The organism is Providencia sp. PROV080 (genome assembly GCF_033688105.1).
In the GTDB taxonomy this organism is placed as follows: domain Bacteria; phylum Pseudomonadota; class Gammaproteobacteria; order Enterobacterales; family Enterobacteriaceae; genus Providencia; species Providencia zhejiangensis.
The window spans coordinates 1557128-2479873 of sequence record NZ_CP096346.1; the positions used below are offsets into that span (position 1 = coordinate 1557128).

Annotated in this window: 810 protein-coding genes, 13 tRNA genes, 2 other RNA genes, 19 pseudogenes, 2 riboswitches and 1 other annotated feature (2 of these 847 only partly in view); of the genes and pseudogenes, 485 read left to right on the plus strand and 359 right to left on the minus strand. The window is 40.6% G+C overall.

Annotated elements, in window-relative coordinates:
• The 12 genes from aceE to M1F03_RS06750 all read left to right on the plus strand — a co-directional run.
• On the plus strand, positions 1-811 hold the 3' portion of the coding sequence (aceE, locus tag M1F03_RS06695) for a pyruvate dehydrogenase (acetyl-transferring), homodimeric type (protein ID WP_154625095.1). 1856 nt of this gene lie to the left of the window's left edge; only the last 811 of its 2667 coding nucleotides appear in the window; its start codon lies off the left edge, out of view; its stop codon occupies positions 809-811.
• Between the two features lie 13 nt (positions 812-824).
• Positions 825-2690, plus strand: coding sequence for a pyruvate dehydrogenase complex dihydrolipoyllysine-residue acetyltransferase (gene aceF / locus M1F03_RS06700; protein ID WP_251463849.1), 1866 nt, complete (start codon positions 825-827; stop codon positions 2688-2690).
• Between the two features lie 204 nt (positions 2691-2894).
• Positions 2895-4322, plus strand: a complete 1428-nt coding sequence (gene lpdA, locus M1F03_RS06705; RefSeq protein ID WP_154625094.1) for a dihydrolipoyl dehydrogenase — start codon at positions 2895-2897, stop codon at positions 4320-4322.
• Positions 4323-4687: 365 nt separating this feature from the next.
• Positions 4688-5041, plus strand: coding sequence for a VOC family protein (locus M1F03_RS06710; protein ID WP_251463850.1), 354 nt, complete (start codon positions 4688-4690; stop codon positions 5039-5041).
• A gap of 561 nt (positions 5042-5602) precedes the next feature.
• Positions 5603-8200 (plus strand): bifunctional aconitate hydratase 2/2-methylisocitrate dehydratase, encoded by a 2598-nt coding sequence (gene acnB / locus M1F03_RS06715; RefSeq protein ID WP_163860905.1) that lies wholly within the window; start codon positions 5603-5605, stop codon positions 8198-8200.
• 897 nt (positions 8201-9097) lie between these two features.
• Positions 9098-9730 carry a fimbrial protein gene (locus tag M1F03_RS06720; protein ID WP_251463851.1) on the plus strand — a complete coding sequence of 211 codons (633 nt, stop codon included), beginning with the start codon at positions 9098-9100 and terminating at the stop codon, positions 9728-9730.
• A 62-nt stretch (positions 9731-9792) separates the two neighbouring features.
• Complete coding sequence (locus M1F03_RS06725; protein ID WP_251463853.1) at positions 9793-10431, plus strand: fimbrial protein; 639 nt, start codon at positions 9793-9795, stop codon at positions 10429-10431.
• A gap of 65 nt (positions 10432-10496) precedes the next feature.
• Positions 10497-11204: a type 1 fimbrial protein gene (locus M1F03_RS06730; RefSeq protein ID WP_251463855.1), complete on the plus strand. Its 708-nt coding sequence runs from the start codon at positions 10497-10499 to the stop codon at positions 11202-11204.
• A gap of 25 nt (positions 11205-11229) precedes the next feature.
• A complete protein-coding gene (locus tag M1F03_RS06735) occupies positions 11230-11862 on the plus strand; it encodes a hypothetical protein (protein WP_154622350.1) in 633 nt (210 codons plus the stop codon).
• A 36-nt stretch (positions 11863-11898) separates the two neighbouring features.
• Positions 11899-14325 (plus strand): fimbria/pilus outer membrane usher protein, encoded by a 2427-nt coding sequence (locus tag M1F03_RS06740; RefSeq protein WP_196713364.1) that lies wholly within the window; start codon positions 11899-11901, stop codon positions 14323-14325.
• A gap of 42 nt (positions 14326-14367) precedes the next feature.
• Complete coding sequence (locus M1F03_RS06745) at positions 14368-15048, plus strand: fimbria/pilus chaperone family protein (protein WP_163860910.1); 681 nt, start codon at positions 14368-14370, stop codon at positions 15046-15048.
• 78 nt (positions 15049-15126) lie between these two features.
• Complete coding sequence (locus M1F03_RS06750; protein WP_251463856.1) at positions 15127-15483, plus strand: helix-turn-helix domain-containing protein; 357 nt, start codon at positions 15127-15129, stop codon at positions 15481-15483.
• A gap of 90 nt (positions 15484-15573) precedes the next feature.
• Here M1F03_RS06750 and M1F03_RS06755 read toward each other — a convergent pair whose 3' ends face one another.
• Positions 15574-15951 carry a VOC family protein gene (locus M1F03_RS06755; RefSeq protein WP_154622354.1) on the minus strand — a complete coding sequence of 126 codons (378 nt, stop codon included), beginning with the start codon at positions 15949-15951 and terminating at the stop codon, positions 15574-15576.
• Between the two features lie 216 nt (positions 15952-16167).
• On the opposite strand from M1F03_RS06755, the gene M1F03_RS06760 reads away from it, so the two are divergent.
• The 4 genes from M1F03_RS06760 (at position 16168) to M1F03_RS06775 (ending at position 19238) form a co-directional block, all read left to right on the plus strand.
• Positions 16168-16539 (plus strand): YacL family protein, encoded by a 372-nt coding sequence (locus tag M1F03_RS06760; protein WP_154622355.1) that lies wholly within the window; start codon positions 16168-16170, stop codon positions 16537-16539.
• Positions 16540-16686: 147 nt separating this feature from the next.
• Positions 16687-17562 (plus strand): small-conductance mechanosensitive channel MscS, encoded by an 876-nt coding sequence (gene mscS / locus M1F03_RS06765; protein WP_154622356.1) that lies wholly within the window; start codon positions 16687-16689, stop codon positions 17560-17562.
• Positions 17563-17769: 207 nt separating this feature from the next.
• Entirely contained in the window at positions 17770-18390 is a 621-nt protein-coding gene (gene argO, locus M1F03_RS06770; protein ID WP_251463857.1) for an arginine exporter ArgO, read from the plus strand.
• 113 nt (positions 18391-18503) lie between these two features.
• A complete protein-coding gene (locus tag M1F03_RS06775) occupies positions 18504-19238 on the plus strand; it encodes an oxidative stress defense protein (RefSeq protein ID WP_163860911.1) in 735 nt (244 codons plus the stop codon).
• On the opposite strand, the gene M1F03_RS06780 is transcribed toward M1F03_RS06775, so the two are convergent.
• On the minus strand, positions 19235-20137 hold the full coding sequence (locus M1F03_RS06780; protein ID WP_154624326.1) for a LysR family transcriptional regulator ArgP: 903 nt from the start codon (positions 20135-20137) through the stop codon (positions 19235-19237). The two genes, M1F03_RS06775 and M1F03_RS06780, sit on opposite strands and share 4 nt — an antisense overlap.
• A 192-nt stretch (positions 20138-20329) precedes the next feature.
• On the opposite strand from M1F03_RS06780, the gene rpiA reads away from it, so the two are divergent.
• Positions 20330-20986 carry a ribose-5-phosphate isomerase RpiA gene (gene rpiA / locus M1F03_RS06785; RefSeq protein ID WP_154624325.1) on the plus strand — a complete coding sequence of 219 codons (657 nt, stop codon included), beginning with the start codon at positions 20330-20332 and terminating at the stop codon, positions 20984-20986.
• A 381-nt stretch (positions 20987-21367) separates the two neighbouring features.
• Positions 21368-22618: a phosphoglycerate dehydrogenase gene (gene serA / locus M1F03_RS06790; RefSeq protein ID WP_154624324.1), complete on the plus strand. Its 1251-nt coding sequence runs from the start codon at positions 21368-21370 to the stop codon at positions 22616-22618.
• Between the two features lie 40 nt (positions 22619-22658).
• Here the strand turns inward: serA and M1F03_RS06795 are convergent, their stop codons facing one another.
• The 3 genes from M1F03_RS06795 to zapA form a co-directional block, all read right to left on the minus strand.
• Positions 22659-23249 (minus strand): 5-formyltetrahydrofolate cyclo-ligase, encoded by a 591-nt coding sequence (locus tag M1F03_RS06795; protein WP_251463858.1) that lies wholly within the window; start codon positions 23247-23249, stop codon positions 22659-22661.
• 142 nt (positions 23250-23391) lie between these two features.
• A non-coding RNA gene (gene ssrS, locus M1F03_RS06800) (6S RNA) lies at positions 23392-23573 on the minus strand.
• Between the two features lie 111 nt (positions 23574-23684).
• Positions 23685-24014 carry a cell division protein ZapA gene (gene zapA, locus M1F03_RS06805; RefSeq protein ID WP_154624322.1) on the minus strand — a complete coding sequence of 110 codons (330 nt, stop codon included), beginning with the start codon at positions 24012-24014 and terminating at the stop codon, positions 23685-23687.
• A gap of 174 nt (positions 24015-24188) precedes the next feature.
• Between zapA and M1F03_RS06810 the strand changes: the two genes are divergently transcribed.
• The 7 genes from M1F03_RS06810 to gcvP all read left to right on the plus strand — a co-directional run bounded on the left by M1F03_RS06810 (position 24189) and on the right by gcvP (position 33831).
• Complete coding sequence (locus M1F03_RS06810) at positions 24189-24764, plus strand: YecA family protein (protein WP_154624321.1); 576 nt, start codon at positions 24189-24191, stop codon at positions 24762-24764.
• Between the two features lie 273 nt (positions 24765-25037).
• Positions 25038-26354 (plus strand): Xaa-Pro aminopeptidase, encoded by a 1317-nt coding sequence (gene pepP / locus M1F03_RS06815; RefSeq protein ID WP_251463859.1) that lies wholly within the window; start codon positions 25038-25040, stop codon positions 26352-26354.
• A 29-nt stretch (positions 26355-26383) separates the two neighbouring features.
• Positions 26384-27562 carry a 2-octaprenyl-6-methoxyphenyl hydroxylase gene (gene ubiH, locus M1F03_RS06820; protein WP_154624319.1) on the plus strand — a complete coding sequence of 393 codons (1179 nt, stop codon included), beginning with the start codon at positions 26384-26386 and terminating at the stop codon, positions 27560-27562.
• Between the two features lie 25 nt (positions 27563-27587).
• Positions 27588-28817 (plus strand): FAD-dependent 2-octaprenylphenol hydroxylase, encoded by a 1230-nt coding sequence (ubiI, locus tag M1F03_RS06825; RefSeq protein WP_251463860.1) that lies wholly within the window; start codon positions 27588-27590, stop codon positions 28815-28817.
• 504 nt (positions 28818-29321) lie between these two features.
• Entirely contained in the window at positions 29322-30416 is a 1095-nt protein-coding gene (gene gcvT / locus M1F03_RS06830; RefSeq protein WP_251463862.1) for a glycine cleavage system aminomethyltransferase GcvT, read from the plus strand.
• Positions 30417-30470: 54 nt separating this feature from the next.
• Positions 30471-30863 (plus strand): glycine cleavage system protein GcvH, encoded by a 393-nt coding sequence (gene gcvH, locus M1F03_RS06835; protein ID WP_154624331.1) that lies wholly within the window; start codon positions 30471-30473, stop codon positions 30861-30863.
• Positions 30864-30954: 91 nt separating this feature from the next.
• Positions 30955-33831, plus strand: coding sequence for an aminomethyl-transferring glycine dehydrogenase (gcvP, locus tag M1F03_RS06840; RefSeq protein ID WP_251463864.1), 2877 nt, complete (start codon positions 30955-30957; stop codon positions 33829-33831).
• 96 nt (positions 33832-33927) lie between these two features.
• Here gcvP and M1F03_RS06845 read toward each other — a convergent pair whose 3' ends face one another.
• The gene (locus M1F03_RS06845; RefSeq protein ID WP_154624315.1) at positions 33928-34548 is read right to left on the minus strand and encodes an HD domain-containing protein; all 621 of its coding nucleotides are present in this window, start codon (positions 34546-34548) and stop codon (positions 33928-33930) included.
• 11 nt (positions 34549-34559) lie between these two features.
• Positions 34560-35549, minus strand: coding sequence for a tRNA-modifying protein YgfZ (gene ygfZ, locus M1F03_RS06850; protein WP_154624314.1), 990 nt, complete (start codon positions 35547-35549; stop codon positions 34560-34562).
• Positions 35550-35802: 253 nt separating this feature from the next.
• Between ygfZ and sdhE the strand changes: the two genes are divergently transcribed.
• Together sdhE and M1F03_RS06860 are read left to right on the plus strand one after the other, a co-directional pair.
• Positions 35803-36069 (plus strand): FAD assembly factor SdhE, encoded by a 267-nt coding sequence (sdhE, locus tag M1F03_RS06855; protein ID WP_154624313.1) that lies wholly within the window; start codon positions 35803-35805, stop codon positions 36067-36069.
• Entirely contained in the window at positions 36050-36460 is a 411-nt protein-coding gene (locus M1F03_RS06860) for a protein YgfX (RefSeq protein ID WP_163860914.1), read from the plus strand. Before sdhE ends, M1F03_RS06860 begins: the two co-directional genes overlap by 20 nt.
• Positions 36461-36504: 44 nt before the next feature.
• Here the strand turns inward: M1F03_RS06860 and fldB are convergent, their stop codons facing one another.
• Positions 36505-37023, minus strand: coding sequence for a flavodoxin FldB (gene fldB / locus M1F03_RS06865; protein ID WP_154624312.1), 519 nt, complete (start codon positions 37021-37023; stop codon positions 36505-36507).
• Between the two features lie 84 nt (positions 37024-37107).
• On the opposite strand from fldB, the gene xerD reads away from it, so the two are divergent.
• The 7 genes from xerD to M1F03_RS06900 all read left to right on the plus strand — a co-directional run bounded on the left by xerD (position 37108) and on the right by M1F03_RS06900 (position 47640).
• On the plus strand, positions 37108-38031 hold the full coding sequence (xerD, locus tag M1F03_RS06870; RefSeq protein WP_154624329.1) for a site-specific tyrosine recombinase XerD: 924 nt from the start codon (positions 37108-37110) through the stop codon (positions 38029-38031).
• 19 nt (positions 38032-38050) lie between these two features.
• On the plus strand, positions 38051-38752 hold the full coding sequence (gene dsbC / locus M1F03_RS06875) for a bifunctional protein-disulfide isomerase/oxidoreductase DsbC (RefSeq protein WP_154624311.1): 702 nt from the start codon (positions 38051-38053) through the stop codon (positions 38750-38752).
• A 9-nt stretch (positions 38753-38761) separates the two neighbouring features.
• A complete protein-coding gene (gene recJ, locus M1F03_RS06880) occupies positions 38762-40495 on the plus strand; it encodes a single-stranded-DNA-specific exonuclease RecJ (protein WP_196713356.1) in 1734 nt (577 codons plus the stop codon).
• A gap of 137 nt (positions 40496-40632) precedes the next feature.
• Positions 40633-41734, plus strand: a protein-coding gene (prfB, locus tag M1F03_RS06885) for a peptide chain release factor 2 (RefSeq protein WP_154624310.1) whose coding sequence is annotated in 2 segments (ribosomal slippage) — positions 40633-40710 and positions 40712-41734 — 1101 coding nt in all. Because the reading frame shifts where the segments join, the coding sequence is not laid out codon by codon here.
• A gap of 7 nt (positions 41735-41741) precedes the next feature.
• Entirely contained in the window at positions 41742-43259 is a 1518-nt protein-coding gene (lysS, locus tag M1F03_RS06890; protein WP_154624309.1) for a lysine--tRNA ligase, read from the plus strand.
• A 629-nt stretch (positions 43260-43888) separates the two neighbouring features.
• The gene (locus M1F03_RS06895; protein ID WP_154625090.1) at positions 43889-44425 is read left to right on the plus strand and encodes a hypothetical protein; all 537 of its coding nucleotides are present in this window, start codon (positions 43889-43891) and stop codon (positions 44423-44425) included.
• A 26-nt stretch (positions 44426-44451) separates the two neighbouring features.
• Positions 44452-47640, plus strand: coding sequence for a hypothetical protein (locus M1F03_RS06900; protein ID WP_251463866.1), 3189 nt, complete (start codon positions 44452-44454; stop codon positions 47638-47640).
• A gap of 274 nt (positions 47641-47914) precedes the next feature.
• Here M1F03_RS06900 and M1F03_RS06905 read toward each other — a convergent pair whose 3' ends face one another.
• The 3 genes from M1F03_RS06905 to M1F03_RS06915 form a co-directional block, all read right to left on the minus strand.
• Positions 47915-48730: a helix-turn-helix transcriptional regulator gene (locus M1F03_RS06905; RefSeq protein ID WP_251463868.1), complete on the minus strand. Its 816-nt coding sequence runs from the start codon at positions 48728-48730 to the stop codon at positions 47915-47917.
• Positions 48731-49632: 902 nt separating this feature from the next.
• On the minus strand, positions 49633-49992 hold the full coding sequence (locus tag M1F03_RS06910; protein ID WP_251463870.1) for a nitrous oxide-stimulated promoter family protein: 360 nt from the start codon (positions 49990-49992) through the stop codon (positions 49633-49635).
• A gap of 233 nt (positions 49993-50225) precedes the next feature.
• On the minus strand, positions 50226-50444 hold the full coding sequence (locus M1F03_RS06915) for a DUF465 domain-containing protein (protein WP_154635748.1): 219 nt from the start codon (positions 50442-50444) through the stop codon (positions 50226-50228).
• Positions 50445-50713: 269 nt separating this feature from the next.
• On the opposite strand from M1F03_RS06915, the gene eco reads away from it, so the two are divergent.
• Positions 50714-51190 carry a serine protease inhibitor ecotin gene (gene eco / locus M1F03_RS06920; RefSeq protein WP_154624155.1) on the plus strand — a complete coding sequence of 159 codons (477 nt, stop codon included), beginning with the start codon at positions 50714-50716 and terminating at the stop codon, positions 51188-51190.
• A gap of 60 nt (positions 51191-51250) precedes the next feature.
• Here eco and M1F03_RS06925 read toward each other — a convergent pair whose 3' ends face one another.
• Positions 51251-51688: a universal stress protein gene (locus M1F03_RS06925; protein WP_154624154.1), complete on the minus strand. Its 438-nt coding sequence runs from the start codon at positions 51686-51688 to the stop codon at positions 51251-51253.
• Between the two features lie 297 nt (positions 51689-51985).
• Between M1F03_RS06925 and M1F03_RS06930 the strand changes: the two genes are divergently transcribed.
• The 7 genes from M1F03_RS06930 to M1F03_RS06960 all read left to right on the plus strand — a co-directional run bounded on the left by M1F03_RS06930 (position 51986) and on the right by M1F03_RS06960 (position 60633).
• Complete coding sequence (locus M1F03_RS06930) at positions 51986-52915, plus strand: cation diffusion facilitator family transporter (RefSeq protein WP_251463872.1); 930 nt, start codon at positions 51986-51988, stop codon at positions 52913-52915.
• Positions 52916-53217: 302 nt separating this feature from the next.
• The gene (gene galE / locus M1F03_RS06935; RefSeq protein WP_251463874.1) at positions 53218-54243 is read left to right on the plus strand and encodes a UDP-glucose 4-epimerase GalE; all 1026 of its coding nucleotides are present in this window, start codon (positions 53218-53220) and stop codon (positions 54241-54243) included.
• Positions 54244-54266: 23 nt separating this feature from the next.
• Complete coding sequence (locus M1F03_RS06940; RefSeq protein ID WP_154624151.1) at positions 54267-55319, plus strand: UDP-glucose--hexose-1-phosphate uridylyltransferase; 1053 nt, start codon at positions 54267-54269, stop codon at positions 55317-55319.
• A 67-nt stretch (positions 55320-55386) separates the two neighbouring features.
• Complete coding sequence (gene galK / locus M1F03_RS06945; protein ID WP_375097493.1) at positions 55387-56562, plus strand: galactokinase; 1176 nt, start codon at positions 55387-55389, stop codon at positions 56560-56562.
• Between the two features lies 1 nt (position 56563).
• A complete protein-coding gene (galM, locus tag M1F03_RS06950; protein ID WP_247047412.1) occupies positions 56564-57604 on the plus strand; it encodes a galactose-1-epimerase in 1041 nt (346 codons plus the stop codon).
• A 149-nt stretch (positions 57605-57753) separates the two neighbouring features.
• Positions 57754-58758, plus strand: coding sequence for a substrate-binding domain-containing protein (locus M1F03_RS06955; protein ID WP_318840109.1), 1005 nt, complete (start codon positions 57754-57756; stop codon positions 58756-58758).
• Between the two features lie 243 nt (positions 58759-59001).
• Positions 59002-60633, plus strand: coding sequence for a sodium/sugar symporter (locus tag M1F03_RS06960; protein WP_163860985.1), 1632 nt, complete (start codon positions 59002-59004; stop codon positions 60631-60633).
• Between the two features lie 369 nt (positions 60634-61002).
• Here the strand turns inward: M1F03_RS06960 and M1F03_RS06965 are convergent, their stop codons facing one another.
• From M1F03_RS06965 to prpB, 3 genes are read right to left on the minus strand one after another with little or no spacing between them, the layout of a single operon-like run.
• A complete protein-coding gene (locus tag M1F03_RS06965; RefSeq protein WP_154624146.1) occupies positions 61003-62451 on the minus strand; it encodes a bifunctional 2-methylcitrate dehydratase/aconitate hydratase in 1449 nt (482 codons plus the stop codon).
• A gap of 14 nt (positions 62452-62465) precedes the next feature.
• Positions 62466-63629 carry a 2-methylcitrate synthase gene (gene prpC / locus M1F03_RS06970; protein ID WP_163860987.1) on the minus strand — a complete coding sequence of 388 codons (1164 nt, stop codon included), beginning with the start codon at positions 63627-63629 and terminating at the stop codon, positions 62466-62468.
• 46 nt (positions 63630-63675) lie between these two features.
• Entirely contained in the window at positions 63676-64560 is an 885-nt protein-coding gene (prpB, locus tag M1F03_RS06975; RefSeq protein ID WP_154624144.1) for a methylisocitrate lyase, read from the minus strand.
• Between the two features lie 253 nt (positions 64561-64813).
• Here prpB and prpR point away from each other — a divergent pair, with 253 nt between their 5' ends.
• Together prpR and M1F03_RS06985 are read left to right on the plus strand one after the other, a co-directional pair.
• Entirely contained in the window at positions 64814-66406 is a 1593-nt protein-coding gene (prpR, locus tag M1F03_RS06980; protein ID WP_154635749.1) for a propionate catabolism operon regulatory protein PrpR, read from the plus strand.
• A 652-nt stretch (positions 66407-67058) separates the two neighbouring features.
• Positions 67059-68201 (plus strand): MFS transporter, encoded by a 1143-nt coding sequence (locus tag M1F03_RS06985; RefSeq protein WP_163863516.1) that lies wholly within the window; start codon positions 67059-67061, stop codon positions 68199-68201.
• 60 nt (positions 68202-68261) lie between these two features.
• Here the strand turns inward: M1F03_RS06985 and M1F03_RS06990 are convergent.
• Together M1F03_RS06990 and M1F03_RS06995 are read right to left on the minus strand one after the other, a co-directional pair.
• Positions 68262-69047: pseudogene (locus tag M1F03_RS06990) on the minus strand (ATP-grasp fold amidoligase family protein); the annotation flags it as partial.
• 7 nt (positions 69048-69054) lie between these two features.
• A protein-coding gene (locus tag M1F03_RS06995; protein ID WP_130574490.1) for an IS3 family transposase occupies positions 69055-70217 on the minus strand; the annotation gives its coding sequence in 2 pieces (ribosomal slippage) (positions 69055-69953 and positions 69953-70217; 1164 coding nt in all).
• Between the two features lie 629 nt (positions 70218-70846).
• Between M1F03_RS06995 and M1F03_RS07000 the strand changes: the two genes are divergently transcribed.
• Positions 70847-71740, plus strand: a complete 894-nt coding sequence (locus M1F03_RS07000; protein ID WP_196713349.1) for a hypothetical protein — start codon at positions 70847-70849, stop codon at positions 71738-71740.
• 19 nt (positions 71741-71759) lie between these two features.
• Here the strand turns inward: M1F03_RS07000 and M1F03_RS07005 are convergent, their stop codons facing one another.
• The 4 genes from M1F03_RS07005 to M1F03_RS07020 form a co-directional block, all read right to left on the minus strand.
• Positions 71760-72854, minus strand: a complete 1095-nt coding sequence (locus M1F03_RS07005; RefSeq protein ID WP_251463878.1) for a fatty acid desaturase family protein — start codon at positions 72852-72854, stop codon at positions 71760-71762.
• Between the two features lie 59 nt (positions 72855-72913).
• Positions 72914-73390, minus strand: coding sequence for a GNAT family N-acetyltransferase (locus M1F03_RS07010; protein ID WP_196713347.1), 477 nt, complete (start codon positions 73388-73390; stop codon positions 72914-72916).
• Between the two features lie 781 nt (positions 73391-74171).
• On the minus strand, positions 74172-74621 hold the full coding sequence (locus tag M1F03_RS07015) for a hypothetical protein (RefSeq protein ID WP_154635750.1): 450 nt from the start codon (positions 74619-74621) through the stop codon (positions 74172-74174).
• A gap of 279 nt (positions 74622-74900) precedes the next feature.
• Complete coding sequence (locus tag M1F03_RS07020; RefSeq protein WP_251463880.1) at positions 74901-75809, minus strand: LysR family transcriptional regulator; 909 nt, start codon at positions 75807-75809, stop codon at positions 74901-74903.
• A gap of 111 nt (positions 75810-75920) precedes the next feature.
• On the opposite strand from M1F03_RS07020, the gene M1F03_RS07025 reads away from it, so the two are divergent.
• From M1F03_RS07025 to M1F03_RS07040, 4 genes are read left to right on the plus strand one after another with little or no spacing between them, the layout of a single operon-like run.
• Complete coding sequence (locus tag M1F03_RS07025; protein ID WP_251463882.1) at positions 75921-77123, plus strand: MFS transporter; 1203 nt, start codon at positions 75921-75923, stop codon at positions 77121-77123.
• A 1-nt stretch (position 77124) separates the two neighbouring features.
• Complete coding sequence (locus tag M1F03_RS07030) at positions 77125-77601, plus strand: cyclophilin-like fold protein (protein ID WP_251463884.1); 477 nt, start codon at positions 77125-77127, stop codon at positions 77599-77601.
• A 6-nt stretch (positions 77602-77607) separates the two neighbouring features.
• Positions 77608-78723, plus strand: a complete 1116-nt coding sequence (locus M1F03_RS07035) for an alpha/beta hydrolase (RefSeq protein WP_375097487.1) — start codon at positions 77608-77610, stop codon at positions 78721-78723.
• Positions 78724-78767: 44 nt separating this feature from the next.
• Positions 78768-79784 carry an alpha/beta hydrolase gene (locus tag M1F03_RS07040; protein WP_251463886.1) on the plus strand — a complete coding sequence of 339 codons (1017 nt, stop codon included), beginning with the start codon at positions 78768-78770 and terminating at the stop codon, positions 79782-79784.
• A gap of 233 nt (positions 79785-80017) precedes the next feature.
• Here M1F03_RS07040 and M1F03_RS07045 read toward each other — a convergent pair whose 3' ends face one another.
• Entirely contained in the window at positions 80018-80308 is a 291-nt protein-coding gene (locus tag M1F03_RS07045; RefSeq protein WP_318840132.1) for a YciI family protein, read from the minus strand.
• A 576-nt stretch (positions 80309-80884) separates the two neighbouring features.
• On the opposite strand from M1F03_RS07045, the pseudogene M1F03_RS07050 reads away from it, so the two are divergent.
• Positions 80885-81178 (plus strand): annotated as a pseudogene (locus M1F03_RS07050) (LysE family translocator); the annotation flags it as partial.
• A gap of 209 nt (positions 81179-81387) precedes the next feature.
• Positions 81388-81855 (plus strand): GNAT family N-acetyltransferase, encoded by a 468-nt coding sequence (locus M1F03_RS07055; RefSeq protein ID WP_247047968.1) that lies wholly within the window; start codon positions 81388-81390, stop codon positions 81853-81855.
• Positions 81856-81977: 122 nt separating this feature from the next.
• Here M1F03_RS07055 and M1F03_RS07060 read toward each other — a convergent pair.
• The 3 genes and pseudogenes from M1F03_RS07060 to smpB form a co-directional block, all read right to left on the minus strand.
• Positions 81978-82052: pseudogene (locus M1F03_RS07060) on the minus strand (integrase); the annotation flags it as partial.
• 240 nt (positions 82053-82292) lie between these two features.
• Positions 82293-82656, minus strand: a transfer-messenger RNA (tmRNA) gene (ssrA, locus tag M1F03_RS07065).
• 48 nt (positions 82657-82704) lie between these two features.
• Complete coding sequence (gene smpB, locus M1F03_RS07070) at positions 82705-83187, minus strand: SsrA-binding protein SmpB (protein WP_154624285.1); 483 nt, start codon at positions 83185-83187, stop codon at positions 82705-82707.
• Between the two features lie 154 nt (positions 83188-83341).
• Between smpB and M1F03_RS07075 the strand changes: the two genes are divergently transcribed.
• From M1F03_RS07075 to M1F03_RS20025, 4 genes and pseudogenes are all read left to right on the plus strand, one after another.
• A complete protein-coding gene (locus tag M1F03_RS07075) occupies positions 83342-83776 on the plus strand; it encodes a type II toxin-antitoxin system RatA family toxin (RefSeq protein ID WP_154624286.1) in 435 nt (144 codons plus the stop codon).
• A complete protein-coding gene (locus M1F03_RS07080) occupies positions 83769-84062 on the plus strand; it encodes an RnfH family protein (RefSeq protein ID WP_163861004.1) in 294 nt (97 codons plus the stop codon). The genes M1F03_RS07075 and M1F03_RS07080 overlap by 8 nt, the downstream gene beginning before the upstream one ends.
• A 138-nt stretch (positions 84063-84200) precedes the next feature.
• Positions 84201-84430, plus strand: a pseudogene (locus tag M1F03_RS07085) (transposase); the annotation flags it as partial.
• Positions 84421-84549: pseudogene (locus M1F03_RS20025) on the plus strand (DUF296 domain-containing protein); the annotation flags it as partial. The pseudogenes M1F03_RS07085 and M1F03_RS20025, both read left to right, overlap by 10 nt.
• 179 nt (positions 84550-84728) lie before the next feature.
• Here M1F03_RS20025 and bamE read toward each other — a convergent pair.
• The 3 genes from bamE to nadK form a co-directional block, all read right to left on the minus strand.
• On the minus strand, positions 84729-85208 hold the full coding sequence (gene bamE, locus M1F03_RS07090; protein WP_251463888.1) for an outer membrane protein assembly factor BamE: 480 nt from the start codon (positions 85206-85208) through the stop codon (positions 84729-84731).
• Between the two features lie 112 nt (positions 85209-85320).
• Positions 85321-86982 (minus strand): DNA repair protein RecN, encoded by a 1662-nt coding sequence (gene recN / locus M1F03_RS07095; RefSeq protein WP_163861005.1) that lies wholly within the window; start codon positions 86980-86982, stop codon positions 85321-85323.
• An 85-nt stretch (positions 86983-87067) separates the two neighbouring features.
• Entirely contained in the window at positions 87068-87967 is a 900-nt protein-coding gene (nadK, locus tag M1F03_RS07100; RefSeq protein WP_195848186.1) for an NAD(+) kinase, read from the minus strand.
• A 101-nt stretch (positions 87968-88068) separates the two neighbouring features.
• Here nadK and grpE point away from each other — a divergent pair, with 101 nt between their 5' ends.
• A complete protein-coding gene (gene grpE, locus M1F03_RS07105) occupies positions 88069-88659 on the plus strand; it encodes a nucleotide exchange factor GrpE (protein WP_154624291.1) in 591 nt (196 codons plus the stop codon).
• A gap of 64 nt (positions 88660-88723) precedes the next feature.
• Here the strand turns inward: grpE and ung are convergent, their stop codons facing one another.
• The gene (gene ung, locus M1F03_RS07110; protein ID WP_154624292.1) at positions 88724-89404 is read right to left on the minus strand and encodes a uracil-DNA glycosylase; all 681 of its coding nucleotides are present in this window, start codon (positions 89402-89404) and stop codon (positions 88724-88726) included.
• A gap of 320 nt (positions 89405-89724) precedes the next feature.
• Here ung and grcA point away from each other — a divergent pair, with 320 nt between their 5' ends.
• Positions 89725-90108: an autonomous glycyl radical cofactor GrcA gene (gene grcA / locus M1F03_RS07115; protein ID WP_154624293.1), complete on the plus strand. Its 384-nt coding sequence runs from the start codon at positions 89725-89727 to the stop codon at positions 90106-90108.
• A 159-nt stretch (positions 90109-90267) separates the two neighbouring features.
• Positions 90268-91722: an ankyrin repeat domain-containing protein gene (locus M1F03_RS07120; protein ID WP_318840110.1), complete on the plus strand. Its 1455-nt coding sequence runs from the start codon at positions 90268-90270 to the stop codon at positions 91720-91722.
• Positions 91723-91753: 31 nt separating this feature from the next.
• On the opposite strand, the gene srmB is transcribed toward M1F03_RS07120, so the two are convergent.
• The 4 genes from srmB to M1F03_RS07140 all read right to left on the minus strand — a co-directional run bounded on the left by srmB (position 91754) and on the right by M1F03_RS07140 (position 96409).
• Positions 91754-93094 (minus strand): ATP-dependent RNA helicase SrmB, encoded by a 1341-nt coding sequence (gene srmB, locus M1F03_RS07125; RefSeq protein ID WP_154624295.1) that lies wholly within the window; start codon positions 93092-93094, stop codon positions 91754-91756.
• A 163-nt stretch (positions 93095-93257) separates the two neighbouring features.
• Positions 93258-94463: a sodium/glutamate symporter gene (gene gltS / locus M1F03_RS07130; protein WP_154624296.1), complete on the minus strand. Its 1206-nt coding sequence runs from the start codon at positions 94461-94463 to the stop codon at positions 93258-93260.
• A 294-nt stretch (positions 94464-94757) separates the two neighbouring features.
• Complete coding sequence (gene hutG, locus M1F03_RS07135) at positions 94758-95675, minus strand: formimidoylglutamase (protein ID WP_251463890.1); 918 nt, start codon at positions 95673-95675, stop codon at positions 94758-94760.
• Positions 95676-95677: 2 nt separating this feature from the next.
• A complete protein-coding gene (locus M1F03_RS07140) occupies positions 95678-96409 on the minus strand; it encodes an IclR family transcriptional regulator (RefSeq protein ID WP_154624298.1) in 732 nt (243 codons plus the stop codon).
• Between the two features lie 164 nt (positions 96410-96573).
• Here M1F03_RS07140 and trmN point away from each other — a divergent pair, with 164 nt between their 5' ends.
• Positions 96574-97302: a tRNA(1)(Val) (adenine(37)-N(6))-methyltransferase TrmN gene (gene trmN / locus M1F03_RS07145; RefSeq protein WP_163861007.1), complete on the plus strand. Its 729-nt coding sequence runs from the start codon at positions 96574-96576 to the stop codon at positions 97300-97302.
• Between the two features lie 36 nt (positions 97303-97338).
• Here the strand turns inward: trmN and nadB are convergent, their stop codons facing one another.
• Positions 97339-98940: an L-aspartate oxidase gene (gene nadB / locus M1F03_RS07150; RefSeq protein WP_251463892.1), complete on the minus strand. Its 1602-nt coding sequence runs from the start codon at positions 98938-98940 to the stop codon at positions 97339-97341.
• Between the two features lie 493 nt (positions 98941-99433).
• Between nadB and rpoE the strand changes: the two genes are divergently transcribed.
• The 11 genes from rpoE (at position 99434) to acpS (ending at position 109117) form a co-directional block, all read left to right on the plus strand.
• Entirely contained in the window at positions 99434-100012 is a 579-nt protein-coding gene (gene rpoE / locus M1F03_RS07155; RefSeq protein WP_154624301.1) for an RNA polymerase sigma factor RpoE, read from the plus strand.
• A gap of 105 nt (positions 100013-100117) precedes the next feature.
• Positions 100118-100744: an anti-sigma-E factor RseA gene (gene rseA, locus M1F03_RS07160; protein WP_154624302.1), complete on the plus strand. Its 627-nt coding sequence runs from the start codon at positions 100118-100120 to the stop codon at positions 100742-100744.
• On the plus strand, positions 100744-101688 hold the full coding sequence (gene rseB, locus M1F03_RS07165; RefSeq protein WP_154624303.1) for a sigma-E factor regulatory protein RseB: 945 nt from the start codon (positions 100744-100746) through the stop codon (positions 101686-101688). Before rseA ends, rseB begins: the two co-directional genes overlap by 1 nt.
• 9 nt (positions 101689-101697) lie before the next feature.
• A complete protein-coding gene (gene rseC / locus M1F03_RS07170; protein WP_154624308.1) occupies positions 101698-102159 on the plus strand; it encodes a SoxR-reducing system protein RseC in 462 nt (153 codons plus the stop codon).
• Between the two features lie 244 nt (positions 102160-102403).
• Positions 102404-104200 carry a translation elongation factor 4 gene (lepA, locus tag M1F03_RS07175; protein WP_163863540.1) on the plus strand — a complete coding sequence of 599 codons (1797 nt, stop codon included), beginning with the start codon at positions 102404-102406 and terminating at the stop codon, positions 104198-104200.
• Positions 104201-104217: 17 nt separating this feature from the next.
• Positions 104218-105189 (plus strand): signal peptidase I, encoded by a 972-nt coding sequence (gene lepB / locus M1F03_RS07180; RefSeq protein ID WP_154624305.1) that lies wholly within the window; start codon positions 104218-104220, stop codon positions 105187-105189.
• Positions 105190-105457: 268 nt separating this feature from the next.
• The gene (gene rnc / locus M1F03_RS07185; RefSeq protein ID WP_154622128.1) at positions 105458-106138 is read left to right on the plus strand and encodes a ribonuclease III; all 681 of its coding nucleotides are present in this window, start codon (positions 105458-105460) and stop codon (positions 106136-106138) included.
• Positions 106135-107043 carry a GTPase Era gene (era, locus tag M1F03_RS07190; protein WP_154622129.1) on the plus strand — a complete coding sequence of 303 codons (909 nt, stop codon included), beginning with the start codon at positions 106135-106137 and terminating at the stop codon, positions 107041-107043. The genes rnc and era overlap by 4 nt, the downstream gene beginning before the upstream one ends.
• Entirely contained in the window at positions 107043-107786 is a 744-nt protein-coding gene (gene recO / locus M1F03_RS07195) for a DNA repair protein RecO (RefSeq protein ID WP_154622130.1), read from the plus strand. Before era ends, recO begins: the two co-directional genes overlap by 1 nt.
• Positions 107787-107999: 213 nt before the next feature.
• A complete protein-coding gene (gene pdxJ / locus M1F03_RS07200) occupies positions 108000-108731 on the plus strand; it encodes a pyridoxine 5'-phosphate synthase (RefSeq protein ID WP_251463894.1) in 732 nt (243 codons plus the stop codon).
• Complete coding sequence (acpS, locus tag M1F03_RS07205) at positions 108731-109117, plus strand: holo-ACP synthase (protein ID WP_251463896.1); 387 nt, start codon at positions 108731-108733, stop codon at positions 109115-109117. The genes pdxJ and acpS overlap by 1 nt, the downstream gene beginning before the upstream one ends.
• A 150-nt stretch (positions 109118-109267) precedes the next feature.
• Here the strand turns inward: acpS and M1F03_RS07210 are convergent, their stop codons facing one another.
• The 3 genes from M1F03_RS07210 to M1F03_RS07220 form a co-directional block, all read right to left on the minus strand.
• Positions 109268-109528, minus strand: a complete 261-nt coding sequence (locus tag M1F03_RS07210; RefSeq protein ID WP_154622133.1) for a YfhL family 4Fe-4S dicluster ferredoxin — start codon at positions 109526-109528, stop codon at positions 109268-109270.
• Between the two features lie 718 nt (positions 109529-110246).
• Positions 110247-110465, minus strand: coding sequence for an ANR family transcriptional regulator (locus M1F03_RS07215; protein ID WP_154622134.1), 219 nt, complete (start codon positions 110463-110465; stop codon positions 110247-110249).
• A 132-nt stretch (positions 110466-110597) separates the two neighbouring features.
• On the minus strand, positions 110598-112655 hold the full coding sequence (locus M1F03_RS07220) for a DNA polymerase (RefSeq protein ID WP_318840111.1): 2058 nt from the start codon (positions 112653-112655) through the stop codon (positions 110598-110600).
• A gap of 19 nt (positions 112656-112674) precedes the next feature.
• On the opposite strand from M1F03_RS07220, the gene M1F03_RS07225 reads away from it, so the two are divergent.
• Complete coding sequence (locus tag M1F03_RS07225) at positions 112675-113238, plus strand: hypothetical protein (protein WP_154635753.1); 564 nt, start codon at positions 112675-112677, stop codon at positions 113236-113238.
• Here the strand turns inward: M1F03_RS07225 and M1F03_RS07230 are convergent.
• From M1F03_RS07230 to M1F03_RS07255, 6 genes are all read right to left on the minus strand, one after another.
• Positions 113230-113781: a DUF2815 family protein gene (locus tag M1F03_RS07230; protein WP_163861010.1), complete on the minus strand. Its 552-nt coding sequence runs from the start codon at positions 113779-113781 to the stop codon at positions 113230-113232. The genes M1F03_RS07225 and M1F03_RS07230 overlap by 9 nt on opposite strands.
• Before the next feature lie 508 nt (positions 113782-114289).
• Entirely contained in the window at positions 114290-114991 is a 702-nt protein-coding gene (locus M1F03_RS07235; protein WP_163861011.1) for a hypothetical protein, read from the minus strand.
• A gap of 9 nt (positions 114992-115000) precedes the next feature.
• Positions 115001-115135, minus strand: a complete 135-nt coding sequence (locus M1F03_RS07240; RefSeq protein ID WP_255427315.1) for a hypothetical protein — start codon at positions 115133-115135, stop codon at positions 115001-115003.
• Positions 115136-115266: 131 nt separating this feature from the next.
• The gene (locus tag M1F03_RS07245; protein ID WP_318840133.1) at positions 115267-116163 is read right to left on the minus strand and encodes a RelA/SpoT domain-containing protein; all 897 of its coding nucleotides are present in this window, start codon (positions 116161-116163) and stop codon (positions 115267-115269) included.
• The gene (locus M1F03_RS07250; RefSeq protein WP_251463900.1) at positions 116048-116326 is read right to left on the minus strand and encodes a hypothetical protein; all 279 of its coding nucleotides are present in this window, start codon (positions 116324-116326) and stop codon (positions 116048-116050) included. The genes M1F03_RS07245 and M1F03_RS07250 overlap by 116 nt, the downstream gene beginning before the upstream one ends.
• A gap of 537 nt (positions 116327-116863) precedes the next feature.
• Complete coding sequence (locus M1F03_RS07255; RefSeq protein ID WP_154621886.1) at positions 116864-117487, minus strand: LexA family protein; 624 nt, start codon at positions 117485-117487, stop codon at positions 116864-116866.
• Between the two features lie 115 nt (positions 117488-117602).
• Between M1F03_RS07255 and M1F03_RS07260 the strand changes: the two genes are divergently transcribed.
• The 21 genes from M1F03_RS07260 (at position 117603) to M1F03_RS07360 (ending at position 135693) form a co-directional block, all read left to right on the plus strand.
• A complete protein-coding gene (locus tag M1F03_RS07260) occupies positions 117603-117815 on the plus strand; it encodes a helix-turn-helix domain-containing protein (protein ID WP_154621885.1) in 213 nt (70 codons plus the stop codon).
• A gap of 3 nt (positions 117816-117818) precedes the next feature.
• Entirely contained in the window at positions 117819-120056 is a 2238-nt protein-coding gene (locus tag M1F03_RS07265; protein WP_251463902.1) for a VapE domain-containing protein, read from the plus strand.
• Between the two features lie 283 nt (positions 120057-120339).
• Positions 120340-120771, plus strand: a complete 432-nt coding sequence (locus tag M1F03_RS07270) for an antiterminator Q family protein (RefSeq protein ID WP_163861014.1) — start codon at positions 120340-120342, stop codon at positions 120769-120771.
• A gap of 628 nt (positions 120772-121399) precedes the next feature.
• Entirely contained in the window at positions 121400-121669 is a 270-nt protein-coding gene (locus M1F03_RS07275) for an HP1 family phage holin (protein WP_154621882.1), read from the plus strand.
• Positions 121669-122139, plus strand: a complete 471-nt coding sequence (locus tag M1F03_RS07280) for a lysozyme (protein ID WP_251463904.1) — start codon at positions 121669-121671, stop codon at positions 122137-122139. Before M1F03_RS07275 ends, M1F03_RS07280 begins: the two co-directional genes overlap by 1 nt.
• The gene (locus M1F03_RS07285) at positions 122121-122294 is read left to right on the plus strand and encodes a hypothetical protein (RefSeq protein ID WP_167520916.1); all 174 of its coding nucleotides are present in this window, start codon (positions 122121-122123) and stop codon (positions 122292-122294) included. The genes M1F03_RS07280 and M1F03_RS07285 overlap by 19 nt, the downstream gene beginning before the upstream one ends.
• 20 nt (positions 122295-122314) lie before the next feature.
• Positions 122315-122764, plus strand: coding sequence for a lysis protein (locus tag M1F03_RS07290; protein WP_251463906.1), 450 nt, complete (start codon positions 122315-122317; stop codon positions 122762-122764).
• A gap of 472 nt (positions 122765-123236) precedes the next feature.
• A complete protein-coding gene (locus tag M1F03_RS07295) occupies positions 123237-123752 on the plus strand; it encodes a phage gateway protein (protein ID WP_251463908.1) in 516 nt (171 codons plus the stop codon).
• Between the two features lie 10 nt (positions 123753-123762).
• The gene (locus M1F03_RS07300; protein ID WP_318840112.1) at positions 123763-125250 is read left to right on the plus strand and encodes a DUF3383 domain-containing protein; all 1488 of its coding nucleotides are present in this window, start codon (positions 123763-123765) and stop codon (positions 125248-125250) included.
• A gap of 9 nt (positions 125251-125259) precedes the next feature.
• Complete coding sequence (locus M1F03_RS07305; RefSeq protein ID WP_154621877.1) at positions 125260-125712, plus strand: phage tail fiber protein; 453 nt, start codon at positions 125260-125262, stop codon at positions 125710-125712.
• A 50-nt stretch (positions 125713-125762) separates the two neighbouring features.
• The gene (locus M1F03_RS07310) at positions 125763-126221 is read left to right on the plus strand and encodes a hypothetical protein (RefSeq protein WP_154621876.1); all 459 of its coding nucleotides are present in this window, start codon (positions 125763-125765) and stop codon (positions 126219-126221) included.
• 82 nt (positions 126222-126303) lie between these two features.
• A complete protein-coding gene (locus M1F03_RS07315) occupies positions 126304-128817 on the plus strand; it encodes a hypothetical protein (protein WP_251463910.1) in 2514 nt (837 codons plus the stop codon).
• Positions 128814-129341 (plus strand): phage baseplate protein, encoded by a 528-nt coding sequence (locus M1F03_RS07320; RefSeq protein WP_247047228.1) that lies wholly within the window; start codon positions 128814-128816, stop codon positions 129339-129341. The genes M1F03_RS07315 and M1F03_RS07320 overlap by 4 nt, the downstream gene beginning before the upstream one ends.
• A 2-nt stretch (positions 129342-129343) precedes the next feature.
• A complete protein-coding gene (locus M1F03_RS07325) occupies positions 129344-129637 on the plus strand; it encodes a phage baseplate plug protein (RefSeq protein WP_154621874.1) in 294 nt (97 codons plus the stop codon).
• On the plus strand, positions 129630-130445 hold the full coding sequence (locus M1F03_RS07330; RefSeq protein WP_196713276.1) for a baseplate hub protein: 816 nt from the start codon (positions 129630-129632) through the stop codon (positions 130443-130445). Before M1F03_RS07325 ends, M1F03_RS07330 begins: the two co-directional genes overlap by 8 nt.
• A gap of 3 nt (positions 130446-130448) precedes the next feature.
• On the plus strand, positions 130449-131141 hold the full coding sequence (locus M1F03_RS07335; RefSeq protein ID WP_154621872.1) for a Gp138 family membrane-puncturing spike protein: 693 nt from the start codon (positions 130449-130451) through the stop codon (positions 131139-131141).
• Positions 131138-131482, plus strand: coding sequence for a hypothetical protein (locus M1F03_RS07340; protein WP_154621871.1), 345 nt, complete (start codon positions 131138-131140; stop codon positions 131480-131482). Before M1F03_RS07335 ends, M1F03_RS07340 begins: the two co-directional genes overlap by 4 nt.
• Positions 131475-132662 (plus strand): baseplate J/gp47 family protein, encoded by a 1188-nt coding sequence (locus M1F03_RS07345; RefSeq protein WP_251463912.1) that lies wholly within the window; start codon positions 131475-131477, stop codon positions 132660-132662. The genes M1F03_RS07340 and M1F03_RS07345 overlap by 8 nt, the downstream gene beginning before the upstream one ends.
• Complete coding sequence (locus M1F03_RS07350; protein ID WP_154621869.1) at positions 132659-133318, plus strand: DUF2612 domain-containing protein; 660 nt, start codon at positions 132659-132661, stop codon at positions 133316-133318. The genes M1F03_RS07345 and M1F03_RS07350 overlap by 4 nt, the downstream gene beginning before the upstream one ends.
• Positions 133319-133323: 5 nt before the next feature.
• Positions 133324-134823 (plus strand): phage tail protein, encoded by a 1500-nt coding sequence (locus M1F03_RS07355; RefSeq protein WP_272578165.1) that lies wholly within the window; start codon positions 133324-133326, stop codon positions 134821-134823.
• 309 nt (positions 134824-135132) lie between these two features.
• Positions 135133-135693, plus strand: coding sequence for a gp53-like domain-containing protein (locus M1F03_RS07360; RefSeq protein ID WP_251463916.1), 561 nt, complete (start codon positions 135133-135135; stop codon positions 135691-135693).
• A gap of 99 nt (positions 135694-135792) precedes the next feature.
• On the opposite strand, the gene M1F03_RS07365 is transcribed toward M1F03_RS07360, so the two are convergent.
• Positions 135793-136803: a glycosyltransferase gene (locus M1F03_RS07365; protein ID WP_163861018.1), complete on the minus strand. Its 1011-nt coding sequence runs from the start codon at positions 136801-136803 to the stop codon at positions 135793-135795.
• 880 nt (positions 136804-137683) lie between these two features.
• Positions 137684-138142 carry an XRE family transcriptional regulator gene (locus M1F03_RS07370; RefSeq protein ID WP_154635754.1) on the minus strand — a complete coding sequence of 153 codons (459 nt, stop codon included), beginning with the start codon at positions 138140-138142 and terminating at the stop codon, positions 137684-137686.
• A 201-nt stretch (positions 138143-138343) separates the two neighbouring features.
• Here M1F03_RS07370 and leuE point away from each other — a divergent pair, with 201 nt between their 5' ends.
• Positions 138344-138991 (plus strand): leucine efflux protein LeuE, encoded by a 648-nt coding sequence (gene leuE / locus M1F03_RS07375; RefSeq protein WP_154635755.1) that lies wholly within the window; start codon positions 138344-138346, stop codon positions 138989-138991.
• A 195-nt stretch (positions 138992-139186) separates the two neighbouring features.
• Positions 139187-139723 carry a tRNA adenosine(34) deaminase TadA gene (gene tadA / locus M1F03_RS07380; protein ID WP_163861019.1) on the plus strand — a complete coding sequence of 179 codons (537 nt, stop codon included), beginning with the start codon at positions 139187-139189 and terminating at the stop codon, positions 139721-139723.
• A 58-nt stretch (positions 139724-139781) separates the two neighbouring features.
• Here the strand turns inward: tadA and mltF are convergent, their stop codons facing one another.
• Positions 139782-141416: a membrane-bound lytic murein transglycosylase MltF gene (gene mltF / locus M1F03_RS07385; RefSeq protein ID WP_230085909.1), complete on the minus strand. Its 1635-nt coding sequence runs from the start codon at positions 141414-141416 to the stop codon at positions 139782-139784.
• Between the two features lie 445 nt (positions 141417-141861).
• Between mltF and purL the strand changes: the two genes are divergently transcribed.
• The gene (gene purL, locus M1F03_RS07390) at positions 141862-145749 is read left to right on the plus strand and encodes a phosphoribosylformylglycinamidine synthase (RefSeq protein WP_251465276.1); all 3888 of its coding nucleotides are present in this window, start codon (positions 141862-141864) and stop codon (positions 145747-145749) included.
• A 224-nt stretch (positions 145750-145973) separates the two neighbouring features.
• On the opposite strand, the gene M1F03_RS07395 is transcribed toward purL, so the two are convergent.
• On the minus strand, positions 145974-147005 hold the full coding sequence (locus M1F03_RS07395) for a methyltransferase (RefSeq protein WP_154624684.1): 1032 nt from the start codon (positions 147003-147005) through the stop codon (positions 145974-145976).
• 902 nt (positions 147006-147907) lie between these two features.
• On the opposite strand from M1F03_RS07395, the gene M1F03_RS07400 reads away from it, so the two are divergent.
• From M1F03_RS07400 to glnB, 5 genes are all read left to right on the plus strand, one after another.
• Entirely contained in the window at positions 147908-149347 is a 1440-nt protein-coding gene (locus tag M1F03_RS07400) for a sensor histidine kinase (RefSeq protein WP_154625172.1), read from the plus strand.
• A 2-nt stretch (positions 149348-149349) separates the two neighbouring features.
• Positions 149350-150201, plus strand: a complete 852-nt coding sequence (gene qseG / locus M1F03_RS07405) for a two-component system QseEF-associated lipoprotein QseG (protein WP_154625171.1) — start codon at positions 149350-149352, stop codon at positions 150199-150201.
• Positions 150188-151528: a two-component system response regulator GlrR gene (gene glrR / locus M1F03_RS07410; protein WP_163861020.1), complete on the plus strand. Its 1341-nt coding sequence runs from the start codon at positions 150188-150190 to the stop codon at positions 151526-151528. Before qseG ends, glrR begins: the two co-directional genes overlap by 14 nt.
• A gap of 118 nt (positions 151529-151646) precedes the next feature.
• Positions 151647-153269 (plus strand): NAD+ synthase, encoded by a 1623-nt coding sequence (locus tag M1F03_RS07415; RefSeq protein ID WP_154625169.1) that lies wholly within the window; start codon positions 151647-151649, stop codon positions 153267-153269.
• A 12-nt stretch (positions 153270-153281) separates the two neighbouring features.
• Complete coding sequence (gene glnB / locus M1F03_RS07420) at positions 153282-153620, plus strand: nitrogen regulatory protein P-II (protein WP_004912721.1); 339 nt, start codon at positions 153282-153284, stop codon at positions 153618-153620.
• Between the two features lie 445 nt (positions 153621-154065).
• Here the strand turns inward: glnB and hmpA are convergent.
• Positions 154066-155268 (minus strand): annotated as a pseudogene (gene hmpA / locus M1F03_RS07425) (NO-inducible flavohemoprotein); the annotation flags it as partial.
• 349 nt (positions 155269-155617) lie between these two features.
• On the opposite strand from hmpA, the gene glyA reads away from it, so the two are divergent.
• Together glyA and M1F03_RS07435 are read left to right on the plus strand one after the other, a co-directional pair.
• Positions 155618-156871, plus strand: coding sequence for a serine hydroxymethyltransferase (gene glyA / locus M1F03_RS07430; RefSeq protein WP_154625167.1), 1254 nt, complete (start codon positions 155618-155620; stop codon positions 156869-156871).
• 80 nt (positions 156872-156951) lie between these two features.
• Positions 156952-158103 carry a 3-phenylpropionate MFS transporter gene (locus M1F03_RS07435; protein WP_251463918.1) on the plus strand — a complete coding sequence of 384 codons (1152 nt, stop codon included), beginning with the start codon at positions 156952-156954 and terminating at the stop codon, positions 158101-158103.
• Between the two features lie 245 nt (positions 158104-158348).
• On the opposite strand, the gene suhB is transcribed toward M1F03_RS07435, so the two are convergent.
• Positions 158349-159152: an inositol-1-monophosphatase gene (gene suhB / locus M1F03_RS07440; RefSeq protein WP_154625165.1), complete on the minus strand. Its 804-nt coding sequence runs from the start codon at positions 159150-159152 to the stop codon at positions 158349-158351.
• A 124-nt stretch (positions 159153-159276) separates the two neighbouring features.
• Here suhB and trmJ point away from each other — a divergent pair, with 124 nt between their 5' ends.
• From trmJ to rluF, 24 genes are all read left to right on the plus strand, one after another.
• Complete coding sequence (trmJ, locus tag M1F03_RS07445) at positions 159277-160008, plus strand: tRNA (cytosine(32)/uridine(32)-2'-O)-methyltransferase TrmJ (RefSeq protein WP_251463920.1); 732 nt, start codon at positions 159277-159279, stop codon at positions 160006-160008.
• Between the two features lie 106 nt (positions 160009-160114).
• A complete protein-coding gene (gene iscR, locus M1F03_RS07450) occupies positions 160115-160612 on the plus strand; it encodes a Fe-S cluster assembly transcriptional regulator IscR (protein ID WP_154625163.1) in 498 nt (165 codons plus the stop codon).
• 118 nt (positions 160613-160730) lie between these two features.
• Positions 160731-161945, plus strand: coding sequence for an IscS subfamily cysteine desulfurase (locus M1F03_RS07455; RefSeq protein ID WP_154625162.1), 1215 nt, complete (start codon positions 160731-160733; stop codon positions 161943-161945).
• A gap of 24 nt (positions 161946-161969) precedes the next feature.
• Complete coding sequence (gene iscU, locus M1F03_RS07460; RefSeq protein ID WP_154625161.1) at positions 161970-162356, plus strand: Fe-S cluster assembly scaffold IscU; 387 nt, start codon at positions 161970-161972, stop codon at positions 162354-162356.
• A gap of 150 nt (positions 162357-162506) precedes the next feature.
• Positions 162507-162830 (plus strand): iron-sulfur cluster assembly protein IscA, encoded by a 324-nt coding sequence (gene iscA, locus M1F03_RS07465; RefSeq protein ID WP_004921385.1) that lies wholly within the window; start codon positions 162507-162509, stop codon positions 162828-162830.
• 107 nt (positions 162831-162937) lie between these two features.
• Entirely contained in the window at positions 162938-163459 is a 522-nt protein-coding gene (hscB, locus tag M1F03_RS07470) for a co-chaperone HscB (protein ID WP_154625160.1), read from the plus strand.
• Positions 163460-163470: 11 nt separating this feature from the next.
• Positions 163471-165321 (plus strand): Fe-S protein assembly chaperone HscA, encoded by a 1851-nt coding sequence (gene hscA / locus M1F03_RS07475; protein WP_251463922.1) that lies wholly within the window; start codon positions 163471-163473, stop codon positions 165319-165321.
• 2 nt (positions 165322-165323) lie between these two features.
• Positions 165324-165659 (plus strand): ISC system 2Fe-2S type ferredoxin, encoded by a 336-nt coding sequence (fdx, locus tag M1F03_RS07480; protein ID WP_154625158.1) that lies wholly within the window; start codon positions 165324-165326, stop codon positions 165657-165659.
• 33 nt (positions 165660-165692) lie between these two features.
• Positions 165693-165893, plus strand: a complete 201-nt coding sequence (gene iscX, locus M1F03_RS07485; RefSeq protein ID WP_154625157.1) for a Fe-S cluster assembly protein IscX — start codon at positions 165693-165695, stop codon at positions 165891-165893.
• Between the two features lie 157 nt (positions 165894-166050).
• On the plus strand, positions 166051-167346 hold the full coding sequence (gene pepB, locus M1F03_RS07490; protein WP_251463924.1) for an aminopeptidase PepB: 1296 nt from the start codon (positions 166051-166053) through the stop codon (positions 167344-167346).
• 94 nt (positions 167347-167440) lie between these two features.
• Positions 167441-167896: an enhanced serine sensitivity protein SseB C-terminal domain-containing protein gene (locus M1F03_RS07495; protein ID WP_154625155.1), complete on the plus strand. Its 456-nt coding sequence runs from the start codon at positions 167441-167443 to the stop codon at positions 167894-167896.
• Positions 167897-168376: 480 nt separating this feature from the next.
• Positions 168377-169387 (plus strand): Rpn family recombination-promoting nuclease/putative transposase, encoded by a 1011-nt coding sequence (locus tag M1F03_RS07500; protein WP_318840113.1) that lies wholly within the window; start codon positions 168377-168379, stop codon positions 169385-169387.
• Between the two features lie 121 nt (positions 169388-169508).
• Positions 169509-169739: a hypothetical protein gene (locus M1F03_RS07505; protein ID WP_251463927.1), complete on the plus strand. Its 231-nt coding sequence runs from the start codon at positions 169509-169511 to the stop codon at positions 169737-169739.
• A gap of 341 nt (positions 169740-170080) precedes the next feature.
• On the plus strand, positions 170081-175129 hold the full coding sequence (locus M1F03_RS07510) for an alpha-2-macroglobulin family protein (RefSeq protein ID WP_154625153.1): 5049 nt from the start codon (positions 170081-170083) through the stop codon (positions 175127-175129).
• Between the two features lie 69 nt (positions 175130-175198).
• Positions 175199-177520 (plus strand): peptidoglycan glycosyltransferase PbpC, encoded by a 2322-nt coding sequence (gene pbpC, locus M1F03_RS07515; protein ID WP_318840114.1) that lies wholly within the window; start codon positions 175199-175201, stop codon positions 177518-177520.
• Between the two features lie 244 nt (positions 177521-177764).
• Complete coding sequence (ndk, locus tag M1F03_RS07520) at positions 177765-178190, plus strand: nucleoside-diphosphate kinase (RefSeq protein ID WP_154625151.1); 426 nt, start codon at positions 177765-177767, stop codon at positions 178188-178190.
• A gap of 149 nt (positions 178191-178339) precedes the next feature.
• A complete protein-coding gene (locus M1F03_RS07525; protein ID WP_154625150.1) occupies positions 178340-179521 on the plus strand; it encodes a bifunctional tRNA (adenosine(37)-C2)-methyltransferase TrmG/ribosomal RNA large subunit methyltransferase RlmN in 1182 nt (393 codons plus the stop codon).
• A 191-nt stretch (positions 179522-179712) separates the two neighbouring features.
• Complete coding sequence (rodZ, locus tag M1F03_RS07530) at positions 179713-180654, plus strand: cytoskeleton protein RodZ (RefSeq protein WP_154625149.1); 942 nt, start codon at positions 179713-179715, stop codon at positions 180652-180654.
• A gap of 153 nt (positions 180655-180807) precedes the next feature.
• Positions 180808-181929 (plus strand): flavodoxin-dependent (E)-4-hydroxy-3-methylbut-2-enyl-diphosphate synthase, encoded by a 1122-nt coding sequence (gene ispG / locus M1F03_RS07535; RefSeq protein ID WP_154625148.1) that lies wholly within the window; start codon positions 180808-180810, stop codon positions 181927-181929.
• A gap of 214 nt (positions 181930-182143) precedes the next feature.
• The gene (gene hisS / locus M1F03_RS07540) at positions 182144-183436 is read left to right on the plus strand and encodes a histidine--tRNA ligase (RefSeq protein ID WP_163861027.1); all 1293 of its coding nucleotides are present in this window, start codon (positions 182144-182146) and stop codon (positions 183434-183436) included.
• A gap of 10 nt (positions 183437-183446) precedes the next feature.
• On the plus strand, positions 183447-184070 hold the full coding sequence (locus M1F03_RS07545) for a YfgM family protein (protein ID WP_154625147.1): 624 nt from the start codon (positions 183447-183449) through the stop codon (positions 184068-184070).
• 132 nt (positions 184071-184202) lie between these two features.
• Positions 184203-185375 carry an outer membrane protein assembly factor BamB gene (gene bamB, locus M1F03_RS07550; RefSeq protein ID WP_154625146.1) on the plus strand — a complete coding sequence of 391 codons (1173 nt, stop codon included), beginning with the start codon at positions 184203-184205 and terminating at the stop codon, positions 185373-185375.
• 138 nt (positions 185376-185513) lie between these two features.
• Positions 185514-186986: a ribosome biogenesis GTPase Der gene (gene der, locus M1F03_RS07555; protein ID WP_154625145.1), complete on the plus strand. Its 1473-nt coding sequence runs from the start codon at positions 185514-185516 to the stop codon at positions 186984-186986.
• A gap of 148 nt (positions 186987-187134) precedes the next feature.
• Positions 187135-188007 (plus strand): 23S rRNA pseudouridine(2604) synthase RluF, encoded by an 873-nt coding sequence (rluF, locus tag M1F03_RS07560; protein WP_154625144.1) that lies wholly within the window; start codon positions 187135-187137, stop codon positions 188005-188007.
• A gap of 78 nt (positions 188008-188085) precedes the next feature.
• Here the strand turns inward: rluF and M1F03_RS07565 are convergent, their stop codons facing one another.
• The gene (locus M1F03_RS07565) at positions 188086-189234 is read right to left on the minus strand and encodes a M4 family metallopeptidase (protein ID WP_163861028.1); all 1149 of its coding nucleotides are present in this window, start codon (positions 189232-189234) and stop codon (positions 188086-188088) included.
• Between the two features lie 156 nt (positions 189235-189390).
• Complete coding sequence (gene hemF, locus M1F03_RS07570) at positions 189391-190308, minus strand: oxygen-dependent coproporphyrinogen oxidase (RefSeq protein ID WP_163861029.1); 918 nt, start codon at positions 190306-190308, stop codon at positions 189391-189393.
• Positions 190309-190445: 137 nt separating this feature from the next.
• On the opposite strand from hemF, the gene M1F03_RS07575 reads away from it, so the two are divergent.
• The 9 genes from M1F03_RS07575 (at position 190446) to cysM (ending at position 199450) form a co-directional block, all read left to right on the plus strand.
• Positions 190446-190877, plus strand: a complete 432-nt coding sequence (locus tag M1F03_RS07575) for a GNAT family acetyltransferase (protein ID WP_154625141.1) — start codon at positions 190446-190448, stop codon at positions 190875-190877.
• 95 nt (positions 190878-190972) lie between these two features.
• Positions 190973-191569 carry an RpoE-regulated lipoprotein gene (locus tag M1F03_RS07580; RefSeq protein WP_318840115.1) on the plus strand — a complete coding sequence of 199 codons (597 nt, stop codon included), beginning with the start codon at positions 190973-190975 and terminating at the stop codon, positions 191567-191569.
• A gap of 291 nt (positions 191570-191860) precedes the next feature.
• On the plus strand, positions 191861-192757 hold the full coding sequence (locus M1F03_RS07585) for a Dyp-type peroxidase (protein ID WP_163861030.1): 897 nt from the start codon (positions 191861-191863) through the stop codon (positions 192755-192757).
• Between the two features lie 262 nt (positions 192758-193019).
• Positions 193020-194042, plus strand: a complete 1023-nt coding sequence (locus M1F03_RS07590; protein WP_154625138.1) for a sulfate ABC transporter substrate-binding protein — start codon at positions 193020-193022, stop codon at positions 194040-194042.
• Positions 194042-194872 carry a sulfate/thiosulfate ABC transporter permease CysT gene (gene cysT / locus M1F03_RS07595; protein ID WP_154625137.1) on the plus strand — a complete coding sequence of 277 codons (831 nt, stop codon included), beginning with the start codon at positions 194042-194044 and terminating at the stop codon, positions 194870-194872. Before M1F03_RS07590 ends, cysT begins: the two co-directional genes overlap by 1 nt.
• Entirely contained in the window at positions 194872-195738 is an 867-nt protein-coding gene (gene cysW / locus M1F03_RS07600; protein WP_154625136.1) for a sulfate/thiosulfate ABC transporter permease CysW, read from the plus strand. The genes cysT and cysW overlap by 1 nt, the downstream gene beginning before the upstream one ends.
• Complete coding sequence (gene cysA, locus M1F03_RS07605; protein ID WP_154625135.1) at positions 195735-196823, plus strand: sulfate/thiosulfate ABC transporter ATP-binding protein CysA; 1089 nt, start codon at positions 195735-195737, stop codon at positions 196821-196823. Before cysW ends, cysA begins: the two co-directional genes overlap by 4 nt.
• A gap of 196 nt (positions 196824-197019) precedes the next feature.
• Entirely contained in the window at positions 197020-198327 is a 1308-nt protein-coding gene (locus M1F03_RS07610; RefSeq protein WP_251465252.1) for an IS4 family transposase, read from the plus strand.
• A 238-nt stretch (positions 198328-198565) separates the two neighbouring features.
• Positions 198566-199450: a cysteine synthase CysM gene (gene cysM / locus M1F03_RS07615; protein ID WP_196713261.1), complete on the plus strand. Its 885-nt coding sequence runs from the start codon at positions 198566-198568 to the stop codon at positions 199448-199450.
• Between the two features lie 236 nt (positions 199451-199686).
• Here the strand turns inward: cysM and crr are convergent, their stop codons facing one another.
• The 5 genes from crr to cysZ all read right to left on the minus strand — a co-directional run bounded on the left by crr (position 199687) and on the right by cysZ (position 204745).
• Entirely contained in the window at positions 199687-200196 is a 510-nt protein-coding gene (gene crr, locus M1F03_RS07620; RefSeq protein WP_154625134.1) for a PTS glucose transporter subunit IIA, read from the minus strand.
• A 49-nt stretch (positions 200197-200245) separates the two neighbouring features.
• Entirely contained in the window at positions 200246-201973 is a 1728-nt protein-coding gene (ptsI, locus tag M1F03_RS07625; RefSeq protein ID WP_154625133.1) for a phosphoenolpyruvate-protein phosphotransferase PtsI, read from the minus strand.
• 142 nt (positions 201974-202115) lie between these two features.
• Positions 202116-202373, minus strand: a complete 258-nt coding sequence (gene ptsH / locus M1F03_RS07630) for a phosphocarrier protein Hpr (RefSeq protein ID WP_008910625.1) — start codon at positions 202371-202373, stop codon at positions 202116-202118.
• A gap of 352 nt (positions 202374-202725) precedes the next feature.
• Positions 202726-203679, minus strand: a complete 954-nt coding sequence (gene cysK, locus M1F03_RS07635; RefSeq protein ID WP_163861033.1) for a cysteine synthase A — start codon at positions 203677-203679, stop codon at positions 202726-202728.
• Between the two features lie 301 nt (positions 203680-203980).
• A complete protein-coding gene (gene cysZ, locus M1F03_RS07640) occupies positions 203981-204745 on the minus strand; it encodes a sulfate transporter CysZ (RefSeq protein WP_154625131.1) in 765 nt (254 codons plus the stop codon).
• Positions 204746-205093: 348 nt separating this feature from the next.
• Between cysZ and zipA the strand changes: the two genes are divergently transcribed.
• The 4 genes from zipA (at position 205094) to M1F03_RS07660 (ending at position 209965) form a co-directional block, all read left to right on the plus strand.
• Positions 205094-206107 carry a cell division protein ZipA gene (zipA, locus tag M1F03_RS07645; protein WP_195848206.1) on the plus strand — a complete coding sequence of 338 codons (1014 nt, stop codon included), beginning with the start codon at positions 205094-205096 and terminating at the stop codon, positions 206105-206107.
• Between the two features lie 57 nt (positions 206108-206164).
• The gene (ligA, locus tag M1F03_RS07650) at positions 206165-208180 is read left to right on the plus strand and encodes an NAD-dependent DNA ligase LigA (RefSeq protein WP_154625129.1); all 2016 of its coding nucleotides are present in this window, start codon (positions 206165-206167) and stop codon (positions 208178-208180) included.
• A 317-nt stretch (positions 208181-208497) separates the two neighbouring features.
• Positions 208498-209682, plus strand: coding sequence for a NupC/NupG family nucleoside CNT transporter (locus M1F03_RS07655; protein WP_251463935.1), 1185 nt, complete (start codon positions 208498-208500; stop codon positions 209680-209682).
• A 67-nt stretch (positions 209683-209749) separates the two neighbouring features.
• On the plus strand, positions 209750-209965 hold the full coding sequence (locus M1F03_RS07660; RefSeq protein WP_163861035.1) for a DUF3820 family protein: 216 nt from the start codon (positions 209750-209752) through the stop codon (positions 209963-209965).
• Positions 209966-210033: 68 nt separating this feature from the next.
• Here the strand turns inward: M1F03_RS07660 and M1F03_RS07665 are convergent, their stop codons facing one another.
• Both M1F03_RS07665 and M1F03_RS07670 read right to left on the minus strand, forming a co-directional pair.
• Positions 210034-211053, minus strand: coding sequence for an LLM class oxidoreductase (locus M1F03_RS07665; protein WP_231131775.1), 1020 nt, complete (start codon positions 211051-211053; stop codon positions 210034-210036).
• A 9-nt stretch (positions 211054-211062) separates the two neighbouring features.
• Positions 211063-211686: a glutathione S-transferase family protein gene (locus tag M1F03_RS07670; RefSeq protein WP_154625126.1), complete on the minus strand. Its 624-nt coding sequence runs from the start codon at positions 211684-211686 to the stop codon at positions 211063-211065.
• 113 nt (positions 211687-211799) lie between these two features.
• Between M1F03_RS07670 and gcvA the strand changes: the two genes are divergently transcribed.
• Complete coding sequence (gcvA, locus tag M1F03_RS07675) at positions 211800-212702, plus strand: transcriptional regulator GcvA (protein WP_163861036.1); 903 nt, start codon at positions 211800-211802, stop codon at positions 212700-212702.
• Positions 212703-212748: 46 nt separating this feature from the next.
• Here the strand turns inward: gcvA and M1F03_RS07680 are convergent.
• The 3 genes from M1F03_RS07680 to gltX all read right to left on the minus strand — a co-directional run bounded on the left by M1F03_RS07680 (position 212749) and on the right by gltX (position 214578).
• Positions 212749-212824 (minus strand) — tRNA-Ala (locus M1F03_RS07680).
• Between the two features lie 38 nt (positions 212825-212862).
• Positions 212863-212938, minus strand: a tRNA-Ala gene (locus tag M1F03_RS07685).
• Positions 212939-213156: 218 nt separating this feature from the next.
• On the minus strand, positions 213157-214578 hold the full coding sequence (gene gltX, locus M1F03_RS07690; protein ID WP_154625124.1) for a glutamate--tRNA ligase: 1422 nt from the start codon (positions 214576-214578) through the stop codon (positions 213157-213159).
• A gap of 456 nt (positions 214579-215034) precedes the next feature.
• Here gltX and M1F03_RS07695 point away from each other — a divergent pair.
• The 6 genes from M1F03_RS07695 (at position 215035) to M1F03_RS07720 (ending at position 218098) form a co-directional block, all read left to right on the plus strand.
• Positions 215035-215110, plus strand: a tRNA-Val gene (locus M1F03_RS07695).
• A 37-nt stretch (positions 215111-215147) separates the two neighbouring features.
• Positions 215148-215223, plus strand: a tRNA-Val gene (locus M1F03_RS07700).
• A gap of 34 nt (positions 215224-215257) precedes the next feature.
• A tRNA-Val gene (locus M1F03_RS07705) sits at positions 215258-215333 on the plus strand.
• Between the two features lie 52 nt (positions 215334-215385).
• Positions 215386-215461: transfer RNA gene (locus M1F03_RS07710), tRNA-Lys, on the plus strand.
• A 30-nt stretch (positions 215462-215491) separates the two neighbouring features.
• Positions 215492-215567: transfer RNA gene (locus M1F03_RS07715), tRNA-Lys, on the plus strand.
• A 2237-nt stretch (positions 215568-217804) separates the two neighbouring features.
• Positions 217805-218098 (plus strand): helix-turn-helix domain-containing protein, encoded by a 294-nt coding sequence (locus tag M1F03_RS07720; RefSeq protein ID WP_154635756.1) that lies wholly within the window; start codon positions 217805-217807, stop codon positions 218096-218098.
• 356 nt (positions 218099-218454) lie between these two features.
• Here the strand turns inward: M1F03_RS07720 and M1F03_RS07725 are convergent.
• From M1F03_RS07725 to M1F03_RS07750, 6 genes are all read right to left on the minus strand, one after another.
• A protein-coding gene (locus M1F03_RS07725) for an IS3 family transposase (protein ID WP_130574490.1) occupies positions 218455-219617 on the minus strand; the annotation gives its coding sequence in 2 pieces (ribosomal slippage) (positions 218455-219353 and positions 219353-219617; 1164 coding nt in all).
• A 54-nt stretch (positions 219618-219671) separates the two neighbouring features.
• Entirely contained in the window at positions 219672-221384 is a 1713-nt protein-coding gene (locus M1F03_RS07730) for a potassium/proton antiporter (protein ID WP_318840116.1), read from the minus strand.
• Positions 221385-221865: 481 nt separating this feature from the next.
• Positions 221866-222534, minus strand: a complete 669-nt coding sequence (locus M1F03_RS07735; RefSeq protein ID WP_154622346.1) for a methionine ABC transporter permease — start codon at positions 222532-222534, stop codon at positions 221866-221868.
• Positions 222531-223544: a methionine ABC transporter ATP-binding protein gene (locus M1F03_RS07740; RefSeq protein WP_251463944.1), complete on the minus strand. Its 1014-nt coding sequence runs from the start codon at positions 223542-223544 to the stop codon at positions 222531-222533. Before M1F03_RS07740 ends, M1F03_RS07735 begins: the two co-directional genes overlap by 4 nt.
• 3 nt (positions 223545-223547) lie before the next feature.
• Positions 223548-225008: an NAD(P)-binding domain-containing protein gene (locus M1F03_RS07745; protein WP_251463946.1), complete on the minus strand. Its 1461-nt coding sequence runs from the start codon at positions 225006-225008 to the stop codon at positions 223548-223550.
• A 4-nt stretch (positions 225009-225012) separates the two neighbouring features.
• Positions 225013-226137: an alkylhydroperoxidase domain protein gene (locus M1F03_RS07750; RefSeq protein WP_250000310.1), complete on the minus strand. Its 1125-nt coding sequence runs from the start codon at positions 226135-226137 to the stop codon at positions 225013-225015.
• A 171-nt stretch (positions 226138-226308) separates the two neighbouring features.
• Here M1F03_RS07750 and M1F03_RS07755 point away from each other — a divergent pair, with 171 nt between their 5' ends.
• From M1F03_RS07755 to M1F03_RS07770, 4 genes are all read left to right on the plus strand, one after another.
• Positions 226309-227196 (plus strand): MetQ/NlpA family ABC transporter substrate-binding protein, encoded by an 888-nt coding sequence (locus M1F03_RS07755; protein ID WP_154621782.1) that lies wholly within the window; start codon positions 226309-226311, stop codon positions 227194-227196.
• A 211-nt stretch (positions 227197-227407) separates the two neighbouring features.
• Positions 227408-228145 (plus strand): cyclase family protein, encoded by a 738-nt coding sequence (locus M1F03_RS07760; protein ID WP_251463948.1) that lies wholly within the window; start codon positions 227408-227410, stop codon positions 228143-228145.
• A 190-nt stretch (positions 228146-228335) separates the two neighbouring features.
• Entirely contained in the window at positions 228336-229115 is a 780-nt protein-coding gene (locus M1F03_RS07765; protein ID WP_251463950.1) for an SDR family NAD(P)-dependent oxidoreductase, read from the plus strand.
• A gap of 9 nt (positions 229116-229124) precedes the next feature.
• Positions 229125-229919, plus strand: coding sequence for a MoaF C-terminal domain-containing protein (locus tag M1F03_RS07770; RefSeq protein WP_251463952.1), 795 nt, complete (start codon positions 229125-229127; stop codon positions 229917-229919).
• A gap of 43 nt (positions 229920-229962) precedes the next feature.
• On the opposite strand, the gene M1F03_RS07775 is transcribed toward M1F03_RS07770, so the two are convergent.
• Positions 229963-231207: an SLC13 family permease gene (locus M1F03_RS07775; protein WP_163861042.1), complete on the minus strand. Its 1245-nt coding sequence runs from the start codon at positions 231205-231207 to the stop codon at positions 229963-229965.
• A 597-nt stretch (positions 231208-231804) separates the two neighbouring features.
• Between M1F03_RS07775 and M1F03_RS07780 the strand changes: the two genes are divergently transcribed.
• The 5 genes from M1F03_RS07780 (at position 231805) to M1F03_RS07800 (ending at position 237774) form a co-directional block, all read left to right on the plus strand.
• A complete protein-coding gene (locus M1F03_RS07780; RefSeq protein ID WP_251463954.1) occupies positions 231805-233760 on the plus strand; it encodes a PTS mannitol transporter subunit IICBA in 1956 nt (651 codons plus the stop codon).
• Between the two features lie 10 nt (positions 233761-233770).
• Positions 233771-234922, plus strand: a complete 1152-nt coding sequence (locus tag M1F03_RS07785) for a mannitol-1-phosphate 5-dehydrogenase (protein WP_154621776.1) — start codon at positions 233771-233773, stop codon at positions 234920-234922.
• Between the two features lie 104 nt (positions 234923-235026).
• Complete coding sequence (locus tag M1F03_RS07790) at positions 235027-235557, plus strand: MltR family transcriptional regulator (RefSeq protein WP_154621775.1); 531 nt, start codon at positions 235027-235029, stop codon at positions 235555-235557.
• A 371-nt stretch (positions 235558-235928) separates the two neighbouring features.
• Positions 235929-237013, plus strand: a protein-coding gene (locus M1F03_RS07795) for an IS3 family transposase (protein ID WP_374195714.1) whose coding sequence is annotated in 2 segments (ribosomal slippage) — positions 235929-236190 and positions 236190-237013 — 1086 coding nt in all. Because the reading frame shifts where the segments join, the coding sequence is not laid out codon by codon here.
• Between the two features lie 41 nt (positions 237014-237054).
• Positions 237055-237774: a hypothetical protein gene (locus M1F03_RS07800; protein ID WP_251463956.1), complete on the plus strand. Its 720-nt coding sequence runs from the start codon at positions 237055-237057 to the stop codon at positions 237772-237774.
• A gap of 126 nt (positions 237775-237900) precedes the next feature.
• Here the strand turns inward: M1F03_RS07800 and M1F03_RS07805 are convergent, their stop codons facing one another.
• From M1F03_RS07805 to M1F03_RS07820, 4 genes are all read right to left on the minus strand, one after another.
• The gene (locus M1F03_RS07805; RefSeq protein ID WP_272661226.1) at positions 237901-239214 is read right to left on the minus strand and encodes an NAD(P)/FAD-dependent oxidoreductase; all 1314 of its coding nucleotides are present in this window, start codon (positions 239212-239214) and stop codon (positions 237901-237903) included.
• Between the two features lie 473 nt (positions 239215-239687).
• Positions 239688-240353 (minus strand): hypothetical protein, encoded by a 666-nt coding sequence (locus M1F03_RS07810; RefSeq protein WP_251463959.1) that lies wholly within the window; start codon positions 240351-240353, stop codon positions 239688-239690.
• An 853-nt stretch (positions 240354-241206) separates the two neighbouring features.
• Positions 241207-242247, minus strand: coding sequence for a M48 family metallopeptidase (locus tag M1F03_RS07815; RefSeq protein ID WP_318840117.1), 1041 nt, complete (start codon positions 242245-242247; stop codon positions 241207-241209).
• A complete protein-coding gene (locus M1F03_RS07820) occupies positions 242244-243476 on the minus strand; it encodes a YjgN family protein (protein WP_154635758.1) in 1233 nt (410 codons plus the stop codon). The genes M1F03_RS07815 and M1F03_RS07820 overlap by 4 nt, the downstream gene beginning before the upstream one ends.
• Before the next feature lie 871 nt (positions 243477-244347).
• Here M1F03_RS07820 and M1F03_RS07825 point away from each other — a divergent pair.
• Positions 244348-244854 (plus strand): AAA family ATPase, encoded by a 507-nt coding sequence (locus M1F03_RS07825; protein WP_163861055.1) that lies wholly within the window; start codon positions 244348-244350, stop codon positions 244852-244854.
• Positions 244855-245147: 293 nt separating this feature from the next.
• Positions 245148-245750 carry a DJ-1/PfpI family protein gene (locus M1F03_RS07830; RefSeq protein ID WP_154624807.1) on the plus strand — a complete coding sequence of 201 codons (603 nt, stop codon included), beginning with the start codon at positions 245148-245150 and terminating at the stop codon, positions 245748-245750.
• 115 nt (positions 245751-245865) lie between these two features.
• Here the strand turns inward: M1F03_RS07830 and M1F03_RS07835 are convergent, their stop codons facing one another.
• Positions 245866-246204, minus strand: coding sequence for a hypothetical protein (locus M1F03_RS07835; protein ID WP_154624808.1), 339 nt, complete (start codon positions 246202-246204; stop codon positions 245866-245868).
• 263 nt (positions 246205-246467) lie between these two features.
• Between M1F03_RS07835 and M1F03_RS07840 the strand changes: the two genes are divergently transcribed.
• Together M1F03_RS07840 and M1F03_RS07845 are read left to right on the plus strand one after the other, a co-directional pair.
• On the plus strand, positions 246468-246668 hold the full coding sequence (locus M1F03_RS07840; RefSeq protein WP_251463965.1) for a hypothetical protein: 201 nt from the start codon (positions 246468-246470) through the stop codon (positions 246666-246668).
• Positions 246669-246785: 117 nt separating this feature from the next.
• On the plus strand, positions 246786-247082 hold the full coding sequence (locus M1F03_RS07845) for an SMI1/KNR4 family protein (RefSeq protein WP_251463967.1): 297 nt from the start codon (positions 246786-246788) through the stop codon (positions 247080-247082).
• Between the two features lie 3 nt (positions 247083-247085).
• Here M1F03_RS07845 and M1F03_RS07850 read toward each other — a convergent pair whose 3' ends face one another.
• On the minus strand, positions 247086-247628 hold the full coding sequence (locus M1F03_RS07850; RefSeq protein WP_163861059.1) for an RNA 2'-phosphotransferase: 543 nt from the start codon (positions 247626-247628) through the stop codon (positions 247086-247088).
• A gap of 664 nt (positions 247629-248292) precedes the next feature.
• On the opposite strand from M1F03_RS07850, the gene M1F03_RS07855 reads away from it, so the two are divergent.
• The 4 genes from M1F03_RS07855 to M1F03_RS07870 all read left to right on the plus strand — a co-directional run bounded on the left by M1F03_RS07855 (position 248293) and on the right by M1F03_RS07870 (position 261927).
• Positions 248293-249969, plus strand: coding sequence for a ShlB/FhaC/HecB family hemolysin secretion/activation protein (locus tag M1F03_RS07855; RefSeq protein ID WP_251465278.1), 1677 nt, complete (start codon positions 248293-248295; stop codon positions 249967-249969).
• Between the two features lie 11 nt (positions 249970-249980).
• The gene (locus tag M1F03_RS07860) at positions 249981-260354 is read left to right on the plus strand and encodes a hemagglutinin repeat-containing protein (protein ID WP_318840118.1); all 10374 of its coding nucleotides are present in this window, start codon (positions 249981-249983) and stop codon (positions 260352-260354) included.
• A gap of 95 nt (positions 260355-260449) precedes the next feature.
• On the plus strand, positions 260450-261454 hold the full coding sequence (locus tag M1F03_RS07865) for a VENN motif pre-toxin domain-containing protein (protein ID WP_154624159.1): 1005 nt from the start codon (positions 260450-260452) through the stop codon (positions 261452-261454).
• Entirely contained in the window at positions 261451-261927 is a 477-nt protein-coding gene (locus M1F03_RS07870; protein WP_154624158.1) for a hypothetical protein, read from the plus strand. The genes M1F03_RS07865 and M1F03_RS07870 overlap by 4 nt, the downstream gene beginning before the upstream one ends.
• Before the next feature lie 48 nt (positions 261928-261975).
• On the opposite strand, the gene M1F03_RS07875 is transcribed toward M1F03_RS07870, so the two are convergent.
• Complete coding sequence (locus M1F03_RS07875) at positions 261976-262206, minus strand: SymE family type I addiction module toxin (protein WP_244316492.1); 231 nt, start codon at positions 262204-262206, stop codon at positions 261976-261978.
• Positions 262207-262395: 189 nt separating this feature from the next.
• Here M1F03_RS07875 and M1F03_RS07880 point away from each other — a divergent pair, with 189 nt between their 5' ends.
• The 5 genes from M1F03_RS07880 (at position 262396) to M1F03_RS07900 (ending at position 266234) form a co-directional block, all read left to right on the plus strand.
• A complete protein-coding gene (locus M1F03_RS07880; protein WP_230085883.1) occupies positions 262396-263427 on the plus strand; it encodes a hypothetical protein in 1032 nt (343 codons plus the stop codon).
• A gap of 8 nt (positions 263428-263435) precedes the next feature.
• Positions 263436-263801: a DUF596 domain-containing protein gene (locus M1F03_RS07885; RefSeq protein ID WP_154635658.1), complete on the plus strand. Its 366-nt coding sequence runs from the start codon at positions 263436-263438 to the stop codon at positions 263799-263801.
• A gap of 250 nt (positions 263802-264051) precedes the next feature.
• Positions 264052-264819, plus strand: a complete 768-nt coding sequence (locus M1F03_RS07890) for a hypothetical protein (protein ID WP_230085882.1) — start codon at positions 264052-264054, stop codon at positions 264817-264819.
• Between the two features lie 2 nt (positions 264820-264821).
• Positions 264822-265148: a hypothetical protein gene (locus M1F03_RS07895; protein WP_154624156.1), complete on the plus strand. Its 327-nt coding sequence runs from the start codon at positions 264822-264824 to the stop codon at positions 265146-265148.
• A gap of 393 nt (positions 265149-265541) precedes the next feature.
• Positions 265542-266234 (plus strand): VENN motif pre-toxin domain-containing protein, encoded by a 693-nt coding sequence (locus M1F03_RS07900; protein ID WP_318840119.1) that lies wholly within the window; start codon positions 265542-265544, stop codon positions 266232-266234.
• On the opposite strand, the gene M1F03_RS07905 is transcribed toward M1F03_RS07900, so the two are convergent.
• Positions 266231-267315, minus strand: a protein-coding gene (locus M1F03_RS07905; RefSeq protein ID WP_374195714.1) for an IS3 family transposase whose coding sequence is annotated in 2 segments (ribosomal slippage) — positions 266231-267054 and positions 267054-267315 — 1086 coding nt in all. Because the reading frame shifts where the segments join, the coding sequence is not laid out codon by codon here. The genes M1F03_RS07900 and M1F03_RS07905 overlap by 4 nt on opposite strands.
• Positions 267316-267610: 295 nt before the next feature.
• Here M1F03_RS07905 and M1F03_RS07910 point away from each other — a divergent pair.
• Positions 267611-267805: a hypothetical protein gene (locus tag M1F03_RS07910; protein WP_318840120.1), complete on the plus strand. Its 195-nt coding sequence runs from the start codon at positions 267611-267613 to the stop codon at positions 267803-267805.
• Position 267806: 1 nt separating this feature from the next.
• A complete protein-coding gene (locus M1F03_RS07915) occupies positions 267807-268034 on the plus strand; it encodes a hypothetical protein (RefSeq protein WP_154624914.1) in 228 nt (75 codons plus the stop codon).
• Positions 268035-268082: 48 nt separating this feature from the next.
• On the opposite strand, the gene M1F03_RS07920 is transcribed toward M1F03_RS07915, so the two are convergent.
• The gene (locus M1F03_RS07920) at positions 268083-268370 is read right to left on the minus strand and encodes a SymE family type I addiction module toxin (protein ID WP_272661224.1); all 288 of its coding nucleotides are present in this window, start codon (positions 268368-268370) and stop codon (positions 268083-268085) included.
• Positions 268371-268502: 132 nt separating this feature from the next.
• On the opposite strand from M1F03_RS07920, the gene M1F03_RS07925 reads away from it, so the two are divergent.
• Positions 268503-269405, plus strand: a complete 903-nt coding sequence (locus M1F03_RS07925) for a hypothetical protein (RefSeq protein WP_154624913.1) — start codon at positions 268503-268505, stop codon at positions 269403-269405.
• A gap of 252 nt (positions 269406-269657) precedes the next feature.
• Here M1F03_RS07925 and M1F03_RS07930 read toward each other — a convergent pair whose 3' ends face one another.
• Complete coding sequence (locus tag M1F03_RS07930) at positions 269658-269888, minus strand: SymE family type I addiction module toxin (protein ID WP_251463972.1); 231 nt, start codon at positions 269886-269888, stop codon at positions 269658-269660.
• Between the two features lie 195 nt (positions 269889-270083).
• On the opposite strand from M1F03_RS07930, the pseudogene M1F03_RS20030 reads away from it, so the two are divergent.
• The 3 genes and pseudogenes from M1F03_RS20030 to cdiI all read left to right on the plus strand — a co-directional run.
• A pseudogene (locus M1F03_RS20030) lies at positions 270084-270239 on the plus strand (DUF6862 domain-containing protein); the annotation flags it as partial.
• Positions 270240-270488: 249 nt separating this feature from the next.
• Positions 270489-271058 (plus strand): CdiA family toxin C-terminal domain-containing protein, encoded by a 570-nt coding sequence (locus tag M1F03_RS07935; protein WP_251463974.1) that lies wholly within the window; start codon positions 270489-270491, stop codon positions 271056-271058.
• An 8-nt stretch (positions 271059-271066) separates the two neighbouring features.
• The gene (gene cdiI / locus M1F03_RS07940; RefSeq protein WP_251463976.1) at positions 271067-271432 is read left to right on the plus strand and encodes a ribonuclease toxin immunity protein CdiI; all 366 of its coding nucleotides are present in this window, start codon (positions 271067-271069) and stop codon (positions 271430-271432) included.
• Positions 271433-271482: 50 nt separating this feature from the next.
• On the opposite strand, the gene M1F03_RS07945 is transcribed toward cdiI, so the two are convergent.
• A complete protein-coding gene (locus tag M1F03_RS07945; protein ID WP_251463978.1) occupies positions 271483-271638 on the minus strand; it encodes a SymE family type I addiction module toxin in 156 nt (51 codons plus the stop codon).
• On the opposite strand from M1F03_RS07945, the gene M1F03_RS07950 reads away from it, so the two are divergent.
• Genes M1F03_RS07950 through M1F03_RS07955 form a run of 3 tightly spaced genes read left to right on the plus strand, consistent with a single transcriptional unit; the run spans position 271622 to position 273065 of the window.
• Positions 271622-272386, plus strand: coding sequence for a hypothetical protein (locus M1F03_RS07950; RefSeq protein WP_251463979.1), 765 nt, complete (start codon positions 271622-271624; stop codon positions 272384-272386). The genes M1F03_RS07945 and M1F03_RS07950 overlap by 17 nt on opposite strands.
• Before the next feature lie 16 nt (positions 272387-272402).
• Positions 272403-272633: an EndoU domain-containing protein gene (locus M1F03_RS20035; protein WP_369121001.1), complete on the plus strand. Its 231-nt coding sequence runs from the start codon at positions 272403-272405 to the stop codon at positions 272631-272633.
• 9 nt (positions 272634-272642) lie between these two features.
• Positions 272643-273065, plus strand: a complete 423-nt coding sequence (locus M1F03_RS07955; RefSeq protein WP_272657495.1) for a hypothetical protein — start codon at positions 272643-272645, stop codon at positions 273063-273065.
• 33 nt (positions 273066-273098) lie between these two features.
• Here the strand turns inward: M1F03_RS07955 and M1F03_RS07960 are convergent, their stop codons facing one another.
• Positions 273099-273308, minus strand: a complete 210-nt coding sequence (locus M1F03_RS07960) for a SymE family type I addiction module toxin (protein ID WP_251463984.1) — start codon at positions 273306-273308, stop codon at positions 273099-273101.
• A 412-nt stretch (positions 273309-273720) separates the two neighbouring features.
• Positions 273721-273795, minus strand: a tRNA-Arg gene (locus tag M1F03_RS07965).
• A gap of 553 nt (positions 273796-274348) precedes the next feature.
• Here M1F03_RS07965 and mlaA point away from each other — a divergent pair.
• Positions 274349-275101: a phospholipid-binding lipoprotein MlaA gene (gene mlaA / locus M1F03_RS07970; RefSeq protein ID WP_154623994.1), complete on the plus strand. Its 753-nt coding sequence runs from the start codon at positions 274349-274351 to the stop codon at positions 275099-275101.
• Positions 275102-275945: 844 nt separating this feature from the next.
• On the opposite strand, the gene fadL is transcribed toward mlaA, so the two are convergent.
• Complete coding sequence (gene fadL / locus M1F03_RS07975; protein WP_318840134.1) at positions 275946-277295, minus strand: long-chain fatty acid transporter FadL; 1350 nt, start codon at positions 277293-277295, stop codon at positions 275946-275948.
• A 36-nt stretch (positions 277296-277331) separates the two neighbouring features.
• Here fadL and M1F03_RS07980 point away from each other — a divergent pair.
• From M1F03_RS07980 to sixA, 5 genes are all read left to right on the plus strand, one after another.
• Positions 277332-278416 (plus strand): IS3 family transposase gene (locus tag M1F03_RS07980; RefSeq protein WP_374195714.1). Its coding sequence is split into 2 segments (ribosomal slippage): positions 277332-277593 and positions 277593-278416, totalling 1086 coding nucleotides; the frame shifts between segments, so codons are not numbered across the junction.
• A gap of 406 nt (positions 278417-278822) precedes the next feature.
• Positions 278823-279119, plus strand: coding sequence for a YfcZ/YiiS family protein (locus M1F03_RS07985; RefSeq protein WP_250000325.1), 297 nt, complete (start codon positions 278823-278825; stop codon positions 279117-279119).
• 413 nt (positions 279120-279532) lie between these two features.
• Positions 279533-280852 carry an acetyl-CoA C-acyltransferase FadI gene (gene fadI, locus M1F03_RS07990; protein WP_154623996.1) on the plus strand — a complete coding sequence of 440 codons (1320 nt, stop codon included), beginning with the start codon at positions 279533-279535 and terminating at the stop codon, positions 280850-280852.
• Positions 280852-283029: a fatty acid oxidation complex subunit alpha FadJ gene (gene fadJ, locus M1F03_RS07995; protein ID WP_318840121.1), complete on the plus strand. Its 2178-nt coding sequence runs from the start codon at positions 280852-280854 to the stop codon at positions 283027-283029. Before fadI ends, fadJ begins: the two co-directional genes overlap by 1 nt.
• Before the next feature lie 372 nt (positions 283030-283401).
• Positions 283402-283884, plus strand: coding sequence for a phosphohistidine phosphatase SixA (gene sixA / locus M1F03_RS08000; RefSeq protein WP_154623998.1), 483 nt, complete (start codon positions 283402-283404; stop codon positions 283882-283884).
• Positions 283885-283971: 87 nt separating this feature from the next.
• Here the strand turns inward: sixA and smrB are convergent, their stop codons facing one another.
• Positions 283972-284514, minus strand: a complete 543-nt coding sequence (smrB, locus tag M1F03_RS08005; protein ID WP_154623999.1) for an endonuclease SmrB — start codon at positions 284512-284514, stop codon at positions 283972-283974.
• 336 nt (positions 284515-284850) lie between these two features.
• On the opposite strand from smrB, the gene hutI reads away from it, so the two are divergent.
• Entirely contained in the window at positions 284851-286089 is a 1239-nt protein-coding gene (gene hutI / locus M1F03_RS08010) for an imidazolonepropionase (RefSeq protein WP_163861085.1), read from the plus strand.
• A gap of 146 nt (positions 286090-286235) precedes the next feature.
• Here the strand turns inward: hutI and M1F03_RS08015 are convergent, their stop codons facing one another.
• Positions 286236-286364, minus strand: a complete 129-nt coding sequence (locus tag M1F03_RS08015) for a hypothetical protein (RefSeq protein ID WP_318840122.1) — start codon at positions 286362-286364, stop codon at positions 286236-286238.
• Positions 286365-286675: 311 nt separating this feature from the next.
• On the opposite strand from M1F03_RS08015, the gene hutC reads away from it, so the two are divergent.
• Positions 286676-287419: a histidine utilization repressor gene (gene hutC / locus M1F03_RS08020; protein WP_163861087.1), complete on the plus strand. Its 744-nt coding sequence runs from the start codon at positions 286676-286678 to the stop codon at positions 287417-287419.
• A gap of 47 nt (positions 287420-287466) precedes the next feature.
• On the opposite strand, the gene M1F03_RS08025 is transcribed toward hutC, so the two are convergent.
• Positions 287467-288036 (minus strand): hypothetical protein, encoded by a 570-nt coding sequence (locus M1F03_RS08025; RefSeq protein WP_154624002.1) that lies wholly within the window; start codon positions 288034-288036, stop codon positions 287467-287469.
• Positions 288037-288412: 376 nt separating this feature from the next.
• On the opposite strand from M1F03_RS08025, the gene hutU reads away from it, so the two are divergent.
• The 9 genes from hutU (at position 288413) to M1F03_RS08070 (ending at position 297922) form a co-directional block, all read left to right on the plus strand.
• A complete protein-coding gene (hutU, locus tag M1F03_RS08030) occupies positions 288413-290098 on the plus strand; it encodes a urocanate hydratase (RefSeq protein WP_154624003.1) in 1686 nt (561 codons plus the stop codon).
• An 11-nt stretch (positions 290099-290109) separates the two neighbouring features.
• Complete coding sequence (hutH, locus tag M1F03_RS08035; protein ID WP_154624004.1) at positions 290110-291642, plus strand: histidine ammonia-lyase; 1533 nt, start codon at positions 290110-290112, stop codon at positions 291640-291642.
• A 195-nt stretch (positions 291643-291837) separates the two neighbouring features.
• A complete protein-coding gene (locus M1F03_RS08040; protein ID WP_154624005.1) occupies positions 291838-293235 on the plus strand; it encodes an amino acid permease in 1398 nt (465 codons plus the stop codon).
• A 157-nt stretch (positions 293236-293392) separates the two neighbouring features.
• Positions 293393-294325, plus strand: a complete 933-nt coding sequence (gene prmB, locus M1F03_RS08045) for a 50S ribosomal protein L3 N(5)-glutamine methyltransferase (RefSeq protein ID WP_154624006.1) — start codon at positions 293393-293395, stop codon at positions 294323-294325.
• Between the two features lie 74 nt (positions 294326-294399).
• Positions 294400-295494 carry a chorismate synthase gene (gene aroC / locus M1F03_RS08050; RefSeq protein ID WP_154624007.1) on the plus strand — a complete coding sequence of 365 codons (1095 nt, stop codon included), beginning with the start codon at positions 294400-294402 and terminating at the stop codon, positions 295492-295494.
• Positions 295495-295671: 177 nt separating this feature from the next.
• The gene (locus M1F03_RS08055; RefSeq protein WP_163861094.1) at positions 295672-296475 is read left to right on the plus strand and encodes a TSUP family transporter; all 804 of its coding nucleotides are present in this window, start codon (positions 295672-295674) and stop codon (positions 296473-296475) included.
• Between the two features lie 16 nt (positions 296476-296491).
• Positions 296492-297040 carry an elongation factor P hydroxylase gene (locus M1F03_RS08060; protein WP_154624009.1) on the plus strand — a complete coding sequence of 183 codons (549 nt, stop codon included), beginning with the start codon at positions 296492-296494 and terminating at the stop codon, positions 297038-297040.
• Between the two features lie 29 nt (positions 297041-297069).
• Positions 297070-297342 carry a YfcL family protein gene (locus M1F03_RS08065; RefSeq protein WP_154624010.1) on the plus strand — a complete coding sequence of 91 codons (273 nt, stop codon included), beginning with the start codon at positions 297070-297072 and terminating at the stop codon, positions 297340-297342.
• 58 nt (positions 297343-297400) lie between these two features.
• Positions 297401-297922, plus strand: a complete 522-nt coding sequence (locus M1F03_RS08070; protein ID WP_154624011.1) for a GNAT family N-acetyltransferase — start codon at positions 297401-297403, stop codon at positions 297920-297922.
• A 202-nt stretch (positions 297923-298124) separates the two neighbouring features.
• Here M1F03_RS08070 and mnmC read toward each other — a convergent pair whose 3' ends face one another.
• On the minus strand, positions 298125-300176 hold the full coding sequence (gene mnmC, locus M1F03_RS08075; RefSeq protein WP_251463990.1) for a bifunctional tRNA (5-methylaminomethyl-2-thiouridine)(34)-methyltransferase MnmD/FAD-dependent 5-carboxymethylaminomethyl-2-thiouridine(34) oxidoreductase MnmC: 2052 nt from the start codon (positions 300174-300176) through the stop codon (positions 298125-298127).
• 204 nt (positions 300177-300380) lie between these two features.
• Between mnmC and fabB the strand changes: the two genes are divergently transcribed.
• The gene (gene fabB / locus M1F03_RS08080; protein ID WP_163861098.1) at positions 300381-301595 is read left to right on the plus strand and encodes a beta-ketoacyl-ACP synthase I; all 1215 of its coding nucleotides are present in this window, start codon (positions 300381-300383) and stop codon (positions 301593-301595) included.
• 63 nt (positions 301596-301658) lie between these two features.
• Here fabB and M1F03_RS08085 read toward each other — a convergent pair whose 3' ends face one another.
• The 4 genes from M1F03_RS08085 to M1F03_RS08100 all read right to left on the minus strand — a co-directional run bounded on the left by M1F03_RS08085 (position 301659) and on the right by M1F03_RS08100 (position 305227).
• Positions 301659-302084: a hypothetical protein gene (locus M1F03_RS08085; RefSeq protein ID WP_251463992.1), complete on the minus strand. Its 426-nt coding sequence runs from the start codon at positions 302082-302084 to the stop codon at positions 301659-301661.
• A 193-nt stretch (positions 302085-302277) separates the two neighbouring features.
• Positions 302278-303798 (minus strand): tripartite tricarboxylate transporter permease, encoded by a 1521-nt coding sequence (locus M1F03_RS08090; RefSeq protein WP_272661221.1) that lies wholly within the window; start codon positions 303796-303798, stop codon positions 302278-302280.
• A 10-nt stretch (positions 303799-303808) separates the two neighbouring features.
• Positions 303809-304240, minus strand: coding sequence for a tripartite tricarboxylate transporter TctB family protein (locus M1F03_RS08095; RefSeq protein ID WP_163861100.1), 432 nt, complete (start codon positions 304238-304240; stop codon positions 303809-303811).
• 12 nt (positions 304241-304252) lie between these two features.
• Positions 304253-305227 carry a Bug family tripartite tricarboxylate transporter substrate binding protein gene (locus tag M1F03_RS08100; RefSeq protein ID WP_163861102.1) on the minus strand — a complete coding sequence of 325 codons (975 nt, stop codon included), beginning with the start codon at positions 305225-305227 and terminating at the stop codon, positions 304253-304255.
• A 291-nt stretch (positions 305228-305518) separates the two neighbouring features.
• On the opposite strand from M1F03_RS08100, the gene tctD reads away from it, so the two are divergent.
• On the plus strand, positions 305519-306187 hold the full coding sequence (tctD, locus tag M1F03_RS08105) for a transcriptional regulator TctD (protein ID WP_154624017.1): 669 nt from the start codon (positions 305519-305521) through the stop codon (positions 306185-306187).
• Positions 306184-307617, plus strand: a complete 1434-nt coding sequence (locus tag M1F03_RS08110) for a sensor histidine kinase (protein ID WP_163861103.1) — start codon at positions 306184-306186, stop codon at positions 307615-307617. Before tctD ends, M1F03_RS08110 begins: the two co-directional genes overlap by 4 nt.
• 87 nt (positions 307618-307704) lie before the next feature.
• On the opposite strand, the gene M1F03_RS08115 is transcribed toward M1F03_RS08110, so the two are convergent.
• Complete coding sequence (locus M1F03_RS08115) at positions 307705-312372, minus strand: tetratricopeptide repeat protein (protein WP_251463996.1); 4668 nt, start codon at positions 312370-312372, stop codon at positions 307705-307707.
• Between the two features lie 298 nt (positions 312373-312670).
• Complete coding sequence (locus M1F03_RS08120; RefSeq protein ID WP_154624020.1) at positions 312671-313600, minus strand: DMT family transporter; 930 nt, start codon at positions 313598-313600, stop codon at positions 312671-312673.
• A gap of 99 nt (positions 313601-313699) precedes the next feature.
• On the opposite strand from M1F03_RS08120, the gene M1F03_RS08125 reads away from it, so the two are divergent.
• The 12 genes from M1F03_RS08125 (at position 313700) to M1F03_RS08180 (ending at position 325934) form a co-directional block, all read left to right on the plus strand.
• Positions 313700-314494 (plus strand): AraC family transcriptional regulator, encoded by a 795-nt coding sequence (locus M1F03_RS08125; RefSeq protein ID WP_154624021.1) that lies wholly within the window; start codon positions 313700-313702, stop codon positions 314492-314494.
• Positions 314495-314620: 126 nt separating this feature from the next.
• Positions 314621-315751 (plus strand): 4-phosphoerythronate dehydrogenase PdxB, encoded by a 1131-nt coding sequence (pdxB, locus tag M1F03_RS08130; protein WP_251463998.1) that lies wholly within the window; start codon positions 314621-314623, stop codon positions 315749-315751.
• Between the two features lie 94 nt (positions 315752-315845).
• Positions 315846-316856, plus strand: a complete 1011-nt coding sequence (locus M1F03_RS08135; RefSeq protein WP_154624022.1) for an aspartate-semialdehyde dehydrogenase — start codon at positions 315846-315848, stop codon at positions 316854-316856.
• Positions 316856-317671: a tRNA pseudouridine(38-40) synthase TruA gene (gene truA / locus M1F03_RS08140; RefSeq protein WP_154624023.1), complete on the plus strand. Its 816-nt coding sequence runs from the start codon at positions 316856-316858 to the stop codon at positions 317669-317671. Before M1F03_RS08135 ends, truA begins: the two co-directional genes overlap by 1 nt.
• A gap of 47 nt (positions 317672-317718) precedes the next feature.
• Complete coding sequence (locus tag M1F03_RS08145) at positions 317719-318405, plus strand: DedA family protein (protein WP_154624024.1); 687 nt, start codon at positions 317719-317721, stop codon at positions 318403-318405.
• Positions 318406-318557: 152 nt separating this feature from the next.
• Positions 318558-319541 carry an acetyl-CoA carboxylase, carboxyltransferase subunit beta gene (gene accD, locus M1F03_RS08150; RefSeq protein WP_154624025.1) on the plus strand — a complete coding sequence of 328 codons (984 nt, stop codon included), beginning with the start codon at positions 318558-318560 and terminating at the stop codon, positions 319539-319541.
• The gene (gene folC / locus M1F03_RS08155) at positions 319534-320823 is read left to right on the plus strand and encodes a bifunctional tetrahydrofolate synthase/dihydrofolate synthase (protein ID WP_272690101.1); all 1290 of its coding nucleotides are present in this window, start codon (positions 319534-319536) and stop codon (positions 320821-320823) included. The genes accD and folC overlap by 8 nt, the downstream gene beginning before the upstream one ends.
• 5 nt (positions 320824-320828) lie before the next feature.
• Positions 320829-321485, plus strand: a complete 657-nt coding sequence (gene dedD, locus M1F03_RS08160; protein WP_163861114.1) for a cell division protein DedD — start codon at positions 320829-320831, stop codon at positions 321483-321485.
• 179 nt (positions 321486-321664) lie between these two features.
• Positions 321665-322168: a colicin V production protein gene (gene cvpA, locus M1F03_RS08165; protein ID WP_154624027.1), complete on the plus strand. Its 504-nt coding sequence runs from the start codon at positions 321665-321667 to the stop codon at positions 322166-322168.
• A 14-nt stretch (positions 322169-322182) separates the two neighbouring features.
• Positions 322183-323700 (plus strand): amidophosphoribosyltransferase, encoded by a 1518-nt coding sequence (purF, locus tag M1F03_RS08170; protein ID WP_154635736.1) that lies wholly within the window; start codon positions 322183-322185, stop codon positions 323698-323700.
• Between the two features lie 763 nt (positions 323701-324463).
• The gene (locus M1F03_RS08175) at positions 324464-325288 is read left to right on the plus strand and encodes a YwqG family protein (protein ID WP_154623565.1); all 825 of its coding nucleotides are present in this window, start codon (positions 324464-324466) and stop codon (positions 325286-325288) included.
• Between the two features lie 73 nt (positions 325289-325361).
• Positions 325362-325934: a UbiX family flavin prenyltransferase gene (locus M1F03_RS08180; protein ID WP_251464000.1), complete on the plus strand. Its 573-nt coding sequence runs from the start codon at positions 325362-325364 to the stop codon at positions 325932-325934.
• A gap of 113 nt (positions 325935-326047) precedes the next feature.
• Here M1F03_RS08180 and M1F03_RS08185 read toward each other — a convergent pair whose 3' ends face one another.
• Complete coding sequence (locus M1F03_RS08185) at positions 326048-326782, minus strand: methyltransferase family protein (RefSeq protein WP_163861118.1); 735 nt, start codon at positions 326780-326782, stop codon at positions 326048-326050.
• Positions 326783-327057: 275 nt separating this feature from the next.
• Positions 327058-327960 (minus strand): TIGR01777 family oxidoreductase, encoded by a 903-nt coding sequence (locus M1F03_RS08190; protein ID WP_154621982.1) that lies wholly within the window; start codon positions 327958-327960, stop codon positions 327058-327060.
• Between the two features lie 297 nt (positions 327961-328257).
• Between M1F03_RS08190 and yfcD the strand changes: the two genes are divergently transcribed.
• The 4 genes from yfcD to M1F03_RS08210 all read left to right on the plus strand — a co-directional run bounded on the left by yfcD (position 328258) and on the right by M1F03_RS08210 (position 331918).
• Complete coding sequence (yfcD, locus tag M1F03_RS08195; RefSeq protein ID WP_163861122.1) at positions 328258-328800, plus strand: NUDIX hydrolase YfcD; 543 nt, start codon at positions 328258-328260, stop codon at positions 328798-328800.
• 215 nt (positions 328801-329015) lie between these two features.
• Complete coding sequence (locus M1F03_RS08200) at positions 329016-330251, plus strand: M24 family metallopeptidase (RefSeq protein ID WP_251464002.1); 1236 nt, start codon at positions 329016-329018, stop codon at positions 330249-330251.
• 18 nt (positions 330252-330269) lie between these two features.
• The gene (locus tag M1F03_RS08205) at positions 330270-330467 is read left to right on the plus strand and encodes a DUF3311 domain-containing protein (RefSeq protein ID WP_154622643.1); all 198 of its coding nucleotides are present in this window, start codon (positions 330270-330272) and stop codon (positions 330465-330467) included.
• Positions 330464-331918 carry a sodium:solute symporter family protein gene (locus tag M1F03_RS08210; protein WP_154622642.1) on the plus strand — a complete coding sequence of 485 codons (1455 nt, stop codon included), beginning with the start codon at positions 330464-330466 and terminating at the stop codon, positions 331916-331918. Before M1F03_RS08205 ends, M1F03_RS08210 begins: the two co-directional genes overlap by 4 nt.
• Before the next feature lie 169 nt (positions 331919-332087).
• Here the strand turns inward: M1F03_RS08210 and M1F03_RS08215 are convergent, their stop codons facing one another.
• The 3 genes from M1F03_RS08215 to ackA form a co-directional block, all read right to left on the minus strand.
• The gene (locus M1F03_RS08215) at positions 332088-333188 is read right to left on the minus strand and encodes a hypothetical protein (protein WP_251464003.1); all 1101 of its coding nucleotides are present in this window, start codon (positions 333186-333188) and stop codon (positions 332088-332090) included.
• A gap of 181 nt (positions 333189-333369) precedes the next feature.
• A complete protein-coding gene (gene pta / locus M1F03_RS08220; RefSeq protein ID WP_163861126.1) occupies positions 333370-335514 on the minus strand; it encodes a phosphate acetyltransferase in 2145 nt (714 codons plus the stop codon).
• 83 nt (positions 335515-335597) lie between these two features.
• The gene (gene ackA / locus M1F03_RS08225; protein ID WP_163861128.1) at positions 335598-336800 is read right to left on the minus strand and encodes an acetate kinase; all 1203 of its coding nucleotides are present in this window, start codon (positions 336798-336800) and stop codon (positions 335598-335600) included.
• A gap of 606 nt (positions 336801-337406) precedes the next feature.
• Here ackA and yfbV point away from each other — a divergent pair.
• From yfbV to M1F03_RS08250, 5 genes are all read left to right on the plus strand, one after another.
• Complete coding sequence (gene yfbV / locus M1F03_RS08230; protein WP_154622732.1) at positions 337407-337862, plus strand: terminus macrodomain insulation protein YfbV; 456 nt, start codon at positions 337407-337409, stop codon at positions 337860-337862.
• A 127-nt stretch (positions 337863-337989) separates the two neighbouring features.
• Positions 337990-338484, plus strand: a complete 495-nt coding sequence (locus M1F03_RS08235) for a YfbU family protein (RefSeq protein ID WP_154622734.1) — start codon at positions 337990-337992, stop codon at positions 338482-338484.
• A 21-nt stretch (positions 338485-338505) separates the two neighbouring features.
• A complete protein-coding gene (locus M1F03_RS08240; RefSeq protein WP_163861130.1) occupies positions 338506-339180 on the plus strand; it encodes a sugar phosphatase in 675 nt (224 codons plus the stop codon).
• An 87-nt stretch (positions 339181-339267) separates the two neighbouring features.
• Positions 339268-341097, plus strand: a complete 1830-nt coding sequence (locus tag M1F03_RS08245) for an SLC13 family permease (RefSeq protein WP_154622731.1) — start codon at positions 339268-339270, stop codon at positions 341095-341097.
• A 143-nt stretch (positions 341098-341240) separates the two neighbouring features.
• On the plus strand, positions 341241-341657 hold the full coding sequence (locus M1F03_RS08250) for a hypothetical protein (protein ID WP_195848629.1): 417 nt from the start codon (positions 341241-341243) through the stop codon (positions 341655-341657).
• Positions 341658-341700: 43 nt separating this feature from the next.
• Here the strand turns inward: M1F03_RS08250 and yfbR are convergent, their stop codons facing one another.
• Positions 341701-342282, minus strand: a complete 582-nt coding sequence (gene yfbR / locus M1F03_RS08255; protein WP_154623041.1) for a 5'-deoxynucleotidase — start codon at positions 342280-342282, stop codon at positions 341701-341703.
• Positions 342283-342497: 215 nt separating this feature from the next.
• On the opposite strand from yfbR, the gene M1F03_RS08260 reads away from it, so the two are divergent.
• The gene (locus tag M1F03_RS08260; protein ID WP_154635741.1) at positions 342498-342869 is read left to right on the plus strand and encodes a hypothetical protein; all 372 of its coding nucleotides are present in this window, start codon (positions 342498-342500) and stop codon (positions 342867-342869) included.
• A gap of 541 nt (positions 342870-343410) precedes the next feature.
• On the opposite strand, the gene M1F03_RS08265 is transcribed toward M1F03_RS08260, so the two are convergent.
• A complete protein-coding gene (locus M1F03_RS08265; protein ID WP_154622103.1) occupies positions 343411-344625 on the minus strand; it encodes a pyridoxal phosphate-dependent aminotransferase in 1215 nt (404 codons plus the stop codon).
• Positions 344626-345396: 771 nt separating this feature from the next.
• Between M1F03_RS08265 and M1F03_RS08270 the strand changes: the two genes are divergently transcribed.
• From M1F03_RS08270 to nuoN, 14 genes are all read left to right on the plus strand, one after another.
• Complete coding sequence (locus M1F03_RS08270; protein WP_154622114.1) at positions 345397-346326, plus strand: LysR family transcriptional regulator; 930 nt, start codon at positions 345397-345399, stop codon at positions 346324-346326.
• Between the two features lie 761 nt (positions 346327-347087).
• Positions 347088-347531: an NADH-quinone oxidoreductase subunit A gene (locus M1F03_RS08275; protein WP_070929231.1), complete on the plus strand. Its 444-nt coding sequence runs from the start codon at positions 347088-347090 to the stop codon at positions 347529-347531.
• Between the two features lie 18 nt (positions 347532-347549).
• Positions 347550-348224 carry a NuoB/complex I 20 kDa subunit family protein gene (locus M1F03_RS08280; RefSeq protein ID WP_154622104.1) on the plus strand — a complete coding sequence of 225 codons (675 nt, stop codon included), beginning with the start codon at positions 347550-347552 and terminating at the stop codon, positions 348222-348224.
• 73 nt (positions 348225-348297) lie between these two features.
• Positions 348298-350097, plus strand: coding sequence for an NADH-quinone oxidoreductase subunit C/D (gene nuoC, locus M1F03_RS08285; RefSeq protein WP_195848136.1), 1800 nt, complete (start codon positions 348298-348300; stop codon positions 350095-350097).
• A gap of 2 nt (positions 350098-350099) precedes the next feature.
• Positions 350100-350642: an NADH-quinone oxidoreductase subunit NuoE gene (gene nuoE, locus M1F03_RS08290; RefSeq protein WP_154622105.1), complete on the plus strand. Its 543-nt coding sequence runs from the start codon at positions 350100-350102 to the stop codon at positions 350640-350642.
• Positions 350639-351997, plus strand: coding sequence for an NADH-quinone oxidoreductase subunit NuoF (nuoF, locus tag M1F03_RS08295; protein WP_154622106.1), 1359 nt, complete (start codon positions 350639-350641; stop codon positions 351995-351997). Before nuoE ends, nuoF begins: the two co-directional genes overlap by 4 nt.
• Before the next feature lie 102 nt (positions 351998-352099).
• Positions 352100-354823, plus strand: a complete 2724-nt coding sequence (nuoG, locus tag M1F03_RS08300; RefSeq protein ID WP_251464005.1) for an NADH-quinone oxidoreductase subunit NuoG — start codon at positions 352100-352102, stop codon at positions 354821-354823.
• Positions 354823-355800 (plus strand): NADH-quinone oxidoreductase subunit NuoH, encoded by a 978-nt coding sequence (nuoH, locus tag M1F03_RS08305; protein WP_154622116.1) that lies wholly within the window; start codon positions 354823-354825, stop codon positions 355798-355800. The genes nuoG and nuoH overlap by 1 nt, the downstream gene beginning before the upstream one ends.
• A gap of 14 nt (positions 355801-355814) precedes the next feature.
• Positions 355815-356357, plus strand: a complete 543-nt coding sequence (gene nuoI / locus M1F03_RS08310) for an NADH-quinone oxidoreductase subunit NuoI (protein WP_154622108.1) — start codon at positions 355815-355817, stop codon at positions 356355-356357.
• A gap of 12 nt (positions 356358-356369) precedes the next feature.
• Positions 356370-356915 carry an NADH-quinone oxidoreductase subunit J gene (nuoJ, locus tag M1F03_RS08315; RefSeq protein ID WP_154622109.1) on the plus strand — a complete coding sequence of 182 codons (546 nt, stop codon included), beginning with the start codon at positions 356370-356372 and terminating at the stop codon, positions 356913-356915.
• The gene (gene nuoK, locus M1F03_RS08320; protein WP_004921109.1) at positions 356915-357217 is read left to right on the plus strand and encodes an NADH-quinone oxidoreductase subunit NuoK; all 303 of its coding nucleotides are present in this window, start codon (positions 356915-356917) and stop codon (positions 357215-357217) included. Before nuoJ ends, nuoK begins: the two co-directional genes overlap by 1 nt.
• Entirely contained in the window at positions 357214-359076 is a 1863-nt protein-coding gene (gene nuoL, locus M1F03_RS08325) for an NADH-quinone oxidoreductase subunit L (protein ID WP_154622110.1), read from the plus strand. The genes nuoK and nuoL overlap by 4 nt, the downstream gene beginning before the upstream one ends.
• 19 nt (positions 359077-359095) lie before the next feature.
• Positions 359096-360616 carry an NADH-quinone oxidoreductase subunit M gene (nuoM, locus tag M1F03_RS08330; protein WP_154622111.1) on the plus strand — a complete coding sequence of 507 codons (1521 nt, stop codon included), beginning with the start codon at positions 359096-359098 and terminating at the stop codon, positions 360614-360616.
• A 6-nt stretch (positions 360617-360622) separates the two neighbouring features.
• Positions 360623-362086 (plus strand): NADH-quinone oxidoreductase subunit NuoN, encoded by a 1464-nt coding sequence (nuoN, locus tag M1F03_RS08335; protein ID WP_251464007.1) that lies wholly within the window; start codon positions 360623-360625, stop codon positions 362084-362086.
• A gap of 65 nt (positions 362087-362151) precedes the next feature.
• On the opposite strand, the gene M1F03_RS08340 is transcribed toward nuoN, so the two are convergent.
• From M1F03_RS08340 to M1F03_RS08350, 3 genes are all read right to left on the minus strand, one after another.
• The gene (locus M1F03_RS08340) at positions 362152-363159 is read right to left on the minus strand and encodes an alpha-xenorhabdolysin family binary toxin subunit B (protein ID WP_251464008.1); all 1008 of its coding nucleotides are present in this window, start codon (positions 363157-363159) and stop codon (positions 362152-362154) included.
• 10 nt (positions 363160-363169) lie between these two features.
• Positions 363170-364375 carry an alpha-xenorhabdolysin family binary toxin subunit A gene (locus tag M1F03_RS08345; RefSeq protein ID WP_154635739.1) on the minus strand — a complete coding sequence of 402 codons (1206 nt, stop codon included), beginning with the start codon at positions 364373-364375 and terminating at the stop codon, positions 363170-363172.
• Positions 364376-365331: 956 nt separating this feature from the next.
• Positions 365332-366416 (minus strand): IS3 family transposase gene (locus M1F03_RS08350; protein WP_374195714.1). Its coding sequence is split into 2 segments (ribosomal slippage): positions 365332-366155 and positions 366155-366416, totalling 1086 coding nucleotides; the frame shifts between segments, so codons are not numbered across the junction.
• A 93-nt stretch (positions 366417-366509) separates the two neighbouring features.
• On the opposite strand from M1F03_RS08350, the gene M1F03_RS08355 reads away from it, so the two are divergent.
• The 6 genes from M1F03_RS08355 (at position 366510) to menE (ending at position 373580) form a co-directional block, all read left to right on the plus strand.
• Positions 366510-367781 carry an isochorismate synthase gene (locus M1F03_RS08355; protein WP_318840123.1) on the plus strand — a complete coding sequence of 424 codons (1272 nt, stop codon included), beginning with the start codon at positions 366510-366512 and terminating at the stop codon, positions 367779-367781.
• A 118-nt stretch (positions 367782-367899) separates the two neighbouring features.
• Positions 367900-369573, plus strand: coding sequence for a 2-succinyl-5-enolpyruvyl-6-hydroxy-3-cyclohexene-1-carboxylic-acid synthase (gene menD / locus M1F03_RS08360; RefSeq protein WP_251464009.1), 1674 nt, complete (start codon positions 367900-367902; stop codon positions 369571-369573).
• A complete protein-coding gene (gene menH / locus M1F03_RS08365; protein WP_251464010.1) occupies positions 369573-370346 on the plus strand; it encodes a 2-succinyl-6-hydroxy-2,4-cyclohexadiene-1-carboxylate synthase in 774 nt (257 codons plus the stop codon). Before menD ends, menH begins: the two co-directional genes overlap by 1 nt.
• Before the next feature lie 2 nt (positions 370347-370348).
• Positions 370349-371206 (plus strand): 1,4-dihydroxy-2-naphthoyl-CoA synthase, encoded by an 858-nt coding sequence (gene menB, locus M1F03_RS08370; protein WP_154622139.1) that lies wholly within the window; start codon positions 370349-370351, stop codon positions 371204-371206.
• A complete protein-coding gene (gene menC / locus M1F03_RS08375) occupies positions 371206-372177 on the plus strand; it encodes an o-succinylbenzoate synthase (RefSeq protein WP_251464011.1) in 972 nt (323 codons plus the stop codon). The genes menB and menC overlap by 1 nt, the downstream gene beginning before the upstream one ends.
• Entirely contained in the window at positions 372165-373580 is a 1416-nt protein-coding gene (menE, locus tag M1F03_RS08380) for an o-succinylbenzoate--CoA ligase (RefSeq protein ID WP_251464013.1), read from the plus strand. The genes menC and menE overlap by 13 nt, the downstream gene beginning before the upstream one ends.
• Positions 373581-373682: 102 nt before the next feature.
• On the opposite strand, the gene M1F03_RS08385 is transcribed toward menE, so the two are convergent.
• Positions 373683-375122 carry a catalase gene (locus M1F03_RS08385; protein ID WP_154622142.1) on the minus strand — a complete coding sequence of 480 codons (1440 nt, stop codon included), beginning with the start codon at positions 375120-375122 and terminating at the stop codon, positions 373683-373685.
• 299 nt (positions 375123-375421) lie between these two features.
• Here M1F03_RS08385 and M1F03_RS08390 point away from each other — a divergent pair, with 299 nt between their 5' ends.
• On the plus strand, positions 375422-375970 hold the full coding sequence (locus tag M1F03_RS08390; protein ID WP_154622143.1) for a YfaZ family outer membrane protein: 549 nt from the start codon (positions 375422-375424) through the stop codon (positions 375968-375970).
• Between the two features lie 79 nt (positions 375971-376049).
• Here the strand turns inward: M1F03_RS08390 and tyrP are convergent, their stop codons facing one another.
• Positions 376050-377210: a tyrosine transporter TyrP gene (gene tyrP, locus M1F03_RS08395; protein WP_230085774.1), complete on the minus strand. Its 1161-nt coding sequence runs from the start codon at positions 377208-377210 to the stop codon at positions 376050-376052.
• Positions 377211-377696: 486 nt separating this feature from the next.
• On the opposite strand from tyrP, the gene M1F03_RS08400 reads away from it, so the two are divergent.
• A complete protein-coding gene (locus tag M1F03_RS08400; RefSeq protein WP_163861148.1) occupies positions 377697-379037 on the plus strand; it encodes an anaerobic C4-dicarboxylate transporter in 1341 nt (446 codons plus the stop codon).
• A gap of 61 nt (positions 379038-379098) precedes the next feature.
• Here the strand turns inward: M1F03_RS08400 and yfaE are convergent, their stop codons facing one another.
• The 4 genes from yfaE to ubiG all read right to left on the minus strand — a co-directional run bounded on the left by yfaE (position 379099) and on the right by ubiG (position 383862).
• The gene (yfaE, locus tag M1F03_RS08405; protein ID WP_154624738.1) at positions 379099-379362 is read right to left on the minus strand and encodes a class I ribonucleotide reductase maintenance protein YfaE; all 264 of its coding nucleotides are present in this window, start codon (positions 379360-379362) and stop codon (positions 379099-379101) included.
• Positions 379363-379364: 2 nt separating this feature from the next.
• Complete coding sequence (nrdB, locus tag M1F03_RS08410; protein WP_154624739.1) at positions 379365-380501, minus strand: class Ia ribonucleoside-diphosphate reductase subunit beta; 1137 nt, start codon at positions 380499-380501, stop codon at positions 379365-379367.
• An 11-nt stretch (positions 380502-380512) separates the two neighbouring features.
• A complete protein-coding gene (gene nrdA, locus M1F03_RS08415; RefSeq protein WP_154624740.1) occupies positions 380513-382804 on the minus strand; it encodes a class 1a ribonucleoside-diphosphate reductase subunit alpha in 2292 nt (763 codons plus the stop codon).
• Positions 382805-383139: 335 nt separating this feature from the next.
• Positions 383140-383862, minus strand: a complete 723-nt coding sequence (gene ubiG, locus M1F03_RS08420) for a bifunctional 2-polyprenyl-6-hydroxyphenol methylase/3-demethylubiquinol 3-O-methyltransferase UbiG (protein ID WP_154624741.1) — start codon at positions 383860-383862, stop codon at positions 383140-383142.
• Between the two features lie 241 nt (positions 383863-384103).
• On the opposite strand from ubiG, the gene gyrA reads away from it, so the two are divergent.
• Entirely contained in the window at positions 384104-386701 is a 2598-nt protein-coding gene (gene gyrA, locus M1F03_RS08425; protein ID WP_154624742.1) for a DNA topoisomerase (ATP-hydrolyzing) subunit A, read from the plus strand.
• Positions 386702-386895: 194 nt separating this feature from the next.
• Positions 386896-389676 carry a two-component system sensor histidine kinase RcsC gene (gene rcsC / locus M1F03_RS08430; protein ID WP_413242961.1) on the plus strand — a complete coding sequence of 927 codons (2781 nt, stop codon included), beginning with the start codon at positions 386896-386898 and terminating at the stop codon, positions 389674-389676.
• An 89-nt stretch (positions 389677-389765) separates the two neighbouring features.
• Here rcsC and rcsB read toward each other — a convergent pair whose 3' ends face one another.
• On the minus strand, positions 389766-390416 hold the full coding sequence (gene rcsB, locus M1F03_RS08435) for a response regulator transcription factor RcsB (protein ID WP_154624744.1): 651 nt from the start codon (positions 390414-390416) through the stop codon (positions 389766-389768).
• Position 390417: 1 nt separating this feature from the next.
• A complete protein-coding gene (gene rcsD / locus M1F03_RS08440) occupies positions 390418-393129 on the minus strand; it encodes a phosphotransferase RcsD (RefSeq protein ID WP_154624745.1) in 2712 nt (903 codons plus the stop codon).
• A 215-nt stretch (positions 393130-393344) separates the two neighbouring features.
• On the opposite strand from rcsD, the gene M1F03_RS08445 reads away from it, so the two are divergent.
• Positions 393345-393432 (plus strand) — tRNA-Ser (locus tag M1F03_RS08445).
• Between the two features lie 5 nt (positions 393433-393437).
• A tRNA-Thr gene (locus M1F03_RS08450) sits at positions 393438-393513 on the plus strand.
• Positions 393514-393574: 61 nt separating this feature from the next.
• On the opposite strand, the pseudogene M1F03_RS08455 reads toward M1F03_RS08450, so the two are convergent.
• Positions 393575-394135, minus strand: a pseudogene (locus tag M1F03_RS08455) (site-specific integrase); the annotation flags it as partial.
• 1 nt (position 394136) lies between these two features.
• On the opposite strand from M1F03_RS08455, the pseudogene M1F03_RS08460 reads away from it, so the two are divergent.
• Both M1F03_RS08460 and M1F03_RS08465 read left to right on the plus strand, forming a co-directional pair.
• Positions 394137-394396: pseudogene (locus tag M1F03_RS08460) on the plus strand (ISNCY family transposase); the annotation flags it as partial.
• An 82-nt stretch (positions 394397-394478) separates the two neighbouring features.
• On the plus strand, positions 394479-395396 hold the full coding sequence (locus M1F03_RS08465) for a hypothetical protein (protein ID WP_251464016.1): 918 nt from the start codon (positions 394479-394481) through the stop codon (positions 395394-395396).
• On the opposite strand, the pseudogene M1F03_RS08470 reads toward M1F03_RS08465, so the two are convergent.
• Positions 395393-395871: pseudogene (locus tag M1F03_RS08470) on the minus strand (Hcp family type VI secretion system effector). The gene M1F03_RS08465 and the pseudogene M1F03_RS08470 sit on opposite strands and share 4 nt — an antisense overlap.
• A gap of 35 nt (positions 395872-395906) precedes the next feature.
• Here M1F03_RS08470 and M1F03_RS08475 point away from each other — a divergent pair.
• Positions 395907-396830, plus strand: coding sequence for a tetratricopeptide repeat protein (locus tag M1F03_RS08475; RefSeq protein ID WP_251464018.1), 924 nt, complete (start codon positions 395907-395909; stop codon positions 396828-396830).
• A gap of 289 nt (positions 396831-397119) precedes the next feature.
• Here the strand turns inward: M1F03_RS08475 and M1F03_RS08480 are convergent, their stop codons facing one another.
• On the minus strand, positions 397120-397407 hold the full coding sequence (locus M1F03_RS08480) for a DUF2645 family protein (protein ID WP_154635564.1): 288 nt from the start codon (positions 397405-397407) through the stop codon (positions 397120-397122).
• 1692 nt (positions 397408-399099) lie between these two features.
• On the opposite strand from M1F03_RS08480, the gene catA reads away from it, so the two are divergent.
• On the plus strand, positions 399100-399741 hold the full coding sequence (catA, locus tag M1F03_RS08485; protein ID WP_154623200.1) for a type A chloramphenicol O-acetyltransferase: 642 nt from the start codon (positions 399100-399102) through the stop codon (positions 399739-399741).
• A 112-nt stretch (positions 399742-399853) separates the two neighbouring features.
• Here catA and M1F03_RS08490 read toward each other — a convergent pair whose 3' ends face one another.
• The 3 genes from M1F03_RS08490 to M1F03_RS08500 all read right to left on the minus strand — a co-directional run bounded on the left by M1F03_RS08490 (position 399854) and on the right by M1F03_RS08500 (position 403707).
• Positions 399854-400807, minus strand: a complete 954-nt coding sequence (locus M1F03_RS08490) for a glycoside hydrolase family 6 protein (protein ID WP_154623201.1) — start codon at positions 400805-400807, stop codon at positions 399854-399856.
• A 404-nt stretch (positions 400808-401211) separates the two neighbouring features.
• On the minus strand, positions 401212-402519 hold the full coding sequence (gene gltP, locus M1F03_RS08495; protein WP_250000355.1) for a glutamate/aspartate:proton symporter GltP: 1308 nt from the start codon (positions 402517-402519) through the stop codon (positions 401212-401214).
• A gap of 525 nt (positions 402520-403044) precedes the next feature.
• Positions 403045-403707: a GntR family transcriptional regulator gene (locus M1F03_RS08500; RefSeq protein WP_196713482.1), complete on the minus strand. Its 663-nt coding sequence runs from the start codon at positions 403705-403707 to the stop codon at positions 403045-403047.
• 391 nt (positions 403708-404098) lie between these two features.
• Here M1F03_RS08500 and M1F03_RS08505 point away from each other — a divergent pair, with 391 nt between their 5' ends.
• The 5 genes from M1F03_RS08505 to M1F03_RS08525 are packed head-to-tail and all read left to right on the plus strand — an operon-like array spanning position 404099 to position 410290.
• Complete coding sequence (locus M1F03_RS08505) at positions 404099-405343, plus strand: NRAMP family divalent metal transporter (protein WP_154621939.1); 1245 nt, start codon at positions 404099-404101, stop codon at positions 405341-405343.
• Positions 405344-405358: 15 nt separating this feature from the next.
• The gene (locus tag M1F03_RS08510) at positions 405359-406132 is read left to right on the plus strand and encodes a LamB/YcsF family protein (protein WP_250000357.1); all 774 of its coding nucleotides are present in this window, start codon (positions 405359-405361) and stop codon (positions 406130-406132) included.
• Positions 406129-406935, plus strand: coding sequence for a putative hydro-lyase (locus tag M1F03_RS08515; protein ID WP_251464020.1), 807 nt, complete (start codon positions 406129-406131; stop codon positions 406933-406935). The genes M1F03_RS08510 and M1F03_RS08515 overlap by 4 nt, the downstream gene beginning before the upstream one ends.
• Positions 406936-406944: 9 nt before the next feature.
• Entirely contained in the window at positions 406945-408558 is a 1614-nt protein-coding gene (locus tag M1F03_RS08520) for an urea amidolyase family protein (protein ID WP_251464021.1), read from the plus strand.
• Positions 408545-410290, plus strand: a complete 1746-nt coding sequence (locus M1F03_RS08525; protein ID WP_251464023.1) for an acetyl/propionyl/methylcrotonyl-CoA carboxylase subunit alpha — start codon at positions 408545-408547, stop codon at positions 410288-410290. Before M1F03_RS08520 ends, M1F03_RS08525 begins: the two co-directional genes overlap by 14 nt.
• A 46-nt stretch (positions 410291-410336) precedes the next feature.
• Here M1F03_RS08525 and M1F03_RS08530 read toward each other — a convergent pair whose 3' ends face one another.
• The gene (locus tag M1F03_RS08530) at positions 410337-410606 is read right to left on the minus strand and encodes a hypothetical protein (RefSeq protein ID WP_154621934.1); all 270 of its coding nucleotides are present in this window, start codon (positions 410604-410606) and stop codon (positions 410337-410339) included.
• A gap of 1280 nt (positions 410607-411886) precedes the next feature.
• Between M1F03_RS08530 and M1F03_RS08535 the strand changes: the two genes are divergently transcribed.
• Entirely contained in the window at positions 411887-412429 is a 543-nt protein-coding gene (locus M1F03_RS08535; protein WP_251464026.1) for a DUF924 family protein, read from the plus strand.
• A 253-nt stretch (positions 412430-412682) separates the two neighbouring features.
• On the opposite strand, the gene M1F03_RS08540 is transcribed toward M1F03_RS08535, so the two are convergent.
• The 4 genes from M1F03_RS08540 to M1F03_RS08555 form a co-directional block, all read right to left on the minus strand.
• The gene (locus M1F03_RS08540) at positions 412683-413459 is read right to left on the minus strand and encodes a dimethyl sulfoxide reductase anchor subunit family protein (RefSeq protein ID WP_154621932.1); all 777 of its coding nucleotides are present in this window, start codon (positions 413457-413459) and stop codon (positions 412683-412685) included.
• A gap of 1 nt (position 413460) precedes the next feature.
• Positions 413461-414078 carry a DMSO/selenate family reductase complex B subunit gene (locus tag M1F03_RS08545; RefSeq protein WP_154621931.1) on the minus strand — a complete coding sequence of 206 codons (618 nt, stop codon included), beginning with the start codon at positions 414076-414078 and terminating at the stop codon, positions 413461-413463.
• A gap of 11 nt (positions 414079-414089) precedes the next feature.
• Entirely contained in the window at positions 414090-416519 is a 2430-nt protein-coding gene (locus tag M1F03_RS08550; protein WP_251464028.1) for a DMSO/selenate family reductase complex A subunit, read from the minus strand.
• Positions 416520-416812: 293 nt separating this feature from the next.
• Positions 416813-418078 (minus strand): mechanosensitive ion channel family protein, encoded by a 1266-nt coding sequence (locus M1F03_RS08555; protein ID WP_163861162.1) that lies wholly within the window; start codon positions 418076-418078, stop codon positions 416813-416815.
• A gap of 335 nt (positions 418079-418413) precedes the next feature.
• Here M1F03_RS08555 and M1F03_RS08560 point away from each other — a divergent pair, with 335 nt between their 5' ends.
• A complete protein-coding gene (locus M1F03_RS08560; RefSeq protein ID WP_251464030.1) occupies positions 418414-418917 on the plus strand; it encodes an anti-virulence regulator CigR family protein in 504 nt (167 codons plus the stop codon).
• 309 nt (positions 418918-419226) lie between these two features.
• On the opposite strand, the gene M1F03_RS08565 is transcribed toward M1F03_RS08560, so the two are convergent.
• Entirely contained in the window at positions 419227-419802 is a 576-nt protein-coding gene (locus M1F03_RS08565; RefSeq protein ID WP_154622390.1) for a DUF308 domain-containing protein, read from the minus strand.
• A 318-nt stretch (positions 419803-420120) separates the two neighbouring features.
• Between M1F03_RS08565 and M1F03_RS08570 the strand changes: the two genes are divergently transcribed.
• Positions 420121-420969 carry a D-amino-acid transaminase gene (locus M1F03_RS08570; RefSeq protein WP_154622392.1) on the plus strand — a complete coding sequence of 283 codons (849 nt, stop codon included), beginning with the start codon at positions 420121-420123 and terminating at the stop codon, positions 420967-420969.
• Between the two features lie 19 nt (positions 420970-420988).
• Here M1F03_RS08570 and M1F03_RS08575 read toward each other — a convergent pair whose 3' ends face one another.
• The 3 genes from M1F03_RS08575 to M1F03_RS08585 all read right to left on the minus strand — a co-directional run bounded on the left by M1F03_RS08575 (position 420989) and on the right by M1F03_RS08585 (position 423696).
• Entirely contained in the window at positions 420989-421570 is a 582-nt protein-coding gene (locus tag M1F03_RS08575; protein WP_251464032.1) for a cysteine hydrolase family protein, read from the minus strand.
• Positions 421571-421667: 97 nt separating this feature from the next.
• On the minus strand, positions 421668-423029 hold the full coding sequence (locus M1F03_RS08580) for an ATP-binding protein (RefSeq protein ID WP_163861167.1): 1362 nt from the start codon (positions 423027-423029) through the stop codon (positions 421668-421670).
• Positions 423019-423696 carry a response regulator gene (locus tag M1F03_RS08585; RefSeq protein WP_318840125.1) on the minus strand — a complete coding sequence of 226 codons (678 nt, stop codon included), beginning with the start codon at positions 423694-423696 and terminating at the stop codon, positions 423019-423021. Before M1F03_RS08585 ends, M1F03_RS08580 begins: the two co-directional genes overlap by 11 nt.
• Before the next feature lie 175 nt (positions 423697-423871).
• On the opposite strand from M1F03_RS08585, the gene M1F03_RS08590 reads away from it, so the two are divergent.
• The gene (locus tag M1F03_RS08590; protein ID WP_154635577.1) at positions 423872-424114 is read left to right on the plus strand and encodes a hypothetical protein; all 243 of its coding nucleotides are present in this window, start codon (positions 423872-423874) and stop codon (positions 424112-424114) included.
• 22 nt (positions 424115-424136) lie between these two features.
• Positions 424137-424937, plus strand: a complete 801-nt coding sequence (locus M1F03_RS08595; protein WP_196713200.1) for a MipA/OmpV family protein — start codon at positions 424137-424139, stop codon at positions 424935-424937.
• Between the two features lie 84 nt (positions 424938-425021).
• On the opposite strand, the gene M1F03_RS08600 is transcribed toward M1F03_RS08595, so the two are convergent.
• On the minus strand, positions 425022-425282 hold the full coding sequence (locus M1F03_RS08600; protein ID WP_154623476.1) for a DinI-like family protein: 261 nt from the start codon (positions 425280-425282) through the stop codon (positions 425022-425024).
• A gap of 258 nt (positions 425283-425540) precedes the next feature.
• On the opposite strand from M1F03_RS08600, the gene M1F03_RS08605 reads away from it, so the two are divergent.
• Entirely contained in the window at positions 425541-426074 is a 534-nt protein-coding gene (locus tag M1F03_RS08605; protein ID WP_251464034.1) for a GNAT family N-acetyltransferase, read from the plus strand.
• A 21-nt stretch (positions 426075-426095) separates the two neighbouring features.
• On the opposite strand, the gene M1F03_RS08610 is transcribed toward M1F03_RS08605, so the two are convergent.
• A complete protein-coding gene (locus M1F03_RS08610) occupies positions 426096-426518 on the minus strand; it encodes a GNAT family N-acetyltransferase (protein ID WP_318840135.1) in 423 nt (140 codons plus the stop codon).
• Positions 426519-426626: 108 nt separating this feature from the next.
• Here M1F03_RS08610 and M1F03_RS08615 point away from each other — a divergent pair, with 108 nt between their 5' ends.
• Positions 426627-426749: a hypothetical protein gene (locus M1F03_RS08615; RefSeq protein ID WP_263009863.1), complete on the plus strand. Its 123-nt coding sequence runs from the start codon at positions 426627-426629 to the stop codon at positions 426747-426749.
• Between the two features lie 63 nt (positions 426750-426812).
• Here the strand turns inward: M1F03_RS08615 and M1F03_RS08620 are convergent, their stop codons facing one another.
• Complete coding sequence (locus tag M1F03_RS08620) at positions 426813-427490, minus strand: DUF1345 domain-containing protein (protein WP_154623479.1); 678 nt, start codon at positions 427488-427490, stop codon at positions 426813-426815.
• Positions 427491-427739: 249 nt separating this feature from the next.
• Between M1F03_RS08620 and M1F03_RS08625 the strand changes: the two genes are divergently transcribed.
• Positions 427740-428159, plus strand: coding sequence for a hypothetical protein (locus tag M1F03_RS08625; RefSeq protein WP_154635578.1), 420 nt, complete (start codon positions 427740-427742; stop codon positions 428157-428159).
• Positions 428160-428174: 15 nt separating this feature from the next.
• Here the strand turns inward: M1F03_RS08625 and M1F03_RS08630 are convergent, their stop codons facing one another.
• Positions 428175-428336 (minus strand): thiamine biosynthesis protein ApbE, encoded by a 162-nt coding sequence (locus M1F03_RS08630; protein WP_154635582.1) that lies wholly within the window; start codon positions 428334-428336, stop codon positions 428175-428177.
• A gap of 488 nt (positions 428337-428824) precedes the next feature.
• On the opposite strand from M1F03_RS08630, the gene M1F03_RS08635 reads away from it, so the two are divergent.
• Complete coding sequence (locus M1F03_RS08635) at positions 428825-429151, plus strand: hypothetical protein (protein ID WP_154622302.1); 327 nt, start codon at positions 428825-428827, stop codon at positions 429149-429151.
• 198 nt (positions 429152-429349) lie between these two features.
• Here M1F03_RS08635 and M1F03_RS08640 read toward each other — a convergent pair.
• The 3 genes from M1F03_RS08640 to M1F03_RS08650 all read right to left on the minus strand — a co-directional run bounded on the left by M1F03_RS08640 (position 429350) and on the right by M1F03_RS08650 (position 431466).
• A tRNA-Pro gene (locus tag M1F03_RS08640) sits at positions 429350-429426 on the minus strand.
• Positions 429427-429498: 72 nt separating this feature from the next.
• Complete coding sequence (gene yejM, locus M1F03_RS08645; RefSeq protein WP_163861318.1) at positions 429499-431217, minus strand: LPS biosynthesis-modulating metalloenzyme YejM; 1719 nt, start codon at positions 431215-431217, stop codon at positions 429499-429501.
• 21 nt (positions 431218-431238) lie between these two features.
• A complete protein-coding gene (locus M1F03_RS08650; protein ID WP_154622300.1) occupies positions 431239-431466 on the minus strand; it encodes a YejL family protein in 228 nt (75 codons plus the stop codon).
• Between the two features lie 242 nt (positions 431467-431708).
• Here M1F03_RS08650 and yejK point away from each other — a divergent pair, with 242 nt between their 5' ends.
• Entirely contained in the window at positions 431709-432710 is a 1002-nt protein-coding gene (gene yejK, locus M1F03_RS08655; protein ID WP_163861321.1) for a nucleoid-associated protein YejK, read from the plus strand.
• An 87-nt stretch (positions 432711-432797) separates the two neighbouring features.
• On the opposite strand, the gene rplY is transcribed toward yejK, so the two are convergent.
• Positions 432798-433079 (minus strand): 50S ribosomal protein L25, encoded by a 282-nt coding sequence (gene rplY, locus M1F03_RS08660; protein ID WP_154622298.1) that lies wholly within the window; start codon positions 433077-433079, stop codon positions 432798-432800.
• A gap of 163 nt (positions 433080-433242) precedes the next feature.
• On the minus strand, positions 433243-435003 hold the full coding sequence (locus tag M1F03_RS08665) for a DEAD/DEAH box helicase (protein WP_196713198.1): 1761 nt from the start codon (positions 435001-435003) through the stop codon (positions 433243-433245).
• 225 nt (positions 435004-435228) lie between these two features.
• Here M1F03_RS08665 and rsuA point away from each other — a divergent pair, with 225 nt between their 5' ends.
• The 3 genes from rsuA (at position 435229) to M1F03_RS08680 (ending at position 438248) form a co-directional block, all read left to right on the plus strand.
• Positions 435229-435933, plus strand: a complete 705-nt coding sequence (rsuA, locus tag M1F03_RS08670) for a 16S rRNA pseudouridine(516) synthase RsuA (protein WP_154622296.1) — start codon at positions 435229-435231, stop codon at positions 435931-435933.
• A gap of 105 nt (positions 435934-436038) precedes the next feature.
• Positions 436039-437226 (plus strand): Bcr/CflA family multidrug efflux MFS transporter, encoded by a 1188-nt coding sequence (locus tag M1F03_RS08675; protein WP_318840126.1) that lies wholly within the window; start codon positions 436039-436041, stop codon positions 437224-437226.
• A gap of 680 nt (positions 437227-437906) precedes the next feature.
• Positions 437907-438248: a hypothetical protein gene (locus M1F03_RS08680; protein ID WP_163861328.1), complete on the plus strand. Its 342-nt coding sequence runs from the start codon at positions 437907-437909 to the stop codon at positions 438246-438248.
• A gap of 88 nt (positions 438249-438336) precedes the next feature.
• On the opposite strand, the gene mepS is transcribed toward M1F03_RS08680, so the two are convergent.
• Together mepS and M1F03_RS08690 are read right to left on the minus strand one after the other, a co-directional pair.
• Complete coding sequence (gene mepS, locus M1F03_RS08685; RefSeq protein ID WP_154624342.1) at positions 438337-438918, minus strand: bifunctional murein DD-endopeptidase/murein LD-carboxypeptidase; 582 nt, start codon at positions 438916-438918, stop codon at positions 438337-438339.
• A gap of 574 nt (positions 438919-439492) precedes the next feature.
• Positions 439493-440116 carry a YrbL family protein gene (locus tag M1F03_RS08690; protein WP_251464038.1) on the minus strand — a complete coding sequence of 208 codons (624 nt, stop codon included), beginning with the start codon at positions 440114-440116 and terminating at the stop codon, positions 439493-439495.
• Positions 440117-440434: 318 nt separating this feature from the next.
• Here M1F03_RS08690 and M1F03_RS08695 point away from each other — a divergent pair, with 318 nt between their 5' ends.
• Complete coding sequence (locus tag M1F03_RS08695) at positions 440435-440773, plus strand: hypothetical protein (protein ID WP_163861331.1); 339 nt, start codon at positions 440435-440437, stop codon at positions 440771-440773.
• Positions 440774-440870: 97 nt separating this feature from the next.
• Here M1F03_RS08695 and yeiP read toward each other — a convergent pair whose 3' ends face one another.
• The 3 genes from yeiP to M1F03_RS08710 all read right to left on the minus strand — a co-directional run bounded on the left by yeiP (position 440871) and on the right by M1F03_RS08710 (position 443421).
• On the minus strand, positions 440871-441443 hold the full coding sequence (yeiP, locus tag M1F03_RS08700) for an elongation factor P-like protein YeiP (RefSeq protein ID WP_154635581.1): 573 nt from the start codon (positions 441441-441443) through the stop codon (positions 440871-440873).
• 132 nt (positions 441444-441575) lie between these two features.
• Positions 441576-442820: a tryptophan permease gene (mtr, locus tag M1F03_RS08705; protein ID WP_154624868.1), complete on the minus strand. Its 1245-nt coding sequence runs from the start codon at positions 442818-442820 to the stop codon at positions 441576-441578.
• A gap of 163 nt (positions 442821-442983) precedes the next feature.
• Positions 442984-443421, minus strand: coding sequence for a nucleotide triphosphate diphosphatase NUDT15 (locus M1F03_RS08710; RefSeq protein ID WP_163861334.1), 438 nt, complete (start codon positions 443419-443421; stop codon positions 442984-442986).
• Between the two features lie 161 nt (positions 443422-443582).
• Here M1F03_RS08710 and fruK point away from each other — a divergent pair, with 161 nt between their 5' ends.
• Positions 443583-444518 (plus strand): 1-phosphofructokinase, encoded by a 936-nt coding sequence (gene fruK / locus M1F03_RS08715; RefSeq protein ID WP_154624866.1) that lies wholly within the window; start codon positions 443583-443585, stop codon positions 444516-444518.
• A 66-nt stretch (positions 444519-444584) separates the two neighbouring features.
• Here fruK and nfo read toward each other — a convergent pair whose 3' ends face one another.
• Both nfo and M1F03_RS08725 read right to left on the minus strand, forming a co-directional pair.
• The gene (gene nfo, locus M1F03_RS08720) at positions 444585-445427 is read right to left on the minus strand and encodes a deoxyribonuclease IV (protein ID WP_154624865.1); all 843 of its coding nucleotides are present in this window, start codon (positions 445425-445427) and stop codon (positions 444585-444587) included.
• 105 nt (positions 445428-445532) lie between these two features.
• Complete coding sequence (locus tag M1F03_RS08725; RefSeq protein ID WP_251464040.1) at positions 445533-446612, minus strand: YeiH family protein; 1080 nt, start codon at positions 446610-446612, stop codon at positions 445533-445535.
• Between the two features lie 227 nt (positions 446613-446839).
• Here M1F03_RS08725 and yieE point away from each other — a divergent pair, with 227 nt between their 5' ends.
• The 9 genes from yieE to dld all read left to right on the plus strand — a co-directional run bounded on the left by yieE (position 446840) and on the right by dld (position 460669).
• Positions 446840-447703 carry a DNA-binding transcriptional regulator YeiE gene (yieE, locus tag M1F03_RS08730; protein ID WP_154624863.1) on the plus strand — a complete coding sequence of 288 codons (864 nt, stop codon included), beginning with the start codon at positions 446840-446842 and terminating at the stop codon, positions 447701-447703.
• A 220-nt stretch (positions 447704-447923) separates the two neighbouring features.
• Positions 447924-449414, plus strand: a complete 1491-nt coding sequence (locus M1F03_RS08735) for an amino acid permease (RefSeq protein WP_154624241.1) — start codon at positions 447924-447926, stop codon at positions 449412-449414.
• 471 nt (positions 449415-449885) lie between these two features.
• Positions 449886-450986, plus strand: coding sequence for an ABC transporter substrate-binding protein (locus M1F03_RS08740; protein WP_230085770.1), 1101 nt, complete (start codon positions 449886-449888; stop codon positions 450984-450986).
• A 22-nt stretch (positions 450987-451008) separates the two neighbouring features.
• Positions 451009-452103, plus strand: coding sequence for a FecCD family ABC transporter permease (locus M1F03_RS08745; protein ID WP_154621898.1), 1095 nt, complete (start codon positions 451009-451011; stop codon positions 452101-452103).
• Positions 452100-452888 (plus strand): ABC transporter ATP-binding protein, encoded by a 789-nt coding sequence (locus M1F03_RS08750; RefSeq protein ID WP_196713194.1) that lies wholly within the window; start codon positions 452100-452102, stop codon positions 452886-452888. Before M1F03_RS08745 ends, M1F03_RS08750 begins: the two co-directional genes overlap by 4 nt.
• Before the next feature lie 254 nt (positions 452889-453142).
• Entirely contained in the window at positions 453143-455116 is a 1974-nt protein-coding gene (locus M1F03_RS08755; RefSeq protein WP_196713193.1) for a ligand-gated channel protein, read from the plus strand.
• A 593-nt stretch (positions 455117-455709) separates the two neighbouring features.
• Positions 455710-457092, plus strand: a complete 1383-nt coding sequence (locus M1F03_RS08765; protein WP_154624459.1) for an APC family permease — start codon at positions 455710-455712, stop codon at positions 457090-457092.
• A gap of 120 nt (positions 457093-457212) precedes the next feature.
• Positions 457213-458652: an IS1182 family transposase gene (locus M1F03_RS08770; protein WP_251464042.1), complete on the plus strand. Its 1440-nt coding sequence runs from the start codon at positions 457213-457215 to the stop codon at positions 458650-458652.
• Between the two features lie 283 nt (positions 458653-458935).
• Positions 458936-460669, plus strand: a complete 1734-nt coding sequence (gene dld, locus M1F03_RS08775) for a D-lactate dehydrogenase (RefSeq protein WP_154624458.1) — start codon at positions 458936-458938, stop codon at positions 460667-460669.
• A 45-nt stretch (positions 460670-460714) separates the two neighbouring features.
• On the opposite strand, the gene sbcB is transcribed toward dld, so the two are convergent.
• Entirely contained in the window at positions 460715-462142 is a 1428-nt protein-coding gene (sbcB, locus tag M1F03_RS08780) for an exodeoxyribonuclease I (RefSeq protein ID WP_154624457.1), read from the minus strand.
• Positions 462143-462554: 412 nt separating this feature from the next.
• On the opposite strand from sbcB, the gene M1F03_RS08785 reads away from it, so the two are divergent.
• The 3 genes from M1F03_RS08785 to tmaR all read left to right on the plus strand — a co-directional run bounded on the left by M1F03_RS08785 (position 462555) and on the right by tmaR (position 464904).
• Positions 462555-462749, plus strand: a complete 195-nt coding sequence (locus M1F03_RS08785) for a hypothetical protein (protein ID WP_272661276.1) — start codon at positions 462555-462557, stop codon at positions 462747-462749.
• Between the two features lie 265 nt (positions 462750-463014).
• Entirely contained in the window at positions 463015-464283 is a 1269-nt protein-coding gene (locus M1F03_RS08790) for an MFS transporter (protein ID WP_251464044.1), read from the plus strand.
• Between the two features lie 288 nt (positions 464284-464571).
• Positions 464572-464904 (plus strand): PTS system regulator TmaR, encoded by a 333-nt coding sequence (gene tmaR, locus M1F03_RS08795; protein ID WP_154624455.1) that lies wholly within the window; start codon positions 464572-464574, stop codon positions 464902-464904.
• 45 nt (positions 464905-464949) lie between these two features.
• On the opposite strand, the gene M1F03_RS08800 is transcribed toward tmaR, so the two are convergent.
• Together M1F03_RS08800 and rne are read right to left on the minus strand one after the other, a co-directional pair.
• Positions 464950-465576 carry an NAD(P)H-binding protein gene (locus tag M1F03_RS08800; RefSeq protein ID WP_196713191.1) on the minus strand — a complete coding sequence of 209 codons (627 nt, stop codon included), beginning with the start codon at positions 465574-465576 and terminating at the stop codon, positions 464950-464952.
• A gap of 136 nt (positions 465577-465712) precedes the next feature.
• Positions 465713-468988, minus strand: coding sequence for a ribonuclease E (gene rne, locus M1F03_RS08805; RefSeq protein ID WP_251464045.1), 3276 nt, complete (start codon positions 468986-468988; stop codon positions 465713-465715).
• Positions 468989-469531: 543 nt separating this feature from the next.
• On the opposite strand from rne, the gene rluC reads away from it, so the two are divergent.
• Positions 469532-470488: a 23S rRNA pseudouridine(955/2504/2580) synthase RluC gene (gene rluC / locus M1F03_RS08810; RefSeq protein ID WP_154624452.1), complete on the plus strand. Its 957-nt coding sequence runs from the start codon at positions 469532-469534 to the stop codon at positions 470486-470488.
• A gap of 59 nt (positions 470489-470547) precedes the next feature.
• Here the strand turns inward: rluC and M1F03_RS08815 are convergent, their stop codons facing one another.
• Positions 470548-471132: a Maf family protein gene (locus M1F03_RS08815; protein WP_247047308.1), complete on the minus strand. Its 585-nt coding sequence runs from the start codon at positions 471130-471132 to the stop codon at positions 470548-470550.
• Between the two features lie 143 nt (positions 471133-471275).
• On the opposite strand from M1F03_RS08815, the gene yceD reads away from it, so the two are divergent.
• The 20 genes from yceD (at position 471276) to umoD (ending at position 488705) form a co-directional block, all read left to right on the plus strand.
• The gene (gene yceD, locus M1F03_RS08820) at positions 471276-471800 is read left to right on the plus strand and encodes a 23S rRNA accumulation protein YceD (RefSeq protein ID WP_154624450.1); all 525 of its coding nucleotides are present in this window, start codon (positions 471276-471278) and stop codon (positions 471798-471800) included.
• A gap of 12 nt (positions 471801-471812) precedes the next feature.
• Positions 471813-471983, plus strand: a complete 171-nt coding sequence (rpmF, locus tag M1F03_RS08825; protein ID WP_004253223.1) for a 50S ribosomal protein L32 — start codon at positions 471813-471815, stop codon at positions 471981-471983.
• Between the two features lie 23 nt (positions 471984-472006).
• Positions 472007-473053: a phosphate acyltransferase PlsX gene (gene plsX / locus M1F03_RS08830; RefSeq protein ID WP_154624449.1), complete on the plus strand. Its 1047-nt coding sequence runs from the start codon at positions 472007-472009 to the stop codon at positions 473051-473053.
• A 3-nt stretch (positions 473054-473056) separates the two neighbouring features.
• Positions 473057-474007, plus strand: a complete 951-nt coding sequence (locus M1F03_RS08835) for a beta-ketoacyl-ACP synthase III (RefSeq protein ID WP_154624448.1) — start codon at positions 473057-473059, stop codon at positions 474005-474007.
• 18 nt (positions 474008-474025) lie between these two features.
• On the plus strand, positions 474026-474958 hold the full coding sequence (gene fabD / locus M1F03_RS08840) for an ACP S-malonyltransferase (RefSeq protein ID WP_154624447.1): 933 nt from the start codon (positions 474026-474028) through the stop codon (positions 474956-474958).
• Positions 474959-474965: 7 nt separating this feature from the next.
• Positions 474966-475700 carry a 3-oxoacyl-ACP reductase FabG gene (gene fabG / locus M1F03_RS08845; protein WP_154624446.1) on the plus strand — a complete coding sequence of 245 codons (735 nt, stop codon included), beginning with the start codon at positions 474966-474968 and terminating at the stop codon, positions 475698-475700.
• Between the two features lie 155 nt (positions 475701-475855).
• Complete coding sequence (acpP, locus tag M1F03_RS08850) at positions 475856-476092, plus strand: acyl carrier protein (protein ID WP_099110956.1); 237 nt, start codon at positions 475856-475858, stop codon at positions 476090-476092.
• Between the two features lie 78 nt (positions 476093-476170).
• A complete protein-coding gene (gene fabF, locus M1F03_RS08855) occupies positions 476171-477421 on the plus strand; it encodes a beta-ketoacyl-ACP synthase II (RefSeq protein WP_196713187.1) in 1251 nt (416 codons plus the stop codon).
• A 173-nt stretch (positions 477422-477594) separates the two neighbouring features.
• The gene (pabC, locus tag M1F03_RS08860; RefSeq protein WP_247047307.1) at positions 477595-478425 is read left to right on the plus strand and encodes an aminodeoxychorismate lyase; all 831 of its coding nucleotides are present in this window, start codon (positions 477595-477597) and stop codon (positions 478423-478425) included.
• A 19-nt stretch (positions 478426-478444) separates the two neighbouring features.
• Positions 478445-479473 carry an endolytic transglycosylase MltG gene (gene mltG, locus M1F03_RS08865; RefSeq protein WP_251464047.1) on the plus strand — a complete coding sequence of 343 codons (1029 nt, stop codon included), beginning with the start codon at positions 478445-478447 and terminating at the stop codon, positions 479471-479473.
• A 1-nt stretch (position 479474) separates the two neighbouring features.
• A complete protein-coding gene (tmk, locus tag M1F03_RS08870) occupies positions 479475-480101 on the plus strand; it encodes a dTMP kinase (protein ID WP_154624443.1) in 627 nt (208 codons plus the stop codon).
• 9 nt (positions 480102-480110) lie between these two features.
• Entirely contained in the window at positions 480111-481103 is a 993-nt protein-coding gene (holB, locus tag M1F03_RS08875; protein WP_251464048.1) for a DNA polymerase III subunit delta', read from the plus strand.
• A 13-nt stretch (positions 481104-481116) separates the two neighbouring features.
• Entirely contained in the window at positions 481117-481908 is a 792-nt protein-coding gene (locus M1F03_RS08880) for a metal-dependent hydrolase (RefSeq protein ID WP_154624441.1), read from the plus strand.
• Positions 481909-481936: 28 nt separating this feature from the next.
• Positions 481937-482287, plus strand: a complete 351-nt coding sequence (gene hinT / locus M1F03_RS08885; protein WP_154624440.1) for a purine nucleoside phosphoramidase — start codon at positions 481937-481939, stop codon at positions 482285-482287.
• A gap of 9 nt (positions 482288-482296) precedes the next feature.
• Positions 482297-482713, plus strand: coding sequence for a YcfL family protein (locus tag M1F03_RS08890; protein ID WP_251464050.1), 417 nt, complete (start codon positions 482297-482299; stop codon positions 482711-482713).
• Positions 482713-483297, plus strand: coding sequence for a penicillin-binding protein activator LpoB (gene lpoB / locus M1F03_RS08895; protein WP_154624439.1), 585 nt, complete (start codon positions 482713-482715; stop codon positions 483295-483297). Before M1F03_RS08890 ends, lpoB begins: the two co-directional genes overlap by 1 nt.
• Positions 483287-484159, plus strand: a complete 873-nt coding sequence (locus tag M1F03_RS08900; protein ID WP_251464052.1) for a phosphotransferase — start codon at positions 483287-483289, stop codon at positions 484157-484159. The genes lpoB and M1F03_RS08900 overlap by 11 nt, the downstream gene beginning before the upstream one ends.
• Positions 484160-484235: 76 nt before the next feature.
• Positions 484236-485255 (plus strand): beta-N-acetylhexosaminidase, encoded by a 1020-nt coding sequence (gene nagZ / locus M1F03_RS08905; RefSeq protein WP_154624437.1) that lies wholly within the window; start codon positions 484236-484238, stop codon positions 485253-485255.
• Between the two features lie 846 nt (positions 485256-486101).
• Positions 486102-487406, plus strand: coding sequence for an NAD(P)/FAD-dependent oxidoreductase (locus M1F03_RS08910; protein ID WP_251464054.1), 1305 nt, complete (start codon positions 486102-486104; stop codon positions 487404-487406).
• A 696-nt stretch (positions 487407-488102) separates the two neighbouring features.
• Positions 488103-488705, plus strand: coding sequence for a UmoD family flagellar biogenesis regulator (gene umoD / locus M1F03_RS08915; RefSeq protein ID WP_154623830.1), 603 nt, complete (start codon positions 488103-488105; stop codon positions 488703-488705).
• A 66-nt stretch (positions 488706-488771) separates the two neighbouring features.
• On the opposite strand, the gene mfd is transcribed toward umoD, so the two are convergent.
• The gene (gene mfd, locus M1F03_RS08920) at positions 488772-492215 is read right to left on the minus strand and encodes a transcription-repair coupling factor (protein WP_154623831.1); all 3444 of its coding nucleotides are present in this window, start codon (positions 492213-492215) and stop codon (positions 488772-488774) included.
• 195 nt (positions 492216-492410) lie between these two features.
• Here mfd and lolC point away from each other — a divergent pair, with 195 nt between their 5' ends.
• Genes lolC through lolE form a run of 3 tightly spaced genes read left to right on the plus strand, consistent with a single transcriptional unit; the run spans position 492411 to position 495554 of the window.
• Complete coding sequence (lolC, locus tag M1F03_RS08925) at positions 492411-493613, plus strand: lipoprotein-releasing ABC transporter permease subunit LolC (RefSeq protein WP_250000392.1); 1203 nt, start codon at positions 492411-492413, stop codon at positions 493611-493613.
• Entirely contained in the window at positions 493606-494307 is a 702-nt protein-coding gene (gene lolD / locus M1F03_RS08930) for a lipoprotein-releasing ABC transporter ATP-binding protein LolD (RefSeq protein WP_154623833.1), read from the plus strand. Before lolC ends, lolD begins: the two co-directional genes overlap by 8 nt.
• Positions 494307-495554 (plus strand): lipoprotein-releasing ABC transporter permease subunit LolE, encoded by a 1248-nt coding sequence (gene lolE, locus M1F03_RS08935; protein WP_318840127.1) that lies wholly within the window; start codon positions 494307-494309, stop codon positions 495552-495554. Before lolD ends, lolE begins: the two co-directional genes overlap by 1 nt.
• A gap of 37 nt (positions 495555-495591) precedes the next feature.
• Here the strand turns inward: lolE and M1F03_RS08940 are convergent, their stop codons facing one another.
• Together M1F03_RS08940 and M1F03_RS08945 are read right to left on the minus strand one after the other, a co-directional pair.
• On the minus strand, positions 495592-496149 hold the full coding sequence (locus M1F03_RS08940; RefSeq protein ID WP_250000394.1) for a class IV adenylate cyclase: 558 nt from the start codon (positions 496147-496149) through the stop codon (positions 495592-495594).
• Positions 496150-496264: 115 nt separating this feature from the next.
• Complete coding sequence (locus M1F03_RS08945) at positions 496265-496762, minus strand: TIGR00645 family protein (protein WP_154623836.1); 498 nt, start codon at positions 496760-496762, stop codon at positions 496265-496267.
• Positions 496763-497057: 295 nt separating this feature from the next.
• Between M1F03_RS08945 and cobB the strand changes: the two genes are divergently transcribed.
• A complete protein-coding gene (gene cobB, locus M1F03_RS08950; protein ID WP_195848174.1) occupies positions 497058-497891 on the plus strand; it encodes a Sir2 family NAD+-dependent deacetylase in 834 nt (277 codons plus the stop codon).
• Positions 497892-497951: 60 nt separating this feature from the next.
• Here the strand turns inward: cobB and M1F03_RS08955 are convergent, their stop codons facing one another.
• Positions 497952-498662, minus strand: coding sequence for an SDR family NAD(P)-dependent oxidoreductase (locus M1F03_RS08955; RefSeq protein WP_154623838.1), 711 nt, complete (start codon positions 498660-498662; stop codon positions 497952-497954).
• Between the two features lie 587 nt (positions 498663-499249).
• Between M1F03_RS08955 and ssuD the strand changes: the two genes are divergently transcribed.
• The 4 genes and pseudogenes from ssuD to M1F03_RS08975 form a co-directional block, all read left to right on the plus strand.
• Positions 499250-500398, plus strand: a complete 1149-nt coding sequence (gene ssuD, locus M1F03_RS08960; RefSeq protein WP_251464058.1) for an FMNH2-dependent alkanesulfonate monooxygenase — start codon at positions 499250-499252, stop codon at positions 500396-500398.
• A gap of 310 nt (positions 500399-500708) precedes the next feature.
• Positions 500709-501557: pseudogene (pepT, locus tag M1F03_RS08965) on the plus strand (peptidase T); the annotation flags it as partial.
• A 79-nt stretch (positions 501558-501636) separates the two neighbouring features.
• Positions 501637-502721, plus strand: a protein-coding gene (locus M1F03_RS08970) for an IS3 family transposase (protein WP_374195714.1) whose coding sequence is annotated in 2 segments (ribosomal slippage) — positions 501637-501898 and positions 501898-502721 — 1086 coding nt in all. Because the reading frame shifts where the segments join, the coding sequence is not laid out codon by codon here.
• Between the two features lie 32 nt (positions 502722-502753).
• Positions 502754-503146: pseudogene (locus M1F03_RS08975) on the plus strand (M20/M25/M40 family metallo-hydrolase); the annotation flags it as partial.
• Positions 503147-503205: 59 nt separating this feature from the next.
• Here M1F03_RS08975 and M1F03_RS08980 read toward each other — a convergent pair.
• From M1F03_RS08980 to rluE, 8 genes are all read right to left on the minus strand, one after another.
• A complete protein-coding gene (locus tag M1F03_RS08980) occupies positions 503206-504330 on the minus strand; it encodes a cupin domain-containing protein (RefSeq protein ID WP_163861383.1) in 1125 nt (374 codons plus the stop codon).
• Between the two features lie 86 nt (positions 504331-504416).
• Complete coding sequence (gene phoQ / locus M1F03_RS08985; protein WP_196713177.1) at positions 504417-505874, minus strand: two-component system sensor histidine kinase PhoQ; 1458 nt, start codon at positions 505872-505874, stop codon at positions 504417-504419.
• A gap of 1 nt (position 505875) precedes the next feature.
• Positions 505876-506550, minus strand: coding sequence for a two-component system response regulator PhoP (phoP, locus tag M1F03_RS08990; protein WP_251464060.1), 675 nt, complete (start codon positions 506548-506550; stop codon positions 505876-505878).
• A gap of 216 nt (positions 506551-506766) precedes the next feature.
• Positions 506767-508137: an adenylosuccinate lyase gene (gene purB / locus M1F03_RS08995; RefSeq protein WP_163861388.1), complete on the minus strand. Its 1371-nt coding sequence runs from the start codon at positions 508135-508137 to the stop codon at positions 506767-506769.
• Between the two features lie 17 nt (positions 508138-508154).
• Positions 508155-508787 (minus strand): high frequency lysogenization protein HflD, encoded by a 633-nt coding sequence (gene hflD, locus M1F03_RS09000; protein ID WP_163861391.1) that lies wholly within the window; start codon positions 508785-508787, stop codon positions 508155-508157.
• A 2-nt stretch (positions 508788-508789) separates the two neighbouring features.
• Positions 508790-509893: a tRNA 2-thiouridine(34) synthase MnmA gene (gene mnmA, locus M1F03_RS09005; RefSeq protein WP_154624136.1), complete on the minus strand. Its 1104-nt coding sequence runs from the start codon at positions 509891-509893 to the stop codon at positions 508790-508792.
• Between the two features lie 206 nt (positions 509894-510099).
• Positions 510100-510546, minus strand: coding sequence for an NUDIX domain-containing protein (locus M1F03_RS09010; RefSeq protein WP_251464061.1), 447 nt, complete (start codon positions 510544-510546; stop codon positions 510100-510102).
• Positions 510539-511204 carry a 23S rRNA pseudouridine(2457) synthase RluE gene (gene rluE / locus M1F03_RS09015; RefSeq protein ID WP_154624134.1) on the minus strand — a complete coding sequence of 222 codons (666 nt, stop codon included), beginning with the start codon at positions 511202-511204 and terminating at the stop codon, positions 510539-510541. The genes M1F03_RS09010 and rluE overlap by 8 nt, the downstream gene beginning before the upstream one ends.
• Positions 511205-512229: 1025 nt before the next feature.
• On the opposite strand from rluE, the gene icd reads away from it, so the two are divergent.
• The 6 genes from icd to lpxL all read left to right on the plus strand — a co-directional run bounded on the left by icd (position 512230) and on the right by lpxL (position 518486).
• Positions 512230-513483, plus strand: a complete 1254-nt coding sequence (gene icd / locus M1F03_RS09020) for an NADP-dependent isocitrate dehydrogenase (protein ID WP_154622573.1) — start codon at positions 512230-512232, stop codon at positions 513481-513483.
• Between the two features lie 139 nt (positions 513484-513622).
• Positions 513623-514672, plus strand: coding sequence for a DUF2971 domain-containing protein (locus tag M1F03_RS09025; RefSeq protein ID WP_251464062.1), 1050 nt, complete (start codon positions 513623-513625; stop codon positions 514670-514672).
• A 266-nt stretch (positions 514673-514938) separates the two neighbouring features.
• Entirely contained in the window at positions 514939-515469 is a 531-nt protein-coding gene (locus M1F03_RS09030) for a hypothetical protein (protein WP_251464063.1), read from the plus strand.
• A gap of 116 nt (positions 515470-515585) precedes the next feature.
• Entirely contained in the window at positions 515586-516116 is a 531-nt protein-coding gene (locus tag M1F03_RS09035; protein WP_251465284.1) for a hypothetical protein, read from the plus strand.
• A gap of 737 nt (positions 516117-516853) precedes the next feature.
• Positions 516854-517318 (plus strand): Hsp20 family protein, encoded by a 465-nt coding sequence (locus M1F03_RS09040; protein ID WP_154622569.1) that lies wholly within the window; start codon positions 516854-516856, stop codon positions 517316-517318.
• A gap of 244 nt (positions 517319-517562) precedes the next feature.
• Positions 517563-518486: an LpxL/LpxP family Kdo(2)-lipid IV(A) lauroyl/palmitoleoyl acyltransferase gene (gene lpxL / locus M1F03_RS09045; protein WP_251464064.1), complete on the plus strand. Its 924-nt coding sequence runs from the start codon at positions 517563-517565 to the stop codon at positions 518484-518486.
• A 300-nt stretch (positions 518487-518786) separates the two neighbouring features.
• Here the strand turns inward: lpxL and M1F03_RS09050 are convergent, their stop codons facing one another.
• Positions 518787-518966 (minus strand): hypothetical protein, encoded by a 180-nt coding sequence (locus M1F03_RS09050; protein WP_154622787.1) that lies wholly within the window; start codon positions 518964-518966, stop codon positions 518787-518789.
• A gap of 637 nt (positions 518967-519603) precedes the next feature.
• Between M1F03_RS09050 and M1F03_RS09055 the strand changes: the two genes are divergently transcribed.
• On the plus strand, positions 519604-519993 hold the full coding sequence (locus M1F03_RS09055) for a nuclear transport factor 2 family protein (RefSeq protein ID WP_196713174.1): 390 nt from the start codon (positions 519604-519606) through the stop codon (positions 519991-519993).
• Positions 519994-520062: 69 nt separating this feature from the next.
• On the opposite strand, the gene M1F03_RS09060 is transcribed toward M1F03_RS09055, so the two are convergent.
• Both M1F03_RS09060 and M1F03_RS09065 read right to left on the minus strand, forming a co-directional pair.
• Complete coding sequence (locus tag M1F03_RS09060; RefSeq protein ID WP_154622864.1) at positions 520063-520905, minus strand: MBL fold metallo-hydrolase; 843 nt, start codon at positions 520903-520905, stop codon at positions 520063-520065.
• Between the two features lie 160 nt (positions 520906-521065).
• A complete protein-coding gene (locus M1F03_RS09065; RefSeq protein ID WP_251464065.1) occupies positions 521066-522700 on the minus strand; it encodes a methyl-accepting chemotaxis protein in 1635 nt (544 codons plus the stop codon).
• Positions 522701-523074: 374 nt separating this feature from the next.
• Here M1F03_RS09065 and M1F03_RS09070 point away from each other — a divergent pair, with 374 nt between their 5' ends.
• Together M1F03_RS09070 and M1F03_RS09075 are read left to right on the plus strand one after the other, a co-directional pair.
• Entirely contained in the window at positions 523075-523413 is a 339-nt protein-coding gene (locus M1F03_RS09070; protein WP_251464066.1) for a GlpM family protein, read from the plus strand.
• 159 nt (positions 523414-523572) lie between these two features.
• Positions 523573-524004, plus strand: coding sequence for a hypothetical protein (locus M1F03_RS09075; RefSeq protein ID WP_154622867.1), 432 nt, complete (start codon positions 523573-523575; stop codon positions 524002-524004).
• Between the two features lie 7 nt (positions 524005-524011).
• Here the strand turns inward: M1F03_RS09075 and M1F03_RS09080 are convergent, their stop codons facing one another.
• On the minus strand, positions 524012-524794 hold the full coding sequence (locus M1F03_RS09080; protein ID WP_251464068.1) for a class I SAM-dependent methyltransferase: 783 nt from the start codon (positions 524792-524794) through the stop codon (positions 524012-524014).
• Between the two features lie 131 nt (positions 524795-524925).
• Positions 524926-525414 carry an N-acetyltransferase gene (locus M1F03_RS09085; RefSeq protein WP_196713172.1) on the minus strand — a complete coding sequence of 163 codons (489 nt, stop codon included), beginning with the start codon at positions 525412-525414 and terminating at the stop codon, positions 524926-524928.
• A 161-nt stretch (positions 525415-525575) separates the two neighbouring features.
• On the opposite strand from M1F03_RS09085, the gene M1F03_RS09090 reads away from it, so the two are divergent.
• Entirely contained in the window at positions 525576-525920 is a 345-nt protein-coding gene (locus tag M1F03_RS09090) for a DMT family protein (protein WP_154622869.1), read from the plus strand.
• A gap of 329 nt (positions 525921-526249) precedes the next feature.
• Here M1F03_RS09090 and M1F03_RS09095 read toward each other — a convergent pair whose 3' ends face one another.
• Positions 526250-527401 (minus strand): pyridoxal phosphate-dependent aminotransferase, encoded by a 1152-nt coding sequence (locus M1F03_RS09095; RefSeq protein ID WP_154622870.1) that lies wholly within the window; start codon positions 527399-527401, stop codon positions 526250-526252.
• A gap of 271 nt (positions 527402-527672) precedes the next feature.
• Here M1F03_RS09095 and M1F03_RS09100 point away from each other — a divergent pair, with 271 nt between their 5' ends.
• Complete coding sequence (locus M1F03_RS09100) at positions 527673-528176, plus strand: DUF1543 domain-containing protein (protein ID WP_318839907.1); 504 nt, start codon at positions 527673-527675, stop codon at positions 528174-528176.
• Positions 528177-528233: 57 nt separating this feature from the next.
• On the opposite strand, the gene M1F03_RS09105 is transcribed toward M1F03_RS09100, so the two are convergent.
• Together M1F03_RS09105 and M1F03_RS09110 are read right to left on the minus strand one after the other, a co-directional pair.
• Positions 528234-528575 (minus strand): hypothetical protein, encoded by a 342-nt coding sequence (locus M1F03_RS09105; protein ID WP_154623412.1) that lies wholly within the window; start codon positions 528573-528575, stop codon positions 528234-528236.
• Between the two features lie 308 nt (positions 528576-528883).
• Entirely contained in the window at positions 528884-529105 is a 222-nt protein-coding gene (locus tag M1F03_RS09110) for a HEAT repeat domain-containing protein (protein WP_154635549.1), read from the minus strand.
• 329 nt (positions 529106-529434) lie between these two features.
• Between M1F03_RS09110 and M1F03_RS09115 the strand changes: the two genes are divergently transcribed.
• The 3 genes from M1F03_RS09115 (at position 529435) to M1F03_RS09125 (ending at position 531050) form a co-directional block, all read left to right on the plus strand.
• Positions 529435-529623, plus strand: a complete 189-nt coding sequence (locus M1F03_RS09115; RefSeq protein WP_318839908.1) for a hypothetical protein — start codon at positions 529435-529437, stop codon at positions 529621-529623.
• Between the two features lie 31 nt (positions 529624-529654).
• A protein-coding gene (locus M1F03_RS09120; RefSeq protein WP_130574490.1) for an IS3 family transposase occupies positions 529655-530817 on the plus strand; the annotation gives its coding sequence in 2 pieces (ribosomal slippage) (positions 529655-529919 and positions 529919-530817; 1164 coding nt in all).
• 26 nt (positions 530818-530843) lie between these two features.
• Positions 530844-531050, plus strand: coding sequence for a hypothetical protein (locus tag M1F03_RS09125; protein WP_318839909.1), 207 nt, complete (start codon positions 530844-530846; stop codon positions 531048-531050).
• A 70-nt stretch (positions 531051-531120) separates the two neighbouring features.
• Here M1F03_RS09125 and M1F03_RS09130 read toward each other — a convergent pair whose 3' ends face one another.
• A complete protein-coding gene (locus M1F03_RS09130) occupies positions 531121-531495 on the minus strand; it encodes a hypothetical protein (RefSeq protein WP_154622806.1) in 375 nt (124 codons plus the stop codon).
• A gap of 370 nt (positions 531496-531865) precedes the next feature.
• On the minus strand, positions 531866-532102 hold the full coding sequence (locus tag M1F03_RS09135; RefSeq protein WP_154622807.1) for a DinI-like family protein: 237 nt from the start codon (positions 532100-532102) through the stop codon (positions 531866-531868).
• A gap of 647 nt (positions 532103-532749) precedes the next feature.
• Between M1F03_RS09135 and M1F03_RS09140 the strand changes: the two genes are divergently transcribed.
• On the plus strand, positions 532750-534207 hold the full coding sequence (locus M1F03_RS09140) for a sodium:alanine symporter family protein (protein WP_318839910.1): 1458 nt from the start codon (positions 532750-532752) through the stop codon (positions 534205-534207).
• 149 nt (positions 534208-534356) lie between these two features.
• A complete protein-coding gene (yddG, locus tag M1F03_RS09145; RefSeq protein WP_154624067.1) occupies positions 534357-535283 on the plus strand; it encodes an aromatic amino acid DMT transporter YddG in 927 nt (308 codons plus the stop codon).
• Positions 535284-535312: 29 nt separating this feature from the next.
• On the opposite strand, the gene brnQ is transcribed toward yddG, so the two are convergent.
• From brnQ to M1F03_RS09160, 3 genes are all read right to left on the minus strand, one after another.
• On the minus strand, positions 535313-536644 hold the full coding sequence (gene brnQ, locus M1F03_RS09150) for a branched-chain amino acid transport system II carrier protein (RefSeq protein WP_154624066.1): 1332 nt from the start codon (positions 536642-536644) through the stop codon (positions 535313-535315).
• A 214-nt stretch (positions 536645-536858) separates the two neighbouring features.
• On the minus strand, positions 536859-537674 hold the full coding sequence (gene yidA / locus M1F03_RS09155) for a sugar-phosphatase (RefSeq protein WP_154624065.1): 816 nt from the start codon (positions 537672-537674) through the stop codon (positions 536859-536861).
• Positions 537675-537926: 252 nt separating this feature from the next.
• The gene (locus M1F03_RS09160) at positions 537927-538310 is read right to left on the minus strand and encodes a helix-turn-helix domain-containing protein (RefSeq protein ID WP_154624064.1); all 384 of its coding nucleotides are present in this window, start codon (positions 538308-538310) and stop codon (positions 537927-537929) included.
• A gap of 619 nt (positions 538311-538929) precedes the next feature.
• Here M1F03_RS09160 and mgrB point away from each other — a divergent pair.
• The 3 genes from mgrB (at position 538930) to M1F03_RS09175 (ending at position 541089) form a co-directional block, all read left to right on the plus strand.
• Complete coding sequence (gene mgrB, locus M1F03_RS09165) at positions 538930-539040, plus strand: PhoP/PhoQ regulator MgrB (protein ID WP_257759835.1); 111 nt, start codon at positions 538930-538932, stop codon at positions 539038-539040.
• A gap of 197 nt (positions 539041-539237) precedes the next feature.
• On the plus strand, positions 539238-540620 hold the full coding sequence (locus M1F03_RS09170) for an amino acid permease (protein WP_196713165.1): 1383 nt from the start codon (positions 539238-539240) through the stop codon (positions 540618-540620).
• 52 nt (positions 540621-540672) lie between these two features.
• Positions 540673-541089 (plus strand): GFA family protein, encoded by a 417-nt coding sequence (locus M1F03_RS09175; RefSeq protein WP_154624061.1) that lies wholly within the window; start codon positions 540673-540675, stop codon positions 541087-541089.
• Between the two features lie 74 nt (positions 541090-541163).
• Here M1F03_RS09175 and pagP read toward each other — a convergent pair whose 3' ends face one another.
• Positions 541164-541691 carry a lipid IV(A) palmitoyltransferase PagP gene (gene pagP, locus M1F03_RS09180; RefSeq protein WP_230085874.1) on the minus strand — a complete coding sequence of 176 codons (528 nt, stop codon included), beginning with the start codon at positions 541689-541691 and terminating at the stop codon, positions 541164-541166.
• A 307-nt stretch (positions 541692-541998) separates the two neighbouring features.
• Positions 541999-542089, plus strand: a riboswitch (TPP riboswitch).
• 51 nt (positions 542090-542140) lie between these two features.
• Here pagP and thiD point away from each other — a divergent pair.
• Positions 542141-542938 (plus strand): bifunctional hydroxymethylpyrimidine kinase/phosphomethylpyrimidine kinase, encoded by a 798-nt coding sequence (gene thiD, locus M1F03_RS09185; protein WP_251464071.1) that lies wholly within the window; start codon positions 542141-542143, stop codon positions 542936-542938.
• A gap of 206 nt (positions 542939-543144) precedes the next feature.
• Here the strand turns inward: thiD and fbaB are convergent, their stop codons facing one another.
• The 15 genes from fbaB to purM form a co-directional block, all read right to left on the minus strand.
• The gene (fbaB, locus tag M1F03_RS09190) at positions 543145-544194 is read right to left on the minus strand and encodes a class I fructose-bisphosphate aldolase (protein ID WP_154624058.1); all 1050 of its coding nucleotides are present in this window, start codon (positions 544192-544194) and stop codon (positions 543145-543147) included.
• A 46-nt stretch (positions 544195-544240) separates the two neighbouring features.
• Positions 544241-545146, minus strand: a complete 906-nt coding sequence (gene yegS / locus M1F03_RS09195) for a lipid kinase YegS (protein WP_154624057.1) — start codon at positions 545144-545146, stop codon at positions 544241-544243.
• A 437-nt stretch (positions 545147-545583) separates the two neighbouring features.
• Positions 545584-546963, minus strand: coding sequence for a tRNA 5-hydroxyuridine modification protein YegQ (gene yegQ, locus M1F03_RS09200; RefSeq protein ID WP_154624056.1), 1380 nt, complete (start codon positions 546961-546963; stop codon positions 545584-545586).
• Between the two features lie 146 nt (positions 546964-547109).
• The gene (gene baeR / locus M1F03_RS09205) at positions 547110-547805 is read right to left on the minus strand and encodes a two-component system response regulator BaeR (protein ID WP_163861431.1); all 696 of its coding nucleotides are present in this window, start codon (positions 547803-547805) and stop codon (positions 547110-547112) included.
• Positions 547802-549196: a two-component system sensor histidine kinase BaeS gene (gene baeS / locus M1F03_RS09210; protein ID WP_154624055.1), complete on the minus strand. Its 1395-nt coding sequence runs from the start codon at positions 549194-549196 to the stop codon at positions 547802-547804. The genes baeR and baeS overlap by 4 nt, the downstream gene beginning before the upstream one ends.
• Before the next feature lie 9 nt (positions 549197-549205).
• A complete protein-coding gene (mdtC, locus tag M1F03_RS09215; RefSeq protein ID WP_318839911.1) occupies positions 549206-552280 on the minus strand; it encodes a multidrug efflux RND transporter permease subunit MdtC in 3075 nt (1024 codons plus the stop codon).
• A complete protein-coding gene (locus M1F03_RS09220; protein ID WP_318839912.1) occupies positions 552280-555402 on the minus strand; it encodes an MdtB/MuxB family multidrug efflux RND transporter permease subunit in 3123 nt (1040 codons plus the stop codon). The genes mdtC and M1F03_RS09220 overlap by 1 nt, the downstream gene beginning before the upstream one ends.
• Positions 555402-556640: an MdtA/MuxA family multidrug efflux RND transporter periplasmic adaptor subunit gene (locus tag M1F03_RS09225; RefSeq protein ID WP_154624052.1), complete on the minus strand. Its 1239-nt coding sequence runs from the start codon at positions 556638-556640 to the stop codon at positions 555402-555404. The genes M1F03_RS09220 and M1F03_RS09225 overlap by 1 nt, the downstream gene beginning before the upstream one ends.
• Before the next feature lie 271 nt (positions 556641-556911).
• Positions 556912-558267 carry an MFS transporter gene (locus M1F03_RS09230; protein WP_154624051.1) on the minus strand — a complete coding sequence of 452 codons (1356 nt, stop codon included), beginning with the start codon at positions 558265-558267 and terminating at the stop codon, positions 556912-556914.
• Positions 558268-558862: 595 nt separating this feature from the next.
• On the minus strand, positions 558863-560323 hold the full coding sequence (gene mgtE, locus M1F03_RS09235; protein WP_154625008.1) for a magnesium transporter: 1461 nt from the start codon (positions 560321-560323) through the stop codon (positions 558863-558865).
• Positions 560324-560501: 178 nt separating this feature from the next.
• On the minus strand, positions 560502-562031 hold the full coding sequence (gene ppx, locus M1F03_RS09240; protein ID WP_154625007.1) for an exopolyphosphatase: 1530 nt from the start codon (positions 562029-562031) through the stop codon (positions 560502-560504).
• 4 nt (positions 562032-562035) lie between these two features.
• Positions 562036-564105 (minus strand): polyphosphate kinase 1, encoded by a 2070-nt coding sequence (ppk1, locus tag M1F03_RS09245; RefSeq protein ID WP_154625006.1) that lies wholly within the window; start codon positions 564103-564105, stop codon positions 562036-562038.
• A gap of 54 nt (positions 564106-564159) precedes the next feature.
• On the minus strand, positions 564160-564747 hold the full coding sequence (gene speG / locus M1F03_RS09250) for a spermidine N1-acetyltransferase (protein ID WP_154625005.1): 588 nt from the start codon (positions 564745-564747) through the stop codon (positions 564160-564162).
• 269 nt (positions 564748-565016) lie between these two features.
• On the minus strand, positions 565017-565652 hold the full coding sequence (gene purN / locus M1F03_RS09255) for a phosphoribosylglycinamide formyltransferase (RefSeq protein WP_154625004.1): 636 nt from the start codon (positions 565650-565652) through the stop codon (positions 565017-565019).
• Positions 565652-566692, minus strand: a complete 1041-nt coding sequence (gene purM, locus M1F03_RS09260) for a phosphoribosylformylglycinamidine cyclo-ligase (protein WP_163861446.1) — start codon at positions 566690-566692, stop codon at positions 565652-565654. The genes purN and purM overlap by 1 nt, the downstream gene beginning before the upstream one ends.
• Positions 566693-567130: 438 nt before the next feature.
• Between purM and upp the strand changes: the two genes are divergently transcribed.
• From upp to M1F03_RS09280, 4 genes are all read left to right on the plus strand, one after another.
• On the plus strand, positions 567131-567757 hold the full coding sequence (gene upp, locus M1F03_RS09265; protein ID WP_154625002.1) for a uracil phosphoribosyltransferase: 627 nt from the start codon (positions 567131-567133) through the stop codon (positions 567755-567757).
• Positions 567758-567821: 64 nt separating this feature from the next.
• On the plus strand, positions 567822-569123 hold the full coding sequence (gene uraA, locus M1F03_RS09270) for a uracil permease (protein WP_154625001.1): 1302 nt from the start codon (positions 567822-567824) through the stop codon (positions 569121-569123).
• A 116-nt stretch (positions 569124-569239) separates the two neighbouring features.
• Positions 569240-569947 (plus strand): DnaA inactivator Hda, encoded by a 708-nt coding sequence (gene hda, locus M1F03_RS09275; RefSeq protein ID WP_251465285.1) that lies wholly within the window; start codon positions 569240-569242, stop codon positions 569945-569947.
• A 110-nt stretch (positions 569948-570057) separates the two neighbouring features.
• Positions 570058-571365, plus strand: a complete 1308-nt coding sequence (locus M1F03_RS09280; RefSeq protein ID WP_251465252.1) for an IS4 family transposase — start codon at positions 570058-570060, stop codon at positions 571363-571365.
• 48 nt (positions 571366-571413) lie between these two features.
• Here the strand turns inward: M1F03_RS09280 and arsC are convergent, their stop codons facing one another.
• Together arsC and M1F03_RS09290 are read right to left on the minus strand one after the other, a co-directional pair.
• A complete protein-coding gene (gene arsC / locus M1F03_RS09285) occupies positions 571414-571770 on the minus strand; it encodes an arsenate reductase (glutaredoxin) (RefSeq protein WP_154624999.1) in 357 nt (118 codons plus the stop codon).
• Positions 571771-571783: 13 nt separating this feature from the next.
• A complete protein-coding gene (locus M1F03_RS09290; RefSeq protein WP_154624998.1) occupies positions 571784-573247 on the minus strand; it encodes a tetratricopeptide repeat protein in 1464 nt (487 codons plus the stop codon).
• 138 nt (positions 573248-573385) lie between these two features.
• Between M1F03_RS09290 and M1F03_RS09295 the strand changes: the two genes are divergently transcribed.
• Together M1F03_RS09295 and M1F03_RS09300 are read left to right on the plus strand one after the other, a co-directional pair.
• Complete coding sequence (locus M1F03_RS09295; RefSeq protein WP_154624997.1) at positions 573386-574459, plus strand: AI-2E family transporter; 1074 nt, start codon at positions 573386-573388, stop codon at positions 574457-574459.
• 10 nt (positions 574460-574469) lie between these two features.
• Positions 574470-574991 (plus strand): O-acetyl-ADP-ribose deacetylase, encoded by a 522-nt coding sequence (locus M1F03_RS09300; protein WP_251464072.1) that lies wholly within the window; start codon positions 574470-574472, stop codon positions 574989-574991.
• 393 nt (positions 574992-575384) lie between these two features.
• On the opposite strand, the gene bcp is transcribed toward M1F03_RS09300, so the two are convergent.
• Both bcp and M1F03_RS09310 read right to left on the minus strand, forming a co-directional pair.
• On the minus strand, positions 575385-575855 hold the full coding sequence (gene bcp, locus M1F03_RS09305) for a thioredoxin-dependent thiol peroxidase (RefSeq protein WP_154624995.1): 471 nt from the start codon (positions 575853-575855) through the stop codon (positions 575385-575387).
• A 14-nt stretch (positions 575856-575869) separates the two neighbouring features.
• On the minus strand, positions 575870-576427 hold the full coding sequence (locus M1F03_RS09310; protein WP_154624994.1) for a glycine cleavage system transcriptional repressor: 558 nt from the start codon (positions 576425-576427) through the stop codon (positions 575870-575872).
• A 273-nt stretch (positions 576428-576700) separates the two neighbouring features.
• Here M1F03_RS09310 and dapA (M1F03_RS09315) point away from each other — a divergent pair, with 273 nt between their 5' ends.
• The 3 genes from dapA (M1F03_RS09315) (at position 576701) to purC (ending at position 579809) form a co-directional block, all read left to right on the plus strand.
• Positions 576701-577609, plus strand: coding sequence for a 4-hydroxy-tetrahydrodipicolinate synthase (gene dapA, locus M1F03_RS09315; RefSeq protein ID WP_154624993.1), 909 nt, complete (start codon positions 576701-576703; stop codon positions 577607-577609).
• A 16-nt stretch (positions 577610-577625) separates the two neighbouring features.
• The gene (gene bamC / locus M1F03_RS09320; protein ID WP_154624992.1) at positions 577626-578675 is read left to right on the plus strand and encodes an outer membrane protein assembly factor BamC; all 1050 of its coding nucleotides are present in this window, start codon (positions 577626-577628) and stop codon (positions 578673-578675) included.
• Between the two features lie 420 nt (positions 578676-579095).
• Positions 579096-579809, plus strand: a complete 714-nt coding sequence (gene purC / locus M1F03_RS09325) for a phosphoribosylaminoimidazolesuccinocarboxamide synthase (protein ID WP_154624991.1) — start codon at positions 579096-579098, stop codon at positions 579807-579809.
• A gap of 60 nt (positions 579810-579869) precedes the next feature.
• Here purC and M1F03_RS09330 read toward each other — a convergent pair whose 3' ends face one another.
• The 6 genes and pseudogenes from M1F03_RS09330 to M1F03_RS09355 all read right to left on the minus strand — a co-directional run bounded on the left by M1F03_RS09330 (position 579870) and on the right by M1F03_RS09355 (position 583791).
• Complete coding sequence (locus tag M1F03_RS09330) at positions 579870-580289, minus strand: hypothetical protein (protein ID WP_251464073.1); 420 nt, start codon at positions 580287-580289, stop codon at positions 579870-579872.
• Positions 580290-580372: 83 nt separating this feature from the next.
• A pseudogene (locus tag M1F03_RS09335) lies at positions 580373-581125 on the minus strand (energy-coupling factor ABC transporter ATP-binding protein); the annotation flags it as partial.
• Between the two features lie 70 nt (positions 581126-581195).
• Positions 581196-582038, minus strand: coding sequence for an energy-coupling factor ABC transporter ATP-binding protein (locus tag M1F03_RS09340; protein ID WP_251464075.1), 843 nt, complete (start codon positions 582036-582038; stop codon positions 581196-581198).
• Complete coding sequence (locus M1F03_RS09345) at positions 582029-582733, minus strand: energy-coupling factor transporter transmembrane component T (protein WP_251464076.1); 705 nt, start codon at positions 582731-582733, stop codon at positions 582029-582031. Before M1F03_RS09345 ends, M1F03_RS09340 begins: the two co-directional genes overlap by 10 nt.
• 2 nt (positions 582734-582735) lie before the next feature.
• A complete protein-coding gene (locus tag M1F03_RS09350; protein ID WP_251464077.1) occupies positions 582736-583317 on the minus strand; it encodes an ECF transporter S component in 582 nt (193 codons plus the stop codon).
• Between the two features lie 30 nt (positions 583318-583347).
• Complete coding sequence (locus M1F03_RS09355; RefSeq protein WP_154624985.1) at positions 583348-583791, minus strand: PPC domain-containing DNA-binding protein; 444 nt, start codon at positions 583789-583791, stop codon at positions 583348-583350.
• A 389-nt stretch (positions 583792-584180) separates the two neighbouring features.
• Between M1F03_RS09355 and M1F03_RS09360 the strand changes: the two genes are divergently transcribed.
• The 5 genes from M1F03_RS09360 (at position 584181) to M1F03_RS09380 (ending at position 588476) form a co-directional block, all read left to right on the plus strand.
• On the plus strand, positions 584181-585071 hold the full coding sequence (locus M1F03_RS09360) for a neutral zinc metallopeptidase (protein WP_154624984.1): 891 nt from the start codon (positions 584181-584183) through the stop codon (positions 585069-585071).
• 9 nt (positions 585072-585080) lie between these two features.
• A complete protein-coding gene (locus M1F03_RS09365) occupies positions 585081-585374 on the plus strand; it encodes a hypothetical protein (protein WP_318839913.1) in 294 nt (97 codons plus the stop codon).
• Between the two features lie 41 nt (positions 585375-585415).
• Positions 585416-585628, plus strand: coding sequence for a hypothetical protein (locus M1F03_RS09370; protein WP_251464078.1), 213 nt, complete (start codon positions 585416-585418; stop codon positions 585626-585628).
• Positions 585629-586003: 375 nt separating this feature from the next.
• Entirely contained in the window at positions 586004-586456 is a 453-nt protein-coding gene (locus tag M1F03_RS09375) for a DUF441 domain-containing protein (protein WP_154624981.1), read from the plus strand.
• Positions 586457-586463: 7 nt separating this feature from the next.
• The gene (locus M1F03_RS09380) at positions 586464-588476 is read left to right on the plus strand and encodes a tRNA(Met) cytidine acetyltransferase TmcA (RefSeq protein WP_251464079.1); all 2013 of its coding nucleotides are present in this window, start codon (positions 586464-586466) and stop codon (positions 588474-588476) included.
• On the opposite strand, the gene M1F03_RS09385 is transcribed toward M1F03_RS09380, so the two are convergent.
• Positions 588457-588648 (minus strand): YpfN family protein, encoded by a 192-nt coding sequence (locus M1F03_RS09385; RefSeq protein WP_154624979.1) that lies wholly within the window; start codon positions 588646-588648, stop codon positions 588457-588459. The genes M1F03_RS09380 and M1F03_RS09385 overlap by 20 nt on opposite strands.
• 179 nt (positions 588649-588827) lie before the next feature.
• On the opposite strand from M1F03_RS09385, the gene M1F03_RS09390 reads away from it, so the two are divergent.
• Positions 588828-589217 carry a DUF454 family protein gene (locus M1F03_RS09390; protein WP_163863576.1) on the plus strand — a complete coding sequence of 130 codons (390 nt, stop codon included), beginning with the start codon at positions 588828-588830 and terminating at the stop codon, positions 589215-589217.
• A gap of 43 nt (positions 589218-589260) precedes the next feature.
• On the opposite strand, the gene M1F03_RS09395 is transcribed toward M1F03_RS09390, so the two are convergent.
• The 4 genes from M1F03_RS09395 to M1F03_RS09410 form a co-directional block, all read right to left on the minus strand.
• Positions 589261-589929, minus strand: a complete 669-nt coding sequence (locus tag M1F03_RS09395; RefSeq protein ID WP_154624977.1) for a M15 family metallopeptidase — start codon at positions 589927-589929, stop codon at positions 589261-589263.
• Positions 589926-591056 (minus strand): succinyl-diaminopimelate desuccinylase, encoded by a 1131-nt coding sequence (gene dapE, locus M1F03_RS09400; protein ID WP_251464080.1) that lies wholly within the window; start codon positions 591054-591056, stop codon positions 589926-589928. Before dapE ends, M1F03_RS09395 begins: the two co-directional genes overlap by 4 nt.
• Before the next feature lie 14 nt (positions 591057-591070).
• Positions 591071-591436: an ArsC family reductase gene (locus tag M1F03_RS09405; protein WP_154624975.1), complete on the minus strand. Its 366-nt coding sequence runs from the start codon at positions 591434-591436 to the stop codon at positions 591071-591073.
• 167 nt (positions 591437-591603) lie between these two features.
• Complete coding sequence (locus M1F03_RS09410; RefSeq protein WP_154624974.1) at positions 591604-592224, minus strand: LuxR C-terminal-related transcriptional regulator; 621 nt, start codon at positions 592222-592224, stop codon at positions 591604-591606.
• A 417-nt stretch (positions 592225-592641) separates the two neighbouring features.
• Here M1F03_RS09410 and maeB point away from each other — a divergent pair, with 417 nt between their 5' ends.
• From maeB to M1F03_RS09445, 7 genes are all read left to right on the plus strand, one after another.
• Positions 592642-594921 carry an NADP-dependent oxaloacetate-decarboxylating malate dehydrogenase gene (gene maeB / locus M1F03_RS09415; protein WP_154622254.1) on the plus strand — a complete coding sequence of 760 codons (2280 nt, stop codon included), beginning with the start codon at positions 592642-592644 and terminating at the stop codon, positions 594919-594921.
• 619 nt (positions 594922-595540) lie between these two features.
• A complete protein-coding gene (tssD, locus tag M1F03_RS09420) occupies positions 595541-596014 on the plus strand; it encodes a type VI secretion system tube protein TssD (RefSeq protein ID WP_251464081.1) in 474 nt (157 codons plus the stop codon).
• 14 nt (positions 596015-596028) lie between these two features.
• Positions 596029-596595: a hypothetical protein gene (locus tag M1F03_RS09425; RefSeq protein ID WP_251464082.1), complete on the plus strand. Its 567-nt coding sequence runs from the start codon at positions 596029-596031 to the stop codon at positions 596593-596595.
• A gap of 951 nt (positions 596596-597546) precedes the next feature.
• Positions 597547-598434 carry a ChaN family lipoprotein gene (locus M1F03_RS09430; protein ID WP_251464083.1) on the plus strand — a complete coding sequence of 296 codons (888 nt, stop codon included), beginning with the start codon at positions 597547-597549 and terminating at the stop codon, positions 598432-598434.
• Between the two features lie 126 nt (positions 598435-598560).
• Positions 598561-599358, plus strand: a complete 798-nt coding sequence (locus M1F03_RS09435; protein ID WP_154623918.1) for an energy transducer TonB — start codon at positions 598561-598563, stop codon at positions 599356-599358.
• Positions 599359-599378: 20 nt separating this feature from the next.
• On the plus strand, positions 599379-601541 hold the full coding sequence (locus M1F03_RS09440) for a S9 family peptidase (RefSeq protein ID WP_251464084.1): 2163 nt from the start codon (positions 599379-599381) through the stop codon (positions 601539-601541).
• Between the two features lie 158 nt (positions 601542-601699).
• Positions 601700-603955, plus strand: a complete 2256-nt coding sequence (locus M1F03_RS09445) for a TonB-dependent receptor domain-containing protein (protein WP_318839914.1) — start codon at positions 601700-601702, stop codon at positions 603953-603955.
• A 255-nt stretch (positions 603956-604210) separates the two neighbouring features.
• Here M1F03_RS09445 and xseA read toward each other — a convergent pair whose 3' ends face one another.
• Positions 604211-605590, minus strand: a complete 1380-nt coding sequence (xseA, locus tag M1F03_RS09450) for an exodeoxyribonuclease VII large subunit (RefSeq protein ID WP_251464086.1) — start codon at positions 605588-605590, stop codon at positions 604211-604213.
• 171 nt (positions 605591-605761) lie between these two features.
• On the opposite strand from xseA, the gene guaB reads away from it, so the two are divergent.
• Both guaB and guaA read left to right on the plus strand, forming a co-directional pair.
• Positions 605762-607228 carry an IMP dehydrogenase gene (gene guaB, locus M1F03_RS09455; protein WP_154624339.1) on the plus strand — a complete coding sequence of 489 codons (1467 nt, stop codon included), beginning with the start codon at positions 605762-605764 and terminating at the stop codon, positions 607226-607228.
• A gap of 86 nt (positions 607229-607314) precedes the next feature.
• Positions 607315-608892: a glutamine-hydrolyzing GMP synthase gene (guaA, locus tag M1F03_RS09460; RefSeq protein ID WP_154624338.1), complete on the plus strand. Its 1578-nt coding sequence runs from the start codon at positions 607315-607317 to the stop codon at positions 608890-608892.
• Between the two features lie 217 nt (positions 608893-609109).
• Here the strand turns inward: guaA and M1F03_RS09465 are convergent, their stop codons facing one another.
• The 3 genes from M1F03_RS09465 to M1F03_RS09475 form a co-directional block, all read right to left on the minus strand.
• Positions 609110-610426 carry a type II toxin-antitoxin system HipA family toxin gene (locus tag M1F03_RS09465; RefSeq protein WP_272690046.1) on the minus strand — a complete coding sequence of 439 codons (1317 nt, stop codon included), beginning with the start codon at positions 610424-610426 and terminating at the stop codon, positions 609110-609112.
• Positions 610420-610746: a helix-turn-helix transcriptional regulator gene (locus tag M1F03_RS09470; protein ID WP_154624335.1), complete on the minus strand. Its 327-nt coding sequence runs from the start codon at positions 610744-610746 to the stop codon at positions 610420-610422. The genes M1F03_RS09465 and M1F03_RS09470 overlap by 7 nt, the downstream gene beginning before the upstream one ends.
• Before the next feature lie 275 nt (positions 610747-611021).
• Entirely contained in the window at positions 611022-611993 is a 972-nt protein-coding gene (locus M1F03_RS09475; protein ID WP_272677657.1) for an SDR family NAD(P)-dependent oxidoreductase, read from the minus strand.
• Positions 611994-613460: 1467 nt separating this feature from the next.
• Here M1F03_RS09475 and M1F03_RS09480 point away from each other — a divergent pair.
• From M1F03_RS09480 to rlmA, 3 genes are all read left to right on the plus strand, one after another.
• Positions 613461-614783, plus strand: coding sequence for a serine hydrolase (locus tag M1F03_RS09480; protein WP_318839915.1), 1323 nt, complete (start codon positions 613461-613463; stop codon positions 614781-614783).
• Positions 614784-615422: 639 nt separating this feature from the next.
• Entirely contained in the window at positions 615423-615623 is a 201-nt protein-coding gene (locus tag M1F03_RS09485; protein WP_154623323.1) for a hypothetical protein, read from the plus strand.
• 109 nt (positions 615624-615732) lie between these two features.
• On the plus strand, positions 615733-616554 hold the full coding sequence (rlmA, locus tag M1F03_RS09490) for a 23S rRNA (guanine(745)-N(1))-methyltransferase (RefSeq protein WP_250000498.1): 822 nt from the start codon (positions 615733-615735) through the stop codon (positions 616552-616554).
• A 47-nt stretch (positions 616555-616601) separates the two neighbouring features.
• Here the strand turns inward: rlmA and mntP are convergent, their stop codons facing one another.
• The 8 genes from mntP to pabB all read right to left on the minus strand — a co-directional run bounded on the left by mntP (position 616602) and on the right by pabB (position 624905).
• Positions 616602-617186 carry a manganese efflux pump MntP gene (mntP, locus tag M1F03_RS09495; RefSeq protein ID WP_154623324.1) on the minus strand — a complete coding sequence of 195 codons (585 nt, stop codon included), beginning with the start codon at positions 617184-617186 and terminating at the stop codon, positions 616602-616604.
• A 7-nt stretch (positions 617187-617193) separates the two neighbouring features.
• A riboswitch (yybP-ykoY riboswitch) is annotated at positions 617194-617370 on the minus strand.
• 151 nt (positions 617371-617521) lie between these two features.
• Positions 617522-617980, minus strand: coding sequence for a DUF986 family protein (locus tag M1F03_RS09500; RefSeq protein WP_154635697.1), 459 nt, complete (start codon positions 617978-617980; stop codon positions 617522-617524).
• 90 nt (positions 617981-618070) lie between these two features.
• The gene (locus tag M1F03_RS09505; RefSeq protein ID WP_154622924.1) at positions 618071-618922 is read right to left on the minus strand and encodes a PTS mannose transporter subunit IID; all 852 of its coding nucleotides are present in this window, start codon (positions 618920-618922) and stop codon (positions 618071-618073) included.
• Between the two features lie 12 nt (positions 618923-618934).
• On the minus strand, positions 618935-619741 hold the full coding sequence (locus M1F03_RS09510) for a PTS mannose/fructose/sorbose transporter subunit IIC (RefSeq protein WP_154622923.1): 807 nt from the start codon (positions 619739-619741) through the stop codon (positions 618935-618937).
• An 87-nt stretch (positions 619742-619828) separates the two neighbouring features.
• The gene (gene manX, locus M1F03_RS09515) at positions 619829-620794 is read right to left on the minus strand and encodes a PTS mannose transporter subunit IIAB (protein WP_247048028.1); all 966 of its coding nucleotides are present in this window, start codon (positions 620792-620794) and stop codon (positions 619829-619831) included.
• A gap of 652 nt (positions 620795-621446) precedes the next feature.
• A complete protein-coding gene (locus M1F03_RS09520; protein WP_163861497.1) occupies positions 621447-622811 on the minus strand; it encodes an L-serine ammonia-lyase in 1365 nt (454 codons plus the stop codon).
• A gap of 173 nt (positions 622812-622984) precedes the next feature.
• Positions 622985-623545, minus strand: a complete 561-nt coding sequence (locus M1F03_RS09525) for a CoA pyrophosphatase (protein ID WP_154622922.1) — start codon at positions 623543-623545, stop codon at positions 622985-622987.
• Positions 623538-624905 carry an aminodeoxychorismate synthase component 1 gene (gene pabB, locus M1F03_RS09530; protein WP_154622921.1) on the minus strand — a complete coding sequence of 456 codons (1368 nt, stop codon included), beginning with the start codon at positions 624903-624905 and terminating at the stop codon, positions 623538-623540. Before pabB ends, M1F03_RS09525 begins: the two co-directional genes overlap by 8 nt.
• 153 nt (positions 624906-625058) lie before the next feature.
• On the opposite strand from pabB, the gene M1F03_RS09535 reads away from it, so the two are divergent.
• Both M1F03_RS09535 and yebF read left to right on the plus strand, forming a co-directional pair.
• Positions 625059-625232: a YoaH family protein gene (locus tag M1F03_RS09535; RefSeq protein WP_154622920.1), complete on the plus strand. Its 174-nt coding sequence runs from the start codon at positions 625059-625061 to the stop codon at positions 625230-625232.
• 189 nt (positions 625233-625421) lie between these two features.
• Positions 625422-625787: a protein YebF gene (yebF, locus tag M1F03_RS09540; RefSeq protein ID WP_154622919.1), complete on the plus strand. Its 366-nt coding sequence runs from the start codon at positions 625422-625424 to the stop codon at positions 625785-625787.
• A gap of 75 nt (positions 625788-625862) precedes the next feature.
• Here the strand turns inward: yebF and M1F03_RS09545 are convergent, their stop codons facing one another.
• On the minus strand, positions 625863-626093 hold the full coding sequence (locus tag M1F03_RS09545) for a DNA polymerase III subunit theta (RefSeq protein WP_154622918.1): 231 nt from the start codon (positions 626091-626093) through the stop codon (positions 625863-625865).
• A 378-nt stretch (positions 626094-626471) separates the two neighbouring features.
• Between M1F03_RS09545 and ftnA the strand changes: the two genes are divergently transcribed.
• From ftnA to M1F03_RS09565, 4 genes are all read left to right on the plus strand, one after another.
• On the plus strand, positions 626472-626975 hold the full coding sequence (ftnA, locus tag M1F03_RS09550) for a non-heme ferritin (RefSeq protein WP_154622384.1): 504 nt from the start codon (positions 626472-626474) through the stop codon (positions 626973-626975).
• A gap of 186 nt (positions 626976-627161) precedes the next feature.
• Positions 627162-627548: a copper homeostasis periplasmic binding protein CopC gene (copC, locus tag M1F03_RS09555; RefSeq protein ID WP_154622385.1), complete on the plus strand. Its 387-nt coding sequence runs from the start codon at positions 627162-627164 to the stop codon at positions 627546-627548.
• Positions 627549-627550: 2 nt separating this feature from the next.
• Positions 627551-628447 (plus strand): copper homeostasis membrane protein CopD, encoded by an 897-nt coding sequence (copD, locus tag M1F03_RS09560; RefSeq protein ID WP_251464090.1) that lies wholly within the window; start codon positions 627551-627553, stop codon positions 628445-628447.
• Positions 628448-628488: 41 nt separating this feature from the next.
• On the plus strand, positions 628489-628836 hold the full coding sequence (locus tag M1F03_RS09565; protein WP_251464091.1) for a YebY family protein: 348 nt from the start codon (positions 628489-628491) through the stop codon (positions 628834-628836).
• 388 nt (positions 628837-629224) lie between these two features.
• On the opposite strand, the gene M1F03_RS09570 is transcribed toward M1F03_RS09565, so the two are convergent.
• From M1F03_RS09570 to yebS, 3 genes are all read right to left on the minus strand, one after another.
• A complete protein-coding gene (locus M1F03_RS09570) occupies positions 629225-629458 on the minus strand; it encodes a DUF1480 family protein (RefSeq protein ID WP_154623811.1) in 234 nt (77 codons plus the stop codon).
• 146 nt (positions 629459-629604) lie between these two features.
• Positions 629605-631938, minus strand: a complete 2334-nt coding sequence (locus M1F03_RS09575; RefSeq protein ID WP_154623812.1) for a PqiB family protein — start codon at positions 631936-631938, stop codon at positions 629605-629607.
• Positions 631913-633139: a membrane integrity lipid transport subunit YebS gene (gene yebS, locus M1F03_RS09580; protein ID WP_196713140.1), complete on the minus strand. Its 1227-nt coding sequence runs from the start codon at positions 633137-633139 to the stop codon at positions 631913-631915. Before yebS ends, M1F03_RS09575 begins: the two co-directional genes overlap by 26 nt.
• Positions 633140-633273: 134 nt before the next feature.
• Here yebS and M1F03_RS09585 point away from each other — a divergent pair, with 134 nt between their 5' ends.
• From M1F03_RS09585 to M1F03_RS09605, 5 genes are all read left to right on the plus strand, one after another.
• On the plus strand, positions 633274-633756 hold the full coding sequence (locus tag M1F03_RS09585; protein ID WP_154623814.1) for a GAF domain-containing protein: 483 nt from the start codon (positions 633274-633276) through the stop codon (positions 633754-633756).
• A 111-nt stretch (positions 633757-633867) separates the two neighbouring features.
• Positions 633868-634560, plus strand: a complete 693-nt coding sequence (gene proQ / locus M1F03_RS09590; RefSeq protein WP_154623815.1) for an RNA chaperone ProQ — start codon at positions 633868-633870, stop codon at positions 634558-634560.
• Between the two features lie 19 nt (positions 634561-634579).
• On the plus strand, positions 634580-636622 hold the full coding sequence (gene prc, locus M1F03_RS09595) for a carboxy terminal-processing peptidase (protein WP_154635698.1): 2043 nt from the start codon (positions 634580-634582) through the stop codon (positions 636620-636622).
• A gap of 177 nt (positions 636623-636799) precedes the next feature.
• The gene (htpX, locus tag M1F03_RS09600) at positions 636800-637681 is read left to right on the plus strand and encodes a protease HtpX (protein ID WP_154623633.1); all 882 of its coding nucleotides are present in this window, start codon (positions 636800-636802) and stop codon (positions 637679-637681) included.
• A 249-nt stretch (positions 637682-637930) separates the two neighbouring features.
• Positions 637931-638212 (plus strand): hypothetical protein, encoded by a 282-nt coding sequence (locus M1F03_RS09605; RefSeq protein WP_154623634.1) that lies wholly within the window; start codon positions 637931-637933, stop codon positions 638210-638212.
• A 177-nt stretch (positions 638213-638389) separates the two neighbouring features.
• Here M1F03_RS09605 and M1F03_RS09610 read toward each other — a convergent pair whose 3' ends face one another.
• A complete protein-coding gene (locus M1F03_RS09610; RefSeq protein WP_154623635.1) occupies positions 638390-638611 on the minus strand; it encodes a DUF2594 family protein in 222 nt (73 codons plus the stop codon).
• Positions 638612-638767: 156 nt separating this feature from the next.
• Here M1F03_RS09610 and M1F03_RS09615 point away from each other — a divergent pair, with 156 nt between their 5' ends.
• The 4 genes from M1F03_RS09615 to M1F03_RS09630 all read left to right on the plus strand — a co-directional run bounded on the left by M1F03_RS09615 (position 638768) and on the right by M1F03_RS09630 (position 641832).
• Complete coding sequence (locus tag M1F03_RS09615) at positions 638768-639625, plus strand: NAD(P)H-hydrate dehydratase (protein ID WP_154623636.1); 858 nt, start codon at positions 638768-638770, stop codon at positions 639623-639625.
• A gap of 190 nt (positions 639626-639815) precedes the next feature.
• The gene (locus M1F03_RS09620; RefSeq protein WP_154623637.1) at positions 639816-641018 is read left to right on the plus strand and encodes a sugar transporter; all 1203 of its coding nucleotides are present in this window, start codon (positions 639816-639818) and stop codon (positions 641016-641018) included.
• 139 nt (positions 641019-641157) lie between these two features.
• Positions 641158-641490 (plus strand): SMR family transporter, encoded by a 333-nt coding sequence (locus M1F03_RS09625; RefSeq protein ID WP_154623638.1) that lies wholly within the window; start codon positions 641158-641160, stop codon positions 641488-641490.
• Positions 641491-641526: 36 nt separating this feature from the next.
• Complete coding sequence (locus M1F03_RS09630) at positions 641527-641832, plus strand: DUF333 domain-containing protein (RefSeq protein ID WP_163861509.1); 306 nt, start codon at positions 641527-641529, stop codon at positions 641830-641832.
• Between the two features lie 310 nt (positions 641833-642142).
• Here the strand turns inward: M1F03_RS09630 and dsbB are convergent, their stop codons facing one another.
• A complete protein-coding gene (dsbB, locus tag M1F03_RS09635; RefSeq protein ID WP_154623640.1) occupies positions 642143-642664 on the minus strand; it encodes a disulfide bond formation protein DsbB in 522 nt (173 codons plus the stop codon).
• A gap of 232 nt (positions 642665-642896) precedes the next feature.
• A complete protein-coding gene (gene nhaB, locus M1F03_RS09640; protein WP_154623641.1) occupies positions 642897-644444 on the minus strand; it encodes a sodium/proton antiporter NhaB in 1548 nt (515 codons plus the stop codon).
• 222 nt (positions 644445-644666) lie between these two features.
• Between nhaB and fadR the strand changes: the two genes are divergently transcribed.
• The 4 genes from fadR to M1F03_RS09660 all read left to right on the plus strand — a co-directional run bounded on the left by fadR (position 644667) and on the right by M1F03_RS09660 (position 649207).
• Complete coding sequence (fadR, locus tag M1F03_RS09645) at positions 644667-645383, plus strand: fatty acid metabolism transcriptional regulator FadR (RefSeq protein WP_154621783.1); 717 nt, start codon at positions 644667-644669, stop codon at positions 645381-645383.
• 512 nt (positions 645384-645895) lie between these two features.
• Positions 645896-647197: a D-amino acid dehydrogenase gene (locus M1F03_RS09650; RefSeq protein ID WP_244316419.1), complete on the plus strand. Its 1302-nt coding sequence runs from the start codon at positions 645896-645898 to the stop codon at positions 647195-647197.
• 48 nt (positions 647198-647245) lie between these two features.
• Positions 647246-648316 (plus strand): alanine racemase, encoded by a 1071-nt coding sequence (gene alr, locus M1F03_RS09655; RefSeq protein ID WP_251464093.1) that lies wholly within the window; start codon positions 647246-647248, stop codon positions 648314-648316.
• A 138-nt stretch (positions 648317-648454) separates the two neighbouring features.
• Entirely contained in the window at positions 648455-649207 is a 753-nt protein-coding gene (locus tag M1F03_RS09660; RefSeq protein WP_251464094.1) for a MipA/OmpV family protein, read from the plus strand.
• 127 nt (positions 649208-649334) lie between these two features.
• On the opposite strand, the gene M1F03_RS09665 is transcribed toward M1F03_RS09660, so the two are convergent.
• Positions 649335-649634, minus strand: coding sequence for a hypothetical protein (locus M1F03_RS09665; RefSeq protein ID WP_251464095.1), 300 nt, complete (start codon positions 649632-649634; stop codon positions 649335-649337).
• 31 nt (positions 649635-649665) lie between these two features.
• Between M1F03_RS09665 and M1F03_RS09670 the strand changes: the two genes are divergently transcribed.
• Both M1F03_RS09670 and M1F03_RS09675 read left to right on the plus strand, forming a co-directional pair.
• A complete protein-coding gene (locus M1F03_RS09670; protein WP_251464096.1) occupies positions 649666-650175 on the plus strand; it encodes a hypothetical protein in 510 nt (169 codons plus the stop codon).
• Positions 650172-650438, plus strand: a complete 267-nt coding sequence (locus M1F03_RS09675; protein WP_251464097.1) for a hypothetical protein — start codon at positions 650172-650174, stop codon at positions 650436-650438. The genes M1F03_RS09670 and M1F03_RS09675 overlap by 4 nt, the downstream gene beginning before the upstream one ends.
• A gap of 235 nt (positions 650439-650673) precedes the next feature.
• Here the strand turns inward: M1F03_RS09675 and M1F03_RS09680 are convergent, their stop codons facing one another.
• Together M1F03_RS09680 and gapA are read right to left on the minus strand one after the other, a co-directional pair.
• Entirely contained in the window at positions 650674-651555 is an 882-nt protein-coding gene (locus M1F03_RS09680; RefSeq protein ID WP_154621949.1) for a D-hexose-6-phosphate mutarotase, read from the minus strand.
• A 171-nt stretch (positions 651556-651726) separates the two neighbouring features.
• Entirely contained in the window at positions 651727-652722 is a 996-nt protein-coding gene (gapA, locus tag M1F03_RS09685; protein ID WP_004920333.1) for a glyceraldehyde-3-phosphate dehydrogenase, read from the minus strand.
• A 355-nt stretch (positions 652723-653077) separates the two neighbouring features.
• On the opposite strand from gapA, the gene msrB reads away from it, so the two are divergent.
• Both msrB and M1F03_RS09695 read left to right on the plus strand, forming a co-directional pair.
• The gene (gene msrB / locus M1F03_RS09690) at positions 653078-653491 is read left to right on the plus strand and encodes a peptide-methionine (R)-S-oxide reductase MsrB (RefSeq protein WP_154621948.1); all 414 of its coding nucleotides are present in this window, start codon (positions 653078-653080) and stop codon (positions 653489-653491) included.
• Positions 653492-653609: 118 nt separating this feature from the next.
• Positions 653610-653912 carry a YeaC family protein gene (locus tag M1F03_RS09695; RefSeq protein WP_163861518.1) on the plus strand — a complete coding sequence of 101 codons (303 nt, stop codon included), beginning with the start codon at positions 653610-653612 and terminating at the stop codon, positions 653910-653912.
• A 708-nt stretch (positions 653913-654620) separates the two neighbouring features.
• Here the strand turns inward: M1F03_RS09695 and pncA are convergent.
• The 3 genes from pncA to sppA form a co-directional block, all read right to left on the minus strand.
• Positions 654621-655277, minus strand: a complete 657-nt coding sequence (gene pncA / locus M1F03_RS09700) for a bifunctional nicotinamidase/pyrazinamidase (protein WP_154621947.1) — start codon at positions 655275-655277, stop codon at positions 654621-654623.
• A complete protein-coding gene (gene ansA / locus M1F03_RS09705) occupies positions 655264-656283 on the minus strand; it encodes an asparaginase (RefSeq protein WP_154621946.1) in 1020 nt (339 codons plus the stop codon). The genes pncA and ansA overlap by 14 nt, the downstream gene beginning before the upstream one ends.
• Before the next feature lie 195 nt (positions 656284-656478).
• Entirely contained in the window at positions 656479-658335 is a 1857-nt protein-coding gene (gene sppA, locus M1F03_RS09710) for a signal peptide peptidase SppA (protein ID WP_154621945.1), read from the minus strand.
• 324 nt (positions 658336-658659) lie between these two features.
• Here sppA and M1F03_RS09715 point away from each other — a divergent pair, with 324 nt between their 5' ends.
• Genes M1F03_RS09715 through M1F03_RS09725 form a run of 3 tightly spaced genes read left to right on the plus strand, consistent with a single transcriptional unit; the run spans position 658660 to position 662202 of the window.
• Positions 658660-659211 carry an NAD(P)H nitroreductase gene (locus tag M1F03_RS09715; protein WP_154621944.1) on the plus strand — a complete coding sequence of 184 codons (552 nt, stop codon included), beginning with the start codon at positions 658660-658662 and terminating at the stop codon, positions 659209-659211.
• 14 nt (positions 659212-659225) lie between these two features.
• Positions 659226-660266: a selenide, water dikinase SelD gene (gene selD / locus M1F03_RS09720; protein ID WP_163861526.1), complete on the plus strand. Its 1041-nt coding sequence runs from the start codon at positions 659226-659228 to the stop codon at positions 660264-660266.
• A gap of 4 nt (positions 660267-660270) precedes the next feature.
• Positions 660271-662202, plus strand: coding sequence for a DNA topoisomerase III (locus M1F03_RS09725; RefSeq protein ID WP_154621942.1), 1932 nt, complete (start codon positions 660271-660273; stop codon positions 662200-662202).
• An 80-nt stretch (positions 662203-662282) separates the two neighbouring features.
• Here the strand turns inward: M1F03_RS09725 and xthA are convergent, their stop codons facing one another.
• On the minus strand, positions 662283-663098 hold the full coding sequence (gene xthA, locus M1F03_RS09730) for an exodeoxyribonuclease III (protein ID WP_318839916.1): 816 nt from the start codon (positions 663096-663098) through the stop codon (positions 662283-662285).
• Between the two features lie 460 nt (positions 663099-663558).
• Between xthA and M1F03_RS09735 the strand changes: the two genes are divergently transcribed.
• Positions 663559-664434: a LysR family transcriptional regulator gene (locus tag M1F03_RS09735; RefSeq protein WP_318840136.1), complete on the plus strand. Its 876-nt coding sequence runs from the start codon at positions 663559-663561 to the stop codon at positions 664432-664434.
• 1 nt (position 664435) lies between these two features.
• Here the strand turns inward: M1F03_RS09735 and M1F03_RS09740 are convergent.
• From M1F03_RS09740 to M1F03_RS09750, 3 genes are all read right to left on the minus strand, one after another.
• Positions 664436-664520 (minus strand) — tRNA-Tyr (locus M1F03_RS09740).
• A 138-nt stretch (positions 664521-664658) separates the two neighbouring features.
• Positions 664659-665507: a formyltetrahydrofolate deformylase gene (gene purU, locus M1F03_RS09745; protein ID WP_154623829.1), complete on the minus strand. Its 849-nt coding sequence runs from the start codon at positions 665505-665507 to the stop codon at positions 664659-664661.
• Positions 665508-665706: 199 nt separating this feature from the next.
• Positions 665707-666186 carry a YchJ family protein gene (locus M1F03_RS09750; RefSeq protein WP_154623828.1) on the minus strand — a complete coding sequence of 160 codons (480 nt, stop codon included), beginning with the start codon at positions 666184-666186 and terminating at the stop codon, positions 665707-665709.
• A 131-nt stretch (positions 666187-666317) separates the two neighbouring features.
• Between M1F03_RS09750 and rssB the strand changes: the two genes are divergently transcribed.
• On the plus strand, positions 666318-667328 hold the full coding sequence (gene rssB, locus M1F03_RS09755) for a two-component system response regulator RssB (RefSeq protein WP_154635699.1): 1011 nt from the start codon (positions 666318-666320) through the stop codon (positions 667326-667328).
• 165 nt (positions 667329-667493) lie between these two features.
• Positions 667494-668423, plus strand: coding sequence for a UTP--glucose-1-phosphate uridylyltransferase GalU (gene galU / locus M1F03_RS09760; RefSeq protein ID WP_251464099.1), 930 nt, complete (start codon positions 667494-667496; stop codon positions 668421-668423).
• Positions 668424-668861: 438 nt separating this feature from the next.
• On the opposite strand, the gene M1F03_RS09765 is transcribed toward galU, so the two are convergent.
• Together M1F03_RS09765 and hns are read right to left on the minus strand one after the other, a co-directional pair.
• The gene (locus tag M1F03_RS09765; RefSeq protein WP_251465252.1) at positions 668862-670169 is read right to left on the minus strand and encodes an IS4 family transposase; all 1308 of its coding nucleotides are present in this window, start codon (positions 670167-670169) and stop codon (positions 668862-668864) included.
• Positions 670170-670299: 130 nt separating this feature from the next.
• The gene (gene hns, locus M1F03_RS09770) at positions 670300-670710 is read right to left on the minus strand and encodes a histone-like nucleoid-structuring protein H-NS (protein WP_163861532.1); all 411 of its coding nucleotides are present in this window, start codon (positions 670708-670710) and stop codon (positions 670300-670302) included.
• 550 nt (positions 670711-671260) lie between these two features.
• Between hns and M1F03_RS09775 the strand changes: the two genes are divergently transcribed.
• Entirely contained in the window at positions 671261-671890 is a 630-nt protein-coding gene (locus M1F03_RS09775) for a thymidine kinase (RefSeq protein WP_154623371.1), read from the plus strand.
• Positions 671891-672038: 148 nt separating this feature from the next.
• Here the strand turns inward: M1F03_RS09775 and adhE are convergent, their stop codons facing one another.
• Positions 672039-674696, minus strand: coding sequence for a bifunctional acetaldehyde-CoA/alcohol dehydrogenase (gene adhE / locus M1F03_RS09780; protein ID WP_154623668.1), 2658 nt, complete (start codon positions 674694-674696; stop codon positions 672039-672041).
• Between the two features lie 493 nt (positions 674697-675189).
• Between adhE and M1F03_RS09785 the strand changes: the two genes are divergently transcribed.
• The 7 genes from M1F03_RS09785 (at position 675190) to oppF (ending at position 683734) form a co-directional block, all read left to right on the plus strand.
• A complete protein-coding gene (locus tag M1F03_RS09785) occupies positions 675190-675834 on the plus strand; it encodes a YchE family NAAT transporter (protein WP_163861536.1) in 645 nt (214 codons plus the stop codon).
• A 628-nt stretch (positions 675835-676462) separates the two neighbouring features.
• Entirely contained in the window at positions 676463-678079 is a 1617-nt protein-coding gene (locus M1F03_RS09790) for an ABC transporter substrate-binding protein (protein WP_375097464.1), read from the plus strand.
• Positions 678080-678171: 92 nt separating this feature from the next.
• Complete coding sequence (gene oppA / locus M1F03_RS09795; RefSeq protein WP_154623667.1) at positions 678172-679812, plus strand: oligopeptide ABC transporter substrate-binding protein OppA; 1641 nt, start codon at positions 678172-678174, stop codon at positions 679810-679812.
• Positions 679813-679890: 78 nt separating this feature from the next.
• Positions 679891-680811: an oligopeptide ABC transporter permease OppB gene (oppB, locus tag M1F03_RS09800; protein WP_154623666.1), complete on the plus strand. Its 921-nt coding sequence runs from the start codon at positions 679891-679893 to the stop codon at positions 680809-680811.
• Positions 680812-680826: 15 nt separating this feature from the next.
• A complete protein-coding gene (gene oppC, locus M1F03_RS09805) occupies positions 680827-681735 on the plus strand; it encodes an oligopeptide ABC transporter permease OppC (protein ID WP_163861540.1) in 909 nt (302 codons plus the stop codon).
• An 11-nt stretch (positions 681736-681746) separates the two neighbouring features.
• Positions 681747-682736 carry an ABC transporter ATP-binding protein gene (locus M1F03_RS09810; protein ID WP_154623665.1) on the plus strand — a complete coding sequence of 330 codons (990 nt, stop codon included), beginning with the start codon at positions 681747-681749 and terminating at the stop codon, positions 682734-682736.
• Complete coding sequence (gene oppF / locus M1F03_RS09815) at positions 682733-683734, plus strand: murein tripeptide/oligopeptide ABC transporter ATP binding protein OppF (RefSeq protein WP_154623664.1); 1002 nt, start codon at positions 682733-682735, stop codon at positions 683732-683734. The genes M1F03_RS09810 and oppF overlap by 4 nt, the downstream gene beginning before the upstream one ends.
• A 72-nt stretch (positions 683735-683806) precedes the next feature.
• Here the strand turns inward: oppF and M1F03_RS09820 are convergent, their stop codons facing one another.
• Positions 683807-684058, minus strand: coding sequence for a DUF440 family protein (locus tag M1F03_RS09820; RefSeq protein ID WP_413242955.1), 252 nt, complete (start codon positions 684056-684058; stop codon positions 683807-683809).
• A 102-nt stretch (positions 684059-684160) separates the two neighbouring features.
• Between M1F03_RS09820 and M1F03_RS09825 the strand changes: the two genes are divergently transcribed.
• Positions 684161-685432: an IS4-like element ISPa13 family transposase gene (locus tag M1F03_RS09825; protein ID WP_000813355.1), complete on the plus strand. Its 1272-nt coding sequence runs from the start codon at positions 684161-684163 to the stop codon at positions 685430-685432.
• 125 nt (positions 685433-685557) lie between these two features.
• On the opposite strand, the gene cls is transcribed toward M1F03_RS09825, so the two are convergent.
• Positions 685558-687018, minus strand: coding sequence for a cardiolipin synthase (gene cls, locus M1F03_RS09830; protein ID WP_154623662.1), 1461 nt, complete (start codon positions 687016-687018; stop codon positions 685558-685560).
• A 312-nt stretch (positions 687019-687330) separates the two neighbouring features.
• Between cls and M1F03_RS09835 the strand changes: the two genes are divergently transcribed.
• Together M1F03_RS09835 and M1F03_RS09840 are read left to right on the plus strand one after the other, a co-directional pair.
• Positions 687331-687504 (plus strand): YciY family protein, encoded by a 174-nt coding sequence (locus tag M1F03_RS09835; protein ID WP_154624651.1) that lies wholly within the window; start codon positions 687331-687333, stop codon positions 687502-687504.
• A gap of 125 nt (positions 687505-687629) precedes the next feature.
• On the plus strand, positions 687630-688367 hold the full coding sequence (locus M1F03_RS09840; RefSeq protein WP_154624650.1) for a TonB family protein: 738 nt from the start codon (positions 687630-687632) through the stop codon (positions 688365-688367).
• A 104-nt stretch (positions 688368-688471) separates the two neighbouring features.
• Here the strand turns inward: M1F03_RS09840 and yciA are convergent, their stop codons facing one another.
• Positions 688472-688888: an acyl-CoA thioester hydrolase YciA gene (gene yciA / locus M1F03_RS09845; RefSeq protein ID WP_154624649.1), complete on the minus strand. Its 417-nt coding sequence runs from the start codon at positions 688886-688888 to the stop codon at positions 688472-688474.
• 293 nt (positions 688889-689181) lie between these two features.
• Here yciA and M1F03_RS09850 point away from each other — a divergent pair, with 293 nt between their 5' ends.
• Complete coding sequence (locus M1F03_RS09850; RefSeq protein WP_154624648.1) at positions 689182-689376, plus strand: YqaE/Pmp3 family membrane protein; 195 nt, start codon at positions 689182-689184, stop codon at positions 689374-689376.
• A 63-nt stretch (positions 689377-689439) separates the two neighbouring features.
• Here the strand turns inward: M1F03_RS09850 and M1F03_RS09855 are convergent, their stop codons facing one another.
• Positions 689440-689994 carry a septation protein A gene (locus tag M1F03_RS09855; protein WP_163861549.1) on the minus strand — a complete coding sequence of 185 codons (555 nt, stop codon included), beginning with the start codon at positions 689992-689994 and terminating at the stop codon, positions 689440-689442.
• A gap of 227 nt (positions 689995-690221) precedes the next feature.
• Here M1F03_RS09855 and M1F03_RS09860 point away from each other — a divergent pair, with 227 nt between their 5' ends.
• A complete protein-coding gene (locus M1F03_RS09860) occupies positions 690222-691943 on the plus strand; it encodes a SulP family inorganic anion transporter (protein ID WP_154624647.1) in 1722 nt (573 codons plus the stop codon).
• A gap of 107 nt (positions 691944-692050) precedes the next feature.
• Here M1F03_RS09860 and M1F03_RS09865 read toward each other — a convergent pair whose 3' ends face one another.
• On the minus strand, positions 692051-692803 hold the full coding sequence (locus M1F03_RS09865) for a YciC family protein (RefSeq protein ID WP_154624646.1): 753 nt from the start codon (positions 692801-692803) through the stop codon (positions 692051-692053).
• Between the two features lie 421 nt (positions 692804-693224).
• On the opposite strand from M1F03_RS09865, the gene ompW reads away from it, so the two are divergent.
• Positions 693225-693860, plus strand: a complete 636-nt coding sequence (gene ompW / locus M1F03_RS09870) for an outer membrane protein OmpW (RefSeq protein ID WP_154635701.1) — start codon at positions 693225-693227, stop codon at positions 693858-693860.
• 318 nt (positions 693861-694178) lie between these two features.
• Here ompW and M1F03_RS09875 read toward each other — a convergent pair whose 3' ends face one another.
• The 6 genes and pseudogenes from M1F03_RS09875 to M1F03_RS09900 all read right to left on the minus strand — a co-directional run bounded on the left by M1F03_RS09875 (position 694179) and on the right by M1F03_RS09900 (position 701366).
• Entirely contained in the window at positions 694179-694493 is a 315-nt protein-coding gene (locus M1F03_RS09875; RefSeq protein WP_154624934.1) for a BON domain-containing protein, read from the minus strand.
• A 220-nt stretch (positions 694494-694713) separates the two neighbouring features.
• Entirely contained in the window at positions 694714-695520 is an 807-nt protein-coding gene (gene trpA, locus M1F03_RS09880) for a tryptophan synthase subunit alpha (RefSeq protein WP_251464106.1), read from the minus strand.
• Positions 695520-696710 (minus strand): tryptophan synthase subunit beta, encoded by a 1191-nt coding sequence (trpB, locus tag M1F03_RS09885; protein WP_318839917.1) that lies wholly within the window; start codon positions 696708-696710, stop codon positions 695520-695522. The genes trpA and trpB overlap by 1 nt, the downstream gene beginning before the upstream one ends.
• An 87-nt stretch (positions 696711-696797) precedes the next feature.
• Positions 696798-698159 carry a bifunctional indole-3-glycerol-phosphate synthase TrpC/phosphoribosylanthranilate isomerase TrpF gene (gene trpCF, locus M1F03_RS09890; protein WP_251464108.1) on the minus strand — a complete coding sequence of 454 codons (1362 nt, stop codon included), beginning with the start codon at positions 698157-698159 and terminating at the stop codon, positions 696798-696800.
• Position 698160: 1 nt separating this feature from the next.
• Positions 698161-699792: pseudogene (gene trpD, locus M1F03_RS09895) on the minus strand (bifunctional anthranilate synthase glutamate amidotransferase component TrpG/anthranilate phosphoribosyltransferase TrpD).
• Positions 699792-701366: an anthranilate synthase component 1 gene (locus M1F03_RS09900; protein ID WP_272578061.1), complete on the minus strand. Its 1575-nt coding sequence runs from the start codon at positions 701364-701366 to the stop codon at positions 699792-699794. The pseudogene trpD and the gene M1F03_RS09900 overlap by 1 nt, the downstream one beginning before the upstream one ends.
• Before the next feature lie 28 nt (positions 701367-701394).
• Positions 701395-701495: a sequence feature (Trp leader region), on the minus strand.
• A gap of 168 nt (positions 701496-701663) precedes the next feature.
• On the opposite strand from M1F03_RS09900, the gene rnm reads away from it, so the two are divergent.
• The 4 genes from rnm (at position 701664) to M1F03_RS09920 (ending at position 705603) form a co-directional block, all read left to right on the plus strand.
• Complete coding sequence (rnm, locus tag M1F03_RS09905; RefSeq protein WP_251464110.1) at positions 701664-702536, plus strand: RNase RNM; 873 nt, start codon at positions 701664-701666, stop codon at positions 702534-702536.
• 306 nt (positions 702537-702842) lie between these two features.
• Entirely contained in the window at positions 702843-703463 is a 621-nt protein-coding gene (locus tag M1F03_RS09910; RefSeq protein ID WP_154624941.1) for an L-threonylcarbamoyladenylate synthase, read from the plus strand.
• 142 nt (positions 703464-703605) lie between these two features.
• On the plus strand, positions 703606-704523 hold the full coding sequence (gene rluB / locus M1F03_RS09915; RefSeq protein ID WP_154624942.1) for a 23S rRNA pseudouridine(2605) synthase RluB: 918 nt from the start codon (positions 703606-703608) through the stop codon (positions 704521-704523).
• Positions 704524-704694: 171 nt separating this feature from the next.
• Positions 704695-705603, plus strand: a complete 909-nt coding sequence (locus M1F03_RS09920) for a hypothetical protein (protein ID WP_154624943.1) — start codon at positions 704695-704697, stop codon at positions 705601-705603.
• 43 nt (positions 705604-705646) lie between these two features.
• Here the strand turns inward: M1F03_RS09920 and cobO are convergent, their stop codons facing one another.
• A complete protein-coding gene (gene cobO, locus M1F03_RS09925) occupies positions 705647-706237 on the minus strand; it encodes a cob(I)yrinic acid a,c-diamide adenosyltransferase (protein WP_154624944.1) in 591 nt (196 codons plus the stop codon).
• A gap of 4 nt (positions 706238-706241) precedes the next feature.
• Positions 706242-707006, minus strand: coding sequence for a YciK family oxidoreductase (locus M1F03_RS09930; RefSeq protein WP_247047254.1), 765 nt, complete (start codon positions 707004-707006; stop codon positions 706242-706244).
• Positions 707007-707185: 179 nt separating this feature from the next.
• Here M1F03_RS09930 and sohB point away from each other — a divergent pair, with 179 nt between their 5' ends.
• Positions 707186-708232, plus strand: a complete 1047-nt coding sequence (sohB, locus tag M1F03_RS09935; protein ID WP_251464114.1) for a protease SohB — start codon at positions 707186-707188, stop codon at positions 708230-708232.
• 92 nt (positions 708233-708324) lie between these two features.
• Here sohB and M1F03_RS09940 read toward each other — a convergent pair whose 3' ends face one another.
• On the minus strand, positions 708325-708573 hold the full coding sequence (locus M1F03_RS09940; protein ID WP_154624946.1) for a DUF2498 family protein: 249 nt from the start codon (positions 708571-708573) through the stop codon (positions 708325-708327).
• Between the two features lie 290 nt (positions 708574-708863).
• On the opposite strand from M1F03_RS09940, the gene topA reads away from it, so the two are divergent.
• Together topA and sodC are read left to right on the plus strand one after the other, a co-directional pair.
• Positions 708864-711458 carry a type I DNA topoisomerase gene (gene topA, locus M1F03_RS09945; protein WP_154624947.1) on the plus strand — a complete coding sequence of 865 codons (2595 nt, stop codon included), beginning with the start codon at positions 708864-708866 and terminating at the stop codon, positions 711456-711458.
• 366 nt (positions 711459-711824) lie between these two features.
• Positions 711825-712349 carry a superoxide dismutase family protein gene (gene sodC / locus M1F03_RS09950; RefSeq protein WP_154624948.1) on the plus strand — a complete coding sequence of 175 codons (525 nt, stop codon included), beginning with the start codon at positions 711825-711827 and terminating at the stop codon, positions 712347-712349.
• A 363-nt stretch (positions 712350-712712) separates the two neighbouring features.
• Here the strand turns inward: sodC and M1F03_RS09955 are convergent, their stop codons facing one another.
• Positions 712713-714746 (minus strand): M13 family metallopeptidase, encoded by a 2034-nt coding sequence (locus tag M1F03_RS09955; protein WP_247047253.1) that lies wholly within the window; start codon positions 714744-714746, stop codon positions 712713-712715.
• Positions 714747-715068: 322 nt separating this feature from the next.
• Here M1F03_RS09955 and cysB point away from each other — a divergent pair, with 322 nt between their 5' ends.
• The 3 genes from cysB (at position 715069) to M1F03_RS09970 (ending at position 719802) form a co-directional block, all read left to right on the plus strand.
• A complete protein-coding gene (gene cysB / locus M1F03_RS09960) occupies positions 715069-716043 on the plus strand; it encodes an HTH-type transcriptional regulator CysB (protein ID WP_154624593.1) in 975 nt (324 codons plus the stop codon).
• 304 nt (positions 716044-716347) lie between these two features.
• Positions 716348-719020: an aconitate hydratase AcnA gene (acnA, locus tag M1F03_RS09965; protein ID WP_154624594.1), complete on the plus strand. Its 2673-nt coding sequence runs from the start codon at positions 716348-716350 to the stop codon at positions 719018-719020.
• 317 nt (positions 719021-719337) lie between these two features.
• Complete coding sequence (locus M1F03_RS09970) at positions 719338-719802, plus strand: hypothetical protein (RefSeq protein WP_251464116.1); 465 nt, start codon at positions 719338-719340, stop codon at positions 719800-719802.
• Between the two features lie 48 nt (positions 719803-719850).
• Here M1F03_RS09970 and hemB read toward each other — a convergent pair whose 3' ends face one another.
• Positions 719851-720834, minus strand: coding sequence for a porphobilinogen synthase (gene hemB, locus M1F03_RS09975; RefSeq protein ID WP_163861567.1), 984 nt, complete (start codon positions 720832-720834; stop codon positions 719851-719853).
• 192 nt (positions 720835-721026) lie between these two features.
• Positions 721027-721623, minus strand: coding sequence for a GTP cyclohydrolase II (ribA, locus tag M1F03_RS09980; RefSeq protein ID WP_154624607.1), 597 nt, complete (start codon positions 721621-721623; stop codon positions 721027-721029).
• A gap of 203 nt (positions 721624-721826) precedes the next feature.
• On the opposite strand from ribA, the gene pgpB reads away from it, so the two are divergent.
• The 5 genes from pgpB to yciH all read left to right on the plus strand — a co-directional run bounded on the left by pgpB (position 721827) and on the right by yciH (position 725281).
• Positions 721827-722531: a phosphatidylglycerophosphatase B gene (gene pgpB / locus M1F03_RS09985; RefSeq protein WP_251464118.1), complete on the plus strand. Its 705-nt coding sequence runs from the start codon at positions 721827-721829 to the stop codon at positions 722529-722531.
• Between the two features lie 154 nt (positions 722532-722685).
• Complete coding sequence (locus M1F03_RS09990) at positions 722686-723003, plus strand: LapA family protein (RefSeq protein ID WP_163861572.1); 318 nt, start codon at positions 722686-722688, stop codon at positions 723001-723003.
• A gap of 6 nt (positions 723004-723009) precedes the next feature.
• Positions 723010-724179, plus strand: a complete 1170-nt coding sequence (gene lapB / locus M1F03_RS09995; RefSeq protein WP_154624597.1) for a lipopolysaccharide assembly protein LapB — start codon at positions 723010-723012, stop codon at positions 724177-724179.
• Positions 724180-724220: 41 nt separating this feature from the next.
• On the plus strand, positions 724221-724952 hold the full coding sequence (pyrF, locus tag M1F03_RS10000) for an orotidine-5'-phosphate decarboxylase (protein WP_154624598.1): 732 nt from the start codon (positions 724221-724223) through the stop codon (positions 724950-724952).
• A 2-nt stretch (positions 724953-724954) separates the two neighbouring features.
• Positions 724955-725281 (plus strand): stress response translation initiation inhibitor YciH, encoded by a 327-nt coding sequence (gene yciH, locus M1F03_RS10005; RefSeq protein WP_154624599.1) that lies wholly within the window; start codon positions 724955-724957, stop codon positions 725279-725281.
• A gap of 40 nt (positions 725282-725321) precedes the next feature.
• Here the strand turns inward: yciH and osmB are convergent, their stop codons facing one another.
• The 10 genes from osmB to M1F03_RS10055 all read right to left on the minus strand — a co-directional run bounded on the left by osmB (position 725322) and on the right by M1F03_RS10055 (position 735626).
• Positions 725322-725540 (minus strand): osmotically-inducible lipoprotein OsmB, encoded by a 219-nt coding sequence (osmB, locus tag M1F03_RS10010; protein ID WP_154624600.1) that lies wholly within the window; start codon positions 725538-725540, stop codon positions 725322-725324.
• A 192-nt stretch (positions 725541-725732) separates the two neighbouring features.
• Positions 725733-727676 carry an exoribonuclease II gene (locus tag M1F03_RS10015; protein WP_196713128.1) on the minus strand — a complete coding sequence of 648 codons (1944 nt, stop codon included), beginning with the start codon at positions 727674-727676 and terminating at the stop codon, positions 725733-725735.
• A gap of 108 nt (positions 727677-727784) precedes the next feature.
• A complete protein-coding gene (nth, locus tag M1F03_RS10020; RefSeq protein WP_154624602.1) occupies positions 727785-728426 on the minus strand; it encodes an endonuclease III in 642 nt (213 codons plus the stop codon).
• A gap of 15 nt (positions 728427-728441) precedes the next feature.
• Entirely contained in the window at positions 728442-729158 is a 717-nt protein-coding gene (locus M1F03_RS10025) for an electron transport complex subunit E (protein ID WP_154624603.1), read from the minus strand.
• 2 nt (positions 729159-729160) lie between these two features.
• Entirely contained in the window at positions 729161-729787 is a 627-nt protein-coding gene (gene rsxG, locus M1F03_RS10030; protein ID WP_154624604.1) for an electron transport complex subunit RsxG, read from the minus strand.
• A gap of 9 nt (positions 729788-729796) precedes the next feature.
• Positions 729797-730882, minus strand: a complete 1086-nt coding sequence (rsxD, locus tag M1F03_RS10035; protein WP_154624605.1) for an electron transport complex subunit RsxD — start codon at positions 730880-730882, stop codon at positions 729797-729799.
• A 13-nt stretch (positions 730883-730895) separates the two neighbouring features.
• Positions 730896-733898 (minus strand): electron transport complex subunit RsxC, encoded by a 3003-nt coding sequence (gene rsxC / locus M1F03_RS10040; protein WP_251464120.1) that lies wholly within the window; start codon positions 733896-733898, stop codon positions 730896-730898.
• Positions 733891-734517: an electron transport complex subunit RsxB gene (gene rsxB / locus M1F03_RS10045; protein ID WP_154624829.1), complete on the minus strand. Its 627-nt coding sequence runs from the start codon at positions 734515-734517 to the stop codon at positions 733891-733893. The genes rsxC and rsxB overlap by 8 nt, the downstream gene beginning before the upstream one ends.
• Positions 734517-735098, minus strand: coding sequence for an electron transport complex subunit RsxA (rsxA, locus tag M1F03_RS10050; RefSeq protein WP_154624828.1), 582 nt, complete (start codon positions 735096-735098; stop codon positions 734517-734519). The genes rsxB and rsxA overlap by 1 nt, the downstream gene beginning before the upstream one ends.
• 87 nt (positions 735099-735185) lie before the next feature.
• Positions 735186-735626: a DUF2569 domain-containing protein gene (locus tag M1F03_RS10055; protein WP_154624827.1), complete on the minus strand. Its 441-nt coding sequence runs from the start codon at positions 735624-735626 to the stop codon at positions 735186-735188.
• A 227-nt stretch (positions 735627-735853) separates the two neighbouring features.
• Here M1F03_RS10055 and M1F03_RS10060 point away from each other — a divergent pair, with 227 nt between their 5' ends.
• A complete protein-coding gene (locus tag M1F03_RS10060) occupies positions 735854-736897 on the plus strand; it encodes an oxidoreductase (RefSeq protein ID WP_196713125.1) in 1044 nt (347 codons plus the stop codon).
• Positions 736898-736951: 54 nt separating this feature from the next.
• The gene (locus M1F03_RS10065) at positions 736952-737926 is read left to right on the plus strand and encodes a bile acid:sodium symporter family protein (protein ID WP_251464122.1); all 975 of its coding nucleotides are present in this window, start codon (positions 736952-736954) and stop codon (positions 737924-737926) included.
• Positions 737927-738389: 463 nt separating this feature from the next.
• Here the strand turns inward: M1F03_RS10065 and add are convergent, their stop codons facing one another.
• The 3 genes from add to manA form a co-directional block, all read right to left on the minus strand.
• The gene (gene add / locus M1F03_RS10070) at positions 738390-739391 is read right to left on the minus strand and encodes an adenosine deaminase (RefSeq protein ID WP_247047038.1); all 1002 of its coding nucleotides are present in this window, start codon (positions 739389-739391) and stop codon (positions 738390-738392) included.
• A gap of 114 nt (positions 739392-739505) precedes the next feature.
• Positions 739506-741140 carry a YdgA family protein gene (locus tag M1F03_RS10075; RefSeq protein WP_196713123.1) on the minus strand — a complete coding sequence of 545 codons (1635 nt, stop codon included), beginning with the start codon at positions 741138-741140 and terminating at the stop codon, positions 739506-739508.
• Positions 741141-741248: 108 nt separating this feature from the next.
• Positions 741249-742427 (minus strand): mannose-6-phosphate isomerase, encoded by a 1179-nt coding sequence (gene manA, locus M1F03_RS10080; RefSeq protein WP_247047036.1) that lies wholly within the window; start codon positions 742425-742427, stop codon positions 741249-741251.
• Between the two features lie 178 nt (positions 742428-742605).
• Between manA and fumC the strand changes: the two genes are divergently transcribed.
• A complete protein-coding gene (gene fumC, locus M1F03_RS10085; RefSeq protein WP_154624821.1) occupies positions 742606-744003 on the plus strand; it encodes a class II fumarate hydratase in 1398 nt (465 codons plus the stop codon).
• 121 nt (positions 744004-744124) lie between these two features.
• Here fumC and tus read toward each other — a convergent pair whose 3' ends face one another.
• From tus to M1F03_RS10100, 3 genes are all read right to left on the minus strand, one after another.
• Complete coding sequence (gene tus / locus M1F03_RS10090) at positions 744125-745045, minus strand: DNA replication terminus site-binding protein (protein ID WP_163861596.1); 921 nt, start codon at positions 745043-745045, stop codon at positions 744125-744127.
• A gap of 123 nt (positions 745046-745168) precedes the next feature.
• Positions 745169-745732, minus strand: a complete 564-nt coding sequence (locus tag M1F03_RS10095) for a lytic polysaccharide monooxygenase (protein ID WP_251464124.1) — start codon at positions 745730-745732, stop codon at positions 745169-745171.
• A gap of 104 nt (positions 745733-745836) precedes the next feature.
• Positions 745837-747099: an MFS transporter gene (locus tag M1F03_RS10100; RefSeq protein ID WP_154624818.1), complete on the minus strand. Its 1263-nt coding sequence runs from the start codon at positions 747097-747099 to the stop codon at positions 745837-745839.
• Positions 747100-747214: 115 nt separating this feature from the next.
• Between M1F03_RS10100 and M1F03_RS10105 the strand changes: the two genes are divergently transcribed.
• The 3 genes from M1F03_RS10105 to bioD all read left to right on the plus strand — a co-directional run bounded on the left by M1F03_RS10105 (position 747215) and on the right by bioD (position 750243).
• Positions 747215-748117, plus strand: coding sequence for a LysR family transcriptional regulator (locus M1F03_RS10105; protein WP_154624817.1), 903 nt, complete (start codon positions 747215-747217; stop codon positions 748115-748117).
• 101 nt (positions 748118-748218) lie between these two features.
• Positions 748219-749427 carry an ROK family protein gene (locus M1F03_RS10110; protein WP_154635668.1) on the plus strand — a complete coding sequence of 403 codons (1209 nt, stop codon included), beginning with the start codon at positions 748219-748221 and terminating at the stop codon, positions 749425-749427.
• Positions 749428-749568: 141 nt separating this feature from the next.
• Positions 749569-750243, plus strand: a complete 675-nt coding sequence (gene bioD / locus M1F03_RS10115) for a dethiobiotin synthase (protein ID WP_154635669.1) — start codon at positions 749569-749571, stop codon at positions 750241-750243.
• 37 nt (positions 750244-750280) lie between these two features.
• On the opposite strand, the gene M1F03_RS10120 is transcribed toward bioD, so the two are convergent.
• From M1F03_RS10120 to ydfG, 3 genes are all read right to left on the minus strand, one after another.
• Positions 750281-750517: a DUF1161 domain-containing protein gene (locus tag M1F03_RS10120; RefSeq protein WP_154635670.1), complete on the minus strand. Its 237-nt coding sequence runs from the start codon at positions 750515-750517 to the stop codon at positions 750281-750283.
• A gap of 26 nt (positions 750518-750543) precedes the next feature.
• Complete coding sequence (locus M1F03_RS10125) at positions 750544-750912, minus strand: DUF1283 family protein (protein WP_154635671.1); 369 nt, start codon at positions 750910-750912, stop codon at positions 750544-750546.
• Positions 750913-750993: 81 nt separating this feature from the next.
• The gene (gene ydfG / locus M1F03_RS10130) at positions 750994-751743 is read right to left on the minus strand and encodes a bifunctional NADP-dependent 3-hydroxy acid dehydrogenase/3-hydroxypropionate dehydrogenase YdfG (protein WP_154635672.1); all 750 of its coding nucleotides are present in this window, start codon (positions 751741-751743) and stop codon (positions 750994-750996) included.
• A 577-nt stretch (positions 751744-752320) separates the two neighbouring features.
• On the opposite strand from ydfG, the gene M1F03_RS10135 reads away from it, so the two are divergent.
• On the plus strand, positions 752321-753355 hold the full coding sequence (locus tag M1F03_RS10135) for a phosphatidylinositol-specific phospholipase C (RefSeq protein ID WP_163861606.1): 1035 nt from the start codon (positions 752321-752323) through the stop codon (positions 753353-753355).
• Between the two features lie 616 nt (positions 753356-753971).
• A complete protein-coding gene (locus tag M1F03_RS10140; protein WP_251464126.1) occupies positions 753972-755555 on the plus strand; it encodes a phosphodiester glycosidase family protein in 1584 nt (527 codons plus the stop codon).
• Positions 755556-755609: 54 nt separating this feature from the next.
• Here M1F03_RS10140 and M1F03_RS10145 read toward each other — a convergent pair whose 3' ends face one another.
• Both M1F03_RS10145 and M1F03_RS10150 read right to left on the minus strand, forming a co-directional pair.
• Complete coding sequence (locus M1F03_RS10145) at positions 755610-757175, minus strand: phosphodiester glycosidase family protein (protein WP_251464129.1); 1566 nt, start codon at positions 757173-757175, stop codon at positions 755610-755612.
• Between the two features lie 668 nt (positions 757176-757843).
• A pseudogene (locus M1F03_RS10150) lies at positions 757844-758128 on the minus strand (transposase); the annotation flags it as partial.
• A 58-nt stretch (positions 758129-758186) separates the two neighbouring features.
• On the opposite strand from M1F03_RS10150, the gene M1F03_RS10155 reads away from it, so the two are divergent.
• From M1F03_RS10155 to M1F03_RS10165, 3 genes are read left to right on the plus strand one after another with little or no spacing between them, the layout of a single operon-like run.
• Complete coding sequence (locus tag M1F03_RS10155; RefSeq protein ID WP_318839918.1) at positions 758187-758600, plus strand: hypothetical protein; 414 nt, start codon at positions 758187-758189, stop codon at positions 758598-758600.
• 30 nt (positions 758601-758630) lie between these two features.
• Positions 758631-759245: a hypothetical protein gene (locus M1F03_RS10160; RefSeq protein WP_272661408.1), complete on the plus strand. Its 615-nt coding sequence runs from the start codon at positions 758631-758633 to the stop codon at positions 759243-759245.
• A gap of 60 nt (positions 759246-759305) precedes the next feature.
• Entirely contained in the window at positions 759306-759758 is a 453-nt protein-coding gene (locus M1F03_RS10165; RefSeq protein ID WP_251464132.1) for a GyrI-like domain-containing protein, read from the plus strand.
• A 277-nt stretch (positions 759759-760035) separates the two neighbouring features.
• Here M1F03_RS10165 and M1F03_RS10170 read toward each other — a convergent pair.
• From M1F03_RS10170 to M1F03_RS10190, 5 genes and pseudogenes are all read right to left on the minus strand, one after another.
• Positions 760036-760290: pseudogene (locus M1F03_RS10170) on the minus strand (IS66 family transposase); the annotation flags it as partial.
• Positions 760267-760763, minus strand: a pseudogene (locus tag M1F03_RS10175) (helix-turn-helix domain-containing protein); the annotation flags it as partial. The pseudogenes M1F03_RS10170 and M1F03_RS10175, both read right to left, overlap by 24 nt.
• Before the next feature lie 882 nt (positions 760764-761645).
• A complete protein-coding gene (locus M1F03_RS10180; protein ID WP_251464134.1) occupies positions 761646-761993 on the minus strand; it encodes a hypothetical protein in 348 nt (115 codons plus the stop codon).
• 123 nt (positions 761994-762116) lie between these two features.
• On the minus strand, positions 762117-762614 hold the full coding sequence (locus tag M1F03_RS10185; protein WP_251464136.1) for a GNAT family N-acetyltransferase: 498 nt from the start codon (positions 762612-762614) through the stop codon (positions 762117-762119).
• Between the two features lie 314 nt (positions 762615-762928).
• Positions 762929-763378, minus strand: a complete 450-nt coding sequence (locus M1F03_RS10190) for a winged helix-turn-helix transcriptional regulator (RefSeq protein ID WP_250000473.1) — start codon at positions 763376-763378, stop codon at positions 762929-762931.
• 100 nt (positions 763379-763478) lie between these two features.
• On the opposite strand from M1F03_RS10190, the gene M1F03_RS10195 reads away from it, so the two are divergent.
• The gene (locus M1F03_RS10195) at positions 763479-764702 is read left to right on the plus strand and encodes an MFS transporter (protein WP_251464138.1); all 1224 of its coding nucleotides are present in this window, start codon (positions 763479-763481) and stop codon (positions 764700-764702) included.
• Between the two features lie 377 nt (positions 764703-765079).
• Here the strand turns inward: M1F03_RS10195 and M1F03_RS10200 are convergent, their stop codons facing one another.
• The 4 genes from M1F03_RS10200 to M1F03_RS10215 form a co-directional block, all read right to left on the minus strand.
• A complete protein-coding gene (locus M1F03_RS10200; protein ID WP_251464140.1) occupies positions 765080-766132 on the minus strand; it encodes a hypothetical protein in 1053 nt (350 codons plus the stop codon).
• 342 nt (positions 766133-766474) lie between these two features.
• Entirely contained in the window at positions 766475-767527 is a 1053-nt protein-coding gene (locus tag M1F03_RS10205; RefSeq protein WP_251464142.1) for a hypothetical protein, read from the minus strand.
• Between the two features lie 15 nt (positions 767528-767542).
• Positions 767543-770110, minus strand: a complete 2568-nt coding sequence (locus M1F03_RS10210) for a fimbria/pilus outer membrane usher protein (protein WP_251464144.1) — start codon at positions 770108-770110, stop codon at positions 767543-767545.
• A complete protein-coding gene (locus M1F03_RS10215) occupies positions 770107-770856 on the minus strand; it encodes a molecular chaperone (RefSeq protein ID WP_154622724.1) in 750 nt (249 codons plus the stop codon). The genes M1F03_RS10210 and M1F03_RS10215 overlap by 4 nt, the downstream gene beginning before the upstream one ends.
• A 105-nt stretch (positions 770857-770961) precedes the next feature.
• Between M1F03_RS10215 and M1F03_RS10220 the strand changes: the two genes are divergently transcribed.
• Positions 770962-772046 (plus strand): IS3 family transposase gene (locus tag M1F03_RS10220; protein WP_374195714.1). Its coding sequence is split into 2 segments (ribosomal slippage): positions 770962-771223 and positions 771223-772046, totalling 1086 coding nucleotides; the frame shifts between segments, so codons are not numbered across the junction.
• A 48-nt stretch (positions 772047-772094) separates the two neighbouring features.
• Entirely contained in the window at positions 772095-772409 is a 315-nt protein-coding gene (locus M1F03_RS10225) for a helix-turn-helix domain-containing protein (protein WP_154635557.1), read from the plus strand.
• A gap of 151 nt (positions 772410-772560) precedes the next feature.
• On the opposite strand, the gene M1F03_RS10230 is transcribed toward M1F03_RS10225, so the two are convergent.
• From M1F03_RS10230 to M1F03_RS10255, 6 genes are all read right to left on the minus strand, one after another.
• Complete coding sequence (locus M1F03_RS10230; protein ID WP_154635556.1) at positions 772561-773178, minus strand: fimbrial protein; 618 nt, start codon at positions 773176-773178, stop codon at positions 772561-772563.
• A gap of 12 nt (positions 773179-773190) precedes the next feature.
• Positions 773191-774198: a fimbrial protein gene (locus M1F03_RS10235; RefSeq protein WP_163861843.1), complete on the minus strand. Its 1008-nt coding sequence runs from the start codon at positions 774196-774198 to the stop codon at positions 773191-773193.
• Positions 774189-776678: a fimbria/pilus outer membrane usher protein gene (locus M1F03_RS10240; protein ID WP_163861846.1), complete on the minus strand. Its 2490-nt coding sequence runs from the start codon at positions 776676-776678 to the stop codon at positions 774189-774191. The genes M1F03_RS10235 and M1F03_RS10240 overlap by 10 nt, the downstream gene beginning before the upstream one ends.
• 9 nt (positions 776679-776687) lie before the next feature.
• On the minus strand, positions 776688-777389 hold the full coding sequence (locus tag M1F03_RS10245; RefSeq protein WP_154623210.1) for a molecular chaperone: 702 nt from the start codon (positions 777387-777389) through the stop codon (positions 776688-776690).
• Between the two features lie 70 nt (positions 777390-777459).
• A complete protein-coding gene (locus M1F03_RS10250; RefSeq protein ID WP_318839919.1) occupies positions 777460-778044 on the minus strand; it encodes a fimbrial protein in 585 nt (194 codons plus the stop codon).
• 1572 nt (positions 778045-779616) lie between these two features.
• Positions 779617-779784, minus strand: coding sequence for an MbeCy (locus M1F03_RS10255; protein WP_251464228.1), 168 nt, complete (start codon positions 779782-779784; stop codon positions 779617-779619).
• Positions 779785-780089: 305 nt separating this feature from the next.
• Between M1F03_RS10255 and M1F03_RS10260 the strand changes: the two genes are divergently transcribed.
• Both M1F03_RS10260 and M1F03_RS10265 read left to right on the plus strand, forming a co-directional pair.
• Positions 780090-781037: an FUSC family protein gene (locus M1F03_RS10260; protein ID WP_251464230.1), complete on the plus strand. Its 948-nt coding sequence runs from the start codon at positions 780090-780092 to the stop codon at positions 781035-781037.
• A 53-nt stretch (positions 781038-781090) separates the two neighbouring features.
• Positions 781091-781924 carry an aldo/keto reductase gene (locus tag M1F03_RS10265; RefSeq protein ID WP_251464232.1) on the plus strand — a complete coding sequence of 278 codons (834 nt, stop codon included), beginning with the start codon at positions 781091-781093 and terminating at the stop codon, positions 781922-781924.
• An 87-nt stretch (positions 781925-782011) separates the two neighbouring features.
• On the opposite strand, the gene M1F03_RS10270 is transcribed toward M1F03_RS10265, so the two are convergent.
• Genes M1F03_RS10270 through M1F03_RS10285 form a run of 4 tightly spaced genes read right to left on the minus strand, consistent with a single transcriptional unit; the run spans position 782012 to position 784560 of the window.
• Entirely contained in the window at positions 782012-782458 is a 447-nt protein-coding gene (locus M1F03_RS10270; protein WP_208852771.1) for a YcgN family cysteine cluster protein, read from the minus strand.
• Positions 782459-782475: 17 nt separating this feature from the next.
• Positions 782476-783132: a fumarylacetoacetate hydrolase family protein gene (locus tag M1F03_RS10275; protein WP_154623123.1), complete on the minus strand. Its 657-nt coding sequence runs from the start codon at positions 783130-783132 to the stop codon at positions 782476-782478.
• Positions 783133-783152: 20 nt separating this feature from the next.
• Complete coding sequence (locus tag M1F03_RS10280; RefSeq protein WP_154623124.1) at positions 783153-784241, minus strand: lytic transglycosylase domain-containing protein; 1089 nt, start codon at positions 784239-784241, stop codon at positions 783153-783155.
• A 46-nt stretch (positions 784242-784287) separates the two neighbouring features.
• The gene (locus tag M1F03_RS10285; RefSeq protein WP_154623156.1) at positions 784288-784560 is read right to left on the minus strand and encodes a YcgL domain-containing protein; all 273 of its coding nucleotides are present in this window, start codon (positions 784558-784560) and stop codon (positions 784288-784290) included.
• A gap of 129 nt (positions 784561-784689) precedes the next feature.
• Here M1F03_RS10285 and minC point away from each other — a divergent pair, with 129 nt between their 5' ends.
• Genes minC through minE form a run of 3 tightly spaced genes read left to right on the plus strand, consistent with a single transcriptional unit; the run spans position 784690 to position 786530 of the window.
• Positions 784690-785409 carry a septum site-determining protein MinC gene (gene minC / locus M1F03_RS10290; protein ID WP_154623126.1) on the plus strand — a complete coding sequence of 240 codons (720 nt, stop codon included), beginning with the start codon at positions 784690-784692 and terminating at the stop codon, positions 785407-785409.
• Positions 785410-785432: 23 nt separating this feature from the next.
• A complete protein-coding gene (gene minD, locus M1F03_RS10295; protein ID WP_154623128.1) occupies positions 785433-786248 on the plus strand; it encodes a septum site-determining protein MinD in 816 nt (271 codons plus the stop codon).
• A gap of 3 nt (positions 786249-786251) precedes the next feature.
• The gene (gene minE, locus M1F03_RS10300; RefSeq protein ID WP_154623129.1) at positions 786252-786530 is read left to right on the plus strand and encodes a cell division topological specificity factor MinE; all 279 of its coding nucleotides are present in this window, start codon (positions 786252-786254) and stop codon (positions 786528-786530) included.
• Between the two features lie 609 nt (positions 786531-787139).
• Here minE and rnd read toward each other — a convergent pair.
• From rnd to M1F03_RS10325, 5 genes are all read right to left on the minus strand, one after another.
• Positions 787140-788264, minus strand: coding sequence for a ribonuclease D (gene rnd / locus M1F03_RS10305; protein ID WP_154623131.1), 1125 nt, complete (start codon positions 788262-788264; stop codon positions 787140-787142).
• Positions 788265-788350: 86 nt separating this feature from the next.
• Entirely contained in the window at positions 788351-790039 is a 1689-nt protein-coding gene (gene fadD / locus M1F03_RS10310; RefSeq protein ID WP_154623133.1) for a long-chain-fatty-acid--CoA ligase FadD, read from the minus strand.
• Between the two features lie 351 nt (positions 790040-790390).
• Entirely contained in the window at positions 790391-790993 is a 603-nt protein-coding gene (locus tag M1F03_RS10315) for a Slp family lipoprotein (RefSeq protein ID WP_251464234.1), read from the minus strand.
• A 274-nt stretch (positions 790994-791267) separates the two neighbouring features.
• Positions 791268-791963: a tRNA (adenosine(37)-N6)-threonylcarbamoyltransferase complex dimerization subunit type 1 TsaB gene (gene tsaB / locus M1F03_RS10320; RefSeq protein WP_251464236.1), complete on the minus strand. Its 696-nt coding sequence runs from the start codon at positions 791961-791963 to the stop codon at positions 791268-791270.
• A 122-nt stretch (positions 791964-792085) separates the two neighbouring features.
• Complete coding sequence (locus M1F03_RS10325) at positions 792086-794011, minus strand: ATP-dependent DNA helicase (RefSeq protein ID WP_251464238.1); 1926 nt, start codon at positions 794009-794011, stop codon at positions 792086-792088.
• A gap of 159 nt (positions 794012-794170) precedes the next feature.
• Between M1F03_RS10325 and M1F03_RS10330 the strand changes: the two genes are divergently transcribed.
• A complete protein-coding gene (locus M1F03_RS10330) occupies positions 794171-794518 on the plus strand; it encodes a RidA family protein (RefSeq protein ID WP_154623141.1) in 348 nt (115 codons plus the stop codon).
• A 69-nt stretch (positions 794519-794587) separates the two neighbouring features.
• Here M1F03_RS10330 and mdtI read toward each other — a convergent pair whose 3' ends face one another.
• Together mdtI and mdtJ are read right to left on the minus strand one after the other, a co-directional pair.
• Complete coding sequence (gene mdtI / locus M1F03_RS10335; RefSeq protein WP_154623142.1) at positions 794588-794920, minus strand: multidrug/spermidine efflux SMR transporter subunit MdtI; 333 nt, start codon at positions 794918-794920, stop codon at positions 794588-794590.
• A 2-nt stretch (positions 794921-794922) separates the two neighbouring features.
• On the minus strand, positions 794923-795330 hold the full coding sequence (mdtJ, locus tag M1F03_RS10340) for a multidrug/spermidine efflux SMR transporter subunit MdtJ (protein ID WP_251464240.1): 408 nt from the start codon (positions 795328-795330) through the stop codon (positions 794923-794925).
• Between the two features lie 639 nt (positions 795331-795969).
• On the opposite strand from mdtJ, the gene pdxK reads away from it, so the two are divergent.
• Positions 795970-796818, plus strand: coding sequence for a pyridoxine/pyridoxal/pyridoxamine kinase (gene pdxK, locus M1F03_RS10345; protein WP_154623144.1), 849 nt, complete (start codon positions 795970-795972; stop codon positions 796816-796818).
• Positions 796819-796927: 109 nt separating this feature from the next.
• Here pdxK and zwf read toward each other — a convergent pair whose 3' ends face one another.
• Positions 796928-798403 carry a glucose-6-phosphate dehydrogenase gene (gene zwf / locus M1F03_RS10350; RefSeq protein ID WP_163861864.1) on the minus strand — a complete coding sequence of 492 codons (1476 nt, stop codon included), beginning with the start codon at positions 798401-798403 and terminating at the stop codon, positions 796928-796930.
• Between the two features lie 406 nt (positions 798404-798809).
• Between zwf and M1F03_RS10355 the strand changes: the two genes are divergently transcribed.
• Together M1F03_RS10355 and pyk are read left to right on the plus strand one after the other, a co-directional pair.
• Positions 798810-799655, plus strand: coding sequence for a MurR/RpiR family transcriptional regulator (locus tag M1F03_RS10355; protein WP_154623147.1), 846 nt, complete (start codon positions 798810-798812; stop codon positions 799653-799655).
• 412 nt (positions 799656-800067) lie between these two features.
• The gene (pyk, locus tag M1F03_RS10360) at positions 800068-801510 is read left to right on the plus strand and encodes a pyruvate kinase (protein WP_154623149.1); all 1443 of its coding nucleotides are present in this window, start codon (positions 800068-800070) and stop codon (positions 801508-801510) included.
• Positions 801511-801575: 65 nt separating this feature from the next.
• On the opposite strand, the gene M1F03_RS10365 is transcribed toward pyk, so the two are convergent.
• The 10 genes from M1F03_RS10365 to znuA all read right to left on the minus strand — a co-directional run bounded on the left by M1F03_RS10365 (position 801576) and on the right by znuA (position 814281).
• Positions 801576-802883, minus strand: coding sequence for an IS4 family transposase (locus tag M1F03_RS10365; protein WP_251465252.1), 1308 nt, complete (start codon positions 802881-802883; stop codon positions 801576-801578).
• A 239-nt stretch (positions 802884-803122) separates the two neighbouring features.
• Complete coding sequence (locus M1F03_RS10370; RefSeq protein WP_154623150.1) at positions 803123-803557, minus strand: hypothetical protein; 435 nt, start codon at positions 803555-803557, stop codon at positions 803123-803125.
• A 118-nt stretch (positions 803558-803675) separates the two neighbouring features.
• Entirely contained in the window at positions 803676-804695 is a 1020-nt protein-coding gene (locus tag M1F03_RS10375; protein ID WP_251464242.1) for a fimbrial protein, read from the minus strand.
• A gap of 8 nt (positions 804696-804703) precedes the next feature.
• Positions 804704-807193: a fimbria/pilus outer membrane usher protein gene (locus M1F03_RS10380; protein WP_251464244.1), complete on the minus strand. Its 2490-nt coding sequence runs from the start codon at positions 807191-807193 to the stop codon at positions 804704-804706.
• Positions 807194-807204: 11 nt separating this feature from the next.
• Complete coding sequence (locus M1F03_RS10385; RefSeq protein WP_251464246.1) at positions 807205-807867, minus strand: molecular chaperone; 663 nt, start codon at positions 807865-807867, stop codon at positions 807205-807207.
• Positions 807868-808046: 179 nt separating this feature from the next.
• Positions 808047-808577: a fimbrial protein gene (locus M1F03_RS10390; RefSeq protein ID WP_154623643.1), complete on the minus strand. Its 531-nt coding sequence runs from the start codon at positions 808575-808577 to the stop codon at positions 808047-808049.
• A 167-nt stretch (positions 808578-808744) separates the two neighbouring features.
• Positions 808745-809629 carry a LysR family transcriptional regulator gene (locus M1F03_RS10395; protein ID WP_251464248.1) on the minus strand — a complete coding sequence of 295 codons (885 nt, stop codon included), beginning with the start codon at positions 809627-809629 and terminating at the stop codon, positions 808745-808747.
• Between the two features lie 1252 nt (positions 809630-810881).
• Positions 810882-811856: a lauroyl-Kdo(2)-lipid IV(A) myristoyltransferase gene (gene lpxM, locus M1F03_RS10400; protein WP_196713063.1), complete on the minus strand. Its 975-nt coding sequence runs from the start codon at positions 811854-811856 to the stop codon at positions 810882-810884.
• Between the two features lie 109 nt (positions 811857-811965).
• Entirely contained in the window at positions 811966-813303 is a 1338-nt protein-coding gene (gene mepM / locus M1F03_RS10405; RefSeq protein ID WP_163861866.1) for a murein DD-endopeptidase MepM, read from the minus strand.
• A gap of 18 nt (positions 813304-813321) precedes the next feature.
• Complete coding sequence (gene znuA, locus M1F03_RS10410; protein WP_163861869.1) at positions 813322-814281, minus strand: zinc ABC transporter substrate-binding protein ZnuA; 960 nt, start codon at positions 814279-814281, stop codon at positions 813322-813324.
• Between the two features lie 76 nt (positions 814282-814357).
• On the opposite strand from znuA, the gene znuC reads away from it, so the two are divergent.
• Together znuC and znuB are read left to right on the plus strand one after the other, a co-directional pair.
• Entirely contained in the window at positions 814358-815125 is a 768-nt protein-coding gene (gene znuC / locus M1F03_RS10415; RefSeq protein ID WP_247046775.1) for a zinc ABC transporter ATP-binding protein ZnuC, read from the plus strand.
• Positions 815118-815903: a zinc ABC transporter permease subunit ZnuB gene (znuB, locus tag M1F03_RS10420; protein ID WP_154622891.1), complete on the plus strand. Its 786-nt coding sequence runs from the start codon at positions 815118-815120 to the stop codon at positions 815901-815903. Before znuC ends, znuB begins: the two co-directional genes overlap by 8 nt.
• A 110-nt stretch (positions 815904-816013) precedes the next feature.
• On the opposite strand, the gene ruvB is transcribed toward znuB, so the two are convergent.
• The 6 genes from ruvB to aspS all read right to left on the minus strand — a co-directional run bounded on the left by ruvB (position 816014) and on the right by aspS (position 821568).
• On the minus strand, positions 816014-817024 hold the full coding sequence (gene ruvB, locus M1F03_RS10425; protein ID WP_154622890.1) for a Holliday junction branch migration DNA helicase RuvB: 1011 nt from the start codon (positions 817022-817024) through the stop codon (positions 816014-816016).
• A gap of 16 nt (positions 817025-817040) precedes the next feature.
• Complete coding sequence (ruvA, locus tag M1F03_RS10430) at positions 817041-817658, minus strand: Holliday junction branch migration protein RuvA (protein ID WP_163861871.1); 618 nt, start codon at positions 817656-817658, stop codon at positions 817041-817043.
• A gap of 72 nt (positions 817659-817730) precedes the next feature.
• A complete protein-coding gene (gene ruvC / locus M1F03_RS10435; protein ID WP_154622889.1) occupies positions 817731-818252 on the minus strand; it encodes a crossover junction endodeoxyribonuclease RuvC in 522 nt (173 codons plus the stop codon).
• Between the two features lie 327 nt (positions 818253-818579).
• Positions 818580-819323: a YebC/PmpR family DNA-binding transcriptional regulator gene (locus M1F03_RS10440; RefSeq protein WP_154622888.1), complete on the minus strand. Its 744-nt coding sequence runs from the start codon at positions 819321-819323 to the stop codon at positions 818580-818582.
• Between the two features lie 30 nt (positions 819324-819353).
• Positions 819354-819785, minus strand: coding sequence for a dihydroneopterin triphosphate diphosphatase (gene nudB / locus M1F03_RS10445; RefSeq protein WP_251464250.1), 432 nt, complete (start codon positions 819783-819785; stop codon positions 819354-819356).
• A gap of 10 nt (positions 819786-819795) precedes the next feature.
• Positions 819796-821568, minus strand: a complete 1773-nt coding sequence (gene aspS / locus M1F03_RS10450) for an aspartate--tRNA ligase (protein ID WP_154622886.1) — start codon at positions 821566-821568, stop codon at positions 819796-819798.
• A gap of 582 nt (positions 821569-822150) precedes the next feature.
• Here aspS and M1F03_RS10455 point away from each other — a divergent pair.
• The 6 genes from M1F03_RS10455 to M1F03_RS10480 all read left to right on the plus strand — a co-directional run bounded on the left by M1F03_RS10455 (position 822151) and on the right by M1F03_RS10480 (position 826512).
• Entirely contained in the window at positions 822151-822474 is a 324-nt protein-coding gene (locus M1F03_RS10455) for a DUF4377 domain-containing protein (protein ID WP_251464252.1), read from the plus strand.
• Positions 822475-822658: 184 nt separating this feature from the next.
• Positions 822659-823063 carry an NUDIX hydrolase gene (locus M1F03_RS10460; protein WP_251464254.1) on the plus strand — a complete coding sequence of 135 codons (405 nt, stop codon included), beginning with the start codon at positions 822659-822661 and terminating at the stop codon, positions 823061-823063.
• Positions 823064-823218: 155 nt separating this feature from the next.
• Positions 823219-823617: an MAPEG family protein gene (locus M1F03_RS10465; protein ID WP_154622884.1), complete on the plus strand. Its 399-nt coding sequence runs from the start codon at positions 823219-823221 to the stop codon at positions 823615-823617.
• 133 nt (positions 823618-823750) lie between these two features.
• Positions 823751-824506: a carboxy-S-adenosyl-L-methionine synthase CmoA gene (gene cmoA / locus M1F03_RS10470; protein ID WP_163861880.1), complete on the plus strand. Its 756-nt coding sequence runs from the start codon at positions 823751-823753 to the stop codon at positions 824504-824506.
• Positions 824503-825474, plus strand: a complete 972-nt coding sequence (gene cmoB, locus M1F03_RS10475) for a tRNA 5-methoxyuridine(34)/uridine 5-oxyacetic acid(34) synthase CmoB (RefSeq protein ID WP_251464255.1) — start codon at positions 824503-824505, stop codon at positions 825472-825474. Before cmoA ends, cmoB begins: the two co-directional genes overlap by 4 nt.
• Before the next feature lie 225 nt (positions 825475-825699).
• Positions 825700-826512: a hypothetical protein gene (locus tag M1F03_RS10480; protein WP_251464257.1), complete on the plus strand. Its 813-nt coding sequence runs from the start codon at positions 825700-825702 to the stop codon at positions 826510-826512.
• A 350-nt stretch (positions 826513-826862) separates the two neighbouring features.
• On the opposite strand, the gene cutC is transcribed toward M1F03_RS10480, so the two are convergent.
• Positions 826863-827624 (minus strand): copper homeostasis protein CutC, encoded by a 762-nt coding sequence (gene cutC / locus M1F03_RS10485; protein ID WP_154622287.1) that lies wholly within the window; start codon positions 827622-827624, stop codon positions 826863-826865.
• A 179-nt stretch (positions 827625-827803) separates the two neighbouring features.
• Positions 827804-828358, minus strand: coding sequence for a VOC family protein (locus M1F03_RS10490; RefSeq protein WP_251464259.1), 555 nt, complete (start codon positions 828356-828358; stop codon positions 827804-827806).
• A gap of 228 nt (positions 828359-828586) precedes the next feature.
• Between M1F03_RS10490 and argS the strand changes: the two genes are divergently transcribed.
• A complete protein-coding gene (gene argS, locus M1F03_RS10495; RefSeq protein WP_251464260.1) occupies positions 828587-830317 on the plus strand; it encodes an arginine--tRNA ligase in 1731 nt (576 codons plus the stop codon).
• A gap of 114 nt (positions 830318-830431) precedes the next feature.
• Here the strand turns inward: argS and murJ are convergent, their stop codons facing one another.
• Both murJ and rimJ read right to left on the minus strand, forming a co-directional pair.
• On the minus strand, positions 830432-831967 hold the full coding sequence (gene murJ / locus M1F03_RS10500) for a murein biosynthesis integral membrane protein MurJ (RefSeq protein ID WP_196713059.1): 1536 nt from the start codon (positions 831965-831967) through the stop codon (positions 830432-830434).
• A gap of 172 nt (positions 831968-832139) precedes the next feature.
• Positions 832140-832727, minus strand: a complete 588-nt coding sequence (gene rimJ / locus M1F03_RS10505; RefSeq protein WP_154622284.1) for a ribosomal protein S5-alanine N-acetyltransferase — start codon at positions 832725-832727, stop codon at positions 832140-832142.
• Between the two features lie 177 nt (positions 832728-832904).
• Between rimJ and mdtH the strand changes: the two genes are divergently transcribed.
• Both mdtH and M1F03_RS10515 read left to right on the plus strand, forming a co-directional pair.
• Entirely contained in the window at positions 832905-834107 is a 1203-nt protein-coding gene (gene mdtH / locus M1F03_RS10510; protein ID WP_163861888.1) for a multidrug efflux MFS transporter MdtH, read from the plus strand.
• A 126-nt stretch (positions 834108-834233) separates the two neighbouring features.
• A complete protein-coding gene (locus tag M1F03_RS10515) occupies positions 834234-834794 on the plus strand; it encodes a lipoprotein (RefSeq protein ID WP_154622282.1) in 561 nt (186 codons plus the stop codon).
• A 230-nt stretch (positions 834795-835024) separates the two neighbouring features.
• Here the strand turns inward: M1F03_RS10515 and M1F03_RS10520 are convergent, their stop codons facing one another.
• The gene (locus M1F03_RS10520) at positions 835025-835570 is read right to left on the minus strand and encodes a molecular chaperone (protein ID WP_154622281.1); all 546 of its coding nucleotides are present in this window, start codon (positions 835568-835570) and stop codon (positions 835025-835027) included.
• 183 nt (positions 835571-835753) lie between these two features.
• Positions 835754-836695, minus strand: a complete 942-nt coding sequence (gene ghrA / locus M1F03_RS10525; RefSeq protein ID WP_251464264.1) for a glyoxylate/hydroxypyruvate reductase GhrA — start codon at positions 836693-836695, stop codon at positions 835754-835756.
• 319 nt (positions 836696-837014) lie between these two features.
• On the opposite strand from ghrA, the gene M1F03_RS10530 reads away from it, so the two are divergent.
• Positions 837015-837102: transfer RNA gene (locus M1F03_RS10530), tRNA-Ser, on the plus strand.
• Between the two features lie 31 nt (positions 837103-837133).
• Here the strand turns inward: M1F03_RS10530 and M1F03_RS10535 are convergent.
• From M1F03_RS10535 to M1F03_RS10555, 5 genes are all read right to left on the minus strand, one after another.
• On the minus strand, positions 837134-838633 hold the full coding sequence (locus M1F03_RS10535; protein WP_251464266.1) for an alanine/glycine:cation symporter family protein: 1500 nt from the start codon (positions 838631-838633) through the stop codon (positions 837134-837136).
• Between the two features lie 80 nt (positions 838634-838713).
• Positions 838714-840198, minus strand: a complete 1485-nt coding sequence (locus M1F03_RS10540; protein WP_318839920.1) for an aldehyde dehydrogenase — start codon at positions 840196-840198, stop codon at positions 838714-838716.
• Positions 840199-840208: 10 nt separating this feature from the next.
• Positions 840209-841072, minus strand: a complete 864-nt coding sequence (gene dapA / locus M1F03_RS10545; protein ID WP_251464270.1) for a 4-hydroxy-tetrahydrodipicolinate synthase — start codon at positions 841070-841072, stop codon at positions 840209-840211.
• Positions 841073-841091: 19 nt separating this feature from the next.
• A complete protein-coding gene (locus M1F03_RS10550; protein WP_154622276.1) occupies positions 841092-842339 on the minus strand; it encodes an NAD(P)/FAD-dependent oxidoreductase in 1248 nt (415 codons plus the stop codon).
• 9 nt (positions 842340-842348) lie between these two features.
• Positions 842349-843299: a 4-hydroxyproline epimerase gene (locus tag M1F03_RS10555; RefSeq protein ID WP_163861895.1), complete on the minus strand. Its 951-nt coding sequence runs from the start codon at positions 843297-843299 to the stop codon at positions 842349-842351.
• Between the two features lie 151 nt (positions 843300-843450).
• Between M1F03_RS10555 and M1F03_RS10560 the strand changes: the two genes are divergently transcribed.
• From M1F03_RS10560 to dauA, 6 genes are all read left to right on the plus strand, one after another.
• A complete protein-coding gene (locus M1F03_RS10560; RefSeq protein WP_163861898.1) occupies positions 843451-844266 on the plus strand; it encodes a helix-turn-helix domain-containing protein in 816 nt (271 codons plus the stop codon).
• 546 nt (positions 844267-844812) lie between these two features.
• Complete coding sequence (locus M1F03_RS10565) at positions 844813-845448, plus strand: CDP-alcohol phosphatidyltransferase family protein (RefSeq protein ID WP_251464272.1); 636 nt, start codon at positions 844813-844815, stop codon at positions 845446-845448.
• Complete coding sequence (locus M1F03_RS10570) at positions 845445-847211, plus strand: bifunctional alpha/beta hydrolase/class I SAM-dependent methyltransferase (RefSeq protein WP_163861902.1); 1767 nt, start codon at positions 845445-845447, stop codon at positions 847209-847211. The genes M1F03_RS10565 and M1F03_RS10570 overlap by 4 nt, the downstream gene beginning before the upstream one ends.
• Positions 847212-847398: 187 nt before the next feature.
• Positions 847399-848739 (plus strand): phosphatase PAP2/dual specificity phosphatase family protein, encoded by a 1341-nt coding sequence (locus M1F03_RS10575; RefSeq protein ID WP_272657698.1) that lies wholly within the window; start codon positions 847399-847401, stop codon positions 848737-848739.
• On the plus strand, positions 848736-849143 hold the full coding sequence (locus tag M1F03_RS10580; protein WP_318839921.1) for a hypothetical protein: 408 nt from the start codon (positions 848736-848738) through the stop codon (positions 849141-849143). The genes M1F03_RS10575 and M1F03_RS10580 overlap by 4 nt, the downstream gene beginning before the upstream one ends.
• Before the next feature lie 238 nt (positions 849144-849381).
• The gene (dauA, locus tag M1F03_RS10585) at positions 849382-851076 is read left to right on the plus strand and encodes a C4-dicarboxylic acid transporter DauA (protein ID WP_154623335.1); all 1695 of its coding nucleotides are present in this window, start codon (positions 849382-849384) and stop codon (positions 851074-851076) included.
• A 263-nt stretch (positions 851077-851339) separates the two neighbouring features.
• Here dauA and M1F03_RS10590 read toward each other — a convergent pair whose 3' ends face one another.
• From M1F03_RS10590 to hemA, 6 genes are read right to left on the minus strand one after another with little or no spacing between them, the layout of a single operon-like run.
• The gene (locus tag M1F03_RS10590) at positions 851340-852242 is read right to left on the minus strand and encodes a TIGR01212 family radical SAM protein (protein ID WP_154623336.1); all 903 of its coding nucleotides are present in this window, start codon (positions 852240-852242) and stop codon (positions 851340-851342) included.
• Between the two features lie 12 nt (positions 852243-852254).
• On the minus strand, positions 852255-853109 hold the full coding sequence (gene kdsA / locus M1F03_RS10595) for a 3-deoxy-8-phosphooctulonate synthase (protein ID WP_154623337.1): 855 nt from the start codon (positions 853107-853109) through the stop codon (positions 852255-852257).
• 44 nt (positions 853110-853153) lie between these two features.
• Complete coding sequence (gene sirB1 / locus M1F03_RS10600; protein WP_154623338.1) at positions 853154-853963, minus strand: invasion regulator SirB1; 810 nt, start codon at positions 853961-853963, stop codon at positions 853154-853156.
• Positions 853963-854808, minus strand: coding sequence for a peptide chain release factor N(5)-glutamine methyltransferase (prmC, locus tag M1F03_RS10605; protein ID WP_318839922.1), 846 nt, complete (start codon positions 854806-854808; stop codon positions 853963-853965). Before prmC ends, sirB1 begins: the two co-directional genes overlap by 1 nt.
• Entirely contained in the window at positions 854808-855890 is a 1083-nt protein-coding gene (gene prfA, locus M1F03_RS10610; RefSeq protein WP_154623340.1) for a peptide chain release factor 1, read from the minus strand. The genes prmC and prfA overlap by 1 nt, the downstream gene beginning before the upstream one ends.
• Positions 855891-855921: 31 nt before the next feature.
• Positions 855922-857184 carry a glutamyl-tRNA reductase gene (gene hemA / locus M1F03_RS10615; protein ID WP_154623341.1) on the minus strand — a complete coding sequence of 421 codons (1263 nt, stop codon included), beginning with the start codon at positions 857182-857184 and terminating at the stop codon, positions 855922-855924.
• Between the two features lie 572 nt (positions 857185-857756).
• Between hemA and lolB the strand changes: the two genes are divergently transcribed.
• From lolB to prs, 3 genes are all read left to right on the plus strand, one after another.
• The gene (lolB, locus tag M1F03_RS10620) at positions 857757-858395 is read left to right on the plus strand and encodes a lipoprotein insertase outer membrane protein LolB (RefSeq protein ID WP_375097495.1); all 639 of its coding nucleotides are present in this window, start codon (positions 857757-857759) and stop codon (positions 858393-858395) included.
• The gene (gene ispE / locus M1F03_RS10625) at positions 858392-859267 is read left to right on the plus strand and encodes a 4-(cytidine 5'-diphospho)-2-C-methyl-D-erythritol kinase (protein WP_154623231.1); all 876 of its coding nucleotides are present in this window, start codon (positions 858392-858394) and stop codon (positions 859265-859267) included. The genes lolB and ispE overlap by 4 nt, the downstream gene beginning before the upstream one ends.
• Positions 859268-859331: 64 nt before the next feature.
• The gene (gene prs, locus M1F03_RS10630; RefSeq protein WP_006661866.1) at positions 859332-860279 is read left to right on the plus strand and encodes a ribose-phosphate diphosphokinase; all 948 of its coding nucleotides are present in this window, start codon (positions 859332-859334) and stop codon (positions 860277-860279) included.
• A 652-nt stretch (positions 860280-860931) separates the two neighbouring features.
• Here the strand turns inward: prs and ychH are convergent.
• Positions 860932-861204 carry a stress-induced protein YchH gene (ychH, locus tag M1F03_RS10635; RefSeq protein WP_154623230.1) on the minus strand — a complete coding sequence of 91 codons (273 nt, stop codon included), beginning with the start codon at positions 861202-861204 and terminating at the stop codon, positions 860932-860934.
• A 293-nt stretch (positions 861205-861497) separates the two neighbouring features.
• On the opposite strand from ychH, the gene pth reads away from it, so the two are divergent.
• The 11 genes and pseudogenes from pth to M1F03_RS10690 all read left to right on the plus strand — a co-directional run.
• Positions 861498-862088 (plus strand): aminoacyl-tRNA hydrolase, encoded by a 591-nt coding sequence (gene pth / locus M1F03_RS10640; RefSeq protein WP_163861917.1) that lies wholly within the window; start codon positions 861498-861500, stop codon positions 862086-862088.
• A 120-nt stretch (positions 862089-862208) separates the two neighbouring features.
• Positions 862209-863300, plus strand: a complete 1092-nt coding sequence (gene ychF / locus M1F03_RS10645; protein WP_154622881.1) for a redox-regulated ATPase YchF — start codon at positions 862209-862211, stop codon at positions 863298-863300.
• 201 nt (positions 863301-863501) lie between these two features.
• Positions 863502-864624: pseudogene (locus M1F03_RS10650) on the plus strand (tyrosine-type recombinase/integrase); the annotation flags it as partial.
• 775 nt (positions 864625-865399) lie between these two features.
• A complete protein-coding gene (locus tag M1F03_RS10655) occupies positions 865400-868108 on the plus strand; it encodes a type VI secretion system tip protein VgrG (RefSeq protein WP_318839923.1) in 2709 nt (902 codons plus the stop codon).
• 1 nt (position 868109) lies between these two features.
• The gene (locus M1F03_RS10660) at positions 868110-870032 is read left to right on the plus strand and encodes a phospholipase D-like domain-containing protein (protein WP_154623085.1); all 1923 of its coding nucleotides are present in this window, start codon (positions 868110-868112) and stop codon (positions 870030-870032) included.
• A 3-nt stretch (positions 870033-870035) separates the two neighbouring features.
• The gene (locus M1F03_RS10665; protein WP_154623086.1) at positions 870036-871001 is read left to right on the plus strand and encodes a DUF6396 domain-containing protein; all 966 of its coding nucleotides are present in this window, start codon (positions 870036-870038) and stop codon (positions 870999-871001) included.
• Positions 871002-871003: 2 nt separating this feature from the next.
• Positions 871004-871993: a DUF6396 domain-containing protein gene (locus tag M1F03_RS10670; protein ID WP_318839924.1), complete on the plus strand. Its 990-nt coding sequence runs from the start codon at positions 871004-871006 to the stop codon at positions 871991-871993.
• 74 nt (positions 871994-872067) lie between these two features.
• Entirely contained in the window at positions 872068-872985 is a 918-nt protein-coding gene (locus tag M1F03_RS10675) for a DUF6396 domain-containing protein (RefSeq protein WP_413242962.1), read from the plus strand.
• Between the two features lie 12 nt (positions 872986-872997).
• A complete protein-coding gene (locus tag M1F03_RS10680) occupies positions 872998-873261 on the plus strand; it encodes a PAAR domain-containing protein (RefSeq protein WP_251464284.1) in 264 nt (87 codons plus the stop codon).
• Positions 873258-874382, plus strand: coding sequence for an alkaline shock response membrane anchor protein AmaP (locus M1F03_RS10685; RefSeq protein WP_251464286.1), 1125 nt, complete (start codon positions 873258-873260; stop codon positions 874380-874382). Before M1F03_RS10680 ends, M1F03_RS10685 begins: the two co-directional genes overlap by 4 nt.
• A gap of 439 nt (positions 874383-874821) precedes the next feature.
• Positions 874822-875183 (plus strand): annotated as a pseudogene (locus M1F03_RS10690) (Arm DNA-binding domain-containing protein); the annotation flags it as partial.
• 384 nt (positions 875184-875567) lie between these two features.
• On the opposite strand, the gene M1F03_RS10695 reads toward M1F03_RS10690, so the two are convergent.
• The 6 genes from M1F03_RS10695 to M1F03_RS10720 form a co-directional block, all read right to left on the minus strand.
• On the minus strand, positions 875568-877133 hold the full coding sequence (locus M1F03_RS10695) for a DKNYY domain-containing protein (protein ID WP_251464288.1): 1566 nt from the start codon (positions 877131-877133) through the stop codon (positions 875568-875570).
• A gap of 849 nt (positions 877134-877982) precedes the next feature.
• Positions 877983-878126, minus strand: a complete 144-nt coding sequence (locus tag M1F03_RS10700; protein ID WP_154635653.1) for a hypothetical protein — start codon at positions 878124-878126, stop codon at positions 877983-877985.
• Between the two features lie 829 nt (positions 878127-878955).
• Complete coding sequence (locus tag M1F03_RS10705; protein ID WP_154625029.1) at positions 878956-882195, minus strand: type I restriction endonuclease subunit R; 3240 nt, start codon at positions 882193-882195, stop codon at positions 878956-878958.
• Between the two features lie 64 nt (positions 882196-882259).
• Entirely contained in the window at positions 882260-883357 is a 1098-nt protein-coding gene (locus M1F03_RS10710; RefSeq protein ID WP_251464290.1) for a restriction endonuclease subunit S, read from the minus strand.
• Entirely contained in the window at positions 883354-884901 is a 1548-nt protein-coding gene (locus tag M1F03_RS10715) for a type I restriction-modification system subunit M (protein ID WP_154624115.1), read from the minus strand. Before M1F03_RS10715 ends, M1F03_RS10710 begins: the two co-directional genes overlap by 4 nt.
• A gap of 202 nt (positions 884902-885103) precedes the next feature.
• Positions 885104-885982, minus strand: a complete 879-nt coding sequence (locus M1F03_RS10720; protein ID WP_154624116.1) for a LysR family transcriptional regulator — start codon at positions 885980-885982, stop codon at positions 885104-885106.
• A 125-nt stretch (positions 885983-886107) separates the two neighbouring features.
• Here M1F03_RS10720 and M1F03_RS10725 point away from each other — a divergent pair, with 125 nt between their 5' ends.
• Entirely contained in the window at positions 886108-887757 is a 1650-nt protein-coding gene (locus M1F03_RS10725; RefSeq protein WP_272657360.1) for an alpha-keto acid decarboxylase family protein, read from the plus strand.
• An 81-nt stretch (positions 887758-887838) separates the two neighbouring features.
• Here the strand turns inward: M1F03_RS10725 and M1F03_RS10730 are convergent, their stop codons facing one another.
• From M1F03_RS10730 to M1F03_RS10740, 3 genes are all read right to left on the minus strand, one after another.
• Positions 887839-888816: a Gfo/Idh/MocA family protein gene (locus M1F03_RS10730; RefSeq protein WP_196713047.1), complete on the minus strand. Its 978-nt coding sequence runs from the start codon at positions 888814-888816 to the stop codon at positions 887839-887841.
• A gap of 63 nt (positions 888817-888879) precedes the next feature.
• Positions 888880-890253 (minus strand): ATP-dependent RNA helicase DbpA, encoded by a 1374-nt coding sequence (gene dbpA, locus M1F03_RS10735; RefSeq protein ID WP_318839926.1) that lies wholly within the window; start codon positions 890251-890253, stop codon positions 888880-888882.
• Between the two features lie 439 nt (positions 890254-890692).
• The gene (locus tag M1F03_RS10740; protein ID WP_318840137.1) at positions 890693-891373 is read right to left on the minus strand and encodes a S8 family serine peptidase; all 681 of its coding nucleotides are present in this window, start codon (positions 891371-891373) and stop codon (positions 890693-890695) included.
• Positions 891374-891417: 44 nt separating this feature from the next.
• Between M1F03_RS10740 and M1F03_RS10745 the strand changes: the two genes are divergently transcribed.
• Positions 891418-892502 (plus strand): IS3 family transposase gene (locus M1F03_RS10745; protein ID WP_374195714.1). Its coding sequence is split into 2 segments (ribosomal slippage): positions 891418-891679 and positions 891679-892502, totalling 1086 coding nucleotides; the frame shifts between segments, so codons are not numbered across the junction.
• Between the two features lie 34 nt (positions 892503-892536).
• Here M1F03_RS10745 and M1F03_RS10750 read toward each other — a convergent pair.
• Together M1F03_RS10750 and M1F03_RS10755 are read right to left on the minus strand one after the other, a co-directional pair.
• A complete protein-coding gene (locus M1F03_RS10750) occupies positions 892537-893469 on the minus strand; it encodes a S8 family serine peptidase (protein WP_318839927.1) in 933 nt (310 codons plus the stop codon).
• 425 nt (positions 893470-893894) lie between these two features.
• The gene (locus M1F03_RS10755) at positions 893895-895469 is read right to left on the minus strand and encodes a S8 family serine peptidase (protein ID WP_318839928.1); all 1575 of its coding nucleotides are present in this window, start codon (positions 895467-895469) and stop codon (positions 893895-893897) included.
• 1078 nt (positions 895470-896547) lie between these two features.
• Here M1F03_RS10755 and M1F03_RS10760 point away from each other — a divergent pair.
• From M1F03_RS10760 to M1F03_RS10770, 3 genes are all read left to right on the plus strand, one after another.
• A complete protein-coding gene (locus M1F03_RS10760) occupies positions 896548-897093 on the plus strand; it encodes a hypothetical protein (protein WP_251464296.1) in 546 nt (181 codons plus the stop codon).
• 443 nt (positions 897094-897536) lie between these two features.
• Positions 897537-897953: a structural protein gene (locus tag M1F03_RS10765; protein ID WP_154635583.1), complete on the plus strand. Its 417-nt coding sequence runs from the start codon at positions 897537-897539 to the stop codon at positions 897951-897953.
• A gap of 559 nt (positions 897954-898512) precedes the next feature.
• Positions 898513-899109: a lytic polysaccharide monooxygenase gene (locus M1F03_RS10770; protein ID WP_154623903.1), complete on the plus strand. Its 597-nt coding sequence runs from the start codon at positions 898513-898515 to the stop codon at positions 899107-899109.
• A gap of 146 nt (positions 899110-899255) precedes the next feature.
• Here M1F03_RS10770 and M1F03_RS10775 read toward each other — a convergent pair whose 3' ends face one another.
• Both M1F03_RS10775 and M1F03_RS10780 read right to left on the minus strand, forming a co-directional pair.
• Complete coding sequence (locus M1F03_RS10775) at positions 899256-899837, minus strand: HutD family protein (protein WP_154623904.1); 582 nt, start codon at positions 899835-899837, stop codon at positions 899256-899258.
• Positions 899838-899936: 99 nt separating this feature from the next.
• Entirely contained in the window at positions 899937-901361 is a 1425-nt protein-coding gene (locus M1F03_RS10780) for a PLP-dependent aminotransferase family protein (RefSeq protein ID WP_154623905.1), read from the minus strand.
• Between the two features lie 247 nt (positions 901362-901608).
• On the opposite strand from M1F03_RS10780, the gene M1F03_RS10785 reads away from it, so the two are divergent.
• From M1F03_RS10785 to zinT, 6 genes are all read left to right on the plus strand, one after another.
• The gene (locus M1F03_RS10785) at positions 901609-902946 is read left to right on the plus strand and encodes a cytochrome ubiquinol oxidase subunit I (RefSeq protein WP_196713043.1); all 1338 of its coding nucleotides are present in this window, start codon (positions 901609-901611) and stop codon (positions 902944-902946) included.
• Positions 902936-903946, plus strand: coding sequence for a cytochrome d ubiquinol oxidase subunit II (gene cydB, locus M1F03_RS10790; protein ID WP_154623907.1), 1011 nt, complete (start codon positions 902936-902938; stop codon positions 903944-903946). Before M1F03_RS10785 ends, cydB begins: the two co-directional genes overlap by 11 nt.
• Positions 903903-904082 (plus strand): DUF2474 domain-containing protein, encoded by a 180-nt coding sequence (locus tag M1F03_RS10795; RefSeq protein ID WP_154623908.1) that lies wholly within the window; start codon positions 903903-903905, stop codon positions 904080-904082. The genes cydB and M1F03_RS10795 overlap by 44 nt, the downstream gene beginning before the upstream one ends.
• 161 nt (positions 904083-904243) lie before the next feature.
• The gene (locus M1F03_RS10800) at positions 904244-905083 is read left to right on the plus strand and encodes a siderophore-interacting protein (protein WP_163861943.1); all 840 of its coding nucleotides are present in this window, start codon (positions 904244-904246) and stop codon (positions 905081-905083) included.
• A gap of 154 nt (positions 905084-905237) precedes the next feature.
• Positions 905238-905414, plus strand: a complete 177-nt coding sequence (locus M1F03_RS10805) for a hypothetical protein (protein ID WP_163860441.1) — start codon at positions 905238-905240, stop codon at positions 905412-905414.
• 181 nt (positions 905415-905595) lie between these two features.
• Positions 905596-906240, plus strand: a complete 645-nt coding sequence (zinT, locus tag M1F03_RS10810; RefSeq protein WP_154623909.1) for a metal-binding protein ZinT — start codon at positions 905596-905598, stop codon at positions 906238-906240.
• Positions 906241-906301: 61 nt separating this feature from the next.
• On the opposite strand, the gene phoH is transcribed toward zinT, so the two are convergent.
• Positions 906302-907087, minus strand: coding sequence for a phosphate starvation-inducible protein PhoH (gene phoH, locus M1F03_RS10815; protein WP_154623910.1), 786 nt, complete (start codon positions 907085-907087; stop codon positions 906302-906304).
• Positions 907088-907598: 511 nt separating this feature from the next.
• Between phoH and M1F03_RS10820 the strand changes: the two genes are divergently transcribed.
• Entirely contained in the window at positions 907599-908144 is a 546-nt protein-coding gene (locus M1F03_RS10820) for a toxin-antitoxin system YwqK family antitoxin (protein ID WP_163861946.1), read from the plus strand.
• An 80-nt stretch (positions 908145-908224) separates the two neighbouring features.
• On the opposite strand, the gene M1F03_RS10825 is transcribed toward M1F03_RS10820, so the two are convergent.
• From M1F03_RS10825 to M1F03_RS10835, 3 genes are all read right to left on the minus strand, one after another.
• Entirely contained in the window at positions 908225-909211 is a 987-nt protein-coding gene (locus M1F03_RS10825) for an endonuclease (protein WP_410241965.1), read from the minus strand.
• 378 nt (positions 909212-909589) lie between these two features.
• Positions 909590-910060 (minus strand): threonine/serine exporter, encoded by a 471-nt coding sequence (locus M1F03_RS10830; RefSeq protein ID WP_163861948.1) that lies wholly within the window; start codon positions 910058-910060, stop codon positions 909590-909592.
• Complete coding sequence (locus M1F03_RS10835) at positions 910051-910860, minus strand: threonine/serine ThrE exporter family protein (RefSeq protein ID WP_163861951.1); 810 nt, start codon at positions 910858-910860, stop codon at positions 910051-910053. The genes M1F03_RS10830 and M1F03_RS10835 overlap by 10 nt, the downstream gene beginning before the upstream one ends.
• Before the next feature lie 202 nt (positions 910861-911062).
• On the opposite strand from M1F03_RS10835, the gene M1F03_RS10840 reads away from it, so the two are divergent.
• Complete coding sequence (locus M1F03_RS10840) at positions 911063-911692, plus strand: TetR/AcrR family transcriptional regulator (RefSeq protein ID WP_154622125.1); 630 nt, start codon at positions 911063-911065, stop codon at positions 911690-911692.
• A gap of 7 nt (positions 911693-911699) precedes the next feature.
• Here M1F03_RS10840 and M1F03_RS10845 read toward each other — a convergent pair whose 3' ends face one another.
• Positions 911700-912104: a hypothetical protein gene (locus M1F03_RS10845; RefSeq protein ID WP_154622124.1), complete on the minus strand. Its 405-nt coding sequence runs from the start codon at positions 912102-912104 to the stop codon at positions 911700-911702.
• A gap of 243 nt (positions 912105-912347) precedes the next feature.
• Between M1F03_RS10845 and M1F03_RS10850 the strand changes: the two genes are divergently transcribed.
• Positions 912348-912641, plus strand: a complete 294-nt coding sequence (locus M1F03_RS10850) for a DUF5339 domain-containing protein (protein ID WP_154622123.1) — start codon at positions 912348-912350, stop codon at positions 912639-912641.
• A 148-nt stretch (positions 912642-912789) separates the two neighbouring features.
• Here M1F03_RS10850 and M1F03_RS10855 read toward each other — a convergent pair whose 3' ends face one another.
• The 9 genes from M1F03_RS10855 to M1F03_RS10895 all read right to left on the minus strand — a co-directional run bounded on the left by M1F03_RS10855 (position 912790) and on the right by M1F03_RS10895 (position 921174).
• The gene (locus tag M1F03_RS10855) at positions 912790-913227 is read right to left on the minus strand and encodes a universal stress protein (protein ID WP_154622122.1); all 438 of its coding nucleotides are present in this window, start codon (positions 913225-913227) and stop codon (positions 912790-912792) included.
• A 191-nt stretch (positions 913228-913418) separates the two neighbouring features.
• The gene (locus M1F03_RS10860; RefSeq protein ID WP_154622121.1) at positions 913419-913757 is read right to left on the minus strand and encodes a hypothetical protein; all 339 of its coding nucleotides are present in this window, start codon (positions 913755-913757) and stop codon (positions 913419-913421) included.
• 186 nt (positions 913758-913943) lie between these two features.
• A complete protein-coding gene (locus M1F03_RS10865; RefSeq protein ID WP_154622120.1) occupies positions 913944-914372 on the minus strand; it encodes a universal stress protein in 429 nt (142 codons plus the stop codon).
• A gap of 280 nt (positions 914373-914652) precedes the next feature.
• Positions 914653-915582, minus strand: a complete 930-nt coding sequence (locus tag M1F03_RS10870) for a Gfo/Idh/MocA family protein (protein ID WP_251464300.1) — start codon at positions 915580-915582, stop codon at positions 914653-914655.
• Between the two features lie 371 nt (positions 915583-915953).
• A complete protein-coding gene (locus M1F03_RS10875) occupies positions 915954-916736 on the minus strand; it encodes a YaeF family permuted papain-like enzyme (protein WP_154622118.1) in 783 nt (260 codons plus the stop codon).
• Positions 916737-917021: 285 nt separating this feature from the next.
• Positions 917022-917246 (minus strand): stationary-phase-induced ribosome-associated protein, encoded by a 225-nt coding sequence (gene sra, locus M1F03_RS10880; protein WP_269723179.1) that lies wholly within the window; start codon positions 917244-917246, stop codon positions 917022-917024.
• A gap of 361 nt (positions 917247-917607) precedes the next feature.
• Positions 917608-918627 carry an ABC transporter permease gene (locus tag M1F03_RS10885; RefSeq protein WP_154622582.1) on the minus strand — a complete coding sequence of 340 codons (1020 nt, stop codon included), beginning with the start codon at positions 918625-918627 and terminating at the stop codon, positions 917608-917610.
• A gap of 11 nt (positions 918628-918638) precedes the next feature.
• Positions 918639-920195 (minus strand): sugar ABC transporter ATP-binding protein, encoded by a 1557-nt coding sequence (locus M1F03_RS10890; protein WP_154622583.1) that lies wholly within the window; start codon positions 920193-920195, stop codon positions 918639-918641.
• 55 nt (positions 920196-920250) lie between these two features.
• Positions 920251-921174 (minus strand): substrate-binding domain-containing protein, encoded by a 924-nt coding sequence (locus tag M1F03_RS10895; protein WP_375097497.1) that lies wholly within the window; start codon positions 921172-921174, stop codon positions 920251-920253.
• A gap of 512 nt (positions 921175-921686) precedes the next feature.
• Between M1F03_RS10895 and M1F03_RS10900 the strand changes: the two genes are divergently transcribed.
• Positions 921687-922746 carry the beginning of a M66 family metalloprotease gene (locus tag M1F03_RS10900; RefSeq protein WP_318839929.1) on the plus strand. It continues 2246 nt past the right edge of the window, so 1060 of the gene's 3306 nt are visible here — the first part of the coding sequence; it begins with the start codon at positions 921687-921689; its stop codon lies off the right edge, out of view.

Below are 922746 nucleotides of genomic sequence, written 5' to 3' on the forward strand. Positions count from 1 at the left end.
ACAAGCTCGTGGTTTCTTGATTGGTGGTACTTCAGGCCGTACAACTTTAAATGGTGAAGGCTTACAACACGAAGATGGTCATAGCCATATTCAATCACTGACTATCCCTAACTGTATCTCTTATGACCCTGCTTATGCTTATGAAGTTGCAGTCATTATGCAGGACGGTTTAGAGCGTATGTATGGTGAGAAACAAGAGAACGTGTACTATTACATCACGACTCTGAATGAAAACTATCATATGCCAGCGATGCCAGAAGGTGTTGAAGAAGGTATCCGCAAAGGTATCTATAAACTGGCTTCAATTGAAGGTAGTAAAGGTAAAGTTCAGCTGTTAGGTTCTGGTTCAATGATGCGCCATGTTCGCGAAGCGGCTAACGTGCTGTCGACTGAATACGGTATCGGTTCTGATATCTATAGCGTAACCTCGTTCACTGAGTTGGCGCGTGATGGTCAAGATTGTGAGCGTTGGAATATGCTGCACCCATCTGAAGCACCACGTGTACCTTATGTTGCTCAAGTGATGAATGATGCGCCAGCTGTTGCATCAACTGACTATATGAAACTGTTTGCAGAACAGATTCGTACTTTCATCCCAGCAAGCGATTATCGTGTATTGGGTACTGATGGTTTCGGTCGTTCTGACAGCCGTGAAAACCTACGTCACCACTTTGAAGTGGATACATCTTATGTAATCGTTGCGGCGCTAGGTGAATTGGCTAAACGTGGTGAGATTGATGTTAACGTCGTTGAAGAAGCGATTAAAAAATACAACATCAACCCAGAAAAAGTTAACCCACGTCTGGCATAAGAGGTAAGAATCAATGTCTATTGAAATCCAAGTGCCTGATATCGGTGCTGATGAAGTTGAAGTCACCGAAGTGATGGTCAAAGTTGGTGATAAAGTAGAAGCAGAGCAATCACTTATCACTGTTGAAGGTGATAAAGCGTCTATGGAAGTACCATCTCCACAAGCGGGTGTGGTTAAAGAAATTAAAATTGCAGTTGGTGACAAAGTTACCACCGGTAAATTAATTATGGTATTTGAATCAGCAGAAGGTGCCGCTCCAGCGGCTCCTGCTGAGGCTCCGGCTGCACCAGCGGCGGCGGCAGCTGCTGCTGAGTTAAAAGAAGTATCCGTACCTGATATTGGTGGTGATGAAGTTGAAGTCACTGACATCATGGTTAAAGTTGGCGATACTGTTACAGAAGAACAGTCACTCATCACTGTTGAAGGCGATAAAGCGTCTATGGAAGTTCCTGCTCCATTTGCAGGTACGGTCAAAGAAATTAAGATCGCAACAGGTGATAAGGTAAAAACTGGGTCGCTAATTATGGTCTTTGAAGTCGCCGGTTCTGCACCAGCGGCAGCACCTGCACCAGCAGCGTCAGCATCCGCACCTGCTCCAGCAGCTTCTGCAATTAAAGATGTGAATGTACCAGATATCGGTGGTGATGAAGTTGAAGTCACTGAAATCATGGTTAAAGTTGGCGATACTGTTACAGAAGAACAGTCACTCATCACTGTTGAAGGCGATAAAGCGTCAATGGAAGTACCAGCGCCATTTGCAGGTACAGTCAAAGAAATTAAGATCGCAACGGGTGATAAGGTGAAAACTGGCTCGCTGATCATGACCTTTGAAGTGGCAGGTGCAGCACCAGCGGCAGCAGCCTCTGCGGCTCCAGCTCCGGCTCCTGCATCATCGGCTTCGGCACCTGCGGCAGCGCCAGCGAAAGCGGCTGATAGCAAGAATGAATTCGTTGAAAACGAGGCTTATGTTCATGCGACACCAGTTATTCGCCGTTTAGCTCGTGAGTTTGGGGTTAACCTTGCTAAGGTAAAAGGTACTGGTCGTAAAGGTCGTATTTTGCGTGAAGATGTGCAATCTTACGTTAAAGATGCGATCAAACGTGCTGAAGCGCCTGCCGCAGCGGGTGGTGGCCTGCCAGGTATGCTGCCATGGCCAAAAGTGGATTACAGCAAGTTTGGTGAAGTTGAAGAAGTTGAACTGGGCCGTATCCAAAAAATCTCCGGTGCTAACCTGAGCCGTAACTGGGTCATGATCCCTCACGTTACGCTGATGGAAGACGTTGATACTACTGATGTTGAAGAGTTCCGTAAGCAGCAGAACAAAGAAGCAGAGAAGAAACAGCTAGGTGTTAAAATTACCCCACTGGTGTTTATCATGAAAGCTGTGGCTCGTGCGCTTGAAGAAATGCCACGTTTCAATAGCTCTATTTCTGAAGATGGGCAACGCCTATTCATGAAGAAATATATCAACATTGGTATTGCGGTTGATACACCTAACGGTCTTGTTGTTCCTGTTATCAAAGATGTGAACAAAAAAGGCATCATGGAACTTTCTCGCGAACTGATGGAAGTTTCTAAGAAAGCACGTGCAGGTAAATTGACGGCTTCTGATATGCAGGGCGGATGCTTCACGATTTCTAGCCTTGGTGGTATCGGAACAACTGGTTTCGCACCAATTGTTAATGCGCCTGAAGTAGCTATTATGGGGCTATCTCGCTCTTCCATGAAACCAGTATGGAATGGCAGTGAGTTTGTACCTCGTTTAATGCTACCAATGTCACTTTCATTCGACCATCGTGTGATTGACGGTGCTGATGGTGCTCGCTTTATCACCTTAGTAGGTCAATTGATGAGCGATATTCGCCGACTGGTGATGTAATAAATAAGACCGGCTAATAGGCCGGTCTGTTTTATTTAGGCTGGGGCAGAATTTTTTACTGTTCATCCGAAACGTTGCGAGTCACGTCACGTAATGAGCCTTTTCAGGATGTTAACAATTCTGTAAACTGCTCGCGGTGTGTATTTTCCGGTGGAATAATTCGTTTTTTCGGCAGCCCGCTGGACAAAACAAAAAGAGGTCATGATGAGTACTGAAATTAAAGCCCAAGTAGTGGTACTTGGTGCAGGCCCTGCAGGGTATTCTGCGGCTTTCCGTTGCGCTGACTTAGGTTTAGATACTGTTTTAGTTGAACGTTATTCAACTCTGGGTGGAGTTTGTTTGAACGTTGGTTGTATCCCTTCTAAAGCACTATTGCATGTAGCTAAAGTGATTGAAGAGGCTAAAGCCCTCGCTGAACATGGTATTGTTTTTGGTGAGCCAAAAACGGATATTTCCAAAGTTCGCCTGTGGAAAGAAAAAGTTATTAATCAGCTGACAGGTGGTTTGGCTGGTATGGCAAAAGGCCGTAAAGTGAACGTTGTTAACGGTCTTGGTAAATTTACTGGTGCTAACACACTGGTTGTTGAAGGCGAAAACGGTAGCACAACGATCAACTTTGATAATGCGATCATAGCTGCGGGTTCACGTCCTATTCAGTTACCATTTATTCCTCATGAAGATCCACGTATTTGGGATTCAACGGATGCACTAGAACTGAAAGAAGTTCCAGAGCGTTTGTTAGTTATGGGTGGTGGTATCATCGGTCTGGAAATGGGGACTGTGTATCATGCTCTGGGTTCTCAAATTGATGTTGTTGAAATGTTTGACCAAGTCATCCCAGCGGCTGACAAAGATGTGGTTAAAGTATTCACCAAACAAATTAGTAAAAAATTCAACTTACTATTAGAAACAAAAGTGACGGCTGTTGAAGCAAGAGAAGACGGCATCTATGTTTCTATGGAAGGTAAAAAAGCACCTGCTGAACCACAACGTTATGACGCTGTGCTTGTTGCAATCGGCCGTGTACCAAATGGTAAAAACCTTGATGCAGGTAAAGCTGGCGTCGAAGTTGATGACCGTGGTTTCATCCATGTCGATAAGCAAATGCGCACGAATGTTCCTCATATTTTTGCTATCGGTGACATCGTTGGTCAACCAATGCTGGCACACAAAGGTGTTCATGAAGGACACGTGGCAGCTGAAGTTATCTCTGGCTTGAAACACTATTTCGATCCAAAAGTTATCCCATCTATCGCTTACACTGAGCCAGAAGTTGCATGGGTAGGTCTAACAGAGAAAGAAGCGAAAGAGAAAAACATCAGCTATGAAGTCGCAACATTCCCTTGGGCTGCTTCAGGTCGTGCAATTGCTTCAGACTGTTCAGAAGGTATGACCAAACTGATTTTCGACAAGCAATCTAACCGTGTTATCGGTGGTGCGGTTGTTGGTGTTAACGGTGGCGAACTGTTAGGTGAAATTGGCCTAGCAATTGAAATGGGTTGTGATGCAGAAGATATCGCATTAACTATCCATGCTCACCCAACACTGTATGAATCAATTGGTATGGCGGCAGAAATCTACGAAGGTAGCATTACTGACTTACCAAACGCTAAAGCGAAAAAGAAAAAATAATTTCTTAAGTCGCTTTGGTAAACAGCCTTTTTAATTCGCTGTTTATCAGTAAAGTAGATAGAAGCCAATGTGGAAGCACATTGGCTTTTTGCTTTTGTATATAGGTAGTTATATTTTTGGGGTGATTATCATATTCATTTAAATAGTTTTCTTAAATAAAAAGCGTCTTTAAAAGTGAAAGATAAATCAATATTAATGATAATGCGTATTTGGCTCATGAAATATTACATTCTTTGCGCTAATTACGCTTATACTTCAAGTCGCAGCGTTGTTGACTGCGCTCACTCACACTAGTCACATAGTTGCACCTCGAATTATTTAGAGTGTAGATTAATCCTCATAACGTATATCAATAAGCAAATGCCATGAAACTGATACCCGCTGCAATTTTAATTCATGTTCCTAATGTGTCCGTAGGCTTAGCTTGGTACCAGCAAGCTTTTTCGCAAGCGGTAGCCGAGTATCTCCCTGAGTTTGATTTTACGTTATTGCATATAGGGAATTTCACCATTGAAATTGTGCAAGCGGATGAAAAGGTCAGAGAAGGTAAGCGGGGAACCGTGCTTTATTGGCAAACTGCATCTTTAGATGCTGCAATGAAACATCTAATCACTTTAGGTGCGAAACTATACCGAGGACCAATGCGAATCGATAGTAACAACCGAATGTGTCAGCTTGAAGATCCGTTTGGTAATTTAATTGGTTTAAAAGGGCAATAAAATCAATTAAAACCGTTAAAAAAATTATGACCAATCGTAATGATTTTCCTTATCAATTAGAGAGATAAATAAAATTACGATAAAAGATATAATTTGTGATAACTAATGAAAAAGGGCACAAAAGAGGGTGCGTTAACGGTATAAATGCATTATAAAAAGTGTGGCTATAGGCTCTACTGCCAGTTGTGCGCTTTTAATTAAGGTGTTGTCATGCTCGTCATCGGGGTTTGATGTCCCTTGCGACTGATTCACTGGTCGCCTAGCTGCACCTTGAATTAACTAGAGTTTATATCTGCTTTTTGTGACTGATTATAGAATCTTAAACTAAAAACAACCTGTAATAGATGATTAGGGCCTAAAGTAAGTAGAAGTATGTTGCTTTCTTGTGAATGAATTAACATTCTATTTAAACTCTGCTATGCTGAGTGCCCGAAGCTGGACATAATTTTACTGCCATTGAGATTATGCGAGCAAATTCCTCTGACCTGGCACCGGATGATGTTTTTTCAAGATGGTGCAGACAGCCGGGTATATAAATTACAATGAAGCGAGGAGAACGTCGTGCTAGAAGATTACCGTAAGCACGTAGCCGAGCGTGCCGCTCAAGGGATTGTCCCTAAGCCATTAGATGCTGCACAAGTAGCTGCACTAGTAGAACTACTGAAAAACCCACCTAAAGGTGAAGAAGATTTCCTGTTAGACCTGCTGACCAACCGTGTGCCCCCTGGTGTTGACGAAGCAGCTTATGTTAAAGCCGGCTTTTTAGCGGCTATCGCGAAAGGCGAAACCGCCTCACCTCTTATCTCCCCTGAAAAAGCGATTGAGCTGCTTGGTACAATGCAGGGCGGATACAATATTCATGCACTCATTGAAGCGTTAGACGATGCGAAGCTTGCGCCAATAGCCGCTAAAGCACTGTCACATACTCTGCTGATGTTTGATAACTTCTATGATGTTGAAGAAAAAGCGAAAGCCGGAAATGAATACGCCAAACAAGTTATAGAATCTTGGGCAAATGCAGAATGGTTCTTAGAGCGCCCAGAGCTCGCCGAAAAATTAACCGTGACCGTATTTAAGGTAACTGGTGAAACAAACACCGATGATCTTTCCCCTGCACCAGATGCTTGGTCACGCCCAGATATTCCATTGCATGCGCTAGCCATGTTGAAAAACCCACGTGATGGTATTGAACCTGATGATGCGGGTAATGTTGGTCCAATTAAACAAATCGAAGCCTTGAGCGAGAAAGGTTTTCCTTTAGCTTATGTGGGGGATGTTGTTGGTACGGGCTCCTCTCGTAAGTCAGCGACTAACTCAGTGCTATGGTTTATGGGTGACGACATTCCATTTGTACCAAACAAACGTGGTGGTGGCGTGGTACTTGGTGGCAAAATTGCCCCAATCTTCTTTAACACGATGGAAGATGCGGGGGCACTGCCGATCGAAGTCGATGTGTCTAAGCTGAATATGGGGGATGTCATTGATATCTATCCTTATAAAGGCGAAGTTCGTCACCATGAAACGGGTGAATTACTTGAAACATTTGCACTGAAAACGGATGTTTTAATTGATGAGGTTCGTGCTGGTGGCCGTATTCCTCTGATTATTGGTCGTGGTTTGACAGCCAAAGCCCGTGAATCTCTCGGCTTAGAACCGACCAAAGTATTCCGTCACGCTAAATCTGTTGCACAAAGTCATCGTGGCTTCTCTTTAGCGCAAAAAATGGTAGGTCGTGCTTGTGGTCGTCCTGGTATTCGCCCTGGTGAATACTGTGAACCGAAAATGACTTCTGTTGGCTCGCAAGATACTACGGGTCCAATGACTCGCGATGAGCTGAAAGATTTAGCATGTCTAGGCTTCTCCGCTGATTTGGTTATGCAGTCATTCTGTCATACTGCGGCTTATCCAAAACCTGTCGATGTGACAACCCACCATACGCTCCCTGATTTTATTATGAACCGTGGTGGTGTTTCCTTACGTCCTGGGGATGGTATCATCCACTCATGGCTAAACCGTATGCTGTTGCCTGATACAGTTGGTACAGGTGGTGACTCACATACACGTTTCCCAATTGGTATTTCTTTCCCTGCCGGTTCTGGCCTAGTGGCATTTGCTGCTGCAACAGGCGTCATGCCGCTTGATATGCCAGAGTCAGTATTGGTGCGTTTTAAAGGTGAAATGCAGCCGGGGATCACTTTGCGTGATCTGGTGCATGCGATCCCGCTATATGCAATCAAAGATGGTTTATTGACGGTTGAGAAAAAAGGTAAGAAAAACATTTTCTCGGGCCGTATTCTAGAAATTGAAGGTTTACCTGAGCTGAAAGTCGAGCAAGCTTTTGAACTAGCAGATGCCTCTGCTGAACGTTCTGCCGCGGGCTGTACGATTAAACTGGATAAAGCGCCAATCATTGAATATCTGCAATCAAATATTGTTCTATTGAAATGGATGATATCTGAAGGTTATGGCGATCGTCGTACGATTGAGCGTCGTATTAGAGGCATGGAAAGCTGGTTAGCCGATCCACAATTGTTAGAAGCTGATGCTGATGCTGAATATGCCGCGGTGATTGAAATTGATCTTAATGAAATTAAAGAACCAATTTTATGTGCGCCGAACGATCCTGATGATGCTCGCTTACTGTCTGATGTGCAAAATGAAAAAATCGATGAAGTCTTCATTGGTTCTTGCATGACTAACATTGGCCATTTCCGTGCAGCAGGTAAATTGCTCGATCAGCATAAAGGTCAGTTACCGACACGCCTATGGGTTGCTCCGCCAACTAAGATGGATGCAGCGCAATTAACCGAAGAAGGTTATTACAGTGTGTTTGGTAAGAGCGGGGCGCGTATCGAAGTTCCTGGCTGCTCGTTATGCATGGGGAACCAAGCGCGTGTTGCCGATGGTGCAACAGTTGTATCAACTTCAACACGTAATTTCCCTAACCGATTAGGTACAGGCGCTAATGTATTCTTAGCCTCTGCTGAATTAGCCGCTGTAGCGTCTCTATTAGGTCGCTTACCAACGCCTTCAGAGTACTTGCAGTTTATGGATAAAGTTGATGAGACTGCTGCTGATACTTATCGTTACTTAAACTTTGATCAGTTAGAACAGTACACCGAGAAGGCTGATGGCGTGATTTTCCAAACCGCCGTGTAGTTTTCATCTGGAAGAAAGTAATAGCCTCGAATTTATTTCGGGGCTTTTTTTTACTCTAAAAATGATATTAATTACCTATTTTATGTACAGCAATAATAGAGAAAGGATGAAGTTATCCTATTAGATAAGTTAATTTATAAATATAAAACTTATAGAATTCATCATTATTAGATTAAATAATAAAGAACATGAATTTAATAAATTGTTAGTGTTATTACAAATACTGTCTTATTTTGAATGACTAAAATAGTCAATATAATAATGTTACTCTCACATCTGATAAGTAAAGTAATGATATATGACCTTTCTATCTCATTGATAGATATAACTAAATATATTGAATTTAAATATATGTATGTTTTTATCGATAATTATACACTTTATTTGCGTATAATTTGTTAGTAAATATTAACAACTGTTAAATAAAAATAAATAAAGAGTTTAATATTATTTTTTTGTTCATAATACGTTATTTTTAATTTTATAAACTAGATGTGATGGCGTGTGAAATTAAGAAAGTAGTATATTGTCCTGTTTTTCATGATGAAATTTTTTGTTACATTTGTTTTTGTATCTGTCTATATAGGTTTTACGTCTATTAGGTGTAATATGAATTAGTGTATAAATTGCCTATAATGTTTGCATCTGTGAAGCAGTAGGGGAATTAATAAATTTGAAGGTAAGATAAATCTTATTCATTAAATTTTCATTGTTTATAAGCCATCTAAAAAAGAGTGATGTTTTATTTGTTATTAAAATTTAATGAGTGTCTGAATATAATCTTTATTGGATGAAAGTAATTTTTATTACTGATTATGTAGTCTTATTAATGGCTGATATTCATTATTAGCTAGGGTTTTGTTTTTATTTTTTTTATATTAAATTAAAGGTCAAAAAATGTTTAAGAAAACTTTATGTGCATTGTCGTTAATTTCTGTTTCATGTGCTGCTTTATCTGCTCCAGTTGCTAATTTAAAAGTAACAGGTTCAATAACACCACCGACATGTACTATTAATAATCAAAATGAAATTGATGTGGAATATAAATTTGATGTTGCACCACAGATGTTCCCTGCTACTGGTGCTTTAGTTTTACCTCCTGAATCTAAAAGAATTGAAATAGTCTGTGATGCAACAACCTATTTAAGTTTTGATGCTACAGATAATCGCAGTGATAGCGTTATGGCGGTAGGAAATACTAACTTTGGTTTAGGTAAATATGGTACTGATAATGATAAAAACATTGGTTTTTATACTATCGCTATGAAAAATGCAACGACCAAAGCAAATGCTGATGCAACAGAAAAGAAAGTAGGTGTGTTAGTTGGAACAACCTATAATGCAACTGAGCTTTCAGTAGTGAAAAATAGAAAAGCATCTTGGGGATTAGCCTCACAGGTACCTGCAGCTGCACAAATTTTTGCAGCTGACTTTGAAGTGAAACCAACATTAAGTGCAGAACTAAAGAACTATTCTGGTGATGTATCTTTAGATGGTCATACAACATTGTCATTTGGTTTTTCTATTTAATTTTACATAGATAAAGGTGGGCCTTGTGGGGCCTACCTTACTGAATAAGGTTACGGATAAAGATGAACAATTCAGTGAAATATGTAGCGTTATTACCATTATTTTTTTTAAGTGCAAGCCATGCTGATGTTGATGCAAATTTAAAAATTATGGGAACAGTAAAACCACCAACGTGTAGTATTAATAATGGAGATGAAAGTGATATTGAATATAAGTTTACGGTATCTCCACAAATGTTTCCTACGACAGATAATTTAAATCTAGCACCAGAAACTAAACGTATTGAAATAATTTGTGATGCTACAACAGTTTTAAATTTTATGGCGACAGATAATCGTAGCGATAGTGTTTTAATTAAAGGTACTCGTAATTTATTTGGTTTAGGTAAGTATGGTACTGATAATAGCAAAAACATTGGTTATTATTCGATTAAGATGAAAAATGCGACAACGAAAGCAAATAGCGATGCTGAGGAAACTAAAGTCGGGATTGCATCTGGTTATAGTTTTAATGATTCGCAATTAGATGTCTATGTTGGAAAAAAAGTATTTTGGGCATCTAAATTTGCACAATTCGCTGCTGCGCAAATTTTTGCAGCTGATTTTGAAGTAATACCAGTATTAAATGGTGCTTTAAAGGATTTTTCTGGTGATGTGTCTTTAGATGGCCATGCCACTTTAGCGTTTAGTTTTTCTATTTAACCTAATGCTGAAGTTAATTATGTACTCTATCTATTATGTAAGTGACTGAGGTTATTGATTTATTCATGAATAAGTTGACAAAATGCATTACACTATTTCCATTATTAGTTTCAGGCATCAGTTATGGTGATATTAATGCAAACTTAAAAGTTAATGGCGATATTAAGCCACCAACATGTTTAGTTAATGGGATGGAAAAAACAGATATTATTTATGATATGGGAAAATTATCTCTTGATGTCATACCGGTATCTGATATGTATATATTCCCTAGCGAATCATTAGTTAAAAACACGGTAACAGTGACATGTGACGCAACAACCTATTTAACGTTTATGGCGAATGATACATACCAAAGCTTAAACTTACCGGCTACTCCGTTAAAGTCATCATACGGTCATATCTATTTCCGTTTTAATGTGGGGGAGCCTCAAGCCCTAGGTGGAGTGTATTTTTTACTTGAGGATCTAGAAGTAGATAACAAGGCTGTTTATGCTCGTCGCCTTTATAGCAATATAAAGCCCACTTCTGGGATTAGAGACAATACACTGACCAAAGATGAATATTATGGCTGGGCTAATGTAGCAAAGGAAACTGTTGATACATCTGAATTTCAAGAATCACTCGTTCCTGGAAAAGTCTTTTCCGTATCATTTAAACAAGGTGGTGCGTTTATTAATTCAAGAACTGACTTATCTAAAGCCAATATTAATCTAAATGATGGCATAAATTATAACGCTGAAGCTGTGGTTACATTTAACTTTGGCATCTAATTATAAATAAACTAGGCACGTATCTATGCGTTTAATTTCATTAAAAGTAACGTTGTTTTTTATGTGCTTTTTGAGTGTTTTTGTAAAAGCCCAGGGAATATATGCCCAAAATATTCCGGCTGAAACTGTGATACCACCAAGTTGTGACATTATTCCACCGAATGATGGAAATTATCAATTTTCACAGCTTCATGCTAGTTATTTTAAATTAAATGAGTTAACAGAAATTCCAGAAGTAAAAAAAACATGGCAGGTTTTATGTAATACACCGGTAAGTCTGTTTCTTAAAATAGTCGATAATCGCCATGATTCTTCACGTATGGATAATGAAAGCTATTTTGGCTTAGGTCATGTTAATAGGCAGGGTAAAATAGGTAATTATCAATTAACACTAAGTCATGCCAGCGTTGATAATGAAAGAGCTGATATGTTCTTAAGTGAAAATATGTCTGCCTCTAAAGCATCTTCTATGACCGTGAAAAAAAATAAAACGTATGGCTGGCTGCTGGGAGAAAATACGCCTGCTTCAGGAAAAGTGTTTTCTGTAGACATTACCGTTTCAGCTAAACTGAATTCGTTAAAAGAAACGGATGGGCCTATTGTTAATGGCGCTGAACTGGATGGTAATGCTGAGTTGATTTTTTCATTTGGTATTTAATGTTTTAATAATCATCTAATAAAACAATGAGCATGTATGTTATATACTAATAAAAAAACACGATGTTACTATTTTTTTATTGCATTGATATTCATATTTTATAATGAGTCCTCTTATTCATCGAATAGCGATAAGTTAAATAAGAATTCAAAAGTAGACTTTGATATTGATTCATTGAAAGCGCTTGGCTATGGTGAAGAAGTCGCTGATTTTTTTATGCAAGGGAGTAAGTTTCTTCCTGGTAATCATGATGTCACAATAAAATTAAATGGGAGCAATAGCTATTCTGTAAATGCTAAAATAGATGATAGTGGTAACCTTTGTATCGATGAAAGTTTGCAGAAAACATTGAGACTAAAATCGACTCATCTTGGTGAGCGATGTCATATTTTTCAGGATGTATATCCTGATTCACAGGTTGTGATGCGTCCAAATGAATTCATTATTGATATTATTGTTTCTGAGGATAACTTTGATCCTAAATTACAGGGGAGTGAGTTGACCTATGGGGGTTTTGGTTTAGTCAATAATTACCGTATTTATGGTATGAAGATTAATGGAACCAATAATCAAAATTTTTATCAAGGGCAGTTTGAGACTGGCGCAAATTGGAATAATTGGGTTCTACGAAATAATAGTAGCTTTTCATCAAGTAAAGGAAACTCAGAATACCAGTTTAACGAGACAGTACTGTCGCGCAGTATCGAGTCATTAAAGTCACAATTCGAAATTGGTCAGTTAAATAGCGTAGGTCATTATTATTCTGGTATTCCAATTAATGGTGTTCAAATTTATTCAGATAGTGCCTTACAGCTTAATAGCCGCTTGGTTGTTCCAATTACAGGAGTAGCAAATTCACTCTCAACAGTGGAAGTGCAGCAAAATGGTCGTCTGCTTTATCGAACTATCGTACCGGCTGGTCCATTTGAATTAAATAGAATTAATAATATTAGTAGTGGTGTGCCTGTCGATGTCACTATTATTCAAGACAATGGTGAACGTCAGAGATATCAAGTACTGACATCGAATCAAGCAACCGATAATTTATCGCCTTTATCTTATCAATTTGCTCTTGGTCAGTATCGCCGTGTTAATCGTGATCAAAAAGTCGATACACCGTTGATTGGTAGCTTGGAATTAAGTGCGCAGTATAAGCAAATAGATTATTCAGCAGGGTTGCTTTATTCAGATAAATATCAATCGATGAGTGGTGGAGCAAATACGTCGTACGGTTCAGACGTGGTGGTTAGTGGTGGCATTAGTGCGACAGCGTCCCGTAATGATAAAAAGCAAGGTAACCAAATTGATTTTAATACATCAGTTTCCAGCGGTGGTGCATCATTAGGAACTTCATTTCTCTATCGTAGTAATGAGTATCCAACGTTGGATGATACAGTGCAAAAAGATCTCCCCATCATTGAAGACGAGCGATTTGATTGGCCATGGTTTAGTGGTGAACTTCAGTCATCGACTTCTCTGTTTGCTAGCTGGGGTAATATGACGTGGGGAAGTTTCAGTTATAGCCTGAACCACAACAATTATTATGGCAATACACCTGATTCGGTCAGTCATACTGTTGCTTATGGGCGAAAATTTTATGATATTTCGTTGAATTTCTCTTTTCAATCTAGCCGTGAGCAAGGGGAGCGCTATTTCTTAAATGCATCGATACCAATAAATAAGCGCTCGAATGTCACTTTACAAAGCCAATATTATGATGACCGTAGCACTCTGATGGCGAATTACCATTATCGGCCAAATGATAGATGGAATTATTCCCTAGGAGCAGGTCGCAGTAGTGATACTAATCGTATCAATGGTAGCGTGAGTAATAGAAATGCATATTCACAACTGTCACTAAATGCCTCTATGACAGAAAATGATGTTTATTCATTTATGTCATCGGCTTCAGGCTCGATTGCGTATTCTAATGGGTTAGTTGCAACTTCACCATTACCTTTAAGCAATACATTTGGCATTGTTTATATTCCAAATCAGCCAAATGTTAAGATTAGTGCGTTAGGAAGTGGAACAACGATAACGAACCATTTTGGAACTGCTGCTATTTCAGCATTACCAACAAATAGGAAAACAACCGTTCAGCTTGATACGCAAGATTTACCATTAAATATTCGACTTGATACAACCACATTTGATGTTGCGGTGGCTAAAGGTAGTGTGATCACAAAAGAGATCAAAGCAACGGAAATGAGACAACTATTACTTAGTATTACCCTAAAAGATGGTTCAGAAGCACCTAATGGTGCAAGTCTTGTCAATAAAAATGGAAAGTATATTGGAACGGTGATGGGTAATGGAAATGCGCTTTTAACGAATGAACAAATTGGTGATGAATTAATTCTTCGTTCAGTGAATTCAGATGATTGTATTGTGAGTTATACCGTCTCAGATCATTTTTCACCTGAAAATCTTTATGAAGAAGCTGATGCCGTATGCCAATAAGTTATCACTAAATTCAATATGAGTTTTATGTAGAGGTTATTTATGAAGAAGTTACTTACAGTTTTAGGTTCAGTTTGCTTATTAATGATAAGCGCAAATGTTATGGCCAGTTTTCAGTTGGAAACAATGACAGTGATATTGGATGCGGGTGAAAATAGAAAGGTGTTTAACGTTAAAAATACAGGGAGTGAACCTATTTTATTATCCACAAAAGTTGAAGATCTTGAAGGCTCAACGAAACTGGCCGGTGATATTATGATTACGCCTCCTATCATTCGTATTGAGCCTCATGAGAGCCAACAAATTAATTTCATTTTGAAAAATGGCGTTAAATTATCTGATGAAGTTATTTTAAAAGCATCATTTCAAGGTGTAGGTGCTAAAAGGGAAAATGCAGCTAAAATGCCTATTCGCCAAGATGTTGCAATGTTAGTAATGCCTGAAAATATGAATGTGAGTTTGACACCTTGGGATGCACTTTCTGTTACGCAAAAAGGTGAGCAATTAATATTTAAAAATGAAGGTAAACAAGTTATTAGATTGTCACCCTCTTTTAGTGTTATTCCTGGAAACCATACTTATTCTATAGGTCAGTTTTATATTAGACCTGGTGAAAATAAAGCAGTCAATATAACAGGTAATGCTACTGATATAACAATAGCACCGTTAAGCCGTTATGGATTTAAACTTGAAAGTGATGTCAATGTAAAAGTGAAACACTAATTAATAATGATGTTTTAGATTAATCAGTGTTGGTATCAAAGGATGATATTTATAGCTCTTTAGTAGGGAAGTGATAATATGAATGAATCAATTTTAGATAGCTCGATACCTAAAAATTTTTTTACTCAAATTATTGGTCGAGAGATTCAAAGGTTAAGAAAAGAAAATACTATATCAGGAACCAAACTGGCAAATAAGTTGGGTATTTCACAACAACAATACTCACGTTATGAACGAGGTATTAATACGATATCTGTCGATACGTTATTGCATATATTATATATCCTTGAGTGTGATCTCGATTCTTTTTTTGCTTATTTACGTTATCAAATAGAAAGAGATAATCTTCCAGCTTATACTAAATTTAAGCCACTTTTTAATAAGCTGGGAACATACGATGAAATAGAACAATATTTTCTCAAAACTAAAGAGTAGATAAATTGTTCTAATAACGACGAGTCGAATGTTAAACATTCAATATGATTTATCATGCCACACTGTATGTGGCATGGTAGCGAATCACGATTAGATATAATTTGATATTTCGATAAGATTTAAATCTGGATCACGTACATAAATCGATAAGATTTCCCCCATCGCTCCGGTTCGTTTAATTGGCCCATCAATAATTTTAACCCCTTGTTTCTCAATATGTTTGATCACCTGTTCAATGGGGGTCTTGCTAATAAAGCATAAATCGAGAGAGCCAGGAACGGGCAAGTGTGCTTTCGGCTCAAATTCTTTACCATATTGATGAATATTGATTTTTTGCTGACCAAATTGCAACGCATAACGCTGTGTACCAAAGGTGATGAGCTCCATTCCGAGTACTGAGGTATAGAAGTCAATGCAGGCATTTTGATCGGTTGTTGTTAATACGAGGTGGTCTAAATAGTCAATCATCTGTGAGTTCCTACCATTATTTATAGGTGATTGTTGTTTGATAATAGATAGGCTGTCTGTTATCAAAGTGATTTTAGTCTAATATCAATATGCTCAAAGATGTATCAATGTTGCCGATTTTGTCGATAATTTTCTTTTTATGCGCAGTGAAGAGGACACAATAATATCTAACTAGAGGTATAATTATAAATAATAGAGTCTGCTTCGAGGTGTATTATGGAGTACCAATTTTTTCAAGACATAACAGGTGAGATATCGGCAAAGTTTTCGATGGATCATGAAGCGATTGGCCATTGGCTTAATGAAGAAGTTAAAGGTGATTTAAGCTTATTGGATGAAATAGAGGCTAATTACGCATTAATCAAAGGAAGCGAAAAACAGTGGGAGCTGATCGGTCACGAATATACATTATTATTGGATGATGAAGAAGTGATGATCCGTGCTAATCAATTAGCTTTTGAGACCGAGGGACTAGAAGAAGGCATGAGTTATTATGATAACGAGAGTGTCGCTTTTTGTGGTATTGACGACTTTATTAGCATGCTAAATGAATACAGACGATTTGTTTTAGAAAACAAAGTGAAATAAACTTTAATTTTGGTTGATTGTCTGATTTCGGAGACTGTCGTTATTATTTAATAATGATGCGATATGATTCGTCTGAATAGGATTAACTGTTTGGAAGATGTGGTTGTTTCATATACAAAGTAATTTAATTTAAATTTAGAGGACTCTATGAATACTGATGATGTTACAGGGGCGTTGAATGACGCAACCAACTGGTTTGCAGCTAATCAGGATCTGTTAGTTCAGTATGCGGTGAATATCGTTTCCGCAATTATCATCCTTATTGTTGGTTTGATGGTGGCGAAATGGGTAGGGCGTGGGTTACATCGTGTGATGGTAGGTCGTGGTATCGACCCTACTGTGAGTGATTTTTTATCTGCGATAGCGCGTTATACCATCATCGCGTTTACCTTCATTGCCGTACTTGGCAAAATTGGTGTTCAAACAGCGTCAGTGATCGCGGTTATGGGTGCCGCAGGTTTAGCGGTTGGTTTGGCTTTACAAAATTCACTGGGTAACTTTGCGGCTGGCGTATTGTTAGTTGTCTTTAGGCCACTACGTGCGGGGGAATATGTGCAAATCGGCGCGGTAGAAGGGACAGTTCAAAATGTGCAAATTTTCTCAACCACATTAAGAACTGCGGACGACCGCATCATTGTCATTCCAAACGGTAAAATTATTGCAGATAATATTATTAACGTAACTCGCGAACCTGACCGTCGTACCGATATCATTGTGGGTGTTGCTTATGATTCCGATATTGACCTAGTGAAAAAAGTATTAGGTGATATTGTCGCAGCAGATGACCGTATTTTACATGATAAGGGTGTGACGATTCGTCTGCATGAAATGGCGCCTTCTTCATTAAATTATTTAGTCCGCTTTTGGGCTAAAAATGGTGATACGTGGCCAGTCTATTGGGATCTGATGGAGAATTTTAAACGTGCACTCGATAAGCACGATATTGGTATTCCATTCCCACAAATGGATGTGCATGTGCATCAACAAAATCCAGTGGCGGTAAAAAAAGATTCTGCTGAATAAGATTATTAGCAGACTATTTAGAAATGAGCTGATTCATTGGATTGGCTCATTTTTTTTCACCTTTTCTCCTTCCTTTCTTGCGGTTTTTGACTCATTTATCCAAATAAATTTTTCTAATGTTCGATAAGAATTAATAATTTTCACTAATAATTTTTTCTCGCTAGAATTTGCGTGTATAAAATATGAATAATTATTAGGAATTTATGCATGTTTACTATTTATATTCAAGGCGCTTTATTGGGGGCTGCAATGATCCTTCCTCTTGGGCCACAAAATGCATTCGTTTTACAGCAGGGAAGTCGCAAGCAATATCATATCATGAGTGCATTTTTATGCGCTTTAAGTGATACCGTTTTAATTGTCGCGGGGGTATTTGGTGGAAGCGCGTTATTGAGTCAGTCCGAAATGTTAATGCAGTTGATCACTTGGGCTGGTGTCGTATTTCTGGTTTGGTATGGTTATGGTGCATTTCGGACAGCTATCAGTCGCGATGACGTCGTAATTCAAGCAGAAAATAAGGTTATTAGTCGTTGGCGAGTGGTGGTGACGCTATTTGCTGTCACATGGCTAAATCCTCATGTTTATTTAGATACATTTGTGGTGTTAGGTAGTGTAGGAGGGCAGCTAGAAAGCCAGCTACGACCTTGGTTTACCGCGGGAGCATTGACCGCATCTTTTAGTTGGTTTTTTGCCTTGTCACTATTAGCAGCTTGGTTTTCTCCTGTATTAAAAACACCTCGTTCACAGCGGGTCATTAATCTCTTTGTTGGGCTGGTCATGTGGTTCATCGCATTTCAATTAGCGAGACAGGGGATAAGTTATTGGTAATTTCTTATTAATCCGAAAATAATTTCACATAGGATGTGTTAAGGTTTAGGCAGGGTTGTAGACTAGATAATGTGTCACTACAACTTTCTTATTATTATTTATTAGGAGGTCCTGTGAAGTTAAAGTCTCTAGTTCTTGCGGCCATGATGGCTGGTGTTGCGGTTCCAGCTATTGCACAAGCTAATCCGCTTCCTGAAGGGCCACATATTACAACATCAGGTAATGCGGTAATTAAAGCGGCACCCGATATGGCCACATTAAATATCAATGTTGAAGTGACCGAAAAGGATGCCGCGGCAGCGAAGGCTGGTGTTGATAAGCGTGTCGCTGAGTATTTTGAATTTTTAAAACAAAATGGTATCGAGAAAAAAGATATCAATGCCGCGAATGTGCGCACTCAGCCTAAATATGAATATGATAAAGATTCGCAAAAATCATCGATTGTCGGTTACACCGCAGTTCGCTCTGTTGAAGTGAAAGTGACGAAACTTGATCAATTAAATACACTTCTTGATGGCGCGTTAAAAGCGGGCCTTAATGAAATTAATGCGGTACAGTTCGGTGTTAATAACCCTCAACAATATCGCGATGAAGCACGTGAAAAAGCCATTAAAAATGCGATTGAACAAGCGAATGCGTTAGCGAAAGGCTTCAATGTTCAATTAGGGCCTGTATATAGCGTAAATTATCGAGCGCCAGATGCGGTACCATATCCTGCACCAGTGATGAATTACAGAGGTAAAATGGCACTCTCTGCTGCCCCAGAGAGAGATGTGAATGAAACCTATGAGCAGCAGAGTATTGATTTTAATGACCAAGTTGATGTGGTTTTTGAATTAAAACGCTAAAGTTCATCTTCTTGTTTTAACATTTGACGTCCTGTTTTGAGCAGGGCGTCAGTGACTTTCTTCATCGTGCGGCTCTCAGGCGCAAAACGATGCCAATAGAGCATCCGGCGCTGACATAGGCCCGGTGTTAAATCTATCAGTTCACCATTTTTTAATTCATCGGCAATTTGCAAATGTGGGATCATACAGCAAGTAGAGCCCTGTTTTGCTAATTGTACGAATGCCTCTGATGAGTTCACTATATGACAGGGCACACTACCGGGTGATAAGCCAAAATTCTGCTGAACAAAAGCTTGGTGCATGTCATCAAGGTGGTCGAATGCAACGGCTGGTGCTTTAAGCAATGATGAACGTGTGACCCCTTCAGGGAAGTATTTGCTAGCAAAATCGGGAGAGGCAACAAAGATATAATCTAGAGCACCTAGCTTATCAACTAAACAGCCCGGTAGTGCTTGAGGTTGGATACTGATAGCACCCACAACTTCACCTCGTCTCAAACGCTCTTGTGTGCGCGTCTCATCTTCCACTTGAATGTTTAAGCGAATGGGGGTGTTACCTAAAACAGGATTCAGAGCTGGTAATAGCCAGGTGGCCAAACTGTCGGCGTTGACCGCAAGTGAAAGTAATAGTGGCGTTGAACCCCCATTTTCGTCACCTAGCCACTGTTCTTCGAGTAATTCTACCTGATGGAGTAAGGCTAATAGCTTTTGCCCTTGCTCTGTGGGATGTGGCGGAACTGTTCGAACGAGTAGCGGTTGACCAAATAGATTTTCTAATTGTTTGATCCGCTGTGAAACCGCAGATTGTGTAATACACAGTTTTTGAGCCGCTCTCTCAAATCCTCTTTCACGAATGACAGCATCCAGTGCTTGCAACGCGCGGTAATCAGGGCGCTTCATTAGGGGGTATTCTCCTTGTTGTTATTCTACTACTCACTATGCCATATTTTATTTCAGAACTCCTGTAATATTGATGACAATGTGTGAATCACAGAATACAACGAACAAAGCTGACCTTGTTAAGGGTCCGTTATATAATAGGCTTATTCAACAAACTTTATTTACTTGTGAAAAATAATAGAAGGCATGGGCATGACTCAGGACGAACTAAAAAAAGCAGTTGGTTGGGCAGCATTAGAATACGTAAAACCGGGTACGATCGTGGGAGTTGGCACAGGCTCTACTGCTTCTCATTTTATTGATGCACTGGCGACCATGAAAGGCCAAATTGAAGGCGCGGTATCAAGTTCTGAAGCATCAACCGCTAAGCTTAAATCATTAGGTATCCCTGTACTTGACTGTAATGATGTCGACTCACTGGATGTTTATGTTGATGGTGCAGATGAAATTGACCATCATATGAATATGATCAAAGGTGGTGGAGCGGCTTTAACACGTGAAAAAATCGTTGCAGCTATTTCTAAAACATTTGTTTGTATTGTTGATGAGTCAAAACAAGTGGATGTATTGGGCAAATTTCCACTGCCTGTTGAAGTGATCCCGATGGCGCGTAGCTATGTTGCGAGAGAGCTTGTTAAGTTAGGTGGAACACCTGAATATCGTCAAAATGTTGTGACAGATAATGGTAATGTTATTTTAGATGTTCACAACCTTAGCATTGTTGACCCCGTTGCTCTTGAAAATAAAATCAATGGGATAGCAGGCGTTGTAACGGTAGGCCTATTTGCAAATCGCGGTGCTGATGTTGTTTTAATGGGAACGTCTGCCGGTGTTAAAACCATTAAATAAATTAGCATGATAATCATGATTTGATTGTCATCGCCTTACCTAGCCGTCAATCAGATAAGCCAGCCATTATGTGGTTGGCTTATTTTTTTATGTGGCATGGATTTTTGTTATCTATTTTAGCGGTATCACTGACCCGTAAAAAATTTCACTAATTTTTATTTATGATTATTTTGGTGATATATCTCACACTAATGCTTATAGTGCAGGCAAAATCCTTATTTTGTGTTACTCACCCTGATTTTCTACCATATTACTTCTTTTTCATCGCGTTTAGTGAGAGGGACTAGGCAAACGATTGTATTGATACTGTGCCGTTTTTTGCTATGTTGGTACACGGTCAGTTCATCTGTTACAAATCTTAAGCATGATAGGGTAGGGTAAATGGTCAAAGTATCTTTGGAAAAAGACAAAATTAAATTTTTACTATTGGAAGGGGTTCACCAAAGCGCGGTTGATAATTTAAAAGCAGCAGGTTATACCAACATTGAATATCACAAAAGTGCGTTGTCGGACGAAGAATTAAAAGAAGCAATTAAAGATGCGCGTTTTGTTGGTATTCGTTCCCGTACTCATCTGACTGAAGACATTTTTGCAGCAGCTGAAAAATTGGTTGCTGTTGGTTGTTTTTGTATCGGTACAAACCAAGTGGATTTAGATGCTGCGGCTAAACGCGGTATCCCAGTTTTTAATGCACCGTTCTCAAATACCCGTTCTGTCGCTGAGATGGTGCTTGGTCAATTACTGTTATTGTTACGTCGCATACCTGAAGCGAACATGAAAGCGCACCGCGGTATTTGGGAAAAACAAGCTAAAGGTTGTTTTGAAGCGCGCGGTAAGCGTCTAGGGATTGTGGGTTATGGTCATATCGGTACTCAGCTAGGTATATTGGCTGAAGGCATTGGTATGGATGTTTATTTTTATGATATCGAAAATAAACTGCCTCTTGGTAACGCGACACAGGTGCGCTCAATGGCTGAGCTATTGAACATGAGTGATGTGGTCAGCTTGCATGTGCCTGAAACAGCGAGCACCAAGAATATGTTTGCAAAAGAGCAGTTTGAATTGATGAAGCCAGGGGCTATTTTCATTAACGCTTCACGCGGAACAGTCGTTGATATTCCTGCTTTAGCCGATGCCCTTGAGAGTAAACATTTATCGGGTGCCGCTGTCGATGTCTTCCCAACTGAGCCTGCTGCTAATAATGATCCGAATGATCCCTTCATTAGTGAGCTAATCAAATTTGATAATGTGATTTTGACTCCACATATCGGTGGTTCAACGGAAGAAGCGCAAGAAAATATTGGGCTAGAAGTCGCAAGTAAATTAGCGAAATATTCAGACAATGGTTCGACGCTTTCTGCGGTGAACTTCCCTGAAGTTTCTCTGCCAGTTCATACAGAAGATACTAACCGTTTACTGCATATTCACGAAAACCGTCCTGGTATGATGAATAGCATTAACCAAGTATTTACTGAAAATAATATCAACGTTGTTGGTCAGTATTTACGTACTTCAGGAAACGTAGGTTACGTTGTTATTGATATTATCACTCAACAACCTGACCACGCTGACGATATCTTGGTTAAATTGAAACAATTGCCGGGAACGATCCGTGCACGATTATTATATTAATCGTTAACCAACGAGATTGAATACACATGATGGCACTGGATCACCAGTGCCATATTTTTTGGGGCGTAATAATTTCAGGTAGCGGGATATCCCAATGTGCCACAGGGAGCAAGGGAACGCGCTGGCAATTGTGTGCCAAACCAATGGGGTAAAAGCCTTTCTGTTGCCAGTTAGCTAAGGTTCTATCATAAAAGCCACCCCCCATGCCTAAACGTTGGCCTTGTTCATCAAAGGCAACTAATGGGATCATCATGATATCTAACTGATTGATAGGTAGCACTTGAGTGACATCGAGTGGTGGCTCATCGATGTTAAATCTATTTTTGATTAATTGCGTCGTTGGCGCATAGTTTAAAAACAGCAGATGATGACGGCTAAAGGGGTGTAATACAGGCAGGTAGACTTTTTTATCCTGTTGCCAGAGTGCATCGATTAAGGGCTGGGTATGGATCTCACCATCGAAAGAAAGAAACAAAGCAATGTGCTGCGCTTGAGCAATTTTAGGGTGAGATAAAGTCTGCTGTACGATGTTTTTCGCGGCCAGTTGTTGTTGCTCTGGAGTCAACTGTCGGCGTAATTGACGAACGGATTGGCGAATTTGTTGACGCATGACTGATAACTTATCTTCCATAAGATCCGCAACCTCAGAGGCTATTAACGCTATTATTATTAAAGGGTTGATAAATTTGTGAGTAAGCGTTGGAAGTATAGCGTAATGAGTGCGAGATGGTAGTACTAGACGTAAACTCAGGGGGAAGTGTCACAGAAAAATGAGGGTCTCCAAGATGCCGTTGTAGGCTGTAACCCTTGAACCCTTGGTTCAAGGTGAACGCAGTTTAGCAACCTTTAGGCTTCCTGAGCGAATCAGGCGTGCTCACCAGCGCAATAACCACATTCTATTTTTTTGAAATATCGGCTCAGGGGACTTACCCACTGACGAGCATCTCAGAGAAATTTGTTTGAGTACATATCGTTACTCTATGTACTTCATTGTATGAGTTTGGATTGAAAAAGCAACCCCATTTTTGTTTATTTTTTTATACTAATGTATGATTATTAAGCAAATTTAGCCGATAGGCATAACCTGCCTCTCAGTAATTTTCACCTGATCATGTAATGCTTGCTCAATGGTTTGTTGCAGCATTTTTATTTTCTCTTCCATATTATATGCATAATCACGCGTTTTTGTCTTTTCTTGTGTTAATTCGTGACACACGTTCAATGCAACGATAAAAATAAGCTGTTCTGTGTTGGTGACCCCACTTCTATCTTTAAGATCTTGAAGGCGTTGCTCAAGTTCTTGGGCTGATGCAATCAGGGCTTCTTTTTGTTCGACAGGGCAGTTGACTCTCATTGAGCGCCCAAATATTTGAATGTCAACAGGTTGTGCGGACATGATACCTCCATACGAATAGGACTCGCCGCAAATACAATGCTCGGCGTAAAGTAATAGATGTTATTTCACTAGTATTGGTTGCTTTATTCAAAATACAGTTCAAAAGCTTACTGGTACAGCGACCATCCTTGATGGTAGCATATCATGAATGATTAGCTAACATGACGAATTCAGATGTCTATACAAAAATCTTTACCAAACTATGAAACGTTGGACAATCTTCTCCAACAATATTCTATCGCACTTACCGCCGCAGAAATTCATGGCTTAATTACTGGGCTGATTTGCGGTGGTAGCCGCGATGGCGGCTGGCAGACATTAGTCCATGATTTGGCTAATGACGGTTTAGCCTTCCCTCAAGCGGTTGCTCAACCGCTACGTGAACTCTACGATACGACTTTTCAAGTGTTAGATGAAAGCGAATTTGCTTTTTCTATGCTTTTTCCTGATGACAATGCGTCTGTATTTGATCATGCGGATGCTTTAGCGGGTTGGGTTAATCATTTCTTACTAGGAATTGGTGTGGCGCAACCTAAATTAGCGGATAAAAAAGAAGTCAGTGAAGTGATCACTGATTTACGTAATATCGGCATGCTTGGTTACGATGAAGATGAAGACCAAGAAGAGCTTGAACAGGCGTTGGAAGAGGTGGTGGAGTATGTCAGAGTCGCTGTACAGCTTTGCTATATCTCTTTCACCGAAGGCAAAAAAGTGCAAACAGCGGCGAATAATAAACCTATTCTTCATTAATACTGTCTGGCTTTGTTAAGTCTATTTGCTTATTTGAGCTAAATCGCGCTTTGCAAGGCAAAACAGATACAGATTAAGCGCTTGCCGTTGTACTCTAATTTCTTGTTGCTAGGTGACACTCGAAAGAAGCTTAGGATGTTTGCGAAGTCATCGTCATTCAAAGCGTTGTATGGTGTCAGTACTGAGGCAACTTGAAGAATGGCGAGTCTATATGCTTAAAATAGAAAGGTATAACGTTCAACTCAACAGTCTAGATAATAAGGCAGAAACGGTATGAATAAACAGGAATTTATTTCTCGTCGTAACGCATTATTGGCTCAGATGGAGCCAGCAAGTGCCGCTATTATTTTTTCAGCGCCCGTCGCTCAACGCAACGCGGATTGTGAATACCCGTATCGCCAGCACAGTGATTTTCTTTATTTGACGGGGTTTAGTGAGCCTGAAGCCGTTTTACTGTTAATTAAAAGTGATGAAAAACACAGCCACACCGTTCTCTTTAACCGTGTTCGCGACCTGACCGCAGAAATTTGGTTTGGTCGTCGGTTAGGGCAAGAGGCTGCGCCGGAAAAATTAGGGATCAGTAAAGCACTGCCTTTTGATGAAATTGAAGAGCAACTGTATCAATTATTAAATGGTCTTGATGTCATTTATCATGCACAAGGCGAATTTGAATATGCCGATAAGTTAGTTTTCGGCGCGCTCGATATTTTACGCAAAGGGGGGCGTCGTAACTTACGAGCTCCACAGACAATCATTGATTGGCGTCCTTTGGTACATGAAATGCGTCTATTTAAATCAGAAGCTGAAATTGCCGTGATGCGTAAGGCTGGTGAGATATCCGCATTAGCGCACATTCGTGCAATGAAAACGTGTCGGCCGGGCATGTATGAATATCAACTCTGTGGCGAGCTGGAGTATGAATTTACGCGTCATGGTGCACGTTTTCCATCGTATAATTCGATTGTTGGTAGTGGCGAAAATGCGTGTATTTTGCATTACACCGAAAATGAATGTGAAATGAAAGATGGGGAAATGGTGTTAATTGATGCGGGGGCCGAGTTTGATGGCTATGCAGGCGATATCACCCGTACATTCCCTGTAAATGGTAAGTTTACTGAACCACAACGAGCGATTTACAATATCGTTCTTAAAGCATTAAATACCGCGTTAGAATTGTATCGCCCTGGTACCAGCATTCATGAAGTGACACAAAAAATCATTCAAATTAAAGTGGAAGGCTTAGTGGAGCTGGGTATTTTACATGGCGATGTCGATCAATTGATCGAAAACAAAGCACACTTCCCATTCTTTATGCATGGTTTAAGCCACTGGCTGGGGTTAGATGTTCATGATGTTGGATTCTATGGCGTTGACCGTGATCGCATTCTAGAACCTGGAATGGTATTGACGGTTGAACCTGGACTGTATATTGCACCTGAAGCAGATGTACCACCAGAATATCGCGGTATTGGTATTCGTATTGAAGACGACATTGTGATTACCGAAACGGGTAATGAAAACTTGACCGATTTAGTGGTGAAGGACCCTGATGAAATAGAAGCATTAATGGCCGCAGCTAACAATGCTTAAAGAAGCTGTAATAAGGTAATAAATACAACATGAACGTGATTATTGTTGGTGGTGGAATGGCAGGGGCAACCTTGGCTCTGGCTATTTCTTCATTAAGCCAAGGACGGTTATCAGTTTCGCTGGTAGAGGCCGCCTTACCAGAAGGAAAGCACCCAGGGTTTGATGCTAGGGCGATTGCACTTGCTCATGGAACATGTCAGCGGTTATCTAAAATTGGTATTTGGGATTCATTCGTTGACTGTGTCACACCAATAACTCATGTTCATGTTTCCGATAGAGGCCATGCTGGTTTCGTTAATATCCATGCACAGGATTACCATATTCCAGAATTAGGGAGTGTGATTGAGTTACATGACGCCGGTGCACGGTTATTTGATTTATTGCATAAAGCAGCGGGCGTTTCGTTGTATTGCCCCGCAAAAGTTGAAAACATTCAACGGCACAACGATAGCGTTACAGTAACCTTAGATAGCGGTGAAACCCTTTCAGGGGCTCTTTTAGTGGCCGCGGATGGGAGTCATTCAGCCGTCGGTCAAGCATGCCATGTACAGTGGCAGCAGGATGACTATGGTCAAGTGGCGATTATTGCGAATGTTAAAACATCAATTGACCCACAAGGGCAAGCGTTTGAGCGTTTTACTGAATTTGGCCCACTCGCGTTATTACCCATGTCGCATGGACGCAGCTCCTTAGTATGGTGTCATCAACAAGCGCAAGCGGAACTTATCAAAACGTGGGATGATGAAACCTTCATGTCTAAGCTGCAACAAGCTTTTGGATGGCGTCTGGGTAAAATCATTCAGGTTGGTACCCGTTTTTGTTATCCGTTATCACTTCGAAAAGCGTTAAATCCGATTAGTCATCGCACCGTTTTGGTGGGAAATGCGGCTCAAACATTACACCCTATCGCAGGTCAAGGTTTTAATCTGGGGATCCGTGATGTCATGCAGTTGGCTGAGTCGGTGGTGGCCGCCCATCAACAAGGGCAGGATATCGGTGCTTATGCACTTTTGAATACCTATCAGCAAGCGCGAGCTATTGATAGAGAACGAACCGTGACAATGACTGATGGTTTAGTGCGCGTGTTTGCAAATCGTTGTTTACCGTTAGTGGTTGGACGTAATTTAGGTTTAATGGCAATGGAAATGTTACCGTCAGTACGTGATGTTTTAGCTCGTCAAACACTTGGCTGGGTTGCGGAACAATAACCACAAAACTAAGAGGAATAAAAATATGCAATCGTTTGATGTGGTTATCGCCGGTGGTGGTATGGTTGGGTTAGCATTGGCTTGTGGTTTAGAAGGAACAGGATTACGTGTTGCTGTTATTGAACCTCAGCCAGCAAAACAGCCGTTTTCTGAGAATGAACCATATACCCTTAGGGTTTCTGCTATTAACGCAGCAAGTGAAAAGTTATTAAGCTATTTAGCTGTTTGGCCAACGATTAAATCGATGAGAGCATCGGCCTACAAAGGTATGGAGGTCTGGGATAACGATAGTTTTGGCCGTATCCAGTTTTCTGCTAAAGAGCAAAATCTTTCCCATTTAGGGCATATTATTGAAAATCATGTTATCCGAGATGCGCTCTGGCAAAAGGCCTCGTCATCCCGAGATATCACTTTATTCGCTCCCGCAACGATTCAAAAGGTGGTTTGGGGGGAAAATGATGTGTTTATTACACTCTCTGATGACGCAATGCTTACAGCAAGGTTGATTGTTGGAGCCGATGGTGCGAACTCTTGGTTGCGTGGGCATGCAGATATTCCATTGACGTTTTGGGATTATGAGCACACGGCGTTAGTGGCGACTATTCGTACGGAACAACCTCATGAGGCCATAGCACGTCAAGCTTTTGATGGTAAAGGGATACTTGCATTCCTTCCTTTAACTGACCCTCATCTCTGTTCTATTGTGTGGTCTCAACCTGCAACAGAAGCGGCTAGACGTCAGCAGCTTGATAAAGCCAGTTTTGAAAAAGAATTGGCCGTGGCGTTTGATACCCGCTTAGGGTTGTGTCATTTAGAAAGCGATAGATTGACTATTCCGCTAACAGGACGGTATGCACGTCAATTTGCCGCGCAACGTTTAGCGCTTCTCGGAGATGCCGCACACACCATCCACCCACTGGCTGGACAGGGCGTTAATTTAGGCTTTATGGATGTGGCGATGTTACTCGGTGAAATCAAACGATTACATCGTGAAGGCAAAGATTTTGGACAATATTTTTATTTGCGTACTTTCGAACGTCATCGTAAGCATAGTGCAGCGTTGATGTTAGCGGGCATGCAAGGGTTCCGTGAATTGTTTGATGGCAATAACCCCGCTAAAAAATTATTCCGCGATTTAGGCTTAGTGCTCGCGGATAGTTTACCTGGTGTTAAACCCCAACTTCTTAACCATGCTATGGGCTTATTTGATATGCCTGAGTGGCTACAAAAAATTCAAATTGATTCCGTGGAATAATCCCTTTCTATAGATTGGTGGCCATATTTTCCACCAATCTTTCCTTCCTGATAGCTTAAAAATACCCATCTTTATGTGATGGCTCACCCTGCCTTACGGTTTTTAATGTCACCATTAATTTAATTGTCAATGACTGAGAAATTCTAATTACAATCAGTTTTCGGATTAGTTTTACTAATTTTATGACTGAGTGCTAAGATTGATTTTTCGCTAACTTCTGTGAACACACGTTGATTAAGTCTACTCTTTTACACCAAATATGGTGGTATTGAGTGATCATTCTCAATTTTTTAACAAATTTAGCTGGATTATATCCCTTGTAATCAGTAATACAGAGTATCGGTAGCCCTATTTTTTTTAATGGTTTCTTACTAAAAACAGTGGTAGTTTTTAATAAGATGTTATCGTTTGCGTAGCGTTATTGGTTGTGGAGTCATAGGTCTTTTCTCTGCATAAAAAAGCGTAACGCTCACCCTATCTTATTCAAATGTAAAGAGGGTATTCATGGCAAAGCAGACCCCGCTATATGATGAACATATTGCTTGCGGTGCGAAAATGGTGGACTTTCATGGTTGGATGATGCCACTGCACTACGGTTCACAAATCAATGAACATAATTTAGTGAGAACCGAGGCTGGGATGTTTGATGTCTCCCACATGACTATTGTTGATTTACATGGTGAAGGTTGCCGTGATTTCCTTCGCTATCTTTTGGCAAATGACATTGCCAAGCTGACTGATAAGGGAAAAGCACTCTATACCGGCATGCTAAATGCCTCTGGTGGCGTGATTGATGACCTGATCGTTTATTATCTTGATGATGACTTTTATCGTCTTGTCGTCAACTCTGCAACCCGTGATAAAGATATTGCATGGATTGAAGAGCATGTTAAATCATATGCCGTTTCTATTCACGTTCGTGATGATCTTGCGCTATTAGCCGTTCAAGGCCCTACAGCACAACAAAAAGTTCACTCTCTGCTGACTCAAGCGCAATGCGCACAACTTGCTGACATGAAACCTTTCTATGGTATTCAAGTTGATGATTTGTTCATTGCGACAACCGGTTATACGGGCGAAAAAGGGTATGAAATCGCTTTACCGAAAGAGCAAGTGATTGATTTTTGGCGTCAGCTAGTTAAAGCCGGTGTGCATCCAGCAGGATTAGGGGCTCGTGATACGCTACGTCTTGAGGCCGGTATGAACTTATATGGCCAAGATATGGATGAAAGCATTTCACCGCTGGCCGCCAATATGGGGTGGACGATTGCTTGGAAACCTGAAGAGCGCCAGTTTATTGGGCGTGAAGCATTAGCGAAGTTGAAAGAACAAGGCACAGAAAAACTAGTTGGTATCGTAATGCGTGAAAAAGGCATATTACGGGCGGGTCAAACGGTACGTTTTACTGACGATCTAGGCAAATTACAAGAAGGCGTCATTACTAGCGGCTCTTTTTCGCCAACGCTCGGTTTTAGTATTGCTTTGGCGCGTGTACCAAAAGAAATACAAGATAAAGCTATTGTTGAAATACGTAACCGAGAAATGCCAGTTGAGGTGGTAAAACCGGGATTTGTTCGGGAAGGAAAGGCGCTTGTTTAAGACGAGTTAAATCCTATCTATCTAAAAAATTTGTAAATAAGAGTGAGGTTGATGATGAGTAATGTTCCTGCTGAGCTGAAATATACCCGTGAACATGAGTGGGTCCGTCATGAAGGTGATGGTGTATACACCGTAGGTATTACTGAGCATGCACAAGAATTATTAGGTGATATGGTGTTTGTCGATCTACCTGAAGTGGGAAGCTCGGTGGATATTGGTAGTGAATGTGCGGTTGTAGAATCTGTTAAGGCGGCATCGGATATTTATGTTCCACTAAGTGGAGAAATCATTGAAGTTAACGAAGCTCTCGGTGACTCTCCTGAGTTAGTCAATGAACAGCCTTACCAAGAAGGTTGGATCTTCCGTATAAAAATCTCTGATGAGTCAGAATTAGCTGATTTGTTAGATGCAGATGCTTATTCTGCGTTACTCGAAGAAGACGAATAACACAACTAACGCCCCGTAATGACTGTATTACGGGGCGTTTTGCTTTTATACCAACCCTGTTGTTGCAGATATTAGGAATGGGAACATAGATATGACGATGTCTCTGAGTCAATTAGAAAACCGTTCGGAATTTATTCAACGCCACATCGGTCCTTCAGAACAACAAGTAAAAACCATGTTGGACACTGTGGGGGCCACATCCCTTGATGCATTAACGGACGATATTGTCCCGAAAGCGATTTTATTAGCTGAACCGCCCAGAGTAGGCAGTGGTGCGACGGAACAAGAAGCACTTGCCGAGTTGAAAGCGATTGCAAGCCTGAATAAACGTTATAAAAATTATATTGGCATGGGGTATGCCCCAGCCATTTTACCGCCTGTGATTTTACGTAACTTACTGGAAAATCCGGGTTGGTATACAGCGTATACCCCTTATCAACCTGAAGTTTCTCAAGGTCGTTTAGAATCCTTGTTAAACTTCCAACAATTAACCATTGATCTAACTGGCTTAGAGCTAGCGTCCGCTTCCCTCTTAGATGAAGCGACAGCGGCCGCAGAAGCAATGGCAATGGCAAAACGGATCAGTAAACTGAAAGAAGCTGAACGTTTTTTTGTCGCAGATGATATTCACCCTCAAACATTAGATGTAGTCCGTACTCGAGCGAACACATTTGGTTTTGAATTGATTGTTGATAAAGCAGAAAAAGTGCTTGAGCACGAGGGTGTTTTTGGCGCTTTATTACAGCAAGTTGGGTCGACAGGTGAGGTACATGATTACAGCGATCTGTTGGCTAAATTAAAAGCGCGTAAGATTATTAGCTGTGTCGCGGCTGAAATGATGGCTCTGGTAGTGTTAACGGCTCCTGGAAAACAGGGGGCCGATATCGTATTTGGCTCGGCGCAACGTTTTGGTGTGCCTATGGGCTATGGTGGCCCACATGCTGCGTTCTTTGCTTGTCGTGATGAATATAAACGTGCCATGCCCGGTCGTATTATTGGGGTATCTCGTGATGCGGCGGGTAACACGGCATTACGTATGGCGATGCAAACTCGTGAACAGCATATTCGTCGTGAGAAGGCGAACTCAAATATTTGTACCTCTCAAGTTCTGTTAGCAAACATCGCGGCTATGTATGCGGTGTACCATGGCCCACAAGGGTTAAAATTGATTGCAGAACGTATTCATCGTTTTACGTCTATTTTTGCTAAAGCGTTAGAGGATGCGGGGGTTACGTTACGCCATCACAGCTGGTTTGATACCTTATCTATCGAAGTTGCAGATAAAGCAGCTGTTCTCGCACGTGCAGAAAAAGCGAAAGTTAACTTGCGTAGTGATATTCATGGCGCTGTAGGTGTTACCTTTAATGAAACAACCACGCGACAAGATTTGAATGAGTTATTCACTATTATCACGGGTAGTGAGCAAAAGTTAGATTTCGAAAAACTGGATAAGCAGGTTTCATCTGCTGAGCGTGCGATTAGCCCTGCAATGCAACGAAATGATGTGATTTTGTCACATCCAAATTTCAATCGCTATCACAGTGAAACGGAAATGATGCGCTATATGCATAGCTTAGAGCGTAAAGATTTAGCGCTGAATCAGGCGATGATCCCATTAGGTTCTTGCACCATGAAACTGAATGCGGCGGCTGAGATGTTACCCATCACTTGGCCTGAATTTGGTGAAATGCATCCTTTCTGCCCACCAGAACAAGCGCAAGGTTACCATCAAATGATCGAACAGCTATCGCATTGGCTTGTTCAGTTGACAGGGTATGATGCGGTTTGTATGCAGCCTAACTCCGGCGCACAAGGTGAGTATGCGGGGCTATTGGCTATCCGACGCTATCATGAAAGTCGAAATGAAGGTCATCGTCACATTTGTTTGATCCCTGCCTCAGCGCATGGTACCAACCCTGCATCGGCACATATGGCGGGTATGGAAGTCGTGGTGGTGCGGTGTGACGACGAAGGCAATATTGACCTGACAGATTTACGTCAACAAGCGGAAAAACATCGTGGTGATCTTTCTTGTGTGATGGTGACCTATCCGTCAACGCATGGGGTATACGAAGAGAGTATTAAAGAGGTTTGTGAAATCGTTCATCAGTTTGGTGGGCAAGTGTACCTTGATGGTGCCAACATGAACGCTCAAGTTGGTCTGACAACACCGGGCTATATTGGTGCCGATGTTTCCCACCTGAATTTACACAAAACGTTCTGTATTCCTCATGGTGGTGGTGGACCGGGCATGGGACCCATCGGTGTGAAAAAACATTTAGCGCCATTTGTACCGGGGCATTCCGTGGTTGAGCACGAGATGGTTACGGAACAAGGCGCCGTTTCAGCAGCACCATTTGGCAGTGCTTCTATCCTACCTATCAGCTGGATGTACATCCGCATGATGGGCTCCTACGGTTTGAGAAGAGCGAGTCAGGTCGCTATTTTAAATGCAAACTATATAGCTAAACGCTTACAAGGTCGCTATGACATCCTGTATACCGGTCGCGATGGTTATGTCGCGCATGAATGTATCGTTGATTTGCGCCCGATTAAGAAGGATACAGGGATCAGTGAATTAGACATCGCAAAACGTCTGATCGATTATGGATTCCATGCGCCAACGATGTCATTCCCTGTTGCGGGAACCTTGATGATTGAGCCAACGGAGTCTGAAAGCCTTGTTGAGATTGACCGTTTTATCGAAGCAATGTTATCGATTCGTAATGAGATTGACAAAGTCGCTAATGGTGAGTGGACCCTAGAGGATAACCCTTTGGTGAACGCTCCACATGTTCAAACAGAGCTTGTTGAGCAATGGGAACATGCTTATAGTCGAGAGTTGGCGGTGTTCCCGACTTCAGCAACCAAAGCTAACAAATATTGGCCTGCCGTGAAACGTTTGGATGATGTGTATGGCGATCGTCATCTGCACTGTTCGTGTGTGCCGATTGAAGATTATATTTAGTCAGTCTGCTGGCAGTAACAAGCGAGTAGTCTATTAGAAATGACCCCCAATCGTTGAATAATCAATGATTGGGGGTCTTGTTATTTTAAGAGAGGCTTACAATAACCAGCCTTTTTGTTGAGCAATTTTTAATTGTGGTAACAACTGCTCCCAAAACTCAGGGAAAACCTCTTCAATAAACTCATTTCGAGCGATAACTTGCTCAAGACGAATATTATTTTCAACCCAGCTCTGCCCTTGGTTATGTAAATTTAAAAGCATTGGAATGGTTCTATCAATGACGTTGGCAAACTTAGCATCTAACGTTTCAGCCGCATCATATTCATTCCACAAGGCTAAAAATTGTTCATTTTGCGGAGAGGGAAGCAGGCCGAAAATACGAACAGCCGCTTTTACCTCTTGTTCGCGGATTGCTTCTCGTGCGGCAACATCATACACCAGTACATCACCAGCATCGATTTCAACCACATCATGAACCAAGGCTAATTTGATGGCATGATCAACATTCACCCCTTTCACATAAGGGGCAAAGCTCATCGCTGCCATCGCGAATTGCCAACTATGTTCCGCTGTGTTTTCTTGTCTTTCATTGTTGAGCAACTTGTTTTTGCGATAAACACTTTTTAGCTTATCCAATTCCATTAAGAATTGGATCACTTCGGTAAAATCGCCAAAATTTAACACGTCTACTGGCTTATTACCTGTTACTGATGACATAAAAACCTCAATTATTGTTCTTCTTCCAAAGAGTATGGGAGTGGCTGGATAGTCAGGTGACTGTTTTCATCGCCAATAACACGAAAGACACTGTCTGCTTCCATGTCATTATTCATAATGACCTGAATGTTGACGTCACCATTTGCTAATTTGACTGCGGCAAGCACTGTGCCTGTACGACGCCACTTGTCACCAAGTTGCCATTCAACGCCTTCACCAATCGCAGGTACGGAGGTTGAGTTGCCTTTTAGCCAATACATCGCGCGTTTGTTTGCACCGCGGAATTTCGCACGAGCGACCATTTCTTGTCCGGTATAACACCCTTTTTTAAAGCTAATTCCGAAAGGCAGTGCTTGTAGGTTGGTAGCTTGTGGCAGGTGTTGCGCGCTATTTGCTTGATCGATAATTGCATACCCCGCTTCAATGTCTAAAGAAAGCCATTGGTCATCGCCTACCATAGGAGCATTGAGTGCATTCGATATTTTCTCGGCAGAATCATTGCCAGTAATAACGAGAAAACGCTCTTTGGGGAGTGCAAAGTGAAGGATCGTAGAGTCTCCATCAACGACAACTTGATTTTCAGCATCGGGGAGGGTACTGAACACACGAGCGAGTGCCTCTTTAGCGCCTTCTCCGGCAATACCAAGTAGCTTCAAATCATTTTTTTGTTCAAAGGTCACTTTTGAGAAAACCGCGTATTTTTTCAGTTCCGCTAACTGGCTCTCGATGAGGCTGTTTCTTACGATATAAGAAAAGCCATCAAGATGGTGGAATAGACGTAAATTACTCCACATTTTACCTTTTGGGTCACAATGGGCGGTTAAGGTATGTTGAGAAGGTGTCAATGCGGCCACGTCGGCCGTCACTTGCCCTTGAAGGTATTTTTCAGCATCAAGGCCATGTGAGTGAATCAGCCCCCAGTTTTCCAGTGAAATCAATATAAGTGGTAAAGACTGAGAATCGAGGGGGAATTGTTGAGAGTGAGCAACTTCAGTAGTCATGATTTCACCTGTTTTTTCTTTCTGATCAGAAGGTGGTTAATGGTAAAAGAGCTGGATAACATTGCAAGTAGTTATTATGATGCACCATCAATTATTCAATATTTTTAATTATCATTCTTAGATAAAAGCGCCATGAGGCATGGAAATTAGCGACATTGTACTATAGGTCATGTTTTCCTAATCGATTATCTGTTAGAGTGTTGAAAATAATCAATCTTATCAGTTAAATGTAACAAAGTAAGGTCGTAACGGAATGGATATAGAGAACAAAGCAAGAATTCATTGGGCTTGCCGCCGTGGTATGCGTGAATTGGATATTTCCATCATGCCATTCTTTGAGTATGAGTATGATAGCCTTTCCGATAAGGACAAACAGACTTTCGTCCGTTTACTTGAGTGCGCTGATCCAGACCTATTTAACTGGTTAATGAATCACGGGCGTCCAGATGATGAAGAGTTGTTTGGTATGGTTAAATTGATTCAGGAAAGAAATAAAAATCGTGGTCCTGTGGAAATCTAATCTTTCCATTTCATGGAAGACACAACTTTTTTCAACCTGTGCACACGGGCTGGTAGGTTTTATTTTATTGGTAGCACCGTGGGCGCCAGGTAATTCCATGGTCTGGTTACCTTTACTTGCCATTGTGATTGCAAGTTGGGCTAAAAGCCAAAAAAGTATCAGTAAAATTAAAGGCACCGCAGTGCTCGTGAATGGCAACAAGGTGCAATGGAAAAAAAACGAGTGGAATATTATTAAGCAGCCGTGGTGTAGTCGTGTTGGTATATTATTGACGCTAAGTGCACTACAAGGTAAGCAACAAAAAATCCGCTTATGGATAGCAAAGGATGCGTTATCTGAAGAAAGCTGGCGTAATTTAAATCAACTATTACTGCAATATCCAGATATTTAATCTTAGATAATATTGCAGTAATAGAAAATATAACTATTAGATAGTTACAATAATTGTTCCAGCTCGGTTAAAATTTGCATACACCATTTGGCAATACGCTCATCGGTTTCTTCAAATTGGTTAACGTCATCTAACGCTAAACCAACAAATTGTGTTCCATCTTCAGTCAATGGTTTAGGACTTTCGAATTCATAACCATCGAGTGGCCAGAAACCGATAAATTTAACCCCTGTTGGTTTTAGCTGGTGGTAAAGCATACCGAGTGCATCGAGAAACCATTCACTATAGTCAATTTGGTCGCCCATCCCATACATGGCAACAATCTTGTTGTTCAAATCAAGTTTGGGAAGTGCATCCCAAATGGCTAGCCAGTCTTCTTGTATTTCACCAAAATCCCACGTAGGGATCCCCAAAATTAAGGTGTCATACTGTTCCATTAATTCAGGAGGTGTGTCGTTGACGTTATGTAATGTCACTAAATCGTCGCCGAGGATATCGCGTATTTTTTCAGCGACGATTTCGGTATAACAAGTACTAGAACCGTAAAAGAGACCTATTTTCATGTTAATGTAACTAGTTTTCATTGCAGTAGAGAGGTATTGTAACAGAATGAATGCTATTCGGGCAGACTCGATTGTGTGGTAATGATGAAGGGGAACACAGGTAGCGTGGAAATAAAACAACTTAATCCATTAATTGAGCAGTTTCTTGATACAATTTGGTTGGAACAGGATCTCGCTGAAAATACCTTAGCATCTTATCGTTTAGATTTGCAATCACTCGATAAATGGTTAGACGCGAACCAATTGCATTTAGAAAATGTTCAATCGATAGATTTGCAAACTTTTCTGGCTGAACGTATTGATAGTGGTTATAAAGCAGCAAGTTCAGCGCGTTTGCTGAGCGCGATTCGTCGGTTATTTCAATATTTATGCCGTGAAAAAATACGGAACGATGACCCTTCAGCGGTGATTGCAGCACCTAAAATACCGCAGCGCTTGCCAAAAGATTTAAGCGAACAACAAGTTGAAGATTTGCTGAATGCCCCAGCAATTGAAGATTCACTGGAGCTTCGTGATAAGGCAATGCTTGAAGTCCTGTATGCCTGTGGGTTACGTGTTTCTGAGCTGGTCGGGTTAACATTCTCTGATATGAGTTTGCGGCAAGGTGTTATTCGCGTCGTCGGGAAGGGCGATAAAGAACGGTTGATCCCATTGGGAGAAGAAGCTATTTATTGGGTGGAAAAATATATTCAAGAAGGTAGACCTGAATTACTGAACGGCAAGGCTAGCGATGTGCTATTTCCAAGTAAACGTGGCACTCAAATGACGCGCCAGACATTTTGGCACCGTATTAAGCATTATGCTGTGATTGCGAATATAGATTCTGAAGCCTTATCACCCCACGTTCTACGTCATGCATTTGCGACCCATTTATTGAATCACGGCGCAGATTTACGCGTTGTGCAAATGTTGTTAGGACATAGTGATCTCTCTACTACACAAATTTATACACATGTCGCAACAGAACGTTTGCGCGTGTTACATGAGCAACACCACCCACGGGGGTAGTGTGCGTAAAAGGATAATTATGAAACGTAAATTATTATTATGGGCAGCTTGCATTGCGACATTTTCCACATCGATACCTGCTGCAACTGACGATAAGGTTATCGAAGAAAAACTGGCAAGGTATAACATATCTGTGGAATCAATTAAGCCATCGCCAATCGTGGGGTTAAACACAATCGATACCTCAGATGGCATTATTTATGTCACTGATGATGGTAAATATCTGGTGCAAGGACCGATTTATGATTTAAGCGGCAAAGTGCCAGTCAATATTTCGAATCAGCCGTTGCTGAAAAAGGCTGATGCATTAAAAGATGAAATGATTGTATTTAAGGCACCGAAAGAGAAGTATGTCGTGACGGTATTTACCGATATCACCTGTGGTTACTGTAAAAAACTTCATGAGTCTGTGGGTGAACTCAATGATAAAGGCGTGACAGTACGCTACCTCGCATATCCTCGACAAGGTTTAAATCATGAGTCAGCAAAACAGATGGCATCAATTTGGTGTAATGCATTGCCTCAGAATGCGTTAACTAAAGCATTTAAGGGCGATGAAGTGGCGATCATTGATGATTGTAAAATTGATCTCAGTAAACATATGAAACTCGGTAGCCAGTTTAAAATGACAGGTACACCAGCGATTGTTTTACCTGATGGCCAGCTGCTTTCAGGTTATTTAGCCCCTGATGATCTTTTAAAAATACTCGAACAAAAATAGTTAACTATCGTGAATGTAGAAACTTTTTTACAACGGCGAACACTCGCGGATGACATGAAAACGTTGGACGGTTTTCCTGAGATCCTTCAGCGAGTTTATGCCCATAGAGGCATTACTGATATTGCTCAATTAGAACGTAAAGCGGCTAACTTATTGGATTACCGTGCATTATCAGGTATCGATCATGCGCTATCACTGCTGTATGACGCACTCGAAAACCATCGCGTTATCACGATTGTTGGTGATTTCGATGCTGATGGTGCAACGAGTACCGCACTCGCGATTCGCGCCTTGAAAGCGATGGGGTATGTAAACCTAAATTACATTGTGCCAAATCGATTTGAAAATGGTTATGGATTAACCCCTTTAGTCGTGGAGGAAGCCCATCATCGAGGGGCCGACCTTATCATTACCGTTGATAATGGTATCTCCTCACATGAAGGGGTCGAATTTGCCCATCAACTTGATATTAAAGTGATAGTTACCGACCACCATTTACCTGGAGAAACGTTACCCAAGGCAGATGCGATCATTAATCCTAATTTAGAAAACTGCCAGTTTGCCTCTAAATCCTTAGCGGGAGTCGGGGTCACATTTTATCTGATGTCAGCATTACGAGCGAAATTACGACAAGAAGGCTGGTTTGTTAAGCAAGGCCTAAAAGAACCTAATTTAGCCGAATATTTAGACTTAGTTGCGCTTGGAACGGTTGCCGATGTGGTGCCTCTTGATACAAATAACCGTATTTTAGTGCATCAAGGATTAAACCGAGTAAGAGCAGGGCGCTGCTGTGCGGGCATTAAAGCGCTTATTGAGGTCTCAAAGCGAGAATGTTCTCGCCTAGTCGCCAATGACTTTGGTTTTGCGTTAGGTCCTCGATTGAATGCGGCAGGGCGTTTGGATGATATGTCAGTCAGTATTGAATTATTACTGACTGATGATATGGCTTATGCGAGAGAACTGGCTAACGAACTGGATGGTTTGAACCAAGCTCGACGCGAAATTGAAGTGGGTATGCAGCAAGAGGCCTCTGTTTTATTTAATAAAATTGAGTATGGAGACAGCCAGCTACCGAATGGTCTGGCGATTTATCACCCCGAATGGCATCAAGGTGTGGTGGGTATTTTGGCTTCAAGAATTAAAGAACAATACCATCGTCCCGTCATTGCTTTTGCGCCCGCAGGAGATGGCACTCTCAAAGGTTCTGGACGCTCAGTGCCCGGTGTGCATATGCGCGATGCATTAGAGCGTTTAAATACCTTACAGCCTGGACTTATGCAAAAATTTGGTGGACATGCGATGGCTGCCGGGCTAAGCCTTGAGGAAACTAAATTTGAATTATTTAAGCACCATTTTGAGTTATTGATGGGGGAGCTCATTCATCCTGAACAATTAGCCGGTGTGGTCTGGAGTGATGGTGAATTGAAACAGAATGAGTACACGCTAGAAACAGCAGAGTTGTTACGTGAAAGTGGCCCGTGGGGGCAAGCATTCCCCGAGCCTGTGTTTGATGGGCACTTTCAACTTTTACAACAACGAATCGTCGGTGAGCGTCATCTTAAATTGATGTTAGAACCTGTCAGTGGTGGGCCGATGCTCGATGCCATTATGTTTAATATCGATGTACGGCGGTGGCCTGACCATAGTGTCAAACGCGCTAAGATAGCGTTTAAACTTGATGTGAATGAGTTTCGAGGGCAAAAGAGTGTGCAATTAATGATTGAACATATTTGGCCCGAATAATGCGTTTACCTTAGCCGAGCGTGTTTATTGCAATATTGATTTTCATGGTGCTATAAACTTTGCGGAAATTTCGTTATAATTGACGGTTTCTAAAGAATTCATTCTATTTATAACGACCAAACATAAGACATTGAAAAATGACGTTTGAAATAAACCCAGTAAAAAGTAAGATTCAGGACTTGTCTGAGCGCACAGCGGTTCTTAGGGGGTATCTTTGACTATGATGCCAAGAAAGAACGCTTAGAAGAAGTTAACGCAGAGCTTGAACAACCTGATGTTTGGAATGAGCCTGAAAGAGCACAGGCGTTAGGTAAAGAGCGCTCATCGCTTGAAGCTATCGTCGATACTATCGATCAGCTGACTCAAGGCCTTGAAGATGTAGAAGGTTTACTTGAACTGGCAATTGAAGCCGATGATGAAGATACCTTTAATGAAGCGGGTGAAGAGCTAAATCAGCTACAGGGCAAATTAGAACAACTTGAGTTTCGCCGGATGTTCTCTGGTGAATATGACAGTGCCGATTGCTATATCGATCTACAAGCCGGCTCTGGTGGTACGGAAGCGCAAGATTGGGCAAGTATGCTGATGCGTATGTATCTCCGTTGGGCTGAATCGAAAGGTTTCAAAACAGAAATTATTGAAGAGTCAGACGGTGACGTTGCCGGTTTAAAATCCGCAACAATTAAAGTCATTGGGGATTACGCGTACGGATGGCTTAAAACCGAGTCCGGTGTTCATCGCTTAGTTCGTAAAAGTCCCTTTGACTCTGGTGGGCGTCGTCATACTTCATTTAGTTCAGCATTTATTTACCCAGAAGTTGATGACGATATTGATATCGAAATTAACCCAGCTGATTTACGCATTGATGTGTACCGTGCGTCTGGTGCGGGTGGGCAGCACGTCAACAAAACAGAATCAGCGGTACGTATTACCCACATACCGACCAATATTGTGACCCAGTGTCAAAATGACCGCTCGCAACATAAAAACAAAGATCAAGCTATGCGCCAGTTGAAAGCGAAGCTGTACGAACTGGAAATGCAGAAAAAGAATGCTGACAAACAAGCGATGGAAGAGAATAAATCGGATATTGGTTGGGGAAGCCAAATTCGTTCTTATGTCCTTGATGATGCACGTATTAAAGATTTACGTACTGGTGTGGAAACGCGAAATACGCAAGCCGTACTGGATGGTGATTTGGATAAATTCATTGAAGCTAGCTTGAAAGCTGGCCTGTGAGGAAAAAATGTCTCAGCAACAACAGGGCGCAGAACAAGCCCCCGATTTGAATAACGAATTAAAAACACGTAGAGAAAAACTGGTCACTTTACGTGAAAAAGGGGTTCCATTCCCAAATGATTTCCGTCGTGATATCACGTCGGATAAGATCCACGCACAGTACGATGAAAAATCCGCAGAAGAACTCGAAGATTTAAACATCGAAGTTGCCATTGCGGGCCGTATGATGACGCGCCGTATTATGGGGAAAGCATCATTTGCGACACTGCAAGATGTGGGTGGTCGTATTCAAATTTATGTTTCTCGCGATGATTTAGCGGAAGGCGTTTATAACGAACAATTTAAGAAATGGGATTTAGGCGATATTTTAGGTGCAAAAGGTCGCTTATTTAAAACCAAAACAGGTGAATTAACCGTTCACTGCCACGAAGTGCGTTTGTTAACCAAAGCATTACGTCCGTTACCAGACAAGTTCCACGGTCTAGCCGATCAGGAAACTCGTTATCGTCAACGTTACCTTGACCTAATTGCTAATGATGAATCACGCCATACCTTCATGGTTCGTTCTAAAATCTTGGCCGAATTACGCAATTTTATGGTAGGCAAAGGCTTTATGGAAGTTGAAACACCAATGATGCAGGTCATTCCTGGTGGTGCTTCTGCTCGTCCATTTATTACCCACCATAATGCACTTGATATTGACATGTACTTGCGTATTGCGCCTGAGCTATATCTAAAGCGTTTGGTTGTTGGTGGCTTCGAGCGTGTGTTTGAAATCAACCGTAACTTCCGTAATGAAGGTTTATCACCACGTCATAACCCTGAGTTCACTATGATGGAACTCTATATGGCATATGCGGACTATCGCGACTTGATCGACTTGACCGAGGAATTATTCCGTACGCTAGCGCAAAAAGTACTTGGTAACACCGTGGTGAAATATGGTGATCAAGAGTTCGATTTTGGCAAACCATTTGCCAAATTGACAATGAAAGAAGCCATTTGCAAGTATCGTCCTGAAACCAATGTTGCCGATTTGGATGACATGGATAAAGCGGTTGCGATTGCACAATCTCTTGGTATTAAGATTGAAAAGAGTTGGGGATTAGGACGTGTTCAGTGTGAAATTTTCGAAGAAGTTGCTGAAAGTCATTTGATCCAGCCAACGTTTATCATTGAATACCCAGCGGAAGTTTCGCCTTTGGCACGTCGTAATGATGACAATCCGTTTATTACGGATCGTTTTGAATTCTTTATTGGTGGCCGTGAAATCGGTAATGGTTTCTCTGAGTTGAATGATGCAGAAGACCAAGCGGAACGTTTTGCTGAACAAGTTCGTCATAAAGATGAAGGCGATGATGAAGCAATGTTCTATGATGAAGACTATGTGACGGCATTAGAACATGGTTTACCACCAACTGCTGGGTTAGGCATTGGTATTGACCGTATGGTGATGTTGTTTACCGACAGCCATACTATTCGTGATGTTATTTTATTCCCTGCATTACGCCCATCTAAAGCTTAATTTGATACCATCATTATGCCCAGATATTTCTGGGCATAATTTTATCTCATCCCAAACTATTTAATTCATAAAAGAAGACCGTCTAACACGATAAAATCGTAACTTAAGTGAAACTGATTGAGTGATATATTTGTATGGTAATAGATATAGATTATCTATTATTCCCAAGTAGGTAAAAACACATAATCAATATCAATTATATTGATAACATATTAAGTGTAATTTATTTAAGCCAATGCCAATCATGTAACGCTGTCAATTTATTTTTTTGTTAGAAAATATTTCTCAATTGAAATATTTTACTTTATTCGAAAAATCAATTTCCTATAGCGACTCGCTTGAGATAACTGATCATTTACCAAATAAAAGTTACCACTCGGTTTGTAAGATGATAATTTGTTGTCGTGATTATTTATAAAACTCAAATTAAGTGTTCTTTAGTTTATTGTCACATTAAAAAGAGTGTGGTTAGTTCTGATTTAATGCTAAGATTAAAATAATTAACCAAAATTTATGAGATGAATCTATTTCTAGATTGGGGATTATAGAAAATAGATAAATTTTAGCTTACACTAGGTTTCTTGGATCTCATTATAATAGCGAAGAAAAAGTGCTGGTAAGGTAACCATATGTTTTTAAAAGATAAATTTATTGTTGCATCTCTGCTTTTAGTTGGGACGACGATGCTCTCTGGCTGTTCTTTGGGCTATCACACGGATAATACAGAGAAAAAGGAAGCGATAACCTCAACCGCATCTGCTTCTAATTCTTCTGAAACAAAACAGCAGTATATGGATTATTCCTATGCTGATTCCCAGTCTGCTTTAAACTCGGCTATTAGTAAAAAACCGACAGAACAGCGTTCGATGGGATTAAATGCCACTGGAAATGACCAAGAATCATTTCAACATTTAAATACCTGCATTAAAGAGCTTAATGCTTTAAAAACACTGTCGCCAGCAGATTACAATCGCTTAGTTGGTTCGTTTAAAGAGGTGAGCGAAATAAATCAACTCTATAAACAAGTCTCCTCAACAGCGAGTCCAGATACGATCGAATTATTACAGATGGCAATAGAAGCTAAAACAAAGGTGCTTTGTGCCAAAGTTCGTTATAACTCAGTCTTGTCTACCGAATCAACATTGGAAAAAATTAGTGGATTATGAGAATTAACCTAAGGCTTTGTATATCATTGGCCATTTTTTCGGCTACTTTTAGTCAATTAGCAAAATCGGATAGCTTTAATAACGTCATTGATGACTTTGACACTTACCTGCAATTAGAGCAGGAAGGAAAATTGCCTGAAAAACCACTGAATATTCAAAGTCAGGGCTATGACTCATTTTCATCTTTACCACTTGCGCCTGAGCCAAAAGAAAAATCCAAATCTGCGGCGGGTAGAAACGTTGGGCAAGGAAAAACGTCTGTACGGACTCAGCCTAAGGCACAAGGTTCGGTAACGAAACAAACTCAGCCAAAAGTCACGACGACAAAGGTTGTTACACAACCAACAGAAAAAACAACGGTGCCGTTGTCTGAATGTCCATTACCTGAAAACACAACAGCACAACAAACTGGTTCAGCACACCAGTCTTTGCTATTGTCTTCCTACCCTTATTTCTTTAATTCAACGCAATGGCATCCCCAGTATTTATCGAAAGACTTTGCGAAATATCAGCTTGTTTTGGATCCGTTGGGGCTTTATTCCGCCAAATACTCAACCCATGTATTACGTGACAATACCGACTATTTAGAACAGCTCGCTGACTTATTAGCACAACAACAGTCAACACACTTATTTAAGTTTGGTGCTGCTCAAGGTGCTGGTCAGTTAATTGCTTATAAGCAGCTTTTAACTGATAGGCAATTAGTTGAAAAGTTAATCGCACATAATAAAAGTGTTGCGGAATTGAGCCATGAAATTGCTGAGAAGCAATTTGAAATAGAGCGCATTAATAACCAGCTGACTGAAAACAAGAATCAGGTTGCTTTATTAAGAGAAAAGCTAAATGCAACAGATGATAAAGAAACCATTGTATTACTCACCGATGAACTCACCGCGGTTAAAAATACGCTGACTGAAAAGCAACATAGTTTAGAACAACTGACATTAAATAATCAGCAAGCTCAGCAGGCCATTGACGCGCTTGAAAAGAAATTAAGTAACAGTATTCAAGCGCAAACAGCCGCTGAAAAGCAGTTAGCAGAAAAAGAGAAAGAACTCGTACGAGCACAATCACAATTTGAAAATGCACAGAAGCAAGTTCAACAATTAACCGAGCAATTGGCTAAATTAGAAACTGATGCAAAAGAACAAGCCGATAGGTTAAATAAAAGCAGTGATGAACAAGTTAAACTTGTCACGGCCTCCCTTGAAAAACAGAAGGAACTGCTGAAGCAAAAAGAAGCAGCTCTTCAGTTAGCTCAAAAACAAAATAGTGATATTCAAGCCGAATTGGCTAAGCAGCAAGAAACATCTAAAGCTTTTGAGGCTGAGCTAAAATTAGCGCAACAACAATTAAAAGCGGGTAAAGCAGAACAAGAAGCGTTAGCGAAGCAGTCTGTAAGCAACGAAAAAACACAGCAACAGCTGCAAGCGAAATTAGCGCAACAAGAACAGAATTATGCGACGGCGCAAGCGCAGTTGAAGCAAGCTAATGCGGATGTCGCACAGCTGCAAAAAGAGATTGAGAAGCAAAAACAGTTAATGACACAAGCGTCAGATCAACAGGTTAAAGCGTTGACCGCTGATCTGAACAAGCAAGTGGCGCTATTAAAGCAGCAAGAGCAGGCGTCGAAGAAAGCGGAAGCTGACAGCCAAGCGACCCGTGAGGCATTGGCACAGCAGCAGGCGGCAGCGAAGCAGCTAGCGGAACAAAATCAGCAGTTGCAAGCCAAGTTAAAAGAGCATGAGCAACAGGCAGCAAAACTGCAAGCCACGTTGACTGCACAGATGGCACAGTCTGAACAGAAGAAGAAGTTAGAGGCAGAACTAAAAGCTGCACAACAACAGCTACAATCTCAAAAAGCTGAACAAGAGGCGTTGGCGAAGCAGTCTGCAAGTAACGAAAAAACACAACAGCAACTGCAAGCGAAATTAGCGCAACAAGAACAGAATTATGCGACGGCGCAAGCGCAGTTGAAGCAAGCTAATGCGGATGTTGCACAGCTGCAAAAAGAGGTTGAGAAGCAAAAACAGTTAATGACACAAGCGTCAGATCAACAGGTTAAAGCGTTGACCGCTGATCTGAACCAGCAAGTGGCGTTATTGAAGCAGCAAGAGCAGGCGTCGAAGAAAGTGGAAGCTGACAGCCAAGCGACCCGTGAGGCATTGGCACAGCAGCAGGCAGCAGCGAAGCAGCTAGCGGAACAAAATCAGCAGTTGCAAGCCAAGTTAAAAGAGCATGAACAACAGGTTGCGAAATCGCAAATTATGTTAGCTGCTCAAATAGCGCAAGTAGAGCAGAAAAAAACGTTAGAAGCGGAACTGAAAGTCGCTCAGCAGCAACTGCAAACCCAAAAAGCAGAAATTGAAAAGCAAGTTAAAGAGCGTGAACAAAAAATTCAGCGCCTTGAGAGCGACGTTACTGCAAAAGATAAACAGGCCGTTGAAATTGACAAACGATTAGCAGAAGCTAATAAGCAAATCAGTGCATTAAAATTAGACGCTGAAAAGCTGAAAACGATTGATACAAAATATCAAGCTCAGCGTGCTGAATTAGAGAAATTGAAAAAGCAGCTGTCTGATAGTGCTCAATTGCAAAAAGAATTAGCAACCGCGAAAGAACAGTTGAAAACGTTGCAATCTGAGTTAAAGCAACAAAAATTCTTATCTTCAGATGAAGCACTGAAATCGCAAATTATGGAGCTGAATAAAAAGGTGATGCAGCTTCAAGAAGAGAACGATAAGCTAAAAGCAAAAGCATCGTCTACAGGTGCTGCTGCGGTTCGTCCATCTGTAAAACAACTCACACAGAAAGAACTCAATGCGATTGCGGAAGAAAATAAAAAACGCAATCAAAAAATGATTGAAGAAATCACCAGGCAGAAATATAGCAAACTTGATGCCTTTACGTATTATAAGATCCTACAAAAAGGTAAGCCAATTAGTAATGTGAAGAAGAAAAACATCACATTTATTATGCGTGAACAGCTTACCGATGGAACCGTGACGGTGTTATATACGGATAAGAATCCGGTCACATTACCTTATAATGAGTTACCTGTTCCGTTGAACTCATTTATTGAGAAGGCGGGTGAAGGGGGTATGGTTAAGGTTTATATCAAACCGGAAGGTGGTTATGGGGTTGATGGTATACCTGGACAAATACCACCAAACTCCATGTCAATTATCGATTTAAAAATCATTAGTGTTAAATAACGTATAACAGATCAAAAAAGGCCGTTTACATATTAGTAATACGGCCTTTTTTATGACGTTATCGATAGACATATTATTCACAAATTATCGATGCGATATAAAGGTTTAATTAATAGACTGTCCACCTCTAAACTAATAGCGTTGGTGGGATAAGAAAGGCAGTGTTTCATTACATGGCCATAAGATGTGCCTTTCTGTCAGTATACAGTGAATGGGCACTGCTATCACTGACAGGGCATGTATTCTTTGTCGTTTAGTTACTCAAATTAATTGGCTAACTTCTCGATTTACTAGGTGTAAATCCAAAGCGTTTACGGTAACTTTGGGTGAAATAAGATTGGCTTGAAAAACCCGCTTCCATTGATATTTCCACAATACTCATTTGAGTGTTGATGAGCAATTGGTGTGCATACATAATTCTTTTCTCACTAATCCATGAACGTGGTGAGGTTGAGTAAACAGTATTAAATAATTCTTTAAATGTTGTTAACCCCATACCGAAGGTTTTTGCAAATTCAGCAAGTTTCCATTCCTTTAAAAAATTATTTTCCATAAAATTCTGTAAACGTTCAGCCTGTCGATTGGTGAGTTGTCTTAGGTTTGAAAGTAGTTGTGATCCTTGCTCACTATAAGAGAGTAACAAAAGAAATTCAGAAATACGCAATGATTCCAGTAATGGTGGACATTGTTGTTTAATAAGGTTTTTAAAACTATTCTTTAGGTCATCAATAATGGCTGATGTGGTAAATTTAATCACATCATGGCTACTATTATCTGAGCGCTCAATTTCACTTAATTGGCTACCATAGTGATTCATGAACTCACGCAAAAATTGATCTTCTAAGGATATTGAAAGAAACTCACACTCAGATTCATAATCTAAAGTTTTTAAAGCATATGAACCTTGTTGATGATAAAGAATATCACCTGGGTGTAACATTTCTATTGTTGTCGGACTTTCCCATATTAAGGTTCCTTTTTCAATAATAAGTAATCCTTTTGTGGGACGTTCTATAATAGAATATGAGCTATTTTTATTAATAGCGGTTCTTTTTATACGACAATCAGTCACATTGTTATCATTTTGCATGACGCATCCTGTATGTTAATTCTATGTAGTCAAATGTTATTTTTTTAATTTAATATTAAATACCTTTGTTGTTTTAATCAGTGAAATATAAATTCACCTTCCTTTGATTGATTGAAATTATATAAACCTCATTTTTTTGTGTCACAGTTTAATTCTAAATATTAATAAATGTGTCTAAAGGTTGTTTTTACGAGTTATTTTGAGATTTATGACGTAAATAACGAATATTAACACATCTTGCCTTTTTTATTATCTGTTGATTTTGTTTATGCTGGTTTATTATTTTGGTTATTAGGTTTTGGCAGGATGAAAACTATTTTAAGGGATTTACTCAATTTCATTGTTTATTGATCTAGTTAGGGTTACTTACCGTTTTCAGTGTGTGAAGAAGAAATTTAGTTATATATTTTACTGTCATTTACCTCGATAAACATATAACTGATTAACAAAATTAATGATAGGAATTGTTAACTACGTCACTAATCAAATATAATTATCGTAACGATTAGTTATATATATTAAAGTCGTAAGACAATTCCTATTATTGAGACAATAATCTCATTTAACCCCAGTATTTTTGCGAATGAGCATTTTGAGTGAACATATAAACATGCATTTTAATTATTAGTTACCAAAGGGTATTAATTTTTAGAAAAACGTCACGATGGGATTTAAGATAAATACATTTCGTCATATAAGATGCAGGAAAACGCGATGTAAAGTGAGGGGAGGACTGGTAAAAGTTCACAGAGGTACAGTGATAAATTAATATCGACGGTTTTAACTGTAGATGAAGGAGTTTTTACTATTAATTAACAACCTTTCTATGCATCAGAAATAGGCTATATCAATAGAATTTTCATGATGGAATATTTTTAATCAAAACATAAGTCGTCTTGTTGTTAATTATTTGTATCTGACGACCTTCTTGGTTTTTTTGCAGGAAGTTCGGGAACTGGTTTTCTGTCATCTAATAAATGGCGTATTGCTAATATAGGATGATGAAAGAGCATTTTTGGCCCTGACCACCGCATAATCAGTTTCATTTGTTCACGCATTTTAGGCTGATAGCAATGTATTGGGCACTGTTTACAGGCGGGTTTTTGTTCTCCATAACGGCATTTTTCAAGGCGATTAATTGCATAATCATATAATTTTTGATATTGCTCTGGTGAGTCTGCGGAGGCGGGATGCGCCTTTTCATATATTTGGATCATTTTTTCAATAGTTTTAATTTCTCTTTGAATACGTTTACCGACCATTGAATCACCTCAATTTACGCAATAAATTGCATTTAATATACAACTTATTGCATTTAATAGAAAGTAAAGATAAACGCAAGTCACGTAAATGGCATAAGTTGATACTTATGCCATAATAAAATTAAAATTTATTGAGTAGGTCTATCAGTGAGATTAGATGACTTACAAAATTAAACACAACAATGTGGCGTGATAAGCCAAACGTCTCCTGCTATGACCTAGCCGATTGCGATTTAGACCTTATTGACGGATTGCATTATTTTTTGCATTTCGTCTTTTAAATGTAATTTTTCTTTTTTGAGTTTCACAACATGCTCGTTATAACCAGCACCGGACGGGCCTTCTAATTTGCTGATTTCTTTATCAAGCTGATGATGTTTTTCATAAAGGTTTTGAAAGCGGGGGTGTGTAGATATTAACTTTGAAACTAAATCTTGATCTGTAGATAACATACTACCTCCTCAGAATGTATTAAGCCTCACACTCAGTATAAGCATCGTCTATTATTTATGCATTATAACAAATAGGAATTTACATAGTTTTTATCAAATTTATGATCATTCCACTAAAATTAGCTATGATTAACTTTATTGAGATAGTTATATTTTCGTATTTTTAAAATTAAGAATCATCCAGAGTAGGAAAGTTAGACTTTTTAACTTATTCTAGATACATGATATGTATTTTCAGTTAGCTTTGTTATTTTTAATAGGATTTTATAATGAAAAAAGCGATTTTATCTGTAATGGCAGCAGCATTAGTGTCTTCTTGTGCAATGGCAACAGGGGAGTTGGAAAAGATCGCACCTTATCCTAAAGCGGAAAAGGGCATGACTCGTCATGTGATACAACTGCCTACAAAACCTAATGAAGATAACTTACAAGTCGAATTAGTTATCGGTAAGACGATTAAGGCTGACTGTAATCGCCAATGGTTTATGGGCGATTTAGAAGAAAAAACTTTAGAAGGCTGGGGATATAACTATTACAAGTTAGAAGATGTAAAAGGGCCAGCTGGAACGATGATGGCGTGTTCAGAGCCAGCGAAAGAGCGTTTTGTGACAACACAACTTGGTGATGATGCTTTTGTTCGTTATAACAGTAAACTACCTATTGTGGTTTATGCACCAAAAGAGATGGATGTGAAATACCGTATTTGGTCAACTGACGATCAGTTACTTGATTCGAGCAAAAAATAATTTGTCGTCATTTTGTCTTATCAGTGCCACATGATGATATGTGGCACTTTTTCTTAGCGTTTATCTAATGACCAGTACCGATGTCTTGGCATGGCGAACAAGCGTAGATGCGGTCGAACCAAGTAAATAGGTTGAGGCACTTGGTCGATGGGAACCTATTACAATTAAGTTAGCTTCGATATCATCGGCATAACTGAGAATTTCATCTTTGGCTGAACCAATGCCAATTTTACATACCATTTTGTCATCAGGGATATTGATGTCCTTGATCACTTCTTCTAACGCTCTGAGTGCGAGAATAGAACGCTCCGCTGAGTTTTTATGACTTTCAGGCAGAATAGTCACTTCAATACCAAAAAATAGTTCAGCGCTTGGGATCACTGATAAGAAGTGGATTTCAGGGGAACCTAATTTTGATAGCTCTTCAATATGTTTGATGATTTGTGGATTAAGCGAATCTTCTAGTAGGTCGATAGGGACTAAAATTTTATTATACATAACCACCTCATTCGTATGTTAATTGGCGCTATTATAGCAGCTAGCCGTTAATATAGTATAAGTGAGTTGTCTTTTGTTAATTACATTGGATTTAAATAGAAAAACGTCTTTTTTAGCTATTCAAATTAATATTATTTTATAGAAAGTGATGATTATTAATTAACAGAATAAGCGATAATTAAATAACAAGACTTTTCTTGTTTCTTATGTCAATATGAGTGGTGTTATTAGGTAACATATTGATTTAAAAGTTCATTTAAATGATAATTGTTTTGTTTTTCATTAAGAATATAGATTATGAATCAGCGTACGCAATCAGATACAACAGACAATGAGTTAACACTCCAACAACAAAAATTTCATGCCGCTAAAAAGAGCACATTGATTAGTGTGATCGTTAATATGCTGCTTTCGTTGTGGCAAATTATTATTGGTTTCATTTCTCATTCACAAGGTTTAATTGCAGATGGTATTCATACATTATCTGATTTGATTGCGGATTTTGTTGTTTTAATTGCCAACAAAAAAAGCCATAAGCAGCCTGATGACGATCATCCCTACGGACATTTTCGTTATGAAAATGGAGCATCTTTGATTTTAGGTGTGATTTTATTAATTGTTGGTGTTGGCATGATTTGGTCGGCAACACAAAAAATGCTTAATCCAGAGTTGATTCAAGAGGTGCATACAATTGCATTAGTGGCTGCATTGGTATCATTAATCGCCAAAGAAAGCCTCTTTCGCTATATGTTACGAGTGGCAAATCAAGTTAACTCGAGTATGTTGGTTGCGAATGCTTGGCATGCACGCTCTGACGCCGCCTCATCGTTAGTTGTGGCTATCGGGATCATAGGTAGTTTATGTGGCTTTAAAATTTTTGACCCTATCGCTGCATTGATCGTCGGGACTTTTGTTTTTCGTATGGGTTATAAATTTACATATCAGTCAATGCAAGATTTGATGGATAAAGGTGCCGATGAAGAAACATTACAAGAGATCCGTACCGTTCTTGATGGTATTGATGAAATCAAAGGCTTCCACGATTTAAAAACGCGTAAGTCGGGGGATTTTTATTTAGTCGATGTGCATTTGGAAGTCGATGGGAATTTATCGATCATTGCAGGTCATGAAATTGCGGTAAACGTCCGTGATAAGCTAATGGAAAATCCACAAATTCTTAATGTAATGACTCACTTAGATCCCTATGACAAAGAGTGCATTCATTAATTCATTACCCATAATCCACGTATAGCCAGAAAATAAGACTTTCTGGCTTCTTATTACAACCAGCATTTAGTTATTTGTATTTGCACACTAATCTTTTTTCTTGCCGACATACCAAGTCTTACTATTCCCTGTTACGCCTCATGCAACTTATTTTTGCCGATTGACCGCTTATTCAGCGTTATTGCCTCTATTTGTGTAAACGTTTACACTATCGCGAGTCAGATCACAGATTAGTGGGTTAGCCCGTTGTTATACTCTGTGCAATGAATTTTTATATCCTTAAATGAATCAAGGGGTAAGCTATGCAGCCTACAAAAGTGCTTGTCACTGGGGGGATGGGATACATCGGTAGTCATACGTGCGTCCAAATGATCCTCGCAGGGTTCACACCGGTGATTATTGATAACTTGTGCAATGCAAAAACAGAAGTATTAAACCGGATAGAAAAACTAACAGCAGTACGACCTATTTTTTATCAAGGGGATGTCCGTGATGAAGCGTTGTTAGAGGCTATTTTTCGTGAACATAAAATCAGTGCGGTTATCCATTTTGCAGGTTTGAAAGCCGTTGGTGAATCTGTCGCTAAGCCACTTGAATATTATGACGTGAATGTGAATGGAACGTTAGTACTTGCCCGTTGTATGCAGCGTGCAGGCGTACACAGTATTATTTTCAGCTCCTCAGCAACGGTATACGGTGAACCCGATACTGTGCCTATTACTGAAGCATTTCCAACGGGCAATACGCAAAGCCCTTATGGCACGAGTAAATATATGGTTGAACGTTGCTTGTCAGATTTGTTTACGGCTCAACCTGATTGGTCTGTCACATTATTACGTTATTTCAATCCTGTGGGGGCTCATCCTTCAGGCTCTATGGGGGAGGATCCTCAAGGTATCCCTAATAATTTAACCCCTTATATTGCGCAAGTTGCGGTGGGACGACGTGACAAACTGTCTATTTATGGAAACGATTACCCTACGATTGATGGAACAGGGGTCCGTGATTATATCCATGTTATGGATTTAGCGGATGGGCATGTTGCTGCTCTGAAAGTGGTCAGCCAGAAGGCGGGATTACATATTTATAATCTTGGAACGGGAAAAGGAAGCAGTGTGTTGGAAGTGCTGCATGCATTTGAGAAAGCGGTAGGAAGGAAAATCCCTTATACCATCGTTCCTAGAAGGGCGGGCGATATTGCTGAGTACTGGTCAACATCTGAAAAAGCGCAACGTGAACTCGGATGGAAAGCGTGTCGTACGATTGATGATATGGCTATAGATTCATGGCGTTGGCAATCCAATAACCCTAATGGTTATGAATCATAATAGAGGATAGGAGAATAATTACGATGAATAAGCTTCCATTTAATCCGTCAGATTGCCCCCACAGACGTTATAACCCATTAACGGGGCAGTGGGTGTTAGTTTCCCCACATCGAGCTAAGCGTCCTTGGCACGGGCAAGATGAAAAGCCAGAAATAAAACAATTACCTGAATATGAAGCGAGTTGCTTTTTATGTCCAACTAACCAACGGATCTCTGGGGATATCAACCCAGACTACCAAGGTACGTATGTTTTTCAGAATGACTACTCCGCCTTATTGCCCGAAGCATGCCAGCAGCCGGAAGAGCAATCTGCGTTATTTAAAACACAGTCAGTTAGCGGTTTGAGCCGCGTCATTTGTTTTTCGCCTGACCATAGTAAAACTTTACCGGAGTTATCCACGCAACAAATCGGTCGAGTGATTGACACTTGGATACAACAAGTTGACGAGCTGAGTCAACGCTTTGTGTGGGTGCAAATTTTTGAAAATAAAGGTGAAATAATGGGGTGTTCTCAGCCTCACCCACATGGACAAATCTGGGCAAGTGATTTTTTACCCAATGAAATTGCTCGTAAAGATGCCCAGTTACAGCGTTATTATCAGCAGCAAGGCAGTAATTTATTATTGGATTATGCGCAAGCCGAATTGCAAGAGGGGTCAAGAACGGTTGTTGAAACAGCGCATTGGCTTGCTGTTGTTCCTTACTGGGCGGCTTGGCCATTTGAAACAATGCTAATGCCGAAAACGCATATTAGACGTATGAACGAGATGAGTCTTGAAGTACGAGAAGATCTCAGTATTGCATTGAAAAAGCTCACATGTCGCTATGATAATTTATTCCAATGTGCATTTCCCTATTCAATGGGATGGCATTTTGCGCCTTTCTTGAATGATGATCAAAACAGGGATCATTGGCAGTTGCATGCGTTGTTTTATCCACCTCTTTTACGTTCGGCGACAGTCAAAAAATTTATGGTTGGGTATGAAATGCTAGCAGAAACTCAGCGTGACTTAACGCCAGAACAAGCAGCTGAAAGGTTACGTGCTGTCAGTGAAGTTCACTATAAACAGCAGTGAATATTCGAAAAGACACAGTGACGTATCAAAATAGTTTAATTATTATCAAGAGGTTGCTATGAGTAGCATTGAAATTCTTCGCCAAAAAGTCACCGACGCCTTCCACCAAAAATTTGATTCTCAACCAGAGGTGTACGTACAAGCACCGGGTCGAGTGAACATAATTGGTGAACATACAGATTATAATGATGGTTTTGTATTGCCTTGTGCGATTGATTATCAAACGATAACGGCCGCTAAAAAACGTCATGACCGCATCATTCGAGTGGTTGCCGCTGATTATGCGAATGATATCGATGAATTTAGTCTCGATGAAGAGATTCAATTCTTACCTGAAAAAATGTGGGCAAACTATATTCGTGGCGTGGTTAAGTTTTTACTTCTCAGAGGTTACCAGTTTTCAGGCTGTGACATTGCGGTGAGTGGTAATGTGCCGCAAGGTGCAGGGCTTAGTTCTTCTGCTTCACTGGAAGTGGTGATAGGACAAACATTGAAGGTGCTATATCAGCTCAAGATCAGCCAACAAGATATTGCATTGAATGGGCAGCAAGCAGAAAATAAATTTGTAGGTTGCAATTGTGGGATCATGGATCAACTCATTTCTGCTTGTGGTGATGAGGGGCATGCTCTACTCATTGATTGCCGCAGCTTAGCATTGGCGCCTATTCCGATACCTGATGACCTTGTGGTCATGATTATCAATTCAAATAAACAGCGCGGTTTGGTTGATAGTGAGTATAATACCCGCCGCCAGCAGTGTGAAAGCGCCGCTAAACAATTTGGTGTTAAAGCATTACGTGATGTCAGCATGGCGCAATTTAATCAAAAACAAGGGGAGCTGGAGCCTCTGGTGGCCAAACGAGCCAAACATGTTATTAGTGAAAATGATAGAACACTTGCAGCCGCAAAAGCCTTAACAGAAAATAATCTGCCTCTACTCAGTACATTAATGGAACAGTCACACATTTCTATGCGTGATGATTTTGAAATCACCGTCAAAGAGATTGATACGTTAGTTGATATTGTGAAAGCCGTTCTTGGTGAACAGGGGGGTGTCCGAATGACTGGAGGGGGATTTGGCGGATGTGTTGTGGCACTGATGAAACAACAATTGGTTGAATCTGTTGTTCAGGCTGTTGAAACACACTATCACGCCATGACAGGGCTACAAGCGGATATCTATGTTTGCCAGCCAAGCGATGGCGCTGGGCTGATAACGAATGCATTATCGTTGGGAGAATAAAGTGCAGTTATCAAAAGACCAAAGGTATGTTGCCCGTGCATCGAAAGTCATTGCACTCACCAACCGTCATGGCATGAAAATTTTATTGTCGACTTTGGGGGCAAGTTGGATCAGTTGCATCTTGCCACTGCCAACGGGTAAGCGCGATGTTTTACTTGGCTCACCAAACATGGCTGCCCAGATGGATCAGGGGGTTTATTTGGGGGCAACGGTTGGTCGGGTAGCAAATCGTATCGCAAATGGCCGTTTTAATTTAGCGGGTCGTGAATATCAAGTGACAAAAAATCAAGGCGAAAATTGTTTACATGGTGGTGTGGATAATTTTAGTTATCGGGTTTGGAAAGTCACACAATTAGATCCACAAGAGGCAATATTCTCATTAACTTCTGCGGCAGGTGATCAGGGATTTCCGGGTGAACTCCAGGTGGAAGTACGTTATGTATTAACAGATGAAAACAAAGTGATCATTCATTACCGCACTCAAGTGAATGAATTGTGCCCTGTAAATCTGACAAATCATGCTTATTTTAACTTGGCCGGTGAGGATTCCGTAAGAACCGCGCTTGAGCACGACTTACAATTATCAGCGACTCACTATCTGCCTACGGATGTGCGTGGTGTCCCAACAGGAGAATGGCGGGATGTTACGGAGACTTTTTTTGATTTTCGTCGCAAAAAACGCATTGGGTATGACTTTTTACAAGATGCGGATCAAAAAGCAGCGGGGGGATATGACCATACGATGATCCTTTCAACTGACTTGATTGATGGTGAGCAAACCGTCGCTTCATTCTTTGCACCTGATGGTGACGTTCGGATGGATATAGCAACAACGATGCCATCAATGCAGTTTTATACTGGAAACTATTTAATTTCGGTACCAGGGAAATCACGTCATTATACCCCGTTCTCTGGCGTGGCTTTTGAGACCCAGTTTCTTCCGGATGCGGTTAATCATCCCGAATGGGGCGATGAATACAGGGGAATTTCACAACCGAACCAACAATACGAACAACAAACGAGTTATCAATTCATTTTTTAAGCTTAACGCCGCTTTAATGCGGCGTTTTTCGTGATGAGTCATAGAGTTGATATATTGGTTCCATGACATTATCAGGTTCTAAGACATACCCCATTGTTTTTTCTACTAATTCATTGTTTAATGAAACCAACTGAACTTAGGGGTAAAAAATGGCAACAATAAAAGACGTGGCGAAAGAAGCGGGAGTGTCGGTAGCGACAGTCTCCAGAGTGATTAATCAATCACCTAAGGCGAGTAAAACTTCAATTGCTGCGGTGAAAAGTGCCATGTCTAAGCTTGGTTATCGGCCTAATGCCGCAGCCCGTGCATTAGTGAGCCAAAGTTCAAATACGATTGGCGTGTTGGTCAATGATGTTTCAGACCCCTTTTTTGGTACCATGGTGAAGGCTGTTGATGCGGTCGCCCATAAAAATGGTAAGCATATTCTGATTTGTAATGGTTACCACACTGCCCAAGAAGAACGTCAATCAATAGAATTATTAATTAATAATCGCTGCGATGCACTGATCATTCATTCAAAAGCCTTATCAGATGAAGAGTTAATTAAATTTGCTGATGAAGTACCGAGTTTAGTCCTGATCAACCGACGTATTGAGGCGATTGCTGACCGCTGTGTTTCACTGAATAATTATAAAGGTGCTTACCTAGCAACCGAACATCTTATCCGCCAAGGCCATACAAAAATCGCTTATATTTCATCAAATCATAAAATTGAAGATGCTGAGCAGCGGTTGCTTGGTTATTGTGATGCGCTGAAAAAACACGCTATCTCACTTCCTGAAAGTTATATTGAATATGGTATGCCTTATGGGGAAGGTGGAGAACAAGTGATGACGAATTTATTAATGAAATCATTAGAGATAACCGCGGTTGTGGGGTATAACGATTTTATGGCCGCAGGCGCTATCGCAGTCCTCGATGAAAATGATATCTCTTCCCCTGAACAAGTATCAGTCATCGGTTTTGATGATGTATTGATCGCGCGTTATATCCATCCTCGTTTAACAACGATCCGTTATCCTATCCAAATGATGGCTGAGCGTGCGACGGAGTTAGCGTTGGCACTCGCTCGTAATGAAAAGATAGATACGGGTGGTTTGATCTACTCTCCAACATTAGTACAGCGTAATTCTGTACGTCCATTAAAATCATAGCAATGTAAACGTTATCATCACTTTATGATGGTATCCTTTTTGATATTGTTATTTTTTTTTGAATTTTTCAAAAAAATGATATTTCAACGATGGTTAGCGTATTTAATATACGCCTAAATAGCCACTTATTTCACGATTGATCACCGAAATTAATTTATTGTGAAAATATGTGATTAATCTAACAGTGATTTTTAATGGTAACGTTTACACTGATTGCGAATCATTTTGGTGAGGGAATTGATCATGCATACAGAAGGTGTTGGCTTAAGTACATTAGATTACGGGGTATTTATCCTGTATGTACTTATCATCATATCAGTGGGTTTATGGGTTTCTCGGAATAAAAAAGGTGAGAAAAAGGGGACTAAAGACTATTTTCTAGCGGGCAAAACGTTACCTTGGTGGGCCATCGGCTCTTCACTCATTGCGGCAAATATTTCTGCTGAGCAGTTTATTGGCATGTCTGGCTCAGGATTTTCTATTGGATTAGCGATCGCGTCTTATGAATGGATGGCGGCACTAACATTAATTATTGTTGCTAAATACTTTATGCCTATTTTTATCGATAAAGGCATTTTTACCATTCCTGAATTTGTTGAAAAGCGTTTCAACCGCACACTAAAAACGATTTTAGCGGTATTTTGGCTCGCATTATTCGTGTTTGTTAACCTAACGTCAGTATTATATTTAGGGGCGTTAGCTTTACAAACTATCCTAGGTATCCCAATGTCTTACGCTATTTTTGGTTTGGCATTGTTTGCGGTTGCTTACTCTTTATATGGTGGCCTATCGGCAGTCGCGTGGACTGACGTTGTACAGGTATTCTTCCTGATCCTCGGTGGCTTACTCACGGCAATAATGGCGGTCAGTTATATTGGTGGAGACGGTGGGCTCTCTGCGGGAATGAGCCGCATGGTGAGTGAAGCACCTCAACACTTTGAAATGATCTTAAGTCAAGATAACCCTCAGTTCAGTAATTTACCGGGTATCGCTGTGCTGATTGGTGGCCTATGGATTGCTAACTTGTATTATTGGGGTTTTAACCAATATATTATTCAACGTGCTTTAGCGGCGAAATCGATCAATGAAGCGCAAAAAGGCCTCGTCTTTGCCGCTTTCTTAAAACTTATTGTGCCTATTCTGGTTGTTGTACCTGGGATTGCAGCGTATGTGATTGTGACTGACCCACAACTGCTAGCTGGTTTAGGTACCATGGCGCAGGAGCATATTCCAACACTTGCTCAGGCAGATAAAGCTTATCCTTGGTTAACGCAATTCTTACCTGTAGGCGCTAAAGGTATTGTTTTTGCCGCATTGGCAGCAGCGATCGTGTCATCATTAGCTTCTATGCTGAACTCAGTGGCTACGATTTTCACCATGGATATATATAAAGAATATATCGCACCTTCAACAAGTGATCATAAATTAGTGAATGTGGGTCGAGTTAGTGCTGTAGTTGCATTAATTATTGCCTGCTTTATTGCTCCATTACTGGGTAATATTGGTCAAGCTTTCCAATATATTCAAGAATATACTGGATTAGTAAGCCCTGGAATTTTAGCCGTATTCTTGCTGGGTTTATTCTGGAAAAAAACGAATGCAAAAGGGGCCATTATCGGTGTACTGCTCTCCATTCCATTTGCTTTATTCTTAAAATTAATGCCATTAGGAATGCCATTCCTTGATCAAATGATGTATACCTTCTTCTTTACAGCCGTTGTCATTGGTTTAATTAGTTTAACCACGTCAAAAGAAGATGATAGCCAAGGCGCCATTATTTTGACATCTGAAACTTTTAAAACCTCCGCGGGTTTCAATATCGCCTCTTATGCAATCTTCATTATCTTGTGTGTTCTGTATGCACTGTTTTGGTAAGTGAATAGATTGAAACAATCAACAGGGGACGAATGTCCCCTCAGACGGCTGACAAACCGAGTATGTTTGGCGGCAAGTCGAATAGGTTTTGAAAATAAACGAGGAAAATCAATTTATTGATTTTCGGCTGATAATACAACGCGGGAAAAACCACGCTTTTATCCCGCGTTGTCAACCACCTCAGGGGACGAATGTCCCCTGTTTTACTTGATAACCCAGTATCTAGCTTGATGAAAGCCATGTTTTCATTCTTGAATGACAACACACTCTATTTAATTTTTATCTAAAACAGGAATTGATGAATAGCAAGGTGCTATTCATCAAATATGGGCGTATGGGCGCTAATGCTCCCATACTTAAACTTCATGATTAAATAACAAATAAGTCCATAAACTCATTGACGGGCATCGCTTCTAATAGCGGTTTATCTAATGAAGCAGCAAGAATGCGTAATTGCTGAGTTTCAGGAAATTGACGAGCCAAATTAGTGCGATATTTCTTTAATAGCAAAGGGATCCCTTCTTTACGGCGGCGTTTATGACCAACAGGGTATTCGATTAACAACTCATCAAAGACTTGTCCATCTTTCAGTTTGATCGTTAATCCATTCGCGATAGAGCGTTTATCAGGGTCATGATAGTCTTGAGTGAAGCTAGGTTCTTCACGGCAAACTATTTTGCTACGCAAGGTATCGATGCGTGGATCATGAGCAATATTGTCCTCATAATCAGCAGCAGTTAAACGTCCAAAAATCAGCGGGACTGCGACCATATATTGAATACAATGATCACGATCAGCTGGATTATTCAGCGGACCTTGCTTATCGATAATACGTATACACGCCTCATGGGTGCGTATTGATACACTCTCAATATCCTCTGCACTTTTTCCGAGTGATTTCAGTTTATCGTGCAGTTGTAATGCTGCCTCTACAGCGGTTTGTGCATGGAATTCAGCAGGGAAAGCGATTTTGAATAGCACGTTTTCCATGACATAGGAGCCGTAAGTGCGTTGAAAACGGAAAGCTTGCCCATTAAACAACACATCATAGAACCCCCATGTTTTGGCGGTTAATGCACTGGGGTAGCCCATTTCACCTTTTTGTGCCATTAAAGCTAAACGCACTGCGCGAGATGTTGCATCTCCAGCCGCCCAAGATTTGCGTGAACCCGTGTTCGGCGCGTGACGATAGGTACGTAAACTATGACCATCAATCCAAGCAAGAGATACCGCATTCAGGATTTCTTCGCGATTGAGTCCTAGCATGTGAGCGACAACAGCAGTAGAAGCCACTTTCACTAAGATGACATGGTCAAGCCCAACTTTATTGAACGCATTTTCTAAGGCAATGCATCCTTGTATTTCATGGGCCTTAATCATCGCCGTTAATACATGCTTAATGGTTAAAGGGGCTTTACCTTTTGCGATAGCTTCTCGTGATAACCAATCAGCAACCGCTAAAATACCACCGAGATTATCAGAAGGATGCCCCCATTCAGCAGCAAGCCATGTGTCATTAAAATCTAGCCAACGGATCATCGCGCCAATATTAAAAGCCGCTTGAACAGGGTCTAGCTGAAATTGCGTTCCTGGAACTTTAGCGCCATTAGGTACGAGAGTACCGGGAACAATAGGACCGAGTAATTTTTTACAAGCCGGATATTCGAGAGATTCCATGCCACAACCGAGTGTATCTAAAAAACAATAATAAGCGGTTTCATAGGCAAGCTCAGAAGTAATTGGATATTCAGTAACATAATCAACGATATCACTGATCACTTTATCGAATTCTTGTTGAGTTGAAAGAGCAGTTGTCATGAATGTCATCCTTATTAACGTTGTTCCATACGAGTAAATAATTTATTTTCTGGACCAATATAATTAGCAGAAGGTCGGATAATTTTATTATCTTGGCGCTGTTCGATAATGTGGGCAGACCATCCAGCGGTGCGCGCCATTACAAACAGGGGGGTAAACATCGCGGTAGGGATCCCCATTAAATGATAGGTTACGGCTGAAAACCAATCTAAGTTGGGGAACATGTTTTTTTCTCGCTTCATCACTAACTCTAAATGATGGGCAATATCATAGAGTTGGCGATTTAAATTCTGTTCGGATAGTTGTAGCGCCACGGACTTAATAATAGGGTGGCGTGGGTCCGCAAGCGTATAAACAGGATGACCAAAACCAATCACCACTTCCGACCTTGCAAGGCGAGCGATGATATCTTGTTCTGCTTCTTCAATAGAGGAATAACGCTGCTGAATTTCTAATGAAACCTCATTTGCCCCACCATGTTTAGGGCCTCGCAATGCGGCAATGGCTCCGGTAATCGCGGAATAAAAATCGGTGCCAGTTCCTGCTATTACTCTTGCTGCAAAAGTGGATGCATTAAATTCATGCTCAGCATAGAGAATGGAGGCAATATGCATGAAACGCTCCCATTGAGCGGGCGGTTTTTTACCGTGTAATAAGTGCAAGAAATGCGCGCCGATTGAATCATCATCGGTTTCTGTTTCAATACGACGACCATGATGGCTGAAGTGATACCAATAGAGCAACATGGAACCAAGAGAGGCAAGTAACCTGTCTGCAATGTCTTTTGCACCTGCTAATGTATGTGCTTCTTTTTCAGGTAATACACAACCCATGACTGAAACACCGGTACGCATGACATCCATTGGATGTGCGTTGGCCGGAATGGACTCCAAGGTCTGTTTGACACTAGCAGGAAGTCCTCTTAACGCTTTGAGTTTTTCTTTATATGCGGTTAACTCCGAGCTTGTCGGTAATTTTTCATGAATAAGCAAATAGGCGACTTCTTCAAATTCACATTGTGTCGCGAGGTCGTGAATATCATACCCTCGATAGTGCAAATCATTACCGTTTTTACCAACAGTACAGAGTGCAGTATTACCAGCGGCAATACCAGAAAGCGCCACGGATTTTTTAGGTTTAAATTGTGATGTTCCAGTCGTATTAAGTTGTTCATTCATCGGATTATCCTCTGTCGGTGTCGCACAACTTTTTTTATTGGAGCGATTATTTTTGTTGTGAGAAAAGTGCGTCTAATTTTTGTTCATAATCGTAATAATTAATGCTCTGATAAAGTTCATCGCGGGTTTGCATCAATGGGATAACACTTTTTTGAGTGCCTTCTTGACGTAATGTGGTGTAAACCTGTTCAGCCGCTTTATTCATGGCACGAAAAGCAGAGAGTGGGTACAGGGCGATTGCAATACCGACACTGCGTAATTCATCAAGTGTGAAAAGAGGGGTTTGACCAAATTCAGTCAGATTAGCAAGCACAGGAACTTGAGTATGATCGACAAACTGTTGGTACATATTTAATTCAGTAATTGCTTCAGGGAATAGCATATCTGCGCCGGCTTCAATATAAGCATGAGCTCTTTCTAATGCGGCTTCTAATCCTTCGACGGCAAGCGCATCTGTACGTGCCATGATCACAAAACTATCATCAACACGAGCATCAACCGCGGCTTTAATACGATCAACCATTTCTTGCGTAGAAACGATCTCTTTATTCGGTCGATGTCCACAACGTTTAGCGCCAACCTGATCTTCTAAGTGTAAGCCAGCGGCTCCTGCTTTATATATTGATTTCACGGTGCGTGCGACATTAAATGCAGAAGGGCCAAACCCAATATCAGCATCAACCATTAAAGGCAAATCACAAACATCTGTAATGCGTCGAATATCAATCAGGACGTCGTCTAAGGTCGATATACCGAGGTCTGGCATCCCTAAAGAGCCTGCTGCAACCCCTCCACCGGAAAGATAAATCGCTTTATAACCTGCTCGTTGAGCTAATAAAGCATGGTTGGCATTGATAGTCCCGACGAGTTGTAAAGGTGTTTCACTACTTAATGCATGACGAAAAGCTTGGCCTGCGGGTATTGATGGCATAGAAACCTCACGTTATCAAATTGCTAACAAAATGTATCTGTGTTTGTTATTTTATGTATAGCAAGTGCCATGCCAAAATCTAATATAGGTGTAATAATTATTTTATCTATTTGAAATCAATGTGATGTGAAATAGATGAGGTTTGTGACTGACTTTTGAATTCTTGAACAAGAGGCTGTGATGTTTCATTGAAACAATGCTAGTGTTAAATGAAACGTTATCGAAACATCATAAGACTTTTAGGGCTAACAGTATGCAAAAACCGATTATTTGGACAGTTTCTGTTTCGCGATTATTCACACTTTTTCGTGATATTAGCCCTGAATTCAGTGCACAGGCGGATATTACACCGCTGAATATGGGGTTTGAGCAGGCTGCTGAAGAGGTGCGTGAACGATTAAAAACAGGTCATTGTGATGCAATAATCAGTGCGGGTTCAAATGGTGCTTACTTAAAAAGCCATGTATCGGTGCCAGTCATTATTGTTAAAGTGAGTGGTTTCGATGTGATGCAAGCCTTAGCTAAGGCTCGTGAAATTAGCCATAAAGTTGGCATTATTAATTATCAAAAAATCATTCCATCACTGGATGAATTTCAGCGAAATTTTGGTTTGCGCATTGAACAACGTAGCTATATCACCGCAGAAGATGCGCGTGCACAATTAAAAGCGTTGAAAGCGATGGGAATTAATGTCGTTGTTGGCGCTGGGTTAATTATGGATCTCGCTCAAGAATTAGAAATGACGGGGATCTTTATCTATTCAACCGAAACGATACGCCAAGCATTTTATGATGCAATAGAATTAAGTCGTATCTCCTATGACCAAAAAACCATACCAACAGGTTATCAATCTGAAAATACAACCAAAGTACGGCACACGATTAACGACTTAATTGGTGCTTCACCGCTAATGGAGCGCGTTCGCCAAGATATTATGCTATATGCGAAGTCAGAAGCGACCGTATTGATCCAAGGAGAAAGCGGAACAGGTAAAGAGATGGTCGCTCAGGCTATTCATCATGAATATCGATTATTTAATCAACATAAAAGGAATAAATCTCCGATCCCATTTGTCGCAGTCAATTGTGGCGCCATTCCTGAAAATTTATTAGAAGCGGAACTGTTTGGTTATGAAGAGGGGGCATTTACTGGATCACGACGTGGTGGACGTGCGGGATTGTTTGAAATGGCAAATGGAGGAACGCTATTTTTAGATGAAATCGGTGAGATGCCATTGGCCTTACAGACGCGATTACTCAGGGTTTTGGAAGAGATGACCGTCGTCAGAATTGGTGGCTATCGTCCCTTGCAGGTGAATGTCCGCGTCATTTGTGCAACACATTGTGACCTTGATAACTGGGTAAAAGAGGGCCGTTTTAGAGCCGATCTATTTTATCGTTTGGGCGTATTGCGTATGAAGGTACCTTCGCTACACGAACGAGGAGAGGACATTTACATGTTAGCAGAAAGATTGCTCAAACTGGCTTTCGCTGGGTTACAGCAGTCATTGCCTGCTTTTAGAGTACAACAGCTATTTAGTTGTCGTGAGTTTTTTAGCCAATATTTATGGCCTGGCAATGTTCGAGAATTACGTAATTTGATGGAACGGGTTGCATTATATTGCAGTGCTTACCCCGATAAAGGCATTACCCAAAAAATGCTCATGAATTTATCACCTGAGCGTAAAACCGAGAGGAATGATTTAGTCGAAAATCAACCGATAGGAGAGACGCTATCTGAAGTCATGGATTATTTTAATGGGGATAGGCAAGCCGTAGCACGCTATTTAGGGATTAGTCGCACAACATTGTGGCGTCGATTAAAACAAGAAAATAGCTCTCTTTAATTAAAATGAAATTAATTAAAGATAAATAAGATTTTCAATTCAAAAAATGAATAAAATAGATGATTCATACTAGTAAGTGACTTTATCAAGTAAATAGTGCAGCACAATATTGTAAGAAAATATTTTTTAATGGTTGTTCCACTAAATAAATTAACGTGATGCGGTTTAAAATTAACCAACAATGCGGTATAGGTTACAATGGAATGAGGTTTTTTCAACCTATTGTTTTTAATGATATTTATTTATTATCTAACCTGATAGGCGTAAAAATCAAGTCGCAAAAAAACGTGATTTTTCTCACATAAATATTTTTGCTAGTGAGCATTAGTTTTTCTCATTTTAATTTAACTGAGTAAAGTTCTATATTGCCGCCAAATTAGTCTTATCATTTTATTTTAACACCTGCAGTAGTCGCCGGACTGAGTGCTTTTTAGGTACTCAATATTGCCGCGTGGCCCCCCGATGAATGCAGCGCAGATACTCTAAAAATTTTCAAATACAGCTAAGTGACCCGTGAATGTGTTACTAGGCGCATACTCCATTATGCCTCTAGTCCTAATCGCAAAGTCAGGCATGCTGCAATTTGAAATATGACGAGTCATTATTTATTTTGTCAGTGGGAGAGTAGGTCGTGAAACAGGCCTCTACATTAATGCGCAAACAAGACAGTACTTTCGTTCCTGTCGCTGGCTTGACTATTTTTGCCATCGCATCGGGCTACCTGATGAGTTTAATCCCATTATCAATGGGTGGATTCAATATTGATACCAGTTATGCGGGGTGGTTAGCGAGTGCCTATTATATTGGATTATTAATAGGTTCAATGATGATTGAGCCTATTATTGCTAAAATTGGCCATCGTCTTTCATTTATTGCCTTTTTATTACTGCTTGCGGCAACGGTAGTTATCTTACCTTGGACTCCAAGCATTGCGGCTTGGCTACCAAACCGTGTGGTTGCAGGGATTGCTGTTGCAGGGATTTTCGTGGTTGTCGAATCATGGTTGCTTATCGGTGATAGCCCTAAAGAAAGAGCTAAACGACTGAGTTTTTATATGACGTCCCTGTATGGCGGAACCACATTAGGGCAATTAGCCATCGGGGTGATTGGTACTCATGGTGCTTATCCTTTTATGGTGGTTCTAGGGTTATTATTGCTGGCGGTTTTACCTCCCTTGTTATTTCGTCAAGGGCAACCTGCTTGCGACTCCCATCAAAAACTGTCATTGAAAAAAATAACTCGTCTGAGTAAGCCCGCCATTATCGGTTGCATGACGTCAGGTATTTTGATGGGCACAATTTATGGATTAATGCCGTTATCACTCAAAAATGGTCCATTTACTACCCAACAAGTGGGCGTATTAATGGCATCGATTATTTTAGGTGGCATGTTAATTCAGCCCGTCGTGAGCAAGCTTTCTGTGATCATGAGTAAAACGCTTCTGTTAGCGATGGTCTCATTATTAGGGGTATTCGCGATGGGGATCATTTATGTCTCTAGTGATTATCTGGTGATGATAGTGGCATTGGCGTTGTTAGGCATGTCTTCATTCGCCTTGTACCCCATTGCGATTACGCTAGCTTGCGATAACTTGGATTCTTCTTACATTGTTGCTGCAACTCAAGTCATGTTATTTAGCTATAGCGTAGGCTCTGCTGTCGGGCCGCTAGTAGCAGGTACTTTCTTAGAACAACATAATGGATTAGTGAACTTCTTCTTTATTGTTTTAACCGTCACAACCATTTATATGTTGATTGCAAGTGTACGCCGTAAAGCTGGGGTATTAGCGAATTAGCGATGATATAAAAAAACCGTGTTACTCATTGAGTGAACACGGTTTTTTTAACTAAATCAGTTATTTTTTCTTATGACTAAAAGTACCTGTGGCTAATGCTCCCTCAGCCTCTATGTTACCAGTCGCACCAATAATTTTTTGTTGCCACATCTCTCCCAATCTAAAATCCCATGACAACGGCTGAATTTCTGTACGTCCAGCATTGGGCGCAAAAGTCAGTTCACTAAAATATAATGTCTCTTCAGACATTAAAAAATCGGCGCGGCAATAATCAAACGGGCTGACAAGTCGCTGAGCTAGCCTTAACATATCTTGAAACAACGCTGGTTCAGCAACAGGTTCTAACATGTTTGGATAACCAAACGTGAAAGGTTGTAGTTGCCATTCGGTATCATAAATATTGATGAACTCATTTCCAAATTCATCGGTATAGTCGATTTCAACAAAGGTCGGTTTTCCTGCAAAGCAGTGAATACGACAAGTCTCAGGTACAAGCTTCCTATTTTTGTTTGTAAATAGATCGATATATGATTCACAAATTATTTGAGCTTGAATACCTTTATAATGCCGTTCACGAGTAATGTAGTACAAATTTTTTATAAGATGGAATGAAAGCTTATCTTTTGCTTTTTGGAGATCAAAACGCTTTTTATCCACACAAATAATACTACTACCACTATCATGATTACACTTTAATACAAAACGCTCTGGTAACTTATCAATATCGATTGCATTAACGTCATCATAAGTGGCCAAAATGGGGACTAAATATTGCTCACCAATTTTTCGAGAGACATATTCTCTCACCGCTAGCTTGTCTGCCAGTTGTGTATATAACGGATTCCTGTACTGGTCAAGTCCAAGTGGACACTTTTAATTGATAATTTTCATACTCAACAGGGCTCACATCCCCGTTAGCTGTATGAAGCCTTTTTACGTTATAATACTTCATGTAAGCCGTAACATCCGCAACCATTTCTTCGTAAGTTGCGTGATGGACTTTTAATATCCAGTCATGCTTTAAGCTTCCAAAGAAGCGTTCAACTACTGCATTATCCCAGCAAGCGCCTGTGTCGCCCATTGATTGCTTTATACCCATTCTGACTAAGGCTTTCCTTAGCTTTTTACTGGTGTATTGCGAACCGCGGTCGCTATGGAAGATAACTCCCTTAGGGTGCTTTCTTAGCCAATAAGCTTGTTGCAATGACTTTAAAACTAAGTCTGTCGTCATGCGTTTACTGATCGACCAGCCAACAATACGCCGCGAATAAAGATCCATGACCACGCTTAAATACATCCAGCCCTGTGCCGTTTTTAAGTAGGTAATATCACCCGCCCATACTTGGTTGGGCCGTTCTGGGTTAAAGTCCATACTGACTAAATTCGGCGCAGCCAAATGACGTTTATCGCGCTGTGTTGTTACCTTGTAAGCTACGCGCTGCCTAACGACAAGGTTAAGCCTTTGCATGATGGAACGCGTTTTATAACGACCAATAGCGAAGCCATGCTGATTCAGTTTTTTCATTAATTCACGGCTACCCAAGCTTTCACGGCTGTCTTTAAAAAGTTGCTTAGCTGTGCGATACAACATCAGTGTATCCTCAGTAATGAGCTGTGCTGGGCGTTTATCCCATGCATAGTAGCCTGAACGACTAAGCCCAAGCGTCTTACAACTTAAGCCTACTGGGTAGCCTTCTTGCCGTGCTTGGTGAATAAACTTAAAGTTTATTTCATTTCCTTGGCGAAGAAGGCCGAAGCCTTTTTTAATATTTCTTTCTCCATGCGCAAACGCTTGTTTTCAGCGCGTAGTTTGCGTAGCTCAGCACGCTCATCATCAGATAGAGCAACACCGCTGGCTTGGTCTTCAAAATGCTTTTTCCAAGCATAAATTTGGTTGGGATTAACACCTACGGCCTGAGCCGCTTCAACCACGCTGTAACCTTGCTCCGTCACCAAGGCAACAGCTTCTTGTTTGAATTCTTTGGTGTAGCTATTATATTTACGTTTCTGATTCATAATCACTCCAAGTCAGACAACTTCTAGTGTCTCAAATTGAAGTGTCTATTTGAATTAGACCAGAACATCCTATCATATAACATCCTATAGTTTACTTTTTCATTAAAGCTTTTAGGATTATTGAAATTAGGCGTATAGTTAAGTTTTTTTCTAAATTTATTAGATAGATAGAGCCTATCGCTGATCACTAATGTGCGCAGTTTTTTGAGTGAATATTCGACTTTTTTCATATGAGTCGCCAACCATTCTTTATGTTATTTATAATAAATTGTTACAATCTGAAATTGTTTAGTAATTATATTTCTACAAACATAAATAGATATTAAATATAGAGGCATTGTTATCTTAATTAGCCTAGTGATGAACAGTTTCTTAAGAAACACTTAAGCTAAATAAAATAAGTAATAACGAATTGGGCTAGTTAATCTTATTTTGGCCTAGACTGATATCAAAAGTAGTCATTATATTTTATAGTCAATAAATTAACGTTAAGAATACATTCTCGCAACATACGATCTTCGCTAGACACCTAAAAACACATTATATTTCTAATCATTAGTTAGCTAATTATCAATTGGCTAACTATATTTGTAGTATGACGTTAATTAAATACATGATGAGGTATTAATGTGAAACCTAGCGAGCTCTCTCAACCTTATTTATTACTATTGGATGTTATCAATCCCGCAATTATTCAGCTTCACAAATCAACAGCCCAAATTGATACACTAATTGAAGGCCTTGGCGGTACACCGGATGGTATCGCTGTTGACCCTATAAAAAGGTTAATTTATTGGAGCAATATGGGGGATGACTATGACGCCGATGATGGTTCTATAAATGTCATGAGTTTTGATGCCACAGAAAGAAAAATGTTGGTAGGAAATGGGCTTGTACGAACGCCAAAACAACTCCAACTCGATCAACAAACTCAGCGTTTATATTGGTGTGACCGAGAAGGCGGAAAAGTTAGCTCATGTAACATTGACGGAACAGATTTACACGTTCATATTGAGCGACCTCGAAATAGCCTAAACAAAGTCGATATACTTGACCAATGTGTGGGAATTGCCGTTGATGCTCCGAATAACTGGCTTTACTGGACCCAAAAGGGAACGGCAAAGGGTGGGGTTGGTCGTTTATTTAGGGCGCCTTTACATCCCGCTAGCCATTATCAGCCATCGTCGAGAAAAGATATTGAATTATTGCTCGGTGATCTTCCTGAGCCTATTGATCTATTGCTTGATCAACAAGCGCATGTCCTTTATTGGACCGACAGAGGCGGTGAACCAAAGGGTAATAGTTTAAACCGTGCTGACATTACCAGCAATGGGCTAACTCATTATCGCGTTATTTGTCGAGGCTTTAATGAAGCAATAGGTTTAACACATGATAAAGAAGCACAATTAATGTATGTTGCAGATCTGCTTGGTGGCGTTTATAAAGTGGCATTAGCGACAGGGGATGTCGATAAAATATACCAAGGTAAAGGTTATACTGGCATCACTCAGTATGCAGGTTAACCTATTTTAGACTGTTTTATTATTGTGGCTCTTTCCCCATCTGGCGTAGAAAACGAATTTGAGCGCTCAGCAATTGTCGATAGCTAATACAGCGATACGGCATATTATGTTGTTTTGCAAGTTTTTCGATAATTGCTGCAAGTGCAGGGTAATGCCGATGATGCCAACCAGGAAAGAGATGATGAGTGAGGTGGTAATTTAATCCCCCAGTTAAACGCCATAAATATTTAGGGGAGGGGAGCCAATCACACGCAGTAATAAAATTGTGTTGATACCAGCCGTGAGGCATCTGCTGATTATCAGACGCCTCAAAAAAGGCAGTTTCTGCCCAATGTGTGCCTAACAGCAAATAGACAACAAATAAGGAAGCAATCATCTGGCTTACTAGATAGGTGAGCAAAATGGTCATCACACTAATACCATTATGATGGGCAATGAATAAGGGTAATCCTAGCATTAATAATAGATGAGCAAGTTTGCTAGTAAAAAATAATAGCCAACCTGACCAGCCTGTTAAAATTCCACGTGATTTTAGCGGGGTTTTCCCTGTCCGATCAGACCAATCAAAAACGAATGCAATCCAAGTTAGAGAGAATGAAGCAATGAGTGGCCAATACAGGTATTGGTATTTCATGACTGGGCGCCATTTTTGAAAAGGCGTTTGTCGAAAAATACCATTTTCTTCCGTATCTAAATCATAATGCTCAATATTGGCATAGCGATGATGAAAATAGACATGTCTCGCACGCCAAAATTCAGGTTCAAGTCCCAGAGGTAAGGTAACTAGACGACCAAAAATACGATTGAGCCATGGTGTTTTAAACAGCGTATTATGGCAGGCATCATGTTGTCCAAGGACATTTAATAACATGATTAACAACACAAAACAGATATAGGCAATAACATAGACAAACGTTGAATACGTCAATAGCGTGGGAATATAACAGATAATGGCAATCACAAACATACCGAGAACTAAGCAGATATCCATTGAGCTAGCGTAAACATGGTCATTTTTACATTTTAGATATTCATTACTAGCCTGTTTTAATGCAAGATGAAAACGTTGCTCATCATTATTTTTAAAGTGCAATTCACTCAATGGTGTATCCATAATCTCACATAGCTAAAAAGTTAAATAACAGGCTAGGTGGTAGTAAAATAATGATGACATTATTCGACACTATCATGACTGTCAGTGGTGTGTTTGGATAAGATAATCAAATTATTGTGTATCGTAAAGCCATTGCGTTGATAATAATTCTCGGCAGGAAAGCCTTTTTCTGTATTTAGGATAATAGCATTAAGATTATGCTGAACGCATTGTTGTTCAATGTGTTGCATAAAAGCACTTCCAAGACCTTTTCCTTGAAAATCAGGATGAATAAAGAGTTCATCAATATAATATTCTACTCCCTGATTCCACGGTTTTTTAAAGCCAAGGCAGGCACCCACAATGCGTTTATCTATTTGAATAACAAAGCCCATAAAGTAATTATTACCTAAATGATGGGTAATAAATTCGATAATGGGCTGATGCGATGGCCAATGTTCAAACCAAGGTGCTGAGCTATAGGTCTTGCAATAGAGTCTAGCGCATTCCTCAATCATTTCTTTTGTTAGTGGTATAAAATCAGCTTGTAGAGGCATTGTGTGGTGCTCCATTATTTTTGATGGCAATAGTCTACCCAAATGGATTTAAAAGAAAATAAATGACTCGTATTTTTGAAAAATGCCTATTTCGTTTTTATTGCCGATGGAGTCTGAGTTAGAGTTTTAAGGTATTGGCCTAAATAGCTCTCTGAGGAAATGTTTTTATATCTACGTTGCACATCCATTTCGACTTCTCTTCTAGGCTTCTCATAATGTTTTTGTAACGATTTTTTAGGTGAATTAAACCAACATCGATGTCATTCAGCTTCTACCGTACTACTCATTATTATGCCATCGAGCTGGGTATGATGACTCACTGTGATATCAAAATCTCCTTTGGCTGCATTGATACCCATTTGTTTATTTATCGATTGGTAATTACTGTGCATCTCGATTTTGCTTGATCCCCTTGCGTGTTGATGGCACGGGTTAGGCTGATAGCGTTTTTCGAGTATGGAGATAAAAAGAACGTGTAAATAGACCGATACCTTGAAATTTGAAAGTTAAGAGAGGAGCAAGAGGGAGAGTGTAAAAAAATGAGGTAGCTAAATAAGAAATGGCAAAACCTCAAAATATACAAGAGGGGTTATGTCCCAACCGAGGTAAACACAACGGCATACCACAACTCGTTTTACGTGGTCAGTGGCTAAAAGAACTAAGGTTTGAGGTGAGAAGCCACTATCCCCTTACTCGTTAAGCCGGACAGTTGATTATCCGGTTGGCTGAGAGCTTGTAAGATCGTTAATTTAGATTTCAGTGTGGAATAGAGATCCTCCCATTAAGTAATGGAATAAAGATCTTGAATGTAACGCTCAACAAATAGTTTTAATTCACAAGATGGATAAGACTCTTTAGTTTGAATTAAATAAGCATCATCATAAATTATTCTTGAATTCAATGAGCTAGATATTATATATAAAATTAAAGCTGAAAATTTTAAGTTAGCCTCACCTCTTGTAGAGACACTTCCCATGTATGGGTACTCTATATCTTCTATATCACGTAGATTTTCTTCAATAAAATTAAAGCTTACCCAACAAAAATAATCATACTGGTGGTCATGTATATAGATAAACTTATCAACTAAGTTTACTCCTTTTTTCGCGGATATCCCTATCGTTAATTGTTTTGTAGACAAAGAAAAGTCATTAAATCCATCGATGATACTATTGAGGATATCTTCAAATTGAGGAAGCTTTTTAATTGGAAATAAAATTTCGGTAGACATTATTTTCCTCCATTTGTGTTAATTGAGCTACGTATAGTAATCTTCGATACAGCTTAACTCTACCTAGGTCTTACATAATGACTCGCTACTGTAAACAAATCAAAAATTTAACTTTATGTTAGGTAACAACTGTCTGAAATGACATTAGCTATGTTCGCTTCACAAAGTGGGTAAGCTCATTGAACCAGAGATCCGCTGAGAGCGAATTGCGGACGTATTACTTATATAGTAAGTTTAACTCTATAGTATGAAAAATATATAGAGTGATTATATTGATCTTTACTTGTGATGCTCCTTGAATCGATACCTTATTGCTTCTACAAAAGCCATAAAAGCGGGTGAGGACTGCCGACGGTTTGGGTAATACAGGTGAAAACCTTCAAAGCAAGGACTATAATCGATTAATACAGCCTGTAACTTACCCTTGGTAATATAAGGCTCTGCTAAGTGTTCAGGAATATAGGCTATCCCCATTCCGTCCAGCGCTGCATTTAACTGGTGTAATGTACTATTAAAAACCAGTTGCCCATCCACTTTTATACTCGTTGTATGGCCATCTTGTTTAAATTCCCACGCATAAATAGCACCCGCAGCACGATGGCGAATATTGATGCATTGATGTTTCGATAAATCTTTAGGCAATAATGGCTTAGGGTGCTGTTTAAAATAATCTGGGGAAGCGACTGCAATTAAGCGCCAATCTGGCCCAATGCGAACGGCTATCATGTCTTTATTGATATCATCACCAATTCGAATTCCTGCATCGAAACGTTCTTCCACAATATTTGTAAATCCATAATCCACATATATTTCTATTGTGATATCAGGGTATTTTTGTAAAAAATTATTCAATATTGGTCGAATATAAATTTCTATTTGGTCATCGGTACAACTTAAGCGAATAGTCCCTCTGGGGCTGTCTCTTAACTCACTTAATGCATTAAGTTCAATATCAATCTGTTCAAATAGAGGACGAATGGCATTCATCAGTTGTGCGCCAGCCTCTGTCACTGAAACATTTCGGGTTGTTCTTGCGAGAAGTCGAATCCCTAAACGCTCTTCCAAAAGTCGTATTGTATGGCTTAAGGCCGAAGGCGTCACACCAAGTCTTGCAGCCGCTTTTGTAAAACTTTGCTCTTGAGCAACGATCAGAAAAGCGTGCAAGTCATTCATTTTACCTTTCATCATTAATGAATTTTTCTCACAAGTTCATAAAGATTATACCCACTAATTAAATTATTACCTGTATGCCATGATGATGTCCATTAAATATCGTAGGTGCATAGGTGAATATAATCGATGGATGATGCCATTTTACAAGAGCGAAACTTTCCCGAAAGAGCGAACTGGAGTGCAGTTTTTGCCATGACGCTATGTGTTTTTGTTTTGATAGCTTCAGAATTTATGCCTGTGAGTTTGTTAACGCCGTTAGCGCTTGATTTTCAGGTGACAGAAGGAATGGCGGGACAAGGCATTACTATCTCTGGAATATTTGCTGTCATAACGAGCTTATTTATTTCTGCACTTACTCGTCATTTAAATCGTAAAGCTTTATTACTGGGGCTTACGTTCTTAATGGGAGTCTCAGGCGCATTGATTGCTTTAGCCTCCAATTATTATATTTATATGGCAGGCCGTGCGCTAATAGGTATTGTCGTAGGTGGCTTTTGGTCTATGTCAGCTGCGACAGCAATGCGTCTTGTACCAATAGAGCAAGTGCCTAAAGCACTGGCTATTTTCAATAGCGGTAATGCGCTAGCAACCGTTATTGCTGCACCTTTAGGAGCTTATTTAGGATCAACTATTGGGTGGCGAGGTGCTTTTTTAAGTTTAGTCCCTATAGCCGTGGCAACGATGGTGTGGTTATGGGGGAGTTTACCCTCAATGCCAACTGATTCTAGTAATCATAAAAATACACCTCAGATTTTCGGGATTTTTAGCTTTTTGAAATACCGTGTCGTCATACTCGGTATGTTTGCTATCGGTCTATTTTTTATGGGGCAATTTACTCTATTTACCTATGTACGTCCTTTTCTTGAGACTGTGGTAAAAGTCGATATCTCAATGGTGACATTTATTTTGTTACTTATTGGTATTACGGGATTTATCGGAACTCTACTGATTAATCGTGTATTAAAAATAGGGTTCTATCAAACATTGATGGTCATTCCATTACTGATGGCCAGTATTGCAGTATCACTTATTTTCTTTAGTTACTCCATTTTTGTTGTCATTGTATTGCTGAGTATTTGGGGCTTTATTGCAACTGCGGCACCTGTTGGCTGGTGGAGCTGGGTACCTCGAGTATTTACCAATAACGCAGAGGCTGGAGGCGGATTGATGGTTGCAGTAATCCAACTTTCTATTGCCTGTGGTGCTTCGGTAGGAGGCATATTCTTTGATTCGATGGGCTATGAAAGTACTTTTGCAATCAGTGCGTTATTTCTTATCGTTGCAGCAATACTTGTTCAATGCACAGCAAAGGCCGAAAGGAAAAAATAATATGTTGAATCTATTATTTAAAAATAGGTTTACCTCATTAACTTTTTATTTTCTGTTGGTATTTGGCAGTATTAACCAGCCATTATTGGCGCGTAATTTATCAATAGAGCCTCAAGTGTACTTAATTGAAATCCGTCTTGATACGCAAATAATTAAGGCAGAGCTAGAAGATTCAGAAATAGCGCGTGATTTTATCCGTTTATTACCGCTCACCGTTGAATTGGCAGATTACTCATCCACAGAAAAAATCACTTATCTTCCCCGAAAGTTACTGACCGGTAATACATCCAGTGGGATCGTGCCAGAAGTGGGGGACATGACTTATTATGCCCCTTGGGGGAATATCGCTATTTTTTATCAACCATTTAGTTACTCATCAGGGTTATTTAAATTAGGAAAAATAACTCAAGGACTGGAATATCTGGAATTTACATCACCAAAACAAGCCGTGATAGAGCTTATCCAAAGAAATGACTAAAAGAGGATGCACATTATGAATCATGAACGTAGAGATTTATTGAAATTGACGGGGGCAAGTATTGCTGTTGCAAGTATGGCATCCATAATTACAGCGCCAGTATTAGCACAACCAAATACAAGTTTCAGTGAGCGATGGGATAAAACCTTTGTAAAAAGTGATAAAGTTGAACATAAAAAAGTCACATTCAAAAATCGTTATGGTTTAGCCTTAGTCGGAGATTTATATCAACCTAAAGATACCAGTGGGTTATCCGCTGCGATTGTATTGAGTGGTCCATTTGGCGCAGTAAAAGAACAGTCTTCAGGGTTGTATGCACAGACATTAGCGGAACGTGGTTTTATTACTCTCGCGTTTGATCCCTCTTTTACTGGCGAAAGTGGGGGCGAGCCTCGAAATGTTGCGTCTGCGGATATCAATACGGAAGACTTTAGTGCTGCTGTTGATTTTTTAGGTCTACAGCCAAATGTTGACCGTAGCCGTATTGGGGTGCTAGCTATTTGTGGATTAAGTGGTATGGCTTTAACCGCAGCGAGTAGCGATTCACGTATTAAAGCCGTAGCGACGGCATCAATGTACGATATGTCTCGCAGTATTAGCCGTGGGTATCAAGATAGTTACACTATTGAAGAACAACATAAAGTGATTGATTATCTTAGCCAGCAGCGCTGGAAAGATGCAAAAAATGGACACTATGCTTTAGGTTACCATGAGGTGCCATTCGATGAAGATGGCAATATTATCGAAGGGCAACGTGTTTTACCGGAGACTTTGCCAGAGAATGCGCCACCTGTATTAGCCGCATTTTTTGATTATTACCGTACTTCTCGAGGTTTTCATCCTCGTTCAATTAACTCAACAACCGCGTGGACAGCAACAACGCCTATATCTTTTTTTAATTTTCCAATGCATACCAATATTGAAATGATATCACCAAGACCAATTTTGCTGATTGCAGGAGAAAATGCACATTCTCGTTATTACTCTGAAGATGTGTACAAAGTAGCTTCAGAACCTAAAGAACTCTTGATTATTCCAAATGCTGATCATGTTGATTTATATGATAATCCAAGAAAGATCCCTTTCGATAAACTCACTGTTTTCTTTCAGCAGAACTTATAAGTTGTAGCCTGTTTAGTCATTAAATCACAATTGAGGTAAATGCATTGAGAAAAATACTGTTTGCTTTATTGGTCAATTTTATGATGACTTTCTTTGCTTTTTCTTCGAGCGAAACTCGTCAGTTTCCTATTCCAAATACGGTCAGTACACAGATGCAGTCTTTGATTGCCAAACCTGCATCTTCGTGGGACGTTCATCCTAAAAATGCACAAGAGTGGAATCAATGGGTTCAAGATTTTGATACTGCAATTGAAACAACATTACCCGCGTTACGCCAACAATTAGAAGTTTCATTAGAAGCTAATAAACTCGGTAACGTGTCTATTTTTATTCTCACTCCTAAACGGATGAAAAAAGAAAATCAAGACCGCGTGTTACTCAATCTTCATGGGGGAGGTTATGTTCTTGGGGCGGGAGAAGCAGGGACATTAGAAGCAACTTATATGTCGGGGATCGCAGGGTATCGAGTCATTGTGGTTGATTACCGAATGCCACCAGAACATCCTTATCCAGCCGCGCTAGATGATGCTTTTGATGCTTATCAAACATTATTAAAAAGTGTACCAGCAAATAAAATTGGTGTGTTTGGCACCTCGGCGGGCGGAGGTATGACGCTAGCCCTTATGTTAAGGATTAAGACGGCTGGGTTACCTTTACCTGCTGCTATAGCCCCCGGCACACCTTGGTCTGATTTAACAAAAACTGGGGATAGCTATTTTACGAATGAAGGCGTCGATAATGTTTTAGTCAGCTATGATGGCTGGTTAGGTGATGCAGCAAAGCTTTATGCGAATGGACATGATTTAAAAGGCCCAATGCTTTCACCTGTTTATAGTGACGTTACAGGATTTCCTCCCACATTATTAACCTCAGGCACGCGAGATTTATTTTTAAGTAATACCGTTCGTATGCACTTAAAATTACGTCAAGCAGGCGTTGATGCAAATTTAATGATATTTGAAGGAATGTCTCATGCTCAGTACCATATGGATCCAAATGCATCCGAAACAATAACTCATTTCACTGAGGTGGGGCACTTTTTCTCACAGTATTTAAGATGAATGTAATATGGTGCTATCGTCATGTTTATCGCTTTTTTACAGATAAATCTTTCGAATCTTCATTATTAATTTGCGATGTTTATGGAAAAATACTTATAACCTAACGGAATTTTTTAACTTACGTGGCGATACACTAAGGCTTAACCCATAAATGATGAATGATGTCTGCTTTTGGTACTAAAGTGCCCTCAAACAGTGCTCAAGGGTCTGGTTTGAGCAAATTGCGGACAATATTATGCAATCATATCGTCTGAAGCCAAACGCCAAGATAAAATTTCAACAGATGCTCTCAATCCATTTACCCAAAACGGGTCATCAGAAAATATTGATAAGGCCTCCTCTTCACTTTCTGCCTCAACTATCCATAGTGCCCCTATAGGTTGGTCATTATGCTTTTCTCGTAATGAGCCAGCAGCCTTAACCACTTCTCGTTTCTGTTTCAACCACTCAATGTGATGATTTAAATATTGCTTTCTAATATTGAATGCGGTTGGATCGTCGGTAAACCTTATTGTGAAAAGTATTTTTTACTCTCCTCCTATTAAACCTTTATTACAGCTCTTTCGTAGTAATATTTATCATATAAAGATGTGTTTTCATATGGCCGCAAGGCCCACTCTTTGCATGGAATTACCCTAATGTAAGGTACAAAAACGGCTTTGAGCGAAGAGCGGACATTATTGATATTCATGTATACTTTCAGAATTATTTTTAGAAGATTTCTCATAATTATGGTCTCTTAGAAAAACAGTAACAACATCCTTAGGTGTAATTTACTACATTCTGAAAGCAGTCAACCTACAGATCCGCGATGATGTGCCCCCCTACAATAGTATATGATTGAACATGTCAATCGCTTTTCATTTCACGATCCTCGCTATCGACGAAACGGGATTTAATGCTATTAAGTGGAATTGTGATAACTTTCCCAACAGAAGAAAAAAAGATATATGAATGCAAGAAACCTAAGTTATTTTAAAGTGGCTAATAAAATTTAGACAAATGTAGCTACAGTGCTAAGCATTATGGCGATGATATGTTTACTATTAATGCGACCCTGATCGTTTTTCTGTCATACTGATGATAACTCATCCTTATATGGAAATTGGTTTGTCAAAGGGATACTAGGAAATTTGCTTAATCCAAAAATGGGGATTTTCTATGTCTCTTTTTTACCCCTGTTTATACCAATCGGACATTCCCCTTTGATATGGACATTTATTCTTGTCAGCATCCATGTGGTCATTGGGACAATGTGGTCAGTTACACTCATTCTATCCACTCACTTTGCATCGACTATACTGAAGAAAAATGCTGTTGTTAAAGCCATGGACAGAGCAACTGGAGGCTTGTTTTTATATTTTGCAGCTAATCTTGTCCTCAGTACTCGGTAACCTGATTCATGCTGATATAACTAATTATGTCCATTCTTGGCATGAACTGAATTAGCGATTAATTGTTGCAAAGATTTGCGGTGAGCATAGAGTGGAGGCAATGCATCATTGATATCTAGGTAGTAACTAGTTATCCCGAAGCAATTCTAACGATTTAATGATATTTCTAATGATAAGTTAGACTCTCATCCTTACAGTCAGGGGGAAATATGAGTGTTTTTGAGAAACTTGAATGGCGTAAGCATGACTATCTTGTAAGTACAGATAGGGAAAAATTGGATGTTCAAAATATCCATCGCTATCTGACCAGATCCACCTGGGCTAAAGGTATTGACCTGACTACTGTCTGTGCATCAATTGAAAACAGCCTGAACTTTGGTGTTTATTATAATGAAACTCAGATAGGTTTCGCTCGTTTGATAACAGATTATGCTACGTTTGCTTACCTTTGCGACGTTTATGTTCTTGAAGAATTCCAAGGGGAAGGGCTTGGAAGATGGATAATGGAATGCATACATAACCATCCTGTTTTTGAGCAGCTTCGCAGGGTCATGTTGTTCACAACTACAGCTCCTTGGCTTTATGAAAAGTTTGGCTACGAGCCAGTAAATCGCGAAAATTATGCATGGGCCATCACTAGGCCTGATATTTATACCAATGCAAAAAAATCGGGCTGAACTACGCCTATATAATCCCACGTTGGCGTAGGTACATATATGCGTTAGCCACTTCCGCTTCTGGCAGATAGCGGAACAGTGTGTTTTCGTTTCATCTTCATTCTAGCAGCAGGTATCTTTCATTCTTTGGTTTCAAAGTTGATTTCATCCCAACGAACGTCAGCGGCTTTCGCAGGGAGAGATATGGTGAGTCGCTGAGCTACATAAACAAGCATTGATCTCTTTAACTGATAAGGGGTTGGTTTGTCTTGCCAATTTTGATGTTTTATTGTTTTTAGGCATCTCAAAAACGATAAAGGTTTGCGAGGTGCCTATCAAGGTGCCTAAGATGATTGGATTTAATTAGGTGACATCAGACTGCGTAGGACATAAAAAAGCCCGCAACCATTGAGTTAGCGGGCTTTTCAGTCTTCTTTGGACGTCCTTAGAAGATAATTTGGTGGAGCTGGCGGGAGTTGAACCCGCGTCCGAAATTTCTACATCCTCGGTACTACATGCTTAGTCTAGTCTTTAAATTCATTTGCCAGCTGCGGACAGACACGCCACTAACAAACTATCCTGATTAAATTTAACGCTTCAACCCCAGGCAAGGCATCCACGCGATCTCTTTTAGGTTTGACCTCTCTTGATCCCCGTCCTAAGAGCGGAGGCTAGGGAGAGAGGGCTCTATGCAGGTTATTAAGCTGCTAGTGCGTAGTTTTCGTCGTTTGCGACTATTTTTTTGCGGCTTTTATCGAGGCCAACCGCCCCTCGGCATGCACCTTGGGTTTCGCAAATCCCGTCGAATCCAGAATCAGCCCCAAGTTGTTGAACGCAGTATAACAGAAAAATACTCTAAAAAGCTAGAACTTAGCGATTAGAATGTTTCATTATACGTGCTTTATCTAACTGCCACTCACGTTCTTTAATATCAGAACGTTTGTCATGCGCCTTTTTACCTTTTGCTACGCCAATTTTGACTTTGCACCAAGCATTTTTCCAATAAAGGGAAAGGGCGATGACCGTATAGCCTTCACGGTTAACACGACCATAAAGGGTGTCTAATTCTCGTTGGTTTAGTAACAACTTCCTGCTACGTGTCGGATCACAGACAACGTGAGATGATGCTACATTCAGTGGTGTGATATTTGCACCAAATAAATAAGCTTCACCATCTCTGAGTAAGACATAGCTATCACCAATGTTAGCTTTGCCAGCACGTAGTGATTTTACTTCCCAACCTTGTAAGGACAGGCCAGCCTCGAACTCTTCTTCGATAGAATATTCGTGGCGAGCACGTTTGTTCAAGGCAATAGTTGCCGAACCAGGTTTATAAGCTTTTTTCTTTGTCATAGTTTGTTCATTATACTGTAAGCTGAAGTTAAATAAATCTTTCTACGTTTAAAAATGTGCCGATTGTGCAATTATTGTGCTTAAGGCGTTTTGTTTTTTGTTTAACCAATCAATAGTGGTATTATATGTGCAGTTTTTGGGGATAGGAATTGATATGCCACAGATTAGTCGCTCTGCGTTAGTGCCATTTAGCGCAGAACAAATGTATAAACTTGTTAATGATGTTATTGCATATCCAAGTTTTTTGCCTGGATGTGTTGGTAGTCGGGTGATTAGTCATAGTGATGATGAGATGACGGCCTCTGTAGAGGTTTCAAAAGCAGGTATTAGTAAAACGTTCATAACCAAAAATGTGTTAGAGGATAACAAAGGTATCCACATGCAATTGGTTGAAGGGCCTTTTCGAAAGCTAACAGGGGGATGGCGTTTTATACCGTTAAGCTCGGATGCGTGTAAGATTGAATTTCACCTTGATTTTGAGTTTACGAATAAGCTGATTGAACTTGCTTTTGGCAAAATCTTTAAAGAATTAGCGAATAACATGGTTCAGGCATTCACGCTCAGAGCAAAGGATGTTTATAGTGTCTGAGTTAAACGTTGAAGTCACTTATGCTTTACCTGAGAAGCAATATCTACTGTCGGTCAATGTCGCTGAAGGGGCAACGGTTGAAGATGCGATTATTGCTTCAGGTATTCTTGCACTACGAGCAGATATTGACCTGAAAAAAAATAAAGTTGGTATCTATAGTCGCCCGGTAAAGCTAAGCGATACATTGAAAGACGGGGACCGTGTTGAAATTTATCGGCCACTGATTGCTGACCCTAAAGAGTTACGCCGTAAAAGAGCTGAAAAATCGAAAGATAACAAAAAATAGTGACTGTTTTTTGTTCCTTCTATTAAACCGAGAGTTCTCTCGGTTTTTTATTATCCGCTGTAAACCACCAGCTAAGGTGATGATTGAGCCTGTGAGGCTATAGTCTGAAAGAAACCCCATGTCAGAAAACATCCTCTTATTCACCACAAGTACAAAGGAAATCACACGGGTTTTATACACAGTTCATCACATGGTATTGGCACTGCACATATCATCGAGTTTGGACACCTAAATATCGTTATAAAATGTTGAAAGATAAAGTAGTTAAGGCGCTTTATAGAACAATTTATATTCTCTGTAATATGAAGGACTGTGAAGCGCTAGCGCTAAATGTTCAGTCAGACCCTGTCCATACATCGGTAAGTATAAAGTTGTTTCTCTGTTCGGCATCTTAGATACGATGTTACATTTAGCTATCTTAGATGAAAATGGTCATGTTCAAGGTAGGCATATGATGAACGGTTGTACCGTTAGAACAACCTTAGAATGAGTCATTGAAGAGTGAGATAACATCACCTTCACTCGAGAATATTATCAAAATGATTTGATCGAGGTGAGGCTGGTTAAAATTGTAATAACTACCTGTATTTATTGATGGCAGGTAGCTATTACAAATTGAGTAAAAAATAGCCAGCCGATGTAAGCTAGCTATTATTTATTAGTCAATTACTGACTTAGCATTTTTTTAGCAGGAGCTGGTTGCTCAGTAGTCAGCATACTGGGCTCTGCTGGGCGAGTAGCAGGTGCTGGCTCAGCGGAAGCTGGTTCAGATGGTGAACTTTCAATTTCTTTGGCTTCCATCGCTTCTTGCTCTGCAAGATTTTTCTCATTTTTGATCTCAGTAAGGATACCGTTGCGATCAAAAGTTAAGGTCAGCGTTTCTTGCTTAACAGGGTCATGACCAAGCTCTTGGCGGAAAACATAGTACCAAGTTTGAGTACCAAACGGGTCGGTTAACATTGGTGTGCCCAAAGTATAAGCGACCTGTTGCTGAGTCATTCCTTTTTGGATCTTAGCAACATCTTTCGCTGTCAGGTAATTACCTTGGTTAATGTCAGGATGATAGACCAAACGTTCCATCATTGAACAGCCCGTGGACATTAATGCGAGTGATAGTGCAGCAGCAGTTAACAGTTTATAACGCATGGATATCTCATTCCTTTTGGAGTCAGAACATCAATGATAATCGACATTGATACAATTTAAAACCTTCCGTATTGACTCTAAGACCATAGGAGAGCAAAAAAGTTGTCAAAATTTATGCTGCGAGTAATTCTTTTGCATTCGCCAGTGTATTTTTGGTCACTTCGCTGCCCGCTAATAAACGTGCAAGTTCTTGTAAACGTGATTTTTTATCTAGCAATTGCATCCGAGTTTCTGTTTCTACGCCATTTGTTTCTTTGCTGACATAAAAATGTTGGTGTCCACACCCTGCAACTTGAGGTAAATGTGTCACGCACATGACTTGAGTGGATTCACCTAATTCACGGAGTAGTCGACCAACAATAGCGGCGGTAGGGCCACTAATTCCGACATCAACTTCATCGAAAATTAGGGCTGGTGTATCCATTTTTTTCGCGGTGATCACTTGGATTGCTAAGGCAATACGTGATAACTCGCCCCCTGACGCAACTTTCGCGAGTGATTGATGCGGTTGCCCTGGGTTTGTTGTGACGTTAAACGCGACTTTGCTTGCACCATCGATTTGCAAATGGTCGGGGGTGAATGTGACATCGATGGTGAAGCGACCATGGGGCATGGAGAGTTGATGCATACTATTTGTGATCAACTGACTGAGCTCTTGAGCATACTCGACACGAACCTGATGTAGCTGTTGAGCGCAGGCAAGCGCATGTTGATGGTCTCGGCGTACTTGTTCACTGAGCATTTCACAGTCATCATTTTGCTCCGCAGTCTTTTGCTGTTCATCTAATAATTGCTGGTATAGCTCAGGTAGCGCTTCAGGCATAATGTGGTGCTTACGAGCAAGATGAATTTGCTTTGAGATACGTTGTTCAAGTTCATACAAACGATTAGGATCTAATTCATATTGATCACAATAATGCCTTAGTTCATCGCTTGCTTCACTCACTTGAATAGAGGCTTCCTCGAGCATATCCAACAAGCTAGAAAACTTAGTATCCAGAGTGGCTAACTCAGTTAACTCATGTTTTGCGCTATTTAGTAAACTTAAAATATTAACGCCATCATTTTCGGACATAATCTGCATTGCATTTTGTCCGAGTGTTAAAAATTGCCCATAATTAGCTAGCTGTTTATATTCTTGTTCAATACTTTCAAATTCCCCTTGGACAGGGTTAAACTCATTTAACTCTTTTAAATGATACTCCAAAAGCTGTTGGCGTGATTCACGCTCCTGCATCTGTTTTTGAAACATGGCGAGTTGTTGGCAGGAGTGATGCCATTGTTGCCAAGCCTGTTTCATATTAGCAAGTTGTGCTTGCTGATTTGCATAAGCATCCAGTAATGATTTTTGGTGTGTATTATCTAAGAGGAGTTGATGCGCGTGTTGGCCATGAATTTGGATCAGTAAGGCACCCAGTTCACGTAATTGAGAAAGAGGGACAGCAGTACCATTGATAAAACCACGAGAGCGGCCATCTAACGTGATCGTACGCCGTAAGAGGCATTCATTATGATTATCCAGTTCGTGAGCGATAAGCCATTTAGCCGCCATATCGGCATCCACTAAGGAAAAACGCGCACATAAGTCAGCTCGTTGTGCGCCAGGGCGGACCATATTCGCATCACCCCGGTTACCTAAGCACAGACCAAGTGCATCAATAGCGATAGATTTACCTGCACCAGTTTCACCTGTAATTGTGGTCATACCGCTACGGAAATCAATTTCCAGATCACGAACGATAGCAAAATTATTAATGGTAAGTTGGGTAAGCATCTGCGCTCTCCTGTAAAAATACACACCTGTGTTTGTATACAGTGTATCCTGTTTTTTTATACAGTAAAGAGGCAGATGAAAAAAATTAGAAAGTTTTTTTAGCCCAACCCAATTTTGAACTTAATGTATTGAAATAATTGTAATCTTTAGGGTGAATGAGATTAAGGCTTTTGTTACTACGCTGTATAACAACCTCTTCACCATCTTGGATGGGTAACATAATTTGGCTATCACAACTCACTTCATAGTCAATGTTACTACGTAAAAATTTAAGTCGGATACGGCTGTCACTGCTGATAACCAGTGGGCGTGATGACAGGGTATGAGGAAACATCGGAACGAGTACAATCGCATCTAAATTAGGTGTCAGAATAGGCCCTCCGGCAGAGAGCGAATATGCTGTCGACCCCGTTGGTGTGGCAATGATTAAGCCATCTGAGCGTTGTGAAAAGGCAAAACGATCATCAATATAGACTTCAAACTCAATCATATGAGCAACTTTGCCGGGGTGGAGAACCACTTCATTAATCGCGCTACTTTTACGCGCTTTTTGGTTTGGTTTGATGACTTGAGCTTCAAGTAAAAAACGCTGCTCTTCTCGGTATTCACCATCAAGAACCCGTGAAAGTTGTTGCAAAGCGTTGTCTGGGTCAAGGTCGGTAAGGAAACCAAGATTGCCGCGGTTGATACCAATCACCTTGTTATTGTAACGGGATAAAATTCGGGCGGCTCCCAGCATGTTGCCATCGCCTCCAACAACAATCACTAAGTCTGCTTGTTGACCGATCTCTGTTAAGTTTCCCGTATTCGCATTTTGGAGTTTTAAATCTTTGGCAACTTGCTTATCAATAATGGCGTGATAATTTTTAGATAATAGCCAATTATAGATTAATTCATGGGTAGCCAAAGCTTCGGGGTGGCGTGGGTGACCAACGATACCGATGGTTCGAAAAATGGTTTGGTGCGTGCTTTTATCCTGACGCATAATTTTTTGGCCTCTCATTGCATGACGTCCCTTGAATCCCTGTTTTATATCCCCATAATACTCTAATAAATGGGATTAATGCTAAATACGCGGAGATATTCATGAGTAGTAAAGAACAAAACATGCATGATGAGCAAGCCCCTGAGCTGAATGAAGTCCAAAAATCGGAGTCAGAGCAAGAGCAAGAAGCGCAGCAGGCTGAGTCACAGGCAGAGGTGCAAGCGTTAGCAGCGCGTATTGCTGAGCTTGAAGAACAACTCGCAGCTTCACAAAAAGTTGAGCGTGAAGCGATGTTACGTGCGCAAGCTGAAATTGAGAATATTCGTCGCCGTACAGAACAAGATATCGAAAAAGCACATAAATTTGCGCTTGAGAAGTTTTCTAACGAGTTATTGCCTGTTATCGATAATTTAGAGCGCGCAATTGATGCCGCGGATCACGAAAGTGAAACGTCGAAGGCGATGTTAGAGGGCTTAGATTTGACACTGAAATCATTTTTAAATGCTGTAGGTAAATTCGGCATTGAAGTGGTTGGTGAATCTAATGTGGCATTTAACCCTGAAATACATCAGGCTATGACGATGATTGAGTCGCCTGATCATCAACCAAACCATGTTATTGACGTGATGCAGAAGGGCTATCTATTAAACGGTCGTTTGTTAAGACCGGCAATGGTTATCGTCTCTAAATAAGGTCGCGTGAATGATGAAACCGGGTCACTTATGTGTTACCCGGTTTTTTTATGGCGATAAAACGTCACGCTTCAATGACGGGAGTCCAATCTATTGGGGTGAGACCTTGTTGTTGTAGCAGCGCATTCGTTTGTGAAAAGTGTCCACATCCCAAAAAGCCACGATGCGCAGAGAGTGGAGAAGGGTGCGGTGCTTTTAATACATGATGGCGTTTAGTATTAATGATCTTGCCTTTTTTCTGAGCATGTGAGCCCCATAATAAGAAAATGACCCCCTCTCTGTGCTCATTAATTGCGGCAATCACTTTATCTGTAAATGTTTCCCATCCTAAATGCGCGTGGGAATGCGCATTACCTTGTTCAACCGTTAATACGGTATTGAGTAAAAGCACCCCCTGTTTAGCCCAACTGAGTAAATAACCGTGATCAGGGCGTTTAAAACCTGGGATATCCTTTTCTAACTCTTTATACATATTGACTAATGAAGGGGGGGGCTTAATGCCGGGTAGCACTGAAAAAGATAGGCCATGAGCCTGCCCTGGGCCGTGATAAGGGTCTTGCCCTAAAATGACGACTTTAACGTCAGCGAGCTCGGTATATCTAAAGGCATTAAACACATCTTGTTGAGGCGGATAAATAATTTTTCCGTTTTGACGTTCATTCGCCACATAGGCGAGAGTGTCTTTAAAGTAACTTTGTGTTTTTTCTGAGCCAATAACATCGTGCCAAGTTGGAGTATTTGACATGAAAATTCCTATAACAACCAAATTATAGCTATAAGCTTACTGGTTAAGTTACGAGAGATAAAGATGAGTTTTCGCTTAAATCATTAAAAAATAGTTTAAAAACAGCAAAAAAAATTGATTTTAATAAAAGATAAAAATTGATTTAAAACATGGTGTTGAGTTAATGAGCGTTAATTCCCTCTGGAAATTATTGATAAATATCAAAGAAGCCCTAGGTTCTTGCTGGTATATAATGTGTAGAGAAATTGGTTAGACCAAATATTTAACTGACAGTCAAATGATGGGATTGATCTCAATCCTGCTCGAGCGTGGAGGTCGACATGATTACAGGTATTCAAATTACTAAAACTGACAATGCTGCATTATTAAACTCTTTTTGGTTACTTGATGAAGAGAAAAATGAAGCACGTTGTGTCTGTGCAAAAGCAGATTACAGTGAAGGGCAAATTGTGGCTAAAGATGAACTCGGTGCTTTTGAGTATCGTGAAGTGCCTTTAGAAGTCAAACCAACCGTCCGTGTTGAAGGTGGTCAGCATTTAAACGTCAACGTGTTAAGCCGTGAAACTTTAGAAGATGCGGTTAAAAACCCTGAAAAATACCCACAATTAACGATTCGTGTTTCGGGTTATGCAGTGCGTTTCAACTCATTAACGCCAGAACAACAACGTGATGTTATTACTCGTACTTTCACTGAAAGCCTGTAATAACGATATTGTTCAAGATAAAAGTATTAGCCTATAACTAATTTATAAAGCCATTGAATTCAATGGCTTTTTTATGCCCATCTAACAAAGTACATTCTTTTTCCCTTCTGGATTTTCCCTTTTAATGTTGTTTCCTATCACCATTATTTGGGAGGCTTTATGTCCTCAATTAACCAAAATATGCAAATTGAACCTGATAATCAAATTGCTATGATCCAAGAAATCATCAGCATTTATTTGAAGAAGAAGGGGTCATTGCCACAGTGTGCTCATCAAATGGAGGAGCCAGAACAATTATCATTTCAGCAATTTTTTGGTCGTGATCCACAAAATTATGATTATTTGATGGGGTTAATTGCGTATGGCGCTTATTTTTCGGATTGGGAAAATAGATATGGTGTTGAGCGTCTTAACCATCAGCAACTGAGTGACATTGGCGTTGATCCAAGACTGTTATCTGATAAGGCGACAGGCTTTGAAGCGCATATTTGTCGCATGAATGATTTATATATTATTAGCTTTGCTGGCTCAAATGAGCTCATTGATTTTTATGCGGATATACGGCAAGGGATTGGTTGCTTTGAACCTCAATATTTTCAAGCGGTTAATTTAACTAATGTGTTATTTAACGCGTCAAAAGGAAATATGATCTGTGTCGGTCATTCTTTAGGGGGAGGGCTTGCAACTTTTGCTTCCTTAGCTAGCCAAACCCCCTGTATTGGATATACGCCAGCAGGAATTGCCAAAAATACGTTACGGCAGATTGGGATGGATTATCAAGAAGCGAAAAAAATGGCAGAAAATGGTTTATCGTGTTTTTATGTTGTTCGTTACGATTGGTTAGATTTACTACAATCGCTATCGCCTTTTCCATCCGCATTAGGGAGTCGAATACTGTTAGATTATTATGATGACAGGAAATCATGGCGTGACTGGTTACCTCATCGCATAGTGACTCGTAATTTTATTGCTCATACGATGCCTAAAATACTCAAAATGATGTGTCATTTTGCGCCTTGGTCAAATTATCAAAAGGTTGTTAATGATGATTTTGATAAGCAATTAGAGGAGTTTAGTTGTAACGTATCATCCAGCCATGATCATTATACCGAATGCTGGCAAAACTGTTGTGAAAACAGTATTAGGCAAGGGAATATAACGGAATTTTCAAGATTAGTCGCAATTAGCAATAAAACGGCGCAGTTTGATGAATTAGTCAGTTATACCGTCAGATCAACAGATCCTGAGTTTATGCAAATCTTGCTGAATTCTTTCTATGCCAAGGAAATCAAAAAAACACATTTGGCCGACAATCGAAGCTATTTACACCTTGCAGCTCAATCAGGCAGGTTGGAACAATCGAAAGTGTTGTTGCAAAGCGGATTTGCGGTGAATGTCGTTGATGACTTTGGGAATACACCATTACATGATGCGCTAGGTAGTCATGCGTTATCCGTCGCAGAGTATTTATTAAATAAAGGTGCTGATTGGAGGGTTAAAAATCACCGAGGGTATAACTGTCGCGATGTATTAAAAAATCATATGGTTAAGGCTGACTGGTTATCTTCACAAGGACGTATAATACGCGAAAGATTGATGGCCAAAATGTCGTAATCAAAAAACGGGCCTAAGCCCGTTAAGTCATTTATTCAGATTTTTGATGACTAGGTTCTGAAGCTGTTGTCACGGGTTTACGGCGTTTACCGATGTTCTTTTTATCACGATGACGGACTTTAGCTTTTTTCTTCGATTCTTCTTCTTTTTTCTTTTCTTTACGTTTAGCGAGCACTTTCTTAGATGGTTTTGGTTTGTTCATCATTGATGCAGAAGGTGCTTTAGTTGATGGACGTAAAGAATCGACAACACGCATTTTTATAGGATCTTCAATATAACGTGTCACTTTACCGAATAAAGGGTAATCGTGTGATTCAATCAGTGAAATCGCGGTACCTTTTCGGCCAGCACGACCGGTACGACCAATACGATGCAGATAAACGTCAGCAGTCCGTGGCATATCAAAGTTAAACACATGGCTGACATTTTCGATATCTAAACCTCGAGAGGCCACATCGGTAGCCACAAGAACTTTGACTTGGCCTGAAACTAAACGGCGAACCGCTTCATTACGTTTTGCTTGAACCATTTCTCCTTCAAGATAGCAAGGCTCAATACCCGCATCACGTAACCACTGAACAACGTCGCGCACACGTTCACGTTTGCGAACAAACACAATTGATTTCGTCACATCGCTCTGTGCAATGAGATGGCATAACAAGGCGGTTTTGTGTTCTAAATTATCTGCACGATAGTAAAATTGCTGTATTTTTTTCCGTTCGCGGCGGGAAGATTCAGCGTCGATCTCAACGGGGTCTTCCAACAGACGCTCGGAGAAGTCACGAATCGCCTCGCCTTCAAGAGTCGCAGAAAACAGCATCGTTTGCTTACGCCAGCGTGTTTCCCCCGCAATTGTTTCAATATCATTAGCAAAGCCCATGTCGAGCATACGGTCTGCTTCATCAAGAATGAGAATTTCAACAGCACGGCAGTCAAAATTTTCTTCTTTAATGTATTGAAGTAAGCGACCTGTTGTTGCAACAACAATATCTTGGTTTTCGCTAAAGACTTCAGCATGGTTCATATAGGCGACACCACCAGTGATTGTCGCGACATCAAGATGATTATGTGCACATAATTCTTTTGCTTGATCTGCAACCTGCATCGCGAGTTCGCGAGTTGGCGTTAATACAAGAACTCGCGGAGGGCCTGATTTTTTTCTTGGAAAATCAAGTAAATGTTGGATGGCTGGTAGCAAGAATGCCGCGGTTTTCCCTGTACCAGTTGGGGCTGAACCTAAAACGTCACGGCCATCCATCGCCGCAGGGATAGCGGCTGCCTGAATTGCAGTAGGGCGTTCATAGCCTTTATCTGCCAGCGCGTTGATCAGGCTTTCATCTAATTCAAGTTCAGAAAATGTGGTTGCAGTCATGATATACCTCTATTTGGGGCGCTGATTATAAACAGGTTAGCCAAATTGTTCATTATAAAATATAGATCTTTTAGCAAAGTGTACCTGTTTTAGCGTTTAACGGGCAGTCTTATTGCCAGAAAGCGTGCTTTTCCGAGGTGAAAAGCACGCATGCCCAAGAAGATTAACTGAGGATGTTAATTAACCAAGTGTGGTAAGGAATACCCACTAAATCAATGAGTACAGCTCCACTTAATGGAACAATCATGAAGGCTTTCATGGAAACTTGCTTATAGCGTTCACACACGGAAGACATGTTTGCCATTGCATTCGGGGTCGCTCCTAATCCGTGCCCCATTAATCCTGCACACATAACGGCAGCGTCGTAGTTTTTGCCGAGGAGTCTAAAGATAACGAATACTACTAACAGAATTAATACCACGACCTGAGCAAAAAGAATGATAAAGAGGGGTAAGGCAACATCTTTCAGTTCCCAAATCTTAAGGGACATCATTGCCATGGTTAAAAATAGGCCGAGAGAAACTTCAGAAATTAAATCGACAGATTTTTGGTTAATTTTAAATAGATGAACTTGGTCGTTGATATTACGAATGACAATCGCAATGATCATTGCTCCCACATAACTGGGTAAAGAGAAGCCCGTCGCTTTGGTAAATTGTGCTGACGCAAATTGCCCAATGACCATGATACCTAATACTAATGCCAACATTTTTAAAAAGGCATGGGCATCAATAGATTCAATTTTACTTGAAATGGTTTCGGTGACTTTTGGACTGGTGACGGTCTCATCGGCTTGAATAGTCACACGATGCTTTTTGATTAAGAAAGAGGCGATTGGTCCACCTAATAAGCTGCCAGTAATTAAACCAAAAGTCGCTGCTGCAATGGCGGCAACTGTTGCTGATTGTACACCTAAGCCTTCGGCCATTTGACCAAATGCGGCTGCACCACCATGACCACCAGTTAAAGAGACGCCTCCTGCCATCACGCCAATGACGGGGTTGATATCTAATAAATGTGCGAGTCCGGCACCAAAGGTGTCTTGGAATAATACGGTAAACCAACAAATAAATAAGTAGATAAACAGTAGACGCCCGCCACTTTTTAGAATACGGAAGCTGCCATCAATCCCGATTGTTGTGAAGAAAGCAACCATTAAAAAAGTCTGTAGGCTGGTATCAAAATGGATTTCAGCCAAATTAAAGGATTTCAGTCCCCAAATAATGAGACTCACTAAAAAGCCACCGATAACAGGTGATGGAATACAAAAGCGTTGTAACCATTCAATACGCTTTTTTAAGTGAATGCCCATTAGGAGGCACAGTACCGTAAGGAGGAGTGTAGATAATGTATCGAGTTGTAATGTCATATGGATGTTTCCCTGTGTAATCTATAACCGTTCTCGCCATTTGCCGTTTTTGGCGACACGCCTACGCTCTAGCCACAGTGTGAATGTCTCTAAAGAAGTATTCGGCTACCCTTTCGCAACAGTTTAATTCTCAAGTTTTAAATTTTTATTTTGTGGTTAACGTCAAAAAATAAACTTTAATGTTAAAACTGTTGCGATATTTTTTTGTCAGTATTGTTTCAATTACTGTTATGGTTATTGGGTTACAAATGTATTGAACGGTATATTTATCAGTCGCGTTGTTGTGTTTGTTTATTAGAATAAAAATTGGTAAATCAAATAAGCTGCTAATTTTGACGTGTGGTTATCAATATCAAATTCTGGATTACATTCAGCAATGTCAAATACCGCAATTTTTTTGCTCGTTTTAATGACTGAAAATAATTGTTCGAATGTTTCTGTATTAATTCCTCTCGCCGCGGGGGCGCTAACGCCTGGAGCGATTGCCGCAGAAAAAACATCAAGATCAACGGTGACATATAAATAATCGACGTGATTAATAAATTGTTGAACTTGTTCTATGGCTTTAGGTAATTGAGAAGCGGTCAGTGCCTTATCACGAATATATTGGCAACCTAATTTATCCGCCGTATCGAATAACACTTTAGTGTTGCCATGATCGGCAATACCAAGACAGAGATAATGAAAAGGGCGATTATGCTGTTCGCATAATTGTGCCGCTTGTAAAAATGGCGTGCCAGATGTTGCTATTGGCGCTGAACGTAAATCAAAGTGGGCATCAAAATTAATGATGCCAATGGTTTTCGTTGGTTGAGTCTGTTTAACGAAATCAAACAGTCCTTGAAAACTGGCAAATGCCACTTCATGTCCTCCCCCTAAAACAATAGGGGTTTGTTTCGATGATAAAATCGTGATGAGCTCATCCGAAAGACGGCGTTGTGCTGATTCTAATTGGCCATCGTCACAATAGATCGTTCCTGCATCTCGAATCGCTAAAGGTTGATGCAGTGGTAGACCTGCAAGTTGCTGGCGGATAGCATCAGGTCCTGCTTTAGCGCCTAGTCGTCCTTTATTACGTTTAACGCCTTCATCGGAAGCAAAGCCAATTAAAGCAAATTGTGCAGGGGTATTTTTATTCATGACTTGATGGATCCGTAGGTGTTCTTCGGTATCACCATCAGTACGGCCTTGCCAAATAAAAGGTGCTGCCATAATTACTCCAGATTAATGAGTTTGGTCATGTTATGAGCTGCTTTGCAGGTCTCAGCGATAAATTCGTCAATTCGATGAGTTGAACGAAATTCCGGTGCCATTACAGAAACAACTGCAATAACATCATTGCCTTTAAAAATAGGTGCGGATACACCTAAAACGCCTTCATCTATTTCGCCACATGAGATGCCATAGCCTTGCTGGCGTATTTGCATGAGTGAATGTTTTAACTGCTGTATACTGCCGGGTGATTGCAATTGTTCTGTATGGGTTTCAAACACTAATGATTGATATTCTTCGTCGCGAAACGCGAGCAATGTTTTTGCACTCGCCCCTTTGATGAGGGTATTGCCTCGCCCGATGACAAAGGAACAGCGTAGTGCTTGTGAACTCTCTATCATGTCAACACAGATGGTCTCGCACAGATTTGATGTAATAATTGCGACGGTTTCTTGTGTCTTTTTACTCAGTGATAGCAGTTCTATTTTTGATGAATTCATTAACAGGCTGTGGTGATAGTATTTTTCTTGAGTTTTGATACTCTGCGCACCAACAGTATAGGTACCATATTGTTTAGCATAAGTCACAAATTCCCAGTTTATGAGAATGGCGAGTAGTCGATAAACAGTCGAAACAGGAATATTCAATGCCTTGGATATCACTTGTGGAGTGACGGGAACCGCACTAGCAGTGATATAAGATAGAATATTTAATGTTCGGTTAATACTGTTCATGGTATCCCCCTTTTTTTCGAAGTTAGCAGTAAAAATTTTTAGGCTCAAATAATATTCTCATATTATGAGAATTCTTTTGTGAGAAAAGTGTAAATATTGCATTTTAAAATTGTCGTATAATGAAAATTTGAATGATTAAAAAATAATTAGAGTGGTTGAATAACGTGAAAAAAAGTTATCGCAAAGGCGGTTTTACCTTTAAGCAGTTTTTTGTGGGACATGATCGCTGTGCAATGAAAGTTGGAACGGATGGGGTATTACTGGGGGCATGGGCGCCCGTGCAACAGGCAAAAACAGCCTTAGATATTGGTAGTGGCAGTGGCTTAATTGCTTTGATGCTTGCTCAACGAAATCAACAAGTCATTATTGATGCGGTTGAATTGGATAGTGCGGCGGCACAGCAAGCACAAGAAAACTTTATCGAATCTCAATGGCGTGAAAGGTTACAAGTCTTTGCGCAAGATATTGTTGAGTTTTGTACTCAAAGACAACATGACTATGATTTGATCGTCAGTAATCCGCCTTATTTTGAGCCATCTGTGTCATGCAGTAGCGAGCAGCGCGAACAGGCTCGCTATACTGCCACGTTAACTCATCAAACATTATTAGATAGTGCACGGCACTGTTTGGCACCGGATGGCTTATTTTGTCTTGTACTACCTTATGATGTTGGCGAAAAGGTTGAAGCAATGGCGCATAGCGATAACTGGTTTACCGCTTATCGAGTGAATATTCGTGACAAAGCCACGATGCCATTTCACCGCATGCTATTGGGGTTAAAACGAGAGCCTGTGGTAGCGCAAATCACAACGTTAGTATTAAAAGAGGCCGATAATACGATTTATACCGAAGATTTTCAGCGGCTCATACGTGATTTTTATTTGAAATATTAATAGCTAATCCAACGGACTAGCTATTAATTCATGAGATTAAGGTTTGAGGATAGTCGGACCTGAGAGTGGCAATAACGCGGGATAATCTAACGTATAGTGTAAGCCGCGGCTCTCTTTACGTTCCAGCGCACAGCGAACCATCAATTCAGCGACTTGAACTAGGTTTCTAAGCTCTAGTAAGTTATTTGAAATACGGAAATTAGCATAATAGTCATGAATTTCTTGCTGTAACAGATGGATGCGTCGTAAGGCGCGTTCTAAGCGTTTAGTTGTTCGAACGATCCCCATGTAATCCCACATAAACAAACGTAATTCATGCCAATTATGTTGAATGACGACTTGTTCATCTGAATTATGCACACGGCTTTCATCCCACTCAGGGAGTATCGGGATATCATCGACCTGTGAGATCGTTTGATTAATATGCTCCGATGCTGACCAGCCATAAACCAGGCACTCTAAAAGTGAATTGGATGCCATGCGATTAGCCCCGTGCAGCCCTGTATAACTGACTTCTCCAATGGCGTAGAGGTTGGGGGTATCTGTCATGCCATTTTGGTCAACCATGACGCCGCCACAGGTGTAATGCGCTGCTGGTACAATAGGGATTGGGTCTTTAGTCAGATCAAGCCCTAAGGTCATTAGTTTTTCATAGATAGTTGGGAAGTGGCTCTGAACAAAGTCCGCGGGTTTGTGGCTAATATCAAGGTACATGCAGTCCGCACCGAGTCGTTTCATTTCATGATCAATGGCTCTTGCAACAATATCCCTTGGTGCCAGTTCACTACGAGGATCATAGTCTGGCATGAATCGACTTCCATCAGGGCGTTTCAAATAAGCGCCTTCTCCACGCAATGCTTCCGTTAATAAAAAATTTCTGGCCTGTGGATGGAACAAGCATGTTGGATGGAATTGATTAAATTCCAAATTTGCCACACGGCAGCCGATGCGCCATGCCATTGCAATACCATCTCCCGATGAAATATCAGGGTTTGTGGTATATTGATAAACTTTCGCTGCACCGCCAGTGGCTAGAATGACGATTTTGGCACGGATCGTTTCGACGTGTTCTTTTTGTCGATTCCAGACATAAGCCCCGACAATACGCGGTTGGCCAGATGTGTCGATTTTATCAGATCGAATAAGATCGACAGCGTTATAACGCTCTTTGACATGAATATTAGGGTGGGAAAAGGCCAGATTGACGAGAGTCGTCTCAACTTCTTTGCCTGTGGCATCGGCATGATGGAGTATTCGGCGATGGCTGTGCCCACCTTCACGGGTAAGATGATACTGTGTTTCACCCGTTTCAGTCACTTCAGTATCAAACAATACGCCTTGATCAATCAACCATTGAACACAGTTTTTGGCATTGGAAGCAATAAATTCGACCGCTTGTGGATCACAAATACCTGCGCCGGCAATTAAGGTATCTTCGACGTGAGACTCTACGCTGTCTGTATTATCAAAAACAGCAGCAATTCCGCCTTGTGCATAGTAAGATGCACCTTCACTGAGCGTGCTTTTGCTTAGGATGGTCACTTGATGAAATGGTGCGAGCCGTAATGCAGCGGAAAGCCCTGCGACACCGCTACCAATAATAAGTATATCAGTGTAATGCTGTGGGTAATCGTTCATAAGTGTTTTGCATGTTGTATATGCTCGCCATCTTTCAAGTTGCAGTATTGTTGGCTAGGATGACTGGTACGAGTCACTGACTGGTAGACGCGTCTAGCGGTTCATTGGTTGTTGCCTAGCTGCACCTCGAAGTATTTAGAGTATAGTATCTATTGGAAGTTTCATGTTAGCCTATCAGACTTGGTAATGCTATTTTTGAAGTTGGGCTTACGCTGATTTTATTGACTCACTATTGAGTACTGTTTTACCGTTTTGTATCAGAGGGGATAACACGCAACACGCTTGGTTATCTATCTGAACTTAAAGTGAATTATTGAGGATCGTGTGGATCCTTTATCAGTAAAAACATCTTTTTTTTGTAAGTTTTTTACTATTTTTATGTATTAAATTGAACTTCACTTGTTTTTACTACTCAAAGTAACGCTTGCTTTAGGAAGGGAGACATGATCGAGTTAACAAATTTACAGCCTGATTGCGGGAGATTTTCCCAGGAATGAGCGAGCAACTGACAGACCAGATGTTGGTCGAAAAAGTTCAAAAGGGCGATCAAAAAGCGTTCAATTTACTGGTGGTGAAATACCAGCATAAAGTCGCAAGTTTGGTTTCCCGTTATGTGCCACAAGCGGATGTGCCTGACGTTGCTCAGGAGTCATTCATTAAAGCTTATCGTGCGATTGGCTCGTTTCGTGGTGACAGTGCTTTTTATACTTGGCTATACCGGATTGCGGTTAACACGGCCAAAAATTATTTAGTCGCTCAAGATCGACGCCCTCCCGCGTCGGATCTGGAAGCGAGCGATGCAGAAAATTACGAAACAGCAGGCGCACTGAAAGAAATTTCGAACCCAGAGAACTTAATGTTGTCTGAAGAATTGAAGAAGGTAGTTTTTCGAACGATTGAGTCGTTACCTGAAGATTTAAAAATGGCAATAACACTCAGGGAACTTGATGGTTTAAGCTATGAAGAAATCGCGGAGATTATGGATTGCCCTGTAGGCACTGTGCGCTCCCGTATCTTTAGAGCAAGGGAAGCTATCGATAATAAAGTACAACCGTTGATTCAGCAGCACTAGAAGTTGTTTGTATTCGTGTTATTTTTGGAATACAACACCGTGCAATATAGCGAAATCAGGGTATTAAACTGTAATTGTGATGCAATTAACTGAAGGTATTCGGGCATGCAAAGAGAGAAACTTTCCGCAATGATGGATGGCGAAGTTCTAGATGTAGAACTGATTAACGCTATCTCATGTGATTCAACGTTACAAAAACGTTGGGAGAGCTATCATCTTATTCGTGATACTCTGCGTAACGACACCCCTGATGTCATGAATTTTGACATAGCAGGTAAGGTCGCCGCAGCATTAGAGAATGAAGTTGTGCAATTTAATCCTCAGGGAGTTGTTGAGTCACAGCCTGAGCCGGCAACATGGGGAAGTATGCCGTTTTGGCAGAAAGTTCGCCCATGGGCTAGCCAAATCACCCAAATTGGTGTTGCAGCATGTGTGTCTCTTGCCGTCATCGTTGGTGTGCAACAATATAACCAAAGTAACTCCGATGAGTCGATGATTGATGAACCCGTGTTTAACACTATTCCTGTTGGGGCTGGCGCACCTGTAAGCCTAAATTTCTCTGATGGCCAACTTTTTGGTAACGAGCAACAAATGCAACAAGTTGAGCAACAAAATCAGCGTGTTAATGCAATGCTTCAGCAATATGAAATTGAAAGGCGCTCCATGCTAAATCAGCAATATCATGAAAATGATGATAAAGCAGCGGTATCGGCTGGAGTTAAACAGCACTAATGAATAAGTGGTTATCCGTCATCTGCCTGGCGGGCAGCCTGATTATTGCTAATCAAGCTTCGGCATCTCAACAAGATGCCGAAGTTCTCTTTAAAGAGATGGGAAGTGCTGCCCAGAATCTTTCCTACGAAATGTCATTCATGTCTTTTAGCCCGAGAAGTATCGTTCCTGTTCGCTACCGCCATGGACTCATCAATAATGTGCCGATATCTCAGATGATCCAAATGGATTCGACGCGGCGTGAGATTGTTCAAAAGGGCGAGCGAATTAGTTATTTCGAACCCGGTTTCGATGCCTTTAGTTTGAATGGCAAACACATTGTCGATAACTTGCCTTCAGTGCTGTTCGCTGATTACGACAAAATTAAGCCATACTATAATTTTATCGATGCAGGACGCACACATATTGGTGATAAGCCGTCGTTAGTTATTCGTATTATCTCTAAAGATAACTCACGCTTTAATTATGTGTTGTTAATTGATGAAGAGAACAAGTTACCCCTACGAGTTGATCTTCTTAATAACAATAATCAAACGTTAGAACAATTTCGCGTGATCTCGACCGTGTTAGATAGTAAAGCGGTAAATGACTCTTTGGTGAACTTAAGTAAAATTAACTTACCACCATTATTAGTCTCTCCTCAAAATACGAGCCCGTCATTTAAATGGCGCGTGGGTTTTTTACCCCCAGGATTTGAAGAAATTTCACGTTCAAAGCGTAGTCTCGCACAGAATGATGAGGTTGAAAGCGCATTATTTAGTGATGGCTTGTTCACCTTTTCTGTGAATGTCACTAAGGCCGAACAAGGGCAACCTTTAGAGCAACCTATTCAAAATGGTCGCCGCACAATTTATACAATGACTCAGAAACAAAATGTGATTACCATAATAGGCGAATTGCCGTTGTTAACGGCACAGCAAGTCGCTGCGAGCATTCGCTTTTAGGAGTAAATGATGGTAAAAGAGTGGGCAACAGTTATTCGTTGGCACCAAGGAAGGGCATTATTGCGTTATGGGGCTTCTTCCGGGTGTGGTAGCTGTAGTGCACGTGGGGCTTGTGGCTCGTATGCATTGAGTAAGATAGGACCAAATACTGAACATCAATTAGAGGTTGAAATACAACAACCTTTAGTTGTGGGGCAGAAAGTTGAAGTCGGTATTCCTGAAGGGAGTTTACTTCGATCTGCGATGTTAGTGTATTTGACACCCTTAATTGGCCTATTTTTCGTTGCAGCGTTAGTACAGTTAGCAGGCTTGGAACAAATTTGGGTCGCGATTTCTGGTGTCATAGGTGGGTTTTTAGGATTCTTTTTGGCCCGAAAAATCGCCTCTTATTGGCGGGATGAGACAGCGTTTCAACCTGTTATCCTACAAATAGGCTTGCCTCCAGAAGAACGCTTAGTTCAAGTTGATTAATCAGTTAAACCACCTGTTATTTGCAGGTGGTTTTGTTTCATTAAAGTACCATTCATTGCCATTATTAGGCTAAAACCCGCATAGTTTACAGTTGTTTTACATTGAACCTTTGTGTTACAGGGATCTTCTATGTAAAATGCAGCTAATTAGCAATCTTGTGATAATCATAGCATTTTAGTTCTGTGATATATTTTTATACAGAGCTGATTTTGTAGGCAATTTAAAAGAAGATATTACCTTGAAAATCAATAACATAAGAAACTTTTCTATCATTGCTCACATTGACCATGGTAAGTCCACGTTATCTGACCGTATTATTCAAATTTGTGGTGGTTTGACGGACAGAGAAATGGCGGCTCAAGTTCTAGACTCCATGGATTTAGAGCGTGAACGCGGAATTACAATTAAAGCGCAAAGTGTGACGCTTGATTATAAGGCCTCCGATGGGGAGACCTATCAGTTAAACTTCATTGATACGCCTGGCCACGTTGACTTCTCTTATGAAGTATCACGTTCGTTAGCCGCTTGTGAAGGCGCACTGTTGGTTGTTGATGCGGGGCAAGGGGTTGAAGCCCAAACACTGGCTAACTGCTATACAGCGATTGAAATGGATCTCGAAGTTGTTCCAGTCTTGAACAAAATCGACTTGCCAGCGGCAGATCCGGAACGCGTAGCGGAAGAGATTGAAGATATTGTGGGCATTGATGCTCATGATGCAGTGCGGTGTTCAGCGAAAACCGGTATCGGCGTGCAAGAGGTTATTGAACGTTTGGTTCAATCAATTCCTGCTCCCGTCGGTGATTCTGAAGCACCTCTGCAAGCCCTGATTATTGATTCATGGTTTGATAACTATTTAGGTGTTGTATCGCTTATCCGTATTAAAAACGGTACCTTGCGTAAGGGCGATAAAATTAAGGTTATGAGTACTGGCCAGGTATATAACGCTGATCGACTCGGTATTTTCACACCTAAACAAATCGACCGTGATTCATTAAGCTGCGGTGAAGTGGGCTGGTTAGTTTGTGCGATTAAAGATATTACCGGTGCACCAGTAGGGGATACGCTCACAGGTGCTCGTCATCCAGCAGAAAAAGCCTTACCTGGATTCAAAAAAGTGAAGCCGCAAGTTTATGCCGGTTTATTCCCAGTCAGTTCAGATGATTATGAAGCATTCCGTGATGCACTGGGCAAACTGAGTTTAAATGATGCTTCATTATTCTATGAGCCAGAAACGTCGAGTGCGCTAGGTTTTGGTTTCCGTTGTGGTTTCCTCGGCTTACTGCATATGGAGATCATCCAAGAGCGTTTAGAGCGTGAATATGATTTAGATCTGATCACCACGGCGCCAACCGTCGTTTATGAAGTTGTACAAACGAACGGTGAGGTTGTGTATGTTGATAGCCCTGCTAAATTGCCCCCGCTGAATAACATTGAAGAGCTGCGTGAGCCGATCGCGGAATGTCATATGTTGATGCCGAAAGAGTATCTCGGAAACGTGATTACACTTTGTGTTGAAAAACGCGGCGTTCAGACAAACATGGTCTATCATGGTAATCAGGTATCGCTAACCTATGACATTCCAATGTCAGAAGTTGTGCTAGATTTCTTCGATCGTTTGAAGTCTACCTCCCGAGGTTATGCTTCTTTAGATTATACGTTTAAGCGTTTCCAAGCGTCAGATATGGTGCGTGTGGATGTGATGATTAACGGTGAGCGTGTGGATGCACTGGCATTGATTACTCACCGCGCAAATTCACAGTATCGTGGTCGTGAACTGGTTGAAAAAATGAAGGAGTTGATTCCTCGTCAACAGTTTGATATCGCGATTCAAGCGGCGATCGGTAACCATATTATTGCTCGTTCTACAGTTAAACAATTACGTAAAAACGTGCTTGCTAAGTGTTACGGTGGTGACGTTAGCCGTAAGAAAAAACTGTTACAGAAGCAAAAGGAAGGTAAGAAACGTATGAAGCAAGTCGGTAATGTTGAATTGCCTCAAGAAGCGTTCTTGGCGATATTGCATGTTGGTAAAGACAACTAAAATTACAAGGAGTCTCAATGGCTAACACCTTTGCCTTGATCCTAACACTGGCAACAGTGATTACGGGGATTATCTGGTGTTTAGATCGCTTTAAATTTTCGCCTGCGCGGAAGAAGAAGCTCAAACATATACAGGAAGTGAGTCAAGGCTCATTGACTCAAGACGAGATGGAGAAAGTGGTACGCCGTCCGTCATGGGTCGAAACAGGATCTTCAATTTTTCCTGTTTTAGCAATTGTTTTGGTGGTTCGTTCGTTTATTTACGAACCATTTCAAATTCCATCTGGATCGATGATGCCAACGTTATTAGTTGGGGATTTCATGTTGGTTGAAAAGTTTGCTTATGGGTTGAAAGACCCAATAACGCAAACCACCTTGATTGAAACCGGTAAACCCTCTCGCGGTGATATTGCAGTATTTAAATATCCAAAAGATCCGAGTGTGGACTTTGTTAAACGTGTGATTGGTTTACCCGGCGATAAAATTGTTTATAACCCAGATGCGAAGGAACTGACAATTTATCCGAATTGTGCGGACAATAACTGTACCAAGCAATTGCCAATTAAATATGGCCCATTAGCGCCAAGTGAATGGACAATGTTCTTCAATGTTGATTCTGTCGTTGAGAGCCAAAAAGGGAACTATGAAATCCCCGTTGATCAACCTGTTCCAAGTAATGCATTACGTCAATATCAAAGAAGTGAAAAGCTTGATACTGTCGAGCACCAGATATTGATTATTCGTCAGGCAATAACAGAATCGCGTTATATTCAACCGAATATGCCACCAAATGAATGGATTGTGCCTGAAAAACATTATTTTATGATGGGTGATAACAGGGATAACAGTTCTGATAGCCGTATGTGGGGCTTTGTTCCTGAAGAAAATCTTGTCGGTCGCGCGGTGTTTATTTGGTTAAGCCTCGATAAACAAGAAAACGAGTGGCCTACCGGTATTCGTTTTAGTCGGATTGGACCACTAGGTTCATAATCATGTTATACGGGTTTTCGCACGAAAACCCGTATAAACCGAAGCATTATTGTTTTTCTCAGTGTACAATATAATTTAATTAAATATTTATTGGCTTCTTAATTAACTCCTATAATCATATTAATAGTATTTAGCTATATTTTTAGCTGAAATTTATTATTTAAAATTAAGGATAAAGCGTTAAGAGTCAGTGCAAACGCAACAGTTTTGTTCCTTACAGGTCTGTTGCGTGTGCTTTTTTGTCAATCAGAAAAATGGCTGGGCGCGCATGAACCCCTCTTTACTTGAGCAATTACAACGAAAACTTGGTTACAAGTTTAATCAACACGACCTTTTAATTCAGGCGCTTACACATCGTAGTGCGAGCAGTAAACATAATGAACGCTTAGAATTCCTTGGCGATTCTATTTTAAGTTTTGTTATTGCCAATGATTTATATCATCGATTCCCTAAAGTGGATGAAGGGGATATGAGTCGTATGAGAGCAACGTTAGTTCGTGGAAACACGTTAGCGGAAATTGCTCGTGAATTTGAGCTTGGTGAATGTTTACGTTTAGGACCGGGTGAATTAAAAAGTGGCGGATTCCGCCGTGAATCTATACTCGCAGATACAGTTGAAGCACTGATCGGCGGGATTTTTCTCGATAGTGATATTCAAACGATAGAACGAATTATTCTAGATTGGTATCAAAATAGGTTGAATGAAATCAGCCCGGGCGATAAACAAAAAGACCCGAAAACGAGATTACAAGAATATCTACAGGGGCGTCATTTGCCTTTACCTAATTATATGGTTGTTCAGGTAAAAGGTGAGGCTCATGATCAGGAGTTTACTATCCACTGTCAAGTGAGTGGTATTGAACAGCCTATTCATGGTGTTGGTTCAAGTCGTCGTAAAGCTGAACAAGCCGCTGCGGAGCAAGCATTGAAAATTTTGGAGATTGAATGAGTGAAAAACAACCCCACTGTGGCTTTGTGGCTATTGTTGGGCGACCCAATGTCGGCAAATCAACGTTATTAAACCAGTTGTTAGGGCAAAAAGTTTCGATTACATCGAGAAAGCCCCAAACGACTCGTCACCGTATTATGGGGATCCATACTGAAGAGGAATACCAAATCATCTATGTGGATACTCCAGGGCTGCATATTGAAGAGAAACGGGCAATAAATCGTTTGATGAACCGAGCTGCTTCAAGCTCCATTGGTGATGTTGAGCTGGTTATTTTCGTTGTTGAAGGCACGAACTGGACCGACGATGATGAAATGGTGCTTAATAAGCTAAAAAGTCTACGCTGCCCAGTCATTTTAGCGATCAATAAAATTGATAATGTAACGGATAAAACGGTTCTGTTACCGCATATTAGTTTTGTTAGCCAAAAAATGAACTTTTTGGATGTGGTACCAATTAGTGCAGAAAAAGGCAAAGGTGTTGATACAATTGCAAAAATTGTCAAGCAACACATTCCTGAAGCTGAACACCATTTCCCAGAAGACTATATTACTGATCGTTCTCAACGCTTTATGGCATCGGAAATCATCCGTGAAAAATTAATGCGTTTCTTGGGCGATGAATTACCTTATTCTGTCACTGTTGAAATCGAACAATTCAAAGTTATGGAAAAGGGCGGTTATCATATCAATGGCCTTATTTTGGTTGAACGTGAAGGCCAAAAGAAAATGGTTATTGGGAATAAAGGCAGTAAACTCAAAACGATCGGCACAGAAGCCCGTATCGATATGGAAAGACTGTTTGATACCAAAGTCCATCTTGAACTTTGGGTGAAAGTTAAAGCTGGCTGGGCTGATGATGAACGAGCGCTACGCAGCTTAGGCTATGTTGATGACCTAAAATAATGGGTGAAACGGTGAGTGCGGGCTGGCAACGTGCATTTGTGCTTCATTCTAGGCCTTTCAGTGAAACAAGCCTATTAATTGATTTTTTTACTGAAGGTGAAGGCAAAATTCGACTGTTAGCAAAAGGTGCTCGCCGTAATCGTTCACCGCTGAGGGGCTGCTTGCAGCCCTTTACGCCATTACTTATCCGTTGGGGAGGTAAAGGCGAAATCAAAACGTTAACCCATGCGGATCCGATTTCACTCTCGCTGCCATTATCGGGTACTGTGCTTTATAGCGGTTTATATCTCAATGAGTTAGTTTCGCGCGTCATTGAGTTTGGAACACCGTATTCCGCGTTATTCTTTGACTACCTTTCATGTTTACAATTACTTGCCGCGAGTGAACAAACACCTGAATCGGCATTACGTCAATTTGAATTAGCATTATTATCCTACCTTGGTTATGGTGTTGATTTCCTTCATTGTGCAGGCAGTGGCGAACCCGTTGCAGATACAATGACTTATCGTTACCGCGAAGAAAAAGGGTTTATCGGTAGTTTGGTGATAGATCAATTAAGCTTCACGGGTAGGCAGCTCAAAGCGTTAGCCGCTCGTGAGTTTCCAGACAGTGATACGCTAAAAGCGGCAAAACGTTTTACACGCATGGCGTTAAAGCCTTATTTGGGCGGAAAGCCATTAAAAAGTCGTGAGTTATTTAGGCAATTCGTGAAAGTTCCGCCTACCCATCCCCCTAAAGCCTGATTGAATCTGCACATATCCCGCATTGTGCACCGTTGACGGTTTTACCCTCCAAGTTTTATTCACCGTTATCAAACGATAAGAGATTGCAGAAAAAAACAGCGAAATGTGGAAAGGTACGCGTAGTGATAGAGATTTATTCCCAATAAATATTAAATTGCAGTAGGATAGGGGCATTCGTGCGTATTTGACCGTATCAATTATAGGGAGTGAAAAATGGCTGAGCTTTTGTTAGGTGTCAACATAGATCATATCGCGACAGTGAGAAATGCGCGGGGCACCCAGTATCCTGATCCTGTTCAGGCGGCATTTGTTGCTGAGCAAGCAGGCGCTGATGGCATTACTGTACATTTACGCGAAGACCGTCGTCATATCACTGATAGGGATATTGAATTGCTGAAAGAGACTATCCAAACGCGGATGAATCTTGAAATGGCAGTGACAGAGGAAATGCTGACGATCGCATGCCGTATTAAACCGACCTTTTGTTGTCTTGTACCTGAAAAACGTGAAGAAGTGACCACCGAGGGTGGATTAGATGTGGCGGGCCAATTACCAAAAATCACAGAAGCAGTGAAACGTCTCACTGAAGCAGGTATTCAAGTCTCTCTATTTATCGATGCTGACCACGCACAAATTGATGCAGCCCAAGCCGCGGGCGCGCCATTTATTGAGATTCATACTGGTGCATATGCAGATGCAGAAACAGAGCAAGAACAGGAAATTGAGTATCGTCGTATTCGTGATGGCGTAACTTATGCGGCGAATAAAGGTTTAAAAGTTAATGCGGGTCATGGGTTAACCTATCATAATGTTCAACGCATCGCGTTATTGCCTGAAATTTATGAACTGAATATCGGACATGCGATCATTGGTCGAGCATTGTTCAGTGGATTAGCCGATGCAGTATCCGATATGAAGAAATTACTACGAGAAGCGCGTGACTAATGGCAATTATCGGTCTAGGTACAGATATTGTCGAAGTTGCTCGGATTGAAGGTGTCATTAAGCGTTCGGCCGATAGCTTGGCTAAGCGTATATTAACCGAAAATGAATTTAAGCAATTTCAGCAACAAGCTCAACCAGCGCGTTTTCTGGCAAAGCGCTTTGCGGTTAAAGAAGCGGCGGCTAAAGCTTTAGGTACTGGCATTCGTAATGGCTTAGCATTTAATCAATTTGAAGTCAGCAATGATGCCCTAGGCAAGCCACAACTTACATTGCTCGGAGAGGCGAATCAGTTGGCTCAACGAATGAAAGTGACGCATATCCATGTTTCTATTACCGATGAGCATCATTATGCCGTGGCGACGGTGATCATTGAAAGTTTGTCGTGATAATCGTTTAAACGCCATTTTGATAAATGGAATTCTCAGGCGGTAATCGCGATTCAAAACAGGATGCCTCGCCGTTTACGGCGGGGTATCTCATTTCGTTATAGTCATAGGTTGGTTTATTAGCGACGAATGGCAAAACGTATAAACTGATTAAATCTTATCAGCGTGATGGATCATCACAAATTTATCCCACAGTTGTTCTTGGGTTTCGATATGCTGAGGGTCGGTAATAATAGTATTAGTGATAGGACAAACGGACTGACAGGTCGGTTTATCATAATGGCCAACACACTCAGTACAGAGATCTGTGTCGATCTCGTAGATTTCATCGCCCATATAGATTGCATCATTAGGACATTCAGGCTCACACATATCGCAATTGATGCATTTTTTGGTAATTAATAGTGCCATATCAATAGGTTATATATTATTCAGTTAAAGTCAGTGAGTGATATTATTTCAGTATTCGTTACTTTTGGCGATGAGCTGCCATTTAATACCGTCTATTTTACATTGTAAAACCTAAATTCATAACACAAAACCGCAACGCATATTCTTTTTATCGATTCAAAAACAGTGAATGTGTGAGCTTTATACTTAATGTGTTGATATAAATAGGCAATCTCATGCCGACTATCGTATCACAAAAGGGCAAAAGCCCCGATTCTGATGATCATACTGACGCTTTATCGTATTGAGAATTACCTAAGTTATACACATAACTCACTGTCGTATAAGCATTTTAAAATAGCTCAATAAGCCGCGTCGATGACATGGCGAAAAAGCGCTCAATTTCCTATCAATCAACTCTCTCTTTCGCCGAAGAGGTTCCTATCAAATTTTTCCATTATTGTAGCGATCTATTTGGCAGTACTTATGACGACCTTGTGTTTTTCTCTTCGTATCCTTTCAAGATTGTTGCGACCCAAAATAACGTGGCGAACCCCGAATATAAAAAGCCTCGCGTGTTCCCGTCATTGATCGGGGGCGAGGCTTTTGACTGGGGCTTTGTACTCCATAACATGTTGTTACCATCTGGCAGAATACGCCCCTACTGGGGGTATCTTGACCATTAGGAGACGTCAATGTATAAGCAATACCACCGATTTTTGGTTCATTTTCATGTACTTTACTTATGACTCGCGAGTTTATACTGTTCGCGTTTAATTTGCATAAAGCAAAAGTCAGAGCGTCGTTCGCTCCATATTTGGTTATCTCGTGATCGGGATAATCTATGGGCTTGTGACCAAGCTTTAGAAGCCTCAAAATATTTCTTTGCCTGTTCAAGACGAATCGCATCCCGAGCCGCGCGAAAATACAACGGGCTATCGTTGTTTATGAATGTCATATAGGATTCTCAAAGATGAAATTGATATGGATAGATTAAAGTGAAGATAAAGTGTGTTGTTCAACCAACGCATTAGATTGCGTAACCGTTGGGCGGCATAGGAGCCAATGTCATTGTAGTCAGCGGGACAATTTAATCCTTCCTGTAGTGATAGGCCTCAAAGCCTCCGGCATTAAGCGGAAGGTCTAAGGCCCATTCGGGGTTGGTGGCAAGTAATTTGGATAAATGTTCATGGTTGAATGCAGGGGTATCGAGTGCCTCGGTCAACACCTCATCGTGAATGGTGAGTACAATGTCATAACCGTGATCTTCAATAATTGGCATGTTACTGGCGAGAATATCACGGGCAGCGGCTTGGGTTACGTTTTCTACCAATTTCCCGCCATAGGTTTTCAAACGTTGCCATTTGCGGTTATAAGGATTAATCCCCATATAGCTGATTTGGCCGTTATCATGACGTGGGGCGGGGTAGCAAACCGCGCGGCCTGACGGTAAAACAATACGTAGCCATGCTTTATCCCGTCTAATTTTAAGCTTACGACATGGAAAAGTTACCCTCGGTGAAGCAATCGCCCGACGCACGGTATTTTCCAATTCATACCAGAAAGAGACCGTTTCGGGGTGTGCATTGCGCCACATGCGCTTAAGTGAGTCACAGGTGATAAATACGGTTTCACTGAGACCATAGGCTTTTTGGGTTTCAACTGATTTTTTATACCAACTGCTCGCCTCGTGTTTCAATTTGGGTGGAATGTTAGGCAATGCCGCTTCAGCCAGTTCCTCTAAATTCAGACCATAGGTGAGGGCAAATGTTAAGAATGCGGCGACTCCTCCCCCATAACCTAAGCCGAGTTCCATCACTTTACCGATTTGGCGCCTATCTTTATTAACCTCTTCTGGACTGATATTGAATGCGCGCGCGTAAGCCAATTTATAGAGATCAGCGCCGATACCCCTGTCGAATTCGCTAAACGCGTTAATCTTCCACGCTTCACCGGCTAGCCAAGCGAGCATACGGCCCTCAATATTGGAAAGGTCGGATACTACAAGCTTTTTACCTTCAGGTGCTATAATGCAACCGCGCAAAGCTGAGCTGGTCAGTTGCATTATGTCATCGTAAATGAGGTCGGCACATCCTGCTTTTAACGCTTCAATACCGTTATCAATGGTCTCTTGGTCAAGTGTTGGCCTTGGTAAATTTTGTGGCTGAAATAATCGACCCGCCCAACGCCCCGTGCGTGAAGCACCACAAAATTGCAATGTTCCACGTAAACGACCGTCTGAGCTTACGCCATTGATCAGCGCTTTGTATTTACTGGTGCTGGTGCTACTGGCTTGTAATCGAATGGCTAACAATTCACGTAGAGATAAGGGAATATCAGGATCGTTAATGCGACGTTCTAATGTGCTTTTTTGCATATCAGGCAAATCAACACCAAAAGCGGCAGAGATATGTTTTAGTAGGGCATCACGCTGAGTTGCCGCCTGAACTTCATTATCTGTCAGTTTTTGGGTGAGTTGGGCTAAACGTTTTTGTTCAATTTCAACCGCTTTAATCGCGGAGGCGGCTAATTGAATATCCATACACACCCCGCGATCGTTAATTCGTTGGTCACGATGCCAGTGTTTTAATTCACTGTCGCGGTAGTTCCAATTTGGCAAACGTTGGTGCACTTCGCGCATGGCTTCGATATCTCGCCCTGCATAGGCCACAAAACGTTTCCACTCTTCGGGATGGGTTTTGCTTGTTGCGCGGCGTAATGCTGAGTTGTTAGGTCGAGGCTTACAAAATAGCTGTATTAATGCTTTACCTTCTTGGTCTTTGGCTTTATCCAAAGGCACACCAAGCACGTCACATAACACCCCTAAAGCACCGGGTAAACCGTGCGCGAGTGCTTGTACCATCGTATCACGCCAACGACTAACATCTATTTTGATACCACTATGGTTGAGCATGGTGCGGTCAAAATGGCTGTTATGTGCATAAATTATAGTGTTAGGGTCTGTTAACGCTTGCTGTAATTCAGTAGGCATAGAGGATTTATGCGTAATATCCCAAACGTTAACTGAATCGTTGTTTAACGCCCAAGCAAAAAGCATAATTTCAACGGTTTCTGCGTAAGAATGCGTACCGTATTGAATTGGCTTTTCACTGAATGTTTCGAGGTCTAGCCAGAGTGTATTTTTCATAATTTATAGGAGGTAATGTATGAGTAATAGTAGGGATAGATTGGCACTCGGTATTGCAATTTTATCACTAGCGGTATCTGCCGTGGCTGTTTACCTTACTTATTCAGGAAATAAAAGTCAGGAAGCTAACTTTATTCGTGCGGTTCAGCCTCGTATTTCTATTGTTCCCCAAGCGGATCCTAATAATAACGGGATAGGTTTTTATTTTTATAATGATGGTCCTGGCGTTGGCTATATTGAAAATTTAATAGTTATTGATAAAAACGGTCAGAAATTTGATTTATCTGATACCAGCGAAAAAAGTCCCTCTATAGCGTTAGCGGATATAATTGAATTCAATCAAACTTGTTTAAGGATGGGGTACCCTAAAAAAGGAAATTCGTTAGCAGTAGATAAAATGGAGCCGTTAATTGCGATTAGTACCCCAATTACCAGAATAGATTGTGCTAAATATTTAAATGAAATGGCTCGATACACAAAAAATAAAACATATAACTTTCAAGTTGAAATAATTTACCTCTCAAGTTATGGGAAGAAATACGAATATTCCTTCCCGTCAAATATAACAAGAGAACTAGATTAGTGATTCTTCCTCTTCGGCGACACTTAAGTCGTCGAAATCATCTTCACTCGCGACACGGGCACCTGCGAAAGCGTCACCATCACGGAAGAACTGAACACCACCAAGTGAGGCGGAAATACCCTTGCCTTGGTTGTCATAGGCAAAAATGGTGATGGTTGCGTTAACATAACAACCGGAGTAAGGGCGATGATCTTGTGTTGTTAACGGAGTGCGGTCACGGTCAATAACCAGCGGTCGCACTTTATTGCTCGCACTGATGTACATATGATCTGCATAACCGTCATACTCAATCTTTTCATCACCATCACGGAAGTTAAAACGTTTAGAATTACCACGAATTGATTTGAGAATAGCACTGGCTTTTGCCCCCCATTTTGCGGTAGCGGCTTGTTTAATCGCGCTTTCAATCGCTTCGATTAAATCAGTACGGTTTTTCGGGATGAGAAACGTTCCGCGGAATTTATAATCACCTTGCCCGTTAACTTGGGTTGCTTCAAATAAATCAGGGAATGCCAAACGGACGTTGGATAATTTAACTTTCATATTGGGGACCTTTAATTAAATGGGATCAGCGATAAGTGATTTTTCGGTCACATTATCAAAATCATTTTTAGGATTCATAATGAGGGCAGCGGGGAATACAATCACAGGCTTACCTTCAGCTCAGCGAATGAGTGCCGCGAGTTTTGTCTAGCGATGAGGGTTAACTTGCTTAACCAATTTTCGGTTTTGTCAATTTTAGCTTGGCTACCCCATTTATTCGTGACTAGCTTTAAGCCTTATATTGTGTGGCTTGTATAGAATAGTTCTTTCCTACGGCGAGTTACCAAACGGTGTTAACATGCGGGCTTATTGCCTCGGCTATTTCAGCATTAACTTATGGGCTATCTGTTTTATTTAACGGATATGACCTAGCCCTGAGCTATTTTCTTATCGATTTTGTAAAACAGATTCACCCAGCGTATGAGCGACGGTACTTGCTAAAGTCCATTCAGGTTTCGTATTGAGTACCGTTAATTCTAAGGATAAGTTCCTGCTGCATATCAGGGAGTTAACTTTCTAAGGCTTTTTTCGCCAGCGCAACCACTTCGGCTAATTTATCTTCGGGCACTTGACCTAATTTTTTAGCACCAAACTGAGTAAGAATTTCAACCGCGTTATTGCGATAGCCGCCTTTTGCTAACTGCAAAATGAGTTTTTCAGCTTGCTCAAACAGCACTTTAGGGTCGGTATCTTCTGGCGTTTTGCTCGTGACCTTACCGGCCCTGAGAAGTTCGATAGCAAATTCGCGACGTTCAGTAATACCGACGATATCAGACCAATGGCGTAGCATTTCCAAACACAGGTCGTGGATGGTGTTATTTGGTAAGTTGGTGACTTCCTCTAAATTCACTAGCGCCATATAGAGGGCATCGGCTTGGGTATTTCGATGTTTACCCGTAGCAGCTATGGTTGCATTGACTTTATCAAGTTGTTCAGTCGTGAGTTCGTCAAAGTTACCGTTAAATAATACCGCTAAGACAGCGAGTTGCTCTAAATTGAGGGTATGAATATCAATCGGGTTAATGACAGAGTGTGTGTCTATTTTAGCAGTTTCTTTTTTACTGATTGTTTTTGTTTCAGCTTTGCTCAGTTGAGATTCTGCATCTAGTGTTAATGTGGTATGAGGCTGTGCGACTGCGCCTGATTGCATTGTGGCAATTAATTGGCGCATGACTTCGGTGTTTTCTTTAATTGCTAGTTCGAGACTCATTTTGATACCTCAAAGATATAAGGTGATAGGGAAGGTGGTGTTAGGATTTTGTTTAAGAGCTTCACGTTTTTGTTGATAACGTAAACGGCGAACGTTGTTATTCATCGGAAATTTATCCGATGGCAAAATTTTGGCTTTTTTCATTGAATGATTTCCGAGGAATAATAAAGAATTATTTTATTGATAAAATTGAAAGTAATATAAAACCTCGCGATTACGAGGTTTTATATTTAGGGAGAATATATTTATTGGCTATACAGATTTGCTATGTATTTTTAGTACAGTCTTGAGGTGTAATACTCGAATTTTCGAACAAAGAAGGAAGTGTCGATAATATAGTTGGGATATGCTTTTTGTAGATTTTTTATATCATCAATTTCCACAAATAAGCCATTGTACCGAGTTTCATCTTCAATTTGTGAGTAGACGTCCAAAGCGCTCTCTTTGTTCGTGAAAAAAGTGCAGGCTACTGTTGTAGTCATCATGTCTATGGCCAGAACAACATATCTATGCTTTGCATGTTCTTTCATTAGATTATCATCAGAGAATACTCGATTAAAAGACAATAGCTTATCAGTTGCTGTCAGTTTTTTATCCAGTTCAAGTATTCTCTTTTTGTGTTCCTCTTTAGCTATTCTATCTAAGTAGCAAAAACCATCGTCGTCAGCTAGAAAGTCGCTCATTATTTGGAAAAACTCAATCCAATCTTTATCCGCATTAAAAGGGTTTGTTTTTAGTGATTTCCCCTCACATAAATCGACAACCTCGATAGTTGTTGCCCAAAGATGCTGCAGTTTGGTTCTCAGTTGGACTTCTATAAGAAAACCCTTCCAATCATGGTATTCTTCATTACCATAACACTGGTAAACTCGATGTATTCCCCTATACCCAGTTGTTTTTTTATGGACGGTGTAGTCGTTTATTTTTTTTATACTGTGTACTGTTCTGCTATTATTTAACGAATTATTTAAGCTTACTAGCTGCTCTCTATTTTCGACAATAACTCGGCAACCGCCAATATCCTGCATCCTCACAATAGATATAGAGTTATCCTTCTCACCATCTAGAGTGGCGCGAGATAATTTGTCTATTATTGTTGGTAGTCGCTTTAATCTGCGAGCAATAATTGCGGTAGGAGCCTTCTTTTTTGCGTGTTTCCATACTAAATTTATTTATAATCATTAACGGATAAAGATGAGCAGCTCTAAAGTTTCTAATGATTTCTACAGAATTAACGGTTTCAATATTTTTTCGAATGTTATCCCCTGCTTTTTTTGCTTGTTTTTTAGAGTAAGATAATTTTATTTTACCTTTTTCATATTGCTCATTTGCCATTGTGTTTATGTCCACATAATTAAACGTTATTTGCAATATAACCTCCTTAATCTTATACATCAATTTGGCTGGTCAATAATTGGTTTAATTTTCAATAGAAGTGAGGTATTCACTCAGCATAGGCCACTCATTGAATGGCCTATAATGAGTGGTTTTGCGTTTGTACAACGCCTTACTGCCAGTGTTGCCCATTCCTTGCCGTTCTCACTCTCGTGCGGAAGTAACCTTCTTAGCAAACAGATCGTGCCTACTAATACGTCGCATTTTTGCGTAGGGGTCTAAACAGGTGGCTTTGTACTGTTCCGACTTTCTAGATTGTTAAAGAGCAAAATCTTACTAGTTATGTAGTAAGTCGTGTGAATAACAATACTATAAAAATAGTATTTGTAAACAGTTAAAATTGTATTTTAGCCTGTGAGATACTTATCTATTTGTTTTATAAATTAATTAAACGAGTAAAAATGATATGGAGATGTGGCAAAGAGTCTTCTTGGCTGCTTGCAAGAAAACTCTCTTTGAAGGAATTGGGGGGAGAAATTACCTTTTTCGGCGGTAAATTCGGTGTTCCACCATGACACCAATAAGCGCAATTTGGTAGTCGTGGCTATTGAGTGTAGGATAATCGGGATTTAACGGAACAAGCTCAAACTCGCCGGTACCAATACCTAGCGGGCGATACTTCTTAAATGTTCCCTGATTTCCGCCATTTTTTGCAAAAACGAATTCGCCAGGATTAGGGCAAAGTTCCGTGTCGATAACAACGATATCCCCCTCTTTAAACTCAGGGTTCATGCTGTCACCTTCTATTCTTAGTGCGAATGCGTTTTCACTAATATCATCATCAACTAAGATATATTCAAAATTTCCTTCATGATCAGTAATGGGGTCTGCATCCTTAAATAATCCGGCCTGAACGTAGCTTAATAGGGGAACTCTACGAGAGTTTACCTCTGCCATTGGCATAATGCTTTTACCATTGAGTAGCCACTCTGGGTGACACTGTAAAGCTTTAGCCAGTTCTATGATATTTCTTGGTTTTCGTGTCCTACCATTTTCAATCGACTCGACAGATTGCTGGCTGATATTTGCGCGTTCAGCTAATTCAGATTGGGTTAAATTAAGTGCTAACCTACGCTGTCGTACCCTTGTTGCTAGTGACATTTTTGTGATTCCTAGGAGTATTTTTACCTCCCACTATTAATACTAATTTTATTGTATTTGACAAACAGTTTTTGTGGTGATGAAATACTACGAATATTGTTAAAGGGGGTCGTTAATGACACTTGGTAATAGAGTAAAACAAAGACGTAAGCTACTTGGTTATACGCAGCACGATTTAGCTGAAGAAGTAGGTTTAACGCAACAAGCGATTAATAGAATAGAGAGTAATGTCATTTCTCGACCTCGATTTATCCTTGAATTAGCACAAGTTTTACAGTGTGACCCGGAGTGGTTGTTAAAGGGCTCATCAGTTTCAACGAAGGTTTAGCCTATGCGGATCACCTATTCAGTAGGGCGCTCCGCTAGGGATAATCGTCCTCAATTAGCGCAAGCGCCTAGCTTTGATGAGTATAAGTTAGCTATCAAAGCGCTTAAAAAAACGATTAATGTGTCTCCAAATGACTCAATAGAGGCCATGCGTGAGAAAAAGGCACGTCTTAATTATATTTGGGGTGCGTTGATCAATAAAACCAAAGGGCGTAGTGCGGCTAATGCCGGTCATCGTCACGTTCTTTGGTTAGATATGGATGGCTGCTCTTTAGATGCTTGGAACCGGTTAACCGGTGTCCTGAGTATGTACCGCTGTTTTTGTTATACGACGGCTAGCCATGAACACCCAACCGCCAATAATGAGCAACGCTGGCGCATCGGCATTATGCTAGATAACAGCGTGACAGCTCACATGTATGCCGAATTAGGTCCACGTGTTGAACAAGAGATCATGGACTGTTACCAGCTGTTAAGCGATGAGCCTGTCAAATGGGATCGCTCTGTTTATGAGCCATCTCATATGGTATTTGCCCCGCATGAAGGCGCTCAATTTCTTGAATTTGATGGTGCGGTGATTAATGTTGATACCGTTCTGGCATCCAATCTCGTCTTGCACAGTAACGCTGTTGATGGCTCTGATTTTAATACAGTATCGGGCGATGACCTAACGCGCTTAGTCGATTTAAGCCACATTGATAGTCACACTTTTGATGATATTCGCTCTGCGCTGTGGCATCCGCAGGTATTACGCCTTGCTGAAAATTACCCAACTTGGGTTGATATGGGGAATCGTTTGGCCTGGTTCAAAGATACCGATTATGAAGATAAGGCCAAAGCGTTATGGGTTGAATGGTCCGCTAAAGCAGATAAGGGCGATGAAGAGGCTGCAATAAATAAGTGGTCTCAACTCCGTGCTGACCGCACCGGCTACCAAGCGATATTCACGTTAGCCCAAAAAGAAGGGTGGATTAACCCTGGTTGTGAGCGTTTAAAAACAGCGGTTGTAACCGTAGACGATTTTGAGGCGATCCAAGTCGTTAACGAGCCATTGCCTTTACCTTCATTTAAGCGTGATAAATATGGCCGGATAGAATCTACCATTGATAATGTGGCTAAAGCGGTCATGCACCCCGACTTTATCGATATCGAAATTCGCTTTGATACCTTTCGCGATGAAATTATGTTCGCGCCAACCGGAACCAATGAATGGCAACAGTTTAGCGATGCGGACTATTCGCGTTTACGTATTGCGATGGAAAAGCGCGATTTTAAACCTGTAGGGCGTGAGCTGATCCGTGATGTGGTTTTACTTGCTGCGGAAGAGAATCAATTCGACTCGGCTATCGAGTGGCTGACTAACCTAGAGTGGGATGGCGTTAGGCGTGTTGAGACGTTTTACCACACGCATTTTGGTGCGGAGAACACACCTTATACCCGCGCTGTTTCCCTCTATATGTGGACGGCGATGGCAGGGCGTGTTTTGGTACCGGGGATTAAAGCTGACATGGTGCCTATCTTAATTGGTGCTCAAGGATGTGGGAAGTCCACGGGGGTCGCGGCGCTATGCCCTGATCCGACGTTCTTTACAGAAATCTCTTTTGCTGAAAAAGATGATGACTTAGCCCGTAAAATGCGCGGTCGTTTAGTCGCTGAAATTGGCGAGCTACGCGGACTGAATACGAAAGAGCTTGAATCCATCAAAGCCTTTGTCACCCGCACACATGAGAACTGGATCCCAAAGTTTAAGGAGTTTGCCACACAGTTCCCGCGTCGTTCATTAATTATCGGTACCACCAATGAGGACGAGTTCTTAGCCGACCGTACGGGTAATCGCCGTTGGCTTCCGGTCGAGGTGATTAAGGTCAACGTTGATGATATTCGGCGTGATGTTCTTCAACTGTGGGCCGAAGCCCGCGAAATGTTTAAAGCGGATGGTGTCCAATATGAAGCCGCTGAATATTTAGCCTCACACATTTATGAAAAATACACCATTAAAGACGCTTGGTTAGAAATTATTGAACGTTGGTTGGATGAGCCTGATTTGATGACGGGTGAAAAACCGCGAACGCGTGGTTTTTTACGTGCTGCTGACGTTTTGCGAGAAGCGTTGAATCTCGATCCTAAAAATATCTCAAGGCGCGAACAAATGCGAATTAGCAATGTTCTGCAAAATTGTGGGTATAAATCGATGCGTAAATTCCTTGAAGGTAAGCAGCAACGTGTATTTATTTGCGAATAAGACAACCTAGACAACCTATAAGCGCGAGGTTGTCTGCTTTTAACATATTGATAATTCATTAATTAGTTAACCTAGACAACCTAGACAACCGTTTAAAAAACGATACACATATAAGTATATCGGCGCTAAAAAAGTATTAATAGAAATAGGTTGTCTAGGTTGTCATGGGTTGTCTAGTTGCTCAATGAGTTATTTTTACTTGCTTCAGTTAACCAAATGCTTTTTGTCGTTATCGATGCCTGAAATTGGGGCAATTGGTACAGAAAAACACAGGTCGGAAACTATGAACAGAGATATACAGAAAATTTTGACACATTGGGGCGGCTGGTCTGCTGGTAATCATTATGCTGCGTTAGGTTGGTCAACAGTGGCGGCAGGCTTTAGCGATTATTCACCGAGATCTAGTGGTAATAGGCTGTCGTGTAGTGATGAGGACGGTTTAGTCATTGACTTATGTGTCGCTAAACTTTCAACCGTCGGTATGGAACGTGAGCGCGCTTATCTTGAAGAATATTACATCAAGGGCAAATCTAAACGTGCCGTTGGGCGTAAGTTCAAAATCCGAGAAGATGAGGTGCGAAGGCAGATGCAAATTGCTGAAAGTTTTGTTTTGGGTTTCTTAGAAGCACTTAATATTCAATTAGATATAGATATTCTGTATAAAAAACACTCAATCGATACGCTGAAATTAGTGCGACCGCAAAATGTGTGTTAATCTGATAAAAATGGTGTTCTACCCATGGCAAAGGCCCTCAGTTTGAGGGCCTTTTCTTTTTGGGGACCGCAAAAAAACTATCAAAAATAAACCTTACGCTCCGGTTTTTAGTTGAACAGTAACAGTGACGATTTGTTAATAAAATGTTGTTCGCGATAAACAGTAAAAATAGCCTAGAAGATAGTGATTTTTAGCTGTTTGAGGTGACATTTTAATTGAGTTCAAAAATCGTGGGGCGTGTAAGGGCTATAATGTTAAATAGACCTGTTTTTCACGAAATTATTTAAAAGTCACCTCGGTGGCTTTTTTGCTTTCTAGGCAATGAAAACTCTATTTGCTAGCTTCTATCTTGCACATAGCGGCATTAAAGCGAGTAGGGTTCTCATTGTGGGGAAAATTAGCCGCAGGTGACTGATGCTTGATAAGGCATGGCGCAAACTCAAACTGACGAAAGACTGCCTTCACAATACCTATAACACGCTGAAAAAGTTCTGGTAGCACGGAACAGCCCGCATGAGCTAAATCATGCTTCAAATAATCACTTCTTCTTTTATCCCCTCAAATGAGGGCGAAAAAACAGAAATCCCCAAAAACTTTTAATTTCGGGCACTCCGTAGGGGGTGGGATTATGCGTATGGATAAATACAGCAACGCAGCCTACGGCAGTGCTGGGCTTACAGCATTCTTTGCAAGCTTATCGCTGTATGAGTGGGGCTTTATTATCGGGATGGCGTTTAGCATCATTCTTGGACTCGCCACCTTCTTTATGAATCGACGAGAGCAGCGAAAACGAACGCGTTTATTTGAAGAACTGGTACATAAAACCGATCCACAAAATCCCTCTGCGACAGCACGAATAGCGGCTGAACTTATGGCAAAAGCGCCTAAGGATATCTAATGTCACTCAAACAAAAATTAACTGTGCTTGTAGGTGCAGGGGCATCGGCTATCGCTTTAACCGTGATTGCGCATTTTGAAGGGGTTAGATATGAGCCTTATGAAGATGTCGGCGGGGTATTAACGGTCTGCTATGGGCATACAGGGAAAGACATTGTTCCTAATAAAGTTTATTCAAAAGAAGAGTGCAACGAGCTGTTAGAACGGGATTTCATGAGAACCAAACAGCAGGTCGACCGGCTAATCAAAGTTCCCATCAACGAACACACAAAAGCGGCACTATATTCATTTGCTTTCAATGTGGGTACCGGCGCATTCGCTAAATCAACCATGCTTAAAAAGCTTAATGCAGGTGATCAATATGGCGCTTGTGAAGAGTTAAAAAGATGGGTTTACGCGGGTGGCAAAGTGTGGCGTGGGTTGGTTAGTCGCCGAGAAGCGGAGGCCGCTATATGTCATGGAAAGCTGTAGTGGTTATTGCTGGTTTTGTTATTTATTTCATGGTGTTCATTGTTTCGGGCGTATACCTGCTTACTGACAACACGTGCGCTATTGACAAAACCAGTTTAGAAAAACGTTGCTTGAAGGCATTCGAACATTACAAAGGGCGACAAGTTAACTTTTAATTTTCTAGACGGTAATTGTCATGAATACAGCGAGAGCATTGCTATTTATTGCCGCGTGGGTGGCCGTATGGGGGATGTGGAAGCAGCATGAAAGGATAGATGAATTAAACACCCAAAATGCTAGGTTGCTGGCTGAACTTACAGAGCAAATCAAAATCAATGAAGATTTCCAAGAGCGCGTCCAATCCCTTCATAAGCTGGATATTAAGCATACTCAGGAATTAGCCAATGCACAGATTGAAATTGACCAGTTGCGTATTGCTGCTGAGCGTCATCCTGAGCGGGTGTACATCAAAGCCAGTTGTAAAAAATCCGAAGGTACTACCGCCTCCGGCTTGGATGATGCAACCACCGCCCGACCTGATGACGCCGCTATCCGAAATTATTGGTTACTCAGAGAGCGAATTGCGGAGTCAACTCAAATCATCTTAGGTTTGCAAGATTACATAAAAATGCAGTGTATCCAATAACCAATATGCAAGGTTTTACCCATGTCATTCGGTGAGTGGGATGTAACCTTGTAGTACCCAGTGAAGTGAGATACCAGCAGATAAACGCCAATTATCCCAAATTTTGTTTTCTCACCTAAATTCATCGGGCTAAGCGGTGGGAGATAGCTCAATACAATGAGTGTGGCGATTCGACATGTGCTTCCCGTCAAATATCAGTTGCTAGGTTAATCATCTCAAATCAAAGGGAATTCAGTCGATACGACGAACACAGACGCTGACCTATTTGGCCCAACCGCCTGACAACTGTTTGATTAACGCCATCTTTTTTACGCCCTCAAATGAGGGCTTTTGGGTATACACGATATTCAAGCCATACAGCGTGGCTTATCACCCGGTTTTCAGTTGTTAACGGTCGAAACATGATGTGCGGGTGATACGAATTGAAAATGAAATGGTTGTAAATCAATGTTTTGTATAGAGACAGAAATTTATGAAAGATTATGATGTTGAAATAGCTATTCAAAAACAAATCTTGATGCAGCTGAAAGAAGTCGGCATCGAGATCCCCGTTAAAGCGGGTTTTCCGTCTATCAAGCAAGACCGTGAAGATAATATGGTGGTCTTTTTTCCCATAAATGAACACGGTCACGGTTGGCAAAGTAGAACCTATCACGTTCAAGGTAATAAAGCGGGTCACCAAGAACATCAGTTATCTGAAAAAACGTATCAAGTTCAAGTGTTTGTGAATCAAATAGAACATTATACGTCCACTGATATTGCGGCTATTGTCAGAATGATTGTCAATTCGCTACCTTTTGCCACCACGCTGAGAAAGCAAGGTATTGGCGTGCAGCGAGCAACGTCAGTTCGCCAACCTTACTCTGTGAACGAACATGGTGATTACGAACAAAATCCTTCATTTGATTTTAATGTGACCTTTAAACGTTCTCTTTTCCCTGATACAGCTGCCATTAGTGCACTTTATCCTGATATCCATCGCATATAAGGTTTTTACTATGCCAATTAAACAAACTCGATACGTTGATATCGCATCGGCGGTTGTTGGCGCGTCTTCTGTTCCGATGCGTAAACTAACTGCTCGTTTATTTTCTACCAATCCTAAAATTCCAGCGGGTAAAGTGCTTGAATTTGCAAATGGTCAAGTCGATGAATTTCTGGGTGTTGATTCTCCAGAAGCGCATTTTGCTCGACAATATTTTAGCTATGTCAGTCCTGCTCCCGTGAGTAAGCCTAAAGAATTACAAATTGCGTCTTATGAACCAGTAGGGCGGATGCCTACACTGTTTGGTGTTAAAGCGGCAGCGTTAGCGGACTTAAGCGCGATTGCCGATGGCACTCTCTCTGTCACTATCGGTACTGTGACCAAAAACTATAAAGACATTGATTTATCAGAAGCAAAATCTTATGCGGATATTGCGTCCATCATTCAAACGAAACTCAATGCAGAAAAGGAACCGCAATTTTCCAGCAGTTACTTGACGTTTAATGCATTAGAGAGTGCTTTTGAACTCAGTGGAGGAGTGCAAGAGAGTGCTTCTATCCACGTTGATTATTCCGTGCTGGCTGATGCCATGGGGTTGTCTTCAGGTAGCGCATCTGAAGGTAACCCTGCACAAACACTGCTGGAAGCCTTTATTGTGGCAGAGCAAGTGTCGGACTCATTTGGGAGTGCCACCTTTTTAGCTGAACTGACGTTAGAGCAAGCAGTGCCATTAGCGCAGTATGTATCGGGTGAGAACGTCAAATACCAGTTACACATTAACGTTAGTGAAAAGCAGGTTGAAGATTTCAGCGCGGCTTTAATGGACACTGCGTCTGTGGGCTTGAACCTAAAAACGGACAACGTTCACTTTATTCAATCGTTACCTATGGCGGTGATGGCGGCGACCGATTATGACCGGACTAACGCCACGACAAACTATATGTTTCGCCAACTCGGAGTGACATTCCCAGCACAAGTGACCACGGATAAAGCGGCTGATCGATTCGATAAGTTGCGTGTGAATTATTACGGTGAAACCGCGATAGCAGGCTCACAAATTCGTTTTTATCAGCGAGGCTTCTTATGCGGTGGAGCATCAAACCCATTAGATATGAGTGTGCACGCCAATGAACAGTGGTTAAAAGCCTATATTGCTCAGCAGTGGTTTAGCTTGCTGTTGGCAACACGCGGTGTTCCAGCGAATAAAGACGGTGAAGCACGAGCGTTAATGGTGATTGCTGGTGCGGTCACAAAGGCGATTAATAATGGCACGATTTTAGCCGGGAAAACATTGACAGATGCGCAAAAACTCGCCATTGCGGACGCATCCGGTGATGACCTCGCATGGTATGACGTACAAGATAAAGGCTATTGGTATAACGCACAGATTGTTGAAAATACAGGAAAAAGTGGTCTGCCTGAGTATGTCATGAAATACGTATTGATTTATGGCAAAGGCGATTGGGTTCGCAAAGTCGAAGGTTCTCATAATTTAGTCTAGGAGTAGAACATGCATGATGTATCTGCAACCGGTTTGAGTTTTATTATTCAAGCCAACAAAACATTTCCCACAGGGATTTTAATTACCGCCTTTGCTGACGATGCGGATCCGCTGGATTTACCCGCGGTCGATATCGCACAAACGGGCATGGATATTAACGGTAACTTGGTGAGTTGGTCCACTCCGACACCACAAACCGTCACAATTAACGTCGTAGCAGGTAGTGAAGAAGATCAGAATCTGTCTATTTTGCTCGAGGCTAATACCGCTAAAAAAGGGCGTCGACATGCTGGGGATATCATTACCTTTGTGGCGTCTTATGGTGATGGTTCAACGGTCACGGCGCGTAATGGCAAAATTACCAATGGGAGCCGTGGTAACTCAGCGGCTTCCGCAGGGCGTTTGAAATCCAAGGCCTATACCTTTGTGTTTCAGGATTTCGATAGCACGCGAGTACGTTAATTTATTTCAAATTATGGCGGGGGATCCCGCCTTTTTTATTGGTGTTCACTATGCTAATTAAGCCTAAAGAAGTTGCTATCAAAGATGTTGATGGTATTGAAAAATCATTTGTAATTAGTCGACTACCCGCTACGGTTGGGCGCGAAATCTTAGCCAAGTACCCGTTATCCAATGCACCTAAAATTGGTAATTACGAGGTCAGCAAAGAAGCCATGCTGAAGATGATGGCATACGTATGTGTGGTTATCGACGGTGAAGAAATACCGCTTAAAACACAAACGCTCATTGATAATCATGTGACTGACGGCGAATCCCTGATCCGCTTAGAGTTGGAAATGCTGAAATATAACACCAGTTTTTTCGGGAACGACGGGAGTCAAGGTTTCCTCCACTTCCTGCTCAGCAAGGTAAGCGGTTCACTCCCGTCGATTATAAAAACGCTGATGGGTTCTTTGCCGTCATCGTCAGTGAACGCCTCGCCACCTTCACAGAGCTCAAAACCTCAATAGATTTAGAAGAAGCAATGGACCTATGGGAAATTGCCATTACTAACCGTTATAACGAAGCCCTTGCGGCTTCAAAGGATCGCTAATGTCATTAATGGATACCTTTGTGCAGGTCTTTGAGTTTGATACAAGGCAAGCGAATGAGGCATTTAAAAAAGTGCAACGTTCGACCGATGACATTATTGATGCCATGAAACAAACTCAACAGGCAGCGGAGCAAAGTTCACTGACCATTGGGAGTGTCATGGCTGAACTTTGGCGATCACTACAAAGCCTATCAACCGACCATAAAATCCATTTCACAACCAATGCCAATGACGTCAGCGCTGAAATAAGTCAAATTATGGTTCGGTTGGATGCGGTGGGGTCATCATTAAGCGCCCTTGATGCGCTGCGTCAAAATACAGAAACCGCGTGGTCATCCGCTGGGGAGGCATTAGGGCGTTGGGGGCAATCGCTACAGACTGAAATCGCCCAACTTAAAAATGACCTTGGTACCTTATCCGTGGGTGACCAAAAAACGGCATTAGAACAAGTAAAAAACGCAGTCAGTGAGTTTATTCATGAGCTGCAAAAAATTCCGCTAACCACAGCCGATGGTGCCACAGAAGTTGAACGTGTGATGGCGCATTTGCACGAATCGGTACAGGGCTTATCCGTTGAGCATGCTATTGGTTTTGTAGTTAATGCGAGCGAAGCCATTGCACAAACTGATGCTATCAAAACACGGTTAGATACGGTTACGAATTCGATGGCTAACCTCGATACACAAAGAGCAATCTCTGATGAAGGTATGCGATCAACGAGTATTGTTCTCAGTGACGTAGAGGCTCATTACCAGGCATTGCAACAAGAGTTGACTCTGCTGAATCAAGGTGTCACAGACCTGGCTAATGCCGAGCATCAAGGCATTACAGCTAAACGGCTCTCAAACGCGATTATTCAAGCATTGCAAGGTAATTACACGGAGTTGATTCACCTTGTGGATACGATGAAGGTGAAGGGAATCGAAGCGGCTAACAGCGAAATTAATGCTCAAAGAAATGTGCAACAAAACATTGATAGCACGCAAAGCAAATATCAGCGGTTGGGTAATACGGTCATGTCTTTTGTTAAAAAGGCATTTGCTGCGGAGAAGTTACTGGCGGGGGCGAAAGCCTTAGTGGAAGCCTCTATCACACGTTCGGCTGAAATAGAATCTCTCGATAATCTAGGCAAAAAAATCAATGTAGCGGCAGTCGATGTGGATGCTTTCGCTGGTTCAATGGCCGAACTTGGTGGCTCGCGTGATGCAGCTCAAGCCGATTTATCTGCGATGGCAAAATCGTTTGGATTTGCTAAAAACTCCATGGAAAAGGTGTTACAAACCGCGGATAAAGTGCAGGGCATGAAGTTTGATAAAGCGAAAGCGACGCTCTCTGCCTTGGGTGTCACGGACGATAAAACCGTTGAACTCATGATGAAAGGGCGTAAAGAGCTTGAGCACATGATGGAGGCTCAAAAAGAATACTCCGGTATCAACAAAGATAGTATTGAGCAATCTATTAGGTTTAACAAAGCGATGCGAGGCTTTCAGCAATCGTCAGATATGCTGAAAAATAGCTTACTCGAAATGGTGATCCCGATTTTAGCCAAAGGGGTAGAGTGGATTAATCGGTTTGTCAGCTTCTGCAAAGAAAATCAAACATTCATCGTGGGTTTTTTTATTGCGATGGGCGCTGCTATTACAGCTTTTTATTTGCCTGCGATGTTATCGGCAGCAGCAACGACTTTGGCGTTTACATGGCCTATTTTAGCGTTAATTGCCGTTATTGCCTTATTGGCAACAGCGTTCGCATTAGTTTATGACGATATCATGAACTTTATTGATGGCAACGATTCGATGATTGGTCGCTTGCTAGATAAATATCCCGCCTTAAAAATCGTCATTATGGCGTTATGGGAAGCGTTTAAAGCGCTTTTTGAATACCTCAAAGTTGCCGCCAAATTTGTGGCTGACATTGTTATTGATGCGTATAACCTCATGAATGATGCCATGGATGAGTTCATCGGTTGGCTGGTGGCAAGTATTCAAGACGTTATCAATTGGGGGAAAGGGTTTGAAGGTATCTTTAATACGGTTTCTGATACCGTTGTGGGTATTTTCAAATGGCTTTGGAACCAAATTAAACAGTATTTAGGCTGGATTAATGACGGGTTGGATGCGATCAAAAATGGCTGGAAGACGGTTAAAGGTTGGTTTGGTTTTGATGATGATGCCGAAATAACGCAGACCGTTGAGCGCAAAGTGTCAGTGAATGGCACGATTGAATCTCAAATACCGGAGACCCCTAAACTTTCCGAGGATGATACGGCTTTTCTAGTCACAGGTCTGAGTCAGCACATTAACGGCATGTCAGCGAATACGATGAATTCGATGACCAGTCAGGCGATCAGTAATCAATCTAACATGACTAATGAAACTAACGTGTCTATTGGTGAGATTAAAGTGGAAACCCAAGCGACAGATGCTCAAGGTCTCGCAGCCGTCATGAAAGAGGCATTAACTCCCCACTTACAAGATTTAGGGCAGCAAAACAATACAGGGCTGAGTAAATGATCACAGAAATTAAAATTTTCAACATTGATGACTTCACGGTGCTATTTGAGACGGCTAGCCCCATCCAAATTAATGTACGCGATGAACACAAAGCCACGCAGTTTACTGTTGAGTCTGGGGAAACGCGTAGCGATCACGTTGTGGTACAGCCAGTTGAAATTAGCATGAGTTTGATTTTAGTCGGTGAATTGAAAAATGCCTTTGAAATGATGCAACAAGCCTATGATCAACATCAATTGGTTGGCATACAAACGCGAGTCAAAACGTATCAACCACTCTTGTTAGTGAGTTTTGATCACGATGAAAGTCCTGACATGACAGACGCGATCAAACTCTCATTGCGGTTTACAGAGTGGCGCAATATAGAGCCTGAATACGGGGCTCTGCCGCCCAGAAAAGTGGCTAAAAAAGCGCAGTCGAGCACCGTTAATTGCGGCAAGGTACAAACATCGACAATCCCTAAAAAAAAGAAAAAGTCTGTTATCGTCAAAGTCGTAGATGGTTCATTTAATGCAGAGGAGTGAGCATGCAAGAAATTCCATTAAGTGCGATACCCAATCAACGGATCAGAGTGACACTTGATGGCGATGATTGGGAATTTACGCTGAAGGCAGCGCGTGATGTGATGTGCTGTGATATCAAGTGTAATGATAGGGTTTTGTTACAAGGCTTGCGAGCGATGCCAAACCAATCCTTGATCCCCTACCGGTATTTATCAAGTAAGAGCAATTTTGCGTTTATCACGAATAATGATGTATTACCTTGGTGGGAGCAATTTAATCAATCTCAATATCTGGTGTGGTGGAGGGAGGATGATTGATTTACGCCGTATTCGATTAGGCATTGAAGTCAATGGTCGATTGCAATGGTATGAGGGGCTACGTGTTCGTGCAAGTGGCACCAAGTACGCTAACCCTTTACAGAATGAATGTACCGTCAATATCGATGGCCTCAATTCTGCAACACGTAATATGTTGTTGACCGAAACTAGCCCTTATACCAAAGCGAAGAAGCCACATCGATTAATTGTTGAGGCGGGTCGTGCCAGTACTGGTGTGTTTCGGATTTATGTAGGCGATATTGTCAGTGCCGAAATTGCCTCGCCACCTGATGTCACACTCACATTAAAGGCCAAAACTAACAATGCAACGGCACGTGACATTGTTTCTTCATCGGGTAGCGCGATGAGCAAAATGAGTGAGTTAGCTAAAAATATTGCACAGGATTGTGGGGTGAGATTGGACTTTCAAGCGACCGATAAAAATATTGCTAACTGGTATTTTTGTGGGTCGGCACTCAAACAAGTGGAGCGATTGCAAGATGCCGGTAATGTGAAAGCATTTATTGATGATGACACCTTGTATGTGAAAGACCGCGACAAAGCTTTAAACGGCCGTTTACGTATTCTCAATCAAAAGTCGGGCATGGTGGGTATTCCGAAAGCGACTGAAAAAGGTGTTGACGTCACTTATTTAATTGATGGTGAATCGTCATTAGGTGGCATGTTACGCCTGGAAAGCAAGTTTAATTCTGCGCTAAACGGTGACTATATTATTGAGCAATTAAAGTTCGACATTGCCTCTCACGACGACGCATTTTTTTACCAAGCGTCCTGCAAACGAGTGTAAGCCATGAACCAACCTAATAATGATATTGCTAGCGAAGGCAGCTTGGCAGGGCAATTTATGGCTGCGTTTCGTAGTCTATTGATGAATATTGATGACATGCTTCCCGCCACAGTGGTGAGTTATGACGATAAAACTAACCGCGCTGTTATCAAACCATTAGTCATGATGGTGTCGACTGAAGGACAAAAGATTGCTCGTGCAGCCGTTCCTAATATCCCTGTGTTTCGCTTTGGTGGCGGCGGTTTTTTTATTCGTATGCCGATTAAGGCGGGGGATTTTGGCTGGCTCAAAGCCAATGACCGCGATATTAGCTTAATCTTTCAGCGAGGAGGGTTGGAAGATGAACCGAATACGGCTCGCTTACATACCTTCAGCGATGCGATGTTCTACCCCGATACGCTTAAAGGTTGGCTGATTGATGGTAAAAATACGGATGCGTTGGTTATTCAATCTATGGATGGCTCGGTGTGTTTAGCACTGCATGAGGGAAAAGTGGTGTTAGATTCTCCCATTCTTGAGGTCAATGTTCCTGAAACGACATTTAATGGCAACGTGACGATTAATGGTAACCAGCAAACCCATGGTAATAGTGAGTCAAGTGGTGGCACGTTGAAACATAATGGTAAAGATATCGGTTCAACGCATAAACATAGCGGCATTCAAAGTGGTAATAGCAATACAGGAGCGCCCATATGATGACCTTTGATGTGAATAAAAACAATGATATTCATTTGGGAAATAGCGGCAATTTAGCTATCGCCAATGGTGAACGATCATTGAAAAATCGCTGTGAACACTATGTCAAAGCGATACGCGGTGAAATGCTGCATAAGCTGGATAGGGGAATTCCTTATTGGAAAACGACATTTGGACGCCAGGCTGATATTCCGCTCTTTGAATCCGCGTTTCGGGATCGTATGCGTGAACTCAATGATGTGATATCGGTCCTGTCTTTTTCGGCTTCATTGGCGGATAACACACTGAAATATACCGCTGTGATCCAAACGATTTATGGGGAGATAACACTCAATGGCTGATTATCAATTCATTACATCGCAAGGCGTTATTATTCCTGATACCAGCACCTTACGCGATGATGTTGAAAGCGAATTTAAAAGTGTGTTTGGCCAGGATCTGGATGTTTCGCCAGAAACACCACAGGGCGCACTGATCACCATGGAAGTTGAAAATCGGGATGCAATTGTGCGAAATAATGCCGAACTGGCTAACCAAATTAACCCTGATTTAGCCGGCGGTATTTTCCTTGATGCAATATGGGCGTTAATGGGTGGACAGCGTTTTGATGCGACACATTCTTTTTTATCTCAGGTGCAATTCACCGGTATTGCCGACACCATTATCCCGAAAGGTTCACAAGCTGCCTCGCTCAATGGTGATTTATTCGAAACCACTAAGACTTTAATTATCGGTCAAGATGGTTCCGTGACGGGGGATATGCGGTCCATTGAAACAGGGGCAATTGAATGCGGAGTGGGGCAACTCAATAAAGTGGCCAGTTCGGTATTAGGCTGGGAAACCGTTCATAACCCGAGTACCGCAGTATTGGGGCGTAATGCGGAAACCGATCTACAATCAAGGCGACGACGTAAGCAGACGTTAGCGAAAAACACCGTCAGTGTGGGGGAGGCGATCACTTCCGCACTTTACGCATTAGAAGGTGTGCGTTCGTTGGCGTATCGAGAAAATTACACTGACCAACCGATGGTTTTTGACGGTATCACTTTAGTTCCTCATAGCATTTATGTGTGTGTTGAAGGGGGCGATAAAGAGGCGATTGCCCGTTCATTGTTACGCACAAAGACACTGGGTGCCGCTTTTAACGGTAGTGAAAAAGTTGAAGTATTGGAAGCTATCAGCGGTCAAACTTACCCAGTTAAATTCGATAGAGCCAAAGAAATTGTGCTGTTTTGCCGAGTAATGGTAAAAAAAGCGACGGTGGATGCACAAACAATTATCCCCGCCGCGGTTGAGGCGTGGGCAAATGGTGATATCGATGGTGAGGGGGGGTTAGTGGTTGGGCGAGATGTTTCTCCATTTGAAATTTCGGCAGGGATTAATGCTGTAGAACCTCGATTATTTATTACAGGTGTTGCACTTTCGAACGATGGTAAAACTTGGTCATCCAATAACTACGAAATCAAAATGAATGAGGTGGCAAGGCTCAAACGTAGTGCAGTACAAGTGGTGATCACATGATAAAAATCCAATCCTTCGATTTTCATTCTGATTTATTAAAAGCCATTCTTTGGCAATATGAGGATGCTGAGAATCTCAAGGCGTTAGCCAAATACAAAGCGGACTACTTTGATCAATCCACGATACAGTTTTGGCGTGATTGGTACCGTGATGTGTTTAATATCGATACAGCAAATGAGTTCGGGCTTAACATCTGGGCGCGTATTCTTGATGTGCCATTGGGGATTGATGTTCCGCCCAGTGATAAAACCAAAATTGGCTTTGGTTTTGGCAAAAAGAAAGCCAATTTTAACGCTAACTTTCGGCGTAATGCCGATTACACCTTATCACTGACCGTCGACCAAAAACGCCTCATTGTGCGTATGCGCTATTTTAACCTTACGCAAAGCCCAACGGTGACCAATATTAACGAATTTCTTAAACGATTCTTTTGGCAAGCAGATAGCAAAGTGTTTGTGCTTGATCCGCTGGATATGACCTATCTGTATTACGTGTTTAATTTCAATCCTGACGAACATTTACGAGTACTTCTTGAAAACTTTGATCTCATGCCACGCCCATCGGGAGTTGGTGTCAAATATCGTATCGTGACGAAGAAAGCTTTCGGCCACGGCCAACATCGTAAAAACTTTCTAAGCAGTAATTTCGGAGCCTAAAACCCATGACAAAAATATTTAAAATCCCCTTTGCAACACAAGGGGATCGTAATGCTATTCCTGATGCAGTGCAGGGGGATGGTTCAGTTTCTTACACTCAAGGTTACAGCTATGACTATGAGCGTGACCAACAAACTGACCCCGCTGCTAAGGATATTGAACGTGAAAAAATGAATGCGTTGTTTCACGATATCACGGGAGCGATTGGTGAATTGCAAAGTTATGGCATTCCCCTATGGGCAGTGGAGGGGAAGCCCTACCCAATTCGTAGTGTTGTTTATCATAAAAATAAAACATGGCAATCCAAGATTGAGAATAACAATGTTGAACCTGCCGCAGGGGCTGCATGGCAAGAGCTGAAAGCGGATTTAACGGCGGGAGATATTCAGGTTTATAACAAAACCGAATCGGACAAGCGGTTCCAACCATTAGGCAACTATCAAACCGCCGGCTACAGCTATTCGAAGGCAGAGTCAGATACGCATTTCCAACCGAAAGGAAACTACGCCCCAGCGGGTAACTATGCCGTCAAAGGCGAAAGCTACACGAAAGCAGAAGGGGATACACGATACCAGCCAAAAGGCAGTTATCAGCCCTCGGGGGATTATGCCTTAAAAGGAAGCAGTTACACGAAAAGCGAATCCGATGGCAAATATCAACCAAAGGGCAGTTATCAAGCGGCAGGCTACAGTTATTCAAAAGCAGAATCTGACACTAGTTATCAACCCAAAGGCAATTATGCCCCTGCGGGGAATTATGCGCTTAAAGGTGACAGTTACACCAAAGCGGAAGGGGATGGGCGATATCAGCCAAAAGGCAGTTATCAGCCGTCAGGGGATTATGCGACAAATAGCACAGTAAACTCAAAATTTGACGCAGCGAACAGCAATGCAAATAACCGTGTGCCAAATACGCGCAAAGTGAACAATAAGCCACTCAGTGCAGATATCACAATTACAGCGAGCGATGTCGGTGCTTACACGAAAGCGGAATCTGACACTAAGATAGCAGACGCTAAAAAAATGGGTACAGATGCGCAAGTCACAGCAAATGCGGCTAACACGAATGCTACAAACGCAAACAATAACGCAAATGGGCGCGTGCCAAATACCCGTAAAGTGAATAATAAAGCGTTGAGTGCTGATATCTCATTGAATGCAGGGGATGTTGGGGCGTATACCAAGGCTGAAGTTGATAGTAGAATCAGTGCATCAGGTGGTAAAAACACAGCAAATAAAACAGATAATGGTTGGTGGAAATGTGGTGATACGGGAATGATGCTTCAAAACGTGCATACTACATTTAAAGATTGGTCTGATAACGTAGTTAATTTTCCTATTCCATTTCCCAATAAATGTATAAACGTTGTTGTTTCAGTAAATTCATCAACAAATAATCCTGGTAATTACGCTATTTATGTAAAAAGTTGGAATGCAAAAAGTGTAACCGTATACATATCAGGAATTGCTCCTGGTCCTTTGCACATTATGGCTATGGGGTATTGATTTTAAAATGAGAAGCTTAGGGCTATTGTGAACTATAGCCCTTTGAATAAATATAGGAACTTTAAATAATATAAAATTCTTATTTTATAAAGCTATATTCCATCAGGGAATGAACTATCTCTATTTAACAAAATGCTATTCTACCTATTTTGAATATATATTTTTCTTCTGAATAGCAATTCATTGAATTTAATCATATTACCTTGCTTTTTTAAATCTATATCGCGTTATTTAAAAATAACGTCATCAATAGGTATTTTCCAATTCATACCAGAAAGAGACTGTATCGGGGTGTGCATTGAGTCACAGGTGATAAACACCGTTAAAGGCGAAAGCTACACGAAAGCAGAAGGGAATACACGATATCAACCTAAAGGGAGCTATCAGGCCTCGGGGGATTATGCGACAAATAGCACAGTAAACTCAAAATTTGACGCAGCGAACAGCAATGCAAATAACCGTGTGCCAAATACCCCTAAAGTGAATAATAAAGCGTTGAGTGCTGATATCTCATTGAATGCAGGGGATGTTGGGGCGTATACCAAGGCTGAAGTTGATAACAAAATTGGTGCAATGGGAGGAAAAAATACAGCGAGCAAGGCTGCTAGAGGTTGGTGGAAAGATGCTAGCACTGGAATTATTATTCAGTGGGGTTCCGATTTGACCCAAAAAGATACGCTTAAAAAATTTACGTTTCCCACACAATTTCCTAATGCGTGTTTTTCTGTTACGGCAACTATGAATAATGCCACAGGAAATGAAGCAATCAACGTTAGGGAATTCACTAAAGATTACTTTTCTGCAATCGGCATCAACGGTAGAGGGAGTTGGTGGGATTTCCATTTTACATGGATAGCAATAGGACATTAATAATTAAGATAAATTGAGAAGTGGGTCTCTAACATAGAGACCCATTTAACAATGAAATAGCATGAAATTTATATGGTTAATTATTCTTTTAATAATGTGCTATTTTCTAAGTATTTTTAAATAAGCGTATAAAATATACTGATAGAACGCTTGTAAATATTCTTTACAATATTTTAAGTGTTTAAATGCATATTTACGGTGTGTAATGTTTTGGGGGGTTATTAAACTTATATTTTTCCACGGCGATTTTTCTTTTGCATTCAAGAAGTAATTAACCTCATGGTAATACTTAGACCAGCTATGCCAAGGTTTAGTTACTCCAATAAAATGGACTAATACAGGGGGAGAAACAATACGGATAGCTCTATTCTTATACTTATCGTTAAGGTTTATTTTGAGGTTAAAGTTAGTATCTAGCTTTAACCAATCACCATTAATCGCAATATTTAGTGCGTCTTGATCATAATACTTGATAACAGATAATAATTTATTATCTGTAAAAACAGATATTGACTTTTCTGTTATCTGTCTGCGTTTCCATTCTTCAGTATTTATTAGCATCACACCAGAGTTAAAATATCCTTTTTTAATACCTTCAGCATTAAATAATTCAGACATTTCTATTGAGAATGAATCATTCACATCCATGACAGCGGCGACTGGTGTAGACGTTAGATCTAATTTTTTTAGCTCTTTAATGCTTCCTGCACAAAAAACATCAGAATCCATGTATAAAATTCTGTCACATTTGTTATAGAAATAATCCGCTATAATGAGCCTAAAATAGATGGCATAAGACCATTCTTTATTTGTTGGAAGGCTTCTCAAGGCATCTACATTTAAGGTGTATAGCGTTATGTTTGTATTGTAGAGATTTGTAATTTCTTTAAAAAGTTCAATATCTCTATCACTCAAAATATCCGTGAATATGTGAAAATGAAAACTCATATCCTTGTTATTTAACAAAACTGAGCAAATGGAAACACCTGTTCCAAACAAAAAATTTTTGTCGGCGCCATATGCAACATGAAGAGAGTCTGATGTATTTTCGTCTGAACTACTACCAAAAAATAACGCGTTGTTATTTACGGCATTTTCAAAGCAAATCATTTATCTTCCTGATTTTTAGTCAATTGTCTACAATTGATGGGTTTTAGATTAAAACTATAGTATGTGGACAACCTATTAGGTTTACGTATGTAACTATAATAGCAAACAATATAAAGAGCTAAAAACAAAAATCCACCATAACGCTAGCCTTCCATCACATTAAGCATTTTTTTACTGATTCAGGATAACCATCATCCGTTTTTCCAAATATTCTCCGGTCTTAGCGTACATATGTCCCATAATCTCACAAGATAAATAGCTACGCTGTGCTGCCTATCAATATCTTCTCATTTGTGTGTTTTTTTGTTGATGGCTCCACCTGCAAAAGTGATTTCTAACACAAGAACGTCATAAGGACTATTAACGCCAACTTTCATTTCTGTAATTCGAAGAACGATCTCGACATTACTTTCTCTGCAATTATTTTTTATGCTGGCACCCATGAGTCATCTTGCTAGATCTCTTCCCATATTTGACCTATCTTCTCTTTTCCATCATCTGTTTTAGCGTCGTTGATAGTGAGTGATTGTGACGAACCTATCGCGATATGTAAGCTTAATAGCGCGAATTACTCACCGATTCTTTGCATTATCTGTTCTTGTCGTGTATTACCCGTTTTATCGATTAGCTTGTGCTTGTGCTTTTTATCATAAAAAAGGAAGTATTTTGGGAAGGTCTAATAGCGTAGTGATTATATCCATCCAATTAAGATCAATATAGTTTGTTTTATGCAGTAGAATAATTGACATTTTAATTCAGAAATATATTGAAAGTTTTATATAGATGAATAAACACAATAAAGTGTTGATGTGAATTTGAACAGGGTTAAAGAATTAAGGATTGAAAACAATCCTTAATTCTAGTGTGCGAGCGCTTTATTTTATTTAACGATAACTACACTAAATGATTCCCAATTTTTTGATTTTTCGTATTGGTAGTAGTAATACAAAACACCATTAATAACAAAGAATGAGGCGGTTCTAATTTGCATTCCAGTCGCGTTAAAGGTGAAATCATAGACATTTTCAAGACTACCATTGTCCTGAACTAAATAGAATTGAATCGTTTTCTCTTCTAAGTTATAACCGTAAATATATTGCTTGTTCAGCGTTAAGTCTTGGACATATTGAAGGTTGCTGAGATAACTGTTTAATTTACCTTTATGAACAGGTGCGCTTGTATCAATAATTCCTTTATCATTTACACTATAAATAAAATACGCTTTTTCTTGAGGCGTATGACCTAAGAAGAAGACTTTTTTAGCAGCAGAATATACAAGCGTTGTCGGATAAAATTGTTCAAATATACCGGCTTGGATACCTGATTGAATAAGTGCCATATCATATCCTTTATTTATTAGTTGAGTTAAATATTTCTTAAGCACATTTATAGTATGAAAATAAAAGAAAATTAAAAATAATGATTATTATTAGCTTGTTTTAGCATTTGAAATTAATAAGCAAATAATGAGTTGAATTAAATATTCACAACTCAGAAAGATTGTGATAATAATAAGAAAAAAATCACAAAGGTCTTAATTATGTTTGAAAGTTTTGGTGTTTTAAATTTTTGGACTTACATGGCAGGGCTGATCCTAATCATCATTGTTCCGGGGCCAAACTCTTTATATGTTTTAAAATCAAGCACTTCACATGGTACTCGTGCTGGGTATCGTGCAGCGTTAGGTGTGTTCACGGGCGATGCGATATTGATCTTCCTTTCATTCATTGGTGTTGCCTCTGTCATAAAAGCCTCCCCCACGCTGTTTATGATCGTGCGTTATTTGGGGGCTGCTTACCTATTATACTTAGGGAGTAAAATTCTTTTTGTTACTTTTAAACAGAAAAAATTACCCAATACTGGTGATGATTCGGTCGTGGTCAAATCAGAAAAAATCTTCACGAGAGCGCTGATCCTCAGTTTAACCAACCCAAAAGCCATTCTCTTTTATATTTCCTTTTTTATTCAGTTTATTGACTTTAGTTATGCACAAGCATGGGTACCTTACCTTGTGCTAGCGTCAATCCTTGAATTTGTTAGCTTTCTCTACCTAAGTTTATTAATTTTTAGTGGCTACCTCATTGCGCGTTTTTTACGTGAAAAACAAGTGTTAGCTAAATTAGGAAATTGTGCAGTAGGCAGCTTTTTTATGGGATTTGCAGCGAAACTGGCAATTTTCAGTAACTAATCATAATCTTTTTGAATAAAGTTTCATTGAATCAATGGATTGTAATTATTATCTTTGACGTTGCTGTTGCGCTAATAATAACGGCAACGTTCAGGTATTTTTTAACTCACCTAGGTATCTACATGATTCATCATCTGCATGCAAGCCAAGCTATTTGGGGTATAATCTATCAAAATAGACAGTGAAGAGGTTGGTGTGACGCAAGTAGAGATTGATGAGTACTGGATGAATCGCGCTTTAGAATTGGCGAAAAATGCTCAAGATGCAGGTGAAATACCTGTAGGTGCACTATTAGTTAAGGATAACCAATTAGTTGCATCTGGATGGAACCGTTCAATTGAAAGTCATGACCCTACAGCTCACGCTGAAATTATCGCCTTACAGCAAGGTGGGAAGGCACTTAATAATTATCGACTATTAGACACCACGCTGTATGTGACTTTAGAACCCTGCATTATGTGTGCAGGTGCATTAGTGCATAGTCGAATAGGGCGCTTAGTTTATGGCGCCAAAGATTTTAAAACAGGGGCTTGTGGTTCATTTATTAATCTATTAGAACGCCCAGGATTAAATCATTATATTGATGTAACGGGTGGGGTACTCGAAGAAACCTGCTCTACGATGTTAAGTGCTTTTTTTAAAATGCGCAGAGCACAAAAGAAAGAACAAAAAAGAATGCTAAGTCAAATTCAATGTGAGTGTGTTGAAAATCGAAACAGCAAAAATGCCTGAATAAACGAAAGCGATATCTAACAACACATTCCTTATCGACCAATCAGATAATCATTGATTAATTCGTTACAGTATCTTCTTTATCCTGCTCGCTTTTTTCTGGGTTGATGGAGAGGAGATATTGTCCTAAAGAGGGCTGGCCATTTGCAGGTGAAATGGCTGGCAGTTTGTATGCATTGTGGGGGGATTGTTTCTGTTTTAGGCTGACTTTCTCTTTCACATCACTTTGCGTGGTAGACGGCGGCACGTTATCGACGATTGTTTCCGGATCCCCTGACGTCTCAGTGCTTTCAGTTTTGTCATTGGGGCTGTGAGGGGAGACAAGCGGTGGAAATAAAATCAATGATTTTTCGGCAATAGCCAATGCACGTTGCTTCTTATCTTGATTTTGTAAATAGCCGACTAAGCTTTGATGGTAGCGACGAATGTTTTCAACATAGCGATAGGCTTCATGCCCTCGCGCATAACCATAGTTAAGCTGTGAATAATACTTTTTTTGAGTTAACAGAGGGAGTCTCGATTTTACATCTAACCAGCGGTCTGGGTCTCCACCTTGTAATTCAGTTAGTTTTCTGACATCTTGCATATGGCCATACCCCATATTATAGGCGGCCAGTGCAAACCAAATTCTATCATCATCGGCGATAGAAACTGGAAGGCGTTGCATTAAATATTCCAAATATGCAGCTCCGCCTTTAATACTCTCTTCAGGATCTAATCTATCTGCAACGCCCATTGTTTCGGCGGTTGGTTTGGTGAGCATCATGAGCCCACGAACCCCTGTTGGTGATGTCGCCAACGGATCCCAATGCGATTCTTGCCACGCAATAGCCGCTAATAGTTTCCAATCAAGCGCCGTAGCATATTTTTCAAACAGTGGTTGATAAGTAGGAAGTTTTTTATTGATAGCATTGATAAATGACATGGTATCAAAGTAGTCAAATGAACCGACATGGCTAAAATATTTTTCATCGAGCCTTGCGAGCAAATCGGATTCATTGCTGGCATTAAAAAAATCAAGTAGAGCAGCGTTCAAGCTATCATCATTAAGGCGTTTCATATACCAAGTGATGGCATGGTCATCGACTAAATCGAATCCGACCGCAATTTCAGGATGAATACGTTGTTGTAATGCAACAGAAATAGAGTCTTCTAGCGTATAGTCAATCAGCCCTTCCGCCACCATCTCTAATAGCTGGCTAGTTGTGTATTCAGTTGTTTCTTCCCAAACCAACTCAGGATGTTTTTCTGCCGCCATTTTGAGGGTACTAGCATGAGCAGAACCTGCCATCACGACGAGCTTACCGTTAATATCCTCAAAACTTTTAGGGCGTGTAGAGCCTTTTCGGTAAACCAGTTGCTGTGTGACATTGAGATAGCTAGGCCCTGTTTTCATTTTTTTCAGCCTATCTTTATTATAGAGCAATCCAGCAACACCAATATCTGCATTGCCATTCTCAATATCATCGAAAATTAGCTCAACGGTTGGTCGCAGGGTGATGTTCAATTTAACGCCGAGATAGTCGGCAAAGCTTTGAACAAGCTCATAATCAAAACCATGCAAGTTTGCTTCGTCATCTTGATAGATCAACGGAGAACTAATTGCACTCACTCGTAGCTCACCGCGAGAGATGATTTGGTTGAGCTGATTGTCTTGCGTATTGGGCCAACGGAGATTAAGTCCAATAATCATGGCCGCTAAAAGCGCAACAATTACAATGATTAAATAGTTAACCTTTATGTTATTCAAGAAAATATCTCATATGTATACCCTCTGAACTTTTCATTGCTTTATCAATTGAGCAAATTAAGTTGCCATCCGAATATTTCATTATAGTGGCGCTAAGAAACTTTGCTGCCTACTTGTGGCTCGGAAAACCATGAGGGGTTTTATGCCGGTGTTGTTGTAAAAAAATAATTATAAGTAATGGTTATATTTCCAGTGTTTGGACATTTTGCTCAACAATTATGATCCGTGCAACCAATATTGTGCTATTTCATTCCTAATAATTTTTAACGGTTTGCTTTATTTTTAGTCACGCAAACGGTTTCGTATTGATTCGCATTGCTCTATAATGTCTCCCAGTTCCCCTGCTTTTATGATCAGGGCTGGCGTTTAAATGAGAGAAATTATGACTATGGAAATTTTGCGTGGTTCACCTGCTCTATCAGCATTTCGTATTACTCGCCTTTTGGCGTTGTTTGCTGAAAAACAGCTTCCTGTTACGGATATTTATGCTGAATATATGCACTTCGCTGAACTATCAGCACCTTTGAGTGATAGCGAGCAAGGCAAATTGCGTAGTTTGCTAAAATATGGACCTTCTCTCGCGGAGCATGAGCCATTTGGCACACTGATATTAGTGACCCCACGCCCTGGTACCATTTCTCCTTGGTCATCCAAAGCGACTGACATTGCACATAATTGTGGTTTACCTCAAGTCGAAAGAATTGAACGTGGTCTCGCTTATTATGTGCAGGCGGATGCTTTATCACAGGCACAATGGCAAGCCATTGCGGCACTGCTTCATGACCGCATGATGGAAACGGTTTTTAGCGACTTTGAGCAGGCTCAAGCGCTTTTTGTTCATCATCAACCACAACCAATGAAAGTTATCGATATCATTCGCTCAGGGCGTTCAGCACTTGAAAAAGCGAATATCGAAATGGGGTTAGCGCTGGCTGATGATGAAATCGACTATCTGTTTGATGCATTTACAGGATTAAAACGTAACCCAACAGATGTTGAGTTATATATGTTTGCACAAGCAAACTCAGAACACTGCCGCCATAAAATTTTTAATGCTGACTGGATCATTGATGGTGAAAAACAGCCGAAATCGCTGTTTAAAATGATTAAAAACACCTTCGAGACAACACCTGATTATGTTTTATCGGCTTATAAAGATAATGCCGCAGTGATGGAAGGCTCTTCTGTCGGGCGTTTCTTCCCTGAACCAGAAGGTCGCACTTATCGTTATCATCAAGAAGATGCTCATATTTTGATGAAAGTGGAAACGCATAACCACCCAACAGCAATTTCACCGTGGCCAGGTGCTGCAACAGGCTCTGGTGGTGAAATTCGTGATGAAGGTGCAACAGGCCGTGGGGCAAAACCAAAAGCAGGGTTAGTGGGTTTCTCCGTGTCTAACCTCCGTATCCCGGGATTTGAGCAGCCTTGGGAAGAAGATTTCGGTAAACCAGAACGCATTGTTACTGCACTCGATATTATGCTTGAAGGGCCACTAGGGGGGGCCGCATTTAATAATGAATTTGGCCGCCCAGCGCTTTTAGGCTATTTCCGTACCTATGAAGAAAAGGTCAATAGCCACAACGGTGAAGAGCTACGAGGCTACCATAAACCGATTATGCTAGCGGGGGGGATTGGTAATATTCGCGCTGATCATGTCCAAAAAGGGGAGATCCCAGTTGGTGCAAAACTGATTGTGCTTGGTGGCCCATCAATGAACATTGGGCTTGGCGGTGGTGCAGCCTCTTCAATGGCCTCGGGTCAATCCGATGCGGATCTGGATTTTGCGTCAGTACAGCGTGATAACCCTGAAATGGAGCGTCGCTGCCAAGAAGTGATCGATAATTGCTGGCAGTTAGGTGATAACAACCCAATTCTCTTTATTCATGACGTTGGTGCGGGTGGTTTATCTAATGCAATGCCTGAACTCGTGAGTGATGGTGGCCGAGGTGGTTGTTTTGAATTACGCAAAATTCTTAATGATGAACCGGGCATGAGTCCATTAGAAGTCTGGTGTAATGAATCACAAGAACGTTATGTATTAGCGGTAGCCCCTGAACAAATGCCCCTATTTACCGCCATTTGTGAACGTGAGCGTGCTCCTTTTGCTGTGATTGGTGAAGCCACTGAGCAGCGTGAGCTCGTGTTGAAAGATGAGCATTTTAATAATCAGCCTATCGATATGCCTCTGGATGTGCTACTCGGTAAAACCCCTAAAATGCTGCGAAATGTCGACACATTAAAAGCACAACCCGATGCGCTAGATAGAACATCGATTAATTTAAATGAAGCGGTTAAGCGCGTTTTACACCTGCCTGCTGTGGCAGAAAAGACCTTTTTAATCACCATTGGTGACCGTAGCGTAACGGGAATGGTTGCGCGTGACCAAATGGTTGGGCCATGGCAGATCCCTGTCGCCGATTGTGCCGTGACGACTGCTAGCCTAGATAGTTATTATGGCGAAGCGATGTCTATTGGTGAGAGAACACCTATTGCATTACTGGATTTTGCCGCTTCTGCTCGCATGGCGGTTGGTGAAGCGTTAACGAATATCGCTTGTGCGTATGTGCAAGACCTTAAACGTGTGAAACTGTCTGCTAACTGGATGTCGGCAGCCGGTCACCCTGGTGAAGATGCAGGTTTATATCAAGCGGTTAAGGCAGTTGGTGAAGAATTATGTCCTGCTCTGGGATTAACGATTCCAGTAGGTAAAGACTCAATGTCAATGAAAACGCGCTGGCACGAAAATGGGGCAGAGCGTGAGATGACTTCACCATTGTCATTGATTATTAGTGCATTTGGTCGCGTTGAAGATGTGCGTTTGACCGTGACCCCAGAATTAAAACAACAGCCTGATTCTGCATTGATGCTGATTGACCTTGGGCAAGGACATAATGCTCTAGGTGGTTCTGCACTTGCTCAAGTTTATCGCCAGTTGGGCAATAAAGCGCCCGATGTTCGTGATCCTAAACTGCTGTCAGGTTTCTTTACGGCTATCCAAAGCTTATTATCAGAGCAAAAGCTATTAGCTTATCACGACCGTTCTGATGGTGGTTTGTTTGTCACATTAGCGGAAATGGCCTTTGCTGGTCACTGCGGTATTAACGTGGATATCAGTGAATTTGATGAGGATATTTTAGCCGCATTGTTTAATGAAGAGTTAGGTGCGGTGATCCAAATTAAACAACAAGATAGACCGTATGTTGAAGCTTGCTTTGCGGATGCTGGCTTGGGTGAGTGCCTACATTATTTAGGCACAGTAACGCAAGAGGATGCGTTAGTGATTAATAGCCGTGACACGGTAGTTTATCATGAATCACGTAGTACATTACGCGAATGGTGGGCGGAAACGACATGGCAGATGCAACGCTTACGTGATAACGAAGATTGCGCCGATGAGGAACATAAGGCTAAGTTAGACTCTCAAGACCCAGGTTTGAATACGCACCTGACCTTTGACATTGCTGATGACATTGCTGCGCCTTACATTATGTCTGGTGTTCGTCCTAAAGTTGCTGTTTTACGTGAGCAAGGGGTGAACTCTCATGTTGAAATGGCAGCGGCATTTGACCGTGCTGGTTTTGATGCTGTCGATGTGCATATGAGTGATTTGTTAGCGGGCAATCTATCATTAGCAGGTTTCCAAACACTGGTTGCATGCGGTGGTTTTTCATACGGTGATGTATTAGGTGCCGGAGAGGGCTGGGCGAAGTCGATTCTGTTTAACCCTCAAGTACGTGACGAATTTACCGCTTTCTTTGAGCGCCAAGATACCTTATCTCTCGGTGTGTGTAATGGATGCCAAATGATGTCTAACCTGTATGAGTTAATTCCAGGGGCAGAGTTCTGGCCACGGTTTGTTCGCAATCGTTCTGAGCGTTTTGAAGCTCGCTTTAGTTTAGTTGAAGTGGCGAAGAGCCCATCATTATTGCTGCAAGATATGGTTGGCTCACGTATGCCTATCGCGGTCTCTCATGGTGAAGGGTTCGTTGAAGCAAGACAGCCTACTCATATTCAGCAACTGGAAAACAAGGGGTTAGTCGCGTTACGTTTTGTGAATAACTACGGGCAAGTGACTGAGCAATATCCGGCGAACCCAAATGGCTCTGTAAATGGGATCACGTCTGTAACCTCAATGGATGGCCGAGCGACGATTATGATGCCTCATCCGGAGCGTGTATTCCGTACTGTGAGTCATTCGTGGCATCCTGATAATTGGGGTGAAGATGGCCCATGGATGCGTATTTTCCGTAATGCACGTAAACAATTAGGTTAACTCGATTAAATATAAAGTGGATAGCCCCGTCTGATGGGGCTATGAGGTTGTTGACAAAGCGGGATAAAAGCGTGGTTTTTCCCGCTTTGTGTTATCAGTCGAAAATCAATAAATTGATTTTCCTCGTTTATTTTCAAAACCGATTCGACTTGCCGCCAAATATAATAGGTTTAGCGGCAGTCTGATAGCCCCGTCTGATGGGGCTATTTTTTGTTTGCCGCGAATTAGATTGGAACAGTTTCAATGATGCTGATATGACTGTTTGTTGGGATGATTTGGGTGATCCTTAGACCCGCTTGCGAAAATAATTCCATAAATTCGTTTTTTGTCCGTTCGTTACTGTCATGAATCACACTCAAACATATAAGTTCTAACTCTTTTCCAAAATGAGGCGCATTATCTTCAGGGATAACAGCATCCATGATCAGTAATTTTGAGGTGGGCTTCATTGCGTTGCGAATAGTTTTAAATATCTCAACAAGTTTATCATCGGGCCAATCATGAGTGATGTATTTCAACAAATAGATATCGGCCTCTGGACACTGCTCAAAAAAAGAACCCGATTGCAATTTCCAGCGAGTATTATCGTTTAATTTGGACAAAATATTTTTTTCAAGCACATGCTTTTTATCAAATAAAATCCCTTTCAATGAGGGATTACGGGCTAATACTTCAAGAAGTAGGTTGCCTAAGCCGCCGGCAATATCGGCAACAATAATATTTTGGGGAAAGGTATAGTTTTGTAGGATAAATTCATTTTCAATCTTTGATAAAGAAGCCTGCCCTTCATCAAAACCATCCGGTTGTGAAGCCTTTTTTTCCCAGTACTCAAAGAATGTAGCGCCGAATAGCTCTTCAAATGGCTTTCTTCCATAAGCGAATTGTGCAAACCTTGCACTGGTTAACCAAAAGGTTTTATCTGTCAGCCAGAGGATTGCGGGACGTAATGAGTAGGGGTGATCCGAGCATAAAAATGCGGCTTCTGGAGTGAGCGCGTAATGGGTTCCCCCTTGGCAGGTAAAAATGTTACGTGTCGCAAGTACTCGCAGGATTTTTTTAATTATTTTTGCATCCACATTCATGCTATCGGCTAACTGATGAATGGTTTTTGCTCCCTGTGTTAAATGGTCTGCGATATTTAACTGCACAGCAGCACGTAGCGCAGCTTGGAAGACAAAACCGATAGTTTGTTCCAGCACATGCAGCGCGGGCTGCATATCAATGGTTTCTATCCTATTGTTTGATTGTACGTTCATAAATTTCCTCATTGAGTTTTCGAAGGCTAAAAAAGATTACCTTAACTTAAGTATTATTGATGTTTTTAGATTGGTGAAATTTTCCGTTAAAAATATCAAGTTAATAAATATCAATATAGTTAGTCATTTTGTTGTTGTGTTTTATTTTTGATACTTACAGTTAATACTTTTATTAAGTAATTTTATTAATGATTTTGTGGTTTTAGGGGTAGGCAATCAGGCGTATTTACGGATGTGTATAAATTTAGCGACAAAACCACCATTAGACTGTCGCTAATTGGCGACATTTAACTTATTGAAATTAAAGGATAATTTATATCCGAGTGATAGGTGTCTTTAATAAGAGACAATTTGTGATAATGGGGGATAGGTTTAGGGCCAGAAAAAGAAATTAATTGCGAGGTTTTAAATAAAAAACCTTAATTTTCAATTATATAAAAAATATATTGAAAAGTTGGCACGATGTATGCATAATAATATTCAGTTGCTCATTCAACATTATTATGTCGGTCCACAATAGGGTGGGAACATACCACATAAAGCAAGAATGATGCCAAAGTAAGGTGCCTACCGTCCAACAGCACAGATATTCGTCTTTAGACCTTATCAAACACCGGACGACACGTGGAGTGAGGCACCACCTATATGATTATAGAGAGATAATCATATATCAGATCAGTAAATCGCTGGCGGAATAGAGTTGAACACTTTATTCCGCCTTCCTGTTTTTATCCCCAAATTCATTCTTTTCATATTCATTATTGTTTTCAAATAGATTGGCACATTGCTTGCTGTGACTAGCGGGATCATCCTTTTTTGAAGTGGAAAACTGAACTGTCGTAATCAGGTTCACCTAATGTACTCAGTTCTGCTACCATGGAACCACGTTTAATAGGTGTGAGATGAATGCATTGAGTAAATGGCGTCTATTTCCGCGCTCCCTGCGCCAATTGGTTGTCATGGCATTTTGGTTAGTGCTATTACCGCTATTGGTATTGGCTTATCAGGCTTATCAAAGTTTGGAGCAATTAAGTAACCAAGCGGCTCAAATTAATAAAACAACACTTTTGGATACTCGCCGTAGTGAGGCTATGGGGGGATTAGCTTTAGAAATGGAAAGAAGCTACCGTCAGTATTGTGTATTAAAAGATGCCTCTTTACATTCGCTTTATTTAAAACAATTCTCTGATTATCAACAAATGTTCGAACGGCAGAAAACAATACTGCCTAAAGAAACAGATACTTCAGCGCTTTCTCAAGCATTGAGTGAGCTAAAAACAGTGGTTTGTGAAAATAGTGAGCCACCAAAAGAAGTCACGACCGCATTAAGCCAATTTTCTGAACAAAATAATGTATTGATACAAGAAACGCGTGATGTCATTTTTAGTCGAGGCGAGCAGCTACAAAAAGCGATTGCAAATAAGGGGCAACTCTTTGGTTGGCAAAGTCTGATCCTATTTCTATTAAGCGTTTTATTGGTTGCGCTATTTACACGGATGATTATTGGACCTGTGAAAGGGATTGAGCGAATGATCAATCGGTTAGGCACGGGAAGGACCTTAACAAATAATCTTAAGCAATTCAAAGGACCCCGTGAGCTACGGTCTTTAGCGCAGCGTATTATCTGGTTAAGTGAACGCTTGGCTTGGCTAGAGTCACAGCGACATGAATTTTTACGGCATATTTCTCATGAACTTAAAACACCATTAGCCAGTATGCGTGAAGGCACAGAATTACTTGCGGATGAAGTGGCAGGGCCACTCACCGCTTCACAAAAAGAAGTCGTCGAAATTTTAGATCATAGTAGTAAGCATCTTCAGCAACTTATTGAACAGCTTCTCGATTATAATCGCAAGTTGGCTGATAGTCCGCCAGAAGCACAGCATGTCGACTTACAAAAATTGATTGAAGACATTGTTATGGCTCATAATTTACCAGCGAGAGCGAAAAATATTCAAACAGATATCCGTTTACGAATTGATCATTGCCTTGCTGAACCAACGTTACTTGGACGTGTTATTGATAATATCTACTCCAATGCGGTGCACTATGGCAGTGAATCAGGTAATATTTGGATCACAAGCCGCAGAATAGATAATAAGCTTGTCATTGAAGTTGCTAATACTGGCACGCCTATTCCTGAATCAGAGCAAAGTATGATTTTTGAACCTTTCTATCAAGGGTCACTGGTGAGAAAAGGGGCCGTCAAAGGAAGTGGTCTAGGATTAAGTATTGCGCAAGATTGTATTAAGCAAATGGGGGGTGAATTGTCACTTGTTCCCCATAAATTAGCAGATGTCTGCTTTAGAATTGAACTGCCTTTAACTGCAGAGAATGAATAATAATGGCAAATAGGTCTACAGATGTTTTGACAGCACTGCATTTGACAATGCTGTCAAAGCGATACATCGAATTAACGAAAAAAACAACGACATTTATCCAAAAGCGAAAAACGGTACAGTTAGGCGCATTATTATTGTCATTAATTTTGACAGGGTGTGCGACTAAAAGTGGACAATCGCCATTAGATACATTGGCGCAAGTTGTGGTACCCGAGGTCAAAGTCACAGACTACCGTTATGCTGATTGTCATGGAATTTGGGATAATCAGCAGCAGAGTGCGCGTGAAAATGCCCTTTTTTGGCTGAGGATGATGGATTGTGCCGATCGTCTTGATCCGAAAACAGCCCGCGCACAAGCCTTACAACTGTCTATTGATAATTGGTCGAATGCATTTCAACAAAGTATTCTTATGGGAGCAGCAGAGCCCTCGATTGCTGAGCGACGTAAAATGGTCGATAGCATGAATACCTTTAGCCTTAACTTCCCGACGGCAATTCGTCCGTTACTTCAGCTCTGGCGTGAGCAGCAAGTACAAATTATCAATCTCGCGGAAGCCAATTCTCGTTTTAAGCGCTTACAGCAAGAAACAGATAATAAGCTTGATCGTATGAAAGAGGAGAATGCTCGACTACTCTTTGAGTTGGACACGACATCACGCAAATTAGAGAATTTGACAGATATTGAAAGACAGCTCTCTTCCCGCAAGCAAAATACCAATGAAACAGAAAAAGAGGTAGAAGCAGTTGATAAAAATCAGGCCAAAGAAGCGGTTAAAGTAGAGAAGCCTGTTACTGAGAGCGAAAATTCAACCACAAATAATCAATTGGAGAGTGAGCGTAATGACCAGCCGTAAATCAGCAAATCTATTGTTGGTGGATGATGATCCTAGCCTGCTGAAATTACTCGGTATGCGCTTAAGCAGCGAAGGGTTTAAAGTCATAACAGCTGAAAGCGGAATGGAAGCGTTAAAGCTACTACAAAAAGAAAAAGTTGATTTAGTCATTAGCGACTTGCGAATGGATGAAATGGACGGCATGGCGCTGTTTGATGAAGTTCAAAAACACCATCCTAACTTACCTGTGATCATCTTAACTGCCCATGGCTCTATACCTGATGCCGTTGCAGCAACCCAACGGGGGGTATTTAGTTTTCTCACTAAGCCTGTTGATAAAGATGCATTGTATAAAGCGATTGATGACGCACTGGCATTGTCTTCAACACCGATCAGTGATGAAGAGTGGAGCGAGGGGATTGTGACACGTAGCCCGTTGATGATTCGGCTGCTAGAACAAGCCCATATGGTGGCACAATCGGATGTCAGCGTATTAATTAATGGGCAAAGTGGTACAGGTAAAGAAGTCCTCGCGCAAGCCATTCACAAGGCCAGTCCTCGGGCGAATAAGCCATTCATTGCTATCAACTGTGGCGCTTTACCTGAACAGTTATTAGAGTCAGAACTCTTTGGTCATGCAAAAGGGGCATTTACAGGTGCTGTGAGTAGCCGTGAAGGGCTATTTTTTGCAGCGAGTGGAGGCACCTTATTTCTTGATGAAATAGGTGATATGCCAATGCCTTTACAGGTGAAATTACTGCGTGTGTTACAAGAGCGTAAAGTACGGCCATTAGGGAGTAACCGTGACTTAGACATCGATGTGCGGATTATTTCTGCTACCCATCGTAATTTGCCTAAAGCCATGGAAAAAAATGAATTTCGGGAAGACCTCTATTATCGTTTGAATGTCGTGAACTTACGGATACCTGCACTGAACGAAAGAGCAGAAGATATCCCTATTTTGGCGAATCATTTATTACGTGAATCGGCATCAAGGCATAAACCGTTTGTACGTAGTTTTTCCACCGAGGCAATGAAATGCTTAATGTCAGCCAGCTGGCCGGGTAACGTGCGTCAATTAGTTAACGTAATCGAACAATGTGTTGCGTTGACGACAACACCTGTTATTAGTGAAGCATTAGTGAGCCAAGCTTTACAAGGTGAAAATACGGCATTGCCAACCTTTGTTGAAGCGCGTAACCAATTCGAATTGAACTATTTACGCAAGTTACTGCAAATGACGAAAGGTAATGTCACTCAAGCGGCTCGTATGGCGGGAAGAAACCGTACAGAGTTTTATAAGTTATTGGCTCGTCACGATTTAGAAGCGAATGACTTCAAAGAATAATGAATAACATAGTCTACATTTATCCTGTTAAGTGACTCAAGACATAGTCGCCGTAAACGAGTCACGGCTAAGAGTGAATGAAGGTATCAATATAAATGCTCGGGAGAATAAATACCTTATGAGCCGTAAGCTTAATATTTCATTAGCTCAATTAAATTGGTTAGTGGGTGATATTGAAGGTAACTGCGATCGTATGTTGCAGGTTTTTGAGAAACAAAAAGATATTGCTGACATTGTGATGTTCTCTGAGCTATCACTCACGGGATACCCCCCAGAGGATCTGCTATTTCGCTCCGATTTTAACCAGCGCTGTTTAGTGCAATTAGAACGTTTACAAAATGCGAGTACTGAAACCGCCATTATTGTTGGTCATCCATGGCATGAAGCGGGTCAAATGTATAATGCACTCTCTTTTTTCTATCAAGGAAAGTTATTAACGCGTTATTTTAAGCAAGAATTACCAAATTATGGTGTCTTTGATGAACCGCGTTATTTTTCCGCGGGCAATAAATCCGCTGTTATCGATTTTAAAGGCTATCGCATAGGCTTACTCATTTGTGAAGATATTTGGTTCGATGCCCCTGTTGATGCCATTAAACAAGCTGGCGCCGAGTTATTATTAACGATTAACGCATCTCCCTATGATCGTCATAAAGAGCATATTCGTAGTGATTTGCTGGTCGCTCATTGCCAACGCACACAGCTGCCAATTGTCTATTTGAACCAAGTTGGCGGTCAGGATGAACTGATTTTTGACGGCGCGTCTAAGGTTTTGGCCAGTAATGGTGATATGACTCATCAACTCATGGAATTCGAAGAACAAGTGGTGAACTGCCAGTTCAACGAGCTCAGCATCGTGCCTATGGAAAAGTTACCTCCTGTATTGTCGCCTGTTGCTCAGGTTTATCAAGCACTCGTTATGGCAACTCGTGACTATATTAATAAAAATGGTTTTAATGGCGCGATACTTGGCTTATCGGGCGGGATCGATTCAGGTCTTACCGTTGCGATTGCAGTGGATGCAATTGGTCAGGAGCGTGTTCAAGCCGTCATGATGCCATTTCGTTACACGTCAGAAATGAGCATTCATGATGCGAAAGAGCAAGCTGAACTGCTGGGAGTTGAATTTGATATTGTGTCAATTGAGCCTATGTTTGATGCTTTTATGGCACAGCTTCAACCAATGTTTGAAGGAACGCAAGTCGATACCACAGAAGAAAACTTACAAGCGCGTTGTCGTGCAGTTATTTTGATGGCAATGTCAAATAAACGTCGCCGTTTAGTGCTGACAACCAGTAATAAGAGTGAATCTGCTGTTGGTTATTCGACTTTATATGGTGATATGGCGGGTGGTTTTGATGTGCTAAAAGATGTGCCAAAAACATTAGTTTTCGAGCTAGCACAATACCGTAATACCGTGTCTCCAGCGATCCCACAACGCGTGATCGATAGACCACCTTCAGCGGAATTAGCGCCGGGGCAACTCGACCAAGATAGCTTACCACCTTATGATATTTTAGATGCATTGCTGGAAGGCTATGTAGAAAAAGATTATTCTGTCGCACAACTGATTGAACAAGGTTTTGATGAGGCGATTGTGCGTCGCGTTGTGCGCCTTGTCGATATTAATGAATATAAACGCCGCCAAGCACCTGTTGGGCCTCGCATTACGGTGCGTAACTTCGGGAAAGATCGTCGTTATCCAATCACGTCGGGTTTTGGCCGTAAAAATTGGTCATAACAGGAACTATTTATGAAAAAAATTGATGCAATTATAAAACCTTTCAAACTGGATGATGTCCGAGAAGCCTTAGCTGAAGTTGGGATTACTGGTATGACGGTAACCGAAGTGAAAGGTTTTGGTCGTCAAAAAGGCCATACTGAATTATACCGTGGCGCAGAATATATGGTGGATTTCTTGCCAAAAGTTAAAATTGAGATCGTTGTGCCTGATGACATCGTTGAAAACTGTGTCGAAACGATCATGCAAACGGCTCAAACAGGCAAGATTGGTGACGGCAAAATTTTTGTCTATGATGTTGCCCGTGTTATCCGAATTAGAACAGGGGAGCAAGACGAGGAAGCGATTTAACCAGCAACCCTCATCTTATTTTGTGTCATCACCTTGTGCTCTTCTTTTGCGGGCCCTAGTGACATACTTGTGTATGTTCTTAGGGATCCGCACCATCAATATCCAGCGGAAGCATTATATTTTTCAGGCGTTGTAACGCTCTCGAAGCCCTATTATCGTTGTATCAATCCCTCATTGTGTAACTCCTGATTTCTGCCATTGAGCTGGTTTTGTGTGTGCTCGCACAGCTCTTTTTTATGGCTATTTAGCGATACATCACCCCTGTTTTATCGAAGCCAACGCTCAGGAAAATAATGGTAGAGGGGATTGAGTGTGGGGAAGGGAAGGTTAATCTGTCAAGCAGTAAAAGATATCGCTGGTTTGATAAAAGGCGGTAATGGCATAAACACAGGAATGGGATTAGAACAGTGTTTAATATGCGAAACCATTACCGCTAAATTTTAAATTAGTTTAAGGATAGGACTTTGTGAGGGCCAAAACACTCATAATGAATATTATCTTCAGATATCCCCATTTCAATCAATTGCTTACCAATGTATTGCATAAAACCAACGGGGCCACAAAAATAGAAGTGCATATTCGGCTCTACAAGCCACTCTTTTACTTGTGAAAGATCCATCAATCCACTGAATTGATAGTCGAAACCTTGCTTATCTTCTGAACGAGGCTGATTAAACCATACCGCAGAGTGACTGTTTTGATGATGAGTTAAATGCTTGTTAACTTCATGCTGGAACGCATGAACCGCACCATTTTCCGCTGCGTGTAGCCAATTGATTTGTGCCTCATGGCCTTCTTTTGTTAACTGATTGAGCATACTCAACATTGGTGTTAAGCCGACCCCCGCAGAAATTAGCGTGACTGGGGTTTTATTATCAATATCAATGAAGAAATCGCCACATGGTGGCGCTAAGTAAACAATATCACCTTCATTGAGATTTTGATGGATATGGTTAGAAACAATACCTTTATCTTCTCGTTTTACAGCAATACGATAGCTGCGACCATTTGGTGCGGTCGTGAGTGAATATTGGCGGATCTCTTGATTGGCCAAACTATCATCATTGATATAGAGGGTAATATATTGTCCCGGACGATAATCAGCGACAGGTTGACCATCGACAGGTAAAAATTCAAAACTCGTGATGACATCACTTTGTGCTTGTTTAGCGGCAACTCGGAATTCACGTAAGCCTTCCCAACCACCGACTTTATCGGCATTTTGACGATAAATCTCCGCTTCACGGTGGATAAAAATATCAGCGAGAACACCATAGGCTTTACCCCACGCATCAAGGACTTCTTGGCCTGGGCTGAGTAATTCATCAATGGCGGCCAGTAAGTTTTCGCCAACAATTGGGTAATGTTCAGGTTTGATGTTTAAACTTGCATGTTTTTGCGCGATTTTTTCTACCGCAGAAATTAACGCTTCTGGGGTTTCAATGTGTGTTGCATAAGCACAAACAGCATTAAATAACGCCTCGCGCTGTGAACCGTTACTTTGATGCGTCATGTTAAAAATATCTTTTAGCTCAGGATGTTGCTTGAACATTCTTTCATAGAAGTGAGCCGTTAATTTTGGTCCTGTCGCAGCAATGGCTGGAATGGTTGATTTAACAATGGCGATAGTTTGGCTGTCTAGCATACAGGTTCTCCTGAAATAATTTCATTAGAAGATGAATTTTTATAACATGCATTTTTAATACAACTTATAACTTTTAATACACAATGTAAATAGGTCTATTACAAAAAGAGTTGAAAAATAGAGGCTTTATAAAATCAGATAGAAAAAAACAGTATTTAATGTTTTTACAGTGTGAATATGACTGATTTTATCTCGATACAACCGAACTCTTTTTAGGGCAATTAAAATATATGCAAACGTTTGCGTATATTTTTTCTTTAGGGCTATCACCCTGAAGAAAAAGAGTTTACACTGTGTGCTATTGCGATAGTTTTGTTATCAACTTATTGAATGGCTGAGGCAGGAGAAGCGAATGTTAAAGCGTGAAATGAATATTGCAGATTATGATCCACAACTGTGGGAAGCAATGGAGAAAGAAGTTCAACGTCAAGAAGAACATATTGAATTAATTGCTTCAGAAAACTATACCAGTCCACGAGTTATGCAGGCTCAAGGATCTCAGCTAACAAATAAATATGCCGAAGGTTATCCGGGTAAGCGTTATTATGGTGGGTGTGAGTATGTTGACGTGGTTGAGCAGCTAGCAATCGACCGTGCAAAAGCGCTGTTTGGTGCAGACTATGCAAACGTACAGCCTCACTCAGGTTCACAGGCTAACGCAGCTGTTTATATGGCGTTACTGCAACCCGGTGATACCGTATTAGGTATGAACTTGGCGCACGGTGGTCACTTAACGCATGGCTCACCAGTTAACTTCTCCGGTAAGCTGTATAACATCGTTCCTTATGGTATCGATGAAAGCGGTAAAATCGACTATGAAGACATCAAAGCACAAGCTCAGAAACATAAGCCAAAAATGATCATCGGTGGTTTCTCTGCTTATTCAGGCATTGTTGATTGGGCTAAAATGCGTGAAATCGCAGATAGCATCAATGCTTACCTATTTGTTGATATGGCTCACGTAGCGGGTCTAATTGCAGCAGGTGTGTATCCTAACCCTGTTCCTCATGCACACATCGTAACGACAACAACACACAAAACCTTGGCGGGTCCACGTGGTGGCTTAATCTTAGCGAAGGGTGGTGATGAAGAGCTGTATAAAAAACTAAACTCCGCAGTATTCCCTGGTTCTCAAGGTGGTCCGCTAATGCATGTGATTGCGGGTAAAGCGGTAGCACTGAAAGAAGCGATGGAGCCTGAATTTAAAACGTATCAACAGCAAGTTGCTAAAAATGCGAAGGCAATGGTAGAAATTTTCCAGCAACGCGGCTATAAAGTAGTGTCTGGCGGTACTGAAAATCACCTATTCTTAGTTGATTTGGTTGATAAAGATATCACAGGTAAAGATGCAGACGCAGCATTGGGTCGTGCGAATATCACGGTGAACAAAAACAGTGTTCCTAACGATCCTAAGAGTCCATTTGTTACCTCTGGTATTCGTGTAGGTACACCAGCCATTACGCGCCGTGGTTTTAATGAAGCGGATGCGCGTGAGCTGGCGGGCTGGATGTGTGATGTTCTGGATAACCTCAATGATGAAGCGACCATTGAAAGTACCAAACAAAAAGTATTGAATATTTGCGCAAAATACCCAGTTTACGCATAAAATTAAATTAATTTAATTTTTTAAACCCGCTTCTACACGTTGGTAAAAGCGGGTTTTTTGCATTGAAAAAAGGAGGAATAATGGTAATCCCATCAACTCGCTGGCTGGCGATTGATTATTTTACCTATTTTTTCGCTTACAGTATTTTTCTACCATTCTGGCCTATATGGTTACAGGGGGAGGGAATTGATGCTGAAATGAGCGGGATACTGTTGGGGGTTGGACTCGCTGCACGTTTCCTTGGTGCAATGTTCATTACACCGATGGTAAAGGATCCATCAAGCCTCATTAATGCATTAAGAATATTGGCGGCATTATCGTTGTTATTCTCTGTCGCTTTTGCGTTTGGCTCCCATTGGGCATGGCTATTTTTTGTCATGGTTGGATTTAATTTATTTTTTGCACCATTGGTGCCACTCGGTGACTCATTAGCGGGAACATGGCAAAAACAATTTCCATTCGATTATGGACAAATTAGGCTTTGGGGCTCCATTGCTTTTATTATTGGCTCGATAGTTATGGGCTATTTTGCTGATATATTAGGTCATAAATCAATTATGGCGGCCTTAATTATTAGCTGCTTAGCGTTATTACTCACGACGATGTTAAAACCCGCCATCATGCCTAAAGGCGCCCCGATGGTTGCAAATGAAGATAAGGTGTCTTTTAAGCAACTTATTGCCGATAAAAATGTCGTTAAGTTTTTAATTTGCGTCACCTTACTGCAAGGTGCTCACGCAGCATACTATGGTTATGCTTCGTTATTTTGGAAAGAGGCTGGCTACTCAGATGTTGTGATAGGTCGATTATGGGCGCTTGGCGTTGTAGCTGAAGTGATTGTTTTTATGTTGAGCAAGAAGTTATTTCGCCGCTGGAGCTCGCGTAACTTACTTTTACTCTCTGCTGTGAGTGGAATTATCCGTTGGGGACTCATGGGGGCTTTCACTTCATTACCTATTCTCATTATCGTTCAAATATTGCACAGCGGTACTTTCACGGTATGTCATTTGGCGGCAATGCGTTTTATTAGTGCGCGCAAAGAGAATGAAATTATTCCATTACAAGGTGTTTATTCGGCATTAGCCACGGGGGGAGGGTTAGCGATTATCACTGTCATGGTGGGGGCTATTTATGAACGGGTTCCCGATCAGCATGGCATTGTCTTTTATTTAATGGCTCTTTTGGCAATTCCAGCTTTGTTTATACGACCAAAAATCGCTGCACACTCATAGAATCATACACTTAGGTATATTCGAGCCATATTGATAACAGAATATACTGTGATGAGAAGTATCTGTGCATGAACTCACTGCTCAGGATGCTAGGGCCATTATACCGTCGACTAATCAACACGAGTGCGATTTGGGGATGATGAGAGGAAAGGCAAGAAAATAGTGAGTATGACTTTAGACTTTGTCATAAATGAAAGACGTTGAGCGATGCTCAACGTCTTTTTCATCATGATACGACAACGCGATCAACGTTTTAATGCTTCTGACAGCTCTTCACGCATAACAGACAAAATATCTTTCACGATGCGTGGGCTACCCGCAACAATGTTACCTGAAGCTAAATAGTTATGGTTACCTACGAAGTCAGTCATGATGCCGCCTGCTTCACGCATAATTAGCTCACCACCCAAGAAATCCCAAGGTTTCAAACCAATTTCATAGTAGGCATCAACACGGCCAGCGGCGACATAGCATAAGTCTAAGGCTGCTGAACCTGTACGGCGGAAGTCAGCACAGCTATCAAACATTTTGCTCATGATATTCATGAACACAACGGAATGTTGTTTTTGTTTGAAAGGGAAGCCAGTAGCAACGATTGCCCCATCTAATTCGCGAGCATCAGCACCACGCAGACGATAACCGTTTAATTGTGCACCTTGGCCACGAACAGCGCTAAATAACTCATTACGCATTGGATCGTAAACCACTGCAACTTCAGTACGGCCTTTAACACGAACAGCGATAGATACAGAAAAATGTGGGAAGCGTTTGGTGAAGTTTGTCGTACCATCCAGTGGATCAATTACCCATTGAATATCATCTTCTTTACCGAGTAATTCACCACTCTCTTCAGTAATGATGGTGTGCTCTGGGTATGATTTACGGATGATCTCGATAATGAAATGTTCAGCTTCACGATCGACATTGGTAACGAAGTCATTGGAACCTTTTTGTGAAATCTGGACATTGTCAGGCGTTTCATAGCTTTTAGCTATATGATTACCGGCCTTACGTGCTGCACGTATGGCGATATTAAGCATCGGATGCATGGGCTTTTTCCACTGGAATGTTAAAGAACGAAAAACATTGAGTGGGCGGATTATATAGATGTTCGTCACAATAAGCAATTTTGTGTTAAACTCTTGCGATTATTTTTTGAAAAACGACTAAATCATGTTAGACAATATCCGCATTATTCTTGTTGAGACCTCACACACAGGCAATATGGGCTCTACAGCCCGCGCTATGAAAACGATGGGGTTATCCAATCTTTATCTTGTTAATCCTCAAGTACAACCTGATTCACATGCCATTGCGCTCTCTGCGGGGGCCAGTGATGTCATTGGCCAGGCAACAATTGTCAATTCGTTAGATGAAGCATTAGAAGGGTGTCAGTTAGTGATTGGCACTAGTGCACGCTCACGGACACTCTCTTGGCCGATGGTTGCGCCACGTGAATGTGGAGAAAAATCAGTTGAGCAAGCGAAAACGGTGCCTGTTGCCATTATTTTTGGTCGTGAGCGTATCGGGTTGACCAATGAAGAATTGCAGAAATGTCAGTACCATCTCTATATTCCAACCAACCCCGAATACGGTTCGCTCAATCTGGCGATGGCAGTGCAGTTAGTCAGTTATGAAATTAGAATGGCATATTTAGCCTTAGATGAAAAAAATGCGGTTAACTCAGATTCGTCTGAGGTAGAATATCCCCCTGCACAAGATATAGAACGTTTTTATGTGCATCTTGAAAGCGTATTGAATGAGTCTGGGTTCATTCGTAAGGCACATCCGGGATTAATTATGAATAAATTAAGACGGTTATTTACCCGTGCTCATATTGAAACCCAAGAGCTACATATTTTACGCGGTATCCTGACGTCGATGGAAAAATGGGCTAAAAAATGAGTGGTTACTCCGTGCAGAATACTTGAGTAAATTAGTCAGGTAAATAGTTGACTAAATTAGTCGGGAATGTCACAATTGGCCTATATTTTACCACGGAGTATATGTTATGAGACTCACTTCCAAAGGACGTTATGCAGTAACGGCGATGCTAGATGTCGCATTACACTCTCAGACAGGGCCTGTGCCCCTAGCTGATATTTCTGAGCGTCAGGGAATTTCCCTCTCTTATCTTGAACAGCTTTTCGCTCGCTTACGTAAAAACGAGCTCGTGTCGAGTGTTCGTGGTCCAGGTGGTGGTTACCTACTTGGCCGAGATGCCGATCAAATTTTTGTTGCTCAAGTCATTGCTGCGGTTGATGAATCTGTTGATGCGACGCGTTGCCAAGGTAACAAAGAAGGTTGCCAAAATGGTGATCGTTGCCTGACTCATGCGCTATGGCGCGATTTAAGTGACAGAATTACGAGCTTCCTTAGTAGCATTAGCCTTGATGAGCTGGTTAAGAATCAGGAAGTGATGGATGTTGCCGATAGACAAGATAATGAAAAACGTCGTGCAACATTAGGTGGACTTTCACCTGAAACAATTATTAATGTCCGTGCTTAATTATACAATATTTTAATAAATTGCAGTTAGATACATAACGTGGTGGCGTTTCAACCATTAAGCACCGCAAGTATCATTGGAAAATGAAGACAACGTTGTCTTTTGGAGTAAGTGAGCAATGAAATTACCGATTTATCTTGATTATTCAGCAACAACACCGGTAGATCCCCGTGTTGCTGAAAAAATGATGCAATGTCTAACAATGGACGGCATTTTTGGTAACCCCGCTTCGCGTTCCCACCGTTTCGGTTGGCAAGCAGAAGAGGCCGTTGATATTGCACGTAATCAAATCGCTGAATTGGTGAATGCCGATCCACGCGAAATTGTCTTTACTTCTGGCGCAACAGAATCTGATAATTTGGCGATCAAAGGTGCTGCTAATTTCTATCAAAAGAAAGGCAAGCACATTGTTACTTGTAAAACGGAGCATAAAGCCGTTTTAGATACTTGCCGCCAATTAGAACGCGAAGGTTTTGAGGTGACATACCTCGCTCCGCAAAAAAATGGTTTGATTGATCTGAAAGAGCTAGAAGCTGCTTTACGTGACGACACCATTCTTGTTTCTATTATGCATGTGAATAATGAAATCGGTGTTGTACAAGATATCGCGGCTATTGGTGAAATGTGCCGTAGTCGCAACATTATTTTCCATGTCGATGCAACTCAAAGTGTCGGAAAACTGCCTATCGACTTATCAGCTCTGAAAGTTGATTTGATGTCATTCTCTGCACATAAACTGTACGGCCCTATGGGGATCGGTGCTCTTTATGTACGTCGTAAACCACGTGTTCGCCTTGAAGCTCAACAGCATGGTGGTGGTCATGAGCGCGGTATGCGTTCAGGTACATTGCCTGTTCACCAAATCGTCGGTATGGGTGAAGCTTATCGCATCGCGAAAGAAGAAATGGCCGAGGAATCTGCACGGTTACGTGAATTACGTTTACGCTTGTGGAATGGGATTAAAGATATTGAAGAAGTGCACCTTAATGGTGACTTAGAGAACGGCGCGCCACATATTCTGAATGTCAGCTTCAACTATGTTGAAGGTGAATCGCTGATGATGTCTCTCAAAGATTTGGCTGTATCTTCAGGTTCTGCATGTACCTCTGCAAGCCTTGAACCTTCTTATGTTTTACGTGCACTGGGAATGAATGATGAACTTGCACATAGTTCAATTCGTTTTTCTTTAGGGCGCTTTACAACAGAAGAAGAAATTGACTATGCAATCAAACAGATTCATGGCGCAATTGGCCACTTACGTGAACTGTCTCCTTTATGGGAAATGTTCAAAGACGGCGTAGATCTTAACAGCATCGAATGGTCTCACCATTAATCAGACAGTTTCAGGAGCTTAAAAATGGCATATAGCGAAAAAGTAATCGATCATTATGAAAATCCACGTAATGTGGGTTCATTTGATAATAGCGATCCAAGTGTGGGTAGCGGTATGGTTGGTGCGCCTGCTTGTGGTGACGTGATGAAACTGCAAATTAAAGTCAATGATGATGGCATCATTGAAGATGCACGTTTCAAAACCTACGGTTGTGGTTCAGCCATCGCTTCAAGCTCACTCGTGACTGAGTGGATGAAGGGCAAAAGCCTAGACGAAGCAGAAGCGATTAAAAATACCGCTATCGCGGAAGAGTTAGAATTGCCACCAGTGAAAATTCACTGCTCAATTCTAGCGGAAGATGCAATTAAAGCAGCCATTGCGGATTATAAAAGCAAACGCCAAGGCAAATAATGCTTAAATTCCGGCCTCTAGGTTGTAGAAACATAGATAAATAAAATCTGTGCGACAGAACCATTGGTCGGTATAATAATGATGATTTTGAAGGCGGATGCTGCGATTAAGTGGGTATCTGCCTTGTTTGTTTCTATAGTGAGGTTCGCAATGTCTATTTCTCTAACAGAAAGTGCTGCGCAACGTATTCAAGCTTTTCTTGCAAGCCGTGGTAAAGGCGAAGGTTTACGCCTTGGTGTGAGAACATCCGGTTGTTCAGGAATGGCTTATATTCTCGAATTTGCAGATATTATCAATGAAGAAGACACTGTGTTCGAAGATAAGGGTGTCAAAGTGATCGTTGATGGCAAAAGTATCGTCTATTTAGATGGCACTGAGCTGGATTTTGTCAAAGAAGGTTTAAACGAAGGCTTTAAATTTAATAACCCTAATGTCAGCAGTGAATGCGGCTGTGGGGAAAGCTTTCACGTATAACGTCTTTCTATAGACAATATTCTTAACCAATGCGCTTTTCGTGAGCTACACGATAGGTAGGTGCTGTTAAACGACATTGGTATTCTAGTTCGAGAAACTAAGCACTTATGGATTATTTTACTCTTTTTGGGTTAACACCCAGCTATGCGATAGACAATGAACAACTAGCTCAATGTTTTCAATCGCTACAGCGTCAATATCATCCAGATCGCTTTGCAACCTGTACTGAACAGGAAAAAATGCAAGCGCTTCAGCAGGCTGCAACCATAAATGCGGCTTACCAAGCCCTTCGTCATCCACTAAAACGTGCAGAATATCTGTTGTTATTACAAGGTATTGATATTAATAACGAACAACATACTATGCATGATACTGCATTTTTAATGGAACAACTTGAGCTACGCGAAGAACTAGACAATATCGAGCGCCACAGTGAGGCGAACGATTTACTCACTGAGTTTATGGCTAAAGTAAAACAGATGCAAAAAACGCGCTCTCTTGTGATGGTTGAACAACTTGATCGTGAGCAGTGGGAACAGGCGGCTGACACAGTACGAAAATTACGTTTTCTCGATAAACTGCAACAACAGGCAGAACAGCTCGAAGAACGTTTACTGGATGATTTTTAAGAGAAACGATTATGGCTTTACTGCAAATCAGCGAACCGGGTATGACGGCTGCACCTCACCAACGTAAGTTAGCAGCGGGTATTGATCTCGGCACAACTCACTCTTTGATAGCGACTGTGCGTAGCGGTGAGGCGGCGGCTTTGCCTGATCACGAAGGACGCTATTTATTACCTTCTGTTGTTAATTATCAGGCTGATAATAAACAGGTCGGCTGGGCAGCGAAACAATTAGCTGAACGCGACCCTGTAAATACCATCATCTCCGTCAAACGGATGGTGGGGCGTTCATTGGCCGATATTCAACAGCGTTATCCTGAGCTACCTTATAATTTTACGGCAAGTGAAAATGGTTTACCGTTTATTCAAACCGCTGCGGGGCAAGTTGATCCGATTCAAGTCTCTGCTGACATTTTAAAAACGCTAGCGAAGAGGGCAGAAGCAACGTTGGGGGGGGAAATGGACGGTGTGGTGATCACTGTTCCTGCTTACTTTGATGATGCCCAGCGCCAAGGTACAAAGGATGCAGCCCGTCTTGCAGGATTGCATGTCCTGCGTTTGTTAAATGAGCCTACGGCTGCCGCTATTGCTTATGGTCTTGATTCAGGACAAGAAGGGGTTATTGCCGTTTATGATTTAGGCGGAGGAACATTTGACGTTTCTATCTTACGCCTGAGTCGTGGTGTTTTTGAAGTGTTAGCGACAGGTGGCGACACAGCCTTGGGTGGTGATGATTTTGACCATGTGCTAGCACAGTGGATTGCAGAGCAAGCAGGCTTAGTCACTCAAGGTAACCACCATTTAACTCGTCAGTTATTAAATGTCGCTACAGACGTTAAAATTGCCCTCAGTGAGGCAAATACAGCATCAATTAACTTGCCACAATGGCAAGGTGAAATTCAACGTGATGTCTTTGAGCAACTGATCCAAAACCACGTAAAACGTACACTGATGGCGTGTCGTCGTGCCTTGAAAGATGCACAAGTAGAGCCAGAAGATGTACTTAATGTGGTGATGGTTGGTGGTTCGACGCGTGTGCCTCTCGTCAGAAATAAAGTGGGCGAGTTCTTTGGCAAACAGCCCCTTACCTCGATTGATCCAGATAAAGTGGTTGCAATAGGAGCGGCTATTCAAGCGGATATTTTGGTCGGAAACAAACCGGATAGCGACATGCTATTATTGGATGTGATCCCTCTATCTTTAGGCCTTGAAACAATGGGCGGATTGGTAGAAAAAATTATTCCCCGTAATACCACGATACCTGTAGCACGAGCTCAAGAATTTACCACGTTTAAAGACGGGCAAACGGCGATGTCGGTTCATGTCGTTCAAGGTGAGCGTGAGATGGTTGCTGATTGTCGTTCATTAGCCCGCTTTACATTACGTGATATTCCTCCGATGCCAGCGGGGGGCGCACATATTCGTGTCACCTTCCAAGTTGACGCGGATGGTTTATTAAGCGTGAGTGCCATGGAAAAATCGACAGGCGTTGCAGCTTCGATTCAAGTCAAACCATCATATGGTCTCACGGATACTGAAATTTCAAGCATGATTAAAGATTCAATGACTAACGCGCAAGATGATCTTAGTGCGCGCCGCTTAGCGGAGCAAAAAGTTGAAGCTGCAAGAGTCCTTGAAAGTTTGACAAGTGCATTAGCACAAGATGCCAATCTATTGACTCCAGAAGAAGAGTCAGCGATTGATAATGCAGTCAATATTTTAATTGAAGCGGTAGAAGGTACAGACCCTACCGTTATTGAGAATGCCATTAAACAACTGGATAAGCAATCACAGGAGTTTGCTGCGCGTCGAATGGATGCTTCTATTCGTCAAGCGTTATCAGGCCAATCTGTGGATGAGATATAATTATGCCTAAAATAGTTTTTTTACCTCATACAGAGTTATGTCCGGAAGGTGCGGTTGTTGATGCACAACAGGGCGAGTCGATTTTAAATGTTGCATTGCGTTCAGGTATTGAACTTGAGCATGCATGCGAGAAATCATGTGCTTGTACTACATGTCATTGTATTGTTCGTGAAGGATTTGATTCCCTAGAAGAAAGCAGTGAATTAGAAGATGACATGCTTGACAAAGCGTGGGGATTAGAGCCAGAAAGTCGCTTAAGCTGTCAAGCGCTCGTTGCTGACGAAGATTTGGTTGTTGAGATCCCAAAATATACAATTAATCACGCTCGTGAACATTGATACTGATACAATCAACTGTGTGGGGAAACGAAGATGAGCCTTAAATGGTCTAATAGCCGAGAAATCGGCGAAGCATTGTATGATGCGTATCCGGATTTGGATCCAAAAACAGTACGTTTCACAGATATGCACCAATGGATTTGTGAATTAGAAGATTTTGATGATGACCCACAAAAATCTAATGAAAAAATATTAGAAGCCATTTTGTTAGTTTGGCTAGATGAGTTTGAATAATGGCCAAATTGAATCGATGAACCGGGCGAACAGTCCGGTTTTTATTTATGAGCACTATCTTGATACCTATTTAGCCTCTAATAAGTTAAGTTACTTTTATCAGCTATAGAAATAGATAAAAGCTGCCTGTAAAAAAACAGATAAAGTGGGAGAAACAATGACAAAACAGATTATGCCAGTAATGATTTCATTTGAAGCCGCAGCTCCTTGTTGGGGTGAAGGTGCACTGATCAGTTCTGGTGATAAAGGAATCACTATTCATTTAAAACATCCAGGCAAGCTTTGTGCAGTACAAAGCGCAGGACGTAAATTGGATAGCCAAGGTATTCGTAATGTTTCTTTGACAGGTGAAGGTTGGGATCTGGAAAAAAGTTGGGCATTTTGGCAAGGTTTCCGTGCACCAAAAGGGGCGAGAACAATTGAATGGCCAATTTTGCCAGAAGCTGAACGCCAAGAGTTAGAAAGTCGTATCCGTACGATTGATTGGGTGCGTGATGTGATTAACGCGCCGGCTGAAGAGCTAGGTCCTGAGCAATTAGCGCAACGTGCTATTGATTTACTATGCCATATCGGAGCTGAAGAAATCAGCTATCGCATTATTAAAGGCGAAGACCTACTTGAGCAAGGTTATGCAGGTATCCATACTGTCGGTCGTGGCTCAAACCGCTCTCCGGCCTTATTAGCACTGGATTACAACCCAACTGGTAATGCGAATGCACCTGTTTTTGCTTGTCTTGTTGGTAAAGGCATTACCTTTGATTCAGGTGGTTACAGTATTAAACCTTCTGCATCAATGAATTCAATGAAGGCAGATATGGGCGGTGCTGCAACATTGGTTGGTTCATTGGCACTGGCGATTAATCGTGGTTTGAAAAAACGCGTCAAGTTATTCCTCTGTTTGGCGGATAACATGGTCAGTAGTAACGCGTTTAAATTAGGTGATATCATTCGTTACCGTAATAGTAAGTCAGTGGAAGTGATGAATACAGATGCCGAAGGCCGTCTGGTTTTAGCTGATGGTTTGATTGATGCATGTAAAGAAAAACCCTCTTTAATTATTGATGCCGCCACGTTAACCGGCGCAGCAAAAACAGCGGTGGGTAACGACTATCATTCCGTACTCAGCTTTGACGATAAATTAGTGGCTGACTTAATGGATTCTTCCGATGCAGAACATGAGTTGTTCTGGCGTCTGCCATTAGCCGAATTCCACCGTCAGCAGCTGCCATCAAGCTTTGCTGATTTGAATAATATCGCAGCACCATCTAATACAGCGGGGGCGAGTACCGCAGCGGCATTTTTATCTCATTTTGTTGAAAACTACCGCCAAAATTGGCTACATATCGATTGTTCAGCCACTTATCGCAAATCTCCGGTTAGTCTGTGGGCTGAAGGTGCCACGGGAATTGGAGTGAGAACAATTGCGAACTTGCTGATGAAAAAAGCAGGCTAAAAGGTTATTCGTTTTCTTAACAGGCACGAAAGGGGCGACTTTTCGTGCCTGTTTTTTTATTATAGTTACAATTATTTTTACATAGGGCATGAGCATGTCGCAGCAATATGAATCGAATAAACCTTTAAGCGCCGATAATGATATTGAATTTACTGAGTTAATTATCCCTGAAGGGGCCTCATTAAAACTCAGTGTGCTTGAAACAGAACCAGAAGCATTGACGGAAGCTTTAATCGAATGCTTTAAGCAACACAAAGTAGTCCGTCGTGCCTTTTTAGTTTCTGCCCAAGCTGATGATGATACTGACGAAGCCATACTTATGGTGGCATTGGAGTTTGTACCCGGAACTGAAAATATCGATGAGATTATTCATCAAGCGGGGACTTTAGCTTGTGAGTATTTAAATGATAATGAGTCTATTGATTTTTGTTTAGTTAACGAAGCTGAAAAAGGGATTAGCCATTTTATCACTGAACATGTTCAACCTTTCTACCAGCGTAAGTTAGGTAGTTGGCTACGCGATACTATCCCGATTAAAAATACCAAGTAAGTTTCCGCAGTGGGCTAGATAATGGCTCACTGTGCTTTTGGCCCGCCGTTGTTCTTTCTTATCTAATCACTATTTCCTCTAGCCCAAATAGCAGGGCGATATTTTGAGCACATGTTCGAATTCTTCTGTTTTTCAGAGTAACTTTCACGGCGAAGTAGCTGAGTCGCTAATGACCCTTTCAGCGCTTAAGTGATACGGTTATCGTGCAATGACAAGCAGTAGGGGCACACTGTTTCTGCTTAATTAGAAATAGTTAAATGACATCAATATGGCTAGATCACGGGATGATACTTTGAGCTATGCTAACGGTGTAAATACTTTATGATGAGTTTGTTTGTGGTGAGTCACGTTATCGCTTGAAATAGGACGAGTGTAGCAGTCATTTCAAATGTGATGCCCTTTCTAAGGCAATAATCCATTGCACCTAAAAATAAATATCTACGATGATTTTTATAGGTTTATTTTAGATAAGGCTCAATAATGAAAAAAGTACAACGACACTCAGCTCATGATGCGGCATTTAAAGGTTTTATGGCGCAAATAGAGAATGCTAAAGATTTTTTCCATTTTCATTTACCTGCTCACATCCATGCGCTCTGTGATTTTGAAACACTCGCGTTAACCAATTCTTCTTTCATCGATAAACAGCTGCGTTCACGGTTATCTGACGTATTATATTCGGTCCAAACCGCAGAGGGTGATGGGTATATTTATTTACTTGTTGAGCATCAATCGTCACCTGATAAATTGATGGCTTGGCGGTTAATGCATTATGCATTTTTAGCCATGAATCAACATTTACAACAAGGTCATAAACACTTACCGCTCGTGGTGCCTGTTTTATTCTACCACGGAGATTGCTCGCCTTATCCATATTCACAACGATGGACAGATTGTTTTCCATTAGCGGATGTGGCGAAGGATTTATATACCCGCTCTTTTCCCTTGGTTGATGTCACAGTCATTGATGATAATGAACTTGTTAATTACCGTAAGGTTGCCATCATGGAATTAGCCATGAAACATAAACATTTACGAGATGAAAGTGAACACGTGATCTCCTTATTGGCTCAGGCGCTCAATAATCACTATAATACTGATAGCGATGTTATTACTATTCTCAATTATTTATTTTTTACGATGGATGCAGCAAATGTTGAGAAAATAGTCCAACAATTGAGTGAAAAAACTGAAAAGCATCAAGAGGTTATTATGAGTATCGCACAACGTTTGCAAGAGAAAGGTGCCAAAGTGGGCTGGGCAAAAGGGCACCAGAAAGGATTGGAAGAGGGCCTTGAAAAAGGTATTGAAAAAGGCATTGAAAAAGGCATTGAAAAAGGCATTAAAAAAGGCATTGAAAAAGGCATTAAAAAAGGAATGCATGAGGCAAACCTAGCGACAGCAAGAACGCTTTTAAAAAACGGTATTAGTCTTGAGTTAATTATGGAAAGTACTGGGCTAAGCCGAGAAGAACTTATTTCTCTTCAATAATATGATAAGTTCCCCGTTTTGTTGATGCGTAAGGCGCTCTTTTCTTGAATTATTGCTCTTAAACGTTGAGAAAATAGTCCAACAATTGAGTGAAAAAACTGAAAAGCATCAAGAGGTTATTATGAGTATCGCACAACGTTTGCAAGAGAAAGGTGCCAAAGTGGGCTGGGCAAAAGGGCACCAGAAAGGATTGGAAGAGGGCCTTGAAAAAGGCATTGAAAAAGGCATTAAAAAAGGAAAGCATGAGGCAAACCTAGCGACAGCAAGAACGCTTTTAAAAAACGGTATTAGTCTTGAGTTAATTATGGAAAGCACCGGACTAAGCCGAGAAGAACTTATTTCTCTTCAATAATATGATAAGTTCCCCGTTTTGTTGATGCAAAGGGCGCTCTTTTCTTGAATTATTGTCTTCGCATATTATAAGTCGTCGCAATATTTTCTATTGATATATTTACTCATTATTTTTATACCCGCTATTGCCTATTTCACCCTCCGTATTGCCCCAAATAGTAAGATTTTTTTCCGTTTTGTCTTATAGGTGCTCACCGCACAATCTGTTAAATTATATAATTGATTGATACAAACTATTTTAGTTTTCGCCTATTTTATCATCAGGTCAAAATTTTTATTGCTCTCATTGAGTTAGATGAGAGTGAAAGCTCAATATATTAACTATTAAAGGAAGAATCGGTCATGAATCAACATTTTAGTTGGGCTTCATTGGCGGGTCTAAAGACAAAAAAACGTTATATTGCAGCGGCATTAGCTTCTGTCATTGCACTAACGGGTTGTGATAACACAGACGACACAAGCAAAAAAGATACAAATATTGCAGCAGAAAACAAATCAACGGTAGAAAATCCAACGAAGACTGCACCACTTGCAACGGAAAATAAATCTGCAACGAAATTATCTAAAGAAGAGATGATCAAGCGTTATGCAGGTAAAGAGTTAACGATTCTTGATGCCTCTGAGTTACAGCTAGATGGCGCGAGTGCAATTGTCGTTACTTTCTCTGTTCCCCTAGAGCAAAACCAAGATTTTAGCCAATTTTTAAATTTAGTTGATGTTAAATCAGGTAAGTTAGATGGCGCTTGGGAGCTATCTGATAATCAAATGGAGTTGCGCTTTCGCCATATACCGCCATCAAGAGAGCTAAATCTTACGGTCAATACGGGGATCAAAGCGGTCAATGAACGGACAATAACTCAACCATTTGAGAAAAAATTACAAACGGCACAAATTATCCCGACAGTTGGGTTTGCAAGTAAAGGCTCCTTATTACCTAGCAAAGTTGCACAAGGCTTGCCAGTTATCGCATTGAATGTCGATAAAGTGGATGTGAACTTTTTCCGCATTGATGAAAAACAATTGCCACAATTTTTGGCAATGTGGCAATACCGTAGTAATTATGAATATTGGTATTCAGAAGAGTTCCTCAATAAAACCGAACTTGCCTACACAGGGCGTTTTGACCTAAATCCAACCAAAAATACTCGTGAAACGGTTTTATTGCCGCTGAAAGAGATTAAAGAACTCCAGCAAGATGGTGTTTATTTAGCAATTATGCAAAAAGCAGGTAGCTATAGTTATCAATTCCCTGCAACTGTATTTACGCTCAGTGATATTGGCGTGTCATTGCATAGCTATCAAGATCAGGTTGATGTATTTACACAATCACTGGCAAAAGGTTCTGCACTAAAAGGCGTGGAATTACGTATTCTTGATGAAAAAGGGCAATTAGTTAATAAAGCCACTACTGATGGTGATGGGCATGCCAAATTAGATAAATTAGCGGGTGGAAAACTATTGTTAGCGACCCTTGATGGTCAAACAAGTATGATTGACCTGACACAGCCAGCACTAGATTTATCCGAGTTTGATATTTCAGGTCCAGTTGGTTATGCAAAACAGTTCTTTGTGTTTGGCCCTAGAGATTTGTATCGCCCAGGTGAATTGTTATTGGTGAATGGTTTATTACGTGATGGTGATGGTCAGCCAATTAAGGCTCAGCCAGTTAAAGTCGATGTTTTAAAAACCGATGGGCAAGTCGTTAGAAGTTTTGTGTGGCAGCCTGAACAAGATCACAATGGGTTATACCAGTATCAATACGAAATTCCAAAATCCGCTGAAACAGGCGGCTGGTCTTTGCGCTTTGATTTAGGTGATGGTTCACCGTTGCGTTACTATAAATTCAACGTTGAAGATTTCATGCCTGAGCGCATGGCATTGGAGATGAGTGCTCAAGAAAAACCTATTCTGAATAATGAGCCTGTTGAGTTTGATATTCAGGGGCGTTATTTATATGGCGCACCAGCCGCAGGTAATGAACTTCAAGGACAAATTTTTATTCGACCTGACCGTGAAGCGGTAGCAAAACTACCCGGTTTTGAATTTGGTTTTGAAAATGAAGAAGGGCTACAACGTAAGCTGGATGAGTTTGATTTAACATTAAATGATAGTGGTGAAACCGTTATCGCTGTACCCCAGAGTAATTGGGAATCTTTGCGTTCACCAATTAAAGTTATTGCACAAGCGAGTTTATTGGAAGCGGGGGGGCGCCCTGTGACTCGCCGAGCAGAACAGGCGGTATGGCCGGCGAAAGCAATGGTTGGTATTCGTCCATTATTTAATAAAAAAGAAATTTATGATTATCGGACTGACCGTTACACACAGCGCTATAACGTCGATGAAAACTCTCTTGCTGAATTTGAACTGGTATTTGCTGACGCGGCAGGTAATAAGCTTGCGGCCGAAAATTTAACCGCTCGTTTAGTCTATGAACGCCGTGATTATTTCTGGAGCTGGTCAGAAAGTGGTGGCTGGACATCAAATTATGATCAAAAAGATTTGATGATGGCGAATGAAAACATCAAGATTGAAAAAGATGGTACTGCGAAAGTGTCTTTCCCAGTTGATTGGGGTTCTTTCCGTCTTGAAGTGATTAATGAAGATAATAAATTAGTTAGCAGCCTACAATTTTGGGCGGGTTATTCATGGCAAGATAATGCGGGTGGTAATGGGGCTATACGCCCTGATCAAGTAAAACTAAGCTTAAATAAACCTGCATATTTACCTGGAGAAAAAGCAAAAGTTCGAGTGGAATCTCCTAAAGCGGGCAAAGGCTATATTTTGCTTGAATCCAGTAGTGGTCCGCTATGGTGGCAAGAGATTGACGTCCCTGAAAAAGGGATGGAAATTGAAGTGCCTGTTAATAAAGAATGGGCACGCCATGATCTTTATATCACTGCGGTAGTTGTACGCCCAGGGGATGATTCGAAAGAGGCGACAGTAAAACGCGCTATCGGTGTACTCCATCTACCATTGGCGGATGAGAATCGTAAAATTGGCTTATCACTGACCGCACCCACAAAGATGCGACCTAATCAAGATCTTACCGTTAAAGTGAAAGCAACCGCGCAAGATGGTAAACCATTACCTGAAAAAGTGAATGTGTTGTTGTCCGCGGTAGATACGGGTGTCTTGAACATTACTGATTTTAAAACCCCTAATCCGTATGAAGCCTTCTTTGGGCGCAAACGTTATGGCGTAGACCAATACGATGTATATGGTCACTTGATTGAGGGGCAGGGCAAACTTGCTAATCTGCGCTTTGGTGGTGATAGTGAAGAAGCCGCGTTAGAGCGCGGAGGAATGAAGCCGCTAACAGAAGTGCAAATCATTGCGGAACAAGCTCAACCTGTGACACTGGATAAAAATGGTGAAGGTGAAATCACATTACCAATCCCTGATTTTAATGGGGAATTACGCGTGATGGCACAAGCTTGGAATGACAAAGATTTTGGTCATGCCGACAGTAAAGTTGTGGTTGCCGCACCATTGATTACACAAATGTCGATGCCACGTTTTATGGCTGGTGGTGATAAATCTTACTTTGCACTGGATCTGACTAACACAACCGATAATACACAAAATGTCACGGTGACCTTTAAAGCCTCGGGTATGGTGAAATTAGATGGGGCGACCTCGAAAGAACTCTCTTTAGTGAAAGGCAAGCGAACAACAGTTACCTTACCTGTTCGTGCTGATTACGGTTATGGGGAAGGTCAAGTGTCGATGACAATCAATGGTATTAACATCCCCGGCGAGTCATTGAAAGAATACAGTAATAGTTGGAAAGTCGGAGTACGTCCTGCTCAACCAGCAGAAACTCTTTCTTATGCGATTGCGATTGAGCCAGGTGAACAATGGACATTACCAACGGAAGAGTTGCGCGGTTTATCACCGGATACGCTTGAAGGGCAGGTACTGTTGACGAGTCGTCCTCCACTGCAAATCGCACGTTATATACGTGAGTTATTTGCATATCCATATGGCTGTCTTGAGCAGACGATCAGCGGACTATATCCTTCACTGTACTCCTCGCAAGCGGAATTAACGAAGCTGGGTGTGAAATCACAAACGGATGATGATCGTCGGAAAGCCATTGAAATCGGTATTCCGCACTTATTAAGCATGCAGCGTCCTGATGGAAGTTTCTCGTTGTGGGATCGGAATGGCCGCGAAGAGTATTGGCTGACGGCTTACGCAACAGATTTTTTAAATAGAGCTCATCAACGAGGCTATTCAGTACCTCAAGATGCGTTAGTGAATGCAAATAGCCGTTTGTTAAGCTACTTACAAGATGGTAATCAAATCAATTATCCATATACCAATAATCCGGATGCATCGCGCTTTGCTGCTCAAGCTTATGCAGGCTTGGTATTGGCCACACAGCAGAAAGCTCCTTTAGGAGCCTTGCGCCAATTGTACTCTAGGGCCAATGAATCCAATAGTGGGTTACCGCTAGTGCAGTTAGGGATCGCATTGAATCTCATGGGAGATAAGGCACGTGGTGACAGCGCCATTATCGATGGATTGAAAAAACAGCGTAGTCGTTACAGTTATGATGGTGACTATGGTTCAACGATCCGTGACGATGCAATGATAGTGGCTTTATTAAATGAACATCAATTAATGCCGAAATCGCGTGATCAAAAACTACAGATATTGTCCAATAACCTAGTTTCACAACAGTACTTCTCAACTCAAGAGAGTAATGCGTTGTATCTAGCGGGTCGTTATTATGTGAATGATTCCGAAACGCCATGGAAAGCGGTTATCAATGGTCAAGAGCCACCAATGACATCGGACAAACCGGTCAATGAGTTCTTGAGCAAACAACAGCTACAAACAGGCTACAGCATTGAAAATGCGGGTACCAATACATTGTATAGCCGTTTGAATGTGGTGGGATACCCGATGTATACACCAACGCCGAGTTCCAATGTATTAAGTGTGAAACGTACCTATTTAGATTTACAAGGCCAACCAATTACACTTGACCGTTTAAGATCGGGCGAAATGGTAGTTGTGAAGTTGGAAGTGAACGCTTCACAGATGGTTCCTGATGCATTAGTCGTTGATTTATTGCCGGCAGGTTTAGAGCTAGAAAACCAAAATTTGGCAAACAGCAGTGCAAATCTCAGCGAAACAGCGCCAAACTTACAAGAAGTGATCGATGATATGCAGCAAGCACAAATCAGTCATATGGAATATCGTGACGACCGTTTTGTCGCTGCCGTTGAGGTACAGCAGTATAAACCAACCACTTTAGTGTATTTAGCTAGAGCGGTGACGCCGGGTGTATACAACATTCCTGTTCCACAGGTGGAATCCATGTATGTGCCTGAATGGCGAGCTGTCGGTAATGCTAGTGGTCAATTAGAAATCGTTCGTTAATCTTTGCTAAGCCCTTATACTGTGTAGTGCTAGTCGTATAAGGGCTATTTCTTTGCGGTAGATCCATTTATGAAAAAAGGGTTACGACGCACTGGGATGACATTGATCGTCTTGGTGATTTTTTTGCCTCTGCTATTTTTATTGCTTGATAGGTTATGGCCATTACCCATCAAGCAAATTGAAATGGCACGTACCGTAGTGGCCGAAGATGGCACACCACTTTGGCGTTTTGCTGACAGAGAAGGCATTTGGCGCTATCCCGTAAAATTAGATGAAGTATCACCTGAATTTATTGAAGCACTCCTCACCTATGAAGATCGCCATTTTTATCAACATCCGGGCGTTAACCCTTTTTCGTTGCTGAGGGCATTATGGCAGGATGTGAGTTCAGGGCGTATCGTATCAGGGGGAAGTACGATTTCTATGCAGGTTGCTCGGTTAATTGACCCTCATGACCGAACAATAACAGGTAAACTCAAACAACTCTGGCGTACCGCACAGCTTGAATACCATTATTCAAAAGATGAAATCTTGGAAATGTACCTGAATCGAGCCCCTTACGGGGGAACTATTGAAGGAATTGGTGCTGCAAGTTGGGTGTATTTAAATAAATCGCCAGATAAACTGACGTCAGGTGAGGCGGCGCTCTTTGCGGTATTGCCACAAGCGCCAAGCAGACTGAGACCTGACCGTTATCCCCAAAGAGCGCAAGCTGCACGCGATAAAGTCCTTGATAGGCTCGCTGAATATCAGGTTTGGTCGGCAGATAAAGTTGCTGATATTAAACAGGAACAAATCTGGTTAGCTCCGCGTAAAAATCCTCATTTAGCGCCTTTATTAGCGCGTCGCGTCGTCAAAGATGTTCAAGATTCAATTATTGAAACCACAATTGATGCAGGGTTACAGCGTCAGTTAGAGGATATGGCGATTAATTGGAAAAACCAGCTGCCTAAGCAAACTTCATTAGGATTATTGGTTGTTGATCATACTGATATGAGTGTGAAAGCTTATCTTGGGTCAATTGATTTTACAGATAATAGCCGTTTTGGTCATGTTGATATGATCACGGCTTGGCGTTCGCCGGGGTCGAAACTTAAACCCTTTTTATATGCACTCGCGATGGATGATGGATTGATCCATGCCGAATCACTGTTACAAGATGTACCACGTCGTTTTGATGATTATCGACCAGGTAATTTTGATAGTGGTTTTAATGGTCCTGTGAGCGTCAGTGATGCATTAGTGCGTTCACTGAATTTGCCAGTAGTGCAAGTACTTGATGCTTATGGGAGTAAACGTTTTACGGCCAAGTTACGTAATGTTGGGACAGAATTACGTTTTCCTTTAGCAAGTGAACCCAATTTATCACTCATTTTAGGTGGAACGGCTGCACGTATGGATGAGCTAGTAGCAGCTTACAGCGCTTTTGCTCGCCAAGGAAAAGTTTCACCACTGCGCTATCGACCCAGTGAAGTGATACGCGATCGCCAGCTTATCTCACCGGGAGCTGCGTGGATTGTGCGACGTATTATGGGGGGAGAGGCGCGCCCTGTGCCAGACAGTAGTTTAAGCGCACAAGTGAATTTAGCATGGAAAACCGGCACCAGTTATGGCTATCGTGATGCATGGGCGATAGGGGTCAATCCGCGTTATACCATTGGTGTATGGGTTGGGCGGCCAGATGGTACACCTGTTGCAGGGCAATTTGGCTACGCAACGGCTATTCCGATAATGAATCAGGTGAATAATTTATTGTTAGCTCGTTTATATCAATCAACCCAATCGATACCGAAAGATACTAAGCCCGCAAGCGTTAGCCAAGCGGTGATTTGTTGGCCGAGTGGCACCGCGTTGCCAAAAGAGGATAGCAATTGCCGGCAACGTCGCTTAAGTTGGATTTTGGACAAGACGATCCCACCAACACTCATTGCGAAAGGACAGGAGTCATTATTAGGGCTACGCCAGAAAATATGGGTCAATATTCAAGGTTTACAGGTTGCGCCAGATTGCCCTAACGCAATAGAAAAAGAGATCTATTTGTGGCCGATTACATTAGAGTCATGGCTACCGTCGGGTGAGAAACGTGCTAACCGGTTACCTCGTATTGATCCCCACTGTCCACCAATGAGGAGTGAAATGCCGCCACTGTTGATTTCGGGCGTGCGTGAAGGTGAAATTCTACAGCGGTTACCAGGTAAAAGTAGTTTAGATGTACGCTTAGTGACGCAAGGTGGGCAAGGACAACAATGGTGGTTTTTAAATGGCGAGCAAATAAAAGAAACAGGACACAATGGCAGCGTTTTACTGACTTTTGATAAATCAGGAAACTACCAAATTTCTGTTTTAGACATGGGTGGACAAGTGACCTCAGTCAGTTTTAAAGTGAAGTAACGAATAAAAAGTGTGACTTAGTCAAAAAAATAGTCTTTTTTGCTATAAAAAGTTTAACAAAATGTTGATGTAACTGTAGGAAATTGTAATCGTAGCCCCTATAATCAACGCCTTGTTTCTGTTACTGGGTAGCAGAAGATTAACACTATAAAAAACAACAACTGACACATACTTTTCGTTTTTGAATTACTTGAAAAAGTTAAGAACGCTGGGTAAAAGTCACGATATCGCTAAGAGGTTATTTATGACGGTTCAACGTACATTTTCTATTATTAAACCAAACGCAGTAAAGAAAAATGCTATTGGTGCAATCTATCATCGTTTTGAAAGCGCTGGTTTTTCAATCGTTGCCGCCAAAATGCTGCATTTGACTCGTGAGCAAGCTGAAGGTTTCTACGCAGAGCACAAAGGTCGTCCTTTCTTTGAAGGTCTGGTTGAATTCATGACTTCAGGTCCAATTATGCTGCAAGTTCTGGAAGGTGAAAATGCGGTTCAGCGTCACCGTGACCTGATGGGTGCAACTAACCCAGATAACGCATTAGCAGGAACGTTACGTGCTGACTATGCGGATAGCTTCACTGAAAACGCAGTTCATGGTTCTGACTCTGTTGAGTCGGCAAATCGTGAAATCGCGTATTTCTTTACTGAAGATGAAATCTGCCCTCGCTAATTAACAAACTAATGCATTAGCATTATTCTAATAAAGTTTGTACAATGCGACGCCCTGTTAATATAATTGTTAACAGGGCTTATTTTATTATGAACGTTGTGCTATTCACATAGCACTCGCCGAAAGTGTAACAACGAGGCAACTTAAACATGTCCGATATGACAACAAGTGCACAATGTGCAACTTCCTCCGCTATTTCTGTCACACCAGAAAAAAATACACAAAAAATTAATCTCCTCGATTTGAATCGTAAACAAATGCGTGATTTTTTTGCGCAAATGGGTGAAAAACCATTCCGTGCCGATCAAGTCATGAAATGGATATATCACTACTGTTATGACGATTTCGATCAAATGACAGATATAAACAAAGCATTGAGAGCGAAACTCAAGGAAGTCGCTGAAATTCGTGCTCCTGAAGTCGCTGAAGAACAGCGTTCAGCTGATGGTACGATAAAATGGGCGATAACAGTAGGTGACCAGCAAGTTGAAACGGTTTATATTCCAGAAGATGACCGCGCAACATTATGTGTCTCTTCACAAGTGGGTTGTGCGTTAGAATGTAAATTCTGTTCTACAGCACAGCAAGGATTTAACCGTAACTTACGTGTTTCTGAAATTATCGGGCAAGTTTGGCGTGCGGCAAAAATAATCGGTTCATTAAAATCCAGCGGACGCCGTCCTATTACTAACGTCGTCATGATGGGAATGGGGGAACCGTTATTAAATCTGAATAACGTCGTCCCAGCGATGGAAATCATGATGGATGATTTCGGCTTTGGTTTATCGAAGCGGCGTGTCACCTTATCGACTTCTGGGGTTGTACCAGCACTCGATAAGTTAGGTGATATGATTGATGTGGCGTTAGCGATTTCATTACATGCTCCGACGGATGATATCCGTGATGACATTGTACCGATTAATAAAAAGTACAATATTGAAACCTTCCTTAGCAGCGTAAGACGTTATTTGTCTAAATCAAATGCGAATGGTGGTCGTGTCACGGTGGAATATGTGATGCTGGATCATGTCAATGACAGTATTGAACAAGCGCATCAATTAGCGGAATGTTTAAAAGATACGCCAAGTAAAATTAACTTGATCCCTTGGAATCCGTTCCCAGGCGCACCTTATGGTCGTAGTTCGAACAGCCGTATCGATCGTTTTTCAAAAGTGTTGATGGAATATGGCTTTACGACGATAGTGCGTAAAACTCGTGGTGACGATATTGATGCCGCTTGTGGTCAGCTGGCGGGAGAGGTCATTGACCGTACTAAACGGACATTGAAAAAGCGCATGGCTGGGGAACCTATCAAGGTGAAAGCAGTCTGAGTTATAGATAATATCTAAATATTTGGTCTAATTATCATTTAGGTCATTTATGGATAGGCAAAATGACCCTCATCACCTACAATGATTTGTAGGTGATGATATTAATAAAATTGTCACGTTAGGATTATTACGAGTAAAGCTAAGGAAAATAGCTTTATATTTCATTCACTCGAACACAGTGTTGCTAGCAAATGACTATCGATAACAATACCGAACAAACTCCAATTACAGTAGGAAAACTACTCTCTCAAGCGCGTGAGCGAATGGGATTAACGCAAGAATCGGTCGCGGAGCGTCTGTGTCTTAAAGTTAGTACGGTAAGAGAAATCGATGAAGATGTAAAACCTGCTGGTGTCGAACCCACCTTTTTACGTGGTTATATGCGTTTATACGCACGTATGGTGAATGTGCCAGAAAGTGAATTAAATGCGCTACTTAGAAATGATGAGCCGATTGCAACATCAACGGTTTCATCTATGCAAAGTTACTCATTAGGTAAAAAACGTAAGAAGCGTGAAGGTTGGTTGATGAAGCTAACTTGGTTAATTGTCATTGTATTAATTGCAATGGTCGGTGTTTGGTGGTGGCAAGATCACCAAAAACAACAAAGTGAATTTGTCACAATGGCTAATCAAAATGATTTGCTATTATCCCAACAAAATAGCAGTGAAAATCAAGTGGAAGTGACGAGTAACGCCACGGAAACGCCTCCTGCAACAGAGACGCCAACGAATTCTGCGGTCGATCTCACCTCAATTCAGCCAAACGATAATCAAACAACCGAATCACAACCGGTTAAAACTGTGCCACTGCCAAATTCACCAAGCGCAACAGTGAACATTGATCGTACCCAATCAATTGAAGAACCTGCAACGGCACCTGTCGTTCAAGATGCACTCGCGATGAGTTTTAAAGGCTCATGTTGGTTGGAGGTTCGCGATGCGAATAATAAAGTCTTGTATAGTGGTATCAAGAACAATGGTGATACCTTGGATTTACAAGGCAAATTGCCTTACCGCTTAAATATTGGTGCTCCCGCAAACGTTGATATCAAATTCAATGGCAATGCGGTTGACTTAAGCCGTTTTATTAAAGCGAATCGTTCTGCTAAGTTAAAAATACCAGAAGCATAAAGTCACAAATTAAGAAGACGCAAACTGTATCCTAAAACTAGAATTGTGATAGTTTGCAGTTTGCGTTTTTGTGTATAGTAGTCATCGCAGCAATGATTATCCACTACACAACAGTGTTTAAGAGCACATGGATGTCCAGAGAGTAAAATTAAAATGCATAATGAATCACCGATAAAAAGACGTAAATCCACCCGAATTTATGTAGGTAATGTGCCTATTGGCGATGGGGCACCTATCGCTGTCCAATCTATGACCAATACGCGCACGACGGATGTTGAAGCAACAGTGCGGCAAATCCAATCATTAGAGCGTGTAGGCGTGGATATCGTACGGGTATCTGTACCTACGATGGATGCAGCAGAAGCCTTTAAACTCATTAAGCAGCGTGTGAATGTGCCATTGGTTGCTGATATTCACTTTGACTATCGTATCGCGATGAAAGTCGCGGAATATGGTGTTGACTGCCTACGAATTAACCCAGGTAATATCGGTAGTGAAGAGCGTATTCGCCAAGTTGTGGATAGCGCTCGCTATCACAACATTCCTATCCGTATTGGGGTCAATGGCGGGTCACTGGAAAAAGATATTCAAGAAAAATACGGTGAGCCAACACCTGAAGCGCTAGTTGAATCAGCGATGCGACATGTCGATATCTTGGATAGATTGAATTTCGATCAGTTCAAGGTCAGTGTTAAAGCATCGGATGTTTTTCTTGCCGTTGGCTCTTACCGTTTATTAGCACAAAAAATTGACCAACCACTGCACTTAGGTATTACCGAAGCTGGTGGAGCACGCTCTGGTTCTGTTAAATCAGCAATTGGCCTTGGCATGTTGTTGGCTGAAGGTATTGGCGATACATTGCGTATTTCGTTAGCGGCGGATCCAATTGAAGAAGTTAAAGTCGGTTTCGATATTCTAAAATCATTACGGATTCGTTCTCGTGGCATCAACTTTATTGCTTGTCCAACGTGTTCTCGTCAAGAATTTGATGTGATTGGCACAGTCAATGCCCTAGAGCAACGTCTTGAAGATATCATCACCCCAATGGATGTATCCATTATTGGTTGTGTCGTCAATGGTCCCGGTGAAGCTGAGGTTTCCACCTTAGGGGTGGCTGGTGCGAAAACCAAAAGTGGCTTCTATGAAGATGGTGTTCGTCAAAAAGAGCGTTTTGATAATGACAATATTATTGATCAGCTAGAGGCGAAAATTCGAGCAAAAGCAGCCATGCTTGATGAAAATAACCGCATACAGATAAACCAAATAGAAAAATGATTGTCAAATAACTGGCTCTAATGGGCCAGTTTTTGTTTTTATGGTATTTTGGCGAGCACTCAACGGCACTATTTTGAGTGAAAAGGACAGGGGCAACCCTAAAAAGAGCAGAATATTCCCGATTGAAGAGGAATATTATGGTTTGTTGATTGAACCTAATGACATTTCGCTTTTATAATCGAGGCTATTCGATTCCGAAAAATAGAGACATAACGTGGCAAAAAATATCCAGGCCGTTCGTGGCATGAATGACTACCTGCCGGCAGACACTCGAGTCTGGCAGAAAATTGAAGCAGTTCTCAAAAATATTTTACAGGGTTATAGTTTTAGTGAAATTCGTACCCCGATTGTAGAGCACACCCCGCTATTTAGTAGAGCGATTGGTGAAGTGACGGATGTGGTTGAAAAAGAGATGTACACCTTTATCGACCGTCATGACACAGACAAAACTGAGGTTAGCCTCACTTTACGCCCTGAAAATACTGCTGGCTGCGTCCGTGCAGGTATTGAGCATGGTTTGCTGTACAATCAGGAACAGCGCTTATGGTATCTAGGGCCAATGTTTCGTCATGAACGTCCGCAAAAAGGTCGTTATCGCCAATTTCACCAACTGGGTGCCGAAGTGTTTGGTCTTGCGGGGCCAGATATTGATGCTGAGCTGATCATGATGACAGCACGCTGGTGGCGTGCATTAGGTATCAGTGAATATGTGACGTTAGAGTTAAACTCAATCGGTTCTTTAGAAGCTCGTGCAAATTATCGTGAAGCATTAGTGGCTTTCCTTGAGCAGCATAAAGAAAAGCTCGATGAAGATTGTCAACGCCGTATGTACACCAATCCATTGCGCGTACTTGACTCAAAAAATCAAGAAGTACAGGCATTATTAAATGATGCACCTGAGCTGTTTGATTATTTAGATGATGAATCTCGTGAGCACTTTGATGGCCTGTGCAAATTGTTAGATGCGGCTGGTATTCAATACCGAGTGAATCAACGTTTAGTGCGTGGTCTGGATTACTATAACCGTACTGTGTTTGAATGGGTGACAACCGCTCTTGGCTCACAAGGTACGGTGTGTGCAGGTGGCCGCTATGATGGCCTAGTTGGTCAACTCGGTGGTAAGCCAACACCAGCAGTTGGTTTTGCGATGGGCATGGAGCGTATGGTGCTCTTGGTTAAAGATTTGAACCCTAACTTCACTGCTGATGATTCTGTCACTGACGTGTATTTAGCTTCATTTGGCGATAATAGCCAACAAGCAGCATTGTTATTAGCTGAACAAGTACGTGATGCGTTGCCAAACATACGTGTGATGACCAATCACGGTGGCGGCAACTTTAAGAAACAATTAGCACGTGCAGATAAGCAAGGTGCAAGAATTGCGCTGATTTTAGGTGAAGATGAAATTGCTAATCAGCAAGTTAGTGTGAAACACTTACTGACTGGTGAGCAAGAAACCGTATCGCAGCAACAATTAGCACAGCGTTTAGCTGAACTGTTAGGTTAAGGAGAAACTAATGGAAGTCTACACAACTGAAAACGAACAAGTTGATGCTATCAAACGCTTTTTTGCTAATAATGGCGTGGCGTTAATCATTGGACTTGTTGTCGGTATTGGGGCTGTTCTAGGATGGAATTATTGGCAGTCTCACAAGAGCAATGTGTTACAAGAAAGCGCTCAAAAATTTGAAAATGTCAGTACACAACTGCATTCAGGTTCAGCTCAAGGTATTGAAGCTGCACAAAAATTCGCTGCTGAAACAAATGATGTATACAGTGCGATGATTGGGTTAGAACTTGCTCAAGTTGCTGTTGATAAAGGTGATTTAGCGTTAGCAGAAAAATCATTATCAGATGCTTTAACCAAAGCAAAAACCGATGATATGCTGGACCTCATCAACTTTCGTTTAGCGCGAGTACAGCTAGCACAAGGTAAAGCTGATGCCGCGATAGCGTCAGTGGGTAATATTAAAGCTAAATCATGGCAAGCAGCAGCACAAGATATTCGTGGAGACGCTTTACTCCATAAGGGCGACAATGCAGGCGCAAAAGCTGCATATACTCAAGGGCTGGAAAGTGATGGCTCACAAGCAATTAGAAGCCTTCTTACCCTTAAACTGAACAACGTATCTGTACTCTAAGTAATTTGCGTCGCATCTAGGCAACAAGTGCAAGCATCCGAGCAAGAAATTTGTTCGGATGACTGAATGCCGATAATGATGTGACTTGGAATATGGTGAGTATAATTTATAAGAAGAAAGGAAACGATTATTATGCAGTTGCGGAAAACACTTTTGATTGGCCTAGTCGCTTCAGCTTTACTTGCAGGTTGTTCCAGCGAAACTGATTCTATCGTTATGGCGCCACTTCCTCAGGTTGAAAACCAATTTACACCTTCGATAGTTTGGGATAAATCAGTCGGAAATGGTGTTGAACAGTTTTATTCTGATCTGTCACCTGTTTGGGATGGCAGTGCAATTTATGCCGCTGATCGCAAAGGGCTAGTTAAGGCGTTTGAGCTTGATAGCGGTAAAGAAATCTGGTCAGTCGACCTTTCTAAGCGTACAGGTTTTCTTTCTGCTAACTTATCCGCACTGTTATCGGGTGGGTTAACGGTTTCTGGTGACCATATTTATATTGGAACCGAGCGTGGAACCGTCATCGCATTAAATAAAGAAGATGGTTCAGTCGTTTGGGATGTGGAAGTTGCGGGGGAAGCGCTTTCTCGTCCAGTCGCAAGTAATGGCCTCGTCATGGTTCATACTAGTAACGGTATGCTCCAAGCACTTGATGAAAATAATGGTGAAATCAAGTGGACAGTGAATATGGATACACCATCCTTGTCACTAAGAGGGGAATCAGCTCCGAGCGTCGCTTACGGTGCGGCCATTGTGGGTGGGGATAATGGCCGTGTTAGTGCGGTATTATTGTCTCAAGGCCAACTCATTTGGCAGCAACGTATTTCCCAGGTGACAAGTTCAACAGAGATTGGGCGTTTAGACGATGTGGATATGACGCCAATTATTGATGATGGTACTATTTATGCGATTGCGTATAACGGTACATTAGCAGCACTTGATATGCGTTCTGGGCAAATAAAATGGAAACGCGATTTAGGCTCCGTCAATAACATGGTCTTATCTGGTGAGAATTTATACCTTGTCGATCAAAATGACCGTGTATTATCAGTACGTAAGAGTGATGGTGTGACCTTATGGACCCAAGAGGGTTTGCTTAATCGTGGCTTAAGTGCCCCAGAAATGTACAATGGGTATATTGTTGTGGGTGATAAAGAAGGTTACTTGCATTGGTTAGATATGAGCACTGGCGGTTTTGTGGCGCAAAATAAAATCAATAGCTCAGGTATTCATAGTCGCCCAGTTGTTGCTGGTGATAAGCTCATGGTTCAGGCAAGAAACGGGACAGTTTATCTGTTAACGCGTTAATTTTCTGACAAGCAGCAAATTTCTCGATAAAATCAACAGCTCCTAATATTGGGAGCTGTTTCGTTTTTTGTTTTCTAGGTCAGTTTCACTGAAAACACCGAATTCTTTTAGTTAATTAAAGTAGTGAGGCATCAAATAATGATACCCGTCGTAGCGCTGGTTGGGCGTCCAAACGTAGGAAAATCCACGTTATTTAATCGATTAACCCGTACCCGTGATGCACTGGTAGCGGATTTTCCTGGGCTGACTCGTGATCGCAAATATGGTCGTGCTGAAGTTGAAGGGCATGAATTTATTATTATCGACACTGGTGGTATCGATGGTACTGAAGAAGGCGTCGAAACACACATGGCTGCACAGTCACTGCAAGCGATTGAAGAAGCCGATGTGGTTCTCTTTATGGTCGATGCACGCGCAGGACTTATGCCAGCAGATGAAGGTATTGCTAAGCACTTACGTAGTCGAAAGAAAAAAACCTATCTGGTGGCGAATAAGACCGATGGTATCGATGCTGATAGTGCCATTGGTGATTTTTATTCACTCGGCCTAGGTGAAATACATTCTATTGCGGCGTCACATGGCCGTGGTGTAACCCAACTCATTGAAAAATCATTAAAGCCTTTTATTGAGATAGAAGAAGAAATTGAGCTAACCGAGGAAGAAGAAAATGCCGCTTACTGGGCTGCACAAGAAGCGGAAGCTGAATTTGACGAAGATGAAGATGATTTTGATCCAACCACATTACCGATTAAATTAGCCATTGTTGGTCGACCAAATGTTGGCAAATCAACACTCACTAATCGTATTTTAGGTGAAGAGCGGGTTGTCGTATTCGATATGCCAGGCACAACGCGTGATAGTATCTATATCCCAATGGAACGTGATGGGCGCGAATATGTCCTGATTGATACGGCGGGCGTACGTAAGCGTGGTAAAGTCACTGAAACGGTTGAAAAATTCTCAGTTATCAAAACATTACAAGCCATTGAAGATGCTAACGTCGTCTTACTCGTGATTGATGCTCGTGAAGGTATTTCTGACCAAGATCTATCATTATTAGGCTTTATTCTTAATGCAGGCCGTTCATTGGTGATTGCGGTCAATAAATGGGATGGCATGAAGCCTGAAGACCGCGAACATGTGAAAGACATGTTAGAGCTGCGTCTCGGCTTTGTCGATTTTGCGCGCATCCACTTTATCTCCGCGTTACATGGTAGTGGTGTGGGTAATTTATTTGAATCTGTGCAAGAAGCTTATGAATCAGCAACACGTCGTGTAGGTACTGCACTGCTGACGCGGATAATGAAAATGGCAGAAGATGAGCATCAACCGCCTCTTATTCGTGGTCGTCGTGTGAAAATGAAATACGCGCATGCGGGGGGGCATAATCCTCCTATTGTGGTCATTCATGGTAACCAAGTCTCTGATTTACCTGATAGCTATAAACGTTACCTAATGAATTATTTTCGTCGTTCATTACAGGTCATGGGGACACCGATTCGTATTCAATTCAAAGAAGGGGAAAACCCTTATGCGAATAAAAAGAACCAGTTAACAGCAACACAATTGCGTAAACGTAAACGTTTAATGCAACATCTGAAAAAACGTTAATCCTAGAAGTCGCACATATTTGTGATACTTCGAGAAAGCCGTGACAATTTACTCTGTTACGGCTTTTTAATAACTATTTGTTATTCGTTGTGGTGAGCTAACGTGTATCGATTCCAGCTCCCAATTATGCAGATTACAGAGGGTAACCATGCAAACTAAATCTTCTACACGTCTAAATAAGTACATCAGTGAGAGTGGTATTTGCTCAAGGCGTGATGCGGATCGTTACATCGAACAAGGAAATGTGTTTATCAATGGCAAGAGAGCGACCATTGGTGATCAAGTTTTTAGTGGTGATGTTGTCAAAGTGAACGGACAACTGATTGAGCCTAGAAATGAAGAAGATTTAGTGTTAATTGCGCTGAATAAACCAGTGGGCATCGTGAGTACTACTGAAAGCGGTGAAAGAGACAATATTGTTGATTATGTGAATCACAGTAAACGTATTTTCCCGATAGGTCGGCTCGACAAAGATTCCCAAGGGCTGATTTTTCTCACTAACCACGGTGACTTAGTGAATAAAATTTTGCGTGCGGGCAACGAGCACGAGAAAGAATATATTGTGACCGTTAATAAACCCATTACCGATGATTTTATTCGTGGTATGGGCGCGGGGGTACCGATTTTAGGTACTATGACGAAAAAGTGTAAAGTAAAGAAAGAAGCTCCTTTTGTCTTTCGAATTACGCTGATTCAAGGATTAAACCGCCAAATCCGTCGTATGTGTGAATATTTCGGTTTTGAGGTCACAAAGCTTGAACGCGTACGGATTATGAATGTGAATCTTTCAGGGATCCCATTAGGTGAATGGCGTGATTTAACGGATGATGAGTTGATTAAGTTATTTGATATGATTGAAAAATCAGACTCAATGGCTCAGGCTAAGAAACCGGCTAAAGCGAAATCAGTGGCGACAAAACGGGTAAGTAAACCGAGTGCAGGTAACAAACCAAAGGCAACGACAGATACTGCATCTCGTAAACGTTTTACTCAACCGGGTCGTAAGAAGAAAAAACGTTAAATTTTTATCTCATAAAGTCAGCCGTATTATATGGCTGACAAACTTTGTCAGTGTTTGACCGTTGTTGCATTGATATTCTTAAATGTAGATCCCAACGCCTTCCCAGCTTTTACGTGTAATATCCACCACCTTATGATCAAAGAGTTGTGTTGCTGTTCTTAGCGTCGCTTGGGCAAACTCATTAAATGTTGTTCTGGTCGTGAGTGTTTTATCAAACATCGTACGGATCCAAATTTGTCCCGCTCGCTCCCATGAATAACCGCCTAACATGGTCGCTAATAGGTAAAAGGCTTTATTAGGTATGCCTGAGTTAATATGAACGCCGCCATTATCTTGGAAAATCGATAAATTTCGGTAGTTTCGCATATGCCCAACTTGTGGATCTCGATTATTTTCGGATAGGCGATATGCAGTGCCTGGTGCTGACATAGAGCGTAAGGCAGGTGCTTTTTGTTTATCAATGAACAAGTTTTCACCCAGTAGCCAGTTAGATTGAGTCGCGGTTTCATTGGCTGCATATTGCTTGACCATGATCCCGACTACATCGGCGACAGATTCATTTAATGCCCCTGACTGGAAGACATAGTCAAAGTCTGTCGTGAAGGTAATAAAGCCATGGGTTAACTCATGAGCAATAATATCAATATCATTGTAAAACGGACCAAAATAGAGATTATCGCCGTCACCGAAATAGATGGCCTGTGAGTTCCAGAATGCATTAGGGTAATTTTTATCAAAATGAATGACGGCATTAATTTGTGAATCGCAGCCAAAAATTTTATTAATATTCAGTTTTTCTTTAAAAAATGATCTCACATGGCCAATGGAATCATACACAGTTTGTTCTGCTGTTGATGGCTTTATAGGGTCGCCTTCCTTCATAACGATCTGATAATCTTCATGAGGCATATGAAGTTCATAGGGACTTGGATAACTTTCATCTAATGAGAGGTCGGAACGTGAACAAATAGGTAGATTTGAATGGACATGATTGGGTAAAAACTCTCTTTCCTGTGCATCTCTGATAATACGTTCATAATTGGTGCCAGGGCGTGCTGAACAAGCAAATAACTGTTTTAGATGCTCTTTATCTTCTGTTGAATAGGCGGTGCTCATCAGTTCATTGATATGAAATAACGTAGATTTTAATTTTTTACATTTCGACTCCTGATAGAGATGTGCAATAAGGTACGGAGGAAGATAGGAACGACCAAGAATATGACTCATAAACAGACTCCATTTTGTGTGTGAAAATGGAATCATAAGATAATGAGATGCATATGTAACTATGTGATTAATAAGTAAATTTATTAACTATTATTGTTTTTTATCACAAAAGCCGCCAAGTCTTATGACGACTTTTATTAAGAGTAAATAATGTTACTATTTGTTCAACCAGTCTTTATTAGTCACTAAAAAATCACTATAGAGTTTTGCCTCGGGGGTATTTGGTTCAGGGTGATAGTCATATTCCCAGCGAACCAAAGGAGGCATAGACATTAAAATGGATTCAGTGCGCCCACCGCTTTGTAAACCAAATAATGTGCCCCTATCCCAAACAAGGTTAAATTCAACATAGCGACCACGTCGATATAATTGGAATTGACGTTCTCTTTCCCCCCAAGTGTGATGACGACGTTTCTCAACGATAGGTACATAAGCATCGAGAAAACCATGGCCAACAGCTTGTGTGAAGTTAAAGCAAGTCGTGAAATCAGGTTGGTTGAGGTCATCATAAAATAGTCCGCCTACGCCTCTAGGCTCATTACGATGCTTCAAAAAGAAGTACTCATCACACCAATTTTTATACTTAAGATACGTCTCTGAACCAAAAGGCGCACAGAGGTCGTGAGCGATGGTATGCCAGTGAACCACATCCTCTTCAAAACCATAATAAGGGGTTAAATCGAAACCGCCACCAAACCACCACACTGGCTCGTGACCCTCTTTTTCGGCAATAAAGAAGCGTACATTAGCATGAGTCGTTGGAATATAAGGGTTTTGAGGGTGAATGACTAAAGAGACGCCCATGGCTTGGTAGCTGCGACCTGCTAATTCAGGACGATGTGCCGTAGCGGAAGCGGGGAGTTGTTTCCCTTGAATATGGGAGAAATTAACGCCAGCCTGCTCAAATAGCGCTCCTTGAGTCAATACACGGCTACGTCCACCACCACCTTCAGCACGTTCCCACGTTTGTTCAAGGAAGGTTTCCTTACCATCCAGTTCAGTGATTTTTTGACAAATCGTTTCTTGTAGTTCAAGTAAAAATGTTTTTACTTGAAAAATATCAGGGTAATTCATTGTTTTCCAATAGAACGGTTGGTAAAAAAAAGTGACTAAAGTATACCCTTTTGAATGAAAAAAGGCATATTGAAATATTGATTGTGTGTGAAAAGCGGTGATAATGACAGAAAACTCAGTTAAAACGGGTCACTAATATGGAAATACGTATCTTCCGGCAAAGCGATTTTGAAGAAGTTATCACATTGTGGGAACGATGTGATTTAAATGAGTTTGGGGGAGACCCTGAACTTGATATTGAACGCAAACTCCAATGTGGCGCAGACCTTTTTTTGGTTGCTGAAGTGTCGGGCGAAGTGGTGGGCACGGTAATGGGGGGCTATGACGGGATCAGAGGAACAGCATGCTATCTTGCTGTACATCCAGATTATCGTGGCCGCGGTATTGCTAATGCGCTCGTGAGCCGATTAGAAAAAAAATTACGAGCGAGAGGATGTGGTAGGATTGAGTTTCTGGTTAGCGAAGAATCGGATGCCGCCATTTATATGTTTGAAAAAATGCTATACGAGGAAGAGCAGCCAGCTCGACTCATTTATGCGAAAACACTGACGAATGATCTCGATTTTTAATGTTGTTGATGATTTATTGGGTGATGAGTTGGAATGTTTTTAGGAATAGGTTGTCACAGTATGCATCAAGTAATCCAATATGAATTGAGGATGTTATGCCCAAAAGTGTCATTGTGAAGCTTTCTCAGATAGCTATTTTGAGTGGTACATTTATTCTATCGGGGTGCGCAGGCTCAGGTGGGTTTTGGTCTTCACTTTCGCCAATGAACTGGTTTAGTAGCCCTATAACGGCCAAAGCTGCTGGGGTAGGAGGGATCACGGGGTTCACCCCAATGCAAGCTGACATCATCAAAGAGCGTCTGGATGATCGTTATATCATCCGTAGTGGAATGCAAACTGAACAAGGTGAGATTGTCACTGTATTTCAAGGTTTAGATGATGATAAGGTGAAAATTGAAGTATTTGGCCCTGAAAAAGGCTATGTTTCACGCATTAGCGTCAGTGATCCTGATATTGTCACCGAGTGGGGAATTAAAATTGGTTCACCCTTTAGTGATATTTATGAAAAAGCCTTTGGTGCCTGTAAAATCGCTGAGCCTATTGATGACCAACCTGCTGTTGAATGCGTCGCACCACAGACGGCACATATTGTGTATAGCTTCACTGGTAAATGGCAAGGACCAGAAGGTTTAATGCCGCCTGATGATGAATTAAAAAATTGGACAGTGTCGCGAATTATTTGGAAGAAATAATCGCTCAGCTGCTGGTTCAATTCATTCCCTATTGGCTATGTCGCTCAATCTAAATATAGTGAGAATTTTGAGGGTATGAGTGCGTTCAATGACGTTGTTACGGAGTTTAACTTTCGTTATTAAGCCCTCAGCTCACTATTAATACCTTGCCTTAATCAGCCCCTTAAATTCTTTTTTGTATTATTTTCCTGTGCGCCTGAATATTTGCGTTAAAACAAGGTGAAAATCATCATTGATGAGATACTATATCTCACGCACAAATAATAAATTATTTCAAAGAGGTTGATTAGCATGTCTCATTCTCAGAGCGGTATTCTGAAAGATCATAGCCGTTTCGGTATTTTTATTGAAGCAATGGTGCAAGGGCCTCTTGCTGACATAAAAACGGGATGTCAGCGTTTTGTCGACGCATTAACACAATTACAAGAACAGTACCCATCTGATAGGTTAGGCGCGGTTATTGCATTTGGTTCTGATATTTGGAAGCAATTATCAGCACCTGAAAGCGCACCTGAATTAAAGCCTTTTCGTCAATTAGGGAAAGGTCTTGCACCCGCAACACAACGTGACCTTTTTATTCATATTCAATCTCAGCGTCACGATATTAACTTTTCATTGGCACAGGCTGCACTGAAGGCATTTGGTCCTGCGATTAAAGTTGAAGAAGAGATCCATGGTTTTCGTTGGGTCGAAGAACGTGATTTGAGCGGATTTATTGATGGTACCGAAAACCCTCAGGGAGAAGAAATCGCTGAAGTTGCACTGATTGCAGATGGCATTGATAAGGGAGGCAGCTATATTCTTGTTCAACGTTATGAGCATAGTTTACATAAGTGGGATCGTTTCTCAGAGCAAGAACAAGAAAAGATGATTGGCCGTACTAAGAGTGATAGTGTGGAGCTTGATGAAAGTGAACGTAACGTTACTTCACATGTTTCTCGTGTAGTGGTTGAAGAGGACGGTGAAGAGCTGTCTATTATGCGTCATAGTTTACCGTATGGTACAGCGAGTGGAAAACATGGATTATACTTCCTTGCTTACTGTGCGCGTCTCCATAATATTGAACAACAGCTTCTTAGCATGTTTGGTGAGAAAGATGGCAAGTATGATGATTTATTGCGCATGACGAAAGCCGTTTCAGGAAGCTACTATTTTGCTCCTTCAATCGACACATTATTATCGCTATAACATCGCCGTATTGCCGCCAGTTGGCGGCAATTGATGTTTTCATAAACACCTGATTTTTTATTCCCATCTTATCGCCTATCCATGAAGGGCGCTCATGTGACTAACCTATTGATCATCAATATAATTTGATTGCTTATTGCCATAATTTCTTGATTATATCAATTTGATATATTAAAAGGCGATTGATAGCTACACAGTTATAACTAAAGCAGCTAAAGTAGCTTAACAGCGTAGTTTTGGTTTAGTCATAAGTAGGTGCCTAATGCAGAAAGCGATCTTAAAGAAAACAGTCTTAGCGGGTTTCGCAACCTTCTCACTTATGGGTAGTGCGCCACTGATGGCGGCTGAACTACTTAATAGCTCTTATGATATTGCACGGGAATTGTTCGTTGCATTAAATCCTGAATTTGAAAAACAGTGGAATGAGCTACACCCAGATGACAAGTTGACCATCAAGCAATCCCACGCGGGATCCTCTAAGCAAGCTTTGGCCATATTGCAAGGTTTGAAGGCCGATGTTGTGACTTATAACCAAGTCACAGATGTGCAAATTTTGCACGATAAAGGGAATTTGATCCCAGAAAATTGGCAATCAAGATTACCAAATAATAGTTCACCTTATTATTCCACGATGGCGTTTTTAGTCCGTAAAGACAACCCGAAAGGGATTAAAACCTGGGATGATTTGGCACGCGAAGACGTTAAATTAATTTTCCCAAACCCAAAAACATCGGGTAACGGTCGTTATACCTATTTAGCGGCATGGGGAGCCTATGCACAAGAAAATAAAGGTGACGAAAAGAAAACGCGTGAGCAAATGAAACAGTTTTTGAAAAATGTTGAGGTATTTGATACTGGCGGGCGCGGTGCAACCACCTCCTTTATTGAAAGAGGACTGGGTGATGTATTAATTAGTTTTGAATCGGAAGTGAATAATATTCGCCAGCAATATGGTGAGTCCGATTATGAGGTTATTGTTCCTCCGGTGGATATTTTAGCTGAATTCCCTGTGGCTTGGGTTGATAAGAATGTCGAGAAAAATGGTACGCAAGATGTTGCCAAGGCTTACCTTTACTACTTATATAGCCCAAAAGCACAGCAGATTATCACGAATTTTAATTATCGAGTGAACGATAAAGACGTGATGGCTGCAAATAAAGATAAATTCCCTGAAACACGTTTATTCACGGTTGAATCACAATTTAAAAGCTGGCCTGCTGTGATGGAAACGCATTTCGCCACCAATGGTGAATTCGATAAATTGATGGCAGAAGGGCGACGTTAATGCGTCAGTCAGGGAAACGTTTTTTGCCAGGATTTGGCCTCACACTAGGTAGCAGCCTATTTTATACCTGCTTGATATTACTGCTACCTTTGAGTGCTTTAGTCATTCAGCTATCGGAAATGACATGGCAACAGTATTGGGATGTGATCAGTTATCCGCAAGTTGTGGCGGCTTATAAGGTAACCCTCCTTGCGGCATTAGTCGCGAGTTTGTTTAATGCCGTTTTTGGTATGTTACTGGCGTGGATTTTAACTCGTTATCGTTTTCCCGGCCGTACTTTTTTGGATGGCCTCGTTGATTTACCGTTTGCGTTACCTACAGCGGTAGCGGGTTTAACATTAGCGACGCTATTTGCTGCTTCGGGTTGGTATGGGCAGTATTTGCATCAATTCGATATTAAAGTCGTCAATACGTGGCTTGGTATTGCTGTCGCCATGGCATTTACCAGTATTCCGTTTGTCGTGAGAACGGTACAGCCTGTGTTAGAAGAGCTTGGCCCTGAATATGAAGAAGCTGCGCAAACATTAGGTGCAAGTCGCTGGCAAACTTTTCGTCGAGTAGTATTACCGGAGGTTTCTCCTGCGCTTATTGCTGGCACCGTATTATCTTTTACCCGTAGTTTGGGAGAGTTTGGTGCGATTATTTTTATTGCGGGGAATATTGCTTGGCAAACTGAAGTCGTATCTCTAATGATTTTCAGCCAGTTACAGCAGTTTGATTATCCTGCCGCCAGTGCGATTGCTTCAGTGATTTTAGCGGTTTCATTAGTGCTGTTATTCACAGTCAACATAGTACAAAGCCGCTTTGGTAAAAGGTTGGGGGGCAAATAATGGCTCAAATCACGCCAACTATGGTGAGTTCACGTCAACCAATCAATTGGGCTAAATGGTTCTTGATTGCTATTGGTGTCTTATTTTCAGTTCTATTACTGGTCGTGCCCATCATTTGGATCTTTATGACTGCTTTTTCGAAAGGGTTAGATGCGGTTTTAATGAATTTAAACGATGCCGATATGCTGCATGCAATTGGTTTAACAGTACTTATCGCGTTGATAACCGTGCCAGTCAATTTAATTTTTGGCACGATGCTAGCTTGGTTGGTCACACGATTTCAGTTTCCCGGTAGGCAGTTATTATTAACATTGGTGGATATCCCATTTGCCGTATCGCCAGTGGTTGCTGGTCTACTCTACCTATTGTTTTATGGGTCCAACAGTTGGTTTGGTGGTTGGCTAGAAAGCTATGACATCCAATTGATGTTTTCGTGGCCAGGCATGACCCTAGTGACTATTTTTGTGACTTGTCCTTTTGTGGTGAGAGAGTTGGTGCCTTTGATGCTGAGCCAAGGTAGCCAAGAGGATGAAGCCGCTGTGTTGTTGGGGGCATCTGGCTGGAAAATGTTTTGGCGAGTGACATTACCCAATATTCGTTGGGCGTTACTGTATGGTGTTGTTCTAACGAATGCGCGAGCGATAGGGGAATTTGGGGCGGTTTCTGTTGTTTCCGGTGCGATCCGAGGGGAAACCTACACATTACCATTACAAGTGGAATTATTGCATCAAGACTACAATACCGTCGGTGCGTTTACTGCGGCTGCAATCCTCGCTGTGATGGCAATTATCACCTTAATTATTAAAAGTGCATTGCAATGGCATTTGAGCCGGCAGCGATCCGAATCAGGAGTTCATCTACCATGAGTATTCAAATCGAAAAAATTGGAAAATTATTTGGTAGGACACAAGTGCTACAGGATATCTCATTGGATATCGCATCGGGTGAAATGGTTGCGCTGCTTGGGCCATCGGGGTCAGGTAAAACAACGCTATTACGAATCATTGCTGGTCTAGAGCAACATAGCTATGGGGCGTTGCGTTTTCATGGACAAGACGTTAGCCGGATCCATGCAAAAGATCGGCACGTTGGCTTTGTGTTTCAACATTATGCTTTATTTCGCCATATGACCGTGTTTGATAACGTGGCATTTGGGCTAACAGTCGTGCCAAGAAAACAGCGTCTATCATCACAAGCGATCAAACAAAAAGTGACTCAATTACTTGAGATGGTGCAATTATCTCATTTAGCTTCTCGTTTTCCTGCTCAACTGTCTGGTGGGCAAAAACAGCGCGTGGCTTTGGCTCGCGCCTTAGCGGTGGAACCACAAATTTTACTGCTAGATGAACCGTTTGGTGCGTTGGATGCACAAGTACGTATTGAATTACGTCGTTGGTTGCGCCAGCTACATGATGAATTAAAGTTCACAAGTGTATTTGTTACTCATGACCAAGAAGAAGCCATGGAAGTTGCGGATAGAGTCGTCGTTATGAGTGAAGGCCATATTGAACAAGTTGGGACGCCTGATGATATTTGGCATCGTCCAGAAACACGCTTTGTGCTTGAGTTTATGGGGGAAATTAATCAACTCCATGGTCAAATCAATGGTTCCCAGCTGTTGATTGATGGTTATGAATTCCCTCTGCATCATGCAAGTGCCCATCAAGGGGAAGTGGATATTTTTCTACGCCCTTGGGATATCACACTCGTGAAAGAGGTGGATGAACAGCATCGTTTACCTGTTCGAGTGGTTGAGTCAGGGCCTAGAGGGCATTTCTGGCAGTTAACGGTACAACCGATAGGTTGGGGAGCAGGGCAGTTATCAGTAGTATGGCAATCATCGCAGCAGATCCCAATACGTGGGGAACATTATTTTCTTGGGAGTCAGAAAGCGAGAATTTACCAAGGGGATCATGAGTTGCTATTTCCCCGACTCGCGCAAAGCGCCTGATACTCGTCCAATCTGAAAGGTAGATAGTGCAAGTATATCGCTTCAATATCTCCGCGATAGGGTAATTTATCCTTCTGTATTGTTTTCTACGGGGCCATATGGCCTAATGCCGATCAGTTAAGAACTAAATAATGAGTTGAACGATCCTACAGTTCTGCAAAAATCCGTAATCATTCCAAAAATTACGGATTTTTTTATGTTACTTAGCCAAGCACTCGAGACTGTTCAGGCTTTCTCTCCAACAGAATTTACAGCCCTTTCGGACCTCCTTTCCGCTGAACTTATTGATGAATGTCTCGTGGATGCTGGGGTTGTTACGATAAGAAAACGCCGTCTTCCGATGGAAATGATGGTATGGGCTGTAACAGGAATGTCCCTTTTTCGTTCTCTTTCCATGGCGCAACTCGTTTCTCATTTAGACATTGTTTTACCAGGTAACCGGCCTTTCGTTGCACCAAGTGCCGTTGTTCAGGCACGTCAACGGCTAGGGGAAGATGCAGTCCGTAAAGTATTTGAGAAAACAAGTCAGCTCTGGCTTGATAAACTGCCATTATCACACTGGAACGGATTAACCCTAATGGCTGTCGATGGCACATTATGGCGTACACCAGATACCCCTGAAAATGATGCCGTATTTGGGCGAACAGCCAATGAACACTCACGTTCTGATTGGCCGCAACTTCGCATGGTTTGCCAGATGGAGATCACAAGCCATCTGATTTCGGGCGCACATTTTGGTAGCGTTTCCGAGGTGAGCGAAATTGGCCTTGCTGCCAAATTGACAGAGCAAACCCCGGATAGTTCTCTGACCATTTTTGATAAAGGATTTTATGCTCTGGGGTTACTTCACCATTGGCAGTCCTCTGGCGTAGAGAAACACTGGATGCTCCCATTACGTAAAGGCTCACAGTACCTAGTCGTAGAGAAACTCGGCTCCGGAGATGAGTTAGTTGAATTACGTCTATCCCCTCAAGCACGCAAAAAATGGACTAACGCTCCAATGATATTGAGAGCTCGATTGATAACAAAAGACGTGAATGGGAAGAGGGTTCAGATATTAACATCAATGAGTGATCCACTTCGATACCCCAACGCCGATATTGTCGACCTGTATGGGCATCGTTGGGAAATAGAACATGGCTTCAGAGAAATGAAGCAGCATATGTTGAATAATGAACTCACATTGAGGAGCAAAAAGCCCGTCTTAGTAAATCAAGAGTTATGGGGAATGGTACTCGCGTATAACTTACTGCGGTTTATGATGGCTCAGATGGCATACAGCTTGAAAGATACAGAGCCCTATCAGATGGGATTTAAACAAACTGCGATATACCTGAGTGCCCAACTGAGCCTGCTTCCCGCGGTTGCTCCGGGAAACATACCAAAATTCATTAATGGGATATTGGCAATGGCTAGAAGTTTTGTTCTACCGAGTCGACGACAAAGGCATTACCCTAGGGCGGTAAAGAAAAAGCCGCAACGATACCCGTTACGGCGATATTAATGACTTAACTGACAAGCATTAGGCCATATGGCCCCATTTTCGATATCTTATGACGCCTTCTTGTCAATCAAAGCCATGAGCAGCTTTTCATATATCGATATTAGTAATAAGTCTAATCACTATTATTAATTACTGATATATAAGTGAATTTTTTTCATGCTGCTAATTCCTAGGTGTTAGGATACTATCTATAACCATCAAGATAGTGATAATAGATAAAGAGAATAAGGAATTAGCAGTGGCAACTCTTGAACAATTTATAGGTAATACGCCGCTAGTAAAACTACAGCGTTTAACAGAAGGGATGGATGCTGAAATCTGGGTTAAGCTAGAAGGTAATAACCCAGCAGGCTCAGTCAAAGATAGGGCGGCTTACTCTATGATCACTGAAGCTGAAAAGCGTGGCGAAATAAAACCTGGCGACACGTTAATTGAAGCAACAAGTGGTAATACAGGGATCGCGCTAGCCATGATTGCGGCAGTTAAAGGCTATCACCTTAAATTATTGATGCCTGAAAATATGAGCAAAGAGCGTCAAGCCTCGATGAAAGCTTATGGTGCCGAACTTATTTTAGTGAGTACTGCGGTGGGGATGGAAGGCGCCCGAGATTTGGCTCAAGAAATGGAGGCGCGTGGGGAAGGGAAGGTGCTCGACCAATTTAATAATCCAGATAACCCACTGGCACATTTTAAAACGACAGGGCCAGAGATATGGCAGCAAACTAACGGCCGTATGACCCATTTTGTTTCCAGTATGGGAACGACGGGCACAATTACGGGAGTGAGTCGCTATTTGAAGTCACAATCACAAAATGTGCAGATAGTCGGATTACAACCTGCCGAAAAGAGCCAAATCCCCGGTATTCGCCGTTGGTCTCCTGAATATTTACCCGGAATTTTTCATCAAGAACTGGTTGATACCATACTGGATGTGAACCAACAAGAAGCCGAAGAGACGATGCGAGCGCTGGCTAAGCAAGAAGGTATTTTTTGTGGTGTTAGCTCTGGTGGCGCTGTGGCTGGTGCACTGAAAGTGGCCAAAACACATCCAAACGCGGTGATTGTGGCCATTATCTGTGATCGGGGCGATCGCTATCTTTCTACTGGCGTATTTGATGATTAATGGCGTCAGTGTTATTCGTTGTTTTTCACCGTAAGGTAAAAATAACAATGGCTAAGCTCGGTGAACGGTGAGAAGTGATGATACTGTCATTTATCGACCGTTAGCATTGTTTGCGTGGATGTATCGAGGGGCGAGTGTCATTATTCTGAGTCGTACAGGCCGTTGAGAGCGAGAAAAAACCACCAGCGACATTGATGCCATCTGGTGGTTTTATTGAATAATTTAAAACGACTGTATTATTTTTTGATTCGCATAATAACAGTTTCACCGACGGTGACTGCACCACTCAGCTTAGTCAGTTCTTTAATTTCATCCATGTTGGAGATCACAACAGGCGTTAAAACTGATTTCGCTTTTTCTTCCAGTAGTGCTAGGTCAAACTCAATAACTAAATCACCTTTTTTGACGAATTGACCTTCTTCTGCGATACGTTTGAAACCTTCACCTTTCAGTTCGACGGTATCAATACCGAAATGAACAAACAGTTCGATACCATCATCGGACTCAATAGAAAATGCATGATTGGTTTCAAATATCTTACCAATAGTCCCATCTACAGGTGCGACGATTTTATTCCCCGCAGGTTTGATAGCAATGCCATCCCCAACAATTTTTTCAGCGAAAACAACGTCGGGAACATCTTCAATATTGACGATTTCACCTGATAAAGGTGCGATAATTTCAATACTGCCACTGCTATTCTTATCATCCGAAACCAGTGATTTCAGTTTGTCAAACAGACCCATGGACCTTCTCCTAATCGTTTTTATATGGGACCGAACTAATGTGCTGTTCCTAGCATAACGTTTTTTCTTGGATAAAGGTATCAACAAGTTTCATCAATTCGTCAGCGGTTGGTTGAGCAAGTGCTTGTTCAGCCAATGCCTTAGTATCCGCAAAGTTTGCATTACGAATTAATTTTTTAATACGAGGAATAGAAATTGCACTCATACTAAATTCATCTAAACCCATGCCAAGCAACAATAAGGTTGCACGTTCATCACCTGCTAATTCACCACACATTCCTGTCCATTTGCCTTCTGCATGCGATGCATCGATAACCTGTTTGATCAGGTTCAAAACAGCAGGTGACATCGGATTGTAGAGGTGAGAAATCAGCTCATTACCACGGTCAACAGCTAGAGTATATTGAGTGAGATCGTTTGTCCCAATACTGAAAAAGTCAACTTCTTTTGCTAAATGATGAGCAATAACCGCCGCAGCCGGTGTTTCCACCATGACACCCACTTCAATTGCTTCATCAAAGGCTTTGCCTTCTTCACGTAATTGACCTTTTAGCATCTCAAGTTCTGCTTTTAGTTCGCGAACTTCCTCAACGGAAATAATCATCGGGAACATAATACGCAGTTTACCAAAACTTGAGGCTCTTAAAATAGCTCTTAACTGAGAATGTAGAATTTCTTTGCGATCAAGGCAAATACGAATTGCACGCCAACCTAAGAAAGGGTTCTCTTCTTTAGGTAAGTTCATGTATGGTAAATCTTTATCACCACCAATGTCCATTGTACGTACAATTACTGCTTGGCTGCCCATTGCTTCCGCAACGGCTTTGTATGCTTGGAACTGCTCTTCTTCAGTGGGGAGCGAATCTCGGTCCATGAATAGGAATTCAGTACGGTATAAACCAACCCCTTCAGCCCCATTACGTTCAGCACCCGCGACATCACGCACAGTACCGATATTTGCACAAACTTCCACTTGATGGCCATCAAGTGTAATCGCTGGCAAATCTTTTAATTTAGCCAGTTCATTCTTCTCTTGCTGGTACTCTTCATTAAATTTTTTCAGCTTGTCGATTTCTTGATCTGACGGATTCACATAAATGTGATTGTTCACACCATCGAGGATTAGGTAATCACCATTTTTAATTTTAGTTGTTGCCTCGGAGGTACCCACAATCGCCGGTAGTTCAAGTGAACGGGCCATAATAGAGGTATGTGATGTCCGGCCACCTAAATCCGTGATAAAACCTAACACCTTCTCTAAGTTTAATTGAGCGGTTTCTGAAGGGGTTAGGTCAGCGGCAACAAGAATAACTTCTTTGTCGATAGCGCTTAAATCAACAATTGGTATGTTGAGAATATTTTTTAATAGACGTTTACCAATATCACGAACGTCAGCTGCACGCTCTTTTAGATATTCATCATCAAGTGCTTCGAGCGCTTGAGCTTGGTCTTCAATAACGGAGTAGACGGCAGCGTCAGCGGTTTTTTTATCGCCTTTGATGAGGGAGATAATCTCTTGTTCAAGCTCTTCATCTTCCAGCAGCATAATATGGCCTTCAAAGATCTCAGCTTTTTCTGCACCAAGATTTTTTTCGGCTCGCTCTTTAATAAGGCTGAGTTGTTCGGCTGATTTGTTGCGTCCTTCAATAAAGTGTTGGATCTCGGTTTCTATCTGGTCGTCAGCAATTTTTTTTGTGCTAACAATGATAGGATCTTCTTTGAGGATTAAAGCCTGACCAAAAGCAAAACCTGGGGATACTAAAATACCTGAAATCATAATATTACCTTACTACTGCGGGTAGGTGTTCTGATGTTGAAGAGATAACAGTAAGTCTATCAATATGTAAACTGATATCCCTGAATGATGCCATTCAGGGATGAAGATTAACGCGGTAACACTGGTTCTCTCGCTAGCAAGATTACTCCAGCTCGCCCATCAGTTTAACTAAATGTTCAACTGCTTGTTTTTCATCTTCGCCTTCGGCAGAAATGGTCACAACAGTACCTTGAGTTAAGCCTAGAGTCTGTAGCTTGAACAGGCTTTTCGCACTTGCTGATTTGCCACCAGAAATCAAAGTAATATCAGAAGTGAATGCTTTGGCTTCTTTCACAAATTGCGCGGCAGGGCGAGTATGTAAGCCATTTGGTGCTGTAATAGTGACTTCTTGCTGGAACATATTATTTCCTCAATAACTTTAGTTTTTTATAATGACCCAAGCTATTGTAGTTGAATAAACTTGAGTTTGCGTATAGTTAGATTATTAACTGTTAAAAAGGTTTCCTACTTTGTCGAGAGTCAACACTTTTTCAGTTTCTCAGTGCAAAATACACCCTTTAATCTTCAAAGAATACCGTAAACAGCGACTATCTTTAACTTAAGGTGGATTAATTTCGCGCCTCAAAATAATTACTATGTTTAATACTAAACCCTCGTTCAGAAATCATCTCAATACGTGCTAAAGTTTGATCCATACCACAAAAAAAGCACCATTGAGGTGCTTTTTTAACGATAAATTAACGGTTTTAATATTATTCAGCCGATAGGTCAGCAAACAGAACCGTTGATAAATAGCGTTCGCCCGATGAAGGTAAAATGACGACAATATGTTTATCTTTGTATTCAGGCTCCGCTGAGAGTTTTACGGCGGCTGCGAGTGCTGCACCGGAGGAGATGCCAGCAAGAATACCTTCTTTTTCCATTAATTGGCGGGCAGTGTGAACAGCTTCGTCATCGCTGATCTTAAATACTCTGTCGATAAGTGAAATATCTAAGTTGCCAGGGATAAATCCAGCACCAATGCCTTGGATCTTATGTGGACCGGGCTTCACTTCATCACCGGATAGTGTTTGGCTAATGACGGGGGAGGTTTCCGGTTCTACAGCGACCAGTGTGACATCCTTACCCTTGGTTTTTTTCAAATAACGACCGATACCCGTGATTGTTCCGCCAGTCCCGACACCCGCGACGACAACATCGACCTTACCGTCGGTATCTTCCCAAATTTCTGGTCCTGTGGTTTGTTCATGAATTTCTGGGTTAGCTGGATTACTGAATTGTTGAAGTAAAACATATTTGTTCGGATCGCTTTTGACAATGTCTTCGGCTTTTTCAATAGCGCCTTTCATTCCTTTAGCGCCTTCCGTTAAAACAAGGTTAGCACCTAAGGCTTTCAACAGTTTACGACGCTCTACACTCATGGTTTCAGGCATCGTCAGTGTGAGTTTGTAGCCTCTGGCTGCTGCAACATAGGCTAAAGCGATACCGGTGTTACCACTCGTTGGTTCAACTAATTCTTTTCCCTCTTTGAGTAGTCCTTTTTTCTCTGCATCCCAAATCATATTCGCACCAATACGACATTTAACGCTGAAACTTGGGTTGCGAGATTCAACTTTAGCTAAGATATTACCATTACCAAAATGTTTTAAGCGTACTAATGGGGTATGGCCGATGGTTAGCGAATTATCATCATAAATTTTACTCATGGGATATCCTTATAATTAAGGCAATTAGCCAACTAGAACTGGGTTTGAGAAAGAATATTGCTTCCCAACATACGTGAACTCATTATTATTGCAAATATAAATTAAACATAAGCTTATAACTAATCGCTATCTTAATTTTATAACCAATTGCTATATGTATGAAAATATTCTGTGTAAAAGGTTATGAGCCAAAAGCATCACTTACCACATTTAGTATAACGTTGAATAGGACGTTAAAATGAGAAAGCGCGATAGAGTTGTGAGCTCTAGCGCGCTTTTGAATGGCTATCGAAGAGTCAAATTAATAACGTGCATAACGCGCACGATATTGGTCAACCCACATTAATGTGGCGCCGCAAACCGCGACTGGCATAATCAATAAGTTGACGATAGGGATCATCATTAGCACGCTTACTGCACCGCCAAATTGAATGTTATTCATGCGATCTTTTGCTAATGCTTGTTTCATATCGTTAAAACTAACGCGGTGGTTATCAAATGGATAATCACAGTACTGAATAGACATCATCCATGCGCCAAATAGGAACCAGAGAACGGGAGCGACGGTTTGTCCAATACCGGGGATAAAAAATAAAATTAAGAGACCAATCGCTCGGGGAAGGTAATAGCCAATTCTGACGAATTCACGCTTCACCATGCGTGGCACATCCTTAGCAACATCAATAATACCGCCATCAGGTGCGGGAATACCGGTTAATTCGGATTCCAGCTTTTCGGCCAGCCAGCCGTTAAATGGCGCTGCGATAATGTTGGCCACGGTACTAAAAAAATAAGTGAATATTAATAAGATTGAAATAACAGCAATCGGCCAAATGAGATAATCTAGCCATTGCAACCAACTTGGCACATAGCCCATGATTTGGTCAATCCAACCACCAAGCTTGCTGTATAACCACCAAAACGCGCCACCAAGTAAAATAATATTGGCTAAAAGTGGTAGAATGACAAAGCGCTTAATGCCTGGGCGCGTGACAAGACGCCATCCTTGAGCGAAGTAATAAAAACCAGAGTGATTTTTTTGTTGCGAATCTGTCGATTGAATCATACTTCTTGTTCTCTCCTTTACGGTTGACCATGTATCATATAGATAGGTTTTTAGGCTGGCTAGTCAGTATTTGCTTAAAAAATCAGCAAACGAAAGCAGAATTGTCTCTTTCTTATAAGAAAATCGTTCAGAGGGTTGCACTTAGAGCGTTTGCCAAATAATCTTAAGTATATCCGTCATATTTTAAGTTGAATCTAAGTTGACGGCGTTCAGTGACTTGAATTCCTTAAAATCACACGGTAATGTGGCTCTAAGGGCGGGTGGCTGCGCATTAGCTTGCAACTTAAAGAGTTTGACTTAGTTTTTTGCCGTGGTGGCATTATCATTCAACAATTAGAGATAGCAGCGATGCAGGATTTGCGTCTAATATTAGTGGTCGTAGGTGCGATAGCCATAGTTGCGTTATTACTGCATGGTTTATGGACTAGCCGTAAAGAGCGCTCAAAATTATTTCGTGATCGTCCCGTAAAACGCCGAAAACATGACTCTCAGGATAAATCATCTCACTATGATGATGATTCTGCACTATTCAATGAAACCCATGTGGTTGAGCCATCGACCTCGTCACCTGAGGTTTCTGAACCTGCACGTCAGGTGAAAGAAGAACGTCGTGTCGAACCTGATTTGCCACCCATTTCACCTACTGTTCGTGACACTGAGCCCGTATTCACGATAACGCCCGAGCATTCAGAACCTAATGAACCTGAAATTGCTCCGCGTCCTCATGCTGTTAATGAACCCACTGCGGTAAAACCTGAACCTGCACCGTCGCAAGGGGCTCAGCCAAACACAGCAATCAATCAGCGAGCGACAACGGTACCAGAACAACCTGAATTTGATTTTGATACAAGCGACAACCAAGAGGAGCCACAGCCGATACACCATGAACAGGAACAGGCGCACACTGAGAAGAAAACTGAACAACCGCAAAACCAATCTCCAGCGAACAACAAGGAGACGGTTCTGGTTCTTCATGTAGCTGCTCATCAGGGCCAAGTTCTACAAGGTGAAGCGCTGTTGCAAAGTATTCTTCAGGCAGGGTTCCAATTTGGTGAAATGCGCATTTTCCATCGTCATGTGCATCCTTCAGGAACAGGACCTGTCCTCTTTAGCCTTGCAAACATGGTTAAACCGGGTTCATTTGACCCAGAAACCATGTCTGATTTCACCACACCGGGTGTCTCGATGTTTATGATGGTACCTTCTTATGGTGATGCAGGACAAAATTTCAAGTTGATGCTACAGGCAGCGCAACGCATCGCCTCCGATGTCGGAGGGGTCGTCCTTGATGATGAACGTAAAATGCTGACACCTCAGAAAATTGAGGTGTATCATGCCCGGATACGCAATACATTGAATTAAAAATCAGTATTAACTAAACCCCCTTAACTGGGGGTTTTTTATCTTTATTGGTGAAACATGACAACAAAACAATATCTTGAGACACTCAAACAGCAATTACGCCATCATGAATATCAATACCATGTATTGGATGCACCTGAAATTCCCGATGCTGAATATGACAAATTGATGCAAGAGCTCAAGGGTATCGAAGCAGAACATCCTGAGTGGATCACCAGTGATTCTCCAACTCAACGCGTAGGCGCTGCACCATTGGCCGCATTTGATACGGTGCGCCATGAAGTGCCTATGTTGTCGCTGGATAACGTATTTGATGAAGAAAGCTATCTTGCGTTCGATAAGCGTGTCAGAGATAGATTAAAAAACAATCAAGAACAAACATTTTGCTGTGAACTAAAATTAGATGGCCTTGCGGTGAGTCTGCTGTATGAAAATGGTGAACTTGTCCAAGCAGCGACGCGTGGTGATGGTACTGTCGGTGAAAATATCACCTCAAATGTCCGAACGATTCGTGCCATTCCGCTACGTTTGATAGGTGATAACATTCCTACACGAGTGGAAATTCGCGGGGAAGTGTTCATGCCACAAAAAGGCTTTGAAGCTTTAAATGAAGAGGCTCGCCGTACAGGTGGCAAAGTGTTTGCTAACCCACGTAATGCGGCAGCGGGCTCATTACGTCAACTCGACCCACGAATTACGGCTAAAAGACCATTAACTTTCTATTGTTACGGCGTCGGCTTGGTAGAAGAAGGCTCTTTACCCGATACGCATTATGAGCGTCTCATGCAATTTAAAGCGTGGGGGCTACCGGTCAGCGATTATGTCCAATTACGTACAGGTGCTCAGGCCGTATTAGACTTCTATCATGAGATAGAAAAAGCGCGGCCAACCCTCGGCTTTGATATTGATGGCGTAGTGATTAAAATTAACGCCATAGCGACTCAGGAAGAGTTAGGTTTCGTTGCTCGTGCCCCGCGTTGGGCGACAGCCTTTAAATTCCCTGCACAAGAGCAAATGACCCTTTTAAAAGACGTGGAATTCCAAGTTGGTCGTACAGGTGCTATTACGCCTGTGGCTCGTCTTGAACCTGTTCAAGTGGCGGGGGTCATCGTCAGTAATGCTACGCTACATAACGCTGACGAAATTGAGCGTTTAGGTGTGCATATCGGTGATACTGTCGTGATCCGTCGTGCCGGTGATGTTATTCCTCAAATTGTTAGTGTCGTCGAATCAGAACGTCCTGCTGATAGCCGTGAAATTGTCTTCCCAACCCATTGCCCTGTCTGTGGTTCAGATGTTGAACGCGTAGAAGGTGAGGCAGTTGCACGTTGTACTGGCGGTTTGATTTGTGGTGCTCAGCGCAAAGAGGCACTTAAACATTTTGTTTCCCGTCGAGCCATGGACGTCGATGGAATGGGCGATAAAATCATCGACCAATTAGTCGAAAAAGAATATGTGAAAACCCCTGCTGACCTGTATCAATTAACCGCGGGGATTTTGACGGGGCTTGATCGTATGGGGCCGAAATCAGCACAAAATTTGGTCGATGCATTAAACAAATCCAAATCAACCACATTAGCTCGTTTTATCTATGCGTTAGGTATTCGTGAAGTGGGAGAGGCAACCGCTGCAAATTTAGCGGCACACTATGGCACGTTAGAGGCAGTGATGACGGCTGATGAAGAGTCCCTAAAAACCGTACAAGACATTGGTCATGTTGTCGCGAAGCACGTAGTTAACTTTTTCCGTGAAGAGCACAACCAAGCTGTTATTCATGATCTCGTACATAAAGCGAATATCCATTGGCCACAAGCGGTTGCTGTAGATGCGAGCACTATCGACAGCCCATTTGCAGGAAAAACCGTTGTCTTAACTGGCTCTCTCAGTCGACTCACTCGCGATGAGGCGAAAGATAAATTAGTTGCCTTGGGCGCGAAAGTCTCTGGTAGCGTTTCTAAGAAGACGGATTTGGTTATTGCGGGTGAAGCTGCGGGTTCAAAACTGGCGAAAGCGAATGAGTTAGGTATACCCGTCATTGATGAAGATGAGCTTATTGCGTTATTAGGTGCCTAACCTTTTTATTGACGTATCGTATTTAAGTTGCAGTGCTGTTAGCGGTATTTATGCCTCTGCTGACTCACTGCTGCTTAAAGTTTATTGCGTCAATATTTGAAGAAATGGTGTATTACCTATAAAATGCGTATTGATATGACCTGCGTCAATCTTCCTGCCGAGAATCGAATTTCTCCTTAAAAGTGTGAGCCATATAGTCTTTTCACAAAATACACAGTGTTCATTTTCATGCTAATGTGATGCTTATCGCATTTAAATGTCGTCTATTACATAGAATAGTCATATGACCGCATTATTAAATTTGTATGGAGTCGCATATGACCTCGATCCTGCATTTTGTTTTATCCCTTATAGTCATTGGCGCACTTGCCGTATTAGCGAGTAGTAACCGTAAAGCGATACGGTTACGTTATGTTATTCAACTCCTCGTTATCCAAGTTGCATTGGCATATTTTTTCTTACATTCGAATATAGGTTCTTCATTCGTACTTGCTGTTGCGGGGGTCTTTACCCATTTATTAGGTTATGCAGCGGAGGGAACCAAATTTATTTTTGGGGGTATGATCGAAGAAAATTTAGCATTCTTCTTCTTACAAGTTCTTTGTCCCATTATCTTTATCTCCGCGCTCATCGGTATTTTACAACATATCAAAGTGTTGCCGATTGTGATCCGTATCATCGGGACGGTATTATCTAAAGTTAATGGAATGGGCAAGTTAGAGTCATTCAATGCGGTCAGTTCACTGCTCTTAGGACAATCAGAGAACTTTATTGCTTATAAAGATCAGTTAGGCAAAATGTCTGAGCGTAGAATGTATACGATGGCAGCGACCGCGATGTCGACAGTGTCGATGTCTATTGTGGGTGCCTATATGACCATGTTAGAACCGCGTTTTGTGGTCGCAGCATTAGTGCTTAACATGTTTGGTACTTTCGTCATTCTCTCTTTGATTAACCCGTACCCACCAGAAGCGGAAGAAGAGTTGCAAATGAGCAACATTCATGAGGGGCAAAGCTTCTTTGAAATGCTGGGTGAATATATTCTTGCAGGTTTTAAAGTTGCGATTATCGTATCAGCAATGTTAATCGGTTTTATTGCATTGATTGCCATGGTTAATGGTATTTGTATGGCTATCTTTGATATCAAATTCCAAACCATGTTGGGCTATGTATTCTATCCATTCGCTTGGATACTTGGAATTCCAGCCGACGAAGCATTACAAGTAGGCGGTATTATGGCGGTGAAAATGGTAACCAATGAGTTCGTTGCGATGAGTGACTTACAAGCCGTTGCTGCTGGACTATCGACCCGCTCAGTGGGGATCCTATCGGTTTTCTTAGTCTCATTTGCTAACTTCTCTTCAATTGGTATTGTTGCAGGTGCTATCAAAGGGCTGAATGAGAAACAAGGGAACACAGTTGCTCGTTTTGGTCTTAAATTACTGTTCGGTTCAACCTTAGTGAGCTTCCTATCAGCGGCTGTTGTTGGATTGATTCTGTAACTCACTAAAAAGTGTTAAAGTGTTGAGCGGCATTCATGATGAATGCCGCTTTGTTTTTGGAGGGCAAATGGAAAAACAAGATCTGATCGATATAGCAAACACATCAATGCCGTTTGGCAAATATAAAGGTCGTGTTTTGATTGACCTTCCAGAAGAATACCTCTTATGGTTCTATAAAAAAGGGGAATTTCCACAAGGGCGATTAGGGCAACTGATGGAAATGGCATTAGGCTTAAAAATAGAGGGGCTAGATGGCCTTGTAAAGCCTTTAAAGCGTTCTTAGGCTTGTAATTGATTAACGGCTATCATCGTCTGTGAGAGCCGTACATAAATAAATTGAGTGATTATTTGCTACCAATCCATAGGTCGTGTTGCCACGGTCTGATGTGTTGGAAAAAGAGGTAAAATGTCTAAGGCAATTTCTTCAATAACGTCTTTAGCAGGACGCTGAGAAAATTGAATGCCAAGGGCGGCATGATTAACACCCGCTGACTGCCATTGTTCTAATAATTCGATCAGCCCATGACGTCCTGTTCGTAGCACGTAACCCCCATTTAATGCTGTTCTTGGATAATTAGGGTCATCAACTAAATCAATCCATTCATTAGTGATATGCGGGCGAAAATGATTGTCTGGTATTAAATTACGCCATGTCCGAATTTTCTCAGCGAGTCGTATCGGGCCTTGTTTATCGCTAGTGGAACCGGGGTAGGTTAACCATCCATCTGAATGATCTGCAATCCATTGCAACGACTGTCCTGAATTACCCGTCACAATTAAAGGGATTTCTCCTGTACTAGGCTTAGGAAGCAACTCTACCCCCGTAAATTGTCCAAGCGATGAATTAACGGTTAATTCCCCGTGTTGCATCAATTGTCGGAAAAGCTGTATAGACTCTGCAAAACGTTCTGCTCGTTGATTGTGTTGCAAACCATAAGCAGGAAACTCGATATATCTATCACCAGAAGCGACACCTAGCACAAGGCGGCCTCCTGATAGTTGGTCAATGGTCACTGCCATTTTGGCAAGGTCGATAGGATGACGTAAGGTAAAAATGGCACTGCCTGTGGCTAAAGCAATATTTTTTGTTTGGGCTGCAATAAAAGCAAGATAGGTAAAGGGATCGAAAAGTTGCCCTGCGTCGCCGAAATCAGCCGTGAATAAGGGAATATCGCGTACCCAGATGGCTGCGAAGTTATGCTTGTCAATTTCTTGAATCAATACACTTTGTCCAGTCAGCACACGAATATCATTGCGGTAAAAACGTAGAGGTAAAAATACCCCGACTGTTAATGAATCGGCTTTGAACATCCTTTGATAGCCTGGATGATTGGAAAAAGCCATATTGTTTATTTCGTTAATATTATTCATTTTATCCTTTTAGGCTCCAGTGGCGGGGGCTGGCAAAGTGATGCCTTTGACGACGGCAGGGCGTTTAGCAATACGCTCGTACCATGCACAAAGGTGCTCAAAACGGCTGAAGTCAAAATTAACAATACGTGCAATATGCAACCAACCAAAATTAGCAATATCTGCAATGGAATACTGTTCTCCAGCGAGATAGCGGTGATGTTGTAGTTGGTTATTTAAAACGGATAAAGCATTGTCACTTAGATGTTGATAACGTTGGATGGCTTCAGGGATCTGTAACTCACTAAAAATTTCAAAATGAACTCTTTGCCCTAGCATTGGCCCAACACTTGCGGAGTGAAACTGTAGCCATTTTATGGTTTCCCAGCGAATTCTTAGGTCTCTATCGAGAAGTTTTCCGGTTTTTTCAGCTAGATAGAGCAAAATTGCAGCTGATTCAAATAAAGTTATCCCTGTTTCCGTATCCGTTATCACAGGGATCCGTCCATGTGGGTTTAAATTTAAAAAATCAGCCTGTTTATGCTCCCCCTTATCAATATTAACGGTATGCAAACGGTAGGGGAGTGCTAATTCTTCTAATAGAATGGTGATTTTAAAACCATTTGGTGAGCTGTCAGTATAGAGTTCGATCATTTTATTTCTCGATGAGTTAAACTAAACATATGATGTAAGACTTTTTAGTATTTCGTTTAAAACCAGTAAAATAAAACGATTTAATCTAACTCTGAGTTTAGAGAAACTAAATTATGAATCCCGTATTACCGCTATTAGCATTACGCGCTTTTACCGAGGTGGCTCGGTACAACAGCATAAAACAGGCAGCGCAAGTTCTTGGCGTGACTTCAGGTGCAGTTAGCCAACAAATTCGCTTGCTAGAAACGCGTGTAGGGCGCCCATTATTTATTCGGCAGCGCTATCACATGGTACTAACCGAGGAGGCTGCTCGCATCTATCCTACGCTTTTACAGGCATTCGAACAGATCGAAAGTAGTATGCGGCAATTGGAAGAGACGAAAGTCAAAAATAGCTTAACCATTAGCACCGTTCCTTCTTTCGCCGCCTCATGGTTAATCCCTCGATTAGGCGATTTTAGAACTCGTTATCCAGAAATTGAATTACGTATCGAAGCTTCTGCAAATCTCGTTAATCTAAGAAAAGATCCTGTTGATATTGCGATCCGTCATGGATTGGGAAAATATCCGGGATTGCATACAGAGCATCTAATGACGCCAACGTTACTGCCAGTTGCTAGCCCACATTTTTTCACTCATGGTAAAATCACAAAAATGCCCGTCACCCCAGAGGCGTGTTTAAATTACCCATTATTACAAGACAGTGACCGTGCAGACTGGTCATTATGGTTAACCGCTCATGGCGTTAAAATTGATGAAAGAGCAAAAAAGGGCAGCACCTTTGATGATGATTATTTACTGATTCGAGCGGCTATTGCAGGGCAAGGGATTGCGTTGGTGCCTCAAGCCTATGCTCAACAGGAAATGACTGAGGGAAGATTAATTCAAGTGCTTGATAAGCCTTGGCCAGCTCAATTCGCGTATTATTTAGTGATGTTGGAAGCCTCACGGCAACGACCTGAAGTAGATGCATTTGTTTGCTGGATACAGCAGCAGGCTGCAATGAATATAGAATAATAACGAGGTCAATTTCTAATATTTCGGGGGAGACTGAAAAAGGGAGTGGTGGAGCTAAGCGGGATCGAACCGCTGACCTCTTGCATGCCATGCAAGCGCTCTCCCAGCTGAGCTATAGCCCCAACAAAATGATTTTGATACCACCTAACAGGGAATTAGATGGTGGAGCTAAGCGGGATCGAACCGCTGACCTCTTGCATGCCATGCAAGCGCTCTCCCAGCTGAGCTATAGCCCCAAACAAAATCCTTTGGACGGAGGGCATAATATTCAAGCAATGCTAGGGTGTCAATCAAATAATGTGAAATTGAGTTTAACTGCTGAATTATAGAGCATTTAATCATCAAGAACGGGGTTTAGTGAGGTATTGGCCGGTGATTAATCGTTGCGAATGATTTATTAACAAAGCCAAACATGGCAAAAAGCCCTATTTTAAATAGGGCTTTGGGGGAGGCGTTATTGTGCAGACGCTTCGCGTTCGCTGATGAAAGCTAATGCTTTATCAATACGAGTGATTGAACGTGCTTGACCTATCGCATGTACAGTCACATCTAACGCAGGTGATTGGCCGGCACCTGTCACTGCAACACGTAATGGCATACCGACTTTACCCATACCGACTTCAAGCTCTGCGGCTGTTTGCTCAATGGCTTGATGAACATTTTCAGCTGTCCAATGAGTGATTGCCGCTAATTTTTGTTTGACGGTTTCTAATGGTTGACGAGCAACAGGGCGCAAGTGTTTTTTCGCGGCATCGGCATCAAACTCAGCAAAGTCTTCATAGAAGTAATGGCAAGATTCTGCGATTTCCTTCAACGTCTTACAACGTTCGCCTAACAATTTCACTAGCTCAGCTAATTGTGGGCCGTTTTCAGTATTGATATTTTGTTGTTCTATATGCCATGCAAGATGAACCGCGACTTCTTCAGCAGGTAACTGATTAATATAGTGGTGGTTTAACCAAAGTAATTTATCGGTATTGAATGCACTGGCTGATTTGCTAATGGCATCTAGGCTGAAGTATTCAATCATCTCTTCACGAGAAAAGATTTCTTGGTCGCCATGTGACCAGCCCAAACGAACTAAATAGTTGAGTAGCGCTTCTGGTAAATAACCTTCATCACGATACTGCATTACACTGACTGCACCATGACGTTTAGACAGCTTTTTCCCATCATCACCTAAAATCATTGAAACGTGCGCGTATTCTGGAACCGGCGCGCCCAGCGCTTTGAGGATATTAATTTGACGAGGGGTGTTATTAATATGGTCTTCACCACGGATAACGTGAGTAATTTCCATATCCCAGTCATCAATCACCACACAGAAGTTATAAGTTGGTGAACCATCTGTACGGCGGATGATGAGATCGTCGAGCTCTTGGTTACTGAACTCAATAGGACCGCGGATGTTATCATCAAAAATAACTGAGCCTTCTTGTGGATTACGGAAACGAACGACATGAGGCTCGTCTGGTGTGTGATTATGGGCGTGATCTCGGCAGCAGCCGTCATAGCGCGGTTTTTCACCAGAAGCCATTTGTTGGTCACGTAATGCTTCTAAACGCTCTTTAGAGCAGTAACAACGATAAGCGGTGCCCGCGTCAAGCATTTGATCAATGACTTCGTTGTAGCGATCAAAGCGCTTCGTTTGATAATAAGGGCCTTCATCCCAATTCAAATTTAACCAGTTCATACCATCCATAATGGCATCGATAGCTTCCTGGGTTGAACGTTCTAAATCGGTATCTTCAATACGCAGAACAAATTCGCCCTGATTGTGACGGCTGAATAACCAGGAATAAAGCGCAGTACGCGCTCCACCAACATGTAAATAGCCTGTTGGGCTAGGTGCAAAACGGGTTTTAATTTTACTCATCGAGATTGCCTTAATTGCGATACGTGGTTTCTAACATGTTGGGCTTCTCTAGACTAAGAAGATAGATGAAGCACAAACTTATCTTCTACTTTAGGTTCATTTGATGAAAACGGGGTCAGCAGCACACGTTATTCATCACGAGAAACTCGTCAACAAGTCTAAAATGTTGCTCTATTCTATCACTCTAAAGTGATACCTCAATCAAGTTATCGATAGTTGAGGCAAATAAAATCAGTCGTAAAAGAAAAATAAAGGAGATTTTTCAAGCATAAAAATATTTTTGTTCTAGTATTGTATTTGTTGGGTGATATGGATTAACCATTTATTGGTTAAATAAGGTTCTTTTCTGGCGAATATTGGTACATCTTGCTTATTTTTACAACGAACAGAAAAAATCTATTCAAAAACCGTTGACTCAGAACGAGGGATCCCTATAATGCACCTCCATCGACGGCAGGGCGATTAGCTCAGTTGGTAGAGCATCTCCCTTACAAGGAGGAGGTCACTGGTTCGAACCCGGTATCGCCCACCACTGTCGACGATAAAAGAAGTAAATGAAGTAAATAAATGGGCGATTAGCTCAGTTGGTAGAGCATCTCCCTTACAAGGAGGAGGTCACTGGTTCGAGCCCGGTATCGCCCACCATTTATTTACAAATATGTGAAGCTTGTCATGAAGTGGGCGATTAGCTCAGTTGGTAGAGCATCTCCCTTACAAGGAGGAGGTCACTGGTTCGAGCCCGGTATCGCCCACCACTTCATTAGTTACTCGCATTATTCATAATACTGATTACAAAAGTTTATAGATGGGTCGTTAGCTCAGTCGGTAGAGCAGTTGACTTTTAATCAATTGGTCGCAGGTTCGAATCCTGCACGACCCACCATCTTAAAATTCAAAATCAGTCATACCAGATGGGTCGTTAGCTCAGTCGGTAGAGCAGTTGACTTTTAATCAATTGGTCGCAGGTTCGAATCCTGCACGACCCACCATCTTATTTATTCCTCTAAATCATCCAACAAACGTTGAAATTCTTTATTGCACATAGCGTGCAGGTGAGAAACTGCATTCAAGTTCAAGTTCAAGTTCAAGTTCAAGTTCAAGTTCAAGTTCAAGTTCAAGTTCAAGTTCAAGTTCAAGTTCAAGTCGGAGCGCAGCAGGGCAGCGTTGCTTTTGTCACAACGACTCGCAGGGGGAGGCTAAAGGCCGAATCATCCTGTACGACCCACCATCTTATCGACTCCTCTAGATCACCCAGCAAAGGTTTAAATTATCTATTGTACTAAACGTGTAGCTGAGAAGCTGTATTCAGGTTCGAGCCAAGCGAAGCGAGACAGCGTTGCGCTAGTGCTTCCCAATGGACATTAACTTTATTACACGCCTAGCCGCTTTTTATTCATAGAAATCGACCTAAGTCTAGCGGAACATCATCGTGAATATGCAAAACAAATAATAGTTCGTTGCATAGCATCCAGCTCCAAACTGTAAAACAGAAACTCCGCAACGCCTTTCAAAGCTCATTTATGGTGAAATTAGAAATGATGTATTGCCATGAATGGGCGTAAAAGAAATACAGCAATCCTAAAACATAACTTAGAAGCGTATTTAGTTTTGATTGATGATTATCTTTCGATTAATAAATGTACGGAATAGCCTTAAGGATATACTTAATATCGCTTTAGTTTAACTCTTTAGCATTATTCTATATGTATCCAGATTTTGTTTTATTAAGTGTCTGGACGAGAGATTGATCGTGTTACTTGGGAAATTCGGTGGCGAATTCATTAAATATCGCGTATGTCATCGGCGAGTACGCTTATCTGAGTATATGCAGTATGAAGTATTTTTCGCGGAACAAATAGGAAGTCTATTTGCTTATCACTCAAATTAAAGATGCTCTATTTTTAAGCAACAGAATCGGGCTTGTTAAGTGTAAATTTTTCTTAATCATATTATTTCATTTATCCTCTCGAATAGAGAATATTCTATTAACGGTCATGTATAGTTGATTTTCTTATTGTCACGCCGCGTTATTTCATTGTGGGTCTAGCAGCAAAGCTGGCTGTGTCAGCTCTTTAATATGTTAAAGCTTAAAAAATGATTCATCTTGATAATGTTAGTCTTAATAGGAGTAATGAATCTTCTATAAGATAGGCTTATTAATACTAAATTTAACAATCAATAAATAAAATATCATTTCGAGCAGTTGTGGTGTGTTTTGTGCAAAAAAAGAGTATCACATAAAGATGTTTTTATTATTGTTCGTTTTACCTGATAGGGTGTTTTTACACGTAAAAATAGTAAATATCTTCCCTAATAAGTGCTTATATTTCATTTGCCTAGCGAAAAAGAGGAAAATCAAAAATAGTGGGCAATATTCTATAAAAGTTGATGATATAAAAAACTGCCAATGAAAATTTTATAGATATAATTCTCGCAAGTTTAATTTACAACAGGAATATAATTACAAATAATCGTATATGGAGGGATTTGTCAGTATAAAAACCTGTGTATTTGTGGAAATTTAATTTTTTGTTTTTTGTGATATGCTTCATGTATAGCAAACCAAAATGATACTTAGGGTTAATGTTTTGTTATGTTGAGTACATTGGCTATAGTCTATTTTTTATGCTGCTTTAAAAATCGAGTATTTTTTGCCGATTGTAACAAAAGGACTATTGTTATAAGTTATTGATATTTAAGTTATCAAAATGATAATATGGGAAAGATTTCCATTTTTTACTTAGTTTTACAGTTTTAGTGTATTTATCGTATTATGTATATTCATAAAATGAATATTACTTTGAAAAATCATTAATACTGTTACAGTGTTAAATTATTCTGTTTATTTCTTTTATTTTTAGATTTTTTATCGGTTAAATGAGCTTAATTTAGATAATAACTCTGTAGCTACCTGTTGGGTTGAGTTCGAACAGAACAACAATTATTAATTGTTAAGTTAATTAACTCATTGAAAATTAAGAGTAATATGCGAGCTGTGGATTTTTTGTGATTATGAAAATATTTAGTTACATAGTTGCAATGTCTTTTTTGGATTAGTTGAAACTAATTATATGGCTAGTATATCATCCCTCTCAAGATATATGCTGAATCGTCGTTAACACACCCTAATGGCTATATCATAAATAAAGATAACAATAGAAAAACACAGAGAATCACCTGCTGATTTTTTATTTCATTAATAATATAAGTTGAAGCGAGAATGTTTATGAATACAAAATATCCTGTCGCTTGTGCAGTTGGACAAAAAATTAAATCGTTAAGAAAATCTCAGGGCTATACCGTTTTCCAGTTAGCTAAAGAGATTGATATCAGCGAACAACAGCTATTCCGTTATGAGCGTGGAGTAAATCGTATAGATATTGATTGCCTAGTAAGAGTACTAAAAGTATTAGATGTGAATATGGGCGAGTTTTTCAGTGAAGTTCTACAAGATGATTCTCATGCTAATGAGGACAAAGAATCTAAAGGGTTTGACGACTCTATTTATTCTCTCATTTAAAGAACAGTTAATTATGTTTCAAAATGAAACTTAATTAAGTGAACAACGCTTAATTGTTTCAATTAAGAACATTATTATACTAATAGCAATTGAGAATTCTCTCTATTGAGAATACTGATAAATTCTTGTATCTATCTTTATTTATCTGCTATCAAATAAAAGCCCTATTATGGGCTTTTATTTTTTTATCAATAGAATTTCAGGAGATTGTCTAAGTGAAAAACGGAGAGATGGATAAGTGGATAAAAGAAGGCGACAGATTCAACATCAGTTAATTTTATTATTCACCAAATTAACTGATGTTATGAATTTTTTGACTAATTCTCTTCTTGGGAAATAGGCTCTAATTGTACTGGTCAAGTCCAAGTGGACACTTTTAATTGATAATTTTCATACTCAACAGGGCTCACATCCCCGTTAGCTGTATGAAGCCTTTTTACGTTATAATACTTCATGTAAGCCGTAACATCCGCAACCATTTCTTCGTAAGTTGCGTGATGGACTTTTAATATCCAGTCATGCTTTAAGCTTCCAAAGAAGCGTTCAACTACTGCATTATCCCAGCAAGCGCCTGTGTCGCCCATTGATTGCTTTATACCCATTCTGACTAAGGCTTTCCTTAGCTTTTTACTGGTGTATTGCGAACCGCGGTCGCTATGGAAGATAACTCCCTTAGGGTGCTTTCTTAGCCAATAAGCTTGTTGCAATGACTTTAAAACTAAGTCTGTCGTCATGCGTTTACTGATCGACCAGCCAACAATACGCCGCGAATAAAGATCCATGACCACGCTTAAATACATCCAGCCCTGTGCCGTTTTTAAGTAGGTAATATCACCCGCCCATACTTGGTTGGGCCGTTCTGGGTTAAAGTCCATACTGACTAAATTCGGCGCAGCCAAATGACGTTTATCGCGCTGTGTTGTTACCTTGTAAGCTACGCGCTGCCTAACGACAAGGTTAAGCCTTTGCATGATGGAACGCGTTTTATAACGACCAATAGCGAAGCCATGCTGATTCAGTTTTTTCATTAATTCACGGCTACCCAAGCTTTCACGGCTGTCTTTAAAAAGTTGCTTAGCTGTGCGATACAACATCAGTGTATCCTCAGTAATGAGCTGTGCTGGGCGTTTATCCCATGCATAGTAGCCTGAACGACTAAGCCCAAGCGTCTTACAACTTAAGCCTACTGGGTAGCCTTCTTGCCGTGCTTGGTGAATAAACTTAAAGTTTATTTCATTTCCTTGGCGAAGAAGGCCGAAGCCTTTTTTAATATTTCTTTCTCCATGCGCAAACGCTTGTTTTCAGCGCGTAGTTTGCGTAGCTCAGCACGCTCATCATCAGATAGAGCAACACCGCTGGCTTGGTCTTCAAAATGCTTTTTCCAAGCATAAATTTGGTTGGGATTAACACCTACGGCCTGAGCCGCTTCAACCACGCTGTAACCTTGCTCCGTCACCAAGGCAACAGCTTCTTGTTTGAATTCTTTGGTGTAGCTATTATATTTACGTTTCTGATTCATAATCACTCCAAGTCAGACAACTTCTAGTGTCTCAAATTGAAGTGTCTATTTGAATTAGACCAGAACACATACAGCAGTAACAATCCGAGAACCAATCATCTCACTAATTCTTATCTGCAAGCTGGCAAGGCTAATCACCGTGCCTTGTGTCGGCTCACTTGTGGTAATGCTATAAATAAACTGGTCGAGAGTTTGGTTATTTTCATTATCAATCAAAATGCCGTAAGACTCATAGATTTCATCTAATCTTGTTGTTCCTTTTAGACTAAGTCCGGAGGTCGGCAGTTCAATAGGGCTGAGATCCGGAGAAACTTGTTCCGAAAACAGACGTTCTAAAAAAGGACGATTTTCTGGTTTTAGCACAACAAACAAATGGTCGTCAGCAAATAACTTTGTTGAGCCTCGTGGTGGAAGCACTCCTTTACCACGGGTTATCATCGCAATGACCGTTTGGTCAGGCAGTGCGAGCTGAGATAAACGTCTTCCCACGGCAGAACAGTCCTCACCTAACGTGTATTCCACTAGGTCAGCATCGATTTGGTCTACCGCTGTAATATCTAGCGTCGCGGCTGGTAGCAGCGGAGGGGGTTGCATCAAATTCAGTTTTCGTGCGACATATGGCAAGGTGGAACCTTGTAAGGTTGCAGAAATCAGTACAACGAAGAAAACCACATCAAAAATGAGATTCGCGCCTGGCAACCCATAAATAAAGGGGAAAATCGCCAAAATAATAGGGACAGAACCTCTGAGTCCAACCCACGAAACTAGCGTGATCTCTTCACGGGTAAAGCCAAAAAATCTCAAAACAGGCACAACGGCAATAGGGCGAGCAATAAAGGTGAGTACCAGTGCAATAACGAGCCCTTCAAACCACACCTCGAGCAACGAGCTTGGATTGACTAATAGGCCTAACATAACGAACATAATGATTTGGCTTAACCAAGCTAATCCATCATGAAACAAAAAAGTGTTACGCTGGAAAACAAATCGTGCGTTACCAATAACCACACCAGTGACAAAAATAGATAAAAAACCACTACCTTGTAGATTACTCGCAAGACCAAATGACAACAGACCACAGGCAGCGACAAGCACAGGATAGAGACCCGTTGCTAACAACTTTATCTTATTAATGATTTTGATGGATATCCAACCAACGCTGAGACCAACAATCGTACCAATTCCCATTTGGCTGACGAACAGTAACAACAACTCTGTTCCTGAGGCGGTTTGGTTCATCAACAGCTGCAATAAACCAACAGTTAAGAAAATTGCCATTGGATCGTTGGTGGCACTTTCTATTTCTAACGTAGACTGCAAACGCTCATTGAGATAGATACCGGCATTACGTAATAAAGAAAAAACGGCAGCCGCGTCTGTAGAACCGACGATGGCACCGAGTAAAAGCCCTTCAAGTAATGGGATCCCAAGAATATAGGCCGCAGCGAGTCCAGTAATCCCAGCGGTGATCAGAACACCGAATGTTGCTAGGGTAAATGCTGGTTTCCAAACAAGGCGAATAGATTTTACCGACGTTTGCAAACCACCATCAAATAAGATCAGGGCTAATGCGAGTGAACCTACGGCATAAGAAACGTTAACATTATTAAACGCGATTTGGCCGATACCATCTTCACCTGCTAGCATTCCTATAAATAAGAACATAACAAGCATGGGTAAACCTAATCGAGCTGAGAGTTTACTGGAAAAAATGCCCAGTAAAATGAGGATTGAAGTGAGTAATATCAGTTGTTCTATAGTCGGCATAATCAGATTTAAGTTAGGGGTTGATAACACGCTGATGATGCAGTAGTGTTGCGTATAACGTAATCAGCAATATGATAAAAATTAAAATTGATATGGCATTGATACTGTTTTTGTTGAAAGTAGCTGAAAAACATTTCAATCTGCCTATCGTTATGATTATACAATAAATAATATAAATGAATTGACAAATAACTGCATTATATTAAATGAAATTTACATTTGTTGCCTATTTTTATAGCCTTTTAATGGCAACTAACACTAAAAATCAGCCTTTTATTTATGCTTTTTGGTAAGACTGAGCGATAAAGTGTCTAAAATTTGGTTTTTTGTATGTTTTTAATACTAATCAATAGGCTATATGTGTTAAACACAGTGATGAGGTAAAAAAAGCCTGAAAAACATGCGGGAATAGTGAATAAAAAAGCGATTTACAGATGAAAATGAGGTATGGCCGATATAAATGTATATCGGCCGAAGAGAATTAGTGATAGCGAGCCTTTTTAGCAAGGTAATCACCGATCATTTGCATCCCTTGCACAATAATAACCAATGTGACTACTGTGATTGCCATCGCCACGTTGTCAAAACGTTGGTAACCATAATTGAGCGCGAGATCGCCTACACCACCACCGCCAACGGCACCTGCCATTGCGGTTGCCCCAACTAAAGTAATACTTGCTGCTGTTAGGCTAAGGATTAATGAGGACTTCGCTTCCGGTAAAATAAAATGCCAAACAATTTGCCAATTAGTGGCACCCATTGAATCTGCGGCTTCAATGATCCCAGAATGAACGCTTAACAGTGAGTTTTCGATTAAACGTGCAGTATAAGGGGCGATATAAATAACAAGCGGTACGATCGCCGCGGTGGTGCCAATTGAAGTTCCAACCATAAAGCGTGTTAATGGGATCATCGCCACCAGTAAGATGATAAAAGGTAATGAACGAATGGTATTGATCATTGGATTAAGAATGCGATAAATCCATTTATTTTCCCAAATCCCATCTGGGCGGGTCACGACAAGCAAAATGCCCAGTAAAATACCCAATAATGAGCCTATCACCAGCGCAATAGAAACCATGGTGAATGTTTCAGACATAGCAAGTAAAAACTGCTTACTTGTTAATGCGGTATCAAACCATTGTGTCATAGAGCCCCCTTGCTAACAGCAACACCACGCTGGCGTAAAAACTCAACACCTTGATGAATATTTTCGTTGTCACCAATCAGTTGTACAAACATACTGCCAAGCACGACGCCACTGATTTCCTTCATATTGGCAAATAAAATATTAATTTTAATTTTATCTTGTAAGATCAGTTCATTCACAACAGGTTGTTGAGCTGAACTTCCTAAGAACTCCAAGCGATAAATATTATTTTGATGCTCTAAATTGTGGAGAACACGTTCAGGTATCTCTTCATTGAGGACGGTGCGAACAAATTTTTGGGTGGTTGGATGTTGTGGATTCGAAAATATCTCTAACACAGTACCTTCTTCGACGATACGTCCCGCCTCCATCACCGCAACGCGATGACAAACTTGTTCAATCACCTCCATTTCGTGCGTCACCAGTAAAATCGTGATTTTTTGCTCACGATTAATCTTTTTGAGTAAGGATAAAATTGAAAGTGTTGTTTGTGGGTCTAGCGCCGACGTAGCTTCATCACACAAGAGAATTTTAGGATTATTAATTAATGCACGAGCTATGCCCACCCGTTGCTTTTGTCCTCCTGAAAGCTGTCCCGGATATTGATGTTTTTTATCACTGAGCTCAACATAAGCTAAAATATCATCAACTCGCCGCTCAATGTCTTTTTTACTAACGCCAGAGAGTAACAGTGGCATAGCAATATTTTGAGCAACAGTTTTGGTTTCTAGTAAATTAAAGTGCTGGAAAATCATCCCAATACTTTTTTTATGATCGCGAATTTCAGATGCACTATGATGAGCAATGTTTTGCCCATTAATGACCACTTCACCAGATGTTGGTTTTTCTAGCTGATTCACTAAACGAATCAATGAGCTTTTGCCCGCACCGCTGTAACCAATAAAGCCAAAAATATCACCTTCATTGATTTGCAAATTAACGTCTTGTAGAGCCGTGAGGGAGTGTCCTTCCTTCTGGTATATCTTTTGAATATTTTGAAACCTAATCATATGTCACCCCACATGACTCGTTTGCTTGACGCGTTGCTGATAAGGCAACGCAGGCTGCCATTCATCACCAAGTAATTCGGCTTCAGTACTCTGTTTTACTTGTTGTAAGTGCTGCTCGTGGTAAGCGAGATACAATTTAGCGGCGATATGTTCCGCCAACTTTTGGGCGCTAGTATTGGTATTGGGGATCAAGCCAATCATGGGGCCCATACTTAAGGAGGCGGCTAAATTAAAGCAGTAGATATTGCTGAGTTCTGGTAAGTCACATTCCGCTTTCGGCAGGAATTCAAAATGCCCGCCTAAATAAGGGTAGGCGCTAAACTCGGCATTCTGTTCTTCGTTTGGTGGGGTATACATATCTGCCCATGTTCTAATAAAAGGAGCAATGTTGCTAAACGCGTTGTGTCGCTGCCAGTTAATGCGGTAACCAGTCGCTAAGATCAAATAATCAACGACGTAATTACCGGTTGTCGTCGAGAGATGTAATTTATCGTCTTTGACATCAATCTGTTTAATTTGAGTATCGAAATTAAAGTAAGCATTGTCATGACGAGAAACTCTTAGCGTACTGCCGTGTGGAGCCGGTGTTTTCGCTTTAACGACATAATCACTGTAATGCCATTTTTGTGCATCGGTTAGGTGCTCATAAGCTTGGGTGAAGCCAGGGTTGCCAGCGACTTTACCGCGATTGACTCTGGGCATATCTTTAGCGCGGATCAGTAATTCGACCGAACGCGCACCATGCTCAAGGGCGGTTGCTGAACTATCCATTGCCCCCGCGCTATAACCAACAACGGCGATATCTAATCCATCAAAGCGACTATAGTCGCTACCTGTATAAGAGTGTTCCCAGTAACGATGAGGAATGCCATCCATAAAATCAGGAATATTGGGTTCACTAAAGGATTCCATCCCCGTTGCTAGGATCACATGTTGTGCCTGATATTGCTGTTGCCCATGATGAGTTTGGAAAGTCAGTATGCAACCTTGTGAATTGAGTTGAGTATCGATTAATTGATACTCATTTAACACCGTGGGTGCGGTCATTTTTTTAAACCATTGTAAGTATTCATCCCATTGTAAGCGTGGAATTTTATCGAGAGCTTCCCATGCATCAGTACCAAACTGAGCTTTAAACCATGCTTGAAACGTTAACGAGGGGGAAGCGAGCGCTGGACCAACAACATGTTTTGGTGAGCGTAATGTTTCCATCAAAGCAGGCTGTTTCCAAGGACCTTCGTTGCCTTCTGGCGCTTGATCAAAAACAATTGCTTCAACACCTTGTAATTTAAGAGCAAATGCCGCAGTAATCCCCGACATTCCTGCACCGATAATCGCGACATCTAGTTGATGATTATCCGTAGAGTTTGGGGATAATGACCAGCGGTTAAGGGGTAAATTAAGATATTGTAGGTCTTGAATAATGTGTTCTTCCAAAGCCTTTAAGCCATTTAACTGTTTCATAAACTTATTCCTTGTCTTGCGTGACTTCAAAAGGCTCGCCTAAAGACAGCATCAGACGGTTCGCCCAAGAGAAAAAGGCGGTTGATTGAATAAGATCGAGAAGCTCCAACTCAGTCAGTCCGAGCTGACGAAGGGTATTAACGTGTTGAGGAGTCGCCTGTATTGGTGTTGCCGAGAGTGAGGCCGCTAAGTCAGTTATTGCTGTTAAGCGTGCATCATAGCCATTAGCTAAAACGTCTCCCGCTGGTGTTGCGAGTAACCTTGCTACATCGGTTTGGCGATCCTTAGCATATTGGCTTGCTTTACGCGCATGCACCGAAGCACAATAGATACAACCGTTAACTTTACTCACAACAGCCGCAGCAAATTCGCGTTCCCAGCGAGGTAAGCCATTAGCGGTATAAAAAATATCACGATCAATCATCGTACGTATTTCTAAGATGTTGCTGTGGTGAGCAAGCAGTAAAAAATATTCGGAATTGAGTTGGCCAAATTTTTTCATCACTTGTGCTTCATCAGCAGTAAGGCTGTGTTTATCACGAGCCTGCAACCAAGCCTCCCAGCCTAGTTGTTCTTGCGTGAAAGCAACTGGCGACGGTCTGCCTTGATGAGTGAGAGGATGGTTGTTCCAAGGGCCAGCCGTAATAGGTTCAGCTTGGTTACTGGTTGCACTTGCATCATGCAGCAATTTCAACCCTTCAATTAAGCGAGCTTGGTAAGTCACAAAGGTGACTAGCTGAGCTAGCAAAATAATATCTTGCTCATTCCATCCGCTTTCTATTAGCGAATGAATAAGCTGATAGTGCGTTTGTTTTGGATGACTAACCAAGGTTTCTACATACTTTGTAGCAGCTTTAAGTGCTGGAGTATCGAGAGCAGGTGAACGTTGTGCTAATAGTTGATGATAAAAATCAGCTAACGCTGGACTGCCTGTTTGCTCGGCAACACAGCGAGCCAATAAAAATTTAACGTCACCGGTTAATTGTGTCGAGGGAGCAGAAAAAATCGCTTCAAAAGCAGCTTGAGTATTTTCTGTCGTGTTTAAACGTTTCTTTCTAGCTTCAGCTAGCGTAGATTCTGGTGTTAGGTTTATTAGCGCATTAACTAAATCGTAATTTAAAATAGGCATCTTATAACTCACTTGTTTTTAACGTTTTTATCCTCTCCATTACATCTCAAGCAGATGGTTATTCGAACGAACAAATTATTATATTTTTATAACTATAAGTTATAAAAGTGGCTATATATATTCTTTTTGTATTAAGTTATAACGAGATGATCTAAATAGGATGTAAAAAATATGATTATACTGACCACATTATTGACACAGGGTCGTAACATCATGTTGAAACAAAAAATAAAACTTTTATCACTAATGGGTATTGCGGTTATCGCGTTAGCGGCATGTAATGATAATAATGAAAAGGGTAACCCCAATAAGAAAGAAATAACGATTGGCTTTGGTGTCGGTAATTATATCGACCAAGTCGAAAAAGGTGTTGTGCCTATTTTGGAGAAGAAAGGCTATAAAGTGAATTTACGTCAATTCTCTCAAAATAGACAAATTAACCCTGCTTTTGAAGAAGGCTCAATTGATGCGTCAGTGAACCAAAGTCGTGCATATATGGAAGCCTATAATAAGAAAAATAATATTAATATGGTGGCATTGACTGATTCGCCTAGTGCACCACAAAGTTTGCGTTCGAATAAACATAAATCTCTTGATGAAGTCAAAGACGGTATGATCGTCGCTTTATCAAATGACCCCGTGAATGCTGAACGTGGGGCTCGTATTTTAGAAGAATTAGGTTGGATTAAAATTAAACCTAATGTCAGTACATTGACATTTAGCGTTAATGATATCGAACCGGCTAAATATCGTTTAGATATTCGAGAAACAGATGCAGCACAAGGGTTACGCTTATTAGATGACGTTGATTTCGTTGTTGTTAATGGTAACTATGTTGCAAGTGCTGGACAACGAATTGCAGATGGATTAGTCGTCGAAAATTCACCATTAGAACACCGGGTGATTGTGACCGTGATGCAAGATGATGTGAATTCACAGTGGGCGAAAGACTTAAAAGAAGCATTCGAATCAAAAGAATACGCAGATTATATTCGCTCCCAACGTATTTATGATGGCTTTATTGAGCCTCAAGCGTGGGCCTCTTATCCAAAACCCTAGTCTTTTTATGATGTTTAACATTGTTATTTATTACCACCTAATATCCCATTAGGTGGTTTTATTTTATCTCGATGACCCTGTTAGCCACTAAAATGTAATATGAAAATTTTTCTTATTATCGATATGGACAAAAGGGTGTTTTTGGTTAATTAATAACATAAGCAAACTGAAAATAAAAAAATGTAATAGCGATATCATCAGGGGAACCGTTATGACGAATGAACTTATCACAGCACTCAATCTATTAAAGTCAAAAACATGGATTGATTTAACACACGCTTTCGATAAAGATTCTCCCCATTTTTTTATGTTTGAATCAGCAAACTTTAAGACACTATTTGATTATCAAGATGGTTTTTTTGCACAACAATTTACCTTTCCTGGGCAATATGGCACACATATTGATGCTCCATGTCATTTTGTACAAGGAAAACGTTACTTGCATGAACTTGAGCTAAAGGAGTTAGTGTTACCCTTGATTGTTATCGACCAGTCAGCAAGAGCAAAACAAGATCCTAATTTTGCCTTTTCACGAGAAGATGCCCTTAATTTTGAAGCGGAACATGGAAAAATAGAGCCTGAAACGTTTGTTGCGTTACGCACTGATTGGAGCCATCGCTGGCCATCACAGCAAGCAATGGAGAATAAAAACGCGGAAGGCCATAATCAAATCCCAGGATGGGGAATGGATGCATTGACGTTTTTATTTGAAGAAAGAGGCGTAAAAGCGATCGGCCATGAAACTTTTGATACCGATGCAGCGAAAGATTTCCGTCACAATAATGCGCTATTAGGTGAATATTATGTCTTAGAGCAAGACACCTATCAGATTGAATTAATGACAAACTTAGATAAATTACCAACGCGTGGCGCGATTATTTTCAATTTGGTGGCTAAACCTAACAATGCAAGTGGTTTCCCTGTTCGCTCTTTTGCTATTTTGCCATAAATCATTTTCTCTCTATCAGCCTGTATCTGTTCTTAAACAGGCTGATAACCCCTCTTAATATTCACAAAAGTCATTATCTATCTTGCACTTCAGCGCATATCGTCCCTTAGGTCGATAGTCAAGCAAAGTTATTTCTATCTATATTAATACTCGAATTAACTTTATTTTAACAAATGCTGGTGGGGGTTGGATGAATTCAAGAACCGTAATCATTACCGGTGGGGGAACTGGAATTGGTGCCGCATGCGCGCAGGTGTTTGCAGAGCAAGGTGATAACGTATTGATTGTTGGACGACGTCCAGAACCGTTACAAGCCGTTGCTGCTCGTACCGGAGCGATTGCCATCGTCGCCGATGTGTCGACTGGAGACTCATGGAATGAAACCATCTTACCGCAAATCAAACAGCATACAGATGCTATCGATGTTTTGATTTGTAATGCGGGCGGAATGGGGCTAGGCCGAGTGGAAGATATGAATGACCAAGAATGGCACCAAGGAATGAAAGCGAATCTCGACAGTGCTTTTGCCAGTGTTCGTGGCTGCTTACCATCGTTGATACAGCGTCGCGGTAATGTCCTTTTTGTTGGTTCGCTTGCCTCTTTAGCCGCAGGACCAGAGGCCTGTGGGTATGTGACAGCAAAGCATGCGTTAATTGGGCTAATGCGCTCTGTCGCACGTGATTATGGTCGTCAAGGCGTTAGAGCAAATGCAATTTGTCCGGGCTGGGTAAGAACACCAATGGCAGACGAAGAGATGCAACCTTTGATGGAACAACATCAATTCACGTTGGATGAAGCCTACCAGTATGTATGCCGGGATGTTCCCTTACAGCGTCCTGCTAGCGCACATGAAGTTGCATTAGCGTGTCGATTCTTGTGCTCTGCGGATGCTTCTATGATTACCGGTGCAGCACTCGTTATCGACGGTGGTGCGGCTGTTGTTGACCTACCTACACTGGCTTTTACCTAAGGAGTTATTATGATTGAAGAAGTGGCATTTATCCAAGTTGGCGCATTATCTGATGGATTTGCACCTGATAGCTATATATTAGATACCAATAATCAACTAACAGGTAAAACATTCCAATTAACGTTTGCCGAGACAGCAGCTCAGGAAACAATCTCTTTTCCAACCGAGCAACAAATAGAATGGCAAGGTGTGGTACGTGATTGTCGTATCACCTCAATTCGTGAAGGCATTTATTTTATTAATTTTATTTCACCAGAAGATTGGCGTACAAGTATTACGATCATTATTAATGAAGCAGAGGATAATTGCGTATTAGTGCGGGGCACGCTTCCCACTGAACAAGATATCCGTATGTCAGCTTTTACAAAAGTCGAACAAAATCAACCCTTGACAGGCGTTGATGTCGATATTCATTTTGGTAGTCTGAGTAATACTCAACATCCACTACCTGCTTATACTTCAGAGTTGATTGGTATGCGTAATATGTATACCTATAACCCTAAAGAGCGTTATGAACATGTTTATTTAAATGAACAATTTTATGCGTGGCATTGTTTAGATGGCGTAGAAAAAGGATTGGCGGATGTTGATCGCTGCCATTATATAAAGGTATCCGACAATTTATATTTATTCATTTGGCGCGAAAAGATTATCCCAACGCTCGGTATTATTCTCATTGATTTACAAGGTATGAGAACGGATGGCGGAATTATGGGGTATCAAGATCAGGAATTTAGTTCAGTTAGCCTATTCCCCGTTGGGGCACATGCTACTATTTTAAATAAAACTCACTACCCTAAATAAGTATTCTATAGGCCACCCGCCGTAAACAGCGAGTGGCTTTTTTTTAAAGGACTAACACTATCCATGCGGCCGCTAAAAGCATACACAGCAGCGCAACGATGCCCCCCGACTTGGCAAATTCTGAAAATGAGATTTTGACGCCGTAAGCGGCAGCTTGCTCAACGACAATAATGCCGGCAAGACTTCCAAATACAAATAAATTACTTGAGAACCCAGAGCCTAAGACTAAGGCTGCACCTAATGAATCGGCATTGCCACTTGTGGATAGGAAAGGGACAAGTAACATCACGGCGGGGTTATTCCCGACAATAGTACTTAATACTCCCGTGACCAAAAATAGAACAATAGGGTTGTTTAATTCAACGCCATTACTGCGCAAGTCATTTAACATTTGTTGTGGTAAGCCAGTCGATGCAAAGGCGGCATTGACAACAAATAGCCCCATAATCAGTAATAGTAAATTACCATCAACGAGTTTCAACATATCACTTGAGGCTATCGAACGGTTTAAAAGTAAAAAGCCCGCAGCCGTTAAGGCAATAAGTTCTCTTGGTATATCACTGATAACGAAAGCGATGATCACAATGAATGTGATAATACCGGCTTTGGTGGTTTCCCATACATCAAGTTTTGTCGCGGGGTCAGTTGGTGCAGTAGGGGCCGAGGGCGTTGTCGCCGTTTTAGCGAGATACCAACGATTACGATAGAGAAAAACTAAAATAGCCCATGTAATAGGTAATGATAGCAAAGCTGGGATCGCCGAAGCTTGTAATAAACCAATAAAGGAAATATCTAACCCTTGTGCCGCAATCATGTTTTGAGGGCTGCCAATTAATGAACCTGAAGCACCATTGTTAGCGGCAAAACAAAATCCTAACAGAAAGGGAATTGGGTTTAATCCACGAGATAAGGTAATTGAGACTAACAAAGGTGTCATGGCGACAACAACGACATCATTTGTGAGTAAGGCGGAGAGTAGTCCGCCAACGGCAATTAATACAGCAAGTAGTACTGGAGCACTGACGTTTAGCATCGCAACGCGGTTCGCCGTCCAGCTATAGAATCCGGATACGACAAAAGATGCGGAAACGACCATCAAGCCAAATAACATCCCAATAGTACGATAATCGATAGCATTCCATGCATGTGGTGGCGTAATACTCCCTACAGCCATCATGGCCAAAGCACCAATAACCGCAGCTCCTGTTCTATCGACTTTAAAACCGGGCAACTTACCAAACCCCATCGCAACATAGACTAGCAGAAAAATAATGATCGTGAGGCTCATAACCTATTCACTCTTATTAGTAAAATTACGGCTAATTTAGCGGTGAAGAATCAATGAAGCAAGTAGAATAACCTTTAAATAATAATAAGTTGCAACAGGTCATTTAATGATGATTTTAATGAGATGAAATAGGGTCGAGATGTTGAGAAATTGAATTTCCTCACTTCAAAAAAGAAAAGCGCATCAAACGAGAGCGATATGCGACGAGATGAAAGTTTATTACAAAAATATTGAATAACAGTAACAATAGACCAAATGGTGAATTTTACTGAGTTAAAAAGTAGGCAACCTAAAAATATTTTGTGATTGGAATCACTATTTAACAAAAAACATCGTCGTAAAAAATGTGATAAAAATCACGTTAAATTGGTTTGATGAACAAAAAAAACGCAATGTAGTTTTGCTACATGCCGTTATTGAGAGTTTGATCACTAAAAACATAGGGGGAGTGAGGGGGGAATAGTGATATCAATCACAAAAAGCCCGCGTGGTACGCATCCGATAGCGGTCATGCTAGAGTGAAACTGTTCAAAAATCACAAACGTTATTTGGCGATAACGTTATAACCGTATCATTTTCGTACCACGGGGTTCTATTATGGTAACATCAAATGTCAAATTAAAGGTACAGAATTTTGGGCGCTTCCTGAGTAACATGGTTATGCCTAATATTGGTGCCTTTATCGCGTGGGGGTTGATTACCGCGCTCTTCATTCCAACGGGCTGGTGGCCAAATGACACGTTGGCGCAACTTGTCGGCCCGATGATCACGTATCTTCTTCCCTTACTCATTGGTTATACTGGCGGTCGCTTAGTGGGTGGCGAACGTGGCGGCATTGTTGGGGCGATCACCACTATGGGGGTTATCGTAGGGGCGGATATGCCAATGTTTATGGGGGCGATGATAGCCGGTCCATTAGGAGGATTTGCAGTCCGTCGTTTTGACCGCTGGATTGAAGGCAAAGTCAAAACAGGTTTTGAGATGTTGGTGAATAATTTTTCATCAGGCATTATCGGGATGCTGCTCGCCATTCTTGCATACCTTGCGATTGGTCCTTTAGTGGAAGGTTTATCCAAAATACTTTCCGCAGGGGTCAATGTGATGGTGGCCCATAATCTATTACCGTTGACCTCAATATTTGTCGAACCAGCCAAAATCTTATTTCTCAACAACGCGATTAACCATGGTATTTTTTCTCCTTTAGGGATACAGCAAGCCACAGAAACAGGGGCATCCATCTTCTTTTTAATTGAAGCAAACCCAGGTCCAGGTTTAGGCGTACTGCTGGCTTATATGTTTTTTGGTAAAGGCAATGCGAAACAATCAGCGCCTGGTGCCGCGATTATCCATTTTTTTGGCGGAATACATGAAATCTATTTCCCCTATGTGTTGATGAATCCGAGATTAATTATTGCTGTTATTCTTGGTGGAATGACGGGCGTATTTGTGATGAGCATCTTTCATGCGGGGCTTGTTTCACCAGCATCTCCAGGCTCTATTTTTGCCGTATTGCTGATGACGCCGAAATCATCATTAATCGGTGTGATTTTATCGGTCACGAGTGCCACATTAGTTTCATTTTTAGTGTCGGCTATTTTATTAAAACGAACGCGTTTAGGGGATGAAGATGAGCTTGGTAACGCAACGCAAAAAATGCGTGAAATGAAAGCGCAATCGAAATCTTCAAGTGGAAAAAGTGACAAGGCTGTAGCAAACCAGACAGCAAATTTGAGTCAGGTTCGCAAAATTATCGTTGCCTGTGATGCAGGAATGGGGTCCAGTGCGATGGGTGCCGGAGTCTTAGCGAAGAAAGTGCGTGATGCTGGGCTAAATGAAATTGCAGTGACCAATATGGCAATTAATGATCTCCCTGCCGATGTAGATATTGTTGTGACACATAGAGATTTAACTGCACGAGCAAAAAACTATGCGCCTCATGCACTTCATATCTCACTGACAAATTTTTTAGATAGCCAAACGTATAATGACCTCATCACGCGTCTTATTGCTGAAAAAAGCCCACACGCCGCGAATGACAGTCGCTTGATTAAACAAACGCTAATCGCGGCAAACGATGAACATTATGATCCAGAAGAGCAAGAAGAAGCATTGTTTACTCTCAGTTCACAGCATATTCATCTTAATTTAAGCGCACCGAATAAAGAACAAGCCATTCGCTTTGCGGGAGAAAAGCTCGTTGAAGGGGGATATGTTGAACCTGAATATGTGGAGGCGATGCTAGAAAGAGAAAAGTTAACATCAACCTATTTAGGCGAGTCTATCGCGGTACCACACGGCACAATTGAAGCGAAGGCACGCGTATTAAAAACAGGCATTGTTATTTGCCAGTACCCTACTGGTGTTCGATTCGGTGATGAACCAGAAGATATTGCCCATTTAGTGATAGGAATTGCTGCCCGTAATAATGAACATATCCAAGTCATTACAAAAATTACCTCTGCACTTGATGAAGACGGAATGATTGAAAAACTCTGCAAAACTCAGAGTGTTCAGGAAGTTCTCGATATTTTATCAACACAAAGTGCCGCTTAAGGAGATTGCTATGAAAGTCATTCATTTTGGTGCAGGTAATATTGGACGTGGATTTATCGGCAAACTATTAGCAGATGCAAATTCAGAAATGATTTTTGCAGATGTTAATCAACAGCTTATTGACCAATTAGCACATCAGCAGTCCTATCAAGTCCATGTGGTTGGTGAAGAACATATCGTTGAAAAAGTTCAACGAGTGAATGCGGTTAACAGTATGGATCCAAAAACAGTGGAGCATATCGCCATTGCAGATATGGTGACGACTGCTGTCGGGCCTCAAATATTAGAAAAAATTGCAGCAACATTGGCAAAAGGTATACAGAAACGAAGGGAAATCGGCAACAGTAAACCCTTGAATATTATTGCCTGTGAAAACATGGTAAGAGGAACAAGCCAGCTGAAACAGCATGTGTTAGCTCATCTTTGCGATTCAATGCATCAATGGGTAGAGGAAAATGTTGGCTTTGTAGATTCTGCTGTCGACCGCATTGTACCTCCTATGGAGGCGGCAAACGATGACCCGCTCGATGTAACGGTAGAGACATTTAGTGAATGGATCGTTGATCAAACACAGTTTGTTGGCGACATTCCTGAAATCAAGGGAATGGAGCTGACAGAAAATTTGCTGGCATTCGTTGAGCGTAAGCTATTTACTCTAAATACTGGGCATGCAATTACAGCGTATTTGGGGCAACTCAAGGGATATCAGACGGTCTACGATGCGATCAATGATCCGCAGATTGCAGAGATTGTGAAAGGAGCCATGCAGGAGAGTGGGCAAGTCTTAATTCAACGCTATCGCTTCGATCCTATCAAGCACCAACAATACATAGATAAAATTTTAAAGCGTTTCGCTAATCCTTACCTCCATGACAATGTTGAGCGAGTCGGACGCCAGCCTATGCGTAAACTCAGTCCTGAAGATAGGCTAATTAAACCGTTACTTGGCACCCTTGAATACCAATTAGCGAATCACTATTTAGTCATTGGTATTGCTGCTGCTTTGCATTTTAGGAGTGAAGCTGATCCTCAAGCAGTTGAAATGGCTAAATATATTAGCGAAAATGGAGTCGATGAAGCTGTTAAGCGATTCTGTGGGTTAGTCGATCACCCACAGTTGGTTCAAGCTATTTGTCATGAATACCAGCACATGAATAAATAAATGGATAGCTTTATTCTTTTTATAGCCTCAAAATTATAAAGGTAGTCAACTTATCACTTGGTAGTTGTTGAATTTTCAGCTACCAAGTGGTGTAAAGAGTCATTATGGAAAATAGACAGTATACAGAAAATCAAGTCCTTGAAAGGCTGAATAAACATTCAGATATCAGGCCATTTATTCAGGAAGTGATTGTTCTGATCACTGAAGCCATTGATCAACTGATGCTAAAGGTTTTTCGCAAAGATGATTATGCGGTTAAATATGCTGTTGAGCCACTCCTTGAAGGCAACGGTCCATTAGGGAAACTCTCTGTACGCTTAAAATTATTATTTGCCTTAGGGGCTATTTCTCGCGAATTATATGAAGATATAGAACTTTTTCTTGCATTAAATGAAGTTCTCTCAACAGAACAATTGCCATTGGCTTTTACTGATGATGAGATTATTGGACCAATAAAAACACTGCATTGCATTGACCCCTTACCTGAAATGATGCTGTTTAATTTACCTGAAGATTTAATTGACCAACAATTAATTGACTTACAAAAATATCGCTATCAAGAGATGGTTAAATCAGCATTAGTGCTTTCAGTGACCTCTTTAATTTCTCAGATATTAGATACTGAGGTTTTTTAATTCAATAACACCTTTTCAGTGATTCTTATTACAACCATCATAATAGATGAATCTATTATGTTTTCTATTCTGTACAAACTCGCCATAAAGATAATATTCTCTTTCTGTTTAAAGCCAGAGTTAGCTTATCTATAAGTTAAAAAATCATGCTATTCGTTATAAGAATTAATGCTTTAATATGACTTTTATATAGAGAAATGTCTTAGGCTACCTTAGATAAGAATCATTTTTTATTGGTCATCAATACTCGGGAAATGTAATGAGTCATAATTCTAAATCATTAAAGGAGAAAGTTATTATTGTAATCCCCCCGAAAAATCGCAGCAGTTATTTATAGAAAATTCTATTAAAATAAACTCAAGGAGTTTTCTATGCGTAAATCAAAATTCACTGATAGCCAGATATTGGCAATCATTAAACAAAATGAAAGTGGTATGCCCGTTCCAGAACTCTGCCGAGAACATGGTGTTAGCTCTGCAACATTTTATAAGTGGCGAGCTAAATTCGGCGGTATGGATGCTTCGTTGATGAAGCGAATGAAAGAACTCGAAGACGAAAACCGTCGGCTCAAAAAAATGTATGCGGAAGAACGTCTCAAAGCTGAGATTCGTTTGGAGGCGCTTGAGGGAAAGTTATAAAGCCATCTCATCGTAAGGAGATGGCTAAGGCTGCCGCAATTAAGTATGACATAAGCATTCGCTTTGCTTGCTTGTGCATGAATGTGAGCGAAAGCTGCTTTTACTATCAAAGTAAACTTAATGCTGAAAACGATCAGATTGCTGACTGGCTAATACGCCTAACCGAAAACAAAAAACGTTGGGGGTTTGGTCTATGTTTCTTGTATTTACGCAACGTAAAGGGCTTCGCATGGAACCACAAGCGCGTTTATCGAATTTATTGTGAGTTGGAGCTTAATCTTAGAATTAGGCCTCGCAAACGCTTAAAACGCGATAAGCCTGATGCCCTCAGTGTGCCTGTAGCCATTAACCAAGTATGGTCTATGGATTTTATGTCAGACAGCTTAGCCAGTGGCCGCAGCATTCGAACCTTTAATGTCATTGATGATTTTAATCGTGAATGCTTAGCGATTGATGTTGATTTATCGTTGCCTAGCGCACGAGTTATTCGGTCGTTAGAACAAGTCATCGAGTGGCGCGGTAAACCCAAAGCGATACGATGCGACAACGGACCAGAATATATTTCAGGAGAGCTAATAAACTGGGCAACACGGCAGCAAATTACCTTACTTTATATTCAGCCTGGCAAGCCTACACAAAATGCTTACATTGAACGCTTTAACCGAACAGCTCGTCATGAATGGCTTGATTTAAATATATTTGAGAGCGTTGAGCACGCTCAAGAACTTGCCACACAGTGGCTTTGGACTTATAACAATGAGCGGCCGAATACGGCGATTGGAGGAATACCCCCGAGACAGCGATTACAGGTAGCTTAAACTCTATAAATAGTTACTGTGAAAAGTGGGGGGATTACATTATGTCAACGGCAATAACAAAAATAAACATTGATACACGCTATCAAGAAATTAACACGATTAACTCAACGTTACCGGATTCAGAAACAAATTATACCACGAAGGTGTTAGCATATAGCCATGACGCCATGCTTAGATTGAATACGGTCATAAACTCACTCGTTATTGATGTGAACCTCTTACTACCTATGTTCCAACAAACACAGAGAAACTCGATACTTGGGGATGCGGTATTAGCTAGCATTAACATGATATGTGATAAGGCTAATCACTTAGAAATAGAGACAAGAAACAGTTTTTCGGCAATCGCTATTGATGATGAAATAAATCATCAATCAATCTATAAAGCGCAAATACAAAAATCCATTGGAGGGTTTGAAAATAATTTAAATAACCTAGTGTTACAAAAAGCATCACTCATGTCAGTTTATACTGATAAAGTAAAGGACGTTAATCACTTCTTGCCTTTTTTAGATGAAGTGACTGAACGTATTAACAAAGAAATTTCACGTTTGAGCGATTTTTTAGAAAAGTTAAATGAATTACTATCATTAATTCTAAAAATAAAAGAATTGATTACTATGATAATAACGGTGATTAAGAGTTTAATGGAAATAATTAAACGCTTTGATGTATATAGGGTTAAAGGTAGCTCTTCTGATGGCTTAGTAAACCTTGTTAATGAATTAAAAGATTATCTTAATGGTTTTTTGAATACATAAAATTAAAAATCCTATACTTTATATTATTCAGCTTATGAGATAACCCAATAAGATTATCTTATGAGGCTATCCTAATAGCCTCTATAAACGGTATGGCGTATGTGATTATTTATAACGACATTATTGTTATATTTCACGTCTACCAAGGTACCTTTCTTTCATTAAAGATGTACTAATTGCAATGTCTAAAATGGGGGATGGGGGAAGGTAATTTGCCTTACCAAGTGCATTCATGGCTTCAATTAAAGGATGCTCAATGCCTAAAGCATAATCAGCGAGTAATGTACCTGCTATCGTTTGTTTAGATATACCTGCACCATTACAGCCTCCGGCACTATAAACCCCATGCATTAATTTCCCCCAAACAGGTGCTCCATTGCGGGTGACACTAATGGTACCAGACCAAGTATTAACCAGTGGTACATCTGATAATTGCGGATAAATTCTATTAAAGAGCTGCTTGTGTTGTTGCGTCACTTGATAGGTTTGTTCGGCTGTTATACGGCCTTTTAAAGCAGGGGTAACATGTTGACGAATTAATAAACGGTGATCTTGAGTATAACGTAAGGTCGCGCCTGCAATAGCATTCACAGGTGTTAATCCCCAACTATTCATTGCAGGTAATCTCTGTCTCTGCTCAAGGGTCAGTGGCGCACTAATGCTTGCAAACGTTGCCATAGCGGCTTGGTAATTCGCTATAGGTCTCAATTCGCGAGAAAGTGCATTGGTGGCTAGCATGATATTGGGCGTCCGAATATTACCGTAGGGCGTAAAAATCGTATGTACTTTCGCTGTGTGAACCGCCATGACAGGGGTATTATTATAAACGGTGATATTTTTCGGAAGGCTATTTGCTAGGCCGACCACGAGGCTGGCAGGATTGACCAAAATTGAATTAGGCGTATAAATGCCTTTATTGTAAAAATGCGTACCGAGCTTTTGATACAGAGCGTCTTTATCTAAGAGTTGATAAGACTCATGCATAAGATTAAGGTTCTCAACATATTCCTGCAACACACGTTGGTTTTTGGTATCGACTTGGCAGTGATATTTGCCTACATTTTCCCAATCACACTCGATATTAAATTGCGCTATTAATGCAGTGAGTTGATTTATACCTTCTTCAAGTAATGAACGATAAAATTGTGCCTTTTTTAATTCAGCAGTCGAGCTACCAATATTATGAGGCAATCCAATAATAAATCCGGAGTTCCTTGCCGATGAGCTGTCAACCGCGGTTGCTGAATCAATCAGAATAATATTTAGGCTCGGGTTATTTTGCGCGAGCCTTCTAGCAAAAGAGAGACCTGCATAGCCTGAACCAACAACGACCCAATCTGCATCAGTATCGTTATTTAGAGTAGGGTAGGTATTGATCACTAAACCTTCTTTTAACCAACCATTTTTATTTTGATTAAATGGCACTGAAGCGTATTTCATCGATTTTGCCTAATAGTATCTGATATTGATATAGCTGATATGGACGTGTTTAAATCATAATCAAAAGATTAAATAACACCGAAAGATCATGACTATAGCGTAAATCTGATTTTTTGATAGTGAAGAAAACTCAACTTGAAATAAGGCAAAGGCGCTATTAGGATAATCTGTCAGCAAAGAAAATCGTATCGCTTTAATGAATGGTATCTATGACGAACGTGTCACATCGATCGTGTATCAACAACGAACAACTGGTTATAACTCGATATTTCATCCAATGATAATAAGGCAAGTAGATGACACCTGCATTATCAGACATTCTCTACCCAGTAGAGTAGCCGGTAAGTCATATTTTGATAACTAAAATTATTTATTATCAGTTAAATTAAAATAAACTTTATTCCCTGATAGGTTATATTTCATCTGGAAATAAAGCTATAATAATTTTTAATATGATATATTATCGTTATTGACTAATTTATTGCCTCTCGTTGAATAGATAATATTTCTTCTTGAATAAACTTTCGACGTTGCTCTTGAGATTTAATTTGTTCTCCCAGTGAGTCTAATTCAGCTTTATACTTAGATGATTGCTCACAAATATTACCGTAAAAATCACTCCCTCTTTTTTCGCACTCCTTCTGTGAATATCCATATTCTGAGCTTAATCTAGAATGAGTCAGATAAAGGGTATGGATATTTTTTTCAACGGAATTTAGTGTCTGTCTGAGCGCAAGAATGTTTTCATTATTTCTTTTATTGATTTCTAATTGCGTAGTATGTGCATTTTGTGCTAACTGTGAAATAAGAGTATCCCTCTCTTGCATTAATTGATTATTCTTTCGGTTTAAATCTGTAATGACTTCATTATATAAAGCTTTAACATTAGCTACGTTTTTTTCTAACCTAGAGTCTTCGCTATCGATTTGTTTTTCTAAGCGATTTTGAATGTCTTTTAATTGACTAGCCAAATGATTTTTATCTTTATTTAACTCTTCTATACGGGAAACTTTCTCTTTAATAATCAGTTCATCGATAGCAAAGTATGACCCTACGCAACTTAAAATTGCTACAATCACTATTAATTTTATATTCTTACTGTCTGTAATGTATTTAAATGATGATTCTAAAAAAGACATTTTCATAGTCCAATGAGAGAAATATTATTTAATTACATCATGTTATACAATTAAGGGAAAATCAAATTAAATATAAAAATGTTCTATAAAAGTAATTTCATATCATTGGCCATAATCATGACTATTTAATTAACTATCAATGACTTATTGATATTTAAAAAGTGTCTAAATGTAATTGTGAGTATTTAAAATATAGAATAGGTCGCACCGCAGTATTTTTATTATGGCTTTAGCCAGTTTAAGTCGCGTTAGGGTCTTAAACATAAAACATCGCTTTATGGATGATCATGTTGTAAAGAACTCATACTATCCATACAGCAGCTAAAAGCCTACACAATAGGGCAACGATGATTGGCACTGTAGGCGGCAGCTTATTCAATCATGACAAGTCGGCGAGGCTACTAAATGCAAATCAATCTTCACTCGTATTTTGATTTAAAGCCGAGTATCGGGGAGTAAGTCAAGATTCCATTTAACCAACTATTTTTGTTTTGATTAAATGGCACGGATACGTATTTCATCTAATCTTGCATAATAGCATCTTGTGCTAACGATGATATATGATGGAGACTAATAGCATAATTATGAGGATAAATAAGATTTAAAGCTCATAGATATAACATAAATTTACTTTTTGATAGAGAAGAAAACTTAATTTCACAGAAAACAGAGAGTACTCGTGTGGTCACAGAGTCATAAAACGAGGCATAGTATTTTCATAAATACTGTCTCTAGCGAATGTATAAATCTTCCATTAATCATCAGGTATCTGCTGGTTTCTTTGCCAATAGGGCAATAGAGAATCCCTATCTTAGTGGGAATTCTCTATTTAGTGATTAATCAAGGGAGGTTATTAGTGTTTTTCACTCTCATTATTGGTTTTAGACGCATTTATCATATTTAAGCGCTCTTTCCATAGAGGATGGGTACTTAATAACTTACTATTCATTTCAGGTGATATGTTAGCCAACTTTATAAATATTGACTCCATCATCTCTAATGGCCGTTCTTGTTTTAACATATGCTCAATGGCAAATTGGTCAGCTTCTAATTCCATATCTCGAGAGTAGTTCAATGCCATTAATTGATTACCTGAATTTAACAATATCTCTTCAATTCCCGATGATTTACGCAGTATCCACATGCTGAAAAATTTTAACGATGACGAATTCACTAAAGAGTTCATTATGTGATGATGATAATGGTGCCCCATTTCATGCAATAAAACGGAAACGAGTTCATTTTCATTTTCAATTAAGTTAACTAGCTCATCAGTAATAATAATTGTACCGTCAGTTAATGTTAAGGCGTTGGCTTGTTTCGGATAGTCTCTAAAAATAAGCTGTGGCTTTAACTGATAGTGATTAAATTCTTTAGGCGTAATTCTGTCAAATAGGGCTTTAAGTTCTCGCTGCTTTTTTAATGGCAATTTACTTGGTTCAAGTACACTTTTATCTAACAGGACAAGTGTTTCTTGACCAAGGTCCTTTTGAATTTGAACAGGCGTCTCTTTAGCAATAACCGATGCCATTGATGGCAGAAAGAATTGGAAAAAGAGATATACCATAGGAATAATACAGGCGAGTAAATAAAGGCTAGCCATTTTATAGCGTTCTAAAAAGTGAATAACACCAAAATGGAGTTTGCTTTTTTTCAAAACAAGCTTGTTACGTAACTTTTGCTCTTTTTCACAGATAAAGCATCCACCATCAGAAAAATAGATAGAGTCTGGTAGTGATCCTAGCGGCTCTGATAAACGAATATCTTGATATGAATATGTTTTAACTTCATCGTTTACATGAAGGATGATTTGATGCTTATCATTATCTAACTCAATAAAGGTACTGTGTTTCAGTGCCTTTTTATTATAAGTATATTCACCCGCTATGTTCACAACGATAATCCAAAGTCGAAGGAATCAAGCGTTTCATCATGAAAAGAATTGGCATCAGTCTCATCATGAGCGAGTTCATTTTCTAGAGACATATCACCTGTAATTTTAGTATTTATGGCGAAATATCGTGCATAGCGAATTTGAGCAATCGGTGTCGCTAGCCCTAGCGTAAATATAATAATAAGACTATTAGAGAACAGTAGAATAAGATAAGAAAAATAGGTTATGGATGAGCTAAATTTTAGCTCGTTACTGAACTCTAATTTATTGAAAAACTCACGTCTCATCATGAGGTGAATGTAACTATAAGAGAGTAACAACCCCACGTAAAAGTACAGATATATGAATAAAAACATGAAAATAGGCATTTCCGATTCGCTGGCGCTGTTTTTGTATATTGCAATGGCCTCTGCTATAGAGATGATGCTAAACCCGCTTAAGATGATGAAAGGGAGCAGTATTAAAAACGCGATACTATAAATTTTAGCAACTGCTCGATAATTCATTTGTAGCTTAAATGCGGATTTTCCAAAGTAAAAGTTATTGGCAAAATACTCATACAATTGTTTTGTTCTTATTGCGGAAACTACATATATAGAGATAACGATTAAAAATAAAGTAACGTATGTGCCGATTAAATATTTACTATAATTTAAATGGTCATAGCTATTCGATGAATTAAATATAATGATTAAACTTATAATATTTCCTATCAAGAAAGAAACACCCGCGCCAACTAATAAAAGTAAGAGTGGAAGAATGAAAAAGTGCCAATACCCTTTTTTATAGCTACCGAGAAAATTAAATCTTACATTTCTATAGCTTGTCATAATGGCATGGAAACGGCATGAGCGAATAATAAAGTAAGGTAGCATCAAGCAAAACAAAAACAGAATAACATATGCTATTGGTAGGTAAATATAGTTAACGACTAAATATAATGCAAAACAGAAAAATATAATAATCCTAGATATTAGAATACTTACAGGTGAAGCATGATATTCAAGGCGTGAGCCATTAATCTCAGTGTTACCTAAGAAGTAGCGTCGGGTTCTGACGGTGGCCCACGCTGAATAGATACCTAGAGTGAGTATCGTCAATAAAACATTCACTATCCATATAAAGAAATACTCAGTATTATCACCATGAAATTTAACATGATGGACTTGACTACGCATATCTTCCTTTTCAATATCAATATTCAAAAGGTTTTTTGTTACATTTTCCATAAAGATCACTCTATTTATGTTTTATTTATAGCACGCTTGAGGAGTAAAAAGTAACTTACACGCAGACAATTAGGTTGAAACTAATGAGATATAACGCATAGTGATGTATATTTAGATGAAAATAATAGTGGTAATGAATTTTCAGTATAAAACACAGTAAGCTAAATATGACTCAACAGTTTATTCGTTAAAGGTGTAAATTCCCAATTTTACCAATCACAAATTTTGTGACTTAATCTAAATTATTATTAAGTGAAACTCAATATAAATAAATCATCATGTGGAGGGTTATCTTCATAAAAGGATAATTTATGGTTATTTTATTGACATTAATAGGGTAAAATAGTGAATTCAAGAATTATCCTATTTTGAGTGAATACACGGTATTGCTCATACTTTATGTGAAACACATCTGGATTTGATGAGTTTTGTCATGAAATAGAATGTGTTCTTTTTAGATATAGAGGGTACCGATACTATAAGTATTTCTTTTATATTTGGCGACAATAGCATTTTTGATTTATCGATTATGTTGGTTTAATATGGATACTTGTCACTCTCCATTTATCTAAGGAAATAGAATAAGAGGTTGTACAGTGGCTACCAGATACAAAGGATATCTCTTATAGAGATAGAAGATTTGTATTGATGTTACTTAGCTAATGAATCATGAAAAATAGATATAGGTTATTTAGACTAGAAGATATTAATTATGGTTAATTTTATTCACCATTCAAAATGTCAATTCAGTTAGCAGCAAGAAACATCCGAACGTTGTAAGGTAATTTATATCTTTTTAGTTAAATGGATATAACGAGCCCTTAGATAGGCTTTGTTGTTTTGTGATTTACTATGAGTTAGTGAGGTTTTAGTGAAGGTTTGTATTATTGGTATTTCCGGTGCAGGTAAAACAACATTAGCTAAAAAATTATCAATTAAATTTAATACACCCGCATATGCGTATGATGATGTGTACTGGGATAAAAGCAACGGAGAATACATTAAGAATACTCAGGAAGTGATGAATTCACTGATTTCTGACATAAAATCTCAAGGAGGTTGGATAGTTGAAGGGGCTTATGACCGGCGAATGACTCCATTCTTTGAAGAGTGTTCTTTGATTATCAGATTAAAGACCCCATATAGGGTATGTGCGTTCAGAATAATAAAGCGGTTTCTATTAGCAAGAATCGCAAGACAAAAACCTAAGGAAACGTTGCTAAACACAATTGAATTGCTTCGTTTTGCAAAGAAATTTGATAACAAGCTAGATATCTTTTTTAATTCAAATCAATCACTACTTCAAAAAGTGGTTGAAGTGAATGATATCAACCAGTGCTCACTGGCAATTAACAAACATTTTATTGAAACTGCATAGTATGAAAGGGGAATAATGTCATTTCCTATGTTGCAAATAGTAACCTTTAAGTGGTCCTTATAAGCTCAACTCTTCAGTAGTTCCGTATAATCACATAACGTATGTATTAGTGTACAGTGTGAATTAGGATGCGTTATGCGAGTCTAGAGCACATGCTTGGTTATTCTGAATATTCGTCATAAAAAGGAAATGAATATCAGCGTATCCAAAAATGCTCTACGTTTAGCATCTACTTTTTTTTGCGACATAAAATATTATTATGGAAATAGGTAATTATTGAGTAAGAGGTCAGAATGTTTAATGTCGCGATTGTTATTTTCGATGAGTTTACGGATATTGATTATTTTTTGATGCGGGATATTTTTGGTCGTTGTCGTGAGGACTGGAATGTCAGTGTTTTGGGAACCAAGCCTTATCACACCTCGACGCTTGGGCAAAAAGTCGACACGGATGGACATGTCTCATTAGCAAATCAAGCTGATGTTGTTTTATTTAGTAGTGGCCAGCAAGGTATTCCTAATGCCCTTGCAGATGAAGATTTTATGCGATCTTTTAAGCTTGATAGTCAGCGACAAATTATTGGTTCTATTTGTGCAGGTTCCTTTATTTTGCATCAACTTGGCCTATTGGATAATACCCAAGCGACGACACACCCAGATGCAAAAAATGCATTGATAAGCATGGGGGCAGATGTTGAAGATAAGCCTCTTGTTATTCGTGGTAATATTGGTACTGCTGGTGGTTGTTTATCGGCATTATATTTAACGGGATGGATTGCAGAAAAGCTTTTTGATAGTAATAAACGCCGAGAAATGCATCGCCAGATACTCCCCGCAAACCAACACGAGTTATATGAAAAAATGATTGTAGATGCGATCGCAGAAGCCAAAATATAGTGTCATTTTACGTTTGTGAGTATTTAAAATATAGAATAGGGCGCATTTGATTTGCCCCAAAAAGTTGGATGCTTTTAATTTAACGTAAAGGGTACAGGCCATTGTGTGGCCTTTTTTATTTCACTTGTGAATCTTCTCGCTCAGAAAATGCCTGTAACTCTCTAACGTATCTATGCCATTGTCTCCCTTTTGATTCTTGAGCGTAATTACGAATAGACACAGTTCGATCATGAGTTATAGACTGATCTACGCGAGAGATTTCAAATATAACAACCGTATTACCGTTAACTAGATAGGTATATATATTCTCACATTGCTCAATCATTTCATAAATACAGAATATTGACTTTAATTCGGCTGGGTGCATGATTTGTCTTAAATAAGGGGTTATCACCTCGCTCTGTATTCTGAGAAATTTTTCCATATAGCTTTGGTCAATGTGTTTATTGCGCATCGGCGAGGCTCTTGTTCAATTTACATTTTAGATAATGATATATTAATAACATTCACCTAGTGAGATTTTTTTTATTGTAGAAAATAATTAATCACAACGTTCATCATGGTGGCATTTTAATATCATAGGTGCAAAACTTAATAGCCATAACAGTTGCTAGATTCATTGCTAGCCCCTTGCGTATAGCGAGCATATAAAGTAGTTGAGGAGTCAGCATGAGCTACTCAGTAATTTAAAGATGAAAAAGAGAAGAGAGCTTACAAATGTATTTAAAAGCTGCTAGAGGTACTGGTATTAAAGTTGAAGCTAATGTTAGAAACCTCAATGATCTATTACCAAAAGATATGTTTGATTCTGGTCGCTTAGGCTCTACAACAACATGGGGTGAAGCTATCACAGGAAGAGTTAGCGATCAAAGCGATAGATTCAGTGAAAATAATCCTTATGGTCAAATGATTCACTAGGAATAACAGGCAAAGGTAAATGATTGATAGAACTATGATGTACCAAAATTATTTATACTCAGGATTTTTTTCCCTGAAAGCTTTATCAATTATGTATCAAGAACGGAATTAGAGAACTTGGAACCGTGGTGGCTGTTTTGTTACTCTTCACATTATGTTGATTTTTGGTGTGAGAAAGTCAGAGAACTCTATCCAGAAAGGCGACTAATTCCTTTTGCTAACTGGAGTTACTCAGATGATATTGTTTGTTTTGACGGTGACAATACATCAGGAGACCCAAAAGTATTCTATGTTCATGCCTTCGCCTCGGCAGGCTGGGAAGATAGGGGATACACAGATAACTTTACTGAATGGCTGAAAATAGCTCGTCTCGACTCAGAACGCTATAAAGCAGAGCTGGCAAATGATGAATAGTCACTATTCTTGAATAAATTCAGGAGGTACTTGTTCAGATAACCAGACGCCATTATCAGCCTGATAGAATTTAAAGCCCTGTTCGTACATGTGTAGCGCTCTTATTTTTAGTAGCACTGGTTTTCCATGACGTTGCCCTACCAAAATTGCAGTATGTTCATCTAATGAAAGATGAACATACTGTCGTGACATAGGGAATAAACCTTGTTCTCTGATTGTTGGTAAAAATCGTTTAGTTGTTCCATGGTATAAAAAGCGTGGAGGGACTTTTTCTTTATAATCAATATTCACTTGTTGCGAGGAATGCCCTTGTGAGGCTCTAAGACGTAATCCATCATCTGAGATTGTAAAGCGCTTTTTATCATTATTATCAACGATATTACGAATAAGAGTATAATCGAGCACATATCCTTTTTTAGCAGAACAAAGGATAAGATCATCTATGACTGCCCACCCTTCTTTATCTAAAGATAGGCCAATGGTCTCTGGTTGGTGACGTAATATATAACTTAAAAACTTACTGATATTTGTGTTGTTTTTACTCACAATAATAGCCTCAAGCAACGTCGGACACTGTGAAATAGATAGTGGTGAACACCATTGGACTAGGTTCAGTTCCACCAACATTTTATAAATATGATCAATGGTGAACTAAAAAGAGATCTTAGCACCACACTAGGCTTTCCTTAGTCTCTTCTTTCCCCCTCAGCCAGCTGCATAATCAACTGTCCGGCTTGGCGAATGAGGGTACCACCAATACTCTCTCTTAAAAATAGGTTATGTCAATTTAGCTGTGTTTCGTTTGGTATAGCATGAAGAGTTACTGAGATTGGCTTGATGAGGTTTTTGTTTAAGTGGGAATAGCTTGGTTTAGCTCACCATAACCCTACAGGTTTCGAATTTAACTATTAACCTTATTGATAATAAAGGATATTTTTTGTTAATTCATGAGTTTCAATTTAGCTCCTAAATGCATTTATATGGATTTTGAAGTCGCACCTGGTATTTTTCGTTACGGCGAAAAACATCGTGTGGGTTTATGGAACAGAATCGTACTGGTTACCAACTTCAAGATTTGTTAAAAAATGAAATATGTCTAATTGTTATTTATGTAAAATTATGTCATTTTTTGTCTTGATATTTAACTTAGTCAAAACAACAAATACACGTAATGCAATTAAAATCCACGCTCACCTATTTGTATAGCTTTATGTCGGTTATGACATTATCGCCTTTACTAGCAAGTGCCTCCATTCTTCGACCTGAGAATACCGATACGTTGTTTCAGCAACAAACTCAGCAACAACAAGCACAACAACAACAATTTGATGCTAAAGCCCCGAATGTGAGCTTGTCTGTGCCCATTGCAAAAAGCCAATTGCAATTTCCAAATGAAACACCATGTTTTTTAATCGAACAGGTTGTTGTTAGTGGACAAGAGGCCTTACCTCATTGGGTACCCGTTCAGCGCTTAGCAAATCAAGCCGTCGGGCATTGCATCGGTGTGCAAGGGATTAACCATTTAGTGACGGATATGCAAAATAGGTTGATTAGCCATGGTTGGATTACCAGTCGGGTGCTGGTTCCTGAGCAAGATTTATCAACGGGTGTTCTCCGGTTAGTTGTCATGCCAGGTAAAGTACAAAAAGTTGTTTTTACCGATGATTCATCACAATACAGCACGCTATATACTGCAATGCCAGCCCATTCAGGTACTTTATTGGATTTGCGAGATATTGAGCAAGGCCTCGAAAATCTACAGCGCCTACCAACCGTACAAGCTTCAATGGAAATGGTGCCAGGTGATGGTCCGGGTGAAACCCAAATTGTGATTAAGCGCGAACAATCACGTTATTGGCATGCGGGAGCTTGGGTTGACAATACAGGTTCAAAAAGTACGGGTAAAAATCAAGCGGGTGTGATGATAGCATTGGATAATCCAACATCACTCAGTGATCTTTTTTACCTTACCGCCACACGCGATTTAAGCTTCTCCAGTGATAAAGACACCACTAACTACAGTGCACACTACTCGGTACCGTTTGGTTATTGGCAGTTTGCTACCACCGCGAGTGATTATGAATATACCCAAACTATCGCGGGTGCGAACAGCGATATAAAATATCGCGGTAAAAGTAAAAGCCTGAATTTGCAACTGAGTAATGTACTTTACCGTGATGCCACAGCGAAAACCACCGCGACCTATGATGTTAATTTACGTGAGACGCGCAACTTTGTGGGTGAAACTGAAATTGGCAACCAAAAACGTCGAACGACGGCGTGGAAGTTAGGGCTAAACCATCGCCAATATATAGGGCAATCAACCATTAACTTGGGTGCAAGTTATCAACATGGCACACGTTGGTTTGGGGCCATGCCAGCGTTTGAAGAGTTTCGTCGTAAAGATTCCCAAGATTATGCGACAGCGCTAGCGATTGTGATGCAGTTTCATGCATCGGCGAGCATACCTTTTACTTTGGCAGAACAGTCTTTGCGTTTCGACACACAATACTCACGTCAGATCAGTGACAGACCATTAACGCCTCAAGATCAATTCAGTATTGGTAACCGCTGGACGGTGCGAGGGTTCGATGGCGAGCGTACTCTCAGTGCCGATGAGGGGTGGACACTTCGCAATACCTTGTCATGGGCACTCCCTATCTCAGCTCAAGAGCTCTATGTTGGTGCAGACTACGGCAAAATCAGTGGGCGCTGGGCAGACATGAATTTAGGGACTCATCTTGCTGGTGGTGTTGTCGGTTTACGCGGAGCGATTAATCCAGCTAATTTGAGCTATGACTTATCACTCGGTACGCCTTTCTCTAAACCGGATGGTTTTAGAACCGATCCTGCTACTTTTGCTTTCTCTGTAAACTGGAATTATTAAGGACGCTCAGGATGAACAAGTTATTTTATCGCCTCATTTTTAATGCCGCGCGCCAAATGGTGATGGTGGTTTCCGATATTACGCGCAGCCATCGTGCGGGGCCAGCGGGTTCGAATAACAATCGCGTCGAGAAAACAACAAGATGTCAGGTGCGCTGGTCAGTTAAACCGATAGTAACTTCCTTATGGTTCACATTAGGTATGGTGAGCTTTAACGTTTCAGCCTCGACTATAGTTGCCGATGGTAAGGCTCCGGGTAACCAACAACCCACGATTGTGAATACACAAAATGGTTTACCCCAAGTCAATATTCAAGCACCCAACCGTGATGGGGTTTCTCGCAACCAATACAGCCAGTTCGATGTTGATCAGAAAGGGGCTATCCTTAACAACAGCAGTACCAACACGAACACACAATTGGGCGGTATTATTCAAGGTAATGATTGGCTCGCCAAAGGGGAAGCCAAAATTATTCTCAATGAGGTGAATAGTCGCGACCCAAGTCAGCTCAATGGCTTTATTGAAGTGGCTGGGAAAAAGGCGGATGTGATCATTGCCAACCCAGCGGGGATCACCTGTAACGGTTGTGGCTTCATCAACGCGGATAAAGCCTTACTTTCTGCGGGTAAAACGCTGATAGAGAATGGCAAAATCAAAGGGTTTGAAGTTGATAAAGGCAGCATCAATATTGTTGGGCAAGGTTACAATGGCAATGGAACTAACTACACCGCTCTGATAGCCCGTTCAGTGAATATTAATGCCAAATTGCATGCTAAAGATTTAGCGATTACAACGGGAAAAAATACCGTTGCAGCGGATGGAAAAACCATTCTCAAGACAACAGATAATTCCTCCACCGATGATAAGCCTGAATTTGCTTTAGATGTTGCCGCTTTAGGCGGCATGTATGTCAATGCCATCAAAATGCGGGGGACAGAGCATGGTGTGGGCGTGCGTAATGCGGGGCATATTGGGGCAGAGGCCGGTGATATTACCCTATCGGCTGACGGTAAAATTGGCAATATTGGCGTGATCAACGCAAGCCAAAATATTGCCCTTAATAGCCAGCAAGGCATAAACAACTCAGGGACTGTACTTGCACAAAACGATATTCAGCTTAAAGCAAAACAGGCCATCACTAACACCGATAAAGGCCAAATTGTTGCTGGGCGTGATGCAACACTGCGTGCAGAGCAAGTTAACAGTGATAATAGCGCTTTATTAGCGGCAGGGGTTGATAGTAAAGGCAAACTGACTTCAGTGGGCTCGTTAAGGGTTAACGGTGATAAAGCGGTTGTGTTACAAGGGGATATCCTTGCTAAAGACGAATTAACGGTAACAGGCAGCGCCATAGATTTATCCCATTCCAATACCCAAGCCAAGAATATCACGTTGACGGCGAGTGCTGCGGATATTCGTACTAAAGAGGCGCATTTACTAGCAACAAACAATGCGACATTGACTGCTAAGCGTGGGATTGATAACCAAAAGGGAGAGGTTGTCGCCAATAAATTGACTCTGACAGCACCTGAGTTTATTGATAATCAGCAAGGTAAATTAGTTCAAAAAGGGAATTCTGAAAATACCTTGAATACTCAGGTATTCAGTAACCAACAGGGAGAAATCAACCTTGCAGGTGATACTTTAATAACGACGCAGCAGTTGAATAACCAGTCTGGGCAGCTATTAAGCCGTGATGGTAAAGTCGATATTCAAAGCCACAATCTGAACAACCAACAAGGCACGATTTTAACATCAGGCAAGCAAGGCCTCACCATCAAGTCCGATAAGTTAGATGGGCAGAAAGGGGAAATTCTGACCAGTGGTACATTGAGACTAACCGCCAAATCGACCAATCTTGATCAAAGTACCACACAAGCAGAACAAATTACTTTACAGGCCACTGCGTTATCTCACCGTCAAGGCAATATGTTGCAGACAGGCGATAAAACACTAAAGCTTAATGTGGTTAATGGATTGGATAACACCCAAGGAAGTATCGCATCTAAAGGTGACTTGAACATACAGGCAGGCGCTGTTAACAATACGGACGGTAAATTACTCACCAGCACGAACTATCGTTTAGACCTAACGTCTGCTGGCGAATTGAATAATACGCGTGGGGTGATTCAAACTGATAAGGCCCTGATGCTCAACGCGGATAAACTGATCAATCAGCAAGGTAAAATAAGCAGTTTATCCGGTGCCGCTTTATTAACAGCAAATCGCTTAGACGGTGAAAAAGGCACTATTTTTGCGCAAAACACATTGCGTATAGACAGCGCAGATATCAACTTAAACCAAGGATTCACGCAAGCAGGCCAAGTTTCTATTTTAGCCAACAACTTTAGCCATCAGGGGGCCACCTTACTGCAAACAAGGGAAGGCAAAACTGATTTACATATTCAAAATCAATTTGATAACCAGAAAGGTGAAATTTCCAGCAATGGCCTAATTGATATTGTCGCAAACGAGCTAAATAACCAAGACGGTAAGATTATTGCGGCCAAATTGGGTCATGTGACGTTGAGTATCCAACAGGCGTTGAATAACGCTCAAGGCACATTATTAGGTAATCAAGGTATTCAGCTGGCTGCGGAACGCTTAATTAACCAATCCGGTAAAATTATTGCCAGTTTTGGTGATAACCAATTGACACTTAAGCAGTTGGATGGTGAAAAAGGGGAAATTCTCTCGAAAGGCAAACTGGCCTTAACGGGGGAGGAACTCAACCTCAATGACGCGGTGACGCAGGCAGACAACATCCAAATTGAGGGGCAAAACCTGTCCCATCAACGTGGAAAAATGCTACAAACGGGCAGTGAAAAAGGGCAAATCAAGCTCGCCGATACCCTTGATAACCAGTCAGGGAATATTAGCAGCCAAGGCACATTGAGTGTCAATGTGGATAAACTCTCCAACCAACAAGGCGTTGTGGTCGCGGCTAAAGTCGGGGCGTTGATCCTAAATGCCAAGCAGCATGTCGATAACACCCAAGGGACCTTGTTTGCGCAGCAGGATTTTACCCTTAACACGCAGTCGTTCAGCAATATTGACGGCAAAGCAATTAGTAAACAAGGGGATATGCAGCTTGCCACTGAAGATTTGCAAGGGCAACGCGGGGAAATCATTGCTCAAGGCGATTTATCACTGAGTGGTAAAGACATTGACCTGACAGCCGCCAATACCCAAGCACAACATATCCAATTGCGAGCGAATAATTTAACTCATCAGCAAGGGACAATGACCCAACTGGGCGAACACCAAGGCACTATTGAGGTATCCCAACAGATTAACAATAACGCAGGGGATATCATTGGTAACGGCTCTTGGTTGATCAAAACCCATGCCCTTGATAATCAGCAAGGTAAAATATTCAGTGCAAGAATGGGTCAGCTTGATTTACAAATTCAACAAGTACTGGATAACACGGGTGGGACATTGACCGGCCGCCAAGGTGTATTTGTTGAAACGCAATCATTAATTAACCGTACTGGTAAAGTGATTGCCAGCATGGGGGATGTCACCTTAAATAGCCAATCACTTGAGGGTGATGAAGGTGAAATATTGGCAGCTAACACTTTGAGTATTGATGGTGGAGCGCTCTCGCTAAATCAGGCTGTCACCCAAGCTGAACACATCTTAATCATGGCGAATACCCTTGATCACCAAGGGGGCAAGTTATTACAAACTGGCGATAAAGCGGGGAAAATCACCTTACAAGGGAAGCTAATTAATCAAGCGGGTGAAATAGGCAGTAATGGCGACTTCTCATTAATCGCCAACAGTCTCGACAATCGTGATGGACAAGTCATCACCGCAAAAAATGGTCATCTTAAGGTTGATTTAACCCATGAATTATTGAACCAAGACGGGGCACTCATTGGTGAGAATGGACTGAGCATAGCAGCCAGTGATATCGAAAACCAGCAAGGAAAACTGGTTGCTCGCCATGGTGATGCAAAACTGGATGTGACTAAGGGTATCAATAACCAAGCAGGGTTAATCGCCGCAGAGCAATTGTTGCAGATGCGCAACCAAGCACTACAAAACCAGTTGGGGTATCTACAAGCTAACACCGTTGATATTAATACCCATCACCACCGATTTGATAATACACAAGGCTCGTTGTTAGCGAAGCAAACACTCGTGTTAAATAGTGGCCAAATTGACAACCAACAAGGCTCAATTCAATCTGGTAGTGACATACTGATTAATACTCATGGTGAGCAGCTAAACAACACGCAAAGCGGTGACAATAAAGGCATTTATGCGCAAGGTGGGTTAACCCTAACAACGGGGGAGCTCAATAATGAGCAAGGCCGTATTGTGGCGAAAAGTACGCTTAAACTGAACAGCCAAGGTGTTAACAATCAGCAAGGCTTGGTGGGCAGCCAGTCTGAGCTCTCAATGACAACGCAGCAATTGGATAACCGTGAAGGCATGATTAAAGGCCACTCTGTGAGTATTGATACACAGGGTCAGAAACTGATTAATCTTGCTAAAAAAGCGGATCAAGGCATCTTTGCTAGCCAAAACCTGGCGATGACCGTTGGCGAGTTAATTAATCGTCAAGGACAAATACAAGCAAATCAAATTTCGCTCGATAGCCAAAAAAATCGGTTTGATAATACGGAAGGAGAAATGCTTGCCGTCAATAATTTAACGGCAAATACGGGAGCACTCGATAACCAACAAGGTCGACTTCAAGCAGGCCAGCAATTGACATTGAATACCCATGGCGAGGTGCTCAATAATAGCCATACACAAAAAAGTGGCGGTTTATTAAGTGGGGGCGGCTTATCGATTGACAGTGGGAAACTGCTTAACCACCAAGGGCAAATTCAAGGCGCTGGGGCGGTATCACTCACCACGACAGGGGTTGAAAACCAGAACGGAGAAATTTTTGCTGGTCAGTCGATGGATATTCATACCCAGCAACAGGCATTGCTAAATCAGCAAGGGACATTAGCGAGTAATGGCAAACTTGAGCTGAATACCGAGAATTTGAATAATATCCAAGGCGTAGTTCAAGGAAAACTTGGACTCACCGTGAATGCCGAGCAGATCGAGAACCAAAAAGGGTTATTACTAAGCCAATCCTCGTTAAAAGTGACAGGGAAAAATCTCGATAATGCTGAAGGGGTTGTTCAGTCTCAGGGGAACGCAACGCTAGATATTCATCAACGGATTGAAAACCAGCAAGGGCAACTTTTGTCTGGTCAAAACCTGAACGTGAAGACTCAACAACTCAATAATAATAGCGGTGTTATTCAAGGCCTCAATCATGTTGAATTGGCAGTAAAACAGCAAATTGAAAACCAACAAGGTTGGGTCAAAGCCAATGAACACCTTGATATTTCTGCGAAATATATTGATAACAAAAATACATCTCAAGCAGGTAAAGGCCTTGAGGGGGCAAGTGTTAGCCTCAGAACCACGCATTTAGATAACCAAAGCGGGGCGGTTCGTGCAGGGCAAGCGATTGAAGCGAATATTGCACAAAACCTGAATAACTCCCAAGGGATGCTATCTGCGGGGACAAAACTGAGTATAACCGATAATGCGAGAGGCAAAGCCTTAGCGGTATCAAACCAGCAAGGGGTGATAGTCAGTAATGGCGATGCCACTATTACTGCGAACCAACTAACGGGTGAAGGTAAGCTTATTGCACAAAAAGTGTTATCGCTGGCACTCAACCAACACTTTGAAAATACTGGGCGTATTCAAGCAGGGGAAAACCTAACAGCTAACTTTACACAAGGGGTTACCAATAAAGGGTTAATTTCTAGCCTTGGCGAACTGGCTTTATCTACAACGACAGTGATTAACTCACTTTCTGGCGAAATTAGTGGACAAAATACTCGAATTAAAGCCAGTGGTCAGGTATTGAATACAGGGCTTATTGACGGTGTATTAACCCACATTGTTGCTAATTCTTTAGATAACCTAGGAACCGGTCGTATTTACGGTGATTTCCTTGTCATCGCAGTGAATTCCTTAGTGAATGATAAGCAAAGGGACAAAGCGGCGGTGATTGCAGGACGTAAAGAAGTCAATATTGCGGTTTCTGAACTGTTAAATCGTGACCATGCCTTAATTTACAGTGATGGTGATTTAACCCTCGGTAGCCAATTAAACGACCAGTTAAAAGCCACAGGTCATGCCAAAAGCGTGAAGAACCACAGTGCTAACATTGAGGCTGCCGGTAACCTCACACTAAAAACGGATGTTCTTGAAAATAAAGATATTCATTTGCAACTGACTGACGATGCCGTCGAAGTAAGCCGTGAACATTTAGACTGGTACGACTTTGGTAATGGGCGACGTTATAAAATTCAGCCGCGTAATGGAAACCAAACACGTTACGCGATTAATGACGATGGCACGCTGAACAAGGAAGTGGGTATTCATTATGAAAAATCCAATCGCTGGCGGATGTTTGAGTATGGTAATTGGACTAAAAATTTCTATGAATATGAGTACGACCGTATCATTTATGAAACCCAAATTATCAAACGAGATGCGGCGCTAATCACCAGTGGTAAGCACTTAACACTAGATGGGCAACAACTGAACAATGAAAATTCACGCGTTGTTGCGGGGCAAAACCTGATCTTAACAGGCTATGAGCTAAATAACGAAGAGGCACAAGGTGTTCGTCGTATCTTTGAAGATGGAAATACGATTTATCGCTATAAAGGCGGTGGTAAATGGAAAACGCGTACTAGCACGTCAAAATACCAAGGGGTCAATAGCGAAGAAGATTTAGCATTACATTTATTAGAAGTTACCGAAAATGCGGGCAATATCAATAAAATGCAGCTCGATTCAGTGAAAGTGAACCAACTGAATGGGCAAGCAGAACGCGTTTCTGATGCTAATCAACAAGAAAATCAAGGTGCCACAGTTACTGAGCAGGCGTTAAAAAATAGCAAAAACACGCCATTAGACCTGAGGCCAGGCCAGAAAATGGAAGTGGTACAATTACCTGCAATTTCAGGCAAGGTTGATGTCAAAGATGACAAATCGGTTGACTCATCACTGCAAGTCGATGATGCAAATATCAGTAAAGAAGTGGATATTCAAGAGCAAAGGGATGCAGGTAAAGGGGAAAACGTCACCGCAGAAACTGGGCCTCAGGGTAAAGGTAATCTAAATACCGTGATAAGAACGGTTGGGCCAAACATTCAATTACCTGATAACAGCCTTTTTAACCTAACGCCGAGTAGTGATAGCCAATTTTTGATTGAAACTGACCCGCGTTTCACTAACTACAAAAAATGGTTGTCGAGTATTGATATTGTCACCAACGAGCAGCTGCATAAGCGTTTAGGTGATGGCTACTATGAGCAACGTTTAGTTCGTGATCAATTGATTGAAACGACAGGGCAACGCTTATTAGGTCATTACAATAGTGATGAAGAACAATACCGTGCATTACTGACTAATGGTGTTGCGTTTGGTCATCAATTTAACCTGACTCCGGGCATTGCATTATCACCCGAACAAATGGCGAATTTGACCACGGATATTGTGTGGATGGTGAATAAAGAGGTCACGTTGCCAGATGGCCACGTTGAAATGGTCAGTGTTCCGCAGGTGTATGTCCGAGCTCGTCAAGGGGACTTAAATGGTAATGGTGCATTGCTGGCAGGGCGTAATGTTTCTGCCAATATGACAGGCACTATTCTCAATAGTGGTGAAATCAGTAGCCGCGAACTGACGGATTTGCGTGCTGAAAATATCGAAAACAGTGGACGCATTCAAGGTAAAGATGTCCATCTCAATGCCCTAAAAGATATTAAAAATATCGGTGGGGAAATTCGTGGATTAGATAGTGTTTTACTATCAGCAGGGCGTGATATTCTCAGCGAAACAGAGCAACGTGGCGATGGTAAATCACAATGGCTCGATCGTCCTGCCAGTATTTATGTCACGGGTGATAATGGTCAGCTTACCTTAAAAGCGGTACAAGATATCAACTTGATCGCCACAGATGTGGGTAATTTAGGTGTTGATGGCAAAACATCCATTATTGCGGGACGCGATATTAGTTTAGAAACTCGCGATATCAGCTCTGCATTTGATTACACACATAATTCAAGCAATTACTATCGTGGCGCTAATAGTGCAGAAGTGAGTACACAAATCCAAACTCAAGGGGATTTAACCTTATCAGCAGGGCAAGATCTTTCCGCGCGTGCAGCGAATGTTACCAGCGGTGGTGAGCTGGCAGTTAATGTTGGTCGTGACATCAATATTACCTCTGGTATTGAAACCAGCGACTATGTGAAACACACCAAACATACGGATAAAGGTTTTTTATCAAGCACAACGAAAGAAACCCATGACGAGGTGAATGAGCGTACTGCTATCAGTAGCACATTCAATGGTGACAGTGTGAAAGTGACAGCAGGGAACAACGTCAATATCGAAGGGAGTAATTTACTCGGAACCAACGATGTCAATGTGACTGCTGGCAATCAATTAAATGTGACCACCTCTGATGAAGCGTCCCATGAAACGCATGTATCAAAAACCAAGAAATCAGGGTTAATGAGCAGTGGTGGATTAGGTTTTACTGTCGGTTCAACTTCACAAAAAGTCACTACCGAAACAGACAGCAACCAGAAAAAAGGCAGCGTGATTGGTAGTACCGCAGGAGATGTAAACTTAACTGCAGGTGCTACAGCGAACATTCATGGCAGTGATGTGATTGCTGCGAAAGATATCAATGTGACGGGCAGTGATGTGGACATCACCGCGGCTGAAAATAGCCGTACGGATATCACCACAGTGGAAAGCAAATCCAGTGGATTGACGGTTTCACTGGGTGGCACTACAGGTGCTGCACTGGATAGCATGGTACAAACGGCTAAATTAGCCAAAGATGAAGATGATAGCCAATTAGCTGCGCTCAAAGGAATGAAGGCAGGCTTACAAGGCGCGCAAGCAGTGCAAGGTGGTCGACTTGCTGAAGCACAAGGTAAAACGCCATCAGTCGGCGTGAATGTGTCGTATGGCAGCAGTTCGTCTAAATCTACTACCAAAACGGAACAACAGACGGCGTCAGGCAGCAGCTTAAGTGCGGGGGATAATATCACCCTCACTGCGACGGGTAAAAAAGACGGTAGCCAAGGAAACTTGACCGTACAAGGCAGTCAACTGGATGCAGATAAAAATGTCACGTTAACCGCCAAAAACGATATCAACCTGACTAGCGCCACCAACACCCAAACGGTAGATGGCAAAAATGAAAGCAAAGGTAGCTCGATGGGCGTTGGATTTGGTACTGATGGCTTTAGTGTTAGTGCCAGTGTGAATCAAGGCAAAGGCTTTGAGAAAGGTAACAGCCAATTCTATACCGATACTGAGGTCAATGCGGGTAAACAGCTCACGCTAAATAGCGGCCAAGATACCACCCTCACTGGTGCTCAAGTGAACGGTGAAACCATTAAAGCCAATGTTGGTGGTGACTTAACATTATCCAGTCAACAGATGACCGACAAGTACGACTCGAAGCAAACCAGTAGCAGTGCAGGCGGTAGTATCAGCCAAGCGGGCGGTGGCTCACTGAGTCTTAATGCCAGTAAAACCGAAATGCACAGTGATTATCAATCGGTGGATAAACAAACGGGTATTAATGCCGGTAAAGGCGGCTTTGATATCACCGTTGGCAATCATACGCAACTCGATGGGGCGGTGATTAGCAGCACTGCGGACGCTGAGAAGAACAAGTTGGATACGGGCACGCTGGGCTTTGGGGATATCAAAAATAAAGCCGAATATAAGGTGGATAGCCAAAGCGGCGGCTTTAGCACGGGTGGTGCATCAGTCGGTGACCAGTTTATGACCAATGCCGCGGGTTCATTGCTAACCAATGTGAATAATAAAGGTAAAGACAGCAACACCACCCAATCGGCGGTATCTGACGGTGAGATTACAATTCGTGATAAGGATAACCAGAAACAAGATATCAATGACTTAAGCCGTGATACGGGTAATGCCCATGAAAAGCTCAATAGCATTTTTGATAAAGAGAAAGAGCAAAAACGGATAGAGCAGAATCAGTTAATTGGTGAGATAGGCCAACAAATTACCGATGTGGCATTGACGGAAGCCACCATTAACGCGACGAAAGAAGTGAATAAAAATAATCCCACGTTGACAGGCCAAGAGCGAGAGAATGCCATTCAGGCTGAAATCAACGACTCTGGCTGGCAAGTCGGTGGAGACAAACGGCGCATAGTCGAATCAGGTACAGCGTTAATCCAAGGGTTAGTGAATGGTGATGTGAACAAAGCGGTAGCGAATGCGAGTGCGCCGTACATTGCAAATGAAATTGCCAAAAATATTCCAGAAGATAATAAAAAGGTAGACTAGCCGCTCATGCGATTGCAAATGTTGCATTAGCGCTGGCAAAAGGTGAAAATGCGAGTGCGCAATCACTGGGTGCAGTGACGGCAGAAGCGGTGGGGATGTTATCTGAGAAACTGTATGGCAAAGCTGCAAGCCAACTGACGGAAGACGAAAAAGCAACAGTGAGTGCATTTGCGAGTCTGGCGGCGGGTATTGCTGGTGGCTTGGTGGGTGGCGATACATCGAGTGCAGCAAATGCAGGTCAAGCAGGGAAGACCACAGTTGAGAATAACTATTTGAGCTCTCAAAATGTTGTTGATATGATGAGAGAACTTGAAGAAGCAGATAGAACAGGCGCAGATAAAAAAAGGATTTATGCTAAATACGGTAAAATTAGTGAGGACAATAGAGATAAAACCATTGCTGAAATTAAGGATGGTAGTTCATCTGTTGCTATCGCTGCGTGGTCTGATTTAAATGGCGGTATTGATGTCGCTGACGCCCTGAAATGGTCTGCCCTTGTTGATGATTTGAGCAGTGAAGATCGCGCTCAACTTGTTAATTTTGTGAAAGCGGAAAATGCACAAAGTGCCCAAGCGATTTATGACTCACTATCTGTCACAGCTAAAGGTGCATTAATAGCTAAAGAAGCAGGTGAAAATATTGGAATTGGTGGCGCTGTACCGGGGGCTGGAATATCTGTTGCTGGGATTAAGGGCGGGGGCAGTAAAGGTGGTAAACAAAAAGACTCAGAAAGTAGTTCTCAGTCTCCACAAAATACAGGTAATAATCATCAACGACCCCCTCGAAATACGACTAACCTTGCGGGTGGTCCATTAGAGAATGCTCAACAAGTAAGTGGAAGGTTCCAAATTGAGAATGGACCTAAAAACGGTACTGTATATCGAGCTGATAACCAAGGAAATATTACAAGCTATGCGACTTATGATTCTAACGGTATGATTTTGAAACGGGTTGATGTCACTGGTGCTGCACACGGAGGTGTTTCGACTCCTCATGTTATAGAGTATGGGCGTAATGTATTACCTAATGGGCAAGTAAGGGTTCAGTCTCCATCAACTAAAGCGTTACCCCGACCAGTTCGTGAGGATGAAATTCCATGAAAAAAATTATATTAATTGAAGAGCCATATGATTTAACTCGTTATGAACTATGGAAAAATAACTGGGGCTCTCCAAACGATATGACGATTAATGACTATATTAGTGATTGTTGTCATCCAGAAGATGTACTTTGTAGTGTGAAATTATTGATACCTGAGTTCGTTGATATAGATGGTTGCATATTATTAAGTGATAGGTATGAAGAAAGTAACTTTAATGAGTGGAAAAAACAATTTGGAACGAATCGTTCTGCAATAGAAAAAATGTTAAATCATGTACACTTATATGACCTATTCACAGGCAATTTAGATAATACATCTGACTCAATTTTCTTGCAGTTATGCCAAGTTATGAAGTGTTCTTGGGAAATGTCCCTTAAAAAAGCATTTCCAACAAAAGAATTTTTAGTAGATTTTCATAATTTAGAATCTGATTATGGGCCATCTCTAACTTTTTATCAAAAAGATAGGTAGTGAGCTCTAATTTCTAAAACCTACTACCTTTGATGTGTATCGATAGTGTCACTCCCCCTCACTCAGCCGGATAATCAACTGTCCGGCTTGGCGAGTGAGGGTATAGTGACTGCCTACCTCAAACCCCATCTCTTTCAGCCACTTACCGCTTAAGGTGAGTTGCGGGCTGGGGTTGGGTTTACCGCGGTTCGGGGCGTAACCCACTGTATACTGTCTGGTTTTGACCACTTCTTCTTTAGTCGTCGGTGTTTTTACTTTACGACAAAGTACTGTAAACATATGCTCTACAAAAACCAAAAGCTCATGTCGGGGCGTTCGAATCCAAACGCGAAAATGCACTGGGAAAATTGTCTTGTAACTCACTGAGTGGACTAGGAAAAAGTGGTTTTATCTGGCCAAGTTGCAATGGAATGAGTTGTTGTTGAGAATAATGCGGTTGCTCTTCCTTCTCCTTTCGGTCCTCTTCCTGTGCCAGTTTTCCCCGGTATAAATGATGCCGATGCAAATAAGAAAATAGCTTTAGCGCTGGATAACGCATTAAAAAATATTGGTAAATCTATCAACGATTTTATCAATGCCGAAGGTGAAGTAAATATTGCTGAGGTAAAAGCGGCGTTATCACCGGAACAGCAAAAGCAATTTGATATTCTCTGGGAAAGAAACGCCCTGACTGTAAACCAGCCGCCTGTTACGATGGAATCTCTGGCTAAACAAGCGGGATTTGGTCAGGCATTTGTCCGAGGGGCAAGAGAAACTAAGGATCAAAATGGTAATACAGTCTATATCATGGATAACGGTGGGGCAGGGAGCCAGATTCGCAGGGGAGATATTGTCAAATTTGTTGATGAGTTTATTTTTGTTTATTCTAAAGAGGGCATTTTCCAAGCTGCCCTTAATGCAGATGGTACAAAAAACATTACTGCATCAAAGAATTCTCAAGGACGGGAATTAAATGTAAGTGGTATTTTTGCAGATAGCCATTCATCAGGTAACAATGACTCTTCCAAACCTAATATTGGTAAAGGATTAACAACTGAGCAAAAAAATGAGTTAGGTGGCAGCAGTTCTGGAGCTCCGGGTGGTTGGGAACCTCAGGATGAGGAAAACGCTCGTAATAGAGAGCTCCAACAAAAACGCTTTGATGAATTATCAAAAATTTATGATAAAAACTCCCCTTCTCAGGATATAACTATTGATGGTCAGACAATTAGGCAGGGAATAGGAGGGAATCGTTATTCAACTAGAGTTTATGAAAGTCAAAATTTAACGGACCAACAGATATATAATTATGCTGAGCAATTGGCCGCTCAACCACTAACTAAGGTAAAAGATGGGATTTATACTGCGAAACTGGCTGATGGAACAATGATAACTCTTAGGAGTGTATCTAGTTCAGCAGAGCAAACAGGTGCTCGTTGGACAATACAAATAAGGAACAGCCCTACTTTAAAACAAGTAGAAAATGGGCTTGGAAAAAATGCAGAGATAAAATTCAGGTAGGGAACTATATGGTATCAAATGTTGAATATGAAACGGTTGTTGAATACGCTAAAACCCAAGCTTTAGACGGGTTATGGGCCTATATCACACCAGACATGCTTCCTTCTCTACATGTAATTTGTGAAGATTTTTCCTTTCCGGAAAGGAAAAAAATATTTTTTTGGTTCTTAAAAAAATTATTGTATGAAGGTCATTTAAAATTAGCTAAGCACGGTAAATTTTTAAGTGGCTCGATAGATGAACAATTGCAATGTTTTTATGACGCATTTCCTGAGACAGAAGAGGAATTAATTGATCAATTTTGGTTTTTTGATGAAAGTTGTCCTGGGGGGGCAGTCTGGATACTTCAAGATGGTACACAGGAATGGACATAGAATTGAATGTTAAGTTGAGAATAACCATTTAAGTCCAGATGATCAAAAGATAAGGGATAAAGCACTTGAAGACCAAAAAACAGGTAAAAACCTAAAAGAGGCGTCTTTAAATATTATCTATCTGACTGATAAAGATAATTATACCGAAAAGTTACTTTATCAGTATAGGCAAGGCACACTGAATAAAGCCGAAGAAGCGGTATTAACTGAATATCTCAATGCGTATGGTACGCAATTGCAGTTAAGAGGGATGAGTGAAGCGGATGCTTTCAAAGCCGTCGAACAAATACTAAAATATCCGAATTATTTGCCTGATTTAACAGCTGAATATAATAAAGTATTAAGCCAACTCAGTACTCAAGCTAGGCATGAATGGCAAGCGATGATTGGTACTGATGCTTTATTAGCCGGTCCGGGTAGAGCTAGCCAATTAATGCGATTGGCGCTGATTTCAGGTGGTTCTTACCAAACAGGAACTGGTCTTGCCCAAATTGCAGATGGCAAAATAGCTGATGGCTTAATCAATTTTGGTATTGGTAGCGCAACTGTATCAGGTGGCTATCTCGGAAATAAAGTTACAGGTAAGCCGAATGTAAAACCTGATGTAACCCCACCTAAAAACATAGAGTCTGGACATGCGTTACCTACAGAGAAAGTTAGTCCAGAGTGGAAAAACTCAATTACACAGTCACGTGTTAATGTAAGGGTTGGTGATGGTTCTACAGGCTCAGGACTTGATTATGCATGGAAGAAACACGGTGGTGAATGGGGTGCTAATAAATCCCATTTTACAGTGACTAAAGATGAGTTAAAAGTAATCTTACAATCAGATACTGTTGTTAAATCTCCTGTGATTTATTCCCAAACTACTGATAACTATATGCATTTTGTTGATATGGGGCGACCAATAGGTATTGATGCGAAAAGTGGAGGCAATCCTACATCTACAATGACTGTTATTACAGATAAACATGGAAATCTAGTAAATACATTCCCAGGTAAAACAAGGGTCAATTAATTATGTATACTTTTTTATTGTGGGATACTGAGCGATATGATTCAGTAATGTCTGTGAGTAACTATGATGGAAATGAAAATTTATTTATTTCATTAAATAATGCTACTTTCCCAATATTATCAGCGTTAACTAATTGCGATGAAGAATTTTTTACAGGAAGTGAAATGCTATTAGCACTGAAAAGAGAGTTTAATACTCTGAAAGACCAGCTAACAGAAATGCAATCAATAGATTATATAAACGAAATAATCAAATTGATAGATAAGGCAAGATACGACAATCTGAGTATTGTCATAACACCATTTATTACTAGCTCACTGAACGATTAATTATAAGAAGATCCCTGTAAATACAGGGATTTTCTTTGACGATCTTACTCGCTCTCTCTCAACCGGATGATCAACTCGCCGGCTTGCCGAGTGAGGGTGTAGTGGCTGCCTACCTCAGACCCCCATCTCTTTCAGCCACTTGCCGCTTAAGGTGAGTTGTGGGCTGGGGGGGGGGGTTACTGCGGTTGGGGACGTAACCCACTGTATACTGTCTGGTTTTGACCACTTCTTCTTTAGTCGTCGGTGTTTTTACACTACAATCGCGCTTAGCCGTGGTGACTACACCTGTTAGTTGCACTGGTTAGCGGATAAAGCAGGCTGCAACCTGTTTTATCCGCGTTTAAATAATTTACTTCATCACGCCAATCACCTGTTTAATCTTCTCTTGGGCGATTGCCATATCTAAAAAATGACAAATCATATCTTGGTCTTCAGGCTTCAACGTATCGATCTGTTTACACAGTTCTCATTCAGGCTGAAATCAATCAATCGGGTTGGGGTGTCGGTGGAGACAAACGGCGCATAGTCGAATCAGGTACAGCGTTAATCCAAGGGTTAGTGAATGGTGATGTGAACAAAGCGGTGGCGAATGCGAGTGCGCAATCACTGGGTACAGTGACGGCAGAAGCGGTGGGGATGTTATCTGAGAAACTGTATGGCAAAGCTGCAAGCCAACTGACGGAAGACGAAAAAGCAACAGTGAGTGCATTTGCGAGTCTGGCGGCGGGCATTGCTGGTGGCTTGGTGGGTGGTGATACCTCAAGTGCGGCAAATGCAGGTCAAGCAGGGAAGACCACAGTTGAGAATAACACTATGTCTGGCGCTGGGCTCGGTGGGAATCTTGGATTCTGGCTTGCTGATATCAAAGATTGCGATCAAAATTGTAAAGCGGAAATTGCTAAAGGTATTAATGACGGTAATTTAGAAACCTCGGGACATGCCGCTGGCGTTGCTGGATTAGGATTATATTCAGGAACAGGGCTTATTGTAGCGGGTATAGGTGGAAGTGCTAATTACCTCATTCAGTTATCTGGAGATAAACCTGTAATCCCCCCACTTTTCACAGTAACTATTTATAGAGTTTAAGCTACCTGTAATCGCTGTCTCGGGGGTATTCCTCCAATCGCCGTATTCGGCCGCTCATTGTTATAAGTCCAAAGCCACTGTGTGGCAAGTTCTTGAGCGTGCTCAACGCTCTCAAATATATTTAAATCAAGCCATTCATGACGAGCTGTTCGGTTAAAGCGTTCAATGTAAGCATTTTGTGTAGGCTTGCCAGGCTGAATATAAAGTAAGGTAATTTGCTGCCGTGTTGCCCAGTTTATTAGCTCTCCTGAAATATATTCTGGTCCGTTGTCGCATCGTATCGCTTTGGGTTTACCGCGCCACTCGATGACTTGTTCTAACGACCGAATAACTCGTGCGCTAGGCAACGATAAATCAACATCAATCGCTAAGCATTCACGATTAAAATCATCAATGACATTAAAGGTTCGAATGCTGCGGCCACTGGCTAAGCTGTCTGACATAAAATCCATAGACCATACTTGGTTAATGGCTACAGGCACACTGAGGGCATCAGGCTTATCGCGTTTTAAGCGTTTGCGAGGCCTAATTCTAAGATTAAGCTCCAACTCACAATAAATTCGATAAACGCGCTTGTGGTTCCATGCGAAGCCCTTTACGTTGCGTAAATACAAGAAACATAGACCAAACCCCCAACGTTTTTTGTTTTCGGTTAGGCGTATTAGCCAGTCAGCAATCTGATCGTTTTCAGCATTAAGTTTACTTTGATAGTAAAAGCAGCTTTCGCTCACATTCATGCACAAGCAAGCAAAGCGAATGCTTATGTCATACTTAATTGCGGCAGCCTTAGCCATCTCCTTACGATGAGATGGCTTTATAACTTTCCCTCAAGCGCCTCCAAACGAATCTCAGCTTTGAGACGTTCTTCCGCATACATTTTTTTGAGCCGACGGTTTTCGTCTTCGAGTTCTTTCATTCGCTTCATCAACGAAGCATCCATACCGCCGAATTTAGCTCGCCACTTATAAAATGTTGCAGAGCTAACACCATGTTCTCGGCAGAGTTCTGGAACGGGCATACCACTTTCATTTTGTTTAATGATTGCCAATATCTGGCTATCAGTGAATTTTGATTTACGCATAGAAAACTCCTTGAGTTTATTTTAATAGAATTTTCTATAAATAACTGCTGCGATTTTTCGGGGGGATTACAAACCCATTAATTACACTGATGTACTCATTGCTGCTCACGTAGGTGGAATTACTAAAGACTCTAATTTTTATGGTGTAGTAGGGTGGAATGCTTTTGGTGGGGGGCTTTCAAGTGAATTAAAAGGTGAAGATCCATTACTCGGTGCTGGAACAACCGGAATTAGTTCAGGAATCGGTTATGGACTAGGCGGTCTCATAAAGTGGGGAAGTAATAAATGGAAGTATGTGGAGACAAAAGGTTTAGATCCTAAATATAACCCTAGATTACAAGGTGGTGCGAATAAAGGACAATTAGGGTTATCAAAAGACTTATCTCCAGCTAAGGGGCCTAGCGTAGCTGGTAATGTTACCAGTTCAGTAGTAACAGAAAAAACAAATAGTAGAATTAACGATGAAATTAAGAATGACACGGGAAAGTAAAATGAATAACTTTCGATTTTTATTAGTCTTGCTGCCATTATTTATACTTGTAATATTCGTTGCCAGTTTAGTTTCTTCGATACTTATTGATATTATATTAGCTGCAATTCATGGAAAAGAATTTAATTTCAGTATTGATGAGTTATGGACCCTTGTCAAACTTAGCACGATTGGTGGTAGTGTAGGTGCATTAGGCCTTTGGATATTGAATAAGTTTAAATGTAATTAACTAAAAGATAAGCTTTGAAAATGAATAAGGTTTATCTTATTAGTCACTTTACTCCTCAGCCAGCCGGATGATCAACTGTCCAGCTTGGCGAGTGAGGGTAAAGTGACTCCCCACCGTAAACCCCAACTCATTCAGCCACTTACCGCTTAAGGTGAGTTGTGGACTGGGGTTGGGTTTACCTCGGTTCGGGGCGTAACCCACTGTATATTGTCTGGTTTTGACCACTTCGTCTTTAGCCGTCGGTGTTTTTACGTTACGAAAAGATATAGTAGAAACTTGTACTGTAATACCAAAAAACGCACGTCGGGGCGTTCGAGTCCAAACGAGAAAATGCACTGGGAAAATTGTCTTGTAACTTACTGAGTGAACTAGGAAAAAGTGGTTTTATCTGGCCAAGTTGCAATGGAATGAGTTGTTGTTGAGAATAACTATCTGAGCTTTAATGAAGCTAGAGAATTTGATAGGGCAATGACGAAATGTAGAAGTGAAGGAAGTGACTGTCAGCCAGTTATTGACCAGTATTCTAAATTGAATAGAAAAAACTCTGATAAATACAAAGCAGATTGTGATAGGTATTCGCTGAACTGTACTGCCGGATATGAAAGGTTAAAACTTGATGGCGGGATTTCAGCAGCAGAAAGACCGACATGGTTATACGGCTCTTTAGACAATGAAGATGTCAGAAATGCTGTTTTATATGAAAACCAAAAAGATCTCGAATATGGCATGAGTAAATCAGATAACTGGGATAGGTTGGGAGCATTTGTTGCAGAGCCTGAAAATGTGTTTGGATTATTAGCAGGTGGCAAGTCTTTATTAAGCTCGAATATATCGACTGGCGCTAAATTAACGGGTTCTGGTTTAAGCATGGGCGCTAATGGTGGAGTTCAGCTCTATAATGGAAATACAGGTGATAAATTTGATTATTTAAGCTTCTTTTCTTCGGGAGTTACAGGTTGGGGGGGAACAGGAAAATCACTCCAAACTAATATGGGACTCAATGTAGGAAGTGCTTACCTGACAAGCCAAGTATTAGGAAATGACTCTGAAGCAGCCATGATCGGGGCAGGCTTTGGAACTATGTTAGGTTATGGCCTTGGGTCAAGCATTACAAGTAAAATGGAAGCAGCTGAAATTAAGCATCACTTTGGGATGTCGGCGAGTAAAAAAGCATTTGAATACAGTGACAAGTCAAAATATTCAAATTTTATCACAGAAGGAACAACGATTAGCCCTGCTCCGGGAATTATTGGAGGTGGGTTAGGTTCATTTAGCTTGGAATATGGAAATTCAGTTGTAAACTATAATGTTTTAGAAAATAAAAAACCTATTGAAGTAAATGAACAAGCAAATAAGGGAGAAAATAAATGAAGCCTTCAATATGCTATTTATTTTGTCTAATATTACTCTGCGCTATAGTTTTTTCAATTAGTGCTGTATCAGTAGAATGGCTTTTAAATGATAAACCAGTCCTTGAGCTGGAATGGAAAAGTGGGTTTGAGATAGGCAGCATTATTGGTGGCTGTGCTGGCGCTGCCATATGGTTAATGTATCGTTTCAATATACGTTAGGAATTATTGAATGTAGTAATCCTAGCCCTATACTGGGATCTCCTGAACCTCTTTACTCCCCTTCTGCCAGCCGGATAATCAACTGTCCGGCTTGGCGTGTGAGAGTAAAGTGACTCCCGACCCTAAACACAAGCTCATTCAGCCACTTACCACTGATTATCAGTTGTGGGCTGGGGTTGGGTTTACCGCGGTTCGGAGTGTAACCCACTGTATAGTTTCTGGTTTTTACCACTTCTGCTTTAGCCGTCGGTGTTTTTACTTTACGACAAAGTACTGTAAACATATGCTCTACAAAAACCAAAAGCTCATGTCGGGGCGTTCGAACCCAAACGCGAAAATGCACTGGGAAAATTGTCTTGTAACTCACTGAGTGGACTAGAAAAAAGTGGTTTTATCTGGCCAAGTTGCAATGGAATGAGTTGTTGTTGAGAATAACTATCTGAGCGACTCAGAGCACCGCCAGAAGACGTCACTGGAGCTGAAAGAGAAGCAAGGGAAGATTACAGAAGTCGAGCAACAGAAACTCGCTGAGCTGCGAATTAAAGATGTTGAAAGCACTCAACAACTGCTAGAAACCTGCTCAGGTGGTTCAACCCCAACCTGTGCTGCGGCTCGAAAAGATGCGTTAAATAAAATCGCCTCCTATGTAGATCTGACCTATCAGAATCCAAAAACTCAGCAAGCAGGTTATCAAGAAATTGACCGACTGCTGAACTCCACCTCGCCTGAAGCGCAACAAGCGTTTGATTTAGTAGCAGCTTATACCGAAGCCTTTAAAGGTCACGGTTACTCGGACAGTGAGGCTGAACTGTATGCAAGGCGCTATGTTGGCTCAATTTACCTTGTACAGGGAGTGTCAGGGGCGGCCATATCGCAATCATTGGTGAAACAATTTGGTGTAGGTGTCGCGAAACCCAATGTGAAACCAAACGTAACTCCTCCTAAAGGCACTAATAGTGGGCCTGAATTGGAAGTTATTAAAAATGAAACCATTGTTACTTTTCCTGATGGAATAAGCTTTCATATTGAATTACCAAAACATTTAGCAACAATGGATAAATTCACCCAAAAAGCCGGTGTTTCAGGTGCTCACAACGCAGATGCTTTTTATGGAGCAGCTAAAGATAAAGGTTTACAAATTATTAGTGAAACACCAACAGCTGTGAAAGGTATTACTCAAATTGAATATAGGATACCGACAAAGGATGCAGCAGGAAATTTAACAGGTAACTATAAAGGTAATGGTGCGGAACCATTTAAGAAAACTGTTTATGACCCGAAAATTTATACTGATCAAAAAATGTTAGACTTAGGGCAGCAAGCAGCAGCCAAAGGATATAAAGATGCAATGGCAAGTAAAAGTGGTCAAGCTAACGCAACTGTTGATGGAGTTACATTTAGAATATATGTTGATAAATCAACAGGAACTGTAAAAAACTTCCACCCTAATTAAGAGGTTACATGATAAAAGAGCTTTTTAATCAACATGATATTGATGAGGGTATAAATATCATTGTTGCATCATACTTTGATCGTATGTATGAAGATGGTGATTTTTTGAGGGCTATTGAGCTACTCTCACAAGGAGGCGCGCTAAATACAGATGGCGCCTATTGTCATTTTCCTGATATGAATAGCTATGATGAATCGGATCATTTTGAAGGTGTTGAATTTGCAATGGGTTACCCTCCAACTGAGGAGGATACAATAATAGTTAGTAAAGAAACCTGTTATCGTTATGTCAGAATGGCTTGTGAAAGGTACCTAAAAGCTCATCCCGAAGATTTAGCTAGCGTAAGTGCTTTATTATCAAAAATGCCAGTATAATCAAATAGGATAAAGATCCCAAAAATGGTTTGGGATCTTCCTTAATGATCCTAATCGCTCTCAGTTAGCTGGATGATCAGCTGTCCGGCTTGGCGAGTGAGAGTAAAGTGACTCCCGACCGTAAACCCAAGCTCATTCAGCCACTTACCACTGATTATCAGCTGTGGGCTGGGGTTCGGGCGCTGTCGGTTGGGCAAGTACCCCACTGTATACTGTCTTGATGATACATCGAGTGCAGCAAATTCAGGTCAAGCAGGAAAGACCACAGTTGAGAATAACTTCTTACATGCTGAAAAAATCATTACTTTCGTTGGTGAATTCGCTAATGCAAAAACACCGGCAGAGAGAAAACAGTTACAACATGATATTGATAAACCAGATAAAAAACTTCAGTCACAAGCGGAAGGATGGGGAATATCAACCAATGACATGAAGAGTGCATTATCAAGCCTAAAAACATTAGAAGGCTTGCCAGATTGTAATGTTCAATGCCAAGAAATGGTAAAAGATTCAATATCTAAACTCGAGCCAGCATTAGAAAATAGAATCAATAAGCATTCATCACAAACAGAGAACCTCAAAGAACTAACAGGTATTTTAGCAGCAGTGATTGTGATGAATGAAAGAGGGTTGATTGATGGTCGAGCCACTACATCAGGAGGTGTGAAAGGGGTACCTAACGGAACTGAAACTCCTAAAATCGATAATTCTGCGAAAAATAATGGGCAAAAGGGGAAAGAAACTAGCCCGATAATTAATCAACCCCATATAACCGTGGTCTCACCGGAAATAGAAACTAAGATACTGTCAGGGCAAAGGGTTGGAAACTCAAATAAATTAATTGGGGGACACTCTCCTTCAGTGAATAATGAAAATCCAAATTATGCGGTAGAAGCAGTAAGATTAAATCCAGATGGTACAAGAGTTGTAAAATTTACGACATCAGTTTCCTGATGGAAATCTATCCAAAATTAAGACGAGTACACTTTTCCCTGAAAGTTGGTCAGATAAAAATATTATTGACTCGGTCAAGAAGATTGGTAATTCCACAGCTATTGGGCAAAGAAGTTCAACGGGTGAAACGTTACATCGTGGTACAATTAATGGCATAGAAATTGATGTGATTAAAAAAAGAAATCAACTTACAGCTGGGTATCCTGTAGGTGGGAAGCCAGCTCCTGGCTTTAATCCGACCGATTGAGGCATGTACATGTATAAAGAATTTGATTTATGTATTACTGATTTTAGTAACGACAATGAACCTGGAGATTATTGGTATGATTGCGGCATCGTTGAATGCTCTAGAATTTTAAGTAAATTCAATGAACTAGACTGGTCTAATTTGTTTGATGTGTTAGAGCACAAATCTATATTTTGGAAAATTAGATTGGTCGAATGCTTGGGGGATTTAAAAAATAGTCATGAGTTAAATATTATTTTAACGCTCATTGATACTGATGATTATGACTTATTTATTAGTTGTGTTGACTCGTTGAGATCTATGGGAAGTCACAGTTTATCTGAAGATGATTTAAATAAGATTAACGATAAAATATACCATCTTGAGCAAAATGCTTCTTTACCAGTGAAAAGTGTTTTAGATAGTTTTTCACATAAGTTTAAGCGTAAATAGCCCCTGCTTTACACAGGGGTTTCTTGAGTACTCTCACTCCTCAGCCAGCCGGATAATCAACTGTCCGGCTTGGCGAGTGAGGGGATAGTGACTGCCTACCGTAAACCCCAACTCATTCAACCACTTATCGCTTAAGGTGAGTTGTGGGCTGGGGGGAGGTTTACTTTGGTTGGAAACGTAACCCACTGTATACTTTCTGGTTTTGCCCCCTTCTTCTTTAGTCGTCGGTGCTAATTGCCGCATCTAATCCTCTTATTGACTTCTCTTTTTATTCAAAAATACCTTCATAAGCCACCGACAAGCGCAACTCAAAGCAACAGGATGGCAGTTTAAGCCGCGGTATTGGAAGCGAGTGAATACCACGGCTTCGGTGAATGCTAATGAAACCGAAATGCACAGTGATTATCAATTGGTGGATAAACAAACTATCAGAAAGTCGATATGATTTATCTTTAGGCTTTGCCGTTTTTACTTGTTTAATTTTTAGCTTCATTGGGGGTATTGAAATCGAGCAGAATATACGATACCCCCAATACTCCCCCCAGAAGTTTGTTTATGTCAGTTTAGCTTTGTTTAGTTCGGTATAGCATAGAGTTGCTGTGATTGGTTTGGTAAGGTTTTTGTTTAGGTGGGAATAGTTTGGTTTAGCTTGTCATGGCGTCCCCTGCAGGAATCGAACCTACAACTAGCCCTTAGGAGGGGCTCGTTATATCCATTTAACTAAGGGGACTCAAAGAAAGTATTATAATGTTAACGTCCGGCATTCTACTTCTGACTTCTAATTGAATCAAGTTGTTACGTTGAATTTCTTTTGTAAAAGCGCAAAAAAAAGACGTTAGGTTAACTTTTGTTCAATGTGATGTCTAAGATATAAAAGTAGCCAATTTAGCGGCATATTCCTAATGTCGCTATCCATTAGGTGATGTAAAAAATGTGTTTAGAAAGAAAGCAGGGCTTATATTGGTCTGGTGAATAGAATGAAAAATAAACAATCTGACTCAACAGGGCTGTAGCTCAGGAGCAATAAAATAATTAGTCAAAATAACCGTAAGTTACCCATTTATTGTCTACGATACGGTCTCAGACTTAACCAATCGTGCATTTGATCACTTTTCTTATAAAAAAAGCTCACTTAAATAGGGTATAATTAACATTATTGCTGCTTGGTCATTTTGAGCACTCAAATTGGTTAACAATTATATCTATTTGGTTTTAATATAAACACATTGGTTTATAATTCGAAGAAAAGTGCCATGACTGTGGTACAGGGAATGGAGAGTATTATGAAGTTTCGCATGAGTGGCATGCTTCTTGCGGGAGTCTTGCTTGCTGGGTGCTCGAGCTCAATTAATCCTGAAACTCAGGAGCGTTCAGATCCGCTCGAAGGTTTTAACCGAGCAATGTTCAATTTTAACTACAATGTGTTAGATCCTTATGTATTGAGGCCTGTGGCTGTTGCTTGGCGTGACTATGTGCCTATGCCGGCGCGTAACGGTTTAACCAATTTTTTTGTTAACCTTGAAGAACCTGCTAGCATGCTAAATAGCTTCCTACGAGGTGAAGTCACTCAAGGTTTCAAACACTTTAACCGTTTCTTTCTTAACACCGTATTTGGTGTTGGTGGGCTTATTGATGTTGCTTCAATGGCTAACCCTCAGCTCGCTAAGGAAGAGCCTAAACGTTTTGGTAATACATTGGGCTACTATGATGTGGGTTATGGTCCTTATGTGGTATTGCCAGGGTATGGCAGCTTCACACCGCGAGAAGAGGGGGGAAATCTAGTCGATGACCTATATCCGATGCTGAGCTATTTAACATTTTGGATGTCAGCAGGTAAATGGGCCTTAGAAGGGATTGAAACGCGGTCACAGTTACTTGATTCCGACGGGTTGTTGAAAAATTCATCAGATCCGTATTTGCTAATGCGCGAGGCTTATTTCCAGCGTAATGATTTCTTGTCTAGTGGCGGGGAATTGAAAGCTACAGAAAATCCTAATGCGGCTGCAATTGAAGGCGAATTAGATTCTATTGATTAGAAACAAGGATTAAGTCTGAGTTGAAGCTATCACTCTCTTTTGCGATTAAGCATTAGAGAGTGATAAGAGTATTATTCATTGCCTCGTTTTCCTCGAGAAGTGATAGCGTCAATAAGTGCAATAACACCTAAAACACCGATAAAGCCAACCGTAAATAATGTTCCCATACAATATCTCCTATGTTGTCATATTTGCCTCTTTAGTCATTAACGGTTAGCTTTTTATAGCGCTTAAACGTTAATTTATTTTGCCTATATGTCAGTGATACCACACCGAATTAAACAATAACTATATTGTACTCAGCATAGTGACAAGAACATGCAGGGTGTGTGATGTTATGAAAAAGAAGTGCAAAACTATTTACAACGAAATGATTGATACAAAAGAAACTGAAATAGTTTTACAGTGGTAAGCTGAATATAGTGCCAATGATAAGAATTTCACTAATCAGCTACAACTTAATTTATAGATTCAGCGGGGTAAAAGTCAAGCGTAACTCAGGCTAGAAGGGCGTTAATCCCCATTTTTAGCTAGAACGTAGTAGTGTATTTTGCTATTTAAATTAGAATGCCATGTTTATTTTTAATCAAGAAAAGCAAATGCTAGTTAAATCGTTCGGAAAAGACGGTGTTTTTAGTGCGAAAAAGGTTATTTTATTTGTGCGCTTTTTGTTTAATGACAGTGAAGAAATTTTTGAAATAGGTAGAAGAAATTACGGAAGATTGTATAAACTTCAATGATGAATTTTTTACTGATAATACAATTGAGTTGTTTAGATTATCTTGTTGTATCAGAAAATATAACAGGGGAATAACTCCCCCTGTTATATATTTGAAATGGCAGATTAGAAGGTATAGTTAAAGTTCACACCGTATAGCCACGCCGATCCTTCAGATTTAAATTGATATGCTGGAAGTGGAATTTTATCACTCTCACTTAGTTTTTCTGAAATATTCACTTTCTTACCATACATATAAGAAATACCAAGGTCTACAGAAGCATTCTCGTTAAATGCATAGGTTGTCCCCGCACTTAACCAGTAGCGATCTTGGTCTGGGATAGAAATTGAACGATATTTGGTTGGAACAGGACTTTCGTCATAGGCAATACCAGTACGGAATGTCCAGTTATCATCATAGTAATAAGTGGTACCGACAGCAAAACGCCAAGCATCTTTAAAGTTTTCAGCCTTGTGGAATAATTCTTTCCCATCACTACTGCGATATGCTGTTAAATCTTTGAATTCGCTCCAGCCAGTATAGGCTACGCTGTAGTGTAGTGCCCATTGAGGGGCAACTTTATGGTAACCTGAGAATTCCCAAATATCAGGCAGGTTTAGGTCAAGTTTACCTTTGATTTTTTCACCACCAGTACCGACTAATGGCAGGTTACTTGGTAAATTGGCTGGTAGGTCATTTGAGTATTTACCGTCTTTAAATTTAACCGTCACTTTAGAGCGGTAAGTCAAACTAAAGCGGTTGTCCGGATTGAGTTCATAGAGGATACCCGCGTTCCAACCGTAACCCCAATCATCGCCTGTGAGTTTTGCCGTTGTGGTACTAGCTGGAATAGGTGGTAATCCAAGTAGTGGTGTTAATTTCCCTAAATCACCTGCATGGCGGGTGATTTCAGCATCGGCATAAACGGCATTGACACCTAAGCCAAAGCTAAAATTCTCATTTAAGCGATATGCCCCACTTAAATTTAAATTCGCGGTTTTAAGGTCAGTTTTACCGCCGATAGGGCCAGCAGCATAATTTTTACTGAAGTCAGTTGCTAGGCCAAAGTTGGTGGTCATGGATGTGCCCACAGCCCACTTATCATTGATAGGAAAAATAAAGTGAGCATTAGGTACTAGTGCACTTGGTGCAATATCATTTGCAGTCAAGTTACTTCCTAAAGGAGATGCCCCACGTCCTTTAATATCAACACTAGGGTCGATATAAACCGCACCGACTGAAATGGCTGGACGATCGAATAACATCATTGCAGCAGGGTTACGACTACCTTCACTTGCGTTATCGCCAATTGCGCCGGCACCAGAAAATGCGCGTCCGAGCGCAGATGTGGAATATTCATTAAGCAAAAAACCAGCGGCACCCGCATTGGATGAAATCATTGCCACTGCTATTGCTAAAGCTGATCGAGTAAATAGGTTTTGTAATCCCCCCGAAAAATCGCAGCAGTTATTTATAGAAAATTCTATTAAAATAAACTCAAGGAGTTTTCTATGCGTAAATCAAAATTCACTGATAGCCAGATATTGGCAATCATTAAACAAAATGAAAGTGGTATGCCCGTTCCAGAACTCTGCCGAGAACATGGTGTTAGCTCTGCAACATTTTATAAGTGGCGAGCTAAATTCGGCGGTATGGATGCTTCGTTGATGAAGCGAATGAAAGAACTCGAAGACGAAAACCGTCGGCTCAAAAAAATGTATGCGGAAGAACGTCTCAAAGCTGAGATTCGTTTGGAGGCGCTTGAGGGAAAGTTATAAAGCCATCTCATCGTAAGGAGATGGCTAAGGCTGCCGCAATTAAGTATGACATAAGCATTCGCTTTGCTTGCTTGTGCATGAATGTGAGCGAAAGCTGCTTTTACTATCAAAGTAAACTTAATGCTGAAAACGATCAGATTGCTGACTGGCTAATACGCCTAACCGAAAACAAAAAACGTTGGGGGTTTGGTCTATGTTTCTTGTATTTACGCAACGTAAAGGGCTTCGCATGGAACCACAAGCGCGTTTATCGAATTTATTGTGAGTTGGAGCTTAATCTTAGAATTAGGCCTCGCAAACGCTTAAAACGCGATAAGCCTGATGCCCTCAGTGTGCCTGTAGCCATTAACCAAGTATGGTCTATGGATTTTATGTCAGACAGCTTAGCCAGTGGCCGCAGCATTCGAACCTTTAATGTCATTGATGATTTTAATCGTGAATGCTTAGCGATTGATGTTGATTTATCGTTGCCTAGCGCACGAGTTATTCGGTCGTTAGAACAAGTCATCGAGTGGCGCGGTAAACCCAAAGCGATACGATGCGACAACGGACCAGAATATATTTCAGGAGAGCTAATAAACTGGGCAACACGGCAGCAAATTACCTTACTTTATATTCAGCCTGGCAAGCCTACACAAAATGCTTACATTGAACGCTTTAACCGAACAGCTCGTCATGAATGGCTTGATTTAAATATATTTGAGAGCGTTGAGCACGCTCAAGAACTTGCCACACAGTGGCTTTGGACTTATAACAATGAGCGGCCGAATACGGCGATTGGAGGAATACCCCCGAGACAGCGATTACAGGTAGCTTAAACTCTATAAATAGTTACTGTGAAAAGTGGGGGGATTACAGTTTTTCTGGCTCATGACCAAAACCCTCTTGTTTATTATTTATAGTAGGCGACTTCTATCGCAAGAAGCGCAGAATTGTAGGGTCGCTTGCCTCTATGACAAATCAGACCAGTTACTAGAGTATAGGTCTGACCACCTCATGTGTTGCAAGTATGTTTTTTGTTTATCTCTAAAATGTTTTCAAAATTGAGACGTATTTAACAAAATGGCAACATATGATGAGGGCGATTCTACTTTTAATGATTATTTATGGGGTTAGATCAAACTTATAGCGGATAGTCTGAGATTCTATTGGCGACACACTGGTTTTTCCCTCTTTTTCAGCGGTATGATAACCACTTAACAGTGTGTTGATTTGGAGAATAAAATGACTGATGCGATTAACCGTTGTAGCGCGGAAGAGACTGCTGCTTGCTGCTGTGTAGATGTAGGTACAGTTTTGGATAACAAAGATTGCACTGCGTCGTATCAGCATGTATTCGCAAGCCAAGAAGAGGCAGAATCCATGTTGAAACAACTGACAGAAAAAGCAAGGTCGGTTGAATCAGATCCTTGTGTTATCAGCCATACTATTGACCATGTTGACGGTCGGTTTGAGTTATCGGCTAATTTTACGTTTAGCTGTGAAGCAGAAAGTCTCATTTTTCAATTAGGTTTGCGTTAATCAAACGGATGATTAACTTTTCATTTCCTTCACTATGGTAAAATTTAACGATAGTGAAGGATCTTTATTGTAAACATATCTCTTTTTCCGCGCTTGGTTTCTTTTCTTTTTTCTTTCATTAATCTTCATCAAGTTGTGTGCAAGCTCGCATTTTCTCAATGTTGCTATTTTCCGAATGTAAATTTTATGTTAACAATGGTGACAGGTCAGACCTCTTTGGGCGGTAGTACATTATCAACGTGATGTTGAAGAAAGTGACACTTTCTCTATCAACTCTTAAAAGAGAGGGAGAGGAACAGCTTATTCACATATGCCATCATATTTAAAATATGGGTCTAACAGGTTACTGCCGTGGTACACATGAAAGGTTTATAGGTCATCAAACTTTTTATCACTTTTTAGCAGGAGCTACCATGAACCAACTTTCCCACCATGGTGAAAGCAATTATCCGGCAAAGGAAAGGATCGCAATCATTAGCGGCCTTCGTTTACCTTTTGCCAAGCAAGCGACAGCATATCAAGGAATTGCAGCAGTTGATCTGGGAAAAGCCGTTGTTGCAGAGTTGCTAACCCGAACCGGTATAGAAAAGCAACTTATTGAACAACTTGTATTTGGGCAAGTTGTACAGATGCCTGAAGCACCTAATATTGCACGGGAGATCGTATTAGGAACAGGCATGAGCGTTTCGACAGATGCTTATAGTGTTTCACGTGCGTGTGCTACTAGCTTTCAAGCAATGGCGAACATCGCTGAGAGCATGATGGCAGGGCATATCTCAATCGGGATCGCCGGAGGGGCAGACTCATCTTCGGTATTGCCTATTGGGGTATCTAAAAAGTTGGCAGCCACACTTTTATCTTTGAGCAAAGCCAAATCCTTTGGTCAGAAACTGTCATTAATGTCTAAATTGCGTTTAAAGGATTTATTGCCCGTTGCGCCAGCTGTTGCTGAATATTCAACTGGTTTGCGCATGGGGGATACCGCAGAACAAATGGCAAAAAGCTATCACATCACCCGAGAACAACAAGATGAGCTTGCCCATCGTTCACATTTGCTTGCGACTAAAGCTTGGGAAAGTGGTGTGTTGCAACAAGAAGTCATGACGGCATATATGCCTCCATTCAAGCAAGCATTTACACAAGATAATAATATTCGTACCAACTCTATCCTATCGTCTTATGCTAAGTTAAAACCAGCCTTTGACCGTAAACACGGTACTGTCACCGCCGCGAATAGTACACCATTAACAGACGGAGCTGCCGCTGTGTTAATGATGACCGAATCTCGTGCTAAAGCGTTGGGCTATACACCGTTAGGCTATATTCGTAGTTTTGCATTTTCAGCCATCGATGTTTGGCAAGACATGTTATTAGGTCCATCCTATGCAACACCGATAGCCCTTAAACGGGCAGGTTTGTCACTACAAGACTTAACGTTAATTGATATGCATGAAGCCTTTGCCGCCCAAACATTGGCCAATATTAAACTCTTTTCGAGCCGCCAATTTGCCCAAGAAAAATTGGGGCTATCAAAAGAAATTGGCGAAGTAGATATGGATAAGTTTAATGTGTTGGGGGGATCTATTGCTTATGGGCATCCCTTTGCTGCAACAGGGGCGCGTATGGTGACGCAAACTCTTCATGAATTACGTCGACGTGGTGGTGGGTTTGGTTTAACCACAGCATGTGCTGCGGGCGGTTTAGGTGCCGCAATGATTTTGGAGGTGGAATAATGACACACCATTCGGAAACCGAAGTTCAAGCAGAGTGCATCCAAGATGCATTTCGCCTTGAGGTTCACGCTCAAACGGTTGGCGTGATTTTCATTGATGTGCCGAATGAAAAAGTTAACACGCTAAAAGCGGAGTTTGCACAACAATTTTTGGCCATTTTACAGCAGGCGCAATCGACTTCTGGCTTAAAAGGGCTAGTCATCACCTCGGGTAAAAAAGACAGTTTTATCGCGGGTGCGGATATTAGCATGATCGCGGATTGTAAAAGTAAAGAGGAAGCCAGTGAGTTATCGCGGGAAGGGCATAAACTCTTTGATAAGTTAGAGAGCTATCCATTGCCGATTGTTGCTGCTATTCATGGTGCTTGTCTTGGTGGGGGGCTAGAATTAGCGCTCGCGTGTCATGTTAGGGTCTGTTCCAATGATACGAAAACCCGTTTAGGTTTGCCTGAGGTACAGCTTGGTTTACTACCTGGGTCTGGGGGCACTCAACGTTTACCTAAATTGATTGGTATTCCCAATGCGTTAGATATGATGTTGACTGGGAGGCAGTTACGCGCAAAACAGGCACAGAGAATGGGGCTGGTTGATGATGTCGTACCGGACACCATTTTGTTAGATGTAGCGATAGCGATGGCTAAAAAAGGCAAAGTCCAACGTGCTCCACTTCCGTGGCAACAAAGGCTACTCAGTAGTAGTTTATTACGTAATAAAGTTTTTTCTAGTGCCAAACAAACAGTGATGCGCAAAACCAAAGGGCATTATCCTGCACCAGAAAAGATAATCCAAGTGGTCAAAACGGGTGTTGAAAAAGGTGCTAAAGCAGGATACGAAGCGGAAGCAAAAGCGTTTGGCGAGCTAGTCATGACACCAGAATCAGCCGCTTTACGTAGTCTATTCTTTGCTACAACGTCATTGAAAAATGAAACGGGATCTTCAGCTAAGCCATTAAAATTTAATCAAATTGGTATCTTAGGTGGTGGTTTGATGGGGGGTGGCATTGCATTTGTAACAGCAATGAAAGGTAACCTTCCTGTTCGTATCAAAGATATTAATGATAAAGGGGTAACTCACGCATTAGGGTATAGCTGGGAGTTATTAACACAAAGAGTTAATAAAAGGCGAATGCTTGCGCGTGAACGTAGTGCTGTGATGGCGAAAATATCAGGAACCTTAACTTATCAAGGTTTTGAGCATGCAGATATCGTTGTTGAAGCTGTTTTTGAAGATTTGGCTTTGAAACGAAAAATGGTGACCGAAGTACAAAATGTGACTCAAGGAAAAGCCATTTTTGCATCAAATACATCATCGTTACCTATTCATCAAATTGCTGAACCTGCCGCTCACCCAGAAAAAGTGATTGGTCTGCATTACTTTAGTCCTGTCGATAAAATGCCTTTAGTCGAAGTGATCCCCCATCAAAAAACAGATGATGAAACGATCGCAACCGTCGTGGCGTTTGCCAAACGCCAAGGTAAAACGGCAATCGTGGTTGGGGATGATGCAGGTTTTTATGTGAATCGTATTTTAGCCCCTTACTTATGTGAAGCTGCCGAATGTTTAATGGCTGGGGAATCAATTGAACATATTGATAGTGCTTTAGTCGATTTTGGTTTCCCTGTCGGGCCATTCAACTTACTTGATGAAGTCGGTATTGACGTAGGAACGAAAATCTTACCTATTTTAGTGAATCGCTTTGGTGATAGGTTCAAGGCGCCTGATCTTTTAGACAAAGTGAATAAAGATGACCGTAAAGGTAAGAAAAACGGGAAAGGTTTTTATTTATATGGACATCAACCATCCTCTAAGCTGCGCTTTTGGAAAAAATCTAAAAAACGTCAGGTAGATAAGAGCATCTATTCATTAATCAATGTGCATCCAAAAAACCATTTAAGTAAAATTGATATTGCTGAACGCTGTGTGATGCTTATGCTCAATGAAGCTGTTCGCTGCTTAGATGAGAAGATTATTCAAAATGCACGTGATGGTGATATCGGTGCGGTCTTTGGTATTGGTTTCCCTCCTTTCTTTGGTGGGCCATTCCGTTATATGGATAGTCTTGGGATCCAAAAAACAGTGGATACGATGAATAATCTAGCCGAACGTTATGGTGATAAATTCCGTCCGTGTGAGCTTTTATGCAAAATGGCAGAAGAAAATAAGACATTTTTTCAGTAAGTGATGATTGAGAATCATTAGCTCACTAGATAAAGCTCGGATTAACAACTCAGAATACAAGGCCTGATATATTTGCTCCAGTTGGCAATTATCAGGCTTTTTATTTGTTGAGTAGAACGATTATTGTTAAGGTAAACGGTTGGAAAATAGTATTTGTTTATGAAATACCTGACATACCTTGATTAAGAGAGTGTGCCAAATTTTATGTGTTTTTCAGACAAAATCAGTGACAAAAAACTACTCAGGTCATTTTATTTGCTAGAAGTTTGATGCAGAATCACTCTTCGCCCCACTGATGGTGACTTTTACAACAAATTATATTAACAAAAAGATTAGCCAATGCTTGTCGTTAGGCTACTCAGATGGTGGATTATGCAAGTTTATATTATGCGTCATGGTGATGCAGCGTTACAGGCTGCGAGTGATGCGGCTAGAGTATTAACCCAGAAGGGAAAAGATGATTCGGCCTTGATGGCTCAATGGTTGAATAAACGTAACCCTGCCATTGATAATATCCTTGTTAGCCCTTATGTCCGAGCTGAACAAACATTGCAGGTTGTGCGAGAACATCTTAGCTTACCTCATCAAGCGACAGTCATGGATATGTTGACCCCCGGTGGTAATGCGGCATTTGTGGCTGATCATATTCGTGATTTGGCAATAATGGGCGCTAATGCAGTGCTGGTGGTTTCACATTTACCGCTGGTGGGGTATTTGGTGTCGGAATTATGCCCCCATGAGGCTCCACCTATGTTTATCACCTCCTCAATTGCATGTATTGAGTTGGATGTGAAACGTCATAACGCTCACCTTGAGTGGATGTTAAGTCCAGCACAGCTTTCTGTGAATCAGTAATCACGGATTTATGTTATCGATTTGCCCCTTAAGGGGCCTTGAATTTTTTAAACGTAAGTTTTTTTCAACTGACTAAACAGTCGCTTGCTAGCGTCTAGTATGCTCTTGGGTTTCAATAAGTAGTAGCAAAGATGCATTACCTCCCCATTCTTTAGGTGCTTGATGGAAAGCGATAATATCAGGATGTTGTGCTAACCAAAGTGGGGTTTGCTGCTTTAAAATATGTTTACCATGACCATGCATAATACAGGCGCAGAAGACATTTTCGCGTTTACATGCTGCGATTAGTGCGCCAATTTCTTGTTTAGCTTCCATTTGAGTTAGGCCATGTAAATCGAGGAATAGTTCAGGAACATAGTCTCCTCTACGCAACTTTTTCAGCTCATACGGGTTTGACCCCGGTTTTAAATAGCGTGTAGGACCTTCATCTTCCAACTGGGGTTGGAACTCATCTGAAAAGTAAAATGAAGCATCAACTTGTTCTTGTTGTACTTTTTTTACAGAAGGTTGTGTCACTTTAGCGCGAATAGGTGGGTGCAGCATTTGATCTTGCTGAATTTTTTTGGTTCCGCGAATAGCCTCTTTAAATAGAAGAATATCATCTTCTTGTAACCCAAATTTATTTTTCATTTTTTATAAACTGTCTTTTTTCGTCAATCTTATTTTCTTTAGTGTAACCTATTTTGGGATGTGGCGGATATAACGTTGAGAGATAAGCTTTAGCTAACAATTTTTTAACTAAATATCCGAGTTTATATTGACAAGCGTTGTTTTATTAGGCTAATTGTATATACATATATAGACCTTTTATTCTAAACGCTATATTTAATGGCGTAGCACCTGTATCAAGCTGTTGTGTTACTGAGACTTTTTATCATCACATCTAAGCATGATTGACGTCATAGAAAACATAACAAATTGTTTTATCAATATAAAAAGGTATTACTAACCCTTATAGGACTCATTATGTCATTTAAAACACTTGCTCATGATGTTATTTGGCGAAATGGACGTATTGCAACCATGGATGCGAATCTCAATGTGGCGTATGGGCTTTTAGAAAATCACGATATGGTGACGCGAGATAACTTGATTGTTGCAATTGTTCCAAAGGGGGAACTTGATAGTCGTGATGCGAAGGTTATCGATCTCGAAGGGCGCTTAGTGACGCCAGGGCTAATTGACTGCCATACACATCTTGTTTTTGGTGGTAATCGTGCCGCAGAGTGGGAACAACGTATGAATGGTGTCTCCTATGAAGCGATTAGCCAGCAAGGTGGTGGAATTAATTCAACAGTTAGGGCAACACGGTCGCTCAATGAAGAGCAATTATATCAAGTCTCACAGCCGCGTTTAGAAGCTTTGATCCGCGAAGGGGTGACGACAATTGAAATGAAATCAGGCTATGGTTTGGACTTAGAAAGCGAGCAAAAGCAGTTGATGGTTGCAAAAAAACTCGCTGAATCCTATCCAGTGACCGTGAGTTCCACGCTATTATCAGCACATACTGTACCTCCTGAATATAAAGATAAATCAGATGAATATATTGACCTGATTTGTTGTGACATTATGCCTAAGTTGTGGGAGCAGGGGCTATTTGAAGCGGTAGATGTATTTTGTGAAAGTGTCGGTTTCTCACTTGAGCAAAGCCAAAAATTATTTTCTGCGGCTCAAAAGTTAGGCATTCCAGTCAAAGGCCATGTTGAGCAGCTATCAAATCTTGGTGGCAGCGAATTGGTGGCTAGTTTTAAAGGGCTTTCAGTTGACCATATTGAATATCTTGATCTTAAAGGAATTCGCGCATTAAAAGAGAGTGGTACGGTTGCTGTATTGTTACCGGGGGCATTTTATTTTTTAAGGGAAACGAAGTTGCCACCGATAGACTTATTGCGTGAACACCAAGTTCCCATGGCAGTATCGACAGACTTTAACCCAGGAACAAGCCCTTTTGCATCGTTGCGAATGATAATGAACATGGCAGCCGTTTTATTTAGACTAACACCTGAAGAGATTTGGGCTGGCGTGACCTGCCATGCCGCGAAAGCTTTAGGTCGTGAAGATAGCCATGGACAATTAAAAACGGGCTATCAGGCAGACTTTGTCGTGTGGAATGCTGTCGATCCTGTTGAAATGATTTATGAGCAGGGGAGTCAGCCTTTGTATATGCGAGTTTATCAAGGAAGAATTAGCCATCAAAATGACTAACTAAACAGCGGGATATATTGTGCTAAGGGTTATTTAATAATGAACTAAGGTATCAATGGAAATATCCATCACATTATTTTTATTGATTCTGAAAAATAAGTTGAAAAACGTCCATTTATCCCGTTATTTGTTGGTTATGAAAGGTATTAAATCACTATCACAGTTCGCTTGATGGTTGATGGTTGATGGTTGATGGTTGATGGTTGCTGGTTGTGGTGATGAATGGGGATTTCAATATCGATAAGGTTTCCCCACTGCTTAGCAATAGGCGGCATTATGGAGCGCGTAAACTGAGCCTTATTTTTGATTTTTAAAGTGATTTATTAAATAATAAAATTCTTATTGCTTAATGTTATGAGTATTATCAATACTTTGTATTATGCAACTAATAGCCTATAAGATAGGGTGAATTGCTGTTTTTGAATCTTAATAGGCATACTCATTAGAGTGGAACTATTAAGTTTTATTTGCGACTGTCAGTATTTGTGTTGTTTGTTAGTACAACCCAAAGGTATGAAGGTAACCCTTATATTTCATGTGTTTATATTTAAAATACACGCGAAGGGTTTGGCATTTTACGTTTAAAATGGAAATAATTGTGACAGCCGATAAAAAGGGGAATCGGGACACGCCTATCCCACTCTACTTGCAAGTAAAACAATTGATCATTGAGAAAATCCATACAGGGCAATGGCAAGCGAATGATCGCGTTCCTTCTGAATCAGAACTCGTCAAACAGTTTGAATGTAGCCGCATGACCGCAAATCGTGCATTAAGGGAACTGACCGCAGAGGGATTACTAGTCCGCGTGCAAGGTATAGGTACTTTCGTTGCTGAGCCTAAAGGCCAATCGGCATTATTTGAAGTCCATAGTATTGAAGCTGAAATTCTTGCAAGAAATCATCATTATAGCTGTCGAATTATTAAATTAGAGCAGGTACCTGCTTCAATTTCACTGGCTAGTGAACTGAATATTTCCCCTGAAACCCCAGTATTTCATTCCATCATTGTGCACTACGAAAACGAAATTGCGGTGCAAATTGAGGATAGATATGTCAATGCATTGGCTGCACCTGAGTATTTACAACAAAATTTTACGACCATCACACCCCATGATTACCTGTCGATGGTTGCGCCTTTAACTGAAGGTGAGCATATTGTGGAAGCGGTTGAGGCCGATGAGCGAGCCGCTAAATTATTGAATATTGCTGTGGGATCATCCTGTTTGTTAATTTCTCGGCGGACTTGGTCTCAATCTTTTGTTGTCACCAGCACTAAACTGCTCTTTCCAGGACATCGCTATAAATTAAAAGGGCACTTCACCTCTTAATTAAAAAAAGCAACGCATTATTGTGTTGCTTTCTATCTTCACGTTAATCAATGCCTATACAGCCAGTATCCTGTCGCACAGACGATTATCAATATTGCACTGAAAATAAAAAACTTAAGCCATGAACGCTTTTTTGCAGCAGGTTGCGTATCAGTGGGCTGTGCATGAATTGTTGGTAGTGGGTCTACTTCAGTCTCAGTTGTCCACAGAGATTTAATGATCTGATGCAGCTTCAGTTGCATGTCATGTGAAAGAACAATAGACGCATTATTCTCATCCAAAATGTGGAGAGTCGTGGTGATTTTTTGTGAAAGGGCAATCAAGTAGCTGCCGCGGATCGCCGTATATTGACGTCCATGATGTTCAATATCATCAAGAATGGTTGTTGGATATTCCGTAGAGCCATCACTGTTCATATACGCGAATAGGGAGGGGGGAGAGTCACTATTATCCCCTGAAATCAATTCAAAGCTAATTTGTGAGCCAACTTTTTTTGACGCGATCCAAAATAGAGTATCACTCAAATGATGAGCAAACTCTTGGGTCAATTGCTCTAGCCTCTCACTATTAGTCTCATGTCGCCTCTTTGCAAATTGAGCGAATAGGTTGTTTTCCATGATTTATCCGAATTTAGGTGTGCATTTTTTATCTTTAGAGATTTTAAACACATAGATAAGGTAAATAGTCTGAATTGGTTAGTCTCTTTAGGTAATTTTGCATTTTAAAAAGAAAACTGACATTGCGTGTGCGGAAAAACAAATGATGTGAACCAAATGTAAAATTAATGTGATCTGAGCTGCATAATTAGAAGAAAAATTAACCGTTTTAAACATGGTGGTTTTAGTCATTGTTATTGATAAATAATAAAAAATTGGGTTTTTTAATCTTTTTTTTCTTAATGGTCATGTTAAAAAGATTATTGATTGTACATGTATATACAACTATATCTATAGGGAGACATTATCAGTACAAACTGAATCTTTCGAAGAGGGTATGAATGTGACAACGATAAATAATAAATACAGGAATGGTGATATTAGGGCACCTCGTGGTAACGCTCTTAGTGCAAAGAGCTGGTTGACTGAAGCGCCATTACGCATGCTGATGAACAACTTAGATCCTGATGTCGCTGAAAATCCACATGAACTGGTTGTATATGGTGGCATTGGCCGTGCTGCTCGTAACTGGCAGTGCTATGACAAAATTGTTGAAACCCTCAAAAATTTAGAAAACGACGAAACCTTACTTGTACAATCAGGTAAGCCTGTGGGCGTTTTTAAAACGCATGAAAATGCACCTAGAGTGCTCATTGCTAACTCCAATATCGTTCCTCATTGGGCGAATTGGGAACACTTTAACGAACTCGATGCGAAAGGCTTGGCCATGTATGGCCAAATGACCGCAGGGAGTTGGATTTATATTGGTAGCCAAGGCATTGTCCAAGGGACATACGAAACTTTCGTTGAGGCAGGGCGCCAGCATTATAACGGTGATTTAACCGGACGTTGGGTATTGACGGCTGGATTAGGTGGTATGGGGGGCGCTCAACCATTAGCTGCGACGCTTGCGGGAGCTTGCTCACTGAACATTGAATGCCAACAAAGTCGCATTGATTTTCGTTTACGTACAGGTTATGTCGATGAACAAGCGACAGATTTGGATGACGCATTAGCGCGTATTAAACAATATACGTCAGAAGGGAAAGCCGTATCTATTGCCTTATGTGCTAATGCTGCGGAAGTCTTACCTGAATTAGTCAAACGTGGCGTTCGCCCTGATATGGTGACAGACCAAACGAGTGCCCACGACCCTTTGAACGGCTATCTGCCTATGGGTATGAGCTGGGATGAGTACCGTGAACGTAGTGTGAAAGACCCTGAAGGTACCGCAAAAGCTGCGAAAGCATCGATGGCGGAGCATGTTAAAGCGATGCTTGCATTTCAAAAGCAAGGTATTCCAACTTTCGACTATGGCAACAATATCCGTCAAATGGCTCTCGAAATGGGCGTCAAAAATGCGTTTGACTTCCCTGGGTTTGTACCAGCCTATATTCGCCCGTTGTTCTGTCGTGGCATTGGCCCTTTCCGTTGGGTAGCACTATCTGGTGATCCTGAAGATATCTATAAAACCGATGCTAAGGTTAAACAACTTTTATCTGACGATAAGCATTTGCACCGTTGGCTTGATATGGCGCGTGAACGCATTAGCTTCCAAGGTTTACCCGCACGTATTTGTTGGGTGGGTTTAGGAGATAGAGCTAAGTTAGGTTTAGCGTTTAATGAAATGGTGAGAAACGGTGAAGTTTCAGCGCCAATTGTGATTGGGCGTGACCACCTTGATTCAGGCTCAGTGGCAAGTCCAAACCGTGAAACGGAAGCGATGAAAGATGGCTCAGATGCGGTATCGGATTGGCCACTATTAAACGCACTGCTGAATACAGCAAGTGGAGCAACATGGGTTTCTTTACATCATGGCGGTGGTGTTGGTATGGGCTTCTCTCAGCATTCGGGGGTCGTGATTGTCTGTGATGGTACAGATGAAGCCGCTGAACGCATTGCCCGAGTGCTACACAATGACCCAGCTACAGGCGTTATGCGCCATGCCGATGCAGGTTATGATATTGCGATTGAATGTGCGCAAGAAAAAAATCTTAATCTACCGATGCTTAAAACACGCTAAGAGGTGCCAAAATGACTAAGTTAACTATTCATCCGGGTAAAATGACACTGAATGATTTGCGTCTTGTTCTTTCACAGGAAGTCATCGTTTCGTTAGACAAACGCTCTCATTCGGCAATTGAAAAAAGTGTGGCAACGGTAAATAAAATTATTGCTGAAGATAAAACAGCTTATGGCATCAATACCGGATTTGGTTTGTTGGCTAACACACGGATTGCGGCGAAAGATTTGCAATCATTGCAACGTTCAATTGTCATGTCACATGCTGCGGGTGTCGGTGAACCTCTTGATGATGAACTTGTCCGCTTGATTATGGTATTAAAGATTAATAGCTTAGCGCGTGGTTTTTCAGGTATTCGCTTAGAGGTTATTGAAGCGTTGATCGCGTTAGTGAACCACCAAGTTTATCCATTTATACCTGCTAAAGGCTCAGTAGGGGCATCGGGTGATTTGGCGCCACTAGCACATATGAGTTTAATTTTATTGGGGGAAGGTAAAGCACATTATCAAGGTAAATGGATCAGTGCGAAATCGGCTCTTGATAAGGCGGGACTAAAACCATTAAAGCTGGAGGCTAAAGAAGGTTTAGCGTTATTAAACGGTACTCAGGTATCGACCGCTTTTGCATTAAAGGGGCTATTTGAGGCGGAGAATTTGCTGCTAAGTGGTATTGTGTGTGGCTCATTGAGTGTCGAGGCAGCATTGGGGTCACGTAAACCATTTGATGCACGCGTCCATGAGGTTCGTGGTCAGAAAGGGCAAATCGATGTGGCGAAGCTGTTCCGTGATGTCTTAACACCAACCAGTGAATTGGCTCAATCACACGAAAATTGTGTCAAAGTGCAAGACCCCTATTCATTACGTTGCCAGCCTCAAGTCATGGGCGCATGTTTGACACAAATTCGTCAGGCCGCTGAAGTGATCCTCATAGAGTCAAATGCGGTCTCTGATAACCCTCTCGTCTTTACAGATAATGGCGATATTATTTCTGGTGGTAACTTCCATGCAGAACCGGTGGCGATGGCGGCGGATAATATCGCGCTCGCGCTGGCTGAAATCGGTGCGTTGTCTGAACGACGGATTGCTTTACTGATGGATACTCACATGTCTCAATTACCTCCTTTCTTGGTGAATAATGGAGGGGTTAATTCAGGGTTTATGATTGCTCAGGTAACAGCGGCTGCTTTAGCAAGTGAAAACAAAGCATTGGCACATCCATCAAGTGTGGATAGTTTACCAACCTCGGCAAACCAAGAAGACCATGTGTCTATGGCTCCAGCGGCAGGGCGTCGTTTGTGGGAAATGGCGAAAAACGTGACGGGAATATTAGCCATTGAATGGTTGTCAGCGTGTCAAGGCATGGATTTCCGTGACGGCTTAAAGTCAAGTGAAACGCTAGAAAAAGCACGTAAGATCTTGCGTGAGAAAGTCGCTTATTACGATAAGGATCGCTATTTTTCACCGGATATCGATGCAGCAATTAACCTCATCGCTGAACATCAATTATCAATGTTATTCACAGAGGGCTCACTCTTTTCCAATTAAGTCTTATACATCACGCAAATAATATACTCTAAATCATTCAGGATGTAGCCGCCTAAGCCGTAGAGCAGTCTTGCTCAAAGGCTACATCTTGATGCATCGCGAGTGTAAGTGGTCGGCAATGTATCGACCGCTTGTAGTATTTATCTGCACGACCATTATTAAAAACAATTATTACAATAATACGAAGGATAAATCATGCAAAGCACAACAAAACTTACGCGCGGACTTTCGGCGCGGCACATCCGGTTTATGGCCCTTGGGGCAGCGATTGGTACAGGCTTATTTTATGGTTCGGCAAAAGCAATTTCTACAGCAGGTCCTGCGGTGCTGATTGCTTATATTATTGGCGGTGCCGCGGTCTTTATGGTAATGCGCGCATTGGGCGAAATGGCCGTACATAACCCCATCGCGGGCTCTTTCTCTCAATATGCGAGTCATTATTTAGGCCCGCGAGCAGGCTTTTTTGCAGGTTGGACTTACGTCTTTGAGATGCTCATTGTATGTTTGGCTGACGTGACAGCCTTTGGTTTTTACATGAAACTCTGGTTCCCTGACGTCGCTCAATGGATTTGGGTCTTGAGTATCATCTGTTTTATTGGGGCAATTAATCTATGCCATGTCAAAGTCTTTGGCGAAATGGAGTTTTGGCTCTCTATTATTAAAATTGTCGCTATTGTAGCAATGATCGTGGGTGGTGCGGCGATTATGCTGTTTGGTTTTGGACAAGCCTCTGATCATGCTGTTGGCATCGCTAACTTATTTGAGCACGGTGGCTTTATGCCAAATGGGGTTGCTGGTGTGATTGCGTCATTTGCAGTCGTCATGTTTGCTTTTGGTGGGATTGAAGTGATAGGTATCACAGCAAGCGAAGCGAAAAACCCTGACGTCACTATCCCTCGAGCAATCAACGCTGTACCTATTCGTATCCTATTATTTTATGTTTTAACCCTCTTTGTATTGATGTGTATCTATCCTTGGAATCAGATCGGGCAGCAGGGCAGTCCATTTGTTCAAATCTTTGATAGTTTAGGTATTTCATCTGCCGCGAATATATTGAACGTCGTTGTGATTACGGCAGCTATTTCAGCGATTAACAGTGATATTTTTGGTGCCGGTCGTATGATGTATGGCATGGCCCATGAAGGCCAAGCTCCGAAAGCCTTCACTAAATTAACTAAAAATGGTGTGCCTTGGATGACAGTATTGGTTATGTCACTTGTACTGCTCGTTGGCGTCATATTAAATTACTTGATCCCAGAAAAAGTATTCTTAATTATTGCTTCTATTGCAACTTTTGCCACGATTTGGGTATGGTTGATGATCCTCGTTTCACAAGTTGCGATGCGCCGCAAAATGACAGCGGAGCAGGTGAGTAAGCTGAAGTTTCCTGTGCCATTATGGCCGGTTGGCCCCGCGCTCGCTATCGTATTTATGTTGTTTATCTTTGGAGTATTAGGCTATTTCGAGGACACACGTATCGCCTTATATGTTGGTATTGTTTGGTTAGTCATCTTGGCCGGTGCGTATGCGCTGTGGGTGAAAAAACCTGAAACCACCAGTCAAACTCGCTATGAAGCGGAGTCGGTAGAATAACGAATGTTTTCATTTGGGCCTCCATGAGTGGAGGCCTAATCAGGTGAATTCTCTTTCTTGTCATTTCCTTATTATTTTATTGAATTAATCTGCTGATTTGTGTCTCACTTCATGGCAAACTTGAAGGCTTTCGATACACAGTCTGGAGAAACCCTTCTTGGAAAAGATCTTCGTTGATGAAGCTGTTGCTGAACTTCATACCATTCAGGACATTTTGCGTTGGACAATGAGCCGCTTTAATGCTGCCAATGTTTATTATGGTCACGGTACCGATAATGCATGGGATGAGGCGTTACAATTAGTATTGCCAACGCTTTATTTACCCCTTGATATACCGGATGAACTACTGACATCGCGCCTGACTCCGACGGAGCGTCATCGTATTGTTGAGCGTGTATTGCGTCGCATCAATGAACGGATTCCAGTTGCTTATCTCACTAATCGCTCCTGGTTCTGTGGTCACGAATTTTATGTGGATGAGCGTGTGCTAATCCCTCGTTCACCCATCGGTGAATTGATCAATAATCACTTTGTTGGGTTGTTAGCGGATGAACCTCAAACTATCCTGGATATGTGTACTGGTAGTGGTTGTATCGCGATTGCTTGCGCCTATGAATTTCCTGAAGCAGAAGTCGACGCTGTTGATATTTCGACGGATGTGCTGGCGGTAACAGAGCAAAATATTGCTAATCATGGTTTAGAACATCGAGTTATACCTATCCGCTCTGATTTATTCAGAGATATGCCAGACGTGAAGTATGATTTGATTGTGACCAATCCGCCTTACGTTGATGCTGAGGATATGGATGATTTACCGGAAGAGTTTCGTGTTGAACCCGAGTTAGCTTTAGCTGCGGGCAGTGATGGTTTAAAACTGGTTCGTCGTATCTTAGCTAATGCGCCTCGTTTCCTGACTGAAGATGGTGTGCTGGTTTGCGAAGTCGGTAACAGCATGGTCCATTTGATTGAACAATATCCAGAGATCCCATTTATTTGGTTAGAGTTTGAGTATGGTGGTGATGGTGTCTTTATGCTAACTCGTGAACAATTAGTTGAGCATCATGCACACTTTCAACTTTATATTGATTAAGTGAATCCTGCACGGCATTCTAATCAATCACAACATCACAATAACAATCATTGAATATTAAGTAGGAATTTGGCATGGCAGGAAATTCAATTGGGCAACTGTTTCGCGTGACGACATTTGGTGAATCTCACGGCTTAGCCTTGGGGTGTATCATTGATGGCGTACCACCAGGACTCGCCTTGACAGAAGCGGATTTACAGGGGGATCTTGACCGTCGTCGCCCAGGAACGTCTCGTTACACGACAGCACGCCGCGAGCCTGATCAGGTTAAAATTCTGTCTGGCGTGTTTAATGGCATCACAACGGGAACCAGTATTGGCCTGTTGATTGAAAATACTGACCAGCGCTCTCAGGATTACAGTGCCATTAAGGACGTATTCAGACCGGGGCATGCAGATTATACCTATGAGCAGAAATATGGTCAGCGTGATTATCGTGGCGGTGGGCGCTCTTCTGCTCGCGAAACAGCGATGCGTGTTGCAGCAGGTGCGATTGCTAAAAAGTATTTACAAGAGAAATTTGGTATTACAATTCGTGGCTGCTTGACCCAAATGGGAAGCGTAAAATGCGAAATCAAAGATTGGTCAATTGTGGAGCAAAATCCTTTTTTCTGTCCTGACCCGAGCCAGCTGGATGCACTCGATGAGCTGCTGCGTGGATTGAAAAAAGAGGGCGATTCCATAGGTGCTAAAGTCACGGTGGTGGCTGAAAATGTGCCTGCGGGCTTAGGTGAGCCTGTCTTTGACCGTCTAGATGCAGATATTGCACATGCCTTGATGAGCATCAATGCCGTTAAAGGGGTTGAAATTGGCGATGGGTTTGGGGTGATCGGCCTAAAAGGCAGTGAAAATCGTGATGAGATTACGCGAGAAGGCTTTACTTCGAATCATGCTGGGGGAATTCTTGGCGGTATCAGTAGCAGCCAGCCTATCATTGCCCATATTGCGATGAAGCCGACCTCCAGTATTACAGTGGCAGGTAAAACCTTAAATCGTGATGGTGAAGAGGTAGAAATGATCACGAAAGGCCGTCATGACCCTTGTGTCGGGATCCGTGCGGTGCCGATTGCTGAAGCGATGATGGCGATTGTTTTAATGGATCACTATTTACGTCATCGTGGCCAGTGTGCTGATGTTGTACCCGCGATGAAACCATTTAGCGAATTGTAATGGCCTATTCGTATGAGGGAGGAGATATCCTCCCTTATTTTAATGTGAAGGTTTGGATGACGCCTGCTTAAAAATACCTCATCTGGGCAGTGATACCCTGTTAGCCTTAACATACGTTATGTGTTGCGGGGTATATTACATATCTCAATCATGGCAATTCTGTAATTTGGATAAAAAATGGATTGGCTGACCGTTGTTGCACCTGAAGTTTATCTATTACTTTTTTGTGTTGCGTTGTTTGCAGGGTTTATTGATTCTATCGCGGGGGGAGGTGGCTTATTAACCATACCTGCACTATTGTCGGTTGGTATTACTCCTGTTGAAGTGCTAGCAACCAACAAGCTCCAAGCCGTTGGAGGATCTTTTTCATCGACGCTTTATTTTGTAAGGCGTAAGGCGATTAATCTGCGAGAGCAGATGTTCCCTTTTATCATGACAATCATCGGCGCCATGTTAGGTGCGATTCTCATCCAAATGATTAACACGGATTTTCTCAAACAGCTACTCCCTATTATGGTGATCTGTGTGGGTCTTTATTTCCTGTTATCACCTTCTATTGGTGCACAAGATCGTAAACAACGCATTAGTATGCCTGTTTTTGGGGTTGCTGTCGGGATGACTATCGGTTTTTATGATGGTGCATTCGGGCCTGGTACAGGGTCATTTTTAGCGTTGGGTTATGTATTGTTATTAGGTTATAACCTCGCGAAGGCGACAGCTCATGCTAAGCTATTGAACTTTGCTTCAAATTTTGGCTCTTTGATATTTTTTATTATCGGAGGTCATGTTCTTTGGGTCTTAGGTTTTGTTATGCTTGTAGGGCAAATGGTGGGAGCAAGGTTAGGCGCTCGTTTGGTGTTAACTAAAGGGCAAAAGTTGATCCGACCAATGATAGTCATCATCTCCTTGTTGATGAGTATTAAATTACTTCATGATAGCCATGGCGATGCCATTAAAGCTTGGGTTGTTTCGTTATTTTAAGATGATTTGAATTTCCATGAGTAAACACCATTATCAGCAGTTGATCGATATTTTCGAACAATGCTTTTACAAAGAATATAATACTAAATTGGTGAAAGGTGACGATGAGCCAATTTATTTGCCTGCCGATGAGCAAACACCCTATCACCGTATTGTGTTCGCACATGGCTTTTTCACGAGCGCATTACATGAAATTTCACATTGGTGCATTGCTGGTGAAGCACGGCGTCAACAGGTTGATTATGGGTATTGGTATTGCCCTGATGGCCGTGATGAAAAAACACAATGTGAATTTGAAGTTGTTGAAATTAAACCACAAGCTTTAGATTGGCTGTTTTGTGTGGCAGTAGGTATCCCTTTTAACGTCAGTTGCGATAATTTAGAAGGTGATTTCGAACCTGACCGTATTGCATTCCAGCGTAAAGTACATGCCCAAGTGATGGAATATTTAGCAAATGGTATCCCTGAAAGGCCATTACGCTTTGTGAACGCATTACAATCGTTTTACAATACGCCACCACTTTGTGCAGAAGCCTTCCCTTATCCGGAAGACATTTTTGCCTAATGATAGATTAACGACAGTAAGGATTAAGCATGCTTGCCGATTTTGAAACACGCATACTGACAAAAATTGATGATATGGTCGAACACGCGAGTGACGATGAACTCTTTGCGGGTGGCTATTTGCGTGGGCATTTAACCCTTGCTGTAGCAGAACTTGAACAAGAAAATGAAAGTAGTGCGGATGCCCTTTATCAGCGTGTTGAAGCCAGTATTCAACAGGCCATTAAAGGCGGAGAACTCACACCACCTGATCAGGTATTGGTGTTAGATATGTGGAAATCATTACTTGATGAAGTACGTTAAGCGACTTGTCATTTTTTGTTAAAGGGGAGGAAACTCCTCTTTTTTTATAGGTTTTTTTATGTTTTTTATTCGTCAGGCCGTACCTTCTGATGCCAACAAGTTACCTGAAATTGAACGCTCGGCTGCGCAACTATTTCGTGACCATCACCAATATGCTTGGATTGCCGCTGATGATGTACAGTCAGAACAAGATCACTTAACACACATTCAACAGAATATGGAATGGGTTGCTGTCAATGATGAGGACCAACCTATTGGTTTTATCAACGCTGAAAAGTTAACCGACAGCCTGCATATCAATGAGGTGTCAGTTTGCCAATCTTGGCAAGGCAAGGGAGTCGGCCGGAAGTTAATTCTTCATGTTCTGAATTATGCATTGCAGCAGCAGTTTGCATCTGTTTCATTAACCACTTTCCGCGACGTTCCATGGAATGCGCCATATTATCAGCGCTTAGGGTTTTCTTTGATTGAAACCTCAGAGCTAAATTCGGAATTGAAAGCTATCTTAGCGCAAGAAGTTGAAGCGGGCTTTAATGCTGAAGAACGTTGTGCGATGCGTATGAGCCTGAAATCAATATAACCATATTGTGAGTTTGGATACTGAATTAAAGCGTTTTTTCGCGAATGAAGTGGAATATATCTCGTGATGGGCTTAATCATCAATTTTCTGAAGTAAGACAAATAGCTGATTAAGCCGCTGTTCAATTGGCGCTGTTATCTTTAAACGTTGATAACAACGCATCGCTTAGGGTCGTCAGTATTTTCATTGTCAGCAAAGCAGCTTATGGTTTAGATGATGGCTTGCCTACTTTGACTTCCCGACCTTTTAGTAACTTTCTGACCCAAAAGCGGTTTGGATGTAAAGCCGCGAGTGTTTCATCATCTAAAGGTAAAGGCTCACCAAAAATTTGTGCTGCGAGCAACTCAGCACATAAAGGCGCCGTCGACAGACCTCGTGAACCTAATGCCCCTAACATAAACAAATTAGGGTAGGCAGGAGCAGGGATGATGTCAGCTTGTTGCTTAATCTGTTCAGGCAAATTTTCATAGGCCACCATTAATTGTGCAAAGTTAGGAATATTGCCCACCAGTGGCATATGGTCACGGATAACACAGCGGATCCCTTGACGAGCCTGTTTACCTGAAATATCAACCTCTTCAGGCCAGCTAACATCGGCTAAACTATTGATGAGTTTTTGGCGATTATCCTGTTGGTCAGCTTCACTGTAATCAAAATCCAATTGGTCACGTTGGTAGCTAGCACCAATACAGTGTTGCAGATTATTTGGATTAACAGGGGTCAAATAGCCTTCGTAACATAAGACATTATTTAGTTGGCTAAGGGTCTGTGTCGTTGGTATGTGGCTGACTTGCCCTTTGACGGGGGTAACCGGTAATTGCTGAGTTTGTGGAAATTGATTGAGCAAGTGACCATTAGCAATAACCACGGTTTGATGCACAAATTGCTGTTGTTGACCCGCGATCTCCGCCGTTAATTGCCAACCTTCACTAGCGTTCTGTAACTGTGTAATATCATGATTAAAATAAAATTTTACGCCATTATTATTAAGATACTGCATAAGGGCATCACAGAGTTGAGCTGGAGATAACCAGCCCCCATTAGCATAATGGATCCCTGAATGATTGACGTCTAAGCCTGCCAATTCGCTTAATTGCTCGCGTGTTTTTTCGGCTGCAAATGCCTCTGGCCAATCAGTCTGGAGCATCGCGTCAATTTTTCGACGACTTCTGTCATGATAAGCCAGTTCAGAGACGCCACACCACTGCCCATCAAATTGAAGACCTAATGCCGAAAGATGATGGTAAAAGCGATGCGCATATGGAAATGCACTCACAAAGAAGCGTTCTAATGGGGTATCACGGCCATTAAGCAAAGGATAAACTGCACCTTGGCGATTACCCGATGCATTTTGGGCAACGTGTGGATCTTTGCAGTAAATAGTGACATTAGCCCCACGTTGGATTAAGGCGTATGCGCTTGCCAAACTGGCGAGCCCGCCACCAATAATAGCAATATCAGTTGGTTGTGAAGCTGGCTGTCGCGTAAACCAAGGTGTCATTTTTATGTCATGTTTGGCCGTTAAGCTACCTGTCAGCATTTCTCGTTTACGGCCGAAGCCTTTGATTTTTTTTATGGTGAAACCTGCTTGCTGTAAACCTCGTTTTACAAAACCCGCTGAGGTAAAAGTGGCAAATGTTCCTCCTTCTCGAGCAAATTTAGCCATTGCAGTGAACAGTTGTTCGCTCCACATTTGTGGATTTTTGGCAGGCGCAAATCCATCTAAAAACCAAGCATCTATCTTATTGTTTAAATTGCAATTAAGTCGAGGTAATTGTTCGTTTACATCACCAAACCATAAGTCAAGAATGATTTCCCCATTTTTTAACACAATACGTTGATTACCTGGTAAAGGTTGAGGCCATTGTTCACATAACATGTTTGATAGGGGAGCAAGCTCAGGCCAACGGCTGTGTGCGGCTTGAAGGTCTTCTCGACTAAGAGGATATTTTTCAAAGCTAATAAAATGCAAACGCTGTAGCTTTGCTTGAGGATGATTTAACTTAAACTGTTCAAAACATTGACATAAAGTGAGAAAGTTCAATCCAGTACCAAAACCTGTTTCAGCGATAACACAGGTTTCAAAAGGATGTGTTTCAAAGCGGCTTGGAAATTGATTTCCTTGCAAAAAGACATAACGGGTTTCTGCAAGGCCATCTTGATTAGAAAAATAGACATCATCAAACTGTTCTGAAATTGGAGTGCCTTCTTCATTCCAGCTAAGGCGGGCTGCTTCTACTACCGACTTTTTCACACTCATGCCTGTTATTATGCAAATAATCGTTAAATTTTAGCGCTGAACAAGCGTTAAGGCTACCTTTGAATAAAAAGGTTATTGTACTAGAGGAAAAAAAAATACAAATATTTACCCTGATCGGACTTGTTCAGCTTACAAGTGTAAGCTAAAGTGACAACCTGTAATCCCGTACTCACATTATTAAAAGACATGAGGTAATGAATGAAGCGTGCAGTCATCACTGGCCTGGGTATTGTTTCCAGTATTGGTAATAACCAGGAAGAAGTACTGGCTTCTCTGAAGGAAGGTCGTTCCGGGATCACTTTCTCAGAAGAATTCAAAGAGGCGGGGCTGCGTAGCCACGTCTGGGGTAATGTAAAAATGGATACTGACGGCTTGATTGACCGTAAGATCCGCCGTTTCATGAGTGATTGCTCCGTTTATGCCTACCTATCTATGGAACAGGCTATTAGTGATTCGGGCTTAACAGATGAACAGATTTCGAATTTACGCACGGGGTTAGTGGTTGGCTCAGGTGGCGGTTCTCCACGCAACCAAGTCGCTGGCTCTGACGGTATGCGTGCAAAAGGCCTTCGTGGTGTTGGCCCTTATATGGTGACTCGTGCAATGGCATCGGGTATCTCAGCTTGTCTAGCCACGCCATTTAAAATCAAAGGGGTGAACTACTCAATCAGTTCTGCTTGTTCAACATCTGCACACTGCATTGGTCATGCGGTAGAGTTGATCCAACTTGGCAAACAAGATGTTGTCTTTGCTGGTGGTGGTGAAGAACTGAGCTGGGAAATGACCTGTGAATTTGATGCCATGGGTGCATTGTCAACGAAGTACAATGAAACGCCAAGCAAAGCATCAAGAACTTACGATGTTGATCGTGATGGTTTCGTTATCGCTGGCGGCGGCGGTATTGTGGTTGTCGAAGAGTTAGAACATGCCTTAGCTCGTGGTGCTCATATCTATGCTGAAATCGTTGGTTATGGTGCGACTTCAGATGGTGCAGATATGGTTGCTCCTTCTGGTGAAGGTGCTGTGCGTTGTATGCAAATGGCGATGCAAAGTATTGAAGGCAAAGTCGATTATATCAATACTCATGGTACTTCTACGCCAGTCGGTGATACTAAAGAACTCGAAGCTATTCAAGAAGTCTTTGGCAGTGAATCACCAGCCATTTCAGCCACGAAAGCAATGACTGGGCACTCTTTAGGTGCAGCAGGGGTTCACGAAGCGATTTATAGCTTGTTGATGTTGGAACATGGTTTTATCGCACCAAGTATCAACGTAGAAACCTTGGATCCGAAAGCGGAAGGACTGAATATTGTCACTAAACCAACGGAACAAGCACTAGAGACCGTCATGTCAAACAGCTTTGGCTTTGGTGGAACGAATGCCACTTTAGTCATGAGTAAATATAAAGGCTAATTGAATCCTAGCTGACATGTATGAGATGAGAAAGCGAGAGTATAACGCTCTCGCTTTCTATTATTAGTCACTCCCACCGCCGCAGTCTCCTCCTCCTGAATCACCGCTAGAAAAGTTGTAATCATGACTTGAAGATGAATTATCTGAAGCGGTTGTCGCTGGAAGAGATTGATGACTTGATGAGGCAACCTTTTGTTGTGAACGAAAGATATTTTTTCTGATATCAATAATTTTAGATTTATCTTCAAGGATACCAATCGTAATGGTACTCACATTTTTATTGATACGTAGAATTAAGATGCCATTACAATAGATATAGATCTTTCCATCGGCTTTCACTAATAAAGTGCCATTATCATCTATCTCAGTGATGGTAGAAGGGAATTGACTACTGATTTGGTATCTATCATTTAATAGCGTTGCAAACTGATTATGACGAAGTGGTTTGGGCTGCCATTTTAATAAGGATTGCAATACGCTAACTAACATAGTGAAAATGATTCCATTCGAAATTATAGTCGACAATATTAAAGTATAAATCGAGACTAACAATAGAGTCACTCTCTGATTTTTTAAGTAAGTTCTCTATTTTTATATTGTGCTACTGCTTTAGAATAAAAAAAGCCCCTATATAAAGGGGCAATGTTTAGTCAAAAAGAGCGATATTGATTGTTGAGCGAATTTAAGAGTGTTCGCGGGTTGTCGCTTGATGTTGACGTTTTTTACGAATTAATTTCACGATAGGGGGTAACACAAGGACTAATACCGCCATCACGAGCAAACATTGAGAGATTGGGCTATTCCAGAGAATATTAAATTCGCCATTACTGATTGATAAAGAACGGCGTAAGCTTTGCTCAAGCATCTCCCCGAGAACGAAACCAAGGATTAAAGGGGATAATGGAAAATTCATTTTCCGTAGGATATAGCCAAAGACACCAAGCCCCATCATCAGAAGCAGATCGAATGTTGTACTATGCACAGCATACACGCCAACCGCGGATACCGTAGCGATTGCAGGCACTAAGAACCAAAGGGGCACGGTTAACATGCGGGTGAATAAACCGATTAATGGAATATTCATAACGAGTAAGACAATATTAGCGATCAGAAGCGCTGCAATTAATCCCCATACGATATCTGGCTGCTCAGTAAACATGCCAGGGCCTGGAGTAATATTATACAGTGTCAATGCGCCCATCATGACGGCAGTGGTTCCTGAACCGGGAACACCTAAAGTGAGCATGGGAATGAATGATCCACATGCAGAAGCATTATTTGCAGCCTCAGGTGCCGCGACACCACGTACATCACCGTTACCAAACTGACCATTTGCACCACTGATTTTTTTCTCTGTCATATAGGTGATAGCACTGGCAATGGTGGCACCAGCACCGGGGAGCACACCGACAAAGAAACCGACCAAAGAAGAACGTAAAGTTGGACCTGCACAGGCTTTAGCTTCTTTGCGGTTAAATAGCATGCGTCCTGTTTTGCGGATTAAACCTTGCCCTGTTGCAGTGCCTTCTAACATCAGCAGTATTTCGCTGACAGAGAATAGCCCAATCACCACAACAATAAATTGGATACCATCGGATAAGTTGACGCTATCAAAAGTAAAACGGTATTCGCCTGAGTTTGCATCGACGCCAACAGTAGCGAAGGCAAGACCAATTAAGGCTGCTAATAGCGATTTAATTGGATTCTGACTCATCATGCTGCCAAGACAGGCGATGGCAAACACCATGAGGGCAAAATATTCCGCGGGGCCAAACGCGAGAGCCCACTGGGCGAGTAGAGGGGCGAATAAAATGATCCCAAAGATAGCAATGGTTGAGCCAATAAATGAACTGACAGCAGAGATGGATAGCGCAACCCCACCTTTACCTTGCTTAGCCATTGGATAGCCATCAAGCGTTGTCATAATGGCGGCGGCATCGCCGGGGACGTTCAGTAAAATAGAAGAGATTCGGCCACCATATTCACAGCCTAAATACACCGTCGCTAATAATATTAAAGCTGACTCTGCGGGAAGTTTTAGCGCAAAGGCCAGTGGTAATAGGATGGCAACGCCATTGATAGGACCTAGCCCCGGTAACATGCCAACAACCGTGCCAATAAAGCAACCAATAAGTGCGATTAGCAAATTTTGTGGAATTAATGCAACTTCAAAACCTTGCGAAAGATACATCCAAGTTTCCATGGCTATCTCCTTAATTAAACAGGTTGCCAATAGGCAAGGTGACATCCAGTAATTTGTCGAAGGCATAGAATAGAACGACACCTAATATTGGGCCGGAAATGATGGCGGCTATGGGTGTCGCGCCAAACAACAGCGCAATACTGATCGTCAATAAACTGGTAGATAAAGGAAAGCCTAGCCACTCAAACACCCAAGCATAAATGACCAATGACAGGATGAGTAATACTAAGCGACGTAAAACATATGGCTTTGGCCATTCAATTGCTTCTTGTTTACCAAAAAGCAAGATGAAGGCACATAAAGCCATTAATGAAAGTATGGCTATCGGGAAAGGGCGGGGGCCCAGTGGTTCATAAGAAAACTCACTTTGGATCCCCCAGCCAATATAAAGACCGATACCACACAATATTAGCCAGACGATGGCAAATATGCGTTGGCTCATCAACGGCCTCCGTTATTTCGCTAAACCGAATGAACGAGCTTGTTCACGGTATTGTTCGATCTCTTCTTTGACATAGTTGTCAAGTTCTTGGCCGACTAAGTTGTATTCAAATAAACCACGTAGCTCGCGTTGTTTTTTGAATTCATCGGTTTGTTGTAATTTTTTGAAGGCTTCAACCCATTGGTTATAATCTTCATCCGACACTTTCGGTCCCATATAGAAACCACGAATAATTGGCCATTCGATGTCATAGCCTTGTTCTTTCGCTGTTGGGATATTTTCGAGGCCATCACCCAGGCGCTTGTCGGAATAAACGGCTAACACACGCACTTTGCCATCGTTAAGGTAAGGGGCCATTTCACTCATATCACCAGACATGACCTGAATGTGATTACCGAGTAAAGCGGTTAATGTTTCACCACCACCTTCAAAAGCGACATAACGCATTTTGCGTGGGTCAACATCGATTTGTTTTGCCAGTAACGCCGTCTTCATCCAATCTTGGCTACCAATTGAGCCACCAGCGCCAAAGACAATGCTATTCGGGTCTTTCTTGAAAGCGTCCATGAGTTCTTTCAGGTTTTTGTAAGGTGAATCTTCACGGACAGCGATCATGCCATAATCACTACCTACACTGGCAAGCCAGCGTACATCGTTTTCGTTATAACGACCGAATTTCCCTTGGGCGAGGTTCAGTAGCGATCCGCCGGAGAATGCCACAATGGTTCCTGGTTCAGCAGGGCGTTGAGCAACAATCGCATTATAGGCGACAGCACCAATTCCCCCTGGCATATAGGTCACTCGCATCGGTTTTTCGATTTCTTTGGTTTCCAACATGGAAACTTGAACCAACTTACATGTTAAATCAAATCCACCGCCCGGTTTTGCTGGTGCAATACATTCAGTGCGTTCAGGTAATGCTACCGCTTGATTAAGGCCAGCAAAGAAAAGTGCAGCAGCTAATGTGGTTAATGATATTTTTTTCATTCTTTATTTCCTCACGAAAAATCAGATAAAGAGAGACTTCATTGTTGTTTTTCTAATCATTATCATTGGCTAGTAAAGCTTTCATTTACCTTTCATTAACAAGTGAAGTTGTTTTTTTGTGATGTATATCAGATTGCTTATTATTTGTTATTTTAAATTGTTAATTTAATGTTAATTTGTGTTTATGGGTATTCTTGTGAACCAGCTTGAAAATATTGCACTTAAGCATTTCATTTCTCAGGGGTTAATGCGAACGTATATTTATCATGGGATGAATTGAGAGCATGGCAAATGAGGATATTATTAGTTGAAGACCATGATGAGTTGTCATTGTGGTTGCAAAAAGCACTGAGTGCGACAGGTTTTGCGGTTGATATTGCGAGTGATGGTGCAATTGCCGACCAGCTATTACAGACGGAAAGTTATTCGCTAGTCATATTGGATGTTTCTTTGCCCAGAATCAGTGGCTTAGATGTGCTCGCACAGATGAGAAAACGGGGCCAAGAGACCCCGGTGTTGTTGCTAACAGCAAACTCCGATGTCTCTGACAGAGTCAAAGGATTAAATGCGGGGGCGGATGATTATCTTACTAAACCTTTTGATTTATCTGAGCTAGAAGCACGGATCAGAGCGTTATTACGACGTAGCCAAGGGCAAGTTAATGAACCACAACGTTTTGGTTCACTTTGTTATCATGAAGAAGGGTATTTCTTAATAGGGTTAGAACCGTTAGCGTTAACGCCAAGAGAATTTGCCGTATTGAATACCTTGTTTCATCGTCGTGGACGGCCAGTGTCAAAGACACAATTATTTGAACAGGTGTTTTCATTATCAGAGGAAGCCAATTTACAGAGTATTGAACTCTATGTGCATCGTGTAAGAAAAAAACTCTCGGGAACCGATGTCAATATCAATACGCTTCGCGGATTAGGATACCGATTAGAGCAGTGTAGTGTATGAAATTAGTCTCTCATCCACGCTCTCTCTTTCATCAGTTGCTGCTCTTCTTCGGTATCCCACTCATTGTATTAGGGGGATTTACAGTATATACCCACTACTACAGTGCAAAAAATGCAGCTAACCAAGCATACGACAGAACCTTGCTCGCATCGGCACGTACTGTTGCAGAGCGATTAAAAGTAGAAAATGGTCATTTGATTGTTGATGTCCCGTATGTTGTTTTAGACAGTTTTGAACGTAATATTAATGACCGTCTGTTTTATCAAGTGATTGAACCTAATGGGAAGACTATTTCAGGCTATGATGATTTACCTGAGATCCCACCGAATTGGATGCGTTCTCAACACTATACAGCGCTTGTCTATTTTTATGATGCCGAATATAAAGGCTTACCTATCCGAGTTGCCACGTTTTACCAACCAGTTAATGAAGGTGGGATGATGGGGATGGTGCAGATCCGTGTTGCCGAAACGGTTTCTTCACGTCATGAATTTGCTAGACAATTATTAATATCCTCGTTAATGAGCCAAGGTACCGTCGTTTTTCTCACCTTAGTATTAGCGTATTTACTACTTAGTAAGTTATTAACACCATTGAAAAATCTATCTCAATTGATGATGGGACGTTCGGCTAATGATTTAACGCCATTCCCTGATATTTTGCCATGGTCAGAGTTATCACCGCTTGTTGATGCATTAAATCGCTATATTGAAAGGCTTAAAAGAATGGTAAAGCGACAAGAGCGCTTTAGCGCGGATGCTTCACACCAATTAAAAACGCCTTTAACCGTCTTAAAAACACAGGTTTCGGTGGCGCTGAATAGTGATGATGAACAGCAGCGGCAGCAAAGCTTGCAGGCTATAAACAACACCTTAGACAGCACGATTATATTAACGGATCGCTTATTACAGTTAGCGCGTTTAAAAGCGCACGAAAAAGAAGCGATTCGTCAATATAGTGCAATTAACTTAGTTGAATTAGCCCAACAAGCCTGTTTTACTCGCTTAGGGCAAGCGGAAAGTAAAGGAATTGATCTTGGTTATGAAGGCGAAGAGCAATCATGGATTAAAGGAGAGCCGATATTATTGGCAGAAATGTGTGCGAATCTCATCGATAATGCCATTAAATATACCCCTGATAACGGTATTGTGACTGTTCGGGTGTCATTGAGTGAAGATAACAAGTACACCATATTAGAAGTGGAAGACTCAGGACCGGGTATACCAGATAAAAAAATTAACCGTTCAATGGAAGCATTTACTCGTCTTAATAATGCATTGAGTCTTGAAGGCTCAGGGTTAGGACTGGCTCTAGTGAAAGACATTGCCATTTACCATGGTACAGAATTACAACTTTTGAAAGGAAACGAGCTAGGTGGATTATTAGCCCGAGTTGTTTTTCAAACCAGTAAAGAGCTGGGCAAAAAATAATACAAATGTTATTGAGAATGTTTGTCTGATTTTTAGCGAAAATAGCCAATGAATTAGGGGGAGAGTTTCCCCCTAATCGTGAAAGTTCTATTTGTTTATTTGTTTAAAATCCCACTCTTCTAATGCTTTTATTGCATGGGGAACTTTATATTTCGCGGCTAACTGTAGGTAGTCATAGGCTTTTTGCTGGTCTTCTTTACTTTTTGAACCGACTAAACCATGGTAATACAATTCTGCGAGTTTATATTTTGCTAAAGCATGATGTATGCCTTGTTCTAAATCAGTCATTGCATAATATTGGGCGGCACGAGCGTAATCTGTCTCGATACCATCTCTCTCAAAATAGAGTAAATCGCCTGCCAGATGAGCCGTGTTACTGTCATTCAACTTAGCCCCTAGGTCAAAATAATAGAGCGCCTTTTGAACATCTTTTGGAAAATTAAGGTCATCTTCATTTAGATAGAGATGGCCAAGCGCATTGTAGGCATCCGCGTTACCGTTTTTACCTGATAACTCATAATAGTAAACAACTTTCACGGGATCGAAAGGTGCTTGGGTACCTCGTGCATAAATGATGGCTAATGAATAAGCCGCGGAGGCGTCACCTGTTTCTGCTTTCTGCTGTTTGTCGATAATTTCATCTCGATAATCACCATACTGCTGTTCATTTTGTTGATGCTCATATTCAGCTTTAACGGCTTCGCGTTCGGTATCAGAGAGAGTATTAAGCAATTTTATCTCAGGGATATCTTTCCCAGCCATTAAGCCATAATAATAAACTTTTTTAGCATCACCTTTTTCAAGATAAGCATCATAAAGCTTATTGATAGCTTGATGACCACGGTATTCTAAAGAGGTTTCATACCATTTAATCGCAGTATCAAGATCTTTTTTAACACCACAGTTTCCATAAAAATAGACATCACCTAGTTTATTTATAAGTGCACTAGGGCCGTCCGTGTGGTAATAATCATTGCCTGAGAAATGACTTTTTTCTAACCATTGAGTTAAATACAACGTCGCAGCATTTTCATCAAAACGTTTGTTTTGACAATTCTCATTAGAAAAACTGGCTTGATATAAGTATTCCATTGCTGTCGGATAGCCTTTTTCATAAGCCATTTTTAGGTAACCTAATGCCTTCTCCGGATCGCGTTTATTATAATAGTCGTATAACTGTATCAGTGCTTGATTGCGTTGAGCTGCTTCATCTTCTAATAGGGCTAGGTAGCGCTGATTATCACTTGGGTGTAGTTGCTGATTATTTTTATCACTAATCCCCTGATGATAAAGCGTACTTAAATAGTCAAAAGCAGACTGTGATATTTGCGTATCGCTCGATTTTAAACCTTGATTAAGGTATTTAATCGCTGTTTGGTATTGCTCAGAATATGTTTTTATCTCGGCATTATTCAAATCAAACCAAGCTAGCTGAACTTGTGAATAGATATCACCTTTTTCGGCGCCCTGTTGGTAAAGTTGATATTTTGTCTCATAATCATCCCTCTCTAATAGCTTATCAAGGTATGGAATAGCACGTACATCACCAGCATCAACGCTTTTGCGATACCATATTTGGGCGGCTTGGCTTTGCATATTATCTTGATACCAATTAGCTATATTAAAATAGGCTTTAGTATCACCATTTAGGGCGGGGGATACGGTGGTATTAAAGAATTTAATACTGTCAGCAGCATGTTCTGAATTTGGATATTTATTTAACCAGATAATTGCGTCTTGCCAATTAGGAAGTAACAGCCACTTTTTTTCCTCATGATCATAATAACCATTCTGGAGTAGGCTTATATACTGATTAATTGCTTGCTCATGGTTTTCGTTAGCCGCTTGTTCAAAATAATAAACGGCTTTTTCAATATCGCGTTTTGTGCCAAAACCGTATAAATACGCATTAGCAAGTTCATATTTGGCTAATAGACTATCATCTATCACATTGAGATAAATATCAAAATTGTCCATTAATTTGATATCATAGTCTCCTATTTCACCTGCGGCTTGATAATATTTTCGAGCTTTGGAGCGATCGATATTAACCAGTTTGCTACCGGTTAAATATTGTTTGGCTAATTTATCAGCGTATTCTTGATTACCTAATTGAATGAGTTGCTGGTAATAACCAAGTACTTTGTTCTGGTTTTTTTCAAGCAGATCGTTTTTAGTGTAAAAGTGAATGCTGTCTATTAATGCTTGCTGATGATCACGCTGTGCACTGGCAGCGAGATATTTCAGCCAAATTTGTTGATTCGGATTCTGCCCATATTGACCTTTTTTATAGGCATTCGCGAGTTTATAGAGTGCATCACTATCACCGTGATTGGCTTTTTCGAGTAATTGAGTGAAATCACGATGGTCGGTTTTAATTCTTTTAAGTTGTGATGCCATATGGCTATTAGCAGGCGTTTTGATGCTAAAGTAATAAGATATCGCTTTTTCATAATCAGGATTGATGCCATATAGGCCTTTTTGGTAAATTTCACCGAGTTTAAATAAACATGTGTTACTTCCTAAATCCGCGCACTTTTGGTACCACGTCACTAAATCTTTCTGAGTTAAGCCCGTCAGGGACATAAACTTTGTCTTGTTATAAGGCTGACTATTTTGATAGTTAATGTCATCAAGGTTATGGATAATATAGATGGTGGCATCAATACTCCCCAAGTCTGAAGCCTGTAAAAGCAGATTGAAATAGGTTTTAAGTTCACTCTCTGTTGCTGAACTGATATCTTGAATTTTGGCAAGATGATTTATTGCATATAAATAAGTGATATGTGCATCTTTTCCTACTAATGATTCAACAAGTGCTGTTGCTTCGGCATTGTGCTCATTCAATGCAAAGGCGATAACCAATTCTTGGGCTTTTGGATGATGCATACCGTAATTAAATAAGAGGGCATATGCATCGTGAAGCTCTTTTTCATTCAGTGAACGATCATATTTGTGGTATTCGAAAGCATTAATAACCTGTTTTAAGGCTGCCTCTTCTTGTCCAGTTTGGTATTTTAATAATGCGTTTGCATAATGGAGCGCGGCTTTGCCGGAGTATTTACTGGTCACTTCATAAAGTTGAAAAGCTAGCGCGTGATTTTTTTGTGGATCCTGTTGAAGTAAGTAGTCGGCGTAATAGTAGCCTAATTTTGATAAATAGGGTGGATTGGCATCCTCTTTCAAAAGTGAAAGGATAAACTGTTCATCTAGGCCATTAACGGGTTGTTCATCATAATAAAGTTGTACTAATTTAATGCTCGCTATATTTTTTTCTGGCTTAAGAGTTAAGCTTTGTTTAAAGAGAGCAACCGCCTTGGTGAGATCTTTTTGGGTACCAATCGCATTGGCATATTTATCAGCTAATTGATTGATAATATCGGGTTCAGATGAGTAATCTCGAGCTTTTGCATTGAGTTCAAAAGATATTTTAGGATCATAAAGGTCAGTGCGTTTATTACCGTACACGCCACTTGCGGTGATGAGCATTTCCGCTGAGCTTGGAAACTGATTGAGCCCTTCAAGCGTATATTTTGTGACAATGGCATTCAGTTCTTTATTCGGAAAATGGTAGTGATTAAGCGAGTGATTAATTAAATCAAGGATTGCATCTAAATTTCCCAAATCAGCGGATATGGCGAGATATTTATCAGCGAGTTCTCGATTAGTTTTAAAATGAATATCGTGAATATGACCAGAATATATCTGGTAGAGCTGAGAGACGGCATCTGGATAGTTTGCATTAGCGGCATCAATAAGGTATTGCGGTTCTGACTTTGTCATTACATAGTGTAGGTAGAGGGCTTTTGGCGATTTTTTCTCGATTAAAGGTTGTAAATACTCGATAGCTTTAAGAAGATCTTTATGAAAACCATCGCCAGAGTAGAACCTTTCAAACAGCGTATAATAGGCACTGTCATCACCTTCAGCAGCACGCTGTTCAAGTTGCTGGCGTTGCCTATTTTGCTCTTTAGGAGTGAGATAACCCTGTACAGAGAGGGGAGCGGCTTCTAAATATAATTGATTAAAATCGAAGTATTGCATAGCATCTTGGATACTTTGTTCATATTTATCAGCAAGCTGTATATTTTTTTCTATGCCATAACCCCCCTCTCGATAAATGTGTGAGAGCAATAGCGCGGCGATAGCGAAGTTATCCTTTATCAAAGGCTCCAATAGACTCACGGCTTTTTGATAATCCTTATCATATTGGTAAGCGATACCCGCATTACCATATTTGGCGAGCCGTGAGCCTTGTTGACTTGCTTGCGTAAAATAATATCGAGCAAGTTCATAATCTTTTTTAATCTGTGTATGTTGGTTATCGAGGTAAATTATTCCTAATAGTTCTTGAGCATTTAATACCCCAAGGTCAGCGGCTTTATTTAATGATGTCAGTCCATATAAATCATTCGGGGTGTCAGCTATTTGTTTGTAATAACGAAAATAGCCTAAATTGTACAAGGCACTAGGATTATTTTGATCAGCAGATTTGATTAGCCATTCTATCGCCAGTGGTTTATTTTGGGCTGTACCAATACCATTCCAGTACATCATTGCAAGACTAAACGCAGACTGTGGGTCACTGTGTGCCCGCTGATTAAAATATTTAAATGCTGAGGCAAAATCCCCATCATAATATAATTGGTAACCCATCTGAGCGGAATGAGTTGCCTTTTTTTGAATTAAATGCAGCCCTGAAATAACAAAAATAGCAATGAATACAATCAACACAATTTTAACGCGTTTAGTCATTATTATTCCTATTGTGACTGATCTTTATTCACGAACAGAAAAATTCTATTTAAATATCAGCCTGTCATATTTGGTTTAATGAATTTAGGTCTAACTAAAAAAAGAACGCTATATTAAGTGAAATTTTCATTCAAGGATAAACCATTGATGCTGATTTATTATGGACAAATATCATAAAATGATAAAAGAAAGGACCAAGGAAGTGAGTGGCTAAGAATATGTTGATTGAAAAACATAGCCCCACAAGTGTGGGGCATATGAATTACGACATTGCATTGCTTGAGGTTTAATTTTACTGCTAGGTATCGTTTAAGCAATCTTTTTCCTGCTCAATTTTTTTCTTGCTTTTGAAAAGCTGTGTCAGCGGTGTACGTAGCTGTTGGGCAAGCATGACACCCAATAACACAATTCCACCGCCAATCAGATGGTAGCTCTTCAGTTCTTCACCGAGGGCAAAGATGGCAATAATAGCTGTAAATACAGGGGCTAAGTTCATAAAAATTGAGGTTGTATTTGCCCCTAAACGCATCACACCTTGGATCCATAATGCTGGTGCAAGAATAGAAGCGGCAATCCCTGCAAAAGCAACTAGGCCGATATTATGACGATTCAAAGTCACGTCGTCGGCTAATAAAAAGTTTGGTATCAACAAAATAACACCAAAGAAAACCTGAACGTAAAGTGAATCCCAGCTCGATAATTGAATCGCCCAACGTTTAGTCAATACGCCATAGAGTGCATAGGCAGCGGAGGCGATGAGCATTAATAATTCACCAGTGCCTAAACCTTGAGAAAAGAGAGCGGCTGGATTGCCTTGGCTGACTAACCAAGTAAGGCCAGCGAGTGATAATAAAGTACCGATAAAAATCCCAACCGTTGGAATAACACGGAGTACAAAAATACTAATTACCACGGTAAGTAATGGGATCAGGGAATTCATAATCCCCATAAAGGTCGCACTGACAGTATGAGCCGCATAATACGCTAAGCTTTGATAGAGCATCATACCAAGGGCACCTAAAATCGCTAATTGCCACCAATGCTTTTTCACGGTTTTCCAGTTTCGTAGCACTGAACGTAAGACAAAGGGGGTCATGACAAGCAGCGCCAACGCCCAACGGTAAAAGGATATTGCGGCAGGATCGATAGCAGTTGCCGCGGCTTTATTCACTATCGCATTCATTGACCAAAGTAAAACCGCAATCAGCGGAAATAATAAATTTTTCATTAACAGCTTCTCCCTAATGAGTGGTGCTAGTATACCTTTGTCAGATTTTTTATATATACTGATAACCAGACATTCGATAACGGTTTTCAGACAACATCTATGCAACAAATGCAAAAATCACCAACAAGGCTTATTAGTGAGTGCAATATTATTGAACCTTCCTTTATTGCCTTACGCCATGAACAAATAGATACGCAGAGTGAATATAAATCTCACGCTCATCCGTTTGGTCAATTGTTATATGTGGTATGTGGGATCATGGAAATGGAGATTGAAGGAAAACACTATCTTGCCCCACCCGAATTTTGTGTGTGGATCCCTGCTAATACGCAACACGCAAGTTTTAATAAACAGAGTGTGAAATTTCGCATTATCGATTTTGCACAACGTTTCAGTGAGAAACTGTCATCGCGTGCTTGTGTTATCAAGTTAAGCCCCATTTTTCAAACGATTATGAGTGACCTTTATCAAAGAGGCGTGGTTGAACCTCAAACGGATGAAGATATTCGTTTAGCAAGTGTATTAATTGATCAGTTTTCGATTTCGCCATGCCAAGAAACGTATCTTCCTATCACAAAAGATAAATTTTTATCTCCAATCTTAGATGCTTTACAAAAAGATCCGGCAGATAACTCAACATTGGCGGATTGGGCTAAACGCAGTTATACCTCAGAACGCACATTATCACGTCGATGTCAGCAAGAGTTGGGGATGTCATTTAGTGAATGGCGGCAGCGGTTACGCTATTTACATGCGGTATCTGCACTAGAGCAAGGTAAAAGCGTGCATGAAGTCGCACTGGATGTTGGCTACAGCTCGGCTTCGGCATTTATTGCGATGTTTCAACAAATATCAGGAGTGACACCAGACCGTTTTCGAGCCAAAGATGAATGAAACACAAGTAATCGTTCATAGGCAATAGACTCGGAACGTGGCAAAATACGCGGTCATAAAATGAAACAACCATAAAATAATTTGTTCGTTGAGAATGGTACGAATAAAGATATTGGGGCTAATTAAGTGAAAATTTTGGTTGATGAGAACATGCCATATGCTCAGCAGTTGTTTAGTAAGCTGGGTGAGGTTAAAGCTGTACCGGGTCGTCCAGTACCTGAAGCGGAATTGCTGGACGCGGATGCATTAATGGTTCGTTCGATTACAAAAGTGAATCGTGCGTTATTGAATGAAACGCCAGTAAAATTTGTTGGTACTGCCACGGCCGGTTTCGACCATGTCGACACGGCATGGCTTAATGAAGCCAATATCGCATTTTCGTCAGCACCGGGCTGTAATGCGATTGCGGTTGTGGAATATGTTTTTTCGGCACTGCTGATGTTAGCTGAGCGTGATCATTTTGATTTACGTGACAAAACGGTAGGAATTATTGGGGTCGGAAATGTTGGAGGTCGCCTAGCTCAGCGATTATCGGCTTGGGGGGTCAAAACACTATTGTGTGATCCTCCCCGCGCGAGAAGTGGAGACACAGGAGACTTTTTACCTTTAGAAACCGTGTTGAATGAAGCAGATGTACTGACATTCCACACACCGCTGAATATGGATGGCGCCGATAAGACATACCATTTAATGGAGGCTCAGCGTTTATCTCATTTACGTGACGGCACCATTTTAATTAATGCTAGCCGTGGTGAAGTAGTTGATAATCAAGCCTTATTAGCTTTGTTAAAGCAAGGCAAAAAAATAAGTGTCGTGTTAGATGTATGGGAGCCTGAACCTAATCTGGATACAGAATTATTGCAGTGGGTTGACATCGGCACACCGCATATTGCCGGCTATACTCTTGAAGGTAAAGCCCGCGGTACCACGCAAGTCTATGAAGCTTATTGCCAATTTTTGGGGCAGCCGGATAGTATTGCACTGGCGTCGCTACTACCTATTCCTGAAATGAGTGCTATCACTTTTCAGGGTAAATTAACGCAAAGCCAACTCAAAAGGTTGGTGCATCTGGTGTATGATGTGCGTCGTGATGACGCAGCATTACGTGAAGTCGCCGCAATACCTGGTGAATTTGACAAGCTACGAAAACACTACCAAGAACGTCGTGAATGGTTATCTTTGGCAGTCAGTTGTGATGATCCACAAACGGTATCTCAATTAACCGCACTGGGTTTTAATGCACATTTGATTAAGTGATCTTCTTAAATATTACGAGAAAGGGGTATATTGCCTTTCATTTAATACGTATGGATGATTTCATTTAATAGTTATATTTTTTGGAGAAACAGCAATGACTGAAGGTTGGAATATTGCGTTATTAGGCGCCACCGGTGCTGTTGGTGAAGCTATTTTAGCACTATTACAAGAACGCGAATTTCCTGTTGGCGAATTACATCTGTTAGCGAGCGAACGAACGGCTGGGGAGAGCATTCGTTTTAATAGTAAAAGCTACAGGGTGCAAGATGCTGCCGATTTTGATTGGTCACAAGCTCAAATTGCTTTCTTTGTTGCTGGGGAAGAAGCGAGTTTGCGATATGCAGAGCTTGCTGCACAAGAAGGCTGTATTGTGATTGATGCGAGTGGTGTATTTGCACTTGAGCCAGATGTGCCGTTAGTGGTTCCCGGCGTCAATCCACATGTTCTTGCGGATTATCGCAACCGAAATATTATTTCGTTAGCAGATAGCTATGTCAGTCAATTATTAAGTGCGATCAAACCATTGATTGAGGCCGCAGGCCTTGGACGTATCACGTTAACTAACATGCTGTCTGTTTCTTCTTATGGTAAAGCGGCGGTGGATGAGTTGGCGGGACAAAGTGCACGTTTGTTAAATGGTATCCCAGCGGAAGAGGGGCGATTTAATAAACAATTAGCATTTAATATGCTGCCAATGCTGGCGGATACCGCAGGGAGTGTGCAACAAGAGCGCCGTTTGGTCGATCAAGTACGTAAAATTTTGCAAGATGAAGGGATCCCTGTTGCGGTGAGCTTTATCCAGTCTCCTGTATTCTATGGAAATGCACAGGTGGTATATCTGGAGACATTACGTCCGGTAGGTGTTGAAGAAGCTCAAGATGAACTTGAACGTTTTGAGGATATTCAGGTCTCAGAGGAGGGGGATTACCCGACTCAGGTGACTGAAGCTTCTGGTAATCATTACTTAAGCATTGGCTGTATCCGTAACGATTATGGTATGCCTGAAATTTTACAGTTTTGGTCTGTTGCCGATAATGTACGCTTTGGTGGTGCATTAATGGCCGTTGAAACCGCTGAAAAGCTGGCTCAGGAGCTGTTTTACTGATGTCAGATTCAACGCAGTTGTCTCGTATTGCATTAGGCATCGAATACAATGGTAGTCGTTATTATGGGTGGCAACGTCAACAAGAGGTAAAGAGCGTTCAAGGTTGCCTTGAAGAAGCGTTATCGAAAGTAGCGAACCATCCTATTCATGTATTTTGTGCAGGCCGTACAGATGCAGGTGTGCATGCAACGGGGCAAGTGGTGCATTTTGATTCACCTGTCATTCGCAAAGAAGCTGCTTGGACAATGGGGGTAAATACCCATTTGCCAGAGGATATTGCGGTTCGTTGGTGTCAGCCTGTTGATGACGAATTTCATGCAAGGTTTAGCGCGACGGCACGCCGCTACCGTTATGTGATTTTCAATCATCGTTATCGCCCTGCCATTTTATCGAGTGGAGTCACGCATTTTCACTATCCACTTGATGAAAAAAGAATGCATGAAGCGGCACAAGCTCTACTGGGAGAAAATGATTTTACGTCCTTTAGAGCAGTGCAGTGCCAATCACGAACCCCTTGGCGTAACGTGATGCATGTGCAAGTGACTCGCCACGGCAATTATGTTGTGGTGGATATTAAAGCAAATGCTTTTGTGCACCATATGGTCAGAAATATTGTGGGAAGTTTGCTGGAGATTGGTTGCGGAAATCAGGATATTAACTGGATGGCTGAATTGCTAGAACTTAAAGACAGAACAAAAGCCGCAGCGACTGCGAAGGCTGATGGTTTGTATTTAGTTGCAGTGGATTATCCTGAAAAATTTGCCTTGCCTCAAAATACCATGGGGCCGGTTTTCTTAGCAGACGAACTGATGTAAATCTAATTTTATACATAGCACGGATGCTATTCATAATGAGGGTTTTTATGGAGTTTATCAGTTTTATAATCGATTTTATTTTGCATATCGATGTCCATCTCGCAGAGTTAGTTGCTGAATATGGAACTTGGGTATACGGTATCTTATTTCTGATCTTATTTTGTGAAACGGGGTTAGTGGTAACACCATTCTTGCCTGGGGATTCACTACTCTTTGTCGCGGGGGCAATTTCTGCACTCGATAGCAACGATTTAAATGTTCATTTAATGGTCGCATTAATGATTACAGCAGCGATTATTGGTGATGCGGTTAATTACACGATTGGACGAATTTTCGGCGAAAAATTGTTTAAGAACCCTGATTCGAAAATTTTCCGACGTGTTTATTTAGAAAAGACACATGCTTTTTATGAAAAGCATGGTGGTAAAGCCATTATTTTAGCGCGCTTTGTGCCTATTGTTCGAACGTTTGCACCATTTGTTGCGGGAATGGGAAAAATGTCTTATCGTCATTTTGCCTTTTATAATGTGACAGGTGCGTTATTATGGGTATTATCATTCACTTATGCAGGTTATCTGTTTGGTGACTTACCCTTCGTACAACAGAATTTGAAATTATTGATAGTGGCAATTATCTTTATCTCAATTCTTCCGGGGGTGATTGAAGTGATTCGTCATCGCCGTAAAGCGGCAAAAGAAAAACGTGTAACTGCACAAAAAAATGGTAATCCATAACGGATTAAAAAGTTTTTATCCACAGTGAAGTTTCATTGTGGTTTAATGGCACAAAATAACATACTGGCGTTTTACCTGAAGGGATTGAGTAATCTTTACGACAGTCACCCTGACGGAATAGCCAGAAATCAATCAGACGAAAAGGTCCATTAATGAGCTGGATTGAAAAAATATTAAAAAAAGGTAACTTGACCCAATCAAACAAAGTCAACATCCCAGAGGGTGTTTGGACTAAATGTGATAGCTGTGGGCAAGTCCTGTATGGGGCGGAACTCGAGCGTAATCTACAAGTGTGCCCTAAATGCGATCATCACATGCGTATTCATGCACGCCAGCGTCTTGAAACCTTCCTCGATGAAAATTCGACCACAGAATTAGGTAGTGAACTTGAACCAAAAGACGTTCTTAAGTTCCGTGATTCAAAAAAATATAAAGATAGGCTGTCGGCGGCTCAAAAAGAGACCGGTGAAAAAGATGCTATCGTTGTGATGAAAGGAACGTTAAAAGATATGCCAATCGTTGCGGCTGCTTTTGAATTTTCCTTTATGGGTGGATCTATGGCTTCCGTTGTAGGTGCACGTTTTGTTCGTGCCGTTGAACAAGCCCTAGAAGATAATTGCCCATTAGTTTGTTTTTCATCGAGTGGCGGTGCGCGTATGCAAGAAGCACTGTTATCACTGATGCAAATGGCAAAAACCAGCGCAGCTTTAGCCAAAATGCAAGAGCGTGGTTTGCCTTATATTTCAGTGTTAACTGACCCGACTATGGGCGGCGTTTCAGCCAGTTTAGCGATGCTTGGTGATATCAATGTCGCAGAACCTAAAGCGCTGATTGGTTTTGCCGGCCCGCGTGTCATTGAACAGACTGTTCGTGAGAAATTGCCTCAAGGCTTCCAACGTAGTGAATTCTTGTTAGAGAAAGGGGCGATCGACATGATTGTCCGTCGTCCTGAAATGCGTGACACATTAGCAGATGTGCTCGCTATGTTAACCAACAAACCAAGCTTTAACACCTCTGACGTTTCTTTGGTCGTTGAAGAAAAGGATGTGAAAATCGATATCGTTAATGACGATGTTGTCATCGATGCTCCTGAGCAAGTAAAGGACTCTGCTAAGCATAAAAAAGATGATGAATAATCCATTTTCAATACCTAATGCCGAGTCTCCATTGGAGGCTTGGCTTTCTTATCAAGAAAACTTGCACAGTCAAAATATCGATATGGGGCTGGAGCGAGTTGGAAAAATCGCTCGTAAAATGGCATTAACGCAACCAGCACCCCGCGTTATCACCGTCACCGGTACCAACGGAAAAGGAACGACTTGCCATACGCTTGAATCTATCTTGATGGCAGCAGGCCTGAAAGTTGGGGTCTACAGTTCACCACATCTTGTTCGCTATACTGAGAGGGTACGTATTCAAGGTGCAGAGCTGTCGGAGGCTGATTTTTGCCGCGCATTTGCAGATATTGAAGCCGCCCGAGGCGATACCTCAATAACTTACTTCGAATACGGTACGTTAGCTGCTCTGAAACTATTTAAACAGGCTGCTTTAGATGTTGTGATTTTGGAAGTGGGTTTAGGTGGGCGATTAGATGCAACGAATGTTGTGGATGCAGACGTAACCGCAATCACCAGTATTGCTCTTGACCACACGGATTGGCTGGGATCAGACCGAGAACATATTGGTCATGAAAAAGCCGGTATCTTTCGTGGTGGCCGTTATGGCGTGGTTGGCGAACCGGATATGCCTCAATCTATCGGTGAATATGCGGATAAAATAGGAACTCTTCTGTTTCGTCGCGGTAAAGACTGGTCCTTCGAACAGCAAAATAACAGCTGGTCATGGCACAGTCATCAATGCCAGTGGTCGAATTTACCTGTGCCTAATGTACCGCTAGCGAATGCAGCAACGGCATTAGGGGTTATCTGCTGCTTGAAAGAGATTGATCGCACACTGGCCGATAAAATGACCGACCAAGCAATACATGAAGGGTTGAAATCAGCACAGCTGCCTGGGCGTTTTCAGATAATTAATGAAAAACCCTTGATGATTTTGGATGTTGCACACAACCCGCATGCGGCAGGTTATCTGGTTACGCGTTTAGCACAGTTACCCACCGTGCCAGGGCGTAGGGTGAGAGCGGTCGTCGGTATGCTTGGCGATAAAGATATTCAAGGCACATTAGCGTGTTTATCTGAGCAAGTGACAGATTGGTATGTGGCACCGCTGACGGAGTTTCGTGGAGCCCCTGCATCACAGTTGAGCCAGTATCTTGAATCTCCACAGGTGTTTGATTCTGTTGATGATGCATGGGCGAAAGCTTGTCTTGATGCGACGGATGAGGATGTCATTATTGTTTGTGGTTCGTTTCATACTGTCGCACATGTGATGATGTTGTTAGAAAAAGCAAAAGGATAGAGTCAGTGGCAAGTAAATTTCAGAATCGTCTTGTCGGTGCCATTGTATTAGTGGCGGCGGGGATCATTGTATTACCGGCGTTACTGGATGGTGATAAGAAATATAATGAAAATGAATTTGCGGCCATTCCTATTATACCGAAACCGGGTGATGAGCAGGATATTGAAGCCATTGCACCACTGACACAAAATGCCGCATCTGGAGAAGCATCGGAAGCGATGTTGTCAGAAGCGCTGTCTGAGCAAAGGCAGGAGCAACAACAAAGTCAATCAGCTTCCACAGCTCAAGACGTGCCGGCTATTCCTGCTGAGCAGCCAATAAAGGTGGAGCCAAAGCCTGAGCCGAAACCAACGCCGAAACCTGAAGTTAAACCAGAACCTAAGCCAAAACCGGAGCCTAAACCTGAAGTTCAGGCACCGCAAGGTAAAGCGTTTGTGGTACAACTGGGTGCGTTGAAAAATTCTGCAAAAGTGGAGGAAATTGTCGCTAAATTAAGATTGTCAGGATATCAGGTTTATACGGTACCTTCTCGACCTGTTAATGGGCAATTGACACGAATCTTTGTTGGACCAGAAGCATCAAGGCAGCGTTTAGAAAGTGCTTTACCTGAATTGAGGTCAATAACCGGTTTACAAGGTGAGATTAGGGCTTTTAAACCATGATGCTTAAATAGGAATATCATAAAAAGCTTGAGCTTTTAATCAATTACAGCGGCGAAGAAGAGTTTTTCTTTTCGCCGTTGGTTTTTTTAAATTGTATGTAAATTGGTTACGCAAACGTTTTCGTTTTCTGTTAGAATGCACTCCAGCCACTGCCGTGGGTGCGAATTTTGGAATAAGATATGGTCTGGTTAGATTACGCAATTATTGCCATCATTGGCTTCTCGGCACTGGTAAGCCTGATCCGTGGGTTTGTTCGAGAGGCGTTATCGCTGGTTACATGGGGCTGTGCATTTTTTGTTGCGAGTACTTTTTATCCTTATTTGGCGGAATATTTTACACGCTTTGAGGATGTACTCGTGAGAAATGGCATCGCTATCGCTGCCTTGTTTATTGCGACATTAATTGTCGGGGCAGTAGTTAACTATGTAATTAGTTCTCTAGTTCAAAAAACTGGCTTATCGGGTACAGATCGTGTTCTGGGGATCTGCTTCGGGGCGTTGCGTGGGGTATTGATTGTATCGGCATTACTCTTTTTTCTCGATACTTTTACACCTTTACCTCAAAGTGAGGATTGGCAACGTTCAGAACTTATTCCGCAGTTCAGTCATATAATCAGGTGGTTTTTTGACTACCTGCAAAATGCGTCAAGTTTCCTACCGGAGAATATTTCTCCGTCTGGCTGATGAGGAAAGACTAAATGTGCGGTATTGTCGGTATCGCCGGTGTAACACCGGTCAACCAATCAATTTATGATGCTTTAACGGTGTTACAGCACCGTGGGCAAGATGCAGCAGGGATTGCTACCATTGATGGCAAAAATAATATTCGTTTACGTAAAGCGAATGGCCTCGTAAAAGATGTTTTTGAAACGCGGCATATGCTTCGACTACAAGGTTGTATGGGTATTGGTCATGTACGTTATCCAACCGCAGGAAGCTCGAGCGCATCGGAAGCACAGCCCTTCTATGTGAACTCGCCTTTTGGTATCACCCTTGCTCATAATGGTAATCTGACAAATGCGCATGAACTTACGCGCCGTTTATTTGAAACCGCTCGTCGCCATGTTAACACCACCTCAGATTCTGAGATCCTATTGAATATCTTGGCTTATGAATTGGATCGCTTCGATCATTTTCCATTGGAGCCAGATAATGTTTTCACTGCGGTTGCAGAGATGCATAAAAGATTACGTGGGGCATACGCTTGTGTTGCACTGATTATTGGCCATGGGATGTTAGCGTTTCGTGACCCTTATGGTATCCGCCCATTGGTCTTAGGACGTCGCGTATTAGAAAATGGCGCGCAAGAGTACATGGTTGCTTCAGAAAGTGTTGCTCTTGATACGTTAGGCTTTGAATTCTTACGTGATGTAGCACCTGGTGAAGCGGTTTATGTGACAGAACAAGGGCAATTGTATACGCGCCAATGTGCAGAAAACCCTCAATTAACCCCCTGCTTATTTGAGTATGTCTACTTTGCTCGCCCAGATTCATTTATCGATAAAATATCGGTTTATAATGCTAGGTTACGCATGGGGCAAAAGCTTGGCGCGAAAATTGCGCGTGAGTGGGAAGATTTGCAAATTGATGTCGTCATCCCAATTCCTGAAACATCTTGTGATATTGCCTTAGAAATCGCTCATATCCTAGATAAGCCATACCGCCAAGGTTTTGTGAAAAACCGTTATGTTGGTCGTACTTTTATCATGCCAGGTCAGCAAGAGCGCCGTAAATCAGTTCGTCGTAAACTGAATGCAAATCGTGCTGAATTTCGTGATAAAAACGTATTATTAGTTGATGACTCAATCGTCCGTGGTACGACTTCCGAGCAAATTGTTGAACTCGCACGTGAGGCGGGTGCAAAAAATGTTTATTTTGCCTCTGCCGCGCCAGAAGTTCGTTTCCCAAATGTGTATGGTATTGATATGCCAAATGCAAATGAGTTAATTGCTCATGGTCGTGAAGTTGATGAGATCCGTAAATTAATTGGTGCTGATGGGTTAATTTTCCAAGATCTTAGCGACCTTATTGCTGCTGTTCGTGAAGAAAATCCGGAAATCAATGAATTTGAATGTTCAGTGTTTGATGGTATTTATGTCACAAAAGATATCGATCAAAGCTACTTAGATTATCTTGAGAATCTACGTAAAGATGACGAGTTAAAAATTAAAGATCAAAACGAAATTGAAAATTTAGAAATTTACAACGAAGGTTAATTATTTCTAGGTTAATAAGAAACCAGCCGATTGTATTATGGCTGGTTTTTTTTATGAGAAAAATCATAGTGTCAACATTTGGTCAGTGGTATTACCCGTGTTTAAATAACTCAGTAAACAACATGAATAAACAAAGGCAGTGCTATGTTCTCATTCATAAATGCCAGCGAGAAACCTGCTGAACACCATTTAGCTTGTGCCTTCTGTTTCAACGGGTCGGTAATGAGCCTCCAAGGGTGAATTGATACACGGCTTGCCTAAGGGGAACGGCCTGACGCGAAAGCGATGCTCAAAGGTCAAGAGGCTAGCTGTATGTAGAGGCACAGTGCAAGAAAAACATAAATACCCCCCGTATTGCCTGCTACAGGAGCGAGAATCATTCCCTCTAATAAAGTCGAGGAGGGAATATAATGGCAATGAGTAATAGATCTACTTAAACCAATGATTAAGCCCCTTAAATCAGCTCAAGAGTATGACGATAATGGGGAGCCATCCTTGATAAATAGCGGACTCAACAGATGCACCACTGGGCTGTAATGCTATAAACATTAATAACCGATCAGTCAAAGTCAGAATATTAAATCAAAAGAAAACACATTGGCTTCCGAAGGATGGAGTGCTGAATATGGTTGTTCGCGTGAAAAATAATGTGTTGTTGCAACCGATAAGTTAATCACGATTAAGATTTCCAGTTATATCCGATGGAGGCTTTGGCGAGATGGGGTATTTTAATCGAATTACTTATGTGTTTAAGGAACTCTTCATGACGGATTTAACCGCCTTACCAGATGTATTAAAACCTTTTTTAGCTAACATTACCGCGACAAAAAAGCCGACATTGGATATGTCTTTAACGTCAGTCGAGAATCCCATTTTATGGGAAAGTCGTATCGGCGGAGTACCTTATTTGCCTGTAGGCACAGATTTTCCCGTTGATAGTCATGGCGTTCCTCTAAAGCTGTTAGCGCAAATCAACTTTGCACAAATACCTCCACTTGAACACTACCCAAAAACAGGGCTGTTGCAGTTTTTTATTGGTGGTGATGACTTGTATGGTGCAGACTTTGATGATCTACAAGCTCAAAAAGATTTTCGCGTTATCTATTGGGAAAATATCATTGAAGACGCTTCACAACTGCAACAAGACTTTTCTGCAATTGAATCGGCTTATAACGATGAGTATTACTCACCGATTGAAGGGCAATTTAGTATCGAATTTACGCCATCTACGCAATATATAAGTTCGGAAGATTTTCAGTTTGGCCGCAAAGTGTTAGGTGTTGATAATCTATATGATTATGAAGAGCAGTTTGCTGGTGAAGATTTTTACGATGAATGGTTAGAGCCATATAATGAATACTTTGGCGCTAACGGCCATCGCCTTGGGGGTTACCCATTTTTTACTCAAACCGACCCAAGGGAATATCGTGAAGAAATTCAAGATTATGTCCTATTACTGCAAATAGACAGTGATTATGAGACCGGCATTCTGTGGGGAGATATCGGTGTCGGTAACTTCTTTATCCATCCGGATGATTTAAAAAATAAAGATTTCAGTAAAGTGGTATATAACTGGGATTGTGGTTGATAGATTTAGAGGCTTTTCGTTGCGATAATTGCTACTATTAGCATGGATAAACATGAATCGTACGGGGAGCAGGATGAAGAAGCTAATCATTGGATTGACAGGGGCAAGTGGTGCAATTTATGGCGTTAGGCTATTAGAGGTGCTAAAACCTGTTAAAAATGTGGAAACACATTTAGTGATGAGTGCTGCTGCCCGCCAAACATTATCACTAGAAACTTGCTATACAGTCAAAGAGGTTCAACAACTGGCTGACCATAATTACGATAGCCGCGATATTGCCGCGGCGATTTCATCGGGCTCTTTTCGTACAGCAGGTATGGTGATTATGCCATGTACCATGAAAACACTTTCAGGTATTGTTCATAGCTATACTGATACGCTAGTGACACGAGCTGCCGATGTCGTATTAAAAGAAGGTAAAAAGTTAGTATTAGGCGTTCGTGAAACGCCGTTACATTTAGGGCATTTACGACTACTGGTTCAAGCTGCTGAAATGGGGGCGGTGATCATGCCTCCAATGCCCGCTTTTTATCATCAACCGCAAACGATTCTTGATATTGTAGACCAAACGGTTAATCGCATTCTTGATCAATTTGATATTGAATTAGAACAAGAGCTCTTTACCCGTTGGCAAGGCGCAAAATAATCACTAAAGCTTATTGAGGTTGATATTTCATCAATAAGCTTCATTATCATGTTGAGCGATGATACTAGGTGATAGGCTTATTTATAGCATCATTAAATTCATATTGTTCAAGTTTATTTATAGTGATTTTTCGATAATTTGGGAATGATTTTGGGGACTTTTTTTAGATATTCGTGATATTCCTTACCTAAGGTTTCTTTTAAATCAATTTCTTCTAGATAAATACCCCAAAAAATATAAATCGTCATGCCGATATTAAATAATAATCGTCCACTCGTCATATCTGGCGTGAACCAAAAGGCGATTAAAAAGCCAGTCATCATAGGATGGCGTGTTAATTTATAAAACCCTCTCATTTGAAATGGGATGTGGGTATATGCTTTATTTTTCCATTGTAACCATGATTGGCGTAAGCCATATAAATCAGTATGACTGACCATAAAGGTTGAAGCAATACAGATTATCCAGCCTAGGCCTCCGATAATATTTAATAGGATTGCGCCCATGCTATGACTAGGTAGCTGCCATAATTTTCCTGGAAGAGGCTGCCAATATATGGCTAACAAAATCAGAACGACACCCGAAACAAACACATAAGTATTACGTTCAATGGCAGGTGAGCAAGGGTAACGTTGTTTGAATTTTAATCTGGCGGGTATGGAGTGCGATAAAGCAAATAATATCATTAAACCAATATTTATTAACCAAGGCATAATACCTGATATACTGTCATTACTCATCATATTATGAATGCCAATATTCGTTAACAATAGAAATAAAAAGCCAATGCCAATTAAAAATAAGAGATAGCTGACAACACTGTAAATTAAAATAAGTAATCTTTTCATATCAATTACCACCCGTGTAGTTAGGTAATAGTTCAATGTTCAAAAATATATATAGACGAATATTAAAAAAATAAAAGGTATATGGCTGATAATCACAAGGATTAATTAATAAGGTGATTGTTTTATTTATTTATTGTTTTTATGCGATTTTAGACTTGTTTAATCCTACGGCGTAAGATAATAAGAAGAAAAGCCAGTGAAAGCTTGGCAAAATAACATGTTGCCATAACATGAGAAAATAGACTAAGCCATAAACTCAGTTATGGCTCTTTCATTTATTGGTTTTTAAATAGGTCTTCTAAAGCAATTTTTAATTCAATATATTCAAACTGAAAACCCGCCTCTTCTAAGCGTTTAGGGATTGCTTGTTGGCCACCTAGAACGAGTGCAGCAGCTTCACCGAGAATTGCTTTAATCGCGAATGCGGGAGTGCGGACAAAAGCAGGACGATTAATGACCTCACCTAAGATTGCCGCAAATTGGTCATTGTGCACAGGGTAGGGGGCGGTCATATTAAATGGTCCTGATAATGTTCTATTATCAAGTAAGAAACAGATAGCGTTTACCATATCATTGATATGAATCCATGGCATAAATTGTTTACCATGGCCAATTGGCCCGCCAGCACCCATCTTGAATATAGGGAGCACTTTCGCAAGCGCGCCACCTTTTAGTGAAAGGACAATGCCGGTACGCAGCAGGCAAACACGGGTGGAATCCGATTGTGCATTTTGTGCCAGTGCTTCCCAATGCTGACATAAATAATGAGTAAACTCATCATGTGGTTGCTCTGATTCATCGACAACGACTTGGCCTTGGTCGCCATAATAACCAACAGCAGATCCTGATAAAAAAGTATGGGGGGGGGTATCGCTTGCAGCGATTAATTCTGTTAAACGCTGTGTGATTTTCCATCGGCTATCGCATAATAGCTTTTTCTGTTCCTCACTCCAGCGTTTTTCCGCAATAGGTTCCCCTGCTAAGTTAATAACAGCATCGAATTCATTCAGATTCGTTTTATCTTGCAATGAAGTCCAACACTCGACAGCCTTGCAAAAATGGCTATAGACTTTTTGCGGAGAACGACTTAATACAGTCACCTCGTCTGAACGCGCGACAAGTCGTTGAACCAAAGGGGTACCTATCAGTCCTGTACCACCAGTAATCAGTATCCGCATAATCGCCTCCTGTGAAAAGTTGGATGAGTTAAATAAGGCTCATTTGAGCTAACTATAGCAGCAACTCAGCGATTTTGCTGAGACTGTGTTTTATTTTCTTAAAATAGGTGGTTGTATAGAGAAATAACCGACGATTAAAACCGCCAAGTTGTGATTGTCATACTCAAATTTGCTTGCTATGGCTTGCAAGCTGATCGCGAAAAGAATACCTTGTAACAGGCTGTTCGCTTGACCGATTTCAGCAATAATTCTATGGCATAAAAACTGTGTTAACAGATTGATAAAAAGGTTTTAAGGATGGATGAACAAACCGAGGTGGTTGAGTGGGTTGATATTGTTGATGAAAACAATGAAGTGATCGCCCAAGCTACACGTAGGCAGATGCGAGCAGAAAACTTGCGTCACCGTGCTACTTATATTGTTGTCCACGATGGAATGGGCAGAATTTTGGTACAACGACGTACGAGTATAAAAGATTTCTATCCAGACTATTTAGATGCCACTGCCGGTGGTGTTGTCACCCAAGGTGAAAATATTCTTGATTCTGCTAAACGTGAAGCGGAAGAAGAACTCGGGATTGCAGGTGTTCCTTTTGCTGAGCATGGCTTATTTTATTATGAAGGGGAAAACTGCCGTATATGGGGTGGTTTATTTAGCTGTGTTAGCCATGGGCCATTTGCACTGCAAGAGTCGGAAGTGGCAGAAGTCAGTTGGTTAACACCTGATGAAATTAGTGCTCGTTGCGATGAATTTACGCCTGACTCGTTAAAAGCGTTGTCATTATGGCTAACACGTAATAATGAGTTTGATAAAGCTATTTCATGTTCTGATCAGTCATAGTGACATATAGACTAAATGGAAAGGATAACCTTTTAATCCTTTCCTTGGCTCGCCTTCATACTATTCCGCTTTATAGGTTTACTTATACTATATTATAATAATTAGTTATAACTAATAAGGGTTTTAATTGCTATATTTATGCACCCGCAGGGTTGTACCTTCCCGCAGATAAATTCTTGGTACTCATCTTGAGACATCACCCGAGAGAATAAATAATGACATTTCATAAAGATGTATCTTCTTTAAAACAACAACACCTAGAGAATGTAACGAATAATACCCGCAAAATTATGGAACGAGAGGGGATTGAAGCGCTCGTTGCGACAGTAAGCGATAACTTTTATCACCTAACAGGTTTTGCAAGCTTCTTTATGTATACCTTTAGGCAGACGGGGTCCGCTATCGCCGTTATTTTTCGCGACCCATCGATTAAATCGCTTGTGATCATGAATGAGTTTGAAGCGGCTAATTTACAGCTGGAAATGCCAAATGCACAAATGCATACATTTCCAATATGGGTCGATGTCGATGACCCCTATAATCCCGATAATGGAAAAGTCATTAAACAAAGACCAATAAACAGCCCAATCGAAACTATCTTCACTCTTTTGAAAGATGCATTAGCGGAAGCGGGTGTTTATGGAAAACCTGTAGCGATTGAACTAAACCAAATTACTCACATGGGTAAAGTATGGTTGGATAAAGTGATCCCAGGGTTAAATCTAGTCGATTCAGCTCCACTATTTAATGAATTACGCGTGATTAAGAGCGAATGGGAAATCTCACATTTAAGAAAAAGTGCACAGATTACAGAAGCAGGCATTCAAGCTGCTAGTGAGCTTATTAAAGTGGGGTGTACCTCAGCGGAATTAACGGCCGCTTTTAAAGCCAAAGTGATGGAATTTCCAGAAACTAATTATAGTCGATTTAACTTAATTTCTGTCGGCAGTGATTTCTCTCCTAAGATGTTGCCTGAAAATATACCCGCTAAAGAGGGTGACTTAATTAAGTTTGATTGTGGCGTCGATGTTGCGGGCTATGGTGCGGATATCGCTAGAACATTCGTGGTTGGTCAAGCCAATGAGAAGGTTCAAGAAATTTATCAAACCATACATAAAGGCCATGAGTACATGCTAAGTCGCGTTGCACCGGGTGTCCGGCTTAGTGATGTCTTTAATGAAACGATGGCTCTCATTCGTTGCTCTGGATTGCCACACTATAATCGTGGTCATTTGGGGCACGGTGATGGGGTGTTTGTTGGTTTAGAGGAAGCTCCCTTTGTGAGCGCAGCAACGACGGATGTATTCCAAAGTGGAATGGTGATGAGCCTTGAAACGCCATACTACGGAATAGGTATTGGCGGCATTATGATTGAAGATATGCTACTGATTACCGATGATGGTGTTGAAATGTTTAGCCATTTATCTCGTGATTTAATTTCGCGCGGCTAATCAATAAGGAATCTATTCATGAAATGGTATCACTTTTTGGTTATTTTCCCATTATTAGCGCTGACCGTTGGTATTTATTATGCCAATCGGGTTGAGCCTTTTGTGATGGGACTGCCTTTTTTAATGTTTTGGATAGTCATTTGGGTGGTTATTAGCGCATTAATTATGTTGCTAATTAATGTGTTGGATGCAAAAGACACTAAGGAAAAACAATGAGCTCAGCATTAATTGTTATTACGCTGTTTTTCCTATTGAGTATTTATTTGGCCTTAAGGGCGAAAAAAGGCAAGACTATGGATCACGAGGGGTGGTCTGTAGGTGGGCGTAGTTATGGCGCTTTATTAGTCTTTTTACTCAGCGCTGGAGAGATTTACACCACTTTCACCTTTTTAGGTGGGAGTGGTTGGGCATACGGTAAAGGACCTGCAATATTATATACCTTAGCTGTGAATGCGTTTATGGGAATATTTTTATATTGGGTTCACCCGCGTGTATGGCGTTTTGCGAAACAAAATGATGTTCGAACTATCTCTGATTTCTTTGGGGCTAAATATCAGAGCCAAGGCCTAGCATTATTGATTAGCTTAATTTCCATTGCCGCAATGGTTCCTCTTTTTGTATTACAGCTTAAAGGGCTTGGCATTATTGTTTCTCAAGCCTCTTATGGCGCAATTCCGGCAGATATGGCGATTTGGATTGGGATCATCGCAGTGACATTATTTGTGATGATATCGGGAATTCATGGTTCAGCATGGACATCAGCCTTAAAAGATTTGATGATTTTAATTGTTGTACTATTTATTGGTATTTATATCCCATTACATTACTACGGTAGCTTTGGTGATATGTTTCGTGCAATTGATACAGCAAGCCCCGGTTTTCTGACTTTCTCAGATGAAGGCCTCAATATCCCGTGGTATATTTCAACGATCTTCTTATCTGTGGTGGCTTATTTTTGTTGGCCGCACTATATGGCCGCTGTATTTACCGCTAAAGATGAAAAATCATTAAAACGTAATAGTATTTTAATTCCGGCATACAGTCTGATCATGCTATTCGCTTTTTTTGTCGGTTATGCAGCGATATTACAAATACCGCACCTTGATGGTTCAATGGTTGATTTGTCTTTATTCGAGATCTCTAAATCGACATTCTCACCTATTATTGTTGGCTTTATTGGGGCAGCAGGTATGTTAACTGCCTTAGTGCCAGGTTCAATGTTATTGTTGACGACATCAAATATGTTAGCAGGTGTTGTACAAAAAGCATTGAATGTGAGTGAAGAAAAACGTCAATCAGGTATTTATGCACGGTTTATGGTACCGTTGGTTGCATTAGTTAGCTTGTATTTTATTTTCCACAGTAATGACACCTTAGTGGCTATCATGCTGTTAGGGGTTAATATAGTTGCGCAATTCTTCCCTGCATTATTGATGAGCTTTAGGAAAAATAACCCAATGACGGCGGTAGGCGCTATTGCGGGAATCATCGCGGGTGTTATTTTCCTTGCAGTAACCTATATTGAGCATATTTCATTATCACAACTGTTTCCTTGGTTAGGGAAAGGGTTTGAATTTATGAATATCGGTATTGCTGCCTTTATATTGAACATTATTGTTGCCACTATTGTATCGTTAGCCGTGGGTAAAAAACACAAAGCCGCTTAAAGGTTAGAATCGATAGAGCAAACATGTTTGCTCTATCGCTAATGTTATATTCTCAAACGTATTGGAAACGGTTTTTTATTTAAATCGCGATGACAAGATTACGCTTAGCACTCACTGGTTAAGCTGTTTCTTATTTTTTAACATAGCGTTCTTCACGGGGCATTTGCCATTAATTGGCTATCAAGCTTTTTTCTACTCTAGGCGCTTGAATATCATCGAATGTTTTATCTGCCACTAATGAGCTGGATAAACTGACGGCATTCTCCCCATCTAATGTCATAAATGAATAAGATTTATTATGAAAAAACTTATCTAAAAACTTAAAAAAGTGCTGTTTATTCGTGGTTTTGAAGAGACCTTCATTAGGTTCAAAAAATTCAAAGAGGGGATTGCCATTGTTGTATTTAACGACTATTCCCATAGAGTGGGTATTACTACTCATATTTCCAATAATATTTTTTTTATTTTCCAGGCAGTGGTCAATGTGTTTTTTTAAACTTTTTGAGGTGAATTTTATATTATCATCAATAAGTTCAATTGAATCGTAATTTATGCTATTAAGGTTTTCAGCTTGCATGAATCTATTTTTTGTAAGGTCTAGGTAATAATTCTTTATTAAAGAAAAAAACATAAAAAACAAACCGGTATCTATCTCATTTCTCTCATTGAAACAAAAGTCTTGGACATTCTTAACTAACTGATAATATTTATTATTATCTACTTTATCATTAGTAGGGTTAAGAGTATCTTGATAAAGTTTATTAGTGAACTCATATAGTTCAAAATATGCCTCTGCTTCATCTTCCTTAACTGACGATATATTGATCTTAAATAATCTATTGATGTACTCATGAACACTCTCATGTGAGTGTTTTCTTGACCTGTTGAATTCAGAGATAATATTATTGATAAAATAAGCTATTTGGTAGTGCTTCTGAATATTGTAAGCTTTATTGAAATTTTGGTTTAATACCGCTTTGCTATGTTTTTTTAACGATTTGTAATAGGACGGCCTTAAGTAATTAAGTGGGTTTTTCTGCGTGATATTTTTATAGGCTTTATAGGTTTCTGTGATGTACGTTTCTTCTTGTCCTGCATGAGCATAATATAAAAATGCATTCGTTAATCCGTAACATATGCCTTTTTTGAAGCTATTCACGTTATTAACTCCCACTATTTTTCTAGTGAAAATATTTTTATGCGTATCTTTGTAATAATCGATAATATTAGCTTGATCAAATTTTATTGGGTATGCGGTAGCACCTAACATATCAATCTCCATGTTATTAATGTCTTAAGTGCCTTTATTATTGTTATTTATAGTAATTAGTCTTGCAATTTTCAGCAGTTATAAGAAGGGCGCTTAAACAGAATGCAGATTTTGGCCAATAAAAAAGTCAGCCAATGTTATTTGGCTGACTTGCGTATTAAAATAAAAAGACTATTTGATATTAAGCGTTTTCATTTTGTACGGCTTGGATAGCAGTCAGTGCAACGGTATAAACAATATCATCCACCAGTGCACCGCGAGACAGATCGTTAACTGGTTTACGCATACCTTGCAGCATTGGACCAATAGAAACAAGGTCAGCTGAACGCTGAACAGCTTTATAGGTGGTATTACCGGTGTTCAGATCTGGGAAGATGAACACCGTTGCTTTACCTGCAACAGGCGAATTTGGTGCTTTTGATTTAGCCACATCAGCCATTACAGCGGCGTCATATTGTAATGGACCGTCGATCATTAAATCAGGACGTTTTTCTTGTGCTAAACGTGTTGCTTCACGCACTTTCTCAACATCACTACCCGCACCTGAATTACCGGTTGAGTAAGAGATCATCGCAACGCGTGGTTCGATACCAAATGCTTTGGCTGAATCCGCTGACTGGATAGCAATCTCAGACAGCTGTTCTGCGGTTGGGTCTGGGTTAATCGCACAGTCACCATAAACAAAGACTTGCTCAGGTAACAGCATAAAGAATACCGATGAGACTAATGAGCTACCAGGTGCTGTTTTGATCAGCTGTAGCGGTGGACGGATAGTATTCGCTGTGGTGTGGACTGCACCAGAAACAAGGCCATCAACTTCGCCTTTTTCTAGCATCAGTGTGCCCAATACAACGTTATCTTCTAGTTGCTCACGAGCAACAACTTCAGTCATCCCTTTGTTCTTACGTAGTTCAACCAAACGAGCAACGTAATTTTCACGGACTTTAACAGGATCAACAATCTCAATACCTGTACCTAATTCAATACCTTGAGCAGCTGCTACACGGCGAATATCTTCTGGGTTACCTAGCAGAACACAAGTTGCGATACCGCGTTCAGCGCAGATAGAAGCCGCTTTAACAGTACGTGGTTCATCACCTTCAGGTAGAACGATACGTTTACCTGCTTTACGTGCAAGCTCAGTTAATTGATAGCGGAATGCAGGCGGAGACAGGCGGTTAGGGCGCTCAGAATCAGCGACCAGAGACTCAATCCATTCGCTGCTAATGTGGCGAGCGACGTAGTTTTGAATTTTTTCGATACGCTCATGGTCATCGGCAGGGACTTCTAAGCTGAAGCTTTGTAGGTTCAGTGACGTCTGCCAAGTGTTGCTTTTGACCATGAATACCGGTAAGCCAGTTTCAAATGCTTGCTCACAAAGTTGACGAATAGGTTCGTCGATTTGATAACCACCAGTTAATAGGATCGCACCAATTTCTACGCCATTCATCGCAGCCAAAGACGCTGATACGAGAACATCTGGGCGATCTGCTGAGGTAACGAGCAGTGAGCCTGGGCGGAAATGCTCAAGCATATGAGGAATACTACGGGCACAGAAAGTGACTGATTTCACTCGACGAGTTGTAATTTCACCTTCGTTAACAACTTCAGCATTCAAATGTTTTGCCATATCGATGGCACGAGTCGCAATCAGGTCAAAGTTCCAAGGAATAGAAGCCAAAACCGGTAGGGTTAAGCACTCTAAATCTTTAGGCGTGATATTCGCGACAGTTGCTTTCGTTGAATCATCAAAGATTTCAGAAAGGTCAGGGCGAGTACGGCCTTGTTCATCGACAGGGGCATTTACTTTATTGACAATCACACCAATAATGTTTTTATTGCGTTGACCACCAAATTCGTTACGTACTAACTCAAGACGCTCTTTCATCTGAGTAATATTGCTATTACCTGGCGCTGTGACAAATACAATTTCAGCTCCCAGTGTTTTCGCAATTTCATAGTTTAGTGATTGTGCAAAAGAGTGTTTGCGGGTCGGCACTAAACCTTCAATTAAGACCACTTCAGCATTTTTAGTTTGCTCATGATAACGCGCAACAATCTCTTCCATCAGAATGTCTTTTTTTGAAGAGGTCAATAATGACTCAACATATTCCATTTTTAATGGTTCGACGATGGTAGTAAGACTGGAATGAGAGCGTAAAACTTCAGTGGTTTGATCTTTGTTACCAGAAATGCGTGGCTGAGCGATAGGTTTAAACACGCTCAACTGGACACCTTTTTGTTCCATTGAACGAACGACACCTAAGCTGACGCTAGTCAAACCAACGCTAGTGCCGGTAGGAATTAACATAATTGTACGAGACACGGGAACCTCTTTATCGGTTACTCTAATAAACAACAGTATTATAAAGTAGTACCGCCAGCGGGTTAGGCTGGCGGTATGGGATCTTAAGCTGTTAAACGAGCAGAATCTTGGGCAATTACGAGCTCTTCGTTGGTTGGAATAACCAGAGCTGGTCGGCTGTTATCAGTGGTGATTAAGCCTTCTTTACCGAAGCGTGCTGCTAAGTTACGTTCATGATCATACTCGAATCCAAGTAGCGCTAATTTTTTCAGTGTTAATTCACGTACTTGTGCTGAGTTTTCACCGATGCCACCAGTAAAGATAATTGCATCAAGGCGACCTTCCATCAGTGCACTATAAGCACCGACATATTTCGCTAGGCGGTGACAGAAAACATCCATTGCACGTTTTGCGTCTGCTTTAGTTTCGTAGTTATCTTCAACATAACGGCAATCGCTGGTGACCCCCGTTAAGCCCAAAAGGCCAGACTCTTTAGTCAGCATTTTGTTAATTTGATCGACACTCATGCCTAATGAGTCATGCAGATGGAAAATGATAGCAGGATCGATATCACCGCTACGCGTTCCCATAACTAAGCCTTCTAATGGTGTTAGCCCCATAGAAGTATCAACACATTGACCATTAACAATCGCAGTGACTGAACCGCCATTACCTAAATGGCAAGTGATAACGTTAAGTTCTTCAACAGGTTTGTTGAGTTTTTTAGCTGCTTCACGTGACACATAGTAGTGACTCGTGCCGTGAGCGCCATAACGACGGATGCTATGCTCTTCATATAATTCATAGGGTAGTGCATAGAGGTAAGCTTCTTCAGGCATTGTTTGGTGGAACGCCGTATCGAAAACCGCGACGTTTTTATTCACTAATTCAGGGAATGCCTTTTTCGCTTCCTCGATACCAATCAAGTGAGCTGGGTTATGCAAAGGTGCAAATGGAATGGCTGCTTTAATACCTTCAACAACTTCATCAGTAATTAACACAGAAGAAGTGAATTTTTCGCCGCCGTGAACAATACGATGGCCAATAGATGAAATTTGAGCAGACAATTCAGGTTTTGCTGCAAGAATCGTGTTAACAATGAAATTTAGCGCTTCACTGTGTGCAGCACCTGCACCTAATTCCGCTTCATGCTTAGCGCCATCCATTTTCCATTTAATACGGGCTTCCGGCAAATTAAAGCACTCAGCTAATCCAGATAAATATTCATCGCCATTAGTTGGATCGATGATGGCGAATTTCAGTGAGGAGCTACCGCAGTTTAGAACCAGTACCAGCTTACTTGACATGGAAATACCTATCGTTAATTGTTGTTGTGAAGCCTTTAATTAGCAGACTGCATAAAAAGACTTTGTAAAAAATTATGAGCAGCTAGTAGAGCCTAGCGCATTTAACACCTGATATTTCATGATTGATATCATGATAATGATGAATACATAAAGATATCGATGTCTAATTAAGGGGTTAAAAGGCGATGTTGTTATGGTGCTAAGTTTTCTTGAGTTAACTTAACGCCAGGTGTTGAAATAATACGCAAAAACCCCAATCTATATCAAAGCTGTCGATGAATAAAAGCCAAATATTAGCTACAAAAATTCTCCAGCAATGCTAAACGCGGCAATTCTACTAAAAATATTTTATATTTTGTACGTTTTTTTTAGAAATAACCGCTTTGATTGATTAAAATCATAAGCATCGTGAAAAATACGCATTTTATGCAAATTTACCTATCAATCAGAATAGCTGATTTCGCCGAAAATGGTCATGTTTATGCTTAAATAATTCAAAATTATCTCTTAGTGTGTATACATAGGCATTATTGATAAAATAGCGTAAGGTAGGTAACAAGACTTGTTATTTCGTGATATAGATTTGTTAGTTGCAGGAAGGTCATTATGAGTACATTGCAAAACTCACCGCCAGGTTTTTTTAAACGCTTTAGGTTGGGGAACCTGTACCTAAAAACATTTCCTATGGAGAAAAAATTATCTCCCGTTTTTCCTGAACTGCGTATGATCAAAGCGACACGTTTTGGCATCCGCTTTATGCCGCCAATTGCGATATTTACCTTAACTTGGCAAATAGCCTTAGGGGGGGAACTCGGGCCAGCAGTGGCGACAGCCTTATTTGCTTGTAGTTTACCTATGCAAGGATTGTGGTGGTTAGGTAAGAGAGCATCAACGCCGCTTCCTGCCAGTTTATTGAACTGGTTTCATGAAATTCGTGAGAAATTTACTCAAGCAGGTATCGCAATAGCCCCTATCGAACAGCAGCCTGATTACTTGGCGTTAGCGCAATTATTAAAGCGAGCATTTAAGCAATTAGACAAGTCATTCATGGATGACGTTTAAGTGAAAAGCTCGATTTAACAACAAGTAATGAAAAAAGGTTGTCTAGATCAATAAAAGTGATGTTTTCACTGTCCATCATGAATATTGAATGCGAAGATAAGTTAAACATTTTCCGAGGAGAATCATGATGGAAATGACCAATGCACAACGCTTAATTCTATCCAATCAATATAAAATGATGACTATGCTTGATCCTGAAAACGCGGATCGTTATCGCCGTTTACAAACGATTATTGAGCGTGGCTTTGGCTTACAAATGCGTGAGCTTGATAGAGACTTTGGTGAGTTAAGTGAAAGTACTTGCCGCACGGTAATTGATATTATGGAGATGTATCACGCATTGCAGGTGTCATATGGTAATATGAGCGACGCCCAAGGCGTTGACCCTCGTCGTGTACAATTCTTAGGCTTTGATGCTGCGACAGAAGCGCGTTATTTGAGTTATGTTCGTTTTATGGTGAACACTGAAGGTCGTTACACGCATTTCGATAGTGGAACTCATGGTTTCAACTCGCAAACGCCTATGTGGGATAAATATGTGCGAATGTTGGGAATCTGGCGTGCATGCCCTCGTCAATACCACTTATCGGCAGTCGAAATTAGTCAAATTATCAATGCATAATGTGTTGTTTAAGGGGTAAAAGTGGAGTTAAAAGCAAAAGGTTTTTTATTTGATCTCGATGGTACCTTAGTCGATTCATTAGCCGTTGTAGAGCGTTGCTGGTGTTTATTTGGTGAAGAGATAGGCGTAAGTCGTGATGAAATTATTCATTTTATCCATGGAAAGCCTGCTTTAACGAGTTTACGACACTTTATGCCTGAAGCCAGCGAAGATGAAATTAAAGCGCGTTTTCGCTGGTTAGAAGAGATGGAAGCCTCGGATACTGAAGGTGTTATAGCCCTATCTGGTGCTGTGGCATTACTTCAGCGATTAGATGAGTTAGCGGTACCTTGGGCCATTGTGACATCGGGAACCGTACCGATTGCCCATGGTCGTCAACAGGCCGCAGGATTACCAGAACCTAAACACTGGGTTACGTTTGAAAAAGTGTCTAAAGGTAAACCAGACCCTGAACCTTTTTTATTAGGGGCGAAAGCCTTAAATTTAGATCCAAAAGACTGTATTGCGTTTGAAGATGCTCAAGCTGGGATTTATTCGGCTCTTGATGCCGGTTGTCAAGTGGTGGCGGTCCATGCACCAGAGAGTATGCCAAGAAGAGAACAAATTCATGCGATAATCAGTTCATTAACGCAAGTTTCGGTAACTCACTCAGACAAAAATGGTGTTTTTACACTATTAGTGTCAAAAAATGTTTAACAGCGAATTAATCAAGGAATTTCCCCGTAAAACATGATTAACTAAGGAAAATGACTAACACTATTTTTTTCGTCAAAAGGGGATATTTTGAACGGAGAATTGTTGTGGGTGTTAACCCTCCTGTTGATCGCAATTGTACTGTTCACCACAAACAAAATTCGGATGGATGTGGTGGCATTACTCGTTATAGTGGCCTTTGTTCTAAGTGATACTTTAACCTTAGAGCAAGCGACCGCGGGTTTTGCGGACCCTAACGTATTATTGATAGCGGCTTTATTTGTTATTGGTGATGGCTTAGTACGAACCGGTATCGCCTATCAAATGGGGGATTGGCTAGTACGAGTGGCTGGTAGCAGCGAAAGCAAGATGTTAGTTTTTTTAATGATCACCGTTGCTGGGCTTGGTGCCTTTATGAGCTCTACTGGTGTTGTCGCTATCTTTATTCCTGTCGTGCTGAGTGTTGCAGCACGAATGAAAATTTCTCCAAGTCGATTAATGATGCCTTTAGGCTTTGCCGGCCTGATCAGCGGTATGATGACGTTGGTCGCAACACCACCGAATATGGTGGTTAACAGTGAGTTGGTCAGAGAAGGTATCAAAGGCTTTCAATTCTTTTCAATTACACCGATTGGTTTGGTGATTTTACTGGCCGGTATCGCGTATATGTGGGTTGCGCGCCGTTGGTTAGGTAGCAGTGAACCAGACAAACTTCCTGAGCGTTACCAACGTAGTTTCCGTGATTTGATTCGTGACTATAAATTAACGGGTAGGGCGCGTCGTCTGGCTATTCGTAAAGGTTCCCCCTTGATCGGACATTCTCTTGATGAACTACATTTGCGTTCTCGCTATGAAGCTAACGTCGTTGGGATTGAGCGTTGGCGTAAATTCCGCCGTGTTATGGTGAGTGCAACTGGTGGCACAGAACTTAGAGAGCAAGATGTATTGCTGGTGGACATTTCTGTGAGTGACGATGAACTACGTCAATTTTGTTTTGAGCAGAAATTAGAACCAATGATATTACGTGGTGATTACTTTTCAGATCAGTCCCGTGATGTTGGCATGGCTGAAGTTTCTATGAACCCTGACTCTGAATTATTGGGTAAAAGCTTACGCGATATTAAGTTTCGTACTCGCTATGGCCTCAATGTGGTGGGGATTCGTCGTGATGGTAAAGCGATGGATGGTAAGCTCGTTGATGAGCCTTTACGCCTTGGTGATATCTTATTAGTCATTGGGGATTGGAAATTAATTCGTATTTTATCAACCAAACCTCGTAATTTTATTGTATTGAATCTGGCCGCAGAGGTTGAAGCCGTCGCTCCTGCTTCGTCACAAGCACCGCATGCTTTATTTTGTTTGGCCTTAATGGTTGCCATGATGGTCACTAATGAAATTCCCAACTTTATTGCTGCATTAATTGCTTGTTTATTGATGGGAAAATTTCGTTGTATCGATATGGAAAGTGCTTATAAATCGATTCACTGGCCAAGTATCATACTGATTGTCGGGATGATGCCATTTGCGCTAGCATTACAAAAAACTGGAGGGATCGCCTTAGCAGTAGATGCATTAATGGAAATAGCCGGTAATTTGGGACCACATGTGATGTTACTGTGTTTATTTATACTTTGTGCCTCTATAGGTTTGTTTATTTCAAATACCGCGACCGCTGTTTTAATGGCGCCTATCGCTATCGCGGCAGCTCGTCAAATGGAAGTCTCTCCTTTACCCTTTGCTATGATTGTCGGTATTGCGGCTTCTGCTGCATTTATGACGCCTGTTTCCTCACCAGTCAACACATTAGTACTTGGACCAGGAGGTTATAAATTCGGCGATTTCGTTAAAATAGGTGTTCCTTTCACGATAGTGGTAATGATAATCAGTGTATTGATTGTGCCTATTCTTTTTCCTTTCTAATAATAATGAAGCCCTCTTAACGAGGGCTGCTAGTTTCTTATATTAATGAAAAAACTTAATGTTTAACACCTTAAAGATTTTCTCATCACCGGAGAAGGCGATATTCTCTATTGAAAATAAATAGCGATTCTACGGAGGGGAGAATGAGAAATAGCGCACATAGACGAAATACCTATTATGGGGAAGCGGATTTTGAAAATTTTTGGGGAGAGGAATTAAGTGAAGTAGTCATACGGCATCATGTAGAAAGCCATGCTATTTATAATAATAGCCGACTATTAACTGAGAAGGTTTATCATGATATACCCGATAAAACAATATTAAAGAATGTGTTTTATTTTTTATATGAAATAGGAATAGATAATTCTTATGATTATTGGTATGTCAAAATTAAGACTAAAAGTGGCAAAGTATATAAAACAAAAACTAATTTCTATTGTTCTATTAGAGAAAGTGACCATGGAAAAGTGATATTGGGTGTTAACGGTGAGTCGAGAAGACTGTATTTAGATTTTCCGAGTTCATCGAATTGTTCAACGGCCTTAAATGAAGCGGATTAAACAAACAAAACTGGAATGGTAAGACGCATTCCAGCTTAGAAAGTTAATGACTAATTTCATCCAGTGAAAGTTTGAATCCCGGAACAAAAATGTCGATGAAATAATCCATTTCAGGGCTTTTTCTTTGCGCAAGAATTTTTTCAAGACGTTTTTTGGCTAATTTAAATTCACTATTTCCAGCGGATAATTCTTCTAGACATTTCAAGTAAGCACAGAGTGAGTCTGCTTGTTTTACTATACTATGTTCTTCATTTGACTGTAATTCTTCGATAAGCAGCGGTTTAAAATCTTCCTGTAATTCTTCAGGTAACATATCTAATAGCTTTTGCTGAGCAAATTGCTCGATTTTTTTATATTCATGGGCAATTTGTGAATTGTGATACTTAATCGGCGTTGGGAGATCGCCCGTAATCACTTCACTTGCGTCATGATACATGGCTAACAAGGCGATGCGCTCAGCATTGACATGACCACCAAACTTACGGTTTTTGATGATGGCCAGTGCGTGAGCGACCATCGCTACCTGTAAACTGTGCTCTGAGACGTTTTCAGTGCGTACGTTACGCATGAGTGGCCAACGATGGATGAGTTTCATTCGTGCAAGGTGGGCAAAGAAGTAGCTCATATAACCTCATTAAACAGGTAAAAAGGGAATTATAATATAGTTTATTTAAAATAGATATTGGTTTATTAAAGCTTAATAAGATGAAAATCAAATCTAATTAATAATTAAAATGCTTTTACGAATATCACCATTCATTTATTTTATTATTGTTTAAACGTGACACTGTTTAATTTCACGGAGTCAATTCATTGTTGTTAAATTAATGGAGGTAAATGATGGGGGTTGAATTAGGCTGGAATTTGGGGTTTATCACATTTGAAAATTTTTGGCATGAAAAATTAAAATATGTGAGATTATATCACACGACGGATAATGGTAAGCCAACAGATATGACACTGTATCATGTTGAACATGGGAGTATTATCAAAAAAGCAGGTTCATTTGAATATGATGGTCAGCTAAATTATTGGCGATTAGAAATTATTACAGAGAGAGGAGAGAAGTTTATAACAAAAAATAACTTCTATTGTACGATAACAGAAGAAGATGATCCGGAAGTTATTATCGGTGTTAATGGTGATGCAAGAACAATGTATGTTGCATTTTCTCACTCTAGTGGATGTAAAACTAAATTATTAAAAGTTTAATGATGTTAATTTAAATTGTTATAAAAATAAATCAATGGTGTGATACCAATCTAAAAAAGATAGCGAATGTTGGGTTCATAATAAATTAAAAACATCATTTATAGAGCTTCTATTATGGATGCTCTTTAATTGCCTGTATATTTGTTTTTAATTATTGTTTGATCTGCGGTGATAAAAATCTATAATCAGCATAAACATTCTTAATAAATAATAGTAGGGGACATCATGAAATACTTTCCAATTATATTATTGCTGTTTTTCTTAGCTGCTGTTTATTTTATTTCCATTATCTAACGATTAGTCATCAACAATCAATTTATGTGTATTGTCTTTTAAAGAATACCAATGAGAAAGATAGTACAATCATAATGAGATGATTTTAGATTGTTACTCAACATTATTTGATGAGACGGGGCTCTTATTTGCTTTGATAGTGAGTGAGAGCTTGTTATTTATTATCCACTATTGCATTTGCTTATCGTGCTATTTGCCATAAAAATGGCAACTCCCTCACAAGAGGAAGTTGCACAGTCACTGTCAATTACTGACGATAATTCTCGATAAAACGGCCAAATTTATTAATCGCCATTTCAAGATCATCTGCATAAGGTAAGGTGACGATCCTAAAGTGGTCTGGCTCAGGCCAATTAAATGCCGTTCCTTGTACCAAAAGAACTTTTTCTTGTAGTAACAGATCAAGGATCATTTTTTGGTCATCATGGATATTAAAGCGTTTAATATCAATTTTAGGGAACATATAAAGTGCCCCCTGTGGTTTGACACAAGAGACCCCAGGTATCTGATTAATTAGCTGCCATGCGCGCTCTCTTTGCTCATATAGACGACCACCAGGTTGAATAAATTCACTAATACTCTGATAGCCTCCCAAAGCGGTTTGAATAGCATGCTGCATTGGAACGTTAGCGCATAAACGCATAGATGCTAACATTTCAAGTCCTTCGATATAGCTTTTAGCTTGTTGTTTTGGTCCGTTTAAGACCATCCAGCCTTGTCGGAAACCGGCTACACGATAGGTTTTTGATAAACCGTTAAAAGTGACAGTAAGTAAATCTGGAGCTAATGCGGCAATAGAGTGATGAACGGCATTATCGTAAAGAATTTTGTCGTAAATTTCATCGGCGAAAATAATAAGGTTGTTCTGGCGAGCAATCTCAACAATTTCCAGTAGAAGCTCTTTGCTGTAGACCGCGCCTGTCGGGTTATTTGGGTTGATAATCACGATACCCCGAGTACGAGGGCTGATTTTTTTACGGATATCGTCAATATCAGGCATCCACCCTTGTTGCTCATCACACATGTAATGCACGGCATTACCGCCAGACAGGGAAACCGCAGCTGTCCAAAGAGGGTAATCAGGTGCTGGAACCAGCATTTCATCGCCATTATTGAGTAACGCTTGCATTGCTTGCACGATTAATTCAGAAACACCGTTACCGATATAGACATCTTCAACCGTCATTTCACGAATATCGCGTGCTTGATAATGCTGAACAATCGCTTTACGCGCAGAATATAATCCTTTTGAATCACAATAACCCTGTGAGCTAGGGAGATTACGTAGCACATCTACCAAAATTTCATCAGGGGCTTCAAAACCAAATGGTGCCGGATTACCAATATTAAGCTTGAGAACTTTATTACCTTCTTCTTCTAAACGTTTTGCTTCTTTTAATACAGGCCCGCGTATGTCGTAGCAGACATTATCAAGCTTATTGGATTTCTTTACATTATTCATTCTTTCTCTCATTACCCTATTTGGGAAGACATAAGTAGGGGGAACTCCGGCTTAGCATCTACTCTACTCCTACCTCGGAAGCTTTTGAAGATAGTAGATAATTTTTGGTGTAAAAGGTTGGTTTATGTTGTAATCCAACTGTTGATATCTAAAGATATAACTTAGTTTGGGTTTTACATTCAATTGTATCGGTTAATTTGGAATTTAATATTAACAATTGGGGCTGTTTTGGAGGAAAAAATATCAATAATGTGCAGATAAAGGCAAATCATAAAAACATTGTATCAAATTGTAAGATTGATGACGAAATTGGATGTATAGAAATAAAAATTCATAGATTTCCGCGGTTTTTTAACGAAAATAAGCTCTTTTTGTTAGCAATATTGATTATTCTAGTGAGAGAATAATGAATAAAAATGAAAGAATTTATCTTAATGCATTGAAATAAGGATATTTTTATCAAGTTGGGTGTATGTGTATAAAGGCGTTTACATTAAAATAATTGCAATTACATTAAATATGTTACTATTTAGAGGATGGCAAAAAAAGAAGGTTGTATTTGTGATTTCAATTAAATCGACTGTTTAAAAAGCTTTTTTTGTCATTTGGTGGTGCTTTCGTTTTTGGAGGTGCCTATTAAGATAAAGTGCAATAAATGCGAGTCTAAGGATTGATAAGCATTAAACAAGTTATTTAAGTTATTAAATAATCTGATCTCAGGGAGGAGAGCAGGAACACCAGGTATCATAAAATTATATAAGAGAATTCATGATGATAAATTCCAATCGTCCAATAATGAACCTTGATCTGGATTTACTGAGGACATTTGTCGCAGTTGCCGATCTGAATACATTCGCCGCGGCAGCCGCTGCGGTATGTCGAACTCAGTCTGCTGTTAGTCAGCAAATGCAACGTTTAGAACAATTAGTTGGCCGTGAATTATTTGCTCGTCACGGTAGGAATAAGTTATTAACGGCTCATGGTTTACAATTGCTAGGTTACGCAAGACAGATCTTACGAGCTAATGATGATGCAACAGCATCATTGACTTATAACGATGCAGAAGGTGAGCTGAGAATCGGTGCATCCGATGACACTGTTGATATCTTACTTCCATTCTTACTTAACCGTATCGCATCTATTTTCCCTCGCCTTGCGGTAGAAGTCCGAATCAAGCGTGCACACTTTATTGAGTCCATGCTAGATAGCCATGAAATCGATTTGGCGTTGACAACGGCACGTATTAGTCACCATCCGAAAACAGCGCTCAGAACAGTTCCTGTGTTATGGCACAGTGCACCTGATTTCCAATTAAGAACAAATGAACCTATTCCCCTGGTGGTGATGGATGAGACGAATCCATTCCGCAAATTGAGCACCGACGCTTTGGATGATGCGGGTCTTGCATGGCATGTCGCTTATGAAGCCGCATCGCTGCCAGCCGTGAGAGCAGCAGTCAATGCGGAAGTAGGGGTCACAGCACGTCCGATGGAAATGCAAAATGCGGATTTGCGTATTCTTGGTGAAGCTGACGGTTTACCTCGCTTACCCGACATTCAGTATTGGTTATACAAAAATGCGGATGAGCAAAAGGATTTTGTCCTCACGGTGTTTAGTGCAATTGAGAACAAGAAAATTCCTTATGCTGTTGCACCCATGAATGATGAAGCCGTTGTAAATGAAAATGAAGGGGCATTTTAAGCATTAATCATTATTGATGATTATTAAATGATTAATATGTACTCAAGAGAAAAGCCGCGAAAAATTCGCGGTTTTTTTTAGGCCCAAAAAGCCAAAAAAGAATAAAAAAAGAACGTATTAACCACTTAATAAGTATGGTTAAAAAGCATGTAACGTGAAATAATTGTGATGTAGATGGCAGAACATGAATTTCGTTTTTTAGTTACGAAATTGTTATGTTGTTAACAATCATATTTTGCTGAATTGATAAAATAGCGCTGCTGGGTCAGGCAGTTACTTGATTTAGTGAATAAAAAATCGTTAATATGACTTAGCCTAAATTTGAATATTCTGTAAACAGTATGCGCATATTTTCAATAAAAATGTGCGCTAGATCAAAAAAAAAGAGCAAGTTTTCATCTAGTAAGACAGGTTTTTCCTGAGATAATAGTGTAGTAAAAGCGAATAATCAGTTAGACTAGTCATTGTGTTTACTAGGTGTATTATCACACTGACACGTTTTAGCTGCTTTTGAGTACTTTTTGTTGCAATCTTGTTTTTTACTGGTTGGTGGATTGTAACAATTACGGGTTATTTTGCTTAATTTAAGCAAAGTAAATAGTCAGAGAGAGGACAAACCAAACGCAGTCTTCAGGCTGATTTTTATGTTTGGTGATGATTTTTGGTCTTTCTTCTCGGTTAACTGGGCAATTATGGTGCAATACTGCCGTGATGTTGATAAGAGCAGATTACGCACCATGTGTAATGAGTAAGCAACGAGTATGTCTGAATCTATCCTAGCGTTAGCCCACAACTGGGCCTTTGCGATATTCTTTGTCGGCGCCATCGCCCTTTGTTCGTTTATGTTGGTTGCTGGTCATTTTCTCGGCAGCCGTGCCAAAGCCAGAACAAAACATGTACCTTATGAATCAGGTATCGATTCAGTAGGTAGTGCCCGTCTTCGTATGTCAGCCAAATTCTATCTGGTTGCCATGTTCTTCGTTGTTTTCGATGTTGAAGCTATGTTCCTCTTTGCTTGGGCTGTCGCAGTCCGTGAAGTAGGTTGGTTGGGCTTTATCGAGGCAGCAATCTTCATTCTGGTATTGTTGGCGGGACTGTTTTACTTGATTCGCGTCGGTGCATTGGATTGGACTCCTGTCCGTTCACGTCGCGCAGTAAAAGGTCCTAGTGAAGTTATTAAAATCAGCAATCGTCATCCGCAGTAAAAAGCGAGGCATTATACAATGGATTATACGCTCACCCGCATAGATCCGAACGGTGAGAACGACCGTTACCCCCTGCAAACTCAAGAAATTGTAACAGATCCACTTGAGCAGCAAGTTAAAAACAGTGTTTACATGGGAAAACTTTCTCATGCGCTACATGATGTCGTTAACTGGGGACGTAAAAATTCTCTTTGGCCATATAACTTTGGTCTCTCATGTTGCTATGTTGAAATGGTAACGTCGTTCACAGCAGTTCATGACGTAGCCCGCTTTGGGGCAGAAGTACTCCGTGCTTCACCTCGTCAAGCCGACTTTATGGTCGTTGCAGGAACCTGCTTTACTAAAATGGCTCCGGTAATCCAGCGTCTTTATGATCAGATGTTGGAACCAAAATGGGTTATCTCCATGGGGGCATGCGCTAACTCTGGTGGTATGTATGACATTTATTCCGTTGTTCAGGGAGTAGATAAGTTTATCCCTGTGGATGTCTACATTCCAGGCTGCCCACCACGTCCCGAAGCTTATATGCAAGCATTACTTCTATTACAAGAATCTATCGGGAAAGAGCGTCGTCCGCTTTCGTGGGTTGTGGGTGACCAAGGGGTTTATCGTGCCAATATGCAATCAGAAAGAGAAAGAAAGCACGGTGAACGTATTGCAGTGACTAACCTGCGTACCCCAGACGAAATTTAAGGCTTAAAGCCATACAGCGTAACAGAGCAATGTGTTGCGAAATAATAAACCTGATCAAGCGTTATGGTGAAGAATGATGACAGATCAGATAGCGCAAGAAAGTACCCTGCCTGGATGGCAGACACAGGATCACTTAAATGATCCTGTACTTCTGGAACTGCGCAACCAATTTGGCCCGGATGCCTTTTCTGTTCAAGCGACCCGTACTGGCATGCCAGTTATCTGGGTGCGGCGCGAGCAGCTACTGGAAGTCGTAGACTTTTTGAAAAAACTACCAAAACCTTATGTGATGTTATTTGACTTACATGGGGTGGATGAACGTCAAAGAATACATAGACAAGGTTTGCCAGAGGCAGACTTTAGTGTTTTTTATCACTTCATCTCTATCGATCGTAACCGTGATATTATGGTGAAAGTCGCATTAAGTGAAAAAGACTTAAATGTGCCTTCCATGGTGTCATTATTCCCAAATGCTAACTGGTATGAGCGTGAAGTTTGGGATATGTTTGGTATTACCTTCCAAGGTCATCCGAACTTACGTCGCCTGCTTATGTCACCGAGTTGGGAAGGCCACCCATTACGTAAAGACTATCCTGCCCGTGCAACAGAATTCGACCCATTTGAGTTGACCAAGCAAAAACAAGATCTGGAAATGGAAGCGTTGACTTTCAAACCAGAAGAGTGGGGCATGGCTCGTGGGAACGAAAATGAAGATTTCATGTTCCTGAACTTGGGACCGAACCACCCTTCATCGCATGGTGCTTTCCGTATTGTATTACAGCTTGATGGCGAAGAAATCGTAAACTGTGTACCTGACATTGGTTATCACCATCGTGGTGCAGAGAAAATGGGGGAACGTCAGTCTTGGCATAGCTACATTCCTTATACCGACCGTATCGAATACCTCGGTGGTTGCGTTAATGAAATGCCATACATATTGGCCGTTGAAAAGCTGGCCGGTATTGAAGTCCCTGATCGTGTTAAAACGATTCGTGTCATGCTATCTGAATTGTTCCGTATTAATAGCCATTTGCTATACATCAGTACTTATATTCAAGATACGGGAGCGATGACACCGGTATTCTTTGCGTTTACCGACCGCCAAAAAGTGTATAACGTCGTTGAGGCTATTACGGGTTTCCGTATGCACCCAGCTTGGTTCCGTATTGGTGGGGTTGCGCACGACCTACCGAGAGGTTGGGATAAATTATTACGTGAATTATTAGATTGGCTGCCAAAACGTCTTGATTCCTATGTGACAACAGCCCTGAAAAACTCCATTTTAAAAGGCCGTTCAATCGGTGTTGCTTCATACACTAAAGAAGAAGCTTTAGCTTGGGGAGTCACAGGGGCAGGCTTACGTGCTACCGGAATTGATTTTGACGTACGTAAATGGCGTCCATATTCAGGTTACGAAAACTTTGAGTTTGATATTCCAATCGCACATAACGGTGATTGCTATGACCGTGTGATGATTAAAGTGGAAGAGATGCGTCAAAGTATGCGTATTCTTGAGCAATGTCTGAAGAACATGCCTGAAGGGCCTTTCAAAGCCGATCACCCATTGACGACGCCGCCACCAAAAGAGCGGACGCTGCAACATATCGAAACCCTGATCAATCACTTCTTACAAGTGTCATGGGGTCCGGTTATGCCAGCCAATGAATCATTCCAGATGATTGAAGCAACCAAAGGAATTAACAGTTACTACTTAACGAGTGATGGCAGCACGATGAGCTACCGTACTCGTATCCGTACACCGAGCTATGCACACTTGCAGCAAATTCCAGCGGTGATTAGGGGTAGTCTGGTTTCCGACTTGATTGTCTATCTGGGTAGTATCGATTTTGTAATGTCGGATGTGGATCGCTAACCATGCATAATGAACATAATAAGCAGACCAGTCTTGATGGAGTCAATGTTTTTGAGCCTCAAGAAGCACAGCACGGCTTTGTGTTAACGGAAGCTGAACGTGCAGAAATTGAAGGTGAAAAGCACCATTATGAAGACCCGCGCGCTGCCTCCATTGAAGCACTGAAAATTGTGCAAAAAAACCGTGGCTGGGTTGAAGATGGTGCCATTCACGCTATCGCTGAAGTGCTGGGTATTCCCGCGAGTGATGTTGAAGGTGTGGCGACATTCTATAGCCAAATCTTCCGTCAGCCTGTAGGTCGTCACATTATTCGCTATTGCGATAGTGTGGTTTGTCATATTACAGGTTATCAAGGGTTAGAAGCTGAAATCATTAATCAGCTGAATATTCGCCCAGGCCAGACAACAAAAGATGGCCGCTTTACGCTGTTGCCAACCTGTTGTCTGGGGAACTGTGATAAAGGTCCTACCATGATGATTGATGAGGACACGCACAGTTACGTACAGCCTGAAGATATTAAAAAGTTACTGGAGCAGTATCCATGACAAACTCCTTTAAACAAGTGATCCGTACTGCGGAAACACATCCGTTGACATGGCGTTTGCGTGATGACAAACAGCCTGTTTGGCTGGATGAGTATCGCAGTAAAAATGGATATAAAGGTGTGGAACGTGCGCTTAAAGGCATGGCACCGGATGAAGTGGTGAATCTAGTTAAAGATGCTGGATTAAAAGGACGCGGTGGTGCAGGTTTCTCCACCGGGCTGAAATGGAGCCTGATGCCAAAAGACGAAAACATGAAACTGCGTTACTTCTTATGTAATGCGGATGAAATGGAGCCAGGCACCTATAAAGACCGTCTATTGATGGAGCAATTACCACATTTATTAGTTGAGGGTATGATCATCGGGGCTTATGCACTAAAAGCTTACCGTGGTTATATTTTCTTGCGTGGTGAATATGTCGAAGCGGCAAAGCATTTACGACACGCTATCGAAGAAGCGAAAGCCGCGGGCTTACTCGGTAAAAATATTTTAGGTTCAGGATTTGATTTTGAACTGTTTGTACATACTGGCGCTGGACGTTATATCTGTGGTGAAGAAACCGCCTTGATTAACTCCCTTGAAGGCCGCCGTGCGAACCCTCGTTCAAAGCCACCCTTCCCAGCAACATCTGGCGCATGGGGTAAGCCAACGTGCGTTAATAACGTGGAAACTATCTGTAACGTTCCTGCCATTTTAGAGCATGGAGAGCAGTGGTATATCAATCTCAGTGCAGGCAAAAGTAAAGATGCAGGTACTAAATTGATGGGCTTCTCTGGTCGCGTCAAAAATCCGGGATTATGGGAATTACCGTTTGGTACGACAGCGCGCGAAGTGCTGGAAGATTACGCGGGCGGTATGCGCGATGGCCTCACGCTTAAAGCATGGCAACCAGGTGGTGCAGGTACTGACTTTTTAACGGGAGATCACCTTGATTTACCTATGGATTTCGAATCTATCGGTAAAGCAGGAAGCCGTTTAGGTACTGCATTAGCAATGGCCGTTGATAACGAAATTAATATGGTGTCTCTGGTTCGTAACCTTGAAACCTTTTTCGCTCGTGAATCGTGTGGTTGGTGTACGCCTTGCCGTGATGGTTTGCCATGGAGCGTAAAAATTTTACAAGCGTTGGAAAACGGGGAAGGGCAACCGGGTGATATTGAAACGCTGGAACAGCTATGCCGTTTCTTAGGTCCGGGCAAAACTTTCTGTGCTCACGCACCGGGTGCGGTTGAGCCATTACAGAGCGCTATCAAATATTTCCGTGAAGAGTTTGAAGCGGGTATCTCGCAAAAAGATCTGCGCAATATAGCCCAGATAGCAGGTATTCAGCCCAACCTGTTAAAACAGCGTTGGTAATATTTTTTGTGAATGAGCAACCACAAAAAATCGATTTTTCACGAAGAACGTATTTTTGATTAACGCCTGCTGTGAAGCGGGCCTTTGGGAAGCATGCTGACTATGGCTACAATATATGTAGACGGCAAAGAATATGATGTAAACGGGTCTGAAAACCTGTTGCAAGCCTGCCTTTCTCTGGGGCTAGATATTCCTTATTTTTGCTGGCATCCAGCGCTGGGAAGCGTTGGCGCTTGCCGCCAGTGTGCGGTTAAGCAGTATCAAAACGCGGATGACACCCGTGGTCGCCTTGTTATGTCCTGTATGACACCGGCAACGGAAGGGACTTACATCTCTATTGATGATGAAGAAGCCAAACAATTCCGTGAAAGTGTTGTTGAATGGCTCATGACCAACCACCCTCATGATTGTCCAGTCTGTGAGGAAGGGGGCAACTGCCATTTGCAAGATATGACGGTGATGACCGGTCATAATATGCGTAAATATCGTTTTACTAAACGTACACACGTTAATCAGGACTTAGGGCCATTCATTAATCATGAAATGAACCGCTGTATCGCCTGTTATCGTTGCGTTCGTTATTATAAAGATTACGCAGATGGTACCGACTTGGGTGTCTATGGTGCACACAACTATGTCTACTTTGGTCGTACTGAAGATGGCACACTGGAAAGCGAATTTTCAGGTAACTTAGTTGAAGTGTGTCCAACAGGTGTGTTTACTGATAAGACGCATTCAGAGCGCTATAACCGTAAATGGGATATGCAATTTGCACCGGGTATCTGCCAGCAGTGCAGTCTCGGTTGTAATACCAGCCCAGGTGAACGCTATGGCGAGCTACGCCGTATTGAAAACCGTTATAATGGTTCGGTAAACCACTATTTCTTATGTGATCGCGGTCGTTTTGGTTATGGTTATGTGAATCGTAAAGATAGACCTCGTCAGCCATTACTGAATAAAGATGGCGTTAAGCAAGTTATTTCCGCTATCGAAGCAATGCAAAGTGGTGCACAGATTATCAATCAAGCGAAGAAGGTGATTGGTATCGGCTCTCCTCGTGCAAGCATTGAAAGTAATTATGCATTACGTGCCTTAGTGGGTGAAGAAAACTTCTACTCAGGTGTATCAGCGGATGAGCAACGCCGTCTTGAACTGATGCAAAATATCCTAGAAAACGGCGGTATTTATACACCAAGCCTACGTGAAGTAGAAGGTTATGATGCTGTTTTGGTTCTGGGGGAAGACCTCACTCAGACGGGCGCTCGTATGGCTCTGTCTGTTCGTCAAGCAGTGAAAGGTAAAGCTCGTGAAATGGCAGCAGCTCAAAAAGTGGCTGATTGGCAAATCGCGGCGATCATGAATATTGGTCAACATGCCAAGTATCCGCTGTTTATCACTAACGTAGATGATACACGTTTAGATGATATCGCGGCATTTAACTACCGTGCGCCTGTTGCTGATCAAGCTCGCTTTGGTTTTGCTATTGCGAATATGATTAATGGTGATTCGCCGGCAGTCGCGGATTTACCGAGTGAGTTAAAAGCAAAAGTACAAACCATCGCAGACGCGCTGGCGAGTGCCAAGAAACCATTGATTATCAGTGGTAGCCATTCGGCAAGTGATGCAATGATCCAAGCAGCCGCTAACGTTGCTTTTGCGCTGAAAGCGAAAGGGGCACAAGTTGGCTTATCTTATCTAGCTTCACACGCGAACAGCTTTGGTTTAGCGATGATGAAAGCGCCTTCACTCGATAGTGCTTTTGCGCGTATCAACGCAGATGAAGCGGATGTGGCTATCGTGATGGAAAATGACCTTTACCGTCACAGTAGTGTCAATAAGGTTGATAGCACACTGGCTAAGTTGAAGCATTTGATTGTGGTTGACCATCAACATACTGCCATCATGGATAAAGCAACCTTGATCCTGCCAGCAGCAAGCTTTGCTGAAGCAGATGGTACGCTGATTAACCAAGAAGGTCGTGCACAACGTTTCTTCCAAGTCTTTGACCCATCTTTCTACGATAAAGCTATCGTGATGAACGAAAGTTGGCGTTGGTTGCACTCACTACAAACCGAAGCACAAGAGCGCGATGCGGATTGGTCACAACTTGATCATGTCATTGCGGAATGCGTGAACGCTTTACCTCAGTTCGCCGGTATAGTCGATGCTGCACCAAAAGCGTCTTTCCGTATTCGTGGTCAGAAGTTAGCACGTGAACCGCACCGCTACAGCGGTCGTACCGCGATGCTAGCGAACCAATCTGTTCATGAGCAGCGTCAACCTCAGGATAAAGACACGGCATTTGCTTTCTCTATGGAAGGGAACAATAGTCCAACCGCACCGCGCCAGCAAATTCCATTTGCATGGGCTCCGGGTTGGAACTCACCACAAGCTTGGAACAAGTTCCAAAGCGAGGTAGGCGGGCACTTGCGTTTTGGTGACCCTGGTGTTCGTTTGTTCAATTCAACAGAAAGTAAAATAGGCTACTTCACTGACATTCCAACCGCGTATCAAGCGACTGAAGCGCAGTGGGTTGTTGCGCCTTATTATCACTTGTTCGGTAGTGATGAAATGTCACAACGTTCTGATGTGATCCAACAGCGTATGCCTGAACCTTACATTATGTTGAATGCACAAGATGCCGCAACGCTAGGGCTTGCGGCGGGGACTAAAGCTGAATTTAGTCACGAAGGGCAAACTTTCAATTTGACAGTTCGTGTTAGTCAAAACTTGTCTTGTGGCCAAATTGGTCTACCTCTAGGTATGCCGGGTATTGCACCAGCCATGGCGGGTGTGTCAGTCAATAATCTACGGAGGGGGGCATGATGGATTGGATATCCCCAGAAGTGATGGAAATCCTGATTTCTATCCTAAAGTCGATTGTCATCCTATTGGTTGTTGTGATCTGTGGGGCATACATGAGTTTGGGTGAACGCCGTATTCTCGGTTTATTCCAAAATCGTTATGGTCCTAACCGTGTTGGACCGTTTGGCATGGGGCAGTTAATGGCCGACATGTTCAAAATGCTGTTCAAAGAAGACTGGATCCCACAGTTTGCCGATAAAAAAATCTTTACGCTGGCACCCGTGATTGCGTTTTGTTCACTGTTCCTTGCGTTTGCTATCGTTCCTGTTAGCCCGACATGGCATGTTGCAGACCTAAACATTGGGATCCTATTTTTCCTAATGATGGCGGGTCTTGCTGTCTATGCGGTGCTCTTTGCCGGTTGGTCAAGTAACAACAAATACTCACTGCTGGGCGCAATGCGTGCATCGGCTCAAACAGTGAGCTACGAAGTGTTCTTGGGACTTTCATTGATGGGGGTTGTGGCTCAGGCTGGCTCCTTCAATTTGATTGATATCGTCAATTCTCAAGAAGGCATGTGGAACGTCATTCCTCAGTTCTTTGGTTTTGTGACGTTTGCGATTGCAGGTGTTGCGGTATGTCACCGTCACCCGTTTGACCAACCAGAAGCAGAACAAGAAATTGCGGATGGTTACCACGTTGAATATTCAGGTATGAAATTCGGCCTATTTTTCGTCGGTGAGTATATCGGTATTGTTACTGTCTCTGCATTGATTGTCACACTGTTCTTTGGTGGCTGGCATGGGCCGTTCTTGCCGTCATTCTTGTGGTTTGCCATTAAGACTGCCTTCTTCATGATGATGTTCATCTTGATCCGTGCATCTTTACCGCGTCCGCGTTATGACCAAGTGATGTCCTTTGGCTGGAAAGTCTGTTTGCCACTGACTTTGCTTAACCTGCTGGGTACCGCAGCAGTCATTTTATACAACGCTCAGTAAGGGGTGATTGAACCATGACATTGAAAGATTTATTGGTCGGTTTCGGCACTCAAGTACGCAGTATTTGGTTGGTCGGTTTGCATGCGTTCCAAAAACGTGAAACGCAAATGTATCCCGAAGAACCCGTTTACTTGCCGCCCCGTTACCGTGGTCGTATCGTATTAACCCGCGATCCTGACGGCGAAGAGCGTTGCGTTGCCTGTAATTTATGTGCAGTTGCTTGTCCTGTGGGGTGTATCTCACTGCAAAAGGCTGAACATGAAGATGGGCGTTGGTATCCTGAATTTTTCCGCATTAACTTCTCTCGCTGCATTTTCTGTGGGTTGTGTGAAGAGGCTTGCCCAACAACAGCCATTCAATTAACGCCTGACTTTGAAATGGGTGAATGGCGTCGTCAGGATCTTGTTTACGAGAAAGATGACTTATTAATTTCAGGTCCGGGTAAATATCCTGATTATAACTTTTACCGTAAGTCAGGTATGGCGATTGCAGGTAAAGACAAAGGTGAAGCGGATAACGAAGCCAAACCAATTAACGTCAAAGACCTGTTGCCATAAGGAGCGATATTCATGGAATTTACATTTTATATCGCCGGTCTTGTTGCTGTTTTAGCAACTTTGAGGGTGATAACCAATACTAACCCGGTACATGCGTTGTTGTATCTGGTTGTTTCTCTACTGGCTCTGTCGATGGTGTTCTTCTCGCTTGGCGCTTATTTTGCGGGTGCGTTGGAGATCATCGTTTATGCAGGCGCCATTATGGTGCTATTCGTTTTCGTAGTGATGATGCTTAACCTCGGTCGCTCTGTACAAGAACAAGAGCGTGAGTGGCTAACGCCGAAGAACTGGATTGGTCCTGCTATTTTATCAGCAGTACTTCTTGCACTTCTGGTTTACGGCATCATGAGTCTGTCATACCAAGAGGGTATTGCTGGCACAATGATTAGTGCGAAAGAAGTGGCTATCAGCTTGTTTGGACCTTATGTCCTAGCCGTTGAATTAGCATCACTGTTGCTACTCGCTGGTCTTGTGGTGGCGTTCCATGTCGGTCGTGACCGTAATGAAAATGGTGCTGATATTGTGAGTAGCACCAAAGCGAATGCGGAGGAACAATAATGATACCTCTTCAACATGGTCTGATTTTAGCGGCGATCTTATTTGTAATGGGACTAAGCTGTCTTGTTATTCGCCGTAACTTGCTTTTCATGCTGATCGGACTGGAAATCATGATTAACTCAACTGCTTTGGCATTTGTCGTTGCAGGGAGTTTCTGGGGGCAACCAGACGGTCAAATTATGTATATTTTGGCCATTGCACTGGCTGCAGCGGAGGCGAGTATTGGATTGGCGTTGTTACTGCAACTCCATCGTCATCGTCAGAACCTGAATATTGATAAAGTCAGTGAGATGCGCGGATGAACTTACTCTATTTAACAATTCTGTTTCCGCTACTGGGGTCTGTGTTATTAGCATTTTCCCGTGGTCGCTGGTCAGAAAATGTTTCAGCAATTGTTGGTATTAGTGCCGTCGGTTTGGCTGCTATTGTCGCCGCTTATGCAGGCATTGATTTCCTAGAACACAAGGCGTTGATGGCAAATGCCAATGATGCTTATGTTTATACACAACCGCTGTGGACTTGGATGTCAGTGGGTGATTTTACCATCCCATTCACACTGCACCTTGATGGTCTATCTCTCACTATGCTTGGCGTAGTGACGGGAGTGGGTTTCCTGATCCACGTTTATGCTTCTTGGTATATGCGTGGTGAAGAAGGCTATTCACGTTTCTTTACCTACACGAACCTGTTTATCGCGAGTATGGTGGTTTTAGTTCTCGCCGATAATATGATGCTGATGTATCTCGGTTGGGAAGGGGTAGGGCTGTGTAGTTATCTGTTGATTGGTTTTTATTACACCAATCCAGATAACGGCAAAGCGGCGATGAAAGCTTTCTTTGTCACCCGTGTTGGTGATGTGTTCTTAGCTATCGGTATGTTTATTCTGTGGAATGAACTGGGTACTCTGAACTTCAGTGAAATGGCGATTTTGGCACCTCAGAAAATGGCTGAAGGCGGCACGGCAATTACATGGGCAACCTTAATGATCTTAGGTGGTGCGGTAGGTAAATCTGCACAGCTTCCACTACAGACATGGCTGGCCGATGCGATGGCGGGTCCAACACCTGTTTCTGCACTGATCCACGCAGCAACCATGGTAACCGCGGGTGTTTATCTTGTTGCTCGTACTCATGCCTTGTTCCTGATGGCACCTGAAATTTTACATCTGGTAGGCATCGTTGGTGGTGTGACACTGCTGTTTGCAGGTTGTGCGGCATTGGTACAAACCGACATCAAACGGGTACTCGCTTACTCAACCATGAGCCAAATTGGTTATATGTTCTTGGCTCTTGGCGTACAGGCGTGGGATGCGGCAATTTTCCACCTGATGACACACGCATTCTTTAAAGCGTTGTTATTCTTATCCGCAGGTTCTGTGATTATTGCTTGCCACCATGAACAAAATATTTTCAAAATGGGTGGGTTACGTAAGCAAATCCCTTACGTCTACGCGGTGATGTTAATCGGTGGAAGCGCATTGGCTGCATTGCCTCTGTTTACCGCTGGTTTCTACAGTAAAGACGCAATTTTATGGGGAGCAGAAGTGGATGGGCAAACTGTACTGTTATGGGCAGGTCTCATCGGGGCACTACTGACTGCAATGTATACCTTCCGTATGATTTTCATCGCATTCCATGGCGAAGCGAAAATCCAAGCGCACAAGGTCAAAGGTTTTACTCACTCTGTACCTTTGGGCATTCTGGCCGTTTTAGCGACATTCGTTGGTGCACAGATTCACCAGCCGTTAGAGGGGGTATTCCCGGTTAATCCACTGGAACATGAAGCAGGTAAGTTACAGCTGGAAATTCTGTCGGGTAGCCTAGCCGTTATCGGTCTGTTGATTGTGACATTCATTTATCTGTTCAGACGTTCTATCGCTACAGCAATCGCGAAAAGTGCACCGGGTCGTTTCTTCTCTACGTGGTGGTACCATGCATGGGGCTTCGACTGGTTGTATGACGTGGTCTTTGTGAAACCTTTCAAAGGAGTTGCATGGCTACTGGAAAGCGATCCTATTAACTCACTGATGAACTTGCCAGCTTGCTTGTCTCGTTGGGCAAACAAAGGGTTAGCAGTGAGTGAGAACGGTCAAGTCCGTTGGTATGTTGCCTCATTGGGGCTGGGTGCAGTGCTGATTCTTGCTCTGCTGCTTTTGGTTTAATTAAGGGACACATTGCGCCATGCTATTACCTTGGCTAATACTCATTCCCTTCATCGGTGGCCTGCTAAGTTGGCAGGCTGACCGGTTCAGCCATCGCGCACCTCGTTGGGTTGCGCTGGCTTCAATGGGAATAACATTAATATTATCAATCCAGTTGTGGCTACAGGGAAATTACTCTCTGGCAAACCCACAAGGTATTCCACAATGGCAAGCCGTATTCTTTATGCCATGGATCCCATCGCTGGGTATTAATTTCCATCTTGCTATTGATGGGTTATCGCTACTGATGGTGGTATTGACCGCGATTATGGGTGCTTTCTCAGTTCTCAGTTCGTGGAGCGAAAACCAAGCTAACCAAGGTGCTTATCACTTTAACCTGTTGTGGATTATTGCAGGGGTGATGGGGATCTTTACGGCAGTTGACCTGTTTTTATTCTTCTTCTTCTGGGAAATGATGTTGATCCCAATGTACTTCCTGATTGCTAACTGGGGGCACAAAGGGGCAGAAAACAGACAACACATTAATGCAGCAACTAAGTTCTTTATCTACACGCAAGCCAGTGGCTTGATTATGTTAGTGTCGATTGTTGGATTAGCATTAGTCCACTTCAATGATACTCGCGTGTGGACATTTAACTACAATGAGTTGCTTGGTACTCAGATGTCTAGCACGGTTAGCTTTATGCTAATGTTAGGCTTCTTTATTGCCTTTGCAGTGAAAATGCCGTTAGTTCCATTCCATGGTTGGATGGCAGATACCCAAGAGCAATCGCCTACAGCGGGTTCTGTTGATATCTCAGGTATCATGTTGAAAACAGCAGCTTATGGTTTGCTGCGTTTTACCTTGCCTCTATTCCCTGAAGCGTCTATCCAGTTCACACCAATTGCCATGACACTTGGTGTAATTAGTATCTTCTACGGTGCATGGTTAGCCTTCAAACAGACTGACATCAAACGCTTAGCGGCATACAGTAGCTTGTCTCACATGGGGTTTGTAACCGTTGCTATCTATGCAAGTTCAGTGCTTGCGTACCAAGGGGCGGTGATCCAAATGATCACGAACGGTTTATCGGGTGCGGCATTGATTATTATCAGTGGTCAGCTGTATGAGCGTACGCAAACTCGTGATATGCGCATGATGGGAGGATTGTGGAAACGTATTAAGTGGTTACCGGGTCTGTCTTTGTTCTTTGCCGCTGCAACATTAGGTATGCCAGGAACCGGTAACTTTATTGGTGAATTCATGATCCTATTTGGAACATTCAGCCAATTCACTCTCGTGACTTGCATAATGGTCTTCGGTGTTGTGTTCGCATCGGTCTACTCACTGTGGATGATGCAGCAAACTTATTACGGAACACCGAAATCAGATAGCGAAATGAAAGGGTTAACAGCGCGCGAATTTGGTGTGCTGCTGGCTCTGGCTGTATTACTGGTTATTATCGGTTTCTATCCGCAGCCACTGCTGGATACTTCAGCGGGTGCGATGGAAACATTACATAACCTGTACACTGTTTCACTTACAACATTAAGGCCGTAATTCGCCATGACAATAACACCTCAACAATTGATCGCAATACTCCCGCTGTTGATCGTCGGATTGACCGCGGTGGTTGTGATGCTGTCCATTGCGTGGCGACGCGATCATCTAACAAGTGCCACTTTGACAGTATTCGGCTTCGCAGTTGCGTTACTCTCTCTGTTCTTTATTGCAGGGAGTTTACCAATGGAAGTCACTCCGCTTATTCGTGTTGATGGCTACGCCATGTTTTACACCGCGTTAGTCCTCATTGCGGGTATGGCGACCAGTATTTTTGCTTTTCATTGGTTGGAAGGCTTCAAGGATAATAAAGAAGAGTTTCACTTACTGCTGTCTATCGCTGTAGCAGGTGGTGTGCTACTTTCAATGGCAAACCACATGGCGTCAATGTTCATCGGTATTGAGCTAATCTCTCTGCCGTTGTTTGGCTTAGTGGCTTATACTTTTGAACGCAAACGCTCATTAGAAGCAGGCATTAAATATATGCTGCTATCTGCTGCCGCCTCTTCTTTCTTGTTGTTTGGTATTGCATTACTGTATGCGGAATCAGGTAGCCTGAGTTTTGCCGCGATTGGTCAAAGCCTAACAGATAGCCAAATTCATGCTCCATTGATTTTGGTTGGTTTGGGGATGCTGATTGTTGGTTTTGGCTTTAAGCTATCACTGTTTCCATTCCAGTTATGGACTCCGGATGTGTATCAAGGTGCGCCAGCCCCTGTATCTGCATTCCTTGCGACAGGCAGTAAAATTGGTATCTTCGCGGTACTAATGCGTATCTTTATGGAAGCACCAGCGGCACAAAGTCATACATTGGCGATTGTTGTCAGTGTTATTGCGATTGCGTCGATTCTGTTTGGTAACCTTCTGGCTATCACTCAGAAAAGTGCAAAGCGCCTGCTGGGTTACTCATCGATTTCACATATGGGCTACTTATTAGTTGCATTGGTAGCACTACGAGTCGACCCCATTGCATCACAAGTTACCGTAGCGATTTATTTAGCCGGTTACTTGTTTGCAAGCTTAGGTGCATTCGGCGCGATTAGTATTGTCTCTAGCCCATACCGTGGTGATGACCAAGACGACATGAGTTCTTTCCGTGGTCTGTTCTGGCACAAGCCAGTACTGGCAACGGTATTGACAGTGATGATGCTTTCATTGGCAGGTGTGCCAATCACATTAGGGTTTATTGGTAAATTCTATGTGATCATTTCTGCTGTGAATGCTGAATTGTGGTGGTTAACCGGAGCCGTGGTTGTGGGGAGTGCAATTGGCTTGTTCTATTATCTACGCTTTATGGCTAGCTTATATAGCCGTGATGCAGAGCACGCTGACCGCTATACAGGCCCAGAAAAGGCAACATTTGGTACCGTCGTGGCAGTGATCTGCGCCATCATCGTTATCTTAATGGGGGTATGGCCACAGCCGCTGATCAATATCGCTTCAAGTGCATTAGCAGTCATTAGTCTGTAATAACAACGTAGCACAGACATAGCATGTAAAAGAGCGGTAATCGAAAGGTTACCGCTCTTTATTTTTTAATCTGCTAACTGGCGTTGATATTGGTACTCAGTTTCCACAAGAAATTCCATTAATACTTCACAGGATTCTATTGCATTATAGACATTGAATGTTTCTTCATGTAAACAATCAGCCATATAATCGATCCATTGCTGAAAATAGCGTTGTAGTTGTTGAAAGTTAGCAGCAATCTCCTGCCGCTGATGATCGATTTGCGTGACTTCTTTACCTAATATAAGAAAATAGGTTAGTCGGTTATTTCTTTCTTCATACTGTTTTGAATTTTCATGTAAGATAGCCATTTGGTCGATTAAATATAAACGCACATCCACTAATTTCATAAAATCCAAACCATTATCAAGAATGACCAGTAAGCGTTTTGCACAATCAATAGCGATTTTTAATAAATCTTTTTTGGACGGCGGAATATTTAACGATTCAATAAACGCTATTTCTGGAAAAAACTTTTCAAACATATCGGATAACTTATAGTTTAAAATGATCTCTTCGGCGGCTACAATCGCATTAATTTCTTGATTAAGTTCTTGTATCTTTTTTTTATTCTTGGTCGCTAACCCGATAAGCTTGTTTTGATGAGCTAGATAATATTCACTTTTTAACTGATTTTCCTCCTTAAGTTGTACCGCTGTTAGGTAATCGGTGATACTTCGCATTGATAATTTTAGTTTTTCTATTTCAGTCTTAACTTCAGAAAAATCATCGATAAATTCTGTAAGTATTAAATCATGATGTTTATGATGAAGTTCAAACGTTGTATTTATGGGAGATAATTCGTTAATTGTGCTATTGATTATATAACGTGTTTTTAATTTCATTATAGGTAATGAGTCTCTCACTAACTCATTAAGTATTTCTGCTTTATCAGAGATGTTTTTTATACGATTAAAAATAACAGGGTCATAATCTAGAATGTTTTGATTAAATGCACTGAGTTTATTAATACACATCCTCATCTGATAAAATTCAATAGAAGGTAAGGTTGGGGATTTGGCAGTGAGCTTCATAATGTGACCTTTAATATAGATGAGTGTTTTTTGTTAATTGAATGTCAAATAACTCAATGAGTTGTTCTGAATAAGTTTGCACAGAAGCCCAGGCGGTGATAATTTTTTTAAAACGAGTAATAAATTTTAAAAGATTAGCGGCATTATCAATGCGAGCGAAGGTCTCTATCGATTGCTTGATTTCAGTTAAAATCACTAGCCACATATAATCTAAGTGATCAATTGCTAAGCGAGCATCTTTAAAATGACTTTCAATTTTTTGTAGGTTAATTTGAATGTCAAAGATAGTTTTCTTTATAAAACGGTCCTGATTTATTTTGTCATTAATGTTGCTTATCTCTTTTAATAATTCATTTTTTTGATGGCGGATTTTTTCTGCTTTGCTACCAAAAATTCCGCCAGTAATCACTAAACCAATGAGTCCACCCGCAAGCCCTGTAAAGCTCAATTTAACAAAATGGCTATATTCTTTTTCTAATTGAAAAATTTCTTTTTTGAGTAACGCTATTTTTTCAAGATGATAGGTTTCAGAGTCAGTTGCATCTGTGGAGTCTAGCTGCATATAAATAGATTTTACTTTAAAAAGGAGTGAGTCAACATGTTGTCGGTTGGATAGATTTCCACCAATAATGTGAATGCGAAAATCTGAAATGCTATTTTTTATGCTCGCTGTTTTATTGGCTTGTATTTTAATATCATCGTGGATAAGACCGAGTATACTTAATAGCTCAGTAGCAATTTGCTGGTCGTCATTTTGGTAAGTAATGCCATCAAGATCTTCATTAGAAAGGCCCTCAACACTATTCGCTATTTGTTGGATAATAGGCATGTCATTTATATAATGAATAATTTGATTTCCAGTCTGGACAATATTTCTGCTAATTAATGATAAATTAACAGATTGCTGTTTAACCTCTTGTTCAATACTGTCCCAATGACTTGCATGACGGTGAATCAATTGGATAGTTTCAGTCAGAACATTCGTTTCTATAGGTAAGTTTGTGGACTCACCAATTTTAAGCCAAGATAATATTTCTAGTGTAGAAGTGGGTAATGATAGCGCAAAGTGAATATATTTATGGATATTTGATAGGTCTTGGTGAGTAAAAATACCGGCTGACCTTGCAGAATAGGGATCTTGATTAGTTAATAATGCAAGAGTTGCTGTTCCAATATTCTCTTTTTCAATTATTTTATCATAAGCTATGTCACTCATAATGGTTAATTTCCAATTTAACATTAGGGGTTAAATAAAAGGTATACAGCAGAAAATCACTGAATGGTTGCCACGTTGAGAAAGATAAAATAGAAATAATATAATCTCTAATCAAATGGTCCATTTAACAACATTAGATTTTCATTTACCCGCGTAAGAGTGAATAAGCTACTTGAAGCATGCGGTAAAAGTAGATACTAAAATATGAAAAAATATATTAGAAATTGATATGTTAATATAATTAATGTGAAGTTTATTATCGATTTTAGCTTTAATATTAAACGATAAATAATTATTTTTGTTTTTAGTTATACAGTAAGACTCTATTTAAATTGCTGCTAATTATTCACGGTTTAGGGTGATTAGCAGAATCAAAAAATCCTATTAAGAATAGAATTAAATTTAAGCGATTATTTTTAATCTTATTGCTATTTGAGTTAGCTTGTTCACCATAAAGGATGATCATTATTCTTATCAAGCGCTATTTTTATTTTAATCAATTAACAAGAATCAATGGCATTTCACATAAAGTGCTGTCTTAAGCATATTGTAATATGACGAGGTTACTATGAGTGGCTTTATTATAGATAAACATGTTTAATAAATAATCAGCATACATAGGTTTGTTTATCTTTTAAGCTATTACAGCGCAAGCGTTTGATACCTACTAAAGGGGTATTTAAAGTTAAATTTATTATATTGTACAATAAGATAAGTATGTTTTTATTGCTGTGTTTATCATCAATAACGAAGACAAATTTGATTTTATTATGAGTTACATCTATTGTCAGAAATAATCAATGTATTAATAAATTATATTGCACTATATAATTATGAATAGTCTTTGTTGAGTGTGGCAGTAGGGATCGAAAGTGGTACATAAAAAAATAGATAATTTAATAACTGAAATTCTTCATTGTAATCCCCCCACTTTTCACAGTAACTATTTATAGAGTTTAAGCTACCTGTAATCGCTGTCTCGGGGGTATTCCTCCAATCGCCGTATTCGGCCGCTCATTGTTATAAGTCCAAAGCCACTGTGTGGCAAGTTCTTGAGCGTGCTCAACGCTCTCAAATATATTTAAATCAAGCCATTCATGACGAGCTGTTCGGTTAAAGCGTTCAATGTAAGCATTTTGTGTAGGCTTGCCAGGCTGAATATAAAGTAAGGTAATTTGCTGCCGTGTTGCCCAGTTTATTAGCTCTCCTGAAATATATTCTGGTCCGTTGTCGCATCGTATCGCTTTGGGTTTACCGCGCCACTCGATGACTTGTTCTAACGACCGAATAACTCGTGCGCTAGGCAACGATAAATCAACATCAATCGCTAAGCATTCACGATTAAAATCATCAATGACATTAAAGGTTCGAATGCTGCGGCCACTGGCTAAGCTGTCTGACATAAAATCCATAGACCATACTTGGTTAATGGCTACAGGCACACTGAGGGCATCAGGCTTATCGCGTTTTAAGCGTTTGCGAGGCCTAATTCTAAGATTAAGCTCCAACTCACAATAAATTCGATAAACGCGCTTGTGGTTCCATGCGAAGCCCTTTACGTTGCGTAAATACAAGAAACATAGACCAAACCCCCAACGTTTTTTGTTTTCGGTTAGGCGTATTAGCCAGTCAGCAATCTGATCGTTTTCAGCATTAAGTTTACTTTGATAGTAAAAGCAGCTTTCGCTCACATTCATGCACAAGCAAGCAAAGCGAATGCTTATGTCATACTTAATTGCGGCAGCCTTAGCCATCTCCTTACGATGAGATGGCTTTATAACTTTCCCTCAAGCGCCTCCAAACGAATCTCAGCTTTGAGACGTTCTTCCGCATACATTTTTTTGAGCCGACGGTTTTCGTCTTCGAGTTCTTTCATTCGCTTCATCAACGAAGCATCCATACCGCCGAATTTAGCTCGCCACTTATAAAATGTTGCAGAGCTAACACCATGTTCTCGGCAGAGTTCTGGAACGGGCATACCACTTTCATTTTGTTTAATGATTGCCAATATCTGGCTATCAGTGAATTTTGATTTACGCATAGAAAACTCCTTGAGTTTATTTTAATAGAATTTTCTATAAATAACTGCTGCGATTTTTCGGGGGGATTACATCATCAACTGTCAACTTTGGCATTGGGCAACCAAGAATTCATTCGTTTACACTGGCAACTAGGTGAGTCTGCTACATTTCCTGGGTTAGCTTGGCTATCTGAACAATCCTGCTATCCTCAATTTTATTGGTATCACCGTACAGGAAGTGATGAATGCAGCACGATAGGCAAAGTAAAAACCTTTCATTCCATTGTTGATGCTGAACAATTTTTATCTGAGCATACTGAATATCCCGACATGCGTTTATGGGGACTCAACGGCTGGAATGCCGTAGGTGAAGGTATTTCGCTTGAAGATAAGCAACATGCCACTTTTTATTTTTTACCTCGTTTAGAAATTTATCGTGTCCGTTCATCGGTATCTGTTTACCTAAATATCCAAGGGGAACAAGACCGTTTATCGGCTATTGAATTTTTACAGCAAATAAAACCCGCACCAACACAACCTCTTACATTACATACGGAAATCGTCGGTCATGAACATTTTCCTGAAAAAGAGCAGTGGTGCAGCTTATTGACCGAGGCCATTACACGAATGAAAGCGGGTCATATGGAAAAAGTGGTGATGGCCCGTGAAACAAAATTGAGCTTATCCCAACCAATCGCTGCGGCTGAATTTTTGTCTGCGAGTCAACAAGTCAATTTTCAGTGCTATCATTTTATGATGGCGTTTAGTCAAGAATCGGGTTTTATATCATCGACGCCTGAACGTTTGTACTTACGTCAAGGCACACAATTACACTCTGAAGCACTTGCTGGTACGGTGGCGAATCATCTTGATGATACGATTGCAGCAGAAAATGCAAAGTGGTTATTGGAAGATAGTAAAAATCAACATGAAAATTTAGTGGTGGTGGATGATATTTGCCAACAATTACAAGGCGTGGTGACGGGTATCGATGTCTCTGCGGCAAAAGTTATTCGTTTACGTAAAATTCAACATCTTTACCGGTCGATTGCTGCGACGCTGATTTCTCCATCCGACAGCGAATGCTTACAGCGTTTACAGCCAACAGCAGCAGTCTGTGGTTTACCGCGTACGGTGGCTCGGCAATTTTTAAGTGAACACGAGCCTTTCTCACGTCGTTGGTATGCAGGTACTGGTGGCTTTGTGAGTCTAAATAAAAGCGAGTTTGCGGTATCGCTACGTTGTGCGCAAATTGAAAATCAACAACTCTCGTTATTTTCAGGAGCAGGGATCGTCAGCGATTCAGATCCTGAGCAAGAGTGGATCGAGATTGAAAATAAAGCAGCTGGGTTGAAATCTCTGCTGGAGCGTAGCGAAAAACCTTAGTCATAACAGGGTTATTTTCTTTTGGTTTCAATTAGTTCATTAAAAATTGTTCTAAGATCAAGAAATTTATATTAAGCGCATTACACTAACTGATAATAAATAACTTATTGAGCTCATTATGTCGAATTCTGTTTTTAATCTGCGTTGGGCTGAGATTATTATCGAAGCGCTCACTCGTCATGGCATGAAACATATTTGTATTGCGCCTGGTTCGCGTTCCACACCTTTAACTCTTGCCGCGGCAAAGAATAATAAGTTGCATTGCCATACACATTTTGATGAAAGAGGTCTAGGACACTTAGCGTTAGGGTTAGCGAAGGCAAGTCTTGAACCTGTAGGCGTCATTGTGACATCGGGCACGGCGGTGGCAAATCTCTATCCATCATTAATTGAAGCAGGCTTGACGGGAGAGAAAGTCATTTTTTTGACGGCGGATAGGCCGCCTGAGTTAATCGATTGTGGTGCTAATCAAGCGATTCGCCAGACGCATATTTTTGCATCGCACCCAGCTCAAAGCTTGATGTTGCCACGACCAACCCGTGATATTTCACCCAAATGGCTGGTAAGCGCCATTGATAATGGTATGAATCAATTGCGTCATGGCGCTTTCCATATTAACTGTCCGTTTGCGGAGCCTTTATATGGCGAGACGGAAGGGGATTATGACTGGCAGCAGCAGCTCGGTAATTGGTGGAACTCTCAGTTACCTTGGTTAAGCGAACCCTTAACGAATACAGTAGCGCATATTGCGGATTGGTATTTTTGGCGACAAAAAAAAGGGGTTGTGATTGCGGGGCGAATGAACGCCCAAGAGGGTGAGCATGTCGCGAATTGGGCGAAAACGTTAGGTTGGCCATTGATTAGTGATGTTTTATCACAAACAGGGCAAACTCATCCTTGTGCTGATTTATGGCTCGCCCATCCGCAAGCTAAAGCATGGCTCGATGAGGCTGAGTTAGTGATACAATTTGGTTCGAGTTTAACTGGCAAACGGTTATTACAGTGGCAAGCACAATGCCAACCACAAGAGTACTGGATTATTGATATGATCCCAGGACGCCTTGACCCAGCAAACCATTATGGACGCAAATTGACTTGTTCAATTAAAGGTTGGTTGGATGCTCATCCCGCCCAGCCTAGAAGCCCATGGTGTGAAAAGCTATGGGCTTTGACAAAACGCACTCAACAGCATGTCACCGCGAAGTTACACAACCAGTTTTCTGAGGCGGCGGTCGCTCATCAATTACCTCAACTGTTACCCCCTAAAGGACAATTATTTGTTGGTAATAGCCTGATCGTACGGTTGGTTGATGCTTTGGCACAGCTGCCTGAAGGTTACCCTGTGTATAGTAATCGTGGGGCAAGTGGTATTGATGGATTGATATCCACCATGGCTGGTGTGCAACGCGCCACAATAAAACCTACATTAGGGATTGTCGGTGATCTTTCCGCCCTCTATGACCTCAATAGTCTTGCCCTCTTACGTGCGCCTTCAGCGCCGACTATTTTGATCGTGGTGAATAACAATGGCGGACAAATTTTTTCGATGTTACCTACACCAGAAGAGGCGAGGGAACCTTATTACTGCATGCCGCAGAATGTGAATTTTGAGCATGCGGCCTTGATGTTTGGGTTACAGTATGCGGCGCCTAAAGACTGGTTATCACTCAAAACCTTGGTTGAACAATTTTGGTTTAACCAACAAGGCTGTTTGTTAATCGAATTGATTGTTGATAGTGACGAGGGCGCTCGTACATTAAAACAATTACTCGATGAAGTCGGTAATCTTTGATGTTAGCGGCATATCGTTACAATGAGAACCAAACAGGGCCTTGGCTAGTGTGGTTACATGGATTACTGGGTTGCGCGGATGAGTGGCTACCGATTATTAAACTGTATCCACATTTGCCATCATTATGTATCGACTTACCTGGGCATGGGCGATCTCAGGAGATAACTTGCTCAAGTTTTGCTGATTTTGATGAATACCTCATTCAGCTCCTGCAATACCATGGTATCGAAAATTATTACCTCATTGGTTATTCTTTAGGGGCGCGGCTGGCTATGCACACGGCATGTTACCGTCAGCCTACAGGTTTATGTGGCTTAGTTGTTGAAGGGGGAAATGTTGGCCTGAAGACACAATCAGAACGTGATGCCCGTTACCTGAATGACCACTCTTGGGCGCAACGGTTTCGCCATGAGCCAATCGAAAGCGTATTGTACGATTGGTATCAACAACCTGTATTTGCTAGTTTAAGCGATAGCCAACGTCAGCAATTAATTTTATTACGACAAGCCAATGATCCCCGTCGTATTGCCGATATGCTAGAAGGCACGTCATTGTCTAAACAACCATTTTTAGCCGATAAACTGCGACAGTTAACACTTCCATTTCGCTATTTTTGTGGTGAACAAGACCAAAAATTTCGAGGCGTTTCGCAACAATATGCTTTGCCGATTACGCTAATTAAGAATGCAGGGCATAATGCGCATCGGGAAAACCCGAATGGCTATGCCACTGCACTTCAGTATTTTCTATCATCTGTGGTTAAAGGAACTTGATAATGATTTATCCTAACGAAGAAAAACTCTATGCCCCAATCGAATGGCAAGATTGCTCTGAAGGGTTTGATGATATTTTTTATCACAAGTCACCGGAAGGGATTGCAAAAATTACGATTAATCGTCCACAGGTGCGTAACGCGTTTCGTCCACAAACCGTTAAAGAAATGATCCAAGCCTTATCTGATGCGCGTTATGACGATAAAGTTGGTACCATTATTCTAACGGGTGAAGGGGAAAAAGCATTCTGTGCAGGCGGTGACCAAAAAATTCGCGGTGATTACGGTGGATATCGTGACGAGAGTGGCACTCATCACCTGAATGTTCTAGATTTCCAGCGCCAAATTCGTACATGTCCGAAACCCGTGGTTGCGATGGTAGCAGGCTTTGCTATTGGTGGCGGTCACGTCTTGCATATGATGTGTGACCTCACAATAGCAGCAGATAATGCGATCTTTGGTCAGACTGGGCCTAAAGTGGGGTCGTTCGATGGGGGTTGGGGTGCATCTTATATGGCGCGTATTGTTGGACAAAAGAAAGCACGTGAAATTTGGTTCCTGTGCCGTCAATACGATGCAAAAGAAGCCTTGGATATGGGGTTAGTGAATACCGTAGTGCCTTACGCTGATCTCGAAAAAGAAACAGTCCGTTGGTGCCGTGAAATGCTTGAAAATAGCCCAATGGCACTGCGTTGTTTGAAAGCGGCACTGAATGCAGACTGTGATGGTCAAGCAGGGCTACAAGAATTGGCCGGTAATGCAACAATGTTGTTCTATATGACAGAGGAAGGCCAAGAAGGGCGTAACGCATTTAATGAAAAACGTGCGCCAGACTTTTCTAAATATAAGCGTAATCCGTAATGCGTAAAGCAACACTTTATACATTTAGCCTGCCGATGGAGGCAGGCGTTATCCTGCGTTACCAACGTCTGAAAACTCGTGATGGATTGCTGGTTCGCTTACAAGATGGGGATAACGAAGGATGGGGAGAAATTTCTCCTCTCCCCGAATTTAGTCAAGAAACATTGCTAGAAGCGACTGAGGAAGCCAAGCAGAGACTGACTGAATGGGTCAGCGGTCAGCCATTGGCGGATAGTGCATTACCCTCAGTTGCTTTCGGTTGTAGCTGTGCATTGGCGGAATTATCAGGTGAATTGCCTGAACAAGCTGATTATCGAAAAGCACCATTATGTAGTGGCGATCCGGACGATTTAATCTTACGCCTTGATGCTATGGAAGGTGAAAAAATCGCCAAGGTTAAAGTTGGATTGTATGAAGCGGTACGTGATGGCATGGTCGCTAATTTGTTGCTGGAAGCTGTACCTGACTTAACGTTACGCCTTGATGCTAACCGTAGTTGGACGCGAGCGAAAGCCGATGGCTTTGCCAAATATGTGAACCCAGACTATCGTGATCGAATCGCTTTTCTCGAAGAACCGTGCAAAACCCGTGAAGAATCACTGCAATATGCCAAGGATACCGGTATTGCGATCGCATGGGATGAGAGCGTTCGCGAAGAAGGTTTTAAAGTCGAAGCGCAACCGGGCGTGGCAGCGATTGTGATCAAACCGACGTTAACAGGAAGCCTTGCCTATTGTCGGCAGCTGGTTCAAGAAGCTCATCACCATGGTTTGCAAGCGGTGATCAGTTCATCAATTGAGACCAGTTTTGGGTTAACCCAGTTGGCAAGAATTGCTCATCAACTAACACCGAATACGATACCTGGGCTCGATACGTTAGATCTTATCCAGTCTCAACTTATACGTACTTGGCCAAATAGCACGCTGCCTGTTATGCAACTAGATGAACTTATTATCGAATGGCAGAGTTAACACCGTTTAAAGACTGGCCTTGGCAACACTGGGCCAGCCATCAACCTGATGCAATTGCGTTGATAACCGATGTTGCTTCACTGACTTGGCAACAATTGAATTTAAACGTCATAAATCTTGCTTATCATTTTGATAAACAAGGACTCAAAAAAGGCCAAACGGTCATTTTACGGGGCAAAAACAGTGTTGAATTGTTATTAAGTCAACTCGCTATTTTGCGCTGTGGGGCGAAAGTTTTGCCGCTCAATCCTCGCCTGCCCATCTTATTGCTTGAAGAATTGCTACCGCATTTGAATATTGATTTTGTGATTGATTTTGCAGATGGCCTGCTAAATGCATTTCATTATTCGACTTTAACGCTGCCGCCTGATCTCACTGTTTCTCAAAAATTAACACACTATGATCTGCCATGCTTTTGTGAATTAACTCGGCAACCTGCAACCTTAATTCTGACATCCGGCTCTACGGGGTTACCGAAGGCCGCGGTTCATTCCATGTTTGCTCATCTTGATAGTGCTAATGGCGTATTACAGGCGATGGACTATCAACAGAGTGACTACTGGTTACTTTCTTTACCGTTATTTCATGTTTCAGGGCAAGGAATATTGTGGCGATGGTTAGGAAGAGGGGCGAGATTAGCGATTAAATCTTCCCCATTAACACAAGCGTTGCAAGGTATTACCCATGCTTCATTGGTGCCAACACAACTGTGGCGACTTCTCAATCAGGAGGAAAATCCACCATTAACGCTACGGCAAGTACTACTTGGCGGGGCGACAATACCCACCTCACTAACCAATTTGGCATCAAGCCAAGGTATTGAGTGCTGGAGTGGTTATGGCATGACCGAAATGGCTTCAACCGTTTGTGCAAAACGCGCTGATGGCAAAAAGGGCGTAGGATTGCCCCTGATAGGTAAACAGGTTCGCTTGATGGATAGTGAAATACAAATCCAATCACAGAGTCAAGCCATGGGGTATTGGTTTGATGGGGAAATCAAACCGTTAAAAACCCAAGATGGTTGGTTTAAAACCAATGATAAAGGTGCATATATCGATGGAGAATACCATGTGATTGGGCGCTTGGATAATTTGTTTATTAGTGGTGGTGAATGCGTACAACCTGAAGACATTGAAAGCATTATCAATAGCCACCCCGCAGTTAGCCAGAGTTTTATTATTCCTATTGATGATGCGGAGTTTGGTCAAAGGCCTGTTGCCGTCATTGAGTTAATCGACAAAAGCGTATTAGCGGGTATTGCTGATTGGTTAAAAGATAAACTGGCTCCATACCAATATCCTGTGCACTTTTATCCTTTAGACGCCGAATTAAAAAATACCGGTATTAAAGTCTCTCGTCAGCAGGTAAAAAGTTGGGTACACCAACAAATATTCTCCTCTTAATAACAACCGATTGTTATGGAGAGTCAATCAGCTTCATTGGCATCTGTAATAAAAAAATCAGGCTCTAGCAATGAAGCCTGATTTTTCGATTAGATAACCAAATTATTTAAGGTTATTCAGTGCTTTTTCGACACCCGCGCCATACTCAGGATGTACCTGCTTAAAGAGGTCGATTTGACGTTTCTGGGTTTCTTCAGAGGCTTCAATCAATTCACCAGCAATACGTTGGAACATGCGTTGATGCTCTGCATCATCCAACAGCTCATATAATGCACGGGGCTGGCTGAAATAATCCTCATCTTCACGATGGTTCCAATGATCAGCTGCACCTTCAAGGGTTAATGGAGGCTCACTGAAATTAGGTTGTTCTTGGAACATACCTGCACTGTTCGGCTCATAAGTTACGCCGTTACCACTGTTACCGTCAACGCGCATTGCCCCATCACGATGATAGTTATGGAATGGGCAACGCGGTGAGTTAACTGGGATTTGATAGTGGTTCACACCTAAGCGATAACGTTGAGTATCCCCATAAGAGAATAAGCGTCCTTGTAACATTTTATCAGGAGAAAATCCGATGCCAGGCACAATGTTGGCTGGGTTGAATGCGGCTTGTTCAACATCTGAAAAATAGTTAGCAGGGTTACGGTTTAGCTCAAAATAACCAACATCAATCAATGGGTAATCTTTATGTGGCCATACTTTAGTGAGGTCAAATGGGTTATAAGGCACTTTTGACGCTTCATTTTCAGGCATGACTTGGATCTGTAGCGCCCAACGCGGATAGTCACCTTTATTGATTGCATCAAATAGGTCACGCTGAGAGCTTTCACGATCTTTACCAATAATCGCTTCTGCTTCATCGTCCATCAAATTTTCAATGCCTTGCTGGCAACGGAAATGGAACTTAACCCAAAAGCGTTCATTTTTGTCATTGATAAAGCTATAGGTATGACTACCAAAACCGTGCATGTGACGATAGCTACGTGGAATGCCTCGGTCACTGACGTCAATGGTCAGTTGGTGGAGTGATTCAGGTAAGTGAGAGAAGAAATCCCATTTATAGGCCATTGAGCGCATATTGCTATAAGGGCAGCGTTTAACGACGTGGTTTAAGTCAGGGAATTTCAGTGGGTCACGAAGATAGAATACTGGGGTGTTGTTACCAACTAAATCCCAGTTTCCTTCTTCTGTATAGAATTTTAATGCAAAGCCACGGATATCACGTTCTGCATCTGCGGCACCACGCTCACCGGCTACCGTTGAGAAGCGAGCAAACATATCCGTTTTTTTGCCTACAGAAGAAAATATTTTTGCTCGGGTATAGCGAGTAATATCATGGGTAACCGTAAAAGTACCAAATGCACCTGAACCTTTAGCGTGCATACGGCGCTCAGGAATGACTTCACGGTCAAAGTGAGCGAGTTTTTCTAAAAACCACACATCTTGTAATAGCATTGGGCCACGTGGGCCAGCTGTCATTACGTTATTATTATCCACAACAGGGGCGCCAGATGCGGTAGTGAGACCTTTCTTTTTCATCACAATACTCCAGTAATTTACAGACAATAAAACTATAAAATGCATTTAATATACATCAAAATAAACGGTAAATGCAGATAATTCCGTATTATCATTCGATTATAGTTGATTGGTTGGATAATAACTAATACATGGTACCGATTGCTGTGATAACTGATTAAAAATAAATAGAAACACCCGTCTATGTTGTAGAAAAGTCGCCTTGGTGGCATGAAAAGTAAAAAACAGTAATAACTACTGAGAATAGGATTTATATATTGTAATATTAACGCATAATTTCTATTTATTGGGGCAATAATATGCGTAAAGGATTATTCTTTGTCGCCGCAGCGGCATCATCACTTATGTTTGTGGGCACTGCTCAAGCGATATCTGTCAATGCGAGTGCTGGTGAGCATTACACTGAATTAAGTGCTGGGATCGGAACTAAAGGTTCAGGGCTTGCATTTGATGGCTCATGGGCGCGCAGTGACCATGATGGCCAAATGGGGAGCTTAGGCGCAACCTTTGGTTTGCCTTTAGGGCCGTTTTCAGCCTATGTTGGTGGTAAAGCATTATATCTTTCACCTGAAGACAACAAAGATGGTATGGCTCTTGCCGCGGGTGCAGGGTTAGGTTGGCAAGTTATGCCGTCACTGAACATTTATGGTGAAGCTTACGGTGCGCCAGCGTCACTGACTTCAGGTAGTGATGCTTATACTGAAGCGAAAGTAGGGGCGACTTATACTGTGTTTAAACCATTATCAATTGATGCGGGCTATCGTATCATTGACATTAAAGGCAATCATAACAATCCAAGCAACAAAATTGCGGATGGTTGGTATGTTGGAGCAGGTTTAAGCTTCTAATGAGTTAGCACTTTATTGAGCTAAATAGAGAAAACCCGTACATGGTACGGGTTTTTTGTTGGCTAGTGCAGGCTCAAAATTACCCGACATTAGGTAAGAATCCTGCAACAATAGCGAATTGAATCGCAATAACAGCGACACCACAAAGTAGCACAATACCCAACACAACAGAGCCACCTTTCACTTGGTAGTGGGCTTGATTAGCGGTAGGCTTTTCAATCGCTCTGACACGTAGAGTCAGTAAAGCAGGAATGATAAGCGCCAATACAGACAACGCCACTGCCGCATAGGTTAAGGCTTGCACAAAACTACTGAAAAACAAGGCAGAAAGTAGAGGCGGTAAAAAGGTTAATACGCCTGTCTGTAGACGCCCAAATAAACGATTACTGCGTTTAAAGAGATCCGCAAGGTAATCAAATAACCCAAGAGCCACCCCTAAAAATGAAGTCGCTAGCGCAAGATCCATAAATAAACTCACCGCAATATTAACCCGTGGAGTTGCGACAACATCACGAATAGCCGTCAGTAAGCCATTTAACCCAGCTTCTTGCGCTAAAATGCCTAAAAAGGTATTGGCTGGAATGGAACCTAACGTAGCGATTTGCCATAAGATATAAGCGACGAGAGGGATTGCACTACCTGTAATAAAAATAATACGCAGTTTACGGACATCACCATTCATATAGTTCACTAAGCTTGGAACACTGCCATGGAAACCAAATGAGGTAAAGATAACCGGAACGGCCGCAAGCAGTAAGCCTTTCTCGACAGGCATATTGGTTAAATTGACGCTTTCGACATGGGGTAACATTACCGCTAACATAATCACTAAAAAGATAATTTTAGCTGTAAATAAGAGGCGATTAATAAAGTCGACGGAATGGGTACCGATACATACCACGGCGCCGCCGATGAGTGTAAATAAAATAATTGCGGATTTTGTTGAGAGATGTAATCCCCACCAAGACAGTAAGCTATCAGAGATCAGTACGCCAGCACCGCCAATATAGGCTGTGGTAAGAGCGTACATTAATAATAACATACTTAACCCAGTCACAATCTGCCCTACGGGACCGAGATACTTTTTAGCGACTGAACCTAAACCCATATCGGGTGGATTATATTGATAGACTTCCACGAGAAGTAATGAGGTATAACTCATTAACATCCAGAGACCAATAAGTAGGCATATGATACCTGTGAAACCGACACCTGCTGCGGCAAGTGGCATAGCCAGCATCCCTGCACCGATTGTTGTTCCTGCAACGATTAAAACGCTACCTAGCGTACGATTTTTCACAAATTCCTCTGATTAAAAGTCGTAGATTAATAAGTTGTGCAGGTTATGCGATCATGATTTATCTGTCAAATCTAAATTACAACGAGTGTAAATATAATTTTACAGTGATGGGTGTTTTTTATTATGACTGCTGAAAATAACAGCGAATAAATTTTTATTGTTAATTAATTTCAGTTATGAATATTAACTATCAAAAGTGAATTTATGTGGTTAACTATGTTAATGGTGTTAATTAATGAATTGATTTTAATGTGGTTTTTAATTTAACGGGACAGTGTCTCAATAAATTAAAATTAATTTTGTGACAAGGCAGGAAAATAGTGTGGAAAAATAATATTAAATTTTTTCACTCATTAATATAAATCAAAAATCTGTCAATCTTTCATCCGGATAATGTAAGGATACATTAATGAAAAGGATGAACTTATGGACTTTTTGATACAACTCGCCATTATTCTCGTCTGCTTGTTTTATGGCGCGAGAAAAGGAGGAATGGCATTAGGGCTGTTAGGCGGTGTCGGTCTTGTGATACTGGTTTTCGGCTTTGGCTTACCTCCAGGAAAACCGCCTGTTGATGTCATGCTTGTCATCATCGCTGTTGTTGCAGCATCAGCGACGTTACAAGCATCAGGCGGTTTGGATGTCATGCTACAAATTGCAGAACGACTACTACGTAAAAACCCAAAATACATCTCTATTGTGGCACCTTTTGTCACCTGCATTTTAACCATTTTGTGTGGTACAGGGCATGTGGTGTATACCATCCTGCCAATTATCTATGATGCCGCGATTAAAAATAATATTCGTCCTGAAAGACCAATGGCAGCAAGTAGTATTGGTGCACAAATGGGGATCATTGCTAGCCCCGTTTCTGTTGCAGTGGTATCGCTCGTCGCAATGCTGAATGGCATCACCATTAATGGTCAATCTCTTGAGTTTTTAGACTTATTAGCCATCACTATCCCATCGACTCTGATTGGTATATTGGCAATCGGTATTTTTAGCTGGTTTAGAGGGAAGGATCTCGATAAGGACCCAGAGTTTCAAAAATTTATTTCAGTGCATGAAAACTATGAGTATGTATATGGCGATAGTGCCACACTGCTCGATAAAAAATTGCCAAAAATTAATTGGGTAGCAATGTGGATCTTCTTAGCATCCATAGCGGTGGTGGCTGTGTTGGGCGCATTCTCTGAGTTAAGACCTCTGGTGAATGGTAAGCCATTATCGATGGTGCTTGTTATCCAGATGTTTATGTTATTGGCGGGTGCTCTGATCATCATTATTTGTAAAACTAACCCAGGGCAAATTTCGAAAAATGAAGTCTTCCGTTCTGGGATGATTGCGATTGTGGCGGTCTATGGGATTGCTTGGATGGCTGAAACCATGTTTGGTGCCCACATGGATCAGATCAAAGGGACTTTAGGGGCATTGGTAAAAGATTACCCTTGGGCTTATGCGGTGATCCTATTATTGGTTTCTAAATTTGTGAATTCACAAGCGGCTGCATTGGCTGCTGTCGTTCCGATTGCGTTAGGCATTGGTGTTGACCCTGCGTATATTATTGCATCAGCGCCTGCTTGTTACGGCTACTACATACTGCCAACTTACCCCAGTGACTTAGCCGCTATCCAATTTGACCGTTCAGGTACAACACGAATAGGTAAATTTGTCATTAATCACAGCTTTATCTTGCCGGGTTTGATTGGGGTTGGTGTGTCCTGTGTATTCGGTTGGGTATTTGCTGGATTATATGGCTATTTATAACAACTGAGCAGGTTAAGTCATTAGCAGCGATGACATTGTGTTAGCGTTATCGCTGCTATTGTTAGCCGATTTCGATATCAGAAAGGGGGTGACAGCAACAAGGCAAAATTTCACCTTCTTGAACAAAGGCAAGTGGTTTTTGTTTATAACCGACTTTTCCTTTCAGCAGCATCACTCGGCACGAACCACAGTAACCTTCTCGACACTGATACTCCACAGGAATGCGGCTATCTTCAAGAGCATCAAGTAAGCTAGCATGGACTTCGGTGTGATAGGGGACTTGTACACCCTGCGATAAGCGCAGGGTGACTTTATGGCTTGCCATGATTAGAGTTCGAAATCACTCAAGTCATCAGTATTGACTTCAGAGTCAATCTGACCGACCAGATAGGAACTGACTTCAACTTCTTGTGGGGCGACTTGCACGTTATCAGAGACCAGCCATGCGTTGATCCAAGGTATTGGGTTTGAGCGAGTCTCGAATGGCAGTTTTAACCCAACAGCTTGCATACGAATATTAGTAATATACTCAACGTATTGACACAAAATATCTTTGTTCAAGCCAATCATTGAGCCTTCACTGAAGAGATATTCTGCCCACTCTTTCTCTTGCTCTGCCGCATCCACAAACAGTTTATAACACTCGTCTTCGCACTCTGCTGCAATTTCAGCCATTTCAGGGTCATCTTGACCTGAACGTAACAGATTCAGCATATGCTGAGTGCCTGTTAAATGTAGCGCTTCATCACGAGCGATCAGTTTAATGATTTTAGCATTGCCTTCCATTAGTTCGCGTTCTGCAAAAGCAAACGAGCATGCAAAGCTAACATAGAAACGGATAGCTTCTAACGCATTAACACTCATCAGACACAAATACAGTTGTTTCTTTAGGGCACGCAGTGACACTGTGATTTGTTTGCCGTTACAGGTATGAGTCCCTTCACCGAACATATGATAATAGTTCGTCATCTCAATCAAGGTGTCATAATAAGCAGAGATATCACGCGCACGTTTGAGGATTTCCTCATTTTCAACGATATCATCAAAGATAATCGCTGGGTCATTGACGATATTACGAATAATATGCGTATAAGAACGTGAGTGAATTGTTTCTGAGAATGACCAAGTTTCAACCCAAGTTTCCAGCTCAGGGATTGAAATGAGTGGCAATAATGCCACGTTAGGGCTACGACCTTGAATAGAATCAAGTAGCGTTTGGTATTTCAGGTTACTGATAAAGATGTGCTTCTCATGGTCAGGCAATGCATTATAGTCAATGCGATCACGAGAAACGTCAACTTCTTCTGGACGCCAGAAAAATGACAATTGCTTTTCGATTAGCTTTTCGAAAATCGGGTATTTTTGTTGGTCATAACGAGCAACGTTAACCGGTTGGCCGAAAAACATCGGCTCCAACAGTTGGTCATTTCTCTTTTGTGAGAAGATGGTGTAAGTATGTGACATAACAATTCCTATTAAATTTTACACGCGCCGCCTTCACAATCTGAATCCGCTGACTCAACAACTTCTTCCAGATCACCTTGAACATCTTCCGCGCCATCGCGAGTGTTATGGTAGTAAAGTGTTTTCACACCAAACTTATAGGCGAGCAATAAATCTTTTAGCAATTGATTCATTGGTACTTTGCCAGTTGCAAAGCGTGTAGGGTCATAGTTGGTGTTTGCAGAGATCGATTGATCAATAAACTTCTGCATAATACCGACTAATTGTAGATAACCGCTGTTTGAAGGCATTTGCCATAACAGCTCATACGCGCCTTTTAGATTTTCATAATCAGGAACAACTTGACGTAAAATACCGTCTTTCGATGCTTTAATACTGATATAACCACGAGGTGGCTCAATACCATTGGTTGCGTTAGAAATCTGTGATGATGTTTCTGACGGCATCAAAGCAGACAAGGTTGAGTTACGCAAACCATATTGTTGAATATCTTTGCGTAGCGCTTCCCAATCATAATGCAGCGGCTCATTGGTTAACTTATCCAACTCTTTCTTATAGGTATCAATAGGTAGAATACCTTGCGAATAGGTTGTTTCATTGAACCAAGGACATGCGCCTTGTTCTTTTGCTAATTCGTTAGAGGCTTTCAATAGATAGTATTGGATCGCTTCAAACGTTTTATGGGTCAAATTATTGGCACTGCCATCAGAATAACGGACACCGTGTTTCGCCAAGTAGTAAGCATAGTTAATGACACCGATACCTAAAGTACGACGGCCCATGGCGCCTTTCTGAGCAGCAATGATGGGGTAATCTTGATAATCGAGCAGGGCATCTAGCGCACGTACAGCGAGCACCGCAAGTTCTTCCAACTCATCAAGACTTTCAATCGCACCTAAGTTAAAGGCAGATAGCGTACAGAGTGCAATTTCACCTTCTTCATCATTGATGTTATTCAATGGCTTCGTTGGTAGTGCAATCTCTAAACATAGGTTTGACTGACGCACTGGCGCAATCTGTGGGTCGAATGGGCTGTGAGTGTTACAGTGGTCAACGTTTTGAATATAGATACGGCCTGTTGAAGCACGTTCTTGCATCATTAACGAGAACAGATCAACCGCTTTAACACTAGACTTACGGATATTATCGTCTTGCTCATAAGTGGTATACAGGCGTTCAAACTCTTCTTGATCAGCAAAGAAGGCATCATATAAGCCTGGCACATCGGATGGGCTAAACAGGGTAATATCTTGGTTTTTGATTAAGCGCTCATACATTAGCTTATTGATTTGAACACCATAGTCCATATGACGAACACGGTTACCTTCAACACCACGGTTGTTTTTCAGCACTAATAAGCTTTCTACTTCTAAATGCCATAGTGGGTAGAAGAGTGTCGCTGCACCACCACGAACACCACCTTGCGAACAAGATTTTACCGCAGTTTGGAAGTGCTTATAAAACGGAATACAGCCTGTATGGAAGGCTTCGCCGCTACGAATTGGGCTGCCTAATGCACGAATGCGGCCTGCATTCACACCGATACCCGCACGTTGAGAAACATACTTAACAATTGCACTGGATGTCGCATTGATAGAATCTAAGCTATCGCCACATTCGATCAACACACAAGAGCTGAATTGACGGGTTGGTGTACGAACCCCCGCCATAATTGGCGTTGGTAGCGAAATTTTAAATGTCGATGCGGCATCATAAAAGCGACGGATATAGTCAAGACGCGTCTCTTTCGGATAATGAGAGAACAAGCAAGCAGCAACTAAAATATACAGGAACTGAGCACTTTCATAAATCTCACCCGTAACGCGGTTTTGCACTAAATACTTACCTTCAAGTTGCTTCACCGCAGCGTAGGAGAAATTCATATCACGCCAATGGTCAATGAAACTGTCCATTTGCTCGAACTCTTCTTGTGAGTAGTCTTCCAGCAAATGCTTATCATATTTACCCATTTCGACTAGGCGTTGGACGTGCTTATACAGCGCTGGTGGCTCAAATTGACCATACGCTTTTTTACGTAGGTGAAATATCGCAAGACGCGCTGCAAGATACTGATAGTCAGGGGTATCACCTGTAATCAGGTCAGCCGCTGCTTTGATCATGGTTTCGTGGATATCAGAGGTTCTGATCCCATCATAAAACTGAATCTGTGAACGTAACTCCACCTGAGAAACTGAGACATTATTTAGGCCTTCCGCAGCCCAAGTTATCACTTTGTGGATTTTATCGAGATCAATGCGTTCTTTATGTCCATCACGTTTTGTGACTAACAGACTCTGGTTCATGAGCAAGTACACCTTGGTTGACCTACAAAATAGCATATCGCTAACATAAAAAAGCTCATAGATTAACTCCATGAGACTTGTAGTGTTAGATTTAAATTACATACTATATGTAGTGGTTTGTTGATTTTACTATAACAAGATAATGTTAATGTGCAGCTTTAGCAAGTGCACAAATCTGAGTCTTCTGTGGATAACTTTAGGGATAAAAATGATCACCATGTCGGTAAGCTGCAATATAAAAGGAATTCTATTAATCGAAACTCGCCACATGGTGATAAAAATTAATTTTGTAAAATGAGATCGTTTGCTGCTTTCTTAAACGTAACGCTTGCTATTTATTCGCTTACAGTATGGAGCATATAATTGACGTCAACGTTAGGGCCTAAGTAAAATTTATCCTTCAAAGGATTATAATGTAACCCAATGATATGTTTGTCTTTTAATTGGGTTTCATCGACCCAGCCTATCAGCTCAGAAGGGCGAATGAATTTTTTCGCATCGTGAGTTCCTTTAGGTACCATTTTCATCACATATTCGGCCCCGATCACCGCCATCAACCATGCTTTTTTATTACGATTAATAGTCGAAAAAATAACATGTCCACCCGGTTTCACTAATTTAGCGCATGCACGCACTACGGATTGAGGATCAGGGACATGTTCTAACATCTCCATACAGGTCACCACGTCATAAGCGTGTGGATACTTGTCAGCATGCTGTTCAACGGTTTCTTGCACATATTCAACAGGGATACCTGATTCTAATGAGTGCAAGCGTGCGACCATCAAGGGTTCTGCTCCCATATCAAGGCCTGTCACTTCGGCTCCTTCTCGTGCCATACTTTCTGATAAGATCCCACCGCCACAACCAACATCCAAGACTTTTTTACCAAATAAACCATCGATGCGTTGCATGATATAGCCGAGGCGCAGAGGATTAATGCGGTGAAGTGGGGCAAATTCACCTTCTAGATCCCACCAGCGAGAGGCGATCGCTTCAAATTTCTCAATTTCCTGCTTATCGACATTTTGATACGCTGAAGTTGAAGTATCATTCATGAGTGGAGCTCCTGTTACGAAATAGGTGTCCGAGCCGTAATACGTGAATTTATGGTGACTATGAAACATTTTTGTTGCTCTTACGCAATAAACTCAAAGTATCCGGACACATAAAGACATTTTTCCGCTATTATACATAGCTTGAAAGACAAATACTCACTTCTCATTTTTTTTATTAAATTGGCGAATTGTGGTATAGTTCTAAACCTTTGAATCCGAAGTTATGAGGGACAGTGGTTCCATGAGCGACATTGCCAGAGAAATCACACCGGTCAATATCGAAGAAGAACTAAAAAGTTCGTATTTGGATTATGCGATGTCCGTTATTGTCGGCCGCGCACTTCCAGATGTTCGAGATGGACTGAAGCCAGTACACCGCAGAGTACTGTTTGCGATGAATGTATTGGGAAATGATTGGAATAAACCCTATAAAAAATCTGCCCGTATAGTCGGGGACGTTATCGGTAAATACCATCCACATGGTGATAGCGCTGTTTATGAGACGATTGTTCGTCTTGCGCAGCCTTTCTCTATGCGTTATATGCTGGTAGATGGTCAGGGGAACTTTGGTTCAGTTGACGGAGACTCCGCAGCTGCAATGCGTTATACGGAAATCCGTATGGCGAAAATTGCCCATGAAATGTTAGCGGATCTTGAAAAAGAAACCGTTGATTTCGTCCCAAACTATGATGGTACAGAGCAAATCCCAGAAGTAATGCCGACAAAAATACCTAACCTATTGGTTAATGGCTCGTCGGGTATTGCTGTAGGGATGGCAACCAATATTCCTCCACACAACTTAGGGGAAGTCATTAGTGGTTGTCTTGCTTATATAGATGATGAAGATATCAGCATTGAAGGTTTAATGGAGCATATTCCTGGGCCTGATTTCCCGACCGCTGCCATCATTAATGGCCGTCGTGGAATTATTGATGCTTACCGCACTGGCCGCGGCAAAGTCTATATCCGTGCCCGTGCAGAAGTTGAAGTCGATGAGAAAAATGGTCGTGAAACCATTATTGTTAGCGAAATTCCTTATCAGGTAAATAAAGCACGTCTTATCGAGAAAATTGCTGAGCTCGTTAAAGAAAAACGCGTCGAAGGGATCAGTGCATTACGTGATGAGTCGGATAAAGACGGCATGCGTATTGTGATTGAAGTTAAACGTGATGCGGTTGGTGAGGTTGTGCTTAATAATCTCTATTCACTCACACAACTTCAAGTCTCTTTTGGGATCAACATGGTTGCTTTGCATCAAGGCCAACCGAAGATCCTTAACTTAAAAGATATTATTGCCGCGTTTGTTCGCCATCGTCGTGAAGTGGTGACACGCCGTACTATCTTTGAATTACGCAAAGCACGTGAACGCGCTCATATCCTTGAAGCATTAGCCGTAGCATTAGCGAATATTGACCCTATTATCGAACTCATTCGTCAGGCACCAACGCCTGCTGAAGCGAAAGCAGGTTTAGTTGCACGCCCTTGGGATCTGGGTAATGTTGCTGCCATGTTAGAACGCGCTGGCGATGACGCTGCACGTCCTGAATGGTTAGAAGAGCAATTTGGTGTTCATGATGGTAAATACTACCTGACAGAACAACAAGCTCAGGCTATCTTGGATTTGCGTCTGCAAAAACTGACTGGCCTTGAGCATGAAAAACTGCTGGAAGAGTATCGTGACCTTCTGAAACAAATTGAAGCATTACTGTATATTCTACGTAGTCCTGAGCGTTTAATGGAGGTCATTCGCGAAGAATTAGAAGCTATTCGCGAAATTTATAACGATGCTCGTCGAACAGAAATCACTGAAAACTCTGCTGATATTAATATTGAAGATTTAATCAGTGAAGAAGATGTGGTCGTTACCTTATCTCACCAAGGTTATGTTAAGTATCAGCCATTGTCTGATTACGAAGCACAACGTCGTGGTGGTAAAGGTAAATCTGCGGCACGTATTAAAGAAGAAGACTTTATTGAACGTCTGCTGGTGGCTAACACCCATGATACGATTTTGTGTTTCTCCAGCCGTGGTCGCCTATATTGGATGAAGGTTTATCAATTACCTGAAGCAAGTCGTGGGGCTCGTGGTCGTCCAATCGTTAATCTGCTGCCACTCGAGCAGGATGAGCGTATTACAGCGATCTTACCAGTTCGCGAATACGAAGAAGGGTATTATGTCTTCATGGCAACCGCTAGTGGTACGGTGAAGAAAACCCCTCTGCAAGACTTCAGCCGCCCAAGAAGTGCCGGTATTATTGCGGTTAACCTCAATGACGGTGATGAGCTGATTGGTGTTGATTTAACCAATGGTTCAAATGAAGTGATGCTGTTCTCGGCGCAAGGTAAAGTCGTTCGTTTCGCTGAAGATGCTGTTCGTCCAATGGGGCGTACCGCAACAGGTGTTCGTGGTATCCGTTTAGTGGATGAAGATAAAGTGGTTTCATTGATTATTCCACGCGGTGAAGGTCATATTTTAACGGTGACTGAAAATGGCTATGGTAAACGTACGGCTGAGCAAGAATACCCAACGAAATCTCGTGCCACTCAAGGTGTTATCTCCATTAAAGTGAGTGAACGTAACGGTAATGTGATCGGGGCTATCCAAGTGGATGAAACCGACCAAATTATGATGATTACCGATGCCGGAACTTTAGTGCGTACACGCGTCTCAGAAGTGAGTGTTGTCGGCCGTAATACTCAGGGTGTCACTCTGATTAGAACAGCTGAAGATGAAAAAGTTGTTGGTTTACAACGTGTCGCTGAAACGGAAGAGGATGAAACCTCTGATGAAGATAGTATAGAGAATAGTGCGGATGCTGATACAGATTCAGCCGAATAAATGTGAAGCTGAATAATTTAACGGGCGGTTTACCGCCCGTTTTGCTATCTATAACTAGCAGGTCTGACATTTATCGCTTTTTATCAGTTGTATCGAGTATACTTAATCGTCGTTACATAGCTGGTGTAGGATAAAACTTGAGATACTTACCATCATTTAGAACATCATTACGTTTATCACGTGATTTATTTCGTATCCTTGGTTTAATGCTATGGGGAATGGGGGTATTTATTACTCTGTTCTTTCTCTACACTCAATTCAACGAAAGTAAATCCGATATACGCCAGCAATTCTATTCAAGTTTTGAGAATATGCAGGCATTTATCTTACAGACAGGAACAACTTTACGTTCTATTCAGTTTATGACGGAACAGCATGAGGAGAAACTGGTTAATCAACCTAATTATCCGACACTGCCTGTGACCGGCTCTTATACCTTATATCCCTTATCCCCTGAAGCCGATTGTGTATATTTCGAAAATAGCACAACGAATTATCTTACGGCATTCGAGCAATTAATTTATTTTTGGAAAGACAGTATTGCTGCGCCTCAAGGGTTAAATCACGTGTTTGTGATTGGTTCTAAGAGCTACTGTATGATGGATTTTTCGATCCGAACGACAGTATCAGATATCGAAATGCTTAAGAAAATTGGCTATGAGAATATCAGGTCATACCAAAGCCTTAGATTACAAGGGCAAGAACGCAATTTATATACGGTGGTTCATGGCGCACAAACGGATTCAGGACAACTTTATTTAATCCAACCTATCTATGTTGACGGCCGTTTGTATGGATTTATCGGTTTAGAGAGAACGATTAGCTTAAACCAATTTAATCAGCGTTCTAATAAGTCAATTGAATCGGTTGTCGTTAACGCCTATAACCAACCCGTTTTATACAGCACTGCGGACTCTAACCCAAAAAATTCCAGTCTATTATCTATTTCTGAGCCAAGCTTTTTTGGTTTTAATTCCGATTATTCAAAGCTAATTTTTAAAAAGCGCTTAACGCCTTCCTTAATGACGGTTATTTATGCAGTACCAACCAGTGAGATATTAGCAGAGCATAAGGTAGCCATCTTTTATAGTGTGATTATTAACATTATTACAGGAGGGATGATCTTTTTCTTAATTTTGCTGTTAGAACGAAAAATGCTAATACCCGCGGCGAATACGGCTATTCGCCTCGAAGAACACGAACAATTTAATCATAAAATCGTAGCTTCAGCACCTGTCGGTATTATTATTCTAAGGCTCAGTGATGGTGGTAATATCTTGAGTAATGAACTGGCTCATGACTATTTCCGTTTATTAAGTGAAGATGATAAGCAGCGTATACTGACGATTATTCGACAAAAATCGAGTAATTATATTGATGTGGTGACAACGAGTAGTACACATCTACAAATTAGCTTTGTGAATTCACGTTATCAAAACGAAGATGTGGCGATTTGTGTGCTTATCGATATTAGCATTCGTGTGCAAATGGAAAAATCGTTGCAAGATGTCGCGGATGCCGCAGAGCAAGCGAACCATGCCAAATCAATGTTTTTAGCGACGGTCAGCCATGAATTACGAACACCGTTGTATGGAATTATTGGTAATATTGAATTATTACAGCGAGCTGAATTATCAGATAAAGCTAGTCGGTTGGTTACAACGATGGATAATTCATCATCACTGTTATTACAGATTATCAGCGATATTTTGGATTTTTCTAAAATAGAATCCAAACAGTTAAAAATTGAAAATAAACTATTTAATTGCCGTGACGTTTTTGCTTTTGTTTTAGCCAATTATTTGCCTTTAATTGCCAAAAAACAGATTGCAATCTATTCCTTTATTGAACCCAATGTACCGGATTTATTGCTGAATGACTCTGTTAGGCTACAACAAGTCATCTCTAATATTGTTAATAACAGCATTAAATTTACAGACTCAGGTTTTGTGATTTTTTATGTTTGGCGTGATGAAAACTATTTAAAGATTGAAATTAAAGATTCTGGAATAGGGATGTCTCAGGCGGTTGTTTTGCAACTATTCGACCCTTTCTTTCAAGTTTATGATCAGAATAATGTGGGTCATAAAGGGACTGGTCTAGGCTTAGCCATTTGTGAAAAATTGATTAGCTTGATGGATGGTGATATCGAAGTTAATTCACAAACAGGGCTAGGTAGTTCATTTATTATTCGAATACCTCTTTATGGGCAAAAATATATTGAACAAAAAACACCGGAGTATCGTTTTAGTTATCGGATAGCAATTAATTGCCAAAATCAATTTTTAGCCGACTTTTTAGCCAAATTACTCAGATACCATCATTTTGTGGTATTTTCCGGTGATGAAATAGAAAAAACAGAACGTTATGATTTGCTTATTACTGATAGTGAAGAGCCACATAAGTGTAATGTGAAAAAGGAAATCCAACTCAGTGGTTTTTATGTGGGTGACTTACGTGAAATAGCGCCTAATAAATGGCTATATAACACTTATCAAAATGAAAAATTACCCTTTATTATTGATAAAGTGATTTCAAAAACAGTTGAGGGGCAAGTCGCAAAAGCAGAGTCAATCAAAGCGAATTCACTTGAAATTGATGGTTCACTATCTGCTTATCAAGTCTTAATTGTTGATGATCATCCAATTAATAGGGTGTTATTGAGCGACCAGATTGCCAATATTGGCTTTTGTACATCGACTGCGGTTGACGGCCTAGATGCGCTAAAATACTTAGAAAATCATACGGTTGATATTGTCTTGACGGATGTCAATATGCCTAATATGGATGGCTATGAGCTTGCTAAAGAACTCAGAAAACGGGGTTCAGCGGTCCCGATTATTGCATTAACGGCGAATGCAATGGCAGATGAAAAGCAGCGTTGTATAGATTCGGGAATGAATGATTGTTTATCAAAACCGACAAAAATCACAATACTGAAAGAAACATTATTAAAATATGTGATTGCCCAATAGGTATAGAATGAAGTGAGTGGTATCGAGAGGGAAGAGAAAAACCCATTTTATAGGGTTTTTCATCAATAATATAAAGATAACTCAATAGGTTAATCGCTAGGTGAATTATCAATACTGACAGAAGATAGGTAGTTAAGCAATGCGATATCATTATCAACACCAAGCTTCAACATCGCTGATTTCTTTTGGCTACTGATTGTTTTAATACTACGATTCAGCTTCTTAGCAATTTCTGTCACCAAAAAGCCTTCTGCAAATAGGCGTAAAACTTCACTTTCTTTTGGTGATAAGCGTTTGTCGCCGTAGCCACTTGCATTGACCTTCTCAAGCAGTTTACTCACACTTTCAGGGGTAAATTTTTTACCTTTTTGTAATGCGGCTAATGCTTTAGGTAAGTCAGCGGGAGCACCTTGCTTCAGAACAATCCCTTCAATATCCAATTCAAGGATAGCACTTAAGATAGCAGGGTTATTGTTCATTGTCAGAACGATAACCGAAAGGTCCGGATAGTGGCGTTTAATGTATTTAATTAATGTAATACCATCACCGTATTTATCACCTGGCATCGATAAATCAGTGACTAAAACATCAGCATTTAAACGTGCTAAATTATTAATTAAAGATGTTGAGTCTTCAAATTCACCAACGATATTGACCCATTCTATCTGTTCGAGTGACTTTCTGATACCGAAAAGAACAATAGGATGATCATCGGCAACAATGACATTTAGGTTATTCATATTATTGGTTACCTTCTAGCATTAGTTTTTTCACTGAAATATCCAGTTCTCTAATGCAATTACTTATTTTTAAGCTATTTTCTTCTGCTATGTAAAGTTCCAAATCTTCACAAAGCTTGTGAAGGAACCTAAAATCTAGCATAGCAAAAACTCCTTTTAAACGATGTGCTGTGTTTTTCAATTCGGTCAAATCCTCAACACTTTCGCTATTATACAGTTTATTAATATCTATCGGTACTGTTGTTATGAACAATTCCTTATAATCGCTTTTTGATAAAATATGTTGATAAGTGTGAAGTATACTTTCCATTGATTCATCATTGGTTTGAGCAAGCTCTTGGCTAGCAAATGGAATATGACCAATGGACTCTAAATTATTATCATCAGATGCTGCGTGTTCGATAAGCAAAGATATAGCATCAATCAGCTCATCTGCAAAGTTATAGTTAACTTCTAAATGCTGTGATGTGATTGAGTTGACACCTAGCACCGTTCCAGAAACTTTTATGATGTTTTTAAACTGGTTTTCATCATTATCAGTGATCAATAAATCCCAATCCGAGTGTGGCGAACTTTCATGTAAGTCTAAAAAGTCAGCGCCGTAATGTGTTAGTGTGTTTCTGATTATTCTTGAAGCATCAGCATTATGAATAGCTAAACGAATATGTATATCTTCAAGTAAAGTCGGATAGCTATCGGCCATTGTTGCTGATTTAACAGGCAAAATAAGTTGGTAATGAGAGCCAATAGCAGGGCTACTATTAATTGTAAAAGTCCCATTCATCTTTTTACTGATTGCTTTACATAAATAGAAGGTAATGCCGGAACGGCTAAATCGTGATGAGGTAAGTACTTGCCCCGAAAATGGATGCTGAAGATTACTCAGTTCGTGTTTGGTGAGCCCCATACCACTATCTCTGATATCAATGATAATATGGTTTTTATCTTCTTGATAATTAAGGGTAATAGACACTTTTCCAAAAGAGGTGGTATCGATGGAGTACTCAAAAATGAGTTGTAAAAGATGTCTTAGATAGGTTGGATCTAATGAAAACATAGATTCAGGATTAATGTTATTATAAAAATAAAGCGTTAATCCTTTACTTCTAAGACGAAAAAGATTTTGTTTTAAAAATTGAGTGAGTAGTGAACTAACGGAAATTTTCTCAGCAGATGATTTACTGGCAGATGACTCAAGTGAATTTAATAAATTAATATTATTAAACCAGCGGCTAATATGAGTTGTTTGCAGGACGATGGTATCAATGAAATCTTGCTTATTTGCTGTCGGAGATTCAATAAGTCCTTCAACGGCGTTATTTAACAGCGTTAAGGAAGGTTGAATTTCCTTCTGCATATTCTCAAAGACAACCTTTCTCAACTGAATATTTTTCTTATACTCACGGTTAGCGAGTTCTTGTCGCCGTTGTGTCAATGCTTCTTTATCTTTATCAATAATAATGAAAAGATAAGTATCTTCTAGCATGTTAATTTTAACGAGAATGACTTCATAAACGTTGTTCTCAATCGAGATTTGGATCATGTCATGGTTATTTGTAGCCAATTCCTTGATATGGTTAAGATCCATAGACGGTAATAAGGAGTTGGCCGCATTATTACTGAGCAATTTTTTATTGGTTGTAAAGTCATACACCAAAATACCGTAACTAATGTTGTTAATGATGTCGTGATTAAGCGTATCTTTCAGCTTCAACTCATGTTGCATAATCGAGTTAGGTGAAATAATCCGTTTACGAATAAAGATACTGGTAAAGAAAGCCAGTAATGTCACAATAATGATGCAAGTCAACAGCCAAAGGTTATAACCAATGATACCAACAACCAGATCTTTTAAGGGAACACGATAATAAACCTGATAATTGCTACCTTCTATCTGTTGTGCAAAAACGATACTAGTGCCTCGAAGTTCAACATTAGAAAGCTTATTTGTGTCACTGTTACGTAGTGATAAGGAAATATTATCGCCTTTAAGATTGGTTGGCAGTATAGAGTTGATTGATATATCAAAAGAAATAACACTGGTTAACTGCCCTGGCGAGTTAAACATCAAACGGTAGGTATAGTAATAGATATGCTCAGGTGTCAGTTTTTGTAGATTAGAAATAATCTCTCTTCTATCTAACAGTGTCGACTGGGTTAACATGTCTGTACGCTTTTCTTCCGCGGTTAACGTGAGATAGCTCTCTTTAAAGCGTAATTCAGGTTTTAAAATAGAATGTGTGGTTACCAAGACTAGCGTGTTATCAGAACCATTAAGAAAATACATTGAGTTGTATTCATTGCGTGCCCCCCAAACAATTTCCATGTAGTCGGCAAGCTTACTTGCTAACTGAATATTTTGCTCCTTATCATTACCAAATAAAATGGCATCGATAGTTTGGTTTGAACTGCTTAGCCAAAAAACATCGTGGCGGATTTTTGTAAGGTGAGGGGGCGAGGGAAGCGTTGTGACTTCAGAAAGTGGCGTCAACTTCTCATTAACCAGCTTGTACATCAAATTGGCTTGATAACGGTAATCTTCAATCTGATAGGCCAACTGTTTTGCCATGGTATCCAACGCGGCTTTACGGCTGATAACCCATGAATGATATGAATTATAAAGCGACAGAGATAGCATCACGACCAGTAACAGGATAAAGACGTAAAATAGGCGGGAAAGCAATGTCGTTTTTATTAGTAATTGTCTGTACATATTATGGTGAGCAGTCCTGTCGGCAAAAATATATTAATTGATTAAAAATCATACGCCTATGAAAATATGAGACACCGATTTTGCACAGATATTAACACTTTTATTATGAAATAGAGAACAATTGAGTGAAGATTAGCCAAACAGAATAAAAAAATCAATTTTTTTACTTTCAGGGGTAGACAAGCTGCGTCGATTCCTCCATAATCGCGCCCCATGGAAGGATGGCCGAGCGGTCGAAGGCAGCGGTCTTGAAAACCGCCGATGGGAAACCATCCTAGAGTTCGAATCTCTATCCTTCCGCCATATTCGCCGGCTTAGCTCAGTTGGTAGAGCAACTGACTTGTAATCAGTAGGTCACCAGTTCGACTCCGGTAGCCGGCACCAAATAAGAACCCGTTATCTCTCAACCAGATAGCGGGTTTTTTCTTTTTATTTGTGTGCATAATTACAATGCTCTAAGTAGTGGTTGTGCCATATTTGTGTCATCGTGTGACATTAGCTCGTCGATCTTCATGGCGTGTTCAGTTAGATGATTCGGTGCTAAATGAGCATACCTTCTCACCATTTCTATTGATTCCCATCCTCCCATTTCTTGAAGTGCAGATAGTGGCACTCCGGACTGAACAAGCCAACTCGACCAAGTATGCCTCAAGTCATGAAATCGAAAGTTTTCTATGCCAGCTCTGCGCAATCCTGTTTTCCAAGCTGTATTATGGTTAATTCTCATTTTGCTAACTTTAGCTGTGAGCGTTCCATCTGACCTATGCCATGCTTCAGTATGAACAAATACAAAGCGCTGGTGTTTTCCTATTTGTTCTTTCAATACCTTGCAGGCGGTATTATTTAGGGCAACACCTATCGCTTTCCCTCCCTTTGCATCTTCAGGGTGGATCCAAGCTACTTTTCTTTGAAGGTCGATTTGTGACCATTCAAGGTCAAGTATGTTTGATCGCCTTAATCCAGTGGTCAATGCAAAGATAACAACCGGTTTAAATATTTCAGGCATATATGATCGGCTGTCAGAGGTTGACCAGGCGCTATCGTTGATAATAAACGCTTAGGCCGCACATTAGAACTAGTAAAAATGGTTCAAGATAAGCGTGATAATACCCACTTTCAAGCCTTCCCAGCAGGCAATCGCCCATCTCGAAAACATAAAAAAACGACAGAAAAGAAACCCCAATGTACACTCAATAACGACGATATGCTTGAGGCTTTAACAAAACTTCAGATTCGTTCAGAAAAAATATTTGGAAGCAAAGTTTAAAATAATATTATGCGTGCTATAACGGTGAAATCATGGATGCTAATGAAGCCATGGAAAAACGATTGGCTATTATCGTCGAATTTTGAAAAACCTTAAAAGTGTACATAATCGCTCCAATGAATGTTTACCTCCTAGAGGATTAGATGAATCAATTTATTATCGGAGTGAGGGTGATGAACCTTCGGTTAAAACGGCACTCAGTAATCCTTGGGTAAAAGGAACTGAGGATTTTGCCATAACCTCAACAAAAGGTGTTAAACGTTCGATAAATACTGCTGCTGAACTTGGTGTGTTACCTCCGCCTTTGCAAGGTATGAATTTTCTTCTTAAATCTCGGGTATTTCAAAGTCCTCGCATCATGAAAGAAAATGTTGAAGCTATCTATTTATTGCGGTTTGTTTATGACCCCTATGAAAATCTTTCTGAGGTTATCAATATTATCATTGGGTCTATCGTTAACCAAATGCCGCCAACGAGAAAACGAAAGCTATCGGATTATATTCAAATGGCAGGTGCTATTTCTAATATAAACAAACCAATTAATTTTAATGATAGATTTAAAATTGATGAACAAGTGAATGTATCGGTTAGAAATTTTGCCGAAGGCGTGACGATTGATATCATGACGGAATCACAGATTCGGAAATTTATTGTGGCAGCAATAATCACGCGTATTGTTGCGTTCATTATCACAAAGTCCCCGTCTTTTTTTAAACCTTTAGGTGGTCCCCGTGCGGTGATCAGTCGAACAGTCATTGTAGCCACTCTGATATACAGCTATGGGACCATTGAAAAAATGGCGGAAGCGGCAAAGCGACTGAAGAATAAGAATCGCGCCGTCTATGACGCGATGGACAAAAGTCAAATTACCATGGCTTATTATTTCGTTGAAGAGGAATTAAGCCCATTAATCACGTTAGCTGCAAGCCCAAGTAATGCCGCGAGTGATGATGCTTTTGTTGCTGAAATTCGACACTTAATTAATAAGTATAAAAATTAGAATACACTATCATTAGATATACTGTAGCCAGATGTGCCAGCCATAATTTGAGCTGTTGTAATATCACGATATCGGATCGTCAATCGCTCTTCCGGTTCGATATCATTACGTAAAATATTGTTTGAGCATTGATGAGAGTAATCAATAATCGATGCTTCGTTTAATTTTACCGTGAAATATTTTTCAATTCCGCCATTCTGAGCTGTTCGATAATAATGAAGACGAGATTGAGCGTTTCATTATTTGAAACCGCAATTAATAATAATGGCGATGATTTATCTATCTATTTGGTAAATTGGATAGGTTGGTGCGACAAATTTTGCGATCTGGATATGGAAAAATTTAATTCAGTGACAAATATCGCATCTTTTTTATCTGTTTGATAACGGTTTCCGATTGAATCTAAAGTTCCACAACTGCGTGATATCAAACCTTGTTGTTTTCCTTCTAACGTTAGATAGATTAAATTAGCCATTAATAAATAAGTCCATAATTAGGTGAATTTTGGTTATGATAAACAATAAAATTACAATGGTCACTGTACTCCTACTCTTATGCAATCCCGTATGGTCTTATTCTGAACCAACGATCAAATGTATTCCTGAGGAAAATAATTTTCCGGCGTGTGAGGCTTTAGCAAACCAAGGGGATGATGAGGCGTTATTAATTGTCGGGCGTTTTTATGAAACGGGCACTGGTGTCGAAAAAAATATCGAAAAGGCAGAAGAAATTTATCAGAGACTGTCGGATAAGAACGATGCAAACGGGATGAATCGTTTAGCGATGCTAAAAGAAGACCAAGGAAAAAAAAATGAGGCTATTTTGCTTTATCAAAAAGCGGCAGAGCTTGGATCATCTTCGGCTGACTATAATTTAGGCATATTATACGAGTTGGATAATAATTATACCAAAGCGAAAGAGATGTATGAAATTGCAATTAAAAAACATAAATCAAGTAGTGCAATGATGAGTCTGGGTGACCTATACCGTAATGGTCGTGGGGGAGAGATAAACACTGATTTAGCTGAAAAATGGTATAAAGAATCGATAAAATTCGGTAATGATTTTGCGATTACTCGATTAGGTTATTTGTACGGTGATTTAGAAAATTATGATGATGCAATAAAATGCTATGAAAAAGCCATCATCAAAGGGGATCCTGCGGCAATGAATTCAATGGGGTTGCTTTATCAACATGGTTTTGGTGTTCAACGTGATATCAATAAAGCAGTAAAACTCTATCAAGATGCTTCCAATAAAGATAGTCTTGGTGGTTTAATTAACTTGGGATTGATGTATGAGGAAGGGCTAGGTGTTCCTCAAAGTTATGAGAAAGCTGTCGAATTATACAAAAGAGCTTATCAACTAGGTTACACCGATATTCAATTACGGATTGACTACTTAGATAAAAAAATTCATAAAAAAAATAACTAATGTATGGATTTAACATAAAGGTGCTTAAGCTACCCAATGCTTAGGCACTCAAAATTCCCATCTTCCTACCGTAAAAAAGACCATTTTGTGTTGCTCATTTGTTATCAAAATGGCGGTTTCGGTTTCACGGTAAAAATAACGCCAACCGGCTATTTTTCCAGAATTGCCAAGATTTTTGGGTTGGTATAGGTGTGGCTGTTTCGGGGGGGGGAGGGGCGGTAACTTGGATTCGATTAACAGCATTGCCTGTTTAACATCATGAGTCTTGGAGGAACTGGTAGAATATTTCTTAGCAAAAAGTAAACCGAAGAAAAAATGACCATATAATATATATAATGACAATTAGTACATAGGACCACCTTAATTTTTTATTTCTTTCAAAAAAGAACAATAAGATACATGGTATTAATATTAAAATAGGCTCAATTATATACCTACCTCCAAGGGGAAGTTGACAAAGATTATCTACATCCCCATCACCAACCATCCATTCATAGTCAGATGTTGAAAGGATATTAATTAATAGTAATAAAAAGATTAAATACAGAAACGCGCCTATTTTTAGTATTATTTTCATATCAAGGAATTCCTAGAAGCTTTCTAATTCTATCTCTATTTTCTAAAATCCTCCTACCATAAGATGTCCACTCTCTAATAGGTTCTCCTTTGTTTGAGTAATAAGATTGAATAAAATCATCTAGTTTTCTAGCCGTTCCTCTCTTTATATTTGGTTAAATAATCAGCACCACCAAATGTTTTCCACCATACTGCGTCTAGTAAATCCCATTTAGGGTAATCAGGAAAATTGTTCTGCACAACTGAATCAGGACACTTTTCTTAAGGAATTTTGTTCATACTCAATGGGTGGCAGATTACCGTTGGCAGTATGAAGCCTTTGCAAATCACAGTTCTCATCTCGAAACGAAGCGTGACCAATTAGCAGTGTAGGGTCAGAATGGTAAATGCGTAATTGTCAATAAACAGGCCATTTCCTCGCTGTAGGTTTAGATGACTTCATTCCTTAAATATCTAATGAGAACATCAATTACACCCGAAACGTCATCATGCATAAGAATGGAAGTACAAACTAAAAAGATAAAAAAATTTCCAAGTTTAAAAAACATATCTACATTATTTCCATATTTATAATGACTTAATCTTAATACCTATTGTAACAAATAGAAACATTTATCCAATAAAGGTTATTGAGCATCGAAAATAGATGGTTGGGTTAAATATCACTAAAGATACACATTTTCAGGAGTAAACGGCTCAAACAAAAATGCCCCCTGAAGTATCTTAATGCTCTGTAGGCGATATTAGGTTAAAGAGAATAGAACGGCGGTTTGCCGGTATTAGTGATAGTTAACATTATTTATGAGTATATTGGCGCAATCAAAAACAACGACTGTGCTGTTTTGGGCGTTTTTAGTGCAGATTAGCAGCGGGTAGCATGCCGCTTTGGGATATTTTCATTTATTTATGAATACAATCACCAGCAGGTGACAATATTTTTGGCTTTAATATAGATAATACATGACAGTTTTAAACTGACGTATGGTTAATACGTCAGTTTATGATCTCTGGATAAAGCGTTTAGTGATAAGCGGGTTATTTTTTTATCATTCGCTGATAGATTAATGGGCTATATAGGATAATAGCTAAAGCGATATACCCGAATATCCAGCTCAATTGGAAGTCATGGGCATAAACACCAACAAAGCTAATAATTAGTGCGGTTATTCTAAAGCCGAAAAGATTAAAAAGAGAGTATAGTAACTCGAAAAGAAAACTAAAAATTCCCACAATAGCTTCTATAAGAGAGTCCATATTTATTCCTTATTTCCATCATTTCTCTATTTCGAATAATTTTACAGTATTAAGTCAAATTTTTATAGAGGAAATGATGATAGAAAGGGGCATCATTGTTATAAAACAGTCATTAAATTCTGGTGTTTATTTTTTATCTCTTTGATTAAAAAGATAATGTAAATGTTATTGGATTGAAATAGTAGACATCGTTGATTGTGCTTTTTATCGGGGGTAAATGTTATAAATTTTTTCTATAGGGCAAAAATGATGCATTTTTTAGAGACTAGCTTTATTATAATAAACACCTTATTTGAGTGGTTCCGAGTTAATCGGATCTGACAGCAATAAATGTATGCATTATGTCATGATATGGAGCAGAAAATATGTTGCTTAGTAAAGCAGAGAGAGTCGCCCTTCTTCGTTAAAAACCATTATTAATCAACGAGAAGGGTGATAAATGAATTATACTAAAGTGAATATTGATGAGTGGAATAGAAAACAACATTTCTCATTTTACCGTCAGGCGATGCCATGTGGGTTTAGTTTAACGACTCAGCTAGATATTAGTACGCTAAAATCGGCAATTGTTAAGCAAGGTTATAAACTTTATCCTGTTATGATTTACCTTATCTCTAAAGCGGTCAACCATTACCCTGAATCACGTATGGCCATAAAAGAGGGGGAGCTTGTACTGTGGGATCAGGTCAACCCTGCTTATACGATTTTTCATCAGCAGACAGAAACATTTTCACAGTTATGGACTGAATATAATGATGACTGGTCGATATTTTTATCTCATTACCAGCAAGACCAATTATTATATAAAGATTGTCTCGATTTGATGGCTAAACCAGACTACCCAGAAAATCATTTTTGCATTTCGATGATCCCATGGGTGAGCTTTGAAGGGTTCAATTTAAATGTGGCTAATTTCACTGATTATTTTCCACCTATTTTTACGATGGGAAAATATCATTATTCAGGTGAAAAGGTGCTACTGCCTCTTTCAGTGCAAGTACACCATGCAACTATTGATGGTTTTCATATGGCGAGAATGGTGAATCAAATACAAACACTGTGTGATAACGTTGAATATTAGTATCGCTGTCGTTATTCATTAGTATAAAAGAAAGTGCTGATAACGATGATTATCGGCACATTCTATATTTCTAGAGAAACTGACGCATCATCACGGTGCTTCTGATTGTAGATTAATCCCCATTAACTAATCGCACGGCTAAATCAGGACTGAATACACCCGCTTTAGGGCCACCATGGCAATCTGCTTTAGGTGAAAAATCCCCATCTGATTCTCCAGGTGGTTTAATCCATGCGGTTTTAACAGTAGCAGAGATATCTTTCGGGCCTTCACCAATTTTACGACCCATTGGATTGCACCATTGGTTAGGTAGTGATGAGGCTCCATTACCATTACGAGAAGTATCAATAATGATATTCGGGCGAGCATTAGAAAGTGCGGCGATAAATTGATTTATCTCTTCGCCATATTTGATAGTTGGCTCGGTAGGGTGATAATTAGAAACATTTAATGAGAAACCATAAGCGTCTTTTATACCCGCGTTGACCAACTGTGTTGCCATTTCTTTTGCTGGCTGCCATCGCATATGACCAGCATCTATATATAGATAAACATTCGGACTTAGTGTTTTAAAGCGGGTGACAGCATAATTGAGTAATTCAATCCTTTCTTTACGTTGTGATGGCGTTAAACAGCTCATATCGGCTAAGCCATCAGGCTCAAGAATGATCGTCACCTTAGTATCTGAAATTGTTTTAGCGAGTGTATTAATCCATGTTTGATACTTTTGAGTGTTGGCACTGTTATCCGCTGACGCTTGTCCAGAGCAATCTCGGTTAGGTAACCCGTATAGAACAAGCATCAATTGAGTTTTTTGTTTATTGGCCTGCGTGATATAGCCTGAAATTTGCTGAGTTAATTCTGTTTCATTTTCTTGAATTTTGGATAGCCAAATTGCGGTAGGAACAGAGGCAATTTTTGTATTGATGAGTACGGCTCTTGGGTCATGCTTATTTTTTTCTACCCATAATGCAGCTGAAGATTTGGGGTCAATAAAATAGTCTGCTGCCATGAGCTTACCTATATAACAAGCTGAAATTAAAAATGGAAAAATGATTTTATTCATAGTATCAACTCCGGTTTTAATAAGATGTAATAACGTAATCAGTTGATATAAATATTAAACATATTTATTAATGCATTAGCTGCTTAATCATTTAGTTTTACCCTGCTAAACCGGATTGAATAATTTAGATTAACAACATGATTTGATATGGTCTGTAACGAAAAGGAATAATAGACAGTATCAATATTATTATTTTTATAAGATGAATTTTTAACATGACGGAGTGATAAAGTAAATATACTTAGTTATTTTGGTGTGGTGATTCTTGAACTGAGTTCTCATTGTTTATATTAATAGAAATTATCAATAATCATGATGTCTTAATTCAGTTATTAAAGATAGATTGGATATAACTAAAAAAACACCAAGTGTTAGCTTGGTGTTTTCGCATATACGCTCAATAGTTAGAATGTTTTTTCATATTCTTGAGCTTTGACTTCATCATAGTTATGTTCCCATTTAGCAATAACCAATGCAGCAAGGGCATTACCGATAACATTCAAGGCGGTTCGTGCCATATCAAGAATACGGTCAACGCCCGCAATAAAGGCTAATCCTTCTAATGGGATACCTACACTGCCTAAAGTGGCGAGTAGGACAACGAAAGATACACCCGGTACACCAGCAATTCCTTTTGATGTAATCATTAACGTAAATACAAGAATTAACTCTTGGCCGATAGATAATTCAATGCCATATAACTGAGCAATAAAGATAGCCGCAATACTCTGATAAAGTGTTGAACCATCAAGATTAAATGAATAACCAATAGGAATAACAAAGCTGGTAACAGATTTAGGCGCCCCGTATTTTTCCATTTTATCCATAATACGTGGCAATACGGTTTCAGAACTTGCTGTTGAATAGGCTAATAATAACTCGTCTTTTAAGATTTTCATTAAAGTAAAAATATTAATTTTACAATAGCGAGCAACGAGTCCTAACACAACGATTGCAAAAAATAAGATAGCACAATGTACGAGGATCACTAATTTTAATAATGGAACGAGTGAGGCAAAACCAAAGTTGGCAACGGTGACTGAAATAAGAGCAAATACCCCGATAGGAGCGTACAGCATAATCATGTTAGTGACGCGGAACATCGTTTCTGAGAACGTTTGTAGCACATCCAGTAAGGGTTGCTTTTTCTCTTTAGGTAATGAAGAGAGCCCTAATCCGAATAATACGGCAAAGAAGATCACGGGTAACATTTCACCACTCGCCATAGAAGCAAATATATTACTTGGTACCATGGTTAAAATGGTATTAATGATACCGGAAGGGTGACTTTCTACTTCTTGCGTGGTTTTCTCATATTGTGAGATATCAACTTGCGTGAGTTGTGACATATCAATGCCAACACCGGGTTGAAAGATATTGGCAAAACTGATCCCGACAACTATCGCAATCGTTGTAATCACTTCAAAATAGAGAATCGTTTTAAATCCTAATGAGCCGAGTTGTTTAGTATTACCAACACCAGCGATACCCACAATAAGCGTTGAAATAACAATTGGCACGACGATCATTTTAATTAACTGAATAAATATTTTTCCCGCTGGGGATAAAACATTCACAATTAACCAATCTTTATATTCTACGCTTTCATGCAAAAAGGCGCCGACAATAACCCCTAAAATCAGTGCAATTAATATTTGCCATCCTAGGCCAAACTTAAATGTTTTCTTCGTGGAAATGTGGTTTGAAGTCATAATGAAATCTCAAATATATTAATATTTTTTATGTTTATGTTTTTACGAACGCAATTCTTATAACTAATATTCGTTAAAACTACAACTATTGATTCGTAAATATTGAATCATTTAGTTGAGTGATTGATGTTAGCAATCATTTTTTCTCTTTGATTTGTATATATTTGTAACAGTATCTTTCAGTTACTCATAAAGAAAAGGATTGTATGGAGAATCGGTAATACGAACTTTAAATAGATAATGTTTTTTTATTGTTTTCAGTATGTAACTTAAATGTTATTAGATGGATGAAAAGTATTCTAAAAAAAGACATTAATAGAATGGAGATATTAAATAAATGAAGGCGCCATTAATCTATAAATAGAAACTATTTTTAGAATTAATATTCTAAATAAATTGGTGGGATATCAGTATCGTGATGACATGAAGGGGATATTTCATAAAATAGAGTCATTAGCTCTTTATGCTCTGAAAAGCCTCGCTAATAGGGATGGATTAATAGAACAAAAATTAATAGAGCAAAAATTAATAACCGGATTGACGACGCTTGTAGGCTGCAAGTAGGGTACGCTCCGATAAATCTAAATACTGGTGTAATTTTTCAGCGGCTTCAAGATTATGACCTGCATCCAATAATTCTAAGATGGACTGATTCTTATCAATATAAGGCGCATATAAAATTTTAGGGTCATTGAGATGACCAAAAGCCAGTCTTAACTCAGCGGCGATATTACGATAAAGTTTAATCAGTCTTTCACTATCAGATAATTCAACGATAGCGGTATGGAATTTCATATTTGCAGTTCCAACGCCAACCCAATTTTCAATTTTCTCTTGTTCGTGAGCTTCACTGACGGCTTGTTTCATTTTTTGTACAGCTGGATGCATTGCATATGCTTGCCTTAATGAATCACATTCAATCAATCGGCGAACTTGGTAAATATCGATGATTGCCGCCATGTCAGGGATAGAAACAAATACTCCCTTATTTGGTGCATAAGTCAGTAATCCTTCTTGCGTTAAAACCCGAAATACCTCACGTAATGTGTTTCGAGAAATCGCTAATTCTTCACTGAGAGCCGCTTCTGATAAGCGTTGGCCTGGCGTGAGTTCTCCAACCGTAATTTTGTGGCGGATCGTTTCGGCGATAGTGACGGATAAGGTCTGCGCAACAGGTTGTTTAGTCATATAAGTCGGTTTGTTATGGATGAATAGCCAATAAAGCGTGCCATAAAAGAATATCTTCACATATTCCCTAAAGGGCTTCAAGGTTCCTTTTGGTGCACTATGACATGGTAACCCATTATTTTGCACTTGATTGGTGCATCTACCTCTTGGAACGCATTCAACTTATGTTAATTATTTGCACGTTTTGTTAAAAAAGTGATCACCATTTGATTTTTAACCTACCAACCACGATTTTTATTGCTTACTTATTCGCCATTCACTATTAATTGTTCAACAATGCATTAAAGATAGATTAACAATTAATTTCATTAGTAGAACAATGGTACGTTTTTTGCCTTTATCACTATCACAACATCAATAACGACAAAAACAATTCGAAAGGGGTATGCATATGGCAGCTCAAGAAAACACAACCACCAGCAGTGCTGAATTTGTAAAAAATAGGCGCACTTCATTAATTGGTGCGATTTTCTTAATGGCAACATCCGCAATTGGTCCCGGTTTTATCACTCAAACTGCAACCTTTACCGTTACATTAGGGGCTGCATTTGCTTTCGGGATCCTCGCGTCAATTATTATTGACTTTGTTGTCCAACAAAATATTTGGCGAGTAGTGACATTAACGAAAATGCACTCCTCTGAGATAGCCAACGCGACCATTCCTGGCAGTGGCTATGTGTTAGCTGTATTAGTCATATTCGGAGGGCTCATCTTTAACATCGGAAATATTGCGGGCGCTGGGTTAGGGTTAAATGCCCTCGTCGGATTAGATCCTAAATGGGGAGGATTAATCAGTGCATTATTAGCGATTTATATTTTCTCTTCTCGTAAGGCGAGTACATTCATTGACCGTGTAATAATTGTGTTGGGGTTAGTCATGATAGGGCTGACACTATTTGTGGCCTTTGCCTCTAATCCACCAGTTGGGGAAGCATTACGCCAAAGTGTCCTGCCAGATACTGTTGATTTTGCAATGATCACAACGATTGTGGGCGGTACAGTAGGGGGGTATATCTGCTATGCAGGTGCACATCGCTTATTAGATAAAGGTGCGGTGGGTGTTGAAAATATTCATGTTGTTTCAAGTGCTGCGACTAAGGGGATCCTAGTTGTTGGCCTCATGCGTTACATCTTATTCCTCGCTATTCTTGGCGTGGTAGCAAGCGGTGTGACCATTGATATTTCAGGTAAGGCTGCAAATCCTGCATCCCAAGCGTTTCAAGCTGCTGCGGGTAATTTTGGATTGCGTATTTTTGGATTGATTTTATGGGCAGCGGCTTTGACGAGTGTAATAGGCGCTGCTTATACCTCAATGAGCTTTATTACCGCATTTAAAAAATCCATTACAGAAAGGCAGCGTAACATTGCCACAATCATATTCATTGCAATTTCATTAGCTGTTTATTTAATGATGGGAACGGCACCAGCAGCCTTATTGGTATTTGCTGGTGGCTTCAATGGATTAATTTTACCGATTGGTTTAACTATCTTTGTTTATATCGGGTGGAAGCGTGCTGATTTGATGTCCGGATATCATTATCCGCGTTGGTTGCTATGGTCTGGCGTTATTATTTGTGCCCTGACATGGTATATGGGCGCCATGTCGGTTGAAGCTATCTTTAATTATTTGAAGTAGAGGTCAAATAGAACAATGAAAAAAATTATCGATTTAAACAGTGATCTCGGGGAAAGTTTTGGCCAATGGCAAATGGGTAATGATCACGCCATGCTGAAAGTGGTTAGCAGCGCCAATGTTGCCTGCGGATTTCATGCTGGCTCTCCTGAAGGGATCTTTAACACGTTAATTGAGGCTAAAGCCAACCATGTTGTAGTTGGTGCTCATGTCGGATATCCAGATTTAGTTGGTTTCGGCCGTCGGAATATGGATATCTCATCGAATGAACTGATTGCAGATGTGATTTATCAAATCGGGGCGCTGAAAGGGTTAGCGGTAGCTGCGGGTTGTCACGTTGATTATGTCAAACCTCATGGTGCACTGTACAACACCATCGCCCATGATAAACGTCAAGGAATGGCAGTTATTGAAGCGATCTGCGCTATTGACCCTCAATTGGTCTTGGTTGCACTTGCTGGCTCACCGTTGATTGAATGGGCGAAAGAAAGTGGGCTTACTGTCGTTGCAGAGGCATTTGCAGATAGAGCGTATCACGCGAATGGTACCTTAGTTTCGCGTAAAGAAGTCGGTTCAGTTCTACATGATCCTGAGCAAGTAGCACAGCGTATGCTGCAATTTGTCAATGAAGGTGGCGTGATGTCGATTGAGGGAACCTTTACACCGATTGATGCAGGTTCGATCTGTGTACATGGCGATAGCCCCGGTGCACTGGCTATGGCGCAAAAGGTTCGAGAACTGTTGCAACAAAATGGCGTTGAAATTACTGCTTTTGCGGGGAGAGGGCAATGACTAGGTTATTTAAAGCCTCAGAAAAAGCAATCGCCGCGGCGAGAGAAGCAAGGGAGGCGATCCGCCAAGGTTTTGACAAGCCAACAGCAGGTTTAGCGGCAGGTTTGACACAAGCTAATATGATCGCATTACCTCGTGATTGGGCATTTGATTTTTTATTGTATGCCCAGCGTAACCCCAAAAGCTGTCCAGTTTTAGACGTGTGCGAAGCGGGAAGTTGGCAAACAATTTTAGCTGAAGGCGCTGATTTACGAACGGATATCCCACGTTATCGTGTATGGCAAAACGGCAATTTAGTTGATGAAGTAACGGACGCGACCCATATTTATCAGGAACATCCGGACTTAGTAACCTTTTTAATTGGTTGTAGCTTTACCTTTGAAACGTCATTAATGGAAGCGGGGATTGATGTCCGCCATATTACGGATAACACCAATGTACCCATGTATAAAACCAATCGCTTATGCCGCCCAGCAGGGCGTTTACAAGGTGAGCTTGTTGTCTCAATGAGACCTATCTTGGCGGAGCGGGTAGCTGATGCCGTCAGTATTACAGGGCGTTTTCCATCGGTTCATGGCACTCCTGTTCATATCGGGGCGCCTGAACAATTAGGCATCAAAAATATGATGGCACCTGATTTTGGCGACCCAGTCCGTATTGAAAATGGTGAGGTCCCCGTATTTTGGGCTTGTGGTGTGACGCCGCAAGCTGCGGTGATGAAATCGGGAGTCCCCTTTGCGCTTAGCCATGCACCGGGACATATGTTTATTACTGATATACCTGATGCTGCCTACCATGTATAGGAGGGGGTAATGCGATTCTTACCGGTCAATTTAAGCGCTTTTATGATCGAGTTACACAGTCTTGAAGAGACGATGGCATTGACTCATTTACTGCGCAATAGGGCACACAAACTGGCAATTGAAGAGATAACACCAGCGGCAAGAACAGTGCTTGTTCGTTTTAATTCAATGCTCACCAATATTGATAAGTTAATTGACCAAATTGGCCGTTTAGACTTTTCAGCAACGGAGCTGAAATCGGGGCCGCTCGTGACGATCCCCGTTCATTACAATGGGGAAGATCTTGCTGATGTGGCTGAGCATCTTGGTACATCGATTGAAGATGTCATAAGGAGACATACGGAGAATGAATACCAAGTGGCATTTTGTGGTTTTGCTCCCGGATTTGCTTATATGGTGGCGAAAAATGCACAGTTGAATGTACCTAGAAGGCCATCGCCGAGGATCCGTATTCCAGCCGGCTCAGTGGCATTAGCGGGAGAGTTTAGTAGTGTTTACCCGCAGGCTAGCCCTGGGGGATGGCAGCTCATCGGTGTCACGGAAACGGCTGTTTGGGATTTGTATCGAGAGGAACCCGCGCTGTTAAAACCGGGTTATCGAGTCAATTTTGTTGATGCCGCCAGAGCAGAGACGACTTACAGTTTACCTCAGCCGACTCATCACCATAAAAGTCATGAAAAAATGGTCCTGAGTGATGACTTGACGGTGCTAGCAACAGGCTTACAAACATTAGTACAGGACTATGGACGAATGGGGTTGTCGGCTTTGGGGATCTCCGAGTCGGGAGCGATGGATAAAGGGGCATTACGTAGCGCTAACCGCCTTGTTGGGAATGATATTCATGAAGCTGCATTAGAAATCACTCAGGGTGGCTTTAAAGCGCAGGCAAACAGACCTTTATTAGTCGGGGTCACCGGAGCCAGTTGTGATGTTGAAATCACCACAGCGGAAGGGATCCACTATTTTGCGCAGCAATATCAGCCAATTCAACTTGCCAAGGGCGACATTATCCATTTGGGGACGGCGACTAAAGGGGTTCGTAGTTATTTGGCTATACGCGGTGGCATTGAGATGACACCTATTTTAGGAAGTTGTTCTTTCGACACCTTAGCTCAAGTTGGCCCAGCGCCACTCAAGGCGGGGCAGTGCTTAGCCGTGAAAAGCCTTAAGCAGCAAACTGTCATTTCACTCAATGAACTGCCCGTTTTAAATTATCCAAGCGCTCATGAAATTGTTGTATTAGATATTGTTTTAGGTCCTCGAACTGACTGGTTTACACAGCAAGCGGTACGATTATTAACATCGCAATTATGGCAAGTGACTGCGGCATCGAATCGTATCGGTTTGCGATTAGCTGGGGATAAGGGGATCGAGCGCGCTAAACATCAAGAATTACCGAGTGAAGGGACTTGTGTTGGTGCAATTCAAATTCCCGCGAATGGTCAACCGGTCCTATTTTTGAATGATCACCCATTAACGGGGGGCTATCCGGTTATCGGGGCAGTGTGTGAATATCATTTAGACCTAGCGGGTCAAATCCCTGTTAACGCAAAAATACAATTTAATCCAATAAAGGTATTCAACGAATTTGAAGGGAGTCGGGACACTTATGCCTACAATTAATCATAATATTCAACATAAAGTGTTGATCGCGAATCGCGGTGAAATAGCGGTAAGAATTATTCGTGCTTGTCGTGATATGGGGTTTACGTCTGTGGCCGTTTATGCAGATGCAGATATTGCGGCATTACATGTCCAAATGGCGGATGAGGCCTATGGTTTAGCGGGTAATACCCCCACTGACAGCTATCTGGATATGCACAAACTGATTAGGATCGCGAAAAAATCAGGGGCTACGATGGTTCACCCTGGTTATGGATTTCTTTCAGAACGTGTAGAATTTGCACGTGCCGTGCAAGAGAATGGCCTTATCTGGATTGGACCTAATCCAGAAACTATTGAAATATTAGGTGATAAGGTAAAAGCTCGCCAACTGGCCATGCAAGTGGGCGCGCCATTGGTCGCAGGAACAAAAGAGCCAGTGAAAGAGGCGAAGGAAGTCGTGGCGTTTGCTCACGCGAATGGTCTCCCCATTGCTATAAAAGCTGCATTTGGTGGCGGAGGACGAGGTTTAAAAGTGGCATGGCAGATGGAGGAAGTGGAAGAGCTCTACCACTCGGCAGTGAGGGAAGCGACAGCAGCATTTGGACGCGGCGAATGTTTCCTTGAACAATTTCTGCATAATCCTCGCCATATTGAAGCACAAGTGATTGCTGATCAGCATGGCAATGTTGTTGTCGTCGGGACTCGTGATTGTTCTTTACAGCGTCGTAATCAAAAGTTGGTGGAAGAATCGCCAGCGCCTTTTCTTTCGCAAGCATTACAGCAACAAATCATTCAAGCATCTGTCGATATTTGTGCGAAAGCAAATTATATCGGCGCTGCTACAGTCGAGTTTTTACTTAGCCAAGATGGTAAATTATCTTTCCTTGAAGTGAATACACGTTTACAAGTAGAACACCCTGTGACGGAAGAAACGACAGGTATAGACCTAGTCATTGAACAATTACGTATTGCCCAAGGGTTACCATTAAGCATCAATGAAACACCTAAGCCCAGAGGTCATGCTTTTGAGTTTCGTATCAATGCTGAAGATGCGGGAAATGGTTTTCTACCTACACCGGGCGTGATCCAGCGTTTTGATCCACCATCTGGCCCAGGTGTTCGTTTAGACAGTGGTGTTATGGCAGGGTCAACTATACCAAGCACATTTGATTCACTAATGGCGAAATTGATTGTGTTTGGCCGCACACGAGAACAGGCCATTCAGCGTGCTCGCCGTGCTTTAGCCGAATTTACTATTGAAGGTGTAGCATCGGTATTGCCTTTTCATCGTGCAGTGATAGAACAAATGGACTTTTGTGAGCAATTTAACGTGCATACACGTTGGATTGAAACCGAGTTTAGGGTACAAATTCCGCCAGCAAAACGTCAGCTCCCTCAAAATGAGCAGCCGTTAACTCATACTTTTATTGAAATTGATGGTAAACGTTGCCAATTAGGATTGCCCGCACAATTATTAGCAGGGTTATCGTTACAATCTACTGAGCAAGCCTCTACGACAACACAAGCCAATGACAAGCAGGATCATTTGCTGAATGCGCCAATTTCAGGTGTGTTATTTAACTGGTTAGTTGCTGAAGGTGATGAGGTGGCTCAAGGGGAGGTGATTGGTGTGATGGAAGCCATGAAGATGGAGGTTCAGGTAATGGCACACCGTGCAGGTAAATTGAAATATATTGCTAAAAAAGGTGATTATATTAACGCAGATTGTGCCATCGCTGAAATTGCCTAGCTGTTTGGTGGGAGCAAGTTACAACGGGCTCCCACGTTTGCCAATGTTATCGAGAAATACGCGTTGGTAATGAACGTAATGGAGGATTAGGCGCAGGCACACTGTGTTGGTCCTCTTTTTTAATTTCGTCGCTATCTCGATAGACTTCACCACACATAAAGTACAGGTTTGGGCGTTTGGATTCGAGGTAAGATTTACGGCTGATACATTCTTGTTGCGTAAAAATGGTCTCAGTAACAGGTAGCGCATCACATGCATCTGTGCCGCAAGGGCTTACCCATAAGGCCCATCCAATGAGTACCATATGTCCTGCCATTCGAACTGCTCCTCCAACAAGTATGAAAGTAACACTGGGCCACAGCGAGTGGCTGCACTAACGATGACAAATTAACTCACTTGACGGCATCTGTTAGCGACGATAAGTGTAAAAAGCGAGCATTAATTAATAGATTGAACACAAATGTTATCATTGGATTCAGCAAATGTATGTAATGTCGTGAATAATCATTGTAAATTGGCATTAAATAGCAAATCAATAAGTTAAGATTGTAACAAGTAATAATCTCTATTAGAGGCCTATCATTGTTAATATTATGAATTAAAAGGCGTTAATAATGCGTCATTATGTCGTAAAAAAATATTTTTTCAAAATTAGCAATACAAAATAGATGTTATTATCACTATCTAAACAATAAGCATTCTAATTATGATTCAGTTAATGTCACCCCCAAAGACATTTTTGGACTTGGTGTAAGAAAATAAATAGGTAATAGGCTAAATGGAAGGGGATGGATGAAGCGGAGTAGCATTATTCTATAAGATGTTTTTTGCTTATATTCGTTATTGTTGTTCAGCATGTTTGATATCGAAAGTAAGAAATATCATGGGATAGTCACAAATTGCGTTCGGTAATGTCTTATTTAGACTGTGTTGAGTATCCACCACTATTATTAACCATTTTTATTTATGATATATCAATAATGTCAAATCTTTTATGGGGAAATGTAAAGTCCACAATAGACGCTCTAAATTAGAATGAAAACCGATAAAGGCAATGGGTTGGATATTAAAATATAGACTTGTCTGTTTTGTTTTAAATAAAGGTTTCTTAAAAAATACTGATGAATTGATAAAGTACTATGACTCATTTTAGCTAGTTGATTAATTGCAACACTATGATAATAATAAATTTATCAAACGAGAACACCTGGCGCATGTAAATATGGATAACTGAGTTTATAGCCTATACGAATATAATATTGGTTTGGTGTGATTTGTCGTGAAAAATAGCGATGTATTCACTAAATCATTTAACTGTTCATTTTTTAATGAAGGCATCGGTATCTTTTAGGTTAATTTACTTAGGCTATGTGGATTGATAGATTTTAATTATTTTTATTGAATAGCGATAGGAGAACCCTATCAGGCTGATTGATTTATAACCACGATTGGTCGCTAATTTTGGAACCGCTTCGCAAAAACGTAAAATATTTGTCTTATGATTGTTGTTTTAAGAGCTAGCTCATAACAATGATAATGGGTTTTATTTACGATAAAAAATAACTTATCACTACAGAAATTGGGTATCTAACGATTATGAATACCATGGAGAACGTTTTGACATTTTGGTTCGAAGAATCGACACCAAAACAGTGGTTTGAAAAAAGTGCAAAATTTGATGCGGTCATTACCCAACGTTTTGCCGGAACCTTAGAACGTGCGGCAAAAGGCGAACTTGCTTACTGGCGAATTTCTATCCGTGGTCGACTCGCTGAAATTATCGTTCTAGACCAGTTTTCAAGAAATATTTGGCGTGATACGGCAAAAGCGTTTGCACAAGACCAAATGGCTTTAGTGTTAGCTCAAGAAGCGATCAAACAGCCAGACTATAATTTATTGCCTTTATCTCAACGAAAATTCATTCTCATGCCGTTTATGCATTCGGAATCCAGTTTTATTCATCAACAAGCGGTGGAGTTATTTCGAGGATTAGGCGACGACAATACATTGAATTATGAAATGCAGCATAAAGCCATTATTGATCGTTTTGGGCGTTATCCGTATCGTAATGAGATATTAGGGCGGGTATCAACAAAAGAAGAAATTGCATTTTTACAGCAACCTAATTCATCTTTTTAATCATCAATTGTAGTGCTGTGCTTGAGGCTCTCTAACCGCAGTATTAATAGCGTTCGCTTAGCTTCAATTCTGTGTTTGGGTGAGTGAAATGACTTGGCGGTGATTTGACGTTGATAATCTGTAATTCATACTCAGTGTTACAAAGCTCACAGAATAAAATTGTCAGTGTTATTTTGTATAATGGGCAACGACAAGAGAAAGCCTGCAATTTTGCAGGCTTTCTCTTTAGTGGGAAAACAGGTGTAATGATGAATTACATCGTAATTTGCCACAGGTTATAAAAAGCGATACGCCCAGCAAGTTCTGCAAGTAAAACGGCACCCGCACAGGTCGCGAGAGTCGCTTTTGGGGCACGTTGTTTTAATGCCATGCCGACAAAACCAGCTAATGCGATCACCAGTACAACAACTTGGAATCCCCAAAAACCAGTCTGTTCTGCGCTAAGTGCAGGGCCTGTTTCGGATAAAAAGGCCTGATAACCAGCACGGCTTGCGAAGATAACGACAGCACCGACTAAGAAAGCCGCAATACCTAAACCACGAGCACCGATAGCAATCGCCAAGGCTCCGCCACCGACTAACATGGTCATCCACATTTGTAATGTGGTGTAGCTAGTATTCCAGTTTGCAATGGACGCAATATTATAAACTTGCGGAATTGACCAAACAAAAGCGAGGCCAGAGATCACCGCAGCAATGTTCGCGAGTTCGCGTAACAGCGGTTTTTTATAAAATAATGTGAAAAACAGTGTTGCCGCGGCAAAAGTGACAAAAACGCCACTTAAGAACGCCTCATTACTCATTGGCGAACGACCAACACCGAGTAGCATATTGAAAAAGCGTAGCGGTTGGCCAACGTGTAAGCCACCAATAGCTAATCCAATAATCATCACCACAAATGCGAGAATATTGGCATTTTTCAATTGTTTTTCATCAATAGATCCCATTTTTTTGCTCAAATACGCAAATAAAAATAGACCTGCCGCCGATTGCCCTAGGACGGTGAAAAAGACTAATGGTAATTCATGCATTTTACACCTCCGCTGGGTTTTTGAGTTCGCCACTTTTATCGCCAGATGGTTTGGCATCTTTGTGTGGCTTAATGACGATATTTGGATTAGTCAGGCTTGGGTCTGGCATTGGTGCAATACCGCATTCCGTGCCATGAAGCTCACGAAGGACATTGATATCATCAAAATCCAGCGCTCGTTGTGGGCATGACTCAACACAAACAGGTTTCATACCTTTAGCGACACGCTCGTAGCAACCATCACATTTGCTCATCAGCTTTTTCTTCTCGTCATATTGAGGCGCGCCATACGGGCAACGCAATTCGCAATAACGACAGCCAACACAGACGGATTGATCGACAACAACGAGGCCATCTTCTGCACGTTTGTGCATCGCTCCTGTTGGACAACCTTCCACGCAGGTTGGGTTCGAACAGTGGTTACAAGAGATGGATAAATAGTAGCTATAAACATTTTGCTGCCAAATACCATCTTGTTTCTGCCAACTACCACCACCAAATTCGTATACACGACGGAATTTAGGGCCTAAATCGAGATCTTTTTCGTCCTTACAACTGACCTGACACGTTTTACAGCCAGTACATTTTGTGGAGTCAAAATAAAAGCCATACTGTTTCATCAATTAACTCCTTAAGCGCGTTTCACTTCAACAAGGTTAGTATGTTGTGGTGTTCCTTTTGCCAGTGGTGAAGGAACTTGTGAGGTTAGGGTGTTGATACAGCCTCCCGTATCTAATCCCGCTGTATCTAAGGTACGCCATGCACCTTGTGGAACAGCGATAACACCCGGTAATACGCGCTCAGTCACTTTAACTTTAATCTGAATGCGACCACGGTCATTGAATATTTCAGCGACATCACCATTGCTTAATCCACGTTCTTGGGCATCAATAGGGTTGAGCCAGAATTGGTGTGGAATAGCTTCACGTAACATCTCAACATTAAAATAGCTTGAGTGAACATGCCCTTTATCATGGAAGCCCGTCATTAATAATGGGAATTTTTGTTGGCTACGCTGCTGTTCAACGCCTTCTTTATTGACGCAATATTCCGGAATTGCCGGTATACGCTGGCCTTCTGGAAGTTCCCAATTTTTAACACGTTCTGCTAATTGCTCTGAATAAATTTCAATTTTTCCAGAAGGTGTTTTTAATGGATTTGCGACAGGATCATCACGGAAATCCTTCAGTGCAATGTATTTTGACGTATCGGCAAATTGACGGTCGATAATGCCACCACCATCGGTTTCACTGAACTCAGGTAAATGAGGCATTTTTTCACGGGTTTTGTTGTAGCAATATTCAATCCACTCTTCATAAGTACGACCTTCAGTGAATTGTTCTTTTACTCCCATTTTCTCTGCAATGTCAGCTAATACATCATAGTTAGGGCGGTTTTCCCACAGAGGTTTAATCGCATTTTGCAAACGGACTAAATAGTGATAGGCGCCACTTGCATAGGAGTTATTGATAAGGTCATTTGTCTCAACGGGGGTAACATCCGGCAGCAGCAAATCAGCATATTGTGCCGATGGCGTGTGGTGGTTATCCCAAACTAAGATAAATTCACATTTTGATTCATCAGATAAAATATCGTGGGTTTTATTCAAGTCAGCGTGCTGGTTACCGATCACGTTACTTGAGTAGCACCACATAAATTTGATGTCGTTATTGAGCTTATCTGCCCCTTTGATACCGCCATTTTCAGCAGTTAACTCTTTACCGCGGACAATAGCTTCAGTCCACATAAATGAAGGTAATGTCGCTTTAACAGGGTTTGGTAAAGCGAAACCAGCAACAGGGTAAGCAATACTATTGCCCCAAAGGCCTGTATTGGTACCTGGGCGACCAATATTACCTGACATGATAGGAAGCATCATGATAGAGCGGCAGGCTTGTTCGCCATTTTCAGTACGTTGTAAACCCCAACCTTGTGAAATCCACGCATGCTTTGAATTACCAATTTCGCGAGCTAATTGGATAATGCGTGAAACCGAAATACCGGTTAGCTGACTAGCCCATTCAGGAGTCTTAGCGATGCCATCTGGACCGTTACCAAGGATATAATCCTTGTAAGAACCATTACGTGGTGCGGAAGCGGGCAGTGTGCTTTCATCCCAACCGACACAGTAATTTTTCAAAAATTCTTCATCGGTTAAGCCTTCTTGGATCATGACATAGCCTAGCGCTGCAACTAGTGCAGCATCGGTACCCGGATAGATAGGGATCCATTCTGCGCCAAGTGTGGTCACACTATCAGTACGGCGAGGGTCAATGATGATGACTTTCGCTTTACTCTTGTCTAATGCGTTCAATGTTTCATAGAACTGACCGCCACCAGACATACGTGTTTCAGCAAGGTTATGACCAAACATCACAACGAGGTCTGAGTTTTGGATCTCAGAAAGCAGGGATTCTTCCACACTACCATAAACATATGGTGTGATTTCCATTAACTGAGCATAGGAATAGGTACCGTAGTCACCAAGGAACCCACCCGTCAGGCTGAGAAGACGTTTACATGCCGCACGACCATGCAAGTTAGCCCCTGTTGAACCTGTACCGTATTGGTAATAAATTGCATCGCTGCCATATTTATCAATGGTGTATTTGAGTTTTTCAGCAATGATGGTTGTTGCCTCATCCCAACTGATTTTTTTGAATTTGCCTTCACCGCGTTTACCAACGCGCACCATTGGGTATTTCAGGCGATCAGGATTGTAGGTTTTCCAACGTACTGAACGGCCACGTAAGCATGGGCGAATTTGGTGCTCCCCTAATGTAGAGTCGTCGTACATGGTTTCGTTAGAAATACGACTGATAACACCATCCTTAACATGGACTTTGAGTGGACAACGGCTACCACAGTTAACTAAGCAAGCGCTATAACTGATTTTTTCGTTGATTTCATCAGGCATGATTTCTGGTGTTTTTGCTTGAGCAGCAAAAGGTAAGGTGATTGAGCCTGCGACAGCAGCTGCGGTAGCCACTGTTGCGGAAGTTTGAATAAACTCCCTTCTGCTCAGTTCTCCAAAATGAGTATTTTTATTTGTTTTATGCATTGACATTGCCTATATGTAAAGTTCGATATCACTTTCCTATGTATGTTAAAAAAAGTTGTAACAAAGCAACATGACCTACATCAACAATATCCATGATAAATCAAAGGCTATCATGTTTTATCACATTAATATTAAAAGGGTTTTTTCGGCAATTTAGGGAAATATAGCGATTTACATTATCTATCGATATGTATTTATTTATATAATGAGGTGTACTAAAAGCAGTAAAAGAGGGTATTTTCCCTCTTTTACTGTACTACCAAAGTTGTAATACCATTAGATAAATTAATTAGTTACTCTTGGGTATTTGAATTTGCTATGGTTTGACCAATCGCGCGCATATCTGTACCCGTTGGTGATTGATGAACGCGTAGATCAAATTGTGGCAGGATGGAAAAAATATGGTCAAAAATATCCGATTGAATACGTTCATATTCAACCCATGCCGTTGTGTTCGTAAAGGCATAAATTTCAATCGGCAAACCATTTGAGTCAGACTCAAGCTGCCTTACCATGATTGTCATCCCTTTATGAATATTCGGATGCGATTTCATATACGCCTCAACATAAGCACGAAACGTACCGATATTAGTCAGCCGGCGTTGATTCAATGGTGTTGCTTTATCGTCTGGAATCGCAGAGTTGAACACTTGAATCTCAGATATTTTTTGTCCCATATAGGGCTCAAGTAAATTCGCTTTTTCTAAAGCGGTAATTTTTTCAGGTTCAAGAAAATGGATGCTGGTGGTATCTAAACGAATACTACGTTTAATACGGCGACCACCTGATTCAGTCATGCCTTTCCAGTTTTTGAATGAATCCGAAATCAAAGCATAAGTTGGAATTGTGGTAACGGTGTTATCCCAATTGCGAACTTTAACTGTTGTTAGACCAATATCAACGACTGCACCATCAGCGCCATATTTTGGCATTTCAAGCCAATCACCAATGTTCACCATATTATTTGCAGATAGTTGGATACCTGCAACTAACCCCATGATGGGATCCTTAAAGACCAACATCATGACGGCCGTCATTGCACCTAAACCACTAAGTAAGATAAGTGGAGATTTACCGATCAATAATGCAATGATCATGATGGCAATGAGCACGGTAGCGATCAGTTTTATGCTCTGAAAAATGCCTCGTAATGGTAAATGGGCTGTTTTTGCTGCTCGTTGTAAGATACTTAATAAGATATCGAGAATAGAATAAAAGGTGAGCAAACCGAAAAGTAAACACCAAGCCTGTGATGCCACGGTTAATATTTGCTGTGCGGTTGAGCCAGCATGTAGCCATAACACGGCTTGAATATTAACAACAACACCTTGGATAACAAAAGCGATGCGGTTAAATAAATTGAATTGGGTTAATTGGCGCTGCCATCCACTGTCTTTTTGCTGTCCACTTTTCTCGATACGAGGAAGAATAATTTTATGCAAAATAAAATGCAAAACGAGGGCAACGATTAAAATTAAGCCTAAGACCATTAAAAGCGAAGCAATATCGGCATATTCTTGATTAAACTGGCGTACCCAGTCTAGCAGTTGCTGCTGCATGTGCTCTCCTTTTTTATTGACATCAAACGTACAAATAAATGTTTTGGTTAAAGTATTTCACTATAAGTTACGCATAGACAATAACATAAATGTGACTCAATCTCATCTATAGTGGATAAAAAAACTGGGATAGGCAAAAAATTAAGTTGAAAGTACAATTCAATGGATGAAATTAAGTTTTAAATAAAAAAATTATGTATTTAATAGAATATTATAAATTAATAAAAAACACCAATAGCGAATTTACGTATAATTACCTAATATAAGACAATTTACGATTGTTGAATTTCGAACGACTGATTACTTTAAGCGGGATGATTAGCGGCGGAGTTGCAATGATGGAAAAACTGAAAATGGGAAGATGCACTCTTTCTATCTTATTAATGATAATACCTTATAGCGTTCAGGCAGATGCTCGGAATCACCAATGGGAAGGTCATAGTCATCATCAATATTATGACGATAGACCGCATAAACATAAGTATAAAGAGCATAGAAAACACCCTAATGCGCCTCGTTATTATCCTAATTACGGAATGATAATACCAAGTCCTGCTATACCAGTTTTAAGTGTTAATTTAAATGTTGCGTCGATTAGACCGATTGCAATTGATTATGGAATTACAGGCTATTCACGTTTACCACCTAAAATGGCAAGACAAATTATTGTTGGTCAGCCATTACCTGCTGGTATAGGGAGGCATCATTTACCGAGAGGGTTTGTATCCCAATTACCTGTTTATGAAGGGTATGAATGGCGTATAAGTGGACGCGATTTGCTACTCGTCGCAGTCAGCACAGCGGTTGTGGTTAAAGTGATTCAAGATGTATTTGAATAAAAAAACAGCCTTAAAACAAGTTAAGGCTGTATTGCTAAATAATATGCATAGAACGCTAAAGGTGAGGTAATAAAGGCTTTCGTTTTTTACATAAAACGCTTAGCAAGTAATTCAATAACTTCTTGAACGTTGCTAATAAATTCTTTGATGCTATTCATGGAAACTCCAAAAGTTAAAGTGTGATCTAGATCACTTGAATGCATTTTAGCTTTTGGCTGTAGAATGTCAAGCACCTAGCTAAACATTTTTTGAATCTTTAAAAAAATTTTGATGTCAGCAGTTTCCAGTTCAATATTTTTGAATTATCAATCACTTACTGCTATTTTTTAGCGCTCCAGCCAGTAGGAATAAATTAAAAGAACTAAACAGTAATTCAATACCAATAAAGAGCGTTAACAATGTGATTGACGTTTGCGCATTACCGCTTAACAGCATGTAGGCAATGATAAAATCGAGAATACCAATTAAAATATTCATCATTCCCGCCGCAGAGCTGAAAAGTTTAGCGCCAACGAAGATACGGATCACACCACCAATTATGAAGAGAATAGCGACAAATACCGCTAAGAATAATAAGCTTTGTAAGGGGTCAGTGATAAAAGCATAGCCTAAGATTAAGTAAGCAATACCTGCAATTAAGCTGAATAAGACAGATACATTTGCATACAGTCGATTGAATACAATATTTAAAATGACGGCTATACCGCTAATCAATAACATAACACCGATCAATGAACTAAATGCGATACCAGAGACAATCGGGTTAGTTATACAGACCACCCCACCAATGAGAAGCAATAAGGCGACCAAATAGATAAGCGTTCTATGACCTTTTAATTGTGAATCTGCAAGATTTTTAAGTTGATTTTGATTGAGATTAAGCATAATAAAATTTCCCCTTAAATCAAATGAGTGGCAACTGTATGGGTCGATTTGAGTTAATATCCAAAATATAGACCATTAGTGTTTAATTCAATAGCTATTTCACAAAAACACTAATCGTGGCTATTGTTAATACTAGCGATTAAGTCCAAATATGATGAGTTAAAGTGGCAAGAATAAAATTGAACAATACAATACTCAAATAATGAGTGGTTAAGTCAATAACTCAAATAATAGTGTTTTTGTAATACTAATGAGTGAAAACAGATATATCGCATCGTGAAACTTGGTATTTATAAGCTTGAAAAGGAAGTAAACATTATGATTACCTACATAAATGGTCAATTTGTGCCAGAAGAACAAGCATCAATATCCGTATTCGACCGTGGTTTCTTGTTTGCTGATGCAGTCTATGAAGTTACCGCTGTTGTTAATGGTCGTTTGGTTGATTTTAAAAATCATATGACACGCTTGCAACGTTCATGTCATGAATTGCAATTAGCTTTACCTTATACAGAAGAGTCGTTATTAAAAATTCACCAACAGATCATTGAAAAAAATAATCTCACTGAAGGGTTAATTTATTTACAACTCACAAGGGGCAATGCTGGACAGCGCAATTTCTTGTTTCCCGATAAAACGATTACACCCACATTAGTGATATTTGCCCAACAAGCTTCGATTATTGATAATCCACGCGCTACAACAGGGATTAGTGTCGTAACATTTGACGATATTCGTTGGCAACGATGCGATATTAAAACCGTTGCTTTGCTGGCGGCATGTTTAGCAAAAGACTATGCGCATTCTCAAGGGGCGGATGATGCACTTTTTGTGTCAAATGGCGATATCACAGAAGGGAGTTCAAGCAACTTTTTTATCATTACACATGAAAATATAATCAAAACTCGTGCTTTAGGTTATGAAATATTACCCGGTATTACGCGGCAAGCAATTTTAACGCTTGCTCGGGAGCAGCATTTAGCTATTGAAGAAGGTACTTTTACTGTTGAAGAGGCAATGGCCGCAAAAGAAGCTTTTATTACTTCATCAACGACATTCGTTTGGCCTGTTATTGAAATTGACGGGCGGAAAGTGGCCGGCGGAAAGCCTGGACCACTAACACACCGGTTGCGTGAAATTTATATACAAAAGATGTTAGTTGTATAAGACATGAAAAAGAGTCCATTCACTTTAGTTTTCCTTGCAGGAAATCGGCTAGGGAGGAAACGGTGACCATTCCTTGTAATGCTTGCATACTTTGATGATGTAGCTCTAATGTTGCTGCGGCGCATAGTTCATCAATGACTGTGACTTGATAACCGAAATCATGAGCTTGGCGAGCACTGCTTTGAATGGTCATCACTGAACTGACCCCACCAAAAATAACATGTTTAATGTTATTTTCTTTTAACCAATGGTTGAGTTGGTTACCTGTAAATGCGCTGACACCTTTTTTTACTATGATGACGTCACGGAGTTGAACATCTAATTTTTCAGCCCAATGGCAGCCAGCAGAGCTTAATTTTAATGCACCGATCGCTTTTGCATGATGGAACATAGGGGAACCCGCTGGGATATCATGATAATCATCCGCAAAGCCCACTTTTACCCAGATAATAGGGATATTATTTTGACGGGCAAAATCGGCGGCTTGATTCGCTCTGTCGATAATATGGCGTTCTTGAGTTTGTGGATAGCTGGTATTTAATAAACCATTTTCGCCAACGATTTCCTGAATTAGGTCGATAATAATGAGTGCTTGGGACATGAGCTTTCCTTCAAACAAATAAGTAAAAAGACTTACAGTGTTTAAGTATAGACTAAACACTGTTTAAGACTCTGTTAACCTAGTTGCAAAAAGGGCGTTAAGGCAAATCGATAATAAAACCAACACCTTTTTTATCTAGTCCATCGGTGACACGTATCGCTGCATCTATTTTTGTTGCGAGGTTATGAACAATGGATAGACCAAGTCCACTACCTGTTTCTGTTGTACCGGGAACACGATAGAAACGTGAAAATATTAATTGGCGGCTTTCTTCTGGAATGCCTCGACCATTATCTTGTACGGTAATCGTTGCGCCGAAAGGCGATAAATCTTTAATTGTGATTTTAATCTTTCCTTTTTTATCACTATATTTAATCGCATTTTCCAGTAAGTTGGTAAAAATTGTTGTCAATGCGAGTTTATCAGTGGTAATAAAGACATTATCTGCACTTTGTAGTTCGATATCGATATCTTGGTTTATAGCATGTGGTACATGCAATGAAGTAATATGAGAAATTAATACGGGTAAGTTAATCTGCTCTTTATTCACAGAAAAGTCTTCAGCCTCTAAGCGTGCTAAATCGATAAGCTGGTGTGATAACGACGCCGCTCGATTTAATGCTGCCTGCATGTCGTTAACGATTTCTTCTTTCTCTTTTACATTCTGTATTTGCATCAATAAATGAAGCTGAGCAATGACCGCGGCAATGGGGGTACGGAGTTCATGTGCAGCATCTGCCATAAATCGTTTTTCACGTTGGTTTGCAGCATCAACGCGTGACATGAGATTATTGATTGCCGTAATAATAGGACGAATTTCTTTATACTGCTCTTTTACTGAGATGGGAGTTAAATTCCCCGGTTTGCGGCTAGCGATAATCGTTGCAGCTTGTCTTAGCGGTCTTAAACTAAAATAAGCGGTGATGATAATTGCAATTAGCATGATGCCTAATATAAATAATAAAGGTATTGCAGTACCTTCAGCGGGGCTACCTATTATTGATTTCCTGTCAAAGTAAGACTCTCCAAGGATCACCTCGATGGAGTGTTCATCATTCCATGCGAAGGTAAAGTGCCAATTAGGATACTGTTTTTTGAGGTCATTGAACAAAATATTATCGGTTATTTTGATTTGGTCACTATTGCGATATAACACATCACCATGTTGGTTACGCACGGCAACAAATGGTCTATAGGATACCTCTAAACCATTTTCCATTGCGTCAGTATACATTTTTTGCAATGAGGTCATGATACGTTCAAAATATTCTGGGTTATTAGCAACGGTACCTAAAGTAGACGCAAAACCTTCAGTAACGATTTGCTGCTGGAGGTTAAAATCATCATCAATATCAGGTAAATAAAAAAATTGTAACCAACCTACTAATAATACCCATAACAGAATTACTGAGCTTATCTGTAAGAAAAAAGTATAGATAAAAAAGGATTTAACTTTCACTTGATTGCGCTTCTTTTTTAAGTAAATAACCGATGCCGCGAATAGTAATAATACGATCTTTACCTATCTTGCGCCGTAAATTGTGAATATGAACTTCAAGTGAATTACTTTCTATTTTATCATCTAACCCAAATAAACGTTGTTCGAGATCCGCTTTACGTACCACGTTATCTGCATTTTTTACTAATTCATATAATAGCTGATATTCTTTTCCTGAAAGCATTAATAGCTGATCATCTAATAGAACTTGATGGTTGATTGGGTTTAGTTGCAAATTATTCAATTGCCAAATTTCTGAAGAAAATCCTGCCATACGACGACTTACGGCTTTAACACGAGAAATAAGCTCAGGCATAGCAAACGGTTTTGTTAAAAAATCATCGGCACCGGAATCTAAACTGGCCACTAAATTATCCATCTGGTTTCGAGCGGTCAGAATAATAATTGGAATTGATTGGCCAGAACGACGCCAAGCAATTAATTCCTCATATCCATCACCATCAGGTAAACCTAAATCTAATAACATGAGATCAAAATTACGTGAATTTAATTGTTGTTTAGCATCGTTAAGTAATCGTACCCAAAGGGGATTAAAACCAGCAAGTTCTAGACCACGACATAATGCTTTGCCTAGTTGGAGATCATCTTCAACTAATAAGATATTCATTTTATCACCTCTCTAGCGTGCAGTATAAGCAGCTAATATTTTTCCGACAATATAACTAAGGTAAATTCAATGAGAGATTTAATGATCTCTTAAGGTTTGTTTAACCCATTTTTAAGGTACGAAGCGCGAATAGGATTACTATTTTAACATCTTTGCAATCCTTGGAATAACTAAAATGAAATTACAATTAATTGAACTCCCTATTTTCGTTACTGTTATTCTTATCTCAATGTTTTTAATGGGAAAAAACTTTAGTCCTTCAAAGGAAATGCTCATGCCAACGCTTTCATTTAATGAGTTAGCTGAGAATACACATACTAGAAATGGTATTGAAAACGAAAGGATAAAAGACGAATTTAAAAAGAATTTGAAGCCCATAAAAGAAATTAAAGCATTTATTCGACAAAAAATTTATTAACAGAACCAGATAGGATATTTTAATGAAACGTTTGTGTTCAGCGGCAATATTAGTCACTGCCTTGTCACCCTACAGTGTTGTCGTCGCAGGGGAGAGTGTCATAGTTTTGGGAGCAGGAGGTTCTGTTATGCCTGCTTATGAAGGATCTAATAAATACTTATTTTCGCCAACCGTTGATGTGAACTACGGATATATTTCCGATGATTACGGCGTATTTAGCTTAGGGTTAGAGGGAGCCGAATGGGCTATTGGTTTAACCGAAAACTTAACGGTTTCCAGTCGGTTAGGGTATGACGCAGGACGAGATGAAAAAATAGGTATTTTGGGTCATAAGAATGAAGATTTAAAAGGTATGGGGGATCTAGAGAGCTCCATGCTCGTGGGGGCAGAAATTAATTATTCTATTAATAATTTTCAGCTTTACCTTTCTGCCAATATGGCAACGAAAGATCGCCATTATGGTGGACGAAATATTGGTAGAACTGTCAATGTTGAAATGGGTGGGATTGGTTATTATCAGTTTAGTCATCGGTGGGATATCGAATATACGCTAGCAACCACCTGGGGGAATAAAGCTTACAATCAAGCTTATTTTGGCGTTTCTCCACTACAGGCGAGCCGTTCCCGTTTTAGTGAATATGATGCGGGGAGTGGATTTAAAGATGTTCATGGAGGCGCTATCCTAAACTATAACTGGAATGAAAATATAACCTTTTACACGGGGGTTGGGGCTTATTATCTTGTCGGTGATGCAGCAAAAAGTTCCATCACGGAGCAACGCCTAGGTTGGGTAGGTTTAGGTGGAGTAAGGTATACTTTTTAATTTATCATTCTGTTGATGATAAACAATAAAGGAATGCTGGACGCGATAGACGATATCCAGACATTCCTTTAATTTTATGCATGCTTAATCCTCTAACGTTTGTTCTGGGATCCAGCCATCATCCATCCATATTTCTTCTAATATCTCTTCGATACGAACCTTGTCTTGGGCAAGTTTGGTTCCAGAAATATTAATACGTTGACCAGAGCTAAAACCTACCCGAGTCACCATATCTGGATATTGTGGGCTGAGTTTGCGCGTTATCTCAGACTCAAGAGCTTGCAACATAATATCACTAGGTTTTTGTGGTGCATTTTTATCAAATAAAATTTCAATGCGTAACATAGTCGCCTCTAACTAATACTGTGTTTGTATACAGTATTTTTAGATTGAGTCACGAATAAAGTCAATATCAGATCGATAATATTTTTTCAATGACACATAAAATATGTGCAACCACGGTTTTTTACTTTTTAAAGTTAAAATAAAACAATGCGCTAGTAAGGGTTAACACTGGATAAAAACTTAAAATGAGTTGCCTAGAAAAAGAGAATAAGTATGCTAAATAGGTTTTTTTAAGATGATAGGATAGGTTCAGGTCGCATGCTCACAGTAACAAGGTTGACTAGCAGAAACGTTTTAGAAATAGCAAATGTAAACCAACTGTATGATTCAGCATTCCCCGCTCATGAAAAAAGAAGTTATCAAGGGCGGCAAAGTATCCTTAGTCATGAGGATTATTATTTATACTATTTTTCTGATAACGGTATTTTTATTGGCTTTATAGGCAGTTGGAGAGTCGATGATTTCTTTTATGTTGAACATCTTGCAGTTTCATCGGCTCTAAGGGGGCAGGGTTATGGTCAAAAGGTCATACAGTTATTTGCTAAACAGGTGAACAACATTATCTTGGAAATTGATCCTGTCATTGATGAAATTAGTCAAAAGCGATTACGTTTTTATCTGCATTGTGGATTTAAACAAAATGAATATGCACATGTTCATCCTAGTTATCACCCAGAGTTTAAACCTCATCAGTTGGAAATATTGAGTTATCCAATAAAAATCAACCCGCAAATATATCAACGATTTAATCAAAAATTAATCAATGTTGTTATGCAACCTTCTTTACTCTAAAAATATGATGTTGCCAATTAACTAGGCTAATTGGCAAAAGTAAATAAGTTCAGGATCCCCCTCATCAAGATTATCGATGAAGCCACTTGGTTTGAATTGGGCTTTATCGAGTAATCGTTGCATCGGAGTATTTGACTGGTTAGTCGATGTAAATATTTTTTGAGTAAGGCAAGTCTGTTTAAGTTGTTGTAGCAATGAAAGACCAGCACCTTGCTGTCGAAAGGCTTGATTAACCATTATCATTTCAATAAAAGCACATTCAAAAAAATGGTAGTGTAATACCCCATAAGCGATAATTTGGTTCTGTTGTTCAATCAGGTAACAATGTTTGTTGTTGACCCATTGAGATATTTTTTGAGCTCGTTCTGCCGTTGTGACACTATCAAGCTGAATGAGGGATGCTATATCAGGGGGGTTGCTAGTCGAAATATGTGCAATGAGTATTCCTTATTGATAAACATGACTGAATTGTAAATGTGCTTAAATGAGGTATGGCTGCGATGATAAACAGTGCTAATTTAGTGAATAAATAAAACACAATGGGTTATTTCTATGAAAATAATCAAAAAACTACTCAATAGTCAATATGTTGGTTATTGTCTTACTGTCTTTATGATAGTCATCTTTGGTGTGCCGCCATCTGAATGTGAAAAAGAGATGCAAAACGATAAATAAAATTGTGTTGCACTGACTACTTGCTCAGTTTGGGGATGTTTTCGCATTTTCAGTTTAAATCAGTTAGAACAAGCTTGCGGAGATATTGATACATAATCCGAGTATAGCCATATTGAAAATAAAAGAGATGATAGATTGTAATAAAACAGCACGGCGCATAGGTGTCGATGCAACCTCAATGTCTGCTGTTTGTGATGCAACAGCAATAGTAAAAGAAAAATACATAAAGTCAGAGTAGCTCGGTTCGAGTAATTTATCTGGAAAACGTAACCATGGCTGCTGCGGATTAGCATTACTATAATATAAGTGTGCATAGTGCATCGTAAAACCGGTGGGAAGAAGTAGCCATGATGAAATTAAAGTCGACGCTGTGAGTGCATAAGGGATGAATTTATCTGACTTAGAGAAATCACCATGACCGCCTAATGCAAAAAATAAAACTAATAAGCTTACACAGCATCCTGCAACCAAAAAGAAAATAACCATTTGAGCACTTTCGTCTTCAACTTTCGTGATTTCACGGATGTTTTTAGCTTTGTGATTCATAATACGCACAAAAAGAAATAATAAATACATCCAGGCAAAAGCATTCCAGCTGATGATCAAACTCATCATAGTATTTTGATAAGAGAGTAGTGCGAAAAAAGTAGCGAAGGCAACAAATAATGAAATAATAAAGCGTGGGCGAGAGAGAAACACATGACGAAAAAGGCGCATAACGCGTATCGCGTAATGTAACATGACACATACCTTAATAAATATAAAAATAATATTTATTATATCAAATGTTTGAGCCTATGTAGCAATAATACAAGCCCATAATAGGGGGGGGGCAAGTAAATACATTGCCAATAAACTATATCGACACATTAAATTTACTTTATGTGGAAAATAGGACTGTGTTACGTTATAAATTTATCGATAGCAGAATCTATTTGCTATTTTGAATCGTCAGTATCGTTATTTTATTATTATTTAGATGATCATTTTATGAATAAAATATTTTATATCATCATTGGATTATTCCTGCTCGGCGCGGCATTTTTATTTGGCATGTCAGTCGTCTATAAAAATGAAATTAGTATGATAGAACGGGTCGAGCGTGCAGTATTAGGTTATTTAGATAACCCTAAAGCGGAATCGTTTAAAAACGTCACCTATTATTTTGACAAAATATCACATAATGGTGGCGAGGTAGGGTATGTTTGTGGTTTTGTATCACGACACTATGATTTTTCAAGAGAAACTGAAGATAAACGCTTTATCGTAAAAACCTATATACGCCCTGACGGCACAGTGCATATTTCCATCCCAATTATTGATGGGGTAGATGAAATGTTGACGGAAGAGCAAATTGATAATTTATGGAATAAGTTCTGCAAGGGACCGTCAACAGATTTACCTGCGTGATGGCGATAGTTATCTCTAAATAGCTTTATCAATTGATTTTTCAATCGATTTACAGACAGGGGAAGTCCCTGTTGCTTGCTCAATTTTGGCAGGTAACTTTCCTTCGGGAGGATCAATTTGAATCGTGCATCCATTTTGATCAGACACTTGTTTCGTTGCTGTTGAGCAACCTAACATTAGGGTTACTGCAATTAGAATGCATGAAGTTTTTATATTCACGGTTTTGACTCTTTCAATGGAAGCAATAAATTTGCTATAAATACTTTAATAAATCGAAAAATATATTGTTAGTTTTAATAAAAATCAACTAAACAATAATGACCATCTTAATAAGAGCCTTGCTCTGACCATATATTTAGATGATGCAATACGCTTATTCAATTTATTGTAGTCATTTTAATATGTTGAGTATATTAAAATGAAAAAAATAATAAAGGGCATAAAAGTGGTTCAATAATTTTTATTTGAGTTAAGTGTTTAGTGAAAATAAAAATTGATATTCATAATGATGGATAACGAGGATTATCTTATTTTGATGATCTCACGGCGTGGTTTCTATAATTATTAAAGTCACGACTCATCATCCAAAATAGGCGCTGGTGTTTTATTGCCTGAGCTCTGCATTTATCCTAATATTCACATCCTTAACTTAAAGATGGTGATGTATGAAAAAGAGATTAGTCATTTTATTTTTAGGTTTGCTTTCATTTGGCTCAGTTGCTGAAATCACAGAAGATGACAAAGTGCCAGACATGGCTGCAAGTATTAATCGTCAAAAAGCGCTCCTCTGTGGTGAATTTAAGGAAGCGGTTAAAAGTCGTACCTGCAAGCGCTTGGTTGATAACATGGTATCCATGGCATATTTCCAAGGGCAGGTGAGTGTGAAGTGCAAGCAAAAAGCAGATGATCCTGAGTTCAAGAAAGTACCAAAGATTGATGAATTTTGTGGGAAAGCTGAGAATCTAATAAGTGACTTAAGCCCTAATGAATAACCCACTCCGGCAGGCTTTTTATTTACTTCAATTTGCATTCCCGCCAAGCTAACACTGAGTGGGGGCTAGTCTGTCCTTGGGCTGAGTGGGATGAAACGTTGGCGTAATCATGTCAGGACTTTTGCCGCCATTTTACCTTTTGAAAATCGCACCCTAAAAAAAACCAACCTCTTACGGTTGGTTTTTTTTAGGGAATTCTGGTCGGCATGAGAGGATTTGAACCTCCGACCCCCGACACCCCATGACGGTGCGCTACCAAGCTGCGCTACATGCCGAACTGCCATAATAGTACTCATTTTCCCCATTAAAGCAAGACTTGAGTTGCACGACTGATTGATTTTTAAACGTTAATTTTCATTAAATCGCTTAAGCTCAGTAAAGATTTTTAGTAGCTGAGCAAGATCCGGTTTTTGGTCTTTCATTTCTTTACCCTGCAAGTCATAGATACTAAATTGACCATTTTTATCCATATATAAGGTTGCATCATCCGTTGTGATCACGACATCGTTATCATCCCCAGTAATGATCCAAGGGAATTTACGTTCTGGGCTGAATAAATCCTCGCCTTGGCTGTAGTCATCTGGGGAGTTAGAGACATGCAGCAACCGTTGCATAATTGTTGTCAATACATCTTGATGACTGGTGAGCTTATCAATTTGCTGGCTAGGTGTATTCGGCCAATAGATAAATAATGGAACTTGCATTTTTTCACGTGCAAAACGTTTCTGATTAAACCAGTCAGTGGTTTCGGATTGCTCAGCACCATTATAATTCGCGGTAATCACCACGATAGTATTTTTCATCCGCCCATCACGTATCAATGTTTCAATAACTTGATTGATTTGGGCATCCGTTTGTTGACTACCGGGCTGGCCTTTTATGTTCAAAAATGAGAACCAAGGCGATTCATTTTTCAAATTAGTCAGCCATGACGTCCATTGTGTAATGGTCTGCGCGTCGCTATCGGCTGCTTTTGCTGGTAACGAATAATCCGCCAAGATAGCTTGACGAAACAGCGGTGAATTAAACCCATCGGTAGAAAACAGACCGAATTGATAGCCTTGATGTTGTAACGCCTGTATGAGTACAGAAGCATTACGTTCATTCAGAATATTATCAAAGTAGCTAGCTGAAATACCGTAGAACAGGCCGAATAGGGCCGTATCATTACGTAAACCAGTCGTATAATGGTTAGTAAACTCGGTACTCATATCTTTAAAGGCGTTCAACGATGACATGTCATCTTGCTGCTTTTTATCGCCTAAATCGTCCACCACAATGAGCAGTAAATTATAGCCTATACCTTGGTCATAGTAGCTAAGTGGTTTCAATGGGTACTGGACTTTTAACGCCGTAGGGCTACCTTGTTGGAATACACGATTTTGATGTTCGGATAAGTCTAACAGTCCATATCGGTCAAGGAGTTTTCTGGCGGTCATAGGCTGAGACAGTGGGTAGTTATAGCGCTGCATCGTGATAGGACGATAAAAATTGGCATCTGACCATGCATACATCAAATGAGACATAACAAAGGTCGCGATGAAAAATCCGGCTAAAGGCTTACCAAAAGTTTGTCGGTTCAGACTACGTAATTTTTGCCAACTCCAAGTTGCGAATAACATTTGCACTAAGAAGATGATCGGAATAACAATAAACATAAGTTGCCATTCACGTGCCATTTCCCCTTGTTCAGGGTTAATGACGAGATCCCATACTTGTGGTGTTAGATGCAGGCCAAATTGGCTAAAGACACGAATATCAAAGATTAGCAATGTGGTGCCAGCAGTCGCAAGGGCAACACAAATTAGCCTCAGCAACCGCTGAGACATGACAATAAAGGTCAGTGGAAAAACGATGAGTAAGTAGCAAGCAAAGACAACGAAGCTAAAATGTCCTATCCAACTGACGAAGGCAAAAATACGCCCAGCAAGTGTGTCGGGCCAATCAAAAATAAACAGATAGCTACTACTTAGTCCCAGACTAAGTAGGATATTGAAAAGAGCAAACCAGTGCCCCCAACTGATCATCTGGGAGACTTTGTCACGGTAGCGCTGATGGGTCACCATACTGTTTATTTCATTATCTATTTAGTGGGATTTGTCATCTTTAACAGAAGACAGTAAAGCATTGGCGAAAGAGTCTGCAATCATTTTACGCTGTGCTGGTGCAACTGACGTGTTGAGCAGATTGGTCACCATATTGCCTAACACCATAAGTGAGAGATCTACAGGAGTATGGTTTTTTTCTAACACGCTGACAAGTTCAGCAAGTAGAGTTTCAACTTTTTCATCGCTATAGCGAGATGACTGTGGCATAAATTCTGACATCCTAAATTAGTAAAAGCCCACCTATGATAGCGTATAGCGGGATGATTTTCTTCTTTCTTAGCAAGAAATTTATCTTTGAGTGATAATAATGCTTATTAAGATTATTCGAATGAGTATTAGTTCAGCATTTAGGTGTAAAAATAGGCGCAAATGACAGTTTCGGTTGCAGATAAATAGTATCAGTGTTTGAATACGCGCGAGAATATTTCTGCTTGAATAAGGAGCCTACAATGAGTCTGGAAATTTCCCAGATAGCTTTACATCAGTTGATTAAACGTGATGAACAGACACTTGAAGTGATGTTGCGCGATTCTTTATTGTCAACCGATAACGTTGTACAAGACATGATGGCAGAATTACACCGAGTATATAGCGCAAAAAGTAAAGCTTTTGGTGAGTTTAATGAAGAAAGCGAACTGGCCGATGCGTTGAAACTGTTGCGTAAAGGTGAAGAAGAATTTCTTGGCTTTAGTCGAGCAATGACCGTGCGTTTAAAAGATGAATTGGCTAAATATCCCTTTGCTGAAGGTGGGGTCGTGTTATTTTGCCAATACCGTTATCTTGCTGTTGAATATTTATTAATCGCGGTGCTCAGTAGTTGCGATAGTATGTTTGTAACCGACAGCCTCGATTTATCGACCACGCATTACCTCGATATTCCTCATGCAGACATTGTTGCTCGTATCGATTTAACGGAATGGGAAACCAATCCCGAATCTACACGCTATTTAACCTTTTTAAAAGGGCGTGTTGGTCGTAAAGTATCTGATTTTTTTATGGATTTCTTGGCTGCGTCAGAAGGCTTGAATGCAAAAGTACAGAATAAAGGGCTAGTACAGGCGCTCGATGATTTTTGCGATAATGCGCAAATGGATAAGAACACACGTCAAGCTTATCGTCAGCAAGTGCATGCATATTGTACGGAACAGTTACAATCCGGCGAAGAAATTGAGTTACAAGCACTGTCTAATGAATTACCAATAGTAGAAGAACAGAGTTTTGGTGATTTTGCCCGTCAAAATGATTATCAGTTAGAAGACAGTTTTCCTGCGGATAGAGGCACATTAAAACAGCTGACTAAATTCTCGGGGAGTGGCGGGGGAATCACGATCAGTTTTGATGCGATGTTGATGGGAGAACGTATTTTTTGGGATCCGGTGACGGATACTCTGACTATTCGCGGTACACCACCGAATTTACGTGATCAGCTACAGCGCCGTGGTGGAAAATAAGCATATGTTGAAAATAAATAACGCCGCAATTGCGGCGTTATTTACTCGGCGTCCCGATAAATTCTAAAGCTCGGCTTGTGGCTTTAATTAAACGCGCAGGAAGTCAATGTGCGTCACTTTTGGTTTGAACGGGTGACGTTGAACAGCCTGAACTTTGACTTTAGTTTCTTTACCATCGATAACCAGGTTCAGAACTTCATAAAATTCTGCTTTACCTTCTTGGTTAATCACTTCATCGTGGCTAAGAGTCACAGAGATAGCTTCTTGGTTGCCACCGTAAACGATAGCTGGAAGCTGGTTTGCTCTGCGCAGGCGGCGGCTCGCACCCTTACCCTGCTCTTTACGTGCAATTGCATTGATAGTTAACATTACTATTTCTCTATACAAGAAAAAAATAAAATCCTGCTACAGGCGACCCAGCAGCAGGTTCGATATTTGGCTTGGTGTTGTTGAAGTACGCTAATGCGAAACATCCAAGCGGGCGGCATTTTAACGGAAAATGCCTACAACGGCAATCATAATCTAATTAACATCAAGAATAGAGTTGGTCAGCAACGCGGAAGCGTCCTTGATAATCGAATATTTTTTGGCGGATCTCCCAATAACTTTCTTTTTTACGAGCAACAATAAATTGCGGGTATCGTAATGCGGACTGTTGGGTAACGATATCATGGGCTGACGACCATTTGAAAGGAACGCCAGGCGCTCGTAAGTGTTCACGCAAGAAACGATGCTCAAATGCACGGCGTTGTGGTGTTGTATGAAGGCGAAAACGTTCTGAGACAGAAGTACCATCCTCATCATAATAGGTGATTTTTAACCATTCACCTTTATTATCGCGACCTGTTGTCATCTCCATTCCACCACAACGTAAAATTAAAGCATCTTTTAGTTTCAATGCGGCTTTTAGCATATCGTCAGGATCCGATAGCACCTCATCACATTTTTGACAGCGTCGTGCAGCGATATCATTTTCTGCTCCACAGTGAGGGCATTGCTTAAAACGAAAACGAAATTCACATTGTTGCTTGTGTCCTAACGCATTTTCTTCCCAACCTTGGCAACGGCGGCCATAGTGCTCAATAATTTGGCCATCTTCTGTGCATTTTCCCCAAAAAGTATTCGCAAATTGACAGAGTGGACAAAAAACTTGTACAGGCACACTATTCGAATTAGGTTTGCTTGAACCAACTTCAGGGCGAAATAAGTCATGAGGATTACCCGCGTAGTCTAAAATCAAACACTGAGATTTATTAGGTGATAATCGTAAACCACGTCCAACAATCTGTTGGTATAAACTGACCGATTCAGTAGGGCGTAAAATGGCGATAACATCCACATGAGGGGCATCGAAACCGGTTGTTAATACGGAGACGTTAACTAAAAAATGCAATTGTTTATTTTTAAATTGTTGGATAATCGCTTCACGTTCCATCGCCGGTGTGTCTGCGGTGACTAAGGCGGCAGTATTTTGGGGGAGATAGCTGAGTACCTCTTTTGCGTGTTCGACAGTTGCAGCAAAAATCATGCAGCCTTGTCGTGGTGTCGCATAGTCAACGATTTGAGCCACAATCTTCGGCGTAATGCGTTTTTGTTTTTGGATAGAAAGATTGAGTTCATGTTCATTGAAAATGCCCGCGGAACTGAGTGACACCTTGCTAAAATCATATTGCAGTACAGGCATGTCGAGACGTTCAGGCGGTACTAAGAAATGATTTTTAATCATATAGTGTAACGGTAATTCGTAAATACATTCGCGGAAAAAGCAATTTTCATCACCTCTGACCATGCCATGATAATGATATTGGTAAATCCAGCCTGAACCTAGTCGATAAGGCGTAGCGGTCAGCCCTAGAATTTTTAGCGTTGGATTATATTGGCTAAGGCTATTGATAATTTGTTGGTATTGGCTTTTTTTATTTCCGCTAATACGGTGGCACTCATCAATAATGACCAGTGAAAAGTTGTCATGAAAGCTTTCTAGGTTGCGCGCGACAGATTGTACGCTGCCAAAGACCACTTTGCTGTGGGATTGTTTACGATTTAAACCCGCAGCAAAAATATCCGCTTCTAAGCCATAAGCCCTATATTTAGCATGATTTTGTTCAACAAGCTCTTTGACGTGAGCTAACACAAGCACTCTTCCTCGAGCTAAGCGAGCAAGTTCGGCTATCACTAGGCTTTTTCCTGCGCCTGTAGGTAGCACAATAACAGCAGGTTGCGTATGCTGGCGAAAGTAGTGGATCGTCGCATCGACAGCATCTTGTTGATAGGGGCGGAGAACAAAAGGCATATTATTCAGCATTAATTAAAAATAGTGAGTCTCTCAGTGTTAAATTTAGGTTAACACAATGGCATGAGCTAAAAACACCACATAATTTTGAGACGCTATCACTTGTGATTAGTTATTGATATAATAAAAGATGTGAACATAATCACAATAACCTTTCAATTTTATTTCTAACAACTTGGCCGCTTTATAGGGTTGAGTTGCTATTCCATCAAATTAAGAGAATTTATGCGACTGGATAAGTTTTTGTCCCAGCAATTAGGGATTAGTCGGAGTCTGGTAACTCGCGAGCTACGTGCAGGAAAAGTCACTGTCGACGATGAAATTGTTAAATCAGGTGCGCTACAGATTAGCCCTGAACAGTCGGTTGCTTATGAAGGCAGTGTTTTAGTCCATGTTACAGGTCCTCGTTATTTTATGCTGCATAAGCCTGAAGGCTACGTCTGTTCAACTGACGACCCGACACACCCGACTATTCTCTATTTTATTGATGAACCGTTAGCCGATAAGCTGCATTCGGCAGGACGCCTTGATATCGATACAACAGGGCTTGTGCTATTAACGGATGATGGTCAATGGTCGCATCGTATAACGTCACCTAAACATCATTGTGAAAAGACCTATCGGGTCGAATTAGAACACGATATTGCCGATGATGTCGCACAGCGCTTTGCTGAAGGCGTCATGCTTAATGGTGAAAAATATCCAACTAAACCTGCACAATTAGAAATAATCACGCCCAAAGAAGTCTTATTGACGATCAGCGAAGGTCGCTATCATCAAGTCAAAAGGATGTTTGCGGCTGTTGGAAATCATGTTTGTGGCCTACATCGCGAACGTATTGGTGATATATGGCTAGATGCTGAGTTGGCACCGGGTGAATATCGAGTGCTGACAGAAGATGAAATTAATAGCGTGACAGTTCCGCGCTAAATACCAAACGTAATACAAAAGAAGTTTAGTCATGCGCAGTTTATATACGCTTACTGTGTCATTGGCTCGTGCGCCTTAAGCGGAACGAGATAGGAGTTTAAAAGAGTGCAACAGCAGACATCATCCTACTTAGGATTGATATTAATATTAGGTTTATTATCGATGCTTATGCCTTTGGCCATTGATATGTACCTACCGAGTTTCTTAGCTATGGGTGAGTACTTCAATGTCGATGAAGGGCGCATCCAAATGACGCTAAATAGCTATATATTTGGCTTTGCGATAGGGCAACTGTTTTATGGACCAATGGCGGATAGCCTAGGACGTAAGCCTGTCATTTTAGGTGGTGTTATTGTATTTGCTATCGCATCGGCAGCTTGTGCACTTTCTGAATCCATCGATTCACTCATTCTGTTTAGATTCCTACATGGTTTTGCGGCAGCGGCAGCGAGTGTTGTGATTAACGCATTAATGAGAGATATGTTTACACGCGATGAATTTTCGCGAAGTATGTCTTTTGTCGTGTTAGTGATGACGATTGCGCCTTTACTTGCGCCAATTCTCGGCGGAGAAATGATGCGTTGGTTCTCATGGCACGCTATTTTCTGGAGTATTGCGATTGCTGCTGTTTTGGCTGTTATTCTAGTTAGCTTATTTATACGTGAAACGTTGCCTGTTGAGAAACGTCAGCCATTCCATTTAGGTAATACCTTAAAACAATTTGCGACCTTGTTTCGTGCAAAGCAGGTTCTATTTTATATCCTCGCAAGTTCATTTTCATTTTCAGGCATGTTTTCATTCTTGAATGCAGGGCCATTTGTCTATATTGAGCTTAACGGTGTATCTCCTCAAGATTTCGGTTACTTTTTTGGTATTAATATTGTTTTCTTATTTTTAATGACAACCTTAAATAGCCGTTATGTAAGACTCTTTGGGGCGGAGCATATGCTCTACCTTGGAATTATTGTGCAATTTACCATGGGTATTTGGTTATTAGCCACAACAGCACTTGATGTCGGTTTCTGGGCTTTAGTGCTTGGTGTTGCTGTCTATGTCAGTGGCATTGCGATGATCACGTCTAATGCGATGGCGGTGATTTTGGATAACTACCCACATATTGCAGGAACCGTATCTTCATTAGCGGGAACGATTCGTTTTTCGATTGCAGCGTTAATTGGCTCATTGATATCGTTGATTCCGGCTAAATCCGCATGGCCGATGGTTGGCTCGATGGTCGCTTGTGTTGCCTTTTCTATGTTATTTGTTTTATTAGCTAAACGCGCTAAAAAATAAACGACGATCAGTTTCTATCATGTCAAGCGGCTTCTGTTGTTTTAAGCCGCTTACCCGCATTAATTTCAGTTAGTCACCATATTTATTTGAATAGTGTTAAGTAAAAATTAACTACTCGATAAAACCGAATTCATTCTCAGTAAAATTAGAATTTCTGTATAAAAATGATCTGGGTCAACTATCATTTGATTAACGTTTGTTAAATTTATGTATTAAACTAAGCTGATTGGAGTTAAGTGAAAAATTGGTTGAGATGATGATTTTTATTCAAAATAACTCAGTTTATTATTAACCTCCGTTTAGTAATGTAAAAAAAATGGCTAATAGTTAGTCTTAATGTTGAATTTCAATAGTAAAAAAAATTTAAAGTTTAACATTCTGGGTAAAAAAATTCGTATGCAAGGATTTGTGTCACAAAAATTTAACGACACGAGCAATAATTAATGTTATATTTAGGTATGATAATTTAACAAACACGTTACTTTTGTGAGTTGTAGCGAATTCGGTTTGAACGAGGTTTGATGAAGTTTACTGAGCTCTAAGGATTAACTTAGAGGAGGGAGAATCAAATTGCTTAGGAGTAGGGGGGATTTATGGAAAAAACTCTACTCAGCGTTGATTAGGTAAATGGATCTCGTTCAGCAAATAATATGATGGTTAGGTAGCAATAGGAATTTGTTGTGGAAAAATCAGGTCTTTCGGTAGTGCACAGGCTGCCGCAAAGCTACCGCTGGTTATCTGGAAAAATAGGGACTGATGTTGAAGTGGTACCTACAGATGATTTTGGTAGCGATAAACTTGTGGGGCTGAAATTACTCAGTCATGACTGTGCGACAGATTGCATCGCAATGAAGCAGTTATCAGAATCATTGTCTGAATTGCAAATTGAAAGTGCAATTTTAGAGTGGCAAAAAGAAGTTTGCCTCTTTATTCATGCAAATGATGAGCTTGCGGCAATGTGTCGCTTAAAGGCCGATGGCGTTGCTATTGCCGAGCTTGGATCAGGTTTCTATTCGTCTTAATAAAACCGTATTGAATACAATAAAAAAGCTTCCAGTTTGTAAACTTGGAAGCTTTTTTATTGGCAAGGGATTAATGAGATTTTACAGCTTATGAGCCATTAATAACACGACGGCCCGCGTAGTATCTTTTGCTCCAATACTCATTGGTCATTTCAGAAACGATAACACCGCTACTGGTAGAAGCGTGAACAAATTTATTATCGCCGATATAAATGCCAACGTGCTTCATGCGACGACCTGTTTTAAATAAAACTAAGTCACCTGCTTTTAAATTATTGCGTTTGACGCTCTGTCCTGAAGACTCTTGTTCCGAGGTGGTGCGAGGCAAAGCAACACCGAATTGTTCGATAAAGGTGCGCTGAACAAAACTTGAACAATCAATACCACTCTTTGTTGTACCGCCTAGGCGATAGCTGACCCCTTTCCAGTTAGCGTATTGGTCCATAATTTTCGATTTGGTATCGACGCTCTGGACGAGTTGTTCAAACTCATCTTGCGAAGCCATCGCTAAAGAGTCAGAAGAACCATTTAACATGCGAGGTTCAGAGTGGGGAGTACGTTGAGCATTCTTTGAAGAATTAGGGGTAGTACAAGCTGAAAGTGCCGCGGCAATCGCGATTGCTGGTATAATGCGCAAAATGTTGCGCTTAAATTTTTCAGATGTTGCCATTATTCTCGATATCCCTTGCCATTTTGTTTTGTGTTTTTCCACACAATAAACGTAAACTTATCCCTGTGAAAAACGCATTTTATCAAATGCAACACTAGCTTTTCACAGAAAGTGTTTAATACAGAACAACTAAACTTTGTATATGAATGTAAATAAACTGCACGCCGTAGAAGAAGATGTGTGATATGTAAACACAATAACAGCCAGCTAGGCAGACACTCATCGTTAAAATTTGGCAGTTGCATACTTATTTCGCCAAACATAGAGAGCATACATAAACAGAACTGAAATGGCGAGTTAATAAGGGGATAATTTACAAAACATTATATTAAATACGAATAGAGTAAGGGTTTTGGCGGCTTTTTGTTAAAAAAATAGAACTTTAACTGTTAAGTGAACAAAGAATATAATAAAAATAACGATCTAGATCACATTTCAAGTCGGCTTGCTGCAATTATTAACGATTAAGACACTCTTAAATGTAAAGAAGTTTAAATTTACTTAAGCTGACCAACTTAAATAGTGATGGCAAACTCATTATCGTTAACCATCACTATACTGTAGGCATACCAAGTTAGCGAGTTTGTATCTGCATGTTGGCGAGTTTAATATGGTATTCGTTATATATGCGTCGTTCAAAATCAGCAAATCGGCGAGAGAGTGTTGTTCGCGCTAGCGTTGACGAAAAATAATCGACGGGAATTAAATTCGCACTGCCGAGGTTATCAATGATCACAAATTGACCATGAGGCTTATAGCCTAATTGGTAGACAATATTGTAAGGCTTTAATGCCATTGTCACTATGGCGTCTTTAAATATCGTTTTTTTAAAAATATCATACGCAATTCGCATATTTTTTTGATGTTTTAAAAAATAGTTTTTATTTTTAAAAAAATAATCAAGTGTATTAGATACAGCCCCTGTTTTATCTTTAATTAACTGAAATACATAACCCGTCCCCATGTTTGTTTCTTGAGTACCATAATAATCGGAGATTGTCTCTGACGACGATTTATTTCGATAAATCCGTTTGTAATATTTTATTTCGCGTATCGTCTCTTTATCATCTCTATCTGCATGATGCACTTTTACGCATAAATCCTCACGTTCAGGATGATGATAACACGCTCGTTGCCGTCCACTGGCAATCAATTGCGATGGACTAAGTACGATAGGCTTTGCAAGTAATGTCTTCATATTATAGCCATTAAGTGAATGTGAATTAGGTCGACCAAGGCTGTTGCCTTATTTATAAAAATAAACAGGCTAATTTTAATGGATAAGAAAGAAGGAAAGTGGCAATCTGTGTGATCGCTTGTTATTTTGTGATCAGGCTATCTTATTATATTTTATTTCTTAGAGTTAAAGAAAAATAAAAAACTACGGCTATCAGTTAAATATCATTTCATTCATTCAAATTAGAATCTCGTCATTCAGTGATAAAAATAAAAAACAATTTAAATATAAATAATTTATTACAAATGACGATAACTTAATTTTTAATGGATGCTTTTTATGAAACTTATAGTCAATAAAATTTCCATAGCAGCAATATTGGCAATCACAGTCATTAACTATTCACCAATAGCACAAGCGAAAGAAAAAACAGTAATCGGTAGTGGCACGATTACATTTACGGGGGCTATCGTTGCATCGCCATGTCAAATCGGGACATATCAGGAAAATGTTCAAACCACTTGCTGGAACGATAGTGGTAAGCCCGTGACAACGCAAATCTCCCTAAAGACCTTAAAAAAAGGCACTCAAGAGCTGCCAAATAACAAAGGGACTCAAAGCTTTAAATGGATAGATAAAGCACAGACTCTGGGTGTGTATACACTGATATATAACTGATTTGAAAAGAGTCATATGATTTAAAGCAGGAAAGCGAATTCAAATTGTGTAAAGTTCGAAAGCCCTATGGGCGTCCGCCCATAGGTGATAACAACAATTAATCGCAGCGACCCATATAACGACGCTCAGGAATATGGATACGAATTTTTTCGCCGCTGGTGAGGTATTCAGGAACTTGAACCGTTAAACCGGTAGCCATTGTTGCAGGCTTTGTACGTGCGCTCGCAGAAGCCCCTTTAATGGCGGGAGTGGTTTCTACGATGACCATATCGACAGTTTGAGGTAATTCGAGTGCAAGGACTTGACCATCCATTGTTAGCACTTGCATGCCAGGTAGGCCTTCTTCAGGAATAAACAATAATTCCTCTTCAATATCCGCACGTTTAAATAGATAAGGCGTATAGTCTTCATTGTCCATAAAGACATATTCATCACCATCGATATAAGAGAAACTAACAGCTCGGCGAGTGAGTGAGATAGTCTCTAAAATATCATCACCTTTAAAACGCTCTTCGACTTTTTGCCCTGTTTTAATGTCAGTAAAGCGCATTTTGTATAAAGTGCTGGCACCACGAGCGCTTGGCGCTTGAATATCAATGTCTTTAACCAACAACAGTTTGCCATTGTAATTCACTGCAAAACCGCGTTTGATTTCATTGGCCTTTGCCATATATAACCTTCTTGATTGTCTTCATAAAAGAGTGCGACAAAATTACTCGCAGATAGGCGATTAGGCAAGATAGTAAACACATTTTTCAGCAAAAAAATCTCCCCAGTGACTTAGCTGGGGAGGGATGTTCAATTAATAGACTGGGAGTAACCCAAATAAGGAAAGTATGTGTGCTACAGCATTAATGACACCGAATAGAATGACAAACAGAATAATACTGATACCACCAGGAGCCTGATAGCTGTTGTTTGGAAAACGTTTACGACTCGCTTTAGCCATTAATGCAGGTACGATGACAGCCCAAATTGTCGCGGCAAGACCAGCAAAACCAATCGCGTAGATAAAACCATTAGGGAAAACGAGTGCAAAGACAGTTGGTGGCAAAAATGTGATTAGGGCAGATTTAAAGCGACCTTGTTTGCTGTCATTAAATTTAAAGAAGTCAGCAATAAAATCAAATAAACCAAGTGATACACCTAAAAATGAACTTGCCAATGCCATATAGGAAAATAGCGTCAAAAATTGGGAAATGAAATCGCTATTCGTCGATGCATTCATTTGTTTCAATAATGCACCAATGTTATTGCCTTCTTCGCGAATTTGAATAAACGCGGAGCGTGGGATGTTACCTTGAACCGCATACTGCCACAGGATATAAATCGCAACAGTAATAATAGCGCCATACACAAGACTACGTACAACAGAACGGCTATCTTTATTGTAATACTTAACTAGACCTGGAACATTACCGTGATAACCAAATGACGTTAATAAGTAAGGTAATGCAGCGAGTGCATACGGTAAATAGTGGGCATTACCTTGATCGACTTGGTTGAGTAGAATTGAAGGGGATGCTGTTGTGACCATGCCACCAATAGACATCACAAAGGTGATGACCATACCGCCGATTAAAATCGTGCTTAAACGGTCAACGGCACGTGTCGATAACCAAACAAAGAAAGCGACCAGAAGCGCAAAGAACAACCCAGAAACGGCTTGAGGAACCGCCATGTAACTAGATAAGTTCTCAGAAATAATGGAGCTTCCCGCGGATATATAGGCATAAGTCAAAATATACAGCACGAAAGTAATGGATAGACCATTAAGTGAGTTCCATATCGGTCCTAATAAATCTTTGACCATAGTATGAAAGCTGGCACCAGCAGGGTAATTCATATTGGCTTCTAAAATCATTAACCCTGAAAGCAGCATGCAAACAAAGGTATAGATTAAAAGCACGATAGAGCCTGTAAACCAAACACCAGAGGTCACCATGGGGATTGAAAACATACCAGCGCCAACGGCTGTACCCGCGATAATCATTGCGCCACCTAAGATGGAGGGCTGTTTGATTGTTTTTGTTGTATCAACAGACATGGGAACTCCCGATTAATGTTTCTTTGTACTAGCTTAATGATACAGACGGTGTGTGTTGATGTAAATAATAATTAACGGACAAATGTAAAAAATTAAGAGTAATTATAATGAGTTGGATGATTATTGTACAAATGACGCAATGCCATTTGCACAAAAGGAAGCCTTAAGCGGGATGGTGATAAAATTGTTGGTTCAACCATAGGTCGATAGCATTGCGGCTAGCTTCAAAGTGTGGTTCAGGCAACTCATTAGGCGCAACCCACATTAGGCTTTCACACTTATCAGCTTCCATAATTTGTGGCTCTACGTCACCGTTGTATTCAACATGCATACAAATAGAAACGGTATGCTTGCCTTCCTGTTGATAGGTATTCACATTATTACTAATACCAAAAACAGTTGGGGTAGTAATATCAATACCAATTTCCTCTTTTATTTCACGAATAGCACATGCCTCGAATGATTCACCCGCATCGACATGCCCACCGAAAATAGACCAGTACGGTGCGTGTTGGCTGCTGCGTTTCCCCATTAAAATTTGGCCTTGTTGATTCGTGATAATGACTCCCACACCAACGACAACACCATCAACAATAGACATGAGTTCTCCTTATATTCTTTATTTTAAGCCGGCTAATATTGCCAGTTTAGTCTAGAAAAACAATCAGGAAAAACTACAAATATCACTGAAGCCATTGTGTTTTAATGGTATAACTATGGCTAGCATGTATACGACAATAACGATAAGGGAGATTCGAGGTTATGACTCGCCGGGTTGCTACAATTACATTAAATCCTGCTTATGATCTTGTTGGGCTGTGCCCATCAATCGAAGTCGGTGAAGTCAACTTAGTGAAAACAGCTAGCCTCAATGCAGGAGGCAAAGGGGTTAACGTCGCAAAAGTTTTACGAGACCTTGGAATCGATATCACCGTAAGTGGTTTTATGGGAAAAGATAACCAAGAAGAGTTCCAACATTTTTTCAGTGATAACGGAATGGCAAACCGTTTTCATATGGTGCCAGGTAGGACAAGAATTAACGTTAAATTGACGGAAAATAACGGTGAATCGACCGATTTTAATTTTTCTGGTTTTGATGTTAGTAAAGAAGACTGGAATCGTTTCTCAACGGAATCACTCAATTGGTTAGGCCATTTTGATATGGTGGTGGTCAGTGGAAGCTTACCGAATGGTATTGAAGCTGAGGAATTCACTCGCTGGATGAGCCGACTGCGTCAATTGTGCCCGTGTATTATTTTTGATAGCAGCCGTGAAGCATTAAAAGCGGGTTTGAAAGCATCGCCATGGTTAGTTAAACCCAATCGCCATGAGTTGGAAATGTGGGTTGGGCGCAAGTTACCCGACCTGAAAGATGTCATTGAAGCGGCACATGAACTTCGCGATAAAGGCATCTCTCATGTGGTGATATCGTTAGGTGAAGAAGGCGCGTTATGGGTCAATGCCTCAGGCTCTTGGTTGGCTAAGCCACCACATTGTGAAGTTGTCAGTACCGTTGGTGCTGGTGACTCGATGGTAGCGGGCCTAGCGTATGGATTGTTAAATGGTGAGTCGAGCGCACACACACTCCGTATGGCAACGGCAATTTCAGCACTATCGGTCTCACAACCGGATGTTGGCTTAAAAAATCGTAATAAACTTGCGGATATGATGGCAAAAATTGAAATGGAGTCGTTGTAAATAACCCCATTACAAGATGCATAATTTCAAGGCGGTTAAGGAAACTTACCGCCTTGATTCTATTGATTAGTTCTGCTGTGACTTCAACCACGCAATCTCTTGAGGCCAAATATCAGGATTAATGGTTTCCAAAATCAGAGGAATGCCATCAAAACGTGGGTCTTTCATAATATAACTAAAAGGGGTATAGCCAATGTTGCCTTCACCTAAACTGTGGTGGCGATCGACTCGGCTGGCAAATTCACTTTTTGCATCATTGAGATGCATGCCTTTAAGGTATTGAAACCCGACAATGTCTGAAAACTGTTGAAAGGTGTCTTCGCAAGCGTCTTCCGTACGTAAGTCGTAACCAGCGGCAAAGGCATGGCAAGTGTCAATACAAACGCCAACACGGCTTTTATCATCCACATCTTCAATAATTTTTGCTAAATGCTCAAACCGATAACCTAAGTTTGAGCCTTGGCCCGCGGTGTTTTCAATAACAGCGATAACACCTTGCGTTTCATTTAATGCGATGTTGATGGATTCCGCAATACGTGCCAAACAATCATCAACTTCAATTTTTTTGAGATGGCTACCTGGGTGAAAATTGAGTAAATCAATGCCTAACTGCTCACAGCGTTGCATTTCATCAATAAAGGCAGCGCGTGATTTTTCTAAGGCTTCGACTTCTGGATGACCTAGATTAATTAAGTAACTGTCATGAGGTAAGATTTGATGCTTACCATAGCCATATTTGGTGCAGTTAGCTTTAAATTTTTCAATGATTTCTTCGGTCAGTGGAGGGGCTTTCCACTGGCGCTGATTCTTTGTGAATAACGCAAATGCCGTGGCGTTAATTTCATGGGCGCGAATGACGGCTTGATCAACGCCTCCGGAGGCGCTGACATGTGCTCCAATATATTTCATTATTGACTCCTTTTTTAAGGAAGTATGCCATTAATAGGGGAATAAATGAAATGAACAAACAAGGCCGCATAAATAGCGGCCTTTAGAGAAGAGATGGGAAGGTAATTAAAGCATCATTTGGATAATCGCGTTGATGATGACGCCACCAATAATCAACCATGCAAATAGGATCAGCGCCATTAATAAAGGTTTAATACCTGCTTGACGTATTGCGCTAACGTGTGTGGTGAGGCCGAGTGCTACCATTGCCATTGCTAATAATACAGTATCTAAAGTAATAATGTGTTTCACGATGACTGTAGGTAATAAATCAAAGGAATTAAATGCAGCCACTAAGATAAAAATCACCGCAAACCAAGGAATAGTAATTTTGCTTTTTTGTGTATTTTCACCGTTAGTGACGATTGAACGACGGCTTAAATAGGCGGATAAAAGAATTAAGAAAGGCGCTAACATCATGACACGAATCATTTTTGTAATGACGGAAGCATTTTCAGCATCAGGACCGATAGTATGGCCGATAGCAACCACTTGAGCGACTTCATGGACTGTTGAGCCTACATAAATGCCAAAAGTATCTTGTGTTTGGGTAAACCAACCGAAATGTGCGTTAAGCTGATAAAGCCATGGGTATACAAAAATCGCAATAGTACCGAAAATGACCACGGTAGACACTGCAACGGCAACTTTACTCGCAGAAGCCTTTACGACAGGCTCTGTCGCCATTACCGCCGCAGCCCCGCAGATACTACTACCCGCGCCGATTAAAAAGGTCGTTTCATCATCGAGCCCAAAGACTTTTTTACCTAACCAGAAAGCCAAGAGGAAAGTGGAGGTAAGCGTTAAAGCATCAATGAGTAGCCCTGTGGCACCCACATCGGTGATTTGTTGAAAAGTTAAGCGAAAGCCATACAGTATGATACCGGCTCGTAAAAAATAGTGTTTGGCAAACTTTATACCGTTATCACAACGTGCACTCATCACAGGGTAAACGGTGTTACCCACAATAATACCTAAGAGGATTGCGAGAGTTAGCGCCCCTAAACCCACATCAATAAACCATTGCTGTTCACCAAGAAACATCGAAAGAGCGGTTAAGATCCCCGCTAAAATAACACCTGGAATTAGCTTGAGAGCGGGATGACTTGTGCTCTGTACTAATGTTTTTGTATTGCTTTTATCCATAACTTTACCTTCTGTTACTACTGATACCCATTAACAAAAGCTGCTAATTATGGGTATAGATAATTTTGGAATAAGCATATAACAAAACTTTTAATAATTTAAATTGATTGTTTGTATATAATCAATCTAAAAAACAGGTTATAAGTTTCTTCTGGTAAGTTGGTAATAAATCATTAATATTAACAATATTATTACAAACTCAAGTGAACAATGTGGGAGCTACCTGTATGCGAATAACACTTAGGCAACTCGAAGTATTTACGGAAGTACTGAAAAGTGGCTCCACCACGCAGGCATCTCAGTTACTCGCTTTGTCACAATCAGCAGTGAGTGCTTCTTTAACTGATCTGGAAGGGCAACTCGGAGTGCAACTTTTTGATCGTGTTGGTAAACGTCTTGTAACGAATGAGCATGGACGGTTATTGTATCCAAAAGCGCTAGCATTACTTGAACAAGCCCTTGAAGTTGAGCAACTCTTTAAAAAAGAGATGGGGGCTGTGCGCCTTGCCGCCAGTACCACTATCGGCAACTATATGCTACCGCCTTTGTTGGCAGAGTATCGTCATGATCACCCCACCATCCCACTCGAGCTGAACATTAGTAACACGGAAGAAGTTATCAAATCGGTAATGGAATTTCGTGCCGATGTCGGGTTAATTGAAGGGGTATGCCATAGCCCAGAATTAATCACAGAGCCATGGTTAAAAGATGAGCTAGTTATCTTTGCTGCACCAAATAACGCTTTAGCTGGCAAGCCGTTAACATTAAAAGAGTTGCGTGATGCCCCTTGGGTATTACGTGAACGGGGTTCTGGAACGCGTGATGTCCTTGACCAGCTTTTGTTTGCTCATCTCCCTGGTTTTCATATTTTCATGGAACTCGGAAATTCCGAAGCGATTAAGCATGCCGTACGTTTTGGTATGGGAATTAGCTGTTTATCAAGGCGTGTTATCGATGAACAACTGGCAAATGGTTCTTTAGTTGAGCTACAAGTTGCCGATCTGCAATTGCAACGTACACTGTATTTGATTTATCACCGTCAGAAACATTTATCGAACGCGATAAAAAATCTATTGGCATATTGCAAATAACATATTGAATATTATATAAAAATATAGGGTTTATATCAGTGTTATGCCAAATGCGATGACTATTTGAACAAAGATTACCTTCATTCAGTATAAGTGTTTTACTAATAATTCTGTGTGGATTATGAAGGTATCTTATAACAGCTAAGAGTTACTTAGTTCTGACAGGATGTTTTGCTAGAATTCTCTTAATATTGATTAAATAAAGAAATACAGGGAACAGATGTCAGAACAACATACCACTACGGTACAAAGTAGCGGACCTCAAAAATTACGCCGCGAGTTAAAAGCCCGCCACCTAGCAATGATCGCTATCGGTGGTTCGATTGGTACAGGCCTTTTCGTTGCATCTGGTGCGACCGTCGCACAAGCTGGCCCCGGCGGGGCACTTCTTTCTTATGCGATTATTGGTTTAATGGTCTATTTCTTGATGACCAGTTTAGGAGAACTTGCGGCTTATATGCCAGTCTCAGGCTCTTTTGCAACCTATGGCGCTAAGTATGTCGATGAAGGATTTGGTTTCGCATTAGGCTGGAACTATTGGTATAACTGGGCTGTCACCATTGCCGTTGACTTGGTTGCTGCGCAACTTGTGATGACCTATTGGTTCCCAGACACCCCAGGTTGGATTTGGAGTGCGATCTTCTTAACCATTATCTTCTTGCTGAACTATATCTCAGTAAAAGGATTCGGTGAGGCAGAATATTGGTTCTCTTTAATTAAAGTTACCACGGTTATTATTTTCATTGTTGTTGGTGTGCTGATGATTTTTGGCATCATGAGCGGCGCTGAAAATGCAGGGTGGCACAATTGGGAAATTGGTGACGCTCCTTTTGCGGGGGGATTCTCTGCGATGATTGGTGTTGCAATGATCGTCGGCTTCTCGTTCCAAGGAACGGAATTGATCGGTATTGCAGCAGGTGAGTCACAAGATCCCGCGAAAAATATCCCTAAAGCGGTGCGTAAAGTTTTCTGGCGTATCCTTCTATTCTATATCTTTGCGATTTTAATCATTAGTTTGATTATCCCTTATACTGATCCAAACTTACTGCGTAATGATGTTAAAGATATTAGTGTCAGCCCGTTCACATTGGTCTTTGAGAATGCAGGGTTACTATCGGCAGCAGCGGTAATGAACGCCGTTATTTTGACCGCGGTATTATCGGCGGGTAACTCAGGGATGTATGCATCGACGCGTATGCTGTATACCTTAGCGCGTGAAGGAAAAGCGCCACGTATTTTTGCTCGCCTTTCAAAAGGCGGCGTGCCACGTTATGCCCTAGTTGCGACAACGGTGATTGCTGGTTTGTGTTTCTTAAGTTCCATGTTTGGTAACCAAACCGTCTATTTGTGGTTGTTGAATACTTCCGGTATGACAGGATTTATTGCTTGGTTGGGGATCGCGATTAGCCATTATCGTTTCCGTAAAGGTTATATTGCGCAAGGTAAAGATCTCAAGGATTTGCCTTACCGTTCAGGCTTCTTCCCAATTGGACCTATTTTTGCTTTCGTGCTTTGCTTAATCATTACGTTAGGGCAAAACTATCAAGCATTTTTAGAAGATAAGATTGATTGGGTAGGGGTGACCGCGACGTATATCGGTATTCCATTATTCTTAGCAATTTGGTTTGGTTATAAGATTGTCAAGAAAACCTCATTCATTCGCTATAAAGACATGGATTTCCCAAGCTATCGCGAAAATTTGAATAAATAATTAAGATTGCGTTGGCAGCCAAAGAAAGAGCTAACCTAGTTATAGGTTGGCTCTTTTTTTATGAGCTTGAGAAGCGATATCAAATGGTCATCTTTTGAGGTGTAAGAAAACGCGCGTTCTTATGACTGACTTACGACGGGTCGTGAAATGAGTAACAAGCCATCGTCGTTTGGATAGCACAAGGAAGAGGTGTTTAGCCTAATGGCACTGAAAGTAGGGTTGCCCAATTGTCACTAAGTGCTTGGGTGATAGAGTCAATATTTGGTCCTTTTTATTCTTATTTCATAAATGAAAATATTAATTTTCAATTAATTAACAAAAAGTTCGTGTAAGATCACACTTCAATACCAATATGGAATTAAATTGGCAATCGTATTGATAAGTATTCTTATTTGCTTTATTGTTATGGCACAAAAAATGGGGATAAAGAGGTACGTTGTGAAGTTGATGATGAAATCGTTAGGGAAGGGGATGGGGTTAGCTTTATTTGCAAGCTCAATGTTGAGTGTTAGCTTCCATTCTCTGTCAGCAACAGTGACAGATGTTGCTGGGCGGACTGTTGAAGTTCCTGACAATGTGAATCGCATCTTACTTGGTGAAGGCCGTTTATTGAGTGCGATAGCCTTACTTGAAGGTGACAAACCCCTTGATAGAATCGTTGGTTGGCAAGGTGACTTACGTAAACTTGACCCACAAACTTACGCGACCTATAAAGCAAAATTTCCTCAAATCGATAATATCCCCCTGATTGGCAATACAAGTGCAGACAGCGTCAGTGCTGAAAAAGTCTTAACACTTAACCCTGACATTGCCATTTTTGGTCTATCTGGTCATGGTCCCGGTAAAAATAGTGAATTGGTGAACCAGCTTGAAAAAGCGGGGGTGCCTGTTGTTTTTGTCGATTTTAGGGATAACCCATTACAAAATACCTTGCCAAGTATCCGCATGCTTGGGAAAGCATTAAATCGCGAGCAAACAGCAGAGAAATTCGCTGATTTTTATGAAAAAAATCAAAAGTTAGTGACTGATATCACCAGTAAGATCCCTGAAGATAAAAAACCAACGGTATTTATTGATCTACGAGCAGGTGCTTTTGAAGACTGTTGTGGAACCGCAGGCAACGGAAATATGGGCAATTTTATTGATCTAGCGGGTGGTAAGAATATTGCTAAAGAGGTGTTACCGGGGGCTTTGGGTAACATGAATCTTGAAAAAATTATTGCGGTAGATCCTCAAATCTATATTGCAACAGGTGCTAAAGCACCGGGAAGTCAGGATGTTGGCGTGCAGTTAGGTGCACAAGGCACCATCGAAGAAGCGAAAGCAAGCCTGAAAAAAATTACTGAACGCAAGGGGATTAGCTCATTATCTGCCGTGAAAGACGGTAAAGATTATGCGATTTGGCATAACTACTATAACTCACCCTATAACGTGCTAGCGACTCAGGTGTTTGCGAAATGGTTTTATCCAGAACAGTTCGCTGAACTTGATCCACAAAAAACGTTAAATGAATTGCATCGTCAATTCCTTGCCGTTGAGCCGTCAGGCGTTTATTGGGTCAGTGAGAAGTAAAATTTTGTAGGTAATTATAATAATGAGTCTTACTACCGAGACAATGTCAACTGTTAAGCAGTCAGTTCAAGAAAGTGATAATGGTGTAAAACAACATTATCAACACATGTTACGACGTCGAATTGCATGGATAGCCGTTATCATCGCTGCAATTTTATTGTCACTGGTTATTGATTTTACCTTAGGTCCATCAGGTTTATCCTTAGAAAAACTTTGGCAGACGCTTATCTCTCCGGAATCTGTTGAAGCAGGTACAAGAGTGATTGTGTGGGATATTCGCCTGCCGTATGCTCTGATGGCTGTGGTTATTGGTATGTCACTTGGCCTTGCTGGGGCTGAAATGCAAACCATCTTGAATAACCCATTAGCCAGTCCATTTACACTGGGGGTGTCAAATGCTGCGGCATTTGGTGCGGCATTAGCTATTGTTTCAGGTATTGCTATCCCAGGTGTACCTGATCAATGGGTCATTTCTGCCAACGCGTTTATTTTTGCGTTGTTGGCGGCATTGATGCTGGATGCCGTGACCCGCTGGACACGTGTTGCAACGTCAGGTGTTGTGTTATTTGGTATTGCACTGGTATTCACGTTTAACGCACTCGTATCCATGATGCAGTTCATTGCGACAGAAGATACGCTGCAAGGCCTAGTGTTTTGGACAATGGGAAGTTTATCCAAAGCGACATGGGTAAAACTGGGTGTAATGGCATTAGTCTTCGCATTGATTTTCCCTATAGCGATGATGAGTTCGTGGAAACTGACAGCGTTAAGACTCGGGGAAGATCGCGCAATCAGCTTTGGTATTGATGTACGTCGTTTACGTTTAACCACGTTACTTCGTATCAGTATTCTGTCTGCTTTAGCCGTGGCATTTGTTGGGCCGATTGCCTTTATCGGTTTGGTCGCTCCACATATTGCAAGACTCATGTTTGGTGAAGACCATCGTTTCTATTTGCCGGCAAGTGCATTGATCGGTGCATTAGTTTTATCAATGGCGTCTATTGCATCTAAAAATATTATACCGGGTGTCATTATTCCAGTTGGAATTGTCACGTCATTGGTTGGTGTTCCGTTCTTCCTTAGTATTATTTTGCGTCATAGAGGTAACGTGTCATGACAGATGGCCTGATTATTGATCAATTTAATGCAGGTTATCCGAAAAATCCTGTGATTGAAGGGTTGAGCACACATGCTTTACCTAGAGGCAAAATAACGGTGCTGTTAGGGCCGAATGGCAGCGGTAAATCAACCTTATTACGTTCGTTGGCCGGATTAAATAAATCAACGGGACAGTTATTGTTAGATGGGGTGGATTTAACAAAACAGAATTTTGCTCAGCGAGCTCAAAATGTGGTGTATTTACCACAAAGCCTGCCTGCTGGAGTACATCTTTATGTTTTAGAGTCAGTGATTGTTGCTCAAAGAGCGTCAGGCGGACTCAGTAATGAAAATAGTCAAGATGAAGTGATGCGTTTATTACGCCAATTAGGTATTGAACATTTAGCATTAAGTTATTTAGACCAATTATCTGGTGGGCAAAAACAATTAGTGGGTTTGGCACAATCATTAATTCGTCAGCCTAATTTATTGTTATTAGATGAGCCATTAAGTGCATTAGATTTAAATTATCAATATCATGTAATGGATTTAGTCGCGAAAGAAACAAAACGACGTAATATTATTACGGTGGTAGTGGTGCATGATATTAATATAGCCTTAAGACACGCTGAGCATGTTTTAATGCTAAAAAAAGGTAAGTTAATTGCTCAAGGAGAACCTGAGGACGTCATTACGCCAAGCAGCTTAGCCGATGTCTATGGCGTGCGTGGTCGTATAGAGCGTTGTTCGCAAGGTGTGCCACAAGTCCTTATTGATGGGTTAGTTGAGAAATTAGCGAGTTAATTTTATAAGTCTTAAAGATGTCTATTAAATAATATCAATAGGCATCTTATAGACAAGTAAGATGATATTTTGAAATAGTAATTAATTATAGAAAATTTATGAAAAACAGTAATAACCGTAAATTTTCTATAGGTAATTGATATTATCTAATAATCAAAAAAATAATAACAGTAAGTATAAGGTTATATACCTGAATATTGAGCTGATGTCATATCAATAAATTCAAATCAAAATTATCTCTTGGAGAGTTGGGAATGGTAGTTTTTAATAAAAGAAAAATTGCAATGAGTATTATCGCAGCAATTACAGCAGCACCTGCATTTGCGGATGATAGCAAGGATACCATCATGGTGACCACCGCATCTGGTTTCCAACAGAAAATCGAAGATGCGCCTGCATCGATTTCAGTGGTGACTCGTGAGCAACTTGAAAATAAAGCTTACCGTGATGTCACGGATGCACTGAAAGATGTTCCAGGTGTTCTTGTAACTGGTGGTGGTAGTAGCTCCGATATTAGTATCCGTGGTATGGATGCTAAGTATACGATGATTTTGATTGACGGTAAGCGTGTTGATACGCGTACAACTCGACCAAATAGTGATGGGTCTGGTATTGAGCAAGGTTGGTTGCCACCACTGCCTGCTATTGAACGTATCGAAGTTGTTCGTGGTCCTATGTCTTCTCTTTATGGTTCAGATGCGATGGGCGGGGTCATTAACATTATCACTCGCCGTGTGCAGCAAGAGTGGACGACAAGTTTACGTGCAGATACGACAATTACTGAACGTAGAGATTCAGGAAATACAGGACAAGGCAGTTTCTATACTTCTGGTCCACTGATTGATGGATTATTAGGCGTGAAACTTAACGGCCAATATTCACATCGTGGTGAAGATAAAATTATTGATGGTTTCGGTCGTCAAATCATCGCAAGTGGCGGTGGAACACTTTCATTAACACCAGATGAAAAGAATACCTTTGATTTGGATTTCAAAAAAGATAGTCAGCATAGGGATTATCGTGAAGGCTATACGTATAAAGAAGGTGACAGTAGCAGCTTTAGTAAATATGAGATGACCCATACAGCATTAACTCATACAGGGGTTTATGACCTAGCTAACACTGATACTTATATTCAATACGATGAAACTAAAAACCCAACTCGTAAGATGAAATTTGATGATCTCGTCATACGTAATCAAAGTGTATTCTTAATTGGTGATCACAGCTTAAGTTTAGGCGGTCAATACCGTAAAGAAAAATTAGAAGCAGGTGATAATAAATTTGCACTAAACAAACTTGACCGCTATAGCTGGGCACTGTTTGCAGAAGATGAATGGTTAATGACTAATGACTTTGCATTAACTGGCGGGATCCGTATGGATAAAGATGAAAACTATGGTTCTCATTGGACTCCTCGTCTTTACGGTGTTTGGCATGCAGATGACCAATGGACCATCAAAGGTGGTGTATCTACTGGTTATAAAGCACCTGACTTACGCCAATCTTCCGCAGAATGGGGACAATCAACGGGTGGACGCGCAGGTAACGCGGTTATTTACGGTAACCCGAATTTGAAACCGGAGAAAAGTGTTACAGAAGAGATCGGGGTTATTTGGAATAACCAAGACAATATTACCGCCGGAATCACGATCTATAATACAGATTTCAAAGATAAAATTACAGAAGTGAGACGTTGTGATAATAGCAATGCGAATATCAGAGACTGTACATTAGATGATGGTATTGGTGATAATGGTAAACCGTATCGTTTTGTTAGCGATCGTGCAAACGTGGATAAGGCAAGAATGCGTGGTGTTGAATTAACATTCAACTGGGGAATTCTGGATAATTTAGCCTTTGCTGCAAACTATACTTACACTGATACAGAGCAAAAAAGTGGTGTCAATAAAGGTAAGCCGTTAAACAAACAACCTAAACATATGGGGAATGCGACGTTAACATGGGATACCACAGAAGAGTTGCAAACGTGGACTCGTATGAATTTCCGCGGTAAAACGTCTGATTACCAAGGCCGTGGTGAAAGCATGAATAACGGTACAGCATCCTATGCACTGTTTGATTTAGGCGCAAGCTATAAGTTGAATAAGAATGCAAACATTGTTGGTGGTGTTTATAACATTCTTGACCGTCGTATTGATTCGACAAACTATGGTGCTGAATTAGAAGGTCGTCGTTACAATATTGGTATTAACTATAACTTCTAATCGATACAGTAATTGACTGATTGAGGCCTTCTTATCTTGATTAAGAAGGCCTTATTGTTTTTAGGATAAATACACATAAAAAATGCCTTTTAATCGCTAATTTTTATAGAAAAAACTAAGTTATTAGCGCATGCAGCAAAATCTGGGAATTTATCAAAAATTCTCATTAAATATTGGCCGTTTTTTTTACAATAGCTATTGCTATTTCAGCAAGTGAAGTGCAAAATGCGCGAACTAAAAAAATGACTGATACCTTAATTCTGGTATCGGTTTTTTTTTGCTTGTTAAGTTCGAACTATTTCGCGGGGCCGGATAATAGGCCGGATAGATAAATTTATATTTTTACGTGTAGCAAAGAAAATATGCTACCGATTTGAGGAATGCTTGCATGGCTTACTTTTTCGCATTCGCAGCAGGGCCTGGTGGCCGTGGTTGCCGCATTGATGACTACGGAGCAGTTGGTTGCTTCGCAACTTCACCATTCAACCTTTCATCGTTCTTTTCTGCCTATAGGCAGATGCAAAGTCTTCCCAGTAACTGTCGATTAAGTAGGTCAAATAATACTCAATCGAAAGTTATGGGAGGGCTTTATCATGCCAAATAATTCAACGCCATTATCCATCGGTAGCAACCAAACAGGTGCCAACAACCGTGTTGAACTAGCAAAAACACTCACCTTATTACAAGTGGTGATGATTGGTCTTGCTTATATTCAGCCAATGACGATTTTCGATACATTTGGCATGGTATCGGATAAAACCGGTGGTCACGTCCCGACTTCCTATATTATTGCACTTGCTGCGATACTATTTACTGCGCTGAGCTACGGTAAACTGGTCAAACGTTTTCCATCTGCTGGCTCAGCGTATACTTATGCTCAAAAATCAATGAGCCCACATATTGGCTTTCTGGTAGGATGGACCTCGTTGCTGTCTTACATCTTTATGCCAATGATCAACATATTATTAGCGAAGATTTATTTACAAGACATCTTCCCAACCGTTGAACCTGCTATTTTTGTTGTGGGATTAGTCATTTTAATGACAGCGGCTAACTTACGTGGCATCAACGTTATTGCAAACCTAAGTACCGTGATCGCAATTATTCAAGTAGGGGTAATGGTTGTCTTTACCTTTATCGTTATTCATGGTGTATCTAACGGTGAAGGGACGGGAGAGGTGTGGACCTTCCGTCCATTTGCTGATGAGCATACCGAACTTATCCCTTTGATTGCAGGAGCAACGATACTCTGTTTCTCATTCTTAGGTTTTGATGGATTAAGTTCGCTATCAGAAGAAACGCCAAATGCAGGTAAAGTGATCCCGCGCGCTATTTTCTTAACCGCATTAATCGGTGGGATTATATTCATTACAGTATCATTTTTCTTGCAGCAGTTTTTCCCTGATGTTTCACGCTTTAAGAACATTAATGAAACTCAGCCTGATATTATGAGATTTGTTGCTGGTGCATTTTTCCAGTCAATCATTTTGGTTTTCTCATGTGTTACAGTATTGGCTTCAGGAATGGCAGCTCATGCAGGTAGTGCTCGCTTGATGTACGTTATGGGGCGTGATGGTGTATTCCCTGAGAAAATTTTTGGTCACGTAAGTCCAAAATGGCGTACACCTTCTTATAACGTCCTGATGGTAGGGGTGCTAGCACTCGGCGCTATCTGGTTTGAGATGGATTTCGCCACGGCATTGATTAACTTTGGTGCATTGATTGCCTTTACCTTTGTGAATATCTCCGTGATCAGCCAGTTCTTTATTCGTGAACGCCGTATCAATGGAATTAAAAACATTCTAAATTATTTGATATTACCTGTTATTGGTACACTAACGGTATGTGTACTCTGGTTAAATATCGAAGAAGATTCAATGGTATATGGCTTAATTTGGACCGCGGTAGGCCTAGTTTATATGGCTATCTTGACGCGTATGTTCCGTCGACCAATGCCTCAAATGAGTGATTATTAATTGAGTCAATAGAATAAAAAACAGCGCTTTTAAGCGCTGTTTCAGACTGCTGACAAAGTCCTAGCTTTTTAGTTAGGACTTTGATCTAATGAGGTTAGTATAAATAATGAGCTAACCGATATGCTAAAAGCGCCTTCTCCTCAACAATATCAGTTCGAAACCATCACCCTTGATGAGCTCGTTCCTGAAGACCACCTTGTTCGTAAAGTTGATGCTATTATGGACTTCGAATTCATTCGCGATGCCGTTGCTCATCTTTATTGTCCTAATAACGGGCGACCTGCGATTGACCCTGTTCGTCTCATTAAAATGATGTTGTTAGGCTATCTGTTTGGGATCCCATCAGAGCGTAAACTCGTTAAAGAAATCCAAGTCAATATGGCGTATCGTTGGTTTTTACGCATGGGGTTGACGGAGAAAGTGCCCGATGCTTCAACATTGAGTCAAAATCGTATTCGTCGATTTAATGACAGTGATATTTTCCAACAGATATTTGACCATGTCGTTGAACACGCCATTAATGAGGGGATGGCGAATGGGCGAGTCCTTTATACCGACAGTACCCACTTGAAAGCTAACGCGAACCCACGCAAAGCCATTAATGAAGAACGCCCCATTGCGCCAAGTGAATATATTGAACAACTCAATATGGCTGTCGAAAGAGACCGGAAAAATCACGCAAAAAAGCCGTTACCCGACGCAAAAAAATCCAACGAAAACAGCGCCGTCAAAAACACTAAAGTGAGTACCACTGACCCTGAAAGTGGTTTTATGCATCGGGACAATAAACCCAAAGGCTTCTTTTATCTTGACCATCGTACTGTTGATGGAAAACACGGTATCATTATGGATACGCACGTCACCGCAGGTAATGTGCACGATAGCCAACCTTATATTGGCCGTTTACAACGCCAAATTAGCCGTTTTAATCTCAATACGGTAGCCGCGGGTGTCGATGCGGGTTACTTCACTGCACCTGTGTGTCATCTTGCGAAAGAAATGTGTATCGCGCTTGTTCCGGGTTATCGGCGTCCCAATAAAGGGCAAAATGCATATCAAAAAAAACACTTCCACTATGATGCAGAGCGAGATGTGTATGTGTGTCCCGCGGGAGAACTTCTCACTTACAGTACAACCGACCGAAATGGTTATAAGCATTACAAATCAAACCGTCAGCAGTGCCAATACTGTGAAAATCGTTCATCTTGTACCCAAAATCAGAAAGCAGAAAAAACGGTAACCCGACATGTCTGGGAAGAGGCAAAGGAATGGTCGAATGCGTTAAGGCTGAGTAAATGGGGGAAAAAAGTGTATGCAAGGCGAAAAGAGACCGTAGAAAGAAGCTTTGCCGATGCGAAACAACATCATGGTCATCGCTATGCGCGGTTCCGTGGGTTAAATAAGGTGCAAATGCAGTGCTTATTAGCGGCGGTAGCACAAAATATGAAGAAAATGGCGCTACTGGCGCTTCTTTTTTATATTTTGGGGCAGGTTAAAGGTCAATTAGCCTTATATAGAACGAAATATAGGGCACGACAAATATCGTCGATGGGATTTTAGAAAAATATCGCGATCGCGACCTTCGGTCGCTCAAACAATAAACCCCATGCTAAAAACATGGGGTTCGTCATCAATCTGAAACAGCGCTTTTAAGCGCTGTTTTTTTATGTATAAATCAATGCACTTATCTGTCTTTCCCGCAAATTTATTCAACAACTAATCGTAAAACTGCATTAATATCCCAAACTAAAACTTTTCATAATGTGGTATGGTGAGTAGATCACTATAACATGACAAGCTATTCACAATTTATTGATAATCATCCTGACAAGAAGGCGTAGAAATGAATGCAGTAAACAGCCCTGAAAATCAACGATTATTGCTTACATTGAAAAATATTGTAGGTAAAAAAAATATCCTGACTGAACCGCACAAAACGGAACGTTATCGTAAAGGTTTTCGCTCGGGTTTCGGTGATGCTATTGCAGTCGTCTTTCCGACAACCTTATTAGAACAATGGTATGTCTTCAAAGCCTGTGTTGAAGCTGACAAAATTGTCATTATGCAAGCAGCTAATACAGGCTTGACCGAAGGTTCAACCCCCAGCGGTTACGATTATGACCGTGATATTGTCATTATCAGCACACTAAAATTAAATCAGATTCAAGTATTACCTGAGTTTAACCAAGTCGTTGCTATGCCTGGAAGTACGTTATATGACCTTGAGAAATTATTAAAACCATTAGGTCGTGAGCCACATTCACTGATTGGGTCATCCTGTATTGGTGCTTCTGTTGTTGGAGGGATTTGTAATAGCTCCGGAGGTTCATTAGTACGTCGGGGGCCAGCCTATACCGAGTTAGCGCTGTATGCTCGTGTCAACGAGGAAGGTAATGTTGAATTAATTAATCATCTAGGTATTCATTTAGGTGAGACACCAGAAGAAATATTAACGAATTTGCAAAATCGACGTTACCGCACAGAAGATATCGAACTGAGTGAAAAACTGGCTTCAGATCACGAATATGCAGAACGAGTGCGTGATGTTGATGCGGATACACCATCACGATTTAATGCGGATGAACGACGTTTATTTGAAGCGTCGGGTTGTGCCGGTAAATTAGCTGTTTTTGCTGTGCGTCTTGATACTTTCCCCGCGGATACCTCAACACAGGTATTTTATATTGGCTCCAATAACCCAGACGTACTCGAAGATATTCGACGCCATATTTTGAGTGAATTTAAAAACTTGCCTGTTGCGGGTGAATATATGCACCGTGGCTGCTTTGATATTGCCGAAGTTTACGGTAAAGATACTTTCTTGATGATAGATAAGTTTGGTACAGATAAAATGCCGCTCTTTTTTACCATCAAAGGGCGCATTGATGCGGTCTTGAATAAAGTGCCATTGTTACCATCCAATCTGGTAGACCGTACAATGCAAGCGCTAAGCAAGCTATGGCCATCTCATTTACCACCTCGTATGAAACAATTCCGCGATAAATATGAGCACCATTTAATGCTGAAAATGGCAGGCGACGGGATTGAAGAAGCGAAGGTGTGGCTAAAATCATTCTTTGCAACGGCGGATGGCGATTATTTCGAATGTACGGCAGAAGAAGGAGCAAAAGCGTTTTTACATCGTTTTGCTGCGGCTGGCTCTGCTGTGCGTTACCATGCGGTTCATAATAAAGACGTAGAAGATGTATTACCATTGGATATTGCTTTACGTCGAAATGATCGTGATTGGTTTGAAAAATTACCACCAGAAATTGAGAAATTGTTAGTGCATAAACTGTACTGTGGCCACTTTATGTGTCATGTCATGCACCAAGATTATGTATTGAAAAAAGGGGTTGACCCTAAAGAGTTAAAAGAAAAAATGTTGGCCTTGTTAGATGAGCGCGGGGCGCAATATCCAGCTGAGCATAATGTCGGTCATTTATATAAAGCTCAGCCTCAGCTGAAATCATTTTATAAACAAGCGGATCCGACTAATACCATGAATCCTGGTTTAGGTAAGACCACGAAACGCAAACATTGGGAAGGGGATTGTGGCTGCCCACATGACCACTAACTGAGCGTTATTGATTAGTTGGGCAGGTAACCTGCCCAACTATTATTAGCTTGCTAAATCAGCGGCGTAATTGACGAGCGCTTTTAATTGCTTACAGCGTTCAACATCCTCTTGGTGTTCTACCATCAATAATTCAATGGATTGCATGTATTCCATTAACCGGCTTTCGGTAAAGTACTCCCTGCGGTGCTGCAACCAGCGTTGTTGCTCTTCATATGAGAGAATGCTTGGATAATTACGTGCTTTATAGCGAAAGAATAACGCTTTCATCCGTGGATCTTCAAAGGTTAGATCAAGGGCTGGTAGGTTTTGTGGCGATGTTTTTCGAATAATTTCCATGGTAGCGCGGTCAGCACTACTAAAGAAACCACTATAAAGCTTAGCATCGACATCGTCAGGTTCATCGAATGGTTGAGCTTGAGCAAAAATTTCAATGACCTTATTACGGATGTCAGGATGTTTGCGTAAAATTTCTAAGTTACGGAAACAGATGTCACGATCAATGCCTGTTCGCTCGGCATCTTCGTTACGCAACGTTTTAGCGGGAGCAAGTATTGGGCACTTATTGATATGCACTAGCTTTATCGGCACGGGTAATGCATCACCTAATTCACTTTTTGGCGTATACAGGCGTTCACGAAGCTGATCGACAGTTAAATTGATGAGGGGTGAAATATCAGCGGATAAATCACACATAATAACCGCATTACGATTATCAGGGTGCCATGCTAGCGGTGCGACAAGGCTAACATAAGAACGTAATGCGCCAAACATACCGGAAACATGCACTAATGGAGTCATTTCGACAATATCAATTAATTGGCTAACTTTGTTTTTATTTCTCAATTGATAGAAATAATCAAACATTCTCGGTTGCGCTGCTTTGAGTCGCTTAGCCATATTGATTGTTGCTAGAACGTCAGACATAGCATCATGAGCATTTTCATGGGCAACGCCATTAGCTTTAGTAAGGTGTTCAAGACGCATACTCGGCAGTCCATCCTCATTTTCAGGCCAATTAATGCCTTCTGGACGAAGTGCGAAGCAAGCACGTAATGTATCCAATAAATCCCAGCGTGAGTTATTTTGTTGCCAGCTATAGGCGTAAGGGTCGTAAAAATTACGATAAAAAATATGACGAGTGACTTCATCGTCAAAACGAATATTGTTGTAGCCCATGATACAGGTGTTCGGCTGGCTAAATTGATGATGAATACGTTTCGCAAATTCAGCTTCATTAACCCCTTGGGCTAATGCTATTTGCGGAGTAATACCTGTGATCATCACGGCTTCAGGTTGGGGGAGATAATCATCTGATGGGGCGCAATAGAAGACTTCTGGCTCATCAATGATGTTGAAATCGAGATCTGTTCTTACACCCGCAAATTGTGCTGGGCGATCAAGTGCAGGGTGCTTGCCAAAGGTTTCATAGTCATGAATAAAAAATGTAGGCTGTTTTTTAGTATCTTGCAACGTGATTCTCCGTTAGCCTTAGTGCTATTTTAGCGATGAAAATAATTTGTGATGGCTATCTACAGAAAATATACGCTAAAAGCGGTATGTCACAATACTGCTCAGAAGGAACACTGTAACTTCACACTACACAAATATTTTATGGCCTATCATACCTGATACGTGACAAAACCTGAACCTAAGCTATCGTCGGCTCTGCAAATCAGAGAATGTTAATCACTGTATTAACTTTTAATTTATATCTCAGTTATCGACGCTTTATTTTTATTTATCTTTTTGATTTTAAATGCAATTAATAATAAAAATTTGTTTTTGGAAATTTAAAAAGTCGGTAAATCAGCGTAAAAATATGCGTAAATGCGGTTTTTTTGATCTATTATTTTTAAGGTCATAGACAAAAAAGGAACGTATGATGAATACATATGATGAAAGAACGCGCTTAATTTTAGCTGAAATAGGTCGAGTCACATTGAGGCTGCTGGCTAGCGATGGAGTGACTAAACAGGGTATCGTAGATAAATTGAAAAATGATGCAAAAGAAGAAGATAACCCGGCTCGCAAAAGTATCCTTGATGATGCCGTCAACTACCTTAATAGCCAAATCTAGATAACACGAGCCCTCAAATGAGGGCTAGGGATAGTATCGCCTGCGTTTTCCTTGATATTCTCTAACATATCGGAACCATAATAAAAGCAATGCCACCGTTAGGTGTAAGTCATTCAGCTAGTTTTAGTGATCTATTTCACAAAACATAATTGTTAACGTTAACATTTTGTGCTTAACATCACAATATAACGGTGAATCAGTAGTCTATTAAGAATGTTAACCTTAACATTTTAGTTAATTAAGGGAACGTGTAGGCAAAATTTTAATGAATAGTGAATCGAAAAAATATTATGCTTCATTGAGTGCGCTGCTGTTTTTTTTCTTCTTTACTTGGTCATCCACATTTTCTGTTGTTGCTATTTGGCTTCGAAAATATGTGGGTTTAGAAGGCACGGATACAGGAATAATTTTTTCTTGTATTTCAATAGTTGCACTTTGTGCCCAACCTCTTTATGGCTTCTTACAAGATAAACTCGGCTTACGCAAAAATTTACTGCTATTCATTGCCGTATTATTAATATCATCTGGACCATTTTTTATGGTATTTGGTCAATTACTACAATGGAATGTGGTCGTTGGCAGTTTGATTGGTGGGTTATTTATTGGTATGACTTTTCATGCAGGGATTGGCGTACTCGAGTCTTATACTGAGCGTATCAGCCGACTACGCGATTTTGAGTATGGCAAAGCAAGGATGTGGGGGTCATTAGGATGGGCTGTTGCCACATTTTTTGCTGGGCGCAATATTAATATCGATCCTAACTATAATTTTATTATGGCCATGGTTTCCGGTGGATGTTTCTTCGTTATTCTTTTAAGGCTAAAAACCGCAAAAGCCAATGCATTTAACGATTTAGAACATGGTAAGCCTTCAAATATTACCATCAACGATGCCTTGCAATTATTTGTCCTTCCACGGTTTTGGGCGCTGATTCTATTTGTGCTGGGTACTTGTATTTATAGTGTTTATGATCAGCAATTTATGGTTTATTTTGCGCATCAGTTCCAAGACGAAAAAACCGGTAATGAAATGTATGGCTACCTGAATTCATTACAGGTTTTCTTAGAGGCTGGGGGAATGTTTCTTGCGCCATATATTGTTAATCGTATAGGTGCTAAAAATGGTTTGTTGTTTGCGAGTAGTGTCATGGCGTTAAGAATCATTGGTTCCGGACTCGTTGACGGCCCGCTTATGATTTCTATTATGAAACTCCTACATGCTGTTGAGTTACCGATATTATTGATCGCCATTTTTAAATATAACAGCCGCCATTTTGATAAACGTCTATCTTCTACCCTATATTTAGTTGGATTTAGTTGTATCACCTCAATTGTTGCCAGTATTCTGTCGCCATTAGCCGGGTGGGGCTATGATAAAATTGGTTTTGCGGAGACTTACTTAATCATGGGTGGCTTTGTGGTAATGACAACCATATTGTCTGTCTTCTGTTTACGTAGCGACAAAATGGAGCCTGTTGAGCAAACTGTCAATTTACAAGAAAACCATTCGGAAACATTAACGCAAAAGGTTTAACTGAAACAATTCAGCCTATTGATAGCATTCATTGAGTAAAAATGCCATTTTCTCTGTTTTTATATCAATGAATATGTGAAATAGGGTTGTCACATAAGGCTGTTAGAAGGTATTGTGTTATATCTATCGTAGTTTTAGTTGTATGTTAGCTAGCAATATCCAGTGGGTTGGAATAGCGAATATGATCGATGTTCATCGAATAGCCTTATGTGTTGCTGACATATCACTCGAATTATTTAGGGTATAGAAATAAATGCGTTTTGTTTTTCTAACAGAGGGTTTTTAAACATGGACAACGCTAGCAAGCCGTCTTTCCAAAATGTGTTGGAATTTGTGCGTATGTATCGTCGTAAAAATAAAATTCGCCGTGAAATTACGGATAATGAAAAGAAAATTCGTGATAACCAAAAACGTGTTTTATTGCTTGATAACCTGAGTGACTATATTAAGCCAGGTATGACGATTGAGGAAATTCAAGCCATTATTGCGAATATGCGCAGTGACTACGATGACCGCGTTGACGACTATATTATTAAAAACGCAGAGCTTTCTAAAGAACGCCGTGAGATCTCGAATAAACTCAAAGAGATGGGCGAGCTGAATAAAAAAGACGTCAAATAATACCGTATGAGAGCCGAGTTTAACTCGGCTCATTTGATATTGGCCTTAGCGCCAATTCGGCTGCAAATCGGGGTCAATAACCGCATATACTTGCTGGTAGCTATGTTTATCATCCACAAGATTTGCGAGTAACATCGCCACATCTTCTCGACTGACAACACCATGAGCTTCGCCTTTGACTAGCTTGGCGTTATAAGTCGCTGCTGTATTCATTAAGCCACCCGGTCTTAAGATAGTGTAGTTTATCTCACTTGTTTGCAAATAAGATTCAGCCATGGTTTTTTGGCGAACTGACTGACCAAAAAGTGATTTTGCTCTAGGGGATAAGGTTGACCAACTGTCACCACAACCGATTGACGTGACAAGTAATAAACGACTTATCTGAGATTGTTCTGCCTTGCGGATGATATTGTAGTTACCGTAAAAATCGGCTTGGCCACCGCCTATCGTAGTAAAAATAATGCTATCGGTTGTTGTGTCAGCGAAAAGAGACTCTAAAGAGGCGATATCAGTGGCATCACCAATAAAGGCTTGCATGCCTGCTGCTGCTAATGTTTCAGCATCTACTTGATGACGAACTAAGACGGAAACGCGGTGACCCTGAGCAACGCCCCATTTTGCTAATAACAGACCAATACCTTTTGTCGCACCAAAAATTACCCAATGAGCCATGTCATTTTCCTTGCGGTAATATTCATTAAATAGGAATGTGATGGTTTAGGTTGGTATTATTAACAATGCATTAATATTTATCTACAAATAAAAAAAGCCCTGCAATTAGCAGGGCTTTTTGTCGTAAAGAGAAGGGTTATTCAAAACTTGCGGGTTTTGCCATTCCAGACGTTGCGTGGTTAGTCGCCACGTGGCCACCAGCACCTTTACCAACAAAAGTTGATGCTTCACGTTGGTAAACTTTAATCTCGAATGAAGAATCAACGACTTCAGGCGCAGGCGCTTTCATCATTGGCGAGGTTGCGTGGCGGATAGCCTTGTTAGTGACTATCACAGCAGGTTTTGATACTTTTTCTGCGATAACAGGTGCTTCCACGGCTTCAGTTGAAACTTGTTCAACCTCAACAGCCATAGACTGTGGTTGTATGACCCGTGTTTCTTCTGTATCCGCAACAGGTTGAGCTTGTTCAATAACGGTATTTTCAATCACTTCTTCTACAATAGTCGTAGATTCAACCGCAGGTTGTTTTTCATCACTCACGATTTGTGATTGAACAGTTTCTTGAGCTGACAGAGCAGGCTGTTCGGTATGTACAGCGATAACCGGTTCCGCTTGCGGAGCACTTGCAGGTTCAAGCGTCATGACTTGTGAATCGGTTGATTCAGCAACAATCTCAGCTTCTTCGACGTCTGTTTTTTGCGTTTGCTCAACAGTGACGGCCTCAGTAACTTCTTGCGAGGATTGAGTCGCTGAAGAAGAAATCGCTTCCGCTGCCTCAACCGTTGCTACGGCTAAAACACCTTGTTGTTCAAGCATTTCTTCATTGGTGATGATCGCCATGGATTCTTGCTGTGGTTGAACAAGCGGGTAACTGATACACACTTTACCTGAAGCCAGCTCAGGAGAAGCAACAGCGGCGAACAGCGGCATTGGTGATTTAGTTAAATGGCGCTCATCACGATAACGACGGCGACGTTGACCACTGACACGCAAGTGACGTGGTGAACGACGTGAGCGACGAGGAATGATCGTGTCTTGCTTCTCTTCCTCATTGCCTTGGTTATCTTGTGAATGCTCCTCGTTAACGTCAACAAGTTCGATATCTTGCTCAGCGATGTGTACTGGTGCCGGTAATGCTGCAACCGTTTTAGCACTGTTTTGGGTAACGACTTCAGCCTTGGTCGGATCTTCGTTTTGTTCAACAATGTCTACGGTATCAGTGATACGTACCTTCTGAGTTAACTGACGACGCTGACGGCGCGGTGTGACTGGGCGCGGTTGAGCTTCTTCTTTCTCAGTAGCGGTGGTATCGGTATCTTGAGTCGCATCTTGTTGAGCTTTAGCGGCCTGTTGTTGGCGTTTCTCATCTTGACGACGACGACGTTCAGCACGTTGCTCACGACGCTGTTGTTGTTGAGCTTCGCGGCTAGCATTATCAACAGTTTGCTCTTCTTGTTGACCGGAATTTTTATTGTTACGGCCTTTACGATTGTTATTATCGTCTGCTTGAGCATTACGGTTAGAACGATTTTCGCGGTTATCGCTGTTTTCATCACGATCACGGCGATTATTACGGCGATTGTTGCGGCGTTCATTATGACGACGTTTATCGTTACCCGAGTTCTGACGGTTTTTCTCGACAGGTTTTTCGGCAACTTTCTCTTCTTCACCGAATAACTTTTTAAAGAACGCAGCGAGTTTGCTGAATAAACCCGGTTGAGCATCGGCTTTAGCCGTTTGTTTTGTTGGCTCAGGACGTGTTTTGCTCTCTTTTGGCTTAGCCACTGCTGTTTGCTCTACAGGTTCTTGTAAAGCAAATGCAGAAATAGCCGGCTGCTCAGGCATTTTGCGTTCAGCAGCAGCGTCTTCTGTACCATTTAATGTTTCGGTTTCGTGGTATTGCGCAAGGTTGTAACTCAGAGTGTTAACTTCTTCACCTTTACGAATACGGATCACGTGGAAGTGAGGGGTCTGCATTTGGTCGTTTGGTACGATAACCACACGAACATTTCGCTGACGAGTCTCAATTTCACTTACGGCTTTACGTTTTTCGTTGAGTAGATAAGAAGCGATTTGTACAGGGACAATCGCATGAACTTCATGAGTATTTTCTTTCAGTGCTTCTTCTTCAATTAAACGAAGTACAGATAGCGATAAAGACTCATTATCACGAATGGTTCCGGTTCCCGAACAACGAGGGCAGACATGGTGGCTAGATTCACCCAAAGATGGGCTTAAACGCTGACGGGACATTTCTAATAGGCCGAAACGTGAAATACGTGCGATTTGAATACGCGCACGATCTTGACGAACAGCTTCACGTAAACGGTTTTCGACTTCACGTTGATGCCTAACTGGCGTCATGTCGATAAAGTCAATAACAATGAGACCACCAAGGTCACGGAGGCGTAATTGACGTGCAATTTCATCTGCCGCTTCAAGGTTAGTATTAAATGCAGTTTCTTCGATATCACCGCCACGAGTAGAGCGTGAGGAGTTAATATCAATAGCGGTGAGAGCCTCTGTGGTATCAATAACCAAAGCGCCCCCTGAAGGAAGACGAACTTCACGTTGGAACGCAGATTCGATTTGTGATTCGATCTGGTAGTGGCTAAACAGCGGAACATCACCGCTATAATATTTGATTTTGCTGGCAAAATCGCCACGGCCAATGGCTTCAATATGGTTACGCGCCATCTCGACAACTTTTGGATTATCAATCAGGATTTCACCAATATCAGGACGCAGATAATCACGGAATGCTCGTACAATCACATTACTTTCTTGGTGGATTAAGAAAGGAGCCGGACGGTTTTCAGCCGCTTTTTTGATGGCTTCCCAGTGACGTAGACGATACAACAAATCCTGTTGTAAAGACTCTGCTGATTTGCCAACACCTGCGGTACGGACAATCAAACCCATACCATCTGGAATTTCGAGCGAAGACAACGCTTCTTTTAATTCCGTACGATCTTCACCTTCAATACGACGAGAAATACCGCCGGCACGTGGGTTATTTGGCATTAAAACCAAGTAGCTTCCAGCTAGGCTAATAAAGGTAGTGAGTGCGGCGCCTTTGTTGCCACGCTCTTCTTTATCAACTTGAACGATCACTTCTTGGCCTTCCTTGAGAACATCTTTAATATTAGGGCGACCTTGGGAGTGATAGTTGCTTGGGAAGTATTCGCGAGCGATCTCTTTGATGGGAAGGAAACCGTGTCTTTCAGCACCGTAATCAACAAAAGCAGCTTCTAGACTAGGTTCAATACGAGTGATTTTACCTTTGTAAATATTTGCCTTTTTTTGCTCATGACCTGGACTTTCGATATCCAAATCATAGAGTCGTTGCCCGTCAACAAGGGCAACACGCAACTCTTCCTGTTGAGTCGCGTTTATTAGCATTCTTTTCATATTGTTACTTACTCATTATTTTTCTTTCAATAATAGAGCAGCGAAAAAGGGAGCTATTGTAAACCGATGGCCTCGTGATTTTTACAAAACCGCCTGCCTCCCGGCAGTCGTTCGTATAGAGACGCGCAGTATTCGGTGAACCTGATTTTTAGATTAAAAATTCAGCGTTCTTAATCAGGAAGCCGTCATAATTGTATTAACGGAAGTTCCTAACCCAAAAAGCTAATAATCGTTGCTCGCTAATTATTTGATTTCGCGAAGCGTCTTACGCCATTGCTGCACTTGTACTCAATCAAATAGTAAATTTGTATCTTATGCCAATTATCGTTTTATCGAACATGGTGGCAATTGCATATTATTCCATTGCCGACCTCATTATAGCAAGTCGAGACATGAGTTATATGAAAATTTTATTTAGAAATATGACTAACAAGCTATTCTTTGACCAATTAAAAAAAAATGATAAAAAAATTTACGGAGTCGGTATGATATATCCTGCAAATAAGGTCGTAATTTAATCAACCAGAGTTAACATATTTTTGAATGAAAACACAAAATCAAGTTCAGTTTATCGATATTGGCGATGACGAAGCCGGACAACGAATCGACAATTTTCTGCTCGCAAAATTAAAGGGTGTGCCTAAAAGTATGATTTATCGCATTATCCGTAAGGGAGAAGTGCGGGTGAATAAGGGGCGCATCAAACCTGAGTATAAGCTTGCCGCAGGTGATCAAGTTCGTGTTCCGCCAGTCAGGGTTGCAGAGCGCGAAGCAGCGCCCGTTTCGGCAAAACTGGATAAAGTCTCCGCTTTGGCTGATTGTATCCTGTATGAGGACGACGCAATATTAGTGATTAACAAGCCTTCTGGTACGGCAGTGCATGGCGGAAGTGGGCTTAGTTTTGGGGTCATTGAAGGATTGAGAGCATTACGTCCAGAAGCTCGTTTTTTGGAATTGGTGCATCGTCTTGATCGCGATACGTCAGGGATATTATTAGTGGCGAAGAAACGCTCAGCACTGAGGGCGTTGCATGAGCAATTACGTCTTAAACAGATGCAAAAAGATTATCTGGCGTTAGTACGCGGGCAGTGGCAATCCCATACTAAAGTGATTCAAGCGCCATTACTGAAAAATATTTTACAAAGTGGTGAGCGCGTTGTTCGAGTAAGTCCTGAGGGAAAACCTTCAGAAACGCGTTTTAAAGTTGAAGAGCGTTTTGCACAAGCCACGTTAGTCAAAGCCAGTCCGGTTACGGGGCGTACGCATCAAATTCGCGTCCATACGCTGCATGCAGGGCATCCGATTGCATTTGATAACCGTTATGGGGATAAACAATTCGATAGCCAATTAGCCGGTACAGGGTTAAAAAGATTATTTTTACATGCCAGTTCGCTGAAATTTATACACCCTAAAAGTGGCGAAGAGATGCGCTTACAAGCGCCACTTGATGACGAATTGAATCAGTGCTTGAAGGCTCTACGCGCACAAAAACAACATTAATATCGTGAGATTGCTAATAAGAGGTCGGTAGGGTTCCTGCCGACCTCTCTAGCCTCTTTTTAATCGCTTAACGGATTAAATCCGTGGTGGCGTAGCATGTCCAGTAATAGGATTAGCGGTAAACCAATTAATGTGTTTGGATCGCGTCCTTCTAACTTGTCAAACAAAGCGATACCAAGTCCTTCCGATTTAAAACTTCCTGCACATTGATAAGGTTCTTCTTTGCGTAAGTAAGTGTCGATTTCGTGATCACTTAAAGCGCGAAAATAGACATTAAATAATTCACATTGCACATTATAACTGCCTGTTGCGGAGTCTAATAAGCACAGCCCAGTATAAAATGTCACCTTGCTTGCTGAGGCTTGCTTCAACTGTTTAAACGCATTGTCGTAATTGAGTGGTTTACCGACAATTTTCCCATTAATGACGCAAACCTGATCCGAACCAATGATTAAATGTTGTTGATGCTGTTCGCTAATGGCATGGGCTTTTGCGTGGGCGAGACGAGTCACTAATGCTTCAGCGGATTCATTTAATATCGGGGTTTCATCCACATTGGGCGCAACGGCTAAAAAGGGCACACCTAGCTTCTTTAGCAACTGCTGCCGATAGGGTGAGGTTGATGCTAAAATAATCGATTTCATATTTTTTCTCGAAACTCATAGCCAAAAGGGTGAACTCATTTTAAACTATCCGGCGCTTAACAGGCGATTTTTTGGTGAAAAGGCGAGTTTTGTCCGCCTTTTTCTTTGACTATAGCTCATTACAAAGTTAATATGCGCGCCTTATGCAAAAGGTAAAATTACCCCTGACTATCGATGCGCAGCGTGCAGCTCAAAAAAACCTCGACTATGTCGGGAGTTACACGCCTGAGCAGGTAACACGTATTGCTGAATCAGTAGTCAGTGTAGACAGTGATGTTGAGAGCGAATTATCATTTAAAATTGATAATCAGCGTCTGACGGTCATAGAGGGGCATTCTGATGTGGATGTCACCCTACAATGCCAGCGTTGCAGAAAAGATTTCAAGCATCATGTTTACGTATCGTATTGTTTTAGTCCTGTCGTCAATGACGAAAAGGCCGAAGCATTACCGGAAGCCTACGAACCAATTCAAATTGATGAATTTGGTGAAATAGATTTGCTGGGAATGATAGAAGATGAAATAATTCTTTCCTTACCAGTGGTTCCGGTTCATGATTCTGAACACTGTGAAGTGTCCGAAGCGGACATGGTTTTTGGTGAACTACCTCCAGAGGCGGAAAAACCAAACCCATTTGCCGTATTAGCCAGTTTAAAGAAAAGTACTTAAGGAGTAAGGTCAATGGCCGTACAACAGAATAAACCAACTCGTTCAAAACGCGGTATGCGTCGTTCACATGATGCACTGACTGCTACCCTAGTTTCTGTAGACAAAACTTCAGGTGAAACCCACCTGCGTCACCATGTGACAGCAGACGGTTATTACCGTGGCCGTAAGGTTATCAACAAGTAGTTTCTGATTTACACGTTGATACTTTGGCTAATCTAACCATTGCGTTAGATGCTATGGGCGGGGATGTTGGTCCCCGCGTCACAGTGCCTGCTGCATTGCAGGCTCTGGCATCTAATCCATCACTCAAATTACTGCTAGTCGGTCAACCTGACGCCATTCAACCTTTGCTTGCACAACAAAGTGTCGAGCTGACTTCTCGTGTCGAAATTATTCCTGCTGAAAACGTGATTGCTAATGATGCTAAACCCTCTACGGCAATAAGACAAAGCAAAGGAACATCGATGCGAACGGCGTTAGAGTTAGTCAAGACTGGGCAAGCACAAGCGTGCGTGAGTGCCGGTAATACTGGGGCGCTGATGGGCTTGGCGAAACTGATGTTGAAATCGATTGAAGGCATTGAGCGACCTGCGTTGATGACAATTTTGCCGAATCAACAAAAAGGTCAAACCGTGGTGCTGGATTTAGGGGCTAACGTCACGTGTAACAGTGAAATGCTGGTGCAATTCGCTGTGATGGGGTCAGTGGTTGCAGAAGAAGTGGCTAAGATTGTCTCACCGAGAGTGGCACTGCTGAACATCGGTGAAGAAGAAACCAAAGGGTTGGATAATATCCGCGAAGCCGCCGCACTCCTCAAAGAAACTGCGGCAATAAATTATATCGGTTATGTTGAAGGCAATGAATTGCTAACAGGCAAAACGGATGTACTAGTCTGTGACGGCTTCGCAGGTAACGTCACGCTAAAAACAATGGAAGGGGTGATCCGCGTCATTCTTTCATTGTTAAAATCAACAGAAGAAAGCAAAAAGAATAAAAAACCTAGCTGGTTGATGCAATTGGCTAAAAAATGGCTTAAAAAACGACTTATGAAGCGTTTTGGGGAGCTGAACCCCGACCAGTATAATGGTGCAACTCTGTTAGGATTAAAAGGAATTGTCATTAAAAGTCATGGCGCAGCAAATGAAAATGCATTTAAAGCGGCTATTGAACGTGCAGTTCAAGCAGTAGACAGACAAGTTCCAGACAGAATAGCAGCTCGACTGAATATCGTATTACCCAGGAGTGATCAATAACCTATGTATAGCAAAATATTAGGCACAGGCAGCTATTTACCCGCACAAATTAGAACGAATGCTGACCTGGAAAAAATGGTTGATACTTCTGATGAGTGGATTGTGACTCGCACAGGTATTCATGAAAGAAGAATTGCAGGCGAAGATGAAAGTGTTGCGGTAATGGGGTTTCACGCCGCACAAAAAGCGTTAGAAATGGCTCAGGTCGATAGCAGTGACATTGGGTTGATTGTTGTTGCTACAACGTCATCGACTCACGCGTTCCCAAGTGCCGCATGTCAAATTCAACAAATGTTAGGTATTCACGATTGTGCGGCATTTGATGTTGCTGCTGCTTGCGCGGGTTTCACCTATGCGATTAGCATTGTTGACCAATTTGTAAAAACGGGCATGGTAAAAAAAGCATTGGTCATTGGCGCTGATGCACTCTCTAAAACATTAGACCCGAATGATCGTGGTACGATTATCTTATTTGGTGATGCAGCAGGGGCCATGGTTATTGGCGCTTCTGAGCAACCCGGTATTTTATCGACACACCTTCATGCCGATGGCCGTTATGGTGATTTGTTGGCGCTGCCAAATCGTGAGCGCGGCTCAGAAGATGAAGCCTATTTAACCATGACGGGCAACGAAGTATTTAAAGTTGCTGTACGTGAGTTAGCTCACATTGTTGATGAAACATTAGCGGAAAGTGGTATTGCAAAAGAAGAACTCGATTGGTTAGTGCCGCATCAAGCGAATTTACGCATCATTTCAGCAACAGCAAAAAAACTGGATATGACCATGGAAAAGGTGGTTGTGACGCTTGATAAACATGGTAATACCTCTGCTGCATCGGTGCCGACCGCATTTGATGAAGCCGTGCGTGATGGGCGTATCCAACGTGGCCAGTTAGTGCTGTTAGAAGCATTCGGTGGTGGCTTCACTTGGGGCTCTGCACTCGTTCGTTTTTAATTTACTGAGAAAATAGACATGACACAATTTGCTATGGTTTTTCCCGGTCAGGGATCTCAGTCTCTTGGTATGTTGTCTGCATTAGCGGCAGAAAGTCAGCTTGTAGAGCAAACATTCGCTGAGGCGTCTGAAGCATTAGGTTATGACCTCTGGGCACTTGTCCAGAATGGACCAGAAGAAGAATTGAACAAAACATGGCAAACTCAGCCTGCTTTGTTAGCTGCATCTGTCGCTATCTTCCGCGTTTGGCAAGAAAAACAAGGGCCAATGCCTACAATGATGGCAGGGCATAGCTTAGGTGAGTATTCAGCGTTAGTGTGTGCTGGTGTCATCGATTTTAAAGCCGCCATTAAACTGGTTGAATTACGTGGTAAATTAATGCAAGAAGCGGTCCCAGAGGGAACCGGAGCCATGTATGCGATTATCGGTTTAGATAACGAATCTATTGAAAAAGCTTGTCAGGAAGCCGCACAGGGTCAAGTTGTATCGCCTGTGAATTTTAACTCTCCGGGACAAGTCGTTATTGCAGGTGAAAAAGAAGCAGTAGAACGCGCGGGTGCAGCCTGTAAAGAAGCTGGGGCTAAACGTGCGTTGCCATTATCAGTCAGTGTTCCTTCGCATTGTGCGTTAATGAAACCCGCGGCTGAAAAATTAGCGGTTGCATTGCAAGACATCACGTTTAATCAGCCAAATTTCCCAGTTATCAATAACGTTGATGTAAAAATTGAACAATCAGCTGAAAATATTCGTGATGCTTTGGTTCGTCAATTGTATAATCCGGTTCGTTGGACTGAAACTGTAGAATTAATGGCAGATCAAGGTATTGAACACCTTGTTGAAGTAGGCCCAGGTAAAGTGTTAACTGGTCTTACCAAGCGTATTGTCTCTAATTTAACTGCCGTTGCAGCCAATGATCCTGTATCATTAGGCACTGCGTTAGAAAACCTCTGAGGACGATATGAGCTTTGAAGGAAAAATTGCACTGGTAACAGGCGCGAGTCGCGGTATTGGTAAAGCAATTGCTTTAACACTTGCTGCGCGTGGTGCGACTGTTATTGGTACAGCAACAAGCGATAAAGGAGCAGAAGCGATTTCTGCTTATTTAGATGGAAAAGGCAAAGGTTTTGCTCTGAATGTGACAGACCCTGCATCAATTGATGAAACCTTGAATAATATTCGTCAACAATTTGGCGAAATTGATATACTGGTTAACAATGCAGGTATCACTCGTGATAACCTTTTGATGCGTATGAAAGATGATGAGTGGCAAGATATTATTGACACCAATCTATCATCCGTTTACCGTTTATCTAAATCCGTATTACGCGCCATGATGAAAAAACGTTGTGGGCGCATTATTTCAATCGCATCTGTTGTGGGTGTGATGGGAAATGCGGGGCAGGCGAACTATGCAGCAGCGAAAGCTGGGCTAATTGGTTTTAGCAAATCATTAGCACGCGAGGTTGCTTCCCGTGGTATCACCGTCAACGTCGTTGCTCCTGGTTTTATTGAAACTGATATGACCAAAGCATTGACAGATGAACAGCGTGCAGGCATTTTATCTCAAGTTCCTGCCGATAGGCTGGGTGATGCGCAAGAAATTGCCAGTGCTGTAGCGTTTTTAGCTTCTGATGAAGCTGGTTACATCACAGGTGAAACATTACATGTCAATGGCGGCATGTACATGATCTAAAGAAATGATGGAACCATTTGCATTATTAGTGTTAATTAGCGCAAAATAATGCAAAATTTAGGTTCCAACAGCCGGGATTGGGTTGTATCTTTTCCTGTATTTTATAAACTACGAAAACCATCGCGAAAGCGAGTTTTGATAGGAATTTTAATAGTATGAGCACTATCGAAGAACGCGTTAAGAAAATCATCGTTGAGCAACTGGGTGTTAAAGAGGAAGAAGTTGTAACAACAGCTTCGTTTGTTGATGACTTGGGCGCTGATTCTCTTGACACAGTTGAGCTGGTTATGGCTCTGGAAGAAGAGTTCGATATCGAAATCCCTGACGAAGAAGCTGAAAAGATCACAACAGTGCAGGCTGCGATTGACTACGTCGAGAACGCATCTAAGTAATTGTTTTAAAACTTATCTAGGCGGTCACTCGACCGCCTATGTTTCTTTGGTAACTTTTTCCCTCCTTGGAGGATATACGTGTCTAAGCGTCGTGTAGTCGTAACTGGACTGGGCATGTTATCTCCTGTCGGCAATACAGTTGAATCATCATGGAAAGCTGTTTGTGACGGACAGAGTGGTATCAGCCTCATCGAACATTTTGATACTACAAACCATGCAACTAAATTTGCTGGTGTAGTGAAAGATTTCAATTACGAAGATTATGGTATCTCCCGCAAAGAAGCACGGAAGATGGACCCATTCATCCAGTATGGTATCGCTGCTGGCTATCAAGCCATCAAAGATGCAGGTCTGGAAGTAACAGAAGCCAATGCTACTCGTATCGGTTTGGCGATTGGTTCTGGTATTGGTGGTCTAGGCTTAATTCAAGAGAACTGTGAAGCACTACAACACGGCGGTCCTCGTAAAGTTAGCCCATTTTTCGTTCCTTCTACGATCATTAACATGGTCGCAGGTCATCTGAGCATTATGTACGGTTTCCGTGGCCCAAGTATTTCTATTGCCACTGCTTGTACCTCAGGTGTGCACAATATCGGTCATGCGGCTCGTATGATCGCTTATGGTGATGCGGATGTTATGCTCGCAGGTGGCGCTGAAAAAGCAACAACACCATTAGGTGTTGCTGGTTTTGGTGCTGCACGTGCTCTTTCTACTCGTAATGATGACCCACAAGCAGCTAGCCGCCCATGGGATAAAGACCGTGATGGTTTTGTGCTGGGAGATGGTGCGGGTATTATCATTCTTGAAGAGTATGAGCACGCTAAAGCACGTGGTGCTAAAATCTATGCAGAAGTCTCTGGCTTCGGCATGAGTAGTGATGCCTATCATATGACATCACCTCCTGAAAATGGAGAAGGTGCAGCGTTGGCGATGATGAATGCTCTGCACGATGCTGGAATTGAAGCAAACGACGTGGGCTATATCAATGCTCATGGGACTTCAACGCCAGCGGGTGACTTAGCTGAAGCCCAAGCCGTTGTATCTGTCTTTGGTGAAGACACTAACGTACTGGTTAGCTCAACCAAATCGATGACTGGTCACCTATTAGGTGCAGCAGGCGCGATTGAGTCTATCTTTACGATCTTATCATTGGCTGATCAGATTGTTCCGCCAACGATTAATCTGGAAAACCCAGATGAAGCCTGCAAACTGGATTTCGTTCCAGGTGAAGCAAGAAAAGTGGAAAACATGGAGTATGCTCTGTGTAATTCATTTGGTTTCGGCGGCACCAATGGCTCATTAATTTTCCGTCGTTATCACCAAGAGTAAATTAATCTAACATTATTGCCTTATTATTAGCGCTATAATGTATTTAAAGCCCCAGTATGTTCCATACAGGGGCTTTTCTTTTATTGTCATTTTGCAGTCTCAGTCAGTTTAGTTTATGATAATAAACATCCTGTTACTGACTGATTTATCAGCCATTATTATAAGAATTATCAATGTCATATTGGGTTAATGGAATTGCATGCCGTCATATTGATGTTTCTGATCGCGCTGTGCAATTTGGTGATGGCTGCTTTACGACGATTCATGTGTTTAATCAGCAGCCCAAAATGCTTGAGCACCATATTAGGCGCTTAATGCAGGATAGCGCTCGTCTCAAGTTACCTCAACCTGATTGGCAACGTCTGCAAGAGCAAATTCTCGCCATTTGTCAGCAACAAAGTCATGATGAATGGGTACTCAAAGTGATCATGAGTCGTGGTACAGGTGGCCGAGGCTATAGTTCTTTGGGTTTCAATCAACCAACAGTGATTATGTCGATAGCGCCTTTCCCTTTGCATTATCAAGCATTGCAGAAATCGGGTATTCACTTGATGTTGAGCAGTGTGCCGATCAGCAAGAACCCATATTTAGCCGGCATTAAGCATCTCAATCGTCTCGAACAGATCTTAATTCGTCAGGAAATTGATGAAGCTCAAGCGGATGAAGCATTAGTTGTTGATTCAGATGGTATTTTGATTGAGTGTTGCAGTGCAAATCTCTTTTGGCGCAAAGGTGAAACAGTATTTACTCCAAACTTAACGTTTTCAGGGGTAAATGGATTAATGAGACAAAAGATTATAGCGCTTTTAGCAACCAGTCAGTACGATCTACAAGAAGTTGAACGATTCCCTGAAGTTTTAGGATGTTGTGATGAGGTGTTTATTTGTAATGCTTTGATGCCGATATTACCGGTTGCGACGATCAACTTAGGTAAAAACAAGCCTCTCTGGCAATATTCCTCTAGAGAATTATTTGAATATTTGTTGTTACGTTGCCAAATTTAGTCACAGAAATGGTTGATGAATGAAACTAGCGAAAAAAATATTTATTGCAGCGGTCGCGATTGTGTTGGTTGCAGGAAGTGTAGCCTACGTCTTGTATCAACAAGTTTTAAACTACGCGAAAGAACCGCTTAATTTAACCCAAGAAAAAATTTTTACCGTGCCATCGGGAACGGGGCGTGTTGCGCTTGAGGGTTTATTAGTTAATCAAAACATCATTAATCAAACTGATAAATTCCAATGGCTGTTAAAGTTTCGTCCCGAGTTAGCCAAAATGAAAGCAGGAACATACCGCTTGCAGCCGAATATGGATATTGAACAGATGTTGGCATTAATTGCGAGTGGTAAAGAAGCACAGTTTTCTATCCGTTTTGTTGAAGGTTATCGTTTATCCGATTGGACGAATATTTTACTTGATGCGCCTTATTTGCAGCATGAGATTGAAGGAAAAACCCCGACTGAGTTATATGCACTGATTGGCTTTGATGGCGATACAACTCTGGAAGGTTGGTTATATCCGGATACTTATTTGTATACCGCGGGAACACGCGATGTCGATATTTTGAAACGAGCTCATCAACAGATGAAAAAAAATGTCGAGGAGATATGGCAGGGACGTGATAAAGATCTGCCTTATAAAAATGCTTATGAGATGTTGATCATGGCATCAATTATTGAAAAAGAAACCGGCGTCGATAGTGAAAGAAATCAAGTCGCTTCAGTGTTTGTGAACCGATTGAAAAAAAATATGCGTTTACAAACCGACCCAACGGTAATTTATGGTTTAGGTGATAAGTATCAGGGGAAAATTTATCGTAGTGATTTAGATAACTATACGCCATACAACACTTACCGTATTGATGGGCTACCTCCAACACCGATCGCAATGCCGAGCCTTGCATCGATTAAAGCAGCAGCCCATCCGGCTAAAACGGATTATTTATACTTTGTTGCAGATGGTACTGGTGGTCACACATTCAGCCGTACGCTGAATGACCATAATCGTGCAGTCAAAGTGTATCGAAAAATTGAAAAACAGAATGATAAGTAAAATGAAAAATGCCTATATTGTCATTGAAGGATTAGAGGGAGCAGGGAAAACAACGGCGATTAAAACTGTTGTTGAAACTTTAAACCAAGCGGGTATTCAAGATATTGCTTTTACGCGTGAGCCGGGGGGAACGCCGTTAGCAGAAAAATTACGTGAATTGATCAAGCAAGGAATCAGTGGTGAGAAAGTGACCGATACTGCGGAGCTGCTTATGCTGTATGCAGCACGTGTTCAATTGGTTGAAAATGTCATCAAACCCGCCCTTGCCGCGGGCAAATGGGTTGTTGGGGATAGGCATGATTTATCTTCCCAAGCTTATCAAGGCGGGGGGAGAGGGATTGATCGCGAATTGATGCAATCCTTGCGTGATTTGGTGTTAGGGGAGTTTAAACCTGCTTTAACCTTATATTTAGATTTACCACCAGAACTTGGTTTACAACGCGCTCGGGCGCGTGGTGAGTTGGATAGGATTGAACAAGAATCCTTGGCATTTTTCGAGCGTACTCGTGCTCGTTATCTTGAATTAGCCGCAACAGACGAAACCATTTTGACGATCGATGCCAGCCAAAATATTGAGCAAGTACAACAAGATATTCGCCAAACACTCCAGCAGTGGTTGGCGAAGTAAGGTGAGAAAATGAACTGGTACCCTTGGTTGAATGAAACTTATCGTCAAGTGATAACGTCCTATCAGCAAGGCCGTGGGCACCATGCATTATTGTTGCATTCACTATCTGGTAATGGTGTGGAGGCGCTATGTTATGGGGTCAGCCGCTGGTTAATTTGCCAAAACACCGACGGTCTAAAAAGTTGTGGTCAATGTCATAGCTGCCAGCTGATGTTGGCCGGTACACACCCTGATTACCATGTATTAGAACCTGAAAAAGGTAAAACCACCGTCAGTGTAGATGCAGTAAGGAAACTGACGGAAACCTTAAGTGGCTATGCCCAGCAAAATGGGGCGAAAGTTGCTTATATTCCGCGTGCTGAAGCGTTAACCGATGCGGCGGCAAATGCCTTATTAAAAACGTTAGAAGAGCCAACACAACAGACTTATTTTTTATTAGGCTGTGAAAAGCGAGAAAATTTACTCGCGACACTCCGTAGCCGCTGTTTATATACTTATTTGTCGCCTCCAGAGTTGCAGACGGCATGGTATTGGTTACAAAAACACATTGCAGGCGTTAACTATAATGATGCATTGACCGCATTAAAGCTCTGCCAAGGGGCGCCAGTAGCGGCGATGTCACTGTTGCAGCCTGAAAATTGGCAGCAGCGCCATGCCTTGTGTCAAGGGCTAGCCCATGCAATGCAGCATAATGATATGTTGTCTCTGTTATCTGTCATGAATAATGATAAGGCCACTGAATTGATTGGCTGGTTGCTCGGATTGTTAACCGATAGCATGAAATTACAACAACAAGCTGCACAATTCTGTTTAAATCAGGATCAGTTGCCTCTCATTAGTGTGCTCGCGTCACGAATGACCTATACGCAATTGTTTAACGTTTATGAAGCTTGGCAACAATGCCGCCACCAATTGATGACAGTGCCTGCACTGAATCAAGAGTTACTTTTAACCAATCAGTTATTACAATGGGAAGCATTAATTGCGACTCTAACACGATGAAAAAGAGTGAAATATGTTTGTAGTTGATTCACACTGCCATCTCGATTGCCTTGATTATGAAAAATTACATACAGGTGTCGATGATGTTATCGCAAAAGCATCGCAGCGCGATGTGGGTTTTATGTTGGCGGTTGCCACAACGCTACATGGGTTTGATAGTATGAAAACCCTGATAGGCAAACGAGATAATGTTGCATTTTCTTGTGGGATCCATCCGCTTAATTTAGATGAAGGCTATGATTTTGAGCGTTTAGCACAGTTAGCGGCAGGGAAGGAAGTGGTTGCGTTAGGGGAAACGGGACTCGACTATTATTACCAAAAAGAAAATGCGGCACTGCAACAGGAGTCTTTCCGTCAGCACATTCGCATTGGTCGTCAGGTAAATAAACCGGTCATTGTACATACTCGGGATGCACGAGACGATACTTTGGCCATTTTGCGTGAAGAGAATGTGACTGATTGTGGCGGTGTATTACACTGTTTTACCGAAGATAAAGATACCGCGAAACAATTACTCGACCTTGGGATGTACATCTCTTTTTCTGGTATTGTGACTTTTCGTAATGCAGAACAAATTCGTGAAGCAGCAAGAATTGTTCCTTTAGATAGGATCTTGGTCGAAACGGATTCACCTTATTTGGCACCGGTTCCTCATCGTGGTAAAGAGAATCAACCGGCCTATGTCCGTGATGTAGCAGAATATATGGCTGTTCTCAAAGGGGTTAGCCCAGAAGAAATGGCGCGTATTACCACTGAAAACTTTAACCGCCTCTTTCATTTGAATGTCGGCGATAACAACGCGTAATTATTAGTCAATATTAAAGGAAGTTGAAATGGCAGAAGAAACAATTTTCAGTAAGATCATTCGACGTGAAATCCCTGCTGATATCGTTTATCAGGATGAGCTTGTTACCGCATTTCGTGATATCTCGCCGCAAGCGCCTTCACATATTCTTATTATTCCAAATAAATTAATTCCAACAGTGAATGATGTAGCTGCGGAAGATGAACAGGTATTAGGACGTTTATTTATCGTTGCAGCAAAAATAGCTCAGCAAGAAGGCATTGCTGAGAGTGGCTATCGCTTAATCATGAATTGCAATAAAGATTCCGGGCAGGAAGTGTTTCATATTCATATGCACTTAGTTGGTGGTCGCCCTCTAGGTCCATTACTCGCCAAATAAGGCAATGACGTGAAGAAAGTCGAATATGTACTAATACGTGTGTTGGCGCTCAGTATGGTGGTCTTTTCACTGAGCGGCTGCCTGTGGGGAAAAAATGATGGCTTGGTATTTAATGAACAGCAACGTGTCATTATGGAGCCCTCGGTTTTAGCGCATGGCATTATCGTAGAACAACCCGTAGTGAGTGTTGAAAACTATGCGACAGTGGCTAAAGTCAATATGAGTAACAGTCAATCCGAGGCGGTGACCATCATGTACCGCTTTTATTGGTATGATAATAACGGCTTAAAAATAGCGACAACGCATGATATACAGCAAACAATACCTGCCAATTTATCTATTAGTGTTAGTAATCAAAGTACTTCATCACTGGCGCGTAATGTACGTATTTATGTCTTCTTACCGAAAACGCTTGGAGAAAAATAATGAAACGTATCCTATTTGTTGCAGCGGCAGCGATGATATTGGCAGGGTGTCCTTCTTTTCAATCAGAAAGACCAAAAACACCACCGCCTGTTGTACCGGTTGAACCCGTAGAGCCGACTGAACCAGTCACACCGCCACCAATCGATAAGGTCCCTACGCCACCTAAACAAAAAACGACGGACTGGTCTGCGGCGGTATCACCATTGGTGAGTGAAATGTCTGGAGCAAGCGGTATTGAAAGTGGCAAAGTATTGTTAGTCGATTCAGTCAAAAACAACACAAATGGTTCATTTTCCGTACAAAACGCAACCTCAGCGATTGTAAAAGCGGTTGATAGTAGTCACCTTTTTAAAGTTGTTCCTCAGGATGTTGTGAATACAGCACGTAAAACGTTAGGCCTATCACAAGATGATAGCTTAGTCACGCGTAGTAAGGCGATTGGGCTGGGGCGCTATGTGCAAGCAGACTATGTGTTGTACAGTGTAATTTCAGGCTCAAATAAGCAACGTGATATTGAAATGCAGCTTATGGCAGTACAAAGCGGTGAGATTATTTGGTCAGGAAAAAACGATATTGACCAATAATGATTCATTGTGGCTACTGTTAAGGCGTTATTTCCCAAAGATTGATATTAAACACTGGGAAATAACGCCCTTAGCGGGGCTGTCTGGGGGAACTTATCGTTTGAGAGCCGCCTTGGCAGATCAAGTCGTTGAGTTAATTGCTCGTGCACAGGGGCAAGTTCAACATGCGCTCTATGTCAACCGTCGTAAAGAAGCAAAGGTGCTACAGCAGTTGCACGGGTTCGGCCAAGCCCCAAAACAGCTAGCAAGAAACAGAGACTGGTTATTACTCTCGTGGTGTGATGGTCAACATCCAAGCCATATTCAATATTTATCACCTGAATTTCAATCGTTATTAGCGGCAACCATCGCTAAATTGCATACTCAACCCTTATTAAGTTACCCGTTACAGCTGCGGCAAGAGATGGCTCATTATGGGGAGTTGATTGATCCAAAGCGTAAAACCCCACGATGGCTACGGTGGCATAAATATTTTTTGTCCGCCCCAATGCCTAAAACGTTAAAGCTTGCTCCCGCCCATATGGATATTCATCGGGGTAATATTCTCTATACAGAGGATAACAGTATCATTTTGTTAGATTGGGAATATGCTGCGAATACAGATATTGGGTTGTCATTAGAAACCTACTTTCAAGCCAATCAACTAAACACCCAACAACGACATGACTTCCTATCAGAATATTGTAATAAACATCAATCATATACAGATGCTGAACGGTTGGCTGCTCAGTGTCGCCAATGGACACCATGGGTAAAATATATGATGTTGATGTGGTATGAAGTGCAATGGAATCAAAGTCAAAATAGCGATTTTTTGTTACACTCTGGAGCATTAAGGCAATATTTTCATTTGCCGTATTAAACCGCTTTGTTTAACACAAATGAAAGCATTGAAATGCGTGTTATGACCGCAAAATAGTTTAAATAGTGAGGCATGTATGGGTCCGATAATGCTAGATGTTCAGGGCTATGAGCTGGACAGTGAAGAGCGTGAAATACTGGCACATCCGTTAGTGGGGGGATTAATTTTATTCACCCGTAATTTTCATGATGCAGCACAATTAAGGGAGCTAGTGCGTCAAATTCGTGATGCATCACGCCACCGCCTATTGGTCGCTGTGGATCAAGAAGGTGGGCGTGTTCAACGTTTTCGTGATGGTTTTACCGCGTTGCCTTCCGCACAAGCTTTTGCTGCATTAAACAGTGAGTCAGAAGGGGCTAGGTTGGCCGAAGAAGCGGGTTGGTTGATGGCATCTGAAATGATAGCCATGGATATCGATATTAGCTTTGCGCCGGTACTTGACCTTGGTCATCAAAGTATTGCCATTGGTGAACGTTCTTTCCATGAAGATCCGGAAATAGCCATGGTTATGGCAGAACGCTTTATTAAAGGTATGCGTAATGCAGGCATGAAAACAACGGGTAAGCACTTTCCAGGGCATGGAGCCGTAAAAGCGGATTCACATAAAGAAACGCCTAGGGATGACCGTGACCTTGAGATCATTCGCAAAAAAGACATGTCAATTTTTAGAGATTTTATCCAGCGTGATTTATTGGATGCAGTGATGCCAGCACATGTTATCTATACTCAAGCGGATGAACGCCCTGCAAGTGGTTCGCCTTTTTGGTTGAAATCCATCTTACGTGAGCAACTTGGTTTCAATGGTGTCATTTTCTCGGATGATTTATCGATGGAAGGGGCCGCTATCATGGGAAGTTATCCGGAACGCGCTGCGGCTTCATTATCTGCGGGCTGTGATATGGTATTAGTCTGTAATAACCGTGATGGTGCAGTCAGTGTACTAGACAATTTACCCAAGCAACATGGCAGCTTAGCCTCATCGTTATTCCACAGTGGACGGCAATATAGTCTTAAAGAGTTACAAAGTACTCAGCGTTGGCAAGAAAGCCACAAACAGTTGGTTGGTTTATCCCGTCAATGGCAAGAACAACGTTAGTGAATTGACCTTACAATGCGATGATATTGTCCTATTAGGCAATGTTGTTGTCGTCAGAATAAAAAAACACCCAAGCGTTCATTCGTTGGGTGTTTTTTTCTATCATTTGATTTAGCGGGAAAGGCCGTTGATAAGTCGTTTAGTTTTGCACTCTGTCTTGTTCTCTTACACAACCTAAAAGCTTTATGCAATGGGATGAGTGTCACCAAGAAAATTGGGTGCTTAAGTAGGCTAATCACGAGAGTGACTTGCTAAGTGTTTATGTTTTCGTCGAGTGAAGGGGTTACTGTAATTGCTAGCAGAAATAGGAGAGCAAGGCATAACGTCATGGTATAAGTGATAACAAAAGTGAAAGAGAAAGCAATCAAGCGGATACGATACTAGTCACGGTTTGATAGATAAGGAACTTCACTCAACATATCCCTTCGTATTGATCTTTATGATAGGCGTCCATTCGACATATCTAAGTATTTTAGGTACAGCTGAATAGAGTGATACAAACATTATCCGAATTGTATTTGCTATCGCCCTTATAAAGAGGGTAAGGTCGCAGGCTAGATTAACTAATTATCATTATCAAATAGGTTGGAAATTATTTCGAATATTGATTAATATCAATATATCGCTAGCTGACACGATTCGTATTTTGCATAATATGAAACTAACCTGTGATCGATGTCATATTAATCAGTCAATTTGATATGCGTCAATATTTGGTATGACCAAATAACCAAGCGTGTTATTCTCAACATGGAGTTGAGGTTTATCGATGAAATGAGTGTTATTTAAGTGTTTTATCTTTTAAAAGGCTTAAATAACATTAATTTATTTTGTAATGAGGTATCCATGGCCTTTTCTCAACCAAAGATTGTGATAGTCGGTGGTGGTGCTGGTGGTTTAGAGCTAGCAACCCGTCTTGGGCGCAAATTAGGACGTAAAAAGCGTGGGGAAATCACCCTTGTCGACAGGAATCCAAGTCATTTATGGAAGCCTCTGCTGCACGAGGTTGCTACGGGGTCATTAGATGATGGTGTTGATGCACTTAGTTATCTAGCTCATGCACGCCATAACGCATTTAATTTCCAACTAGGTTCATTAACGCAAATTGATCGCGATAATAAAAAGGTCATTTTGGGTGAGTTGAGAGATAAAAATAATGAACTGTTAGTTCCTGAACGTGAAATTGACTATGACATATTGGTGATGGCGCTAGGAAGTACATCCAATGATTTTGGTACGCCGGGTGTCAAAGAACACTGTATTTTCTTAGATAATCCTCAGCAAGCACACCGCTTCCATGATGAGATGCTTAACTTATTTTTACGTTATTCAGTCCGTGATAATGCGGAAGAAAAAGTGAACATTGCGATAGTCGGAGCTGGTGCTACTGGGGTTGAGCTATCTGCTGAGTTATATAACGCGGTAGAACAGTTAACCAGTTATGGCTTTAAAGGGCTGGATACGGATGCTTTGAATGTCACCTTGGTTGAGGCAGGTGAACGTATTTTGCCAGCGCTACCTCCTCGTATTTCAGGAGCCGCGCATCAAGAATTAAACAAACTTGGCGTCAAAGTCCTGACGAAAACCATGGTAACCAGTGCAGATGATGACGGTTTGAATACTAAAGAAGGCGAAAAAATTCGTGCTGACTTAATGGTGTGGGCCGCAGGTATTAAAGCCCCTGACTTCATGAAAGAAATTGCAGGGCTAGAAACTAACCGCATTAATCAGCTGGTCGTGAAACCAACATTACAGACAACGCGTGATGAGACTATCTTTGCGATTGGTGATTGTGCTTCATGCGCTAAGCCAGAAGGGGGCTTTGTGCCACCAAGAGCGCAGTCGGCACACCAAATGGCAACGCATTGTTATAATAACATCTTAGCAATGATGAAAGAGAAACCATTAAAAGACTATGTCTATAAAGACCACGGCTCTTTGGTATCTCTTTCACGTTTCAGTACCGTAGGTAGCTTGATGGGGAATTTAATGCGTGGCGATATGATGGTTGAGGGGCGAATTGCACGTTTCGTCTATATCTCATTGTATAGAATGCATCAAATAGCGCTTCATGGTTACGTCAAAACGGGATTAATGATGTTAGTGGGCAGCATTAACCGTATTATCCGTCCGAAGCTGAAGCTTCATTAATTTTCTATGTCGTTACCTTCTACACAGAAACCCTCGTTCAGTGTTGAACGAGGGTTTTTATTCTGATGAATACTATTGTTATATTAAATATTCATTCAAATGATTAATTACCCTTCATATGATACTAAAAAAGATTAACCACTTTATTGATAACGTGTTCATTCAATAAAAATAGTTCTATTAATTCTAAAAATAGAGGCTTATTTGTGAATTATTTAGTAACAAATCATTGTTAGTTTAAGTTAATCTACGTATTGCTTAGTGATTAAACATGATTTTTTAATGAGCCTTAAAGGCTTTTTTATTAAAAAATAGTTTGCATATTAATGTTAATATAATAGTTAACTATCTAATATATAACATTATCTAATAAACTAAGAAAATGTATAAAATTTCATGATTGATAATTTTCTTGTTTAATAAATAGTTATCGATAATTTATCGGTTTGGGATAAAGCATTAAGTGACTAACACTAAAAATATAATAAAATAAATTGATCATAATCAAGATGTAAAATTAAATTACATTTTAATTTATTGACCTAATGATGGATGAGGTCAAAGTGAATTTTTCAAAAGTTATCGTGAGTTAAGAAAATTCCAAAAATTGTGGCTATATTGTCTGCAATCATCGAATTATCAAAATGAACGGATACAATAGAGATATTACTAATTTTGTAACTAATAAGGGCGCCTATGAAGCTAACATATAAGTTTTTATTAGCAGCAATAGCTATTTGCCTCATTATTATTGCATCAATAGTATCGTTAAGCTGGTCTGAGAAGCCAACCAAACACGCAACAGTGCTGTCTATTGAACCTATCAAATCACATCGGCTGATTGAGCATGAAAATTGTTCGTTCATGGGGGTGCTAGATGGGTTTAATCAAGCATATTTATCACGTTACCATCCAGCACAAAGTGAATGTAAGATGGTATTTATGATCCAAACATTACAAAGTCAGTCTTTGCCTAAATTAGTGGATCGTGAATATCGTAGCTGTGTCATTACTGAGAAAGTCGAACAAATCATTGTGGGTTATGATGTGGTGTATCGTATTGGTAATACGCTAGGTAAAGTGCGCACAGCATACGAGCCGGGGCTATTGATACCTCTTGATCAAAAAGGTCGTTTAGATTTAAGTGCTTCTAGTAATGAACTTTGTGACGTTGCTCGTAGCGACGCTAATGCACTAATACCTTTTTATTGTGTCAAAAATGATGAAAAAGTATCAAACACATTCAATAACGCTGTTGAGATTTATCCTGGAAAGAATACGTACGCCTATTTTGATTAATATTTATTGAAACAACCTCCAGAGAAGGCTCAACTGAAGGTTGTTTCAAGGCATTTGAGCAGAGAATTAATCGATTAAGTTATCCGCAAAGTCATTTAATAACTGTTTGATAAATTCAATACGAGCATGTCTATCATTTAAATCGTGAACAAATTTGAGTCTCACAGGCCCATCGAGGCGGAACGTTTTAGGTTGATTCTGTAATAAACTGATTAAGAAGTTTGGCGACACTTTATTTTTCTCGCCAAATTCAATAAATCCACCTTGCTCATGAGCTTCTATACGCTTAATACCCAATTTTTCTGCTTCAAGCCTAATGGCTGCACTCGCCAGTAAAAAGCGCCCAGCATCGGGTAACATGCCAAAACGGTCCACTAACTCTGTACGCAGCTCGCTTAACTCCCTTTCATCACTCGCACTTGCTATACGTTTATAGAATGATAAGCGAATATTGACATCATGAATGTAATCATCAGGCAGTAGCACGGGCATGCGTAATTCGACTTCCGTTTGCTGATTCACGAGATCTTCCAATGAAGGCTCTCGTCCGTCTTTTAATGCATCTACCGCATTCTCTAATAACTCCATGTACAGTGTAAAACCGATTGTGGTCATTTGGCCGCTTTGCTCTTCACCAAGTAATTCACCGGCTCCTCGAATTTCAAGATCATGAGTTGCTAGTGCGAAACCAGCGCCGAGATCTTCAAGTGAAGAGATTGCCTCTAAACGCTTATGGGCATCAGTTGTCATGGCTTTAGGATGCGGGGTCAACAAATAAGCGTAAGCTTGGTGGTGAGAACGACCTACACGACCACGTAATTGGTGCAGCTGTGCTAGTCCAAAGTGATCAGCACGCTCGATAATGATTGTATTTGCCGTTGGAATATCGATACCTGTTTCAATGATCGTAGTACAAATTAAGACATTGAAACGTTGATGGTGGAAATCACTCATCACGCGTTCAAGCTCACGTTCGCGCATTTGACCGTGGCCAACCACAAAGCGCGCTTCTGGAACCAATTCTTCAAGGCGTTTTTTGGCTTTTTCAATATTTTCGACATCATTGTATAAATAGTAGACTTGTCCACCACGTAATGTTTCACGCAAAATCGCTTCACGAACAACCAGGTCATCATACTGACGCACAAAGGTTTTGACGGCTAAACGGCGAGCTGGCGGTGTCGCAATAATCGATAAGTCTCGCATACCACTCATTGCCATATTCAATGTACGAGGAATCGGTGTTGCGGTTAATGTTAAAATATCGACATCTGCACGCATCGCCTTGATACGTTCTTTATGACGAACACCAAAACGGTGCTCCTCATCCACCACAAGTAAGCCTAAGTCATGCCAGACGATGTCGCTTTGTAGCAATTTATGCGTACCGATCAGAATATCAATTTTCCCTTCCGCAGTTTCCTCAATAATTTGCTGCTGTTCTTTTGCCGTTTTGAAACGGGAAAGCATTTCGATTCTTATTGGCCAATTTGCGAAACGGTCGCGGAAATTATCGAAATGTTGCTGAGCAAGTAGGGTGGTTGGTACAAGTACCGCTACTTGTTTATTGTTGTTGATAGCTAAAAAGGCCGCGCGCATAGCCACTTCGGTTTTACCAAAACCAACATCACCACACACTAGACGATCCATGGCGATAGGTTGGCACATATCGCTAAGGACGGCATTGATAGCCAATTCTTGGTCGGGCGTCGTTTCAAAGGGGAAGCCTTGACAAAACTCTTGGTATTGCTCTTTATCGTGCTTAAATGCAAAGCCAGGCTTGGCTGCACGTTGCGCATAAATATCGAGTAGTTCTGCTGCCACATCACGTACTTTCTCTGCCGCTTTTTGACGGGCTCTGCCCCAACTATCACTGCCAAGACGATGGAGAGGTGCATTTTCATCTGCACCGCCAGAATAACGGCTAATAAGATGTAAAGAGGAAACAGGTACATATAGCTTATCGTTACCTGCATAGGTCAGGATCAAATATTCAGCTTTAATGCCACCGGCTTCTAAGGTGGTCAAACCTTGATAACGTCCAACGCCATGTTCAATGTGTACAACGGGTTGACCAGGACGTAATTCGGCTAAGTTGCGAATGAGCGTATCGGTGTTGATCGTTCGACGGTTATCCGTACGGCGCCGAACAACACGTTCCCCAAGTAAGTCACTTTCACAAATTAAAGCGCGGTGCTGCTGAGGCTGAATAAAGCCATGTTCAGCGGCGCCGACCATAATAGCAAAACGGCTGTCGGATGGACTGGTATAACGGTTAATAATTTCAGGGCGAATTTTTATGCGACCTAATAGTTCAGTCACCGTTTCACGTCGACCTTCACTTTCAACAGAGAAAACCACGGTTCCATCAAAATGTTCAATAAATTGACGGAGCTTTTCCAATGGTTGCTTGCTTTGCCCTTGAGTACTAATGTCGGGTAAAGGTTGATAGTCTAAATTGGTATTCGCTGCTTTATCCGCTAATTTCTCAACCGAAAGTTGAACTCGAGGCCATTGTTTTAATGCTTGGTTAAGTTGTTCGACAGTGAGCCATAAATCGGTTGGCGGTAGCAGAGGACGCATGGGGTCGACACCGCGGCTTTCGAAACGCTGCTGGGTATCTGTTTGGAAACGTTCTGCTGCTTCTTGATAATGTTGCGAAATAAAAAGTGTGTTAGCAGGCAAGTAGTCAAATAGAGAGGGTAGCGGTTGACTGAAAAATAGGGGTTGCCAGTATTCAATACCGGTAGGCAACGTTTTCTTACTTACCTGTTGATAAATATGCTCAGGATCGCGTCTAACTTCAAAACGTTCGCGCCATTGGCTGCGAAAACGCTCAATAGCCTCTTTATCGGTAGGAAATTCGTGTGCGGGTAATAAATTGATGCGTGCTACTTCTTCAAGGGTTCGTTGGCTATCGACATCAAAAGTCCGTAAGCTATCAATTTCATCATCAAAAAAGTCAATTCGATACGGTAAAGTGCTACCCATTGGGAATAAATCGAGTAACGCGCCTCGAGTTGCATATTCCCCATGCTCTAAAACCTGTTCAACGTGACGATAACCTGCTTTATCAAGTTCATCACGCAAGCTATCACGTGAAAGTTTATCGCCTTTCGCCATGACTAGCGCGTGACTAGTTAAAAATTCAGCAGGGCATACCTTTTGCATTAAGGTGTTGACGGGCAGGATCAACACGCCTTTTTGCATTGTCGGTAGGCGATATAAGGTTGATAAACGGTGAGAGATAATTTCTTGGTGTGGTGAAAAATTATCGTAGGGTAATGTTTCCCAATCAGAAAGTATTTCTATCGGTAGTTGGGTAAATTGTTGAATTTCATCGCGTAGGCGCAGTGTGTTCTGCATATCTCTTGTGATGATGACCACAGGCCCTTGATGACGCTCTATCATCTCTCCACATTCAAGCGCACCAGCGGCCCCAATCAAGCATCCTAGATGACGGACATCACCACCGCGCGTAGGGAGTTCATAACGAAATTTTGCAGACATAAAAATATTCGGTTTCTCAATGCATCATGGTTAAACAACCTGTTTTACCCCGTACAATTGTCTGAAAGTAAGACAAACAGGCCGTGCCAATAAGAAAAAAAACCACAAAACCGGGGCCGGGTGGTTCCATTCATCATTCGTACCCTTTATTATCGCTGAACACTTCGCTTTGGCAACAGGGGCGTTACAGATTTCATGTCTCAATCTGTCTCAATATTTATAGGTCTGCGTTATATGCGCGGACGAGCTGTCGATAAATTCGGCCGTTTTGTATCCAGTCTATCAGCGATTGGTATCACGTTAGGGGTCGCTGCACTGATCACCGTGACCTCTGTCATGAATGGGTTCGAACGTTCGTTACAAGATAGCATACTCTCTTACATGCCGCAGGCCGTTTTAACATCGGCTTCAGGGCATATCGATCCTAAAAAATACCCAATAGCGGATTTACAGCATCTACAAGGGGTTAAACATATTACGCCCATTGTTCAGTCGGATGTGGTTTTACAAAGCCGTTCGAATGTTGGGGTAGGCATGATGGTGGGTGTCACGTCAGAGGAAAGGTCACCCTTGTTAGATAATGTAATTGATGGGCAGCGCTCAGAATTGGTCGCGGGGCAGTACCGCGTGTTTTTAGGCCAAAAGTTAGCTGAAAATTTAGGTCTAAAACGGGGTGATGAAGTTCGTTTAATTATACCGGGTGTGAGTCAATTGACGCCAATGGGACGTATTCCCAGCCAGCGTCTATTTACGGTGGCTGGGATATTTCAAACCAATGGGGAAGCGGATGCGAGCGAACTGATTGTGGCACAAGATGATGCGGCAAGAATGATGCGTTACCCGTCAGGGCATATTACTGGCTGGCGATTATTTCTCGATGAACCATTAAAAGTCGACACATTGAGTCAGCAAAGTTTACCCGAAGGATTGGTATGGACTGACTGGCGAGAGCGTAAAGGTGAGTTTTTCCAAGCCGTTAGAATGGAAAAAAACATGATGGGCTTGTTACTAAGCCTGATTATTGCAGTTGCGGCCTTTAATATTATTACATCACTGTCATTACTGGTGATGGAAAAACAAGCGGAAGTCGCCATTTTAAAAACCTTAGGTCTGAAGCGTGGCCGTATTTTGGCCATTTTTATGATCCAAGGGGCAGGTGCAGGAATTGTGGGAACCCTGATAGGCACACTACTGGGTATGCTACTTTCGAGTCAATTGAATATTTTAATGCCTTTATTTGGTATGTTACCAAAAGGCGTTCAATTACCTATCGTGCTTGATTTTTCTGGTATTTTAATTATTGCGATATCCGCAATGCTGATTTCGCTGCTTGCGACGCTTTATCCTTCTTGGCGTGCGGCGGCTGTGCAACCTGCTGAGGCGTTACGTTATGAATAAACAACCACTTCTTGTCTGTGAGCATTTAAGTAAAATCTATCAAGAAGGGACACTATCAACACAAGTATTAAAAGATGTCTGTTTTTCGATGAATGAAGGCGAAATGATGGCCATTGTTGGTAGCTCAGGTTCCGGTAAAAGCACACTACTGCATCTATTAGGGGGTCTAGATACACCGTCAGAAGGTGAGGTGATTTTCCGCGGTCAGCATATTAATCGACTTTCTTCTGATCAACGAGCGGCTATTCGCAATAAAGACTTAGGATTTATCTACCAGTTTCATCATTTGTTACCTGATTTTACGGCATTAGAAAATGTAGCGATGCCACTATTGATTGGTGGCATCAAAAAAGCCGAAGCTTTTGAGCGTGCAACTCATATGCTGGAGGCCGTCGGGCTAGCTCATCGCTCAGGGCATCGTCCTTCTGAGCTTTCAGGAGGCGAACGTCAGCGTGTGGCGATTGCCAGAGCATTGGTGAATCAACCTGCACTGGTACTGGCGGATGAACCAACAGGTAACCTTGATTTGCGTAATGCAGATGCCATTTTTGAATTATTAGGTGAATTGAATAGCACACAAGGTACGGCATTTCTAGTCGTGACCCATGATATGAAATTAGCTCATCGCTTATCTCGCCAGCTAGAAATGCGTGATGGTCATCTACAACAAGATGTTACTCTGGGGGCAGTGTAATGTCTGGATTACCACTGACTTTACTCACTGCGCTACGCTTTAGCCGAGGTCGCCGTCGTACGGGCATGGTATCACTGGTGTCTATTGTCTCAACACTCGGTATTGTGCTTGGTGTGGCAGTACTGATTATTGGCTTGAGCGCCATGAATGGTTTTGAACGCGAATTGAAAAATCGTGTGTTGTCAGTTGTTCCCCATGGGCAAATTTACGCAGTTAAGGCGCCTTATCAAGATTGGCAGTACGCAAATAATGTGATCCGCAATACGCCGGGCGTTAAAGCCGTTAGCCCTTATGTTGGTTTTACAGGCTTGTTAGAGCGAGGAGCTAATCTCAAAGCGATACAAATAATGGGGGTTTCACCAGAAACAGAGTCTGAGGTGAGTGAACTGCCGAATTTTGTTCTCGACGATGCTTGGAAAAATTTTAAGGCTGGGGAACAATCGATTATTTTGGGTCAAGGCGTGGCGAATGCATTGAATGTCGCAGTAGGCGATTGGGTCACTATTATGATCCCCAATACGGATGCGAGTTTAAAAATACAACAACCTAAACGGATCCGTGTTCAGGTTGCCGGTATTTTTCGTTTAAGCGGTTTGCTGGACCATCAACTGGCCTTGATTCCGCTGGTCGATGCCCAAGCGTATTTAGATTATGGCGAGGGTATTACAGGATTTGAAATTAAAGCAGATGATCCGTTTAATGCCGATAAAGTTGTTTATGATGCAGGGTTGAAGACAATGCATCATGTCGTCGTGAAGAGCTGGATTGGCGATTATGGTTACATGTACAACGATATTCAAATGGTGCGCGGTATTATGTATTTAGCCATGATCCTTGTCATCGGCGTTGCATGTTTCAATATCGTTTCAACACTGGTCATGGCAGTGAAGGACAAGAGCAGTGATATTGCGGTATTACGTACACTGGGCGCTAAAGACAGGCAAATTAGAGCGATATTTTTGTGGTACGGTCTGTTAAGTGGATTAGTGGGCTCATGTATTGGTGCGGTACTGGGTGTGGTGATTTCCTTAAATCTAACCACCATCATCAAAGGTCTTGAATATGTGATTGGCCATCCTATTTTATCAGGTGATGTGTATTTTATCGATTTCCTGCCTTCTCAACCGCATCTGTTAGATGTGGTGTATGTGTTGTTGACGACGGTAGTATTAAGCCTAGTCGCTAGTTGGTATCCAGCGCGTAGAGCTAGCAAATTAGACCCTGCACGTATTTTGAGTGGTCAATAAAGCGTAATTCGCTGGGGGAATAGCGCCCCAGCGATGCTTAGCAAGTGATATTGCTCTGTGCAAGTTGGATCTCTTTATAGCTGCGTCGTTCAATCATTGTTTCATTCAAACCGTATTGCTGAGCGAGTCGCAGCATCTGCTGGGTTAATTGGGGAAGCAGATGAGATTCGTTAGTCATAATCGCAAATTCCGCGAACCACCCAATATCGACCAAATAATCAATGGTAATGTGAGCATCACCAAGAAAATAGATACTACGCACTTTACTGGCAGTAAAATAACACTGGTATCCTAAGGTGGTGAGCATCTTTTTGACGTGAGTACAATCCTCAATATCAATCGCTTTACATTCAGAGGCTTCAGGCCCTTTCACTATCCACAGTTTAATTCCTGAAGGGTGCATTTCTCGTACCGACATACTTATACCCTGTTGCGCTAGTTGCTGATCTGGGGTATCAAAAAAGTAGTCAGTTTCCGTATTGTCGGCAGTAAAAAGGTCGGCGCCATTAGCCTTGATAGCGTGTAAAAATTGCTGGTGGTGAGGTAATTTGAACTTAATTTCTGCCTCATATTGCCCAACAAAATGTTTGCTCATTGTTATGCTCATTTATCTATAAATTGAAGATTATTATTCCTCAACAAGAATGATTTTTCATGTCGTAAAATGTGTTTTAAAGGAAGAGCATTGACTCTTCCTTTAATCAAGAGGGTTATTTGCTTTTTTTCATGATCGATTGGTCGAGGTAACCCATGACAAATGCAGAAAGAACAAAGGTTAGATGGATGATGACATACCACATTAACTTATTATCAGGTATATTTTTTGAGTCCATAAACACTTTTAATAAATGAATCGAAGAGATTGCAACGATTGAGGCTGCGACCTTATTTTTTAGCGAGGTGGCATCCATTTTACCTAGCCAGTTCAATTTTTCGCTGCTGTCAGAGATATTAAGTTGAGATACAAAATTTTCGTATCCTGAAAACATTACCATCACGAGCAAACCGCCGACTAATGCCATATCAATTAAAGATAATAAGATCAGAATTAAATCAGGTTCAGGAATAGAAAATATATTGGGGATAACGTGCCACAGCTCTTGGAAAAACTTAATGGTTAACGCTAATAAGGTCAGTGATAGCCCAAAATAGACAGGTGCGAGTAACCAACGTGAAGCATACATCGTTTTTTCAAATAATTTTTCCATGCTAACCTTTTATCTGTGATGAAATAATTAAGACGTGCGTAAAGTGAGGCTATTTTAGCTCGTCTCACTCAAGACTTCGATATTTGATGGTCGATGAAAATACACTATTTTGTAAAAGAGCGTGTTTTCATAATCCTTAATTAAAATTGTCGCTAAACATTCATCCTCACACTTTCTGTTGTTATCTATTGCGTTATACTTACATTCGATTTAGGTTTGAGTCATCAACCTTGTTATTCAAGGTACTGTATGGCATCTGTGCTATAAAGACATGGAAGAAGGAAGTATATCGATGTTGCGTTTTCGTCATAGGCTAAAGAAACTTAAAAAAATTAAAATGTTACGTCGTCAACGAGATCGCAAACGTTTTTTTTACAGTGAAAATAGAATAACCAATATGAAAAATGTGAAAGTAGTCGTATTAACAGGAGCCGGAATTTCAGCCGAATCAGGCATTAAAACGTTTCGTTCCTCCGATGGATTATGGGAAGAACATCGTGTTGAAGATGTTGCAACCCCTGAAGGATTTGCGCGAGACCCTAAATTAGTACAACGTTTTTATAATGAGCGTCGCCGTCAGCTGCAACAAGAAAATATTAAACCAAACCCTGCACATTTTGCATTAGCACAGTTAGAAGCGTTGCTAGGCGATAACTTTCTGCTCGTTACTCAAAATATTGATAATTTACATGAACGTGCGGGCAGCAAACGTATTGTGCATATGCATGGTGAATTATTGAAGGTACGTTGTAGTTGGTCAAATCAAGTCGTGGAATGGAAAGGGGATCTCAGCGTGGAAGAACGCTGCCATTGTTGCCAATTTCCTCAACCACTAAGACCCCATATCGTCTGGTTTGGTGAGATGCCTTTTGGTATGGACCAAATCTACCAATCGCTTGAAGAAGCGACAATTTTTATTGCAATTGGCACATCTGGACATGTTTACCCCGCTGCGGGTTTTGTGCATGAAGCGAGGTTAAATGGGGCACATACCGTTGAGCTTAATCTAGAGCCGAGTCAAGTTGAAAGTGAATTTGAAGAGAAGCATTATGGTCTTGCTAGCCAAGTGGTGGTGGATTACGTTAATCAGCTTATGAGTGAATTGAGTTCGACTCGCGAAAGTCAATGATAAACCCCTGTATGTGAGGGATGCTTCTCCCCCTCACATCATCATGCTTATGAATTTATATTAGACGTTCTCATCTAACATAGCCGGCATGGTAATTTCTTTTACACAGGTTGCATCACTAGTACTTAAGATAAACTTCACCGCATTTAATACGTCTTGTAATGGGATCAGTGCTCCTTCAGTTCGTGAAATAACATCTTCGATAGGCGTTGATAAATCATATTCAGTTGCTAAATAACCGAGGTTTATAACTGAGATAGCGATTTTATCTTGGCGTAGTGTTTCCCTTAACGATTGAACAATACCGCGTAATGCGTATTTTGAAGCAGAGAAAGTCACTTCATGACCATTATGGTTATCCAGACCCCAAGTTGAACCAATTAAAATGATTTTACTCTTTTTTCCAAGACGTAGGTTTGGCAACATTGCTTTAAGGTGCAAGATACAGGCGCTAATATTGGTCTGAATCATATTGACTATTTCAGTGTCTTCTGTTTTTTCAAACAGATATTCATCAGTAAAAGCATGTTTTTCCCAAATACCGACGTTAAAGATGAGACAATCAATGGGCGTATCTTGAAGAATGGTTTTGACAGTTTGCGCTGAATGGTTATCTGCTAAATCAGTTTGAATCCAATGGAAGTTATCGCCAATGAATTGAGGAATTGAACGAGAAACCCCATAAATAGTATCTTGAGCCGTAGGAATACCCTCTATGAGTGCTTTTCCTAATCCTTTACTAACACCATACACTAAAAATGTTTTTTTCATCATTATTCTCTTTATTTTCAACTGATTAAAGCTGTTTAGAAGTTGTTGTGAGTCAATGTAGAGTCTATACAGGTAATAAATAAAGTCATTATCCGTTAATGTGGATGGCAAGTATGTAATTATAGTACAGCTGTGGTTACTGTTAGTATAAATATTTAATGTTCAAATTAATTAAATAACACCTATTAAGTGTCAAATAATTAATGGGAATGAATGATTAATATGTTCAATGTCTTTTTGAGTGGCGACTCTTTAAAATCAATGCATTTTTCATCCAACAAAGTTTTATTGTGGCTTGATTGAAAATATGACTAACACCGCTGTCATTATAATGAAGTAAGTTTTTATTTTAATAAAAGATAAAAATTAATAGGGCTTGAAATAGTACCCTGATATTTTTTATTAATAGATGAATTAAAATGAAATTTATTTTTATAGAGCTCCTTGTCAATATAATGTAGATGTAGGGAAGCGTTTCTTAATCGATAATTATTATATTTTCAATGTGAGCTAATGGGTTGATAAACATTAATCAGCAAGATAGCTAAAAACATTTTAATGGTAACAAGAATAAGGCATATTTAAAAATGGCAATACCGCAAAAACAACAACTATTTTGGTTTTTACCGACGCAGGGAGATGGACGCTACTTAGGAACGTCAAAAGGGGGACGTGCGGTCACTCTAGCGTATTTACAACAGCTCGCGATAGCGGTAGATAATATTGGTTTTCATGGTGTGCTCGTTCCCACAGGAAAGGCATGTGAGGATCCATGGGTAACCGCGGCAGCACTGGTGTCAGTGACACAAAAATTACGATTTTTAGTCGCGGTTAGGCCTGGCTTACAACCACCAAGTCTTGCGGCGCGTATGGCAGCAACACTGGATAGGCTTTCTGGTGGAAGGGTGCTGATAAATGTGGTGGCAAGCGGGGATCCGATAGAAAATAAAGGTGATGGCCTCTTTTTCGATCATCAAGAAAGATATCATATGACGAAAGAGTTCCTTGAAGTTTATAAACCGCTAATGAATGGCCAACAAGTTAATTATCAAGGTGACTATATTCAAGTTGAAAATGCCCATCTACTGTATCCGCCGCTGCAACCTTCAGGACCCGCGCTATATTTAGGAGGCTCATCGGCTGAAGCAATGGAAATTGCCGCAGAATATGTTGATACATACTTAACATGGGGTGAACCATTGGCAGAGGTCGCTGAAAAAATTAATCAGGTTAAGCAACACGCAGCCGATAAAGGTCATTGTCTGGAGTTTGGTATTCGCCTACATGTCATTGTGCGAGAGACTGAACAAGAAGCTATCGATGAAGCCAACAAACTGATTGCCCATCTTGATGATGATACCATTGCACAGGCACAAGCGACCTTTGCACGGATGGACTCGAAGGGGCAGGCTCGTATGCAGGCGCTGCATAAAGGTTCAAGAGAAAATTTATTTATTGCGCCTAATTTATGGGCGGGGATTGGTTTAGTGCGTGTTGGGGCAGGAACGGCACTGGTAGGAGATCCACAACAAATTGTCTCACGCATAAAGGAATACCAAGCTATCGGTATCACCAAATTTATTTTATCGGGTTATCCACACTTAGAAGAAGCTCATCGATTTGCAGAATTGGTCATGCCATTATTAGAGACATCAACAGAGATATTGGCTGCAACATCGACATTAAATGAACAGTCGAAAGGAGAAGCTATTGGGGCACATTCACGTCCGAAATAATCGTCTGTAAATTAATATAAAACGTTAACTGTTTCAACGTATAAGGTATTAGTTATTTCGTTATTTTAAATAGATTAAAATGAAATTTGAATTGAAATAATAATGACAAATTTACCTATTTATCGTCACCAATAGAGAATAACGAGAAAAATAGGTTTATAAAAATTATTCAATAAGGCTATTTTATTATCATCTCTACGATGTTTTTGTCTAAAACGATTTGTGATTAACCGCAAAAGTGATTTGAAACAAGAATTGTTGATACGTTCATCCCCATAATAAGGCAATAAATATTAGGGGGGAATAAAGCATGGATAAACTTTTAGAGCGGTTTTTTGAGTATACCGCTTTTGACACACAATCAAAACTCAACGCAAAAACAGTACCTAGTAGCACAGGGCAATTAAAATTTGCTCGTGCTCTCGTCAATGAATTAAAAATGTTGGGCTTTGAAGACGTCGCGCTTTCTGAGTATGGGTGTGTAACGGCTTGCTTATCCGCCAATGTTGATTGGGAAGTCCCCACCATCGGCTTTATTTCACATTTAGACACGTCACCTGATTTTTCAGGTAAAAATGTGGCTCCACAAGTTTTGGAAAATTATCGTGGTGGTGATATTGCTCTAGGGATTGGTGACGAAGTGTTATCGCCCGTAATGTTTCCGGTCTTACATGAAATGATTGGTAAAACGCTGATCATGACCGATGGCAAGACATTACTGGGCGCTGATGATAAAGCGGGTATTGCAGAGATCATTACGGCTTTAGTTCGTCTTAAAGAGAATAAAATTCCACATGGTAAAATTTGTCTTGCTTTTACGCCTGATGAGGAAATTGGCCGAGGGGCACAACATATTGATTTAAAAGTTTTTGATGCTCGTTGGGCTTATACGGTCGATGGTGGTGCTGTCGGTGAACTCGAATATGAAAATTTTAATGCCGCTAATGTCGCTATAAAAATCGTAGGAAATAACGTTCATCCGGGAACAGCTAAAGGGGTGATGGTGAATGCTTTAGCATTAGCAAATCGTATCCATGCTGAATTACCAAAAGAAGAAACACCTGAAAATACGGAAGGTTATGAGGGTTTTTATCACCTAAACTCAATGAAAGGCTCTGTTGAAAAAGCAGAAATGAATTACCTTATTCGTGATTTTGATAGTCAGGGTGTAATCCCCCCGAAAAATCGCAGCAGTTATTTATAGAAAATTCTATTAAAATAAACTCAAGGAGTTTTCTATGCGTAAATCAAAATTCACTGATAGCCAGATATTGGCAATCATTAAACAAAATGAAAGTGGTATGCCCGTTCCAGAACTCTGCCGAGAACATGGTGTTAGCTCTGCAACATTTTATAAGTGGCGAGCTAAATTCGGCGGTATGGATGCTTCGTTGATGAAGCGAATGAAAGAACTCGAAGACGAAAACCGTCGGCTCAAAAAAATGTATGCGGAAGAACGTCTCAAAGCTGAGATTCGTTTGGAGGCGCTTGAGGGAAAGTTATAAAGCCATCTCATCGTAAGGAGATGGCTAAGGCTGCCGCAATTAAGTATGACATAAGCATTCGCTTTGCTTGCTTGTGCATGAATGTGAGCGAAAGCTGCTTTTACTATCAAAGTAAACTTAATGCTGAAAACGATCAGATTGCTGACTGGCTAATACGCCTAACCGAAAACAAAAAACGTTGGGGGTTTGGTCTATGTTTCTTGTATTTACGCAACGTAAAGGGCTTCGCATGGAACCACAAGCGCGTTTATCGAATTTATTGTGAGTTGGAGCTTAATCTTAGAATTAGGCCTCGCAAACGCTTAAAACGCGATAAGCCTGATGCCCTCAGTGTGCCTGTAGCCATTAACCAAGTATGGTCTATGGATTTTATGTCAGACAGCTTAGCCAGTGGCCGCAGCATTCGAACCTTTAATGTCATTGATGATTTTAATCGTGAATGCTTAGCGATTGATGTTGATTTATCGTTGCCTAGCGCACGAGTTATTCGGTCGTTAGAACAAGTCATCGAGTGGCGCGGTAAACCCAAAGCGATACGATGCGACAACGGACCAGAATATATTTCAGGAGAGCTAATAAACTGGGCAACACGGCAGCAAATTACCTTACTTTATATTCAGCCTGGCAAGCCTACACAAAATGCTTACATTGAACGCTTTAACCGAACAGCTCGTCATGAATGGCTTGATTTAAATATATTTGAGAGCGTTGAGCACGCTCAAGAACTTGCCACACAGTGGCTTTGGACTTATAACAATGAGCGGCCGAATACGGCGATTGGAGGAATACCCCCGAGACAGCGATTACAGGTAGCTTAAACTCTATAAATAGTTACTGTGAAAAGTGGGGGGATTACAAGGGCTTTGAGGCACGTAAGAAAAATATCATTCGTATTGCAGAGAAAGTAGGGCAAGGTCTACATCCCAGCTGTTATATTGAGCTGACGATCGATGATAGTTATTACAACATGCATAAAGAAGTGATGAAACACCCACATGTTATTGAAATTGCTCATCAAGCTATGAAGGATTGTGGTATTGAACCCATTATTCAACCTATTCGTGGCGGTACTGATGGTGCTCAATTATCTTATCGAGGACTGCCTTGCCCGAATATTTTCACGGGTGGCTATAATTTCCATAGTAAACATGAATTTATTACATTAGAAGGCATGGAGAAAGCGGTAGAAGTGATTATGCGTATCGCTGAATTGACTGCGCAAAGAGCAAAAAACGAGCAGTAAATAGCATTGTTACCGTACCTTATGGAGAACATAAGGTACGGTATGATAGAAATATTTAATTAATCATCGAAATACCAATAACCGCTATTGATTAGTGCTGTGATTAACGCAATAAAATTCACATCATCAATAGCATCACCGAGTTGCTGAACGTTAACGGAATCGTAACGGCATAGGCTATCAGCAGCTTCATAGCAAGTTGTTTCTAGGCATTCGCCATTGACAAAAAACTGGTCGCCAACTCGTAGTGCTCTCAACCCATTGAGTTTATATAAGGTCTCTTGCTGAGTTTTGAGAAGGTCATAGATTTCGTCTTGCTCATAAGGTGGTTCCGGTGGTGCAAGATCCAGTTCATGACGTGACTGAGAAATGAATTCACCCAGCCATTTACGGAAAACGTCTGGTTCATGCAGCATAGATTCCATCATTTCCCGTAACTTAATCTGCTCGCCTTGTAAAATCTCGGCAGGGTTATCTCTAAATGACAAGTCTGGGTCACTGTAACGATAACTTCCTAAGTCATTTGAGATCAGATAATCTGCAAAGCTACTCATGAGCTCACGTGTATTCGGCGCTCGGAAACCAACAGAGTAGTTTAATGATGGTTCAATCGCATAACCTTCATGGGGAAATCCAGGTGGAATATACAGAATATCACCCGGCTCCATTTCTTCATCGATGATCGCATCGAATGGTTGAACCTGAAGAAGGTCAGGGTGCGGGCAATGCTGTTTCATCGGCACTTTTTCACCAACACGCCAACGTCTACGGCCTTCACCTTGGATAATGAAGACATCATATTGGTCCAAATGAGGCCCAACACCACCACCCGGCACAGAATAGGAGATCATGAGGTCATCCATTCGCCAATCAGACAAGACTCTAAAAGGCTTCATCAAAGCTGCACTTGGGTGATGCCAATGGTCTACTGCCTGCACTAAAATAGACCAGTTTTCTTCGCCTAAATGCTCATAGCTTTCAAAAGGACCATGAGCCACTTGCCATATGCCCTCATTGTGGCTGACAAGGCGGCTATCAACTTCATCTTCCATCGCTAGTCCCGCGAGTTCGTCAGGCGAGATAGGATCAATAAAACGTGTAAAACCGTTTTTGATGAGTAAAGGGCGTTTCTGCCAATGACTATCGAGAAAACTCTGCCAGTCAAGATTCAGTTTATAATCCATCTTATTGTCCTAGGTTAACATATCTGTTGATAGTATACCTGAATTTGCCACTACGGCAGATGGTAAACAGACACGATGATCACAGATTAACTATCTTCATTGACACTCTGTCGACGGAAAGTCACTTGTACTCTGGCACCGCCAAGTGGGCTATCACTGATCGTGATATTACCGTCATATTGGTCAATAATTTCAAGGGCAATGGATAATCCAAGGCCTTGACCTGGGCGTAACGTATCTACGCGTTGTCCTCGGACGAAAATGATATTACGCTGGCTTTCTGGCACGCCAGGCCCATCATCATCAACAGTAATCACTAAACTATCTTGCCCAACAGCTGCTGTCACCTCGACAAATTCAAGGCAATATTTACACGCATTCTCCATAATATTACCCATGACTTCCATAAAGTCATTTGGTTGGCCTAACCAGGTGATTTCAGGAGAAATATCGACTGTAATCGACACGCCTTTATTTTGATAGACTTTATGTAAAGCACTTGCAAGGCTATCTAACACAGAGGGGACTGAGGTGATTTCGCGTAACATCAGGTTATTATCGCCTTGAGTAGAAGCACGGTGTAAATAGTAACCAACCTGTTGAGAGATACGACCAATCTGTTCTAACATGATAGGCTCTGCTTGCTCAATGGTCATTTGCTTCCCTGTTCGCAGTGAACGCAAAGTCGATTGCAAAACGGCCAAAGGCGTTTTTAAGCTATGTGTTAAATCAGAAAGGGTAGTGCGATATTTGCTATAACGTTTGCGTTCATTAGTCAGCAAGTTATTTAAATTGCGAACTAAGCCACGTAATTCATTTGGTGGGTTTTCATCCAACATTTCACGTTCGCCTTTTTCGAGGCTACTAATTTGTGATACTAAAGATTTTATTGGACGTAAACTCCAATATGCAGCCAGCCAAAGTAGTGGAATCACTAAAATTAAGTTAGCCAGCAGCACATAACCAAACCACTCCCAAACTAAGCCTGTTTTTTGTAAGTCTTGGGGTAACGTATCAACCACAACAATAGTAAGGGGAGGGAGATTTTCTGTTGCGCCATATTGGTTTACTGAAACGGAATGCGTTAATGGCTCATCGTTGTGGTTCATATCATCTAACTTGCTGTTAAATTCCGGATTATTTTGTAACAGCTGGCGTGTTTCACCAATATCGGTATCAATTTCGTACAGGCCTTCTTTTTTTAGCCAATCACGACGAATAAGATTTTCGACATTAGGCACTTCACGTTGTCGCCAAAGTACTTGTCCATTTTCATTATAAATGATGATAAGTGTTGGATTATTCAGTGTGAAATTTGGCGGTACACGAATATCAATTTTGTTATTTTGCCACTGAACTAGGCTATAAATAAGATTACTTTGGCTACGAAGTAAGGTGTATGTGGTTTTATCAAAGCTAATCAGATAGCCTAATATCGCAACGATACCGTAAGAAAGCGTAAGCGCGAGGATAACCGCTGAGGTGGCACATAAAAAACGTGCTCTCAGCGATAAAGGTTTAAGTTTAAATTTTTTTGAACGCATATTAGCCATTCACATCAAAGCGATAGCCTTGTCCACGGACTGTCACTATCACATCTTTTGCGTGGAATTGTTGTATTTTCTTCCGTAACCGCCCCATTAATACATCAATAGTGTGACTCTCACGCAGCTCCGCGTCAGGGTACAGCTGACGCATTAAGGAATCCTTACTGACCACTTTGCCGTTATTGCGGAGCAAGGTTTCAATAATCGTGTATTCAAAAGCAGTTAATTTAACGGACTCACCATTTACCATAAATTCTTTTCTTGATAAATCAATGATAAAGCCATCTAACTCTAAAATTTGAGAGGCAAGTCCACTGTTTCTCCGCATCAATGCTTGCATTCTAGCGACTAGCTCTTCAAGGTGAAAAGGCTTGGTGACATAGTCATCTGCACCACTGTTTAATGCTTGTACTTTCTCTTGCCAGCTTTCACGCGCTGTCAGCACTAAAACAGGGATATTGATTTGTGTGCTACGCCAGCGTTTAATCATGGATAAACCATCTTCATCGGGTAAGCCGAGGTCAACCATTGCAATATCTGGGCGGCTTTCATGTAGAAAATAGTCAGCTTCTTTAGCGTCTTCAGCTGCATCAACTTGATGACCCAGTTCTTTAAGTTGTACAGTTAAGTGGTGACGAAGAAGAGCATTGTCTTCAACGATAAGAATTCGCATCTAAAACCTCATATTAAAGAAGAATTACAGGTTACTTGACGATAGTTATCGCCATAATAGTCGCACTAGAGGGGATATGGTAAAAAGATATGTGCTTTACAACAAGAGATTAAGTAAACCAAAGGCAAACAAAACAGAGATATGTCAAAAAAAGAGAAAAGTAAGCGAAGAATTCTTCGCCTACTTGATTCCACTAAGACTTATTGAAATAAAACGCTATTTTAACTCATCAATAAAAGTGACAGCGTAACCGATGTAATTGGCAGGTGTCATTGCTTTCAAGCGCGTCTTTTCTTCTTCAGGGAGGTCTAATCCATCAATAAACTGTTTCATGCCTTCCGCAGTGACTCGCTTACCGCGTGTTAGCTCTTTTAGCTTTTCATATGGTTTTTCAATACCATAACGGCGCATAACGGTTTGAATTGGCTCAGCCAGAACTTCCCAGTTTTGATCTAACTCATCGAGCAGATGCTGCTCATTAACTTCTAGCTTATTCAAGCCTTTAAGAGTCGATTGGTAGGCAATTAAAGCGTAGCCAAGACCGACGCCAAGGTTACGCAACACCGTAGAATCCGTTAGGTCACGCTGCCAACGCGAAACAGGCAATTTACCAGCAAGGTGGTTAAGTACGGCATTCGCCAAACCTAAATTACCTTCTGAGTTTTCAAAATCAATTGGATTGACTTTATGTGGCATGGTTGAAGAACCGATTTCACCAGCGATTGTCTTTTGCTTGAAGTGATTGAGCGCAATGTAACCCCAAATATCACGATCAAAGTCTAATACGATAGTATTAAAACGAGCGACGCAATCGAATAGTTCAGCGATGTAATCATGAGGCTCAATTTGTGTGGTGAATGGGTTCCATGTGATCCCTAAAGAGGTCACAAAAGTCTCACTAAATTCATGCCAGTTGACTTCAGGATAAGCCGCAATGTGTGCGTTGTAGTTACCTACAGCACCATTGATCTTACCTAAAATTTCCACTTGCTCTAACTGGCGATATTGACGCTCCATACGATAAGCAACATTGGCAAACTCTTTACCAATGGTAGAAGGTGTCGCCGGCTGGCCGTGAGTACGTGAAAGTAGAGGGAGATGACGATATTCATGCGCCATTGCTTTCACTTTATCAATAATTTGACGCCATTGAGGCAGTAACACTTCTTCTCTGGCTGTTTTTAGCATTAATGCATGCGAAAGGTTATTGATATCTTCAGAGGTACAAGCGAAATGGATAAACTCAGAAACGGCGTGCAAGGCGGGGACTTGTGCCACTTTCTCTTTTAGAAAGTATTCAACCGCTTTAACGTCATGGTTGGTGGTACGCTCTATTTCCTTAATACGCATTGCGTCTTTTTCGCAGAAGTTCGCGACTATTTCATCTAGGTAAGCGTTTGCGTCAGCATCAAATGATGGAACTTCTTTGATTTGGGCGGTTGCCGCCAGTTTTTGTAGCCAGCGAACTTCAACCTGAACGCGAAATTTCAGTAAGCCAAACTCACTAAAAATAGTGCGTAGTGCGCTGACTTTATCACCGTAACGGCCGTCAATCGGGGATACAGCGGTCAGTGAGGATAATTCCATTGGTAGCAACTCCAGATTTAAAGGTGAGACAAAATTTCTTTCGCCTGATGACTCAGACGGCTTCGGGAAAACATTAATTGCAGACGGCTTCCCCCAACTTGCTGCCATAATACAGCACTTCGAATACCACACAGCAAGAGCGTTCTGACTTTGGCTTGCACGAGTGAATTTTTTAAAATTTCAGGGGAACCTGTAACTTGTATACGTGGACCGAGTGGACTGATCACATCCACATAAATTCCAGCTAATGCATTAAACACACCTTCAGACATCGGTTCAAAGTAATCCGCTTGGCGCTCGAATTGTTCAATACGTTGTCCAAGTTGGTTCATGGCTTGTTGATCTTTATTGAGACGTCGTTCTAGCACCATGATACTTAACATATAGCGGGTCATTTCGGCAGATAAACCACTACCGCTATTACCGCCTGATAACATGCTGAGCATCGCGCCTAGTCCGACTTTTAGATTCGCAGGGTCGTTACCATAAACATCAATCGTTGAAGATGGATTCATGTTAGTTAAACTGTTGACCATGACTTCAAGGTCATGGTCATTGCAAATACCTTCTTGAGCAAGTTTCTGTACCATGTGACTTGCTTGGCAAATGCCCGCGAGCGCAAGTGTAATATCGCGATAATTTTTAGCCACAATTACTCCTGAATACGGGATTCAATAATACCGCCACCTAAGCATACCTCATCAAGGTAAAACACAGCAGACTGACCTGGGGTAACCGCCGCCACTGGATAGTCGAAAGTGACTTCAACTTTACCTTCATTGAGCGGGGTAACAGTGCAAGGGATGTCTGCTTGGCGATAGCGCGTTTTAACAACACAGCGTAGTGTTTGTGTTAATGGCTCTCTATCAACCCAGTCTAATTGTTGTGCGATCAGTCCTGTAGACATTAGTCTTGGGTGCTCATGGCCTTGCGCAACAATCAGCTGATTATTTTCAACATCTTTATCGACGACATACCAAGGTTCATCTGAACCTTCTTTTGTTCCACCAATACCAAGTCCTTTACGCTGACCGAGCGTGTGGTACATCAATCCTTCATGCTCGCCGATGGTTTCACCTTCAACAGTAACAATAGGACCTGGCTGTGCAGGTAAATAACGACCAAGGAAATCACGGAATTTTCGCTCACCAATAAAACAAATACCGGTTGAATCTTTTTTCTTTGCGGTGACCAATCCAATTTCTTCAGCGATACGGCGAACTTCAGGTTTTTCTAATTCGCCAACAGGGAACAGACTTTTACTGATTTGTTCATAGCTGAGTGTATAAAGAAAATAACTTTGATCTTTATTACTATCCAAGCCGCGAAGTAATTGGCTTTTACCATCAACATCACGACGGCGGACATAATGACCAGTTGCAATATAATCTGCACCGAGATCTTCTGCTGCAAATTCAAGAAATGCTTTAAACTTAATTTCTTTGTTGCATAGAATATCTGGATTTGGTGTGCGTCCAGCTTTGTATTCAGACAGGAAATGTTCAAAAACATTATCCCAATATTCTGCCGCGAAATTGATGGTATGAAGTTCAATACCTAATTTATCACAAACGGACTGCGCATCAGCCAAGTCGGTCGCTGCGGAGCAATACTCCTCATCGTCATCTTCTTCCCAGTTTTTCATGAACAGACCAACAACCTGATACCCTTGCTGCTGGAGCAAATAAGCTGAAACGGATGAGTCAACACCACCGGACATACCGACGATGACTTTTTTTTGGCTGTTATCTGACATGTAATACTCTCACTGCGGAAAAATTAAGCCCCATACTTTACCATGTTGTCCCCTTGTTACGCCAGCGTTAGCCAGGGGAATATTCTTATCGCTCGTAACAGATTACATCTTCACCGTATTGAGGCACGCCATTGCCATGACAACATAGCTGGGATGTATCTTTAATCAGCCATCTATAGGCTGTTATTATGGTGGAGAATTGATTATCAATAGTGATCACCAAATGCACCAAGTACATCAAGAGGATAGCTAGTTCCTTCAAGGAAACATCGAATACTTTCAGCAACAAGTGGAGAGCGTAAGCATTGACTTTCAAGAATATCTTGCGCACTAACCCAGTGACAGCAAGAGATATCGCTATCTTGAGGTTGAGTTTCACACTGTTCAGTCAGCGCTAAAGAAAAGAGAAAACGTATAAACGGTGTCTCATCAGGCGCAATCCATTGATGAATTTTAATGAGCCTTTGAGGCTGTCCCTTGATCCCTGTTTCTTCGAACAGCTCGCGTTCAGCAGCAGCGAGTAGCGTTTCATTCGCTTCTAAATGACCGGCTGGTTGATTCCATGTCGCTTTACCATTAACTAGCTCTTCAACAACTAAAAATTTATCGTTTACATGGACAATTGTTGCAACGGTAACGTGAGGTTTAAACAAGAGTGATCTCCTTCCATTCGCCTGGCAATAAATTATTCAGTGTATATTCACCGATCTGGTAACGGACCAATCGTAAAGTCGGGAAGCCAATATTTGCGGTCATTCGCCTGACTTGGCGATTTCGCCCCTCATTAAGCGTGATTTTTAACCAACTTGTTGGAATGTGTTTTCGTTCACGGATAGGGGGCGTTCTTGGCCATAACCAACTTGGCTCATCGACTAACTCGATACCTGCGGGGCGAGTTGGTCCGTCATTGAGCACTAAACCGCGACGAAACTTTTCTAGCGAGGTTTCGTCAGGAATGCCTTCAACTTGTGCATAATAAATTTTATGCGTATTTTTGTGTGGCTGCGTTAAGTGCGCTTGCAATTTTCCATCATTGGTCAAAATTAAGAGGCCTTCACTGTCACGATCTAATCGACCAGCCGCATAAACGCCTGTAATAGGAATATATTTTTTTAAGGTATCTCGGCCTTGCTCATCGGTAAATTGAGGGAGCACATCAAAGGGCTTATTAAATAAGATGACTTTGCGTGCAACGACTGATTTAGGTTTAGATGAGAATGCATGAGAATGATTAGAGGCTGGTTTGCGAACAAACTTACGTTGACTTTTTTTATTGGCTGGAGGCTTTGCTTTATGATTCGCTATGGGCATGGGAACTCATTTTAACCGATTAATATTGTATTAATAAAACTCAGACCAGCATTCTACTGACTGATTTTTTTAGTCTAGTTGATTTTCACACAAAATGACACCGGGATAAGCGTGAGCGAAGCAAAACTAAAATACAGGGCTAATTCAAGCAGTAAAATCATAATAGGATACGATAAGTTAATAAGCAAAGAATAACGCTATGGTATTTATTTCAGTATTATCAACCGCATGAGGACACGCCATTTCACTTATCCTTGTAGGATTTTTATTAGGTATTCACCAAATTAGCCACAGTTAACGAGCAGAAAACGGTGGATACTTAATCCATCTATTTAAAAAACGTCATTGTCAGCAGCTGTAGATTGATGCGATGTTATTTCCGTTAATCGATAAATAACGGTTTACAGTAATTTGCTATTTTCGGAGCAATGTACTCACAAAATATCGTTGTTTCTCTATCATTTTGAGGGGGTAAATAGAAAATGCGTTCGATTTACATGTGTCAAACATACTGTAAAAAATACCTATCAGGTAGAAAGGCGACTGAATTTTCTATTGGCACTTTTGTCTTAAAAAGATTGGATAAATCCGTTTTATTTAAAAATAGACATAACGAATAAATATATTTATATAGGCTCAGTGATATTTAATAAATTACATTAATATAAAAAATACATTAACAAATATTATATATATAAATTAAATAAAATTTAACAATGCTATTGATTGAAAGTGACCTGTTAATAGTTTCTTTTTTCACCAATTTTTTATTGGTTTAATAAATTATTGCTACGACATAATTTTTATGTGATATCGCCAATAATTCAAAGGGATTTGTAATGTTATGATTTTAATCCGATTCTTTCTTTTTTATAGGGATGTAACAATCATTGATAAACACGTTTAATGCGATCCACATAAAACCTTGAACGACTAACCATTGGCGTTAGAGAAAGATTGAAGTAGTATTGACGGGTCTCTTACAAAAAATTAACAAGCAAATGCGCAAGTGAAAGGAGAGGTTAATGGAAAGCAAAGTAGTAGTTCCGGCAGAAGGCGCTAAAATTACCATTGATGCCAAAGGCAAACTGAATGTTCCAAACAACCCAATCATTCCCTACATTGAAGGTGATGGTATTGGTGTTGATGTAACTCCAGCGATGTTGAAAGTGGTTGATGCGGCAGTTAACAAAGCCTATAACGGCGAGCGCAAAATTTCCTGGATGGAAATCTATACCGGCGAAAAATCTACTCAATTATATGGTAAAGATGTTTGGTTACCGCAAGAAACTCTCGATTTAATCCGTGATTACCGTGTTTCGATTAAAGGCCCTCTGACAACCCCAGTTGGTGGTGGTATTCGTTCTTTGAACGTTGCACTACGTCAACAGCTTGACCTCTACATCTGCCTACGTCCAGTTCGTTACTATAAAGGTACACCAAGCCCAGTTAAACAGCCTGAGCTGACTGATATGGTTATTTTCCGTGAGAACTCAGAAGATATCTATGCAGGTATTGAATGGAAAGCGGGTAGCGCAGAAGCAGATAAAGTCATCAATTTCCTAAAAAATGAAATGGGTGTCACCAAAATTCGTTTCCCAGAAAACTGTGGTATTGGTATTAAGCCTTGCTCAGAAGAAGGGACAAAACGTTTAGTTCGTGCGGCGATTGAATATGCGATCGATAATGGGCGTGATTCAGTTACTCTAGTGCATAAAGGCAACATTATGAAGTTTACTGAAGGTGCCTTTAAAGATTGGGGTTACCAACTAGCTCTAGAAGAGTTTGGCGGTGAATTACTTGATGGCGGCCCTTGGGTTAAAATTAAGAATCCAAAAAATGGCAAAGATATCATCATTAAAGATGTGATTGCCGATGCCTTCTTGCAACAAATTCTGCTGCGTCCAGCGGAGTATGATGTTATCGCATGTATGAACCTAAATGGTGACTATATTTCTGACGCATTAGCGGCACAAGTTGGTGGTATTGGTATCGCTCCAGGTGCAAACATTGGTTCAGAATGTGCGCTGTTTGAAGCAACACACGGAACAGCACCTAAATATGCAGGTCAGGATAAAGTGAACCCAGGTTCAATTATTCTTTCTGCTGAGATGATGTTACGTCACATGGGCTGGACAGAAGCCGCTGACCTAATCGTTAAAGGTATGGAAGGCGCAATCGAAGCTAAGACCGTAACTTATGACTTCGAACGTCTGATGGACGGCGCTAAACTACTGAAATGTAGCGAATTCGGCGACGCAATCATCAAACACATGTAATTTATTACGTGGTGTGATTAATAACGGGAGCTTAATAGTTCCCGTTTTTTATTGTCACATTTGAAGTGGTTATCAAAGATAGCCTACATTATCTACAGATAATTTATATCTTGATGACATCGTCCTAAGGGAAACTAGTATGAGAGTATTCAAGTATAGAGGTGGAGATAAAGATGTGTTTTCAAGGGATTTATCTTCATTAGAACAGGATTATTTTTGGTCCCCTAATTATGATAAGTTAAACGACCCATGTGAAGGTCTAGTATTAACAGATCAAGTATTTGATCAATTAGATGTTTTAAATAGTGCGCTTAGTAATACAAAACAAACCTCTTTAAATTCACTTGATTCATTAAAGGAAGCATTTAGTGATTTAATTGCTACTAAAGATAAGTCTGGAATTTACTCTTTGAGTAAGACTTTTACTGATGAATTGTTATGGGCGCATTATGCTGATAGCCATAATGGTTTCTGTATTGAATATGATTTAGATAAGTTGTGTGAATTTGAAGGTGCTAGATATTCTATTTTTGATGTCATATATCAAAATAAACCACCGATAATAAATGTTGACGATATATTTGCATCGGATGCGCAAAATGAAGTTATTCAAAAATTAACAAGTGTAAAGTCTAAGAGGTGGGACTATGAACAAGAAATTAGAATTATCACACCGAGTAAGGGTAAACAGTATTACGATTTCAGGGCTGTAAAGGCAATTTATTTTGGTTTGCGAATGTCCGAAAAAAAAATACGGTTGATCATGAAAACCCTTCAAGGAAGGGGAGTTAAATATTTTCAAATGCAGCTTAAATCTAATTCATACGAATTGACATATCAACGACTAGATGACTTGTATCCTACACAACAAAAGTACAAGTATTCAATTTCCCCTATTGATGAATATACTATTGATGTGCAAAACTTAGATAATAAATGGAGCAAATATAAACCTTATTTATTTAAATTAGCAGAGATAGTTAGAAGAGAACCATACTGTCAAGAAGTCACAATGGTTACTCTTGATACTACAAAAAGTACAATTGATAATCCTATTTTCTTTGCTCTATATAAGAGAGTGGAACATAAATACCTAAGAATGAGCTTAACTATCAATCAGATCGATGAACAATTCGCGTTAATTGAAGATTTAGATGAAAATTGGTGTAGCTTACATGCTAAAGCTTAATTAGTAACTCAGTCTCTTGAAAAGGACTTATGAACAAAAAGCACCTCACAATGTGGGGGGGGGTTATGACACTGTTCTTATCAATTGACCATGACATTCTATTTCTCGTATTGAGTATTGATAAGAAGTAGATGACAACGAATACCGTTGGCTTAGTTGTTTTATCAGTTATTTTGGTGATTTTTTATTGTCTGAAATCTGCAATTATCCTAGTATTTACGTACTTAACTTAACTTAACTTAACTTAAATATGAATATGGTGATGTATGAAAAAGGGAGTTGTAGCTGGTTTATTAACAATGGCTTGCTTTAATGGTTATACAGCGGAGCTAAATAATGAAACTAAAGCACCATTCGGCTTGAAGTGGAAACAAAGCTTTGAAGACGTCAATAAAAATGAAGATATCGATTTAAGAAATTGCAAAAGTATGCGCGAATATAAGGCATGCGATATCGATTTGTATTTTTCAAATGATAAAGCGCCTTTCACTCCGTGGACTATGAATGCCATACTGTTATTTAAAGATAACGAGCTGATTTCAGTGACAAATGGGTATCATGTGAGTGAATCTAAAAAGAGTGATTGCGGTAGCATACCTGAAGAAATTAAGTACCTTTCGAGTCTGGGTGTTGACACGACACAACTAACGGAATTAACAAAATTATGCGCCACTTTCGAAAATAAGGGTATAAAGAAAATCATTAAAACACACTATGGTACTGTCGAGTTTGTCGTCATGAAAGTTCCTTTTGGTGAAGTCATTGGTATCACCACTTATAAATTGGATAATCAATAGAATCTGCACTTCTACTCAGTTAATATTCCGATGCTCACTCTTGAATTGAAGTTGTGGAACAGCGTTAGAAGCTGTATTTTGCTTTATTACTGATAAATCATAAATTACTTGTGAATATGATGAAAAAAGCTCTCTCTTCAATTGCTCTGCTATTTGTACTTCCTTGTATATTTAGTGTCAGTGTTGCTGATACTAATAACAAAATACAAAAAATTGAAAAACTTCCTCAACCATACTCCGAGAGTGACTTATATGGCTATTGGTTTGATGCTTATAACACTCCAGAAATAAAAATTCTTAAACTTATGATACTAGCTCCAGATGGAGTTGCGATAGACTCATTATTGATTCAAGCAGGGAATGATGTCGAAGAGGTAAAGCAGGAATCTAGATGGCGTTTTGACCCAAAACCCAGTGTGCTAACGCAAGAAGTCACCAGCATGACTTATACAATCAATGGGAAAGTAGAACCAAAAGATCTTGGTAAGATAGAACCGGTAAAAGTTTCAGTTGTTATTCAGAAGAGTGGTGATGATATTTATATGGGTACCGTTTCTAGTGATGGAACATTAGAAATTTACCAAAAAATAACGAAAGCAATGAAAGATGAAATTCATAAAAAAGCACATGAAAATGTACGCGAATAAAATTCAATATCACTTTGATATCTTTCCCAATAATCTGACCGCACCGTTGATTGAGGGAAGTTCGAATTTTGAGGCGTGTAGCTTTAAGTAATTTTATTCAGACTCTGTTATCGAACGCTTCAATGCCGACAAACGTAATAATCAAAAATTGCTGACTAAGGCAAGCTGTTCTGGGTGGATAAAACCCAATATTCTCTTGTTTACATTTTTGCAAATGCACTTCGCTATTCCTTTAACCTTGGGTCATTATCTTTTGTCCACACGCGCCCACACATGTCACATGACCAGTTATTTTTATTTTTGCGTATTCCATAAAAATGACAGAAAGGGCATGTTTTAGGAGTGTATGGGGTCGGTCTCTTTTTGATCGCTTCTTTCATTTGCTTATCCATTATGCTGCTATTTGAATATAAGTTATTTTAACGTAATTTAATGGCTAGCATGGGATTTCATCAAGGAAATCTGTCGGTATTATTATCACTAGACGCATGCAAACTAGCGCTGTTGGTATCATTTATATATCTCCTGTTGTTAGCACCTTGAAAAACTTATAGTTTATCCCCATAGTTGATTGTACGTAGCGTTGGGTGATGTTTGATTAGTTGATTGATAATCAAGGGGGTTAAAAGGAAATATAAAAATTATGTTTTGGGGACTTGAAAAACGATTATGAGTTCCTATTTATATCATGGGTAGGTAAGAGACCCTTAAGTTTAATTAATATTGGAGGAGGAATTATGGCTAACATTAGACCTTTTTCATTATTTCCAACACTTTCTGATAATATACTTTCCAATCGATTTGACCAAATAGACCGTTTATTTAGTCAACTGACAGGAAGTAAGCCTATTTCATCGCCTATACAAACTTATAACCTCAAACAGGTTGATGATAACCGCTATGAGCTGACGGTGAGTGTTCCTGGATATCAAGAAAGTGATTTAACGGTTTCATTAAAAGGTGGTCGCTTATTGGTAGAAGGGAAAAAAGAAGAAAAAATTCAGGAAGATAACGAAAAGTGGATCCATCGAGGTATATCTCAAGGACAATTTACCTTACAGTTTGACCTCGGTAAGAATGTCCAAATAGAGAAAGCGGACCTATCCAGTGGGCTGCTCACAATTAATATTGAATATGAATTGCCAGAGGAGGAAAAACCACAAATGATAGCGATAGAGAATAAAGATAAGCAATCATCATAATAGGTTACATCAATATATTAGGCTGCACATATTGTGCAGCCTTTTTTATTCTTAGTTGGCGTCAATTATTGATGACTTAAACAGAAATGCATTCCCTTTGCAAGAGGAGATAATATAATCTTTATTTATATAATCAAAATAATCGTTTTTTATAAATAATCATGTCATAATCTTTTTGAATTAAAATTAGTTGTTAATGTCTAATTTTGATTGCATACCGTAAAGATAAAATACAGAGAAACATATGTACGCTAAAAATCTATTCTCCCTAAAACTGCTCCATCCTAAATATATTATAACATGGTTGGGAATCATCCTATTGTTTTTATTAGTTCAATTACCTTACAAATGGCTTTTGTGGCTTGGTGCATTTCTGGGGGAAAACTCGAAGTATTTTATTAAAAGAAGAGTTTCAATTATAAAAAGAAACTTAGAGCTATGTTTTCCAAATAAAAATAGTAAAGAAATAGATGATCTCGTTCATGAAAACTTACGATCTTTAGGTATTGCATTATTTGAAACGGGAATTGCATGGTTTTGGAGTGATAAAAGAGTTAAAAAATTATTTCAGGTAAAAGGAATTGATAACTACCAAGAAGCCATTGCGAAAAATAAAGGTGTCATTATAGTTGGCGTTCACTTTATGTCGCTGGAGCTGGGAGGGCGGATAATGGGTCTCTGTTTTCCTGTGAACGCTATGTATCGGCCGCATAACAATAAAGCGATGGAATATATTCAAACTAAAGGTCGATGCAGATCAGGCAAAGGGATGATTGATCGTAAGAATTTAAAATTTATGGTCCAAGAATTGAAAGGTGGGAAAGCAATATGGTTCGCACCCGATCAAGATTTTGGTAAAAAAGGAACGGTATTCGTCCCCTTTTTCTCAGTTCAAAATACCTCAACCTCAAAAGGCACATCAACACTTGCGCAACTGTCTCATTCTCCAACACTTACGGTAACACTGCTACGGAATAAAAATGGTGTGAATTATGATTTAGTGTTAGGTAAGGAACTGATTGATTATCCAACTAATGACACATTACGTGATGCGGCAACGATTAACTCTGTATTAGAAAAAGAAATCATGAAAGCGCCAGAACAGTATTTATGGGCACATAGACGGTTTAAAACAAGGCCAGATGGGGAACCTTCTCTTTATATTTAAAAGAGAGCATGATGATTTAAGGCGGATATCCAACTTTGACAGTGAAGATTATGGTTAAGTTGTCTAGGCAGAGTTTGAAGGTGTTTTTATGGACAATAATGAATAATCATTAATTTTATTAATGGACGTTATTTGTATGTTGGAAAATCCGTTTTGGTCATTAATATAATCAATAAAAATCTAGCTAGTTTAATTGACGTTTTGAGCATCTAGTCAGATGGTTACAGAGATTTCTTTATGAATAATGATGATAAAACCCTCATGTCGAGGGTTTTAATATTAAGTTAAGATAGTAATGCGTTATGGTCCTTCACCACCGGAATCAATACCACCTATTCCTGGCGTATAGTTGATACAAATTGCTTCGCCAGTGAGAGGGTCAATACTTGGATTTGGCGGACACCATGTTACCGTTTCAGTGGCATAAGCTGCGAAAGCTGATGAACAAAGAATAGTAAGTATAAGCAAGAAACTTTTCATGATAGTCTCCTCTGTTTGTGGGGGGTATGTAAATTTTATTATTAATAATATGCAGAGGATAAATCAGCTATTATTTATTGTGATGAACATCAATTAAATTTAGTTTTATTTAATTGATTGATTTTAAATGGCAATTAAAAGCCAATCGATAATTAGAATGAATTTTAAGGCGACATGAATATAAAACAAATGGCAGATTTTATTTTAAATTAAAAGTGAGAATAAGATTATTTTTAATAATAAGATGGTTGAAATAAAAAGAGGTATATAGCTTTAGGCTAAAGGCTTATTCTTCTGAGAGGCTATCTTGATAGGTGAATTCACTTAAAAAATTTCATGTGGCCTTAATAACCAACGGTATGATATGACAACAATTGGATTTAACATGATGACTCATATGTATTAAGGTTAATAAATTCTATTTTTATCAGAGGATTAAAATAGTCAAGCTTATAGTATTGAATACAAAAAGCAGTGCTATTGTTATATGCCCATAAAATCCTATTTGTTGGCTTTTGTTCGCGTTTTTTACCTATAATTAATTTTTTCATGGCATTTGTTGAAGAATAGACTTGAAAAGAATGTGCAATGACAAAATATGTATTGAATAATGTTTTTAAATAGATGGAAATTAAATATGAATAATATGAATTTTGTTCAACAGGCTCTTACAAGCGTACTTGGCAAAGAAATTGGCTCAGTTGCGGTTATTGAACAATATTTTTCACCGAATTACATCCAAATTGTTGATGGTAAGCAAATAGATTATGATGAATTTGTTGCTCATCTCAAAGTACTAAAAGAAGCCACCAATAGTATTACTATCACGATCAAATCTATTGCTGAAGGGCAGAACTGTGTTCATACTCAGCATATTGCACATGCAGAGAAAAAAAATGGAGAGGTGAGTGAATTTGAAGTGTTCGCTTGTTTCCATTTATCAGACGGGAAAATTATTCGTTGTGAAGAACTCACGAGAATGATTTCTGGCGCAAAAAGCGATGGTGATCTTGGTTCAAGAGTATAGTTATTATTGAGGAATACAACAAAATTATCGAGTGATGGTGAAGAGTAGGCACCATCACTCTGCGGGTGATTATGAAGGATAGTTTAATACTAACCCGACACCAACCTCTTGAATTTTAGTATATTTTGAAAGATGAATTTTAGCTGCTAAATCAGTGCAATGACAAGGATGTATCTGTTTAGCATCAAGTTGGCTAAAATAGTCACCAGTTTGGTTTAAGACTTCATCAGAAGCTTGTTGTAAATGGAACCCACCGATAACAGTGACTATTTTATCCATTTTGGTAACTTTTTTCGCATATTCAACGATATTACAAATACCTGCATGCGAGCAGCCTGTAATAACGATTAGGCCTTCAGACGTTTTAATCGCTAATGCACTGTCATCCCATACATAATCATCAATAGGCTGATTGTTATTATCAACTGTCGTACCAATAGGTTCTTTTCCTTCAAAAGTATTAGTTCTGGGAATTTGTCCTAAGAATATAACATTATCAGTCAGATAAAATGGCTTAACGGTTTCATGGTTTTCAAAATAAGCCGTTAATACAGCTTTAGGAATATTAGCGCCGATAACTTTATCACCAAAACGTTTGGGAAGAAGGGCATCTGGATGATAGATCAGACGTATTTTTTTGGGGAAAAGGCTGTTACGACGGTCATAGTGTTGTATTAAATGATTTAGCCCCCAAGTATGGTCATTATGTCCATGTGATAAGGCTAAGTCAGTGATATTTGCTAGGTCTATGCCCATTGTGTGTGCATTATCGATAAATATGTCTGAATAGCCAGTATCAAAAAGAATTTGATGTCCATCAGCATCAATATGATAGCAAACTCCGGGTTCACCACAAAAATAGCTATCAATAAGGGTATTATTATCAACAAGAACGGATATTTTTATTGTCATGTTAACTCATTATATATTTGGTTAATCTCTTATTAGCAACATCGTTATATCAGAATAAAGCCAAAAAATAACTTATTAAAAATGCTTTCTATGTGCAAGAAAATTACGAAGGTAGTGACTAATAAGCCACTACCCAGTTAAAAAATTAAATATTTTGAGTTCAAGTATTCTGTGCTTCTAATGTGTTAGAAGTCGCATCAAGGTGAAATATATCCATAATTTCTTTTAGTAATTCAGATTGTTTTTTTAAAGATTGTAGAGAACTCTGTAATTCCTTAGTCATTGTTGCATTAGCTTGGGTTGTATTGTCCAGCTCATTAATGGCAAGATGAATTTGTCCAACGCCGTGGGTTTGTTCAGTGGATGCATGAGAAATACTTTGGATCATATCATTAATATTGGATGTACTTTTCGCAATGGAAACAATATTGTCATTAGCATCCGCGGCAAGTTGAAAGCAATGATGAATTTTCTCATTCGAATTATCGATCAGCGTTTTAATCTCTTTAGAAGCTTGGTTACAGCTCATGGAAAGCTCGCGCACTTCATTAGCGACGACGGCAAAGCCTTTACCATGTTCACCTACACGCGCGGCTTCTACAGCGGCATTTAAAGCCAGTAAGTTAGTTTGAAAGGCAATATTATCAATTGTAGAGGTAATTTTGCTAATTTCTTTCGAAAAATCGACGATATCATCCATATTTTCAACTACATCAGAAATAAGCTCATTGCTTTTGTCAATCGTTATGCTGGTTTTCTCCATTAATTGGCATGATTCATGAGTATGGGCGCTATTAAGTTTAAAAGAGGAATCGAGTTCTTCTATACTTGCCGCAGTTTCAACTATTGCAGCTGCTTGCTGATCTGCTCTAATAGAAAGATCTTGATTCATTTGTGTAATTTCATTTAGTTCGTTTTTTATACTATGCGCGTTTGAATGGATATTCTTGACAATATCGATCAGTTTTTTTTGCATGTTAGAAACATGTGATTTAAGTAACTTTATTTCAGCAAGGCCTGTGTGATCAAAATTGTGGTAAAGAATGCCTTGGCTGACTTTTTCGATGCCGTCAATGACTTGGTTTAGAGGACGAATAAATAGATATTGAAGAATGAAGCGAATTAATAATGTGACTAGCGTTAGAATCACAATGACTGTAATGATACCTATAATGCTTTTTCGGTATAGCTGTTCACTCGCAACGGATATTTCATGATAGCTTTGATTGAGATTTTGGTGATAATAATTGAGGTTTTGTTCAAATGCATCTTGAAACTTTTGTGTCGGTTGATTCAAAAAATCATACGTTTTGCCTTGTACTAAAAAACTGGACAACTCTATTAGCGCGGTTCTTAGTTCAGTATAACTTTTATCTAACTCATTAAATATTAACTCATTTTTATTTTGTGATAAGCTGGCGAATTCTAGCCATTGCTGTTCTGTATCCTCTATTTTTTCATGAAATTGTTTGACTAAACTATCAACGTCAGTATTTGCTGTTTGCATTTTATTAATAACTAATAAATGTCTTGAACTTGCTCTATTTATAGTATTTCTCGCTTGTAAAAGAGATTGCCATGTCTTATTTAACGCGGATTGCTCTTGATAAATGTTGTCCAGTTTATCGACGGTTATTTGGTAGTTTTTTAGATAGCTAAAAAATAACCAACAAGAAGAAAGCAATAATACAATCAGTAATCCTGATAACAGCCAAATGAGTGTAGTTGTTTTAAGACCTGAAAACGAAAATCGGAAATTAGGTAATTTAGTTTTTTTTGCAATAGCAGACATCATTGATTATTTCCTTACATACTGTCGATAACATGCTTGAGCATGTACAAATAAACTACTTGATAGATATAAAGTGATGACCAAATAGATATAAACAATCTGGCAATACCTTATGGCAGTCGTACAGAAGTCAGGCGTAGGCACTAATCAAAGATATCGGCAAAAACAGTGTATACTTTATATTCAAAAGGAAAATAATTTAAATATATACAGAAGCTAACTTAATGTTATTAAAAATAACTTATTGTTTTAAAATTGTATTGCCCCATGTTCCTCAGGTAAACTTAACGTGACTCGATGCGGTATAAAATCGCTGAGTATTTTTGCTTGTTTAGCGATAATGACGTTCAATAATTGAATAACATGAAGAGGTCATAATGTTTTCATTATTTATAAAGTGCTCGTTAGGTGCGCTTGCAGTTTTAATTATTGCTTTATTATCAAAAAGTAAGGTGTTTTATATTGCTGGTTTGGTTCCTTTATTTCCAACTTTTGCATTAATTGCACACATCATAGTGATTCAAGAGCAGGGAGCGTTAGCTTTACGTAAAACCGCACTATTTGGCTTGTGGTCATTAATCCCTTATATGTTGTATTTATTAACAGTTTATTTGTTAGCGATGAAGACTTCAGCGTGGGTTTGCTTAGGCGTTGCAACCCTCAATTGGATTTTAGCCGCAGCCATATTGATCTATCTTTGGCAAATATATCAATAACTTTGCAAGCAATATAAGTTAATCTCTTATACAATAAGCAACAAAAGCAGATGATATAGGATTAAATTATTTTTTTAAGGTGATTATTTTTCTGTCGCAATTTGTTACAATTTACTATAATAAATCAGTTTACATTTCATAAAAATCACTGTGAGAAATATGTTATTAAGAAGCCTAGTGCTATTGCTTATTGTGGGTGGTGCCTATATTGCCGGTATTATGACTGATATCGCTCAGGTATCAGAATTCGACACTAAGAAAAAAATTGAAAATTCAGTGGAAGATTTTCTTGCTTATCCAACTGCGGCCCAATATAGAAACGTTAATTATCATATGCTGAACAAAACGGCAGATGGTGAAGAGACGGGGTATTATTGTGGGGAAGTCTTCGGGTTTAAGAATGAACTCCCTTACGGTTTCAAGCGCTTTATTGTTAGGTATCATAAAAATGCGGTAGGCAAAACGATGGTATCTATTCCCTTTGTTGAAGAAATAGATGACATTATTCCAAAAGAACAGTTTGAATTAGTGTGGGCGAGATATTGTCAAGATAACAATCAGGCTGATCTAACAGAAAATCAACCTGAATAATTTCAAATTAGGCGACTTTAATGGCGAGTGTTGCTAAGAAAGTCGGTAGATAATTATCGATGACAAATCGTGGATTAGGTTGCCAGTCTTCTAAAAAACCTGCGATATGAAAACCAGCATTTATTTGCCCACCAATTAGGTCAGTTAATGAATGACCAAAGACAAAAGCTTCCTCATTGCGTTGTTTCAAGCTAATTTGCTCTTCCGTAAGTACTTCTATTTCAGAAAAAGGCAGTTTATAAATAGGTTTAATCAATTGTTGTTCATGTAGCTGTGGATCACGATCACCAATAAACACAACAGGATTAAAAAAACTGGATAGCAATCTTCCCTGTGGTTTTAAGACTCGCTGACACTCTTGCCATACAGGATTGACATCTGGAATATAGAGATTTGAGATAGGGTGAAAAATAAGGTCAAAACTATTATCCGTAAATAGATGTAGGTCACGCATATCTCCTTGGACAGTTTCTAATTTTAGGTTATCTCTAATCGCAACTTGCCTATCTTGCTCTAATTGTTTGTCGGAAAGATCAAATACGGTCACATCCGCGCCAGCAGCGGCTAAAATAGGCGCTTGTTGCCCCCCAGCAGAAGCAAGACACAGGATCCGTTTACCTTTAATATCACCTAACCATGCTTTAGGTAGGGGAGAAGGGGTTAAATGAATTTGCCAATCGCCTTGTTTTGCTTTGGCAACCGTTTGTGAGTCAACAGGAATAGACCAAGGCTGCTGTTGCTGCGCTTGCTTATCCCATGCTTTTCGGTTGGAAGTTAAAAAATCAGTCATAAAAGAGTACTCCATAATACACATTTTTCTAATGTAACCGATAATGACGGAAATAAAAACAAAAAATGTACTTTTTAGTACATAAAATAACGCAAAAAGATCAGCGTGGCCTATTTATAAGTATCGAGCCATTAATGAGTGACAAGATAATAATCTACATTATTAAAAGTAAACTGAGCCACTTCCTGCATACCTATTTTTTGATGAGCAATTAAAGAGCGTTGATTACTGGCATTAATAAAGGCAATAGGATTTCCTGCATGCTTGGCACGAAGCGCATCAAAAAGTGCTTGGAGAATACCCTTTCCACGATAGGTCTTATCAATACATACAGGACCGTAAAACCAATTATTTTCCATTAACTCACTAAATTGTTGTGTAATATATTTAGCAAGAGGCGGCAGAGTGTCCGCATATGGGCTAAAACTGAATACAACACCAACGATGAAATTCTTATCATAAGCGACTATCGTATGGGTTGAGTGAGTAAACATCATCTTAACTTTACTTAATGGGTAATCCCCTAATAGTCCACCGCCTTGAGATTCTGAATTAGCTTGTAATAATTGAGCAACATTTTCACAATCGGTTATCTGCATTAAACGATATTGAATAGGCATGTTTTCTCCAAAGACGATTTGAATAATGATTAATATAGCAGGAGTTATCGAAATAAGATGATTGAAATGGCTTTTTTATGATGATGTGAAAATCGATTGTTATAGATTTTATTGTTATTCTCAGCATAATGTCATCATTATTTACTATCCGTTATTTTAAAATGCTTGCTAAATCTTATCCTATTTTATTGCTCATTATTTCGAATGTTTTTATGATGTTTGCGTGGTATGGACACCTAAAGTTTACCGATAAACCATTGTATAGCATTATTTTTTTTAGTTGGCTAATCGCACTTGTCGAATATTGCTTCGCTGTGCCTGCTAACCGCCTTGGGCACCAGTATTACAGTGCTGCGGAACTGAAAACAATGCAAGAGGTGATAACACTCTGTGTGTTTGTGATTTTTTCAGTTCTCTATTTAGGCGAAAGTATCACAATTAACCATATTATTGGTTTTCTTCTGATTTTTGCTGGCGCATTCTTTATTTTTAAAGGTCCATTCTGACGTCTTGCTTAATAAGCGCTCTGTGTCATGAGAAATGTGCGATATTGGCTAAAAAGTTAAGCTTGAGTATGATGTTGAATAACATGAAGGAAAGAGGGATAGCGTTGCAAGAGAGAAGTGTTATACCTTGCTGACCCTTACAGGAACAAAATAAAGATAAGCGTTGCTGTATAACGTTGAATGACGGATTGACTGAGTTGACTCTGGGCTGAGTGTTAGAAAAGTCTGGGTTTGAGTATGGGCTAATGGGATGTGAAATGAGTTTGTTGTTCTGTGATGTATTTCATTAATCCCCCCATACACCTAGTATGCGGGGGAAGCAATTTAAACTATACCCAACCTTTTTCGCGGAACTGTTTTAATATAATAACAAATTGTTCCATTTCTTCAGGTGTACCTAATGTTAAACGACTCCATCCTAATGCTGGTGGAAATTCTCGGCCTACCATCACATGGGCATCTGCCATTCTTTGCTGATAAGTTTTTACATCACCTTTTACTTTATGGAAAAGAAAATTAGCTTGAGATGGCGCATAGGTAATTCCTAATTCATTTAATGCAGTCTCAACAATTTTTCTGGATAAATTATTTGATTTCAGACTATATGCAATAAATGGCTTATCTTTCAATGAAGCTAGTGCGGCAACTGCCCCTGCTGTATTTGTATTATCTATAGACAAAAATGCATCAATGGCTGCAATGACTTCTGGGTTAGCGATTCCGTAGCCGACTCGAAGTCCCGCTATAGCAAAAATTTTAGAAAATGTACGTGTCACGATAAGGTTTTTGTGACCTTGTTTAACCAGTTCAATTGCACTGGTAAATTTAGGATCTTCCACATACTCAGCATAGGCTTCATCTAGGATAAAAAATTGTTTTTCTGAAGCATGACTAATCCATTTTGCTAATTCACTGGCAGGGGTGATCATTGCTGTTGGGTTATTTGGATTACAGATGTAGATAATAGACAATCCATCAAACTCATTTGCTAGCTGTTCCATCTTTTGCAGGTCAAAAGTCAGGTCTTCTTTTAACGGCACTTTAGTAATTTTTCCACCGAGTGGGATGCTGTATAGCTCAGCATAATTAAAGGTTGGATCCGGTGTAACAAGTTGAAAGTTGATATTTTGTTTTTGTGCTTGTGCTGCCAGCATAGCGATGGCGGCTTGAATTGTTTCTGAAGAACCGTTCCCAAGAGAAACATGTTTATCAGATAAAGCGTACTGTTGCCCAATAGCGGTAATCAATTCCGCGCGAGCGCTATCTGGATAGCGAAAAGAGTTCGGTAAAGCGGCCACAACGGCATCTTTCGCTTTCGGGGACATGCCTAACGAGTTCTCGTTAAAATTGAGCAGTAAAGGGTGTTGAGCATCAAGTACAAGAGGGCTTTTGGTTTCAGCGATTGCTTGATTTAATAAAGTTGTGCTAGCCAATCCGCCCATGATAATTGAGCTTGTTTTTAGAAAAGAACGACGATCCATGGTGTTTCCTTACAATAGAAATAGTACAAACTGGATTAGTTATAATTGTTAATTGTTTACTTGTAAATAATTATTTAAAAAAAATGCGTTTTTATTCATTTCTATGCATGAAAATAGATGTGTGGATACGGGGTGGATATATAACGATATGATAAATATGAAAAATTATTCATTACTGTTTTTATCAAAATACTGGGCTTTTTTACTTTGAATTTATATCGATGTGTAATAAATTACATATCGATATTGGAAGATAAAGTCGGAATACAAAATGAAGTTATTTATGTTTTATATTGGTGGAAATGCAGGTAAATCAAATATTGAAGTGCATGATGTGCAATTTGTTGTCGCTCAACAAGCAACAGATGCATGGCCAGCATTAAGGGAAGCGTGGTTCGGTGATAAGGATAAAGTCCACATTGATGGCTATGCAATTATTGATTGGGTGGATGGCTATAGAATTGAGTTAAGTCGCGAACCTTCTGTAAGTTCACAGCGGTTGTATTTTGTTAATGTTGGAGGATATCAATCATCTACTTTAGCGGAACTCCATGAGTTTGATTTGTTTGTTGCAGAATCAGCAAGCGCTGCAAAGCAAAAAGCGATTCATTCACTTTTAGTTAATTGTCAGCAGCAGCATAAAGATAATTTAAAGGATGTTGATGATTGTCTATTGTTCAATCAGGTGGGTGAGTATTACATACATTTAGTTGAGCAACCAAACGGTGAACATTTTAAACCTGAATGGCAAGGTTATCAGCCAATAGGGATTTAAATTTTTAGTGACTGTCATTTTGTCACTGAACAGGGCAGTCTTGCTGCCCTGATTGAATTATGGATTTTGAGAAGAGTCGTTATTTAAAACTTCGATAACGGAAACACGAATAAGGTATTGCTTACCATTTTCTCCTTTAGGCGTATCTTCCGCAATTTTTTTCAGTGTTTCAGAGGGTTGTGCTGTTTGAATTGAGGTTGAGTACTGCATCATGCCATTATGTCGCCCTGAATGAGTATAGTGACGAGGACCATCACAAGGACGATTATTATATTGTTGTTGATTGTGATAACTGCCTCTATGCCAAGTGCCATCACAATAATTATTGTTATATGCAAAAGTTGTAAAACTTACGGCAAATAGGCTTGCTGAAATTAAAAGAGGTTTAAGATAATTCATAATTATACTCCTAGTGGGTATCTATTAATGATTATTGTGGCTCTTTTATTTATTATTTCAATCATATTTACCTAAATGGAGGTATAAATCATAATTTCATCAAAATCCCTCTTATTTTATTCACAATGAAAAGAAACTGTTTCAATTTTTAAAATAAAGTGATTAAGGTGTATTTTTTATTATAAAAAATACAGTTTGTTAATTTCGAAATTTATTTTTATCTTTTTGATATCAATCTTAGGTCGTAGCGATTGTATATAATGCAAATAAAATATTTTCCTTTAAAATCAATGGGTTTTGTTTTTTTGCTATAAGTCAGTGAAAAACTTGGCGAGTTTACTCAATGAACTAATAGAGGCTATGGCGATATCTTTATTATAGTCATCACATAGAACTAGTAATCTATTAATAGCTTCTTGTTGTTCAATTGAGCATTTATAATCACCTAATGCATTGATAGCCGCGATTTTAACATCATTATTTGAGCCATAGGTGAGGTCAACTAAGTTTTTCACTATTTTTTCTTTCATTTGGTTTATGTTGGTTAAATGAGAATTGTTTCTGGATTATAATGTTGAGAGTGAAAATTGAAAATGTTTTTTTATTAATATATAATGAAAATTAATAAAAAAAGAATATTAAAATTTATTTTTTATTTTTATATAAATATCTTATTCAAATAATTTATTTTAACTATATATCTATCATAAAGATAACCAAAATAAAGGTCTGTTATCCCATTGCGGGATAGAATGGAACCAAATTTAATGAAGCGTAAATTTGACTCATTTTGTTCACTTTCCCCCATTTAATACAGTTATAATTAGAGATAAAAGTAAACGCAAAGAAGGGTTATCTGTTGAAACGTGTAAAAACCAAACTGTTTATTGTGATCTTGATTATTATTGCTGGCTTTATATATCAATATGTTACATCAATAAATGATGCAGATATTCAAAAAATGGCTCAGCAACTTGTTGAACAAAAGTTGCCTTCACAACAGAAAGTGACCTGTTCTGGTCTAATTCAAATAGACACTTCAATTTGAGACACTAGAAGTTGTCTGACTTGGAGTGATTATGAATCAGAAACGTAAATATAATAGCTACACCAAAGAATTCAAACAAGAAGCTGTTGCCTTGGTGACGGAGCAAGGTTACAGCGTGGTTGAAGCGGCTCAGGCCGTAGGTGTTAATCCCAACCAAATTTATGCTTGGAAAAAGCATTTTGAAGACCAAGCCAGCGGTGTTGCTCTATCTGATGATGAGCGTGCTGAGCTACGCAAACTACGCGCTGAAAACAAGCGTTTGCGCATGGAGAAAGAAATATTAAAAAAGGCTTCGGCCTTCTTCGCCAAGGAAATGAAATAAACTTTAAGTTTATTCACCAAGCACGGCAAGAAGGCTACCCAGTAGGCTTAAGTTGTAAGACGCTTGGGCTTAGTCGTTCAGGCTACTATGCATGGGATAAACGCCCAGCACAGCTCATTACTGAGGATACACTGATGTTGTATCGCACAGCTAAGCAACTTTTTAAAGACAGCCGTGAAAGCTTGGGTAGCCGTGAATTAATGAAAAAACTGAATCAGCATGGCTTCGCTATTGGTCGTTATAAAACGCGTTCCATCATGCAAAGGCTTAACCTTGTCGTTAGGCAGCGCGTAGCTTACAAGGTAACAACACAGCGCGATAAACGTCATTTGGCTGCGCCGAATTTAGTCAGTATGGACTTTAACCCAGAACGGCCCAACCAAGTATGGGCGGGTGATATTACCTACTTAAAAACGGCACAGGGCTGGATGTATTTAAGCGTGGTCATGGATCTTTATTCGCGGCGTATTGTTGGCTGGTCGATCAGTAAACGCATGACGACAGACTTAGTTTTAAAGTCATTGCAACAAGCTTATTGGCTAAGAAAGCACCCTAAGGGAGTTATCTTCCATAGCGACCGCGGTTCGCAATACACCAGTAAAAAGCTAAGGAAAGCCTTAGTCAGAATGGGTATAAAGCAATCAATGGGCGACACAGGCGCTTGCTGGGATAATGCAGTAGTTGAACGCTTCTTTGGAAGCTTAAAGCATGACTGGATATTAAAAGTCCATCACGCAACTTACGAAGAAATGGTTGCGGATGTTACGGCTTACATGAAGTATTATAACGTAAAAAGGCTTCATACAGCTAACGGGGATGTGAGCCCTGTTGAGTATGAAAATTATCAATTAAAAGTGTCCACTTGGACTTGACCAGTACAACCTTCAAGGATGTTAAGGTGGTGAAGCGGAATCACTATAAAGAGGGGGAAGGCGTTCGCGTGTGTGGTATGTATCAACTGAATGATAACAGTTCAGCTTTGCCTTTTGTTGCGAATATTGATGTGCGTGATGGGAAATTTTCTGGATACAATCAATTATTATTGAGTGATACTGAAGCAAACCAAGCAGCAATAACCGGTATCTGCCAAGAGAAACAACAGTAAATCAGAAAGCGTCGATAAAATGCGCTCAATATTATCTGAACAAATATTGAGCGCATTTTTATATTGATGATTATTTGGCTTTGTTTAGAAGCAATTCAGTTTGGATCTTACACGCTGAAATAGAGTCATTTAGCGATGCGGTAAATTCATCTTGGTTTTTAAATTGACTTTTATTATCACGGACTGCTTTGATTGCGACATCTAAGTTTTTTTGCAAATCAGCTTCGTTAGTCTCTAATTTGGCAAGATCAACATTTTTGCTCTTTAATTGGCTAAGTGTATTTATTGCTAATTCATTGCTGCTTTTATCTGAACGATAAGCATCGTTAAGCGCTTGGCCAGTGATATCACAGTAGTCATTGGCAATTTGGCTAATGTTAAGTGGTTCATTAGCACCCATAGCAATGACAGGGGCAAAGCATACAGCAAGTAAAAGACGTTTCATGGCAGTACCTCTAGTTTTACACTAAATGAGATTTAACTTTATAGGGTAACGAACTGAAACTATAGCAGAATAGGCTGAAAAGGTCTTAGTTTACGTATCTTTTCGCATTTTGAAACAAAAAAGAGCCAGTAAAAATACTGGCTGCCATAATGAGCAAAAGCAATGTAAATGAAAATTACGTTATATAATCTATCATATAGCGGTAGAAAGAAAAGGCGTTTCGCTTTTTAAGCAGGTTAGATTGCTACAAACATGATCTTGATCAGAATTAAAAATGAGAGGAATAATCAAATAGGATAGATATTGTTCACCGGCCTTCAAATGTCGTGAACGTTTAAATTAAAGGCCGGTAAGCATGAGTCAAAAATAATTATTTTGACCAATGGCCATGATGAAGAACATCTTCAACCAGTTCATGGAGAACAATATGTGCTTCTTTATCATCATGGAAACCTGAAGTGTCGAATGTTGTCGCACCACTGTCATGAACAATATATAGGTCACTACCTGGGTAGACTTCTAACACTCTAGCGCGTAATTCAGCGGTAAAGGCATCATAGAGGTTTTTAGATACTGCATCATCAGAGATTTTAATGGTGATTTTCATTTTTTAACCTTCAATAGGGCTACGATTTAGCTGTAAAGTTTATTGTGTTGCACTAATAGAAGCAATGGCTATTTATCATTGTCTTTTTTCGATTATTTTCGGATAGGTTCAGGCGCGTATTTTATCAACACTCTCCCATGAGTGTTCGCGTTCATACCAAATAACAAATGATTGAATAAAAAATTAGCATTATTGATAAATAGATTTATTGGCCTTATTAGCTGAATAACTATATTCAGGAATATAGTAAGTTCATTTTATTACAGCCATTAATATGAGAATATGATTATTATATATGCAAATAAGATAAGGTGTTGGCAGAATAAAAAAATCAATTGATTAACTTTTCTATGATTGGTTGGGCTGCTTTGTAATCTATTGATAAATATTAATAATAATTGTGGTTAACCCAAGGGGGTTAAGCGTGGCGATAATAAAATTTGATCTAACATATTCTCAATACAGAAAATGTTTTACAGAAAAGATAAAAAAATATAGTTTTATGATCCTTTGTTCTGTATTTAATTAGGGGCGCTATAAAAGTGAGTTTATATCGTGAACTTTGTATGCCTGAGAGATGGAATATCAAAAGACTATCATTATATAAACAATAATCTTTATTTATATATTCATATAAGGAGAATAGTTTGGTAGAAATTGTAAATTATCTAAATAACATTGTTTGGGGCTCTATCCTCATCTATTTATTACTTGGTGTGGGTATTTACTTTACTCTTCGAACAGGATTCATCCAGTTTCGCCATTTTGGTCATATGTTCGGTGTTTTAAAAAATAGCAACCAGTCCAGTAAAGCGGGGATATCTTCTTTTCAAGCCTTGTGTACCAGCTTAGCCGCAAGAGTGGGAACCGGAAATTTAACGGGGGTCGCTATTGCGATAACGGCGGGTGGTCCAGGTGCTATTTTTTGGATGTGGGTTGTGGCGATGCTAGGAATGGCAACTTCCTTTATCGAATCTACACTTGCACAATTGTATAAAACGAAAGATGACCAAGGAAATTATCGCGGTGGCCCTGCTTATTATATGCAAAAAGGGTTAAATCTTCGCTGGATGGGCGTTCTCTTTTCTATTTTTTTAATTATTGCATTTGGGTTGGTATTCAATGCCGTTCAGGCGAACTCTATCGCACAAGCAACGGCTGTAGCATTTGATTTTAACCCTCTATATGTTGGTATAGCCCTTGTCGTGATGAGTGGTGTTGTCATATTTGGCGGATTAAAATCAATTGCAAAGGTTGCTGAGTTTATTGTTCCGATTATGGCGTTAGCGTATTTGATACTTGCATTTTGGGTTCTCGGTCATCATATAGAGCGGCTACCAGATGTCATCATGCTAATTATCCGTAATGCTTTTGGATTACAAGAAGCTGCTGGAGGAGCAATTGGTTATGGCGTAGGTCAAGCTATGACACAGGGGATTCAGCGCGGTTTATTCTCGAATGAAGCCGGAATGGGATCAGCGCCGAATGCTGCCGCTTCAGCAGCACCATATCCACCGCATCCCGCATCACAAGGTTATGTGCAGATGCTTGGTGTTTTTATGGATACAATCGTGATTTGTAGCGCGACAGCCATCATCATTCTCTCTTCTGGTGTTCTTGACAATCCAGTTGAAAAGATTAATGGGATTGAGTTAACTCAGCTTGCCTTATCGTCAGTTGTGGGGAGTTGGGGGGCGACATTTATTGCAATTGCTATCTTCTTTTTTGCATTCACCTCTATTATTGCCAATTATGCTTATGCAGAAAGCAATATGATATTTTTAGAAAATAATCACACGACTAGCTTATTTATTTTGCGTTTGGCAGCATTAGCGATGGTGATGTTTGGGACGTTAGCGGAAATGCCGCTTATTTGGAAAATGGCTGACTTATCGATGGGGTTGATGGCAATAACTAATTTAATTGCAATTTTACTGTTATCAGGAATAGCCTTTAAGTTGGCTAAGGATTACGATCGACAAAGAAAAGCGGGGGGAATACCGACATTCGATATTGACCAGCATCCAGAATTAAAGTCCCAAGTTGAACAAGGTATTTGGGAAAAAGAACAAGTGCAACAGTGGGTTGATAAACAATCAGTCTAATCATTACACAATAAGAGTCATGTTTTTAACACTGGCTCTTATTGTGTTTTCTATTATATAAACAGTATTAATAATACTTGCTTTCTAATTGTTTGAGCTTTAAGGTTTTTCTTATAGGTGAACAAGACAATTATCCAACCGAGAAAACAATGAATTTAAAGCGGTATGCAGCAACATTTTATGGTGTGGTCTCGATTTTACTGTGGAGCACAATCGTAGGGTTAGTACGCAGTGCGAGTGAAAATTTTGGTGCTGTTGGCGGGGCTGCATTAATTTACAGCTTAGGAACAGTGATTTTGGTTTTATTCATGGGGTTGCCCAAAATTCACCTTTATCCTAAACGCTATTTAATTTGGGGCACGTTGTTATTCGTCAGTTATGAAATCTGTTTTGTGCTTGCATTAGGGTTAGCGCGAGACCGCCAACAAGCGATAGAACTCGGTATGGTGAATTATTTATGGCCAAGTTTTACAATTGCGTTAGCTGTCTTTTTTAATCGGCAACGATTTACCTTGCTTCTTGGTATTGGGCTGTGCTTAGCGTTTGCAGGTTTAATTTGGGTTATTTCCGGTGATCAACCTATTTCTATTGAAGCTATAGCGAATAATATTTCAAGCAACCCTGTCAGTTATCTTTTAGCTTTTGTTGGGGCGATTCTTTGGGCGTTTTACAGTAATGTGACGAAGCGTATTTCAGGTGGGCACAACGGAATGGTGCTGTTTTTTCTATTGACAGCCGTGGGATTATGGATACTGTTTGCATTTGAACCAGATAAACATTTTCATATTTCGTTATCAAGTATTTTATTACTCGTGATTGCATCATTAGCGACAGGTGGAGCAAATGCTTTATGGACGTTAGCCGTGATTAGAGGCAACGTGGCTTTTTTAGGAACGCTATCTTACTTCACCCCAGTAATATCAACCGCTTTTTCGTCGATGCTATTAAGTACAACATTGACTTTAGGTTTTTGGCAAGGTGTCGTAATGGTAACACTCGGGTCAATAATTTGTTTTTTAGCGACTCGGCGTGCTTCTCTTGTCAAAGTTTCAGTGAAAAGCGCCCAACAAAAATAGAGGGCGCTATAGAAAGGTGAACGGATTAATTAAGCAAGTTCATCATTGAGTTGCGCAGGTTTACCTGAAAACATTTTTCCGATAAATAAAGAAATAATGAAAGCAATGATCCCCGGTATTAGCCAGCCCATACCTTGTTCAAACAGCGGTAAATGACTCACTAAAAATTGTTTAACGCCTTCGCTGAGTAATGCCATATTGTTGAGCGTATCTAACAAGCTCATGAAGACAATAACGGCAATTGTGATGCCATAAGATACTCTTGGTGCCGCCATATAACGTCGAGCAAATTGCAAGAACACAATCGTCACTGACGACGGGTAAATCATCAGTAGAGCAGGGATAGTGACTCTTAACAGCGTATCCAGGCCAAAGGTTGAAACAATGGTCGTGAGTAGTGTGAAAAAGACGACCCAAAAACGATACCCTAAACGATGATGGAAGGTCGCAAAATAGTCCGCACATGCGCTAGTAACACCAACCAGTGTTGTCATACTGGCTAATAAAACAATGCCACACATAATCCATGTGCCAATTGAACCAAACAGTGCATCAACGTAGCGTGAGAAGATTTGCCCACCATTTGTCGCGGTATTCGCGACAACTTCACTGGTCGCACCAAGATAGAATAAACAAATGTAGAGAGCCGCCAGTAAGCTCACGGAAATTAAACCGGCTTTAATGGTGATAAAAGCAACTTGGCGAGGTTCAGTGATTTTTTTCGAGGCTAATGCGCGAGCTACGATCCCACCAAATGCCATTGCGGACAATACATCCATAGTTTGGTAGCCATCAATAACACCGCCAAAGAAGGCGTAATCCGCATATTGCTTCACGGGGGCATTAATTGGAGACAGCGGCTCCACAACGACAGCGATACCCACAACCACTAAGAGAACAAGCAAAGCCGGTGTCATGAATTTGCCAATAGCGCTGATCATCGTACCTTGCTTAAGCATGAAAAACAGCGAACAAACGTTGAAAATCAAAGCAAAGGTCAAATGAGATGCTGTACTTTTTTCAACAAATCCTAAAGGGATAAAGCCCATTTCAAATGCCGTATTTGTTACCCTAGGCATGGCAAAAGTGGAGCCAACAATTAAGTACAGAGCAACCCAAAAAATAACAGCGACCCATTTGGGTAAATCAACGGACAGTCTTTCTCCTCTGCCTTTAACGGCGACAGTGACCAGTGTCATGAAAGGCAGAATAACACCTGTGATAATAAAACCGAGCGAGGTACTAAACCAATCGGTACCGGACTGATAGCCTGCCATTGGAGGAAAAATGATGTTGCCAGCGCCTAAAAACAGCGCGAAGACCATCATCCCAAGAATTACCATATCTTTAGTTGAAAACATTTTACTACCTGTTTGTAATGTTTATTTTGCAATGAATATTTTAGTATTACAGTATTTTTAAGGGGGCAGATAGTATCAAATTTAGAGAAGTAAGTAAGGTTTTGCTGTTGAATTATATTTTTAACAGCAGCGAAATTAAGAGGGTGATACGTAAATGAATGGTATTATTTTGTGGTATATCTTCATTTGGCAGTGAAGTTCACTGCCAAACAGATTATTGGTGGTTGATAAATTTATTTAGTGCAACAGCAACACCATCTTCATTATTGGTTGTTGTAACAAATTTTGCGATGTTTCGAACATTATCAATCGCATTTCCCATCGCGACAGGTACTTTGGCATATTGTAGCATTTGCACATCGTTATTTTGATCACCAATACTCATGACTTTATCGGGTGTGATGCCGAGTTTCTCACAAATCAATTGTAATGCCGCGCCTTTACTGGCTGTTTTGTTCGAGATTTCTAAAAAGTAAGGGCTTGTATGCATTAAAGAGTAACTTTCAAAAGCGTCTTCAGGAATATAACCGATACCGACACTGAGCTTTTCAGGCTGGTCGACCATCATGAACTTTGTAAATTTCAGGTCAGTGTCCATTTCATTTGCAGGGCAATATACAAGAGGTGTATTGGTCAGATAGGCATCGTGGACCGTGTAATGGCTGATATGACGATTCGCTGTAAACATGGTGTTTTGTGCAAGCGCATGCATATGTACACCCACATCGTTAGCAAGGGAGACAAAATATTGGTAATCAGCGAAATCAAGTAAGTTTTCAATTAAATGAGTACCATCATTGGCTTGATGAATGACACTCCCATTATTACTAATACAGTAATCAGATGCGTTATCTAGCCCGAGCTCTTTAAGGTAAGGGGATATCCCAGAAAATGGTCGCCCAGATGCGAGTACAACACGAACACCTTTATTTTTAGCCTGAATGACGGCATCTTTGACAGCGGGTGTAATTTGGTGCTGAGAGTTGAGTAAAGTACCATCTAAATCAATCGCTACCAGTTTGATAGACATCAACGCCTCCGATTAATGATATTTAATTGAAATACCTTACTCTATTTACAAAAAATGTAAATTAGCTAAAAAAGAGTGGTGACGATAAATGTGTAAGATGGCTTTGCATATTGAATGCGTTATCCCAAGGACTTGCCTCGTCGCTATGGGATAGTTCGGGTGCGCTGATAATATAAAATTACTAAAGTGACAATGGCTTATGGCATTGAATGCGTGAAGAGACGTGATAGTTTCAATGCCAATAAGGCATCTTCACTCACGGTGGTTCGCTAAATGTAATGGTTCTTTGACGTCTAAATCAATATCAACATTTTGCCTAAAATCAAATGGCGTGATGCCATATTCTTTACGGAACATGTAGGTGAAATGCGACTGTGAACCAAACCCAAAGTCTAGTGCAATATCGAAAATAGACTGATCGCTGTTTCTCAACAGGTTTACCGCGCCAGCAAGTCGGCGTTGGCGAATATACTTACCCAATGAAATTCCAGTGACTTCTTTAAAAATTTTCTGCATATGCCAAAGTGAATAGCCTGAGTAGGCAGCAAGCTCTTCTAAATGGATAACACGGCCTAAATGTTCTTCAATCCATTTGCTTAGGGCATAAACAAGTGCTAAGTGGTTGTCTTGTGGCATCTCGATTTAATTACTGAGGTCGTTGACCTTTTGGCGTTAAATTTTGTTCGAAGTACAGTTGTTCTGTCGAATTGAGTTAATTAAAGCATTATTCCTCAATTATGTAATAAAGAACAATAGTAAAACATGTATACCCGAACTCCGTAGGGGTCATTCGTGACCAATCTAGCACGGTATGACGAACCCGTATAAAACTATTTGTCTATCGTTATTGATGAAGCGGCGAGCAGAATATTTATCAATATGATTGAAAAATAAACATTAACTTCTGATAGCCCTTAATAAAGTAGCTGAAGTATACACAACTTCATTTGTTTATGACAAAGGCTGGTTGTGCGGAATTGCCATTGAATTGATGAAAAAAAAGTCAATCAAACTGGGTTTTTAACGATTAGTTGGAAAATTGAGCATAAATACAAAAATGGATGGAAATTGCTTATTTTCCTCAAACTTTACTTGAATGACTGATGTAACATTTTATGTTAACCATCATCGACAGATAGCCATATCACCTTACTCGAGAGTGAATTAATTATAACACCATGAAAAGTAATATGTATTACGCCGTTTTTAAGGGAGATCATAGTTGAAATACAAATTGGTGATCGGTATTTGCATCGTGATAACCTGCATTTTCTTATATCTTTTAGCGATGGATAGCCTTTGCGACCAAGGCGGCGAAAACTTTATATATGGTATCTGCGGAGTCACTGACTGGTTACCGTTTTGAATTTATTCTTTTATGCGTCATAATGTGCTCCTTCTGCAATTTTTGTCACGTAACCTCAATATTTAATATGCTAAATGCTCATAATAGGGCAGAGTAGGTATTGAGATAGTGTTAATAATAAAATTCAAATAAACGTGTATGATTTGCTCAATAATTAGAGATAACAAGCAAATACATAGGATGATAAGGGTAAAGTTATGGCGCAAGAGCAGCAGACGCTAAAGCGTGGATTAAAGAATAGGCATATCCAATTGATTGCTTTGGGGGGCGCCGTAGGTACAGGGTTGTTTCTTGGAATAGCCACAACGATTAAGATGGCGGGGCCTTCTGTATTACTAGGGTATGCATTATGTGGTTTTATCGCCTTTCTGATTATGCGTCAGTTAGGGGAAATGATTGTTCAAGAGCCTGTTGCAGGTTCATTTAGCCACTTCGCGTTTAAGTATTGGGGCGGTTTTGCAGGCTTCTTGTCTGGCTGGAATTACTGGTTTATGTTTATCCTCGTAGGGATGACGGAACTGACCGCAGCTGGGGAGTATATGCGACGTTGGTGGCCTGACTTACCTATTTGGGTCTCTGCTGCTGTTTTCTTTATTGCTGTTAATGCGGTCAACTTAATCAATGTGCGCTCTTATGGCGAAACCGAATTTTGGTTTGCTTTAATTAAAGTGATTGCTGTAATTGCGATGATTGTCTTTGGTTGTTATTTATTATTGAGCGGTAAAGGTGGCCCACAAGCCAGCATCTCTAACTTATGGGAGCATGGTGGTTTCTTTGCTAATGATTTTATAGGGTTATTAATGGCATTAGCCATTATTATGTTCTCATTTGGTGGCCTTGAGCTGGTTGGGATCACTGCCGCGGAAGCCGAAGAGCCTGAAAAAAGTATTCCGAAGGCGATCAACCAAGTTGTTTATCGTATCCTGATTTTCTATATAGGCTCACTAACGGTATTACTGGCCTTATACCCATGGGTTAATCTAGATGGTGAAACAAGTCCATTTGTTTTAATTTTCCATGAATTAGGTGACATGCTGGTTGCAAATGCATTAAACGTGATTATCTTGATCGCTGCTCTTTCGGTGTATAATAGTGCAGCTTATTGTACAAGCCGTATGTTATATGGCTTAGCGCAACAACAAAATGCCCCTCAATTTATGGCGAAAGTAAATAAAGGTGGCGTGCCTGTCATGGCGCTGATCGTATCGGGTATTGCAACTTCTGGCGGTATTGTGATCAACTTTATCATGGAAGGTAAAGCATTTGCTTTACTGATGACATTGGTTGTGACAACGCTGGTTCTTAACTGGATTATGATTTGTGTTTCTAACTTAAAGTTTAGAGCGCAAATGAACAAACAAGGTATTGAAACGAAGTTTAAAAGTATTTGGTATCCATTCGGCAATTACCTGTGCTTAGCCTTTTTAGCGATGATTTTAATTATTATCTTAATGATGGATGGGCTAAGGATCTCGGTCTTGATCATGCCAGTATGGATTGCGGTGCTATGGATTGGTTATCAGTTCTCTGGGGCGAAGAAACAAGAAGCTGAAAAAAACAAGGCATCGACAGCTAATTAATTAGCTTCAACATCAATTAATGTAATTATTCATTTCATTGATGGGAGGCTTTATGGAGACACGATTTGCCCAATGCCATTGTGGCAGCGTTAAATTCAAAGTAACACTCACCGATGGATTGAATACCCTAAGACGATGCAATTGCTCCTACTGCCGAATGAGAGGGGCAATTGCAGTCTCTGCACCATTATCTGGTATTGAAATTCTTGAAGGCAAACAAAAGTTAACCGAGTATCGGTTTAACACACAGCAGGCTGCTCATTTCTTCTGTTCTGTTTGTGGCATTTATACCTTTCATCAACGGCGCTCAAATCCTGAACAATATGGCGTGAATGTTGCTTGCCTAGAAGGCGTTTCGCCTTTTGATTTCGAAACAGTCAATGTTATGGATGGCATAAATCACCCGCAAGATGGCGGTGGTGGTGTTGTTGGGTATTTAACTTATCGGAAAGCAACGAATCAAAAATAATGCATCAATCAAAATGGCCAGTAACAGAATACTGTTGCTGACCACTTTTGTTGTTATTTAATGAATAATACGGATTACCACTGCCAACGAAGCCAGGCAAATAACACGTTGCCGTTATTATGAGTTCCTGGAATATAAGTGGCTTGAACCGCTAATCGGTCATATTCCATAGAAACTAATGGGAGTGGTAGAGGCAATGGAATATAGTAGTAGTCATCACGAGCCGTCACGCTTAGCGTGAAACCTGCCCCCATTTTAAAACCATCCAGTTCGCCTGGGATCCACATTTTTTGAAAAGCATAACCTGCGATTGGCTCGACTTTGTTATGTGAGTCCATGAACGCCATAGCATATAAGGCATGCCAGTCATTATCTTCATCATAGCGATATTTACCGAGACCAAATCCCCAAGGATTTTCATTATAACTGTCGGTTTTTTCTTTATCGTAAGTAAACCGGTTATGCCATGTTAAAACAGGAATATAGATGTCGTATTGATCCGAATCCCAAGTAGTACTGACATTTCGAGTAAATTTATCCCAGAGTCCCTCAGACTCTTGAGCTGTGTTGGTGGATGACGCGAAGCAGATGGAAGTCATCATTAAAGCTGATGCTCCTACAACTTGCTGCAATTTTTTATTAACTCTCATTGTAAATCCGATTCAGGTTAATGCGTGTTTCGATGGCATTGAAGTAGATAAATATGGGTAATAAGTCTCGACTATCATGACTGATAATATGCTTATACACTTTAATTATTTTAGTTTACATAGGTGAGTTATAACAGCATTAATTGAATTTGCCTAATATTGGGCATTATCTTAATTGTCTCTGCATAATCAGCCATGTAAGGAAAGCTATGGCTGATAGGCTGGTCTGCTGCGAGAAAAAATGCGATACTTATTCAGTATTTTTGGCTCGGGGCGTCGCTTAAGACTGAGAAGCACCCGTATTACCTGATCTGGATAATGCCAGCGTAGGGAAGTCGGAAGCGTCAATGATAAACCTTCCAATAGACCACTCCTTATGCTGTGCTTAGGAGTGACATTTCATGAGAATCAATGCGTTAACCATTGCTGGAACAGACCCTTCTGGTGGCGCTGGGATCCAAGCGGATTTAAAAACGTTTTCGGCACTCGGTGCTTATGGAACGAGTGTAATGACTGCTTTGGTAGCGCAAAATACCCGAGGTGTGCAATCAGTTCACGAATTACCTGATACGTTTGTTGCTGCGCAGCTCGCATCGGTACTTAGTGATGTGCGTATTGATAGCGCTAAGATCGGCATGTTATTCAACCAAGAAGTCATTGCTGTCGTGGCGCAAGCCTTAAACCAATATCATATTCCTCATATTGTTTTAGATACGGTGATGATCGCTAAAAGTGGTGACCCATTATTACTTCCTGACGCAATTGATGCGATGCGACGTGAGCTTCTGCCTTTGGTTTCACTTATTACCCCTAATTTACCTGAAGCGGCGGCATTGTTAGATGAACAAGTCGCGAAAACAGAAGCCCAAATGCTCAGTCAAGGGCATCGATTACTAGAAATGGGCTGTCAGGCGGTTTTAATGAAAGGTGGACATTTAACTGACAGTGAAAGTCCCGATTGGTTGATTACTCCTGAAGGCGAGTGGCGCTTTACGTCACCAAGAGTGAATACGCGTCATACTCATGGTACAGGCTGCACTCTGTCTGCCGCATTAGCAGCACTGAGACCTCGATTTGCTAATTGGCAGCAAACGATTCCTGAAGCCAAAGCATATTTACAAGCGGCGTTAGAGCATGCGGATAGCTTAGAGGTGGGGGAAGGGATCGGGCCTGTTCATCATTTTCATGCGTGGTGGTAAGGTGAACCACAAAAGTGCCTTCTTATGAAGGCACCATGTTACTGATTGACAGAGCGTGCTTGCTGGCATATTGGCTATGCTGATTGAAAATCAATTAGGAAAATTGGTATCATTTTTCCTGATAACATAAAGCGGGAAAAGAGGTTTTTTATCCCGCTTTGTCAACAATTTTATCCTGCAATCAGAGGACGTTAGGTAGATAAAGCTTAAGCGATGGTGATGTCTTTATTCAGGTAAACATCTTGCACGGCATTGATTAACTCGACGCCTTCCTTCATCGATTTCTTAAAGGCTTTACGGCCTAATATTAATCCCATACCGCCTGCACGCTTGTTGATTACAGCAGTACGAACGGAATCACTTAAATCATTTTGCCCTGAAGCGCCGCCGGAGTTGATCAGGCCCGCTCGTCCCATGTAGCAGTTGGCTAATTGATAACGTACAAGGTCGATTGGGTTATCTGTTGTCAGTTTGGTATAAACGCGCTCATCAGTATGACCAAACCCAATGGCTTTATAGCCCCCATTGTTTTCAGCCATTTTCTGCTTAACAATATCAGCGCCAATAGTCGCCGCGATGTGGTTAGCTTGCCCTGTTAAATCGGCACTTGCATGGTAATCAACGCCATCTTTTTTAAATGCGGAGTTGCGTAAATAAGCCCAGAGAACTGTGACCATACCAAGTTCATGTGCCCGTTCAAATGCCGCTGAGATTTCTTCAATTTGGCGACGAGACTCATGAGAACCGAAGTAGATGGTAGCACCTACAGCAACCGCCCCCATTTCAAATGCTTGTTCGACACTTGCATAGAGTGTTTGGTCATATTGTGCTGGATAACTAAGGGTTTCGTTATGATTGAGCTTAACTAAAAAAGGAATTTTATGAGCATAACGACGGGAAACGGCAGCCAGTACGCCATAGGTAGAGGCAACACAGTTACAACCGGCTTCAATGGCCAACTCTACAATATTTTTAGGATCAAAATAGAGGGGGTTAGCGGCAAATGAGGCTGCTGCTGAATGCTCAACGCCTTGATCCACAGGAAGAATAGATAAATAACCCGTTCCCGCTAAGCGACCATGATTAAATAAAGTTTGCATTGAACGAAGGACGCTATTGGGGCGGTTATTATCGATCATGACACGATCGACAAAATCAGAACCAGGTAAATAAATGCTGTCACGGGGAATGGTTTGGCAACGATGGTCAAGAAGCGTTGATGCTTCAGAACCTAACAGCTTGGCGATATCAGTCATGACTTCCTCCATTTAACAAAAGTCTAGGGGATGTTAATCATTAAATTTAAGATAACAAGCCACATTGAGGCGGTAATCGGCAGTGGATCGCTTCAGGTAGTAACTCAAAGGTGAAAGTTTCACCAGAAAGTGGCTCTCCGTCCAAATTAAATACCATTTCATGGGGGGATGAAATTTTGACCCAAGAAGTTGTTTTTTCAATTAAATGCTGATTTTTGTCATTGGTGAATAAATTCGTCAGTAGGGCGGGTATCACATCACGCGCAGGCACGATCAATAAATTCAATTTACCATCATCGATTAACGCTTCTGGAGTGAGTTGCTGACCTCCACCTGCTTGTTTACCATTGCCGATGGCGACGACTAAAGTTTCACCTTCCCAGTTAAAATGTTCAGTTTCAATTTTACAGGTATCAGTTTTTAGGGTGTCAGGGCGTAATAGGCCGTTAATCACATAGGCCGCGCCACCGAGAGCGGATTTTAGGGCTTCTGGCGTTTCTGTGGTGATGCGTGTACCAAATCCCCCAGTGGCCATGTTCATAAAAAAAGCATCATGATTCACTCTAGCAATATCGATAGCAAAAGCTTTACCTTTTACTGCTAATGCTAAAGCAGCATGGATATCCATAGGAATATTAGCGCTAGTGGCGAAATCATTCGCGGTTCCTAATGGTAAAATCCCCATAGCAGGGCGTTGTGTGTCAGGTAAAGCCATTAGCGCGCTTGATACCGCATTGATGGTACCATCACCGCCGCCTGCAATAATGGTTTCTACGCCTTGCTTTATGGCTTCCTCAATAAAAATAGGTAACTCACTGTTTTCCCATGGGATACGCACCCAAATCGTATGACCTTCGTCACGTAGTTGATAGATTGATTTTCTGAGTTCAGGATTGGCTGCTTGTTTGCCATTAAGAATAACGAGTGCGCGATGAAGCTTATCGATAGCCATTTTGATCCTTGTAATGAAAAAAAGAGTGATAAAAGTATAGACCCGATAGTTGGGGGAGTGGCAACTATTAAATAATCACATGGCTAAAATAAGTATAATTAACGGGGAGTTGCAGAGGTAAAAAAAGAAATGGCTAGCTCAAGGGAGATTGAGCCAGCCAAGGAGGTGGTTCCTAGTCTTATTTTATGACTTTCTAGTTCTTCATTTTCGATTGTGACTATACGACATTGAATAGCTAATTGTTGTGATCTATTGCATAAAAATGGATATTAAATACATTTTCACGGAGAATCACTATTTATGAGAATGATTATCAATTGATAATCCTGTTTTATAAGGAAATAATATAAATTGAGGAAATAAAAAATGCTAGAAAATCAATAAATTAAATTATTGATATCTAGCATTATAATCAGAATAGATAATAAGTGTCTGAACTAAGCAGTAGTTGTCATTTCTGGCTGATGAGGTGAACGTGTTGTGGTGCCTGCCAGATTCCGAATCAATAAACCAAAATCGAGTTCAACATCATCGGGAACAGGAAGGTACACAATATGCCCATTTCCTGGTGCCACTTCAATTGCTTCCCCTTTACGGTTATGAAGCGTCTCAAGGGTGAACACAATATTGCCTGCGGGTGTCATTAATTCTAGGCTATCACCAACACTGAATTTATTTTTTACATCAACCTCAGCAAGTCCATTAACGCGTTTTCCTGTGAATTCGCCCACAAATTGCTGCGTTTCTGAAACTGAGTAACCGTACTCATAAGTCTGATAAGCATCATGAGTATGACGACGTAAAAAGCCTTCCGTGTAGCCGCGATGAGCTAAGCCTTCTAAGGTTGAAAGAAGGGTAGGATCAAAAGGTTTGCCTGCAACAGCATCATCAATAGCACGACGATAAACTTGCGCCGTACGTGCACAATAATAAAATGACTTTGTACGTCCTTCAATTTTCAGTGAATGAACACCCATTTTTGTTAGATTTTCGACGTGTTCAATAGCACGTAAGTCTTTCGAGTTCATGATGTAAGTGCCATGCTCGTCCTCAAAGGCGGTCATATATTCACCTGGACGCTTTGCTTCCTCAATCATAAATACTTTATCCGTTGGGGTGCCTTCGCCTAACGTAGGGGCAACATTTTTGACAGGGATAGGCTCATGCATGTGGACGATATTGCCAACCTCGTCTTCTTTACCTTCTTCGACTTTATATTCCCAACGGCAAGCATTGGTGCAAGTACCTTGGTTGGGGTCACGTTTATTAATATAACCTGAAAGAAGACAACGGCCAGAGTAAGCCATACAAAGTGCACCATGAACAAACACTTCTAATTCGATATCAGGCACTTGCTTACGAATTTCAGCAATCTCTTCAAGGGATAACTCACGCGATAGGATCACTCGCGTTAACCCCATTTGCTTCCAGAATTTTACCGATGCCCAGTTAACGGCGTTTGCTTGCACGGACAGGTGAATATCCATGTCAGGGAAGGCTTCACGTACCATCATAATTAAGCCAGGGTCAGACATAATCAATGCATCTGGTCCCATTTCAATGACAGGAGTGAGATCACGGATAAAAGTCTTGAGTTTGGCATTATGCGGCGCGATGTTAACAACAACATAGAATTTCTTACCTAACTCGTGGGCTTCTTGGATCCCTTTAGCGAGATTTTCATGGTTGAATTCGTTGTTACGTACGCGCAGGCTATAGCGAGGTTGTCCCGCATAAACGGCATCGGCACCATAAGCAAAGGCGTAACGCATGTTCTTTAGCGAACCTGCTGGAGATAATAATTCTGGTGTAAACATGGTTGGTTCTCTGTCTGATGTCAAGTCAGGACTTACCCTTTAGAGGATAAGTATTTTAAAGGGAGCTGATTTTAGCGCGATTTTTCAGGAAATCAAAATATTCCCCACAAAAAGTAAGTCTAACTGACCTGTATCAATGAATAAGGCTAGACCTCATCCCACCGATAACCAAGACCATAAATAGAGCGAATAAACGTTTTTTCACTGTCGAGGGATTCAAGTTTACGACGTAAGTTTTTCACATGGCTATCAATCGTTCTATCGGTAACAATACGATGGTCATCATAAAGAATATCAAGTAGCTGATCACGAGAGAAAACGGTTCCGGCGTTATCAGACAAGAATTTCAGTAAACGGAATTCAGCGGGGGTCAATTCTAACAGCTGTTCGCCGTAGCGAACCTGAAAAGCATTTTCATCGATGACCAGTTGTGTCTTGCTTTTATCGGAGATGGGGAGACGCTGACAACGTCGTAAGATAGTTTTCACGCGTGCCACCACTTCGCGGGGGCTAAAAGGCTTACAAATATAGTCGTCAGCACCGATTTCAAGACCTAATAAACGGTCGATCTCTTCGGTTTTTGCCGTCACCATAATAATCGGTATTTCGCAAAACTTCCGCAGTTCGCGGCAAATGCTCAATCCATCCATACCCGGCAGCATTAAATCAAGTAGGATAATATCCGGCTGATGTTGTCGCACATAATCAACGACGCCATCACCCCTTTGTAGCAGTGAAGGCTGGTACCCAGCGGCGTGAAGATAATCGTACAGTAGTTGTCCAAGTTTTGGCTCATCTTCAACAACCAATACATTGGCACTTGAAGTTTCTAATACTGTCACTGCTCATTTTCCTTTTGATTAAGCGGTAAATGGATAGCAATGCATACGCCACCTAAAGAAGAAGGGCTAGCATGTATGCTTCCTTTATGGGCTTCTATAATATTATAACAAATTGCCAATCCTAGGCCAGAGCCGCCGCTAGCACGGCTACGAGACTCTTCAGCGCGATAGAAGCGTTCGAACAGGTGGCTACATTGCTGTGCCGTTAACCCCGGAGCACTGTCTTCCCAATAAAGGGAAAACTGGTCATTTTCAACAGTGGCTCGAATCACTATTTTACCGAGAGGGTCGGTATAGCGTAGGCTATTTTCCATTAAATTATAAAAGAGCTGTAGGATACGGTCAGGATCGATATTCATGATTTGCTGCTGAGGTAAATTGGCCTCAACGGTTAACTGTTTTTCTTCAAGTCGCCAATGGGCTTGGCCAATCGTCATATCAATTAATGGAATAATATCCGCAGACTGTATGCGATACACTAATGAACCACGATCAGACAGAGACAGTTGATGCAAATCATTGACGAGTTTAATCAATGTTTGCGTTTCTGCGAGTAAAGAATTAATGGTCTCAGGGGTGGCTTTACGAACACCGTCTTGTACCGCTTCTAATTCACCTTGTAAGACGGATAATGGTGTTCGTAACTCATGAGAGATATCCGCCATGTAGTCGCGACGCATCTGTTCATTTTTTTCAAGGGTTGAAGCTAAATGGTTAAAATCTTTCGCTAATTGCCCCAGTTCATCGTGGCCGACTTCCGCAACACGGATTGAAAAATCACCATTAGCAAGCTGATTAGTCCCATATAAAAGCCGTTTAATGGGCTTTAAAAAGCCTCTTGCTAACAAAAGAGTCGCGATTAAGGCAACAACTAAAGATAATCCTGCAATTAGCCAGCTGGTTAGCATCTGTTGTTCATCAAAGCGGCGGTCAATTTCACTGCTGATACCATCGCCACTACTGGCAATCACCCAACCCACAGTCTTGCCATTGGATGTGACGACTGGTTGACGGATGACATCATCCGGTAAAGGAACATCACGGCCTAAAATCAACTGATCTTGGCTATCGTAAACCCAAAAATAAGAACGCCAACCTTTTGGTTTGGTAGGAGGAAGGGCACGTTGGTGATGTTCTATGCTGCGTAAAATATGAAAAAAGGCACGTTCATTCCGTATTAAAAAACGCCAGCTGCCGGTTTCATCGTATTGTTCAGCAAGAGCATCGGCAATAAGTTCAGTACGCTGTTGATCATTCTCGCGAATATAATCGATAAAACCATGTTGAAAGCTCATGCGCACACCTTGGTGCATGATAACAACAAGCAGTATGCAGGTGGCAAAAATGGCCAAAAACAATCGGGTGCTGACACTATTAAATCTCAGTTTCATTATGTTGCCTTAATGAGTAAGCTTTACTGCTTTTTTGCTATAACGCTGTCTGAGTTGATCAAAGCATAAATACACGACGGGTGTGGTAAATAAGGTGAGAAGCTGACTCATCACCAAGCCACCCACAATCGTGATACCCAATGGTTGACGTAACTCTGCACCATCACCACTTCCTAACGCGAGTGGTAGGGCGCCAAAGATTGCTGCAAGCGTAGTCATTAAAATAGGTCTAAAACGGAGTAAACTGGCGCGGAAAATAGCGTCACGGGCCGTTAAACCTTCATTACGTTGAGCTTGGATTGCAAAATCAACCATAATAATGGCGTTCTTCTTCACTATACCGATGAGAAGCATGATCCCGATTAGCGCGATTAGGCTAAATGGGGTATTAAATAGCTCCAAAGCGAGTAAAGCACCAACACCAGCCGAAGGCAATGTCGATAAGATGGTTAATGGGTGAATATAGCTTTCATACAAGATACCTAACACTAAGTATACGGTGATAATCGCGGCAAAAATCAAAAATAATTGTGATTTTAGAGTGTCTTGAAATATTTGAGCCGTGCCTGCAAACGTCCCTCTAACCGTGGAGGGGACGCCAAGCGCTGTCATTGTTTTTTCGATTGCTGAAATAGCCTCTTCAAGGGTATACCCCTCAGCGACGTTGAAGGCAATGGTTGAGGATGCCGATAGGCCTTGATGGTTTACGCTTAATGGTGCATTTGCAGGTTGCCAGCGAGCGAAATAAGACAATGGTATCGCTTCACCGTTACTATTGATAACAAACATCTTATCCAGTGAGCTGACATCTTGAGTGTACTCAGGAGCAACCTCCATGACGACCTTATATTGGTTCATGGACTCATAAATGGTGGAAACTTGACGCTGACCAAAAGCGTTATTCAATAGGTCATTAGCAATCCGGACATCGATACCTAATTGAGCCATTAAATCTCTATCATAGGTCATAGCCATTTCAGCGCCTTTATCTTCCTTATCCGAGTTCACATCGGTGACTTGAGGAAGGTCTGCAATAGCTTTACGTATTGCGGGTTCCCACTCGCGTAGGGCATTGAGTTCATCGGCTAATAGTGAAAATTGATAGCTGGAGTTTGCTTGCCGACCACCAACACGAATATCTTGTACTGGCATCATAAATAAGTTAGCGCCCGGTTCTTTGGCTAACTTAGCTCTCAATCGATTAATGACCGCATTGGCGCTCTCTGTGCGTTCATCGAGTGGCTTTAAAGAAATAAACATAGAACCACTATTCACGCGACTACCGCCTGTAAAACCTGTGACACTTTCGACGGCAGGATCAGCTTTGACTTGCTGCATAAAGCGCGTCATTTTTTCTTTCATCGCTTGAAATGAGATACTTTGGTCAGCACGAACAAAACCGAGTAAACGCCCCGTATCTTGCTCAGGAAAAAACGTTTTAGGGATAGCGATATACAAATAGATATTGAGCCCAATTGTCGCAAATAAAATCGCTAGCACACTGCGTTTATGTGATAACACCCAATTTAACGTGACGCCGTAACTTTCTTGTATCCGCTGTAAATAACGGTGAGTGCTATTAGGCTTGTCGGTTTTTATAATCCGTTTTTTTAATAAATGGGCGCACATCATCGGTGTGAGTGTCAGTGAGATAACCAATGATATGCCAATGGCGGTGGCGAGTGTGATAGCAAATTCACGGAATAGACGCCCAACCAATCCTTCCATTAAAAGCAACGGAATAAATACGGCAACAAGGGAAACGCTCATGGAAACAACGGTAAATCCGACTTCGCTAACCCCTCTGACCGCGGCAATAAAGGGTTTAGTGCCATTTTCAATATGACGTGAGATATTTTCGAGTACCACAATGGCATCATCTACCACAAAACCGGTTGCAACGGTGAGTGCCATCAATGACAAATTATTTAAACTGAATCCACAAAGATACATGGCAGTAAAGGTGCCAATTAAGGAAACAGGTACCGCAATTGCGGGTATTAGCGTTGCGCGCCCTGAGCGTAGAAACAGTAAAACGACAAGTATAACTAAAGCGATTGCAATGATGAGTGCGCGCTCAACTTCAACCAGGGATGCACGGATCGTTGGCGTTCTATCCTGCGCGACTTTTAAATCAATTGCTGCGGGGATCATATTTTGAAATTCGGGCAGTTCAGCACGAATTCGATTAACCGTTTCAATAATGTTTGCCCCCGCTTCACGACGGATGACAATCAATACAGCGGGTTCTCCTCCAGACATACCTGCGGTACGCACATCTTGGATGGAGTCTTTAACGTTGGCGACATCACTTAATTTGACGGCATTGCCATCTTGATAGTGGACAATAATGGGGCGATAATCCGCGGCTTTCTTTAATTCATCATTGGTTTGCACTTGCCAGCGTTTGTCATCATCATTGATATAGCCTTGAGGCTGACGCACGTTGGCACTGCTTATCGCCGAACGCACTTTATCAAGCGATACACCTTGATTAAACAAGGCCGTTGGATTGAGTTCAACTCGAACAGCAGGCAGCGAACCCCCACCAACAGAAACTTCACTCACGCCTTCAATTTGTGCGATACGCTGTGATAAACGGGTTGATGCAATATCATAAATCTCACCCGTACTCAGGGTTTTTGACGTTAATGTCAAAATCATGATGGGAGCATCGGATGGGTTCGATTTATAGTATCTAGGTTTGCTTGGCATACCGCTTGGCAACAGGTTTTGTGCTGCATTAATCGCCGCTTGCACTTCACGAGCTGCATTATTGATATCTTTATTAAGATTAAATTCTAATGTAATTGTCGTACGACCCAGTGCACTGCTGGAGGTCATCTCACTAATACCCGCGATACTCCCTAATGAACGCTCAAGAGGGGTCGCAATAGAAGAGGCCATTGTTTCAGGAGAGGCGCCCGGAAGTGACGCTGTCACGTTTATCACGGGGTAATCAACCTGCGGCAACGGGGCAACAGGTAAGAAAATAAAGCTCAGCGCGCCACATAGCGAAATGGCGACGCTAATCAATGTGGTCGCTACAGGGCGGCTAATGAACAGTGCAAAGAAACGCTTCATTATGACACCTGTTGTTTACGGCTTTGACGACGGGCTTTTAAGTTATTGGAAAGACTATCAAATAACAGGTAGATTACAGGCGTCGTAAATAAGGTTAAGATTTGGCTCATAATTAGCCCTCCCACCATACAAATCCCCAGTGGTTGGCGTAGCTCTGCGCCGACCCCTGAGCTCAACATGAGAGGTAATGCCCCCAGTAATGCGGCCATGGTTGTCATGAGTATTGGGCGGAAGCGTAATAAGCAAGCTTGGTAGATAGCCTCTTTAGGCGACATGCCTTGCTGGCGTTCAGCAGCAAGAGCAAAGTCAATCATCATGATAGCGTTCTTTTTAACTATCCCGATCAGCAATATGATACCAATCACCGCAATCACATCGAGTTCACTGCCTGCCATCATTAAGGCAAGTAATGCACCCACCCCCGCAGTTGGAAGCGTTGACAGTATTGTAATCGGGTGAATAAAGCTTTCATATAAAATACCTAGCACGATATACATAGCGACAATCGCCGCGGCAATCAACCAAACGGTACTACTTAACGCCGCTTCAAAAGCGAGTGTAGCGCCTTGAAATTGAGTGGTAATTGATTTAGGCATTTCAATTTGCGCCTCAGCGTTTTTGACGGCATTTACCGCTGATTCTAGAGAGGCACCTTCAGCAAGGTTGAACGAGAATGTTGTCGCTGGGAACTGATCTAAATGATTGATGGCTAGCGGGCCATAACCTTCCTGAATGTTGACTAAGGTACTCAATGGAACTATTGCGCCATCAGTTCCTTTCAGACGGACATCATTTAATGCGTCGATGCCATCACGGGTTTGTGTATTATGCTCCAGAATGACACGATATTGGTTAGACTGGGTGTAAATGGTTGAGATCATGCGCTGACCGAAGGCATTATATAAGGCATTATCGATAGCTGACATGCTAATACCAAAACGACTTGCTGTATCTCGGTCAACATTAACGTAGGCAACTAACCCTTTGTCTTGCCAGTCACTACTGACATCCACTAATTCAGGTTGTTGTTTTAATTCCGCCAGTAATTTAGGCACCCATAAAGTTAGCTCATCCAAAGAGCTGGCTTGCAAGGTAAATTGATATTGCGTCCGCGCTAATTGTGTATCGATAGTGAGGTCTTGCATCGGTTGCAAGTATAAATTGACACCTGAGACAGTATTCGCTATTTGTTGCAAGCGCGGAATAATGGTACTTACACGATCAGGGCGCTCGTCTAATGGTTTCAAGGTAATTTGAATACGTCCGTTATTCAGTGTTGCATTGGTTCCATCGACGCCCACATAAGTCGTGATATTTTCGACCGCCGGATCTGCCAATAATTTTTCGGCCACTTCTTGCTGTTTTTGCGACATTGCTGCAAATGAAATCGATTGACGGCTTTCAATGGTACCTTGAATAATCCCACCATCTTGTAATGGGAAGAAACCTTTTGGGATCCACATATACAGTAATACAGTTAGAACCAAGGTACCGATAGCCACAGAAAGTGTTAACCAACGATGATTTAATACACGTTTGAGCCAAATTGCATAACCTGCAATCATGCTATCGAAGAAACGCTCACAAGCGATTTCAAAGCGATTATACTTATGTTCTGACTCGGGTTTTAATAAACGCGCACACATCATTGGCGTGAGTGTTAATGAAACCACGGCAGAGATGAGGATAGCAACTGCAAGGGTTATAGCAAATTCACGGAATAAGCGACCAACGATATCCCCCATAAACAGTAACGGGATCAGAACAGCCACGAGCGAGAATGTCAGTGAAATGATGGTAAACCCGATTTCACCGGCTCCCTTTAGGGCTGCTACGACGGGTTTATCCCCTTGTTCGAGATAACGGGAAATATTCTCAATGACCACAATCGCATCATCCACGACAAAGCCTGTGGCAATAGTTAATGCCATTAATGTGAGGTTATTGACGGAGAAACCGCAAAAATACATAACGGCGAAGGTGCCTACCAAGGAAAGCGGAACGGCAATACCGGGAATTAACGTAGCGATACCATTACGGAGGAACAGGTAGATCACCATGACAACCAGTGCGATAGCAAGCATTAATTCGAATTGCACATCGTTGACAGAGGCTCGAATCGTGCTAGTTCTATCCGTTAAGATTTTAACATCCACTGATTTAGGCAGTGTCTCGATTAATTCAGGCAGTAAATTGCGGATAGTATCTGTCGTTTCGATAACATTAGCGCCAGGTTGGCGTTGAATATTAATGACAATCGCTTGTTGCGTATTGGCCCAAGCACCCAAATAAGCATTCTCTGCGGCTTGCTCGATTGTCGCTATATCACCAAGTCGTACCGGCGCCCCATTCTGGAAAGCAACAATTAAACGACGATAATCATCCAGTGACTTCATTTGGTCATTGGCTGATAGGGTGACAGCTCGGGTAGGGCCATCGAAACTCCCTTTTGCAGAGTTCACGTTGGCATTGTTGATCGCAGTGCGAATAGTATCACTGTCTAAGCCTTTTGCTGCCATTGCTTGTGGATTCAAACTGACACGAACCGCTAGGCGTTGTCCACCTGCCAGTGTCACAAGACCGACACCATTGACTTGAGAGATTTTCTGAGCAATACGGTTTTCAATAATATCTTGTACTTGCGTTAGAGGCATCGCATCTGAAGTTACCGCAAGTGTTAATATCGGTGGGTCAGCAGGGTTAACTTTGTTGTAAATTGGCGGATAGGGCAAATCAGAGGGCAATAAACTGGACGCTGAATTAATCGCGGCTTGAACTTCTTGCTCTGCAACCTCTAATGGCAAAGTGAGCTGGAACATCAGTGTGATCACTGAAGCGCCGCCTGAACTTTGCGAAGACATTTGCTTAAGACCTGACATTTGCCCAAATTGTGTTTCTAACGGTGCAGTTACCGCCGATGTCATGACTTCAGGGCTAGCGCCAGGGTAGAGCGTCACGACCTGAATCGTTGGATAGTCCACTTCAGGTAATGCAGATACAGGGAGAAAACGATAACCGATAATCCCTGCGAGTAAGATCGCGACCATAAATAAGGTTGTGGCGACGGGACGTAGAATAAATAGACGAGAAGGGCCGCCACCTTTTTGGATCCCTGGCTGCATCAGGCTTTCTCCGCTGTATTTTTATTTTTTTGCGGTTTGGCTGATTTAGCGACCGTTTCACTATTCACGACCTCAACGCTGGTACCATCCGTTAAACGATCAACACCGTCAGTAATCACTTTTGTATTCGCGGTTAGACCACTTTCAATCACGACTTGATGACTATCTTGCATTCCAACAGTGACGGATTTTTTACTCACATGGTTATCATCACTTAATACCCAAACATAATGGCCTTCATTCCCCATTTGCAAAGCAGCAGTCGGTATGACAACGGCATTTTGCAGTGTTTCGACCTGCATTTTGATATTGACAAATTGGTTAGGGAATAAGCTTTGTAACTCGTTCGTGAAACGGGCTTTCATTTTTAATGTGCCGGTGGCTGGGTCTATTTGGTTGTCGGTGCTCAAGAGGTAGCCTTCACTAATCATCGCAATATTATTGCGATCCCACGCTTCGACTTTGACTTTTTGACCGGATAATTGGGCTTTTTGAACCGCGGGAATATCGCCTTCAGGCAGGGCAAATATGACATCAGCAGGTTGAGTTTGTGTGATCACGACCAGAGGAGTTGCGCTGCCAGCTGAAATGAAGTTACCTACATCGACTTGTTTTAAACCGACGCGCCCTGAAATTGGGGCGGTGATCTTACTGTAAGTGAGCTGTAATTTTGCGTTATCAACAGATGCTTGATCGACTTTAATACTGCCTTCTGCTTGTAACACTAAGGCTCGCTGATTATCGAGTTCTTGTTGTGAAATAACCTTCGTATTGGCTAATTTTTGATAACGGCTTAAATCTAGTCGAGCATTCGCCAAAGTTGCTTTATCTTTAGCAAGCTGACCTTCGGCTTGTGCTAATTGTACTTCAAATGGACGCGGATCAATTTCAGCAAGTAAATCACCCGCTTGCACTTGTTGGCCTTCAGTAAAATGCAATGACATTAATTGTCCTTCAACGCGGCTGGTGACAGTGACGACGTTTGCAGCCTGAACAGTGCCAAGGCCAGTTAAGTAACGAGGAACAACTTTTTCCACCGCATTAGCGTATTGAACAGGTGCGAGCATGCGATTTGGCATTCCACTAGGTCGTGTCGGCCGCGGGGTATTGGAATTATTTTGCGTGGTACTGGAAGGATTTTCTTGCGAATAAAAATACCAACCTGCACCGGCAGCGATTATGACGGCAACGAAAATGGCTGAACGGGTGAATGTAGTACGGCGTTTTTGTTTATTCATTTAAATTTTCGCTTAGCTCAACAACAAGTAGAAAAACATCACATTAGAAGGACAAAGTCGCAGATATGCATCTGCTATATAGTTAAAAATTAGTCAGTTGCGTTATGTTAATAGTTTAACGTGGGGGTTACACGTAAAAATGAAGGAAATATGAAAAAAACGTCAACTAGTGTGCAGAATAAGCAGGTTAGCAGATTAAATTGTATAAAAAAACCTGTGGCGATTAACAACCACAGGTTTATAAACAAATAACATAACAGAGGGGGTCACATTAGCGTGATGCGCTGGTGTTTAATGCGCCAACTTTATTCTGTTCTGCTTCGCTGTTGGCGGTCCATCCTTTCCAAGCTAATGGCAGGTAAGCAACAGCAACGGCTAATAAAGAGACTCCCGCCACATAATACGCTGGCGCCATATGAGATTGTTGTAACCATGCTCCGGTTAAGATAGGCGTTAATCCACCAAAGATGGCGTAAGCCACGTTATAGGCAAATGATAAACCCGAAAAACGAATTTCAGGTGGAAATGCGCGAGTACTGATAATAGGGGTAGTCGCGATAGCACCCACAAAAAAGCCCATCAATGCATAGTTAAATATTAATGTTGAGGCTGCAATATCCGTGGATAAAGACGAATAAAAATACAAGGCAGTGACGGCCAACCCCCCCCATGACAAGGTCATTGAGGCACGGGTACCCATTTTATCGCCAAACCAACCCCAGAAGATACAGCCTAACGTTAATGTTAAAGTTGCAGCGCAGTTTGCTTGCAGTGCGATATCACGGTCGATCTGGTAAAGGCCTTTAAGCACAACATCAGGGGTCATCAAAATGGTCACAACGATAGCGGTAGATAATGACCAAGTCAGTGCCGCAGTGATCATACATGCTTGTTTATGCGATTTTATCACCGTTTTAACAGGTAACTCTTTTGCTAACGCTTTTTTTGCCGCCAGTTCTTTAAAAATAGGGGTTTCTTCTAAGAAACGACGTAAATAAACGGAAATAAAGCCAAAAACACCACCAAGAATAAAGGGAATACGCCATGCGAAATCATGAATTTCCTGAGCGCTATAGCTACGTTCAATAATGATGGCGACAATGGAGCCTAATAAGATGCCACCAGTGATACCAGATGTTAACGTACCGACGCCAAGGCCATAGCGTTGTTTGGGGGTATGTTCCGCAATAAATACCCATGCGCCTGGCATTTCACCACCAATAGCCGCACCCTGCATAATACGCATCAACAGAAGCAATAATGGTGCAGCGGCGCCAATTGTGGCGTAGGTAGGCAAGAAACCAATGACAAAGGTTGGGAAGGCCATTAAGAAAATGCTAAGAGTAAACATTTTCTTACGACCGATTTTATCGCCAAAGTGCGCCATGATAATGCCACCAAGCGGGCGAGCAAGATAACCCGCAGCAAACAAACCTAGTGTTGCCATCAGAGCTAAAAACTCATTATCACCAGGGAAAAATAGCTGAGAAATAATTTTCGCGTAAAAGACGAAAATGACGAAATCATAAAATTCAAGGGTTCCACCTAAAGATGACAACCCTAATGTTTTATAATCTTCTTTTCTCAAAGGCCTTGCCGAGGGCTGGCTGGTTGTTTGCGATGTCATAATATTATCCTTTTCAAATACCGAATATATTTTTTTATTTTAAATTCGGAATAACCGCTAAATTTACTGTCGCAGACAGTAAATAATATTAGATGTGTGCAGATAAGTGGTATAAAACCTTGGATGGAACAACCTAGTTAATACGCTGTATCTTTATGCATGCACTCATTTATAGCAGAAAATTCCATATTTTGTAAACTGCAACTCTGTAAACAAGATGAATAATCTAACTATATATCTTTGTTTAATTATATATTTCATCACGCAAAACAATCACATTATATGATGTTAATAAATAATTTTTTGCAGCAGATCATATATTCTCATTTTTGAATTAAGAGAAAATAAGGCGATTTATTGCTGTTTTTGTTGATTAATTCATCAATCCAGTCACAAATAATTAATTTCATTATTTGTCATGAATTATTTCAATAATGACAATCAACAGCGTCGTAAAATGCGAGAAAATAAAAAACAATCAAAAAGCGTGTAATTATTGGGAGAGAGTTTGAAATGAATAATGTGAGTAATGGGGTAGGCTAAGTATTATAATTGGCATACCCAGAGTGTAATTTTCTGGGTATGCCAAAAGGGGTTAAACCAAAAACAGCGTTGCTAAACCTAAGAAGATAAAGAAACCACCAGTATCGGTAATTGCAGTGATCATAACACTAGAACCGATAGCCGGATCTTTACCCACTTTGAGCATAATCAATGGGATAAGAACGCCCATAATGGCCGCCATCAGCAAGTTGAGGATCATTGCTAATGTCATGACTGCGCCCATTGCGAGGTCACCATAGAGGAAATAGGTAATCACCCCCATAATTCCCCCCCAAACGACACCATTAATAAAGGCAACCCCCAGTTCTCTCAACATTAAGAATGAGAAACTACCTGTTTGGATTTGGTGAAGTGCGATTGCACGCACAATCATAGTAATGGTTTGGTTACCTGTATTGCCTCCAATTCCGGCAACGATAGGCATTAAGGTCGCTAAGGCGACTAGTTGGGAGATCGTGTCCTCAAAGACACCGATAACACGAGATGCAATGAATGCCGTACAAAGGTTAATGGCAAGCCAAGTCCAACGCGTTTTCACCGCTTGACCAACAGGGGCAAACACATCCTCTTCTGGGCTCAACCCCCCCATACGACGGATACTGTTGTCATTCTCTTCGTTTAAATTATCAACGATATCTTCAACGGTTAACCGTCCCATCAATAGGCCGTTACTGTCGACAACAGCTGCTGAAATCAAGTCATAACGTTCGAACGCACTGGCTGCATCTTCACCTTTTTCATCGGGTAAGAAGGTGACCGTGTCTGTTTTCATGACATCAGCGACAATACGCTCTGGTGATTGCGTTAATATCGTCGTGAGGGGGAGTTCACCCTGCAAATAATTATGACTATCGACGACGAAAATTTTATCTGTTGCTTCAGGGATTTTTCCACGTTGGCGGAGATAACGTTGAACTGTTTTTAAAGTGACATTGGGGCGGACAGTGACGAACTCAAAATCCATCATTTGTCCGACGCTGTCTTTTGCATATTGCAGAACTTCACGAATACGACTTCGTAAGCTCGGGTCAAGGTAGGTGAGTAGCCTACGCATGGTATCTTGTGGTAAATGCTCTGCAATATACGCTTGTTCATCAACATGTAAGTTAGCAACAGCGCGAAGTAATTCCCTGTCAGACATATCCTTGATCAGGCTATCCCAAACGGCGACAGAAGCCTCGACTAACACTTCACCACGTTCCGTGTTATCGACGAGACGCCATAGCGCTAGACGCTCATCATAAGGTAACATCTCTAAAATATCGGCAATATCGGCGGCGTGTAAATCAATGAGGAGTTCTTTGACTGCATTGATTTTTTCGCTAAGAGCCTTATCGCTTAAGATAGCGTGTTGGTCATGTTCGACAAGCGTTTGGACAAATTCTTCATCATCCAAAAATAGCGTCAGAATCTGCTGGCGGATGTGAGCCAGTTTCTGAGAATGCGGATTGATTGTTGGTACCGCATCGATTGAGGAAGCAGGTTGTGACATTTTAATCCTTAAAACAATGACGGGTACTTGGCGTACCTGTGTGGATCCATTGGCGAAAAAACACGTATATTTTGCCATTTATTGATCGTTAACCCAAATAAATATCAACAATCAAGGCAAATTAACGTAAAACTAACTAGAACCCTATCTTAGGGAGACAGTATTCACGGTCGTCATACTAATTAGATTCTTCGCGTATATCTAATTTCCAGCCGGGCACATCCTCCCAGTAAGCGCTCTCTTTTTCGAGATCAAGCTGCATCAAAGCATTTTGCGACAAATACTGAGCAGGTAGGTATAGTGTCCAGTGTCCATCATCGGTTTCTAAGCGTAATGATGATGGGATGGTTGTGGATTGTCTTTGGTTATTTAATAGTATGGATAACCGTAAAATTTGTATCAATGGTAAAAATTGTTTTCTTTTATATAAATTAAACTTAGGTATATCATCGAATTTAATCACACGTCGGTGGTTACGTACAAGCGTCGCTAATAGAGTTTGCTGTTCTTGGTTAAACCCCGGTAAATTGGTATTTTGTAGAATATAAGCGGAATGGCGATGTAGACCACTCTGATTAATGTGTAGGCCTACTTCATGCAGCATCACAGCCCAAATTAAAATGGATTCAAGTTGCGGATTGGCTAACTTGGGATTTTGCTGAGCCCACTGATGATATAGCTCCTCCATCGTCTTTAACACGCGCCGCGCCTGCTCTCTATCTATATTATAGTGTTCTGCAAGGCTCAAGGCCGTACGTTGGCGGATATCTTGATGGCGAAAACGTCCTTCCATTTCATAAAGTACACCTTCACGTAGCGCCCCATCGGAAAGCCGTAACTCTTTAATATCTAATGAATCAAAAACAGCACAGAGTATCGCTAAGCCAGGAACAAACACGTGTTTGCGCTCAGTCGAGAGACCAGGGATTGCAACAGCTGAAAAAGTTTTATACTTCAGCGCCATTTGCTTAATCTTTTCGAGCCGTTCGCGGGTAATAATACCGTCACGTTCGCCCATCTCGACAATCACAGCATGTACTGCTTTGATTGTCCCTGAAGCACCCATTGCGACATCCCAGTGCATATGTTTAAACTTGTTGGCGGTCTGCTCAAGCTTTAAACAAGCCGTGAGATAGGCGCGATTGAAGTTTTCTGAACTAATGACTTCATTTGGGAAGTAATTTCGCGCAAAGCTCACACAACCCATTCGACGGCTATCGATTAAAAGAGGTTCAAAACGTTCACCTACCACTAATTCAGTAGAACCGCCTCCAATGTCAATAACCAATTTGCGTCCTTTTTCGGGCTGGGTGTGTTCTACCCCCATAAAAATAAGACGCGCTTCTTCTTGCCCAGAAATGATTTCAATTGGATAAGGGATGATTTTTTTGGCTCGTTTCAAAAACTCTTCAACGTTTGTGGCAACACGTAAAGAGTGGGTGCCTACGATACAGACGTTTTCTTCCGTAAAGCCTTGTAGGCGTTCTGCAAATAACGCAAGGCAGGCAAGGCCCCGTTCCATGGCTTCTTCACTCAGTTCATTTGTATCACTTAAACCATCGGCAAGATGCACGCGTTGTTTTAAACGCGTCAGTATTTGTAGAGCACCGTTAACAATACGCGCAATCACCATATGAAAGCTGTTTGAACCAAGGTCAATCGCTGCGATCTCTTGAGGCCTAGGGGTTGATATATCAGTTAATGGCATAGTATTAAGACCTTGTCTCAGGCGTTTCTAGTGATTTCAAATAGTCATAAACAGCAAGTTGCGCCCGAATTTTGCGCTTATTACCGCGGGGAACATAATGATTACTGAGATCTTTGTCAACATAACGCGCCTTAACGGTATCGTTAAATTGTAATTCAAGGATATCTAAAACTAGCTGTTTCAGTCGACTGTCCACTAGGAGGACGGCCACCTCAATCCGATAATCAATATTACGGGTCATCCAGTCAGCCGATGAAATGAAGACTTTTTCATCACCTGCATTCGTAAATACATAAACACGGTCATGCTCTAAAAAGCGATCAACAATACTGGTGACTTGAATATTTTCACTATACCCAGGTTGCCCAGCAACGAGTGAGCACATCCCTCTGACTAATAAACGAATTTTGACGCCAGCATTGGAGGCGTCATACAACTTGTCGGTCAGCTCTTTATCAACCAAATTATTGATTTTTAACGTAATGCCGCTTGGTAAACCGGCTTGGGCATTCGCCATTTCTTGGTCAATGAGTTCATTGAGCTTGAGGCGTGTGTTTTGTGGTGAAACCATTAAATTGTCAAAAGTGACAGGACGGTATGGGTTTTCAATAAAACTAAACACGCGGCGAACTTCATTGGTAATTTGCTCGTTCGCAGTGAGTAATGAATAGTCGGTATAAAGACGAGCCGTCTTTTCATTGAAGTTACCTGTTCCGATATGGGCATATCGAATAATTTGACCTTCTTCCATGCGTGAAATAATAAATAGCTTGGCATGAATTTTTAGGCCAGGAGCCGAGAAGATAACGTGTACCCCAGCCTCTGTGAGTCGCTTGGCCCAATGAATATTGGCTTCTTCGTCAAAGCGGGCTTGTAACTCAACCACCACCGTGACTTTTTTACCGTTATGGGCCGCATGGATCATGGAATCAATAATGCGTGAGTCTTTGGCAACACGATAAATATTAATTTTTATTGATAAGACACTCGGGTCAAAAGAAGCTTGTCTTAACAGTTCTAATGTGTGCTCAAAAGTATAATAAGGGTAGTAGAGCAAAACATCCCGTTCGCGAATGGCATCAAAGCCGTTACGGAAATTGTCAAACCAGCGGTGGCGCAGCCGAGGCAAAGGTTTATTGAGTAGACTTTTATTTCCTTCATTAGGGAAATTAATAAAATCTTTAAAATTGTGATAACGGCCGCCAGCGATCACGGAGTCGTCATTCGATAAACCTAATTTTTCACGTAGTACAGCGACCATTTCGTCAGGCATATCACGCTGATAGACGAAACGCACAGGCTCAGCCGTGAGCCGCTGTTTGAGTGTTGATGACATGATTTCAAGTAAACTTGATTCCATTTCTGTCGCGATATCATATTCCGCATCACGGGTCATTTTCATGGAATACGCATTTAATTCGTCGTAATCAAAGAATCCTTTAAAAATTTCATCCAAGGTGTAACGTAAAATATTATCAATCAGAACCATCGATTTGCGGCGTTTTGGCATTTCGGGTGGCAGATTAACAAACCGAGGAACTTTATCTGACGGAATTTCTAAGAGAGCATATTGCACATTACTGCTATTAATAATCTCAACAGCTAAGTAGGTGTAGTCATCTTTTAAGAACTCCACCAAGTTAGTATCGGGATTAATCAAGATTGGCGTAATATGTTGACGCAAGTGTTGACGAAAATATTGGCGTAACCAAATTTGTTGGCGAGGGGATATTTGCCGTTCGTTAATTAAGAAAATTTGGTTGCGAGCCATTTCAAGCAAGAGGTCGTTGTACAAAATATCGAACTCTTGATCCTGCTTAGCAACTTTATTTTGAATACGTTTAAGTAAATGACGAGCGCCGCTGGCGGAGCCGCGCTCTTCGTTAATTAAGATACGACGTTTTACATCGGCAAAACGGACTTTGTAGAATTCATCTAAGTTATTGGAATAAATACCTAAAAAACGCATACGCTCGATAAGAGGGTTTCGCTTATCTGCTGCTTCTTGTAAAACCCGTTCGTTAAAAGCAAGCCAGCTTAGCTCTTTTTCGTGGTATAGACGTTCTTGGGACATCGTTGCTCCATATTGTAGGAATAGATAAACTTAAGGATGAATAATTACCTTACCTTAAACGTGCTGCTTAATTGTGGCATGTGGATTAACAACACTTTCAGGGTTTGCAGACTGAGCTTTGCTTGCAAAGTATTGGTGTTGAAAAATACACATGCGGATCGCGGTATGATAGCGACCATTGACGAAAAACTCATCGATAAGCTCGCCTTCCGTATGGAAGCCCAGTTTATTGTATATGTGGATAGCTTTGATATTTTCTTTATCCACGATGAGGTAAAGTTTATATAAATTGAGAACAGAGAAAGCATAGTCCATTGCGAGTTTAGCTGCACGTGTTGCGTAGCCATGGCCTTGGTGGCTCGGAGCAATGATAATCTGAAACTCAGAACGACGGTGAACATAATCGATTTCAACCAATTCCACTAAGCCAACTTTTTCACTGTCATTTTCAACAATAAAGCGCCGCTCAGATTGGTCATGAATATGTTTATCATAGAGATCACTCAACTCAACGAAAGCTTCATAAGGCTCTTCAAACCAGTAACGCATTACACTGGCATTATTATCAAGTTGATGGATAAACGCTAAATCTTCACGTTCAAGTGGGCGCAACCTAAACGGATGAACTTGCCCGGTCGTCATATAACACCTCAATTCTATTTAAAAGATACGCATCTACTATCGATATTTTTAAGTCATAAAGACAAATAAATGCCACGAATTATTTTCACTCTTAATCAATAAGGATACCACTAATTTACGATAAAATAATGACACAAAGCAGGAGGCTCTACTAAGTGGTGAAGATTAATGCACTTTGTCGCGGATAGAGTGGCTTATCCAACAAAAAGGGCAGAGATCTCTCTTTGCCCTTAGTGAATGTCATGGTCTAGCGTTGGACAGTGATTAGGCTATTCATTTGCATAGCCTTGTGGTGGTAAACATTGACCATCTAAATAAGCAAGGTTATCTTTCATGACTAAACGGTCATCGATAAACCATTGCACAACAAGTGGATAAATATTGTGCTCTTGCGCTTTCACTCGCTCTACAACCGCTTCTTCACTATCCTCTGCAAAAATAGGCACTTTGGCTTGTAATATCACAGGACCGCCGTCTAGCTCTTCAGTGACAAAATGCACGGAAGTCCCATGTTCGCTATCGCCGTTCTCTATTGCCTTGCGGTGGGTATGTAATCCGGGGTACTTCGGTAATAGAGAAGGGTGAATATTCAGCATTTTTCCCGCGTAATGTTTCACGAAGTCCGCCGTTAAGATGCGCATGAACCCAGCAAGCACCACTAAATCAGGCTGATATCCATCCATCATTGCCATCAATGCAGCGTCATATTCTTCACGACTTGCCAATGATTTTGCACTTAGCGTTAAGGCAGGGATCCCTGCCTTTTGTGCACGAATCAACCCATAAGCATCGGGTTGATTACTGATGACAGCCACTATCTGCGCCTGAAGGCCATTGGACGTCGCATCAATCAGCGATTGTAAATTACTGCCGCTGCCTGAAATAAGAACAACAATTTTTTTCATTAGCGGATAACAACCTGTTCTTCACCCGCAGGAAGCTGAGCAATAGAACCGATTTGCCATGCTTTTTCACCTAAACCGTTGAGCAGCGTGAGTGCCGCATCAACGTCATTTTGTGGCAAGGCAATAATAATGCCGACACCACAGTTAAAGGTGCGATACATTTCGTGATCTGTCACACTGCCTGCTTTTTGTAACCAATTGAATACCGCAGGCCATTGCCAACTCGCTTTATCAATTTGTGCTTGTGTATTTTCAGGCAATACACGAGGAATATTTTCCCAGAAACCACCGCCAGTGATGTGTGCGATTGCGTGGATATCACATTTTTCAATCAGCTCAAGGACGTTTTTTACATAAATACGTGTTGGTGCTAATAGGTGGTCAGCCAGTGATTGACCTTCAAGGTCTGTTGATTCTGGGTCGGTTTGACTCACTTCAAGAATTTTACGTACTAATGAGTAACCATTAGAGTGGGGGCCACTTGATGCTAATGCGATCAGTGCATCACCGGCACTAACCTTGCTACCATCAATGATCTCGGAACGTTCAACAACACCAACGCAGAATCCAGCAACATCATAGTCTTCACCGTGGTACATACCGGGCATTTCCGCGGTCTCTCCCCCGACAAGGGCACAACCTGATTGTTTACAACCTTCTGCGATACCTGTGATCACACTTGCTGCGGTATCAACATCCAGCTTGCCTGTTGCGTAATAATCTAAGAAAAATAGCGGTTCGGCACCTTGTACAATTAAGTCATTAACGCACATAGCGACCAAGTCGATGCCGATCGTGTCGTGGCGTTTTAAATCCATTGCAAGGCGCAGTTTAGTACCAACGCCATCTGTACCTGAAACTAACACAGGTTCCCGGTATTTTTGTGGCAGGGAACATAACGCACCAAACCCTCCCAATCCTCCCATAACTTCTGGTCGGCGAGTTTCTTTCACTACGCCTTTAATACGTTCAACCAATGCATTACCTGCATCAATGTCAACACCGGCATCTTTATAGCTGAGAGAGGTTTTATCAGTCACTACGGCCCCCAAGGCAATTGTGTTTTGGAAAAATAGACTTCAATAAACGCTATTCTAACAGGCTAAGCAAACGTTTGCGATAGCTTTATGAATGAAATCATCATCGTGTTTTTTATCGTAGCGAAATGAAGCTTTAGTGTTTATGGGGGAATGCTTGTTGCAAATATTTATACCGTTTACATAAGGTAAAATGCGATTGAGCATCTATAATTTTACATTGTGATTTTATTGAATATATTTCATTGCATGCATGCGGTTATTCGGTTCAAGGTAGTGGAATGTGCTATTGGCATATTGAGTGAAATGGTGAGTTTAAAAATAAGCTATTTCTGATTGTTTTGACATCAATCAAACATGGCATAGTGGCATCTTCCATAAAAAGAGGTATAATCCCGCGATTTTTTTGTGCGCTGACGTCTAAAATAGTAGGAGAATTCCATGAAGATCGTTGAGGTAAAACACCCTCTCGTTAAACATAAACTCGGCCTGATGCGAGATCATGATATAAGCACCAAACGCTTTCGTGAACTGGCCTCAGAGGTTGGTAGCCTACTAACTTATGAAGCAACCGCTGACCTAGAAACTGAGAGAGTTACCATTGAAGGTTGGTGTGGTCCTGTAGAAATAGAGCAAATTAAAGGGAAAAAAATCACTGTTGTACCTATTCTCCGTGCAGGTATCGGCATGATGAATGGCGTTCTAGAAAGTATTCCAAGCGCTCGAATCAGTGTTGTCGGTGTGTATCGTGATGAAGAAACCTTTAAACCTGTCTCTTACTTCCAAAAATTAGTTTCCAATATTGATGAGCGTATGGCTTTGGTGGTTGACCCAATGCTGGCAACGGGTGGGTCAATGATCGCCACGATCGACCTGTTGAAAAATGCGGGCTGTAAATCAATTAAAGTATTAGTGCTGGTTGCAGCACCTGAAGGGATTAAAGCACTTGAAGAAGCTCACCCAGATGTCGAGCTCTATACCGCGTCCATTGATCAATACCTAAATGAACATGGTTATATTGTTCCTGGGCTAGGTGATGCTGGCGATAAGATATTTGGTACTAAATAATAATTAGCCGACTTTAGAAGTCGGCTTTTTTTTGATGATAAAAATGCATTAAGGGGATGAAAAAATGACACGTCGTGCGATTAGTGTTGAAGAAAGGCCACCACTACTACAAACCATACCGCTAAGTTTTCAACATTTATTTGCCATGTTTGGCGCGACAGTGATTGTACCTATTTTGTTTGGTGTTAACCCAGCAACGATTTTGTTGTTTAACGGTATTGGCACCTTACTTTATCTATTTATCTGTAAAGGGAAGATCCCTGCGTATTTAGGTTCCAGTTTCGCTTTTATTTCACCCGTGATGATTTTGCTACCTCTTGGTTATGAATTGGCATTAGGCGGCTTTATTATTTGTGGTGTCTTATTCTGTATTGTGGCGTTAATTGTCAAAGTTGCGGGTCGAGGTTGGATAAATGTCATGTTTCCACCCGCGGCAATGGGCGCCATTGTTGCGGTTATCGGCCTCGAATTAGCACAAACAGCCGCGGGAATGGCGGGTTTGTTGCCTAAAGAAGGCGCTCCAGTCGATTCAAGTACCTTAATCATTTCGATTACCACACTGGTGGTGACCGTGTTGTGTGCTGTTGTCTTCCGCGGCTTTTTATCCATTATTCCTATCTTAATTGGTTTCTTGGCGGGATATGCGTTGTCTTATTTTATGGGGATCGTGGATTTTACACCTGTTATTGAAGCGCCATGGTTTGCAATACCGACTTTTTATACACCACGTTTTGAATGGTTCGCTATCTTAACTATCTTACCTGCTGCGTTAGTTGTCATTGCTGAGCACGTCGGTCACTTAGTTGTGACGGCAAATATTGTTGAGCGTGATTTAATGAAAAATCCTGGTTTGCACCGTTCTATGTTTGCAAATGGTTTTTCTACTGTCATTTCTGGCTTTTTTGGCTCAACACCGAATACCACGTATGGTGAAAATATCGGGGTCATGGCAATTACTAAGGTTTACAGTACGTGGGTTATCGGTGGTGCGGCTGTGATTGCTATTTTGCTTTCGTGTGTAGGTAAATTAGCCGCTGCGATTCAGTTAGTGCCAGTACCTGTCATGGGTGGGGTTTCATTATTACTTTATGGTGTCATTGGTGCGTCCGGTATTCGTGTTCTTATTGACTCGAAGGTTGATTATAATAAACCGCAAAACTTAATCCTAACCTCTGTCATCTTAATCATTGGTGTCAGTGGGGCGGTGATCCATATCGGTCAAGCGGAACTGAAAGGCATGGCCTTAGCAACAATTGTTGGTATTGTGATGGCTTTAGTATTCCGTTTTATTACTTTTGTGCGTCCTGAAAAACAATTTGTAACGTCAGACCTTGAAGAAATAGAGACTCACCAGTCTAAGAAATAAAAGCATTCTGCAATTGCCGATGTGATGAAAGCATCGGCAATTGAGTTTCTTCTTGTTCATTTATGCTTGAAATTTATGGTAAACTTTCTACTGTTAATTGTTTTGCACAGCCAGAGGTGCTTCTGAACACGCCATCGCAACTTTCACTACCACTCTATCTACCTGATGATGAAACGTTTGCTAGCTTTTATGCAGGCGAAAATGAAGCGTTGTTGTCTGCGATTAAACTCGCCATTAATCAACCCCACGGTAGCTATATTTATTACTGGTCTCGTGAAGGTGGAGGAAAAAGCCATCTATTGCATGCCGCTTGCGCTGAACTTTCCGAACAAAATATGGCGGTAGGGTATGTACCACTCGATAAACGTGCCTATTTTGTTCCTGAAGTTTTGGAAGGTATGGAACACCTTTCTTTGGTTTGTATCGATAACATTCAGTGTATTGCGGGTGATCCTGAATGGGAAATGGCGATTTTTAATTTGTATAACCGTATTTTAGAAATCGGTCGTACCTGCTTGTTGATCACGGGTGATAGGCCACCAAGGCAAATTGAACTTTCTCTTCCTGACTTAGCCTCTCGTCTAGATTGGGGGCAAATTTATAAACTGCATCCACTGAGTGATGAAGACAAAATCTGTGCGTTGCAGCTACGAGCTAGGATGCGTGGTTTTGAATTACCAGAAGATGTATGTCGCTTTGTGTTAAAACGTCTAGACAGAAAAATGGGGACGTTATTTGATATTTTGAACAAACTGGACCATGCATCAATTGTTGCACAACGTAAACTGACAATTCCTTTTGTCAAAGATATCCTCCAGTTATAAAAAGGCAGCCTCTTAGCTTAATGCCGATCAGTTAAGAACTAAATAATGAGTTGAACGATCCTACAGTTCTGCAAAAATCCGTAATCATTCCAAAAATTACGGATTTTTTTATGTTACTTAGCCAAGCACTCGAGACTGTTCAGGCTTTCTCTCCAACAGAATTTACAGCCCTTTCGGACCTCCTTTCCGCTGAACTTATTGATGAATGTCTCGTGGATGCTGGGGTTGTTACGATAAGAAAACGCCGTCTTCCGATGGAAATGATGGTATGGGCTGTAACAGGAATGTCCCTTTTTCGTTCTCTTTCCATGGCGCAACTCGTTTCTCATTTAGACATTGTTTTACCAGGTAACCGGCCTTTCGTTGCACCAAGTGCCGTTGTTCAGGCACGTCAACGGCTAGGGGAAGATGCAGTCCGTAAAGTATTTGAGAAAACAAGTCAGCTCTGGCTTGATAAACTGCCATTATCACACTGGAACGGATTAACCCTAATGGCTGTCGATGGCACATTATGGCGTACACCAGATACCCCTGAAAATGATGCCGTATTTGGGCGAACAGCCAATGAACACTCACGTTCTGATTGGCCGCAACTTCGCATGGTTTGCCAGATGGAGATCACAAGCCATCTGATTTCGGGCGCACATTTTGGTAGCGTTTCCGAGGTGAGCGAAATTGGCCTTGCTGCCAAATTGACAGAGCAAACCCCGGATAGTTCTCTGACCATTTTTGATAAAGGATTTTATGCTCTGGGGTTACTTCACCATTGGCAGTCCTCTGGCGTAGAGAAACACTGGATGCTCCCATTACGTAAAGGCTCACAGTACCTAGTCGTAGAGAAACTCGGCTCCGGAGATGAGTTAGTTGAATTACGTCTATCCCCTCAAGCACGCAAAAAATGGACTAACGCTCCAATGATATTGAGAGCTCGATTGATAACAAAAGACGTGAATGGGAAGAGGGTTCAGATATTAACATCAATGAGTGATCCACTTCGATACCCCAACGCCGATATTGTCGACCTGTATGGGCATCGTTGGGAAATAGAACATGGCTTCAGAGAAATGAAGCAGCATATGTTGAATAATGAACTCACATTGAGGAGCAAAAAGCCCGTCTTAGTAAATCAAGAGTTATGGGGAATGGTACTCGCGTATAACTTACTGCGGTTTATGATGGCTCAGATGGCATACAGCTTGAAAGATACAGAGCCCTATCAGATGGGATTTAAACAAACTGCGATATACCTGAGTGCCCAACTGAGCCTGCTTCCCGCGGTTGCTCCGGGAAACATACCAAAATTCATTAATGGGATATTGGCAATGGCTAGAAGTTTTGTTCTACCGAGTCGACGACAAAGGCATTACCCTAGGGCGGTAAAGAAAAAGCCGCAACGATACCCGTTACGGCGATATTAATGACTTAACTGACAAGCATTAAGCCTCTTAGCTGCCTTTTTTGTATCCTTATAAAAGCTCAAGGACTTGCTCGGGGGGACGTCCTAGTTTTGCCTGTTTGCCTTTGACAACAATAGGGCGCTCAATCAGTTTTGGGTTTTCATGCATGGCTTGAATGAGTTGTTCTTGCGTTAAAGTGGTTTCCCCTAAATTTAGCGTTTTATAGCACTCTTCTTTCGTGCGCATGAGTTGGCGAGCATCTGCAAAGCCTAACGCCTTTAACAATTGTTTTAGTTGAGAAACACTAGGCGGATTTTTCAAGTATTCGACGATAGTCGGTGTAACCCCATTGGATTCTAATAGGGCTAGGGTCTCACGGCTTTTAGAACAACGTGGATTATGATAAATGGTTATTGTGTCCGTCATGGTCATCATTTCCTTACGGTTTGGCTTTACTGTCTCTTAATTGTAACTTTCTTAATTCATCAATACGTGCATCATAGCGTTGCTGTTCATAGCTGCCTAAACGACTTTTACGGCTGGCTTCGCTAAGATAATTGATCGCATTATCATAGTTACCCCGTAATGCCATTCCTTCCGCATAGGCGGCCAGCTCTTCATTCCGTTTGCCTTGTTTGGCGGACGTTTCTGCTAATAGATCCCACCCATTTGGGTCGTCAGGATTATTGAATGTATATTTATTCAGCAAAGAACTCGCATTTTGGTACTGTTTATTATTAATTAACGCATTGGCAAGGTTAATTTGTAATACAGGGTTATTAGGCGATTTTTTCAATGCGTTTTGTAAGCGGGTCACGGCTTGGGATGAACGACGTTGTTCAATATCTAAATCGGTCATACTATCGATAAACCATGGGTTATCGGGTTGTTTTTCCAGCAAACTCGCCATGATTTTAGTTGCCTCAGCATATTTTTTATCTTGTGATAATTTTAATGCTTTACCGTAGTCCGCGGCCATGCGTTCTTGCGCCGTGCCTTGACTATAATTTTCAAGAATTTGGTCAAGGGCATGCTGTTGTCCCGCTGTATACATTGATAAGATACGCACTCGTGCATACATAAAATCATCGGAAGACGGTACGGTGAGTTTGGGGTACTGATTAGAGCGGTTACGCGCATCCGCTAAACGGCTATCGGGTAATGGGTGCGTTAACAGTATTTCAGGTGGCTTTGACATGTAACGAGTTTGGTCTGACATGGTTTGCATAAAGTCAGCCATAGCATGAGGGTCAAAGCCTGCGCGTCTTAGTGTTTGTAAGCCGATGCGGTCTGCTTCTTGCTCGTTAGCTTGAGTAAAGCTGATCATACCTTGCTGAACGCCGGCCATTGTTCCTGTTAAGGCCGCAAATCCGGCTTGTGGGTTTGCCATGACCAATAAGAGTGAACCAATAGTGCCAGCTATAGCAAGCGGTGTGGTACTTTTTTGGTCTTCCATCATACGTGCAAGGTGGCGTTGCGTCACGTGAGAGATTTCGTGAGCCATCACAGAGGCAAGTTGACTCTCGTTTTGGCTGTAACGAAAGAGTGCTGAATGCAATACGACATTACCACCAAAGTAGGCATAAGCGTTAATGTTCGGATTATTCACTAAATAGAACTTAAAAGGTGTTCTAACGGAATCCGCATTTTTGACTAATCGCATACCGAGCTTATTGATGTATTGATTGAGGAGAGGGTCATATATCAACGGGGTACTTGCACGAATTTGGCGCGTGATCGCATCACCCATAATAATTTCTTGGTTGATACTCAGCGTACCGCCAGCGGTCGTACCGATGTCAGGAAGCGTGTCCTCAACGGCACTGTATGCGGGGAATGTCGCGCCGTTGACGCACGCTGCTATCAATAAAACTAGAAGTGGATTTTTCAGTTTTTTATTCATGAAAAAATTGCATCCCGTACAACGATTAATTTTCAGCTTAATCCATGATAGCAAAAGCTATCGAAATGTCTGTTAATTGGTATAATTTTCGCTAATTTAGGAACTGTCTTTAAAGCATCACTTCCCAAGGAGCTATATATGTTGGAAATGCTATTACAATGGTATCGGCGACGCTTTGCTGATCCTCAGGCTGTTGCGTTGTTTACGTTGCTCATTGTTGGCTTCTGTATCATCTTTTTCTTTAGCAATATATTAGCTCCGTTGTTGGTCGCTATCGCCTTAGCTTACTTACTTGAATGGCCGACACATTTACTTGAGCGTATTGGTTGCTCTCGTGTTGTTGCGGTTACGATTATTTTGACCTTGTTTGCGGGAATTAGTGCCATGGTCATTTTAATTATTGCACCAACGGCATGGCAACAAGGGATTAATCTGGTAGGGGATTTGCCAAATATGGTAAATCGTTTTAACGAATTCGCACAAACCTTACCTGAACGATATCCGGCTTTAGTTGACGCGGGTATCATTGATATGATGGCTGATAATTTACGTGGTCGTTTGTCAGGGATGGCGGAATCCGTCGTGAAAATGTCGGTGGCTTCTTTAATCGGTGTATTTACTTTAGCTATTTATACCGTTCTTGTGCCTCTAATGACATTTTTCTTATTAAAAGATAAACAAAAAATCATTAATAGTGTCCAAAAAGTCCTTCCACGAAACCGTTTATTGGTGGGGAAAGTATGGATAGAAATGAACCAACAAATTACCAACTATTTACGTGGTAAAGTCACTGAGATGATCATTGTTGGCGTTTGTACCTATGCGGGATTCGCTTACTTTGACTTGCGTTATTCGGTGTTATTATCGGTACTGGTCGGGGTGTCGGTATTGATCCCTTACATTGGTGCCGTGGCGGTAACCATCCCAGTGGTTCTTGTGGCGTTGTTTCAATGGGGGATCGGCAGTGATTTTTGGTCGCTAATCATTGTTTACCTTGTTATTCAAGGGTTAGACAGTAATTTATTCGTTCCGCTACTCTTTTCTGAGGCCGTGAATCTTCATCCGCTTGTGATTATATTATCGGTAGTGATTTTTGGGGGATTATGGGGTTTTTGGGGCGTATTTTTTGCGATACCGTTAGCCACATTGATCAAAGCGGTGATTAACGTCTGGCCTGAAGAAACAACGGAAAACCAAGCTAAACTGGAGTGAAGGGGCGACAATGCTGGCTAATATCGAGTTACAACAAGGTGATATCACTAAAGTTACCGTCGATGCTATCGTGAATGCAGCGAATAGTTCTTTATTAGGCGGTGGTGGCGTCGATGGCGCTATTCACCGTGCTGGAGGCAGTGCAATTCTTGATGAATGCCGCCAAATTAGAGCTAAACAGGGAGGGTGTAAACCTGGGCATGCAGTTATAACGACAGCGGGTCGTTTGCCTGCTAAATATGTTATTCATACGGTAGGGCCGGTATGGCAAGACGGAACATACGGTGAAACACAGGTATTAGCAAATGCGTATTTATCCTGTTTACAATTGGCCAGCCAGTATAAGGTCGCGACCATCGCATTTCCCAATATTAGCACTGGGATCTATGGTTTTCCTAAGGCATTAGCTGCACAGGTTGCTTGCGAAACCGTCGTAAATTACCTTGCCGCTCATGCGTTGCCGATGAAAGTCATTTTCATGTGCTTCGATGCAGAAAATTACCATTTATATCAACAGCAACTGCAACAATAAAACAGGATTGTGGAAGCGTTATTGTTCATGATTTTATCGGTTCAATCTGGCTTAGATTAACCTATATCGAGTTACGCTTGCTGACGAGGTTATTGCTCCAACGGGAGCAGTAACCAGTTTATTTTTGTTGTTTGGTTGGCTATTCATCGAGATTCATTGTCTTGTCCTCTCTGTCGATAATGCCGGAACATGAATGGGATGAATTTGAATATCATAGCAATAAGTTGTCTCTATCTTTGTTTCGCGTTCAGCGAAGAATAGAGGTGTTGGTACTGTTCAGATGAACAATCATCGTTAGTTTTTGATTGTCCTGTCTTTTGCGCGGTAGGATTAAGGTTGCTGGAGAAAGAAGAGAGGGTTGTGTAAAGCTTAACAACCCTATCAGGTAAAATATTAAGCGTGACTATTTATGTATTCGAGAACAATTTCATGGTGATTGCTGGTTTTGAAATTATCGAATACATGTTCAATAGTTCCATTTGCATCAACAAGGAAACTAATACGATGGATGCCATCATAAGTTTTCCCCATGAACTGTTTTTCACCCCAAACACCAAATTGTTCACAAACTTGATGATCTTCATCTGAGAGCAGTGTGAAGTTCAACATTTCTTTTTCAGCGAAACGAGACAATTTTTCGGGTTTATCTGTGCTAATGCCTAAAACTTCAACACCCTTTTGTCTAAGTGTATCCATTTCGTCACGCAGACCACATGCTTGGACTGTACATCCTGGGGTCATGGCCTTAGGGTAGAAGTAAACTAATACGCGTTGACCCTGATAATCTGAAAGATTGATGATTTCACCATCTTGGTCAGGAAGGCTAAATTGAGGCGCCTTATCACCGGCTTTCAATGGGTTCATTACATATATCTCCGTTAACTCTGCATTTTAGGATTATTAACAATGCTTATGTTGCCTTTTGCATTGAGTATTGTACATAGTTGTTGAAATTTATTCTTTATAATTATGCCATTATCATCCAATGGATGATGCGCTGTAATTTGAATTTCGAGCTGAGCCGGCATGCCATTGTTTGCGGGTTGTGTTTTTGACACAAGCTCCGCGATATTACATTGTTGAGTTGTGAATAAATTCGTAAATTGTTCTACGATACGCGGTGCATCATCAACCATAACGTTCACTGTGACTGTTGATGGATAATCGGTTGTTTGTACACTTTGTGTACGCTTCATCACAATCAACAGATCAAGTTCGGCCCCTTTCAGCGGTAGAATAGCTTCAATTTGGGCTATCGCGTTCCAACTACCGGAAAGCATCATAATAAAGGTAAATTCCTTACCAAACATGGCTAATCGGCTGTCTTCAATATTGCAATCACACTCGCTCACAAGACGTGTAATAGTATTCACAATGCCCGGACGATCGGTTCCTAGCGCAGTAATCACAAGAAATTGCTGTTCTGTCTTAGGCAAAGTCTGTTCCTTATTTTTAATTGGCAGATCCACTTTTTAGCTTCAAGATTCCAAGCATAAAATCTGCTTGTTGATATCGGTAAGGAAACCATAAAAATGAGAATCTGCCAAGTAGGCAGATTCACTCTTGCGAAGAATGATCGAGAATTATTACTTCTGTTTAAGTTATTCATGGCGGTATTAACAAAATTCATTAAAAACCTGTGGTTGGGTGGTTTTCTTCTTTCAAATGAAAAAGTACCATGGAGACTAAACTATTTAGGGGGTATAGCTATGTCTCATTCAAACACAAACTATAAAGCGTTTTTAACTGGCAGTATTGTTGCAGTAATTACACCAATGGATTCAAATGGGCGTTTGGATAAGCAAAGCTTGAAAAAATTGGTTGATTACCATGTTGAGAGCGGTACCTCCGCCATTGTCTCTGTTGGGACCACAGGTGAGTCGGCAACCTTAACGCATAAAGAACATGTTGAAGTCGTTCACACCACGTTGGAACTTGCCGATGGGCGTATTCCTATTATTGCTGGAGCAGGGGCGAACGCGACCGCAGAAGCTATCTCGTTGACAAGAGAGTTTGAACATTCCGGAGTGGTTGCCTGCCTGACAGTGACACCGTATTACAATAGACCTTCACAAGAAGGCTTATATCAACACTTTAAAGCAATTTCAGAAAACACGAGCTTGCCTCAAATTCTCTATAATGTACCATCACGCACAGGATGTGATTTATTACCAGAAACAGTGGGGCGCTTAGCTAAATTGGCGAATATTGTGTCAATTAAAGAGGCGACAGGGAACTTAGCAAGGGTTCATCAAATCAAAGAACTGGTTAATGACGATTTTGTTCTGCTCACTGGTGATGATGCAACCGCACTTGACTTCATGCAGTTGGGCGGTCAGGGCGTTATTTCTGTTACTGCTAACGTTGCTGCCGCACAAATGGTAAAAATGTGTGACTTAGCGCTTGCGGGCAAATATACTGAGGCTCGTGAATTAAACAAACGTCTGATGGGTTTGCATCATCAGTTATTTGTTGAGCCTAATCCAATTCCAGCGAAGTGGGGCTGCCACCGCCTTGGCTTGATTGCTGACGATACATTACGGTTACCAATGACACCGTTAACCGCAGCCGGTCAACAAAAAGTGGAAGAAGCCCTGAAACTCGCTGGGTTACTGTAAAATTTAGGGAATTTTAATGGCAACACTATTGCAAAAATCGAAGGTTATGAAGGTTGCTGGCCTGTCACTCGTTGTGTTACTGGCAGCCTGCTCCAGCGATCAGCGCTATAAACGTCAGGTCAGCGGTAACGAAGACTATCTCGATGCCGCGCCATTGAAAGTGTTAAATATACCTCAGGGAATGACATTACCATTGCAAAATGGTGAATATGAAATCCCTAAAGTCACCTCATCGGGCCCAGTAGGTAAAGCACTTGATATTCGCCCTCCAGTATTGTCTATCTCGCAACTCGCGGGTTCACGTACTGAAGATAGCGCTGAAGCAAGCCGTTTGTTGCTTGAGAATACACCTGAAAATAGTGCGCTTTGGTCACAAGTCGCAATGATTTTGGAACAACGTAATATTCCTGTTTCTTCTAAGGATGATGGTTCGCACGCGATTGAAACCGATTGGGTGAAATGGGAACGTGCAGACGAAGATGTTCCGTTAGAAAGTCGTCATAAAGTGACTGTTCAGCCGCAAGGCGGGATGATCGCATTGACTGTCACCAACTTAGGCTTGCGCCAAGGTACCGAGTCGATTAACGATCAGGCCGAAATTCAGCGTTACAATAAATTATTGTTGAATGAATTAACTGAGAGCCTGTACGCACTCCGTGATACCTCGAATAAAAACAGCATTCAAAGTGCTTATGGCATCATTGATGTTCAATCAGGTAGTGATTCTACAGGTTTACCTGTGGTTATCGTACGTGCGCCATTTGATGCAGTTTGGGAACGTTTGCCACGTACTCTCGAAAGCGTTGGTATGAAGGTGGGTGACCGTAGCCGTTCAAATGGTTCTGTTATGGTCACCTATAAGGGGCTAAGTAGTTCCGAATGGCAGAATTTAGGTATTGATGATCCTTCCATTCCTGAAGCAGATTATAAAATTCAAGTGGGTGATTTGAATAACCGTAGTAGCCTACAGTTTATCAACACCAAAGGTGTACCATTAACTCAGAAACAAAATGATGATATGGTTGCTGCCTTGAAAGCCGCTTTCAGTAAAGTGGGTAATAAGTAATTTTTTCTGACTTATCAAGCCGTGATCCAGCGATATTGGGTCACGGCTTTTTTTATAACTCACAATCCTGTCTTAACTCTCGTCATGGTCAACGGCATAAAAAGAGCCACCTTGATGACTTCTTTAAAACCTGAATTTTAAAATTCGCTGTCAATGGACAAAAAACCAGTGTTTAAGCTTAAGTAATCGTTTGCGTCTACACGTGAATTTTATTATCATAAATAGGTGAGGTAGATAAAATATTTAATATCAGTTAGTTAGAGAATTAGATGCATTTATTCAATCACTTATCAAAACAGAGCAGATAAGTAACGGTAGAGAGCAGATTTAACCCCTTCTGCGGTTACTTATCTGAATCTGCGGGTGTCATTTTGCAGGTTGATATCCTAATTGAATAATCCCATCTCTGGAGTGTGTAAGATGCAAAAGAAAGCTGAGTTGTATCGTGGTAAGGCGAAAACGGTCTATACCACTGAGGATCCTGACCTTTTAATTCTGGAATTCCGTAATGATACATCAGCACTCGATGGAGAGCGAATCGAGCAGTTCGAGCGTAAAGGGATGGTAAACAATAAGTTTAACCATTTTATTATGAGCAAACTGGAAGAAGCCGGTATCCCAACGCAAATGGAAGCGCTGCTTTCTGATACTGAAGCACTAGTCAAAAAATTGGATATGGTGCCGGTAGAGTGTGTTATTCGCAACCGAGCAGCCGGTTCTTTGGTTAAACGTCTTGGTGTTGAAGAAGGGATGGTGTTAAACCCGCCACTGTTTGACTTATTCTTAAAAGATGATGCAAAACATGACCCAATGGTTAATGAGTCCTATTGTGAAACTTTTGGCTGGGTAAACAAAGAAAACTTGGCGGAAATGAAGCGCTTAAGTTATAAAGCGAATGAAGTATTATCAAAGATTTTCGCCGATGCAGGGTTGATCTTGGTTGATTTTAAACTTGAATTTGGCTTATTTAAAGGTCAAGTGGTTCTCGGCGATGAGTTCTCTCCAGATGGTAGCCGTTTATGGGATAAAGCAACCTTAAATAAAATGGATAAAGACCGTTTCCGTCAAAGCCTTGGTGGTTTGATTGAAGCTTATGAAGAGGTGGCTCGTCGTATTGGCGTAGAACTCGATTAATGAACAATTAAAGCCGTCACTAAAAAGTCGCTCATATAAGAGCGACTTTTTTTTGGGGATTTATTGTTGATTCGTGCAATTAGATTGTTGATTTAACCGTTGGCAGCCCGCTGTCGCTGATAGGTTAACGGGTTTACCTTGTTCGGATAGCCATAATTTTAGCTGCTCAGCCGCTGGGTGGTGTGTAAAGGCCGTCTGGCGCATTTTTTCATTCTTTTCACCATACTCTACTAGTTTATTATCAATAAAAATAAAATGTTGGACGGTGAAGGAGGAGGAAGACGTCATTGTAAAATGTTTTGTATAGAGCAGTAGAGTGGCATCTTGCTGTGTCGCTGAGTCAGCAGGGGATCCCATAATAGAGACCACTTGTTGTGGCGTCATGCCAGCGGTGATAGCCGTTAATGGGTTTGTTGAAGCATAGCCCACAAGGGAAAATGCTAGAATAAATATTACATAGATAGCTTTAATCGTGTGCATAATGTTCTCCGTCTTATTGAGTGGGAATAAAGCTATTATTTTTAGGCTAGCCAGCGTGGACAGTTTATGGATATTGGCGTCGTTTAATTAATCGAAATCACGTGAGTACCGATAAATGTCGATGACTTGGCAATAAATTTGTTAGCCCAACATTTAGGATCGTTTTCTCGTTCAAGACCAAGTGCATTGCTCAATGAATAAAGTGTTGGGGCGGGTAAGACCGAATCAGATTGTAAATCAGGGTGGCATAACGTATGTTCCGGAGGACCATCAGCAATCACGGTTCCCGCAGATAAGTGGATAGCTCGCTTAAAATTACGTGCGACAAAATCAAGATCATGGCTAATGGCAAGTATTGTTGTTCCCATCGATTGCTGTAAGGCGAGCCACTGTTCAAAACGGCTCAACCAACATGCATCAAAGTCACGAGTAGGTTCGTCTAATAAGAGAATTTTAGGGGCAACAGCACTCAAACAGGCGACGGCAACCATTCGTCGTTGACCCGCGTTTAAATCGAGAGGGTGGCTATCTGCCACATCTTGCAGATGAACACTTTTCAGTGTTTTTAGGGTGCGTTCATTAATCTCTTGTTGAGATAATTTCTGACGACGAAGCCCAAAGGCAACTTCATCTTTCACACGACTATGAAAGATTTGCTTTTCAACTTCTTGAAATAAAATACCAATTTGATTGGCTCGTTGCATGGCGTTGAGCGCTGAAAGCTTGTGACAATTAACCTGAATTTGTCCTTGTGTTGGACGTAATAATCCTGCAACAAGCCGCAATAGTGTTGATTTGCCAGCGCCATTATCCCCCACGAGTGCAACACTTTCACCAGTATTTATCGTGAGTGTCAATTGAGAGATCGTCGCATGCATGGCATTAGGCCAACGGTATTCTAGGTTATCAACGACTATCATGGTAATCCTTAAAGGCATTCAGCAAAGCGTTATCGTCAGTTGGGAGTGCGGCTTGCCAATGGTTTTGATTCATTAAGTGACCCAAAACACGCCAAGCATCAGGCATATTAATAGTCGGTTGCGCCGCAGTAAAAACACGCATTTTGTCATGGCTAGCAATCACCTTGCCATGCGCTAATAACATTAATTGTTCACAAAAGCTGATCGCAGGAAGCAGGTTACGTTCGAATAAAATCACACTGCAACCTGTTTGCTGAGAATACTGTTTTAAGTTGAGTAACATGGTTTGTGTGGCTTTTGGCGTTAAACGACTGAAGGCTTCATCCAATAAGAGCAGTTTAGGTTGCATTGCAAGGGCACAGGCAATCACAACACGTTGCGCTTCTCCTCCTGATAAAGAGTTTGGGTGGCGGTCACGAAGTCTCTCACTATGAGTTAACCGCATAGCGTCATTGACTCGTTGTCTAATTTGTTCTTCAGGTAATCCAAGGTTTTCAGGGCCAAAGGCAATTTCTTGTTCTACGCTAAATCCACATCCTGATAATTGAAGTTGTGGTGCTTGTTGAACCAACTGCCTTTGACTACTGAGTGCAGCCAAATGGTTATTCGATATTGGTTGTGATAAGACTTCAGCGACACCGTCAAGCTTGCCTGTGAGCAGCTCAGGAAACCAACCGCAAAGAAGCTGAGCTAACGTGCTTTTGCCACTACCATTACCACCAAATACCGCAAGCCACTGACCTGCGGACAATTGGATATCGACAGGTCCGAGAGGAGAAAACTCGGTATTGCTAGGTATGAAAACCAATTGCTGTAAATTTACCACCACCAGCGGATCCCTCCTTCAATGACAATGACCATTAGAAGGCTATAACGGAAAATACTTTGCATCGTACTGTCTTTAGGGGCATCTAGAGTTGTGCGATGACTGACAGAACGAAAGCCTCGCATATCTAATGCCGCGCCACGAATTGACATCTCACTCAATGTTTGAGTCATGAGAGGCAATAATAAAGCAGGTAATGAAATCAATCGTTGCCAAAGATGACCATCAAGGGGAACGCCTCTTGCGAGCTGAGCTTCCTTAATGCTCGCTAATTGCTGACGTAATTGTTCCAAAAAGAGTAATGGCCCAGCGAATAAATATGAAAAGCTGCTGGGCAATCGGCTGGCGAACAGTGCTCGAATAAATTTTTCAGTTGGTACGTATTGTAACCACAGCTGTGCGCTACTCATAATGGCGAATAGTTGAAACCATAAAGTAAGCGCTTTTTGTTGCTGGGGTGTTGTTGTAAATTCACCAGTCAGCCAATAGGCTAGCCATCCGCCATGGATCAACCATAAGCCACACGCCATTGGTAGCATAAACCAACACACAAACCGCCAACGATAGCGAGCCTGTCGCCAAATCAGCAAAGCAGCGAAGCTGGCTAAACTGATTGTGATTAATGGCCAGCCAAACGGCAGCAGCACTACGCTGATACTCAACCAAAGCCATAATGTTAGCGACGTAAAAGGGTGCATACTTATCTGACTCGAGCCATATGCGGAAAATTCTGTTGTGCACGTAACGGTAAGCGGCGTACTAACAACCAAGCGATTAATGCAGAAAGAATTTTATCCGCGATATTGGCACCTAAGACAGTAATAGCGACAGACTCAAGTAAGTTTTCCCCAACAGCATGGAAATAAGCGACAAAGAAATCCGCACCGCTACCCGTTGTGCCAGCAAACAGGTAGGTACGAATTGGTACGGCAACTAGCATCAACGCCAATGTAATAATCACGCCAGACAGAATAACGCGCGGTAATGTACGGAATAGCCCTGCATGAGCGAGCAAACCAGCAGTAAGACCTATCATCATAGCAACGGGTGCGAATGCCGCTGCAATAGGGCCACTTAGCAATCCCCATAATAAATTGGTTAATAACCCTGTTAATACCGCAATCCATGGACCGGCTAACAATGCACAGATCAACGTGCCGATCGAATCAAGAAAGATAGGCAGCTTAATCATGGAGCTGATTTGTCCACCTAACATATTAATGGCGATTGAAAAAACAATAAGTACCAAAGTACGACTTGAAAGAATAGGTGATTTAGACATGGAAATTTCGATCCTTAGTGGATTAACCCGTTATTTATCATGATGGTTGTGGCGTGGGGTAACAACGAGTTCGTCATAACCGGATAATTGACAATATTCTCGAGTGAAGGTGATGTTATCTAACTCTCCAATGACTAATTCTAAGGTTGTTCTCACGGTACAACCGTTCATCATATGCCCACCTTGAACATGACCATTTTCATCTGAGATAGCTAAATGCAAATGTTCACTCGTCGCATCTAAGGTGCCGATCAGAGAAACGACTTCATACTTACCCATGATCTGCTGGGTTTCTTCTCTTCCAGCAAAACGTAGATTAACTTGGGTTAAGCTACCAACACAGCCCGCAATAAAAGCGGCTTTCAATTGATTTTGTTGAATAAAATTACGTAATGTTGGAATGACATCATCGTCTGGCTGCAAGCGAAGGGCGAAATAACGCGCGCCAGAAGATGGAAGCCGAGCTGCATTCATGCTTATGATCCTAAATATACTTATAATTTGAATATGATATGGTTTTTCTATTAATAGAAACGCAGTGATAGAGTTAATTATAATAATTTTATATTTATCTGCTGGTATTGTAAGTAACAATCAATGAGATATCAGCAACAAACTGTTTTATCGTGATCGTTTGATTAAAAGTAGGCTTAATTTATGTTAAGTAAAGAATAAACGTCTAAGAGGCAATATAACCATTTTATTTGTAAGGTTAATATCGCGAATATCTGTGTTAATTCAGTGGACTCATTTATCTATTTGCGTGTAATGACGATGTGCAAATAAAAATAATTAATCAAGTTATGCCATTTTTAGGTTTAAACTACGGGTTAACAATTTATTAACTCATTATGGAGGTAACGATGCGTTGGCAAGACCGTCGTCGTAGTAACAATATCGAGGATAGACGATCCGAAAATACCCCTCGTGATTATCGCAATACTGGTGGTGGAATGCGTATTCCTCTACGCGGAAAAAGTGGCCTTGTGATCCTGATTGTTATTGTGGTCGCCGGTTACTATGGTGTTGACCTGACAGGTTTAATTACAGGTGAACCTATTAGTAACCCATCATCTCAGCAAGCACAAAAAAGAGCGATTAGTCCACAAGAAGAACAGCTGGCAGATTTTACGTCAGTGATGCTGGCTTCCACTGAAGACATATGGCAGTCAGAATTCAAAAAATTAGGTAAACAGTATCAGCAGCCAAAGCTCGTTATTTATCGCAACGGCACCTCAACAGCATGTGGTCAAGGTAAAGCCTTTATGGGCCCATTTTATTGCCCAGCAGACAGTAAAGTGTATATCGACCTCTCATTTTATAATGACATGAAAACTAAATTAGGTGCGGGTGGTGAATTTGCACAAGGGTATGTTGTCGCTCATGAAATTGGTCATCATGTCCAACACTTATTAGGCATTGAGCAGCAGGTGAGACGATTACAGCAAGGCATGAGCACAAAAGAAGCCAATAAGCTATCTGTCAAACTTGAGTTACAGGCCGACTGTTTTGCGGGAGTTTGGGGACATAATATGGACAAAGAAGGCATATTAGATGATGGGGATCTGCAATCGGCGTTGAATGCCGCGCAAGCCATTGGTGATGATAGGCTGCAACAACAAAGCCAAGGCCGTGTTATCCCTGACAGCTTTACGCATGGCACGTCTCAACAACGCTATTTTTGGTTTAAAAAAGGGTTTGAAACGGGAGATATCAACAGTTGTAACACCTTTTCGGCTAAAAACAACATTTAAGGGGAGTGAATGAAACTTAGTGAAAGTGTTAGCAGCGCCATAAGGACGTTTAGTTATTTTATGGCCAGTGGTTCACACGTTATGCTTGAGGGGGTTGATTACTTATCTCTTTATGGTGAAGAGCCCAGTGCAATTGAACAAGCCTACGCTATTTTTATCAATACCCTTGAAATTGATGAAGCAGGGGAAGTTTTGAATTTTATTCACGCACAAAAAAGAGCAACTGATTATATTCCCAGTTATTGTGATGCATCCTTTAATGTGGAGCCCCCCTATGAAGAGTGGGAAGTCGCTTTATATTAAGTACTGAATGGATTATTAAAACCCCCTTGAGAGAGGTTTCAGTGCCACAGCTAAAGTGTACGATAACTGCTATTTGCTTATGTATAGGATTGAATCATGCGTTAGCGAAAACGCATTATGCGATGCAAGATTTTTCATCTGAGGGGATGTTAACATTTTCTATTGATTTACCTAAAACCGGTCATGAGCAAAAACTCATCGTTAGAGGAGAGGCTTGGGGCCTAAAGTCGCAGGTTAGTCAGCCACAATGCTAAGGTACATTATTAAATAAAAACACCAATAACGAATGGATAGTGCCAAAAGATTGCGAGTGTGTTTTTTGGCATGTACATCCGTATAAAATTGAGAAAGGGCACATTGATGCTGCTAAACAAGCCACAGTGTTTATTGCCGATGACTCCCATCATAAAAAACGCGATTACTCTCTGAACTGACGTCCTTAAATTTCAAAAATAAAATGATAGCGATAGGTGGTGAGCCTGTTAAAACGTTATTTCAGGCATATATTGGGCAATAATAATATACGCTTAGGTTTGATTCTTATTCGGGGAGCCAATAACATAGGCGTTACTTTTTATTTTTAGCGATCCTTATAAGCAAAAAATAGTGTTTTTTACAGGGAATATGATATGAGTCAGGTTGATCCTACTTTGATAATTTTATTAGTTTTAGCGGGTCTTGGGATCATTAGTCATAATATGACAGTGACACTAGCGATGTTATTTCTTTTAGTCGTACGTATAACGCCTTTAAATAATTTTTTCCCTTGGGTAGAAAAATATGGTTTAACGATCGGGGTTTTAATCTTAACAATTGGCGTTATGGCCCCTATTGCAAGCGGTAAAATCTCTGCACAAGATGTATTAGGTTCTTTTTTAAACTGGAAATCACTGCTGGCTATCGTGATAGGGATTTTAGTTTCTTGGCTAGGTAGCCGAGGCGTGACATTAATGTCACATCAACCCTCAACAGTGGCAGGTTTATTAGTGGGTACGGTGATTGGCGTGGCGCTATTTCGTGGTGTGCCTGTCGGTCCTCTTATTGCCGCGGGGATATTATCATTGTTGATTGGGAAATCTTAGCAAAGATATGAATGACTCACTTCCTGAAATATGTGCTCAATTAAGTGACTATGGCTATCGACGCTTACTGGTATTATCGGGTGAAAGCCAGTGGGTGGTTGAACGGTTGCAAGAGATCCAATCCACCATAAGTGGTGACTGGCTGACACTTTCATCAACCATGCCAAATGCTTTACCCGTCAAAAGTGCCCATTTATTATTAGGTCGAGAGTTTTTACATGCTGTTTTCGATGCCCGAGAAGGATTACACAGTGAAGCATTAGCCATGCTGGCAGGAACATTAAAAGCGGGCAGTTTATTGATTTTATGTACACCAGCGCAGCATATTTGGGCCGATACGCTAGATAGTGACAGTTTACGCTGGAATGAACAAAATGGCGCGATAGCAACGCCTAATTTTGTTCATCATCTACAACGAGTTATAAAATCACGCCCCGATGTCTTGCTGTGGCAACAGTATCGGCAACCCTATTTTTCACGACTACCAGAACAAGCACATTGGCAAGCACCTTCAGGTGAAGCAACAGCGGCACAACAAATAGCATTAAACCAATTATTAGCAGCAACATCTGGGGTATGGGGAGTGATTGCCCCTAGAGGGCGTGGTAAATCCACTCTCGCGGGGATGCTGATACAAAAATGGCAAGGAAAATGTTGGTGTTGTGCACCCGCAAAGGTTGCTATACAAACCCTTGAAAAGTACGCTGGTGGCGCAGTGAGCTTTTTCTCGCCTGATGAGTTGCTACGTTATTGCCTGAAGGATGGCGAAATTGATGCAGACTGGTTAATTATTGATGAAGCTGCGGCGATCCCTAGCTATATTTTGCGACAATTAGTCAGCTATTTTCCTCGAGTCTTATTAACGACCACAGTGGAGGGTTATGAAGGCACAGGTCGAGGCTTTATCAATAAATTCTGTAGCCATTTGGATAATTTTACATCACTTCATTTAGCGGCACCTATCCGTTGGGCAGAAAATGACCCTTTAGAAAATTGGCTTAACCAAGCATTACTGCTTGAGGAAACTGACATTAGCACAGAAACTCACCCGGTATGCTTAATCGAACAGACGACTCAACAACAGCTAGCGGACAACCCAGAACAGCTAAAAAACTTTTATGGACTCTTAACTAGCGCTCATTATCGAACATCCCCCCTTGACCTACGTCGCTTACTTGATGCCAGCCAGCAGCAATTTATGACAGCAAAATCATCGACTCAATTGGTCGGGGCACTATGGATGGTGGAAGAAGGGAGTTTAGACCATGCATTAAGTTGGCAGGTATGGGCTGGTTTGCGTCGTCCTCGCGGTAATTTGCTGGTGCAATCTCTTGCGGCGCACAGTTATTTTCCTGAAGCAGCACAAATGCGTTCCCAGCGTACTATGCGAATTGCTGTTGCTCCTGCCTATCGCCGGCAAAAAATAGGTTTACAACTACTTGCCGCACAAAAACACCTAGCCCTTGAGCAAGGAAGGGATTTTTTATCTGTGAGTTTTGGGCTGACCCCTGAATTATTAAGTTTTTGGCAGCAAGCGGGTTATCGATTAGTGCGTGTAGGCAGTCACCTTGAAGCGAGCAGTGGATGTTATACCGCAATGGCGATACTGCCGTTATCAGCACAGGCCTCACTGTTATGTGAACAAGCTGAATGGTGTTTATCAAAAGATCTGTTCTGGCGAAAAGACCTTAGTCATTTCAATTTGCCATTCTGTGAACAACAACATTTGAGTGACGAAGACTGGTTAGAACTCGTGGGTTTTGCTTTTTATCACAGAACACTTGAAGCTAGCAGTGCGGCGATACAGAGGTTACTGACTCAACACGAAGGTGGGTTGTTGTTATTGCGTTTCTATTTTCAATTACAATTATCGCTCGAAGAGATATGCCAGCAACTACAGCTAGCAGGACAAAAGGCTTGGTTAAAGCAAGCTCGGGCAGAATTGAAGCAATGCCTTCAACGTGACTACCCTGAGCTTGTGGAAATGGTAGCGCAAAAAACTAATCTTTCTTGTTTTTAGGCCAATCGTCCTCATCATCCCAAAGATGGTTGTTATCTTTATGTGGCGGTATCTCTGGTTTATTATCAAGAAATTTTTTATGATCAAACCGCATCATCTCTTTGATAGCGTTCCAGATGATGCCGACTAAAATCAGTAGGACTACCCACCAATAATCTGCTAACCAATGCATATGTAGCCTTCTATACTTGCCAATATGAGGTTACTAAAAAGGTGGAAGAAAAGTGAACACTTTTACTGGCACACATTTAGCATCACATTAAAGTTTGAAATTCGATAGGGTATTTTCCTTATCGATCATTCAGTTTATTTAACCATGTTTTCGGTGCGGTTGGGAGAGCCATTTTGAACATAACAAAAGGATTTTTAATTTTATTAGGTTGGCTCGCGGTAATACTCGCCTTTTTAGGCGTTGTATTGCCGGTATTGCCAACAACGCCATTTTTACTCTTAGCCGCATGGTGTTTTTCTCGCTCATCACCGCGTTTTCATCACTGGTTACTCTATCGCTCTTGGTTTGGTGGATATATTCGGCATTGGCAAACCTATAAAGGCCTACCAAAAGGGGCTAAACCTAAAGCAATGGTAGTGATATTGGTGACATTTATGATATCGATTTGGGTTGTTAACTTTTGGTGGTTAAAACTCGGACTATTTATTTTGTTATGTTGGTTACTCTTTTTTATGTATCGCTTACCTGTGATTGATAAACCAATCCCGAGTAAAAATGAATTGCCATGATTGCGTTATAAAAAAGCACCAAATTGCTTGGTGCTTTTTGGGTTTATTCCGCTATTTTAATATAGCGATTAAAAACGTACTCTAAATTGGCTAATAACCAATCGTGACCCAAAATATCTTCTTGTTGCAAAACAGTTTTGATGACTTCAGGTGTTAACAGTTGCTCGGCCTCATGTGACAACGGCCAATAACTAATATGCCAAGGCTCATAAGCAACACCGGCATCTTTGGCGGTAAAAGGGCGGTAGAAATCGTAGGTGGCCATATTGTCACTCAACCATTGATTCAGTTCAGCAAAATAACCGCCTGATTCATATTCCCAAGGTTCAAGTTGCAGTGACTGCCCCGCGGGAAGGCGTAAAGGGTCATAAACATCGATTTCAGTTCCCCAGTGATGCCGACTTGCTCCGGGCAGGGCGGACCAATGTAAAATTGCCTCACATAACTCGCCTTCCGTTAACAACGTAATGTCTAATGGCTGGCTCTGTTTATCAAGTACAGGGCGTTTCCCTGAGAATTTCTCATTCCAAATCAGTTGCTGGCGAGAAAAATCACGAAATGCACTCGCAGACTGGAGTTTAAAGCCTGCTCTTGCCGCGGCTTGTTGCATGGCTAAAAATGCTTTGGTCGCATTAAACTGAAGGCGATGAGGACCACCTAATGTGACGAGATGCTCCGTTGAACGACCTGTTAGCATTTCAATCGAAATCATAATAGCAATAGCTCCATAGTTCGCTCATAGATTAAAGCGAGTTGTTGCAAATCACTGACCTTGACACACTCGTCAACCTTATGAATAGTTGCATTTAATGGACCTAACTCAATGACTTGAGCCCCCATTTGCGCAATGAAACGGCCATCAGATGTTCCCCCGCTAGTCGATAACTCAGTCGTTCGACCGGTTAATTCACGGATAGCTTGGGTCGTCGCATCAACTAAATGACCTGAGCGTGTCAAAAAAGGTTGACCTGATAATGACCAAACCAACTCATATTTTAGCTGGTGGCGAGCAAGCATCTCTTCAACACGCTCTTTGATCATTTTATCCGTTAATTCCGAACTGAATCGGAAATTAAATTGGACAAAAAACTCACCAGGAATAACGTTGGTTGCGCCTGTTCCTGCTTGTACGTTAGCTATTTGCATGCTGGTTTCAGGGAAAAATTCATTTCCTTGATCCCACTGTGTCGAAACGAGTTCATCTAAAAAACGGGTCGCACGATGGACTGGATTATCGGCAAGATGGGGGTAAGCGACATGTCCTTGCGTGCCTAAAATGGTTAAATGAGCGGTCAATGAGCCACGTCGACCATTTTTAACGGTATCACCAAGTTGCGATTGACTAGAAGGCTCACCCACCAAGCAATAATCTAAACGCTCATTGCGCTGCATTAGTGTTTCAACAACTTTGACCGTACCATTGGTTGCTTTAGCTTCTTCATCGGAAGTGATCAAAAAAGCCAACCGACCACGGTGGTTAGGATGTTTTTCGACAAAGCGTTCAGCAGCCACAATCATTGCGGCTACGGAGCCTTTCATATCAGCGGCACCGCGTCCATATAGATGCTGATTAATAATCGTCGGTGTAAAAGGCGGTGTTTGCCATTTAGCAGGATCGCCAGCAGGCACCACATCAGTATGCCCCGCAAAAGCTAAGGTTTCACCATCTGTACCATGATGTGCCCAGAAATTTTGGGTATCACCGAAGGGCATATCTTCCACCACGAAGCCTTTCTTTTTTAATCGTTCGATTAATAAAGCTTGGCAGCCTTGATCATCAGGGCTAATTGATGGGCGAGAAATGAGTGCTTGAGCAAGTTGTATAACAGGACAATCCATCGTAGCTCTCCAGCTTATTGGGTAAACTGTTGGTATTCAGCAGCAGAAAAGCCGACAAGATAACGCTTATCTGCTGATACAAGAATGGGTCGTTTGATCATTGCGGGTTCTGCCAACAAGACTTGCTTAGCACTTTCAGCATCGACAACGGCATTTTTTTCCTCGTCGCTAAGTTTACGCCAAGTTGTCCCTCTTTTGTTGACTAAGACTTCCCAACCCAGTTCTGCGATGAAAGAGGAGAGTAAGGCATCATCAATTCCATCAACGCGATAATCATGAAATTGGTAACTAATATCATTGTCTTCCAAGTAGCGGCGAGCTTTTTTGATCGTGTCACAATTTTTGATGCCATACATGATGTAAGAGGAAGTGTTGGACATGAGGTTTTCCTTTGATAACTAACAGTTAGTTGTACATGATGCGTGAAAATGACATTATGATCTACCCCTTATCTCCAGAAAGAAAAGTTAATCTATTGATTAAATAAAAAAGCGACAATCCAGTTTTATCTATTTTTTAGTGAAGCGATAAACAATTTGAAAGTTTATTATTTAGAGCGCATATATATTAAGCTGGCTTCTAAACGAGAACGTACATTTAATTTTTTTAGTAAATTACGGATATGCACTTTCACCGTTTCTTCCGAGATAAAAAGTAATTTCGATATTTCTCTATTTTTTAGTCCCGCGGCTATTTCATGTAGTATTTCACGCTCTCGGCGCGTTAACGATGACACAGGATCATGCAGCCGATGACGATTGCTCAGGCACTGATACACTTTTTCACTAAACACATGATGGCCCGCAGCCGCTTTACGCATGCTGTTCATGAGCATATCAAGGTCACTATTTTTGAGTAAGTAACCTTGTGCTCCAGAATCTATTGCGCTATAGACATCTGTTTTAGATGAAGAAAATGATAGAACGAGCAGGTAGGATTTCAGGCAGTATTTGCGTAATGACCTGATCGTTTCGAATGTTTTAATACCATAGATGTTGGTGTCAATAAGAATGATATTAGGTTGTATTTCCTCCGCAATATGTAGTGCTTCAGAGCAATTACAGCTTTCTGCTGTGACATGAAAATCTTCATCTGCGTTGATTAATTGTCGTAAACCATAGCGATAAATCGGATGTTCATCAATGATCATAACGGTTTGGGAAGACATAGTGGATTCCTTTTATGCCTATACTGACAGTATGAAGTTAGTAAATAATGAATATAAAATTAATGTTTATAATATAGGGTCACTTTATTTTTTTATCATTTTTGTGTTTTATTAATATACGATTTTTTATATTAATGGATGTAGTTAAAATAGAAGTACAGATATTTAAAAACAGACGGAACATAAAAAATAATAACGTGATTTTTACATGATTAAAATTATCAAGGATAATTATATCTATATAGAATTATTATTTGGATTAGCAGGGAAAGGGCGCAGTAAATTGTACTGAATCGTCTCATGCAATACTGTAAGCAAAAGAATTTTCTGGAAATTGTCGCCAAGATCATGATTTGCTTGCCTGATATGTTTATACTGTCACTGCTTTTACCCTACCTACTTTGAAAGGACTTGATGATGGATGATAAATTAAAACAAAGTGCTCTTGATTTTCATGAGTTTCCTCATCCAGGAAAAATAACTGTAACACCGACCAAACCATTGGTAACTCAGCGCGATTTGGCTCTTGCATATTCACCAGGCGTTGCAGTCCCATGCCTTGAAATCGCTTCTGAACCACTTAAAGCGTATCGCTATACTGCAAAAGGGAATCTTGTCGGTGTGATCTCGAACGGTACCGCCGTTTTGGGATTAGGTAATATTGGAGCCTTGGCGGGTAAACCCGTGATGGAAGGGAAAGGGGTGCTATTTAAGAAGTTTTCTGGCGTTGATGTCTTTGACATCGAAGTTGATGAAACAGATCCGGATAAACTTGTTGATATCATTGCCTCTCTAGAGCCTACTTTTGGTGGTATCAACTTAGAAGATATCAAAGCGCCGGAATGTTTCTATATCGAACAGAAACTACGTGAAAGAATGAACATTCCTGTATTCCATGATGATCAACATGGTACCGCGATCATCTGTACAGCGGCGGTGATTAACGGGTTACGTATCGTTAAAAAGGATATCGGTGATGTACGCTTAGTTGTTTCTGGGGCTGGTGCCGCATCCATTGCTTGTATGAACCTATTGGTGACATTAGGTTTAAAACATGAAAATATCACGGTATGTGACTCGAAAGGGGTCATTTACAAAGGCCGTGATGAGAAAATGGATGTCACAAAAGCCGCGTATGCAATTGAAGACAATGGCACAAGAACGTTGGCTGATGTGATCCCAAATGCGGATATTTTCCTTGGCTGTTCTGGCCCTGGGGTATTAACTCAAGACATGGTAAAAACCATGGCGAAAGACCCTCTTATTTTAGCGCTTGCTAACCCTGAGCCAGAAATTTTACCGCCATTAGCCAAAGAAGTACGCCCAGACGCTATTATCTGTACTGGTCGTTCAGACTATCCAAACCAAGTGAATAACGTGCTGTGTTTCCCATTCATTTTCCGTGGCGCACTCGATGTTGGTGCAACAACGATTAATGAAGAGATGAAACTCGCTTGTGTTTATGCAATTGCCGATTTGGCATTAGCGGAACAAAGTGAAGAAGTGGCTTCTGCTTATGGAAACCAAGACCTATTCTTTGGCCCTGAATATATTATTCCAAAACCGTTTGACCCACGATTGATTGTGAAAATTGCACCAGCAGTTGCAAAAGCGGCAATGGATTCAGGGGTAGCAACACGTCCTATTGCAGATTTTGATGCTTATATTGAAAAACTCAATCAGTTTGTCTACAAAACAAACTTGTTTATGAAGCCAATTTTCTCACAAGCAAAAACACAGAAAAAACGTATTGTGTTGGCGGAAGGGGAAGAGGAGCGAGTATTACATGCGACGCAAGAATTGGTTTCTCTTGGTTTAGCCTTCCCAATCCTAATTGGTCGCCCAAGTGTCATTGAAATGCGTATTCAAAAATTGGGTCTGCACATTGAGCTTGGTAAAGACTTTGAAGTGGTCAATAATGAAAATGACCCACGTTTCAAAGAGTACTGGCAAGAATACTATCAAATCATGAAACGCCGAGGTGTTTCACAGGAGATGGCTCGCCGCGCCGTAATTGGTAATCCGACCTTAATCGGAGGCATCATGGTGCTGCGTGGTGAAGCTGACGGCATGATTTGTGGCACCATTGGCAGCTATAGTGAGCACTACAGTGTTGTGAAAAATCTGTTTGGTTTCCGTGAAGGGGTTCATGCCGCGGGTGCGATGAATGCGCTGTTATTACCAACCGGAAATACATTCGTTGCAGATACTTACGTCAATGAAGATCCAACACCTGAAGAGCTTGCAGAAATCACATTAATGGCAGCAGACACTGTGCGTCGTTTTGGTATTGAACCTAAAGTGGCACTCCTATCTCGCTCAAGTTTCGGTTCATCTGACTGTGCGTCAGCACAAAAAATGCGTGATACGTTAGCACTTGTTAAAGCTCGAGCACCACATCTGGAAATTGATGGTGAAATGCACGCTGATGCGGCATTAATTGAATCAATTCGTAAAGATGTTATGCCGGATAGTCCATTAAAAGGCTCTGCAAACTTGCTGATTATGCCAAATATGGAAGCGGCACGTATTAGTTATAACTTATTACGTGTGACGAGTTCAGACGGTGTGACTGTCGGGCCTGTATTGATGGGAGTTTCCAAACCTGTCCATATACTGACTGCGATAGCTTCCGTGCGTCGTATTGTGAATATGGTGGCATTAGCTGCTGTTGAAGCACAGACTCACCCCCTGTAATTTGATTTAATCTTGGAAGACCTCTGAGTTTTTAAATTCAGAGGTCTTTTTTAATTGAAAATAATTATCATTATCTGTATTTTGAGTGGTTCTATACACAATTATTAATAGATGGAAAAGATAATGATATCAGTAAGATTGAAGGTAAAATCCTCCCTTACAAACCCCTTTAGATAAACCGTAGTCGATTACCTCATAAAATACATTGGTATGGAGCGGTATTTAAAAAACCTTTGATAAGGACAGCAAAACCTAATTTTTTTGGGTGTGTTAGCGGTTACCATGTCCAACGCGTCATATATCTTTCGCTAATAAACTTCTGCGTTTTCAGCACAACTTTTTTTCTTAGATAAATATTTGTTTTTCGGTATGGTCTATAAAAATCCAAGATTGGCTTTGTAGGTATTAATGTATTCGTATATAGGCATTATGCAATTTAATAAGTCTGTTGATACAGACTTATTAAACAAATAAAGCAAGCTGACAACAAGCATCTATAGGTTTTGGTCAGATACTAAAGTGAATGCCGTTTTAAGACTTAACCTAAATATCTATATTTGTGTTTATTGTAATCTTCATTGTAATCGGTAGAAGAGTTAGTCTTTACAAAGGAAAGTAAATGTCAGATATAATTTATTTAACATTAAAAGGACATAAACAGGGAATGATTTCTGCTGGCTGTTCTTCTTATGATTCAATCGGTAATAGGTATCAATCAGAACATACGGATGAAATTTTAGTTTATTCGACAGATTATGAGGTAGCTCGTAGTCAAAACTTATCTCATGGTGCATTCATTTTCATCAAAGCAGACGATAAGGCATCGGCTTTGCTTCTTACCGCTATATCAAATAACGAGATACTTGATTGTGAATTTAAATATCATCGAATTGATAAAAGTGGTGGGCTATTACACTACAAAACAATAAAGCTTACAAAGTCGTCAATTACAAGAATAAAAAATATTCACCCAAATTCATTAACTGAAAATGAAGCCTATCCGTTAGAAACAGTATATCTAAATTACGAAAGTATAACTGTTAATCATCTTTCAGCTAGCGCATCAGGTTATAGTATAAAAAATAACATCTAAAGGTCATATTACAAATGAGAAATGATGTTTATAATAACCGATTCAATATTCCTGTTATTCACTCACTTGATCCGATTTACGAAACTTTGATGGAAGATCCCGTAAGAATTTATGTAATGGCTAATACTGTTCTGATTGGACATATCGGCTTAGTCATCGGAGAGGGAGAGGATGCGTGGCTATATGATCCTGCGGGAAGCTATACAGGTTGTAAAGAAAACAAATGTGATGGCTCGATAATAACAAAACGCGGGTCAGGTGATTTTTTTGAATACCCTGATTTTAATTGGGATGATTATCTTGATTACCATAGACAGGATGGAGAAAGTGTTGTTGTTATAGAATTTATTATCCCTAAAGAACAAGCCAAACTTCTGAAAGAAATTATATTAGAACACGGTGGAGGGGGGATTGCTGATTGTGCTTCTCAAGTTGCCGCAGTTTTACAAGCCAGTGGAGGGATATTCAAAAATTTGGGTACGGGTTTTAGAACACCAATTGGATTAAAGCATGAACTTATTGAGTTCCATCACAAAAAAGGTTTACTTCCTTATGCTCTTTTCGTGCCAAATGCCTACTAATATTAAAGAAGCATGGATCTCATATGCGTCAATTTGTATAGGCGTAATTTTTTACTTTCTTGAAGTAGGTCATCAGTTATTTTTTACGCTATATAAACCTGGAAGTAATTTCGATTACTTATTGTTTGACTATCATAAATCAATGAGTTTGTATTTTTTAGGGTATTTAGCTATTCTCGCACCGATATTTATCTTATATCTAAAAAATAACTTAAATTTCATTTGTCGTGTAATTATTTATTTTATAATCCCTAGTATATTTGCAATGATATTGTGGTACTTCACTGTTCACCTTCAATTACCTCTAACAATTAATAAATTAGTTAACTCAAAGTTAGACGCTATTATATATTTTATATCACAATCATATTTAGTTGGGATGACGTTTTTTATTACAATTATTGCATCAATAAGTGATTTTGTATTAACCAAGTTGTTCAATAAATAAAAACACTATAATAATAGGCTGTTAGGGAACGATGATATAATATCATTAATTTGTTTAGTGATATTACCTGCATCGATAATCGATTCCTCAAAAACTTTAAGATATTGATAAATCTAGCTAGCGTTATCTCCTACATCTAATTTATATTTGGTGGATAGTTAAAAATGGAAGCTTTTTTAGGCTCCATAAAAATATCAATATAGCCTGTTTTTTAACAAGCAATCGGTAAATTGGCCTATGCGATTATTGATTTTAACATTAGGGTATATTTATAACTGCACTATATAGACAAAGTCTTATTACCTTAAAAGAATCATTGATTTACTAGTCAACAATGCTTTAAGGGAAGTATCTTTCCGTCATAAATTTTTCATTTGTAATTTGACTTAATCTTGGAAGACCTCTGAGTTTTTAAATTCAGAGGTCTTTTTTAATTGAAAATAATTATCATTATCTGTATTTTGAGTGATTCTATACACAATTATTAATAGATGGAAAAGATAATGATATCAGTAAGATTGAAGGTAAAATCCTCCCTTATCGCGATGGCATTACTGCTTGTTGCAGGTTGTGCGCAGCAAGTCGAACAAAAACCTTTAGAGCTTGATAGCCGATTGACAGGGCAAGGGCAAATCATTGATCTACAAACGGGGCAATCCATCACACCTCAGCAACTTATTGAACAACTATCGCAATCATCGCGCGTTATTGTTGGCGAAAAGCATGACAATCTGTATCACCATCAAATCGAGCAGTGGCTCGCACAGGAAATGCATAAAACACGTCCACAAGGATCTGTTTTGCTTGAAATGATTAAGCCGGATCAACAAAAGAGTGTGGATGCCGTTAAGGCACAAATGCAGGGGAATCCCTACATTCGGGATGAAAAGCTTCAATCAAAACTAAAATGGCAAAAAGGTTGGCCATGGGAGCAGTACGGTGAGTTAACGAAATATTTACTTAAAGCGCCTTACCCTGTGCTTTCGGCTAACTTAAATACTGAGGAAATCACAGAAGCTTATGAAAAACCTCCCGTTCTTAATGGTATCTACTCAACTCAACCCGTTGTCCAAGAGTTGATTAGTAAAACGATTGAAACATCTCATGATGGTGCATTAACGCCAGAGCAAGTGCAAAAGATGACGGTTATTCAACAAATGCGTGATCGCAGGATGGCAAAATCATTATTACAAGCACCAACGCCAGCAATGTTATTTGCAGGTGGGTATCATGCTACACGCGCGATCGGTGTTCCATTGCATGTACAAGATCTTGCACCAGACGCTGAATTTAAGGTGTTAATCATTTCTGAAAAAGACAATGCCATTGATAACATTCATGCCGATTATGTTTGGTATACACCAAACCAAAATAAAGTGGATGCAAAGTAACCATTTGATAACTATTAGTAATGTATTTGTGATGCTTTTACCATTTTAACTTGAAATAGTTTTCATTTGCATATGTAATTAATTATCATTTAGGTTTTAGGCATAGCAAAAATAAATAAGATTAAAATGGGCACGATGACATTAGGGTACTACCAAACCACCAAAATGAGTGGGGCGGTGATTATTGCGATTGCATTACATCTTTTAGTGATTTGGTTTTTTATCCACAGCAATGATGACCAAGCATGGGATGAGCTAACGCCACCTCCATCCGTTGTGATGGAGCTTTCCATAGAAGCGGAAGCTAAACAGTTAACGGAGGTGAATATCGGTCAAGTTCAGGAGGTTTCGGTGGCAAGTAAAGCACAAGAGGCTACGCCTGATGAACTTGACCTTCCTCCTATTCCGGTGAATGAGAATGCAGAACTGCAAGTCACAAAAGCGGAAAAGAGAAAAGCACCAACAGTTCCTAAAAAAGAAAAAAAAGAACCTAAGAAAAAGCCCGTTGAAAACGTCGAAAGTGATAATTCAAAAGCAAGTAATGCCCCTGTAACCAGTGATGCAGCGGCGCTAAAAAAGACGGACAAAATAGCAGCTGACTTCAATAGTCAATCACAAGCGACGCTTGATGCTGAAAAACAGTGGCAAGCGCTAGTGTTAGGTAAATTAAATACGTTTAAACGCTATCCTGAAGATGCCCGCCGACGTAACCGAACAGGCATTCCTGTCGTGACGTTCGAAGTGGATGCACAAGGCTATATCATTCATAGTTCGTTGACGAAAAGTTCAGGAACTCGCTCTCTCGATAGGGAAGCGGAAAGAGTTCTTTCTCGCGCACAGCCTCTCCCCACACCACCGACTGAAATGCTAAAGAACGGCAAAGTGACAGTAAAAATGCCGATAGACTTTGCACTTGAAAATTAATGGTCAATTAGAGTAACAAAATGATTATACGAACAAATTTATTGCCAGCATCAACTCGAATCGCTAAATTTTGTCTAATAGCACTTATTGGACTACAAACCAGTCATAGCCTTGCGGAGGAATTCATGTCAGCACCAAAGGCGAAAAAACAACCTTATACGATGACAACACACGGAGATGTACGTGTTGATGATTATTATTGGTTAAGAGATGATAAAAGAAAGTCACCAGATGTCATTGATTATCTTGAAAAAGAAAATGCGTATAGTCAGCAGCAATTAGCGCAGGGTGAAGGGCTTAAAAAACAAATTTATGAGGAATTACTTTCGCGTATGAAAGCGGATGATGAGTCGGTTCCTTATAATTATAATGGGTATACCTATCGTAGCCGCTTTGAAGCGGGCAATAATTATCCTATCTATGAACGTCGTCCTGTTAATAGCCATGAACCTTGGCAGGTACTTGTCGATGGCAACCAGCGCGCAGAAGGGAGTGAGTATTATCGTTTAGGCACCCTGACGGTTTCGCCTGATAACAAAAACATCGCGATTGCAGAAGATAGAGAAGGTCGTAACAACTATAGTATCTCTTTTCGTTCTTTAGATAGCCAAGAGTGGCAGAATGCTGAACTGACGAATACATCGGGTAATATTGTTTGGGCAAATGACAACAACACATTATTTTATGTCAATAAAGATCCGCAAACCCTCTTACCGTACCAAGTTTTTTACCATCAAGTTGGAACACAACAGCAGCAAGATGTGATGGTATATGAAGAAAAAGATGATACTTTTTATGTCAGCTTGTCTAAATCGACATCAAAAGATTATATTTTTATTGGTATCACAAGTACCGAGACTGCTGAGTATCGTTTACTCGATGCAAATCAGCCACGTAAACAAGTTGAAGTCTTTCAAACACGTAAAACAGGGGTTGAGTATTACCCAGATCATTTCCGTGATCAGTTTTACATACGCTCTAATCATCAGAATCCATTATTTGGCCTGTATTCAGTAAAGCACATTGGTGACGATTGGAATACTGTGGTTGCCCCTCGCGATGACATTGACCTAGAAGGCTTTGAGTTATTTAACCAATGGTTGGTACTGGAAGAACGACAAAATGGTTTAGTGAATATTCGTCAAATCAATTGGCAAACCAAAGCAGAAAATTTTGTGAGCTTTGATGATCCTGCCTATATGGCATGGATTGGCAACAATCCAGAGCCTGATACCCGCAAATTGCGTTATGGTTATTCGTCAATGACGACACCATCTTCTGTTTATGAAATAGATATGCAGACGCAACAAAAGCAGCTATTGAAACAACAAGAAGTCAAAGACTTTGATAAATCGAAATATCAAAGCCAACGCCTATGGGTAACTGCCCAAGATGGCGTGAAGGTACCTGTGTCATTAGTGTATCGCAAAGATCTGTTTAAAGAAGCACAAAATCCATTATTAGTGTATGGCTATGGGGCTTATGGTTACAGTATTGACCCTTCATTCAGCTCCTCTCGTTTATCTTTATTAGACCGTGGTTTTGTCTATGCGATTGCTCATGTTCGCGGGGGTGGTGAGTTAGGGAAAAAATGGTATTTACAAGGAAAAACCATTAATAAAATGAACTCATTTACTGATTTTGTTGATGTAACAAAATCATTGATTAGTCAGGGCTATGGTCAACCAGGGCATATTTATGCCATGGGAGGCAGTGCAGGTGGGTTATTGATGGGAACCGTTGTCAATATTGCGCCTGAATTATATGAAGGTGTTGTCGCTTCAGTGCCTTTTGTTGATGTGGTGACTACGATGCTAGACCCCTCAATTCCATTAACAACTGGGGAATATGATGAATGGGGTAACCCTGAAAATGAAGAGGCGTATTGGCGAATCAAAGCCTATAGCCCGTATGATAATATCAAAAAGCAAAAATATCCCCATATGCTAGTGACAACGGGTTTACATGATTCTCAAGTGCAATACTGGGAACCAGCGAAATGGGTCGCTAAATTACGCGAATATAAATTAGGTGATTCACTATTATTATTAGAGACCAATATGAATGCAGGCCATGGAGGTAAATCAGGTCGTTATAATGCATTGAATGATATTGCTCTTGATTATAGTTTTATTTTAATGCTAGAAGATAAAAAACAATATTTCCCGCAATTAAAAAACTAATATACTAATAACCCATTATTAAATGGGTAATTAACAGCAACAGTTAGGTTATAGCCTCTTTACTATAACCTGATTGTTGTGCCAAAAATTTCAATACGAAATTTTCTTTTGAAGCAAGTGAGCGCATGTTTAATTATTGCGTTTACAGGAATGGTTTAATGAATAACAAATTAAAACTACTAGGAGCCGGGTTATTATATACAGGGCTTTATGGAATTGCTTTAGCAGAAGACACACAGCGACAAAATAATAAAGACATCATAAACTTTAGTAAGTTAAAGGTTTCAGGTGCACAAACACAAACACCATTGGTTAAGGCTTTAGAACGACCAGGAGCATATAGCGCTGTTGGTACGGAGAATAAACTAGAAGGATTAGATAAAATTATTCGAACAATGCCAGGGACTTATACTCAAATGGATGCAAGTCAAGGTACTGTAAACGTGAATATTCGCGGCTTAAGTGGTTTTGGTCGCGTTAATATGATGGTTGATGGTGTTACCCAAACTTATTATGGTATTTCACCGAGTAATTATACTCACGGTCAGCAACCTAATAATGATTTTGGTGCGTTAATTGATCCGAATTTTATCGTTGAAGTTGAGGTTGAAAAAGGTCAATTAAATGGGGGGAACAGTGTTAATGCTCTTGCAGGGAGTGCCAATTTTAGAACAATTGGCATTGATGATGTGATATTCGATAAGCAGTTATATGGCGTAAGAAGTAAGGCGCGTTGGGGAGATAATGGCTTAGGTTATAACGGAATGGTTGCCGTTGCAGGAAAAACATTAACGAATTCAGATAATGGGTATTTTGGGGGATTGATGGCGGTCAGTGGACATAATATCCCTAGCTCCTATAAAAATGGTGCGGGTTATAATAGTGATGATTTTGCAACGGATAACACCTTTAAACAAAAGCCACAATCACAATTAGCTAAGTTAAAATATAAACCTAATGATAGCCATGAAATAGAGCTCAGTGGTCGTTTATATCAAAATAAATTAACGCGTCGTAAAATAGATAGTGAAGATTATTATATTAAATATAAATATACGCCACTTAATGAGCTAATTGATACTGAATTAATGATTAACTATGGTAATAGTAATCAAAAATTTAGCGGTGATTCATTAGGGTGGGCTTTACGACAAGGAGAATCTAAAAATATTTCCGAAGGTATTAATTTATCCAATACTAGCCGTTTTTCGTATGGTGATATGGATTATGAATGGCAAATTGGCTCTAAGTTGATGAAAAACAAATATGAGCGAAATGTCTCTAGTGCGGTTAATAAGGATACCTTGATTTATAATGCATTCTCACCAAGTGGGACATTAGATCTATCCAGCCTTTATACGCAATTTAACGTCAAATATGATATTTACAGCGCATCATTGAATTTAAATTACATGCACTATCAATTAAAAGGATTTAAACCTGCTTGTGACGATGATGTGAAATGTTTCCCTCAAGGAGATGCTTCAATCGATTTACGTGAAGGGGGATTCAATCCAGGCGTGCTACTCTCAGCTGAAATTATCCCAGAGTTTCAGCCTTTTGTGAGTTATTCTCATTCGATGCGCGCGCCTAATTCACAGGAAGTCTTTTTTTCTCAAAATGGCGGTAATTCGATGAACCCGTTTTTAAAAGGGGAAAAAGCACAAACATGGCAAATAGGCTTTAATAGCGTCAAACCTGATTTAATTGTACAAGGTGACCAGTTCAATATGAAAGCACTCTGGTTCAATACAAAAGTGAAAGATTACATCACGAGTAAACCTTATTTGCTATGTCGACCAAGAACAGAAGCAGAATTTGCATGGTGTTTAATGAACGACGATGTCTGGGATAAAGAGTTTCCTGATTTTATGCAGAAAAGTTATATCTATATGAATGATCCAAGAAACGTTAATTTACGTGGTTATGAACTGCAAGCTAATTACGATGCAGGCGTCTTCTATTCAACATTGTCTTACACCAAAGAAACCAGTGCTCAGCCTGTCTCAATTGCCAGTGTTGCTGACTTCAGTGCAGGTGATCTGACTGAGTTACCTGATTATTATTTGACGCTGGATAGTGGCGTTAGGCTATTCGATGAAACATTGAAATTAGGTTCGACCATTACAGTAACAGGACCTGCTAAGCGGATCGGTGTGGAATCGCTGGTCGACAATAATGGTGATGCATTTAAAGATAAATATGAAAAGCAACCTACCATTATTGATCTTTATGCTGATTATAAAATCAATAAAAATGTCAAATTGATGTTCTCGGTGAATAATGTGACGAATGAGACGTATTCGGATGCCTTAAATCGTTCAAACTCTACCGCTATTATGGAAGAACGCGGGAAGAATAATGCCACTGCAAGAGGGCGTTCCTATATGCTTGGGGGAGAAGTTCGTTTCTAACTTAATTATCGGGGTATCTAGATTAGATACCCCTTAAGACCCTTGATAGCGGTATGAGGCCTATCTCGCGGGTTAAAGGCTATTAATCCTCAAAAATCAGTCTATTATTTTCTGTTGATACGGGCCAATAGGACTCCTGCATTGGCTCGCCATTTTAAAACTGTCTGATCTTGTCCTTGCTAAATTTGATGACATCTTTTCAAAATTAACCTTGAGAAATGAATAGGTTGAAAATTTTGAGAATAACCGATTCATTTATTTGCTGATTGAGCGAGGTGTACGTTTCGCTTTCATTTTCGTCACCTCAGTGACTTCACTTTCTACCCAACCATCATTGAGGCGTGTTTTCAATTTCTGCCCCAATTTCACCTGTGAAGTCTTTTTCAACACAGTGCCATCGGCCGTTTCACTGATACTAAAGCCTCGAGCTAAAGTGGCCAGTGGGCTAACGGTTTCCATTTTTGAGCAAGCTACCGCAAAGCGCTGTTTATAGCGATTAAGTAACTCGGTCATCATATTTTGCAGATGATATTGCGTTTGCTGTAATGAGCTGTGTCGTTTTTGCAATAAAGGGCGCAAATCTTGTTGTAACAGTCGACGCTGTAACTGATCATAGCGCAACTGAGCAATTTGTAAGCGTCGAGTCATCGCTTGATTGATCTTCTGATTTAGAAGACTCAATTGGTGCTGTTGTCTAGCTAAACGAAGTTGTGGATGTTGCTGCTGCAAGCGATGCTGTAAGCGGCTAAAGCGTTGTTGCTGGCCTGCAAGATAATAATCCATCGCCATTTCAAGGTGCTGTTGAGCGGATTGCAATTGACGTATTAGTTCAAGTTGATTGCGGCTGACTAACTCAGCCGCAGCTGAAGGTGTAGGCGCTCGAACATCGGCAACAAAGTCGGCAATCGTGACATCGGTTTCGTGGCCAACTGCACTGACAATAGGCAGTCGGCTAGCAAAAATCGCTCTTGCCACAATTTCTTCGTTAAAAGCCCACAGGTCCTCTAATGAGCCACCACCACGTCCAACAATCAATACGTCGCATTCATGACGAATATTTGCTAATGCAATCGCTCGTGCAATTTGTGCAGGGGCTTGCTCACCTTGAACCGCAGTCGGATAGATAACGACTGGCAGTGAAGGATCTCGGCGACGTAAAATATGCAGAATATCGTGTAAGGCTGCTCCTGTTGCCGATGTAATGACGCCAATACGTTTAGCAGGAGAGGGCAGTGGTTGTTTATGTATGGCATCAAACAAGCCTTCCGCCCCTAATGCCTGTTTGAGCAATTCAAAACGCTGCTGTAAAAGGCCTTCACCCGCTGGCTGCATGCTGTCAATGATGATTTGATAGTCACCCCGAGGCTCATAGAGTGTTACCGTTGCACGAACTAACACTTGTTGGCCATTTTGAGGCCGAAAAGTTACACGCGCATTTTGCCCGCGAAACATAGCCGCACGAACTTGCGCTTTGTCATCTTTCAACGTCAGATACCAATGACCAGAGCTAGGCTGCGAAAAATTCGATATTTCGGCGGTCAGCCAAATTCTCCCCATCTGACGGTCTAAAAGTTCACGAACCGCCTGATTGAGTTTGCTGACAGAATAAATTCCACTATTTTCTTGAGTTGACATGTGAGCTAGATCAAATTCTAAAACAATGACTTAATTGATTGATACTAACCTAGTCAGAACAGTTATCAAGTTTTTTTTCAAAAAAGGACTGGAGGCAAACGGTTTCGGTGTGTATAATGCCGCGGCAATATTTTATACCTTTCCACAACGCTGCCTGGTGAGATATTGCCTATGTTACGCATTAAAAAAGAAGCACTAACTTTCGACGACGTATTGCTCGTTCCTGCACACTCAACCGTATTACCAAACACGGCCGATCTATCAACTCAATTAACTGCAACTATCCGCCTGAACATTCCGATGCTCTCCGCAGCGATGGATACAGTGACTGAATCTGACCTTGCGATTGCTTTAGCTCAGGAAGGTGGTCTTGGCTTCATTCACAAAAACATGTCTATTGAACGCCAAGCGGAAGAAGTTCGTCGCGTGAAAAAACATGAAAGTGGTGTCGTGACTGACCCTGTCACCGTAACACCTGATACAACAATCCGTGAAGTTCAAGAAATGGCTGAACGTAATGGTTTTGCTGGTTACCCTGTCGTTGCTGCTGATAAATCCCTAGTGGGGATTATTACCGGTCGTGACGTGCGTTTCGTTACTGATTTGGATCAGCCAGTAACTGCGGTGATGACGCCTAAAGAGCGCTTAGTGACGGTCAAAGAGGGGGAAGCTCGTGAGATCGTGCTACAAAAAATGCATGAAAAACGCGTCGAAAAAGCCCTCGTCATTGATGATAACTTTCATCTGTTAGGAATGATCACCGTTAAAGACTTCCAAAAAGCAGAACGTAAACCAAATGCGTGTAAAGATGAACAAGGTCGCCTACGTGTTGGCGCGGCTGTTGGCGCTGGTGGTGGTAACGAAGAGCGTGTTGACGCGCTAGTTGCTGCGGGGGTTGACGTGCTGTTAATTGACTCTTCACACGGTCACTCTGAAGGTGTTTTACAACGTATTCGTGAAACCCGCAAAAAATATCCTGACCTGCCAATCATCGGTGGTAACGTTGCTACTGCTGAAGGCGCAAAAGCGCTGGCTGAAGCAGGAGTTAGCGCCGTTAAAGTTGGTATAGGTCCGGGGTCTATCTGTACAACACGTATTGTAACGGGTGTGGGTGTACCACAAATTACCGCTATTGCAGATGCGGTAGAAGCACTCGAAGGCACAGGCATCCCTGTCATTGCGGATGGGGGTATTCGCTTCTCGGGAGATATTTCTAAAGCGATTGCAGCAGGTGCTGCTTGTGTGATGGTTGGCTCAATGTTTGCTGGAACTGAAGAATCTCCGGGTGAAACCATCTTGTTCCAAGGTCGTAGCTATAAAGCTTACCGTGGTATGGGGTCACTGGGCGCGATGTCTAAAGGTTCTTCAGACCGTTATTTTCAATCTGATAATGCAGCTGACAAGCTGGTTCCAGAAGGGATTGAAGGACGTGTGGCATACAAAGGTCGCCTAAAAGACATTATCCATCAACAAATGGGTGGACTACGCTCCTGTATGGGTCTAACAGGATGTGGTACTATTGACGCCCTGCGTACTAAAGCCGAGTTTGTCCGTATCAGTGGTGCGGGTATTCAAGAAAGCCACGTACATGATGTGACCATTACTAAAGAGTCCCCGAACTACCGTCTGGGGCAATAATCGATAATGATTCAGGGTAGCTCCGTGAATAATGGCGGAGCTACCAATTTTCTATTTTTGACTTGAATTTTTGGAATTCTCCTCAAATGACAACAAATATCCATAAGCATCGCATTCTTATCCTTGATTTCGGCTCACAGTACTCACAATTGATTGCTCGCCGTATTCGTGAAATTGGCGTTTATTGTGAACTCTGGGCGTGGGACGTATCAGAAGAGCAAATCCGTGAATTCAATCCAAATGGTATCATCCTCTCTGGTGGCCCAGAAAGTACGACAGCAAATGATAGCCCACGTGCGCCTGATTACGTGTTTAATGCCGGTGTGCCTGTCCTTGGTATCTGCTATGGCATGCAAACTATGTCAATGCAACTCGGTGGTGCAGTAGAAGTTTCTGGTGAACGTGAATTTGGCTACGCACAAGTTGAAATCAAGGAACAATGTGATTTATTCCGTGATATTCAAGACTCACTCAGTGAAAATGGTACGCCAGTACTGGAAGTGTGGATGAGCCATGGCGATAAAGTGACGGCTATCCCAGCAGATTTTAAAACTATCGCAAGTACTCCAAGCTGCCCATTTGCCATCATGGCCAATGAAGAGAAAAAATTCTACGGTGTTCAATTCCACCCAGAAGTGACTCATACATACCAAGGCCTGAATATCTTGAAACGTTTTGTACAAGATATTTGTCATTGTGAAGCACTGTGGACACCAGCCGCAATTATCGATGATACAGTCGCACGCCTGAAAGAGCAGATCGGTGATGACCATGTGATTTTAGCCTTATCAGGTGGCGTCGATTCTTCTGTAACCGCATTACTGTTAAACCGTGCGATTGGTAAACGTTTGACTTGTGTATTCGTTGATAATGGCTTATTGCGTTTAAACGAAGCTGATCAAGTCATGGAAATGTTTGCAGGTAAATTCGACCTGAATATTATCCATGTTAAAGCTGAAGATCGTTTCCTTGGTGCGCTGGCGGGTATTCATGATCCTGAAGCAAAACGTAAAGCGATCGGGCATGTCTTTATTGATGTTTTCGATGAAGAAGCCGCTAAACAGACGCAAGTAAAATGGTTGGCGCAAGGAACGATTTACCCAGATATCATAGAGTCTGCGGCATCAGCGACAGGTAAAGCGCATGTTATTAAATCTCACCATAACGTCGGTGGATTACCAGAAGACATGAAACTGGGCCTTGTTGAGCCTCTGAAGGAACTGTTTAAGGATGAGGTGCGTAAAATCGGCCTTGAGCTTGGACTACCTTATGACATGCTATACCGTCATCCATTCCCAGGCCCAGGCCTTGGTGTACGTGTATTAGGCGAAGTGAAAAAAGAGTATTGCGACCTGCTACGTCGTGCCGATGCGATCTTTATTGAAGAGTTGCATAAAGCAGAGCTTTACCACAAAGTTAGCCAAGCTTTCACTGTATTCTTACCTGTGCGTTCAGTTGGTGTGATGGGGGATGGCCGTAAGTATGATTGGGTTGTTTCTCTGCGTGCTGTTGAAACTATCGACTTTATGACAGCACATTGGGCACATCTACCTTATGACTTCTTAGGTCGTGTCTCAAACCGCATCATCAACGAGGTCGATGGTATTTCTAGGGTCGTGTACGATATCAGCGGCAAGCCACCAGCAACAATTGAGTGGGAATAAACTAGCTATTGTTGATAACAGTTTTTAGTTGTCGATAAATTCAAAGGCATCAGTTAGTTACTGGTGCCTTTTTGTTTGGGTAAAGAATGTGTAGATGGTGTTGCATGTTCGTTTTTAGGCTGGTTTGAATACGTAAGACGATAACAAGATTCTTCAATTGTGGTGGCAGAAAATGATTAATTCATCACAGCATTAAATATTTAGCCTTAAACTAGCGTTAAATATTCAACCTTAAATTTTTACTCATCTCGTCGCTTAATGACTTAGGCACATCCCACTCTTTGGCTAAGCTCGGCCACGACGAAACACATTCAATGGTTTCATCAATCACTGCATTTATTTTCTTTTTACTAAATAATGGGCTCACCTTCTCTAAACTATAGAAATCTTCTCGAATAAAATTATCACGTTTGCCATTTAGGCTCATCCAATGACTGTTTACCCATTTACTGCCCGGTTTGTAGCTATAGGCCAAGTCGTAAGCAGGCGCCAATCTCCATTTATTTTCTTTCAGCATAAAGGCAAAATTCTTTGAGTGATCATCGTGGTTTCGCGCAATAATGTTAAACGTCATACGTTTGAATAATTGTAGGGCATCTTGTGCAGATAATTTTAATTGGCGAGCAATGGCAAATAACTCAGCATAAGAATATGACCCCGGCTTTTTATAATCGACATGCGCTAATCCATTGAGTGTTTGAATATGAATTTTGTTGTTACCAACGCGATCAAAACGTTGGGTCATAAAATGTCGTCGAGCACCTTCATGTAATAATTTACATGGCATCATCTCAATACCACATTCTGTTGCCATTATGTGGTAAACAAATTCCATCGCCCCATAACCTAATGGGTCACCAAAAGTTTCTTGGTTTTTATTGTGTTCACTGACCCCATCAAACTTCATAAGGTAATGTGTAAATCCATTGGGTACTGTTGTTTGTCCCGATCTCACCTGTGTGAAGTCATCATTAAAGGCTAAGACCGCTTTTGGGCGAGCACCGCCGGCGCTCATACCGACAGACAATAGCGATAACATGGCCTCGCGTGATTCTTGACCATCCCGATTCAGTTCAACTGAAAAATTCCCTCGGGTATCCAAGATTTCTTGCGCTATTGCAACAAGTGATTCAATTTCAACTTGTTGTGATGAATTAAGATTACGCATTTGAGTGGCTGGAGAATATTCAAGGGCGCCCATACCTCGTTTCCCTGTGTATTGTAATCTTTGTAGCGGGGTGATTTCTTGAGGGGATAACCCCTTATTTGCGACCCAAGCATTAAGTACAGCATTGCCGAAATCGTCGGGCAGGGAATCTGCAATTAAACCGGGAAGCCCTCTAAAGGTATTGAAATCTAATTCGGGAAAACGAAATATTGTTGAAGACAAAGGCATTTTTAAAGGGGATAGCTCGATCCCTTTTTTAATAAAGCTAGGGTCATATTCAAAAGCACCAATGCCGCTATCTGTATCAAAACTGAGGGCGCCGATGGTTTGATCATGATAATTAACATTAATGACTTCCATTACCATTCGAGGTGCTCCTCTTTATTTTCTTGTCGTTGTCCTGAGGCTCGTTGGCGTTTTTTACCTTGTAATTTAGCTAATTGCAAAGGCGATATAGGTTGTCGTGGTAAAAATAAATCAAGTTGATCCGTTAAATTTAAAGCCTGCATGATGGCAATAAAAATGTCTAGTTGCGCTTTGCCTTTTTCTGCATTAATGACCGTTTTACGTGCGACGCCAGCAAATTCCGCAACTTCGGATTGTGTTAAGTTTTGGTTCAATCTTGCTTGTTTTAGTCGTTCGCCAAGCTGTTCCGCAAGTGCAATAGCACTAATTTTCTTGTTCATATAAAGATCCCATTGGGTGACTTTAAATGCAAAAACAACAAATAATGTTACTATTATGGTACCTGATTGATATTAAGTAAAGGTGTCTATAATGTAACTAAATGTGCTCTTTGCTGTCATTTTGATGCAATAAGGTAACCATAATGGAACTTTATATGTTTTGTTGTTTGGTCGTGAATTTCATTAAAGGTATAGATGGCTAAAAGCCCCTATAGTTAAGGGGCTTGTGTTCTGCTTAATTTTATGTCGCAACATAAAATTCTAGTAGAGAAAAATTAGCTTCTGACAGGGAATTTTTCACCAACTAACTGTTCGCTTTTAAGCCATAATGTTGTCGCTAATTGAGGGTCAATGGCATAAGAACGAAGACCGTAAAAGCCAGGGCCGTCATTAATTGGTGCGACTTGGCAGTCTTCACAGTATTGCCCACCAATTTGGTCAATATCTGCAATAACAGCAGCCCATACAGTGGTAGCTGCCCCTTGAGGAATTGTTTTTGTCGTTAATTCAGATAAACCGGCTTGTTGATTAAGCGTATTAATCATAGTGCCAATTTCGACTTGATCTTCAACTGACATATTACGGCTTAGGTTGGTGGCAATGTTGCCTGGATGAATAGCACAAGCGCGGATACCAAGATGCCGATAACGACGGTCAAATTCAACAGCAAATAAGATATTGGCTGTTTTAGAGCGGCTATAGGCAAGCTGTGGCTGATATTCGGTAGTGGTAAAATTAAGATCGTCGATGTCAAAATCAAATAATCGATGTCCCGCAGAGGAAACACTAATAAGACGAGAGCCCGAATGCAATAAAGGCACTAGGTGATTAACTAACACAAAATGCCCTAAGTGATTAATACCAAATTGGGTTTCAAAACCATCACGCGTATGTCCGAAGGGGGTTGCCATCACCCCTGCGTTGGTAATAATGACATCAATTGATTTTGCTTTCTCTAGAAGTCCGCTTGCACATGCACGCACAGAGTCTAATGATGAAAGATCTAATTCAATCAGTTCGAAACGACCTTGTGGGTTAGCACCACGAATAGCGTGAGCCTGTTTTTCGTTGCTAGCAATATGACGAACAGTACCTATGACATGAGCACCGCGAGCAGTCAGTGCTCGAGCAATTTCCACACCAAGTCCCGATGATGTTCCTGTTACAAGAATTCGTTTATTGGTTAAATCGATATTATTTAAAACATCATCCGCTGTGGAGGTTGCACCGAAAGAATTTTGTTTCATGTCACACTCCTAATATAAAAGTATAAAAAATCAAAAACAGTTATTGCAAATTAAGTACGAAAATAAAATATTACATGATGCTTTTTAATTGATTTTTTAACTACATTGCATTTTACCATGACAAAATGTTTTTATGTATTGAGCAATGTTACAAACGTTGAATCATTATCAAATTGAGTAAGTTGAAACCTATTTTATATTTTGACCACATTGGTCAATGTTAACTTAGAAGCATGCTTATCTATAAATATAAATAAGCGGTCTACCCCAACTTTACAATCTATTTAGATAGTATAATCACGGACGTTATTTTTAGTTTATCTTTTGATGCTGGCAAAAATAATAAAGACTGTCAATGCGTTAAAATAACTAAATATGGATTTAGAATAATGAAAAATAGATGCGCATTCACGGGGTTGATAGAGTTAAAAGCCAATAATAAAAACATAACCTAATGATGTTAAATAATTTTTATTTTTTTTGTGGATAATTGAAAATATCGTAAGTTTATTTGGTGGAGATTGTTCATCTTATTTTCACTGAAGCACAGGAAGGCGATTCTTTCGTTAGTTATTGATGAGGAACAATCAGAGATTTAATAGTAACAGGGTAAAATCATGGATAACGGCGTTAGCGATATCCATGGAACATTATCTATATCTATAAAACCTATTCTATATTGATTAAATGTCGTTTTATATGTAGTGCAAAGTTGAAAGGATATTGACTCTTTTACACTGATTTGAATCAGTGAAGTATGTTATAAAAATCAAATGACCACTGGTTATAGAGATAACATCATCTTTATACAAGGAAGGTGGTTTTTAGCCAGTGCAGAATAATATAGACAGGTTTCCTGGGAGATACACTCGTGTTTTAATAAAAACGTTCGGCATTAGGCGTTGATTCTAAAGTTAATATCTTAATATGACGCTGTTTAGCTTATTGTTTTATTGCCTCTATAATTAACCCCGCAGCGCCTAAACCGATCTAAACCTATTTAGTCAGGTAAAGTAAAAGCAGCATCGACACTATGCTGCTTAAGGTTTAAAAAACCAGTAGCGATTGGAAGATCAGCTTCATTTACAACAAAAAAAAGGGTTATCGTTTATCCTAGTTCGGTAACTTACAGGCAGGGTATCTGGGGTCCAAGCAGTGATTGTGTTTTGATCAAGGCTCTATTTACAACTTGCTCGGATTACTTGATTTCTGATAAACCAGAGGCGTTTTGCTTCTTCTAGTTTCGCCAGTCTAATTTTTATAAATATTACTCTTAAGGGTAAATAAAATATCTTAACGACAAGTATAAATCTTATTACTCGAAACCTAGAGTCGTTTATTTAAAAATTAAAAACCATTAATCACCAATACTCTCATCTTTTTGGGCGATAGCAGTAATCTAAACCGACGTTAAGATACTTATGGCAATAAAATAACAAATGGTCATTATCATAAAAAGGGCGCCTTATGAGAAAAAATAAAAAAAACGTATGTTTAATTTCAGTTTTACTCATCACATCGTTCTATGGCTATGCAAATCCAACGAATAATGAATGTGGTGTACCTGCATTAGCTAAATGTCCTCAGCCTATTGATAGGACTTATCCAAATGTCAAAGATATGCTGAAATGGGATCAAAATGAAAGGTTACTCGGTTTTCGTAATGACTATCGCGCGTATCCTGGGGATGTTTTTCATGCCGTTAATCCTAAGCCCTTGGAAAGAAAAATCCAACGTTTAGACGATGTGACTTACCAATTGAAAGGGATGACATATAACCTTGAAAATTACATAAAGCGTAATGATGTTACTGCGTTAATGGTTATCAAAAAAGGGAACGTTGTCTTTGAATATTATGGACGAGGTAACACTCCCCAAACATTATGGACGTCGCGCTCTGTTGGTAAATCCGTGGTTTCTACCCTAGTAGGGATTGCGCTACAGGAAGGCCGGATCACGTCATTAGATGATGCTATCGAAAAATATAATCCAAGTGTCAAAGGAACGGCTTGGGAAGGCGTGACTATAAGGCAATTACTGCAACACACCTCAGGGGTTGAATGGGGGGAGAATTATGAAAAAGCAAATTCAGATTTTGCCAAAATGACAGAGTGTGAAGCAAACCCAGAAATTTATGCATGCGTTCAACAATTAGTGCTAGACCCGAAACGGCAACGTTATGCAAAAGCAGGGGATGTGTGGCAATACAACTCAGGGGGAGCATGGTTATTAGGTGATACACTTGAAAAAGCAACAGGGGTATCCATTGCAGATTATCTTGAAAGTAAAATTTGGCAGCCTTTTGGGATGACTCACGATGGGGTATGGCAAAGCTATCAGCTTGGTAAACATAATAGTGGCGCGCATGGTTTTAATGCCACATTAGAGGACTGGGGTAAGTTTGGGCTATTTTTTGCAGAAAATGGTGTATTAGCAGATGGTAAACAGACATTACCAGAAAATTGGTTAAATGAATCGAAATCATGGGTACAAGCGAAAAATTCTGTTAATGAAAGTTACCCTGAAGGTATTTATGGCTTTGAGTGGTGGAATAATAGTGTGCCACAAAACATGCAGAATGTAGAACCCAAAATGGGTTTAGATAGCAATAATACATTATGGGCTTTAGGTATTTTCGGACAAATTATTGTTGTTAATCCTAAAGAGCAGTTAGTGATAGTTCAATGGTCAACATGGCCTGTAGCGCATCCTGCTGATGATGGACAACCACTCGAAGCATCTCTAATGTTTAATGCAATCAATAACCAGTTAAATAAAATATTAAATTAAACATTTAATTTAATATCGAGATTATAACGGCCGTTCGTTACAGCGAGCGGCCGTTATATTTTATCATTTAATAAAGGAAACTTTTTATATTACTATTTTCTCTAAAGCTTAATATTCTCTGCCATTTTATTTTTCTATTGAGTTATTCATAGGAATAAAAATAAGCAGTCGTGAATTAAATAAATTTTCAGCCTATTTTATCTTTAAACTATCCTTCTTAGAATTAGATATTAATGATTATCATGAGTAAATATAATAAAAACATGATGTTATCTTTTTTTAATAAGGTTTTTTGAAGTAAAAAAAGGCGTGGAAACTCTTATGTTTATTGGGTTTGATGTTTGAAAATATAAATTAATTAAATGAGTTCAATGATAGGTGGTTATTGATGCAATGACGGTGGAATAGAAAGACATGAATTTAATGGGTAACGGTAAATTGACGTTTTATTTACTATTTGTTGATTTTTCCGTATTGAAAATCAACGGTGCATCAACCAACTGAATAAATAAATTATCAAAGATAACCTATAAAAAATTTATAAATCTTTAAGTTTGTCCTATTGTGAATTATTCATAAAACATGATTTAGTAGCGGAGCAAGAACATCCTTGTATATATTAATTTGAAGGTGCTTATAATGAAAAGATTTTTAGCAGTAGCAACGCTATTGTCACTTGCTATTTCTGGTTCGGCATTAGCAGCAAATAATACAGTAAAAAGCGGGCAAGCCACTCCAACTGTTAAAGAGCAAAAAAGCAATAAAGTACATGCAGCAGGTAAAACCAAATCACACAATACCGTAGAAAAGAAAACGCCAACCACATCTGATAAGGGTTAATCTTCTTTCTTGTTAGAACCTTTTCAGTATCAGTGCCATGGGAAATAAGCTACCCGTGGCGCTGCATCTCTATGGTATACTGTTTTTTATTTATCAAACTATACCTGTTATGAACTATCAATGTCCTTTATGTTTTAACTTATTAACGCTGCAAAATAACAGTTGGCGATGTGAAAATAATCATCAGTTTGATTGTGCCAAAGAAGGTTACGTTAATTTGTTGCCAGTTCAACACAAACGTTCTAAAGATCCGGGCGATAGTGCAGAAATGATGCAAGCACGTCGAGAGTTTTTGAATGCTGGTCATTATGATGCAATGCGTCAATTGGTTGCAGATAAGCTCAATCACTCTATTTCTGAGAAAAAGAGTACGGTATTAGATATTGGTTGTGGGGAAGGGTATTACACGAATTATTTTATGCAAAGCTTAGCTAAGCAGAGTAAAACTCAATCTGTGTTTGGATTGGATGTGTCAAAAGTGGCTATTCGCTATGCTGCAAAACGTTATCCTTCAGTTCATTTTTGTGTTGCCTCTAGTCATCGTTTACCTTTTGCGTCGCAAAGCATTGATGCCATTGTTCGTATCTATGCACCCTGTAAAGCCGATGAGCTGGCTCGAGTTTTACGGCCAAGCGGTATTCTTATTACCGTGACTCCGGCGCCTGAGCATTTACAAGAATTAAAACAATTGATTTATTCTGAAGTAAAGTTACATCCGCTGAAAGAGGAACAGCTACCTCAATTTAAATTATTGGATGAAAGTCATTTAAACTATGCTATGCCATTGGCGGGAGAGGAAGCATTTGCATTATTGCAAATGACTCCATTTGCTTGGCGTGCTTCTGAAGAAGTCAAACAGGAATTAAAACGTTCTGGGATAAAAAATTATACTGCGGATTTTATGGTTCGAGTTTATCAATTGATCGATTAACGGATATTCAATATTTCCCCCACAAAGTGTATGTGGGGGAGATAAAATTAAGCGCTATACATAAATAGTTCGAGATGTTCAAACAAGATATTGAAGCCGATAGCCATTAAAACAAGACCACCAATAATTTCTGCTTTTTTCCCGAGTAATGGCCCGACATAGCGACCAATCATCATACCTATAGTGGCCATTATCATGGTCATTAAGCCAATCGTCATTGCGGTATGAACAATATCCACTTGTAAGAATGCGAGCCCAAGGCCGATAGCCATTGCGTCAAGGCTGGTGGCAATGGCGGAGAGTACTAAACTCATTGAGCTATTACGGGATGGCTGAGTACAGCAATCTTCTTCATTTTTCGCTTTAATACCTTGCCAAATCATGCGCGATCCTAATAAGAACAGCAGGGCAAATGCGATCCAATGATCCCAGCGAATAACATATTGGCTGGCTAAAATACCGATTGCCCAACCAATGATGGGGGTTAGGGCTTCAATAAAGCCAAAGATAAAACCAGTGCGGAGGATCTCTTTAAAGCGGGGTTTATGCAGGACCGCACCTTTGCAGATAGCGACAGCAAATGCATCCATAGAAAGTGCAAGTGCTAAAATTAGGGTAGCGTAAAAACTCATAATATTAACCTCGGTTGGCGCATCCATATACACATGAATTACCCCCAACCAAAAGGCTTATTCATGTGTCTATGGTCTTGCCAACCAAGATGGCGTCCGTACCACGTTTAAACAACAAACGAGTATGTTGACACGGACATTCTGGATATATTTCCAGAATAGGCTACTCCCCAATGACTTGGAATGAAAGATATCATAAATTAATTTAAAGGCAACACTTAATTTTGTGTGCCTATTAAATGGTATTGAGAATAATTTTCATTTGCGAGAATGGGAGAGTTGAGGTTAACTTAATTTTTAATTAACCTCAATCTTAATGTGAATATATATAACTATTATTTATGATTAATAAGAAATTCATATATTCTTTGTAAATCATCAAGTTGTGATACTTTGATGTAAATTTTTCGATGCTCTAAACCAACAATCAAAATACCGTCTTCTGATAAATTCATTGTTTTTATTCTGTCATACAATATAAATGTATTCGCAAAATAAAAACCATTTTGTTTAAAAAATAATTTTGGTGTTCGAATAAAAGCCAAATAGACTGACATTAAAATGGTAGCCATTAGCAAGTATGTGGTTAATATACTGCCATGTCGTGAAATATTAGTATAAATAACAATACAGATTAATACGATGAATATAATAGCATCAGCTCTATGTTTCCGCTTTAGATTAATTTTTAGTAGAGTTTTCCCTTTACGTATATGTTGAATAAATTCATCGTAAATCGCATACAGTAGCATCAGTAAAATAATAATGGCCAGTATGAAATCATTTAAGGTCATGTTGAGTGCCTTTGGCTAAGTTAACATTCTAGAGAGCTTAAAAGTAAAAATGGGAGGCTGCAACCTCCCATTTCAATTAATGACAGTAAATTATGGTGCTAAGAACTTCAACCAAGCACCCAAAATACCTAATCCGAAGAAGCCAATGATAATCCACAATGGATTAACTTTGCGGCGAAGTAGCCACATACAGGCAAAGGTGAGTAATAATGGCACTAAACCGGGCATCAAGTCATTCAAAATATCTTGAATCGTTTTGATTTCCATGATTTTTGTTTCAGGATTCTCAATACTCGATACCACGACAGGGATATTCACATTTGTCCATTTATTCACGAGTGCCCCCATGACAAATAGACCTAATATCGATGCTCCCTCAGTCAGTTTTTGTAAGAAGCCGCCACCGATATCTTGAACAATATCAACCCCTTTTTTATAGCCATAGGATACGCCATAATAGAGCGTGAGTAGGCGAACGAGGTTGAATAGCACGAAGAACAAAATTGGACCCAACAGGCTACCTGTCATCGCGATACCTGCACCCAGAGCAGCAAACACTGGACGAACGGTACCCCAGAAAATCGGGTCACCAACACCCGCTAAAGGCCCCATCAAACCAACTTTGATACCGTTAATCGCACCGTCGTCAATATCAGCACCATTTGCACGTTGTTCTTCCATCGCCATGGTCACGCCTAGAACTGGAGCTGCAACGTAAGGGTGGGTATTAAAGAACTCAAGGTGACGTTTAATCGCTTGTTTACGTTCGTCGTTATTTTCTGGATAGAGGCGACGAATGACAGGCACCATTGAATAACAAAAACCTAAGGCTTGCATACGTTCGAAGTTCCAAGAACCTTGTAATAAGTTAGAACGTATAAAGACACCTCGGATGTCGCTTTGTGTCAGCTTTTTAGCTGTTGGACTTGTTGTATCTACCATGTTGCGATCCTCCTAGTCTAATTCATTATCAAGGTTGTTGTTGCCATTGGCATTATTTTGAGTCACAACAACTTGAGACTTATTATATTTCGGGCTGAGTTGGATATAGAGAATAGCCATAACTGCACCGATAACACCCAGTGCAACTAGGTTGAAATCAGTAAATGCAGCAGTTACAAAGCCCAAGTAGAAGAATGGCATTAGGTAGCCAGCACGCATCATGTTGATGACCATGGCATAACCGACAACCACGATCATACCACCAGCAATGTTTAGACCATCGGTGACAACCTCAGGGATCGCATCCAACATTTGTTTAACTTCAGATGTTCCCACAGAAACTGCAACGATCAGTGCTGGAATTGCGATACGCATCGCTTGAAGTAGTAGTGCCGAAACATGGATCCAGCTAATTGCTGTCAGATTACCATTGTTCGCTGCGCGGTCAGCTGCGTGTTGGAAAGCAACAGTGACTGTACGAACGATAATGGTTAATACTTGCCCAGCTGCGGCCAGTGGAATTGCGATTGCGATACCGGCGCCGATACTTTGCCCACCAGCGATAACCAAGATGGTTGAAATAATTGACGCAAGCGCGGCATCAGGTGCAACAGCAGCACCGATGTTCATCCAGCCTAATGCGATCATTTCGAGTGTACCACCGATGATGATGCCGGTTTTCATGTCTCCCAAAACGATACCGATAAGCGTACAGGCAACGAGTGGGCGATGGAACTGAAATTCATCGAGTATAGAGCCCATACCAGCGATACAAGCAACGATGAAAACCAGTACTATTTGAACAACGGTAAGTTCCATTGTTTAATCTCCTGTAACCAAACATGTTTGGTAAATCTGTTTTCGAGTAATGGTTAAAATTTAAAATTATTAACGGCTTAACTAGGACTAATTTTTTAATTTTTTAATCAAATCCATCATCTGAACTTTACTGTCAGAAGAAACTTTACGGACTTCCAATTCGATGTTTTTCTCATTGAGATAATTGAAAGCGTCAATATCTGTTTGATTGATAGACACGGCATTTGTCACTTGAGTTTTACCTTCATGGAACGCCATGCCACCAATATTGACTGACTTTATATCTACACCTGCTTCAACGAGTCGTTTTACATCTGTTGGGTTAGTGAACAGCAACATGACACGTTCACCCGCGTATTTCGGGTTGTTATAAACACGAATACATTTTGCAACATCAACAACATGGGCTGTAACGCCCGGAGGGGCAACTTGTTTGAGTAATGTTGAACGAACTTGGTCTTTTGCGACCTCATCACTGACAACGATAATACGTTTTACACGTGTTTCTTTTGTCCAGCGAGTTGCGACTTGACCATGAATTAAACGGTCATCAATACGGGCGAGTGCGATCACCATATGTTCGCCAGGCGCTGCGGTGACAACTTGTGCAGGCGCAGGTTGTTGAACAGGCGCTGGTGTTACAGCGGCTTCTGGTTCTTTAAATTTCAGCGCGCGGATCCCACCACGGCCAGTTTCTAAAGCAACGGAGATTAACTCCTCAAAGGAAGGGTTATCATCGCGACACATAAAAGTTTCTACTAACATAGGCACGTTAACACCAGTGACTATTTCATAGTTTTTATGTTCGTTTACGATACGACTCGCCGCGTTAAATGGGCTACCGCCCCATGTATCGACTAGAAAAATCACTCCATTGGAGGTCTCTAAATCAGCTAGTTTTGCTGTGTACTTTTCAAATAGGGTGTCCGCGTTTTCCCCTGGTACAAAGTCAATAAACGAGACATTTTCCTGCTCGCCAATTAACATTTCGGTGGTACGGAGAAGCTGCTCTGCCGCCACACCGTGGGTACCAATCATAATAGCTATACTCACTTGATTTCCCTCTTAACAGATATAGAACGGAATTTGTTTATCAGGTCAAAATTGAATCAGGGTGATGAAACCTCCTAATTAAAGAACGGTATTAATAATATTAGCTGATTAAATTCACTCCACTTAGTACAACGAGTAAACAATTATCATGCTAATTACGATCATTAGAAAAGGTAGCATAACATTTTGTATAAGCGTAAAAACTTGTTTTGCGTCAGAAAATTAAAAACATGCAGGTTATTTCAAATAAAATGCAAGTTTTATCTGTATATATTTGTTTCGTTGAATCAATTATCTAAAAATGATTTTTAAATGGATAATTAAACTGTTATCGGTAACAAAAAAAGAATAGGAAATGTAAGGTTTTTACGCGTGAGATTAAAAAAGTGTCAAAAAATGACACGATTCAGCAGTAGTAAATTCTGAAAGGGAGCCGTTAAAAGATAAAGAATATAAAATCACTTTTCATTAAATCTTTATCACAGAATAAAATGGCTCCATGTGATGAGCAAAGTAGGAGAAATATAGAGCAGAAAAAGATATCTGTGAGGTGAAATAATGCTCAAAGTAACCGTTGCTAAATAAATACCGCGTATACAAAATAAAGTGCTATACGCGGTATCAAATAACCATTTAATGGTAGTGTGAGTGTTTAATCACATTGGACTTTAATGGCTAAACCACCGCGAGAGGTTTCACGGTATTTTGCATTCATGTCTTTTCCTGTTTCATACATTGTCTCGATAACTTTATCGAGAGAGACTCGTGGTTCACTTGTTCGACGCAATGCCATACGCGTTGCGTTGACAGCTTTGACGGAAGCAATCGCATTACGTTCGATACAAGGTACTTGCACTTGGCCAGCAACAGGGTCACAGGTTAAACCTAGGTTATGTTCCATACCAATTTCAGCCGCGACACAAACTTGTTCAGGGCTACCACCAAACAGCTCGGCGAGGCCAGCAGCGGCCATTGAACATGCGACACCGACTTCACCTTGACAGCCAACTTCTGCACCTGAAATGGAAGCATTCATTTTATAAAGAATACCAATAGCGCCAGATGCAAGGAAATAACGGGTATAAAGCTCAGGAGTGACGGGTTCAATACAGTGATTATAATAAGCAAGTACAGCGGGGACGATACCACATGCACCGTTCGTTGGTGCAGTTACGACACGCCCGCCAGCCGCATTTTCCTCATTAACAGCTAAAGCATACATGTTAATGAGGTCCACAACGTTCATTGGGTCATTAGACAGTTTGCTTGATGAAGTTACGAGGCGATTCAGTGCTGGAGCACGACGAGGCACGCGTAGTGGCCCAGGAAGAACGCCTTCAGTATTGAGTCCTCGTTCTATACAAGCCTGCATGGTTTTCCAGACATCGGCAAAATATGCCTCAATTTCTTCTTTAGTATGAAGGTCTAGTTCATTCTTCATCATCAAGCTAGAAATGGATAAGCCTGTCTTTTTGCAATGAAGTAACAGTTCTTCTGCTGATTTAAATGGATAGGATACAGGTTTGCTATCGAGAGTGGATTGACCAAAGTGTTCTTCATCAACGATAAAACCACCGCCGATGGAATAGTAAGTTTTGGTGTAAATTTCATCTTCACCTGAAAACGCATGGATGGTCATGCCGTTTTCGTGTAAAGGGAGGTTATCTGAACGGAAATTCATACCACCTTCACGAGGAAAATCGACGGTGTGAGTACCATTGGCTAGCAGTAATTTTTCCGTTTTTTCAACGTTATCGATAAAGCTTGGAATAGATTCAATATCAACGGTTGCAGGTAAGTTGCCAGCAAGGCCCATAATGATTGCAATATCGGTATGGTGACCTTTTCCAGTGAGCGAAAGAGAGCCATAAACGTCAACCGCAATGCGTGTGACGCTTGGTAATAATTGTTTATTTACCAAATCATCGACAAATTCTTTTCCCGCCTTCATTGGGCCGACGGTATGAGAGCTTGAAGGACCTATGCCCACTTTAAACATGTCGAATACGCTTATCACGCAGGACTCCTTAAAAAAAGTAGATATTTAGTGATTTATTTTAAAGGGCGCTACTTTACTGTTATTTAGTAGTGTTAACCAGTAAGTTTAAATTATTTTTTAAAATAAGGTAGCAACAAAAGGCCTATTGATTAAAAATAGCACAAAATGTCAGCGATTTCGTGATGAAGGCGCTATTTTAGTTGAAGAGCTAACTGATGAATAATGGCGGCAGTCAGTCCCCATACTAAATGGTTATTATGCCAATAGAAAAAGATGCGGTTACTGCTTCCTGCCCGTTTTACATCAACATACTTATGTTGGCTCAATGATAATGCATCAAATAGAGGCACTTCAAAGACAGAAGCAACTTCACTAGGGTTAGGGTGATAGTCAATACCTGGAGGCAATAATCCGACAACGGGGGTGACCTCATAGCCACCAAGGCTTTGTTGGGGGGTGAGCTGCCCGAGTATTTGTACTTTTTCTGGAGGAATGGCTACCTCTTCATACGCTTCCCGTAAAGCAGTGGTGATCAGAGAACCATCTTCAGGATCGCTAGCGCCACCCGGAAAAGCGACTTGACCTGCGTGAGAGCGCAAGAAAGGTGAGCGCTGTGTTAACAGCAAGGTTGGTGTTTTTTTATTAATGATCGGCAGAAGTACAGCAGCAGATTTACTCGCCGTACGTTGCGTTTGGCGAGTAACAGGAAGTGTAAACTGAAAACGGCTAATAAAGTCATTCAGTTTAGTCATTATGCTGCAATTCTCCTAACAAGGGTAATATAAGCCGTAATTTATCAAACGTTTCCTGATATTCTTTATCTGCTTGGCTGTCAGCAACGATTCCGCCACCGGCCCAGCAGTAAATACGTTTCTTATCAGTTAACAAAGTACGAATCGTTATATTAGTATCCATTTTACCACAAAAGCTAATATAGCCAATTGCACCACAATACCCATGCCGACGATGAGGTTCAAGCTCTTCTATAATTTGCATGGCACGAATTTTAGGTGCGCCAGTTATTGAACCACCAGGAAAACTGGCACGAAGCAAATCTGTTGCAGTATAAGGTGCAGCAAGAGTTGCAGTGATGGTGCTAACGAGGTGATGAACGGCTGGAAAAGCTTCAACAACGAATAATTCCGGCACTTTCACGGAGCCCGGCACAGCAACGCGACCAATATCATTTCTAAGTAAATCGACAATCATCAGATTTTCAGCGCGATCTTTAGGCGAATTAGCTAACTTTTCAGCTTGAATGAGATCCTCTTGTTTATCTTCTAATCGTGGAAGTGTACCTTTAATTGGTCGAGTTTGAATTTCCCCATCCTGCAAAAGAATAAAACGTTCAGGTGAAATGCTTATCACCGCATTATCAGGTAGGCGTATAAAGGAGGAAAAAGGCGCTCGGTTTGATTGAGTGAGTGATAAAAAAGCATCCCATTCATTGCCTTTATAGGTGGCATCAAAACGCTGTGCTAGGTTGATTTGATAACAATCACCATTGCGCAGGTATTCATGTATTTGTTGTATTTTTTGCTGATATTGCTCTTGTGTCATGTTTGAATGCCATGCGCTAGTGAGCGTAAATTGCGTTTTGCGTGGTGCTTTTTGCTTTTTTAGCCAATTAAGACGTTCATGTACATCGGAGTAACTCAATAATGTGACCGTTTTTTCTTGATTATCGACAATCAAAGCCCATTCATATATACCGACGGCCATATCGGGAAAGTGCAGGTCAACATGGGCTATTTGTGGCATTTTTTCAATACGTCGACCGAGATCGTAGCTCCAAATACCTAAAGCCCCTCCTGTAAAAGGGAGCGAATCGTCACGAGCGTGTTTAGGTGTGAATTGTTCAATGGATTGTTGGAGTAATTTAAACGGGTCGTCACTCGAAACTTCGACAGTTTGTAAGTGGGTTTTGGTCGTTTTATCCCCCTCGGTGATGAGCGTTGCAATAGGATCAGCAACGATAATATCGTATCGATTATGTGGATGATCCGCATTGCCTGAATGCAGGAGCATGGACCAAGGTTGATGAGCTAGTGGAGCAAAGTAATCAATAGCTGCATCAGGATGATAAGGAAGTTGTATTTTATTGATAACCATTTGTCTATACTAATCTAAAAATCCACAAAAAGAATTACTGTCCAGATTAGCATATATCTTATCTTAAACAGCTAACAGCTGTTAAAATTAGGCTAAAATTTTTTATTTTCACCTAAATCACTTAATGATTAACCAGTAAGAAGAGAGGTAAAAATGTTTTCAGGCATGCCTGCACTCAATCATCAAGAACAACAGGAAGCTGTTGAACGCATTCATCAATTAATGGCAGATGGAATGAGCAGTGGGGAAGCGATCGCACTGGTCGCACAAGAAATTCGTGAGAAGCATAAAGATAAAGAGCAGATTCATGCTCGGTTTGAAGAATAAAATAAATATGAGTAAAACAAACTATTAACATTTATGCTAAAATCTGATACATATTAGTTAAGTCATACCATTTCTGGCAGTTTATAAATATTTCGACTATTTTAGTTAGATGAGATAAATGTCGTAAAAAATTAACTATGGTCACTGAACTAATTTGTTACCTAACATTTTATAGGGATCGGAGGAAGCATGAAGGCTGGAAAAAAAATCGGTTTTGCTTTAGGTAGCTGTGCATTGTTGTTCAGTTCAATTGCATTCAGCGCTAATCAAGAAGAAGGCAAAGCAGCCCCCTTTATTAGCTGTGAAAAATTAGCAGAGCCTCAAATCGCTGCACAAGTTAAAAATGATTTTATGAACAATCGTCTACCTCGTTGGGGAGATGAAAAGGCATTGGTGGGTAAAAAAGCAGTTGCTTGGGTGAATAATCAAGAAGTGACTAAAACGGCGACAGGTTATCAAGTGCCGTTAACGGTAAGAGGATCTAAACAGGATTTACATTATAACGTGGTAGTTGATTGTGAAAAATCCACGATCACTTATAACTCTACAAAATAATCCTCAATATATTATTTAAGTATTGATAGGAAAGGGAGGCATTTAGCTTCCCTTTTTTATGACGCTTGATAACGTCTAACGATTTTTAGGCTCGTATGGAAGACGAGAAAAATGTTGTGAGAGTTGACGATAGTGGATCAACCTTTCCCTAAAATAGTTTCGAAGATGTTCAGGTTGTTCTTGTTCAACGGCTTCTGCAATGACGGCGATATTATAACGCTCTTTAAAGGCAACTCCGGAAGCTTGAAGATCTACGTTGATTTTATCCATTTCGTCTTTAGGTAATAATGCAAGATTATAGCTCATATCCACTCTCAATCACTTCATTGTAGAGAGGATAGTGTAGCAATTTATGGATAAAAATCACTAGATTCATGATGTTTGAAGAGATATAAATAATTTAATACTTTTTATAAAAAAGAGAATTTTGCATATAAAACACGTAATAAATTAATCAATAACCATAATGATATAATGTGTTTTTAAATAAGAATAATTCTTGTTCCTCATGAAAAATAATGAAATGACATGAATAAAGATAATGAGATTGATTATTGTTAATCTTACGTAAAGTTATTAATTATCAGTAGATTATATTTTTATGTTTTATTATTGTTTTAGGGTTTTAATTATTTTTATTATATGCATAATAATGGAATTAATCTTAACAGCTAAGGAAAGAATATGTTAACAAATGATATGATCAATAAATTGAATGAGCAGTTAAATCTTGAGTTTTATTCTGCTAATTTATATTTACAAATGAGTGCATGGTGTAGCGATAAAGGCTTTGAAGGTGCTGCGGCGTTTTTAAAAGCGCATTCTCAAGAAGAAATGGAACATATGCAGCGTTTATTTGACTACTTAAGTGATACAGGTGCATTACCGAAGTTAGGTCAAATTGCAGCTCCACCGGTTGATTTCAAATCTATTGCTGATGTATTTACACAAACTTATCAGCACGAACAGCAGATTACAGCAGAAATTAATAAGTTGGCGCATTTAGCGATGACGACGCAAGATTATTCTACGTTTAATTTCTTACAGTGGTATGTTGCAGAGCAGCATGAAGAAGAGAAATTATTCAAATCCATTCTGGATAAACTGGATATGGTGGGTGAAAGTGGCAAAGCGCTATTCTTATTGGATAAAGATCTAAAAAATATGTCTGCCGCTGCACACGTTTAATATAAAACATCAATAGGCTTATGAATCGTAGTGATTAATTTCAACATTCATGAGCCTTTTTCTTTTCATTTTGTGTCAATAATCACACCTTAAACAGCTAAATCGATTTTTTTGGCGATAAAGCGTATTTCTTCCGTATAATGGTTGGCAATAAATCTAAATTCACCTGCAAATTAAGGGGTTACTATGCCAATCTATCAACTCAAATCATCGTGGCGCAAATTAAGTGCGGTTGCTGTATTGTTTTTAGGCATGTCATTTCAACAGGCATTTGCGCATGCGCATTTAAAAGATCAACTTCCAGCAGAGGGCGCTTCAGTAGAACAAGCTCCAGAGTCAATTACCCTAAACTTCTCTGAAGGTATTGAGATCAACTTTACTAAGGTAAAAGTGACGGGGCCTGATAATAGTGTAGTGAAAACAGGTAAACCGGCATTAGACCCAAGTAATGATACTAAGGTTATCGTACCTATCGAAAGCAACCTTGCGACCGGTAAGTATGATGTTAATTGGAGTGTTGTTTCTGTCGATGGACATAAAACAAAGGGTGAATATAGCTTTACTGTGAAATAATCATGTCTCTAGAGGCATTTTATACAGTCATACGCTTTTCCCATTTTGTCGCTGCGATGTTGATGTGTGGTATGTCAATATTCGCGGCTGTTCTCAGTGTTGGCGCTTTTCGTCAGGTTCTTCGTCAGCTCCTTAATCGTGCGATTATCTTTAGTGCAGTCATCACGGCACTTACTGCTTTTGCGTGGATGTCTGCTCAAGCTGGGTTAATGGGAGATGGCTGGGAAGATACACTTGATATTGATATTTGGAGGAGCGTTTTTAGTACAACATTCGGTCAAGTGTGGCGTTGGGAATTACTCTTTTCCTTAATGACGCTTGTCGTTGTTTTTATTCGTTCACAAAATCTTCGTTTATACCTGCTGTTAATACTTTCGATTATTCTACTCGGATTACATGCTCTTATTGGTCATGCAGCGATGCATGATGGTTTAATTGGGGGCCTACATCGTTTGAATCAATTCATTCATCTTATCAGCTCTGCCTATTGGTTTGGTGGTTTGTGGCCATTCCTGATTTGCATTCAATTTTTACGTGATAAAAATGAATTAGCTACAGGCTTAGATAAGCAAATATTTGTTAGTTTGATTCGTTTCTCACGTGCAGGACATGTTGCTGTGGTATTGGTATTAATGACAGGGGTCATGAGTTCGATAACATTATTGCCAAATTGGCCGTTAAGCTATTCTGGCTCAGAATATCAATCTTGGCTTTGGTTAAAAATTGGTTTAGTCGCGTTAATGGTCCTACTCGCCTTGATTAATCGTTATATACTGGTGCCGACGATCAAAAGAAAAGGGCGATTACAATATTTGATTGTTAATAGCTGGATTGAATTGTTGTTAGGAAGTGTGGCCATTTTGGCTGTCGCTATTTTTGCAACTTATCAGCCGGTATAATAATACGATAGTGAATTTGATGTTCTAACAAGGTAATTTTCATGAAACTGAAATTAGTGCTTTATTCTATGTTGTTGGTAAGTAGCACTTTTAGTGTGGCAGCTGTCCCTATCGAGACCGTGAGTAAAAAGCAATTTGGTGATGATTGGCCATTTACCCGTGAAGAGGTGATGCTAGAGTGCCGAGGCAATGGGGCACTTATTGTGATCAATCCAGCGACACTAATGCAATACCCACTTAATGATGTCGCGGATAGCCAGATGAAGAATAAAGAGATAAAAGCTCAACCAATTGATGTGCTATTAAAGCCCATTGATACACAGAAAACCACCGAAGAGCGTATTCAACCGCTTAAGTTAGCAGCAGAGAAGCTGTGCAAGAAAGCCTGATATTATATTTATAGTAAAATAATAAGTGCCGTAAATCGTAAGTATATTACTTATCATTTATGGCATTTTTTTTACCATTTATGCATTTAACCCCAGCTAAACTTGAAAGGTTACACTTATTTTTGATATAGAATTTACCTATCAATCAAATAGCTCGATATTCGAATATTAAGAAATAAATTGTGTTAATAATATGTAAAAAAATTGATAATTTATGTGGTAAGAGTGCGCTTAGCAAGCTAGTATTAAATTGTACTTTGTTACGTCTCAATGGCAATTTTTAGCGCACGGCTCTGCCAGAGCCATTTCCCAAGGCCCGGTAATCGGAATCTACCAGGCCTCTTTTTTTGCCTGTAACTTGCTGTTGATATGATAGCGACTTCATCAATTAAGCCACTCTCATCACCCAATGATGGTTATCTTTGTCATAGCGATGACGATATAACAATACGGGTTTTTCATTAATAAGCGCTGGAATACTGGTATTTTCATCCCAACCGTCTAGCTGCATGCAAAATTCGGTATCCGAATCACAAGGGATACTGAGAATATCACTTTTATGATCATGCATAACAGCATCGTTGATTTCATAGGAAGATATTTTCAAATTAACTATGCTCATTAGATTACCTCTCATAGGGTCTGTGACAATAGATTATCGACTTAACAAAACTAAGCATAGTATAAATGAAACCTATTTCCAAAATATTTTTTTGGTGGCGTTAAAGAAAAGGTGCAATATTGTTAAAATATGCACCTTTCTAGTGATTATTGTTTAGGGATAGATGTCCCCCAGTCTAACCAATCTTTTGGTGGTTCTAATTTTAGAATGAAATGCTGATCGGGCTTGGCTTTAGGGGCAAGAGGCACTGTCGGTGGGGTAGCTAAAGAAATGCCACCACGAACGAACTGTTTGAAAGTACCACTCTTAATCATGCCGCCAGTAAGGCCAAATGACATGTTATAGCCAGATGAGATCCAAAATTGGGTATTATCGCGGATCAGGTATTGGTATTCTTTTCCGATACGTGACGCAACATAGACGCGATCGGAAAGCTCTCCCAAATATAAACCAGTAACAGTTCCTATTTCCATTCCTCTAAATAGTAATGGTGTTCCCACTTGGATTGAGCCTACTTCACTTGCATCAAGTACAATAGTTAACCCATCCAAATAGCGGGAGTCGGTGATATTGGCAGTTTGTAGTTCAAATTGGTAACGATTTCTATTTCCTCTACCGGGTTCAGCGCTGATATAAGGTTGTAGAAGGGTATCAAGGTTATTGAAACCCGCAGGAGAAAGCTCGGGAGTGACGATAGCAAAGCGGCTACCGCTTTTGGTAAAGGCCTGAACATATTCAGGGTAGAGGATCGCGCGCGCATTCACCTCGCGATTGTTCGCTGACAATTTCAATGTGTCTATTTGCCCAATATCAATCCCTAAGTAGCGAATAGGCATTCCTTCTGACAATTTAGATGCATCAAAAGTGGTTAAAGTCACTACGCTACCGATAGCTTTTGCTGCGGTCTCTGTTGGGTAAAGAGTGTGTTGTCTTGTGCTATCAAGAGCTGCACTTTGAATATTATCAAAGCTAATTGCGCCTCGAATTGCCCGTGTCAATGGAGCCGCTTGTACGGTTAATCCGTTACTGTTTAATTTGACTTTTGCGCCACCTTCCGCCCAAAAGACACTCTTTTTGGTTAATAAATGGCGATACTGGCTAGAGATATGAATATTAATCGCAAAGCCTTCATTAGTCGGCTGGATTGAGACAATTTCACCGACCGTAAATTGACGGTAAAGCACGACAGAGCCTGCTTGAATGTCGGGAAGGGTCGTTGCGTTTAATGTGATAGTGGTCGTGGGTGATGAGCCGGTTATCCCCGCTTTTGCATTATCGTCGCTACGATATAACGGGAAAGTTTCAGGCAAGGTCTCTTTCCCTTTACCAACTAATAAGTGAATGCCGCCGTCTAACCACTCTTGAGGCGTGGCCCCTTGAAACTGAATTCCAGTTAATCCTAATTGAACATCAAGGCGGCTGTTCGCAACAAATTTAGTATCAGCAAGGATGAGGTGGCGATATTTATCTAAGATGGCAACTTGAAACATCACTTTGTCGTCAAGTAAGTTACGCTGTAACACCTTACCTACTTTAACGCCACGATAAACAATAGGTTGCCCTTCATTGACGCCATATGTCTCAGGCGACCATAAAGAGACAACTAAACTTTGTTTGTGTTGCTGCTCATCCTGTTTAAGTTCATCTTTGTTCGGATGTAAAACAAACTGCTGTCCTTCTTGTGCAGGCGCACTTTGAGAGGGAGAGTCAAACGCGATAGCACCATTGATGACAGCAGAAAGACTTTCCATTTTGACATTGACGCCCGAGTTCAGGTCAAAGCCGCCTTGGAAACCGGAGACATTCCAAAATTGGCTATTTTCTTTTACCAATTTGGTATAACGTTTTTCAATGACCGCCGCAATGGAAACACCTTTATCATCAGGTAAAATAGAATAATCAGAGATATAGCCCACAGGTACTTTTCGATAGTAAATGGGGGAGTTTTCATGCAAAGAGCCTAAATCTTTTGCCGTTAAATAGATCAGCAATTGCCCTTCTTCCGTTTGCAACTGAGGGGGAGAGTCTTGAGCGATAAAATTGTGTTGCTCTTCACCTGTACCGGGCTGCATTCCAATATAGTTCCCCCCAACCAAGGCATCTAACCCAGAAACGCCAGCTAAAGAAGCTTTGGGTGTGACCAGCCAAAATTTGGTACCTGCGGTAAGTGCAGGTTTCATATCTTTATTTATACTTGATTTAACAATGATTTTTTTCATGTCTTGGCTAACCGTGACGGATTGAACTAATCCAACCTCAACCCCCTGATAGCGAATGGGGGTTCTCCCAGCAACCACCCCCGGCGCTGAAGAAAATTCAATGGTCACCTCTGTACCTTGCTCTAACCAGTGTTGGAAGAGCAACCAACCTGCGATGAAGACCGCCACAAGCGGTAAAAGCCAAAATGGTGAGATACGCGCTCGTTTGCGTAAAATGGCTTCTTGCTCAGCAGGTTCATTTTGTTGATTGTGATTTTGCATAAGAGTCCCAAATTAAACGACTATCAAGCCACTCGACAGCGAGTATAGTTAAAATAACAGCAACACCGAAAAACAATGCGGCAGGGCCCATAGTAAAAGACATCAATTGATCGCGATTGATGAGTGTCATCATGAGTGCAATAACAAATAAATCCAACATTGACCAACGACCAATCCATGATACGAATTTCAGTAACTTCATTCTCAGCACAGGGTCAGTACCACTTCTATGTTGGATTGAAAATAGCAGTAGAATCATGATCAGTATTTTAATAAATGGCACCAATATGCTCGCGATGAAAACAATGGCTGCAATGGGCCAATTTCCTGAATCAATGAGTGAAACAACGCCAGAGTATATGGTGTCCTCCATTCGTTGCCCATTAATGTAGACAACGGAAATCGGCATTAAGTTAGCAGGAAACAGTAGGATCATCGCAGCAATCAGTGCGGCCCATGTTTTTTGCAAACTATAAGGTTCTCGATGATGTAACGGGCGATGGCAGCGTTGGCACACTCCGCGTTGGTTTGCAGGTGCCGTAAAATGACAGGCTTGGCAAGTTAAGGCATGAGGATCATCAGCTTGCTCACGTTTAGGATAAAATGTCCGCCAAAGTTGTTCGATATTGAGATGAATTAATATCAATAGGCTAATAAGGGTCATTGTGATAAAAGCAATTAGCCCATTACCGATAAATACACTTGCGTAATCTTGCAGTTTAATCGCCGCGATACCGACGCCAATGAGATAGACATCTAGCATTACCCACTCTTTTAAACGGCTCAAGACCAGCAAAACGGGGCGTAAATTTAAGGAAAAGTATTTTCCGATATAGAGATAGATAAGTGCTATTGGCAAAAACAAGGGGGCCACAATCGCACAAAAAGCAATAATACTCGCTGATAGGGGATCCCCTTGATGGTTAATCAGGCTAATCCCTTCAATGACATTGGCGTAAATTTGCGTACCGAGCAAATGAATCGAAATAAGGGGTTGCCAAAATGCAATAGGAGCTAACATCAATAATGTAATCGAAAGAATAAACAAGCGCTTTAATGACCAAGAGCGCCCATCATCTAACTGACTATGGCACCGTGGGCATACGACAACTTGGCGCGCATTATGCGGTGGAATAGATAATTTAAGATTGCAATAGCAGCAATGTTGCGAAATTATATCACTATGATTAATGTGGTTCATTATATTGCTCGTTGGTTTTAGCTGCGCGTGTAATCTAGTGTAAAAAAATTTACGATTTAGTGACAACTTGCTAACCTACAGGTTGCACGAAATGTTAAATTTATTGCATCATTTTATTATTACAAGAAAATTTTATGGATAAAAACAAGTATTATCACGAACTTTCAGATAATTTGTCTGCTCTTTTAGCAGGAGAATATGATCTAATTGCTAGTTTAGCGAATACATGTGCACTGTTGTATGAACGATTAGAGGGGATTAATTGGGTTGGTTTTTACCTCAAAAATGGGCAAGAATTAGTTCTAGGTCCTTTTCAAGGAAAAATAGCTTGTGTCAGAATACCGTTTGGCAAAGGTGTTTGTGGTACGGCATATAGCCAAAATAAAATACAGCGTGTCGATGATGTGCATTCTTTTCCAGGTCATATTGCCTGTGATGCAGCAAGTAACGCTGAAATTGTGCTTCCTTTGGAAGTTAATGGTCAAGTTTTAGGCGTGTTGGATATTGATAGTCCGAATTTCAACCAATTTGACCAAGATGATGAAAATGGTTTAAAACACCTTGTAAGTCAGTTGTGCCAACATCTGGCAATGTGTTCAATGCCTAATTATCACTAAATATTCGTGTGTTAACTTAATAGGAACGTGGCAATTGTCTGCAACGCTATTATAATGTCGGCTTGTTCATGCCCGTGCTGGTTGGCAAAATCGTTGTTATCAGGAAATTTCATGGAAAATCAACCTAAGTTGAATAGTAGTAAAGAAGTTATCGCATTTTTAGCTGAGCGTTTTCCACGCTGTTTTATCGCTGAAGGCGAAGCACGTCCGTTAAAAGTCGGAATTTTTCAGGATATCGTAGGTCGTTTAACTGAAGAAGATGGTATTAGTAAAACGCAATTGCGTTCAGCATTGCGTATGTATACCTCTAGCTGGCGTTATCTCTACGGTGTTAAAGAAGGCGCTAAACGCGTTGACTTAGATGGTAATGATTGTGGTGAATTAGAGGCGGAGCATATTACTCATGCACGTCAACAATTGACTGAGGCAAAAGCTCGAGTTCAAGCGCAACGTGCAGAGCAAAAAGCGCAAAAACGACCCGCTGCCAAAAAATCAGGTGATAAAAACACCCGTAAGCCGGTAACTGCAAAAGAAAATGCACCGCGCCATCGTCAGTCAGAAAATAAAGAACGCCCACAAAACTCCTCGACTAAACCTCAGCGCCGTAGCGGTGCAGCATCTCCAGAACAAAAACTGAAATCAGTGACTGATATTAACGCACTTCAAGTCGGTCAGACTTTGAAAGTGAAAGTTGGTACTAGTCTGATGGAAGCGTCTGTGCTGGAAATTGCAAAAGACGGTGTCAGAGTTCAGTTGCCAACAGGAATGGCAATGATTGTGCGCGCGGAACATTTAAAGTTCTGATACGGAGGTCAATCAGGGCATGAACAAACTTTTAAAAATTGCATTAGTTGTTAGTGTTGCCACTTTTGGTAGTGCAATTGCTAATCCTCAAGCAGTGACTCCGGTCACTGCTGCTCAGTTACCTGTTTTAAAACAGGACACTCAGCATGGCACCGTCAGTGAAAGGGTAACGTCTCGATTTACTCGTTCACATTATCGCCAGTTTGATTTGGATGAAGCATTCTCCGGTAAAATATTTGATCGTTATCTGAATATGTTGGATTACGGTCATAATGTTCTGCTTCAGTCTGATATTGATGAGTATGCAAAAGACAAAGCGAAAGTCGGTGAATGGCTTGAAGATGGAAAACTGGATAAGTTCTATGACCTGTACAACCTTTCGCAAAAAAGACGTTTTGAACGTTTTGAATATGCGCTAGCGCGTCTTGATCAGCCAATGAATTTTGATGCCACAGACTCAATTGAAGTCGACCGTAGCAAGATGCCTTGGCCAAAAGACAAACAAGAATTAGATAAACTTTGGGATCAAAAAGTTAGGTATGACTGGCTGAACCTGAAGCTATCGGGCAAAGACGATAAAGAGATCAAAGAAAAACTAACTAAACGCTATAATTTTGCGCTAAGACGTTTAACACAAGGGCAAAGTGAGGATGTTTTTCAGTTGATCGTGAATGCATTTGCTCGAGAAATCGATCCTCATACCAGTTACCTTTCTCCTCGTAATACTGAGCAATTTAACTCTGAAATGAGTTTGTCGCTTGAAGGTATTGGGGCTGTATTACAGCAAGACGATGAGAATACAGTGATTAATTCTTTAGTTGCCGGTGGCCCAGCCGCGAAAAGCAAAGAGTTAAAAGTCGGCGATAAGATTATTGGTGTCGGTCAGACGGGTAAACCCATGGTGGATGTTGTTGGCTGGCGTCTTGATGATGTGGTGGCTTTGATTAAAGGGCCGAAAGGCAGCAAAGTTCGCTTAGAAGTGCTATCCGACACGAAAGGGGCTAAACCGCATATCGTGACTATTGTTCGCGAACAAATCCGCTTGGAAGATAGAGCGGTTAAGCTAACAATTAAAAATGTGGGTAAAGAGAAAGTTGCCGTTTTAGATATTCCTGGTTTCTATGTTGGTTTGACCAATGATGTGAAGACTCAACTGCAAAAAATGGCCAAGGATAATGTGTCTGCACTGATTATTGATTTGCGTGGTAATGGTGGCGGCGCATTAACCGAAGCCGTAGCGTTATCCGGTTTATTTATTCCTAAAGGGCCTATTGTTCAGGTTCGTGATAATAATGGTCAGGTTCGTCAAGATATCGATGATGATGATGTCATTTATTACAAAGGGCCGTTGGTCGTGCTCGTCGACCGTTTTAGTGCTTCAGCATCAGAAATTTTTGCGGCGGCAATGCAAGATTATGGACGTGCTTTGATTGTCGGTGAACCGACTTTTGGTAAAGGTACAGTACAACAACACCGTAGTTTAAGCCGTGTTTATGATCAAATGCTAAAACCTGAATGGCCAGCACTGGGTTCTGTCCAATATACTATCCAGAAATTCTACCGTGTGAATGGTGGGAGTACGCAACGTAAAGGGGTAACACCTGATATTGTTATGCCAACAGGGCAAGATCCTGCTGAAACAGGTGAGAGCTTTGAAGACAATGCGCTACCATGGGATAGTATTCCGCCTGCTAATTACAGCAAGGTAGGGGATATTACTGAGGATGTGTCTGAACTCAAAACGAAACACTTAGCGCGTATTAGCAAAGATACGGAGTTCAAGTATATCGATGAAGACATTGCGCATTATAAAGCGAATAAAGAGAGTAAAAATCTTATCTCGCTGAATTATGCCCAGCGTTTGAAGGAAGATAATGAGCTTGAAGCCACTAAACTGAAACGTATAAATGAACGTTATGCAAAAGAGGGTAAACCATTGTTGAAGTCTATCGATGATTTACCTAAAGATTACGAAGGGCCAGACCCATATTTAGACGAAACAGTTAAAATTGCGATTGATCTTGCTCATCCTGAGACCAGTCTATTAACCAATAAAAAATAAATTGGTTATACAATAGATTATAGTTAGGGCCAGCAAAAGCTGGCCTTTTTTATGATGTGTGTAAAGTTATGTTAATTTTTGGTTTTTTCTTGTTAAGCCACTTGAAAAAGTATGAAAAAACCTTATTTATACAGTAAATTCTTCGTGATATTTATTTTTACCAAGGAAACAAAAAATATGATGCGAATAGCCTTATTCTTACTCACAAACTTAGCAGTTATGTTTGTGTTTGGGATAATCTTAACCTTGACGGGTGTTAAAGGAAGCAGTGTTCAAGGTCTGATGATCATGGCGGGCCTGTTTGGTTTCGGTGGTGCGTTTATTTCGTTATTAATGTCAAAATGGATGGCGCTTAAGTCCGTTGGTGGCGAAGTTATTGAATCACCACGTAATGAAACTGAGCAATGGTTGATGAATACGGTGAGCCGTCAGGCACAGCAAGTCGGTATTCAAATGCCACAAGTTGCTATTTATCATGCTCCTGATATTAATGCATTTGCAACAGGTGCTCGCCGTGACGCATCGCTGGTAGCGGTAAGCACTGGGTTGTTAGAAAATATGAGCCGTGATGAAGCAGAGGCTGTTATTGCGCATGAGATCAGCCATATTGCTAATGGTGACATGGTCACAATGACGTTGTTACAAGGTGTTGTAAACACGTTTGTTATCTTTATTTCACGTATTATCGCTCAGTTTGTTTCTGGTTTTATGTCGAGCAACGATGAAGAAAGTGAAAGCAGTAATGGTAACCCAATGGTTTACTTTGCTGTCTCGATGGTATTAGAAATCGTATTCGGTATTTTAGCGAGTATTATCACCATGTGGTTCTCGCGCTATCGTGAATTCCATGCGGATGCAGGCTCTGCAAAACTCGTTGGTAAAGAAAAAATGATTGCGGCATTACAGCGTTTGAAAACGAGCTATGAGCCACAAGAAGAAGGGCGTTTAATGGCATTCTGTATTAATGGCCGTGGTAAAGCATTCAATGAACTGTTCCTGTCACACCCTCCATTGGATAAACGTATTGAAGCACTACGTTCAGGTGAATACTTAAAATAGTCGAAGAGTCGCAATGATATAATTGATGCTCCAAATTAGACAGAAGCCCGCGTTGAATTAATCACCGCGGGCTTTTTATTTGAAAATAAAAAATTAGTTACGGGCATTAATTTAATATAAATCAAAATAGTGTATTCTCTAAGTGAAATAGCGTAGTTTTTCTTAGGCTGTAAATCGATGAATAGTCTATGATGGATACGGGTAATAGGCCAATAGGCTTTAATAGTGAATGAGTTATAAGGATAGAAAATGGATATACTTGTGAAAACGCTGGTATTTGGTAATGAATTTGCGACAGTTGAAAACCCAGCTCGTTTAGTGCCATTTAAATTTGAAATCTATCAATCTCCAAATGGTTTTTATCACCGTATGTATAAAGAAGTTGGTATGTCTGGTGCCAATTTAGGGCAAAATTTTAAAGTATGGGCCTTTGAAGAACAAAGGGCACAGGATAATAAAACTGCCGACATGACATTAGAGAGCTATATTCAGCATTGCCAAGATATTTATGATGGGAAAGTAAAAGCCTAATTTTAAGCAAAAAAAGCCCCCTTCATAGGGATCTGAAGGGGGAGCTAAATGAATAAAGAATGGTTTAATTCGAGATCAAAGATAAGCGATTTCAATAAATGATATTTAGTTATTTGTGCAGTTTTAAGTGTAATTGAAAAATTAACGCCCTTAAATAGCACTAATCGTTAAAATAATCTATTGGCGATAACCTGCTTTTATTTGATCTAATGTATTTCGATAAATTTCAGCTTGTTTTTCATCTTCCATTGATGCAATTTCACGCTCCATTTTAATTAAAATTTTACCTGCATCTGCTTGACCAATTGCTTTTAACATATGAGCCAGCAGATTTTTAATACAAGTCACTTCTGCCGCGAGTTCATTAACATCAGGCTGAGTAGGAAAATGTGTTTTCATCAAAAAGCGTCCTTTTAAGAAAGATAAATTTGCTAATATTCTATCATAGAAAGTTTATCCAATGTGCCATCAATGAATGGCTTAATATGAATTATTCAAATTAAGAAGAGATAATTTACGTCATCGCGCTGTACGAAAATTTAAGGAGTGCCAATTATGTTAACGATAGAAGAAAAACAGTGGCTAGCAGAACAGTTTCCAATATTCGTACAACCAAGACCAGAACAAAGTCATAAAGGCACTTTTGGAACGCTAAATATTATAGGTGGCTGTGTTGGTATGACGGGAGCTTGTGTATTGGCAGGGGTCGCTGCGCTTAAAAGTGGTTGTGGTAAAGTCATCATTGGGTTGAATCAGCAGCCACAGGCATTACACTTAGTGGAACAGGCTCCTGAGTTGATGTTACGCCAAGCGAGTCATGTTATGGATGGTGAAACCCCAACGGCTTGGGTCATAGGGTGTGGCTTAGGGACTGCTCACGAGGCGAAAATGTTGCTAGACGGTTCTTTACGTCTTATAGCGCAAAATCAGCGCGTTTTAATCGATGCTGACGGTCTCAATCTATTGGCACAGCGCCCTGAAGCTGTAAAACTCTCGTCAGAAACAGTCATCACACCACACCCTAAAGAAGCGTCTAAACTACTACAAACAACGGTCGCACAAATCCAATTAGATAGGCATTTTTCTGCGCAACAGCTCAGTCAACGATTCGGTTGTTGGGTGGTGTTGAAAGGACACCATACGATCATTGCAGCTCCGGATAATCAAACATGGTGTAATGAAACGGGGAACAGTGGTTTAGCGACAGCAGGTAGCGGTGATGTATTATCAGGAATTATTGGTAGCTTACTGGCACAAAAGCTGCCAATAGAACAAGCCGTACGGGCAGGCGTTTGGTTACATGGTAAAGCCGCAGATGTATTGGTACAAAAAGGTATCGGTCCTATTGGCCTAACCGCTCACGAAATTATTGATGAGGCTAGAACGATAAGAAATAGAGCCATTATTTATTGATGGTTTGATATTGAGCGGCTTTAACTGCGGTGAAAAAATGTGATACAATTCACACAAAATCGATTGCTTCTTATTATGTCAGCGAAGCAATATCAAATTTCAGCTAACTCATGACTTCTGGTTTTTAACCAATCACTTTGTGATTGGGGGATGAGTATTTGCTGATACCAACAAAGGCGTAAGCAAGACAATGACACAGGTTTCTAGAAAAACAGCTTGGATCCGAGTTGTGGCACTAGCAGTCGCCGCATTTGTTTTCAATACTACAGAATTTGTTCCCGTCGCATTATTGAGTGATATAGCTGCAAGTTTTGATATGACAGTTGCGCATACAGGGCTAATGATCACTATTTATGCTTGGGTAGTCGCAATAATGTCATTACCCTTGATGCTACTAACCAGTAAGATTGAACGTCGCAAGTTATTAGCATTACTGTTTATTGTGTTTGTGCTTAGCCATATTCTTTCCGGTTTTGCTTGGAATTTCGATGTATTAATCATTGCTCGGGTTGGGATCGCTCTATCACATGCGGTGTTTTGGTCAATTACCGCGTCTTTGGCAATCCGTGTCGCACCAGCAGGTAAAAAAGCGCAAGCATTAGGCTTACTCGCAACCGGTACGGCATTAGCGACAGTTTTAGGACTGCCAATTGGCCGTGTGATTGGACAATTATTAGGTTGGCGAGTCACTTTCTTATGTATCGGTGCTATCGCATTGTTGACGATGATTGCGCTAATTCGCTTCTTACCTAGGTTACCAAGCGAACATTCAGGCTCATTAAAAAGTTTACCTGTGATTTTTAAACGTCCTGCATTAGTGGGGTTATTTGCATTAACCGTTATCGTTGTGACGGCACACTTTGCCGCTTACAGCTATATTGAGCCATTTGTTCGTGAAATAGCACAACAAAGTCAGAATTTTGCAACGTTATTGCTTCTTATTTTTGGTGCAGCAGGCATTGTCGGCAGTGTGATATTTAGTCGTTACAGTCATAAATATACATTATCCTTTTTACCAATTGCGATAGCGGTATTAACAATTAGCTTATTATTATTAATGCCAGTGAGTGGCCACGTTAGCTGGCTGGTTCTATTAAGCCTATTCTGGGGAATTGCAATCATGTGTGTAGGCCTAGGTATGCAGGTCAAAGTGATTGATTTAGCGCCTGATGCAACAGATTTAGCGATGGCAATTTACTCTGGGATCTTTAACATTGGCATCGGTGGTGGCGCCTTATTAGGTAATCAAATTATTGTTCATATGGGAATGACGAATATTGGTTATGTAGGGGCCATATTTGGATTGATTTCATTGGTGTGGTGCATTTTTATTTTTAGGCGTTATAAAGGCTCATTTAACGAACAGCTGCAAGCATCCACTGCGTTACACTAAATTTCCGACGAAAAAGTGAAAAAGCCATAATAGAATTATTTCTATTGTGGCTTTTTTTATGTGAGGGTGCGTTACAGGGATCGCGAACTATGCTAAATTCGCTACTATTTTAATAAGTTCAAAGAGTAAGGATGAGCGGATGAAAGGGCTAGGTTTTTTATTGATGTCTATTATCGCAGAGGTGATAGCAACAACGACATTAAAAGCATCCGATGGTTTTAGTCGTTTTTGGCCGTCCTTGATTGTGGTGATTGGCTATGCCGTTTCTTTTTGGGGGCTATCACAGGTTGTTAAGTTAATACCTTTAGGGATCGCATATGCCATTTGGTCGGGTTTAGGTATCGTATTGGTGTCTATCGCGGCGATATTTATTTATCAGCAGAAGCTCGATTTACCAGCAATTATTGGTATGCTATTAATTATCGTTGGTGTGTTGGTCATTAATCTGTTTTCTAAAAGCAGTGTTCACTGATTCAGGGAGCAGAAATCATCATAAGCGGAGTATAGAATGAATAGAAAAATCAGTAACCTGCTTAATTCTACTTTTGTTAAAGGTTTACTAGGTAGCACAATACTTATTTTAGCGGGGTGTTCTAGCTCAGATTCGATGAATACAGTGCAAGTCGATCGCTCGGCATCCCAATATGCACAACAAGTGGTTAATTTAGGACCTAAAGCCCAAGAGGCCTGTGTTTCAGCGGGTGGACTACCTTCACTTAACTTAGAACTGGATGGTGCTCAGACGGCGGTGTGTCAATTTGCCAATGGGAAGCGTTGTGCTGCCGATGTCATATTGACGGGTAGCTGTATTTAATAAAATTATTCAGTAGAACCCATCATTAACAGGTGGGTTTATGGTTTGTATTGCAGTTTCAATAAATATTGGCTTCTTTTTATGTTGCATAACCCGCCTGATATCAAACCCAGTATTCAACAGATTTCCATCATACTTTTGGGTTTTAAACTGGGGCCGATGTTTATTCAAACGTTGGCGATACAGATAAAAAAGTGAAGAAGCGATTCAAAAACGTAGCTTGTCAGGAGATAAAATGACCCCCGATAGTGTTTATCGGGAGCCTTAACCGTAAAATAATCAATATCCTTAATTGATGATGGTTTCGATATTATGCTTTTTTGTGTGAAGGGAAAAATTGGCTGATTGTGACGATAATAGCAACTAGCAGGTAAGCGCCATAAACACCAATTAGCCATTGTGGCATATCTAGCCCTAAGAAATCCCACTGTTTAACAGCACAGTCACCAGTTGCTTCGAAAATAGCTGGCGCCCATTCATTCAATGGTAACCATTCAGGGAAATTGACAAAAAAGTCACATGATGCGAACGGGGATGGATAGAGTTGTAGCATAGTGTGTTCCCATGCAAGCTCTAAGCCACGCCATGCCGCGTAAATCCAAATAATGATAGCGACCCAACGTAAAATCACATTACGTGGCGCAATAGCCCCGACTAAGCCCGCAATCATAATCCCAAACAATGCAACGCGCTCATAGATACACATAACACAGGGTTGTAGCTTCATAATGTGTTGAAAATAGAGCGCTGCGCATTCCAACATAAACGCAATAAAGGCCATTAACAGCCAAGCGCCTCGTCCTTGCGAGCAGTAGTTAAAGAATCTGAACATACTTTACTTCCCTAAATTAATGATGCGCACATTTTGCCCCTATCGACACAACAAAAAAAGATGTTAGAGACTATTTATGTGATTTTAGATAAGGATTTACCTAATATTACAAATCAAACCACTCTAGCAGGTATTTCAGAGCAATGGTGACGGGATATCAATGAGAAGAATGATAAAGGCCACCCATAATGTGTCATCTGCGTGGCCTTTATGCGTTTCGGTGATGACGAAACTAAGGTAGGCTAATCCAGCCTAAGCTTTCTAGCCAATGTGTCATTGGTATCAGCCAAAACTCGACGCCTAATAAACCAACGACTGTCATTACAATGGTGTAAGGTAAGGCCATCCATACCATGCGCCCATAGGAAAGACGGATCAGTGGCGATAGTGCCGAAGTGAGTAGAAACAGAAAAGCTGCTTGCCCATTCGGTGTCGCAACAGAAGGGAGGTTAGTACCTGTATTGATAGCGACGGCCAATAACTCGTATTGATGATGGGAGATTAAGCCTTCATTGGCGGCTTTTAATGCTTCCGTAATGTATACCGTACCGACGAACACGTTATCTGAAACAGCAGAAAGTAAACCATTGAACAGATAAAACAGTGATAGTTGCGATGATTCAGATGACTGTAAAACAAACTGAATAAAGGGGGTAAACAGTTGTTGGTCAATGATGACAGCAACAATAGAGAAAAAGACTGTCAGTAAGGCAGTAAAGGGTAATGCTTCCTCAAAAGCTTTACCTAACGCGTGCTCTTCTGTAATACCACAAAATGCAGTTGCCAAAACGATGACAGATAAGCCTATAAGCCCGACCTCCGCGAGGTGGAAAGCAAGGGCGACGATCAGCCAAATACCAATCAAACCTTGGACTATGAGCTGCGCTTTTTCTTTTTGGGTGCGTTTAGCGCTATTCTTTTTGTCATTATTAGTCAGCACTTGGCGAACCGGCTCCGGTAACTCAGCACCATAGCCAAATAATTTAAATTTTTCGACTAAAAAGCAAACCATGAGTCCACAGGCAAAGACTGGTAGGGTAACCGGTGCCATTCGTAAGAAGAAGGTCACGAAATCCCAATCTGCATGTTTAGCGATGATAAGGTTTTGTGGCTCCCCAACCATCGTCATCACGCCACCTAAAGCAGTACCGATACCGGCATGCATCATTAGGCTGCGTAAGAAAGCCCTAAATTGTTCAAGGGTTTGCTTTTTCTCTGCGGTATCAATGAAGCTATCGTTTTGTATATCAGTATGACTATGCTGACTAGATGCATATTGATGATAAATAGAGTAAAAGCCAACCGAAACACTAATGACAACCGCAATCACCGTCAGCGCATCTAAAAAAGCAGATAAGAATGCGCTAGCTAAGCAAAAGGCCAAGGACAATGTGCGTTTAGAGCGCACATTCAGTAACAGTTTGGTGAAGACAAACAGCAATAGCTGCTTCATAAAATAGATACCAGCGACCATAAAGATCAGCAGCAGTATGACTTCCAAATTGTTACTGATCTCATGAGAGATCTGTTTAGGCGTTGTCATGCCAATAAGGACCGCTTCGATAGCCAGAAGGCCCCCAGGCTGTAGCGGATAACATTTGAGTGCCATTGCCAAGGTGAAGATAAACTCGATGACGAGTAGCCACCCGGCGATGAACGGGTTAACGAAATAAAATACCAGTGGATTGATAACCAGAAATATTATTATTGCGAGCTTATACCAATCAGGTGAGTTCCCTAGAAAATTTTTCAAAAAAGCTCTTTTTAAACTAAAATCCATTATGTGCAGTTTTCCTCTTACTGGGTGTATTGTACAGTAAATTCACATACTACTCTTATCTTTCACATAAATTAAGTCTAATCAGTAATAGATAATATATTAATTATATGAGGGTCTTATGATTGGTTTCATTGTTTATGTGTGGTCTAACTATCTCAATTTACGACAATCTGGTATGATTTCTACAATAATCCGTCTGAAAATGTTTGGAATAATAAAAATATGGTCATAAAAGCTCAAAGTCCTGCAGGTTTTGCGGAAGAGTATATTATTGAAAGTATCTGGAATAATCGCTTTCCACCAGGGTCGATTTTGCCTGCAGAACGTGAACTATCGGAGCTGATTGGTGTGACTCGTACAACGCTCCGAGAAGTGTTACAGCGTTTAGCTCGTGATGGTTGGTTGACTATTCAGCATGGTAAGCCAACAAAAGTAAACAATTACTGGGAGACATCGGGTCTAAATATTTTAGAAACCTTGGCTCGACTCGATCATGACCGTGTGCCGCAGCTTATCGATAATTTATTGGCGGTAAGAACGAATATTGCGGCTATTTTTATCCGCACTGCATTTCGTCAAAATCCTGAAAAGTCTCTGGAAGTCTTGTCTGAACGTGAAAAAGTCGAAGACAACTCAGATGCCTTTAGCGCCTTGGACTACAATATTTTCCGAGGATTGGCGTTTGCGTCTGGAAACCCTATTTATGGTTTAATTATCAATGGGTTGAAAGGGCTTTATACCCGCGTTGGGCGTTATTATTTCTCGAATCCAGAAGCGAGACGTCTTGCGCTTAATTTTTATCAGCAGCTAGCCAATTTATGCCGCGAGCAAGCGTATGAACGTATCATGGAATGTGTTAGGAATTATGGTAAAGAGAGTGGGATGATTTGGCACAGTATGCAAGGCAATATGCCTAATGATCTCGCCAATAGCCGATAATTTTAACGGAGCGCACCTCAATTGCCTTCTTTAATCTAACATCTGTTTGTCATCACTAAGGCCAGTTTGGTTTATTTAACCGACTGGCTTTTTTATTTTGTGTCCTAAGTCACTAAATTTTCGTCAATTCTAAAAACTGCGCAATAACAAAGGTATTATTCACACTAAGTAATATGATTAGAGTAATAATCTGTCATGCTGTGGTAAATTAAAATATATTAAAAGTTGTCCTTCCAAAATAAAATCCCAACAAGACAGTGTAAAACTCTAAATTAAACCACGAGTGAGCAACTGTCCAGACCGCGGAAAATACATATTTTATTGTTTTTATTGCTTATATTTAATTTTGCAAAATTTCGCCAATAGAATTTAAAACCAAAGTGTAAAGTATTTGTAATGAAATTTGAATTAATTATCTGAATTGTTAAAAATGTTAATCAACCATATTGGAAAATAAATTATAGAATATTATTCTAACTAAAAATATTTCATGCTACATGGCAGGGGGAATAATGAAAGTTTTAGTATTAGGTGCAGGTGTCATCGGTGTTACGACAGCTTGGTATTTAGCACGAGAAGGGCATGAAGTGACTGTGCTAGATAGACAAATGGATGTCGCCGAAGAAACGAGTGCAGGTAATGCAGGGCAAATTTCCCCTGGTTATGCCACTCCATGGGGAGCGCCCGGTATTCCCCTTAAAGCAGTGAAATGGATGTTTGAAAAACACGCCCCTCTCGCAATTCGGCCAGATGGAACATTGTTTCAATTACGTTGGATGTGGCAAATGTTAAAAAATTGCGATATTCAGCATTATGCAATGAATAAAAGCCGTATGGTCAGAATTGCTGAGTATAGCCGTGACTGCATTCGTCAATTACGTGCTGATACAGGCATTACTTATGAAGGACGTGAAGGCGGTACATTGCAGCTATTTAGGACTGAAAAACAGTTTGATAATGCAGCAAATGATATTGCTGTTTTACAGCAAGAAGGGGTGCCATACGAGTTATTAACGGCAAATGAGTTAGTGAAAGCCGAACCAGCCCTAGACTATGTGAAACATAAATTGACAGGTGGATTGCGTTTACCGAACGATGAAACGGGTGACTGCCAGCAATTTACCAAAAAACTCGCCAAAATGGCTCAAGATTTAGGCGTGAAATTTCGATTTGGTTGTCACATTGAACAAATTCTGACTGAGGGAAATAAAGTCAGTGGCATACGTTGTGAAGGCGAAATATTGCAGGCCGATCGTTATATCGTGGCAATGGGCTCGTATTCAACATCGTTATTACATAATTTAGTAAAAATCCCAGTTTATCCTTTGAAAGGCTACTCTTTGACTATGCCTATCATTGACATTCAACGTGCACCAACATCAACGGTATTGGATGAAACATACAAAATAGCCGTGACACGCTTTGATGATCGTATCCGTGTCGGTGGTATGGCTGAGGTTGTTGGATTCAATTTGAATGTATTAAAAAAACGCTGTGAAACCTTAAAGATGGTGGTGCAAGATCTTTATCAGGGCGGTGGGGATATTTCTCAAGCCACATTTTGGACTGGATTAAGACCAATGACACCAGATGGTACGCCGATTGTTGGTCCGACGGCTTATAGCAATTTATATTTAAATACTGGGCACGGGACATTAGGCTGGACGATGGCATGTGGCTCGGGCAAGCTATTGGCTGATTTGATTTCTGGCAATAAACCCGATATTGCATCGGACGATTTATCCGTATTCAGATATATAGATGGATTTAATACCAAATTAATTCCAAACGGTGATTTATCGCCTGCGCGTTGAGCAATTGGCTGGAAATACATTCGGATAGCATAAAAAGAAGGAAACACGATGCCTCGCCCAATTAGTGCAGTCATTCACCTGCAAAATTTTACCCATAACTTATCCATTGTGCGTCAGCATGTTGGACAAGCGAAAATATGGTCAGTCATGAAGGCAGATGCCTATGGGCACAGTATTCAACGAGTCTGGCATGCGTTAGCCGCATCAGATGGTTTTGCCATTTTAGATTTGGATGAGGCTATTTTGTTACGTGAGCAGGGTTGGCAAGGCCCAATTTTATTGTTAGAGGGGTTTTTCCAACCTGACGATCTACAGCTGATAGACCAATATCAGTTGACAACGGCACTGCATAGCCATTGGCAATTAGATGCGCTAGAAAATGCAACGGTTAACTCTGCAATACCCGTATATGTCAAATTGAATAGTGGTATGAATCGCCTTGGTTTTAGACCTGAAGAGTATGCAGCGGTACTGCACCGACTCTCTGCAATCAATAATGTGGCTTCGGTGACATTGATGACTCACTTTGCTAACTCAGATACGTTGACAGGAACAGACAAACCACACCAAATCATTAAGTCGTTTATTGATGAGAGTCTACCTGTGTGTATTGCTAATTCAGGTGCCACGTTATGGCATCCAGATACGCATTATGACTGGGTACGTTCTGGCGTCATTCTGTACGGCGCATCACCAAGTGGTTGTTGGCAAGATATTGCTGATAAGGATCTGCGCGCAACGATGACGTTGCAATCACAAATTATTGCAACGCATGATATCGCTAAGGGTGAATCAATTGGTTATGGCAGTAAGTTTACGGCGACTCATCCAATGAAAATTGCGACAGTCGCATGTGGTTACGCGGATGGTTATCCTCGTCATGCGCCAACAGGCACACCCACTTGGTTAAATGGAATGCGTTGCCCAATATTAGGGGCTATTTCGATGGATATGTTGACTATCGATATTAGTGACTGTCCTGAGGCCAAGATTGGTGATCGAGTGGAACTGTGGGGGAAAAATTTACCCATTGATGATGTTGCACAGGCAGCAGGCACTATTGGCTATGAATTGATGTGCGCATTGGCTAAAAGGGTGCCAGTGAAATATGAAAATTAGAATAATTGCATAAACTATTATTAGACATAGCTATAAATTTAGCTAAAAATGTGATCATCTCTACTAGCATTTTGGCTAAGGTGTGCATCAAGGTATGATGCACACTATTGTTCAATTATCTAATATTTCAGGTTTTATATGTCTAAAACAATTAAATTAACATCACTTGCTGTTGCACTAGGTTTCTTATCTTCCGCTGCGGTAGCAGGCACTTGGTCTGTAGGTGGTTCGGTTTTAGCACAATCAACACCGTATAAAGGCATAAAAACAAAAGATTATGTTACACCAGTTCCCATTGTTAATTATGAAGGGGAAAATTTTTACTTTCATACCTTAGCGGTAGGTTACTATTTGTGGAATGATCAAGTTGACCAATTATCCCTTGACGCTTATTACTATCCACAATTTTTTAAACCAAAAGACAATGATGATCGCGATATGCGTGAACTGGATCGTCGCAGAGACACGGTCATGGGCGGTCTGACCTACAAGCACAGAGCGGATTGGGGAACGATCAGAACCATCGCTTCAGGGGATATGTTAGGCATCAGTAATGGTTTACGTGCGGAAGTTGCTTATCTGTATGGTTTCCATGGCGATAAATGGTCTTTGGTGCCAGGTGTTGGTATCAAATGGGATAGCAAAAACCAAAACCGCTATGAATATGGGGTCTCCTCAAAAGAGTCACAAAATAGTGGTTTAGCTCGTTACCACCCAGGTGATAGCTGGACGCCATATGTGGAGCTATCAGGTAACTATAAATTTACTGAAAACTGGAGTGCATTCGCCATGGGGCGTGTTGACCGTTTACCAAATGAGGTGAAAGATAGCCCAATGGTTAACAAATCTGTTTCTGCAATTGTTTGGAGTGGTGTGACCTACACATTCTAACGGCTGAATAGAAATGCCTAAAAAGCCCCAGACGTGCGATATGCTTGAAGTGTTCCCCAGTAATGGATAGTCTAACTATTGGGGGGCACTTCAAAATCTGGGCTTATTTAAGAGAGATAAGTGAATATCAGCTAACAACTTCCATGATCCAGAGACCACGACGTTTGTCAGTTTCAAGGTCGCTATAACCAGTCATATTACCCTTACGCTCAAGAACCTGAGCCTTACTGGTGCGCACTTCGGAGTCTTTCCAGAAAACAACAGTGTCTCCAATTTTAGTGCCAGAATGCTCGACAGCTTTTTTAAGACCAATAGCCCAAACTTTAGAGAGGGCTAAAGTGACTGATAACGTAAGCAGGGGGTAAATCAAACGTAATAACAGGGGTAACCGTACACGTTCGCTGGAGCCTACACAAAACACCCCCATGCGCAACTCACAAACGACCCTGATTATATGTATGAAGAAGGTTGGCGGTGTTCTTTTAAGTGGTGGTATCCCGCCAATTAATTTACCTGTAGATGTTGGAGATGCCACAAAGCAATATGGTCTCTCTATTGACGTTTATGATGTCACATCTAGAAATTGCACTACTCATACGATAAATGCATTAAAAGCTGGTGGGACTGAAATTTTCAAAAAAAACCTATCTCTTTCCGACTCTATACCGGGAATAATTCAATATTTTGACTCAGGTCAGGAATCTATTGTTGTCCCATTGACGTTGGAAGAGTATATGGTAGGGAAGAAGCATGATCTTTCATCATTGGTGGTAGTTGAAGTGACTGATTTATTCAAAGAGCAATATCTTAATTTTGAAAATATTACGCCAATTGAAAAAAGCAAAAAAATGCTACTTCACGAGACGGCAACTACAGCAGCCTCATTGCTGGGGCATTTAACTGATATCTCTGCCGAAGGGTTGAATGGTGCCATTGGAGAGTGGTTTTATAAAAGGAATGGGCAATGAAAGCTAAATGTTTCTTAAAATGGTTTTTGACGCTTTGTGTCGTAGTGGTAAATACTATTGTATTATTATTTATGAGCTTCGGCATGGCCCTTAATGATAAATATCTATCGCAGCAGCCTTGGGAAAGTGAAAGAACAGTAAGCCAACTAAAAGCTGAGTTGGAAATAGTGACAGATACAAGCGCTTCAATCCTTATTGTAGCAATTTTCTCTCTACCTGTTTGCTTAGCAATAGTATTAGGCATACACAAAGCACTTAAGTGACACCTTATTCCGCCCGAAGCATTTAACAAGTAGTTAAAGCCCTGTCAGAAATGACAGGGCAAAATAAATATAATTACTAGTTAAATAGTCCTACAACAATCCATCCATTGATAAATCATGTATGTTGAGTCTTGCCCTTTCCCCGTGGGGTAGCGATACATATTACCTTGCCACTGATATGGAGATTCTCCGACTTCAGTGGGTCACTTCATCTTTTGGGGCTTTATTTTATGTATTACTCTTGCGGTTTATTGTCTCGTGTCATCATCACTAAGGAAAGGCGAGCAGGGTGCTGACTTTCGCTTTTCATTGGCTGATTAATGCGTGCTGTTTCGACACAGACCATCTGTTTATAACCATTATTTGGCATATCTTGCATGCTGCATGATAATTCAGCCCATGGATTCCAGCACACGACATCAGAATTATGATAATGATGGATTTCAATAGTGCGTGACCAGCAATCATCTCTGACCAAGCTATACTCTTCTGGCTCAGAATAAATTCTGTCAGTATGAGCGGTTATTTTTAGGGGTTTATCTGCATAGACTTCACGGTCACTCACCTTATCAAAATAATGACCACCTAGGCCATAGACCGTCGTTTTATGGATATCACCAACGTTGAGGTAAGTGTGCATGGCGGCCGTAGTGTCAAAATCACCATAGCTTTCTAACTCTAATTCACAGGTTTCACCGAGTTTCATACGTAATATGAGGGTAAACTCATGTGGCCAGAGTTTACGGGTATAGTCGTTATCGGTGAGGGTAAAGGTGAGGATCACACCATCTTCGTGTTCATTATGTGCAGTAAACTGCCACGGTAAAATCCGTGCAAAACCATGGCTAGGGCTGCCAGCAGGACCAAACCAAGGCCAACAAATAGGAATACCACCGCGAATAGCGGTGCCTGCTTTGAATGCACTTTCACTGCTGAGCCAGATACACGGTTTTTGACCATGAGGTTGCCAATCAATTAGTTGAGCACCTTGAATGCTAACAGCACCACGTACTTTAGGGTGAGAAATAATAATTAAGGGCAGTTCACCCAACTGACGTTGGCTAATGTAGGCTGAAAGTTGCTTAATAACGGGTAAAGCAAAGAGTGTATCATGCATAATTATTTGCCTGTATATATGGAACAGTGAATACAAATAGGTTAGCAGAACTCAGGAAAACCGTCATTCTCCCTGAGACGTAAGTGGGGGACTCCCGACAAAATTGGCGGTAAATAAAACAAAAGAGCCGCCAAAAGGCGGCTCAAATTAACCTTAAAACATGAATGACTCTTATTTAGAAATATGAGCAATCAGGTCAAGAACTTTGTTTGAATAGCCAGTTTCGTTGTCATACCAAGAAACCAGTTTTACAAAGTTATCATTCAGTGCGATACCTGCTTTAGCATCGAATACTGAAGTCAGTTTTTCGCCGTTGAAATCTGTTGATACAACGTCATCTTCAGTATAACCCAGAACGCCTTTCAGCTCGCCCGCAGCAGCTTCTTTGATAGCATCACAGATTTGAGCGTAAGTCGCTGGCTTTTCCATACGAACAGTTAAGTCAACAACGGAAACGTTAGGCGTCGGAACACGGAAAGACATACCGGTCAGCTTGCCATTCAGTTCAGGAATAACTTTACCTACTGCTTTAGCTGCACCTGTTGAAGATGGGATGATGTTTTGAGAAGCACCACGACCACCACGCCAGTCTTTGTGAGAAGGGCCATCAACAGTTTTTTGCGTTGCTGTAGTTGCGTGAACAGTTGTCATCAGACCTTCGATGATACCGAATTTGTCGTTGATAACTTTAGCCAGAGGGGCCAAGCAGTTAGTTGTACAAGAAGCGTTAGAAACGATTTCTTGACCTGCATAGCTCTTATGGTTAACACCCATAACAAACATTGGCGTGTCGTCTTTTGAAGGACCTGTCAGAACAACTTTTTTCGCGCCTGCTTGGATGTGCTTACGTGCGGTTTCATCTGTTAAGAAGATACCCGTTGCTTCAGCAACGACGTCAACACCGACTTCGTTCCACTTCAGGTTTGCAGGATCTTTCTCTGCGGTAACGCGAATTTTTTTGCCATTTACAACTAGGTGACCATCTTTAACTTCAACAGTACCGTTGAAACGACCGTGAGTAGAGTCATATTTCAGCATGTAAGCCATATAGTCTGCATCGAGCAGGTCGTTGATAGCAACGATTTCGATATCAGAACGCTCTTGTGCAGCACGGAAAACGATACGGCCAATACGACCAAAACCATTAATACCTACTTTGATAGTCATAGTATTTCCACCAGCTATTTATTCGTGAATTAAGTTGTAGTTAAAGTTACCAAAACCTTGCCAGCCGTCAAGCGGAATCGTGTCAATTATTGAAAAAAATCAAAACTACTCGCACTAATTGCTTACTTGTCAGCCACTTTAGAGGCAAATACATCCGCACGTATTATCGGGATTGTGCGGGATAATGAAACCTGCTATCAGTGATATATGTGAAACCCGTCACAAATCAAAACACAAAGCAGCGTGTTAATTAGTTTAGAATATCTTTATAAAACTTGTTGTTAATTTTTTGTTGCGTCAAATGGGGGTATTATTAGCTTAATACCACTAAGTGATTTCAATATTTGGGTTTGATATGACAGATAAAAGTAAGCAACCGATTGATATTTCGGAGCTAAATGATATTCAGCAATATGTGACTCAACAAGCAGGAACAGAGCGTCCTTTTACTGGGGTTTTATTGCATAATCGTAAAGATGGGGTGTATGAATGTCTGTGTTGTGGTACACCACTTTTTCTATCAGAGACCAAATTTGATGCCGGATGTGGATGGCCTAGTTTTTATCAGCCAGTGAATGAAGATGCGATTAAATACATCGAAGATTTCTCTCATGGCATGCATCGAATCGAAGTTCGCTGCCAAAACTGTGATGCTCACTTAGGACATGTCTTTCCTGATGGACCGCAACCTACTGGGCAGCGTTACTGCATTAATTCAGCATCATTAAGCTTTATCGATGAGCAAACCGGCGAAAAGACTCGTGGATAGGGTGCTGAAGCAAGCTGAAGCTAAAAAACAAAATAAAGCATTATCGATTCAGCTAAATTGAAATAGATCATGAAATATCGATAGATGATTTGCTGAGTCTCTTTGAAGGAGTCGTGAAGTGAGTATAGAGTTAGAGCCAGAACAATTAGAGCAACTGTTATCAGTGATGACCCCTGAGATTTATCAGCGTTTAGTGACCGCTGTTGAATTAGGAAAATGGCCTGATGGTGTCGCTTTAACCGCAGAACAAAAAGAACATAGCTTACAAATGGTGATGTTATGGCAATCGCGTCACAATCATGACCCTGAACATATGACGATTGGTACGGATGGGCAAATTACCATGAAAAGTAAGCAGGAGCTCAAATCAATGTTTCAAGGCGAGATGCTGGCGACATTGAAACCACAAAACAAAGACTAGTTTCATCTGCTTGCCTCTTTATCTCAATAAGAGGCAAGCCATATCGATAATACGCTATTGCTAAAACGGTCTTCTCTGCTAATACAAAAGGTTAAGAGACACATTATGAAATTGTCTTCTCATTTACTCTTTTCTTTCAAATAATTTCTTCCGACGATTTTTCAAACATAAAGTCTGGCATGAGAAAGATTTTTACGGCCTCAAAGTCGGCTTTAATTAATTTGTTCACTGTTTATTTAAATTGATGATAGTCATTGATAATTAAGGTTATTTATTGGGGGTGCCATAAAAAGCATCAAAGCACTGTTTCGATAAACACGCCTGTAATTTTGCTTAATAAATAAAGATAATTTATGGCAAATAATGATTCTCATGAGCGTATCGGCAAGCCTTGATAGTGATGAGTCACAGGTAAGGAGGAGCTGGTGGGAGCCATAGCAACTCATATTCGCGTTCCGTAGCTATTGTTCCAGTAACAGAACGGAAGGTTACTATATTGACTAAAACTGCTCGTTAAGTTTCAACCATTAAAGCAACAAGAACGCAGCGGTTTAAACAGACGGTGAGCAAACTTAAGTGTGTCACAGCAAGGGCAAAGTGGGCTCGCAACATGATAGCTTTAGTGATCAAAAGAGGATGCAGTTAATCTGAAATGATAGCGTGATGTTTTACCCACTGCATCATCGGATCCAGCGGGTATTTTTATGTCTATTGCAAGGAGTCGGTTGTCAGTAAAGTCGCCCCTTTTTGCGACATTTCAGCTAAGGCAAGCTCACTGTCCATGGCTGATAAGTTTACACCACGGCAACCATCAATCAGCACATCGACGTTATAGCCTAGTTTGAGTGCATCCAGTACGGTAAATTTGACGCAATAATCGGTGGCAATACCCATAATAAATAATTGTGTAATTTGCTGTTCTTGTAGCCATGCATGCAAGCGTGTTTGGCTAATCCGATCATTGTCGAAAAAAGCGCTGTAGCTATCTACTTGAGGATTTTCCCCCTTAGTGAAGACTTCACAGATAGCCTCTCGATTGAGCTTTGGATGAAAGTCAGCGCCCGTTTCACCTTGCACACAATGCACTGGCCACCAGACTTGAGGAATGCCATTGAGAGTGCCAATATCCCCCTCACGGGTTCCTGAATTAACGGCAAAACTCAGATGGTTGGCAGGATGCCAGTCTTGGCTAGCGATAATCGGAATATTTTGTTGTTGGCATAGTTCTATGGCTCTATTCGCTGTCTCTATCACTATTTCACTGTCTGCGACAGCAAGTGCGCCGCCAGTGCAGAAATCATTTTGTAGATCAACTAAGAGTAAAGCGGATTTAATTAAATCCTCATGGGGATTATTCATCGGCATAGCTGAGTTCACCTCTAAGATTATTTTGCATTAATTCCCGAACATGTGCCGGTGTATATTCTTGACTGAGTAAGTAATGTAATTTACTTAAAGCGGCCTCAAATGTCATATCAAATCCACTAATCACCCCAGCTTCGGCAAGAGCGTGGCCTGTTGCATACCCCTCCATATTGACGCGACCAGAAATACATTGCGTCAGATTTACCACGATAATGCCGCGGTTTGTTGCATCATGGAGGATTTTCAGTAATTCAGGTTGTTGGGGAGCATTACCAATACCATAAGAACGCAGAATGAGTGCTTTCACGGGTTGCTGGAGAATATTACGTACAATTTCAATCGATAACCCTGGATAGATCATGACAACGCCAATAGGTTGAGGGGTTATCCTATGGGTAATCAACGGACCTATACCGATGGGAGCTGGACATGTGTTGAATGTGCGAATATGAATACCCGCCTCCATCAAAGGAGGACAGTTAGGAGAGGTAAATGCATCGAAGCCATCCGCATGAGATTTGACAGTACGATTGCCCCGATACAGCTTGTTGTTAAAGAACAATCCAACCTCATTAATGGGATAATTAGCGGCAAGATACAATGCATTCAGTAGGTTAGTTTGGCCATCAGAACGCAATGCCTCCAAGGGAATTTGTGACCCTGTCACAATAACGGGCTTGCGTAAGTTCTCTAACATAAAGGATAGCGCAGAAGCGGTATAAGCCATGGTATCTGTGCCATGAAGGATGACAAACCCATCATAATTGTCATAATTTTCGCTGATATCATCGGCGATATTTTGCCAATCCTCAGGTGTGATATCAGAAGAGTCGATTAAAGGTTGATGTTCTCTGATTGTAAATTCTGGCATTTCAGGACGATGAAACTCTGGCATTTTAGCTAGCTGGGCCTGAAGATGCCCTGAAATAGGAATATAACCTTGGGGAGAGTGGCGCATACCAATGGTTCCACCGGTATACACAACATAAATCGATTTCTTCTGCATTTAATTACCTAATTTATTTCTGAACACATTGCCTAACAAGATACAAAGCGCTTGTTACCATTGGCTCTATTTGGAAGCGAGATAATTCTGACGCATTTAATTGCAGTTATCTACTGCTTAAATGGCTTTTGCTAGGGAGAATGACAAGATAAATCAATTAATCCCCTTTAGATATTCTAAAGGGGATCGGGGAGATTAATGAATATCCGCGCAATTTAGGCAAAAGGCATAACGATTTTGAGGATCGTTCATTTTTAAGAAAAATTGGGCTTGCTGGCGAATATCAGTGGCGACGGCGGGAGGTAAGAATACCTGTAACACATCGGGTACTATCGCTTGTGCGCTGTTGCTCAGTTCTAGAATTAACTGATCCATAAATGACAACTCAGGTTGCATCCAGTCCAATTGTACAGAATCAAGCTTGGCTAATTCAGCGGCTTTGGTGACGGCATCATCGAAATCACCTAATTGGTCGACTAGACCAAGTTTTTTCGCATCACTGCCGATCCAGACGCGACCTTGTGCAATTTTGTCGATCTCTTCCGGTGTTTTATGGCGTGCTTTCGCCACTAAACCAATAAAGGTTTTGTAACCATTTTCGATGGTAATCTGCATCATATCAGCAAATTCAGGGCTTATGCCTTTAGTGGCAGAAATATCAGCCAGTGGGGTTGTTGATACGCCATCCGTATAGACTCCGACAGAATCTAGTGTATTTTCAAATGTATTGATCACACCAAAGATGCCGATAGAACCTGTTATCGTATTTGGGCTAGAAATAATATAGTCAGCTGGTGTTGAGACCCAATAGCCACCTGATGCCGCCATACCGCCCATAGAGACGATAACCGGCTTACCTGCTGCTCGCGCAGAGGCTAATTCATTACGAATCAGATCAGAGGCTGTGACACTACCACCGGGGCTATTAACACGTAAGATGATTGCTTTGATGTTGTTATCTAAGCGAGCTTCTCTAATTTGCGAGCTGATCAGGTCTCCACTGGCAATGCCCGGCGCTTGGGGGCCATCCATGATCGCACCTTGTACAACGATCACCGCAATATTGCCGGGCATTTCAGCGCCGATACTGGTGATTTTTGCTGAATAATCATAGATACTCACGTAATTAAAATGTTTCTCTTGGTCATTCCAACCAAATTGCTTCTTGAGCACATTTTCAGCTTGTTCACGCGTATAGATTTTGTCGACCAGTTTTTGGTTTAGCGCATATTTCGCGTTATCACCGTCAGAAGCACGTAATTTATTGAGTAATGCCTCTGTACCTGGAAAAATTCCTTCCGCTGTGGTTTTACGGTTTTTAGCCAAAGTCTCTAGATAGTTACCCCATAAGGCATCTAACCACTGCTTAGTCGATTCACGAGCTTCTGGTGACATATTGTCACGCATTAGCGGCTCAACTGCCGATTTATACGTCCCTACACGGAAAATATGGCTACTGACTTTGAGCTTTTCTAACAGTGATTTGTAATAAAGGGTATTGGTTGAAAAACCTTGAATGCCGACCATTCCCTGTGGTGCAAGGAAAATGTGGTCAGCATAACTGGCTAAGTAATATTGAGATTGACTAAAGCTATCACCAACTGCATAAATAGGTTTACCAGAGTCTTTAAACTCGGTAATGGCTTTACCAATAAAATTGAGCGAAGGTTGGTCGGCTCCAACAAGATTGTCTAAGCGGAGTACCATACCGGTAATACGGTCATCGGTGGCGGCACTGCGGATCGTATCGACAATATCAAATAGCGAGTTTTCTTGCATTCGGCTATTGGGAGTCCCCAAGAGTTCACGGCTCATACGACCAAAAGGGTCAGGTGTTGAGACTTGATCAACAACTACGCCCTGTAAATCAACATACAGTGCACCAAAATAGTTTTGGTCAGGTTTAGAATCGGATTGATATAGCGCTATCGAACCAATGACTAAAAAACACAATACAAGAAAAATGGTATTGAAAACCAGCTCTCGAATAAAATTTAGTATTCGCCAACTAAACTTAAATACAGTGGCGATGATTTCCCATATTTGACGCATAATTTCTCCGACACACGAATTTGCACTTGTTATCTTAATGAAATAAAAACAGTTGTCTGCTAATGAATGATATTTTTATTCATAACAATGTTTTCTAGCGCGTTGTACAATATCGTGATTATATTTTTCAACACACACAAATGATATAATTCAATTTATTAATCAATATAATACTGTAGTCTCTCTCAAGCGAATAAGACTGCCAAAAAGCTTTGTAGACACAGTAGAATAACCTTAAATCGGTTATTTAATCATTAAATAGCATGATTATGATTGCTTGTTTGAATGACTATTATATCAGTTTACTCTGAATCGGAGATGAATATGGATGCTTTAACCCTTTTATTGAACCGCCGTTCAGCTTCACGGCTAACAACGCCAGCACCACAAGGTGATGAGTTACAAAATATTTTGGCCGCAGGCATGCGAGCGCCGGATCATGGTGCTTTACGTCCTTGGCACTTTGTTGTTATGCAAGGTGAAGGGTTAAATCGTTTTAGTCAATTACTGGAAAAAGCGGCAAAAGAAGGCAATTTAGGCGCAGAAGTTGAAGAAAAAGCGCGTAATGCTCCCTTTAGAGCGCCATTGATTATTACCGTTATTGCGAAGACACAAAAGCACCCTAAAGTGCCTGAATGGGAACAAATTGTCGCCGCAGGGTGTACTGTACAAGCCATGCAAATGGCCGCAGTAGCACAAGGTTTTGGAGGGATCTGGCGTTCAGGATCTTGGACGGAAGATGCTATTGTTCGTGAAGGTTTAGGTTGCACGCCGAATGACCATATTGTTGGTTTCTTATATTTAGGCACACCTGAGCTGAAGGCACCTGCAAAAGTTCAATTTCCTGATATGCAAGATTTTGTTTCTCACTTTTGATAAGGCCAAGTTCAGTGGAAAAAATCAGATTAACTCAGTACAGCCATGGCGCAGGCTGTGGTTGTAAAATCGCCCCAAAAATATTGGAGCAAATTCTTCATACCGAACAAGCTAAATTTCACGACCCTAATTTATTAGTCGGTAATGAAACGAAAGATGATGCGGCGGTGTATGACTTAGGAAATGGCATCGGTATTATTAGTACGACTGATTTTTTTATGCCGATTGTCGATTCACCTTTTGAGTTCGGTCGGATAGCCGCCACGAATGCAATTAGTGATATTTTTGCCATGGGGGGCAAACCCATCATGGCGATTGCGATTTTAGGGTGGCCAATCGCAAAATTACCCCCGGAAGTGGCAAAAGAAGTCATCGAGGGGGGGCGAGCAGCGTGTGCTGAGGCGGGGATCTCTCTTGCTGGTGGGCATTCGATTGATGCACCTGAACCTATTTTTGGTCTTGCAGTGACTGGCGTAGTGAATACGGAATATGTGAAGAAAAATAGTGCGGCTACCGCAGGGTGTGAACTATTCCTGACTAAACCGTTAGGTATCGGTGTGTTAACGACCGCAGAGAAAAAAGGGGTATTGGCGTCAGAGCACCAAAACTTAGCCACTGAAACTATGTGTCAGATAAATAAGTTAGGGGCAATTATTGCGCCATTAACGGGTGTGACGGCCATGACCGATGTGACGGGATTCGGCCTACTTGGTCATTTGAGTGAAATTTGCGAAGGTTCGAAAGTCCGTGCAGAAATTTACTTTAGCCAAGTACCCAAATTGGCGAATGTTGAGCAATATATCGATGCGGGTTGTGTTCCCGGTGGAACCCAACGGAACTTTGACAGTTATGGGCATCTCATTGGGCCAATGACGGAAGCTCAGCGCAAGTTACTCTGTGATCCGCAAACATCTGGTGGATTACTCATCGCCGTAGAGCCTTCTGAGGTCGCTAAAATTAAAGACATTGCACAGCAGCAAGGTGTTTTGTTACAGTCTATTGGTAAATTATTACCCCAGCGGGAAAATGTTCCTTTAATTGAAGTGAAAGATTAACTTAATGCGTTTGTTTATTGCGGAAAAGCCTAGCCTTGCGCGGGCAATTGCGGATGTACTTCCTAAGCCTCACAAACGAGGTGATGGTTTTATCCAGTGTGGTAATGATCAAATAGTCACGTGGTGTATCGGGCATCTATTGGAACAAGCAGAACCCGACGCGTATGAACCTCGATATGCACGCTGGAATTTGCAAGACTTGCCGATCATTCCTGAAAAATGGCAACTCAAACCGCGTTCCGCAGTAACCAAACAATTAAAGACAATTGATACTTTGCTCAAACAAGCGACTGAGGTCGTGCATGCAGGAGACCCTGATAGAGAAGGGCAATTGTTGGTGGATGAAGTTTTAGATTTCTTAAAACTTCCGGCCGATAAAAGGAAGCAAGTCAAACGTTGTTTGATTAATGACCTTAACCCACAAGCAGTAGAAAGAGCCATCGACCGGCTACGAGAAAATCGCGAATTTATCCCATTATGTGTTTCCGCACTAGCACGGGCACGAGCAGATTGGTTATATGGAATTAACATGACTCGAGCGTACACGCTGTTGGGGCAACGAGGCGGTTATCAAGGTGTGTTGTCGGTGGGAAGAGTGCAAACACCAGTACTAGGTCTGGTTGTTCGTCGTGATGAAGACATCGAAAATTTTGTACCGAAAGATTATTTTGAGGTCAAAGCGCATATAGTGACGCCTCAAGATGAACGTTTTGTGGCCATTTGGCAACCAAGTGAATCTTGCATTGATTATCAGGATGAGGAAGGGCGTCTATTTCATCGTCCTCTCGCTGAACATGTTGTCTCGCGAATTACCGGAAAACCGGCTTTTGTCACCCAATATCAAGACAAGCGTGAATCTGAAACGGCTCCGTTACCTTTTTCACTATCTGCATTACAGATTGAAGCGGCTAAAAAATTTGGATTAAGCGCACAAGAGGTGTTGGACATTTGCCAACGTCTGTATGAAACCCACAAACTCATCACTTATCCACGTTCAGATAGCCGTTATCTGCCTGATGAGCACTTTGCTGGACGTCATTCGGTATTGAATGCGATTTCAGTTCATCAACCAGAATTAACCCAGTTCGAACTGCCTGAACTGGATAAAAAAAATCGTTGTTGGGATGACAAAAAAGTTGATGCTCATCATGCGATTATTCCGACAGCTAAAGCAACGGCGGTTAAATTAACTGAAAATGAAGCTAATATTTATCAGTTAGTGGCGCGTCAATATATCATTCAATTTATGTCAGATGCCGTTTATCGCAAATGTACCATTGAGCTTGATATTGAAAAGGGTAAATTTATTGCTAAGGCACGTTTTTTAGCGGAAGCAGGTTGGCGAGTGGTTCTTGGGAATAAAGAGCGAGACTCTGAAAATGATGGTAGTCCATTACCTGTTGTGGCTAAAGGGGATGAGTTATTGTGTGAAAAAGGAGAGGTTGTTGAAAAGCAAACTCAGCCACCAAGACCTTTTACTGATGCAACTTTATTATCAGCAATGACTGGGATAGCGCGCTTTGTTCAAGATAAAGCCTTAAAAAAAGTATTGCGCGAAACGGATGGGTTAGGCACTGAAGCGACACGTGCAGGGATCATTGATTTATTATTTAAACGTCAGTTCCTATTTAAAAAAGGTCGTTATATTCACTCCACCCCCGCAGGCCGAGCGCTCATTCATGTATTGCCTGATATGGCGACATTACCGGATATGACCGCACATTGGGAATCTATTTTGACGCAAATCAGTGAAAAGCAAACGCGATATGATGATTTTATGAATCCGTTAAGCGCCACCTTGACACAGCTGATCTCTCAGGCTCGCCAGTTGACTAATTTACGTGCGTTTCGTGAATTACCACCGGTAACGCATGCCAAAGGCACTAAAAAAGCCACTAAATCGGCTAAAAAAATGAAAAAGAGTGTACAAGAGTAGTTAACAATCCAAGAATCATTCTTGTTTTTATCATGATCAATAAGGGAATGAGAGTCACTCCCTTATTGAATGGGGAAAGGTTAGTCTTTCGTTAAATCGAATTCAGCCCAAACGGGGGCGTGATCTGATGGTTTTTCCATTCCTCTGATTTCATAATCAATCCCTGTCGCTAAACAGCGGCGAGAAAGAGCCGTTGAGGCTAATAGTAGGTCTATACGTAATCCTCGATTATCATCAAATCCTTTTGAACGGTAGTCAAACCATGAATAGCAATCATTGGTTTCAGGGTGCATGGCACGATAGGTATCGACTAAGCCCCAATTGAGTAATCTTTCCATCCATTCCCGCTCTTCTGGTAAGAAAGAACATTTCCCTGTTTTTAACCAACGCTTACGGTTTGCGTCACCGATACCAATATCGAGATCGGTTGGGCTAATATTCATATCACCCATGATTAACAGTTGTGACTCAGGTGTCTGAGTTGATGTAATATAGTCTTGTAAGTCCTGATAGAATTTTTCTTTGGCAGGAAATTTTGTTGGATGGTCGCGACTTTCACCCTGGGGAAAGTAACTATTCACGACAGTTAGCAGACCATTATTGGTCTCAATATCCGCCATAATAATTCTGCGTTGTGCATCGTCGTCGTCAGTAGGGAACCCTTTACGCACAGCGACAGGTTCATTTTTGGTCAATAGCGCTACGCCATAGTGGGCTTTTTGGCCGTGATAAAATACATGATAGCCTAGCTTGCTGACCTCATCATAAGGAAACATGTCATCATGAACTTTGGTTTCCTGTAGCCCGATCACTTCAGGCTGATGCTTATCAATAATAGCCGCCAATTGATGTGGGCGAGCACGGAGGCCATTTATGTTGAACGAGATAAATTTCATGGTCTTTTATCACCTGTTAGATATTGTCTGTACAGGGGGATTCTATCAGATGCGGAGTTAACTGTAACTATTAAAGAACTATTTAAACAGGACTTTAATTATGGGGAATAAATATTTTTTACCTTAATTATAATAATAACATTACATTTCAAATTTTAAGTAACATTATTAATTGTACAATTAATGAAAAATATGTTCATTGATTTCCAATTGGTGATTTATATTTAATGTGATTTAATAGTCGAGCCATAAAAAATAATGAAATGAAACAGTATAATATATTGCTTTGCATTGTTGGAAAATATAAAAATACTTTTATGAAATATTGTTACTCATTCAATGAAAAGTTAAATTAAAGTTTTCATCTGAAATGTCAAGTGATGGGCTATTCAACATATTGTTTTTAATGATTAATAATGTTGGATTCTGCATGTTTAATAAACAGAATGGGGTCATAGATATGTTCTTTTCAAGAAAATTAGAGGCATTTATGGCAGTTGTTGAAAATGGCTCATTAAGTAAGGCTGCTAGAGTGATGAACCGAACGACGCCACCTATCGCCAAGTCGATTAAAGATTTCGAAACCAGCTTGGGTAAGCGGTTATTTAAGAGAGAAAAATTTGGTATGACTTTAACTAAAGATGGACAAGAATTATATAATGACTTGCGCGATCTTTACTTGCAGGAGAAAGAAATAACCAAAAAACATTTCACGGGCTATATTGTCAATGAAGCAAATATTTATTATGACTGGGGGAAAGAAAACTTTCTTATTAATCTTTATCAAGCCGCTAATAAAAATAATGTCCAAATTAATATATTAAGATTTAATTATGAGGAGGTTGATGAAATAGTCGATTATGATGGAAATACACTAATTTTAAGTTCACAGCCAGTCGTGAGTGAGCGTTTTTCCTTACAACGAAAAATAGAAAATGCATCATTAGGAATTTTTTGTCGAAGTGAGCTATATCAAAAGCATCAACATAATATTATGGCACTATTAAAAAATTGTACTTGGTTATGTGACCCTGCATTCTATAAGAGTAATTTAATGGGGGAATTACTCGAAAAGGTGGAGCTTGAGGGTAACAAAGCAAGTGTTCGGCAAATGGATAACATCAGTAGTTGTCAAAGTTTTCTACAAGTGGGTGATTTTATTGCTATTATTGATTGTTATCCTGAGCATGAAATCGCGGACAACTTACTGCAATATATTCCCTTGAATTCCATTATAGATGAGTGTATTTGCTATATTTATAAGTCTAAATCACATTCGAGTGTGTTAAATCGCTTTATGGATACTATTGATGATTTAGGTCAGGGAGTTGCTTGAATGGTGGTGGGAGAAGGATTCGAACCTTCGAAGTCTGTGACGGCAGATTTACAGTCTGCTCCCTTTGGCCGCTTGGGTATCCCACCAGATTTTGAATTGCTGTATTCGTTGACAGCGGGCGGCATCATATCAAATGACGCGCCCCTGTAAAGCATTAATTTTTAAAAGCTGTTTAAGTGCTGTTTTTTTACTCTGCATGCATATTTAAACAGCAGCTAAGTGTCTTACAAGATAATAGTTCTATTTCCGTAAACAAAAACGCGTTGCGCTAATACCCAATATAATGCATGGCTAAGCACGTTTTTTTCTACATCTCTACCCGCTCGCATCATATCGTCAGCAGTGAAGGTATGGTCTACATTAATGACGTTTTGCGTGATAATAGGGCCTTCATCAAGATTATCATTAACAAAGTGGGCGGTTGCTCCAATGATTTTAACGCCCCGTTCATATGCTTGATGATATGGACGGGCACCAATGAAGGCGGGTAAAAATGAATGATGAATATTAATGATTTGATTCGGGTAGTGCTGGACAAATGCGGGAGTCAATACACGCATATATTTGGCTAAAACAACATAATCAGGTTGGTATTGGTCGATTTGCGCAATCATTTTCTCATCATGCTGCTCTCGGGTTAAACCTTCATGGCTAATATGATGGAAAGGAATACCAAATTGCTCAACAAGGTTTTTTAGTGTGTCGTGATTACCGATAACAGCTGCAATTTCAACGTCTAAGCCATCGTATGCGCTTTTCATTAATAGGTCACCTAAGCAATGAGCTTCTTTCGTAACCATAATCACGATGCGACGACGACCCGATGAATTTAATTCACGTTTTGAACCTACTGGTAATGCATCATCTAGGTCAGCGAGAAGGGTTTCATCATTAAAAATCCCTTCAAGCTCCGTTCTCATAAAGAACCGACCAGTACGATGATCAACAAATTCATTATTTTGGACTATGTTGAGTTGGTGCTTGTAACAAATATTGGTGATTTTAGCGATCAATCCTTTTGCGTCAGGACATATAGTGCGAAGGACTTTTTTTTGTACATTTTTTTGTTGCATGGAGGTGTCTGATCCTTAACTTACAAAGCGAATTGGCTATCATTCTTTCTTTGCGGCGACTTATGACTAGGTTCATAACGCTCTGGTGCACAAAGATCAATACTCTCTCTGTGAACCAGTTAGCCGCGTGAATGATAAAGCAAACAATTCAGCAAGCGATACATTCTGCATTTCCGTTACGATGGGTAAAACATAACCACTAATTATTGTTACAGCATTTTTTAAATTTTTTGCCGGAACCACATGGGCATAGGTCATTTCGACCCGTCTTAGGTGTCACACCATCTATGTAATACCAACGTTTATCTATGCGAAGAAAACGGGAACGTTCATGAATAAGCTGTTTATGATCAGCTTTTTCATCAATAAAGCAAGTTGAAAATTCGACATATCCTTCATCGCTATTTTTAGCATAAGAAGAACTAATAACACGAAGAGAGATCCATTTCGTTTGTGAGAAACTTTGTTGGAGTTCTTCTCGCCACTGTTCAGCCTGACAATCAGGATGCCAAGTTGCGATGAGATAATCCGCATTGTGTGTCACATACGCACTATAGCGGGATCGCATCAGTTGTTCTGGGGTTTCAGGCGTCGCTTTATTTTCGAGATAAGGTTGGCAACATTGGTCAAAAGGTGCGGTATTGCCACAAAAACAGCACTGGTTTAAGGATTGTTCCATCTTTTTACTCTATAAAAATAAGTATAGGTAATAAAAATAACTATACTTTAAAAGTGATAGTACAATGATTTTGTCATATGAATAATAGTATTGGTAGTTAATCGCCAATTATAGCCAGAAGTAGGTTCAACATGAAAAATAAAAAGATACTCATCGTTGAAGATGAAAAAATTTTTCGCTCAATGTTAGAAGGGTACTTACAAGCACAAGGTATGCAGGTTTTCGTCGCTGATAATGGTCAAAGCGCATTAATAAGACTCACGGTCGAAAAAATTAGGCCGGATGTTATTTTGTGTGATCTTAATATGCCAGTGATGAGTGGTGAGGCTTTTATGTCAGAACTGGTCGCTCAGCATATTCATATACCTGTCATTGTGATATCGGCGACAACCGACTTTACTCAGTTGGATCGTATGCTGAGGTTGGGAGCAAAAGATGCCTTATTAAAGCCAATCAAAAATTTAGAAGAGTTGAAAGTCACGATTCACGCCAATCTTTATCCAGAGCTATATGATAGTGAACTGATAAATACATTACATCCTCAAGATATCTCATCATTAATGGATTATGATGAGCAGGATATCATTCCTGTCTTAAAGCAACTGCAACCACCAGTAAATCAGGTTATTAATGGCTATCGAATTAATTACCGTCAATTAAATGCAATTAACCAATTTGGATTATTACTGGATTTAGCACCGATATCAGATACACAAATTGGTTTTTACTGTATTGATATTGAGCGTTCGCCTCGAGAAGGTATCATGGCAGCATTTTTGATCCGGGTTGTATTTAATGACTTATTAAAAAATGCGGTGAGTTTTCCTGATAAAAAGTTGCCGAAAATTGATAAAATTATTAATCAGATAAATTATTTATTAGAAGACTCTGGTTTTAGCGGGCAATTTCCAATATTGCTGGGGTATTTCAATACATATAATAAAGCAATTATTTTGGCTAGTGGTGGTTTGGAGGTTGAAGTATCTACCGAAAACGCACAATATAGCTTGTCACGAAGTGTTCCACTAGGCACTTTAAAGCATCAACCCTCCAATCATTTGGATGTTCGAGGAACATTTTGGCAGTGTCGAATTTGGAATAATCATCAAAATATTAAATTAATGTTTAATCCAGAAGCTTAAGTTTTGTTTAAATTTAATCCATTAGATGCAATATCATTCCTTATTAGGGATTAGTACTATTTATCCAGAAATTATTCCTGTTATACTGCCTCGCACTAAAAACGCACCACATTATTACTGTTGATTTAGTCTATAGAATAAGGTGCTTAGGAGAATTCTGGAGTTATGACGAATATGACAAAAAGAAAGGTACGTAAGGCAGTCATTCCTGTTGCGGGTCTCGGCACACGTATGCTTCCAGCGACTAAAGCAATTCCAAAAGAGATGTTACCTCTTGTTGATAAGCCACTCATTCAATATGTAGTTAATGAGTGTATCGCAGCAGGTATTAATGAAATTGTTTTAGTCACTCACTCATCAAAGAACTCGATTGAAAACCACTTTGATACGAGTTTTGAACTTGAAGCTATTTTAGAAGCGCGTGTAAAACGCCAGTTACTTGATGAGGTGCAATCTATTTGTCCTAGTCATGTCACTATTATGCAAACGCGTCAAGGTATCGCTAAGGGATTAGGCCATGCAATTTTGTGTGCTAAACCACTTGTGGGTGATGAGCCTTTTGCCGTTATTTTGCCCGACGTAATTTTAGACCGCTATAGCACCGATTTAACGAAATTTAATTTGAGCGAAATGCTTGAACATTTTGAAGCAACAGGTGCAAGTCAAATTTTAGTCGAGCCTGTTCCAGAAGATGAAGTATCCAATTATGGTATCGTGGATTGTGATGGTGCGGTTTTACTTCCTGGTGATAGTAAACCAATCAGTCGTATGGTTGAAAAACCGAAGAAAGAAGAAGCGCCATCAAACCTTTCTATTGTTGGACGTTATGTCTTATCCGAAAAAATTTGGGATACATTGGCGAAAACAGCACCTGGAGCTGGTGATGAAATTCAATTGACCGATGCTATTGCCATCATGATGGAAAATAATGAACCTGTTGAAGCATATCACTTATGTGGTAAAAGCCATGATTGTGGTAATAAGCTAGGTTATATGAAAGCCTTTGTAGAATATGGGTTGCAGCATGATACTTTAGGCAAAGACTTTTCCCAATGGATTAAAAATTTATCACACGAGTTGAACAGTTCTAAATAACACAGCTTCTCTCTATGATGATTGATAAAAGCTAACTGGAAGGTTGGCTTTTTTTGTTTGTTGACTTTAGAACAGTCGATAGTTGAGGGTAGTGTAATGTAAATTATTATTTAATTTAATTTACATATTGAATGGGTAAATACATCATTTTTTTTGTATAACCCTAAATCTGATTATTCAATCACGCGTTTGAGGGTAGGCCAAATTACATAACTTTACTTTATGGTGTGACAAAATTTAAATCATAATGATAAATAACTTGGAGATAAAAAGTTCAACGACGGTTATAGCAGGTCGCGGTGTTTGGCTTAGGGGGCTTTTATTTAATACAGGGAATATTGGCGGTGCTATTTGTATAGACAGGCTTATATAATAAAAAAAACAAATATCAGATAAAAAAAACGCCCTTATATTAGGTAATGCTTGTCAGTTAAGTCATTAATATCGCCGTAACGGGTATCGTTGCGGCTTTTTCTTTACCGCCCTAGGGTAATGCCTTTGTCGTCGACTCGGTAGAACAAAACTTCTAGCCATTGCCAATATCCCATTAATGAATTTTGGTATGTTTCCCGGAGCAACCGCGGGAAGCAGGCTCAGTTGGGCACTCAGGTATATCGCAGTTTGTTTAAATCCCATCTGATAGGGCTCTGTATCTTTCAAGCTGTATGCCATCTGAGCCATCATAAACCGCAGTAAGTTATACGCGAGTACCATTCCCCATAACTCTTGATTTACTAAGACGGGCTTTTTGCTCCTCAATGTGAGTTCATTATTCAACATATGCTGCTTCATTTCTCTGAAGCCATGTTCTATTTCCCAACGATGCCCATACAGGTCGACAATATCGGCGTTGGGGTATCGAAGTGGATCACTCATTGATGTTAATATCTGAACCCTCTTCCCATTCACGTCTTTTGTTATCAATCGAGCTCTCAATATCATTGGAGCGTTAGTCCATTTTTTGCGTGCTTGAGGGGATAGACGTAATTCAACTAACTCATCTCCGGAGCCGAGTTTCTCTACGACTAGGTACTGTGAGCCTTTACGTAATGGGAGCATCCAGTGTTTCTCTACGCCAGAGGACTGCCAATGGTGAAGTAACCCCAGAGCATAAAATCCTTTATCAAAAATGGTCAGAGAACTATCCGGGGTTTGCTCTGTCAATTTGGCAGCAAGGCCAATTTCGCTCACCTCGGAAACGCTACCAAAATGTGCGCCCGAAATCAGATGGCTTGTGATCTCCATCTGGCAAACCATGCGAAGTTGCGGCCAATCAGAACGTGAGTGTTCATTGGCTGTTCGCCCAAATACGGCATCATTTTCAGGGGTATCTGGTGTACGCCATAATGTGCCATCGACAGCCATTAGGGTTAATCCGTTCCAGTGTGATAATGGCAGTTTATCAAGCCAGAGCTGACTTGTTTTCTCAAATACTTTACGGACTGCATCTTCCCCTAGCCGTTGACGTGCCTGAACAACGGCACTTGGTGCAACGAAAGGCCGGTTACCTGGTAAAACAATGTCTAAATGAGAAACGAGTTGCGCCATGGAAAGAGAACGAAAAAGGGACATTCCTGTTACAGCCCATACCATCATTTCCATCGGAAGACGGCGTTTTCTTATCGTAACAACCCCAGCATCCACGAGACATTCATCAATAAGTTCAGCGGAAAGGAGGTCCGAAAGGGCTGTAAATTCTGTTGGAGAGAAAGCCTGAACAGTCTCGAGTGCTTGGCTAAGTAACATAAAAAAATCCGTAATTTTTGGAATGATTACGGATTTTTGCAGAACTGTAGGATCGTTCAACTCATTATTTAGTTCTTAACTGATCGGCATTACCTTATATTAGGGCGTTTTTTTGAATAAGGTTAAAATTTTAGATTAAGAAATCGTCCAAAGATTTACCTTGTTCTTCAATGGCAATCTTGATAACAGCTGGCGTACGGCCTTGGCCTGTCCAAGTTTTAGTTTCGCCATTTTCATCAACATATTTGTATTTAGCAGGGCGAGCAGCACGTTTAGCACGAGTGCTAGTGCCTTTACCTGTATCTAAAATTTGAACAAGTTCGTTTAGATCGATACCTTGTTCCTCTGCCATTTGACGGAAACTTTCCAGCTTACGGCTTTTCTCTTCTAGCTCTGCACGAGCTTGATTTTCTTCTTCACGACGTTCTTCAACAACGACGGTTAATTTTTCCAGCATTTCTTCCAGTGATTCTAAAGCAATTTCTCTTGCTTGTGCACGAAGAGTACGGATGTTATTTAATGCTTTTAAAGATTCGCTCATTTTCCTGGTCTCAAATTTAATTGTTGGCCTGTGTACACTAATAATAGAATGCTATTTTATTTTCTGCAATAGCTAATTTACACTATTAGTTTAAAAGTTATCTTTACCAAAAGCAATTTTTTTACAAAAGAAATATTAACTTTTCACTGATATATATATACCGCTATTATCAATATCCAAACTAATGAAAAACGGATTCAATTAACCGAAGTTTTTTTGGATTATAATTTGAGGTACTCACTCGTAAACGGTGACATCTTTATTAGTGGTAAAAGCTCAAATAAATGAGCCTAAACGTAAATTTTCTTTTTTTGATACAGCAGGCTAGCTATATGGTTGATAAAATAACAGGCTATTTTGCACAAACGATAGTTCGTTATTTTACCTGTTATAGGAGCGAAAAAGGTGTTTAGTATCAGTCTAAATTCATTAAAGCCAATAGAGTTTTGTGTATTGTGCTGTTTTTAAACCCTTAAAATGCGGATTGTTAATCTAATAACATGTTTTATGGTAAGATTATTTCGTTTATTAATTTAGAGGAACTAGGCTGATGGCTCAGCTATATTTTTACTATTCTGCTATGAATGCGGGAAAATCGACATCCCTGCTGCAATCTTCTTATAACTATAATGAAAGAGGAATGCGCACATTGATTTTCACCGCTGAAATCGATAATCGCTTCTCGCAAGGTAAAGTCTCTTCTCGAATTGGGCTGTCTGCGGATGCGTTACTATTTTCGCCTACAACGAATATGGCTGAAATCATCAAAAGTGAAAATGGGATAAAAAAGGTACATTGTGTCTTAATTGATGAGTGTCAATTTTTAACAAAACAGCAAGTTGAACAGCTATGCGATATTGTCGATAACTGTGATATTCCCGTTTTATGTTATGGCCTGAGAACCGATTTTTCAGGAGAATTGTTTGCGGGTAGTCAATATTTATTAGCATGGGCAGACAAATTAGTCGAATTAAAAACAGTGTGCTATTGCGGTCGTAAAGCAAATAAAGTGTTGAGGATAGGGAATGATGGTATTCCCGTCTACGAAGGCGCACAGGTCGATATAGGCGGTAACGAGAAGTATATTTCAGTGTGTCGTAAGCACTATACGGAAGCCATCGAACAAGCAAAACTAATGAATCAAGGGGTTATTCCTAAGGTTGCTATTCACTTTAATTAACGCTAACTAATTGATGGTTACTGGAAATAAAACAGAGGCAGGGCGTTATTAGTTGATAAAAGTGTATAATAAATAATTACTTATTATATTACCCAAAAAGGCACTGGTTTTTAATCAGTGCCTTTTTATTAATTGTGCAATTATTTAATTATTTCTTTGAATTTTTCTTTTCTGTTTTCGCGGTTGCGACAACAGGTTCTTCAGTAAATTCACGTCCATAATAGGAATCAAGTAGCAGTTGTTTTAACTCGGAAATTAATGGGTAACGTGGGTTTGCACCTGTACATTGGTCATCAAACGCGTCCTCAGACAACTTATCAACATGCGCTAAGAAGTCTGCCTCAGCAACGCCAGCTTCACGTATAGACTTAGGAATGCCTAAATCTGCTTTGATCTCTTCAAGCCAAGCCAATAGCTTCTCAACTTTCGTATCGGTACGATCACCCGCTTTCGTCAGACCTAAATGGTCAGCGACTTCAGCATAACGACGACGTGCTTGTGGGCGGTCATATTGGCTGAATGCGGTTTGTTTGGTTGGGTTATCGTTAGCGTTGTAACGAATCACATTACTAATTAATAGTGCATTAGCTAATCCGTGCGGTATATGGAATTCAGAACCCAGTTTATGGGCCATTGAGTGACATACCCCTAAGAAGGCGTTTGCAAATGCAATACCTGCAATGGTAGCGGCGTTATGAACACGTTCTCTTGCCACAGGGTTAGTCGCCCCTTCATGATAGCTAGCGGGTAGATAGTCTTTTAATAAGCTCAGCGCTTGTAGTGCTTGCCCATCTGAGTATTCGTTCGCTAAAACAGAAACATAAGCTTCTAGAGCATGCGTCACAGCATCTAAACCACCAAATGCAGTCAACGATTTCGGCATGTTCATGACTAGGTTTGCATCAACGATCGCCATGTTAGGTGTTAGAGCATAGTCTGCTAATGGATATTTTTGACCTGTTTTATCATCAGTAACTACCGCAAATGGTGTCACTTCAGAACCAGTACCAGACGTTGTGGTAATAGCGACTAATTTTGCTTTCACGCCCATTTTGGGGAAGCGATGGATACGTTTACGGATATCCATAAAGCGTAATGCTAACTCTTCGAAATGGGTTTCTGGGTGCTCGTACATTACCCACATAATTTTGGCGGCATCCATTGGTGAGCCACCACCTAATGCAATAATGACATCAGGTTTGAAGGCGTTCATTTGTGCTGCACCTTTACGGACAACGGTTAAGGTTGGATCAGCCTCAACTTCAAAGAAGACGTCAGTTTCAATATGATGTTGTTTAAGGACATTAATGACTTCTTCGACATAGCCATTATTGAATAAATAACCATCAGTCACGATAAACGCACGTTTTGCGCCATCCGTTGCTATCTCTTCAAGGGCAATAGGAAGACAACCGCGACGGAAATAAATTGAGTTAGGAAGTTTATGCCATAACATATTTTCAGCTCTTTTCGCCACAGTCTTAGTATTAATTAAGTGTTTTGGTCCAACGTTTTCAGAGATGGAGTTACCTCCCCATGAACCACAACCCAGTGTGAGAGAAGGCGCTAATTTAAAGTTATATAGGTCACCGATACCACCTTGTGAGGCGGGGGTATTAATCAAAATACGCGCTGTTTTCATTTTCACGCCAAAATAATTAACGCGTTCAGCTTGGTTATCTTGATCTGTATATAAACAAGAAGTGTGACCAATTCCGCCCATTTCCACCAGTAACTCTGCTTTTTCTACGGCATCTTCAAAGTTTTTACCACGATACATGGCGAGTAGTGGGGAAAGTTTTTCATGAGCGAATGGTTCTGATTCATCAATGACTTTAACTTCACCAATCAGAATTTTTGTCGTCACAGGAACAGTGATACCGGCCATTTCTGCAATTTTGTAGGCAGGTTGGCCAACAATGGCGGCGTTGAGATTGCCATTTTTAAGAATAACGTCTTGAACAGCTTTCAGTTCTTTGCCTTGCAAAATATAGCCGCCATGGCTAGCAAAGCGTTCACGAACTTGATTATAGATTTCATCAACGACCACAACGGATTGTTCTGAGGCACATATCACGCCATTATCAAACGTTTTTGACATCAAAATAGAGGCAACAGCGCGTTTGATATCCGCAGTTTCATCGATCACTACAGGGGTATTTCCCGCACCTACACCAATAGCCGGTTTACCGGAACTATAGGCGGCTTTTACCATACCCGGACCACCAGTTGCTAAAATCAGATTGATGTCATCGTGATGCATGAGTGCATTGGATAATTCAACAGATGGCGCATCTATCCAACCGATGATATCTTTTGGTGCACCTGCGGCTATTGCTGCTTTTAGAACGATTTCAGCCGCTTTATTGGTTGCATTTTTTGCTCTTGGGTGTGGTGAAAAAATAATTGCATTTCGTGTTTTTAAGCTAATCAGCGACTTAAAAATAGCGGTTGATGTTGGGTTAGTGGTTGGCACGATACCACAGATAATGCCGATAGGTTCTGCAATTGTGATGGTACCGAAAGTTGGGTCTTCTGAAAGCACGCCACAGGTTTTTTCATCTTTATAGGCATTGTATATATACTCGGAAGCAAAGTGATTTTTGATCACTTTATCTTCAATAATACCCATGCCTGATTCTTCAACCGCCAGTTTTGCGAGAGGGATTCGTGCATCTGCTGCGGCAAGCGCCGCTGCGCGGAAAATACGGTCAACTTGTTCTTGAGAGAAGTTAGCGAATTCACGCTGAGCTTTTTTGACACGAGCAACGAGGTCATTGAGTTCGGTAACATTAGTTACTGACATAGAGATTACTCCTGATAAATGTTAAACTTTTTAAGCCAATGAGCAGTGCATCCAGAAACACAACGATGTTACAAAAGTGAGTAGATAATTATAGTTTATATTTATTATCATACTTTGCTTATCCGCTTATTGGCTTAAAAAGCTTTTAAATCAATATGAAAAGCGTACTTTTCTTAAATTTTCTCTCCCTATCAGTTAAGAATAGATTAACATTATTCATATTTATTAACGTGATCTAAATCACAAAAAATCAAAACTGAAACCTTTCAGCATGGCAATTTTAGCCAAATTCGCTTCTTTTTTGGAAATTAACCAAAAATATCGTTATTACGCTGGTGAAATAGAGAAATAGCCTGCTTTTTGTATGCTTATTAAGCCGATGGTTAATCGTGGTAACTAAAACAAAACTTAGCACAATGTATTTCATTAATTTAATGATAAACTTTATCTATCGATCATTTTCTCAAACGAGACTTTTTGAAGGTGCTAATGAGTGGGTGCAGGATTACTTGATTTATCAGGCTATATAAAATTTTTTATCGGCCTTTTTGCGTTAGTAAACCCAGTAGGGATCTTACCTGTGTTTATTAGCATGACCAATTATCAAAGTAGTGCAGGGCGTAATAAAACCAATACGATCGCGAATACTTCTGTAGCTATCATTTTATGTACGTCCTTATTAATTGGCGATTCTATTCTTCAGCTATTTGGTATTTCTATTGATTCGTTTCGTATTGCGGGGGGGATCTTGATAGTGACTATCGCAATGTCAATGATCAGTGGGAAAATTGGTGAAGATAAACAAAATAAGCAAGAGAAAACAGAAACTGCCGTCCGTGATAGTATCGGCGTGGTTCCTCTTGCGTTACCTTTAATGGCAGGGCCAGGGGCAATTAGTTCTTGTATCGTTTGGTCATCTCGCTGGCATGGATGGCAAAATTTTATCGGCCTTGCGCTGACAAGTATTGTATTTGCATTTTGTTGCTGGTTACTGTTTCGTTCAGCGTCATTATTAGTTCGTTATTTAGGACAAACAGGTATCAACGTCGTGACGCGTATTATGGGCTTACTTCTGATGTCATTGGGGATTGAGTTCATTGTCACAGGTGTTAAAGCGATATTCCCAGGCCTTCTCTAATCCACTCCAAAAATGACTAATACCTCCTAATTAATCGTCACTAATATGGCGATTAATTAGGTTGTTATCGCATTAGTAATAATATTCTGAACGTTATAGTGCTTAAGCAATAAAGCGTATGTGAATTTTTGTACTATCTCGTGTTAATAGAAAAAATAAAAGTCCAATATCATTATTTGATTGTCATCAAAGGGATAATTTCACACATTAATGTGCTGTTATTTTGTACTATTATAGTCTGGCAATACTTATAATAATATGTCGCATTTTTTGTCAAAGAAGGTATAAAAAGTAAGGAAATGTGAGCTGAGTAAATTTTTACGCTATTTAATTTATCTAATGTTAATGATATGTTTAAACCAGTCCTTGGTATTTAAATATAGCAATAACAGATAAATCCTCTGTTAGTACCGTAAAATCATAATGTTTATTGATTTGTATAGTAACGATAGATTTCAGCATAATTACACAATGTTAACAATTTGTTGTTTTTTATAGGTGGTACTTGTGAATTATGAAAACTAATCTAAAAGGTGAGTGGTATCGCTAACTTAGGATATTACTTTGACGAAATAAGCCGATTAAGTGCTGGATTTTGTTGTAGCAACACTTATAACCTTTGAGGGTGATGATGAATTTTCTTTATAAGAGTTTGTGTTCACTACCTATTTTTTTAGTTGCATTTCATTCTAATGCCGCGCCTGTAGCGACGGCAGTTAAACAAACTATTACGATTAATAATGGTTCTGAAGTTGCTTCATTAGATCCACATAAAGTTGAGGGTATACCGGAAACCAGTATTATCCTTAATCTGCTTGAAGGGCTCATTTATACGGATGTTGACGGTAAAGTCACGCCAGGCGTGGCTGAAAGTTGGACTAATGAGAATTATACCACTTGGGTATTTACGCTCAGAGATAATGCGAAATGGAGCGATGGTTCTCCTGTGACTGCCCAAGATTTTGTTTACAGTTGGCAGCGATTAGCTGATCCAAAAACAGGTTCACCTTATTCAAGTTATCTGCAAAGTGCCTATATTGAAAATGCTGCTGAGATTTTAAAAGGTCAAAAACCACTGGAGTCGCTAGGTGTAAAAGCACTCGATGAAAAACATTTACAAGTCACGCTGAGCCATCCTGTGCCTTATTTTATTGATATGCTTAACCATACGGCGATGAAACCCGTAAATAAGCAAGCAATTGAAAAATATGGGGATAAGTGGACGCAAAGTAATCATTTTGTCGGAAATGGCGCCTATTTATTGGATAAGTGGGTTGTTAACGAACGTATTGTTCTTAAACGTAACCCTTTGTATTGGAATAATCAGAATAGCAAAATAGATGAAGCAACTTTTTTAACCATTTCGTCGGAAGTCAGTGATGTCAATCGTTATCGTAGTGGTGAAATTGATATTAGTAATTCCGCTATTCCCCCCGTTTTATATAAAAAAATGCAATCAGAGCGACCAGATGAATTATATGTTCGTCCTTACTTATGCACTTTTTATTATGAGATTAATAATAACAAGCCACCTTTTACTGACCCCAGAGTGCGAGAAGCCATAAAACTCGGATTGGATAGAGACATTATTACTCATAAAATTATGGGACAAGGGCAGATAGTTGCTTATGGTTTTACGCCTACTTTTATTAATAATAGTGATTTTTCACCGCCTGAGTGGGCAAGTTGGAGTGATGAGAAACGCTATCAACGTGCAAAAGCGCTTTTAGCTGAAGCAGGCTACAATGCCGCGAATCCACTTAAATTTTCTCTGCTTTATAACACTTCTGATCAAAACAAACAGCAAGCCATAGTTGCTGCTTCCATGTGGAAAAAAAATATTGGGGCAGAAGTGAGCTTACAAAATCAAGAATGGAAAACATCATTACAAAGCCGCCACGACGGTAATTATGATGTCGTACGTGCGACTTGGTGTGCCGACTATAATGAGCCTTCTGCATTTTTGAACATCATGTCTTCAGATAGTAGTAATAATACCGCTTTCTATAAAAACCCTCAGTTCGATTCTCTATTAGAAAAAGCATTAGTTGCGCCTGATGATGCAGCGCGCAAGCAAATTTATCAACAGGCGGAGGCCTTGCTTGATCAAGATTCAGCGCTTATTCCTGTTTATTACCGAGTAAGTGTTCGATTGGTTAACCCAGCAATTGGAGGATTTAAAGGTAAAGACCCTCTTGATTATATGGATATTAAGCGGTTATATATAAACCAAACTAATAAATAGTACTAAAATAATATAATAAACAGTTTACCGCGTTGGTAAGCATCACAATCCACAATATAACAATGAAATATGGTATGGGAGTAACGGATAAGATGAGTAAATACATTCATAAAACCATGGTTGCTTTAGGTGTTACTGCTGGATTGATGGCTGGAGGAATGACGAGTAGTGTTGCTGCAACGGTACCTGCTGGTGTTGAGCTTGCGCAGAAACAAACACTCGTTCGTAATAATGGCTCTGAACCTCAATCTCTTGATCCACATAAAATTGAAGGTGTTCCGGAATCCGCTTTAGCTCGTGATCTTTTTGAAGGTCTCACGATCGTTGGACCAAATGGTGAAATTTTGCCTGGCTCGGCAGTCAGCTGGGAAAATAAAGATTTTAAAGAATGGACTTTTAAAATTCGTGAGGGAGCTAAATGGTCAAATGGAGATCCCGTAACGGCCCACGATTTTGTCTATAGTTTCCAACGTCTTGTTGACCCTGATACCGCTTCTCCTTATGCAAGCTATTTACAGTATGCGCACTTGAAAAATGTAGATGACATTATTGTTGGTAAGAAAAAACCAGAAGAACTCGGTGTTAAAGCATTAGATGACCATACCCTTGTTCTCGAATTGAGTGAAGCAGTACCGTATATCCCTAAACTTTTGATCCATTCTTCAATGTCACCAGTAAACAAAAAAGTGATTGAAAAATATGGTGCAAAATGGACTCAACCACAAAACTTTGTGGGGAATGGGGCTTATAAATTAAAAGACTGGACAGTCAATGAACGCATTGTCCTTGAGCGTAGCCCGAGCTATTGGGATAATGCTAATACCATTATCGACCAAGTCACTTACCTGCCAATTTCCTCTGAAGTTACCGATGTTAACCGTTACCGTAGCGGTGAAATCGACATGACTTACAGTAATTTACCCATTGAGCAATTTAAAACGCTGCAAAAAAATATGCCAGATGAGCTACGGGTAAATCCTTATCTGTGTATCTATTACTATGAAATTAACAACGAAAAGCCACCCTTTAATGATCCTCGTGTAAGGGAAGCATTAAAACTTTCTATGGATAGAGACGTCATTACTTATAAAGTGAAAGCTCAAGGCGATATCCCTGCTTATGGGTTTACACCACCATTTACCAACGGCATGAAAACGGAAAAGCCAGATTGGTATGCGAATATGACGCAAGAGCAGCGCAACGAAAAAGCGAAACAGCTGCTCGAAGAAGCGGGTTACAACAAAGCAAATCCATTGAAGTTTAATTTATTGTATAACACCTCTGATTTACATAAGCGTATTGCGATTGCCGCTTCCTCAATGTGGAAGAAAAACATTGGCGCAGAAGTCAAATTAGAAAACCAAGAGTGGAAAACTTTCTTAGATAGCCGACATCAAGGCGCTTATGATGTTGCTCGTGCTGGTTGGTGTGCAGACTATAACGAACCTTCTTCTTTCCTCAATATGCTACTGTCCCATAGTAGTAATAATACTGTTCATTATAAGAATAAAGACTTCGATGCTACGATGAAACAGACGTTGCAAGTGAAAACGGATGAAGAACGTGCCGATCTCTATGATAAAGCTGAAAAAATCTTAGATAAAGATTCCGCTGTTGTGCCATTGTACTACTATGTAAACACGCGTTTAGTTAAACCGTATGTGGGGGGGTATACAGGTAAAGACCCTCTCGATAACCTTCATACTAAAGACCTTTATATTATTAAGCACTAACAATAACAGTCCGGCTCTGAGGAGCCGGACAACAATGTGATGATTGGTCCGGCTAAGCAACAGATGTAGGGAAGGGCAATGTTAAAATTTATTATACGTCGCTTACTAGAAGCGATTCCGACACTTTTTATTCTTATTACGATTTCATTTTTTATGATGCGGTTAGCACCAGGCAGCCCTTTCACGGGAGAACGTAAACTACCGCCTGAAGTTATGGCGAATATAGAAGCGAAATATCACTTAAATGATCCGATGTATAAGCAATATTTCAACTATTTAGTGCAATTATCTAAAGGTGATTTTGGCCCATCATTTAAATATAAAGACTATAGTGTTAACGACTTAGTCGCGAAAGCATTTCCTGTCTCTGCAAAATTAGGGGCTACTGCCTTTATCGTTGCCGTATTCTTTGGTGTGTCTGCTGGCGTTATTGCCGCATTAAATCAAAATAGTAAATGGGACTTTACGGTCATGGGGTTTGCCATGACGGGGGTTGTCATCCCTAGCTTTGTAGTGGCACCGCTATTGGTGCTGATTTTCGCCATTCATTTGAAATGGCTCCCTGGTGGTGGCTGGGACGGCGGTAATATCAAACACATGATATTACCGATGGTGGCATTATCGCTAGCCTATATTGCAAGCATCTCACGTATTACACGTGGCTCAATGATAGAGATTATGCACTCAAACTTCATTCGTACTGCGCGTGCAAAAGGCTTACCACTTCGTACTATCATCTTACGTCATGCATTGAAACCTGCTTTGCTTCCTGTGCTTTCGTATATGGGGCCTGCATTTGTGGGAATTATCACAGGTTCAATGGTGATAGAAACGATTTTTGGTTTACCAGGCATTGGGCAATTATTTGTTAATGGTGCATTGAACCGTGACTATTCATTGGTTCTTAGTCTAACCATTTTAGTCGGTGTATTGACCATTGCCTTTAATGCGATTGTCGATGTGTTATACGCTGTTATCGACCCGAAAATTCGTTATTAATCCGGAGAAGACACTGTGTTATTGAATCAAAAGAATAGTGAAGCTCTGGAAAAACTTTCGGAGCAATTAGATATTGAAGGGCGTAGTTTGTGGCAGGATGCACGACGTCGATTTATGCATAACCGTGCTGCAATATTTAGCCTGTTTGTCCTATTTTTGATTACGTTATTTGTGATTTTTGCACCGATGTTATCCCCCTTTTTATATGATGATACGGACTGGGAAATGATGTCGATGCCGCCAGATATGGCGAGTGGGCACTATTTTGGTACCGATGCTTCTGGTCGAGATCTTTTAGTTAGGGTCGCTATCGGTGGGCGTATCTCTCTGATGGTTGGGGTCGCTGCTGCACTTGTGGCTGTTATTGTGGGCACACTTTATGGCTCTCTGGCTGGCTATGTTGGTGGAAAAGTAGACTCCTTTATGATGCGTTTATTGGAGATCTTAAACTCATTTCCATTTATGTTCTTTGTGATTTTGCTAGTGACATTATTTGGCACGAATATCTTATTGATATTTGTCGCTATTGGTATGGTTTCTTGGTTGGATATGGCGCGTATCGTGCGTGGGCAAACCTTAGGGCTGAAACGAAAAGAATTTATTGAGGCCGCTTTAGTTTGTGGTGTGAGCACTCGCCACATTATTTTACGCCATATTGTTCCTAACGTATTAGGTGTTGTTGTCGTGTATGCATCATTACTCGTGCCAAGTATGATCTTATTTGAATCGTTTTTAAGCTTTCTCGGGTTAGGTACTCAAGAGCCGTTGAGTAGTTGGGGCGCATTATTAAGTGATGGTGCTAATTCTATGGAAGTGACGCCATGGTTATTATTGATCCCAGCGTGTTTTCTTGTTGTCACACTATTTTGTTTTAACTTTATCGGCGATGGTTTACGTGATGCCCTCGACCCGAAAGACCGCTAGAGGGAATGACTATGTCTGAAATTAAATCATCTAACCCTCTACTGAGAGTTAAAGATCTCAACGTCACTTTTTCAACGCCAGATGGTGATGTAACAGCCGTTAATAAACTGAATTTTGAATTACGAGCCGGTGAAACCTTAGGTATTGTGGGAGAATCAGGTTCAGGAAAATCCCAAACGGCTTTCGCTCTCATGGGGTTGTTAGCCCGTAATGGCAAAATAGGTGGCTCGGCCATATTTAATGGTCGTGAAATCCTTAATTTAAAAGAAAAGGATTTGAATAGGATGCGAGCAGAAGAGATTTCGATTATCTTCCAAGATCCTATGACGTCATTAAATCCTTACTTAAAAATTGGAACACAATTATCTGAAGTGCTAATGCTGCATAAAGGTATGGGGAAACAGGAAGCTTTTGAAGAGTCCGTACGTATGCTCGATGCAGTAAAAATGCCAGAAGCCCGTAAAAGAATGAATATGTATCCTCATGAATTTTCTGGTGGGATGCGTCAACGTGTCATGATCGCCATGGCATTATTGTGTCAGCCTAAATTATTGATAGCGGATGAACCGACAACGGCATTAGATGTTACGGTTCAAGCGCAGATCATGACGTTATTAAATGAACTGAAACAAGAGTTTGATACAGCCATTATTTTGATCACTCATGACTTAGGCGTGGTTGCTGGGGTGTGTGACAAAGTTCTGGTGATGTATGCAGGGCGTACCATGGAATACGGCACAGCGCGCGATATTTTTTATCATCCTTCTCATCCCTATTCGTTGGGATTACTTGCAGCAGTACCGCGTTTGGATGGTGATGATGAAAGCCTCGCAACCATACCTGGTAACCCGCCTAATTTGTTGCGCCTGCCAAAAGGCTGCCCATTTTCTCCGCGCTGCCAATATGCGAATGAACAATGTATTGAACATGAGCCTGAGCTGAGCGTCTTTTCAACGGATCGTTTGAGAGCTTGCTTTAAGCCAGTGGAGGAGTTGGTATGACACAGCATGAAAATAGACCCGTTTTGCTCGAAGTTAATGATTTAAAAGTTCATTTTGCTATTCGAGACAAAAAACAATGGTTCTGGCAGCCTGATAAAAGTTTAAAGGCGGTTGATGGTGTGACACTGCGCTTATATGAAGGTGAAACACTGGGTGTCGTGGGGGAATCTGGGTGTGGAAAGTCCACTTTTGCTCGCGCTATTATTGGGTTAGTGAAATCATCGGGAGGCACCGTCAGTTGGTTAGGACGTGATTTACTAGGGTTAAATGAAAAACAGTGGCGAGACGTACGTAACGACATTCAAATGATTTTCCAAGACCCTTTGGCGTCACTAAATCCGCGTATGACAATCGGTGATATCATCGCTGAACCGTTGAAAACCTATAATCCAAAGATGCGTCAATCTGAAGTGACGGAAAAGGTCAGAAAAATGATGATGCGAGTAGGGTTATTACCCAATTTAATCAACCGTTATCCTCATGAGTTTTCTGGTGGGCAATGTCAGCGTATTGGGATTGCAAGAGCACTGATCCTTGAACCTAAACTCGTTATTTGTGATGAACCAGTATCTGCACTTGATGTGTCCATTCAAGCACAGGTGGTTAATTTATTGCAAGAATTGCAAAGGGAAATGGGCTTATCCTTGATCTTTATTGCTCATGATTTGGCCGTCGTAAAGCATATTTCTGACCGGGTATTAGTGATGTATTTAGGTAATGCGGTTGAGTTGGGAACCTATGATGAGGTGTATAACAATCCTCTTCATCCTTATACGAAAGCCTTGATGTCAGCAGTGCCTGTTCCTGATCCGGATAAAGAGAAAAATAAAGTGATAGAGTTATTGGAAGGGGAATTACCTTCTCCCATTAATCCACCGTCGGGTTGTGTGTTTAGAACTCGTTGCCCATTAGCTGATGAAGGTTGTGCGAAAACGAAGCCTTTGTTAGAGGGAAGTTTTAAACATGCGGTATCTTGTTTAAAGGTTGATCCACTTTAACGATGAAATTTAAAAGGGCCGTTAGGCCCTTTTTTTAATGCGTATTTTATGCGAAAGCCGTATCAATATTAATCAACGCTTCCATAAAATATGGTGGAAGGGAACGGCTGGATTACGGCTAATCAAAACTCGAGCAAAGATATCGTTAATATCTTCATCTGCGGATTGCGCTAAGCCAATAATCACTTCGCTAAAATTTTCTAAATTAAATTCAGGTTGAATAATGCTTTGCCAATGCGAAGTCAGTGGCACAATTTCAGCAGCGCCACACTCTTCAAATTGCAGGGCAAAAATCACCTGATCAGCAGGCTCTAAGTTTGTCATAGCGCCTTCTCATAGGTATGATCTTTAGGAGTTGAAGAGGTGCTTCATTCGTGATCTAATTGATTTACCAGAAAAAAAAGATCACCTTTGCAGGAAAAACGAATGAAGCAACAACAAGATACCCGATTTTCGAGCGCTTTTGAACGATTTTTTTCAGCAGCAGAGCTTGATGCGCTTGGCAAGCAATCAGGCTTTATGAAGCGGCGGCGGCAGGTGACGCCACAGAAGTTTTGCATGGCGCTGGTCAGTGCGCTGGGTGCAGGAACAACGAATTCGATTGCCGATGTGCACCGGCAATTTAACCATATGCACTCAACGGACATAAAGCTTAAACCCTTTCATAAACAGTTGGTTAAAATGGCTGCTCCTGAATTTATGCGTGAAGTGTTTGAAAAGGCGCTGGCTCTGCATCTCCCTGATATGTTTGCTATCAGGAATAAATATCAGGACATGTTCAAGCGCATTATTTTACAAGATGGCACCAGTTTCGCTGTACATGACGACTTAATGTTCTATTTTCCAGGACGTTTTAATGAAAATAGTCCGGCAGCGGTTGAGTTACATGTCACTTATGACGTGTTTAAGGGGCAACCTGACGGTGTTAGTCTGACTGAGGACACGGCACCCGAGCGGGACTATTTGCCTTCACCCGCCTCTTTATCAGGCTGCTTATTTATGGCAGATGCAGGTTATTTTTCAAAAGCTTATATACAACAGCTTCAAGAAGCCTGCGCGTATTTTATTATGCGGATGTGTAACCGTGTTAATCCAATGGCGGTTTGTACTAAGACTCAGCAGATGAAGCCGCTGAAAACATGGTTAAAAGAATTACCCAATGCAGGTGTATTGGATTTAGATGTGCAGTGGCCGAATGGCCCGGTTTATCGTTGCGTTGCATTTGCAGCATTAGATCACAAAAAACGTCATGTATTGGTCTGCACTAACCTTGACCGTGAGCAGTTTCCTCCAGCTGTTGTGGGTGATTTTTATCGTGTTCGCTGGCAAATAGAATTATTATTCAAAGAGTGGAAGTCGATGAATAATTTAAATAAATTCGATACAGGTCATGCCACAATCGTTGAGACATTAATTTGGGGTAGCTTGCTGGCAGCAACCTTAAAACGCTGGCTAATCAACGCGGCACAAAAGAAGTATAACCGGGTGTTGTCGCTTTTTACCGGAGCAAAAACTGCCCATATGTGGTGGATACCATTTTGCTTTGATATAGCCATGAGTCGTGGTACGGATTTAGCAAAAGCCATGAATAACGCGCTGGCATTTTTAGCGCAACATTGCCAACGGCAAAATGTTAAACGAGACCAAATAAGTGGCGTATATAAGCTGCTTAATAACACAAATAAATCATTGGGTTAGGTCGTTAAGGTCATACGTATGAGCGCCTTCTAGGAACAAGTCATAGGCTATTTCAATGATTTCATCCTCATCGATAAGTTGTACAGTTAGTGGCTTAATCATGACAGTTCCTAAAGTTAAATAAATTACAATAACGGGCTAAAGAAGTAGCATAAACGTTCAACAACGCGATTCCAGAATGGTCGTTGTTCCCATTCCTCGATTTCGAGTCGTGTAGAACGGGCGATATAATCATACTGTACCATCGTTAGGTCGCTACCAAAGTTTTTATCGTCGATCACAACGGTGATTTCAAAATTCAGCCATAAACTCCGCATATCCAAGTTGACCGAGCCTACGAGGCTAAGCTCTCCATCAACTAGAACACTTTTCGTGTGCAAGAGTCCATCTTCAAATTGATAAATTTTGACGCCGGCTTCTAACAACTCAGAATAAAACGAACGGCTTGCCCAACGAACAAGAAACGAGTCATTTTGCCTTGGCATCACAATACTGACATCGACTCCACGCATTGCTGCGGTGCAAATAGCGTGTAATAAATCATCACTAGGAACGAAATAAGGCGTAGTCATTATGAGCTGTTTACGAGCGGAGAAAATCGCCGTCATTAATGATTGTTGAATCAACTCGTCAGGGAAACCTGGACCAGAAGCAATCATTTGCGTGGTATGACCGTTAGCTTGTTCAAATGGCATAATATTGGTGTCTGGTGGCGGTGGCAAAATACGTTGTCCCGTCTCCATTTCCCAATCAAACGCATAAACAATACCTAACGTGGTACTGACAGGGCCTTCCATACGTACCAAAATATCGACCCATTCACCCACACCAGCATCCTGCTTGAAATAGCGTGGGTCAACCATATTCATACTTCCGGTATAAGAGATATAGTTATCGATCACCACAATTTTACGGTGTTGACGTAAATCCATGCGGCGCAAGAAAAAACGCATTAGATTTACTTTTAATGATTCAACAAATTCAATTCCAGCAGCCCGCATTTTGGCGGGGTAATCGCTACGGAAAAAATGCCAACTACCCGCAGAGTCCACCATAATGCGGCATCTTACACCACGTTTAGCCGCGTTGAGTAAGGCTTCGGTAACGCCATCGACTAATCCACCGGGTTGCCAGATATAAAATACCATTTCAATAGAATGCTGTGCATTGTTGATATCGTTGACGATAGATTTAAGGGATTCTTCACAAGTAGTCAGGAGCTGAATGCGATTCCCTTTAACGCCAGCAATACCTTGGCGTTTTTCACACAACTGAAAAAGTGGCTCGGCGACAGGGCTATTTTCAGTGGCAAAAATATGTTTTGAATGACGCAAGTTTTCAAGCCAAGTCGCGACAGATGGCCACATTTGCTGTGCTTTATCAACACGCCGTTTCCCCAAATGGAGCTCGCCGAATGCAATATAGGCGATAATACCGACTAATGGCAGAATATAGATAATTAATAACCATGTCATCGCTGAGGTGACAGGGCGTCGTTTCACAAGAATTCGAACGGTAATTGCTGCAATTATTAACCAATATAAGAAAAACAATAACCAGCTCAATAGCGTATACACGGTTGCCATAATCGATTACATGCCTCACAAAATAGGAGAGTGTAAAAATAGTCAAAAAATGAAATAGACCTTATAAAATAAAAACTGATGTTAATCCTAATAGAATTTAGCAAAAAGTCATCTTAAAAGCTTTGCTAAATCTTATAGATTAATAATGAAAAAACAATTTATTCTCTTGATAGTTATCTTTTGATATCAAATTCATGCAGAGTTGAAATATTTTACCAATTTTAAGGTTATTCTTGGCTAGCGCGACTAAAGGTCTATAATATTTTACCAATTTCACTCGTAGTTAAATTCAGTAATCAAAAGGATAAAAAAATGAGACGTAGTAGGCATGAAGTGGGTCGCTGGCGGATGTTAAGACAATCCTTAAGACGCCGTCGACGCTGGCTTGAAGGGCATTCAAGGCGCAATATGCATATCTACTCAATCAGAAAATTTGATATCTATAAACGCCGCCGTTCCTTACTATTTACCCAGTGGAGTGAGTAAAAAGAGTAGGGCTCAGTCTCACAATTTTCACTTTGAATGACAAACCTTATTGAATATGATTGCTATTTGCATTTAAACTATCGATCATATTCTTTAGGTTGAAAGTCGTAGGGTAGAAAATTCGTATGCGTTGGATCCGTTGGCCTCTTATTATTATCATTTCGTTGTCTATTCATGCAGGGCTTGCTATGGCATGGATTTTCAATCAGCCGAAGACAGCAACCGTGGTGGAGCCTATGACGATAGCCATGGTTGCATTTGAGTCGGATGAACCCGCGGTCGAGCCTGCCGCCGCTCAACCGGAACCAACACCACAACCTGAACCTGAACCTGAGCCAGAACCAGAACCTATTGTTGAACCTGAACCCGTTGTTGAACCGGCTATCGCATTAGAAAAGAAACCTGAAGTTAAGAAAAAGCCAAAGCCTAAAAAAGAAGAAAAACGTGAAGTTAAGAAAGAGGCGAAGCCAGTTGAAAAACAGCTAGCAAACAACGATTTAAAACCGCTATCTAACTTGAATGCCGCGGCGCCTAAATCAACGGCGAATGTCACTGCAAACAACAAAGGGGCAACGAGCTCTCAATCTACCAGTCAACGTGGACCTAAAGCTATCCGTAAACAGGCTCCTTCTTACCCAGAACGTGCTCGCCGTTTAGGTAAAGATGGTTACGTTAAGGTTCGCTATGACATTGATGCTGATGGGCGTGTTACCAATATTGAGTTTGTAGAAGCAACGCCAAAAGGTTTATTTGAACGTGACGTAAAACGCGCGATGAATCGTTGGACATTCGAAAAATTGCCTGCAAAAGGTTATGTGACGGAAATATATTTCAAAATTGATGGCACAGTAAGCCAAGTGTAAAGCCGTTTTGTTAAACGATAGAGAAAATAAAACGCCCCCATAAACGACTAAATAGGTTTTGGGGGCATTATTGATTGGTCAGATACTCGAATTGATATGCAAAGTTACTCAGTGCTCTCTAACTGAAAATATTGTTTTTCCTGAGGTAGTTGACGAGGCGAATTATCATCATTAACAGCCACATAGGTGAAGACGGCATCTGTTGCTCGATAACGATGACCCACTGGCTCTGTCGCCACTTTTTTTACCCATACTTCAATATTAATGGTAATGGAGCTTTTACCTGTTTTTAAACAACGCGCATAGCAGCAAACCACATCACCAACGGCGACAGGTTTTTGAAATTTAATGCCATTTACGGCAACAGTGACAACGCGCCCAAGTGCAATTTCTTTTGCTAAAATTGCACCGCCAATATCCATTTGAGACATTAACCAGCCACCAAAAATATCACCATTTGCATTTGTATCTGCTGGCATGGCTAAAGTACGTAAGACTAATTCCCCGTTTGGTAATTGCATATCAAACTCTTTATCAAAATATAGAAATATTTAAACCCATTCTCATCATAAACTAGAATGAGCGTATCCGTCACGATGAATCATGAACTGATACGCTTATTGCTGTTAAAAGCGTCAAAAGATAACTGGAATGTGTTATCAATAGCTTTTTATAAGGCAATAAAAGCAAATAAATAGACTAAAAATATGCAAAGAAACTGCAAGAAGTGTTTTTTATATTTCATATTGAGACTTGACTGTCTACAATGGCAAAATATTTGCTAAAGTTGGGTCGTAAACTCTAGGGAGATAATATGAGATTGATATTGGCAATTTTATTACCTTGGTTACAGTTTTTTACTATCGGTCGCCCATTCGCAGGCATTATTTGCCTCATTCTACAAATTACGTTAATTGGTTGGCTTCCTGCCGCCATTTGGTCAGTGTATGCCTTATCCCAATACAATACAGATAAGAAAATAGATCAGGCTCTCGGAAGAGGTCGTTAAAAATAAAAAAACCTGCAAATGCAGGTTTTCTTTTTTCTTATTCGTAATCGCGTAACTAATCTATTACTTTTCTTGTTCGATGGGTTCTTTCGACATGTTTTTGTAAATATAAATAACACTGAGGACAGTAAAAATTAACGTTCCCGCGGTTAAACCAAACACTTTAAAATTCATCCAAGTATCCAGCGATAACCAAAACGCGATATAGATATTTAATGCCGCACAGACAATAAAGAAAATAGCCCATGCGCTATTTAATTTAACCCAATGACTATCTTGTAACTTAATTTCTTGATTACTACCTAACATACGCTGAATTAATGGTTTTTTAGTGAACCATTGGCTAATCAGTAATGCCAAAGCAAATAATGCATAAATAATGGTTACTTTCCATTTGATAAAGGCGTCACTGTGGAAAATCAAGGTGAGGGAAGCAAACACCATCACCAGTATACAAGTGATTTTTGCGACTTTTTCGACGTGTTTATAAATCAGGTATGTTGCGAGTAATGCTAAAGGGGTTGCTACCAGTAACGCACCGCTGGCATAAAAAATATCATAACTTTTATAGACAATAAAAAATATCACCAAAGGGATAAAATCAATAAGTTGTTTCATAACAGTGAGTACCACAGCCTCGCATAAAGATAATGGGGTAGTTTAACCGATTTTTAGATGAGTTGTTAAGAATTTGCTTCTTTTTACCAATAAACACGCTTTGTTACCAATCATATTTGCATTATTTTACGGTTATTTGAGATAAGTGATAGATAATCTTTGATACTTCAGATATATATAGTATCTATAATAATTTAACTCATTAATTTTTAGAGAGTTTTCTGACAATGATAAAGGCGCGACTGTTTGTCTGGATGCCCGGCTTAGAAACGTTATTTCATTATCGTTTTGCTGACTTAGGTCCTGATGTTAAAGCGGGTTTATCGGTTGCAGCAGTCGCTTTGCCTGTCGCAATTGCTTATGCTGAACTGATGGGAATTAATGCCATTATCGGTTTATATGCATGCATTTTCCCAATGATTTTTTATGCATTATTTGGCACATCAAAACAATTGATTATCGGCCCCGATGCTGCAACTTGTGCGGTGATTGCCGCTGCGGTTAGCCCTTTGGCGATGGGGGATGAAGCAACGCGATGGCAATTGATTATTGTTATGAGTCTCATGACGGGAATGTGGTGTTTGATTGCGGCTCGGTTTAGGTTAGGCACGTTTGCTGATTTTTTATCGCGACCAATTTTACAAGGGCTGTTAAATGGTGTTGCTATTACTATTATTGTCAGCCAAATCGGTAAAGTTTTTGGTATCGTCGATTTGCCGAGTGGTTTTATTGAGCGCTTAGTCGCTTTTCCAACCGCATTATTGGCTACCCATATTCCCACTTTGTTGATGTCAGTTATGACATTCATCATTATCATTACAATAAAAAAAATACGTAGCATGTGGCCATCATTATTGATTGCGATGATCTTTGCTACATTCGTCAGTTATGTTCTCGACATTGAAAAATATGGAATTAGTGTGGTGGGGGATTTGGGGGAAGGGCTTCCTTTCATTCCTATGCCGCAATTTAACCCAGGATTGATGCGTGATTTAATTACCCCTTCTTTAAACTTGGCTGTCATAAGCTTTGTGAGTTTTATGATGACAGCGAGAAGTTTCGCCAGTAAAAATGGCTATAGCATCGACGCTGATCAAGAATTACGCGCTTTAGGTATGGCCAATATTGCGTCAGCATTCTCTCAAGGATTTGCGGTTAGTGCGGCCAGTAGTCGTACCGCGGTAAATGATATGATGGGGGGGAAAACTCAGCTGGTCTCGATTGTTGCTGCTGTCGCGATTGCAATGGTGCTGCTTTTTTCTGTCGATTTATTGGAATATATACCGATGCCTGCATTGGGTGTGGTGTTAATTGTTTCGACGTGGTCATTGCTCAGTATTCGTAATATAGGGTCGATGCGCAAACGCAATAAGCAAGCCTTTACTCTGAGTATCTTTACACTCGGTGCGGTATTAGTTGCTGGGCTGATAAATGGTGTTGGCTTAGCGGTTTTGCTTGGATTATTGCAGTTTATTCGCGTTATTTTCCGTCCAACAGACCAACTGTTAGGGGTTGATGACCAAGGGATGCTACATTCAATTTCTAAAGATAATGGCGTTCAACCTGTTGAAGGTGTGTTGATCTACCGGTTTAACTCACCATTGACCTATTTTAACGTTAATTATTTTAAAGAACGTTTAAATAAACATTTGGATAATCAGCCCAAACGTCCAGCATGGGTGATCGTTGATGCCGCTGTTAGCTTCACTCATAACGATGTAAGCGTTTTTTCTGCGTTAAATGATATCGTGACGGCGTTAAAAGCAAAAGGGGTAACACTGGTACTGGCGGGGCGTAGAACATCAATCAACAGCTGGTTGGAGAAGAATAAAATTAATCGTTCAGACGATGACCTGTTGGTTGTACCTGATATCTATTTTGCTATTCGTCTGATCCAAAGTAAGCAACAGAAGCAGCTAAAAGAGCTGGAATCACCCGATCCCGAATAACGCCGAGATATTGATTAGCGTTAATGATGCTAGGCTATAAAATCAAACGGCACCTTAATGAGAGAACATTTAAGGTGCCGTTGAGCGTCATTTTTAATCAGTAATGATTACTTTTGAGTGATCAGCATATATAACCGATAAAAATACAACAACGCGAAAGCAGCAATGATGTTGTTGATGAAAAAGGACAACCCATTAGCAACGATGTGATTGAGTTGGAGTTTGTTAATTAATATGCTGACGAGCATTTGCGATGCCATCCAAATCAGAACCATCGGTAATACCACTCGCCAGTTGGCATAGGCCATTTTCCAACTTTTCCCCATTGCGCTAAAGGGATTAACATTTTCACTCATGAGTACCGCGGGGGCTAATGAGAAGCCAATAGCCAGCACTATCCCTGGGATCAGCATAATAGTGATGCCGAGTTGCACCAGCAAAGAGCAGACAACTAACAGCAAAAACATAGAAGGCGCTTTAGGTAAAGATGCTGATAACGCTTGAGTTGCGGTGATGTCTTCGCCACGGGATAACCCCGCAATATAGGATAAAACACCGCAAATCAAGATTAGGCTACCAAAGGTAACCGATAGGATAAGACCAAAAGAAACGCGTAAGATACTGCTTTTATCTTCTTCCGAAAGGTCTTGTACCCAATTTTGTAAGCCTGAATTTCCTGAATCAATTAATTGTGCCTGTGCATTATACAAAACGGCAAGCATATGGGCATTTGGTACCATTATTGCGTAAATCACAACACTGACAACCGTTGCTAACAGCACAATTGTGAATAGGCCACCCAACTGATTCTTGAAAAAATTCACACTATCATTGATGAGTGAGTTGGCCGAAATGGACATGTAACTGCTCCTATCTACAAAAACGGGACAAAATTTTAGGTGATTGTAACCGAGTATCTAACGTATAGGTAGAGAAAGTTCAGATAAGACGAGGGGTGAGCAAAAAAGGATAAATGCGGATTGTTATTTCATGAAGGACTATTGTTATCTTAAATAGATCTAACTCTGCATAAGATGCATTTAAAATATAACTTATATCTTTTGAATAAAATAACAAAAGCGAGGGATCAATTCTTATTTTAAACGTATACCTGACAAAAATTGATTTAAATCAAAATTAAAAAATTTATAAATGAAATAATAAATTCAACGTAGTCAGATTAGGTCATTTTTATTAAAAGATGTGATCTTGATTTGAACATTAAATAAAATTAAACGGTATATTTTATACCAAAATAAAAACACAGGAATGGGATTAATAATGAAAAAACTCACTGCGCTTGTCTTAGCTGCTGCAACTCTTGCACCAGCAGCTTCATTTGCTCATGAAGCTGGCGATTTTATTTTCCGTGCGGGTACTGCAACTGTTCGTCCAAATGCAGGATCTGAAGATGTATTAAATCTTGGTCACTTTAATGCGAATAATAATACTCAATTAGGTCTGACATTCAGCTACATGGTGACAGATAATATTGGTGTGGAATTATTAGCTGCGACACCATTTGAGCATAAAGTTAGTTTAGGTGAATTAGGTAATATTGCGACAGTCCATCATTTACCACCAACATTAATGGCGCAATATTATTTTGGTAGCAAAGAAGATAAATTACGCCCATACCTAGGTGCGGGTCTTAACTATACCTTCTTCTTTGATGAGAAATTCAATTCAGGTGCTAAACAGCTTGGTTTGAGCGACCTAGACCTATCAAGCTCATGGGGCTTTGCTGCACAAGCAGGTATGGACTACATGCTAACGGATAACTGGATGTTGAACGCTTCAGTTTGGTGGATGGATATCGACACTGACGTTAAATTCAAATTCCAAGGTGAGCAACATAAAATTGATACTCGCTTAGACCCATTTGTATTTATGTTTGGTGCGGGTTACCGTTTCTAATCAATTTGTATTGAAGACCTTAGATAATAGGTAAAAAATTAACTCTAATGGATGAGAGTGTCATCGTAAATCCGAGAATCTATATTCTCGGATTTTTTTATTAAGAAATAATATATCCGAAAAATAATCGCTGAGTTTTTATAAATTATCTGTCAGGAAATAATAAAGCCACATCTTTTAACAATAATTAAACATGCGCGTAACTCATTGCGTTATAATAAATGGCAGTGATCATTTTATTGAGATATATAAAATTAATTTAGGCTATCAATATCAGCCCAAATTGAGCTGATATTGATAAAATTGACAGGTAACCGTTTAGCGGATTTTCATTGAATCAATCACAGACTGAACGCCTTTGACCTTTTTCGTTGTTTCAATCGCTTTATTAGCGTCAGCTCTTGAATCAACAAAACCACTTAATTGCACTCGGCCTTTAAAGGTTTCAACACTAATTTGTGTTGATTTTAAATCCTTCTCAGCCAGTAGCGCTGATTTTACTTTAGTTGTAATGACGGTATCATCAATATAACCACCGGTACCTTCAGATTTGTCTGTTGGTGCGCAGGCCGCGAGTGTGAAAGCCATAAAGATAGCGACAAATAATGCACTAACGGATTTGAATAATTTCATCCTTTTATCTCCTAACGTTTCAAACTACAAAATACGTTGATTGTTAAGTCATCCAGCAAAAATTTATCAGAGACTATAGATCATGGTGTATCACTGATAATTTTAGTATCAGTAGAAAGCGAAAAAAATTCAACTTAAAGAAGAAAATAGTGGGTATAAAATAGATAGGGTAGACAGATTGCCATATAAGATATGGGCAATCTGTCGTTATGGTTACAGGTTATTTTTGTGTAGCTGCTTTCATTTTTCTCACAAATTGAGTTAATTCAGCTAGCATGATATCTGGGCGTTGCAGATTATTCTCAATAATTTTCACAACAGCAGAACCTGAAATCGCTCCCGCAGCGCCATTGGCAATAGCTTCACTGACTTGTGCTGGTTCAGAGATACCAAACCCTTGTAGAGCAGGGGCTGCCTGATATTGGCTTAATTGACTAATGAGGTTAGTCAATGGTATTTCAGCACGTTTTTCTGTCCCAGTGACACCAGCACGGGATAATAGATACGTATAACCTTCGCTATACTCCCCAATTTGCTTAATTAATGCTTCATCAGCATTGGGTGGGCAGATGAAAATGGGGGCAATACCGTGAGCAATTGCAGATTGACGAAATGGTGTTGATTCTCGCATAGGTACATCTGCAACTAATACAGAATCTACGCCAGCTTGCTGGCAACGCGAATAAAAATGATCAATGCCATTACTGAACACTAAATTAGCATAAACTAATAAGCCAATTGGCATGCCAGGATGTGTTTGTCTAATACGAGCTAAAAGTTCAAAACATAGCGTTGGTGTAATATCACTTTTAAATGCCCTTAAGTTGGCATTTTGAATGGTAGGCCCATCAGCAAGTGGATCCGAAAATGGAATACCAATTTCTAAGGCATCTGCGCCACCAGCAATTAAAGCATCAATGATTTTCAGCGAAAGTTCAGCGTCAGGATCACCTAATGTGACGAATGGAACGAATGCACCTTGGTTTACACTGCTCAAACGCTTAAAAAGTTGTGTATAGCGTTCCATTAGATTTCTCCCTTGCTTTTTAAAATATCGTGTACTGTAAAAATATCTTTATCGCCACGGCCCGATAGATTAACGATCAACAATTGCTCTTTATTTGGCTCTTGTTCAGCCAGCTTCAAGGCATAAGCGAGCGCATGAGATGATTCTAGCGCGGGGATGATCCCTTCTTTGCGAGATAACAGTTTAAAAGCCGTTAAGGCTTCATCGTCAGTAATAGAGACATAATCTGCTCGGCCAATACTATTCAAATGCGCATGCTGAGGGCCGACAGAAGGGAAATCCAGTCCTGCTGAAATTGAGTAAGACTCTTCGATTTGTCCTTCGTCAGTTTGCATCATGGGGGATTTCATTCCAAAGTAGATCCCAACACGGCCATGTTTAAGTGGGGCACCATGTTGACCGGTTTCTATCCCCAATCCGGCAGGTTCCACACCGATTAAACGGACATTTTCTTCTGGAATAAATGAAGCAAATAGACCAATCGCATTTGAACCACCGCCAATACAGGCGATGACGGCATCGGGTAAACGGCCTTCTTTTTCCAAAATTTGTTGTTTCGCTTCATCACCAATCATGCGTTGGAAATCGCGTACAATTGTTGGATATGGGTGTGGACCCGCTGCCGTTCCCAACAGATAATGCGCTTTGTCATAACTGCCAGACCAGTCTCTAAGCGCTTCATTACACGCATCTTTTAATGTCGCTGAACCACTGTGTACAGGAATGACTTCTGCGCCCATTAATTTCATGCGAAAGACGTTAGGTGATTGGCGTTCTACATCTTTTGCACCCATATAAATACGGCATTTCATATTAAGTAATGCGCAAGCGAGTGCTGTCGCTACACCATGCTGACCCGCGCCTGTTTCAGCGATAATCTCGATTTTGCCCATTCTTTTAGCTAATAACGCTTGGCCTAATACTTGGTTGGTTTTATGTGCACCACCGTGTAGCAAGTCTTCACGCTTAAGGTAAAGCTTTGTTTTAGTACCGTCGGTTAAGTTTCGGCAGAGTGTGAGCGCCGTTGGTCGACCCGCATAGTTTTTGAGTAAGTCATGAAACTCTTTTATAAATTGAGGATCGTTTTGTGCGTCAATAAATGCATCTTCAAGCTGATTAAGCGCAGGGATTAAAATCTCTGGAACATATTGTCCACCAAATTCACCGAAGTAGGGGTCTAATTTACTCATTTTATTATTCATCTCTTTATGTCATGCGACTTAATTAGGGTTCAGTTTAGGGCGTTGAAGCCAAATATAATGCCAATCAATGGGGCATTAGCTGGCTAAACAACTGAAAACTTGTTTGATCTTTGTCTCGCTTTTGATACCAGGTTCAATTTCGACACCGGAGTTAAAATCAAGGCCATTGCATAATAGTGTTGCCGCTTGTCGACAATTGTCGGCGTTTAATCCGCCGGCAACCATAACGCGGAACGGACTATGACTAGGTATTTTTTCCCAATCAAAGGTGTGTCCGCTGCCACCAGCGCCATTATCGAGAACGAGTAGGTCAATGGGTTGTCCTTCAAACTGACTAAAGTCAGGTTGCGACATGTTGACCGCTTTCCAGATTTCACAATGTTTAGGTAAGATAGCGCGCAGATTTTGCACATAGTCGATATCTTCATTGCCATGCAGTTGTACCGCGGAGAGTGCGAGTTGTTCTACCATGTGGGCAATAAAATCAGTAGATTGATCACGAAATACACCGACATATTGTAGAGGTACAGTATGGACAATCTGTTTTGCTTGTGACAGTGTCACTTTTCTCGGGGAGCTTTCAGCAAAAATCAGTCCTCCGTATGTTGCGCCAGCTGTGAGGGCGGCTTTAGCATCTTGGCCTCGAGTAAGTCCACAGACTTTATGTTCACCGATTAATAATTTTTGTAATCCTTTGTCGATATCCGCTTGTTCCATCAATGCACTGCCAATTAGAAAACCATTTACGTACTGGCTTAAGGCTTGAATATGTTGATGACGGTGAATACCTGACTCACTGATGATAATCGTCTCTTTTGGTAAACGTGGTGCGAGTTGACGCGTTCGGTTTAAATCTATCGAGAGGTCACGCAAATCACGGTTGTTAATACCGACAACGTGTGCTTTTAGCTTTATGGCGCGTTGTAATTCTTCTTCATTACTGACTTCGGTTAATACACCCATATTTAATTGGTGTGCGACGTCAGCGAGTGCAGTATATTCCTCATCATTGACGACGGAGAGCATTAATAAGATAGCATCTGCCTGATAATACCGTGCAAGGTAAATTTGGTAAGGGTCGACAATGAAATCCTTACATAAAACCGGTTGTTTAACGGTATTGCTAACGATGGTCAGGTACGCCATATCACCTTGGAAGTACTTCTCATCGGTTAAGACAGAAATCGCGGAAGCATAGGGGGCATAAATGCTGGCAATCACTGCCGGATCAAAGTCTTCTCTGATTAATCCTTTTGATGGCGATGCTTTTTTACATTCAAGTATGAAAGCCGGTTTTTTTGCTGATAAGGCTTCATAGAAACTGCGGCTAGCAGGGGTGACTTGACCAATGAAGCTATCCAAAGGCTGTTTAGCTTTGCGCGCCGCTAAATACGTTAGCTTATCATTAACAATTTTTTGTAATACAGTCGCTTTCATTTTATTGGTTCCTTGACGCTAGAGCAGTAACACGATCATACGCGGCACCACTACGAATAATATTTAGAGCATGTTCGCTATTGGCCTTGAGGTCTTCAAAGCCATTAATACGCATTAGCATGGCAACATTCGCTGCAACGGCGGCTTCGTGGGCAGGTTTTCCGTGACCCTGTAACAAATTGCTCAACAAAATCCGATTTTCATCGGGCGTTCCACCTTCTAGGTCAGACAGCTGATACGGTTGCAAACCAAAATCACTGGCAGTGAGCTGATAAAAAGATAAAGTTCCTTGATTGAGTTCTGCAACTTGAGTTGTTGCATGAAGAGAGACTTCATCCATTCCTCCACTGTGTACCACAGCTGCACGTGTAAAACCAAGCATTTGTAGCGTTTTTGCTACAGGTTCAACCAATGTTTCTTGATACACACCAATTAAGGCAATAGGTGGGCGTGCAGGATTAATCAGTGGCCCCAGTACATTGAATAAAGTTCGTGTTTTTAGTTGGGTACGTACAGGCGCCGCATGGCGAAAACCACTGTGATATTGTGGGGCAAATAAGAAACACACGCCTAATTCATCTAGTGCATCACGCGCGCTTTGGGCACTTAAATCCAATGAAATACCAAAAGCAGCGAGTAAATCCGAAGAGCCTGAGCGGCTAGATACACTACGGTTGCCATGCTTAGCCACTTTAATACCCGCTTGTGCGGCAACAAAAGCACTGGCTGTAGAGATATTGATACTATTTGCACCATCACCTCCTGTACCGACAATATCGCTGAAGGGGTAATCAGGACGTGGAAAAGGTTGCGCATTTTCTAGGCAAGCCAATGCTGCACCAGCAATCTCTTCTGGTTGTTCACCACGCATTTTCATGCTGACTAATACACCGGCTAATTGCGCCTCAGTTAATTCACCGCGAATGATGGCATTAAATAATTGTTGGCTTTCTTGTTGTGTCAGCGCTTGGGCACGGAATAATTTATCGAAAATAGTTTGCATAATAGGTTCTCTCTTCCCTGGTTATAACGATGGTGTGATTGAGCAAGTTGGTGTTGAAAGAGCCCATGCCACGGTTTTTTCCAGTAAAATGGCACCTTCAGTGGTTAAAATAGATTCCGGATGAAATTGAAAACCACAAACACGGTCATGATCATTACGTACAGCCATCACCATGCCATTCGACTGTGCACAAATTGTTAATTTTTCAGGGATTTGACTACCCACTAATGAATGATAGCGAGCGACAGGAATTGGATTATCAAGTCCGCTAAACATCGCTTGTTGGTCATGTGTTGCCATAGACGATTTACCATGCAGAATTTCCCCAGCGGCAGAAACATGGCCACCATAAGCTTCGATAATCGCTTGATGACCTAAACAGATACCAATAATAGGTAACTTACCGATAACCTGTTGTAGAACGTCAGGCATACAGCCCGCATCACTGGGTTTACCCGGACCGGGAGAGAGCACGAGTAATGGCGATTCCATCTTATTGAGAACGGATAAAATATGTTCTGAACTCACCGTGTTACGATAAATAACGACTTGATGACCACCAGAGCGGAGTTGATCGACAAGGTTGTAAGTAAAAGAATCAACATTATCGAGTAATAGTATGTTAGCCATTAGAACAACTCCTCTGCTTGGTGGGCTTGGGCAATCGCGCGAATAACAGCACGAGCTTTATTACGTGTTTCATCAGCTTCACTTTGTGGTGATGAATCAAGTACTACACCACCTCCGGCTTGTACGGTAGCAATACCATTTTCGACATAAGCAGAACGGATGACGATGCAAGTATCAAAATCGCCTTTACCGGTAAAGTAACCAACCGCGCCACCATAGGAACCGCGGCGCTCTTGCTCATATTCCGCGATTAATTGCATCGCTCTGACTTTAGGCGCCCCCGTCAGTGTGCCCATGTTCATACACGCTTGATAAGCATGAAAGATATCGAGGTCATCACGTAGCGTACCGACAACTTGCGAAACAAGGTGCATGACGTATGAGTAACGATCCACTTTGGTTAAATTCGCCACATAACGGCTACCTGGGGTACAGATACGCGCGAGGTCATTACGTGCTAAGTCCACGAGCATAAAATGTTCGGCTAATTCTTTATGATCAGTTCGCATTGACAGTTCAATACGACTATCAAGGTCTAAATCAATCTTACCTGAAGCATCGCGACCGCGAGGACGCGTGCCAGCGATGGGGTAGATTTCGACCTTACGGCTACTCGCATTGTATTTCAGCGCACTTTCGGGTGAGGCTCCGAATAGCGAAAAATCATTGTCTTGCATAAAAAACATATAAGGACTCGGGTTCTGTGCTTTCAGTTTTTGATATGCGATTAATGGGTAAGGGCAAGGCATTGAAAATTTACGTGATGGTACAACTTGAAATATATCACCACGATAAATCGCTTCTTTCATCGCATTGACCACAGCACCGTATTGCTCATCACTTTTATTGGTTTTTACGCTGAATTTTTCCGCCTCACCTAATGGTAGAGGGGATAAAAATGGACGGCATGCGGCAATGATTTGGTTATGTCGTTGCGTCACCGTTTGAATATGTTCATCAATAGTTGAAAAAAGACAACTTTTTAGGCGAGCAGCCTGGTTTTGATGGTCGATCACTAAATAATGTTCAGCGACAAAGAAGCAGTAATCTGGGCAACGATTGATGTTTTTCACTTCTGGCAGCGATTCAAAACTGGCGATCAAGTCATAAGCAAATAGCCCACCGACAAATAAATTGTCACTTTGGTGTGAATTAGCCTGTGCCAGTGTTGGTAGCAAACGTAATACATCTAAGCATGATGGGCTTTTTAAACGACTGTCTTCATCGAGATCACTGCTAGGCTGCTTAAAGGAGACGGTCAAATGTTGGGCGGATAATTCACAATGTTGTGCTTTATCTGCTAAGTGTGTTGCGAGCACAGGGAGTAATTGGCAGCCATTATCGGTGAGTGCGTCGATTTCTACACGTTGACCAAACGCTCGGATGCGTAGAGCACTGTCAACAATCAGCAAGCTTTGTAAGTTTGCTTTACTATTGATTTCGGCCGATTCTAATAGCATCGTCGCCGGCGTATCCTGACACAGATGATGAAATAGCAATGTAGGGTCTTGCTGGTAGTTAATTGGGCTATCCAGAAAACTAAAATGTGGTAATGTTGTGTTTTGGTTATTCATTTTATTGCCTTTTATATTGTTTTTAGACATAAAAAAACCCGCTGATAAAGGCGGGTTTGGCACTAAGGCATATCAAATTTATGCGTGTGCGACTTCCGCCCAATTTGGGAAGTTACGCCACCAACGATTTGATAAATTAATGATAGCCATAAGTGCCTCTCTGGATAATCAAACTAATATCGGCTAGCAAGCCGTCCTGTGTACTAGTAAACTGGATCGCATTGATTGTGTCAAGCTGTTTATTATTTATATTTAGGAAAAATATCCAGAAATTGGAAAAAAGGAGAAAAACACCTCATGTCACAATTTTCGAGTCCATTAATTACTCGGTATGATTTACATTGCCATACGAATGCCTCCGATGGTGATTTATCCCCAAGTGACGTGATTGAGCGTGCGATTGATATGGGAATTGATGTGCTGTCCATCACCGATCACGATACATGTGAAGGGGTTATTGAGGCGCGTGAATACCTTGAACAAATACAACGGCCTCTAACACTCATTAATGGCGTTGAAATTTCAACGCTATGGGAAAATATTGAGATTCATATTGTTGGATTAAATTTTTCACCTACTGCACCGTCAATGGTTCAATTATTAAAGCAACAGTCTCAGCTACGTTTAGAACGCGGGATCGAAATGGGTCGGCGTTTACAAAAAGCGGGCATACCGGATGCATGGGAAAATGCATTGCAAATTGCAACAGGTGGGCAGGTGACCAGAGCGCATTTTGCACAGTATTTAGTGAAAATAGGCAAAGAAAAAAATATTAATAATGTCTTTAAACGCTATTTATCAAAAGGGAAGATAGGGTATGTTCCGGCCAAATGGTGCAGTATTGATGATGCAGTGAATGCCATTCATCAATCAGGAGGCGTTGCAGTACTCGCTCATCCATCGAAATATCAACTATCTAATAAATGGATCAAACGGTTAGTTGCCTATTTTAAGCAGTCTCAAGGGGATGCGATGGAAGTATCTCATTGCCAACAACCCGCAAACGAGAAGCAATATTTAGCGGAATTGGCTCTATTAAATGATTTAAAAACCTCTGTGGGGTCAGATTTTCATCGCCCTTGTTCATGGATAGAGTTAGGTCGTAACCTTTGGTTGCCGGATGACCAACAGGCTGTTTGGACCCTATGGAATGAGGTGAAAACAGCATAAACCGTTGATGTATAATAAATACGGTGTAAAATATACGCATTATACTTAAGTGGATTCAGGTTAAGTTGCTTATTTTCTATCGCGATAGAGAGAAAAATTTAATGGTGGAGAGGTGACGTTATTTGGCGCTTCTGGGTCATTGAATTGGCACACGATAAGCAAGTTAACTTGTTAAAAACTAACCTAATCATTCAGTGAACATATCATGACAGGTGTGTGCACTAGGGTAAATAATTAATAAAAGATAGTACCATTTTAAGGTTTTTTACCGGATGATGCTGTCAATACTAAAGATCAGAGGTCTGTATGAGTCAGTTTTTTTATATCCATCCGGATAATCCACAAGCACGGCTAATTGCGCAAAGTGTTGAAATTATAAATAAAGGTGGTGTGATTGTTTATCCGACGGATTCTGGTTATGCGATAGGTTGTCGTTTAGAGGAAAAAGATGCGCTGCAACGCATTTGCCGTATACGCCAACTGGATGCAAATCATAACTTCACCTTAATGTGTCGTGATCTTTCTGAACTCTCCAATTACGCCCATGTTGATAATACGGCATTTCGTTTAATCAAAAACAATACACCGGGTAATTACACGTTTATTCTTCGTGGCACAAAAGAGGTTCCGCGCCGTTTGATGAATGAAAAGCGTAAAACAATTGGGTTAAGAGTGCCATCAAACCCAATTGCTCGTGATTTGCTTGAAGCCGTTGGTGAACCATTAATGTCAACCAGCCTGATAATGCCAGGAGATGATTTTACGCAATCCGATCCTGAAGAAATCCGTGACGTACTGGGTAAACAGGTCGATTTAGTTATCCATGGAGGCTATATTGGCCAGAAACCAACGACGGTCATTGATTTAACTGACGATAGCCCAGTTGTTGTCCGTGTTGGCACCGGTGACCCATCTCCGTTCGAATAACGTTAAGTTCGATATATGGATTAATAATAGGGGATCTCCATAAACCTGTGTATAATGCGCAGGTTTTCCAATTCGTTATTTTTTGTCATCATTATTGACGAAAAATTATCTGACGCCTGTGAAGGCGACATTTGAGGGTTATATGAGCGCCAAACCGCAAAAAACTGAAAAGTTACAAAAAATTCTTGCCCGTTCAGGGCATGGCTCCCGCCGTGAAATCGAATCCTTTTTAAAAGAAGGGCGCATCAGTGTCGATGGTAAAATGGCCACGTTAGGTGATCGCATTGAAGTTAAATCATCGACAAAAATTAGATTAGATGGGCGTATTTTAGCGATAAAAGAAGCTGAAAAAGAGATCTGCCGTGTAATGGCTTACTATAAACCTGAAGGGGAGTTATGTACTCGTCATGACCCTGAAGGTCGCCCGACAGTCTTTACCCGTTTACCAAAACTTGTTGGTGCACGCTGGATTGCTGTTGGACGTCTTGATGTTAATACAAGTGGATTATTACTGTTTACGACTGACGGTGAGCTGGCAAACCGTTTGATGCATCCAAGTCGTGAAGTCGAACGTGAATATGCTGTGCGTGTATTTGGTGAAATTACCGATGCGAAAATACGTCAGCTAACTCAAGGTGTTCAACTTGAGGATGGTCCCGCAGCATTTAAAACAGTTTCATACCGAGGTGGTGAAGGTATGAACCAATGGTATAACGTTACTTTAACGGAAGGACGTAACCGTGAAGTGCGTCGCTTATGGGAAGCCGTTGGTGTACAAGTTAGCCGCCTGATCCGTGTAAGATATGGTGATATTGACCTACCAAAAGGCTTACCACGTGGTGGTTGGACAGAACTGGGACTGGAACAAACCAACTACTTAAGAGAGCTGGTGGAACTGGAGCCAGAAACGGAAACGAAAGTGGCGGTTGAACGTGACCAACGACGTATTAAAGCGAATCAAATCCGTCGTGCAGTTAAACGTCATTCACAAGTCGCTTCAAGACCGGCCTCTAAACGCCAATCATCTAGACCGACAGCGAAGCGCCGTACACGTATCTAACGATATTTGGATTTATTATTTCTTTAAAAAAGGTTATAGAGTTTTCTATAACCTTTTTTATTAATTCTAGTAATGTATTTGTCACAAAATGATAAAAACGTATTTGAGAATACCCGGTGTTTACGGTACTTTCATTGGCTGTAAGGATAGAATAAAAGGTTATTGTCTTCTATGATTGGTTTTCGATTAATCAAGACGTTGCTAGTCGTTAGTTTAGGCTTCAGTATTAGTGCTTGTGATGATCCCAAAACGATAACATCTGAAAGTGGGCGTTTTTATTTTACAAACGATTCATCAGAAAGTTTGATATTTTTTATCGATTACCAGCCGATCGTTATTCCACATCAAGGGGTGGGCAGTATTCTATTACGGCCAGGGCCGCATTTGATGACGACAATGTCAGGCAAAGCTGTACAATTTATTGTGTACCCAGGCAATAAAGGCGGCATTCTCAATCCCAATAAGCAAATTTATTATACATACAGTTTTGTTCATGGCACTGAAGGTATTCCTTCTATTCATCATTTAAAGAAACAATCCTTAGTCGTGAATGGTTATCTGCTAAATGGTAGAATCAATAGTAGTAATGATTATATTATTGATAATAATGTGTTTAATTGTGATTTTCACGTTGGGGAAGCGGTGCCTGAAGAGATAAACAGCTCGACAACAGTCAGCCAAGTGAAAACGAAATGTTTGACGCATAAAGAATTAGTAGACTTAATTCATCAAGAGGATGGATTGATATCACAGCTAATTGTGAAAAAAATGGTGAATCACGCCAATCAATCAGTGACTGTTCATTTTGATTACCCTCTCACTCAACCCGATTTCTCAGATGAGGCCTTGCAGCTGCATGCTCAAGAGGTGGTTAATCTGATCGATAGCTTCCGGCGTTCACTCGATCCGCAAAGAAAGCAATTTTATTACAATCAATATCATAATAAAATTTCGCATATGGCGATCATTTATAGCCAAATGGGGAGCGATAGAAGCTCATTACAAGAAAAACGCAAATATGCTGAATTTATGCAGCAAACACGCGCGATATTTGGTGCTGGTACGTTGATGTATCACTAAGTTGCCGATACGCGAGTGAGCCTACCGGCAGTTGAAAAGAGAGTTACCAATCTATCCCTTTTTGGGCTTTTATACCGGCATCAAATGCATGTTTGACAGGGCGCATTTCTGTCACAGTATCGGCTAAATTGAGTAAATCACGATGACAGCCTCGTCCCGTAATAATCACTGATTGATTTTCAGGCCGATGAGTGAGGGCATGTATCACGTCTTCTAGCGGCAGATAATTGTAGCTAATCATATAAGTGATTTCATCAAGCACAACCAAATCGATTAATGGGTCGGTCAGTAACTGTTGTGCATGATGCCATGTATCAAGGCAGGCAAGGGTATCGGCTTCACGATCTTGGGTCTCCCATGTAAAACCTGTGGACATGACATGAAAAGCGACACCATGAGGTTGCAATAATTCACGTTCACCGTTATCCCAGCTGCCTTTGATAAATTGCACTACCGCCGCTTTTTGGCCATGACCTACCGCTCGGCAAACTGTACCAAATGCCGCGGTTGTTTTGCCTTTACCGTTTCCTGTAAAAACAAGCAAAATGCCTCGCTCTAATTGAGCGGCTTCAATTCGAGCATCGACTTTTTCTTTTAGACGTTGTTGGCGTTCTTCATGTCGACTTTGAGACATAAAATCACTCCGTTGCCTTGACTTGTTGAGCCGGTTGAGCATCAAAACTAATGCCAGTTTTACGTAAGCTATCATTACTCATCAAGAATAGATAGATTGGCATGATATCAGCGGGGGCTTTGATGGTCATTGGATCTTCATCTGGCGCAGCGCTAGCACGCATACTGGTTCGTGTACGTCCTGGATTAATGCAATTCACACGTAAGCCAGTATTTTTATACTCCTCTGAGAGAATCTGCATTAGGCCTTCAGTCGCAAATTTAGAAACAGAGTAAGCTCCCCAGTCTGCGCGGCCTTTTTTACCTACGCTGGAACTGGTGAAAACAAGGGATGCGTTTGGCGCTTTCAATAATAGAGGAAGCAAAACTTGAGTTAACATAAATGAAGCATTAACGTTGACCTGCATAACATCATGCCATAAGTCAGCGGGCTGCTCGATGATTGGTGCTACAACACCCAATAGCCCAGCGTTATGTAACACGCCATCAAGATAAGGGTGCTTTTTAGCAATTTCATCGGCTAACTCAACATACTGTTCATAAGAGGCTGTTAATAGGTCTAATACATAGATATCAGCCGCTTTGCCAGTGAGTTTTTCGATTTCTTGGCTAACGCTTTCAAGTTTATGTTTTGTTCTACCTACAAGGATTAAAGAGGCACCGAAGCGGGCATAGGTTAATGCGGCTTCACGGCCAATACCATCACCGGCCCCAGTAACTAAAAGGGTTTTACGACTTAGCAGGTCATGTTTGGGTTGATAGTGGAGCATAGTATTTTTCCTATCCTATTTGTTAACAGTTACGATATCATCTCATTGATTGATGCTATTGGCTAATGTAGCGTAGAGATTTAAGTGAAATTACGATAAAAAGCAGAGTTATTTTACTGGTTGTTTAAGAGCAATCATGAGACTATTTTTATCAAGATAAACATGAGAAGGATGATTTTGTGGAGTATTTCTCTCTGTATGGACTATTTTTGGCAAAAGTTGTCACGATAGTCGTTGCGATTATCGCACTAGCCGTTTTTGTTTTTGGTGTTGGAATGCGTCGCCAAGGTGGTAGAGGTGAGCTAAAACTTACTGATTTAGGTGAGAATTATCGTGAACGCCAACGCCAAATGCAGCAAGTTAAAATGAATGCATCTGAGCATAAAGTTTGGATGAAAGCATTTAAGAAACAACAAAAGGCGCAGGAAAAAAATGAAAAAGCAGGGGCTAAAATAGGTCAAACGACAGTTAAAAAGCCTTGTTTATATGTTTTAGACTTTAAAGGCAGTATGGATGCGCGAGAAGTGAATTCTTTAAGAGAAGAAGTCAGTGCTATTCTGGCTGTGGCAGAAGCTCATGATGAAGTTTTATTACGTCTTGAAAGCCCAGGTGGGATGGTGCATGGCTATGGTTTGGCTGCATCGCAACTTTCGCGCATCAAAGAAAAAAATATTCCGTTAACGATAGCTGTCGATAAAGTTGCGGCAAGCGGTGGCTATATGATGGCCTGTATCGCGAATAAAATTGTTGCGGCTCCCTTTGCTATCCTAGGATCAATAGGCGTGGTTGCTCAAGTACCTAATATCCACCGTTTGTTAAAAAAACATGATGTTGATGTTGAGTTACATACAGCGGGTGAATACAAACGTACGTTAACTATGTTAGGTGAGAATACCGAACAAGGGCGTAAGAAGTTTGTTGAAAACCTTAATGAAACTCATGAGTTATTTAAGCAGTTTGTTCATCAAAACCGCCCATCATTGGATATCGATGCGGTTGCGACTGGCGAATACTGGTATGGTAGTCAAGCACTTGAGAAAGGGTTGATTGATCAAATTGGTGTCAGTGATGATATTATTATTTCTGCGGTAGAAACCAAAGAAATAATCAGTGTTCGTTATACTCAAAGTAAAAAAATGTTAGAAAGGTTTACGGGGAGTGTTTCTGAAAATGTCGATAAGTTGTTATTACGCTGGTGGCAGCGTGGTCAGAAACCATTTATGTAATTAAATTGAGATTAAGTTTTCTCGCAAAAAATACATTTCATAACTATTATTAATTACCGGCTAAAAGCCGGTAATTTTTTGCTTAGGCATTATTACTTAAGGCGATACTGTTCAGACAGTATATGTGATAGATGTTTATACATATTGAAAGCCGCGGCACTTTTGGTTGTTGGAATACCATTGGCATCAAGAAAAGATTCACCTTTAAAGACTAAAGTGTCACGGTGTTGCTCGACGGTATGAACGAACATCCCATGAATGAAGTCATCATGCTTCCTTATGATCTCATTGGCTTTTTCTAGAAGTTCATTTTGTGTTATAGATTGAATATTGTTATCCATAAGTTAGCCCCATAAAAAAAATAATTGGTTGCGTCTGGCGTTTTATCAGGTAGAGTGTGTGCTTTTCGTTAGCCATAATTAGTTATTATACGGCTAAAATCAGTCAGCTAGCACACTTTGTATTCTTTTTAGCATAGCGTGATTGGTCTGGTAGTTTTTGCTTAAACGCAAACTATTTAAAGAAATTATATTGATATATTGCAATTGTGCCGCAATATAAAAAAGAGATTTTCATTTTGTGCATTTTAATGTAGAAATGCGCCATTGTAGAAATTTAGGTAAAGGTAAATATGGGTAAAGCTCTTGTTATCGTGGAGTCCCCGGCAAAAGCCAAAACGATCAATAAGTATCTTGGCAGTGGCTACGTTGTAAAAAGCAGCGTTGGCCACATTCGCGATCTGCCGAAAAGCGGGTCCGGCTCACAAAAGAGTACAGGCTCATCTACCGACAAAACTAAAAAGGTTAAAAAAGACCCTCAAACAGCGCTTGTGAAACGTATGGGGGTTGATCCTTACCATGGTTGGAAGGCGAATTACCAGATATTGCCAGGTAAGGAAAAAGTCGTTTCTGAATTACAAGCGTTAGCGGAAGATGCAGATCATGTCTATCTTGCGACGGACCTTGACCGTGAAGGGGAAGCAATTGCATGGCATTTACGCGAAGTGATTGGAGGCGATGATTCTCGCTTCAGTCGTGTCGTGTTCAATGAAATTACTAAAAATGCGATTACTCAAGCATTTGAAAACCCAGGTGAGTTAAACATTGACAGGGTCAATGCTCAACAAGCACGCCGTTTTATGGATCGTGTTGTGGGTTATATGGTATCGCCTTTATTGTGGAAAAAAGTTGCGCGTGGTTTATCCGCGGGGCGTGTGCAATCCGTTGCGGTACGTTTGATTGTTGAACGTGAACGTGAAATTAAAGCGTTTGTGCCGGAAGAGTATTGGGAGCTTCATGCAGATCTTGCTGACAAAAATATTGCAGCATTACGTATGGAAGTCACACACCAATTAGGTAAACCTTTCAAGCCAGTTACAAAAGCTCAGACCGAAGCGGCGGTGAGCGTGCTTGAAAAAGCTCGTTTCCAAGTTGTTGATCGTGAAGATCGACCAACGTCAAGTAAACCAAGCGCACCTTTTATCACATCGACATTACAACAGGCGGCAAGTACTCGCCTAGGTTTCGGTGTGAAAAAAACCATGATGATGGCTCAGCGTCTTTATGAAGCGGGTTATATCACTTATATGCGTACTGACTCAACGAACTTGAGCCAAGACGCAATCAATATGGCGCGTGGTTACATCAATGACAATTTTGGTGAGAAATATTTACCAAAAGAAGCTAACGTTTACACGAGCAAAGATAATTCGCAGGAAGCTCACGAAGCAATTCGTCCGTCAAGTGTTGATGTCTTAACTGATTCACTAAAAGACATGGAAGCTGATGCGAAAAAACTTTACCAGTTAATTTGGAATCAATTTGTGGCTTGTCAGATGACACCTGCAAAATATGATTCGACGACATTAACGGTGAAAGCGGGGGATTTTGAGCTAAAAGCCAAAGGGCGTACTTTGCGTTTCGATGGTTGGACGCGTGTCATGCCTGCTCTGCGTAAAAACGATGAAGATAAAACATTGCCACCAATTCAGGTGGGTTCTGAATTGTCACTCGTTGAACTGCTACCAAGTCAGCACTTTACTAAGCCTCCAGCACGTTTTAGTGAAGCCTCTTTGGTTAAAGAGCTCGAGAAACGTGGCATTGGTCGCCCATCAACTTATGCGGCAATTATCTCGACTATTCAAGATAGGGGTTACGTTAAAGTTGAAAACCGCCGTTTCTATGCAGAAAAAATGGGTGAAATCGTCACTGATAGATTGGAAGAAAACTTTAACGATCTGATGAACTACGATTTCACGGCGCGTATGGAAAATCAACTTGACCATATTGCTAACCATGAAGCTGAATGGAAAGCCGTGTTAGATGAATTCTTCTCTGACTTTAGCAAGCAGTTGGATATTGCAGAGAAAGAGCCTGAAGAAGGTGGAATGCGTACTAACCCGATGGTGATCACATCAATTACTTGTCCTGATTGTGAACGTCATATGGGAATTCGTACTGCATCAACCGGTGTATTCCTTGGTTGTGAAGGCTACGCGCTTCCACCAAAAGAACGTTGTAAGAAAACCATCAATTTGATACCTGAACATGAAGTATTGAATATACTTGAGGGTGATGATGCGGAAACTAATGCGTTACGTGCTAAGCGCCGTTGCCCGAAATGTGGCACAGCGATGGATAGCTACTTGATTGATAACCAACGTAAATTGCATGTTTGCGGTAATAACCCAGCCTGTGAAGGTTATGAGATTGAAGAGGGTGAATTCCGTATTAAAGGCTATGATGGCCCTGTCATTGAATGTGACAAATGTGGTTCTGAAATGCACCTAAAAACAGGGCGCTTTGGGCCTTATATGGGATGCACAAATGAAGAGTGTAAAAACACGCGTAAGATCTTAAAAAATGGTGAGATTGCACCACCAAAAGAAGATCCGGTTCCCTTGCCTGAATTGCCATGTGAGAAATCAGACGCTTATTTTGTATTGCGTGATGGTGCTGCTGGGGTATTTCTTGCGGCAAACACGTTCCCTAAATCGCGTGAAACTCGAGCACCTCTGGTGGAAGAACTGCAACGCTTCAAGGACCGATTGCCTGAAAAGCTAAAATATTTAGCAGATGCGCCAGCGCAAGACCCAGAAGGTAATCCAACAGTGGTACGTTTTAGCCGTAAAACCAAGCAACAATATGTCTCTTCTGAGAAAAATGGCAAAGCGACGGGTTGGAGTGCATTTTTTGTAGACGGTAAATGGGAAGCAAAAGAGAAGTAACATTCTTTATATTGCCCCTCTAAAAGCCAAAGGCGATAGACGATTCTATCGCCTTTTTCTCTGTAAGAACTCAAATAATTTTCAGGGGTGACATAGGGTTCATCCTCTCTCCCTGAAATCCCATCTTTGATGAACGGTTTATTATTTTATCACTTTTCAGGCGCAGTCTTAAAAATGCGTATATTTAGGTTAAGTGTTGATTTATGTGGCTAACCGCAAAGCAATATGATGCGGGTTTGCTATGCTGATAAATAGCGAATATCAATAGTTATCAGTTTATTGATATTTATCCGCTTTTTAGCAACAAACGCAATAATCAATGTAACGATATAAACGTATAAAAATAGACCCACGACTGGAGGTAGAATGAAATTCAAAATGTGTTTACTCGCTGGTTTACTCACCGCTTTTGCAGCTAACGCAGCGGAAAAAACAGTAGTCTTGAAAGAAGCAACTCCACAAGGTGAAGGTAAAGCCATTGGTGAGGTTGTTATTTCCGAAACGGATTATGGGTTACTGTTCTCACCAAAATTAACAGGCCTACAAGGCGGGGTTCATGGCTTCCATATTCATGAAAACCCAAGCTGTGAAGCTGGCGAAAAAGAAGGTAAAACAGTGCCTGCATTAAAAGCGGGTGGGCATATGGATCCAGCGAAAACCGGCGTTCACAAAGGCCCTTATGATAAAACAGGTCACTTAGGTGATTTACCTGGTCTAGTTGTTGATGCTAAAGGTAATGCGGACTATGCCGTATTAGCGCCACGCTTAAAAACACTCAAAGACGTTGAAAACCGTGCTCTAATGGTGCACGTTGGCGGGGATAATTACTCTGACCATCCGGAAGCGCTAGGGGGTGGTGGTGCTCGTATGGCGTGCGGTGTTATTAAATAATACTGTATGTAAATACAGTTATTAGGGAAAGCCTACCAAAAATCAATCTTACTATGAGGCTCTGAGGTATTCAGGGCCTTTAATTTATTGAAAATAAATAATTTATTTTTACTAAGAGAAGGGTGATGCTGAATTCATGGGTGGCTGTATAAATATACAGTTATTGATAAAACCCGACCAAAAATCAATCTTACTATGAGGCTCTGAGGTATTCAGGGACTTTAATTTATTGAAAATAAATAATTTATTTTTATTAAGAGAAGGTTGATGCTGAATTTATGGGTGACTGTATAAATACACAGTTACCTGTATTTGTCAGAACTAACAAAGGCACTCATTGCTAGCGCCTTTGTTAATGGTTAATTACCAAATACGGATACGCTGTTCTGGCTCAAGATATAATTTGTTATCTTTATCAACAGAGAATGTTTGATACCATTCATCCATATTTCGTACGACACCATTCGCTCTGAATTGGTTTGGGCTATGCGGGTCGGTTAAGATTTTGTTTCGTTCAGATTCTTTATTTGACAGTTCTTGCCAAGTTCTTGCCCAAGAAATGAAGAAACGTTGTAATCCCGTTGTGCCATCAATAATAGGTGCTTCACCATTTGGGTAATTCTCTTTGACGAATTGCTTATACGCGCTCAGTGCGATATTAAGGCCGCCCAAATCACCAATATTTTCCCCTAATGTGAGTTGACCATTCACTTTTTGGCCATCGACACGAAAGCCATCATATTGCTCAACTAATTTATCAGTTTTCTGCTTGAAGTGTTGTTTTGAAGCATCACTCCACCAGTTACGAAGTTGCCCTGTACCATCATATAAGCTTCCTTGATCATCGAACCCATGGCCCATTTCATGGCCGATGACAGCGCCAATAGCGCCGTAGTTATAAGCAGGGTCAACATTAGGGTCAAAGAATGGCGCCTGCAAAATTGCGGCAGGGAATACAATCTCATTTTGAACAGGATTAAAATACGCATTAATGGTTTGAGGTGTCATTCCCCATTCCCATTGACGAACCGGTTGTCCTATTTTGCTCATGTTATCCTGATAGGACCAATTCAAGACTTGCTTATAGTTATCCAATAAAGTATCAGGCTTTAAATTAATGCTACTAAAATCATTCCACTTATCAGGGTAGCCTACTTTAACGGTAAATTGTTCAAGCTTTTTGAGCGCTTCTTCACGCGTTGGGTTATCCATCCAGTCATTATCTTTTAAGCGTGAATTGAAAGTGCCTCTAATATAACTCACCAGCTCAGTAATTTTAGCTTTTGATTCAGGGTCGAAATATTTCTCGACATAAATCTGGCCCATCGGCTCGCCTTGTAAACGGTTTACTGTTTCAAGAGCACGTTCTTTGCGGGATCTTTGTTTTTCAATACCATTCAATTTACGTGAATAAAAATCAAATCTAGCGTCAGAATAATCACGGTTTAAATAGGGTGCTTGGTCGCTTAAATAATGAAAACGCAGATAGTCTTGAAGTGTCGAGACGGGGGTATCAGCATAGATTTTCGCTAACTGTTTTACAGCACTATCATTTTCCACAATGACCTTATTCAATTGTTTGTTTGAAAGTTGCCATTGATTTATGAAGTTATCCCACTCAAATCCTTCAGTGAAATTTTTCATTTCATCGAGCGTCATGGGATGATAATTTTTGATCGTATCGCGACGTGCTTCTGGGCTCCAATGCACCTGAGCCATGGATTTTTCTAGAGCAAAAATTTGCTGAGCTTTCTGCTCAACCTCTTTTTCACCCGCTAAGTTTAAGATTGTTGCGATATAAGCAATATAGTTTTTGCGAATATCTTCCATCTGAGGGGTGTCGTCGAGATAATAATTACGATTCGGTAAGCCTAAACCGCCTTGACCAAGGTATAAAACATAAGTATCAGGTTGTTTGGCATCAAGGTCGACCCAATAAGAAATAAATGGCGTATAAGCAGGTAATGCCATCAATTTGCTAATATCATTATGGTTTTTCGCATGGCTAATGGCATCTAACTCTTCCTTAAGAGGCGCAATGCCAGTTTTTTCGATGGCCTCTTCATTAAGGTAGCTAGCATACAAGTTACGAATATTTGTTTGATTATGATTGAGCGTGTTGGCCGGCGCGTTTTGAAGTTGGTCAATAATACTTTGTAGCTGCTTTTCTGTGGTTAGGTATAGCTCAACAAACGAGTTGATGCGTGGCATACCGGTAGGGATCTTTGCCTTACTGATCCAATCCTGATTCACGTAGCGATAAAAATCATCACCAGAAGCGATGTTGTCTGATAAAACAATCTTTTGATTTCCATAGGAAATTTCTTTGGCATACAGCTGAGGGGCCATGGCGATAGTCGACATACTGATAATGAGCGCCAAAATGTTTTTCTGCATGTAACGTCCTCTCTTCGTTGAGAATTTTGATTTCCATTACTAAGGCTAAAGTGGATTTACCCATCTTACAAAGTTGCTTATCTCCTATTCAATCATAGTTTACGAAAATTGGGTCATAACTTTGCATTTCCTTACTAGTTAACTGTATAAATAGTTTTATATTTAAATTAACTTATGTGGAATTTCATCATCTGGCTATTCACAGTCTGCATTATGGTGTTATATTAGTTATATTAAATATCATATATATAGCTTTTAATTATAAGTAATAATTTTTAGCTATAGCTAAATTCTGACACGCTCTGTAGAGGTGAACCTAAAAATGAAATTACAGCAATTACGCTATATTGTTGAAGTGGTTAATCATGACTTGAATGTCTCTTCAACTGCTGAAGGGCTATTTACCTCACAGCCAGGCATCAGTAAACAAGTTCGCATGCTAGAAGATGAGCTAGGTATTCAAATCTTTGCTCGCAGTGGTAAACATCTCACTCATGTTACACCCGCCGGTGAAGAGGTGATCCGTATTTCTCGTGAGGTTTTGTCAAAAATAGAGGCCATTCGCTCGGTTGCAGGGGAGCATACATATCCAGATAAAGGCACCTTGCATATTGCGACAACGCATACCCAAGCACGCTATGCATTACCGCCTGTCATAAAAGGTTTTATCGAGCGTTATCCACATGTTTCATTGCACATGCAGCAAGGTTCGCCGACCCAAATTGCTGAAGAAGTCTGTAAGGGAAATAGTGACTTTGCAATAGCAACAGAAGCGCTGCATCTCTATAGTGATTTGATCATGCTTCCTTGTTATCACTGGAATCGCTGTGTTGTGGTGAAAAAAGATCACCCGTTAGCGGAGAAGAAAAATGTCACGATTGAGGATGTAGCACAATACCAGATAGTGACTTATACCCACGGTTTTACAGGGCGTTCTGAATTAGATATTGCTTTTCAAAAGGCAAATCTTGAGCCTAAAATTATTTTTACGGCAACAGATGCGGATGTTATTAAAACCTATGTTCGTCTTGGGTTAGGGATTGGTATCATTGCGAGTATGGCGGTGAACCCTGAGTTGGATAGTGATCTCGTTGTGATTGATATGCGGGATAAATTTAGCTATAGCACAACGAAAATAGGCTTTAAGCGAACCAGCTTTTTGCGTAGTTATATGTATGACTTTATTTGGCGTTTTGCCCCTCATCTTACTCGGGATGTTGTGGATAAGGCGATTGCACTTCGTAACAATGAAGATATTGAAGAGATGTTTAAAGACATTAAATTGCCTATCGTGTAATGACACCTTTCAACCCCTTTCTTTACCTTATGTCGCCTGTTTTTATGCGCGACATAAGGTTTCTATTTAAGTCATTTAATGATTACTCATAAGACGAGCGAATTTCTCATATTATATTTCGATACCTATTTTTCTTAAATTTTTTTGTGTTTTTTGATGAAAAGCACAGAGAATTTAAGGATTTGACACAAAATCCATAAAGTAAATATTTTCAGCAACTATAATTACAAGTAATTAACAAAACATTGTGAATTTGTTAGGCAAGTAAGATGACCCATAATCATCATAAAACCAAGGAGGAGTTATGTCGTTGAGTCTAAAAACACAGAGTGCATCAACACTCAGTGTCGGAAGCAAGCTCTATAATTACTTCAGTTTGCCGATTGCTACTAAACAACTCGGTGATGCTACTAAGCTACCCAAATCCCTCAAAGTCCTACTTGAAAACCTGTTGCGTAATATTGATGGCAAATCAGTGGTCGAAGCTGATTTGCAAGCGATCATCGATTGGCAAAAAACGGGGCATGCTGAGAGAGAAATAGCTTATCGACCCGCTAGGGTACTGATGCAAGACTTTACAGGGGTACCGGCGGTTGTTGATTTGGCTGCGATGCGTGAAGCGGTGAAATCGTTAGGTGGTAATGTTAATCAAGTCAATCCATTGTCTCCGGTGGATCTTGTTATTGACCACTCGGTGATGGTTGATGAATTTGCGACCGACAAAGCATTTGATGATAACGTTGAAATTGAAATGAAGCGCAACCATGAACGTTATCTCTTTTTGCGTTGGGGACAAAAAGCGTTTAACCGCTTTAGAGTCGTTCCACCGGGTACTGGTATTTGCCACCAAGTGAATTTAGAGTACCTCGGTAAAGCAGTGTGGTATGAAGAAATTGATGGTCAATTATATGCCTACCCAGATACTTTAGTGGGTACCGATTCACATACAACCATGATCAATGGCCTTGGTGTATTAGGCTGGGGGGTTGGGGGAATTGAGGCTGAGGCCGCTATGCTCGGTCAACCCGTCTCAATGCTCATCCCTGATGTTGTCGGGTTTAAACTGACAGGCAAATTACGTGAAGGTATTACTGCAACGGACTTAGTTTTAACGGTCACACAAATGCTACGTAAGCATGGTGTGGTTGGTAAGTTTGTTGAGTTTTATGGTGATGGCCTTGCGGATTTACCATTGGCGGATAGGGCAACGATCGCGAACATGTCGCCAGAATACGGTGCGACTTGTGGTTTCTTCCCTGTTGATAATGTCACATTAGAGTATATGAAGCTAACAGGACGCAGTGATGATGAAATTGCGTTGGTGGAAGCTTATTCTAAAGAGCAAGGTTTATGGCGTCATGCCGGTGATGAACCGATCTTTACGAGCACCTTAGAGCTTGATATGTCGACAGTGGAATCCAGTTTAGCAGGGCCTAAGCGTCCACAAGATCGCGTCGAACTGAGCCAAGTACCAAAAGCGTTTCAAGCCGCTGTCGAATTGGAACTGAATAAAAAAGATAAAGCGGCACATCCAACGGTAAATTATCAAGGACAAACCTTTGACATGACCGATGGTGCTGTTGTCATCGCGGCAATAACATCTTGTACAAATACCTCAAACCCAAGTGTCCTAATGGCTGCTGGGCTATTAGCGAAAAAAGCAGTAGAAAAAGGCTTAACGCGTCAACCCTGGGTTAAATCTTCTTTAGCGCCGGGTTCTAAAGTGGTTACCGACTATTTAGCTTTAGCCGGTTTGACGCCGTATTTAGACAAATTAGGCTTTAATCTTGTGGGTTATGGTTGTACAACTTGTATCGGTAACTCAGGTCCATTACCAGAACCGATTGAACAAGCGATCAAAGAGAGCGATTTGACCGTAGGGGCGGTATTATCTGGAAACCGCAACTTTGAAGGGCGGATCCATCCTTTAGTCAAAACCAATTGGCTTGCGTCACCACCGCTGGTGGTTGCCTATGCACTCGCGGGCAACATGAATATCAATGTCAAAACAGACCCGCTAGGTAAAGACCATCAAGGTAATGATGTCTACCTGAAAGATATTTGGCCATCAAGCGCTGAAATTGCCCAAGCGGTTGAAAAAGTGAAAACAGAGATGTTCCGTAAAGAATACAGTGCTGTTTTTGATGGAGACGAAGCATGGCAAGCATTACAGGTTGAAAGCTCCTCTACTTATCACTGGCAGGAGGATTCTACCTATATCCGTCATCCACCTTTCTTTGAAGGTATGAAGGCGGAACCAGAGGTTGTTCAGGATATCCATGGAGCGCATATTCTGGCCATATTAGGCGATTCAGTCACAACGGACCATATTTCTCCAGCAGGGAATATTAAGGTAGATAGTCCAGCGGGACGCTACTTGCAGGAACATGGTGTGGCTGTCGCTGATTTTAACTCCTACGGTTCTCGCCGTGGTAACCATGAAGTGATGATGCGTGGTACGTTTGCAAATATTCGTATTCGTAATGAAATGGTGCCAGGGGTTGAAGGTGGCTATACAAAACATATTCCAACAGGCAAACAAATGGCAATTTATGATGCCGCCATGCTGTACCAAAAAGAAAAATTGCCTTTAGCCATCATTGCCGGTAAGGAATATGGTTCTGGTTCGAGTCGAGATTGGGCAGCAAAAGGTACTAATTTGCTGGGTGTTCGCGTGGTGATTGCAGAATCTTATGAGCGTATTCACCGTTCTAACCTCATTGGTATGGGGGTTATTCCTCTGGAATTCCCACAAGGCACCACGCGTAAAACGCTGGGGCTTAAAGGTGATGAGCGTATAGATGTTGAGTACTTGCAATCCATTGAGCCGGGTCAACATATCGTGGTGAAAATCACCTATGGAGATGGGCAGGTAAAAGAAATCGCCACACGTTGCCGTATTGATACAGCCACCGAGATGGAATATTACCGAAATGGCGGTATCTTGCATTATGTGATCCGTCAAATGCTGCACTAATTTTTGGCATTTGTTGGTTAAAAACGCCCATCTGTATTTTTACAATGGGCGTTTTTTATTGTTATTTCGCAATATAATGCGATTAACTTCAGGTTATGATGATGTTGCTGTTAGGCTCTATGAATGGATGTACAGAGTGTTTTTTGGTGGCGAAATACATTTTGTGGTCGGTAAGGGGGGAATAACTGCTCACAGGGGGATAAAAATGCGTAAGGAGTGGGGACGTATTTTTAAATCGGCGGATACAAATAGCGTATATTGATATTCGATAAGATATAAACGGGCTAATGAAATGATCTAACGTAAAGGAAAAAGATATGGCAGATATTAATGCAACGGATTTTTACAAAGGTGCACTTTGGGCTGCAGATATTCTCGTCTCTACCTCGTCAAGTTCGTCAAGTCATCATTATCAAAATGAAGTTCGAGATATTCTTGAACATATTCCAAATTTATATTCCATTGTGATGCAAACACCCGAAACTGAAGTTTGTGATCTCCGTTTATTGGTAGATAAAGAATTCCCATTAGGTCGTCATGCGGATTATGTCGCAATAGATATAGTCCCCTTATCTCAAAACAACGATATTGTGGCCATGCCAGAAAAAGTAGCCAATTTGGATGAAATGTCTCACTCAAGGGCGGATATCGCCTGCTGGGGAGTGGCTGCAAAGACTGCCGATGAAAAGCAAAAATTGTTGATTACAGGCCTACATGACTCAAGTGTTGCGCAAAGTTATGCCCTACGATTAACAGAACAACTTAACAGGCAAAAAGGGTAAATGAAAATGCCCGTTAATGAATGCATTAACGGGCACTGTAGACAATCATTAGAGGGACAGAATTTTGTCTTCAGCGAGTTGAAGTGCAAAATAGGTGAAAATCATATCAGCACCAGCGCGTTTGATCGCACCTAAAGTTTCAAGCGTCACGCGAGTTTCGTCGATCGCTCCCGCCATTGCAGCAAATTTAATTTGTGCATATTCGCCACTAACCTGATAAGCGCCAATAGGCAATTCAGTACGTTCGCGTAGGTCACGAATGATATCTAAATAAGCTCCCGCGGGTTTAACCATTAGTGCATCAGCGCCTTCTTGAACATCAATCAATGACTCATGAATGGCTTCGCGGCGGTTCATCGGATTCATTTGATAGGTTTTTCTGTCACCTTTCAAACAAGAGCCTGCCGCATCTCTAAATGGACCATAGAGCGCTGACGCAAACTTTGTGGAGTAAGACATGATTGCGGTGTCTGTAAAACCCGCTGCATCTAGAGCGTGGCGAATGGCTGCAACTTGTCCATCCATTGCAGCTGAAGGGGCGATAAAGTCCGCACCTGCTCGAGCAGCAGCCACTGCTTGCAAACCTAAGTTATGGATTGTGGCATCATTATCAACAATATCACCCTGCATAACACCACAATGACCATGTGATGTATATTCACAGAAACAAGTATCTGACATCACAATCATTTCGGGGACGGTATCTTTACATATGCGTGACATACGTGCGACTAAACCATTTTCTTGCCACGCATCGCTACCCGTTTCATCCAAATGATGAGAAACGCCAAATGTCATCACAGATTTAATGCCTGCTTTGGCAATACGTTCTATTTCAAAGGCTAAACGTTTTTCAGGGATACGTACAACGCCAGGCATACTGTCGATTTGTTTATAATCGTCAATACCTTCTTCAACAAAGATAGGTAGACACAGGTCATTAAGGGAAAGATGCGTTTCTTGGAAAAGGTCACGCATTTTTTCAGTTTTGCGTAATCTTCTCATACGTTGGATAGAATGCAGGTTATTCACCGTAGCTCCTTATTATCAGAGAAATAAATTTAAGTCGTTAAATTTATTTTTCGAGATCATTGATGGGTAACAGTATAAACCTTATAGAGTGAAAGTGAATATATCAGAGAGGGAAAGTCATACAACCGATTGTTATTATTTTAATATTGGTAAAGGAAGAGCGCGATCATAAGCTCTTCCATTTTTGAAAAATTATTGATGCTTAAATAGCATATGCCCCATTTTCTCAGCTTTTATATCTAAGTAATGAGCATTGCTTGGATTACGGCCAACAATTAAAGGAACACGTTCAACAACATTAATGCCGGCTTCACGCATAATATTAATTTTTTTAGGATTATTGGTTAATAAGCGGACTTCGTTAATACCCAATAATTTATACATGTCAGAGCACAGTGTAAAATCGCGCTCATCCGCTTTAAAACCTAATTTAAGATTCGCTTCGACGGTATCTAAGCCTTGATCCTGTAATGCATAGGCACGAATTTTATTGAGTAGGCCAATATTGCGACCTTCTTGGCGATGATAAAGTAGCACTCCACGGCCTTCTTTACTAATCTGAGAAAGTGCTGCTTCTAATTGGAAACCGCAATCACAGCGTAAGCTGAATAACGCATCACCCGTTAAGCATTCGGAGTGGATACGACTGAGCACTGGTTCCGGACCTGATATATCGCCAAAAATGAGAGCGACGTGGTCACGACCGGTTGCTATTTCCTCAAACCCGACCATTAAGAACTCGCCGAAAGGAGTGGGTAATTTGGCTTCGGCAACACGTATTAGCTGCATATTTTCATTCATTAGTTGAAATAACTCTTGCGTAATTAAGAACGTTAATCGATAGGGGATAATCTATCGATGCTATATGGTGTTTAGCATATAGAGAAGACTTTTATTTGCACACGGTCTCCTATTCATTACTATAACAGAGTTAATCACTTGTGAATCAAATTTTATTAATTCAAATACTCAACAGGCATAAATAGCATAAAATGAATAGATCAATATATCCCATCATCGCTTTTGCTGTTTTATTACTTATTCCGCCTACCGTACTGTGGATGAGCGGCTGGTATTGGCTGCCGTCATCGAAAGTAGAATCGATTAAATGGCTGTTTTGGTTAACCGAAACTGCGGGGCTCCCTTATAGCCTAATAACCTCAACCGTTTTACTCGCTCTGACTTTTTATGTTTGTAAGCTCAAATTAAAACACACCATTTTATGGGGGAGCGTGATTATCTGTTGTATTCTTGCGGGGCAAGGTATCAAAGGGATTGTTAAAAACAGTCTCCAAGAACCACGACCTTATGTGGTTTGGTTAGAAAAAGAGTATGGCCTTTCGAATTCAGATTTTTATGAATTAAAAAGAAAACAACGGGCCGAGGTAATTAAACAGTTTGTTAAAGAAAATGCTCAGGTTCCGTCATGGCAACGGAAACATTGGCAGGCTGAAACAGGGTATTCATTTCCATCAGGCCATGTTTTATTTGCCGCAGGTTGGGCGTTATTATTGATCGGGCTATTTTGGCAGCGTAGGCAATATCTACTTTCAGTGATAATTGCTGTGTGGGCTGAAGGGATTGTTTTGAGTCGATTGCTACTAGGAATGCATTGGCCAGTTGATGCTATTGCCTCCATTATCATTAGCGCGATTCTAGCCTTGGTGGCATGTGCTGTATTAAAAGAGCGAGCATAAGCCGCGAGTGATAGCACAAAAGTCGCTTAAATAAGCGCCATAAGGCATCAGCAAAGTCGGCGTATAAGATAAATTACTTTGTCTGAGTGCGCCAGAAATGCTACCTTATCAGGTAGATAATTTCATTTCATAAAAACGGATAACGGGAAAGAATGTGAAATATTTTCTGATATTATTACTAGCTGTTGTGATTTTTATCATTTCAATAACGCTAGGCTCAAGCAATAATCAGGTGATTACATTTAACTATCTGATTGCGCAGGGAGATTTTGCATTATCTTCGCTTTTGGCTTCGTTGTTTGGGGTCGGTTTTGTGCTCGGTTGGTTAGTTGCAGGGCTGTTTTATTTGCGTGCGGTGGTTAGCCTGAAAAATGCGCGCCGTAAAATCAAACGCCTTGAATCCCAACTGAGTGTGGATGATAAAACATTCTCTGATTCTACAGAAATTGTGGCTCAGAAGAACAAGGAATAAACTTGTATGTTTGAGCTGCTGTTTCTGTTGTTACCTGTCGCGGCTGCATACGGCTGGTATATGGGGCGTCGAAGCGCTCAACAAGACAAGCAGCAACATGCTAATCGCCTGTCACGAGACTATGTGACGGGTGTTAACTTTCTTTTGTCAAATCAGCAAGATAAAGCTGTTGACCTCTTTCTCGATATGTTGAAAGAGGATAGCTCCGCATTTGAAGCACATCTCACATTAGGTAATTTATTTCGCTCCCGAGGTGAGGTTGAACGAGCAATCCGAATTCATCAATCGCTTGTTGAAAGTGCATCATTATCTTTTGAACAACGTCTTTTAGCCACTCAGCAACTCGGCCGTGATTATATGGCGGCAGGGGTTTATGATCGCGCTGAAAATATGTTTCAGCAATTAACTGATGAGGTCGATTTTAAGCAAAATGCCTTGCAGTCATTACTCAGTATTTTCCAACTGACTAGTGAATGGAGTAAGGCTATCGAGATTGCCACCAAATTAGTTAAATTGGGTAATGAAGAGCAACGTGAAAATATTGCGCATTTCTATTGTGAGCTAGCTAGCCAACATCTTAGCAGTGACGACCTTGATGGTGCATTAAGCTTACTCAATAAGGCAGAACAGGCCGATAAAACTTGTGCTCGTGTGTCGATTATGAAAGGGCGCATTTTTATTGAGCAAGGGCAGTATGACAAAGCCATTGCGGTCCTAAAACAAGTTTATGAACAAGACAGAGAGCTGGTGGCTGAAACCTTGCCTTTATTGCATGATTGCTACCAACAAACTGCGAATATCGAAGATTGGGAAACGTACTTACGTCAATGTGTTGCTGGCAATACGGGCGCAATTGCTGAACTTTACTTAGCCGATATTATTGTTGATAAACAGAATCATGAGGCTGCTGCAAGTTATATTAATGATCAGATTCAACGCCATCCCACCATGCGATTATTTTATCGCTTAATGGATTACCACCTACAAGAAGCGGAAGAAGGGCGAGCAAAAGAAAGCTTAATCCTGTTACGCAAAATGGTGGGTGAGCAAATTAGAACTAAACCCGATTACCGTTGCCACAAATGTGGTTTTACCTCACATTCGTTATATTGGCATTGCCCATCTTGCCGTTCATGGGACACAATCAAACCAATTCGTGGATTAGATGGACAGTGACAGTGTCACTTTTTACCAAATATGATTAAGGCTACAACTAAATGATTTCTTCAACAGAAAACCACGCTCGTGTATCTACTCACTCGCCAGTCATTGTTGCACTCGACTATGAAGATGTAGACGCTGCATTGGCGTTTGTTGACCTAATTGATCCCCGTGAATGCCGTTTGAAAGTCGGTAAAGAGATGTTTACCTTTAATGGCCCGCACTTTGTCAAGTCACTGCATCAACGAGGCTTTGAGGTTTTCCTTGATTTGAAATTCCACGATATCCCAAATACCGTTGCTCGTGCAGTCGCTGCGGCAGCAGAGATGGGGGTTTGGATGGTGAACGTTCATGCAGGTGGTGGCAGCCGTATGATGGAAGCCGCCCGAAAAGCATTAGAGCCTTATGGTAAAGAAGCGCCATTATTAACAGCAGTTACCGTTTTAACCAGTATGGATCAATCTGATTTGCTGGGGGTTGGTATTAATGCGACACCGGCAGAGCATGCTGAACGTTTGGCATTATTGACGAAAGAGTGTGGTTTAGATGGTGTCGTGTGTTCAGCGCACGAAGCAAAAAGATTGAAATCATTGTGTGGTCGTGATTTTAAATTAGTCACGCCAGGCATTCGCCCTGTAGGAAGTGATGTGGGTGACCAACGTCGTATCATGACGCCACAAGATGCATTACAAGCAGGGGTTGATTATATGGTGATTGGTCGGCCGATCACTCGTAGCGATAACCCTGCATTAGCATTACAGCAAATCAACCAATCGATTAAGGCTTGAGTATGAGTGATTCAAATAGTCGCCTAGTCTATAGCACTGAGAGTGGGCGAATAGAACAAGAGAAGCCTAAAATCCAACGCCCTAAAGGAGACGGTATTGTTAGGATCCGTCGTGAAACGGCTGGGCGTAAAGGTAAGGGCGTTTGTATTGTTACCGGACTTGACCTAGACGATGGCGAACTGGCAAAACTGGCTGCGGAATTGAAGAAAAAGTGCGGTTGTGGCGGCTCAGTAAAAGACGGTGATATTGAGATCCAAGGCGATAAACGCGACATAATCAAACAACTTTTAGAAGCAAAAGGCTATCACGTTAAGTTAGCGGGTGGCTGATCGTAGTACAGGCTAAGGGGAAAGCCCCTTAGCCATGAATTTATTTTCCGACTTGATGTCCAATAATCCCACCAACAGCAGCGCCACCAACAGTTCCTAGTGTGCTACCTCCCGTTAGGATTGCCCCACCTACGGCACCTACGCCAGCACCTACAGCGGTATTTTTGTCTCGTTTTGACATATTTGAGCATGCACTCAGGCTAATAGCGATAATAGTGGCTAAAGCGAATGTCGTAACGCGTTTACTTGTCGTGTTCATTTTAGTGACTCCGAGTTTTGTGGACGTAACCAAATTATCACAATCAGTAATTATACGAATCAGAATTATCGGGAATTAATATCTATAAAAAACGGAAATATAACTAAGTGTTGTAGACTAAATAAGACGGCAATAAAACAATATGCTACTGATAAAATCAGTAGCATATTTATAGTATAGTATTAAAAAGAATTATGCGGCGGGGCGAGCAACGATATTACGTGTTTCCATACGAACTTCGGCGATATTGACATTAATAATATCGTTGAGTTTGTACGCAGGTTCACCTTTAATTAATACGCTGCCCGTTTCTTGGCTACATTGTATTTCGTCGCGCACAGCATGTAAGAACGGCGCTGGGATAAAAGCAACAGCACCATTATCGGTGAGTCGGACACGAACACCACCACGAGTAATATCGATGATCTCCGCTGGGAAAACTTGGTCAGTCCCCTCAAATGGCTTTAAGAAACGCGCATATAGCCAATCACCGACATCGCGTTCAGCCATGCGGTTTGCACGGCGGCGTTCAGCTAATTTTATTGACAACTCTTCTGTTGGCTTATTCGTTGAAGGCTGGCCAGCAATCACAGACTTTAATAACCGATGGTTAACGATGTCTGTATATTTACGAATTGGTGATGTCCAAGTTGCGTAAGCGTCAAAACCTAAGCCAAAATGCGGGCCGGGTTCACTTTTCACCTCAGCAAATGTTTGGAAGCGGCGGATACGACTGTCTAAGAATTGGGTCGGTTGTGCATCTAACTGACGACGTAGTTGACGGAAACCGTCCAAAGTTAGCAATGCGTCCGCGGTCGTTTCGATACCATGATCTTTCAACGTTTGTACGACTTGGTCAATTTGTAATGGTTCAAAGCCCATGTGGACATTAAATACACCAAAACCTAAGCTGTTTTTCAGTTGTATTGCTGCACACAGGTTAGCCGTTATCATGGCTTCTTCGACAATACGATTTGCTGTACGGCGGCTTTCTACAATGATATCAATGACATTGCCTTTATCATCTAATAGGAAACGATAATCAGGGCGATCTTTAAACACCAGTGCATTTTGTTGACGCCATTGATGGCGTTTATCAGCCATCTCTTTTAGTAACTCGATCTGTTGTTGATCCGCTGGATTAGCTGGCTGCCAACTACCTGTTTTTTCCAACCAATCAGAAACTTCGTCGTAAACCAATTTAGATTTAGACTCAACCCAAGCACTAAAGAATTGAATATCTTCAGCGATACTGCCATCTGCTAATATCGTCGTGGCACAGACAAGTGCAGGGCGCTGCTCATTAGGGCGCAAAGAGCATAGGTTGTCGGATAGCTCACGAGGTAGCATTGGAATGTTAAAACCAGGAAGATAATTGGTATAAGAACGTGCCAAAGCCAGTTTATCTAATTCACTGCCTTCTTTGATATAACTGGTTGGATCGGCAATAGCAATATAAAGCTTTAGATTACCTTCAGGGGTTCTTTCAACATAGAGCGCATCATCCATATCTTCCGTGCTGGCACTATCGATAGTGACAAAATGAAGGTGAGTGAGGTCAATGCGTTCAATGCCTTCATCGTCACGTTCACTATCCACCATTTGTGGCTCTGCACGATCAAGTTGATGACGACGCAGTGTTACCCACCAAGGCGCAAAATGGTCTTCACCATCCGTAATGAATTCTGTAATGTCAGCGTAAAAACCTTTATCACCTTTTAAGGGGTGACGACGCATTTCAGCAACAACCCAATCCCCTTGTGCAAATTCATGGGTAACGTCTTTGGTTGGGCGGCAAGAAATCGTATCTTTTAGTAGCGGATGATCTGGAATAACGAATAAACGGTTATCATTATCTTTTTTCTGAATTCGACCTACAAAACGCGTGAGAAAAGGTTCGACAAGTTCTTCTGGCTCAGCGAATTCACGGTCTTTATCGGTATGAATGGCAGCCACAACACGGTCACCATGCATGACTTTCTTCATCTGCGGAGGAGGTACAAAGTAGCTTTTTTGTCCATCTACTTCGAGAAAACCGAAACCTTTGTCGGTACTTTTTATCAAACCCTCAACTCGTGGGGTTTGAGAATGTAGCTGCTGTTTGAGTTGCGCGAGCAATGGGTTGTCTTGAAACATACTTACCGTTTTTATGGAGGTTGAGTTTGACTCCCATTGTTACGTAAGACAAAGTCTTAGAGCAAGAAAAAATTGCATCGTGAACAAATTACTGGGAGCAGTGTAATATTAATTTTCAGGGTAAACTTTATCTTTAAATTCGCATAAGTCTTCGATAATGCAAGAACCACAACGAGGCTTACGAGCAATACAGGTATAGCGACCATGCAAAATAAACCAATGGTGGCAATCGACTTTAAACTCAGCGGGGACGACTTTTAGGAGCTTTTCTTCCACTTCGACAACATTTTTACCCGGTGCAAAGTTAGTTCGATTACAGACCCTAAAAATATGGGTATCAACAGCGATAGTTGGCCAACCAAATGCGGTATTTAGAACAACATTGGCCGTTTTGCGACCCACGCCGGGTAAGGCTTCGAGCGCGGCACGATCTTCGGGCACTTGGCTGTTATGTTTTTCAATTAAGATCTTACAAGTTTTAATCACACTTTCCGCTTTGGTGTTAAATAGCCCAATGGTTTTTATATATTCTTTGATGCCATCAACACCTAGCGCCAACATAGCTTCAGGTGTATTTGCTACCGGATATAATTTAGCGGTTGCTTTGTTAACACTAACATCCGTGGCTTGTGCTGATAGCAAAACAGCGATCAGCAGCTCGAAAGGGGAATTAAATTGTAATTCCGTTGTTGGATTGGGATTGTTATCGCGTAAACGAGTTAATATCTCAATACGTTTTGATTTATTCATAGCTCACAATCAATTTTATCTAGAAATATGGCTGCCGCATCCTTGTTCTTTTGGGTATTCACGTTCAGGTTGCAGACCTGACTTGAGAGCGGCTCGTTTTTTCATTTTTTCATCAATTAAATATTTACCCGCAAGCATTAATGCTAGACCGATAAAAGCACCCGGTGGCAGCATAGCGAGTAAAAACGGAGAGTCAAGCTGTAACACTTCAATTCTTAATGATTTAGCCCATGGCCCTAAAAGTAAATCTGCACCATCAAATAACGTGCCATTGCCTAAAATTTCACGCATAGCGCCGAGAACAAGTAAAGCCGCGGTAGCCCCTAATCCCATAGCAAGTCCATCAACGGCTGAAAGTGGCACTGGATTCCTTGATGCATAGGCTTCCGCGCGGCCAATAACAATACAGTTTGTCACAATTAGGGGGATAAAAATGCCTAAAGACTCATAGAGGCCGAAAGCATAAGCATTAATCAACATCTGTACGGCGCTAACAACAGAAGCAATAATCATGACATAAATAGGTATACGGATTTCACTCGGTACCCAACGACGAAATGCCGAGACAGCCACATTGGTACAGATTAATACCAGTGTTGTGGCAAGCCCAAGTCCTAGTGCATTGGTTGCTGTTGATGAAACCGCGAGTAAAGGGCATAGTCCTAAAAGTTGTACCAGCGCTGAGTTATTTTTCCATAAGCCTTGGGCAAAAAGTTCTTTAGATTCACTCATGATTATTCAGCTCCACAAATTGGGTAACTTGATAGATTTTGTGGTATTTTTTGCATAAAAACAGCAGTGCGCTTAGTGGCATTCACAACCGCTCTTGGCGTTATTGTCGCACCTGTAAATTGATCAAAATTACCACCATCTTTTTTTACCGCCCATTTAGGGTCCTGCTCAGAAGCAACGTTACCTGTTAATAGCGTGATCCAATCGGAAATTCGAGTTTCAATTTTATCGCCGAGTCCGGGGGTTTCATGATGTTCAGTCACCCTAACACCAAGGACATTACCGTTAAAATCAGCGCCAACTAATAGATGTATCGCGCCAGAATAGCCATCAGGCGCAATCGATTCGAGAGCGGCGGCGACAGGTTCACCATTCTTTCGTGCAATGTACAGTCGATGGGGTTGTTTACCGCCAAGTTGGGCCTCAGCACCGACTAAATAACACTCTTGTCCAAAATCATTATCATATAAACGGGTTGGCACGACTTGGTCAAGTAATTGCTTTTGCACAATCGCCGCTTGTTGAGCAATGGTATCCTTAGTTAACGTATAAACCGTAGCACTGAGAGCCGTTGTACCTGCTGCAAATAGCGCCAAAATAGCCCCATGACGGCGCATCGTATTCAACATACAGCCTCCTTACTTATGTCCATGCCCGTATGCACGGGGTTGCGTATAGTGGTCAATGAGAGGAACGGTAATGTTGGTTAATAAAACAGCAAAAGCGACGGCATCGGGATAACCACCATAAACACGAATTAACCATACTAATAAACCAATCATCACACCATAAATGAGGCGACCTTTTGGTGTTGTGGAGGCTGTTACCGGGTCAGTTGCAATAAAGAAGGCCCCTAACATAGTTGCGCCTGAGAGTAATTGCACTAAAGGTGGAGAGTAGCGCCCAGAATCGATTAACCAGCTTACGATTGCACAAAATGCCAATGTAGCGAGAAATGCAACAGGGATTTGCCAACTGATAATACGGCGATTCAACATGATTACGCCACCGACTAAATAGGCAATATTCACCCATTGCCAGCCAATACCAGCGAGAGAGCCTTGCAAAATAGGCTGCTGTAAAACATCTGAAATAGGATGAGTTAAAAGCCCTGTTTTAAAACTGTCTAATGGGGTTGCTTGGCTCATTCCATCGACACCCATTCGTAAGGCATCAAGCGTAACTCCAGTTGGGGTATGCCCTGTAAAAATAATTGATAGACTTTCTAATGCATTGATATTTAAAGTCTGTAACTCATGGGGAGGTAACCAACTGGTCATTTGTACGGGAAATGAAATTAAGAGTACAACATAACCGACCATAGCAGGGTTAAATGGGTTTTGTCCTAATCCACCATAGCATTGTTTTGCAATAATTATCGCGAAAGCTGTCCCTAAAACGATCATCCACCACGGCGCTAATGGCGGTAGGCTAATACCTAATAATAGCGCCGTTACAACCGCAGAGTTATCTTTGAGTACATTCAATACAGGCTTTTGACGAAGGCGAATAGCAATGCCCTCGACGATAATGGCCGTGATTATGGCTAAAACAATTTGATAGAGAGTACCAATACCAAAAAAGTAAATTTGTGCCGCAATACCAGGCAAAGCGGCCAATATCACCCATAGCATAACAAGGCTAGTGCTTTGATTATCATGGGTAAATGGAGCGCTTGCAATTTTCAAACGGCGATTATTTGGGTCAATAGGCCTAAATTTCATGGTATTTAATCACTTACTCTGTCATGGTTTGTTCGTTTTGTTTTTGAGCCTGTTTCGCTTTTACACGAGCTATCGCTGCGGCAACGGCGACTTTACGAGGATCTGTTTCTTCTTCAATTGGCTGCTCAGCGGCAGGGGAAAGCATTTCCTCTTCATCGGCTTTCGCGATAAGTTGTGCTTTATCTTGTGCTGCTTTTTTGGCTTTTGCACGAGCAATAGCCGCGGCAACCGCAGCCTTACGTGGATCAACCTCAGCCGGTTCGTCAGCGCTGGTTGGCTCTACGTTCTCTGAGGCGATAGTCTCCTGTTGAGCCGCTTTTTTGGCTTTCGCACGGGCAATGGCCGCAGCAACCGCAGCCTTACGTGGATCAACCTCAGCCGGTTCGTCAGCGCTGGTTGGCTCTGCGCTCTCTGAGGCAGTAGCCTCCTGTTGAGCCGCTTTTTTGGCTTTTGCACGAGCAATAGCGGCGGCAACCGCAGCCTTACGTGGATCAATCTCAGCCGGTTCGTCAGCGCTGGTTGGTTCAGCGTTCTCTGAGGGGATAGTCTCCTGTTGAGCCGCTTTCTTGGCTTTTGCACGAGCAATAGCGACGGCAACCGCTGCCTTACGCGGATCAATCTCAGCCGGTTCGTCAGCGCTGGTTGGTTCTACGTTCTCAGAGGCGGTAGCCTCCTGTTGAGCCGCTTTTTTGGCTTTCGCACGAGCAATAGCCGCAGCAACCGCAGCCTTACGTGGATCAACCTCAGCCGGTTCGTCAGCGCTGGTTGGCTCTGCGCTCTCTGAGGCGATAGTCTCCTGTTGAGCCGCTTTCTTGGCTTTTGCACGAGAAATAGCGGCGGCAACCGCTGCCTTACGTGGATCAACCTCAGCCGGTTCGTCAGCGCCGGTTGGTTCTACGTTCTCTGAGGCGGTAGCCTCCTGTTGAGCCGCTTTCTTGGCTTTTGCACGAGCAATAGCGGCGGCAACCGCTGCCTTACGCGGATCAACCTCAGCCGGTTCGTCAGCGCTGGTTGGTTCTACGTTCTCTGAGGCGATAGTCTCCTGTTGAGCCGCTTTCTTGGCTTTCGCACGAGCAATAGCCGCAGCAACCGCAGCCTTACGTGGATCAACCTCAGCCGGTTCGTCAGCGCTGGTTGGTTCTACGTTCTCTGAGGCGATAGTCTCCTGTTGAGCCGCTTTCTTGGCTTTTGCACGAGCAATAGCCGCAGCAACAGCTGCTTTACGCGGATCATTCCCCTCGTTTGCTTCCGTAGGTTGAGTGACAGTGTCACCTTTGCTTTCTTGCGCGGCCGCGGCTTTTCTCGCCTTAGCACGAGCAAGTGCAGCGGCTACGGCAGCCTTACGTGGGTCGTTAGTATTATCTTCTGCTATCATTGTAGCGGCTTGTTTCTCGGCCTGTTTTGCTCTCGCTTGCTCTTTACGTGCCGCTCTTGCGGCAATAACCGCACTGTTATCGGGCTCTGCACCTACAATGACATCAATTGCGGATGTGGCAGCTGATTTTTTGGCTTTTACACGAGCAAGGGCTGCGGCAACAGCATCTTTATCGGATGCCTCCACTTGAACAGCTGATTTTTTATGGCGTTCTTCTCGGGCCAGTTTTTCGCGTTCCATCCGCTGCTGTTTCGCTTCAAAACGTAATTTTGCTTCTGCTGCCCGTCGTTCCTCTTGCTTAATCTCACGTATTTCTGCTTTTTCTTGTCGGTAATATTGCACGAGAGGAATATTACTTGGACAAACATAGGCGCAAGCGCCGCATTCTATACAATCAAAGAGGTTATGCTTCTGTGCTTTCTCATGCTCTTTACCTTTACTGAACCAATACAGTTGCTGAGGGAGCAGAGCAGCAGGGCATGCATCAACACATAAACCACAACGAATACACGCTTCTTCAAGAGGCTTTTGCCCAACCTCTTCGATACTAGGAACCAGTAAACAGTTACAAATCTTAACAACGGGCGCGTTAAGGTCAGGCAAAGTAAACCCCATTAATGGGCCACCCATAATGACCATTTGCTCAGTTGCAGGCGTAAAACCTGTCTGTTGTAAAAGGTGTTGTACGGGGGTACCTAGACGAGTCCAAAAGTTACCCGGAGAGGCGATCGACTCACCCGTTACGGTCACGACACGTTCGATTAAAGGTTGACCATCAATCACGGCTCGTTTTATTGCAACCACCGTTCCCACGTTCTGCATTAATACGCCGATTTGAGATGAACGAGCACCGGAGGGAACCTCTTTACCCGTCAAAATTTTAGTAAGCTGTTTGGCTCCGCCAGAAGGATATTTAGTCGGAATGATCCGAATAAAAATATGCTTATCATGAGTGGTTATTGCTTTTTTTAAAGCCGCAATAGCGTCTGGCTTATTGTCTTCAATACCAATAAGAATTTGATCAGGATTGAGTAGGTGTTGCAAAACGCGACAGCCTTCGATGACCTCATCCGCATGTTCTTGCATGAGGCGATCATCCGCGGTGATATAAGGTTCACATTCCGCGGCATTCACAATTAAGGTCTTGATCGCATCTTTCCCCCCGGCAAGCTTAGAGGCTGTTGGAAAGCCTGCCCCCCCAAGTCCGGCGATACCTGCTTGTTCAATTTTTTGTAATAATTGCGCTGGGGTGAGTTGTAAATAATTAGGCTCAGGAAATAATTCGCACCAAGTATCTTCGCCATCAGCGTTGAGGCAAACCGACAGTTCTTTTAAGCCAGAAGGGTGAGCGGTAACCATCGGTTTAATTGCGGTGATTGTACCGGACGTTGAAGCATGGACAGGTACGGTTCGGCCAACACCACGTGTTAAAGGTTGGCCTTTGAGTACATGATCACCCGCTTTAACAATTAACTCACCTTCAGGGCCTAAATGCTGTTGTAACGGAATAATAAGCTGCTCAGGGATTGAAGCCACGCGCATTGGAACTTGGCTGGATTGAAGCTTCATTTCAGGTGGATGTATGCCGCCTGAAAAATCCCAAATAGTATCTTTTTTCAGCCAATTAAATAAATTAAACATGTGCATCACCTTTTACCGCAGAAAAGGGTGATTTGGGCTGTTGTTCATTAGCTGATACAGGAATATTTTTAACTGGAATACTGTTTAAATCCCATTTCCAGTTTGCCGTCGTCGTTTTCACGGGAACCAGTTCAATACAGTCGGTTGGGCAGGGCGCGACACATAGGTCACAACCTGTACACAAGTCTTCAATGACGGTATGCATCGCTCTGGTTGCACCAACAATGGCATCGACAGGGCATGCTTGGATACATTTGGTGCATCCAATACAGTTTTCCTCATCAATAATGGCAACTTTACGAACGGGATTCTGTGCACTCTCATCGCCGTCAATCGGTTGAGGGTCGACATTCAGCAGCTCGGAAATTTTCAACATAACTTGCTCGCCGCCGGGGGCACATTTATTGATCATCTCACCATTATTAGCGACGGCTTCCGCATAAGGGCGACAGCCTGGGTAGCTGCATTGACCACATTGGCTTTGAGGCAAAATCGCATCAATTTTTTCGACAATAGGGTCTTCTTCAACTTTAAAGCGTAGAGAGGCATAGCCAAGGACTAAACCAAAAATCAGTCCCAAAACAGCTAAAATGCCAATAGCAATCCATAACGACATCATTAGAATTTCACCAAACCACTAAAACCCATAAATGCTAAAGACATAAGTCCAGCAGTAACTAGGCCAATAGATGAACCACGAAAAGGAGCAGGGACATCGGCAACAGCAAGCCGTTCACGAATAGCGGCAAACAAAACCATGACCAATGAGAAGCCGACTGCGGCAGCAAAACCATAAACGGCTGACTGTAAGAAACCATGTGACTGGTTGATATTTAACAGAGCAACACCTAACACAGCACAGTTAGTTGTAATGAGTGGGAGAAAAATCCCTAATAAGCGGTAGAGTGTTGGACTGGTTTTTCTGACAACCATTTCGGTGAACTGAACAACGACGGCGATCACTAAAATAAAGCTGAGGGTGCGTAGATAGAGAAGGTCAAGAGGCACTAAAATTAACGTGTCCATCAGCCAAGAACTGATGGAGGCAAGTGTCATGACAAAAGTCGTAGCAAAGCCCATTCCAATGGCTGTTTCGAGTTTTTTTGATACGCCCATAAATGGGCACAGACCAAGGAATTTTACCAGCACAAAGTTATTAACCAGCACTGTTCCAATAAATAGTAAAAGATAATCAGTCATTTCATAGCCTGAAAACAAAATTAAAGAACAAAGACCGACGTATGTCAGTAAAACTGAGCGTATGATAACAAGCTATTTTTGTGATGCTTATCGATCTTGTGTGAAAGTCATTTTCACGCGGGCAGAATTTTTAATGTAAGGCACAAAGATTCCCGCGCCAATAAGTGGCCAAGCGAGTGTTTTTAGTGCGATATCGTCTTCAACGGCAGCGAAGGCGAAGGTTTTTAATCCCAACAGCAATAACACTAATAGCCAAATAATAAAACGGCGAGGGAAATGTTTAGAACGAATAAACATCAATTTCAAAATATGAGCGGTAAATAGCGCCATCACAACGGTAATAAGAAATGATAAACACCAATCTAACGGGATATAACTGGACCAATTCTCAATAGTGGTGACAATTTGATAAAGTTTAATGGAATACATTACTACCATGGCGCACACAGCAAAAAATGTCATTAAAATAAAGGCGGCTGGAGCAAGGAGCCAACCCGTAATTCGATGATGGTCATAGACAGGCGTCATATCAATTTATTCCATATTTAAGTTCATAATAATTCAAATACATATTGTTACCTGCCTAAGAGCATCTAAGCTAGCGTTTAAAATGCTTTTTTTCAGTGTTCAATGGTACTTAAAATTATTTTGATAGAATCAATCAATGGATATCCTACCATAGTTTTATTTGCTAATTAATTGGTTATGGTGATACTTTTTATACGTTTTGTGGAAACTAATAAAATGAGGTTATTATGTCTGCACCAATTAAAGTGGGTATTATTGGTTATGGTTATGCAAGTAAAACATTTCATGCACCTTTTATTGCCACTTTGCCAGGTTATGAGCTGACAGCAATTTCAAGCAGTCAGCCAGATAAAGTGACGACAGATTGGCCGAATGTTACGGTAGTCTCCTCTCCAGAACAGTTACTTGCAAATCCTGAAATAGAATTAGTTATTATTCCAACACCGAACGATACTCATTATCCGCTGGCGAGCCAAGCACTAGCGGCAGGTAAACATGTTGTTGTGGATAAACCTTTTACTGTTACTGTTGAAGAAGCCGAAGCGCTACAACAACAGGCCCAAAAAGCAGGAAAAATACTTTCTGTGTACCATAATCGTCGTTGGGATGCGGGCTTTTTGACGTTAAAACAGCTCTTTGCTGACGGCTGCTTAGGTGACATTAAATATTATGAATCTCATTTTGATCGCTATCGTCCAGTGACACGCCAAAGATGGCGTGAATCGGCTGTTGCCGGCGGTGGAATTTGGTATGATTTAGGCCCGCATTTATTAGATCAAGCCTTACAATTTTTTGGTAAGCCTACCAGTATTCATGCAGATTTAGCGATGATCCGCCCTAATGCAGAAGCCGTCGATTATTTCCATGTATTGCTTAATTACGCAGATAAAAAAGTGATTCTTCATGCTACCACCGTGGCTGCGGCGGAATCTCCGCTTTATGTCGTCCATGGCATGAAAGGCAGTTATGTTAAATATGGTCTTGATTCCCAAGAAGATAAACTAAAAAGTGGGGCGTTACCCAACGATGAAAATTGGGGGATTGATGAACGTAACGGAGTTGTGACGCTGTCACAAGGCGATGAATTGATTTCTAAAGAGTGGGTGAACAAAAAAGGTCATTACGGTGGTTATTACCTTAAGATTTTCGACGCAATCCGTCATGGCGCCGAAAACCCAGTACAACCCCAAGAAGCGATTGAAATCATGAAGCTGATTGAAGCCGGTATCATTTCAGCCAAAGAAAAACGTACTGTAGATATTGATTTCTAAAATTAATTTTAAATTAATGAGCCAGCAAAAGCTGGCTCTTTGTTAGGTACTAAAATGAATTTGTTAGCAAAACTTAAAATTGATCCTTTCTTGCTTATCATGATTTGTGTTGTGGTAATTGCTAGCCTATTTCCTTGTGAGGGGGAGATTAAAATCGGCTTTCAATACTTAACGACAGCAGCAATTGCACTGTTATTTTTTATGCATGGCGCAAAGCTGTCTCGCGAATCTATCATGGCCGGAATTGGACACTGGCGACTGCATTTATTGGTTTTTTCTAGCACATTTATTTTATTTCCTATTATTGGTTTAGGGTTGCATTTCATGGTGCCAACTTGGATGTCACCAACCGTGTACATGGGCTTCCTTTACCTTTGCGCGTTACCTGCAACGGTACAATCGGCAATTGCATTTACTTCTGTTGCAGGCGGGAATGTTGCCGCGGCAATTTGTAGTGCTTCAGCATCGAGCATTTTGGGAGTCTTTTTATCGCCGATCTTAGTGGGCTTCTTAATGGATGAAGATGGCAGCCAAGCGATGGATACACTGAATGCAATTGGTGCTATTTTATTACAGCTAATGTTGCCATTTGTCGTAGGGCACCTTTCTAGGCCGTTATTAGCGAATTGGATTAACCGGAATCGCAAACTAATTAATATTACCGACCGGTCATCAATATTATTGGTTGTTTATGTTGCATTCAGTGAAGCGGTCGTTGAAGGGATATGGCAGCGTATTGATGTCTATTCACTCTTTATGATCGCTGTAATCAGTTGCCTTATTTTATTTATTGTTATGGTGCTCAATACATTAGCGGCTCGCCTATTTAAATTTAGCAAAGAAGATGAAATAACGATTGTATTTTGTGGCTCTAAAAAAAGTCTTGCTAATGGTGTTCCGATGGCGAATGTTCTTTTCCCAGCCTCAGTTGTTGGAGTGATACTATTGCCATTAATGATATTCCATCAAATACAGTTGATGGTTTGCGCTGTTCTTGCTCAACGCTATGCAAAGCGCTTAGCTAAATAATTAGTCCTGTGTCGAGTAGAGGTATCTACTCGATAAAACACTCGCATTTAGTTACAACATACTAATGAGTGGAAACAAACTTCATACATTAGCCACTGAGTATGAAAATGAAAAAGCTAAACAGGGCAGAATTTGGTTGAACTGCCCTAAACGGGGATGTTTGGGGTTAGAATACAGCTTATCTGACTTTATCTTAAAATCCGTTTAAACATTTAATGACAGCGGATAGTAAGGTTGAAAATGAATATTCAATCTATTAACTAATTGAATAATAATCTTATATATTATTTCTATGTCCCATCAACTCAATAACATCGATTTTATCCACTGTTAAAGGAGGTTGTTTATGGCGGGAGAGCGGCTCGAAACTCTCATGCCTTAATGCGCTAGAGCAAGAGTTGATAGCTAGCAACCGTTTGTTCTCTAAGCCAACCTCCCAAAATCAAAAAGGAATATCCCCTGATTAGCGAAGGGCGGCTTTTTGTCGTAATTGCTGCTTTTCGCTCTCACTGAGAAAAGACATCGTTAATCCATTGATTTGCGCCTGTTCAATTTCAGCTTGCGTTAATCCTGCCATCGGAGCGGCGATATTATATTCATGGTCTAGCTCAATACCTTCAACCGCGGGGTCATCTGTATTGATTGAGGCTAATACGCCGTGATTTAAAAACATTTTCAACGGATGTGCAGATAATGATGATACTGTACTCGTTTGAATATTGGAGGTCAGGCAGCTTTCAATACCGATTTTATGTGAGGCTAAGTACTCAATGAGTTCTGGGTCTTCATTTGCTTTAACGCCATGACCGATTCTTTGCGCACCTAACTGTTTAATCGCATGCCAAATACTCTCTGCACCTGCCGCTTCTCCCGCATGAACCGTTATTTGCAAACCGGCATCACGAGCTCGGGTAAAGTGGGTATTAAATAGGGAGCCAGGAAAACCAAGTTCGTCACCAGCAAGATCTAGCGCACAAAGCTTATCACGATGAGCGAGAAGACCCGCTAATTCTTGAGAACAAGCTTCTGGTCCGAAAGTCCGGCTCAAAATACCAATTAAATTGATCTTGATATCATACTGCTTACAACCCGCCATTATCCCATCAATCACGGCTTCAACGACACCCTCAATGGGTAATTTGTGTTGCATTGCCATATAGTAGGGAGAAAAACGTAGTTCAGCGTAGTCAATGCCTGCATTATAAGCATCTTCAACATTTTCTTGAGCCACTCGTTTGCAGGCATCTAAATCTGCTAACACAGCGACTCCCCAATCTAATTTTTGTAAAAATCCGACTAAATCAGCTTCTTGCGTCATGATTTGTACGTGAGGGCGTAGAGTTTCTAGCTCATAGGCAGGCAACGCGATATTATGCTGTTGAGCGAGAGAAAGAATCGTTTCAGGGCGGATATTACCATCTAAATGGCGGTGGATATCCGTTAATGGCAGCTGTCTGTTAATCACTAATTGCATCCCTTTATCTTGCTGATAGTTCGTTGTATATATGTTCTTAGTATAGATGTAAAAACGCCAGTCAAAATTGATTGACTGGCGTTTTAAGATTTATTTTAAACTAAATTAGTTTGCTGGTTGTGCGACTTCTGCACCTTCAGCTGGCGCTTCTTCAACTTCAGGAACGATGATGTCTTCTTCTTCATAATCCAGAGTGCTTTCTGGGCTAGACATAATCTTCATCTTAGTTAAGAAGTCAGCTAAAGTGTATTTATCCGCGTTGAAAGTAATATCATTACCTGCAAATTTGATAGTCATTGTCAGGTCATTACCTTTTTCAACCATCCACGGTGATTTTTTCTGCTTAGCTTTTTCAGCACGTTCTTCGTCTGTCATAAACATTTCTTCAAACGGAGAAGAGAACATATCAGAAGTCAGCATCATTTGTGCTTGTTCAAATTCAGCTGTTGCTTGTTCCACATACTGTTTTTTGATTTCAGCATCGACAGCTTTACCTTGATCTAAAATAGCTGCTTGAGCAAGCAACTCGATCGCCATAGGTTTATTCAGCGTGAAATTAAAGTCAAAAGAGGTCAACAGGCTCTTAACTGCTTCATCAACCTTATTCGACAACGCTAATGAAGTCAGTTCGTCTTGATTCCATTTGTTGAAAGTCATGCTTAAGTCAATTGAGCTTTGTCCAGCATCATTTTTCCAGTAAGCAGGGCTAATCGAAAAGGTTGGTTTGCTTTGCAGCAGTTGAGGTAATGTTTTTGTGACTATATCCATAGCAATTTGTTCCCCAGCAGCGGATGGATTACCACTTGCCAGACCTTCTGCTAAGGCTTTGTTATACTGCTCAACAAATTGACCTAATGCTTTTGCATCTAATTTATCGATTGAAAGAACCGCTTTACCTGAACCTAAGTTTTGTCCTAGCGCTGTCAGTCCATCAATACTATAAGCTAAATTCCCTTTGACCGTTTCTTTTTCAAGAACAGTATCTGAATTGATAGCTAAATTTTTGAAAGAAAATTTAACTTCAGGGATATTAAAATCAGTATCTGCGATAACAAACTCTTGTTTACCCGTATAGAAGCCATATTGAGTTTTCGTTACGTTAGAGATTAATTTCAATCCTTTTAAGGTCATTCCCTCAGATTTATCTGCTTTTTGAATCACTAAATTATCAGTGATTAGAGATGCATCCACTTTTTCGAGGTCAGATGTCGTATTGAACACCATTTTTGAACCGCTGAAAGAGACACTTGCATCTTCTTTCGAATATTCAATCGGTAACAGTTCTAAATCTGAATCAATACTTTTGCTATAACCAATTACAGCATCACCTGAAATAAAAGGTTTACCTTTTGTTATTTCAAATAATTCTTTTGTAGAAGCGTTATTTGCCAATTCAATATGTGCTGCACCTAATTTCGGCATTAGGTTAAATTTAGCAACTTGTGATAGCGGGAAAGGGCCGTGATCAATATCGGTATTGAAAACGATAGTTTCATCAGGACCTGCTGACTCAGCTGCTGAAATAACGATATTTGCTTGAGATGAGAATACGCCACGTTTAAAGTTTTCAACTTTAAATGTGAGTCCAGCTTCTGGCGCATTTGCAGCAAAAAATGCGTTAGTGTTGCTGATAACTTTGTTTAATTCCTTTTCTACTTTAGAGCCAGTATACCATGACGCCCCTGTCCAAGCAGCACCCACAGCAATAATAACACCAACTGCAACTAATGACTTTTTCATTATAAACATCCATCCTTTCAGCACGTTATTCAACATGCAATGAATTTTGTACAAGTTTTAACAAACCGTCTTTTGCGTGCAATCAAGACGAACAAAACGCAAAATAAATCAAAGGTTATACACGCGAGCAAGTTCACCTATACCTGTTAAGCGAACTTCTTTTTCAAAGGCTGAAATAAAAACAGATTCTCCAGAACTGATTTTTAATTCTTCACTGCCTGATCTCAAAACTAACTCACCGTCTATACAAAATAAGATAGAAGCTGTCTCATTAGTTATGTTTATCTCCGTGCCGTTAATAGAATATATATTAAATGCAAAATCTTCTACTGGTATATGGTATTTACAGATATTTCCTGATTTCTGGGGTTCACTAAGTAAACTTTTGCTTGTTTTAGGAACAAAATCAACGTTAGCTATCAATTCAGGCACATCAATATGCTTATTGGTCAAACCAGCTCGTAGGACATTATCTGAATTTGCCATGATTTCTAAACCTACACCTTCAATATATGCGTGTGGCGTTCTTGCATATAAGAACATCGCTTCGCCAGGTTGTAACTCAATCACATTAAGCAGAAGTGGCACAAATAAACCAGTATCTTCAGGATAAAGGCTAACCATTTGTTTTATCGTATTCCAAGGTTCACCTTGGCGGCTATTAAGTGCCGCTTTTAATACACCTAATGCTAATTCTTTCTGCTCCCCAGAAAGACTGAGAATTTGTGCAAATAATTTAGCCAGCTTTTCTTCCGTCGGTGATTGAACAAAAAATTGAATTTCAGGGTGTGCCGCGGAAACAAAATCAAGTAACTCGGCGATCTCTTGCAATGGGCGAAATGCATTCATCGCTTTAAAAGGGGTGAGCGCATAAATTAGCTCAGGCTTATGATTATCATCTTTATAATTACGGATAGGTGAGTCTAGAGGGATACCCGCTGCATTTTCTTTAGCGAAACCAACCTCAGCGTAAACTTTATTCGGATGAACCTGTACAGAAAGGGGTTTTGCTGCACACAATACTTTGAATAAAAAGGGCAAGCGTGATGAAAAAGACGCGGCTACTTTTTTGCCTAGAATTTTCTCAGGATCACTGGCAATGTAATCAATTAATGAGAGTTTTTGACCGGTTTTAGCGTTAACAACATAAGAACTCGCTTTAGGATGGGCCCCCATCCATAATTCGGCCATTGGCAAATGTTCTGGGTTAGGGATAGCGTATAACTGTGTGAGCGCAGTTTTACTTCCCCAGTCATAATTTTGAACTTTATTAATCATTTTTAGCATAGCCAAACTCTCTTTTTCTAAAAATCAACTTATTTCCTTGATACTACAATACAATAAACACGGTTAAGTCGCATTATTGAAATTAAATGTGTGGCATCATAGAGGGGTATTGCCAGCTTACCTGCAAGCTGGTGATTTTAAAACCGATTATTCTGTGTATGTACTTAAGGAGATAGTAATGGCAGCCACTCGCATTGAAAAAGACTCAATGGGACCAATTGAAGTACCAGCTGACCAGTTGTGGGGCGCGCAAACCCAGCGTTCTTTAGAACATTTCCGTATATCTGTAGAGAAGATGCCAGTTGCTTTAATCCATGCCTTAGCGGTGACTAAAAAAGCAGCTGCAAGCGTTAACATGGATTTAGGATTACTTCCTAAAGATCGTGGCGATGCGATTATCGCTGCTGCTGACGAAGTACTCGCTGGTAAGCATCCGACAGAATTCCCTCTTGCTATCTGGCAAACAGGTTCTGGCACTCAAAGTAACATGAATATGAATGAAGTGCTTGCAAACCGTGGTAGTGAGATCTTAGGTGGCCAAAGAGGTAATGACCGTCTTATTCACCCGAACGATGATGTTAACAAGAGCCAAAGTTCCAATGACGTCTTCCCAACAGCTATGCACGTTGCGGCCGTTGTTGCTATTCGCGAACATTTACTTCCTGAGCTAAAAGCATTACATAAAGTATTAGATGCTAAGGCAAAAGAATTTAAAGATATCGTTAAAATTGGTCGTACACACCTACAAGATGCAACTCCGCTGACGTTAGGCCAAGAAATTTCTGGCTGGGTAGCGATGTTAGCTCACAATGAAAAACATATTGAAAACTCTGTACCTCATGTGTGCGAACTGGCTCTTGGCGGTACCGCGGTCGGTACGGGTTTAAATACTCACCCTGAATATGCTGTACGTGTCGCTAAAAAAATTGCTGAGTTAACAGGGCAACCATTTGTTACTTCACCTAACAAGTTTGAAGCATTAGCAACGTGTGATGCTTTAGTTCACGCTCATGGTGCACTAAAAGGTCTTGCTTCATCTTTGATGAAAATTGCGAATGATGTTCGTTGGTTGGCATCTGGTCCTCGTTGCGGTATTGGTGAGATTGCAATCCCTGAAAATGAGCCAGGTAGCTCAATTATGCCAGGTAAAGTTAACCCAACACAATGCGAAGCGCTAACGATGCTTTGTGCTCAAGTTATGGGTAACGATGTTGCTATCAATATTGGTGGTGCTTCAGGTAATTTTGAGCTGAACGTATTCCGTCCAATGGTCATTGATAATTTCTTACAATCAATTCGCCTCTTGGCCGATGGTATGCGTAGCTTCAATGAGCACTGTGCGATTGGTATTGAACCAAACCGTGAGCGCATTGAAAAACTTCTGCATGAATCACTGATGTTAGTGACTGCACTAAATACCCATATTGGCTACGATAAAGCAGCTGAAATTGCTAAAAAAGCCCATAAAGAAGGGTTAACGCTGAAAGAATCAGCTTTAAAACTGAATTATCTAACCGCTGAACAGTTCGACGAGTGGGTTCGTCCTGAAGATATGGTTGGCAGCATGAAAAACTAATTAACAGATTAGTTTAAGCTAAAAAAAGCACTTGCTTAACAATAAGTAAGTGCTTTTTTATGTTGCATAATCTATGCACTTTTTATTACGCTCAATCTCCAACGAACATCGCATCTTATCTCTAGACTTCTTGATATAAGTTGAGGCGAGGGATCAATAATTCTATGGGCTTTGAGCGGGGGCGGTTGCGAAGAGTAATATTGTCTGCGTTATAATCCGGCAAATCACCGATCACAATATCATCTAATGATTTTTCGACGGCAAATATGATTAACGGATTGGCACAGGCAAGTTGAGTCTGTTTTTGTTGTGCGCTATCCCAAACACGAGCAATAGGCTGAACTTTCACCGGTCTCTGAGTTTTAAGTACGGCATCCTGATTTAGCTGACTAATTAGAGTAATTTCTTGCTCTAATTGCTTCAGCCAATGTTCTCTAGGTATACCTAATGGTTGACGGCCATTTTCTAATGAGGCTTGCAACTTATTTAATACCTGTTCTTTGGTGGTCTTATTGATGACTTTTTTATTTGCCCAGCCAAATCTAACGGTATCGACATCCGTAAGATAAGTTAAAGAGCGATAAGTATTTAACGTCAATAGACCATGGAGACTATCATGAATAAACTCAAAACGTTGTGATTCATCGACGCCAGATTGCTGAGTCACAATCTTCTTTATTTTCACTTTTAACTCATTGATATCTTCTAGTAATGAATGAAACATCCGATAAGTAGAATAGGGCGCATTTATACAAATAGCACCGGGTAACCTAACTGCCGATTTGTTGCTGGTTAACTCTGATTTATCATGAATAAACAACAAATTAAAATGGGCTATAGCATGATTAATTGCATCTTTCCCTGTTATTTTTTCAACCTCAATATGTTTTATTTCATTATTTTCATCACCTTTCATAATTTCAGGGAGACGAAATACGGAGGCAGAAAAAACGGGCTGTTCAGCCATGAGATGACTAAACTTACTTATTTTGTTCTCTAATTGATTAAAGCAATTTATAAGCTCATATTTAGCATTTGTCATAAGCCAACACCCCATTTAGTTACAACATTCTATGTATTGAAAATATAACAAATATTCAGCATCGTGCAAAATAAATCTGTCAAACAGAACGAAAGGGGCCTTCTTTCCCCTTTATAAAAAGTCTTATTTGATATTGAGGTCTATCACTTGATAAAAAGCATTACCCGTATCAGCAATCGTCCAAACCGCTAACACCAGTTGATAGCCTAAATTTTCTTTTGGTAATGTACAATGATGCTCGACGACTGAACCAGGGTGTTTGGGTTCATCATACTGGCAAAATGGTGTTAAAACTAATTGATTACGGCTTATTGGTAAATTAGGGTTCCAATTCGGCTTGGTAATAAAGTATTCCCACTTAGATGTTGAATGTCTGGCAGTTAAATACCATTTAAACGTTTGTTGAGAGTGATGAAGATCATTTTTGCTCCAACGAGCGGCTGTTTGCACATCAAGTTCAGCAAAGCGAGTAATACCCGCACTTGCGATTTGACCATCTATAGGGCCTGATAAAGGGAAACCTTTTGCAGCTTCAAGAGATTGTGGCTCATATTGTATTGCACCACACTCGGCATTGAGCTTTTGATTACACAGGTAAGCACGGCTTTGTGGTTCAAATACATAGCCGTGCGCGAATATAAATGTTGAAAAACAGAGTAGAAAAGGAAGTAAAAATAGATTTTTCATTGGTTGCCCTCATCGTTGTTGAGAGCAACATTTTCACTGAATCAAACTCACAAAATAAATTTCATCATTTAATAGGTATTGATAAAGTAAAGACACCGGCTTGATCAGCAGTTAGCCTTTAATTTGTAAGCGATTAGCATACCAATAAGAAGCAGCCCAGCAATAAACCAAGCAACGCCAGCCCATCCAAATTGCAGCCAAAAAATCCCACCAACAGTTCCTGCAATACTTGAACCTGCATAATAACTAAACAAGTAAAGTGAAGAAGCTTGGCCTCTAGCCCGTTTAGCTCGGTGTCCAACCCAACTACTGGCGACTGAATGAGCAGAAAAGAACCCAGCTGTTAACACCGTCATGCCCAAAAGGATGAGCCAAAAACTCGAAAATAGTGTTAACAAGATCCCTGACAACATGAGAACTAATGCAGCAATCAGCACACTTCCCAAACCAAATCTAGAGGTTAAACTTCCGGATTTCGATGCGCTATATGTACCTGTTAAATAAATTATTGATAATAAGCCAACAGTAGCTTGGCTAAAATGATAGGGGGCTTCAAGTAATCGATAACCAATATAGTTATACATAGTGACAAACCCTCCCATCAAAACAAAGCCTTCAACAAATAACCATGGTAAACCTTTATCACGAAAATGAAGGCGTAAGTTAATCCACAAATTTTTGGGTTTTAAAGAGCTTGCTCTAAAATGTTGTGACGGTGGCAATAACCGCCAAAAGCCAATTGCAGCAATTAAAGCTAGGCTGCCCAACAAAACCACAGCGACACGCCATGAATAAAAATCAGCGATAATGCCCGTAACAAGACGTCCGCTCATTCCACCAATAGAGTTACCACTAATATATAACCCCATTGATAACGCGACATAGCTAGGATGGATTTCTTCACTTAGGTAGGTCATCGCAACCGCTGCAACACCACTCAACGATAATCCAACGAGCGCTCTAGCAATTAAAATACCTTGCCAACTTTGCATAAAAGCACTTAACAGTGTGAACAATGCCGCACTTGTTAACGCAACGACCATGACATTCTTTCGTCCAATCGCATCGGAAATTGGTCCAGTAATCAGTAGCCCTAGCGCCATTAATCCAGTACTTAATGATAACGAGAGACTAGCCGTAGCAGGGGAAACATTAAAATCCTCTGATAACATCGGCAAAATCGGTTGCACAAAATAAAGTAATGCAAATGTGGCTAACCCCACGGTAAAGAATGAGAGTGTCACGCGCAAATATAGTGCATCATCACGTTGAATATAGTGCTTTTTAGGGACAGTATTCTTATTTGAGTTATCCCGCGTTCCGTTAGCGGTGTCTTCAGTAGTAAGACTATTTGATGAATGTTCCATAGAGATTTCCTTGCCATATAACCCAATTGATTTCGATCAAAGGATAGAAATCTCAGACTATTTTGTCTAATATATTAATAATTACCAATAATACTTTAAAGATATCATAAAGAAAATGGCTATTGAATTAAGACACTTACGCTATTTTGTGGCTGTTGCAGAAGAGTTACATTTTGGGAGAGCGGCTGATCGACTGCATATTTCTCAACCACCATTGAGTCAGCAAATTCAGTCACTTGAAGAGCAAATCAATGCAAAGTTACTTGAGCGTAATAATAGGAATGTATCCTTAACCCCCGCAGGCACTATGTTTCTTAAAGAGGCTTATCAAATATTGTCTCAGGTCGAAGCTGCCGCCACGAAAGCCGCAAGAATGGAAAAGGGCGAGTTAGGCGAACTTTCTATAGGCTTCACCTCAACAACCCCCTTTATGCATAAAGTGACTATGTGTTTACGTCAATATCGTGAATCCTACCCTGAAGTCGCTATTCATATGCATCAAATGAATACAAAACAACAACTTGCACCATTATTAACGGGTAGGATTGATATGGGTATTATGCGTAATACTCAATTACCTGAACAATTGAATTACCAATTATTGTTTAAAGAACCTTTCATGGTTGCGGTGTATGAAGGGCATCCGCTATTAAAATACGAAAAAACAGGTGTCGATATTCACTTATTGGCTGATTATCCTTTAGTTTTTTTCGAAAGAGAGGTGGGAACGGCGCTTTATGATGAAATACATAATCTGCTTACATCCGCTGGGGTCACGCCTAAAATATCTCAAGAAGCCGGTGAAGCGATGACCATTTTAGGATTAGTTGCAGCTGGCATGGGAATTTCTATTATCACAGAGTCCTTCACTCGCATGAAGATTGATGGTGTAAAGTACATCAAATTTTCTAATATCAATGCAGCATCGGAGGTATGGTTAGTCTACAATAGTCGTAGGACATTACCAGCGGCCGCACAAAAATTAACTCAGTTACTCATAAAAAACATTGTTGGTTAAATCATGTGATTTAAGTCACAATTAACATGTGGATCAAGGCGTTGATGACTTATATTACGCATAATAGCTGGCTGCTTTAGCATGGGATTTAATATTTCATAATGGAAAATCAAACCGGTCATATCGATCAGATTAAGCAACTAAATACAGGGATTGTTTACCGAGTGATTGATCAACACGGGCCAATCTCGCGTATTGCGTTGTCCAAACAATCACTACTCGCTCCAGCGAGTATTACAAAAATCACCCGTGAATTGATCGATGCTCACTTAGTGAAAGAAATTGAATTCCCCGTCCTTGGCTTACGTGGTCGACCAGCCATTGGCTTAGTAATAGAAAGTGAAGGGTGGCAATTTTTATCTATCCGAATTGAAAATGGTTCTATCAGCTTAGCCCTAAAAGAGATCAATACCCAAACCATCGTAGAACAAAGCTATCCTTTTCACGTAAAAGGTAATGATGAATTCTCAAATACTCTCTCATCTTTAATTAGCCATTTTTTTGCCACTTACTCACAACACCTTGAGCGTGTCACTGCAATTAGCATTATTTTAGATGGTCTAATTGAGCCTTTTTCCGGTGTGATTTATAAATTACCGGACTATGATATTGATCATTTATCACTTGGCCATCACTTAACAGAACAAACCGGTTTACCAACCTATATTCAACCTTATGTTAATACGTTAGCCTTAACCGATTATTTTTCTTTTCATGCTAAAAGAACGGCTAAAAATATTATTTATTTACAAATCGATGATGTGGTTAGTGCCGCCATTATCAATAATGGTATTGCACTAGATAGCCATACCAGACGTACCATTTATTTCGGTCATGGACAGATTCAGAACAGCCACGAGAGTTGTTATTGTGGCGGGATTGGCTGCTTAGAAAGATCGATTTCGATTCCAGCGATCTTAAAGCGTATTCCTAAATTATTTCATTTATACCCAGAAACCTCGCTTTTAAATGAAGAAATTAATTTCGATAATTTCTGTTTAGGTATCGAAACTGAAGATCCTCTTTGCCTGCACATATTAGATAATATTGCTCAAATACTCGCAGGGCAGCTCTATCAATTAATTAATATTTTTGGTATTGAGTTAATTTTGATCAATTCGCCATTAAATCGTGTCTCTTCGCTATTTTATCCACTTTTATATCAATACTGTCGCTCTCAGTGTATTCATATCTACTATCAAGAATTGCATATTGAAAAATCTGAAATTACTAAAAAAGAGAGTGAAACTGCTTTAATTCAACAGGCTTTATACGATGGCTCTTTATTGATCCAGTTACTACAAGGTTAACAAAAGTTGATAAAGTTTTTGCTATTAACTAGAAAATTGAGCTAACGCAAACTTAAGACTTGCCCATTCCCATAAACTGATTCCATATCATTTTTCACTGCAATTATGCAGTCGTCTGTCACTTCAGGATAGAAAATAACTATGATGAATCTATTTATTACCGGGACAGATACAGATGTCGGGAAGACAGTATCCACATTGGCCATATTGCAGGCGCTTAATAGCCAAGGAATTAAAGCGGTAGGCTACAAGCCCATTGCTGATCAATGTATTGATACTCCAGAAGGTATGAGAAATAAGGATGCTTTACTCATTCATGGGATATCACAAGAGGTTGTATCATATGATGATATCAATCCAATAAAAATTAAAGATAATTACAATCACGAAAACCGTATTGATTTCAGTAAAATTAAACTAGGCTTAGAAAACCTAAATAGTCAATGCGATACCGTTGTTATCGAAGGTAATGGTGGCTGGCGTTATTTATTAGATGACAATACGTTTTACACTGATTGGTTAAAAGGCCAAAAGGTTGGTGTAATACTTGTTGTCGGAATTCAACACGGTTGTGTTAATCACACATTGCTTACAGCAGAGGCAATACGAGCCGATGGTTTACCACTTGTCGGCTGGATAGCGAACCGAATTAATCCAGGTCTTGCCCATTACGCTCAGATTATTAGTCGATTACAAAAGCACTTAAAAGCACCATTACTCGGTGAGATCCCCTATTTATTGCGGCCAGAAGAGAAAGAACTCTGTCAATATTTAGATAAAGATAAGCTTAAAGAATTTATGTGTGAATATGCTTAGATAAAATTGAAAAGGGCGCTCAAAGCGCCCTAGCTATTTATTGGTGACGAGTATAAATGATTTTATACGTTTCATTCTGACAGTGGCCAACAACCTGTCCTTGTGTTTGATCGACTTCGTCATTTGGAACAGCCACTAAGCTAAAATTATCAGCAGGAACACCATTATTGATAATCTTTTGCTTAATTTCTTCAATCACACTTTCACATGATGCCTGTGCTAATACAGGGGCAAACAGGATACACAGTGCTGGAAGTATAAGTCTCGTTTTCATAATAACTCCTTAATTAGGTTAATGAGTTATGGGCGAGCTAATGGGCGTCCAGTATTTACATCAAGACAACGTTGTGTATTAGGTTCCCAATAAGCATTTAAATTAAGACTTTTTTCGCATGCATCTTTCGCATCAAACGCGGCATCAACCTTATCGAACTCTTTTTCAGTGCGCGCATTCACTTTTGTACGTAACTGACGTGTTTGATCCCACTGTTCTTTTTCTTGGCGAGCTTGCTCTTTCGTCAGAACACTATCAACATTTCCTGACGTTACACAAGTACTTCCCGCAGTGCAGTTGACATTCGCAGCATGCGCTGAAGAAAGCCCTAACAAAGGAAGACACAGCAATAATGCTGACAAGCCTTGCTTAACAACTTTGAGAGATGAGTTCATCATTAAATCCTTACTAAATGAGTTCCATTTCGCTATTTAACCACAAATATGAGGCGAATCCCTTTAGAAAAGTACGAAAAATCACTCTTCTTTATGAACGGTTAAACCTGCAAATGTTTGGCACACAGGCATTAATTCAAGTGTATTCACATTCATGCGAGCAGGCAAGGTAGAGACCCAATAAACTGTTTCAGCGATATCTTCAGGGGTAAGTGCATCGGCGCCTTTATATATATTAGCAGCTTTAGCATCATCGCCATTGAGTCGAACATTAGAAAACTCAGTTCCGCCAACCAAGCCAGGTTCAATGTCAGTGACACGTACTTTTTTACCTTGAAGATCTGCACGCAAACCTAGTGAAAACTGCCTAACAAAAGCTTTGGTTGCACCATAAACGTTACCACCTTTATATGGCCAATTTGCAGCGGTTGAGCCAATGTTAATAATATGTCCATGATTATTGGCCACCATCGTTTGCAGTACTTCATAAGTCATGTTAACCAACCCTTTAGTATTAGTATCAATCATGGTGGCCCAATCTTCTGGATTAGCATTGAAGGCGGGTTCGATACCCAACGCTAAGCCCGCGTTATTAACTAATACATCAATGTTTTTTAGTGATGCTGGCAAGCCTGCAATTGCTGATTGAATAGCTTCTCTATCACGAATATCAAGCGTAATAGGGTGAAATTTATCGCCTAACTCTTTTTGTAATGCGACTAAACGTTCAGTTCGTCGACCGGTACCAATAACGGTTGCTCCATGCTGAATGAAACGACGAGCAATTGCTTCGCCAAAACCTGATGATGCTCCTGTAACTAAAATGATCATGCTTACCCCTGTCTCTTATTATTGCTTAGTGTTCAGTTATTCTAACGCGCTTGCGGTAATGATCTACAAAAAACTTATTGTTATTACACAATAAAGGGTAGAGGGATGACGCTGTGAGGCCCCAAACTTGGCAGCTACAATCTTCACAATTTGCTGTTCTGAAGCTGTGTAAGTTAATAAAAACGTCATTTTTCAGCATAAAGAAGTCAATCTTTTGCTGAAATAAAGGGCATTAAAATATTGGTGGCTATGTCGGATAAAGAATAAAATCGGGTCAATGTGATTCAAACCGTGAGTGATAATCCTAACGGTATCTTGGAAATGCCAGCGGATCGGCCAAAATCTTGTAATAAATTCAATAAAACTGCCTTTCAAATTATTAATTACCAATATTATTACTGGTGCAATAATAACGGCTATCTATCTGTTTTTATTAGTTCTTATAAAAAAATCTTCCTTGCCAGGTTACTCCATTATTTCACTAAAATGCTATCATTTAGATGGCTGCACTCATAACTAACGCGTGATTTTTCACTTTATTCAAAATGTTCTTCTCTCCAAATCAAGGGCACAAAACATGTTAAAGATATTTTTCTATATTCTAATAATGTCTTTTTGCACCACAAGTCATGCTCATTGGGATTCTGCGTACTTCAGAAAGGCTAGTGACGGATTCACTAGTAAATCAAAGTGGATGAGCTCGATTAGGGATGATGTGTTACTTTCTGAGATAGCGATACCAGGTACACATGATAGCGCAGCTTACAAAGGTTTTGTTGATAGCGTCGCAACTCAAACTCTTAATTTTGATCAACAACTTGAATATGGAATTCGGATGTTTGATATACGTGTTAGGCATACGAGCGACAGGTTTGCTTTGCATCATGGGACTGTTTTCCTAGACGTCATGTTTGGCGATTTTCTTAACTCCGTTGATAGGTTTCTGGAAAAGAACCCATCCGAAACCGTTATATTTAGATTGAAAGAAGAAATGAAGCCAAATAATAACAACACTCGCTCTATGAGTGAAACCCTAGAATATTACATTTCCTTGCATAAGGATAAATATGTGAAATTAACGTCTTTAAACACAAGATTGGCTGAAGTGAGGGGGAAGTTTGCCATATTGAGTGATGGAAGGGAGTTTTGGGACTATGGCGTCTCCTATTGGCAGGCTAATATTCAAGATGAATATCATCTTAAAACCAATTGGGACTTATACACGAAGTGGGAACATGTTAAAGAACAGTTAGCGACAGCAATAAGCGGTAGTTCTCGTACTACATATATTAACTATCTGAGTGGTTCTGGAGGTTCATTTCCTTACTTTGTAGCAAGCGGTCACTCATCTCCTGGTACTTCAGCCCCAAGGTTATCTACAGGGCTAACGACCCCGGGCTGGAAGTATAGCTATCCTGATTTTCCTAGGGTTTCTTGTTTTATTGGGATTTGTACAATCGCGTTTGAAGGTACAAATATTTTGACAAGAGATAAAATTAATCAATACAACAGGCTGGGCGTTAATCGAACGGTTGGAATAATAATCGCTGACTTCCCAGGAGAGTCTTTAATTAGCAGCATTATCGCTAATAATAAAAATCTTCAAAAATAGCTTGATTGCGTAAGGCTAAATTATTAAGCCTTATGCATTTATATAAACCAGTAAATAAACTTTTCGTTTGATTGCTCATACGATATTACAATCTATCCAAAATAACATTTCCATTTTTATTTTAAAAACATAAAGTCCAGCGCTAAAATAAACTTGCTCCAAACTGAAGCCTCGCATAGGTCTGCTAAGTCGTTTAACTCTAAGGAAGCAAATGCTCTTTGTGGGTCACAATTGTTTCGCATTTTCTCTTCGTCACCATTCTAGAAAATGTGAGAATGGTTTGATAAACAAATCAAACAGATGAATAGTTATGAATAGAATGCCTCAATCCGAACTTGGCATTGAGGGAGATGAAGTTATTCCGTGATGCTAACGGCAGAGAAGGGCCTTACGCTTACATCAAACCACAGCATGCGAATTCAAAAGTGTTATTATATTTTATAGAGAGAGAAATAACTTTGTAACTCAAGGTCAAACTGGACAATATTTAGCTGTTTTAACTTATCTTTCCAATTTTATCTATATATTCCACCAAATAGTTAAATTATGATGCATGTTACATATTGTTCATCACGAATTATGTATCCTCGGTACTTTGACACCTGAGGAAATTCTAATGCGAAGAATAATATTACTGGCATTACTTACGGCGGCCCCCTTATTAAGCTATGCCTCTGATTGGATTGTTCCTGATCTAAATATCGGAGAGCCAAAATTGAACCAGTCCGTAATTAAAAAAGATTTGAGTGAAGGAGCCACTCTGTATGAAATAAAAAGAGGAACAGTAGGGAAGGATGGGTATATTCTTTCCACTGGTGTAATAAATTCTCAGACAAAACAAAAATATATAGACGAACTTAAAAATTTAAATATTCCCTTTGAAGTCAATTTCGCCCCTGAAACAGCGCCACTAGGCAATTTCATTGGCCCCATAATTAGAATTAAGGGTTTTAATAACCAAAATGAAGCTAAAGACAAGGCGGATAAATTACAAGCCAAAGGCCTTGAATTTAATGTGCGGTATAGCGCACAGGAAGGTTTGCATACAAGTGGGCCATTCGATATTAGCGTATTAAAGATTGATTTAAATAAATTTGATGGGAAGATTGTTAGCGCCCTAGCTAAAGATAAAATACAGGGAGCAGAATCCGTTACATCAATGATTGACAGAAAAAAAGCAATCGCAGGCGTAAATGGTGGTTTTTTTGCCTTTGATAATTCAGTCGGTGATTACGGCGCTCCAGCAGGTATATATGTAAGTAATGGAGAGTTGATACGCGAGGCTACAAATAATAGACCCGTCATTATTTTTGACAACAGTGGTAATAAAACAAATGTATTTTTTGGAACGTCAGTGGTAACAAAATCATTTATAACGCAAGGTGACCTGAGTTACCAAATAAACGGGTTAAATAGAGTTCCGGGAAAATTATTAAATTGTGGCGGTTATGAAAGCAAGCCAACAGAAAAACCTGTTCATGATTTTGTGTGTCACAATGATAACGAAGTTATTGCTTATAACCGCATGTATGGAAACCACACCCCAAATGTAACGGCGACAGAAATAATAATAAATAAACGTGGCGATATTATAAGTTATTCAGATAAAGTAAATACAAAAATAGAGAGTGATAAAACTTACATTCAGGTGACTGGTAATAAAAAGTTGGAATTGAAGAAAGATATACCCGTGAAGCTAGTTCACAAAGTGTTTATTGATAATAAAGAATTCACACTCAAGCCTGGAATAACAATGATAAGTGCGGGGCCTTCTCTTCTTGTGAATGGTAATATTCCTATTGAAATCAGAGCTACTCAGGGCTGGGATCCTTACCCTAAAATAAAGGATCTTAACCAAAGTCAAGACGATGATGGATTGTCACTCGCAAATGATTCCGAAAATAGAGAGGGGTTTTATGAAGGCTGGATACTTCGCCGGCACCCTCGGACAGCTATTGGTATCACTAAAGACAATGTTCTTTTCATCGCGGTTGTTTATGGAAGAAATCCAACTAATTCAGAAGGGGCAACCATTACAGAAATGGGGCGTTTAATGAAGGCGCTAGGCGCTATCACTGCGATGAACCTTGATGGTGGCGGGTCATCAGTGATGATTGTAGACGGCAAGCCTACAGGTCCCTTTTCTGATGAAGAAGAAAGGTTAGTCTCGGATGCCATCCTTTTGATTAAAAATAACTAACCAATGTTACCTTGCTCAAAAAGAAGAGCAGTAAACTCAGCTCTTCTTTTATCACTATTTATTGATAGATAGCCCTAACCATGAAGGTACTGGTCTATGTTTACCGTCGGGCTGAGATATTAATGAACACCAGACCCCCGACGTGTCGCATGATGAGGAAGGCCTTGCATCTCCCTTAACGACAAAAGCATTACTGTCTATCGCAATGGCGGCAGACCCACCTCCATCGAGTTCCATTGAACTTGAAACACCTAAACCATAATACAGATTTTTAAGATCCGTTCTACTTATCCCATTACGGTAACTTCCGCCTTGAAACACATAAATCACACTATTATTATCGTCCGCGGCAATGCCTATGCGGGTAGTTTCTGACAAACCCGAATCAGGTGTAGGTTTTGGTGAAACAACACTAAGAGGTAATCCTGTTCCTGCAATAGCAAGGAATTTATAACCACTATTGTCTAACTCTATAGCATGTTGTTCGATCGCTGGATCAGATACACCGTTGCTGTAATATACTTCAATGCTTGAATTTAAATCCATTTTCCAAAACAGGGCATCAAGCGGCGCTTTGCTGCCATCTTCATCAATGAAATAGCTAGGCCCCGCAAAATACTTATTGGGTTCGTTGTGAGTACCTTGTGTTGGCCCGTTAGAAATATTATCAAAATAAATCCCCAAAGGCGTTGAGCATTTATTGCTTTTCCAAGTCGCTCCATTTAATTGAGGCCTCACATCAAAGTAATTTGCATTCAGCGCTACTAATGGCTTTTCAAGCTTTAACCAAGCCTCGTCTGGATTATATAGCTCAGCATACTCAAGCGTACCGTCTGACGTGCGGGCGGAAGCAGTGCCTTCGCATCGAGCTGCTTCCCCTTTGTGAGTATCACCCAGCAAATGAGGAATAATATATTTCTCATTATTTCTCACCCTCGGTATAATTAATAGATTCCCTTTATTCGCAAGGGTATATTTTCCAGAGCCTGTGCTCATTGGGATTTCGTAGTTTCCACCAAAAACGATATGACTTGGTTTGCCAGTTTGCAAAGTTTCTTTTTTAGCCTCATTAATTAACGCCATTACTGCATCGTTGGTGTAGTTAGGCTTTATATAGCCATTCCCAGTACGAACATTATCACCTCTTATTTGGAATGAACCAACAGTACGGCCATTATTTCTAAACATCAACCAAATTTGTTTGATAGTTATTTCATATTCCCCAGACTTTGCAGCAGGATACTCAAACCGCTTCATATACTCACTAACCTTGCCAACATCCTCAGTTATTCGCATAACTTCAGTTTGACCAGTTAACTTATGTTCTATATCAACAATAATATCAATTGAAGTTTTATTATAACTTGCCCCGCTAAATTTGATATTATGCAAATAAACATCAACAAATAATGGTCTAATTTCCTTTCTATCGCATATGTCTGTATTAATACTTAAAGAGACTTTCTTATTATCGTTGTTTCTATTTTCGAATGTATAATATAAACGTCCCCAGCAATTCCAATTTTCAGATCTTTCACTGCTATATTCGTCAATATAATTAGCATGCACAACGGAGATATTTAACCCTAATAGAATAGCAAGAATAGAGTATTTAAACATGAGTTAATTTCCTATATTGTATTAAAATGATACCTTTGATTTAATTTTTAATCGTATTAGCTGAAACAATTCCAATTTCAATTTCAATACTTAAATTTCAAATAATTAATTCACCATGTCATCCTCAAATTGATTTCGATTAAATAAAGTTATAGATGAGTAAGTAAAATTACGCAAACTTAAAAGATATTAATTGTCCTTACGAATAAAGAAGAATCCACAAGAATAGTATTATGTTCTTAGAGTGATAAGCTATGTACGCCTAGTAAAATTCATTTTTCGATATAAAGAACCTCAAAAATGAACGTAAAACGTCTTGACAACAAAGTGTATGTTCTTACTTGGCTGGTTTGTGGATTCGCAGAGACGCTAAGGGTAGAAAGAGATTTTATGGCTACATCAATAACAGCATACGTATACAGAATTGGTTGTGACTATTATTAAAAGGGTTAATGCACACCGGTAGATATTTCTTCAAGGGTAAAGCTCAGGCTAGTTCATGTCATTTATACATTAGATGTCAGGTATTAAGAAACCAACTCAGATAACCGATCATATGTGGTAAAGGGAAGGGGGATAAGACCCTGTAAATAATTCTGTGTATTTGCCTTTCATTAAATGTGACCGTCTAGGCGGTCACCGAACTCAATAATAAAACGACTCATTGCCTATTTCCAGTTTTGAATTGGCATACTCCATTTTTTAGAGGCTGATTCAATCGCTAAATAAATCACCTTCCGTACAGAATCATCGCTGGGGAAGACCTTACGTTTCTTAATGGCATGACGGATTACGCTATTGAGTGACTCAATGGCATTTGTTGTATAAATGGCTTTGCGGATATCATCAGGGTAAGCGAAAAACGTATTCAAGTTTTCCCAATGCGCGTACCAACTTTTACTAATTTGGGGGTATTTTTCATCCCAGATTAAAGCAAATTTCTCCAACGCCATGTACAGCAGGCAGTTCTCCACCGTGGATAAGTTATTCAATGGAATATTCCTAGAGCACTTGAAAGAAGAATTGGGGCATGATGAAATGCTTCCGGAGAGCGGCGACTGGGATCCGGAAATTGACGCGTTCGGTAACTGGTTCGTCCTCAAAATGCTTCAGCTGGATAACCTGGAAAAGCTTGTTGTCGTTCATCTAGTTCTGGAAAAGTGCGCGGATGTATTCCACTCCTTTGCAAAACGCAATATATCCGAATCCGGGGAATATATTGATGCTCATGCGGAACTGGATCACGGACACTCAGAGTTGGGTAAAGAGCTGTACGACAACCTCACAGAAGAACAATACGTGGGAATGGAACGCCTTTGCGAACATTCCTGGCATATGCTTGAATTGCTGCTCAACCGTGTGGCAGTACTGACGCTTCAGGATATTGGCGCCAAAGGGCGTTTAAAAGAAGTGGCCATGGATTAATGTGGAATTGAGGAGTTCTACTTGGAGGTAATGTTGAACAAACTTTATAGAAATATGTCAGTGGAAGAATTTGAGAAAGGATACTTCTACGCGACTGAACTGAAAGCCTTCGCTAAAGAGTTGGGCATTGATGTGGGAACCTTGAGGAAAAATGAGGTGGAAGACCATATCAAGGCCCGTCTGTCGGGAAGTTATGACACGCCACTACCTAAAGGTGTGCCAAACCGGAAGACCAGTGGAAGTAGGGATAGACTGTCGCCCGACTCTTATATCGTTAACTATGTCAGTGACAAAGCGACCAAAACTTTCCTGAAAGAAGAAATCTCAAAAAGAGATCCTGACCTCAAGGATAAGTCCGGACAATGGTACTGGCTGAACGATTGGCGTAAAGAGCAGATCAGAAACAACCGAAAAATTACATATCGGGAATTGATAGACCGACTTTATGAGCTGATGACCACCAAGGGACGGCTGCCAAGAATTCCGTCAACCCGATTCAACAATTTCATCACCGACTTCTTGGTAGCCCCCGAAAATGAAGGCGCGACTCGTCAGGAGGCGATGGACGAATGGGAAAGACTGAAAAAAATTCCGGTCCAGAAGAATTATCAGGAATATAAGAAATTTCTTAATAAAACCGCCTAATAATTCACCGTATGACTGCCATATGGCAAGAAATAAACAAATCAATTTAAGGAAAACACCATGAATTTGACTGATTGTGGGCATAAACATCTGCTTGGTATTACGATCAGAACCCGGAATGAAAATGAAAGATCCCGAGAGACGGCCCAGATTCCAGGTCTATGGAAGACCTTCTACGAAGAGATTTACAAGAAGGTACTCAATGGCGAGACCGTTTATGGTGTGTATTCCGGTTATGAATCAGATCATGCGGGTTATTTTGATGTCAGTGCCGCAGTCGAAAAGGTCGGCAATGAAGTCGAACAAAAAGACGTCAAGCCAATCGTTCTCCAGAGCGGAAAATACCTGAAGTTTACGTCTAAGTCCGAAGGGGACAATCAGATATGGCAGCTTTGGGAGCAGGTCTGGGAGTTCTTCTCTGATGAGAATCAGGAGCTGGAGCGAGCCTACACCACGGACTATGAAGTCTTTTATCCCAACAAGGAAGTGGAACTATACATCGCTATTAAATAGCGAAAGCATTTTTAAGGCGCTTTATCCTAGTGTTGGTTACTATTTTGGATTTGAATATGTCGCAATGAGGCATTTGGAACCAGATATCGGATCATTTTCATTTGAAATTACCAAGACGCTTTCAGATGAATTCCCAAAAGGAAAAGTGATTTATACTAAATTCTATATCCTAGACGATAAGGTTTTCACTATGGCAGTTGTTTAATACCGGAATCTGTGAAATTTATTGTAAGCGCTCCATAATCCCACGGGCGTTTTAGTTTCAGTGTAAGAAATTTCAGGGAAAGAGTGAGTTGATATCTGGCTCTGACTTTGCCAGCTCTTGCATACATTTCACCAGGTAATCGTAGAGGATTAGCCCGTTATCATTTGCTGTTTCAATAATGCTGTACAGCAGCGCACTGGCATCAGCACCATGAGGAGCATCGGCGAAAAGCCAGTTTTTTCTGCCTATGACCAGCGATTTGATCGCGCGTTCCGCACGGTTGTTATCGATAGATAAATGACCATCATCAACATAGCGTATCAGCTTAACACACATACAACCATCAATCTGGATAAGCTCTCCAGTACAGGTTCTTCAGTAGCGTGGTTGCTGGATTTTAGGGGCGCGTTGCTTACGAGGAGCCCATAAGCCGGCTTTAATCATGAGTGTTCGAACGGTTTCTTTAGAGAGGTAAATATCATGTTGCTCAGCTAACTTTTCACAGGCTTAGGTTGGACCGAAATCATGATAATGTTCACGAATAATCGTGAGTGCGTACTCAGATAATCCAGTGGGAAGTGGGAAGCTGATTATTGCTTGGTTTACCGCGTCGTTGGTTGGCTATCCCTAAAGGTCCATCCGCACGATAGCGGACTAATAACCGTCGGCATTGACGAGCGGATATGCTTAATCGTTGTGCCGCCATTTTGGTTGGCAGGCGCTGGTCAATCACATCCTGGATCACTTTTTAGTCGTTTAACATCTTCCAATGTAAAAAACTTCGCTCTATAAGCCGTCATGTGACCCCCTTAATGGTGAACCTACGTGACGGACATCTTAACTTAGCCCAGAGCGGACATTACAACTTTGCTATTACACCTCAGGTTCGCATAATGCATATTATGTTAAATAGAGTATAATGACCAATAACTTCATAAGATGAATCCCTTTCAATGTATTAGCGCTTCTAACCCCTATTGATTCAGATCAGATACGTGTTAAAAATTTAATCACTTCACTTCTCGCCAATTTGTGCATTTTAATGAGATACGTAGTACAGCATGGATAAGAAACAAATACTGACCTAAATCGATGAGCAAACCAACTCTTCCATCCTTGTTTGTTGCAATATACTCAATAAGAAAGCTTTCACTTCTACGTTTCCGCACCAAGAAAAGAAATTGTTCACGCTGAAGTATTTCTTTAAGTGTTGGGAAAATAAATTCAGTAAAAGATTCGATTTTTCTTTCGGGGAATCTAACGACGATATTGCAAATTGCATTTCTGAATTGGATGGTTTCTATCATCACTTGGGTAATAAAAAAGTACTAAAAGCATAGTTTCAATTCAAAATGTATCTTTTGAATCATGCAAAAATAATGCTGAGCACCTACGAACAATGTCTAAATTCTTTCAATAAATAGGAATCAGTGCTTTCAATGATTGACAGGTATGACATCTGGACGCCACGCGATTGAAACGGATGCTACATAAAGTAATCGACCAGAATTTTAGCAAAGTACAGCCAGGTGATATGAAGCACAATCCCAATTACCGGAGTTTAACGAAAGAGCAACTATTATGCCTTGATAAAATGCTACTACCCTATTCTCCTTTGATATCTGAATCATTACCTGTAGTGACCCCGTGATTCTATTAACTATTTATTAAAAATATTATTTTTATAAGCGTGATTTCAACTGAATCCATTCATTTTTAAACTTCATCTTAAGATAATAGGTAAAAAAAGACATTTTTAGCCTTCCTAAGAATTTGTTTTTTATACTTTTTATTTTTTCTATCTCTGTAAGCAATTGCTCTTCATCAAAAAAATAACAAACAGGCGGAACTGGCGATATAACATTGAAGTAGCAAGCTGGAGCCACATAATTAAACAACACATCTTCAATGTATTTAATATCATAATTTTTAACCATGTAAGCTATATAATCGTAGTCTATAGCGTTATCAACAAAAATAAGTGACAACGTCACACAAAGACGTTCTTCATTATTTAACGAATTGCCCATTTCGTAAGCTCTTCTATTTCATCATCAAGACTATCCGTTACAACTGCTCCGGAAATTATTGCACTTAAGGAGTGTGCCGGTGCTTTACCCTTATTCAATAAACTCAGGATGATATTGAACGGTTTAGCGAAGAATTAACGCCATCAGAATTTCATCCCGATATTCCATGCCCTCTTTCAGTGCACGAGGTTCCACACCGTAGATTTTGAAACCCTGTTTTTCATAGAGCTTGATAGCGGCGACATTTCCATCTACTACGCTCAGCATGATTTGTTCAACATGCTTAATCGCATAATTTTTCACTGACTGTAATAGCTTTTCAGCTATACCTAACCCTCGAAATTCAGGCTCAACAAAAACACTCGATAAATAAGCTTTGTGAGCATCTTTAACGCCATCCTCTTGTTTAAAAACACACAAACCGACAATCTTTCCGTCTATGTATGCACCGAATGCCGTAAAACTATCCAACCGTTTTACAAATGATTGAAGTGGCTGCTTTTCCTCACAATCATACGTGGAGCCGAACATCTCTGGCGATTTCTTCAACGCTGACAGGCGAATGTTACGAAAATCTTGTACATCAGCTATTCCGAGTAGGCGAATTTTAGGTTCAATCATAGTATTAATTTTACTTCCTGATTATTGCTAGTTAACATCAACACCAAAAATTGGCCATGCTTTGATCTCATTGAGAATCACTTGATTAAGCTTATCAATATCCGCGCCATCACAGACTTGTATTATTACCCCGTTAATCACTGTAATATAAAAATCAGTAAAGGTATGTTCATCCTTAACCCCCCCCCTCTAATCCCCAATAAATCACAGAAAAAATGCAAAAATTCCTTTTCAGCTTCATATTCATATAACTTAACTTGAACATGTAGATTTATAGAAAAATTATGGCATTAATCGCATAGTCGAAATATCTATCACTCGACCACTTTCTTCACAAATGTGGCTTTGGCATCTAAAACCTTTCCATCTTTGCTGACTGGTAACATTAATCCAATTTCTGCACCCGTCTCTTTATCCACTAATATTGAACGTGGCTCGTTTGGCTCGAAAAGATACTTTTCTCCCCACTGCCTAAAAGCAACGACTATTGGGAACAGGTTTTCCCCCTCAGGCGTCAATATATACTCTTGATACGCGGTTCCATCAGAGGCCTCCCTCATTTCTAAAATATTGGCCTCAACCAATTTACGTAACCTGTCAGATAAAATATTACGCGCAACACCTAAATTCTTCTGAAAATCACGAAAGCGCCTAATTCCATCGAAAGCATCACGGATAATAAGTAACGACCAACGGTCACCAATTAAATCTAAACTTCTGGCAACAGGACAAGGCGTTTGGGGTACTGCATTTTTACTGAGCATAAAATTCTCTTTTTAAATAAATGAATTTCTAGTTGCATTTTAAAACTAGCTAGCCTATTGTTCAACTGGTTTTAATTTGAAACTAGAATGCAGGTATTAAATGAAAGAATTAATCACAACCCCCAATACCCACTGTCATATCAGCCATGGACTCGAGTCTAAATTGTCGAATAGCCTTGTTCTGCTTTTTGCGGTTGCCTGTGGATTAAGTGTGGCAAATGTTTATTATGCTCAACCATTACTTGATGCCCTTTCACTTGAATTTCGTATAAGTAATGCAGCAATTGGTAGTGTGATCACCCTGACTCAAATAGGATGTGCCCTTGCCCTTTTATTCTTAGTGCCACTTGGCGATAAAATAGAACGAAAAAAACTCATGTTATTACAGTTGGTTGCACTGGTTATATCGCTTATTGTTGTGGGAATGGCAAAGGCACCAATGACATTAATGATAGGAATGTTAGCTGTTGGCATGCTAGGGACAGCGATGACTCAAGGTCTTATCGCCTATGCGGCAAGTTCTTCTAGTCTTAGTGATCAAGGGCGAGTTATTGGTACTGCGCAAAGTGGTGTGTTCATTGGTCTTTTATTATCACGCACTTTTTCTGGCCTTATCAGTGACTTAGTGGGTTGGCGTGGTGTTTATATCTGTTCTGCTATCTTGATGCTAAGTATTGCATACCCACTATCGCGTCGCCTACCAAACCTAAACGTTATGACAAAAGATATAAAATATCACCAATTAATATTTTCTCTATTTTATTTATTAAAAGAGCAAAAAGTATTACAGGTTAGAGGACTTTTAGCTTTACTCATGTTTGCTGCTTTTAATATCTTTTGGAGCGCTATTGTTATTCCATTAAGTGATGCACCTTTTAATTACTCCCATACAGTTATTGGTTCTTTAGGATTGGTTGGTGCTATTGGAGCATTAGTCGCTTCAAAATCAGGGGGTTGGGCAGATCGTGGTTATGGAAAACAAGTCAGTTTTTATGCGTTAGTTATCTTAATTTTAGCTTGGTTCCCAATATCATTAATCAGTTGGTCAATATGGGCTCTGATTATTGGGATTATTTTATTAGATGCAGGCGGGCAAGCATTACATGTTACCAATCAGAGCATGATTTATCGTACTAAACCGGAAGCAAACAGCAGAATGATCAGCTTATATATGATGTTTTATGCAATAGGTAGTGGTTTGGGCGCTATCAGCTCAACGGCCATGTATGCTTATGCAGGTTGGAATGGTGTTTGTATTTTAGGTGCATTAGTTAGCGTATTTGCACTTATTATTTGGGGGATAACACGCAACCGCTCTTTTTGAAAACAAAAATATTAGAGGAAGGATTTTTTGACAATCTATAATAAATAATGCGTTATATTATTTATTATTAAGAATATCAACCTTCCTCACTATTCATCTTTATTAATTGAAACTGAATTAAAATTCGAGAAAATTGCGTGTTCGAGTTGACCATTTTGGAAATAACATAAACTCCAGCCTAATTTTATTACTGAATTTAAATCTAAAACTATAAGTAAAAATAAAATTTATCGGGCTAGTTATCATAATGGAGTGTGAAGCCTAACGAACGTGAGCCACTCTTCACCCGCGACATTGTTATTTACGTCCACTACAGCCAGTATGATTTGTTCCACATATTCGCTTGCGTAATCCTTCACTGCCTGTAGTGATACCGCTTAACGCATAATAACGGAAAGTTCCACGGAACCACGTGCTACGCCGGTTATCCCAGCCCCCTTTGAATATAATTCATATTCAAGCGTTTTCGTCATATTGATATTGTTTTCATTTGCGTTAATACGCCCAAGCTCGACCATCGTCTGATCTAAACGTATCGGTAATTTAGAACCGTTATGGTGTACAAATAATTTCACATATGCAGCAACTCTACGACTTGCGTTGTTTAAATTAACATCAAAAGCATTACCAGAATAAAACTCTGGTTTAACGTTAGCTGAAATTCCGATATAGGCGTCAACTTGATCTTTAAATTGGCTACAATTTATCGTCATAGGACGTTGAACAGAAGCTAACAAAGTACCTTCAGCCGCACCTGAGTCTTGAATACCAAAATTAATTTTATTCGCAGTCTGTAAATTACAAGTTAGCCCAGAAACCGTGACATTTATTGGATCTGATTTTGGCACTAGCACCGACCATGCGCCTTCATACTGAGTACGCCAATCTTTAATAGAAGTCCCTATATTATCCTTTAAATAGTATCTTCCACTTTTTTGATTTCCTGTTCCGTAAACTAACAAACGACCCGTCACTGTTACATTATGTCGTAGAGTAATTACAGGTGTTGATTGGTAAGGTTCAAAAATACAGCTTCGAGAATGTGGAAATTGATTAGTACCCGACCCCCAACCATTGAAATGTCCTGTTACTGTGTCTATCCGTTGGTAAGGATACGTATCTCTTGTTCGTCTATTTGTAAAAGTAAACTCAGGCACTAGCATTAAATCATTACTAATTGGTATCCCAAATACACCATCAATTTCCATCAAAGTAGAATCATAGCATTGATTGAATGAACCATTAAAAAAATTGGTTAACGAAACATACGGATAAACATCACCAACATTAGCGTATGTAATATGAGTGTTAGTTGTCGAATAATAACCAAATACCCCGACTAAACCTCGCCCATTGAATACCTTAACGTCCGCAGCGAATGTTGGTAACGTTATACTTGTCAAAACTATTGCTAATAAAATCTTTTTCATCATATTACCTAAAAATAGAAACCGCTATAACCAACTCCTAAGGTTGTTATCGTATCCTTACATGCCCAATAATCTTTTAAAATAAATTGAATCTCATTTGCCAAGTGTTCGATTTATATAAGATAAAAAACGACTGTATTGATATCCGCTTAACCACAATGCAACATTATCTTTTAGGCGATAGTCCGTATGGTTAAATTATGAAAAACTACCATCAGGGTTTTATCTCTATCTTCAGTCCCTTTTTGAGAGTCAATCACAGTATTAAATCTACTGTCATGATTATTGGTGAGCTATCGCTAATTTTAAAATGCCTAGTTTAAAATCAATCTTACGATAAACTTAACGCATAATGACGGAAAGCTCCACGGAACCACGTGCTACACCGGTTATTCCGGTCCCTTTTGAATAAAGTTCATATTCAAGCATTTTTGTCATATTGATATTGTTTTCATTTGCGTTAATATGCCCAAGATCGACCATACTCTGATCTAAACGTATCGGTAATTTAGAACCGTTGTGGTGCACAAATAATTTTACATATGCAGCACCTCTACGACCTCCGATATTTAAATTGACATCAATAGCATTACCAGAATAGAAATCTGGTTTAACATTAGCTGAAATTCCGATATAGGCGTCAACATGGTCTTTAAATTGGCTACAATTTATCGTCATAGGACGTTGAACTGAAGCTAACAAAGTACCTTCAGCCGCACCTGAGTCTTGAAAACCAAAATTAATTTTATTCGCAGTCTGTAAATTACATGTTAGTCCAGAAACCGTGATATTTATTGGCTCAGTTTTAGGAACTAATACTACCCATGCCCCTTCATTTAAATTACGCCAGTCTTTAATTGAAGTTCCTAGATTATGTTTTAAAAAATATGTGCCACTTTTTTGATTTCCAGTTCCATAAACAAGCAAACGCCCCGTGATTGTTACGTTATGATTTATACTCATTTCGGGGGTTGATTGATAAGGTTCAAAAATACACGCTGAGGTATATGGATATTGGTTGGTACCAGAACCCCAGCCAGTAAAGTGCCCTGTTACAATATCTATGATACCATATGGGTGTTTCAGACTTTTTCGTCTATCCGTATAAGTAAACTCAGGGACTAGCATTAAGTCATCACTAATCGGTATTCCCCATACGCCATCAATTTCCATCATAATACGCTGATAGCATTGGTTGTAGTATCCATTAAAAAGATTAGTTAAAGTAACATACTGATATACATCACCAACATTAGCATGTGTAGTCATACTATTAGTTTTCCAATAATAGCCAAACACCCCGACTAAACCACGACCACTGAATACCTTAACGTCCGCAGCGAATGTTGGTAACGTTATACTTGTCAAAACCATTGCTAATAAAATCTTTTTCATTATTTTACCTAAAAATTACTGACATGTTATCGTTAAATTACGCAGTGACGAATAAGTGTTTTCAGTTGATTGACTCATATCAAATGGGGTTTGGCATTGCTCAGAAGTCGCTCTGCCCCATACAACCAATAATGTGCCTTTTTCAGGTAATCCGCTTATATATACACGGCCATTGTCACCAACAATTCCTGATATTGCCCCAAGGTTCTCTTGTTCAGATTGCTGTAGTGATGCTACAGCCCCCATTGGAATAGGTTTTTCCCCTGTTAATGTGATCATTGCTTGATACCCTTTTAGGGTATTAAACTTAGCCTTGACTAAAGCCCCTTTTGTTGGGTAAACATTCGTGGACGTATCTTTACTCTCAACATCTGTCGGTAACGTATTAATATCTAAGTTAATAATATTTTGGCTATATTCCATCATATTAGGCACAATAGCGTAACCCCGAGAGTCAATAACAGCCGCTCCATTATTGATGCTTGTTCCCGCAGCTTCTGGTGCATAGACTACCGCGGCAGAATTACCAATGAACTGACTTAATGTTATGCCACCTGGGTGAATGACAACACCACCATTTCCATTCACATAAGTAAGTTGGTTTTCACGGCCATAACTGTAACCAACACCCGCATAACCTTTACTTCCTTGATAACCAATATTGATAGAGCTGGATAATTTCTGGTCACGGTTATCGCCACTTTCACTTAACTGATAAGTCAATTTATTGTCTAATAACTGGCCATTAATACCCAACTGTTGATAGGTTCTACCTGTATTATCGTGACTTATTTGGAAGTTACTGTAGATATTTTCAATATCTTTGTTATGTGAAAACAGACTAAATGGCACGCTAACGTTGAAGCTAACTTGGCGGTTTTCAGGCCAGTTTCCATCGCCTTGTGTACGGCTAATACTGTAATCGATACCATAAGATAAACCTTTATAGAAACCGCTATAACCAACCCCTAAGGTCGTTACTGTATCTTTACGGCCCCAATAATCACTCCGCATACCTCTAAAATAAATTGCCCCCCATTTGCCAAGTGATTGGTTTATATAAGATTGAAAGCTACTGCGTTGACGCCCGTTCAACCACGGGGCAACATTATCTTTCAAACGATAACCTGCATGGTTAAAGTCTGAAAAGCTATAGTAGTCTTTTGTTGAGTACCTCAACGCGGTCAAGTCAATAGATGTACCAAAATCAGATAAGTTTTTTGAATAACGAAGTCTGAAAGATTGACCTTGCTTATTTTCATCTCTGATTGTGGCATAGGCATGGGTCGCATCGATTGACATAGCACCAAATGAGCCTAATGAGAAACCTGTACCAACAATACCTGTCCAGTAATGATTAGCCCCTAAAAAACCAGTATAGAGTGTGACCGCTTTTGGTAATCCGTATATGAGTGTCCCCATCAAGAAATTACTTTTTTTATTACCCTCGGTTATGCCACCATTGTATTGACCTGCTGTAACTTCATATTTAAATGTTCCAGCTCGTTGCATTACGGGCAATGATGAGAATGCTTGAGTGAATACTCGAACAGAACCATCTTCCTCATGAATTGAAACCTCCAAGTCCCCTGCTGTACCTGTTGGATAAAGGTCATTAATCACAAAGGGGCCTGGTGCAACGTACGTTTGGTATATGGTATTACCATTTTGGCTTATCGTGATTCGGGAATTAGATAATGATACCCCTCTAATTTGTGGCGCAAACCCTCTATCACTTCGTGCTAACATCTGTTCATTGGATAATAAACGAACCCCTTTGACTGGAACACTGTCAAGTACATCATTGAGAGTGCTCGTTTCACCCATTACAATTTCAGAATTTAAGTGCTGAATATCTCTTGAAACGGTTGTGTTATTAAAATCGCTTTGACGATTACGTGCTGTCTGACCATCAAATTTATTTTCATTTTCAATGTAAAAATATTGGGAACGTAAACGCCACGCACCAAGGTTTAATCCACCTGTAACGTTGGCAAAAATAGAGTTATTTTTTGTTTTGCCGCTAATTCCACCCGTAAATTCTTGACGACTCCCACTGACTTGATAGTTTAATATCAAGCCAGGCAAACCTTGGTCAAGAAGCTCTATCGGTACAGCCCCTCTAGCCTTCTGGCTCATAGAGATTTGTGGGATATTTAAATTTAGTGTTAATTTTGAAACATCGAATTGAATTTGCGCATTTTCTATTACCGATGATAGAGAGGTAATTTTGTGAGTCACAGGCATTCCTTTCAATACAGGGTTACCTTGAATATTTACGCCGAACTCTTCTAACATCGCAGGCGTAAATTCAGGCACAATGTTACCTTCCTCATCTTGTATGAAATATATTTCCTTCTGGCCTATCTCTTCTTTATTTATTTTCATAGTAACCATATAACGGCCAGGAGCTACTGTATCAGAACGTGCAAATACAGATAAATCGATACTATCTTTATCTGTTCCTGCCGGCAGGTTTAAAAGAGAAGGATCAAAATAAGGTTCAGCATTTGTGACACCACCAAACAGACAAAACATAAGCGCTATTGAGATAGGTTTTAAGATAAATATTTTGTTATTCATAATATACTCTCATCCAATACGCCAATGCTCAGTTTTGTTATTAATCCATATTCATTTAAAGCTTGCCAAGTCACCTCTCCAGAAACAGATTGAGGTAGTTCAATTTGGTTTTCACTAAATGGAGGAAAACTGTCATCGATTAATTTCATTGGTACTTTATATGAACCAATAGTTAATGAGGTTAATGTTATTGAAAGAGCTGACGGGTTTTTGATCATCAGTTTATTTTTATTTATAGAAAAACGCATTTTGTCCACTTCCTTGTCAATCCGTAATTCTTCAATTGCTTTAGGTCGATACAGCATTTTAAAATAGAGTGTCGGAGTAATAATAAACTCCGAGGTATTCTTATCTGATACTTCGGGAATGGTTTTTAATGAAACATAAAATACACTTTCTCTATCTTTTGCTAAATTACCATCAGCAACCCGTTGTATTTTCCAACTATAGCGAACACCACTATCTAAACGATGTAATGGTGGTGTGATTAAAAAAATATCTGATTCTTTATTAATCAGTGGTTTCAACGTTTTTTCATTTGCAGCAATGATTTGAGACTGGACGAGTATTGCCTCGTTATTCGCATTCTCTAACATGGTTGAAACACCTTTTTTTTCCGATTCTTTATAAATTATACGTTCAGGTGAAAATAACAAACCATCCGTGATATCGATATTTGCGAAAGAAGACCCCATATAATAAACAAATGAAACAATTAAAATAATGATTTTTTTAACTATTGACATGTTTTCCTCTCGCCTAATATTAGTGAAGCCGTGTTGTAATCCCCCCGAAAAATCGCAGCAGTTATTTATAGAAAATTCTATTAAAATAAACTCAAGGAGTTTTCTATGCGTAAATCAAAATTCACTGATAGCCAGATATTGGCAATCATTAAACAAAATGAAAGTGGTATGCCCGTTCCAGAACTCTGCCGAGAACATGGTGTTAGCTCTGCAACATTTTATAAGTGGCGAGCTAAATTCGGCGGTATGGATGCTTCGTTGATGAAGCGAATGAAAGAACTCGAAGACGAAAACCGTCGGCTCAAAAAAATGTATGCGGAAGAACGTCTCAAAGCTGAGATTCGTTTGGAGGCGCTTGAGGGAAAGTTATAAAGCCATCTCATCGTAAGGAGATGGCTAAGGCTGCCGCAATTAAGTATGACATAAGCATTCGCTTTGCTTGCTTGTGCATGAATGTGAGCGAAAGCTGCTTTTACTATCAAAGTAAACTTAATGCTGAAAACGATCAGATTGCTGACTGGCTAATACGCCTAACCGAAAACAAAAAACGTTGGGGGTTTGGTCTATGTTTCTTGTATTTACGCAACGTAAAGGGCTTCGCATGGAACCACAAGCGCGTTTATCGAATTTATTGTGAGTTGGAGCTTAATCTTAGAATTAGGCCTCGCAAACGCTTAAAACGCGATAAGCCTGATGCCCTCAGTGTGCCTGTAGCCATTAACCAAGTATGGTCTATGGATTTTATGTCAGACAGCTTAGCCAGTGGCCGCAGCATTCGAACCTTTAATGTCATTGATGATTTTAATCGTGAATGCTTAGCGATTGATGTTGATTTATCGTTGCCTAGCGCACGAGTTATTCGGTCGTTAGAACAAGTCATCGAGTGGCGCGGTAAACCCAAAGCGATACGATGCGACAACGGACCAGAATATATTTCAGGAGAGCTAATAAACTGGGCAACACGGCAGCAAATTACCTTACTTTATATTCAGCCTGGCAAGCCTACACAAAATGCTTACATTGAACGCTTTAACCGAACAGCTCGTCATGAATGGCTTGATTTAAATATATTTGAGAGCGTTGAGCACGCTCAAGAACTTGCCACACAGTGGCTTTGGACTTATAACAATGAGCGGCCGAATACGGCGATTGGAGGAATACCCCCGAGACAGCGATTACAGGTAGCTTAAACTCTATAAATAGTTACTGTGAAAAGTGGGGGGATTACAGGTGCCAACATGGACATTCATTATTTTATTGGAATTAAAATAAAAGCGCGGCGAAAAGAATTAGGTTTTTCCGGTTCTGATTTAGCCAAGAAATTAAATATAAGCCAACAGCAAATATCTCGCTATGAGAATGGAATCAATAAAATACCTCTAAATCATTTGGTTAGCATAGCAATTGTATTGAAGTGCCCTATAGACTGGTTCTTTCAAGGTTGTATAATTGATGAGGATGACTCAATTCAAGATAAGAATATAAACATAAAGAACCAAGAATTAAAATATGCCGCAGAAAGTGTTATTGTTCATAGCAAAAATGTTATCTGATACTTCGCTATTTTTATTATTACACTCATGATACCTCTACAGCTCAATAATAGTAACACTGTAAATTAACCTTTTAAAAAGGACAAAAAAAAATAACATAGCCCATTAACTGCTATGTTATTTTTTTATTTGATTTTATAAAATTAAATTGTTAGTTATACTGTATTTCGTACGTTGCATAGCTTGCCATTAATCCAGTGGTCACTTCACTCGCATTCTCAGCAGTATAACCAATATAATATTGGAAGATGGCGTCTTTATTGTCTGATATTTTCGGTGTCACTTTCAATTGTTCAGGATCCGCAGGAATAATTTTATTATCCGCATCTAAAATGGTGCTGTTATTGATGGATAATGCAAAGTTAATATTCTTTGCACCATCAACTAGCATATTTTTCAGTAATCCCGCTGTTTCAAAGTTTGTTTTCGGCACCAAATAACCATCAGCCCAAGTGACACTCAGCTTATTAAGATCAGCATCAACAACTTCACCATTATGTTCCACAGATTGACACTGCGATAACTTGATAGTGAACATTTTAGATTTTAAATACGCACCACCTGCACTATTGTTGATTTCCATCAGTGAGATGGGAGCAAGATAGATATTGGCATCACTTCCTTGATCATTCACTGAGACTTTACAGGAAACATCAACAACTCTCCCCGCAAAAGATACCTTTCCTTCGTCATAATTTGTTTCAAAAGTGGGTAATGCATTTGCATAACCTACCACTGAAAAAAGTATCGGCATTATCCAGTTTTTCATTGGGATCCCCTATTAATCATAGGTTATGTTGAATTGCATCTTAGCCTGCACTTCACCAGCAGAGATTTTATCTTCATGTTGGTAATAGCGGGCAATATAGTTCATATTAATCGCTTTATCGCGTGCGGTTGCTAACTCACCAACTTTATAAGTTTCACCCCAATGCAATTTTTCTCTTTTATCAGTAAGAACCTGCACGCCAATACCTTGCGCAGAAGATGATTTGGCGGTGTTCGCTAACACCCCATCTTTAGCGGTGGTATTCCGAGCTAATGTGCCATAGAAATTCATATTCACAGAAACGGAATCCGGGGAAATACTCACACCACCATTGCATAATAGATTAATTGGAAATTGTTTTTCCCCTGCTGTGGTTCCCCGTCCTCTAAACTCAGTGCGCCTAACGGTATCTAAATGAACGTCTTGGTTTGCACCTGTCGTAATTTTACAAGACGGAGATACGATGGTAATGGCATCAGCTGATAAATAGGTAATAATCGCAGGTTCAACTGAATTCGGTTTATAGCCATAACGTGTATACTCACCCTGAGTAATTCTCCCTGACCCCGTATTTTCTGCTGTCTTAATGATTTGTAACTTAAATGTTGAGCCAGCTAAATACACATTGATCTTCTTTTTACTTTCCCCTTTGACTTTATAAGTATCAGGGTAAGTCATTGCAACAGCGCCCATACGTTGGAAACGTAGTCCTATCCCTGGGATATTGGTGTTGTAGACTTTATTCGGCCCTTCCGTCACCCCTTTAGCGGTGACGATTGCATCTAAAACAGTTCCACCATAGCACACTGCCCAATAGCTTCCGGTTTCTTTCATCGGCCAGGTTTTTTCTTGTATCACACTACCGACAGGAAGATCAGGTGAGACAATAACTCGGCCAAATTGCATATCGATATTCTCTGCTGGAACCCGACTGTCTCGCGTACATGTCGCATATGCAGAGATACTCGATAGCACTGCCGTGAGTGCTATCCCATGACGTAGAATTGTATTTATCGACATACACTATCCTTACTGGTTCCTGCTTCCAGAGAAAATACACATTGGCCATTATCCCATTTTACAATGGCTTCTTTGGCTTCTTCGTTACTAATAAATACGGTTCCCCCCTGCCCAACGACACCAATAGATTCACCTTGAAGGTTAGTTACTTCAGCACCAAATGGCATAGGTTTTTTATCAAGACGTACAACGTTAAAAGTACGGTTACGTTCAACTTTGGTTCCAAATTTCACTTTAACAATACTGCCTTCATAAGGCACAACTTGACTCGATGTATTTTCAAACACGATATCTTCAGCGCTGCCTTTAGGGTCAATTTCAATATTGTTAATACGATAAGGACGTACATATGGCGCTAGCGCATACCCCCCCTTATTAACACGAACACCTGGTGCACTGATAACTGAAGCACCTTCTGCTCCCTCAGCTTCAATGAGTGCCATTGTCGTTGACGTATTTGGCGTCAGCACAACACCGTCAGAGTGGACGACAACAGAGCCATTCGCACCAACACCAAACTGTCGATACCCTTGCCCTTGGCTATAGTTGGCATTGGTGTTGACATAAGGTGTACGATAACCTGTATTCATCGCAATACTGTGTTCACCACCGCTAGCCGTTGATGTGTTTAGTCCATAAGTCCAGTTATTTTCATCATCCAATGTTCCATTAACGCCAAGCTGAGTTGAACCAAACTTCTCGTTATTAAATATGGTGTTTGACGTTAATGTGGTACTTCTGTTGTCACCAAAATAGAGTGGAATATTTAGGTTTAAACTAATACGGTCATCTTTCTTACCATAGGTACTGTTATTATCCGAATAGACTCGCATAAAGTTAATGGAATAAGAGAGACGCTGATATTGGTTGTTATAGCTAAACTGATATTGTTTTTCAGTGCCAGAACGCTCCCAATAGCTGGATATACGACCAGTAAAATACAACCCGCCAAACCCATCAGGTAAGTTTTGGTTTACCGTGTAGCTAAAGCCATTTTTTTCACGCCAACGATTATTCGAAAGTCCACGTTTATCGTAGTCAATCGCATACAGAGCATCATTAACATTAAAATAGTCTTTCGTTGAATAACGGTATGCAGCCAACGAAATATTGGTATCAGTTTGTGATATCAATCGGTTAAAAGTGATGCGATAACTCTGACCATTATCAGTTCGATGCTTTAACGCGGTTCGAGATTGCGTCATATCTAGCGCAACCGCACCAATACCTGTATTGATACCTGTACCAATTAAATAAGCTTGATAGTCATCAAACGCCGTTACACCACCATAAAGAGAAAATGTGTTATTTAGGCCGTGTTGAATAGTCCCTTGCATAATATAAGGACGATTGTGCAAGCCATCTGTGTCCGATTTACCCGCGGCAACTTGATAGCGCGTAAAACCAGGACGCAAAAGTTGCGCTAATGATGAATATGGAACACTGAAACTACTTTCACTACCATCAGCTTCTTTTACCGTGACATTTAAGTCATTACCATAACCCGATGGATAAACATCATTAAGAATAAATGGGCCAGGTGGTACTGACGTTTGATATATAATAGAACCATTTTGGCGAACAGTGACCAGTGCGTTACTTTGCGCTACACCACGAATTTCAGGCGCATAAGATGTCATTCCGTCAGGATACATGCTGTCATCTGTTGCGATTTTTGCACCACGCAAGCCAATACTGTCAAACAGGTCGCCATCAGTGTAAAACTGACCGGCTGTCATTTTGGACTTCATGCTTGCAATAGGTCGTTGCAAGTATGTCTGGTTGCTGTTCCAACTGGTGCTTCCGGAACGTTGCCAACTTAAATTACCAATATGCTTTAACAGCCATCCATCAAAAGATAACCCTGCATTTAATCCTAAATAGGCACTGGCATCATTTTGCCCTTGAGAACCACTCGTATGACTATCATAGTAGTTGGCCATATAGGCAACATTAAGTGCGGGTATACCTTTTTCCCAGAATTGTGGTGCAACATACCCACGTGATAAACGTTGCTCGTAAATTTGGGGAACTGAGATATCTAGACGTAAATTTGATGCGTGAAATTTATCGTTCACCTCGCTCAAACCATTCCACTCTTTTAACGGTAAACAAGTAGACTCTTGTGAATTGAGTTGTGGGTTTAGCTTTTCTGCGTCGATACCAAAATTGCTCAACATTATTGGCGTGTAACAAATCCCTAAATGACCTTCTTTTTGTCGAACAACATTTAAATCATAGCGCCCTTTCCAATTGCCATTGGTATACACATCAACGGAATATTTACCTTCACTGATTGGCGCGGTATTGAAGCGTTCTAAATCAATATTATCTTTGCTGCCTACTATGAATCCACTGTTAAACTCGTAGGTGGTACCTTCCGCACCCCATGCGTAAAATGTCGGCATCATACATACAGTGACAAAGCAGGTCACAGAGAGTGTATTACTATATTTATTTATTAACTCTCGCTGTTTCATTTTTCTGTCCTATTTAACAGTTGTTTTAACTGCTATATCCGCCCCATAATCATTGATATTGTTCAAAACAATGTTTTCGCCTACTTTAATTGCTTTTTTCAATACCACTGAACTTTGGCTTTTGGGTGCCAGCATAATCGCTTTATCAGTTAACCCATTTTTTCCATCTGTAGAAATTTTTGTAATAGTAATAAAAAATGGTGTTGGGTTATTTATGGTCAAATTGTTTCCATTAGCACTGACAATTAATTTTTCAGGTGCTAACTCACGACTACCTAAACCTACAGGACGATAAATAAATTTAAAACGTGAACGAATTGCCAGTTGTAAAAAGTTTTGATCTTCTTTTCCAGCCGTTCTAACGGTGGGGGGGATATCTAAAATATTCAGCCACCATAAACTTTCCTGATCTTGTGCTAATTGGTTTTTATCCATTAATTTTATACGGAGAGTTTGTCCCCCTTTCGCATCAATTCGAGATATTGGAGGCGTAATTTGAAATGGTGTTTTTATTGTATCTGGTGTTTCAGATGCATCACCGGTATCTAACCACGCTTGTGCGACGGCTGGTCTATCCGCGGTATTATTTAACTGCACTGTAATTTCTTTTTCATTTCCAGGATAAATAAATCGAGTGCCGTTAACAATAATATTATTCGCTAATGAAGATGCACTGAAAACGAAGCAGAAGAATAAAACAATTGCTTTCATTTGAACCTCTAAATAAAAGCGGCAGTGAGCCTACCGCTTAGATAAATATTACTTTTAAATTAATTTAATCTTATTCGTAAGTAATTTCGTAAGTTGCGTAGCTTTCTACAATACCGCTGCTAACAGTATCTGGTGTAGAAGTTGCGTAACCTACGTAATAAGTGAAGCGTGAACCATCAGCAATATCGATTGTTTTTGGCTTAGGCTGAGTAGCGCTGGTTGGGTTGATTTTGGTTTTTAAATCAGAATCAGCGTTAGTTGCTAAAACTAATTGAATATTTTTAGCACCCGTTGAATCTGTGTTAGCTAAATAACCTTCGTTAGCACCAGAAGCACCCGCCAATACGTTACCACCAGTCCAGTTAACGTTTAATACTGTGTCATCATTTGTGCCTTGGCAATTAGTTACATCAATCACAAATGATTTTGGTTTCAGATAAATGTTTGCACCTGCATCTTTAACTTCTTTAACAGAAATAGGAGACAAATAAACTTTAGCATCGCTACCTTGGCCATCAACAGAAATGGTACAAGAAACATCTGTCACTTTACCGTAAAAATTAACTTGGCCACCGCCAGCATTTTCAGTTCCAGCATAAGCAGAAGATGCGCCAATAATTGCAGTTGCAACTGCTGTCAGTAATACTTTTTTCATTATCATTTCCTAATATGAGGGGTTTTATTATTACACTAAACAGGACTTATTAAGTGCCTAGTTTTTTAATAAATAATTAACATAGTGTACTCACCATATATTTAATACGGACACATATTTATTTCTGTGTATTTAAGCTACTACTAATAATTAAATTAAAAATATAGTTTTATCTCAATTAGTCCATCTTAGAATTAATAATCATAACGTGGTCTATATGATTTCGAAGAGAGGATACATAAAAACTTAAATTACATTAAATCGTTTTTATTATTACATAGTGTAATTTTTAATAGATGGCACCTATCAAATGAGTGCTATTGATCGAAAAATTTTATTAAGCCAATTCTCTGAATTACTCGTATTATGCAAGTTTATTACACTTGATAATTTATTTTTCAATTTTATATTACAAATAAATTCTAAAAAATGATCTTATGATAGTTTTTTGTAAAAAATGAAAACAGCAAAATACATCTAAATATGACCATCATTATCGTAATAACTTATTCCAAATTAAAATCCACTAAAGAATGAGTCATCTAAATTTGATAGCTAACCTCTGCATAATATAAATTAATTTTATGTTATGTAGAGGTTGATATTCATTCTTATTTGAGCATATATTTATGAAATAATGATGACACATCATAATTGGACTATTTACTCACTATTGGAGTAATTCTGAGAAATTAAGCTAACAAAGAGATATTGTGGTGATAAAATACTGGGTATAACCAATATCGTTAGTGTTGATATTGATAATATTAGTCTAGCAAGTGAAATATCTAAGCTAAATTTACTTGGATTTTGATAATTTTTATTAATTTAATATTTTATTTCTTGCCAATAACTAAAAATGTTTTAATGAATAATGGAGCATCAACGTCTTCTGTTAGTAAATGTTATCAATTAATTTGATATATAGCCGGTTTTTCTACATAAAATTTTATCTATTCAAATTATTTTAAAATTGTAACCAATTGATAATTAATATTAAAAAATAATTTGTTTTCTGGGTAACATAGGTCTATAAATCGGCATTCAGAAAACTCTTAAAACTCATCTACAGAGTAAAAATAGCTCATATTTCAACCAAACCTAACTAAAATCGATATTCGATTAAAGCCCCGATCTATTAGGAATCCTATAATCTAACTAAAAATGTAGATGCTAATTGCTAAAATAGCCACATTTTATACAACTTATTCGGGCCATAACATAAAACACACATCATATATTGAATATCTATTGTCGTTAAAAGTGAGAGTTAGATCTCTTTCAATCTATGAGCTGTACATTAATTAATCTTATTTGTTAATCTATCACTCTATCCCTTTCCGCCATTGGCAAAGTCATATGATGTCCATTGGTACGAACAGCAAAGCACCCCATCCGCAAGAGAAAAGCGCCATAGAGTACAGGTAGCAGTTAACCTTTATGCGCTATTAAGCGAATACAATTCACGCTATAGCTATAGCGCAGTAAAGATGCGTTAATTGCCTTCAAATTGGTGAGTGGCGTATCCCGATGTTATGACCAAGTGCGCTCAATAACCGCGCTGTAATGGCACTATGAAGACTTGTGGTCAATATCATTATTCTCGGGATGATCTGGTGCGGCAAAGGCAAGTTCTTTCATCCATTCAGAAAGGATGGGCTTCGTTTTTTTTGCGTCAAGCTCCGCTCTCTCTTTTTTAGTTAACCTAATGACGACAACCTCTGTTTTCATTTGATGCATTTTAATTTCCCCCTTTAGAGGGTTAACCATGCCATAGTCAAGCCAAAGACAGGTCTTAATTACTTAATTTTACAAAAACAGAAGACAACGATACAAACAACTGAAATTAATCAATATATGTATTGATAAAAAGAGACTTGAGACTAGTTGCATGTCGAATTAATTGAAAACAACGCCATTTACCCTTTTGATAATCTAATAATGAATATAAAAATTATAATATTGTCAGTAAGTTACTCATTGATTACAGTATTCATACTAAACAAATTTGGCCTATATCATAAAATGAGAAGCGAGAACTTCTGATGTCAATTTCTTTGCACCAAATCCGTAGTGCACTTTTACTCTCTCTATGGGTTATTGCTCCTTGGATTTTCGGTATATTCTATGGACAAGCCATGTTTGGCACTCTTATGTCCTTTGGTGCTTATTTATTAGTGGTTTCATACCCTAAATTACCCAAAAAAAATCCAATTCCCGTATTACTACAAGGGGCTGGGATTTTATCTGTCTTTGCAATCATCGGGATTAATGTCACTTTAGGTAGCCTTTTGTTTTTTATTTATGCTGCTCTTGGTGCCCTTATTCAAGGCTATGCTGAATTACGAGCCACGTATTTGCGTTTACCTATCGCATTAGGCGTATTGGCTTATTTTCTTTCAATAGGACAAATACCTTCCCAAGGGAGTTTATTTTATAGTTGTGCATTTACACTCGGTACCTGTTGGGGCGTTATCATTTCTTATCTTCAGCTCCCTCGAAATGAAGCCCCCGCTTCTGCCACTCATATTGACTTACGTTCTCCAGCGGTACAACGCTTCTCCATTGCAATGGTCTTAGTCGCACTAATAGGCAGTGTGCTCGCGACGCTATTGCCTAGCTCACATCCTTGTTGGTTACCGGCTGCGGGTTTAAGGGTGATGAAATCTGAGCGTATGGCGACGTGGGCGCGATTAAAACAACGGGGGATAGGCACCTTACTGGGCGCTGCTGTTGGCGGATTGTTACTTGGTTTTTATGAAAATCAACTATTACACGTCTCACTGGTGGGATTATTATTATTTGCCATGTTAATAATTGGGGCTAAACGCTACGGTTATTGGACATTCTGTTTAACTGCCATTGCATTGACTTTTAATATTACCGCTACCGCTGGACCTATAATCCTCGCGCTCGACCGAGTATTGCTCACAATTTGCGCACTCATTATTGCAATAACCATGCTGTTAGTACTACCCAAATCGACAAAATAAGTTTCGACAAGGTTGATATATTGAATGTAATGCTAATATCAACAGGAGGCACTATGACCCCGACATATGAATTACTCGATGGATTCCAAATTCCTCAAATTGGCTTTGGAACATATGCTTTAAAAGGCTTACAGGGCACGCGGATCATTGAAAGCGCTTTAAACAATGGCTACCGTTTACTCGATACCGCATTTAATTATGAAAATGAAGGCATCGTCGGTAGAGCAATAAAAAATAGTTCTATTCCAAGAGATCAAATCAGTGTGACTTCAAAGTTACCTGGGCGCCACCAGCAATATAATAACGCAATACAGACGATTCAAGAATCTATCACACGTCTAGGATTAGACTATATTGACCTGTATTTGATCCACTGGCCAAACCCGAAAAGAGGAACATTCGTTGAAGCTTGGCAAGCTTTAATCGACTCACAACGTTCTGGCTTAATAAGAAGCATTGGTGTCTGTAATTTTCTTCCTGAGCACATCGAGATTTTAGAAAAAGAAACAGGCGTGCTCCCTGTCATTAACCAGATAGAATTACACCCTAACTTTAACCAAGCAACACAGCGTCAATATCATGCATCAAAAGGCATTATTACGCAGTCATGGAGTCCATTAGGACGAGCTGGAAATTTATTCTCTCACCCAACGCTGGTCAATTTGTCTAAAAAATATAATCAGACTGTGTCACAGATTATCATGCGCTGGCATTTACAATTAGGTGCATTGCCGATACCGAAATCCGCGCACTCAACTCGTCAGATTGAAAATATTGATGTTTATGGTTTTATCCTGTCGTCAGAAGATATGCAGGCAATAAATGCATTATCTTCAGTAGAGGGAAGACTAAGAAACCAAGACCCAGCAGTGTATGAAGAGTTTTAAATACGGTTTAGGAAGTGATACAAGCGGTTGCAGTAATAGCCCTATCGAATAGGGCTATTATATGATCCCGTGTCAATGAACACGTGATTATGTTCTGTCTACGGGACGGTTCATTATATGGTCTTCCCACTCAACCACATCTTTTTCCCTAACGGCTATGTGCCGCACAGAAATCCTTTCCGCATGCATTGCCGCTTTTGACCCCGTCTTTAACGGATGCCATGCAGGCAATGTTTTCCCTTCAAGCAACAGACGATAAGCACAAGTATGTGGTAGCCATTCAAACGTCTCTAAATTGTATCGATTAAGTTTGATACAATCTGCCTCATAGCTGAAACGGTCTTCATAATGTTTACACTGGCACGTTTTGATATTTAATTGATTACAAGCCACATTAGTAAAATAAATTTCATCTGTGTCTTCATCCATCAGTTTATGCAAGCAGCACTGCCCACAACCGTCACACAGTGATTCCCATTCATCGTCAGTCATTTCATCTAACGTTTTTACCTGCCAGAAAGGCTGAGACATAATACTTAATAATCCTATACTTATATCACTCTGGTCGTTAACGAGTGATCATTAATTGAGAGCTTTAACATATCACCCGATGTCAATGGTCCCACACCTTCTGGGGTTCCTGTCAAAATGATATCCCCCGCACGTAAGGTAAAAAAGCGAGACATATAACTAATCAATGGCAATATGGGCGTGATCATATCACGAGTCGAGCCTGACTGGCGAATTTCGCCATTAATCTCTAAGGACAGTTGGGCACTTTGTGGGTCACCAAAGCTATTGACAGGAATAAAACCCGAAATTGGGCAAGACCCATCGAATGCTTTACTTTTTTCCCATGGTTGTCCCGCTTTCTTAAATTTTGCTTGTAAATCTCGTAGCGTTAAATCTAACGCCACCGCAAAACCCGCAATTGAACGAGAAACCCGATCTTCATCGGCATTCTTTAATGGCATACCAATCAAGACAGCTAATTCAATCTCATGATGCACTGCTCCCAGATCTTTTGGGATCACTATCGGTTGGTTTGCATCACATAATGCAGTTTCAGGTTTAATAAAAATAACAGGTTCTTCTGGGTGTGCGGAGCCCATCTCTTTAATGTGTTTTGCGTAATTACTGCCAACACAAACGACTTTATTTGCAGGAAAATCCAATAAGGCACCTTGCCAGTCACGATGTTGGTACATAGTTGTAACTCCTATTATCGTTATTGTATTTTTTGAGCAACGCCGTCAGCCATCAAGCATACACTCAAAGCAAAGTAATATGAGCGATTCCAATGCATAATAGTGCGGAAATTTTCTGTCACTAAGTATGCGCGCCCCTGCGGATCATCAGGGATAACAACCCATGTTTTTACACTGGACGGTAATTGTGCGAATGCTGGTAATTTGACGCCAAGTTGTTGCCACTGAGCAACGGTTTTACCCTGCTCTGCTTTAACCCCTTCGAGCTGTTTATCAAAATCAGCAGGTAATGTAATTTGGTAACCCCACGGTAAAGCGGCTTGCCAGCCTTCTGTCGAAAGATAATTCGCGATGGAGGCAAAAACATCTGCCGTGTTATTCCAAATATCCATTTTTCCATCACCATCACCGTCCGCCGCATAAGACAAATACGATGTTGGCATAAATTGGCTTTGCCCCATGGCTCCAGCCCAAGATCCTTTTAATTGCTGATCTTCTGGGATATAGCCTTTGTCCATAATTTCCAATGCAGCTAGCAATTGTTTGCTAAATAAAGCTTCACGACGCCCTTCAAATGAAAGTGTTGCTAATGCTGAAATAACATCTTCTTTACCTTGGGAACGACCGAATCCACTCTCTAGTCCCCACAAAGAAACAATATATTGAGGCGGAACCCCATAACGTTTGCTAACCGCATTTAAGATTGCTTCGTTTTCCCAATATTTTTGAGCACCTGCGTTAATGCGCGAGGCGGGTAACACATTCTTTAAATAGCTTTCTAAAGTCACGGTGGCTCTTTTTTCAGGTTGCCCTTTATCGGCCTTAACCACACGCTCAATAAAATGGATATTAGCGAATCCCCGTTCAACCGTGCTCGGTTTAATTCCTTGCGCTATCGCGTGCTGTTTTAATAACTCAACATAAGCCGGAAATTGTGATGGCTCACGATTTTCAATTGGAAATGCTTTATCTAGCGCTTCAACTTCTTGCGCAATTGCGACATTTTGTTGAGTAGTCAATTGTTTCGGTGCAGCTGAAACCGGTGGCTTCGCTGAACAACTCACTAAAAATAAGCCGCTAATTAAAGTAAATAGTAAAGTTGGTTTCATTTCATCACTCCCACCGGTCAATTATCATTTCAGGATTATCCTAATTTTATTCGCTACAAGACTCACGATATTCAGCGAGTAAATTTTCAACTGGTGGTGGAAATTGAAGATAATATCCGACTTCAATTAAATCTGCTTTGACCTTTTCAATATCAGCATTTGCCAATTTATCGCGGTTTGTAAGGGATAATGTCATCGCAAACTGTGGAACGCCGAATTGTTTCATCAGTTCTTCGGGGACTCGAGAAAAATCATCTTTCTTCTCAATATAAAGATATGTTTGATCACGGTTAGGACTACGATATATTGCACAAATCATTATATTTAACTCTTTTTCTTGGTTCATTGGCTTGCTTGAGGAATGCAGTAACTATAACATGCTATTGTTTTACAGAATATCGTCTCCCGAAGTTTGTTTCGGATATTTTAATTTGCTGAGCCCGGATAGATGTCACAGTCGCCAATAGAACTCAAAGGCAGTAGCTTTACTCTTTCAGTGCTTCACTTACGTAGTGAAGAAACTAAACTCATCAAAAAAGCGCTTCAAGATAAGGTAAGCCAAGCACCTGACTTCCTTAAAAATGCGCCTGTGGTTATTAATATTGCCGATTTAACAGCGAATGCGGATTTATACAGTATCCATAAGGCTGTTATATCAGTTGGTTTAAGGGTTGTCGGAATAAGTGGATGCACCGACCCTTTATTACGGAAGAAAGTCAGTGATGCAGGTTTAGCGGTACTGAGTGAAGGCAAAAGCCAAAAAGCCGTTGACATTCAGCCTGAACCAACGCCGTCTAACGTTGAAATTGCTTCGCCAGCGGACCCTGAGTTTAGTTATCGAAAAACTCGAATTATTAATAGCCCAGTTCGTTCAGGTCAACGAATTTATGCCCCAAATAGTGATCTTATTGTCACAAGTAATATCAGCGCAGGTGCAGAATTACTTGCAGATGGTAATATTCATATATATGGCATAATGAGAGGTCGAGCTCTTGCGGGCGCCTCTGGTGATACTGAAAGCCAAATTTTTTGTACACACCTGCAAGCCGAATTGGTGTCTATTGCGGGTGAATATTGGCTGAGTGATCAGATCCCTTCTGAATTTCTCGGCAAAGCAGCGAAACTTTGTCTCGTTGATAACAGATTAAATATTGAAAACTTAATTTAGACCTTATTTACAAGGAATTATTCATGGCACGCATAATTGTTGTTACATCTGGTAAAGGTGGCGTAGGTAAAACCACTTCAAGCGCGGCCATAGCTACAGGCCTAGCACAAAGAGGGAAAAAAACAGTTGTGATCGATTTTGATATCGGTCTGCGTAACCTCGACCTTATCATGGGATGTGAACGCCGAGTAGTGTATGACTTCGTTAACGTCATTCAAGGTGATGCCACGTTAAATCAGGCACTCATTAAAGATAAGCGTACAGAGAATCTCTATATTCTACCTGCATCACAAACTCGTGATAAAGATGCCCTTACTCGAGAAGGCGTTGAAAAGATACTCGACGAATTAGGTAATGAATTAGCATTCGACTTTATTGTCTGTGATTCACCAGCAGGTATCGAAAGTGGTGCATTGATGGCACTTTACTTTGCAGATGAAGCGATTATCACTACCAACCCAGAAGTCTCTTCAGTACGCGATTCTGACCGCATCCTAGGTATTCTTGCCTCTAAATCACGCCGCGCCGAAAAAGGTTTAGACCCTATCAAAGAGCACTTATTATTAACCCGTTATAATCCAGGAAGAGTGACTCGTGGCGATATGTTGAGTATGGAAGATGTCTTAGAAATACTCTGCATTCCATTAATTGGTGTGATCCCTGAAGATCAATCCGTATTACGTTCATCAAACCAAGGTGAACCTGTGATTTTAGACACAGAATCTGATGCTGGTCAGGCATACAGCGACTGTGTTGATCGTATTTTAGGTGAAGAACGCCCTATCCGATTCATTGAAGAAGAGAAAAAAGGTTTCTTGAAACGCCTATTTGGGGGGTAAATAATGGCTTTATTGGATTTCTTTCTGTCGCGGAAAAAACCGACAGCAAATATCGCAAAAGAGCGATTGCAAATCATCGTAGCAGAACGTCGCCGCGGTGATAGTGAACCTCCTTATCTTGCTGATATGAAAAGAGATATTTTACAGGTTATTTGTAAGTATGTTCAAGTTGACCCTGAGATGCTTTCTGTACAATTCGAACAAAAAGACGACGATATCTCAGTACTTGAATTGAACGTGACATTACCTGAAGGTGATGAGCTAAAAACAACTGAGAAATAATCATAGCAAATAGCCGTTGTTTTTAAGTGATAAATAGCGGCTCGCTTTATCAGTTTTTCAGTCAATTGAATTGGCTTAATCATTAGTAAGCTAAATAGCCATAATATTTTTTATGGCTTGGGTTTTCTATCGCTAAAATAATGTTTGCGATTCTTTTAGATAAGCTCTCTGCTTGCAATATAACCAAATGTTAAACACCGCATCTTGTAGATTACCTTATTAGCATAACGCACTATCTATTCACGCTAATTTAATCCTCTTCACCAAAATAAAGACTCATCGGCAATAAAACTTATATACAAGATCGACAAAATAACGGGTCAGTTATCTTTTAAGGAATAGAGGCGATTAACAATAACTTTAAAATGATAAACTTCATTCCACATCTTGCCTGCTATTTTGGCTAAATATTGTTCTTTGATTATTTTTGAAAATACAGAAACAACCTTTCACAAAGAGTGAATAAAATGCTTTTAATATGCCTAAGGATTATATGGGCAGTTTTACCCAAGGTCTCATTAACGCTATGTTGTTCTTTGTTGAGAGAGCCTTAAATCCAGCGAGCTCGATTTAAGGCTACAATTTGGTCGAATAACGCGGGGATACAAACTAGTGTGTTTGATTAAGCAGTTTTGTAATGGGTTCCGCTAGCAAGCGACCTCGCCAGCCATCTAATAATTCAGGCTGCTTAGACAAGGATTTAATCCCCCAATGTACCGATAACAACTGATTAATTTGTCGACGAGATGCCAGTAATTCAGCATTAAATTTTTCATGTTCAGCGATTTCTTTTACTACCGCCTTAATTTCTTTAAATAAACTTTTATACTGGGATTGTTCATTCAAGTTTGCAACCATTGGCGGATAGTCGCTTTCATTCATTTGTTTGGCTTTTTCCACAATACTGAGCAATCGTCTTCCGTGGCATCGGATTTCTTGCCCCGTGAGTCCCAAAGCATCAAGTTCACCTAACGAACTAGGCAAGTAACGAGCCACCTTCCATAAATGCTCTTCTTTAACAACAAAATTAATGGCCATATCACGTGCTTTGGCCTGATTTAAACGCCATTCAGCCAGCATTTGCAAACAAGCAAGCTGTTCATCTTTAAGCTGACACACATTCGTGATGTTTCGATAGGCTAGCGCCGGATCCGTGATTTTCTGTCTCCGCTCAACGGTTCTTTGACACTCTTCTAAGGCATCAGCAAGATAGCCCGCTTCTTCCACTTTTTGCATGAGAATTTTCGCTAATGGCAACAGATATAAAACATCTGCTGTCGCATATAGGCATTGTTTTTCACTGAGTGGACGCGCTAACCAATCGGTTCGAGATTCACTTTTATCCAGCGTTACCCCTAGATATTCTGCAACTAAAGAGGCAAAGCCACACGAAATTGGGTAACCTAAAAATGCGGCGATCACTTGGGTATCAACCATCGGCTCAGGGACACATTGAAAGTCATGCAAGAATACTTCAAGGTCTTCACTACCTGCATGCAAAAATTTAGTGACAGTCTGATTAGTCAGCAACGCTTTAAACGGTGAAAAGTCGCTGATTGATAAAGGGTCGATCAATGAAACTTGTTTTCCATCATAAAGCTGTAGCAAACCTAATTGTGGATAATAAGTTCGAGTACGGACAAATTCGGTATCCAATGCAAGCCAATCAGCTTCACTTGCCTGCTGACATACTTGTGCAAGCTCACTGTCCGTTGTTACTAAACGATAATTCAAAACAAATTTCTCTTTTTATATACTCATCACAGTAACGCCGGTAAAAACCGGCGTTACTCATAGGGATGCAAACCGATAAGCTAACATTATGCTGTTGAGCTTTCTTTTTGCTGTTTTTCTTCATCACGTAATTCTCTACGCAATATTTTTCCAACATTTGACTTTGGCAACTCTGTTCTAAATTCAAACAGCTTGGGGACTTTATACGCGGTGAGTGAACGGCGACAAAATGTTTTTAAGTCATCAGATGTTAATTTCGGATTACTGCTCACCACAAATACTTTAACAGCTTCCCCTGTGCTGGTACTTGGTACACCAATTGCCGCACATTCAACCACATCAGGGTGAGATGAAATCACATCTTCAACTTCATTTGGATAAACATTAAAGCCAGAGACAATAATCATGTCTTTTTTACGATCAACGATACGTATATAGCCTTCACTATCAATTTCAGCGATATCGCCCGTCGCTAACCAGCCATCACGCAAAATTTCAGCGGTTGAGTCAGGTCGGTTCCAATAGCCCTTCATGACCTGAGGGCCTTTGACCCACATTTCACCCGGCTCTCCCGCAGCAACCTCATTGCCGTCGTCATCAACCAGTTTAATTTCTGTTGATGGAACAGGTAACCCGATACTACCACTATAAGCGGTCAGATTATACGGATTTCCGGTCACAAGTGGTGAACATTCTGTTAAGCCATAACCTTCTAATAAGTGCTTACCGGTGAGCTTTTGCCATTTCTCGGCAACGGCTTTCTGGACAGGCATTCCGCCACCGACCGACAACCTTAACTTGGAAAAATCAAGTTTCTGGAATTCGGCATTATGCAACCACGCATTAAATAAGGTATTGACTCCGGTAATTGAAGTGATGGGATAACGAGCTAACTCTTTGACGGTACCAGGTACATCGCGAGGGTTGGTTATTAATAGGTTTACCCCACCAACATTGATAAAAAGGAGGCAGTTCACCATAAGAGCAAAAACATGATAAAGCGGCAGTGCTGTCACCACAAACTCTGAGCCAATTTTTAAGACTGGGCCATAAGCGGCTCTCGCTTGCTCAATATTCGCTAACATGTTGCGGTGTGTCAACATTGCACCTTTCGCAACCCCTGTTGTGCCTCCTGTGTATTGCAAAAATGCTAGGTCATCGCCCGTAATATTCGGTTTAATGTACTGCATACGATAGCCATAATGCATCGCACGCCTAAACGAAATGGCATCCGGTAGATGATATTTCGGAACGAGCTTTTTGACATACTTCACCACAAAATCAACTAACGTCGCTTTAGGGCGAGAGAGTTGATCCCCCATGCGGGTCAAAATCACATGCTTAACTTTGGTATTAAAAACAATTTTCTCAAGGGTATGCGCAAAGTTTGACACAATCACAATAGCGCTTGCACCACTGTCGTTTAACTGATGCTCTAACTCTCTTGGTGTATAAAGTGGGTTAACATTAATAACAACCATGCCCGCACGTAAGATACCAAATAGCGCTATTGGGTATTGCAATAGATTGGGCATCATTAATGCCACACGGTCGCCTTTTTTAAGCCCTAAGCCATTCTGTAGGTATGCCGCAAAAGCACGGCTTCTCTCTTCCAACTTGCGGTAAGTCATCACTGCGCCCATATTAATAAACGCAGGTTGATCCGCATATTGCGAAACCGAATTTTCAAGTAACTCCGCTAAAGAAGCAAAGCGATCAGGATCGATCTCTTCCGGAACATCGCTTGGGTAATTTTTCAGCCAGATTTTTTCCAAAGTATGACTCCTGAATTTTAGTATAGTAATATGACTCAACACCCTTTTAACAAATTATTAACTCAGCGTACCAGTTTGAAAAATACCCTGTGCCAAGGTTGAGAGCTCTATCACTAAATAAATTTCATTCCTTCGAAACAAAAATAGGCGGGACAGTCCGCCTATTTCATTTTAGTGTGTTTTACCAGAACGATATCCGGTATAGATATCGTAATAATACACTCTTCTGAACAATTTTTGGAGAAATTAACACATTACCCGTGCATACGCCTAAAAATAAGTCAGTCGAACTCACAAATCAAATAAAGAGGAGGCCAAATTGCCTCCTCTTGCAAATTGTCCAATTTAATCTTATTCCGTTAAATACGTTTGTACTGGCGCGACCCCGCCAGGGTAGCCGTAACCATATCCATAACCCCAAGGGTGATTATAGTAATAAGGATTACCATAATAGCCATAACCCCATGGGCCAGCCGGAGGTAAAATAACACTTTGTGTTAAATTCCAACGTTGATATCCCGTTGCATCTAAAGTGACATATTTATACGGTATATCACCTATCTTGCCTGGCTGTTCTCCTGTAATTTTACCGACAACCGTTATATAACGACCATTGTAGTCAGCTGGATCAAGGAAGCCATTCACGAAAGCATAAATACGACCTACAGAAGGAACACCTAATTCAGGAGCTGCATCATATTTATTTAACGGAATAACAGCGATTTCTAAACGTGTTTTATTAGGTTGATTAAATACAGAGATGACTTTTCCGCCAAAACGGCCTTCTTGCCCAATATACATTTCAGGCGCATTTTGTACTGATGATAAGTTAACCGTTGGATTTGGTGACGAACCTTGAATTGAGGAAGGAATCGACACACAACCTGTTAGCGCTAATACGCCGACAAATAAGACAACGTTAAGTGTAGTGCGACAGTTAATTTTTATTCCCATATACCACCTCCATTTAAGTGAATTATAAATTCAGACGGCAAGGATTAATATGAATATCATCGTATATCACACGATATGTTCAATGGGCTGAGTGAGAAATGTACTATCCAGTCAATTATAGACGTATTGCAGAACCTTTAGTCAATTTCTATTTGTTTATTTTAATCATTTAATTAAAAAATCATTCCAATTTAGATTATTTAAATTGAAATGATTCATAATTTTAATACGCTAAATAACCCTAAAATAAATACAACAACTGAAAATTAACGCATTAACGACCAGGCAGTTTTTTCCACGTCACTTCATTACGTAAGTAAGTGGGTTCCACGTTTTCCACTGACTCCACCTTACCTGCTCGCCATAAACGCTCAGCGATAGGCAACATATCTTGTGCTGTTGGCAATTCAACAGTGCTATCATTCAAGACAATATCGTTATCTTGTAATTGTGGATAGGCTTGCCAACCTGTCCCTGCGTGGCTCCATTCCCCAGTAAGTTGGCTAATTTTATCACGGAAAAGATCTGGGCTCATGACCGCTTCACTGTCCTCGCCAAGCCATATTCCCTCTGCATTACGTTGATATTGAGCACAATACACTTCTGTCATTCGAGCATCGATTGCGACCAATACCCGAGCATGACCTCCAACGCGATATGCTCCTTCAGCCAATGTCATTAGCGATGAAATGCCGATCATTGGCAAATTAGCGCCTAACGCCAGCCCCTGAGCTATCCCCACACCAATTCGAACGCCCGTAAAACTGCCCGGTCCCCGCCCGAATGCTAATGCATCCAATTGACTTAACGAAAGCCCCGCTTGTGATAAAACGTCTTCCACCATGGGCAACACTTTCTGAGTGTGCTCTCGTGGTGAAACTGCAAAGCGAGAAATAATTTCTCCATCGCATAATAATGCGACTGAACATGCTTCTGTTGCTGTATCAACAGCAAGAATACGGCTCGACATGCCACAACTCCGGCAAATGATTAGGTTTGATGCCACTGCCTGTCAACAGTGACCTGAAAATGCGATTTATAGTAGCATAAACTCAAGAGGAAAGAGTACAAAAAAGCCCTTATGGCCTTGGTTTACTTACTATTATTAATATCAGTTCTTTTTTTCTCAAGAAACTCAATCGCTTTAGTTAAACTACGAGTTCTTGGCGATGGCGGTAAACTGTTCAAGAAAACCTCACCATATGGGCGCGTTACTAAACGATTATCACAAATCACAATCACACCATAATCGCTAGTGTCACGGATCAAGCGCCCCACCCCTTGTTTCAACGTAATCACGGCATCAGGGATTTGTACATCAGCAAAAGGATCCCCTCCTCTTAGCTGACAATCCTCAATACGCGCTCGTAATAGGGGGTCATCTGGCGCAGTAAAAGGCAATTTATCGATAATAACGCAGGTTAAATCATCTCCACGAACATCGACGCCTTCCCAGAAGCTACTCGTCGCGACCAATACGGCATTACCTGCCTCAATAAACTGTGTCAGTAATTTATTTTTACTCGTTTCCCCCTGCATAAAAACAGGCAGAGTCAAGGTCACTTTAAACTCTTCGGCTAATTCACGCATCATCAAATGTGATGTACATAAGAAAAAACAACGCCCTTGGTTTTTGATGATCAGGGGTCTTAACATGGTAGCCAGTTTTTGTGCGATGCCTTTTTGATTCGTTTCTGGCAGAAAACGCGGTACACAAAGTAACGTTTGGCTTTGATAATCAAAAGGACTTGCTAATAATAATGTTTTGGCTGAATCAATTCCTAATCTATCTGTAAAATAGTTAAGTTGCTCATTGACTGATAATGTCGCGGAGGTAAATACCCAGCTTGCTGGGGTGCTAGATATCATTTCACTAAATTTATCTGCTACCGTCAGAGGGGTTAATGCTAATAAAAAGTGGCGACCATAACTTTCAAACCAGTAGCTGTAACCTGGAATAGTGACTTCTTTCAACCTATTGAGTCTATTGCGATACAGTGTTACTCGTTCAAAAATAGAATCTAATGTTTGTGAGCGCCCTAGTGACGTTTTAATGACTTCATAACAGAGCTCAAGGGAATCTTCGAGTAGTGTTAACGCTCGCTGTACCGTGGGCGTTTTTAATAATTCACGTAAATTCCCTCGAAAGCTGTTTTCCCCCAAATTTAAACGAAAATCTAAGGTACTTTGAGTTAGCCTGTCTGCACTCTTTTGTAGCTGAACCAGATCCTTAAGCTCTGTTCGGTAACTCATTACCATATCACGAGCAAGATCCAACAATTGGCGACTGCTTAATTGTTGACCAAAGTATTGGCTAGCGATATCTGGGATTTGATGCGCTTCATCAAAAATCATCACATCGGCTTGCGGCATCAGCTCACCAAACCCCGTATCTTTCACCACGCGGTCAGCCATAAATAAGTGATGGTTTACCACTATGATATCGGCATCTAATGCCTTACGACGCGCTTTTAAAACAAAGCACTCTTGATAACGAGGGCAATCACTGCCTAAACAGTTGTCATTAGTACTGGTGACTAGCGGCCAAACGGCATGATCTTCCGCAATATCATGGCACGTACTCACATCCCCTGATTCGGATTCAATTGACCAACTACGCAACCGTACAATAGCAGAGAGAATTTCAGGTTCAAGGCTGCCACCACCTAACGATTGCTGATCTAAACGCTCTAAGCACAGATAATTAGAACGACCTTTGAGCAATGCTGTACGACCGGTATATTGCATCGCATCAATAATCGTCGGTAGGTCACGATGATAAAGTTGATCTTGTAATGCCTTCGAGCCTGTTGAAACAATCACTTTTTTACCTGATCGTAATGCAGGAACTAAATACGCAAACGTTTTACCTGTACCTGTCCCCGCCTCAGCCACTAGCACTTGCTGTTTTGCAATGGCTTCAGAGACAGCATTAGACATAGTCACCTGCGCTGCACGTGGTTGAAACCCAGGGATTGTTTTCGCTAAAAAGCCATCAGAAGAGAAATCGTCGTACACCGCAAACCTATTAATCATTCAATTTGAAGGGGATTACTTTACCATGTCTTGCCCTCACCTGCTGAGCTAAATGGTGTATTCATGCCAGAAGGGATTTTCATTAATAGAACTAACTGTTATTCTTAAAAAAACTCATAGATAAAGTACTAAGGAACCCTAATGACGATTGAAAGGATAGATCCAGATAAGCGTTGGTCTGAAGCGGTTATTCACAATAATGTTGTTTACTACACCAGCGTTCCTGAAAATTTAGATGCTGATATTATTGCGCAAACCACAGATACACTCTCCGCTATTGATATTCTTCTACAACGTGTTGGTTCTGATAAGAGTAAGATCTTAGATGCCACTATTTTCTTAGCTGATAAAGCTGATTTCGCTGGCATGAACCAAGCATGGGATGCATGGGTTGTTGAAGGTAGCGCGCCTGTTCGTTGTACAGTTCAAGCGGCACTAATGAAACCCGAGTATAAAGTGGAAATTAAAATCGTTGCGGCGATTGATTAGCCAATAGGGTGGATTAATCCATATAAAATATTAAAAGCGCCGCATACACACGGTATCGGCGCTTGTTTTTTATGACATTTTAATGAGCACCATTCCTAGTAGCAGTACCGCAATGCCGCCCCAACCCTTGTAGTTGAGTCTTTGGTTGAAAAGTATCCATCCCGCGGCAATTGTCGCGATAATCCCAAACGCCCCCCACAGTGCATAAGCGATTGACAGCTCGATTCCTTTTACTGCTTGAGCAAGGGAACTAAATGCCCCTAATACCGCTAATAATGAGAGAATACCTAACCAGTAACGTTTAAATCCATTCGACATTTTTAACAAGATATTCGCTAAAATCTCAAGTACGACTGCTAATACCAAAAAGGCACCGTGCCACCATTCAAATTGCATATCCATAATTAGGCCTCCGTTTTCGTCATCGATTGTGTCAAGCTGCTTGATTTAACAGCGGTGTGTGCTTTTTGAGATGACTTAGTGGCGACAGCCTTTTTAGTACCAAATTTTATCAATCCAATACCGACGATTAGCAAGATTAACCCACCGATTTTCATTGGTGAGAGTGATTCACCAAACCACAGTACGCTAAAGGTGGTGATGAATAAAATACCGATGCCTTCCCATAAGGCATACGCGACCCCTAACGCCACTTTTTTAATCGCAATAGCCAATAAAATATAGGAAAGTGCGATCATGACATACATGATGACCATTCCGGTATAGTCACCACTGACACTGGCGTGTTTCATGGATAAAGTACCGGTCACTTCGGCGATGATAGATAATACTAAAAATATCCAATATATCATTATATAATCTCTCTACAGACAGTCGCATGCCTGCTTTTTTTTCATACAGAAAAAACGCACTTTTCGTCAGCGAAAAATTTCATGCGAGTATAAAAAAATAATAAATATCAAGAAAATGCTGGTTTTATTCAGCAAAGTGAATATTTTAGAGAGACGCTATAAAGCACCGCACCAGTGATGCTCACTGGAAAGGATAGCTGAAAGGAAAAGTCTGTGGGTTGTTCTTCTTTGTGACTTACTGATTTTAATGCTATTCACGCTAAGCATGATATCTCATTCATTTCATCGGATGGACATCCACCCAAGTTACTCCGAACCCTCATATAATTGTTAAGACATGCTATTTTTAGCATGCCAAAAATATTAAGTCAATGAATATAAACAGCTTTTTATAATGAATTTTTATTGCATAATTATGCATCTATAACCGCAAGAACCTCAGTATTGTTCATAAGATAGCGAATAAACAACCAAAAAACCCTCACTAAATAACCCTATTTTTTATTGATAAAAATACATTTTTTACTGTTTTCTTTTATTAGACAACACATCAACTGTTTATCATTGACTTCAACAACAAACAGGCTTCTTATATGAGTCATATTCGTAAAATATGTATTTCGTCCGAAAGAGAGATAAATGGCTACCTTCAACCTCACCTCTAATAGTTTTCAAAACGACACAAATGCGACACCACTCCCCTATGATGTCATCTCTATCCAATCTCAGGTTGTTTATGGCTGTGTCGGTAATAGCATTGCCGTCCCTGCATTAATGAAACAAGGCTTGCGCGTTGCCGCTGTACCAACGGTTATTTTAAGCAATACTCCACATTACGCGACTTGCCATGGTGGTGAGTTACCTTCAGAGTGGTTTCGCGGTTACTTAAGTGGCTTAGTGGAACGTGGCTGTATGGGGGGTGTACGTGCCATTTTAACGGGTTACTTAGGCTCTAAAAACAAAGCACATGATTTAGCACAGTGGCTAACTGCTATACGTAAAACGCACCCTTCTATCCCCGTGATCGTCGATCCCGTTATGGGCGATGAAGACAGCGGTTTCTACATACCACCTGAAATCGCTGACGTTTATCGAAATGACGTTATTCCACTTGCGACAGGGATCATTCCAAATAAATTTGAGTTAGCAACGCTCAGTGGCCAAGAGATACAAACTTTAGATGATGCAACTAAAGCTGCCCGTAGTTTATTAAAGGGGCATACTCAATGGGTCATTATTACCAGCGCATTTCAACCCGATGAAGAGAATATCGACGTCGTTTGTGTCACGAAGCAAGATGTGTCAGTTATCCGCCATAAACGTTACCCAGTCACCCCCAAAGGCACAGGTGATTTATTTGGTGCGGAGCTAACAGCTCAATTATTAGCGGGGTTATCCGTGCCCGATGCCGCGAAAATGGCCTGTTTACGCATTGAGCAAGGAATTATTCATATGGCGGCAACCGGTCGCAGTGAATTGGTGCTTTAATGGCGACCTACAAGAATGTGATAAATCGCCGTTGATATCACGTCAATCAATAAGGCCAGTTGGCTTATCTCTGCAACAACTGGCCTTATAAAAATAATATTAGACGTTATTATTCAAATTCATTCCATGAACGCCCATCACGGGTGATCATAGCGACAGAAGCAATAGGCCCCCAAGTCCCCGCTTGATATGGTTTAGGTGCTTCGTTATCCATTGCCCATGCGTCCATAATGGAATCAACAAATTTCCATGCTTCTTCCACTTCATCGCGACGAACAAATAATGCCTGAATACCGCGCATTGCTTCGAGCAATAAACGCTCATAAGCATCCGCTAAGTGAGTTTGATTGAATGTTTCTGAGAAACTCAAATCCAACTTCGTTGTTTGCAAGCGATGTTTATGATCGAGCCCAGGTGCCTTATTCATGATCTCAATATCAATACCTTCATCAGGCTGTAGGCGGATAGTGAGTTTGTTTTGTGGAAGCTCCTGATAACTTTCTGAAAAAATATTCAGCGCAGGTTTTTTAAAGTAAACCACAACTTCTGAACATTTTGCAGGCAGACGCTTGCCTGTCCGTAAGTAGAAAGGCACGCCAGCCCAACGCCAATCATCAATATCGACACGCAATGCCACAAAGGTTTCGGTCATACTTTGCTTATTAGCGCCTTCTTCCTCAAGATAACCAGGCACCTTATTACCTTGAACAAAACCAGCGGTATATTGGCCGCGAACTGCTTTTTCTCTAACATTCGTATGGTCAATGCGACGTAGTGAACGTAAGACTTTAACCTTCTCATCACGAATGCGATCGGTCGTCAAATCTGCGGGAGGAGACATGGCAATCATCGTTAAAATTTGTAATAGGTGATTTTGCACCATATCACGCATTTGCCCTGCCTGATCAAAGTAGCCCCAACGACCTTCGATACCGACTTCTTCCGCAACCGTAATTTGTACATGATCGATGGTTCGGTTATCCCAGTTATTGATAAACAGCGAGTTAGCAAAACGAAGCGCCAACAAGTTAAGCACCGTTTCTTTTCCGAGATAGTGGTCAATACGATAGACTTGGCTTTCATCAAAATACTTAGCGACTTCATTATTAATTTCTTGTGAAGAAGCTAAATCCGTGCCTAAAGGTTTTTCCATGACAACACGGTTAGGTTGCTTATTTAATCCTGCATGTCCCAGCCCTTGGCAAACTGCACCAAACGTACTTGGCGGCATGGCAAAATAGTGGATCGCGGGATGACGATCCTGCTTAAGCATTTGTGCCAAACTATCGAAATTTTCAGTTTGATTAACATCTAGATTGCAGAAATCTAAACGTGCGCTAAGTTTTTCCCACAGTACCGGATCAAGGTCTTCTTTCAAAAATTCGCTGAATGCTTTTTCAACAAATTCAATATAATCGCTCTGGCTCCACTGCGCACGGCCAACACCGATAATACGCGTGTCTGGGTGAATGTAGCCTGCTTTCTCCAACTGATACAAAGATGGAAGCAATTTACGACGAGCGAGGTCTCCTTTGGTGCCGAAAATAATCAAGTCACAGGCTTGAGCAGCATTATTTACCGCCATATTGGTTCTCCTCAATTTGCGGAATTTATTGTAATTTTGTTACAAAATTAGCCAGATGTTCCGCTAATGTACCCTTTTGAAGGTACTCAGTAAATATTGATGATACTGATCACAGTTTTTATGCTGAAAAAAACAACAAACGTGGCTCGTGTCATCATAACTGAATGGTGACAGCATTTGTAATAAAATAACAAAACCGTCAGTGAACTGACTGAGATGAAAATTAGATACAGCTCATAGTTTCGTAAAAAATTACGCCACAAACTTGGAACATTCGGATAGGTTAACCATAACCCATAGTATATTCCTGTTATAAACACTGCCTTCAAAAACGATATTAATAAAATACAGAGTATCTTTATGGCAGAAAAATTTCTCCTTTTGATGAAATAGGCACTTTCGTTATATGAATATTTTAGAACAAATGAAGAGCAGCCTCGATTTTTTAAGTAAATCAGAAAAGAAAGTTGCCGAAGTTATTTTAGGTATGCCACAGCGCGCTATCCATCTTAGCATTGCAACCCTTGCTCAACTGGCTGATGTGAGTGAGCCCACCGTTAACCGCTTTTGCCGCAAGATGGATACCAAAGGATTTCCTGACTTCAAACTGCGCCTAGCTCAAAACCTTGCCAATGGCACCCCTTATGTCAATCGTAATGTTGAAGAAAACGACACAGTAAATACCTACACCCATAAGATTTTTGAGTCTGCAATGGCAGGGTTAGATAATGTCAAACATACCTTAGATATTACAGCGATTAACCGAGCTGTTGACCTTCTCACCCAAGCTCGCAAGATTAGCTTTTTTGGCTTTGGTGCTTCTGCTGCTGTCGCTCATGATGCGATGAATAAATTTTTCCGCTTTAATATTCCCGTCATCTATTTCGATGATATTGTTATGCAGCGGATGAGTTGTATAAATAGTAGTGAGGGAGACGTTATCGTTTTGATTTCACATACTGGCAGAACAAAAGCGTTAGTCGATATGGCACGTTTAGCCCGAGATAACGATGCGACTGTCATCGCAATTACTTCCGATAACTCCCCACTTTCTCACGTTGCCACCCTTTCAATCATCATCGACGTACCTGAAGATACTGATATGTACATGCCTATGGTATCTAGATTAGCGCAACTAACCGTTATTGATGTGCTAACAACAGGTTTTACCTTAAGAAGAGGTGAAAAATTTAGAGATAACTTGAAACGGGTCAAAGAAGCATTACGCGATTCGCGGTTTGATAGCGTGTAGCGATAACTGCTTTTTGATTATTGATGCTAAATAACTCAAGCTATAGCAAAGTGACAAATCAATACGCCATAGGTACGGTAATAATACGAGAAGCCACACAGATGGAGGTGACCAAGGGGGTGGCAACGTGGAATATAACGAGTATCGCTTTAATAGTTTTGCAGACCTGATAGCATTAACTAATTAGCAGTATATAATAGCTGTGCTCGTGTCAGCACAATAACTTGTCGCAAAAAGGTCTCGAAAATACGCAAAATGGTTCAAGTTATGTGCAAGCAGAAACGAGAAGTGATCCTGAATGGATAGGTTTCTGTCATGAGCAAGATAGCATTTTTGATATAAAGCATACAATTGAAGTATGAAGTCATTTCATTCAATAAATTAACACCATTACAGGTCAACGGAGTAATACATGACTAGACGGCTTAGAAGAACGAAAATTGTTACTACCCTAGGTCCAGCTACCGATCGTGATAATAATCTCGAAAAGATTATTAACGCCGGCGCCAACGTTGTACGCCTTAACTTCTCTCACGGAACTCCAGAAGACCATATTCTCCGCGCCAATAAAGTGCGCGAAATCGCTGCTCGTTTAGGTCGACATGTTGCCATTCTTGGTGATTTACAAGGTCCTAAAATTCGTGTGTCTACATTTAAAGACGGCAAAGTATTCTTAAATGTTGGTGATAAATTCATCCTTGATGCCACGCTTGGTAAAGGTGAAGGCGACCAACAAAAAGTCGGGATTGACTACAAAGGCTTACCCGCTGACGTCGTTCCTGGTGATATTCTGTTACTGGATGATGGACGTGTTCAACTCAAGGTTCGTGAAGTTCAAGGTTTACAAGTTTTTACTGAAGTGACAGTTGGTGGTCAACTTTCTAATAATAAAGGCATCAATAAACTAGGTGGAGGGTTATCTGCTGAAGCCCTCACCGATAAAGACAAAGAAGATATCATCACTGCTGCAAAAATAGGTGTTGATTACCTTGCGGTTTCTTTCCCACGCTCAGGCGAAGATTTAAATTATGCGCGCCGCTTAGCCCGTGATGCCGGCTGTGAATGTCAAATAGTTGCCAAAGTAGAACGTGCTGAAGCTGTTGCCACTGACGAAGTCATGGATGAGGTTATCCTTGCGTCTGATGTTGTCATGGTGGCTCGTGGTGACTTAGGTGTTGAAATTGGTGATCCTGAATTAGTGGCCGTACAGAAGAAACTGATTCGTCGTTCACGTCAACTTAACCGTGTAGTGATCACCGCGACACAAATGATGGAGTCAATGATCACTAACCCAATGCCAACACGTGCAGAAGTCATGGACGTTGCCAACGCTGTTCTTGATGGAACAGATGCCGTTATGCTATCAGCAGAAACGGCGGCAGGGCAATATCCAGCCGAAACTGTCGCCGCCATGGCACAAGTGTGTTTAGGGGCAGAAAAAATGCCTGGCCTCAATGTTTCTAAGCACCGTTTAGATGCGGAATTTAGTTCACCAGAAGAAGCGATTGCGATGTCAACGATGTATGCTGCCAACCACCTTAAAGGGGTAAAAGCAATCATCGCTATGACTGAATCGGGTCGTACTGCCCGTATGATGTCTCGCATTAGTTCCGGCTTGCCTATTTTTGCGATGTCTCGCCATGAAAAAACACTTAATCAGTCTTCACTATACCGTGGTGTCACGCCGGTTTTCTGTAGCACACACACCGATGGGATCGCCGCAGCAAATGAAGCCGTCACTCGTCTACGTGACAACGGTTATTTAATGTCTGGTGACCTGGTTTTAGTGACTCAAGGCGACTTGATGGGCACTATTGGTAGTACAAACACTTGCCGTATTTTAGAAGTGGAATAAATCCAAACGGTTATTTTCCTAAACAAAAAGGGAGCGTTAACGCTTAATGCTTGTCAGTTAAGTCATTAATATCGCCGTAACGGGTATCGTTGCGGCTTTTTCTTTACCGCCCTAGGGTAATGCCTTTGTCGTCGACTCGGTAGAACAAAACTTCTAGCCATTGCCAATATCCCATTAATGAATTTTGGTATGTTTCCCGGAGCAACCGCGGGAAGCAGGCTCAGTTGGGCACTCAGGTATATCGCAGTTTGTTTAAATCCCATCTGATAGGGCTCTGTATCTTTCAAGCTGTATGCCATCTGAGCCATCATAAACCGCAGTAAGTTATACGCGAGTACCATTCCCCATAACTCTTGATTTACTAAGACGGGCTTTTTGCTCCTCAATGTGAGTTCATTATTCAACATATGCTGCTTCATTTCTCTGAAGCCATGTTCTATTTCCCAACGATGCCCATACAGGTCGACAATATCGGCGTTGGGGTATCGAAGTGGATCACTCATTGATGTTAATATCTGAACCCTCTTCCCATTCACGTCTTTTGTTATCAATCGAGCTCTCAATATCATTGGAGCGTTAGTCCATTTTTTGCGTGCTTGAGGGGATAGACGTAATTCAACTAACTCATCTCCGGAGCCGAGTTTCTCTACGACTAGGTACTGTGAGCCTTTACGTAATGGGAGCATCCAGTGTTTCTCTACGCCAGAGGACTGCCAATGGTGAAGTAACCCCAGAGCATAAAATCCTTTATCAAAAATGGTCAGAGAACTATCCGGGGTTTGCTCTGTCAATTTGGCAGCAAGGCCAATTTCGCTCACCTCGGAAACGCTACCAAAATGTGCGCCCGAAATCAGATGGCTTGTGATCTCCATCTGGCAAACCATGCGAAGTTGCGGCCAATCAGAACGTGAGTGTTCATTGGCTGTTCGCCCAAATACGGCATCATTTTCAGGGGTATCTGGTGTACGCCATAATGTGCCATCGACAGCCATTAGGGTTAATCCGTTCCAGTGTGATAATGGCAGTTTATCAAGCCAGAGCTGACTTGTTTTCTCAAATACTTTACGGACTGCATCTTCCCCTAGCCGTTGACGTGCCTGAACAACGGCACTTGGTGCAACGAAAGGCCGGTTACCTGGTAAAACAATGTCTAAATGAGAAACGAGTTGCGCCATGGAAAGAGAACGAAAAAGGGACATTCCTGTTACAGCCCATACCATCATTTCCATCGGAAGACGGCGTTTTCTTATCGTAACAACCCCAGCATCCACGAGACATTCATCAATAAGTTCAGCGGAAAGGAGGTCCGAAAGGGCTGTAAATTCTGTTGGAGAGAAAGCCTGAACAGTCTCGAGTGCTTGGCTAAGTAACATAAAAAAATCCGTAATTTTTGGAATGATTACGGATTTTTGCAGAACTGTAGGATCGTTCAACTCATTATTTAGTTCTTAACTGATCGGCATTAAGCGTTAACGCTCCCTTTTTAGTGGACAATGCAAATAGAGTAAAACATCCGTTCTAGTTGTGTTATTCAGTGAACAGGAATAAATTCATTTTGGATATCTATTTCCATACCCAGAGTGATTGAATTAGTCAGCTCGTTATCACTTAATTAGAATGAAGACTGACGATCTTTCCAATTATTAAAAGCCGCTGCAATCACAGTTGCTATTTTATCGTAATTTTCCCATGTATTCTCAACATGGTATACCGTTGGCAATCCTTTCGCTAAAATGCGTTCATAATCGTCGAAATAGCCGCCCTCTTCAGCCTGATAATAAAACTCGGTGAATGCTAAACCTTCTTCATTGACATCTTCATCAATAAATTTTTCATCGCACATTGAGATTAAAAATGTGCGACCATCCATTTTACGGGCGCAAACTGCCGCGATTTCATCAACGGATTCTTCTTGATGAAATTCACCCACTAATCCATTTTGAATAAGCCATGCCAGATAAAAACCAATATGTGTTCCCGCATTTTCATGCGACAAATTTTCGGGATAATCCCCACCATAGTGCCAATCCATTCTATCAAATGCCATTGCAGACCTCAGCTTTATCACAATAAAAATAACAAGAAGCCCAACCCCCTATCAATGTTGGGCTTCTCATGAGTTATAGCGAATTATGGCGAATTAATCTGTCCGATTTTTCTGGGAGTTAATGATATTGCAAATTAAATTGGAGCGTACCATTTGCTTGACCTGCTTGCGTATTATTTGATGTCTGAATATAGGCAGCTTGCAATGGGATACTATAAAGGCCTATTGCTGAATTTCGCTCTTCTATTGTCATCATTTGATTAATTTTAATTGGTTGGTCTTTGTACTTAACTTGTATACCATACCCTTTAGCTGTGTTGATATCACTAGGGTTATTTAACGCAATTGTTCCGGGTGTTAAACTATTATCAACAGCTGTACCTGTAAACGTGATCTTAATCGGTGATACTGGGTCGCAACTAAGATTTATTTTAAAATCTTTAACGCTATTTGGACTCACGCTCCCTACGCCTGAAAAACTTCCTTTATCCACGCTATTAAATGGTACAACAATATTATTGTTAATCACTTCACAGCCTGTTGATATGATATTAACGGGCCCTAAACTCACTTTCGGTTCTGTATTCCCATAACTGTCCTTAGTTTTAAATCCATTATTATAAATAATTAACATCGCAGCTTGGGTCGCGGGTAGCACTTGAGTCTGCACATTATTGCGCATCTTATAAAAAACTATTTTTAAAGATACGATATATTCACCAGAACTTGAGTTCACTTGGCATATCATTCTGTTATCCACATTACCGTCAATCGTATTTAAACCATCAACATAAGCATGCCCTGTACATGGACTGATGACATTACCATATAATGCATAACCAACACCGGATTTATTGAGTTCTCTCACATAGGCACCATTATATTTTGGTGAATTCCCCGGTAAGAATGGAAAATAGAGACCTACCTGAACAGGGCCTGTCACACCACTCCAACTCCAAGCGGAATAGGTCCCCAATTCAATCGAAGCAAGTTCTGTACCTACAGGTGCTGTCCTTGAGACATAAATAGGCGTGTTAACTGTATAGGATAAATTTTTAAATAATGCTCTAAACTCTGCCGCAGCTGATTGTGTAAATAGAAGCATCGATGTACAACTAAGTAATAATAATTTGTTCATGTCCGCTCCTATTGGCAGTCTCTTGCCAGAAACTGAATTTTATCGTTATTGAGATCAATCGTAAGTGGGAATTGGCATTGTTGCTCTATATGGCTTCCCCATTGAACGCGAATTAAGCTTTGTTCAGGAACACCGCTTAAATACACTTCACCATCATTTGCCACAATACCTGTCGTTATTTCATCTTTATCGACAAACACGGTAACCTGTGCACCAAAAGGTATAAGTTGCTGATGGTGAGTTAATTTGAGCATGACACGAGCCCCCCGTTTTCCTTTAAAATCAGCTAATACAATAGCACCTCGAGTTGGCACAACTGTCGTTGTACTTAACCCCACGTCGTTATTTCCAGTTAATGTAGAGGGATCAACGCTGATTTTATTTCTTTCATAACGGGTCGCACTGGGAACAACCGCATAACCCCATGAGTCGGTATAAAGTGCCTGCGCATTGTTTACTTGCAAATTATTAATATTTTTTGCTTTCACTAAAATCGCTGAATCATAAATATTGCGAGCCGCCGTCACCCCACCTGAATGCAACAGTAATGCACCTGATGCCCCAAGGTTCGCATTTTGATAACGGGGATCATAACTATAACCAGCACTATATTCCCCTGATGAAACAACATAATTACCACTGACCGAGCCACTATTTTCATGACGGCTATGGTTATAATTTTGTGTTACATCAAACTGTAAATTATTATCCGCTAAACGCGTACCGCTGACACTCACCGAGCTGATAGAGTCGCCGTTTCGACTCGTATTATAGCGATAATTAACCCAGTTATTTTTCTGTCCAATAGTAAACGGAATACTAAAGTTAACTGATAACATTTCATTGTTGTTATTCGTGTATTCTTGCTTAGTATATGAATAAGAGATACCGTAATTAATCTGTTGATAATTTGAGTTAAAACCTATTGTTACGTTTTTATCAACTCCGCTTCGATCCCAATAATATTGCTGATAGCCATTGAGTGATAAATAGCCCATATCTTTCAGTGATTGGGATATTGATGCTTGGAACTGCTGTTTTTTTCTGCCACTCGCATAAAGATCATTATTTGATGATGAAAAATCATAATATTCTTTTGTCGAATAACGATATGATGCAAGAGAAAATGACGTTCCCGTACCAGGTAAATATTTTGAGTATTGCACTCGATATGATTGGCCTTGAGCCTCTTTTTTATCAATTAATTCTGTTTTTGACTGTGTTATATCCGCAGAAATAGCACCGATATTACCTAAGTTTATCCCCGTTCCTGCTGTATATGCCTGATAATCTTTCGATAAAATAAATCCACCATAGATCGACAAATTATAAGGTAAACCATATATCGCCGATGCCTGAGCAAAATTAGGCTTACGATAAGCATTATCTGCATTATATTTACCAATATCGACACTGTATTTTAATGCGCCCGCACGTTGCATCATCGGGACAGCAGAAAAAGGCTGAATAAATGAACGAATAGTTCCATTTGCCTCTTCAATTTGAACCTCTAAATCCCCGCTATACGATGTAGGATAGAGGTCATTTATTTCAAATTCCCCTGGTGGCACTGTCGTTTGATAAATCACACTGCCATTCTGGCGTATCGTCACGACAGCATTCGTTTGAGCAATACCTTGAACAACAGGCGCAAAGCCACGTTGACTCTGTGGTAACATACTTTCGTCTGAAGCTAATTTTATTCCACGATACGGATTACTCTCCATAACCCCATTATCAGAGGCGGTTTCTCCAATTGTTAAATGGCTTTTCAGTGAACGAATATCTCTTTCTATATATGTTTGTAAATTATTCCAGTGACTTTCATTAGAAGTGCGGCTGTAATTACTGTGGTTACGTAACCGCCATGCCCCCACGTTTATTCCACTGCGTAAGCCAACAAAAGTGTTATTTGTATCATCACGGTCTTTATACCAATTTTGGTTATGGCGAATATTATAATTAACAAAAGCAGCATTAATCCCATCATCCCATTCATTAGGATCAACATAACCACGGCTATAGTTATCTAAGCCTATTTGAGGAATACTGATTTTAAGTCTACTATTTCCAAAGTCATACGAATAAGAGGCTCCTGGTATTGTCGCAGAAATATCCGTAACTTTATCTTCATCATTGATATTGCTAAATGCTTGACTTGCTGTTTTTTTAACCCCCCAACTTAATAACATTTTTTTTGATATGAGAGGGGATAGTTTTTTATTATGCTCATCAAAGATAAAACGTAAATGTTGTTCATCAACAAATTTATCATTAACATAAATGTCTACATGATAGTTTCCAGGTACTTGCCCTCCTGAGTAGGATAAGTAATCTAAACTATTTACGTCCGCAATTTGACTTTCTATGCCTGTATTTATTGCATTTATATCAAAAACATCTTTTGTATTAGCATTGTTAGAATATAAGATTATACTGACCGCAATAAATATTTTTGAGTGGTATAGATTCTTACTGTTATAACTTAAGGCAGACATTTTTCATACTCTTAATTAGATGTTTTTTCAATAATCGCGCCATAGTCATTAATAAATTTAACAACCACTTTCTGATTATTATTTATTGTTTTTTTGATCACATATGCTTTTGAATTAGGGTAGATAACATCAGCACCTTGAATATTTTCGCCATCAACCAATATATCCCTTACTGACAAGTGGTATGGTGTCTGGTTATTGATGACAACGCCATCTGATTTCTTTTCTATAATAACTTTGCTAAAGTCAAATGGCTCAATATCTTGCGACCTTAAAAACAGCTTAAACTGTGAATTAATAACTATTTGCAATTGATTTTCAATTTTCGAATCTTTAGGTGGAATTGACTTTATATTTAATAAATATAATTTTTCCTGATTTGAGCCAATCGGCTCACCAACATAAGAAATACGTGCCGCCCCATTACTATCAGGCTCAAGACGAAATAATGGTGGTGTCGCAACAAAAGGTGTTTTACCTTCTCCTTCAAATGGGCTTACCCAGCTTTGAATAAGAAATGGCTTTTCTTTATCACTATTATAAATAGGGATATCAATTTCACGTTTATTTTCTTGGTAAACAAAACGCGTTCCACCGACACTGACCCCCGCAGCTGAAGCTAAGTGTGAAATAGAAAATAAAAGAAAAACTGCTGAAAAAATCATTTTCTTCATAATAAGGCCATTTTTTGTATTTAGAATGAGAGGGTAACTTTGTTACCCTCTATACCTATTATTCAAATTAGCATATGACTGACATGCTCATTCCCTCCAAACAACGTTATTATTTATGTTGCTTAGAATAGTTTTGGCTTATCGATTAAATGTAATTAGAATTTGAAAGTATATATTTGTTATTGGTATTGAATACTATAAATCGCTGTACCATTTGCTGAACCTGCTGTCGCAGTACCCGTTGCTTTATAACGAGCAACATAGTCTAGTTCTACAGAATCCCCTGCCGCATTGGTAAATTCAACCAGTTTTGAATCATCAAATAATTTAATTTGCGTTGTGGCATCTTTTTCAAATAAAGCAATACCTACCTGTGTTGCTTGGCCTGTAGTTTGTGCAATCTGCAAAATATCGCGATCGTTATTATCGCGTGTACCACCGAATCTTACCGTCACTTTTGCATTCGCAGGGCAATCAATCAACTTAATTGTGAAATCTTTTAAACCTGCTACTTGCCCTGCTGTGGCTAAGCTTTTTGATGATACCTTACCAAGATCAACCGTTAAATTTTGTGAGCTGCTATCCACAGCACAGGCTAAATCTGTAATTTCCCCTGTAAACTCAATAGTTCCTGAAGCAAACACAGCCGGAGAAGTTGTTACAGCTAAAGCCACCCCTAAAGTTACTAAGGATTTTTTTAGAATACTCATATCGATTCCTATAATTAGATGTTCTGATATTAATGCCACCGTATTAATAATATATTTACTACATACAAGTGTGCGATGGAAATATAACACCAGACGTTTATTTAGTTAACATCCTATTACATTGAATTTTTTGTTATTATATCAAAACAATAAATGTATTATTTTGATTAATCCTTTAATGACTGGTAAAAATTTGAGCTATTATATTCAAACTGATTAATAAACGCTTCTAACACATATTGAGCTAACGAGTTTTTATTAACATACAAATAAAAACTATAATAAATATTATCCGTTGTTATTTTGAGCTGTTTTAATGCGTTTTTATTCAGTTGATTTTGTATTAAATTTTTCGGTAGCCAAGCATAACCTATACCACTTTCAACCAGTCCAATGACTGTTTCTAATGATGCCGCTTTGATTGTTTGAGCGCTTTTAACAGCATCTTCTAATGAAGACTCCAGAACAATTTTTACGTGTTTAGATAGGCTTTCCAATAATTGAGCATCCTCCACATGTTGTAACATATGTTCAGGTTCAGTAACTAATACAGCCTCTACTTTCTCTAAAAAAATAGGGTTTAAAATTTCAACATAATGATGGGTAATTAAAATATCATAATCCTTTAAGGAGAATATATCCGATTTTGCTATGGCTTGCTTAGCAATATCAATATCATAGTCTCTGTGTGTTTGAATAAATCCCCCCATTTTATTTAAAATATTATCTGTTTGGTAAAGAGTATCAATCACCAAATTTATTTTTGAATTATTGTTTTTATTCAGCGATTTAGCCTTATTTTCTAATGAGATCGCTTTATTTGTCAGTTCTCGAGATAATGCTAATAATATTTCCCCTTTTGGCGTTAAAACTGCCCGCCTTTTTTCTAATGAAAATATTTCAATATCTAATGTTTGTTCAAGTTTGCTGATTGTATAGCTAATCGCTGATTGGGTTCGATGTAATACTTCTGCTGCTTGTGCAAACCCGCCACAATCTACGACAGCTTGCAAGGTAATCCATTGGTCCAATGTAGTTCGAGTTTTTTCCATAGCATCTCCAAATCAATTTTTGGACTCAATTTTTATTATTTAATAAAAATATATCAACATATTTAACACTCGTTAATAGGTATAAGCACTTACAGTATATTTTACCATCATTAGTTAAATAATATTTAAGTCAAGAAACATCATGAAACTGAATGAGTTCTTTTATAAATTAACTATCTTGCTTATTTTAAGATGAAAAATAAGACATCTGTTTTAGATAATGGCGTTGATGCTATAAACTAAAAATATAAAATAAGTTTATTAAATAGATTTCAATATAATATTAAAGTAAAGTCTCTTAATACTGTTTATAAAATAAATTAGTCATATTAGGATGATTACTATTGAATATTCATAAAAATTAAAAGCGAGTTTTCAACTCCAAGCTTTCAATTGCTACAAACAAAATGGATTAATATATAATTATGTATAAAAAACTAAAAACAAAATTCAACTTAAGGCACTACAATAAGCCAGATATGCACACCTTGATAATTAAAAATATTTCATTATATCAAAGTGACAAATTATTTTTAATTATTACGTTCTCGACAGCCCACTCGCCCGATGTGAGATGAAATAGAAATAATATAAAGACTTTTATTCATCACCAAATGAGACATTCTCTATCATTCGCTTTACCGGATTCTGATATAAAAACTTCAGGTTATTTCGATGTCTTGTTTCTTATCTTTCCGTATTTCCCTAAAACTTATACCAATATTAACTTCAGTTAAAGATTATCATATTTAAACAACCCATTTACTGATATTTATAATAATCCCTCCTTTCCTTTTCAAGAGATTAATTTCTTAAATATCCCCTCACACGTGTAATTTATTCATCATATGGCTTACATTGGTCATTGATAAGGATTTTTGACCTTTTCGCTTGATAATTTACTTAACATTGTACTATTCACAGTGTATACCCACATAAAAAACAAGGCATTTCATGTTGACGGCATAATAATAATTTCATTTATTATCAATAACATCTAAATATATTTGACATAAATAAATCATATTAAAAGTTAAGAAAAAAACCATAATAGTAAAAAATAAATATTTTTTATTTTTTTATTACTCACAATACCTACGGTATTAATCGTAATTCGATTACTAAAAAAGGATAAGTAAAGTCTATGCAATAAAATATATCGGCTAAAAAAGAAAAACACTTCAACCTTAATAACATGTTGAAGTGTTTTTTTCGTTAAGTACGTCAGAAATAAGCGAGTATTGAGCCGCGACTATCGATATAAATCATCACGCTGATAAGGTTCTATTTCATCACCTTTTCTGGTTTTTAATAACTTAAGTATCCACGTATATTGCTCAGGATTTGGACCAACAAGGAACTCCAGTTCTTCATTCATTCTTCTGGCAATGTATTGATCATCTTGTCCATCAATATCATCCATCGGCTGTCGAATATAAATATGCAGTTGATGTGTACGATGGTCATAGACTGGAAATAAAGGAACTATCTTCGCTTTGCAAACTTTCATTAAGCGCCCCACCGCTGGCAATGTCGCCTTATAGGTCGCAAAAAAATCCACGAATTCACTGTGCTCTTCACCATGGTCCTGATCGGGTAGATAAAACCCCCAATAACCTTGGCGTACAGAGGCGATAAACGGCTTAATCCCCGCTTCCCGAGAATGTAAACGACCACCAAAATGATAGCGTGCTTTATTCCATAAATAATCTGCTACTGGATTTTTTTGATGGTGAAACATGGCTGCCATTTTATGACCTTTTGCAGCGAGTAACATTGCGGGTGCATCTACAGCCCATCCATGAGGCACCATGAAAATAACATGACTTCCTTGCTGTTTTAAATTATCGATAATCTCTTGATTGTGCCAATGTGTTCTCGCTAGTGTTTTATTCGCACCACGAAGGCAAAGCTCTGCAAGCATCACAAATGATTGGGGGGCAGTTTCAAACATCTTATCAACTAGCTGCTCTCTTTCCTGCTCTGTCAAATCAGGAAAACAATATAATAAATTTATCTTTGCACGACGACGTGCACTTTTCGCCAATTTGCCTACCCATTTCCCCACTTTAGCCAACATGGGATCCCGAATTTTAACAGGTATATAGGCTAAAGCAGCAAACACGCCGGCGCCTAGCCAAACACCCCAATATTTAGGCTGTAAATAGGATTTATGAAAGGTAGGCACATAGCCTAATTTACTATCGGTATCTTTGTCTTTATTCATGATGTACCTAAAAGAACTATTTGCGCTCTTTTATAGCTTAAAACGATAACAAGTGGAAGCTTTACAAAAAAAACTGGCAGATATCAATTATCTGCCAGTAGTGAGATGCTTAATTAAGCTTTAACTGTGGTTTCGTTTCTTTCACCATAGCTAAGTATTCTTTACGCTCTTTCCCTGTTAAACCACCTGAGCTAGGCAATTTCGCTGTCAGAGGGTTGACAGCTTGCTGGTTAACCCACATTTCGAAATGCAGATGTGGACCCGTTGAACGCCCTGTATTCCCTGATAACGCAATACGGTCACCACGTTTAACTTTTTGCCCTGGTTTCACAAGTAGCTGACGCAAATGCATATAACGCGTGGTATATTGGCGGCCATGACGAATAGCAACGAAGTTCCCCGCAGCACCGCTGTATTTAGCCACAATAACTTCACCATCACCAACAGCCAGAACGGGTGTTCCTACTGGCATGGCAAAATCGACCCCTTTATGGGGAGCCACACGGCCCGTTACAGGGTTAACACGACGAGGATTAAATTGTGATGATACACGGAATTGTTTGGCGGTAGGGAAACGCAGGAAGCCACGCTCTAAACCATTCCCCTCACTGTCGTAATATTTACCGTCTTCAGCACGGAATGCATAATAATCTTTCCCACCACTACGCAAACGCACACCAACGAGCTGGCTCTGCTCGTTACGGCCATTCAGCATTTCACGGCTCATTAAAACGGTAAACTTATCGCCTTTTTTCAGTTTACGAAAATCAATTTGCCACTGGAGAGCCTTGATCACTTCACGGCCTTCACTACGTGTCAAACCCGCTTGGCTTGCACTTTGGGCAAAACTACCATTAACGACACCCGGTAAAACACTGTTTTGCCATTCGCCAGTACGGATCTCTTTCTTTTCTTCAAATTTATTGGTACTGCCAACACGGCTATAAACACGTGTTTCACGGCGAGAGACTTCCCATGTGAGTGTGGCAAGTTCGCCTTGTTCTGTTAAGTCCCAATTTAACGTTTGACCAATTTTTAAGTTGCGTAACGCCTTATGCTGGTTTGCCAACGTCGCAACATCGCCTGATTCTATGCCGAATTGGGTTAAAATACTTGAAAGGTTGTCACCACTGGCAACGACATATTCATGAGGGATTGGTGCGCCATCGGTTTCCCCTTCGCTACCATCACCATCCGCGACACCTTCATCAGGTAGTTGATCACTACTATCTTGAATAATGTCATCGGTTGCATCCGTTAAAGGTGCAAATGTAAGAGGAATAACGGTATCTACAGAATTTTCGGTATCAGAGTTAGTTGTTGGTAAATGCGCTGGCCGCCAAATCGCGACGGCCAATGTTGCTATTGTTAATGTCCCTAACATGATTTTGTGAGACTTGGACAGGCTACCGTAAACCTGTGCAAGTCCTTTAGCCATTTGCTGCACTAAACAATTCCTTCTTGTTTAATTCAGGCAGCTCGCGTATTGCTTCGACAGTTGCATTAAAAACTGCATATAGCTATCTGGGCCTATTTCCAGCCCGCTACCTAGCGGGTCGAGAGTTCCCATTTTGACTCCCGTATTCTTAGCAACACTCTCTATGACGGCTGGCCTGAATTGAGGTTCAGCAAAAACACATTGTGCTTTATGCTCAACCAATTGAGTTCGTATTTTATGTAATTTCTGTGCACCAGGCTGAATTTCCGGGTTTATCGTAAAATGCCCCAGTGGAGCTAACCGATAGTGTTTTTCAAAGTAGCCATAAGCATCGTGAAAAACAAAATAGCCCTTGTTTTTGGCTGGCTCTAAAATATTAACAATATTCTTATCATTTTGCGTCATTTTTTCATTGAATTTACGAAGGTTTACGTCCAGCTTCTCTTTTTGGTCAGGATAAAGCACTACCAAACGATCGTGAATATCTAATGCAGCCTGTTTTGCAATCTCTGGTGACAGCCAAATATGCATATTATACTCACCATGATGATGATGTTCGTGATCCTCATCATGATTAGCTTCATCGCCATGGTCATGCCCCTGTTCGTCTTCTTCATTATCCTTCATTAACAATGGGATGATATTTTCCTGTTCAGCCAGCGCTAGACGTTTATTCTGCGGTAATGTCTTGAGTGGCTTATCTAAAAACATTTCCATATCGGGACCTATCCAAACGAATAAGTCTGCCTGTTTAATTTTTTTTAAATCAGACGGTTTAAGTGCATAATCATGCGGTGAAGCACCATCGGGGAGTAATACTTGCGTCTCTGTCACACCATCAGCGATGCCTGCTGCGATAAAAGCAAGTGGTCGGATGGAGGTCACAACATCCGCTTTTGCGACCGTTGCCATCGTTGTCGTCAGTAGTGAAGCCGTCGCCATTCCTATAATAAATTGTCGGGCATTGAATTGAGATTTATGTATCATAGACGTCTTTTTCCGTGATTTTAATTTTGAAATGTTATAATATAACACAACATGAATTCTGCAAGATGTTTTTCATATGCAACCATTACTGAATTTAAATAAAATTTCTGTTTCCTTTGGCGAAAAGCAAGTGCTGAAAGAGGTGAGTTTCTCACTTAATAAAGGCGATATTATTACCTTATTAGGCCCTAATGGTGCCGGTAAATCGACGATTGTTAGGGTTGTGCTCGGCCTTCTCGCACCAACCTCAGGAACCATTGAACGAGCAAAAGCACTGTCTATTGGTTATGTGCCACAAAAACTACATTTAGATGCCACATTACCATTAACGGTTAAACGCTTTTTGATGTTAAAGCCGAAAGTGCGTACAGAACAATTACTACCCGCTCTCGAACGCGTCAAAGCAACGCACTTACTGAGTCAACCTATGCAAAAGTTGTCAGGTGGTGAAACACAACGTGTATTACTTGCCCGCGCGTTACTCAATGAACCCGACCTTCTGGTACTCGATGAACCCGCTCAAGGCGTTGATGTGAATGGCCAGGTCGCTCTTTATGATTTAATCAATCAGTTGCGTACTGAGCTGGGTTGTGCAGTATTAATGGTGTCACATGACCTTCATTTGGTGATGGCAAAAACAGATAAAGTGTTATGCATCAATGGTCATATTTGCTGCTCAGGCACCCCTGACGTTGTGTCAAATCACCCGGAATTTGTCGCTATGTTTGGTTATCGTGGCGCTTCGCAACTCGGCGTTTACCGCCATCATCACAATCACCAACATGATTTAGAAGGTAATGTCGTAACAGCGCATACCCACAACAAGGAATGTCAACATGATTGAGTTGCTTCTACCCGGCTGGATTGCTGGCATGCTACTCGCCATTGCCGCGGGCCCACTCGGATCATTTGTCGTATGGCGTCGTATGTCCTATTTTGGTGACACACTTGCCCATGCGTCTCTATTAGGTGTTGCGTTCGGTTTATTATTTAATATCAATCCATTCTATGCCGTCATTGCTGTCACCTTACTGTTATCGTTGATCTTGGTCTGGCTGGAGCGCCGACCTCAGCTCGCTGTTGATACTTTATTAGGTATCATGGCCCATAGCGCTCTGTCACTGGGATTGGTCGTGGTCAGTCTAATGGCTAATGTCCGTGTTGATTTAATGGCCTATTTGTTTGGCGACCTACTCTCGGTAACTTACGATGATATTATCACTATCTTGATTGGCGTGATTGTCGTGTGTGGATTACTATTTTGGCGATGGCGTTCGTTGTTATCTATGACGGTCAATCAAGAGCTTGCTTTTGTTGATGGAGTCGATATTCAACGTCTTCGTCTGTTATTGATGTTAGTCACCGCATTAACTATTGGTATTGCGATGAAGTTTGTTGGGGCATTAATCATTACATCGTTATTAATTATCCCAGCAGCAACGGCTCGACGTTTTGCTCGCACACCTGAACAGATGGCCGTTGTGGCAATTTTGATTGGAATGTTATCTGTAACAGGGGGCTTAGCTTTCTCTGCCTTTTACGATACCCCTGCGGGCCCTTCCGTGGTACTAACGGCCGCGATACTATTTGCTGTTAGTTTATTAGCAAAAGTCAAAAACTGATCTTTTCGCGCGTATGTTGAGGCGTGTTATTCTCTAACGTGTTGCGTCATTTTCATCAAAAATCCCTTGTTTTTAACAAGGGATTTTTTTAGCCGATAATGTCGTACAACTTACACGTCTTTCGGTGTTAACCCAAAGTGTAAGTATGCATGGGCGGTTGCCATGCGACCCCGTGGCGTTCGTTGGATAAAACCTTGTTGGATCAGAAATGGTTCTAGAACATCTTCGATTGTTTCACGCTCTTCACCTATCGCCGCTGCAAGGTTATCAACACCGACCGGCCCTCCCATAAACTTATCAATAATCGCGACAAGCAGTTTTCTATCCAAGTAGTCAAAGCCTGCTGCATCCACATTCAGCATATCGAGCGCTTGACTCGCAATGAGCTCATTGATTGAGCCATCACCTTTTACTTGTGCAAAGTCACGCACACGACGCAATAAACGATTAGTTATCCGCGGAGTACCACGTGAACGCATCGCAACTTGACGCGCCCCCTCTTCACTGATTTCTAACCCCATAAATTGAGCGCTACGCTTCACGATATGCTGTAGATCATCAACGTTATAGAATTCAAGACGTTGTACAATACCAAAGCGATCACGCAATGGTGATGTTAATGACCCAGCCCGTGTCGTTGCGCCAATTAAGGTAAAAGGAGGTAGGTCAATTTTAATTGAGCGTGCCGCTGGCCCTTCGCCAATCATAATGTCGAGTTGGTAATCTTCCATGGCGGGATAAAGAATTTCTTCAACGACTGGCGACAAACGATGGATTTCATCAATAAAGAGTACATCATGAGGCTCTAAATTGGTCAGCATTGCGGCTAGGTCACCCGCTTTTTCGAGCACGGGTCCTGACGTGGTACGTAAATTTACGCCCATCTCATTTGCCACAATACCGGCAAGTGTCGTTTTCCCCAAACCCGGCGGACCAAAAATTAATAGATGATCAAGCGCATCACCTCGTAACTTAGCCGCTTGAATAAAGATCTCCATTTGTTCTTTGACTTGCGGCTGACCAATATACTCATTGAGTAATTTTGGTCGAATAGCGCGGTCAATCGCTTCTTCTTCATCATGGATCACTTCAGCAGAAATTAGGCGGTCAGCTTCAATCATCGTTATATTCTCTCAATCAGAGTGCTGCACGTAATGCATCACGGATCAATGTCTCACAATCACTGTCTGGTTTGGCGACTTTACTGACCATACGGCTGGCTTCTTGCGGCTTATAACCTAATGCCACCAGCGCGGTTGTCGCTTCTGCTTCAATATCGGCACGATTAGGTAGATGACTGTTGACATCTGGTAGCTTAATATCCGTATGTTGGTTAAATAAATCACCATTAAGGCCTTTAAAACGGTCTTTCATTTCAACAACTAAGCGTTCCGCTGTTTTCTTACCAATGCCCGGTAGCTTAACCAACGATGAAATAGCTTCTTTCTCTATAGCAGAAACAAATTGCTGTGCTGACATACCCGATAAGATTGCTAAAGCAAGTTTTGGCCCTACGCCATTCACTTTAATCAATTCTTTAAAGAGTGCCCTTTCTTGCTTATCATTAAAACCGTACAGCAATTGAGCATCTTCACGCACAACAAAATGAGTAAAAACAATGGCTTCTTGGCCTATTTCAGGTAGTTCATAAAAACAAGTCATTGGCATATGAACTTCATAACCAACACCTTGCAACTCTAACAGAACAATGGGAGGTTGTTTTTCTAATACGATGCCACGTAAACGACCAATCACAATGAAGCCCTCAGGTTATTTTATTAATAGCGCTGTTTATACCACAAAAAAGGCTGGATGCATATCCAGTCACTATCTTAATCGACCGCGCGTTAATATTAGGCGGGGATCTCCTACTCGAAGTAGGTTCTGGTTAAAGTGGCAATGGGTGATAGCAATGGCTAATGCATCGGCCGCATCCGCTTGTGGGTTTGCAGACAGTTTAAGTATCGATTTAACCATATGCTGTACTTGGCTTTTTTCAGCAGCCCCCGTCCCCACAACCGTTTGCTTTACCTGCCGTGCTGCATATTCAAATACAGGAATGTTTTGATTAACACTCGCGACAATCGCAACCCCTCGCGCCTGACCGAGTTTTAATGCCGAGTCTGCATTTTTGGCCATGAAAACTTGTTCGATCGCTAATACATCGGGTTGATATTGTGTGATAATTTCCGAGACTCCCGCATAAATTCGCTGCAAGCGACTGGGTAAGTCATCAACTTGAGTGCGGATGCAACCACTCCCCAAATACAGAAGTTGTCGGCCTTGTTGGCGGATAACACCGTAGCCCGTGACTCGAGAGCCGGGATCTATACCTAAAATAATCGCCATATCAAAGCCTATTAATATTCATTATTACTTTTAACATCATCTTATCGATATATTTTAGACGCTACAATAGCGACTTCCCAACCATAAGTTGAGTCGATTATTATACATAAATAAGCAAAGTAATTGATAAGAAATGGAAATTGAAAAGAGGCGCGAGAGAAAGTAGGAATATACTCTCAATAAATCTTGGTGCAGCTCAGCAACCAAAGCCTGTTGCTAGGAGCCTATATCACTCTGTGACTACCTAAAATGTCTGTAGCCAAGCCAACAAGCGTGCACTTCAAGTGTGGCGAGTATAGCCTCTTTCTCTACGCGAGTAACATCTGATTACAACTGAGCGGCGACTTCGTCTGAGATGTCACCATTGTGATAAACTTCTTGTACGTCGTCAGAATCTTCCAGCATATCAATCAGACGCAGTAATTTAGGTGCCGTTTCGACATCTAATTCTGCTTTTGTTGATGGGATCATGGAAACTTCTGCACCTTCACTTGTGAAACCCGCGGCATCAAGCGCATCCTTCACTTCACCAAAGGTCTCTGGTGTTGTGTAAACATCGATCGCTCCGTCATCGTAGGTTTCAACATCTTCCGCACCAGCTTCCAATGCCGCTTCCATCAGTGCATCTTCATCCACACCAGGCGCGTAAGTAATCACACCACGTTTAGTAAATAAGTAAGAAACTGAACCATCAGTGCCTAAGTTACCGCCAGTTTTAGTGAAAGCATGACGAACTTCGGAAACGGTACGATTACGATTATCGCTCAAGCATTCAACCATCACGGCTGTACCACCTGGGCCATAACCTTCATAAATGATAGTTTCCATATTATCATTTTCATCATTCCCTACACCACGCGCAATCGCACGGTTCAGGGTATCACGTGTCATGTTATTGGATAATGCTTTATCCACAGCGGCACGTAAACGTGGGTTAGTCGCAGGGTCACCGCCCCCTAAACGTGCAGCTGTCACCAGCTCACGGATAATTTTAGTGAAAATTTTACCGCGCTTAGCATCTTGTGCCGCTTTACGGTGCTTGGTGTTGGCCCATTTACTATGACCTGCCATGAAATCTCTCCAAAAACGTCAATAAAATAATTAAACAGCAAATTCTAAAATAGCTTGACGGTTACTCCATGATTTCGTTAATTCCGCCGCTTTTTCTGGCGGCAGCCAACAAAATTCAGTATGTTCCGTCAAAATCGGTACGCGTTCTTCACTGAGTACCATTTTAAACCAATGCTCTTTACAGTGAGTAACATTAGGAGCATAACGATGCCTGAAATGCGCAAAGATTTCAAAAATGACTTCGCGCGCTAAATCGAAAAACTGCCCTTCCTGAGGAAAAAACCCAGTTTCTTCGACAACTTCTCGCATTGCCGTTTCAAGGCGATCTTCGTTATTTTCCAAACTGCCGGTCACTGACTGCCAGAAATCGGGATCATCCTGACGTCTTAGCATCAGAACATTACCGCTGTTTTCAGCGGTAATGATCACCAATACCGATTCTGGGCGTTTAAAACCCTTCATAACGAATGAATTAGTCTTCCGCGTCTTTTGCAACGACTGAAATCGCCAATTCTGTCAATGCGTCAGGGTTGGCGTGACTTGGTGCATTCGTCATTAAACATGCCGCTGCCGTTGTTTTAGGGAAAGCGATAACATCGCGGATATTATCGGTACCGGTTAACAACATGACGAGACGGTCAAGACCAAATGCTAAACCTGCATGTGGTGGTGTACCATATTTTAATGCATCTAGCAGGAAGCCAAATTTTTCTGCTTGCTCTTCTTCATTAATACCCAGAATATTAAACACGGTTTGTTGCATTTCACTGCGATGGATACGTACTGAACCGCCACCGACTTCGTAGCCATTGATGACCATATCATACGCATTAGCAACCGCATCTTCTGGTTTCTTAGCCAGATCTTCTGGTGAATAATCACGTGGAGAAGTGAATGGATGGTGCATTGCCGTTAAACCACCTTCCCCATCATCTTCAAACATTGGGAAATCAATAACCCATAGCGGCTTCCAGCTATTTAAATCTGTAATGGCAAAATCGCGTCCAACCTTCAGACGTAAAGCGCCCATTGAATCCGTCACGATGTTTTTCGCGCCAGCACCGAATAAGAGGATATCACCGTCCGCCGCATCCGTAATATCAAGCAATTGATTAATGATTTCTTCATTTAAGAATTTAGCGACTGGGCTTTGAATTCCTTCTGCCCCTTTAGCGCGCTCATTAACCTTCATCCAGGCAAGCCCTTTAGCACCATAGATACCGACAAATTGACCATACTCGTCAATTTGTTTACGTGTCATGGCTGCTCCGCCTGGTACTTTTAATGCGACCACGCGGCCTTTCGGATCATTCGCGGGCTGTGCAAAAACAGCGAATTCAACATTTTTAACGATATCGGCAACATCAACCAATTCCATTGGGTTACGCAGGTCTGGCTTGTCTGAACCATAACGACGCATTGCTTCTGCAAAAGTCATTATAGGGAAATCACCTAAATCAACATTCTTCACGTCTTGCCATAATTGGCGGATCATGCGTTCCATGATTTCACGCACTTGTTCCGCCGTCATAAATGACGTTTCAACATCGATCTGAGTAAATTCAGGTTGACGATCTGCGCGCAAGTCTTCGTCACGGAAGCACTTCACGATCTGGTAATAACGGTCAAAACCCGACATCATCAGCAATTGTTTAAACAATTGTGGTGACTGCGGTAATGCATAAAACTTGCCTTTATGAACACGGCTTGGTACCAAGTAGTCACGAGCCCCTTCTGGGGTTGCTTTTGTGAGCATTGGTGTTTCAACATCAACAAACCCTTCTTCATCCATAAAACGGCGGACAAAACTGGTGATTTTAGCTCGGGTGCGTAGACGCTCTGACATCTCAGGGCGGCGAAGGTCAAGGTAACGATACTTTAAGCGACGCTCTTCTGTATTCGTTTGATTACTATCCAGAGGTAATGGCTCTGATTTATTAAAGACATTAAGCTCTTCAGCAAAGATTTCAATTTCCCCTGTCGCCATATCTTTATTTTTTTGGTTATCTGGGCGAGCACGGACAGTCCCTGTAATCTGTATACAGAATTCATTACGCAATTCCGAAGCTTTTTCAAAGAGGTCTTTGCGCTCTGGATCGAAAAAGACTTGAACGACCCCTTCACGGTCACGCATATCGATAAAAATCAAACCACCTAAATCACGACGGCGGTTTACCCATCCACAAAGAGTGACTTTTTGGCCTTCATGGGCAATATTTAACTGCCCACAATAGTTAGTACGCATACAATATCCTTTTTACTCAGCTTGTTGTGCATTTGCTTGCTGCGGAAATTTGGCATTTTGCTGAACATTCAGAATGTCAAAAAAGGCAGACATTATACAGGAAATTCTGTTGCACAAACAGTTACGTATTAGGAGGCAATACCTAATATTTTTGTTTTTAATCATATTTGCATCGATTAAAAGGTCGCCAACATAACGTAACGAGTACTGTACATTGATAGAGACAGAATTTATGACTGAGGGTAATTTTAAGTGACTCTGTCGGTGATGTACATATTCCAACTCGGGTTTATTTTCTCTTGATTGCTTAATAGACAGGCCATGCCCCCGCCAATATCTATCATTGACTAGCCAATAAAGGACAAAACCATCAATATTCGTAATCTAGGCCACTTAATAACCAAACGACGCATTGACTTGATGATGGCATATTGCATCAGTCATAAAGAAAATGTGATAAATAAAAAGATTCCACGCACCAATAAACTACCTGTTTCATTTCACATTCATCGATTTCAGAATCATTACCGCTGTTATTTGTTATAATTACACTAATTTCAACTGTATGTATAAGGTTATTCGATGAAAAAATGTGTATTCGTTTCTTCACTCCTTTTTGTTCTTGTAGGCTGCCAAACAGTGAAAACTACTGATAACACTAAAACTTTTTATATCGATTCAACTCTCGCGGATTGTGTCGGCGTTGCTCCGATGAAATGTATGAAAATCAAACAGAACCAACAAGCTGATTGGGAACTGTTCTATGGCACTATTCAAGGATTTGACTACCAACCGGGTTATCAATATACCTTAAAAGTCAACCAATTTGATGTCGTCAACCCGCCAGCAGACGCGCCAAGCCTGCGTTATGAGTTGGTTGAAATCATCAACAAAACCAAAAAATAAGTTTATTGTATTTTAAATCCGGCCATGAGGACTTTATCACTCAACCCCCCATGGTCATTCAAACACATTCCCCATTGTTTTCATTATATTTGGGTAATATTATTGGTTACCTTAAATGGCGTAAAACAACTGGCGCCTATACACAGCATAGTAAAAAACATTCAACAGAAGGTAATGGCTCACCGTGAACCATAAAATTATCGATAAATTAGGTTTAATTACACTTTCTAACCGAAAAGTTGCCATGGTTCGTTCCCATAATAAAGAATTGTTTTACATTCCAGGTGGAAAACGTGAGCCAGATGAAAGTGATGAGCAGGCCTTGTGCCGTGAAATTAACGAAGAGTTAACCTTAACGTTAGAGAAAGACTCAATACGTTTTTATGGGGAATTTATTGGCCCTGCTGATGGTAAACAAGAGGGTACGCAAGTGCGTATTCGTTGTTATTTTGCCAATTATGATGGGGTCGCTCAGCCTGCCGCGGAAATTGCAGAACTTGCTTGGTTTAATAGCTCAAATTTAGGCCATTGTTCCGCCACAGCCGCAAAGGTTGTTTCGCAACTACAACAAGACAACCTAATTGATTAAATAACAACCAGCACGTGTTTGGGATTTGTGTAAACTTTGTTTGAATATTAATGATTAATAGTTTTACTATTAGTAAATTTTACTAGTTTCTATTAATATAATGCGTAGTTTTAATCAGTTAGTCAGTCAATTTGATTAAGCAATGGAGTGAATAAATGGTCAGCTCTCTGTATGCTGTACTGGGCGCTTTGTTACTACTTAAGCTATCGTTAAATGTTGTAAAGCTCAGAAATCAATACCGTGTATCTTATGGTGACGGGGGTTTTTATGAGTTACAGACTGCGATCCGCGTTCATGGTAACGCAATTGAATATATTCCTATCGCTTTAATTTTGCTACTGTTTATGGAAATGAACGGTGCACAAGTTTGGATGATCCACCTTTGTGGACTCATTCTGATTGCAGGACGAGTCCTACATTCTTATGGTTTGAAAAATCATGACGGCTCTTATCGTCGTTCAGGTATGGCGGCAACGTATATCGCAATGACGTTAATGGTTATCGCCAATATTTACTACCTACCTTGGATCCAAATTTTTTCTTTCAATCTTTAGTTATTATTATCAATGCGGCACTGTGAACGAGTGTCGTAAAACTTTTATTGCACTTTTGACCGATTGATTTTCAGGTTACGTCCCTTTTCTGCTACAATCCGCAACTACTTTTTGTTTTATATATACAGATCTTATGTCAAGTCAGGAATCCAATAACAAAGACAGCCTCTTTAGCGCCCCAATTGCTAATTTGGGTGATTGGCAATTTGATGAAAAAGTTGCCGAAGTCTTTCCCGATATGATCCAGCGTTCCGTACCGGGTTATTCAAACATCATTACGATGATTGGCATGTTAGCAGGCCGTTTTGTCACCGAAAATAGTCATGTTTATGACCTTGGTTGCTCATTAGGCGCTGCAACACTCTCTATACGTCGTAATATTACAGCTCAGCATTGTCAGATTATCGCTGTCGACAATTCACCCGCCATGATTGAACGTTGCCGTCGCCATCTTGATGCCTATAAGGCAGAAACGCCTGTGGAGGTTATTGAAGGTGACATTCGCGATGTCCATATTGAAAATGCCTCGATGGTGGTGCTCAACTTTACGTTGCAGTTTCTTAATCCGAATGACCGCCAACAGTTATTAAATAAAATCTATCAAGGTCTCAAACCTGGTGGCATTCTTGTGTTATCGGAAAAATTCAATTTTGAAGACCACGAAATTGGTGAATTATTATTCAATATGCATCATGATTTTAAACGTGCTAATGGCTATAGCGAGTTAGAGATTAGTCAAAAACGTAGCATGCTAGAAAATGTGATGCTAACAGATTCCGTTGACACACATAAATCACGTTTAAAACAAGCAGGTTTTACTCACTGTGAAGTGTGGTTCCAATGCTTTAATTTTGGCTCGTTATTAGCCCTTAAAGAGGCTCAGTTATGATCGATTTTGGCCGTTTTTATCAGCAAATCGCAACAGGCCCTTTAAGCCATTGGCTTGATACGCTACCAGCACAACTTAGCGAGTGGAAAAGCAACCAATTGCATGGCGGCTTTAAGTCTTGGGAAAAAATACTAGATAATTTACCTATCATGGAACCAACCCATCTAGACTTAAAAAATAGCGTCACGGCACTACGCGAACCTGAGTTATCCGCGGGTGAAACACGCCGCCTAAACAATATTCTTGAGCAACTAAAACCTTGGCGTAAAGGCCCTTTTTCGCTCTATGGAATTAACATTGATACTGAATGGCGTTCTGATTGGAAATGGGATCGCGTTTTACCACACATTTCCCCTTTAAAGGATAAGATGATCCTTGATGTCGGTTGCGGCAGTGGTTACCACATGTGGCGAATGTTAGGTGAAGGCGCTTCATTTGTTGTCGGGATAGATCCAACGCAACTCTTTCTTTGCCAGTTTGAAGCCGTAAGAAAATTATTGGGGGATGATCAGCGCGCTCACCTCTTACCATTAGGAATTGAGCAACTGCCAACGCTTGCTGCTTTTGATACCGTATTTTCAATGGGAGTACTCTATCATCGCCGTTCACCACTCGACCATTTGTGGCAACTGAAAAACCAATTAGTCAATGAAGGCGAACTGGTACTAGAAAGTCTAGTTATCGAGGGGGATGAATCTCAGTGTTTAGTACCGGGCGACCGCTACGCACAAATGCGCAATGTTTACTTTATTCCCTCTGCAAAAATGCTGAAAGTGTGGTTAGAAAAATGCGGTTTTGTCGATGTTCGCATTGTTGACCAAGCGATTACAACGGTTGAAGAGCAACGTCGTACTGAATGGATGAAAACAGATTCACTGGCTGAATTTTTGGATCCTCATGATACGACCAAAACTATTGAAGGCTATCCTGCGCCATTACGCGCCATCCTTGTTGCACGTAAACCATAAAATCATAGAATAAGGGTGGCTAATGCCACGCTTATTCTTTTCCCAGCGATTATTCATCATTTTAAATCTGTCGTTATTAATACTAATTTAAATACTTAGGTCATAATAGATTAACCAAACTGTATAAACATTTTATTTCCTCAAAGCTTATCGATATAATAATATTTATATCAATATGAAATAAAATTTAATTATTGTTAATTACAGACTTATTTGGATATTCTTATGAAGCCTTCCCTTATTTTTATCGTTCCTTTCTCTTTTCTTTTACTCGCTTGCTCTCCTCCAGAAAATAGAATTCATACCGCAATAAAAAAAGAGATTGCCACATATTACCCTGACCCTGACCCTGACTCAATACAATATAAAGATATTGTTGTTCATCGAAATGCCAATGAAGCTATCGTTTGTGGTGAGTTTAATGCAAAGAACAATCAAAATGAGTTGATGGGGTTTAAACCATTTGTCAGTGAAATTTATATTGGTGACAATATAGAGATCAACTCTATTCGCGTTGGTAATCGTATTCGCAAAGAGAGTTTTCCTGCCTTAGTTTGTCAGCATGGCAGCTATGATGAAGGTGTTAAAGCACAGAATCGGCAAAATAAAGCGTTTTTAGATAATATGAATGGGTTAGCTCAGATAGAAAGCTATATTGACGATTCATCCGTCGGCAATCGTGTAAGGTCTTACCTTATTAATAGAGCAAAAGAGATCTACGAGAATGAATTAAGCCCCGAAACACTCAAGGTCGTGGACTCCACTGAAGGTCGTTTGGTCACTGTTGTTGCCTATAAAAAAGGTGATGATGTCTACTTTGCTTCTATACTCAACCAAGAGATCTATGAGTTAGAACCAATACAAAATTCCGTCGTAAAATATATTCATGGGGCTGAAAAAGATAAGAACCTCGTTGTGTTAGGAAATTATACGACGGAAGATAATGGTGAAAAAGTCTCTGAACTGCTCCTATTAGCCGTAGAGATCCTAGAAAATGGTGTATCATATGCAAATGCCGTTTTCCCAGCCAAGTCTTAATTAAACGTCATTTAATTGGGCACATTATTTTTTATAATTGCCCAATCAATTTAAGCGTATTTATCGCATAAAGAAGGTTATCTTATACGCCATTACGTCTATTTTATCGATACAACCAATCATATTATTGACGCCTTTAAAGAGTGAAATTATTGTCGTCGAGTTGATACCTTCTTATTATCGCCCTACTCTTTATTTCTAGAGCAATATTATCTCTAATGGGCTTGGTATATTATTTATCGTGAAAAGAATACATTCGATGATATATTGTTAATATTGATTAACTGACCAAAAAAAAGAGAGATAAATATCCCTCTTTTTTATCGTTCTATTGTTGAATAACGTCGCCGCTATGCCGAAATTTTTTCAGTAATCGAAATAAAATCTTTCATTGCCTCAACTGTTGGCCCATCAACACAGTAATGTGTAAACTCATCATTTTCACTGTTTGATGCCATCGTCACACCAACTTTACGGTAGTTCATGCTTGAGGGAACTGATTTACCCGCTGAGCTGTGCACTTCCGTCAAACCGATTTCCATAAACTTACTTAAATTAGCTAATCGTACCCCAGCGCCAGCCATAATGATTGGGCCATTGATTTCTCGGCTTTTTTCGTTTAGCTCTTTCAGTAATGGTAAACCTAACTCTGCATTTTGTTGTTGTCCAGAGGTCAGGATCCGAGCCACACCTAAGTTTTTTAACTGTTCAAGGGCAAGCAATGGATTAATACACATATCAAAGGCACGGTGAAAAGTAATATGCATTCCTTGTGCTATTTCCATCAATATATGCATACGATCAATATCAATACGCCCTTCGGTATCAAGGATACCGATGACAGCACCAGGAAAGCCCATTTCTTTTACCATAATCAAATCATCTCTGATCACATCAAATTCATTTGTGTCATAGCAAAAATCACCGCCGCGAGGACGAATTATTGGGTGAACGGGAATATGCAGTTTTTCGTTTGCTAACTTTAAATACCCATAACTCGGTGTTAGGCCACCATCAGCTGCACCAGAACATAATTCAATGCGATCAGCGCCATATTCTTGGGCGACTTGAGCGCATTCAATACCAAAACAGCAAATCTCCAGCTTTGCCATGACCACCTCCAAAGATAGAATCAAACTCTGACGTTAAAACTTAATTCATCAACTTAATATGAGCCTGTTATTCGTTAACATTTAGCTAATAATGCCATTAATTTCTGAGCGTTATCGGATAGATATCACACCATGAACAGTTTTTTCCGAATTATTAGTCATAACGTTAATTGCATCACTTATTTTTCGCTTTCTATCACCTGTTTTAGCGTGTAAGGGTGATATTTTACCGTTATCTCCCCATTAGTGACTGCTAATGTTGGATTTGGCAAGCATTCACTCTGCCCTTTAGGCTGGCTCATTTTCACGCTATAACCTTCTGGTAGTGGTTGAGGTAACAGGGCAAGCGCCGCACTTTCTAACTGTTCAGGCGCGACGTTCATCACCAGCTCAATATGTTCCCATGATTCTTGGGCATACCTTTTATCTTTTGGAAAAGGGAGTTCAACGACAGAGACTTCCTGAGCTGCAATCACTAAAGGTCTATTAAGCTCAAATAAACAAATAGGACGTCCGTTGATTTCATTTTCAGATAAAAGCTGAGCGCATTTTAATAGGCCTTTTTGCCAACGTTGTGCTGTCTCAATATGATGGCAACGAACAGAAATGTGGTCAATCTGATAATCAGTGAGTGAAAGAGATAACTCTGCCGCCACCTTCGCTAATTTTTGCTCAAACTCAGGTAATGCATTCCACAAATCATGCAACTCAAGCACTTCAACAAATTCAGTCATTCAACATACTCTTTTTCATACATTAATATTTCGTGTGTTAAATCACTCGTCGTGAGTATCCTCATTCAAATTGAAGAATGATCAGCAGACAGTGAATAAAACGGCTTGACTGTAGCACGACTCCTCAAAAATATGGTATAAAACCTGCCGAATTTTCTCTTCTTTCTTTTAGTTCTGCGCGTGTAATGGCACAATGCGCTAACTATGTTCGTTATTTAAGGTAATCCGGTGAATATTCAGGCTATTCTTTCAGATAAAATCAGTGCTGCAATGCAGGCAGCGGGAGCCCCAGAAGGCAGTGATGCACTTGTGCGTCAATCAGCAAAAGCCCAATTTGGTGACTATCAAGCAAATGGTGTCATGGGCGCAGCGAAAAAAATGGGCATCAATCCCCGACAACTGGCCGAGCAAGTTGTCAGCCATTTAGATCTTGAAGGTATTGCAAGCAAAATAGACATTGCTGGGCCGGGTTTCATCAATATCTTTCTTGAGCCAAACTGGATCACGACCCAAGCTGAACACGCATTGAGCAGTGACCACCTTGGCTTATCACCCGTGAAATCTGAAACGATAGTTATCGACTACTCTGCCCCGAACGTCGCTAAACAAATGCACGTGGGCCATTTACGTTCAACGATTATCGGTGATGCTGCTGCCCGTACCTTAGCGTTTTTAGGTCATAAAGTGATCCGCGCTAACCACGTAGGTGACTGGGGTACCCAATTTGGTATGCTCATTGCTTATCTTGAAAAGATGCAAAATGAAAATGCCAGTGACATGGCACTGGCTGATCTCGAAGAGTTTTACCGCGAAGCGAAACAGCATTATGACTCAGATGAGGCTTTTGCCGAACGTGCGCGCGGTTATGTGGTGAAACTGCAATCAGGTGATGAGTATTGCCGCAAAATGTGGCGTAAATTGGTTGATATCACCATGCAACAAAATCAGCAAACCTATCATCGCCTCAATGTCACTTTGACTGAAGATGATGTGATGGGTGAAAGTCTCTATAACGATATGTTGCCAGGGATTGTTGCGGATCTTAAAGCCAAAGGCTTAGCGGTTGAAAGCGAAGGAGCCACCGTCGTTTACCTTGATGAATTTAAAAACAAGGAAGGCGAACCAATGGGTGTCATCATCCAGAAAAAAGACGGCGGTTTTTTATATACAACAACCGATATTGCTTGTGCTAAATATCGCCACGAGGTTCTGCATGCAGATCGTGCTCTTTACTATATTGACTCACGTCAGCATCAACACTTGATGCAAGCTTGGACCATTGTTCGTAAAGCTGGCTATATTCCTGAGTCTATGTCACTTGAACACCATATGTTCGGGATGATGTTAGGTAAAGATGGCAAACCTTTCAAAACACGTTCTGGTGGCACCGTTCGCCTTTCTGATTTATTAGATGAAGCGATCGAACGCGCGCAAATTCTAATCCGTGCTAAAAATCCTGATATGCCCGAAGATGAGCTTAATAATGTTGCTAATGTTGTTGGTATTGGTGCCGTTAAATATGCGGATCTATCAAAAAGCCGTACAACAGACTACATTTTTGATTGGGATAACATGCTCGCTTTCGAGGGAAATACTGCGCCATATATGCAATATGCCTACACCCGTGTCGCCTCAATCTTCAAAAAAGCCAACATCACACAAGCTGATCTGACTCAGCCAATGGCGTTACAAGATCCTCGTGAACTCGCACTTGCTACTCGTCTCATGCAGTTTGAAGAAACAATATTGATGGTAGCACGTGATGGTACGCCTCATGTCATGTGTGCTTATCTGTATGATTTAGCAGGTCTGTTCTCTAGTTTCTACGAGCACTGCCCTATTTTAACTGCTGAAAACGATGCACAACGTCAAAGCCGTTTAAAACTCGCACTATTAACTCAAAAAACCTTGAAAGCGGGCTTAGATACATTAGGCATCGAAACTGTCGAACGCATGTAATATACCGCTTGACCATCAACCCATATCCTAGGATATGGGTTTTTTATAGGTATCTTAATAATAAAAAACGCGCCCAAAACAGCGCGTTTTTTATATATGAATCAGCAAATAATGTTAAATGCTGTGCTTTTTAAAATCCCTTGGGCGGAAGCCTAAAGCAAACAGAGCCGCAAAATAACTCCCCGCACCGATAATCACGACAAACATTAAACGCAACATGCGCATGGCCATATTCCCTTCTTGCCATTCTGGCATAAACTGCAATACACCAAACAGAACCGCTGCCATGACAATAAGTGCGACGATGAGTTTAAAAATAAAGACTTTCCAACCTGCAAGTGGTTTGAAAATTTCTTGTTTGCGTAACTGCCAATACAGAACCCCAGCATTAAAACAGGCCGCCAAACCAATTGACAGCGCTAAACCTGCATGCTTCATTGGCCCAATAAAGGCTAAATTCATTAATTGCGTTAAGATTAACGTAACAATAGCGATTTTAACTGGCGTTCTAATATCCTGACGAGAATAAAAACCCGGTGCTAAAATTTTCACTAAAATCATGCCGGTAAGCCCTACACAATATGCCATCAATGCATATTGTGTCATCAACGAGTCATGCGCCGTAAACTTATCATATTGGAATAAAGACACAGTTAATGCTTCTGACAAAATAGCTAATCCAATGGCGCAAGGTAAGGCTAACAATAAGCAAAGGCGTAGCCCCCAGTCCATTAAATGACGGTATTCTTGATGATTGCCACTCGTAAAACTTTTTGATAGTGATGGCAATAAAATAGTCCCTAACGCAACCCCAAGAACACCGGAAGGTAATTCCATCAACCTATCGGCGTAATACATCCAAGATACGGAACCTGACTGCAAGAATGACGCGAAGATCGTATTGATAATCAAAGAAATTTGACTGACCGATACCCCAATAATAGCTGGCCCCATCATTTTCATCACTCGCCAAACCCCACTATCACGAAAAGAGATCCGCGGGAGGACAAGCATACCGATTTTTTTCAAATGAGGGAGCTGATAGACCAGCTGTAAAACCCCTCCCACAATAACCGCCCAAGCCAATGACATCACTGGCGGATCAAAATAAGGGGCAGCAAATGCAGCAAAGAAAATCATACTCACGTTCAGAAGGGTCGGGGCAAACGCGGGGACCGAGAAGCGGTTCCAAGTGTTCAATATTGCCCCTGCCAGTGATGCTAATGAGATCAAGAAAATATAGGGGAAAGTAACACGTAAGAGATCGGTGGTTAACGCAAATTTATCGGCATCTGTGGTAAAACCGGGTGCAGTGACATAGATTATCCATGGTGCGGCGATCATCCCAAGGACAGTCACAATGGCTAAAGCCAATGTCAGCATTCCAGAAATATAAGCAACAAAAGTACGGGTTGCTTCATCGCCTTGTTGATTCTTATATTCCGCTAATATTGGCACAAACGCTTGTGAAAATGCGCCCTCGGCAAAAATTCGGCGCAACAGATTGGGCAGTTTGAATGCAACAAAAAAAGCATCTGCCGCGGCTCCAGCCCCAAATACTCGAGCAATGATAGCATCACGGATAAACCCAAGCACTCGAGACATCATCGTCATGGAGCTTATCGCTGCTAATGATTTTAATAAATTCATGATAGGCAAACTAAAAGAAAACAATCGTGCCAGTTTATCAGTGCAGAGCATAACTGACTATGATTGAAAAGTTAAAATCGGATTTTACTCGTCTACTGAAAGCGACAACCCAGCGAGCATAGCCAGTGGCTGGTGTTTAGCAGCTCTTCAGCATATTGAGCAAGACACTTAATCAAGGTTTTATTTGTTTCCAATTTTCATTGGTAAGTGCTGTTAAAACATGATCACGCCATTGACCATCAATTTGCAAATATTGTTTTGCATAACCTTCTCGTTCAAAACCAAGACGTGCTAATAGATTGCCACTACGCAGGTTATGTGGCATATAGTTCGCCATAATCCGGTGCATTCCTTGATGTGTTTGCATATAACGGATAGTGTGAGCAAGAGCCTCATACATCAATCCCTTCCCTTGCCATTTTTCACCTAACGAGTAGCCTAAATAGCATGCATGAAAAGCGCCACGCAGCACATTACTAAAGTTAGCAACACCGATCACTTCATTTTCTTGATTATCTAATAATAAAAAATGATAGGCATTACCCTGACGATGCAATTCGGTCATTAGGTGTAAACGATTGTTCCAACTTGATGGATTGAAATGTGAGCTATCGCGAGTCGGCTCCCATGGTTTTAAAAACTCTTTATTTTCGCTGTAATAATCCGCTAACCGATAGCTATCACGCTCATACGCTAAACGTACAACCATTCTTTCTGTCACAAGACGTACTTTTGGCTCATTTGTTCGATAACCAAACATCGTTAACCCTTTTAAAATTGAATCACCAGAAACGGCGTAATGCTAAAAAATAAAACATTAATAACTCATCGTTCTAACGATAAAAAAATATCATCTTCCCTTGCCTATTCTACTGATATTATTGATGGGAGACATTAAGAATCCTTCCTTCTTTGTTATTTTTTACGATGGTGTGTCATGGCGCAGGTATCACAGGCGAGAAGTCTGGGTAAATATTTTTTACTCCTAGACAATATGTTGGTTGTTCTAGGTTTTTTTGTCGTGTTTCCATTAATTTCCATCCGTTTTGTTGACCAATTAGGTTGGGCGGCAGTCATTGTCGGCTTTGCACTCGGTCTTAGGCAATTTGTGCAACAGGGTTTAGGCATTTTTGGTGGCGCTATTGCAGACCGTTTTGGTGCCAAACCAATGATTGTCATAGGCATGTTACTGAGAGCTTGTGGTTTTGCATTAATGGCAATCGCTCATGACCCATGGGTGCTGTGGCTATCCTGCATACTATCCGCATTAGGTGGCACCTTATTTGACCCTCCCAGAACGGCATTAGTTATCAAATTAACCCGTCCCTATGAGCGTGGCCGTTTTTATTCGCTACTTTTGATGCAAGATAGTGCTGGTGCAGTGATCGGCGCACTGATTGGCAGCTGGCTACTCCAATATGACTTCCATTATGTCTGTTGGGCGGGTGCCTTCGTCTTCGTGATTGCCGCAATCTGCAATGCTTGGTTATTACCGGCTTATCGTATTTCAACGGTTCGAACACCAATCAAAGAAGGCATGGGGCGTGTTCTTAAAGATAAACGCTTTGTCACCTATGTTGTTACCCTTGCCGGTTATTTTATGTTATCCGTACAAGTGATGTTGATGTTTCCCATCGTTGTTAATGAGCTGGCAGGTACCCCAACCGCAGTAAAATGGATGTATGCGATTGAAGCGATGATTTCATTAACGTTGCTTTATCCTATCGCTCGTTGGAGTGAAAAGCATTTTCGACTCGAGCAACGTTTGATGGCAGGACTCTTTTTAATGAGTTTAAGCATGTTCCCGATTGGCATGACAAGCTCATTACAGGTTCTTTTTGGGTTAATTTGTTTATTCTATTTAGGCACGGTGACCGCAGATCCTGCAAGGGAAACGCTAAGTGCTTCACTGGCTGATCCCCGCGCCCGCGGCAGCTATATGGGGTTTAGTCGCTTGGGATTGGCCTTAGGTGGCGCAGTTGGTTACACTGGTGGCGGCTGGATGTACGATATCGGTCATCAATGGAATGTACCACAACTACCTTGGTTCTTATTAGGAACGATTGGATTTATTACCCTGTGGGCACTGCATAAACAGTTTAACCGCAAAAAAATTGAATCCACCATGCTAAGTGGCTAATTCAACGTATGTTTAAGTGACTCAAGCAATCATAAATTGTAACGCTCACCAATAAAAATCAGAACAGAAGACCAACTAACCCCAATTATAGGATAAGATAATGGGGTTACTGTAAAAGGAGTGTTTATGAAACAATTTATCTTGGCGGCAATGATTGGCTGTTTGACGATACTGACTGGCTGTAGTCAAATCACTGAATTTTCTATCAGTGAAAACACACTTAACCAATATCTTGCGACAAAAGTTAAATATAACCATAAAGTCGGTATTTCCGGTGTGGCTGATGCAGATATTCAATTAGCTAACTTGAAATCAGAAATTGGTCGTAGTGAGCCCGGAAAAGTAGCATTAACAGGTGATGCAACCGTCAACTTAGACACTTTATTAGGTAAAACAGAGGCTAAAATTGCATTAACATTGACAGCCCGTCCCTATTTTGATGTAAAAACAGGGTCAATTTACTTAAAAGAACTCAATATTAGCCAATACCAAGTGACCCCAGAAAATATGGATACCGCTATCGCCGCTGTCATCCCTTATTTAAATAGTTCACTGGAAACTTTTTTTGAAACACAACCCGTTTATGTGTTAAATCCTGACAATGGTGCAGCTGAAGCAACCGCGAAAAAACTCGCTAAAGGGTTAGAAATTAAACCTGGGAAGTTAATTATTCCTTTAGTCGAGTGACATCCATAAATTTTTTCGATTGAAAACAGCACAAAAGGCAACGAATAATACGTTGCCTTTTTGCTATTTCGTCTTATTAGAAAGAACTTCACCGCTAATGTTGCACATGAGCAACCTATAACAGGTTCAAAAACACAAAACTTATCGTCAGAATAGTCCCTCATAAAGAGAAACGGCTCACCTATAGGATGGAGCTCCCTCTGAATAAGTGAATCGCAAAAGTGACAGCGTCACTCTGATTCTAATTCGTCACGCAGTGCAATAACTGCATCACGAGCAATTTGAGCTAATGTACGATAAAACGCGGTTGTTGCATGTGCTTCCATTTTTCCCAAAAATGCCCCATACCAGCTCAAGATAAAGCTATCAAATAACTCAATTTGGGCTGCTATTTCATCTTCTGCCGCTTGATCTTCCAACCACGATGCCGCCAATAGCAACGCACCAAACGCATCGACTCGGCCAGCAGTGAGTGTCATTCCTCTTTCAACAAGAAATTCACGAATTTCGGCTTCTGCTATTTCTTCATCATAATCATGAGCGAATACTGAAACTGCCGGTGTTTCACCAGTAAATAAAGCTTGATAGTCAGCAACGATAGCTTTCATATCAACCGATTTGGCCATACGTGCCCACAACTCATCCTGCTCTAATGGCCATGATGCTTTCAGTTTATCTTGAGCGATCATATCCAGTAGTGGCTTAACCACGCTATCATCAGGAGCACGTTGAAAAAGCGTTCCTAGAATACGACAAACGATCGAAAATTCGTTCATTTAAGTTTCCTGTGTTGCATTACGCGATAACTTATCATAAGTATACTCTATATCACTCCAGACGTAGTGAGACAAAAAACGAATCAGCGGCTAGCCATACCAATCACTCTATGGCTAGCACACCTAAACGCAGGAAAATGTTCTCTCGCACTCGCCTACCGTTTGAAGTCTCTCAAGTATACCTTAATACCCCCGCTGCATATCAACAACACCAACAGGTTCTTGTCCATTTTCAATTCGTTGAATATTGCTACTGATCATATCCATCGCTTCTTTCGGTAAAGTAATAGCAGCAATATGAGGGGTTATCGCCACACGTGGGTGGGTCCAAAAAGGGTGCATCTGAGGTAATGGTTCACTGGCAAATACATCTAAAGAAGCACCCGCAACCTGACCTGAGTCAAGTGCTGCCAGCAGATCTTGCTCAACTAGGTGAGAGCCTCGAGCCAAGTTAATAATATAGGCATTTTTTTGTAACTGACTAAATAAGCTTTGATTTAAAATACCGACGGTTTGTGCTGTACTCGGCAGTAAATTGATTATTACCCGAGTGCCCTGCAAGAAGCGACTTAATTGATCCTGCCCATAATAACTTTTCACTTTATGAATTTGTTTTTCGCTTCGGCTCCAAGTTCTCACATGAAAACCAAACTCTACCAGTCTTTTGGCGACGGCTTGCCCTAAGGCCCCTGCTCCCATGACTCCCACCACAAACTCTTCGTGTCGATTGGCAGGAAGAGGTTTCCATTGGCGCTGTGATTGAAATTGACGGTATTCATCCATGCGACGGAAGTAATACAGCACTTTCGCCATTGCGTATTCTTCCATCTGTTGTGCCATACCTGTGTCTTCTAAGCGCATTAATGGAACGCCAGCGGGTAAAGTGCTAGGGTTCTCATGCTCTTGTTTTAAAATAGCATCAACCCCCGCACCAAGGGCAAATATGCCTTTAAGATCTTTTCGGCCTGCTAGGCACTCATAAGGAGGTAGCCAAACCATAGCATAATCGGCACTTTGCTTATCGCCTCTAACCCACTGACGAATATTGGCTTGTGGAAGTCTTGCTTTCATGCCGTCTATCCACTCATTGGCATCAAAAAATGGATGATAAAATAGAATATTCATGACAACTCCTCTTGTGTTTACCACAGAGTGTGTCGAAAATGTTTTATTTTCAAGCGAATGCAACGAATGATAAGCGCTGTGATTGAGGTTTTGTTAAGCGGATAACGAATTTAATAATTAAGACTTGAAGTTTATAATTATTAAAGATCCTCGTCAAAAGATTAGATAGTAACCAAATTGTTTTTTATTTAACTAAACAGACCATCAAACTGCTAAAAAGCATCAATAGGGAGTTGACGCAAGGCCCACTTTTCCCTATAGTAGCGCCCCGTTGCAGTACGAGTTATTATCTAGCACTGCAACAAGGTATTTAAAATACGGTGAGGTGTCCGAGAGGCTGAAGGAGCACGCCTGGAAAGTGTGTATACGGCAACGTATCGAGGGTTCGAATCCCTCCCTCACCGCCATTTTATTTATAACTGCCTGTCCTCTGAGTATTTATTCTGTTGTAAGTCGTTTCTCTGTTTCTTCCTGCTTATTGTCTTGATGATGTGATTGATATTCGCGACTAATTTCTTCCCATACTTCCGCATTTTCGATACCGGCTACCTTGGGGTCAAATACAGGGTCGATACCTAATTTCTCTTGTCTCTCATAGTCACGTAACGCACGAAGAGCTGGCTTAGATAAAAACACAATCGCAATTAAGTTTAGATAGCTCATACTGCCAAAACCAATATCACCCAAGCTCCACATCATGCTAACGGATTGAATACTGCCGATAAATATAATGACCAAAAAGACAATTTTTAGCAGCAGCTTTAAAATAGGGTATTTGAGTTTGCGATCCAAATAAACAATCGTCGTTTCCGCAATATAGTAATAAGCCATCAACGTGGTAAAAGCGAATAAAAAGACCGCTACTGAAACAAACCCAGAGCCCGTTGACTCAAAGACTGTTGAAACCGCCATTTGTGTCCATGCCGTTCCCGCCGCGACGCCCGGTATATGTTCAATGAGTGCAGTCGAGCTCCCATCAGGAAAGACGTTATACATATTAGTGACCAAAATCATCAGCCCTGAGGCTGTGCACACTAACACCGTATCAATGTAGATGGAAAAAGCTTGAATCAATCCTTGCTTTGCAGGGTGACTCACTTCTGCGGCTGCGGAACTAAAAGTGGCTTCCCCTGCTCCAGCGACATTCGAAAATACCGCTCGACGAACCCCCCAAGAGACAGCAGTCCCAACGATCCCCCCGAATACCGCATCCATCCCTAACGCACTACGGAAAATCAAACTAAACATAGCGGGCACTTTGTCATAATGGCTAGATAAAATAATCACCATCATCACAATATAAGCGAGTGCCATTAATGGAACAATTTTGTCCGCTGCGCTAGCAATACGTTTAACACCACCAAAAATTAGCCATGCCATGAGTAATGTCACGATTAATCCCGTCACCACAGGCGGAATATTAAACGATGTTTGGAATGAATCAGCTATCGTATTGGCTTGAATACCCGGAACCAATACGCCGTAAGACAGACAAATTACTGCCGCAACAAAAATAGCAAACGGCGTTAGCTTTAACCCTTTTTCGATATAGTAAGGTGAACCGCCGCGATATTGCCCATCAGAGCGTTGCTTATAAATTTGTGCAAGAGTTGACTCAATAAACGCACTCGCACCCCCTAAGAGCCCCATGACAACCATCCAAAATATCGCCCCTGGGCCACCTGCGGCAATAGCCGTTGCAACACCAGCAATATTACCGACACCAACACGACCTGATAAGGCTAAACAAAATGCTTGGAATGACGAAATCCCCTCTTTTGATGCTTTATTTTCTTTGAGTAAACAGATCATTTTAATCAAATAGCGAAACTGCACACCGCGTGTAGCTAATGTAAAATAGAGACCAACGCCAAGTGATAAAATCACTAAAGCATTACCCCAAATGTATCCAACGAGCGTGTTAACGATGGCTTCCATATGAGTACTCCTTCGTTATTGTCATGATGTTTGCAAGGTAAAAAAAACCTGAACTTAATAAGCTCAGGTCTATCAAGGAATTAATGGTGGATCATCCAAATCACTTTTGTTTGTGTGTATTGCTCGAAAGCTTCCAGTCCATTATCTTTCCCGCCAAAACCGGATTGTTTAAATCCACCAAACGGCGTGGTAATGTTGCCCTCGCTAAATCCGTTAATGGATACCGTGCCAGCATTAATTTGGCGGGCCACTTTCATGACCCGGTGCACATTCTGACTGTAAAATGAAGCCGCTAACCCATAGTGAGTCTTATTGGCGAGAGTGATAGCCTCTTCATCGCTAGAAAACGTGGAGACGGCAAGTAAGGGACCAAACACTTCATTTTGAAACAGTGACATCTCCGGAGTAACATTGTCGAATATCGTCGGTTCAATGTACCAACCACTCCCGAGTTCACTGTGAATTTTGCCCCCAGCCACCCTTTTTGCGCCCTGTTGTAACGACAATTCAATAAAGGATTTTACTTTTTCAAAATGGGCTTTTTCGATCATTGGCCCAATTGAAACAGATTCATCCATCGGATTGCCAACTTTCCAATCCGCAATTGCAGTAACAAGCTTATCTAACAGTTTACGATGAATGCTTTCATGAACAATTAAGCGCGAACCACAACTGCAATTTTCACTCATATTCCAGAAAGCGGAGGCCATAATATGTGGTACTGCGGCATCGAGATCCGCATCGGCAAAAACGATTTGTGGGCTTTTACCACCACATTCTAAGACTATCTCTTTTAAATTACTTTCAGCGGAGTATTTAAGGAATAATCGGCCCACGTCAGTCGACCCCGTAAAAGAAACAATATCAATATCGTTATGCCGACCTATCGCCTCTCCTACTTTTTCACCTAGCCCACACACTAAACTCAAAGCGCCCTTTGGTACACCGGCTTCATAAGCCAGTTCCACCATTCGATAAGCGCTAAGTGTGGTTAATTCTGCGGGCTTGACGATTACCGAATTACCGGCAGCCAACGCTGGCGCCACTTTCCAAGCAAACATTTGCGCTGGAAAATTCCACGGTAAAACAGCACCAACAACCCCGATAGGTTCTTGAACAATCAATCCCAACTCTTGCTGACCCGTTGGGGCTACTTTGCCGAACATTTTATCCAGCGCTTCTGCATACCAATAAAAGGTTTCCACCGTTGCTGGCATGTCCGTATTCAAACATTCAGTAATTGGTTTACCTGCATCGATACAATCGAGCGCCGCCAGTTCCTCACTATGATATTCAATCAATTCAGCCCAGCGCAGCATTACCTGTTTGCGCTCTTGGGGTGATAAATTTTGCCAACAACCCTCAACAAAAGTACGCCTTGCGGTCAATACCGCGGCTTCAACATCTTGAGCATTACCATCTGCAATAAAACCGATTAGGCTATCGTCGATAGGTGTGCGGTTTTCCAGTTTTGCGCCACTATCGCGATAGTTATCGATTAAGTTCCCTGCCCATAATTGACCTGCACGTGCACGTTTAAACACCTCTTCTTTAGTGGTTTTCATGGGGTTCTCCTTATTTAATCAGAGCGAGAAAATCACGTTGTTGCTGTGGTGAGATATTTGATAGCGGCATTCTTACTGGGCCAACATCAACAGTGCCCTTGATACAACCGGCTTTGGCTTTCTGGTTATAATCTCCCGACTCCATTGAATAAATGGCAGGATAAATCTCGGACATGATGCGTTTTGCTGTTGACCAATCACCTTGCTGTGCCGCGTTATAAATAGCGACTTGCTCTGCTGGAAAGACATTTCCAGCACCTGCAATCCAGCTTTTCGCTCCCCAAAAGAAAAAATCAACGGGTTGGTCATCACACCCACAAATCACTTCAAAATTGTCAAACGAGGTTTGCAATAAGCGTAGCGCTCGACTGAAATCCCCACTACTTTCTTTAATGGCGACAATATTTTGAACTTTAGATAAATGCACTACGGTGTCATATTCAATTTCAATACCAATTCGAGCAGGGAAGTTATACATGATGATCGGCAATGGCGTTGCTAAAGCGACTTTTTCATAATGCGCGATCACACCCTGTTGATCAGGCAAGCTATAGGGAGGAGGTGACAGCATCAATCCTTCGTAACCTAAGGATTCCGCTTGATGCGCTCGTTTAATCGCTCCTTCGGTAGATAAGTCATTAATACCCGCAATTAGAGTGACTCGTCCTTTGGCGATTTTACTTACTGTCTTAAGAACTGTTTCACGTTCCTCTTCACTTAATGCGTAGTATTCTCCAGTCGTACCACAGACGACTAGGCCAGATACCCCCTTTTCGATTAACGTTTCGGTTAACTTAGCCAATCCACTGATATTTAAAGAATAATCATCATGAAAAGGTGTCACAATTGGAACGACGATGCCATGAAAATTCATATTAAATCTCCTTAAAATATTAAATAAAACGCTCAATTGAATAAGGGGAACAATCGATTGGTGTCGGTTGTTTTTTAAACAAGCAATGCACAATTTTGGCGGTGATTGCCGATTGAGTTAGCCCTAAATGTTGATGGCCAAAAGCAAAAATGTAAGGTCCTTTTTTATCAATAACTGGTAAAGAATCGGATAGCGTGGGGCGAAACCCCATCCACTCAGTACGTTGGTTTTCATTAAGTGGAGTTTTAAGCATGGGGTTAGCAAGAGGAATAAAATGGCGGGCACGTTGCATATTGGCAGGACGTTTTAATCCTGCGTACTCAACGGTGCCAGCAAGACGTAACCCCCCCTTCATTGGCGTCATGATAAAACGTCTATCTAAACTTGAGACAGGTATGCTCAAGCGATCCGTTTCATTCGGTAGCATTAAGTGATACCCACGTTCAGTTTCAAGTGGCACGCGAATACGACTGACCATGTTCACTAATGATTTAGAAAAGGCACCACCTGAAATAACGACCTGTTTAGCAACTAACTGCCCTTTGGTTGTCGTTAAAATGACGCGCTCACTTGAGGGAGAGTGAATGGCAGTCACTTCACATTGAGAGAGCACTTCACCACCTAATCTCACAAAATGCTCGGTTAATTTAGTGTGTAACGCTTTTAAGTCGACAACATGGCCAGTATCCGGATAGTAGAGCCCGCCCAATTGGTTGTTCGCAAGCCCTGGCTCACGTGCTAACAATTGCGCTTGGCTCAACCATTGGTTACTAACCCCTATTGAATTGAGATATTCACCTTGCTTTTGTAACTTTTCACCGGAGGCTTCTTTTTCAACGACTAATAAAGACCCCTGAATTTTGACTAACTCGGTTAATTGCCATTGGGCGCTGAATTCTTGCCATGCGGCAAGTGCTACACCATTAATCGTAGAAAGTGCATGATGAATATGCATGAAAGGCTTATGGCGCATATTACCTAACAAACGCAATAACCACGGTGTTAAGGGCAATAGGTAGCGCCAATCCAAACGCAAAGGACCAAGAGGATCAAATAGCATTGCCGGAATCGCTTTTAAAATCGCTGGGTCAGCGACAGGAAATACTTGTTCAGTCGCGATATGCCCCGCATTACCAAATGAAGCACCAGCACCAATATGATCTTTTTCCACAAGCAAAACATCGATATCATCGGCCTGTAGCGTAAGCGCGATACTTAATCCAATAATGCCGCCACCAACCACAATAACGGAATATTTTTTGTCCATAGGCACCTCTCACGAAGCCGTGATCCCCCAGCGAAACGGGTCTTCTTCATCAATGAGCAAGGTATTACGACCGCTAATATATGCCGTCCCTCGAATCGTTGGGATGATGCCATTACCATCGGCCCAGAGATAACTGGCTTCAAATTGGCTCCCAATCACACTTGCCTGATGCCAAAGTGCCCCTTCATTGAGTTTTCCATCTGCGGCTAAACAAGCGAGTTTAGCGCTGGTACCAGTACCGCAAGGGGAACGGTCATACGCACCACCAGGGCACAATACAAAACTTTGGCTATCTGCTTGTGAATGAGGAGCGAAAAGTTCAATGTGATCAATCTCTTGACCATCTTTTCCATAGATATTTTGCTCGGCTAACGCTGATTTGATTTTCAGGCAAATTTCCGTCAATGCTTTGCTATTACGGTGATGAATTGCTAATGGCGATTGCTCAACAAGAAAAAACCAATTTCCTCCCCATGCAATATCCCCTGTCACAATGCCGACTTCCGGAACATTCACGCTGACAGCTTTGCGATAGCGATAGGAGTAAACGTTTTGAATACTCACACTTCCGTCAGCATGTAATGTTGCCTGCACATCACCAACCGGTGTTTCAATCCTGTGCTCACCCACTGTTATTTTTCCGAGGTAAGCTAAAGAAGCCACAAGGCCAATCGTGCCATGTCCACACATGCCTAAATAACCTTCGTTATTAAAAAATATAACGCCCGCAGCGGCTTGTGGGTTTTGCGGCTGACAAAGTAGTGCGCCAACTAAAATATCATTGCCACGCGGCTCAAGTATGGTGGCCGTACGCCATGGGTCATATTCGTTTTTTAATCGTTGTAAACGCGATGCCATACTGCCATTACCAAGATCAGGAAAACCGTCAATGACTAATCGCGTTGGTTCACCTGCCGTATGGGAGTCAATTACCTCAATTTGTGTATAACGCTTGTGCATATCACATCCTCTGTTCACATTAATTGTTAACAGAATGCTTGATTATTGTTAAAGATTCTTGATATCTTTCGTGCACACTGATGCGCAATTCAGCACAATATAAAAATATTTCAGAGAACTAATCACATTTGTTGAACCTGCCGGAGGCCGCATGATTAATTTAAATAAATTGCTGTTAATTAGTCAGGAAAATATGCTGTTTCCCGTTGATAATATTGAAATATTATTAAATCACCTCGGTCTCGTCATGCCGTTAATTAATACATTACCGAATGTCACTTTTTTTGTTAAAGATGAAAATGCAAAATATCTTCTTGCGAATGAAAATCTCGCTAAGCGTTGTAAAATGAATACTGTTGATGACGTCATTGGAAAACGTGCCGAAGACATCTTTCATTCTGAATTAGGCCGCAGTTACAGTTCACAAGATTATCTTGTGATGCAGAAAAAAATTAGTGTTATTAATAAACTGGAGTTACATCTTTATAAAGCTGGAATGCTAGGTTGGTGTGTTACGACGAAAGTCCCTATTTTCAATACCCATAACCACGTTATTGGTGTAGCAGGGATTTCTGTTGATTTACAAGACGAAAAGTCAGTAAGCCAAAAATTAAATAAACAGTTAGATCAAGTTGAAAAATTTATTAGTCACCATTTTGATACCCCGATCAAAATAACAACGCTTGCCGACATATCAGGTTTATCATTATCACAGCTTAATCGTCAATTTAAAGCGGTGTTTAACATTACTCCTCAACAATATATTCAAAAAAAACGCCTAGAACATGCTATAGAATTACTTGAAGAAGACCATTCAATTACTGAAATATCCATCAAATGTGCATACGCAGACCACAGTGCTTTTTGTCGAAAGTTTAAAGAAATGACGACCATGACACCGAGCCAATTTAAACGAATGAGATTAAATATTGCGAATAAATATGTGATTGATGAACCGCTAATTTAAACAATAAAGTCACGGTTAAAATTAACTTATTCTTCCATCTTTTCGAAAAACATCTTCTATTAAGATGTTTTTTTATGTTTTACATTTTATTCATGCCAAATAGCAGAATGGCTACCTTACCTATCTATCCTTCATCGGCACAATAATGAATATGATTAAACAGTCTGGAGGATTTTGATTTTATCGGTGTTCTTCAACTTATTATTCATTAAACACCTCCTTCACCTTATTATTTCATTATGTCTACCTGTCAAAATAGCATCAATCTATTTTACACTCTGATAACATTTAAGATTGAATGATGATCTTACTCACAAGTAGCGACATGATTATATTTGACAAATTTGAAAACAACTCTTTTGTTTAACGGATATAAAATATCATTTAATATCAAATTATTAATAACGCTCACACTGAAACTTAATCTTGTTGAGTCCCCCATCAAGGCACTAACTTAGGATAGATCTTATTGCGGTAGAAAGATAATAGCGTATTGATATAGTGTATATTTGCAACATAATGGTTGTGATTAGCAAGGATGAATGGATGACAATTTACGATCTGAAACCCAAATTTCAGAACCTGCTGCGCCCTATCGTTAAAAAACTTTATGACGCTGGTGTAACAGCAAATCAGGTAACGCTTGCTGCAATGCTGTTATCGATTTTAGTCGGCTCGCTACTGTTTATTTTTCCAAATCCACACTTATTTATTCTATTACCCTTTGTATTATTCATTCGAATGGCCTTAAATGCCATTGATGGTATGCTTGCTCGTGAATATCATCAAAAAAGCCATCTTGGCGCAATGTTAAATGAAATCGGTGATGTTGTTTCCGATATCGCATTGTATTTTCCCTTTGTCCTACTATTTCCTCATAGTTTTGGGTGGATATTACTGCTCCTCTTTCTTTCTATCTTAACTGAATTTATTGGTGTCGTGGCTCAAGCTATAGGAGCTTCACGACGTTATGATGGTCCTATAGGTAAAAGTGACCGTGCTTTTATTTTTGGGGCATTTGGACTCGTTATCGCGTTATTCCCACAACTGATGACCACAAACTGGTTTACCATGGTATTTGCTCTCCTTTCTTTATTGTTGCTTTATACCTGCTATAACCGTACCCGCAAAGCTCTGAATGAACTCAGCACAAAAGTGGCGCATAATAAGGAAACTCCATGAATATTCAGGAAGACTATGCGACTCAACGCCCTGTCGTTGAATCACAATTTATCACCAGTGACCGCACTTCTTTGTTTTATCGCTATTGGCCAACAGAACAATCAACAGATAAAGCGATTATTTTATTTCACCGAGGACATGAACACTCCGGGCGAGTCGCTCATCTTGTCGATGAATTGAATTTACCCGACTATGCCATGTTTGCTTGGGATGCTCGGGGACACGGCCGTAATGATGGCCCTCGTGGTTACAGTCCCTCTTTAGGTACATCAATTCATGATGTTGATGAGTTTATTCGCTATATTTCCACTCAATATCAAATTCCATTAGAAAATATTATTGTTATCGGCCAAAGTGTTGGAGCTGTATTAGTGTCTACTTGGGTGCATGACTATGCGCCACCCATTCGGGGAATGATCCTTGCATCTCCCGCGTTCAAGGTTAAGCTATACGTTCCTTTTGCTCGTACTGGGCTTGCTTTAATGCAAAAAATGCGTGGCCTGTTTTATGTCAACTCCTATGTTAAAGCAAAATTTTTAACTCATGATCAAAAACGTATCGATTCTTTTAATCGAGATCCCTTAATTACACGCCCTATTGCTGTCAACATTTTGCTCGAATTATATAAAACGGCTGATAGAGTCGTTGCCGATGCCGGTGCAATTACGCTACCGACACAATTGTTCATTTCCGGTAGCGATCACGTTGTACACCATAAACCCCAGCATCAATTCTATGAACGTTTAAACACCCCGATCAAAGAAAAACATGTATTAGCAAACTTTTACCACGACACGCTCGGGGAAAAAGAACGTCATATACCTATCGCTAAAATCCGTGAATTTATAGATAAACTCTTTTCATTACCTCATTACCGACATAATTATCAATATGAAGATACTTGGAGCGTGAGTGCTGACGCTTATCGCGAACTTACTCAACCACTCCCCCTCTGGAACCCTAAACATCTAGGTTATAAACTACTTAGCAAGTCTATGAGTACGCTAGGTAAAGCTTCAGAAGGCATACGTATAGGTTATGATAAAGGTTTCGATTCAGGCTCTACCCTTGACTACATTTATCGCGATAAGGCTCAAGGTAACGGCTTATTTGGTCGCATCATCGATAGACAATATCTTGATAGCATCGGCTGGCAAGGGATCCGCCAACGCAAAATCAATATAGAGAACATGATCAGACAAGCTATCCGTGACCTCAATGATAACCACCAGCCCGTACGTATTTTAGATATTGCAGCAGGACAAGGGCGCTATATCTTCGATGCCATCAATGACTATAGCAAGGTAGAATCGGTCCTCCTACGTGATTATAGCCCTGTTAACGTTGAACAAGGACGACTACATATCAAAGAGCGCTATCTTGAAGATAAAGCGTCTTTTGAAGAAGGTAATGCTTTCGATGCCGATAACTTAGCCGCCATTACCCCTGCCCCAACACTAGGTATTGTCAGTGGTTTATATGAACTTTTCCCTGATAATCATTTAATTCGTGCCTCTTTAAATGGTTTATCCCGCGCCATTCCTTCCGGTGGATTGCTTATCTACACTTGCCAACCATGGCATCCACAAGTTGAAATGATTGCTCGTGTATTACCAAGCCATCAAGGTGGTCAAGCTTGGGTCATGCGTTGCCGTAGCCAAGGTGAAATGGATTCACTTGTTGCGGATGCCGGTTTCGAAAAACTTAATCAGCTAATTGATAACTGGGGAATATTTAGCGTTTCTATTGCACGACGCCGATAATCCCTATTTCAGCGATTCTCTTTGATAAATAAGGTGACTTCGTTCACCTTATGTCTTGATTAATTAAAGAGTCCTAGACTTCTGGCGCTATAATAACGCCTTATGTACCGCCACAACGCATAAATCCTGTATTTCCCATAAGAATACACAACAAAATGGACAAAAATGGACATAGATGGACAGACTAATGACAACCTCACATCAGCCTTTACCTCCTACTTCACGACGAAAAATTGGGTTATACGCTTTTATTTGGTTGCTCTTTTTAGCCCCTTTTTTCTTCCTTACCTATGGACAAGTTAATACTTATACTGCCACATTAACAAACGTCCCTTCTTACGTATATTCTTGGGAACAGCACATTCCTTTTTTATCTTGGACTATTATTCCTTATTGGAGTATTGACCTTTTTTATGGCCTATCTCTTTTTATGTGTACTTCATTAAGAGAACAAAAGATCCATGGAATCCGTTTAATAGTCGCGTCATTAACTGCTTGTATTGGTTTTCTATTATTCCCCTTAAAATTTAGCTTTTCTCGACCGGACACGAGTGGAATAGCCGGTTGGATGTTTGAGAGCCTTGAATTATTTGATCTTCCCTATAACCAAGCGCCCTCATTACACATTATTTTATTATGGCTATTATGGTTACGCTTTCGTGCTCATACCCCAACAAAATGGCGGTGGTTACTGCATGGCTGGTCACTATTCATATTAGTTTCTGTCCTCACAACATGGCAGCACCATTTTATTGATGTCATCACTGGCTTTGCTGTTGGAATCCTGATCAGTTATTTTTTGCCAATCGACAGCAAGTGGCATTGGAACTACACAGGAAGCCGCCGCAGCTTAAAGATGACCATTAACTATGGCTTAGGTGCTATCACCTGCCTACTATTGGCTTTTATTATTCAAGGGGCTGCATGGCTATTTTTATGGCCTGCTATTGCCTTATTTATGGTTTCATTAGGTTATCTCGGGTGCGGTGCCTCCGTATTTCAAAAGACTCCCGAAGGCCAAATCTCCCCTTCCGCTTGGGTATTGCTTCTCCCTTACCGATTAATTGCTATTGCTACCTATCATTACTATGCAAAAGCATGTCGGCAACCCAGCCAAGTCAATGAACAACTTATTTTGGGAGGACGCCCACTGTATCATTTGTCAGCTCAGTCCGTTTTCGACATGACTTGCGAATGGCCTCGTAATTCTTATAGTCGCGGCTTAACTTACTGTAGCCAACCGCAAATAGATTTGTTACCACTGAGTGCCGCTGATATTGAACGAGCCATGTCGACAATGGATGCGCTAGCCCAAAATGGCGTGGTTTATGTCCATTGTAAACTCGGTTACTCACGTAGTGCGACAGTCGCCGTTGCATGGCTAGTCCATCGCCGTAGTGCTGTTAGCATTGAAGATGCCATTGAACAAGTCATGCAGGCTAGGCCACAAGTGATCCTCAATGCTGCAACTCTTGAGCAATTACATTATTGGTACCAACAATATTATTCAAAGCGGGCGCAATTATGAGTCATTTATCCAATAAGCAATGTGGCGATGTAATGATTATTTTTACAGCAAGTTGGCGTTATTTATGTTGCGCATCATTACTCGCTTTTATTTGCCAACTAATCTTATTTATCGATTCATTTACACAGCATCTTTATTTCTTTTTAGGAACTGTCTTTTTTATTATTAGTCATTATTATATTTTTAGACTCAGTTTAGATAACCATCTCTTTAAAGTATTATACCAAACCCCCGATGCTCATCATTTTGACCTAGCTCTACAGTTTCTTTTCAAGAAAAATCAACATACTTTGTCTATGGAACAGCGTTGGATTGGAACAAAAAAACTCTTCAACTACGCCCTTGTCTTTGTCATTAGTGCGTGGGGTTGGCTATTAATTTCAATATTGATGACTAATCAATAATTAAATTTAATTCATCAGCCGTGTTATTTAAAAACGGTTATCACAATAATATAAAATCTTAAGGATCCCTTTTTAGATAGTTCAATGCCGAATATTCGTAGGTTTTTTTACTTTTGTCACTGTAAACGTTATGATAATTGCGAATTCATTGACACATAACAGACTTTTTTGTGTGAGTTCGGCGTATCCTTTGGTCTCTATTTTCCGTTATTTAACCCTGTTATTTTGGTGGGGTACAATGAGTACAAAAAAAATTAATCGTTTGCGCCCTTTTAGCGCTCTTATAGATTCATGTTGGAAAGAAAAATACACTTTTGCTCGTTTTATTAAAGATTTAATTGCAGGGATTACGGTTGGAATCATTGCTATTCCCTTAGCAATGGCGCTTGCTATTGCCAGTGGTGTTCCACCACAGTATGGCCTATATACTGCGGCCATAGCAGGTATTATTATCGCCATTACTGGTGGCTCACGTTATAGCGTTTCTGGGCCTACCGCTGCTTTCGTGGTGATCTTATATCCTGTTTCCCAACAATTCGGTTTAAGTGGGCTACTGGTTGCCACTTTAATGTCAGGAATTATTTTGCTGGCAATGGGATTTGCTCGTTTCGGTAAATTTATCGAATATATTCCTGTTTCTGTAACATTAGGCTTTACCTCTGGTATCGCCATCACTATTGCGACTATGCAAGTTAAAGATTTTTTTGGCTTGCAGATGGCCCATGTACCAGAAAACTATGTTGATAAAGTGGTTGCACTGGTCAATGCCTTACCAACATTGCAATACAGTGATACCTTGATCGGCATAATCACACTACTGGTACTGATTTACTGGCCAAAGCTGGGTTTAAAGTTACCGGGTCACTTACCAGCTTTAGTGGCTGGAACACTGGTTATGTGGGGTCTATCGCTGTTTGATAAACAAGTCGCGACCATTGGTTCCCAATTTAGTTACTTATTACCTGATGGGACTGAAGGTAATGGTATTCCACCTATTTTGCCTCAATTTATTTTACCTTGGGAGCTTCCCGGAAGTGCTCCTATTAGCTGGTCAATGATTACCGCCTTGATGCCTGCCGCTTTTTCCATGGCTGTGCTAGGTGCGATTGAGTCACTACTTTGTGCCGTGGTTCTGGATAATATGACCGGTAAAAAACACCATTCAAACAGTGAACTTATTGGACAAGGTTTTGGTAATATTGCCGCCCCATTCTTTGGTGGGATCACAGCAACCGCCGCGATTGCGCGTTCAGCAGCCAACGTCCGCGCGGGCGCCACTTCACCAATCTCTTCAGTCATTCATTCGCTATTAGTATTAATGACTTTATTAGTACTGGCACCAATGCTTTCTTACCTGCCTTTGGCTGCAATGTCATCCTTATTATTGATGGTCGCTTGGAATATGAGCTCGGCGCGAAAAGTCATCGACCTTATTCGTAGAGCACCTAAAGATGACATCATCGTTTTACTTCTGTGTATGTCTTTAACGGTTCTATTTGATATGGTTATTGCTATTACAGTAGGGATTGTTCTTGCCTCTTTATTGTTTATGCGCCGTATCGCGAATATGACCCGAATTAGTGAGCTACCGGAAACCGATGAAACAAAAAGTCGTTTAGTCGTACGCGTCAATGGCCCCTTATTTTTTGCTGCGGCAGAACGTATTTTTGATGAATTAAGAGTCAAAAGTGAAGGTTATGAAACGATCGTTATGCAATGGGATGCCGTTCCTGTACTTGATGCCGGTGGTTTAGAAGCATTCCAGAAGTTTATCGACCTAGTAAAAAAAGATACTCACATTGTTATTTGTGATATTCCATTCCAGCCATTAAAAACTTTGGCCCGTGCACGTGTAACGCCGATTGAAGGCGTACTGAGTTTCCATAACTCTATTGATAAAGCGCTAGAAGAGTTAAATAATCCACAACACTAGGCTTAATAACTCGCCATTGCAGGTCAATGGCGGGTATGTCATTTGCGCATGATTAAGACGACATGCAGTCACTTTCATTGTGACACTGCAATTTTAAACTGAATTTATATTAACTATACATTTTTGCTTATTTATTAATAAGCTACATATAATTTGAAACAACTTGCCATCCTTAATCGCCCATCACACGATGTATCATGGATAACACAATGATCAGTCTCAATAATTAACATACTTAATCTTAGACGATACCAAGATAACGCCTATAGCGCAGAACCTTGACCGCCATTCGTCAACAAGTATTGATATAGGTGATTCATTCCCAACCAGCGGTTTTCACACCATTGAGGAGCCAATAACGTGGGTCGTCGCGCACTCGCACAGATACGATGATAAATAATATCGACTGGCGTATGCCGGATCATTTCTCCCGCAATGTGTGTGTAATCATCTAATGCAATCGGCTCTATACGTCCTGCAAGCCAGCTTTTTGCCATAATACTACCATCGACAATATGCAACGGGTGTAATTTAATACCATCAGTACCGCAATCCAGTACCTTTTCTAAGGTTTGCATATTCATTTGCGCAGTTTCATTGGGTAAACCACAAATAAGGTGGGTACAGACTTTGAGCCCCAGCTTCCGTGCCTTCACCGCCGTTTGTTGATATTCAGAAAAACCATGCCCTCGGTTAATACGATGCAATGTTTTATCATGCGCGGTTTGTAATCCTAGTTCTAACCAAATTTCATAACCTTGCTCACGATAACTGTTAAGTAAAGCTAAAACCTCATCAGGCACACAGTCAGGGCGTGTACCTACGCACAAGCCAACGATGTCAACCTGCTTCAGCGCTTCTTCATATAACTGTTTTAAGATACAAACTTCAGCATAAGTACTGGTATAAGCTTGAAAATAGGCAAGGTAGCGATTGGCTCGGGTGATCTTGGAGACTTGATGGCGAATTTGTTCGCAAATAGATTGAGTTGATTGGCTTTCATCAGAAAAAGAGGCAACATGACAAAAAGTACAGCCACCGCGTCCTAGCGTTCCATCGCGATTCGGGCAATTAAAACCACCATGAAGCGTTATTTTATGGATTTTTTCACCGTAACGGCGCTGAAGATCAGCGCCGAACATGGTCACAACTTGGTTAAGCTGCATAATAGATTAGGATTAACGGCTAGTATCTAGCTCTGGAAAACTTTTCACTAACGAATCGATCGCTTGAACTTGCTGTAAGAATGGCTCTAATTTAGCCAAAGGCAATGCTGATGGGCCATCACAACGTGCATTATCTGGATCTGGATGCGCTTCAAGGAATAACCCAGCAAGACCAACCGCCATACCCGCTCTAGCGAGTTCAGCAACTTGAGCACGGCGACCACCTGACGCGGCTCCAAACGGGTCTCTGCATTGTAAGGAGTGCGTGACATCAAAAATGACAGGGCAACCATTTGATGCTTGCATCATAACGTTAAAGCCAAGCATATCAACAACTAAATTATCGTACCCAAAGTTAGAACCTCGGTCACATAAAATAATTTTGTCATTACCACCTTCAATGAACTTTTCAACAATATTGCCCATCTGACCAGGGCTAATGAATTGTGGTTTTTTAATGTTGATCACCGCGTCAGTTTTTGCCATTGCCGCAACAAGGTCTGTTTGACGGGCTAAAAAAGCAGGCAGTTGAATCACATCAACAACTTCTGCAACTGGTTGCGCTTGTGATGGTTCATGCACGTCAGTAATGATTTTCACACCAAAGGTTTCTTTCAATTCTTGAAAGATTTTCATTCCCTCTTCAAGGCCTGGGCCACGATATGAATGAATTGATGAACGGTTAGCTTTATCGAACGAGGCCTTAAAGACATAAGGAATGCCTAATTTTTGTGTCACCGTCACATAATGTTCGCACACTTGCATTGCCATATCGCGGGACTCGAGGACATTCATTCCACCAAAAAGAACAAACGGAAGATCGTTTGCGACTTTGATATCGCCAATGCTGACCATTTTTTGTTGCATGCTGTTACCTTTCATATCGAGACAGTTTGCTGTCTGTGCATAAATTAATGTAACACTACTGGAAGATTATCTAATGAATATATCTGAATTTTAATCATTTCAGAAATAGGATCTTCTGGGCAGTGCTCAATAAAATAGTTTAAATCATTCAGTGCTACATGATTACAATCTAGATGTGCGAGAATTAATCCACGGTCACGAATTTCATAAGGATCTTCAGGGTCTAACGTTAATAATGTTTCACACACTTTTAACGCTAATTCCATTTTCTTCTCTTCCATTAAAGAGGCTTTTAGCGTGTCAAATAATTTACGGATGATCACACTATTTTCAGCCACATCGAGCTGGTCATCTTCTAGTTCAGAATAGGGATCAACCGTTCCTTTCATCCATAAATTTAGTGTATGCCAAGTTAGCGTTTCACCATTAACTGGATTAATAAACCATTGTGAGCCATCATTTTTTTGAGCTGATAATAACAGCTGTGTTGGAAATACCGCTGGTTCAATATCGATTTCTAGTTTTTCAGCGATATAAAGGAAAATCGAGCCTAATGAAACTGGTGTGCCTCGTTTGGAAGATAAAACTTTATCTAACCACAGCATATCAGATAGTGCATAAATGCCATCTGCCCCACCGAATTGCCATTGACGATAAAAAAGCATCAATAATTGGTTAATTTTACTTTCATTATCCGCTTTCACATCAATAGCAGTCTTAGCGGCCTCCACGAGACTATCCAACTGAGCCTGTACTTGCATAAGAGGAAAATCGACACGAATGCTTTGGGAGACAATCATAATACCTTCGCTCAAAGGTATTTTGTTAAATTCAATATTTGCTATGGTTTTCATTACCTTTCCACTGCTTTATTCCACTGCCCAAGCGTAATTCTATCTCTACCGCCATAATCTTGGCAGGTTTCGATATTGCTATAACCATACTGTTTGAACAACTCACGAACTGCCACACCTTGCTGCCATCCATGTTCAACAAGCAACCAACCCTGCTGGCTTAGGTATTCTCTCGATTTAGAGACAATATGGTCTAAATCTGCCAGTCCTTGATTATCTGCCACTAATGCAGTTAAAGGTTCAAATCTTACATCACCTTGTTGTAAATGGAGATCATTTTCATCGATATAAGGTGGATTGCTCACAATCATATCAAAATGTTGTGAAGAAAGTGAGGAAAACCAATTACTTTGTAAAAACTGCACATTATCAATGGCGAGACGTTGTTGGTTTCGTTGTGCTAAAGACACGGCCTCAGGGTTAAAATCAACACCAACAACTGAGCTATCTAAGCGTTCAGAAGCAAGCGCTAGCGCTATAGCCCCCGTTCCTGTACCGAGGTCAAGAATACGATAACTTTGAGGAGGTAGTCTTGATAAAGCCTGTTCAACAAGGCATTCAGTATCAGGACGCGGAATCAAAGTAGCTGGTGAGACAAATAAAGGCAAAGACCAGAATTCGCGCTCACCGATAATATAGGCAATGGGTTCACCTTGTTCACGGCGGCTCAATAATGCTTCGAGAGCTTGATACTCCGCGGGTGTTAAGGTCGTTTCTGCAAATGCAAAAATAAAACTACGACTCTGCCCTGTAATATGTTGGAGCAGAATTTCAGCATCTCGCTTCGCACTGTCACTGCTCGACAATCTCGCAACCGCTTGATTCACCCATTCGCCGTATTGCATTAGTCTTGCTCAGACAATGCAGAAAGTTGATCTGCTTGATATTCATTAATAATTGGCTGAATCAGCCCATCAAGTTTTCCTTCCATCACTTCATCTAAACGGTAAAGTGTCAGGTTGATACGATGATCCGTGACCCGACCTTGTGGGAAGTTATAAGTTCGAATACGGTCAGAACGATCACCCGAACCTAAAAGGTTACGGCGCTCTGAAGCTTCTGCTGCTTGACGTTTATCCATTTCAGCTTGTCGAATACGCGCACCTAATACAGACATCGCTTTGGCTTTGTTTTTATGTTGTGAACGCTCATCCTGACATTCAACCACAATGCCGGTTGGAATATGCGTAATACGGATTGCCGAATCGGTGGTGTTAACGTGCTGTCCACCCGCACCGGAAGAACGGAAGGTATCGATACGTAAATCAGCTGGATTGATCTCTGGCAGTTCAGCCTCAGGCAATTCAGGAAGGATGGCCACTGTACAAGCTGAAGTATGGATACGTCCCTGAGATTCCGTTTCTGGCACACGCTGCACACGATGACCACCAGATTCGAATTTCAAGCGTCCATAAACACTCTCACCAGAAATCTTGGCGATAACCTCTTTATAGCCACCGTGTTCACCATCACTCGTGCTCATTAGCTCGACACGCCAACGGTTAGCTTCTGCATAACGGCTATACATACGGAATAAATCACCGGCAAAAATAGCCGCTTCATCGCCGCCAGCTCCTGCGCGGATCTCTAAGAAGCAGTTATATTCGTCATCAGGATCTTTTGGCAGCAACAACAATTGTAATTGTTGTTCAAGCTCTTCATTGCGCTCTTTAGCTTCTTTCAGCTCTTCCTGAGCCATTTCTTTCATTTCAGGATCATCTAACATCATTTCTGCTGTTTCGATATCTTCCTGTACAGTTCGCCACGCTGAAAAACATTTAGCGACATCTGTCAGTTGAGCATACTCTTTTGAAAGGGCTCGGAAGCGCCCTTGATCAGCAATCACACCTGCATCGGCAAGGTGTGCTTGAATTTCTTCATAGCGTTCCTGTAATGCTTCCAGTTTTGCGACAATAGAAGGCTTCATTCGTTATATCAGACCCATAATTAAAATGTGGTTATTGATGGTTCAGCCCTAAGCTGTCCCTAAGTAGATTCAGACGTTCCATATCACCATCTCCAGCGGCTTGCTGTAAAGATTTAGTCGGTGCATGGATCAGGCGGTTGGTCAATTGTTGGGTAAGTTGTGTGATAACTTGTTCAGGGTCTGCACCCTGACTAATCGCCGCGAGTGCTTTTTCTGTCATACCCGCGCGGATTGCCTCAGCCTGCGCTCTGTAATCGCGAATTGTAGACACTGCGGCTTGCGAGCGCAACCAATCCATGAAATGGCTGCTTTCTTGTTCAACGATAAATTCCGCTTCAACCGCTGCTGCTTTACGCTGAGCTAAGTTTTGCTGAATAATCGACTCAAGGTCATCCACCGTATACAGATAAACATCCCTAAGCTTTTCAACATCGGGTTCAATATCGCGAGGAACCGCAATATCGATTAATAACATTGGCTTACTACGACGGATTTTCATTGCTCTTTCGACCATCCCTTTACCAATAATCGGTAATGGGCTTGCCGTTGAGCTGATAACAATATCCGCTTGCGCCAGCCGAGTATCAATGTCAGGTAGTGTGATCACTTCCGCATTAACCTCATTGGCTAATAGCTCAGCTCTTTCACGAGAACGGTTTGCTATCATCATTTTCTGTACACCATGTTCACGTAAGTGACGAGCCACTAATTCGATCGTTTCGCCCGCCCCTACTAACAATATATTCAGGTGTTTAAGTGACTCAAAGATTTGCCTTGCTAAAGTACAGGCAGCAAAAGCAACAGAAACCGCATTCGCACCGATCTCTGTTTCGGTACGAACACGTTTTGCGACAGAAAATGATTTTTGGAACAAACGCTCTAGTTCACTCGACAAAGAATGATTATCTTGTGAAAGTGCGAACGCTTTTTTGACCTGACCGAGAATTTGAGGTTCACCGAGAACTAAAGAATCTAAACCACTAGCTACTCGCATCAGATGGCTAACCGCGCGATCACCTTCGTGCCAATACAAGCTTGGTTTCAAATCATGATCGTTGATATCGTGAAACTCACATAACCACTGGATCAGCTGCTCTTGAGCACGCTCTTGTGATTCAAGACTCAAATACAGTTCGGTTCTATTACAGGTCGACAGCACGACGCCACCGCTAACTTGGGGCTGTTTTAGTAACTCCTCAAGTGCATGGTCAATTTTTTCTGGTCCGAAAGCCACTCGCTCACGCAAGGCCACCGGTGCCGTTTTATGATTGATGCCTAATGCTAATAGGGTCATTGTGCTTAACTACATTGCTCACATTGCTAATTATTTTTTCAGCAGTATAACCACACCACTGTTAATTGTTTACCCGCTATTGTAGATGATCTAGGCCACGCTTTCTATGGTCTACACGTAATGAAAACCATAAAGATGATCAACTCCTAACTTTTTCAGTACCAATGATGAAGAAGTTAGCCGATAACAATACTATTAGTCATGTTATTTTACACCGGATTATATTCGAGATGTACCATTTTTTTATTATATATATTAAGAAATTATCAATATTGATAATATATAGTGAGAATACGGTCACTTAACAGATCAAATCCATGATCACTCTCGTTTTCCTATTGTATAGATAGGCAAAACTTCTTCAATCCGATTGATAATTTGGTCGTTTTAACGCAATATTTCCGTTCCTTGTCGCGCTATTTTCTCTTTCCATGTTATCCATGACGATAATTTTCTCGATTGCGATAACAGAGATGCTTCGGCAAGAGTCACCATTATTGAAAGACGCGTTGTTATTTTTCACCCGATGATTTTTGAGAGTCGCTATGCAACTGTTTACTACTTGGTCTTTTCTGGGTCCTTCCTCCACTCGAGGCTTTTGGCGCTTATTACCACTTTCCTGTTTGTTGCTAACGGCGTGTGTCACCACAAAACAGACGACAACATCAGGTACTGGTTCCTCTGCGGATCCTGAATGGAAAGCTCACTTACAAGAAGTGAACGCGCTTCGGAATTACCAAACACGTGGCTCTTTTGTCTACGATGGTGGTCAAAGTAAAACCTATGCCAAATTCTTCTGGCAACAATATACACCTGAAAAATATCGCTTATTGTTAACAAACCCTCTGGGTAGCCGTGAGTTAGAGCTCACCGTAGAACCCGATTTAGCACGTCTGACGACAAAAGATGGACAAACTCATATGAGTGACGTGCCTTCAGAGTTGATTTATCAACTTACAGGCATGGAGATCCCTCTTGACGACCTAACAGCTTGGCTAACGGGCTCTCCGGGACGTGCGACAGAATATGAACTCGATGATAACCATTTACTCAAATCCGTCACCTTACAACAAGGTAATGGTGAAAAATGGCAGCTTAACTATCTTTCCTACGATACCAGCACTAAACCAATGTTACCAAGCAACCTTGAACTGAGTCAGGGTTCGCGCCTAATTAAGCTAAAAATGGATAGTTGGACCTTACAAAAATGACGTTAACATGGCCTTCACCTGCAAAATTAAATCTTTTTCTCTATATCACCGGTCGTAGAGCAGATGGCTACCATGAGCTACAAACGCTGTTTCAATTCCTCAATTATGGCGATGAGATTACCATAACCACTCGAGCTGACGATCAAATCAATCTACTCACCACCATGGCAGGTGTTGAGCCAGAAAAAAATCTAATCGTCAAAGCGGCTAAATTACTCCAATGCTATTGTCGTGATGTCCTTAACCTCTCCAAACCGCTGGGTGCTGATATTCACATTAATAAAATTTTGCCAATGGGCGGTGGTATCGGCGGTGGCTCGTCCAATGCGGCGACCGTGTTAATTGCTTTAAATGAACATTGGGCAACTGCAATTTCAGATGAAACCTTAGCCGAATTAGGTAAAAAACTCGGTGCGGACGTTCCGGTGTTTGTTCGAGGACACGCTGCTTTTGCGGAAGGCATTGGTGAAATTCTGACTCCAGCCACGCCTAAAGAGAAATGGTATCTGGTTGCTCACCCAGGAATTGAAATCTCAACCCCGATGATCTTCACAGATCCACAATTAAATAGAAATTCTCCAAAACGCCCACTACCCGCATTATTACTGGCTCCGTACGCAAATGATTGCGAACCAATTGCAAGAAAACGTTTTCGTGAGGTTGAACAGCTCGTTTCTTGGCTGTTAGAATATGCTCCGTCTCGCCTGACAGGAACAGGGGCTTGTGTTTTTTCTGAATTTGAAACGCAAGCCGATGCCCTAAAGGTGTTAAATAAAGCCCCATCGTGGGTGCATGGTTTCGTCGCTCAAGGAGTGAACGAATCGCCACTGCACAAGTTCCGCGCTGGGATAACCCGTGTATTGCACCAATAGTGACAAACTTAACTGTCTTATTGGTCAACAATATCTCTCTGGACGCAAGCCTGAGGTTTTTCTCGTGCCCGATATGAAGCTTTTTGCTGGTAACGCTACACCGGAACTAGCACAACGTGTTGCTAACCGCCTTTACACTAATCTTGGAGACGCGGCTGTTGGTCGTTTTAGCGACGGCGAAGTCAGTGTTCAAATTAATGAAAATGTTCGCGGTGGTGATATCTTTATCATCCAGTCAACCTGTGCACCTACCAATGATAACCTAATGGAATTGGTTGTTATGGTCGATGCGCTGCGCCGTGCATCTGCTGGTCGTATTACCGCTGTTATCCCTTACTTCGGTTATGCTAGACAGGATCGTCGCGTACGTTCTGCCCGTGTACCAATCACCGCTAAAGTTGTTGCCGATTTTCTGTCTAGTGTAGGTGTTGACCGTGTTCTCACCGTTGACCTACACGCTGAGCAGATCCAGGGCTTCTTTGATGTTCCTGTTGATAACGTGTTTGGTAGCCCTATCCTTCTGGAAGACATGCTCCAGAAAGATTTGGAAAACCCAATCGTTGTATCTCCAGACATCGGCGGCGTCGTACGCGCTAGAGCAATCGCGAAACTGTTAAATGACACTGATATGGCTATTATCGATAAACGTCGCCCACGTGCGAACGTTTCTCAGGTTATGCACATCATTGGTGACGTTTCTGGTCGTGACTGCATTTTAGTCGACGATATGATAGATACTGGTGGCACGCTGTGTAAAGCGGCTGAAGCGCTGAAAGAACGTGGTGCAAAACGCGTATTTGCTTACGCGACTCACCCGATTTTCTCAGGTAACGCCGTCGACAACATCAAAAATTCAGTTATTGATGAAGTCATTGTTTGTGACACAATTCCTCTTTCACCTGAAATTAAAGCATTGAACAAAGTTCGTACGCTGACGCTTTCAGGCATGCTAGCCGAAGCAATTCGCCGTATTAGCAATGAAGAGTCAATTTCTGCGATGTTTGAGCACTAAGCATTATTAACGAGGTATAACTACCTCGTTTTTTCTATTTGCTCAGCAGCAGAACGTCATGATTTAAGTAGCGCCCCTACGCTTGATATTCAACCGTAGGGGCTTTATGTATTGTCATACAACAACGTTATTCCCTTACCTAACTCTGTTATTTATTGTTATCTACATCTTTCACTCACCGTCAATCTGAACTCAAATGAAAAAATAAAAAGATATTGATGATAACCTTGAGGCCATTCTTTATTGATAGGCTGTATTATCGCCTGTTTATTTCAACTGTTATGTCGCTTTTAACTATCACATAAAAGAAATAAAAATAGAGGTAGGAATAACGTTGGTAATATACTGGGTTGCAATCAGAAGAAATGCGTAAAAACAAATTCAGTGTGTTTCAGTCTATCTAAAGATAGTCATTAAATAATCAGCTACTCATACACCAATACACATAGTTGCCCATGCTCCAGCCATTATTACAGTAACATTCACTCAAAACATTGGTATTCAATCCACAAAATAATAGCGGGTCCCCAAATAATAAAGGTGCTGTAATCAGCACCCTTAGAAACGCTTAATTGACTTGAATACGTTATTTTACTTAATTCAATTTATTTAACACAATAATTTTACATTGTATTAAATCAGACAAAATGACTTATGGATAGCGGTGATTATCACGGTTTGAATGGTTATAGTGTTTTATCAACCAGTAACGGTCTGCAACTTTGTCTCTTCCACCTAATCTTGCACCCGCCAGCCAAATCATAGCGCCGACAAAAATACCAAATAAAGACCCCATCGTAAGCATATCTGGTAAGTTAAGACTAAATACATGAGAAGATAAATTCAGCGCAATGCTTCCTATCATGACAATTAGACCCAACGCCATTAAAATATTACCAATTAAGAGAGCTGTTTTACGTTTCATATCTACCTCCCGTATCAGTAGATTGATAAGCAAAGCATGTTTGAAACTTCCGAAAAAATATATCTTTATGCTGTTATTATAGTGCATTAAGTAAAATTATTTGCGATGGCAATCACAGGGTTAGACTTTTTTCATTATTTCTGTACAAAAGATGCTTTTTATAAAAATATTTACCCATAACTACATTTTATATTAAATCAGCCCGCAGCAGCGCTATTTCAATTTTGTACATCTTCCCCTCTCAGGGTAAACTAGGCCTAATAATTGAATTAACTGACAGTGAACTATTAGCCGTGAGCAAAATAAAACTAATTGTTGGCCTTGCCAATCCTGGTGCTGAATACGCCCAAACTCGTCATAATGCTGGAGCATGGTATGTCGACCAGCTGGCAGAACGTCACCATCAATCCTTAAAAGAGGAAGCCAAGTTTTTTGGCTACACCGCCCGTATCAATTTGAATGGTCATGATGTACGACTCCTCGTTCCGACGACCTTCATGAATTTAAGTGGTAAAGCGGTTTTATCCATGGCTAATTTTTATCGCATCAATCCTGATGAAATTTTAGTCGCTCATGACGAATTAGATTTACTTCCAGGTGTTGCTAAGATGAAACTTGGTGGCAGTAACGGTGGTCATAACGGCTTGAAAGATATCCAAAACAAGTTCAGCAATAACCCTAATTTTTACCGCTTACGTATTGGTATCGGCCATCCAGGTGATAAAAATAAAGTGGTTGGTTTTGTTCTCGGCAAACCAACTGCTACGGAACAAAAGCTGATTGATGAAGCTATCGATGAATCATTACGCTGTACCGACATTTTACTCAGTGATGGAATGGATAAAGCAATAAACCGTCTGCATAGTTTTAAAGCGACAGCGTAAAATCAGCCTATACAAAGAGTTCATTTCATCAAAAACAACTTTTTGTGTATAATCAGCGCCAATTTTCTAACATTCAGGGCAGCACTCGCCTGCCCCTTGCTATTTTAAGGTGAGAAACATATGGGTTTTAAATGCGGTATCGTTGGTCTGCCTAACGTGGGTAAATCCACACTGTTTAATGCGTTGACCAAAGCCGGCATCGAAGCAGCCAACTTTCCTTTCTGTACGATTGAGCCGAACACAGGTGTTGTGCCAATGCCAGACCCACGTCTTGATCAATTGGCTGAGATTGTAAAACCACAACGCATTTTACCCACTACAATGGAATTCGTTGATATCGCTGGTTTGGTTAAAGGTGCATCAAAGGGTGAAGGTTTAGGTAACCAATTTCTAACTAACATCCGTGAAACGGAAGCCATCGGGCATGTTGTTCGTTGCTTTGAAAATGACAATATTATTCACGTTGCGGGTCAAGTAAACCCAGCGGAAGATATTGATGTTATTAATACTGAGTTGGCTCTCGCTGATCTTGATACCTGCGAACGAGCGATCCATCGTATTCAAAAACGCGCCAAAGGCGGTGATAAAGATGCGAAAGCGGAACTCGAAGTTCTGGAAAAATGTTTGCCGCACCTTGAAAAAGCCGGCATGTTAAGAACTTTAGACCTTAGCACTGAAGACAAAGCAGCCATCCGTTACTTAAGTTTTTTAACGCTCAAGCCAACGATGTATATTGCAAACGTGAATGAAGATGGCTTTGAAAATAACCCATATCTTGACACGGTATATAAGATCGCTGAAGCAGAAGGCTCTGTCGTTGTTCCTGTTTGTGCTGCAATCGAGTCAGATATCGCTGAACTTGAAGATGAAGAACGTGATGAATTTATGGCAGATTTGGGAATTGAAGAACCCGGACTGAATCGCGTGATCCGTGCAGGTTATGAATTATTGAATCTTCAAACCTACTTCACCGCGGGCGTAAAAGAAGTTCGAGCTTGGACCATTCCTGTTGGCGCAACTGCACCTCAAGCGGCAGGCAAAATTCACACAGATTTCGAGAAAGGCTTTATTCGCGCTCAAACCATCGCATTTGATGATTTTATTAAATATCGCGGTGAGCAAGGAGCAAAAGAAGCCGGTAGAATGCGTGCTGAAGGTAAAGATTACATTGTCCAAGACGGCGATGTATTAAACTTCTTGTTTAATGTGTAAGCCTATACTCTAGTTTTAGATTGTCCCATTAAGCATCATTTAAAAACAGCATAAAATTCATAATATTACTATGGTTTTATGCTGTTTAATGTCTCACTGAATTTCATGAAAACTCACACCTAAATAAATATATTGCTTATTTATCTTCTCTTTTTTCAGTGAGTATAATTATATAAATCCACATAATTACTTGAATTTATTATATTTACTGACACAAAATACAGAACAGCAAAATCTAAAGAAAAACTTTCCGTATCAATGACTTCAACGGTTTGTACCTTGAAGTGATACCTAATGGTAAAAAAGCTGGCAGTTTCATTTTCAAATAAATGGAAAATCGAGCATGCTGGCATTAGGCAACTACCCATTGGTAACACTAGCTGAAGCCAGCTCTAAATATGATGATGCTAGAAAACTCGTATCAGCAGGGATTAATCCAACACAAGCTAAGCAACTAGATAAGATCAGAAAAGCGAACGAATCTGCAAATACATTTCAAATCATCGCAAAAGAATGGTTGCAAATGAAAGATTGCGCTGATGTGACCAAATACCGTCGCCTTGATATGTTGGAGCGCATTTTATTTCCTTCTATCGGCACATTACCAATAAGAGAAATTACATCTCACCATATTCTCAAAATATTACAGCGTGAAGTTCAAAGAGGCGCTCCAACAGTTGCAGCTGAAGCTAAACGGACGATATCCGCGATTTTTGAATTGGCTGTTGCCATATTAAGAACTGATAGTGAGCCAGTATGGGCAATAAGAAAAGCTCTCCCAGCAAACAAAACATAAAAAAGCCCTCACGACGGATCAAATAGGTCAACTACTCAGTAACTTTGATAATAGCCGTGGCACCTTTCAACTGAACTATTGTATGTGGTTAATGTGGTGGACGCTTTCTCGTCCATCTAAAGTCGCTGAGGCGGAATGGTCTGAATTCGATCTTGATAATGCACTTTGGACTATCCCAGCTGAGTGTATGAAAGCACGAAGAGAACATATTGTTCCTCTGCCTACACAAGAGCTATTACGATTCTAAGATCTCTTTATGGTTTTACTGGTAACCGTAAACATTTATTTCCCGGTCGTGATTCTTGCCATAAACCAATGTCTACTAACTCACTAAGGCAATTTCTTAAAACGAGAGGTTGGAGTGGTATATATAGCCCTCATGCGACACGCACAACAGGCAGCACACGATTAAATGAGTTAGGATATCGACCTGATGCTATCGAAGCACAATTAGCCCATATAGACTCAAATAGCGTTAGACGTTCATATAACCATGCAACTTATCTTGAAGAGCGCAAAATCATGATATTACCACTGGATACGCAATCCCTAGAATACCGTTGCTTGATTCAGGCTATCGTCTGGCAACGAATCGTGGTTTGGGTCGAGGAAATCGAAGTTGAAGGCGGTACAGCCAATATATTGAAATCTGTCTCACCATTTGAATACCTGATTGATACGCACAGCGATGACACTTATCGAGATACGCTCAGCAACAATGCCAGTTCTTACCGTTTTCTAGCCTCCCTGCGCCCTGAAACCCCATTAGACGTATTAAGGCAACATGGACGCATTAGTTATCAACCCTGCTGGAAGCTACCTCGAATAGCACAAAAAGAATGGCAAGGTTTATGGGTACCGAATGAGGATGGATGGGAAAGCCTATATGAGAAAAATATTCATCAACCAAAAGGGATTGGTGAGTGGCATGATTTACCTCATAAAAGTATGAAGCCATTGGTGCATGGGCTGCAAGAGGATGGCGGAGATTATTTGCGATATTTGATTTATTGGAAAAGCCAGTGCCAATAATCAAAAAATATGGCACATCACGGAAAACACGCCTATTCCCCAAGGAGGTCTAACCGCTTCCTTTTTATATTCTTTGCTGAATCCGACTAACGCTTTATCTCACCCAGATAAATCCTATTCATCACCTATTATTCAATATTGTTTCACATTCAATTTGTCTTTATGCGCAGTAATCCGTTATCTTAACGTAAATTACTTAACATTAAAGTGGGTAACCTCACTCGCGGCTTATTGTATTTTCGGTTACCACGGTGGACACAAAGGAAATAAGATGAGCTTAATGGATAATGCACTACGACCTTTTTTATCCCATAATCGCTACCAGCTTGCTGTACAAGGTTGCCAGACCCACTTAGATGTTGAGCACTTCACGGGACGTGAAGCCATTAGCGAAACGTACCGTTATCAGATTACCTTTACTTCCACAGAGAAAAACCTGCAAGCGCCACAGTTTCTTCGCCGCAGTGCTGATTTTACCTTTTCGTCACCCACTCCACCGCTGGCTGCGCTGAACACACTGACTGAACCGCAAAAACGTGTTCATGGCGTGATCACCCACTTCAAGCGGCTGTCTGGCTCCGCTGATGAAGCACAATACCAAATTGTGATAGAGCCATTTGTCTCTCTATTACGTCATCAAATGCGCTCTCACCGTTTTTTCTTAAATAAATCCGTGCCGGACGTCATTGACCTCATTTTGCGTGAGCATGACATGAAAGGCTGGGAGTTTGAATTTCATTTGCAGCGCCAATACCCCAAGCGAGAGCAAATTAACCAAATCAATGAGAGTGATTGGCAGTTTATTGAACGCCTGTTAAGTGAAGTGGGGATTTTCTATTCGTTCAGCTTGCAGCCGGATACCAAAACCGAAGTCATTCATTTTGGGGATAGCCAACGTGCGTATGTGTATGATTTGCAGCTCCCGTTAAACAGTCCTTCTGGCATGAATGATAATGGCGTGGAGAGTGTGTGGGGATTATCGCTGCGTCATCAAGTGGTGGAGCGTAGTGTGACCACCAAAGATTACAATCACCGCCAAGCAATGCAAACCTTGCAATCCATTGAAACGGACATGACCCGAGGCAATGGCGACGACATCAATTATGGTGATGTGTACCATTATCAAGCTCGCCACCTTGAGCGCGGTGAGAAGTACCAACCTGAAACGGAAACCGCTCACTTTTGGTCACGCCTTGACCATGAGCGTTTTCTGGCTCGTCAGACTCAGTTGCACGGTAAAAGTAACTCACCGATGCTAACGCCATTATTGGTGCTCAAAATTACCGATAACCAACTGCCTTCAACATTACCGTCTGACTTTCAATCTGAAATCTTAATCACACGCTTGCGATTTTCAGGTAGCCGCAGCAATGCCTTAGTCGTGCAGTTTGATGCAACGTCGCACACCGAAACTTTGTGCTGGCGACCAGCTCTCAAACCTCGCCCCGTGATTGCAGGCACATTGATGGCGCGTATTACCAGTGCCAAATCCCACGATATTTACGCTCATCAAAACGAACACGGTTTTTATTGGGTGAAATTCGATGCCGACCGTGATGAAAAACCGACGGGGTATGAAAGTATGCCCGTACGACTGGCGAAACCGTACGCAGGCGATACCTACGGCATGCACTTCCCGTTAATCCAAGGAACAGAGGTTGCCATTGCCTTCCATGAGGGTGACCCAGACCGACCGTATATCGCCCATGCGTTACATGATTCACATCGTCCCGACCACATCACTGACAAAAATAATACCCGCAATGTCATTCGTACCCCTGCGAATAATAAGCTACGCATGGAAGACAAACGCGGGGAAGAACACATCAAATTCAGCACCGAATACGGTGGCAAATCCCAACTCAATTTAGGGCATCTGGTTAATCAAGGGCGTGAAAAGCGCGGTGATGGCTTTGAGCTGCGAACCGACAGCTGGGGGGCGATACGTGCGGGGAAAGGGCTGTTTATCAGCACCGATTTACGCACTAAAGCCTCTTCAGAACAACTGGATATGCGCGAAGCCAAGCAACAACTGGATGATGCGTTGAACCTAGTGAGCTCCCTACGGGAAGCAGCCGAAGTCGCAAAAGCAGAGCTGGCAGACATGAAAGCTCAGCAACGCTTATTAACTGAGTCCATCAACGAATTGCAGCAGGCAGCGTTATTGCTTAGTGCGCCAGCAGGTATTGCCTTAACCTCACCCAAAACCGTACAGGCTCACAGCGGTGAAAACATTACCCTGACGGCCAATAAACAGGCAGATATCTCAGTCGGTAAAAAAATCACCTTAGCCGCAGGCCAAGCCATCAGCTTATTTGCTCATACCCTAGGAATCAAAGCCTTTGCAGCAAAAGGCAAGGTAGAACTTCAAGCCCAAAGCGATGAAATGCACCTCACGTCACTCAAGGACATGACCGTCACCAGTACCGGCGGTAAAACCGTCGTTGCCGCTAAAGATGAACTGCTATTGACCTGTGGTGGCGCCTATATTCGATTAAAAGGCGGGCAGATAGAGTACGGTAGCCCCAATAACCAAACGGTGAAAGCCACTAATTGGGTGGTTGAAGGACCGGCGTCTATGGATGTCACTCACCCGCAATTTCCACAATCGATGCCAAAACAAACCTTGCGTTTTCAACTGAGCTCCTCACCACAAAGCCCGATGAAGGCGCGTGCATTTGAGCCGTATGAACTGTATGCCAATGGAGCACTGATTTTAAAAGGTATGAGTGATGCGCAAGGTAATGTCCAAATTGACCATGATATTCCCACAGATAGCTATCAACTGTACCTACTCAGTGGGGATCGTTATGACATTACAGTGCCACCACCTGCTGAAGATGATGACAGTAACGAGCCTACAGTCAATATTGGATTTAGACCAAGCGCACCTAGCCAAGAGCGTGAAAATGCACGCATTGGCGATGCATGGGGCCAAAACCTTTCAGAGTTTTTAACCGCATTCAAAAAGGATAAGTAATATGTCTGGAGGTAATTGGAGTCAATTCCCGCTAGGAGTTCAACTCCCAACATCAGCAACGCCACCGATGATTGATATACCAGTATCAAGTTGCATGGTGGCACATGTGACGCCAAGCTGGATACCTGAACGAACGAAATACCCCATGAGTTTATTTACCTATGCACCATTAATTAATGGACAACAAACCTTTGCTGCCGTTGCGGAAGCTATTCGTAAAGCGAAAAAAAGTATTGATATTATTACATGGGGCTTTCAACCCTCTATGTATTTTGAACGTAGTTCGGATGCCCGAGAAGGTCAATATCCGATGATTGGCGAGTTGTTAGAGCAAAAGGCCAATGAAGGTGTGCAAGTGCGTGTACTTGTGTGGTTTGATCATGTGGGAAAACATTTTGAGAAAAGCTTTCCCGGTTGGGGGAAACAAGTGATATCGCCATCCCAACTCAATGATTTTCTTGTCTTTGGTGCAAAGCTCGATTATCAAACCCAAAAACAATATCAGTTTGATATCGCTTGGAACCGTAAAGTTCATATGGGCCTTGTCAAAAACTTGTCAGTACGGACTCGTGATATTGCAATGAGTATACCTGATTCGCGATTAAAAGATGTTACGGCGCGAACCAATCATCAATTTTCGAGTCAAGAAACTGAGCTAAGTGCTCGCTGGGCTGCTTTAGCGGCTGGTTCAACGCATCATCAAAAAGCGGTTTTAATCGATTATGAAGAGCCTGAAAATGCGATTGGTTTTGTGATGGGGCACAATATGCACTCGGAATATTGGGATCAAGATGCACATGCCATCACTCGTTATAAGGAAGAGTCATGGCTTGGTCGCGATGGCGTAACTGCGTGGCAGGATACCTCAAACTGTGTGTATGGTGAGCTACTGTATGATTTAAATGATAACTTTGTGTCGGCGTGGAAAAAAACTGATGGTTTTTTCGCCAGCAAAGGTGACGATGTAGAGCAACTTGCACAGAGAGAAAGTCGCTCACGATGTGACTATATCCCGACACCTGAGCATATCAAAAAACTCAACGCCCATTACACATTTTTAGCCAATAATCCTTTAGTTCCCACGGGCGGAAAAATTTGCCGAACCCAGCCACAACACGATGAATACGATATATTAAAAGCCTATGATCATGGTGTTAAACATGCCCGTAACTACATCTATTTTGAAAACCAATATTTTCGTTTGTCATCTATAGCGACCAATTTACGGGATATGGTTGAAGAACGAAACCGACGTTTTTTACAAGCTGCTGAAACTGACAGCAAATTACAAAGCATTAAACCACCTCCGTTCTATCTTTTTGTTGTCACTAATTCAACGGAAAAACCCTCTGTCGGAAGTTCGAATGAAGTAGGCGGTTATCAAACTTATAAGATGTTAGAACAACTTGGTCGTCGAGATTTAATGAAAGAGCACGTTTACGATCAATCGTTCAAACCTAAGTCGGGTTATTGGGGGGTCTATATTCGAAGTGAAGATATCAAAAGCCCTGATGATATTCAGCCTGAAAAAATTGAGGGGCTAGAAACAATGATCTGTACACTTGTCTCTCCTGATTCGGATAGATGGCAGCAAGTGTATGTACACAGTAAATTAACTTTAGTCGATGATACCTTTTTAATTCAAGGCTCTGCCAATATTAATTTACGCAGCATGGCATTCGACAGTGAAATCGCCGTGATATTGCAAGATACCGATGATTTTCCAATTGTGAAGCCGTTAAGGGAAAAGTTATGGGGATTGCATAAGAGGACGGGGAGTGTTTCAAGTGATTTGACAGCCGAATTTAAAGAATGGAAAAAAATAGTTGCTATAAATGCGAGCAATAAAAAAAATAAAGAATCACCTAACGGATCATTAATCCTTTTTGAAGATAAAACTATTAGCCTAAAAAATGCGGATTAACTGATGAACATAGAAATAAAAATCGCATTATTATTGGGATTTATTCTGCTGACGAGCTGTAAGCCTATCGATAAAAAGGACGTCACTGTGACTCAAAAAACAGAACCTGATTTAACTTTCACTTGTGTGTATGAAAAAGACACGCTACCCCCTGTTGATCCGGAAGCGGATGTTTGGTTTAAACAAGCGCGTGAGCTTGAAAAAGTGAATAAACATCAACGAGATTATAAGCAAATTGGTGATCTCTACCGCAAAGCCGCAGAGCGTAATCACCCTAAAGCCATGCTTAACTTAAGTAACTTAATCAGTTATGGCAAAGTGCCCCCGATTGGCGGGAAAGGCCCAGCGCAAGAAGTGTGGGATATTATCCAAAAAATGGCTAAATTGAATATCAGCTATGGTTATTACCAAATGGGACATTATCTCGATACGGGTTATGGTGTACCTGCTGATAGAACGAAAGCGTTAGCTTATTTTAGGCAGGCTGCCGATTTAGGCAGCCCAGAAGGGCAATATGTTATTGGTGATATTTTTCTCGCTCAACGTTTATCAGATAAAGACAATCCTGCTTATCAACCTGAAATTGGAAAAAAAATGCTTGCTTGTGCTGCTCAACAAGGTAATAAAGAAGCTGCATTTACAGCAGCGATGTTTTATAAGAGTGTGGAAAAAAACTTTGACATAGCATTAGAATTTTTTCAATTAGCATCGGAAAATGGACATAGAATCTCAGCTTCAATACTCATTGATACATTTAAAATAGACACAACACCAAAAGACTATTATTACCTAGCGGTTAAACCAGACCCAGAACGCTCAGCCCGTTATGAAGCAATTGTCAAAGAAATGGATGCTTCTGACGAAACCGCCAAGTTCCCCGATATCGATAAAATCGTTCCCCTCCCCCCTGCTGAACTCCCTGAGTGGGATGGGTCCTTTGAATATAAAAAACAGGTTGAAGGACAATAATCATGACTTGTTCCTTTTTATCCTCTAACCATCTAGCCTGTCAATATGCTGTCGTCGTATTAGGCTTGCTATTGATGGGTTGTAAACCCATTGATAAAAAGGACACCATTGTAACTCAAAAAACAGAACCCGATTTAGCCTTCACCTGTGTGTATGAAAAAGACACATTGCCTCCCGTTGACGCTGAAGCCGATGTTTGGTTTAAACAAGCCCGTGAACTTGAAAAAGTCAATAAATCTCAACGGGATTATGCTCAAATTGGTGCACTCTACCGTAAAGCCGCAGAGCGAAATCATCCTAAAGCCATGCTGAACTTAAGTAACTTAATCAGTTATGGAAAAGTCCCCCCAGTTGAAGGCAAAGGTTCTGCACAAGAGGTATGGGACATTATTCAAAAAATGGCAAAATTAGACATCAGCTATGGTTATTACCAAATGGGACACTACCTCGATACAGGCTATGGAGTCGTCGCTGATCGTACTAAAGCTTTAGCCTATTTTCGCCAAGCGGCTGATTTAGGTAATCCAGAAGCGCAGTATTTTATTGGTGATATCTTTATATCACAACGAGTTTCAGATAGCGATAATCCAGCTTATCGTCCCGATATTGGTAAAAAAATGCTTGCTTGTGCCGCGCAACAAGGACATGGAGAAGCCAGTTATAATTTAGCTGCGTACTCAAGAGATGTAGAAAAAAATATTGATAATACTTTAAAGTTTTTTCAAATTTCCGCAAGGAACGGGTATCGAATGGGAGCTTCTATGCTAAGTAAAGCATTTTCTCCAAATTCAACACCTAAAGATTATTATTATTTACCAATTAAACCTGATCCAGAACGCTCAGCCCGTTATGAAGCAATTGTCAAAGAAATCGATGCTTCTGACGAAACCGCCAAGTTCCCCGATATCGATAAAATCGTACCCCTCCCCCCAGCTGAACTCCCTGAGTGGGATGGGTCCTTTGAATATAAAAAACAGGTTGAAGGACAATAATCATGACTTGTTCCTTTTTATCCTCTAACCATCTAGCCAGTCAATATGCTGTCGTCGTATTAGGCTTGCTATTGATGGGTTGTAAACCCATTGATAAAAAGGACACCATTGTAACTCAAAAAACAGAACCCGATTTAGCCTTCACCTGTGTGTATGAAAAAGACACGCTACCACCCGTTGATCCGGAAGCGGATATTTGGTTTAAACAAGCGCGTGAACTAGAAAAGGTCAATAAATACCAGCGGGATTATAAGCAAATTGGTGTGCTATATCGTAAAGCAGCCGAGCGAAATCACCCCAAAGCCATGTTGAATCTCAGTAACTTAATTAGTTATGGCAAAGTCCCCCCGATTGAAGGCAAAGGCCCCGCACAAGAGGTGTGGGACATTATTCAAAAAATGGCAAAATTAGACATCAGCTATGGTTATTACCAAATGGGACATTATCTCGATACGGGTTATGGTGTACCTGCTGATAGAACGAAAGCGTTAGCTTATTTTAGGCAGGCTGCCGATTTAGGCAGCCCAGAAGGGCAATATGTTATTGGTGATATTTTTCTCGCTCAACGTTTATCAGATAAAGACAATCCTGCTTATCAACCTGAAATTGGAAAAAAAATGCTTGCTTGTGCTGCTCAACAAGGTAATAAAGAAGCTGCATTTACAGCAGCGATGTTTTATAAGAGTGTGGAAAAAAACTTTGACATAGCATTAGAATTTTTTCAATTAGCATCGGAAAATGGACATAGAATCTCAGCTTCAATACTCATTGATACATTTAAAATAGACACAACACCAAAAGACTATTATTACCTAGCGGTTAAACCAGACCCAGAACGCTCAGCCCGTTATGAAGCAATTGTCAAAGAAATGGATGCTTCTGACGAAACCGCCAAGTTCCCTGATATCGATAAAATCATGCCCCTCCCCCCTGCTGAATTACCAGAATGGGATGGTACGTTTGAATATAAAAAACAACAGGATAACCAATAAAAGGATCTTAACATGCGCGCACTTGTTCGATTAGGTGACAAAACTACTCATGGCGGCGAAGTTATTTCCGCTTCTGGCTCGATGATGTACGGTAAGCCCATTGCCTTAGTGGGAGATAAAGTCAGTTGTCCGAAAAAAGGACATGGTGTCAATGCCATTTTACCCGGATCAACGCGCATTTTAATATCCGGTCGCCAAGCGGCATTGAATGATTTTCAAACCGAATGTGGCTGTACCCTCATTGCGAGCCTTTCCTCGTCAGGTGAACAGTCATGATGAGTTGGAAAATCCCCTCTTTAGAGCATCCACCAGAGCCTCCATTACCGCGTGTGGGGCTTTGGTTGTTTTTGGTTGTTCTCATTGGTATTGCTGGATTTGGTATTGGCGTGTATTTATCTTCAATTACCTTATTGTCTAGCGAAATCAGTAACAATCAAATAATCGCTTTATTTGTTGTTCTTCCGGTGATCATTATCTTGTTCATCCGATTACTTGTTTATTCAATCACGGCTTATCGTCATCAACTTTTTACGAATATGTTAGATGACGCCCACAATGAATGGCGTTATTGGGCGGGTAAGCACCTTGGATTATTAACGCATTCACGATTAACTCAAATCGATGAAGAGAAACTAGAGGGCGTACCTTTATCTTCATTACCAATCAATAAAGATAATATATTGACACTAAACGCCTTGAAATCCCTTTCTTCATGGGAAAAACAAGAAACGGCGATACAAAAATTGCTTGCCCCAATCGCGGCATTTTATCATCAACACGCTCTCACACAGCCGATAACACTGTATTGGCAAGCAGAAGAAAGTGGGACTAATTGGACGGAACTTATTGAGCAGGAAGCTGCTCGCCTATCATTGCCACTTGAATCTGTTGAAATATTACCATACATGTCTCTCAGTGAATGGCTATTGACACTGTATGAAAACTCCTTTGAACCTAAGTTATACGCTATTTTAGCATTTCAATTAGACTCAACGGCGAGTGAAGAGGCCGCTAGTCTATTACTCGCCCCTCAAGGATTCTACGAGAGTTTAAGAGTACCTATCAAAGCGAAGATCCTGCGCCCAATATCTACGGATAAAGAATCTTTTTCTGATGCATTGAAAACACAATGTGAATTTCAATTAAGTGGAGAGCAATTAACCGCCATCTGGCATAGTAATATTAGTGATAATAATAAAGGGGAATGTATTCAGGGTTATATTCAGCAAAACATGGCTTGTCTTTCTGAATATTTTTATGATGCTGATGCCCTACTAGGGATAAGCGACTTAGCAAGGTATGGAGTGGTGTTGTCTTTAGCAAGTGAATCACCACAACCTGTACTCATTACTCATCAAAATGGGAACAATCTGTTCTTACAACAATTAGTTACCTAACACCACATACCAAGAAATGGGTATTAATGAATAGTCTAGAGTTACGCTTTTATTCAGGTGCTCCCTATTATGAATAGCCTTTATGCTGATATACTTTTACTTAGATAATGTTATCAGCACTAAGTTTAATACGATACTTTTCTCTAAATGAGTACACCGCTGAGTACAAAATATAAACCTTAAAATAAAATCATTATGATTCAATTAAATAACCTAAACCTAACGGTTTAATGTGTAAGCCTATACTCTAGTTTTAGATTGTCTCATTAAGCATCATTTAAAAACAGCATAAAATTCATAATATTACTATGGTTTTATGCTGTTTAATGTCTCACTGAATTTCATGAAAACTCACACCTAAATAAATATATTGCTTATTTATCTTCTCTTTTTTCAGTGAGTATAATCATATAAATCCACATAATTACTTGAATTTATTATATTTACTGACACAAAATACAGAACAGCAAAATCTAAAGAAAAACTTTCCGTATCAATGACTTCAACGGTTTGTACCTTGAAGTGATACCTAATGGTAAAAAAGCTGGCAGTTTCATTTTCAAATAAATGGAAAATCGAGCATGCTGGCATTAGGCAACTACCCATTGGTAACACTAGCTGAAGCCAGATCTAAATGTGATGGATGCTAGAAAACTCGTCTCAGAAGGGATTAATCCAACACAAGCTAAGCAACTAGATAAGATCAGAAAAGCGAACGAATCTGCAAATACATTTCAAATCATCGCAAAAGAATGGTTGCAAATGAAAGATTGGGCTGATGTGACCAAATACCGTCGCCTTTGATAGACCCTGTAAATAATTCTGTGTATCTGTAATTTCTTACGGCCATAAGCATAGTAAAATCGTTAATGTTAACTTCTCCATTACAATATAGAGAATCTAACTATAATCATCCTAAATTTTCATAAAGAGAGGCTAATAATATATTATTTAATTAAAGGCGCTGTATATTTATTCACTGACAAAATAGTTTCAATAGTAATAGACTGTTATCTCTAACACTCGAAAGATAAGAAAAGATTAATTTCAAAGAGAACAGTATGATGTGATTGCTAGAACAACAATGCTATCAAGTAAATGATGAGCAATGCATAACTTCTTTTAGCGAGTCATCATGATAATAAGTGACCTTGGCCACTTATTATCTAAATACTCATTGTTGAATTAACCAAAAGTGTAATAACGCTCAACATCCTTTTCCGCATACTCTTGGTGTGTATATCGATGCTCTTCGTAGTAATAATAATTTTTATCACGCCCAATAGTAGGCTTAATCACTGTAAAGGTCTCAACATCAACACCTTCAAGTAAATGTGCCTGACACCAGATGTTTTGCCCAACACGGCAAAAATTGCTTTTTGGATAAAAATATAATTCACCATCATCAGGTAGTGTTAATGGTTGAAGTTGTTGATTGAAGTACCATATATGCTGCTTATCACGCCAATAAGCCCCATGATAAACATCAATGAGTTCTACTGTTGACGCATCAGCGTTCTCTATATTTTTCCAACAAATCCTAACATTGTTAGCATCTTTCACTAACCCTAAACGCCAATCAACAATTTCAAAACTGTGGGGATCGAAACCTTCTAATAATTTTGTTCCCTCCCAGACATGTTTTTTATCGAGATAATAATTTTCTTGTTGGCGAAATGTTGCTGCGTCAGCATGTTCTAACACACCGTTATAATAAAAGACTTGATTACCCGATATTGAAAATATGTTGTCAAATTTTGTCACAGTACGAGGGTCGACCCCTTCAATTTTAAAAACTCCCTTTTGGTGGTTTGAGCCGTAAAAAGCATTTTTATCGATATAATGGCTATCATTGATTTTTTGAAAAGTTGCCATATCCACGGTGATAGAGCCAAGCTTAAATTGACGATTTTCTATCACAGAAAACCATAATGTATTGTCAATTTGTAATATAAAGTCAGTGTCGTAATCCCCCTCAAGCAAACGAATCGTTTTTCCTAATAAATTCGTATCTATCAATATGGGCATATTTAACGATAGCTTAGGATGCAGCCATACCGAATTATTGTCAGAATAGATATTGTTTAAACTATCGGTAAATATGCGCTTAAACGTGAAAGGATTAGCATTAGGCAATACCTCATTTTCCCAGCTAACAACCTGAGTTCCATTAGAGAAGAAATCTGTGTTTTTAATATGAATACGGTTATCTGGGGTCGCATTACGCAAATATATATTGTACTGACGTTTAGTTTGATTCCATAATTTGCTATCAATCCATTTTTTTATATTATCTTCACTGGCATCCTCAAGCTCTTGCAACCACTCCTGTGCCCAGTTTGGAGTATCAAAACGAGTGACTTTATCTGATAGGGTTGATTTGTCTTTTTTAACAATCAAAGTACCTGCGATATTTTCACCATATATTACCGTCGCGGTAGTATTTCTTGCGACAAAAGAGGCCGTTGTTTTTAAAATCTCAACAAGATGTAAAATATTATCACTAAGCTCATCCGATACTAACCATAATCCACAACGTAAAACTGCCTGCTGTTTATCATGTAACAACAAAAAGCGTAATTCATCTGAAGGGGCATTGAGATAAGTTAAAAACGATTGAGCAATGGTTTGTTGCTGTAATTTCTGGGCATGACCTGATGCTTCTGCTATCGTAAATTCTGATTTTAACCAACGATCAAAGGCTGCCCGTGATAAAGGTATTTCTCCAAATAAATACTGCGGTTCTGCCATAATATATTCCCTCTTACTAACGCATATGTTCTATCGTCTTGTCTCCCTAAGAGTAAGTAAACCTACATTTCCCTTCAATAAATAGCCATCGATAAAGGAATATACCTCAAATGCAATTTAGGGGGATAGACAGAGATGTCAGTGTCTTTTAATGATAACCGTACATCATGGATAGACAATAAATTGACTTAGGCAACAATATTACCCGTTATTTTGTTAGTAGGGAAAATATTTTTTAGAAACCGCTTAGCGTTTCGTGAATAAATCTGCGCCTCTGTATTCATGATATAGAGAATGACATTTAAAATTAAATTAACAAAAATATCACTTTAAATACATTTGACCATCATCATGATAAATAGGCTAATCTAATTGGAAAATCTCTAACAAACATAGTTATGATATTTAATCATAAGAATTACTCAAACAAAAAACCACGATAAAATATATCATACCAGTTTGATTTTGTTATATCACCCACAGTAAAATCCACTACATGGGGCTAGTGACAATGACTTTTTTATATTTACTATTAAGAATAGGCTCATTATTAAATATACTAAAAAATCATTGAGTGAATATACATAAATCTTATTCAGTTATTTTATAGATATCATGAGCCATTCTCATTACTCTCACATTTTTCCCTATAATTCCAATGATATTCCTCCTTCTATTTTGCTTGTTTTTTGGATTAACTTTAATATCCAAGATATTGAAATAACAATATCAAATAGCATTTTCCATGCTTCTATATAGGAATTTAATTTTCAATATAAATAATACTATTATCTGTTCATATAGCACCAATCATAAATTCACTTTATAATGAATTGATTGAGTTATATTTTAACGTTCTACAGCTGTATCATTGTTTGATAAGATTTCTTGACTTGAACTTACCTCACCCTCTTCATTATTGATGATGCTATCTTGACATGCTAATAAAAAAGTCGTTAATAAAACCATTATCACCATTGTTATTTTATTCATAAATTCACCTCATCACATTTAATTATCACCATTAATTGATTTTTCTATTATCGATAATCCATAAAAACATTTCATTAAAATTATTATTCATTCTTAAAATGATGTCCATATTTAATATTTATATAACAATAAGATACCGTTAATGGGCTCCACCACTAGCGATAAAATTCCTCTTTGATATCTGTAGTTCTTTAAACTATAGCATAGAATATAAAAAACACCTTTACAGTAAAAAATAAAAACAAATAGCTTTGCAGAAAATAAAACAGGAAGAAAAACCTTATATTTAATACTTATTATGATTGATATCCGTATATTCTCTCACTAATGACTTCATTTCCTTATCTTTATCATAAAACATAACAATAAAAACTGTTATTAAGTGAGCACATGAAAAAAAGTTTCATCTTATTGATATTATCATTTAATTAATCAGTAATTTTATGTCTATATTTTATTAATCATCATAAATATTAAAGCCTATTATTAGTTATAGAGTAACATTGATTATATCAACCTTTATTCTTATGCATCGATTTTACTCGTTATATCATGACTCGTGTTATTGATAATCAACTAATATTTTTCGAGATTTAGATAAGATGATTACGTTTATTAACGATAAATAGGTATATCTTTATAGAGTGCGGTCATTAATAACAAGAGAGACGATAATTTTTTGTTTTATCCATAGTGCAAAGACATCCTTGTCTACTTAGCTTAAAGTGATACTGTCATCACTAGATTATTAGCTCACTTTTATCTCACTCCGGCACTCCATTAGTGCCCCTTCTTCGCTATTAGCGCATAAATATAAATCGAGCTTCATTCACTCCGAACTTAATAGTTCATTTGATAGTAATTCAGCCTGTGCCAGTACAGTCTCTGTTGCCAACAATGACATATCGGGCGGATAGCCATAGCGGTTAAGTAAGCGTTTTACGATCACTCGGATTTTTGCTCTAGCAGATTCTTTTATTGTCCAATCTAACGTTACATTGCTACGAATCATTTCAGTCAAAACCACCGCGAGTTCTCTCAGTTTATCTTTACCAATTAACTCTTTAGCACTGTCATTTTCAGCAACCGCAGTATAAAAGGCATATTCATATGGCGATAATTTCAGCTCATTTGCCTCTGCATCTACTTTGTTAATATCTTTAGCTAATTTGATTAACTCATCGATAACCTCAGCTGCCGTTAAAATTTTATTTTGGTAGTTTTTTATCGCTCCACTAAGCATTTCCATTAGTTTTTTACCTTGAATAATACTAGTGGTGGTTCTAACTTTTATTTCATCTGCTAATAGCTTTTTCAATGTTTCTAATGCAATATTTTTATGTTGATAGTCTTGCATCTCCATTAAAAACTCGTCAGACAGAATTGATATATCCGGTTTTTTAATTCCAGCTGCATCAAAAACATCCACAACTGTATCAGTCACTAATGCCTGATCAATAGTTTGTTTAACTCTTAGCTCTATATTTTCATTACTTGTTATTCCTCCAACCGTATTATCGAATTTCACCAAGCGCGCTTTCACCGCTTGAAAAAAAGCGATTTCGGGTGTGGATTCCATTGCAATGGGATGAGGAGTCGCGAGGGCAAATGCTTGAGACAATGCTGTCACTGCGGTGAGAAAACGTATTTTTCCTTTACCTTCATCCAGCCCTAAAATGAAATCTTCTGCTTCTAAAATAATGGCTAATTTACGAGAAGTACTTGCAGTAAAATACTCTCTATAATCAAAACCAAATAGCATTCCTTGCAGAATTTCTAGTTTCTCCTGCATCACAGTAACGGCTTCATCCTGATCTAAGGTTGGTTTACCTTTCCCCCCCGCATCCGAATAAAAAGATAGCGCCGATTTTAAATCAGCCGCAATACCTAAATAATCAACGACCAACCCACCTGATTTATCCTTATACACTCGGTTAACACGTGCAATGGCCTGCATCAGATTATGGCCTTTCATCGGTTTATCGATATATAAGGTGTGCATACTTGGAGCATCGAATCCTGTGAGCCACATGTCTCGGACAATGACTAATTTAAGTTTATCATCCTCATCTTTCATACGGTTAGCTAATAGCTGTCGATCTCTTTTCGTTGTATGATGTTTAGAAATTTCAGGTCCATCAGATGCAGAAGATGTCATCACAACCTTAATCACGCCGTCATTAAGGTCATCGCTGTGCCATTCAGGTTTTAACGCAACTATTTCATTATATAAATCCACAGCAATACGACGTGACATTGCCACGATCATGCCTTTACCTTGATTAGCATTCGCGACTAAACGTTCTTCAAAATGGGTCACTAAATCCTCAGCGATCGCTTTAATTCGTTCCTTGCTACCAATAATTCCCTCAATACGAGCCCATTTTGCTCTCTGCTGTTGAGTCAATGTGAGCTCTTCTTCACTAAATTCCTCATCAAAAGCTTCTATAAGCTGTTTGCCTTCTTCGCTAATTTTGACTTTGGCTAAGCGACTTTCATAATAAATCGGTACTGTTGCACCATCTTCCACTGCTTGGGCAATATCATAGATATCAACATAGTTACCGAATACAGCTGGTGTATTCACATCCGTTTTTTCAATCGGTGTTCCTGTAAATCCAAGGTAGGTTGCGTTAGGTAACGCATCTCGCATATATTTAGCAAACCCATAAACGGTTCGCTTACCAACAACTTCTCCTTGTTCATTTTTAACATCAACCTCTTTTGCACCAAAACCATATTGAGAACGATGCGCCTCATCAGCAATGACCACAATATTGCTGCGATCTGAAAGTAATTCATAAATACTGCTACCCGTATCGGGTTGGAATTTCTGAATAGTCGTAAATATCACGCCACCCGAACCAACCTTCAGTAATTCTTTCAATTCTTCGCGGTTGTCGGCTTGCTTTGGTGTTTGACGTAATAATTGCACCGCAGATGAGAAGGTACCAAAAAGCTGATCATCTAAATCATTACGGTCTGTAATAACCACTACGGTTGGATTATCGAGTGCCAATACAATTTTTCCGGTATAAAACACCATAGAAAGCGATTTACCAGAACCTTGTGTATGCCAAACAACCCCTGCTTTTCTATCACCTATTTTTTGTTCTTGTACTAAGTGCTGCTTATTACGCCCTTGATAACGTAATGCAACTTCTGCTGACGGGGAGTCTGCATTCACATTTGCGGCACGTATTGTCGAAAGTACCGCTGCGTTCACTGCATAATATTGGTGATAAGCGGCCATTTTTTTGACCGTTTTGATCGAGATAATGCCATTTTTATCTTCCTGTTTGCTCGACTCAAATACAATAAAATAGCGGATCATATCGAGTAAGGTCACTGGATTTAGTAAACCTTGCGTTAATACTTCTAATTGTGGTTGCGTTCTTTTCGCTTCAGTCATGCCATTATCGGTTTTCCATGCCATAAAACGCTCAAAATCAGCCGATAACGTTCCAGCTTTGGCTTCCAATCCATCAGAAATAACACTAAAAGCGTTGTAGGTAAATAAGGATGGAATATCCTGTTGATAGGTTTTTATTTGTTTATATGCCCCTTCTATCGTGGCATTTTCATCAGTCGCATTTTTTAGTTCAATAACGACAAGCGGTAAGCCGTTAATATAAATAATTACATCAGGTCGACGCTCTTTACGATCTTCTCTAATGGTTACCTGATTAACAACAATAAATTCATTATTATCAGGCTGTGAAAAATCCACCAGCCAAATATATTCACCTTGTGTATGGCCATTTTTGGTCACCTCAATATTAATTCCTTCCGTCAATAAACGATGAAAATTGAGGTTATTATTCATTAAATCTGGGGAGTTTATTTGTGTAACTTGTTTCAGTGCTTCTTGGCATTTTTCTTCGCTCAAATGAGGATTTAAACGCTTTAATGCTGTTAATACGTTTTCCTGAAGGATGACTTGGTTGTAGGCGCGTAATGAATTAATGCTTGTTGGCTCTATATCAGGACCATAAACATATTTATAGCCTAACAGTTGTAATTGCTCAATCGCCATTTTTTCAATATCGGATTCCGTCATTTTTGACATTATTATCATCCTATCAGGTAGAGGTAATAAAAAAGCAGCGTTCAATTCACGCTGCCTACTACAATTATTGTTCTGCTTCTGGAGTATATTTTACGCGCACTTCCCCACTCATCAGTTTAGGAAGTAAGGTATCACGGAGTTTTTCTAGGGTTTCTATTTGAAAACTATTTTTGATAACTTTATCATTTATAGGCTTAGTAATTAATTCGAACTCATGAACTATCTCATCAGGAGGAATAATTACTTCTATTTTTTCAAAGTCAGACTTACTAATGGAACCAAATACTGTACCTTCATCATTAAATTGTTTTATCTCATTCATTAAATAACGTAGTTTAAAATACGTGTAGGTATACCACTCAGAAAATTTTGCATGCCTGAATGCTGAAACTCCACGCCCAATACAGCATTTCCCTCTAGACATATTCTGAGCACCAACGGGAGCCCTAACACTAATTAGCGTGTCAAACTTTTGAGCAAACCTTGTTGGTTCTGTTGTATATACTCTTTCTTTAGGAAATCTAAAACCAAAATCAGCGTTTCCTTGAAACATAGGAGTGCCAATATTTTCCTCATTAAATGATGAACCTTTGGGTGATTGTCCCATGATGAAGTTAAATTCATCTTTTAATATTCCACTTTGCCAATAATTTTGAGCTTTCTCCACAAACCACTGTCGAAAAAGCGTTTCCGCCATAGCTTCTAAAGTTTTATTTTGACGATGGAGAAGATTTATTTTGTCATCCAACGAAGATAACACCGAAGCGATAGCTTTTTGTTCTATACCATCACGTGTTGTTTCTACTTCAATTGCATTTAATAATGTCTGAGTTAACAAAGGATGGCTTGAACCCTGAGCATACTGGTTTAAATCTAAATACTTAAATAAATAATATAAATAATCAGGATTATTATTATCTAAGGCTTTGGCTGATAACGCATTATCAGAAACCCATACAGGACTTTTCTCTAAATACGTTGCCCCACAATACGCCCCTACCCGACCAATAATCAGTGTTTCACCAGCATAGTTATACTTATCAGTAAAGTCTAATATTCCATTACCACCATAAACAGGTATTTTTCCTTTTTCTTTTGGTCTACTTTTACCATTTCCAAATTTGACTAACTGTTTAAGAGTCACATTTTGCCACTCACTCATACCATCACCTTCGCCAAATTCTCAGCAATTGCTTGATTGAGTTTTGCTTCTTCTTCTAATTGAGCTTCGAACTCCGCTTTCAACTGGGTAAAGCGCTCTTTAAAATCAAAATCATCTTCCTCATCGGCAAGTCCTACATAACGACCTGGAGTTAGCACATAATCCAGCTCAGCCACTTTCTCAACGGAAACCGATGCACAAAAACCTGCAACATCTTCATAAACACCATCTTTATTACGCCAATTATGATAAGTATCCGAAATTAGCTTAATATCATCATCGGATAACACTTTAGTGCGGCGATTAATTAAATGACCAAGATTACGCGCATCAATAAACAGAATTTCACCACTCCGATCTTGATATTGAGTAGAGTTCTTACGGTCACGACGCATAAACCATAATGCCGCTGGAATTTGCGTATTAAGAAACAGCTTAGCAGGCAGATTAACAATACAATCGATTACATTGGCATCTTTAACTAATGCTGCACGAATATCGCCTTCGCCTGAAGTTTTCGACGTTAATGCGCCTTTCGCTAATACAACACCGGCTTGTCCTTTTGGTGAAAGGTGATACAAGAAGTGTTGCATCCACGCAAAGTTAGCATTACCAACAGGTGGAGCTCCATGCTGCCAACGGGCATCTTTGCGCAACTGTTCACCAGACCAATCAGAAACGTTAAACGGTGGGTTAGCAATAATAAAGTCAGCACGTAGGTCTTTATGAGCATCATTAAGAAACGAGCCTTCACTATTCCATTTCACTTGTTCAGAGTTAATGCCTCTGATAGCCAAGTTCATCTTCGCCAAACGCCATGTGGTCTGGTTAGATTCTTGCCCATAAATCGAAATATTATCGATATTTCCTTGATGTGACTCGACAAATTTTTCAGACTGCACAAACATACCGCCGGAACCACAACATGGATCGAATATACGACCTTCATAAGGCTCAAGCATATTCACTAATAGAGAAACTATCGATTTAGGTGTATAGAACTGGCCGCCTTGCTTACCTTCCGCAAGAGCAAACTCACCTAAAAAATATTCAAAAACATGGCCTAAGACGTCAGCGGAACGTGATTTCGCATCCCCTAAAGCAATATCACCAATAAGGTCAATCAATTCCCCTAATACCGTCGCATCAAGGTTTTGACGTGCATAAACTTTCGGAAGCACCCCTTTTAGTTGCGGGTTATCCTCTTCAATCGCCTCCATTGCCTCATCGACTAATTTACCAATATTCGGTTGTTTAGCGTTACTGAGAAGGTTTGACCAACGGGCTTTCTCTGGAACAAAGAAAACGTTATAAGCCATGTATTCATCGCGATCTTCAGGATCTGCACCAGCAAACTCACCCTCACCTTTTTTGAGCTTTTCATAATGCGACTCAAAAGAGTCAGAAATATATTTTAAGAATATCAGTCCAAGAACAACATGTTTATATTCGGCAGCATCAATATTCTTACGCAGCTTATCTGCTGATTTCCACAGAATAACTTCTAATGGTTCAACTTTTGTCTCTTTTGGTTTTCTTGCCATGATTCCATTACTTACATCAATAAAGATAATGGAACTATTGTGACTTATTTATTGATGAAAATCTAACTATGGATGGCTTATTTTAAGGATCAGGCCGATTTTACTACCTCGATATCCATCAATAAAAAGGCCACCACTTTTTATGGGGATAAAAATCATAGAAATAGTCACAGTATGTTGATATCTATAATCTTTACAATAACTACAACATTTCTATCGCCAAATCATGCCATGCTTTCGCTCTACGGCTTTGCGGTATATTTTTCAGTGTTGCTAATGCTAATTCATACGAAAGTACCGGCTCAACGACAGGGATGATCGATAAACCATCAGCCCGCGTTTTATTCCACATACTATCAGGCAGCAAGGTGATGCCGACACCTGCTCTCACCATTGCAGTAACTAAATCTAAATGGCCACTACGCCCCACAACCGTAGGCTTTTTCCCATAAATACCGCACGCACTAGTGACGAGTTCATTAATTCGAAAATCATCTGAGAAAAAGATAAATGGTTCATCGACAACCTCTGCAAATTTTACCGAGCTATGCAGCGCTAATGGATGCTGTTCACTCACCAGTAACATTAGTCGGTCTGACGAAAAAACATGCAAATCAAATTGTTCATTTTCGAATGGGAGCATGACTGCGGCGGTTTCGACTTCGCCCTTCAGCATCGCCTCCATCATTTTACGAGAGCCAAGCTCAATAATTTTTAATTCTATCTGCGGATAACGTTGACTGAACACCATGATAATGTCAGCAAAATACGTCGATGCAATCACAGGGGGAAGTCCGACATTTAAAACGCCAGATAACGGCCCTGCTCTTTCTTTGAGTGCTTTATTCATACTATGGAATTGCATCAATATTTGTTTTGCATGACTGAATAAAATCTCGCCTTCATCTGTCAGTCTGACCCCATCAAATTCTCTGACTAATAATGTATAACCAAGCTCTTGCTCCAGTTTTTTTATACTACGACTAATGGCGGGCTGGGTGACAAATAAGTGTTCTGCCGCTCGGCTAAACCCATTCAGTTGTACGACCTCAACAAAATAGCGTAATGAACGTATATCCATTGCTCCCCCTATGACTTTTAGTTATAGATAGAATAATTATAAATAATTTCCGTTAAAGAAAAATCCACGCTAAAACTAATAAAAAGCAGAATTATCGACCATATTAAGTATTAGGAGATAATATAATGAATAAAACCGTCATCGAATATGTTTTAGCTCGTCTAAATGAGATCGGCATCAATGATATTTTTGGTGTTGCAGGTGATTATGCCTTTCCAATAGAGGATGCCGTCTGTGAAAGCACGAATATGCGCTGGATAGGTAACTGCAATGAACTGAATGCAGCATATGCAGCAGATGGCTATGCGCGTATTAAAGGCGTTGCCGCCCTTTCTACAACATTTGGCGTCGGTGAATTAAGTGCATTAAACGGTATTGCTGGATCTTATGCCGAACATCTTCCTATTTTTCATTTAGTTGGTATGCCTACCAGTGGTGTACAAAAAAACCATCGCTTAGTCCACCATACACTTGGTAATGGTGATTTCGACGTGTTCTATCAGATGAGCCAACATTTAAGTTGTGCTCATGCGATTTTGACACCTGAAAACTGCATTGCCGAAACAGAACGTTTGATAGCGACGGCTCTTCATGAGCGTCGACCGGTTTACATAGGATTACCATCAGACTATGCAGTAATGCCCGTTATAGCAGATAAAAACACTGAAGAAACCATTATTCATAAAAGTAATAGTGAGTCATTATCATCCGCCGTTACTGCTATTTTGGAAAAACTCAACTCAAGCCAAAAAGCCTGTATTATTCCTGGTATCTTAAGTGCTCGCTTAGGCTATGCCGATGATGTTCAAGCAATTATTGATAAAACAGGATTACCTTATGCCACGATGTTTATGGATAAAAGTATTGTCAGCGAGTCCAATCCATCTTATATGGGCATTTACAATGGTAAATTGATGAACACACAAGTTGGCAACTTTGTTGAAAGTTGTGATTGTGTGATGGGAATTGGCGCTGTGTTGACAGATTTTAACTCCGGAAGCTTTACCGCGACCATCCGCCCAGAAAACCGCATTAATATTCTTGCGGATCATGTTAAGGTTGGCTCAGCCATTTATCCGCAAGTCTATATGCATGACGTGCTCGCTCAACTTAAGCAACTGGCTCCAGCATTAAATCACTCAGGTATCAAAGCTCAAGATCTTGGGGCGCCTATCCAAGGTGAAAATGGGCAAATTACGGCGGGTTATTTGTACCCTCGCCTCGAAAAAATGTTTAAAAAAGATGATATTATTATCGCGGAAACAGGAACTGCCTCAATGGGATTAGGGTTTGCCTTGCTTCCTGAAAATGCACAGTTCCACAATCAAACCTTATGGGGTTCGATCGGTTGGGCGACACCTGCTGCTTTTGGAGCTGCAATCGCCGAACCACACCGCCGAGTAATTTTAGTCACCGGTGAAGGCTCCCATCAACTTACAGCGCAAGAAGTCAGTCAATTCGCTCGCTTTGGCCTAAAACCCATTATTTTTGTACTTAATAATGATGGTTATCTTATTGAACGTTTACTCTGTAAAGATCCTGAAGCGTATTACAACGACCTGCCACAGTGGAATTATGCTCAATTACCTGCCGCGCTTGGCTGCAATGATTGGTATTGTCAAAAAGTCACCACCTGTGATGAATTAGATAAGGCAATTCAACATGCAGAATCTCAAGACAGTGCGGCTTATATCGAGATTGTGATGGATAGATATGCATCCTCAGAACTTGCCGAAAAACTGGGGCAATCCATTGCGTCTTTATATTCGTTCTAAATGATTTTGATTGATGTTATTGCTGGCAGCTTTGACGATGGATATCAAGGTTGCCAGCGATGCCCTGAGTCACTGATACAGTCAGGAAAAAGAAATATCCACATCATTTCTTGATTTATGGAGTATTTTTGAAACCGTCAGCGCTAATTCGAGCAGTTCATAACATAGCGTCAACTTTTGCGATGCGATTTGATCTCGAAAGAAAGCGAATTCAAATATCATATGATTAGTTGATGCTTCATGCGCAACTGAGGTCACCTGACCTTCAATACAAGCTTCCACAGATTGGCAAAGACTCGGTGCACCTTCGACCCGGATGTATCCTTTAGTCCCTTGAATAATAAAGTAACCTGGACTAGCAGAATCTTTTGCACCTGAGCACACGGCAATGGCTGAACCAAATTGTAGTGTTAATATCCCTGAGGTATCGATGCCGTTATAACCTTTATTACACACATAATGGCTATTATCAGGAGCGCCCATTAGTGCAGATAACACATAAATATTATAAAGGTTAATATCGTATAGAGCACCGCCGGCTTGCTGTGGATCAAATGCTGCATGCACGCTACCACGTAAATAGTCATCATATCGGCTTGAGTATTGTGAATAGTTGCCTTGTATAACCTTTATTTCCCCTATTTTATTGATATTTTGTTGGATGAAATGAAAGCCCGGGGTGTGTATTGCCGTAATCGCCTCAAATAAATACAGTCTCTTTTTTTTCGCTAACAGCATAAGCTCCTGTAACTGCTGCCATTCTGGCGTAAATGGCTTCTCGCATATGACATGTTTGTCTGCCATTAATGCCTGAAACGTATAGCTATAATGCAAATGATTTGGCAAACCAATATAAACAACGTCAATTTCTGTATCTTGTAATAGCGCCTCGTAATCTGTGTAAAGTTTATTGATAGCAAATTGCTGACAGATCGCTTCCCCCTTTGCAATACTTGATGCTCGAACACATAAAGCCATCACCTCAATGCCCGAAACCTCTGTTAAAGCATCTAAAGCTGACATGATTATTTTTCCAGAACCAATAAGTGCTATCTTCATATGTTATCGACCCATCTAATAGGCTTATACAAAAACGGCGAGCATATTGCCCGCCGTTATAATTTATTTTAGCAATCTCACTTTCACTGATTTGCCTTTAATTTTACCTTGTTGCAATTGTTTCCATGCTTGATGAGCAATAGAGCGTTTTATCGCAACGTAAGCGTGTGTCGGATGAAGAGTGATTTTACCAATATCCGCGCCCTCAAAGCCCAGATCACCAGTCAAAGCACCTAAAATATCCCCCGGACGCATTTTCGCTTTTTTACCACCATCAATACACAAGGTTGCCATTGTCGCTTCAAGCGGTGTGATACTTAACCCTGTTGGCAGTTGTTTCCAGTTAAGCTTCATCTGCAACATCTCTTCTAGCACGTTTGCACGTTGAGCTTCTTCGGGAGCACACAGGCTGATCGCTAGCCCCGTTTCCCCAGCTCGTGCGGTACGACCGATACGATGAACATGCACTTCAAGATCCCATGACAGCTCATAGTTAATCACCATTTCGAGTGATTTTATATCAAGGCCACGTGCTGCTACATCCGTTGCCACTAATACACGGCTACTACCGTTAGCAAAGCGAACCAATGTTTGATCTCGTTCACGCTGTTCCATATCACCATGAAGAACTAATACACTTTGACGACTTTCATTCAAGGCATCATAGACTGCTTGGCAATCTTTTTTGGTATTACAAAAGACAACGCAAGAAGCGGGTTGTTGTTGACTCAGTAACTTCTGTAATAAATCCATTTTTTCATGGCGAGCAACTTCATAAAATTGCTGTTCAATCGCGGGTAATTCATCGACAGTATTTATTTCAATCGTTACTGGGTTACGCTGAATACGTTGACTCATCGCAGGAAGAGTTTCCGGCCATGTTGCTGAGAACAATAGTGTTTGGCGATCGACAGGGGCATAACTCATCACCTCATCAATATCATCAGCAAATCCCATATCTAACATACGGTCAGCTTCATCCAATACTAAAGTTTGCAGCGCATCCAGTTTGACTGTTTCTTTACTTAAGTGATCAAGGAGTCGACCTGGCGTCGCCACAATAATATGCGCGGCATGAATCAAAGAATCACGTTGCACACTAAATGGCACCCCACCACACAGGGTTAAAATTTTAATATTGGCCATATAACGTGCTAAACGACGTAGTTCACTCGCGACTTGATCTGCCAATTCACGGGTTGGACATAGAACGAGAGATTGCGTATTAAACTGTTTCGCATCAATATGTTGTAAAATACCTAATCCAAAAGCGGCTGTTTTACCGCTCCCTGTTTTTGCCTGTGCACGAACATCTTTGCCCGCCAGGATAGCGGGTAACGCCGCTTCCTGAATGGGCGTCATCGTTAAGTAACCTAGTTCAGTGAGGTTGGTAAGTTGTTCTTCAGGGAGCGTGTTAAGTTCAGCAAATGAGGTCACAATAAAAATTCCGAGTATAATAAAAAGCTAATGGATAGCCATGATACTATCCCTTTCCTAGCATGTCGTGAGGAATTTACATAAATGGCACTTCAGCAAGTCGCTTTATCGCTTTTTTCAATGTTCATACCCGTATTTACCTATATAGAGCCTATTAGCAATTTTTATTATTGCTATTAATGACTCAATTTCATGCTTTAAATACGGCAAACTTCACAACATATCGAATATATAAATTTCGTAAAATAAAAGGTTAGAGACTATTTTATCTCAACATCTCATCACTGATTATTGCGCTGCTTTTGCGATTTTCCTGTATCCCTATCCTTTATCTCTTAGTCTCACTGTAGAACCGCTATCCAACAAATAAAAAATGTTCGGTTTAGTCACTCTTTCTTGATAGATTAACTTAAATAAAACTCAATCTTTTATGTTTTATTTATCTATTACGCCACTCTTGACCATCAGAAACTAATAAGATCGATTCGTTTTTTTTCAAAAAACGCGGATTATCACTAAAATTCAAATACACTTCGGAGGTATATTGAGAATTATTGTTGATATAAATTCTTTTCGTTTTATTAAGTAAAGATGCTGTTGGAATAAAAATGGATTCACTCCATTCACTATCGCTAAGATTGATGATAACGACTTCATGTTCTTGCAGGTATCCTTTAATATCATTCGCATAAATATCCTCATCATTTTTAATATCAAAATAAATGATGACCCTTTTGAGTTTTTCTATGGCATTTCTAATATTTGGCAACGCACCGATATGACCACGAACTTCATTCCCTTGAGCAAGCCCCGTTTCAATCAGCAAATTTCGCATTTCCAACGGATATAAAACATGGTTTGTTGCTCTTTTATACCAAGATTGAATCGCTACAACCGCAGAAGTCACTATAGCGCCAGCAGATGAAGTACCCGCAAAAGTATGCGTATAATCATTATCACCGGCCGGCACACCATCGTATAGATCGCCAATCCCCGTTGTTACAACAGTCCAGTCACCCCATCCTTGTACATGAACTCTTGTTCCATAATTAGAAAAACTGCATTTATTACGGCCTATTTTGGTTCCCGCCCCTGTAATCCCCCCGAAAAATCGCAGCAGTTATTTATAGAAAATTCTATTAAAATAAACTCAAGGAGTTTTCTATGCGTAAATCAAAATTCACTGATAGCCAGATATTGGCAATCATTAAACAAAATGAAAGTGGTATGCCCGTTCCAGAACTCTGCCGAGAACATGGTGTTAGCTCTGCAACATTTTATAAGTGGCGAGCTAAATTCGGCGGTATGGATGCTTCGTTGATGAAGCGAATGAAAGAACTCGAAGACGAAAACCGTCGGCTCAAAAAAATGTATGCGGAAGAACGTCTCAAAGCTGAGATTCGTTTGGAGGCGCTTGAGGGAAAGTTATAAAGCCATCTCATCGTAAGGAGATGGCTAAGGCTGCCGCAATTAAGTATGACATAAGCATTCGCTTTGCTTGCTTGTGCATGAATGTGAGCGAAAGCTGCTTTTACTATCAAAGTAAACTTAATGCTGAAAACGATCAGATTGCTGACTGGCTAATACGCCTAACCGAAAACAAAAAACGTTGGGGGTTTGGTCTATGTTTCTTGTATTTACGCAACGTAAAGGGCTTCGCATGGAACCACAAGCGCGTTTATCGAATTTATTGTGAGTTGGAGCTTAATCTTAGAATTAGGCCTCGCAAACGCTTAAAACGCGATAAGCCTGATGCCCTCAGTGTGCCTGTAGCCATTAACCAAGTATGGTCTATGGATTTTATGTCAGACAGCTTAGCCAGTGGCCGCAGCATTCGAACCTTTAATGTCATTGATGATTTTAATCGTGAATGCTTAGCGATTGATGTTGATTTATCGTTGCCTAGCGCACGAGTTATTCGGTCGTTAGAACAAGTCATCGAGTGGCGCGGTAAACCCAAAGCGATACGATGCGACAACGGACCAGAATATATTTCAGGAGAGCTAATAAACTGGGCAACACGGCAGCAAATTACCTTACTTTATATTCAGCCTGGCAAGCCTACACAAAATGCTTACATTGAACGCTTTAACCGAACAGCTCGTCATGAATGGCTTGATTTAAATATATTTGAGAGCGTTGAGCACGCTCAAGAACTTGCCACACAGTGGCTTTGGACTTATAACAATGAGCGGCCGAATACGGCGATTGGAGGAATACCCCCGAGACAGCGATTACAGGTAGCTTAAACTCTATAAATAGTTACTGTGAAAAGTGGGGGGATTACACCCCCACCATAATCACGCCATTGTCTCCCCAACTTCGATACTCGGCAAACTGCTCGCTATCTAAATCCCAATTACCATTACCTGCTGTCGCGACCACGATAATACCGGCATCGGTCGCCGCTTTAATCATATCCCAAATAGCTTTATTGTAATCTGCGGGCTCTCCATAATATTCCTGCATTTCGAATAAAAAAACATCGCCAGCCCTTAATTGTTCTAATCCAATCGCAATATTGGTCGGCCGGGTGCTGTAACCCTCTGTAAATTCAGTAACACCGTACACAACATCGGCATCATAGACCATGCCTGTAATTCCAGACTCATTGTTTTTTGCATATAATACGCCGACTACATTCGTGCCATGGTAATCAAACTCATGCTTTGATAATGGAATTAATTCAACAAAACGCGCGCTTTTTAAAGCAATATGGTTAAAGTTAAAACCCCAATCGATAACAGCGATCCTAACACCTTGGCCCGCAATACCAAGAGACCACGCATACATCATATCGATACCATAATAATGTCCCCTATTCCCATATTTATAATCTTGGTAATGCGTAAAATTAGGAGAATCACAAAAAGTATTATTTATTGAAACTGCTGGAGGCAACGGGGACGTTTCCGGTATCTTTTGGATATAGTCAAAATAAGGTAACATTGACAACGCGTTTATTGTGGCATTGAGTTGCTCTTCATTCATTTCTTTTTTAATGCAAGCATAGTAAATACCAACTAAACTTTTTGTATTAACTTTATTATTTTTATTATTATTTCTAATAAAAGAATCTGGCATAGCAGGAATAAAATATAAATTCTTTAATGGATTATCTTCTCTAATACAATCCTTAATATTAATACTCAATCCATCATTGATTAATAAATAGCGAGATTTCACCCTAACAATTAATCTTTGTAGCTTTTTCACAACTGACTTCCTTTTTTGCAAAATTGAAAATCATTAATGATTTTCAAACCTTCAATTAAAGACAAACACTTTTATTTTCGTATTTTGATGTTCCAGCGTAAGGCAGTCATAACTCCACTATATGGAGACCTATCCTATCAATAACTACATTTACACTTAATAACATAATGCAGTATAAAAATATCAGAATATCTCCTTAATTTAACACCCCGAATCATCTCATAAGATGAGCATTGAAAATAAAGTTTAATATATAACATTATCAAATATTGACATACTCATTAGTCAATAAATAAGTTAAAGAATACCAACTCAATACCCTCCGTGTTGGTAAGTATTGAGATAGGTATTCATCACAATTAAATGCTTAATAGTATTTATTAAAATAGAAAGCGATAATAAATTATCTTTTTTTACATGAATTATTATCTGACATTCCACTCTTCACCATCAGAAACCAACGAAATAGATTCATTCGTTTCTAAAACAACAGGAGTTGAACTAAAGTTAAAATAGACTTCTGCATCAAGTGTCGCATAATTATTAATATAGATTCGTTTACCCATATTAAATCCCGATGCCGCAGGAATATAAGTTGTATTACTCCAATTGCCATTGCCAAAATTAATAATAACTACTTGATAATTATTAAGATAAGAATTAATTTCATTTGCGTAAATATTTTCATTATTGATAACGTTAAAATAAGTAATAGATTTTTCTAGCTTTTCAATTGCATTCCTAATATTAGGCAAAGGCCCGATATGACCATGGACTTCATTACCTTGGGCAAGACCCGTTTCAATCAGTAAATTTCGCATTTCCTCTGGATGTAAAACATTGTTTGTTTCTCTTTTATACCAAGATTGAATCGCTACAACTGCGGAAGTCACGATTGGCCCAGCGGCAGATGTACCAGAAAAAGTATTTGTATAATCATTATCGCCATCAGGGAGGCCATTATATAAGTTCCCGCCCCCTGTTGTGACAACAGACCAATCGCCCCATCCTTGTACATGAACCATTGTTCCATAATTAGAAAAATTGCATCTATTACGGCCTATTGCCGTTCCCGCACCGACCATAATCACGCCATTGTCACCCCAACTCCGATACTCGGCAAACTGCTCGCTATCTAAATCCCAATTACCATTACCCGCTGTCGCGACAATAATAATACCCGCATCGGTCGCCACTTTAATCATATCCCAAACGGCTTTATTATAATCCGCAGGTTCTCCATGATATTCCTGCATTTCGAATAAAAAAACATCCCCCGCCCTTAATTGTTCTAATCCAATCGCGATGCAGGTTGGGCGAGCGCCATCACCATTAATGAATTCAGTAACACCATATAGAACATCGGCATCATGGACCATACCTGTAACACCAAAACCATTATCTTTTGCATACAATACTCCCGCAACACCCGTTCCATGATAATCATGCTCATGTCTTGTCAGTGGGATTAATTGAATAAAACTCTCTCTTTTTAAATCAATATGGTCAAAATTAAAACCCCACTCTATATCTGCAATTCTAATACCTTGACCTGCAATACCGAGAGACCATGCATATTCCATATCGATACCGCTATAATTACCCATAAATCCATTTTTGTAAGTTTGGCGATAGGTAAAATCAGGCGTATCATATGAAGAGGTTTGTAATGATACTGTTGGAGGCGGTACTTCTGATATTTTCTGAACATATTCAAAATAAGGAAGCAATGATAGCTTTTTGATTATTTTATTCAATTGTTCATCAGTAACCTCTTTTTTTAAGTCAACATAATAGATACCTAAAAGATTTTCTGTATTCAATTTGTTATTATTATTACTAAGCTTCATAACAAACGAATCTGGCATAGCTGGGATGAAATGATAATTCTTTAGCTGATAATCGTTTATCATATCCTCTTTAACTCTAAATCTTAAGACATTATCAATTAAAATATGTTTCAATTTTATTTTAACAATCAACCTAACTGTTTTTTTCATAACTTTATCCTTTTTTGGTTTTATCAATCAATTTAATATTAGAATGCTTTTTCTTATTTTCATTGCTTACCAACAAATAAAAATAAAAAATCGAATAGAAGTGCTATTTTCTTATATTAAATTACACCTTTTCATTTTCAGATATCATTTACAGTATGTAAAACCAAGAATAGCATCATCACACGAATATCTTTATAGTCACGTTATAATATATATAGTTTATAGTAATGCACATTAATATAAAAAATCTTCATATAATGAATCAAGAGATCACCTGAATAATAAAATAGCCTTAAAACATTAATTAAAGATATCCTTTATAAGATTGATTTATAGTTAATACAATTATTATGAATAATTTTTTATTTTAATTCGATTCATCCTTTTATAATGGTTTTATATCATTCTTATAAAACATCCTTAAATTGGCAGGATAACAACTATTTCTAGAATAATGGTAATCGAGCAATTCATCCTCGTTAAGACGTTTAAAAAAATGTTAGTCAGCCCTAAAAAGACAAATGAAACACAACTATCAACTTAGCATCATTAAAAAATAGTCAATTACTTGTCATGTTGTATAGTTTTTATTTAAAACTATGCAGTTTTATTAAACATTGCCTTATTCGCAAAACTTCGCATCCATATCGCCATATGGATAACTATAAGCATGATATGCTGTATCCACACCATTTCATTTTTATAAAAATCAAACAGCATGACATCGTTAATAACAACAAAAAAAGTTCAACACAAGATAACGAAATTGAAAAATCATCTTTATTTTCATTGATATACCAAAAACAAAACCAACTAATAACAAAATAACCGTCATTTTTTCAAATAAATATCCAACTTGTAAATACTTTGATCCAAATTATCAAAAAAAACAATTATTTAGTTTAATACACCAAAATCACTTTACATAACAATACAAAAATCCACTATTGATCACATTATCAACATAAAATATCAAATAATATGACCACCGTTAAATAGGAAGTGGTATGAGCATAAACCACTTATCCGTTTATTTAACACTCAAACATTAATTTATTTAAAAGTAAGGGGTATTAAAATGAGTACAACATTTATTGAAAATAGCAGCATTGCATTTGCAAGTAATAATAATGGCGAGTCTTGGCAAATCTCACAAAAGAAAGGTATGCTGACGGGGATTACTGGTGCAGTATCAGGTCTAGGTGCAACAGTTAAACTTAAAGGTGATATGACTTTTGATATTATAAGCCTAGAGTCTTCGTCAACCTACAATAAATTACTCAATGAGTATAAGTTTGGTGGAGGCGTTTCAGGCTTCTTTACATGGATTGGGCTTAGCGTTAATGCTGAAGTTCATAAGGAAGAAATTCATGAGGTGCTCGAACAATTACAGAACTCTCAGAAAGTGACTGGTCGAGTGACTATTGATATGAACGTGACAGGTTTATATCCTAATGTCGAAGTCACTGCTATGGCTTATGTTAATGTTCTCCAAATTGAAAACTCAACAGGTAATACATTTAGAATTGCGAGTGCAGGTAACCCTATTGATGATACGGGTGCGACAGATGAGAATGGTAATGACCTACCAACAAAAGACAATAACTCAGTAATTTATTTATAATGTACAGGTTAATTTTTATTTATGCTTTAATAAATAACTAATATGACCTCATACATATTTAATTATGAGTTTATTATATTAATCTATCTACTGTCATATTGCTCAATGAGCAATTACCCTTTGCTCATTGAGCTTTATATTTCATTGATTTTCGCGCCAACACAGATTTATTTTATAGATAAAATTCGTCATCAAAAATAGAAGGAGAAATAAAACGAACATATGATTAACTTTAAAAACCGAATGTACTTTATTCAATGGCAGCGAGCTAATTTAACCCAAAAGTCAAATAAAACACTACATAAGACTCGTGTGTTTCGACATTTAAGCGGCCTCTATTATTAAGACAATATCTTTTTAAATATTGTCAATCATTACTTTAATGAAAATTTAATTCTAAATCTAACTGTATTAATTTTTTCGCAATTTGGAGTAAGTTAAAAATGAAAAAAATGTCTCGAGGTGTACGAAATAATAACCCTGGTAATATCAATTACAATGAGGCTCATTATTGGAAAGGACAGCTACCACATGATAGTTCTATTGAAGATAAATTTTGTCGTTTTGAATCTCCGGAATATGGTGTTCGGGCATTATTCGCCTTACTTCGTACCTATCAACGTAGATACTCACTACAAACCGTATCGCAATTAATCACACGATGGGCACCACCCGATGAAAATAATACAGATGATTATGTTCATTATGTTGCTCAAAGTTTAAATGTGTCCCCTGATACGTTTATTAACCTTGAAAACAAAACCATTTTAATCAATCTTTCGACGTCAATCATTAAGTATGAAAACAACTCACAACCTTATGATGAATTAATTTTTGAAAAGGCATGGGGTTTACTGTAATGAATGTCTTAAATCATCTAACGATGTGTATTTTAAACTGATGATTTAGTATTCCAAGTGGGGAGCTTTCAGCTGTTTTTGAGTTTAAGTGATTTTTAGAAAATTTATTTATGACATTTTAAACTATTGGCAGTTTTACTTATCTGAACCTGTTGATATATATCTCAGTTTACAGAATATAATGGAGAGAGTGGATAAATTAATTAATAGACAATCGATTGATTATCTGTAATTGTTTTTCCACTGCTCAACAAGTTAAAAAACGAATATCGCCATCAATCAGGGTTCGGAACATAATAACACAAACCGTATAGTGATTTTTGAAAAAACATGATTAACCTAAAATTATAACTACTTATTCATTTTTCAAAAAACCATTAATTTGTTTTTTATTTAAAACAATATTGCTATTTATATTGCTACTTGAATCAAGACCAATATAAGTAATGATATTTTACTATTTTAAAATAGTAAAAAACCATAGAGAGGCGCTGACCTCATCGTTCTTAATCACTTTTAAAATATTTTTTGATAAATATATAATATAAGGGCACTTCTGATGAAAAAGACATTTATCACTCTATCGGTGTTATCTATCTCAACAACCACATTAGCTTATGATACGACCTCCCGCCACGGTTATATTGATAATCCACCCAGCCGAGCATATCTCTGTTCATCAATGGGGAATAATCTCAATAAAATGTGTGGCGCCGTCCAGTATGAACCTCAGTCGGTTGAAGGAGCAAAAGGGTTTCCAGATAGTGGCCCTAGAGATGGGGAAATCGCCAGTGGTGGCAATGCGAATTTTTCTACATTAAATGAACAAACTGCTCAGCGTTGGCATAAAGTCGATATCCGTAGTGGAAGAAATATATTTTCTTGGTCATTAACCGCGCCACACAGAACCACATCATGGCAATTTTTTATCACTAAGCCAGATTGGCAACAAAATAAACCTTTAACGCGTGCTGATTTTGATCTAAAACCATTTTGTGAACAATATGATAATGGGAATATCCCAATAAATAGAGTGAAAATAGACTGTAATATTCCAGAACGCACGGGGTATCAGGTTATTCTCGGTGTTTGGACTATTGCTGATACCTCTAATGCATTCTATCAGGTTATCGATGCCAATATGTCAGCTAAATAATGCGTATTTATAGAGTATTATTTAAATAACGCGTTGTTTAAATAATCCGCTAAACAATGCGTTATTTGAAAACTAACTTAAGAGCATAAAAACGTTTTAATATGATGAGAAAACCATTATTGGAAAGTAGATATTTTCCCCTCTACTTATAGCTTATTAACCGAATATGCGGTGATATCAAGCCATATTAATTTGCTACCCGCCTCGCTGGGAGTCAGATGCCCTTCACCAATATCGGGCAACCACCACCCTCCTTGGTTTACTTTCATGCTATTACAATTCGCACCAAACACATCCCATTCACCCGCTAATACATATACCATGCCAGCCTGTCCTATTGGTAAACGATGTTCCTGAGTAATAATTTGACTCGTCACCGACCAGCGTTCAGGGTTAAATAAAAGATTGAGTAAGCGAACAGATGAACCTTGTAATTCAAGCTTGGCAAGCTGCTGGGCAGGAGCATAAAAAGTATCGCCAATTTTGGCCATTGAATGCCTCTGTTGTTGACAATCAACAATCGACAAATTGCCGTTATCAAGAGAAACACAAAGACGTTTCCCTTTTGTGTATTGCTTTAAATAATTCGAATCGCTAACCTGCGAAAGACTTGCTCGTAGTGAGAAGTCAGATGCGACAGGCCAACAAAAAATTTCGGCATTAGTACCATAACTCTCTTGCCATTCTTCGATCGGTAACTCAGTCGCATCAAAACATTTAATTTTCATACATTCCCCCGAGCAATCGCTGTCCATTAACTTTCGTTTCTCGTATTAAGAGTGGCAAAGTTAACCGCCCAAGGCAATGTTCCTACATGTAAAGTGTGACTAGCCGCGTTTCTCAGCAATCAACGAATGGCATAAACGCCCCAGAGTTTTCATTGCCTGTTCCAACTGCTCATTCCAAGTGAATGACGCATTTAATCTAAATGCATGATTGAACTGATCACTGGTTGAGAACATGCTGCCTGGAGCAATACTGATTCCCTCTTTAAGTGCGAGCTGATAAAGGTGTATCGCATTAAATGGAGGTTCAAATTCTAACCATAAGAAATAGCCACCTTTTGGTGTATTCACTTTGACTGAGGATGGCATATATTGCGCTATAGCGCCTAACATTTGATGTTGGCGTTGCTCCATCGTTTGCCGTAGCTTACGTAAATGATTGTCATATCCACCTTGAGTAAGGTATTCCGCAATGGCAAGCTGGGTTGGCACACTGGCAGATACTGTACTCATCATTTGTAAATGTTGAATCTTGCTCGCATGCTTACCGGCAGCCACCCAACCGACACGGTAGCCTGGTGCTAAACATTTTGAAAATGACGAACAATGAAAAAAATTGCCTTTCACATCGAGGGCTTTAGCGGGTATCGGTTGTTGATTACCAAAATAAAGCTCGCCATACACATCATCTTCAATGAGAACAATTTGATTCTTGTTGAGGATCTCCACCAGCCTTTTTTTATTGGCAGGTGGCATTGTGCCTCCTAACGGGTTCTGATAATGAGTCATGAGCCAACACGCTTTGATTGGATATTTTGCCGCAATATCTTCCAGCGCATCCAAATCAATACCAAACAAAGGATCTGTTTTAATTGCGATTGCTTTTAATTTGAGGCGCTCAATCGCTTGTAATGAACCATAAAAGGCCGGTGATTCAATAACAACCCAATCACCAGGTTGGGTCACTGACTGTAAACTCAGCACTAACGATTCCATCGCTCCTGCGGTGATCACTATCTCATCGGGAGCCACGTGGATCCCTTGGCTAGCGTATCGCTGAGCAATATTTCGTCGTAATTGTTCATTACCCGGCGGTAAATTGGCTGTTGTATTAAATCTTGCTAAACGACGAGCTACTGAGGCTAGTGTTTTTCCTAATTTAGGCTCATCAAGTAGTGCGGGTTCAGGGAAAGCCGAACCAAATGGAACAATATCAGGATCCTTACAAGCTTGTAGGACACCAAAAATCGACGCATTGATTTCTACATTTTCATTAAGATGTAGTCCTTTACCGCCTTTTGCCGCAGCGAAATTGGTATTTCTGCGGGCAACATAATATCCCGATTGTGGCCGTGCGGCTATCCAACCTTGGCTTTCAAGTAATTGATAAGCTTGCACTACTGTCATCAAGCTCAATCCAGACTGTTTTACACTTTCCCTAAGTGACGGTAACCTATCACCAACTTGCCAGATATTATCTTCAATCTGTTGACGTATTTGTGCAGCCAGTTGTTCGTATCGCGTCATACCCGCCTCAACTGTTATAATTAATAACTAAAAAATTGTTACTATTATAGTTTATCGTCTCATGTTCTACTTATCCATACATTTACCTGACTTTTTTCACTATAAGCACAATGCATTTTTCGATAGGTTTGCGATTTGTCACAAACCAACAGTTTTAATCGGTAATTTTGCTATGGATAGCACCGTTATTGTTGGCTGAATATCAAACATGCAGCGTGCGCATTATCAATTCCAATCAGGGGTCAATATGTTTGGACTAACTGCGCTGGAACTGGCTCGTATTCAATTTGCGTTTACAGTCTCGTTCCATATTATTTTCCCAGCGATCACCATTGGGCTCGCGAGTTTCCTTGCGGTACTCGAAGGCTTATGGCTGAAAACTCGGGATAAGGACTATATAAAATTATTTCATTTCTGGTCGAAAGTTTTTGCGGTCAATTTCGGTATGGGGGTGGTGTCTGGTTTGGTAATGGCATACCAATTCGGCACTAACTGGAGCTTTTTTTCTGATTTTGCCGGTAGTGTGACTGGACCTTTATTAACATACGAAGTACTTACTGCCTTTTTTCTTGAGGCAGGATTTCTCGGTGTCATGTTATTCGGCATGAACCGTGTTGGGGAAAAATTACATTTCTTTGCGACCTGTATGGTTGCTCTCGGGACGATTATCTCAACTTTTTGGATCCTTGCATCCAACAGCTTTATGCAAACGCCACAAGGATTTGAAATTGTTGATAACCGTATCGTCCCCGTTGATTGGTTAGCCGTTATTTTCAATCCCTCTTTCCCTTATCGCTTATTGCATATGACAACGGCGGCCTTCCTCGCGGCGGCATTTTTCATAGGGGCGTCAGCGGCATGGCACCTGCTTAAAGGCAATCGCTCTTCCGCCATGAAGAAAATGTTTTCCATGTCACTATGGTTAATCTTAATTTTAGCACCTCTTCAAGCGCTTATTGGTGATGCTCATGGATTAAATACATTGAAACATCAACCCGTTAAAGTCGCCGCGATGGAAGGACATTGGGAGAATAAACCCGGTGAAGCTACCCCATTGATCCTGTTCGGTATTCCTAATATGGAAAAAGAGAAAACTGAATATGCGCTCGAAATTCCCTATCTTGCGAGCATCATTTTGACACACAGCTTGGATAAGCAAGTTCCCGCGTTAAAAGATTATCCACCCGAAGATAGACCGAATGTGTTTATGGTGTTCTGGTCATTTCGTGTCATGGTTGGGCTGGGTTTATTGATGATCGCCGCTGGCGTTTGGGGATTATGGTTGCGCTACCGTAAAAATCTTTATGAATCAAAAACCTTCTTACGTTTTATGTTTGTCATGGCACCCTCTGGTTTGATCGCTATTTTAGCCGGTTGGTTTACCACAGAGATAGGACGTCAGCCTTGGGTCGTCTATGGATTACAAAGGACATCCGATGCCGTCAGTGCTCATGGCGAAATGCATATGAGTATCAGTCTATTAGCATTCTTTATTGTTTACGGTAGTGTTTTTGGTATTGGCTATATGTACATGATGAAATTAATTCGCAAAGGGATCCAGGAGGATACAACTCATGGGCATTGATTTACCACTTATTTGGTTTGTCATCATTGTATTCAGTATTTTGATGTACATTGTTATGGATGGTTTCGATTTAGGGATTGGTATCTTATACCCAGCCCTGAAAGATAGCCAAGATCGCGACTTGATGATGAACAGTGTCGCGCCTGTGTGGGATGGCAATGAAACATGGCTAGTATTAGGTGGTGCGGGTTTATTTGGTGCCTTCCCCCTCGCCTATGCCATTGTACTGGATGCGCTATCGATTCCTCTCACCTTTATGCTATTGGCCTTGATTTTCCGAGGGGTTGCTTTTGAGTTTCGTTTCCGAGCCGATGAATCACACCGCAAGCATTGGGATCATGCCTTTATCTGGGGTTCTATCTTTGCCACTTTTGTACAAGGTGTTGTTGTTGGTGCCTTTATTCAAGGTTTCCATGTCGAAAACCGTGTTTACATGGGAGGCTATTTTGATTGGTTCTCACCATTCCCATTATTCTGTGGTTTCGGCTTAGTTATTGCTTATGCCCTACTCGCTTGTGGCTGGCTGATTATGAAAACCGAAGGACACTTACGACAAACAATGTACCGTTTATTACGCCCATTAACGTTATTAATGCTTGCCGTGATCGCGGTCATTAGTGCATGGACGCCTGTCCTTAATGAGGCTATTTATCAGCGCTGGTTTAGCCTTCCAAACCTATTCTTCTTCCTACCAGTACCGTTACTAGTCCTTGGTTGTGTCTATATCATGTTAATCAGTGCCAAACGCAAACGGTCAGATAGCGTGCCTTTTTTAGCGGCCTTAACATTGATTTTCCTTGGCTTTACTGGTTTAGGCATCAGTATTTGGCCAAACCTGATCCCACCTGCGATTAGCTTCCGTGATGCCGCAGGACCAATGGAAAGTTTAGGCTTCATGCTGGTTGGCGCACTGTTTATTATCCCTATTATTTTGGTTTACACCTATTGGAGTTACTATGTCTTCAGAGGAAAAATTACCCCAGACCAAGGCTACCACTAATCACACTGTTTCATCGCCATGGTGGAAAAAAATAGGTTGGATGGCAATAATTTGGTTTGGGAGTGTCCTAGCGTTATTTGCCTTCTCATCCCTATTTAGGCTGTTAATGACCGCCGCGGGAATGAAAGTGAAATAAATTTCGTTGTTTGGAATGCCGTATTGTGTCAAATACGGCATTTTTTTACTCTAAAAATGTTTGGTTTTCGGTGATTTATATTCAAGAAAAGCATGATATGATAATGATAACAATTCCCAAATAATAATTTTATCATTATCATTAATAAAAGGAGACCGCCTGTGGCAAATGACAAACCAGTCGAAAAAAATATTTACCGCCCGGCGCCACCACAGCTGATTCAGGTCAAATCGGTTACCGATATTAGCCCTTCAATTCGTAGTATCACTTTCACTGGCGAACGGCTTGGTGACTATCCAACCCAATGTGAAGGTGGCCATATTAAAATTTTCCTTGCCCCCGATTTAAAAAGCCAGCCTGCATTACCTATCCTCAGTGAACATGGCCGTAGTTGGCCTACCGATAAGCCACGTCCGTTTGTTCGTACCTACACGGTGCGTGCGATCCGTCCGGAAGTGAAAGAAATAGATATTGAGTTCGCCATGCATGACGGTAATGAAGGTCCTGCTTACTTGTTCGCTCGTGATGCTGTAGAAGGTAACTGGATGGGAATAACCAACCCAGGTGGTCCAGACCCATTATTACCGCATAGCCAGCATTATTTTATGGCTGGAGACTCTAGCTCCTTGCCCGCCATTGCAGCCTTACTGGAAAAAATGCATGCAAAAGCAACCGGTAAAGTGGTTTTACGTTTAGACCACCCAGACGATATGCGTGAATTAATCAAACCAGCAGGGATTGAGGTGATATGGGTTTGTGGCGGCATCAACAAAACTGAAGAATTAATCAATACCTTCAAATCTTGGGATATTCCCTCTGAAGATGCTTCATTTTGGATCGCTGGCGAAGACCAAATAATTCGCGATTTGCGCCGTTTTGTACGTCGTGATAAAGGCTTTGGTCGTGAAAGCATTTATGCTATTCCTTATTGGCGTTATGGCTATGATGAGGAAGGTTATCATCAAGAAAGACATCACGTCATGGATAACCCTGACGATTAAGAAGTAACAATAGCGAATAACATGAAAGTGATGGTTATTACCATCACTTTTTCTATAGCGCAATGCGTGTCAATATGTGCTTTATTCTGTCAATCACTTTTCAATAATTATCATGTGATCTATTGTATTTGCTTAACTTTAAGAAGGAGTTCTTATGCGTATAGGATTATTAACCGCTTTGATAGTCGTCCTTTCAGGATGCTCAACCCCCTCCCCTGATGATAAAAAAGAGGTTCAAGTAAAGAGCGACCCATATGAAGATAGCGTGCTAAATACGATCAAAAAAAATCAGGACATTTATAAAAAACAACAAGAAAGCAAACCTAGATAATCAATGACTCATTTATCAATTATCAAAGGAAAAGATTTATTGCATTCTTTTCCTTTGATTTCAAACAATTAGACACATTCTCATAAATTCTATTTATTCAAATTTAAAAATAAATTTTTGCACCTAACAAATGTTATGTTATAACATAATGGAATTCATTTATGACTATGGGAACATTTCAATGATTAACAAACCCTTTATTGCTATTGCTCTGAGTCTCAGCTCACTATTGATGAGTGTTAATGCTCTAGCCCACAGCCATGCACATCCTCAGTCAGAAAAAGCCAAACAAGCCAGCAAAGGCTTTTTTGATGATGCAGATGTCAAAGATAGAAAACTCAGTGATTGGGATGGGATATGGGAATCTATTAACCCGCTGTTATTGTCAGGGAAATTAGATCCTGTTTTAGAACATAAAGCAAAAACCAATAAAGATAAAACGATTGAAGAATATCGCGATTATTATAAAAAAGGTTATAAAACAGACGTCGATAATATTAGTATTGAAAACAATATCATTGAATTTAGCCAAAATGGTCATGTCAGCCGCTGCGAATATCATTATTCAGGATTTAAGATCTTACAGTATGCATCAGGTAAGAAAGGCGTTCGCTATTTATTTGAATGCCAAGATGCGGCATCGAAAGCCCCTAAATATATTCAATTTAGTGACCATATTATAGAACCGCAACCTTCAGGTCATTTCCATCTTTATATGGGGAATGAATCCCATGAAAAATTATTACAACAAATGGATAACTGGCCGACTTATTACCCATATTCGCTAAATGATGAACAAATTGTTCATGAAATGCTACACCACTAATTGGCATTAATACTTTAAATAGCCCCAGCGAGCTAATTCGCCGCTGGGGCTTAACAAGCTATTAATGGCTATAAGCTAATAATGCACGATGACACAGTGTCGAACGAACACAATCATCAACTGAAAAATTCACCATCGAGACCATTTCATCGCTACTAAAACGTTGCAATGCATCGGCCAACCCTGATATGACCCCTTCAGGTAAGTCACACTGAGTCACATCACCATTCACAATTACGGTGACATTTTCCCCCAGCCGCGTCAAAAACATCTTCATTTGACTAACGGTGACATTTTGCGCTTCATCTAAAATCACAATGGCATTTTCAAACGTACGACCACGCATGTAAGCAAATGGCGCAATTTCAACTTTCGCAATTTCAGGCCGCAAACAGTATTGTAAAAAGGAGCTGCCAAGCCTTTTCACTAATACGTCATAGACAGGACGGAAATATGGCGCAAATTTGTCAGCCATATCTCCGGGCAGAAAGCCTAGGTCTTCCTCTGCTTGTAAAACAGGTCGTGTGACAATAATTTTATTGATATCTTTATTAATTAACGCGTCAGCCGCCAATGCGGTACTAATATAAGTTTTACCGCAGCCAGCTTCACCATTAGCGAAAATTAACTGTTTATGTTTAATGGAATTAATATAGAGCTTTTGAGCATCATTACGTGGAGTAATTGGCGACATATCACGTCGTTCTTTTGCCATGCCGATTGGCTCAATCCCAGTAAAATCAGCAAAAGAGGATACACTTGCCATTTCGTAACGACCAGCGCGTTCTTTACGTAATGAACGTTTCATTTCACGGCGCGTCTTTGTTGCAGCTTTCTGTCTACTCATAGTATTAACCCTTCCAGGTATCGTTAAAGTCAATTCAAATGACGGACTATTCAGAACAGAGAGGAGCTCCCTTCAAGCTCATGTTGGTTGAACATGCAATAAAAAAACCGGTTACTTATCTCACCATGACAACAACATGATGGAGTAGTAACCGGTCTTGTGCGCATACAAACAAAGACTTAGTTCCCATTAGTTCCTCCCTGCTAGGTTATACCCGTAAACTAATGAATTTCTATGACACTATTATGACAAAATCGATAAAACTTAAATGCTTTGGCTATTATTGAGTTACGCTTATTCCTATTACCCGACTATAACTCTGCCTTCACGTTGTATGCAACAATAAATTAACATTTTTCTCACTGCGTATTTAATTTGTGTTTTAGTCTAGCTTAAGAAAATTCTGACTGATATCTGGCTTATTATGACTATAGTTTATTGATACTTATTGGAAAAAACATTATTTATCACTACTTAAGTAAAATTTCATACCTCTATCAATAGGGATATTATGCTAAAGCTAAATCTATTAAAACCAACATTATCCTTTTCATTCGCTTTGCTTATTTCGGGTTGTCAGCTACTCACACCAACCTCCTCTCAATCAGATTTGAATGCTCTGAATGAGCTTAAAGGCTACGAATTCCCTTCAACTCAAGTACCTAAAGGTACACCGAATGGCCCTTATGAGTTCCACTATGATAATGGTCAATTAGAGTCAAAAAGCTGGGTGAAGAATGGTTGTTTAGATCGTTATCTTGAATACTTCTATGAAAATGGTAAAACGAAAATGTACACGCCAATTCAAAATTGTCAGGTCAATGGACTGGTGAAAATATATCATGAAGATGGGCGTAAAGATCTCGAAATGACCGCAAGCAATGGGAAATTAACGGGTCCATTTAAAGTTTATCATGATACCAAAAGCAACAAACTTCAGGCTTCTGGTGTATTTAAAAATGGTGAACCTCAAGGCACTATTTCAGAATTTGATGAGAATGGCCAGTTAATCCAAAAATTTAATGTCATCAATGGCAAGATAGTGACTGCACAATAAACGTAAAAATCCCCCAACCAATATAATTGGGGGATCCTTTACTGAGAAGATAAAACTAAAATGCCCTTTACCTGATGACGTTAAGGTTTGCAGTTACCTGCTAATTCATATCCCGCAGCTTGTGCCGCAGATTCATCAACAAACATTACCGCATTTTTATCTGCCGTGGTTTTAAAACCAGAACAATGTGACAAATGGTATTTATGCGAATTACGATTTCCTTTTACCTGCGTCGTGGCTTTAGGCGTTTCCGCTTTTAATGCCTTTGTCATTGGTTGTGATGACGCCTTTTCGGGTGTCTTTATCCCTTGCCCGCTATTTTTATGCCCTAATTCCCATTTCATTTCTCCTGTCACGAATGGATTATGGTGTCCCATCACTGCGGCAATACGTTGGTCACGTTGTTTTTCCCATTGGCTCGGTGGATATTGTTTATCCCAAGCCATCAATAATTGCTGCTGCTGACGAGACATGGAAAGATTATAGCGATCGTGCATATAAAAATAGACACGTGCTACTTGCCCTTTGACTTCATTACGAGGTTCAAAAACGCGCTGTTGAAAATCCACCCGACTACGACACTGTCCATAAACATACGCGGCATTTGCGGGTAGTTGAGCATAACTATAATTACTACGGTCACCATTAACTTCACCTATTGATGGTGCTAAGTTATGCATATCCGCTTCCATTTTGCGAAAAATAGCATCTGTTGACACACAATTTTTACGCCCACCATTTTGCCAACATTGTCTTTGATGACCAAAAACCCATGCTGGAACAATATGCTCCCATTCGATGCGTTGCGCTCGATTTTGTTGTTTGCGCACTTGATAACCACATGAGGCTAAATCGACTACCCCCCCACTTTTTCCTGCCCAGTTCCATTCACATCCACAATATAGCGTTCCCTCTCCTTGATGGTTTTGATCCATATACACTTTGGTTTTACTTAAGACTTTTGCTTCATCAAATGTAGCTGGAGCTGCGATAAGTGGGAATGTAAATAACAATAATAAAAATGATAGCACCCATTTTGGGCACCAAAAAACATCTGTTCTACTCAAAATAACACCACTGATGGTTTAAGATTAAACGATTAACATAGATGCTTTACTGCATCCCGTAATATACTGCATATTTTCTGAACGCAGCTTCAGTTAGCTAAATATAAGCTTTTTTGTCGTGAATGAATATTAGAGGCACACTATTTTACAATTAAAAAATACTCTCAATAGGGCGTCACATACTGATATTAAAGCAATTTGATAATCGCAATTATCTTAATCGTCGGTAGTGTCTGTCTATTAATTAATCGAATATTTAATAATAAAAGCTAATTAAATAGCTTTAACATCTATTTTATCAATTGCAATATTTTTATAAAAACGAAGATAATAGAATCCTTCAGCAATATTATATTTGCCAAAGGTTTCTATTCAATGTTATACACTCGGGCGCTTACGATATAACCATAAACCAGGAAGGGATAATCCGATTGATAGAGCGCCAACAATAAATGAAGCTCTTAAAAAGTTAGTGACTAATGTTTCAAATAATTCGGGGGTGTAGCCTAAATGAGAAATCTTTACAACAGAGATCATGGCTGTATAAGCACTAATGCCAGGAAACATGGGAATAACTGCTGCCACAGTAAATACTTTAGGGTGTGCAAGCCACGTTCTTGACCATTGGATCCCAATCGCCCCAACAAGAATAGCAGCAATAAAACTTGCCCATTCAATATTGAGACCTAACGTCATCATGGTCATACGGGAACCATGGCCAATAGCCCCAAGCAAGGCACAATATTTTAATGCCTTAACCGGCACATTAAATACCATTGCAAAGCCAACCGCTGGAATTGCCGCAAGCAACATATCTTCTAAGAGTGCGAATAAAAAACTCATGCCCATTCCCTTAAATTCCACACAGCCATTGCAATAACAACACCTATACAGGTCGCAAGCGTCAATAAACTGGCCATCGTCCATCGAGCGAGTCCGGTATTAACATGTCCTTTAAACATATCTGCTACCGCATTAATTAATGGAAAACCAGGTACTAATAACAATACGCTTGCTGCCATAGAAATACTTGCCGTCGGTGCAAAATAAGACATTTTAAGTAATAAGCCTGACACGGAAGTGGCGATAAAAGCAGTAATACAAAAATTAATTAATGGATTCATTTGTCGAGAAGTGAGTACCTGCCGAATATACATGGCGCAGCCACTCGCAATAAAGGTCACTAGTGAACCATCCCATCCCCCACCGTTTAATTTACTAAAACAGGCGCAAGATAGTGCCACCATTAAAACCATTATCCAACGTGGATAGCGTAGCGGTTTTATAGAAGATAACTTTTTCTGTAGATGTTTACGATCGAGTAAATGATGCTCAACTAATATCACGGCATGCTGTACTTCCGTGACGACATGCATATTAATTCCACGGTCAATAATACGTCGAGTAGAAGTTAAACAATGGTCGTTAATGATGGTTGTCAAAACCAATGAATTTGAAGAAATAGCACTATCAACTTGATCTGCGCCTAGAGCGATACCTAAACGAGTTGTTAACTGTTCGACCAACATGCTTTCGGCACCATGCTGAAGCAATAGCAGGCCACACTGCATACACAATCGTGTGATTTCTCTTTGCATCTCAGATACGGCATGCTCCCCCTGCCACTCATCACTTGCATATCCTTTCATTCCCCTTCCCCTCGAATACAGCGCCATTATTCAGATAATTATTTAAACATGATAATCTTTGACAATATCATAAAGAGAAATAATAGCCTGAATCATGATCTCTTTCAGGTTAAAGCATGATTAGTCAGCACTAGCTGCGTCTTTCGTGTTAAGAATAGTTAAAATTAATCGTAAAAAATCATAATTCTAGGATAAACATTGCATGAATAGCCCATTTCCTGCCAAAACCCCTAAAGGACAGCGCCGTAATAAAGCATTAATCAGTGCAGCCTCTGATATTTTTATTCAATATGGGTTTGAAGGAACAACGCTTGATATGATAATTGAGCGTGCGGGAGGTTCTCGGTCGACTTTATATAAAAACTTCGGAGATAAAGAAGGATTATTTGCTGCCGTTATTGAGTCTATGATTGATGATATTTTCACCGATGATGATGACAGCACACCGACCAAACAGACTATTGAATCCATTTTATCTTTTTATGGCGCTCGCTTTTTATTAAATGTGATCAAGCCACAATCTATTGGTTTATATCGGTTAATCCTCGGAGAATATAATCGTTTCCCTGAAATTAGCCATGCTTTTTTCGAACAGGGCCCTGTTCGTAGCTATCGGCTATTAACTGAAAAGCTGCTCAGCCTACCTGAAGTCAAAGTCGATGAACAAACATTATTAAGCATCTCATCTCGATTCTTAGAAATGTTAAAAGCCGATGTTTTTATTAAAACTTTCTGTGTCTCTAACTTTAAACCTAGCGATGAATTTATCTCCAAGCAAATTACGCTTTCCGTAGATATCATCGCCAGTTATATTCGAAAAATTAGCCAATAACCTGTCATTATGCGACCAATGCCGTAGCACGTCGTTTTGCTGCGGCGGTGTCATTTTCAATCAATACTTCAGGTCCATATAAAGCAGAAAGTAACGGCGCCATTTGTTCCATATCTTCTTTATCACTTGCATCAGGTTGTAATGTCACAATCATGGCTCGGCAATGTTCTAACATGGGTTCTCTCGCATGTTTTAACCAACGGCGGACATATTTCATCGCGGCGATATGCTCATCTGAAGCTTTCCCTTTTTTCTGTTTAACGGGTGGATAAACTAACGCAAATTGCATTCTTTTTGCTAATAAGAGATCCATCTCCTCTAGCCATAAACGAGTCTCATCCACTGTTTCAGGGAATGATTTTATGACACAAACAGGCCATTCCGTCGTATCAATCACTATTTTATTCTGCATACCTTATTTCCTTCATGACTAAAAGTGTACTTAACTGTACACTTTTAAAGTTCAGTGAGTCAATAATGATTCTCATTAATATTTATGCAATTTATGCTATCTTGATAATGCCAATATTACAGATTATTCCTAATATGCTTAAAAAACACCTTCTGCTGAAAATATTGATTGATGGAGGAGGTGTCTTTTTGAATATGGGATGCTATTCTCGGCTTATTGTTACATCAAAAAAGCGAATAAATTATGAAAAAATTACTTCCAGTTGTTTTCGGGATATTGACGGCATTAACTGCATTTAGCGCGAATGCAGGAAAAAATTGTGATACTTATTTTCAAGAAATGAATACGCTTGTTAAACAGGCGGAAGAGCAGTACAAAAGTGATCCTAATGTGAAAGAAAGAATTTCTGAAATGAAACAGCAATTAGAAGATGCCAAAAAAGCACTTGCTGATTACCCTGAAGAAGCTCAAGAACAAGCTTGTCAACAAGGTATTGAAGCAATCAAAAAAGCGAAAGAAGCCGTAGAAGGTAAATAATCGTTTTATTTTTATACCCATAGCACTTCACTTATATGGGGATAAATGCCCTTCGAGTTAACGTAACAATATATTATCTCTCAATATGCCATTACATTAACTTAACTTGGGTAAGACCAGTATCATACTGGTCTTACCCTTAATAATATTATCTCACGACTAACACAGAGATTGTCGCATAAGAAACAATACCTGAAGCATTTGAGCCTAATAAATGTGTTGAAATACTAGGGTTACGTGAGCCAATAACAATTAAGTCAGCGCCAATTTCTTCTGCTTCCGCGAGTACTTTATCGCGCGGCGATCCAAAAGCCACTTTATAAGAGATGTCTTCATGCGGATAATCGATCTTAGCGATAATTTCTTTTAACTGCTCTTCTGAGCGTTCAACCGCTTTTTTGGCGAATGAAGATAAAAGATCATAATGATAGCTATAGCTCATCGAAAATCTTGATACATCGGGAACTGAGTGAAAAAGATGTATTTTTGCTCCTGACACTTTTGCCAAATAAATTGCATGTTTTAATGCCTTATCTGTCAGAATATCCTCAGAAATATCTACAGGAACCAAAATTTTACTATACATGCGATACCCCCATTAATTATTTATATTTTTGTTATCAGTCACTTAAACCATTTATGACTAAGTTCTGATAACAAGGAGACACTGTTGGATGCTTATCATTTTTGTTCACTAAAAGTATAGTATTAATAAAATCAAACTGCCGTGAGCTACCAGACTATTTGTAAAATCGAGTTCACAATTTTATCAAGACACTAGTTATCTTCTAAATGCCATTTATGCAAAATACGGTGTAAAAAAGGCGTGACAATTAAACCAATACTGATAATGAACACACTCTGTAAAAATAAGCCATAAATAGCAATAAAAAATCGTCCACCTTGAGTTATTGGCGCTGGTTCTATTGATTGACCACTTAACATCGATAATGCGTTAAGCATCGACTCCATTAACGAATGCCCTTCAATAACATAAAAACCAAGAATACCCGGTAATAGCCCAAGGAAAAAAACCAGTAATGATATAAAATAGAATCGTAATACCCTTAATACGAAATGCTCAATTCTCAGCACTTCTTGAGAAAACTTTTCCATAAATACGTTTACCATCCCGATAGAAATAACAATAATCAGGTTGAACTATAACATTCAATGCATTAGGTGAATAACAGTAAAATACGAATCTAATCGTAAATCATCATTTAACGATGAATAAAATAAAAAGAAAGCCTAGTGAACAATTCCGTGAGCCTAAGCATTAGCATAGGCTCACGGTCAATATTAACGGACAACCAATACAGAAGTTTCTGCGTAACGAACAATTCCTGCGGCTGTTGAACCTAAGAGGTGAGTGGATATATTAGGACGGCGCGAACCGATGACAATAATATCTGCATTAATATCTTTCGCTGTATTAATGACTTCATCACGAGGTGAGCCAAACGTAATGGTATAGCTGACATCGGCAATAGGTAAATCAATGGAGTCCATTAACATTTTCATATCTTCTTCTGCTTTAACCGTTGCTCGGTCTTTTATTTCCATATAACCCAGCGCGTATGCATTAATAATCGCAGAAGAAATTGGCAATACATGAATCAAGTGAATTTTTGCACCTGATTGTTTGGCTAAATTAACCGCATGACGAACAGCTTTACTTGTTAGTTCATCTTCGGTGAGATCTATAGGAACCAGAATCGTTTTATACATATACCCCTCCTGATAGAAAATAAAATTTAAGTTAACGGTAAAATTATAATCGAATACTCAAGAATGTCTCTAAAACAACAAGATAAATGAGATCTACCGCTACAAATGATTAACGATTATTCTTTTAGCCATCGTGTGATTGTTAATCCAACGAATGTATTTTTAGGATCCAAGAATTGAGTAATAACGTCCTTCTCCAACATCATGCGCTGAAAAACCTAAACGGAATAATTTTTATAGCGCAATTATCATATAACTGTTTGCGGTTAATCCCTTCCGCTTATCTCAAATTCGACTCAGCCATAGACCACATTTTTTCAATCATTTGTTGCGCATATATGGCTTGCTCTCCACTAATATCCGGTGGCGTATTATGGCTTACTGCCTCAATAAAGTGACGGATCGCGCCATCAAAGCCACGCTGCACTAATATCGAGTCCCAATTAGAAGGCTGTTTTTGTATCACACCTTGTTGATTTTCGCTGACCCAATGATTCATATTTGTCACTTGATAAACACTACCATCACAGATGGCCGAGACTTGCTCTTGTTGACTTCCTGCACGACGATGCATTGATGTCGTTATCCAGCATTGATTAGCATTAAGATGATGCTCAGCGTAAAATAACTCTCGATTCGCTGTCGTACTAATACTACCACTTACTAACGACGCATGGCCTCCCGCCAGCCAAATAGCGGTGTCCACTACATGCAAATAATCATCAAGCAAAGTGAAACGCACATCGTTAGGGCCAACACTATCACTACGGTGCTTTTCCATCCGTATCGAAGAGACCTGATTAAGTTGTTGTTTTAGCTGCTGATAAAAAGGTGAAAAACGTCGATTGAAGCCAACCATCAGCGAGCGTTTTTGTTTATATGCTAAATGAATAAGCTGTTCTGATTGAGTCAGGGTTTCAGCGAGTGGCTTATCGACATAAACATGCACACCCGCCGATAGCAAACTGTGGATCACACTAAAATGACTTGAGGTACTACTATGAACAAAAACCGCATCGCAGTCTGCTGCTAGTGATTTTATGCCTGAATACAACGGAATACGATAACTATCACAAACGATTTTCGCTTTCGCTTGGTTAGGCGAAAAAGCCCCCATAAGTTGCCAATTCTCAGTTTTACTGAGCACAGGTAAATAGGCTTTCTGTGCAATAGCCCCCAAACCAACAATGCCGACACGTAGTTTTCTCATTAAACCATAACCTGTATATGAGGTTTCACAAATGCATTCCGCTGAGTATAACGAATAATTTCTTTATAAACCCATTGTTTTCTTAGAATTTAAAGCCTATCGCATAAAAACATCAAAAGGTAACAACTTGAAATTTCAGTTTTTTTTAAGACTGATTAATGCGTAAGAAAATAAAATCATGCTAACACATAAAAAAGGGGTTGATTTATTAAATGAGAATGGTTATCTTTTACCTAACGAATACCTGAGTAATTTACTCAAGTTTTCGTAAACGACATTGCTCACATTGCTTCCAGTTTTAGCAGGCCAACTTCTCTGAGTTGGCCTTTTTTTTCAATAAATATTGCCAATACTCCGTTTGACGTCCTGCATTATTTCCGACTAATTGCGCTGGAAAAGCTCCATGATTTTAAATGTCCAACGTAACTTAAGCGCTGAGTTGGCACAAAGGTTGGAACATCTCCTGTTCGCATATGCAGAATATCTGCTGGCGTTATCCATGCAGAATTACCTTCAAACAAAGGCAGCCCCGCATATTTATATGCGTCTAGGACAAACTGCGAACAAAAGAAACCATTCGCTTGATCAACATCATCACCTAGTTGTACTGTCGCAAGCGTTTTTAAACAAAAATTACGTATTGTTTGGCCAATAAAGGGAAGTTCACAAACACGTTTAGTGAGCATCCAAGGGGCAATCATCACAATACCTTTATAGTTATACTTGCTACCATCATTTTGCATTGAGAATTCGCGAAGTTTATCCGCATGAATAGAGGTTAAACCTGCTTGCCGTAAAACGACCATATTATTTGAATCCGCAATTGCTTGGTCGAGAGAGATAATCCTCACCCCACTCCCTACTGATTCAGCGACTTCACCAGCGCCTAAATAGATTGATGCATGGCTAACACCGCTAATACTGAATAGTCGGATCCCCCATGAATTCAGTCCTGTTGCTGAAGATAATAAAATATCACCAGGTAACATATCAGAGACGGCCAGCACTTCTACCGACTCTTTAATCGGTATGGTGTTCGGCTGCTGAATGCTAAACTTTAGCCGATTACTTTCTTCATCTTTTTTAAATCCGGTTGAACAGCCTGTCACAATAATAAGACAAAAATAGCAGAACAAATATTTGAAGTTTATCAATAGAGATACCTAGTTAATTTTTATATTTATGAGCTAATTTAATGTAACCAAGTTCTGCTATTTTTTCATCGGAAATATCTTAATATTCGATGTTATTCGTGATGTAGAAACGCTTACCACATCACATGTTGACTCGTTAAATCACGTTAAAACTGAATATTCATCTCACAATCAATATGTTGGGGGAAATAAGGCAGGTATACTATTAGTAAATCAGCATATCAAAATGATTATTTTTTTGTTCTTTAACCCCCTAGCGATGCCAGAGGGTTAACATCCATTCAATTAACTAATAACATATTCTGGATAGAATACTGTCGTTGAATGATATGTTTTTTTCTCTGTCGCTTTATTACTTAATGCAGCAACTACTGATTTATTTTGTAACTCAGTAGGCAGTTGTTGAGTTGCATTTTCTTTTGCAATGATGGAAACACGCATATTTTTTTTAGAACGACTCAATTTATAAGGCATTCCTAATAAGCGACGTGCTGTATTATTACTTACCATTATCGACTCCTTAACTACAACATTTAAATTCAGCGATATGCTGAATATCAAAAACATAGTCAGTGTTGACCACATGGTGTTATTTCTTTCTTTCCATAGGAAAAGCTAAAATAACGATAGTATTATAGCAGCAATAAAACATAAGTGAATGAAATTAAACTAATTAGTTTCATGATGTGATTATGTGAGAGAGAAAAAATATATACTTAAAACCTCACTAAGTGCTAATCATAAAATAAAACATAACGACATTCACAAATTGAAAATAAACTAATTTATAAGGTTAACTTTATTTTATGATAAAAAAACACCTTTTTATTCATTTAAAAAGGTGTTTGTACTATCATCATTAGTTAATTATTTAACTCGCCCCTCGGCGATTTTTCGCATAAGTATCAAAAGCAACAGCTAAAATAATAATTAAACCTGTAATGATCTGCTGGTAATACGCTGAGACATTCATTAAAACTAGACCATTAATTAATATTCCCATGATGATTGAGCCAATTATTGTCCCGCCTATACGCCCATATCCTCCCATTAATGATGTCCCTCCAATCACGACCGAGGCGATCACACGCAGCTCAAACGTCATACCTGCCACTGCTTCAGCACTCCCTAAACGAGCACTTAATACAAACCCCGCCAGACCAGCTAAACAACCAATGACCACGTAAACACTCACGAGAACGCGTTTTACATTCACTCCAGCCAATCGTGCGGCTTCTTGGTTGCTACCCACGGCATAAACAAAACGTCCCCAACGACTTTTATGCAGAGCCAAATAACCGATTAATGCCACTAACGCAAAAATCCAAATAGGCACCGATATCCCTAATAATTCTCCTCTTCCCCACCAACGATAGCCGGCATCAAAACCTGATATTGGTGCGCCATCATTAATCACTAACGTTAAACCGCGCCAAATTGTCATTCCGCCTAATGTCACGATAAAAGGAGGGATATTTAATCGAGTGATACCGAGACCGTGTAAAAAACCAATGCCCGTTCCTACCGCTAGGCAGATAGCTAATCCCACTAACCAACTCATTCCCCCCCATGCATTCGGATCTAAGCCAACTAAATTGTCACCTTTAATCACGAATGCCGCTGTCATTGCACAAACAGCCAATATCGATCCCACCGATAAATCAATACCTGCTGTCAGAATGACGAGTGTCATACCAACAGCCATGATTCCATAGATAGAGACTTCAGTGAGTATGTTAGTAATATTACGTTCAGTGAGAAAATTACTGTTTTGTGTTTGAAAAAAGAGCACCAGCAGTACCATGAAAATCAATACGCCAAAACGTTCGAAAAATGCAATAAAATCTATTTTTTTACGGCTAACTGCCGTAGAAGATTGTTGTTGCAACATATTAACCTCTCTTATACGGCAGCTTCTGCTGATAAATTTTGATGACAAATCGCCATCATCGTCATTAATTTTTCTTCTGTCGCATCATCACCCGTCATTTCTCCAGTTAATCGCCCTTCACTTAATGTGATGATCCTATCTGAAATAGCCATAACTTCAGGTAAATCAGACGAAATAACGATAACTGCAACCCCCTTTTTAGCCATTTCAAAAATGACCTGATGCACTTCTGATTTGGTACCAACATCAATTCCCCGGGTTGGCTCATCCACAATTAATACTTTTGGATCCATTGCCATACAACGTGCAAGAATCACTTTTTGTTGATTTCCGCCCGATAATTTACGCACTTCTTGCTCTTTACTGGCCATTTTTATTTGTAGTGCTTGCTGATAACTGTCTATCAAGGCGTTTTCTTTATTGGTATCCACTATCCATCCCATTTTTAATAGATGGGATAAGGCGGAAAGCGAAAGGTTATAGCGAATCGACAGCCCCAATGCCGCACCTTCTTTTTTGCGGTCTTCAGGAACAAGGGCAATTCCCTTGTCTAACGCATTCATTGGCGTTGTTGGGTGATATGGTTCTCCATCGAGAAAAAACGTCCCAGTGGTGTATTTATCCGCCCCAAACAAACAACGTGCAATCTCAGTTCTGCCAGCCCCCATTAATCCTGCAATGCCAAGAATCTCACCTTCATGCACATCAAAACTAATATCATGAAGCGCAATACCGTGCGGGTCGAGTGGAGGCTTAGCTTTAGATAAGTGCCTTATCGATAGACGAATAGGCTTATCACGATGATAGGTTTCACTCGCTGGTCGACGTTCAAAAATAACGTTACGGCCTACCATCATACGGATAATTTCTTGGACGGTTGTTTCTGCCACATTACCTGAACCCGTATAGCGACCATCTTGAAACACGGTAAATTTATCGCAGATTTGAAACACCTCATGTAGGCGGTGTGTAACATAGATGACACTTACGCCTCGATTCTTCAATTCTCTGACAACACGATGTAAACTTTCGACTTCTGTATCACTTAGTGCAGCAGACGGCTCATCCATCACGATAAGCTTAGCGTTAAGGGTTAACGCTCGAGCAATTTCAATCATCTGCTGTTGAGCCACACTTAACCGTGCGACTTGAGTCGTTGGCGAAATCGCTAATTGAAGGTAATCAAGAATCGCTTTAGCTTCTTGATTCAACACCTTTTCATTCACCATCCAATGCATTTTAAGCGCTTCACGTCCGAGAAACATGTTTTCAGCTACTGTCATATTGGGAAGGAGATTAAACTCCTGATAAATCGTGATAATGCCCTTTTGTTGACGATCTATTGGAGAGTCTACGGCTGACAGCATTTCACCATTAAACCAAATATCGCCACTGGTTTGCGGTTGAGCCCCTGCTAATGCTTTGAGGAAGGTCGATTTACCTGCGCCATTTTCACCCAATAAAGCATGTACCTCTCCTGGCATCACAGTCATCTGTGCTTGGCTTAATGCCCAGATCCCTGAAAAGCTTTTGGCAAGATTAGTAATTTTAAGTAATGGCTCTGACATAAAAACTCCTTTTCAGGAAAACAGGGCTCGTAGAGCCCCGAATAATGCTAAGTAACTATTTCAATTCACCAATACGTTCAGCTTGTTCAAGGTTATCTTTGCTAATAATGGTCGGTTGGTAATCCGCCCCCGTAATTTCTTGCTTATCGCGAATATTATTCACCAATTGTTCCATCGCCATTTTCACTGCATACCCTGCCCGCTGATCGGCCGTTACTGCCATCCAGCCCTCTTTGATACGGCTAAGCGCTTCTGGACTTGCATCAAAACCTGTCACTAGCACTTCACCCGGTTTAAATCCTTGTGCACTTAATGCTTCAATCGCGCCGAGTGCCATATCATCATTAGCAGAGAGAATGACATCCGGTTTTTTGGGTAAGGATGGTAATAAGCTCTCTGTGATCCTCATACCTTCTGCTCTCATCCAATTACCATTTTGATCTGCAACTAAATGGTATTTACTTCCCCCTGCCTTTAAGCTGTCGCGGATACCTTTTGTCCGTTCAATGTTAGAAGAGGAGCCTGGTTGGCCTGTAATTAAGATTAAATCAGCACCATTAGGAAACTGCTGCTTAACATACTCTGCGATGGCATAACCGCCTTTATAATTATTGGCACCAAAATGCGGTACAGGTTTTTCAGCATTAATATTTCGGTCCAGAGTCACAACGGGTAGGCCTGCATTTTGAATTTCAACGACGGCATCAGCGATAGCATTAACATCATTGGGTGAAACAATGAAACCTTGTGCGCCACGCGTGATGGCGTTTTCGATGTCCGCAACTTGTTTAGGTGAGCTACCTTGTCCATCCAAGACTTGAATATTCACATCCAGTTCCTTGGCCACTTTCACCGCCGATTTTTGCATATGCACTTCAAATGGGCTTGCCAGTGTTGGTGGACTAAATACGATTTGTTCATTTTTTGCCATCGCATGCGATGACAAGCCAAGTACAGCAACCAGCGCGGTTAATTTCATGATATTTTTCATTTTGCCCTTCCACTGATTATGAATAGAGATGCGTTTAAATTTCACCAATTATTAACATGGCGATAACATAGGTATACATCAATGAAATATACATTCCAATTTTTATTATATGAAAATTTTATTTTTGTAGCGTTGATAACGAAATTAAGCCAAAAGTCATAAAATAGTGTTAAGAGGATCACAGATTATTCCCGCTATGGCAGCAGTAGTTGACAGTATATCGCTGAATTTTTCATGACATTTCACCTATATTTTCTTACAATAAAAATGAAATATTTGTTTCATTTAATGTGTTTATTGATTATTTTTAATCTAATCAATAGGTAAGCAGTCACTGATAATCCCTATTTTATTGCTACTTATTTAATGAATAATTAAGTAGCAGTTTAAGATTAACTATAAAATTATTCTCTTATCATTTTTATTTTTTTATATATGATTAACGTTAGTTAATAGGATGGACTCATTAGTAAAGTATTAATCACTTAAAAGGAACTTATATGTTAATTTGCACGATATGTGTATGTCAGAACCAGCAAAACAATATTATTCCGGTCACAAATTCATTTAATGAAAATATAAATAATTCAACTATCACTGGAGCCTCTGATCCATTACACAGTAACACCCTATCACTCTATGATATATGGCAATTCCTGAATGAAAACACCTCAATTTCTCATCACTTAGAGGTGGCCTTGCATAATAGAAAATTAGCCCTTGAAAATAAAAATGAAGATAGACGCTATAATGCATTACTATCTGATTATAGAGAAAAATTAGGTAAGGTTTTTTATTTTAATCAAAATAATTACCCGAGTGATACCGCCGGCGACCTTAAAGGGAACGTATTTTATGCTCAAAATAGTATTATTCCTGCCGTTAACCGGATAGACGGTGATATACACCCTCACCTTGTTCCTGATCGTAAAACGCTTATTATTTTCAAACCTCATGAAACCATTAAGCAGAATGAAAATATTGAAGTAAAAGTCTACAATGATAAAAAAGAAGAAATATATTCAACTCATTTATTATCACCGTCTCAACTCCCCAATATTGCAGGGAAAAAATACAGCTTTACCCATTTAACACCTAGTGATTTTAATATACCCGAGGCAAGTGATTTATACATTAATTCATCCGACATGCTTGAAAAAGTCATGACAGATAAAAGTTACTTTAATAAAATCATAAGTGAAAACAATATTATACAACTAGATATTGGCAATTCAACATCAAACATTAATTTGAATGCATTAAAAAATCATGTTAATAAAAAAATTATATTTAAATTAGATGATAATGCTAAACTTAATATAAAATACAAAAATAAATCAATTTCACGAGAACACCAACAATCCTTTGTTATGGTAAGTGATGCTTCTGGGAATTGGTATAGCCGCGATGAGGCTAGACTCAATCAACATTTAAAACAAGCGTTACATCAACATAAAAATCAAATCCCAGACTCTTTTGACACTGAGTTTAGTACTAATGCCGATATTAACAAAATATCCAATGATACAAAGCTATTTCATCAAATTATCAGTGAAAATG

Excerpts from the sequence above, each read along its gene's own strand:
- aceF (WP_251463849.1), top strand. The coding sequence starts at position 825 with ATGTCTATTGAAATCCAAGTGCCTGATATCGGTGCTGATGAAGTTGAA.
- lpdA (WP_154625094.1), top strand. The coding sequence starts at position 2,895 with ATGAGTACTGAAATTAAAGCCCAAGTAGTGGTACTTGGTGCAGGCCCT.
- M1F03_RS06710 (WP_251463850.1), top strand. The coding sequence starts at position 4,688 with ATGAAACTGATACCCGCTGCAATTTTAATTCATGTTCCTAATGTGTCC.
- M1F03_RS06720 (WP_251463851.1), top strand. The coding sequence starts at position 9,098 with ATGTTTAAGAAAACTTTATGTGCATTGTCGTTAATTTCTGTTTCATGT.
- M1F03_RS06725 (WP_251463853.1), top strand. The coding sequence starts at position 9,793 with ATGAACAATTCAGTGAAATATGTAGCGTTATTACCATTATTTTTTTTA.
- M1F03_RS06730 (WP_251463855.1), top strand. The coding sequence starts at position 10,497 with ATGAATAAGTTGACAAAATGCATTACACTATTTCCATTATTAGTTTCA.
- M1F03_RS06735 (WP_154622350.1), top strand. The coding sequence starts at position 11,230 with ATGCGTTTAATTTCATTAAAAGTAACGTTGTTTTTTATGTGCTTTTTG.
- M1F03_RS06740 (WP_196713364.1), top strand. The coding sequence starts at position 11,899 with ATGTTATATACTAATAAAAAAACACGATGTTACTATTTTTTTATTGCA.
- M1F03_RS06745 (WP_163860910.1), top strand. The coding sequence starts at position 14,368 with ATGAAGAAGTTACTTACAGTTTTAGGTTCAGTTTGCTTATTAATGATA.
- M1F03_RS06750 (WP_251463856.1), top strand. The coding sequence starts at position 15,127 with ATGAATGAATCAATTTTAGATAGCTCGATACCTAAAAATTTTTTTACT.
- M1F03_RS06755 (WP_154622354.1), bottom strand. The coding sequence starts at position 15,951 with ATGATTGACTATTTAGACCACCTCGTATTAACAACAACCGATCAAAAT.
- M1F03_RS06760 (WP_154622355.1), top strand. The coding sequence starts at position 16,168 with ATGGAGTACCAATTTTTTCAAGACATAACAGGTGAGATATCGGCAAAG.
- mscS (WP_154622356.1), top strand. The coding sequence starts at position 16,687 with ATGAATACTGATGATGTTACAGGGGCGTTGAATGACGCAACCAACTGG.
- argO (WP_251463857.1), top strand. The coding sequence starts at position 17,770 with ATGTTTACTATTTATATTCAAGGCGCTTTATTGGGGGCTGCAATGATC.
- M1F03_RS06780 (WP_154624326.1), bottom strand. The coding sequence starts at position 20,137 with ATGAAGCGCCCTGATTACCGCGCGTTGCAAGCACTGGATGCTGTCATT.
- rpiA (WP_154624325.1), top strand. The coding sequence starts at position 20,330 with ATGACTCAGGACGAACTAAAAAAAGCAGTTGGTTGGGCAGCATTAGAA.
- serA (WP_154624324.1), top strand. The coding sequence starts at position 21,368 with ATGGTCAAAGTATCTTTGGAAAAAGACAAAATTAAATTTTTACTATTG.
- M1F03_RS06795 (WP_251463858.1), bottom strand. The coding sequence starts at position 23,249 with ATGGAAGATAAGTTATCAGTCATGCGTCAACAAATTCGCCAATCCGTT.
- zapA (WP_154624322.1), bottom strand. The coding sequence starts at position 24,014 with ATGTCCGCACAACCTGTTGACATTCAAATATTTGGGCGCTCAATGAGA.
- M1F03_RS06810 (WP_154624321.1), top strand. The coding sequence starts at position 24,189 with ATGTCTATACAAAAATCTTTACCAAACTATGAAACGTTGGACAATCTT.
- pepP (WP_251463859.1), top strand. The coding sequence starts at position 25,038 with ATGAATAAACAGGAATTTATTTCTCGTCGTAACGCATTATTGGCTCAG.
- ubiH (WP_154624319.1), top strand. The coding sequence starts at position 26,384 with ATGAACGTGATTATTGTTGGTGGTGGAATGGCAGGGGCAACCTTGGCT.
- ubiI (WP_251463860.1), top strand. The coding sequence starts at position 27,588 with ATGCAATCGTTTGATGTGGTTATCGCCGGTGGTGGTATGGTTGGGTTA.
- gcvT (WP_251463862.1), top strand. The coding sequence starts at position 29,322 with ATGGCAAAGCAGACCCCGCTATATGATGAACATATTGCTTGCGGTGCG.
- gcvH (WP_154624331.1), top strand. The coding sequence starts at position 30,471 with ATGAGTAATGTTCCTGCTGAGCTGAAATATACCCGTGAACATGAGTGG.
- gcvP (WP_251463864.1), top strand. The coding sequence starts at position 30,955 with ATGACGATGTCTCTGAGTCAATTAGAAAACCGTTCGGAATTTATTCAA.
- M1F03_RS06845 (WP_154624315.1), bottom strand. The coding sequence starts at position 34,548 with ATGTCATCAGTAACAGGTAATAAGCCAGTAGACGTGTTAAATTTTGGC.
- ygfZ (WP_154624314.1), bottom strand. The coding sequence starts at position 35,549 with ATGACTACTGAAGTTGCTCACTCTCAACAATTCCCCCTCGATTCTCAG.
- sdhE (WP_154624313.1), top strand. The coding sequence starts at position 35,803 with ATGGATATAGAGAACAAAGCAAGAATTCATTGGGCTTGCCGCCGTGGT.
- fldB (WP_154624312.1), bottom strand. The coding sequence starts at position 37,023 with ATGAAAATAGGTCTCTTTTACGGTTCTAGTACTTGTTATACCGAAATC.
- xerD (WP_154624329.1), top strand. The coding sequence starts at position 37,108 with ATGAAGGGGAACACAGGTAGCGTGGAAATAAAACAACTTAATCCATTA.
- dsbC (WP_154624311.1), top strand. The coding sequence starts at position 38,051 with ATGAAACGTAAATTATTATTATGGGCAGCTTGCATTGCGACATTTTCC.
- lysS (WP_154624309.1), top strand. The coding sequence starts at position 41,742 with ATGTCTCAGCAACAACAGGGCGCAGAACAAGCCCCCGATTTGAATAAC.
- M1F03_RS06895 (WP_154625090.1), top strand. The coding sequence starts at position 43,889 with ATGTTTTTAAAAGATAAATTTATTGTTGCATCTCTGCTTTTAGTTGGG.
- M1F03_RS06905 (WP_251463868.1), bottom strand. The coding sequence starts at position 48,730 with ATGCAAAATGATAACAATGTGACTGATTGTCGTATAAAAAGAACCGCT.
- M1F03_RS06910 (WP_251463870.1), bottom strand. The coding sequence starts at position 49,992 with ATGGTCGGTAAACGTATTCAAAGAGAAATTAAAACTATTGAAAAAATG.
- M1F03_RS06915 (WP_154635748.1), bottom strand. The coding sequence starts at position 50,444 with ATGTTATCTACAGATCAAGATTTAGTTTCAAAGTTAATATCTACACAC.
- eco (WP_154624155.1), top strand. The coding sequence starts at position 50,714 with ATGAAAAAAGCGATTTTATCTGTAATGGCAGCAGCATTAGTGTCTTCT.
- M1F03_RS06925 (WP_154624154.1), bottom strand. The coding sequence starts at position 51,688 with ATGTATAATAAAATTTTAGTCCCTATCGACCTACTAGAAGATTCGCTT.
- M1F03_RS06930 (WP_251463872.1), top strand. The coding sequence starts at position 51,986 with ATGAATCAGCGTACGCAATCAGATACAACAGACAATGAGTTAACACTC.
- galE (WP_251463874.1), top strand. The coding sequence starts at position 53,218 with ATGCAGCCTACAAAAGTGCTTGTCACTGGGGGGATGGGATACATCGGT.
- M1F03_RS06940 (WP_154624151.1), top strand. The coding sequence starts at position 54,267 with ATGAATAAGCTTCCATTTAATCCGTCAGATTGCCCCCACAGACGTTAT.
- M1F03_RS06955 (WP_318840109.1), top strand. The coding sequence starts at position 57,754 with ATGGCAACAATAAAAGACGTGGCGAAAGAAGCGGGAGTGTCGGTAGCG.
- M1F03_RS06960 (WP_163860985.1), top strand. The coding sequence starts at position 59,002 with ATGCATACAGAAGGTGTTGGCTTAAGTACATTAGATTACGGGGTATTT.
- M1F03_RS06965 (WP_154624146.1), bottom strand. The coding sequence starts at position 62,451 with ATGACAACTGCTCTTTCAACTCAACAAGAATTCGATAAAGTGATCAGT.
- prpC (WP_163860987.1), bottom strand. The coding sequence starts at position 63,629 with ATGAATGAACAACTTAATACGACTGGAACATCACAATTTAAACCTAAA.
- prpB (WP_154624144.1), bottom strand. The coding sequence starts at position 64,560 with ATGCCATCAATACCCGCAGGCCAAGCTTTTCGTCATGCATTAAGTAGT.
- prpR (WP_154635749.1), top strand. The coding sequence starts at position 64,814 with ATGCAAAAACCGATTATTTGGACAGTTTCTGTTTCGCGATTATTCACA.
- M1F03_RS06985 (WP_163863516.1), top strand. The coding sequence starts at position 67,059 with ATGCGCAAACAAGACAGTACTTTCGTTCCTGTCGCTGGCTTGACTATT.
- M1F03_RS07005 (WP_251463878.1), bottom strand. The coding sequence starts at position 72,854 with ATGGATACACCATTGAGTGAATTGCACTTTAAAAATAATGATGAGCAA.
- M1F03_RS07010 (WP_196713347.1), bottom strand. The coding sequence starts at position 73,390 with ATGCCTCTACAAGCTGATTTTATACCACTAACAAAAGAAATGATTGAG.
- M1F03_RS07015 (WP_154635750.1), bottom strand. The coding sequence starts at position 74,621 with ATGTCTACCGAAATTTTATTTCCAATTAAAAAGCTTCCTCAATTTGAA.
- M1F03_RS07020 (WP_251463880.1), bottom strand. The coding sequence starts at position 75,809 with ATGATGAAAGGTAAAATGAATGACTTGCACGCTTTTCTGATCGTTGCT.
- M1F03_RS07025 (WP_251463882.1), top strand. The coding sequence starts at position 75,921 with ATGGATGATGCCATTTTACAAGAGCGAAACTTTCCCGAAAGAGCGAAC.
- M1F03_RS07030 (WP_251463884.1), top strand. The coding sequence starts at position 77,125 with ATGTTGAATCTATTATTTAAAAATAGGTTTACCTCATTAACTTTTTAT.
- M1F03_RS07035 (WP_375097487.1), top strand. The coding sequence starts at position 77,608 with ATGCACATTATGAATCATGAACGTAGAGATTTATTGAAATTGACGGGG.
- M1F03_RS07055 (WP_247047968.1), top strand. The coding sequence starts at position 81,388 with ATGAGTGTTTTTGAGAAACTTGAATGGCGTAAGCATGACTATCTTGTA.
- smpB (WP_154624285.1), bottom strand. The coding sequence starts at position 83,187 with ATGACAAAGAAAAAAGCTTATAAACCTGGTTCGGCAACTATTGCCTTG.
- M1F03_RS07075 (WP_154624286.1), top strand. The coding sequence starts at position 83,342 with ATGCCACAGATTAGTCGCTCTGCGTTAGTGCCATTTAGCGCAGAACAA.
- bamE (WP_251463888.1), bottom strand. The coding sequence starts at position 85,208 with ATGCGTTATAAACTGTTAACTGCTGCTGCACTATCACTCGCATTAATG.
- recN (WP_163861005.1), bottom strand. The coding sequence starts at position 86,982 with ATGCTTACCCAACTTACCATTAATAATTTTGCTATCGTTCGTGATCTG.
- nadK (WP_195848186.1), bottom strand. The coding sequence starts at position 87,967 with ATGCGTCAGGATAAAAGCACGCACCAAACCATTTTTCGAACCATCGGT.
- grpE (WP_154624291.1), top strand. The coding sequence starts at position 88,069 with ATGAGTAGTAAAGAACAAAACATGCATGATGAGCAAGCCCCTGAGCTG.
- ung (WP_154624292.1), bottom strand. The coding sequence starts at position 89,404 with ATGTCAAATACTCCAACTTGGCACGATGTTATTGGCTCAGAAAAAACA.
- grcA (WP_154624293.1), top strand. The coding sequence starts at position 89,725 with ATGATTACAGGTATTCAAATTACTAAAACTGACAATGCTGCATTATTA.
- M1F03_RS07120 (WP_318840110.1), top strand. The coding sequence starts at position 90,268 with ATGTCCTCAATTAACCAAAATATGCAAATTGAACCTGATAATCAAATT.
- srmB (WP_154624295.1), bottom strand. The coding sequence starts at position 93,094 with ATGACTGCAACCACATTTTCTGAACTTGAATTAGATGAAAGCCTGATC.
- gltS (WP_154624296.1), bottom strand. The coding sequence starts at position 94,463 with ATGACATTACAACTCGATACATTATCTACACTCCTCCTTACGGTACTG.
- hutG (WP_251463890.1), bottom strand. The coding sequence starts at position 95,675 with ATGGCAGCACCTTTTATTTGGCAAGGCCGTACTGATGGTGATACCGAA.
- M1F03_RS07140 (WP_154624298.1), bottom strand. The coding sequence starts at position 96,409 with ATGAACAGTATTAACCGAACATTAAATATTCTATCTTATATCACTGCT.
- nadB (WP_251463892.1), bottom strand. The coding sequence starts at position 98,940 with ATGAACGATTACCCACAGCATTACACTGATATACTTATTATTGGTAGC.
- rpoE (WP_154624301.1), top strand. The coding sequence starts at position 99,434 with ATGAGCGAGCAACTGACAGACCAGATGTTGGTCGAAAAAGTTCAAAAG.
- rseA (WP_154624302.1), top strand. The coding sequence starts at position 100,118 with ATGCAAAGAGAGAAACTTTCCGCAATGATGGATGGCGAAGTTCTAGAT.
- rseB (WP_154624303.1), top strand. The coding sequence starts at position 100,744 with ATGAATAAGTGGTTATCCGTCATCTGCCTGGCGGGCAGCCTGATTATT.
- rseC (WP_154624308.1), top strand. The coding sequence starts at position 101,698 with ATGGTAAAAGAGTGGGCAACAGTTATTCGTTGGCACCAAGGAAGGGCA.
- lepB (WP_154624305.1), top strand. The coding sequence starts at position 104,218 with ATGGCTAACACCTTTGCCTTGATCCTAACACTGGCAACAGTGATTACG.
- rnc (WP_154622128.1), top strand. The coding sequence starts at position 105,458 with ATGAACCCCTCTTTACTTGAGCAATTACAACGAAAACTTGGTTACAAG.
- era (WP_154622129.1), top strand. The coding sequence starts at position 106,135 with ATGAGTGAAAAACAACCCCACTGTGGCTTTGTGGCTATTGTTGGGCGA.
- recO (WP_154622130.1), top strand. The coding sequence starts at position 107,043 with ATGGGTGAAACGGTGAGTGCGGGCTGGCAACGTGCATTTGTGCTTCAT.
- pdxJ (WP_251463894.1), top strand. The coding sequence starts at position 108,000 with ATGGCTGAGCTTTTGTTAGGTGTCAACATAGATCATATCGCGACAGTG.
- acpS (WP_251463896.1), top strand. The coding sequence starts at position 108,731 with ATGGCAATTATCGGTCTAGGTACAGATATTGTCGAAGTTGCTCGGATT.
- M1F03_RS07210 (WP_154622133.1), bottom strand. The coding sequence starts at position 109,528 with ATGGCACTATTAATTACCAAAAAATGCATCAATTGCGATATGTGTGAG.
- M1F03_RS07215 (WP_154622134.1), bottom strand. The coding sequence starts at position 110,465 with ATGACATTCATAAACAACGATAGCCCGTTGTATTTTCGCGCGGCTCGG.
- M1F03_RS07220 (WP_318840111.1), bottom strand. The coding sequence starts at position 112,655 with ATGAAAAATACACTCTGGCTAGACCTCGAAACATTCAGTGAAAAGCCA.
- M1F03_RS07225 (WP_154635753.1), top strand. The coding sequence starts at position 112,675 with ATGAGTAATAGTAGGGATAGATTGGCACTCGGTATTGCAATTTTATCA.
- M1F03_RS07230 (WP_163861010.1), bottom strand. The coding sequence starts at position 113,781 with ATGAAAGTTAAATTATCCAACGTCCGTTTGGCATTCCCTGATTTATTT.
- M1F03_RS07235 (WP_163861011.1), bottom strand. The coding sequence starts at position 114,991 with ATGAGTCTCGAACTAGCAATTAAAGAAAACACCGAAGTCATGCGCCAA.
- M1F03_RS07240 (WP_255427315.1), bottom strand. The coding sequence starts at position 115,135 with ATGAAAAAAGCCAAAATTTTGCCATCGGATAAATTTCCGATGAATAAC.
- M1F03_RS07250 (WP_251463900.1), bottom strand. The coding sequence starts at position 116,326 with ATGGCAAATGAGCAATATGAAAAAGGTAAAATAAAATTATCTTACTCT.
- M1F03_RS07255 (WP_154621886.1), bottom strand. The coding sequence starts at position 117,487 with ATGTCACTAGCAACAAGGGTACGACAGCGTAGGTTAGCACTTAATTTA.
- M1F03_RS07260 (WP_154621885.1), top strand. The coding sequence starts at position 117,603 with ATGACACTTGGTAATAGAGTAAAACAAAGACGTAAGCTACTTGGTTAT.
- M1F03_RS07265 (WP_251463902.1), top strand. The coding sequence starts at position 117,819 with ATGCGGATCACCTATTCAGTAGGGCGCTCCGCTAGGGATAATCGTCCT.
- M1F03_RS07270 (WP_163861014.1), top strand. The coding sequence starts at position 120,340 with ATGAACAGAGATATACAGAAAATTTTGACACATTGGGGCGGCTGGTCT.
- M1F03_RS07275 (WP_154621882.1), top strand. The coding sequence starts at position 121,400 with ATGCGTATGGATAAATACAGCAACGCAGCCTACGGCAGTGCTGGGCTT.
- M1F03_RS07280 (WP_251463904.1), top strand. The coding sequence starts at position 121,669 with ATGTCACTCAAACAAAAATTAACTGTGCTTGTAGGTGCAGGGGCATCG.
- M1F03_RS07285 (WP_167520916.1), top strand. The coding sequence starts at position 122,121 with ATGTCATGGAAAGCTGTAGTGGTTATTGCTGGTTTTGTTATTTATTTC.
- M1F03_RS07290 (WP_251463906.1), top strand. The coding sequence starts at position 122,315 with ATGAATACAGCGAGAGCATTGCTATTTATTGCCGCGTGGGTGGCCGTA.
- M1F03_RS07295 (WP_251463908.1), top strand. The coding sequence starts at position 123,237 with ATGAAAGATTATGATGTTGAAATAGCTATTCAAAAACAAATCTTGATG.
- M1F03_RS07300 (WP_318840112.1), top strand. The coding sequence starts at position 123,763 with ATGCCAATTAAACAAACTCGATACGTTGATATCGCATCGGCGGTTGTT.
- M1F03_RS07305 (WP_154621877.1), top strand. The coding sequence starts at position 125,260 with ATGCATGATGTATCTGCAACCGGTTTGAGTTTTATTATTCAAGCCAAC.
- M1F03_RS07310 (WP_154621876.1), top strand. The coding sequence starts at position 125,763 with ATGCTAATTAAGCCTAAAGAAGTTGCTATCAAAGATGTTGATGGTATT.
- M1F03_RS07315 (WP_251463910.1), top strand. The coding sequence starts at position 126,304 with ATGTCATTAATGGATACCTTTGTGCAGGTCTTTGAGTTTGATACAAGG.
- M1F03_RS07320 (WP_247047228.1), top strand. The coding sequence starts at position 128,814 with ATGATCACAGAAATTAAAATTTTCAACATTGATGACTTCACGGTGCTA.
- M1F03_RS07325 (WP_154621874.1), top strand. The coding sequence starts at position 129,344 with ATGCAAGAAATTCCATTAAGTGCGATACCCAATCAACGGATCAGAGTG.
- M1F03_RS07330 (WP_196713276.1), top strand. The coding sequence starts at position 129,630 with ATGATTGATTTACGCCGTATTCGATTAGGCATTGAAGTCAATGGTCGA.
- M1F03_RS07335 (WP_154621872.1), top strand. The coding sequence starts at position 130,449 with ATGAACCAACCTAATAATGATATTGCTAGCGAAGGCAGCTTGGCAGGG.
- M1F03_RS07340 (WP_154621871.1), top strand. The coding sequence starts at position 131,138 with ATGATGACCTTTGATGTGAATAAAAACAATGATATTCATTTGGGAAAT.
- M1F03_RS07345 (WP_251463912.1), top strand. The coding sequence starts at position 131,475 with ATGGCTGATTATCAATTCATTACATCGCAAGGCGTTATTATTCCTGAT.
- M1F03_RS07350 (WP_154621869.1), top strand. The coding sequence starts at position 132,659 with ATGATAAAAATCCAATCCTTCGATTTTCATTCTGATTTATTAAAAGCC.
- M1F03_RS07355 (WP_272578165.1), top strand. The coding sequence starts at position 133,324 with ATGACAAAAATATTTAAAATCCCCTTTGCAACACAAGGGGATCGTAAT.
- M1F03_RS07365 (WP_163861018.1), bottom strand. The coding sequence starts at position 136,803 with ATGATTTGCTTTGAAAATGCCGTAAATAACAACGCGTTATTTTTTGGT.
- M1F03_RS07370 (WP_154635754.1), bottom strand. The coding sequence starts at position 138,142 with ATGGCACTTATTCAATCAGGTATCCAAGCCGGTATATTTGAACAATTT.
- leuE (WP_154635755.1), top strand. The coding sequence starts at position 138,344 with ATGTTTGAAAGTTTTGGTGTTTTAAATTTTTGGACTTACATGGCAGGG.
- mltF (WP_230085909.1), bottom strand. The coding sequence starts at position 141,416 with ATGATTATTGGACTTAATCTCCGTTGGCCCAATACGCAAGACAATCAG.
- purL (WP_251465276.1), top strand. The coding sequence starts at position 141,862 with ATGGAAATTTTGCGTGGTTCACCTGCTCTATCAGCATTTCGTATTACT.
- M1F03_RS07395 (WP_154624684.1), bottom strand. The coding sequence starts at position 147,005 with ATGAACGTACAATCAAACAATAGGATAGAAACCATTGATATGCAGCCC.
- M1F03_RS07400 (WP_154625172.1), top strand. The coding sequence starts at position 147,908 with ATGAATGCATTGAGTAAATGGCGTCTATTTCCGCGCTCCCTGCGCCAA.
- qseG (WP_154625171.1), top strand. The coding sequence starts at position 149,350 with ATGGCAAATAGGTCTACAGATGTTTTGACAGCACTGCATTTGACAATG.
- glrR (WP_163861020.1), top strand. The coding sequence starts at position 150,188 with ATGACCAGCCGTAAATCAGCAAATCTATTGTTGGTGGATGATGATCCT.
- M1F03_RS07415 (WP_154625169.1), top strand. The coding sequence starts at position 151,647 with ATGAGCCGTAAGCTTAATATTTCATTAGCTCAATTAAATTGGTTAGTG.
- glnB (WP_004912721.1), top strand. The coding sequence starts at position 153,282 with ATGAAAAAAATTGATGCAATTATAAAACCTTTCAAACTGGATGATGTC.
- glyA (WP_154625167.1), top strand. The coding sequence starts at position 155,618 with ATGTTAAAGCGTGAAATGAATATTGCAGATTATGATCCACAACTGTGG.
- M1F03_RS07435 (WP_251463918.1), top strand. The coding sequence starts at position 156,952 with ATGGTAATCCCATCAACTCGCTGGCTGGCGATTGATTATTTTACCTAT.
- suhB (WP_154625165.1), bottom strand. The coding sequence starts at position 159,152 with ATGCATCCGATGCTTAATATCGCCATACGTGCAGCACGTAAGGCCGGT.
- trmJ (WP_251463920.1), top strand. The coding sequence starts at position 159,277 with ATGTTAGACAATATCCGCATTATTCTTGTTGAGACCTCACACACAGGC.
- iscR (WP_154625163.1), top strand. The coding sequence starts at position 160,115 with ATGAGACTCACTTCCAAAGGACGTTATGCAGTAACGGCGATGCTAGAT.
- M1F03_RS07455 (WP_154625162.1), top strand. The coding sequence starts at position 160,731 with ATGAAATTACCGATTTATCTTGATTATTCAGCAACAACACCGGTAGAT.
- iscU (WP_154625161.1), top strand. The coding sequence starts at position 161,970 with ATGGCATATAGCGAAAAAGTAATCGATCATTATGAAAATCCACGTAAT.
- iscA (WP_004921385.1), top strand. The coding sequence starts at position 162,507 with ATGTCTATTTCTCTAACAGAAAGTGCTGCGCAACGTATTCAAGCTTTT.
- hscB (WP_154625160.1), top strand. The coding sequence starts at position 162,938 with ATGGATTATTTTACTCTTTTTGGGTTAACACCCAGCTATGCGATAGAC.
- hscA (WP_251463922.1), top strand. The coding sequence starts at position 163,471 with ATGGCTTTACTGCAAATCAGCGAACCGGGTATGACGGCTGCACCTCAC.
- fdx (WP_154625158.1), top strand. The coding sequence starts at position 165,324 with ATGCCTAAAATAGTTTTTTTACCTCATACAGAGTTATGTCCGGAAGGT.
- iscX (WP_154625157.1), top strand. The coding sequence starts at position 165,693 with ATGAGCCTTAAATGGTCTAATAGCCGAGAAATCGGCGAAGCATTGTAT.
- pepB (WP_251463924.1), top strand. The coding sequence starts at position 166,051 with ATGACAAAACAGATTATGCCAGTAATGATTTCATTTGAAGCCGCAGCT.
- M1F03_RS07495 (WP_154625155.1), top strand. The coding sequence starts at position 167,441 with ATGTCGCAGCAATATGAATCGAATAAACCTTTAAGCGCCGATAATGAT.
- M1F03_RS07500 (WP_318840113.1), top strand. The coding sequence starts at position 168,377 with ATGAAAAAAGTACAACGACACTCAGCTCATGATGCGGCATTTAAAGGT.
- M1F03_RS07505 (WP_251463927.1), top strand. The coding sequence starts at position 169,509 with ATGAGTATCGCACAACGTTTGCAAGAGAAAGGTGCCAAAGTGGGCTGG.
- M1F03_RS07510 (WP_154625153.1), top strand. The coding sequence starts at position 170,081 with ATGAATCAACATTTTAGTTGGGCTTCATTGGCGGGTCTAAAGACAAAA.
- pbpC (WP_318840114.1), top strand. The coding sequence starts at position 175,199 with ATGAAAAAAGGGTTACGACGCACTGGGATGACATTGATCGTCTTGGTG.
- ndk (WP_154625151.1), top strand. The coding sequence starts at position 177,765 with ATGACGGTTCAACGTACATTTTCTATTATTAAACCAAACGCAGTAAAG.
- M1F03_RS07525 (WP_154625150.1), top strand. The coding sequence starts at position 178,340 with ATGTCCGATATGACAACAAGTGCACAATGTGCAACTTCCTCCGCTATT.
- rodZ (WP_154625149.1), top strand. The coding sequence starts at position 179,713 with ATGACTATCGATAACAATACCGAACAAACTCCAATTACAGTAGGAAAA.
- ispG (WP_154625148.1), top strand. The coding sequence starts at position 180,808 with ATGCATAATGAATCACCGATAAAAAGACGTAAATCCACCCGAATTTAT.
- M1F03_RS07545 (WP_154625147.1), top strand. The coding sequence starts at position 183,447 with ATGGAAGTCTACACAACTGAAAACGAACAAGTTGATGCTATCAAACGC.
- bamB (WP_154625146.1), top strand. The coding sequence starts at position 184,203 with ATGCAGTTGCGGAAAACACTTTTGATTGGCCTAGTCGCTTCAGCTTTA.
- der (WP_154625145.1), top strand. The coding sequence starts at position 185,514 with ATGATACCCGTCGTAGCGCTGGTTGGGCGTCCAAACGTAGGAAAATCC.
- rluF (WP_154625144.1), top strand. The coding sequence starts at position 187,135 with ATGCAAACTAAATCTTCTACACGTCTAAATAAGTACATCAGTGAGAGT.
- M1F03_RS07565 (WP_163861028.1), bottom strand. The coding sequence starts at position 189,234 with ATGAGTCATATTCTTGGTCGTTCCTATCTTCCTCCGTACCTTATTGCA.
- hemF (WP_163861029.1), bottom strand. The coding sequence starts at position 190,308 with ATGAATTACCCTGATATTTTTCAAGTAAAAACATTTTTACTTGAACTA.
- M1F03_RS07575 (WP_154625141.1), top strand. The coding sequence starts at position 190,446 with ATGGAAATACGTATCTTCCGGCAAAGCGATTTTGAAGAAGTTATCACA.
- M1F03_RS07580 (WP_318840115.1), top strand. The coding sequence starts at position 190,973 with ATGCCCAAAAGTGTCATTGTGAAGCTTTCTCAGATAGCTATTTTGAGT.
- M1F03_RS07585 (WP_163861030.1), top strand. The coding sequence starts at position 191,861 with ATGTCTCATTCTCAGAGCGGTATTCTGAAAGATCATAGCCGTTTCGGT.
- M1F03_RS07590 (WP_154625138.1), top strand. The coding sequence starts at position 193,020 with ATGCAGAAAGCGATCTTAAAGAAAACAGTCTTAGCGGGTTTCGCAACC.
- cysT (WP_154625137.1), top strand. The coding sequence starts at position 194,042 with ATGCGTCAGTCAGGGAAACGTTTTTTGCCAGGATTTGGCCTCACACTA.
- cysW (WP_154625136.1), top strand. The coding sequence starts at position 194,872 with ATGGCTCAAATCACGCCAACTATGGTGAGTTCACGTCAACCAATCAAT.
- cysA (WP_154625135.1), top strand. The coding sequence starts at position 195,735 with ATGAGTATTCAAATCGAAAAAATTGGAAAATTATTTGGTAGGACACAA.
- M1F03_RS07610 (WP_251465252.1), top strand. The coding sequence starts at position 197,020 with ATGTTACTTAGCCAAGCACTCGAGACTGTTCAGGCTTTCTCTCCAACA.
- crr (WP_154625134.1), bottom strand. The coding sequence starts at position 200,196 with ATGGGTCTGTTTGACAAACTGAAATCACTGGTTTCGGATGATAAGAAT.
- ptsI (WP_154625133.1), bottom strand. The coding sequence starts at position 201,973 with ATGATTTCAGGTATTTTAGTATCCCCAGGTTTTGCTTTTGGTCAGGCT.
- ptsH (WP_008910625.1), bottom strand. The coding sequence starts at position 202,373 with ATGTTCCAGCAAGAAGTCACTATTACAGCACCAAATGGCTTACATACT.
- cysK (WP_163861033.1), bottom strand. The coding sequence starts at position 203,679 with ATGAGTAAAATTTATGATGATAATTCGCTAACCATCGGCCATACCCCA.
- cysZ (WP_154625131.1), bottom strand. The coding sequence starts at position 204,745 with ATGATTCAATCGACAGATTCGCAACAAAAAAATCACTCTGGTTTTTAT.
- zipA (WP_195848206.1), top strand. The coding sequence starts at position 205,094 with ATGCAGGATTTGCGTCTAATATTAGTGGTCGTAGGTGCGATAGCCATA.
- ligA (WP_154625129.1), top strand. The coding sequence starts at position 206,165 with ATGACAACAAAACAATATCTTGAGACACTCAAACAGCAATTACGCCAT.
- M1F03_RS07655 (WP_251463935.1), top strand. The coding sequence starts at position 208,498 with ATGACCTCGATCCTGCATTTTGTTTTATCCCTTATAGTCATTGGCGCA.
- M1F03_RS07660 (WP_163861035.1), top strand. The coding sequence starts at position 209,750 with ATGGAAAAACAAGATCTGATCGATATAGCAAACACATCAATGCCGTTT.
- M1F03_RS07665 (WP_231131775.1), bottom strand. The coding sequence starts at position 211,053 with ATGAATAATATTAACGAAATAAACAATATGGCTTTTTCCAATCATCCA.
- M1F03_RS07670 (WP_154625126.1), bottom strand. The coding sequence starts at position 211,686 with ATGATCGAACTCTATACTGACAGCTCACCAAATGGTTTTAAAATCACC.
- gcvA (WP_163861036.1), top strand. The coding sequence starts at position 211,800 with ATGAATCCCGTATTACCGCTATTAGCATTACGCGCTTTTACCGAGGTG.
- gltX (WP_154625124.1), bottom strand. The coding sequence starts at position 214,578 with ATGAGTAAAATTAAAACCCGTTTTGCACCTAGCCCAACAGGCTATTTA.
- M1F03_RS07720 (WP_154635756.1), top strand. The coding sequence starts at position 217,805 with ATGAATACAAAATATCCTGTCGCTTGTGCAGTTGGACAAAAAATTAAA.
- M1F03_RS07730 (WP_318840116.1), bottom strand. The coding sequence starts at position 221,384 with ATGCCGACTATAGAACAACTGATATTACTCACTTCAATCCTCATTTTA.
- M1F03_RS07735 (WP_154622346.1), bottom strand. The coding sequence starts at position 222,534 with ATGACACAATGGTTTGATACCGCATTAACAAGTAAGCAGTTTTTACTT.
- M1F03_RS07740 (WP_251463944.1), bottom strand. The coding sequence starts at position 223,544 with ATGATTAGGTTTCAAAATATTCAAAAGATATACCAGAAGGAAGGACAC.
- M1F03_RS07745 (WP_251463946.1), bottom strand. The coding sequence starts at position 225,008 with ATGAAACAGTTAAATGGCTTAAAGGCTTTGGAAGAACACATTATTCAA.
- M1F03_RS07750 (WP_250000310.1), bottom strand. The coding sequence starts at position 226,137 with ATGCCTATTTTAAATTACGATTTAGTTAATGCGCTAATAAACCTAACA.
- M1F03_RS07755 (WP_154621782.1), top strand. The coding sequence starts at position 226,309 with ATGATTATACTGACCACATTATTGACACAGGGTCGTAACATCATGTTG.
- M1F03_RS07760 (WP_251463948.1), top strand. The coding sequence starts at position 227,408 with ATGACGAATGAACTTATCACAGCACTCAATCTATTAAAGTCAAAAACA.
- M1F03_RS07765 (WP_251463950.1), top strand. The coding sequence starts at position 228,336 with ATGAATTCAAGAACCGTAATCATTACCGGTGGGGGAACTGGAATTGGT.
- M1F03_RS07770 (WP_251463952.1), top strand. The coding sequence starts at position 229,125 with ATGATTGAAGAAGTGGCATTTATCCAAGTTGGCGCATTATCTGATGGA.
- M1F03_RS07775 (WP_163861042.1), bottom strand. The coding sequence starts at position 231,207 with ATGAGCCTCACGATCATTATTTTTCTGCTAGTCTATGTTGCGATGGGG.
- M1F03_RS07780 (WP_251463954.1), top strand. The coding sequence starts at position 231,805 with ATGGTAACATCAAATGTCAAATTAAAGGTACAGAATTTTGGGCGCTTC.
- M1F03_RS07785 (WP_154621776.1), top strand. The coding sequence starts at position 233,771 with ATGAAAGTCATTCATTTTGGTGCAGGTAATATTGGACGTGGATTTATC.
- M1F03_RS07790 (WP_154621775.1), top strand. The coding sequence starts at position 235,027 with ATGGAAAATAGACAGTATACAGAAAATCAAGTCCTTGAAAGGCTGAAT.
- M1F03_RS07800 (WP_251463956.1), top strand. The coding sequence starts at position 237,055 with ATGTCAACGGCAATAACAAAAATAAACATTGATACACGCTATCAAGAA.
- M1F03_RS07805 (WP_272661226.1), bottom strand. The coding sequence starts at position 239,214 with ATGAAATACGCTTCAGTGCCATTTAATCAAAATAAAAATGGTTGGTTA.
- M1F03_RS07810 (WP_251463959.1), bottom strand. The coding sequence starts at position 240,353 with ATGTCTTTTTTAGAATCATCATTTAAATACATTACAGACAGTAAGAAT.
- M1F03_RS07820 (WP_154635758.1), bottom strand. The coding sequence starts at position 243,476 with ATGGAAAATGTAACAAAAAACCTTTTGAATATTGATATTGAAAAGGAA.
- M1F03_RS07830 (WP_154624807.1), top strand. The coding sequence starts at position 245,148 with ATGTTTAATGTCGCGATTGTTATTTTCGATGAGTTTACGGATATTGAT.
- M1F03_RS07835 (WP_154624808.1), bottom strand. The coding sequence starts at position 246,204 with ATGCGCAATAAACACATTGACCAAAGCTATATGGAAAAATTTCTCAGA.
- M1F03_RS07840 (WP_251463965.1), top strand. The coding sequence starts at position 246,468 with ATGTATTTAAAAGCTGCTAGAGGTACTGGTATTAAAGTTGAAGCTAAT.
- M1F03_RS07855 (WP_251465278.1), top strand. The coding sequence starts at position 248,293 with ATGTCGGTTATGACATTATCGCCTTTACTAGCAAGTGCCTCCATTCTT.
- M1F03_RS07860 (WP_318840118.1), top strand. The coding sequence starts at position 249,981 with ATGAACAAGTTATTTTATCGCCTCATTTTTAATGCCGCGCGCCAAATG.
- M1F03_RS07865 (WP_154624159.1), top strand. The coding sequence starts at position 260,450 with ATGTTATCTGAGAAACTGTATGGCAAAGCTGCAAGCCAACTGACGGAA.
- M1F03_RS07870 (WP_154624158.1), top strand. The coding sequence starts at position 261,451 with ATGAAAAAAATTATATTAATTGAAGAGCCATATGATTTAACTCGTTAT.
- M1F03_RS07875 (WP_244316492.1), bottom strand. The coding sequence starts at position 262,206 with ATGTTTACAGTACTTTGTCGTAAAGTAAAAACACCGACGACTAAAGAA.
- M1F03_RS07885 (WP_154635658.1), top strand. The coding sequence starts at position 263,436 with ATGGTATCAAATGTTGAATATGAAACGGTTGTTGAATACGCTAAAACC.
- M1F03_RS07890 (WP_230085882.1), top strand. The coding sequence starts at position 264,052 with ATGAGTGAAGCGGATGCTTTCAAAGCCGTCGAACAAATACTAAAATAT.
- M1F03_RS07895 (WP_154624156.1), top strand. The coding sequence starts at position 264,822 with ATGTATACTTTTTTATTGTGGGATACTGAGCGATATGATTCAGTAATG.
- M1F03_RS07915 (WP_154624914.1), top strand. The coding sequence starts at position 267,807 with ATGAATAACTTTCGATTTTTATTAGTCTTGCTGCCATTATTTATACTT.
- M1F03_RS07925 (WP_154624913.1), top strand. The coding sequence starts at position 268,503 with ATGACGAAATGTAGAAGTGAAGGAAGTGACTGTCAGCCAGTTATTGAC.
- M1F03_RS07930 (WP_251463972.1), bottom strand. The coding sequence starts at position 269,888 with ATGTTTACAGTACTTTGTCGTAAAGTAAAAACACCGACGGCTAAAGCA.
- cdiI (WP_251463976.1), top strand. The coding sequence starts at position 271,067 with ATGATAAAAGAGCTTTTTAATCAACATGATATTGATGAGGGTATAAAT.
- M1F03_RS07955 (WP_272657495.1), top strand. The coding sequence starts at position 272,643 with ATGTATAAAGAATTTGATTTATGTATTACTGATTTTAGTAACGACAAT.
- M1F03_RS07960 (WP_251463984.1), bottom strand. The coding sequence starts at position 273,308 with ATGCGGCAATTAGCACCGACGACTAAAGAAGAAGGGGGCAAAACCAGA.
- mlaA (WP_154623994.1), top strand. The coding sequence starts at position 274,349 with ATGAAGTTTCGCATGAGTGGCATGCTTCTTGCGGGAGTCTTGCTTGCT.
- M1F03_RS07985 (WP_250000325.1), top strand. The coding sequence starts at position 278,823 with ATGACTGATGCGATTAACCGTTGTAGCGCGGAAGAGACTGCTGCTTGC.
- fadI (WP_154623996.1), top strand. The coding sequence starts at position 279,533 with ATGAACCAACTTTCCCACCATGGTGAAAGCAATTATCCGGCAAAGGAA.
- fadJ (WP_318840121.1), top strand. The coding sequence starts at position 280,852 with ATGACACACCATTCGGAAACCGAAGTTCAAGCAGAGTGCATCCAAGAT.
- sixA (WP_154623998.1), top strand. The coding sequence starts at position 283,402 with ATGCAAGTTTATATTATGCGTCATGGTGATGCAGCGTTACAGGCTGCG.
- smrB (WP_154623999.1), bottom strand. The coding sequence starts at position 284,514 with ATGAAAAATAAATTTGGGTTACAAGAAGATGATATTCTTCTATTTAAA.
- hutI (WP_163861085.1), top strand. The coding sequence starts at position 284,851 with ATGTCATTTAAAACACTTGCTCATGATGTTATTTGGCGAAATGGACGT.
- M1F03_RS08015 (WP_318840122.1), bottom strand. The coding sequence starts at position 286,364 with ATGCCGCCTATTGCTAAGCAGTGGGGAAACCTTATCGATATTGAAATC.
- hutC (WP_163861087.1), top strand. The coding sequence starts at position 286,676 with ATGGAAATAATTGTGACAGCCGATAAAAAGGGGAATCGGGACACGCCT.
- M1F03_RS08025 (WP_154624002.1), bottom strand. The coding sequence starts at position 288,036 with ATGGAAAACAACCTATTCGCTCAATTTGCAAAGAGGCGACATGAGACT.
- hutU (WP_154624003.1), top strand. The coding sequence starts at position 288,413 with ATGAATGTGACAACGATAAATAATAAATACAGGAATGGTGATATTAGG.
- hutH (WP_154624004.1), top strand. The coding sequence starts at position 290,110 with ATGACTAAGTTAACTATTCATCCGGGTAAAATGACACTGAATGATTTG.
- M1F03_RS08040 (WP_154624005.1), top strand. The coding sequence starts at position 291,838 with ATGCAAAGCACAACAAAACTTACGCGCGGACTTTCGGCGCGGCACATC.
- aroC (WP_154624007.1), top strand. The coding sequence starts at position 294,400 with ATGGCAGGAAATTCAATTGGGCAACTGTTTCGCGTGACGACATTTGGT.
- M1F03_RS08055 (WP_163861094.1), top strand. The coding sequence starts at position 295,672 with ATGGATTGGCTGACCGTTGTTGCACCTGAAGTTTATCTATTACTTTTT.
- M1F03_RS08060 (WP_154624009.1), top strand. The coding sequence starts at position 296,492 with ATGAGTAAACACCATTATCAGCAGTTGATCGATATTTTCGAACAATGC.
- M1F03_RS08065 (WP_154624010.1), top strand. The coding sequence starts at position 297,070 with ATGCTTGCCGATTTTGAAACACGCATACTGACAAAAATTGATGATATG.
- M1F03_RS08070 (WP_154624011.1), top strand. The coding sequence starts at position 297,401 with ATGTTTTTTATTCGTCAGGCCGTACCTTCTGATGCCAACAAGTTACCT.
- fabB (WP_163861098.1), top strand. The coding sequence starts at position 300,381 with ATGAAGCGTGCAGTCATCACTGGCCTGGGTATTGTTTCCAGTATTGGT.
- M1F03_RS08085 (WP_251463992.1), bottom strand. The coding sequence starts at position 302,084 with ATGTTAGTTAGCGTATTGCAATCCTTATTAAAATGGCAGCCCAAACCA.
- M1F03_RS08090 (WP_272661221.1), bottom strand. The coding sequence starts at position 303,798 with ATGGAAACTTGGATGTATCTTTCGCAAGGTTTTGAAGTTGCATTAATT.
- M1F03_RS08095 (WP_163861100.1), bottom strand. The coding sequence starts at position 304,240 with ATGAGCCAACGCATATTTGCCATCGTCTGGCTAATATTGTGTGGTATC.
- M1F03_RS08100 (WP_163861102.1), bottom strand. The coding sequence starts at position 305,227 with ATGAAAAAAATATCATTAACCACATTAGCTGCTGCACTTTTCTTTGCT.
- tctD (WP_154624017.1), top strand. The coding sequence starts at position 305,519 with ATGAGGATATTATTAGTTGAAGACCATGATGAGTTGTCATTGTGGTTG.
- M1F03_RS08110 (WP_163861103.1), top strand. The coding sequence starts at position 306,184 with ATGAAATTAGTCTCTCATCCACGCTCTCTCTTTCATCAGTTGCTGCTC.
- M1F03_RS08115 (WP_251463996.1), bottom strand. The coding sequence starts at position 312,372 with ATGACTAAACGCGTTAAAATTGTGTTGATTGTATTCATTGCTATTTTT.
- M1F03_RS08120 (WP_154624020.1), bottom strand. The coding sequence starts at position 313,600 with ATGAAAAATTTATTATTTCCGCTGATTGCGGTTTTACTTTGGTCAATG.
- M1F03_RS08125 (WP_154624021.1), top strand. The coding sequence starts at position 313,700 with ATGCAACAAATGCAAAAATCACCAACAAGGCTTATTAGTGAGTGCAAT.
- M1F03_RS08135 (WP_154624022.1), top strand. The coding sequence starts at position 315,846 with ATGACTGAAGGTTGGAATATTGCGTTATTAGGCGCCACCGGTGCTGTT.
- truA (WP_154624023.1), top strand. The coding sequence starts at position 316,856 with ATGTCAGATTCAACGCAGTTGTCTCGTATTGCATTAGGCATCGAATAC.
- M1F03_RS08145 (WP_154624024.1), top strand. The coding sequence starts at position 317,719 with ATGGAGTTTATCAGTTTTATAATCGATTTTATTTTGCATATCGATGTC.
- accD (WP_154624025.1), top strand. The coding sequence starts at position 318,558 with ATGAGCTGGATTGAAAAAATATTAAAAAAAGGTAACTTGACCCAATCA.
- folC (WP_272690101.1), top strand. The coding sequence starts at position 319,534 with ATGAATAATCCATTTTCAATACCTAATGCCGAGTCTCCATTGGAGGCT.
- cvpA (WP_154624027.1), top strand. The coding sequence starts at position 321,665 with ATGGTCTGGTTAGATTACGCAATTATTGCCATCATTGGCTTCTCGGCA.
- purF (WP_154635736.1), top strand. The coding sequence starts at position 322,183 with ATGTGCGGTATTGTCGGTATCGCCGGTGTAACACCGGTCAACCAATCA.
- M1F03_RS08175 (WP_154623565.1), top strand. The coding sequence starts at position 324,464 with ATGACGGATTTAACCGCCTTACCAGATGTATTAAAACCTTTTTTAGCT.
- M1F03_RS08180 (WP_251464000.1), top strand. The coding sequence starts at position 325,362 with ATGAAGAAGCTAATCATTGGATTGACAGGGGCAAGTGGTGCAATTTAT.
- M1F03_RS08185 (WP_163861118.1), bottom strand. The coding sequence starts at position 326,782 with ATGAAAAGATTACTTATTTTAATTTACAGTGTTGTCAGCTATCTCTTA.
- M1F03_RS08190 (WP_154621982.1), bottom strand. The coding sequence starts at position 327,960 with ATGCGGATACTGATTACTGGTGGTACAGGACTGATAGGTACCCCTTTG.
- yfcD (WP_163861122.1), top strand. The coding sequence starts at position 328,258 with ATGGATGAACAAACCGAGGTGGTTGAGTGGGTTGATATTGTTGATGAA.
- M1F03_RS08200 (WP_251464002.1), top strand. The coding sequence starts at position 329,016 with ATGACATTTCATAAAGATGTATCTTCTTTAAAACAACAACACCTAGAG.
- M1F03_RS08205 (WP_154622643.1), top strand. The coding sequence starts at position 330,270 with ATGAAATGGTATCACTTTTTGGTTATTTTCCCATTATTAGCGCTGACC.
- M1F03_RS08210 (WP_154622642.1), top strand. The coding sequence starts at position 330,464 with ATGAGCTCAGCATTAATTGTTATTACGCTGTTTTTCCTATTGAGTATT.
- M1F03_RS08215 (WP_251464003.1), bottom strand. The coding sequence starts at position 333,188 with ATGTTAGGTGCTACCGCATACCCAATAAAATTTGATCAAGCTAATATT.
- ackA (WP_163861128.1), bottom strand. The coding sequence starts at position 336,800 with ATGTCAAGTAAGCTGGTACTGGTTCTAAACTGCGGTAGCTCCTCACTG.
- yfbV (WP_154622732.1), top strand. The coding sequence starts at position 337,407 with ATGAGTACATTGCAAAACTCACCGCCAGGTTTTTTTAAACGCTTTAGG.
- M1F03_RS08235 (WP_154622734.1), top strand. The coding sequence starts at position 337,990 with ATGGAAATGACCAATGCACAACGCTTAATTCTATCCAATCAATATAAA.
- M1F03_RS08250 (WP_195848629.1), top strand. The coding sequence starts at position 341,241 with ATGAGAAATAGCGCACATAGACGAAATACCTATTATGGGGAAGCGGAT.
- yfbR (WP_154623041.1), bottom strand. The coding sequence starts at position 342,282 with ATGAGCTACTTCTTTGCCCACCTTGCACGAATGAAACTCATCCATCGT.
- M1F03_RS08260 (WP_154635741.1), top strand. The coding sequence starts at position 342,498 with ATGGGGGTTGAATTAGGCTGGAATTTGGGGTTTATCACATTTGAAAAT.
- M1F03_RS08265 (WP_154622103.1), bottom strand. The coding sequence starts at position 344,625 with ATGAATAATGTAAAGAAATCCAATAAGCTTGATAATGTCTGCTACGAC.
- M1F03_RS08270 (WP_154622114.1), top strand. The coding sequence starts at position 345,397 with ATGATAAATTCCAATCGTCCAATAATGAACCTTGATCTGGATTTACTG.
- M1F03_RS08275 (WP_070929231.1), top strand. The coding sequence starts at position 347,088 with ATGTCTGAATCTATCCTAGCGTTAGCCCACAACTGGGCCTTTGCGATA.
- M1F03_RS08280 (WP_154622104.1), top strand. The coding sequence starts at position 347,550 with ATGGATTATACGCTCACCCGCATAGATCCGAACGGTGAGAACGACCGT.
- nuoC (WP_195848136.1), top strand. The coding sequence starts at position 348,298 with ATGATGACAGATCAGATAGCGCAAGAAAGTACCCTGCCTGGATGGCAG.
- nuoE (WP_154622105.1), top strand. The coding sequence starts at position 350,100 with ATGCATAATGAACATAATAAGCAGACCAGTCTTGATGGAGTCAATGTT.
- nuoF (WP_154622106.1), top strand. The coding sequence starts at position 350,639 with ATGACAAACTCCTTTAAACAAGTGATCCGTACTGCGGAAACACATCCG.
- nuoG (WP_251464005.1), top strand. The coding sequence starts at position 352,100 with ATGGCTACAATATATGTAGACGGCAAAGAATATGATGTAAACGGGTCT.
- nuoH (WP_154622116.1), top strand. The coding sequence starts at position 354,823 with ATGGATTGGATATCCCCAGAAGTGATGGAAATCCTGATTTCTATCCTA.
- nuoI (WP_154622108.1), top strand. The coding sequence starts at position 355,815 with ATGACATTGAAAGATTTATTGGTCGGTTTCGGCACTCAAGTACGCAGT.
- nuoJ (WP_154622109.1), top strand. The coding sequence starts at position 356,370 with ATGGAATTTACATTTTATATCGCCGGTCTTGTTGCTGTTTTAGCAACT.
- nuoK (WP_004921109.1), top strand. The coding sequence starts at position 356,915 with ATGATACCTCTTCAACATGGTCTGATTTTAGCGGCGATCTTATTTGTA.
- nuoL (WP_154622110.1), top strand. The coding sequence starts at position 357,214 with ATGAACTTACTCTATTTAACAATTCTGTTTCCGCTACTGGGGTCTGTG.
- nuoM (WP_154622111.1), top strand. The coding sequence starts at position 359,096 with ATGCTATTACCTTGGCTAATACTCATTCCCTTCATCGGTGGCCTGCTA.
- nuoN (WP_251464007.1), top strand. The coding sequence starts at position 360,623 with ATGACAATAACACCTCAACAATTGATCGCAATACTCCCGCTGTTGATC.
- M1F03_RS08340 (WP_251464008.1), bottom strand. The coding sequence starts at position 363,159 with ATGAAGCTCACTGCCAAATCCCCAACCTTACCTTCTATTGAATTTTAT.
- M1F03_RS08345 (WP_154635739.1), bottom strand. The coding sequence starts at position 364,375 with ATGAGTGACATAGCTTATGATAAAATAATTGAAAAAGAGAATATTGGA.
- menD (WP_251464009.1), top strand. The coding sequence starts at position 367,900 with ATGTCGAATTCTGTTTTTAATCTGCGTTGGGCTGAGATTATTATCGAA.
- menH (WP_251464010.1), top strand. The coding sequence starts at position 369,573 with ATGTTAGCGGCATATCGTTACAATGAGAACCAAACAGGGCCTTGGCTA.
- menB (WP_154622139.1), top strand. The coding sequence starts at position 370,349 with ATGATTTATCCTAACGAAGAAAAACTCTATGCCCCAATCGAATGGCAA.
- menC (WP_251464011.1), top strand. The coding sequence starts at position 371,206 with ATGCGTAAAGCAACACTTTATACATTTAGCCTGCCGATGGAGGCAGGC.
- menE (WP_251464013.1), top strand. The coding sequence starts at position 372,165 with ATGGCAGAGTTAACACCGTTTAAAGACTGGCCTTGGCAACACTGGGCC.
- M1F03_RS08385 (WP_154622142.1), bottom strand. The coding sequence starts at position 375,122 with ATGAAAAAGAAAGGTCTCACTACCGCATCTGGCGCCCCTGTTGTGGAT.
- M1F03_RS08390 (WP_154622143.1), top strand. The coding sequence starts at position 375,422 with ATGCGTAAAGGATTATTCTTTGTCGCCGCAGCGGCATCATCACTTATG.
- tyrP (WP_230085774.1), bottom strand. The coding sequence starts at position 377,210 with ATGCTGGCTATGCCACTTGCCGCAGCAGGTGTCGGTTTCACAGGTATC.
- M1F03_RS08400 (WP_163861148.1), top strand. The coding sequence starts at position 377,697 with ATGGACTTTTTGATACAACTCGCCATTATTCTCGTCTGCTTGTTTTAT.
- yfaE (WP_154624738.1), bottom strand. The coding sequence starts at position 379,362 with ATGGCAAGCCATAAAGTCACCCTGCGCTTATCGCAGGGTGTACAAGTC.
- nrdB (WP_154624739.1), bottom strand. The coding sequence starts at position 380,501 with ATGTCACATACTTACACCATCTTCTCACAAAAGAGAAATGACCAACTG.
- nrdA (WP_154624740.1), bottom strand. The coding sequence starts at position 382,804 with ATGAACCAGAGTCTGTTAGTCACAAAACGTGATGGACATAAAGAACGC.
- ubiG (WP_154624741.1), bottom strand. The coding sequence starts at position 383,862 with ATGAATGATACTTCAACTTCAGCGTATCAAAATGTCGATAAGCAGGAA.
- gyrA (WP_154624742.1), top strand. The coding sequence starts at position 384,104 with ATGAGCGACATTGCCAGAGAAATCACACCGGTCAATATCGAAGAAGAA.
- rcsB (WP_154624744.1), bottom strand. The coding sequence starts at position 390,416 with ATGAATAACCTAAATGTCATTGTTGCCGATGATCATCCTATTGTTCTT.
- rcsD (WP_154624745.1), bottom strand. The coding sequence starts at position 393,129 with ATGTACAGACAATTACTAATAAAAACGACATTGCTTTCCCGCCTATTT.
- M1F03_RS08475 (WP_251464018.1), top strand. The coding sequence starts at position 395,907 with ATGATAAACAATAAAATTACAATGGTCACTGTACTCCTACTCTTATGC.
- M1F03_RS08480 (WP_154635564.1), bottom strand. The coding sequence starts at position 397,407 with ATGAAAATAATACTAAAAATAGGCGCGTTTCTGTATTTAATCTTTTTA.
- catA (WP_154623200.1), top strand. The coding sequence starts at position 399,100 with ATGAATTATACTAAAGTGAATATTGATGAGTGGAATAGAAAACAACAT.
- M1F03_RS08490 (WP_154623201.1), bottom strand. The coding sequence starts at position 400,807 with ATGAATAAAATCATTTTTCCATTTTTAATTTCAGCTTGTTATATAGGT.
- gltP (WP_250000355.1), bottom strand. The coding sequence starts at position 402,519 with ATGACTTCAAACCACATTTCCACGAAGAAAACATTTAAGTTTGGCCTA.
- M1F03_RS08500 (WP_196713482.1), bottom strand. The coding sequence starts at position 403,707 with ATGACTAAACAACCTGTTGCGCAGACCTTATCCGTCACTATCGCCGAA.
- M1F03_RS08505 (WP_154621939.1), top strand. The coding sequence starts at position 404,099 with ATGGCAGCTCAAGAAAACACAACCACCAGCAGTGCTGAATTTGTAAAA.
- M1F03_RS08510 (WP_250000357.1), top strand. The coding sequence starts at position 405,359 with ATGAAAAAAATTATCGATTTAAACAGTGATCTCGGGGAAAGTTTTGGC.
- M1F03_RS08515 (WP_251464020.1), top strand. The coding sequence starts at position 406,129 with ATGACTAGGTTATTTAAAGCCTCAGAAAAAGCAATCGCCGCGGCGAGA.
- M1F03_RS08520 (WP_251464021.1), top strand. The coding sequence starts at position 406,945 with ATGCGATTCTTACCGGTCAATTTAAGCGCTTTTATGATCGAGTTACAC.
- M1F03_RS08525 (WP_251464023.1), top strand. The coding sequence starts at position 408,545 with ATGCCTACAATTAATCATAATATTCAACATAAAGTGTTGATCGCGAAT.
- M1F03_RS08530 (WP_154621934.1), bottom strand. The coding sequence starts at position 410,606 with ATGGCAGGACATATGGTACTCATTGGATGGGCCTTATGGGTAAGCCCT.
- M1F03_RS08535 (WP_251464026.1), top strand. The coding sequence starts at position 411,887 with ATGAATACCATGGAGAACGTTTTGACATTTTGGTTCGAAGAATCGACA.
- M1F03_RS08540 (WP_154621932.1), bottom strand. The coding sequence starts at position 413,459 with ATGCATGAATTACCATTAGTCTTTTTCACCGTCCTAGGGCAATCGGCG.
- M1F03_RS08545 (WP_154621931.1), bottom strand. The coding sequence starts at position 414,078 with ATGAAACAGTATGGCTTTTATTTTGACTCCACAAAATGTACTGGCTGT.
- M1F03_RS08550 (WP_251464028.1), bottom strand. The coding sequence starts at position 416,519 with ATGCATAAAACAAATAAAAATACTCATTTTGGAGAACTGAGCAGAAGG.
- M1F03_RS08555 (WP_163861162.1), bottom strand. The coding sequence starts at position 418,078 with ATGCAGCAGCAACTGCTAGACTGGGTACGCCAGTTTAATCAAGAATAT.
- M1F03_RS08560 (WP_251464030.1), top strand. The coding sequence starts at position 418,414 with ATGATGGAAAAACTGAAAATGGGAAGATGCACTCTTTCTATCTTATTA.
- M1F03_RS08565 (WP_154622390.1), bottom strand. The coding sequence starts at position 419,802 with ATGCTTAATCTCAATCAAAATCAACTTAAAAATCTTGCAGATTCACAA.
- M1F03_RS08570 (WP_154622392.1), top strand. The coding sequence starts at position 420,121 with ATGATTACCTACATAAATGGTCAATTTGTGCCAGAAGAACAAGCATCA.
- M1F03_RS08575 (WP_251464032.1), bottom strand. The coding sequence starts at position 421,570 with ATGTCCCAAGCACTCATTATTATCGACCTAATTCAGGAAATCGTTGGC.
- M1F03_RS08585 (WP_318840125.1), bottom strand. The coding sequence starts at position 423,696 with ATGAATATCTTATTAGTTGAAGATGATCTCCAACTAGGCAAAGCATTA.
- M1F03_RS08590 (WP_154635577.1), top strand. The coding sequence starts at position 423,872 with ATGAAATTACAATTAATTGAACTCCCTATTTTCGTTACTGTTATTCTT.
- M1F03_RS08595 (WP_196713200.1), top strand. The coding sequence starts at position 424,137 with ATGAAACGTTTGTGTTCAGCGGCAATATTAGTCACTGCCTTGTCACCC.
- M1F03_RS08600 (WP_154623476.1), bottom strand. The coding sequence starts at position 425,282 with ATGTTACGCATTGAAATTTTATTTGATAAAAATGCACCACAAAAACCT.
- M1F03_RS08605 (WP_251464034.1), top strand. The coding sequence starts at position 425,541 with ATGCTCACAGTAACAAGGTTGACTAGCAGAAACGTTTTAGAAATAGCA.
- M1F03_RS08615 (WP_263009863.1), top strand. The coding sequence starts at position 426,627 with ATGAAAATAATCAAAAAACTACTCAATAGTCAATATGTTGGTTATTGT.
- M1F03_RS08620 (WP_154623479.1), bottom strand. The coding sequence starts at position 427,490 with ATGTTACATTACGCGATACGCGTTATGCGCCTTTTTCGTCATGTGTTT.
- M1F03_RS08625 (WP_154635578.1), top strand. The coding sequence starts at position 427,740 with ATGAATAAAATATTTTATATCATCATTGGATTATTCCTGCTCGGCGCG.
- M1F03_RS08630 (WP_154635582.1), bottom strand. The coding sequence starts at position 428,336 with ATGTTAGGTTGCTCAACAGCAACGAAACAAGTGTCTGATCAAAATGGA.
- M1F03_RS08635 (WP_154622302.1), top strand. The coding sequence starts at position 428,825 with ATGAAAAAGAGATTAGTCATTTTATTTTTAGGTTTGCTTTCATTTGGC.
- yejM (WP_163861318.1), bottom strand. The coding sequence starts at position 431,217 with ATGGTGACCCATCAGCGCTACCGTGACAAAGTCTCCCAGATGATCAGT.
- M1F03_RS08650 (WP_154622300.1), bottom strand. The coding sequence starts at position 431,466 with ATGCCACAGTCATCTCGCTATAGCGATGAAAAAGTTGAAACTCTACTT.
- yejK (WP_163861321.1), top strand. The coding sequence starts at position 431,709 with ATGAGTCTGGAAATTTCCCAGATAGCTTTACATCAGTTGATTAAACGT.
- rplY (WP_154622298.1), bottom strand. The coding sequence starts at position 433,079 with ATGTTAACTATCAATGCAATTGCACGTAAAGAGCAGGGTAAGGGTGCG.
- M1F03_RS08665 (WP_196713198.1), bottom strand. The coding sequence starts at position 435,003 with ATGCCTTTTGTTCTCCGCCCCTATCAACAAGATGCTGTCGATGCGACG.
- rsuA (WP_154622296.1), top strand. The coding sequence starts at position 435,229 with ATGCGACTGGATAAGTTTTTGTCCCAGCAATTAGGGATTAGTCGGAGT.
- mepS (WP_154624342.1), bottom strand. The coding sequence starts at position 438,918 with ATGGCAACATCTGAAAAATTTAAGCGCAACATTTTGCGCATTATACCA.
- M1F03_RS08690 (WP_251464038.1), bottom strand. The coding sequence starts at position 440,116 with ATGAAGACATTACTTGCAAAGCCTATCGTACTTAGTCCATCGCAATTG.
- M1F03_RS08695 (WP_163861331.1), top strand. The coding sequence starts at position 440,435 with ATGAAACTTATAGTCAATAAAATTTCCATAGCAGCAATATTGGCAATC.
- yeiP (WP_154635581.1), bottom strand. The coding sequence starts at position 441,443 with ATGGCAAAGGCCAATGAAATCAAACGCGGTTTTGCAGTGAATTACAAT.
- mtr (WP_154624868.1), bottom strand. The coding sequence starts at position 442,820 with ATGTCTGTTGATACAACAAAAACAATCAAACAGCCCTCCATCTTAGGT.
- M1F03_RS08710 (WP_163861334.1), bottom strand. The coding sequence starts at position 443,421 with ATGTCTATTGTTGATGGTGTTGTCGTTGGTGTGGGAGTCATTATCACG.
- fruK (WP_154624866.1), top strand. The coding sequence starts at position 443,583 with ATGACTCGCCGGGTTGCTACAATTACATTAAATCCTGCTTATGATCTT.
- nfo (WP_154624865.1), bottom strand. The coding sequence starts at position 445,427 with ATGAAATATATTGGAGCACATGTCAGCGCCTCCGGAGGCGTTGATCAA.
- M1F03_RS08725 (WP_251464040.1), bottom strand. The coding sequence starts at position 446,612 with ATGGATAAAAGCAATACAAAAACATTAGTACAGAGCACAAGTCATCCC.
- yieE (WP_154624863.1), top strand. The coding sequence starts at position 446,840 with ATGCGAATAACACTTAGGCAACTCGAAGTATTTACGGAAGTACTGAAA.
- M1F03_RS08735 (WP_154624241.1), top strand. The coding sequence starts at position 447,924 with ATGTCAGAACAACATACCACTACGGTACAAAGTAGCGGACCTCAAAAA.
- M1F03_RS08740 (WP_230085770.1), top strand. The coding sequence starts at position 449,886 with ATGGGGTTAGCTTTATTTGCAAGCTCAATGTTGAGTGTTAGCTTCCAT.
- M1F03_RS08745 (WP_154621898.1), top strand. The coding sequence starts at position 451,009 with ATGAGTCTTACTACCGAGACAATGTCAACTGTTAAGCAGTCAGTTCAA.
- M1F03_RS08750 (WP_196713194.1), top strand. The coding sequence starts at position 452,100 with ATGACAGATGGCCTGATTATTGATCAATTTAATGCAGGTTATCCGAAA.
- M1F03_RS08755 (WP_196713193.1), top strand. The coding sequence starts at position 453,143 with ATGGTAGTTTTTAATAAAAGAAAAATTGCAATGAGTATTATCGCAGCA.
- M1F03_RS08765 (WP_154624459.1), top strand. The coding sequence starts at position 455,710 with ATGCCAAATAATTCAACGCCATTATCCATCGGTAGCAACCAAACAGGT.
- M1F03_RS08770 (WP_251464042.1), top strand. The coding sequence starts at position 457,213 with ATGCTAAAAGCGCCTTCTCCTCAACAATATCAGTTCGAAACCATCACC.
- dld (WP_154624458.1), top strand. The coding sequence starts at position 458,936 with ATGAATGCAGTAAACAGCCCTGAAAATCAACGATTATTGCTTACATTG.
- M1F03_RS08785 (WP_272661276.1), top strand. The coding sequence starts at position 462,555 with ATGAATACATATGATGAAAGAACGCGCTTAATTTTAGCTGAAATAGGT.
- M1F03_RS08790 (WP_251464044.1), top strand. The coding sequence starts at position 463,015 with ATGAATAGTGAATCGAAAAAATATTATGCTTCATTGAGTGCGCTGCTG.
- tmaR (WP_154624455.1), top strand. The coding sequence starts at position 464,572 with ATGGACAACGCTAGCAAGCCGTCTTTCCAAAATGTGTTGGAATTTGTG.
- M1F03_RS08800 (WP_196713191.1), bottom strand. The coding sequence starts at position 465,576 with ATGGCTCATTGGGTAATTTTTGGTGCGACAAAAGGTATTGGTCTGTTA.
- rne (WP_251464045.1), bottom strand. The coding sequence starts at position 468,988 with ATGAAAAGAATGCTAATAAACGCGACTCAACAGGAAGAGTTGCGTGTT.
- rluC (WP_154624452.1), top strand. The coding sequence starts at position 469,532 with ATGAAAACACAAAATCAAGTTCAGTTTATCGATATTGGCGATGACGAA.
- M1F03_RS08815 (WP_247047308.1), bottom strand. The coding sequence starts at position 471,132 with ATGAAATCGATTATTTTAGCATCAACCTCACCCTATCGGCAGCAGTTG.
- yceD (WP_154624450.1), top strand. The coding sequence starts at position 471,276 with ATGCAAAAGGTAAAATTACCCCTGACTATCGATGCGCAGCGTGCAGCT.
- rpmF (WP_004253223.1), top strand. The coding sequence starts at position 471,813 with ATGGCCGTACAACAGAATAAACCAACTCGTTCAAAACGCGGTATGCGT.
- M1F03_RS08835 (WP_154624448.1), top strand. The coding sequence starts at position 473,057 with ATGTATAGCAAAATATTAGGCACAGGCAGCTATTTACCCGCACAAATT.
- fabD (WP_154624447.1), top strand. The coding sequence starts at position 474,026 with ATGACACAATTTGCTATGGTTTTTCCCGGTCAGGGATCTCAGTCTCTT.
- fabG (WP_154624446.1), top strand. The coding sequence starts at position 474,966 with ATGAGCTTTGAAGGAAAAATTGCACTGGTAACAGGCGCGAGTCGCGGT.
- acpP (WP_099110956.1), top strand. The coding sequence starts at position 475,856 with ATGAGCACTATCGAAGAACGCGTTAAGAAAATCATCGTTGAGCAACTG.
- pabC (WP_247047307.1), top strand. The coding sequence starts at position 477,595 with ATGTCATATTGGGTTAATGGAATTGCATGCCGTCATATTGATGTTTCT.
- mltG (WP_251464047.1), top strand. The coding sequence starts at position 478,445 with ATGAAACTAGCGAAAAAAATATTTATTGCAGCGGTCGCGATTGTGTTG.
- tmk (WP_154624443.1), top strand. The coding sequence starts at position 479,475 with ATGAAAAATGCCTATATTGTCATTGAAGGATTAGAGGGAGCAGGGAAA.
- holB (WP_251464048.1), top strand. The coding sequence starts at position 480,111 with ATGAACTGGTACCCTTGGTTGAATGAAACTTATCGTCAAGTGATAACG.
- M1F03_RS08880 (WP_154624441.1), top strand. The coding sequence starts at position 481,117 with ATGTTTGTAGTTGATTCACACTGCCATCTCGATTGCCTTGATTATGAA.
- hinT (WP_154624440.1), top strand. The coding sequence starts at position 481,937 with ATGGCAGAAGAAACAATTTTCAGTAAGATCATTCGACGTGAAATCCCT.
- lpoB (WP_154624439.1), top strand. The coding sequence starts at position 482,713 with ATGAAACGTATCCTATTTGTTGCAGCGGCAGCGATGATATTGGCAGGG.
- nagZ (WP_154624437.1), top strand. The coding sequence starts at position 484,236 with ATGGGTCCGATAATGCTAGATGTTCAGGGCTATGAGCTGGACAGTGAA.
- M1F03_RS08910 (WP_251464054.1), top strand. The coding sequence starts at position 486,102 with ATGGCCTTTTCTCAACCAAAGATTGTGATAGTCGGTGGTGGTGCTGGT.
- umoD (WP_154623830.1), top strand. The coding sequence starts at position 488,103 with ATGAAGCTAACATATAAGTTTTTATTAGCAGCAATAGCTATTTGCCTC.
- mfd (WP_154623831.1), bottom strand. The coding sequence starts at position 492,215 with ATGTCTGCAAAATTTCGTTATGAACTCCCTACGCGCGGTGGTGATGTC.
- lolC (WP_250000392.1), top strand. The coding sequence starts at position 492,411 with ATGTCTCAATCTGTCTCAATATTTATAGGTCTGCGTTATATGCGCGGA.
- lolD (WP_154623833.1), top strand. The coding sequence starts at position 493,606 with ATGAATAAACAACCACTTCTTGTCTGTGAGCATTTAAGTAAAATCTAT.
- lolE (WP_318840127.1), top strand. The coding sequence starts at position 494,307 with ATGTCTGGATTACCACTGACTTTACTCACTGCGCTACGCTTTAGCCGA.
- M1F03_RS08940 (WP_250000394.1), bottom strand. The coding sequence starts at position 496,149 with ATGAGCAAACATTTTGTTGGGCAATATGAGGCAGAAATTAAGTTCAAA.
- M1F03_RS08945 (WP_154623836.1), bottom strand. The coding sequence starts at position 496,762 with ATGGAAAAATTATTTGAAAAAACGATGTATGCTTCACGTTGGTTACTC.
- M1F03_RS08955 (WP_154623838.1), bottom strand. The coding sequence starts at position 498,662 with ATGAAAAAAACATTTTTAGTGTATGGTGTTAGTAAAGGATTAGGAAAA.
- ssuD (WP_251464058.1), top strand. The coding sequence starts at position 499,250 with ATGGCAATACCGCAAAAACAACAACTATTTTGGTTTTTACCGACGCAG.
- M1F03_RS08980 (WP_163861383.1), bottom strand. The coding sequence starts at position 504,330 with ATGGATTATAAACTGAATCTTGACTGGCAGAGTTTTCTCGATAGTCAT.
- phoQ (WP_196713177.1), bottom strand. The coding sequence starts at position 505,874 with ATGCGTTCAAAAAAATTTAAACTTAAACCTTTATCGCTGAGAGCACGT.
- phoP (WP_251464060.1), bottom strand. The coding sequence starts at position 506,550 with ATGCGAATTCTTATCGTTGAAGACAATGCTCTTCTTCGTCACCACTTA.
- purB (WP_163861388.1), bottom strand. The coding sequence starts at position 508,137 with ATGGAATTATCCTCACTGACCGCTGTATCCCCGATTGACGGCCGTTAC.
- mnmA (WP_154624136.1), bottom strand. The coding sequence starts at position 509,893 with ATGTCAGATAACAGCCAAAAAAAAGTCATCGTCGGTATGTCCGGTGGT.
- rluE (WP_154624134.1), bottom strand. The coding sequence starts at position 511,204 with ATGCCCATAGCGAATCATAAAGCAAAGCCTCCAGCCAATAAAAAAAGT.
- icd (WP_154622573.1), top strand. The coding sequence starts at position 512,230 with ATGGAAAGCAAAGTAGTAGTTCCGGCAGAAGGCGCTAAAATTACCATT.
- M1F03_RS09025 (WP_251464062.1), top strand. The coding sequence starts at position 513,623 with ATGAGAGTATTCAAGTATAGAGGTGGAGATAAAGATGTGTTTTCAAGG.
- M1F03_RS09030 (WP_251464063.1), top strand. The coding sequence starts at position 514,939 with ATGAAAAAGGGAGTTGTAGCTGGTTTATTAACAATGGCTTGCTTTAAT.
- M1F03_RS09035 (WP_251465284.1), top strand. The coding sequence starts at position 515,586 with ATGATGAAAAAAGCTCTCTCTTCAATTGCTCTGCTATTTGTACTTCCT.
- M1F03_RS09040 (WP_154622569.1), top strand. The coding sequence starts at position 516,854 with ATGGCTAACATTAGACCTTTTTCATTATTTCCAACACTTTCTGATAAT.
- lpxL (WP_251464064.1), top strand. The coding sequence starts at position 517,563 with ATGTACGCTAAAAATCTATTCTCCCTAAAACTGCTCCATCCTAAATAT.
- M1F03_RS09050 (WP_154622787.1), bottom strand. The coding sequence starts at position 518,966 with ATGAAAAGTTTCTTGCTTATACTTACTATTCTTTGTTCATCAGCTTTC.
- M1F03_RS09055 (WP_196713174.1), top strand. The coding sequence starts at position 519,604 with ATGAATAATATGAATTTTGTTCAACAGGCTCTTACAAGCGTACTTGGC.
- M1F03_RS09060 (WP_154622864.1), bottom strand. The coding sequence starts at position 520,905 with ATGACAATAAAAATATCCGTTCTTGTTGATAATAATACCCTTATTGAT.
- M1F03_RS09065 (WP_251464065.1), bottom strand. The coding sequence starts at position 522,700 with ATGATGTCTGCTATTGCAAAAAAAACTAAATTACCTAATTTCCGATTT.
- M1F03_RS09070 (WP_251464066.1), top strand. The coding sequence starts at position 523,075 with ATGTTTTCATTATTTATAAAGTGCTCGTTAGGTGCGCTTGCAGTTTTA.
- M1F03_RS09075 (WP_154622867.1), top strand. The coding sequence starts at position 523,573 with ATGTTATTAAGAAGCCTAGTGCTATTGCTTATTGTGGGTGGTGCCTAT.
- M1F03_RS09080 (WP_251464068.1), bottom strand. The coding sequence starts at position 524,794 with ATGACTGATTTTTTAACTTCCAACCGAAAAGCATGGGATAAGCAAGCG.
- M1F03_RS09085 (WP_196713172.1), bottom strand. The coding sequence starts at position 525,414 with ATGCCTATTCAATATCGTTTAATGCAGATAACCGATTGTGAAAATGTT.
- M1F03_RS09090 (WP_154622869.1), top strand. The coding sequence starts at position 525,576 with ATGCTTGCTAAATCTTATCCTATTTTATTGCTCATTATTTCGAATGTT.
- M1F03_RS09095 (WP_154622870.1), bottom strand. The coding sequence starts at position 527,401 with ATGGATCGTCGTTCTTTTCTAAAAACAAGCTCAATTATCATGGGCGGA.
- M1F03_RS09100 (WP_318839907.1), top strand. The coding sequence starts at position 527,673 with ATGAAGTTATTTATGTTTTATATTGGTGGAAATGCAGGTAAATCAAAT.
- M1F03_RS09105 (WP_154623412.1), bottom strand. The coding sequence starts at position 528,575 with ATGAATTATCTTAAACCTCTTTTAATTTCAGCAAGCCTATTTGCCGTA.
- M1F03_RS09110 (WP_154635549.1), bottom strand. The coding sequence starts at position 529,105 with ATGAAAGAAAAAATAGTGAAAAACTTAGTTGACCTCACCTATGGCTCA.
- M1F03_RS09130 (WP_154622806.1), bottom strand. The coding sequence starts at position 531,495 with ATGAAACGTCTTTTACTTGCTGTATGCTTTGCCCCTGTCATTGCTATG.
- M1F03_RS09135 (WP_154622807.1), bottom strand. The coding sequence starts at position 532,102 with ATGAAAATCACCATTAAAATCTCTGATGATGCAGTATCTAAAAACCTC.
- yddG (WP_154624067.1), top strand. The coding sequence starts at position 534,357 with ATGAATTTAAAGCGGTATGCAGCAACATTTTATGGTGTGGTCTCGATT.
- brnQ (WP_154624066.1), bottom strand. The coding sequence starts at position 536,644 with ATGTTTTCAACTAAAGATATGGTAATTCTTGGGATGATGGTCTTCGCG.
- yidA (WP_154624065.1), bottom strand. The coding sequence starts at position 537,674 with ATGTCTATCAAACTGGTAGCGATTGATTTAGATGGTACTTTACTCAAC.
- M1F03_RS09160 (WP_154624064.1), bottom strand. The coding sequence starts at position 538,310 with ATGCCACAAGACAACCACTTAGCACTTGTTTATGCCCTAAGCAAATGG.
- M1F03_RS09170 (WP_196713165.1), top strand. The coding sequence starts at position 539,238 with ATGGCGCAAGAGCAGCAGACGCTAAAGCGTGGATTAAAGAATAGGCAT.
- M1F03_RS09175 (WP_154624061.1), top strand. The coding sequence starts at position 540,673 with ATGGAGACACGATTTGCCCAATGCCATTGTGGCAGCGTTAAATTCAAA.
- pagP (WP_230085874.1), bottom strand. The coding sequence starts at position 541,691 with ATGATGACTTCCATCTGCTTCGCGTCATCCACCAACACAGCTCAAGAG.
- thiD (WP_251464071.1), top strand. The coding sequence starts at position 542,141 with ATGAGAATCAATGCGTTAACCATTGCTGGAACAGACCCTTCTGGTGGC.
- fbaB (WP_154624058.1), bottom strand. The coding sequence starts at position 544,194 with ATGACTGATATCGCCAAGCTGTTAGGTTCTGAAGCATCAACGCTTCTT.
- yegS (WP_154624057.1), bottom strand. The coding sequence starts at position 545,146 with ATGGCTATCGATAAGCTTCATCGCGCACTCGTTATTCTTAATGGCAAA.
- yegQ (WP_154624056.1), bottom strand. The coding sequence starts at position 546,963 with ATGTTTACACCAGAATTATTATCTCCAGCAGGTTCGCTAAAGAACATG.
- baeS (WP_154624055.1), bottom strand. The coding sequence starts at position 549,196 with ATGAAACTGAGATTTAATAGTGTCAGCACCCGATTGTTTTTGGCCATT.
- mdtC (WP_318839911.1), bottom strand. The coding sequence starts at position 552,280 with ATGAAGCGTTTCTTTGCACTGTTCATTAGCCGCCCTGTAGCGACCACA.
- M1F03_RS09220 (WP_318839912.1), bottom strand. The coding sequence starts at position 555,402 with ATGCAGCCAGGGATCCAAAAAGGTGGCGGCCCTTCTCGTCTATTTATT.
- M1F03_RS09225 (WP_154624052.1), bottom strand. The coding sequence starts at position 556,640 with ATGAATAAACAAAAACGCCGTACTACATTCACCCGTTCAGCCATTTTC.
- M1F03_RS09230 (WP_154624051.1), bottom strand. The coding sequence starts at position 558,267 with ATGACATCGCAAACAACCAGCCAGCCCTCGGCAAGGCCTTTGAGAAAA.
- mgtE (WP_154625008.1), bottom strand. The coding sequence starts at position 560,323 with ATGTCACAACCTGCTTCCTCAATCGATGCGGTACCAACAATCAATCCG.
- ppx (WP_154625007.1), bottom strand. The coding sequence starts at position 562,031 with ATGCCATTAACTGATATATCAACCCCTAGGCCTCAAGAGATCGCAGCG.
- ppk1 (WP_154625006.1), bottom strand. The coding sequence starts at position 564,105 with ATGTCCCAAGAACGTCTATACCACGAAAAAGAGCTAAGCTGGCTTGCT.
- speG (WP_154625005.1), bottom strand. The coding sequence starts at position 564,747 with ATGACGACCGGGCAAGTTCATCCGTTTAGGTTGCGCCCACTTGAACGT.
- purN (WP_154625004.1), bottom strand. The coding sequence starts at position 565,652 with ATGAAAAAAATTGTTGTTCTTATTTCAGGCAGCGGCAGTAATTTACAA.
- upp (WP_154625002.1), top strand. The coding sequence starts at position 567,131 with ATGAAGATCGTTGAGGTAAAACACCCTCTCGTTAAACATAAACTCGGC.
- uraA (WP_154625001.1), top strand. The coding sequence starts at position 567,822 with ATGACACGTCGTGCGATTAGTGTTGAAGAAAGGCCACCACTACTACAA.
- M1F03_RS09280 (WP_251465252.1), top strand. The coding sequence starts at position 570,058 with ATGTTACTTAGCCAAGCACTCGAGACTGTTCAGGCTTTCTCTCCAACA.
- arsC (WP_154624999.1), bottom strand. The coding sequence starts at position 571,770 with ATGACGGACACAATAACCATTTATCATAATCCACGTTGTTCTAAAAGC.
- M1F03_RS09290 (WP_154624998.1), bottom strand. The coding sequence starts at position 573,247 with ATGAATAAAAAACTGAAAAATCCACTTCTAGTTTTATTGATAGCAGCG.
- M1F03_RS09295 (WP_154624997.1), top strand. The coding sequence starts at position 573,386 with ATGTTGGAAATGCTATTACAATGGTATCGGCGACGCTTTGCTGATCCT.
- M1F03_RS09300 (WP_251464072.1), top strand. The coding sequence starts at position 574,470 with ATGCTGGCTAATATCGAGTTACAACAAGGTGATATCACTAAAGTTACC.
- bcp (WP_154624995.1), bottom strand. The coding sequence starts at position 575,855 with ATGAACCCATTGAAAGCCGGTGATAAGGCGCCTCAATTTAGCCTTCCT.
- dapA (WP_154624993.1), top strand. The coding sequence starts at position 576,701 with ATGTCTCATTCAAACACAAACTATAAAGCGTTTTTAACTGGCAGTATT.
- bamC (WP_154624992.1), top strand. The coding sequence starts at position 577,626 with ATGGCAACACTATTGCAAAAATCGAAGGTTATGAAGGTTGCTGGCCTG.
- purC (WP_154624991.1), top strand. The coding sequence starts at position 579,096 with ATGCAAAAGAAAGCTGAGTTGTATCGTGGTAAGGCGAAAACGGTCTAT.
- M1F03_RS09330 (WP_251464073.1), bottom strand. The coding sequence starts at position 580,289 with ATGCACACGATTAAAGCTATCTATGTAATATTTATTCTAGCATTTTCC.
- M1F03_RS09345 (WP_251464076.1), bottom strand. The coding sequence starts at position 582,733 with ATGCACCCTTTTACGTCGCTAACATTATGGCTTTGGTTGAGTATCAGC.
- M1F03_RS09350 (WP_251464077.1), bottom strand. The coding sequence starts at position 583,317 with ATGTCTAAATCACCTATTCTTTCAAGTCGTACTTTGGTACTTATTGTT.
- M1F03_RS09355 (WP_154624985.1), bottom strand. The coding sequence starts at position 583,791 with ATGAATGCAGCTCGGCTTCCATCTTCTGGCGCGCGTTATTTCGCCCTT.
- M1F03_RS09360 (WP_154624984.1), top strand. The coding sequence starts at position 584,181 with ATGCGTTGGCAAGACCGTCGTCGTAGTAACAATATCGAGGATAGACGA.
- M1F03_RS09365 (WP_318839913.1), top strand. The coding sequence starts at position 585,081 with ATGAAACTTAGTGAAAGTGTTAGCAGCGCCATAAGGACGTTTAGTTAT.
- M1F03_RS09375 (WP_154624981.1), top strand. The coding sequence starts at position 586,004 with ATGAGTCAGGTTGATCCTACTTTGATAATTTTATTAGTTTTAGCGGGT.
- M1F03_RS09380 (WP_251464079.1), top strand. The coding sequence starts at position 586,464 with ATGAATGACTCACTTCCTGAAATATGTGCTCAATTAAGTGACTATGGC.
- M1F03_RS09385 (WP_154624979.1), bottom strand. The coding sequence starts at position 588,648 with ATGCATTGGTTAGCAGATTATTGGTGGGTAGTCCTACTGATTTTAGTC.
- M1F03_RS09395 (WP_154624977.1), bottom strand. The coding sequence starts at position 589,929 with ATGATTTCGATTGAAATGCTAACAGGTCGTTCAACGGAGCATCTCGTC.
- dapE (WP_251464080.1), bottom strand. The coding sequence starts at position 591,056 with ATGGATTGTCCTGTTATACAACTTGCTCAAGCACTCATTTCTCGCCCA.
- M1F03_RS09405 (WP_154624975.1), bottom strand. The coding sequence starts at position 591,436 with ATGTCCAACACTTCCTCTTACATCATGTATGGCATCAAAAATTGTGAC.
- M1F03_RS09410 (WP_154624974.1), bottom strand. The coding sequence starts at position 592,224 with ATGTCTTCCCAAACCGTTATGATCATTGATGAACATCCGATTTATCGC.
- maeB (WP_154622254.1), top strand. The coding sequence starts at position 592,642 with ATGGATGATAAATTAAAACAAAGTGCTCTTGATTTTCATGAGTTTCCT.
- tssD (WP_251464081.1), top strand. The coding sequence starts at position 595,541 with ATGTCAGATATAATTTATTTAACATTAAAAGGACATAAACAGGGAATG.
- M1F03_RS09425 (WP_251464082.1), top strand. The coding sequence starts at position 596,029 with ATGAGAAATGATGTTTATAATAACCGATTCAATATTCCTGTTATTCAC.
- M1F03_RS09430 (WP_251464083.1), top strand. The coding sequence starts at position 597,547 with ATGATATCAGTAAGATTGAAGGTAAAATCCTCCCTTATCGCGATGGCA.
- M1F03_RS09435 (WP_154623918.1), top strand. The coding sequence starts at position 598,561 with ATGGGCACGATGACATTAGGGTACTACCAAACCACCAAAATGAGTGGG.
- M1F03_RS09440 (WP_251464084.1), top strand. The coding sequence starts at position 599,379 with ATGATTATACGAACAAATTTATTGCCAGCATCAACTCGAATCGCTAAA.
- M1F03_RS09445 (WP_318839914.1), top strand. The coding sequence starts at position 601,700 with ATGAATAACAAATTAAAACTACTAGGAGCCGGGTTATTATATACAGGG.
- xseA (WP_251464086.1), bottom strand. The coding sequence starts at position 605,590 with ATGTCAACTCAAGAAAATAGTGGAATTTATTCTGTCAGCAAACTCAAT.
- guaB (WP_154624339.1), top strand. The coding sequence starts at position 605,762 with ATGTTACGCATTAAAAAAGAAGCACTAACTTTCGACGACGTATTGCTC.
- guaA (WP_154624338.1), top strand. The coding sequence starts at position 607,315 with ATGACAACAAATATCCATAAGCATCGCATTCTTATCCTTGATTTCGGC.
- M1F03_RS09465 (WP_272690046.1), bottom strand. The coding sequence starts at position 610,426 with ATGGTAATGGAAGTCATTAATGTTAATTATCATGATCAAACCATCGGC.
- M1F03_RS09470 (WP_154624335.1), bottom strand. The coding sequence starts at position 610,746 with ATGAACAAGAAAATTAGTGCTATTGCACTTGCGGAACAGCTTGGCGAA.
- M1F03_RS09475 (WP_272677657.1), bottom strand. The coding sequence starts at position 611,993 with ATGAAACAAAATTCTTTCGGTGCAACCTCCACAGCGGATGATGTTTTA.
- M1F03_RS09480 (WP_318839915.1), top strand. The coding sequence starts at position 613,461 with ATGAGAAAAAATAAAAAAAACGTATGTTTAATTTCAGTTTTACTCATC.
- M1F03_RS09485 (WP_154623323.1), top strand. The coding sequence starts at position 615,423 with ATGAAAAGATTTTTAGCAGTAGCAACGCTATTGTCACTTGCTATTTCT.
- rlmA (WP_250000498.1), top strand. The coding sequence starts at position 615,733 with ATGAACTATCAATGTCCTTTATGTTTTAACTTATTAACGCTGCAAAAT.
- mntP (WP_154623324.1), bottom strand. The coding sequence starts at position 617,186 with ATGAGTTTTTACGCTACCCTAATTTTAGCACTTGCACTTTCTATGGAT.
- M1F03_RS09500 (WP_154635697.1), bottom strand. The coding sequence starts at position 617,980 with ATGACCTTAAATGATTTCATACTGGCCATTATTATTTTACTGATGCTA.
- M1F03_RS09505 (WP_154622924.1), bottom strand. The coding sequence starts at position 618,922 with ATGGTAGATACAACAAGTCCAACAGCTAAAAAGCTGACACAAAGCGAC.
- M1F03_RS09510 (WP_154622923.1), bottom strand. The coding sequence starts at position 619,741 with ATGGAACTTACCGTTGTTCAAATAGTACTGGTTTTCATCGTTGCTTGT.
- M1F03_RS09525 (WP_154622922.1), bottom strand. The coding sequence starts at position 623,545 with ATGACTAAACTGAATGACTTTATTAGCCGTTTTCAGTTTACACTTCCT.
- pabB (WP_154622921.1), bottom strand. The coding sequence starts at position 624,905 with ATGGTTATCAATAAAATACAACTTCCTTATCATCCTGATGCAGCTATT.
- M1F03_RS09535 (WP_154622920.1), top strand. The coding sequence starts at position 625,059 with ATGTTTTCAGGCATGCCTGCACTCAATCATCAAGAACAACAGGAAGCT.
- yebF (WP_154622919.1), top strand. The coding sequence starts at position 625,422 with ATGAAGGCTGGAAAAAAAATCGGTTTTGCTTTAGGTAGCTGTGCATTG.
- M1F03_RS09545 (WP_154622918.1), bottom strand. The coding sequence starts at position 626,093 with ATGAGCTATAATCTTGCATTATTACCTAAAGACGAAATGGATAAAATC.
- ftnA (WP_154622384.1), top strand. The coding sequence starts at position 626,472 with ATGTTAACAAATGATATGATCAATAAATTGAATGAGCAGTTAAATCTT.
- copC (WP_154622385.1), top strand. The coding sequence starts at position 627,162 with ATGCCAATCTATCAACTCAAATCATCGTGGCGCAAATTAAGTGCGGTT.
- copD (WP_251464090.1), top strand. The coding sequence starts at position 627,551 with ATGTCTCTAGAGGCATTTTATACAGTCATACGCTTTTCCCATTTTGTC.
- M1F03_RS09565 (WP_251464091.1), top strand. The coding sequence starts at position 628,489 with ATGAAACTGAAATTAGTGCTTTATTCTATGTTGTTGGTAAGTAGCACT.
- M1F03_RS09570 (WP_154623811.1), bottom strand. The coding sequence starts at position 629,458 with ATGAGCATAGTTAATTTGAAAATATCTTCCTATGAAATCAACGATGCT.
- M1F03_RS09575 (WP_154623812.1), bottom strand. The coding sequence starts at position 631,938 with ATGCAAAATCACAATCAACAAAATGAACCTGCTGAGCAAGAAGCCATT.
- yebS (WP_196713140.1), bottom strand. The coding sequence starts at position 633,139 with ATGAACCACATTAATCATAGTGATATAATTTCGCAACATTGCTGCTAT.
- M1F03_RS09585 (WP_154623814.1), top strand. The coding sequence starts at position 633,274 with ATGGATAAAAACAAGTATTATCACGAACTTTCAGATAATTTGTCTGCT.
- proQ (WP_154623815.1), top strand. The coding sequence starts at position 633,868 with ATGGAAAATCAACCTAAGTTGAATAGTAGTAAAGAAGTTATCGCATTT.
- prc (WP_154635698.1), top strand. The coding sequence starts at position 634,580 with ATGAACAAACTTTTAAAAATTGCATTAGTTGTTAGTGTTGCCACTTTT.
- htpX (WP_154623633.1), top strand. The coding sequence starts at position 636,800 with ATGATGCGAATAGCCTTATTCTTACTCACAAACTTAGCAGTTATGTTT.
- M1F03_RS09605 (WP_154623634.1), top strand. The coding sequence starts at position 637,931 with ATGGATATACTTGTGAAAACGCTGGTATTTGGTAATGAATTTGCGACA.
- M1F03_RS09610 (WP_154623635.1), bottom strand. The coding sequence starts at position 638,611 with ATGAAAACACATTTTCCTACTCAGCCTGATGTTAATGAACTCGCGGCA.
- M1F03_RS09615 (WP_154623636.1), top strand. The coding sequence starts at position 638,768 with ATGTTAACGATAGAAGAAAAACAGTGGCTAGCAGAACAGTTTCCAATA.
- M1F03_RS09620 (WP_154623637.1), top strand. The coding sequence starts at position 639,816 with ATGACACAGGTTTCTAGAAAAACAGCTTGGATCCGAGTTGTGGCACTA.
- M1F03_RS09625 (WP_154623638.1), top strand. The coding sequence starts at position 641,158 with ATGAAAGGGCTAGGTTTTTTATTGATGTCTATTATCGCAGAGGTGATA.
- M1F03_RS09630 (WP_163861509.1), top strand. The coding sequence starts at position 641,527 with ATGAATAGAAAAATCAGTAACCTGCTTAATTCTACTTTTGTTAAAGGT.
- dsbB (WP_154623640.1), bottom strand. The coding sequence starts at position 642,664 with ATGTTCAGATTCTTTAACTACTGCTCGCAAGGACGAGGCGCTTGGCTG.
- nhaB (WP_154623641.1), bottom strand. The coding sequence starts at position 644,444 with ATGGATTTTAGTTTAAAAAGAGCTTTTTTGAAAAATTTTCTAGGGAAC.
- fadR (WP_154621783.1), top strand. The coding sequence starts at position 644,667 with ATGGTCATAAAAGCTCAAAGTCCTGCAGGTTTTGCGGAAGAGTATATT.
- M1F03_RS09650 (WP_244316419.1), top strand. The coding sequence starts at position 645,896 with ATGAAAGTTTTAGTATTAGGTGCAGGTGTCATCGGTGTTACGACAGCT.
- alr (WP_251464093.1), top strand. The coding sequence starts at position 647,246 with ATGCCTCGCCCAATTAGTGCAGTCATTCACCTGCAAAATTTTACCCAT.
- M1F03_RS09660 (WP_251464094.1), top strand. The coding sequence starts at position 648,455 with ATGTCTAAAACAATTAAATTAACATCACTTGCTGTTGCACTAGGTTTC.
- M1F03_RS09665 (WP_251464095.1), bottom strand. The coding sequence starts at position 649,634 with ATGGGGGTGTTTTGTGTAGGCTCCAGCGAACGTGTACGGTTACCCCTG.
- M1F03_RS09670 (WP_251464096.1), top strand. The coding sequence starts at position 649,666 with ATGAAGAAGGTTGGCGGTGTTCTTTTAAGTGGTGGTATCCCGCCAATT.
- M1F03_RS09675 (WP_251464097.1), top strand. The coding sequence starts at position 650,172 with ATGAAAGCTAAATGTTTCTTAAAATGGTTTTTGACGCTTTGTGTCGTA.
- M1F03_RS09680 (WP_154621949.1), bottom strand. The coding sequence starts at position 651,555 with ATGCATGATACACTCTTTGCTTTACCCGTTATTAAGCAACTTTCAGCC.
- gapA (WP_004920333.1), bottom strand. The coding sequence starts at position 652,722 with ATGACTATCAAAGTAGGTATTAATGGTTTTGGTCGTATTGGCCGTATC.
- msrB (WP_154621948.1), top strand. The coding sequence starts at position 653,078 with ATGACAGATAAAAGTAAGCAACCGATTGATATTTCGGAGCTAAATGAT.
- pncA (WP_154621947.1), bottom strand. The coding sequence starts at position 655,277 with ATGCCGATGAATAATCCCCATGAGGATTTAATTAAATCCGCTTTACTC.
- ansA (WP_154621946.1), bottom strand. The coding sequence starts at position 656,283 with ATGCAGAAGAAATCGATTTATGTTGTGTATACCGGTGGAACCATTGGT.
- sppA (WP_154621945.1), bottom strand. The coding sequence starts at position 658,335 with ATGCGTCAAATATGGGAAATCATCGCCACTGTATTTAAGTTTAGTTGG.
- M1F03_RS09715 (WP_154621944.1), top strand. The coding sequence starts at position 658,660 with ATGGATGCTTTAACCCTTTTATTGAACCGCCGTTCAGCTTCACGGCTA.
- M1F03_RS09725 (WP_154621942.1), top strand. The coding sequence starts at position 660,271 with ATGCGTTTGTTTATTGCGGAAAAGCCTAGCCTTGCGCGGGCAATTGCG.
- xthA (WP_318839916.1), bottom strand. The coding sequence starts at position 663,098 with ATGAAATTTATCTCGTTCAACATAAATGGCCTCCGTGCTCGCCCACAT.
- M1F03_RS09735 (WP_318840136.1), top strand. The coding sequence starts at position 663,559 with ATGTTCTTTTCAAGAAAATTAGAGGCATTTATGGCAGTTGTTGAAAAT.
- purU (WP_154623829.1), bottom strand. The coding sequence starts at position 665,507 with ATGCAACAAAAAAATGTACAAAAAAAAGTCCTTCGCACTATATGTCCT.
- M1F03_RS09750 (WP_154623828.1), bottom strand. The coding sequence starts at position 666,186 with ATGGAACAATCCTTAAACCAGTGCTGTTTTTGTGGCAATACCGCACCT.
- rssB (WP_154635699.1), top strand. The coding sequence starts at position 666,318 with ATGAAAAATAAAAAGATACTCATCGTTGAAGATGAAAAAATTTTTCGC.
- galU (WP_251464099.1), top strand. The coding sequence starts at position 667,494 with ATGACGAATATGACAAAAAGAAAGGTACGTAAGGCAGTCATTCCTGTT.
- M1F03_RS09765 (WP_251465252.1), bottom strand. The coding sequence starts at position 670,169 with ATGTTACTTAGCCAAGCACTCGAGACTGTTCAGGCTTTCTCTCCAACA.
- hns (WP_163861532.1), bottom strand. The coding sequence starts at position 670,710 with ATGAGCGAATCTTTAAAAGCATTAAATAACATCCGTACTCTTCGTGCA.
- M1F03_RS09775 (WP_154623371.1), top strand. The coding sequence starts at position 671,261 with ATGGCTCAGCTATATTTTTACTATTCTGCTATGAATGCGGGAAAATCG.
- adhE (WP_154623668.1), bottom strand. The coding sequence starts at position 674,696 with ATGTCAGTAACTAATGTTACCGAACTCAATGACCTCGTTGCTCGTGTC.
- M1F03_RS09790 (WP_375097464.1), top strand. The coding sequence starts at position 676,463 with ATGATGAATTTTCTTTATAAGAGTTTGTGTTCACTACCTATTTTTTTA.
- oppA (WP_154623667.1), top strand. The coding sequence starts at position 678,172 with ATGAGTAAATACATTCATAAAACCATGGTTGCTTTAGGTGTTACTGCT.
- oppB (WP_154623666.1), top strand. The coding sequence starts at position 679,891 with ATGTTAAAATTTATTATACGTCGCTTACTAGAAGCGATTCCGACACTT.
- M1F03_RS09810 (WP_154623665.1), top strand. The coding sequence starts at position 681,747 with ATGTCTGAAATTAAATCATCTAACCCTCTACTGAGAGTTAAAGATCTC.
- oppF (WP_154623664.1), top strand. The coding sequence starts at position 682,733 with ATGACACAGCATGAAAATAGACCCGTTTTGCTCGAAGTTAATGATTTA.
- M1F03_RS09820 (WP_413242955.1), bottom strand. The coding sequence starts at position 684,058 with ATGACAAACTTAGAGCCTGCTGATCAGGTGATTTTTGCCCTGCAATTT.
- M1F03_RS09825 (WP_000813355.1), top strand. The coding sequence starts at position 684,161 with ATGAAGCAACAACAAGATACCCGATTTTCGAGCGCTTTTGAACGATTT.
- cls (WP_154623662.1), bottom strand. The coding sequence starts at position 687,018 with ATGGCAACCGTGTATACGCTATTGAGCTGGTTATTGTTTTTCTTATAT.
- M1F03_RS09835 (WP_154624651.1), top strand. The coding sequence starts at position 687,331 with ATGAGACGTAGTAGGCATGAAGTGGGTCGCTGGCGGATGTTAAGACAA.
- M1F03_RS09840 (WP_154624650.1), top strand. The coding sequence starts at position 687,630 with ATGCGTTGGATCCGTTGGCCTCTTATTATTATCATTTCGTTGTCTATT.
- yciA (WP_154624649.1), bottom strand. The coding sequence starts at position 688,888 with ATGCAATTACCAAACGGGGAATTAGTCTTACGTACTTTAGCCATGCCA.
- M1F03_RS09850 (WP_154624648.1), top strand. The coding sequence starts at position 689,182 with ATGAGATTGATATTGGCAATTTTATTACCTTGGTTACAGTTTTTTACT.
- M1F03_RS09855 (WP_163861549.1), bottom strand. The coding sequence starts at position 689,994 with ATGAAACAACTTATTGATTTTATCCCTTTGGTGATATTTTTTATTGTC.
- M1F03_RS09860 (WP_154624647.1), top strand. The coding sequence starts at position 690,222 with ATGATAAAGGCGCGACTGTTTGTCTGGATGCCCGGCTTAGAAACGTTA.
- M1F03_RS09865 (WP_154624646.1), bottom strand. The coding sequence starts at position 692,803 with ATGTCCATTTCGGCCAACTCACTCATCAATGATAGTGTGAATTTTTTC.
- ompW (WP_154635701.1), top strand. The coding sequence starts at position 693,225 with ATGAAAAAACTCACTGCGCTTGTCTTAGCTGCTGCAACTCTTGCACCA.
- M1F03_RS09875 (WP_154624934.1), bottom strand. The coding sequence starts at position 694,493 with ATGAAATTATTCAAATCCGTTAGTGCATTATTTGTCGCTATCTTTATG.
- trpA (WP_251464106.1), bottom strand. The coding sequence starts at position 695,520 with ATGGAACGCTATACACAACTTTTTAAGCGTTTGAGCAGTGTAAACCAA.
- trpB (WP_318839917.1), bottom strand. The coding sequence starts at position 696,710 with ATGAGTAAATTAGACCCCTACTTCGGTGAATTTGGTGGACAATATGTT.
- trpCF (WP_251464108.1), bottom strand. The coding sequence starts at position 698,159 with ATGAAAGCGACTGTATTACAAAAAATTGTTAATGATAAGCTAACGTAT.
- M1F03_RS09900 (WP_272578061.1), bottom strand. The coding sequence starts at position 701,366 with ATGAATAACCAAAACACAACATTACCACATTTTAGTTTTCTGGATAGC.
- rnm (WP_251464110.1), top strand. The coding sequence starts at position 701,664 with ATGTCACAATTTTCGAGTCCATTAATTACTCGGTATGATTTACATTGC.
- M1F03_RS09910 (WP_154624941.1), top strand. The coding sequence starts at position 702,843 with ATGAGTCAGTTTTTTTATATCCATCCGGATAATCCACAAGCACGGCTA.
- rluB (WP_154624942.1), top strand. The coding sequence starts at position 703,606 with ATGAGCGCCAAACCGCAAAAAACTGAAAAGTTACAAAAAATTCTTGCC.
- M1F03_RS09920 (WP_154624943.1), top strand. The coding sequence starts at position 704,695 with ATGATTGGTTTTCGATTAATCAAGACGTTGCTAGTCGTTAGTTTAGGC.
- cobO (WP_154624944.1), bottom strand. The coding sequence starts at position 706,237 with ATGTCTCAAAGTCGACATGAAGAACGCCAACAACGTCTAAAAGAAAAA.
- M1F03_RS09930 (WP_247047254.1), bottom strand. The coding sequence starts at position 707,006 with ATGCTCCACTATCAACCCAAACATGACCTGCTAAGTCGTAAAACCCTT.
- M1F03_RS09940 (WP_154624946.1), bottom strand. The coding sequence starts at position 708,573 with ATGGATAACAATATTCAATCTATAACACAAAATGAACTTCTAGAAAAA.
- topA (WP_154624947.1), top strand. The coding sequence starts at position 708,864 with ATGGGTAAAGCTCTTGTTATCGTGGAGTCCCCGGCAAAAGCCAAAACG.
- sodC (WP_154624948.1), top strand. The coding sequence starts at position 711,825 with ATGAAATTCAAAATGTGTTTACTCGCTGGTTTACTCACCGCTTTTGCA.
- M1F03_RS09955 (WP_247047253.1), bottom strand. The coding sequence starts at position 714,746 with ATGCAGAAAAACATTTTGGCGCTCATTATCAGTATGTCGACTATCGCC.
- cysB (WP_154624593.1), top strand. The coding sequence starts at position 715,069 with ATGAAATTACAGCAATTACGCTATATTGTTGAAGTGGTTAATCATGAC.
- acnA (WP_154624594.1), top strand. The coding sequence starts at position 716,348 with ATGTCGTTGAGTCTAAAAACACAGAGTGCATCAACACTCAGTGTCGGA.
- M1F03_RS09970 (WP_251464116.1), top strand. The coding sequence starts at position 719,338 with ATGGCAGATATTAATGCAACGGATTTTTACAAAGGTGCACTTTGGGCT.
- ribA (WP_154624607.1), bottom strand. The coding sequence starts at position 721,623 with ATGCAGCTAATACGTGTTGCCGAAGCCAAATTACCCACTCCTTTCGGC.
- pgpB (WP_251464118.1), top strand. The coding sequence starts at position 721,827 with ATGAATAGATCAATATATCCCATCATCGCTTTTGCTGTTTTATTACTT.
- lapB (WP_154624597.1), top strand. The coding sequence starts at position 723,010 with ATGTTTGAGCTGCTGTTTCTGTTGTTACCTGTCGCGGCTGCATACGGC.
- pyrF (WP_154624598.1), top strand. The coding sequence starts at position 724,221 with ATGATTTCTTCAACAGAAAACCACGCTCGTGTATCTACTCACTCGCCA.
- yciH (WP_154624599.1), top strand. The coding sequence starts at position 724,955 with ATGAGTGATTCAAATAGTCGCCTAGTCTATAGCACTGAGAGTGGGCGA.
- osmB (WP_154624600.1), bottom strand. The coding sequence starts at position 725,540 with ATGAACACGACAAGTAAACGCGTTACGACATTCGCTTTAGCCACTATT.
- M1F03_RS10015 (WP_196713128.1), bottom strand. The coding sequence starts at position 727,676 with ATGTTTCAAGACAACCCATTGCTCGCGCAACTCAAACAGCAGCTACAT.
- nth (WP_154624602.1), bottom strand. The coding sequence starts at position 728,426 with ATGAATAAATCAAAACGTATTGAGATATTAACTCGTTTACGCGATAAC.
- M1F03_RS10025 (WP_154624603.1), bottom strand. The coding sequence starts at position 729,158 with ATGAGTGAATCTAAAGAACTTTTTGCCCAAGGCTTATGGAAAAATAAC.
- rsxG (WP_154624604.1), bottom strand. The coding sequence starts at position 729,787 with ATGTTGAATACGATGCGCCGTCATGGGGCTATTTTGGCGCTATTTGCA.
- rsxD (WP_154624605.1), bottom strand. The coding sequence starts at position 730,882 with ATGAAATTTAGGCCTATTGACCCAAATAATCGCCGTTTGAAAATTGCA.
- rsxC (WP_251464120.1), bottom strand. The coding sequence starts at position 733,898 with ATGTTTAATTTATTTAATTGGCTGAAAAAAGATACTATTTGGGATTTT.
- rsxB (WP_154624829.1), bottom strand. The coding sequence starts at position 734,517 with ATGATGTCGTTATGGATTGCTATTGGCATTTTAGCTGTTTTGGGACTG.
- rsxA (WP_154624828.1), bottom strand. The coding sequence starts at position 735,098 with ATGACTGATTATCTTTTACTATTTATTGGAACAGTGCTGGTTAATAAC.
- M1F03_RS10055 (WP_154624827.1), bottom strand. The coding sequence starts at position 735,626 with ATGACGCCTGTCTATGACCATCATCGAATTACGGGTTGGCTCCTTGCT.
- M1F03_RS10060 (WP_196713125.1), top strand. The coding sequence starts at position 735,854 with ATGTCTGCACCAATTAAAGTGGGTATTATTGGTTATGGTTATGCAAGT.
- M1F03_RS10065 (WP_251464122.1), top strand. The coding sequence starts at position 736,952 with ATGAATTTGTTAGCAAAACTTAAAATTGATCCTTTCTTGCTTATCATG.
- M1F03_RS10075 (WP_196713123.1), bottom strand. The coding sequence starts at position 741,140 with ATGAAAAAGTCATTAGTTGCAGTTGGTGTTATTATTGCTGTGGGTGCT.
- manA (WP_247047036.1), bottom strand. The coding sequence starts at position 742,427 with ATGCTAAAAATGATTAATAAAGTTCAAAATTATGACTGGGGAAGTAAA.
- fumC (WP_154624821.1), top strand. The coding sequence starts at position 742,606 with ATGGCAGCCACTCGCATTGAAAAAGACTCAATGGGACCAATTGAAGTA.
- tus (WP_163861596.1), bottom strand. The coding sequence starts at position 745,045 with ATGACAAATGCTAAATATGAGCTTATAAATTGCTTTAATCAATTAGAG.
- M1F03_RS10095 (WP_251464124.1), bottom strand. The coding sequence starts at position 745,732 with ATGAAAAATCTATTTTTACTTCCTTTTCTACTCTGTTTTTCAACATTT.
- M1F03_RS10100 (WP_154624818.1), bottom strand. The coding sequence starts at position 747,099 with ATGGAACATTCATCAAATAGTCTTACTACTGAAGACACCGCTAACGGA.
- M1F03_RS10105 (WP_154624817.1), top strand. The coding sequence starts at position 747,215 with ATGGCTATTGAATTAAGACACTTACGCTATTTTGTGGCTGTTGCAGAA.
- M1F03_RS10110 (WP_154635668.1), top strand. The coding sequence starts at position 748,219 with ATGGAAAATCAAACCGGTCATATCGATCAGATTAAGCAACTAAATACA.
- bioD (WP_154635669.1), top strand. The coding sequence starts at position 749,569 with ATGATGAATCTATTTATTACCGGGACAGATACAGATGTCGGGAAGACA.
- M1F03_RS10120 (WP_154635670.1), bottom strand. The coding sequence starts at position 750,517 with ATGAAAACGAGACTTATACTTCCAGCACTGTGTATCCTGTTTGCCCCT.
- M1F03_RS10125 (WP_154635671.1), bottom strand. The coding sequence starts at position 750,912 with ATGAACTCATCTCTCAAAGTTGTTAAGCAAGGCTTGTCAGCATTATTG.
- ydfG (WP_154635672.1), bottom strand. The coding sequence starts at position 751,743 with ATGATCATTTTAGTTACAGGAGCATCATCAGGTTTTGGCGAAGCAATT.
- M1F03_RS10135 (WP_163861606.1), top strand. The coding sequence starts at position 752,321 with ATGTTAAAGATATTTTTCTATATTCTAATAATGTCTTTTTGCACCACA.
- M1F03_RS10140 (WP_251464126.1), top strand. The coding sequence starts at position 753,972 with ATGCGAAGAATAATATTACTGGCATTACTTACGGCGGCCCCCTTATTA.
- M1F03_RS10145 (WP_251464129.1), bottom strand. The coding sequence starts at position 757,175 with ATGTTTAAATACTCTATTCTTGCTATTCTATTAGGGTTAAATATCTCC.
- M1F03_RS10160 (WP_272661408.1), top strand. The coding sequence starts at position 758,631 with ATGTTGAACAAACTTTATAGAAATATGTCAGTGGAAGAATTTGAGAAA.
- M1F03_RS10165 (WP_251464132.1), top strand. The coding sequence starts at position 759,306 with ATGAATTTGACTGATTGTGGGCATAAACATCTGCTTGGTATTACGATC.
- M1F03_RS10180 (WP_251464134.1), bottom strand. The coding sequence starts at position 761,993 with ATGGGCAATTCGTTAAATAATGAAGAACGTCTTTGTGTGACGTTGTCA.
- M1F03_RS10185 (WP_251464136.1), bottom strand. The coding sequence starts at position 762,614 with ATGATTGAACCTAAAATTCGCCTACTCGGAATAGCTGATGTACAAGAT.
- M1F03_RS10190 (WP_250000473.1), bottom strand. The coding sequence starts at position 763,378 with ATGCTCAGTAAAAATGCAGTACCCCAAACGCCTTGTCCTGTTGCCAGA.
- M1F03_RS10195 (WP_251464138.1), top strand. The coding sequence starts at position 763,479 with ATGAAAGAATTAATCACAACCCCCAATACCCACTGTCATATCAGCCAT.
- M1F03_RS10200 (WP_251464140.1), bottom strand. The coding sequence starts at position 766,132 with ATGAAAAAGATTTTATTAGCAATAGTTTTGACAAGTATAACGTTACCA.
- M1F03_RS10205 (WP_251464142.1), bottom strand. The coding sequence starts at position 767,527 with ATGAAAAAGATTTTATTAGCAATGGTTTTGACAAGTATAACGTTACCA.
- M1F03_RS10210 (WP_251464144.1), bottom strand. The coding sequence starts at position 770,110 with ATGAATAACAAAATATTTATCTTAAAACCTATCTCAATAGCGCTTATG.
- M1F03_RS10215 (WP_154622724.1), bottom strand. The coding sequence starts at position 770,856 with ATGTCAATAGTTAAAAAAATCATTATTTTAATTGTTTCATTTGTTTAT.
- M1F03_RS10225 (WP_154635557.1), top strand. The coding sequence starts at position 772,095 with ATGGACATTCATTATTTTATTGGAATTAAAATAAAAGCGCGGCGAAAA.
- M1F03_RS10230 (WP_154635556.1), bottom strand. The coding sequence starts at position 773,178 with ATGAAAAACTGGATAATGCCGATACTTTTTTCAGTGGTAGGTTATGCA.
- M1F03_RS10235 (WP_163861843.1), bottom strand. The coding sequence starts at position 774,198 with ATGTCGATAAATACAATTCTACGTCATGGGATAGCACTCACGGCAGTG.
- M1F03_RS10240 (WP_163861846.1), bottom strand. The coding sequence starts at position 776,678 with ATGAAACAGCGAGAGTTAATAAATAAATATAGTAATACACTCTCTGTG.
- M1F03_RS10245 (WP_154623210.1), bottom strand. The coding sequence starts at position 777,389 with ATGAAAGCAATTGTTTTATTCTTCTGCTTCGTTTTCAGTGCATCTTCA.
- M1F03_RS10250 (WP_318839919.1), bottom strand. The coding sequence starts at position 778,044 with ATGAAAAAAGTATTACTGACAGCAGTTGCAACTGCAATTATTGGCGCA.
- M1F03_RS10255 (WP_251464228.1), bottom strand. The coding sequence starts at position 779,784 with ATGCATCAAATGAAAACAGAGGTTGTCGTCATTAGGTTAACTAAAAAA.
- M1F03_RS10260 (WP_251464230.1), top strand. The coding sequence starts at position 780,090 with ATGTCAATTTCTTTGCACCAAATCCGTAGTGCACTTTTACTCTCTCTA.
- M1F03_RS10265 (WP_251464232.1), top strand. The coding sequence starts at position 781,091 with ATGACCCCGACATATGAATTACTCGATGGATTCCAAATTCCTCAAATT.
- M1F03_RS10275 (WP_154623123.1), bottom strand. The coding sequence starts at position 783,132 with ATGTACCAACATCGTGACTGGCAAGGTGCCTTATTGGATTTTCCTGCA.
- M1F03_RS10280 (WP_154623124.1), bottom strand. The coding sequence starts at position 784,241 with ATGAAACCAACTTTACTATTTACTTTAATTAGCGGCTTATTTTTAGTG.
- M1F03_RS10285 (WP_154623156.1), bottom strand. The coding sequence starts at position 784,560 with ATGATTTGTGCAATATATCGTAGTCCTAACCGTGATCAAACATATCTT.
- minC (WP_154623126.1), top strand. The coding sequence starts at position 784,690 with ATGTCACAGTCGCCAATAGAACTCAAAGGCAGTAGCTTTACTCTTTCA.
- minD (WP_154623128.1), top strand. The coding sequence starts at position 785,433 with ATGGCACGCATAATTGTTGTTACATCTGGTAAAGGTGGCGTAGGTAAA.
- minE (WP_154623129.1), top strand. The coding sequence starts at position 786,252 with ATGGCTTTATTGGATTTCTTTCTGTCGCGGAAAAAACCGACAGCAAAT.
- M1F03_RS10315 (WP_251464234.1), bottom strand. The coding sequence starts at position 790,993 with ATGGGAATAAAAATTAACTGTCGCACTACACTTAACGTTGTCTTATTT.
- tsaB (WP_251464236.1), bottom strand. The coding sequence starts at position 791,963 with ATGTCGAGCCGTATTCTTGCTGTTGATACAGCAACAGAAGCATGTTCA.
- M1F03_RS10330 (WP_154623141.1), top strand. The coding sequence starts at position 794,171 with ATGACGATTGAAAGGATAGATCCAGATAAGCGTTGGTCTGAAGCGGTT.
- mdtI (WP_154623142.1), bottom strand. The coding sequence starts at position 794,920 with ATGGATATGCAATTTGAATGGTGGCACGGTGCCTTTTTGGTATTAGCA.
- mdtJ (WP_251464240.1), bottom strand. The coding sequence starts at position 795,330 with ATGATATATTGGATATTTTTAGTATTATCTATCATCGCCGAAGTGACC.
- pdxK (WP_154623144.1), top strand. The coding sequence starts at position 795,970 with ATGGCTACCTTCAACCTCACCTCTAATAGTTTTCAAAACGACACAAAT.
- zwf (WP_163861864.1), bottom strand. The coding sequence starts at position 798,403 with ATGGCGGTAAATAATGCTGCTCAAGCCTGTGACTTGATTATTTTCGGC.
- M1F03_RS10355 (WP_154623147.1), top strand. The coding sequence starts at position 798,810 with ATGAATATTTTAGAACAAATGAAGAGCAGCCTCGATTTTTTAAGTAAA.
- pyk (WP_154623149.1), top strand. The coding sequence starts at position 800,068 with ATGACTAGACGGCTTAGAAGAACGAAAATTGTTACTACCCTAGGTCCA.
- M1F03_RS10365 (WP_251465252.1), bottom strand. The coding sequence starts at position 802,883 with ATGTTACTTAGCCAAGCACTCGAGACTGTTCAGGCTTTCTCTCCAACA.
- M1F03_RS10370 (WP_154623150.1), bottom strand. The coding sequence starts at position 803,557 with ATGGCATTTGATAGAATGGATTGGCACTATGGTGGGGATTATCCCGAA.
- M1F03_RS10375 (WP_251464242.1), bottom strand. The coding sequence starts at position 804,695 with ATGAACAAATTATTATTACTTAGTTGTACATCGATGCTTCTATTTACA.
- M1F03_RS10380 (WP_251464244.1), bottom strand. The coding sequence starts at position 807,193 with ATGTCTGCCTTAAGTTATAACAGTAAGAATCTATACCACTCAAAAATA.
- M1F03_RS10385 (WP_251464246.1), bottom strand. The coding sequence starts at position 807,867 with ATGAAGAAAATGATTTTTTCAGCAGTTTTTCTTTTATTTTCTATTTCA.
- M1F03_RS10390 (WP_154623643.1), bottom strand. The coding sequence starts at position 808,577 with ATGAGTATTCTAAAAAAATCCTTAGTAACTTTAGGGGTGGCTTTAGCT.
- M1F03_RS10395 (WP_251464248.1), bottom strand. The coding sequence starts at position 809,629 with ATGGAAAAAACTCGAACTACATTGGACCAATGGATTACCTTGCAAGCT.
- lpxM (WP_196713063.1), bottom strand. The coding sequence starts at position 811,856 with ATGAATAAAGACAAAGATACCGATAGTAAATTAGGCTATGTGCCTACC.
- znuA (WP_163861869.1), bottom strand. The coding sequence starts at position 814,281 with ATGATACATAAATCTCAATTCAATGCCCGACAATTTATTATAGGAATG.
- znuC (WP_247046775.1), top strand. The coding sequence starts at position 814,358 with ATGCAACCATTACTGAATTTAAATAAAATTTCTGTTTCCTTTGGCGAA.
- znuB (WP_154622891.1), top strand. The coding sequence starts at position 815,118 with ATGATTGAGTTGCTTCTACCCGGCTGGATTGCTGGCATGCTACTCGCC.
- ruvB (WP_154622890.1), bottom strand. The coding sequence starts at position 817,024 with ATGATTGAAGCTGACCGCCTAATTTCTGCTGAAGTGATCCATGATGAA.
- ruvC (WP_154622889.1), bottom strand. The coding sequence starts at position 818,252 with ATGGCGATTATTTTAGGTATAGATCCCGGCTCTCGAGTCACGGGCTAC.
- M1F03_RS10440 (WP_154622888.1), bottom strand. The coding sequence starts at position 819,323 with ATGGCAGGTCATAGTAAATGGGCCAACACCAAGCACCGTAAAGCGGCA.
- nudB (WP_251464250.1), bottom strand. The coding sequence starts at position 819,785 with ATGAAGGGTTTTAAACGCCCAGAATCGGTATTGGTGATCATTACCGCT.
- aspS (WP_154622886.1), bottom strand. The coding sequence starts at position 821,568 with ATGCGTACTAACTATTGTGGGCAGTTAAATATTGCCCATGAAGGCCAA.
- M1F03_RS10455 (WP_251464252.1), top strand. The coding sequence starts at position 822,151 with ATGAAAAAATGTGTATTCGTTTCTTCACTCCTTTTTGTTCTTGTAGGC.
- M1F03_RS10465 (WP_154622884.1), top strand. The coding sequence starts at position 823,219 with ATGGTCAGCTCTCTGTATGCTGTACTGGGCGCTTTGTTACTACTTAAG.
- cmoA (WP_163861880.1), top strand. The coding sequence starts at position 823,751 with ATGTCAAGTCAGGAATCCAATAACAAAGACAGCCTCTTTAGCGCCCCA.
- cmoB (WP_251464255.1), top strand. The coding sequence starts at position 824,503 with ATGATCGATTTTGGCCGTTTTTATCAGCAAATCGCAACAGGCCCTTTA.
- M1F03_RS10480 (WP_251464257.1), top strand. The coding sequence starts at position 825,700 with ATGAAGCCTTCCCTTATTTTTATCGTTCCTTTCTCTTTTCTTTTACTC.
- cutC (WP_154622287.1), bottom strand. The coding sequence starts at position 827,624 with ATGGCAAAGCTGGAGATTTGCTGTTTTGGTATTGAATGCGCTCAAGTC.
- M1F03_RS10490 (WP_251464259.1), bottom strand. The coding sequence starts at position 828,358 with ATGACTGAATTTGTTGAAGTGCTTGAGTTGCATGATTTGTGGAATGCA.
- murJ (WP_196713059.1), bottom strand. The coding sequence starts at position 831,967 with ATGAATTTATTAAAATCATTAGCAGCGATAAGCTCCATGACGATGATG.
- rimJ (WP_154622284.1), bottom strand. The coding sequence starts at position 832,727 with ATGTTTGGTTATCGAACAAATGAGCCAAAAGTACGTCTTGTGACAGAA.
- mdtH (WP_163861888.1), top strand. The coding sequence starts at position 832,905 with ATGGCGCAGGTATCACAGGCGAGAAGTCTGGGTAAATATTTTTTACTC.
- M1F03_RS10515 (WP_154622282.1), top strand. The coding sequence starts at position 834,234 with ATGAAACAATTTATCTTGGCGGCAATGATTGGCTGTTTGACGATACTG.
- M1F03_RS10520 (WP_154622281.1), bottom strand. The coding sequence starts at position 835,570 with ATGAACGAATTTTCGATCGTTTGTCGTATTCTAGGAACGCTTTTTCAA.
- ghrA (WP_251464264.1), bottom strand. The coding sequence starts at position 836,695 with ATGAATATTCTATTTTATCATCCATTTTTTGATGCCAATGAGTGGATA.
- M1F03_RS10535 (WP_251464266.1), bottom strand. The coding sequence starts at position 838,633 with ATGGAAGCCATCGTTAACACGCTCGTTGGATACATTTGGGGTAATGCT.
- M1F03_RS10540 (WP_318839920.1), bottom strand. The coding sequence starts at position 840,198 with ATGAAAACCACTAAAGAAGAGGTGTTTAAACGTGCACGTGCAGGTCAA.
- dapA (WP_251464270.1), bottom strand. The coding sequence starts at position 841,072 with ATGAATTTTCATGGCATCGTCGTTCCAATTGTGACACCTTTTCATGAT.
- M1F03_RS10550 (WP_154622276.1), bottom strand. The coding sequence starts at position 842,339 with ATGGACAAAAAATATTCCGTTATTGTGGTTGGTGGCGGCATTATTGGA.
- M1F03_RS10555 (WP_163861895.1), bottom strand. The coding sequence starts at position 843,299 with ATGCACAAGCGTTATACACAAATTGAGGTAATTGACTCCCATACGGCA.
- M1F03_RS10560 (WP_163861898.1), top strand. The coding sequence starts at position 843,451 with ATGATTAATTTAAATAAATTGCTGTTAATTAGTCAGGAAAATATGCTG.
- M1F03_RS10565 (WP_251464272.1), top strand. The coding sequence starts at position 844,813 with ATGACAATTTACGATCTGAAACCCAAATTTCAGAACCTGCTGCGCCCT.
- M1F03_RS10570 (WP_163861902.1), top strand. The coding sequence starts at position 845,445 with ATGAATATTCAGGAAGACTATGCGACTCAACGCCCTGTCGTTGAATCA.
- M1F03_RS10575 (WP_272657698.1), top strand. The coding sequence starts at position 847,399 with ATGACAACCTCACATCAGCCTTTACCTCCTACTTCACGACGAAAAATT.
- M1F03_RS10580 (WP_318839921.1), top strand. The coding sequence starts at position 848,736 with ATGAGTCATTTATCCAATAAGCAATGTGGCGATGTAATGATTATTTTT.
- dauA (WP_154623335.1), top strand. The coding sequence starts at position 849,382 with ATGAGTACAAAAAAAATTAATCGTTTGCGCCCTTTTAGCGCTCTTATA.
- M1F03_RS10590 (WP_154623336.1), bottom strand. The coding sequence starts at position 852,242 with ATGCAGCTTAACCAAGTTGTGACCATGTTCGGCGCTGATCTTCAGCGC.
- kdsA (WP_154623337.1), bottom strand. The coding sequence starts at position 853,109 with ATGCAACAAAAAATGGTCAGCATTGGCGATATCAAAGTCGCAAACGAT.
- sirB1 (WP_154623338.1), bottom strand. The coding sequence starts at position 853,963 with ATGAAAACCATAGCAAATATTGAATTTAACAAAATACCTTTGAGCGAA.
- prmC (WP_318839922.1), bottom strand. The coding sequence starts at position 854,808 with ATGCAATACGGCGAATGGGTGAATCAAGCGGTTGCGAGATTGTCGAGC.
- prfA (WP_154623340.1), bottom strand. The coding sequence starts at position 855,890 with ATGAAGCCTTCTATTGTCGCAAAACTGGAAGCATTACAGGAACGCTAT.
- hemA (WP_154623341.1), bottom strand. The coding sequence starts at position 857,184 with ATGACCCTATTAGCATTAGGCATCAATCATAAAACGGCACCGGTGGCC.
- ispE (WP_154623231.1), top strand. The coding sequence starts at position 858,392 with ATGACGTTAACATGGCCTTCACCTGCAAAATTAAATCTTTTTCTCTAT.
- ychH (WP_154623230.1), bottom strand. The coding sequence starts at position 861,204 with ATGAAACGTAAAACAGCTCTCTTAATTGGTAATATTTTAATGGCGTTG.
- ychF (WP_154622881.1), top strand. The coding sequence starts at position 862,209 with ATGGGTTTTAAATGCGGTATCGTTGGTCTGCCTAACGTGGGTAAATCC.
- M1F03_RS10655 (WP_318839923.1), top strand. The coding sequence starts at position 865,400 with ATGAGCTTAATGGATAATGCACTACGACCTTTTTTATCCCATAATCGC.
- M1F03_RS10660 (WP_154623085.1), top strand. The coding sequence starts at position 868,110 with ATGTCTGGAGGTAATTGGAGTCAATTCCCGCTAGGAGTTCAACTCCCA.
- M1F03_RS10665 (WP_154623086.1), top strand. The coding sequence starts at position 870,036 with ATGAACATAGAAATAAAAATCGCATTATTATTGGGATTTATTCTGCTG.
- M1F03_RS10670 (WP_318839924.1), top strand. The coding sequence starts at position 871,004 with ATGACTTGTTCCTTTTTATCCTCTAACCATCTAGCCTGTCAATATGCT.
- M1F03_RS10675 (WP_413242962.1), top strand. The coding sequence starts at position 872,068 with ATGGGTTGTAAACCCATTGATAAAAAGGACACCATTGTAACTCAAAAA.
- M1F03_RS10680 (WP_251464284.1), top strand. The coding sequence starts at position 872,998 with ATGCGCGCACTTGTTCGATTAGGTGACAAAACTACTCATGGCGGCGAA.
- M1F03_RS10685 (WP_251464286.1), top strand. The coding sequence starts at position 873,258 with ATGATGAGTTGGAAAATCCCCTCTTTAGAGCATCCACCAGAGCCTCCA.
- M1F03_RS10695 (WP_251464288.1), bottom strand. The coding sequence starts at position 877,133 with ATGGCAGAACCGCAGTATTTATTTGGAGAAATACCTTTATCACGGGCA.
- M1F03_RS10700 (WP_154635653.1), bottom strand. The coding sequence starts at position 878,126 with ATGAATAAAATAACAATGGTGATAATGGTTTTATTAACGACTTTTTTA.
- M1F03_RS10705 (WP_154625029.1), bottom strand. The coding sequence starts at position 882,195 with ATGTCAAAAATGACGGAATCCGATATTGAAAAAATGGCGATTGAGCAA.
- M1F03_RS10710 (WP_251464290.1), bottom strand. The coding sequence starts at position 883,357 with ATGAGTGAGTGGCAAAATGTGACTCTTAAACAGTTAGTCAAATTTGGA.
- M1F03_RS10715 (WP_154624115.1), bottom strand. The coding sequence starts at position 884,901 with ATGGCAAGAAAACCAAAAGAGACAAAAGTTGAACCATTAGAAGTTATT.
- M1F03_RS10720 (WP_154624116.1), bottom strand. The coding sequence starts at position 885,982 with ATGGATATACGTTCATTACGCTATTTTGTTGAGGTCGTACAACTGAAT.
- M1F03_RS10725 (WP_272657360.1), top strand. The coding sequence starts at position 886,108 with ATGAATAAAACCGTCATCGAATATGTTTTAGCTCGTCTAAATGAGATC.
- M1F03_RS10730 (WP_196713047.1), bottom strand. The coding sequence starts at position 888,816 with ATGAAGATAGCACTTATTGGTTCTGGAAAAATAATCATGTCAGCTTTA.
- M1F03_RS10755 (WP_318839928.1), bottom strand. The coding sequence starts at position 895,469 with ATGAAAAAAACAGTTAGGTTGATTGTTAAAATAAAATTGAAACATATT.
- M1F03_RS10760 (WP_251464296.1), top strand. The coding sequence starts at position 896,548 with ATGAGTACAACATTTATTGAAAATAGCAGCATTGCATTTGCAAGTAAT.
- M1F03_RS10765 (WP_154635583.1), top strand. The coding sequence starts at position 897,537 with ATGAAAAAAATGTCTCGAGGTGTACGAAATAATAACCCTGGTAATATC.
- M1F03_RS10770 (WP_154623903.1), top strand. The coding sequence starts at position 898,513 with ATGAAAAAGACATTTATCACTCTATCGGTGTTATCTATCTCAACAACC.
- M1F03_RS10775 (WP_154623904.1), bottom strand. The coding sequence starts at position 899,837 with ATGAAAATTAAATGTTTTGATGCGACTGAGTTACCGATCGAAGAATGG.
- M1F03_RS10780 (WP_154623905.1), bottom strand. The coding sequence starts at position 901,361 with ATGACGCGATACGAACAACTGGCTGCACAAATACGTCAACAGATTGAA.
- M1F03_RS10785 (WP_196713043.1), top strand. The coding sequence starts at position 901,609 with ATGTTTGGACTAACTGCGCTGGAACTGGCTCGTATTCAATTTGCGTTT.
- cydB (WP_154623907.1), top strand. The coding sequence starts at position 902,936 with ATGGGCATTGATTTACCACTTATTTGGTTTGTCATCATTGTATTCAGT.
- M1F03_RS10795 (WP_154623908.1), top strand. The coding sequence starts at position 903,903 with ATGTCTTCAGAGGAAAAATTACCCCAGACCAAGGCTACCACTAATCAC.
- M1F03_RS10805 (WP_163860441.1), top strand. The coding sequence starts at position 905,238 with ATGCGTATAGGATTATTAACCGCTTTGATAGTCGTCCTTTCAGGATGC.
- zinT (WP_154623909.1), top strand. The coding sequence starts at position 905,596 with ATGATTAACAAACCCTTTATTGCTATTGCTCTGAGTCTCAGCTCACTA.
- phoH (WP_154623910.1), bottom strand. The coding sequence starts at position 907,087 with ATGAGTAGACAGAAAGCTGCAACAAAGACGCGCCGTGAAATGAAACGT.
- M1F03_RS10820 (WP_163861946.1), top strand. The coding sequence starts at position 907,599 with ATGCTAAAGCTAAATCTATTAAAACCAACATTATCCTTTTCATTCGCT.
- M1F03_RS10830 (WP_163861948.1), bottom strand. The coding sequence starts at position 910,060 with ATGGGCATGAGTTTTTTATTCGCACTCTTAGAAGATATGTTGCTTGCG.
- M1F03_RS10835 (WP_163861951.1), bottom strand. The coding sequence starts at position 910,860 with ATGAAAGGATATGCAAGTGATGAGTGGCAGGGGGAGCATGCCGTATCT.
- M1F03_RS10840 (WP_154622125.1), top strand. The coding sequence starts at position 911,063 with ATGAATAGCCCATTTCCTGCCAAAACCCCTAAAGGACAGCGCCGTAAT.
- M1F03_RS10845 (WP_154622124.1), bottom strand. The coding sequence starts at position 912,104 with ATGCAGAATAAAATAGTGATTGATACGACGGAATGGCCTGTTTGTGTC.
- M1F03_RS10850 (WP_154622123.1), top strand. The coding sequence starts at position 912,348 with ATGAAAAAATTACTTCCAGTTGTTTTCGGGATATTGACGGCATTAACT.
- M1F03_RS10855 (WP_154622122.1), bottom strand. The coding sequence starts at position 913,227 with ATGTATAGTAAAATTTTGGTTCCTGTAGATATTTCTGAGGATATTCTG.
- M1F03_RS10860 (WP_154622121.1), bottom strand. The coding sequence starts at position 913,757 with ATGGAAAAGTTTTCTCAAGAAGTGCTGAGAATTGAGCATTTCGTATTA.
- M1F03_RS10865 (WP_154622120.1), bottom strand. The coding sequence starts at position 914,372 with ATGTATAAAACGATTCTGGTTCCTATAGATCTCACCGAAGATGAACTA.
- M1F03_RS10870 (WP_251464300.1), bottom strand. The coding sequence starts at position 915,582 with ATGAGAAAACTACGTGTCGGCATTGTTGGTTTGGGGGCTATTGCACAG.
- sra (WP_269723179.1), bottom strand. The coding sequence starts at position 917,246 with ATGGTAAGTAATAATACAGCACGTCGCTTATTAGGAATGCCTTATAAA.
- M1F03_RS10885 (WP_154622582.1), bottom strand. The coding sequence starts at position 918,627 with ATGTTGCAACAACAATCTTCTACGGCAGTTAGCCGTAAAAAAATAGAT.
- M1F03_RS10890 (WP_154622583.1), bottom strand. The coding sequence starts at position 920,195 with ATGTCAGAGCCATTACTTAAAATTACTAATCTTGCCAAAAGCTTTTCA.
- M1F03_RS10895 (WP_375097497.1), bottom strand. The coding sequence starts at position 921,174 with ATGAAATTAACCGCGCTGGTTGCTGTACTTGGCTTGTCATCGCATGCG.